This window comes from Christiangramia sediminis (genome assembly GCF_020552705.1).
Classification (GTDB): Bacteria; Bacteroidota; Bacteroidia; order Flavobacteriales; family Flavobacteriaceae; genus Christiangramia; species Christiangramia sediminis.
The window spans coordinates 230685-1153430 of the sequence record NZ_JAJBZG010000005.1 but is presented as its reverse complement, the minus strand read 5'-3'; the positions used below and the strand labels follow the sequence as shown (position 1 = coordinate 1153430).

At 38.0% G+C, this 922746-nt stretch carries 852 protein-coding genes, 11 tRNA genes and 1 pseudogene (2 of these 864 running past the window's edge); 426 read left to right on the top strand and 438 right to left on the bottom strand.

What is annotated here, in order from left to right:
• The 7 genes from LGQ90_RS14715 to LGQ90_RS14685 all read left to right on the top strand — a co-directional run.
• Positions 1-465 carry the end of a threonine ammonia-lyase gene (locus LGQ90_RS14715; RefSeq protein ID WP_423738458.1) on the top strand. The gene continues 471 nt to the left of window position 1, outside the view, so only the last 465 of its 936 coding nucleotides appear in the window; its start codon lies off the left edge, out of view; the stop codon is at positions 463-465.
• Between the two features lie 91 nt (positions 466-556).
• Complete coding sequence (locus LGQ90_RS14710; RefSeq protein ID WP_229342276.1) at positions 557-3859, top strand: amidohydrolase family protein; 3303 nt, start codon at positions 557-559, stop codon at positions 3857-3859.
• 27 nt (positions 3860-3886) lie between these two features.
• The gene (locus LGQ90_RS14705) at positions 3887-5692 is read left to right on the top strand and encodes an SLC13 family permease (RefSeq protein ID WP_229342274.1); all 1806 of its coding nucleotides are present in this window, start codon (positions 3887-3889) and stop codon (positions 5690-5692) included.
• A gap of 2 nt (positions 5693-5694) precedes the next feature.
• Complete coding sequence (locus LGQ90_RS14700) at positions 5695-6024, top strand: DUF202 domain-containing protein (protein ID WP_229342272.1); 330 nt, start codon at positions 5695-5697, stop codon at positions 6022-6024.
• A 10-nt stretch (positions 6025-6034) separates the two neighbouring features.
• Positions 6035-6388, top strand: a complete 354-nt coding sequence (locus LGQ90_RS14695; RefSeq protein WP_229342270.1) for a DUF6122 family protein — start codon at positions 6035-6037, stop codon at positions 6386-6388.
• 276 nt (positions 6389-6664) lie between these two features.
• Complete coding sequence (locus LGQ90_RS14690) at positions 6665-7279, top strand: deoxynucleoside kinase (protein ID WP_229342268.1); 615 nt, start codon at positions 6665-6667, stop codon at positions 7277-7279.
• 12 nt (positions 7280-7291) lie between these two features.
• Positions 7292-7960: a sterol desaturase family protein gene (locus LGQ90_RS14685; protein ID WP_229342266.1), complete on the top strand. Its 669-nt coding sequence runs from the start codon at positions 7292-7294 to the stop codon at positions 7958-7960.
• Positions 7961-8020: 60 nt separating this feature from the next.
• Here LGQ90_RS14685 and LGQ90_RS14680 read toward each other — a convergent pair whose 3' ends face one another.
• From LGQ90_RS14680 to LGQ90_RS14665, 4 genes are all read right to left on the bottom strand, one after another.
• Positions 8021-9058, bottom strand: coding sequence for an App1 family protein (locus LGQ90_RS14680; RefSeq protein ID WP_229342264.1), 1038 nt, complete (start codon positions 9056-9058; stop codon positions 8021-8023).
• An 82-nt stretch (positions 9059-9140) separates the two neighbouring features.
• Positions 9141-11552: a DNA ligase D gene (gene ligD, locus LGQ90_RS14675; protein ID WP_229342262.1), complete on the bottom strand. Its 2412-nt coding sequence runs from the start codon at positions 11550-11552 to the stop codon at positions 9141-9143.
• A gap of 3 nt (positions 11553-11555) precedes the next feature.
• Complete coding sequence (gene ku / locus LGQ90_RS14670; RefSeq protein WP_229342259.1) at positions 11556-12332, bottom strand: non-homologous end joining protein Ku; 777 nt, start codon at positions 12330-12332, stop codon at positions 11556-11558.
• Entirely contained in the window at positions 12333-12581 is a 249-nt protein-coding gene (locus LGQ90_RS14665; protein WP_229342256.1) for a DUF7218 family protein, read from the bottom strand. It lies immediately after the preceding gene.
• A gap of 474 nt (positions 12582-13055) precedes the next feature.
• On the opposite strand from LGQ90_RS14665, the gene LGQ90_RS14660 reads away from it, so the two are divergent.
• A complete protein-coding gene (locus LGQ90_RS14660) occupies positions 13056-13364 on the top strand; it encodes a hypothetical protein (protein ID WP_229342254.1) in 309 nt (102 codons plus the stop codon).
• A 48-nt stretch (positions 13365-13412) separates the two neighbouring features.
• Here LGQ90_RS14660 and LGQ90_RS14655 read toward each other — a convergent pair whose 3' ends face one another.
• The 4 genes from LGQ90_RS14655 to LGQ90_RS14640 form a co-directional block, all read right to left on the bottom strand.
• A complete protein-coding gene (locus LGQ90_RS14655) occupies positions 13413-15830 on the bottom strand; it encodes a sodium-translocating pyrophosphatase (RefSeq protein WP_229342253.1) in 2418 nt (805 codons plus the stop codon).
• 133 nt (positions 15831-15963) lie between these two features.
• On the bottom strand, positions 15964-16476 hold the full coding sequence (locus LGQ90_RS14650) for an inorganic diphosphatase (RefSeq protein WP_229342251.1): 513 nt from the start codon (positions 16474-16476) through the stop codon (positions 15964-15966).
• A 68-nt stretch (positions 16477-16544) separates the two neighbouring features.
• Entirely contained in the window at positions 16545-19037 is a 2493-nt protein-coding gene (locus tag LGQ90_RS14645; RefSeq protein ID WP_229342460.1) for a DUF5686 family protein, read from the bottom strand.
• Between the two features lie 59 nt (positions 19038-19096).
• Complete coding sequence (locus LGQ90_RS14640) at positions 19097-20074, bottom strand: pyruvate dehydrogenase complex E1 component subunit beta (protein WP_229342249.1); 978 nt, start codon at positions 20072-20074, stop codon at positions 19097-19099.
• A 306-nt stretch (positions 20075-20380) separates the two neighbouring features.
• On the opposite strand from LGQ90_RS14640, the gene LGQ90_RS14635 reads away from it, so the two are divergent.
• The 11 genes from LGQ90_RS14635 (at position 20381) to LGQ90_RS14585 (ending at position 30002) form a co-directional block, all read left to right on the top strand.
• A complete protein-coding gene (locus LGQ90_RS14635) occupies positions 20381-21127 on the top strand; it encodes an electron transfer flavoprotein subunit beta/FixA family protein (RefSeq protein WP_229342247.1) in 747 nt (248 codons plus the stop codon).
• 51 nt (positions 21128-21178) lie between these two features.
• Positions 21179-22147 carry an electron transfer flavoprotein subunit alpha/FixB family protein gene (locus tag LGQ90_RS14630; RefSeq protein ID WP_229342246.1) on the top strand — a complete coding sequence of 323 codons (969 nt, stop codon included), beginning with the start codon at positions 21179-21181 and terminating at the stop codon, positions 22145-22147.
• Between the two features lie 85 nt (positions 22148-22232).
• A complete protein-coding gene (locus LGQ90_RS14625) occupies positions 22233-22856 on the top strand; it encodes a bifunctional nuclease family protein (protein WP_229342244.1) in 624 nt (207 codons plus the stop codon).
• Between the two features lie 6 nt (positions 22857-22862).
• The gene (locus LGQ90_RS14620; protein WP_229342242.1) at positions 22863-24569 is read left to right on the top strand and encodes a NupC/NupG family nucleoside CNT transporter; all 1707 of its coding nucleotides are present in this window, start codon (positions 22863-22865) and stop codon (positions 24567-24569) included.
• A 129-nt stretch (positions 24570-24698) separates the two neighbouring features.
• Positions 24699-25673, top strand: coding sequence for a YihY/virulence factor BrkB family protein (locus tag LGQ90_RS14615; protein ID WP_229342240.1), 975 nt, complete (start codon positions 24699-24701; stop codon positions 25671-25673).
• Positions 25674-25790: 117 nt separating this feature from the next.
• On the top strand, positions 25791-26615 hold the full coding sequence (locus LGQ90_RS14610; RefSeq protein ID WP_229342238.1) for a thymidylate synthase: 825 nt from the start codon (positions 25791-25793) through the stop codon (positions 26613-26615).
• A gap of 29 nt (positions 26616-26644) precedes the next feature.
• The gene (locus LGQ90_RS14605) at positions 26645-27022 is read left to right on the top strand and encodes an energy transducer TonB (RefSeq protein ID WP_229342235.1); all 378 of its coding nucleotides are present in this window, start codon (positions 26645-26647) and stop codon (positions 27020-27022) included.
• A gap of 25 nt (positions 27023-27047) precedes the next feature.
• Positions 27048-27458: an energy transducer TonB gene (locus tag LGQ90_RS14600; RefSeq protein ID WP_229342232.1), complete on the top strand. Its 411-nt coding sequence runs from the start codon at positions 27048-27050 to the stop codon at positions 27456-27458.
• Positions 27459-27555: 97 nt separating this feature from the next.
• A complete protein-coding gene (gene egtB, locus LGQ90_RS14595) occupies positions 27556-28719 on the top strand; it encodes an ergothioneine biosynthesis protein EgtB (RefSeq protein WP_229342229.1) in 1164 nt (387 codons plus the stop codon).
• 12 nt (positions 28720-28731) lie between these two features.
• The gene (locus tag LGQ90_RS14590) at positions 28732-29700 is read left to right on the top strand and encodes an L-histidine N(alpha)-methyltransferase (protein ID WP_229342226.1); all 969 of its coding nucleotides are present in this window, start codon (positions 28732-28734) and stop codon (positions 29698-29700) included.
• Between the two features lie 20 nt (positions 29701-29720).
• Complete coding sequence (locus LGQ90_RS14585) at positions 29721-30002, top strand: DUF427 domain-containing protein (protein ID WP_229342222.1); 282 nt, start codon at positions 29721-29723, stop codon at positions 30000-30002.
• Between the two features lie 5 nt (positions 30003-30007).
• Here the strand turns inward: LGQ90_RS14585 and LGQ90_RS14580 are convergent, their stop codons facing one another.
• The gene (locus tag LGQ90_RS14580; RefSeq protein ID WP_229342221.1) at positions 30008-30298 is read right to left on the bottom strand and encodes an isoamylase early set domain-containing protein; all 291 of its coding nucleotides are present in this window, start codon (positions 30296-30298) and stop codon (positions 30008-30010) included.
• A 197-nt stretch (positions 30299-30495) separates the two neighbouring features.
• On the bottom strand, positions 30496-31572 hold the full coding sequence (locus LGQ90_RS14575; RefSeq protein ID WP_229342220.1) for an aminotransferase class V-fold PLP-dependent enzyme: 1077 nt from the start codon (positions 31570-31572) through the stop codon (positions 30496-30498).
• Between the two features lie 63 nt (positions 31573-31635).
• Between LGQ90_RS14575 and LGQ90_RS14570 the strand changes: the two genes are divergently transcribed.
• From LGQ90_RS14570 to LGQ90_RS14545, 6 genes are all read left to right on the top strand, one after another.
• On the top strand, positions 31636-32094 hold the full coding sequence (locus tag LGQ90_RS14570) for a 2TM domain-containing protein (protein ID WP_229342219.1): 459 nt from the start codon (positions 31636-31638) through the stop codon (positions 32092-32094).
• A gap of 6 nt (positions 32095-32100) precedes the next feature.
• The gene (locus tag LGQ90_RS14565; protein WP_229342218.1) at positions 32101-32583 is read left to right on the top strand and encodes a dihydrofolate reductase; all 483 of its coding nucleotides are present in this window, start codon (positions 32101-32103) and stop codon (positions 32581-32583) included.
• Positions 32570-33430, top strand: coding sequence for a fructosamine kinase family protein (locus LGQ90_RS14560; RefSeq protein ID WP_229342217.1), 861 nt, complete (start codon positions 32570-32572; stop codon positions 33428-33430). Before LGQ90_RS14565 ends, LGQ90_RS14560 begins: the two co-directional genes overlap by 14 nt.
• A 98-nt stretch (positions 33431-33528) precedes the next feature.
• Positions 33529-34029 carry a pyridoxamine 5'-phosphate oxidase family protein gene (locus LGQ90_RS14555; protein WP_229342216.1) on the top strand — a complete coding sequence of 167 codons (501 nt, stop codon included), beginning with the start codon at positions 33529-33531 and terminating at the stop codon, positions 34027-34029.
• A gap of 91 nt (positions 34030-34120) precedes the next feature.
• The gene (gene fabD, locus LGQ90_RS14550; RefSeq protein ID WP_229342215.1) at positions 34121-35002 is read left to right on the top strand and encodes an ACP S-malonyltransferase; all 882 of its coding nucleotides are present in this window, start codon (positions 34121-34123) and stop codon (positions 35000-35002) included.
• Between the two features lie 135 nt (positions 35003-35137).
• A complete protein-coding gene (locus tag LGQ90_RS14545) occupies positions 35138-37525 on the top strand; it encodes a T9SS type A sorting domain-containing protein (RefSeq protein ID WP_229342214.1) in 2388 nt (795 codons plus the stop codon).
• 150 nt (positions 37526-37675) lie between these two features.
• Here LGQ90_RS14545 and LGQ90_RS14540 read toward each other — a convergent pair whose 3' ends face one another.
• Positions 37676-38956 carry a metal-dependent hydrolase family protein gene (locus tag LGQ90_RS14540; RefSeq protein WP_229342213.1) on the bottom strand — a complete coding sequence of 427 codons (1281 nt, stop codon included), beginning with the start codon at positions 38954-38956 and terminating at the stop codon, positions 37676-37678.
• A 3-nt stretch (positions 38957-38959) separates the two neighbouring features.
• Entirely contained in the window at positions 38960-40093 is a 1134-nt protein-coding gene (locus LGQ90_RS14535) for a DegT/DnrJ/EryC1/StrS family aminotransferase (protein WP_229342212.1), read from the bottom strand.
• A 98-nt stretch (positions 40094-40191) separates the two neighbouring features.
• On the opposite strand from LGQ90_RS14535, the gene LGQ90_RS14530 reads away from it, so the two are divergent.
• The 3 genes from LGQ90_RS14530 to LGQ90_RS14520 all read left to right on the top strand — a co-directional run bounded on the left by LGQ90_RS14530 (position 40192) and on the right by LGQ90_RS14520 (position 42094).
• A complete protein-coding gene (locus LGQ90_RS14530; RefSeq protein ID WP_229342211.1) occupies positions 40192-41415 on the top strand; it encodes a 3-deoxy-D-manno-octulosonic acid transferase in 1224 nt (407 codons plus the stop codon).
• Positions 41416-41520: 105 nt separating this feature from the next.
• Positions 41521-41760, top strand: a complete 240-nt coding sequence (locus tag LGQ90_RS14525; RefSeq protein ID WP_229342210.1) for a hypothetical protein — start codon at positions 41521-41523, stop codon at positions 41758-41760.
• Positions 41761-41833: 73 nt separating this feature from the next.
• Entirely contained in the window at positions 41834-42094 is a 261-nt protein-coding gene (locus LGQ90_RS14520) for a hypothetical protein (protein ID WP_229342195.1), read from the top strand.
• Between the two features lie 50 nt (positions 42095-42144).
• Here LGQ90_RS14520 and LGQ90_RS14515 read toward each other — a convergent pair whose 3' ends face one another.
• The 5 genes from LGQ90_RS14515 to LGQ90_RS14495 all read right to left on the bottom strand — a co-directional run bounded on the left by LGQ90_RS14515 (position 42145) and on the right by LGQ90_RS14495 (position 46248).
• A complete protein-coding gene (locus tag LGQ90_RS14515) occupies positions 42145-42912 on the bottom strand; it encodes a LexA family transcriptional regulator (RefSeq protein ID WP_229342192.1) in 768 nt (255 codons plus the stop codon).
• A gap of 83 nt (positions 42913-42995) precedes the next feature.
• Positions 42996-44984: a heavy metal translocating P-type ATPase gene (locus tag LGQ90_RS14510; protein ID WP_229342190.1), complete on the bottom strand. Its 1989-nt coding sequence runs from the start codon at positions 44982-44984 to the stop codon at positions 42996-42998.
• Between the two features lie 84 nt (positions 44985-45068).
• Positions 45069-45485 carry a Fur family transcriptional regulator gene (locus LGQ90_RS14505; RefSeq protein WP_229342188.1) on the bottom strand — a complete coding sequence of 139 codons (417 nt, stop codon included), beginning with the start codon at positions 45483-45485 and terminating at the stop codon, positions 45069-45071.
• 105 nt (positions 45486-45590) lie between these two features.
• Positions 45591-45785, bottom strand: a complete 195-nt coding sequence (locus LGQ90_RS14500; RefSeq protein WP_229342185.1) for a hypothetical protein — start codon at positions 45783-45785, stop codon at positions 45591-45593.
• Positions 45786-45906: 121 nt separating this feature from the next.
• Positions 45907-46248, bottom strand: a complete 342-nt coding sequence (locus LGQ90_RS14495) for a hypothetical protein (protein ID WP_229342183.1) — start codon at positions 46246-46248, stop codon at positions 45907-45909.
• A gap of 454 nt (positions 46249-46702) precedes the next feature.
• Between LGQ90_RS14495 and LGQ90_RS14490 the strand changes: the two genes are divergently transcribed.
• The gene (locus LGQ90_RS14490; RefSeq protein ID WP_229342181.1) at positions 46703-47551 is read left to right on the top strand and encodes a universal stress protein; all 849 of its coding nucleotides are present in this window, start codon (positions 46703-46705) and stop codon (positions 47549-47551) included.
• 63 nt (positions 47552-47614) lie between these two features.
• On the opposite strand, the gene LGQ90_RS14485 is transcribed toward LGQ90_RS14490, so the two are convergent.
• Positions 47615-50053, bottom strand: a complete 2439-nt coding sequence (locus tag LGQ90_RS14485) for a zinc-dependent metalloprotease (protein WP_229342179.1) — start codon at positions 50051-50053, stop codon at positions 47615-47617.
• Positions 50054-50220: 167 nt separating this feature from the next.
• Complete coding sequence (locus LGQ90_RS14480) at positions 50221-53139, bottom strand: M16 family metallopeptidase (RefSeq protein ID WP_229342177.1); 2919 nt, start codon at positions 53137-53139, stop codon at positions 50221-50223.
• A gap of 367 nt (positions 53140-53506) precedes the next feature.
• On the opposite strand from LGQ90_RS14480, the gene LGQ90_RS14475 reads away from it, so the two are divergent.
• Positions 53507-54085 (top strand): hypothetical protein, encoded by a 579-nt coding sequence (locus LGQ90_RS14475; protein ID WP_229342176.1) that lies wholly within the window; start codon positions 53507-53509, stop codon positions 54083-54085.
• Between the two features lie 16 nt (positions 54086-54101).
• Here the strand turns inward: LGQ90_RS14475 and LGQ90_RS14470 are convergent, their stop codons facing one another.
• Positions 54102-54767 (bottom strand): class I SAM-dependent methyltransferase, encoded by a 666-nt coding sequence (locus LGQ90_RS14470; protein WP_229342174.1) that lies wholly within the window; start codon positions 54765-54767, stop codon positions 54102-54104.
• Between the two features lie 158 nt (positions 54768-54925).
• Here LGQ90_RS14470 and LGQ90_RS14465 point away from each other — a divergent pair, with 158 nt between their 5' ends.
• Positions 54926-56041, top strand: coding sequence for a DUF2914 domain-containing protein (locus LGQ90_RS14465; protein ID WP_229342172.1), 1116 nt, complete (start codon positions 54926-54928; stop codon positions 56039-56041).
• 17 nt (positions 56042-56058) lie between these two features.
• On the opposite strand, the gene LGQ90_RS14460 is transcribed toward LGQ90_RS14465, so the two are convergent.
• A complete protein-coding gene (locus tag LGQ90_RS14460; RefSeq protein WP_229342170.1) occupies positions 56059-56223 on the bottom strand; it encodes a hypothetical protein in 165 nt (54 codons plus the stop codon).
• A 333-nt stretch (positions 56224-56556) separates the two neighbouring features.
• On the opposite strand from LGQ90_RS14460, the gene LGQ90_RS14455 reads away from it, so the two are divergent.
• The 5 genes from LGQ90_RS14455 (at position 56557) to LGQ90_RS14435 (ending at position 60858) form a co-directional block, all read left to right on the top strand.
• On the top strand, positions 56557-57927 hold the full coding sequence (locus LGQ90_RS14455; protein ID WP_229342167.1) for a phage integrase SAM-like domain-containing protein: 1371 nt from the start codon (positions 56557-56559) through the stop codon (positions 57925-57927).
• A gap of 62 nt (positions 57928-57989) precedes the next feature.
• Entirely contained in the window at positions 57990-58769 is a 780-nt protein-coding gene (locus LGQ90_RS14450) for a hypothetical protein (protein WP_229342164.1), read from the top strand.
• 72 nt (positions 58770-58841) lie between these two features.
• Positions 58842-59117 carry a helix-turn-helix domain-containing protein gene (locus LGQ90_RS14445; RefSeq protein ID WP_229342162.1) on the top strand — a complete coding sequence of 92 codons (276 nt, stop codon included), beginning with the start codon at positions 58842-58844 and terminating at the stop codon, positions 59115-59117.
• 11 nt (positions 59118-59128) lie between these two features.
• Complete coding sequence (locus LGQ90_RS14440; RefSeq protein WP_229342159.1) at positions 59129-59518, top strand: hypothetical protein; 390 nt, start codon at positions 59129-59131, stop codon at positions 59516-59518.
• Between the two features lie 101 nt (positions 59519-59619).
• A complete protein-coding gene (locus LGQ90_RS14435; RefSeq protein WP_229342157.1) occupies positions 59620-60858 on the top strand; it encodes a hypothetical protein in 1239 nt (412 codons plus the stop codon).
• Positions 60859-60865: 7 nt separating this feature from the next.
• Here the strand turns inward: LGQ90_RS14435 and LGQ90_RS14430 are convergent, their stop codons facing one another.
• The 10 genes from LGQ90_RS14430 to LGQ90_RS14385 all read right to left on the bottom strand — a co-directional run bounded on the left by LGQ90_RS14430 (position 60866) and on the right by LGQ90_RS14385 (position 73499).
• Positions 60866-61585, bottom strand: coding sequence for a class I SAM-dependent methyltransferase (locus LGQ90_RS14430; protein WP_229342155.1), 720 nt, complete (start codon positions 61583-61585; stop codon positions 60866-60868).
• Positions 61586-62528: 943 nt separating this feature from the next.
• A tRNA-Leu gene (locus tag LGQ90_RS14425) sits at positions 62529-62613 on the bottom strand.
• A gap of 16 nt (positions 62614-62629) precedes the next feature.
• Positions 62630-62702 (bottom strand) — tRNA-Gly (locus tag LGQ90_RS14420).
• A gap of 650 nt (positions 62703-63352) precedes the next feature.
• Positions 63353-65923 carry a DNA mismatch repair protein MutS gene (gene mutS / locus LGQ90_RS14415; RefSeq protein WP_423738457.1) on the bottom strand — a complete coding sequence of 857 codons (2571 nt, stop codon included), beginning with the start codon at positions 65921-65923 and terminating at the stop codon, positions 63353-63355.
• Between the two features lie 139 nt (positions 65924-66062).
• Entirely contained in the window at positions 66063-67895 is a 1833-nt protein-coding gene (locus LGQ90_RS14410) for an ABC transporter ATP-binding protein (protein WP_229342151.1), read from the bottom strand.
• Positions 67896-68117: 222 nt separating this feature from the next.
• Positions 68118-68678 carry a Pycsar system effector family protein gene (locus tag LGQ90_RS14405; protein ID WP_229342149.1) on the bottom strand — a complete coding sequence of 187 codons (561 nt, stop codon included), beginning with the start codon at positions 68676-68678 and terminating at the stop codon, positions 68118-68120.
• Between the two features lie 50 nt (positions 68679-68728).
• Complete coding sequence (locus tag LGQ90_RS14400; protein WP_229342147.1) at positions 68729-69064, bottom strand: hypothetical protein; 336 nt, start codon at positions 69062-69064, stop codon at positions 68729-68731.
• 277 nt (positions 69065-69341) lie between these two features.
• A complete protein-coding gene (locus LGQ90_RS14395; protein ID WP_262904385.1) occupies positions 69342-70838 on the bottom strand; it encodes a YfcC family protein in 1497 nt (498 codons plus the stop codon).
• A 139-nt stretch (positions 70839-70977) separates the two neighbouring features.
• A complete protein-coding gene (locus tag LGQ90_RS14390; RefSeq protein ID WP_229342145.1) occupies positions 70978-72999 on the bottom strand; it encodes a S9 family peptidase in 2022 nt (673 codons plus the stop codon).
• 68 nt (positions 73000-73067) lie between these two features.
• Entirely contained in the window at positions 73068-73499 is a 432-nt protein-coding gene (locus LGQ90_RS14385; RefSeq protein ID WP_229342130.1) for a hypothetical protein, read from the bottom strand.
• 159 nt (positions 73500-73658) lie between these two features.
• On the opposite strand from LGQ90_RS14385, the gene LGQ90_RS14380 reads away from it, so the two are divergent.
• Entirely contained in the window at positions 73659-74204 is a 546-nt protein-coding gene (locus tag LGQ90_RS14380; protein WP_229342128.1) for an RNA methyltransferase, read from the top strand.
• On the opposite strand, the gene folK is transcribed toward LGQ90_RS14380, so the two are convergent.
• On the bottom strand, positions 74201-75337 hold the full coding sequence (gene folK, locus LGQ90_RS14375) for a 2-amino-4-hydroxy-6-hydroxymethyldihydropteridine diphosphokinase (RefSeq protein ID WP_229342126.1): 1137 nt from the start codon (positions 75335-75337) through the stop codon (positions 74201-74203). The genes LGQ90_RS14380 and folK overlap by 4 nt on opposite strands.
• Before the next feature lie 154 nt (positions 75338-75491).
• Between folK and LGQ90_RS14370 the strand changes: the two genes are divergently transcribed.
• Positions 75492-76148: a queuosine precursor transporter gene (locus tag LGQ90_RS14370; protein ID WP_423738456.1), complete on the top strand. Its 657-nt coding sequence runs from the start codon at positions 75492-75494 to the stop codon at positions 76146-76148.
• A gap of 11 nt (positions 76149-76159) precedes the next feature.
• Positions 76160-78856: an AsmA family protein gene (locus LGQ90_RS14365; RefSeq protein WP_229342119.1), complete on the top strand. Its 2697-nt coding sequence runs from the start codon at positions 76160-76162 to the stop codon at positions 78854-78856.
• Between the two features lie 209 nt (positions 78857-79065).
• Here LGQ90_RS14365 and LGQ90_RS14360 read toward each other — a convergent pair whose 3' ends face one another.
• A complete protein-coding gene (locus LGQ90_RS14360) occupies positions 79066-79863 on the bottom strand; it encodes a DUF2797 domain-containing protein (protein ID WP_229342116.1) in 798 nt (265 codons plus the stop codon).
• A 113-nt stretch (positions 79864-79976) separates the two neighbouring features.
• Between LGQ90_RS14360 and LGQ90_RS14355 the strand changes: the two genes are divergently transcribed.
• The gene (locus LGQ90_RS14355) at positions 79977-81488 is read left to right on the top strand and encodes a GH3 auxin-responsive promoter family protein (protein WP_229342114.1); all 1512 of its coding nucleotides are present in this window, start codon (positions 79977-79979) and stop codon (positions 81486-81488) included.
• A 17-nt stretch (positions 81489-81505) separates the two neighbouring features.
• Positions 81506-82102 carry a sugar O-acetyltransferase gene (locus LGQ90_RS14350; protein WP_229342111.1) on the top strand — a complete coding sequence of 199 codons (597 nt, stop codon included), beginning with the start codon at positions 81506-81508 and terminating at the stop codon, positions 82100-82102.
• Positions 82103-82160: 58 nt separating this feature from the next.
• Here LGQ90_RS14350 and hemL read toward each other — a convergent pair whose 3' ends face one another.
• The 4 genes from hemL to LGQ90_RS14330 all read right to left on the bottom strand — a co-directional run bounded on the left by hemL (position 82161) and on the right by LGQ90_RS14330 (position 85708).
• Positions 82161-83450 carry a glutamate-1-semialdehyde 2,1-aminomutase gene (gene hemL / locus LGQ90_RS14345; RefSeq protein WP_229342108.1) on the bottom strand — a complete coding sequence of 430 codons (1290 nt, stop codon included), beginning with the start codon at positions 83448-83450 and terminating at the stop codon, positions 82161-82163.
• A 61-nt stretch (positions 83451-83511) separates the two neighbouring features.
• Positions 83512-84321: a glucosaminidase domain-containing protein gene (locus tag LGQ90_RS14340; RefSeq protein ID WP_229342106.1), complete on the bottom strand. Its 810-nt coding sequence runs from the start codon at positions 84319-84321 to the stop codon at positions 83512-83514.
• Between the two features lies 1 nt (position 84322).
• Positions 84323-85252: a 1-aminocyclopropane-1-carboxylate deaminase/D-cysteine desulfhydrase gene (locus LGQ90_RS14335; RefSeq protein WP_229342104.1), complete on the bottom strand. Its 930-nt coding sequence runs from the start codon at positions 85250-85252 to the stop codon at positions 84323-84325.
• Between the two features lie 129 nt (positions 85253-85381).
• The gene (locus LGQ90_RS14330) at positions 85382-85708 is read right to left on the bottom strand and encodes a hypothetical protein (RefSeq protein ID WP_229342102.1); all 327 of its coding nucleotides are present in this window, start codon (positions 85706-85708) and stop codon (positions 85382-85384) included.
• 32 nt (positions 85709-85740) lie between these two features.
• Here LGQ90_RS14330 and LGQ90_RS14325 point away from each other — a divergent pair, with 32 nt between their 5' ends.
• The 4 genes from LGQ90_RS14325 to LGQ90_RS14310 all read left to right on the top strand — a co-directional run bounded on the left by LGQ90_RS14325 (position 85741) and on the right by LGQ90_RS14310 (position 90351).
• A complete protein-coding gene (locus LGQ90_RS14325; protein ID WP_011708162.1) occupies positions 85741-85911 on the top strand; it encodes a C1orf53 family protein in 171 nt (56 codons plus the stop codon).
• A 6-nt stretch (positions 85912-85917) separates the two neighbouring features.
• Entirely contained in the window at positions 85918-87906 is a 1989-nt protein-coding gene (locus LGQ90_RS14320) for a urocanate hydratase (protein WP_229342100.1), read from the top strand.
• Between the two features lie 27 nt (positions 87907-87933).
• Positions 87934-88476 (top strand): DUF4136 domain-containing protein, encoded by a 543-nt coding sequence (locus LGQ90_RS14315; protein ID WP_229342098.1) that lies wholly within the window; start codon positions 87934-87936, stop codon positions 88474-88476.
• A 117-nt stretch (positions 88477-88593) separates the two neighbouring features.
• Positions 88594-90351, top strand: a complete 1758-nt coding sequence (locus LGQ90_RS14310) for an aromatic amino acid hydroxylase (protein ID WP_229342096.1) — start codon at positions 88594-88596, stop codon at positions 90349-90351.
• Here the strand turns inward: LGQ90_RS14310 and LGQ90_RS14305 are convergent.
• From LGQ90_RS14305 to alaS, 3 genes are all read right to left on the bottom strand, one after another.
• Positions 90348-90962 (bottom strand): DUF4230 domain-containing protein, encoded by a 615-nt coding sequence (locus LGQ90_RS14305; RefSeq protein WP_229342094.1) that lies wholly within the window; start codon positions 90960-90962, stop codon positions 90348-90350. The two genes, LGQ90_RS14310 and LGQ90_RS14305, sit on opposite strands and share 4 nt — an antisense overlap.
• Positions 90963-91279: 317 nt before the next feature.
• Positions 91280-92230, bottom strand: a complete 951-nt coding sequence (locus LGQ90_RS14300; RefSeq protein WP_229342093.1) for a GSCFA domain-containing protein — start codon at positions 92228-92230, stop codon at positions 91280-91282.
• 45 nt (positions 92231-92275) lie between these two features.
• Positions 92276-94891, bottom strand: a complete 2616-nt coding sequence (gene alaS / locus LGQ90_RS14295) for an alanine--tRNA ligase (RefSeq protein WP_229342090.1) — start codon at positions 94889-94891, stop codon at positions 92276-92278.
• A 131-nt stretch (positions 94892-95022) separates the two neighbouring features.
• Here alaS and LGQ90_RS14290 point away from each other — a divergent pair, with 131 nt between their 5' ends.
• From LGQ90_RS14290 to LGQ90_RS14265, 6 genes are read left to right on the top strand one after another with little or no spacing between them, the layout of a single operon-like run.
• A complete protein-coding gene (locus LGQ90_RS14290; RefSeq protein WP_229342089.1) occupies positions 95023-96000 on the top strand; it encodes a M23 family metallopeptidase in 978 nt (325 codons plus the stop codon).
• Complete coding sequence (locus tag LGQ90_RS14285) at positions 96000-96329, top strand: MerR family transcriptional regulator (RefSeq protein WP_229342087.1); 330 nt, start codon at positions 96000-96002, stop codon at positions 96327-96329. The genes LGQ90_RS14290 and LGQ90_RS14285 overlap by 1 nt, the downstream gene beginning before the upstream one ends.
• Before the next feature lies 1 nt (position 96330).
• Positions 96331-96927, top strand: coding sequence for a LemA family protein (locus LGQ90_RS14280; protein ID WP_229342084.1), 597 nt, complete (start codon positions 96331-96333; stop codon positions 96925-96927).
• 4 nt (positions 96928-96931) lie between these two features.
• A complete protein-coding gene (locus LGQ90_RS14275) occupies positions 96932-97378 on the top strand; it encodes a TPM domain-containing protein (RefSeq protein ID WP_229342081.1) in 447 nt (148 codons plus the stop codon).
• Complete coding sequence (locus LGQ90_RS14270; protein ID WP_229342079.1) at positions 97338-98177, top strand: TPM domain-containing protein; 840 nt, start codon at positions 97338-97340, stop codon at positions 98175-98177. The genes LGQ90_RS14275 and LGQ90_RS14270 overlap by 41 nt, the downstream gene beginning before the upstream one ends.
• Positions 98178-98228: 51 nt before the next feature.
• Complete coding sequence (locus LGQ90_RS14265) at positions 98229-98801, top strand: pentapeptide repeat-containing protein (RefSeq protein ID WP_229342077.1); 573 nt, start codon at positions 98229-98231, stop codon at positions 98799-98801.
• A 77-nt stretch (positions 98802-98878) separates the two neighbouring features.
• On the opposite strand, the gene clpX is transcribed toward LGQ90_RS14265, so the two are convergent.
• The 8 genes from clpX to LGQ90_RS14225 form a co-directional block, all read right to left on the bottom strand.
• On the bottom strand, positions 98879-100111 hold the full coding sequence (gene clpX, locus LGQ90_RS14260) for an ATP-dependent Clp protease ATP-binding subunit ClpX (protein WP_229342456.1): 1233 nt from the start codon (positions 100109-100111) through the stop codon (positions 98879-98881).
• Between the two features lie 47 nt (positions 100112-100158).
• Positions 100159-100836, bottom strand: a complete 678-nt coding sequence (gene clpP / locus LGQ90_RS14255) for an ATP-dependent Clp endopeptidase proteolytic subunit ClpP (RefSeq protein ID WP_229342075.1) — start codon at positions 100834-100836, stop codon at positions 100159-100161.
• Between the two features lie 110 nt (positions 100837-100946).
• A complete protein-coding gene (tig, locus tag LGQ90_RS14250; protein ID WP_229342072.1) occupies positions 100947-102269 on the bottom strand; it encodes a trigger factor in 1323 nt (440 codons plus the stop codon).
• A gap of 85 nt (positions 102270-102354) precedes the next feature.
• A complete protein-coding gene (locus LGQ90_RS14245) occupies positions 102355-102696 on the bottom strand; it encodes a phage holin family protein (protein ID WP_229342070.1) in 342 nt (113 codons plus the stop codon).
• 84 nt (positions 102697-102780) lie between these two features.
• Positions 102781-104331 carry an SGNH/GDSL hydrolase family protein gene (locus tag LGQ90_RS14240; protein WP_229342066.1) on the bottom strand — a complete coding sequence of 517 codons (1551 nt, stop codon included), beginning with the start codon at positions 104329-104331 and terminating at the stop codon, positions 102781-102783.
• A 7-nt stretch (positions 104332-104338) separates the two neighbouring features.
• Entirely contained in the window at positions 104339-105589 is a 1251-nt protein-coding gene (locus LGQ90_RS14235; RefSeq protein WP_229342064.1) for an OmpP1/FadL family transporter, read from the bottom strand.
• 121 nt (positions 105590-105710) lie between these two features.
• On the bottom strand, positions 105711-106472 hold the full coding sequence (locus LGQ90_RS14230) for an alpha/beta fold hydrolase (RefSeq protein WP_229342062.1): 762 nt from the start codon (positions 106470-106472) through the stop codon (positions 105711-105713).
• The gene (locus LGQ90_RS14225) at positions 106473-107186 is read right to left on the bottom strand and encodes a pyridoxine 5'-phosphate synthase (RefSeq protein ID WP_229342060.1); all 714 of its coding nucleotides are present in this window, start codon (positions 107184-107186) and stop codon (positions 106473-106475) included. It lies immediately after the preceding gene.
• A gap of 90 nt (positions 107187-107276) precedes the next feature.
• Between LGQ90_RS14225 and LGQ90_RS14220 the strand changes: the two genes are divergently transcribed.
• The 8 genes from LGQ90_RS14220 to murI all read left to right on the top strand — a co-directional run bounded on the left by LGQ90_RS14220 (position 107277) and on the right by murI (position 115245).
• On the top strand, positions 107277-107933 hold the full coding sequence (locus LGQ90_RS14220; RefSeq protein ID WP_229342057.1) for a CBS domain-containing protein: 657 nt from the start codon (positions 107277-107279) through the stop codon (positions 107931-107933).
• Positions 107934-107936: 3 nt separating this feature from the next.
• Entirely contained in the window at positions 107937-108821 is an 885-nt protein-coding gene (locus LGQ90_RS14215; RefSeq protein ID WP_229342054.1) for an NAD kinase, read from the top strand.
• 100 nt (positions 108822-108921) lie between these two features.
• A complete protein-coding gene (porG, locus tag LGQ90_RS14210) occupies positions 108922-109620 on the top strand; it encodes a type IX secretion system protein PorG (RefSeq protein WP_229342050.1) in 699 nt (232 codons plus the stop codon).
• Positions 109621-110361 (top strand): isoprenyl transferase, encoded by a 741-nt coding sequence (locus tag LGQ90_RS14205; RefSeq protein WP_229342046.1) that lies wholly within the window; start codon positions 109621-109623, stop codon positions 110359-110361.
• Between the two features lie 7 nt (positions 110362-110368).
• Positions 110369-112990 carry a BamA/OMP85 family outer membrane protein gene (locus LGQ90_RS14200; protein ID WP_229342043.1) on the top strand — a complete coding sequence of 874 codons (2622 nt, stop codon included), beginning with the start codon at positions 110369-110371 and terminating at the stop codon, positions 112988-112990.
• Positions 112991-113021: 31 nt separating this feature from the next.
• Positions 113022-113831: an OmpH/Skp family outer membrane protein gene (locus LGQ90_RS14195; RefSeq protein WP_229342041.1), complete on the top strand. Its 810-nt coding sequence runs from the start codon at positions 113022-113024 to the stop codon at positions 113829-113831.
• Between the two features lie 37 nt (positions 113832-113868).
• Complete coding sequence (locus tag LGQ90_RS14190) at positions 113869-114378, top strand: OmpH/Skp family outer membrane protein (protein WP_229342039.1); 510 nt, start codon at positions 113869-113871, stop codon at positions 114376-114378.
• 72 nt (positions 114379-114450) lie between these two features.
• Positions 114451-115245: a glutamate racemase gene (murI, locus tag LGQ90_RS14185; protein WP_229342038.1), complete on the top strand. Its 795-nt coding sequence runs from the start codon at positions 114451-114453 to the stop codon at positions 115243-115245.
• Here murI and LGQ90_RS14180 read toward each other — a convergent pair.
• The gene (locus LGQ90_RS14180; protein WP_262904394.1) at positions 115242-116291 is read right to left on the bottom strand and encodes a PorP/SprF family type IX secretion system membrane protein; all 1050 of its coding nucleotides are present in this window, start codon (positions 116289-116291) and stop codon (positions 115242-115244) included. The two genes, murI and LGQ90_RS14180, sit on opposite strands and share 4 nt — an antisense overlap.
• A 61-nt stretch (positions 116292-116352) precedes the next feature.
• On the opposite strand from LGQ90_RS14180, the gene LGQ90_RS14175 reads away from it, so the two are divergent.
• On the top strand, positions 116353-117267 hold the full coding sequence (locus LGQ90_RS14175) for a NifU family protein (protein ID WP_229342032.1): 915 nt from the start codon (positions 116353-116355) through the stop codon (positions 117265-117267).
• Positions 117268-117319: 52 nt separating this feature from the next.
• Here LGQ90_RS14175 and LGQ90_RS14170 read toward each other — a convergent pair whose 3' ends face one another.
• Positions 117320-119590 (bottom strand): inorganic phosphate transporter, encoded by a 2271-nt coding sequence (locus tag LGQ90_RS14170; RefSeq protein ID WP_229342031.1) that lies wholly within the window; start codon positions 119588-119590, stop codon positions 117320-117322.
• A 187-nt stretch (positions 119591-119777) separates the two neighbouring features.
• On the opposite strand from LGQ90_RS14170, the gene LGQ90_RS14165 reads away from it, so the two are divergent.
• Entirely contained in the window at positions 119778-121823 is a 2046-nt protein-coding gene (locus tag LGQ90_RS14165; protein WP_229342029.1) for a thioredoxin domain-containing protein, read from the top strand.
• Positions 121824-121893: 70 nt separating this feature from the next.
• On the top strand, positions 121894-122772 hold the full coding sequence (locus LGQ90_RS14160; RefSeq protein WP_229342027.1) for a mechanosensitive ion channel family protein: 879 nt from the start codon (positions 121894-121896) through the stop codon (positions 122770-122772).
• Here the strand turns inward: LGQ90_RS14160 and tsaB are convergent.
• The 28 genes from tsaB to LGQ90_RS14020 all read right to left on the bottom strand — a co-directional run bounded on the left by tsaB (position 122769) and on the right by LGQ90_RS14020 (position 154086).
• Positions 122769-123428, bottom strand: coding sequence for a tRNA (adenosine(37)-N6)-threonylcarbamoyltransferase complex dimerization subunit type 1 TsaB (gene tsaB / locus LGQ90_RS14155; RefSeq protein WP_229342025.1), 660 nt, complete (start codon positions 123426-123428; stop codon positions 122769-122771). The two genes, LGQ90_RS14160 and tsaB, sit on opposite strands and share 4 nt — an antisense overlap.
• Before the next feature lie 12 nt (positions 123429-123440).
• Complete coding sequence (locus LGQ90_RS14150) at positions 123441-124730, bottom strand: efflux RND transporter periplasmic adaptor subunit (RefSeq protein ID WP_229342023.1); 1290 nt, start codon at positions 124728-124730, stop codon at positions 123441-123443.
• Positions 124731-124734: 4 nt separating this feature from the next.
• Positions 124735-126171 carry a TolC family protein gene (locus LGQ90_RS14145; protein WP_229342020.1) on the bottom strand — a complete coding sequence of 479 codons (1437 nt, stop codon included), beginning with the start codon at positions 126169-126171 and terminating at the stop codon, positions 124735-124737.
• A 62-nt stretch (positions 126172-126233) separates the two neighbouring features.
• Entirely contained in the window at positions 126234-127352 is a 1119-nt protein-coding gene (locus LGQ90_RS14140; protein WP_229342018.1) for an efflux RND transporter periplasmic adaptor subunit, read from the bottom strand.
• Positions 127353-127378: 26 nt separating this feature from the next.
• Entirely contained in the window at positions 127379-128641 is a 1263-nt protein-coding gene (locus LGQ90_RS14135; protein WP_229342013.1) for an ABC transporter permease, read from the bottom strand.
• A gap of 1 nt (position 128642) precedes the next feature.
• The gene (locus tag LGQ90_RS14130) at positions 128643-129887 is read right to left on the bottom strand and encodes an ABC transporter permease (RefSeq protein ID WP_229342011.1); all 1245 of its coding nucleotides are present in this window, start codon (positions 129885-129887) and stop codon (positions 128643-128645) included.
• The gene (locus LGQ90_RS14125) at positions 129880-130581 is read right to left on the bottom strand and encodes an ABC transporter ATP-binding protein (protein ID WP_229342008.1); all 702 of its coding nucleotides are present in this window, start codon (positions 130579-130581) and stop codon (positions 129880-129882) included. The genes LGQ90_RS14130 and LGQ90_RS14125 overlap by 8 nt, the downstream gene beginning before the upstream one ends.
• Positions 130582-130697: 116 nt before the next feature.
• The gene (locus tag LGQ90_RS14120; protein ID WP_229341996.1) at positions 130698-130940 is read right to left on the bottom strand and encodes a hypothetical protein; all 243 of its coding nucleotides are present in this window, start codon (positions 130938-130940) and stop codon (positions 130698-130700) included.
• A 56-nt stretch (positions 130941-130996) separates the two neighbouring features.
• Positions 130997-131536, bottom strand: coding sequence for a DUF420 domain-containing protein (locus tag LGQ90_RS14115; RefSeq protein ID WP_229341993.1), 540 nt, complete (start codon positions 131534-131536; stop codon positions 130997-130999).
• Positions 131533-132267, bottom strand: a complete 735-nt coding sequence (locus LGQ90_RS14110; RefSeq protein WP_229341990.1) for an SCO family protein — start codon at positions 132265-132267, stop codon at positions 131533-131535. Before LGQ90_RS14110 ends, LGQ90_RS14115 begins: the two co-directional genes overlap by 4 nt.
• A 1-nt stretch (position 132268) precedes the next feature.
• Positions 132269-132910, bottom strand: a complete 642-nt coding sequence (locus LGQ90_RS14105) for a hypothetical protein (protein ID WP_229341986.1) — start codon at positions 132908-132910, stop codon at positions 132269-132271.
• An 85-nt stretch (positions 132911-132995) separates the two neighbouring features.
• Complete coding sequence (locus LGQ90_RS14100; protein ID WP_229341984.1) at positions 132996-133358, bottom strand: cytochrome C oxidase subunit IV family protein; 363 nt, start codon at positions 133356-133358, stop codon at positions 132996-132998.
• Positions 133359-133375: 17 nt separating this feature from the next.
• A complete protein-coding gene (locus tag LGQ90_RS14095; RefSeq protein WP_229341982.1) occupies positions 133376-134356 on the bottom strand; it encodes a cytochrome c oxidase subunit 3 in 981 nt (326 codons plus the stop codon).
• Between the two features lie 45 nt (positions 134357-134401).
• Positions 134402-134983 (bottom strand): cytochrome c oxidase subunit 3, encoded by a 582-nt coding sequence (locus tag LGQ90_RS14090; RefSeq protein ID WP_229341980.1) that lies wholly within the window; start codon positions 134981-134983, stop codon positions 134402-134404.
• On the bottom strand, positions 134974-135876 hold the full coding sequence (gene cyoE, locus LGQ90_RS14085; RefSeq protein WP_229341978.1) for a heme o synthase: 903 nt from the start codon (positions 135874-135876) through the stop codon (positions 134974-134976). Before cyoE ends, LGQ90_RS14090 begins: the two co-directional genes overlap by 10 nt.
• 88 nt (positions 135877-135964) lie before the next feature.
• A complete protein-coding gene (locus tag LGQ90_RS14080) occupies positions 135965-138088 on the bottom strand; it encodes a gliding motility protein RemB (protein WP_229341976.1) in 2124 nt (707 codons plus the stop codon).
• Between the two features lie 121 nt (positions 138089-138209).
• The gene (locus tag LGQ90_RS14075; RefSeq protein WP_229341973.1) at positions 138210-138932 is read right to left on the bottom strand and encodes an energy transducer TonB; all 723 of its coding nucleotides are present in this window, start codon (positions 138930-138932) and stop codon (positions 138210-138212) included.
• A gap of 109 nt (positions 138933-139041) precedes the next feature.
• Positions 139042-139761: an energy transducer TonB gene (locus tag LGQ90_RS14070; RefSeq protein ID WP_229341970.1), complete on the bottom strand. Its 720-nt coding sequence runs from the start codon at positions 139759-139761 to the stop codon at positions 139042-139044.
• Positions 139762-139881: 120 nt separating this feature from the next.
• Positions 139882-140280, bottom strand: coding sequence for a VanZ family protein (locus LGQ90_RS14065; protein ID WP_229341967.1), 399 nt, complete (start codon positions 140278-140280; stop codon positions 139882-139884).
• Complete coding sequence (gene gcvH, locus LGQ90_RS14060; protein WP_229341965.1) at positions 140270-140650, bottom strand: glycine cleavage system protein GcvH; 381 nt, start codon at positions 140648-140650, stop codon at positions 140270-140272. The genes LGQ90_RS14065 and gcvH overlap by 11 nt, the downstream gene beginning before the upstream one ends.
• 61 nt (positions 140651-140711) lie before the next feature.
• Positions 140712-147869: a T9SS outer membrane translocon Sov/SprA gene (gene sov, locus LGQ90_RS14055; protein ID WP_229341963.1), complete on the bottom strand. Its 7158-nt coding sequence runs from the start codon at positions 147867-147869 to the stop codon at positions 140712-140714.
• Positions 147870-147874: 5 nt separating this feature from the next.
• Complete coding sequence (ruvA, locus tag LGQ90_RS14050; RefSeq protein WP_229341961.1) at positions 147875-148456, bottom strand: Holliday junction branch migration protein RuvA; 582 nt, start codon at positions 148454-148456, stop codon at positions 147875-147877.
• Between the two features lie 89 nt (positions 148457-148545).
• Positions 148546-150834: an NADP-dependent malic enzyme gene (locus LGQ90_RS14045; protein ID WP_229341959.1), complete on the bottom strand. Its 2289-nt coding sequence runs from the start codon at positions 150832-150834 to the stop codon at positions 148546-148548.
• A gap of 120 nt (positions 150835-150954) precedes the next feature.
• Positions 150955-151563 carry a hypothetical protein gene (locus LGQ90_RS14040; RefSeq protein WP_229341957.1) on the bottom strand — a complete coding sequence of 203 codons (609 nt, stop codon included), beginning with the start codon at positions 151561-151563 and terminating at the stop codon, positions 150955-150957.
• The gene (locus LGQ90_RS14035; protein ID WP_229341955.1) at positions 151547-152035 is read right to left on the bottom strand and encodes an RNA polymerase sigma factor; all 489 of its coding nucleotides are present in this window, start codon (positions 152033-152035) and stop codon (positions 151547-151549) included. Before LGQ90_RS14035 ends, LGQ90_RS14040 begins: the two co-directional genes overlap by 17 nt.
• A 66-nt stretch (positions 152036-152101) precedes the next feature.
• The gene (gene queG / locus LGQ90_RS14030; protein WP_229341953.1) at positions 152102-153028 is read right to left on the bottom strand and encodes a tRNA epoxyqueuosine(34) reductase QueG; all 927 of its coding nucleotides are present in this window, start codon (positions 153026-153028) and stop codon (positions 152102-152104) included.
• A 45-nt stretch (positions 153029-153073) separates the two neighbouring features.
• Positions 153074-153616, bottom strand: a complete 543-nt coding sequence (locus tag LGQ90_RS14025) for a hypothetical protein (RefSeq protein ID WP_229341949.1) — start codon at positions 153614-153616, stop codon at positions 153074-153076.
• 29 nt (positions 153617-153645) lie between these two features.
• Positions 153646-154086, bottom strand: coding sequence for a cupin domain-containing protein (locus tag LGQ90_RS14020; RefSeq protein WP_229341946.1), 441 nt, complete (start codon positions 154084-154086; stop codon positions 153646-153648).
• 72 nt (positions 154087-154158) lie between these two features.
• On the opposite strand from LGQ90_RS14020, the gene LGQ90_RS14015 reads away from it, so the two are divergent.
• The gene (locus LGQ90_RS14015) at positions 154159-154749 is read left to right on the top strand and encodes a TetR/AcrR family transcriptional regulator (RefSeq protein WP_229341944.1); all 591 of its coding nucleotides are present in this window, start codon (positions 154159-154161) and stop codon (positions 154747-154749) included.
• Positions 154750-154754: 5 nt separating this feature from the next.
• Here LGQ90_RS14015 and LGQ90_RS14010 read toward each other — a convergent pair whose 3' ends face one another.
• The 10 genes from LGQ90_RS14010 to LGQ90_RS13965 form a co-directional block, all read right to left on the bottom strand.
• Positions 154755-156086, bottom strand: coding sequence for a cytochrome P450 (locus LGQ90_RS14010; protein WP_229341941.1), 1332 nt, complete (start codon positions 156084-156086; stop codon positions 154755-154757).
• A gap of 4 nt (positions 156087-156090) precedes the next feature.
• A complete protein-coding gene (gene ruvB / locus LGQ90_RS14005) occupies positions 156091-157119 on the bottom strand; it encodes a Holliday junction branch migration DNA helicase RuvB (protein WP_229342454.1) in 1029 nt (342 codons plus the stop codon).
• 138 nt (positions 157120-157257) lie between these two features.
• Positions 157258-159081, bottom strand: a complete 1824-nt coding sequence (locus tag LGQ90_RS14000) for a cytochrome c oxidase subunit I (RefSeq protein WP_229341938.1) — start codon at positions 159079-159081, stop codon at positions 157258-157260.
• Between the two features lie 17 nt (positions 159082-159098).
• The gene (locus LGQ90_RS13995; protein WP_229341935.1) at positions 159099-160307 is read right to left on the bottom strand and encodes a cytochrome c oxidase subunit II; all 1209 of its coding nucleotides are present in this window, start codon (positions 160305-160307) and stop codon (positions 159099-159101) included.
• 33 nt (positions 160308-160340) lie between these two features.
• Positions 160341-161759 (bottom strand): quinol:cytochrome C oxidoreductase, encoded by a 1419-nt coding sequence (locus LGQ90_RS13990; protein WP_229341932.1) that lies wholly within the window; start codon positions 161757-161759, stop codon positions 160341-160343.
• A gap of 18 nt (positions 161760-161777) precedes the next feature.
• A complete protein-coding gene (locus tag LGQ90_RS13985) occupies positions 161778-162479 on the bottom strand; it encodes a c-type cytochrome (RefSeq protein WP_229341929.1) in 702 nt (233 codons plus the stop codon).
• 12 nt (positions 162480-162491) lie between these two features.
• Entirely contained in the window at positions 162492-163013 is a 522-nt protein-coding gene (locus LGQ90_RS13980) for a DUF3341 domain-containing protein (RefSeq protein WP_229341926.1), read from the bottom strand.
• A gap of 5 nt (positions 163014-163018) precedes the next feature.
• Entirely contained in the window at positions 163019-164833 is a 1815-nt protein-coding gene (gene nrfD, locus LGQ90_RS13975) for an NrfD/PsrC family molybdoenzyme membrane anchor subunit (RefSeq protein ID WP_229341924.1), read from the bottom strand.
• Positions 164834-164869: 36 nt separating this feature from the next.
• Entirely contained in the window at positions 164870-167932 is a 3063-nt protein-coding gene (locus tag LGQ90_RS13970; protein ID WP_229341922.1) for a TAT-variant-translocated molybdopterin oxidoreductase, read from the bottom strand.
• Between the two features lie 48 nt (positions 167933-167980).
• Complete coding sequence (locus LGQ90_RS13965) at positions 167981-169339, bottom strand: c-type cytochrome (protein WP_229341920.1); 1359 nt, start codon at positions 169337-169339, stop codon at positions 167981-167983.
• Between the two features lie 226 nt (positions 169340-169565).
• Between LGQ90_RS13965 and LGQ90_RS13960 the strand changes: the two genes are divergently transcribed.
• Complete coding sequence (locus LGQ90_RS13960; RefSeq protein ID WP_229341918.1) at positions 169566-169955, top strand: SPOR domain-containing protein; 390 nt, start codon at positions 169566-169568, stop codon at positions 169953-169955.
• A 108-nt stretch (positions 169956-170063) separates the two neighbouring features.
• On the opposite strand, the gene infB is transcribed toward LGQ90_RS13960, so the two are convergent.
• From infB to rimP, 3 genes are read right to left on the bottom strand one after another with little or no spacing between them, the layout of a single operon-like run.
• Positions 170064-172844, bottom strand: coding sequence for a translation initiation factor IF-2 (gene infB, locus LGQ90_RS13955; RefSeq protein ID WP_229341916.1), 2781 nt, complete (start codon positions 172842-172844; stop codon positions 170064-170066).
• A gap of 51 nt (positions 172845-172895) precedes the next feature.
• Complete coding sequence (nusA, locus tag LGQ90_RS13950; protein ID WP_229341913.1) at positions 172896-174128, bottom strand: transcription termination factor NusA; 1233 nt, start codon at positions 174126-174128, stop codon at positions 172896-172898.
• A 12-nt stretch (positions 174129-174140) separates the two neighbouring features.
• Complete coding sequence (gene rimP, locus LGQ90_RS13945; protein ID WP_229341909.1) at positions 174141-174602, bottom strand: ribosome assembly cofactor RimP; 462 nt, start codon at positions 174600-174602, stop codon at positions 174141-174143.
• A 157-nt stretch (positions 174603-174759) separates the two neighbouring features.
• Between rimP and LGQ90_RS13940 the strand changes: the two genes are divergently transcribed.
• A complete protein-coding gene (locus tag LGQ90_RS13940; protein WP_229341906.1) occupies positions 174760-175587 on the top strand; it encodes a universal stress protein in 828 nt (275 codons plus the stop codon).
• On the opposite strand, the gene LGQ90_RS13935 is transcribed toward LGQ90_RS13940, so the two are convergent.
• A complete protein-coding gene (locus tag LGQ90_RS13935; protein WP_229341904.1) occupies positions 175584-177110 on the bottom strand; it encodes a hypothetical protein in 1527 nt (508 codons plus the stop codon). The genes LGQ90_RS13940 and LGQ90_RS13935 overlap by 4 nt on opposite strands.
• Positions 177111-177292: 182 nt before the next feature.
• Here LGQ90_RS13935 and LGQ90_RS13930 point away from each other — a divergent pair, with 182 nt between their 5' ends.
• From LGQ90_RS13930 to LGQ90_RS13920, 3 genes are all read left to right on the top strand, one after another.
• A complete protein-coding gene (locus LGQ90_RS13930; protein WP_229341901.1) occupies positions 177293-177505 on the top strand; it encodes a hypothetical protein in 213 nt (70 codons plus the stop codon).
• An 88-nt stretch (positions 177506-177593) separates the two neighbouring features.
• On the top strand, positions 177594-178211 hold the full coding sequence (locus tag LGQ90_RS13925; RefSeq protein ID WP_229341899.1) for a metallophosphatase domain-containing protein: 618 nt from the start codon (positions 177594-177596) through the stop codon (positions 178209-178211).
• A gap of 137 nt (positions 178212-178348) precedes the next feature.
• A complete protein-coding gene (locus LGQ90_RS13920) occupies positions 178349-178678 on the top strand; it encodes a hypothetical protein (RefSeq protein ID WP_229341897.1) in 330 nt (109 codons plus the stop codon).
• Positions 178679-178733: 55 nt separating this feature from the next.
• Here the strand turns inward: LGQ90_RS13920 and LGQ90_RS13915 are convergent, their stop codons facing one another.
• The 4 genes from LGQ90_RS13915 to LGQ90_RS13900 form a co-directional block, all read right to left on the bottom strand.
• Positions 178734-179120, bottom strand: coding sequence for a response regulator (locus tag LGQ90_RS13915; RefSeq protein WP_229341896.1), 387 nt, complete (start codon positions 179118-179120; stop codon positions 178734-178736).
• On the bottom strand, positions 179117-181468 hold the full coding sequence (locus LGQ90_RS13910) for a PAS domain S-box protein (RefSeq protein WP_229341894.1): 2352 nt from the start codon (positions 181466-181468) through the stop codon (positions 179117-179119). The genes LGQ90_RS13915 and LGQ90_RS13910 overlap by 4 nt, the downstream gene beginning before the upstream one ends.
• A gap of 235 nt (positions 181469-181703) precedes the next feature.
• Positions 181704-182729 carry an NAD-dependent epimerase gene (locus tag LGQ90_RS13905; protein ID WP_229341892.1) on the bottom strand — a complete coding sequence of 342 codons (1026 nt, stop codon included), beginning with the start codon at positions 182727-182729 and terminating at the stop codon, positions 181704-181706.
• Between the two features lie 302 nt (positions 182730-183031).
• Positions 183032-183104, bottom strand: a tRNA-Gln gene (locus tag LGQ90_RS13900).
• A gap of 202 nt (positions 183105-183306) precedes the next feature.
• Between LGQ90_RS13900 and LGQ90_RS13895 the strand changes: the two genes are divergently transcribed.
• Together LGQ90_RS13895 and LGQ90_RS13890 are read left to right on the top strand one after the other, a co-directional pair.
• Positions 183307-186615: a DUF2723 domain-containing protein gene (locus LGQ90_RS13895; RefSeq protein ID WP_229341889.1), complete on the top strand. Its 3309-nt coding sequence runs from the start codon at positions 183307-183309 to the stop codon at positions 186613-186615.
• A gap of 193 nt (positions 186616-186808) precedes the next feature.
• Complete coding sequence (locus LGQ90_RS13890) at positions 186809-187504, top strand: polysaccharide deacetylase family protein (protein WP_229341886.1); 696 nt, start codon at positions 186809-186811, stop codon at positions 187502-187504.
• Here LGQ90_RS13890 and LGQ90_RS13885 read toward each other — a convergent pair.
• Entirely contained in the window at positions 187488-187784 is a 297-nt protein-coding gene (locus LGQ90_RS13885) for a thioredoxin family protein (RefSeq protein ID WP_229341884.1), read from the bottom strand. The two genes, LGQ90_RS13890 and LGQ90_RS13885, sit on opposite strands and share 17 nt — an antisense overlap.
• A gap of 75 nt (positions 187785-187859) precedes the next feature.
• On the bottom strand, positions 187860-189086 hold the full coding sequence (locus tag LGQ90_RS13880) for a metallophosphoesterase (protein WP_229341881.1): 1227 nt from the start codon (positions 189084-189086) through the stop codon (positions 187860-187862).
• A 155-nt stretch (positions 189087-189241) separates the two neighbouring features.
• Here LGQ90_RS13880 and LGQ90_RS13875 point away from each other — a divergent pair, with 155 nt between their 5' ends.
• Positions 189242-190216 (top strand): glycosylasparaginase, encoded by a 975-nt coding sequence (locus LGQ90_RS13875; protein WP_229341879.1) that lies wholly within the window; start codon positions 189242-189244, stop codon positions 190214-190216.
• A gap of 242 nt (positions 190217-190458) precedes the next feature.
• A complete protein-coding gene (gene polA / locus LGQ90_RS13870) occupies positions 190459-193287 on the top strand; it encodes a DNA polymerase I (protein ID WP_229341877.1) in 2829 nt (942 codons plus the stop codon).
• Positions 193288-193490: 203 nt separating this feature from the next.
• On the opposite strand, the gene LGQ90_RS13865 is transcribed toward polA, so the two are convergent.
• Positions 193491-194060: a DUF5004 domain-containing protein gene (locus LGQ90_RS13865; RefSeq protein WP_229341874.1), complete on the bottom strand. Its 570-nt coding sequence runs from the start codon at positions 194058-194060 to the stop codon at positions 193491-193493.
• A gap of 357 nt (positions 194061-194417) precedes the next feature.
• Here LGQ90_RS13865 and rplM point away from each other — a divergent pair, with 357 nt between their 5' ends.
• The 6 genes from rplM to LGQ90_RS13835 all read left to right on the top strand — a co-directional run bounded on the left by rplM (position 194418) and on the right by LGQ90_RS13835 (position 199616).
• Positions 194418-194873 carry a 50S ribosomal protein L13 gene (rplM, locus tag LGQ90_RS13860; RefSeq protein ID WP_229341871.1) on the top strand — a complete coding sequence of 152 codons (456 nt, stop codon included), beginning with the start codon at positions 194418-194420 and terminating at the stop codon, positions 194871-194873.
• Positions 194873-195259 carry a 30S ribosomal protein S9 gene (gene rpsI / locus LGQ90_RS13855; protein WP_229341869.1) on the top strand — a complete coding sequence of 129 codons (387 nt, stop codon included), beginning with the start codon at positions 194873-194875 and terminating at the stop codon, positions 195257-195259. Before rplM ends, rpsI begins: the two co-directional genes overlap by 1 nt.
• Before the next feature lie 166 nt (positions 195260-195425).
• Positions 195426-196325, top strand: a complete 900-nt coding sequence (gene rpsB, locus LGQ90_RS13850) for a 30S ribosomal protein S2 (RefSeq protein WP_229341867.1) — start codon at positions 195426-195428, stop codon at positions 196323-196325.
• 90 nt (positions 196326-196415) lie between these two features.
• Positions 196416-197240 carry a translation elongation factor Ts gene (gene tsf, locus LGQ90_RS13845; protein ID WP_229341865.1) on the top strand — a complete coding sequence of 275 codons (825 nt, stop codon included), beginning with the start codon at positions 196416-196418 and terminating at the stop codon, positions 197238-197240.
• Between the two features lie 251 nt (positions 197241-197491).
• Positions 197492-198214: a tRNA1(Val) (adenine(37)-N6)-methyltransferase gene (locus LGQ90_RS13840; RefSeq protein ID WP_229341863.1), complete on the top strand. Its 723-nt coding sequence runs from the start codon at positions 197492-197494 to the stop codon at positions 198212-198214.
• 226 nt (positions 198215-198440) lie between these two features.
• Positions 198441-199616, top strand: coding sequence for an acyl-CoA dehydrogenase family protein (locus tag LGQ90_RS13835; protein ID WP_229341861.1), 1176 nt, complete (start codon positions 198441-198443; stop codon positions 199614-199616).
• 117 nt (positions 199617-199733) lie between these two features.
• Here LGQ90_RS13835 and LGQ90_RS13830 read toward each other — a convergent pair whose 3' ends face one another.
• Positions 199734-199913, bottom strand: coding sequence for a hypothetical protein (locus LGQ90_RS13830; protein WP_229341859.1), 180 nt, complete (start codon positions 199911-199913; stop codon positions 199734-199736).
• Positions 199914-200027: 114 nt separating this feature from the next.
• On the opposite strand from LGQ90_RS13830, the gene LGQ90_RS13825 reads away from it, so the two are divergent.
• Positions 200028-200813: a DUF3050 domain-containing protein gene (locus LGQ90_RS13825; RefSeq protein ID WP_229341858.1), complete on the top strand. Its 786-nt coding sequence runs from the start codon at positions 200028-200030 to the stop codon at positions 200811-200813.
• A gap of 262 nt (positions 200814-201075) precedes the next feature.
• Here LGQ90_RS13825 and LGQ90_RS13820 read toward each other — a convergent pair whose 3' ends face one another.
• The 7 genes from LGQ90_RS13820 to trmB form a co-directional block, all read right to left on the bottom strand.
• Positions 201076-201411 (bottom strand): 2Fe-2S iron-sulfur cluster-binding family protein, encoded by a 336-nt coding sequence (locus LGQ90_RS13820; protein WP_229341856.1) that lies wholly within the window; start codon positions 201409-201411, stop codon positions 201076-201078.
• Between the two features lie 81 nt (positions 201412-201492).
• Positions 201493-202554: an NAD(P)/FAD-dependent oxidoreductase gene (locus LGQ90_RS13815; RefSeq protein ID WP_229341853.1), complete on the bottom strand. Its 1062-nt coding sequence runs from the start codon at positions 202552-202554 to the stop codon at positions 201493-201495.
• Between the two features lie 29 nt (positions 202555-202583).
• Positions 202584-202826: a NifU family protein gene (locus tag LGQ90_RS13810; RefSeq protein ID WP_229341851.1), complete on the bottom strand. Its 243-nt coding sequence runs from the start codon at positions 202824-202826 to the stop codon at positions 202584-202586.
• Entirely contained in the window at positions 202827-203963 is a 1137-nt protein-coding gene (locus LGQ90_RS13805) for an Mrp/NBP35 family ATP-binding protein (protein ID WP_229341849.1), read from the bottom strand.
• A gap of 143 nt (positions 203964-204106) precedes the next feature.
• Complete coding sequence (locus LGQ90_RS13800; RefSeq protein WP_229341847.1) at positions 204107-204439, bottom strand: MGMT family protein; 333 nt, start codon at positions 204437-204439, stop codon at positions 204107-204109.
• Positions 204440-204442: 3 nt separating this feature from the next.
• Positions 204443-205066 (bottom strand): LysE family translocator, encoded by a 624-nt coding sequence (locus LGQ90_RS13795; protein WP_229341845.1) that lies wholly within the window; start codon positions 205064-205066, stop codon positions 204443-204445.
• Positions 205067-205072: 6 nt separating this feature from the next.
• Positions 205073-205747 carry a tRNA (guanosine(46)-N7)-methyltransferase TrmB gene (gene trmB / locus LGQ90_RS13790; protein ID WP_229341843.1) on the bottom strand — a complete coding sequence of 225 codons (675 nt, stop codon included), beginning with the start codon at positions 205745-205747 and terminating at the stop codon, positions 205073-205075.
• Between the two features lie 66 nt (positions 205748-205813).
• Here trmB and LGQ90_RS13785 point away from each other — a divergent pair, with 66 nt between their 5' ends.
• On the top strand, positions 205814-206875 hold the full coding sequence (locus LGQ90_RS13785) for a glycosyltransferase (protein WP_229341841.1): 1062 nt from the start codon (positions 205814-205816) through the stop codon (positions 206873-206875).
• Here the strand turns inward: LGQ90_RS13785 and LGQ90_RS13780 are convergent.
• Both LGQ90_RS13780 and LGQ90_RS13775 read right to left on the bottom strand, forming a co-directional pair.
• A complete protein-coding gene (locus tag LGQ90_RS13780; protein ID WP_229341839.1) occupies positions 206813-207892 on the bottom strand; it encodes a sensor histidine kinase in 1080 nt (359 codons plus the stop codon). The genes LGQ90_RS13785 and LGQ90_RS13780 overlap by 63 nt on opposite strands.
• Positions 207892-208575, bottom strand: a complete 684-nt coding sequence (locus LGQ90_RS13775) for a response regulator transcription factor (protein WP_229341837.1) — start codon at positions 208573-208575, stop codon at positions 207892-207894. Before LGQ90_RS13775 ends, LGQ90_RS13780 begins: the two co-directional genes overlap by 1 nt.
• Positions 208576-208751: 176 nt before the next feature.
• Here LGQ90_RS13775 and LGQ90_RS13770 point away from each other — a divergent pair, with 176 nt between their 5' ends.
• From LGQ90_RS13770 to LGQ90_RS13755, 4 genes are all read left to right on the top strand, one after another.
• Entirely contained in the window at positions 208752-211550 is a 2799-nt protein-coding gene (locus LGQ90_RS13770) for a TonB-dependent receptor (protein ID WP_229341835.1), read from the top strand.
• 55 nt (positions 211551-211605) lie between these two features.
• The gene (locus tag LGQ90_RS13765) at positions 211606-213588 is read left to right on the top strand and encodes an autotransporter outer membrane beta-barrel domain-containing protein (protein WP_229341831.1); all 1983 of its coding nucleotides are present in this window, start codon (positions 211606-211608) and stop codon (positions 213586-213588) included.
• A gap of 165 nt (positions 213589-213753) precedes the next feature.
• Entirely contained in the window at positions 213754-214092 is a 339-nt protein-coding gene (locus LGQ90_RS13760) for a T9SS type A sorting domain-containing protein (RefSeq protein WP_229341830.1), read from the top strand.
• Between the two features lie 85 nt (positions 214093-214177).
• Complete coding sequence (locus LGQ90_RS13755; protein WP_229341828.1) at positions 214178-215152, top strand: LuxE/PaaK family acyltransferase; 975 nt, start codon at positions 214178-214180, stop codon at positions 215150-215152.
• A 373-nt stretch (positions 215153-215525) separates the two neighbouring features.
• Here the strand turns inward: LGQ90_RS13755 and tyrS are convergent, their stop codons facing one another.
• Positions 215526-216821, bottom strand: coding sequence for a tyrosine--tRNA ligase (gene tyrS / locus LGQ90_RS13750; protein ID WP_229341826.1), 1296 nt, complete (start codon positions 216819-216821; stop codon positions 215526-215528).
• Between the two features lie 83 nt (positions 216822-216904).
• Between tyrS and LGQ90_RS13745 the strand changes: the two genes are divergently transcribed.
• Positions 216905-217921, top strand: a complete 1017-nt coding sequence (locus LGQ90_RS13745; protein WP_229341824.1) for an NAD-dependent epimerase/dehydratase family protein — start codon at positions 216905-216907, stop codon at positions 217919-217921.
• On the opposite strand, the gene LGQ90_RS13740 is transcribed toward LGQ90_RS13745, so the two are convergent.
• The 3 genes from LGQ90_RS13740 to LGQ90_RS13730 are packed head-to-tail and all read right to left on the bottom strand — an operon-like array spanning position 217918 to position 220536.
• Positions 217918-218472: a DUF4296 domain-containing protein gene (locus tag LGQ90_RS13740; RefSeq protein ID WP_229341822.1), complete on the bottom strand. Its 555-nt coding sequence runs from the start codon at positions 218470-218472 to the stop codon at positions 217918-217920. The genes LGQ90_RS13745 and LGQ90_RS13740 overlap by 4 nt on opposite strands.
• Positions 218462-219805 (bottom strand): dihydroorotase, encoded by a 1344-nt coding sequence (locus LGQ90_RS13735; RefSeq protein ID WP_229341820.1) that lies wholly within the window; start codon positions 219803-219805, stop codon positions 218462-218464. Before LGQ90_RS13735 ends, LGQ90_RS13740 begins: the two co-directional genes overlap by 11 nt.
• Entirely contained in the window at positions 219805-220536 is a 732-nt protein-coding gene (locus tag LGQ90_RS13730) for a polyprenol monophosphomannose synthase (protein ID WP_229341818.1), read from the bottom strand. Before LGQ90_RS13730 ends, LGQ90_RS13735 begins: the two co-directional genes overlap by 1 nt.
• A gap of 102 nt (positions 220537-220638) precedes the next feature.
• Here LGQ90_RS13730 and LGQ90_RS13725 point away from each other — a divergent pair, with 102 nt between their 5' ends.
• Both LGQ90_RS13725 and LGQ90_RS13720 read left to right on the top strand, forming a co-directional pair.
• Positions 220639-221292: a DUF4271 domain-containing protein gene (locus tag LGQ90_RS13725; protein ID WP_229341816.1), complete on the top strand. Its 654-nt coding sequence runs from the start codon at positions 220639-220641 to the stop codon at positions 221290-221292.
• 24 nt (positions 221293-221316) lie between these two features.
• On the top strand, positions 221317-222063 hold the full coding sequence (locus LGQ90_RS13720) for a uroporphyrinogen-III synthase (RefSeq protein ID WP_229341814.1): 747 nt from the start codon (positions 221317-221319) through the stop codon (positions 222061-222063).
• Positions 222064-222144: 81 nt separating this feature from the next.
• Here the strand turns inward: LGQ90_RS13720 and pckA are convergent, their stop codons facing one another.
• Both pckA and LGQ90_RS13710 read right to left on the bottom strand, forming a co-directional pair.
• Complete coding sequence (pckA, locus tag LGQ90_RS13715; RefSeq protein WP_229341811.1) at positions 222145-223743, bottom strand: phosphoenolpyruvate carboxykinase (ATP); 1599 nt, start codon at positions 223741-223743, stop codon at positions 222145-222147.
• Between the two features lie 78 nt (positions 223744-223821).
• Complete coding sequence (locus LGQ90_RS13710; protein ID WP_229341808.1) at positions 223822-224211, bottom strand: DUF423 domain-containing protein; 390 nt, start codon at positions 224209-224211, stop codon at positions 223822-223824.
• 66 nt (positions 224212-224277) lie between these two features.
• Here LGQ90_RS13710 and LGQ90_RS13705 point away from each other — a divergent pair, with 66 nt between their 5' ends.
• Both LGQ90_RS13705 and LGQ90_RS13700 read left to right on the top strand, forming a co-directional pair.
• Complete coding sequence (locus LGQ90_RS13705; protein ID WP_229341805.1) at positions 224278-225651, top strand: saccharopine dehydrogenase family protein; 1374 nt, start codon at positions 224278-224280, stop codon at positions 225649-225651.
• 50 nt (positions 225652-225701) lie between these two features.
• Positions 225702-226172 (top strand): Lrp/AsnC family transcriptional regulator, encoded by a 471-nt coding sequence (locus LGQ90_RS13700; protein ID WP_229341802.1) that lies wholly within the window; start codon positions 225702-225704, stop codon positions 226170-226172.
• A gap of 61 nt (positions 226173-226233) precedes the next feature.
• Here LGQ90_RS13700 and LGQ90_RS13695 read toward each other — a convergent pair whose 3' ends face one another.
• Positions 226234-226926 carry a zinc metallopeptidase gene (locus tag LGQ90_RS13695; RefSeq protein ID WP_229341800.1) on the bottom strand — a complete coding sequence of 231 codons (693 nt, stop codon included), beginning with the start codon at positions 226924-226926 and terminating at the stop codon, positions 226234-226236.
• A 198-nt stretch (positions 226927-227124) separates the two neighbouring features.
• On the opposite strand from LGQ90_RS13695, the gene pyrH reads away from it, so the two are divergent.
• From pyrH to LGQ90_RS13655, 8 genes are all read left to right on the top strand, one after another.
• Positions 227125-227832: a UMP kinase gene (gene pyrH, locus LGQ90_RS13690; RefSeq protein ID WP_229341799.1), complete on the top strand. Its 708-nt coding sequence runs from the start codon at positions 227125-227127 to the stop codon at positions 227830-227832.
• Positions 227833-227858: 26 nt separating this feature from the next.
• Positions 227859-228410 (top strand): ribosome recycling factor, encoded by a 552-nt coding sequence (gene frr, locus LGQ90_RS13685; protein ID WP_229341798.1) that lies wholly within the window; start codon positions 227859-227861, stop codon positions 228408-228410.
• Positions 228411-228499: 89 nt separating this feature from the next.
• Positions 228500-230959: a DUF5686 family protein gene (locus LGQ90_RS13680; RefSeq protein ID WP_229341797.1), complete on the top strand. Its 2460-nt coding sequence runs from the start codon at positions 228500-228502 to the stop codon at positions 230957-230959.
• Between the two features lie 76 nt (positions 230960-231035).
• Complete coding sequence (locus tag LGQ90_RS13675; protein WP_229341796.1) at positions 231036-233450, top strand: efflux RND transporter permease subunit; 2415 nt, start codon at positions 231036-231038, stop codon at positions 233448-233450.
• Between the two features lie 75 nt (positions 233451-233525).
• The gene (gene asnS, locus LGQ90_RS13670; protein ID WP_229341795.1) at positions 233526-234968 is read left to right on the top strand and encodes an asparagine--tRNA ligase; all 1443 of its coding nucleotides are present in this window, start codon (positions 233526-233528) and stop codon (positions 234966-234968) included.
• Between the two features lie 4 nt (positions 234969-234972).
• Positions 234973-235842, top strand: coding sequence for an RluA family pseudouridine synthase (locus tag LGQ90_RS13665; protein ID WP_229341794.1), 870 nt, complete (start codon positions 234973-234975; stop codon positions 235840-235842).
• 82 nt (positions 235843-235924) lie between these two features.
• On the top strand, positions 235925-237382 hold the full coding sequence (rpoN, locus tag LGQ90_RS13660; protein ID WP_229341792.1) for an RNA polymerase factor sigma-54: 1458 nt from the start codon (positions 235925-235927) through the stop codon (positions 237380-237382).
• Positions 237382-238020, top strand: a complete 639-nt coding sequence (locus tag LGQ90_RS13655; protein WP_229341791.1) for a hypothetical protein — start codon at positions 237382-237384, stop codon at positions 238018-238020. Before rpoN ends, LGQ90_RS13655 begins: the two co-directional genes overlap by 1 nt.
• Here the strand turns inward: LGQ90_RS13655 and LGQ90_RS13650 are convergent.
• The 11 genes from LGQ90_RS13650 to LGQ90_RS13600 form a co-directional block, all read right to left on the bottom strand.
• On the bottom strand, positions 237983-238699 hold the full coding sequence (locus LGQ90_RS13650; RefSeq protein ID WP_229341790.1) for a porin family protein: 717 nt from the start codon (positions 238697-238699) through the stop codon (positions 237983-237985). The genes LGQ90_RS13655 and LGQ90_RS13650 overlap by 38 nt on opposite strands.
• A gap of 88 nt (positions 238700-238787) precedes the next feature.
• Positions 238788-239270 carry an ExbD/TolR family protein gene (locus LGQ90_RS13645; protein WP_229341789.1) on the bottom strand — a complete coding sequence of 161 codons (483 nt, stop codon included), beginning with the start codon at positions 239268-239270 and terminating at the stop codon, positions 238788-238790.
• A gap of 30 nt (positions 239271-239300) precedes the next feature.
• Positions 239301-239909 carry a biopolymer transporter ExbD gene (locus LGQ90_RS13640; RefSeq protein ID WP_229341788.1) on the bottom strand — a complete coding sequence of 203 codons (609 nt, stop codon included), beginning with the start codon at positions 239907-239909 and terminating at the stop codon, positions 239301-239303.
• A 1-nt stretch (position 239910) separates the two neighbouring features.
• Entirely contained in the window at positions 239911-240348 is a 438-nt protein-coding gene (locus LGQ90_RS13635; RefSeq protein WP_229341787.1) for a hypothetical protein, read from the bottom strand.
• Between the two features lie 13 nt (positions 240349-240361).
• A complete protein-coding gene (locus tag LGQ90_RS13630) occupies positions 240362-241162 on the bottom strand; it encodes a MotA/TolQ/ExbB proton channel family protein (protein WP_229341786.1) in 801 nt (266 codons plus the stop codon).
• Positions 241163-241230: 68 nt separating this feature from the next.
• A tRNA-Ser gene (locus LGQ90_RS13625) sits at positions 241231-241318 on the bottom strand.
• A gap of 64 nt (positions 241319-241382) precedes the next feature.
• Positions 241383-242411 carry an asparaginase gene (locus tag LGQ90_RS13620; protein WP_229341785.1) on the bottom strand — a complete coding sequence of 343 codons (1029 nt, stop codon included), beginning with the start codon at positions 242409-242411 and terminating at the stop codon, positions 241383-241385.
• The gene (locus tag LGQ90_RS13615) at positions 242401-243537 is read right to left on the bottom strand and encodes a 1-acyl-sn-glycerol-3-phosphate acyltransferase (protein WP_229341784.1); all 1137 of its coding nucleotides are present in this window, start codon (positions 243535-243537) and stop codon (positions 242401-242403) included. The genes LGQ90_RS13620 and LGQ90_RS13615 overlap by 11 nt, the downstream gene beginning before the upstream one ends.
• Before the next feature lie 50 nt (positions 243538-243587).
• Positions 243588-244355, bottom strand: coding sequence for a TatD family hydrolase (locus LGQ90_RS13610; RefSeq protein WP_229341782.1), 768 nt, complete (start codon positions 244353-244355; stop codon positions 243588-243590).
• Positions 244352-245398: a flavin-containing monooxygenase gene (locus LGQ90_RS13605; RefSeq protein WP_229341780.1), complete on the bottom strand. Its 1047-nt coding sequence runs from the start codon at positions 245396-245398 to the stop codon at positions 244352-244354. The genes LGQ90_RS13610 and LGQ90_RS13605 overlap by 4 nt, the downstream gene beginning before the upstream one ends.
• 59 nt (positions 245399-245457) lie before the next feature.
• The gene (locus LGQ90_RS13600; protein WP_229341779.1) at positions 245458-245955 is read right to left on the bottom strand and encodes a DUF456 domain-containing protein; all 498 of its coding nucleotides are present in this window, start codon (positions 245953-245955) and stop codon (positions 245458-245460) included.
• A 297-nt stretch (positions 245956-246252) separates the two neighbouring features.
• Between LGQ90_RS13600 and LGQ90_RS13595 the strand changes: the two genes are divergently transcribed.
• The 5 genes from LGQ90_RS13595 (at position 246253) to LGQ90_RS13575 (ending at position 250471) form a co-directional block, all read left to right on the top strand.
• A complete protein-coding gene (locus tag LGQ90_RS13595) occupies positions 246253-246615 on the top strand; it encodes a BlaI/MecI/CopY family transcriptional regulator (RefSeq protein WP_229341777.1) in 363 nt (120 codons plus the stop codon).
• 2 nt (positions 246616-246617) lie between these two features.
• Positions 246618-248216 carry a M56 family metallopeptidase gene (locus LGQ90_RS13590; protein ID WP_229341775.1) on the top strand — a complete coding sequence of 533 codons (1599 nt, stop codon included), beginning with the start codon at positions 246618-246620 and terminating at the stop codon, positions 248214-248216.
• Between the two features lie 16 nt (positions 248217-248232).
• On the top strand, positions 248233-248712 hold the full coding sequence (locus LGQ90_RS13585) for an energy transducer TonB (RefSeq protein ID WP_229341773.1): 480 nt from the start codon (positions 248233-248235) through the stop codon (positions 248710-248712).
• A gap of 17 nt (positions 248713-248729) precedes the next feature.
• Positions 248730-249872 (top strand): tetratricopeptide repeat protein, encoded by a 1143-nt coding sequence (locus tag LGQ90_RS13580; protein WP_229341771.1) that lies wholly within the window; start codon positions 248730-248732, stop codon positions 249870-249872.
• Positions 249873-249997: 125 nt separating this feature from the next.
• Positions 249998-250471, top strand: coding sequence for a hypothetical protein (locus tag LGQ90_RS13575; RefSeq protein ID WP_229341769.1), 474 nt, complete (start codon positions 249998-250000; stop codon positions 250469-250471).
• A gap of 207 nt (positions 250472-250678) precedes the next feature.
• Here LGQ90_RS13575 and LGQ90_RS13570 read toward each other — a convergent pair whose 3' ends face one another.
• Positions 250679-251845 carry a glycosyltransferase gene (locus LGQ90_RS13570; protein ID WP_229341767.1) on the bottom strand — a complete coding sequence of 389 codons (1167 nt, stop codon included), beginning with the start codon at positions 251843-251845 and terminating at the stop codon, positions 250679-250681.
• A 73-nt stretch (positions 251846-251918) separates the two neighbouring features.
• Between LGQ90_RS13570 and ruvC the strand changes: the two genes are divergently transcribed.
• The 11 genes from ruvC to LGQ90_RS13515 all read left to right on the top strand — a co-directional run bounded on the left by ruvC (position 251919) and on the right by LGQ90_RS13515 (position 261800).
• On the top strand, positions 251919-252470 hold the full coding sequence (gene ruvC, locus LGQ90_RS13565) for a crossover junction endodeoxyribonuclease RuvC (RefSeq protein ID WP_229342452.1): 552 nt from the start codon (positions 251919-251921) through the stop codon (positions 252468-252470).
• Between the two features lie 50 nt (positions 252471-252520).
• Positions 252521-253696 carry a radical SAM family heme chaperone HemW gene (gene hemW, locus LGQ90_RS13560; RefSeq protein WP_423738455.1) on the top strand — a complete coding sequence of 392 codons (1176 nt, stop codon included), beginning with the start codon at positions 252521-252523 and terminating at the stop codon, positions 253694-253696.
• A 106-nt stretch (positions 253697-253802) separates the two neighbouring features.
• On the top strand, positions 253803-254555 hold the full coding sequence (locus LGQ90_RS13555; RefSeq protein WP_229341765.1) for a cyclase family protein: 753 nt from the start codon (positions 253803-253805) through the stop codon (positions 254553-254555).
• The gene (locus LGQ90_RS13550; protein WP_229341763.1) at positions 254552-254902 is read left to right on the top strand and encodes a DUF4260 domain-containing protein; all 351 of its coding nucleotides are present in this window, start codon (positions 254552-254554) and stop codon (positions 254900-254902) included. Before LGQ90_RS13555 ends, LGQ90_RS13550 begins: the two co-directional genes overlap by 4 nt.
• A 1-nt stretch (position 254903) precedes the next feature.
• Complete coding sequence (locus LGQ90_RS13545; protein WP_229341762.1) at positions 254904-255521, top strand: DUF4230 domain-containing protein; 618 nt, start codon at positions 254904-254906, stop codon at positions 255519-255521.
• A 98-nt stretch (positions 255522-255619) separates the two neighbouring features.
• Positions 255620-255979, top strand: a complete 360-nt coding sequence (locus LGQ90_RS13540; protein WP_229341761.1) for an MmcQ/YjbR family DNA-binding protein — start codon at positions 255620-255622, stop codon at positions 255977-255979.
• Complete coding sequence (locus LGQ90_RS13535) at positions 255979-257757, top strand: MutS-related protein (protein WP_229341760.1); 1779 nt, start codon at positions 255979-255981, stop codon at positions 257755-257757. The genes LGQ90_RS13540 and LGQ90_RS13535 overlap by 1 nt, the downstream gene beginning before the upstream one ends.
• A 152-nt stretch (positions 257758-257909) precedes the next feature.
• Entirely contained in the window at positions 257910-258914 is a 1005-nt protein-coding gene (locus LGQ90_RS13530) for a metal-dependent hydrolase (RefSeq protein WP_229341759.1), read from the top strand.
• A gap of 146 nt (positions 258915-259060) precedes the next feature.
• Positions 259061-260770: a DUF885 domain-containing protein gene (locus LGQ90_RS13525; protein WP_229341758.1), complete on the top strand. Its 1710-nt coding sequence runs from the start codon at positions 259061-259063 to the stop codon at positions 260768-260770.
• Positions 260771-260830: 60 nt separating this feature from the next.
• Entirely contained in the window at positions 260831-261409 is a 579-nt protein-coding gene (locus LGQ90_RS13520; RefSeq protein WP_229341757.1) for a PhnA domain-containing protein, read from the top strand.
• A 172-nt stretch (positions 261410-261581) separates the two neighbouring features.
• Positions 261582-261800: a VF530 family protein gene (locus tag LGQ90_RS13515; RefSeq protein ID WP_229341756.1), complete on the top strand. Its 219-nt coding sequence runs from the start codon at positions 261582-261584 to the stop codon at positions 261798-261800.
• 157 nt (positions 261801-261957) lie between these two features.
• Here the strand turns inward: LGQ90_RS13515 and LGQ90_RS13510 are convergent, their stop codons facing one another.
• Together LGQ90_RS13510 and LGQ90_RS13505 are read right to left on the bottom strand one after the other, a co-directional pair.
• Positions 261958-264033, bottom strand: coding sequence for a dipeptidyl peptidase 3 (locus tag LGQ90_RS13510; RefSeq protein WP_229341754.1), 2076 nt, complete (start codon positions 264031-264033; stop codon positions 261958-261960).
• A 258-nt stretch (positions 264034-264291) separates the two neighbouring features.
• Positions 264292-265683: a dipeptidase gene (locus LGQ90_RS13505; RefSeq protein ID WP_229341752.1), complete on the bottom strand. Its 1392-nt coding sequence runs from the start codon at positions 265681-265683 to the stop codon at positions 264292-264294.
• A gap of 306 nt (positions 265684-265989) precedes the next feature.
• Here LGQ90_RS13505 and LGQ90_RS13500 point away from each other — a divergent pair.
• Together LGQ90_RS13500 and LGQ90_RS13495 are read left to right on the top strand one after the other, a co-directional pair.
• A tRNA-Leu gene (locus LGQ90_RS13500) sits at positions 265990-266074 on the top strand.
• A gap of 88 nt (positions 266075-266162) precedes the next feature.
• Positions 266163-267620: a potassium/proton antiporter gene (locus tag LGQ90_RS13495; protein ID WP_229341751.1), complete on the top strand. Its 1458-nt coding sequence runs from the start codon at positions 266163-266165 to the stop codon at positions 267618-267620.
• 183 nt (positions 267621-267803) lie between these two features.
• On the opposite strand, the gene LGQ90_RS13490 is transcribed toward LGQ90_RS13495, so the two are convergent.
• A complete protein-coding gene (locus tag LGQ90_RS13490) occupies positions 267804-268013 on the bottom strand; it encodes a hypothetical protein (RefSeq protein ID WP_229341750.1) in 210 nt (69 codons plus the stop codon).
• 475 nt (positions 268014-268488) lie between these two features.
• Between LGQ90_RS13490 and LGQ90_RS13485 the strand changes: the two genes are divergently transcribed.
• Complete coding sequence (locus LGQ90_RS13485; RefSeq protein ID WP_229341749.1) at positions 268489-268959, top strand: hypothetical protein; 471 nt, start codon at positions 268489-268491, stop codon at positions 268957-268959.
• Positions 268960-268968: 9 nt separating this feature from the next.
• Entirely contained in the window at positions 268969-270816 is a 1848-nt protein-coding gene (locus LGQ90_RS13480; protein WP_229341748.1) for an adenylate/guanylate cyclase domain-containing protein, read from the top strand.
• Positions 270817-270878: 62 nt separating this feature from the next.
• Here LGQ90_RS13480 and LGQ90_RS13475 read toward each other — a convergent pair whose 3' ends face one another.
• The 4 genes from LGQ90_RS13475 to LGQ90_RS13460 form a co-directional block, all read right to left on the bottom strand.
• A complete protein-coding gene (locus LGQ90_RS13475) occupies positions 270879-271064 on the bottom strand; it encodes a hypothetical protein (RefSeq protein WP_229341747.1) in 186 nt (61 codons plus the stop codon).
• A 287-nt stretch (positions 271065-271351) separates the two neighbouring features.
• Positions 271352-271804 (bottom strand): SRPBCC domain-containing protein, encoded by a 453-nt coding sequence (locus tag LGQ90_RS13470; RefSeq protein ID WP_229341746.1) that lies wholly within the window; start codon positions 271802-271804, stop codon positions 271352-271354.
• A gap of 104 nt (positions 271805-271908) precedes the next feature.
• Positions 271909-273228 (bottom strand): M20/M25/M40 family metallo-hydrolase, encoded by a 1320-nt coding sequence (locus LGQ90_RS13465; RefSeq protein WP_229341744.1) that lies wholly within the window; start codon positions 273226-273228, stop codon positions 271909-271911.
• 226 nt (positions 273229-273454) lie between these two features.
• The gene (locus tag LGQ90_RS13460; RefSeq protein WP_229341742.1) at positions 273455-274018 is read right to left on the bottom strand and encodes a DUF4256 domain-containing protein; all 564 of its coding nucleotides are present in this window, start codon (positions 274016-274018) and stop codon (positions 273455-273457) included.
• 508 nt (positions 274019-274526) lie between these two features.
• On the opposite strand from LGQ90_RS13460, the gene LGQ90_RS13455 reads away from it, so the two are divergent.
• Positions 274527-275945, top strand: a complete 1419-nt coding sequence (locus LGQ90_RS13455; RefSeq protein ID WP_229341741.1) for a glycosyltransferase family 2 protein — start codon at positions 274527-274529, stop codon at positions 275943-275945.
• A gap of 49 nt (positions 275946-275994) precedes the next feature.
• Here the strand turns inward: LGQ90_RS13455 and LGQ90_RS13450 are convergent, their stop codons facing one another.
• From LGQ90_RS13450 to LGQ90_RS13440, 3 genes are read right to left on the bottom strand one after another with little or no spacing between them, the layout of a single operon-like run.
• Positions 275995-276897 (bottom strand): carbohydrate kinase family protein, encoded by a 903-nt coding sequence (locus LGQ90_RS13450; RefSeq protein ID WP_229341740.1) that lies wholly within the window; start codon positions 276895-276897, stop codon positions 275995-275997.
• 24 nt (positions 276898-276921) lie between these two features.
• A complete protein-coding gene (locus LGQ90_RS13445) occupies positions 276922-278550 on the bottom strand; it encodes a glycoside hydrolase family 32 protein (protein WP_229341739.1) in 1629 nt (542 codons plus the stop codon).
• Positions 278551-278568: 18 nt separating this feature from the next.
• Positions 278569-279888 carry a sugar porter family MFS transporter gene (locus LGQ90_RS13440; protein ID WP_229341738.1) on the bottom strand — a complete coding sequence of 440 codons (1320 nt, stop codon included), beginning with the start codon at positions 279886-279888 and terminating at the stop codon, positions 278569-278571.
• Between the two features lie 280 nt (positions 279889-280168).
• Here LGQ90_RS13440 and LGQ90_RS13435 point away from each other — a divergent pair, with 280 nt between their 5' ends.
• Positions 280169-280822 carry a DUF6624 domain-containing protein gene (locus LGQ90_RS13435; protein WP_229341737.1) on the top strand — a complete coding sequence of 218 codons (654 nt, stop codon included), beginning with the start codon at positions 280169-280171 and terminating at the stop codon, positions 280820-280822.
• A gap of 17 nt (positions 280823-280839) precedes the next feature.
• On the opposite strand, the gene LGQ90_RS13430 is transcribed toward LGQ90_RS13435, so the two are convergent.
• Complete coding sequence (locus LGQ90_RS13430; protein WP_229341736.1) at positions 280840-282597, bottom strand: SLC13 family permease; 1758 nt, start codon at positions 282595-282597, stop codon at positions 280840-280842.
• Positions 282598-282814: 217 nt separating this feature from the next.
• Here LGQ90_RS13430 and LGQ90_RS13425 point away from each other — a divergent pair, with 217 nt between their 5' ends.
• A complete protein-coding gene (locus LGQ90_RS13425; RefSeq protein ID WP_229341735.1) occupies positions 282815-283303 on the top strand; it encodes a hypothetical protein in 489 nt (162 codons plus the stop codon).
• Positions 283304-283392: 89 nt separating this feature from the next.
• A complete protein-coding gene (locus LGQ90_RS13420) occupies positions 283393-284109 on the top strand; it encodes a TerC family protein (RefSeq protein ID WP_229341734.1) in 717 nt (238 codons plus the stop codon).
• Here the strand turns inward: LGQ90_RS13420 and LGQ90_RS13415 are convergent, their stop codons facing one another.
• Genes LGQ90_RS13415 through LGQ90_RS13395 form a run of 5 tightly spaced genes read right to left on the bottom strand, consistent with a single transcriptional unit; the run spans position 284110 to position 287408 of the window.
• Positions 284110-284688, bottom strand: a complete 579-nt coding sequence (locus LGQ90_RS13415) for a DUF1989 domain-containing protein (RefSeq protein WP_229341733.1) — start codon at positions 284686-284688, stop codon at positions 284110-284112.
• 15 nt (positions 284689-284703) lie between these two features.
• A complete protein-coding gene (locus LGQ90_RS13410; RefSeq protein WP_229341732.1) occupies positions 284704-285321 on the bottom strand; it encodes an FMN-binding negative transcriptional regulator in 618 nt (205 codons plus the stop codon).
• Positions 285322-285325: 4 nt separating this feature from the next.
• On the bottom strand, positions 285326-286015 hold the full coding sequence (gene gntA, locus LGQ90_RS13405) for a guanitoxin biosynthesis heme-dependent pre-guanitoxin N-hydroxylase GntA (RefSeq protein WP_229341731.1): 690 nt from the start codon (positions 286013-286015) through the stop codon (positions 285326-285328).
• 11 nt (positions 286016-286026) lie between these two features.
• Complete coding sequence (locus tag LGQ90_RS13400) at positions 286027-286548, bottom strand: DUF421 domain-containing protein (RefSeq protein WP_229341730.1); 522 nt, start codon at positions 286546-286548, stop codon at positions 286027-286029.
• A gap of 11 nt (positions 286549-286559) precedes the next feature.
• Positions 286560-287408 carry an SDR family oxidoreductase gene (locus tag LGQ90_RS13395; protein ID WP_229341729.1) on the bottom strand — a complete coding sequence of 283 codons (849 nt, stop codon included), beginning with the start codon at positions 287406-287408 and terminating at the stop codon, positions 286560-286562.
• Positions 287409-287631: 223 nt separating this feature from the next.
• Between LGQ90_RS13395 and LGQ90_RS13390 the strand changes: the two genes are divergently transcribed.
• Both LGQ90_RS13390 and LGQ90_RS13385 read left to right on the top strand, forming a co-directional pair.
• On the top strand, positions 287632-288345 hold the full coding sequence (locus LGQ90_RS13390) for a glycerophosphodiester phosphodiesterase (protein ID WP_229341727.1): 714 nt from the start codon (positions 287632-287634) through the stop codon (positions 288343-288345).
• Positions 288346-288405: 60 nt separating this feature from the next.
• Complete coding sequence (locus tag LGQ90_RS13385) at positions 288406-289635, top strand: BaiN/RdsA family NAD(P)/FAD-dependent oxidoreductase (protein WP_229341725.1); 1230 nt, start codon at positions 288406-288408, stop codon at positions 289633-289635.
• On the opposite strand, the gene LGQ90_RS13380 is transcribed toward LGQ90_RS13385, so the two are convergent.
• Entirely contained in the window at positions 289604-290083 is a 480-nt protein-coding gene (locus tag LGQ90_RS13380; protein WP_229341722.1) for a TspO/MBR family protein, read from the bottom strand. The genes LGQ90_RS13385 and LGQ90_RS13380 overlap by 32 nt on opposite strands.
• Before the next feature lie 97 nt (positions 290084-290180).
• On the opposite strand from LGQ90_RS13380, the gene LGQ90_RS13375 reads away from it, so the two are divergent.
• The 9 genes from LGQ90_RS13375 to LGQ90_RS13335 all read left to right on the top strand — a co-directional run bounded on the left by LGQ90_RS13375 (position 290181) and on the right by LGQ90_RS13335 (position 298997).
• Positions 290181-291269 (top strand): diphosphomevalonate decarboxylase, encoded by a 1089-nt coding sequence (locus LGQ90_RS13375; protein ID WP_229341720.1) that lies wholly within the window; start codon positions 290181-290183, stop codon positions 291267-291269.
• 49 nt (positions 291270-291318) lie between these two features.
• Complete coding sequence (locus tag LGQ90_RS13370; RefSeq protein ID WP_229341718.1) at positions 291319-292257, top strand: mevalonate kinase family protein; 939 nt, start codon at positions 291319-291321, stop codon at positions 292255-292257.
• A 9-nt stretch (positions 292258-292266) separates the two neighbouring features.
• Positions 292267-293169, top strand: a complete 903-nt coding sequence (locus LGQ90_RS13365) for a geranylgeranylglycerol-phosphate geranylgeranyltransferase (protein ID WP_229341716.1) — start codon at positions 292267-292269, stop codon at positions 293167-293169.
• A gap of 80 nt (positions 293170-293249) precedes the next feature.
• A complete protein-coding gene (locus LGQ90_RS13360; protein ID WP_229341714.1) occupies positions 293250-294134 on the top strand; it encodes a pseudouridine synthase in 885 nt (294 codons plus the stop codon).
• 272 nt (positions 294135-294406) lie between these two features.
• Positions 294407-295810, top strand: coding sequence for an arginine decarboxylase (locus LGQ90_RS13355; RefSeq protein WP_229341713.1), 1404 nt, complete (start codon positions 294407-294409; stop codon positions 295808-295810).
• A 45-nt stretch (positions 295811-295855) separates the two neighbouring features.
• Positions 295856-296731: an agmatinase gene (speB, locus tag LGQ90_RS13350; RefSeq protein WP_229341712.1), complete on the top strand. Its 876-nt coding sequence runs from the start codon at positions 295856-295858 to the stop codon at positions 296729-296731.
• Positions 296724-297695, top strand: coding sequence for a deoxyhypusine synthase family protein (locus LGQ90_RS13345; RefSeq protein WP_229341711.1), 972 nt, complete (start codon positions 296724-296726; stop codon positions 297693-297695). The genes speB and LGQ90_RS13345 overlap by 8 nt, the downstream gene beginning before the upstream one ends.
• A gap of 82 nt (positions 297696-297777) precedes the next feature.
• Entirely contained in the window at positions 297778-298350 is a 573-nt protein-coding gene (locus LGQ90_RS13340) for a hypothetical protein (protein ID WP_229341710.1), read from the top strand.
• Positions 298350-298997, top strand: coding sequence for a lipid-A-disaccharide synthase N-terminal domain-containing protein (locus tag LGQ90_RS13335; RefSeq protein WP_229341709.1), 648 nt, complete (start codon positions 298350-298352; stop codon positions 298995-298997). The genes LGQ90_RS13340 and LGQ90_RS13335 overlap by 1 nt, the downstream gene beginning before the upstream one ends.
• Here the strand turns inward: LGQ90_RS13335 and LGQ90_RS13330 are convergent.
• From LGQ90_RS13330 to LGQ90_RS13310, 5 genes are read right to left on the bottom strand one after another with little or no spacing between them, the layout of a single operon-like run.
• Positions 298994-300352 (bottom strand): MptA/MptB family glycosyltransferase, encoded by a 1359-nt coding sequence (locus LGQ90_RS13330; RefSeq protein ID WP_229341708.1) that lies wholly within the window; start codon positions 300350-300352, stop codon positions 298994-298996. The two genes, LGQ90_RS13335 and LGQ90_RS13330, sit on opposite strands and share 4 nt — an antisense overlap.
• A gap of 36 nt (positions 300353-300388) precedes the next feature.
• A complete protein-coding gene (locus tag LGQ90_RS13325) occupies positions 300389-301855 on the bottom strand; it encodes a cellulose synthase family protein (RefSeq protein WP_229341707.1) in 1467 nt (488 codons plus the stop codon).
• Positions 301852-302556 carry a glycosyltransferase family 2 protein gene (locus LGQ90_RS13320; RefSeq protein WP_229341706.1) on the bottom strand — a complete coding sequence of 235 codons (705 nt, stop codon included), beginning with the start codon at positions 302554-302556 and terminating at the stop codon, positions 301852-301854. Before LGQ90_RS13320 ends, LGQ90_RS13325 begins: the two co-directional genes overlap by 4 nt.
• Positions 302557-302605: 49 nt before the next feature.
• Positions 302606-304201, bottom strand: coding sequence for a 4Fe-4S binding protein (locus LGQ90_RS13315; protein ID WP_229341704.1), 1596 nt, complete (start codon positions 304199-304201; stop codon positions 302606-302608).
• Positions 304202-304203: 2 nt separating this feature from the next.
• Positions 304204-305490, bottom strand: coding sequence for an NAD(P)/FAD-dependent oxidoreductase (locus LGQ90_RS13310; protein WP_229341702.1), 1287 nt, complete (start codon positions 305488-305490; stop codon positions 304204-304206).
• A gap of 252 nt (positions 305491-305742) precedes the next feature.
• On the opposite strand from LGQ90_RS13310, the gene LGQ90_RS13305 reads away from it, so the two are divergent.
• Positions 305743-306672: a sterol desaturase family protein gene (locus LGQ90_RS13305; RefSeq protein WP_229341700.1), complete on the top strand. Its 930-nt coding sequence runs from the start codon at positions 305743-305745 to the stop codon at positions 306670-306672.
• A 103-nt stretch (positions 306673-306775) separates the two neighbouring features.
• On the top strand, positions 306776-307801 hold the full coding sequence (locus tag LGQ90_RS13300) for a glycoside hydrolase family 113 (RefSeq protein WP_229341698.1): 1026 nt from the start codon (positions 306776-306778) through the stop codon (positions 307799-307801).
• On the opposite strand, the gene LGQ90_RS13295 is transcribed toward LGQ90_RS13300, so the two are convergent.
• From LGQ90_RS13295 to LGQ90_RS13260, 8 genes are read right to left on the bottom strand one after another with little or no spacing between them, the layout of a single operon-like run.
• Complete coding sequence (locus LGQ90_RS13295) at positions 307791-308477, bottom strand: TIGR04283 family arsenosugar biosynthesis glycosyltransferase (protein WP_229341696.1); 687 nt, start codon at positions 308475-308477, stop codon at positions 307791-307793. The genes LGQ90_RS13300 and LGQ90_RS13295 overlap by 11 nt on opposite strands.
• Before the next feature lie 6 nt (positions 308478-308483).
• On the bottom strand, positions 308484-309275 hold the full coding sequence (locus LGQ90_RS13290) for a DUF547 domain-containing protein (RefSeq protein WP_229341695.1): 792 nt from the start codon (positions 309273-309275) through the stop codon (positions 308484-308486).
• Positions 309276-309294: 19 nt separating this feature from the next.
• Positions 309295-310263: an arsenosugar biosynthesis arsenite methyltransferase ArsM gene (arsM, locus tag LGQ90_RS13285; protein ID WP_229341694.1), complete on the bottom strand. Its 969-nt coding sequence runs from the start codon at positions 310261-310263 to the stop codon at positions 309295-309297.
• Position 310264: 1 nt separating this feature from the next.
• Positions 310265-311077 (bottom strand): purine-nucleoside phosphorylase, encoded by an 813-nt coding sequence (locus LGQ90_RS13280; RefSeq protein ID WP_229341693.1) that lies wholly within the window; start codon positions 311075-311077, stop codon positions 310265-310267.
• Complete coding sequence (locus LGQ90_RS13275) at positions 311074-311691, bottom strand: TIGR04282 family arsenosugar biosynthesis glycosyltransferase (RefSeq protein ID WP_229341692.1); 618 nt, start codon at positions 311689-311691, stop codon at positions 311074-311076. Before LGQ90_RS13275 ends, LGQ90_RS13280 begins: the two co-directional genes overlap by 4 nt.
• Positions 311692-312180 carry a rhodanese-like domain-containing protein gene (locus tag LGQ90_RS13270; RefSeq protein WP_229341691.1) on the bottom strand — a complete coding sequence of 163 codons (489 nt, stop codon included), beginning with the start codon at positions 312178-312180 and terminating at the stop codon, positions 311692-311694.
• A gap of 11 nt (positions 312181-312191) precedes the next feature.
• On the bottom strand, positions 312192-313247 hold the full coding sequence (gene arsS, locus LGQ90_RS13265) for an arsenosugar biosynthesis radical SAM (seleno)protein ArsS (RefSeq protein WP_229341689.1): 1056 nt from the start codon (positions 313245-313247) through the stop codon (positions 312192-312194).
• A 49-nt stretch (positions 313248-313296) separates the two neighbouring features.
• The gene (locus LGQ90_RS13260; RefSeq protein WP_229341688.1) at positions 313297-313632 is read right to left on the bottom strand and encodes an arsenosugar biosynthesis-associated peroxidase-like protein; all 336 of its coding nucleotides are present in this window, start codon (positions 313630-313632) and stop codon (positions 313297-313299) included.
• A gap of 516 nt (positions 313633-314148) precedes the next feature.
• On the opposite strand from LGQ90_RS13260, the gene LGQ90_RS13255 reads away from it, so the two are divergent.
• Together LGQ90_RS13255 and LGQ90_RS13250 are read left to right on the top strand one after the other, a co-directional pair.
• Positions 314149-315195 (top strand): helix-turn-helix domain-containing protein, encoded by a 1047-nt coding sequence (locus LGQ90_RS13255; RefSeq protein WP_229341686.1) that lies wholly within the window; start codon positions 314149-314151, stop codon positions 315193-315195.
• A gap of 85 nt (positions 315196-315280) precedes the next feature.
• On the top strand, positions 315281-315739 hold the full coding sequence (locus LGQ90_RS13250) for an SRPBCC domain-containing protein (RefSeq protein ID WP_229341685.1): 459 nt from the start codon (positions 315281-315283) through the stop codon (positions 315737-315739).
• Between the two features lie 103 nt (positions 315740-315842).
• On the opposite strand, the gene groL is transcribed toward LGQ90_RS13250, so the two are convergent.
• The 7 genes from groL to miaB all read right to left on the bottom strand — a co-directional run bounded on the left by groL (position 315843) and on the right by miaB (position 322590).
• Positions 315843-317483 (bottom strand): chaperonin GroEL, encoded by a 1641-nt coding sequence (groL, locus tag LGQ90_RS13245; RefSeq protein ID WP_229341684.1) that lies wholly within the window; start codon positions 317481-317483, stop codon positions 315843-315845.
• 109 nt (positions 317484-317592) lie between these two features.
• Positions 317593-317868, bottom strand: coding sequence for a co-chaperone GroES (locus tag LGQ90_RS13240; protein ID WP_089665762.1), 276 nt, complete (start codon positions 317866-317868; stop codon positions 317593-317595).
• A gap of 152 nt (positions 317869-318020) precedes the next feature.
• Positions 318021-318359, bottom strand: a complete 339-nt coding sequence (secG, locus tag LGQ90_RS13235) for a preprotein translocase subunit SecG (RefSeq protein ID WP_229341683.1) — start codon at positions 318357-318359, stop codon at positions 318021-318023.
• Between the two features lie 2 nt (positions 318360-318361).
• On the bottom strand, positions 318362-319240 hold the full coding sequence (locus LGQ90_RS13230) for a hypothetical protein (protein ID WP_229341682.1): 879 nt from the start codon (positions 319238-319240) through the stop codon (positions 318362-318364).
• Positions 319240-319743, bottom strand: coding sequence for an LptE family protein (locus tag LGQ90_RS13225; RefSeq protein WP_229341681.1), 504 nt, complete (start codon positions 319741-319743; stop codon positions 319240-319242). Before LGQ90_RS13225 ends, LGQ90_RS13230 begins: the two co-directional genes overlap by 1 nt.
• A 103-nt stretch (positions 319744-319846) precedes the next feature.
• Complete coding sequence (locus tag LGQ90_RS13220; protein ID WP_229341680.1) at positions 319847-321112, bottom strand: sigma-54 interaction domain-containing protein; 1266 nt, start codon at positions 321110-321112, stop codon at positions 319847-319849.
• 32 nt (positions 321113-321144) lie between these two features.
• Positions 321145-322590, bottom strand: a complete 1446-nt coding sequence (gene miaB, locus LGQ90_RS13215) for a tRNA (N6-isopentenyl adenosine(37)-C2)-methylthiotransferase MiaB (protein WP_229341679.1) — start codon at positions 322588-322590, stop codon at positions 321145-321147.
• Positions 322591-322736: 146 nt separating this feature from the next.
• On the opposite strand from miaB, the gene LGQ90_RS13210 reads away from it, so the two are divergent.
• Positions 322737-323570: a hypothetical protein gene (locus LGQ90_RS13210; RefSeq protein ID WP_229341678.1), complete on the top strand. Its 834-nt coding sequence runs from the start codon at positions 322737-322739 to the stop codon at positions 323568-323570.
• On the opposite strand, the gene LGQ90_RS13205 is transcribed toward LGQ90_RS13210, so the two are convergent.
• A complete protein-coding gene (locus LGQ90_RS13205; RefSeq protein ID WP_229341677.1) occupies positions 323567-324868 on the bottom strand; it encodes a DNA methyltransferase in 1302 nt (433 codons plus the stop codon). The genes LGQ90_RS13210 and LGQ90_RS13205 overlap by 4 nt on opposite strands.
• 153 nt (positions 324869-325021) lie before the next feature.
• On the opposite strand from LGQ90_RS13205, the gene LGQ90_RS13200 reads away from it, so the two are divergent.
• The gene (locus tag LGQ90_RS13200) at positions 325022-326251 is read left to right on the top strand and encodes an LVIVD repeat-containing protein (RefSeq protein ID WP_229341676.1); all 1230 of its coding nucleotides are present in this window, start codon (positions 325022-325024) and stop codon (positions 326249-326251) included.
• Between the two features lie 58 nt (positions 326252-326309).
• Here the strand turns inward: LGQ90_RS13200 and LGQ90_RS13195 are convergent, their stop codons facing one another.
• The 4 genes from LGQ90_RS13195 to LGQ90_RS13180 all read right to left on the bottom strand — a co-directional run bounded on the left by LGQ90_RS13195 (position 326310) and on the right by LGQ90_RS13180 (position 328099).
• Positions 326310-326606, bottom strand: coding sequence for a TIGR03643 family protein (locus LGQ90_RS13195; RefSeq protein ID WP_229341674.1), 297 nt, complete (start codon positions 326604-326606; stop codon positions 326310-326312).
• A 101-nt stretch (positions 326607-326707) separates the two neighbouring features.
• Positions 326708-326968: a 50S ribosomal protein L27 gene (gene rpmA / locus LGQ90_RS13190; protein WP_229341672.1), complete on the bottom strand. Its 261-nt coding sequence runs from the start codon at positions 326966-326968 to the stop codon at positions 326708-326710.
• 26 nt (positions 326969-326994) lie between these two features.
• Entirely contained in the window at positions 326995-327516 is a 522-nt protein-coding gene (gene rplU / locus LGQ90_RS13185) for a 50S ribosomal protein L21 (RefSeq protein ID WP_229341670.1), read from the bottom strand.
• Positions 327517-327634: 118 nt separating this feature from the next.
• Complete coding sequence (locus LGQ90_RS13180; RefSeq protein ID WP_229342449.1) at positions 327635-328099, bottom strand: DUF4199 domain-containing protein; 465 nt, start codon at positions 328097-328099, stop codon at positions 327635-327637.
• Positions 328100-328267: 168 nt separating this feature from the next.
• Here LGQ90_RS13180 and LGQ90_RS13175 point away from each other — a divergent pair, with 168 nt between their 5' ends.
• On the top strand, positions 328268-329590 hold the full coding sequence (locus LGQ90_RS13175) for a M16 family metallopeptidase (protein WP_229341669.1): 1323 nt from the start codon (positions 328268-328270) through the stop codon (positions 329588-329590).
• A 20-nt stretch (positions 329591-329610) separates the two neighbouring features.
• Entirely contained in the window at positions 329611-331677 is a 2067-nt protein-coding gene (locus LGQ90_RS13170; protein WP_229341667.1) for a M16 family metallopeptidase, read from the top strand.
• 47 nt (positions 331678-331724) lie between these two features.
• Here the strand turns inward: LGQ90_RS13170 and LGQ90_RS13165 are convergent, their stop codons facing one another.
• The 7 genes from LGQ90_RS13165 to mutY all read right to left on the bottom strand — a co-directional run bounded on the left by LGQ90_RS13165 (position 331725) and on the right by mutY (position 340665).
• The gene (locus LGQ90_RS13165; RefSeq protein ID WP_229341665.1) at positions 331725-332621 is read right to left on the bottom strand and encodes a DMT family transporter; all 897 of its coding nucleotides are present in this window, start codon (positions 332619-332621) and stop codon (positions 331725-331727) included.
• A gap of 132 nt (positions 332622-332753) precedes the next feature.
• The gene (locus LGQ90_RS13160; RefSeq protein ID WP_229341663.1) at positions 332754-334064 is read right to left on the bottom strand and encodes a RagB/SusD family nutrient uptake outer membrane protein; all 1311 of its coding nucleotides are present in this window, start codon (positions 334062-334064) and stop codon (positions 332754-332756) included.
• 14 nt (positions 334065-334078) lie between these two features.
• Positions 334079-337039, bottom strand: coding sequence for a SusC/RagA family TonB-linked outer membrane protein (locus tag LGQ90_RS13155; RefSeq protein ID WP_229341661.1), 2961 nt, complete (start codon positions 337037-337039; stop codon positions 334079-334081).
• 86 nt (positions 337040-337125) lie between these two features.
• Positions 337126-337692, bottom strand: a complete 567-nt coding sequence (gene gldD / locus LGQ90_RS13150) for a gliding motility lipoprotein GldD (protein WP_229341659.1) — start codon at positions 337690-337692, stop codon at positions 337126-337128.
• Positions 337689-339011, bottom strand: a complete 1323-nt coding sequence (locus LGQ90_RS13145; RefSeq protein ID WP_229341658.1) for a gliding motility-associated protein GldE — start codon at positions 339009-339011, stop codon at positions 337689-337691. The genes gldD and LGQ90_RS13145 overlap by 4 nt, the downstream gene beginning before the upstream one ends.
• A 21-nt stretch (positions 339012-339032) precedes the next feature.
• Positions 339033-339503, bottom strand: coding sequence for a single-stranded DNA-binding protein (locus tag LGQ90_RS13140; RefSeq protein ID WP_229341657.1), 471 nt, complete (start codon positions 339501-339503; stop codon positions 339033-339035).
• A gap of 109 nt (positions 339504-339612) precedes the next feature.
• Positions 339613-340665 (bottom strand): A/G-specific adenine glycosylase, encoded by a 1053-nt coding sequence (mutY, locus tag LGQ90_RS13135; RefSeq protein ID WP_229341656.1) that lies wholly within the window; start codon positions 340663-340665, stop codon positions 339613-339615.
• A 141-nt stretch (positions 340666-340806) separates the two neighbouring features.
• Between mutY and LGQ90_RS13130 the strand changes: the two genes are divergently transcribed.
• From LGQ90_RS13130 to LGQ90_RS13110, 5 genes are all read left to right on the top strand, one after another.
• The gene (locus LGQ90_RS13130; protein WP_011711414.1) at positions 340807-341097 is read left to right on the top strand and encodes an HU family DNA-binding protein; all 291 of its coding nucleotides are present in this window, start codon (positions 340807-340809) and stop codon (positions 341095-341097) included.
• Between the two features lie 315 nt (positions 341098-341412).
• Complete coding sequence (locus LGQ90_RS13125) at positions 341413-342951, top strand: Rne/Rng family ribonuclease (RefSeq protein WP_229342447.1); 1539 nt, start codon at positions 341413-341415, stop codon at positions 342949-342951.
• Between the two features lie 213 nt (positions 342952-343164).
• Complete coding sequence (locus LGQ90_RS13120) at positions 343165-343647, top strand: YciE/YciF ferroxidase family protein (protein ID WP_229341655.1); 483 nt, start codon at positions 343165-343167, stop codon at positions 343645-343647.
• Positions 343648-343768: 121 nt separating this feature from the next.
• Complete coding sequence (locus tag LGQ90_RS13115) at positions 343769-343969, top strand: hypothetical protein (protein ID WP_229341654.1); 201 nt, start codon at positions 343769-343771, stop codon at positions 343967-343969.
• Entirely contained in the window at positions 343959-344435 is a 477-nt protein-coding gene (locus LGQ90_RS13110; RefSeq protein ID WP_229341653.1) for a regulatory protein RecX, read from the top strand. The genes LGQ90_RS13115 and LGQ90_RS13110 overlap by 11 nt, the downstream gene beginning before the upstream one ends.
• On the opposite strand, the gene LGQ90_RS13105 is transcribed toward LGQ90_RS13110, so the two are convergent.
• From LGQ90_RS13105 to LGQ90_RS13070, 8 genes are all read right to left on the bottom strand, one after another.
• Positions 344425-345306 (bottom strand): cupin-like domain-containing protein, encoded by an 882-nt coding sequence (locus LGQ90_RS13105; RefSeq protein WP_229341652.1) that lies wholly within the window; start codon positions 345304-345306, stop codon positions 344425-344427. The genes LGQ90_RS13110 and LGQ90_RS13105 overlap by 11 nt on opposite strands.
• Positions 345306-346175 (bottom strand): cupin-like domain-containing protein, encoded by an 870-nt coding sequence (locus LGQ90_RS13100; RefSeq protein ID WP_229341651.1) that lies wholly within the window; start codon positions 346173-346175, stop codon positions 345306-345308. Before LGQ90_RS13100 ends, LGQ90_RS13105 begins: the two co-directional genes overlap by 1 nt.
• Positions 346176-346192: 17 nt before the next feature.
• Complete coding sequence (gene bioB, locus LGQ90_RS13095) at positions 346193-347284, bottom strand: biotin synthase BioB (protein WP_229341650.1); 1092 nt, start codon at positions 347282-347284, stop codon at positions 346193-346195.
• Positions 347285-347373: 89 nt separating this feature from the next.
• Positions 347374-348528 carry a beta-ketoacyl synthase N-terminal-like domain-containing protein gene (locus LGQ90_RS13090; RefSeq protein ID WP_229341648.1) on the bottom strand — a complete coding sequence of 385 codons (1155 nt, stop codon included), beginning with the start codon at positions 348526-348528 and terminating at the stop codon, positions 347374-347376.
• Positions 348529-348585: 57 nt separating this feature from the next.
• Entirely contained in the window at positions 348586-349185 is a 600-nt protein-coding gene (locus LGQ90_RS13085) for an SET domain-containing protein (protein ID WP_229341646.1), read from the bottom strand.
• 76 nt (positions 349186-349261) lie between these two features.
• Entirely contained in the window at positions 349262-350551 is a 1290-nt protein-coding gene (gene bioA, locus LGQ90_RS13080) for an adenosylmethionine--8-amino-7-oxononanoate transaminase (protein ID WP_229341644.1), read from the bottom strand.
• Entirely contained in the window at positions 350539-351162 is a 624-nt protein-coding gene (gene bioD, locus LGQ90_RS13075) for a dethiobiotin synthase (protein WP_229341643.1), read from the bottom strand. The genes bioA and bioD overlap by 13 nt, the downstream gene beginning before the upstream one ends.
• Entirely contained in the window at positions 351162-352319 is a 1158-nt protein-coding gene (locus LGQ90_RS13070; protein ID WP_229341642.1) for an aminotransferase class I/II-fold pyridoxal phosphate-dependent enzyme, read from the bottom strand. Before LGQ90_RS13070 ends, bioD begins: the two co-directional genes overlap by 1 nt.
• Positions 352320-352351: 32 nt before the next feature.
• Here LGQ90_RS13070 and LGQ90_RS13065 point away from each other — a divergent pair, with 32 nt between their 5' ends.
• On the top strand, positions 352352-352783 hold the full coding sequence (locus LGQ90_RS13065) for an MgtC/SapB family protein (RefSeq protein WP_229341641.1): 432 nt from the start codon (positions 352352-352354) through the stop codon (positions 352781-352783).
• Positions 352784-352801: 18 nt separating this feature from the next.
• On the opposite strand, the gene mnhG is transcribed toward LGQ90_RS13065, so the two are convergent.
• Genes mnhG through LGQ90_RS13030 form a run of 7 tightly spaced genes read right to left on the bottom strand, consistent with a single transcriptional unit; the run spans position 352802 to position 358595 of the window.
• Positions 352802-353206 carry a monovalent cation/H(+) antiporter subunit G gene (mnhG, locus tag LGQ90_RS13060; protein ID WP_229341640.1) on the bottom strand — a complete coding sequence of 135 codons (405 nt, stop codon included), beginning with the start codon at positions 353204-353206 and terminating at the stop codon, positions 352802-352804.
• The gene (locus LGQ90_RS13055; RefSeq protein ID WP_229341639.1) at positions 353203-353475 is read right to left on the bottom strand and encodes a cation:proton antiporter; all 273 of its coding nucleotides are present in this window, start codon (positions 353473-353475) and stop codon (positions 353203-353205) included. Before LGQ90_RS13055 ends, mnhG begins: the two co-directional genes overlap by 4 nt.
• Positions 353472-353948 carry a Na+/H+ antiporter subunit E gene (locus LGQ90_RS13050; RefSeq protein ID WP_229341637.1) on the bottom strand — a complete coding sequence of 159 codons (477 nt, stop codon included), beginning with the start codon at positions 353946-353948 and terminating at the stop codon, positions 353472-353474. Before LGQ90_RS13050 ends, LGQ90_RS13055 begins: the two co-directional genes overlap by 4 nt.
• Before the next feature lie 6 nt (positions 353949-353954).
• On the bottom strand, positions 353955-355469 hold the full coding sequence (locus LGQ90_RS13045) for a proton-conducting transporter transmembrane domain-containing protein (protein ID WP_229341636.1): 1515 nt from the start codon (positions 355467-355469) through the stop codon (positions 353955-353957).
• On the bottom strand, positions 355466-355819 hold the full coding sequence (locus LGQ90_RS13040; RefSeq protein WP_229341635.1) for a Na+/H+ antiporter subunit C: 354 nt from the start codon (positions 355817-355819) through the stop codon (positions 355466-355468). The genes LGQ90_RS13045 and LGQ90_RS13040 overlap by 4 nt, the downstream gene beginning before the upstream one ends.
• A gap of 1 nt (position 355820) precedes the next feature.
• Positions 355821-356237, bottom strand: a complete 417-nt coding sequence (locus LGQ90_RS13035) for a Na+/H+ antiporter subunit B (protein WP_229341634.1) — start codon at positions 356235-356237, stop codon at positions 355821-355823.
• A 3-nt stretch (positions 356238-356240) separates the two neighbouring features.
• A complete protein-coding gene (locus tag LGQ90_RS13030) occupies positions 356241-358595 on the bottom strand; it encodes a putative monovalent cation/H+ antiporter subunit A (protein WP_229341633.1) in 2355 nt (784 codons plus the stop codon).
• Positions 358596-358849: 254 nt separating this feature from the next.
• Here LGQ90_RS13030 and LGQ90_RS13025 point away from each other — a divergent pair, with 254 nt between their 5' ends.
• From LGQ90_RS13025 to LGQ90_RS13010, 4 genes are read left to right on the top strand one after another with little or no spacing between them, the layout of a single operon-like run.
• A complete protein-coding gene (locus LGQ90_RS13025) occupies positions 358850-359359 on the top strand; it encodes a DUF2975 domain-containing protein (RefSeq protein WP_229341632.1) in 510 nt (169 codons plus the stop codon).
• A gap of 11 nt (positions 359360-359370) precedes the next feature.
• Positions 359371-359934 (top strand): DUF2975 domain-containing protein, encoded by a 564-nt coding sequence (locus LGQ90_RS13020; RefSeq protein WP_229341631.1) that lies wholly within the window; start codon positions 359371-359373, stop codon positions 359932-359934.
• 1 nt (position 359935) lies between these two features.
• Positions 359936-360142, top strand: a complete 207-nt coding sequence (locus LGQ90_RS13015) for a helix-turn-helix domain-containing protein (protein WP_229341630.1) — start codon at positions 359936-359938, stop codon at positions 360140-360142.
• Positions 360143-360201: 59 nt separating this feature from the next.
• The gene (locus tag LGQ90_RS13010; RefSeq protein ID WP_229341629.1) at positions 360202-361971 is read left to right on the top strand and encodes a M61 family metallopeptidase; all 1770 of its coding nucleotides are present in this window, start codon (positions 360202-360204) and stop codon (positions 361969-361971) included.
• A gap of 100 nt (positions 361972-362071) precedes the next feature.
• On the opposite strand, the gene LGQ90_RS13005 is transcribed toward LGQ90_RS13010, so the two are convergent.
• The 5 genes from LGQ90_RS13005 to LGQ90_RS12985 all read right to left on the bottom strand — a co-directional run bounded on the left by LGQ90_RS13005 (position 362072) and on the right by LGQ90_RS12985 (position 368436).
• Positions 362072-362368, bottom strand: coding sequence for a FoF1 ATP synthase subunit delta/epsilon (locus LGQ90_RS13005; RefSeq protein ID WP_229341628.1), 297 nt, complete (start codon positions 362366-362368; stop codon positions 362072-362074).
• Positions 362369-362378: 10 nt separating this feature from the next.
• Entirely contained in the window at positions 362379-363890 is a 1512-nt protein-coding gene (gene atpD, locus LGQ90_RS13000; RefSeq protein WP_229341627.1) for a F0F1 ATP synthase subunit beta, read from the bottom strand.
• A gap of 278 nt (positions 363891-364168) precedes the next feature.
• Positions 364169-366016 (bottom strand): glutamine--fructose-6-phosphate transaminase (isomerizing), encoded by a 1848-nt coding sequence (glmS, locus tag LGQ90_RS12995; protein ID WP_229341626.1) that lies wholly within the window; start codon positions 366014-366016, stop codon positions 364169-364171.
• Between the two features lie 8 nt (positions 366017-366024).
• Positions 366025-367584 carry a BamH family beta-barrel-assembly machinery protein gene (gene bamH / locus LGQ90_RS12990; protein ID WP_229341625.1) on the bottom strand — a complete coding sequence of 520 codons (1560 nt, stop codon included), beginning with the start codon at positions 367582-367584 and terminating at the stop codon, positions 366025-366027.
• A gap of 36 nt (positions 367585-367620) precedes the next feature.
• Positions 367621-368436, bottom strand: a complete 816-nt coding sequence (locus LGQ90_RS12985; protein ID WP_229341624.1) for a glycogen/starch synthase — start codon at positions 368434-368436, stop codon at positions 367621-367623.
• A gap of 110 nt (positions 368437-368546) precedes the next feature.
• Here LGQ90_RS12985 and panC point away from each other — a divergent pair, with 110 nt between their 5' ends.
• The 6 genes from panC to LGQ90_RS12955 are packed head-to-tail and all read left to right on the top strand — an operon-like array spanning position 368547 to position 374478.
• On the top strand, positions 368547-369398 hold the full coding sequence (gene panC / locus LGQ90_RS12980; protein ID WP_229341622.1) for a pantoate--beta-alanine ligase: 852 nt from the start codon (positions 368547-368549) through the stop codon (positions 369396-369398).
• Between the two features lie 7 nt (positions 369399-369405).
• A complete protein-coding gene (gene panD, locus LGQ90_RS12975; RefSeq protein ID WP_229341620.1) occupies positions 369406-369756 on the top strand; it encodes an aspartate 1-decarboxylase in 351 nt (116 codons plus the stop codon).
• Between the two features lie 6 nt (positions 369757-369762).
• Positions 369763-370728, top strand: coding sequence for a lysylphosphatidylglycerol synthase transmembrane domain-containing protein (locus LGQ90_RS12970; RefSeq protein WP_229341619.1), 966 nt, complete (start codon positions 369763-369765; stop codon positions 370726-370728).
• Positions 370729-370763: 35 nt separating this feature from the next.
• Positions 370764-371912, top strand: coding sequence for an alpha/beta hydrolase (locus tag LGQ90_RS12965; protein WP_229341617.1), 1149 nt, complete (start codon positions 370764-370766; stop codon positions 371910-371912).
• Positions 371913-371931: 19 nt separating this feature from the next.
• Complete coding sequence (radA, locus tag LGQ90_RS12960) at positions 371932-373296, top strand: DNA repair protein RadA (RefSeq protein ID WP_229341615.1); 1365 nt, start codon at positions 371932-371934, stop codon at positions 373294-373296.
• 45 nt (positions 373297-373341) lie between these two features.
• The gene (locus LGQ90_RS12955) at positions 373342-374478 is read left to right on the top strand and encodes a M23 family metallopeptidase (RefSeq protein ID WP_229341614.1); all 1137 of its coding nucleotides are present in this window, start codon (positions 373342-373344) and stop codon (positions 374476-374478) included.
• Here the strand turns inward: LGQ90_RS12955 and LGQ90_RS12950 are convergent.
• The gene (locus tag LGQ90_RS12950; protein WP_229341613.1) at positions 374475-375509 is read right to left on the bottom strand and encodes an aldo/keto reductase; all 1035 of its coding nucleotides are present in this window, start codon (positions 375507-375509) and stop codon (positions 374475-374477) included. The two genes, LGQ90_RS12955 and LGQ90_RS12950, sit on opposite strands and share 4 nt — an antisense overlap.
• Before the next feature lie 196 nt (positions 375510-375705).
• Between LGQ90_RS12950 and LGQ90_RS12945 the strand changes: the two genes are divergently transcribed.
• Complete coding sequence (locus LGQ90_RS12945) at positions 375706-376674, top strand: carbohydrate kinase family protein (RefSeq protein WP_229341612.1); 969 nt, start codon at positions 375706-375708, stop codon at positions 376672-376674.
• Positions 376675-376687: 13 nt separating this feature from the next.
• On the opposite strand, the gene LGQ90_RS12940 is transcribed toward LGQ90_RS12945, so the two are convergent.
• From LGQ90_RS12940 to LGQ90_RS12920, 5 genes are all read right to left on the bottom strand, one after another.
• Positions 376688-377650, bottom strand: coding sequence for an OmpA family protein (locus LGQ90_RS12940; protein ID WP_229341611.1), 963 nt, complete (start codon positions 377648-377650; stop codon positions 376688-376690).
• 7 nt (positions 377651-377657) lie between these two features.
• Complete coding sequence (locus LGQ90_RS12935) at positions 377658-378419, bottom strand: exodeoxyribonuclease III (protein ID WP_229341610.1); 762 nt, start codon at positions 378417-378419, stop codon at positions 377658-377660.
• 76 nt (positions 378420-378495) lie between these two features.
• Positions 378496-381489: a T9SS type A sorting domain-containing protein gene (locus tag LGQ90_RS12930; protein ID WP_229341609.1), complete on the bottom strand. Its 2994-nt coding sequence runs from the start codon at positions 381487-381489 to the stop codon at positions 378496-378498.
• Between the two features lie 115 nt (positions 381490-381604).
• Positions 381605-383152: a glycine--tRNA ligase gene (locus LGQ90_RS12925; RefSeq protein ID WP_229341608.1), complete on the bottom strand. Its 1548-nt coding sequence runs from the start codon at positions 383150-383152 to the stop codon at positions 381605-381607.
• A 64-nt stretch (positions 383153-383216) separates the two neighbouring features.
• Positions 383217-384101: a hypothetical protein gene (locus LGQ90_RS12920; protein WP_229341607.1), complete on the bottom strand. Its 885-nt coding sequence runs from the start codon at positions 384099-384101 to the stop codon at positions 383217-383219.
• A 60-nt stretch (positions 384102-384161) separates the two neighbouring features.
• On the opposite strand from LGQ90_RS12920, the gene LGQ90_RS12915 reads away from it, so the two are divergent.
• On the top strand, positions 384162-384842 hold the full coding sequence (locus tag LGQ90_RS12915) for a ComF family protein (protein ID WP_229341605.1): 681 nt from the start codon (positions 384162-384164) through the stop codon (positions 384840-384842).
• Between the two features lie 148 nt (positions 384843-384990).
• Here the strand turns inward: LGQ90_RS12915 and LGQ90_RS12910 are convergent, their stop codons facing one another.
• Positions 384991-386379, bottom strand: a complete 1389-nt coding sequence (locus tag LGQ90_RS12910) for a vanadium-dependent haloperoxidase (protein ID WP_229341604.1) — start codon at positions 386377-386379, stop codon at positions 384991-384993.
• A 111-nt stretch (positions 386380-386490) separates the two neighbouring features.
• Positions 386491-387321: an AraC family transcriptional regulator gene (locus tag LGQ90_RS12905; protein WP_229341603.1), complete on the bottom strand. Its 831-nt coding sequence runs from the start codon at positions 387319-387321 to the stop codon at positions 386491-386493.
• Between the two features lie 379 nt (positions 387322-387700).
• Between LGQ90_RS12905 and LGQ90_RS12900 the strand changes: the two genes are divergently transcribed.
• A complete protein-coding gene (locus LGQ90_RS12900) occupies positions 387701-389305 on the top strand; it encodes an Ig-like domain-containing domain (RefSeq protein ID WP_229341602.1) in 1605 nt (534 codons plus the stop codon).
• Here LGQ90_RS12900 and LGQ90_RS12895 read toward each other — a convergent pair.
• Complete coding sequence (locus tag LGQ90_RS12895) at positions 389292-390071, bottom strand: amidohydrolase (RefSeq protein ID WP_229341601.1); 780 nt, start codon at positions 390069-390071, stop codon at positions 389292-389294. The two genes, LGQ90_RS12900 and LGQ90_RS12895, sit on opposite strands and share 14 nt — an antisense overlap.
• A 103-nt stretch (positions 390072-390174) precedes the next feature.
• Here LGQ90_RS12895 and LGQ90_RS12890 point away from each other — a divergent pair, with 103 nt between their 5' ends.
• Entirely contained in the window at positions 390175-390678 is a 504-nt protein-coding gene (locus tag LGQ90_RS12890) for a DUF1440 domain-containing protein (protein WP_229341600.1), read from the top strand.
• On the opposite strand, the gene LGQ90_RS12885 is transcribed toward LGQ90_RS12890, so the two are convergent.
• Genes LGQ90_RS12885 through LGQ90_RS12875 form a run of 3 tightly spaced genes read right to left on the bottom strand, consistent with a single transcriptional unit; the run spans position 390679 to position 395760 of the window.
• The gene (locus LGQ90_RS12885; RefSeq protein WP_229341599.1) at positions 390679-393147 is read right to left on the bottom strand and encodes a ligase-associated DNA damage response DEXH box helicase; all 2469 of its coding nucleotides are present in this window, start codon (positions 393145-393147) and stop codon (positions 390679-390681) included.
• A 1-nt stretch (position 393148) separates the two neighbouring features.
• Positions 393149-394741, bottom strand: coding sequence for an ATP-dependent DNA ligase (locus tag LGQ90_RS12880; protein WP_229341598.1), 1593 nt, complete (start codon positions 394739-394741; stop codon positions 393149-393151).
• Entirely contained in the window at positions 394738-395760 is a 1023-nt protein-coding gene (locus LGQ90_RS12875; protein ID WP_229341596.1) for a ligase-associated DNA damage response exonuclease, read from the bottom strand. Before LGQ90_RS12875 ends, LGQ90_RS12880 begins: the two co-directional genes overlap by 4 nt.
• A gap of 154 nt (positions 395761-395914) precedes the next feature.
• Between LGQ90_RS12875 and LGQ90_RS12870 the strand changes: the two genes are divergently transcribed.
• On the top strand, positions 395915-396346 hold the full coding sequence (locus LGQ90_RS12870; RefSeq protein ID WP_229341594.1) for a TerB family tellurite resistance protein: 432 nt from the start codon (positions 395915-395917) through the stop codon (positions 396344-396346).
• Here LGQ90_RS12870 and fbp read toward each other — a convergent pair.
• A complete protein-coding gene (fbp, locus tag LGQ90_RS12865; RefSeq protein WP_229342446.1) occupies positions 396319-397365 on the bottom strand; it encodes a class 1 fructose-bisphosphatase in 1047 nt (348 codons plus the stop codon). The genes LGQ90_RS12870 and fbp overlap by 28 nt on opposite strands.
• Positions 397366-397485: 120 nt before the next feature.
• Between fbp and LGQ90_RS12860 the strand changes: the two genes are divergently transcribed.
• The 6 genes from LGQ90_RS12860 (at position 397486) to LGQ90_RS12835 (ending at position 402924) form a co-directional block, all read left to right on the top strand.
• A complete protein-coding gene (locus LGQ90_RS12860) occupies positions 397486-397812 on the top strand; it encodes a DMT family transporter (protein ID WP_229341592.1) in 327 nt (108 codons plus the stop codon).
• Positions 397813-397835: 23 nt separating this feature from the next.
• The gene (locus LGQ90_RS12855) at positions 397836-398324 is read left to right on the top strand and encodes a GNAT family N-acetyltransferase (protein WP_229341590.1); all 489 of its coding nucleotides are present in this window, start codon (positions 397836-397838) and stop codon (positions 398322-398324) included.
• Between the two features lie 56 nt (positions 398325-398380).
• The gene (locus LGQ90_RS12850) at positions 398381-398857 is read left to right on the top strand and encodes a GNAT family N-acetyltransferase (RefSeq protein ID WP_229341588.1); all 477 of its coding nucleotides are present in this window, start codon (positions 398381-398383) and stop codon (positions 398855-398857) included.
• Complete coding sequence (locus LGQ90_RS12845) at positions 398857-400107, top strand: aspartate kinase (protein ID WP_229342445.1); 1251 nt, start codon at positions 398857-398859, stop codon at positions 400105-400107. The genes LGQ90_RS12850 and LGQ90_RS12845 overlap by 1 nt, the downstream gene beginning before the upstream one ends.
• 222 nt (positions 400108-400329) lie before the next feature.
• Positions 400330-402138, top strand: a complete 1809-nt coding sequence (locus tag LGQ90_RS12840) for a GNAT family N-acyltransferase (RefSeq protein WP_229341587.1) — start codon at positions 400330-400332, stop codon at positions 402136-402138.
• 132 nt (positions 402139-402270) lie between these two features.
• Entirely contained in the window at positions 402271-402924 is a 654-nt protein-coding gene (locus LGQ90_RS12835; protein WP_229341586.1) for an SDR family oxidoreductase, read from the top strand.
• A gap of 255 nt (positions 402925-403179) precedes the next feature.
• On the opposite strand, the gene LGQ90_RS12830 is transcribed toward LGQ90_RS12835, so the two are convergent.
• The 11 genes from LGQ90_RS12830 to LGQ90_RS12780 form a co-directional block, all read right to left on the bottom strand.
• Entirely contained in the window at positions 403180-403590 is a 411-nt protein-coding gene (locus LGQ90_RS12830) for a VOC family protein (protein WP_229341585.1), read from the bottom strand.
• 1 nt (position 403591) lies between these two features.
• Positions 403592-404578, bottom strand: coding sequence for a 2-hydroxyacid dehydrogenase (locus LGQ90_RS12825; RefSeq protein WP_229341584.1), 987 nt, complete (start codon positions 404576-404578; stop codon positions 403592-403594).
• A gap of 120 nt (positions 404579-404698) precedes the next feature.
• Positions 404699-406048 carry a magnesium transporter gene (gene mgtE / locus LGQ90_RS12820; protein WP_229341582.1) on the bottom strand — a complete coding sequence of 450 codons (1350 nt, stop codon included), beginning with the start codon at positions 406046-406048 and terminating at the stop codon, positions 404699-404701.
• A complete protein-coding gene (gene rsmA, locus LGQ90_RS12815; RefSeq protein WP_229341580.1) occupies positions 406026-406874 on the bottom strand; it encodes a 16S rRNA (adenine(1518)-N(6)/adenine(1519)-N(6))-dimethyltransferase RsmA in 849 nt (282 codons plus the stop codon). Before rsmA ends, mgtE begins: the two co-directional genes overlap by 23 nt.
• 107 nt (positions 406875-406981) lie before the next feature.
• Positions 406982-407290: a DUF4286 family protein gene (locus LGQ90_RS12810; protein ID WP_229341579.1), complete on the bottom strand. Its 309-nt coding sequence runs from the start codon at positions 407288-407290 to the stop codon at positions 406982-406984.
• Between the two features lie 23 nt (positions 407291-407313).
• Positions 407314-409098, bottom strand: a complete 1785-nt coding sequence (locus LGQ90_RS12805; RefSeq protein WP_229341578.1) for a tetratricopeptide repeat protein — start codon at positions 409096-409098, stop codon at positions 407314-407316.
• A gap of 45 nt (positions 409099-409143) precedes the next feature.
• Positions 409144-410415 carry a serine--tRNA ligase gene (gene serS / locus LGQ90_RS12800; protein ID WP_229341577.1) on the bottom strand — a complete coding sequence of 424 codons (1272 nt, stop codon included), beginning with the start codon at positions 410413-410415 and terminating at the stop codon, positions 409144-409146.
• A gap of 70 nt (positions 410416-410485) precedes the next feature.
• Positions 410486-411805: an HTTM domain-containing protein gene (locus tag LGQ90_RS12795; protein ID WP_229341576.1), complete on the bottom strand. Its 1320-nt coding sequence runs from the start codon at positions 411803-411805 to the stop codon at positions 410486-410488.
• Positions 411798-412733 carry a bifunctional riboflavin kinase/FAD synthetase gene (locus tag LGQ90_RS12790; RefSeq protein ID WP_229341575.1) on the bottom strand — a complete coding sequence of 312 codons (936 nt, stop codon included), beginning with the start codon at positions 412731-412733 and terminating at the stop codon, positions 411798-411800. The genes LGQ90_RS12795 and LGQ90_RS12790 overlap by 8 nt, the downstream gene beginning before the upstream one ends.
• A 6-nt stretch (positions 412734-412739) precedes the next feature.
• Positions 412740-413366, bottom strand: coding sequence for an aminoacyl-tRNA hydrolase (gene pth / locus LGQ90_RS12785; protein WP_229341574.1), 627 nt, complete (start codon positions 413364-413366; stop codon positions 412740-412742).
• 207 nt (positions 413367-413573) lie between these two features.
• Positions 413574-414236, bottom strand: a complete 663-nt coding sequence (locus LGQ90_RS12780) for a 50S ribosomal protein L25/general stress protein Ctc (protein ID WP_229341573.1) — start codon at positions 414234-414236, stop codon at positions 413574-413576.
• Positions 414237-414605: 369 nt separating this feature from the next.
• Here LGQ90_RS12780 and LGQ90_RS12775 point away from each other — a divergent pair, with 369 nt between their 5' ends.
• Positions 414606-416231 (top strand): Ppx/GppA phosphatase family protein, encoded by a 1626-nt coding sequence (locus LGQ90_RS12775; RefSeq protein WP_229341572.1) that lies wholly within the window; start codon positions 414606-414608, stop codon positions 416229-416231.
• Between the two features lie 224 nt (positions 416232-416455).
• On the opposite strand, the gene LGQ90_RS12770 is transcribed toward LGQ90_RS12775, so the two are convergent.
• Positions 416456-417391 carry a ribose-phosphate pyrophosphokinase gene (locus tag LGQ90_RS12770; protein ID WP_229341571.1) on the bottom strand — a complete coding sequence of 312 codons (936 nt, stop codon included), beginning with the start codon at positions 417389-417391 and terminating at the stop codon, positions 416456-416458.
• 223 nt (positions 417392-417614) lie between these two features.
• Between LGQ90_RS12770 and LGQ90_RS12765 the strand changes: the two genes are divergently transcribed.
• From LGQ90_RS12765 to LGQ90_RS12730, 8 genes are all read left to right on the top strand, one after another.
• Complete coding sequence (locus LGQ90_RS12765) at positions 417615-418613, top strand: DUF6624 domain-containing protein (RefSeq protein ID WP_229341569.1); 999 nt, start codon at positions 417615-417617, stop codon at positions 418611-418613.
• A gap of 76 nt (positions 418614-418689) precedes the next feature.
• Positions 418690-419550 (top strand): CPBP family intramembrane glutamic endopeptidase, encoded by an 861-nt coding sequence (locus LGQ90_RS12760; protein WP_229341568.1) that lies wholly within the window; start codon positions 418690-418692, stop codon positions 419548-419550.
• Positions 419551-419671: 121 nt separating this feature from the next.
• Positions 419672-420166 (top strand): glycosyl-4,4'-diaponeurosporenoate acyltransferase CrtO family protein, encoded by a 495-nt coding sequence (locus tag LGQ90_RS12755; protein WP_341481968.1) that lies wholly within the window; start codon positions 419672-419674, stop codon positions 420164-420166.
• A gap of 18 nt (positions 420167-420184) precedes the next feature.
• Positions 420185-420322 carry a hypothetical protein gene (locus LGQ90_RS12750; protein WP_229341567.1) on the top strand — a complete coding sequence of 46 codons (138 nt, stop codon included), beginning with the start codon at positions 420185-420187 and terminating at the stop codon, positions 420320-420322.
• Positions 420323-420500: 178 nt separating this feature from the next.
• Positions 420501-420731, top strand: coding sequence for a PLDc N-terminal domain-containing protein (locus LGQ90_RS12745; RefSeq protein ID WP_341481967.1), 231 nt, complete (start codon positions 420501-420503; stop codon positions 420729-420731).
• A 51-nt stretch (positions 420732-420782) separates the two neighbouring features.
• Positions 420783-421277, top strand: a complete 495-nt coding sequence (locus LGQ90_RS12740) for a hypothetical protein (RefSeq protein WP_229341566.1) — start codon at positions 420783-420785, stop codon at positions 421275-421277.
• A gap of 5 nt (positions 421278-421282) precedes the next feature.
• The gene (locus tag LGQ90_RS12735) at positions 421283-422086 is read left to right on the top strand and encodes a tetratricopeptide repeat protein (RefSeq protein WP_229341565.1); all 804 of its coding nucleotides are present in this window, start codon (positions 421283-421285) and stop codon (positions 422084-422086) included.
• 100 nt (positions 422087-422186) lie between these two features.
• On the top strand, positions 422187-422846 hold the full coding sequence (locus tag LGQ90_RS12730; RefSeq protein WP_229341564.1) for a hypothetical protein: 660 nt from the start codon (positions 422187-422189) through the stop codon (positions 422844-422846).
• A gap of 221 nt (positions 422847-423067) precedes the next feature.
• Here the strand turns inward: LGQ90_RS12730 and LGQ90_RS12725 are convergent, their stop codons facing one another.
• Positions 423068-423595 carry a hypothetical protein gene (locus LGQ90_RS12725; RefSeq protein WP_229341563.1) on the bottom strand — a complete coding sequence of 176 codons (528 nt, stop codon included), beginning with the start codon at positions 423593-423595 and terminating at the stop codon, positions 423068-423070.
• Positions 423596-424247: 652 nt separating this feature from the next.
• Here LGQ90_RS12725 and LGQ90_RS12720 point away from each other — a divergent pair.
• The 4 genes from LGQ90_RS12720 to LGQ90_RS12705 all read left to right on the top strand — a co-directional run bounded on the left by LGQ90_RS12720 (position 424248) and on the right by LGQ90_RS12705 (position 426821).
• Positions 424248-425120 (top strand): ester cyclase, encoded by an 873-nt coding sequence (locus LGQ90_RS12720; RefSeq protein WP_229341562.1) that lies wholly within the window; start codon positions 424248-424250, stop codon positions 425118-425120.
• Between the two features lie 219 nt (positions 425121-425339).
• A complete protein-coding gene (locus LGQ90_RS12715; protein WP_229341560.1) occupies positions 425340-425675 on the top strand; it encodes a hypothetical protein in 336 nt (111 codons plus the stop codon).
• 145 nt (positions 425676-425820) lie between these two features.
• Positions 425821-426288: a hypothetical protein gene (locus tag LGQ90_RS12710; protein ID WP_229341558.1), complete on the top strand. Its 468-nt coding sequence runs from the start codon at positions 425821-425823 to the stop codon at positions 426286-426288.
• 101 nt (positions 426289-426389) lie between these two features.
• Entirely contained in the window at positions 426390-426821 is a 432-nt protein-coding gene (locus LGQ90_RS12705) for a cytochrome c oxidase assembly factor Coa1 family protein (protein ID WP_229341556.1), read from the top strand.
• Between the two features lie 194 nt (positions 426822-427015).
• Here the strand turns inward: LGQ90_RS12705 and LGQ90_RS12700 are convergent, their stop codons facing one another.
• The 14 genes from LGQ90_RS12700 to LGQ90_RS12635 form a co-directional block, all read right to left on the bottom strand.
• Entirely contained in the window at positions 427016-427684 is a 669-nt protein-coding gene (locus LGQ90_RS12700; protein WP_229341554.1) for an FAD-binding oxidoreductase, read from the bottom strand.
• A 109-nt stretch (positions 427685-427793) separates the two neighbouring features.
• The gene (locus LGQ90_RS12695; protein ID WP_229341553.1) at positions 427794-428804 is read right to left on the bottom strand and encodes an LLM class flavin-dependent oxidoreductase; all 1011 of its coding nucleotides are present in this window, start codon (positions 428802-428804) and stop codon (positions 427794-427796) included.
• 85 nt (positions 428805-428889) lie between these two features.
• A complete protein-coding gene (locus LGQ90_RS12690) occupies positions 428890-429264 on the bottom strand; it encodes a response regulator (RefSeq protein WP_229341552.1) in 375 nt (124 codons plus the stop codon).
• 3 nt (positions 429265-429267) lie between these two features.
• On the bottom strand, positions 429268-431883 hold the full coding sequence (locus tag LGQ90_RS12685; protein ID WP_229341551.1) for a PAS domain S-box protein: 2616 nt from the start codon (positions 431881-431883) through the stop codon (positions 429268-429270).
• Between the two features lie 268 nt (positions 431884-432151).
• Positions 432152-432289: a hypothetical protein gene (locus tag LGQ90_RS12680; protein WP_229341550.1), complete on the bottom strand. Its 138-nt coding sequence runs from the start codon at positions 432287-432289 to the stop codon at positions 432152-432154.
• Between the two features lie 3 nt (positions 432290-432292).
• Complete coding sequence (locus tag LGQ90_RS12675; protein WP_229341549.1) at positions 432293-433018, bottom strand: sulfite exporter TauE/SafE family protein; 726 nt, start codon at positions 433016-433018, stop codon at positions 432293-432295.
• 1 nt (position 433019) lies between these two features.
• Positions 433020-433469: a FixH family protein gene (locus LGQ90_RS12670; RefSeq protein ID WP_229341548.1), complete on the bottom strand. Its 450-nt coding sequence runs from the start codon at positions 433467-433469 to the stop codon at positions 433020-433022.
• A gap of 93 nt (positions 433470-433562) precedes the next feature.
• The gene (ccoG, locus tag LGQ90_RS12665; protein WP_229341547.1) at positions 433563-434984 is read right to left on the bottom strand and encodes a cytochrome c oxidase accessory protein CcoG; all 1422 of its coding nucleotides are present in this window, start codon (positions 434982-434984) and stop codon (positions 433563-433565) included.
• Between the two features lie 86 nt (positions 434985-435070).
• A complete protein-coding gene (locus LGQ90_RS12660) occupies positions 435071-436033 on the bottom strand; it encodes a cbb3-type cytochrome c oxidase N-terminal domain-containing protein (RefSeq protein ID WP_229341545.1) in 963 nt (320 codons plus the stop codon).
• Entirely contained in the window at positions 436030-436239 is a 210-nt protein-coding gene (locus LGQ90_RS12655; protein WP_229341544.1) for a CcoQ/FixQ family Cbb3-type cytochrome c oxidase assembly chaperone, read from the bottom strand. The genes LGQ90_RS12660 and LGQ90_RS12655 overlap by 4 nt, the downstream gene beginning before the upstream one ends.
• 11 nt (positions 436240-436250) lie before the next feature.
• Complete coding sequence (ccoN, locus tag LGQ90_RS12650) at positions 436251-438446, bottom strand: cytochrome-c oxidase, cbb3-type subunit I (protein WP_229341543.1); 2196 nt, start codon at positions 438444-438446, stop codon at positions 436251-436253.
• Between the two features lie 2 nt (positions 438447-438448).
• Entirely contained in the window at positions 438449-438643 is a 195-nt protein-coding gene (ccoS, locus tag LGQ90_RS12645; protein ID WP_229341542.1) for a cbb3-type cytochrome oxidase assembly protein CcoS, read from the bottom strand.
• 79 nt (positions 438644-438722) lie between these two features.
• Positions 438723-441125, bottom strand: a complete 2403-nt coding sequence (locus tag LGQ90_RS12640; RefSeq protein WP_229341541.1) for a heavy metal translocating P-type ATPase — start codon at positions 441123-441125, stop codon at positions 438723-438725.
• Between the two features lie 86 nt (positions 441126-441211).
• Entirely contained in the window at positions 441212-441427 is a 216-nt protein-coding gene (locus LGQ90_RS12635; protein WP_229341540.1) for a hypothetical protein, read from the bottom strand.
• A 169-nt stretch (positions 441428-441596) separates the two neighbouring features.
• Between LGQ90_RS12635 and LGQ90_RS12630 the strand changes: the two genes are divergently transcribed.
• Positions 441597-442217 carry a thioredoxin family protein gene (locus tag LGQ90_RS12630; RefSeq protein ID WP_229341539.1) on the top strand — a complete coding sequence of 207 codons (621 nt, stop codon included), beginning with the start codon at positions 441597-441599 and terminating at the stop codon, positions 442215-442217.
• Here LGQ90_RS12630 and hemN read toward each other — a convergent pair.
• Complete coding sequence (gene hemN / locus LGQ90_RS12625; RefSeq protein WP_229341538.1) at positions 442214-443578, bottom strand: oxygen-independent coproporphyrinogen III oxidase; 1365 nt, start codon at positions 443576-443578, stop codon at positions 442214-442216. The two genes, LGQ90_RS12630 and hemN, sit on opposite strands and share 4 nt — an antisense overlap.
• A gap of 298 nt (positions 443579-443876) precedes the next feature.
• Between hemN and LGQ90_RS12620 the strand changes: the two genes are divergently transcribed.
• The 8 genes from LGQ90_RS12620 (at position 443877) to LGQ90_RS12585 (ending at position 450840) form a co-directional block, all read left to right on the top strand.
• A complete protein-coding gene (locus LGQ90_RS12620) occupies positions 443877-444380 on the top strand; it encodes a c-type cytochrome (protein ID WP_229341536.1) in 504 nt (167 codons plus the stop codon).
• 33 nt (positions 444381-444413) lie between these two features.
• Positions 444414-444986, top strand: a complete 573-nt coding sequence (locus tag LGQ90_RS12615) for a fasciclin domain-containing protein (RefSeq protein WP_229341534.1) — start codon at positions 444414-444416, stop codon at positions 444984-444986.
• Positions 444987-445005: 19 nt separating this feature from the next.
• Complete coding sequence (gene nosZ, locus LGQ90_RS12610) at positions 445006-446970, top strand: Sec-dependent nitrous-oxide reductase (RefSeq protein WP_229341532.1); 1965 nt, start codon at positions 445006-445008, stop codon at positions 446968-446970.
• A 100-nt stretch (positions 446971-447070) separates the two neighbouring features.
• The gene (locus tag LGQ90_RS12605; protein ID WP_229342442.1) at positions 447071-447685 is read left to right on the top strand and encodes a hypothetical protein; all 615 of its coding nucleotides are present in this window, start codon (positions 447071-447073) and stop codon (positions 447683-447685) included.
• A gap of 4 nt (positions 447686-447689) precedes the next feature.
• Complete coding sequence (locus LGQ90_RS12600) at positions 447690-448124, top strand: nitrous oxide reductase accessory protein NosL (RefSeq protein WP_229341531.1); 435 nt, start codon at positions 447690-447692, stop codon at positions 448122-448124.
• Positions 448121-449368, top strand: a complete 1248-nt coding sequence (locus tag LGQ90_RS12595) for a nitrous oxide reductase family maturation protein NosD (RefSeq protein ID WP_262904382.1) — start codon at positions 448121-448123, stop codon at positions 449366-449368. Before LGQ90_RS12600 ends, LGQ90_RS12595 begins: the two co-directional genes overlap by 4 nt.
• The gene (locus LGQ90_RS12590) at positions 449355-450065 is read left to right on the top strand and encodes an ABC transporter ATP-binding protein (protein WP_229341530.1); all 711 of its coding nucleotides are present in this window, start codon (positions 449355-449357) and stop codon (positions 450063-450065) included. Before LGQ90_RS12595 ends, LGQ90_RS12590 begins: the two co-directional genes overlap by 14 nt.
• Complete coding sequence (locus tag LGQ90_RS12585; RefSeq protein WP_229341529.1) at positions 450058-450840, top strand: ABC transporter permease; 783 nt, start codon at positions 450058-450060, stop codon at positions 450838-450840. The genes LGQ90_RS12590 and LGQ90_RS12585 overlap by 8 nt, the downstream gene beginning before the upstream one ends.
• Before the next feature lie 54 nt (positions 450841-450894).
• On the opposite strand, the gene LGQ90_RS12580 is transcribed toward LGQ90_RS12585, so the two are convergent.
• Entirely contained in the window at positions 450895-452106 is a 1212-nt protein-coding gene (locus LGQ90_RS12580; protein ID WP_229341528.1) for a hypothetical protein, read from the bottom strand.
• Positions 452107-452212: 106 nt separating this feature from the next.
• Between LGQ90_RS12580 and LGQ90_RS12575 the strand changes: the two genes are divergently transcribed.
• A complete protein-coding gene (locus tag LGQ90_RS12575; RefSeq protein WP_229341527.1) occupies positions 452213-452644 on the top strand; it encodes an RrF2 family transcriptional regulator in 432 nt (143 codons plus the stop codon).
• A gap of 88 nt (positions 452645-452732) precedes the next feature.
• Here LGQ90_RS12575 and ric read toward each other — a convergent pair whose 3' ends face one another.
• The 3 genes from ric to LGQ90_RS12560 form a co-directional block, all read right to left on the bottom strand.
• Positions 452733-453455 carry an iron-sulfur cluster repair di-iron protein gene (ric, locus tag LGQ90_RS12570; RefSeq protein ID WP_229341526.1) on the bottom strand — a complete coding sequence of 241 codons (723 nt, stop codon included), beginning with the start codon at positions 453453-453455 and terminating at the stop codon, positions 452733-452735.
• A gap of 308 nt (positions 453456-453763) precedes the next feature.
• On the bottom strand, positions 453764-454471 hold the full coding sequence (locus tag LGQ90_RS12565; RefSeq protein WP_229341525.1) for a response regulator transcription factor: 708 nt from the start codon (positions 454469-454471) through the stop codon (positions 453764-453766).
• Positions 454461-455729, bottom strand: a complete 1269-nt coding sequence (locus LGQ90_RS12560; RefSeq protein WP_229341523.1) for a sensor histidine kinase — start codon at positions 455727-455729, stop codon at positions 454461-454463. Before LGQ90_RS12560 ends, LGQ90_RS12565 begins: the two co-directional genes overlap by 11 nt.
• A gap of 165 nt (positions 455730-455894) precedes the next feature.
• On the opposite strand from LGQ90_RS12560, the gene LGQ90_RS12555 reads away from it, so the two are divergent.
• Both LGQ90_RS12555 and LGQ90_RS12550 read left to right on the top strand, forming a co-directional pair.
• Positions 455895-457037, top strand: a complete 1143-nt coding sequence (locus LGQ90_RS12555) for a transporter (protein ID WP_229341522.1) — start codon at positions 455895-455897, stop codon at positions 457035-457037.
• Between the two features lie 268 nt (positions 457038-457305).
• A complete protein-coding gene (locus tag LGQ90_RS12550) occupies positions 457306-458268 on the top strand; it encodes a lipid A deacylase LpxR family protein (protein WP_229341521.1) in 963 nt (320 codons plus the stop codon).
• Positions 458269-458522: 254 nt separating this feature from the next.
• Here the strand turns inward: LGQ90_RS12550 and LGQ90_RS12545 are convergent, their stop codons facing one another.
• The 10 genes from LGQ90_RS12545 to LGQ90_RS12500 are packed head-to-tail and all read right to left on the bottom strand — an operon-like array spanning position 458523 to position 471660.
• Entirely contained in the window at positions 458523-459470 is a 948-nt protein-coding gene (locus tag LGQ90_RS12545; RefSeq protein ID WP_229341520.1) for a glycoside hydrolase family 43 protein, read from the bottom strand.
• Between the two features lie 12 nt (positions 459471-459482).
• Positions 459483-460676 carry an aldose epimerase family protein gene (locus LGQ90_RS12540; RefSeq protein ID WP_229341519.1) on the bottom strand — a complete coding sequence of 398 codons (1194 nt, stop codon included), beginning with the start codon at positions 460674-460676 and terminating at the stop codon, positions 459483-459485.
• Between the two features lie 4 nt (positions 460677-460680).
• Positions 460681-461736 carry a cellulase family glycosylhydrolase gene (locus tag LGQ90_RS12535; protein ID WP_229341518.1) on the bottom strand — a complete coding sequence of 352 codons (1056 nt, stop codon included), beginning with the start codon at positions 461734-461736 and terminating at the stop codon, positions 460681-460683.
• Between the two features lie 7 nt (positions 461737-461743).
• Positions 461744-462781, bottom strand: a complete 1038-nt coding sequence (locus tag LGQ90_RS12530) for a glycoside hydrolase family 43 protein (protein WP_229341517.1) — start codon at positions 462779-462781, stop codon at positions 461744-461746.
• 32 nt (positions 462782-462813) lie between these two features.
• Positions 462814-463815, bottom strand: coding sequence for a glycoside hydrolase family 43 protein (locus LGQ90_RS12525; RefSeq protein WP_229341516.1), 1002 nt, complete (start codon positions 463813-463815; stop codon positions 462814-462816).
• 2 nt (positions 463816-463817) lie between these two features.
• Positions 463818-464849 carry a glycoside hydrolase family 43 protein gene (locus tag LGQ90_RS12520; protein WP_229341515.1) on the bottom strand — a complete coding sequence of 344 codons (1032 nt, stop codon included), beginning with the start codon at positions 464847-464849 and terminating at the stop codon, positions 463818-463820.
• Positions 464850-464858: 9 nt separating this feature from the next.
• Complete coding sequence (locus LGQ90_RS12515; protein ID WP_229341513.1) at positions 464859-465842, bottom strand: right-handed parallel beta-helix repeat-containing protein; 984 nt, start codon at positions 465840-465842, stop codon at positions 464859-464861.
• A 2-nt stretch (positions 465843-465844) separates the two neighbouring features.
• Positions 465845-467032, bottom strand: a complete 1188-nt coding sequence (locus LGQ90_RS12510; RefSeq protein ID WP_229341511.1) for a glycoside hydrolase 5 family protein — start codon at positions 467030-467032, stop codon at positions 465845-465847.
• A 58-nt stretch (positions 467033-467090) separates the two neighbouring features.
• Complete coding sequence (locus tag LGQ90_RS12505; protein WP_229341509.1) at positions 467091-468623, bottom strand: RagB/SusD family nutrient uptake outer membrane protein; 1533 nt, start codon at positions 468621-468623, stop codon at positions 467091-467093.
• 13 nt (positions 468624-468636) lie between these two features.
• Positions 468637-471660 carry a SusC/RagA family TonB-linked outer membrane protein gene (locus tag LGQ90_RS12500; RefSeq protein WP_229341507.1) on the bottom strand — a complete coding sequence of 1008 codons (3024 nt, stop codon included), beginning with the start codon at positions 471658-471660 and terminating at the stop codon, positions 468637-468639.
• A 356-nt stretch (positions 471661-472016) separates the two neighbouring features.
• On the opposite strand from LGQ90_RS12500, the gene LGQ90_RS12495 reads away from it, so the two are divergent.
• A complete protein-coding gene (locus LGQ90_RS12495; protein WP_229341505.1) occupies positions 472017-475970 on the top strand; it encodes a hybrid sensor histidine kinase/response regulator transcription factor in 3954 nt (1317 codons plus the stop codon).
• A 72-nt stretch (positions 475971-476042) separates the two neighbouring features.
• Here the strand turns inward: LGQ90_RS12495 and LGQ90_RS12490 are convergent, their stop codons facing one another.
• The 12 genes from LGQ90_RS12490 to LGQ90_RS12435 form a co-directional block, all read right to left on the bottom strand.
• A complete protein-coding gene (locus LGQ90_RS12490; protein WP_229341503.1) occupies positions 476043-477062 on the bottom strand; it encodes a LacI family DNA-binding transcriptional regulator in 1020 nt (339 codons plus the stop codon).
• Positions 477063-477069: 7 nt separating this feature from the next.
• Positions 477070-478110 (bottom strand): UDP-glucose--hexose-1-phosphate uridylyltransferase, encoded by a 1041-nt coding sequence (locus LGQ90_RS12485; protein ID WP_229341502.1) that lies wholly within the window; start codon positions 478108-478110, stop codon positions 477070-477072.
• Positions 478107-479258: a galactokinase gene (gene galK / locus LGQ90_RS12480; RefSeq protein WP_229341501.1), complete on the bottom strand. Its 1152-nt coding sequence runs from the start codon at positions 479256-479258 to the stop codon at positions 478107-478109. The genes LGQ90_RS12485 and galK overlap by 4 nt, the downstream gene beginning before the upstream one ends.
• A gap of 98 nt (positions 479259-479356) precedes the next feature.
• Positions 479357-480388 carry a UDP-glucose 4-epimerase GalE gene (gene galE, locus LGQ90_RS12475; protein ID WP_229341500.1) on the bottom strand — a complete coding sequence of 344 codons (1032 nt, stop codon included), beginning with the start codon at positions 480386-480388 and terminating at the stop codon, positions 479357-479359.
• Positions 480389-481048: 660 nt separating this feature from the next.
• The gene (locus tag LGQ90_RS12470; protein WP_229341499.1) at positions 481049-481495 is read right to left on the bottom strand and encodes a DUF6730 family protein; all 447 of its coding nucleotides are present in this window, start codon (positions 481493-481495) and stop codon (positions 481049-481051) included.
• A 12-nt stretch (positions 481496-481507) separates the two neighbouring features.
• A complete protein-coding gene (locus LGQ90_RS12465) occupies positions 481508-482374 on the bottom strand; it encodes a relaxase/mobilization nuclease domain-containing protein (RefSeq protein WP_229341498.1) in 867 nt (288 codons plus the stop codon).
• Complete coding sequence (gene mbpA / locus LGQ90_RS12460) at positions 482371-482667, bottom strand: mobilization protein MbpA (RefSeq protein ID WP_229341497.1); 297 nt, start codon at positions 482665-482667, stop codon at positions 482371-482373. Before mbpA (LGQ90_RS12460) ends, LGQ90_RS12465 begins: the two co-directional genes overlap by 4 nt.
• 137 nt (positions 482668-482804) lie before the next feature.
• A complete protein-coding gene (locus tag LGQ90_RS15065; protein WP_229341496.1) occupies positions 482805-483320 on the bottom strand; it encodes a toprim domain-containing protein in 516 nt (171 codons plus the stop codon).
• A complete protein-coding gene (locus LGQ90_RS12450; RefSeq protein ID WP_229341495.1) occupies positions 483317-483673 on the bottom strand; it encodes a hypothetical protein in 357 nt (118 codons plus the stop codon). Before LGQ90_RS12450 ends, LGQ90_RS15065 begins: the two co-directional genes overlap by 4 nt.
• A gap of 307 nt (positions 483674-483980) precedes the next feature.
• A complete protein-coding gene (locus LGQ90_RS12445) occupies positions 483981-485189 on the bottom strand; it encodes a primase-helicase family protein (protein WP_229341494.1) in 1209 nt (402 codons plus the stop codon).
• Between the two features lie 315 nt (positions 485190-485504).
• Complete coding sequence (locus tag LGQ90_RS12440; protein ID WP_229341492.1) at positions 485505-486731, bottom strand: site-specific integrase; 1227 nt, start codon at positions 486729-486731, stop codon at positions 485505-485507.
• A 239-nt stretch (positions 486732-486970) separates the two neighbouring features.
• Positions 486971-487052, bottom strand: a tRNA-Leu gene (locus tag LGQ90_RS12435).
• Positions 487053-487251: 199 nt separating this feature from the next.
• Between LGQ90_RS12435 and LGQ90_RS12430 the strand changes: the two genes are divergently transcribed.
• Positions 487252-488955 carry a leucine-rich repeat domain-containing protein gene (locus LGQ90_RS12430; RefSeq protein ID WP_229341490.1) on the top strand — a complete coding sequence of 568 codons (1704 nt, stop codon included), beginning with the start codon at positions 487252-487254 and terminating at the stop codon, positions 488953-488955.
• A gap of 43 nt (positions 488956-488998) precedes the next feature.
• Here the strand turns inward: LGQ90_RS12430 and LGQ90_RS12425 are convergent, their stop codons facing one another.
• From LGQ90_RS12425 to LGQ90_RS12400, 6 genes are all read right to left on the bottom strand, one after another.
• Positions 488999-489811 carry a response regulator transcription factor gene (locus LGQ90_RS12425; protein WP_229341488.1) on the bottom strand — a complete coding sequence of 271 codons (813 nt, stop codon included), beginning with the start codon at positions 489809-489811 and terminating at the stop codon, positions 488999-489001.
• A gap of 127 nt (positions 489812-489938) precedes the next feature.
• The gene (locus LGQ90_RS12420; RefSeq protein WP_229341486.1) at positions 489939-491477 is read right to left on the bottom strand and encodes a hypothetical protein; all 1539 of its coding nucleotides are present in this window, start codon (positions 491475-491477) and stop codon (positions 489939-489941) included.
• A 164-nt stretch (positions 491478-491641) separates the two neighbouring features.
• A complete protein-coding gene (locus tag LGQ90_RS12415) occupies positions 491642-492259 on the bottom strand; it encodes a response regulator (RefSeq protein WP_229341484.1) in 618 nt (205 codons plus the stop codon).
• Positions 492256-494025 carry a tetratricopeptide repeat-containing sensor histidine kinase gene (locus tag LGQ90_RS12410; RefSeq protein WP_229341482.1) on the bottom strand — a complete coding sequence of 590 codons (1770 nt, stop codon included), beginning with the start codon at positions 494023-494025 and terminating at the stop codon, positions 492256-492258. Before LGQ90_RS12410 ends, LGQ90_RS12415 begins: the two co-directional genes overlap by 4 nt.
• 1 nt (position 494026) lies before the next feature.
• Positions 494027-494404, bottom strand: coding sequence for a hypothetical protein (locus tag LGQ90_RS12405; RefSeq protein WP_229341480.1), 378 nt, complete (start codon positions 494402-494404; stop codon positions 494027-494029).
• A 197-nt stretch (positions 494405-494601) separates the two neighbouring features.
• On the bottom strand, positions 494602-495414 hold the full coding sequence (locus LGQ90_RS12400) for a response regulator transcription factor (RefSeq protein ID WP_229341479.1): 813 nt from the start codon (positions 495412-495414) through the stop codon (positions 494602-494604).
• Positions 495415-495818: 404 nt separating this feature from the next.
• On the opposite strand from LGQ90_RS12400, the gene LGQ90_RS12395 reads away from it, so the two are divergent.
• The 3 genes from LGQ90_RS12395 (at position 495819) to LGQ90_RS12385 (ending at position 498517) form a co-directional block, all read left to right on the top strand.
• Positions 495819-496406: a HupE/UreJ family protein gene (locus LGQ90_RS12395; RefSeq protein WP_229341478.1), complete on the top strand. Its 588-nt coding sequence runs from the start codon at positions 495819-495821 to the stop codon at positions 496404-496406.
• A gap of 90 nt (positions 496407-496496) precedes the next feature.
• Complete coding sequence (locus tag LGQ90_RS12390; RefSeq protein WP_229341477.1) at positions 496497-496928, top strand: deoxycytidylate deaminase; 432 nt, start codon at positions 496497-496499, stop codon at positions 496926-496928.
• The gene (locus LGQ90_RS12385; protein WP_229341476.1) at positions 496925-498517 is read left to right on the top strand and encodes a S41 family peptidase; all 1593 of its coding nucleotides are present in this window, start codon (positions 496925-496927) and stop codon (positions 498515-498517) included. Before LGQ90_RS12390 ends, LGQ90_RS12385 begins: the two co-directional genes overlap by 4 nt.
• Before the next feature lie 309 nt (positions 498518-498826).
• Here the strand turns inward: LGQ90_RS12385 and LGQ90_RS12380 are convergent, their stop codons facing one another.
• Genes LGQ90_RS12380 through LGQ90_RS12370 form a run of 3 tightly spaced genes read right to left on the bottom strand, consistent with a single transcriptional unit; the run spans position 498827 to position 500210 of the window.
• Positions 498827-499435 (bottom strand): FAD-dependent oxidoreductase, encoded by a 609-nt coding sequence (locus LGQ90_RS12380; RefSeq protein WP_229341475.1) that lies wholly within the window; start codon positions 499433-499435, stop codon positions 498827-498829.
• Between the two features lie 2 nt (positions 499436-499437).
• Positions 499438-499632, bottom strand: coding sequence for a hypothetical protein (locus tag LGQ90_RS12375; RefSeq protein ID WP_229341474.1), 195 nt, complete (start codon positions 499630-499632; stop codon positions 499438-499440).
• Positions 499632-500210: a MarC family protein gene (locus LGQ90_RS12370; RefSeq protein WP_229341473.1), complete on the bottom strand. Its 579-nt coding sequence runs from the start codon at positions 500208-500210 to the stop codon at positions 499632-499634. The genes LGQ90_RS12375 and LGQ90_RS12370 overlap by 1 nt, the downstream gene beginning before the upstream one ends.
• 135 nt (positions 500211-500345) lie before the next feature.
• Here LGQ90_RS12370 and LGQ90_RS12365 point away from each other — a divergent pair, with 135 nt between their 5' ends.
• From LGQ90_RS12365 to LGQ90_RS15055, 6 genes are all read left to right on the top strand, one after another.
• Positions 500346-500921, top strand: coding sequence for a DUF3109 family protein (locus LGQ90_RS12365; protein WP_229341472.1), 576 nt, complete (start codon positions 500346-500348; stop codon positions 500919-500921).
• Positions 500922-501495: 574 nt separating this feature from the next.
• Positions 501496-502473: a ribonucleotide-diphosphate reductase subunit beta gene (locus LGQ90_RS12360; protein ID WP_229341469.1), complete on the top strand. Its 978-nt coding sequence runs from the start codon at positions 501496-501498 to the stop codon at positions 502471-502473.
• A gap of 156 nt (positions 502474-502629) precedes the next feature.
• Positions 502630-505089 (top strand): ribonucleoside-diphosphate reductase subunit alpha, encoded by a 2460-nt coding sequence (locus LGQ90_RS12355; RefSeq protein ID WP_229341467.1) that lies wholly within the window; start codon positions 502630-502632, stop codon positions 505087-505089.
• Positions 505090-505179: 90 nt separating this feature from the next.
• Positions 505180-506526: a dGTP triphosphohydrolase gene (dgt, locus tag LGQ90_RS12350; RefSeq protein ID WP_229341465.1), complete on the top strand. Its 1347-nt coding sequence runs from the start codon at positions 505180-505182 to the stop codon at positions 506524-506526.
• 14 nt (positions 506527-506540) lie between these two features.
• Positions 506541-507191 carry a chromate transporter gene (locus LGQ90_RS15060; protein WP_341481966.1) on the top strand — a complete coding sequence of 217 codons (651 nt, stop codon included), beginning with the start codon at positions 506541-506543 and terminating at the stop codon, positions 507189-507191.
• The gene (locus LGQ90_RS15055; protein WP_341481965.1) at positions 507154-507657 is read left to right on the top strand and encodes a chromate transporter; all 504 of its coding nucleotides are present in this window, start codon (positions 507154-507156) and stop codon (positions 507655-507657) included. The genes LGQ90_RS15060 and LGQ90_RS15055 overlap by 38 nt, the downstream gene beginning before the upstream one ends.
• On the opposite strand, the gene LGQ90_RS12340 is transcribed toward LGQ90_RS15055, so the two are convergent.
• On the bottom strand, positions 507654-508646 hold the full coding sequence (locus tag LGQ90_RS12340; RefSeq protein WP_229341463.1) for a DUF3078 domain-containing protein: 993 nt from the start codon (positions 508644-508646) through the stop codon (positions 507654-507656). The two genes, LGQ90_RS15055 and LGQ90_RS12340, sit on opposite strands and share 4 nt — an antisense overlap.
• 39 nt (positions 508647-508685) lie before the next feature.
• Complete coding sequence (locus tag LGQ90_RS12335) at positions 508686-510461, bottom strand: 1-deoxy-D-xylulose-5-phosphate synthase (RefSeq protein ID WP_229341461.1); 1776 nt, start codon at positions 510459-510461, stop codon at positions 508686-508688.
• A 91-nt stretch (positions 510462-510552) separates the two neighbouring features.
• On the opposite strand from LGQ90_RS12335, the gene LGQ90_RS12330 reads away from it, so the two are divergent.
• Complete coding sequence (locus LGQ90_RS12330; RefSeq protein WP_229341459.1) at positions 510553-511002, top strand: nucleoside deaminase; 450 nt, start codon at positions 510553-510555, stop codon at positions 511000-511002.
• 288 nt (positions 511003-511290) lie between these two features.
• On the opposite strand, the gene LGQ90_RS12325 is transcribed toward LGQ90_RS12330, so the two are convergent.
• The 7 genes from LGQ90_RS12325 to LGQ90_RS12295 form a co-directional block, all read right to left on the bottom strand.
• Positions 511291-512079 carry a glycoside hydrolase family 16 protein gene (locus LGQ90_RS12325; RefSeq protein ID WP_229341458.1) on the bottom strand — a complete coding sequence of 263 codons (789 nt, stop codon included), beginning with the start codon at positions 512077-512079 and terminating at the stop codon, positions 511291-511293.
• Positions 512079-514352, bottom strand: a complete 2274-nt coding sequence (bglX, locus tag LGQ90_RS12320) for a beta-glucosidase BglX (protein WP_229341457.1) — start codon at positions 514350-514352, stop codon at positions 512079-512081. The genes LGQ90_RS12325 and bglX overlap by 1 nt, the downstream gene beginning before the upstream one ends.
• 64 nt (positions 514353-514416) lie before the next feature.
• Complete coding sequence (locus LGQ90_RS12315; RefSeq protein ID WP_229341456.1) at positions 514417-516093, bottom strand: family 16 glycosylhydrolase; 1677 nt, start codon at positions 516091-516093, stop codon at positions 514417-514419.
• A 14-nt stretch (positions 516094-516107) separates the two neighbouring features.
• Positions 516108-518810 (bottom strand): fibronectin type III domain-containing protein, encoded by a 2703-nt coding sequence (locus LGQ90_RS12310; RefSeq protein WP_229341455.1) that lies wholly within the window; start codon positions 518808-518810, stop codon positions 516108-516110.
• 19 nt (positions 518811-518829) lie between these two features.
• Positions 518830-520293, bottom strand: a complete 1464-nt coding sequence (locus tag LGQ90_RS12305; protein ID WP_423738451.1) for a RagB/SusD family nutrient uptake outer membrane protein — start codon at positions 520291-520293, stop codon at positions 518830-518832.
• 11 nt (positions 520294-520304) lie between these two features.
• On the bottom strand, positions 520305-523334 hold the full coding sequence (locus LGQ90_RS12300; RefSeq protein WP_229341454.1) for a SusC/RagA family TonB-linked outer membrane protein: 3030 nt from the start codon (positions 523332-523334) through the stop codon (positions 520305-520307).
• Between the two features lie 240 nt (positions 523335-523574).
• Positions 523575-526361 carry a triple tyrosine motif-containing protein gene (locus LGQ90_RS12295; RefSeq protein ID WP_229341453.1) on the bottom strand — a complete coding sequence of 929 codons (2787 nt, stop codon included), beginning with the start codon at positions 526359-526361 and terminating at the stop codon, positions 523575-523577.
• A 205-nt stretch (positions 526362-526566) separates the two neighbouring features.
• Between LGQ90_RS12295 and LGQ90_RS12290 the strand changes: the two genes are divergently transcribed.
• Complete coding sequence (locus LGQ90_RS12290; RefSeq protein WP_229341452.1) at positions 526567-530178, top strand: BamA/TamA family outer membrane protein; 3612 nt, start codon at positions 526567-526569, stop codon at positions 530176-530178.
• Between the two features lie 58 nt (positions 530179-530236).
• On the opposite strand, the gene LGQ90_RS12285 is transcribed toward LGQ90_RS12290, so the two are convergent.
• Positions 530237-530914: a haloacid dehalogenase type II gene (locus LGQ90_RS12285; RefSeq protein WP_229341450.1), complete on the bottom strand. Its 678-nt coding sequence runs from the start codon at positions 530912-530914 to the stop codon at positions 530237-530239.
• A 619-nt stretch (positions 530915-531533) separates the two neighbouring features.
• Here LGQ90_RS12285 and LGQ90_RS12280 point away from each other — a divergent pair.
• Together LGQ90_RS12280 and LGQ90_RS12275 are read left to right on the top strand one after the other, a co-directional pair.
• Positions 531534-532109 (top strand): phosphatase PAP2 family protein, encoded by a 576-nt coding sequence (locus LGQ90_RS12280; RefSeq protein ID WP_229341448.1) that lies wholly within the window; start codon positions 531534-531536, stop codon positions 532107-532109.
• A gap of 3 nt (positions 532110-532112) precedes the next feature.
• Complete coding sequence (locus LGQ90_RS12275; protein WP_229341446.1) at positions 532113-532841, top strand: phosphatase PAP2 family protein; 729 nt, start codon at positions 532113-532115, stop codon at positions 532839-532841.
• A gap of 50 nt (positions 532842-532891) precedes the next feature.
• On the opposite strand, the gene LGQ90_RS12270 is transcribed toward LGQ90_RS12275, so the two are convergent.
• Positions 532892-532963 (bottom strand) — tRNA-Arg (locus LGQ90_RS12270).
• A gap of 118 nt (positions 532964-533081) precedes the next feature.
• Here LGQ90_RS12270 and LGQ90_RS12265 point away from each other — a divergent pair.
• From LGQ90_RS12265 to LGQ90_RS12245, 5 genes are read left to right on the top strand one after another with little or no spacing between them, the layout of a single operon-like run.
• Positions 533082-533387 carry a hypothetical protein gene (locus LGQ90_RS12265; RefSeq protein ID WP_229341444.1) on the top strand — a complete coding sequence of 102 codons (306 nt, stop codon included), beginning with the start codon at positions 533082-533084 and terminating at the stop codon, positions 533385-533387.
• A gap of 50 nt (positions 533388-533437) precedes the next feature.
• Complete coding sequence (locus LGQ90_RS12260) at positions 533438-534127, top strand: DUF2490 domain-containing protein (RefSeq protein ID WP_229341442.1); 690 nt, start codon at positions 533438-533440, stop codon at positions 534125-534127.
• A 45-nt stretch (positions 534128-534172) separates the two neighbouring features.
• Entirely contained in the window at positions 534173-535159 is a 987-nt protein-coding gene (locus LGQ90_RS12255; RefSeq protein ID WP_229341440.1) for a DUF1028 domain-containing protein, read from the top strand.
• 32 nt (positions 535160-535191) lie between these two features.
• Positions 535192-535557: a hypothetical protein gene (locus LGQ90_RS12250; RefSeq protein ID WP_229341438.1), complete on the top strand. Its 366-nt coding sequence runs from the start codon at positions 535192-535194 to the stop codon at positions 535555-535557.
• A gap of 57 nt (positions 535558-535614) precedes the next feature.
• A complete protein-coding gene (locus tag LGQ90_RS12245; RefSeq protein WP_229341435.1) occupies positions 535615-536763 on the top strand; it encodes a DUF3095 family protein in 1149 nt (382 codons plus the stop codon).
• A gap of 21 nt (positions 536764-536784) precedes the next feature.
• Here LGQ90_RS12245 and LGQ90_RS12240 read toward each other — a convergent pair whose 3' ends face one another.
• Positions 536785-538335, bottom strand: coding sequence for a M20/M25/M40 family metallo-hydrolase (locus LGQ90_RS12240; protein WP_229341433.1), 1551 nt, complete (start codon positions 538333-538335; stop codon positions 536785-536787).
• 145 nt (positions 538336-538480) lie between these two features.
• Here LGQ90_RS12240 and LGQ90_RS12235 point away from each other — a divergent pair, with 145 nt between their 5' ends.
• Together LGQ90_RS12235 and LGQ90_RS12230 are read left to right on the top strand one after the other, a co-directional pair.
• Entirely contained in the window at positions 538481-540850 is a 2370-nt protein-coding gene (locus LGQ90_RS12235) for a S9 family peptidase (protein WP_229341431.1), read from the top strand.
• Positions 540847-542076, top strand: coding sequence for a cysteine desulfurase-like protein (locus tag LGQ90_RS12230; protein WP_229341429.1), 1230 nt, complete (start codon positions 540847-540849; stop codon positions 542074-542076). Before LGQ90_RS12235 ends, LGQ90_RS12230 begins: the two co-directional genes overlap by 4 nt.
• A gap of 52 nt (positions 542077-542128) precedes the next feature.
• Here the strand turns inward: LGQ90_RS12230 and LGQ90_RS12225 are convergent, their stop codons facing one another.
• Together LGQ90_RS12225 and LGQ90_RS12220 are read right to left on the bottom strand one after the other, a co-directional pair.
• Positions 542129-544270 (bottom strand): glycoside hydrolase family 97 protein, encoded by a 2142-nt coding sequence (locus LGQ90_RS12225; protein ID WP_229342438.1) that lies wholly within the window; start codon positions 544268-544270, stop codon positions 542129-542131.
• 68 nt (positions 544271-544338) lie between these two features.
• The gene (locus LGQ90_RS12220) at positions 544339-545481 is read right to left on the bottom strand and encodes a trans-sulfuration enzyme family protein (RefSeq protein ID WP_229341428.1); all 1143 of its coding nucleotides are present in this window, start codon (positions 545479-545481) and stop codon (positions 544339-544341) included.
• 177 nt (positions 545482-545658) lie between these two features.
• Between LGQ90_RS12220 and LGQ90_RS12215 the strand changes: the two genes are divergently transcribed.
• From LGQ90_RS12215 to LGQ90_RS12205, 3 genes are read left to right on the top strand one after another with little or no spacing between them, the layout of a single operon-like run.
• Positions 545659-546450 carry a DUF3298 and DUF4163 domain-containing protein gene (locus LGQ90_RS12215; protein ID WP_229341427.1) on the top strand — a complete coding sequence of 264 codons (792 nt, stop codon included), beginning with the start codon at positions 545659-545661 and terminating at the stop codon, positions 546448-546450.
• 58 nt (positions 546451-546508) lie between these two features.
• A complete protein-coding gene (locus tag LGQ90_RS12210) occupies positions 546509-546862 on the top strand; it encodes an arsenate reductase family protein (protein WP_229341426.1) in 354 nt (117 codons plus the stop codon).
• Positions 546855-547754, top strand: coding sequence for a DMT family transporter (locus LGQ90_RS12205; protein ID WP_229341425.1), 900 nt, complete (start codon positions 546855-546857; stop codon positions 547752-547754). Before LGQ90_RS12210 ends, LGQ90_RS12205 begins: the two co-directional genes overlap by 8 nt.
• On the opposite strand, the gene LGQ90_RS12200 is transcribed toward LGQ90_RS12205, so the two are convergent.
• From LGQ90_RS12200 to LGQ90_RS12190, 3 genes are all read right to left on the bottom strand, one after another.
• Positions 547751-548206, bottom strand: a complete 456-nt coding sequence (locus tag LGQ90_RS12200; RefSeq protein WP_229341424.1) for a hypothetical protein — start codon at positions 548204-548206, stop codon at positions 547751-547753. The two genes, LGQ90_RS12205 and LGQ90_RS12200, sit on opposite strands and share 4 nt — an antisense overlap.
• Before the next feature lie 88 nt (positions 548207-548294).
• The gene (locus tag LGQ90_RS12195) at positions 548295-548933 is read right to left on the bottom strand and encodes a hypothetical protein (protein ID WP_229341423.1); all 639 of its coding nucleotides are present in this window, start codon (positions 548931-548933) and stop codon (positions 548295-548297) included.
• Between the two features lie 6 nt (positions 548934-548939).
• Positions 548940-549437 carry an acyl-CoA thioesterase gene (locus LGQ90_RS12190; protein WP_229341422.1) on the bottom strand — a complete coding sequence of 166 codons (498 nt, stop codon included), beginning with the start codon at positions 549435-549437 and terminating at the stop codon, positions 548940-548942.
• Positions 549438-549522: 85 nt separating this feature from the next.
• Between LGQ90_RS12190 and LGQ90_RS12185 the strand changes: the two genes are divergently transcribed.
• The 4 genes from LGQ90_RS12185 to nadD all read left to right on the top strand — a co-directional run bounded on the left by LGQ90_RS12185 (position 549523) and on the right by nadD (position 552596).
• On the top strand, positions 549523-550485 hold the full coding sequence (locus LGQ90_RS12185; RefSeq protein ID WP_229341421.1) for a YheT family hydrolase: 963 nt from the start codon (positions 549523-549525) through the stop codon (positions 550483-550485).
• Between the two features lie 84 nt (positions 550486-550569).
• Positions 550570-551427 (top strand): YicC/YloC family endoribonuclease, encoded by an 858-nt coding sequence (locus LGQ90_RS12180; protein ID WP_229341419.1) that lies wholly within the window; start codon positions 550570-550572, stop codon positions 551425-551427.
• A complete protein-coding gene (gmk, locus tag LGQ90_RS12175) occupies positions 551428-552015 on the top strand; it encodes a guanylate kinase (protein ID WP_229341418.1) in 588 nt (195 codons plus the stop codon).
• Positions 552012-552596, top strand: coding sequence for a nicotinate (nicotinamide) nucleotide adenylyltransferase (nadD, locus tag LGQ90_RS12170; RefSeq protein WP_229341417.1), 585 nt, complete (start codon positions 552012-552014; stop codon positions 552594-552596). The genes gmk and nadD overlap by 4 nt, the downstream gene beginning before the upstream one ends.
• A 142-nt stretch (positions 552597-552738) precedes the next feature.
• On the opposite strand, the gene lysM is transcribed toward nadD, so the two are convergent.
• Positions 552739-553227, bottom strand: coding sequence for a peptidoglycan-binding protein LysM (lysM, locus tag LGQ90_RS12165; protein WP_229341416.1), 489 nt, complete (start codon positions 553225-553227; stop codon positions 552739-552741).
• A 357-nt stretch (positions 553228-553584) separates the two neighbouring features.
• Between lysM and LGQ90_RS12160 the strand changes: the two genes are divergently transcribed.
• The 3 genes from LGQ90_RS12160 (at position 553585) to LGQ90_RS12150 (ending at position 557242) form a co-directional block, all read left to right on the top strand.
• On the top strand, positions 553585-554586 hold the full coding sequence (locus tag LGQ90_RS12160; RefSeq protein ID WP_229341415.1) for an NAD(P)H-dependent glycerol-3-phosphate dehydrogenase: 1002 nt from the start codon (positions 553585-553587) through the stop codon (positions 554584-554586).
• A gap of 128 nt (positions 554587-554714) precedes the next feature.
• Positions 554715-555365, top strand: coding sequence for a hypothetical protein (locus tag LGQ90_RS12155; RefSeq protein ID WP_229341414.1), 651 nt, complete (start codon positions 554715-554717; stop codon positions 555363-555365).
• 182 nt (positions 555366-555547) lie between these two features.
• On the top strand, positions 555548-557242 hold the full coding sequence (locus tag LGQ90_RS12150) for an LVIVD repeat-containing protein (protein WP_229341413.1): 1695 nt from the start codon (positions 555548-555550) through the stop codon (positions 557240-557242).
• A gap of 79 nt (positions 557243-557321) precedes the next feature.
• On the opposite strand, the gene LGQ90_RS12145 is transcribed toward LGQ90_RS12150, so the two are convergent.
• From LGQ90_RS12145 to LGQ90_RS12125, 5 genes are all read right to left on the bottom strand, one after another.
• Positions 557322-557717: a hypothetical protein gene (locus LGQ90_RS12145; protein ID WP_229341412.1), complete on the bottom strand. Its 396-nt coding sequence runs from the start codon at positions 557715-557717 to the stop codon at positions 557322-557324.
• Positions 557714-557890, bottom strand: a complete 177-nt coding sequence (locus tag LGQ90_RS12140; protein ID WP_229341410.1) for a hypothetical protein — start codon at positions 557888-557890, stop codon at positions 557714-557716. Before LGQ90_RS12140 ends, LGQ90_RS12145 begins: the two co-directional genes overlap by 4 nt.
• Entirely contained in the window at positions 557890-558909 is a 1020-nt protein-coding gene (gene pheS / locus LGQ90_RS12135; RefSeq protein WP_229341408.1) for a phenylalanine--tRNA ligase subunit alpha, read from the bottom strand. The genes LGQ90_RS12140 and pheS overlap by 1 nt, the downstream gene beginning before the upstream one ends.
• Positions 558910-558986: 77 nt before the next feature.
• Positions 558987-559682, bottom strand: a complete 696-nt coding sequence (locus LGQ90_RS12130; RefSeq protein WP_229341406.1) for a hypothetical protein — start codon at positions 559680-559682, stop codon at positions 558987-558989.
• On the bottom strand, positions 559683-560039 hold the full coding sequence (locus LGQ90_RS12125) for a hypothetical protein (protein ID WP_229341404.1): 357 nt from the start codon (positions 560037-560039) through the stop codon (positions 559683-559685).
• A gap of 45 nt (positions 560040-560084) precedes the next feature.
• Between LGQ90_RS12125 and LGQ90_RS12120 the strand changes: the two genes are divergently transcribed.
• Entirely contained in the window at positions 560085-560618 is a 534-nt protein-coding gene (locus LGQ90_RS12120) for a CvpA family protein (RefSeq protein ID WP_229341402.1), read from the top strand.
• A gap of 77 nt (positions 560619-560695) precedes the next feature.
• On the opposite strand, the gene LGQ90_RS12115 is transcribed toward LGQ90_RS12120, so the two are convergent.
• The 12 genes from LGQ90_RS12115 to LGQ90_RS12060 all read right to left on the bottom strand — a co-directional run bounded on the left by LGQ90_RS12115 (position 560696) and on the right by LGQ90_RS12060 (position 573561).
• A complete protein-coding gene (locus tag LGQ90_RS12115; protein ID WP_341481971.1) occupies positions 560696-561364 on the bottom strand; it encodes a carbonic anhydrase family protein in 669 nt (222 codons plus the stop codon).
• Positions 561365-561382: 18 nt separating this feature from the next.
• A complete protein-coding gene (locus LGQ90_RS12110) occupies positions 561383-562960 on the bottom strand; it encodes a SulP family inorganic anion transporter (protein ID WP_229341398.1) in 1578 nt (525 codons plus the stop codon).
• 120 nt (positions 562961-563080) lie between these two features.
• Positions 563081-563323 carry a hypothetical protein gene (locus tag LGQ90_RS12105; protein WP_229341396.1) on the bottom strand — a complete coding sequence of 81 codons (243 nt, stop codon included), beginning with the start codon at positions 563321-563323 and terminating at the stop codon, positions 563081-563083.
• A 125-nt stretch (positions 563324-563448) separates the two neighbouring features.
• The gene (locus LGQ90_RS12100; RefSeq protein ID WP_229341394.1) at positions 563449-564198 is read right to left on the bottom strand and encodes an SH3 domain-containing protein; all 750 of its coding nucleotides are present in this window, start codon (positions 564196-564198) and stop codon (positions 563449-563451) included.
• The gene (locus tag LGQ90_RS12095; protein WP_229341392.1) at positions 564195-565958 is read right to left on the bottom strand and encodes a BatD family protein; all 1764 of its coding nucleotides are present in this window, start codon (positions 565956-565958) and stop codon (positions 564195-564197) included. The genes LGQ90_RS12100 and LGQ90_RS12095 overlap by 4 nt, the downstream gene beginning before the upstream one ends.
• Before the next feature lie 50 nt (positions 565959-566008).
• Positions 566009-566878, bottom strand: coding sequence for a tetratricopeptide repeat protein (locus tag LGQ90_RS12090; RefSeq protein ID WP_229341390.1), 870 nt, complete (start codon positions 566876-566878; stop codon positions 566009-566011).
• Positions 566865-567932, bottom strand: a complete 1068-nt coding sequence (locus tag LGQ90_RS12085) for a VWA domain-containing protein (RefSeq protein WP_229341388.1) — start codon at positions 567930-567932, stop codon at positions 566865-566867. The genes LGQ90_RS12090 and LGQ90_RS12085 overlap by 14 nt, the downstream gene beginning before the upstream one ends.
• 1 nt (position 567933) lies before the next feature.
• Positions 567934-568935, bottom strand: a complete 1002-nt coding sequence (locus LGQ90_RS12080) for a vWA domain-containing protein (RefSeq protein ID WP_229341386.1) — start codon at positions 568933-568935, stop codon at positions 567934-567936.
• Positions 568935-570584, bottom strand: a complete 1650-nt coding sequence (locus tag LGQ90_RS12075) for a BatD family protein (protein ID WP_229341384.1) — start codon at positions 570582-570584, stop codon at positions 568935-568937. Before LGQ90_RS12075 ends, LGQ90_RS12080 begins: the two co-directional genes overlap by 1 nt.
• 8 nt (positions 570585-570592) lie before the next feature.
• A complete protein-coding gene (locus LGQ90_RS12070) occupies positions 570593-571459 on the bottom strand; it encodes a DUF58 domain-containing protein (RefSeq protein ID WP_229341382.1) in 867 nt (288 codons plus the stop codon).
• Between the two features lie 97 nt (positions 571460-571556).
• Positions 571557-572561: an AAA family ATPase gene (locus LGQ90_RS12065; protein ID WP_229341380.1), complete on the bottom strand. Its 1005-nt coding sequence runs from the start codon at positions 572559-572561 to the stop codon at positions 571557-571559.
• Positions 572562-572712: 151 nt separating this feature from the next.
• Complete coding sequence (locus LGQ90_RS12060; RefSeq protein WP_229341378.1) at positions 572713-573561, bottom strand: DUF4382 domain-containing protein; 849 nt, start codon at positions 573559-573561, stop codon at positions 572713-572715.
• A gap of 162 nt (positions 573562-573723) precedes the next feature.
• Between LGQ90_RS12060 and LGQ90_RS12055 the strand changes: the two genes are divergently transcribed.
• The 6 genes from LGQ90_RS12055 to LGQ90_RS12030 all read left to right on the top strand — a co-directional run bounded on the left by LGQ90_RS12055 (position 573724) and on the right by LGQ90_RS12030 (position 578595).
• The gene (locus LGQ90_RS12055) at positions 573724-574473 is read left to right on the top strand and encodes an SDR family NAD(P)-dependent oxidoreductase (protein WP_229341376.1); all 750 of its coding nucleotides are present in this window, start codon (positions 573724-573726) and stop codon (positions 574471-574473) included.
• A 31-nt stretch (positions 574474-574504) separates the two neighbouring features.
• The gene (locus LGQ90_RS12050; protein WP_229341374.1) at positions 574505-574852 is read left to right on the top strand and encodes a four helix bundle protein; all 348 of its coding nucleotides are present in this window, start codon (positions 574505-574507) and stop codon (positions 574850-574852) included.
• A 33-nt stretch (positions 574853-574885) separates the two neighbouring features.
• Complete coding sequence (locus LGQ90_RS12045; protein WP_229341372.1) at positions 574886-576022, top strand: ATP-binding protein; 1137 nt, start codon at positions 574886-574888, stop codon at positions 576020-576022.
• 1 nt (position 576023) lies between these two features.
• Positions 576024-576752 (top strand): metallophosphoesterase family protein, encoded by a 729-nt coding sequence (locus tag LGQ90_RS12040; protein WP_229341370.1) that lies wholly within the window; start codon positions 576024-576026, stop codon positions 576750-576752.
• 179 nt (positions 576753-576931) lie between these two features.
• Positions 576932-577936: an acyl-ACP desaturase gene (locus LGQ90_RS12035; RefSeq protein WP_229341368.1), complete on the top strand. Its 1005-nt coding sequence runs from the start codon at positions 576932-576934 to the stop codon at positions 577934-577936.
• Between the two features lie 101 nt (positions 577937-578037).
• Positions 578038-578595, top strand: coding sequence for a DUF3575 domain-containing protein (locus LGQ90_RS12030; protein WP_229341366.1), 558 nt, complete (start codon positions 578038-578040; stop codon positions 578593-578595).
• A 155-nt stretch (positions 578596-578750) separates the two neighbouring features.
• On the opposite strand, the pseudogene LGQ90_RS15075 reads toward LGQ90_RS12030, so the two are convergent.
• From LGQ90_RS15075 to LGQ90_RS12015, 3 genes and pseudogenes are all read right to left on the bottom strand, one after another.
• A pseudogene (locus tag LGQ90_RS15075) lies at positions 578751-578855 on the bottom strand (YkvA family protein); the annotation flags it as partial.
• 405 nt (positions 578856-579260) lie between these two features.
• Positions 579261-580814 (bottom strand): L-piperidine-6-carboxylate dehydrogenase, encoded by a 1554-nt coding sequence (gene amaB, locus LGQ90_RS12020; protein WP_229341362.1) that lies wholly within the window; start codon positions 580812-580814, stop codon positions 579261-579263.
• Positions 580815-580874: 60 nt separating this feature from the next.
• Positions 580875-581417 carry a 3-hydroxyanthranilate 3,4-dioxygenase gene (locus tag LGQ90_RS12015; protein WP_229341360.1) on the bottom strand — a complete coding sequence of 181 codons (543 nt, stop codon included), beginning with the start codon at positions 581415-581417 and terminating at the stop codon, positions 580875-580877.
• 228 nt (positions 581418-581645) lie between these two features.
• Here LGQ90_RS12015 and LGQ90_RS12010 point away from each other — a divergent pair, with 228 nt between their 5' ends.
• The 7 genes from LGQ90_RS12010 (at position 581646) to trxA (ending at position 590333) form a co-directional block, all read left to right on the top strand.
• On the top strand, positions 581646-582710 hold the full coding sequence (locus LGQ90_RS12010; protein ID WP_229341358.1) for an isoaspartyl peptidase/L-asparaginase family protein: 1065 nt from the start codon (positions 581646-581648) through the stop codon (positions 582708-582710).
• A gap of 131 nt (positions 582711-582841) precedes the next feature.
• Positions 582842-583327 carry a GbsR/MarR family transcriptional regulator gene (locus LGQ90_RS12005; RefSeq protein WP_229341356.1) on the top strand — a complete coding sequence of 162 codons (486 nt, stop codon included), beginning with the start codon at positions 582842-582844 and terminating at the stop codon, positions 583325-583327.
• Positions 583328-583350: 23 nt separating this feature from the next.
• Positions 583351-584481 (top strand): efflux RND transporter periplasmic adaptor subunit, encoded by a 1131-nt coding sequence (locus LGQ90_RS12000; protein WP_229341354.1) that lies wholly within the window; start codon positions 583351-583353, stop codon positions 584479-584481.
• A 22-nt stretch (positions 584482-584503) separates the two neighbouring features.
• The gene (locus tag LGQ90_RS11995; protein ID WP_229341352.1) at positions 584504-587635 is read left to right on the top strand and encodes an efflux RND transporter permease subunit; all 3132 of its coding nucleotides are present in this window, start codon (positions 584504-584506) and stop codon (positions 587633-587635) included.
• A 21-nt stretch (positions 587636-587656) separates the two neighbouring features.
• Positions 587657-589054, top strand: a complete 1398-nt coding sequence (locus LGQ90_RS11990) for an efflux transporter outer membrane subunit (protein WP_229341350.1) — start codon at positions 587657-587659, stop codon at positions 589052-589054.
• 79 nt (positions 589055-589133) lie between these two features.
• The gene (locus LGQ90_RS11985; RefSeq protein WP_229341348.1) at positions 589134-589973 is read left to right on the top strand and encodes a phosphatase PAP2 family protein; all 840 of its coding nucleotides are present in this window, start codon (positions 589134-589136) and stop codon (positions 589971-589973) included.
• A gap of 63 nt (positions 589974-590036) precedes the next feature.
• Complete coding sequence (gene trxA / locus LGQ90_RS11980; RefSeq protein ID WP_229341346.1) at positions 590037-590333, top strand: thioredoxin; 297 nt, start codon at positions 590037-590039, stop codon at positions 590331-590333.
• Here the strand turns inward: trxA and LGQ90_RS11975 are convergent, their stop codons facing one another.
• Genes LGQ90_RS11975 through LGQ90_RS11960 form a run of 4 tightly spaced genes read right to left on the bottom strand, consistent with a single transcriptional unit; the run spans position 590334 to position 592909 of the window.
• Positions 590334-591260, bottom strand: a complete 927-nt coding sequence (locus LGQ90_RS11975) for a DUF5996 family protein (protein ID WP_229341344.1) — start codon at positions 591258-591260, stop codon at positions 590334-590336.
• 4 nt (positions 591261-591264) lie between these two features.
• Positions 591265-591768, bottom strand: a complete 504-nt coding sequence (locus LGQ90_RS11970) for a YciI family protein (RefSeq protein ID WP_229341342.1) — start codon at positions 591766-591768, stop codon at positions 591265-591267.
• Positions 591765-592238, bottom strand: a complete 474-nt coding sequence (locus tag LGQ90_RS11965) for a CYTH domain-containing protein (RefSeq protein ID WP_229341341.1) — start codon at positions 592236-592238, stop codon at positions 591765-591767. The genes LGQ90_RS11970 and LGQ90_RS11965 overlap by 4 nt, the downstream gene beginning before the upstream one ends.
• Before the next feature lie 2 nt (positions 592239-592240).
• Positions 592241-592909 (bottom strand): NAD(P)H-binding protein, encoded by a 669-nt coding sequence (locus LGQ90_RS11960; protein ID WP_229341340.1) that lies wholly within the window; start codon positions 592907-592909, stop codon positions 592241-592243.
• 254 nt (positions 592910-593163) lie between these two features.
• Between LGQ90_RS11960 and dinB the strand changes: the two genes are divergently transcribed.
• Positions 593164-594255 carry a DNA polymerase IV gene (gene dinB / locus LGQ90_RS11955; RefSeq protein WP_341481964.1) on the top strand — a complete coding sequence of 364 codons (1092 nt, stop codon included), beginning with the start codon at positions 593164-593166 and terminating at the stop codon, positions 594253-594255.
• 62 nt (positions 594256-594317) lie between these two features.
• Here the strand turns inward: dinB and pyk are convergent, their stop codons facing one another.
• The 5 genes from pyk to LGQ90_RS11930 all read right to left on the bottom strand — a co-directional run bounded on the left by pyk (position 594318) and on the right by LGQ90_RS11930 (position 598587).
• A complete protein-coding gene (pyk, locus tag LGQ90_RS11950; RefSeq protein ID WP_229341339.1) occupies positions 594318-595748 on the bottom strand; it encodes a pyruvate kinase in 1431 nt (476 codons plus the stop codon).
• Positions 595748-596233 (bottom strand): IPExxxVDY family protein, encoded by a 486-nt coding sequence (locus LGQ90_RS11945; RefSeq protein ID WP_229341338.1) that lies wholly within the window; start codon positions 596231-596233, stop codon positions 595748-595750. Before LGQ90_RS11945 ends, pyk begins: the two co-directional genes overlap by 1 nt.
• 115 nt (positions 596234-596348) lie before the next feature.
• A complete protein-coding gene (gene rnc / locus LGQ90_RS11940; protein WP_229341337.1) occupies positions 596349-597080 on the bottom strand; it encodes a ribonuclease III in 732 nt (243 codons plus the stop codon).
• Between the two features lie 3 nt (positions 597081-597083).
• Positions 597084-598337, bottom strand: coding sequence for a beta-ketoacyl-ACP synthase II (gene fabF / locus LGQ90_RS11935; protein ID WP_229341335.1), 1254 nt, complete (start codon positions 598335-598337; stop codon positions 597084-597086).
• Between the two features lie 13 nt (positions 598338-598350).
• Complete coding sequence (locus LGQ90_RS11930) at positions 598351-598587, bottom strand: acyl carrier protein (RefSeq protein ID WP_013069791.1); 237 nt, start codon at positions 598585-598587, stop codon at positions 598351-598353.
• Positions 598588-598733: 146 nt separating this feature from the next.
• Between LGQ90_RS11930 and purN the strand changes: the two genes are divergently transcribed.
• The 4 genes from purN to LGQ90_RS11910 all read left to right on the top strand — a co-directional run bounded on the left by purN (position 598734) and on the right by LGQ90_RS11910 (position 602761).
• Complete coding sequence (gene purN / locus LGQ90_RS11925) at positions 598734-599330, top strand: phosphoribosylglycinamide formyltransferase (RefSeq protein ID WP_229341333.1); 597 nt, start codon at positions 598734-598736, stop codon at positions 599328-599330.
• Positions 599330-599794, top strand: a complete 465-nt coding sequence (rnhA, locus tag LGQ90_RS11920; protein ID WP_229341331.1) for a ribonuclease HI — start codon at positions 599330-599332, stop codon at positions 599792-599794. The genes purN and rnhA overlap by 1 nt, the downstream gene beginning before the upstream one ends.
• Before the next feature lie 74 nt (positions 599795-599868).
• Positions 599869-600792 (top strand): PfkB family carbohydrate kinase, encoded by a 924-nt coding sequence (locus tag LGQ90_RS11915; protein WP_229341329.1) that lies wholly within the window; start codon positions 599869-599871, stop codon positions 600790-600792.
• Positions 600793-600862: 70 nt separating this feature from the next.
• The gene (locus LGQ90_RS11910; protein ID WP_229341327.1) at positions 600863-602761 is read left to right on the top strand and encodes an amidophosphoribosyltransferase; all 1899 of its coding nucleotides are present in this window, start codon (positions 600863-600865) and stop codon (positions 602759-602761) included.
• Positions 602762-603418: 657 nt separating this feature from the next.
• Here the strand turns inward: LGQ90_RS11910 and LGQ90_RS11905 are convergent.
• A complete protein-coding gene (locus tag LGQ90_RS11905) occupies positions 603419-604027 on the bottom strand; it encodes a superoxide dismutase (RefSeq protein ID WP_229341325.1) in 609 nt (202 codons plus the stop codon).
• A gap of 175 nt (positions 604028-604202) precedes the next feature.
• Between LGQ90_RS11905 and LGQ90_RS11900 the strand changes: the two genes are divergently transcribed.
• From LGQ90_RS11900 to LGQ90_RS11880, 5 genes are all read left to right on the top strand, one after another.
• Positions 604203-607313 carry a UvrD-helicase domain-containing protein gene (locus LGQ90_RS11900; protein ID WP_229341323.1) on the top strand — a complete coding sequence of 1037 codons (3111 nt, stop codon included), beginning with the start codon at positions 604203-604205 and terminating at the stop codon, positions 607311-607313.
• A 78-nt stretch (positions 607314-607391) separates the two neighbouring features.
• Positions 607392-608585 (top strand): glycine C-acetyltransferase, encoded by a 1194-nt coding sequence (kbl, locus tag LGQ90_RS11895; protein WP_229341321.1) that lies wholly within the window; start codon positions 607392-607394, stop codon positions 608583-608585.
• Between the two features lie 185 nt (positions 608586-608770).
• Entirely contained in the window at positions 608771-610195 is a 1425-nt protein-coding gene (locus tag LGQ90_RS11890; RefSeq protein ID WP_229341319.1) for an OmpA family protein, read from the top strand.
• A 63-nt stretch (positions 610196-610258) separates the two neighbouring features.
• Positions 610259-613015, top strand: coding sequence for a PD-(D/E)XK nuclease family protein (locus tag LGQ90_RS11885; protein WP_229341317.1), 2757 nt, complete (start codon positions 610259-610261; stop codon positions 613013-613015).
• On the top strand, positions 613002-613898 hold the full coding sequence (locus LGQ90_RS11880) for an alpha/beta hydrolase family protein (protein WP_229341315.1): 897 nt from the start codon (positions 613002-613004) through the stop codon (positions 613896-613898). Before LGQ90_RS11885 ends, LGQ90_RS11880 begins: the two co-directional genes overlap by 14 nt.
• Positions 613899-613935: 37 nt before the next feature.
• Here LGQ90_RS11880 and LGQ90_RS11875 read toward each other — a convergent pair.
• Positions 613936-614009: transfer RNA gene (locus LGQ90_RS11875), tRNA-Ala, on the bottom strand.
• Between the two features lie 61 nt (positions 614010-614070).
• On the opposite strand from LGQ90_RS11875, the gene LGQ90_RS11870 reads away from it, so the two are divergent.
• On the top strand, positions 614071-614571 hold the full coding sequence (locus tag LGQ90_RS11870) for a GNAT family N-acetyltransferase (RefSeq protein ID WP_229341313.1): 501 nt from the start codon (positions 614071-614073) through the stop codon (positions 614569-614571).
• A 53-nt stretch (positions 614572-614624) separates the two neighbouring features.
• On the opposite strand, the gene LGQ90_RS11865 is transcribed toward LGQ90_RS11870, so the two are convergent.
• Both LGQ90_RS11865 and LGQ90_RS11860 read right to left on the bottom strand, forming a co-directional pair.
• Positions 614625-616364, bottom strand: coding sequence for a M14 family metallopeptidase (locus LGQ90_RS11865; RefSeq protein ID WP_229341311.1), 1740 nt, complete (start codon positions 616362-616364; stop codon positions 614625-614627).
• Positions 616365-616375: 11 nt separating this feature from the next.
• Positions 616376-617995: a M14 family metallopeptidase gene (locus LGQ90_RS11860; protein ID WP_229341309.1), complete on the bottom strand. Its 1620-nt coding sequence runs from the start codon at positions 617993-617995 to the stop codon at positions 616376-616378.
• 159 nt (positions 617996-618154) lie between these two features.
• Between LGQ90_RS11860 and LGQ90_RS11855 the strand changes: the two genes are divergently transcribed.
• The 3 genes from LGQ90_RS11855 (at position 618155) to LGQ90_RS11845 (ending at position 620651) form a co-directional block, all read left to right on the top strand.
• On the top strand, positions 618155-619483 hold the full coding sequence (locus LGQ90_RS11855) for an MATE family efflux transporter (RefSeq protein ID WP_229341307.1): 1329 nt from the start codon (positions 618155-618157) through the stop codon (positions 619481-619483).
• Between the two features lie 63 nt (positions 619484-619546).
• Positions 619547-620314 (top strand): enoyl-CoA hydratase/isomerase family protein, encoded by a 768-nt coding sequence (locus tag LGQ90_RS11850; RefSeq protein WP_229341305.1) that lies wholly within the window; start codon positions 619547-619549, stop codon positions 620312-620314.
• Between the two features lie 154 nt (positions 620315-620468).
• Positions 620469-620651 carry a hypothetical protein gene (locus LGQ90_RS11845; protein WP_229341303.1) on the top strand — a complete coding sequence of 61 codons (183 nt, stop codon included), beginning with the start codon at positions 620469-620471 and terminating at the stop codon, positions 620649-620651.
• Positions 620652-620761: 110 nt separating this feature from the next.
• Here the strand turns inward: LGQ90_RS11845 and LGQ90_RS11840 are convergent, their stop codons facing one another.
• The gene (locus LGQ90_RS11840; protein WP_229341301.1) at positions 620762-621415 is read right to left on the bottom strand and encodes a 2OG-Fe(II) oxygenase; all 654 of its coding nucleotides are present in this window, start codon (positions 621413-621415) and stop codon (positions 620762-620764) included.
• A gap of 99 nt (positions 621416-621514) precedes the next feature.
• On the opposite strand from LGQ90_RS11840, the gene LGQ90_RS11835 reads away from it, so the two are divergent.
• Positions 621515-621967 carry a 6-pyruvoyl trahydropterin synthase family protein gene (locus tag LGQ90_RS11835; RefSeq protein ID WP_229341300.1) on the top strand — a complete coding sequence of 151 codons (453 nt, stop codon included), beginning with the start codon at positions 621515-621517 and terminating at the stop codon, positions 621965-621967.
• 463 nt (positions 621968-622430) lie between these two features.
• On the top strand, positions 622431-623189 hold the full coding sequence (locus LGQ90_RS11830; protein WP_229341299.1) for a UDP-2,3-diacylglucosamine diphosphatase: 759 nt from the start codon (positions 622431-622433) through the stop codon (positions 623187-623189).
• Here the strand turns inward: LGQ90_RS11830 and recJ are convergent.
• The 4 genes from recJ to LGQ90_RS11810 form a co-directional block, all read right to left on the bottom strand.
• Positions 623186-624880 (bottom strand): single-stranded-DNA-specific exonuclease RecJ, encoded by a 1695-nt coding sequence (gene recJ, locus LGQ90_RS11825; protein WP_229341298.1) that lies wholly within the window; start codon positions 624878-624880, stop codon positions 623186-623188. The genes LGQ90_RS11830 and recJ overlap by 4 nt on opposite strands.
• A gap of 65 nt (positions 624881-624945) precedes the next feature.
• Positions 624946-625512: a uracil-DNA glycosylase family protein gene (locus LGQ90_RS11820; RefSeq protein WP_229341297.1), complete on the bottom strand. Its 567-nt coding sequence runs from the start codon at positions 625510-625512 to the stop codon at positions 624946-624948.
• A gap of 4 nt (positions 625513-625516) precedes the next feature.
• Positions 625517-626188 carry a 16S rRNA (cytidine(1402)-2'-O)-methyltransferase gene (rsmI, locus tag LGQ90_RS11815; protein WP_229341296.1) on the bottom strand — a complete coding sequence of 224 codons (672 nt, stop codon included), beginning with the start codon at positions 626186-626188 and terminating at the stop codon, positions 625517-625519.
• Positions 626189-626199: 11 nt separating this feature from the next.
• Positions 626200-626976: a hypothetical protein gene (locus tag LGQ90_RS11810; RefSeq protein ID WP_229341294.1), complete on the bottom strand. Its 777-nt coding sequence runs from the start codon at positions 626974-626976 to the stop codon at positions 626200-626202.
• A gap of 101 nt (positions 626977-627077) precedes the next feature.
• Between LGQ90_RS11810 and LGQ90_RS11805 the strand changes: the two genes are divergently transcribed.
• The 5 genes from LGQ90_RS11805 to LGQ90_RS11785 all read left to right on the top strand — a co-directional run bounded on the left by LGQ90_RS11805 (position 627078) and on the right by LGQ90_RS11785 (position 632751).
• Positions 627078-627725 carry a thymidine kinase gene (locus tag LGQ90_RS11805; protein WP_229341292.1) on the top strand — a complete coding sequence of 216 codons (648 nt, stop codon included), beginning with the start codon at positions 627078-627080 and terminating at the stop codon, positions 627723-627725.
• Positions 627718-628827 (top strand): alanine racemase, encoded by a 1110-nt coding sequence (gene alr, locus LGQ90_RS11800; protein WP_229341290.1) that lies wholly within the window; start codon positions 627718-627720, stop codon positions 628825-628827. Before LGQ90_RS11805 ends, alr begins: the two co-directional genes overlap by 8 nt.
• A 65-nt stretch (positions 628828-628892) precedes the next feature.
• A complete protein-coding gene (gene mscL / locus LGQ90_RS11795; RefSeq protein WP_229341289.1) occupies positions 628893-629321 on the top strand; it encodes a large conductance mechanosensitive channel protein MscL in 429 nt (142 codons plus the stop codon).
• Between the two features lie 186 nt (positions 629322-629507).
• Complete coding sequence (locus LGQ90_RS11790) at positions 629508-630497, top strand: aspartate-semialdehyde dehydrogenase (protein ID WP_229341288.1); 990 nt, start codon at positions 629508-629510, stop codon at positions 630495-630497.
• Positions 630498-630591: 94 nt separating this feature from the next.
• A complete protein-coding gene (locus LGQ90_RS11785) occupies positions 630592-632751 on the top strand; it encodes a prolyl oligopeptidase family serine peptidase (protein WP_229341287.1) in 2160 nt (719 codons plus the stop codon).
• A gap of 59 nt (positions 632752-632810) precedes the next feature.
• On the opposite strand, the gene LGQ90_RS11780 is transcribed toward LGQ90_RS11785, so the two are convergent.
• The gene (locus LGQ90_RS11780) at positions 632811-633416 is read right to left on the bottom strand and encodes an HAD family hydrolase (protein ID WP_229341286.1); all 606 of its coding nucleotides are present in this window, start codon (positions 633414-633416) and stop codon (positions 632811-632813) included.
• 107 nt (positions 633417-633523) lie between these two features.
• On the opposite strand from LGQ90_RS11780, the gene LGQ90_RS11775 reads away from it, so the two are divergent.
• Positions 633524-634492, top strand: coding sequence for an ABC transporter ATP-binding protein (locus LGQ90_RS11775; RefSeq protein ID WP_229341284.1), 969 nt, complete (start codon positions 633524-633526; stop codon positions 634490-634492).
• On the opposite strand, the gene LGQ90_RS11770 is transcribed toward LGQ90_RS11775, so the two are convergent.
• The 9 genes from LGQ90_RS11770 to pdxA form a co-directional block, all read right to left on the bottom strand.
• Positions 634485-634940 (bottom strand): GreA/GreB family elongation factor, encoded by a 456-nt coding sequence (locus tag LGQ90_RS11770; RefSeq protein ID WP_229341282.1) that lies wholly within the window; start codon positions 634938-634940, stop codon positions 634485-634487. The two genes, LGQ90_RS11775 and LGQ90_RS11770, sit on opposite strands and share 8 nt — an antisense overlap.
• Entirely contained in the window at positions 634940-635611 is a 672-nt protein-coding gene (gene mtgA, locus LGQ90_RS11765; protein WP_229341281.1) for a monofunctional biosynthetic peptidoglycan transglycosylase, read from the bottom strand. Before mtgA ends, LGQ90_RS11770 begins: the two co-directional genes overlap by 1 nt.
• Positions 635608-636729: an NAD(P)/FAD-dependent oxidoreductase gene (locus LGQ90_RS11760; protein ID WP_229341280.1), complete on the bottom strand. Its 1122-nt coding sequence runs from the start codon at positions 636727-636729 to the stop codon at positions 635608-635610. The genes mtgA and LGQ90_RS11760 overlap by 4 nt, the downstream gene beginning before the upstream one ends.
• Before the next feature lie 90 nt (positions 636730-636819).
• Complete coding sequence (gene accC / locus LGQ90_RS11755; protein ID WP_229341279.1) at positions 636820-638172, bottom strand: acetyl-CoA carboxylase biotin carboxylase subunit; 1353 nt, start codon at positions 638170-638172, stop codon at positions 636820-636822.
• Between the two features lie 65 nt (positions 638173-638237).
• Positions 638238-638738, bottom strand: coding sequence for an acetyl-CoA carboxylase biotin carboxyl carrier protein (gene accB, locus LGQ90_RS11750; RefSeq protein ID WP_229341278.1), 501 nt, complete (start codon positions 638736-638738; stop codon positions 638238-638240).
• Positions 638739-638756: 18 nt separating this feature from the next.
• Positions 638757-639755 (bottom strand): beta-ketoacyl-ACP synthase III, encoded by a 999-nt coding sequence (locus LGQ90_RS11745; RefSeq protein WP_229341277.1) that lies wholly within the window; start codon positions 639753-639755, stop codon positions 638757-638759.
• A 181-nt stretch (positions 639756-639936) separates the two neighbouring features.
• Positions 639937-640134, bottom strand: a complete 198-nt coding sequence (gene rpmF, locus LGQ90_RS11740; RefSeq protein WP_026932948.1) for a 50S ribosomal protein L32 — start codon at positions 640132-640134, stop codon at positions 639937-639939.
• 13 nt (positions 640135-640147) lie between these two features.
• Positions 640148-640681: a YceD family protein gene (locus tag LGQ90_RS11735; RefSeq protein ID WP_229341276.1), complete on the bottom strand. Its 534-nt coding sequence runs from the start codon at positions 640679-640681 to the stop codon at positions 640148-640150.
• A gap of 95 nt (positions 640682-640776) precedes the next feature.
• The gene (gene pdxA / locus LGQ90_RS11730) at positions 640777-641823 is read right to left on the bottom strand and encodes a 4-hydroxythreonine-4-phosphate dehydrogenase PdxA (protein WP_229341275.1); all 1047 of its coding nucleotides are present in this window, start codon (positions 641821-641823) and stop codon (positions 640777-640779) included.
• A 61-nt stretch (positions 641824-641884) separates the two neighbouring features.
• On the opposite strand from pdxA, the gene LGQ90_RS11725 reads away from it, so the two are divergent.
• Positions 641885-642472, top strand: a complete 588-nt coding sequence (locus LGQ90_RS11725) for a riboflavin synthase (RefSeq protein ID WP_229341273.1) — start codon at positions 641885-641887, stop codon at positions 642470-642472.
• On the opposite strand, the gene LGQ90_RS11720 is transcribed toward LGQ90_RS11725, so the two are convergent.
• From LGQ90_RS11720 to mce, 3 genes are all read right to left on the bottom strand, one after another.
• The gene (locus LGQ90_RS11720; RefSeq protein ID WP_229341271.1) at positions 642469-642735 is read right to left on the bottom strand and encodes a hypothetical protein; all 267 of its coding nucleotides are present in this window, start codon (positions 642733-642735) and stop codon (positions 642469-642471) included. The two genes, LGQ90_RS11725 and LGQ90_RS11720, sit on opposite strands and share 4 nt — an antisense overlap.
• Before the next feature lie 437 nt (positions 642736-643172).
• Positions 643173-643246: transfer RNA gene (locus LGQ90_RS11715), tRNA-Ile, on the bottom strand.
• A gap of 66 nt (positions 643247-643312) precedes the next feature.
• Positions 643313-643711 (bottom strand): methylmalonyl-CoA epimerase, encoded by a 399-nt coding sequence (gene mce, locus LGQ90_RS11710; protein WP_229341269.1) that lies wholly within the window; start codon positions 643709-643711, stop codon positions 643313-643315.
• Between the two features lie 100 nt (positions 643712-643811).
• On the opposite strand from mce, the gene rbfA reads away from it, so the two are divergent.
• Entirely contained in the window at positions 643812-644207 is a 396-nt protein-coding gene (gene rbfA / locus LGQ90_RS11705) for a 30S ribosome-binding factor RbfA (RefSeq protein WP_229341267.1), read from the top strand.
• Position 644208: 1 nt separating this feature from the next.
• Entirely contained in the window at positions 644209-645423 is a 1215-nt protein-coding gene (locus LGQ90_RS11700; RefSeq protein WP_229341265.1) for an ABC transporter permease, read from the top strand.
• Here the strand turns inward: LGQ90_RS11700 and dusB are convergent.
• Together dusB and LGQ90_RS11690 are read right to left on the bottom strand one after the other, a co-directional pair.
• The gene (gene dusB, locus LGQ90_RS11695; RefSeq protein ID WP_229341264.1) at positions 645408-646400 is read right to left on the bottom strand and encodes a tRNA dihydrouridine synthase DusB; all 993 of its coding nucleotides are present in this window, start codon (positions 646398-646400) and stop codon (positions 645408-645410) included. The two genes, LGQ90_RS11700 and dusB, sit on opposite strands and share 16 nt — an antisense overlap.
• A 76-nt stretch (positions 646401-646476) precedes the next feature.
• Positions 646477-648897: an outer membrane beta-barrel protein gene (locus tag LGQ90_RS11690; protein WP_229341263.1), complete on the bottom strand. Its 2421-nt coding sequence runs from the start codon at positions 648895-648897 to the stop codon at positions 646477-646479.
• 189 nt (positions 648898-649086) lie between these two features.
• Between LGQ90_RS11690 and nagB the strand changes: the two genes are divergently transcribed.
• Complete coding sequence (gene nagB, locus LGQ90_RS11685) at positions 649087-651006, top strand: glucosamine-6-phosphate deaminase (RefSeq protein ID WP_229341262.1); 1920 nt, start codon at positions 649087-649089, stop codon at positions 651004-651006.
• On the opposite strand, the gene LGQ90_RS11680 is transcribed toward nagB, so the two are convergent.
• Genes LGQ90_RS11680 through murQ form a run of 3 tightly spaced genes read right to left on the bottom strand, consistent with a single transcriptional unit; the run spans position 651003 to position 654691 of the window.
• Complete coding sequence (locus LGQ90_RS11680; protein WP_229341260.1) at positions 651003-652220, bottom strand: C40 family peptidase; 1218 nt, start codon at positions 652218-652220, stop codon at positions 651003-651005. The genes nagB and LGQ90_RS11680 overlap by 4 nt on opposite strands.
• A 15-nt stretch (positions 652221-652235) precedes the next feature.
• A complete protein-coding gene (locus LGQ90_RS11675; RefSeq protein ID WP_229341259.1) occupies positions 652236-653867 on the bottom strand; it encodes a glycoside hydrolase family 10-like protein in 1632 nt (543 codons plus the stop codon).
• On the bottom strand, positions 653867-654691 hold the full coding sequence (murQ, locus tag LGQ90_RS11670; RefSeq protein ID WP_229341257.1) for an N-acetylmuramic acid 6-phosphate etherase: 825 nt from the start codon (positions 654689-654691) through the stop codon (positions 653867-653869). The genes LGQ90_RS11675 and murQ overlap by 1 nt, the downstream gene beginning before the upstream one ends.
• Before the next feature lie 199 nt (positions 654692-654890).
• Here murQ and lepA point away from each other — a divergent pair, with 199 nt between their 5' ends.
• Positions 654891-656687, top strand: coding sequence for a translation elongation factor 4 (gene lepA / locus LGQ90_RS11665; RefSeq protein ID WP_229341255.1), 1797 nt, complete (start codon positions 654891-654893; stop codon positions 656685-656687).
• Between the two features lie 35 nt (positions 656688-656722).
• Here the strand turns inward: lepA and LGQ90_RS11660 are convergent, their stop codons facing one another.
• Complete coding sequence (locus LGQ90_RS11660; protein WP_229341254.1) at positions 656723-657079, bottom strand: four helix bundle protein; 357 nt, start codon at positions 657077-657079, stop codon at positions 656723-656725.
• A 157-nt stretch (positions 657080-657236) separates the two neighbouring features.
• Here LGQ90_RS11660 and LGQ90_RS11655 point away from each other — a divergent pair, with 157 nt between their 5' ends.
• Positions 657237-657995, top strand: coding sequence for a YebC/PmpR family DNA-binding transcriptional regulator (locus LGQ90_RS11655; protein WP_229341253.1), 759 nt, complete (start codon positions 657237-657239; stop codon positions 657993-657995).
• Positions 657996-657998: 3 nt separating this feature from the next.
• Here the strand turns inward: LGQ90_RS11655 and LGQ90_RS11650 are convergent, their stop codons facing one another.
• Positions 657999-659867, bottom strand: a complete 1869-nt coding sequence (locus tag LGQ90_RS11650) for a cation:proton antiporter (protein ID WP_229341252.1) — start codon at positions 659865-659867, stop codon at positions 657999-658001.
• A gap of 164 nt (positions 659868-660031) precedes the next feature.
• Between LGQ90_RS11650 and LGQ90_RS11645 the strand changes: the two genes are divergently transcribed.
• The 6 genes from LGQ90_RS11645 (at position 660032) to LGQ90_RS11620 (ending at position 667494) form a co-directional block, all read left to right on the top strand.
• A complete protein-coding gene (locus LGQ90_RS11645) occupies positions 660032-660895 on the top strand; it encodes an MBL fold metallo-hydrolase (protein WP_229341251.1) in 864 nt (287 codons plus the stop codon).
• 9 nt (positions 660896-660904) lie between these two features.
• On the top strand, positions 660905-662590 hold the full coding sequence (locus tag LGQ90_RS11640; protein ID WP_229341250.1) for a S8 family peptidase: 1686 nt from the start codon (positions 660905-660907) through the stop codon (positions 662588-662590).
• Between the two features lie 2 nt (positions 662591-662592).
• The gene (locus tag LGQ90_RS11635; RefSeq protein ID WP_229341248.1) at positions 662593-664488 is read left to right on the top strand and encodes a M1 family metallopeptidase; all 1896 of its coding nucleotides are present in this window, start codon (positions 662593-662595) and stop codon (positions 664486-664488) included.
• A gap of 80 nt (positions 664489-664568) precedes the next feature.
• Positions 664569-664937 (top strand): ribonuclease P protein component, encoded by a 369-nt coding sequence (gene rnpA / locus LGQ90_RS11630; protein WP_229341246.1) that lies wholly within the window; start codon positions 664569-664571, stop codon positions 664935-664937.
• A 93-nt stretch (positions 664938-665030) separates the two neighbouring features.
• Positions 665031-666665, top strand: a complete 1635-nt coding sequence (locus LGQ90_RS11625; protein ID WP_229341245.1) for a S41 family peptidase — start codon at positions 665031-665033, stop codon at positions 666663-666665.
• Positions 666666-666675: 10 nt separating this feature from the next.
• Positions 666676-667494, top strand: a complete 819-nt coding sequence (locus LGQ90_RS11620; protein WP_229341244.1) for a sterol desaturase family protein — start codon at positions 666676-666678, stop codon at positions 667492-667494.
• Here the strand turns inward: LGQ90_RS11620 and LGQ90_RS11615 are convergent.
• The 3 genes from LGQ90_RS11615 to LGQ90_RS11605 form a co-directional block, all read right to left on the bottom strand.
• The gene (locus LGQ90_RS11615; protein WP_229341242.1) at positions 667491-667937 is read right to left on the bottom strand and encodes a GNAT family N-acetyltransferase; all 447 of its coding nucleotides are present in this window, start codon (positions 667935-667937) and stop codon (positions 667491-667493) included. The genes LGQ90_RS11620 and LGQ90_RS11615 overlap by 4 nt on opposite strands.
• Before the next feature lie 6 nt (positions 667938-667943).
• Positions 667944-668384 (bottom strand): ribose 5-phosphate isomerase B, encoded by a 441-nt coding sequence (rpiB, locus tag LGQ90_RS11610; RefSeq protein WP_229341240.1) that lies wholly within the window; start codon positions 668382-668384, stop codon positions 667944-667946.
• Positions 668385-668908: 524 nt separating this feature from the next.
• Positions 668909-669151 (bottom strand): DUF2007 domain-containing protein, encoded by a 243-nt coding sequence (locus tag LGQ90_RS11605; protein WP_229341238.1) that lies wholly within the window; start codon positions 669149-669151, stop codon positions 668909-668911.
• Between the two features lie 426 nt (positions 669152-669577).
• Between LGQ90_RS11605 and rnr the strand changes: the two genes are divergently transcribed.
• Positions 669578-671776 carry a ribonuclease R gene (rnr, locus tag LGQ90_RS11600; protein ID WP_229341237.1) on the top strand — a complete coding sequence of 733 codons (2199 nt, stop codon included), beginning with the start codon at positions 669578-669580 and terminating at the stop codon, positions 671774-671776.
• Positions 671777-671874: 98 nt separating this feature from the next.
• Complete coding sequence (locus tag LGQ90_RS11595; RefSeq protein ID WP_229341236.1) at positions 671875-672600, top strand: LysE family translocator; 726 nt, start codon at positions 671875-671877, stop codon at positions 672598-672600.
• Between the two features lie 41 nt (positions 672601-672641).
• Here LGQ90_RS11595 and LGQ90_RS11590 read toward each other — a convergent pair.
• The 3 genes from LGQ90_RS11590 to LGQ90_RS11580 all read right to left on the bottom strand — a co-directional run bounded on the left by LGQ90_RS11590 (position 672642) and on the right by LGQ90_RS11580 (position 673878).
• Positions 672642-672712: transfer RNA gene (locus LGQ90_RS11590), tRNA-Cys, on the bottom strand.
• A gap of 51 nt (positions 672713-672763) precedes the next feature.
• Positions 672764-673120, bottom strand: a complete 357-nt coding sequence (gene folB / locus LGQ90_RS11585; RefSeq protein ID WP_229341235.1) for a dihydroneopterin aldolase — start codon at positions 673118-673120, stop codon at positions 672764-672766.
• Between the two features lie 41 nt (positions 673121-673161).
• Positions 673162-673878, bottom strand: coding sequence for a ZIP family metal transporter (locus LGQ90_RS11580; RefSeq protein WP_229341234.1), 717 nt, complete (start codon positions 673876-673878; stop codon positions 673162-673164).
• Between the two features lie 113 nt (positions 673879-673991).
• Here LGQ90_RS11580 and LGQ90_RS11575 point away from each other — a divergent pair, with 113 nt between their 5' ends.
• From LGQ90_RS11575 to LGQ90_RS11560, 4 genes are all read left to right on the top strand, one after another.
• The gene (locus LGQ90_RS11575) at positions 673992-675671 is read left to right on the top strand and encodes a glutamine--tRNA ligase/YqeY domain fusion protein (RefSeq protein ID WP_229341233.1); all 1680 of its coding nucleotides are present in this window, start codon (positions 673992-673994) and stop codon (positions 675669-675671) included.
• Positions 675672-675797: 126 nt separating this feature from the next.
• Positions 675798-676172: a YtxH domain-containing protein gene (locus tag LGQ90_RS11570; protein WP_229341232.1), complete on the top strand. Its 375-nt coding sequence runs from the start codon at positions 675798-675800 to the stop codon at positions 676170-676172.
• A gap of 7 nt (positions 676173-676179) precedes the next feature.
• On the top strand, positions 676180-676542 hold the full coding sequence (locus tag LGQ90_RS11565; protein ID WP_229341230.1) for a phage holin family protein: 363 nt from the start codon (positions 676180-676182) through the stop codon (positions 676540-676542).
• Positions 676539-676775, top strand: a complete 237-nt coding sequence (locus tag LGQ90_RS11560) for a DUF6327 family protein (protein WP_229341228.1) — start codon at positions 676539-676541, stop codon at positions 676773-676775. The genes LGQ90_RS11565 and LGQ90_RS11560 overlap by 4 nt, the downstream gene beginning before the upstream one ends.
• Before the next feature lie 89 nt (positions 676776-676864).
• Here LGQ90_RS11560 and LGQ90_RS11555 read toward each other — a convergent pair whose 3' ends face one another.
• Both LGQ90_RS11555 and gltX read right to left on the bottom strand, forming a co-directional pair.
• Complete coding sequence (locus tag LGQ90_RS11555) at positions 676865-677827, bottom strand: SPFH domain-containing protein (protein WP_229341227.1); 963 nt, start codon at positions 677825-677827, stop codon at positions 676865-676867.
• Between the two features lie 116 nt (positions 677828-677943).
• Positions 677944-679461 (bottom strand): glutamate--tRNA ligase, encoded by a 1518-nt coding sequence (gene gltX / locus LGQ90_RS11550; RefSeq protein ID WP_229341226.1) that lies wholly within the window; start codon positions 679459-679461, stop codon positions 677944-677946.
• A 116-nt stretch (positions 679462-679577) separates the two neighbouring features.
• Here gltX and LGQ90_RS11545 point away from each other — a divergent pair, with 116 nt between their 5' ends.
• From LGQ90_RS11545 to LGQ90_RS11525, 5 genes are all read left to right on the top strand, one after another.
• Complete coding sequence (locus LGQ90_RS11545; protein WP_229341225.1) at positions 679578-682829, top strand: DUF4175 family protein; 3252 nt, start codon at positions 679578-679580, stop codon at positions 682827-682829.
• A complete protein-coding gene (gene ybeY, locus LGQ90_RS11540; protein WP_229341224.1) occupies positions 682810-683241 on the top strand; it encodes an rRNA maturation RNase YbeY in 432 nt (143 codons plus the stop codon). The genes LGQ90_RS11545 and ybeY overlap by 20 nt, the downstream gene beginning before the upstream one ends.
• A 19-nt stretch (positions 683242-683260) precedes the next feature.
• On the top strand, positions 683261-685132 hold the full coding sequence (gene mnmG / locus LGQ90_RS11535) for a tRNA uridine-5-carboxymethylaminomethyl(34) synthesis enzyme MnmG (protein WP_229341223.1): 1872 nt from the start codon (positions 683261-683263) through the stop codon (positions 685130-685132).
• Positions 685133-685217: 85 nt separating this feature from the next.
• Entirely contained in the window at positions 685218-686051 is an 834-nt protein-coding gene (locus tag LGQ90_RS11530; protein WP_229341222.1) for a class I SAM-dependent methyltransferase, read from the top strand.
• A gap of 197 nt (positions 686052-686248) precedes the next feature.
• Positions 686249-686806 (top strand): OmpH/Skp family outer membrane protein, encoded by a 558-nt coding sequence (locus tag LGQ90_RS11525; protein WP_229341220.1) that lies wholly within the window; start codon positions 686249-686251, stop codon positions 686804-686806.
• 71 nt (positions 686807-686877) lie between these two features.
• Here LGQ90_RS11525 and LGQ90_RS11520 read toward each other — a convergent pair whose 3' ends face one another.
• Positions 686878-687273, bottom strand: a complete 396-nt coding sequence (locus LGQ90_RS11520) for a DoxX family protein (protein WP_229341218.1) — start codon at positions 687271-687273, stop codon at positions 686878-686880.
• Positions 687274-687275: 2 nt separating this feature from the next.
• On the bottom strand, positions 687276-688433 hold the full coding sequence (locus tag LGQ90_RS11515; protein WP_229341216.1) for a DNA polymerase III subunit: 1158 nt from the start codon (positions 688431-688433) through the stop codon (positions 687276-687278).
• A 157-nt stretch (positions 688434-688590) separates the two neighbouring features.
• Between LGQ90_RS11515 and LGQ90_RS11510 the strand changes: the two genes are divergently transcribed.
• The 3 genes from LGQ90_RS11510 to LGQ90_RS11500 are packed head-to-tail and all read left to right on the top strand — an operon-like array spanning position 688591 to position 692420.
• Positions 688591-689775 carry a phosphoglycerate kinase gene (locus LGQ90_RS11510; RefSeq protein ID WP_229341214.1) on the top strand — a complete coding sequence of 395 codons (1185 nt, stop codon included), beginning with the start codon at positions 688591-688593 and terminating at the stop codon, positions 689773-689775.
• A gap of 49 nt (positions 689776-689824) precedes the next feature.
• On the top strand, positions 689825-691411 hold the full coding sequence (locus LGQ90_RS11505) for a lytic transglycosylase domain-containing protein (RefSeq protein ID WP_229341212.1): 1587 nt from the start codon (positions 689825-689827) through the stop codon (positions 691409-691411).
• A gap of 25 nt (positions 691412-691436) precedes the next feature.
• Entirely contained in the window at positions 691437-692420 is a 984-nt protein-coding gene (locus LGQ90_RS11500) for a DUF4837 family protein (protein ID WP_229341210.1), read from the top strand.
• 52 nt (positions 692421-692472) lie between these two features.
• Here the strand turns inward: LGQ90_RS11500 and LGQ90_RS11495 are convergent, their stop codons facing one another.
• Positions 692473-692682, bottom strand: a complete 210-nt coding sequence (locus tag LGQ90_RS11495; protein ID WP_229341208.1) for a twin-arginine translocase TatA/TatE family subunit — start codon at positions 692680-692682, stop codon at positions 692473-692475.
• Positions 692683-692840: 158 nt separating this feature from the next.
• On the opposite strand from LGQ90_RS11495, the gene LGQ90_RS11490 reads away from it, so the two are divergent.
• Genes LGQ90_RS11490 through LGQ90_RS11460 form a run of 7 tightly spaced genes read left to right on the top strand, consistent with a single transcriptional unit; the run spans position 692841 to position 700102 of the window.
• Entirely contained in the window at positions 692841-693710 is an 870-nt protein-coding gene (locus LGQ90_RS11490; protein WP_229341206.1) for a murein hydrolase activator EnvC family protein, read from the top strand.
• A 3-nt stretch (positions 693711-693713) separates the two neighbouring features.
• Positions 693714-695207, top strand: a complete 1494-nt coding sequence (locus LGQ90_RS11485) for a GH3 auxin-responsive promoter family protein (RefSeq protein WP_229341204.1) — start codon at positions 693714-693716, stop codon at positions 695205-695207.
• A 9-nt stretch (positions 695208-695216) separates the two neighbouring features.
• A complete protein-coding gene (locus tag LGQ90_RS11480; protein ID WP_229341202.1) occupies positions 695217-696905 on the top strand; it encodes a DUF6909 family protein in 1689 nt (562 codons plus the stop codon).
• 10 nt (positions 696906-696915) lie between these two features.
• A complete protein-coding gene (gene rfbC / locus LGQ90_RS11475; protein WP_229341201.1) occupies positions 696916-697461 on the top strand; it encodes a dTDP-4-dehydrorhamnose 3,5-epimerase in 546 nt (181 codons plus the stop codon).
• Complete coding sequence (rfbD, locus tag LGQ90_RS11470) at positions 697458-698309, top strand: dTDP-4-dehydrorhamnose reductase (protein WP_229341200.1); 852 nt, start codon at positions 697458-697460, stop codon at positions 698307-698309. The genes rfbC and rfbD overlap by 4 nt, the downstream gene beginning before the upstream one ends.
• Positions 698310-698325: 16 nt before the next feature.
• Entirely contained in the window at positions 698326-699315 is a 990-nt protein-coding gene (locus LGQ90_RS11465; protein WP_229341199.1) for a UDP-glucuronic acid decarboxylase family protein, read from the top strand.
• Between the two features lies 1 nt (position 699316).
• Positions 699317-700102: a glycosyltransferase family 2 protein gene (locus LGQ90_RS11460; RefSeq protein ID WP_229341198.1), complete on the top strand. Its 786-nt coding sequence runs from the start codon at positions 699317-699319 to the stop codon at positions 700100-700102.
• Here the strand turns inward: LGQ90_RS11460 and LGQ90_RS11455 are convergent.
• Entirely contained in the window at positions 700083-701393 is a 1311-nt protein-coding gene (locus LGQ90_RS11455; RefSeq protein ID WP_229341197.1) for a phenylacetate--CoA ligase family protein, read from the bottom strand. The two genes, LGQ90_RS11460 and LGQ90_RS11455, sit on opposite strands and share 20 nt — an antisense overlap.
• A gap of 85 nt (positions 701394-701478) precedes the next feature.
• Here LGQ90_RS11455 and purD point away from each other — a divergent pair, with 85 nt between their 5' ends.
• Positions 701479-702750, top strand: a complete 1272-nt coding sequence (gene purD / locus LGQ90_RS11450; protein WP_229341196.1) for a phosphoribosylamine--glycine ligase — start codon at positions 701479-701481, stop codon at positions 702748-702750.
• Here purD and LGQ90_RS11445 read toward each other — a convergent pair.
• Positions 702742-702972 (bottom strand): DUF6341 family protein, encoded by a 231-nt coding sequence (locus LGQ90_RS11445; protein WP_229341194.1) that lies wholly within the window; start codon positions 702970-702972, stop codon positions 702742-702744. The genes purD and LGQ90_RS11445 overlap by 9 nt on opposite strands.
• Before the next feature lie 43 nt (positions 702973-703015).
• On the opposite strand from LGQ90_RS11445, the gene LGQ90_RS11440 reads away from it, so the two are divergent.
• The 3 genes from LGQ90_RS11440 (at position 703016) to LGQ90_RS11430 (ending at position 705742) form a co-directional block, all read left to right on the top strand.
• On the top strand, positions 703016-703939 hold the full coding sequence (locus LGQ90_RS11440) for a DUF6427 family protein (RefSeq protein WP_229341192.1): 924 nt from the start codon (positions 703016-703018) through the stop codon (positions 703937-703939).
• 120 nt (positions 703940-704059) lie between these two features.
• On the top strand, positions 704060-704668 hold the full coding sequence (locus tag LGQ90_RS11435) for a DUF4254 domain-containing protein (RefSeq protein WP_229341191.1): 609 nt from the start codon (positions 704060-704062) through the stop codon (positions 704666-704668).
• A 6-nt stretch (positions 704669-704674) separates the two neighbouring features.
• On the top strand, positions 704675-705742 hold the full coding sequence (locus LGQ90_RS11430) for a glycosyltransferase family 9 protein (RefSeq protein WP_229341190.1): 1068 nt from the start codon (positions 704675-704677) through the stop codon (positions 705740-705742).
• Positions 705743-705896: 154 nt separating this feature from the next.
• Here LGQ90_RS11430 and LGQ90_RS11425 read toward each other — a convergent pair whose 3' ends face one another.
• Positions 705897-706946: a ferredoxin--NADP reductase gene (locus tag LGQ90_RS11425; protein ID WP_229341189.1), complete on the bottom strand. Its 1050-nt coding sequence runs from the start codon at positions 706944-706946 to the stop codon at positions 705897-705899.
• Between the two features lie 96 nt (positions 706947-707042).
• On the opposite strand from LGQ90_RS11425, the gene LGQ90_RS11420 reads away from it, so the two are divergent.
• The 19 genes from LGQ90_RS11420 to LGQ90_RS11330 all read left to right on the top strand — a co-directional run bounded on the left by LGQ90_RS11420 (position 707043) and on the right by LGQ90_RS11330 (position 724991).
• Complete coding sequence (locus tag LGQ90_RS11420; protein WP_229341188.1) at positions 707043-708527, top strand: DUF5687 family protein; 1485 nt, start codon at positions 707043-707045, stop codon at positions 708525-708527.
• Positions 708528-708537: 10 nt separating this feature from the next.
• On the top strand, positions 708538-709248 hold the full coding sequence (locus tag LGQ90_RS11415) for an ABC transporter ATP-binding protein (RefSeq protein WP_229341187.1): 711 nt from the start codon (positions 708538-708540) through the stop codon (positions 709246-709248).
• A gap of 94 nt (positions 709249-709342) precedes the next feature.
• Complete coding sequence (gene porW / locus LGQ90_RS11410) at positions 709343-711883, top strand: type IX secretion system periplasmic lipoprotein PorW/SprE (RefSeq protein WP_229341185.1); 2541 nt, start codon at positions 709343-709345, stop codon at positions 711881-711883.
• Positions 711884-711894: 11 nt separating this feature from the next.
• The gene (locus LGQ90_RS11405) at positions 711895-712293 is read left to right on the top strand and encodes a bactofilin family protein (protein WP_229341183.1); all 399 of its coding nucleotides are present in this window, start codon (positions 711895-711897) and stop codon (positions 712291-712293) included.
• A complete protein-coding gene (locus tag LGQ90_RS11400) occupies positions 712274-712489 on the top strand; it encodes an AtpZ/AtpI family protein (protein WP_089666065.1) in 216 nt (71 codons plus the stop codon). The genes LGQ90_RS11405 and LGQ90_RS11400 overlap by 20 nt, the downstream gene beginning before the upstream one ends.
• Positions 712490-712873, top strand: coding sequence for a hypothetical protein (locus LGQ90_RS11395; protein ID WP_229341181.1), 384 nt, complete (start codon positions 712490-712492; stop codon positions 712871-712873).
• A gap of 135 nt (positions 712874-713008) precedes the next feature.
• Positions 713009-714109, top strand: a complete 1101-nt coding sequence (gene atpB / locus LGQ90_RS11390) for a F0F1 ATP synthase subunit A (RefSeq protein ID WP_229341179.1) — start codon at positions 713009-713011, stop codon at positions 714107-714109.
• A gap of 24 nt (positions 714110-714133) precedes the next feature.
• Entirely contained in the window at positions 714134-714355 is a 222-nt protein-coding gene (gene atpE / locus LGQ90_RS11385) for an ATP synthase F0 subunit C (protein ID WP_011711113.1), read from the top strand.
• Positions 714356-714439: 84 nt separating this feature from the next.
• Positions 714440-714934 (top strand): F0F1 ATP synthase subunit B, encoded by a 495-nt coding sequence (locus LGQ90_RS11380; RefSeq protein WP_229341178.1) that lies wholly within the window; start codon positions 714440-714442, stop codon positions 714932-714934.
• A 3-nt stretch (positions 714935-714937) separates the two neighbouring features.
• Entirely contained in the window at positions 714938-715492 is a 555-nt protein-coding gene (gene atpH / locus LGQ90_RS11375; protein ID WP_229341177.1) for an ATP synthase F1 subunit delta, read from the top strand.
• Positions 715493-715536: 44 nt separating this feature from the next.
• Positions 715537-717117, top strand: coding sequence for a F0F1 ATP synthase subunit alpha (atpA, locus tag LGQ90_RS11370; RefSeq protein ID WP_229341176.1), 1581 nt, complete (start codon positions 715537-715539; stop codon positions 717115-717117).
• Between the two features lie 90 nt (positions 717118-717207).
• Positions 717208-718068 carry an ATP synthase F1 subunit gamma gene (atpG, locus tag LGQ90_RS11365; protein ID WP_229341175.1) on the top strand — a complete coding sequence of 287 codons (861 nt, stop codon included), beginning with the start codon at positions 717208-717210 and terminating at the stop codon, positions 718066-718068.
• A 136-nt stretch (positions 718069-718204) separates the two neighbouring features.
• Positions 718205-718648 (top strand): hypothetical protein, encoded by a 444-nt coding sequence (locus LGQ90_RS11360; RefSeq protein WP_229341174.1) that lies wholly within the window; start codon positions 718205-718207, stop codon positions 718646-718648.
• Between the two features lie 60 nt (positions 718649-718708).
• Positions 718709-720151 carry an oligosaccharide flippase family protein gene (locus tag LGQ90_RS11355; RefSeq protein ID WP_229341173.1) on the top strand — a complete coding sequence of 481 codons (1443 nt, stop codon included), beginning with the start codon at positions 718709-718711 and terminating at the stop codon, positions 720149-720151.
• 3 nt (positions 720152-720154) lie between these two features.
• The gene (gene dut, locus LGQ90_RS11350; RefSeq protein ID WP_229341171.1) at positions 720155-720589 is read left to right on the top strand and encodes a dUTP diphosphatase; all 435 of its coding nucleotides are present in this window, start codon (positions 720155-720157) and stop codon (positions 720587-720589) included.
• Between the two features lie 21 nt (positions 720590-720610).
• Entirely contained in the window at positions 720611-721621 is a 1011-nt protein-coding gene (locus tag LGQ90_RS11345; protein ID WP_229341169.1) for a sugar nucleotidyltransferase, read from the top strand.
• A 9-nt stretch (positions 721622-721630) separates the two neighbouring features.
• Positions 721631-722995 (top strand): tetratricopeptide repeat protein, encoded by a 1365-nt coding sequence (locus LGQ90_RS11340; protein ID WP_229341167.1) that lies wholly within the window; start codon positions 721631-721633, stop codon positions 722993-722995.
• The gene (gene lolB1 / locus LGQ90_RS11335; protein WP_229341165.1) at positions 722995-723765 is read left to right on the top strand and encodes a lipoprotein insertase outer membrane protein LolB1; all 771 of its coding nucleotides are present in this window, start codon (positions 722995-722997) and stop codon (positions 723763-723765) included. The genes LGQ90_RS11340 and lolB1 overlap by 1 nt, the downstream gene beginning before the upstream one ends.
• Positions 723762-724991 carry a murein hydrolase activator EnvC family protein gene (locus tag LGQ90_RS11330; protein WP_229341163.1) on the top strand — a complete coding sequence of 410 codons (1230 nt, stop codon included), beginning with the start codon at positions 723762-723764 and terminating at the stop codon, positions 724989-724991. The genes lolB1 and LGQ90_RS11330 overlap by 4 nt, the downstream gene beginning before the upstream one ends.
• Positions 724992-725012: 21 nt before the next feature.
• Here LGQ90_RS11330 and LGQ90_RS11325 read toward each other — a convergent pair whose 3' ends face one another.
• Positions 725013-725525, bottom strand: coding sequence for an acyl-CoA thioesterase (locus LGQ90_RS11325; protein WP_229341162.1), 513 nt, complete (start codon positions 725523-725525; stop codon positions 725013-725015).
• 56 nt (positions 725526-725581) lie between these two features.
• A complete protein-coding gene (locus LGQ90_RS11320) occupies positions 725582-726511 on the bottom strand; it encodes an HU domain-containing protein (protein ID WP_229341161.1) in 930 nt (309 codons plus the stop codon).
• A gap of 99 nt (positions 726512-726610) precedes the next feature.
• On the opposite strand from LGQ90_RS11320, the gene dprA reads away from it, so the two are divergent.
• Complete coding sequence (gene dprA, locus LGQ90_RS11315; protein WP_229341160.1) at positions 726611-727711, top strand: DNA-processing protein DprA; 1101 nt, start codon at positions 726611-726613, stop codon at positions 727709-727711.
• On the opposite strand, the gene trpS is transcribed toward dprA, so the two are convergent.
• Complete coding sequence (gene trpS, locus LGQ90_RS11310) at positions 727708-728676, bottom strand: tryptophan--tRNA ligase (RefSeq protein WP_229341159.1); 969 nt, start codon at positions 728674-728676, stop codon at positions 727708-727710. The genes dprA and trpS overlap by 4 nt on opposite strands.
• Before the next feature lie 75 nt (positions 728677-728751).
• Here trpS and LGQ90_RS11305 point away from each other — a divergent pair, with 75 nt between their 5' ends.
• On the top strand, positions 728752-729495 hold the full coding sequence (locus LGQ90_RS11305; protein WP_229341157.1) for a lysophospholipid acyltransferase family protein: 744 nt from the start codon (positions 728752-728754) through the stop codon (positions 729493-729495).
• Here the strand turns inward: LGQ90_RS11305 and LGQ90_RS11300 are convergent.
• From LGQ90_RS11300 to recA, 4 genes are all read right to left on the bottom strand, one after another.
• The gene (locus LGQ90_RS11300) at positions 729492-730961 is read right to left on the bottom strand and encodes a hypothetical protein (RefSeq protein WP_229341156.1); all 1470 of its coding nucleotides are present in this window, start codon (positions 730959-730961) and stop codon (positions 729492-729494) included. The genes LGQ90_RS11305 and LGQ90_RS11300 overlap by 4 nt on opposite strands.
• Positions 730958-731506 (bottom strand): RNA polymerase sigma factor, encoded by a 549-nt coding sequence (locus LGQ90_RS11295; protein WP_229341155.1) that lies wholly within the window; start codon positions 731504-731506, stop codon positions 730958-730960. The genes LGQ90_RS11300 and LGQ90_RS11295 overlap by 4 nt, the downstream gene beginning before the upstream one ends.
• A gap of 37 nt (positions 731507-731543) precedes the next feature.
• A complete protein-coding gene (locus LGQ90_RS11290; protein WP_229341154.1) occupies positions 731544-732002 on the bottom strand; it encodes a hypothetical protein in 459 nt (152 codons plus the stop codon).
• A gap of 128 nt (positions 732003-732130) precedes the next feature.
• The gene (gene recA / locus LGQ90_RS11285) at positions 732131-733144 is read right to left on the bottom strand and encodes a recombinase RecA (RefSeq protein ID WP_229341153.1); all 1014 of its coding nucleotides are present in this window, start codon (positions 733142-733144) and stop codon (positions 732131-732133) included.
• Between the two features lie 200 nt (positions 733145-733344).
• On the opposite strand from recA, the gene trhO reads away from it, so the two are divergent.
• The 6 genes from trhO to LGQ90_RS11255 all read left to right on the top strand — a co-directional run bounded on the left by trhO (position 733345) and on the right by LGQ90_RS11255 (position 740082).
• Entirely contained in the window at positions 733345-734376 is a 1032-nt protein-coding gene (trhO, locus tag LGQ90_RS11280; protein ID WP_229341152.1) for an oxygen-dependent tRNA uridine(34) hydroxylase TrhO, read from the top strand.
• A 212-nt stretch (positions 734377-734588) separates the two neighbouring features.
• Positions 734589-735770, top strand: coding sequence for a PSP1 domain-containing protein (locus LGQ90_RS11275; RefSeq protein WP_229341151.1), 1182 nt, complete (start codon positions 734589-734591; stop codon positions 735768-735770).
• On the top strand, positions 735763-736251 hold the full coding sequence (locus LGQ90_RS11270) for a gliding motility lipoprotein GldH (RefSeq protein WP_229341150.1): 489 nt from the start codon (positions 735763-735765) through the stop codon (positions 736249-736251). The genes LGQ90_RS11275 and LGQ90_RS11270 overlap by 8 nt, the downstream gene beginning before the upstream one ends.
• 15 nt (positions 736252-736266) lie before the next feature.
• Positions 736267-738579: a penicillin-binding protein 1A gene (locus tag LGQ90_RS11265; protein WP_229341148.1), complete on the top strand. Its 2313-nt coding sequence runs from the start codon at positions 736267-736269 to the stop codon at positions 738577-738579.
• A gap of 108 nt (positions 738580-738687) precedes the next feature.
• Complete coding sequence (locus LGQ90_RS11260; protein ID WP_229341146.1) at positions 738688-739386, top strand: CoA transferase subunit A; 699 nt, start codon at positions 738688-738690, stop codon at positions 739384-739386.
• Positions 739387-739425: 39 nt separating this feature from the next.
• On the top strand, positions 739426-740082 hold the full coding sequence (locus LGQ90_RS11255; protein WP_229341145.1) for a CoA transferase subunit B: 657 nt from the start codon (positions 739426-739428) through the stop codon (positions 740080-740082).
• A 39-nt stretch (positions 740083-740121) separates the two neighbouring features.
• Here the strand turns inward: LGQ90_RS11255 and LGQ90_RS11250 are convergent, their stop codons facing one another.
• The 15 genes from LGQ90_RS11250 to hemA form a co-directional block, all read right to left on the bottom strand.
• The gene (locus tag LGQ90_RS11250; protein WP_229341144.1) at positions 740122-740481 is read right to left on the bottom strand and encodes a DUF6616 family protein; all 360 of its coding nucleotides are present in this window, start codon (positions 740479-740481) and stop codon (positions 740122-740124) included.
• Between the two features lie 91 nt (positions 740482-740572).
• The gene (locus LGQ90_RS11245; RefSeq protein WP_229341143.1) at positions 740573-741286 is read right to left on the bottom strand and encodes a 3'-5' exonuclease; all 714 of its coding nucleotides are present in this window, start codon (positions 741284-741286) and stop codon (positions 740573-740575) included.
• Complete coding sequence (locus LGQ90_RS11240) at positions 741276-742424, bottom strand: serine hydrolase domain-containing protein (RefSeq protein ID WP_229341142.1); 1149 nt, start codon at positions 742422-742424, stop codon at positions 741276-741278. Before LGQ90_RS11240 ends, LGQ90_RS11245 begins: the two co-directional genes overlap by 11 nt.
• 18 nt (positions 742425-742442) lie before the next feature.
• On the bottom strand, positions 742443-742913 hold the full coding sequence (locus tag LGQ90_RS11235) for a methylated-DNA--[protein]-cysteine S-methyltransferase (protein ID WP_229341141.1): 471 nt from the start codon (positions 742911-742913) through the stop codon (positions 742443-742445).
• Positions 742894-744018: a CNNM domain-containing protein gene (locus LGQ90_RS11230; protein WP_229341140.1), complete on the bottom strand. Its 1125-nt coding sequence runs from the start codon at positions 744016-744018 to the stop codon at positions 742894-742896. The genes LGQ90_RS11235 and LGQ90_RS11230 overlap by 20 nt, the downstream gene beginning before the upstream one ends.
• A 124-nt stretch (positions 744019-744142) precedes the next feature.
• Entirely contained in the window at positions 744143-744622 is a 480-nt protein-coding gene (locus tag LGQ90_RS11225) for a hypothetical protein (protein ID WP_229341139.1), read from the bottom strand.
• Positions 744623-744715: 93 nt separating this feature from the next.
• Complete coding sequence (locus LGQ90_RS11220) at positions 744716-745072, bottom strand: hypothetical protein (protein ID WP_229341137.1); 357 nt, start codon at positions 745070-745072, stop codon at positions 744716-744718.
• A 62-nt stretch (positions 745073-745134) separates the two neighbouring features.
• Positions 745135-746124 carry a porphobilinogen synthase gene (hemB, locus tag LGQ90_RS11215; RefSeq protein ID WP_229341135.1) on the bottom strand — a complete coding sequence of 330 codons (990 nt, stop codon included), beginning with the start codon at positions 746122-746124 and terminating at the stop codon, positions 745135-745137.
• 48 nt (positions 746125-746172) lie between these two features.
• Positions 746173-746520 (bottom strand): four helix bundle protein, encoded by a 348-nt coding sequence (locus LGQ90_RS11210; protein ID WP_229341133.1) that lies wholly within the window; start codon positions 746518-746520, stop codon positions 746173-746175.
• A 46-nt stretch (positions 746521-746566) separates the two neighbouring features.
• Entirely contained in the window at positions 746567-747469 is a 903-nt protein-coding gene (gene hemF, locus LGQ90_RS11205) for an oxygen-dependent coproporphyrinogen oxidase (protein WP_229341131.1), read from the bottom strand.
• 11 nt (positions 747470-747480) lie between these two features.
• On the bottom strand, positions 747481-747918 hold the full coding sequence (locus LGQ90_RS11200; RefSeq protein ID WP_229341129.1) for a DUF6973 domain-containing protein: 438 nt from the start codon (positions 747916-747918) through the stop codon (positions 747481-747483).
• Positions 747919-747963: 45 nt separating this feature from the next.
• Positions 747964-748986: a uroporphyrinogen decarboxylase gene (hemE, locus tag LGQ90_RS11195; protein ID WP_229341127.1), complete on the bottom strand. Its 1023-nt coding sequence runs from the start codon at positions 748984-748986 to the stop codon at positions 747964-747966.
• 10 nt (positions 748987-748996) lie between these two features.
• Entirely contained in the window at positions 748997-749647 is a 651-nt protein-coding gene (locus LGQ90_RS11190) for a uroporphyrinogen-III synthase (RefSeq protein WP_229341125.1), read from the bottom strand.
• 3 nt (positions 749648-749650) lie between these two features.
• A complete protein-coding gene (hemC, locus tag LGQ90_RS11185) occupies positions 749651-750568 on the bottom strand; it encodes a hydroxymethylbilane synthase (RefSeq protein ID WP_229341123.1) in 918 nt (305 codons plus the stop codon).
• Positions 750565-751821 (bottom strand): glutamyl-tRNA reductase, encoded by a 1257-nt coding sequence (hemA, locus tag LGQ90_RS11180; protein WP_229341122.1) that lies wholly within the window; start codon positions 751819-751821, stop codon positions 750565-750567. The genes hemC and hemA overlap by 4 nt, the downstream gene beginning before the upstream one ends.
• A 201-nt stretch (positions 751822-752022) precedes the next feature.
• On the opposite strand from hemA, the gene LGQ90_RS11175 reads away from it, so the two are divergent.
• The 12 genes from LGQ90_RS11175 (at position 752023) to LGQ90_RS11120 (ending at position 766051) form a co-directional block, all read left to right on the top strand.
• Positions 752023-752913, top strand: coding sequence for an AraC family transcriptional regulator (locus tag LGQ90_RS11175; RefSeq protein ID WP_229341121.1), 891 nt, complete (start codon positions 752023-752025; stop codon positions 752911-752913).
• Positions 752914-752919: 6 nt separating this feature from the next.
• The gene (locus LGQ90_RS11170) at positions 752920-753633 is read left to right on the top strand and encodes a ThuA domain-containing protein (protein WP_229341120.1); all 714 of its coding nucleotides are present in this window, start codon (positions 752920-752922) and stop codon (positions 753631-753633) included.
• 85 nt (positions 753634-753718) lie between these two features.
• Positions 753719-754753 (top strand): ferrochelatase, encoded by a 1035-nt coding sequence (hemH, locus tag LGQ90_RS11165; RefSeq protein ID WP_229341119.1) that lies wholly within the window; start codon positions 753719-753721, stop codon positions 754751-754753.
• Positions 754753-756093: an MATE family efflux transporter gene (locus LGQ90_RS11160; RefSeq protein ID WP_229341118.1), complete on the top strand. Its 1341-nt coding sequence runs from the start codon at positions 754753-754755 to the stop codon at positions 756091-756093. Before hemH ends, LGQ90_RS11160 begins: the two co-directional genes overlap by 1 nt.
• A 155-nt stretch (positions 756094-756248) precedes the next feature.
• Positions 756249-756797 carry a CopD family protein gene (locus LGQ90_RS11155; protein WP_229341115.1) on the top strand — a complete coding sequence of 183 codons (549 nt, stop codon included), beginning with the start codon at positions 756249-756251 and terminating at the stop codon, positions 756795-756797.
• A 41-nt stretch (positions 756798-756838) separates the two neighbouring features.
• The gene (locus LGQ90_RS11150; protein WP_229341113.1) at positions 756839-758293 is read left to right on the top strand and encodes a sensor histidine kinase; all 1455 of its coding nucleotides are present in this window, start codon (positions 756839-756841) and stop codon (positions 758291-758293) included.
• A 6-nt stretch (positions 758294-758299) separates the two neighbouring features.
• Entirely contained in the window at positions 758300-759082 is a 783-nt protein-coding gene (locus tag LGQ90_RS11145; protein ID WP_229341112.1) for an enoyl-CoA hydratase/isomerase family protein, read from the top strand.
• A gap of 136 nt (positions 759083-759218) precedes the next feature.
• Positions 759219-760292, top strand: a complete 1074-nt coding sequence (locus LGQ90_RS11140) for a PA0069 family radical SAM protein (RefSeq protein WP_229341111.1) — start codon at positions 759219-759221, stop codon at positions 760290-760292.
• A gap of 50 nt (positions 760293-760342) precedes the next feature.
• Positions 760343-761125 (top strand): Fpg/Nei family DNA glycosylase, encoded by a 783-nt coding sequence (locus tag LGQ90_RS11135; protein ID WP_229341110.1) that lies wholly within the window; start codon positions 760343-760345, stop codon positions 761123-761125.
• 67 nt (positions 761126-761192) lie between these two features.
• Positions 761193-762890: an AraC family transcriptional regulator gene (locus LGQ90_RS11130; protein ID WP_229341109.1), complete on the top strand. Its 1698-nt coding sequence runs from the start codon at positions 761193-761195 to the stop codon at positions 762888-762890.
• A gap of 210 nt (positions 762891-763100) precedes the next feature.
• Complete coding sequence (locus LGQ90_RS11125) at positions 763101-763535, top strand: hypothetical protein (RefSeq protein WP_229341108.1); 435 nt, start codon at positions 763101-763103, stop codon at positions 763533-763535.
• Between the two features lie 218 nt (positions 763536-763753).
• The gene (locus tag LGQ90_RS11120; RefSeq protein ID WP_229341107.1) at positions 763754-766051 is read left to right on the top strand and encodes an alpha/beta hydrolase family protein; all 2298 of its coding nucleotides are present in this window, start codon (positions 763754-763756) and stop codon (positions 766049-766051) included.
• Positions 766052-766101: 50 nt separating this feature from the next.
• Here LGQ90_RS11120 and LGQ90_RS11115 read toward each other — a convergent pair whose 3' ends face one another.
• The 3 genes from LGQ90_RS11115 to LGQ90_RS11105 form a co-directional block, all read right to left on the bottom strand.
• Positions 766102-766755, bottom strand: coding sequence for an HD domain-containing protein (locus LGQ90_RS11115; RefSeq protein ID WP_229341106.1), 654 nt, complete (start codon positions 766753-766755; stop codon positions 766102-766104).
• Positions 766756-766792: 37 nt separating this feature from the next.
• Positions 766793-767524 (bottom strand): lysophospholipid acyltransferase family protein, encoded by a 732-nt coding sequence (locus LGQ90_RS11110; RefSeq protein WP_229341105.1) that lies wholly within the window; start codon positions 767522-767524, stop codon positions 766793-766795.
• A gap of 91 nt (positions 767525-767615) precedes the next feature.
• Positions 767616-768026: a BrxA/BrxB family bacilliredoxin gene (locus tag LGQ90_RS11105; protein ID WP_229341104.1), complete on the bottom strand. Its 411-nt coding sequence runs from the start codon at positions 768024-768026 to the stop codon at positions 767616-767618.
• A 182-nt stretch (positions 768027-768208) separates the two neighbouring features.
• Here LGQ90_RS11105 and LGQ90_RS11100 point away from each other — a divergent pair, with 182 nt between their 5' ends.
• Complete coding sequence (locus LGQ90_RS11100) at positions 768209-768943, top strand: TerB family tellurite resistance protein (RefSeq protein WP_229341102.1); 735 nt, start codon at positions 768209-768211, stop codon at positions 768941-768943.
• A gap of 84 nt (positions 768944-769027) precedes the next feature.
• Here the strand turns inward: LGQ90_RS11100 and LGQ90_RS11095 are convergent, their stop codons facing one another.
• Both LGQ90_RS11095 and LGQ90_RS11090 read right to left on the bottom strand, forming a co-directional pair.
• Positions 769028-769495, bottom strand: coding sequence for a thioredoxin family protein (locus LGQ90_RS11095; protein ID WP_229341100.1), 468 nt, complete (start codon positions 769493-769495; stop codon positions 769028-769030).
• 11 nt (positions 769496-769506) lie between these two features.
• Positions 769507-771864, bottom strand: coding sequence for a TonB-dependent receptor plug domain-containing protein (locus LGQ90_RS11090; protein ID WP_229341099.1), 2358 nt, complete (start codon positions 771862-771864; stop codon positions 769507-769509).
• Positions 771865-771968: 104 nt separating this feature from the next.
• Here LGQ90_RS11090 and LGQ90_RS11085 point away from each other — a divergent pair, with 104 nt between their 5' ends.
• From LGQ90_RS11085 to LGQ90_RS11075, 3 genes are read left to right on the top strand one after another with little or no spacing between them, the layout of a single operon-like run.
• Positions 771969-772625, top strand: coding sequence for a metal-dependent transcriptional regulator (locus tag LGQ90_RS11085; RefSeq protein WP_229341097.1), 657 nt, complete (start codon positions 771969-771971; stop codon positions 772623-772625).
• 1 nt (position 772626) lies between these two features.
• Positions 772627-773448 carry a ZIP family metal transporter gene (locus LGQ90_RS11080; protein WP_229341096.1) on the top strand — a complete coding sequence of 274 codons (822 nt, stop codon included), beginning with the start codon at positions 772627-772629 and terminating at the stop codon, positions 773446-773448.
• 50 nt (positions 773449-773498) lie between these two features.
• Positions 773499-773915, top strand: coding sequence for a hypothetical protein (locus LGQ90_RS11075; RefSeq protein WP_229341095.1), 417 nt, complete (start codon positions 773499-773501; stop codon positions 773913-773915).
• Here LGQ90_RS11075 and LGQ90_RS11070 read toward each other — a convergent pair.
• The 4 genes from LGQ90_RS11070 to LGQ90_RS11055 form a co-directional block, all read right to left on the bottom strand.
• Positions 773912-774058 carry a FeoB-associated Cys-rich membrane protein gene (locus LGQ90_RS11070; RefSeq protein WP_229341094.1) on the bottom strand — a complete coding sequence of 49 codons (147 nt, stop codon included), beginning with the start codon at positions 774056-774058 and terminating at the stop codon, positions 773912-773914. The genes LGQ90_RS11075 and LGQ90_RS11070 overlap by 4 nt on opposite strands.
• Before the next feature lie 33 nt (positions 774059-774091).
• Positions 774092-776194 carry a ferrous iron transport protein B gene (gene feoB, locus LGQ90_RS11065; protein ID WP_229341093.1) on the bottom strand — a complete coding sequence of 701 codons (2103 nt, stop codon included), beginning with the start codon at positions 776192-776194 and terminating at the stop codon, positions 774092-774094.
• A gap of 1 nt (position 776195) precedes the next feature.
• The gene (locus LGQ90_RS11060) at positions 776196-776426 is read right to left on the bottom strand and encodes a FeoA family protein (protein WP_229341092.1); all 231 of its coding nucleotides are present in this window, start codon (positions 776424-776426) and stop codon (positions 776196-776198) included.
• Between the two features lie 74 nt (positions 776427-776500).
• Positions 776501-777175, bottom strand: coding sequence for an SCO family protein (locus LGQ90_RS11055; RefSeq protein ID WP_229341090.1), 675 nt, complete (start codon positions 777173-777175; stop codon positions 776501-776503).
• A 153-nt stretch (positions 777176-777328) separates the two neighbouring features.
• Between LGQ90_RS11055 and rseP the strand changes: the two genes are divergently transcribed.
• The 20 genes from rseP to LGQ90_RS10955 all read left to right on the top strand — a co-directional run bounded on the left by rseP (position 777329) and on the right by LGQ90_RS10955 (position 797188).
• Positions 777329-778645 (top strand): RIP metalloprotease RseP, encoded by a 1317-nt coding sequence (gene rseP, locus LGQ90_RS11050; protein ID WP_229341088.1) that lies wholly within the window; start codon positions 777329-777331, stop codon positions 778643-778645.
• Between the two features lie 132 nt (positions 778646-778777).
• Positions 778778-780685, top strand: a complete 1908-nt coding sequence (locus LGQ90_RS11045; RefSeq protein WP_229341086.1) for an SGNH/GDSL hydrolase family protein — start codon at positions 778778-778780, stop codon at positions 780683-780685.
• 9 nt (positions 780686-780694) lie between these two features.
• The gene (locus tag LGQ90_RS15040) at positions 780695-780844 is read left to right on the top strand and encodes a DUF5989 family protein (RefSeq protein WP_262904368.1); all 150 of its coding nucleotides are present in this window, start codon (positions 780695-780697) and stop codon (positions 780842-780844) included.
• Positions 780845-780850: 6 nt separating this feature from the next.
• Entirely contained in the window at positions 780851-781228 is a 378-nt protein-coding gene (locus LGQ90_RS11035) for a hypothetical protein (protein WP_229341084.1), read from the top strand.
• A gap of 1 nt (position 781229) precedes the next feature.
• On the top strand, positions 781230-783047 hold the full coding sequence (locus LGQ90_RS11030) for a carbamoyltransferase family protein (protein ID WP_229341082.1): 1818 nt from the start codon (positions 781230-781232) through the stop codon (positions 783045-783047).
• Between the two features lie 119 nt (positions 783048-783166).
• Positions 783167-783240 (top strand) — tRNA-Asn (locus tag LGQ90_RS11025).
• A gap of 133 nt (positions 783241-783373) precedes the next feature.
• Positions 783374-784048, top strand: coding sequence for a hypothetical protein (locus tag LGQ90_RS11020; protein ID WP_034920062.1), 675 nt, complete (start codon positions 783374-783376; stop codon positions 784046-784048).
• Between the two features lie 123 nt (positions 784049-784171).
• Positions 784172-784462, top strand: a complete 291-nt coding sequence (locus tag LGQ90_RS11015) for a helix-turn-helix transcriptional regulator (RefSeq protein ID WP_051119612.1) — start codon at positions 784172-784174, stop codon at positions 784460-784462.
• 32 nt (positions 784463-784494) lie between these two features.
• On the top strand, positions 784495-785706 hold the full coding sequence (locus LGQ90_RS11010; RefSeq protein ID WP_034920061.1) for a primase-helicase family protein: 1212 nt from the start codon (positions 784495-784497) through the stop codon (positions 785704-785706).
• A gap of 254 nt (positions 785707-785960) precedes the next feature.
• Positions 785961-786824, top strand: coding sequence for a toprim domain-containing protein (locus LGQ90_RS11005; protein ID WP_034920060.1), 864 nt, complete (start codon positions 785961-785963; stop codon positions 786822-786824).
• Positions 786812-786973, top strand: a complete 162-nt coding sequence (locus LGQ90_RS11000; RefSeq protein WP_229341080.1) for a hypothetical protein — start codon at positions 786812-786814, stop codon at positions 786971-786973. Before LGQ90_RS11005 ends, LGQ90_RS11000 begins: the two co-directional genes overlap by 13 nt.
• 7 nt (positions 786974-786980) lie before the next feature.
• On the top strand, positions 786981-787277 hold the full coding sequence (gene mbpA / locus LGQ90_RS10995) for a mobilization protein MbpA (protein WP_229341078.1): 297 nt from the start codon (positions 786981-786983) through the stop codon (positions 787275-787277).
• On the top strand, positions 787274-788140 hold the full coding sequence (locus tag LGQ90_RS10990) for a relaxase/mobilization nuclease domain-containing protein (RefSeq protein WP_229341076.1): 867 nt from the start codon (positions 787274-787276) through the stop codon (positions 788138-788140). Before mbpA (LGQ90_RS10995) ends, LGQ90_RS10990 begins: the two co-directional genes overlap by 4 nt.
• A 19-nt stretch (positions 788141-788159) precedes the next feature.
• A complete protein-coding gene (locus LGQ90_RS10985) occupies positions 788160-788606 on the top strand; it encodes a DUF6730 family protein (protein WP_034920055.1) in 447 nt (148 codons plus the stop codon).
• A 701-nt stretch (positions 788607-789307) separates the two neighbouring features.
• On the top strand, positions 789308-790648 hold the full coding sequence (locus LGQ90_RS10980) for a TolC family protein (protein WP_229341074.1): 1341 nt from the start codon (positions 789308-789310) through the stop codon (positions 790646-790648).
• A 1-nt stretch (position 790649) separates the two neighbouring features.
• Positions 790650-791705, top strand: coding sequence for an efflux RND transporter periplasmic adaptor subunit (locus LGQ90_RS10975; protein ID WP_229341072.1), 1056 nt, complete (start codon positions 790650-790652; stop codon positions 791703-791705).
• Positions 791706-791721: 16 nt separating this feature from the next.
• On the top strand, positions 791722-794880 hold the full coding sequence (locus LGQ90_RS10970) for an efflux RND transporter permease subunit (protein WP_229341070.1): 3159 nt from the start codon (positions 791722-791724) through the stop codon (positions 794878-794880).
• 110 nt (positions 794881-794990) lie between these two features.
• Positions 794991-795599 carry a TetR/AcrR family transcriptional regulator gene (locus tag LGQ90_RS10965; protein WP_034920044.1) on the top strand — a complete coding sequence of 203 codons (609 nt, stop codon included), beginning with the start codon at positions 794991-794993 and terminating at the stop codon, positions 795597-795599.
• Positions 795600-795728: 129 nt separating this feature from the next.
• Entirely contained in the window at positions 795729-796007 is a 279-nt protein-coding gene (locus tag LGQ90_RS10960; protein ID WP_229341068.1) for a hypothetical protein, read from the top strand.
• Positions 796008-796078: 71 nt separating this feature from the next.
• Positions 796079-797188: an adenylate/guanylate cyclase domain-containing protein gene (locus LGQ90_RS10955; RefSeq protein WP_229341065.1), complete on the top strand. Its 1110-nt coding sequence runs from the start codon at positions 796079-796081 to the stop codon at positions 797186-797188.
• A 139-nt stretch (positions 797189-797327) separates the two neighbouring features.
• Here LGQ90_RS10955 and LGQ90_RS10950 read toward each other — a convergent pair whose 3' ends face one another.
• Entirely contained in the window at positions 797328-798536 is a 1209-nt protein-coding gene (locus tag LGQ90_RS10950; RefSeq protein ID WP_034920038.1) for a site-specific integrase, read from the bottom strand.
• Positions 798537-799052: 516 nt separating this feature from the next.
• Between LGQ90_RS10950 and LGQ90_RS10945 the strand changes: the two genes are divergently transcribed.
• The 6 genes from LGQ90_RS10945 (at position 799053) to pncA (ending at position 805985) form a co-directional block, all read left to right on the top strand.
• On the top strand, positions 799053-800258 hold the full coding sequence (locus LGQ90_RS10945) for a porin (protein ID WP_229341063.1): 1206 nt from the start codon (positions 799053-799055) through the stop codon (positions 800256-800258).
• 72 nt (positions 800259-800330) lie between these two features.
• Positions 800331-802574, top strand: coding sequence for an inorganic phosphate transporter (locus tag LGQ90_RS10940; protein WP_229341061.1), 2244 nt, complete (start codon positions 800331-800333; stop codon positions 802572-802574).
• A 280-nt stretch (positions 802575-802854) separates the two neighbouring features.
• Positions 802855-803352, top strand: coding sequence for a hypothetical protein (locus LGQ90_RS10935; RefSeq protein WP_229341059.1), 498 nt, complete (start codon positions 802855-802857; stop codon positions 803350-803352).
• Positions 803353-803413: 61 nt separating this feature from the next.
• Complete coding sequence (locus LGQ90_RS10930) at positions 803414-803950, top strand: macro domain-containing protein (RefSeq protein WP_229341057.1); 537 nt, start codon at positions 803414-803416, stop codon at positions 803948-803950.
• Positions 803951-803964: 14 nt separating this feature from the next.
• On the top strand, positions 803965-805377 hold the full coding sequence (locus LGQ90_RS10925; protein ID WP_229341055.1) for a nicotinate phosphoribosyltransferase: 1413 nt from the start codon (positions 803965-803967) through the stop codon (positions 805375-805377).
• Positions 805374-805985, top strand: coding sequence for a bifunctional nicotinamidase/pyrazinamidase (pncA, locus tag LGQ90_RS10920; protein ID WP_229341053.1), 612 nt, complete (start codon positions 805374-805376; stop codon positions 805983-805985). The genes LGQ90_RS10925 and pncA overlap by 4 nt, the downstream gene beginning before the upstream one ends.
• Here pncA and LGQ90_RS10915 read toward each other — a convergent pair.
• Positions 805982-806758 carry a THC0290_0291 family protein gene (locus LGQ90_RS10915; protein ID WP_229341051.1) on the bottom strand — a complete coding sequence of 259 codons (777 nt, stop codon included), beginning with the start codon at positions 806756-806758 and terminating at the stop codon, positions 805982-805984. The two genes, pncA and LGQ90_RS10915, sit on opposite strands and share 4 nt — an antisense overlap.
• A gap of 202 nt (positions 806759-806960) precedes the next feature.
• Between LGQ90_RS10915 and gdhA the strand changes: the two genes are divergently transcribed.
• The 7 genes from gdhA (at position 806961) to LGQ90_RS10880 (ending at position 816780) form a co-directional block, all read left to right on the top strand.
• Positions 806961-808304 carry an NADP-specific glutamate dehydrogenase gene (gene gdhA / locus LGQ90_RS10910; protein ID WP_229341049.1) on the top strand — a complete coding sequence of 448 codons (1344 nt, stop codon included), beginning with the start codon at positions 806961-806963 and terminating at the stop codon, positions 808302-808304.
• 77 nt (positions 808305-808381) lie between these two features.
• Positions 808382-809101, top strand: a complete 720-nt coding sequence (gene recO, locus LGQ90_RS10905; RefSeq protein WP_229341047.1) for a DNA repair protein RecO — start codon at positions 808382-808384, stop codon at positions 809099-809101.
• Positions 809102-811501 carry a TonB-dependent receptor gene (locus LGQ90_RS10900; protein WP_229341045.1) on the top strand — a complete coding sequence of 800 codons (2400 nt, stop codon included), beginning with the start codon at positions 809102-809104 and terminating at the stop codon, positions 811499-811501.
• A gap of 137 nt (positions 811502-811638) precedes the next feature.
• The gene (ileS, locus tag LGQ90_RS10895) at positions 811639-815040 is read left to right on the top strand and encodes an isoleucine--tRNA ligase (RefSeq protein ID WP_229341043.1); all 3402 of its coding nucleotides are present in this window, start codon (positions 811639-811641) and stop codon (positions 815038-815040) included.
• A gap of 4 nt (positions 815041-815044) precedes the next feature.
• Positions 815045-815428, top strand: a complete 384-nt coding sequence (locus tag LGQ90_RS10890; RefSeq protein ID WP_229341041.1) for a TraR/DksA family transcriptional regulator — start codon at positions 815045-815047, stop codon at positions 815426-815428.
• Between the two features lie 73 nt (positions 815429-815501).
• Positions 815502-816125 (top strand): DUF4097 family beta strand repeat-containing protein, encoded by a 624-nt coding sequence (locus LGQ90_RS10885; protein WP_229341039.1) that lies wholly within the window; start codon positions 815502-815504, stop codon positions 816123-816125.
• Positions 816126-816168: 43 nt separating this feature from the next.
• Positions 816169-816780: a lipoprotein signal peptidase gene (locus LGQ90_RS10880; protein ID WP_229341037.1), complete on the top strand. Its 612-nt coding sequence runs from the start codon at positions 816169-816171 to the stop codon at positions 816778-816780.
• A 12-nt stretch (positions 816781-816792) separates the two neighbouring features.
• On the opposite strand, the gene LGQ90_RS10875 is transcribed toward LGQ90_RS10880, so the two are convergent.
• The 8 genes from LGQ90_RS10875 to LGQ90_RS10840 all read right to left on the bottom strand — a co-directional run bounded on the left by LGQ90_RS10875 (position 816793) and on the right by LGQ90_RS10840 (position 824539).
• Entirely contained in the window at positions 816793-817209 is a 417-nt protein-coding gene (locus tag LGQ90_RS10875) for a response regulator (protein ID WP_229341035.1), read from the bottom strand.
• A gap of 12 nt (positions 817210-817221) precedes the next feature.
• Positions 817222-818679, bottom strand: a complete 1458-nt coding sequence (locus LGQ90_RS10870; RefSeq protein WP_229341033.1) for a sensor histidine kinase — start codon at positions 818677-818679, stop codon at positions 817222-817224.
• A gap of 53 nt (positions 818680-818732) precedes the next feature.
• Positions 818733-819305: a 5-formyltetrahydrofolate cyclo-ligase gene (locus tag LGQ90_RS10865; RefSeq protein ID WP_229341031.1), complete on the bottom strand. Its 573-nt coding sequence runs from the start codon at positions 819303-819305 to the stop codon at positions 818733-818735.
• Positions 819292-820287, bottom strand: a complete 996-nt coding sequence (locus LGQ90_RS10860; RefSeq protein WP_229341029.1) for a succinylglutamate desuccinylase/aspartoacylase family protein — start codon at positions 820285-820287, stop codon at positions 819292-819294. The genes LGQ90_RS10865 and LGQ90_RS10860 overlap by 14 nt, the downstream gene beginning before the upstream one ends.
• 3 nt (positions 820288-820290) lie before the next feature.
• Positions 820291-821163, bottom strand: a complete 873-nt coding sequence (rimK, locus tag LGQ90_RS10855; protein WP_229341027.1) for a 30S ribosomal protein S6--L-glutamate ligase — start codon at positions 821161-821163, stop codon at positions 820291-820293.
• Positions 821132-821584 (bottom strand): ATP-dependent zinc protease family protein, encoded by a 453-nt coding sequence (locus LGQ90_RS10850; protein WP_229341026.1) that lies wholly within the window; start codon positions 821582-821584, stop codon positions 821132-821134. Before LGQ90_RS10850 ends, rimK begins: the two co-directional genes overlap by 32 nt.
• 121 nt (positions 821585-821705) lie before the next feature.
• Positions 821706-823928, bottom strand: coding sequence for a TonB-dependent receptor (locus LGQ90_RS10845; RefSeq protein ID WP_229341023.1), 2223 nt, complete (start codon positions 823926-823928; stop codon positions 821706-821708).
• A 125-nt stretch (positions 823929-824053) separates the two neighbouring features.
• Entirely contained in the window at positions 824054-824539 is a 486-nt protein-coding gene (locus LGQ90_RS10840; protein ID WP_229341021.1) for a hypothetical protein, read from the bottom strand.
• Between the two features lie 122 nt (positions 824540-824661).
• On the opposite strand from LGQ90_RS10840, the gene uvrC reads away from it, so the two are divergent.
• The 10 genes from uvrC (at position 824662) to LGQ90_RS10790 (ending at position 839632) form a co-directional block, all read left to right on the top strand.
• Entirely contained in the window at positions 824662-826455 is a 1794-nt protein-coding gene (gene uvrC, locus LGQ90_RS10835; RefSeq protein ID WP_229341019.1) for an excinuclease ABC subunit UvrC, read from the top strand.
• Positions 826456-828681 carry a patatin-like phospholipase family protein gene (locus LGQ90_RS10830; RefSeq protein WP_229341017.1) on the top strand — a complete coding sequence of 742 codons (2226 nt, stop codon included), beginning with the start codon at positions 826456-826458 and terminating at the stop codon, positions 828679-828681.
• A 170-nt stretch (positions 828682-828851) separates the two neighbouring features.
• Complete coding sequence (locus LGQ90_RS10825; protein WP_229341015.1) at positions 828852-830024, top strand: homogentisate 1,2-dioxygenase; 1173 nt, start codon at positions 828852-828854, stop codon at positions 830022-830024.
• 102 nt (positions 830025-830126) lie between these two features.
• Entirely contained in the window at positions 830127-831269 is a 1143-nt protein-coding gene (gene hppD / locus LGQ90_RS10820; RefSeq protein ID WP_229341013.1) for a 4-hydroxyphenylpyruvate dioxygenase, read from the top strand.
• A gap of 300 nt (positions 831270-831569) precedes the next feature.
• Positions 831570-832346 carry a DUF3108 domain-containing protein gene (locus tag LGQ90_RS10815; protein ID WP_423738453.1) on the top strand — a complete coding sequence of 259 codons (777 nt, stop codon included), beginning with the start codon at positions 831570-831572 and terminating at the stop codon, positions 832344-832346.
• Positions 832347-832348: 2 nt separating this feature from the next.
• A complete protein-coding gene (locus LGQ90_RS10810) occupies positions 832349-833308 on the top strand; it encodes a tryptophan 2,3-dioxygenase family protein (protein ID WP_229341009.1) in 960 nt (319 codons plus the stop codon).
• Positions 833309-833319: 11 nt separating this feature from the next.
• Positions 833320-834552 (top strand): peptidoglycan DD-metalloendopeptidase family protein, encoded by a 1233-nt coding sequence (locus LGQ90_RS10805; RefSeq protein WP_229341007.1) that lies wholly within the window; start codon positions 833320-833322, stop codon positions 834550-834552.
• Complete coding sequence (pgi, locus tag LGQ90_RS10800; RefSeq protein WP_229341005.1) at positions 834553-836184, top strand: glucose-6-phosphate isomerase; 1632 nt, start codon at positions 834553-834555, stop codon at positions 836182-836184.
• 190 nt (positions 836185-836374) lie between these two features.
• A complete protein-coding gene (locus LGQ90_RS10795) occupies positions 836375-839107 on the top strand; it encodes a TonB-dependent receptor (protein WP_229341003.1) in 2733 nt (910 codons plus the stop codon).
• Between the two features lie 87 nt (positions 839108-839194).
• A complete protein-coding gene (locus LGQ90_RS10790) occupies positions 839195-839632 on the top strand; it encodes a hypothetical protein (RefSeq protein WP_229341001.1) in 438 nt (145 codons plus the stop codon).
• Between the two features lie 131 nt (positions 839633-839763).
• Here the strand turns inward: LGQ90_RS10790 and LGQ90_RS10785 are convergent, their stop codons facing one another.
• Positions 839764-840822, bottom strand: a complete 1059-nt coding sequence (locus LGQ90_RS10785; protein WP_229340999.1) for an endonuclease/exonuclease/phosphatase family protein — start codon at positions 840820-840822, stop codon at positions 839764-839766.
• Positions 840823-840935: 113 nt separating this feature from the next.
• On the opposite strand from LGQ90_RS10785, the gene LGQ90_RS10780 reads away from it, so the two are divergent.
• The 3 genes from LGQ90_RS10780 (at position 840936) to LGQ90_RS10770 (ending at position 845653) form a co-directional block, all read left to right on the top strand.
• Positions 840936-843761 carry a TonB-dependent receptor gene (locus LGQ90_RS10780; protein ID WP_229340997.1) on the top strand — a complete coding sequence of 942 codons (2826 nt, stop codon included), beginning with the start codon at positions 840936-840938 and terminating at the stop codon, positions 843759-843761.
• 11 nt (positions 843762-843772) lie between these two features.
• Positions 843773-845152 carry a DUF5689 domain-containing protein gene (locus tag LGQ90_RS10775; RefSeq protein WP_229340995.1) on the top strand — a complete coding sequence of 460 codons (1380 nt, stop codon included), beginning with the start codon at positions 843773-843775 and terminating at the stop codon, positions 845150-845152.
• A gap of 141 nt (positions 845153-845293) precedes the next feature.
• Positions 845294-845653 carry an endonuclease domain-containing protein gene (locus tag LGQ90_RS10770; RefSeq protein ID WP_262904367.1) on the top strand — a complete coding sequence of 120 codons (360 nt, stop codon included), beginning with the start codon at positions 845294-845296 and terminating at the stop codon, positions 845651-845653.
• A gap of 134 nt (positions 845654-845787) precedes the next feature.
• Here LGQ90_RS10770 and mfd read toward each other — a convergent pair whose 3' ends face one another.
• Positions 845788-849165: a transcription-repair coupling factor gene (gene mfd, locus LGQ90_RS10765; RefSeq protein WP_229340993.1), complete on the bottom strand. Its 3378-nt coding sequence runs from the start codon at positions 849163-849165 to the stop codon at positions 845788-845790.
• A 144-nt stretch (positions 849166-849309) separates the two neighbouring features.
• Here mfd and LGQ90_RS10760 point away from each other — a divergent pair, with 144 nt between their 5' ends.
• Positions 849310-850665: a dihydrolipoyl dehydrogenase family protein gene (locus tag LGQ90_RS10760; protein ID WP_229340991.1), complete on the top strand. Its 1356-nt coding sequence runs from the start codon at positions 849310-849312 to the stop codon at positions 850663-850665.
• A gap of 19 nt (positions 850666-850684) precedes the next feature.
• Here the strand turns inward: LGQ90_RS10760 and LGQ90_RS10755 are convergent, their stop codons facing one another.
• The 6 genes from LGQ90_RS10755 to LGQ90_RS10730 form a co-directional block, all read right to left on the bottom strand.
• On the bottom strand, positions 850685-851482 hold the full coding sequence (locus LGQ90_RS10755) for a tryptophan-rich sensory protein (RefSeq protein WP_229340989.1): 798 nt from the start codon (positions 851480-851482) through the stop codon (positions 850685-850687).
• Between the two features lie 10 nt (positions 851483-851492).
• Positions 851493-852128: a ligase-associated DNA damage response endonuclease PdeM gene (gene pdeM / locus LGQ90_RS10750; protein WP_229340987.1), complete on the bottom strand. Its 636-nt coding sequence runs from the start codon at positions 852126-852128 to the stop codon at positions 851493-851495.
• Positions 852129-853283: a methionine aminotransferase gene (locus LGQ90_RS10745; RefSeq protein WP_229340984.1), complete on the bottom strand. Its 1155-nt coding sequence runs from the start codon at positions 853281-853283 to the stop codon at positions 852129-852131. It abuts the gene before it with no gap.
• A gap of 78 nt (positions 853284-853361) precedes the next feature.
• Positions 853362-854105 (bottom strand): succinate dehydrogenase/fumarate reductase iron-sulfur subunit, encoded by a 744-nt coding sequence (locus LGQ90_RS10740; RefSeq protein ID WP_229340982.1) that lies wholly within the window; start codon positions 854103-854105, stop codon positions 853362-853364.
• Between the two features lie 82 nt (positions 854106-854187).
• Positions 854188-856191, bottom strand: coding sequence for a fumarate reductase/succinate dehydrogenase flavoprotein subunit (locus tag LGQ90_RS10735; protein WP_229340980.1), 2004 nt, complete (start codon positions 856189-856191; stop codon positions 854188-854190).
• A 3-nt stretch (positions 856192-856194) separates the two neighbouring features.
• Positions 856195-856911: a succinate dehydrogenase cytochrome b subunit gene (locus tag LGQ90_RS10730; RefSeq protein WP_229340978.1), complete on the bottom strand. Its 717-nt coding sequence runs from the start codon at positions 856909-856911 to the stop codon at positions 856195-856197.
• A 266-nt stretch (positions 856912-857177) separates the two neighbouring features.
• Between LGQ90_RS10730 and LGQ90_RS10725 the strand changes: the two genes are divergently transcribed.
• The 3 genes from LGQ90_RS10725 to LGQ90_RS10715 are packed head-to-tail and all read left to right on the top strand — an operon-like array spanning position 857178 to position 858910.
• The gene (locus tag LGQ90_RS10725; RefSeq protein WP_229340976.1) at positions 857178-857687 is read left to right on the top strand and encodes a DinB family protein; all 510 of its coding nucleotides are present in this window, start codon (positions 857178-857180) and stop codon (positions 857685-857687) included.
• A 15-nt stretch (positions 857688-857702) separates the two neighbouring features.
• Positions 857703-858623, top strand: a complete 921-nt coding sequence (locus LGQ90_RS10720) for a DnaJ C-terminal domain-containing protein (RefSeq protein ID WP_229340974.1) — start codon at positions 857703-857705, stop codon at positions 858621-858623.
• Complete coding sequence (locus LGQ90_RS10715; protein WP_229340972.1) at positions 858620-858910, top strand: chaperone modulator CbpM; 291 nt, start codon at positions 858620-858622, stop codon at positions 858908-858910. The genes LGQ90_RS10720 and LGQ90_RS10715 overlap by 4 nt, the downstream gene beginning before the upstream one ends.
• A gap of 10 nt (positions 858911-858920) precedes the next feature.
• On the opposite strand, the gene LGQ90_RS10710 is transcribed toward LGQ90_RS10715, so the two are convergent.
• Positions 858921-859445 (bottom strand): GNAT family N-acetyltransferase, encoded by a 525-nt coding sequence (locus LGQ90_RS10710; protein ID WP_229340970.1) that lies wholly within the window; start codon positions 859443-859445, stop codon positions 858921-858923.
• 133 nt (positions 859446-859578) lie between these two features.
• On the opposite strand from LGQ90_RS10710, the gene LGQ90_RS10705 reads away from it, so the two are divergent.
• From LGQ90_RS10705 to LGQ90_RS10695, 3 genes are all read left to right on the top strand, one after another.
• Positions 859579-860871, top strand: a complete 1293-nt coding sequence (locus tag LGQ90_RS10705) for an aminopeptidase P family protein (protein WP_229340968.1) — start codon at positions 859579-859581, stop codon at positions 860869-860871.
• Between the two features lie 200 nt (positions 860872-861071).
• Positions 861072-861851 carry an alpha/beta hydrolase gene (locus LGQ90_RS10700; RefSeq protein ID WP_229340967.1) on the top strand — a complete coding sequence of 260 codons (780 nt, stop codon included), beginning with the start codon at positions 861072-861074 and terminating at the stop codon, positions 861849-861851.
• Positions 861852-861923: 72 nt separating this feature from the next.
• Positions 861924-862175 carry a hypothetical protein gene (locus tag LGQ90_RS10695; protein ID WP_229340965.1) on the top strand — a complete coding sequence of 84 codons (252 nt, stop codon included), beginning with the start codon at positions 861924-861926 and terminating at the stop codon, positions 862173-862175.
• Here the strand turns inward: LGQ90_RS10695 and thiL are convergent.
• A complete protein-coding gene (gene thiL, locus LGQ90_RS10690; RefSeq protein WP_229340963.1) occupies positions 862172-863227 on the bottom strand; it encodes a thiamine-phosphate kinase in 1056 nt (351 codons plus the stop codon). The genes LGQ90_RS10695 and thiL overlap by 4 nt on opposite strands.
• 223 nt (positions 863228-863450) lie before the next feature.
• Between thiL and LGQ90_RS10685 the strand changes: the two genes are divergently transcribed.
• The 14 genes from LGQ90_RS10685 to LGQ90_RS10620 all read left to right on the top strand — a co-directional run bounded on the left by LGQ90_RS10685 (position 863451) and on the right by LGQ90_RS10620 (position 874734).
• A complete protein-coding gene (locus tag LGQ90_RS10685) occupies positions 863451-863780 on the top strand; it encodes a HesB/IscA family protein (RefSeq protein WP_229340961.1) in 330 nt (109 codons plus the stop codon).
• A gap of 50 nt (positions 863781-863830) precedes the next feature.
• Positions 863831-865276 (top strand): Fe-S cluster assembly protein SufB, encoded by a 1446-nt coding sequence (gene sufB / locus LGQ90_RS10680; RefSeq protein ID WP_229340959.1) that lies wholly within the window; start codon positions 863831-863833, stop codon positions 865274-865276.
• 21 nt (positions 865277-865297) lie between these two features.
• On the top strand, positions 865298-865687 hold the full coding sequence (locus LGQ90_RS10675; RefSeq protein ID WP_229340957.1) for a hypothetical protein: 390 nt from the start codon (positions 865298-865300) through the stop codon (positions 865685-865687).
• 41 nt (positions 865688-865728) lie between these two features.
• Positions 865729-866481, top strand: a complete 753-nt coding sequence (gene sufC, locus LGQ90_RS10670) for a Fe-S cluster assembly ATPase SufC (RefSeq protein ID WP_229340955.1) — start codon at positions 865729-865731, stop codon at positions 866479-866481.
• 78 nt (positions 866482-866559) lie between these two features.
• Positions 866560-867876 carry a Fe-S cluster assembly protein SufD gene (gene sufD / locus LGQ90_RS10665; protein WP_229340953.1) on the top strand — a complete coding sequence of 439 codons (1317 nt, stop codon included), beginning with the start codon at positions 866560-866562 and terminating at the stop codon, positions 867874-867876.
• A gap of 24 nt (positions 867877-867900) precedes the next feature.
• Complete coding sequence (locus LGQ90_RS10660; RefSeq protein WP_229340951.1) at positions 867901-869139, top strand: aminotransferase class V-fold PLP-dependent enzyme; 1239 nt, start codon at positions 867901-867903, stop codon at positions 869137-869139.
• Between the two features lie 89 nt (positions 869140-869228).
• Positions 869229-869660, top strand: a complete 432-nt coding sequence (locus LGQ90_RS10655) for a hypothetical protein (RefSeq protein ID WP_229340949.1) — start codon at positions 869229-869231, stop codon at positions 869658-869660.
• A 37-nt stretch (positions 869661-869697) separates the two neighbouring features.
• Entirely contained in the window at positions 869698-870120 is a 423-nt protein-coding gene (locus LGQ90_RS10650; protein WP_229340947.1) for a SufE family protein, read from the top strand.
• A 1-nt stretch (position 870121) separates the two neighbouring features.
• Positions 870122-870445 carry an iron-sulfur cluster assembly protein gene (locus LGQ90_RS10645; protein ID WP_026914726.1) on the top strand — a complete coding sequence of 108 codons (324 nt, stop codon included), beginning with the start codon at positions 870122-870124 and terminating at the stop codon, positions 870443-870445.
• A gap of 9 nt (positions 870446-870454) precedes the next feature.
• Entirely contained in the window at positions 870455-870967 is a 513-nt protein-coding gene (locus LGQ90_RS10640) for a DUF2480 family protein (RefSeq protein ID WP_229340945.1), read from the top strand.
• A gap of 2 nt (positions 870968-870969) precedes the next feature.
• On the top strand, positions 870970-871875 hold the full coding sequence (locus LGQ90_RS10635; protein WP_229340942.1) for a DUF3078 domain-containing protein: 906 nt from the start codon (positions 870970-870972) through the stop codon (positions 871873-871875).
• Between the two features lie 126 nt (positions 871876-872001).
• Positions 872002-873225, top strand: a complete 1224-nt coding sequence (gene hflX / locus LGQ90_RS10630) for a GTPase HflX (RefSeq protein WP_229340940.1) — start codon at positions 872002-872004, stop codon at positions 873223-873225.
• Positions 873226-873293: 68 nt separating this feature from the next.
• A complete protein-coding gene (locus LGQ90_RS10625; protein ID WP_229340938.1) occupies positions 873294-874019 on the top strand; it encodes a hypothetical protein in 726 nt (241 codons plus the stop codon).
• 154 nt (positions 874020-874173) lie between these two features.
• The gene (locus LGQ90_RS10620) at positions 874174-874734 is read left to right on the top strand and encodes a hypothetical protein (RefSeq protein ID WP_229340936.1); all 561 of its coding nucleotides are present in this window, start codon (positions 874174-874176) and stop codon (positions 874732-874734) included.
• On the opposite strand, the gene LGQ90_RS10615 is transcribed toward LGQ90_RS10620, so the two are convergent.
• Positions 874735-875541, bottom strand: a complete 807-nt coding sequence (locus LGQ90_RS10615) for a Rossmann-fold NAD(P)-binding domain-containing protein (protein ID WP_229340934.1) — start codon at positions 875539-875541, stop codon at positions 874735-874737.
• 1 nt (position 875542) lies between these two features.
• Positions 875543-877864, bottom strand: coding sequence for a M20/M25/M40 family metallo-hydrolase (locus LGQ90_RS10610; RefSeq protein ID WP_229340932.1), 2322 nt, complete (start codon positions 877862-877864; stop codon positions 875543-875545).
• A gap of 123 nt (positions 877865-877987) precedes the next feature.
• Here LGQ90_RS10610 and LGQ90_RS10605 point away from each other — a divergent pair, with 123 nt between their 5' ends.
• The gene (locus tag LGQ90_RS10605) at positions 877988-878455 is read left to right on the top strand and encodes a CBS domain-containing protein (RefSeq protein ID WP_229340930.1); all 468 of its coding nucleotides are present in this window, start codon (positions 877988-877990) and stop codon (positions 878453-878455) included.
• Here the strand turns inward: LGQ90_RS10605 and LGQ90_RS10600 are convergent.
• Genes LGQ90_RS10600 through LGQ90_RS10570 form a run of 7 tightly spaced genes read right to left on the bottom strand, consistent with a single transcriptional unit; the run spans position 878452 to position 883108 of the window.
• Entirely contained in the window at positions 878452-878880 is a 429-nt protein-coding gene (locus LGQ90_RS10600) for a DUF4174 domain-containing protein (RefSeq protein WP_229340928.1), read from the bottom strand. The two genes, LGQ90_RS10605 and LGQ90_RS10600, sit on opposite strands and share 4 nt — an antisense overlap.
• 47 nt (positions 878881-878927) lie before the next feature.
• Positions 878928-879275 (bottom strand): hypothetical protein, encoded by a 348-nt coding sequence (locus LGQ90_RS10595; protein WP_229340926.1) that lies wholly within the window; start codon positions 879273-879275, stop codon positions 878928-878930.
• 48 nt (positions 879276-879323) lie between these two features.
• On the bottom strand, positions 879324-880277 hold the full coding sequence (locus LGQ90_RS10590; RefSeq protein ID WP_229340924.1) for a hypothetical protein: 954 nt from the start codon (positions 880275-880277) through the stop codon (positions 879324-879326).
• Between the two features lie 44 nt (positions 880278-880321).
• Positions 880322-880825 carry a hypothetical protein gene (locus tag LGQ90_RS10585; protein WP_229340922.1) on the bottom strand — a complete coding sequence of 168 codons (504 nt, stop codon included), beginning with the start codon at positions 880823-880825 and terminating at the stop codon, positions 880322-880324.
• A 50-nt stretch (positions 880826-880875) separates the two neighbouring features.
• Positions 880876-881205: an antibiotic biosynthesis monooxygenase family protein gene (locus LGQ90_RS10580; RefSeq protein ID WP_229340920.1), complete on the bottom strand. Its 330-nt coding sequence runs from the start codon at positions 881203-881205 to the stop codon at positions 880876-880878.
• Positions 881202-881828: a class I SAM-dependent DNA methyltransferase gene (locus LGQ90_RS10575; RefSeq protein ID WP_229340918.1), complete on the bottom strand. Its 627-nt coding sequence runs from the start codon at positions 881826-881828 to the stop codon at positions 881202-881204. The genes LGQ90_RS10580 and LGQ90_RS10575 overlap by 4 nt, the downstream gene beginning before the upstream one ends.
• 8 nt (positions 881829-881836) lie before the next feature.
• Positions 881837-883108 carry a chloride channel protein gene (locus LGQ90_RS10570; protein ID WP_229342429.1) on the bottom strand — a complete coding sequence of 424 codons (1272 nt, stop codon included), beginning with the start codon at positions 883106-883108 and terminating at the stop codon, positions 881837-881839.
• Positions 883109-883429: 321 nt separating this feature from the next.
• On the opposite strand from LGQ90_RS10570, the gene LGQ90_RS10565 reads away from it, so the two are divergent.
• On the top strand, positions 883430-883762 hold the full coding sequence (locus LGQ90_RS10565; protein WP_229340916.1) for a single-stranded DNA-binding protein: 333 nt from the start codon (positions 883430-883432) through the stop codon (positions 883760-883762).
• A 66-nt stretch (positions 883763-883828) separates the two neighbouring features.
• Here the strand turns inward: LGQ90_RS10565 and LGQ90_RS10560 are convergent, their stop codons facing one another.
• Positions 883829-884731, bottom strand: a complete 903-nt coding sequence (locus tag LGQ90_RS10560) for a histone deacetylase family protein (RefSeq protein ID WP_229340914.1) — start codon at positions 884729-884731, stop codon at positions 883829-883831.
• A 42-nt stretch (positions 884732-884773) separates the two neighbouring features.
• The gene (metG, locus tag LGQ90_RS10555; RefSeq protein WP_229340912.1) at positions 884774-886849 is read right to left on the bottom strand and encodes a methionine--tRNA ligase; all 2076 of its coding nucleotides are present in this window, start codon (positions 886847-886849) and stop codon (positions 884774-884776) included.
• 123 nt (positions 886850-886972) lie between these two features.
• Here metG and LGQ90_RS10550 point away from each other — a divergent pair, with 123 nt between their 5' ends.
• Both LGQ90_RS10550 and LGQ90_RS10545 read left to right on the top strand, forming a co-directional pair.
• Positions 886973-887554 carry a hypothetical protein gene (locus LGQ90_RS10550; protein ID WP_229340910.1) on the top strand — a complete coding sequence of 194 codons (582 nt, stop codon included), beginning with the start codon at positions 886973-886975 and terminating at the stop codon, positions 887552-887554.
• Positions 887555-887567: 13 nt separating this feature from the next.
• Entirely contained in the window at positions 887568-887927 is a 360-nt protein-coding gene (locus LGQ90_RS10545; protein ID WP_229340908.1) for a YraN family protein, read from the top strand.
• Positions 887928-887982: 55 nt separating this feature from the next.
• On the opposite strand, the gene LGQ90_RS10540 is transcribed toward LGQ90_RS10545, so the two are convergent.
• The 3 genes from LGQ90_RS10540 to LGQ90_RS10530 form a co-directional block, all read right to left on the bottom strand.
• Entirely contained in the window at positions 887983-890055 is a 2073-nt protein-coding gene (locus LGQ90_RS10540; RefSeq protein WP_229340906.1) for a M13 family metallopeptidase, read from the bottom strand.
• Between the two features lie 169 nt (positions 890056-890224).
• On the bottom strand, positions 890225-890755 hold the full coding sequence (locus LGQ90_RS10535; protein ID WP_229340904.1) for a nuclear transport factor 2 family protein: 531 nt from the start codon (positions 890753-890755) through the stop codon (positions 890225-890227).
• 20 nt (positions 890756-890775) lie between these two features.
• Complete coding sequence (locus tag LGQ90_RS10530; RefSeq protein WP_229340901.1) at positions 890776-891342, bottom strand: hypothetical protein; 567 nt, start codon at positions 891340-891342, stop codon at positions 890776-890778.
• 155 nt (positions 891343-891497) lie between these two features.
• On the opposite strand from LGQ90_RS10530, the gene LGQ90_RS10525 reads away from it, so the two are divergent.
• Positions 891498-892457: an NAD-dependent epimerase/dehydratase family protein gene (locus LGQ90_RS10525; protein ID WP_229340899.1), complete on the top strand. Its 960-nt coding sequence runs from the start codon at positions 891498-891500 to the stop codon at positions 892455-892457.
• A gap of 55 nt (positions 892458-892512) precedes the next feature.
• Here LGQ90_RS10525 and LGQ90_RS10520 read toward each other — a convergent pair whose 3' ends face one another.
• The 4 genes from LGQ90_RS10520 to aspS form a co-directional block, all read right to left on the bottom strand.
• Positions 892513-892707 (bottom strand): cold-shock protein, encoded by a 195-nt coding sequence (locus LGQ90_RS10520; RefSeq protein WP_011710938.1) that lies wholly within the window; start codon positions 892705-892707, stop codon positions 892513-892515.
• A gap of 90 nt (positions 892708-892797) precedes the next feature.
• The gene (locus LGQ90_RS10515; RefSeq protein ID WP_229340897.1) at positions 892798-893037 is read right to left on the bottom strand and encodes a hypothetical protein; all 240 of its coding nucleotides are present in this window, start codon (positions 893035-893037) and stop codon (positions 892798-892800) included.
• A gap of 33 nt (positions 893038-893070) precedes the next feature.
• The gene (locus LGQ90_RS10510) at positions 893071-894861 is read right to left on the bottom strand and encodes a chloride channel protein (protein WP_229340895.1); all 1791 of its coding nucleotides are present in this window, start codon (positions 894859-894861) and stop codon (positions 893071-893073) included.
• A gap of 56 nt (positions 894862-894917) precedes the next feature.
• Positions 894918-896666 carry an aspartate--tRNA ligase gene (gene aspS / locus LGQ90_RS10505; protein ID WP_229340893.1) on the bottom strand — a complete coding sequence of 583 codons (1749 nt, stop codon included), beginning with the start codon at positions 896664-896666 and terminating at the stop codon, positions 894918-894920.
• A gap of 230 nt (positions 896667-896896) precedes the next feature.
• On the opposite strand from aspS, the gene LGQ90_RS10500 reads away from it, so the two are divergent.
• Positions 896897-897262 carry a toxin-antitoxin system YwqK family antitoxin gene (locus tag LGQ90_RS10500; protein WP_229340892.1) on the top strand — a complete coding sequence of 122 codons (366 nt, stop codon included), beginning with the start codon at positions 896897-896899 and terminating at the stop codon, positions 897260-897262.
• Positions 897263-897318: 56 nt separating this feature from the next.
• Here the strand turns inward: LGQ90_RS10500 and LGQ90_RS10495 are convergent, their stop codons facing one another.
• From LGQ90_RS10495 to LGQ90_RS10480, 4 genes are read right to left on the bottom strand one after another with little or no spacing between them, the layout of a single operon-like run.
• Positions 897319-900780, bottom strand: coding sequence for an efflux RND transporter permease subunit (locus LGQ90_RS10495; RefSeq protein WP_229340890.1), 3462 nt, complete (start codon positions 900778-900780; stop codon positions 897319-897321).
• Positions 900781-900785: 5 nt separating this feature from the next.
• A complete protein-coding gene (locus LGQ90_RS10490; protein WP_229340888.1) occupies positions 900786-901955 on the bottom strand; it encodes an efflux RND transporter periplasmic adaptor subunit in 1170 nt (389 codons plus the stop codon).
• Between the two features lie 22 nt (positions 901956-901977).
• Positions 901978-903348 (bottom strand): TolC family protein, encoded by a 1371-nt coding sequence (locus LGQ90_RS10485; protein ID WP_229340886.1) that lies wholly within the window; start codon positions 903346-903348, stop codon positions 901978-901980.
• Entirely contained in the window at positions 903338-903940 is a 603-nt protein-coding gene (locus LGQ90_RS10480; RefSeq protein WP_229340884.1) for a TetR/AcrR family transcriptional regulator, read from the bottom strand. Before LGQ90_RS10480 ends, LGQ90_RS10485 begins: the two co-directional genes overlap by 11 nt.
• 140 nt (positions 903941-904080) lie before the next feature.
• Here LGQ90_RS10480 and LGQ90_RS10475 point away from each other — a divergent pair, with 140 nt between their 5' ends.
• From LGQ90_RS10475 to odhB, 3 genes are all read left to right on the top strand, one after another.
• Entirely contained in the window at positions 904081-905055 is a 975-nt protein-coding gene (locus LGQ90_RS10475; RefSeq protein WP_229340882.1) for a polyprenyl synthetase family protein, read from the top strand.
• A gap of 166 nt (positions 905056-905221) precedes the next feature.
• Positions 905222-908002 (top strand): 2-oxoglutarate dehydrogenase E1 component, encoded by a 2781-nt coding sequence (locus LGQ90_RS10470; RefSeq protein WP_229340880.1) that lies wholly within the window; start codon positions 905222-905224, stop codon positions 908000-908002.
• A 43-nt stretch (positions 908003-908045) separates the two neighbouring features.
• Positions 908046-909335: a 2-oxoglutarate dehydrogenase complex dihydrolipoyllysine-residue succinyltransferase gene (odhB, locus tag LGQ90_RS10465; RefSeq protein WP_229340878.1), complete on the top strand. Its 1290-nt coding sequence runs from the start codon at positions 908046-908048 to the stop codon at positions 909333-909335.
• Between the two features lie 238 nt (positions 909336-909573).
• On the opposite strand, the gene LGQ90_RS10460 is transcribed toward odhB, so the two are convergent.
• Positions 909574-910008, bottom strand: a complete 435-nt coding sequence (locus LGQ90_RS10460) for a retropepsin-like aspartic protease (protein ID WP_229340876.1) — start codon at positions 910006-910008, stop codon at positions 909574-909576.
• A 287-nt stretch (positions 910009-910295) separates the two neighbouring features.
• Between LGQ90_RS10460 and LGQ90_RS10455 the strand changes: the two genes are divergently transcribed.
• The 9 genes from LGQ90_RS10455 (at position 910296) to LGQ90_RS10415 (ending at position 918984) form a co-directional block, all read left to right on the top strand.
• Complete coding sequence (locus tag LGQ90_RS10455; protein ID WP_229340874.1) at positions 910296-911123, top strand: hypothetical protein; 828 nt, start codon at positions 910296-910298, stop codon at positions 911121-911123.
• Between the two features lie 230 nt (positions 911124-911353).
• Complete coding sequence (locus LGQ90_RS10450) at positions 911354-912913, top strand: NAD(P)/FAD-dependent oxidoreductase (protein ID WP_229340872.1); 1560 nt, start codon at positions 911354-911356, stop codon at positions 912911-912913.
• Positions 912914-913095: 182 nt separating this feature from the next.
• Complete coding sequence (locus tag LGQ90_RS10445; protein WP_141876620.1) at positions 913096-913356, top strand: YkoF family thiamine/hydroxymethylpyrimidine-binding protein; 261 nt, start codon at positions 913096-913098, stop codon at positions 913354-913356.
• Complete coding sequence (pnuC, locus tag LGQ90_RS10440; protein WP_229340871.1) at positions 913340-913972, top strand: nicotinamide riboside transporter PnuC; 633 nt, start codon at positions 913340-913342, stop codon at positions 913970-913972. Before LGQ90_RS10445 ends, pnuC begins: the two co-directional genes overlap by 17 nt.
• Positions 913933-914511 (top strand): AAA family ATPase, encoded by a 579-nt coding sequence (locus LGQ90_RS10435; protein WP_229340869.1) that lies wholly within the window; start codon positions 913933-913935, stop codon positions 914509-914511. The genes pnuC and LGQ90_RS10435 overlap by 40 nt, the downstream gene beginning before the upstream one ends.
• Positions 914501-916039, top strand: coding sequence for a DUF4301 family protein (locus LGQ90_RS10430; protein WP_229340867.1), 1539 nt, complete (start codon positions 914501-914503; stop codon positions 916037-916039). Before LGQ90_RS10435 ends, LGQ90_RS10430 begins: the two co-directional genes overlap by 11 nt.
• Before the next feature lies 1 nt (position 916040).
• The gene (arfB, locus tag LGQ90_RS10425; RefSeq protein ID WP_229340865.1) at positions 916041-916442 is read left to right on the top strand and encodes an alternative ribosome rescue aminoacyl-tRNA hydrolase ArfB; all 402 of its coding nucleotides are present in this window, start codon (positions 916041-916043) and stop codon (positions 916440-916442) included.
• 511 nt (positions 916443-916953) lie between these two features.
• Positions 916954-917298, top strand: a complete 345-nt coding sequence (locus LGQ90_RS10420; RefSeq protein ID WP_229340863.1) for a hypothetical protein — start codon at positions 916954-916956, stop codon at positions 917296-917298.
• Positions 917299-917631: 333 nt separating this feature from the next.
• Positions 917632-918984 carry a sigma-54-dependent transcriptional regulator gene (locus LGQ90_RS10415; RefSeq protein WP_229340861.1) on the top strand — a complete coding sequence of 451 codons (1353 nt, stop codon included), beginning with the start codon at positions 917632-917634 and terminating at the stop codon, positions 918982-918984.
• Here LGQ90_RS10415 and LGQ90_RS10410 read toward each other — a convergent pair.
• Entirely contained in the window at positions 918974-921415 is a 2442-nt protein-coding gene (locus LGQ90_RS10410; RefSeq protein ID WP_229340859.1) for an ATP-binding protein, read from the bottom strand. The genes LGQ90_RS10415 and LGQ90_RS10410 overlap by 11 nt on opposite strands.
• 284 nt (positions 921416-921699) lie before the next feature.
• Between LGQ90_RS10410 and LGQ90_RS10405 the strand changes: the two genes are divergently transcribed.
• A protein-coding gene (locus tag LGQ90_RS10405; protein ID WP_229340857.1) for a TonB-dependent receptor crosses the window boundary here: on the top strand, positions 921700-922746 show its 5' portion. It continues 1335 nt past the right edge of the window; 1047 of the gene's 2382 nt are visible here — the first part of the coding sequence; it begins with the start codon at positions 921700-921702; its stop codon lies off the right edge, out of view.

Here is a 922746-nt window from a genome sequence, read left to right as displayed (position 1 = left end):
GCTATGGAATTACTTCAGGATTATCCCGATCTCGATTTTATAATTTGTCCGGTTGGGGGTGGCGGACTCATTGCCGGAACAGCACTGGCAGTGAAATTCTTCGGAAATAAATGTAAATGCATTGGTGGTGAACCCATAGAAGTTAATGATGCATGGCGTTCCCTGAAAAGCGGCAAAATTGAAACCAACGAGTCTGCCAATACCATTGCCGACGGATTAAAAACACAACTTGGCGATCAAAATTTCCCTATAATTCTAGAAAATGTAGAAGAAATAATCAGAGTTTCGGAGGAAGAGATAAGAGCTGCACTCAGACTTATCTGGGAACGGATGAAGATCATCGTGGAACCCTCCAGTGCGGTGGCACTCGCCGCTGTAATTAAAGAAAAAGACCGATTCAAAAATAAAAATATCGGCATCATAATTTCCGGCGGAAATGTGGACCTCAACCGACTTCCATTTTAAAGATCCCGGAGTAGTTCCTTAAATTTACAACAGCTCATATTTTATTCAATAGAAAGTTGCTGTATATTTAAATATTAAAAACTACTCTATCATGCTCAAATATTTAAAGGTTTTTATCCTTTTACTCATTATTTCCAATAGTAATTCAGTTTTAGCTCAAAAAGACGAAAAAAAAGAAGATAAATGGGATGTTTCAGATCCCTATCCTGATGACTGGAAATTCCAAACTTTAAAACTTAATACCGATGAAGGTACCTGGATGAACCTGGATGTAAGTCCCGATGGGAAAACAATTGTTTTTGATCTTCTGGGGGATATTTACAAAATGCCTATAAGTGGCGGAAAAGCCAGCATCCTGCGTACTGGAATTCCTTATGAGCTTCAGCCCAGATTTAGCCCGGACGGTTCAAGAATATCCTTTACCAGTGATGCCGGTGGCGGTGATAACATCTGGGTAATGGATTCGAACGGAAAAAATGCTGAACAGATCACCGAAGAAAAATTCCGGTTATTGAATAATGCGGTCTGGACTCCGGATGGAAATTCACTTATCGCCAGAAAACACTTTACATCCGGCCGGTCTCTTGGCGCTGGCGAAATGTGGCAATATCATATCGCTGCAAAGGAAGGTTTACAACTAACGGAACGTAAGAACGATCAGCAGGATGTAAATGAACCCAGCATTACTGCAGATGGGAGATATCTGTTTTACAGCGAAGACATGTATCCCGGAGGAAATTTTCAGTATAACAAAGATCCGAATAAACAGATCTACGTGATCAAAAGATATGATTTTGAGACCGGTGAAACCATTACAGTTACCGGAGGTCCTGGCGGAGCCGCCAGACCTGAAGTTTCTCCTGATGGCAAAAAACTAGCTTTTGTAAAGCGTATACGTACTAAATCGGTGTTGTTTATTCACGATCTTGAAACCGGTGAAGAATGGCCAGTATTCGATAAATTAAGTAAAGATCAGCAGGAAGCATGGGCGATTTTTGGGGTTTATCCCAATTATAGCTGGATGCCCAACAATAAAGAAATGGTGTTCTGGGCAAACGGGAAAATAAATAAAGTCAATATTGAGACTTATGAGGTATCTGAAATTCCTTTTCAGGTTTCCAATGAAATTAAGATCGCGGAGACATTACGAACAGATCATGAGGTTTTTTCAGAAAAGTTCAATGCAAAAGTAATTCGTCATGCGGTTACTTCTCCAGACGGAAAAACTTTGGTATTTAATGCCGTAGGCTATTTATGGAAAAAATCACTTCCCAACGGCAAACCCCAACGAATTACAAATTCTGAAGATTTTGAATATGAACCGGATTTTTCACCGGATGGAAAACATATTATTTATGTGACCTGGGATGATGCAAATCTTGGAACTATAAAAAAGGTATCGCTATCTGGTGGAACTCCGGAAGATCTGACAAAAGAAAAAGGAATTTATAGAAACCCTTCCTATTCCAATGATGGAAGAATGATCGTTTTTTCAAAGGAAAAAGGGAATAGCGATCAGGGACAAACCTTTACCAAGGAACCCGGAATCTATACGATGACTTCTTCCGGAGAAAATCAGAAGAGATTGATAAATGAAGGGATTTTCCCCATTTTCAACGCCGATGACTCCCGAATTTTCTTTCAGACAGGCGGTTATTTCTTCGGAAGTATCACTAAAAGCCTTAAAAGTGTGGACCTGAACGGTAAAGATGAAAGAACTCATATAAATTCAAAATATGCCAACAGGATTCTTCCGAGTCCGGACAATAAATGGATACTTTTCAGCAATTTACATAAGGCTTATGTCGCTCCTTTTGCGATGACGGGTAAACCCATTGAACTTACCCCAGATTCTAAAACTCTTCCCGTAAATCAGGTAACCAAGGACGCGGGTGTCAATCTACATTGGTCCAATAACAGCGAAAAAATTCACTGGACCCTGGGAGATGAATATTTTACGAATGATATTGAAAAAAGGTTCACTTTTTTAAAGAACTCCCCAGATTCTATTCCTCTGGTTACCGAAAAAGGAATTAAAGTGGGTCTTGAGATCGAAACCGATGTGCCGGATGGGATGATCGCCTTTACCAATGCAAGGATCATTACCATGAACGGGGATGAGGTGATCGAAAATGGAAGTATTCTTATCAAAAAAAATAAAATTGAAGCTATTGGCAATTCAGGGGAAGTAAGTATTCCTTCTTCTGCTAAAACCTACGATCTTGAGGGAAAAACCATCATGCCGGGAATCGTGGATGCCCATGCACATATTGGAGCTTTCAGGTATGGACTTACCCCTAAAAAACACTGGCCTTCTTATGCGAACCTGGCTTTCGGGGTTACCACGGCACATGATCCTTCAGCTCTAAGTGAAACGGTATTTGGAATTTCAGAATTGATAAAAAGCGGAGATATGGTGGGGCCAAGATTATATTCCACAGGGATTATTCTTTATGGAGCTGATGGGGATTTTAAGGCGGAGATCAACAGTATTGAAGATGCGAGATCGGCGATTAGAAGAACCAAGGCTTTTGGAGCTACCTCAGTTAAAAGTTATAATCAGCCAAGACGTGAACAAAGACAACAGGTACTTCTGGCCGCGAAAGAACTCAATATGAATGTAGTTCCGGAAGGAGGTTCTACTTTTTTTCATAATATGAACATGATCGTGGACGGGCACACCGGGATAGAACATAATATTCCCGTGGCTCCCGTTTACAAGGATGTATTAAGTCTGTGGGGAACTTCCAACACCGGCTACACTCCTACCCTTATAGTGAATTACGGCGGAATTAACGGAGAATATCTTTTTTACGATAAGACCAACGTATGGGAAAATGAACGCCTTTTAACTTTCACGCCAAGAGAACTGGTAGATTCAAGATCTAGACACCGAACTAAATTACCGGAAGAAGAATATGAGCAAGGGCCGGTATTGGTTTCTAAAACCGCCAAGGCACTTTCAGACGAAGGAGTTAAAGTGAATCTCGGTGCACATGGACAATTACAGGGACTGGGAGCTCATTGGGAATTATGGCTTCTTCAAATGGGAGGAATGAGCAATATGGAAGCACTTCAGGCAGCCACCATCAACGGGGCTGCGTATATTGGAATGGATAAGGAAATAGGTTCCCTGGAAAAAGGAAAGCTGGCCGATCTTATCGTCCTGGAAAAAAATCCGTTAGAAGATATTAGAAATTCTGAATCTGTGATCTACACCATGGTAAATGGTAGATTATTTGATGCAAAAACGATGCACCAAATTGGAAACGAACCGGAAGAAAGAACTAATTTCTACTGGGAGAACAACAAATATAATTCGGCATTTGAATGGTATGAAAGCACCCAAAGCTTCACCAGACCTACTTGCGTATGCCATAGCACAGGAAATTAACGCATAGCATGACATAAAACCAGGAGAATGGAATTGTATCTCACCGTAGCAATAATCATCATAGGGATCATTCTCTTTGTACGTGATTATTTCTCGATAGATACCACTTCCATTATCATCATGGCTTTGTTCATAGTTTCGGGAGTATTAAGTCCTGAGGAAGGATTTTCAGGATTTAATCACCCCGCAACAATTACGCTGGGCTGTATGTTCGTGGTGAGCGCCGCCGTATTCAAATCTGGGATCATTGACGGCCTCAGTGCAAAGCTGATAAAAATCGCCCGGATAAATTATTTTCTTGCCCTGGTTTCGCTATGTATCACCTCTGCGGTGCTCTCAGCATTTATAAATGATTCGGCGGTTGTAGCCATATTAATTCCGGTCGCGTTGCTGGTTTGCAGGGAAGCCAATATCAGCCCGGCGAGACTCCTTATTCCAATATCATTTTCTGCATTATTCGGCGGCACCTGTACCTTAATAGGGACTTCCACTAACATCCTGGTGAGCAGTTATGCGGAAAAACTGGGAGCTGAAGCTTTCGGAATGTTTGAATTTTCCCTGGCGGCACTTTGTTTATTAACTATCGGGATGACCTATATTTTTATTGTTGGCCCCATTTTATTGCCGAAAAGAGATCTCCCTGAAGATGCCGGGCTGAAAAAAGAGGCTGAAAAATATATGGCCGAGATCGAACTTCACCCTGAAAGTGATGATGTGAACACAACAATTTCAGAATCTAAACTGGTAAATGATTATAAAGTTCAAATTCTCAGGATCAAAAGAAAACATTACCGGGTTTATGAGATCAACGGCGAAACAGTTCTAAGAGAAAATGACCTTGTGAGAATACTCGTGGATCCTGTAAATCTCGCAAAACTTAAGGTGAAAAAAGGTCTTAAAGTTATCGGTGACAAAGAAAATGTACTTGATAAAAAACCTGAGGATAATGTAAAACCCAAAAAGGAAACTCCTAACGAAGACAAGAAAATTTATGAAGTCATGATTCCCTATGGTTCTGAACTTGCGGGGAGCTCTATAAAACAAATTAATTTCAGAAGCACCTATTATGCCTCTGTACTTGCCATAAGACACCGAAAAGAAACCATTACCGAAGGTGTTTCCCAGGTTGTACTAAGAGAAGGAGATATGATGTTGTTATTTGCTTCAAGAAAAGCAATTTCCCTGCTTACTGCTGAAAAGCTTATAGTAACACTTTCAGAATATCAGGGAAGGAGAGTGGATTATAAAAAGGCTATTCCCGCAATTCTTATTGTAATTGGAGTGGTTAGCGCTGCAGCCTTTAATCTAACTTCCATTTTAATAAGTGCCATGATAGGAAGCCTCTTATTGGTGACCCTTACTATTTTGAAGCCTCAGGAAGCATATGAAGCCATAGAATGGAAAGTGATCTTTATGATCGCGGGGGTTCTCTCTATGGGAAAAGCCCTGGAAAAAACGGGTGGATCAGATATAATTTCGCAATATATCTATGAGTCTCTGGGAACTATGGATCCAAGATGGACGCTTAGCCTGATTTTTTTATTTACATTCTTATCTACTAATGTGCTTTCAAGTAAAGCTGCCGCTGCTTTGATGACCCCCATCGTAATAAGTCTAGCGGCAGCTATGCAGGTGAGTGAAAAACCTTTTTTAATAGGGGTAATGTTCGCCTGTTCCCTTACTTTTATGACTCCCGTGAGCTATCCGGTGAATACGATGGTATATGCTCCGGGAAATTATAGGTTCCGAGATTTTTTAATTTTCGGTACACCGCTTAACTTTATCGTCTGGATCGCTGCATCTTTTGTAATTCCAATATTTTTTCCTTTTTGATCATGAGAAGAGTAAAACTCCACAATCCGTTTAAGACCAGAATTATAGATGAGAAACTCCTGCGTGAACATCTCGCGCTGGAACGAACCAAATTAGCCAATGAGCGTACTTTGCTCTCTTATATACGAGCCTCGATATATTTATTGATCAGCGGACTGGCCTTACTTCAAATCAAAAATTACCAGGATATAAGTTTAATGTGGGTAGGATATCTCTCCTTATTGATCTGCGTCCTGTTCCTTTTAGTTGGAATTTCAAGGTATATTGCCCTGGAAAGAAAGTTGAATAAATTATTAAGAGAAGAGGCCTCTGAAGAATCTGGCAAAGCTTAAGCAATAGAAAGTGATCCAAAACATAGTCCATTATTCCCTGCATTTTTTAGTAATTGGAGCCATTGCTTACTTTTACGATAAAGAAAACTGGCTGAAATACTGGCTGATTCTTGCCGCAACCATGCTGGTAGATCTGGATCATCTTTTAGCCGATCCTATTTTTGATCCTGAACGCTGCGGAATAGGCTTTCACCCTTTACATTCAGAAATTGCTATTACCATCTATGTGCTGGGAATGATCTTCGTTAAGAACAGAATATTCCGAATTATATTTATTGGGCTGTTCTTTCATATGTTCACAGATTTTGTGGATTGCATCTGGACCTATGCCAGATGTGCGACTTGCCTTCAGGGTATTTTTTAAAATGTTCTTTAACCTAAATAAATTTAGCCTATACCGTTAAAAAATTGTTCTGGTTCGTTTACTGTATAGCTTTTTGCAATCGACAAGAATATCTATAATCACAAAAACCATTCATCATCTATTTAAATAATTGTTTGTATTTCAGTTAATTAATGTTATTTCATCCATAATTAATAAACAATTCAAAAAAATATTTTCAGTCTCGTTTCTATTACTCCCTTTTTAATTCAATTATTTTATCTTTACACACCTTAATTCAGCCTAAGAAATCAAATTATGCATGTAGCCATCGCCGGAAACATTGGTGCAGGAAAGACCACTCTTACCCGATTACTCGCAAAACATTATAAATGGGAAGCCCAGTTTGAAGATGTACTGGAAAATCCTTACCTGGAAGATTTTTACAACAAAATGGAACGCTGGTCGTTTAACCTACAGATCTATTTTTTAAATAGCAGGTTCAGACAGATTTTGCAGATCAGGGAAAGTGGTAAAAAGATCATTCAGGATAGAACGATCTATGAAGATGCTTATATCTTTGCCCCTAACCTGCATGCGATGGGATTGATGACCAACCGTGATTTTGAAAACTATAAATCACTGTTCGATCTTATGGAAAGCGTGGTACAGGGACCAGATCTTCTTATTTATCTAAGAAGCAGTATCCCAAACCTTGTTGCACAGATACATAGTCGTGGTAGAGATTATGAAAACTCGATTTCTATCGATTATCTAAGCAGGCTGAATGAGCGTTATGAAGCCTGGGTACATAATTATGACAAGGGAAATTTGCTGATTATTGATGTAGATAATATTAACTTTGTAGACAATCCTGAACATCTTGGTGATATTATAAACCGTATTGATGGAGAGTTACACGGACTTTTTTAAAATGAAATGAATATGGAATCGACAAAATTGAAAAGACCAAAACATAAGGGTTCTCCAAAATTATTCAACAACCCTATACTTGAAAAATTAACCCATACCCATATATCCCTTCCTTTGATCATTTTTGGAGTGATCTCTGCCGCATTGGTTTACTATGGTGTTATTGAAAAGGGTTTTGAAGCTCCAGCGATGATAGGATTATTTCTAGCAGGGCTGTTCTTTTTTACATTTATAGAATATGTGATGCACCGATATTTATATCATATCCCTGCAACCACCCCTAAAAAACAGAAGCTATCCTATACCATGCATGGAGTTCACCACGATTATCCAAAAGATAAATCGAGACTTGCCATGCCACCATTACTCAGTTTAATCATAGCAACGGTCCTTTTTATTATCTACCGTGCCGTTCTGGGAGATTATGTTTTTGGTTTCCTGGCTGGTTTTTTAATTGGGTACGCCGCATACCTTGCAGTTCACTATTCAGTACATGCTTTTAAGGTGCCTAATAACTTTTTAAAGATCTTATGGCATCATCATAGTATTCACCATTACAGGGAGCCAGACAGGGCTTTTGGAGTATCTTCACCGCTATGGGATCAGATCTTTAGAACGATGCCAAGAAAAGCACCTAATAGTCAACGTGCGGCGGTAGGAACCAGTATAGATCCAGGATAGACTTTAGAATTTAGAAAATTTCCAAATCGGTAAGCTGTGAATTTCAACTTACCGATTTTTTTATTGAATAAAACCACTTTCCCGAGCTTGTTTTTCGGCTTCATTAGAATCTTCAGCAAGCAACACCGGAACCGTATCAAATTCGTCAATCACACTCCTCACCCGTTCCATTCTTTTTTTATGCTTTACACTTCTAAGATAGATAGCCAGAATCCTGTCAGAAAACTGCGCGGCAATTTCGGTATAGATACTGGCGTCATGTTCCCCGCTATCCCCAATGAGAATAAAATTTAGATCGGGATAGGTTTTAAGAATATTAATGATCTCCTTTTGTTTATGTGGTTTTTCAGGTTTAAGCGTACTTTCAAAAGGAGTTCTAAGATCGCGTAGCAAAATGGGACCTTTTGGAAATTTATTATAATCCAGGAATAACTTCAAATACTCATACATATTCCAGGGACTATTGCTTAAATAGAACATGGGATTCTTGTTCTTGCCGCTTTTTCCTTTATGAAGTTTTTGATAAAGATCTGGCGCATCTTTCAGCGGAATTCTTTTATAGGCATTGGTTAGCAAAGAATTCTTCAGCAAACGCCATTTTAAAAATGAAGTGACCCCGGTATGCAAAATGGTATCGTCTATATCACTAATCACCCCAAATTCAGCATCTACTTGCGGCACTAGAAATTCACCTCGCGCAGGATTGGCAATCAGTTCGGTATTAGGTTCTACCTCGTTACGGTAATAGACTTCGTATTCTACCCAGCCTTCTTCTGAAGCATGTTCAGATAAATTCTCTTCAATGGTTTTATCGAAAAGAAAATAACCTTCATCATTGGTAGTGGATTTCAGATTGATCTTATCAGGAACAATAAGCTCCATCTCGGCATCGGGAATTTCAAAACTGTCAAATTGCTTGTAGGTATTTTTGATGGTTCGGTAAACCGACTGATCTTTTACAATTTTGAGCGGTTCATTGTCCAGAACCCTTCCTTTTACATATAAATGAGAATAAGTACCGTAGCTTCTATAAGGAATTACATGTACCTGTTCCAGATTATTGTATCTCCCGAGGAGCTTTTTAAAACGTTTGATCATTAAAATTGAAGCTTTGTTTTCAATTTAGCTTATATTCTGAAAAGGCCCTAATTAGGGCTGAGATTTATAAATTATTTAGTATTTATAAGTTATTAAGCCTCTCCAAAGCCTTTTTCATATCTAATTTATCCTGCAGCACGGCCTTAAAAATATCTCCTTTTTCTTCCAGTCTTTCAGGCATATTCTGAATATTGAAATCGGTGATTTTTAAACCTTTCTTCAATTCTTTCCATTCCAGTGGTGCTGAAACCGGTGCTCCTTTCTTTGGCCTCACACAATATGCTGAAGCCAGCGTTTGACCACGACGATTTTGTAGATAATCCAGATAGATCTTATCCTTTCGGTTTTTCACTGCACGCTCCATACTGGTAAGCCCTGGCGTTCTTTCCTGAATAAAATAACAAAGCAGTTTGGTGAAATCCCGTGCTTCCTCATAAGTATATTCAGCCTGAAGCGGAAGATAGATATGCAGTCCGCTGGAACCTGAAGTCTTCACATAGCCTTTAATATCGGCTTCAGAAAGTAAATCTTTAGCGACCAGTGCAACTTCCATAACCTCATCAAAACTGTTCTTATCTGAAGGATCCAGATCTATTACCGCATAATCAGGATAATCCAGGTTATTGATCCTGGAATTCCAGGGATTGATCTCTATACAACCGAGATTGGCCATATAAAGCAAGGTAGCTTCATCCTGACAAAGAAGATATTCTATATCTCTATTAGCAGATTTTGAATGAATTCTGGTGGTTTTTATCCAGTTCTCGATCAAACCTTCATTATCCTTCTGATAAAATCCTTCCTTTTGAATCCCATTGGGGTGCCGGTGTAAATTCTGAGGCCGGTCTTTTAAATAGGGTAAAATATAATCTGAAACCTGGATATAGTAATCTATGAGGTCATATTTACGTAAACCGGAATCTGGCCAGTACACTTTATCAAGATTGGTTAATTTTACATTTTTCCCACCGACTTCCAGGGTATTGGAAGCAGCCGATTTTGTTTCCTTATGTTTTGGCTCCAGATTGGTTTCATTATTCAATTGCATGGGAAATTTATCTTCTCGCAAGCCTTTATAAACAGGATGTCTCATTCTTCCTGCTTTTGTCCATTCAGAAAAAGTGACTTCACAAACCAGTTCCGGACTTACCCAGTTCGCTTTTCTACCTTTTAAATTTGGCTTGTTATTAAATGCGGGCCTATCGGTCCCCAGGGGTTTCATCTTTTCCAGTAAATCTTTTTGAGTTCTATTAGAAAAACCTGTCCCGCAATTTCCCACGTACACAAGCTCATTTTCTTTCATAATTCCCAGGATGAGGGATCCAAAAAGAGCTCCTTCAGAATCTGTATAGCCACAAATAATAGTTTCCAGGCTTTCTTCCGCCTTAATTTTTAACCAGTGATCGCTTCTATAGCCCGGAGAATAAGTAGAATCCACTTTTTTAGCGATCACTCCTTCCATGCCGGCATCGATCGCTTTTTGATAAAATGCTGTTCCCATGCCTTCAATATGATCACAAAAAACCGCTACCTGAGTTTCTTCAAGAATTTCCGGAATAAAACTTTTGCGCTCCAGTAGTTTTAAATTCAACATGCTATGTCCATTCAAATAAAGCATATCAAAAACATAGAATTTCAACGTCCCTTTGGTTTTAGAGTCGTAGTTCTGCAACTTCTGAAAGTTGGGAATACCACTCTCATTAACCACCACTACCTCACCGTCCAGGATCACTTCATGTGAAATAGTTTCCAGGTCTTTGACCAATTGTGGGAATTTGGAATTATAGGAAATCCCATTCCTGGAGTGGATATTTACCTTCCCATCATTAACATGGGCGATGAGCCTGTAACCATCCCATTTTAATTCATAGATCCAATTGGGATCATTAAATATTGCTTTGCCACTTGTGGCCAGCATAGGTTTTACCGGGTCTTTAAAATTCAGCTCTATAAGCTTCCCGGGTTTGGGTTCCGAATTTTCGCTAAGCTCCTCGGCATCATAATTAAGATCTGTAGAAAATTTATCTTTTTTCTTGATCAGTAACCACTGATTTTTCTGTTCCCCCCTATTCGTTCTTACCAGGGCAAATTCACCTTTTAGCTTTTTTCCTGAAAATATGATCTTAAGATTTCCTGAGTTCAGTTGTTTCAAAAGATCTGTTGCATTAGCCGATTCAAAAACACCTTCATCCCAGATCTTCATCTCCCCGGCTCCATAATTACCTTTGGGAATAGTCCCGTGAAATTCCAGATATCTTATAGGGTGATCTTCGGTGTGAATGGCCAGCCTTTTATCTTTCGGATTCATCGATGGGCCCTTGGGAACCGCCCAGCTTTTTAAAACTCCATCTATTTCCAGTCGCAAATCATAATGTAACCTGCTGGCCTGGTGCCGCTGAATCACAAAACGATGCTTGTTTTCTTTGGAAATTTCAGCCTCTGGCTCGGGAGTATTTTTAAAATCCCTTTTCCTGATGTAATCCTCGAGGCTCATCTATCAGGATGCTTTACCTTTTTTCTTTTTATCGAGACTCGCTTTTAACTGAGCCATAAGATCTTTAGCCGGAGTCGGTTTACTATCAAAATCCTCGATCTTGGCAGTTTTTCCGGTAGCTTTAGAATTGATGATCTTCATCAACTGATCATTATAAACATCCTTATATTTTTTGAAATCGAAATCTGTAGTATACTGCTCGATCAAAGAAACAGCCATATCTACTTCCTTTTTCTTTATAGTGGCTTTAGACATTTTTAATTCTTTGGGATCCCGTATTTCATCGACAAAGCGAATCACGTGCAAGACCAGGACTTTTTTATATACTCCAATAAGGCTAAGATGTTCTTTCTGGCGCATTACAAAAGTGGCTACTCCAAGTTTTCCCGTCTCCTGCAGGGCGCCTCTAAGTAAATTATAAGATTTCCCCCCTTCTTTTTGGGGCTCCAGAAAATAGGGCTTTTTGAAAAGCACATCTGCAACCTCGCTTTCATCAATAAATTCTTCAATATCGATGGTTTTGCTTTTCTTCATATTGGCCTTTTCGAAATCTTCTTTTTCCAAAACTACATAAGCATCATCTTTTTTGAAACCTTTTACGATATCCTTCCACTCCACCTCCTTACCAGTGTCTTCATTTACTCTTTTATACCTGATCCTGCCATGATCATTCCTGTCCAGCATATCGAGATCGAGTTTCCGGTCTTCAGAACCCGAATAAAGTTTTACCGGTATAGAAACCAGTCCAAAACTTATAGAACCATTCCAGATAGATCTCATTTAGTGGTTTCTTAAAGCTTTGATCAATTCATCTTTGGTCATTTCACTTCTGCCTTCAATTCCCACTTCTTTGGCTTTCTGGTATAATTCGTCTTTGGTACGTTCCTCATATTTATCAGCTTTGCCTCCTTTTTTTCCGGAATCAGGATCATTAGCAATGCGAGCAGCTTTTTCCTTGCTCATGCCTTTATCCCGTAATTCTTCGTACTGTTCATCATTCTTGATATGTGGTCCATGATCTTTAGCCATAATTTTATTTTTTCTATTCTAAAGCTACGATTTCATCTTATAAAATTGAACAATGTGGAAGTGATTAACCTGAGTTTAACGACAAATTTTAACAACATTAAACATTTATTAAGAAAATGTTAATAATCCCTAATTTATTGATTTCCCTAAATCACTGGGAGTCCTCAAAAACTTTACCCGCTGAGAATTTGAAATTATGATAAGAGAGCGTTAATTAGGTTAAAAACCTCGAAATAATTGTATTGGAATTTTAATTTTAATAGACAAGATTTAGAAAATATATTCACATTAGATTAATTCCAGGGAGGATGAGTTATGCATTTAGGGGAAAAGAAAAAAACAATTGAATTATTAGAGAAACTGCGAATATTGAATTATAAAAGTGCCTATATCTACAGGATAGTTCTGGGCAAGGAGAAGCGTTTGATGTTGAAAAATTTTTATCATCAGTTGTACCAGCAAAAAATTGAATTCTTGAAAGATATTGAAGAAAAAATTGAGCAGTTAAAGAAAGAAATTTCGCCTATCCAGGATCCTAAGTTACTCTCTTTCTATAAAAAGAAGAAATGTGAATTATCACAGTATTATTTAAAATATAAATTAACCCATAAGTATGCTGATATTCATAAAAGGGAATGGAAAGGCTATAAAAAATATAATAAATATATTTCTAAAATAAATCATGCTTGTGTTCGAGAAATATTATTAGCTCACAGACATAAGATTAAAAACAACCTAACTAATATGAACAATACAGGAGTAATGAAATATCCTGTAGCATAAAAAAACCTCCGCTGTACGGCGGAGGTTTTATTTATTATAGTAGGAAACTTAATTGATAGCATCTACCTTTTCTCTTACTTCGTCTTCTGTCCCTTCAAATTCAAAAGTTTCTGTAACCTCTTCTTCATTTAAACTTTTAGTCACTACAACATACGCGGTGACAAAATCATCTTCAGTATTTTTTTCCATTTTAACTTCCTTTGAAATGATCTTCTCATCATTTTCAGCAGAATAAATGGCAGCGGTCTCCTCCTGATTTGGAATATCACCTTCAGTATGACCACCTAAGATTGGAGCGATCACAAGTCCGATCAAACAGGTTAGCTTAATCAGAATATTCATCGAAGGCCCTGAGGTATCTTTAAATGGATCTCCCACGGTGTCACCGGTTACAGCAGCTTTATGAGCATCAGATCCTTTATAGGTCATTTCACCGTTGATCATCACCCCGGCTTCAAACGATTTCTTGGCATTATCCCAGGCTCCCCCGGCATTATTCTGAAAAATAGCCCACAATACACCACTAACCGTTACCCCGGCCATATAGCCTCCAAGCATTTCTGCAATAAGCACATTTTCATAACCGAATAACATAGGCAGGAAAGCGATCAAAATTGGAAATCCAATAGTAATTACTCCAGGCAATAACATTTCTTTTAGTGCAGCTTCCGTAGAAATTGCTACACATTTATCATATTCAGGTTTTCCGGTACCCTCCATGATCCCGGGAATCTCCTTAAATTGTCTTCTAACTTCTCTTACCATTTGCATAGCCGCTTTTCCAACCGAACTCATCGCCAGGGCAGAAAAAACTACGGGTACCATTCCTCCTACGAAAAGCATTGCTAACACAGGAGCCTTAAAAATATTAATTCCGTCGATCCCGGTAAAGGTTACATAAGCCGCAAATAATGCTAAGGAAGTAAGCGCTGCTGAAGCGATCGCAAATCCTTTTCCGGTTGCCGCGGTGGTATTCCCTACCGAATCTAAAATGTCAGTACGTTCTCTAACAACTGGTTCTTGTTCACTCATTTCAGCAATCCCTCCAGCATTATCGGCAATAGGTCCGAAAGCATCAATCGCTAACTGCATTGCTGTAGTTGCCATCATTGCTGAAGCTGCTAAAGCCACTCCATAGAAACCTGCAAAAGCATAAGACGCCCAGATCGCTGTGGCAAATAATAGAATGGAATAGAAAGTAGAGATCATTCCGGTTGAAAGTCCTGCGATTATATTAGTTGCAGCACCAGTACTTGAATTTTGTACGATACTCATAACCGGCTTTTTCCCTAAACCTGTATAATATTCGGTCACGGCAGAGATCACGCCACCTACAATGATACCTACAAGAGATGCATAGAATACATTTAGAGAACTTATAGTTTTCATTTCAAATCCTTCCTGACCTCCCACGAAGAATCCCATGGTCATAGAATTTGCAGGTAGCATCCAGGTTACCAGGAAATAACTTGCTATAGCAACCAGGATAATAGATACCCAGTTACCTATATTCAGAGCTTTCTGAACTTCAGATTCCTTGGCATCGTTAGATTTAATTCTTACCAGTAGCGTACCAATAATCGAAATGATGATTCCGGCACCGGCAATAGCCATTGGTAAAAGAATTGGACCAATTCCTCCAAAACCTTCAGAGGTGATATCACCTCCCATATCTTCAATAATATAATTTCCTAGAACCATGGCTGCCAAAACCGTGGCAACATAACTACCAAAAAGATCGGCTCCCATCCCGGCAACATCTCCAACATTATCTCCTACGTTATCGGCAATTGTTGCGGGGTTACGAGGATCATCTTCAGGAATTCCGGCTTCCACCTTTCCAACCAGGTCGGCTCCAACATCTGCCGCCTTGGTATAGATTCCTCCACCCACACGAGCGAAAAGTGCAATAGATTCAGCACCCAGAGAAAAACCTGCAAGAGTCTCCAGCACAATGGTCATTTGCTGGGTATTGGTCCATTCTCCTCCCATAAAATAATGAAAGAAAAAGATAAAAAATCCTGTAAGTCCTAAGACAGCAAGACCGGCAACGCCTAATCCCATAACGGTTCCTCCTCCAAAAGAAACATTTAATGCTTTGGGAAGACTGGTTTTTGCAGCCTGGGTTGTTCTTACGTTTGTTTGAGTGGCGATCTTCATTCCCATATTTCCTGCCAATGCAGAAAAGAAGGCTCCAAAGATAAATGCAACTATTATTAAGTAATGCGTAGTTGGAACAAAATAAGCGATCGCGGCCAATGCAATACTGGCACCAATCACAAAAAGAGTCAATAATTTATATTCTGCTTTAAGGAAGGCTAGTGCGCCTTCATAGATATGAGCTGAAATTTCTTTCATCTTTCCGTCTCCGGAATCCTGTTTCATTACCCAGGATCTTTTGACCCACATATAAATGAGTCCGATTATTGCCAGTACTGCAGGCATATAAATCATTATTGCTTCCATAAATTAGCTAGGTTAATTTGTTAATTATTTATTAATGCCCGCTAATGTAGTAAATTCAGCAATAATTAAAAAAGCAATAACTTTTTAAGGTTATTGCTTTTAATATCTCAATAGAAATGGAAATTATTTAGGATTATATACCGAAGCGTGATTTATCCCCTTCATAATTCTCAAATCGCTCTACACATTGTCTTATAATTTCGCGTGCTTCTGCAGCATCTCCAAAATCACCAGTATCAACCTTTTTCTTTTCTAGATCTTTATATACTTTAAAGAAGTGTTCGATCTCTTTGATCATGTGACCATTCAACTCTTTAAGGTCGTTTAACCTGTTCCAGATAGGATCTGAAACCGGCACACAAATAATCTTTTCATCAGGTCCTTTTTCATCGGCCATATGGAAAACTCCAATTGGTTTTACCTCCATAACAATCCCAGGGAAGGTAGGCTCAGACACCAATACCAGCACATCCAGGGGATCTTCATCCAGTGCCAAAGTATTAGGGATAAAACCATAATCTGCAGGATACATCATCGAAGAGAAGATCATCCTGTCGTAACGAACTTTTTTCAGTTCAAAATCATATTCGTATTTGTTTCTACTCCCTTTTGGGATCTCGATCAATACATCAAAAGTATCAGACATTTTTCTTTGTTTTCTTCATTAAAATTAAGGGCTGCAAATATAGTTAATTCTGATCTTTAAATCCTTAACTAAAAGTGAAATCCGAAGTCAATTGTAAAAGCCAAAGATCGGGCATCAGGATTATCGAAATAATTTCCTCTGAAATGCACGTCAAATCGCATCACTTTGAAGATATTTCCAATCCCAACACTATATTCATAGAAAGGATCAGAATCTGGAGCTATAAGAGGAAGGCCGGAAGCATCGATATTTTTACTCTCTTCAGAAATATCACCATACACAGCTCTGAATCCCACTAATTCTCTAAGATTCAATTCCCTTAAAAGTGGAATTCTCGAAAATAATCTTCCGTTGAAATTATGATCTATATGAATCGCTGAATAGCTATCGGTCACAAATTCGTAAAAGTCCAGCGTGGGAAAGGTATTATATAAAGCAAAATAGGTCTGATTCCCGGGCACCACACTTAGAAGTCCCAGCGGAACTGCTCCAAAAGTCTTCCCTGCCTCCACACTAATATTGGAGCGACCCAGCCCACCCACTAAAAGTGGCTGATTATAAAAGAATTGCAGTTTTTTATAATTAAAATCACTATTAAAAACATCTTTCACACCAAGACTGTAGTTTAAGAAAAGGGTTGGAAAGTCCTCTTCGTTCACCACATTTCTTTCTACACCATAACCGGAAGTCTTCCTTCCCGGGGTCCATGTTAAAATGGTGGATAATTCAGTTTGATTAATTTCAGAGTCTACGATGCTGCGATCTTTATCTACGTAATAATCCAGACTGAATTCCGGAGAAGCAGGTTTTAACTCCCGATAATTTGCTCCAACTCTTACCGTAAAATTTTTGAAAGGTTCTAATTGTACGGAAAACACACTAAGATTTATAGAACTTAGTTTATCATTATCGCCCACATTCAGCAAGGATGAGGACGCTAAACTACGCCCCAATACATCGGTAGAATTGGTAAGGCTGGTTCCCAGCTGTTCTACATCTCTCCTATTACCCCCACTTAATATCAATCTTGATTTTGGATCCAGCAGAACTTTTCCTGAAACCCCGTACTTGAATTTATTATCCTTAAATCCGTAAGCTCCATAAGCTTCAATTCGCCATGGATCATTTTGGCCAAAATAAGTTCTACCTCCAAATCTGGTACGTACACCTTCCACATCATTAAAGCCTAAGGTTGAGTAGACAGGCCCATAATCCCATCCGTCGAACTCTACATATCCAGATTGGGCAATCGTAGCTATGTCATAAAGCCTGTTGAATGCTTTGGTCTTGGTAAGACTATCCAACATTATATAGATCCCTTCTTCATCTTCGTTGAGCTTTTCCATCCGGTTTTCAGTCCAGAATTCTTCACTTCTATTATAAGCTACAGACTGAGGGTCATAAACGGGTTGCTGGTAAAAGGAAGCTGGCCTTTCATTGTTGAATTTATATTCGTCATACAAAAGGGTTCGTTTAGCATACACACCTCGAGAGGTTTTCTTTTTATTCAAACCGAAATCGGCCATAAAGAAATCTCTGGTGATCAGGAAAACTGAATCATTAAGAACCTCAAAATCCTGTTCAATATACACCTGCTTGATCCAGTTGATATTTACATCTTTAGTGGTTTCAAGATTGATATTCTTGACCGCCCAGGTAGTATCATTCACCCAAAAGTCTCCTTTAAAGGTAAGTTCGTTTTCACGGCGTGGATAATAGACAATATTGTAACACCACTTATTATCTATATACGCACTATCTGATAATACATAATTATAGGTATCTATTCCGGTTGTTGAAATTGGGCTCACAAAACTCTTATCAAAGAATTTGATATAGTTTTTGTAAATATCATAATCGTCGTAGATATCTTTTACGTAATCGATCAGGTTTCTGTTCTGACTGAAGCCAGAATTTTTATTCCCTATTAATACCTCTTTCTCTTCTTTCAGCTGGTTATCTCCATATACATTGGTCACCGACTCATTGATAAACATTGGTAAATAGGTTTTCCCGGTTACCCGGTTAGTATCGGCATAATCAAAAATGAATTCCATACCGTTGAAAATCCTGCTTTCAATCAGGGTACTATCTATGGTATTAATATCGAATTCTAGTTTTTCATATTCTTTATAGGAATACTGCTCAAATGCTCTCATGCCATTCTTTCTTCGGTTCTCCCATACCTTTTTCAGAATATCTATGGCCGGATTATTCTTTTTTGAAGTCTTTCCTCGATAGATTACCACCTCGTCCAGACTCGCTGCTTCTTCTTCCAGGGTAATCTCCATATTTAAATTTACGGAAGCCTGCAAAGGAACTTTTAAGGTTTTATAACCAATAAAGGAAATTACGATAGTATCGAAGCTTCCCTCGTCCTGCAGGTAAAATTCCCCATCCTCGTTGGTGGTAGTTCCACTGGAAGAATTGGCAAAAACAACATTTGCAAAGGGCACAGTCTTTCCCGAATTATCATTCACCACTCCACCAACCTTGGTTTGAGCTTGAATTAGGTTTAGACTGAAAAAAAATATGAAAAGTAAATAGGCTTTTTTGCTCATTATAGGATAAAAAAAAACTTCATCAAAAAGATGAAGTTTCAAAGATAAGTTGATTAAGGTTACTTATACATTACCTTTTTCACAGCTTTAACAACATCATCGCTATTTGGCAGCCATTCTTTCAATAGGCCAGGTGAATAAGGCGCCGGAGTATCGGCAGTATTAAGTTTAATAATTGGTGCATCCAGGTAATCGAATGCCTTAGATTGTACTTGATAAGTGATCTCTGTAGCCACATTTCCAAAAGGCCATGCTTCTTCCAGGATTACCAATCTATTTGTCTTTTTAACAGATTCCAGAATTGCATCATGATCCATAGGACGTACTGTTCTAAGATCAATGATCTCGCAGGAGATATCTTCTTCAGCTAATTGCTCAGCAGCCTTATATGCCTCTTTGATGATCTTACCAAAAGAAACGATAGTTACATCAGTACCTTCTCTTTTAATATCTGCTTTCCCAATTTCGATAAGATATTCTTCTTCAGGCACCTCTCCCTTATCACCATACATCTGCTCACTCTCCATAAATATCACAGGATCATTATCGCGAATAGCTGATTTTAAAAGCCCTTTTGCATCGTAAGGATTAGAAGGAACGATCACTTTAAGACCTGGAGTATTTGCAAACCAGCTTTCAAAAGCCTGGGAATGCGTGGCTCCTAACTGACCTGCAGATCCTGTTGGTCCACGAAATACAATTGGAATATTGAACTGCCCACCGCTCATTTGTCTCATTTTCGCGGCGTTATTAATGATCTGGTCAATTCCAACCAGAGAAAAGTTAAAGGTCATAAATTCAATGATTGGCCTGTTGCCATTCATTGCAGATCCAACACCTATCCCGGAAAACCCAAGTTCTGCAATAGGAGTATCGATCACTCTCTCAGGACCAAATTCATCCAACATTCCTTTAGAAGCTTTATATGCTCCATTATATTCGGCAACTTCCTCTCCCATTAAATAGATGCTGTCATCAAGACGCATTTCCTCGCTCATCGCTTCTTGAACGGCTTCCCTAAATTGAATTGTCCTCATTATATAAAATCTTATTTTTTATTCCTGCACAGCAAAAATAGTAATTCATTAAAGTATATACCATATTTGCCGATTAAAATTTTTGATACAACTTCAATATTGATTATATAAAAAATGAATACCAGGGAATCTCAATATTTTAGACTTTATTATGAATTATTCCCATCTCACAGGACTAAAAACTAATTATCCCTTAAAATAGGCGCATTATTTTATACTAATTTTATTATGCGTGCATAGCTTTTTTTGATTAAAAATACTTACCTTCGTCAACGCAAACGTTTTATTAAACAAAGAACCTTATATATGAAAATCTTAGTATGTATTAGTCACGTGCCTGACACTACATCGAAAATCAATTTCACTGAAGGAGACACTAAATTTGACACTAATGGTGTTCAATTTGTAATCAACCCTAATGATGAATTTGGTCTTACCAGAGCGATGTGGTTTAAAGAAAAACAAGGCGCGAGCGTAGATGTTGTAAATGTTGGTGGTGCTGAAACTGAACCTACTCTTAGAAAAGCTCTTGCGATTGGCGCTGACAGTGCCATTAGAGTGAATACTCCCGCAACGGACGGATATCAGGTTGCTAAAGAACTTGCGAAAGTTGTTGAGGACGGGGGATATGATCTTGTGATCGCAGGTAGAGAATCTATTGATTATAATGGAGGAATGGTTCCCGGAATGTTAGCCCAGTTACTAAAAGCCAATTTTATAAATAACTGTATAAGCCTTGAAGTTGACGGGGAAAACGCGAAAGCAATCCGTGAGATCGATGGCGGTAAAGAAACCCTAACTGCTTCCCTTCCATTGGTAATTGGTGGTCAAAAAGGTCTGGTTGAAGAAAGTGATCTTCGTATTCCTAATATGAGAGGAATCATGCAAGCACGTAAGAAACCGCTAAATGTGGTGGAAGCTGCAGATACTTCTGTAAAAACAGAAGCTGTAAAATTTGAAAAACCAGCACCTAAGGGTGATGTAAAACTGGTTGATCCTGATAATCTTGATGAATTAATTGATCTTCTTCACAACGAAGCAAAGGCGATCTAATTTGGGTCAGTAAGGATCAAAATGAATTTCAAAATTTAAAATCAGAAGAAAATGTCAGTTTTAGTATATATAGAATCAGAAGAAGGAAAATTCAAAAAAGCTTCCTATGAAGTTGCGTCTTACGCAAAAGGAGTGGCCGACAAAATGGGAACTTCCGTTACGGCCATTGCTTTTAATGCAGGAGATGTTTCTGAATTAGGAAAGTATGGAGTGGATAAAGTCCTTAATGTAACTAACGATAAATTGAAGAATTTCAACGCTGAAGCCTATTCAGATGCGGTTAAACAGGCAGCTGAAAAAGAAGGAAGCAAGGTTGTAGTTCTAAGTCAGAGTGCAAATAGTAAATATCTTGCACCTTTATTAGCAGTTCAGCTTGAAGCGGGTTATGCTTCAAATGTGGTTGGCCTGCCAGAAAGTACAGATCCTTTTACCGTAAAGAGAACAGCTTTTACAAATAAAGCATTCAATTTTACCAAGATCACTACAGATGTAAAGGTGATTGGACTATCCAAAAATGCTTACGGACTTAAAGAAGCTCAGGCAGATGCAGCTTCAGAAGATTTCAGTCCAAATCTTTCGGAAGAAGATTTTTCAGTAAATGTAGAATCGGTTGATAAAGCTACCAACAAGGTAACTATTGCAGATGCTGAAGTTGTTGTTTCTGGAGGACGTGGTCTTAAAGGACCAGAAAACTGGGGCATGGTAGAAGAGATGGCAGATATTCTTGGAGCGGCTACAGCATGTTCCAAGCCGGTTAGTGATATGGGATGGAGACCTCACAGTGAACACGTGGGGCAAACAGGAAAACCTGTCGCTTCCAACCTGTATATTGCTATTGGTATTTCTGGAGCTATACAGCACCTTGCGGGGATTAACGCTGCTAAAACCAAGGTTGTAATTAATAACGACCCTGAAGCTCCTTTCTTTAAAGCTGCAGACTACGGAATTGTAGGCGATGCCTTTGAAGTAGTACCTAGGCTAAATGAAAAATTGAAGGAATTTAAAGAGAAAAACGCATAATTTTTATAAATTGCGAGCCATAAAGGGGCTGTCTAAATATGGTAAATCTCCTTATTTTAGACAGCCTTTTTAATTTTACTGAAGTATGAGTTTAGTGCGCCTGAACATTAAGGGAATATCTTATAGTCAAACACAAAACGGAGCTTACGCATTGATTCTCAATGAAGTTGGGGGTGATCGCAAGTTGCCTATTGTGATCGGAGCATTTGAAGCACAATCAATTGCCATCGCTCTGGAAAAGGAAATAAAACCTCCCCGACCTCTTACCCACGATCTTTTCAAGAATTTTTCAGATAGATTTGAAATTGTGGTCAAACAGGTGATTATCCATAAACTGGTGGATGGCGTTTTTTATTCCAGCCTTATCTGTGAAAGAGACGGGATTGAAGAAATCATTGATGCAAGAACCAGCGATGCTATTGCTCTGGCTCTTAGATTTGATGCACCTATATTCACCTATAAAAATATTCTTGATAAAGCCGGTATTTACTTAAAAGCCGACGAAAAACAGCGTGAAAAAGAAGAAAAAGAAGAGGAAATTATTGAGGAAGAACTTCTAAAAGAAGAAATTGAAATGAAATCTGAAGATACTTCAGATTACAAAAAAATGTCTCTGGAAGAACTAAAAGAACTTCTATCCCAAGCTGTTAATCACGAAGACTACGAAAAAGCGGCCCGCATCAGGGACGAAATTTCCAAAAGAAAATAACCCGAAATGAACAAAATCTGGTGTTGCCTACTCCTGATCGTATTTGCTATTACATCAGCTTCCTCACAAACAATTTCAAAAAACTGGCAACTCGAAACTACGGCAGATAGCCTTAGCCAACAGCCAGTATTTGGTGAAGCGACAGAAATCAACTTCAAAGAGGGCAGATTTAGTTTTCTAAAGGAGAAGGATGGCGACACTCTGGCTTCTGGTGATTATTTATATCAAAATAAACTCCTGGTATTATTTTATAATACCCCTAAAGATACTATTCAGAATCTTCGCGTTTCTGCGCTTACAGATTCCAGTATGGTCATTTCCTCTAGTGGAAAAAATTATGACCTCAAAATTCAAAATCAGGAGACTTCAGAAATAATTCCGGTGAAAACCGCCAAAAAAATGATCCCAAGTGCCGGAATTAGCGCTTCAAGCTTAACCCGTGGTATTATAGGGATGATTTCTTTAATATTGATTGCTTTTCTTTTTAGCAGTAACCGAAGGGCTGTTAACTGGAAAACTGTAGGGATTGGTATTGCTGCACAATTATTACTGGCTATTGGTGTTTTAAAGATCACCGTTGTGCAAAAGGTATTTGAATTTGTAGGAAATATATTCGTACTCATCCTTGATTTTACTTCTGCCGGAAGTGAATTCCTGCTTGGCGGGATGATGGATGTGGATAGTTTCGGATTTATTTTCCTGTTTCAGGTTTTACCTACTATCATCTTCTTTTCAGCATTGACCTCTGTTCTTTTCTATCTGGGAGTGATCCAGATCGTGGTAAAAGGAATGGCCTGGGTATTAACAAAATTACTAGGGATTTCAGGTCCCGAAAGCCTAAGCGTGGCGGGAAATATTTTCCTTGGACAAACCGAAGCCCCCTTAATGATCAAAGCTTACCTGGAAAGAATGACCAGATCTGAGATCCTTCTCGTAATGGTTGGAGGGATGGCTACCGTTGCCGGTGGCGTTCTTGCCGCCTATATAGGGTTTCTTGGTGGTGATGATCCTGAACTCAGGCTACAATTTGCGAAACATCTCCTCGCCGCTTCGGTTATGGCTGCGCCGGGTGCGATCGTGATCTCAAAAATATTATATCCGCAGCAGGAACCTGTAGATACCGATGTAGAAGTTTCCTCTGAAAAAATAGGTTCTAATATCCTTGATGCCATTGCAAATGGTACTACTGAAGGGCTAAAACTTGCCGCAAATGTTGCTGCGATGTTGCTTGTTTTTATCGCCTTTATCGCTATGATAAATTATATCCTGGGCTATATTGGCGGGCTAACCACTTTAAATAGCCTAATGGCAGAATATACGCCATATTCTAAATTTTCTCTTGAATCTATTCTGGGGATCATTTTCGCCCCTTTAATGTGGTTAATTGGCGTTGCCAAGGAAGACATGATGCTAATGGGACAACTACTGGGAATCAAACTGGCCGCAAGTGAATTTGTAGGATATGTGCAGTTAGCAGATCTTAAAAATCCTGCCAATGCCTTAAGTCTGAATTATGAAAAGTCTGTAATTATGGCTACTTACATGCTTTGTGGCTTTGCAAACTTTGCTTCTATTGGTATTCAAATTGGAGGAATTGGCTCCCTGGCCCCGGGACAGCGAAGAACATTATCTGAATTCGGAATGAAAGCCTTGATTGGTGGTACTATAGCTTCATTGCTTTCAGCAACGATTGCCGGGATGATTATTGGTTAAACTCCTCTCAGTCTAAGTTTTTAGAAAACTTTCTAATTTGATTTTCTCTTAGGTAGTAGATAAATTCTAAATTGCCTTCCGGCATTTTTATACTGAACAGTTTAAAAATTAGTATTTATCTCCTAAAAAATGAGTGAAAATAAAAAAAAATCATTGTATCGCGGTGAAGAAGCTCAGTGGCCTCATAATATTCCATTTAGAGGATGGGTAGATATTGGCAAACGTGTTTGGCACGAGATGCAAGTGGATCATGTACAAATCGTTTCTGCCGGAGTTGCTTTTTATTTCTTTTTATCAATTTTTCCAACCATTGTAGCCTCGATATCTATTTATAGTCTTGTTTTGGAGCCTTCCCAGATCGAAGCCCAGATATCCAGATTAAATCTCATTTTACCTGAAAAAGCTTTCGGGATGATCACCGACATTTTAGAACCCGTAATTCAACAAAACAGAAAAGAATTAGGCTGGGGAGTTTTTTTTAGTATTCTGGTAAGTATCTGGAGTGCAAATAAGGGGACAAACGCTTTATTCCAGGGAGTCAATATTGCCTATGATGAATTGGAAAGCAGGAATATTTTCAAAAAAAACCTCATCACGCTTCTTTTCACCCTATGCGGTCTTGTACTTGGTCTAATAAGTTTATTGATCGTCATCTTCTTCCCCTTACTAATAGACAAACTTGGTTTAAGTAAGGAAATTGAAAACGTCCTTACCTGGTTTCGGTGGGTAATTCTTGGGATCATCCTCATTTCCACGCTTAGTATGGTTTACAGAATTGCACCTAACCGCAGAAGTCCCCGATTTAGATGGGTAAGCTGGGGAGCTATCCTGGGAACAGTATTATGGCTCGCAGGCTCCATGTTATTTTCATGGTACGTGAGTAATTTTGGAAGTTATGATGATCTCTACGGAAGTTTTGCTGCGGTTGCCATATTGATGTTATGGCTGTTTCTTACCGCTTTTATTGTTTTAATGGGAGCTGAAATTAATTCGGAAATGGAACACCAAACCAGATATGATACCACTATTGGTCTTGAAAAACCAATGGGAGAACGCAATGCTTACCATGCGGACCGGTGTGCCGTAGACGAATGTGACGATTAGTTGACACACAGTTAATAACTCTTTTCTATTCAGAACAAATTCAGGCTTCGCTTTTTACTTGTTTTATTATTTTTATTGGAATTAAACCTGAAGTATTTCCGATAAATATATCTATCAATGAAACAGTATCATGATCTCCTTAAACATGTATTAGAGCACGGCGCACAGAAAGGAGACCGCACCGGCACAGGAACAAAAAGTGTATTTGGCTACCAGATGAGATTTGACCTTAGCGAAGGTTTCCCCATGGTTACAACTAAAAAACTACACCTAAAATCTATTATTCATGAATTATTGTGGTTCCTGAAAGGTGATACTAATATTGAATACCTGAAAGAAAACGGTGTTCGTATCTGGAATGAGTGGGCAGATGAGAATGGAGATCTGGGGCCGGTCTATGGCCACCAGTGGAGAAACTGGAATGGTGAAGAAATAGACCAGATAAAAGAGATAGTTGAAACCCTAAAGACCAATCCTAATAGTCGAAGAATGCTGGTTTCAGCCTGGAATCCTTCTGTTTTGCCAGATACTTCGGTTTCATTTTCTGAAAATGTGGCCAACAGGAAGGCCGCTCTTCCACCCTGCCATGCATTTTTTCAATTTTATGTAGCCGACGGAAAATTATCCTGTCAACTTTATCAAAGAAGTGCAGATATATTTTTAGGAGTGCCATTCAATATTGCTTCCTATGCCTTGCTTACTATGATGATGGCCCAGGTTTGCGGATACGAGCCGGGAGATTTTATACATACTTTTGGAGATGCACATATTTATAGTAACCACATGGAGCAGGTTGAACTTCAGCTTAGCCGGGACCCAAGACCACTCCCAAACATGAAAATCAACCCAGAGGTTAAAGATATTTTTGGATTTAAGTTTGAAGATTTTATATTAGATAATTATGATCCGTACCCAGGCATAAAAGCAAAGGTTGCGGTATAAGTTTAATTATATAAAATTTTTAAATTCTTATGAAGAAGTTAGTATTTATTGCATGTTTTTTAATTGGAGGCGTAACATTCTCAAATGCTCAGCAAACCTCTCCGGTATGGCCTGGCTGTGAGAATAGCGAAGATATTAAGGAATGTTTTAATCAGAAACTTTCGCAACATGTAAGGGAGAATTATGAATATCCTCAAAATGATGCTGGAGAATACGTTCGTGGAAAAGTTACCATTTCTTTCGCTATCGACGAAAATGGCGAGGTTGTTGTAAATTCTATTGAGGGAGAGGAACCACAGGTTAAAAAAGCAGCTAAAGAAATGATCATGAAGATTCCTGATATGGAACCTGGAACCCTTAATGGGGAAGCTGATTCCAGAAACTTTACCGTTCCTTTCAATTTCTAAATGAATTCTAAACAACAAAATTACTATGAAAAAATTATTGTTTATCGCGATCATGCTTACGGGCTTTATGTCTTTTGCCCAGAATGATGTGGAGGTAAAAGGAAACAAAGTTTCCATGAAAGAAACAGCTCCCGTATGGCCGGGCTGTGAGGATAATGCCGATAAAAAAGCTTGTTTCAACAAAATGCTGATGCAACATATTCGCGAAAACATTAAATATTCAAAAAATGATAAAGGTGAATATATAAGAGGTAAAGCCACTGTTTCAATGAAAGTAAATGAAGAAGGCAAGGTAGTGGTAAAGTCTGTTGAAAGTAAATACCCGGAATTAAAGAAGGAAGCCAAAAGATTAATGGAGGCTATACCTACGATGACCCCTGGAAAACTGGCAGGAAAGCCGAAGACGATTAGCTATACTATTCCTCTGAACTTTTAGTCAAAAGATTTTTAACTCCACCTTAACGACTGATTAGCAATCTCGTTTTTAAAAAATTGTAAATTTGAGTGATACCTAAACGTATCACTCTTTTTTTATGCTTTCACAAAAGGAAATTATTCAACTTTTTAAAGATACAAGGGAAGATTCAGAAAAGATATGTTCTTTTCTGGAAACGGAAGATTATGTAGTTCAGCCCATTGAGAATGTTTCTCCACCTAAGTGGCACCTTGGCCATACCACCTGGTTCTTTGAGGAGTTTGTACTAAAAAAATATGCTGGATCCCATGAATTATTTGATGAGCATACGGCTTATGTTTTCAATAGTTATTATGAGAGTGTAGGTGAAAAAGTGATAAGAACCAATAGAGGTAATTTATCCCGCCCCACGGTTGCATGGATCTATAAATTCAGAAAGTATGTCACCGAAGAGATGATGAAACTCCTGGAAAACAATAAACTTAGTAAAGAAGCCCTGGGAGTTATTGAGATTGGGTGCCATCACGAGAAACAACATCAGGAACTTCTTTATACCGATATTAAATATATCCTGGGGAACAATCCTCTGCTTCCAAAATACAACGATGAATTTAAGGAAAATATCATCCAGGATTTTGAACAGGAATGGATAGATATTTCGGAAGGAATTTATGAAATTGGTCATAAATCTGAGGATTTCTGTTATGATAACGAGAAAGGAGTCCATAAAAAATACCTCTGTGATTTTAGTATTTCCAACAAACTTGTTACAAATGCCGAGTTTATAGAATTTATAGAAGCCGGCGGATATAAAGATGTTCTCCTATGGCATGCTGAAGCCTGGGACTGGATCAACGAGCATAAGATATCTTCACCCTCTTACTGGCATAAAATTGATAATGATTGGCATCAATATACCCTGAACGGACTTATTAAATTAGATCTGCAGGCGCCCGTCACTCATATTTCCTATTTTGAAGCTTTTGCTTTTGCCCAATGGAAAGGAATGCGACTCCCTAATGAAGAAGAATGGGAAACAGCCCAGGAAAAATTCGCTTGGGGAAGCAGATGGGAATGGACAGAAAGTGCTTACTCTCCTTATCCTAATTATGAAAAACCTGAAGGCGCTCTTGGTGAATACAATGGCAAATTCATGGTCAACCAAAAGGTATTAAGAGGCGGCTCGGTTGCTACTTCTAAAAATCATACTCGACACACCTATAGAAATTTTTTTCATCCACAGCTCAGATGGCAGTTTACAGGCTTCAGACTGGTAAAATAATTACAGATTTAAATGAAAAATCCACCGGAAACTATGTTTGAAACAGCCTTCGCTGAGGATACCTATAAGGGATTAACAAACTATCCAAAATACCTGTTATCCAAGTATATCTATGACAAAAAAGGAGATAAACTCTTTCAGCAGATCATGGATATGCCGGAATATTATTTAACCTCCTGTGAACTTGATATCCTGAAAATCAATTCTGAAGCCATTGCAAAATCTTTCAGTAGCGATTCAGGATTTGATCTTATTGAACTTGGAGCCGGAGACGGAAAAAAGACCAAGATCATTCTTAAGGAATTAGTAGATAAGAATTTCCAATTCGACTATTTACCAGTTGATATTAGCCAGAATGTACTGGAAGAACTTGAAAGTTCTTTGCAGAAAGAAATTCCAGAAGTAAACGTAAAAATTCAACAGGGAACTTATTTTAAAACCCTGGAAAAACTTTCAGAATATAACACCCGAAAAAAGGTAATCTTGGTTCTGGGGAGCAATATTGGCAACCTTTCCCATAAAGAAGCGGTGGAGTTTTTAGCAAATATTGCCCAGGCAATGAGTGAGGATGACATGCTTTTTATGGGCTTCGATCAAAAGAAGAATCCTCAAACAATTCTTGATGCTTACAATGATCCCTCCGGTATTACCGAAGAATTCAACAAAAATTTACTAGTAAGGATCAATAGTGAATTAGACGGGGAATTTGACACCAATAGTTTCTTTCACTGGGAAACCTATGACCCTGAGACCGGAACTGCAAAAAGTTTCCTGGTTAGTAAGAAACCCCAGAAAGTAGTTATCAAAAGGCTTGGACTAGAGATCAATTTTGAAGCCTGGGAAAGTATAAATACCGAGATCTCACAGAAATACGACGACTCTATCGTAAACTGGCTGGCAGATGAAGCCGGTCTACATGTGGAGAAATACTTTGGTGACAAGGAAAATTGCTACAAAAACTATATCTTTAGAAGAAAGTAACTTCTAAATTATATAATAAGATGAAAGCTATATGGAATGACACAGTAATTGCTGAAAGTTCCAACACCAAGATCGTGGAGAATAATCATTATTTCCCACGGGAAGACGTTAAAGAAGAATATTTTAGATCCAGTGACTCCCACACCCGCTGTCCCTGGAAAGGAAAAGCATCCTATTTTCATATAGAGGTTGATGGAAATTTAAATAAAGATGCTGCCTGGTATTATCCGGAAGCAAGCCATGCTGCAAAACCTATAGAAAATCATATTGCCTTCTGGAATGGCGTAAAAGTCACTGAATAAAAAATTCAGACTACCACTACGCTGTTTTCTGAAGCTGCAAACTCATTCCATTTATAAGCATCAGCTTCGGCGTCGTTGGTCCATTTACCATCTACGATATATTTGAACTGATATTCTTTATTTACAGGAAGATTAAACTGTCCTTTAAAATTGCCATTTTTGAACTTTTTCAGTTCTGTTAGATTCCAGGCATTAAAGTCTCCGGCTATTTCTACTTTTTCAGCCTCTTTAGCAGGTACACAAAAGGTGATCTTACATTCAGGCTTCGATTTAAGATATTGTTTTGTTATAGACATGATATATTTTTTTTCATAATTAATGTCCAAATTAAAATAATATCATCTTATAAAACAATAAAAATCAGCAGGTTATATTCATTTTTTCGAAATTTGAAATTAATCCTGACATTCTCTATCAAGTCGAAAATACGCAAACGATATAATCAATTATTTCATTAAAATTTTAAGAAGGAAGTATGGTTAAGAAATTCATTTTAGATCTTTAAAATTCTGAAAAGATGGTTCAGATCTTTTTCAGAATTGAAATAATGCATACTCACTCTAATTCCATCCCCTCGTTGTGAGGTAATTATACCTTCACTTCGCAGCTGATTAAATAAGTTTTCATCTCCTTTTATATTGAAAAGAGGGGAGAAATCGTCACGTCCTAAAGTCCAATCTTCCAGGAGGCCTGCTTCGGCAAATCTATCGCGGGCTATTTTCTTTAAAACTTCAATTTTATCCTGGATAGTTCTCATCCCTATCTTATTGATCAACTCTATGGCTACTTTCAAACTTCCGAAATTGAGGGTATCATAATGTCCCGGTTCGAACTTGCCTATAAAATTTCCTTCATGAGCTTTATATTTTCCCTGAAGTGATCCAAATCCAAGATGTTTAGGAGATAACTTTCCCTGGACACTTTCATTGAAAAGCATGAATCCGTTGCCGTAGCCGGCATTCATCCATTTATAACAGCTACTTATTGCAATATCTATCCCCGACTCATCAAAATTGAATTCCTCTGTTCCAAAATACTGGGTTCCATCAGCGATAAGGATTAAATCTGGAAACTGTTCTTTTAATTTCTTAAGAAAATCAACACTTAGCTTGACGCCATTGATATATTGTACGATACTAAAAGCAAAAAAATAAGGTTTTTCCTTTTCGATCTCTTCAATAATATTGGTTTCAAAAGTCTCATCCATTTCAGCATAAACCACTTCAAAATCTCGTGATTCTACCGGCCAGTTAATAGACGGATAATCGTTCTTTATCAAAAGCGCTTTAGTTGGTTTATCCAGGCTTTCCAGTACACTATTAAAACCATAAGAGAAATTAGGAATCAATGCGACTCTATTGGGAGCACAATGAAAAAAATCACCGACACTTTCTCTTACCCCGGTAAGTACCTCCCCCATCTTTTCTTTAAGAAGACTGGCTTCAATTAGAAAATCCATATCATGATCCTGACGGAATTCCCAGACTTTTTCAGGCAGAAGCCCCGAAGCTGCCGTATTTAAATAAGTGTATTGTTCCAGTACAGGAAAGCCTTTTCTTAAATTATCCATAAGCCTTGGGAAGTTCTTTTTATAAAAATGTAAATTTGATACTACACTAATGTAAGAGTTATTATGTTTTCTAAAAAGAAAAATACTTCCGAAGTAGATTACGAACAGCGCGAACTTTATGAAAATGCCCGTAAAAGAGCCAGGCAAAAAAAGAGGCTTTTTCAACATTTTGTAGTATTCCTAATCGGGGCCGTGTTTCTAATTGTCCTGAATGTGGTGATAGGTTATCAAGAGAATTTCAAACCTCTTGGATATAACTGGTTTGTATGGGCAGTACTGCTTTGGACATTGCTATTTCTAATCCATTTTTTCAATGTTTTTATAGTAAACAGTTTTATGGGGAAAGAATGGGAAGCAAAACAGGTAGATAAACTGGTTAAGAAGCAGCGGGAAAAAATAGCGAAACTACAGGAAAAAGTAGAAAGGGATCATCCTACTCCACCTTCCAGAAATACCACCGACACTACACCTCCTCCAAAAAGAATAAGTCCGGAAGATCCAGATAGACCAATAAACTCTTAAGAATAGATGCTTACAATGATCGCTGCTGCGGCAGAAAATAATGCTTTAGGAAAAGATAATGACCTGGTTTGGCATTTACCAGACGATTTTAAAAGATTTAAAAGGCTCACTTCCGGTCACCATATTATTATGGGGAGAAAGACCTTTGAATCCTTCCCCAAACTATTACCAGAGCGTACTCATGTTATAATTACCCGGCAAAAGGATTATAATCCTGAAGGAACCGTTGTCGTAAATTCTATGGAAGAAGCTATTCGAGTCTCGAAACTGGATGAACAGGCATTTATAATTGGCGGGGGAGAAATTTACAAAATGGGAATGGAACATGCCGAAAAGATAGAGCTCACCCGGGTACATGGAAAGTTTGATGCAGATACTTATTTTCCTGAAATCAACGAAGAGGAATGGGAGCTTGTAAAGGAGCAATTTCATGAGAAAGATGGAAAGCATGATCATTCTTTCACCTATCTAACCTATGAGCGAAAGTAATTCTGAAGATATTCTAAATAGGATCGCGCAGGATTTCGGAAAAGAACTCACCGGCTTTTCCAGGCTCACCGGCGGGGATATTAATGATGTTTTCCTACTGAATTGTGCTGCTGAAAAATTCGTAGTTAAGATCAATAATAATAAACGCTTTCCCGGAATGTTCGAAGCTGAAGAGGCAGGTTTAAAAGAACTCGCCGCTTCTGGAGTAATTGATGTTCCAGAAGCTCTAAAAACTGGCCACGCAGGTTCACAATCTTATCTAATTCTGGAATATAAAGAGCCCGCACTAAAAGCTTCAAATTTCTGGGAAGTTTTTGGAGAACACCTGGCAGCTTTACATCAGCAAACCTCTGATTCTTTCGGTTTCAAAAATGATAATTATATAGGCAGTCTTCCGCAGTATAATGATCGTAAAAAATCTTCCGCAGAATTTTATATAGAAATGCGAATCAAACCTCAGATAAAAATGGCTGAAGAAAAAGGTTTTCAGCTAAATGTATCGGAGAATTTCTATAAGAATTGCGAAAATATGATCCCATCGGAACCACCTGCCCTTATTCACGGAGACCTTTGGAATGGTAATTACTTGGTAAACTCAGCCGGGATGCCTTGCTTAATAGACCCCGCTGTAGCCTATGCACCTCGCGAAATGGACCTGGGAATGATGAAACTCTTTGGGGGTTTTGACGAAATTATGTTCCAAACTTATAATGAAATCTACCCCCTTCAGGGAAACTGGCAGGAAAGGACCCCTTTATGGCAATTATATTATTTACTGGTACACCTAAATATTTTCGGGGCAGGGTATAGATCACAAGTCTCTTCAATAATTGGAAAATTCAGCTGATTTTACAATTCTTAACAACAGTACTCCTTTTTTTAATACTTCATTAGCGCATAAGCCACCCTATCTAAAGTATCTTCATACCAAACAAAAAATTGATTATGAGTACTAAAAATTTATACGACGATAAGGCAAGAGAAAAGATCAAAGAACTGGCAGAAGATGTAGATTTTTGCATGTTAGTGACCAATATGGACCAAAAACCATTGAGTGCTGTTCCAATGTCTACTAAACAGGTGGATGACCACGGTGCAGTTTGGTTCTTAAGTAGAAGCGATAGCGATCATAATAAAGATATCAAGAAAGATAAGGACGTTCAACTATTATATAGCGGGACTTCAGATATGGAATTTTTGAGTATCTATGGTGAGGCTTTTATTGAAACCAATCGCGACGTTATTAAGGAATTATATTCTAAAACTGATAATGCCTGGTTTGACGGCGAAGATGATCCGAATATTACCGCTATAAAAGTGAACCCAAAAGAGGCTTACTATTGGGATAATGACGAGAGTAAAGTTACTACCTTGTTTAAATTAGGTATGGCAGCTGCCACCGGAAATAAACAGGATATTGGAGAAAAAGGAAAATTAGAGTTATAAAGACTGTATTTGTCGGAAGAGACCTCATAACGAAGCTTTGTTATGAGGTCTTTTTATTTATACCTATTTTTGTTCCTCTAAACCAACATTTATGAAAGCATATATTTTTCCCGGCCAGGGAGCCCAGTTTTCGGGAATGGGATTGGATCTTTATGAAAAGTCACCCGAAGCTCAGAAACTGTTCAATCAGGCTAATGATATTTTAGGATTTTCCATTACAGATATAATGTTTGAAGGTTCTGCAGAAGACCTTAAAGAAACAAAGGTGACCCAACCTGCTGTTTTTCTACATTCGGTAATATTGAGTAAAGTGCTGGGGAACAATTTTAAACCAGATATGGTGGCAGGTCATTCCCTGGGTGAATTTTCAGCCCTGGTTGCCAATGGCGTACTGAGCTTTGAAGATGGATTGAAACTTGTTTCACAACGAGCGCAGGCCATGCAAAAAGCCTGTGAATTAGAACCCTCTACCATGGCTGCAGTTCTTGGTCTGGAAGATGAATTGGTGGAATCTGTTTGTTCTGAAACTGAAGGAATCGTGGTAGCAGCCAATTATAACTGCCCGGGACAATTGGTAATTTCAGGAGCTTATGATGCGGTGGAAAGAGCTTGCGAGAATTTGAAGGAAAGAGGAGCGAGAAGAGCCATGATATTACCCGTAGGAGGAGCATTTCATTCACCTCTAATGGAACCGGCTAGAAAAGACCTGGCGGCGGCAATTGAAAATTCAACATTTAATAAGCCTATCTGCCCGGTGTATCAAAATGTTAGCACTTTTGCCGTAAACGATGCTGAGGAGATCAAGAAGAATCTCGTATTTCAATTAACTGCCCCTGTAAAATGGACCCAATCTGTTCAAAATATGATAAAAGATGGTGCTTCAGAATTTATAGAAGTTGGACCTGGAAAAGTTCTGCAAGGATTGGTTAAGAAAATTGATCGAGGCATGGAGACTTCCTCTGCGGAAATATAAAAATCGCTGCTACCGTGAATTTCAATAAAACAAATTTTTTCAATCAGGAGATTTTACTATTTTGTAAGAAATTTCAACTTTCTCTCCCTACAAGAAGGTATTTTATTAATATTTTCCTTACTTAAATTTATACTATTGAATTCACAAAAAATTTTCACAGGGCTTTTATTAGCCCTGTTTTGCTTAAAATGCTTAGCTCAAAATAAACCGGAAACCATTCAGGAATTAGAAACTGAATATGACCAACACTTTCAGAATTCCAGGGAATCTGTTTTTATACATCTCAACAAAAACAAATTTTTTGAGAATGAAAATCTCTGGTTTGCCTCTTATATCTATGACCTTAAGAAAAATATTCCAGGTTTCAATTCTACAAATCTGAATGTTCAGGTATTTGATAATACTGGAAAACAGATCACATCTAAAACATATTATATTTTCCAGGGAAAATCTACAGGCAGCATAGACCTTAGTAGTCTTCAACTTTCTCCAGGATTATATTTCTTAAAGGCGTCGACTTCTTATATAAGACAGGTGGACGATAGCCTTTCTGGTATACAGGCTTTTCAAGTTCTTGGGGAAACGGCAGAAGTTTCTACTAACACACAAATGCAGGAGTATGACTTGCAATTATTACCGGAAGGTGGTCATATAGTCACAGGTATAAACAATACGATTGGTGTTAAATTAAGTAGCTCTTTTGAAGAATCATACAACGAGCTACCGGGATTTGTTCTTAGAAATAATGACACTATCAGTCGGTTTAAAACAAATAGGTTTGGAATGGCCAGTTTTACACTTAAACCTAATTTGACAGATGATTTTGAAGTGATTCTAATTCTGGAAGATGGGGAGAAAATAAACCAAAAACTATCAGGTTTTGAATCCCGGGGTATTTCCATGACGGTTAAAGATTTCAACGAAGATATACTCATTTCATTAAAAACAAATTCCGAAACCAGGAAACAGCTTGAAGAGAAAAAATTTTTCGCAGCGATACACAGAGAAGGAAAAATTAAAGATTTTTCATTCTATTTTCCGGAAAATCAATCTGAAGCCAATATCACTTTTCCAAAAGATTCTCTTTTCCAGGGTGTAAATGTGATTAGTATTTTTAATGAATCTTTTGAACCATTATTAGAGAGACTGGTTTTTAATCAACCGGAAAAAAACATAGAATTTAAAATTTCAGGAACCAAAAAAACTGGAGATTCAATTAAACTGAGGTTATCTCAAAAAAGAAAAGAAGATCAAGTAGCTTCTCTGAGTATTTCCATACTTCCTGTAGAAACCAAAGCTTATGATAAAAACTCAAGTATTATCTCCTCATTTTTACTTGAACCATACCTAAGAGGAAACATACAACATCCTGCATACTATTTTTCGGAAGACTTTTCAGAAAGAAGGAGAATGTATGATCTGGACCTTTTACTTCTTACGCAGGGATGGAGCAAATATGAATGGAACGATATTTTTAAAAGCGAATCAAAGGAAATATTGGAGAGAAAGCAGGGCTTTAGCATTAAGGGTACTATTTTTAAAAGAAATACTAAAAAAGAAAACGAACTATTCTTAAGAAACGAAGCTTCAGGGGAGTTTGGTATTATTAATATTCAACCTAATAATACCTTCGAGATCGAAAATTTATTTATTGAGGATAGCACCCAATTTTCAATAGGGTTATTAAACGATAGGAATAGCAAGTTATCCAAGCCATCAGTGAGATTTCAAGTTTACCCCGAGGTTTTGAATTCCAGTCTTAATATGGACCAGTTAGATAAGGTGCTCAGTGTACCAACGGAAAGAGTTCTTTCGAATATTCCAGAAAACTTTGTTAGTTCTTCTCAAATGCTGGACACAGTTGTGATAAATGGTAGAAAGAAAAAAGATGATAAAGATTCTAAAACAGGAAATAGATTAAGCGCACTTGCTGATGAGTTTATTATAGATGAAAAAGATGAAATGTCTTATTATTACATTACAGATCTTATTGCCCAAAACGGATTTGTGGTACGAAGAACACCAGCATCTGTAGAAATACGATCCAGAGTTCCTTTTAGTCTTAGTGGACAGCCTCCACGTCCAATTATTTATCTTAACGGCGCGAGATTAATTGGTGATCTGGGAATATTATATAATATAACTACCAGCCAGGTTGAATCAGTTTACATTAATAAATCCGCATCTGCCGGTCGCGGATTAAATGAAGGCGGTGGTGTAATTGAAATAAATCTAAAGAAAGGTTCCAGCAATAGTGGTAACCGTAATACACTCAATTCTATAATCGCGAATAATGGATATGAGACACAAAAAAGATACTATAATCCAAAATACAATTCGTATAGCTCCAAATTATTTGAAGACTATGGTAGTATAGATTGGAAGTCAGAAATTTTTATGGATTCCGCATTTATAGATTTTAAGATACTGAATACCCTTCAAAAAAACATTAAGCTTTATATGGAAGGCTTTACAGGGAATGGTGAATTGATTTCAGAAATAATCGAAATAGATATCAATTAAGCTTATAACTTCAGAAGTTATATAAAAGCTAAATACTTATAAAAATAAAGCCTGATCAGTCGATCAGGCTTTATTTTTATAATCAAATTTCGTAAATCTGAACTTGTTTAGGCTCTTCCTTAAGCTTTTATAAAGCTCAGGATTGGATCGCTACTTATTTTTGTAAACTTTCCCTTCTTTCATTACGAAAGTTACATTCTCCATCGTTTTGATATTTTTGGTTGGATCTTCATCAACCGCAATGATATCGGCGTAAAAACCCGGAGCGATTTGTCCGGACTCTTTTTCCATTTTTAGAATTTTAGCCGGCACTATAGTCGCCACCTGAAGTGCTTCCATTTCAGGCATTCCTGCTTCCACCATAAACCCGAATTCTTTTGCATTATCGCCATGCTTAAACACTCCTGCATCAGTTCCAAAAGCAATTGATACTCCCCTTTTATACGCTTTCGCAAATGTATTCTGAATTTTAGGCCCTATTTCCTTTGCTTTTGGCACTACCAGCTCCGGATAATAATTTTCGATCTCGGCTTTTTCTGTCACCTCTTTTCCTGCCGTTATGGTCGGTACCAGGTAGGCATCATATTCCTTCATTAGATCCATAGTTTCTTCACTCATTAAAGTTCCATGTTCTATGGTCTTAACCCCTGCTTTTACCGCACGTTGCATCCCTTCATCACCGTGGGCATGTGCAGCCACATGAAAACCATAATCTTTTGCAGTTTTCACGATCTCTTCAATTTCTTCATTAAAAAACTGAGGATTAGAACTGCTTTTAGCCACGCTTAACACGCCACCGGTAGCAGTGATCTTTATAAGATCGGCGCCATTCTTATAACGCTGTCTTACCGCTTTCCTGGCATCTTCCACACTATTTACCACTCCGTCTTTGGGTCCCGGATCTCCGATCATGGCATTATTCATTCCGTTAGTAGGATCTGCATGCCCTCCTGTGGTAGCTAAAGATTTTCCCGAAGTAAAGATTCTGGGCCCCTTAACCTTTCCTTTATTGATCGCATCACGTAGGGCAATATTAACTCCGGAACCTCCAAGATCCCTTACCGTAGTAAATCCTGCCATTAGGGTTTTTTCAGCAAAACCTATGGAACTAAAGGCATCATCTGCCGGATTATTCGTAAATCTTTGAAGATATTTACTGGGATTGGTTTCACTTTCCAAATGCACATGCATATCGGTAAGGCCCGGTAATACTGTCTTATTTTTCAAATCTATTAAACTGTCTTCAGCAGCAGGTTCTAAAAAGCCTTTCTCAACACTTTTAATCTTATTACCAGAAATAATAATGGTTTGATCGTTAAGCATCTTCCCATTTTTAGTATCCACTAATTTTCCCGCATGGATATAAATATCCTGGGCCATTAGTTGTGTGGAAACAAAAATGGCCAAAATTACTGTAAGCAGTTTTTTCATAATTTATTTATTAAGGAAATCGATAATTGTTTCTGAAATATACTGAATTTGATCCTCTTCCAGTTCAGTATGCATTGGTAAAGAGATCACCTCCTTGACCAATTGATTGGTCACGCCAAAATCATTTTCATTATACCTCTCATCCAGGTAAGCTTTTTGACGGTGCAAAGGGATTGGATAATAGATACCAAATGGAATTCCTTTTTCCTGAAGATGTTTCGCTAAAGCATCTCTTTTTCCATTTTTGATCTTCAATGTATACTGGTGGTAGACGTGGGTATCACAATCACCTGTTCTAACGGGGGTTTCAATATCTTCATTCCCACGGAATGCATCGGTATATTTTAAAGCAGCTTCTTTCCTTGCTTCATTGTAGATATCGAGATTTTTAAGCTTAGCTCTTAACACAGCAGCCTGGAAACTATCCAGTCTTGAATTTACCCCAACCACATCATGATGATAACGCTCGTACATTCCATGATTCACGATCCCTCTAATAGTATGGGCAAGCTCATCATTGTTAGTAAAGATCGCACCGCCGTCACCATAACAACCCAGGTTTTTAGATGGAAAAAAGGATGTTGCCGCAACATCTCCTATGGTTCCTGCCTTGCTCGTTTTCCCTTCTTTCGTATGGAAATCTGCACCAATGGCCTGGGCATTATCTTCTATAACATATAAATTATGCTCTTTTGCTATCTCCATGATCGCATCCATGTCTGCCGTCTGTCCAAACAAATGCACAGGTACGATTGCTTTAGTATTGGGAGTGATCGCTTTTTTGATCTCTTCAGGATCTATATTGAAAGTTTTTGGGTCTACATCTACCAGCACAGGGGTCAATTGAAGTAAAGCGATCACCTCAACGGTGGCCGCAAAGGTAAAATCGGCAGTGATCACTTCATCACCCGGCTTTAAACCAAGACCCATCATCGCTATTTGCAATGCATCTGTCCCATTGGCACATGGAATCACATGTTTTACTCCCAGATACTCTTCTAATTCTTTTTGAAACGCATGAACATGAGGGCCGTTTATAAAGGAAGTATCTTCCAGTATTTCCTGCATTCCCTTATTTACTTCATTTTTTATACCTTCATATTGACCTTTAAGGTCAACCATTTGAATCTTTCTCATCTACAATATTTTTCAGGTCTACGAAAATACGAAATATAGGCCCTTCTGACAATCCATTTATTGGGAAAGGCCTATTTTAGCAACCTTAAGATTTTAGTGTGCATAGAATTTACAACGTATTGGTGAAACTAAGCGGAGTCGTTCTTAAATCGGCCGGGATTTTTAGTCCTAAACTGAAAGAATTCACCGAAGGCAGGAAAGATCTTTTTTCTAAACTGGAAGGTACTATAGACCCCTCAAAAGAGCATCTTTGGATACATGCCGCCTCCCTGGGAGAATTTGAAATGGCTGTTCCCATTCTAAAAATGCTGAAAGAGAAGTACCCGGAAACTAAAACCGTGATTAGTTTTTTTTCAGCTTCAGGTTATAAGAATAAGAAAGAACATCCCCTGGTAGATCATTTCACCTATTTACCCCTGGACACCCCTAAAAATGCTGAAAAGTTCTTAGAAATTATTCAGCCGAAAATGGCATTTTTCATAAAATATGATTTCTGGCCTAACTTCCTGAATGAATTGAAAAAGAAAGAGATCAGAACATTTTTAATTTCCGGTGTATTTAGAAAAGACCAGGCCTTTTTTAAAGCGTATGGCAAATGGTTGAAAGAATCTTTAAAGGCATTTGAACACTTCTTTGTTCAGAATAAAGAATCGGAAGACTTATTAAATTCAGCCGGATTTAAGAATGTAACTGTAAGTGGTGATACGAGATTTGATCGGGTGGCCGCACAGATAGAAGCAGATAACCGGATTGATTTTATTGAAGAATTTAAGCAGGATCATTTACTTGTGGTTTGCGGCAGTACCTGGCCGGAAGATGAAAACCTACTACTGGATTTTATTAACAGCTCCAGTAATATTAAATTCATCATTGCTCCTCATGAGATCAAACCGGAAAAAATCCAGAAACTGGAAGCAGGCTTACAAATTCCCACGGTGAAATATTCTGATAAAGATGGAAAACAACTGAAAGATTATTCGGTCTTAATTCTTGATACCATAGGATTACTGGGCAGAGCCTATAGCTACGCAAACATCGCCTATGTTGGAGGCGCTGCCGGAACCAGCGGACTTCATAATATCCTGGAACCCGCTACTTTTGGGGTGCCTATAATAATAGGAGAGAATTTCAGCAAATTCCCTGAAGCAGAGCGCCTAAGACAATTGGCAGGGTTATTCTCTGTTAAAAATTCAGCGGAATTTTCAGCAATTATGAATAAGCTTTATACCAATTCAGAATTCAGAAAAAAGACGGGAATGATCGCCGGGCACTTCATTAACAGTAATACCGGGGCTACACGCATTCTTGAAAATTACTTATAAATTAGGCTTTTAAAATGTTAACATAGATTGCTAAAAAAAAGTAAAATATCATTCTGCATTAAGTATTAGTTGTAATTTCGATCTAAATAACCAAATTATTGAACCATGAAACGTTTATCAATTTTAGCCGGTGGGCTGCTAATGTTTTCTACGATACTTACTTCATGTAGAGATACCGCTGAAAAAGAAACAGTGATTAGGGAAGTTGAAGTGGAGAAAAAAGTAGAAACTCCGGAAGAAGTGGAAGAGAAAGAAGGAATTCTTGAGAGAACTGCGAAAGAAGTAGATAAAGAAGTAAACAAGGAAATTGACGAAGAAATAGAAAAAATAGGGGACGATAACTAGTTCGCCACCTTTAAATTTCACACATTAAATTACTAACTACAAAAACTTAGAAACAATGAAAAAACCAATAGTAATGCTGGCCCTAATGCTCTCAATGGGAGTATTCTTTACTTCATGTAGAGATACAGCAAAAGAAAATGAGACCGAAGACGTAGAAATGTCTGACGATATGGATGACATGAACGATGATAACAACAGCGTTGGAAGCGATATTGAGCAAGCTGCCGATGATGCAGGAGATGCCGTTGAAAATGCTGCTAACGAAACTGGTGATGCCGTTGAAAATGCCGCCAACGAAGTTGAAGACGAAGTAGAAAATAACGACGATTATTAATCGCTGATATTTTAATTAAAAGAAGCTCTTTCGAAAGAAAGGGCTTCTTTTTATTGTTTGAATGATTTTAGTTCTCTTTTAAGTTCATTCATAGATTGCTGTAATTCCTGAAACAGTCCATTATTAGTAGGATTGTCTAAATTAAAAGTAAGCTTGGAATTTACCTGCCATATTTCCTGGATATCGTGAACATTGATCTCTAATGGCAAATACTCTTCGTTTAAGGAAATTAGAAGAACCCTGGAAGGATCTGGCATTTTCTGAAGTTTCTTAACCAGCACAGAGTCATACATTACAATCACATAAACCTTGTTATTACTAGCCTCTTCTATACTGGAAACAGCTTTTCCCATTACCCATTCGCCGGGTCTGTAATCTGGCAACATACTGTCTCCTTCTATTTGAAAGCCTCTATAAGTAGCATTTCGAAACTCAGGTAAAGGAATATCAAATGCCGGCAATTGGTTATACCACTCCACATCCTGGACATTATGGGGATAACCCGCGGCAGCTTTTTGATTTACCAGAATAATATTCTCGTTATCGGCATTATCTACTGTAATTACCTTGGGACTAACATCTCCTTTGGAGATTGTAAGGTATTTTTGTCCACTTTCTCCAAACAACCACAAGGGGTTTATAGCAAACTGTCGCAGTAATTCCGCGACAACTTTCCCAGAAAGTTTAGTTCTACCTCTCTCTATATCTGCCGTAGAGTTTTTAATCCCCAATAGGCTGGCAAATTCAGACTGGGTAAAATTATTCTCTTCACGAATTTCTTTAAAGTGCTTAATTTCAATAGATCCAGGTGTGCCCATAATTAAATATATTAGGAATAATTCCAAAATTTACTCAAAAATATTGGATTTAATCCTATTTAACTAAAAAAGCTGAAGATTTTTTAAATATTGCTGTATTTATCTTTAAAGGCCAGTAAACGCAAAGCATTAAGAACTACGACGATCGTTGATCCTTCGTGGAATACAACCGCAATCCCAATATTTGCCCAGCCAAAGATGGTTGCAGGCAGAAGTAAAGCCACCACACCAAGACTAATCCAGAGATTTTGTTTTACAATTTGATGTGCTTTTCTACTTAAGGCTATTGCGAAGGGTAGAATTTCAAGTTTATCTGCCATTAACGCAATATCGGCAGTTTCCAGAGCCACATCACTGCCAGCTGCCCCCATCGCGATGCCCACGGTGGAATTGGCCATTGCCGGTGCGTCATTTACCCCGTCTCCGATCATGGCAATTTTTGATTCTTCTTTTTCAAGCTGTTTAATTCGGTCTACTTTTTCTTCGGGTAATAAACCTCCGTAGGCCTGGGTCAATCCAATTTCCGAAGCAACTGCGTTGGCTACCTCCTGGTTGTCCCCGGTTAGCATGATCATTTTTCTAATTCCTATTTTTTTAAGTTTTGCCAGGGTGGGTTTGGCCGATTTTCTAGGTGTGTCCATTAAGGCTATAATTCCACTGAATTTTTTGTTATTCTGAACAAGCATCACTGTTTTTCCTTCCTTTTCAAGATCTTTCACCTTTTTCTCTACAGAAATTGGGATCTCTGAAATCTCTTCATAAAGTTCTAAATTTCCAATTTTTATCTCTTCCCCGTTTATGTTTCCCCGAATTCCTTTTCCCTGAACAGCTTCTGATTTTTCAACTTTTAATAATCCGTTTTGTTTGGACAGTTTAGCATTGCCATCGCGAACAACAGCCTTCGCCAACGGATGATTACTTGAACTTTCAAGAGCAATGACTTTCTGCAAAAATTCATCTTTAGGCATACCATTTAAAAGGACAACATCGGTCATTTTGGGTTTACCTTCCGTAAGCGTTCCCGTCTTATCAAAAGCAAGCGCTCTTAAGGTTCCAAGATCTTCCAGGGGTTTACCTCCCTTTATAAGCACCCCGCCTTTTGCTGCGCGGGCAATTCCGCTCAGTACTGCAGAAGGGGTGGATATTGCAAGCGCACATGGACTCGCGGCTACTAAGGCTGCCATAGAACGGTAAAAACTATCCTGCCAGGATTCATCAATTATAAGAAAAGCAAAATTTAGAAGGATGATCAAAATAAGAACTGCTGGCACATAAAATTTCTCAAACTTATCGGTTAAAAGCTGGGTTGGGGATTTCTTTTCCTGGGCTTCCTGAACCATATTGATAAGTCGGTTCAAAGTTGAATCCTGAGATTCTTTAATCACTTTAATTTCTATAGTGCTGTCCCCGTTGATCGTTCCTGCGAAAACCCTGCTCTTTTCGGGTATTTCTGTCTCAGAACTAAATTCCTTTTCTGGATCTTTTAATGGTTCTTTATCTACCGGAATACTTTCACCTGTGATTGGAGCCTGATTGATACTGGTCTCTCCATTAATAAGAAACCCATCAGCACTTACGGTTGAATTAGGTTTGATCCTGATAATGTCTCCAATCTTAAGTTCAGCAATATTAACTTCTACAAATTCGTCTCCCTTTTTTCTTAAGGCTACTTTCGGGGATAATTTGGTGAGGGATTCTATAGATTTTCTTGCTTTAGCCATGGCCATATGTTCCAGGGCATGCCCCAGACTAAATAAGAATAACAATAAGGCTCCTTCAGCCCATTTATCTAAAAGTGCTGCTCCAACCGCGGCCACCAGCATTAAAAAGTCTATTTGGAATTTACCTTTGGAGATTTCCTGAATAGCTTCCTTCAAAGTATAATAACCTCCAAAACCATAGGAAAAGAGGTAAGGAATAAGAATATATACAAAGTCAAGTTCAGTAAAGTTATTCAGCAGAAAGCCTAGCAATAAAAATATCCCACTGCTTACAGCAAGAATGAGTTCAGTTTTATCACCAAATATTCCATCATTATGAGGCTCGCAGCAGCCATGATTATGTCCCGACATTCAGATTAAATTTTATCAATAATAATATTCAGTCTTATTTGAATTGGGGCTAAGTTAAGCTGAAATTTATGCAACTTAAGTGCATTAACTTTCATTGCATTTATCACAGATCCCTTTTAAAACAAGATTCATATCCTGGGTAACAAATCCCTTTGGCAGACTAATATGAGGGATTTTATGATCGGTAAGGCAAATCGTTTCATTACAATTAGTGCAGTGGAAATGAAGGTGAAGGTCCTGGGAATTACCAATCCCTACTTCGGGCTCATCAAGCGCATATTTTGCCACCCCCGTTCCATCATCGATCTGATGTACTAGCCCGTTCTTTTCAAAAGTTTTGATCGTGCGATATAGTGTAGTACGTTCAGACTTATCAAACCCCGATTCTATGTCATTCAGGGTAACGGCCGAGTTACGCTCTTTAAGGAACTTATACATAAGAAGCCTGATGGCCGTAGGGCGAACCTCGTGAGTCTTTAAAACTTTTTCGATCTCATCCATAGTAGAAGGAAATAAGCAAAGTTAAAGGGTATTATGTAAAAAAATAAAACCGCTACTCATAAAGTAACGGTTTTAAGACAAGTTCTAACAATAATGTTTTAAATATTATACGCAGCATTTACAGATTTTCACTTTTGAAAGCTGTAATTTTTGTTTTGCATTCTCAATTGCCAGAATAGAATTAGGGAATATACCTATGTAAACCCTTTCCAGTACATCTGGAAGACTTCTACAATTATCAGCATAAACCATAATATCACCCCAGGCATCAGGTACTTTTCCAGAATAGTAAAATTTCATGCAGCAATTTATAGTATTACTGAAATCATAAGTACCTTAATTCAATAAAATTTTAATCTAATTAATATTCCGCTTTTAAAAAAAATGGATTTTAAATACTAAGCTTTACTGAAATTAGATTTTATAAGGTCTTAAGTTCGATCACCCAGAAACCAATGATAAGCAAAAGAGAAATAAACATTCCTCCAAAGATCATTAACAATCCCCTGTTCTCTACTTTCATATTATATATTTCCTCATTAAAAAATTCCTTTTCAATTTTCTCCATCTTTAGATAATTATCTACTCCCAGTTTTGAGGCAATTTTTCCTTTAGGAGTCAGACGAATTTTACCGGTTCTGGCAATTTCGATAAGTTCATTTTCGCGTAGGGTATTGATAAATCCTATGGACGTCATTTCTCTAAGATCAGACACCATCATCCCCTCTTTAAACCCAGCTTGTTTTCTCACTACTGTTTCCATATTAACGTCTTTTTAACTTTTATCTAACACTAATTAACGAAAAATTATATTGGAAAAAAGTTAAAAATTGAAGCTATTCTTAGAAATATAACCTCTTTCAAGATTAGAAATATTTTTTAAATGTAAAATTTACGCGAAACCGTTAATACAAGTAATTGATTCTATGATTCATAGGCTTTTTAAATTGATATGAACTCTAAAAAATTGCGCTCTTAAAATAACTGGATTAATGCTAAAATTTAACATTCAGGAAGCTTTTTTCGATGATTTACTCTTAAGAAATAGCCGCTAATACTAACTATTCCTCTAAAAGTAATTTTAATACTAATCCTATTTGGGTTAAGAAAATTATTGGTGCTAACATGACAGACATCATTTTTTAAATACTCCTTCTCCCCTAAATTTACTTCTATATAAGAGATGGATTTAAATCCAAATTTTGAAATATGTTATCATGAAAAATATTCTAATTGCAACCGACTTTTCTAAAGAGGCGTATTGTGCTCTACATTACGTCACCCAACTCTTCACTAAGGCTGACACCAAATTCTTTATAGCCAATTTCTACGGAGAAAAAATCAATGCTTCTATCTATCATCTCCTAAACGAAGAAGAATTTAGCAAAATGCCTAAACTAAAACAGGAATCTCAACTGGCCTGCCAGGAAACTCTTCATCAAATAATAAGGGATTCAGGTTTGGCCAGTGATAGGTTTGAGGTAATTAGTTCTGAACAAAAACTTTCAAATGGAATAAAAGATCTTATTCAATCTCACAACCTCGATCTTGTGGTCATGGGCACCAAAAAACATACGGGCAGCCTGGCCGGTTTTATGGGTACAAATACTACCAGGATCATTGAGAAAACTTTAGCTGCACCACTATTAATCATTCCCCGTGAACTGGATTTCACGCCTCCAGCAAATATTGCCTTTGCCAGTGAACTTATTTTCGATTTTAATTTTGAGGCCATGGCAATTCTTAAGGAGATCGCGACAGAATTTAAATCTACGATCACCGTAATTCACTACGGTGAAGAGACCGAGATGTCACAGCGCCAATGGAAAAATTATAATGCATTTAAAAAATTCTTTGAAGGCATTAACATCAACCTTGAATTCTCTTCTACCCATGTGGATTTATCCAGAAATATCGCCGATTTTGTCAAAAACAACCATATAGATATGCTAAGTATGGGGTACTACAAACATTCTGCGACTGGAAAATTCTTTCGGGAACCGATAGTAGAGAAAATTGACCGGCATTTATCTTTTCCGTTTCTTATCCTGCCGGAAAAAAAGTAAAATAAAAAAAGCGGTCGTTTATAATTGATATAAACGACCGCTTAGATATTTACTGAAAATTTATTATGCCTCTGCTAATATGGCTTTGTCTATTCGGGCTACAAGGTCTTCCCAATGGTATTTGGTAAGCTCATGATCTCCCCTGTTCTTTCTTCTGTTTATATCATTTTTCAAACGATTCAATTCCCCTCGCATTAAAGCCATGATATCAGATTTAAGCACCTCATCATTTTCACGGGTTTCCAGCTCTTTTACATAAGATGCCGCCACATCTACAAAAGATCTTTGTAAATTTCTTCTGTAAGCATCGCTTTTTTCTGAAGTATAGAGTTCGCTGAAAATGCCTTTTCTTAGATCGGTCATCATTTCCACCACTGTGTAGGCCTGTTTCGCATTGACTTCCTGATTGGCGATCATTCTTTTCAAACGATCTTTCTCCAGCAGATTTTCCAATGCCCTGGTTTGTAAGGACTGAATTCTATTTATAGCTTCTGAAGATTCTATCCTGCTTAACAGGTCCTGATCCAACATCCAGTTTGGAGTGCTAAAAGCCTCTTTATTCAAAAATTCTACGGCATTTTCCTGAATTTCTGAAGGAACGGGCTCATAGATGGCGCCTGATTGATCTGAAGTTTTACGGGTTTCATAGACACCCCCCACATTCGTGATCACGTGGGAAAGATAACCGCGCCACATATAATTTAGTTCTCTGTAAACCTCATCCAGGTCATCATAAGCATACCCATCTTTGGAGGTCCATTCCACCAGATTTGGAACTACTTTCTTCAAATTTGATACGCCATATTCACTCGCTTTTATTTGATCTTTACCTAAACTTTCTCTTTGAGACTGAGGATCTGCTCCAGAATAACCATTCCCAAATTCATATACCGGATCTCCCGCTTTTTCCAAGATCCATTTATCCAGGGTATCTTTTTCTTCCTGGGCTGAATCTGCCTCCGGAAGATATCTATAACCCCAGTTAATAGCATAAAGATCATAAGGTCCCATCATCCTGATATATCTTACATCTTCATCTCCAGGTTGTGCCACATAGTTAACCCGGGCATAATCCATAATAGAAGGAGTTAACCCATATTTCTGGGTAAATTCAGCCGACCTCAACGAATCTGTGGGATAGGCAGAACTGGCCTTCATATTATGCGGAAGTCCCAAAGCATGTCCAACCTCATGGGCAATTACCATACGCATCATCTCTCCTATTTCTGCTTCAGGAGTATTCAAGGTTCTGGCATCTGGGTTTTGTGCTCCAGCCTCGATCATAAATCGGTTTCGGTAAGAGCGTAAATGATTATGGTACCAGATAATATCACTTTCTATGATTTCGCCGGTACGCGGGTCGGTCACAGAAGGTCCCACCGCATTTCTCGTGGTGCTGGCTACATAACGAACTACAGAATATCTTACATCTTCCGGACTAAACTCAGGGTCTTCTTCCTTGCTCGGAGGATCTTTGGCGATAATGGCATTTTTGAAGCCTGCCTTTTCAAAAGCAACATTCCAGTCTTCAATTCCCTGCTTAAAATAAGGCCTCCATTTTTCAGGAGTAGCAGGATCCAGATAATATACAATAGGATCTACCGGCTCTACGAGCTCACCTCTTTTATAAGCCTCCATATCTTTCGGGATCAGTTTCCAGCGGCGAATGATCTCATAATCATCTGCCTTTAATTCTTCTGAATTATAATCATACTTGTCTATGGTAAACCAGCCCACACGGTAATCTGCCAGCCTGGGCTGCATTTTATTTTCGGGTAAAAGGATCATAGATTGGTTCAAAAGCATAGAAATGGTCCCGGCCTGGTCCCTTTCCGGAGGCGTTTCAGCTTCATAGGTCATCACATGCTTCACTTCAATATTCTGCGGATATGAACTGGCAGATTCTATATAAGACCTGCTCTTATCCAGCTTCTTTACTTTATATTCTTTACGCAGCCGCGAAGAGATCCCGTTTATGGCCTCCACTTCATTTTCAAACAATCCGCCGGCTTCAATTACCACACTGGTAGAATCGGCATTCCAGGCTTCTATTTTTGAACTGAAAAGTATCGGAAAGAAATTATTGGCCTGTACAGATTTATAGATTGGTGATTCTTCGTCGCTTTGATTTTCAAAACTTATCACCTTCATATCCACATTCCCATTACGCTTTACCCATCTCACTACCTGCTCATTAACCTTTGAACCGGCATTTACATAGCCACCGCCAAAACCTGAAGGCACTCCGGCGATCCTGCTTACCAGTAGCATATCCTTTTCAAAAAGAGCTACCGGGATTTCAAAATAAAGCTTATCATCTACGAAATGGGTGGTAAAAAGGCCTTCATCGCTTTTTGCTTCTGCAGTAATGACCTTGGAATATTCTTTTAGATCTGATTTCTTTTTATCGGCTTTAGGCGCCTCCTGGGTGATTGATTGGGGAGTCTTGCAGCCGACGCTAAAAACGGCAAGTGTACCCAGTAATACTATTTTTCTGATCATGGAAATAATTTTGCTTCCGAAGATAAGCAAAGCCAGAGAATAGTAAAAATAAAGAACTCATCCCAGCCTTTGCTTTATTGAATTCTGCCAACTTTAAGTTCCCAACCAGAAACAAAAAAACCTGCCAGGATCGGCAGGTTTTTTCTATTCAGTATAAAAAAGGGAGTTTACTTTACATCTTCCATTTTAATTTCTTCCCCTTCTTTATTTAGAAGTTTTACTTCGTCAAAGCCCATATCTTTAAATTGCTCGAACTGAGTCTTGGCATCTCCAACAACCAGGTAGGCCATTTTAGATTCATCCAGATACTCATTCGCCAATTCCTGGTGCTGCTCCAGAGTCATATTATTTACAATATTTTCCTCTTTCTCGATATAATCTGAATCAAGATCGTAGGCACTCATTTCCTGTAACATACCTAAAAGCGATCCCTGAGTTTCAAAACGACGAGCGTTCGACTTGATCAGGGCATTTTTAGTGAATTGCAGATCCTCTTTAGAAATTCCATCCTTATACTTGGAAATTTCATCTCTGAAGATCTGTACCGATTCTCCCGTGGTATTGGTTCTTACGGAAGATGAGGCCGTAAAAGTTCCGGGGATCTTAGAACCGCTAAATCCTGAACGCGCTCCATAAGTATAGCCTTTTTCTTCTCTCAATATCAGGTTTACATTCCCGGAAAAAGATCCTCCTAATTTGTAATTCATTACCTCTAAAGGATAGTAATCTTCATTAGTTCTAGGAATCGCGATGTATCCAATATTAATGATAGATTGCTTTGCATCGGGAACATCTACAAAATAAAGAGATGCCTTTTCACGATCGTTCTGGATCTGAAAGTCTGGAATGCTCACTTCTTTCGCTTCCCAGTTATTCTTAAGACCTTCGGCTGCTGCCAGAGCTTCCGCTTTGGTTACCGCACCCACTACATGCAATCTTGTAACAGTTGGCGAGAAATTTTCAGTATAGAATTGTTTAAGGTCTTCCATGCTCACCGCTTTCACGTCTTCTTTAGTTCCTGAAGTGGTATAAGCAAACGGGTGATCTTCACCGTAAAGGATCTTATTGTAAACCCTGTTCGCAATCGCATTAGGATTTGCCTCGTTTCTCTCTATACCATTGATAGTACTGGTTTTTATTCTGGCTAATTCTTCTTCGTCCCATCTTGGTTCCAACAGAATTTCTTCCACAAGATCCATGGTTTTTGCAAAATTTCGTTTAAGAGTATTTCCTCGAATCACGATAGATTCATTGCTGGTATACATATAAATATTCGCTCCCAGCAGGGCAATTGCATCCTCAAGTTCCTGCGGAGTCTTATTCGCAGTCCCTTCCATCATGATATCGCTCATTAAATTAGCAACACCATTATTTTCAAGATCATCCAGTAAATGTCCGCCTTCTATTACCAGACTAAAAGTTACCAGGGGTAATTCATTTTGTTCAATTCCGTAAACCTCTAAACCGTTTGCCAGTTCAGTATTCCAGGATTCAGGTACATTTAGACTGGGCGATTCGCCCATTTCAGGTTGCACAGATCTGTCAAAATTAGAAGGAGTCTTTTTGACTTCTTCAGGTGCAGTTTCTGCTACTTCCGTATCTTTATTTTCTGTAATTTCCTCTTCTACAACTTCTGCTTTTTCAGAATTCTCAGTAATCAATTCCGTCTTACCCTTAGGCACAAAACTGGTCATCACATAAGGCTTGCCCTTGATATATTCATTATAGACGCGCATCACGTCCTCCTTGGTCACACTTTTAATGTTTTCCAGGTCTTCCTTATAAAAGTTCGGATCTCCCGCAAGAACATCATAACGAGCTAACTGGAATGACTTCCCGAGAACACTGCTAATTCCATTATAGAAATCGGTTTCCAGTCCTGCTTTTATCTTCTCGATATCAAGATCTGAAACTCCTTCTTTTTCAAAAAGTCTGAAAGCCTCTTCAATTCCCATTTCAATACTATCAAGATCTACTCCTGAATTTGCCGTAACATTAATGGTAAACTGCCCAGCCAACTGGCTCGGACTATTATAAGCATTGGCGCGAGAAGTAAGTTCTTTTTCCTTTACCAGGACTTCGTATAAGGGCGCATCTTTACCCCTGGACAGAATCTCGCCAAGGTAATTTAGCGCGTAAGAATCTTCACTATACTGCTCTACCACAGGCCAAACCATATTTAATTGTGGTGCCGTGGCAAAATTGTCCTCGTGATACAAACGTTTGGTTTCATCTAAAGTAACCAGTTGTGTTTCTAAAGGCTCTACTTCCTGGCCTTTCTTGATCTCACCAAAATATTTTTCAATAAGCTCTCTGGCCTCATCTTCCTGAAAATCTCCAGCCAGTACCAGTGTGGCATTATTAGGACCATAAAACTTATCATAGAATTCCTTTACATCTTCTACGGTGGCATTTTGAAGATCTTCAAGTTCTCCAATTACCTGCCAGCTGTAAGGGTGACCATCAGGGTACATATTCTTGTCTATTACCCAACCGGTATGCCCGTAAGGATTATTATCTACACGCTGTCTTTTTTCATTCTGAACCACTTCCTGCTGATTAGCAAAAGCAGCTTCTGTCACGGTGTTGATCAAAAAACCCATTCTATCAGATTCTAACCAAAGCACCGTTTCCAGGGCATTATTAGGAACCACTTCATAATAAATGGTTCCATCCTGCCAGGTTCCCCCGTTTAAAGTTCCACCGGCATCCTGAATCGTTTTAAAGAACTGATCTTGCGGAACATTTTCAGATTCCTGGAACAACATATGCTCAAATAAATGCGCAAATCCTGTTCTACCTTTCTTCTCACGGTTAGAGCCAACTCCGTATTGGATCGCTACGGAAACAATAGGATCTGACTTGTCTTCGTGCAGGATAACATTCAAGCCGTTTTCCAGTTCGTACTTTTTGAAATCAAGGCTTAGGTCTGCACTTTCCTGGGCTTTCACCGTATCTTTTTCCATCATGGCCTGATCTGGACCTGTGGAAGTATTTTGCGGAGTATCCTTAACCTTACAGGATACTGCCGCCAAAAACGTAAATGAAAGCGCTAAAGCTTTCATATTAAATCTGACGTTTGTCATATAATTAATGATTTTTATTAAGATTTCCGAATTTAATAAAAACTAAGTGTGTTCGCCGGTATTATTTTTAAAATTTGCTTTAAATCGGAGGAATAAATGAAATATGGAGGGATTTTTTAGACTAAGTTCTTTGTGAAAAGGAAAAAAAGAATAACCCGGAAATGCATACTTTGTTACTTGCGACATATTTTGTCGCTTACTCTTTCTTTATTTGTATTGAACTTCTAAATTCACCGGATGAATATTTTATATACACGGACTCAAAAGTAAACTTAGGACCGAAAAAAGAAAAGTATTAGAAGAATACGGCAATGTCTTCGCTCCAGATATCAATTATGAAGAGCAGTATATACAACCTATTCACATTTTGAAAAATTATTCCGATACCGAATTCAATATTATCATTGTAAGCAGTATGGACGCCTTAAACGCATATATCATTTCTGAAAATACCGGCAGGCCTGCCCTGCTCTTCAATCCTCCATTGGTGAAATATAAACCTATTGAATTTGAGAGGAGATATATACAAGGTTTAGTCAGTAAGCAGATCCTTTTAGGAGGAAGTGACGATGTGGTAGATCCTTCAGAAACCATGGCTTTTTTGAGCAGAAATTTAAAAAGTTCTGAATTGGATATAAAAATCGATCCCCGTTTGGGACACCGGATACCGCTTTCTGTTTTTGAAGAACAGGTAGAACTTTCGTATAAAGCTTTGCCTTCAGTTTTTGATGGCTGGGACAATGAAAAGCTGGAGAAAGTTTCTGAAAGCCTTACCGAAATTAAAGATGGTGGTGCAGCCTTATTCGCTTATCAGAAATTACAATTTGAGGACATGCCGGCTTTAGAGCACAAAGCTAGCCGGGAAGGACTGTTACGCTATTGCGAACTCGACACCTTGGCCATGGTCATGATATATGAATATTTTAGAGAAGTGAGTGAACTTTAAGCACTAAATTCCCATATTAATGAACCTTATAGAGGCTAGTTATTAAAATTCCTTTAAAACCAGGAGATTGAACAGACAATAATTGTATTTCTTCCCTGGCCTTAAAGTTAAAGGGTGCTGCGGAAAGCTTTACGCCACTTTTCTTTTTCAGTCTGATTCCCTGTCCTGAGATAATATTCTTATTGGGTTCAAAATCTTCTTCCGGTAGGTGCTCGGTGAGAATTACATATTGATAATTGGATAATTTTTTAACCACACTTGTTATTTCCGCATTAGATAGATGTTGCAAAACCTGTCGTAGAATCGCACAATCTCCGGAAGGCAGCTCATCCTCCGCTATGTCCAGGGCCCGGAATTCTAAATTATCTGCTTTGAAAGTTTCCTTGTTATACGCTATAAGATCCGGCACTATGTCTATGGCGATATATTTTTTGGAGTACTTCACCAGTTCTTTCCCAATATTAAAATCGCCGCAACCCAGGTCACAAACAACCGGGGGAGTTTCAAAATCCTTTAAGAAAGCAGATACCGTGGCTATATATGGATTTACTACTTCAGGATGATGTGAACCCAACCCGGAATAATATTCAGATTCCTCGACGCCCCACAGCTTGTTTTCATAGATCTGCGCCATGGCGGCTTTCGTTGGCCAGGGTTTCTTTATTTTTTTGTTTTTTATCATTAAAAAGATCAATACCGGATCATCATTCAAAAGTAATGGATTAAAATAATATTCGATAAGATCCTGATTCCGCTTTTTTCATAAGCTCTCTGGCATTATAGTCAAAGCAAATATCCGGATGAAGTTTTTATCCTAAATTTGGCCCTACTAAATACGGTATGAAAAGAACTTTAGTAAGATATAGAAATACTGCTTTTGGAAGGTTTGTTTTTCGCAATCAAAAGTACGCTCCCATTCTTTTTTTTATGGGTGGTTTTATTTTTGATACCCTGACCTTAGGGCGAATAGATCGTGTTTATGATACGGTGGTACTTTGCTCGCATATGACCTTATTGTCCATAACGCTTTATTTGTATAATACAGTGGATGATGACAAGTGGGAAGGTACTTTTATCGAACGTTATTCCGAATATTTTCCGCTAGCCATACAGTTCTTCTTTGGCTCACTTTCAAGTGCTTTTGTCATCTATTTTTTCAGAAGTGTTTCCATGTCAAAAACTATGTTTTTTTTCATACTGCTGGTGCTGCTCTTATTTGCAAACGAGTTTCTTAAGAAGAAGATCTCCAACAAATACCTTCAGTTCAGTGTTTATTTTTTTATCAGTTTTACTTTTTTCGCCTTTATTATTCCCACGCTGATCAAGGAAATGAATACCTTCATTTTCATCATTTCGGGGCTTATAAGTTTGGGGTGCACGCTAGCACTCATCACTTTTATTTACAGTTCAAGCCCAGGCACAAGAGCTGAGATAAGTCTAAAAAAACTGATCGGCCTTATCCTTTCTATCTATATAACGATTAATGTTTTTTACTATTTCAACCTTATTCCACCAGTGCCGCTAGCTATGGATACCGGGTTGGTGGCTCATGATGTACGAAATATAAATAACGAATACATTGTTACTTACGAGAAGAATCCATGGTATATATTCTGGCGTAAACATGACACCAATTTTCATCACCAGGCAGGGGAAAGAGTTTATGTGTTCACTTCTGTTTTTGCGCCTACAGATTTAAAAAAGGCCATTTTTCACAGGTGGAAATGGTACAATCCTGAAACCAGGAAATGGGAAATTACTGATGATATTGATTTTGAAGTTGCCGGTGGGCGTGATCGTGGTTTCCGTGGATATACCTATAAAAATAACCTTAAGAAAGGCCAATGGAAAGTTGAAGTAATTACAGAAGAGGAACTAATACTTGGGATTGTAGATTTTGAGATTAAAAACACTGCTGAACCTAATAAAGAAGGTATGGCAAAGAAATCATTTTAACAACTGTCACCTCAATACTATTTTTTATTACCCATCGTAAGTACCGGAATTATATTTACAGCGGTACACTTCCCGATGCACTCCGCCAGTTCTTTGCCAATATTAAAATCTTCCAACCCAGATCGCAGACCCCCATCTTCCCGGCCGATTCCCCCCGGCACCAACAATGAATGCCTGTCCATACTTAAAGTTAAGTAATTTTCGGGCTGGTTAGAGCTTTCTAAGTAATAATAACCGGTAGAAAAGTTATCCTGTAAATGAAGTTATTAATAAACAAAAAAGCCCCTGCGATTGCAGAGGCTTCAAGTACTCGGGACGGGACTTGAATACCTCTATTTTTAACATTTACGCACCTCAACAAAAATAGATAAAAAGGCTTATAAATTCTATTATTACAAGTATAATAACACTTTAACGAAAATAGAATAAAATAGAAACAAATTGAACTAATAAGAATTACTGCGTACAAATGAGCGTACAATTTTATATATTTACATTGTTCAAATGTATTTATTATGGCAACCATTTATTTTTTATACCGATCTACGCGAAAAACAGCACCTTTAACCGTTCGGCTTCAAGACCACGACCAAAAAGGCAAAAAATTCCAATTTCAGGCAAAAACGCAATTTGATGTTTCAAAAGTTTACTGGGAACAAACCCGGCATAAAAAAAGAAATGTAAGTGCAACCGATAAAAAAGAAATTTCCGAAGTCAATAAGGAACTATCTAAAATTGAAAACTACCTAATTGGTAAATTCAAAGAAGAAAAGCCAGAACCTACACAAAAAGACTGGCTAAAAGAAACAATTTACACTTTTTACAACCCTCAAAAAGACGAACAAAAGAGCGATCTTATAATAGATTGTATTCAGCATGTTATAGATACGGCAGGAACACGCGAAAATTCCAGAGGTGGTTTAGGCTTATCAAAGAGCCGGGAAAAATCATATAATAACCTTTTGAACGTGTTTAAAAAATTTCAGGGTAATAAGAAATATAAAGTTAAAGATGTAGATATAAACTTTGGAAAAAGGTTTTTAAACTGGCTATTAAACGAACAGAAATATTCAGAAGGTTATGCACGAAAAAAGATTGACGACCTTAAATCTGTTTGTGCAGATGCTGAGGTAAACGGCATAGAAACCAGCCCACAATTAAAAAAGGTTAAAGGCGGAAAAACAACAAATGATTATATAATCTATTTAAGCCCCTCAGAACTTAAAAAGATAGAAAAGACTAAGTTAGTTAGCGAAGCACTACAAAACGTCCGTAAATGGCTTTTATTAGGCTGTAACATAGGGCAAAGAGGTGGCGACCTTTTAAATATTACACAGGAAAATTTCATTGTTAGAAATGGTTTAGAGTTGATCGAACTAAAGCAACAAAAAACTGGAAAAAATGTCACTATTCCAGTTCTATCCAAAACCAAAGAAATTTTAAAAGAAGGATTACCCTATAAAATTGCAATTCAAAACTTTAATAATGGTTTAAAGGAATTGTGCAAGATTGCCGAAATAGACGAATACATACCAGGAGCAAAAATTGCTATGGTAAATGAGAAAGGGAAAGAATTACCTAAAGACGAAAACGGTAAATATATTGGCAAAGGAAAAAAGAGAAAAATTACAGGAGAATTTCCAAAACACGAATTAATTACTTCACACGTTTGCAGGCGATCATTTGCAACCAATCAATATGGTAATTTACCCACTCCCCTAATTATGCAAGTCACGATGCACGCCACAGAAAAACAATTCTACGGCTATATTGGTAAATCTTCAATGGACTACGCCCAACAAATAGCGGACTTCTACGAAAAACAGAACGCCAAAGAGAAAAAAGAACCTCAACTAAATATTGTCAAAAATGCTTCAAATCAATAATTAAACTTCATTCTAAAATATTTCTTTAGTTTAGTAACGGCAACGTATATCAAAATATTCAAATGAGTGAAAACTGGCTTAAAGATAAAACCCGCATTATCGATGTAAAAGAAATACTAGAAAATGATAGAGAAAGTATTAAATTCCTAGATAAGGTTTACCAACATCAATTATTTTTTTTCATTGCAGTTTCTCTTGAATTACCAATATGTTATCGTTCTTTACCTCCTGCGAATTTTAAACATATTAAATTAGTACCAAATGAAGAATTAAATAATTCTGAAGAAATTCGTTTGGTAGGTAGAGAATTAAACCTTTTTCTTATTACTTACTTAAACCCTGAAAAAGTAGATTATCCCAGAGCAAATGATTTAGAAAAAAGTACAGAATACTTCCTTAAAAGAATTGATAATCTACACTTGAAAATTAACATACTAAAAGGGATCATTAACTATATTGAGTATTCGAATAGAGATAGAAAGATGAAGTTTAATGTTAATGAAAAATATAATTTTAAAATTAAAATAGAACAGTATAAACAACTAATCGAGGTAAAAGAAAAACATAAGTTAGAAGAAAATTCTAAAAATAATTCTGAAAGAAATCTACCTTATAAAATAGCACTGCTAAATGAAATTGGATTTTTCGAATTAGACTTGATCAAAAATTTAACTAGCAAACAAAAACGCGAAATTGTTCAAATCTTAATTGGAGGCAGTGATAGACAAATTAAAGGTAATATAAATGTATTAAATCCAGGAAGTAAAGAAGATCCTTTAAGATACACTTCAACTAGTTATAAGGAAGAAGTCAAAAAATACATTTCAAGGTTATTCGATTAAAGGGGAGTAATAAAAGGCGTACGCCCCACCTCAAACCGCATTGATATTTGTTGAAACTTAAAAATTTTAGCAATGAACAATGTAACTCAACTTCACAACACGACCCCGGAAAAACTCCAGGAATCAATTTTAAAGGGCATACAAGCCCAAATTAACGACTTAAAGAAGTCTTACCAACCCAAAGAGCCAGAAGAATTTTTGACCCGTGCTGAGGTCGCAAAAATGCTTAAGGTGGATATTTCTAGTGTTCACAACTGGACTAAAGCCGGTAAATTGCAAAAGCACGGACTCGGAAAAAGAGTATATTATAAAAGATCTGAAATAGAGAAAGCAATTATTCAACTTTAAAAATTTCAGATATGGCAACGCAATACATTCCTACTCCAGTAATTCACACTTACAAAGAAATAAACGCGGGAAAATACGCAAGTGTAAAGCATTATGAACTTGATGAGGTTTTTAATGGCAAATCTTTACTATCTGAAAAAATAAATATTCAGAAAGACCGCAAATATGCTCGATCTATGCCAGACTACTGGTTAAAGATTAGGAACGGCAATAAGTGGAGTAAACCCCTAACTGGTTTCTTTCCTACCGACTATGAAGGTATTTATTTTGGTGACGTATATTATAAAAAACACCTTGTATTAGCCGAGTTTTTAAGCAACGGCAAAGAGGTTAAAATTTACTACTACCAAAATTATTACACTCGACAATTCCAAAATTTAGCACCTGTAACAGTTATTTAGTATTTAGCAATAAAAAAGAGGGGTGCATAACCCCTCTAATATTGTTTAAATGCTGAGTATACTGGCAACGCATACCCCCTTCACAAATATAATAAATTCCTTTGATTGATTTTATTAAATATGAACTTTTCGGAGTTGACCCAAAGCACCTGGAGTCAAACAATAAACTCATATTTCATAACAAAGTAGATATTCAAACGGGTGAATTAGGTAGTTACATAAATGCTACTTACAAAGGTTTAGAATTCAAAATTTATGAAGTAACCGAAAAGACAATTTATCGTCGAATAACCGTCGAAGGCAGTTTGCATAAATACTGGAATAGTGGCGCGCATAATTTCAACAATTTTGGTATTAACGAAATTAGAGAGGTCTTAAAAGAACTGAAATATAACTTTAATATTCTTCCAGAAAATTGCGTTTTAAGACAGTTAGAAATAGGAGTTAACATATGCCCGCCTATAAACACTAAAAGTCTTTTAAATTGCTGTTTGTTGCATAAGACAGACAAATTAAAATGGATCTTCACTAAAGACGAGGGTAATTATATTCAGGCAGAACATCAAAGGCATATATTTAAATTATACGATAAAAAAACGCATTATTTAAATAGAGGTTTTCCAATTACAGAAAATAACATAATGCGAATTGAAATGAAGTATATGAAACTGCACGAATTAAAGAGCAAAGGCATTTATACTTTAGCCGACCTTTTGACCTATGGTTTAAATAATTTCACTCCAGACCTATTAAGACATTGGAATAGTATTTTATTCTTTGATAAGAGTACTTTTAAGGGGACTAAAGAGGAAAACTTATACAACAATCCTAACTACTGGGAAAACCTCTTAAATAACGATTATGAACAGTTTAAATATCAAAGATTAAAACTTAACAAGGCAATATCCAGAAACCCGAAAAACTTGAAAACACAAATTGCCAAATTGATTGAGGAAAAATGCAATGCCTTAAATATTGAAATTCCCGAAATTAACCCTTTACATATACGGTTAAAAACGGGAAAAAGCACCTCAGCAGATAACGATCAAAGCAGACAATTTTGCGAGGTTACAGGCTTAAATATATCAATGCAAAAAGAAAGCATTTTATTAAGTCACACCGGCATAAAATATTACTATAAAACAGACCGGAAAATATTTGAAGAGGTCAAAAGAAAGTACCTTTCCGATCTTTGGAAGGATTCAGATCATAAAATCCAAATAAGAGAAATTGCACATAATATTCGAAACAAACATCACAACCTAAAAACCCAACAAGACAGGATATACAAAACCTGGCAACCTACCTTGTTTAATTTTAAAATGACCCTCCATCAGTAAAAGAATACTAATTCTTTTTTTTGGTAAATTTTACTGACATCCATCCTACTTCCTTAGTATTCTGCGGATCTGAAATTAATTTGTTTTCTCTTATAGATTGATACATTCCTTCCTCTTTGACCGGGTAATAAACTTTCAATTCTTCCTTATCAAAATCTGACTGTAAAAATTCCATCAAATCTCTCGGAGAAATACTATGAGGCTCACAAGGTTTAGGTGGATGGTTAACTTCTACAAGAAGAAGGAAAATCCCTCCAGGACGGAGTACGCGAGTAACTTCTTTCAATGTTTTTTCTACATTTATAACGTGGTCTAAAGAATTGAAAGAAAATACCGCATCAAATGTATTGTTCTTGAATGGCATTCTTTCGGAATTAGAATTGACATACTGCATTTTATGCTGGTCTGCCCCTAATTTAAGATATTCATTGGCTAGTGGATCTAAACCTACTCTTTTAGAAGCCATATGTGCCCATTCCAAACTTCCTCTTGGTCCGCATCCAACATCTAACAAGTTTTTTTCCGAATAAAAACTCTCTGAAATTTTAAAATGATCGGTATAGAATAATTTATAATGATCATTTGTAAGCAAAACTTCTTCCTCCTTTCGTACTTTCCAATAATGTAACTCATGTTGCTCTTTTTCCTTTACAGGATTTTTAGCAAGTGAAATCATTTTTTCCTTATATCTTTTGAGAAAAGATCTAATTTTTACAGGTAATATCATATTAAAAATTTAGATTAAAGCAACATAGTAATTTGAAATATTCTTTTTAAACGTCGTGATCAATAATTGCCTATAAATATAATCCTAAGTAAGGCTAAGGATGGTAATCCAAATTCAAATATAGCAAAACATTGATATACAAGCCTATTCAGTAAATCGAACCAGTACGTACGCGCGCGGGAAATTACATCTGATTAATATCTATTCGAGCAAACAAAGGTTTTTCCGAAGTTATAACGCATACACCTAAAATCCTTAATGATACTTTTAATTAATTAAATTTTATTAATTCTTACCTATGAGTTTTCTTACATAGTAAAAGAGAGTTTTCGGAAACCATAAAAAAGTAAATTATCAAACCTAAAATCAATTGTTGAAATTTTGATTAATCAAACGTTTTCAAAATATCTCCCTATCTGTTCGCGCGTAAAGATTTATAAATTCTAGAAACCTAACCAATCTAACTACTTAAAAAAGCATTATTATTTAACCTGTATGTAAAGAACCTGACAAAAACTAACTTTAAATCTAGACAATTTAGACAGTATAAAAGGATTTTCCGACCATTACGCGCGCGTATATGATTAGAACTATTTAGAGTTAATTAAGACAAAGTAAGGTTTTATGGAGGTCACTACGCGCACACGAAAATGCTAACAAATGCTAACTTTTAAAAACTTCTGTATTATCTGTTCGCGCGTTATAATAACATAATCTAACATTGTTACTCGAACGAAAAAATGAATAAATCGAAACAATACGCGCGCGAGGTTTTATCGAACTCAAAATGTATTGTTATTCCAACGCATAAAAACAGAATTAAATTTACAGGATTTACAGCACTAAAAAGGCTTAAAATATATGTTGCGTACAAATAAGCGTACAAATAGAAGTACCTAAAAACATAAAACCCTCAATAACAGTTAGTTAAAGAGGGTTCTAGTACTCGGGACGGGACTTGAACCCGTACGGCCATAATGGCCATTGGATTTTAAGTCCAACGTGTCTACCAATTCCACCACCCGAGCGTGGTGCTATAAACTGAGCGAAAAACGGGATTCGAACCCGCGACCTCCACCTTGGCAAGGTGGCGCTCTACCAACTGAGCTATTTTCGCGATTTTTAAGAACATGACCATGTTGCCATAGCCTTTAATGCGGAGGCAAATTTAAGACAAATCTAATAATAGCAAAGGATTTTTTAGGAAAAAATAAGCTTTAGGCTATAAGCGCTAAGGCTTAAGCTTTTATAAGCAAATGAAAGGAATCAACTACAAAGAGATTCTTCGCTTTGCTCTGAATGACATAGATCAAGAAAGATCCTTAACCTACTACGAATTACGAACTGAGAAGAGATTTCTCAGTCGCTACACTCCTTCGAAATGACAAACCGAAACGAACAGTGCTCGAACTATAAACCACAAACCCCGAAATAACAATACAGATTGAACGAACCTGAAGTATGTTGATTTCATCTAAGCTAGCGTCTACAGACTACAGACTTGTATAAGATTTTTCCCGGAGTCTGCACTGAGCGAAAGTGAGCTGGTCGAAATGATAAACCAAATATCTAAAGATTAAAAACTAGCTACTAACAAGAGATTCCTTCGCGGCGCTCGGAATGACTTTTCGACAAGAAATCCTGAATCAAGTTCAGGATGACGGTGATGCAAAAAGTGTTTATTGTAATTGGTAAGGCTAGAGATTTCTCAGTCGCTACACTCCTTCGAAATGACTTGCTAATTGTTTACTGGTAATTGATCATCGTTTACTGCTTCCCCAGCATTCTTTTGATCTCATTAAGCTTCATTAAAGCTTCTACGGGAGTTAAGGTGTCTATATCTATACCCAGCAGCTCCTGCTTAAGATCTTCGAGTAAGGGATCGTCAAGGTTAAAGAAACTCAACTGCATTTCGTCCTGGGCATACTTCTTAAGTATTTCCCCGGAATCTTCCATAGAATGTGAAGCCTCCAGTTTAGCAAGGATCTTATTAGCCCGGTGTAACACCATTTGTGGCATTCCGGCCATTTTAGCAACGTGAATTCCGAAACTATGCTCGCTACCTCCAGGCACAAGTTTCCGAAGAAATAACACATTATCTTTCAGCTCTTTTACCGAAACATTAAAATTTTTGATCCTGTCAAAAGTTTCACACATCTCATTGAGTTCGTGATAATGTGTGGCAAACAATGTCTTGGGTTTAGAAGGGTGTTCATGCAGGTATTCACTGATCGCCCACGCGATGGAAATTCCATCATAAGTACTGGTTCCACGACCAATCTCATCCAATAACACCAGGCTACGGTCTGAGATATTATTTAGAATACTGGCCGTCTCATTCATTTCTACCATGAAGGTAGACTCGCCCATAGAAATATTATCACTAGCTCCTACCCTGGTAAATATCTTATCTACCAGCCCTATTTCGGCAGCTCTTGCCGGGACAAAACTTCCCATTTGGGCCATTAGAACGATTAAAGCCGTTTGTCTTAAGATCGCCGACTTACCACTCATGTTAGGTCCCGTGATCATGATGATCTGTTGTTCCTCCCTGGCCAGGTGCAGATTATTGGTCACATATACTTCTCCCGGAGGTAATTGTTTTTCGATCACCGGGTGCCGGCCTTCTTCAATATCCAGTCCGTAAGTATCTATGATCTCTGGCCTGGAATAATTTTCAGCCTGCGCCTGTTGGGCAAAGGAGCATAAACAATCGAGTCTGGCGACCAATCTCGCGTTCTGCTGAACAGGGTCTATATATTCTGCCATCCAGGTAATAAGCTTTCCAAAGATCTCCTGTTCTAATTGCTGGATCTTCTCTTCGGCTCCCAGAATCTTGGATTCATATTCCTTCAGCTCCTCGGTGATATATCTTTCAGCATTTACAAGCGTCTGCTTACGCGTCCACTCTGTGGGAACTTTATCTTTATGGGTATTACGGACTTCTATATAATAACCGTAAACATTGTTGCTTCCTATCTTAAGGGAAGAGATCCCGGTGGCTTCGGTTTCTCTTTTGATCATATTATCCAGGTAATCCTTCCCCGAAAATGCAATATCCCTAAGCTCATCCAGTTCTTTAGAAAATCCCCTCGCGATCACATTGCCTTTCTGAATATTTACCGGAGCCTCTTCGCTGATACTTTCGGTGATCTTTTCACGAAGCAGGTCACAGGAATGCAGGTTATCCCCAATGATCCTGAGCGCCTCGTTGTCACATTTCGCCGCCAGTTCTTTCACCGGAATAATAGCATTCAGTGAATTCTTTAACTGGTTCACTTCCCGCGGACTTATCCTCTGAGTTGCTACTTTCGAGATCAGCCTTTCAAGGTCACTAATTTCCCGTATCTGATCCTGTATATCTCCAAGAGTTTCGGGATTCCTGATCAAAAAATCTACTACCTCGAGTCGCTTATTGATCATTTCAGCATCCTTAAGAGGCAAGGCTAGCCAGCGCTTTAATAGTCGGCCGCCCATGGGAGAGATCGTTTTATCAATCACATCTAAAAGGGTAACCGCATTCGCCGCGGTAGAATGATAAAGTTCAAGATTTCGAATGGTAAACCTGTCCATCCATACATATTGTTCTTCCGCGATCCTGCTAATGGAGTTAATATGCTGAAGCCGGTGATGCCTGGTTTCGGCCAGGTAATAAAGCACTGCTCCGGAGGCGATGATGCCTTCTTCCAGGTGATCTACTCCAAATCCTTTTAAGGACTTTGTTTGAAAATGTCCGTTCAGGGTTTCTTCACCATAATCTGTTTTAAAGATCCAGTCGTCCAGGTAAAAACAATGCATGTCTTTACCGAAACTTTCATTGAATTCCTTTTTATATTTTTTCTGAACCAGGATCTCACTCGGCCCGAAATTCTGCAGTAGCTTATCTATATATTCCCGGTTTCCCTGGGCGCAAAGAAATTCCCCGGTAGAAACATCAAGAAAGGAAACTCCCAGGTTCTTTTTTCCGAAGTGAACCGCGCAAAGAAAGTTATTGGATTTGCTGCTAAGAATATCATCGTTCATCGCCACTCCCGGCGTCACCAACTCGGTCACCCCACGCTTTACGATGGTCTTGGTCATTTTAGGATCTTCCAGCTGATCACAGATCGCCACCCGCTGACCCGCTTTTACCAGTTTGGGTAAATAGGTATTTAAAGAATGATGCGGAAATCCCGCAAGTTCCGTTCGTTCACCGCCATTATTACGATTGGTAAGTACAATATTCAAAATCCTGGCAGCTTTTACCGCGTCTTCTCCAAAGGTTTCATAGAAATCCCCGACCCTGAATAATAGCATAGCATCAGGATATTTAAGCTTGATGCTGTTGTACTGCTGCATTAACGGAGTTACTTTCTGAGATTTCTTTGCTGCCAATTTCCAGGAATTTTATTGCTCGCTAAAGTAAGTAATCTATTGCTTTCTTCTGAAATGCTGAAATTGCAATTTCCCACAAGTTATAAAGAACTAAAGAAGAATTTTACTGATATCCCGCCGCCTGAAGATTAAAAAGTTCAGCGTAGAGTTTATCGTTTTGCATAAGTTCTCTGTGGGTTCCAATTTCCAGTACAGCCCCGTCTTTTAAAACCATGATCCTGTCGGCGATCCTTACCGTACTGAACCTATGCGAAATGATCACCGCGGTTTTTCCTTCCGTTAGCTGAATGAATCTTTGAAATGCTTCTGTTTCGGCACGGGCATCTAAAGCAGAAGTTGGCTCATCAAGAATAAGCACTTCCGCGTCTTTCATATACGCCCTGGCAATGGCGATCTTTTGCCACTGGCCACCGGAAAGGTCTTTACCATGTTTAAAGCGTTTCCCTAACGGCTGACTATATCCTAAAGGGAGATCTCCCACCACTTCACGGGCAAGGCTTTTTTCTGCCGCGCTGTCTATACGCTCCTGATTTCCTATTTCCCCGATCTCGCCCATGGCGATATTTTCCCGCAAGGTGAGTTCAAATTTTACAAAATCCTGAAATATCACCCCGAAATATTGCCGGTAGGCTGCCTGATCATACTTTTTTATTGGAATACCGTCCAGTAAGATCTCCCCTTCGGTTGGCTCATAGAACTGTAGTAATAATTTGATAAGCGTAGTTTTCCCGGCGCCGTTCTCGCCTACAAAAGCCAGCTTTTCTCCAGCTCTTAATTCAAAATTGATATGGCGAACTACCCATTTTTCAGATTTTGGATATTTAAAACCTACATTCTTAAATTCAAATCCTGACTCGATCTTTTCCGGCAAATCAAGTTTTCCATCCGGGGAACTTTCCGCAGAAGTAAGATCCAGGAATTCGAAGTAATCCTGAAGATACAGCGCACTTTCGGTAATTGCCGTAAAACGGGTAAAGAATCCCTGCAGTTTAGACCTTAATCTATTAAAAGATCCGGACAGGAAAGTGAGATCACCCAGGCTGAAAATTCCCGCAACGGTGCGGAAAATTATAAAGATATAGGCTCCATAATAGGCCGCTGTTCCAATCACATTGAAAAATGAACCCCAGCCAGCACGTTGTTTCGCCAGTCTCTTGCTTTGTAAATAATATTTATCTGAAAGGCCTTTAAACCGATCTGCCAGGTAATTCGATAATCCGAATAATTTCACCTCCTTGGCCGTAACATCACTAGCCCCGGCATATCTTAAATAATCAAGTTCACGGCGCTCCTGGGTCCAGCTTCTAGCCAGGGAATAACTGGTACCACTAAATTTAATTTCGTTAATAATGGTGGGAATAATGGAAACCACCAGCAATATAATAAGCCAGGGCTCGAAAGCCACCACACCGGCAAGCAGGGAAATGATCACGATCACGTCCTCGCCCTGGGTAAGAATATTAGACATAAGTCCAACCCTTCCCGTGGTTTGCTGTCTTGCTCTTTCAAGTTTATCATAAAATTCAGAATCTTCCAGCTGATCCAGATTCAGCTCCGAGGTTTTCTTAATGATCTTTACCGAAGTATCTATGGAATATTGATCCCCTAACAGCGCATCACTAAGACTGATCCCCCTGCTAAGCAAGTCTGAGAGAATCGCCAGGCCAAATTCTGCAGCTACCAGCATCCACAACCTTTCCAGATCTTTTATATCTGCCGCGATCTGGAGCACCACCTCATCGATAATCAATTTACCCAGCCAGAGCATGACCACGGGAAGTATTGCATTCAAGGTTCGTCCCAACACATTGGAATAGAATAATAGCGGATTTACTTTTCGTATTTCCTTAAAGAATCTGGGAACAAATTTTAGAGACGCAAAGCTTTCTCTAAAATTGATATTATTGGTTTCAAAAGATTTTTTGGGTCTGGGCAAATTTTAAATATTTTGTGTGGTGCAATTTAAGGGATATCTTAAAACTGACTTTCTTATGTCGGGAATTAAGGCCGAACATTTCAAAATAAGAATTGAAGTAGCTAAAAAAATCCCGATAATTATCGGGACTAGTGGTCGAAAACAGGTGTAATGGAATATTTTCAGCTTTTCCGCTACTTGATTTTGAAAGAAATTTTAGATGGTTTTCTAAACTATTAATATCTAAAGAAAGGTTGCGATCACATAATAGATCACGATGATCAAAAGAATTATAAACTGAATTGCTAAAAACTTAAGCGCCTTCTGTACATTACTGAACTTGAGATGGGCAATTTTCGCGTTGATGAATATTTGTTGTCCCAGCTGATCAAATAACTGATCTTCATCCATACTAATCGAGAAAAAGGTTCGTGAGAATTCTTTAATATCTCCAAATTTGCTGATCACATCTCCAAAAAAGAAAATATTCCTATCGTATTTAGACTCTATCCTGGGCATAAAGCACCTAATACCGAAATAAATTGAAATCACTACACATGCAAACCAGGCAGTAAGCAGAATATAGATGATGGTATTATCCTCAAAATGGGCCAGCACCAAGTCTATATTCTGGTAAACAAAATTCAACAGAATCCCGTAAAAAGAAAGAATAAGACCAGCCTTGATCTCGGAAGCTTTAATCAGGCTGGAAACGTAACTTATACTTCCCCAGTAATGATCTATAAGATCGTCTGTGTGTTTATTCTTTAAATGGACGGAGGCTTTATTTTCAGGTTTTTCCATACGTGCATGCTAACTACCTATTTATTTTGATAAGATTTTCTTATCCAGATTCAATACAGAATATTATTCAGGATCTTGTCCAGGGTATTTTCCATTTGGTTGAATTTTTTATCAGAAAAGAAAACCTCGAACATTTCTTTTCTTAAAGCCATAAGTTCTTTGTGAGAATACTCATGTAAAACGAGATTATCCTGAATCTTTTCTAAACTCTCTTCCTCGGTATCCTCTGAAAACTCCTGGGATATCTTATTAAAAGTATTTTTATCTGTCTTTGATTTTATGAGTTCCAATTCTTCCTGGGTCACATTTGAGTCGGCGTTGGCACAGAGCATTAGAATATAGACCTGAAGCTCAGCTTTGGTCCAGTGTTTTTGTTCGCTTTTCATATTTTCTTTTTTGGCTGGTTAATAATACAGGGAAAAGGGATTGACTATCGCTTGTCCCAAATAGAAAATCTGGTTGTTCAATTAATTCATAATTTAATTTACCTGAAATGTTTCCAAGAGATCCGATCAGAATTCTAATCTAATAAAATATTGTCTAACAACACTTTACAGTTTGTTCAAATTTTTAAAATTTCTGTAAAATAATATTGACCTAAGTATGGAATTAACTTAAAGAGTATCTGAATTAAACCATTTGGCATTTATGCAGACAGCTTATTTAATAAACGGAAATAGTAAGCGTAAGAATTAAGATCACAGCAAAGATTACTAGAAGAGGCCAGATGAATTTTAACCAGCGATCATATCCTATTTTCACAATTCCCAGAGAAGCAAGTACCAGGCCTGTGGGGTTGATTATACTGAATAAGCCATGACCATATAAATATGTATTCACAATGATCTCACGGCCAATATTCACTGTATCTGCTAATGGCGACATGATGGGCATGGTTAGTACTGCCATTCCTGAGGTTGAAGGAATAAAAAAGGTTAATCCGTTATAAATAACAAAAAGACTATTCACAAATACCCCTTTTTGCATACCCGTAGTTATGGTACTGGCATGATATAGTAATGTATCACTAATAAGGCCATCTGCCATAAGGATCGAGATTCCGCGAGCTATACCAATAATAAATGCAACTCCCAACAATTCCCCTGCACCTCTGGAAAAAGCATTGACAAATTTAAGTTCGTTCATTTTAGATAGCAGACCAATTATAAGGGCGGCACACAGGAAAACCGAAGACATTTCTATGAACCACCAATCAAGTTGTGATACTCCATAGATCATTACAATAAAGCTTAAGGTAAAGACGAAAAGAATTAGGCGCAGATTTAAATTCAACCTGGGAATAGATCCTACAGCAGCAGTTCCAAATAGGTTCTCCATTTTATGCCTTTGATCATAGATCAGTGAATTTTTGGGAGATTTTTTCAATTTTCCGGCATAGTATAGAATAAATGAAATTGTGGTTATTACGCAAATTAGAAAAACCAGCATTCTCAACATTAGTCCATTGGTCCAGTTCACGCCGGCTGCATCTGAAGCTATGATCACAGCAAAGGGGTTGGTGGTAGAACACATAACTCCCACCTGAGCCCCTAGAAATATGCAGGCCACCCCCACCAGGGCATCATATTTGGCCGCAATGAAAACCGGAATAAGAATAGGAAAAAATGCGAGCGTTTCTTCTCCAAGTCCGAAAGTGGTGCCACCCAGGGCCATTATAAAAGTCGTGAATATTATAAGTAAGTATTCTTTTCCTTTCAATACGCGGGTTAACCATAAAATCCCTGATTCAAAGGCACCTGTGATATTGATTACACCTATAAGGCCCCCGATGATAAGGACCAGGAAAATAATATCTGCAGCCTCTATAATTCCCTTTACCGGCGCCTGAATAAACTCAAAAAAGCCCTGTGGATCTGATTCTACATAACTAAAAGTTCCCGGAATACTAATGGGTTTATATATGGCCCCGCTCAAAAAATTATCAAGAGGTAATTTAATATTCAGGTTATCTAATGTTTCCTGGGTTGGGGGCAGAATAGACAAATTTCCTTTACTATTCCTTACGAAAGAATTCTCTGCTTCATTAAAATAAAGAGTATTATAATTACCGGCAGGAATAAACCAGGTACTAATAGCCACAACCGCCGCGATGATCATCAAAAGTGTTTGCGCAGAGGGAAATTTGATGCTTTTAATCATAATTACTTTATTTCATTATTATCTTCTAATTCCTTTCCCGGTATACATTTATAAAATAGTGCGTGCTGTAAAGGCTAAACCACTTTGAAATAAGCTTCTGCAATTAGGTTCATTTATAATTTAATCATAATTCCGGCAATCATTCCCTGTACTTTTCAAACCAGGCCAGAATAGCTGCTATTTTCGCAATCAGGTTACTTGGCTTGTTGGCGATTCCATGAGAGGCTCCCGGGATTCTTACCATCGCAGATTCAACTCCTTCCAGTTTTAAAGCGGTATAGAACTGTTCAGATTCGGCAATGGGAGTTCTATAATCTTCTTCTCCTGTTAAAAGCATCGTAGGCGTAGTAACATTCCCCACATAAGTTAGAGGAGACCTTTTCAAATAAGGCTCCGGATCTTCCCAGGGTTTGTTTTCGAACCAGTATTTACTGAAAAATGCAGGATTATCTGCATACAATACAAAACTAGTCCAGTTTATCACAGGCTTAGCTACTACAGCCGCCTTAAACCGGTCTGTTTTTCCCACGATCCAGGCGGTAAGTACTCCACCACCGCTACCGCCAGTGACAAACAAATTTTCTTCGTCTATAAATCCTTTGGCTATAGCAGCATCCACCCCAGACATAAGGTCTTCATAATCGTGATTGGGATAGTCGTGGTGAATCAGATTTCCGAATTCTTTACCATACCCGCTGCTGCCCCTTGGATTGGAATATAACACTACATAACCAGCGGCTGCAAAAGCCTGAATTTCCGCAGAAAAAACGCTTCCATAACTAGCAAAAGGCCCTCCATGGATCTCGAGAATAAACGGATACTTTTTATTCGGGTCAAAATTGGGTGGGGTAACCAGCCAACCCTGCATCTCACGATCATCAAAAGACGATTTCCAGGTAATCTCCTCTACCTTCCCAAGATTCCGGTAGGAGAAAAGATCCTTATTAAGATTGGTAATGCGAATGGATCTTTTACCATTCTGTACCGCCAGGTCTGCCGGGTGCTCAGCCGTACCAAGAGTATAAGCAAGGTCGCCGTTTTTTGAAACCGAAAAAGAGGCGGCATTATAAGGTCTTCCCAGTGATAATCCTCCAAGGTCATTTGTCAGCACCTTAGTATTACCCTTAAGATCCATATACCCTATCCTGGTTTTACCATGATCGTCATATTGAAAATAAAGGCCTTTAGCCCTGGCATCCCATTGAATATTCTGAATACTCCTGTCAAAATCTCCGGAAATCAATTCAGGACCAGATCCATCAGGTGCCAATACGTAAAGTTTATTGATATTATATCCCAGATATTCATCATCAAATCCAAGATAAGCGATGGTATTATCATTTGGAGAAACTACCGGGTCTGAATCGGGACCATTTCTGTTTGTCAGGGGATTTACTTCCAGATCCTCCAGGTCCAGTTCATAAATTTCCGAATTAAGCGGCTCCAGATCTGCATTATCATGAAGGTTTGCAGAGAAAAATATTTTCTTATCATCTGCAGACCATACCGGGCTATTATGATCGTGATCTGAAAAAGTTAGCTGGCGAGGAGATCCACCATCTGTAGACAACATAAAGATCTGCTTGTTGCCCTCCTTTAAATATCCCTGACCGTCACCCCTGTAATTAAGTTCATCGATAAATTTGGGAGCATCATTCCATTTCGCTCCTTCTGGTTTTGCGGGTAATTTTATAAAGGATTCAGATTTTTTAGGAACAAACATGGTAAAAACAAGATTTTCACCATTATTAGACCAGCTTATATTACCAGGTGTATTCTTAGTATTTGTAAGAGGAAATGTGTCGCGGGAATCTAACCACATTAAATAAAGCTTCATTTTATCATCCTGCTTATTGGAGAGAAAGATGATCTTTTTTCCATCTTTAGACCAGCGAGGATTCATATCGTTCTGGTTGCCAGAGGTAAGAGGTCGGTTTTGTGATCCATCAGCATTCACTATCCAAAGATTAGACAGGTTCTGGTCTGTCATGATATCCTTAAAATTACGCACATAAATAACTTTAGACCCATCTGGTGAGATCTGCGGATCGGACACATATTCATAATCAAATATATCGAGGAGCTGTAATTCAGATTTCTCCTGGCTAAGAACTGAAGTGGATAAGAAAACTAAAAAGGCAAATAAGTAAAGGTTTTTCATAAAATAGATTTAAAAAAAAGATGGGATTTAAATATCCCATCTAATATAATTTTTTTGGATTAAACTTTTTACTCTTTCCGGGCAATACTATTATCCCATGTTTCTACATAGGTCATAAATTCATCTAATTTCGCCATGGCTTTATCCTGCCCTCCCGCGATCTTAGCCATAGAACTCATCCATTTAACATCTTCCGGAGTCATTTTATAATTTAAAGTTTCTATTCCTTCCGGCATTTCCCAAATAACAAGCATATCATACTTGCCGGTTACAAAATGAAAAGCAGTGGGCGGCTTAATCCCGGCATCCTCATCTGCTTTAGCAAAATAATTATGAATAATTTCCATGGCAGCATCCTTCTTCATAGGTTTAAATTTTATAGAAGCCATGGAAACCCATTGCGGGTTCTCATATTTTTCAGCTTTCATTTCCTGACCGAAACTAAGATTACCGGCAATTAAAAAAACTAAGAGCGCTAGTGTTGTTTTAAACGTTTTCATAATGAATAGTTTTAGTTAGTTATAAAACCATAACAAATACAAGTCGAAAAGTATAATTAGGGTAAATAGGAATTCTAATTTAGTGAAAAAATTATAAAGTTTTGCATTTCAATCAATTAGATAAATTCAGATAATTTTTCAAATTTCTATTTTTGCGATATGGAAAAGAGAAAACTTCGCAACAGCGAACTGGATAGAAAAAGTGTAGATCAATTTAAAGAAGCTGAAAAAACTCCAATAATTGTAATTCTGGATAATGTAAGAAGCCTGAATAATATTGGTTCTGTTTTTCGCACTGCCGATGCTTTTCTTATTCAGAAAATATACCTCTGCGGAATCACCGCCAAACCACCACATAAAGACATCCAAAAGACTGCTTTAGGCGCTACCGAAACCGTTTCCTGGGAATATGTGGAAGATAGCCTGGAATTGGTTAAAAAATTAAAATCTGAAGGCGTAAAAGTCTATTCCATAGAACAGGCGGAAGGAGCGATCATGTTAAATGATTTTCAACCTGAAAATAATAAAACCTGCGCCTTGGTTTTTGGGAATGAAGTTAAAGGGGTTCAGCAAAAAGTGGTTTCTGCCAGTGATGCGGTAATTGAAATCCCTCAGCTGGGAAGTAAGCATTCCCTGAATATTTCGGTAAGTACAGGAGTGGTGCTTTGGGACCTGTTTTCCAAGATGAAACTTTCGAAATCTTAATGCACTGCCTTATCAATTTCAGACAGCAGCCACAGATAGTCTTTTCTGTTTGATACAAAATCCAGTCCGGAAATATCTATTATCTGCACTTTCATATTGCTTTGAGATTTGATGAAATTGAGATAGCTTTTGTTGATGTTTACCAGGTATTCCGGTTGAATATTCTGCTCATAATCCCGGCCTCGCTTTTTGATATTTTCGAGTAATCTATCCGTATTTTGATATAAATAAATATAAAGTTCCGGCTTTACCAGTTCCTTATACATCAAATGAAAAAGCTTGTGGTATAAGGAGTATTCATCCTCATGCAGGGTGATCTTTGCAAAGATGAGCGATTTAAAAACATCATAATCTGAGATCACAAAGTCCTTAAAAAGATCATATTGCGCCAGATCATCTGAAAGCTGCTGATAGCGGTCTGCCAGGAAAGACATCTCTAAAGAAAATGCATAACGCTCCTTATTCTCATAGAATTTTGGCAGAAACGGATTGTCCTTAAAACGTTCCAGAATTAATTTAGCATTAAAATCTTCAGAGATCATGGTAGAAAAACTGGTCTTTCCTGCCCCGATATTCCCTTCTACCGCGATATAATTACAAACAGGAAAATTATAATGGAGTTCCGGTTTTTTGATTTCTTCTGAAGAAATCGAGATCTCAGAAGTATCAGTAGTTTCTTTCAATAACTGATTTATCTTTTTTCCAGAAACCGGATGCTTCTCAGATCCTGCAATATCATTCAGCGGTCTTAAAACAAAGCTTCGATTGGGAATTCCGGGGTGCGGAATTTTCAGGTTTTCTGTCTCTATGATCTCCTCATCAAAAAGCAGTATATCGAGATCTATGGTTCTGTTCTGATAATTTTCAGCATTAGATCGCTCTCTTCCTAATTCCGCTTCAATATTTAAAAGTTCAGAAAGTACTTCCTGTGCTTCCAGTCTTGTAGAAACAGAGATACATGCGTTCAAAAAGGAATTTCCTTCAAAACCCCAGGCCGGGGTCTCATATATTTTTGATACCTCCAAGATCCATCCAATATTTTCATGGATCTTTTGAATGGCATTTTGCATATAACCAGAACGGTCACCCAGGTTACTTCCCAGTGCTAATATTACTGTTTTAGGGGATTTCAAAGCGAATTAAGAAAATTTTAATAGGTAGCGCCAAATAATTTCACAGCAAATTAAGCAAAACAAAAGCACATAGTCTTAGTTTTGTGAGAAGACTTAATAAAAAAATTTGGCTACACTCTCCGTGAAAGATAAGCTCAAGGCTCAGCAAATTTATATGATCCTTAGTGCTTTATTTATTGCTTCCCTGGTGGTATCTAACCTCATCTTTCAAAAGTTTTTCTACTGGGATTTTTTCGGGTTATATACTTTTGAAATTTCCGTGGGAATATTGCCCTATCCTGTGACCTTTTTAATTACCGATATCATTAGCGAGGTCTACGGTAAAAAGAAAGCCAATCTGGTGGTTACCACAGGCATCTTTGCTTCGTTCTTTTCTTTATTGATCGTCTATGCCGCAGATGCAGTTCCGGCCACAGCCTGGTCTCCTATAGGAAATTCGCTATTTGAGAAAGTATTTGGAGCAACGGCAATCGCAGTTTTTGCCTCTATGGTCGCTTATTTACTGGCACAATATATAGATATACAGTTATTCCATTTCTGGAAAAGACTCACTAAGGGGAAACACTTATGGATACGAAACAACTTTTCCACCTTTCTTTCTCAGTTTGTAGATACCTTTTCGGTCTTATTTTTGCTTTGTAGCTTTGGAAAGATAGACTGGGAATTATTTAGCGGACTGTTACTTAGCGGATTTTTATTCAAAGTATTAATAGCAGCTTTGGATACTCCTTTTTTATACCTTGCAGTTTACCAATTGAGAAAACTCTTTAATTTAAAACCTGCTGAAGAACTCAAATTTGAGGCAGTTTAAATAACATCATAATGAAAAAGGCATTAAAAATAGTAGGATTTATTATACTCACCATCATTATTTTATTGATCGTGGCGCCCTTTGTTTTTGAATCACAGTTGAAAGACCTGGTAAAGAAAACAATGAACGATAATTTAAACGCCCAGGTTGATTTTGAAGATATCGATCTTAGCATGTTTAGAAGTTTTCCGCAGGCAACCCTGGTGATCGAAAACCTAAGTATCATTAATAATGCACCTTTTGAAGGAGACACTTTAGCCCTGGGAGAAGAAGTGACCCTGGAAATGTCGGTCAAAGAACTTTTTAAAAGTAGTGACGAACCCAAAAAGATCGATCAGTTAAAACTTAATAATGCTTACGTAAACATAAAGGTGGATTCACTGGGCAATGCCAATTACGATATTGCCATAGAAGATACTACCACTTCAACTGGTGAAAGCAAGCCTTTTAGCCTGGATCTAAAACACTATGAAATAAATAATTCCAGGGTAAAATATGAGGATAAAACTTCAAAAGTATCGCTGGATGTAGAAAACCTGAATCATGAAGGAACCGGAGATTTCTCTTTGGATCAGTCTGAACTGGACACCTATTCTGAAGCTTTGGTTTCGCTGGATTATGACGGAGTGAATTATTTGAATCAAAATTCTGTGATCCTGGATGCCGTTTTTCAAATGGACCTGGAAAACATGAAATATACGTTCCTGGAAAATGAGGCTAAAATAAATCAGCTTCCCCTCACCTTTGATGGCTATGTGCAGGTAAATGACTATAATACTGAAATGGACCTAAGTTTTAAAACTCCATCTTCAGATTTCAAAAATTTCCTGGCGGTAATTCCTGAAATCTATGCAAAGAATATTGAAAATGTAGATACCAACGGGGATTTTGTGGTGAACGGAAGAATATTTGGAAAAGCTGATGACATTTATATTCCTAAAATGGATATTAAGATCACTTCAGAAAATGCATCCTTTAAATATCCAGAGCTTCCTAAAAGTGTGCAGGATATAAACCTGGATATGGAAGTTTTAAATGATACCGGAATTGCTGAAGAAACTTATATCAATATTAACAATGCCACCTTCAGGATAGATGAAGACAGGTTTACAGCCAATGGAAATATCAGCAATATTACCGAAAATATGCTGATAGACCTTGCCTTAAAAGGAACGGTGAATCTGGCCAATATCAGCCAGGCATATCCATTAGAAATGGAACAGAACCTTAACGGAATTCTTACTGCCGATGTAAAGACCAGTTTTGATATGAATTCTATTGAAAAAGAACAATATCAAAATGTAAAAAGCAGCGGTACGGCTTCCATCAAAAATTTTAAATATTCCTCTCCTGAAATCCCTAACGAAGTAAAAATATCCAATGCCGATATGAGCTTTAACCAGGGAAATGTGAGTGTTCCCAACTTAAAAATGACCACGGGCAAGACCGATCTTACCGCTTCCGGATCGCTTCAGAACCTAATAGGTTTCCTGTTTACAGACCAGCTTTTAAAGGGAAAATTTAATGTACAGTCCGATACTTTTTCAGTGAACGATTTTATGGTGGCTGAAACCGAAGAGATCACTACCACGGGCGAAGATGGTAAAGAAAAGACCGTTGCAAAAACCACCGGGAAAGAGGCCGTAAAGGTTCCTTCTTTCCTGGATATGGAATTAAGCTTTAATGCCAATACCGTTCTATACGATAATCTTGAGCTGAAAAATGCAAAAGGAGTTCTTATTATCAGAGATGAAACAGCCAGGCTGCAGGATATTTCCACCAACATCTTTAACGGAAGTATTGGCCTGAACGGATTGGTTTCTACAAAGAATCCAACCCCGGTCTTTGAGATGGACCTCAACCTGAATTCCCTGGATATTTCTTCCTCTTTCAACGGACTGGAATTGATGCAAAACCTGGCTCCACTGGCAAGGGCGGTTGAGGGAAAACTTCAGTCTACCATCAACTTAAAAGGTAATTTGAATGAAGATCTAACCCCACAATTGTCTAGTCTTGTAGGGAACGCACTGGCAGAATTATTAACTGCAGAGATCAATCCCGAGAAAGCGGCTTTATTATCACAACTTGACAGCCAGCTTAATTTTATCAATTTCGAAGATATAGATCTGAGTAAATTAAAAACGAAGTTGACCTTTAATGATGGGATGGTACAGATCGCCCCCATGAATTTCAATATCAAAGGAATAGATTTTCAGGTTTCTGGTAGCCATGGTTTTGATATGAATATGAACTATAACTTGAAACTGGACGTTCCAGCAAAATACCTCGGTTCCCAGGTTAGTAGTACTTTAGGTAAACTGAGTGGAGAAAGTATTGAAAATACAACGGTAGAGCTTCCCATTGGGATTACAGGTACTTTCCAGAGTCCGCAGATAAAATTAGACATGCAGCAGGCGGTTAATAATCTCACTCAAAAAGTGGTGGCGCAGCAAAAGAAGAATCTTGAAAACAAGGCGGTAGATGCGATCAATGACATTTTGCAGGGTAAAAGAGATCCTAATAAACCATTCAATAAGAATGATTCTACATCGGTAAAAACAGATTCAACTACGGCGAAAGCTCCTGTCACCAAAAGAGATTCAATAAATCAGTCTCAACAAAAACAGGTTCAGGACGCGGCCAAGAATATTCTTGGGGGTATTTTAAAAAACACGAAGAAGAAAACTGATACTACGAAGCAAAATTAAAGCTACGATTAGTTAGTCACTGCGCACTTCGACAGGCTCAGTGCCCACCCGGATTAGTTTCAGAGTTTTAAATTTTATGTCATCTAAACCAACGGGAGAGATCTCTTTGGAGTTTCATTAATCTAAAAGATTTCTCCTTCGCTATGCTTCGTCGAAATGACGCCAATGCACTTCGAAAGGCTCAGAGCGTCACTTCTTTCAAAGTGAGATTACACCAGGACTTTCAATTCCACAACTAATCCTTCATTTCCTCTCACGTTAAAAACAGTCCCGTCTTCAAAGATCAAATACTGACCTTTGATCCCTTTTAAAACCCCTTCATAAAAAGGATTCTTTACCAGGTTCAGGGATTTCACTTTTTCAGGAAATTGTTTTACCGGAAATTTAATTTCAGTTTCCTTATTATTTTCGATATAATATTCTTTCGCTTCATCAGGAATAAACTCTTTCAGCTTTTCCCTTACTTCTTCCAGATTAAGATCGAGAATATCATTGGTAAGCATTTTTCTCCAATTGGTCTTATCTGAAACATGGGTTTTCAGGGCAACTTCAGTAATCCCGGCCAGGTACCGATTAGGAACTTCTACAATTTCTATGGCTTCATGCGCTCCCTGATCTATCCACCGCGTTGGAATCTGGTTTCTTCTGGTCACTCCAACTTTAACATCACTGGAATTGGCCAGATAAACTACATGCGGTTGTAACTGCACCCTTTTTTCAAACTCGAGATCACGATCTTCTTCTCCTAAATGCGCTTTACTAAGTTCAGGATTTATCACCCAGTCCCCGGCTTGCGGAATTGAACTAAAACAGTCGTAACAATACCCCTGTCTATATATCTTCTTTTCCAATCCACAACTAAGACACTGATACCTGAGAAAATTGAGGCTTATCTTTTTATCTATCAACTGGTTGAAATTAATAAAATCATTTTCCCAAAGCAGGTAATACTGAACTACATCAGTAATTTCCGTTCTCATTTTAGTTAGAACTCCTTCGTATCTCATCTAAATTTTTATTTTAAGACTGAATGAATTTTTTGCAGGCTTCAAAGTTTCGTTTATTTTTAACCAAATAACCGAACGCCCTTTAAATATAAGCGTTAAAGATAAGAAGAATAATGCCAATTCCATTAGTCAACTCCATAGCTTCCTGGTTTCTAAAAAAGAGAATCCACCAGATGGAATTGTTCATTAAATATCCTCATGAAGTTCAAAACGAACTACTTAAAGACCTTCTTTCCAAAGCCAGAAATACTGAATTTGGCAAACGTTATTATTTTAATGAGATTGATTCTTATGAAAAATTCAGGCAGCGTGTGCCTATCCAAAATTATGAAAATTACCAGTCGGTCATAGAACGTAGCCGAAAAGGAGAAACGAATATTTTCTGGCCCACCCCAATTCGATGGTTCGCAAAATCCAGCGGAACTACCAGTGCAAAGAGCAAGTTCATACCGGTAAGCCAGGATTCTTTAGAGGACTGTCACTATGCTGCGGGAAAAGACCTTTTATGCATTTATCTGAATAATAACCCCCAATCACAATTCTTTACGGGGAAGAGTTTAAGGCTTGGTGGCAGCAAGGAACTTTACCGCGAAAATGGAACTTCTTATGGTGACCTTTCAGCAATTTTAATTGATAATATGCCATTCTGGGCTGAATTCAGTAGCACACCCAGCAATGAGGTTTCTTTGATGCACGATTGGGAATACAAGATGCAGGCGATCGTTAATGAAACTATTAAAGAAAATGTTACCAGTCTGGCCGGTGTTCCCAGCTGGATGTTGGTGCTATTGAATAATGTTTTAGAAACAACCAGAAATGAAAGTCTTTTTGAAGTCTGGCCAAACCTGGAAGTTTATTTTCATGGGGGAGTAAGTTTTGAGCCCTATGCTTCCCAGTATCAGAAAATATTACCCAAAGAAGATTTTAGGTTCTATGAGATCTATAATGCTTCAGAAGGTTTCTTTGCCTGTCAGGATCAAAATGACACCAAGGACCTGCTTCTAATGCTTGATTATGGTATTTTCTACGAATTTATTCCAATGGATAAATATGGAACCGATGAAGAAATAGCGATTCCCTTAAGTGAAGTTGAAATTGGGAAAAATTACGCGGTTGTGATCACTACCAATGCCGGACTCTGGAGATATAAGATAGGTGACACCGTAAGGTTTACCGAAACAAATCCATATAGAATTAAGGTATCCGGAAGGACAAAGCATCATATCAATGTTTTTGGTGAAGAATTGATCATTGAAAATGCCGAAGCTGCCCTTAAAAAAGTTTCTCTTGTAACCAATTGTGAAATTATAGATTATACTGTCGCCCCTATTTTTATGGAAGGCAAGGAAAAAGGAGCCCACGAATGGATCGTTGAGTTTAAAACACCTCCCCGGGATTTTAATAATTTCACCAAACAACTGGACCTGGCCTTACAGGAAGTAAATAGTGATTATGAAGCCAAGCGTTATAACAATATGACGCTGAACATGCCTAAAATTCACCAGGCCCGGAAAGATCTTTTTTACGACTGGTTAAAGAAAAATAATAAAGTTGGCGGGCAACATAAAGTTCCTCGTCTTTCCAATTCCCGAACTTACCTTGAGGAATTGCTAAAAATGGAATAATCTTAATCGCTATTGATATGGCTTCAGAAAAAGAAAAAATGCTTACTCAAAAGCCATATATCCCGTCTGATGAGGAACTGGCTAATGATCGCCTGTACGCACAATCAAGATGTTTTGAAATAAATTCCATTCCTCCAATAGAGATTAGTAAACGAAATGATCTATACAAAGAACTACTGGGATCTTATGGGAAGAAATTTCTTATTGAAACTCCTTTTCATTGCGATTATGGATACAACATCCACATTGGCGAAAATTTCTATTCTAATTACAACCTGGTAATTCTCGATTGCGCTGAAGTCACTATCGGTGATAATGTAATGATAGCTCCCAACTTGGGAATCTATACTGCCGGACATCCCATAGATGCTGAAAACAGAAACTCGGGTAGGGAATATGCCATTCCGGTTAAGATTGGGAATAATGTCTGGATTGGAGGGCATGTAGTGATCAACCCCGGAATTTCTATTGGAGATAACACGGTAATTGGTTCTGGAAGTATATTGACCAAAGACATTCCTGCCAATGTGATCGCCGCTGGAAATCCCTGTAAAGTGATCAGGGAGATCACCGGGGAAGACAAAAAATATTATTATAAAAAGAGGGAATTATAAAAAGATAAATCCGGAAAACTTTCGCTCTCCGGATTCTTATAATTCATTTTCGATGTGATTAAAATTCCTTAGTCACCTTATCTACAGCCTCAATAGTTTTATCAAGATCTTCATAAGAAAGGGCTTCACTAATAAACCAGGTTTCGTAGGCGCTTGGTGCGATATAAATTCCGTTTTCCAGCATTCCGTGGAAGAATTTATTGAATGTACCAAGATTGGCAGATTTTGCTGCTGAATCAAAATCGGTTACCGGTTCTTTACCAAAATGAACCGAGATCATTGAGCCCACTCTGTTTATAGTAAAATCGATTTTATTTTCATTCAGTACTTTTTGCATTCCTTCATGAAGATATTTGGTCTTTTTCTCCAGGCTTTCAAAAATCTCTCTTTTACTATCCAATTCAGTAAGCATGGCCAGTCCGGCAGCCATGGCGAGTGGATTTCCACTTAAGGTTCCGGCCTGGTAAACCGGTCCAGCAGGTGCAAGGTAATCCATGATCTCATTTCGGGCAGCGAATGCTCCAACAGGCAATCCTCCACCAATCACTTTTCCGAAGCAGACAATATCAGCTTTCACTCCTGCTCTTTCCTGAACTCCTCCGGCAGCAAGCCTGAATCCCGTCATTACCTCATCAAAAACAAGTAAAATTCCGGTCTCATCACAGATCTTTCTCAATCCTTCCAGAAAACCTTTTGCAGGTGGGATACATCCCATATTTCCTGCCACCGGTTCCAGAATGATGCAGGCGATCTCCTCTTTATTGACTTCAACGAGTTCTTTTACATTATCAAGATCATTATACTTAGCAAGCAAGGTATCTTTTGCTGTTCCCTGGGTCACCCCGGGACTGTTTGGTGTTCCAAAAGTAACCGCACCACTCCCGGCCTGGATTAGGAAAGAATCACTATGCCCGTGATAACAACCGGCAAATTTGATGATTTTTTCTTTTCCGGTGAATCCGCGGGCAAGACGAACGGCACTCATACAGGCTTCAGTTCCTGAATTCACCATTCTTATCTTATCGATATTCGGTACCATTTTAACCGCCAGTTCCGCGATCCTGGTTTCGATTTCGGTTGGAGTTCCAAAGGAAGTTCCTTTTTTAGCTTTTTCGATTACCGCATCGATCACGGGTTTATGGGCATGGCCTAAAATTAGCGGACCCCAGGAATTGATATAGTCTATTAATTTATTTCCGTCTTCATCGTATAAATAAGCACCTTCAGCTCTTTCAACAAAAATTGGCTCTCCACCCACTGCTTTAAAAGCTCTGACGGGAGAATTCACTCCACCGGGAATCACCTTTTGTGCATTTGCGAATAACTGACTACTTCTCTTATAAATCATAAAATCTAATCTTCTTATATTCTACAGACCTTGCAGGTTTTAAAAACCTGCAAGGTCTTCTTTATTTAATACTTAAAATCTGCCCAATAGAAATCGTATTTCCATTAAGTCCGTTTATTTTCTTTATTTCTTCGACCGAGGTATTATATTGTTTGGAAAGAGAGTACAAGGTATCTCCTTTTTTAACCACATGAGTTTCTGAACTTTCCTGGGGTTTAACCGTGTAACTGGGCGCAGGTGTTCTCGTAATTTCTGAATCGAACTTATACAGCTCGTAACGTTCAATAAGATCGATCAGTTTATCAGGATATCTTCTATCTGTGGCATAACCTGCCTTTCTCAAACCTTTAGCCCAACCCTTATAGTCATCGGAATCTAATTCAAATAATTCAGCATATCTCCCCCGACCTGAAAGGAATAGTGAATGATCACGGTAGGAATACCTGGCATGTTTGTACTTTCTGAAACATTCCTCGCGCCGGTCATCATCATGATATACTTTTTCTCCATTCCAGTCGTGGCATTTGATCCCAAAATGATTATTAGCGCGACGGGTTAGATCTCCATTTCCCGCACCTGACTCCAGGATTCCCTGAGCCAGGGTAATACTTGCCGGGATCTTATATAATTTCATTTCTTCCTGGGCAAGCTCAGCATAATCCCTGATATAATCTTCAATCCGGTAATGGTAAGAATTACGAGGCATTTCTTCCTTTACATCATCTACAACCTCGGCAGGAGTTTCACGATTCTCTTCGCCTCTATTATCAATTTCAACTTCATTTGTTTTGGTCACCACTTTCTTTTTACTCCCACAGGAGGCAGCAAAAACAATGATCAGCAAAAGAGCTAGCAGGCGTGTGATTTTCATATCAATATCTAATTTGAGGCAGCTTTTTTTTTCTTAAAAACCGGTTCATTCCTTCTATTCCCTGCAAGCCACCGGTATGAATTGCAAGTATTTTAGAATTATCAGGAAAATATCCCTGTTTTACGAGGTCAAAAATACCAAAAACTAACTTTCCTGTATAGACAGGATCCAGAATGATTTGATATTTTTTACTGAAATCGTTCATAAAATTGATCAGTTTCTCATTTACCTTGGCATAACCTCCAAAATGATAGTTTTTGACGATCTCCCAGTTCTCCCTATTCACCAAACCTGAAATTTTATCTTTTAAATGATCAGATTTTAAAGAGGAGAAACCAATAACTTTTTGATCATTTTCTGAAGAATTGATCAATCCAGCCAGGGTTCCACCAGTTCCTACAGAAGAGCAGATAAAGTGGAATTCCTTATCCTTTTCGGAAAGGATTTCTTCGCAACCCCTAATGGCCAGCTCATTGGTACCTCCTTCCGGAACCAGGTAAAAACCTTTGAACCTGTTCTTCAATAATTCAATAAACTCTTCAGAATCTTTTCTTTTATAATCTGCTCTGCTAATAAAATCAAATTTCATTCCGCAGGAGGCTGCATATTTAAGGGTAGAACTCCAGTTCTCTTCAGCTCCAGCCAGCTCATCACCCCTTATAATTCCAATGGTTTCGAAACCTAAGATTTGCCCAGCCGCCGCAGTAGCCGAAATATGATTGGAATGAGCCCCACCAAAAGTGAGAATGGTTTTGTAATCTCCTTTTTCAGCCTGTAGTAAATTATACTTCAGTTTTCGGAATTTATTTCCTGAAACTTCAGGATGAAGCAGATCCTCTCTTTTGATCCAAAGTTGAATACCACCGGGAAATTCGGTGATAAATTCATTTTGAACAGACTCGGAAGTCTCTTTTTCAAAAAAATCCTGCATACCTGCAAAACTAATTGAAGTTCCTCAGAAATTTATAACTAATCAATATAATATATAGGTCAAGCTGAACTTGCTTCAGCTTCTGATAGATCCTGAAACAAATTGAGGATGACAGAGATTAAAATTAAATCAAAGAAATTTCCAGAAAGCCCATAATGGTCGGTTCTTTAAATAATCCAGATCATTCTCCCTGCGATAAGCTTCGCGTTCAAAACTAATATTTCGATAAGCCAGCATTCCGTTTCGGCAAGCTAAATAGCGAACAAAGAATTCTATCGCGTACCAGACATAAAAGAAAAGAACCAGAAGTTCCAGTTGCTGCCTGAGGTGAATCTTTTCATGATTCAGAAAGAAATCATCATTCGTTAACTGCTTATTTTGCAGTATAACGAAAGGCCACAAACTTATACCTTTAAACCTGCCGGAAAGCAGCCTTTTGCTGACGATCAAAATCATGCATTCAAGATAAGAAATTGTATTTTAGCCTTATGAATTTTCAGAAAAAAAGAATCCCGTTAGAGGATGGAGACTATTACCTGACTCCTGAAGGCTACCGCTGTTTTACTGAACAATATCATCTAAAAAGAGGTTATTGCTGTGAAAGCGGCTGCAGGCATTGCCCATACGGATATAATAAGAAAACGAACTCACAAGAATAATATAGAATGAACTTTAAGGACCAGATACTTGAAGGTATACCCAACGAATTACCGCCAGCAAAGGCATATGACGAATCTTTAAATCATGCTCCAAAACGCAAGGACATTTTAGATGCCGATGAAAAGAAACTCGCTTTAGAGAATGCTTTAAGGTATTTTGATAAAAAACATCATGAGACTTTACTTCCTGAATTCAGGGAAGAACTGGAAAATTATGGCAGAATCTATATGTACCGTTTTAAACCTGATTATGATTTTTATGCACGACCAATAGATGAATACCCCGGAAAATGTGTGCAGGCGAAAGCCATCATGCTCATGATACAGAACAACCTGGATCCTGAAGTTGCCCAACATCCTGAAGAATTGATCACTTACGGAGGTAACGGAGCTGTTTTTCAGAACTGGGCTCAGTACAGGCTAACGATGAAATATCTAGCTGAAATGAACGATACCCAGACGCTGGCCATGTACTCCGGGCATCCAATGGGATTATTCCCTTCACACGAAAATGCGCCACGAGTTGTGGTGACCAATGGAATGATGATCCCTAATTATTCAAAGCCAGATGACTGGGAGAAATTCAATGCCCTTGGAGTAACCCAATACGGCCAGATGACTGCCGGAAGCTATATGTATATTGGTCCGCAGGGAATCGTGCACGGAACCACCATTACCGTTCTTAATGCGGGTAGAAAGATCTCCAAAGATGGCGAAGGTCTAGCTGGAAAGTTATTTGTAACCTCTGGTCTGGGAGGAATGAGCGGTGCTCAGCCAAAAGCCGGGAATATTGCAGGCTGTATTACTATTTGCGCGGAAGTGAATCCAAAGGCTACTCAAACCAGACATACTCAGGGCTGGGTAGATGAAGTGATAGATAATGTAGAAGAATTAGCCGATAGAGTTAAAAAAGCAAAAGCTGAAAAAGAAGTTGTTTCTATTGCATACCAGGGAAATGTGGTGGAGATCTGGGAATATTTTGCTAAAAAAAACATTTATATAGACCTGGGAAGTGACCAAACCTCCCTGCATAATCCGTGGGCAGGTGGGTATTATCCGGTTGATCTGGATTTTGAAGAAGCCAATAAAATGATGGCCTCTAATCCTGATGAGTTTAAGGAAAAAGTTCAGGAAAGCTTAAGAAGACAGGCAACCGCAATCAATACACATACAGCGAAGGGAACTTATTTCTTTGACTACGGAAATGCCTTTTTACTGGAAGCATCCAGAGCCGGAGCCGATATTATGAGCGAAGACGGAAAAGGATTCAGATATCCTAGTTATGTTCAGGATATCATGGGACCCATGTGCTTTGATTATGGTTTTGGACCATTTAGATGGGTATGTGCTTCCGGCAAAGATGAAGATCTAGAAAAAACTGATAAGATTGCCACTGAAGTACTGAATAAACTAAAAGAGAATTCTCCTGCTGAAATTCAGCAGCAAATGCAGGATAACATTCAATGGATCAAAGGAGCTCAGGAAAATAAACTGGTAGTGGGTTCAAAAGCCAGGATACTTTATGCAGACGCCAAAGGGAGAATTGCGATTGCCAAAGCTTTCAATGATGCGATCTCACTTGGCGAAATAGGCCAGGTTGTACTTGGCCGGGATCATCATGATGTTTCCGGGACTGATTCACCCTACCGTGAAACTTCTAATATTTATGATGGATCTAGCTTTACCGCAGACATGGCAATCCAGAACGTTATAGGAGATAGTTTTCGTGGAGCGACCTGGGTGAGTATACATAATGGCGGTGGAGTTGGCTGGGGAGAGGTGATTAACGGCGGATTCGGCATGATTCTTGAGGGTGATAAAACATCAGAAGAACGTTTGAAATCTATGCTATTCTGGGATGTTAACAATGGCATTGCCCGTAGATCGTGGGCCAGGAATAAAGAAGCAATATTTGCTGCTGAGCGAGCCATGGAAATGAACCCGCAGTTAAAAGTTACGATTCCTAACCTCGTAGATCCAAAACTTCTGGATTAAAATTTATATAAATTTAAAATCTAACCTATGAAATTTTTAAGATTTACTCCAGTTCTCCTGCTATTTGCAGTAGTTCTCTCTTCTTGCAGCAGCGTGAGAGTTGCCTCAGATTACGATCGCGAAGCTAATTTTACTAAATACGGGACTTATGCTTTCTTTAAGCCGGGAATTGATAAGGCTGAAATCTCTGATCTTGATAAGAAAAGGATTTTACGCGCTATTGAAACCGAAATGCAGAAAAAAGGATTTACAAAATCTGAAAATCCAGATCTGCTGGTAAGTATATTCACCAAGACCAATGAAAATATTAATATTTACCAGAACAACTACCCTTTCTGGGGTTATGGTTGGGGATGGAACCCATGGTATTGGGGAAGCGGATTCAATACCGTTAGCAGTACCAGTGAAGGGACTCTATATATAGATCTTATCGATTCAGAAGGCAAAGAACTGGTATGGCAGGGAATGGGAACTGCCGCCCTTGCACGTGAAGTAAATAAAAAACAGGAGCGCATCAATGAGATCGTTGCTAAGATCATGGAGAAATATCCTCCCGGATTGGAAAAATAATTGAAAAATTTAAGCCCCTTTTAAGGGGCTTTTTTATACCCTGCCGTTACTTAATATCTTTCCTATTCTCTGGCAAATTTTGTACTTTTAACGCAAACGTTTTAGTTATATCAAACTATGTTAGATAATATTCAATCCAACGAAATACTGGACAGGTTACCTGCCCATCTTCAGCAATATATTAAGCCGCAGAATTATGAGGATTACAGCCCTATTAATCAGGCAGTATGGCGATATGTGATGAGGAAAAATGTTGACTATCTAAGCAAGGTTGCTCATGATTCTTACCTGGAAGGCCTGAAAAAAACAGGAATTTCAATTGATAGTATTCCCAACATGTATGGAATGAATCGTATTCTGGAAGAAATAGGATGGGCAGCAGTTGCCGTAGACGGATTTATTCCGCCGGCTGCGTTTATGGAGTTTCAGGCATATAATGTGCTTGTGATCGCCAGTGATATAAGACAACTAGAACATATTGAATATACTCCTGCTCCGGATATTATTCATGAAGGGGCGGGCCACGCTCCTATTATCGCCAATCCGGAATACGCAGAATACCTGAGACGTTTTGGGGAGATAGGCTGCAAGGCTATTTCAAGCTCCCATGATTATGAAGTTTATGAGGCTATACGTGAGCTTTCCATATTAAAAGAAGCGGAAGACACTCCCAAAGAAAAGATCGATGCTGTTGAAAAGAGGGTTGACCAACTTCAGAATGCAGATGTAAAGCCTAGTGAAATGGCTCAAATTAGAAATTTACATTGGTGGACTGTTGAATATGGTCTTATCGGAACTCCGGAAGATCCAAAAATATATGGTGCAGGACTTTTATCTTCAATTGGAGAAAGCAAGTCCTGTATGACCGAAGCCGTAAAGAAATTTCCATACACAATCGAAGCGGCGAAAAAAGAGTTTGATATTACCAAGCCGCAACCTCAGCTTTTTGTAACGCCAGATTTTGCTCATTTGAGCCTGGTCCTGGAAGAATTCGCCAATAAAATGGCCTTGAGAAAAGGCGGACTGGAGGGTATTCAGAAATTAATCGACTCCAAAAACCTGGGTACAATTGAATTTAGCACAGGAATTCAGGTTTCCGGTAATTTTTCCAAGGTAATAGAGCATGAAGGCAAACCTGTTTATATTCAGACAAAAGGCCAAACCGCATTGTCTTCCCGAGAAAAAGAACTTGTGGGTCACGGGGTTTCAACACATCCGGAAGGATTTGGCTCTCCCATAGGAAGCCTGAAAGGAATAAACCTGGCCATTGAAGATATGAGTCCTCGAGATCTCAGGGCTTATGCAATATACGAAGGTGAAAATGTTAGCCTTGAATTTGAAGGGGGGGTTAAAGTAGAAGGTGAAATTATTACCGGAACTAGAAATTTACAGGGGAAGATCATCATTATCAGCTTTAAGAATTGCAAGGTTATTTATAACGATGAAGTATTATTTCAACCGGAATGGGGTCGTTATGATATGGCCGTAGGCAAAGAGATCATTTCCGCATTTGCAGGACCGGCAGATAATGAATCTTTTGATTTGATCACCCACACCCCATCCAGCACTACTATTAAAAGCAAAAAAACTCCCGAAAGAGAAGAACTGGAATCTTTGTACGAAGCGGTTAGAAATATAAGGAACGGTGAAAACAGTAAGTTTTCGTTAAATGCAGCTTTTGATCTTGTAAAAAAACACCATCCAAAAGATTGGTTACTCTCGGTAGAGATCTATGAGCTTGCGGTAGAAGATGACCCAAAACTGGCGGAAGAAGTAAAAGCCCGTTTAGAGGAGATCAAAAAACAAAGATCTGAAGTCGCAAATTTAATTGATGATGGGATTGAGATGACAGAAACTAAAATGGTAGCGCCTTAAAGTTTAATATTCTCCAGACTTTCAGAATTAGTAATATCCTGGTTTTCATATTCCAGGGTCCAGCCCATACTACTGGTAAGAATATAGATTTTTTGAAGCTCGCTTACCAGCCTGTTTTTTGCGTTGGTTTTTAAACTGGATTCTTCAATTTTTTCTTTCAATCCTTTTTCAATACGGGATTTTATTTTGTTGTAATCTTCCGCTTCAAATTGATTGAGATAATCCTGGGTTACATCATAATACTTGATATTTGGATTAATACTGATCTCCTCTTTAGGAATACTTTTAATAATAACCCTTTTCGCTTCCTCATCTACTTCTATATCTAATTTGCTTAGATCATAAGCAACGCTTACCTCTGCATTTACTATGATCAACGCTTTTTTACGCGCAGAAAGGACATCAAAATAGAAGCTTTTTGAATTTTTATAGGTGAATACCTGGGAAAAAGTTCCCTCGGTCACAACGAGCTTTCCAACGTTCCTGATCTGTTCCTGAATAAGTGCCGTATTCTCTTCTAAACTTTCCTTTTCATCATTTCGCTGCTCCCAGTACATAAATCCCAAAATAACAACAAAGACCAGGAGAATGGCAATTAGAATATTCTTCATAAAAATTCGTTTAGAAAGGGAAATTAGAAAAAAAGAGAGAAGAGGGAGATTTTTGAAATAGAAAAGAAAGTTAAATTAATCTATATAAAAAACTAAAGGACGGCCCCACCCGTCCTTTAGTATATTCTAAAATCTACCCCAACAAATTTTAGAAAACAAATCTTTTATAATTATCTGATTATTCGAGTTATACAAGAATAATAACTGACGTAAATTATTCCAGATCTGCACTGTAAAAATACAAATAATTTAATATAAAGTATGAATAATATGTTGTTAGAATATTAAAAAATTAACAATCCCAATAACAGCAAGGGCTAAGAAAAGGTTACTTCAGGGTGTTTTTTTTGAATTTCCTCGATTTTTGCTTGTAATTTCGTAAGAAATTTCTTATGAGTAAGAGAGTTTTCTTCTCGAGATCGATGAGAAAGCGCTTTTTGAATTTTATCTATTTCCGTATTTAGTTCCAGAGATTTAGTTGAAATCCAGTTTTCAGAAAATAACTTCCAGATATAATTTACCGCAACGCTATTTGGATGCAGCATATCTTCAGCATAAAATCTATAATCCCTAAGTTCATCCATGAGAATCTCATAAGATGGAAAATAACTACATTGAGTGTTTGAGGTTAAGAACTCATGTACCGCAGCTATCAAATGTGCTTTGCTTCGTTGATTTTCCTGAAATCCATCTCTAAGATGCCGTACCGGTGAAATTGTGTAAATAATATTAGCATTCTTATTCATTTGCAATACAGAATGACTGATCACCTCAAGATCATTAACGATCTCCCGGACAGAAGAAAGTTCCTTCTGAAATTTTTTCTGTGGGATCTTATGACAATTTGCGGCTATTTTCTCGGTTCCTTCATACACATAACCCCACGCAGTTCCAAGGCTGATTATTATGTGGCTTGAATTTTCAATAAATTCCCTGCTCTTTTTTAATGCGTTATTTAAATCTTTAAGACATTCCTCTTCTGTAGCCCGTCGCATATCTGAATGTGCTTCCAGTGATTGCCAGCCAGCATTGAATTCCAAAACGTCTTTGCTCTGATATTCTTCATGATTTGACATTCTTTGAAAAAAACGTCGAATCGGGGAAGGATGAAATATAATGCCGGTAGGATTTTGAAGATTTTTAAATTTGAACCATTCCAGCTTAGCTCCTATATTTTCAACAAAGCAAGAACCTATCAGGAAAACTCCTGAAGCGTGTTCGATCCTTGGTGTACCTTCTTCAATTGGAACTTTAGTTCTGAAATCCATATCCTTAAATTAAAAAATCCCGGTGAATTTCCGGGATTTTAAATGTTATTTTATAAAGCTTTCAGCTTTTTGAAGAGCTTCATTGAGTCCGCCCGGATTTTTACCACCCGCAGTAGCGAAGAATGGCTGGCCACCACCACCTCCCTGGATATATTTACCCAGTTCCCTTACGATTTGCCCGGCGTTCATTTGTTTTTCCTTTACTAGCTCTTTTGAAATATAGCAGGAAAGAAGCGCCTTCCCATTTTGCTCTGTTCCAAAAAGTAAAAAAAGATTATCTATCTCCTCTCCTAACTGAAAAGCAAGATCTTTTATACCCGCAGCATCCAGATCTACTCTTTTAGCAAGAAAGTTAACCCCGTCAACGGCTTTAACTTCCTGTTTAAGCTCCGATTTTAAGTTTTTGGCCTTATCCTTCAAAAGACTTTCCACCTGCCTCTTAAGATTGGTATTTTCCTCCTGGAGATTATTTATAGCTTTTACCGGATCGTTCGCATTCTTTAATCCGCTTTTGATCTCCTCAAGGATATTTGTTTGCTCTTCAAAATATTTCATGGCAGCCTCCCCGGTAATTGCTTCTATCCTTCTAATTCCCGAAGCCACTGCAGATTCCCCGGTGATCTTAAAATACCAGATATCTGATGTATTCTGAACATGGATCCCCCCACAAAGTTCCATAGATTCTCCAAAACGGATCGCTCTAACAGAATCTCCATATTTTTCACCAAATAATGCAATTGCACCCTGGTCTATCGCTTCCTGGTAGGAGATATTTCTTTGTTCCTCTAAACTTATCTGCTCCCGAATTTTAGAATTTACAAATCTTTCTACCTTCTCTAATTCTTCGGAAGTTACCTTACTGAAATGAGAAAAATCAAATCTTAAGTAGCCGCTTTGCACCATAGAACCTTTTTGTTCCACATGAGTTCCCAATATAGTTCTCAGTGCCTGATGCAGTAAATGAGTAGCCGTATGATTAGAAGCGGTATTAGACCTTTCCGTTTTATTTACGATCGCCTTAAATTCTGCCTCAGTATTTTTAGGTAGTTGCTTTGTTAAATGAATGATCTGGTTATTCTCTTTTTTAGTATCTAAAACATCAATCACTTCACCATCTGAAGACATCAGGATACCTTTATCTCCAACCTGGCCACCGCCTTCGGGATAAAAAGGTGTTTTATTCAACACAAGCTGATACATTTCTCCTTTTTTCATGGATTCCACCTTTCGGAATCTGGCGATCTTCACATCTGCTTCAAGTTCATCATAACCTATAAAAGAATTCTCATCTAGCTCATTCAGTTCCACCCAATCACCTGCACTCACAGCAGTTGCTTCGCGCGAACGGTCTTTCTGTTTTTTAAGTTCAGCTTCAAATCCTTTTTCATCCAGCTCATATCCATTCTCTCTCAATATCAAAGCAGTAAGATCTATAGGAAATCCAAAGGTGTCATAAAGCTCAAATGCCTTTTCCCCGGAAATTGTTTTATCCTTAGAGTCCTTCATTAGATTCTCTAATAAAACCAAGCCCTGATCCAAAGTTCTCAGGAAAGATGCCTCTTCTTCGCGTATCACATTTTCCATTAGACCCTTCTGAGATTTTAGCTCGGGGAATGAAATACCCATTTGTTCGCTCAATACCGGCACCAGCTTATAAATAAAAGGCTCTTTTGTGTTCAAAAAGGTAAAACCGTATCTTATAGCTCTTCTTAAAATCCTTCTAATCACATAACCCGCCCCGGAATTGCTCGGCAGCTGACCGTCGGCAATTGAAAATGCCACCGCTCGCACATGATCTGCGATCACTCTCATGGCTATATTATTCTCTTCAGATTTGCCGTATTTAAGACCGGTAATTTTTTCAATTTCGCCAAGCATAGGCGTAAAAACATCGGTGTCGTAGTTGGACTGTTTATTTTGCAGCACCATACAAAGACGTTCAAATCCCATCCCGGTATCTATATGTTTTGCCGGTAATTCCTCAAGGTCTCCGTTGGCTTTGCGATTATACTGCATAAAAACCAGGTTCCAGATCTCTACCACCTGTGGATGATCCATATTTACCAGATCTCTTCCCGGAACCTTTGCTTTTTCTTCTTCGGAACGAATGTCCACATGGATTTCAGAACATGGGCCGCAGGGACCCTGGTCACCCATTTCCCAGAAATTATCTTTTTTATTTCCGTAGATGATCCTTTCTTCAGGAACGATCTTTTTCCAAAGTTCTAAAGCTTCCGTATCTAATCCCAGATCATCCCTATCTTCACTTCCTTCAAAAACAGAAACGTATAAATTTTCAGGATTTATTTTATAAATTTCAGTCAGCAGTTCCCATGCCCAGCTAATCGCCTCTTCTTTGAAGTAATCGCCAAAGCTCCAGTTGCCAAGCATCTCGAACATAGTATGGTGATAGGTATCATGCCCTACTTCTTCCAAGTCATTATGCTTTCCGCTTACCCGAAGACATTTTTGAGTATCGGTCACCCTGTTAGACTTAGGAACAGAATTTCCAAGGAAATATTCCTTGAACTGTACCATCCCGGCATTTGTAAACATTAGGCTTGGGTCATCTTTTAAAACCATAGGGGCAGATGGCACAATACTGTGTGATTTCGATTTAAAAAATTCGAGGAACTGTTTTCGGATATCCTGTGACTTCATTCAGTTATTTTCTTGCAAAATTCATTAAATTATGAAGACGGCAAAACAATTCATATATTTGTTCGTTTACCGTATTAAATAACACGGTATTTGAGCCGTTTCAGGACGCAAAAATAGCATAAATTTAACTCATGTCGAAGGTTAAATATTATTACGATAGCGAGACCCTTTCTTACCAAAAGATCGAGCAAAAAAAAGGCAGGCGGTTAGGTATTGTCCTGCTTAGTATTACCGGTTCCTTTTTGGCTGGTTTTATACTTCTTATTATTTATTTGAATATTCCGCAGATAGAAACTCCCCAGGAAAAAGCGCTCAAGCGCGAACTTCAGAATATGAAACTGCAATATGGCCTTCTTAACAAAAAGATGGACCAGATCCAGGATGTCATGGCCAATATTGAGGACAGGGACAATAATATTTACAGACTTTATTTTGAAGCAAATCCTATTCCCGAGGAACAGAGAAGAGCTGGTTTTGGAGGTATAAACAGATATAAAGACCTGGAAGGTTTTGATAACAGTAAACTTATAAAGGAAACCACCAAGAGAATGGATATTCTCACTAAAAGACTCGTGGTGCAGTCTAAATCTCTGGATGAGGTAGCCAGTTTAGCCAAGGAAAAAGGAGAATTACTGGAAGCCATCCCCGCAATTCAACCTGTAAGTAATGAAGATCTTAGTAGGATCGCTTCAGGTTACGGCTGGAGAACCGACCCCTTCACCAAGGTGAAAAAGTTCCATTATGGGATGGACTTCACAGCACCCAGAGGAACTCCTGTATATGCCACCGGGGACGGTAGAGTAACCAGGGCCGATAGCAGATCTACAGGATATGGAAATCACATTAGAATAGACCACGGATACGGCTACACAAGTCTCTACGGACATTTATATAAATATAATGTTCGTAGGGGACAAAGAGTAAAAAGAGGGGATGTGATTGGATTTGTAGGGAGTACCGGCCGTTCTGAAGCTCCGCATCTGCATTATGAGATCTTCAAGGATAATGACAGAATTAATCCCATAAACTTTTATTACGGAAATCTTTCACCAGAAGAATTTGAAGAAGTACTGGAAAGAGCCCAACGTGAAAATCAATCGCTTGATTAATGCACATAGACCTTCCTGAAAAGCGCTATTACAGCATTGGCGAAGTTGCCGAAGCCTTTAAAGTAAATGCTTCCCTCATTAGATTCTGGGAAAAAGAGTTTGATGTGATCAAACCAAAAAAGAATGCCAAGGGAAATAGAAAATTTACTCCCCAGGATATAAAGAATCTCGAACTAATTTATCATCTGGTAAAAGAAAGAGGTTTTACCCTTGAAGGAGCAAAAACTCATCTAAAAGAAGAAAAACAGAAAACACTTACTAACTTTGAAATCATAAGAAAGCTGGAGAGTGTAAAAGCAGAACTAGTTAACCTCAAAAATCAATTGTAATATGAAAAAGTGGCTAATCCCATTAATAATTATCGTTATCGGTATCGTTGTGATCTGGAGATTTACAGCAGGATTCAACAATAACGCGGTAGCAAAAGAAGAAAATGCCAAACTTGCCTGGTCTAATGTGGAGAGCTCTTACCAGAGAAGAAATGACCTTATAGGTAATCTTGTAAAAACCGTGGAAGGAGCGGCAGATTTTGAAAGAGGGACTTTAACTGAAGTTATAGAAGCGCGCGCTAAAGCCACCTCTGTAAATGTTGATGCAGAAAATTTAAGCGCTGCTCAAATTCAGCAATTTCAACAGGCACAACAAGGAGTGACTTCGGCCCTATCGAGATTACTGGTAACGGTAGAAAGATATCCTGAGTTAAAAGCGAATCAGAACTTTCTTCAATTACAGTCCCAGCTTGAAGGTACCGAGAACAGGATCAATGTAGCCAGGGACCGTTTCAACGAGGCGGTTACAGATTACAATACGTATATAAGGGTCTTCCCAAACAATATGTTCGCAGGGATGTTCGGTTTTGAACGAATGGAACGTTTCCAGGCAGATGCAGGCGCAGAAGATGCACCAGATGTAGAATTCGATTTTTAAGCATATGGGACAGGATGCAGATAAAGGCTTCCTTACAAAAAAGGAAGAAAAAGAGATTGTAGACGCTATTAGAAAATCTGAACAGAAAACTTCCGGCGAAATTCGAGTACATCTTGAAAGAAGCACCGGGGGAACCGATATTTTTGAGCGAGCTATGGAAGTTTTTCACATGCTCAAAATGGACAATACCAAGCAGGATAATGGCGTACTTATCTATGTCGCTGTGGAAGATCGTAATTTTGTGATCTACGGGGACAAGGGTATTAATGATGTAGTAGCAGATGATTTCTGGGAAAGCACCAAAGAACTTATAGTTTCTCATTTTAAAAATGGCCATTTCAAGGATGGCCTGGTAGAGGGAGTTCTCAAGGCGGGGGAACAATTACAAAAACATTTCCCCTGGAATAAAGATGATACTAACGAATTATCAGATCAAATTTCTAAAGCATAAGCTTATCAAACGATTTCTATTTTTATTTATATTTCTCACTGGATTCACTGTTTTTGCACAACGTGATATTCCACCAAAACCTTCTGAACAAACCAGTGTATATGATGAAGCAGATATGCTTTCTTCTGCAGATGAAAGCCGGTTAGAACAGAAACTTGTTAATTATGCTGATACCACCTCTACACAGATAGTTGTGGTGACCATTCAATCGCTCCAGGGTGAATATGAAGGAACTTATGCCGCACACTGGGCCCACGAATGGGGAATTGGCCAGAGCGAAAAAGATAACGGATTACTTATTCTTGTAGCTGAAGACGAACGGAAAATCTGGATTACCACGGGATATGGACTGGAAGCTTATCTTACCGATGCGAAATCTAAAGAGATCATAGAATTGATCATTCTCCCCGAATTTCGAAATGGAGATATCTTCGCAGGCCTTAATAAAGGAACCACCGCAATATTTCAGGTACTTAATGGCACTTTTAAAGGCGCCCCCCAGTCAAACTCAGGAAATGGTGGAGGACTCCCTGTAAGAGCTATTATTTTCTTTATTATTTTCATCGTGATTATTATTTCCATGTTCAACAAAAGAGGTGGCGGAAAAAATGGCGGAAGAGGAACAGGAAGAAGTGTTCTTTGGGATGCTATTATTCTTAGCTCTCTTGGCCGCGGAAGCTTTGGCGGCGGTGGTTTTGGTGGCGGAAGTTCCGGAGGTGGATTCGGTGGTGGCGGAGGCTTTGGAGGAGGCTTCGGCGGCGGCGGCTTCGGCGGTGGTGGTGCTGGTGGTAGCTGGTAAGTTTCATACCTCAAACTATTAATACATACGTCACGATTTAATAGAATTAGAATGAATAGTCAGTTCTTTGAGGACGAACATTTCGAGAAAAAGGATTTTAGTATAGATCAATTTCCGCAAGCAGATTATGAAGCCTGCACCTTCAATAATTGTAATTTTTCAGCAGTAGATCTCGGAGGGTCAAAATTTACCGATTGCGAATTCATAGAATGTGATCTAAGTAATACTAAACTTTCAAAGACAGTAATTCAGGATTGTTCATTTTCTCATTGTAAAATGATAGGACTGCGTTTTGATCTATGTGAAGGCTTTGGATTTTCCATTTCAGCTACTAACTGTGTTTTAAACCATTCCAGCTTTTTTAATGTAAAAACACCGAATACAAATTTCTCAAACACTAAGCTTCAAAATGTAGATTTTACAGAAGCAGTCCTTATCAACTCGAATTTTCATGCCTGCGATTTTTCAGAAGCAATCTTCGAAAATACAAATATTGAAAAAGCAGATTTTCGAGAAGCAATTAACTATTCAATAGATCCCGAAAATAATAAGATTTCTAGAGCCCATTTTTCAATTCCCGAAGTCACGGGATTGCTGGATAAGTATCAGTTGAAAATTGAATGAAATGAGGTGGGGTTTCATAAATAAAAAAAGCTGCCAGGATCTGGCAGCTTTTTTTTAGAAATCAATTTGATTTATTTTTAAGAAACTGCTTTCAGTTTACTCATTGTTGACTTATTAAGCTTATCATCTGCATATTCCCGGGTAACAGTGAAATGATTTTCATCGCTTTCAGGAAGTTCAAACATCGCATCTGTTAAGATAGCCTCACAAAGAGAACGCAATCCACGGGCACCAAGTTTATACTCAACCGCTTTGTTTACTATATAATCTAAAGCATCATCGGTAATATCAAACTCGATATCATCCATTTCAAACAACTTCTTGTACTGTTTGATGATTGCATTCTTAGGTTCCGTCAGAATTGCTCTAAGCGTCTTTCTATCCAAAGGATTCATGAAAGTTAAAGCAGGTAAACGACCAATGATCTCCGGGATCAATCCGAATTCTTTAAGGTCTTTTGGAATGATATACTTTAAAAGATTGGTACGCTCTATAGTATCTTCACTCTTGGAAGCGCTAAAACCAACTGCCTGCATATTCAATCGTTTGCTGATAATTCTTTCAATCCCATCAAAAGCGCCACCGGCAATAAACAGGATATTTTCAGTATTAACTTCAATAAATTTCTGGTCGGGGTGTTTACGACCTCCTTTTGGTGGCACATTAACACTGGTTCCCTCCAGTAACTTTAATAAAGCCTGCTGGACTCCTTCTCCCGAAACATCACGGGTAATGGATGGATTATCGCTTTTTCGTGCTATCTTGTCTATCTCATCAATAAAAACGATTCCACGCTCTGCTTTTTCCGTATTATAATCTGCAGCCTGAAGTAATCGCGTCAGAATGCCTTCCACATCCTCTCCAACGTAACCTGCTTCGGTTAAAACCGTAGCATCCACAATAGCTAAAGGTACATTCAGCATTTTAGCAATGGTTCTGGCCATTAAGGTTTTACCGGTTCCGGTCTCCCCTACCATTACAATATTACTTTTCTGGATCTCTACATCATCGTCGCTTTCGGGCTGTAATAATCTCTTATAGTGATTATATACAGCAACCGACATTACCTTTTTGGTCTCTTCCTGCCCAATAATGTACTCATCCAAAAATGATTTGATCGTTTTTGGCTTGCTTAACATTAGGTCTGAAGAAAGCTCACGAGCCTCTCCCTGCTTGGATTCTTCGACTACAATTCCATGAGCCTGTTCTATACAGCGATCACAAATATGAGCATCTAAACCAGCAATAAGCAGATTTGTCTCGGGCTTTTTTCTACCACAAAAGGAACATTCTAGATCTTCTTTCGCCATCATTTAAATTTTCAGGGTAATTACTTTCAATAAAAGTAAATTACAATTTATCCTTCTCTTTTTAATATTTCATCTATCATACCGTATTCCTTAGCTTTTTCAGCTTTCATCCAGTAATCACGATCACTGTCCTCATGAACTTTCTCGTAAGTTTGTCCTGAATGTTTGGCTATGATTTTATATAATTCTTCTTTTAAAGTAACTATTTCTCTTGCTGTGATCTCAATATCACTTGCCTGCCCCTGAGCTCCGCCCATTGGCTGGTGGATCATCACTCTACAGTGAGGAAGTCCGCTTCGTTTTCCAGCCTCTCCTGCGCATAAAAGAACTGCTCCCATAGAAGCTGCCATTCCCGTACAAATAGTCGCCACATCCGGTTTTATGAACTGCATCGTATCATAAATACCAAGACCCGCATAAACACTACCTCCCGGAGAGTTTATATAGATCTGTATATCTTTAGAAGCATCTGTGCTTTCTAAAAATAATAACTGCGCCTGCACTATGTTAGCTACCTGCTCATTGATCCCGGTTCCCAGGAAAATGATCCTGTCCATCATCAATCTTGAAAAAACATCCATAGCCACGGCATTCATCTGGCGTTCTTCAATAATATTAGGAGTCATGCCCTGTGGCAGCATACTGCTAACAATTTTATCGTAATAATTGCTGTTTATATTATGATCTGAGACAGCATATTTTCGAAATTCCTTTCCGTAGTCCATCAATTCTTTATTGTTTTCTAGTGTAATTAAAATACCGGTAAAAACCAAAAAAAAGGCGTTATCCCGGTTGAGTTAACGCCTTAAAGATAGGTAATATATCGTAAAAAGGCTTACTTATAAATAGCTTTCACAAATTCTTCGTAAGTCAGCTCTTTTTCATCAAATTTCATGTTCTCCTTGTAAAAAGCAAGAAGTTTCTCATTCATTAACTGCTCAGAAAGTCTCTTCACTTCATCCTGATTTGAAAGGATTCTGGCAGCGATATCATCAAGTTCCTTTTGAGAAGGATCATTTTGACCAAATTGCGCCATTTGCTGCTTGATCTTTTCTGAAGCAAAAGCTTTAAGATCATTAAAGTCTACAGTCAGATCATTATCATTCACCACTTTCCCTTCGATCAATTGATAACGAAGTCCTTTTTCGCTCTTTTCATATTCTTCTTTTGCCTCTTCTTCGGTCAATGGTTTTTCTCCAACTGTCTGGATCCATTTCTGAAGAAAGTCTTTTGGCAATTCAAAATCTGTTGTTTCAATAAGGGCTTCAGTAATATCGTTCATTAACTGCTGATCACTTTGCTGCTCAAATTGCTTGGCGGCGTCTTCCTTGATCTTTTCCTTAAGTTCAGTTACAGACTTCACTTTATCTTTTCCGAAAAGTTTGTCAAATAATTCCTGATCAAGATCTGCAAGTTCTCTTTCGTTGATCTCAGATATAGTGAATTCCACCTCAATATCAAGATCGTGAGCCTTGTCATGCTCTATTCCCAGATGATTGATCAAGGCATGATCGTCTTCAAATAAGCTCTTTGTTTTTAAACTAATCGTATCACCAACCTTAGAACCTACGAATTTAGCAAGATTGCGCTTTCCCTTAATGTTCTGAAGTTCTATAGTGGTTTCTTTCTGGATCCCTTCTTCCTCGTTCTTAAAAGTACCGGCAACGGTATCCCCTTCAGCAACCTCTTCTTTGGTCTTAAGCTTCCCGTATTGCTTCTGGATACTTTCAATCTGATCGTTTACCATTTTTTCATCGGCAACGATATTATATTTTGTCACTGGCTTTTTAAGATCCAGATTCACCTCGAATTCAGGAGCAAGTCCTAATTCAAACTCAAAGCTGTAATTATCTTTTTCCCAATCAAAATTCTCCTGTTCTTTAGGCAGGGGATTTCCAAGAACGTCCAGTTTTTCTTCCGTAAGGTATTTATTAAGACTTTCCTGAAGTAATTTATTTACCTCATCTACCAATACAGCCTGACCATATTGCTTCTTAACCATCCCCATAGGCACGTGACCTTTTCTAAAACCGGGAATATTGGCATTCTTACGGTAATCCTTTAAAATCTTATCTACTTTACCGGCATAATCTTCTTTAGCGATATCAACTTTAACTACCGCATTTAATTCATCAATATTCTCTCTGGTAATATTCATTTTGATCTATTATAAAAATTGGAGTGCAAAATTACGTTTTTTCTTAAAGTCTACAAAGTTTCAAAATGTTGAAATTCAGTTAAATCTAATCCTTTTTCAGAATCGAGAAAAGAATAGATTGCACAAGCGAGAGTAACAAACTAAAAATTATGGCAATAAACCAGCCGTCAACATCAAAACCAGACACAAATCCATCGGCCAGAAAAATGATAATCGCATTGATAATAAGCAGAAACAATCCCAGGGTAAGAACGGTAACCGGGAGCGTTAAAAGCACTAATATCGGTTTTACGATAAAGTTTAAAAGAGCCAGCACTACGGCTACAATTATGGCAGTTAAATAACCATCTACACTTACGCCAGGAAGCAATTTGGCAAGTAGCACTACTACGAGGGCCGTTAATAAAAGTCTTAGTATAAAATTCATGATTTTCGTATTGGTTAGTAGTAAAGTTGCAAAAAAAAGACCGGGAAAATCCCGGTCTTTTTAAAATTTATATCAATTTTAATACTACTGTACGTTGTTGTTTATGGTTACTGTTCCATAACTACCAACATCTACTGCCGGAACATCGGCGCTGTACGTAGCATTAATTTCATTTACGATCTCGTTCGCAATTACGGCATAACCTCTTGGAGTTAAATGCACCCCATCCAGAGAAAAAGCACCTCCCGAAACAAAAGTTGCCGAAACCGGTACTCCCTGATAATTCAGACCTCCGTCTGATGCTATTGAACTCAACAGAGCATTAGCATCTACCAAACCTAAAGAATATTCCTGAGCGATTGCAGCAATAGCACCGTTGTACTGTGCAGTAACCTGAGCAACTAAAGCCTGCTCTTCAGCAGTCAATACATGTTGATCACTCAAAGGCACAGATACTCCATTCACTAACATTGGATTATTATTTACAGTAGTTCCTATGAATGATGATGAAGTAAGCGGAATAAGATCTGAAGGCGTAGCCTGTCTAAGCTGCCCCAATAATCCTGCAGTTTGAGGATCCAGATTAAATGGAGCCTGCTGTAAAATACCTGAGATATCAGTAAGATCTTCATCAACCAAAGTCACAAAATTCTGAGCACCTTCGGCAAAAGTGATCTTTCTGCTATTTGCTTCAGCTTCTGTAAGCAAACCTAATTGCACCAAACCAGGTAGAATTTGTGTATTATATGCTCCGAATTGCGCATTAAGTGCACCAGCTGTCGCCGCATCTAATGGGATTGGGTTAACCGGTACTACCTTGAAAAATGGAATATCGGTCACATTAGGAATATTAATCAATACACCTTCAGCTCCCAGACCATCCTGACCGGCGAGTTGACCTACTAATGAATTGTATACAAAAGCAAAAGCATTCGCATCTGTAATATCATTAGGACCATATTGTGTAAAATCTGTAACATTCTCCTGATATACACCTGCTCCACCTGAAGTAGCATAGCTTAACACATCATTATTACCTATCCATAGGGTAAAGAATGTAGGGTTTTGAGCTAATGCATCTGCCAATACCGTAGTATTATCTGAAGAAGCAAATCTTGCAAAATATGGATTTGCGGCACCTGTAGCTACCCCTGCAACATTTCCGTAACCCGGAGCGAGTAAGTGAAATGATTTAGCTCCCGGAACTCCCATATTACTAAAAGACCCGCTAAGCTTAGAAGAAACCTCAGTAGTAGGAGTACCATTATATCTTGCCGGACGAGCAGTAGCAAGAGATTCTCCTCCTAGCACAAATCTTGGCTCAGCAATCTGGTTCCCTCCTAAAAGCAAACCTCCAATATTATCATTCACTAAAGGTTGAGTAAAGTCTACAGTTTCCTGGGTCAATGCAAATTTACTAGCAAGGATATTCGGATAAGAATTTTCCTGACCAGTGATATAAAGAGCTCCATCAGCATAACCAGCTGTTAGAGAATTCCCCAGTGCTACATAGTTAGAAAAATCTGCCTCACCGTTACTATATACTCCACCGTCTTCAATAGGATTTTCCAATTCAGGCTCACAGGATACAATACCTAAGGCCAGAATAGCTATATATTTAAAATAGTTTTTCATCGTCTAATTATATTTTAATAGTTACACCCAGACCTGGCACAAATGCGCTGGATTTATAAGTCCCTTCAAATGGAACATTTTGTCCGTTTTCCTGATAGTAATCATAAGATTCATCGATCTCCTTGAATTTACTGTAAAGGAAAGAAGCATCTATTGCCACGTTGTCGGTTACATTTACAGAAAGACCTCCGGTGAAATTATTTGAATCGTTTCTTGGAGTTTCAGGAGCAAAATATCCTGATTGAACCGGTGATTCGTCAAAGTAATAACCTGCTCTCAAGGTAAACATATCGTTAGCCGTATACTGTAGACCAAATCTATATATAGAAGAATCTTCGTACTCCCTTGGATTAAATGAATCTGGAGTTCCCGGTGCAGCAAAATCTACATCTAATGATTCGTAAACACCCCAGAAAGTTCTGTTATAATCAAAAGCAAATAACCACTTATCATTTAACTGATAAGAAGCACCTATAGTCAATTCCGCAGGAAGCGGTAATTCTGCATCAAAAGTTGTATCGGGAAAAGAAGTTAAAGGAGAATCTGGAGTATTTTCAAAATCTGCATCACCATCTTCAGCTTTTACAATGATCTCTGAACGGTAATTTACTCCAATATTCAAACTATCAATAGGGCTCCACATGGCACCTGCTGACCAACCCCAGGCACTAACACCTGAAGCATCAACGGTTACATTGGCACGATTTCCCTCAAGATCTGAAAGCGTTCTGTTAAGGTTTCTGTTGAAGTTAACTGAACCACTCACGTAGATGGGTCCACCACCTACAGAAAGGTTTTCGGTAATCTTATAAGAACCTAACGCCTGCACATAAATAGCCGACAATGAAATATCGTTTATAAGATGGGAACCAGCCCAATCTTTTTCCCATTCCACTGAACTTCCATAAGGAGTATAAGCCGCTAGACCAACACTAAATTTATCACTCAATTTATAAGAAAAATAAGCATAGAAAGGGGTTCCTACCGGGCTATCGGTTCTGGCCGACTGCCCAAATTCTTCATTTTGCCATACTACATCAGAGAATACAGCACTCACACCAACAGCAGCATTGATCTTATCTTCCAGAAACACCAAACCTGCTGGGTTAAAGAAGGCCAATTCCGCATTGTTCACCACAGCAACTCCAGTGTGTCCCATAGCTAGTCCACGCTGACCTTGTAGACTCACCCTGTAACCCCCGGCGTATGTTGTTGCGCCAGCCAGAATTAACAGGCCGAGTAAAAATAATTTTTTCATAATTAGAGTAGGATTTTATTTAACATATCTTAAAAATCTAAGCCCAAAAATAGCATAAAATAGATATTACGCAACCTTTGAGCTAAATTTATTATGCGTACATAATAAATTTAGAAAGATTTTAAACAAATCTAATTACAGTTTTAAAGAAGTCCTCCATGTTTTCAGCGTGTACCCAATGTCCAGCTTCAGCTATAGTTTCAAATTTTGCTTTTGGGAAATGTTTTTTTATCAATGGCTCTTCTTCTTTCGTAATATAGTTCGAAAGTTCTCCATTAATAAACAGGGCCGGGCCATTAAAAACTGCGTCTTGCGGAAGCGCTCTTCCCACCTGTTCTATATTCGCTTTCAAAGCATCAAGATTCATTCTTAGGGAAAGTTGTTTTTTTGTCTTCCAATAAAGATTCTTGAGAAGAAATAATCTTACCCCGGTTTCAGAAATATAATCTTTCAGAAAATCTTCTGCATCGCCACGAGAAGTTAAACGGGCTTCATCTAACGCAGTAAGACCTTTCAATATCTGCTGATGATGTGGAGCGTAATATTTGGGAGCTATATCTACTACGATCAGCTTTTTTACCAGATCTTCATTTTCACAGGCCATCAACATGGCGGTTTTACCACCCATAGAATGTCCCATCAGGGTAATATCCTGAAGATCATGGTCCCTGCAATATTCCACTACATCACCCGCCATTAATTCATAAGAGAACTCATCACTATGCGGACTTTTTCCATGATTTCTCTGATCTATTAAATGAACCTGGAAGCCTTCTTCAGAAAATTTCTTCCCTAAGGTTTTCCAGTTATCACTCATTCCCAGAAATCCGTGGAGGATTAATAAAGGTTTTCCTTCACCGAGTATTACTGAATGTAACTTCATCTATTTCAATAATTTTAAATATTTCTGAATCGTTTTCTCAAGCCCCATATACAGAGCTTCTGAAATCAAAGCGTGCCCAATGGAAACCTCATCAAGATGCGGAACCTTTTCTTTGAAAAATCTGATGTTTTTAAGAGAGAGATCATGTCCCGCATTTATTCCAAGTCCAAGTTGATTAGCTATTTCAGCGCATTCAGTATACGATTTGGCTGCATTGGTATCACCTTTTTCATAATCTACCGCGAAAGATTCAGTATATAATTCTATTCTATCTGTCCCTGTTTCTGCTGCGCCTTCAATCATTTCTTTTACCGGATCTACAAATATAGAAGTCCTTATCCCATTATTCTTAAATTCAGAGATCACCTCTTTTAAATAGTCTCTGTGCTTAACAGTATCCCAACCCGCATTAGAGGTTATAGCCTCTTCGGCATCAGGAACCAGGGTTACCTGTGCTGGTTTCACCTCCATAACCAGATCTATAAATTGCTGAATTGGCTTCCCTTCAATATTGAATTCTGTCTTAAGCAGAGGTTTTAATTCACGGGCATCGGCATAGCGTATATGCCTTTCATCTGGGCGGGGATGAACGGTAATCCCTTCAGCTCCAAAAGATTCTATGTTCTTTGCAGCTTCCAAAACATTAGGTACATCTCCTCCTCTAGCATTTCTCAGGGTGGCTATCTTGTTAATATTTACGCTTAACTTCGTCATTATTACTTCATTTTATTAACAAAAATACAAAGTGCAGTCTGCTTCAATGAATTTTATTTTGATTAATTTGCATAAAAGGAAAAGATAGAAATGAGATTGAAAGAGTACATATTGAATGATGTGGAGATATTAAGTCTTTCCGAAAAAATTGGTGATCTACAGAAGCTTTTCAATCAATTGACCTACACCCATCTTCCGGTGGCTCAGGATGGCATTTATATAGGATGCATCTCAGAAAACGACGTACGGTGTTTTGAAAATGATAAGACCCTTGATGATTATCGCTATGCTTTAGAAGGATTTTATGTAAAAGAAGGGAATTACTGGCTGGATAGCCTGGAAACTTTCGCACAGAACAATTCCAACATTTTACCCGTTCTGGATGATGATAACACCTATTTAGGATATGTTGAATTAAATGAGATGATCTCTCTTTTTAAGGAAACCCCGTTTTTACATGAACCTGGAAATATCCTTGTGATCGAAAAGGCTTTTAAAGATTATACATTTGGAGAAGTCACCCAGATCGTGGAATCTAATAATGCTCATCTTCTGGGGGCCTTTGTCTCCAAAATGGAAGATGACATGGCAGAGATTACCCTAAAGATCACTCCATCTGGCATGAATGAAATCATACAGGCATTTAGAAGATATGGTTATATTATTATTTCTGAACACCAGGAAGACACATTTAATAAGAATTTGAAGGATCGTTCAAAGTATCTGGACAAATACCTGAACATATAATTTATGAAAATAGGCATTTACGGTCAGTTTTATCACGCCAATGCAGCTCAATATATCGGTCAGCTTCTTGAGTTGTTAGACCAAAAAAATATCGAGGTCTTTATTGAAGAAGATTTTCTCAAGCTTATTCACAGTAATAATAGAATTGAAAAGAATTATAAACATTTTAGCGCTTTTGAAGAACTGGATAATTCTTTTGATTTATTCTTTTGTATTGGTGGCGATGGCACCATATTAAAATCTATTAACTATATCCGAAATCTCAACATTCCTATTGTTGGAATAAACACCGGCAGGTTGGGATTTCTCGCGACCATTCAAAAAGAACAGATTGAAAGTACCCTATTAGAAATACTTGAAAAAGAATTCAGCCTTTCTCCAAGGTCGGTACTTACCATGGAAACTAATCCTAAAAATTACGATCCGGTATTTTCTCATATCGCATTAAATGAAATTGCCGTAAGCAGAAAAAACACCACTTCTATGATCACCGTAGATACCTGGCTGAATGACCAGTATCTCACCTCCTATTGGGCCGATGGATTAATTATCGCCACCCCCACCGGATCTACAGGTTACTCCTTAAGCTGCGGCGGCCCGGTTATCACACCAGACGCCGACTCTCTAGTAATCACTCCAATTGCTCCACATAACTTGAACGCACGGCCACTGGTTATAAAAGATCATACGACTATAAAGTTGAAAGTTTCTGGCCGGGGAGAAGAACATTTGGTATCTATGGACTCCAGGATCGCCACCCTGCAAAACGATACTGAGATCATTATAAAAAAAGCACCCTACACTATAAATTTCGTAGAACTACAGGAAGACAGCTTTCTAAATACTCTAAGAAAAAAACTTCTATGGGGTGAAGACAAGCGCAATTAAGCAATAAAAACTTCCAAAAACTGTTTATACGTATGTACAAATCTGCTCAAATTATTGCAGAGCAAACAGAATTGTTATATTTGCAAACTTTTAAAATCCTATGAGGTACCTAATTGCATTTGTGTTAATGGCTTTTTTATCGATAAGTTCCTTCGCTCAACAAATAGAGATTGGAGCTTTTGCCGGCGGTGCAAATTTTATTGGAGATGTTGGAAAAACCAACTACATCCTACCCAACACCCCGGTGGGAGGCTTGATTGCTAAATGGAACAGGAGCCCCAGACACGCCTTAAGATTAACATTATTATATGCTGAAATTTCAGCCGATGATGAAAAATCTGATGACACAAGGAGACAACAACGTGGTTATTCTTTTGAAAATTCCATTGCAGAAGCATCATTTGGTTTAGAATTTAATTTTTTTGAATTCGATCTTACAAATCCATTACCACAAAGCACCCCCTATTTGTACACAGGCATCACTTATTTTAGGGCCGATCACATGTGGCTTAAAAATGGTAGAGCTGGTAACCTGGTAAATGAAGGCACAAACTGGGAATTTGCGATCCCAATGGTAATGGGCTATAAAGAAGCTGTGACCGAACATATTATTGGTGCTTTTGAAATTGGAGCAAGATATACGCTCACCGATAATTTAGATGGTAGCTGGCCCGAAGAATATCTTGACAGGCGTGAACCATCATTAGAATTTGGAAATCGAAATACCAACGACTGGTATGTTTTTACAGGTATAACATTCACCTTTACATTTGGCCGAAAGCCATGTTATTGCTTTTAAATGATATATAAAGACAATTTAAACCTTGACAAATTACCTCAACACATTGCCATTATTATGGATGGTAATGGCCGCTGGGCTAAACAAAAAGGTTTCCTTAGAGCTTCAGGCCATAAAGAAGGCACTAAAGCCGTAAGGGATGTTGTTGAAGGTTGTGCAGAAATTGGAGTAAAAAATCTTACCCTCTATGCCTTTTCTACGGAAAACTGGAACAGGCCAAAATTGGAGGTAGACACTTTAATGAAATTGCTGGTTTCTTCCCTCAAGAAAGAAATCAAAACTTTAAAGGACAATGATATTAAGCTTAATTGTATTGGAAATATTTCCAGTCTACCTAAAAAAGCCAGACAGGAATTACTGGATGTAATAGAAAAAACATCAGGAAATTCCCGAATGACTTTAACCCTCGCCCTAAGCTATGGAAGCCGTGAAGAAATTACGAATTGCATAAAGCAGATTGCTACGAAGGTTAAAAGTGAAGAATTATCTTTGGATGCTATTGATGAATCAGTTATAAATGAGCATCTTTACACCCGAAATTTACCAGATGTAGATCTTTTGATCCGCACCAGTGGTGAACAACGTATAAGTAACTTCCTGCTATGGCAGATTGCTTATGCCGAATTGTATTTTACGAAAATCTTATGGCCAGATTACCGAAGGGAAGATCTTTTTGAAGCCATATACAACTATCAAAACAGAGAAAGAAGATTTGGAAAAACAAGTGAGCAACTCAGTTAGTGCATTCATGACGAAAAAGATATTTACACTATTTGCATTTTTTTTCATATTCAGTTTAACTGCCCAGGCACAGGACCTACCCCTTGGAGATTCAAAAAAATATACCATTGGAGATATAAAGGTTACCGGTACTACTACGTACAATGAAAAAACTGTCATAGCATATACAGGCCTAAAAGAAGGTGAGGAAATATTTATTCCAGGTGAAAAATTACGTGATGTAATAAATAAACTATGGAAACTGGATCTTTTTAGTGACATCAATTTCTACATCACCAATGTGGAAGGCAATGTTGCCGATCTTGAACTTGAGATCAAAGAAGTCCCTGTACTTAACCAGGTTAAATTCAGCGGGATCAAGAAAAAAAGCGAAAGAGAAGATCTTATAGATGAGAATGACCTTAAGCCTGGAGTTAAAGTAACCGAAAACCTTATCACCACCACTCAGAATTATATTCAGAATAAGTATAAAAAAGAAGGATATTTAAATACACAGGTTGATATTAGAACCTCTGAAGTTGTAGATACTACCAATTCCAACAAAATTAATATGGTGGTAGATATAGACCAGGGAGATCGTGTTAAGATTGCAGATATCGATTTTATAGGAAATGAGAAACTTTCAAATGCGAAGTTAAAACGCAACATGAAGAACACGAAGCAAAAGAATCTTTTCAGGTTCTGGAAGCGTTCTAAGTTTGTAAGATCAGATTATCAGGATGACAAGACTTCAATAATTGATAAATATAAAGAAGAAGGATACAGAGATGCGAGGATCATTTCAGATTCACTCATAAAGGTAGATGAAGATGATGTTGCATTAAAAATTCAATTAGAAGAAGGAAACAGATATTATATTGGAAATATTGACTTTTTAGGAAATGCAGCTTATTCAGATGAGCAGCTTGCCAGGGTTCTAGGACTTGAAAAAGGCGATGTTTATAATGGTGTTTTAATAGATGAGAGAATTCAAGCGAGAGAGCCAAATAAAACTTCGGTTGCCAATATTTATCAAAACAACGGATATCTCTTTTCTAACATAGATCTAGTAGAAACAAACGTTTACAATGACACGATAGATTTTGAAGTAAGAATCGTGGAAGGAAAAGAGGCTTATTTCGATGAAATTAGAGTAACCGGAAACGATAAGACCAAAGATCATGTTATCTACCGTGAACTAAGAACCAAACCAGGTCAAAAGTATAGTCAGGAGGCTGTGGTAGCCACTGTACGTGAACTGGGTGCACTTGGATTCTTTGATGCAGAGCAGTTAAACCCAGAATTTGTAGATCCAGATCCAAGAGAAGGAACTTTAAGCCTGGAATACCAGGTGGTAGAAGCGGGAGCCAGCCAGATAGAACTTCAGGGAGGTTATGGTGGCGGAGGTTTTATTGGAACCTTAGGACTTTCCTTTAATAACTTCTCTATCCAGGGACTTTTTGATAAAGAAGCTTACAAACCAATTCCAATGGGAGATGGGCAAACTTTATCTTTAAGAGCCCAGGCGAGTACGTTTTATCAAACTTACAGCCTGTCTTTCAGAGAGCCGTGGTTAGGTGGTAAAAGGCCAGTGAGTCTTTCTACATCCTTCAGTTACACGAGACAGTTCTTATTTGATTATATAAACAGAGAGGCCGACAAATCCAGAAGTTTTGATATTCTTGGGGTTAGTGTTGGTTTAGCAAAAAGATTAACTGATCCAGATCAATACGTTACCGTATCTAATGTGGTAGGTTTCCAGCGATACAATCTAAATAATTATAATACCGGATTATTTACTTTCGGAAATGGTCATTCTAACAACTTATATTATCAACTGGGGATAACTCGCGACAACACCGCTTTCAATCCAATTTTCCCTACACAAGGTTCTAAGTTTGCTTTTACTGCAAAATTCACTCCTCCTTACTCACTTTGGAATGGGGTTGATTACGGGAACCTTGAAAATTTAGATGAATATCAGTTAAGAGATGACAATGGCAACCTGATAAACGAACAGGGAAACAGGGTAACTGCTGAAAATTCAGTTGCTGATCAGGAAAAAGTTGATCAGAAAAAATATAACTGGCTTGAATTCTATAAAATTAAATTAGACGGAAGCTGGTATGAAACTCTGGCTAGTTTTGGTCCTAGCAGTAATCTTGTTCTTAGAACACATGCTGAATTTGGTGTATTGGGAGCATATAACAATGAAAGAGGAGTTCCTCCATTTGAACGTTTTTACCTTGGTGGGGATGGGTTAGGAGCTTATAGCCTGGATGGTAGAGAAACAATACAGCTTAGAGGGTATCCAAACCAATCTGTAGTACCATTGGATAGACCCGTAGATCAAAGAGATGACGGGGCGGTAATCTATAATAAGTACTCTCTGGAACTACGATTCCCTATTACATTGAAACCTGCTGCTTCCATTTATGCATTATCATTTTTAGAAGCTGGAGCCACTTATGACAATTTTAGAGATTATAATCCGTTTCAATTAAATAGATCTGCCGGTGTTGGTCTAAGAATTTTTATGCCAACTTTCGGGTTATTAGGTATTGACTTTGGATACGGATTTGACGAAATTGTTGGTCAGCCTGGTCCAAATGGATGGGAAACACACTTTATCATAGGCCAACAGTTTTAATTTGGCACGATATTTTCTATATTCGATCTAAATGAAAAAAAGAATATTCTCCATAGTAGCAATCGCGGCCTTGAGCATTTCATCTCTAGCCGCACAAAAAAGTATCAGGCTTGGCTATATAGATATGGAATATATTCTTGAAAATGTTCCCGAATATCAGGAGGCAAGCAGACAGCTTGACAATCGCGTTCAGGAATGGAAAGCTGAAGCTGAAGCACAGATGCAGAAGGTGGAAGATATGAAGACAAGGCTGGATAATGAAAGGGCGCTTCTAACCAAGGAGCTTATCGAGGAACGTGAGGGAGAAATTGCTTTCATTGAACAAAAAGCCCTGGAATACCAACAAAACAGGTTTGGTCCCAATGGCGATTACATGATCCAAAAGAAACAATTGGTAAGGCCAATTCAAGACCAGGTCTTCACCGCAGTTCAACAAATAGCAGAAAACAGAAATTTAGACTTTGTTTTTGATCGTACGGCAGATATTGGAATGATATATGCAGATCAGCAATACGATGTAAGTGAAACGGTTCTTAGAACTATTAAGAGAACCGCAAATCGCGAACAACTTGAAAACAGGGATGAGATCAAAGAATTTGAACAGGAAGAAAACAGAACTGTTGAACAAGATAAAGAAATCACAGAGAGAGAAGAATTAGTTGAGGAGCGTAAATCTGAAAGAGAAGCTTTTATAGAGCAGAAAAAGAAAGAAAGAGATTCGCTTAAGGCAGCCCGACAAAAAGAATTCGAAGAAAGAAGAGCAAAGATCCTGGCAGAAAGAGAAAGAAAAAAAGATTCTATTCTTAAAACAAGAGAAAAAAAGACCGATACGATAAATTAAATTTTTTAAACCTTAATTAAACTTAACGAAGATTACAATGAAACAATTCAGAACACTTTTTATAGCTTTAGCTTTAATAATTGGCGCTACTGCTTTTACAAATGCACAGTCTAAAGTTGCACATATCGCTACTCAGGATCTGGTACAGGCGTTACCTGAATATAAAGGCGCTATGGATCAGCTTCAAAAACTGGAAAAAACTTATGACGCGGAGATAAAAGACATGTTATCTGAAGCGCAAAGTACAATGCAACGTTACGAAGCAGAAGCAAATACAAAGTCTGAAGAAGAGAACCAAAAGAGAGCAACAGAACTGCAAGCTGCACAAAGAAGAATTCAGGAACACAGTGCTAAAGCAAGACAGGATCTTCAGAAGAAAGAAACGGATCTTCTTAGACCAGTTCTTGAAAAAGTACGTACAGCTATTCAAAAAGTAGCCAGAGCTAAAGGATACGATTATGTATTAGACTCTACTACCGGAACCGGAGTACTTCTTGCTGATGGTTATGATCTAATGCCAGACGTAAAAAAAGAATTAGGACTGTAATTTCAGCCTTTTCATAATAAATTTTAAAAAACTGCGTACAGAATTGTACGCAGTTTTTATTTTTACACTAATATGAACGATTCGAGACCTATTGGTATTTTTGATTCAGGTGTTGGCGGTACTTCCATCTGGAGAGAGATTCACCGCCTTTTACCTTTAGAAAAAACCATCTATTTATCTGATAGTAAAAATGCTCCCTACGGAATAAAGACCCAGGAAAAGATCATACAGCTATCCATAAAGAATACTGAAAAGTTGTTGGAAATGGATTGTAAGCTGATCGTGGTGGCCTGTAACACTGCTACCACAAATGCCATTAAGCTTCTACGATCTGCCTATAAAACACCTATTATTGGGATTGAGCCTGCTATTAAACCTGCCGCATTAAAAAGTTCTAATAAAGCTATTGGGATCTTGGCCACCAGGGGAACTCTTACCAGTGAACTTTTCGCTCAAACTTCTGAATTGTATACCAAAGATATTAATGTAATTGAAGTGGAAGGAAATGGTCTTGTTGAACTTATTGAGAGCGGAAAAAAGGATTCTGAACAAACTAAACAATTATTAGAGCAACTATTAGCCCCAATGATTGAGGCTAAAATTGATTATCTGGTCCTGGGGTGCAGTCACTATCCCTATCTTATTCCAATATTAAAAGAGATTCTTCCAGGCGATGTAGAGATCATAGATTCAGGAGAAGCGGTTGCCCGGCAGACCAAATCTATTCTTACAAATAATGAACTTTTAAATACAGTGGAAAATACTAATAATACTCCTGAATTTTACACAAATATAGATCCGCAGGTACTTTCTGATATTCTTGGAGCTGAAGCTAATGGCTATAAAGTAGCCAGGCTTGATTTCTAATTATTAATTGCGGGACATTTACATTGGTAGCGCTCCCTGCTCTTTCCAAAATTATAACCAAGCGTGATCTGGTGAAAACCACTATTGCTTAACACAATAGAATTAAGCTGATAACTGAAGGTATAACCAAATACGAATTTCTTATAATTGAGCCCTACAAAGGGAGTAATGTATCGTAACTCTTGGTTTTCTACCAGCTCCCCATTTTCAGTATATTCAGCGCTTTCAAAACCGTTCCGGTAGGATAAACCTCCCCATAGTCGCCCATTATCCAGTTCATAATAAGCTTTTGCATTTAAATCCAGCGCCATTTCATTTGTAGCTTCCCTGGCCTGAAAAAGTAACGAAGGCTCAAAGCTCCAGGGATCATTCTGATTCAGAGTAAAAACATATCCCGCCGAGAATAAGTACTTTCTCATATTACTTGGTACAGCATCTGAATAAAATAATTCCCTGCTGACCGAAAGTATATTTTTAGCTGCAAAATGAAAATACAGGTTTCTCACATAATAAGAGATCCCGAAATCCATGTTTGCAAAAATATCGGCATCGTTTTCGCCAATTAAAGGATCAAATCTGGTAAAGCCACTGGTATCTAATCGATGCTGGATCACCCCGGCACTAATTCCAAATGATAATTGGTTCAAATCAATGGTGCTTCTGGAAAACATCAGATGATAAGCAAAAGTTGCATAACCACCTACCTTGGAATAATTACCATTTTCATCCCTGAACAGAATTCCTCCAACCCCAATTTTATCATTTACCCGGGAATTATAAGCAAGCGTCTGTAAGTTGGGAGCATCTTCCACGTCGAACCACTGCTGTCTTGCCGTCAATCTTATTTTATCATAATTAGACGCACCCGCCATAGATGGGTGAATAAGGTAAAGATTGTCAGTAAGATAGTCAGAATAAGTAGGAATGATTTCCTGAGCTTTTAATGCCGATGTATTTAAAAACATAATCAACACTAAAAACAAAGAATATCTAAGGACTTCAGGCTGCCTTGAAGTGCAGCCCAATATATAAGTTTTACTCCCCATAAAGGCTGTAAATATATGTATTACGTAGTTTTTCTTTAGTATTTTTGTCAAAAATTTTGAGATGAAAGATTTCAATATCAATATAGTAAGAACCACCACGCCTTCGATTGTGAAATTTGAAGCAGATAAATTTCTCACGCGTCACGAGAATTTTGAATTTAAGAATATTGACGAGGCATCGAGATCGCCTCTTGCCCAGCAATTATTCTACCTTCCTTTTGTTAAAACGGTTTATATCGCACAGAATTTTATCGCGATAGAGAAGTATGATATCGTGGAATGGGAAGATGTGGAGAAAGAAGTAGCAGAGCAAATAAAAACCTATCTAAATAAAGGCGGTGAAGTTGTGAAAGAAGTAAAAGCTTCCACGGGAAAAGTTCCCGTAACGGTTTATGCTGAAAGCACACCGAATCCAGCAGTAATGAAGTTTGTAGCTAATAAAAAACTCGTGCTGCAGGCAGTGGAATTCAAGAATATTGATGACGCGAAAAATGCTCCTCTGGTTCAGAAGCTTTTCCATTTTCCTTTCGTAAAAGAAGTTTTTATTGATGAGAATTATGTTTCTATACAGAAATACGACATGGCGGGGTGGGAAGAGATCACTATGGAACTGCGTGAGTTCATAAGAAATTATATTGAAGAAGGTAACGAAATCCTGAATGCGGAGACAGTTGAAGCCTCAAAAGTATCTGCTGCAAATCAGGAAGATAAGCCTGCTGGTTATGAAAATCTAGATGATACTTCACAGCAGATCGTAGCTATACTTGATGAATACATTAAACCTGCAGTAGCCAGCGATGGCGGGAACATACTTTTTGACAGTTATAATGAAGAAAGTAAAACGGTGAAAGTTATTCTACAGGGTGCCTGTAGTGGCTGCCCCTCCTCGACCATGACCCTCAAAAGTGGAATTGAAACCATGCTTAGAGATATGTTGAGAGATAAAGTAGAATATGTGGAAGCCGTAAACGGATAATTATACTTAACAAAACAAATAAAAAATCCCTCACGTGAGGGATTTTTTTTATTTAGTAATTCGTGCTTCTTGCTTCATTATAAAACTCCTGGAATAACTGAAGCAGGTTCATCGTAGAACCAATAAGATCTTTAGTTTCAAGCAAAATCCCAAAATAAAGCTTGGTGTTTTTTGGGCTGGACTCCGAGGTTCTAATCCTTTCTATTTGTTTTTGAATAAGCTCGCTTACATAATCCATCAATTCCTGCTTTTCATTTAGCAGGTTATTGATATTTCCGAATTCGTGATTATCGAAGGTTTCTGTGATCTCATCAAATAAGATCTGCATTTTGTCATCCACCTTTTTAAGGTCCCGAATTTGATTAAATTTTAGATTCTTATGGTTATTATGCACGTGATTATAACTGTTCCTGGTAATAAACCCTATAGACTGAACCATATCCTGAAGATAATCCAGGGTAAGAATATAAAACTTACTGGCTTCAACAGAATCTTCGTCCATAGACTTGATAAAGTAGAAGATATTATCCTTAAGTTCATCTACTTCAGATTCCAGTTTTTCAATTCTCTTATAATTCTTTTTAAGTTTACTAAGGTCATAATATCCTAATTGATCGACGGTTTTGGTGTACATTTTATTTATTCCGCCTATAACATTAGATATGTTTTCTGAAGTTTCAGAAGTGATCTCATTAATTGTTATAATATCACTTTTCTTAAATTTTTTCCTTGTATTTTCTTCACGGGTTTTTCGGGAATGCAGAATTCCACTTCTAACCACTAGCACTATAGCCAGGATAATTAATACAGATAAAGCTATGGGACCTCCAAAATAAATGATCGCTCCAAAAATAGCTGCTGCCGTAAAAGCAACAATTGCGGTCACAAACCATCCTCCAACTACATTAAGCACACCGGCAACCCTGTACACGGCACTCTCCCGATCCCAGGCCCTGTCTGCCAGCGAAGTACCCATAGCAACCATAAAAGTTACATAAGTAGTAGAGAGTGGAAGTTTCATATTGGTTCCTATAGAGATCAAAACACTTGCTACGACAAGGTTTACAGAAGCTCTAACCATATCAAAAGCCGGCGCATCAATTCTTCTGTTCTTTAGATGAGCAGTAGGCTTATCGAATTTATTATCAATTTTCCTTTTCATACTTGCAGGAAGGATGGTAGACATAGCACTCCCAAAAAGAACTGAATATCTTACGATGCCCCTGGACAACCAATTAGGCTCAAAACGCTCTACCCCATCTCCCTGGCGGGAAAGGTTTATTCCGGTATCTACTACTGAACGGGCTTTGGTTGAAAACCATAAGGTAATAACCATAATAGCACCCGCCGCTATAAGTAAAATTTCAGGGGTAGGAACACTTCCGGAAAGTCCGGTCATGGCAAATTCTGAAGGTAACACCCCGGTAGCAGCATGTGCACTTTGCCATAGTTCAAAAGACTGCCAGGCAGCAATGGGCACTCCAATGAAATTTACGAGGTCATTTCCCGCAAAAGCCAGCGCCAGTGCAAAAGTCCCGATAATAATGATAGTTCTTAGAATATTGACCTTGAGTACACTCATTAGAAACTGAGAGACTGCAGTAAAGATCACAAACCCAATAAGCACAATAGTTAAAGTATGGGTATTTATGTATTCCATGGTTCCATCAGAAATATATGGAACACTTTTAAGCCCTTTAATTACTATGAAATACAATATTGCCGTAAGAGAAAGACCTCCAAAAACAGCCCCTACGTATTTTATCTTCTTTTCAAATTGAAAAGAAAAAACAAGTCTGGAGATATATTGAACAAAAGCTCCTATTAAAAAAGCGATCACTACCGCCATTAATATACCTATGATAATTTCTGTTGCTTTGGCAGTATTAATATACTCTCCCAGTAAAGCCAGATTACCATCACTATTCTTATATATTTTTATCACAGCCATACATACGGCAGCTCCTAATAATTCAAAAACTATGGAAACTGTTGTAGAAGTTGGCAGGCCCAGGGAATTAAAAAAGTCTAAAAGCAAGACATCTGTGATCATGACCGCCATAAAGATGATCATGATTTCTTCAAAGTAAAATTCACCCGGTATAAAAATACCTTTCCTGGCTACTTCCATTAAGCCGCTTGAAAATATTGCTCCTACCGCGACCCCAATACTGGCTACTATCAGGATGGTACGCATGGAAATTGCTTTAGAACCAATAGCCGAATTAAGGAAATTAATGGCATCGTTACTTACACCAACTACTAAATCTGTAATAGCCAGTGCCAAAAGAGCCACTAACATGACCAGGTAAATGTCTTCCATAGATAGATCTATTATCAACCAGCAAAATTGAAAATTTAATTTTAGACCGGCGTGGGCTTTAAAGTTATTAAAAGATTAATAATATGGGACTTATTTAAGCTTCTCTTATATAATTAGTAATTTTAAAAGCTATTTAGAATACTAAACCAATCAGTTTTAGTAGTTATTTTTAAACTCTTCTTCAATTATGAATCATGAACCTGAATTTACTAACAGTCTAATTCATGAAAGCAGTCCTTACTTATTACAACATGCCCATAACCCGGTAGACTGGAATCCCTGGAATGATAAAATTCTTAATAAGGCACAGCAAGAAAACAAATTACTCCTTATAAGTGTTGGTTATTCGGCCTGTCACTGGTGTCATGTAATGGAGCATGAGAGTTTTGAAGATGAAGAAGTTGCAGCAATAATGAACGCTAATTACATAAATATAAAGGTTGATCGGGAAGAGCGCCCAGATGTAGACCAGGTTTATATGAATGCCGTACAGGTGATGACGGGCATGGGCGGGTGGCCGATGAATGTGGTGGCCCTACCGGATGGAAGACCGGTGTGGGGCGGAACTTATTTCCGAAAAGAACAATGGACCCAGGCGCTGACGCAAATTGCCCATTTATATGAATCTCAGCCTGAGAAATTACTGGAATATGCTGAAAAGCTGGAACAGGGCTTAAAACAAATTCAAATTATTGAACCGGTAAATGAGCCCAATAAGTTACAGAAAGACTTCTTTCTTACTATCATCAAAAAGTGGAAAACTACTTTTGACAAAAAGAATGGAGGCTACCAACGTTCTCCAAAATTTATGATGCCCAATAACTACGAGTTTTTAATGAGATATGCTTTTCAAAATTCTGATGAAGAACTGAAAGATCATTGCCTGCATACCTTAGACAGGATCTCCTGGGGCGGGGTCTTTGACCCTATTGAAGGAGGTTTTTCCAGATATTCTGTAGATGAAAAATGGCATGTTCCCCATTTTGAGAAGATGCTATATGATAATGCCCAATTAGTAAGGCTTTATTCGCGGGCTTATAAATTAACCAGGAAAGATTGGTATAAAGAAGTGGTAGAAGAAACTTTAGGATTTATTTCTACTGAAATGACCGATGATTCAGGAGCTTTCTATTCAGCTCTAGACGCCGACAGTGAAAATGAATATAATAAAAAAGAAGAGGGTGCTTATTATGTTTGGAAAAAGGAAGAGCTGAAATCTATACTAGGGGAAGACTTTGAAGTTTTTTCAACTTATTATAATATCAATAATTATGGAAAATGGGAAGCTGATAATTATGTATTAATCAGAACCAAATCCAGAGAAGAAATATCAAATGATCTGAAAATAACCAAACGAGAACTACAGGAGAAAATATCGGTTTGCAACGCTAGATTGCAAAAAGCCAGAAAAGAAAGAAAAAAACCGGGATTAGACGATAAATCCTTGACCTCATGGAATGCTTTGATGATTAGTGGATATACTGAAGCTTATAAAGCTTTCGGCAAAGAAGAATATCTAGAAAAGGCCAGAAAAAATTCAGATTTTATCATTAAGAATCAAATACAAAGCAATGGCAGGTTATTCCATTCTTACAAAAAAGGAAAGAGCAGCATCAATGGATATCTGGAAGATTATGCTTTTACTATAACAGCTTTCCTGGACCTCTATGAATCTACATTTGAGGAAGAATATCTTGAACACACCCGGAATTTAATAAAGATTGTAAAGGAAGATTTTCAGGATCCAGTTTCAGGCCTATACTTTTTCACTTCTAATAAAGACAGAGAACTGGTAACAAAAACTATTGAGATCAGTGACAATGTAATTCCGGCTTCAAATTCAGAAATGACTAAAAACCTATTCAGATTTGGCAAACTAACGGGTGAAAGGGAATTTATCAGTAAAGCGGAAAATATGCTTCAAACGGTTTCAGGAAAGATTCAGGAACATCCCCAATCTTATTCTAACTGGCTGGATCTAATGCTAAATTTTACCCATCCTTTTTATGAAATTGCGATTACCGGAGAAAATTATAAAAACTGGGCGATGAACTTTCAACAGGAATATTTGCCGAATACTGTTTTGGCCGCTACTAATACTACATCAGATATAAATTTGCTAAAGAACCGTTTGAAGAAAGATAAGGACCTAATCTATATTTGTGAAGAAGGTGCCTGTAAACTCCCTATAACTTCTAAAATTGAAGCTCTGGAACTTATTCGCCAAGTTTAACAAAATTTAAACAGGAAATAAAGTCTATTTTTTTACAATTAGAACTTAAATAAAAAATCAACAAAAAATTATGGAAAAGCTGAACAGCTGGGGCGATATCGTCAAAGAGTATGGTGGTAAACTTATAGATTACTTACCCACTCTGGTAGGAGCCATTCTTCTGCTTATTGTAGGACTTTGGGTCATTAAATTAATAATAAAGTATCTCGAGAAGTTATTTGACAAGAAGGATTACGATGAAACCCTCGAAAAATTCACGGTAAACGCCGTTAACTGGGGGCTAAAGATCATTCTTTTTGTATTATTTATTACTCAACTGGGAGTTGAGAGCGCTTCGCTGGTAGCTGCTATTGGTGCTGCCGCTTTAGCCATTGGTCTTGCTTTACAGGGTTCTTTATCCAATTTTGCGGGAGGTGTACTCATTATAATATTAAAACCTTTTAAGGTAGGAGACTGGATAGAAGCTCAGGGAGTTTCAGGTAGTGTCGTAGAACTTTCATTATTCTACACGAAAATCAACACCTTTGGTAACCAACGTGTGGTGATCCCGAATGGACAACTTAGTAATGATAACATTACCAATTACAGTTTCAATAATACCAGAAAAGAGAGTCTTACCTTCGGAATTTCTTATGATGATGACATTAAGAAAGCCAAAGAGGTTCTTACCAATATGGTCATGGAACAGGAAAATGTATTAAAAGATCCTGCACCGCAAATTATCGTGCATTCACTTGGAGACAACTCGGTAAATTTCTCTGTTAGATATTTTGCTGAACTCTCTGTATTCTGGGATCTTCACTGGTATATGATCGAAGAAGGTAAGATAAGACTTGAAGAAGCAGGTATGACAATACCTTACCCACAAAGGGATGTTTACCTATATGATCAAACTAAAATGAAAGGTACTGTTAGAGAGAAAAGATCTGAAAAAGATAATTCCCTTTAACCGGCAATAAAGTCTTTTAAGTAATAAGGCTCGAAATAAGCGACATCTTCGGTGTCGCTTTTTTGATGCTTGAATTCTGCGATCTCGGTCATTTCCTTCGCTGAAGGAAATTCCTGTTTGTGAAAAACTGCATTTTCATGATGGCAGATTTCTTCAAATTTTTCTACCCCATTTCCTATGAAATGAACCTGAGTCTTATCTAAATAAGCTGAAAAAGAATTTTCATCCAGCATCTGGGCCTGGGTCTCTCTTATCTGATTCATTTCAGCATCATAAACTGCGGAATAAACCTCCATCCGCCTGGCATCAAGCATGGAAATAAATGTACCGCTCTTCCCCTTTAATTTATAGGCTAAAAGGTCTAAAGTGGGCACAGAAATTAGTGGGATATCAAGGGAAAAACAAAGGCCTTTTGCCGCAGAAACACCTATTCTAAGTCCTGTATAAGAACCCGGCCCCTTGCTAATGGCAACAGCATCCAGGTCTTCTATCGTGATACCGGCATCTTTGAGTACATCCTGAATGAACAGATGTAGCTTTTCTGCATGAGAATAATTCTTGCTATTATCTTCTTTTAAAGAAAGTAATTTACCATCCCTGGCTATCCCAACAGAACAGTTGGTAGTAGCCGTTTCAAGACATAAAATGATCGCCAAAATTAAAAATTTTTATTCAGTTTCTTCTGTTTCTTCCTCTTCTCCTTCTTTTTTCACTTCAATTTCATCACCTGAATCAAGGCTTTTGGTAACTGTGCTATAAGGTCCTGTAATTACAATATCCCCTTCTTTAAGACCTTTGGTGATCTCAATATGCGAATCATCCTGAATCCCCGTATTTACCACACGAAGTTTAGCTTTACCTCCGTCTTTTACAAATACACATTCAAATTTCTCAGTTCCTTCTTCTATAGATGTGGCCCCAAAAGATTTTTTAGTTGAAGTGGTATCACTTTTTATTACAATGGAGCTGATAGGAATTCCTATTACATTCAATCTCTTATTGGTAATAATATCTACCGTTGCCGTCATTCCAGGCCTAAATGGAGAATAATTTTCAGATTTACCTTCCATTAGATCCTCGTAAGATTCTTTAAGAATTCTAACCTTAACCTTGAAATTTGTAACCTGGTCCGTGGTTAATTCGTTATCGGCAGTATTAGAAATTTCGGTAACGATACCTTTGAATTCTTTACCCAGATAGGCATCCACCTCTACAATGGTTGAATCACCCACAGCTACCTTTACAATATCGTTCTCATTTACATCTACTTCAACTTCCATATTATCCAGATTGGCCACCCGAAGAATTTCAGTTCCTGCCATCTGTTGAGTTCCTACCACTCTTTCCCCTAATTCAGCATCCAGTTTAGAAATGGTACCGCTCATAGGCGCATAGATATTGGTACGGCCAAGATTGTCCTGTGCTTCAGTTACCGTAGCAGCACTACTTTGCATGCTATAATATGAAGATTCCTTATTTGCTTCGGCCATTTCGTAAGTGGAAACAATTCCATCCCACTCCGCCTTAGAGATCACTCCTTTTTCAAAAAGAGTCTTATTTCGGTTATAATCAGCTTCCGCCTGCTTTAGATTGGCCTGGGTTTGAGCATAATTAGCCCGTGAATTCTGATAACTGGCACGTGCCCTCTGTACATTAGACTGGTAAATATCAGGATTCACCCTGACCAGAAGATCGCCTTTTTGAACGGCCTGACCTTCTACTACCGGCAATTCAATAATTTCTCCGGAAACTTCAGAAGAAAGTTTCACCTCAATTTCAGGCTGAATTTTTCCGGTGGCCGAAACAGTTTCGGTAATATCTATAGGCTCAATTTGGGTAATTTCTACCTGCTTAACATTGGCAGATTTACCAAACCAGCCTGCTTTTTTTCCGATTACCAATAGAACGATCAAGGCTACTACAACCCCAAGAATGATGAAAATTTTCTTTTTACTCATTTAATTAAAATTTTAAATCCCCAACTGGAATTCCAAAATACAATTCTACAACCTTTAATTTAAAAATATAGTCATACTTCGCCCTTAAAGCTTCTCTTTGCGTGTTTTCATAACGAATCTTTGACTGACTAAAATCAAAGGCATTGGTAAGACCAACATCATATCGCTCTGTAGCATATTCAAAAGCTTTTTCCTGGGCTTCAGAAGCCACCAGGGCAGCTTCATAGGCTTCAAAAGCTCCTTTAGCATCTGTGTAAGCCTGATATACATTAGCTTCAAGATCAAGTTCAGCCTGCTCCAATTGATATTCGGCACGCTTTACGTTGATCTCATTTCTTTTCACCTGGTTTCTGGTAGCAAAACCGTTTAAAACAGGGACGCTTAATTGAAAACCATAACTAATACCGTCATTTCTGTATAGTTGGTCTATAAATGGTAATGGACTTCCTAAAGTAGGAATTGTATTTGGTGCTACAACGATCTCCTGAGATCCCTGTACGACTCCAATTTGCCTTGTTGGCTCGTTTGGATCTAAAACCGCACCAGTAATTCTTCCCTGCCCGGTTTCCCTGGTATTGTAATTGAAGAATGCGCCCAAAGTAGGAAGATATGCCCCCCTTGCAAGCTCTACATCCTTTTCAGCCAACTCCATATTTGTTTCAGCAATTTTAATTTCTGAACGTTCTTCTTTAGCTCTATCAATTACATCATATACTGTATTTTCCATGATTTCATTTCCAAATACGTTATAATCACGATCTACAATATCAAAATTTTGATAATCCTGGATTCCCAGGATCTGAGCAAGACTAATCAAAGATATCTGAATTTGATTTTCGGCAAGGATCATTCTTTGCTTTTCATCGGCCATGGTCGCTCTGATCTCTAAAAGATCTCCCTGAGGAAGCACTCCGGCTTCTACCAGATCCTGAGTTCTTTGAAGTTGTTCTACTGTCACTTCATTTTGAGCACGAAGCACCTCAAGACTTTGCTTGCTAAATAAAACCTGCAGGTAAGAATCTGCAACGAACAATGCGATATCATCTTTCATTTTATCCAATGCATATTCATTAGACAACCTGGAAATACGCGCTCTTTGAAGTTGTTTGAAATTCCTGAGACCGTCAAAAATAGTAAGTCCTGCAGTTACTCCGGCAGAAAAGTTTCGTACAGTTTGATTTTGTAAAATTCCTGTAGTTACGTTTTGTGTTAAACCGGTATTCCATGAATTTGATGCCTGAGCATTAATACTCGGAATAAAATTTCCCAGTGCATCTAGTTTTTCAATATCTGAAACTTCCAGGTCAAGTTCAGATTGCTTTACCTGAATATTGTTCTCAAGCGCATAATTCACGCACTCTTCTAGAGTCCATTCTTTTTGCTGAGCATTTATTTGGCTACAAAAAAGTAATAGAATGGCTATTAAGCTAAAATTCTTCATAATGGTTATTCTGTAAGATATGTCTGTAAAATGGGTTGGTTGTTACACAAGGAATTATTTTTCTAATTTTGGGCGATGTCTATGGCCGGTTTAATTTGGTTCCAAACCTTGATCTTATCTCCTTTTTTCACTCCTTTAAGCACTTCTACATTAATCCCATCGCTTATGCCAAGCTCTACATCCTGCTTTTTGAATTCCTGATCTCCGGTCATAATTTCCACAAAAGGCTCTTTTGTTTCAGCATCGAACTGTACCACTGCTTCTTTAATGCTTAGTACATTTTCTGAGCGCGCAATAATAATTGAAGCGTTCGCACTAAGACCAGCACGTATAAAAGTGGTATCAGCCTTACTCAAAGTTCCTTTTATTTCGAACTGGATCGCGCCATTTTCTTCCACTCCTTTTGGGGCAATATAATCCAGCACAGCATCAAAAGATTTATTTTCAATAGCACCAACGGTTACTTCTAAAGGAAGATCTTCCTTGATCTTACCAACTTCACTTTCATCTACTTTACCCTCAAAGATCATTTCATTCACGTCTGCAAGAGTTGCGATCGTAGTTCCATCATTAAAATTATTACTTTCAATAACCTGGTTACCCGTTTTTACAGGAACATCCAATACCATCCCGTCTACGGTAGATCTGATCAAAGTATTTGCTGCACTTCCTATCCCGCTAGTGGTCCCGGTGCGCACAATCTCGTAGTTTTGCTGGGCAGATTTATAATTCTGATCGGCTCTTTTATAGGCAACCTCAGCTGCATCAAAGTCATTGGTTGAGATCACGCCTTTATTATATAATTCCTTCTGGCGCTCAAAACTCTTCTTTTCATTATCCAGGTTTATCTTTGCTGTCGCCACTGCATCTTTAGCGCTCTGAAGCGAAGAAACATTAGGAATCACCCTGATCTTGGCAATAAGGTCTCCTGATTTTATCTTGTCTCCGGCCTCAATATATATTTCATCAATAATTCCTGAAATATTAGGCTTGATAAGCACTTCTTCCTTTGGAACTATTTTCCCCGTAGCCACGGTTTTCTTAATGATACTTTGCTCAGTAGGTTCCTGAGTTTCATAAACTACAGGGTCTTCCTGATTTTTTTGATACAGATAGTACAAAGCTCCCACAAAGGTCACCGCGATTAGCACTAAAATTCCGATGGTTACAAATTTTTTCATTTTTTGATTGAATTTCTATTTACTTTTTATTCAGTACGCAAAGCATCCACAGGTTTTACCTTGATGGCATGCTGTGCAGGGATTAGACCGGCGAGTAAACCGGAAATTATTAAAATACTTAAGGCAATTATTACTACGCCGAGGTTCACCGACGGATTCAAAAACATCATTTCTGAAGTATCCATTTGACTCAGCTGAAGATTAACCAGCCAGATCACCCCCGTGGCCAGAATAATTCCAGACATTCCCGAAATGATCGTAAGAAAAATTGATTCCATAAGGATCTGCCCTCGTATAGACCATGGAGTAGCTCCTAAAGCCCGGCGGACTCCAATTTCATTAGTTCGTTCCTTTACCACGATCAACATAATATTACTAATCCCAATAATACCTGAAAGCAATACAAGCACTCCAACAAAATAAGCAACCGCTTTTAGGGCCACAAAGAGTCCGTTTACTTTACTAAATTCCTGGTATAAATCAAAGTTCCCTACCGCTCTGTCATCTTCAGGGTGAATACTATGCCTGCTTTTAATGATCTCAATAATGTCTCCTTTTAGATTGGTAATAGAAGAACCATCCTGGGCGGTGATAGCCATCCAGCCCACTTCATTTCCCCGGTTAAATGCCTGGGAAAAAGTAGTGAATGGCACATAGATTTCTTTCTCTCCTTCTTCAGCATCCCCACCACGACCTTTTTTCTTATAAGTTCCGATAACCATGAAATTCACTCCGTTTATTTTCACATAAGTTCCAAGTGGATCCTCTCCCTGCTCATAGAGGGCAGATTTAACCCCTTCACCTATGATGGCGACTTTTCGCTTATCATTGATATCAGAATAATTTAAAAACCTACCAGAAGTAATATCCATGGTCTCCTGTTTAATAATTTCAGGATAATCCCCATAAACATTGAAAGCACCGGTATTTAAGCCTCGTACCACATTATTTTCACCTCCAAAACCACCCAACTGATTTCTGGGAGAGACAAACCTTAATCCGGGGACCTGCTCTTTTATTGCTGCAACATCATCTATCTCAAAATTGTATTGACGACCTTTGGGCAGACCTTTATAAGGTCTTGAAGCGACCTGGGTCCACATGAACATGGTATTGGTAGCTATTCCACTAAAACCTTGCTTCACTCCATTTTCAAGCCCTTTTCCTGCGGCAAGAAGGATTACAAGTATAAATATCCCCCATAACACTCCAAATGCTGTAAGAATGGTTCTAAACCAATTCGCGGTTAAAGCCTCCAGTATTTCTTCCCAACGATCCCTGCTAAACATATTATTCGTCTCTTAAAGCTGTTATAGGTTTAATTCTCGCTGCTCTCCAGGCAGGAAAAAATCCTGCTAAAGCTCCTGCAATTACAAGAATTAGCACAGTGTTGATAGCTACAGTAAAATTAACTGTAGGATTGTATATATATTGAGTTTCAATTGCCGGACCAATAAATTCAAGTAAGGTAAGACTGAAAATCAGGCCTAAAAACCCCGCAATAGCGGTTACAAAAATCGATTCGTGCAGGATCATGGCTATAATAGATAAAGGTTGTGCCCCCAGTGCTTTTCTAACTCCAATTTCTCTGGTCCTTTCCTTTACAATGATGAGCATAATATTACTTACACCTACAACTCCAGCAATAATGGTACATATTCCCACCCCCCAGAAAAAATATTTGATCATATCCATTAGCGTAAAGAAACGCTTGGCATTTTCCAGGCTGTTATTAATATTAATGGCACGGGTATCATCTGGAGCAATGGTGTGTTGCTCTCTAAGAAATACATCCAGGTCTTTAGAAAAAGCTGTAGAAGCTGCGACAGCATCATCGAAATTTTCTTCTGGTTTAAGAGTTAGATAGAGTCTCCCAATATTATTAGCTCCACCAAAGGCTTTCTGGGCAGAAGTAATTGGTATCACTACCCTGGCTTCTTCTCTTTCTCCACCGGGATCTGTAAAAACACCAACTACCTTAAAATTAATTCCCGATAATTCAACATACTTACCTATAGGATCTTCTTCTTTAAAGATGTCCTTTTCCACCTGATGACCAATAACGATCGTTTTCTCGATATTCTTAACATCATTGTGATTAATGAACCTCCCCGCAGTAAGACTCATATTTTCTAAATACTGATAATCAGGAAAAACACCGTCCATCCTGTAACTCCCCGATTCTTTCCCGTAAGACACCACGTTACTCCAAACCTGGTAAGTAGAAGAAGTCTTATCAAGTTTATCGTCATGTTCCAATAAAATGCGATTATAATCCTCGTTCTTTAATTGAATTCTTCTTCCAGGATTAAGTCCTTTATACTCCTTTGAAGTTACTCCAGGCCACACAAAGATGAGATTTGAAGCGTCCTGCTCAAATTCACGGGCGATTCCGTTCCGCATTCCCTCACCAATTCCCAGCAGGATCACTAAAATGAAAATTCCCGATGCTACTGAAAGACCGGTTAAAAACGTACGTAATTTATTTTTACGTATCGTTTCAAAAATTTCATTCCATCTGTCAATATCAAACATTTTGCATTGCTCTTACCTGTGAAACTACTGTATCTTCAATGATAACCCCGTCTTTTAGATTAACGATTCGTTTGGTCATTTGCGCAATGTCATGCTCGTGGGTCACGACCAGGATGGTTCGCCCATCGTCGTTGATCTCCTGAATAAGGTCCATTACCTCGTAAGAAGTTTTCGTATCCAGCGCCCCTGTAGGTTCATCTGCAAGTAATACTTTTGGATCACTGGCAAGTGCTCTGGCTATAGCTACTCGCTGTTTTTGTCCTCCGGAAAGTTCGTTTGGGTGATGCCCGGCCCAATCTGCCAGACCTACCTTTTCAAGGTAACTGTTAGCCCTATCCATTCTTTCGCCACGGGGCAAACCCTGATAATATAAAGGGAGGGCCACATTGTCTAATGCGGTTTTATAAGATATAAGATTGAATGACTGAAAAATAAATCCTAGAAATTTATTCCGGTATTGCGCGGCTCTCTTTTCATTGAGGTTCTTAATGGGAACGCCGTCAAGAATATATGATCCTTCGTCTGCTTCATCCAGCATACCAAGGATATTAAGGAGAGTGGATTTCCCAGAACCTGAAGAACCCATTATCGATACTAGCTCGCCTTCTTTAATATTCAGATTAATTCCCTTAAGAACATGTAGAGAATTAGCACCCATTTTATAGGATTTGTGAAGATTCGATATTTCGATCATGATTGATGGTTATTAAGCAGGAAATGACTCCCTACTTAATAAGACTACAAAAAAAATAAAATGTTACAATATTATCTTAAAAAAGCACTCCAACTTCAGCAAAGCTAAACTTGAGATTACCCTTCTGAAGAAGTTTTATTCTTATTTTTTCGTGATCTGTATATAAAGTAGCCCACCCCTCCTATTAATAAATAAGGAAAAATCATCAGATAAAGAATACCGTCATTTATCCCCTTGGCAGTACTTTGATCTCCTTCACTTTCCAATACGGCTCGACACATTGAACATTGAGCTTCTGCAAAGTCAGGAACAAAAAGAAGGACCAAAAATATTAAACCGACATATTTTAAATTCTTCATCATCATCATTTTTCAATTATCTGAAACTGCTCAAAATTAATCAATTAGAACCAATATTAATAGTAAGGCATCATAAATAAGAAAACCAATACACCGGTTATGGCAACATATAACCAGATAGGGAAAGTCCAGCGTGCAATTTTTGCATGTTTATCATATTGACCACTCAAACCTCTGTACATGGTAAACAAAACCAGGGGAACAATGATTCCCGATAATACGATATGTGTGACCAAAATAAAGAAGTAAACATATCTTAGAATTCCTTCTCCACCATAAGGAACAGGCTCATTACTTATCTTAGAAAGCACATAACTCAGCAAAAAAATCACGGAAAGTCCAAATGCCGCGACCATGGTATTTCTATGCAAAATATACTTCTCTGATTTCATAAAATAGAAACCGATAATAAGTAAAACAGCCGTGAGAAAATTAAGAATCCCATGGAATAAGGGGAACGTGATGGCATCAGCTCCAAAAATGTTATAGCGCTCAGGCAAGAGCATTAAAACCAGAACGATCACGGGGACCGCTACAGAAAGAGCAATTATTACCGGAACTGCTACTTTATCGGCTTCTTTTATACTTGTCTTCAAAGTAATTTCTTTATATCCTCTATTAAAATATCAATTTGAGGTTCTTCCTCATCCTGCGCTACAGATTTATTTCTTTCTACAGAACCCCTGTAATAGATCACAGGATTCCCAAACTGATCTTTTCTTGACCTTATATAGCCCTGCTGATCTATTAAAGCAAACATTCCCTGATGGGCAAACCCTCCTGCTGCTTCAGCATCTTCACCGGCATATAAACCAAAACCTTTATTTGCCAGTTCATAGATCTTTTCCCTTTCGCCGGTCATTAAATTCCAGTGCGGATGATCTATTCCATAAGTTTCAGCATAATCGGCAAGAACTTCCTGTGTATCATGGGCAGGATCTATTGTGAAAGAAGCGATCCCAAAATCATCTGCATCTTCAAATTCATCCTGGATCTCTACGAGATTTTTATTCATTATAGGACAGATGGTGGGACAAGTGGTAAAGAAAAATTCCACTAAATATACCTTGCCTTTATAATCTTCATTAGAAATGGTATCCCCATCCTGATTGATAAACTCAAAATTAGGAGCCTTCTTCTTCTCTCCATTTATTTCGATATAAGATAAAGCTTCACCTGAATCTTTACTTTTACTTTCTCTTTTCTGGTTTAATCTATTTGAAGAAACCACTTCATCATCATTTATTCTATCGATGATTTTCGGGATAAAAATGATCCCAAAAACAAGTATTACCAGCGAAATTCCTACGTATGAATAATTTTTCATTCTAATTATTTTCAGGATTGTTCTTCTTCAGAGCAAGACGATATTCAGCCAGGATCACTTTCACATCATCATTCATTTTATTATTCAGCTCGGCCACATCCCTGGAGTCATACCCGTAAACCTCACCGTGATCTCTATCATCATCTCTTCCGCGGAGATCTAATTTTTTATCTACTATAAAAACATACGGAGAGTAACTATTACCATCTAATTGATGCGGTGTTTTAAAGCTTTCGAAAACCTCTTCTATCTTTTCAGGTTCAGCATAAGCTATTTTCCATTTAGAAGATTTGGTGATTTTTTTAAAACTTTCAACAAATTCATTGGTTTCCTGTCTGGCTTCCGCTGGCAGAACCAGAACAAATTGAAAATCATCAAAATCGTAATATTTCTCCAGGATCTTTTTATCCAGATTGAAGGTATTACCTTTAATATTTTCAAGATCTGAACCAAAGAAGGCGACCACATTAATATGGTCTTTAAAGCTTATATTTTTATTTGAATTGGTATTGAAACCTGAAACATCTTTAACGTTTTCAGTCAATACGGGGAGCCTGGCAAAGTTGTTCTTTCCGGAAGCAAAAAACAAGTATGCAGTAATAGGAAGGGCAAATAAAATTCCGAGTACCAGAAACTTTTTCATAAGATGAAAATCCAGTTTTACAAAGGAGTACAAAAATAAAAAGACGGTTTCATAAAACCGCCTTTTCAAATGCTTTTAACTTTTGTTAGAAATCCCAGGCCACATGTCCAGACTTATAAACGTCATAGATATAGCCACCTTCCGTAAGAAGAATAAAGATTAAATAACAAACAAGGAATATCCCCGTCCAGACAATAGATCTACGCAATCCTTTAGTTTCGTGTTCAAGGTGCATAAATGCCCACGCGATATAATAAGCTTTGTAAATTGTAAGTATAATGAAGATCCAGTTTAGCAACCTCATTCCTAAAAGATAGGTATCTGTTAAGAATTCTGGCTTAATAATTCCCAGAATAACTTCTACAATAGTTACTACGGAAAGAATTGCAAAAACTATCCAGATCCTTTTGGTTGCCGATTCGTGATGTTGTGTAGTATCGTGAGCCATAATAATTTATTTCTGAATTAAACCAGGTAAAAGAATGTAAATACAAATACCCATACAAGGTCTACAAAGTGCCAGTAAAGTCCAACTTTTTCAACCATTTCATAACTTCCTCTTCTCTCGTAAGTACCAATGATCACGTTAAAGAAGATAATGATGTTAATGATAACTCCAGACAGAACGTGAAAACCGTGAAAACCAGTTATAAAGAAAAAGAAATCTGCAAATAGTGGAGCACCATATTCATTTTGAACAAGATTCGCTCCTTCTACAGTTCCAATTGCATCATGATTAAGCTTCATTAAAGATTCTTCTCTGGAAAGAATTGTTTTCTCTCCATCTTCGGTAAGCATTTGAGTTCTAATAAGCAGGTCTTCATTTTGAATAAATCCTGCCTTCACCTCATCAAGACTATAAGTTGGAAGGTCCTGACCTGCATCAAACCAGATACCGTTGTTACTTTCGTGTTCAACCCTTGTACCAGCAATTGGCACTGCGATCTCAGAAAGCGCAACGCGTTCTCCCTCGCCGTCTATAAACTGAAGTACATTCCCTCCTTTAGTGGTCACGGCTCCATATTCCCCACTAATGAAGTTCTTCCACTCCCAGGCCTGAGAACCTACGAATATAGCACCCCCAATAATAGTAAGGAACATATAAATAGTAACCTTCCCTTTCTTCATATGATGACCTGCATCTACTGCAAGTACCATAGTTACCGAAGAAAAAATAAGGATAAATGTCATCAATGCCACATAGTACATTGGCGCATCTACTCCATGTAAAAACGGAAAGTGATTGAAGACCTCATCTGCGATGGGCCATGAATCGATGAATTTAAATCTTGAAAAACCGTAAGCGGCAAGGAATCCTGAGAATGTTAAAGCATCAGAAAGGATGAAAAACCACATCATCATCTTTCCGTAACTTGATTTTAGTGGTTCATTACCACCACCCCAGGTTTTGCCTTCTGTGCCTGTTCTAACGACAGTCGCCTCCATAGAAGTTGTTTAATGTTAAAGGATGCGCAAAAATACGCAATTTTATTATCTAAAGAAATATAAAAAGAAAATCAGGTAAAGCCACAACAAGTCTACAAAATGCCAGAAGGTTGCACCAAGCTCAAATCCAAGCATTTGTCCTGCATTATAACGTTGTTTAAAATGGTTATAAATTAACACTAAAAGCACTATTATTCCTATGGCCAGGTGGGCAAGATGTGTTAAAACAAGCACATATATAAAAGAAGTTGTGATTGAACTTTCACTTCCTGTAAAATAATACCCAGCCTGAACGATCTCTGAAAAGCTATAAAACTGGAAGACCACAAAAAGTATCGCAAGAATTAATGTCCCAATCAAAAAAGCACTTGCGTTACGCATATTGCCGGTTTTGATCATTTTCTTACTAAGCATCAGAGTAATACTGCTCCCTATAATTACCAGGGTACTCCATAAAAAGGAAATTGGCAATTCAAAATCGGTTAGCCAGTCTGGCCTGTTCTTACTAACCACATAAGCACTGGTAAGCCCCGCAAAGGTCATTACCATACTAATTATACCAAACCAAAGCATCATTTTCTTTGCCCGGCCAAGCTTCTTTTCGTGTGATCCCTGAGTTAAATCCATTGTCTAATAAATTTATCTAATACATATACTATTTGCAAGAGTGTGATATATGAAACACTTGCAAACATTAATTTTTTTGCAGCTTCTGCAGTCTTTTCTTTGAATAATCTTATGGCGTAATAGAGCATTCCAAGCCCTAAAAGAAATATTATAATCCCGGAGACCGGAGTCAACATAAGTTTTCCTGTAACCCCAAAAACCGGGATAAGAGAAACCAGTATTGTCCAGCAGGTATATAGAATTATTTGAATTGCGGTTCCCCGATCACGTTTTCCGGTAGGTAACATAAAGAAACCACCTTTTTTATAATCATCGAACAGCCACCAGCCAATTGCCCAAAAATGTGGGAATTGCCAGAAGAACTGGATCATAAATAAAGTTCCTGGTTCTACACTAAAACTTCCGGAAGCTGCCACCCATCCTAACATGAAAGGTATTGCCCCGGGAAAAGCACCTACAAAAACAGATAGTGGTGTTTTGGTTTTAAGCGGAGTATAAATGCTCACATATAAGAAAATACTTATAGCCCCGAACATAGCAGTCTTAGGATTGATCACGTACAAAACAACCAAACCTAAAACCGTAAACACACTGGCAATGGTAAAGGCAACAGGAACCGACATTCTACCCGCAGGCAACGGCCTGTTCTTAGTACGATCCATCAAAGCATCCAGATTACGCTCTATGATCTGGTTATAAGCGTTTGAAGCACCCACCATTAGATAACCCCCGATTGCCAATAGCGTAACCACCACAAAATCTATATTATCTGCTCCAAGAAAATAGCCCGCAACTGAAGAAAAGACTACACTTATAGCCAATCTCATTTTGGTTATTTCCTTAAAATCTGATAGAATTGAAGCGTTGGGATTATGTACGCGCGTATTGCTCAAAAAAGCTTTTTTTTAACTGGCGCAAAGATACTTCTTAATTAGGTTTTTACAAGGAAGGCAATGTGTTAATTTTCAGCAGTAAAAATCGCTAATAATCAAAGTACCAGTTAAAAATATCAGTTCTTAAGCCAAAATTTATCCAGGTAGTAGAATTTTCGAAATTTGCCGGTGTATTGGCCTGCGGATTAAAATTGCGGTATATGAAGCTGGCAAACAATTTTAAATTTGTGCTTGGGTTTACTATATAAGCAGCTTCCAGTTCAGAATAAAATGAATTGGTAGTATTTCCCTGTCCTATTTCCACTCCGGTATCAAAGGGACGATCTTCTTCATTTCTGTAAATATCCTGACCAAAATAATCCCCTTTTTCTGAAAAATCAAAACCTCGTTTTCCATAGATAAATTTAGCTGAACCCAGCCAGCGATCCTTCTTGTACCTTGCAATCCCTATGATCTCTCTAAAATTAGCTCCCCACAAATGCGCCATCGACTGATTGTTATGGGCATAATTCAGCGTAATTGAATTATGAGAGTAGGTATAAGGCCTCACCTGGTTATATTCAGCCTGTAAATAAAGATTCTCTACGTCAAAGGCGTTAAAATACTTCAGCCCCAACTGAAACCCAAGCTTGTTCTTCCAGCTACCTTCACCTCCAAAAACATCGCTCGAGGAAAATTCATCTATAAGCCATTGCCCATAGGTATACATTTGGTTGGAAATTTTATACTTCCCGGTTAGACCAATAATAGCATTTCCTCCATCAGCACCGGTAGCAAATTCTATGGCACGGTAAAAAATTACCGGATTGAGATAATTAAGATCAAAGCCGCGATCATTATCATTCTCCCACATTACCGATTCAAAAAACCCAAGATTCAGTCTTTTACTAATGTTCAGACTTAGATAATGGTTGGCAATATATTTAGTTCTGAATGATCCGCTATTGGTTACCGCAGGTCTTACATCCCGAAGAGACATCCAGGTATTGGTATATTTAATTTTCCAGAATTTGGTATTGAGTTTCAAATAGGGATACGGAGAAGAATTATCACTCAAAAGTAGTGAGCGGTAACCATCTCCAATAAAGTTATTCCCATGCCCAAACTGAATATTAATGAATTCTGAAGGAGTGAAAGACAGGTAACCCTCAGCCACGGGATAGTCATAACCATCATCCATAAAAGTTTTCGCGATTCCCCTGCCCGGGATAATTGCCGGATCTCCTCCTGCAGGTCTTATAGATTCTGCAAAGTCATTATAATATTGCGCAAATCTTCCCTGGTTCTCATAAATAACCGAATAGAAATTGAACTTTTCACCCAGTCCCCCCTGAATTATAAGTTCTCGGGTATTATTGTAAGTAAAATCATGCTCAGTTTGTTCAAAATCTTTTCCTATCTGAAGATCAAAACCCGGATCTAAAGTAAACCAGTATTTGTCCGTCTGGAATCTTATGAGATGTTCATTCCATAATTTCCTTCCGGCAAGCGTATTTCTATCCTGAAGCATTTCATCACGATTTTCTTTAAAATCGTAATACGGATTTACTTCACTAAACATTAAAGGTTTTGAAGCCGAATGGGTATTAGTTCCTATCTGATTGAACTCCGCATCGAACCTGCTATAGAATTCATGAGATAATGGAATATTTATCTGACTATCATAACGTGGACTTGTAAACTCGTCTGACTTTATTTTTTCATACTCTGAAAGTGCATTGGTTTCAACCTGAGTTACTGCATCAGATTTCTCCTCTTTCCGTAATTCAATTTCATCTTCTGCTTCTACCGGTTGCACTACCACGTTATTCTGAAGCGGAATTCTTAGAGGTATCCTGAATTGCATATGTACAGGACGACCGTTATAAGTCGCAGGTTTTATCTTAGGTAAAGATTCAAAAACACGCCGGGTCTCTTCCTTCAGTTCCTCATAGGCCGCATCAAGGTAAATAAGTTGAAAATCTCCCGATTCATCCACCTCGAAAATAATAGTAAGCTGACCTTTATACGATTCAGCCTGAACAATTTCAGGAATTTCAAAATTTGAAATTATATAATTTATAAGGGTTTGATTAAAACATTGCGCCTGATTGGAATAATCTATTTGCTCGCATTCTTCAAATTCCGGATAAATCTCAGAAGACGTATTTACCTCCTGAGCCTTGAGTTGAAAACTTAAAATAATTAAAGGAAGAAGTAAAATATACTTCATACGACGAAGACCTGTTGTTAATGTTTTACGGGTGTAATATACATTTTTTCCAAAAGGGAATTTGCATAAAATAAAAAATCCCGACGATTGCCGGGATTTTTAAATATATCTCAAAAAATATCTAGTCCTGTACTTTAAAAGCAATTGGAAGAGAGTACATAACCCCAACCGGCTTACCACGCTGCTTACCTGGCTTCATCTTAGGCAAGCTGTTGATCACTCTCGCAGCTTCCTGCTCAAGTCTTGGGTGGGGAGCACGAGCTCTTACCTGACCAATATTTCCTTTTTCATCAATTCTAAACTGAACGATCACACGGTTAATCCCGCTAAGTCCAAGTTCTGCTCCAAGATCTGTATCGAACTCCTTGTTCACATACTTACTGATCTTTTCACTCATACATTTCTTACGCTCATTGTTGTTACTTAAGTTTTCACAACCCGGGAAAATTGGCACATCTTCAATAACCGCAAAAGGAACATCGGCTACTTCCTCCTCTACCGGAGCCTCAACAACTTCTTCCACTTCAACGATCTCATCAAGATTGGTTTCAGTAGATTCAATTTCATCCTCTTCAACATCCTCTTCATCTTCCACTACTTCAATAATTTCCGGTGCCGGTGGTGGTGGAGGAGGTGGTGGAGGTGTATTCTGCATTTCAGTAATTGGCACATCCTCTTCTTCAAGGGCGTCCATATTTACCTGTCCTATATCTATATTGTCAGGGTCATAAGTTTTCCACTCAATCGCCCTCCAGGTTATAAATAGAACTAAAATTAGACCAAGCTGAAGAAACAACGTTCTGTTTCTGTTCAAGTTAGCCTTCGGATTTTTCTTAGGTTCCATAATGCGTTATATTGTTAAGGGTTGCTAAAATAAAGATTTTTTCTAAAAAACTAAATTTATCTGGATAATAAGTCATTAAAACTACGGTAAATTTCTAAACCGGTCGTTATTATTCCTGAACTTTGAACCGAATAGGTATCGTATATGAAACAGAAACGGGCCTACCTCCCTGACGGCCAGGCTCCATTTCAGGCAATTCTCCTATTACTCTTCTGGCTTCTTTTTCAAGTTCCGGATGCGGAGCCCTGGTTTGAATTTGTTCTACCCTGCCGTTCTTATTTACAACAAACATAACAACCACAAGATTCGTACCAGTGAGACCAAGCTCAGCGCCTAATCCTGTATCAAATTCTCTATTTACAAAAGAATTAATTTTTGAGCTCATACACTGCTTGCGCTCCACATTATTCGTCAGGTCTTCACAGCCTGGAAAAATTGGTACATTCTCAATGAAATCATAAGGTACTTCAATATCTTCATCCGGTGCATCCGGCTCCACTATATCAGATGGCTCTGGTATATCCTCAATATCAATATCTGTAGGATTTACAACATCTTCTTTAATATCTGGATCATCCGGCACTTCTTCAATCACATCTGTAATTGTCTTTGGTGGCGGGGGAGGTGTTTTCTCCGGAATCACAGTGACGGGAACTGGTTCTTCCTCAAAATCATCTATACTCACTATCTGATCATCAAGCGATTTTTGATCATAGGTTTTCCACTGGAAAGCCTGGAGGGTTAAAAACAATACTAGAATAAGTCCAATTTGAAGAAAAAGGACCCATCTCCGACGAAGATCTACTTTCGGGTTTTTCTTAGGTTTCATCTGTTTAAGTTTAGTTGTTATTAACTATCAGATGTAATTTGCCATGGGTCATTTCAAGAATCAAGAAATACCATCATGGCTCATTTCATAAAAGTTTAGTTAATAAAGGTTATAATTTAGCTAGGCAACTTTCTGTTTTATCTTTTTCATCTTTGGCGCCAGGATGATAAAGAATAACACAGCCAGTACTACACCAGTAGAATTAGCCAGAACATCCCACCAATCGGGTGTCCTGTAACTGGTTAGGGTTCCCTGCAAAACCTCAATTAACATACCAAATATAAAACAAGCGAAAGCCACCCATAATAAATTAGAGGTATATCTCTTAAAATCAGAAGTTTGAAAAATAAAATATAGCTTCCACAAGAAAGCTAAAAACAAATATGCTCCGGCATGGAGCATTTTGTCTGTAGGATCAAAACCGCCTACACTCACTTTAAAGTCCATTACAATAAGAGAAAAATAAGTAATGGCACTGGTATAAATAAGCGCGGCAAATAAAAATATCTTAGCTACCAACTACTTCCTTATATTCATCTGCAGATAAAAGATCTTCCAGTTCTGAAGTATCTGAAAGTTTAATCTTTATCATCCATCCTTCACCGTAAGGATCTTCGTTTACTTTTTCAGGCTCATCTTCCAGGCTATCATTAAATTCAATGATCTCCCCTGAAAGAGGCATATATAGATCTGAAACAGTCTTTACCGCTTCAACAGTTCCAAAAACCTCTTCTTTTTCAAGAGTTTCATCAAGAGTTTCAACCTCAACGTATACGATATCCCCAAGTTCTCCCTGGGCAAAATCTGTAACTCCAATCGTTGCGGTGTCGCCTTCAATCTTAACCCACTCGTGGTCTTTAGTGTACTTTAATTCTTGTGGAATATTCATAGTTTAGTTTTATAGGATGGCAAAGTTAGTTTTTTAGCCGAAATGTTCAAATAAGGCTTCGTTAATTTCCAAAATTATATATTAGTGTAATCCCAGACCTTATCGTAGTTTGTGGAAATGCCGTAGAAACAGCATATTCCGAGAAGGTATGATCATAATAGAATCTTGCCGTAAGATTTCTGGTAAAGGCATAATCTGCCTTGAAATTAATGGACCAGATATCCTGACCGGAAATAGTTTGTGCATTTGCAAGATCAAGATATCTTACAATAGTTCGGTTCTTTCTATAAGAAACATCTGTCCTGAAATTAAGGTCACTACTAAGAACACGCCTCGTACCTCCAAGGGCGGTAGCGATCTTAAGATCTTTAATTCGGTAACCTAAGCCTAAGGTATATTCATTTCCGCTATACTCGGTTAATAGATTATTATCAAAGCTAAAGGCAAGCGACCTGTCTTTCTCCATCTCTGCCAGGATCTGAATATTGCCTTTGGTTTCAAAATCTACCCGCGCCAGCGGTGTAAACAGTTCGGTTAGGACCAGATTTGAAAAAAGTACAGGATTTTTAAAATCTCCGGCCTGGTTGACTTCCTGCGGATTGGCAGGATTGTAATCAAGATTGGTCTGGAATTGATTCAGCGTATAATCTGCCCGGTATCCATGATTAATAGAAAATCTTCTGAATTTATCTCTAAACCAGTCCAGTCGCATTAAGCCGGTATATTTAACATTCCAGTTGGGCATCGGAAAATCTCTGAATGCCCCTAATTTCACATCTCCTGCGTCCTTCCCTGAATAAGCAGCAATAAAAGCAGGCAATAACACGGCCTGGTTAGTTCTCCCTATCCCGCGAGGAAACCCGTCTTCTCCTACATCATTTGGATCAAGCCCTCTTTGTTCCGCTAATCTCCTGGCGATTTCCAACCTGTTTTCTCTAAAAGTTTCAAAGTTCTGAGAACTGGTTTCAGTGGAATTACTAAAAGAGGTTTTAATAAGCAGGGTTGAAATATTCAAATTCCCATATGTATAAGGCGTAAGAGATTGATATTCCATGGTATTTGGATCTACTTTATAATTTTCAGAATAATTCTCTGAGAAATTCTTTCTTCCTGTAAGCTCTATCGTTAGATCTGGCAGCAAACTTAAGCCGGCCTGATAATCTAATTGTTCATTCTTAAGCGCGGTATATTGCTGGTTGAAATTCTGAAATAAAGTAAGCCACCCTCTTTCCGCGGCGATATGCCGTATATCGTTTTGTAAACCGAAGGTGAAACCTGCTGTGGGCCTGAAAGTCCCCATGAAGCCAATACTTTCAGTATATCCGGGAAGAAAAATACCCCGGGTATTACGATAATTAACCTGGAATGTCTTTATCCCGGTCACAATATTCACAAACGTATTATAGCCCTTATTTCCTTTTGGTTCCGGTTTAGGCGCTTCTTCCTGTTCATCTGCTCCAGGTGGACCTAAAGTAGGTACCCCACGACTTCTCTCCTGAATGCTCTTGGCAGCACTTTCAGCCTTTTTCTCTACCAACCCAATATAATTATAAAGATCCTGCATATTTAAACTCGCATTGATCTGATGGGTATTGGAATTCTGTACGCTATTACCAATATTGGGAATATTTTCCAGTTGCTGATAAATTCTGGATCCACGTTGCCACTGAAAATCGCCAGTATAAGAGTAGGTTGCCTTTATAAAACGCAACACGGGAATCTTTTCAAAAGGCAACTGGTAGTTTACCTGAAGGGTCTGATAATGCAAATTTGGCTCTCCAACGTTGAAGAAATCGTCCCATAAACCAATACTGTCATCGGCAAAGCCTTCCTCGTCTATATAATTCCTTATAATTCTATTGTTACTGGCATTAAAGGAGAAACTTAAAGATCTTGTCAAATTATAATTCACTCCATATTGCCAGTCAAAAAGGTAGTTTCTTTGATACAAGGTAGGAATACGAATATCATCTGCACCCAACTCCAGGGATCTGAATTTTTGCTCGTTATACTGCCGGAAAATATTTGAACTGGCATTGATATTTGAAGGAAGGTAATTAATATTAAAATCCCTGAAAATTGCAAAATAATCACTGCTATCCAGAACGGCAATATTCTTTAAGGGTTCAACTCTTTTTTCCGGAAAATTAAATTCATAAGTCCCCCCTAGTCTTACACTTTTATCAACGCTTTCCTCCACTTCAAAATCACGATGATCCACCTGATTATAGGAAGTTGAAAAAACAAAATTCTCTATATCGTAAGGCATCGGAGTTTTCTCTCCAACTCGCTCTTTACGCAAGCCAATTACATTCACACTTTCCCTTTTGGTATAAGATTGAGACTGCTTTTCAACCCTGTCCCTTTCTTCAGGATCCTGAATATTTGCCAATCTTGTATCCAGCTCCACATCCAAAAACTCCTGATCGTATTTTGGAGTGATTAATTCTTCTCCCCTGCTATAATTTACCGGTACTTTTATCCCCCATTTCTTCGGAAGCAACTGTCCCATATTTACATTCGTAACAAAATCATATTGCTGAAGATCTTCCCGGCTACGTTGATTAGGCCCCTGCTCTATACTTCCAAACCCAATAGTACTCCTTCTTCCCGTGGCTGAAATATTAGCAAAATCTGCCAGGTTACTATCCATACTCACCACCCCGGCCCAGCCTCCTTCATTTTTAAGATCTGAAAGCCTTAATTCGTTAAACCACACTTCCCCGCAAAGATCTGTAACACCGTCTATACTGGTCCCGTTCTTAACCCCCACCATTAATAATCTTACATTCCCAAAACTGGGATTTCCTTTTACCCCCAGTCTTAAGCTACCCATATCATAAGGAGCTTCTGCATCTACAGGTTGCAACTCTTCCGTAAAATAATTCAGTTCAGTAGAATTCAAGGAAGGATCTCCTAATACCGCTGTTTTAATTTGCTGTAAAAGGTCGAGCTCCAGGTTCAATCGGTTTATTTCCGGCCAGATCTCTTCAGGAGTGGTGGCTCCAAAAAGCGTTGGTGAAAGAGGAATTTCAATTTGATAGAAGTTATCGGTAAAATCTGTTCCCATTCTTACAAATGCGACCAATTGTCCATCTTTTAAAGGCTGTTTATTTACAAGTGATTCCGCATGAAGAAACATTTCCAGGTTCTTGTACTGGCGCATATCAATCTGGAAATTCTTATAAACCGCTCTTGCATCCTGAGGTTCAAGATCACAGGTTCTTAACGAAAGTGACTGTTCATTTTGCCTGATATTAGAATTGCTTTGATAGAGTTCTTCCCTTACCACCCCCGGAGGAAGCACATAAGGAATAGGCTGCCTGTTCTCATTCTCTTCAATATTCACGGCATTGACTTCAAACAGCGTATTGGGGTTTTCAATTTGAGCCTGATCTTCGAACAGACTCTGATTATACCTCCTATAATCTCCTCTTACCAGGTCCATAGTTCCAAATCTGAGGATGGTTGGATCCTGAAAATCCGTAAGGAACATTCTTATAAACCTGATAGAACGAAAATCGGCAATTCCACCTATGGCATCTGTGGGTTCAAAGATTGGCACCTTAAATTGAAGCCATCTTACAGGAAGTTCCTGTCCATTTCTTAAAGTGGTGGTTAGCTCCTTAACATCGGTGATGTACTGGTTATTATCAATGTTCATTCCTTGGAAGAAAGGAACTTCATATTCAAAATAACTATTTATGGTATTCATCGTGTTGTCACGATTTATATCCTCGGTGGTGGGCAGGGTAGTATTTCCTCTATTCGTATCGGTAACCTGTGTTGGGGAGTTACCCTGAACCCCGTTGTAATTTCGGTAACGATCGAGAAGACTTCCTTCGGCATTTAGAAAATATTCATAATTATCTGCTGATGGATCTGGCAGACCCGCGAAATCTGGAAATTTAAGAGCTTCTTCAGCATCCAGGATTCCATCGAAACCGGCATCCTGCAAGGTTCTTGCTTCACCTTCAGTATCAAAAGCATACACCAGTGAATTATCTGCCGGCACCGCTCCAAAAGCAGTATTGATTATATTTGCCTCACCTTCCCCTTCTGGAAGACCGTTTTCATACTGTTTTCTACCATCCTTAAGTACATCTTCAGAAATATTACCAAGGTTGAATTTAATAGAACCACTGCTATTCCCAGAATTTTCCGGATAAATATAGGGATCCATTACCCAGAACTGAATATACTCCACATTAGACTGCTCAAAATTGGTGGTATTTACCGCACGCATAATTCCCCCGAAATTGCTGGCAGGATTTGGCAAATTATTAGAGCCCGTAGCAGCCGGATTATAATTATAAGGGCCACGTTCTTCAGGATTATATGCAACATCCATCGTATAAACTACCTGCGGTTGTCCCTGAACCACATCGGTATTAGGGAAAATTTCATTTAGTGATACCCGCCTGGCCGCATAGGTTGAAATGTCTGAATCACTGATCCCGTCCGGTCTACGGTTGCTATAGAAAATAGGATCTATGGTATACCAGGACATTTTAGCCCTTTTATATCCCACTCCAAGATCTCCGTTGGCGAGTTCTCCCCCAAACCCAATGGGTACACTGGAAAGTTCCCAGCTTAGGGGATTATTGATATCTATTGAAGTTTGGGCAGCCTCAAAATCATCTATATAAGTAGTGGCCTTTCCATCAAAATCGTTCGATGCCGGCGATCCTGGAAGCAAATATGCAAACTCCCCACGCACAGATACATTCGATTTTACATCGGTATCTATATTGGGCAGTTTATTTACCATTCTCGTTAAAAAAGGAACTTCGGTACTGTAATTTAAGTTTAAACCCAGAATCGTATTATTAATAGGCTCATAGCTATAATTAGCCTTTTGGGTTAAAGGGCGCTCTTTCAGATTTATAAAAGTACCGCCAATGAGGAAATTCTCATTGAATTGGTGTTCCACATTAATACCCGTGAATCGTTTGGTTTGCTGACCGAAAAGTGCATTATTTTCAGTATTTACCTGAATTGGAATATCCGAAGCTAGTAAAGCTTCATCAAGTATTTGCACCCTTCCCAATTCATAATTTACCACATAATCCACGCCTTCCTGAAGAATTCTTCCTCCTGCGGTAACCGTTACCGATCCCGGCGGCAGGTTAAACCCAATAGGAATACCTTCTACTTCCGCTGATTTATATCTTCCTTTTAATTGAAATTTGTTCTTGTCTGCCTCTTCCTGTTCTGCCTGAGTTTTAGTAGTTCTATACATCGCCCTGAAAACATAACGTTGCTGATTCTCGTTCCAGGTTTCAGGAATGCCATAATCTTCAGTTCCGCTATTAGGTGTATCATCAAGCTTGTCAAATAAATGACTACCGAATGGCTCTACGGTGGTAAAAATTATATTCCCATTTACAGGATCTATGGTAATTTGCGGAACATAATCAAAGAAACCATCTCCCCCGTTAATAGGATCATTATTTGAATTTAACTGGTCCAGTCTAAAGACGCGCAATAAAGGAATTTGCGCGACATCGTCGGGCAAAGTGGTTCCTTCCACCGGTTTTATATAATTAAGCGGCTGCGGATCTGTATAAAGAATATTCATTCTAAAATCCTGTCGCTCCAGTTGATACGCTCCAAGACTATAGATATTTTTCATCATCAAATCCCAGATCGGCTCATTTACATTGGTGATCGTACTTTTCAATAATTTCACCACCAGATTCTGGCTGGCTCTTGGGTTTGTTCCCGTATCTGGCACTTCTCCACCAGTAGTATCGTTGGTAGCGTTCACTCCATCATTCGCGAATTCCCCAACCTGATACACTTCTCCATTGATGGTATACTGAAAAGCAACTCCCAGGACCTCATCATTACTTAATCGCTGATTAAGGGAAATATATCCTAACTGAGTATTTACCGTATATTCAGAAGGTTTTAATTGCCGGGCATTTTCCAGCTTGGCATAATCTGTCCCTTCAGAAACTGTTACCGGCCCAAATCCCTGATCTACCGTGGCGATATCCCGAATAGCCTGAGTCAATACAGACTGCCCGGAACCGGTTATTCCGAAAGGATTGAAATCATTAACAGTATTATCGGGAAATGCCCCTGCTGGCTGATTGAAGAAACCGCCGGGAGGAGTATCTAATCCGATATTTCCGGGAACGTTCGTTTCCCCAAGATCCTGTATGGCTACAATATTACGGGTATCCTGAATGTTCTGAATATTATTGGTTCGGTTGGTTACCCATACCTGAATTCTTTTTATTTGAATATTGGTATTGATAAATGGATAATTCACCAGCGCTTCATCATAAGTATCCCGGAAATAATGTGCCAGGAAGAAGTGCCTGTCCTGATCATAATCCAAAGCGAACTTTTCAAAATCCTCCACCGTGGCTCCCCCTTCTACATTTACAGTTCTTCGCTCCGACTTCTGTTCAGAAAACACACCGGTAATCCTTGTTTTCCCGAACTGCAACTCGGTTTTAAAACCAAAAAGACTTTGTGCTCCCTGGATCAAAGCATTGTTCATGGCCATATTAACGTTACCAACCTCGATCTTTTGAACAATATCATCTTCATTTGGAGTATACTCCAGTTTTAACTGGTTTTGAAAATCGAAAGTAGATTCTGTATCATAATTAGCCGTTACCTGAAGTCTTTCCCCAATTTGCCCAAGCATACTAAGACTGATTCGCTGGTCGAAATCAAAAGAAAGATTTCGTTGATTCCTTGGTGAAAAAGCGGGGTTATCCTGTCTGGTATATAGTAGACCCAGATCCAGTTCTACCGAACCCTGAGGCACGATATTAATTTCAGAACCTCCAAATATGGTTTCAAAGAAATTACTGTTCACATAAAAATCTGGCAACAAATCCTTCTGTATATCTTCTGAACCTGCTTTTCTTCCGGTTAATGCATCATTTTTAAGCTTAAAATAATTACGCATTTCTTCCTGCAATACAAGCTCTTCAAACTCCTGCGGAGTTAAAACCAGCGGAAGCCCAAGATTGATTCTCCCCAGACTTTCTTTGTAGAAATAACGGTTAAGGATAGGGTCATACTCATATTTAGATTCGATACTTTCAGGATCTGGAAGACTTAACTGGCCGAGGACATAGCCGGTTCTAGTGGTATCCTGCGGCGTCTCCTGCGCTACAGCATCCACTGAAAATACCAGTAATATCAGGAAAGTTAGGCGTACCGGTACAGACAATTTCAGGTAATTGTTCCTCAATTTACTTACAGCTTTTTAAGAGCCATTTTTATAATAGATTCTACGGTAGATTCGGGATCTTCTTTAAGTATCTTTTCTACAACTTTGCCTGCCTGGCGTCTGTTATAACCTAAGATCTCTAAAGCAGATAACGCTTCTTCTTTGTTAGTATTGCTTTGAGATACAAAAACTTCGTCATCGCCTAAGACTTTTAGCACCTTATCTTTAAGATCTAAAATTACCCGTTGTGCAGTTTTTGCTCCTATTCCTTTTACGCTTTGAATGGTGGGTACATCCCCGGTAGCTATCGCTTCAGTAACTTCGCCCGGCTGAAGTGATGATAACATCATTCTAGCAGTACTTGTTCCCACCCCTGAAACCGATATTAATAACCTGAATATTTCTCTTTCAGATTTTTCTGCAAAACCATACAAAGTATGCGAGTCTTCCTTTACCTGAAGATGCGTATACAAACTCACTGCTTCAGAATCTGGAATCAATGAAAAAGTATGAAGCGAAATATTTACGAAATATCCAATTCCATTGCATTCAATAACAATATAGGTTGGATTTTTTTCAATTAACTGCCCCTTTAAATGATGAATCATGAAAAAAACTTGTGTTCAATCTCAAATGTAGTAAAATAATTCCTGCCCCCACCCCTCCGAAAGAGGGGAGTTTTATTCAGGCTATAGAACTATTTTTTTGCTCGTTTTTCTTTCTCCTGTGCGTCTACCACGGCAACTGCTGCCATATTTACCATTTCTTCCACACTTGCTCCAAGCTGTAAGATATGTACAGGTTTCTTCATTCCCATCATAATAGGCCCTATGGAATCTACATTATTGAGTTCTTTGATTAGTTTATAAGTGCTGTTTGCAGAGTCCAGATCGGGATAAATAAGCGTATTTACCTTTTTTCCTGCCAGTTTTGAAAATGGAAATTTACTCTGAAGCATTTCGCGATTCAAGGCAAAATCTACCTGAAGCTCTCCATCAACATTTAATTCGGGATGGAATCTATGCAAGTAAGAAACCGCGTCTTTCACTTTTTTGGCTCTTGGATCTTTTGAAGAACCAAAATTCGCGTAAGAGATCATCGCGATCACCGGCTCCATCCCAAATAATTGCACGGTACGTGCGGTCATTTGAGCGATCTTGGCCAGATCTTTTGCCGGCGGATCTATATTTATAGAGGTATCACTAATAAAAATAGGTCCTCTGGAAGTATTCATCACGTTGGTTGCTGCCACCCTGGAAACTCCTTTGGCCATCCCTATAAGCTCCAGCATTGGTTTTACTACTGTTGGATAGGCACGGGAATATCCGGAAAGTAAAGCATCTGCATCACCTTCATTTACCATCATGGCTGCAAAATAATTACGCTCGCGCATCAACTTTTCGGCATCATATTTTGTTACCCCACTGCGGTGTCTTGTTTCCCAGTACTTATAAGCGTAATTTTTTCTATGTTCTTCTTCTTCGTCTGATTTAGGATCTATTATAGAAACATTATCTTCCTCAAAATCAATCTCTGCCATTAACTCTTTAATAACTTCACGTCTACCAAGCAGAATAGGAATTCCAACACCCTCATCTCTAACAATCTGAGCGGCTTTTAAAACATCCAGGTGATCTGCTTCCGCAAAAACAATGCGTTTAGGATTGGTTTTAGCCCGGTTTATGAGTAAACGGGTAATTTTATTTTCATTCCCCATCCGTTCAAGAAGCTCTTCCTCATATTTATCCCAGTCCTGGATACCCTGTCTGGCCACACCACTATCCATCGCTGCTTTGGCCACTGCAGGTGGCACTTTTGCAATTAATCGAGGATCGAATGGTTTTGGAATAATATAGTCAGGTCCAAAATTAAGGCGGGTTTCTCCATAGGCGATATTTACCTGTTCCGGCACGGCTTCCTTGGCAAGTTCAGCTAAAGCTTTTACTGCCGCTTTCTTCATTTCTTCATTGATCTTGGTTGCCCTAACATCTAAGGCTCCACGGAAAATAAAAGGAAACCCAAGCACATTATTCACCTGGTTAGGATGATCGCTTCGGCCGGTAGCCATAATGATATCTTTACGGGTATCCATCGCTAGCTGATAATCTATCTCGGGATTTGGATTTGCCATAGCGAAGACAATAGGTCTTTTAGCCATGCTTTTCAACATTTCCGGGGAAACGATATCGGCAATGGAAAGTCCTACAAAAACATCGGCATTCTTCATTGCCTCATCCAGGGTATCAATTTTTCTGGCAGTAGCAAATTCGGCTTTTTCTTCGGAAAGATTGGGACGGTCTTTTCTAATAACGCCTTTACTGTCTAACATGACAATATTTTCGGCTTTCGCACCAAAGGCTTTGTAAAGCTTGGTACAGGAAACTGCTGCCGCTCCCGCGCCACTGATAACGATCTTTACTTTTTCGATCTTCTTTTTAGCCAGTTCCAGCGCATTCAATAATGCCGCCGCTGAAATAATAGCCGTTCCATGCTGGTCATCGTGCATTACCGGAATATCCAGTTCAGCTTTTAGTCGTCGTTCGATCTCAAAAGCTTCTGGCGCCTTGATATCTTCCAGGTTGATCCCTCCAAAAGTAGGAGCGATATTCTTAACTGTTTCAATGAATTTATCTACATCTTTGGTATCTACTTCAATATCAAAAACATCGATATCGGCAAAAATCTTAAATAAAAGACCTTTTCCCTCCATCACTGGTTTGGAGGCTTCGGGACCAATATCACCCAGTCCCAGGACTGCGGTTCCGTTGGAAATTACCGCGACAAGATTTCCCTTTGTGGTATATTTATATGCGTTCTCTTTATCTTTTTCTATTTCCAGACAGGGCTCTGCAACGCCGGGAGAATATGCCAGAGAAAGATCTCTTTGGGTAGCATATTTTTTGGTAGGTACAACTTCAATTTTCCCCGGCTTCGGTTTTGCGTGGTAAACCAATGCCTCTCTTCTCTTTCTGGAAGTGTTACTCATAATCTATTTTTTTATCGGCTGAGTAACAAAGGTAGTAAGCTTTAGTTTTTTCAGGTATATAAAAACCAAATACTTTTTGATGAATTATAGCCAGAAATGAAGCCTAAATTAATATTTAAGCTAGTTTTTCATTAATTCCTGCATATCTGAAATAATATCTTCCAGCCTTGTCATCAATTTTGCGTAGATAATATGAGTGCTTAATCTATAACTTAATATTCCCATCCCGGAAAGCATCAATGAAACTCCAAGAACAATTACCAATTGCATCATCAAATTTAGACTTGTAAAATCTATCATTAACGGAGTTCCTTCAAAATACATAAGATAAGCCGGAACTATTAATAGTGGAAGACCAATCCCGAGCAATCTGATATAGAATTTCTTTAAGTCCTTTAGTTTAGATCTATACTCCAGCAGATATTCGTATGTATTTGAACTAATCGACAATTGATTTAGTTTTCTAAGATTTCTGCGGTTTAACATAAACAGAGAAAATATTAGTACACCTATATAGATTCCCAGTAAAACTTTTCCAATAAATACGAATATCAGCAAAAGTAAGACCCCTATTGGAATAAGGCTCATATTATCCTTTTTAGAGGCGGATCTCATCTTATCGATGATTAATTTGGATTTTGTTTGATACAGATTGCTGATTACGGGTACTGACAAACTTTCCTGGGCTTTAAAACCTTCTTTCCAAATATTTTCAATAGATCTTTCCATCGAGTAATGTTTTTAGTTTTTTCTTAATTCGGGTAATTTTTACTCCTATATTATTAGGAGATAATCCAATGATTTCTGCAATTTCCTGATAGGATTTCTCTTCCAGATAAAGAAGAATTATTGCTCTATCTGTTTCAGAAAGTTCTTTTATAGCCTGGTAAAGGATTTTTAGTGCTTCGTCGTTAAAAGGATTCACGGTATGCTCATCCTCCACATCGGGTAGTACAATACTGTTCTTATTTACTTTTTTATCTTTTCTAAGTAAAGAGAGCGAAACGTTTAAAGAAATTCGGTATACCCAGGTAGACCATTTAGAATCACCCTTAAAATTATCCCGGCTTTTCCATAACTGAAGACAGACCTCCTGATAGTAATCCTGAAAATCTTCTTCATTATCTGTATATGCCCGGCAAATCTTAATGATAATACCGGCATAAGGTAAAATGAACTGCGTATAGAAATCTTTACTCAAACCTGCTTTTACCTGTTTAGTGATAGAAAGATCAAATTATTACAGTTTCTGAAAAAAAATTCGAAATTAATCTTTTAGAAAGCTGATGTTTCTTTTCAGGCCTTCGAATTTGGTCCTTTTTACAGCAGATTTCCGGAATATCTCATTGAAAGTTTCCCTGGTGATCTCTTCCCAGTCTTTTTTCTCATTTTCCAAAAGATCGGAATGCGGATTAAAAAGTGGTTCGTTATGAGGTTTTGAAAAGCGGTTCCAGGGACACACATCCTGACATACATCACAGCCAAACATCCAGTCATCAAACTGGTTTTTCATAGAATCTGGTAATTCATCTTTCAGTTCTATCGTGAAGTAAGAAATACATTTACTCCCATCTACTTTGTAAGGTTCTACGATCGCATTGGTGGGACATGCATCGATACAGGCTGTGCAACTTCCGCAGTGATCGGTCACCGGGGTGTCGTATTCGAGATCAAGATCTACAATGAGTTCAGCAATAAAATAGAAAGACCCGGTTTGCTTGGAAAGCAAATTGGAGTGTTTTCCAATCCAGCCGAGGCCACTTTTTGCCGCCCAGGCCTTATCCAGCACCGGCGCAGAATCTACAAAAGCACGGCCATGAAAATCGCCAATTTCATCCTGCAGGGTGGAAAGCAACTGCTTCAATTTATCCTTGATCACAAAATGATAATCTCTACCATAAGCATATTTACTGATCTTGTATGAATTCTTATTCTGAAAATCTTGAGGATAATAATTAAGCAGAAGAGAAATAACCGATTTCGATCCTGGAACCAGCCTGGTGGGATCAAGCCGCTTATCGAAATAGTTTTCCATATAACGCATTTCCCCATGCATATTCTGTTTTAGCCAGTTTTCTAAACGGGGTGCTTCTTCTTCAAGAAATTCAGCTTTGGAAATTCCGCAAGACAAAAAGCCGAGGCGTTTAGCTTCGGCTTTAATAAGTTCTGAATATTTACCAGCTGTTGTTTTCAAAATATGGAATTTTGAACAGCTAATTTAAAGATTTAAAACTGGAGATTATTGTAATGCAGGATTAAATGGTGCAAAAACACCTGCTTCATTTTCTAGTCCTACCCATGCATGTAATGTCCATCCTCCAGCGGCACAATTTAAATGCCAGTGATCCTGGTCCCCCAAAAAACCATCAGACGGCGGCGTATAATTTAATTCGGGATCACAACCTTCCACGGGAATTAAATATTCAGCAGCTACAAACTGCATCACACCATTTTCATCCGGATGATATACCAGGATCTCTGGTTTTAAAATTTCAAAGTTCATATCCACATATTCCAGTTTCGCATAATGCACTCCCATCCCGGGAACCAAAGGGCTTACTGGAATGTATCCCTGATCAACGGCAACATTAAAATTGTGAAATCGCCTCATGGCTTTAGTAAGCATTTCCAGCTGGTCATGGACGCTTTCGGCTTTCTCGATCTTAAAATCATAAGTCTCCAAAACCTCTTCTTCTAACTTATCATTACTACAGGATAAGGCTGAAAACATTAAAATAAAAATCAAGGCTGGTTTGATGAATTGTGAAACAGTTTTTTTCATTTTTATATAATTAGATGGTTAATAATTGATTACTTATTTGTTTGAATTTTCATATCATAATTTGGAGCCGTCTTAAGAACCTGTTGGATAATTTCCGGTGAAACCGATTTTTTCATAGCATCAGGCTCATTCTCCGGCACTCCGTACTCTTGGAAAAATTCAGAAAAACCCTTTGGGCTATGAATGTTTACCCATTTACAAATCTTATTACCTGAATTTTTGAAGGTGTGCAAAGTGCCTGGAGGAATATCTACAGTCTCACCCTGACTGATTTTCTTTTGTTCGCCATTGATGATGAAATCCATCTCTCCTTCCATAATATAGAAGGACTCATGGTATTTTTGGTGATGATGTGGTGGTGGGCCGGGAATATCTGGTTGGGATTCGCCAATAGCCATATCATAATTTGCCGATAAATTTTTAGGAGAAATCTTATGGCCTAAAACCCAGATATTCAATTCTTTATTCATCTTATGAGATTTTGGTCTCGTAAATGTAAACCGAAATTTTTAATTCTCAAAGTTTTATAAGATATTTGTCTCATGAAAGGTAAATATTTGGGATCTGGTAGAAGGAATCAAAAGCTAAAAACCAGAGATAAAATTTTGAACAGCACTCAAATTCTACTGGAGAAAAAGAAAGATTTTGCTCTTGAAGATGTTGCTAAACATGCGAAAATTTCACGCGCAACTATTTACAGATATTATTCGAATATTGATATTCTTGCTGCAGAAGCCGTCCTCGATCTAAGCACAAAAAGTTCGGAAGAAATTATTGAGGAAGTAAAAGATCTGGGTTTAAAAGAGGCCATAATGGCTATTCAGGAATACTACAACAATTTAACGATAGATCACGAAGCTGGTTTTAGAAAATATATGAGTGTGGTGCTGAATGCCGATCAAAGTACCAAAATGCGTGGTGCCCGTAGAAAGAAAACATTAGTATTGTTGCTGCAGCAAAGAGCAAAAGAGATACATCCTGATGAAATTGAAAATTTAGCCAATCTGGCAACAGTTTTAATGGGAATAGAACCATTTGTGGTAACTAAAGACGTGTGTCACCTAACTAACCAACAATCAAAGGATGTTCTAAACTGGGGACTTGAGAAAATTTTAGAGAATGTACTCAAATAATTAAATTATCTCTTTTCAAATTTCAGAATTGCATTTTTTGGTTTTAAAGTGATAAGTGGTTTAATATCGATTTCTGATGAAACCGGTAATATTTTATAATCTGAAACCAGCTCTGCAACCGCAATAATCATTTCAAACATTGCGAAATTATTTCCTATGCATTTTCTAGGACCGGCACCGAAAGGAAAATATTGCGAGGAATATTTTCTTCCTTCTTCAGCAAAACGTTCCGGTTTGAATGTGTCTGGATCTTCCCAAAGATCGGGATGACGATGTACTTCATGAAGGGAAAACAGAAGATTAGAACCCGGTTCAAAATGTAGTCCGTTGAACTCGTCTGCTTCCAGGTTGACACGGTCTATAAAGTAAGCCGGTGGGTACATACGCATAGACTCTTCTATGACTTGTTGTGTTTTTTTAGCTTTTGTTACCAAAGTCAATAAATCTTCAGTTTCATTTTTTAAAGCAGTGATTTCTTTATATACAATATCCTGCCATTCATGATTTAAAGCCAATAGCTGTGTAGTGAAAGTGAGGGAATTTGATGTTGTCTCATGTCCGGCGGTAAAAAGGATCAGGATCTCATCGATGAGTTGCTCTTCATCCATAAAATTACCATCATCGTACTTTGCCTCGAGCAACATGTCCAGGAGATCATTATATTTATCTCCGGAAGCCTGTCTCTCATGTACAATTCTCCTTAATATACCTCGGGCCTCCTGGGTTAATTTAACATAGCCATCAATTTTGCCGCTAAGGCTGAACCACCATCCTAAATAAGGCTGTCTAAGTTCTTTTACCAGCATTTGCTGAGTAGCCTCTGTTATATACTGTAAGCGATTTATCTCATTTTGATTTGCAGCACTGCTAAAAAGAGATTTCACTACCGTTTGAAAGGCGAGATCGTTGAAAATTGGAAAGATATCGATCTCTTTATTCGCTCCTATCTTCTCATATTCATCACAAATTGCTTCTTTAATGGAATCCATCAAATTAGCCAGTTGCTTCTTATAAAAAGCCGGCTGTATAAGTTTCCGCTGCTTTTTCCATAATTCCCCTTCTGAGGTCAGCAATCCTTCACCTACATATTTCACCAGGTCTTTCGTCTGGATTTCAGACTTTACATAATTCTTTTGATTTTTTTGAAGTACATATTCTACAAAACCTGCATCCCTGGAAAAGATCACAGATTTATTGAAACCGATATTCAATTTAAAAGTATCTCCTTTTTCTTCAAAATTTTTATGATGAAATGGTAGTGGATTTTTTAAAATATTAGCAGAATGCTTTAAAAACTTTAATAAGGATACTTCGGGTATTTTCTTTGAATCGGCCATGTTGTTATTTATCAAAAAGTCCGCTCTGAGTGCTTCCTTTGATCCTTCCCAGATGCTTATAAGCAGCTTCGGTCACTTCCCTGCCCCGTGGGGTTCTATAAATAAAGCCCTGCTGAATAAGGAATGGTTCATATACTTCTTCAATGGTTTCGGCACTTTCACTTACCGCCGTGGCCAGGGTGGTAATCCCTACGGGACCACCTTTAAATTTGTCAATTATCGTTGCCAGGATCTTATTATCCATTTCGTCCAGACCATGTGCATCTACATTCAGAGCTTTAAGACCGAATCTGGCAATCTCCATATCTATTTTTCCATTGCCCTTTATTTGGGCAAAATCCCTTACTCTTCGTAGCAAAGCATTGGCAATTCTGGGAGTACCCCGACTTCTTCCCGCAATCTCTATCGCGGCATCCGCGGTAATAGGTACTTTTAAGATCTCAGAGCTACGTTCCACGATTCCGGAAAGTAATTCTGTGGTATAATATTGCAGCCTGCTGGAAATACCAAACCTGGCTCTCATGGGTGCTGTTAAAAGTCCTGATCTGGTAGTGGCTCCTATCAGCGTAAACGGATTTAAATTGATCTGAACAGTACGTGCATTTGGCCCGGTCTCAATCATGATGTCAATACGATAATCTTCCATAGCCGAGTATAAGTACTCTTCTACTATAGGGCTTAAGCGATGGATCTCATCTATAAAAAGAATATCCCTTTCCTCAAGATTGGTAAGAAGTCCGGCCAGGTCACCGGGTTTATCCAGCACCGGTCCTGAAGTGATTTTGATCCCCACATTCAACTCGTTGGCAAGAATATGCGCCAAGGTCGTTTTTCCTAAACCGGGAGGACCATGAAACAAGGTATGATCTAATGCCTCTCCCCTTAAATTAGCCGCCTGAACGAATACCTGGAGATTCTCCAGCACTTGCTCCTGCCCGGCAAAGTCGTCAAAACTAAGCGGCCGTAAAGCTCTCTCAATATCAAACTCTTCTGGGGAGAAATTTTCTCCGGAAGCATCAAGGTTCTCGTTTATCATGAAATCTGGTTATCCTGATTAATATAAGAAATATTAGGTCAATCCCCGGCTAGAAATTGAAAATCAAAGATAATTAAAAAAGCCTCTTCCGGTTGGGAAAAGGCTTTTGAAAAATCTTATATGTTATGGTCTTGCTTAATGATTAAGCTCTTCTTCATCTTTTTGTAAAGGAACCGTTTGCGGAACAAAATCCTGACCCTTTATCACATAATTTCCATGCTCATCTTCTTTAGAATAATCATATGCCCAACGATAAACTGAAGGAATTGCTCCAGGCCAGTTTCCGTGGATATGTTCTACCGGAGTAGTCCATTCTAAAGTATTTGCTTTCCATGGATTCTGTACTGCCTTTTTTCCGAAGAAAATAGATCCGAAGAAGTTATAAAGGAATACCAACTGTACAGCTGCTGTAATAATAGCCGCTACAGTGATGATCACATTTACATCTGCATAATCATCAAAATACGGGAAATTGGTATTTGTATAATAACGTCGTGGTAAACCGGCGATCCCAATAAAGTGCATTGGGAAGAAAACTCCATAAGCACCTATTGCCGTTACCCAGAAATGTATATACCCAAGATTCTTGTTCATCATTCTTCCGAACATTTTCGGGAACCAGTGATAAACTCCTGCCAGAAGTCCGTAAAGTGCAGATATTCCCATTACCAGGTGAAAGTGAGCTACCACGAAGTAGGTATCATGCACGTTAATATCTAATGTTGAATCTCCAAGGATAATTCCTGTAAGTCCACCAGTAATAAATGTTGAAACAAAACCAATAGAGAACAGCATCGCAGGGTTCATCTGTAAATTACCCTTCCACAATGTTGTGATCCAGTTAAATGCTTTTACAGCCGAAGGGATCGCGATCAATAGGGTAGTAAAGGTGAAAACTGAACCAAGGAACGGGTTCATACCCGATACGAACATATGGTGACCCCAAACGATCGTTGAAAGAAAAGCAATTGCCAAAATTGAAGCAACCATCGCACGATAACCGAAAATAGGTTTACGGGCATTGGTAGCCATAATTTCAGACACCATACCCATTGCCGGAAGTATTACGATATAAACTTCAGGGTGACCAAGGAACCAGAAAAGATGTTCAAAAAGAACTGGTGAACCTCCCTGGTGCGCAAGCACCTCTCCCTGTATGAAAATATCACTAAGGAAGAATGAAGTACCAAAACTTCTATCCATGATCAATAACAATGCTGCAGAAAGTAATACCGGGAATGAAACCACCCCGATAATTGCAGTTACAAAGAATGCCCAGATAGTCAGCGGTAGTCTGGTCATAGACATTCCCGTTGTTCTAAGGTTGATTACTGTTACAATATAGTTTAGGGAACCCATAAGGGAAGAAGCAATAAAGATTGCCATAGACACTAACCATAATGTCATCCCTGTTCCAGAACCACTAATAGCTTGTGGCAATGCACTTAATGGAGGATAGATAGTCCATCCCGCCATTGCAGGTCCCGATTCTACAAATAATGAACTAAGCATGATCACACTGGAAAGGAAAAACAACCAGTAAGAAACCATGTTCAGGAAACCTGAAGCCATATCCCTTGCACCAATCTGCAACGGAATTAATAAGTTAGAGAATGTACCACTCAAACCTGCCGTAAGTACAAAGAATACCATGATGGTACCATGAATAGTCACCAGGGCAAGATAAATACTCGGCGACATTACTCCATCTGGGGCCCATGTATCGCCTAATAAAGCCTCAAATATCCAGAAAGACTGTTCAGGCCAGGCAAGCTGGATACGGAACAATACCGACATTGCGATACCTATGATTCCCATAAGTAGTCCGGTGATAAGATATTGCTTGGCAATCATCTTATGATCCTGACTAAAAATATACTTTGTTATAAAAGTCTGTTTATGATGATGTCCGTGATCATCGTGGTGATCGTGTGCCGGTGCGTTTGCAATTGCTGACATATCTCTAATTCTTTAGCTTAATTTTGTTCGTTATCTACTCCAGCCACCGCATTGGTCTCCTGTGGCGTTTGCTCTGTATTATCTTCTCCTTCGGCATCCTCTTCACCTTCAGTAGCAGGAGGCTGGTCTCCAGCGGTATCTTCAGGTCTGTCTGCATCTTCACTCTGTTCAGCCATCGTACTTCCAAAAGTAGGCTGCTCTTCAAGCCATTTGTTATAATCTTCTTCAGATTCAACAATGATCTTCATTTGCATATTATAGTGAGCCTGCCCACAGATCTTATTACAAAGAAGGAAATAATCAAATTCATAAGAATCAAGCGTAGGTTCTCCCTGAGCTAAGAGTTCTTTATTTTTTTCATTTCTTTCCTCATTTACGCTCTTTACTTTATCTACCATATATTCACTTTCCCGCATTTCTTCGGAAGTGATGGTTGGTGTAAATCCAAATTGAGTGATCATACCCGGAACAACGTTCATCTGAGCCCTGAAGAATGGGAAGTAAGCCGAGTGCAATACATCCTGAGATCGGAATTTGAATAATACTGGTCTGTTTACTGGTAAGTGTAATTCAGTAACGATCTTATCATCCTGTCCGTAAGAATCAGACTCGTCAACCCCTAACTGATTTACTCCTTCAATAAAACGAACATTCGCTTTTCCTAAAGTATTGTCTTCACCGGAATATCTTGCTCTCCAGTCAAATTGATACGCATAGAGTTCAATCACCAGGGGATCTTCCTCCTCGTTGATATTCATAATATCACTCCAGGTGAATAATCCGTAGATAATTAGACCTGCAAGAACAATTACGGGGATAATGGTCCAGATAAACTCCAGCTTATCATTATCAGCATAAAACAGTGCTCTTTTAGTTTTTTCACCTTTGTATTTATACGCAAAGTAATGAAGAAGTCCCTGTGTGAATACCTGTACCACCATAATAAGGGCGATAGAAACAAACATCAGGGTATCATATTCACCACCATGCTCAGAAGCTGCCTCTGGCAGGTAAAACCTTCCATACTCCCAGAAACAGTAAATACTAATTACATAAAGGAAAATAAGAAAAGCCAGATTAAGGATCCCATGCAATTTGTTATCCTTATCGTTTGCAACCTCAGAAGTATCGGCATCGGGTCTCTTAGATAACTGAAAGATCTTAGAGATCTGCCAACCTGTTACGGCCAGAAGTGCTAGTACTATGATTACTAAAAATACGGTCATTTTATAAGTTCTTCTTTAAACAATCAATCTTAATTAATAATGGTAATGCTTACTCTCCTTTATAAAAGGATTCCCCTTAACCAGTAATGGTGCTTTGGTAAGTGAATTGAACACAATAAATGTGAATAATCCACCAAACAATAGTACTGCACTAATTTCAGGAATTCCAATAAACCATGATTCTCCAACCGTGGCAGGCATCACCATCACATACACGTTCAGGTAGTGACCACACAAGATCACAATTCCAGTCATGATCACAAACCAGTTTACTCTTTTATAATCGCTGTTCATTAATAACAGAACCGGGAAAAGGAAGTTTGTAATAAGCATTCCGAAAAATGGTAGCTGATAATCTTCCATTCGCTGGATAAAGTACACAACCTCTTCCGGAATATTTGAATACCAGATCAGCATGAACTGAGAGAACCATAAATAGGTCCAGAAAATACTGATTCCGAACATGAATTTCGCCAGGTCATGAATATGACTGTCATTTACGAATTCAAGGTAACTTCTTGATTTCAGATAGATGGTTACTATAGCGATAGTAGTAATTGCTGAAACAAATAAACTTGCAAATACAAACCATCCAAATAATGTACTAAACCAGTGTGGATCTAAACTCATGATCCAGTCCCATGACATCATAGATTCAGTCACAATAAAGAATACAAGAAATCCTGCAGCCAGTTTAAAGTTCTTTTTGAAATAAACGTTATCTGTAGCATCATCCATCTTTATAGAATTTTTTCTAAGCAGATGTCTGAATAATACCCACCCTCCAAGATAAATAGCTGCCCTAATCAGGAAAAAAGGAACATTTAAATAAGCTGTTTTAGCCTGAATGATCTCATCATGTGCCACTACTTCCGGATCCATCCAGACAAATAAATGGTTCAAATGAAGTCCTGAAAGCACTAATAATACAAATACAATAATTCCGCCAGGTAGCAGGTAAGCAGTGATAGCTTCCATTACTCTAAAAAGTACGGGAGACCACCCTGCCTGTGCTGCATATTGAATTGCATAAAAAGCAAGTGCTCCCAGAGATATCATAAAGAAAAAGAATGCAGCTACATATATCGCCGCCCAGGGCTTATTTTGTAACTGGTGAAGAATATGCTCATAATGTTCATTATCATGAGATGCTTCTTCGCCATGTCCTGCCTGAGCTCCTGCCTCGGCATGAGTTTCATCGGCATGGGAAGTTTCGCTTTCGTATCCCGAAACATCTTCCATTTCTACATTATCACCTCCCGGTAGTTGTTCAACATTTACTGCGGTAGTACTCTCTTCTGCATGCTCCTCACCATGATGTTCTGAAGCCATCATTTCCTTAACATCCTCTACGGTTTCCGGTGCAGCGATGAATCCATAAATGAGACCTATTGCGCCAACAATCATACAAATGATTGCTGTTAATTTTAATTTACTGGATAGCGTATACATATCGATAGATCTAAATCTTTATTCTTGAATTTCGGTTTGGTTGTTCTCGTTTTCAGGTTCAGAATTTACATCTCCTGCATCCTGATATAGATTTGCATCTGCTCTTGATGGCAGCATGCTTTTCTGAACATCCTCTTCTTTTACAAATTCTCTTTCAGGATTTCCTTCCAACTGGTCTTTAAGACTCATCACGTAGTGATCTATTTGCCAACGTTCCTCAATAGAGGTTTGTGAAGCATAAGATCCCATATTATTAATTCCGTAATACATTACGTGGTAAACACTACCTTCAGTAATCGCACGGCCTACATCATCATAAGATGGAACACCCAGAATTTTTTCTCTTTCAACCAGAATTCCTTTTCCGTCTCCTTTATCCCCATGACATACTGCACAATAAATGGTATAAAGGGCCTTTCCTTCCACCAGGTGATCCTGAGTATAAGGAAGAGGGTTGGTTAAATTAGCCTTGGCATCTGCAAATCCCTGTGGATTATTTTCGTAATCGTAAGGTAACCATCCACGTGGCACAGTACCTTCTACAGGCAATTTAGCTTCCTGACCATTTTCAAAAACATCGTATTCACCGTAAGCTTCGTAACCTACCGGCTCATACATATCTGGCATGTACTGATAGTTTGGATCCTCCTTATCTTGGCAGGAAACAACTGCAAAGCCAAGCAGACAAAATCCTATAGTTTTATGGAACAAACTTCTCATTATCACTATGTATTATTCTATTAATTTAATTTCAGATGCACCCGTTTTATATAAAAAATCTGTCAGGTCATCTATATTGTGATTGGCAGCATCTACCTCCATAAGGAACACATCATCTGTAGTCCTTACATCTGGATTTTCAGCTTTTTTGAAAGGCCATAATCTACTTCTCATATAAAAAGTAATTACCATAAGGTGAGCCGCAAAAAAGACAGTTAGTTCGAACATAATTGGCACAAATGCCGGCATGTTCTGAATAAAACTAAAACTTGGCTTACCTCCAATATCCTGAGGCCAGTCTTCAATCATGATAAAGTTCATCATAGTAACTGCCACTGCAAGTCCAACCAGACCATATAAAAATGAAGTGATGGCAAGTCTTGTAGGAGCAAGACCCATTGCTTTGTCTAGCCCGTGTACCGGAAATGGACAATAGATCTCTCCAATATGATAGCGTGCTTCGCGAATCTGTTTTACGGCTTGTAAAAGCAGATCGTCATCTCTGTAAATAGCGTGTACAACTTTAGATGCCATCCTGATTATTTATTTTTTAGTTTGTTTGCCTGTGCAACCCATCCTTCTCTATTCTTTTCTATAGGGAAATTCTCGATTACTTCATCCAGCAATTCAAAATCCTGTTCTGTTAATTTGCTTACCTGATCAAACAGATAGATACCTACCTGATGGAAATGTTGCTGAAGCAACGGCCCCACATTCTTAAGTTTTGTAAGATCATCTGCATCCTGAGTTTTCGGATCGTAAGTTCCAATTCTTTCAAGCATTTCATCAATACGGTCTTTCATTACTTCAGAAACAACCAGTCCATCAGCATTCACAGTATCCTCATGAGGATGATCTGCTTCTTTTCTCTTAGTATGCTCGGTATCTTCGATCTTATGATGTATACCTTCCTCTTCATTTCGAACAGGATTTCTACCCACTGTTTCCGGATTATAATGAAGTACATCATCTCCATGCTCAGCTCTTAGTTTCTTATACTTTTCTCCGGAAGCCTTCAAAATAGTTTTAACCTCTGCCTGAGCGATCACAGGGAACGAACGTGCATAAAGAAGGAACAATACAAAGAAGAATCCAATGGTACCGATAAAGATCCCTATATCTACAAAAGTTGGAGAGAACATCGTCCATGAAGATGGCAGGTAATCACGGTGAAGCGAGGTCACGATAATTACAAAACGCTCAAACCACATCCCGATGTTTACAACGATAGAGATAAAGAACGAGAACATGATACTTGTACGTAATTTCTTGAACCACATGAACTGTGGCGAGAACACGTTACAGGTCATCATACTCCAGTATGCCCACCAGTAAGGTCCGGTAGCCCTGTTAAGGAATGCATACTGTTCGTACTCCACTCCTGAGTACCACGCGATAACCAACTCGGTAATATAGGCAGTACCTACGATAGAACCCGTAATCATAATTACGATGTTCATGAGTTCGATATGCTGAATAGTTATATAATCTTCAAGATTAGAAACCTTTCTCATGATGATAAGCAGGGTATTTACCATGGCAAATCCAGAGAAGATCGCACCTGCAACGAAGTAAGGAGGGAAAATGGTCGTATGCCATCCCGGTATTACCGAAGTTGCGAAGTCAAAAGATACGATGGTGTGTACAGAAAGTACCAGAGGTGTTGCCAATCCGGCAAGTACTAATGATACTTCTTCAAAACGCTGCCAGTCTTTAGCACGTCCACTCCATCCAAAGGAAAGTATTCCGTAAACTCTTTTTGTAAAAGGGGTAATTGCCCTGTCACGAATCATTGCGAAGTCAGGTAACAATCCAGTCCACCAGAATACCAGTGAAACCGAAAGATATGTAGAGATCGCAAATACATCCCAGAGAAGCGGTGAGTTAAAGTTCACCCAAAGAGATCCGAACTGGTTAGGAATTGGAAGTACCCAATATGCCAACCATGGACGCCCCATGTGAATTAATGGAAAAAGACCCGCCTGCATTACAGAGAAAATCGTCATGGCCTCTGCAGACCTGTTGATCGCCATTCTCCATTTTTGACGGAACAGTAGTAATACCGCAGAAATAAGTGTACCGGCGTGACCAATACCTACCCACCATACAAAGTTGGTAATATCCCAGGCCCAACCTACTGTTTTGTTTAATCCCCAGGTACCTATACCTGTAGAAATCGTGTAAACTATACATCCAACACCCCAAAGAAAGGCAACAAGGGAGATAGCAAAAACTATCCACCAGGTTTTATTAGCCCTTCCTTCAACCGGAGCAGCAACATCAACAGTCACATCGTGATAGCTTTTGTTCCCGGTAACTAGAGGCTTTCGTATAGGTGCTTCGTAATGAGACATATCCTTATCTGATTGATTCTTAGTTATTCGTTATTATTAAGCGTCGGTTGTATTTCTAACTTTTGTCTGGTACATCACGTTTGGTTTTGTACCTACATACTCAAGCAGATGATACATCCTGTCATCATTTTTCTTTTCAAGAACTTTCGAGTCCTTGTTATTTACATCTCCAAAGACCATCGCTCCTTTATCACAGGCAGCAGAACAGGCAGTATGGAATTCACCATCTTCAATAGTTCTACCTTCACGCTTGGCATCCAGGATAGTTTTTTGAGTCTTCTGAATACACATAGAACATTTTTCCATAACCCCTCTGGAACGTACGGTAACATCCGGGTTTAATACCATTCTACCAAGGTCATTGTTCATATGGTAATCAAATTCATCGTTCTGTGCATAGTTGAACCAGTTGAAACGACGAACTTTATAAGGACAGTTGTTTGCACAATATCTTGTACCCACACATCTGTTATAGATCATTTGGTTTTGACCCTGTCTACCATGCGAAGTTGCCGCTACCGGACAAACTGTTTCACAAGGTGCATGGTTACAGTGCTGACACATTACAGGCTGAAATACAACCTGAGGATTATCTGCCGGCTGCTCTAGTTCTCCAAATTCAGAAAGAGAACTTCCAAGGCCTCCAATATTTTCTTTTTTCTCAAGATCGTTTGTAAAGGTATCTTCCGAAGAGAAATAACGGTCAATACGCAACCAGTGCATATCTCTTGATTTTCTCACCTCTTCTCTACCTACTACAGGAACGTTATTCTCAGAGTGACAAGCGATCACACAAGCACCACAACCAGTACAGGCATTTAAGTCTATACTTAAGTTAAAGTGAGGCCCCGTAGACCTGTCAAAACTTTCCCAGATATCAACCTCAGGAGAAGTCACCGGAGTTTCCTGGTGATCTAAAGAAACTTCAGGAACATGGTTCCATACATGCGCATCTTTAGTATTGAATATCTCAAGACTAGTTTCCTTGATAATATCCCCTCTACCCATTAAGGTATTATGAAGCTGAACACATGCAAATTCATGCATTCCCGCAGCCTTTTCGATCTTTACTTTTTGAACAGAACTAAAGTTCTTATACAAAGGATAAGCATTTACCCCTGTTTGCATTTCTTCCTGAACACCTGCTTTTCTCCCATAACCAAGCGCAAGACCTACAGATCCTTTAGCCTGACCAGGCATGATATATACTGGTACATTCTGAACTACAGTATCACCAACACTTAGGTTTAAATAACTTCCGTTAAGCCCTCCATTAGCAACATTTTCATTTTCCAATCCAAGTTCTTCAGCATCAGCTTTAGAAACTGTCACATAGTTATCCCAACTCGCTCGGGAAAGAGGATCTGGCATCTCCTGCAACCATGGGTTATTAGCCTGCTGACCATCTCCAATCGCAGTACTGGTGTAAAGAGTCAATTCGTAGCCATCACCTTCCATTTCATCCATATTGAATGAAACTGAAGAAGAACCAGCATTAGTTGAAGCCGGCTGCGTAACGGGAGAAGTCGCCTCAAATACTCCATCATGAAGTACTTCGCTCCAGTTCCTGTCACCTAATCCACCAGACCAGGTCTCTTTAATATATTCGTAATAAGACAAATTATTATCAGACCATTTCAAAATTGTATCCTGAAATTGTCTTGTATCAAATAAAGGTCTTATTGTTGGCTGCATTAAGCTGAAAGATTTTTCAGAAAACTGAATATCTCCCCAGCTCTCCAGGTAATGCGGAGTAGCAGCAACGTATTTACTTAATTTTGAAGTCTCATCGGTTCTGGTAGTAAAATCAACCACAGTTTCAACCTGCTTAAGACCTTCAGCGAAATCTTTTCCGTTTGGAAGTGTATGAACTGGGTTAAGCCCGGCGATCAAAAGAGCACCAACACTACCGTTATTCATATCTTCCACCAACTGAGCAACTTCACTTGCATTACCCTGACGGATCACTCTCGCATTTGAAGTATCCATAACCTGGCTACCAAGAGACTCATTGATCTCTAAAGCCCAGTTTTGAGCTTCCTCATCTGGAATACCACAAACCACAACAGCACCACTACCGGCCTGTCTAAGTTGTCTGGCAGCTTTCACAACCGCATCGTCAATATTTGCAGGCAGATCACTTGTAGAAGAACCACCAGCTACATAACCTCTCAAAGCAGACATCACAGCTTTTTGCTGAGATGGCTTTAACGAAACACGCTTATCTGCATTCGCCCCGGTAAGAGACATATTAGATTCAAACTGAATATGACGAGACATCTCGCCATTTTCAGGAATTCTAGTTTTTGCATAGGCAGCATCATATCCACCACCCTGCCAGTCTGCAAGGAAATCTGCACCTACACCAACTACGGTCTTAACTTTCGAAAAGTCGTAATTTGGCAAGGCACGTCTTCCATATTTAGACTGGAAGGCATTTAGAGCAGCATCTTCAGAGACTGTATCGTAAACAATGTGACGAACATTCCCGTATTTAGAAGAAAACTCCTGAATAAGTTTTGATGTTGAAGGACTGGCAAAGGTCTGCGTAAGAAGAACGATGTCTCCACTTGCATTATCAAGGGCAGATCCCACCTCACGGTCAAACTCTTCCCAAGAAACATTTCTCCCCTCAATCATTGGGCGTTTCACCCTTTTTGTATCATACAATGAAAGTACCGAAGCATGAACACGAGCATTCGCCCCTGCCTTGAATTTCGACAGATCATTATTTTCAATCTTGATTGGTCTACCTTCTCGAGTTTTAACCAACACACTTGCAAAGTCGAAACCATCAGCAATTGTAGAGGCATAAAAATTCGCGATTCCCGGTACAATCCTTTCAGGCTGCACCACATACGGAATAGATTTTACCACGGGGCCCTCGCAGGCAGCCAGTGATGCCGCTGCTGTACTGAATCCAACATACTTAAGGAAATCCCTTCTTGAAGTTTTAGAATCTTCAAGATTTTCCTTATCCCCAAGGAAATCCTCAACCGGGATCTCCTCAGCGAATTCCTTTTGTTGGAGCGTCTCAACAACAGAGCTGTTTTCATTTAGCTCTTCAACACTTTTCCAGTATTTCTTGTTTGATGACATATTATATCTAGATATTAGCTTCTTAAATTATACCTGAATTCCAGGATTTTAATAGTGACACTTACCACATTCCAATCCGCCCATTTGAGCAGCAGTAAGTTCTTCCACACCATATTTTTTAGATAACTCCTCGTGGATCTTTTCGTAATATTCATTACCCTCGACCCTGATATTAGTTTCACGGTGACAGTTAATACACCATCCCATGGTTAAAGGAGCATTTTGATATACTATCTCCATCTCCTCAATAGGCCCGTGACATTTCTGACATTCGATCCCGGCAACACTTACGTGTTGAGAGTGATTGAAGTATGCAAAATCTGGAAGGTTATGTATACGCACCCATTTCACAGGTTTCTCCTCACCAGAATATGTTCTGGAAGCAGGATCCCATCCGGCAGCATCATATAACTTCGCTATTTCTTTATCGTAAAATTCTTTTGAATATTCTTCGGTCGCAGTTTCAGGAGCCACCTCTGCAATAGATTTATGACAGTTCATACAAACATTAAGAGAAGGTATCCCTGAATGTTTAGATGTTCTGGCAGAAGAGTGACAATACTTACACTCTATCTCATTATCACCAGCATGTATTCTGTGAGAGTAATGTATTGGCTGAATTGGCTGATAACCCTGATCTATACCTACCTGCATAAAAAATCCGTAGGCAAAATAACCAACTGCCAAAAGAACAAATATCGCACTCACCAATACCAGGAACTGGTTCTCAACAAATGACTTATAGATAGGTTTTCTTTTCGGCTTCTCAGGAATAACGATCCCAGAAGCATCGGCAAAATTCCTAAGTGTTTTATTAACCAGAAACAGAACTAAAAGAAGAAGAGCCAGTACAAATACCAGGATCCCAAGTATTACATCTGTAGAAACTCCACCAGAACCTCCAGATGCACCTGCTTCACCTCCCGCACCTGCAGTTGCTGCCTGAGGCTCAGGTTTAGGCTGCTCAACATAAGCCAGAATATTATTAATATCGGCATCAGACAACTGAGGAAAAGCTGGCATAGCAGTTTGCCCCCACTCATTATAAATTTCATTAGCCTGCGAATCACCGCTAGCGATTAAAGCAGCAGAGTTTTTAATCCACTCATGGATCCATTCCATGTCACGCCTATCTGTCACACCATTTAAAGCCGGCCCAATAGAATTGGAATAGGGCTTATGACATGCCGCACATAGGGAATTAAACAATTCCTTTCCTGCAGCTGCATCACCTAAACTTGAAGCCGCAGCATCTGCAGCAGCCTCTTCCTGACCTGTTTCAGCCTGGGCAGTGGTATCTTGTGCCGCCTGAGCCTGCGAAAACCCGGATAGGGTGAATGTAAATAAAAATGCTACGCTTAATAGTAGTTGTCGCGGAGTTGAATGGCGGAAAATCACCTTTTTCATATTATAAGTTCGATTAACGTCTAAACTTTGGTACGGTTTTTACACTCAGTATTTTAGGGCTAAAAACCTAAAAAGGTACCTTTAAATTCGTGCACAAAAGTAATACTTATAGACGATTTTAGGAATGTTACATAAGTGTTAATGGTTAATTTATATTAGTTCTAAATAATAAATTACAAGCTGTTTAAGTTATTTAATTTTACATTTGTCAAAAAGCCAAAATACCATGAGAAAATTACAATCCCACTTTCTTTTTATTTTCGCGGCCTTTCTATTCTTTTCAACTCAGAAAATAAAGGCTCAGGAAGGGAATGTTAGCATTCAACAAAATCAGAAGATAGAAAAGTTGATGGAGGTCAAGAAAGAACTGAATGAAAACAACAAAATTGGCGACCGCTTTGTTATTCAATTATTCTATGGTGATAACGGAGAGGCTAACGAGGTAATTCAGAAATACAGAAATGTCTACACCTACCCTTCTCAAATTACTTATGAAGCGCCAAATTATAAAGTTTGGATAGGAAATTTTAGGAGCAGGCTTGAAGCTGACAGAGCTCTTCTTAAAATAAAAGAAACTTTCCCTTCTGCTTTTATTCCTAAACCACAGAGAAAATAATACTATTTAGAAGATCGAAATTTCACAGGTAATTAAATACCTGCGCGGTTTAAAACTAAAAAAGCGACTCAAAAATGAGTCGCTTTTTTTATTCAATCAGTTTTCTGATTATTTTGATTTAAGAGTTTTCTTAACCTCCACCTCTCTAAAGGCTTCGATCACATCTCCCTCTCTAATATCATTGTAGTTCTTAACCTGCATACCACAGTCATAACCCTTAGCTACTTCTTTCACATCGTCTTTAAACCTCTTAAGAGATGAAAGCTCGCCGGTATAAACAACCACTCCCTCACGGATCAATCTCACTCCGGCACTTCTATAGATCTTACCAGAAGTCACCATACAACCGGCAATTGTACCGATCTTAGATATCTTGAATGTCTCCCTGATCTCTGCCGTACCAGTAATCTCTTCCTTCAATTCAGGAGAAAGCATACCCTCCATCGCATCTTTGATGTCGTTGATGGCATCATAGATAATAGAGTACATTCTGATATCGATCTCTTCCTTATCGGCTACCTGTCTTGCATTTCCGGCAGGACGAACGTTAAATCCGATAATTACCGCATCAGATGCCGAAGCAAGCAACACATCACTTTCTGTGATCGCACCCACTCCTTTATGTATGATATTCACCTGGATCTCTTCCGTAGAAAGTTTCTGGAAACTATCTGTAAGTGCTTCTACAGAACCATCCACATCTCCTTTCAGAATAATATTAAGCTCTTTAAAGTCTCCAAGAGCGATACGTCTTCCAATTTCATCCAGTGTAATATGACGCTGAGTTCTCACATTCTGTTCACGTTGCAACTGAGTACGTCTTGCAGCAATATCTTTAGCTTCACGCTCATCTTCCATCACCTTAAAGGTATCACCTGCCTGAGGTGCACCATCAAGACCAAGTATGGATACCGGTGTAGAAGGACCTGCCTCTTTCACCTCATGACCACGTTCATCGTGCATAGCTTTTACCTTACCACTATGTCTTCCAGCAAGAACATAATCCCCAACTCTAAGCGTACCCGACTGTACAAGGATAGTTGCTATATAACCACGACCTTTATCAAGGAAGGCTTCTACTACTGTACCCTTAGCTAGTTTCTTAGGATTCGCCTGCAGCTCCAGGATCTCTGCTTCAAGAAGCACTTTTTCAAGTAATTCTTTTACACCTGCTCCTGTTTTTGCAGAAATATCGTGTGACTGGATCTTACCACCCCAATCTTCAACCAGAAGATCCATGGCGGCAAGTTTTTCTTTAATTTTTTCAGGATTCGCCGTTGGTAAATCAGATTTATTGATCGCGAATATAATTGGAACCCCGGCAGCCTGTGCGTGTGAGATCGCCTCTTTTGTTTGAGGCATCACATCATCATCTGCAGCAATTACAATAATTGCGATATCTGTTACCTGTGCACCACGAGCACGCATTGCCGTAAAGGCTTCGTGACCCGGAGTATCCAGGAAGGCAATTTTTTGTCCGCCTTCAAGTTTTACACCATAGGCACCAATATGCTGGGTAATCCCTCCGCTTTCTCCGGCAATTACATTTTCCTTACGAACATAATCCAGTAATGAGGTTTTACCGTGATCTACGTGACCCATTACTGTTACAATTGGAGCTCTGGTAACTAGATCTTCAGGATTCTCTTCTACTTCTTCAACAGTTTCTTCAACATCGGCGGTTGTAAATTCAACCTCATAGCCAAATTCTTCTGCAACAATGCTTAACGTTTCAGCATCCAGACGTTGATTCATGGTTACCATCATTCCTAGAGACATACATGCTGAGATCACCTGAGTTACAGATACATCCATCATGGTTGCCACCTCACTTACGGTAACAAACTCGGTTACCTTTAAGATCTTTTCATCAGATTCCTGCTGTGCAAGATCCTGTTCAGATCTTTGACGGTGTTGATCTCTTTTCTCTCTTCTATATTTCGCGCCCTTACCTTTAGAAGATTTCCCCTGAAGTTTTTCAAGTGTTTCACGCACCTGCTTTTGTACTTCTTCTTCAGTAGGTTCCTCCTTGGTAATAGGTTTACTTCTGGTTCTTCCGCCTTTCTTAGCTCCACCACGCGGAGCATTTCCGCCTCCACCTTTTACATCTTTACTGATGCGACGGCGACGTTTCTTGCGCTTATCTTTATCATCCTTCTTGTCGTCTTTCTTCTCCTCTTTCTTCTTAACAGGTTTCTTGAATTGAGAAAGATCGATCTTTTTACCCGTGAAGTTAGGACCACTAAGTTTAGTATACTTAGTTTCTATAGTACCAGATTCTTCTTTAGATTCCTCAGCTTTTTCTTCTGCTTTAGGCTCTTCGGTTTTGGCTTCCTGAGGCTTGGCTTCTTCTTTCTTAGGTTCCGCTTTTTCCTCTTTAGGCTTTTCTTCTTTTTTCTCTTCTGCTTTCGCAGCAGGTTTTTCAGGCTCTTTGGTCTCTTCAGCTTTTTTGACAGGTTCTTCAGCTGGAGTTTCCTTTACTTCCTCTTTGGAGGCTTCGGCTTCTTTTTCCTTGGGTTTCTCGCCTGGCTTTTTATCCAGATCTATTTTCCCGACAGTCTTTGGACCTTCAAGCTTGGCTCTCGTAGAAACGGCTTCTTCTTCCTTTTCCTTCTTCACCTCTTCTGCCTTACGCTTTTCTTCGATCTCCTTACGCAGCTCTTCCTTTTCTTTCTTTCTTTCCTCTCCAACTTCTTTAGAAGCAACTTTTTTACTCTTGTCGGTTTGGAATTCATCAGAAAGCACCTCGTAGATTTCTCCCGAGATCTTGGTCGTTGGACGTGCATCTATCTCGTAGCCCTTGGAAGTAAGATATTCCACAGCCCTGTCTAACGAGATATTGAACTCACGTAGAACTTTATTTAATCGCGTTGTTTTCGCTTCTGCCATAAATTGCCCTCTAAATTAACCTCTTTTAATGTAAGCTTTATTAAAAAAATATTATTCTTCAAATTCTGAACGAAGTACGGCCATTACATTCTTAATGGTTTCCTCCTCAAGGTCTGTACGACGAACAAGATCATTAACATCCTGTTCCAATACAGCCTTTGCAGTATCCAGACCAATTTTAGAAAACTCGGCGATCACCCAGTCTTCAATTTCATCTGTAAACTCTTTTAATTCAACATCTTCCTCTACACCTTCACGATACACATCAATTTCATAACCCGTCAACTGACCAGCTAATCTAATATTGTGCCCACCACGACCAATTGCCTTGGAAACTTCTTCCGGCTTAAGCATTACCTCAGCCGTTTTAGCTTCTTCGTTCATCTTAATGGAAGTTATTTTCGCCGGGCTCAATGCTCTGGTGATGAATAACTGCTCATTATTGGTGAAATTGATCACATCTATGTTCTCATTTCCTAATTCACGTACAATACTGTGAATCCTGGAACCTTTCATACCTACACAAGCTCCAACAGGATCGATCCTATCATCGTAAGAATCTACGGCCACCTTCGCTTTCTCGCCAGGAACACGAACTACTTTTTTGATAGTGATCAAACCATCAAATACTTCCGGGATTTCCTGTTCGAATAATTTCTCAAGGAAACCGGGAGCGGTTCTGGACATAATGATCGTAGGCTTGTTACCTTTTAATTCCACACTTTCAATGATCCCCCTTACATTTTCTCCTTTACGGAAGAAATCTGAAGGAATCTGGCGGTCTTTTGGAAGCACAATCTCATTCCCTTCATCATCAAGAAGAATGATTGCTCTGTGCCTTATATGATGAACTTCTGCAGTATAAATCTCTCCTTCAAGATCTTTAAACTGCTTGTAAATATTTGTATTATCATGCTCATGGATCTTTGAGATCAAATTTTGACGCAAGGCCAAAATCGCTCTTCTACCAAGATCTACAAGCTTCACTTCTTCTGAAACATCTTCCCCAACTTCAAAATCAGGCTCGATCTTTCTTGCCTGAGTTAGAGAAATTTCCCTGTTAGAATCTTCTACTTCACCATCTGCTACCACGATTCGGTTTCTCCAAATCTCAAGATCTCCTTTATCAGGGTTTACAATAATATCAAAATTATCGTCTTCTCCATACTTTTTCTTTAAAGCATTTCTAAAAACATCCTCTAAGATCGCCATCAGCGTAACACGATCTATAAGTTTATCGTCTTTAAACTCTGAGAATGACTCAATCAACGCGATATTTTCCATATCAATTTGTGATTAAAATGTTATTTTAACTTTTGCTTCCACAATATCAGCATAAGGCACGGTCGCCTCTTTCTGAACTGTAATTTTCCCCTTGCCCACAGGCTTAGGCTCTCTTGCTTTCCATGAAAGCTTTATTTCACTATCATCTGCAGAAACCAGATCAGCTTCGAATTTTTCATTCTCCGTTTTCACTTTCAACCTGCGTCCAATATTCTTTTGGTATTGTCTCGGCATTGAAAGAGGCTCAGAGACTCCTGCCGAAGTAACTTCCAGAGAAAAATCTTCCTCCTCCCTGTCCAGGTTATGCTCAATAGCACGGCTCACCATGATACAGTCGTTTACCGAAACGCCCTGATCCCCGTCCAATACTATCTTAATGTGATTGGCGGAGTTTACTTCAAGGCTTATTAAAAATAAGGAATTATTTTCTTCGAATACCTTCTCTGCTAACTTTTCTACCTTCTCCTTCAGCATGTTTATAAAAAGAGGGGACTTCTGTCCCCTCGCTGTACTTTTTTAGTTTCAACGCTGCAAATATAGCAATATTTTCCAAGTATAAAAACGTGAAAATAAATCAATTATTCTTTGTAATTTTAATAGAGCTTTAATTAGGAAGCCTATAACTTCAATCATGAGAAATATACTTGTTCCCACAGACTTTAGCCCTCAGGCAGAGATGGCTCTTAAAGTAGCCGCACAATTAGCCCGGAAATTTGACGGCGAGATATTTTTACTCCATATGCTGGAACTTCCCCTTCAGCTAATAGATCCTGTTGGCGGGAGCAGCCAAAATATTCCTGAAGCCATTTTTTTTATGAAACTTGCCCATCAGCGATTTTCGAAAATTATGCGAGAACCTTACCTGGAAGGAATTAAAGTTCACGAAACAGTTGAATTCCACCGTGCTTTTGACGGAATTATGGAAATTAGCAAAGAAAAAAAATGTGACCTTATCGTTATGGGCTCACATGGCGCAAGCGGATTTCAGGAAATGTTTATAGGCTCAAATACTGAAAAAGTGGTTCGCCATTCTGAAATCCCCGTGTTGGTGATTAAAAATGAGATACAGGAATTTGAAATTCAAAATTTTGTATTCGCAACAGATGCAAACAATGATCATAAACACGTGCTGGGAAAAGCTATAAAATTCGCAAATACCATTAATGCAAACCTTCATCTTCTTTTTGTGAATACGCCAAATGATTTTATGACCAGTGCAGAGGCGACTAGAAGAATTGAAGAATTCGCGGGGGATTCAAATTCCAAAAATTATAAAATTCACATTTATAATGACGTGAGTGTGGAAAAAGGCATACTTAATTTCGCCAAAAAAATAAACGCCGGACTCCTGGGAATTGGCACTCACGGCAGAAAAGGGATCGCCCACTTTTTTAATGGCAGCATTAGCGAAGACCTGGTAAATCATGCTACCCGTCCCGTCGTTACCTTTAAGATCTAGAGAAAGGATTTAAGCGCTCCGTTCTTAAGGAGGTTCCATAAATAATTCCAGAAAGATTTTGTTCTATCCCTGGTAAAACTGATCTCTTTATAATTTGCCTTTTTATTAAGGGTATTATTCTTCACAATTAGATTTGCCAAAGCAGATATGACCTTGTTCTTTCTTGTTCCATCCTTTCTAAGCACCTCAACTTTAAAATTATTATACTCCAATTTCATGTCTCCGCTTGCTTTAATATCATTCCCGTAGAAATTAAAATACATATCCAGGATCTCACCTTCTGCCTGTAAATTCATAGCAGGCTTCATGAATTTATTCATCTGTTCTGCAGCAATTCTACCCATATTCCCGGTGATATGAAATCTATCATTTACATTACTAATATCAAATTCAAGCCTTACTTTTATAGGAGCCTTTTTCATAAAATTTGCTGTGGCGGTAAGAACGGTTTTCGGAAAGTCTTTTCTATCTAAACCAATATTGGTGATATTTTTAATTTGGGCATTCAAATTAGAGAAATCAACTACGCCACTTTCCCTGTCCGCATGAATATTTTCTTCATACCTTATATAGGAACGATTTACATTTATACTATCTAACTGAAGCAGGATAGGCATCTTTCTTATCATCTCACTATACAAAGGCTTAATACTGGTATCATCTGGCTGAAGTTTATCCCGGTAAATATCAAAATAAGCTCCGTAAATTTCGGTAAGTGAATTTTGGATTTTCAAGGTATCATTCTGCATAGACCAGTTAAAACTATCCATAGACAGGGAATCAATTTTTAGATTATACCTGTCCTTTTCTACATTAATAGTTTCTTGATGCCCGGTTTTTGAAAACTTCGGAATAATTTGAAGTTTCTGAATAAGAACTTTATTATTATCTATTACAAAATTACCCGCAGCTAATTTATGCTGCTCATTGAGGTCATAGAAAATACTATCAGCATTTAAAAGAATAAGATCGTAATTAAAGGGAACAGTTTCTTTAAGGGTTTCGGAATTGATCCTTACCTGTTGCAGTTTAACATCCCTAATTTTCGTAAACAACCTGTGTTCTGAACTATCTTTTTCGAATATCTGAAAACTCCCTCCATTGATATTCACGTTTTTAATGAGGACCTTATTTTCAAATTTTGGGCTCTTACTTTTTTCAGAAGAAGAATCTTTTTCTTTATTCTTAAAGTTATAAACCTTAATTACCGGGTTGGAAATTTTAAGTTCTCCAATTATTATATCCTTTTTTGAAATATAGTCCCATAAATGAATATCATCCAGCAGAATAGCATCAACTTTTAAGGTCTTTCCATCAATACGAAATGAAGGATTAACAACTTCTGCCCTGCGATCCAGCAATTTCACATCCACCTTCTCAAAGCTCCCGCTGGCTTTCTTAAGATTATCTTCTATACTTTGCCTTATTTTATTTTCCAGATGATTATTTAAAAATAATAATCCTAAAGCCAGAACTCCGATCATTATGAGAGCACTAACGGCAAATTTTGTAGTTCTTTTCAAATTATGATTTCTATTTGTGAACCAATTTACAATTCAGAGTCTTTCAAAAGACCTGTTTAAGATTTTTTAACTTAAAAGATTGTAATACAGAAGTTACCAAAGTTAAATTTTCGTCAAACTTGATCTTTTACTTCTACGGTATGATAATTGGATAGTATATTTGAACAAATCAAAAAGAAAAAATGTTTTTAAAAGTCGGCGTAAAAGTTTTATTTGTAGTCATGGAGGTTTTCCTTGGCTTCTATAGTTTGGTAATCTCTGAGAGTTTGCTGATCAAATTTTTATTTTTTGCCGTAACTGCAGCAATAATAGCTTTTGCCATGCTGAAAACCATAAATAAGATCCTACCTACAGATAAAGCATTAATGGAAGTCCAGGCAGACGATAGAGAATAAAAAATATAATATTAGATCATAGAGAAAATCCGTTGTTTACTTCAACGGATTTTTTTATTTAATTTGCCCTTCATTTTAAAAAGATCATATGAGGCTGGTTTGCCTTTCAGACACTCACAATTTTCACCACGATATCTCAATTCCTGAAGGAGATATTCTAATTCATGCGGGTGATTGTACAGACGGGGGTACCCGAAATGAAACCGAGAATTTTTTAAACTGGTTATCCAATCTACCTCATAAACATAAAATCCTGGTGCCCGGAAATCACGATTTCTATTTCGAAAAACCAGAACAGCGCAAAAATGTTCCTGCCAACATCAATTTACTTATAGACAGTGGCCTTAAAATAGAGGGATTTCAGTTTTGGGGTTCCCCGGTTACTCCGGGAATAGAAAACTGGGCTTTTAATCGCGAAAGAGGAATACAAATTAAAAGTCACTGGAACTTAATTCCGGAAAATACTGACGTTTTAATTACCCATACACCTCCTTATGGAATTCTGGATGAAATTAGTAGTGGAATAAAACTGGGATGTGAAGAATTACCTCAAATTTTAAAAATTGTTCAACCAAAGTATCATTTCTTTGGACATATTCATCATGCCGCGGGTTCTATGAAGAAGTCATCAACACAGTTTTTCAATCTCTCTATCCTCGATGAACGCCAACGTATCATGCACTCACCACTAGTACTTGATCTGTAAAACAAAAATTAATCTTAAGAATCTCCCGTACAAGTTAAAAATTTATTAACAGGGCAAGTATTACATTTTTTTTAACAGCTTTTAGCCTGTCTAGTAGTAATTTAGCCCAAGATGAAAATGTCGAAAACAGTTTAACCATGAATAGATTTACTACCCCGGAGATTCTTGATGAAGTCAAAAATCTTATTTCTTATAGCATTATTAACAAGGCCGAGGAAAATTCAAATTTCCAGACCATGCATCGCGCTATTGTAAAAAAGTATTTTGATGCCAAGCATGTAAATATTAATTACCAGGATGAGACAATAGATTTACAACTGCCTGTAGGACAAAAAAAATACACCAATATTACTTTTGAATGCCAGGATTTAGAAAGATTTTTAAGATCATGTCTTAAGAAAGATGAAAAGAGCCTGTTCTTTTACCAGAATATACTTAACCACTATAATATTACCACAGCAGCTTAAACTAATACCCCAATACTATATTCAGTATAAGTTCCGGTCCCTACACCGGGATTTTTTATTTTATATACTCCCCTATCTCCCTTAATTTCTCCACACTTAAAGGTTTAGACAGAAAACCGGAAAGCATGGGAAACTCATTTATCTTTTCTTTATCAGAATACGCGATAGAAGAGCTTACAATAAAAATTTTCGTTTGTGTATATAAATTAGGAAATGATTTTTCCAACTCCTTTAAAAACTGCCAGCCATCCATTACCGGCATATTAATATCTAATAATATAACTGAGGGCATTTCTGAATTGGTAAAATTTAGATCATGCAGAGCCTTCCTGGCATTCATATAAAATGATGCTTGCTGGAAAACATCTGCCCGGGCAACTAGTTTTTTGATGATCCTTTGGTAGATCTCATCATCGTCTATCACATAAATGCTTTTCTTCATTTAAACCTTACTTTGAAGCTGGTACCGACTTCCGGCTTACTTTCTATTTTAACCGTTCCGCCCATGGCATTTATCTGGTTCTTGGTGATAAACAAGCCCACACCCCTGGCGTCCTTTCTTTCAGAAAAAGTTTTATAAAGTCCGAAGACCTTTTCACCATGTTTATCCAGATCAATCCCGATCCCGTTATCTCTTATTTCCAGTATCCAGTTATCCTCCTCTTTATAACCTCTTAATTCAATCACCGGAGTTCGCTGGGGGTGTGAATAACGCAAAGCATTAGTAAGAAAATTGAGCAATACACTTTCCATGTAGGCAGCGTTAAAATTTACCTGCATATCGACAGGCAAATCTTTAATAATTTTGGCGTCCTTGGTTTTAATCTGTAAACTCAAAACATCCAGAGCCTGATCAACAAATTCAGCAACATTAATCACCTCCGCTTTTATATCAAGATTGGTATTGATGGAAACCACTTCATTCAGGTCATGTAAAGATTGATCCAGATTCCTGGACACTTTATTCAGTAGCTTAACATAGGAATCCTTCTCTTCCTGAGACTCTTCAGTATCATATAATTCCAGGATTGAAGACATATTGCTTGAATGCGATCTTAGGTTATGAGAAACAATATAGGCGAAATTCAGTAATCTCTTGTTCTGCTCCATGACGAGTTCGTAAGATTTTACCAAATTCATTTCAGCTTCTTTTTTACCGGTAATATCTCTCAGATTCACCACAAAACCATTCACATTATCCACTTTCAGCATATTGGTTAAGGTAGCATTTACCCAGAACCAGTTATTTTCAGCATTTTTAACTCTTAGGATAATATCGGTAATTGGAGTGCCGGGATTCTGATATGCTTTTTCAACCTTCAATCGTAATAAATCATGATCATCAGGATGTGTGTAATATAGGACTCCGTTTGCAGCAAAATCTATTTCTTCATATTTCGAGATCTTGGCCAGCGAAGGAGAATAATATTTAACATTATTAAGATCATCTACAATAAGGATAATCTCATTTGAATTTTCAACCAGGGACCTGAAACGGTTCTCATTATCAATCAATTTCTGTTTAACCAGTATCCGTGCTGAAATATCTTCTACCAGAGCTATATGAGAACTTACTTCCTCCCCCACTTCCCATAATGGCGAAACATTAATTCTTACCCAAATAAGCCTGCCATCGCTTCTTTGCAGTCGCTTTTCCAGACTGTATTCCCTAATCTCATCCCGACTCAACTTCTGCATTAATTGGGTGTTTTCAGAAAGATCATCGGGATGCGAAATGACCTTATAATCCTTTTGTTTGAGCTCTTCTTCTGAATACCCCAGAAGATCCTGAAATTTCTTGTTCGCTTCCAGGATCATCCCCGATTTAGAATCAACCCTAGCCATACCTATCGCCGCCTGATTGAATATGGTTCGAAAATGCAGTTCGCTTTTAGCCAGTTCCCCCGCCTGCTCCTTCACTAGTTGCTGCAATTTTGCCGGTTGTTTTAAAGTATTATATATGATCCAGCCTATAGCTCCTGAAATAACCAGGATCATAATGGCTACAGGAATAAGGGTGTAAAAAGCTTTTTGAGGATCTACCGGAATTATATATATCTTCCAGCCGCCATCTGGTAAAACCAGTTCTTCTGAATAGGATTTATCCAGCTTATGATCTTTTTTTAGAAAGAACTCTTCTTTTTTTGTGAGCGGATTTATCTTGGAAAACTGAAAATGATATTGGTCACCTGCCAGCTCTTCAAGTCCTGATTGATCTATTAGATTGTCAAATTCAATTAGCACCGCTACAAACCCCCAGAATTCATTCTTTTTAAAAACTGGAAGTCTACCTACAATGGCTAATCCACCCTGTTTCAATTCTAAAGGACCGGCAAAGAACATCTGCTTTCTCTCGATTGCTTTAAAAGCTTCTCCATTTCTGGTACTATCCTTTAGAATATTATAATTAAGAGCATCTTTATTCTCTTCCAGGGGATATACTTTGGTAATTACACCCCCGGGAACAATTTGAATAGCATCTATATTGGGATTATTATCTACTAACTGCGGGGCTACCTCATCAAAATTTTCAATATCACCATCTTCATCTATTTGCAAAGCCAGGGAAAGAGCCGCGGAGTAACTATACTTTAAGGACTGATCTATATTTTGTTCGGCAACATCTATAATGGCCGACATTTCACTCTGACGATCATCCAGTAAGATCTGATACCGCTGCCATAGCATGAAGAAGCCAGCCAGAAGAAGTAATAAGAAAGCAAGGAAACCTATAAGTAATGGTCTTCTCTTAGCATTTGAGCTGGTAGGGTTTTCTATTGTATGAGCCATTCAACTAGAATTAGGGGACTAGTAATGAGGTAAGATTTAGAAATTAAGGAAACCAAATATACCTAAATAACTGTAAAATAGGTCTAATTGCTGATATTTTGAGAAAGCTGGAATTTTAAGTTGATTATTGGTAAGAGTAGATATTCAAGAACTTCATAACAATAGAAAATCATTCCTTTTTTAAATATAATCATTTGAAGAGCTTAGAAATATGAATATATCCTCTTTAAAAGAATTACTTTAATGAACATTTATAATAAGACTTATACCATTCTAAATATTTACTGACGCCTTCTTCAATTTCAATAGAAGTTTTATAATTGAAATCTTTCATTAAAGGTTCTGAATCTGCCCAGGTCCTTTCTACATCTCCCGCCTGCATGGGCATAAATTCTTTTTTAGCTTTTATTCCCAGCTGCGTTTCAATCTCTTCAATAAAACTCAAAAGCTTTACCGGCTTGCTATTTCCAATATTATAGAGACGATATGCAGAGGTTTTTTCTGTGGAGACTTTTTTTACTACCGCTATTATTCCATTAACGATATCATCTATAAAAGTAAAATCCCGCTCCAGCTTGCCGGCATTAAAGACTTTTAGTGTTTCTCCCTTTAGAATGGCATCTGTAAACAGGAACATGGCCATATCTGGGCGACCCCAGGGGCCGTAAACCGTAAAGAACCTTAGCCCGGTAGTAGGTATATTATATAAATGACTATAGGTATAAGCCATAAGCTCGTTACTTCTTTTGGTGGCAGCATACAGACTGATTGGTTCATCTACCCTGTCTTCCGCGGAAAACGGGATCTTTTTATTTTGTCCATATACGCTGGAACTACTCGCATAGATCAAATGTTTTATAGGATGATTACGACAGCATTCCAGGATGTTAGCAAAACCAACGAGGTTACTATCTATATAGGCCTCCGGATTTTCCAGGCTATATCTAACCCCTGCCTGGGCGGCAAGATTGCAGACGATATCAAAATTTTCTTTTCTGAATAACTCCGGGAGTTTATCCCGATCTTCCAGGTTCATCCTGAAAAAACATAAGTTCTGGAGTTTGGAACTTTCACATTTTTGATTGAATTTATCTGCATCCTCTCTATCTATTCCTAATTCCTTTAATCTGGCAAATTTTAAATCCTGACTATAATAATCGTTGATATTATCTAGTCCTACTATCTCATGCCCCTCTTTCACTAACTTTTCACATAAATGAAAACCGATAAAACCTGCAGCTCCCGTAACGAGTATTTTCATAAAATATTAGTATCTTCAATAGAAATCTTCTTCTATAATTCGAAGAAAGCCCCGATTATCCGTCAAAAATAAGGGATTTATTCTTCCTACTTTAAGAATTATTTCCTTAATCCCAGTTCTTTTTATATTATCTCAGCCTTGCTTCAAGGCCTCTTTAATGGAATTGGAACTCTGTTTCAACCGGAACACACAACTGATAACTTCTTAAATAAAAAATACGAATTCGGGATGCAATCTGGATTGCGATCTACGAACTATAAACTAAAAAAGCCTGAACTTTCGTTCAGGCTTTTGCACTTTTGTTGGCCTACTAGGGCTCGAACCTAGACTCTTCTGGACCAAAACCAGACGTGTTGCCAGTTACACCATAGGCCAATGCTTAAATGCGGATGCAAATTTAAGACAAAGTTTATTTTACACAAACTTTTTATTGAAATTTTCCTGAAAAATTACAGTTACCTACTTTTAGGCTTCATTCTCAGCATTTTCCAAAATAAATGCTTTTATCTTCCGTTTGTAAAGCATTCAGCAATTTATTATTAAATTCGCCACTTTAGTACAACTACACGAGTATTTTATGACTGACTTTAACTTTGGTAAGTGGAACAAGATCCTAGGCTGGCTGGTTTTCTTGATCGCTTTGACCACATATTCCCTTACTTTGGAACCTACGGCAAGCTTTTGGGATGCCGGTGAATATATCGCAACATCTGCCAATCTGGAAGTAGGACACCCCCCCGGGGCTCCATTCTATCAAATGATGGGCGCCTTCTTTTCTACTTTTGCCGCTGATAATACCCAGGTTGCTCTAATGGTTAACTTCATGTCTGGATTTTCCAGCGCCGTTGCCATTATGTTCATGTTCTGGTCTATTAGTCTTTTGGTGCTAAAAATAGCCGGGCCGGTCACTAAATTAACCAGCTCAAAAAAAATAGCGGTCCTGGGAAGTGCTCTCGTGGGCTCCCTGGCGCTTACTTTTACTGATAGTTTCTGGTTTAATGCTGTGGAAGCTGAAGTTTATGCCATGGCCGCCTGCTTTATGTCGGTCATGTTCTATCTCGGTCTTTTATGGGAAAGAGATATGTTCACCCCGCGCGGAAATCGCTGGATCATATTGATTTCTTTAGTGATAGGACTTTCTTTTGGAGTTCACTTTATGGGACTGCTCACCTTACCCGCCATAGGATTCCTTTATTTCTTTAAAAACTATAAAAAAGTAACGGTTAAAAATTTCATCATTGCCAACATCGTAGTGGTGGCGGTTCTAATGTTTATTTTCAAACTTCTTTTACCTTATACCCTTACCTTCTTTTCTGCTTCTGAACTGTTCTTTACCAACAGTCTGGGAATGCCGTTTAACACCGGTACTATAGTCGCTTTTCTGGTAATTGTCGCTGCTTTTTACTTCGGAATAAATTATACCCGAAAGAAAAATCTTTATAAATACAATACTCTGCTACTATGCATTCTCTTTGTACTGGTAGGCTTTTCGAGCTGGGTAATGCTTCCTATAAGAAGTAATGCCCCCACGGTGATCAATGAGAACAGCCCCGATAATGCCAGGGAACTACTGGCTTATTATAACCGGGAACAGTACGGGGAAACCCATCTTTTTTACGGCCCTCAATGGTCTGAAATGTACTCAGGATTAGATGCTGATAATCCCTATGAAGATGCTAAACCTAAGTATGAGAAAGATGAAGAAGTGGGCAAATACATTATTGTAAATGATTACAAAAATGCCAAACAGAATCTGGATGACGATCACAAAGCTATTCTCCCACGAATGTGGAGTACAGAGCATGCCGTTAATTATATGGAATTCACCGGACCCCTGGATTTTAAGATCAAATCTGAATACCAAGGCGAAGAAAGATTACTTCAGGCTGTAAACGATTTTAAGAATCAGTTTTCCCGGGGAGAAAGGGATATGGAAGACTATCATAATTTCCTGACACAAATGAGTGATTACCTGGATGTCCAGAAGCCCACTTTTGCCGAAAACATTGGCTATTTACTGGAATATCAGGTAGGATATATGTATTGGCGTTATTTTATGTGGAATTTCACGGGTCGCCAGGATGACATCCAGGGTAAATACAATGACCTGCACGGGAACTGGCTTAGCGGAATAGACTTTATAGACGAAATGCATATTGGCACTCAGGATGAGCTGCCTTCAGACATGAAAAATAACAAGGCCAGGAACACCTATTTCTTCCTGCCCCTACTACTAGGATTAATAGGCCTCGTTTTTCAATTGAAAAGAGATAAAAAGACTTTCTGGGTATTAATGGTATTCTTCCTGTTTACGGGAATTGCCCTGAAAATATACCTGAACGAACGTCCTTTTGAGCCACGCGAAAGAGATTATGCCCTGGTAGGTTCTTTCTATGTTTTTGCGATCTGGATAGGCTTCGGGGTCTATGCGATCTTTGATAAACTTCGAAGTTCCATTAGTCCGAAAATCCTTGCTCCGGCAGTGGTGGTGCTAAGTTTATCATGTGTTCCTACCTTACTGGCTTCAGAAAACTGGGACGATCATGACAGGTCTGGTCGGGATACTGCTTTAACCATGGCCCGGATGTACCTTGACTCGGTAGATGAAAATGGTATTTTATTCACCATTGGTGATAACGATACTTTTGCCCTGTGGTATGTTCAGCAGGTGGAAAAATACAGGACCGATGTTAGAATCATAAATACAAGTCTTCTGGCTACCGACTGGTATATAGACCAGATGAAACGGGCCGCTTTTGAAAGTGATCCGGTGCCATCCCAGCTTCAGAATGAATTCTATAATGGTAAGAACGATGCCATTTTCCTTAGAGAAGTTACCCAGGATACTATTCCTATAAAAACCTGGATGAATTATATTGAAAATGACGATCCCCGTACCCAGGCAGAATTGCAAAGCGGGACTTTTATAAACACTTTCCCTTCAAGATATGTTAGGATTCCGGTAGATAAACAAACTGTTCTGGAAAATAATATCGTCGCCGATTCGGCAGCTGATAAAATAGTTGACCATATAGACATCACGATAGATGATCAGATCCTTTACAAGAACCGACTCCTGATGCTGGACATTCTCGCTAACAATAACTGGAAAAGACCTATATACTTTACCGGCGGTAGTTTTGGCGATGAAGATTATTTATGGATGAAAGACTATCTGCAGTTAGAAGGAGTAACTTATAAACTGGTTCCCATACGCACGCCTGTAGATCCACGTAATCCATTTGACATGGGACGGGTGAATACAGAGAAAATGTACAATATTGTTAAGAATTGGGACTGGGGTAATATGGGCTCTGGCGACATCTATCATGATCCTGAAACCCGTAAGAATTCCATTACCTACAGGAGCAATCTGGCCCGACTTACCGAAAATCTTCTGAATGAAGGAGACACTATTCATGCGGAAGAGATCCTTGATCTTGGTATGGAGCATATGCCCGTAGAGTATTATGAGTATTACACTTTACTGGAACCATTTATCACTGGTTACTATGAAGTGAATAAGCCCCAAAAAGCTCGTGAAATATGGGAAAAGGTCACTAAAAAATATCAGGAAAATCTAAACTTTTATAGCACCTGGGATGTAGACAGGCAGTATAGGTATGCTGATGAGATCATTACCGATATGGAGCGATACCGCGGACTTGTAGACATCATGATGGTTTATGAAGACCGGGAAACTGCCCAGAAAAAAGCGGAAGAGTTCAATAATTACCTGAGATTATTCCGACATTTCTACAGAGAAGATGAAGAAATAGACGCCGAGGTTAAATCGCCACAGGAAGAAATAATGGAAGCACTGGATGGCGCCGTGCCGGTTGAAACAAGTATAGATTCTGCGGCTTTGGATTCTGTGGAACAATAATAGGAAGTTAGGGTAGCTGTCATTTCGACGGAGCGTAGCGGAGGAAAAATCTCAAGTGTTAAATAAACACAGATGAGATCTCTCCCTATGGTCGAGATGACATATTCAATAGAGCTATCAAAGTTGAGATCGCTTCGTTGCTCTCGCTATGACTCTCCACAATACAGAAAACCCACAACCGAGAACATTAGTAATGAAACTCTTCCGTCCAAAATATCCTTCGCTTTTAAAAGCTTTGTATCCGGGAAGGATTTCCAGGGTCGATACTGCTAAAGCCATCTATCTTACTTTTGATGATGGCCCTATTCCAGAAGTTACTCCCTGGGTTTTAGACCTGCTGGCAAAATATAACGCAAAAGCTACCTTCTTCTGTATTGGTGATAATGTGCAAAAACACCCGGATATTTTTCAACAGATCCAGGCTGAAGGGCATTGTATAGGAAATCATACCTATAACCATCTTAACGGCTGGGAAACTCCAACTTCAGAATATATTGAGAATGTCTATCTTGCCGAAAGTGCTCTAAAGAATAAAGGCAAAGAAGAAACTTCAAACCACGAGCTACGAAATACCAAATTTAAACCCCCATCCCCCCACTACAAACTCTTTCGACCACCCTATGGAAAAATCAAAAACGCTCAGGCAAAAAGATTAAAGAGTCAAGGTTTTAAGATCGTGGTGTGGGATGTGATAAGCGGTGACTACAACGGGAAATTTTCAGCTCAGGATTGTCTTAATAATGTAACAAAGAATGCGACGGCCGGAAGTACTATCGTATTCCACGACAGCAAGAAGGCCTTTAAAAATCTTAAGGTCATTCTTCCCCAGATACTGGATTTTTATAAAGAAAAAGGATTGGAATTCAGAAGTCTTAAAGATGTTCTTTAAGCAATGCTATAAGGGTATTAGCATCCTGTTCCCCGCTATGCCGCCACTTCATTTCTCCAGATTTATAGATCATTAAAGTGGGAAGGCCTTTTACGCGAAGCGCCTCCGCCAACTGGGAATTCTTATCCACATCAATTTTAATAACTTTCGCCTTGTCTCCCAGCGCGGCCGCGACATCTCTTAGAACAGGATGCATCGCTACAGAAGCGTCATTCCATTCCGTATAGAAATCTAAAAGCACAGGAATGTTTAAGTCTACTAATTCACCAAATTTTGACATAATCCAGGATTTATTTTTAGCGCATGGTAATTACCACGTATGCCCGCTATAATCAAATATAGGAAATTCTTCTAATTATGCAGGTTTCGAACCTTTTTTCAGTTCTATGACACTAATTTCCGGCCAGATGCCCACGCGCCCGGGATAAGCCAGAAAGCCAAAGCCACGATTTACGTTGATATATCTTCCCGCTTCTTCATAAATACCGGCCCAATGTTTATACCTGTATTGAACAGGACTCCATTTGAACCAACCGGGAATTTCTATCCCGAACTGCATGCCGTGAGTATGTCCACTCATGGTTAAATGATACTTTTTAGGATGCGATTTTACCTGCTGTTCCCAGTGTGAAGGGTCATGACTCAGCAGGATCTTAAAATCATTCTCTTCTACTCCTGCTCCGGCCTTTTCCAGGTCACCTGCTTTTTTGAATCCACCTATACCCCAGTTCTCAACTCCAACCAAAGCAATTCGCTGCCCATTTTTCTCAATAAAACGATTTTCATTAAGCATAAGATCCCAGCCCATTTCCGCATGGGTTTGCTTCAGCCGGTCTAGATTCTCTTCTTTAGCCGTAGCACTTTCCCAGTTATGATAATCACCATAATCATGGTTTCCTAAAATTGAATAAACCCCGTCTGGCGCTTTTATTTCCGAAAAAAGGCCTTTCCAGTCCTTCATTTCTGAAGCCATATTATTTACCAGATCCCCGGTAAAGACCACCATATCTGACTTCTGCTCCTTTAGAAGATCTACTCCGTACTGTATCTTATTCTTATTGTCAAAGCTACCGCTGTGAACATCACTTATCTGACTAATGGTATATCCATCGAACGCCTCGGGAAGATCTTCAAAATATAGGGTATATCTCAATACCCTGAAATTATACTTTCCTTTATACATTCCGTAGAGCAAACCGGCAAAGGGAATCGCTGCCAGGCCTATCGCTATGGTACTAATGAATTTCCTTCGGGAAGGCATATCAAAACTTTCCGCAGAACCGAATAGCTTTTGAATACCCGCCATGGGAATACGAACTACATCTTCACCCAACATCACCAGAGAAAGAATGATCTTTCCGACGAAAAATGCCAGAAAGATGCCTATTGCATAACCCCGTCCACCACCAAAACTTCCATTTGGTGAAGCTTGATTGAATTGATAGAATAAATTTCCAATAACTACGGCAGAGATTATAAAATAGATCACGGCCACCCAGATATTTTTAGAGAAGACTCTTAAAGCCTGGTAAGCATAAAGATCTACGATCAAATAGATTACCGCGAGAATAAACCAACGCATTAAAACAATTTTTTTGCGAAGATAGGTCTTATAAGATCTATGGATATTCTATTTACGATAATTTAATTTGATGGTTTCCAAATGAATATCAATAACAACTTACCAATTGGTTTGACCCATTCAAAATCCTATATTTATACGGTTATTTATAAAAGATGAAACGCAGAAATTTTATTAAGAATACTGCCCTGACAGGTGTTGGAATAAGTTCAACCTCTGTATTCTCAAAATCTATATTAAACGAATTGAATATGACCCAAAAATATCCGGTAGCGGTGGCAACATGGAATTTTCAGAATGCCACAAAAATGGCCGGCACCATGTTAGAAAAAGGTAATTCTGCCCTGGATGCGGTGGAAAAAGGAGTGATGGTTGAAGAATCAAATTTAAAAAATACTACCGTTGGTGATGGTGGCGCACCAGACCGGGATGGTAATGTAACCCTGGATGCATGTATTATGTCGCCAGATGGCAATGCAGGCTCTGTGGTCTATTTAAAAGAAATTGAGCATCCGATTTCTGTAGCCAGGAAAGTAATGGAGGAAACCCCGCATGTGATGCTGGCGGGAGAGGGAGCTCTACAGTTTGCTATTCAACAGGGGTTCAAAAAGAAGAACCTGCTTACCGAAGAATATGAAAAAGCCTGGAAAGAATGGCTGGAACATAAGGAATATAAACCCATCATCAATATCGAAAATCACGATACGATCGGAATGCTTTGCCTGGACGAAAAGGGAGATATCGCCGGAGCCTGCACCACCTCCGGACTTTCTTATAAAATAAATGGCCGGGTTGGGGACTCCCCTATTATTGGAGCGGGCTTGTTTTTAGACAATGAAATTGGAGGTGCGGTTGGAACCGGAATGGGCGAAGCCATTATGAAAAGTGTGGGTAGCTTTTTGATCGTGGAATTGATGCGACAAGGAAAGTCGCCCCAGGAAGCCTGTGAAGAAGCGGTAATGAGAACTATAAAAAAGGCTCCTAATTATAAAGATTTTCAGGTGGCTTATGTTGCACTGAATAAAAAGGGCGAAATCGGTTCTTATTGTATTCATAAAGGATTCAGTTATGCCAAATTTTATAAAGGAGAAAGCACAGATAATCTGAGTGATTCTTATTTGGATGAATAATTATCTATATATCCATAAAAATCTGAAATTCATAAAAAACGTCATTCTGAACTTGTTTTAGAATCTCATAAGACTAGTAATCCATAATTAACCTGAGACCCTGAAATAAATTCAGGATGACGACAAAATTTTTATTTTTCTGAAAAGAATGCTTTAATGCTTATTGTTTATTGTTTCCAAGGAAGACTGATTTTATCTTTGTAGTTTTGAAATATTCTCAATTTTATATCTAAACATTACCCATGGCCGATCAAAAACGCCTTTTTTTACTCGACGCATACGCATTAATTTTCCGTGGATATTATGCTTTTATAAAAAATCCCCGGATCAACTCCAAAGGTTTTAATACTTCCGCGATCATGGGTTTCACCAATTCTCTTTTTGATGTGATAAGAAGAGAAAAACCAGATCATCTTGCGGTATGTTTCGATAAAGACGGAAGTAAAGAGAGAACTGAAATGTTTTCAGATTATAAAGCCAACAGGGATGAAACTCCGGAGCCCATTCGTGAAGCGATCCCAATTATTCAGGATATTCTAAAGGCGATGCATATTCCAGTGGTGGAATGCGCCGGGATGGAAGCCGATGATATTATTGGAACCCTGGCCAAGCAAGCTGAAAAGGAGAACTATAAAGTATATATGGTAACTCCAGATAAGGATTTTGCACAGCTGGTTTCTGAAAATATTTTTATGTACCGCCCCGCCAGAATGGGGAACGGGATTGAAATTTGGGGAATTCCGGAAGTTCAGAAAAAATTCGAAGTGGAAAGACCGGAGCAGGTGATCGACTTCCTCGGTATGATGGGAGATTCTGTAGATAATATTCCTGGATTACCTGGTGTGGGCGAAAAGACGGCCAAGAAATTTCTGAAGAAATATGGCAGTATGGAAGCGCTTCTTGAGAATACCGATGATCTCAAGGGCAAGATGAAAGAAAAAGTCATTGAAAACGCCGAGTTAGGAAGACTTTCGAAAAAACTGGCGACCATATTTACCGATTGTGATGTTAAATTCCATGCGGAAGATTATGAGCTTTCCCAGCCCGATGGCGGAAAAGTTCAGGAGATCTTTGAGGAACTTGAATTTAGAAGATTAAAAGATCAGTTTATAAAATTATTCAGCGGGGAAGATGATACCCCTCAAACCCAGGTTTCCAACTCACCCTCAGCAAAGCAGAATGCACAGGCTACTGCCGGGGCAGGACAATTTTCATTATTTGGCGGAGATGGGGAAGAAATTGAAAGAACTTCGTCAAGGACTAATCTATCAGACACTCCACATTTTTATCAGGCTATAACTACCGGAATGGCCCGGCAGATCTTTATTGAAAAACTTCTGAAACAAAAAAGCGTTTGTTTTGATACCGAAACGACCAGCCTTAATACCCTGGAAGCAGAACTTGTAGGAATCGCTTTTTCCTGGGAAGCCGGAAAAGGATTTTATCTACCGGTTCCTGAAGACAGGGAAGAAGCCCAAAAACTTATCGAAGAACTCAGAGCTTTCTTTGAAAACGATAAAATTGAGAAGATAGGTCAGAACCTTAAATATGATATCGAGGTTTTAGATAAATATAATATTAAGGTAGAAGGACCCTTATTCGATACCATGATCGCGCATTATTTGATCAATCCCGATATGCGCCATAATATGGATGTGCTGGCTGAAACTTATCTTAATTATACCCCGCAGCCAATTTCAGAATTGATCGGAAAAAAAGGCAAAAATCAGGGTAATATGAGGGATGTTGATCTAAAAAAGCAAACAGAATATGCTTCAGAAGATGCCGATATCACCTTTCAGCTGAAGAATTTATTCGAGAAAGAACTGGATGATGCCGAAACCAGAAAACTTTTTAATGAGATCGAAATTCCACTGGTAAAAGTGCTTGCCGATATGGAACTGGAAGGGATCAAACTGGACGAGAAATATCTAAAATCTTTATCAGAGGCTCTGGCTTCAGACATTAAAGATCTGGAAACAAAAATATATGCGGCGGCAGGAGAAGAATTTCTTATAAGCTCACCAAAACAATTAGGAATTATTCTGTTCGAAAAAATGGAAATTTCCAAAAAACCCAAGAAAACCAAGACCGGTCAATATTCCACCAGCGAAGATGTACTTTCTGTTTTGGCCGATGAACATGCTATTGTTCGCCATGTACTGGATTACCGTGGACTGGTAAAACTTCAGAATACTTATGTAGATGCGCTGCCTAACCAGGTGGAGAAAACCACGGGAAGAGTGCATACAGATTATGTGCAAACTACTGCTGCAACTGGAAGATTAAGTTCCAACAACCCAAACCTTCAGAATATTCCTATTAGAACGGAAAGAGGAAGGCAGGTTAGAAAAGCTTTTGTACCCAGAGATGAGAATTATGTGTTGCTCGCTGCCGATTATTCCCAGATAGAACTCCGTATCATTGCTGCGTTGAGTAAAGAGGAGAATATGATCAAGGCCTTTCAGGATGGGGAAGATATTCACGCTTCTACTGCCGCAAAAGTATTTAATGTTCCTTTAGAAGAAGTGACCCGTGAGCAAAGAAGCAATGCGAAAACGGTAAATTTCGGGATTATTTATGGAGTTTCCGCCTTCGGATTAAGCAATCAGACTTCCCTCTCCAGAAGTGAATCTAAAGAACTCATTGATACGTACTATAAAACTTATCCAAAACTGAGTAATTTCATTGCAGACCAGGTAGAATTTGCCCGGGAGCATGGCTATGTATCTACAGTTTTAGGCCGAAGACGATATCTTAAAGACATCAATTCCCGAAATCAGGTAGTTCGTGGCGCGGCTGAAAGGAACGCCGTAAATGCACCTATCCAGGGGAGTGCGGCGGATATTATTAAGATCGCCATGATCAATATTCACAGGAAATTGAAGGAAGGGAATTATAAGACCAAAATGCTACTTCAGGTACATGATGAATTGGTTTTTGACGCACATAGGGATGAACTTGATAAGGTACAGCAGATGATCAAATCTGAAATGGAGAATGCTTATAAACTGGAAGTTCCTTTAGATGTGGATCTGGGAATAGGAGAAAACTGGCTGGAAGCTCATTAATAACTGAAATCTGAAAAAGGATATTTTAATGATATTCCATTTTAAGTTTTCTCTACTGATAAAGCTTAATAGACAATTAGCTCATATTCAAATTAGGATCTTAGAAAAGGCGGGACAAAATTTAATTCAGAAAAAAACCTCACAGACTGATATCTGTGAGGTTTTTCCCAACTAACACTAAAACTACAATTAGAATAGGGATACTAAGCTTTAGTATACTCTACTTCTAAAATTCTTATTGCTGAAGCCTGCGTATTTCCAGGATCATTTACATATTGATTTGATTCAATTTTTGTTACATCGAGTGAAAACTTATTAGTTTCCAGGTTTATCAGCTTCTTATGAGTAAAAGTTGAATTATTAATTTCTACCGAAAGAATCAAGCTATCATTTCTCACCTGCCACTCCCCCGAGTCCATTCTATCTGTCAAACAGGAAAACTGGTTATTAGAAGTTCCTGACTCAAAAGTCATCTGTGCGTTATTAGATATAAACGTACCATTTTCATCAAATGTTATACTCATTGTGTTAAAACAATTGGTTTCATCCAGAAGATTTTTACTGGAAAAGGCATCATCATTTAAATTAACCGCGGTATCAGCCATCATTCCTGAAAGTTCCCAGTATCCAATCATATCGTTTGTAGTTACTGCGGTCGCATTGCTCACTTTTAATTGAGAGTCCATCGCCATTTCCTCTTTACTGCAGCTAGCCATCATAAGGATAAGCAAACCAAAACTCGCTAGAGTCTTTACTTTTAATAGGTTATTCATTTTCATAGGGCATTTAGATTCGGGTGCAAACATAAATAATAAAGTAAGTATTTTATGACTTTATTAACATTAATATTGACATTAATCGTCTTTTAATGCTTTTCAACGATTTACATAACGATGAATGAATTATAATATTACCCAACCAGCCTCTTCATAATATTATTGATATGATATTTGATATAAAATATATTAACACTTAGATAAGCCTGAAAATCAAGTTCTTCAAAGCAATTAAAATAATCTTTTCGCTATTTGCTATTAGAATTTATAATTGTACATTTGCACCCCTGTTTTCCCGATTGAGATTCGGGTAAATGGGATTGGAATGTTTAATAATTAGTAAAATCAATTGGTGTGGACACATTAAGTTACAAAACAGTATCGGCTAACAAAGCCACCAGAACCAAAGAATGGGTTGTGGTAGATGCTGAAGGACAAAATTTAGGTCGTCTTGCTTCTAGAGTAGCATACCTGCTTAGAGGAAAGCACAAGCCTAACTTCACCCCACATGTTGATTGCGGAGACAATGTTATTGTATTGAATGCGCAGGGAATCAACTTAACAGGAAAGAAATGGGACGCGAAAGAATACATCCGTCACACAGGCTTCCCGGGTGGACAAAAAAGTCTAACAGCTGCCGAATTATTCGAAAAAGGTCCGGAGAGACTTGTCGAAAAGGCAATTAAAGGAATGCTTCCTAAGAACAAACTTGGAGCAGACCTATTCAGAAATTTAAAGGTTTATGTAGGATCTGAACATGATCACGAAGCTCAAAAACCTAAAACTATTAACTTAAACGACGTTAAGTAATGGAGGTAATTCACAAAATTGGCCGTAGAAAAACAGCTGTGGCCCGTGTATATGTTTCAGAAGGAAAAGGAAACATTACCGTAAACAAGAAAGACCTTAAAGATTACTTCACAACTGGTACACTTTTATACAAAGTAAACCAGCCAATGATGCTTACCGAGAACGAAGGAAACTTCGACGTTAAAATTAACGTATACGGTGGTGGTATCACTGGACAGGCTGAAGCGATCCGTCTGGCACTTTCCAGAGCTATGGTAGCGCTAGACCAGGAAAACCATGGCGCTCTTAAGCCAGAAGGTCTTCTTACTAGAGATCCACGTATGGTAGAACGTAAGAAATACGGTCAGAAGAAAGCCCGTAAGAAATTCCAGTTCTCTAAACGTTAATATTATTACCGGAATATTTTCCGGAGAGTTCATAAAAAAATTAATTTTTTGTTGTTATTCTGTTCATGCCGGGCAGAAGTTAGTTTAGCATCTAAACACTCAGGGCCGTACTTAAAAGTAGCCACCTGAATGTTGCTATCTCAACAGAACGTAAACTATTACAAAAATGGCAAACAAAGTAGAAGTAAAAGAATTACTTGATGCTGGTGTTCATTTTGGACACTTAACCAGACGTTGGAACCCAAATATGGCCCCATATATCTATATGGAGCGTAACGGAATCCACATCATCAACTTATACAAGAGTGCTGCTAAAATGCAGGAGGCAGGTGATGCCCTTGCAAAGATCGCCGCAAGCGGAAGAAAGATCCTTTTCGTAGCTACGAAGAAACAAGCGAAAGAGATCGTTGCTGAACAAGCTGAAAAGGCAAATATGCCTTATATCACTGAGCGTTGGCCTGGTGGTATGCTTACAAACTTCGTTACTATTCGTAAAGCTGTTAAGAAAATGGCTTCTATCGATAGAATGAAGAAAGACGGAACTTTTAACTCTCTTTCTAAAAAAGAGCGTCTTCAGGTAGATCGTCTTAGAGCTAAGCTAGAAAAGAACTTAGGTTCTATCTCAGACATGTCAAGACTTCCAGCTGCGCTTTTCGTTGTAGATACTACACGTGAGCACATCGCGATCAAAGAAGCACACAAACTAAACATTCCAATTTTTGCGATGGTAGATACCAACTCCGATCCACGTGAGGTTGATTATCTAATTCCATCTAACGACGATGCTTCTAAATCTATTAGCAAAGTTGTTTCTTATGTTGCAGATTCTATCGTAGAAGGTCTTTCTGAAAGAAAGTCTGAAAAGACTACCAAGAAGAAGGACGAAAAAGCTTCAAAAGAAGAGAAGTCAGACAAAGCTCCAAAAGAGAAAAAGGAGAAAAAAGCTGAAGTACCTTCTAAAGATGCCGAAGACAAAAAGGCAATGAAAGAAGCTAAGAAAGATGTAAAGCTTGAATCTAAAAGTGAAACTTTAGATAAAGCAAAAGCATCTAACGAAGAAGAATAAAAATAACGTTTTCATAAAATCTAAAAGTCGTTTAGTTTCTTCCTTTACAGTAAGTTTCTAAACGACTTTTTTTAAATAAAAGACAATATTATGGCTAAGATAACCGCCGCTGAAGTAAATAAATTAAGAAAAGCTACTGGTGCAGGAATGATGGACTGCAAGAAAGCATTAGTTGAAGCTGATGGTGATTTTGACGCTGCAATTGAATTGCTTCGTAAAAAAGGTCAGAAAGTTGCTGCCAAGAGAGCCGACAGAGATTCTTCTGAAGGAGCTGCTATTGCCCAGGTTAATGGAGACAACACTAAAGGTGTGATAATCTCTTTAAACTGTGAGACAGACTTCGTAGCAAAGAATGATGACTTCATCAAAATGGCGAACGATTTTGCTGAAATGGCTCTTAACTATTCTACCAAAGAAGAATTTTTAAAAGCAGATTACAAAGGGATTTCTGTTGAAGATAAGCTTACTGAGCAAACAGGTGTTATTGGAGAAAAGATCGAGATCGGTGCATTCAGAACTTTGGAAGCTCCTTTCGTAGGTTCTTATATCCACGCTGGTAACAAAATTGCTGTTCTTACAGGTCTTTCTAAGAACGTAGACGGAGCTGAAGAAGCTGCGAAAAACGTTTCTATGCAGGCTGCGGCAATGAACCCGGTTGCACTTAATGAAGAAGGTGTTGATCAGGCGACTATAGATAAGGAGATCGAGATCGCTAAAGACACTTTGAGAGAAGAAGGAAAGCCAGAAAATATGCTGGACAAGATCGCTCAGGGTAAACTTCAGCGTTTCTTCAAAGACAACACTTTGGTACACCAGGCGTATATCAAAGACAACAAACAAAGCATTGCTGAGTACGTTAAGTCTGTAGACAGCGATCTTGAAGTTGTAGCTTTTGAAAGAGTAGCTTTAGGATAAGCTCATTTTATATAATTTCAATTAAGAGGTTTTATTCATTTAAAACCTCTTTTTTTATACTCGTACTTTTATATAGTCAAGCTGAACTTGTTTCAGCTTCTCAAGAGATCCTGAATCAAGTTCAGGATGACGAGTCATGTCATTTCGAAGAGGCGGAGCGACTGAGAAATCTATAAGAAGTAAGATTCCAACTCCAAAGAGATCTCTCCTTTCAGTCGAGATGACAGATCAATAATTTTTATATTTACAACATGTCCCAAGAACCTTTCAAATTCAAACAATTTAGTATAGACCAGGATCGTTGCGCCATGAAAATTGGTACAGACGGAGTCCTTTTGGGAGCATGGTCTTCACTTGATCATAATCCCGCTAGCATCCTTGATATTGGAACCGGAACTGGCTTGATCGCACTAATGCTGGCACAAAGATCTGAAGCTGAACTTATCGATGCCCTGGAAATTGAAAATAACGCCTATGAACAGGCCGTTGAGAATTTTGAAAAAAGCGACTGGGGAGATCGGCTATTCTGCTACCACGCTGGCTTTGATGAATTCGTTGAAGAGATGCGGGATGAAGAGAAATATGATCTTATTATTTCCAACCCACCTTTCTTTTCTGAAGACTATAAAAGCGGAAACGATAACCGGGACCAGGCTCGTTTTGCAGATGCCTTACCACTTGAGGAATTGATCGAAGGTTCATCCCTCCTGCTTTCCAAAGAAGGACATTTGGATCTTATAATTCCCTTTTCAGAAGAAAGCAATGCCCTGAATAATGCAAAAAAACATGGTTTATTTCCGAATAGGATAACCAGAGTAAAAGGAACTGAATCTGCTCCTATCAAAAGAAGCTTAATCAGATTTGGTTTCAGAGAAACTGAACTTGAAATAGAAGAATTAATTTTAGAGATCTCAAGACATAATTATACTGAGGAATTCAAGAAACTGGTTAAAGATTTCTACTTAAAATTATAGTTCTTTTTACCAATTTACGTCATGCTGTACTTGATTCCGCATCTCGCATATATCAATATATCTTGAAGCCCTGAAACTCCCGACGCATCGGAACAGGCTGACGTATTTCTTTAAATTTTCAATTTCTAAACCACATCAGGTTTAAAATTCAGCCTTTTAAAGCCTCCATAAAAAAGATTGCTTCTCATAAAAGACTTGGTTACATTTGTTGGAAACACTACACAAAATGAAACCAGATCAATTTCAGGCTCCTGATTATTACAATATTGATGAGCTTTTAACCGATGAACATAAAATGGTTCGTGACGCAACTCGCGAATTCGTTAAGCGGGAAGTTTCACCAATCATAGAGGAAGCGGCTCAAAAAGCTGAATTTCCAAAACAACTTATCAACGGCCTTGCCGAAATTGGTGCTTTTGGCCCCTATATTCCGGAAGAATACGGAGGCGCCGGCTTAGACCAGATCTCATACGGTTTGATCATGCAGGAAATAGAACGTGGGGACAGTGGAATTCGTTCTACAGCTTCAGTTCAGTCTTCCCTGGTAATGTATCCTATTTTTAAATATGGAACTGAAGAGCAAAAGAAAAAGTTCCTTCCCAAACTGGCTTCCGGAGAAATGATTGGATGTTTCGGACTGACCGAACCAGATTATGGATCTAATCCCGGGGGAATGACCACTAACTTTAAAGACAAGGGAGATCATTACCTTTTAAATGGTGCTAAAATGTGGATCTCTAATTCACCTTTTGCAGATATCGCAATCGTTTGGGCTAAAAATGAAGAAGGACGAATTCATGGTTTGATCGTTGAGCGCGGGATGGAAGGGTTTACAACTCCTGAAACTCACAATAAATGGTCTCTACGAGCCAGTGCCACCGGAGAATTGATATTTGACAATGTAAAGGTGCCGAAAGAAAACCTGATGCCAAATAAATCCGGTTTAGGAGCACCTCTTGGATGCCTGGACTCAGCGCGCTATGGTATCGCCTGGGGAGCTATAGGAGCTGCTATGGATTGTTACGATACCGCCTTGAGATATGCCAAAGAAAGAGAGCAATTCGGTGTGCCGATAGCTTCGAAACAACTTCAGCAAAAGAAACTGGCCGAAATGATCACAGAAATCACTAAAGCTCAGTTGATGGCGTGGAGGCTTGGAACCCTGAGAAATGAAGGCAAGGCAACTTCAGCACAAATATCAATGGCCAAAAGAAACAATGTTGAAATGGCTATAAAAATTGCGAGAGAAGCAAGACAGGTCCTGGGTGGAATGGGAATAAGCGGAGAATACAGCATTATGAGACATATGATGAACCTGGAAAGTGTGATCACTTATGAGGGAACACACGATATTCATCTATTGATCACTGGTATGGATATTACCGGCCATGCTGCTTTTTAAAATTTAAAGTTTTTAATAAGTCATTTCGATACGTAGCATAGCGGTGTGAGAAATCTCCCTGCTTTTATTGCATAAATTAGAGATCTCTCCCGTTTCTCGAGAGGACATTCAGGAAAATTATAAAAGATCAAAACATGGGCAACGCTTACATCGCTTGCCCTTTTTATATTTTTCACAGCATTCTTTCTTTAATGGCTTCGGTTTTTTAGCAGAAACACCATCTACCCTCAAATAATCTTTAGATTTATTTGAGTAGAACACGATCACATTTATGTTATTGATAATTTCAACGGCCATATTTTTAATTTAACTCAAAAGGCTGATTTTCTGAGTTAAACAAGCCATAAAAAGCCTTTAAGATTTTCTAAATAGTACTTCAGATTTTACCTTTGCAGAAAATTGAAAGAGATTATGATTAAAGAGATAAACGCAAGTTTAGAGCCTCTAACCAACCAGTTAATAAATCATCCCTTATATAAAAAGATCAATACCCCCGAACAGCTTCAGATTTTTATGGAGCATCATGTTTTTGCCGTTTGGGATTTTATGTCCCTGCTCACTTCCCTGCAGGAAATTCTTACAAAAACTACGAATCCTTGGTTGCCAGTTGGAGATCCTGAAATCCGATACCTGATCAATGAGATCGTCCTTGCCGAAGAAACCGATATCAACATCTATGGCAAAAGACAAAGCCATTTTGAAATGTACCTGGATGCAATGTCTGCCGCCGGGGCAAGCAGAGATAAAGTGGAGGATTTTCTAATGCAGGTGACGCATGGCACCGATATTTTCCTGATTATCGCTACCAGCAAACTTCCCGTTAGTATCAAGCAATTCCTGAAACATACTTTTGAAGTGGTTTATAGCAGAGAACCTCATAAAATTGCATCTGCCTTTACCTTTGGTCGCGAGGGACTAATTCCGGATATGTTTTCAGCTATTATTGAAAAAGTTCAGAAAAACTTTCCTAAAGACGATCTTAGCCTGTTCAAATACTATTTTGATCGCCATATAGAACTGGATGCTGATGAACATGGCCCTATGGCTTTTAAAATGGTCGCAGACCTATGCGGAAATGACGAAAGAAAATGGGACGAAATAAAACTCACAGCTGAAAAATCTTTACAAAGCCGACTCGAACTTTGGAACGGAATTGAAAAAGAAATTGAAGCAAAAACAAAGATTGAATTCGCTTAGGATAGATTGCTTTGCTTACGCACGCAGTTACTTTCGGTTAATTAATAAAATCTGATGGAAAATAAGAAAACCTGAACTCGCGTCCAGATTTTTTTATGTTATTGAGTTATTGATGTAATTGCCATTTCGACCATAGGGAGAGATCTCAACCAGATTTTCCAATATAAAGAGATTTCTCAGTCGCTACGCTTCTTCGAAATGACAATAGCAACAAATCTTTCACAAAAATCTTGAATTCTGAATCTGGAATCTGCAAAAGAATTTATTCCGAAGCAGGAGCGATCCTGACTTCCAATCCATCCAAACCTTCTGTTATGGGAATCTGACAGCTGAGACGGCTATTATCTTCCACAAAGAATGCCTGATCCAGCATATCCTCTTCTTCAATACCTTTTTCGGGAAGCATATGTTCAAAATTCAATATATAACACTGGCAGGAGGCACACATCGCCATTCCACCACAAATTCCAATAGTTCCTTCAGCTGCGAGTTCATAAGAACGAATCACCTCCATAAGGTTCATATTCATATCTGTGGGAGCATCTACCCTGTGAGCCTCCCCTTCTCTGTCAATAATTGTGATCTTAACGTCAGACATTTTATATAATATATCTCAAATATCGTCATTCTGAACTTGTTTCAGAAGCTGAAAAAAAAAAGTTCAGCTTGACGATGGTATCTAATTTATACTTTTAACTACTTCTCGTTTTGCTTCTTTTCTACTACCATCAAATCCGCTTACACCACTCACCGTGGTATATTTCATTACGTATTTCTTATCAGGATTTATGCGCTGGTACGCACTCTGGCACATGATCGCTGCTTCATGGAATCCGCAAAGAATTAGCTTCAATTTTCCTTTATAGGTATTTACATCTCCAATGGCATAAATACCGGGGATATTGGTTTGATAATCATAAGCATTATCAACCTTAATAGCATTCTTTTCAATTTCCAGCCCCCAGTTTCCAATAGGTCCAAGTTTAGGTGAGAGCCCGAATAGCGGAATAAAATGATCGGTTTCTTTTAGTTCCTCACCTCTGGCTTCATCTTTATGACGAATCAATACAGCTTCAAGTTCATCTTTTCCCTTAAGATCCACCACTTCTGCATCTGTAATAAGATTGATCTTTCCAATTTTCGAAAGTTCTTCCACTTTCTCAACGGAATCCAGTGCTCCGCGGAAATCTTTTCTCCTGTGAACCAGGGAAACTTCTGAAGCTACCTCTGCAAGAAAGATACTCCAGTCTAAAGCTGAATCACCACCACCGGCGATCACTACTTTTTTATCTCTGTATACTTCAGGATCCCGAATAATGTAAGCTACCCCTTTATCTTCATACTCTTTTATAGAGGGAATAGGTGGTTTTCTTGGCTCAAAACTACCAAGTCCTCCGGCAATAACAACTACAGGAGCATGATGTTTTGTTCCCTTACTTGTAGTCACAATAAAACTACCATCTTCCTGCTTATCTATGGTTTCAGCTCTTTCTCCCAGAGTAAATCCGGGCTCGAAAGGTTTTATCTGTTCCATGAGATTATCTACAAGATCACCCGCCAATACCTCCGGGAAACCGGGAATATCGTAAATAGGTTTCTTGGGATAAATTTCAGAACACTGACCTCCGGGTTGAGGAAGCGCATCGATAAGATGACATTTCAGTTTTAATAATCCTGCTTCAAAAACGGCAAAAAGACCAGTTGGCCCAGCGCCAATAATGAGTATATCGGTTTTAATCATTTTTCAATTCAATTAAAAGGCTGGTAAATCTATCTTTCAATATTCACCACCTTTTCAATTTGGGGCACATATTTTTTTATAGTCATTTCCACTCCACTCTTCAGAGTCATTTGATTCACTGTACAGCCAACGCATGCACCTTCCAACTGAACCTTTACCAAACGATCATCTTCAATGGAAACCAGAGAGATATTCCCTCCATCGCTTTCTAGAAATGGACGGATCTCGGCTAATGCCTTCTCAACATTAATTTTAACTTCTTCGCTTGTCATTTATTTCTTATTAACAGCACTGCATCCCGCCATTGTAGTGATCTTAATGGCTTCTGTTGGAGGCAAATCTTTGTTTCGGTTTACGGTTTCCTGCACCATTTGTCTGGTAATATCTTCAAAAGCAGCTTCCAGTGGAGTCGCGGTTTGAAGCGCTGCAGGTCTACCAATATCTCCTGATTCTCTCAGGCTTTGAACTAAAGGAATTTCTCCAAGAAAAGGCACTTTTAAGTCTTTCGCAAGATTCTTAGCTCCTTCCTGTCCGAAAATATAATATTTATTATCTGGTAATTCCTCTGGTGTAAAATAGGCCATATTTTCGATGATACCTAATACCGGAACGTTGATACTTTCCTGCTGGAACATCGCCACTCCTTTCTTAGCATCAGCCAGAGCAACATTTTGAGGTGTACTTACGATCACAGAACCTGTAATTGGAAGCGACTGCATAATAGAAAGATGAATATCTCCAGTTCCCGGCGGAAGGTCTACCAGCATAAAATCCAGCTCACCCCAATCAGCATCAAAGATCATTTGATTCAATGCTTTTGCGGCCATAGGACCTCTCCAAACCACTGCCTGATTTGGTTTTGTAAAGAACCCAATAGAAAGAATTTTAACTCCGTAGTTTTCAACCGGCTTCATTTTAGACTTTCCGTTAACCTTAACTGAAAGAGGTCTTTCAGCTTCTACGTCAAACATCATTGGCGTGGAAGGACCATAAATGTCGGCATCAAGAATACCAACTTTAAAGCCCATTTTAGCTAGAGTCACCGCAAGATTCGAGGTTACCGTAGATTTCCCCACTCCTCCTTTTCCTGAGGCTACCGCAATAATATTCTTAATTCCGGGAATAGCTTTTCCTTTGATCTCGGGCTGTTTTTTTTCAGGAGCCTGAACTTTAATATTTACTTTGATTTTGGCCTTTTCGTAAACCTTCTCATGGATAGCTTTCATTACATCCACTTCGGCTCTTTTTTTAATATGGAGGGCGGGAGTGCTAAGCACCAGATCCACTACCACTTCATCGCCAAAAGTCATTACGTTTTGAACTGCACCACTTTCTACCATATTGCTTCCTTCACCTGCTACAGATATGGTTTCCAGGGCTTTTAAAATCTCTTTTCTGTCTAATTTCATATATGAATTTTAATCAGATTCTTTAGCTTATATAGACTGATTCTAAATGCAAATATAGTTGGAAAAGCTAAGAATACGAAGAATTTAGCAATATTAGATTTATAAGGGAATAGTTGGAAATTATAAGGAAAAACTAAAATATCTTATTCAGAAAGTTCTTTCATGGGATCCCAGAAATACTTTTCAAAATCCACGATCTGAAGATCTTTAACTTTCACTCCTTCTTCTTCAAGTAACTGCTGCATGGCATTGCTCCCTCCAAAGTGACTTTTACCGGTAAGAATTCCATTTCGATTCACAACCCTATGTGCAGGGACATCCATATTCTTAGAAGAGTTCATAGCCCAACCCACCATTCGGGCACTTTTCGCAGCTCCTAAATATTTTGCTATAGCTCCGTAAGAAGTGACCCTGCCTTCAGGAATTTGCTGACAGACTTTGTAAACCCTTTCAAAAAATCCGGAATTATCGCTCAATTCTTAGGTGTTAAATATTCTTATAAGCGCAACTAAAATGAGGACCAACATCAAAACAGCCATGAAATAATTGGAATATTTGGCAAAAGATTCTGCCTTCTTTTCAATTTTATCGAATAGCACTACATATAAATATAAGGCTGTAAAACTTCCCGCACAGGCTGCCGTAGCAAATGGAATAATCACAAACCAGTCATACTCTACCCCACCGCTTAAATCCATAGCGCCTGCTATAGCGACAAAATAGGGAATTGGAAAAACATTTAGCGCTGCTATGAGCATTCCTTTTAGAACACTGTTAGCATTGGCTTTTTGACGATTTTGGCTGACCCCCTTTTTATGCCTCGCCTGAATGAAGAAATAAACGGCAAGGATACAAAAAACCACGAGTCCGCCTCTTAAGAGCATTCTTCTTACAAAAGGATGATCAAAAATATATTTAGCCAGTAATACCGCAATAAAGGCCTGGATTAGAATGACTATCCCCGCTCCTATTGCTACAAAAAATCCATTTTTTTTACCTTTCTCCACGCAGGTTTTAGCAACAGTCATATTCACTAAACCGGGTGGGACCACTCCTATAAAAGCAGCCAGATAAGTAATTAGAAAAATTTTTGTTTCTTCCAATACTTCTTATTTAATCTTGAATCGAATATACGTAATTGGTTTTCCTTTTTCAAGGTACTGTTTTTCATAGAAAGTCTGTATCCCCGTTACCTCCTTTGGAGAATATTCATTTTTATAAATATCGTGGTGAGCATATAATATTTCATGTCCTTCTCCGTGTAGCAGACCAAGCGTATAACCATGCATAAATTCTGAATCTGTTTTAAGGTGCATAATTCCCTCCTCCTTCAGAATATTTTTGTAGCGCTGCAGGAATTCCGCATTCGTTAATCTGTGCTTGGTTCGTTTATATTTGATCTGAGGATCGGGAAAAGTGATCCAGATCTCACTAACTTCTGCAGTTGCAAAAACATATTCTATAAGCTCTATTTGAGTTCTAACAAAAGCCACATTAGTCAAATTTTCTTCAACAGCAGTTTTTGCTCCCCGCCAGAATCTTGCACCTTTAATGTCTATGCCTATAAAATTCTTGTCTGGGTTTTGACGAGCCAGTTCTACGGTATATTCTCCTTTACCGCAACCAAGTTCAAGAACGACAGGATTATCATTTTTGAAGAAATTTTCGCTCCATTTTCCTTTTAATTCAAATAAATTATCTGTAAGCTCTTCCCTGGAAGGCTGGATAACATTTTCAAATTTTTCGTTTTCCTTAAAGCGTCTGAGTTTATTCTTACTTCCCACTAAAAATTAATATTTTGGTAAAATTAAATAAAATCGCCCACCTGTCTATAAGAATACATTTGTAATATGCGAAAGAAGAGAATATTGGTGGCCGCACTCAATTGGGGATTAGGGCATGCCACCCGTTGTATTCCCATTATAAAAGAGCTACAGTTAAATGATTTTGAACCCCTTATAGCTTCAGATGGCTCTGCTCTTGAACTTCTGAAAAAAGAATTTCCTCATTTAGATCATATTGAACTTCCTTCCTATAATATTCAGTACACCAAAAAGGGAAGTCATCTTAAATGGAAAATGATCATGGACAGCCCCAGGATCCTCAAGGCAATTCAGGAAGAAAAGATGATCACCAGAAAAATTGTTGAAAATTATAATATCCAGGGAATCATTTCAGATAATCGCTTCGGGGTAAGATCTAAAAGATTGAAAACAAATGTTTTTATCACGCACCAGCTGAATGTTCTAAGCGGAAACACTTCCTTTTTAAGTAGTTATCTACATCAGCAATATATCAGTAAATTCGATCAATGCTGGGTTCCCGATGTTGCAGGAGAAAATAACCTCAGTGGCATCCTGGGACATCTTAAAAAGAAACCCGAAAATGTAAAATATATAGGTCCGCTAAGCAGATTGGAAAAAAGCAATACGCCTGAATTCTATGATTTCCTGGTATTACTCAGCGGACCTGAACCTCAGCGAAGTATTCTGGAATCTATTCTGCTTAAAGAATTCAAAACATCTGAAGCGAGGGTCTTATTTATACGGGGTGTAATTTCTGAAGAGAAATTAAATTTCGAAAACCCGAATATCAATATTAAGAATTACCTGTATGGGAAAGCGCTTCAGGTAGCAATAAATAGTAGTAAATACATTGTTTCAAGATCTGGCTACACCACTCTGATGGATCTTGCCAAACTGGAGAAAAAAGCCTTTTTTATCCCCACACCGGGGCAGGAAGAACAGGAGTACCTTGCTAAAAGACTGCAGGAATTGGGAATTGCACCCTATAGCAAACAGGATGAATTTAACCTGGGCCAATTAAGAAGAATTGAAGATTATGATGGCTTACGTGATTTCGGGGATCACGTTATCTTCCGGGATCTTTTTTCTTTTTTCGAGCGTGAATGAAAATTCACTTCCCACTCCAAAAACACTTTCTACATAGATCTTTTCGCCATGGGCTTCGAGTATATGTTTTACAATAGACAATCCCAGTCCAGAACCACCTTCTTTTCTCGACCCACTCTTATCCACACGATAAAAACGTTCAAATAATCTCGGAATATTCTCTTTTTCAATTCCTTCCCCATTATCGGTCACCCGCACGATGACTTTATTTTTAATGAGGTTTTCAATACTAATTTCGGTAGTACCACCCTTCTTCCCATATTTAATGGAATTCACGATAAGATTGGTAAGCACCTGCTGAATTCTTTCTCTATCTGCCCTGACGTATATTGGCTCTTCGTAATCAAAGTCAAAGGTGAGGGTAATATTTTTCTTAGCAGCTTTCATTTCAAGAAGATCAAATGAAGCCTGAATTAATTCAACAATATCAAATGTTTCATATCGCAAGTGAAGATCACCGGTTTCCAGCTTGGTGATCATATCCAGGTCCTTTACAATATAAATGAGTCTTTCTACTCCTTTATTAGCACGGGCCAGGTATTTTTTTCTTATTGCCTTATCCTTATGAGCCCCGTCCAATAATGTGAGAATATACCCCTGCACAGTAAATAATGGGGTTTTTAATTCATGCGAGACATTGCCCATAAATTCCTTACGATAAGCCTCCCTCACCTTTAAAGTTTCAATCTCCAGTTTCTTGTCTTCAGCAAATTTCTTTACCTCACGGGTAAGACTGGACATATCTGTAGTGATCTGGTTGGGACTTAATGTTTTTGAATCCAGTAAAGAAACATTATCATATACCTTTTTAATTCTTCGGTATATAAAACGCTCCACACGATACTGAATAATTAAAAATGAAAAGAAGTAACAGAAAATTGCAAAAACCAGCAATGAGATCCAAAGTGACTGAATCTCAAAAAAAGCAAAAACACTCATAATCGCCGTGAGGAATACGCTTATATAAAGAGCAGTCCTAAGTGCAAAACGATATGAACGTTTAAATTTTTGTGACATTAAACTACAAACTTATAGCCAACTCCTTTTATGGTCTTAATCTTATCATCGCCAATCTTCTCACGCAGCTTTCTAATATGCACATCTATAGTTCTTCCGCCAACCACAATATCGTTACCCCAAACATTGTCCAGAATATCTTCTCTTTTAAATACCTTTCCTGGTTTAGATGCTAGTAAAGAGAGTAACTCAAATTCTTTACGGGGAAGCGCCATTTCCTCTCCGTTCTGAACGATCTTATATTCTTCGCGATTAATTGTTATATCCCCCAGTTTCACAATATTTGAAGAAATATCTTCCTCGCGATATCTTCTCAATAAAGCCTTCACTTTACTAAGTAAGACTTTTGGTTTGATTGGTTTGGTAATATAGTCATCGGCACCCGCATCAAAACCTGCCATTTGAGAATAGTCTTCTCCGCGAGCGGTAAGAAAGGTGATTATGGTTCCTTCCATATCGGGCATTTTTCTAATCTGCTCACAGGCTTCGATCCCATCCATCTCTGGCATCATTACATCTAAAATAATAAGGTGAGGCTTCTTTTTCTTAGCAATCTTTACCGCATCTGCACCATTATCTGCAGTGATAACATTATAACCTTCAGAAGAAAGATTATACCCAACTATTTCTAAGATATCCGGTTCATCATCAACTAATAAAATCTGAATGTCTTTTTTCTTCATAACGAATTATAATGTGGTTAAGAGACCGTAAAATTAACCAATAATTTGAACTATAGGGGGCTTAACCTATTAGTAACATTTAACTAACCCTTTAATGACAAAGGATTAATTCTTAGGTAACACCGGCCTCATGTCTTCAGCGTTAATTTGCAGCGAGATTTTATAGCAAAACAAAAATGAAAAAATTTTTATTACTATCATTCCTATTAATTACGGGTATAATGCAGGCTCAGGAAACTACCGGTTCTATTGCCGGAAAACTTTCTGACCGTGAAATGAGCGGTGAGCCACTCCCATTTGCCAATGTATTAATAAAAGGATCTACTAAAGGTATAACATCAGATTATGACGGACTTTATATACTTGACAAATTACAACCGGGCACCTATACCCTGGTTTTTAGTTTTGTGGGATATGAAACATTAGAAGTACCCAATGTAGTAGTTGAAGCCGGAAAAGTTACCGAAGTAAATACAGATCTTGGTTCCAGTGCGGCTGCTCTGGATGAAGTAGTGATCACTACAGTTTCCAGAAGGGATTCACAGGTAGCCCTTCTTATAGAACAGAAGAATTCAGTAAATATTAAAGAAAGCATCGGAGCTCAGGAATTAGCCAAATTAGGAGTTTCCGATGCTGCGACAGCAACGACCAAAATTTCTGGTGTTACCAGCAGTGAAGCTTCTGGAGATATTTTCGTAAGAGGCCTTGGAGATCGTTACCTGTATACCACAATGAACGGCCTTCCTATCCCTTCAGATGACGTGGAGCGAAAGAACATTGACCTGGGGCTATTCCCAACCCGGGTTATTCAGAACATTTCCATAAGTAAAAATTATTCCGCAGAGAATTCTGCCGATCAGGCTTCAGGAAGTATTGACATAACTTCCAGGGAACTTAAAGGTAATAGCGAACTGGATCTTGGGGTAAGATTTGGCGCAAACACGAATGCCGTTGGAGAATTCAGCAATTTTAAGGTTTCGCCAAACCAGGAAGATGTTTATTTCGGGTTTTACGATCAGGCGATTCCAACACGGTTTTCACTAAATAACCAGGGATGGGATCCGGGAACTGCAGTATTTCCAGTAAACCGAAGATATGCCCTTACCGCAGGAAAAGAGTTTGGGGATCTTAGAGTGTTGCTAACGGCTACCAATTCTGTAGATTTTGAATATAATACCGGAACCTTCGCCAACTATCGTAACAATGATTTTGAAGATGGTTTTACAGATGCTACTAATTATAAAAAGACTGATAACAATACCGCTCTTTTAGATCTGGGTTACCAGATAAACGATAATAACAGGATCAAAGCTACCAGTTTATTTATCAATAAAGTTACCGATGAAGTTTTTGAAGGAGGTAGAAATGGAGAAGGAATAGTTTTCGAAGAAAGTGATCGCGGCGACGGTTTTAATCAGTTTGTTCGTGATCAAAATACGAAGCAAACAAGACTTTGGGTGAACCAGTTACACGGTTTCCATGATATGTGGAAAGGCAAAAATGAGATAGAATGGGCTGCAGGTTATAATATGGTAGATGCAGATGAGCCAAACCGAATTAGAAATGAAGTAAATATTCATCCAACAGAACCAATTCTACTAGGTGAAACCAATGCCTATCAGCAAAGAAAATCTGTACAACAGATTGATGATATTGAATTCAACGCTTTTTTCCAGGACCAGTACAATTTTATTGAAGAGGACGAAACTCAGAAGAAGGTATTTGTAAAGTTTGGAGGAAATTACAGAAATAAACAAAGAGACTTTTTCTCTAGATTTTTTGGAACTGAAGAAAGAGACTTTAATACTGTCAACCCTTCATCTATAGATAATTTTGACGGGATATTTACTACAGATAATTTTAACAACAGATCCCTGGTATTTAATACTCTTAATCCAGATATCTACGAAGCAAGTTTAGAGTCTGCGGCAGGTTTCGCTTCTTTTAATTATGGAAATGCCAAATGGAATTTAAACCTCGGAGCACGTTTTCAAAAGGATGAAATAGATGTGATTTTTGATGTAAATAACTACCCCCAAAATCTGCCTAATTTCGTTTATAAATCTTATGATAATATCTACCCGAGTATCAATTTCAGGTTTTCTCCAAATGAAGATTCCAACATAAGACTTGCGGCAAGCAGAACCATAACACTTCCAGAATTTAAGGAAATCGCCCCTTTCGAATATGTTTCTCAAACTGGTTTAGTCACCAGGGGAAATCCAGATCTGGAAGCCTCTACAAATACCAATCTGGACTTGAAATATGAAATTTTCCCAAGTTCCGGAGAGTTGATCTCCCTTACTGGATTCTATAAAAGAATCACCGATCCTATTAACAAAGCAAGAGAGAGAGGTTCTGCACCTGTATTCTCTTATTTCAATGCAGGGGAAGAAGCCAATATTTACGGATTGGAACTGGAGGCCAGAATGGATGTGATCGAAAACGAAAATGAAGCAGGTCTGGACTTGGCAGTTTCTGGAAATATTACCAGAATGTGGCATTCTCAGGATTTAAAAGATGTCTACGACCAGGAGGGACGGTTCATTAGAACTTTCAGATATAATGGCAAAGATGAAATAGGTCTTCAGGGAGCTTCAGACTGGATCTTTAATGCTTCTTTAAATGTTTCTACAGAAACCGAAAATCCATTTACAGCGACTCTTGTGGGAGCTTATGCTTCAGATAAAATTTTCGCCCTGGGTAATCCTGAGAGTCAGAGATTGGATCAGATTGACATACAATATAATGACGAGATCATAGAAAAAGGCTTTGTGACTCTGGATCTAATTATGACTAAAGAACTGAATGAGCATTGGGAATTTCAGTTTAGAGGACAAAATTTACTTAATCCTGAGATCGAAAGATTCCAGGCGATCAGACCCATTTCAGGTAATGTAGATGAATCGAACCAAACTGTAAGATCCTACGATCGCGGAGCCGTATTAAGCTTGGGAGTAAACTATAGTTTTTAACCACATTTTTATTAAACCATAAACCTTTATTAAACCTAGACTTAAAATTAGAATTATGAAAAATCTAAAAAAAATCATGCTATCTACTGCAGTTGCAATGGGAATTTTAGCCACCTCTTGCAGTAGCGACAATAACATTGAGCCTATAGATCCAACCGATAATGGCGGTTCTATACCTTCAGATGATGTAGAGCTTAACGGATCATTAGAAGAAAACAGAACCCTGGATGCTACTAAAACCTATAGCTTAACAGGAATACTATCTGTTGAATCTGGGGTTACTTTAACTATTCCCGCTGGAACTGAAATTATTGCAGATACTGATACAGACCAGAGTGACGCCACAAACGTTTACATCGTAGTTCAAAAAGGAGCACAAATAGAAATCCAGGGAACTTCTTCGGCTCCCGTGGTTATGCGTTCTGCAAATGGCGAAGCTGGAACCTGGGGTGGATTGATCATCGCCGGGAATGCTCCAACGGCTGCCGGTACAGATGCCACTGCTGAAGTAGGAGGAATCGTTTACGGAGGTGAAGACGCTTCAGATGATTCAGGGTCTATAAACTACCTTGTACTGTCTGATGCTGGAGCTTCTATTAACTCTGAGTCCCAGTTCAACGGACTTTCCCTGTACGCTGTGGGATCTGAAACTTCCATCCAGAATATAGCCCTGATTAATGGAGCTGATGACGGAGTAGAATTTTTTGGAGGAACGGTTTCTGCATCAAATCTTTATCTTGAAAACAATGAGGATGATGCTGTAGACTGGACTGAAAGATGGAACGGATCTTTAGATAACGTATACGTTCTTCATACCATTGAGAACTTTTCAACTGCAATTGAAGCTGATAAGGAGAATGGAAACCCAATGATCACTAATTTCACTGCGATTTCTACAACTGGTGGGACTGCGTTGCAATTCAAATCTGTATCTGGAGCAACTATCACTGGTCTTTCACTTTCAGGTTATGATACTGCCGTAGATATTACAGATGATTCAAGAACAGATCTTTCCGGAATTATACTTAACGGAGCACCTGCCGATCTTTCTTTAGATTATTCGGGCAATCCAACTGTAGATGTCTCCATATTCGACTGGATCTCCAACAGAGGACAGGTCTCTGTATTGCCTTCTAGCATTGATGGAGATTTAAGTCTTAATTCCAGTAATCAATATGTAATAAGTAATACCGTTTCAGTAGAAGAAGGAGCTACACTTACAATTCCTGCTGGCACACAAATTACTGCAAGAAGTGATAGTGAGACTGCTGCTACCAGTATATATATAGTTGTACAAAGAGGTGGGATGATAGATATCCAGGGAACAGAAAGCAATCCTGTGGTAATGTCTTCAACATCTGGCGTGGCCGGAAGCTGGGGAGGTCTTGTTATTGCTGGTAAAGCCTCAACAGACGCTGGAACCGACGCTACTGCTGAAGTGGGTGGAATCCTTTACGGAGGTACGATAGACGATGATAACTCGGGATCTATTAGTTACCTGGTCTTAAAAGATGCCGGAGCTTCTATTAATTCCGAATCTCAATACAATGGTCTTTCCCTTTATGCGGTTGGATCTGGAACTACGATTGAGAACATCGCTATTTTAAACGGTGCTGATGATGGTGTAGAATTTTTTGGAGGTACTGTTTCAGTAATGAATATCTACCTTGAAAATAACGAAGATGATGCGGTAGACTGGACCGAGGGATGGAATGGTACTATTGAGAACACTTATGTGTCTCATACTATTGAAAACTTCTCCACAGCCATTGAAGCAGATAAGAGAAATGCCATGCCTAAAATTATCAACTTTACAGCAGTTTCTACCACTGGCGGAACCGCCTTACAATTTAAAGCGACTTCGGGAGCTCAAATAGAAGGTTTATCACTAAGCGGATATGAGACCATCATCGATATTACAGATGATAACAGAACAGATCTTACTGGTATAACCATAGACGGAGTTATAGTGAATGAATCAGCTGCATATGATGCTGAAGCCACAGTAGATATTGCAATGTTCGACTGGGCAAACTAAAAAAATATTCTATTCTAATAATTTGAATATCAGTAATTAGCCAAATTTAAAGGGGTTGTAACGTACAACCCCTTTTTTTATTTTAGCTTTTTTCATTTAGTTATTTTTAATGGCAGGGTTTTTGAAATTTTATTTGTAAGTTTGTCTAAATCCAGATCACAGAGAATGAAGCAAAAGTACCTTTTTATCTTTTTTCTTGTTTGTTTCCTGATAGTTGCCGCACCGGCAAATGCTCAGGAATCTGATCGTGTTCCACAGCGAACAGAAATTCCTATTGATGGATTGTCTATTTATCCTAACCCCGTTACTGGAGGTAAAGTTTATATTTCCTCTACCAGGAATCAGGAGAAAATCATAGAGATCTATAATGTTTTAGGTAAGCCCGTTCAAAAAACCCGTTTAAGAGGTCGTGAAATGGACGTTTCATCACTTACTCCCGGTATTTATATTTTAAAGATACAGGAAGGGAAAGCAAAAGCTACCAGAAAACTTGTAGTAAAATAAATCACTATCTCTTTACTTTTTAAACGGCTTCTGTTTCAGAGGCTTTTTTTATTCCTTAATTTTGAGGAAAATTCCACTATTTTCTATGCTCGAAAAAAGAATCTTTGAGATCTCAGATGAAGATGAGTTTGAGGCTCTGGCATTGGAGGTTTTTGAGCATCAATTCAGCAACAATAAGGTCTACCAGAAATTTTGTGAACTTTTAAATAGAAAGCCTGGCGATGTGACCACTCTTAAGAACATCCCTTTTCTACCCATTGAGTTTTTTAAAACTAAAAAGGTCATTAGTGATGATCGAATTCCGCAAATTACTTTCACCAGTAGCGGAACCACCGGCTCTGTTACCAGCAAACATCATGTAACCGATCTTCGGCTTTATGAAGAAAGTTTCCTAAAGACATTTAATAGATTCTATGGAAAGCCTTCAGATTATACTTTTCTTGCGCTACTCCCCTCTTACCTGGAACGAAAAGGCTCCTCCCTGATCTATATGGCAGATCACTTAATTAAAAGTTCAGGAAATAAGGATAGTGGTTTTTACCTGGATGATCTGGATTCTCTTTCTGAAAAACTGAATAAACTTGATGCAGGAGGAAAAAAAGTATTTTTAATAGGAGTTTCTTTTGCCCTTTTAGACCTGATCGAGAAAAGACAGTTCCATTTGGAAAATACCGTGATCATGGAAACCGGCGGAATGAAAGGAAGGCGCAAGGAAATGATACGGCAGGAGTTGCATCATCATCTAAAAAATGGCTTTGGAGTTGAAAAAATTCATAGTGAATATGGTATGACCGAATTGCTTTCTCAGGCTTACTCGAAAGGAGATGGAGTTTTTGATTGTCCGCCATGGATGCATATGCTCATTCGCGATCCGGAAGATGCCTTATCTCTTTTGCCCGATGGAAAAACCGGCGGAATTAATGTTATAGATCTTGCCAACCTCAATTCATGTTCATTTATTGCCACTCAGGACCTTGGAAGAATAAATAATCAAGAAATTGAAATTCTGGGAAGGTTTGATAATAGCGACGTTAGGGGCTGTAACTTGCTTTTATTATAATTTTTTTCGCTATCTCTGTAAAGTTTCAGAAAGTTTTACGACACAACTAGTGCAGAATTATAATGACACTAAATCATTGATATTCTGCAGGCTAAGTGAAATTTTTCATATTAGATTGGTTAGTTAGTTGCGAAGCCTTCAGATACTCTCTGAAGGCTTTCGTTTTTCAACTATATCTTATTATTCCAAGAAATTCACAGGTCTCTTAAGACGTGTGAAAGAAAGTAAGATACAGGATCATCGCCATGGAAATAACAAATATGATCCCACTAATAATATTTTCGGTTCTTGGATTGTCCACATCACTGTATATAGATATTTACGTAAAAAACCGAGATACAGTTTGTAACCGATAAAAACTAAAACGAAATTTCTATTTCGCGTGAATGATATAGGTGTTTTTTTTCCCTTTATTAAGGATCACATATTTATTATTGATAAGATCTGAAGTAGTGATCATATAATCCTCTTTAACCTTCTGCTTATTTACCGAAACTGAATTTTCCTTCAACGCTCTCCTTGCTTCTCCATTGGAATTAAGAAAATTCGTTTTTGCTGAAAGTGCCGCGATCATATCAAGCCCCGCTTCAATATCATTGAGAGCCACCTCAGCCTGAGGTACACCTTCAAAAATATCCAGGAATGTCGCTTCATCAAGTTTTCTAAAATCATCGGCAGTACTTTTACCAAATAAAACTTCAGAAGCCGCCAGAGCATTCTCGAAATCAGCTTCAGAATGAACCATTGTAGTCACTTCTTTTCCCAGTACCTTTTGTAATTCTCTCTGGTGTGGGGCTTCCCGATGCTTTTCTATTAATGTTTCTATTTCCTCTTTGCTTAAAAAAGTAAAGATCTTGATATATTTTTCAGCATCCTCATCGCTGGTATTTAACCAATATTGGTAAAATTTATAAGGAGAGGTCCTGTTGGCATCAAGCCAAATATTTCCTCCTTCGGTTTTCCCGAATTTTGTCCCGTCAGCCTTTGTTATAAGAGGACAGGTTAAAGCATAACCTTTTCCATTTCCAATTCTTCTAATTAACTCTGTACCGGTAGTAATATTTCCCCACTGGTCGCTCCCTCCCATTTGCAGTGTACAATCATGCTCTCTGAAAAGATGCAGGAAATCATACCCCTGTACTAACTGATAAGTGAATTCTGTAAATGACATTCCTTCGGAAGAATCTGAAGAAAGCCTTTTTTTCACAGAATCCTTCGACATCATATAATTAACTGTAATGTGTTTTCCAACATCCCGAATGAATCCCAGGAAAGAAAAATCTTTCATCCAGTCATAATTATTAACAAGCAGGGCAGCATTCTCATTGCTAGAACTGAAATCAAGAAATCTGGAAAGTTGTTCTTTTATCGCATTCTGATTATGCCTTAAGGTCTTTTCATCCAAAAGATTTCTTTCGGCCGACTTTCCCGATGGATCACCGATCATTCCTGTGGCCCCACCAACCAATGCATAAGGTTTGTGACCGCAAAGCTGAAAATGGCGCAGCATCATTACACCCACAAGATGGCCTATATGTAGAGAATCTGCCGTTGGATCTATCCCGACATAAGCAGATCGCATTTCTTCCATTAGATGTTCTTCGGTCCCCGGCATGGTATCGTGTAACATCCCGCGCCAGGTGATTTCCTCAACAAAATTCTTATCCATAATATTTTAATATTTCAGTAAAAACAGGCGTAAAGATACCATAAAGCTTTATTTTTCCTAAGTGCTTTGGTTATATTTACCACATGATTCTGGTAACCGGAGGAACAGGTTTAGTTGGCTCCCATCTTTTATATGAGCTGGCGGGTAAAAATGAAAAGCTTAGGGCTATTATGCGGTCCTCAAGCGATATTGGTAAGGTAAGAAAGGTTTTCGGCTATTATTCTGATAAAGCTGAAGCTGACATGCTATTTAATAGGATCGAGTGGGTCACAGCCGACATCAATGATATTCCTTCATTAGATTTAGCTTTTAAAGATATTACACAAGTATATCACTCTGCAGCACTTGTCTCATTTGATCCTTCCGACGAAAAAAAATTAAGAAAGATCAATATTGAAGGCACCGCCAATATTGTAAATCTTTGTATCGAAAATAAAATAAAAAAACTCTGCTATGTAAGTAGTGTAGCTGCAATTGGATCTGCCCTGAATAATTCAAAACCTGACGAAAATTCGAAATGGAACCCTGAAGAAAATCATAATGATTATGCTATTTCTAAATACGGGGCTGAAATTGAAGTTTGGAGAAGTACCCAGGAAGGTGTTGATGCTGTAATTGTAAACCCGGGAGTGATCATAGGTCCTGGCTTCTGGAATTCAGTAAGTGGAAAAATTTTCAGCAAAATAGACAAAGGCCTTAATTATCATTTTCCAAAAGTCACTGGATTTGTTGGAGTCAAGGATGTTGTAAAAAGCATGATTGCTCTAATGAATTCTTCCATAAAGAATGAACAGTTCATTATAGTTTCTGAAAACTTGAGTTTTGAAACAGTTTTAAAAGAATCTGCGAGAAATATGGGCAAACCGGAACCTGATAAAAAACTGCAGAAATGGATGATCGCTTTAGGCTGGATATTTCAAAAAATCGGGAGCTGGTTCGGAAGAAATAGACAGATTACCAGAGATGCTATAAATGGTCTTTACGAACAAACATATTTTGACAATTCCAAGGTAAAGGAAAAGCTAAATTTCGATTTTACTCCTATGAGCGAAGTTTTAAAAGAAACAGCTAAATTCTATAAAATCGACAAAAATTCTTAATTCACTTCTTCTCTGGTTGAGACCGGGGGCTCGATCAAACTATCTATTCTCTTTCTTTTCAAATCCTCAAAGTCTCTTCTTTTGTTTGAATCGTTCTTTAAAGAATCTCTAAATTTCGGATTAACTTTCAAAGAATCTAAGGCTTCTATCGAATCTTTTTTCAACTGTTTGATGCTATCTTCAATTTTCACTTCAATCTCTCTAAGGGAATCCAGCTTATTTTTCATAAACTGAACCCTGTTTTTCACACTATCATAAATACCCTCATATTCATCATAATGCTCTGAATACCAATCACTACTTCGCTCAAACTGAAGACTGTCTATATCGAACTTCTCATAGATATAAGTATCAGGGTTAATCCCCGTTGCTTCCAGCTTTTGTTTATTATAGTTCCTCGCAGCGTGAAGCAGTGAAATTTCCGTAAGTACATCAATCATCTTATCCTTAGGAATAAGGTCTTTAGGCTTTTCCGATCTTTTCAGATCCTGGCAGGAAACTGAAACTATCAAAAGCAGCAATAGAAGAGTATTTCTATGATTAACGATCAAAACTTAATCTTTCAGCATTTTTAGCAAACGGGGTATGTTTAAAATTCTTATAAACCAGCTTCCCATTTACAAAGGTATGAGTCACCCTTGATTTAAAGGTTGTTCCTTCAAAAGGAGACCATTCACATTTAGAGAAAATATTATCTGGCTGTACTGCCCATGGAGAATTAAGATCTACCAGCACAAGATCTGCTTTATAACCTTCTCTTATAAAACCTCTTTTTTCCACTTGGAATAAAATTGCAGGATTATGGCAGGCCTTTTCAACTATTTTTTCCAGAGATATTTTTCCCTGATGATGCATTTGTAATAATGCCGGTAAGGCATGTTGCACTAACGGGCCGCCACTTGGAGCCTTGGTATATACATTTTTCTTTTCCTGCTTGGTATGCGGAGCATGGTCGGTCGCAAGAACATCCAGATGATTATCCAATAAGCCAGCTAATAATGCTTCCTGGTCTTTTTTAGTTTTAACCGCCGGATTCCATTTTATGAGCGTCCCTTTTTTTGCATAATCTGAATCATTGAACCATAAGTGATGTATACAAACTTCAGCAGTGATCTTTTTATCTTTTAAATCCTTCTTATTATTGAAAAGACTTAATTCCTTAGCGGTTGAAACATGGAAAACATGTAATCTTGCTCCTGTTTTCTTAGCTAGTGCCACAGCTCTGGAAGAAGATTTATAACAGGCTTCTTCGCTTCTTATCTTTGGATGCAGCTCAATAGGAATATCTTCCCCATATCTTTTAATGCAATCTTCTAAATTCTTTTTTATGGTCTCTTCATCTTCACAGTGCACCGCAATTAATACCGGAGACTTTTTAAAGATCTGTTCCAGCACTTTCTCATCATCTACCAGCATGTTTCCGGTAGAAGAACCAAGAAATAGTTTTAAGGCAGCAACTTTCTTAGGATCTATCTTTTCAATCTCGCTAAGATTATCGTTGGTACCTCCAAACATAAAAGAATAATTAGCATACGAAGTTTCTTCAGCTATCTTAAACTTTTCTTCCAACATTTCCATATTGGTTGTTTGAGGCAAAGTGTTAGGCATTTCTATAAAGGAAGTGATCCCTCCTGCAACTGCAGCTCTTGAACCTGTTTCAATAGATTCTTTATGAGTAAGCCCCGGCTCCCTGAAATGCACCTGATCATCTATAAGACCCGGCAAGAGATAGGTCCCTTCCGCATCAAAAATATTTACATCGGGAGATTTGGCACTAATACTTTCAGAAATTTCTGATATGATTCCGTCTTCGATAAAAACATCACCATCAGTAATTTTTCCTTCGTTTACAATCTTTGCATTCTTGATTAAAACCTTCTTCATTAGACTTTTTTCCTGTTAAACAGACTTTTAAGCTTCATTTTAATTACCCCAAAAACGGCTTCAGAAATTATGGAGCCGCTCATTTTAGAAGTCCCTCGGGTTCTATCGGTAAATATTACCGGAACTTCTATAATTTTAAAATTATAAAGATGAGCTTTAAATTTCATCTCTATCTGGAAAGCATAACCTACAAACTGTATTTTGTTGAGATCTATTGCTTCCAGCACACTTCTTTTATAACAAACAAATCCTGCAGTAGTATCCTGAATATCCATTCCGGTCACAAACCTCACATATCTGGAAGCGAGCCAGGACATTAAAACCCTGCTCATGGGCCAGTTAATTACGTTTACTCCCGTAATATAACGTGAGCCAATTGCCACATCTGCGCCGTCCCTTTTGCAGGTATTGTATAATCTTACAAGGTCATTGGGATTATGAGAAAAATCGGCATCCATTTCAAAGATATATTCATAATCTCTTTTCAAGGCCCATTTAAAACCGTGTATATAGGCGGTACCGAGACCCTGTTTTCCAACTCTCTCTTCAATGAACAACCTCTCGGGAAATTCAGCTTGTAAGGTTCTTACCCTGGTAGCAGTACCATCAGGAGAATTATCATCCACTACCAGAATATGAAATTTCCGTCTTTGAGAGAATACATTCCTAATAATGCGTTCTATATTCTCAATTTCATTAAAGGTGGGTATAATAATTATCCCATTTACCATTCCCAAATATTTTGCACAAATGTATGGAAATTAAAATTTCAAAACTTTACGATTGGCCACAGGAATAATGGTCAAAATTTTACATTTGTAAAAATTTATTTCATGCAGGCGACAGAAAGATTTTATGAATACCAGGATTGGATTACTATCATATTCCTGGCATGCTTTACTCTTCTCGTTCTTGCAAAATTACTATTTCCCCAGCGCTTCGAGGAATTTATATCCTTACTAAACTCGAGCAAATTTATAGCCTTTAAGGGAAAAGAGAATAAAGCTTTTCATGCTTTTAACATATTATTATTGTTAACCCAGGCTTTAGCTATATCTGTATTTCTTTATATCGCCTATACTTATTTTTTTGAAACTTCAAGCCCGGCAATAATAGTATTCATAAGGATACTTACCGCATACATTTCGCTGATCCTTATCAAAGCGGGAATTGAAAAAATTATAGGAAATATTTTTGAACTCGATGAGAAGATCGATTATTATTTATTTCAAAAATTGAGTTACAGGAATTTCATCTCTCTTTTTATACTGGTTGCAGCATTATTTTTGGTTTACACGATAAATCCTACTGGCTTAATCATAGGCACGATAGGGGGATTAGCGATTATAGCAAATGCTATAGGCCTGATTATCATCTATAGAAGAAATCAAAGTGTGCTTAGCGCTAATTGGTTCTATTTTATTTTGTACCTTTGCGCACTTGAAATCGCCCCTTATATTATTTTGTACAAGCTAATTACAATATAAAAAGGATCTAATAAATTTTTATTTATGAAAGTGAAAACAATTTTGGTTTCTCAACCCGAACCTAAGGTAGAAAATTCACCTTATTTCGAGCTGGAGGAAAAGCAAAGAGTTAAAATTGATTTCATTCCCTTTATACATGTTGAAGGCGTACCTTCTAAAGAAGTTAGACAACAAAAAATTGATCTTACAAACTATTCGGCTATCATTCTTACCAGTCGTAATGCGGTAGATCATTTCTTTAGAATTGCTGAAGAGATGAGATACAAAGTGCCAGATACTTTAAAGTATTTCTGCCTGAGTGAAGCGGTAGCTTATTATTTACAGAAGTACGTAGTTTACCGTAAACGTAAGATTTATGTGGGGAAGAGAACATTTGCTGAATTAGCACCACTAATAAAGAAGTACAAGAATGAGAAGTTTCTTTTACCTTCTTCAGACATGCTAAAACCAGATGTTCCAAAAACATTGAATAAATTAGGGGTAGAATGGAAAAAAGCCGTTTTTTACAGGACGGTAGTTAGTGACCTTTCTCACCTGAAAGATGTTACTTATGACATCCTGGTATTTTTCAGTCCTAGCGGAATAAAATCTCTATTCGAGAATTTTCCTGACTTTAAACAAAATGACACTAGAATTGCTGTTTTTGGAAATACAACCATCAAGGCTGCTAAAGAACATGGCCTGGTGTGTAATATTAAAGCTCCCACTCCGGAGACTCCAAGTATGACTATGGCAATTAATAAATATATAAGTGAAGTAAATAAGAAGTAACACTTCTTTCATTTGCTTTTAAAACATAAAAAATCCGGTCTTTAGACCGGATTTTTTGTTTCAACATCTAACAAATTAACACTACTTTACCGGAGCGCCATTCATGATCTCTTCATTAGCATTCTCTTCAAACTTACTGAAGTTCTTTCTAAAGAAATTTGAAAGCTCTTTTGCTTTCATATCATAAGCATTCCGGTCTTTCCAGGTATTCTTGGGATTTAATATTTCTGAAGGTACATTTTCACAAGTCTTCGGCATCTGTAGACCAAATATTTCGTGTTTTTCATATTCTACATTGTCCAGTTTTCCTTCTAATGCAGAACTTATCATTTCCCGGGTATATTTCAGCTTCATTCTGTTCCCCACACCATAAGGTCCACCTGTCCAACCGGTATTTACCAGCCAAACATTTACCTCTGCCGCTTTCATTTTTTCGCTTAACATTTCAGCATATTCCGTTGGATGAAGCGGCATAAATGGCGCTCCAAAACATGCGGAAAAACTTGGTACGGGCTCATCTACCCCGGCTTCAGTTCCTGCTACCTTTGCCGTATAACCACTTATAAAATGATACGCAGCCTGTCCTGGCGTGAGTTTACTTATAGGAGGCAAAACACCAAAAGCATCTGCTGTAAGAAAGAATATATTTTTAGGATTTTTTCCCGTTGAAGGTTCCTGAATATTCTGAATATGATGAATGGGATAACTTACTCTTGTATTCTGGGTGATCGTTGTATTTTCAAAATCTACATCTCCATTCGTATCAAGAACCACATTTTCAAGAATAGCCCCTGGTTTGATCGCCCGGTAAATATCAGGTTCATTCTCTTCAGATAAATTGATCACTTTAGCATAACAACCTCCTTCAAAATTGAAGATTGTATTTTCTTCAGTCCATCCATGTTCATCATCACCGATCAATTTTCTTTCTGGATCTGCGGAAAGAGTTGTTTTCCCTGTACCCGATAATCCGAAGAATATAGCGGTATCTCCATCTTCTCCAACATTCGCAGAACAATGCATAGGTAAAGTGTTCTTGTATACGGGAAGAATAAAGTTTAATGCAGAAAAAATTCCTTTTTTGATCTCCCCGGTATATCCGGTTCCTCCAATTAAAGCGATCTTTTTACTGAAGTTAAGAATTGCAAAATTTTCCTGTCTTGTCCCGTCTGTTTCGGGATCGGCTTTGAAACCTGGAGCATTTACAATTAGCCAGTCTTCCTTGAAATTATCCAGTTCATCATCACCAGCTCGCAAGAACATATTGAAAGCAAAAAGGTTTGACCATGGATATTCATTTACAACCCGAATGTTTAAACGATATTTATCATCTGAACAAGCGTAGGCATCTCTAGCATACACCTCTTTACCTTCCAGGTAAGCTGTTACTTTTTTATAAAGCTTATCAAACTTTTCCGGATCAAAGGGAATATTGATATCTCCCCACCACACCTTATCTTTTGTTACCTCATCTTTTACAATGAATCTGTCCTTTGGTGATCTACCAGTAAACTGACCGGTGTTGACAGCCAAAGCTCCAAATGAGCTTTCAACTCCCTGCCCGAGCCTTAAAGTTTCCTGATGTAATTCCTGCGGAGATAGCTGATAATGTACTGTGGCGTTTTTGATCCCGTAATCCTCTAACGAAATCGTTTTCGTAATTTGGGTGTTATCGACCATAAAAAAATCAATTCTGTTGTTTGTTTAGGCGTACAAAAGTAAAAATCTTAAGTAGATAAAACGCTAAACAAAATTAATTTATTTCTTTTTTAACTTTATGAATTTCAGGAGTAAAATGATCCAGGCTATTATTAAAAGGCTTCCTCCCAGGGGAGTCAGCAGGGCAAAAGGCGTAAAATCTATTCCCGATATACTTCCCGTGGTAAGCAGATAAATAGAACCTGAGAACAGAACAGTTCCTCCACAAACAAGATAAAAAATACTCTTTGAAGCTTTTTCTGAAAAGGATCCCAAACCTCCAAGTATTAAGAGTAAAAAAGCATGATACATTTGAAACCTCACTCCCGTCTCAAAGGAGTTTAATGACTCGCTGGAAATTGCCTCTTTTAAACCGTGAGCAGCGAATGCTCCAAGAATTACTGCTAACAATCCAAAAATGGCTCCAGCAATTAAAAATTTCCTGTTCATACTTTCAATTTTATTTGATTCAAAGTTTTAATACATTCGTCCAACTACACAAAACTAACTTAATTTATGCGAGAAATTTTAATTGTAGGAGCAGGAAAATCTACCTCTGTTCTTATTAATTACCTGTTACAACAGGCCGACAAAGAAGATCTCTTTCTAAGAATTGGAGATATTGATATTGAAAACGCTAAAAAAGCCTGCAATGACCACCCCAAGTGTGAAGCTTTTGAACTGGATGTCTTTAAAGCTGAAAGCAGAGAGCCGGCAATTGAAAGAGCCGATATTGTTATTTCCATGCTTCCGGCCAGATTTCATATAGAGGTCGCCAAAGACTGCCTTAAATTCAGTAAAAATATGGTGACTGCTTCCTATATAAGCGACCAGATGAAAGAGCTTGATGAACAGGTAAAAGCTAAAGGCCTTGTTTTTATGAACGAAATTGGTGTAGACCCCGGCATAGACCACATGAGTGCGATGCAGGTGATAGACAGAATTCGTGATAAAGGCGGCAAGATCCTGTTATTTGAATCTTTTACGGGGGGACTTGTTGCTCCTGAAAGTGATAATAACCTCTGGAATTACAAGTTTACCTGGAATCCTAGAAATGTCGTGGTTGCAGGACAGGGTGGTGTTGCAGAATTCATCCAGGAAGGCAAATACAAATACATCCCGTACCATAGATTATTCAGAAGAACCGAGTTTCTTCAAATAGAAGGCCACGGAAAATTTGAAGGTTATGCCAACAGAAATTCCCTGAAATATCAAAGTATCTACGGACTTGAAAATGCACTGACCCTATATAGAGGAACCATTAGGAAGGTTGGATTTAGCCGGGCCTGGAATATGTTTATTCAATTAGGAATGACAGATGACAGCTTTGAAATGAAAGATTCTGAAGAAATGAGTTACCGGGATTTTATAAATTCATTCCTCCCATATTCTCCGAGTGATTCGGTTGAGCTGAAAGTTCGACATAATCTAAAAATAGATCAGGATGATATTATGTGGGAAAAACTCATCGAATTAGACCTTTTCAATCCAAATAAAAAGATAGGAATCAAAAATGCCACTCCTGCCCAGGCGCTCCAAAAGATATTAATGGATAAATGGTCATTATCGCAGGATGATAAAGATATGATTGTGATGTATCACAAGTTTGGATACGAATTGGATGGCGAGAAAAAACAAATAGACTCCACTATGGTCCATATTGGGGAAGATCAGTCAAAAACGGCGATGGCCAAAACTGTAGGATTGCCTGTGGCGATGGCTACTATTATGATCCTGAATGGAGAAATTAAAACTCCGGGAGTTCAACTTCCTATTAGAAAAGAAGTTTATGAACCATTATTAAGCAAACTCGAAGATCATAATATCAAATTTAAAGAAAAAGAAACAGAATACCTGGGATATAATCCATTTGGAGAGGTAGGCAATTAGAAATGGAAAGCATTTTTTGTATTTTAGCTTAACAACCAAAAAAATTATCTATGAAGATAGTTAACGATAATGTTAAGCTTGATGGAATTGATAAAACCATTCTCAATTTCCTGATGAAAGATGCAAAAAAACCGATCTTAGAGATCGCCAAGAATATTGGGATCACCGGAGCCGCGGTACACCAGCGTTTACGAAAACTGGAAAAATCAGGATTAATTAAAGGTTCTAAAATGATGTTGGATGCCCGGCTTTTAGGGTATAAGACCATGGCCTTTGTCGGTGTATATCTTGACAAAGCAGTGAGTAACCCTCAGGCAGTAAAACAGCTGAGTGAAATTCCTGAAGTTATAGAGTGTCATTACACCACCGGAAACTGGTCTATATTTTTAAAGATCCTCTGTACCGATAATGAGCATTTAATGCATGTTCTTAATAAAAATATTCAGGCGATAGAAGGCGTTTCCAGAACAGAAACTTTTATCTCTCTAAATCAACAGATAAACAGGCAGATTAAAATATAAGAAATAAAAAAGGCTGCTTAAATCAAGCAGCCTTTTTTATTTATAATTCAATTTTTTCTAATTAATCTCTTCCCATAAATATACTCAGGAAGTATAATAAAGTAGCTAAAGAACCAATCGCAGCTACCACGTAAGTTCGGGCGGCCCATTTCAAGGAGTCTTCAGCTGCATCATGTTCAGCAGCAGTCAGCATATTTTCAGTTTCCAGCCATGCCAGAGCTCGGTTACTGGCATCATATTCTACCGGCAATGTAATAAAGCTGAAAAGAGTTCCCATTCCGTACATTATTATACCGATAAGAAGCACCGTTTGACCCACTCCTACTCCAACCATGGTCATAAGAATAAGACCTCCAAAAATAGCCCATTGGGATAGTTTTGAAGCAACGCTTACCACCGGCACCAGTTTACTTCTCATCTGCAACCAGCTATAGGCTTTGGCATGCTGTACAGCGTGACCACATTCGTGGGCAGCAACAGCAGCAGCAGCGGCATTTCTTTGTGAATAAACACCCTCACTAAGATTTACAGTTTTCTTTGAAGGGTTGTAGTGATCTGAAAGCATTCCCGGCGTAGAGGTTACTTTTACATCGGTAATTCCATTATCCCGTAGCATTTTTTCCGCGATCTCTTTTCCGCTCATCCCATTCTGAAGATGAACCTTGGAATACTTTTTAAATTTACTTTTGAGCTTATTGCTCACAAACATACTTACCAAAAAAATAAGTCCTGCAATTATATAATATCCTAACATTTGATTTTAAGTTTTGTCGGTTTATTCTAGGCTCTAAAGATATCAAAAATCCGGCCATTACAATTTAATGACAAGCTTGAAAAATGGTAGTTCACGTTAATAAATACTAAAAGTCTCTGAATGATTTTCAAAATAGTCGCTTTATATTTCACAAATTCAGATATTAGCTATATTTGCAACGATTATTAAAAAGCAGCTATGCAATACGGAAGAATACTTTTAAAACTATCAGGAGAAGCTTTAATGGGAAACCGCCAATATGGCATTGATCCCGAGCGATTGGCAGAATATGCTGCCGAAATCAAATCGGTAGTGGATAAAGGTGTTGAATTAGCGATCGTAATTGGAGGAGGAAATATTTTTAGAGGAGTTGCAGGCGCCAGTCGAGGAATGGATCGTGTACAGGGTGATCACATGGGAATGCTGGCTACCGTGATAAACGGACTCGCATTGCAAAGTGCCCTTGAAGATGCTGACATCCAAACCAGACTACAATCGGCTATCAAAATTAATGAAGTAGCTGAACCTTTTATACGCCGTAAGGCTATCCGCCATCTGGAAAAAGGAAGAGTGGTCATCTTTGGTGGTGGAACGGGTAATCCCTATTTCACTACAGATTCAGCAGCCGTGCTTAGGGCTATTGAAATTAAAGCCGATGTTATCCTCAAAGGAACACGTGTAGATGGGATCTATACTTCAGACCCTGAAAAGAATAAAGAAGCAACCAAATTCGATTTTATTACATTTGAAGATGTAATTAAAAAAGGCCTGAAGGTTATGGACACAACCGCCTTCACCTTGAGTCAGGAAAACGAATTACCAATAATAGTATTTGACATGAACAAACCGGGCAACCTTTTGAAGGTCGCTACCGGAGAACGTGTTGGAACCAAAGTGAACTTATAAACATCAAATAGTAAATCATATTAAAAATGGATGAAGTTGAATTTATTTTAGAAGAAGCAAAAGAAGGAATGGAAAATGCCATTTCGCATCTTAAAAAACAACTTTCAAATATACGTGCAGGAAAAGCAAGCCCAAGTATGTTGGGTAGTGTGATGGTTGAGTATTATGGATCCCAAACACCGCTGCAGCAGGTAGCCAATGTAAACACTCCTGACGCCAGAACCCTTTCAATTCAGCCTTTTGAAAAAAGTTTAATTCAGGAGATAGAAAGAGGAATCATGCTGGCCAATCTTGGCTTCAACCCTATGAATAATGGGGAAAGTGTTATCATAAATGTTCCACCACTTACTGAAGAAAGAAGAAAGCAACTTTCAAAACAGGCGAAAGCTGAAGCTGAAGATGCTAAAGTAGGGGTTAGAAACGACAGAAAACAGGCAAACCAGGAACTAAAAAAACTGGATATTTCTGAAGATCTTTTAAAAACTTCTGAAGATGATGTTCAGGAATTAACCAATACATATATTGAAAGGATTGATAAGATCCTTGCGGTAAAAGAAACAGAGATCATGACCGTATAATGTTCTCCAAACCACATAAGTTGCCGGTTTAGATCTGAAAACTTCAGATTTGATCCGGCATTTTCTATTTTAAGTCATAAGCAACCCCAATGCGCTACTCTTTTTTTTTAGTCTTCTTTTTTTGTGGTTTCTGCCTCTTTGGCCAAAAAGTTATTCCCGGAAGAGTAATAAATAAGGAGACCCGGGAACCTCTGGCTTACGCAAAGATTCAAATAGAGGAAGGCTCCCAAATTCTTACAAATATCGATGGTAGTTTCGAGATAAATTTATCACAGAAATCTGAAAATATCTCCATCTCCTATGTGGGTTTTGAAACTATAAATATTGAAATATCCACAGCCACCCAATATTTGCAGGTGGGAATGACTCCAAAATATGAGCAGCTTGAAACCGTAATGATTTCAGACGGGCCTAATCCTGCCGAAGCCTTAATTAAAAAAGCCATTGCCAGACGTGATGCCAATGATCCCGAAAAATTACTGGAAGGCTATAAATACACGTCTTATACAAAATTTATAATCGATAATGAATTCAATGGAATTTCTTTGCAGGCTGATTCTACCTCTGCTGCAATGCAAACAATCATCAACGAGGGGCGGGCATATCTTTCAGAAAAAGTTTCAGAACATTCGTTCTCTTCTAATAATGGACATCGGGAAGATGTAATCGGGATTAAAACCGCTGGTTTTGAAAAACCTGTTTACAATGTTTTGGCCATGGAAGTAAATCCTTTATCACTTTATAAAAAGGATTACGAATTATATAAAACCAAATATGCCGGCCCTTTGGCCAATAATGCACTCCAGAATTATGATTATAAGATTCTGGATACTATTGCTTCAGAAAGACCCTCTTACATGGTTTATTTCAAACCTAAGCGTGAAAGGATTGTCGCCGGTCTTGAAGGAATACTCTATCTGGACACAGAAAGTCTCGCCATTCAGCAAGCAAAAGCACAACTTCTAGGTGCTATCAAACTTGAAGTAACACACATCTATCAATACTACCCGGAAAAAGACCTCTGGTTTCCTTTAGAACAAATTACCAGAATCAGGCCCGGCTCCGGGGGAAAGGAAATTTCGGTTTTTGGAGGTACCATTTCAGTTGGTTCTGTTCAAAAAGGAAAAGGATTGCTTAATACGATTTTTGGATCTAAAAAAACCGGTAACGATGTTTATCTTAACTCCACTTCCAAAAATTATAATGTAGATCTTGATTTTAATCCCGAGGTAAAAAAATCTGATGCAGATATTAATGTGGTTAGCACGGCATCCTATAGAGACAGTGTTTTTTGGAAACAAAACAGGAAAATAGACTTTTCAGCACGTGATGAGGGTACTAAGCAAAAGGTAGATAGCCTAATAAAAATGGGAGGGGTAGAGAGAAAGATCGAAGTAAAGAAAGCTATGGCTTCTGGCTCCTACCCTCTAGGTTTCTGGGATCTGGACCTGAGCAAGATCTTTAAATTCAATAATTATGAAGGAATACGTCTGGGCTTTGGAGGTAGAACCAACGATAGAGTTTCAGATAAATTCAACATTAATGGCTACACCACTTATGGCTTCAAAGATGAGGTTTTTAAATATGGAATTGGCACTCAGCTCTATCTGAATAAAAAAAATGGAACAAAGCTTAATTTCAATTTCTCCAGGGACATCCGGGAAGTCGCCTCTTTTGATTATCTAAAGGGCCAGAACACCTTCTCTATCCTGGAACCAAGATTTGTGAACATCAATTTTTTCTATAATTACCGCCGATATTCTGCCGGATTAGAACATAGGATCACTCCTAAATTTGATACCCAATTAAGAATCTCCAGAGAAGATATCTGGCAAATCAGGGATTATACCTACCTGGAAAATTCAGAGGAATTCCGGGATTACGATCTTACCACGGCGAGTTTTTCCTTTTTATGGAGGCCATTTTCAAGATTTTTGAATACCCCTGACGGAAATATTATTCTGGAAAAAGACTTCCCCCAGTTCACCGGCCAGTTAGAACAATCTTTTTCGGCATTTGGAGGAGATTTCAATTTTACCAGACTGGGATTAAAGGCCGAACACGAAATAAGACGACTGGATAAGTCCAGAACTGAATTTATCCTGGAAGGAAATTACGCTTTTGGTGATCTGCCTCTCACCCATGTTTTTCACGCTAACCCTAATAATCCTAACAGGGAGAGTATTTTCAGAAGATTTTCGGTGGCAGGAAGAAACAGTTTTGAAACCATGTATTTTAATGAATTCTACAGTACCAGCCAGGCCATGCTACATGTTAGGCACCAGTTAAGACCGCTGCTTATTTCAAAGAATTTTCAGCCGGAATTAGTTTTTATATCGAGGTATGCTATTGGCGATTTTGAGGATCCTGAAAAACATCAGAATGTTTCATTTAATACCCTGGAGCATGGATATTCTGAAGCAGGTTTAGAATTGAACAAGATTTTCGCCGGCTTCGGACTTAGCGCCGCTTATAGATACGGGGCTTATCATCTATCTAGCTTCAAAGAGAATTTTTCTTTCAAGTTCACTCTGCTGCTGCAACTTTAATTTTTGGAAGATTAATCCTTTAACAACAAACTAATTAAGGATGCTTTTTTTACCTTTGCGCCGCTAAATTGGAGCTATGCAGAAGATCTTTAGCTTTGGATTCTGGAATTCCATCGCCGGTATTATTTTAAGAAACAGGATCGTAATAATTATTCTTATTGCGATCGCTACTTTCCTGCTTTCTACCCAATGGAAAAATATGCGTTTTTCCTATACTGAAGCAAACCTGATGCCCGATGATCATGAGGTCAATATCAGTTATAATGATTTTCTGAATAAATTCGGTGAAGAAGGGAACCTGATTTTACTGGGTGTTCAGGATTCTGCCCTGTTTACTCCTGAAAAATTTAAGGCCTGGAATGAGCTTACTTCAAAACTGAAATCTTACCCTGAAGTTGATCAAATAATTTCCCCGGCAAGCCTTCAGGAACTTAAAAAATTTGAAGATCCTAAAAGGTTCGAAATGGTGCCGGTCTTAAAGGATAATAACCCGGACAGTCTTGAACTAAAAAAGTTTGAAAATAAGCTATTTACAGAATTGCCATTTTACGAAAATCTGGTCTATAGCTCCCATTCCAATACCATACAGTCGGCACTATATTTAAACAAAGAACTGGTGAATACCAAAGCCAGGAAAATTTTTGTGCTGGAAGAGCTGGAACCTCTTATTGAAGAATTTGAAAGTAAATATGAAATTGATGTCCGCGTTTCGGGAATGCCCTACATACGTACGCTCAATGCTCAAAATATCGTGGATGAAATTGGGCTTTTTATCCTGGCCGCTTTAATTGTAACCTCTCTGATCTTCTTTTTCTTTTTTAGATCTATCAGAGCCACGATAATTTCTATGTTTACGGTATGTATTGGAGTCATGTGGGCCTTTGGGATCATTGGCCTTTTACATTACGAGATCACCATTCTTACCGCTCTTATTCCGCCGCTTATTATTGTAATTGGGATCCCCAACTGTATTTTTCTGATCAATAAATATCAGCAGGAAATAAAAAAACACGGGAATCAGGCAAAATCATTACAACGCGTGATCACCAAGGTGGGAAATGCCACCTTAATGACGAATGTGACCACCGCTTCAGGATTTGCGACCTTTATTTTAACCGACAGTAGACTATTACGAGAATTTGGTGTGGTGGCTTCTATCAATATTCTGGCAATCTTTATTCTGAGTTTATTGATAATTCCGGTTATCTACAGTTATTTAAGACCTCCCAAAGACAGGCACTTAAAGCACTTAACCAAAAGATGGATAGGTGGCTTTGTAAACTGGATGGAAAATATGGTGCGGCACCACAGGATCGCTATCTATATTTCTTCAGTTTCCTTACTTGTTTTAAGTATTATAGGTATTTATACCATCAAGGTTTCCGGAAGTATTCTGGAAGATATGCCCCAGGACACACAATTCTTTAAAGATGTAAAATTCTTTGAAAGAGAGTTTGACGGAGTAATGCCTTTGGAAATACTTATAGATACCAAACGTCCAAAGGGAGTTCTAAAGCTATCCAATTTAAAACGAATGGAAGAACTGGAAAATTTCATTCAGGAAATCCCAGAACTTTCCAAACCGCTTTCTATCAATAGGCTGGTGAAATATTCCAAACAGGCTTATTATAACGGGAATCCAAAATACTATCAGTTACCAAGCTCGCAAGAAAGAAATTTCATTATGCCGTATGCCAAGAGCCTTTCTTCCAATGAAGGGATCATGCAGTCATACGTAGATTCCACAGGACAATATGCGCGGATCACCACTTTTATGAAAGATGTGGGAACTGAGAAAATGGAAGAGATCGAGAATGATCTTCTACCACAGATCAAAAAAATATTTCCTGAAGAAAGGTATAATGTTTCTATTACCGGTAAAGCCTTGTTATTTCAGAAAGGAACCAATTATCTCGTAAGGAATCTTATTATTTCACTTGGTTTAGCGATATTACTGATCGCAGGATTAATGGCCTGGATGTTCAGAAGTTTTAGAATGATCATTATTTCCCTGGTGCCTAACCTGCTGCCATTATTGGTAACAGCGGGATTAATGGGCTTTCTGGGAGTTCCCATCAAACCCTCCACGATCCTGGTATTTAGCATCGCCTTTGGGATCTCGGTAGATGATACGATTCATTTCCTTGCCAAATACAGGCAGGAGCTCAAAGCCAATAACTGGAAAATAAAACGATCTGTATATGCAGCTCTAAAAGAAACAGGGGTTAGTATGTTCTATACTTCTATAGTTCTGTTCTTTGGATTCTCCGTATTTATGATCAGTAGTTTTGGCGGAACTGTGGCCCTGGGAGGATTGGTTTCAGCCACCTTGTTATTTGCTATGCTTGCCAATTTGCTGCTTTTGCCTTCCTTACTACTTTCCCTGGAAAGAAGTATTGCCAATAAAGAGGTTTTAAAAGAACCGGCCATGAAGATCATCGAAACCGAAGAGGACGAAAAAAATTATAAATCTGAAGAACAAAAGAATTAAAATTGTTTAATAAACGGCCTGCTTGCGAAGCTTCAGGCGAAAAACTATCTTTGTTTTTTTAAAAATTTCAACTAAATGATACAAGCAAAAATCGCTGAAATACTGGAAAGCGATCAGTTTTTACAGGAACACCATGTTCAAGGTTGGGTGCGCTCTTTCCGGAGCAATAGATTTATTGCACTTAATGATGGTTCAACCCTAAAAAACCTTCAGTGTGTTATCGATTTTGAAAATACCGATGAGGACCTTATAAAAAGGATCAATGTTGGCGCAGCGATTTCTGTAAAAGGTACTTTAAAAGAAAGTCAGGGAAGTCAGCAACGCGTGGAAATTGAAGTGACCGAACTTAAAATTCTGGGAGATGCAAATCCTGAAGAAGTAAAGCTTACTATTCTTTCTCCCAAGAAACATAGTATGGAAAAACTTCGTGAGCAGGCGCATCTAAGAGTTCGTACCAATACTTTTGGTGCGGTTATGAGAGTTAGGAGTAAACTGTCTTTTGCCGTTCACCAGTATTTCCAGGAGAAGAATTTCTTTTATGTAAATACGCCAATCATTACAGGAAGTGATGCCGAAGGTGCTGGAGAAATGTTCCGTGTCTCTGCTTTGGATATGAAGAATCCTCCAAAGAATGAAGACGGAAGTATCAATTATAAGGAAGATTTCTTCGGAAAAGAAACCAATCTTACAGTTTCAGGTCAGTTAGAAGCTGAAACTTTTGCATTGGGACTGGGCCAGGTTTATACTTTCGGACCTACCTTCAGGGCTGAGAATTCAAACACATCCCGTCATCTTGCCGAGTTCTGGATGATAGAACCTGAGGTTGCATTCTGTGATCTTGATCAGAATATGGATCTTGCGGAAGACTTCATTAAATACGTTCTTAGATATATTATCGAGCACTGTAAAGAAGACCTGGAGTTCCTTGCGGAAAGACAAGAAAATGAGGATAAACTGAAGCCGCAAGCTGAACGCAGCGATATGAATCTTCTTGAGAAGCTGAATTTTGTTTTAGATAATAATTTTAAAAGGGTTAGCTATACTGAAGCTATTGAGATCCTAAAAAATTCTAAGCCGAACAAAAAGAAGAAATTCAATTATATTATTGAAGAATGGGGAGCCGATCTTCAAAGTGAACATGAACGATTTCTTGTAGAAAAGCATTTTAAGTCACCGGTGATACTTTTTGATTATCCGGCAAAGATCAAAGCTTTTTACATGAGGCTGAACGAGGACGGAAAAACAGTTAGAGCTATGGATATTCTATTCCCTGGAATTGGGGAGATCGTTGGAGGAAGCCAGAGAGAAGAACGTTTAGATGTTCTGAAAGAGAAAATGGCCGAACTGGATATTCCTGAAGAAGAACTTTGGTGGTATCTGGACACCCGTAAATTTGGTACTTGTGTGCATAGTGGTTTCGGATTAGGTTTTGAAAGACTTGTTCAATTCACCACCGGAATGGGCAACATCAGAGATGTTATCCCTTTCCCACGTACTCCTCAGAACGCAGAATTTTAATCATTTGAAAATATTAGAATCGCATATAGTTCCTGCAATCTCTGAAGAAATTAGATTGCAGGAATATGCGGTCTCTATCTTCTCTTCCATCCAAACCCGAAGTGGAATTAAAAAAGCCATTAAAAAAGGGATGATCCTGCTTAATGGCGAAAAAGCAACTACTTCCGCCTGGATAAAAGAAGGTCAGAGAATTGATCTTTTACAGCCAGAACAATCAGATAAAAAGATCTTTAAATTAGATTTTGAAGTTTTATTTCAGGACGAGCATATAGCCGTTATCCATAAACCTCCCGGGTATCCCACCAGCGGAAATTATTTTAAAACTATCGAAAATGCCTTACCGCATAATCTAAGGGCTTCCGGTGAGCTGGATGCACTTCCCTATCCACTACCCGCTCACAGATTAGACAATCCAACTTCTGGTATTTTGCTTTGTGCAAAAACTCGAAACTCCCTTATTAAGCTTCAGGAAGATTTTGCTCAAAAGAATATTCAGAAAACCTACTACGCCATTGTTCACGGAAAAGTAGACAAGCAAGTAGAAATAAGTTCCCTTATCGATGAAAAATCTTCAGAAACAAAGGTGAATCCTTTAGAATATTACCAAATACATGAGGAGATATATACGCTGGCAGAGTTAAAACCGTTAACTGGAAGAACCCATCAATTAAGGATTCATTTGAGCGAAAACAACAACCCTATAATTGGTGACAGCATTTACGGAAAAGGAGAAAATATTTTTTTTAAAGGAAAAAGTCTGTACCTGTTTGCCGGTAAAATAATATTTGAACACCCGGTTTTAAAAGAACAACTGATCTTTGAACTTCCACTCCCAAAAAAATTCAGAAACCTAGACTATTACAGGGCGCATTAACAAAAATTTACCACAAACATAAGGCATGCCAAAGTTGAGTTGGCTCGTATTTTCCTTATTTTTGTTTAAGAAGCACCATTTTATGCTAAAGCAACAATTAAATTTTAAATTATCACAGAAGCTATCGCCCCAGCAGATACAGTTGATGAAACTCATCCAATTGCCTACGCAGGCATTTGAACAGAGAATCAAGGAAGAACTGGAAGAAAATCCTGCATTAGAAGATGGTAAAGAGGAAAAGGTGGATGAATATGACGATCTGGGAAATGAAAATTCAGAAGACGATTACGATAATGAAACTATAGAGACTGAAATCGACGTTGACGAATATCTTAGTGACGATGAAATTCCAAATTACAGGCTTCAGGCTAATAATTATAGTCCAGATGATGATGACAAGCAGGTGCCATATGCAGCCGGGACTTCTTTCACCCAACATTTAAAAACACAGTTAAGCACTTTCAGATTTGGAGATACTGAACAGGAGATCGCAGAATTTCTTGTAGGTAGCGTAGACGAAAGTGGTTATATAAGAAGAACTGTTCAGGATATTGTAGATGATCTCGCCTTTACTCAAAATATCTATACTGATGAGGAAACGGTAGAAAAGGTTCTTAATAAAGTACAGAAGCTCGATCCGGCAGGGGTTGCGGCAAGAAATTTGGAAGAATGTCTTCTCATCCAATTAAGACGAAAAGAACCCACCAAACAGGTAGACCTCGCCATTGATATTATGGAGCGGTCTTTTGACCACTTTAGCAAGAAACATTATACCAAGCTGCTCACCCGTCATGATATCTCTGAAGATGAGCTTCGGGATGCCATTGAGGTTATTGAACACCTTAACCCAAAACCAGGCGGAGCCTATTCTGGCAACACCCGAATGGTGGAACATGTAATTCCTGATTTTACCATCAAGATTGAAGATGGAGAATTACAATTAACCCTCAATGGCCGAAATGCTCCGGAAATGCATATATCCAGGGATTACAACAATATGCTTAAAGGCTATAAGGAGTCAAAAGAAAAGACCAAAGCTCAGAAAGATGCGGTGATGTTCATCAAACAAAAACTTGATGCGGCTAAGTGGTTTATTGAGGCTATTAAGCAACGGCAGCAGACCCTTATGGTCACAATGAGCTCTATTATGAACTATCAAAAGGAATACTTTTTAAGCGGAGATGAGCGTAATCTACGCCCTATGATCTTAAAAGATATTGCCGATGAGATAGAAATGGATGTTTCCACTGTTTCCAGGGTAGCAAACTCTAAGTATGTGGACACCCCCTACGGAACAAAACTGATAAAAGAGTTCTTTTCTGAATCTATGACTAATGACCAGGGCGAGGAAGTATCCACCAGGGAGATCAAAAAGATCCTGGAAATGTCTATTGAGGAGGAAAACAAGCGTAAACCACTTACGGATGAGAAACTTGCCAAGGTCTTAAAAGATAAAGGTTATCCTATCGCCAGAAGAACTGTTGCTAAATACAGAGAACAGTTAGATATTCCCGTGGCAAGGTTACGTAAAGAAATTTAATGAAATTAGTACTTAAGCTTGCCTCATACTTATTTCATCCTCTCTGGATGCCATTTTTGGGAAGTTTATTCTACTTTCTTCTTATTCCACGATATTTTCCGGTAGAGATTGTGAAAGCCAAGCTAATGGCTATTGCAATAATTACTATTTTCATCCCTATCGTTTTTTATTTCCTTCTGAAGAATCTTGGAAAAGTCACTAATATTTTTCTGGATAGGGTAAATGAACGGAGGTGGCCTTTATTCTTTTTTATCCTGTTAAGTTTTATGGTGCTTAACCAAATACTTAATATTTATAACTATCCGGGACTTTATTTCTATTTCATAGGAATCCTTATCTCCACTGTGCTCAGTTATTTACTAACCTGGCTCAACTTAAAAGCAAGTCTTCATATGGTTGGAATGTCGGGTTTATTGATGTTTGTAGTGGGGTTTTGTATTTATTTTCACCTTTATTTCATTTATACGATAAGCTTTCTAATCATAGCCACTGGACTAACAGCTTCTTCCAGGCTTTACCATAAAGCGCATACCCCGGGTGAACTTATACTTGGGTTTATTATTGGAGTAATCCCTCAGCTAATAGCCTTCAACCTATGGTTTAGAGAATATAGAATGTCAGACCTATTTTCAGGGTAGAAAGATCTATTTTTTCACCATCCACGCTGGCGTCCTTGAAGAAAGGATTTAAGGCATAATAGAACTGAAAGTTAAAAGTATTATATCCAAAGGTAAAAGTAGCTCCAAGCCTGAATCTATTCAATTCTGAAAGTTCATTTACTATGATCTCTCCATCAGAATCTACATACCTGCTTCTAAAATTATACATGTATCCCAATCTCACACCGGAATAGATTCTCCAGAATTTATAGCTTTCAGGAGTTGAAGTTCTCCACCTGAATTCTATGGGTGCTTCTATTAACTGTGTGGTAAATCTATTTCTGGAATACTCATCGTCATCACTTAAACTTTGAAAATTAGTTGACCCATCTTCATTTTTACCTATAAATAGATTCTGTCCATACGTATTTATAGACCATCCTAGACCCGCTCCAAGAGCGATATTTCGTCTTTCATTCAATGGAAAATCACGAATAAACCCGAGGTTAATTCCCCCAGAAAAACTTTCCTGTGATATATTGGATGGCCTGTTAGTTACCAGGTTAAAGTGAAATCCGGCGTAAAACTGATCCTCTCTGTATAGACTATCTATAGAAAAAGGAACCGTATCTGGTATCTTATACTGCTCTTCCTCTTGTGAATTGCCCAGAAAAGGAAAAACAAGAACAATGAGTAGAAATTTATTTTTTAAGCCCATCGATATTTTGAATCTAAAGTTTAAATATAAAAAAACATCCTGTCTGGTTTACCCAAACAGGATGCTTTATATAATTAAATCGAAAAGATTAATCTACATTTTGCTGAGCATCACCAACTACTGTTGTATAGTTGATTTTTAATGCTTCGGCTTTTCTCAATTCCTGTTTAATATCAGAAACAAGACCCATGTTGGTCTCTTCATCCACTTTTAATGCTGTGGTTAAGTAAGGAATTAATTCCTCTCTTTTAGATTCTCTTTCAGCATAGATAAATTTCTGTACTTCTTCAACACTAGCAAATTTATCATTTAACTGAATACGGGCTTCTGTTCCATATTTAGCCTGGTATCTCTGACTTGGTTTCCCTGCATAGATATACATGATCAAATCTTTCTTATCAAGCTTTTCAACCTGATCTGCAAACGGTAATTTATTTTGAACCATCAAAGTATTTTGACGCATTACAGTTGCAACCATAAAGAAAAATAAGAGCATGAAAACGATATCAGGCAAAGATGCCGTGTTTACAGCAGGCAAATCTCCAGACTTTTTCTTTTTAAATTTAGACATAATTAAAGTCGTTTTCGGTTATTAAAAGCTCTAGCTTTTTGGTTCTGCTTCAGATAATTTCTGTGGAATCATATTCTGAATCACATCGATCTTTTCTTTAAGGGCATCTTTATCCCCATTAAAACCAGCATCGTTATAATTCTTCTCCATCTGTTTGAACGTTGTACCATACATTCTCTGAGCTTCACGATCTCTCAACTGATTATAAGCAGCCACTAGTTCGTTCTGAACAGCAATATACGTACCGTATTCCGTTCCCCTGTTATTCATCAAGGATATAATAGCCTTCTGAGGATTCACAGATGAGGCAGGATCTTTAGCACCCTGGCAAAAGCTACAGGCTTCATCTCCTGTACCTGCTCCATTATCCAAGAATTTAACAGCCGCTTCCCGAAGTTCAGAAAGTTCCATCTCCTCTTCTTCTACAAGTAATTGGTTATTACTATTAACCTCTACCGTGAAGATGTTACGTTGTTTAATAATCGGAGGCTCAACATCTTCTGGTTGCCATTGAGGCAGCTTCCTGCTTATTCCGCTATCAGTTTCGATGGTAGTAGTTACCAGGAAAAAGATGAGAAGTAAGAAGGCGATATCTGCCATAGACCCCGCGTTGACTTCCGGTGCTGATCTCTTTGCCATATTATTTAGCTAATTTTTTGATTCCAGAGAATACCATAGCAGCGACAGCAATTCCAGCCAGGATGTAGAAGGTAATTAAACCTGCTCCTACCCAATGATCACCAGATGCTGAAAGCATGGTACCGTCCTTAAGTTCCGTTGCTGTACCATCACTTAATACATAAGCGATGACTACGATCAATAAAAATGATCCTATAGCAATAATCGTGTTCTTAATATTTCCTCTGAATAAACCTACGATCACAAATATTCCGACTAGCACAATAATTGTTGCTAGAACCAAATAAGCAATCCACATATAAGGGTCTAAATGACTCCCCTGAAGGTCTGCCGAGGCTTTAATGGCATCGTCACCGGTAGCGATAATCCTTCCAAGAAAGATCATCCCTATCACACCAATAACCAGTGCCAGATATTTTAATATTTTATGTAAGGTCATAATTTACTTTGTCTTAGATTCTTTTTTTATTCTTGTAAGCTACCAACATATCGATAAGAAGGATAGATGCATCTTCCATATCGTTTACAATGCTATCAATCTTAGCAATGATATAGTTGTAGAAAATCTGAAGAATAATCGCAACGATCAAACCAAATACTGTAGTAAGAAGTGCTACTTTAATACCACCTGCTACAAGTGAAGGCTGCATATCTCCTGCTGCTTCAATACGGTCAAAAGCCTGAATCATCCCGATTACAGTACCCATGAAACCAAGCATAGGAGCTAGTGCGATAAATAAAGAAACCCAGGAAACGTTCTTCTCAAGTTGTCCCATTTGTACACCTCCGTAAGCCACAACTGCTTTCTCAGCAGCTTCGATACTTTCGTCAGCTCTATCCAGACCTTGATAGTAGATAGAAGCAACAGGTCCTTTTGTATTTCTACAAACTTCCTTAGCTGCCTCGATACCACCACTATTAAGTGCATCCTCAACATTCTGAGCAAGCTTTCTGGTGTTAGTTGTTGAAAGGTTTAAAAAGATAATTCTCTCAATGGCAATTGCCAAACCAAGAATTAAACACAATAGCACAATACCCATAAAGGCAGGACCACCTTCGATGAAACGTTTTTTAAGTTCCTGGTGAAAACCAAGTTCTTCTTCTTCCAATTCATCACCGGCTGCTGCTTCCTCGTCTTGTACAAAGGTCACAATCGTTCCTGGCAAAGTATTCGCGCTGTTAGCCGCCTGTAGATTGTAGGCCCCAAGAACCGTAATCGCGGCGATTACCAAAATAGAAAATAATCTTTTCATTACTGTTTGTCTTAATTTAATTAGTTAAAGGGTTAAAGATATAAATTATTTTTAATAAAAACACTTAGCAGAGAGGAAGGGATTCGAACCCTCGATACGCTTGTGACGTATACACACTTTCCAGGCGTGCGCCTTCGACCACTCGGCCACCTCTCTGTTTTGTTTCGGGTCGGCAAATAACAAAAAAAAAACCTTCCCGTCAAGTAACATAGCGTTAATTTTAAGACATTTCGCCTCTTAACGATGTTTCGTAGATTGTCTTGAACACTTTAGGGGACAAATCTTTCCCTAATAAATACATCAATTTTGAAACCGCAGCCTCCGTGGTAATGTCCTTTCCTGAGACCACACCTATCTTCTTGAGCCCCACACTGGTCTCATATTGCCCCATGTTAACACTACCTCCAATACACTGAGTTACATTCACTACACTTAAGCCATTTTTAATTTTTTCCTTCAAAATATCAAGAAACCAGGGAGCATTTGGAGCATTCCCGCTACCATAGGTTTCCAGTACCACACCTTTTAAATTTGGCTTGGACAAAATGTAGTCTACCGTACTTTCACTTATACCAGGAAACATTTTCAATATCAGCACTTCATTATCAAATCCAGTATGCAATTTTGTTTTTTGCTTTCTATTAGGCTTCCATAAAGCTTTATAATTAACAGAAAGATAAACTCCAGATTCTGCAAGAGCAGGATGATTCATGGATGAAAATGCCTGAAAATGTTCTGCATTCACTTTGGTAGTCCTGTTAGCTCGATATAGTTTGTATTCAAAATAAAGCCCCACTTCTGAAATGACCTGCTTCCCGTTTTTTCTAAGTCCCGCAATCTGAATACTGGTAATCAAATTTTCTTTTGCGTCTGTTCTTAGATCTCCAATAGGTAATTGAGACCCGGTAAATATGATTGGCTTGGTAAGATTCTCGAACATGAAACTCAAGGCAGAAGCAGTATAGGACATGGTATCACTACCATGTAAAACTACGAATCCGTCATATTGATCATAATGATCATCGATGGTTTTGGCTATGATCTCCCAGAATGCAGGATTCATATTAGATGAATCAATAGGATTCTCAAAACTTAAGGTTTCAATATCGTGCTCAAGAATTTTTAACTCAGGGATATTTTGCAAAAGTTCATCAAAATTGAAAGCTTTTAGAGCACCTGAATCATAATCTTTGATCATACCGATGGTTCCACCGGTATATATGAGCAAAATTCTTGATTTATTCCTCATTTGCAGACATTTTATTGATCACAGGATTAGCGTACATCAATAAATAGCTATTTAGGGCCAGTGGATTTTTTACATCTACCCTTCGGCTAATACGTCTATCAAATTGTCTTTTTTCCTTTTCGGTATACTCATCTGCAAATCGCTCTTCATTTTTCAGAAGATCGTACGCTATATAATTGGAAGGCCATAATTTATAGTTACGATAGATTGCACGATCTATCAGAGTAGCTACTTCTTTTAACTGGTCATTTATGGAAAGTTCTTTCTTTCTGATCTCTGCAAAGTCCTCTTCGGTTAACACCTGCCCGGCATTGATCTGAATTCTACCTTTCTGACCCATCGCTCCCTGCATGATACTATTAAAATCTTCGTTCGCAGATTTCTTATAATCTTCTTTCATGCGTTTTGCCAGCACTTCTGGCATCTTCAGCATATCTGTGGGATCAAATTCATAAGACATCGCCACGGGCACTATTTTGAGCTTTACAAAATAATCCAGAATATCCATATCTCCTTTGCCCATTCCCACCATTTTGAGAACTCCCTGCTGCGTAAAATCATTCCCATCTTTGGTTCTACCCTCTCGCTGGGCCATCCAAACTGAACGTTGATCTTCAAAAAGCAGTTTCCGAATATATTCTGAAAGTTTAATTGAACTTTTCAGCATTACCCGGGGACTCTGATTACGCAAGACCAGGAAATTACGATTCAGCTTTGATAATGCCATTAAGAAAGGCTTCTGAACAAGGTTATCACCAATAGCTGAAGCTGTCATTATTAAATCGTGATCGTGTAAGGTGTAATTAATAAGGCAGGTATCCAGAATAATATCCCTGTGGTTGGACACATAAAAATATGATTCCGAAGAGTCCAACTCATTGAAACCGCCATCAGTCAAACCTTCACTGGTTTTCTCCAGTACCTTCTCAACGCTACGGTAAATCACCTTGCTTTGAAAATCTGCAATCGAATGACATTCCTTTAAAATAGCCTGAATATCTGCAGATCTAAGATCTGGAAATGTAAACTGAAGCAATGCTTTTACCATAGGATGCTTCATAAATTCCTGCAAGGCAGGATTCACTTCTTCATCCTTATAAAATCTTATATCGTCAAAATTCTGCACCTTTTTCTATTATTAATTCGACAAATGAACAAAATTTCTATTTAACAGCTTTAAATTCCAAAAACTTCCTTTGAGTTTTTTGTGGTCATTTCAGCAATTTTCTCAACGGGCAAGTCATAAAGTTCAGCTAACTTTTCAACCACTTTTAATATATATACGGGTTCATTCCGTTTTCCACGGAAAGGAGTTGGGGAAAGATAAGGCGAATCAGTTTCAATTACGATTTCCTCGAGGGGAATCTGGTTTAGAAATTTATCTATTCCGCCATTTTTGAAAGTAACCACTCCTCCTATACCAAGTTTCATATTATAAGAAAGCGCTTTTAAGGCCTGCTCATGTGTCCCCGTGAAACAATGAAATATACCAAAAAGCTGATCATCCTTCTCAGATTCCAGCACTTCAAAGATCTCATCAAACGCCTCTCTGCAATGGATCACGATTGGCAGAGCTTTTTCCTTCGCCATTTGTATCTGCCTCTTAAAAGCATCTTTCTGAATATCCAGTGTGGATTTGTCCCAATAAAGATCGATCCCAATTTCACCCACCGCATAAAACTTGCGTTTATGCAACTCTTCTTCAACGTGCTTTAATTCATCTTTGTAATTTTCTCTTGCATGGGTGGGATGAAGACCCATCATTAAAAAAACATTTTCAGGAAATGCCTTTTCAAGATCGTACATACTCTGAGTTGTTTCAGAATCTATAGCGGGAATAAAAAATCTCTTGATATTGTTATCTATCGCCTCCTGAATCTTTTCCTTTCGATCTTCATCAAAAGAATCACTGTATAAATGAGTGTGGGTATCTGTAATTATCATTGCTGATCTTTATTTTTTATATAATCTGATAAATATTTCGCATCCTTTTTTATGCCTCCCAGAGTAGCTGAACCTCTGGTGTGCAACCAGGGAAGTCCTATAAAATAAAGTCCTTCAACATTACTTACTCCTCTGTAATGTTCGGGATATCCATTTTTCGCTAGCTCGAGGCCTTCGATCCAGCTGAAATTTGGACGATATCCAGTTGCCCAGATAATATTTTTAATATCAGAAATTTTTTTGTGTTCAGTAATAACAAGCTTTCCTTCAGCGTTCTTTGTTTTACCAACAGCTTTTACATTCTCTCTTTCTAAAATTGCCTTTACATCTGTTCCAATAACAGGTTGCCTGGATTTTGAAATCTTTTTTCCAAGCCAGGTATCCCGACTGAAACTAAGGAAGCCCGATTTAGTGAACCACCACCATAGAGTTTTTCCTAATATTTCCTGCGGAAGCACTTTTACATCGGTAGTTCCTGAAAAATAAACGCCACGCTTATCCTGAGAAACTTCATCCAGTATCTGGAATCCGCTATCTCCTGCTCCTACTACCATCGCTTTTCCTTCCTGAAGTTGCTGCGGATTTTTATAATAATTACTATGGATCTGAAAAATATCCTCATCTATTTTTTTTGAAAATGTAGGGGTATATGGAATATGGAAAGGCCCCGTAGCAACAACTACATTTTTTGCAGCCATTTCACCTTGAGTAGTTTTGACTACGAAATGATCATGTTGATGTGAAATATTTTCCACCAGCGTATTCAACTGAACAGGGAAATTAAAGTGTGCGGCATACTCTTTAAAATACGAAGCGACTTCAGTCTTTGAGGGATAATATCCTTTCTCTGCCGGAAAATCCATTCCCGGCATATTATTAAATTCAGAAGGAGTAAATAATGTTAGAGAATCCCAGCGGTTTAGCCATGACGCACCAATTTCAGACTCCTTATCCACGATCAGGAAATCCCTTCCCTGCTCTTTGAGATAATAAGCCATCGCCAGCCCTGCCTGTGCAGCTCCAACTACTATAAAATCCAACATTAATTTGATATTTTCCGCAAAAGTAAGGCTAATTAAAGGTTTCTGAAAATAGATATGATCTAGAAGATCAGTTCCTTATAATTCCAGAATTGATACAGAAACAAGATTAGAAAAGCGAAGGATACTATAAATTCCATAAAACTGGAAGCTAAAAGTCCGATGAATGAACCAAAAGCCGCACGTCCTGCAGTTCTGGAATCACTCTTGTTTATTATTTCACCAATAAAAGCGCCAATAAACGGACAAAATAAAATGGCAAAAGGGATAGGTGCAAAAATACCTATGACCAATCCTATGGTTGCACCGATCATTCCCTTTCGGCTACCGCCGAATTTTTTGGTTCCCATGGCCGGGATCACAAGATTTAGGATGTAAAATATAACCGCTACGGCTAGAGTTATTGCAAGGAACCAATAGTTCATTTCGATACCTGGAATAAGGTAAAATATCAACAAGCCTATCCAACTTAAAGGTACTCCCGGTAGTACAGGAAGGAAACTCCCCAGTATTCCCAGGATCATGAATAAACCTGCCACTACTAATAATATTATTTCCATTCTCGCTATTTATTGAACGAAGATAATCAACTTAGTTTTCATTTTATAAGTTCTCCATAATCACGCCTAAAACCTTTTTAATAAAGCTTCTATTCCACCCCTTGGGGAGGTCAGAAATGTTTTTTGCAATTCTGGGTGGGGAGAATAAAAATTCTCTCTCAAACCAATTGTTTTAAAATGAAAAACGTCAAAATTACTACAGATTAACTATAAAAAAATATAAATTTTTATTTTTTAACTAAAATATTAGTTTAAACTAAGAAGTTAGTTTATATTAGCAGAAACAAATTCATCATAATGAAACAACTAACGAAAGCCGAGGAAGAGATTATGCAAATTCTTTGGGATTTAAAAGAAGGCAATGTTGCCAGCATTATTAAACAAATGCAGGAACCAAAACCGGCTTATAATACTGTTTCTACCATTGTAAGAATTCTTGAAAACAAGGATTTTGTAGATCATCGCCAGGAAGGCAAGGGATATATATATTTCCCGGTTGTGGAAAAAGAGACCTACAGCAACCAGAGTATGAATCAGTTGATGAACAATTATTTTAACGGCTCCTTCAAAAGCATGGTTTCATTTTTTATGAAGAAGAATGACCTCAGCACCCGGGAACTGGAAACTATTTTAAAGGAAATTGATAAAGACGAGAAATGATGATGACCTATATACTACAGGTGCTATTATTTCAGCTGGCTTTTTTGCTGGTTTACGAAATATGGCTAAAAAAAGAGACTTTTTTTAATTATAACCGTTGGTACTTGATCCTCGCACCTAGCCTGGCATTTTTACTGCCTTTACTAAAGTTGGATTTTTTAAGTGACGCCCTGCCTGCGGAAAACCTGAAAAATCTGGGAAATATCAATGTATGGCTTCCCGAGGTAATGATTGGAAGTGGAAATACATCAATTTCTGAAAATGCAACTACAATCGCAGAAACCTCTGGTTCGGTGAATTCGTGGCTCATCCTTTATGCAAGCGGTGTATTGCTAAGTTTGATACTGCTGATCATTAAATTCAGAAAGCTCCAACAACTTTCAGCAAAATCTAAAATAAAATTAGAACATGGATTAAGAATTCATAGTATCCCGAATTCTGATATCGCCTGCACGTTTTTCAATAAGATCTTTATTGGAGACCAAATTTCTGCCAAAGAGAAACAACAGATCATGGCACATGAGCTGGTACATATTCATGAAAATCATAGTCTGGATCTTTTGTTCTTTGAAATACTAAAAATAATATTCTGGTTCAATCCGCTGGTTTATATATTTCAGAACCAACTTGCAACCGTGCACGAATACATTGCCGATCAAACTGCGGTAAAGATTTCAGGGAAAAAAGAATATTATCATCAATTGCTGAATACCGCTTTCAGTACCCAAAATATTTCATTTATCAATCAATTTTTTAATCATTCATTAATCAAAAAACGAATACTTATGTTACAGAAAAACAACTCATCAAAATTGTCAAAATTCAAATTTTTACTGGTGATTCCATTAATGTTGGCTATGCTAACTTATGTGTCATGTTCAGACGTTGAAACAAAAGAAGATACAGATTCTTCACTATCTCAGTATAATTACAGTTTACAAAAGGGCGAAGATTTGGAAAGTGATCCTGAAAAAAATAGAATTCATAAGGATTTTGAAGATTTCCTAATCAATAATCCAGATTATGTAAGTTGGGCGACTATTGATTATGAATCAGACATGGTATCTTATTCAGTTCATAAATCATCGGAAAAAGTTCCTGAATCATATAATAAAATGATCGTATCTAAGAAAGACGGAACAGAATACACAATGTATATGAATCTTAAAGCAACCGGATCGAACACGACAAGTTCCAATAAGAAATATGACCAGAACAGCCCTAAGAACTGGGATAATAAAGCTGCGGTACCTTACGCAGTAATAGAAAAGGTTCCAGCTTTTCCTGAATGTGACCAATGGGTTGACGATGCAAGAAAAAATTGCACCAGTAGTGAAATTTCTAAGTTCGTAAATGAGAATTTCGACACCTCATTGGGTAAACAATTGGGCTTAACCGGAGTAAACCGGGTGATTGTTCAGTTTAGAATTGATGAGACGGGAAGTATTGTAGATATAAAAGCAAGAGCCCCTCATCCAGAACTGGAAGAAGAAGCAAAACGCGTAGTAGGCAGTATGCCAGATATGATTCCTGGAGAACAGAATGGCAGACCTGTTAGCGTGATGTATTCTTTACCTATCGCCTTTCAAGTATCAGAATAATTTAAAACTATTAATTATGAAAACACCTATTAATTACACCTTATCATTATTATTTGCTCTAATTTCCATTGGCGCATTTAGTCAGGACACTACTGAAGTTGAAGCTATCCCTTTTGCCGTGGTAGATCAGGTCCCGGCTTTCGAAGGATGTGAAAATCTTGAAGGAGAGGAAATGAAAAATTGTACAGTCGAAAAGATCACACATCATGTGAATTCTAATTTTGATACATCCTTAGGGAAAAAACTAAATATTCAGGGTCAAACCCGAATAGTGGTTCAGTTTAAAATTGATGAGAACGGAAATATCACCGATGTTCGTTCCCGCTCGTTAGCAGATGAAGCTGAGGTAAGAGAAGTGCTGCAAAACGAAGCGACTCGTGTGGTTAGCAGTCTTCCTCAAATGCAACCCGGGAAGAAAGATGGAAAGAATGTTGCAATTATGTATTCTTTACCAATAGCATTCGCTGTACCCGAAAAGGAAGAGAAGAAAAGTTAAACCTTTAAAGCGTATCAATGCAAATTAGATTAACGCTACTTTTAATATTAAGCTGTTCGCTGTCGCTTTATTCCCAGGAGGAAATAAGGACAGCAGACAGCCTTTCCGCTGTAGGCGAAAAAACCGAAGCCATTGAGCTTTTGGAAACTCTGGAACCAAAAACTGAAAGCATCTATTTAAAATTAGCGAAGATCCAGCAGGCTAATGGTCAGAATGAAGAGGCTCTTCAGAATTACAAAAACGTGCTGGATAAAAATCCTGAAAAAATTCTTACCGCGGTAGATTACGGGGAATTGCTGTTGGAATCCGGGAAACTGGATAAGGCAGATAGTTTATTCAGTATCCTAAGCGAAAAATATCCTGAAAATGCAGGTTTTCTGTATAGGATTGGATTGGCTAAAGAGATGAAAAAGGATAGCAGCGCGATAAAATATTTCTTCAAAACCGTAAGTAAAGATTTTACGCATCAGGGTGGTATTTATAAAATAGCAAAGCATTACCTTAAAAGTGGCAAATCCTATAATGCGATTCATATTTGCAATACAGGATTAGAAGCCAGACCCGATAATGTGTCACTATTATCCATTTTAGGCCAGGCATATTCCAGGTCTTTACAGTTTGAAAAAGCAATTGCTCCCTATGAGAGACTTCTGGAATTAGGAGAAAGTTCAGAATTTATCCTCGAGAAACTTGCCAAAGCCTACCGTGTAACTTCTCAAACCGAAAAAGCTATCGAGACCTATAAGAAAATGCTGGATATTAATGATATGAATTCTGCTGTTCACTCAAATCTTGGTGCGCTCTACCTTAGAACGAATGAGACTGAAAAAGCACAGCAACATTTTACAATGGCTTTATTGATCAAGAAACAACCGGTAGACAGAGAATATTTAAACATAGGTCTGACATTCAAAAGACAGGAAAATTTTAAGGAAGCCTTTGAAAATTTTGAATCTGCCCTGGAAGAAAATCCCGATAATGAACGAGCACTATTAGAACGTGCGATAGCTGCTGATGGCTATTTTGAAGACAAAAAAGCTGTTCTAAAATTATACGAATCTTATCTTAAGAAATTTGGCGAATCTGGCAGAAACGATATGATCTCTGTGGCAAACTATCGTATAAGTGAGCTAAAAAGTGATATCCACCAGGCTAAATAACTTGATTTTACTCGGAAACTACTAATTTGAAAATAGTTAATTCGGAAGTTGAAATATTTTAGTTCCGGCAATATTTCCTAACCTGCTATATTTCACTATTTTTGGAATCCGAAAGCGGATTACCAATGAAAAAAGTTTTACTTTTTGTAGTTACTTTAATACTAACTTCCTGCAATTTTGAGACTAAAAAGATCTCTTCTGAAGAGGTTCTGGAGCAGGAATCCCGTTCTCTCAACTGGAAAGAAGTTGATGAATATCCGGCTTTTGAAAATTGCCAGAATGAAACTGAACTTGCTGCGGCGAAGAATTGTTTTGAACGCACCGTCGCTACTACTATTTATTCCTTTTTGTCAAGTCAGCAGCCTGTAGTTACTGAAAGCATAAACGACACTCTTTATATATACCTGGAGATCACCAAAGAAGGAAAACCACAGATAGATTCTGTAAAAGTAGACACCACAGTTACTAATCAATTACCTGAAATTGAGCAGTGGCTAAGACAAAGTATAGATTCATTGCCAAAAATTTATCCAGCCAGCAAAAGAGGCATTCCTGTTTCCACGGTGTTTAAAATGCCGGTGGTAGTGAAAGCGGAATAAATCGAAGTACGAGTCTAGAAGTATGAAGTTTAATGGAATTCCAATGAGATCTCTCCCGTTGGTCGAGATGACAACCCTGGAAAATTCAAAATTAATCTAATGTTTTGAGACTGCTTCCTTTCACTCGTAGTGACGCACTGAGCTTGTCGAAGTGTATCCTTCCGAGCGAAGCAATCTAATTGTCAATTGTCCATTATCAATTCTCTATTACTTTTTAAACCTTCTCCCCTTCCATTCATAGCCTTTAAAAAAAGAAAGAAACGCTACATACACTGTAAAAAAAGGATATACAATGCTGCTCCATAAATAGTGACGCATTAAACTTTCCCGATTCATAAACTTAGCTGACTTATAAATAAGCACAAAATCTGCATTGAACTTCAGCAGGAAGATCGACATAAGGAATTCATACGGGATCAGTTCTAAAAAAGCCAATCCGGTAAAAATAATTAGTGAAAAATTCATGAGGAATACGATCACTCCGGTAAACTTCGCAAAATTGCTGGAATATGAAGTAGTCTTCGCCGCCCAGCGAATCCGCTGATTGATCAGGCTTTTTACACTTTTTTGATAATTGGTAAAAACGGTAGCCTGTTCAGATTTTATGAAAGAAACCTCAAGTCCTTTTTTTCTTAATTTCTGCAATAAGAAAACATCATCCCCACTGGCGATCTTTTCATCTTTATCAAAACCAGCCTCCCGGAGAAAAGTTTCCTTTTCATAACACATATTCGCAGCATTGCACATAAAAGCTTTTTCTATTCCGAAAGCACCAACAGTGGAAGCCTGCAAACTCATAAAATCCATTTCCTCGAAATTCTGAAAATATGCTTTCCTGTTATCGGTTTGCTGAATAAAACCTACCGGCCCGCCCATCATTCTGGAATTTGAGCTCGAGATACATTTATCAAAAAATTGCAACCATTTATTGGGAACTATACAATCGGCATCTGTGGTCGCGATATAATCAAACCTGGAAACACCAATGGCAGTTTTTATGGCATCCTTTTTCGGGGAATTCGTTTTTCTGATATTCTCGATCAATTGAATATTCAGCTCCTGGAAATCATTCTGAAATGCCTCCGCTATTTGTCTCGAATCATCTTTAGACGCATCATTCACCAGAATAATTTCAAATTTCCTACTCGGGTAATTCAGACTGCTAAGCGATTTGAAAAGGAGGGATAAATTTTCAGATTCATTTCTATATGGAATAATGATTGAAAATGTGTTTTCGGAAGACAGGCCTTCTAATTTGAATTCAGACACTTTATTCCATCCGAAAATAAATGCAAGCACCAGTCCCAGATAAACTGCAGCGATAAATCCAAAAAAGACCAGCAAAAGCATAACCGATAAGTTTGATGCTGCCAAGGCAGAATTGTTTAGCTTTGTGAAAGTCCCAAATTAGGTAATTTTTGTGAGCAAATCTTCTGAAAAATCCGTTTTGAAAGGCGAAAGGATCATTCTGGGTATTGACCCGGGAACTACTATTATGGGTTTCGGACTCATTAAAGTGGAGAACAAAAAGATGAGTTTTATTCAGATGAATGAACTTCAGCTGAATAAATACAAAGATCATTATGTCAAGCTGAAACTGATCTTTGAACGTACGATTGAATTGATCGATAATTATCATCCGGATGAGATCGCTATTGAAGCTCCATTCTTCGGAAAGAACGTACAGTCCATGCTCAAACTGGGACGTGCGCAAGGTGTGGCCATGGCCGCCGGACTTTCTAGAGAGGTTCCGATCACGGAATATTTACCAAAAAAGATCAAAATGGCCATTACCGGAAACGGAAACGCCAGCAAGGAACAGGTCGCAAAAATGTTACAGAGTCAGTTGAGCATCGGGAAACTTCCTAAAAACCTGGATGCCACTGACGGACTTGCAGCTGCGGTTTGCCATTTCTACAATTCAGGTAAAACTGAAGTAGGAAAAAGCTACACCGGCTGGGATGCGTTTGTCAAACAAAACCCGAATAAGGTCAAATAGCCCCCAACCCCCGAAGGGGGCTTAATAAATAACATGCTTTGAATTCTCCAATTTCAAATAAATCAGGTAACGAATCTAACTCCTCCTCGTTGGGGAGGCCGGGAGGGGCAATTTATATCCATATCCCCTTTTGCAAACAGGCCTGTCATTATTGTGATTTTCATTTTTCAACTTCCACCAAAAAGAAATCTCAATTAGTAGATATGCTCTGCAAAGAGCTGGAATTGAGAAAGGATGAAATAGGACAAAATATTCAAACCATTTATTTTGGAGGAGGAACTCCCTCACTGCTGAATTCAGAAGAATTAAACCTCATCTTTAAAACAATCTTTACCAATTTCCAGGTTGCAGAAAATGCGGAGATTACTCTCGAGGCAAATCCCGATGACCTTTCAGAGGAAGTGATCAAAATGCTGGATGCTTCACCGGTGAACCGTTTGAGTATTGGAGTGCAGTCATTTTTTGAAAAGGATCTGAAATTGATGAACCGGGCGCATAATTCTGAAGAAGCTTTGCAATCCCTGCAATTGGCAAAACAATATTTCGACAATATCAGTATCGACTTGATCTACGGAATCCCGGGACAGTCGAATGAACAGTGGATTGAAAATCTGGAAACCGCGCTTAAACTGGATATTCCACATATTTCCAGTTATGCACTCACCGTGGAACCAAAAACAGCTCTGGAAAAATTCATCGAAAAAGGAAAAGTAAAACCTGTTGAAGATGAACAATACCGGGAGCAATTCGACATTCTTGTAAACACACTAACCTCCAAGGGTTTTGAGCATTACGAATTTTCCAATTATGGTAAGCCGGGTTATCACTCTCAAAACAATATGGCTTACTGGTTGGGCAAGCCTTATTTAGGTATAGGCCCTTCGGCACATTCTTATGATGGTACTTTCAGAAAGTGGAATATCAGTAATAACAGTCTTTATATTAATTCCATTGGGGCGGGAAAACTACCTCAGCAAACCGAAGAACTGTCTAAAACCGACTCTTATAATGAATTTGTCATGACCAGACTCCGGACAAAATTTGGAGTTTCCACGGAAGATATTCAGGAGAAATTTGGAGAAAAATACAAGGTTCATTTTTTAAAAGAATCAGAAAAATTCCTGGAAGACGGATTGATGGAAAGAACTAAAAATATCTTTCATATTACTTCAAAAGGGAAATTCCTTAGCGATGGTATCGCTGCAGATCTGTTTTTTATCGACTGATTTTTTGATCATTTCGAAGGAGTTGGCGACTGAGAAATCTTATTTTTATGAGCTATTGTAAATTATCAACTAACAATATTACATTTGTTAGTACCAATCAAACAACATGTTAGCGAGCATCAGCCATAACGGCAATTCTTATAATATAGATTTTTCCAAACCCCTGGATATTTCCATCAGTCTTCGCGGGGATAATAAGAATCCTATGGCCTGGTATTTAAAACATCCGGAGATAGAGCCGGTGATTGACGGGGACTTTATTGGAAAAGTAAGCAAAGGTTCTTCCGTAAATTTCAATAATATCTGGTTTAATCCGCATGCTCATGCTACGCATACCGAATGTGTAGGACATATTAGTTCTGAGTTACATACGATTCAGCAACATTTAAAAACATTCTTTTTTAAAGCCAGGCTTATTTCTGTCGAACCTCAGAAAAAAGGGAATGACCTCGTTTTTACTAAAGCTCAGATCGCTGAAAAAATAAAAAATATCGATTCCGAAGCACTAGTGCTGAGAACCCTCCCAAATTATATCGGCAAGATCTCCAAGAATCATTCTCATACCAACTGGCCATTTATTGAAGAAGACGCTATGATCCTGATTCGGGAAGCGGGAATCAAGCATTTCCTGACCGATCAGCCTTCCGTAGATAAAGAAAAGGATGAGGGAAAATTACTGGCACACAAGGCTTTCTGGGATTACCCCAAGAATACACGTTTTGATGCGACGATCACTGAGTTGATCTATGTTCCGAATAAAATAGAAGACGGCGAATATTTTTTAAACCTTCAGCCGGCATCCTTCGAAAACGACGCTGCTCCCTGTAAACCGGTTTTGTACAAAATACTTGAATCATGAACTTCACTCTAAAAATAGAAGAACTGGCAATGATGTTAATGGGTATTGGGGCCTTCAGTTTGCAGGAATTAAGTTGGTGGTGGTTTATCGGGTTATTCTTCGTCCCTGATATTGGAATGCTCGGCTATATTTTGAATAACAAATGGGGTGCTTTTTTCTATAATATTTTTCATCATAAAGGTCTTGCCATTGGCATTGGCTTGCTTGGATATTATCTTAAATTGCCGGATCTGGAAATTGCCGGGATCATTCTGTTCGCACACTCCAGTTTTGACCGCTTTCTTGGATACGGACTGAAATATAAAAAAGGCTTTAAATTTACGCACCTGGAAGAAATAGGAAAATAATATGGAATTACTGTTTATAGGTTTGGCTGTAGGTGCCGTTATTGCTTACTTCATTTTTGCAGCCTTTAATAAAGAACGCTCAAAGTCAAAAACGAATGAGCAGTCTGTGGTATTAATGGATAAGATCAAAAGCGTTTGTAAGTTTATTAGTATCGAAGGTGATTTTTCTGAGATCTACCATTATGAAAATCTGAAAGAAAAATACCTGAGTCTCATCCTCGGAAAGAAAAAAGCCATCGTCCTGGTGAATGCAAAAGCACACATTGGTTTTGACCTCAGCAAGATCCAGATGCAGAGTGATAATGAACATAAAAAGATCATCCTTACTAATTTTCCGCAGCCAGAATTGTTGACTATAGAAACAGATTTTAAATATTACGACAAACGTGAAGGATGGGCGAATCCTTTTACCACCTCAGATCTTACCGATATTAACCGGGATGCGAAAAAAGCCATCGTAGATAAGATCCCCCAAAGCGGACTTATGGATCAGGCGAAAAAGGAAGCTCTGGATACTATTGTTCTTATGGAAAAGATCGTGGAAACTATTGGCTGGAAACTGGATTATACGGCTTTGACCATAGAAAACCAGGACAATAAAAAGATTGAAAATCAATAAGAAAAAGATTCCTCTCCCGATTTCATCGGAATCGGAATGACATCAAATTTTCATGTCATTTCGAACGCAGTGAGAAATCTTTTTTAATTAAAGGGCTCATGAACATCGACACTTTCAGAGATTATTGCCTAAAGAAAAAAGACGTTACCGAGGGCCTTCCCTTTGGTCCGGATAACCTGGTCTTAAAGGTGATGGGTAAGATGTTTTCCATCGTTTCTCTGGACGAGGTGCCGTTAAGGGCTAATCTAAAATGCGATCCTGAAAGAGCGATAGAACTTCGTGAAGAATATGAAGAAAATATTCTGCCGGGATATCATATGAATAAACAACATTGGAATACCCTTATTTTGGACGGTCGACTGGATCCAAAACTGGTTTTTGAATTGATCGACCATTCTTACGAACTTGTAGTGAACGGGCTCACCGTAAAACTAAAAAAGGAACTTGAAGATTTATAATGAAAGAAGCTGAAGAATTTTACACCTCGCGAAAGGCGAAATATTCCGAATTAAAAAATAAGATCTCCAAAAAGTTAATTTTCTCAAGCACTTTGAGACTCATTGTCTTTCTTTCCATTTGTGCTAGCGTATATTTTTTCTTCGGAAATATCAATATCATTCTGCCGGTTGCCGCGGTTTTGATCGCTGTTTTCTTATTTCTTATTTCCAGGCACAGTGATCTAAAAAAAGAAAAGGATAAGTTATTAGCATTGATCAGCATAAATGAACAGGAATTAAAGATCCTTAAAACAAGAGATTTCTCAGACCTGCCAGACGGAAAGAAATTTGATCCTGAAGACCATGAATATTCCAGGGATATTGACCTTTTCGGAAAAAAATCCTTTTTTCAGTTTCTGAACAGGACTGCTTTAAAAGAAGGAAAAGCCAGACTTGCTAAAATTCTTTTAGCCAATAAGATTGTAGATATTGAAAAGAAACAGGAAGCAATAAAAGAACTGGCTTCAAAAGCCGACTGGCGACAGAATTATTCTGCCACCGCTACTCTGGTAAAAACCGAGACCGACTCGAAAGTCATTTTGAATTGGATAAGAAATTACAAAAGTTTTGTCCCCAAATACATGAGGTGGTTTCCAGCCGTATTTTCTATTCTTTCGCTGGCGGTACTTACGATCTTCTATTTCGGGATCATCGGTTTTTTCCAGGTTCTTTTGTGGTTCATCATTGGCTTGCTTATCACCGGTAGATTTCTGAAAAAGATCAATGAACTATCGGGAACAGTAAGCAGGGTGCAGGATACATTTCAGCAATATCACCAGTTACTGGCATTTCTGGAGACCGAAGAATTCGAATCTGAATTAATGAAAGAAGTGAAAAATTCTATCACTTCAGAATCTAAAAAAGCTTCGGTCATTCTTCAGCAATTTTCAAAAGCCATCGATGCCCTGGATCAACGCAATAACCTGATTTTTGGAATCTTTGGTAATGGATTTTTGCTTTGGGATCTAAGACAGTCCTACCGCCTGGAAAAATGGATCGAGCATCATCATTCGGCGGTGGAACATTGGTTTGAAGCCGTTGAAAGAACCGATGCCTACAACAGCCTGGGAAATTTCACGTTTAACCATGCGCATTATCATTTTCCTGAAATTATGGAAAAAGGAGCAGGGATTTCTGCTAAAAATTTAGGTCATCCCCTGCTGGATACTCACAAGCGTGTGAATAACGATTTCATTATAAGAGGCGATCAATTTTTTATTATTACCGGTGCAAATATGGCCGGAAAAAGTACTTTTTTACGTACCGTTGCCCTGCAGATCCTCATGTCTAATATTGGTCTTCCGGTGTGTGCAGAAAGCTGCAGGTATTCTCCTATTAAACTCATCACCAGCATGCGTACCAGTGATTCGTTGGGTGATGACGAATCCTATTTCTTTTCAGAATTAAAGAGGTTGAAATTTATCGTTGATAATATTCAGACGGAGAATTACTTTATTATTCTTGATGAGATCCTGAAAGGAACCAATAGCACAGATAAAGCGATAGGTTCCCGAAAATTTGTGCAACGACTTGTCGGGACGAATTCTACCGGGATTATTGCCACGCACGATTTGAGTCTATGCGAGATAAGTCAGGAATTAGAGCAGGTTAAGAATTTCTATTTTGATGCAGAAATAGTGAATGATGAACTTCACTTTGACTATCATTTGAAAACTGGTATTTGCCAGAATATGAATGCTTCTTTTCTGCTTAGGAAGATGAAGATTGTGGAAGAATAATGAGATGCTGAATCAAGTTCAGAATAACGTGGTTTTATTCATTGCCTTTTTTAAACCTGAATTTAGTTCAGCATGAAGAATTACCGTATAGACTAACCGTCACCCTGAATTTATTTCAGGGTCTCCAGTAAAGTAAGCTATATTTGCCAAATATGGATTCATTAACCCAGATCGTATTAGGAGCCGCCGTTGGGGAAGCCGTGCTCGGTAAAAAAGTAGGAAATAAGGCCATGCTTTATGGAGCTATCGCCGGAACCATTCCTGATCTGGATACTTTTGTAGGCAACTTTTTCGATACGATCACGGCGATTGAAATTCATCGTGGTTTTTCCCACTCCATAGTTTTCTCTATAGTTTTTGCTCCTGTTTTTGGCTGGCTTATTTCCAAAATTGAATCGAAGTCAGAAGCTACCTGGAAGAACTGGTCCTGGTTAATGTTCTGGGGGCTGTTCACGCATCCCTTATTAGATGCGCATACCACCTGGGGCACCCAGTTGTTCTGGCCGTTCGATCTTCGGCTCGCTTATAAGAATATCTTTGTGATAGATCCGCTTTACACGCTTCCGTTTTTAATTTTTTTAATTCTGGCGATGCGTCTTAAAAGAACAGATCCTAAACGGAAAAAATATAATCGCCTGGGCCTTATAATCAGCAGTATTTATTTACTTCTCATAACTCCGGCATTAAAATTTTATACGTTTCAGAAATTTGAGAATGCGCTCGAAAGTCAAAATATTCAGTATGAAAGGATGGATACCAGGCCAACTCCTTTGAATTCTATTTTATGGACGGCGAATATTGAGACTGAAGACGCTTTTTTAATTGGCAATTATTCCATCTTCGATTCGCAGCCTGTCAATTTTTACAGTGTTCCTAAGAATTATGATTTGGCCGGTGATCTGGCAGATAATCCAAACCTCCATCGGCTTATTCAGATAAGCGAGGGCTGGTATACTTTTTCCAAAGATAATGGCAATTTGTATTTCAACGATCTCAGGTTTGGAAATATGGATATCGAAGATCCGGATTCTGAATTCATCTTCAGCTATAAATTATCGGAAGAACACGGGGAGCTAACTGCGAAAGAAAGAGAAAAGGAAATGACCGATGCCCAAAAGCTTCTTCCCAGACTTTGGGCCCGCATTCTCGGCAATTAATTATATTTCTATATCCCTCAAAGCCGTCATTCTGAACTCGTTTCAGAATCTTAAAATGAGACCCTGAAACAAGTTCAGGATGACGAATATTCAATTTTCCTAAACCAAGGTATTTACATTTCTTATATTTAGAAAAAATTCTATTTATGCGATTCTTTCCGGCCCTTCTGGCCTTCTTTATACTTATTTCGGGCGGCATCCATGCTCAAAAAGATTCTATTAGGCTAGAGAAGATCATTAAGAAATTTCAGGATCATAAACCTTATGAACGTTCAGATTATCCTTTAGGACTTTACACCAAAGAGCATTATAAAAAAGAAGCTGATTTTGCTGAAAATTTACTTCAGAACCTCAAAGATCTTGAATATACTGGACTTTCTGAATCTCAACAGATCTCTGCCGAGCTCCTTAAATATGACCTAAGGAATACGCTTAAAACTTTTGAATATAAAGCTTACTTGAATCCGCTTCTTTCTGATGCCGGTTTTCATTTAAGTTTGAATTATCAAATTCGTGACCTCAACAATTATGATCAGGTAAAGGCTTATTTGAATAAACTGAATGCCATTCCAAATTATGTAGATCAGCATTTCGTTTTGCTTCGCGAAGGTCTGAAGAAAGGGATCACTCAGCCCCTGGTGATTTTTAAAGGTTACGAAAACACCTATGACAGCCAGATCGTAGAAAATTACAGGGACAGTTATTTCTATAAACCTTTTAAGGATCTTCCTTCAACACTTTCTGAAAAACAAAAAGATTCCGTTCTAAATGCTGCGGAAATGGCCATTACCAAGAATGTGATCCCGGAATTCAAACGTATCAAAAAATTCTTTGAAACAGAATATTTTCCAAAAACCAGAACCGCTTTAGGGGTTTCTGAAACTCCAAAAGGCCGGGAATACTACGATTATATCCTGGAGTATTATACTACTCTCGATCTAAGTGCAGAGGAAGTTCATAATATTGGTCTTGCCGAAGTAGAAAGGATCAATACCGAAATGAAAAAGGTAATGGTCGAAACTGACTTTGAAGGTACTTTCTCAGAATTCTTTGATTTTCTAAGGACTGATGAACAATTTTATGCGGAAACACCTGAGGAGTTGCTAATGTTCGCAAGGGATATTTCTAAAAGGATTGATGCCAAGTTGCCGGCCTATTTTACTAAACTTCCGCGAAAACCTTACGGAGTAGCCGAAGTTCCTGCAGCGATTGCTCCAAAGTATACAACCGGAAGATATATTGGCGCTTCCAATGAAACCCAGCCGGGATATTACTGGGTAAATACTTACGATCTTCCCAGCAGACCAAAATACGTTTTACCGTCACTTACCGCGCACGAAGCGGTCCCCGGACATCATTTGCAGATCTCCTTAAACAATGAACTGGGCGATGAAATCCCTAAATTCAGAAGAAACTTTTATATCTCGGCTTTCGGGGAAGGCTGGGGATTATATTCAGAATTTCTGGCAGAAGAAATGGGCATTTATCGCAATCCTTACGAGATCTTCGGAAAACTAACTTATGAACAATGGCGCGCCTGCCGACTAGTTGTTGATACCGGCATACATGCAAAAGGCTGGACCAGGGAACAGGCAGTCAATTTTATGAAAAATAACACAGCGCTTTCCATTCACGAGATCAACACCGAAGTAGACCGTTATATCTCGTGGCCGGGACAGGCTGTTTCTTATAAGATCGGCGAATTAAAGATCAGAGAATTAAGAAAAAAAGCCGAGAAAGCTTTGGGACCTGATTTTGACATCAGAAAATTTCATGAGGTGATACTGGAAAAAGGCGTGGTTACTTTGCCGATTCTTGAGGAAAGGGTGATGAATTTTATAAAGTCTAATTCTTAAATCTGTAAAGTATTTCCCTAAGGCTTAGTTTAAACTATCTTTGCAGCCAAATTCGGTACCATGACCATAGAAGAAAGCTTAAGAGAACGCAGTGATTCCACTTGTGAATTATGTGCGAATAAAGACAACCTGAGTGTTTATGAAATTCCCGATTCCCCGGAAAACGGACTTGAAAGCAGCATTCTAATATGCAACACTTGTAAAGAGCAGATTGAAGATGCTGAAAAAGTAGAACCAAATCACTGGCGTTGTTTAAATGATAGCATGTGGAGCACAATCCCGGCAGTACAGGTGATGGCCTGGAGAATGCTTAACAGGTTAAAAGCTGAAGGCTGGCCACAGGATCTGCTGGATATGATGTATATGGAAGATGATGTGAAAGCATGGGCGAAAGCCGGTGTCCAGGAAGAAAAAGGTGAAAACTCTATTGCGCATAAAGACAGTAACGGGGCCATCATAGAAGCAGGAGATACGGTGGTTTTAACTAAAGATCTTAATGTGAAAGGCTCCAGCCTTACAGCAAAAAGAGGAACGGCAGTTAGAAGAGTTTCCCTGGTTCATGATAACGCGGAACAGATTGAAGGAAAAGTTGAAGGACAGCAGATTGTGATACTTACTAAGTTTGTAAAGAAAATATAAGTTTCAGTTTGACGTCACCCTGAATTGATTTCAGGGTCTAAAAATGAGAAGCTAAAACAAGTTCAGCTTGACATTAAGAATTTTAAGGTCATTTCGAAGAAGCAGAGCGACTGAGAAATCTAATTCAAAACAGAATACTCTCTTTGAACTGAATGACAGAAAAGAAATAAATATGGAATCACAACCAAACAATCCCTTACACGGGGTAAAACTCGCGACCATTATGGAAAAGTTACATGCTCATTACGGTTGGGACGGGCTTGCTGACAGGATCGGTATCAATTGTTTTAAAAGCAATCCTACCATTAAATCCAGTCTTAAATTCTTAAGAAGAACTCCATGGGCCAGGGAAAAGGTGGAACGACTTTATTTAAAGACGAAGTTTGAATAAACTTTTTAGTCATTTCGAGGAAGCGAAACGACTGAGAAATCCCCTTTGAACAGATTTCTCCCTTTGGTCGAAATGACATCCAACAATTACCTTAAGTTTAGAACATAAAAAAAGCCCGGCAAATACCGGGCTTTATATTTTTCAGAAGAATGAAATATTACATTTCTTCAGCTTCAACAGCCTCTTCTTTTTTCGCTTCTTTCTTTTCAGTGAGAAAGCTGAAATTTTCAGAATAATCCATCATCTGCTTTTCAAAAGATTCTGGCTGAGTCACCTTAATCGCAGTGATCTCCCCGTTCTCATCCATTTCAGGAACCAAAACAGGATTAATGAATCCGCTATATGGAGCCGATTTGAACTGAGCGTTTCTCTCCAATACTTCTTTATGCATCTTCTGGTCTACTTTTACTCCGTAGTTTTCCACAAGATCTTTCACAGCTTCGTAATCACCTTCAGACTTGATTCTCTGCGTCTCTCTTAAAAGCTCTCCGAAAAGCTCTCTTAGCTTCTGGTAATCTTTAATATCGTAATAGGTCTTTCCGTCTTTTTCAACTTTTTCGATCACTCCATCTTCCTTTCCTTTTTCATAAACCCAGGCACTTACCCACTGGCGGTTTCTCATATGAGCTTCTTCAACATCATCTCCTAGCTCCAATCTCACCAATTGTGTAACCAGACCATTCCTGATATAATCGTTGTAAGCAGCTTTTCCAAGCTCTTCAGCGTTATCTGTAAGTCCTAGCTCCTCGAGTTTTGGATCCATTAAATAATAAAGACCTACAAGATCGGCACGACCTTCTTCCAAAGTAGAAGCATAGCTCTTCAATGTTTCTTTGGTAGTTCCTACACCCTGGTTCAACTGACCTGAGGCGTGACCTACTACTTCATGAAGTGCGGTATGTAATTTATCGGCTTGCTTACCGTATTTTTCAGAAAGTGCGATTTCCTCTTCGTCATGAGCAAACTCTTTCAACCTGTCTGAACCACCAGCATTTTCGTAAGCATTGATGATATTCCCCAGGGAAACAGATTTACTTCCGTGTACTTTTCTTATCCAGCTTGAATTTGGAAGGTTCACGCCGATGGGAGTACTTGGAGAAGCATCTCCAGATTCTCCGGCAACGATCACTGTTTTATAAGTAACGCCAACTACAGAGTCTTTTTTATGCTCATCCATGATAGGAGAATTATCCTCGAACCACTGCACGTTCTCTTCTACCTTGCTCATCTTTTCAGACATGTCAAAATCCTTGATCTGCACGATGCTTTCGTAAGATCCGGTATAGCCTTTAGGATCGTTATAAACTTCTATAAAAGAGTTGATATAATCGATGTTTCCTTCTGTAGCTTCTACCCAGGCAACATTGTATTCATCCCAGGTTTGAAGATCTCCGGTGTTATAATAATCGATCAACAGGCCTAAAGCATTCGCCTGCTTTTTATTTTCGGCAACGGCTTTGGCTTTCTCCAGCCACTTTACGATCTCATCAATCGCTTCTCCGTAAAGTCCGCCACTTTTATAAACTTTTTCAACCAGTTTTCCATTTTCCTTTACCAGTTTAGTGTTAATCCCGTAAGCAAGAGGTCTTTCAGGATTTGGAGATTTTTTGTTGGCATAAAATGCATCAACTTCCGCAGCCGTGATTCCTTCACCGTACATGTTCACCGCTGAACCTTCGATCAACCCATCGGCTTCGTTCAGGTTTACTTTTTTAGCATCTTTATCATTAAAGATCACTTCGTAAGCTTCCCCGGTAAGATCTGTATTGGTTTCCTTTAGTAAAGTGTCGAAATATTCTTTGCTGAATTCAGGCTTCAACTTAGAATTAGAATAGTGGTGATGAATTCCGTTAGAGAACCAAACTCTTTTTAAATAAGTTTCAAAAGCAGTCCATTCTTCAGAAGACTTATCCCCATTGTAATTCGCATAGATATTCTCCAGAGCCTCGCGAATTTTGAGGTTATGACGATAATTCTGGTCCCAGATTATATCACGACCCGCAAGTCCCGCCTGAGTTAGGTAATAAACCAGTTTTTGCTCTTTTAAGCTAAGGTTTTCCCATCCCGGGATCTGATAACGCAGGATCTTAAGATCTGCAAATTCATCAGCTTTAAAATTGAAATCTTCCTGTGAAGTTTCTGCCTGAGCCGTTTCCGGATCTTTCTTATCCTCGTTACAGGACACGAAAGTTAGCGCGGTAGCTAACAGACAAGTACTTAATATTTTGTTCATGTTGTTAAATAATTTTGAGGCTCAAAGATATAAAAACAGGGAATCAATTTTAAATAAAACTGATTCCCTGCTAATTATGAAATTTGGCAAATTTTTTAAAGAGATTTATCCCGTTGGTCGAAATGACACCGAAACAAATTCAGGGTAACTTCTATTTTGATTTCTACGTCATGCTGAACTTGTTTAACTACGTTGAATCTTCGATTTCAGCTTCTCTTTAGATCCTGAATCAAGTTCAGGATGACTCTATAAGAAAATCTACTTTTTACTCATTTCGGTAAAATGCTTATAGAACCACGGAATGGTTTCGATCCCTTTCAGGTAATTCCAAACTCCAAAATGTTCATTTGGAGAATGTATCGCATCGGTATCTAAACCAAAGCCCATCAAAATGATCTTACTGTCCAGTTCTTTTTCAAATAGGGAAACGATCGGGATACTTCCGCCGCTTCGTTGCGGAATTGGTGTTTTTCCAAAGGTTTCTTCGTAGGCTGCACTTGCAGCCTGGTAACCAATAGTATCTATAGGGGTAACATAGGGATATCCACCATGATGTGGTTTCACCTCTACTTTTACTGAATCTGGCGCCAGACTCTCAAAATGCTTTTTGAAAAGTTCAGTGATCTCTTTCCAATCCTGGTTTGGCACCAGACGCATGGAAATTTTTGCATAAGCTTTTGAAGGCAAAACGGTCTTGGCACCTTCGCCAATATAACCTCCCCACATTCCGTTCACATCTAAGGTAGGTCTAATTGAACCTCTTTCTAACGTAGAATATCCTTTTTCACCGTGAACATCTCTAATGTCCAGTTTCTCTTTATATTCCTCTAAACTGAAAGGAGCTTCCGCCATTTTAGCTCTTTCTTCATCGCTTAGATTTTCTACATTATCATAAAATCCCGGAATGGTAATATGGTTATTTTCGTCAGTCAACTGCGATATCATCTGGCTAAGAATATTCAACGGATTTGCGACCGCTCCTCCATAGAGGCCTGAATGCAGATCGCGGTTTGCTCCGGTTACCTCAACTTCCACATAAGAGAGTCCGCGAAGACCGGTAGTAATTGAAGGAGTATCTTTAGAGATCATTCCGGTATCAGAAATAAGGATCACATCATTCTGAAGTTTTTCCTTATTCTCCTTGATCCACCAGTCTAAATGCTCGCTACCTACTTCTTCTTCACCTTCGATCATGAACTTCACATTACAGGGAAGCTCATCATTTTTGGTCATGTATTCCATGGCTTTCACATGCATATACATCTGTCCCTTATCATCACAGGAACCTCTGGCGAAAATTGCTCCTTCGGGATGGATCTTAGTTTCCTTGATCACCGGTTCAAATGGTGGTGAATCCCAAAGATCCAGGGGATCTGGCGGCTGAACGTCATAATGCCCATAAACCAGCACCGTTGGTAGATTCTTATCGATTATTTTTTCAGCGTATACCACAGGGTGACCAGGCGTAGGAGAAACTTCTGCCCTATCACAGCCTGCTTCAAGAAGCCTGGCTTTTAAGGCATCTGCCGCTTTTAGCATATCACCTTTATACGCAGGATCGGCTGAAATTGAAGGAATCTTTAATAAATCTAAAAGTTCCTCCAGAAATCTGTCCTTATTTTTATCTAAGTATTCTTTTATTGAATCCATGAATTAATTTTCAAGTTTGCGTAAAGTTACTAAGTTCTCTTTGGAAAACTATAATGCTTTCCCCTACTCTTTTCATAAGCTAAACCTAAACTTTTTCAGTTTTTCTAAAAAATTTTATGATCTGGCTGAAGGCTGTAAATCAACATCTTAAAAAGACCAGTTTTAGCAGTCTTATTTATTCAGAAAAAAATTTCAATATTTTCATCTTTCATTATTTGATTTTTAAAAACTATAATTATATTTGCACCCGCTTAAGTAATTAAGCAGGGAATCACAACGAGTCCTAAGTGTTGTGAAACTTTAAATGCGGGCGTGGTGGAATTGGTAGACACGCTAGACTTAGGATCTAGTGCCGCAAGGTGTGGAGGTTCGAGTCCTCTCGCCCGCACCAAATGAAAAGCCGACTTTAACGAGTCGGCTTTTTTTATGATATTAAATTATTAACTTGAAATTTATATCTTCCTAATCCTGCTGTATAAATGAATATTACTATTGAGAATATTTTATTAATAGGTTCACTGCTCTTATTCATTAGTATTCTGGCTGGAAAAACCTCCTATAGATTTGGTGTACCTACTTTAATTTTATTTCTCCTGGTCGGAATGCTGGCAGGGTCTGAAGGCATTGGAGGAATCTATTTTGACGAACCTAAAATCGCCCAGTTCATTGGGATTGTAGCCCTTAATTTCATCCTGTTTTCCGGAGGCTTGGATACGCGCTGGAAAAGTATTAAACCTATCTTATGGCAGGGGATTTCTCTTTCTACATTAGGGGTGCTTATTACGGCTGTTTCTATTGGTATTTTTGCCTGGCTAATTACCAATTTCAGTCTTATGGAAGCTTTATTACTGGGGGCTATTATTTCATCAACAGATGCCGCCGCTGTATTTTCCATCTTAAGATCTAAAAACCTGGCATTACGTTCTAATTTGAGACCTACTCTGGAATTGGAAAGTGGTAGTAACGATCCTATGGCCTATTTTCTTACTATCGCATTCTTAAGTCTGGTCATGAATCCTGAAGATACTGTATGGAGTATAGTTCCCATGTTTTTTCTTCAGATAACAATTGGAGCCATCGCAGGATTCGCTTTTGGGCAATTAAGCAAAATCATAATTAATAAAATTAGATTAGGTTTTGAAGGCCTCTATCCGGTGCTGGTAATTTCGCTTATGTTTATCACTTTTTCTGCTACAGATGCGATAGGAGGAAATGGGTTTTTAGCCGTTTATTTATGTGGGGTTTATCTTGGAAATCAAAACCTTATTCATAAAAATACCATAATTAAAATGTTCGACGGGCTAGCCTGGCTAATGCAAATAGTATTATTCCTTACCTTAGGTCTTCTTGTGTTTCCTTCTCAGGTAATCCCGGTGGTAGGTATTGGATTAGCCATAGCTGCAGTACTCATTTTTGTGGCCAGGCCCATTGCTGTTTTTCTCAGTTTAAGCTTCTTTAAAATGAAATTTAAACGAAGGCTTTATATTTCTTGGGTAGGTCTAAGAGGTGCTGTTCCTATTGTTTTTGCAACCTATCCACTTATAGCGGGAATTGAAAAAGCAAATTTGATTTTTAATATCGTTTTCTTTGTTTCCCTTACTTCAGTCGTAATTCAGGGAACCAGCCTTTCGGCCGTTGCACATTGGTTTGGGGTTGCTCTGCCTAGTTCTGAAAAAAAATTATCTCCTGTAGATAAAATACTTATGGATGAAAGTAAATCTCATTTACAGGAGATTGAGATTCCTGAAGGCAGTATAGCCATAGGAAAAATGATTGTAGATCTTAAACTCCCAACTGGTGCAATTATAGCGATGATCACTCGAAATAATAACTTTATCACTCCTAAAGGAGATACCATATTAAAGGAAAACGATATCCTTTTAGTTCTTACTGAGGACAGGTCTAATTTTTTACTTGTCAAGAATCAGCTGGGATAATTTGAAAAGAAAAGATTATTTAAAAATTTTCATATTCCTAAATTTCCAGTTTCAAAACTCGCTTATTATTACAATTGTAAAAGTGCATTAGTTAGAAATAACCGAGTTTTTGGATAATTTTTACAGATATATTCCAGCTTTTTTGAACATCACAATTTAAGGAATTTTAAATGCAAATAATTTTTATGAAAGTCCTGGAATATCTTCCATTTTTCCATTTTTAGATCTCCCCAAAATTATCACATCCTTAATATCTTTATATTCTTCAATAGCAAGCAATAGCTGTTCTTTAGTATCTCTTCTAATTTTGACACCAGAACTCTTATTTTTATTCCTGACTTCTATATAATATCCGTCTCTTAGATCCTTTGGTTTGGTAGAAGGTCGTCCCATTTTCTATAATAAATTTTTCAATAATACGTGAATATATTCATTAGGCGAACCTGATGATTCATTTTAAAATTTAAATGTATGTAATTAAAAAAACAAATTTGTCTAAGAATAATCATACTTATCTTATTCTATATAGAATTTTTCAATACCAAATCTATTATTTAAATATAGAAATGATTTTAATAAGTAGCCATACAACTTAAATCAAATAGAAATATACACTTACTCGATCAAAAAACGCACCATAAATAGATAAAAATTAATTCTAAGTCACGATCCTTTATTTTTTTCCTTAAAATTTCAAATTACAAATTCATTATTAAATATAAAAACCTTATTTACAGGTGATTAAAATATTTCACTATCTTAGTGAGCCCTTTATCTCTTATATTAGATGCAGTGCTCCCCCACTTCCATTTCAAAATTGAAAATCAGCTTTACTTCACCTACTTAGAAAACAACCAAAATAATAGTTATGAAATCAAAAGCTACAATTTTACTTTGCATTATTAGCGTATTACTTTTTAATGTGAACCTTCTTGCTCAAGGCAATCCAATCATTAACCTGGAAGTGGACACGGAAAATATTGACGAAAACAATATTGATGAGACCGCTACATTCGGACAGGCTTCTGAAATTAAAAACAAAGATTTTACCCTGGATGTAAAAATAGGAGATGTGATCATCTGGAAGGGGAGCGCTACTCCAGACAGTGGTGGCCTGGTAAGAATAAAATTATTTAAGCATGATGAGGGTGTTAAATTACTTGGAGCTGGAAGGATTTCTGAACAAAACGGAACAGGGGTGGTGGTAGGAAAAGTACAGGAAGGAACACCGGGCGATATAGAAAAATACTCCATTAAATTCGAGGTAAGAAAAAGAGGCTCTCAAACCTGGACAGAATATACGATTGATCCAAAACTGAAATTAATTCCGCAAGATTAATAATTTTATATGCAGATATCCTGGATGCATATATGCTTATTGAAGTACAGGAAATCTCTGTTCCTGGTATTTTCTATTATTTTTCTATCTGGTAATACTATTGCCCAGGATCAGGCAATTGCCGATAGTCTCGAAAAAATTTATAGCTCCAATTACAAGTTGCAGAACAACCTGAAACTTTTGAAAGAACTTTCAGAAAATTCTATAGCTCCCTATAAAAAATTAAAGTTCTCCAATGAACTTTTAAAAGCTGCAAAAGAAAAAGATTCTTCTACTTACATCTATTCAGGATATCTTCAGAAAGGAAATGCACTGGCTTCAAGAGGTGATTTTAGCGAGGCTCTGGAAAGTTACTTTAAGGCAGGTTCGGTTGCCAGGAACGAAAAGGAACTGGGATTAATAAAAGTCACGCTAGGTGATGTTTACTCCCTAACCAGGAATCATGACAGGTCTATTAAATACTACAACGAAGCTATAGCGATTTTTCGAGGAACAAACGATTCTCTTACTTTGGGATCTGTCATATTTAATGCCGGGGACGGATATCTTAAAAATAATCAGATTGATAAGGCCATCTTATATTTAAATGAATCTGAACAAATTTTTAAAAATATCAATTTTGACCTTGGACTTGCTTATTGTGCTGGCACATTGGGACTTGCTTATGCCAAAATGGGTAGAAATAAAGAGGCCGAAATAAATATAGGTCAGGCAATTCAAACTCTTGAACGCGAGGGAGATTATTCTCCCATCTGTGAATTTCTAAATGGAATGTCTGATATTTATACTGAAAAAAATGAAGATTCTACAGCAATAGAATTTGCAAGTCTCAGCCGGGATCTGGCAAAAACTTACGGATTCAAAAATGAAATAAGGGAAGCGAATTTAAGGTTATCCCAGATTTATGAAAAAACAGGAAATACCCCTGAAGCCTATAAATTCTACAAAGAGTATATTACCTATAAAGACAGTGTGCTGAATGTTTCTACTGCCCAGAATATCGCGGGATTACGTGCAGATTATGAAGTTGCTCAAAAACAGGCAGAAGTAGACCTGCTTAGTGAGCAAAGAAAAAATCAGCAACTCGTGGTTATTTCTATTGGCGTTGCTTCATTTTTGATATGTTTGCTGGCTTTCGGACTTTATCGCAGAAACAGGTTTATTAAAAGAACCAGCGCTATCATTGAAAAAGAGAAAAACCGGTCTGAGCTATTATTGCTCAATATTCTTCCGGAAGAAACCGCCCGGGAACTCAAAAAGAATGGTAAGGTTCGCGCTAAGAAGTTTGAATCGGTCACCGTATTATTTGCCGATTTCAAGAGATTTACACTCATAGCTGAGAAACTTCCTCCGGAAAGGCTTATAAAAACAATCGATTATTATTTCTCGCAATTTGATAAGATCATGGAGAAGTATGATATAGAAAAGATAAAGACGATTGGAGATAGCTATATGGCCGCAAGCGGACTCCCATTTCCCACTCAGGATCATGCATACCGAATTTTAATGGCCGCCTTCGAAATGACTCAATTTGTTAAAGAAACAAAGGAAAATTCACTTTATGATGATGCTAATTTTGACGTTAGGATCGGTCTAAATTCAGGTCCCGTGGTAGCAGGAGTTGTAGGTACAAAAAAATTCGCTTACGATATTTGGGGCGATACCGTTAATATTGCTGCTCGTATGGAATCCCATTCTGATATAGGTAGAATAAATATCTCTGAAAATACTTATGAACTCGTTAAAGATAAATTTGAGTGTGAATATCGCGGAGAAGTAGAGGTGAAAAATGGCAGAATCCTCAAGATGTATTATGCAAATATTGCTAAGGAAAACGAAGAAAAAATAGCTGGATAATTGATTATTGTAAATAATGAACAACTACCCTTAAATTTCTAGTACTTCAGATATTGAACTATCTAATCTGCTCTTACTCGAGATTTCTGTTTTTTCCCATGAGAGAGGAATCTTCCTGTTATAACCCAGCCTACACCCACTCCTATAAGCATTCCTGAGAGTAAATGTACATCTGTTCTTGTAAAAAAATAACCGATAAGAATTCCGCTTATAATAGCCCCGATTCCTAAGATCCGTACTTTATTCATTATATCGCATTTATAGGTCTTGCGATCTAAATGCGGAGTAGGGGCGGCATTCGTGTAGGTTAAGACCTGATTTCTTTTGCAAACATAAACATTTTTTTAAAAAATATGTAGTGGTTCTTTCTAAAGATGTGGTACTTACAGAAAATTTAGCTGTGCAAAAATTATCATTTTTCTAAAAGCTGATTGTTATCCTAAAATAACTGCCAAATTTCCTATTTACGGGTCTAAAAACAATCGGACTCAGAGTTCCAACTCAAAAAAAACAGAGATAATTTTACTCTCAGTAATTAAGCATTTTCACAAACTTCTTTCAGTTTTTGAAGCGCCTTTGGCCATGTTTCTTTAAAGTAATTTTCCCAGTTCTCATCGGTATCCATTTCTACTTCCACACGGGTTGCTCCATTTTCATCTATAAACCGGTAATTTTCAAGAGCACCCGCAAATTCTTTTACCTTCTCCCCTTCGGTTATTTCCTTTTCATCTTCAATAATCCCAAGGTGTTCTATACTTATAAATTCATAGGGAATATTTTCTTTGATCCTGCTTACCATTCCGCCGGTATTTCCTTCCTTATCCTCTCCTACAAATATAATTTTAGAACCTTTATCCCAGGAACCTTCATATCGTGAAGCAGGGTTGAACACAGAAGTCCAATCGTTATAATGGTCTTTATCAATCATAGTTTTATAAGTCTTTTTTACCGAACAATTGATAGTTGTAGAATAACTTATTTTTTTCATAATTATTGATTTTTAGCTAAGCTTCTAATTTACATAATTAACTATATTACAATAATTTAAAATTGTACTAAGCCTTTAATTACAGATTATCCAGTAATAGGATATTATTTTTTGGAAACCTGGTTTTGAGAAAGTCTATACATCAAAACAGCGGCTCTTTTGGCCTGGCGAGAAACCATATTCAGATTCCCCGTCTCATTCACTGTATGATCATCGGCACCACTTAAGCCAAGCCCGTCTGCTGCCATTTCCACATGACCGGCAGTAAATGAAATATCAGCCGCACCTGCATTTCTGGGATTTACCGCCGAAACGCTCCCGAATCCAAGATCCTGACTTATCTCATTGTAAAATTCCAGCAATTTTGAATTTCCTTCGGCAGGATCCAGAGGAGGATAACCGCCATCATCGAAACTTAGTTTTGTCTGAGTCTGCGGATAATTATCTGAAACTATTTTAGCCATAGTAGCTTTGGCACTCTCCAGCTGTTCTTGCGAGACCGCCCTGATATCACCACGAATTAATGCTTTTTGAGCGACCACGTTCGTTTTACCAGAAGCTGAACCTCCCATATTGTCTTCTTCCGCATCTACTGAAGTTCCCCCAAGAATAAATCCCGGATTAAAAGTGAGGTTTTCTTCGGTTGAAAGTTGAGAATAGAATTCATTCAATATTCTTGAAGCCTCATAAATAGCTCCCACCCCTACTTTATAGGTAAAAACCTGTGAAGAATGAGCGGCATTTCCATTTACTTCAAGTTTCCAGCTGGATGAACCCCTTCTTGAAGTGACGATGGTCCCGGGGTTCCCATCACCATTTTCAAAACCCAGGGCGACATCAGCCCATTTAGCTCCATCTACGAGATCCTTTTTTGAAAGTTCTATAGGATCTCCGCTTTTTTCCTCGTCTCCGGTCATTACTATTTTTACTGACATCTCATCAAGAATACCTGCTTCCTTTAAAGCCCGCATAGCCAGGATAATCACCACATCGCCTCCTTTCATATCGGCAACTCCCGGCGCTTTCATGATAGAATCATTCTCCATACTTGAATTTTGAAAAGGGCTGTCCAGTTCAAAGACCGTATCCAGGTGACCAATAAGCAATAACTTAAGTCCCGGTTTACCTTCATGAGTAGCGATAAGATGTCCAGCGCGACCATACGCCTCTCCGGAAGTAAGCTGTGTTTCAAAACCCAGCTTATCGAGTTCAGCCTTAAAAAGCTCACCAACTTCACGAACTCCCTTAAAATTCATAGTTCCACTATTGATATTGACTGCTTTCTCCAGCAATTTCAGAGATTCATCGGTATGCATATCTACCGCTTTTATTATCTTCTTCTCAGTTTTATTAAGCTGACTGAAACCACTAATTGAAAAAGAGAAAATAAATAGAAAAATAAAGGTTCTTAGTATTAATTTCATTAGAATATCACATTGAAAGAGGCTTCACCCCCGGTTGATTAATTTTGGACTCTATCCTGAAAAGCTCAGGCCTGTATTTCGATAAAAATACAAAAAAGAAGCAGGTTCTCTTAAAGGAATACTTGGGTCTACCACAAGCATGCTTTGCATAATATGAAAATATTTGCTCTCTTATTTATACCGCAGAAGCTATGAGTATGACATTTATTGCTTTGTTCTGTAATTATTATAATTTCAACGAAGCTCTAAAACCGCGTGCCGCATAGTAAGATTCTGCTCCATTGTGATAAATAAAAACCTGGTTATAGCGAAAATCTCCAAAGATGGCTCCGCCCAGTTTCCTTATATCAGATGGAGTTTTCAACCAGCTGGAAGTTTTGGTGTCAAAATTTCCCAGTTTCTGAAATTCCAGATATTGTTGTTCTGTTAAGATTTCAATACCCATTGATGCTGCCGTCTTCACCGCACTATTCTTAGGTTTATTTTGCTTCCTTGATTCAAGTGCATCCTGGTCATAACAAAGACTTCTTCGACCAGTGGGACTTTCTATAGAACAGTCATAAAAAAGATATTCATCGGTATCTTTTTTTTGATCAACCACATCAGGCTGCCCACCGGTTCTTTCCATTTCATAAATAGACCAGATTTTTCCTGGATTCGCTTCAAGTTTATCCCGGATTTTCGTCCAATCCAGACCTTTATGACGATTCATATTTTCCTCGAAACGGGTCTTTAAAACGTTTATCAATTCTTCCTTTTGTTGAAATGACGGATCTTTGTGTTTTGCCATATGTGTGATATTAGATTAATTAGGAAGTTAATTATTTTCTTTAACCTGCTTCACTGTGTAAGGTGAAGAAAATTGCGTTTCTCATTAATAGATTCATCGGAATATATTATTCTAATGGAGGTAGCCTGAATTATAGAATTTCAAACCTTCATATTTCTCACTTCTCCTACGTACAGGTAAACTAGCTGTGAGCAGCCTTAAAAATTACAGCTAAAAATTGTGAATATTTCTTTTCCTGTAGAATATTTCCGATTCTTATTAAATCTATATTTGCCGGCTGAAAATAAATTCGCCAGTGATAGTATGCTGAGGAGGTAACTTTGATTATTGAAACGCGGCTCATTGATTCGGTCAAAAACTTTCAATTACAAAAATTGTGTACTCACATGTGTATAAAATATAGAATTTCTACACAGTTATAGTATGAAAAACGCTCCACAGCACGGCAAATATGCAATGGCACGGGAGTTGCTAATGGATTTCAACATTCTTTAATAGAATAAAAATTATGAATTCAAAAAATATGAATTTTGCAAATAACAAGACTGCAATAAACCCTTCTAATACTTCAGATACATCTTCTAATACTAAAAATCCCAAGAATATTTGGGGAATCGTAGTACTTGCGAGTACTTTTATTTTAATGATCGTAGCTGCATTCCTGGTATATTATTTACAGAATGATTTTTCAGAATATAATACTGAGAGAATCAATTCTAGCTGGGGATTTGTATTCTTTATAATTGCCAGTGCCTTATTTTTATATAGAGCTGGATTTTTCGTGTATAATCTATACTTGTATTTTAGATATAAACCAATTAAATCTGTCTCTAACGATAAACTACCCACAACCACGGTGATCGTGCCAGCCTACAATGAAGGTAAACAGGTTTATGCTACCTTATTAAGCCTTGCTAAAAGTGACTTTCCGGAAGAGAAATTACAACTACTGGCTATAGACGATGGTAGTAAGGATGATACCTGGTACTGGATGCAGGAGGCTAAAAATTTACTTGGTGATCGCCTGTCAATTTACCAGCAACCAAAAAATAAAGGAAAGCGACACGCTTTATATCGTGGATTTAACCTGGGGACAGGGGAGGTTTTTGTAACGGTAGATAGTGACTCTGTAGTAAATCCAGACACCTTAAGAAATCTGGTAAGCCCGTTTGTTTTGAATGAAAAATGTGGTGCCGTTGCCGGTAACATAAGAGTTCTAAATAATGAGAAGGCTCTGCTCCCTAAAATGCTTAATGTAAGTTTTGTACTTAGTTTTGAATTTGTTCGTTCCGCTGAAAGTTCTCTGGAATCGGTACTATGTACTCCCGGTGCACTAGCCGCTTATCGCAGAACAGCTGTTTTTGAATGTCTGCCGCAATGGATCAATCAGACGTTTATGGGAAAACCTTCTGATATTGGTGAAGATAGGGCAATGACCAACATGATCCTGAAACAGGGAAAACATGTATTATTCCAACGTAATGCCTACGCCTATACCAATGTTCCTGAAAAATATAAAGGTTTATATAAGATGTTCATTAGATGGGGAAGAAGTAATGTTCGTGAGAACATTGCCATGTCTAAGTATGTTTTTACAAATTTTAGAGAAGGATCTAAACTTGGTTCGCGACTACTTTTTATAAACCAGTTTTTAAAGATTATTATGAGTTATCCACTTATTTTAGTGATGCTATTTTTTGTGATCTCTCATCCAGTACTCTTTATAAGCTCCACCTTATTAAGTATCCTTATTTTTTCAAGTTTTCCAGTATTCTTTTATGCTAAGAAATACAATACTTCTGAATCTTTCTGGGCATATTCTTATAGTATCTTATACACATTCGGTTTATTCTGGATCACTCCCTATGCCATTGCGACTGCGAGCAAAAGTGGGTGGCTTACCCGCGAAATAAGTCAGAAGAAATAAAACCTTATTGATCTTCCGGCATTGTTAATATTTAATAAATGCCGGAAAATTATTTTTTATGGTAAGGTTCAATGAAATTTTTGAGAAATTCAGCAGAGATCTCTGGATTCGCACCTTCCTTTGCGGCTACTAAAGCACCCACAGCGCAAGCTTTATCTAAAGCCTGTTGTGGTTCATCTCCCTGTAAAAGTTTAGCCAGCAAGGTTCCCAGAAAGGAATCCCCTGCCCCAACCGTATCTTTCACATTGATTTTATACCCTGAATTATAATAGAGTTTTTTATCGTGCATTAATAACGCACCATGCCTGCCCTTGGTAACACAAATTTGTTTTGCTTTTGATTTTACAGCGATAAAAAGCAGATTCTGTTCCAGGGAATTATATTGTGACCCCATCATTCTCGCAATCTCGAAAAGCTCATCATCATTGAATTTGAGAAATTCTGCATGGTGCATCAGTTCAAGTAAAAGTTCTTCCGTATAATGCGGCGGCCGTAAGTTAAAATCCAGTACACGGTATTTCGCCTTCGGAATAAGTTCAAACAAAGTATTCCTGCTTACCTCATCACGGCAAACAAGGCTTCCGAAGATAAAAGCATCTGAATTCTTTACTGAAGTTATCATCGTATCTGTAAGTTCAATTTTATCCCAGGCTGAAGGATAATTGATATCATAGGTAGCAGAACCCGCTGCTGAAAGCGTCACATTTACCATTCCCGTGGGATTTTCTTCATCTTTTAGAATATTCCCGGTTTCAATATTTGCAGTGCTGAGATACTTAAGCAATTTCTCCCCTTTTTCATCAACTCCTACCCGGCTTATCATTTCTGTTTCAATACCCATACTGCTTAATCTGCTGGCCACATTCAGGGGTGCACCACCAATTCTTTCCCTATCAGGAAATACGTCAAAGAGGATCTCTCCAAAACAAACAGCTTTTATTTTTTTACTCATGTGGTGAAATTAGGTTTTTTTGGACTACATGTCCTGGTTTTCGGTTTTCTTTTCGGTCTTTTCTACCTCATTAAATTCCAGTTCATAAGCTTCCAGATTACTTACCGTAAAATCTTCCAGGCTGGCAAAGCTGAATTCATCCCAGGGCTGATTCGGAAAGAAGATCTCGGTAATAACGGTTTTCCCGTCATCAAAGAACATTTCTATTGAAGTTTTATCCAAGAGGATGATCGCACTTAGACTATCTGAATCTGAAATTCGTGGAGCCGTAGCTATTTCTGAAGCGAACTTATCTGAAAAATCAGTCTGTCCCGCATGTGACCGGTTCATACTGAATTGCCTTTTAGCATGATCATAAGAAACGATAAACTCTTCTCCCACCGCATTAGCAAGCCTGAAATTATATGTTGTTTCCTTAAGATCATTAATTTTGAACCTTATCTCTGCTCTTGCCAGGTCAATATCTTCCTTGTCCAGTGCTACAGAATTTCCACTGATATTAAACTTTTCGATAAGATAATCTACAGTTCGATATTTTTTTAATTCTTCTACCGGTGCTGAAGTTACCAGGTATTGATCTTTATCTTTTATTAACTTCAATTCTCTGGCCACGGTCATGGCACTCCTCCAGGTTTCAGTAGGAACTTCCTGCGCATACAGCCAGTTAGACATCCAGCCTATGAACAGTTTCCTGCCGTCATCTTCTGGAATATTCGCCCAGGTAACTCCCGCATAATTGTCTCTTCCGAAGTCTATCCAGAAATTATGCTTTTCTTCCAGAGCCTTCATATTCTCTTCGGGTGTAAATGTTTTTCCATCAAAATCTCCCACGAAATACTGGGTTCCAGAACCGCCATTGTATCCGCCTGGATTCAAACTTTGGATCAAAACCCATTTTGTTTCATTTGTACCTTCAACTTTCATAGGAAAAAAATCGGGACATTCCCAAACTCCGTCATGTGCTCCGGTATTTTCTCCAAACTCTGAAATTTTTGTCCATTCCTTCAAATTCTGTGAAGAATAAAAAATCGTCTTTTCCGTGGTAGCCAATACCATTAGCCACTGTTTATGAATATCGTCCCAGGTGACCTTTGGATCCCTGAAATCTTTTATTCCCGGATTAGGCAAAACGGGGTTACCTTCATATTTGGTCCAGGTAATTCCCTCATCCAGACTATAAGCAATTGCCTGTGACTGGTAATCTATCTCTTCATTCTTTTCTCCTTCCGGATCATGATAAGTGAAAATCGCCACTACCGGAGTTTTGCCATCTTTCCCAAAACCGGAAGTATTGTTTTTATCAACCACTGCACTTCCGGAAAAAATATAGCCTTTTTCATCTGGATATAGTGCGATTTCCTGTTCCTCCCAGGTGATCATATCCTTACTGGTCGCATGTCCCCAATGCATAGGTCCCCAGACATTTTTATCTGGATAATACTGAAAATACAAATGATAGGTTCCATTAAGATAGAACATCCCATTAGGATCGTTCATCCAGTTCTTTTCAGGGGTAAAATGAAAATTTGGTCTGAAGTCTTCATCGGTCTGCACTTTTACCTCAGCTACTTCTTCCGCCTTTTTATCACTTTTACAAGAAGCCAGGCCTAACAACAGCACACCCAGACAGATAATTGATTTTAATTTTTTCATAGTGGTCATATTTTCAAACTACTTTTCTATAGATAATTCAGCACTTAACTCTTCCAGTGATTTTCCTTTCGTTTCCGGCATCATAAAAATTACAAATAGCAGCTGTAAAACCATCATAAAAGCAAAGAAAGCAAACACATAACCCGGACCTATATTTGTAAAAAGATAAGGAATGGTAGAGGGAATAATTGCCGCCAGTACCCAATGGGTGGATGAACCAAAAGCCTGTCCCGAAGCACGTAAACGATTAGGGAATATTTCTGAAATAAATACCCAGATCACTGCTCCCTGCCCTATGGCATGAGATGCGATAAAAAGGAAAAGGAAGATAGGCACCCATAATCCACCCCAATTTAAAAAGAAGGCGGCGGCTACTAATGAAAGTGAAATTATATAACCGATAGATCCATAAAGCATGAGTTGCTTCCTGCCTAGTTTATCAATAAGAAAAACGCCCAGCAAAGTGAACAAGAGGTTCACCACTCCAATCCCTATACTACTTAACAGCGCCGTACTCTCACCCAAACCTGCGGATTCAAAGATACGGGGAGCATAATAAAGAAAGGCGTTAATCCCGGAAAGCTGGTTAAAAAAAGCGATCAAGAATGCCAGCATGAGCGGAAACCTATATTTCTTCATAAAGATATTTTCCCCGGTAAGTTCTTTGTCATTCAGATTTTTTATCTCCTGAACTTTACTTTTTACATCAATTCCAGGGTTTATAATGGCCAGCACCTTTTCAGCTTCAGAAAACCTTCCTTTAGAAACAAGCCACCTGGGGCTTCTGGGTATAAAGAATACGAATATAAGATAGATAAATGCCGGTAAAGCTTCAATACCAACCATCCAGCGCCAAGGCTCTGCCCCGGTATTTCTAAGCAGATAATTGGAAAGAAAAGCAATAAGAATTCCTAATACAATATTGAATTGATAAAGGGAAACCAGCTTTCCCCTTTGATTGGCAGGAGCGATCTCTGAAACAAATGCCGGGGCAGCAATAGTTGAGGCTCCCACACCCAGTCCACCCAGAAACCTGAAAACTGCGAAGGTAATCGGATCGTTTGCGAAGGCAGATCCTAAAGCTGATATGAAATAAAGAACCCCAATGATCATTAGGGTATTCTTTCTTCCGATCTTATTAGTGGGAATACCTCCAAAAATAGCACCTACCACTGTACCCCAAAGTGCCATCGCCATCACTACCGAACCGTGAAAAGCATCTGAAGTATTCCATAAAGCCTGAAGTTGCTTATCTGCTCCCGAAATAACCACGGTATCAAAACCAAAAAGAAAACCGGCAAGTGCCGCGCTTATAGACCAGGTAAGTATTTTATTCATATCTAGATTATTATAAGGAGTTGGGCTGGATTGTCAAATATTGATAAAATCATTGTTTAATATTTAGATAGCCAAATTAGTTAGCCGTAGAATTTATACATTTTCTGAATAATAAAGCTTTCCAAAGCATAAGAATTAAGAAATTTTCCTGCGGAAGGATCGAAAAATTTATTGATAAGTATATTAATTCCAGACAATTAGGCCTCCTAGTATAATAAATCTGTAACAGAGTACTTTCCAGATCGTTGTTTTAGTATAATTCATAATTAAAACCATCAATATGTTTAAAAGAGTCTGTATTCTAAGTATTTTATTATTCTCCATAAACTCCATGCTTGCTCAATCCAGTACTTCAGACACGATAGAAACTACTTTAAATTCGATTTGGAAGAGTGACCAGGAGATTCGTTTTGAACTTATCAAGCTTCAACAAGAAGGAAAGATGAAATCTGACGAATTCCAGCTTTTAGTTGAAAAAATGAAAAAACAGGATTCTTTAAATTTAATTCAGGTAAAGTCTATTCTGGATAATGGCTGGCCAGATAATTTAAATATGCAGGCAAATCAAACCATATTTTTAGTGATCCAACATGCCGATCTACAAACCCAAAAACAGTATTTGCCAATTATAAAAAATGCTGTAGAAGAAAATAAAACTTTGCCCAGCAACTTAGCATTATTAAAGGATCGTATTAATTTACGTGAAGGAAAAGAGCAAATTTATGGCAGTCAGGTTTTTATAGATTCCCAGTCTGGAAAAAAATATGTTCAGCCTCTTCAAAATCCTGAAAAAATTGACAGTCTAAGGGCTGAAGTGGGTTTACCTCCCATGCAGGTCTACCTAAAGCAATCCTTTCAAATGGACTGGAGTTTAGAAACTTATTACCACGATCTACCGGAAATTAAAAAATTGATAGAAGAGAAATCTAAATAGTTTTAATTCAGCAAGCACTATTCTAAAGGCCAGAATACAGGTACAAGTACAAGGATAATTGCGAGCAGAATGATGGTTAAAGGAACACCTGCCTTAATAAAATCCATAAACTTATATTTTCCGGGACCATAGACGAGAATACATGAAGGTTCAAAAGGGGTAATAAGTGAAACAGAAGCTCCCAGCATGATGGCTATGGCAAAAGTACGCGGATCTGCCTGAAGTATTTCTGCAGCATCCATGGCTACAGGGAGGATTACCAGTGCAGCAGCGGCATTAGACATGGGCTGGGTAAGTAGGATCACCAGGATCACAAAGCCGGCAAGTACCCAGATAGTACCCAGCCCGCCCAGCAGCCCGATGATACTGTTCGCCAGAAATTCTGAAGCACCGGAATTATGCATGGCCGTTCCAAAGGCGCTCATCCCACCAATTAAGATAAGGAGTTTCCAGTTCATGATCTCATAGGCACGCTCTACGTGCAGCGCTCCACTCACTACCGTTGCCAGTGCGGCGGTGAGAAATGCTATGGAAAGCGGAACCAGTTCTAGCGAACCGGCAATTATTGCTAGCAGGAAAATAAGGGCAGAAAAGATCCCTTTTCGTTCCTTGAACATATTTACCCTGAAATCTTCCAGCACCGAAAATTCGGTGGAGTTTCTAATAGAATTTAAAGTTTCCTCAGTTCCCTGTACCAGCAGTACATCTCCTATTTTCAGTTTAAGACTTCCTATTTTCTGCGATACCATTCCGTCAAATCGATGGATGGCAAGAACCACCAGGTCATAATTTTGCCTGAACCGGGTTTCTTTAAGACTATGATCCAAAAGCCTGGAACCGGGGGTGATCAAAACTTCCATAAGACGTATTTTATCACTCTGTATATCTTTGGTTCCTATGGTATCTGCACGAACATTCAAGCCTGTATGCTCCTTTACTTTAATAAGATCTTCCATTTTGCATTCTACCAGCAGTATATCCTCCGGCTTCAGAATGGTGGAAGAATTCGGGATAATTTCTTCCTTTCCCCTTATGATCTTGATAATTTTCACCTCCCATTTAGACAGATCAGATAAAAATGCCTGCTGCCCAATAAGGGAAGATCCCTGTGGAATTACTATCTCAGACAGGTATTGTTTTATTTTATATTCTTCAGTAAAACTGCCTTCCTGCCGATCTGGAAGAATCTTTTTCCAGAAAATAAGCATAAAACCTATTCCTACCACAGAGAGGATAAGACCTATCCAGATAATTTCAAAAAAATGCAGGGGTTCCAGGCCTACCGACGCAATATATCCACTCACAGCGACATTGGTAGAAGTACCAATAAGAGTACAGGTGCCTCCCAGAATAGAGGAATAAGCCACAGGTATAAGCACCTTTGAGGGACTTATTTTCAACTTTCGGCACATTCCCACCACCGGGCCGGTGACCAATGCAGTAACCGTGGTATTATTCATAAAGGCTGAAAATGAGCCGGTAATAAGCATGGTATAAGCTATAAATAAGGACCTGCTTTTTATGCCTTTTATCAATTTCGAACCCAGTTTATCCAGTAAGCCGGTTTCAGATAAAGCTCCGGATATAACAAAAATCGAAGCCAGAATGATCATAAAATCACTGCTGAATCCCGCAAAAGCTTCTGAGGGGGAAAGAATCCCGGTTAGACTTAAGATTACCAGCAAACCTATCGTTACAACATCTACAGAAAAAGCTTCCGTCGCGAAAAGAATTATGGCTACAACGAGCAAACCTATAACAATCGCTATTTCCATAATTACGTAATTAGAAGGGAATTAAATATAATTAAAATAGAATAACACCTGAGATTTAAAAGATTTATATTTCAATTCAAACCATGATCTCCATTAAATTATATCTAAAGTATAGAAAAGCTCAACCTATTCTCACTATCTTCATATCCCACCAGTAATCAAAACTTTATAAGTGTAAATTAAGAACGAGTTCTCCTTACTGTTTAGAATACTATGAATGAAAAAGATGTTCTTTTTGGTGCTTATGTGCGTCCCCTTACATGCCTTTTCACAATCCTGGCTTACTAAAGAAGAAGATTATTTTTTTGTTAGTACCGGTGTGGATATTAGGAATGCCATTTTTGGCGGTACCGTGAATGATGCTGCTTTTGATGGCACTTATAGTATTGGATACCGAAATGCTGGATTTAGTATCCTGGCGTATTATGAGAATTTCTCGGCGATTCGTTATGAATCTGCCGGCTTGAATCCGGGTTATGTTTTCCGGCCTGGTAAAATACTGGTCCCTGTTGCCGATATCTCGCTTTCATTTATTAGAAGACCCTGGAAAGTCTTTCCCTCACTTGCACTTAACACCAGAATAGAATTTCACTTTTCAAAATTCTTTATTTATTTGCGCGGAGAATCCCGCTGGCGAACAGACTATGATTTTTTTCAGGTTTCGGTTTATGGAGGCATTAGTTATAAATTCGGTTTTCCTGATTAAAATGAGTTTTCTCCTCCTGGCTTTGTCAAAAATTTAACTTGAGCTAATCAATTTTTGTATAATTTTGGGGCTTTGCCAACTAGCTAATTATGGAAATATTCTTACAACCCGATACCTGGGTAGCCTTATTAACATTAACTTTTTTAGAGATCGTACTGGGGATAGATAACATCATTTTTATTTCTCTGGTAGCCGGAAAGGTTCCGGCAGAAAATCAGAAAAAAGCCAGATTAGGTGGTTTAACCATAGCCCTGGTAATGAGAATTCTTCTACTACTTAGTATTACCTGGATTATTGGACTGACCGAACCGGTAATAACGATAGCAGATTTTGAATTGAGCTGGCGAGATATTATCTTGGTTGCAGGGGGAATATTTCTATTGGTAAAAAGTACCCTGGAGATCCATCATAAAGTAGAGGGTCAACAAGCTACTGCAGAAAATGGTGGAAAACCTACTAGCACTATGTCTTTTAGTTCTGCCATAATCCAGATCGTGCTCCTGGATCTTGTATTTTCTTTTGACTCTATCTTAACTGCCGTGGGACTTACAGACCAGGTAATTCTAATGGTCATCGCTGTTATAGTAGCCATCATTGTGATGATGATATTTGCAAAACCCGTAGGTGAATTCGTAAATGAGCATCCTACCATACAAATACTTGCGCTGTCATTTTTAATACTAATTGGGGTAATGCTTATCGTAGAAGGTGCACATTATCACGTGCCAAAAGGATATATCTATTTTGCGGTATTTTTCTCATTAGCTATAGAAATGCTGAATATGAGATATCGAAAAAAGAATTGATCAGTTCAGGATCTCATAATGTATCGGCTTAAAACTACCTCCATTGCTGTCTTCAGCAGAGCACGCAGTGAGTCCAACAATTAGATCCATTTTTGCTTCCATAAGCACATAGTCTCCGGCTTTGCTTAACGGGGGATCCACGCTTATTTTTCCGTTCAGATCAAACTGAACATTCATGAAAATATTGAAGGCTGTGGGAATATCATCCGGCTCAATATCGAATTTTGCCAGGTTGGTGTAAAGGTTTTCAAAACAGCTTGGATGGTATTTATCATTCTTATACATGATCTTGAAAGTTTCAGGACTACAGGGAGCCAAAAGAAAATCATTTCTCCCGTTGGTATCTTCCAGGATCTCCATCATCTTATTGCTGCGGTTGCTCCAGAGAAAGTCCCCTTTGGTGATCAAAATATTTTCTTCAAAATCCAGGGTTTTTCCGCTGGAAATCTTTTCCCGTTTGTCGCCGGCATTAAACAGCACCATATCGCTTACCTGCTCGCCTTGCGGATCTATTACCTTAAGCAACTGACCTTTTTTAATTGTAAAAGCAGCTCCGCTTTGCTTCTTGATTATTTCCATATTTTGAATTTTGACCTAATCGATCCTGTTCTCTTTTTTTATTGCTTCTGAAACTTCCTTATCATTGGTGTTTTCAGAATTTTTTAGCTTGTTTACCGTACGTTCTATATCTTCCTTGCCATAGCCCTGATGTAATTTTGCGATACCTTCTACTTTAAATGGCTCCAACCAGAACCCAGTTATTAAGGGGATATGTTCTTCTAACATTTTATCGGGCAGATCTTTATAATAAAGTGGATTTTCCTGATCTCTTTCAAAACGACTTACCAGTTTTTGCAATGAATTTTCCAGCTCTTCCCTCGATTGTAGTCTTATCCTGGCATTTACATGAACGGCAGAATAATCCCAGGTACTTATATCTTTTTCTTTATACCATGAAGAAGAAACATAGGCATTTGCTCCATGAAAGATCACCAGCGCTTCGGCTCCATCTTTTAGATATTGCAGTTGCTCATTGTGCCTGGCAATATGAGCATACAATTGCCAGTTATTTGGATCTCCTTCTATAAGAACGGGAATATGAGTTCCCAGAAGGTTTTCACCTTTCAGAATAAAAGTCGCAAAAGGATGATTTTGGATAAATGAAAAAATAAATTCCTTGTTATCTTTCCGGTACTTCGAGGGTCTGTACATTTAATTAGTTATTGTTGTGAAAAGGACATTTCCATTCCTTTCCTACATTTCTGCCACTATATTGTTTTGCTTCACTGGATTTTCCGAAATCCTCCAGCATAGGGTTTATATTTCCCTGAAGATTAGTATCTCTTTCACGAATTCTGTCTCTAACCGTTTCATAACTTCCCATTTCCCTTAGTTTTTCAAATTGCAAGTGCAAATTAAAAGTGAGGGTGACGTATGGACTTTGTCTGGCAAGCCGGGAAGAGTTAGGATGTAAACCCACTATATAAAAGGCTTTTCCTCCAAGGCTAAAACTGAAGTTCTTATCTTCAGGATTCTCACTAACCTCAGGATCCCATTTCTTATTATCAAGTTGATGCAAATTATTTAATTGCTTCCATAGCAATTTTTCAAAAGCAATTTCGGAATATTTGGGAGAATCAGGAAATACAGCCATAAATGTTTTAAAATCATTCGATTCAAAATCATAATCGGCAATATAATTTTCAAGGTCTTTTATTAATCTTTTTGAAGATTCTAAAGACCCAAACTCCTTATACGTTTTCAGTTCCACTTTATCCATGCTAAAAACTGTTTTCGCCATTAAGCACGGATGGTCATTTTCAAGTATAAAATTCTCAAAATCCATTTTGATCTTTGCATGATCTGCATTGAAAATGCGTCTTTTCTTTGTATCTGTTATTTGCATTTTATATTCTTTTATCTTTCTACATCTTTCATTAACCAATCTTCAAGTTCTTCATTCGCGTCTTCTGTATGCATAACAGAAATGTCTCCCGTGGCTTCAAAGATCACTGCCCGCACTTCCTTCAATCTAATTACATTGGCTTCCCGTAATTTAGATCTAAGATCCCCTTCACTTACCCGGGCTTTCCTGAGATTTTCATGTAAAATATTGGTCCCATCCATTAGAAGCAATGGTGTATTATCTACCACCTTTTGCACCGGCTTAAAGCGTCTAAGCAGTGCCACTCCTATTTGTAAAATATAAACAGCCCCAAGACCAATGATGCCATCCCAAAGGCTAACACTTTTTGAAAGCACAGTCGTAGCAATCATAGAACCAACAGCTACAGTCATAGCAAAGTCAAAACTGGACATTTTAGAAAAGCTTCTTTTCCCTGCCAGCCTGGTAAAAATGATGACCGCCAGATATATACCACATGCAGTGAGTACTATTGCCAAAAGATCTATTTCTTTAAATACAAACCATTTTTCCATATTCAATTTATTTAGCCGCCTATTATTTCTCCTCCATTAATATGTATAACCTGCCCTGTAATATAGCTACTGTCCCTACTGGCCAGAAACACATAAGCCGGCCCTACTTCACTGGGCTGTCCTGCTCTTTCCATGGGCACATCTTTGCCGAAGTCTGAAATATCATCAAAAGTTGAAGGGATTAGCGGGGTCCAGATAGGTCCCGGCGCAATGGCATTAACACGTATCCCTCTTTTCACAAGCATTTTTGAAAGAGAACGGGTAAAGCTCACTATAGCCCCCTTGGTACTGGAATAGTCCAGTAGATGTTCGCTCCCCCGGTAAGCTGTAACCGAAGTGGTATTAATAATTACAGAAGATTCTTTTAAATGCTCAAGAGCAGCCTTAACAATATAGAAATAAGGATAGATGTTAGTTTTAAATGTTTCCCGGAATTGTTCTGAAGTAATCTCTTCCACTTTTCCCTTTGGAAATTGCATCGCAGCATTGTTCACCAAGATGTCCAGACTTCCTAATTCTTCAATTAGCTTTTGTATAGATGATTTACAAAAATCTTCTTCTTTAAGATCGCCTTCGATTACAAGGCATTTTTGACCTTCAGCTTCCACCAGTTTCTTTGTTTCCAGTGCATCTTCTTCCTCTTCCAGGTAAACGATGGCGACATTTGCACCTTCCCGGGCAAAATGTACAGCCACACTTCGACCTATTCCGCTATCGCCGCCAGTGATAAGGGCATTCCTACCTTTTAACTTATCACTTCCTTTATAGCCATCCCGAATAATCTCCGGTGCCGGGAACATCTTAAATTCATCTCCGGGTTGACGCTGTTCCTGCTCAGGAAATTTTTCAGGCTTGCTCATACGTATAATTTTAAATAAAATATCTAATGACTACTCGACTATAATTTCCAGATTGCATCTTTTCAGATGGAATATCTCCCTGTGATTTTTTTGAATAATCGGTAAATTACAAAGCTTTTGCGCAAAATAAATGTTAAGCAGTCTTAAGCCTTTGCAAATCTTCTTGTTTTTAAGTGCTCGAGTTAAAAAATAGGTCGAATGAATTATTTGAATAAATTTGAATATGAACGATTTTCTAAAAATAGGCCACCGGGGCGCGAAAGGTCACATTGCTGAAAACACCCTGGAAAGTATTCAGAAAGCATTAGATATTGGGATTGATGCCATTGAAATTGATGTTCACAAATGTGCCAGTGGGGAGCTGTGGGTCATTCATGATTTTACTTTGGACCGCACCACCGATGGCAGCGGGGAGATCGCCAAAAAATCTGCAGATGTAATACGGAAATTGAAAGTTGAAGGTCATTATAAAATTCCTTTGCTTACCGAGGTATTAGACTTTATTGAAGGTAAATGTGACATCAACATTGAACTAAAAGGTCTTGACACCGCTGAACCCGTTTGTAAACTCATAAAAGAAAAAGTTGCTTCCGGAAACTGGAAATATTCAGATTTTATTATTTCGAGTTTTCAGAAAAATGAACTCTTCAAGGTTCGCGATAATGATGATCACCTGCCTATTGCCGTACTAAGCAAAGCAAGTGTCCCTGAAGCGATTGAATTAGGCAAACGCCTTAATGCCTGGGCTATTCATCCGTCACTGGGGATAATCACTCGGGACAACACTAAACTCAGTCAGGATGCTGGTTTTAAGGTGAATGTCTGGACCGTTAACGAGCGGGAAGATATTCAGCGAATGATAGATTTTGGTGTGGATGGGATAATTTCAGATTATCCTAACCGCCTGCATAATCCTGTTCTGAACCTCAAAGCCTAAACAAATTTTCTCACTTCCTTATTATCTGCCTATTTTTGCCATTCTATAAATAAGCAAAGGTTGGATACATTCGATATTATAATTGTTGGCGGTGGCGCAGCGGGATTTTTTACGGCTATAAATGCTGCGGAAAATAATCCCGGCCTGAAAATCCTTATTCTAGAACGCGGAAAAGAGGTGCTAACCAAGGTTAGGGTTTCCGGGGGTGGTAGATGCAATGTAACTCATGCCGAATTTATTCCTGCTGAACTGATAAAACGCTATCCTCGCGGAGAAAAAGAACTCCGTGGTCCTTTTCATAAATTTATGACCGGCGACACCATTGCCTGGTTCGAAGATCGCGGAATTGAATTAAAAACCGAGGAAGATGGTCGAATGTTTCCGTTGACCGACAGCTCACAAACTATTATAGACTGCTTTATAAAAGAATGCAAAAGACTGAATATTGAGATTCAAAAGGGACATAGCCTTAAAAATTTTAATAAAGTAAATGATTACTGGGAAATAGAAACAAATTCGGGAAGTTTCAAATCAAAACAGCTTATGCTAGCCACCGGCAGCAATTCCAAAGTATGGAACTTACTGAAAAATATGGGGCATAGCATTGTTCCAGCGGTACCTTCCCTATTTACATTTAATATTGAGGATAAGAGAATTAAAGGGCTTGCGGGAATTGCTTTAGATTCCGAAGTAAAAATTCCTCATGAAAACCTGGAAAGTTCCGGTCCGCTTTTAATTACCCACTGGGGAATGAGTGGCCCCGGAATTTTAAAATTATCGGCCTGGGGAGCGAGACAACTCAATGATTTAAATTATAATTTTAATATTCAGGTGAACTGGATTCCGGGAAAGACTTCAGCAGAAATTTTAGAAGAGCTTAAAGAATTGAAATTTTCACTTTCAAAACAGCAGGTTTCCACCAGACCTCAGTTTGAACTTCCAAAACGGCTCTGGCAAAGTATGGTAGAAACTTCAAAGATCAAGGGTGATGCGAAATGGGCAGATTTGAATAAAGATGAGCTTAAGAAGCTGTCTGAAGAACTTACTTCCGCAGAATTTAAAGTTACCGGGAAAAGCACTTTTAAAGAGGAATTTGTCACTGCCGGCGGAATAGATCTTAAGGAAGTGGATTTTAAAAGCTTTGAAAGCAAGTTTCATCCCGGCCTCTATTTTGCCGGGGAAATTTTAAATATCGACGCTATTACGGGAGGTTTTAATTTTCAGAATGCATGGACCGGGGGATTTTTAGCAGCAAAAGCTATGAGTTCAAACGCCAGATCTCAAAATTAAAAGCGATCGCAAAAAGCACCCATACAGCATAAGGAACTAAAAGATACGCGGCAGGAACACTTACAATTTTAAACCAGCGTATTGTAAAAAGAATCACGATAAAAAGAATGATTATATCTATTAAGGCGATCAAAGGTTTTTGAAGAGCGAAAAAAAGAAGAAACCAGAATCCGTTCAGGAAAAGTTGAAATCCGAAATGATATAAGCCTGTTTTTACCCATTTGTGGTAAAAACCTTTGCTCCATACTATTCCTGCAGCAATTCCCATTAAAACATACATAAGGATCCAGATAGAACTGAAAAGATCTTCTTCTATATGGAACCAGGGTTTTTCAAGACCCGGATACCAACTAGCAATACCGGTTTGTGTGGCCACAGCTCCCATAAAACCGAAGATGAGACATACAAACACCGCTAAAGAACTTCTTATGAACAGTTTTTTAGTCATTATTGGCCGGTTTGATTCACTAAAGTAGCAATTTATTTGAATTGTTTAGGCAAGAATACAGCACATAAAAGTTTAACTTTGGCAAAAATTTTTGAGGATGACCCAACAGGATTTTATTCCCTTTCAGGAAGAAAAAAAAGCTACATCGGGTGAGGTTACCTGGCAATCTCCCAGTAATATTGCCTTAGTGAAATATTGGGGGAAACTGGAAAACCAGATCCCAGCCAATCCATCTATCAGTTTTACTTTAGATCATTGTCGCAGTACCACTACCTTGAAATTCTCACCCAAAAAAGAGATTTCAACTAAAGACAGTTTCGACTTTAAATTCTTTTTTGAAGGAAAAGAAAAAGAAGATTTCAAACCAAAGATCCTTAAGTTTTTTGAGCGAATAGAAACTTACTGCCCGTATTTAAAAGAATACCAGTTTGAGATCTATAGTGAAAATTCATTTCCACACAGCAGCGGTATAGCTTCATCTGCAAGCGGAATGAGCGCTCTTGCACTTTGCGTTATGAGTCTGGAAAGAGAAATATTTCCGGATATCGAAGAAGCATATTTTAATAAAAAAGCTTCTTTTCTGGCCAGACTTGGTTCGGGAAGTGCCAGCCGAAGTATTGAAGGACCTTTAGTTGTTTGGGGAGAACATGAAAATATTAAAAATTCGACTGATCTATACGGAGAAAAATTCCCTTATCAGGTGCACGAGATTTTCAAAAATTATCAGGATAGCATCCTCCTGGTAGATAAAGGGGAAAAACAGGTAAGTAGCACGGTGGGTCATGATTTGATGCACGGGCATCCCTTTGCAGAAGTACGTTTTAAACAGGCTGAAGATAATTTGAGTAAATTGATCCCGGTATTAGAATCTGGGGATCTTTCAGAATTCATTAAAATTGTGGAAAGTGAAGCGCTAAGCCTTCACGCCATGATGATGAGCAGCCAGCCGTATTTTATTTTGATGAAACCAAATACACTGGAGATCATCAACAAAATATGGTCTTATAGAGAAAAGACCGGAATACCGGTTTGTTTCACCCTGGACGCAGGCGCAAACGTGCATGTTCTATACCCTGATAATCACAGGACTGAAATTTTAGAATTCATTAAGAATGAGTTAGTTGTATATTGTCAAAACGGACACTATATTTGCGACCAGGTTGGTGATGGCGCAAAAAAATTGTAAATTTATTTAGTTTTCAGCCCTTTATTACCTGAAAGAATCTAAGAAGCTTATGAAAGGACCTCTATTTTACTCGAAAATCCTTCTCTTTGGAGAGTATGGGATCATTAAAGATTCCAAGGGTTTATCCATACCTTATAATTTTTATAATGGTGCACTTAAACTGGACGAAGATCTAGGAGAAGAGGCTAAGAAATCTAATGAGAACCTTCGAAAGTTCACCGCATATCTGGAAGCACTTCAGGAAAACAATCCTGAATTGGTTCAATTTGACCTGGATTCTTTAAGAAACGATATTTCTAACGGAATGTATTTTGACTCAAGTATCCCTCAGGGTTACGGAGTTGGCAGTAGTGGTGCCCTGGTCGCAGCTATTTATGATAAATATGCAAATGATAAGATCACCGTTCTTGAGAATTTAACCCGGGATAAATTATTAAAGCTGAAAAAGATCTTTGGCGAAATGGAATCTTTTTTCCACGGTAAATCTTCAGGTCTGGACCCGCTTAATTCATATTTAAGTATTCCAATTCTTATTAATTCAAAAGAAAATATCGAGCCTGCCGGAATTCCTTCTCAAACTGAAAACGGTACCGGGGCTGTATTTTTACTGGATAGCGGTATCACAGGAGACACTGCGCCCATGGTAAGTATCTTTATGGAAAACATGAAACAGGAACCTTTCAGAAAAATGCTGAAAGATCAGTTCGTAAAACAAACCGATGCCTGTGTAGATGATTTCTTAAAAGGAGATGTGAAATCTTTATTCACTAACGTTAAGAAACTTTCTCATACTGTTCTGGATAATTTCAAACCTATGATTCCGGCTAAATTCCATAAACTCTGGAAAAACGGAATCGAAACTAACGATTATTATTTAAAACTTTGTGGTTCCGGTGGTGGTGGTTATATCCTTGGATTTACCGAAGATATAGACAAAGCCAGAAAAGCATTGAAAGATTATAATTTAGAAGTAGTATACAACTTCTAAAAACTGCTTATGTCTACTGCCAACAAGCGCTTGCTACTGAAGATATTCAGCCTTTTTTCTGTAGTGAGGGGTTATAATATTCTGGTGGTGGTCATAGCTCAGTATCTTACTTCGGCTTTTATCCTTGCCCACGACAAACCCCTAAGAGAAATATTTTTTGACGCTAATCTTTTCTTTTTAATCTTAGCATCTTCAAGTGTTATAGCTTCAGGATACATCATTAATAATTTCTACGACAGCGAGAAAGACCTCATTAACAGGCCTAAAAAAACCATGCTGGATAGAATTGTAAGTCAGCGCACGAAACTTTCGGTATATTTTATTCTAAATTTCGCGGCGATATTTTTCGCTAGTTATGTTTCTTTCCGCGCCGTTGTTTTCTTTTCGATCTACATTTTCGTGATCTGGTTATACTCTCATCGGCTTAAAAGGATTTTATTCCTTGGAAACCTGGTGGCATCGATCCTTACGATCACTCCGTTTTTTATAATATTTGTTTACTATAAAAATTTTGAAACTGTAATTTTCATACACGCTACTTTTCTCTATTTAATGATCGTAATGCGTGAATTGGTAAAGGATCTGGAAAACATGCAGGGAGATCTGGTTCAGAATTATCATACCATTCCACTAGTCTATGGTGAGAAATGGAGCAAATTCTTTCTGGCAGTTTGTACGGTATTGGCCATTTTCCCAATCTATCTTCTGGTCACAAGATTTGAAACAGGCTATATGAATTATTACTTCTACGCATCTTTTTTATTGCTCATCGTTTTTCTTCTGATGCTTTATTTCAGCAAAGCCAAATGGCAATATCTTTTACTTCACAACATCCTTAAACTCATTATTGTTGCAGGTGTTTTTGGAATTCTATTGATAGATTTTGATGAAGTGCTACAACGTGTTTTTTAGGTAAACCGCTCAGTCTAAAACTTTTCTCAAATACTTGGCTTCCTCATTGTGGATAATGTATCTTTGCAAAAAATTAAGCGATGAGTAGGAACGACAGATCTTCAGGCAAGAATAACAGACCATCAGGTAGCAGAGGTGATAGAACTTCAGGTGGAAAGCAAAGCGGAAGACAGGGCGGTGGATCCATGAAAAAATCTCATGCCCGCGGAAATGCACCCATAAAACCTAAAATGGAGAAGAGTCCGTTGTCTAATACTGAAGGAATTCGCCTTAATAAGTACATCGCTAATTCCGGAGTTTGTTCCCGTCGTGATGCCGATATGTATATTTCAGCAGGAAACGTTACTGTAAATGGCAAAACCATCACCGAGATGGGATACCGAGTAAAGCTGGAAGACGATGTGCGCTTTGACGGAAGAAGACTGAATCCGGAAAAACCAGAATACATCTTACTTAATAAACCAGCCGGATTCTTCGTAACCGGTAATCCTGAAAAAGGTGGAAGAACGGTTATGGAACTTATTTCCAGAGCTACCAGTGCAAAAGTTAGTCCTGTTGGAAGATTGGATAACCAGGCCAAAGGCCTTTTGCTTTTTACCAATGATGGTACTTTAGCCAAAAAACTGGCTAAACCTAAAAACGGAATCAGACAAATTTACCAGGTTACTTTAAATAAGAACCTCAGTAAAGAAGATCTGGAGAACATTGCTAAAGGTGTTTATATTGAAGGATCTAAAGTACTTATCACCAGTATTAGCTTTATTGATGATAAACCTCATAATGAAGTAGGTATAGAACTTTACAGTATTAAAGAGCATATTGTAACCCGCATTTTCAAAAGTTTGGGCTACGAAGTGGAAAGTTTAGATCGTGTGGTTTTTGGCGGACTTACCAAGAAAGATCTAGCTCGTGGAAGACACCGTAATCTTACTCAGCAAGAGGTGATTAACCTTGGGATGCATTAATATTTTTTTTAGGATTTTCATCCTGTTTTTTTATACATTTACCATGTCAAAAACCGAAGCTGGAACGTCAGCTTTTTCGATTTTTATGTAATTGAACAGGATTTCTATTTTTAAGGCTGAAGTCATTTCAGCAGTCAATCTTCAAGGATATCATCAACTAAGTAATTTGGTATCTGGATTCCCTGATTTTATTCTTAACATTAATTTACCAGTCGATTCTTTTGACCCTATAAATTATTCTCTAATTTTTAGCCTTAAATAATTTTAAGAAATTGAACACTAAGTACAGCGATCTAATTGACCAAACTTATTACTTCCCGCAGGAAGAATTCACCCTGGAAGGAGCAGAATTAAAATTCCACGATATAGACCTTATGGAATTGGTAAAGAAATATCGGGCTCCTCTAAAGTTTACCTACCTGCCGAAGATATCTCATAATATCAACCGTGCTAAAGGCTGGTTCAACTCAGCCATTAAAAAACATGATTATAAAGGTACCTACAACTATTGTTACTGCACAAAGAGCTCTCATTTTGAACATGTTTTAAATGAAGCATTAAAGAATGATATTCATATTGAAACTTCTTCCGCCTTCGACATCAATATTGTTGAAAAACTGAAAAAAGCGGGTAAAATTTCAGATGACCGCTGGGTGATTTGCAACGGCTTCAAAAGAGATCAATATGTAGATAATATAAGCAGGTTACTTAATGGGGGGCATAAAAACTGTCTTCCGGTTATTGACAATTATGAAGAACTAGAGCTGCTTTCAGAAAAGATCAATGATAAATTCCAGGTGGGGATTCGTATTGCTTCTGAAGAAGAACCAAAATTCGAATTTTATACCTCAAGATTGGGAATAGGCTATAAAAATATCGTTCCGTTTTATAACAAACAAATAAAAGATAACGATCAGGTAGAATTGAAAATGCTTCACTTTTTCATCAATACCGGAATTCGCGATACCGCCTATTACTGGAACGAGTTGAATAAATGTTTAAAGGTATATATAGCTCTTAAAAGAGTCGCACCACATCTGGACAGTCTGAATATCGGCGGTGGATTCCCGATCAAAAACTCCCTGGCCTTTGAATATGATTATGCATATATGGTTGACGAGATCATTAACCAGATCAAGCTTACCTGTGAAGAAGCTGAAGTAGATGTACCAAATATCTTTACCGAATTTGGAAGTTTTACTGTTGGAGAAAGCGGTGGTGCCATTTATGAAGTTTTATACCAGAAACAGCAGAACGATCGTGAAAAATGGAATATGATCAATTCATCTTTTATAACGACCTTGCCAGACACCTGGGCGATCAGCAAGAAATTTGTGATGCTGGCTGTGAATCGCTGGAATGATGAATATGAAAGAGTTCTTTTAGGCGGTTTAACCTGCGATAGTGACGATTACTATAATTCAGAACAACATACAAATGCCATCTATCTCCCTAAATTCAAAAAAGAAAAACCACTTTATATAGGTTTCTTTAATACCGGAGCATATCAGGATACTATTGGTGGGTTTGGCGGATTACAACACTGCTTAATCCCCCAGCCAAAGCATATTCTAATAGACAGGGATGATAATGGTGAAATAACTACCCGCTTGTTCAGTGAGCAGCAAAATTCTGAAGATATGCTGAGCATTTTGGGTTATGACAGAAACAATTAATTTTTATAACTTTAAAAATCAACTAACTAATCAATTTAATAAGCCATGAGCAAAAAGAATTATGCCGGGATACCCGATAAATACGCTCGTATAGACGAAGCAAAGGTGGTATTGATTCCTGTTCCCTATGATGGGACCAGTACCTGGCAAAAAGGTGCCGATAGAGGCCCTGATGCATTTTTGAATGCCTCCGAAAATATGGAGCTGTTCGATATTGAGACCCGAAGCGAGGTGTATAGACAAGGTATTTACCTGGCACCTCCTGTTACCGAAGATTCTTCTCCGGAAAAAATGGTGGAAGCAGTTTATAAAACTACCAAGAACTACATTAAACAGGACAAGTTCGTCACTTTATTTGGGGGCGAACATTCGATCTCTATTGGTAGCATCAAAGCCTTTAACGAGTCTTTTGAAGATCTTACTGTTGTACAATTAGATGCCCATGCCGATCTTAGACCGGAATATGAAGGCTCTAGTTGTAATCATGCATGTGCTTTACATGAAGCCAGTAAAACTACCAACCTGATACAGATAGGAATTCGTTCTATGGATGTTTCAGAAAACGATCATATGGACGAAAATCAGGTATATTTTGCTCATGACCTATACGAAGACTGGCAGGATGATGCTATTGGACAAATGACGCCCAACGTATTTATTACGATAGATCTTGATGCTTTTGATCCAAGCATTATGCCTTCTACAGGAACTCCGGAACCGGGAGGATTGTTCTGGTATGAGACCCTGGAATTCCTGAAAATGATGTTCAAGAAGAAAAATGTAGTAGGATTTGACATTGTAGAACTTTGCCCGGATAAAAATGAGAAATCATCAGATTTCCTGGCGGCAAAACTTTATTACAAAATGTTGAGCTACAAATTCAAATACCAAAATTTCAACGAAGAAGACGAAGATGAGTAAAGGACAGATATCACAATTTATTGAAAAGTATTATTTACATTTTAATGCAGCTGCACTTGTTGATGCTGCAAAAGATTATGAAAAACAATTAGAGAACGGATCTAAAATGCTGGTCTCCCTCGCCGGTGCGATGAGTACTGCAGAGATCGGGAAGATATTTGCTGAAATGATCCGTCAGGATAAAGTCCATATCATCTCCTGTACCGGGGCAAACCTGGAAGAAGATGTGATGAACCTCGTAGCACACTCACATTATAAAAGAGTTCCTAATTACCGCGATCTTACTCCGCAGGATGAATGGGACCTATTGGAAAAAGGACTGAACCGGGTAACCGATACCTGTATTCCCGAAGAAGAAGCTTTTAGAAGAATTCAGGAGCATATTTTCAAGATCTGGAAAGATGCTGAAGACAAAGGAGAACGTTATTTCCCGCATGAATTCCTGCATAAGCTTTTATTAAGCGGAGTGATGGAAGAGCATTACGAGATAGACCTAAAGGATTCATGGATGTATGCGGCAGCCGAAAAGAACCTACCCATGGTGGTTCCTGGATGGGAAGATTCTACACTTGGAAATATTTTCGCCTCTTATGTAATGAAAGGTGAATTGAAAGCCAGTACGATGAAGTCTGGAATTGAATACATGACGTTCCTTGCCGACTGGTATACTGAAAATTCTAAGGATGGAATTGGATTCTTCCAGATTGGTGGAGGTATTGCCGGTGATTTCCCAATTTGCGTGGTACCAATGTTGTATCAGGACATGGAAAGAACAGACACTCCTTTCTGGAGTTACTTCTGCCAGATTTCAGATTCAACTACCAGTTATGGCTCATATTCGGGAGCAGTTCCTAACGAAAAGATCACCTGGGGTAAATTAGATATTAATACTCCCAAGCATATTATTGAAAGTGACGCAACCATAGTTGCCCCCCTTGTTTTTGCATATCTGCTGGATATGTAATTAACAAATAATTACCTTAAGTTAAAGCTGTTCAGTATTTTCAAATGATTAATATTGAACAGCTTTTTTTATTACCCCCTTTATGAAAAGATTACTACTGCTATCTATTGTAATTTTGCTTTCTCTCAGCTCCTGCCATACTCCGAGTTATACATTTTCAGGAAATTCATCTAATAATTTTAATGCTATAGAAGGAGAATATTTAGTGAATTATATAAATGCTCCAGAAGCGGTGAGAATAGAATTTCAGGATATGCTGCTTGATAAATTGCCTACCAATACCGTCCTGGCAGAAAATGCTCCTATTTCAATATTCCCCACGAAAATTCCAGAAAACCCTGATACCGAATTGATAGGTCAGATTGCTAAGTCTACCGGCGAATTTGATTACCTTATCAATGTGAATGCAAATGTGAAAAATGATAATATCGGGTCCATGCAAATTGGAAATCTTGATCCTTCAGCGAAAAATGAAACCTTCGTAGCATTAGAAATTTTCGATCTTAATAATCCGGGAACCATTTTCTATACAAACGTAAGAGCTTTTTTAAATGACCGGGATGATTCCATGGATTTTTCATTTGCGGTAGATGCCAATACCATGCTTAAAAAAAGTTTGAAAAAAATTTTAAAACGAATCGATAACATCAACTAATGGAGAACTGGCCAATTTTTGCTATTGGATTTTTAGCTCAATTATTATTTTCGGCCAGGCTCATCTCGCAATGGTTCCTTTCTGAAAAATCTAAAAAAGTTGAAACACCGGTACTTTTCTGGAAACTCAGTTTGCTCGCTTCCATCCTGCTTTTTACCTATGGATATCTGCGTGAAGACCTGGCAATTATGCTCGGACAGTTTTTGATCTATGGTATTTACTGGCGTAACCTCAGCCTAATGGATGAGTGGCACAAAAGAAATCTCCTTTTTAAAATTTTGATCATTGCTTTCCCCATTGGAATAACCGCGTATATCATCTTCTTCGGAACCTTAAAATGGTCTGATCTATTTACTTCTGAAAACATCTCAGGATGGCTGATTGCTTTGGGAATTTTAGCCCAGATAATTTATACCTCAAGATTTTTCTATCAATGGTATCATTCTGAACAGACTCAGGAATCCTCGCTACCTATGGGGTTCTGGATTTTGAGTCTTATAGGTTCTTCCCTGCTCTTCACCTACGGAATATTCAGGCAGGACCCTGTTCTAATCGCAGCGCATTTCTTTGGCGCAATTATTTATATGAGGGATATGTATCTTTTAAAAAATTCAGATGCTCAGGTAGGTGAAAAAATAAAATCTTAGGAAGTAATTTGAGCTTCATTTCTGGTTTTCAATTCAACTATCATAAAGCTGAGGACCGCAATATATTCCAATGCCACCAGCCACAAACTCTCCTGGTACTCAGGATTGGAATAAGCGTAATAAGTGAGCATAACCAGAACGCTCCACACAATTACATACTTCAACTCTGTAAACACGCTTAAAAATAACGGAATTGCCAGATACCATGGATGAACCGTCGTGGAAAGCAGCAAATATGCTGTGATCGCAAAAAGCATATTGATTAATAGCTGTTTTGTATTTTGATATTTCCTAAAGAAGCTTAATCCCAGAATAATTAAAACTGTAATAACTGGAAGAACCTTACCTACGGTTTCAATGATATTATATCCCTTTACCTGAAATCCTACCCACCTTATGATATAATAAATACTGGCATTGAATTCAAATTTCCCGAACCATAAACCTACACTACTAAAGAAATTCGAAACCACTTCCGCAGAATGAAATGGAAGAAATGACACCAGTACCGTAGAAATACACAGAAAGTAATAAAACAAGAGTTTCCAGAAGTTCAATTTCTCTTTGGCGCCATTGAAATACCTGAATAGCAAGGGTAGAAAAATCAGTGGTAATAGTTTTATAGAAACAGATAATCCAAGCAAAACCGAACTCCAAAACCACTTCCCTTTATGTAATAAATAAATAGAAAGAACTAGAAAGAATACCATCACCGATTCAAAATGGAGATTTCCGGTCATTTCTATGATCACAAAAGGATTAAGGATATACCAGAATATCTGGTACTCAGGTAAGTCCATCGACTTGAGTAACTTTCTACCAAAAATCAGTGTCCCGATATCGGCCAGAATTATTACTAATCTCAAAATAACCACCGATCCTAAAATACTCGAAGAAGAAATCCAGCCGGAAATGGCAAATATCAACTGGTTCAATGGAGGATAATTTGAATAGTGTCTCGCACTTAACCTTCCCATTCCCGCAATCAATTCTCTAGACTGAGAAATACTGAAATTTTGAATTTCAATAAGCTCATTTGGAATATACTGATAGGGATTCCAGCCCTCGGCTATTAAGCGTCCATCCCAGATAAACCTGAAGTAATCCTGGGAAAGATTAGGCAAGGCTAATAAAAAGATCATCCGAAATATTATAGCCAGGGCAATAAGAAAGCGCAGATCTGTTTTAAGCAGCTGGATCAGTTTAAAACTCAGAAAGCAAACAGCTCCATATAAAGTGATGAGTCTAAAAAAGTCTGTGCGTTCCAATCCATATCCAAAAGAGAAATAAAAAAGGGCACATGAAAGTGCCAGCAAAATTGGAATCTTATAAAGTTTAAACAGTTTTATATCCATTTAAGAGCAATAGGCTTTCCGCTAAAGTAAAAAAATTTATGCTCTCAGACTTTTAAAGAAAACAAAGCCGAATCCCGTGAACAGCATTAAATGAAAGATTAACAGACCGAAATCATTTAGTTGGAAAGCACTCCAGATGGCAAAACCAAAATAAAGGAACAAAAGCCCTTCAATGATCACATTTTTTGAAAAACGATTGGTCAAGTAACTATTCCCTTTCCAGGAATCCTTGATCGAACTAATATTAAATTTTGGCGTCCTGATAAATTCAGATTTCTTTCCAAAATGACCTTCTAATACGGCGAGAGTATTATGAACTGAAAAACCCATCGCAATAGAAAAGAAAGTGATGAACATTCCTACAAATTTGAAAAAGCTTTTAATTCCTTTCCCGTGGATCTTCGCATAAGCCACATAATAACAGGCAAAGAAGATCAAGGTACTTATTGCAAAACCAGCAAGCACATTAAAATACCATGAAAATGCCGGATTATTATTTTTAATATATAAAACAGGAACACTTAGCACTGCCAGTAAGAGTACGATCAAAAACATACTGGAATTCAACAAATGAAAAAAACCATGGAATTTTGTACTAAATGAAACTGACCTGTCTCTAAATAGTTTTCCGTAATTCTTTCTGAAATTCTCCGCCGCTCCCTTATTCCATCGAAACTGCTGACTCCTTGCAGCGCTTATTACAACTGGTAGTTCAGCGGGAGTTTCCACATTCTCCAGATATTTGAATTCCCAGTTTTTCATCTGGGCCCGATAACTAAGGTCAAGATCTTCAGTTAACGTATCTCCACTCCAGTTCCCGGCATCGAGGATACATTCTTTTCGCCAGATCCCTGCTGTCCCATTGAAATTGATAAAATTCCGACCGAAATTCCTTCCGGTCTGTTCCAGGATAAAATGAAAATCAAGTGCAAATGCCTGAATTTTGGTAAGTAGTGAATAGTTACGGTTAAGATGACCCCAGCGGGTTTGTACCACTCCTATTTTCGGATTCTTGAAATAAGGCAGCGTTTGCATTAACCAGTTCTTCCCGGGAACAAAATCTGAATCGAAAACAGCTACAAATTCACCTTTGGCTATTTTCAAACCTTCTTTTAAAGCTCCGGCTTTAAACCCGGTTCTATTTTCTCTTCTTATATGCTGGATATCAAGTCCCGAGTTTTGAAGCTCCCTGATAATCTCTGACGTTTTTTCAACTGAATGATCTGTAGAATCATCCAGCACCTGTATTTCCAGTTTGTCTTTTGGATAGTTGATCTTTCCTATATTTTTCAGGAGTCTTTCCACCACGTAATATTCATTGTAAAGTGGAAGCTGAATAGTAACAAAGGGCAACTGATGAATCGAAAAATCAAATTTTTCCGCATCGTCAGTATTTTTGGTCGCCCTTAAATAATTGATCAGTAAATGTAGCTGGGAAAGGCTGTAAATGAATATAACGAGTAAGGCTAGAGTATAAAGTATGATTACCGCTAAATCTATCATTTAAAACTATATTTAAAAATCCAACCAAGAATCTTCACGCCTGCAAAGATAGCACCTTTGATTGTTCCTGAAACTTTTGACACGCCAATCCTGTTTTTGTAATGTACCGGCACCTCAGCATAACTTAAGTTTTGTCGTAAAGCCTTTAACTGCATTTCAACCGTCCAGCCATAAGTTTTGTCCTGCATTTCCAGCTGTAGTAATTTTTCATACTTAATAGCTCTAAAAGGACCCAGATCTGTATACCTGGAATTGAAGAGTAATTTCATCAATGTAGTGGCCAGTTTGTTTCCGAATCTCTGCGGAAAGGTCATGGAACCTTTTTCTCTCCACTTACTAACTCTTGCTCCAACTACAAAATCTTTATTTTCTTTTATAATTGGATCCAGGATCTTAGGCATCTCTTCAGGATAATCTGAATAATCTCCATCAAGAAATACAATAATATCAGGTTTTTGATCCTGTTTAGCGATATAGTCCATGCCCTTTAAGCAGGCATAACCATATCCTTTTTGGGTTTCAGAAAGCACCGTAGCACCGGCATTTTTGGCATTTTGCTCCGTATCATCGGTTGAATTATTGCTTACCACGATCACCTCACCCACAAAATCTGGAATATCACCGATCACATGAGAAATCGAATCGGCTTCATTAAATGCAGGAATAATTACCTTGATCACAGGTGGCACTGGGGTATGCAAAATTCAGAATTTAAATAGGAAGTGCGAAAATAAGCTATTTCCTTACAATTTATTTGCTCTTTTGGTTGATCAGGTCCAGAAGATCTACATTATCGCCCAGAATAGCATCTTCAGAATCTATCCTGTTCTTTTGCGATCCATTTTCGAGTTTTAAAACTCCTCTTGGGCAAACTGCTGAACAAATTCCGCAGCCCACACAACTTGATCTAACGATGTTCTGACCTTTCTGAGCATAGGCTCTTACATCGATTCCCATTTCACAATAGGTAGAACAATTTCCGCAGGAAATACATTGTCCGCCATTAGTGGTAATTCTGAATTTAGAGAACAATCTTTGCTGCATTCCAAGAATGGCCGCCATTGGGCAGCCAAATCTACACCAAACTCTATTTCCGAAAATGGGATAAAAACCAGTTCCTATTACTCCACTAAATATAGCTCCGATCAAAAATCCATATGAAGCACGCAAAGTTTCAGCATTAAAAAGGAAAAGATTACTACCACTCATATAATGAAACCCGATCAAAGACAGGGTAATCACCAAATAACCAATGGCGCCATACCTGGCATCTTTTTCAAGCTCTTCTCTTTTAAAATACCAGATCCCGGCAAAAAGTAAGCTTAGAAACACCCCAACTCCAATAAGAAAAACATCCCTGGTCAACCAGTATTTGGAAGCATCTTCACCTAAATAAGAATAGATCACCGCGGTGGTCATCAAGACTACGAAAACCAATACGCTATGCACCACCCATCTTTCCACTTTCCAGGCAAACTGACTCTTGTCAGATAAATGCCGGTAAGGATCTCCGGCAGTTTCTGCCAATCCGCCACAACCACAAACCCAGCTGCAATACCAGCGTTTACCATATTTATAAGTTAAAATAGGGGTAATTATAAAAATTGAAGCAATACCGAAGAGCAATAACGCAATCCCAATTGTGCCGGAAGAAATAAAATCATCGACACGATATTGTTCAAAATTGTAATAATTAAGTGGCCATATATTTTTCAGATCATAATATGGAAGTGAAAAGCCTTTCCCATTTAAACGAGCCATAAATTCAGGAATAAGGAAAGCAAAAGCGGTTTGAAAGAACATCACCGAAAATGTCCTGATCTTCTCATAGCGATTATGGCGATATTTCCAGAGGAACTTTACTCCAAAGGCCAGGATCGCAATGGTATAAAGGGTGCCATACACGAACCATTGACTGGCGGGATTTCCACTTAACAACTTACTCAAGGGATCAAAGAGGGCAATTAAACCTGTGTTGGCACCTTCAGCCCTTAAACCTATATATTCCGGATAGAAATAAAGTATAACATAGAATCCAGTAAGCGCAATACCAGCGAGCCAGGCTAGATAACCTCTGCTGGTCATGGATTTGAACCAAACCCCGTCATTTTTAATTCCGGGATGTTTATCTGAGTAAGAAGCCCTGGCAAACCAAACGATTCCTGCGAAAATGGAGATGAGTGATATACTTAACCAAAGGCTTTTGTTTGGAAAATTAATATTAAAAGAAGCCAGCAGTAAAATAAAAAGTCCGGAAATTCCTAAAAAGGTCGCGATCTTTTGTTGTGCATTGATCGCTTTTGGAGCGTCTCCGGTTAGCGACATATTATGTTCAATTCTGCTCATTTTTATGCTTCCTGTAGGTTATTTTTAAAACTTTTAAAGATCTCTTTTTCGTGACGATCATAAAATTCCGGATCGAAATTCGCCAATTTCAGGTTGGCAAGAACATGATCTATTTTACGATTTTCATTTAGCCAAAGGTCAAATATTTCCTGTCTCATTCTTATCCCGAAAGTATTGATCCCTAAAAACTCTCTGCTTTCAGAGTTATAGGAAATAGTTATAGCTTTTAATCCGGACTCATGTTGCCAGTGAAAATGCTGCTCTTTAGCTTTTGGTACTGGCCACACCCAGCCATAAGTTTGATATTCTATATCAAAGAATTTTGCGGAGTTAAACCAGTTTCCGGGTTGATAGGCCGTTCGAGTTCCGGTAAGTGTTTGAGCCAGTGTTTCCCCCATGATCCTGCCGGTATACCACACGGCTTCCACAGGATTTCTTAAACCAACGGCTGTTCTTTGCTGGGCGCAATCTCCAATGGAATAAACATCAGGGATATTGGTTTCCAGATATTCGTTCACTAAAATTCCCCGATCAGTCTCAAGGTTTGAATCTTTAAGGAAATCTATATTCGGTTTTACCCCGGCGCAGAGGCCTACTAATTGACATTCTATCTCTTCTCCATCTTTTGTGGTTACTGCTTTAACTCTTCCATTTTCGTCTGAAAGAATCTTATCCGGCTCCACATTATGCCTCAGGTCTACTCCGTGAGATCGAATATGTTTAGAGATCATTTTAGCTTCCGGCAGCGGCAGAATATTATTCCAAAACGCTTGCTCCCTTACCAGGAAGGTGACTTCTATTTTTCGTGTTCTGAGCATTTCTGCCATCTCAACGCCAATAAGTCCACCACCCACAATGACCGCTTTTTTAGTATGTGCGGTATTTTCTTCAAGTTCAATAAGGTCCTGTTTTGTAACTAAGCCCTGGACTCCTTTCAGATCCTGCCCTTCCCATCCAAATTTGTTATAAACAGAGCCAGTTGCGATCACCAGCTTATCGTATTTCAAGGGCTCACCCAAAGAAAATATCAATTCCTTTTTCTCGAAATTGATCTTTTCTACCCAGGCTTTCTTCAGCTCAATTCTATTCTTCTCCCAGAACCAGTCTTCATATGGTTTTAAATGATCCCACTTCATATGACCCATATAAACATACATCAAGGCTGTACGGGAAAAAAAGTAATCTGATTCCCCTGAAATTACGGTGATCCTGTGATCGGAACATTTCCGAATATGCCTTGCCGCAGTGATCCCAGAAATTCCGTTTCCAATAATTACAATATGCTCCATTAATTTTCAATAACCCGGCAGAAGTCCAGATAGTGGTTCAGTAAATTAAGCAGAAAAAATAAGGAATAGCAAGATAAGCCCGGATTAAATTGGTTTCTCAAAATTTCCGGGGAAATAACCAAAGAATGATTCGATCAGTCCTTAAATTTAACTTATTTTATATCCCTTGTGATCCGAAATTTTACTTTTCAATAATTGTAAAATAAGAATATTTCAATAGTCAGAATAGAATTTAAAAAAATCAATAATTATATGGATTTTGCAGATCCCCTGGTTTATGGAGTTCCTTGCTTTATAGCATTAATATTACTGGAGTTTTCTTATAGCCAACATAACAAACATAATGATTTATATGCCTGGAAAGATTTCATGGCCAGCGGATCTATGGGAATAGCTACGGCAATTTTATCCCCTTTGCTTAAGGTGGTTTTCATGATATTATTATTTGAGGGGGTTTATTCCATCTTCAACCCGGTTATTAATGGAGAACATATTAATATTTTAGGGTATAAATCTTTTGGATATGAATGGTATGCCTGGGCTTTATGCATGCTGGGAGACGATTTTGCTTACTACTGGTACCATAGAGCCAACCATGAAATAAGGCTTTTTTGGGCAGCCTATATTGTGCATCACTCTTCAGATAACTTTAATTTAGGAACGGGTATCAGAAACGGATTGTTCACCCATTTCTACAAACCCTTTTTTTACATCTGGTTACCGGCAGTAGGTTTTCCGGTTGAAATGATCCTGGTTTGCCTGGCTATAGAATCCCTATGGCAATTCCAGCTGCATTCTCAGTATATTCCTAAACTTGGTTTTCTGGAGAAATTTCTGAATACACATACGATGCACCAGGTTCATCATTCCCGGAACGTGGAATATCTGGATAAAAACCATGGAGGTTTTCTTAATATTTTCGATAGATTATTTGGCACCTGGAAAGAGCTCGATACTAAGATCGAAACTAAGTATGGCGTTACTCATTCTCCCAATTCCTATAACCCGGTGATCATTCTTACCCATGAATTTAAAGATATCTGGAGGGATGTAAAGAATGCCAAGGGTTTCAAAGAGAAGTTCATGTATGTATTCGGACCCCCTGGCTGGAGTCCAGATGGCAGTACATTAACGGTGAAGCAGCAGCAACGTCGCCTTTTGAAAAATCAGAAATCAAAGTAGGCTTCATTTTTTCCTAGACATTTCTGAACTAAAACCTATCTTCAATATTTTATAATCGGTAGGCCCGGTAAACTGTTTCAACCTGATAATTTCGGAAAAAAGTATGACGCTTATTCAAATTTATAAGGGATGCTTAATAATGTTCAGCTTCTTCCTGCTGAATTCCTGTGCCGCAAACTCTGAAAATTTTAAATTAAATGGAATCAGCCTTGTGGCCTCACGCGATAGCATTACTGAAGATCAGGTTAGCAAGATTGTAGAAGTAAATGCCAATTCCGTTGCCCTTATGCCGTATGCTTTTATGCGAGAAAAATCAGATCCAGAACTTATCTATAATATCGAAAGGCAATGGTTTGGAGAAAGGCTTGAAGGGATTGAGCATACGATCATGCACTTAAAAAGTCAGAATTTAAGAATTATGATGAAGCCCCATATTTGGCTGAGAAACGGGGATTTTACCGGCGACCTTAAATTTTCTTCTGAAGCTGAATGGGAAAAATTTGAGACTTCTTATAGAAAGTATTTGATGTTATATGCGGAGTTATCAGAGAAACATCATTTGGAGATCTTATGTATTGGTACCGAACTCTACAATTTTGTTAAAGAGAGACCGGAATTCTGGAATTTATTGATCAGCGATATTAGAAAAATTTACAAAGGGAAACTTGTGTATGCTGAAAACTGGGATAAAGTTGATCAGGTAGATATTTGGGATAAAATCGATTTTATTGGTGTTGATGCCTATTTCCCATTAAGTGATCAAGTATCTCCTTCGGAAGACGAGATTGTTGAAGGTTGGCAAAAACATAAATCAATGCTGGAAGACCTATCTTCAGAATATGACAAACCTATACTTTTTACTGAATATGGGTATAGAAGCATGGATCACGCATTAAAAGAACCCTGGAATTCAAATAGAGATATTTCAGAACCAAACCATAATCTACAAGCCAGAGCGCTTAAAATTTTATATGAAGAATTCTGGACGAATAACTGGTTTGCCGGTGGATATCTTTGGAAATGGGATCAACACGAAGGATCAGGTGGATTGGAAAATGATCGTTTCACCCCGCAGAATAAACCTGCAGAGAATATGATAAAGGAATATTACCGAAAATTCAGGAACTGATCCTCTTGTAGTAGTGGTTGTAGAGTTCATCGGCAGAAGCTCCAAGCCTGCGCTTCCAGTAAATTTCAGCAAAAAGCAATTGTGTATTCCAGATTCCCATTTTCTCGTAGAGTCGCGCTGAAGTTGTGATCCAGCTTTTTATCACCGTGAAATTCCCACTTTCATAAATTCTTTTTATAAACTCGTTGTCTTCATAAACCTGATAAGATTCATCAAAGCCGCCAAGTTCATTAAAAAGTTCTTTGGTTACAAATAAAGACTGGTCTCCACCACGACAGGAAATATGGTTGATCTTTGTAAAAAACCCCATTAGATTGAGCCACCAGTGATCTTTATCAAATTTCATTTGAAAACATCCGGCTTTATCACCATTGTTGACTTTGTCAATAATAAGAGCATCAAAGTTTTTGGGAGGAAAACTATCGGCATGTAAAAAATAGAGAATCTCTGTTTTAGCTAATCTGGCGCCAGTATTCATCTGAACAGCACGTCCTTTTTCAGAAGGTACATAAAATACTTTGGGATGATCTTTAGCAATTTTTGATGTATTATCCGTGCTTCCACCATCTACTATTATTATTTCGGAAATATCGCCGGAAGAAGATACTTCCAGATGCTTTAAAAGCACCGGAAGCTGTTTCTCCTCATTATATGCCGGAATAATAATGCTAATCATAAAAGATTACTTGCTCTCATTTAAATTCCAATCGTAATCCTTATAGGAGATCGAAGCTCCGGAATTTATCTTTGTACTAGAATACTGATTTATATAATCTATAACCGTCCCATTTTCCTTGAAATCTTTCTTATACCAGTCGAATATCGAAGAAAGTTTCGCAGAATTTGCAGATATCTCGTTCTTATCTGAATTGACGAATTCTTTGGTTACCCTTTCTAATTGTTCTTCAATTATACCGGAGGTATATGCTTCATTCAAGAGTTTAGGGCAGGATATTGACGCACAATTAATCGCAAAATGAATTCTTGGTTCGTTCATTTTTCTGAGGATGCTGTTCTCAATTCCTCCTAGAGAAATTTCAGTATCTCCAACTTTTACAAATTCAGTGGTCCAGGGACCATCAATATCTTTGATACTTTTTACCGGGTAATTTCTTAAAATAAGATCTACCGTATAGGCATTATAAAGATTGATATAATAAGCAAGGAGTTCGTTAGTTCCCCAATCCTCTGTAGGTTCCTGTGAAGACAACATTTTTAAATATTTGTCCAGCTCTGTGCGATCACTTTTGAACCCTTTATAATCTACCATCCCACTTTCACTCACATGCTTTTTTAGCAAGGAATTCCAGATACTGTGATCTAGCATTTGATCTGAGTCTGACGAAGTTTCTGCAGAAGCATCAGGAGTTGGTAATCCTTTACTATTAAGACCAGCACTGGAAATTAGATTACAGGAAGCAAACATACAGGCTCCTGAAAATATTATTGCAAAACTTAAAATGAACTTTTTCATAGTTTGGATTTTTTAAACTTTAGCAGCAGCCTCCACCATCATAATGGAAGGTAGACTCGCTAATAAATATATCATCTCTACCTAAAGAAGCCAGAGCATTCGCTGTTTTATCACAGATCGCCAGAGGCTGGTTTTTCATTAAAACGTGACCTTTCTTATCATCAAAATGATCGCCATCGCCATAATATATGGCTGCTTTTCCTGTAAAAACACATGGACCATCTTCCGGCATAGGATCTTTAATGGCCGCAACTTCAATAGATTCTATATATACGAGTTCTTCGGTAGGATAGTTTTTTGGATCCAGGATTCTGTAAGGTTTTCTGGCTCTTATTTCTATGGTTCCAAAGCCTGCGTCAGTTAATGCTTTTACATAATCTTTAATAGAAAGACTTCCGCTAAGACAAAGTGCACGCAACCTTTCATCATTTCTCAATTCATCATTCATTTCCTGCTCACAGGTAGGATCACTCATTACAAGTTTTCCATGAGGTTTTAAAACCCTGTACATTTCCCTTAGAGCTTTAGTTAATTCCTCTGTTTTGAAAATATTGAAAAGACAGTTTTGTGCAGCAACATCAATAGAATTGTCTTCCACAGGAAGATCTGTAGCATCTCCATTTTTAAGATCAACAAATTCAGATTTAAACCATGGATTCATTTCTTCCGCAACTTTGAAATTTTTCCTCGATGCTTCCAGCATTTCGTCCACTACATCTATCCCTACCACACCAGATTTTTGTCTTGAGAAATAGGCGAATTGAAGTAATTCCATTCCTCCTCCTACACCTACATAAAGAATTCTGGGATCGTTCGTAAGATCTCTTGCATGAACAGTTGTTCCACAACCATAGTTCATTTCCTGCATGATCTTTGGAATTTTCAAACCTGGTAATTCCCAAATAGGATTGGTGGTACAACAAAGTCCCACATCTGGAGTCAATGCCGCGTCTCTATATACATCTTTAGTAGTTTCTAAATAACTCATATTATATCTTCTGAAGTAATTCTTTAAATAATTTCACCATGTCGGGTTCGGCTTTTGCCGCATTGGCAAGAATATTCTCAATACTCACCTTTTCAAGATTGTCCGGATCACCCTGATCTGTGATCACTGAAATTGCTGACACCGGAATTTCCAAATGATTAGCAACAATCACTTCGGGAACTGTGCTCATTCCCACGGCATCTGCACCGATAAGTTTTAAATATCTGTATTCAGCCCTGGTTTCCAGTTGCGGACCGAGTACTGAGGCATATACACCTTTATGAAGAGTAATATTATTCGTCCTTGCGGCCTCTTCAAATATTTTATTCATTCCAGAATCATAAGGTTCGCTCATATCTACAAAGCGTTCTCCTAATTTTTCTACTCCGTGAAAAGCCAAAGGTGAGCCGCCTTGCAAATTAATATGGTCATCGATCAACATCAATTCTCCTTCTTTGAAATCAAGATTTACAGCACCAGAGGCATTAGAAACTAACAGGCGTTTCATCCCAAGTCGTTTCATCACCCTTACTGGAAAAGTAATGTCAAATAGGCTATAGCCTTCATAAAGGTGAAACCTGCCCTGCATGATCATTACTTTTTTTCCTTCGAGGGTTCCGAAGATCAATTTCCCTTTATGGAATTCTACTGTCGCAGTGGGGAAATTAGGAATATGATTATAGCTGGCTTCAATTTCTATCTCCACCTCATCAATCAGTTTTCCTAAACCGGTGCCCAGAATAATTCCTACTTCCGGTGCTCCAAAGCCTTTAGATTTAAGATAGGCTACAGCTTCACTAACTTTATCTGTCATATATTAATAAATTTTTGAAATGCAGGATGATCTTTTATATCCTCCAGCAAATCTACATCGTTCCGGGTTTCCAGAAGTTTAACGTCTTCTTTTTTAAGATCTTTCAACGTATCTTTCAAAACACTGGAAGTTCCCCATTCTTTATTTTTAAATACGTCCGAATTTAAGGCTTTCATTCCGAATAGATAATATCCTCCATCTTCAGCAGGTCCAACAACAACTTCATGATTTTCTAATTCGCTAAAAGCCTTCTCAATATCCTGAGAATCGATATCAAACATATCGCTACCTATGATGATGACCTTCTCGAAACCTTCGTCAAACCCGTTTTCAAAAGCATTGTGCATTCGTTCACCAAGATCGGCACCAAACTGCTTTCTTTTATCATACACCTGATTATCCCAAATATCCTCCTTATTAATGAAATCTGAATAATAAACCTGCTTTGTAGCATTTACGGAAGAAGTAAATTTTGCAGTATGATCTAATAAAAACTTGTAGATCTCCAAGGCCTTCTCATTTCCCAGGTCTTTGGCCAACCTGGTCTTTACTTTTCCGGCAACCGGATTTTTCGTAAATATGAGAAGTAAATTTTCTTTATTTTTTTCAGTCACTTAATATATTTTTTCGCCTTTATTAAGATACTTCGCCCAGTGTTTTGAGAAAACATGAACTTTTTCGGTCTCTATTCCTTTTAAATCTACCACAGGAAAACCTTCATTTTTCCATTTGAAAATACCCCCATAAAGATTCTGAACATTAGTAAATCCAGCAGTAATGATTTTATCTGCAATATTTTCAGACCGAATTCCAACGGAACAGTAAACCACTATTTTCTGATCTTTTCGTATAGATTTTAAACTGGAAATATCAAAATTATCATAGCCTACAAAAACCGAGTTTTTAAGGTGGCTTACCTGAAACTCCTCACTATTACGGGAATCAAGAATAACTACTTCCTCATCTAACTGGTGCATTCTCAATTCCTGAACTGATATATAAGGAACATCGCCCGAATTATATTTATTAAGAAGAGAATTCATTGATTCCTGCGCATTTAAATACCCGCAAAAGATCAATAATATAAGAAAGTGCTTTTTCAAAAATATAGTAATTATGTGACCGTTCCCTGGCAACTGCTCCCGGCACCGGCGGTACAGCCATAGCAATGCTGGGAAATTATAATATTTCTATCGTTTAGCAGATCTTCGTTATACTCACTAATATGTTGCACTTTACTGTCTACTTTCAGTTCAAGCATTTGATTGAAATCGCAATCATATAACCAGCCGTCCCAGCTAATCGAAATAGTATTGGTACACATTACGTTATCTAAAGCAGCTGGATTGTATGCTTCAACTAAAGCGTACATATAATCCTCGTAGTTTTCTGAGGCTATTAAATATTCCAGAAAACGGCTTATAGGTAAATTGGTAATAGCGAAAAGATTATTAAAATCTATATCGAAATCCTCTTTCAAAGCAACTTTAAAATCATGTTCCATAGCTGCCTGATCTGTTGGAAGAAAAGCACCTGAAGGATTATAAACTAAATCTAACTTGAGACCTGTTCCTTCCTGGGCATAACCAACTGCATTCAGCATCTGTAAAGCTTTGATAGATTTATCAAAAACTCCGCTTCCACGCTGTTTATCTGTTTTTTCTCTTTTATAAAATGGAAGAGAAGAAGCTATATGAACATTATGCTTTTTGAAAAATTCCGGAAGGTCGTGATACTTTTTATTCGCAAGAATAATGGTCAGGTTCGATCTTACAATAAAATCTTTAATACCCGCTTTTGAAGCTTCTTCTACGAACCACCTGAAATTAGGATTCATCTCCGGTGCTCCACCGGTAAGGTCTAACGTATGTGCCCCTGTAGTTTTAATAACCTCGAGACATTGTTGCATGGTCTCTTTAGTCATGATCTCTTTTCTATCTGGGCCTGCATCTACATGACAGTGGGAGCAAACCTGGTTACACATATAACCAAGGTTTAACTGGAGAATTTCTAATTTATTGGGCTTAAGGGGAAATTTTCCCGTTTCAGCAATTTTATCTTTAAAGCGAGGAAGTTCACCTTCTTTAAAGATTCCGTTACTTAAAAATTTTAATTGATTTGCAGGGCTTGAAAGGTCATCCTTTCTTGCTTTTAGGGACTTAGTTAACATAAAGAGTATTTCTTGCTTATTAAGTTTAGTTCAGATTATCTGACATTACTTACATGCTAAGCTTTTTGTATTTATTCATCATTTGAACGCCGTGAACTAAAGTAGCTCCACTTTCTATGGCGGCTCCGGCATGAACAGCTTCCATCATCTCCTCTTTAGTTATTCCTCTTTGCAAACCATCTTTAGTATAAGCATCTATGCAATACGGACATTTAACCACATGAGCAACAGCAAGGGCAATAAGAGATTTCTCCCTGGCAGAAAGCGCACCTTCTTCAAAGACCTTTCCGTAATAATCAAAGAATTTGTTTCCTAGATCTTCACTCCATTCTGTTATTTCGCCAAATTTTCTTAAGTCGGCCGGATCATAATAATTTTTTGACATTCTGAATAATTTAAATGCTGGTTTATACTATTTACGAAATTTTCCGGCCTGTAGTTTTTAAAGATCTACTACACCGGTAACGGCGAGAATAATAAGCAAAAAAACGATAGCAAGTAGTATAACAACCCATAATTTCGAACTCGAGTTTTTAGTTCTTGTCTCTGTGGACTGATTTACGCCTTGTTCAGATTTTTTATGGTCAGTAGGAACCGGCGATGATCTATCTTTATCTGCACTCATAATATTGTTTTTACTGAAATTACAGCCATAAATTTTGCTATAAAAAGTTTTAACAAATATTTTGAACACCGCAAAAAACTTCAAATCTCTTTGAAAGAGGAAATTCTGAGCCTCTGCCTAACGTTTTTCCCACTAGAATTACCTTAAAGAATGATAAGTTCAAAAAAGATCCTTAAATTTTTCATACAAATGCTAATTTTGCGTGCCAATTATTTTAAAAATATTTGTTAAAAATCACTTAACTTTAAGCGATTTTTAATTGTTCAAAATTCACAAATGAGAATTGATGTAAAAACATTACCGGTTAATGAAATCTTAGGTGACATTTCCAATTCCTTAAATACTGAGCTGAAAAATAATAGTGGTGAACTTACTGTAGAGATCCCGGCAGAAATTGGAGAAGGTTATATAAGAGGGATTAGTTTTGATTCCGGCATGGGATATGTCAGTTATAATTGTAAATTCTTTCAGGATGTAGAGATACATTTTTCACTTAATACTGTGCATCCACTTAAATTTATTTTTTGTTCGGAAGGGAGCGTAGGCCATTGTTTTCAAAATAAAGAGAAGATCCATAATATTGACACCTACCAGAATATAGTAGTAAGCAGCAATGGATATGACGGGCATATTCTACATTTCAAAGAAGATGTCCCCACCCACGTTTCCAGCCTGGAGATAATCAGATCAAATTTTGCACATAGATCTAACTATGATTTTAAAGATCTTGATCCAACTTTAAAGGAACTCTTTAAAGATGCCGTCTCGAAAAAGCAATTCTTCTATCAGGGGAATTACAGTATAAAGGCTGCAGATCTTATGGAAGACATTAATACAAAAGATTACACCGGTTTTCTTCGTAATCTTTTCCTCGAAGGTAAAGCATTTGAAATGCTGGTGATCCAGATCGCACAGTATGAGGATGATGAAAATGGGGAAAATCTACCGCAGATCTTAAGAAAGTCTGATATTGAAAAGGTAGATTATGTAGCCAAAAGAATTCAGGGAGATCTTAGTACTAACCTTACCGTAGAAACACTGGCCAAAGAGGCGGGAACCAATGTTAATAAGCTTCAGGAAGGTTTCAAATATGTTTATAATCTTACTGTAAATAAATATATGCAGCATGTTAAGCTGGAAGCTGCAAAAGATATGCTCAAACTTTCGGAAAAGAATATTTCAGAAATTGTAACTTCTATCGGTCTTAATAATAGAAGTTATTTCTCGAAGATCTTTAAGGAGAAATACGGTGTAAGCCCCAAATACTTTCTTAAGTCCAAAAAAAGCTTACAAAACGAGGAAGTAGAAGAAGAGCAGGATTAAGCGTCAAATTTTCTTCAGAAAATCCATAATTTCGAAACTCATTAAAATTTCCGATATTTAAAATACAAGATCGGAATAAGAAATTATGCAAGAATTAGAAATAACCACTTCTCTACAGATCTCTAAACCTATAACAGAGGTTTATGAAGCCATAGTAGATCCTGCTAAAATGTCTAAATATTTCATCGCTCAGGGAAGTGAGAGAATGCAGGAAGGAAAGTCTGTGGAATGGACTTTTCCCGAATTTCCAGATATGATAATTAAGGTAAAGATTATCAGGCTAAAATCTCCAGAATTAATCATTTTTGAATGGGAAGGCAGTAAAGGAATATCACTGGAAGTAAATATAAGGCTGGAAGGGAGACCAGAAAACACAACGTTAGTTAGAGTTTCAGAAGGAAAAATGAAGGACAGTGAGGAGGGCATCATCTGGTTAAAGAGAAACACCGAGGGCTGGGCAAATTTCCTGGCTTGCTTAAAAGCTTATCTTGAATATGATATTAATCTCCGAAAAGGCGCTTTTGATTTTATGAGAAATAACTGATCTTCAAAAAAAAAAATTAGAAATAGAAAACCCGCTTCAATTAACTGAAGCGGGTTTCTTATTAAAAGGTCTGACGACTAAAATTCAACGTCTAACTTCTATATTACATCATTCCAGGCATACCTCCGCCCATTCCTTGTGGCATTCCACCTCCACCAGAATTATCTTCTGGCAGGTCGATTAATGCACACTCGGTAGTTAGGATCATCCCGGCAACAGATGCAGCATTTTCAAGTGCTACTCTGGTTACTTTCTTAGGATCTATAATCCCTGCTTTCATCATATCTACGTAAGTATCTGTCTTCGCATCATAACCAAAGTCTTTCTTACCTTCAAGAACTTTGTTGATCACTACAGATCCTTCACCACCTGCATTCTCTACAATTGTTCTTAATGGAGATTCGATAGCTCTTGAAACGATCTGAACTCCTGTAGCTTCATCAGCATTTTCAGTTTTAATCTTGCTTAGAACAGCCTGGGCTCTTACTAAAGCAACACCACCACCGGCAACGATTCCTTCTTCTACAGCCGCTCTGGTTGCATGAAGTGCATCATCAACACGATCTTTCTTTTCTTTCATTTCAACTTCTGAAGCTGCACCTACGTAAAGTACGGCAACACCCCCTGCTAGTTTAGCAAGACGCTCCTGAAGCTTCTCTCTATCGTAATCTGAAGTAGTAGACTCAACCTGAGCTTTTATCTGGTTCACACGTTCTTTGATCGCTTTATCATCTCCTGCACCATTCACAATCGTAGTATTATCCTTATCGATTGCTACTTTCTCAGCAGTACCTAACATATCTATAGTCGCGTTCTCAAGAGAGAATCCTCTTTCTTCAGAAATAACCGTACCTCCGGTAAGAATTGCGATATCTTCTAACATTGCTTTTCTACGGTCACCAAAACCTGGAGCTTTTACAGCTGCGATCTTAAGTGATCCACGAAGTTTGTTTACTACCAAAGTAGCAAGCGCTTCCCCGTCAACATCTTCTGCAATGATCAATAATGGTTTTCCAGACTGAGCAACTGGCTCAAGTACCGGAAGCAGATCTTTCATTGAAGAGATCTTCTTATCAAAAAGAAGGATATAAGGATCTTCAAGATCGGCAGTCATTTTCTCTGAATTCGTTACGAAGTAAGGAGAAAGAAAACCTCTGTCAAACTGCATACCTTCAACCACGTCTACGTGAGTTTCAGTACCTTTAGCTTCTTCAACAGTGATCACACCTTCTTTACCAACTTTTCCGAATGCCTGGGCGATTAGATCACCAATCATATCATCGTTATTGGCAGAAATAGCTGCAACCTGCTTTATTTTTTCTGAAGAGTCTCCAACTTCTTTAGTTTGCTTAGCAAGGTCTTTCGTTAGAGCTTCTACAGCTTTGTCGATTCCTCTTTTAAGGTCCATTGGGTTAGCACCTGCAGCAACGTTCTTTAGACCTTCTTTTACGATTGCCTGGGCAAGAACAGTAGCAGTGGTTGTACCATCTCCTGCAAGATCATTGGTTTTAGAAGCAACTTCTTTAACCATCTGAGCTCCCATATTTTCTAGAGGATCCTCAAGTTCGATCTCTTTTGCTACAGTAACACCATCTTTAGTTACCGTTGGGGCACCAAATGATTTGCTTATGATCACGTTACGACCTTTAGGTCCTAAAGTTACCTTTACAGCATTGGCCAATGCATCTACTCCACGTTTAATCCCGTTACGGGCCTGGATGTCAAATTTTATATCTTTTGCCATTTTTATAAATTTTAATTTTCAGAATATTCGAATTCTGAAAAATATGGTTAATTAATTTTTTAGTGAATTGATACCTTACAGACGCAAGGCAAGTCTATTGAAGTGAAACTTATACTATTGCAAGTATATCATCTTCCCGCATAATCAGGTAATCTGTACCTTCAAGCTTAAGCTCTGTTCCGGCATATTTACCATAAAGCACCATATCACCTTCTTTAACGGTCATTTCGTGATCTTTGGTTCCCTTTCCAACAGCTACTACTTTCCCTTTTTGAGGTTTTTCTTTAGCAGTCTCAGGAATGATAATACCAGATGCAGTTTTATTTTCTGCAGCTACAGGTTCAATAACAACCCTATCTGAAAGCGGTTTAACGTTTAGTCCCATTTTTTTCGAAATTTTATTATAGGTTAATTAATTTTTCAAAGTTGCAAGGGATATTTCTAAAATTATGCCAGTAGTTTATTTCTGCCAATACCCCATAAAAAATGCCAGCTTGTCATAAGCTGGCATTTTTAAAATATAATATTTTGTGAATTTTACTGCGCGCTGTCAGTTTCCTCTGTTTGCTGCATTGGAGTTTGAGTAGCAGGAGTACTTATTGGCTCATCACTTTCAAAAACCCTGGTTCCAGCATCTGCCGGAGCATCCATAATAGTTACGTTAGAAAGCAGAATTAGCACCAATAATAAGGTTGCCAAGGTCCATGTACTTTTATCCAGAAAATCTGTAGTTTTCTTTACTCCTCCCATTTGCTGACCTCCGCCACCAAAAGATGAAGAAAGCCCTCCTCCTTTAGGATTCTGTACCATTATCACAACTACCAGCAAAAATGCCACGATAATTATTAAAGCTAAAAAAATAGTGAATGTGCTCATTCTTATTCGTTATTAATATCTTGTAATTTCTCTATTGCCCGAATTTGGTCTGCAAAGAAACCACTTTTTTCGGGATTTTTCAAAATTAATATTTTATATGCCTGAGTGGCTTTTTTATAGTTTTTCTGTTCTAAATAAACCTTGGCTAAAGTCTCTGTCATCAAGGATTCTGGCGCGGTCAAGCTATCTTCGGCAAGGTTGGCCTTATTGGCAATTTTCCCGGGTTTAATTTTAGGATTTTTAGAAATGAACTCTTCAATAAGTTCGAATTTTCTTAAACGACCTTCATCTGTTTCCGGTGCTGCTTTTTCCTCTTCTCTCTCTATCGGTTGTGCTTTGGTAAGTTTTAACCATTCTGAAAAAGAATGTGACTCTTTACCGTCAAATTCAAGAGGCTTTCCAATTCCCAGTTTTTCTTCAGAGGATTCCTGTTTTTCTGCAGGCTTTTCTTTAATTATTTCTGAAGCTAATGGTCTTTCGAATAAGGCAGGATCCATTACTCTCTCAGACTCAGATTGCTTCATCTTTATCGCCTCGTTAATATCAAGGCTCCTTTTACCATGCACTTCTTCCGCTTCATAAACGGTGATCTGTTTCAGTCTTTCCTCCTGCTCACGAATTTGTTTCGCGATCTGATTTTGATTGAATTCCGGTGAAGTAATAAAATCAAAAAGAATACTTCTATCTGTAGTATAAGCAGCAGTTTTCTTGAGTGCAGAATTATAACTGAACTCCTGATGCTCCTTTAAACCTTTTAATCTTATAGCCCTGGCCGCCTGAAAATATGGAGCTTTTCCAAGTATCCTTTCTATTTCACGCGTTTGTTCCGAAGTGATCTCCCCAGGGTTCTCTAAAAGATATGTGAGTTCTTTTACCTCCATTACCAATCTGTCAATGCTGCATTAAAAATATCCTGAGTTAATCTGGTATAAATTTCATCCAGGGCAGTTTCCAAGGCTGCTCCCACAAGTTGAGTCTCGGCTGGATAATCGTAGTAAAAGGAGAATCTATTCTCAAAATCCTTTTCTGGTTCCAACGTATTATAATACCTAACATTCACCGTAATTGTCAATCTATTCTGCGCAGCGGTATTTTCTGCGGTTGCAGACATAGGCGAAATATAATACTGGGTGATCTCCCCTTCAAAAATCAAATCTCCGTTATTATTAGTAAGACTAAGACTGGTTTGATTTTGAATGAGATCCTGTAAAGAAATCGTAAAAGCTCTGTCTATTCCCGGTTCCACAAGATCGGCATTATTCTGAAAAAAGTTTACCTGAAAAGTCTCAGCATCACCGGTGTCTGCACCTGTAAAGGAATAGATCCCGCAAGATTGTAGCGTTAATAGTAAGATTGAGCAAAATATTAAAATAAGTTTTTTCATATGTTTTAGCTGTAAGCCTTAAGCTCTAAGCCCTAAGCTATTTGAGAACCAAAATACTAAATTTCGGAGCAAACGCTTATAGCATAAAGCCGATAGCTTATATCTACAAATTATATTGTTTGATCTTTCGGTAAAGGGTTCTTTCGCTAATTCCCAATTCTTCAGCAGCCGCTTTTCTTTTCCCACTATGCCTTTCCAAAGATTTTTTAATAAGCTCCAGTTCCTTGTCCTGCAAAGAAAGGGTTTCTTCCTCTTCAATCTCTTCAGCAAAATAATACTTATCTTTTTCTTCCTGTCGTGCTGTATCTGAATTTTTCTGCGGAATCTGAAGTACATTCAATTCATCTTCATCAATATCGGCTTCGTCAATATCGTCTCCGCTATTTCCATAAATTTTCTGAATAAGACCTTCATTTTCATCCTGTACCTGCTTGCTGTCACCTTCCTGCATTAATTTCAGGGTAAGCTTTTTAAGATCGTTCAGGTCATTTTTCATATCGAAAAGAACTTTATAAAGTATCTCTCTTTCATTGCTAAAATCGCCCTCCTTTTTCTTATCTGAAATTATTGCGGGAAGATTACTCCCTACATCCGGAAGATAATGCCTTAGATTTTCAACAGAAATAATTCTGGTTTGCTCCAATACCGAGATCTGTTCAGCAATATTTCTAAGCTGACGAATATTTCCTCCCCAACGGTATTTTTGAAGTAAAGCCACCGCATCGTCTTCAAGTTTGATGGTGGGCATTTTATACTTCAGCCCAAAATCTGACGCAAATTTCCTGAATAACAAATGAATATCATCTTTCCTTTCTCTAAGTGGAGGCAGATTGATCTCTACCGTACTTAGACGATAATAAAGATCTTCACGAAATTTTTCCTTTTGGATCGATTCGAACATGTTGATATTCGTAGCCGCAACTATACGTACATTCGTCTTTTGAACTTTGGAAGAACCCACTTTTATAAACTCTCCATTTTCAAGAACACGAAGCAATCTTACCTGAGTTGGCAATGGTAATTCTCCTACTTCATCTAAAAAGATTGTTCCACCATCAGCCACTTCAAAATAACCATTCCTGGTCTGGGTAGCTCCGGTAAAAGCGCCTTTCTCATGACCAAAAAGCTCGCTATCTATGGTTCCTTCAGGGATGGCCCCACAGTTAACCGCTATATATTTTCCATGTTTTCTATGGGATAATGCGTGGATAATCTTGGGGATACTTTCTTTCCCCACACCGCTTTCACCCGTGACCAACACAGAGATATCTGTTGGAGCCACCTGTATCGCCTTTTCAACTGCGCGATTAAGTTTTGGGTCATCACCTATTATCCCGAAACGTTGCTTAATTGCCTGAACTGATTCCATATATATTCTAGATCCTGAAATTCAGGAATTATTTAATTATTATCACTTAATCCTATGGGCTCACCTATTAAGGTTGCACTGGTACAATCGTAAATTTTCACATTCACAAAATCACCAATTTTATAGTTTTCTTTTGGAAAAACGGTGACCGTATTGCGTTCATTCCGGCCGCTCCAATGTGTATCAGATTTTTTTGACTCTTTCTCGATCAATACCTCCACCACAGTTCCAATCGCCTGTTTGGTATTTCTCCTGCTATGTTTTTGCTGAAGATCTACAATCTCCTGAAGTCTCCTTTTCTTAACTTCTTCCGGAACATCATCTTCCAACTTACGCTCTGCGGTAGTCCCGGGTCTTTCTGAATAGGTGAACATATACCCAAAATCATATTTTACATAGTCCATTAAAGAAAGGGTATCCTGATGATCTTCTTCAGTTTCGGTAGGGAAACCGGCAATAAGATCATGTGAAATTCCGCAATTTGGGATCATCTCCTTGATATTATCAATCAGCCTGAAATATTCCTCTCTGGTGTGCAGACGATTCATCTTTTTCAGAATACGATCACTTCCACTTTGCACTGGCAGATGTATATAATTACAAATATTTCTATAGTGCGCCATTGCTTCAATTACGTCCATGGTCATATCCTGCGGATTGGAGGTAGAAAACCGAATTCTCATCTTTGGCTGGGCTTCCGCAACCAGTCTCAAAAGTCCGGCAAAATTAGTAGCCGTTGCTTTTTGAATTTCAGTAGCATTCTTAAAGTCTTTTTTGAGCCCACCACCATACCATAAATAAGAGTCAACATTCTGTCCTAAAAGGGTAATTTCCTTATATCCTTTAGCTGCAAGGTCGTTTACCTCCTCCACAATACTTTGGGGATCCCGGCTTCTTTCACGTCCGCGGGTAAAAGGTACCACACAAAAAGTACACATATTATCGCAACCACGGGTAATAGAAACAAAGGCGGAAACTCCATTGGTCTGTAATCTCACGGGTGAGATATCCCCATAGGTTTCTTCTTTACTTAAAATGACATTTATTGCGTCACGCCCCTCTTCAACTTCATTTATCAAATTGGGGAGATCTTTATAAGCATCTGGCCCCACCACAAGATCAACGATCTTTTCTTCTTCCAGGAATTTGTTCTTTAGCCGCTCAGCCATGCATCCAAGTACGCCCACTTTCATCTTAGGATTTATCCTTTTTACGGCATTATATTTCTCCAAACGTTTACGCACTGTTTGTTCTGCCTTCTCTCTTATAGAACAGGTATTTACCAAAACAAGATCTGCTTCTTCCAGATTTTGAGTGGTATTAAAACCTTCTTTGGAGAGAATGGAGGCTACAATTTCGCTATCGCTAAAATTCATTGCACAGCCGTAACTTTCTATAAACAATTTACGCCCATTCTCAGCCTTAGGCTCGATTACCAATGAGTTTCCCTGCTTTTTCTCGTCTATTACCTTCTCCATAATTCTTAAGTAACCTGTCGGTTTTTAGATTGGCAAAGATATGTTTTTCGATAAGCCGTGACAAATTGACAGAGTAAAAAATATATCTTTTTTCTCAGAGATGCACTTTTCTAAAAAATCGTATGTTTGAAATTCAAATTAATCTAATGGATAGAGTAATAGATATAGAAAATGAAAGACATGAACTCAATGAATGGGTTTTAAAGAGTATTGAATTATTCGAAAACACTCCTTATTTAGATAATTTATTAGAAGTATATCCATTAGAATCGGCCATTCCTGTTCATCTTGAGCCCAGATTAAAAAGAAGAATTATTTCTGCTCACCAAGGTAGAAGAACTACTGAATTAATCGAAATTCTCCAAGGTGAGGTTAAGTTTCCGTACGACGAGCCTTTAGCTTTTATGATAAAACAAGTCCTTTATTGTCTTGAAAAAAATCCTAAACAAATCCAACGAATAGCCAATACATTATATGCTATGGAGGCAGAGGAATTAATTATTCATTTAGAGTCTGCTCCAAAATTAAACACCCAAATGGGACCTATGTTCACTACATGGCTCCGAAAAAACTTTAACCTTTTGAATTCCAAAGATTTCGAAGAATCATCAGCTGGCATATTTATACTCAGTTCCTCAGAAACGGAAGGCAAGGATTTCGTAAATAATAAACTATCCCAAAATTTGAGGAAACGACCAGATTTAGTTGCCAAAGTTAATAACACATATATTATTGGTGAAGCAAAATGGATAGGCAGATCTGGCGGGAATCAAAATCATCAAGTTAGAGATGTTTTAGATTTTTGCAAGGAACAAAGAGGCGCAGTTATTCGTATAGGAATTATTGATGGATTCCCTTGGGCTATAAGAAAACTAAATAACTCAATAATAAATGATAAAGCAAATGTACTAGTTCAAGAGTCTCCTTACGATATTGTTAGCTCACTACTGCTGAATGATTATTTAAAATCCTTTCTTTAGTCCCTAGATATATATTCCAAAAAATTACACTTAATACTTTCCTTTTCAAAATTTTTCTTAATCACATTATAAGAATGTGTAGAATTATCAATACCTATCCATCTTCTATTTAATTCATTTGCTGCTTTAAGGGTACTGCCCGATCCTGCAAAACAATCCAATACAATAGAATTAGTATAAGATGAATTAGTTATTATCCGTTTAAGTAATTGTTCATTTTTCTGAGTTGGATAAGACGCAAAAGAGAGTCCTTTATCTTTATATTCCCATACATCTTGTATTTTAAATCCCTTGTGATTTTTGGCTAATACGATCTTTCTTGGATTACCAGTATTCGACCATTCTATCAAACCTTTATTGTCAAGCTCCGTAAGCACCTTTCGTGAATACCTCCAATGCCTTCCTTTAGGAGGATAGAGTCCGTTCCATTCTAAGCCAGTATCTCCATCTTTTGTTTCTCCAGGTGCATGGATTGGATTTGTAGTGTAAAAACCGAGTTGTGGATGGTTTTTCGGAAACAACTCTTTCCTCTTTTCAATTGACATAGTTTCTCTAATGTCATTCCAAATCTGTTTATCTCTATTTTTTACATAATACAAAACCATATCGGAGTAGTTACCATAAGCACTTCTTGAAAAATTCTTTGGATTACATTTAATTCTAGTTATATCATTAATGAAATTATTAAACCCAAAAACTTCATCCATTATTATTTTAACATAATGACCAATTTTCTTATCTATATGCAGATAAATACTACCTTCATCTGAAAGTAACTCTCTTAAAATAAAAAGTCTTTTTCTAATAAATTCTAAAAATTCACTATTTATAAGTTTATCAGAATATGCAGCTTGGTTATCTAGCGAATTAAAATCTTGACCCGTCCCGAACGGTGGGTCTATATAAATCAAATCAATTTTTCCGGTATAATCTTCTAATAATTTTTTTAAAACGAAATAATTATCTCCAAATAAAAATACATTTTCTTTATCTCCATGGTTTTGTTCAATAACTTGAAAATCGCCTTTAGGATATGTATTTAAAATTTCAAATTCATCTATTTTATCCTCATATGACAACAAACAATTTCTAGTCTTTCGTAAGTATTTAATTTGAGGTTCAGATGCGGTAGAGTTTTCCGAAATGAAACTTTTAAAATCATCAACAGTGATTCTATAACTTTTATTTATTTTGATAGCATTTAGATCGCTATTTTGAATATATTTTGACACCGTTTGTCTAGTAACCTTAAGATTTTCAGCTACTTCTTCTAAAGTTAAAAAATCAGTATTTCTCATAATCCTTTTTACGCAAATTAACGAATAATAACATAAAAATAGCAGTGACTTAATTTATTTATTAACATCTTGTTTGATAATTACAAAAATTTATAAATATCTACGCAACCTTTTCTTTTTAACTGCATCTATAGGATACTAACTGGTTTAAAAATGAAAAGGCTACTACTTTTCCCTTTCTTATTTATTTTCTTAGGTTTCATTAGCTGTGAAGAAGATCAGGACCCCAATCTTACCAATGTGGCCGTTCCGGTAACACAGTCTATTGCAGATTTCAGAGCTTCTGTAAAGGTTCAGGAACCCAGGACAATAAAGGAATCAGGGAAAATATATGCCTGGAAAGATTATATATTCATCAATGATAAAAACGAAGGTGTTCATATTATAGACAACACCGATCCTTTCAATCCACAAAACATCAAATTCCTTAAGATCCCGAGAAATATGGACATCGCCATAAAGGACGAAAAGCTTTATGCTGATAATGGAATGGACCTGGTAGTCTTTGATATTAGTAATATCAATAAGATATCGGAAATTGGAAGGGTTCAGGATGTTTTTCCAAATTATTATGCTACCGCTCCTCAGGGAGTTGGTTACGTAGATCTTGAGAACTTTGATCCATCAGAAGAAGTTATTATAGGCTATTTGATCGAGACCAGAAAGATTGAATATGCAAGGGACGATGTGGGAATGCCTGAATTTTCAAATGCTGATAGTGGCGGTGGTAACACAGGCACAGGCGGCAGCATGGCCAGATTTAGCCTTAACGGTGATTATTTATATGTAGCCGATGAATCTTCACTTTCAGCTTTTGACATATCAGTTCCTGCATCACCTAAAAGATTAAGCAATGAATATGTAGGCTGGCAGGTAGAAACCATTTTCAACTATGAAGATCATCTATACCTGGGAAGCAGTACCGGAATGTATATTTATAATATTGAAAATCCTGCTAATCCAAAGAAGCTCTCTTTTTTACAACATGTTCGCGGGTGTGACCCGGTGGTAGTAAAAGATAATTATGCATATGTAACTATTCGTGGCGGTAATGCGTGTGGTCAGGATTTGAATCAGTTAGAAATTGTAGATATTACAGATAAAGCAAATCCCGAGTTGGTAAATTCTTACGGAATGGTAAATCCCTACGGCCTGGGAATTAAAGACAACTGGCTATTTGTGTGCGATGGCACTGCCGGTTTAAAAATATTTGGAATAGAAGACACCCCTAACCTTGAGTATATCGATCAATTCAGTAACATTAACACCTATGATGTCATCCCCCTTGAGGAGAGATTGCTTATGGTTGGGGACAATACACTTTATCAGTATTCTTATAAGGGTGACGAGATTAATTTAATAAGTACTTTCACTTTAAATTAATTCCCTTTTTTGTTTGGTTTTTTGAGAATCCCTGCCTAATCGCAGGGATTTTTTTTATTTAATATTTCTTTTTTGAAATTCTATTTCCCGTAATAAGTCTTTGAGAATTGCTTTTGAATCTATCTACAGAATTACTTCTTAATTTTTCATGTTTTGTTTTTCTTCCCTGTACCCGGGCTCTCCATTTTCTCCAGTTACGTGGATGCATCTGTTCTTTCATCAATTTGATAACCTGTTTTTCAGTTAACCCAAATTGATATTCTATAGCTTCGAAGGTAGTTCTATCTTCCCAGGCCATTGAAATAATTCGGTCTACCTGCCTTTCATTAAAATCAAATTCTTTGCTAATGTTCATTTTGTTTAATTTTTTATTTTTAAAGTTAAACAATTTTCGTTTACTGACATAAAAAAACCCTCTCATTAGAAAGGGTTCTTTTATAAAATATGTGTTTTTAATTAAGCTTCGAAAGGCTCAATAGAAACATAAGATTTATCATCTTTCTTTTTTGTAAACTTTACAAGGCCATCTACTTTAGCGTGTAAAGTATGATCTTTTCCTGCATACACATTGTCACCTGGACGATGCGCAGTACCTCTTTGTCTTACGATAATATTTCCAGCGATAGCAGCTTGACCACCAAATATCTTCACACCTAAGCGTTTCGATTCTGACTCTCTACCGTTCTTGGAACTACCAACTCCTTTTTTATGTGCCATTTTATTTCGTTTTTAGTAGTTTAAATTTAGCTTAATGCAGCAATTAATTCTGCTTTCTTCATAGAAGAGTAACCTTCAACACCTTTTTCTTTAGCCATTTCTCTCAGCTCTACCACTGTATTTTGACTAAGGTCTTCTGATTTATTATCAGTTTTGGTTTCCTGCTTCTTAGTTTCCTTTTTTGCTTCTTCTTTCTTAGGCTCAGCCTTTTTAGTTGAAGTAGCTTTTTTACCACCTTTAAGGTCTATTCCTTCAATAAGAATCTCTGTTAGAGCCTGACGGTGACCATTTTTAACACGGTAACCTTTACGTCTTTTCTTCTTGAATACAATAACTTTATCACCTTTTAAGTGACGGTTGATTTTAGCTCCAACAAGAGCTCCATCTATAGCCGGGGCGCCAACGGTTACATCATCACCATCTGCAGTAAGTAATACCTTATCGAAAGAAACACTGTCTCCTTCTTCACCTGCTAAACGATTTACGTAAACCTTCTGGTCTTTTGCAACTTTAAATTGCTGCCCTGCTATCTCTACAATTGCGTACATAGCGTATAATTAATTATTTAAATACTTAAAAATTAGAACTCACGTTTTCACGCAAGCGGGTGCAAATATAATCCTAATTAATTAATTGACAAAGGTTTTTTATCTTTTCAAGATCCGTCTACAGAGTATGCTTTTTAGCCTCTTTGGTATTCCAGGAATCTTTAAATAACTGCATATAAGCGAGAGTAAGCACTAAACTAGTTGCAAACCCCATAATTGCAACTACAAAGAGTACAATCCCAATATTCGTATTATAATCTGTAATCCATACGGTAATGAGGTCATCCAGGAACCCAGGGTTGAATTCTGTTGCGTATAAGCCAAAGAAGATCGTAAATATGATGGTGGCATTAAAGCCTGTTAGGAGGCTAGCCATAAATCCTTTTTGATATTTGAACTTGTTTCCTTTATGCAGCCTATAATGCTTAAGCGCCTCAAACATTCCGTAAGCCATGATCACCCCGTTGAATAAACTATATATAGGATTAACATGAGCCCCAAAAAGTGAAAGTATTAAAAAATAAGCAATAAGACCGGCAGCGATTGCCACTCCATATTTAATTGGAATACTGAATTTACCCATAGCATCTTTTAATTTCATAGTAAATTTCTAAAAAATGTACCGGTTTTTACCTTAACAGCATGTTAATTTTAACACATCTCGCACAGAAGTGATATTTAGCACAAAATATTGTAACTTTTTAGCCCTAATAGTTACTAATTTGTACAATTGAAAAAAACCTATTTTAAAATGATTAACAAACTAAAACTTGTTGCCTGCTTTTTCCTTATAGGAATAGTAGGTTTCGCTCAGGAAGTAGAATTCACTGAGTATGATTTAGACAACGGGTTGCACGTTATCTTACATCAGGATAATTCTGCACCGGTAGTCACCACCTCGGTAATGTATCATGTCGGAGGGAAGGATCGTGAAGATGGCAGAACAGGAATGGCTCACTTCTTTGAGCATCTTCTTTTTGAAGGAACTGAAAATATCCCTAACGGTAAATGGTTCGAGATCGTAAGTTCTCATGGTGGAAGCAACAATGCCAATACAAGTCAGGACAGAACCTATTATTATGAAGTATTCCCATCAAACAACCTTGAACTGGGACTATGGATGGAGTCTGAAAGAATGATGCATCCTATTATTGGTCAAAAAGGTGTTGATACACAAAATGAAGTAGTGAAAGAAGAAAGAAGACTTCGTTATGATAATTCACCTTACGGGAATCTTCTGCAGTCTATGCAGGAGAATATGTTTGAAAAACATCCGTATAAAGATCCTAACGTTGGCTATATGGAAGATCTTGATGCTGCCACCCTGGATGAGTTCAAGGCTTATTTCGAAAAATACTATGTGCCTAACAATGCCGTATTGGTAGTTGCAGGAGATATTGAAATAGACAAAACAAAAAAAATGATCAAGGATTATTTTGGACCCATCGAAAGAGGTGAAGAGATAACCAGAGATTATCCTAAGGAAGATCCTATTACAGAACAGATCAATGCAAAAGCATATGATTCTAACATTCAGATCCCTGCTTCAGTAATTGGGTACAGGACTCCTGCTTTCACTAAAAAAGATTCGTATGTATTAAATATGATCTCAGATTACCTAAGTGACGGGAACAGTTCTAAACTTTATAAAAAACTTGTAGACGAGCAAAAACAAGCTCTACAGGTAGGTGCTTTTAACCTGGAACAGGAAGATTATGGAATGTATCTTATTTTCAGTATTCCTCTAGGAGAAACTTCACTGGAGACTCTTAATACTGAAATTGAAGAAGAGATCGCCAAACTGAGAAATGAGATGATTTCTGAAAAAGACTTTCAAAAACTTCAAAACAAAGCTGAAAACAGTTTCGTAAATTCAAATTCCAGTGTTGCGGGGATCGCAAACTCCTTAGCAAGCAACTACCTGCTTTACGGAAATACAGATCTTATTAATGATGAGATCGAGATCTATCGCGACATTACTCGTGAAGATATTCAGAGAGTTGCGAAAGAATACCTGAAACCAAGCCAGAGAGTAGTATTAGAATACTTACCTGCTAGCGAACAGGCAGAATAATAAATAAAAAATTGAATAAAATGAGAAACAATATATTAACTCTCGCAGCTTTTCTTTTAATGTCTGCCGGAGTTTCAGCTCAAATAGACCGAAGCACGATGCCCGAACCGGGACCTGCTCCAAAAGTAAACGTTGAAGAACCTGAAACTTTTGATCTAGACAATGGGTTACAGGTAATGATCGTTGAAAATCATAAATTACCCAGAGTGGCCATGTCTTTAAGATTTGACAATCCGCCACATACCGAAGGCGCCAAAGCAGGTGTTTCAGGACTTACCGGGGATCTTTTAGGAACCGGAACCAAGAATATGTCTAAAGATGAATTCAACGAAAAAGTTGATTTTCTTGGTGCAAGACTGAATTTCTATGCTGGTGGAGCAAATGCCAACACCTTATCAAAATACTTTCCGGAAGTCTTACAACTTATGGCAGACGGAATTGTAAATGCACAGTTCACTCAGGAAGAATTCGATAAATCTAAGGCAAGAACGATTGATGGATTGAAAAGCAGTGAGAAGGACGTTTCCTATAACGCAAGAAGAGTACGCTCTGCACTTGCATACGGAAAAGATCACCCTTACGGCGAATTCTCTACCGAAGAAACTGTAAATGCCCTTAAACTTTCTGATGTTCAATCATACTACAATACTTGGTTTTCTCCTAAGAGCGCTTATTTGGTGATCGTTGGAGATGTAGATGAAGATGAAGTAAAAGATCTTGTAAAAAAGAACTTTGCTAACTGGAAAGGAAACGATATCCCTAAGGCAAATGTGCCTGCGGTTTCAAACGTAGAAAAAACTGAGATCGATTTCGTGAATATGCCTAACGCTGTTCAAAGTGAGATTGCTTTAGTTAATACCATAGATCTTAAGAAAAAAGATGATGACTACTTCCCGGTACTAATCGCCAATAAAATCCTTGGTGGAGGTGGTGAAGCTAGATTGTTCCTTAACCTACGTGAAGATAAAGGTTATACTTACGGAGCATATTCCAGTGCTGGAAATGATAAATATGCATCTACTTTTGTAGCTAGTGCAAGTGTTAGAAACGAAGTTACAGATAGCTCTGTAGTTGCATTTCTTGACGAGATATACAAAATTAGAAATGAGAAGGTAACAGATAGCGAACTTGCAAATGCCAAAGCTAAGATCACCGGAGATTTTGTACTTTCTTTAGAGCAGCCGTCTACCATCGCTAATTTCGCCATGGAGATAGAAACTGAAGATCTTGATGATAACTTCTATGAAGAATATCTTGAAAAGATAGACGAGGTAACTAAAGAGGACGTACAAAGAGTAGCCAAGAAATATTTTCTTGCAGATAACTCAAGAATTGTAATTGCAGGTAAAGGTTCAGATGTCTTAGAGAATCTTGAAAAAATGACCTACAATGGCAAGACCTTTCCTATTAATTATTATAACAGGTTTGGTGGAAAAACTGAAAAGCCGGAAGCTAAAAAAGTAGACCCTTCTGTAACTGCTGAAAAAGTTTTTTCTAAATATATTGAAGCTATTGGTGGTAAAGATGCTGTAGAAAAAGTAGAAAGTGTTGTAATGAAAGCTGATGCTGAAATCCAGGGAATGACTTTAAATCTGGAAGCTAAGCAAACTGCTGAAGGTAAATCTTCCCAGGCAATCTCTATGAATGGAAACGTGATGAACAAGAACGTTTTTGATGGAGAATCTGGATTTGTAATGGCTCAGGGACAAAAGATGCCTTATAATGAAGAACAGATTGAAGCTGCGAAAGCTGATGCCACTCCGTTTCCAGAATTGACTGTTGGTGACGCCAAAGTTAATGGAATTGAACAGGTAGACGGTAAAGACGCCTATGTGGTTATGATGGATGAAAACAATAAAAATTTCTATTCCGTTGAAAGCGGATTGAAAATTAAATCTGTGAAAACGGTAAATCAGGGAGGACAGTCCATGACTATCCCAACCATGTTCAGTGATTATAAAGAAGTAGAAGGAGTTAAGTTTCCATTTATGATCGCCCAAAGTATGGGACCTCAATCTTTTGAATTTAAGGTTTCAGAAATACTTGTAAATGAAGGAGTATCTGAAGAAGATTTCGCTACAGAATAATCCTTAATAAACATAAGAATTATAAAGCCCCAGAAATGGGGCTTTTTTTATATAGCTTGTTTTCTGAATTTTGAAATAATATCTTTTGAGCGATTCACAATAAACACTCCCAGTAAAATCACAAAAGAAGAAATAAGCTGCCAGAAACTAAAAACCTCACCATCAAGAATCCCCCAACCTAAAGCAACAACGGGAATAGTATAGGTGACCGAAGTGGTAAATACAGGATCTGTAATTTGAACAAGCTTATTAAAAATGATCATCGCAACCCCGGTTCCCACGATGCCTAAAATCCCCACATAAACGAGGGAAGCCTGCATATCATTAGTCACTTCAGATAAATTAAATTCTGAAAAGTATAATATTAGCAGCGCCGGAATAAGCAGCACTGAAAAATTGCCGGCGGTTATTCCTAAAGGCGTAATATCACTCATCCTGGTTTTAAGAATATTCACGTTCATTGCATAACAAGCTGCTGCAATCACTACAAGAAGAGAATAAAGATAATTCTGATCTGGATTAATACTTGCCCCACTAAAAATTAGGCCAGCAGTTCCCAATAAACCTACTATAACACCTAAAACTTTATTCTGGGTAAATACTGCCCTAAAGAATAAGACTCCAAAGACAAGCGTTAATAAAGGAGTTGTTGCATTCAGTATAGATGCAATAGCGCTATCAATTTCGGTCTCTGCATATGCAAACAAATAGACCGGAAAAAAAGATCCCAGAAAACCTGAAATCACGATCCACTTCCACTGTTGTTTTGTAAGCCTGCGAATGCTTTTAAAACCTACTAAAATGAGAAATAAAGCCGCAAAAATAATTCGGAAAGAACCAACCTGTAAAGCACTTAATCCTATCAGAGCTTTTTTGATCAGAATAAAAGAACTTCCCCAAACAATAGAAAGAATAATTAAATAGATCCACTTAAGGTTTTTCACGGTCTGAAATTTTTAATTGAGACTGCGAAGATAGATTTTCGAAATGGTTTCCACTTCGTTCTAGTTTCAGATTTGAAGGATATTAAAAAGCCCCGACAGATGCCAGGGCTTTAAAAATCATATTGATAATAATTAATTCAATTGCTCTGTAAATGGTGTTGGAAACGCATCTATGATATTATCCCCGGTTCGATCTAAAGGTATATTTGCTTCATTAAGCATATCTAACCTTCTCAGATCGATCCAGCGATGGCCTTCAGCCATTAAGGAATATCTCCTCTGTCTTAATACTTCTTGAAGTAAACTATTATCGTCAGTTGGTCCGGAATAATCTGACAGCCCGGCTTCATTCCTAACTCTATTTATTGCTTTAATTGTTTCAGAATTATCTATACCTATATTAGCTTCAGCATAGATCAGAATCAACTCTTCGTTTCTAATTAAATAAACAGGGTCTACATTACTTTCATACACTGTGATCTGGTGAATCGCCCTCAGCCCGTCTGTTTGAACTGTATCCTGCAACTTTATCGACTTTTCTTCCACTCTTAAATCACCCGAAGCAGCATCATTAATCCAGGAAGGATGAACCATAAACTCCTGGCCAGACTGTAAGGGCACATGATATTGAGCGTTAAGTATATCGTTACCGGTTAAGCCAAAAACATGAGCTGGACCCTCATAAAGGTCTCCATCCAGATCAAAGAAAGATTCTTCCAGCAAATTAAGGACTAACTGATCATTGCCCTGGTACAGTGCTACTCTTGCGGCAATAGCCCTGTTAAATTCGCTAAAAGTAGAAGCGGTGTCAAACCCATCAAAGCCAGAGCTTAAGCTAACAAAATCTGATGTACCGTTAGAAAGGTCTGAATTTGCTTCATCAAGCAGACTCATAATTGCAGTAAGTGCTTCTGAGTAACCCACATTAGGACCCAGGTTATCAGGGTCGGCCACGTCTATTCTAATTCCATTTTCATACTGCCTGTTAGCCACCATTAATAATGCATATGCTTTTAAAGTTTTAGCATAACCATAATAATCATTCTTTTGCTCATCGCTCAATCCGGCTACAGAATTCTCTACGGCTTCAATAAGAATATTTGCCGATTTTACGATTTTATACCAGGCAGCATAAGCTCGTGTGGTTAAAAATCCATTATTATCCAGAGGTCCCTTCAAAAGTTCACCGGTAAAACGAGGGTCTACACTTGTTAGGTCGTAATACTCCCTTCCTAAAATACTAACCGTGTCGTAATGAAACTCCAAATCACTCCTCATAATGGCCTCCAGACCAGTAGCCAGTAACATAATATCACCAGCACTTGCCCCTTCAGCAAAACTACTTACTGTAGGTGCATTTGGATTTTCTATATCTTCTAATTCGCAACCCGGGAAGAGTATTAACGCAAACATGAAGATGAATGTAATTGATAATTTTTTCATGATTGTTCTTTCTTTTAGAAGTTAACGTTTAAATGAAAATTCACGAACCTTGACATTGGATAAGGTGTAACCTCAACGTTGTTAGCCAGTACGTTATTACCGAAATTCGATACTTCAGGATCATAACTGTTATAGTCAAATATGTTGATAAGGTTTCTTCCTGAAACACCAACCTTAACATTTGAAGCATATTTGATGAAATTATCTGGTAAAGTATAGAACAACCCGATCTCTCTCAGTTTTAAATATCCGGCATCTTCAATAAAAGGGCCCGGATTCACAAAAGCCTGACTTGCTCTATAAGCTCCATTACTAAGCTGACCACTTGGATCTAAATCTGTATCATTATAATCCCATGTAGTACCTGCCAGATCATACAATAAGGTGGTGAGATTTATATTATCTCCCCCTTTCTTCCAATGCCACAGAAAGGTAAAATCAAAGTTTTTATACTTAATTTCGTTATACCAGGACATTTGAAAATCTGGTTCTGCATTTCCATAAACAAAGAATCCATCTCCTTCAGGATCCCTGGCTTCGATCTCTTCTGCTGTAAAAGCAGTAGGATCATAAGTACCTACGATTTGAGTAGCACTTTTTCCTTCCTGAATAAGGAACGTCCCCAAGCCAGCTGCGAAACCACCATTGGTGAAAGCCGGAACATCCAGGCTGGTCACTTCAGATTTATTCTTCCACCACTTTAGACTGGCATTCCAGGAAAATTCATCTTTCAGCATCACAATGGCATTTAATCCTAATTCAATCCCTTTATTCTGAAGCTCTCCTCCATTTACTACCTCTGTGGTAAAACCAGAAGACGTAGGGAATTGTGATTGAATCAGTAAATCTTCAATTGTTTTATCATAAAATGAAACTGAGAAATCGAGTCTGTTATCAAATAACGTGAAGTCCAAACCATATTCTAATTCTTTTTGTCGTTCCGGGCCAATATTTGAATTTCCTCTCAAATTCGCCGGGCTTAAGCCTGAAGATCCATCGATAAACTGAGCATTCATCAAAGAGAATCGATCATTAAAATTGGGAAAACGACCTGCTTCCCCATAGGCGATCCTTGGCTTAAAAACACTAAGTGCATCTATAGACCAAAAATCAAACTTATGTAAATTAACTGCCAAGTTCGCCTTGGGATAATAGTACATCTCATTAGCATCTCCGTTATTAGTTGATTTATCCCCTCTCACACCAACAGTTCCAATAATCTGATCCTTAAAATTGATCTCTTCCTGAACAAAGAATCCTTTATCCCTTTGAGGCCTTATAACCTGATTAGTCGAGACATTAGTAGATTGCCCCAAATTAGTTTGGGAACCGTTTAAACCAGTGGCAATTGTAATTACAGTATTCCGGTTAAAATCCTGAAGGAAACTTCCGGCCTGGGTTGTAAATGCCAGACCATTTTCCAGATCAAGGTTATGTACCAGGAAGGCAGATAAGTTATAGTTTGTATTTACGGTACTACCAGAGATGGATACACCACCCAAGGATGTTGGATCCCTAAAGTAAGTAAGTCCACTCGGGAATATACTCGTAGTTCTTAAGGTGTATTGATCGAATCCACCTTCCAGTACCAATTTTAGCCTTTGAATATCTGTAGTTAAAAGCTTCACGTTAGTTTTTGCACTTCCTATAAAACGGTTAACTTCCTCCCTGTTCGTGGTTAAAGCTACTGTTTCAAGAACGTTAGAACCAGCACCTCCCGGAGGATATATCCCATCTACAGGATAAAGGTCTTCCCAGGGATAGGTGAAAGCCAAAGCATAGCCAACGGTTCTATTTGCGTTACCATTATTAAAAAATCCCCTGTCTGATTGAGAATTAATATAATTACTGGTAATATAAAGATCCAGCCAATCATTAAATCTCTGGCCAATATTCAATCTTATTGAACTTTTCTTATATCCTGTGTTATCTACCAATCCGGGCTCATTTCTATGAGTTGCTCCAAAGAAATAGTCTGTTTTTTGATTTGCTCCGGAAGTTGAAAAACGAGTGGTAGACGATACAACCGTATTATCAAAAAGCTCAGCTTCGTAATCATTTAAGGTTGGATTGTTAGGTCCTCCCAATGCCGTTATCTGTTCCTGAGTATAATCTCTTAAGCCTAGCAGCTGCGTAGGACTTCTTAATCCAACAACCTGAGAAAATGAAATTTTTGGCAATCCTAATTTTCCTCTTTTTGTAGTAATAAGCACCACACCACCGGCAGCACGAGATCCATAAATAGCAGCAGCCGAAGCTCCTTTAAGTATTTCTACAGATTCGATATCCTGTGGGTCTATATCTGCGATACGGTTAGAAGCATCATCCTGATTGGTTGAAGGATTTCCACCTCCGGCAGCCTCGCTCACAATATTATTCCCAAGGCCTATTGAAGAGTTATCCACGTATACACCATCCACTATAAAAAGCGGTTGTTGATCGCCAAAAATAGAGGTAACACCTCTCAAACGCATGGAAATACCACCTCCGGGAGCACCCGAGTTAGCTTTAATCTCTGCCCCGTTAAATTTTCCCGAAAGTGCTCCATCTAATCCAGATTGAACAGTAACTCCCGTTAATTCTTCTGCTGAAACCGAAGCAACAGCATTGGCAGTATTGGAACGTTTGGTAGAAGACGCCAAACCCGTTACAACTACTTCGTCTAAAGCCGCAGCAGACTCACTTAATCTAATCGTGGATGGTGAATCATCTGTGAACCTTATCTCCTGAGTTTCAAATCCTAAATATGAGAAAACCAAGGTCGTGGGGAGTGACTCTACCGTGAGACTAAAATTACCTTCAAAATCACTAGTAGTTCCATTACTTGTTCCTTTCTCGATCACATTCACGAAAGGTACTACCTCACCGGTAGCTTCGTTGATCGTTCTACCCTCAAGCACTTCCTGTGAAAAAAGCAAGGAAGGGCAGATCAGAAAGAGAATCACTTTGAAATAACTCAAAGAAAACTGCCTCATAATTGTTAATTTTATAGTTATATTAACAATATTAAGCATTTTTCTTAATAGAATAACAATAAATTAAGAATTGTTTTACGAACCCCTTATTCCTCCCAGCGTAAAGTTTCCATCATATGCCTCACATCTTTCTTAAGATATTCAGCGGCTGGAACAATGGAATCAAAATTTGGAAGACTGTTAAAATAAACCGACCCAGTAAGAAAATGATCTGTACTATCTGTAAGATAAAATTGGGCCTGGGAAGCGGCATCGCCGTCTACTTCATAAAATATTCCGTAGGTTTCATTAAACTCATTGGTATAAACATCACCTTCTATCACATCTGCTTTTATTGTATGCTGAAGCGGTAATTTCTGCGCATCCATCAAAAGCGAGTCAAGATTGTTCTTTACAGGCTGATAAGTAATAAAAACAACTCCATTCATAGATCTATAATTAAGATCAATCCAGCAGGGAATACGGTTTCGGGAAGGAGAAACTTCAGCAAGGCTATTAATTTCGAAAGAATAAGGACAACCAAAATCAATTCTTTTGTATTGCGCAGAGGGATATTCCAGGGAGAGAAAAGCTTTTGGCTTTGGCTGCGGATCATTCTTACATGAAATACATACCGAAAGAATCCCAATAATAGCCAAAATCAATTTTTTCATACCGGTGCAATACTAAATTTTATTTGTTTGATACGTTTATCGTCTATAACCTCAATAATAAAGGAGTAATTTAAAAACTGGATCTCATCGTTCTTCTTAGGAAAACCTCCTGAAATTTCCAATAAGAATCCTGCAAGTGTATCGGCTTCCCCTTTTTGGTCTTCAAAAACCGTGGAATCTTCAATCTTAGCAATCTTATAAAAATCTTTCAGAGGTGTTTTACCTTCAAAAACAAAGTTATTTTCATCAAGTTTGGAGTAAATAAGATCTTCATCATCAAATTCATCACTAATATCCCCTACAATTTCCTCAATGATATCTTCCAGAGAAATAAGACCACTGGTGCCTCCATACTCATCCACAACGATGGCAAGGTGATTTTTCTTATTCTGGAAATCATTTAAAAGATCATCAAGTTTCTTATTTTCGGGTACGAAATAAGGCTCTCTTACCAGGCTGGTCCAGTCAAAATTTTTATTATTAAGGTAAGGTAGCAGGTCTTTTATATATAATATCCCAATTACGTTATCTACATTATCCCTGTACACAGGAATTCTGGAATATCCATTTTCAATAATCTCAGGGATAATATCAGAGTAGGAACTTTCTTCATTCAGGGCGAAAATATCCATTCGTGGCCGCATCACCTGCTTGGTGTCTGTATTCCCAAAACTCACAATTCCCTGTAATATCTTCTGCTCTTCGCGGGTGGTGTCTTCCTCACTGGTTAACTCTAAAGCCTGTGAAAGATGATCTATACTTATAAAAGATCTCTGTTTGCCGAATTTCTCATGAAAATATAGAGTTACGGCTCGCATGGGAGTGCTTAAAGGTGTAAAAAAACTATCCAAAAAGTTTATAGGGTAAGCCATAAAATTGGAAAACTGAACTTTATTTCTGCTTGCATAAACTTTGGGCAGGATTTCTCCAAAAAGAAGAATAAGAAAAGTTACCAAACCAACTTCAAAGAAAAAGCGCAGATCTATTCCGTAGAATTCGGTGTTTATTCCTGCGAAGAGATCATCGGCCAGACTATCAAACAGAAGTACTATGGCAATATTTATAAAATTATTAGCTACAAGGATAGTAGCCAGAAGCTTTTTAGGCTTTTCCAGGAGATTTATTACGATATTTTGGGTTTTGGACCTTTTCCCGTCTTCAGTAATAAAGTTAGCCGGGGTTAAGGAAAAGAATGCTACTTCTGCTCCCGAAATAAGGGCAGAACATAATAATAGCACAAATAAAAATATCAAGCTGAAAAGATGGGTAATTCCCATGGTGATCCACAACAAAAGCAAACTGGGAGGTTCCGAATCCAAAGGCAAAAATTTTAGTTAAACTTAGAATGGTAAATCATCTTCCTCTTCTTCCTGAGAGTAAGATTCATTCTTATTGGCAAAGTTATCACTTTTAGGCTTAGCAGCTACATTTCCAGAAGTTTGAGAATTTCCTGAAGGTTCTGCTCCCGACTCATTTTTAGGAGTTAAGAAGGTAAATTCAGTACAATGAATTTCTGTAGAATACTTCTCATTCCCGGTATCATCCTGCCATTTACGAGTTTTAATACGCCCTTCAATATATACCTTATCTCCTTTTTTTAAGTATTTCTCACAAACCTCGGCAGCTTTATTTCGAACCACCACATTATGCCATTCAGTATTGGTTACACGTTCACCGGTTGTACGGTTAGTATAACTTTCATTAGTGGCCAGCGGAAATCTACCTATGGAGCCTCCACCTTCAAAATAATGCATTTTAACGTCATCTCCGGTATGTCCAATCAGCATTACTTTGTTCAATGTACCTGTCATTACTTAACTATTTAGAGACCGATAATCGGTTATTTGAAATAAATTTATTCTAAAATACTAAAAATTTCTGCCTGAAAATGCAAAAACATCCAAAGATATAAACAAGGATCTATTTATAAGCATCCGGAAGGTATTCATTCAGAAAATTTTCGATCAGTACCGGAACGGGATAATCCAGAATCTTCTCCAGGCTTACCGAATTTTCCTGCAAATCCTTAGAATTCACCAACCAGAACCTGGTAAATAAATGCTGATGGGAAAGTTTATGCACTACGGGGACTTCATTAAAAAGCTCAAGTTCAATGTTAGCATTCGAAACTGATTCTATAAAATCATCCAGAACCACTAATTCTTCTTCCTGAACCAGTTTTTCGGTTTCAACTAAAGGAAATTGGTATAAACCATTCCATATCCCCTTACCAGTACGCTGCTCCAGGATCGTTTTATCATCATCCAGGTTAAATACGAGGTAGTTGAAATATCTTTTTTTAATCTTTGTCTTTTTAAGCTTTACAGGAAGTTCCTTAATTCTGTTATTTTTCAGTGCCAGACATTTATCATTAAAAGGACAACTGTCACATTTCGGATTCTGAGGTTTGCAATGTAAAGCTCCAAATTCCATGATCGCCTGGTTGAAAGTTGACGGATCCTTCTTATCTAATAATTCCTGGGCAAGTTTTTTAAATTCTTTGATCCCAGCAGTACTATTTATAGGAGTGTCTATTCCAAAAATCCTTGACAATACTCTATACACATTTCCATCAACCACGGCCACAGGTTCATTATAACAAATAGAAGCAATAGCACTTGCGGTATAATCTCCAACTCCTTTTAACTTTAAAAGGCCTTTATAAGAATCAGGAAACTTTCCGTTTAGTTCAGAAGCGACGTATTTCGCAGTTTCATGAAGATTTCTAGCCCGGGAATAATAGCCTAATCCCTGCCAGAGTTTTAGCACCTCATCTGCAGGGGCATTTGCTAGATCAAAAACACTAGGATAGGCTTCAATAAATTTGTAATAGTAGGGCAAACCCTGCTCTATTCGCGTTTGTTGAAGCATAATTTCACTAAGCCAAATCTGGTACGGTTCGTGAGTCTTTCTCCATGGCAGGTCACGTTTGTTTTGCAAGTACCAATGGGTCAGTCTATTGGATAACACCATAATTAATAAGGAATCTCCGCAATAATAGGAGTTTATTCCGTTATTATTAGTGAATTAGGTTTGAAATATTGCAGATTTAATTCTTATATTTGCCCCCTTGAAAAATTGAAACCCCAATTTATAAATTTAAATAGCACGAAAATGACGAAAGCAGATATCGTAGCAAACATTTCAGAAAAGTTAGGAATGGAAAAAGGAGACGTTCAAGCTACTATTGAATCTTTTATGGATGAAGTAAAAACTTCTCTTGAAAGTGGAGATAATGTTTACCTTCGTGGCTTTGGAAGCTTTGTTGTAAAAACAAGAGCTGAAAAAACCGGGAGAAACATCTCTAAGAACACAACAATCAAAATCCCAGCACACAATATTCCGGCTTTCAAGCCTGCTAAGATTTTTGTAGAAGGAGTAAAATCTAATGTTGAGGTAAAATAATTGATCGCTTCTGCTTTTGCAGGAGGCTCAAAGGAAATAATTACTAATTTAAATGATATTGCACTATGCCTAGTGGTAAAAAAAGAAAAAGACATAAGGTGGCTACGCACAAGCGTAAGAAAAGAAGAAGAGCTAATCGCCACAAGAAAAAGTAGTTTTCAACTACTTTTTTTATTTAATCGTTCTTTGAAATCGAAACCCCCGACAAAATATTAATGTCGAGAAGGTTTCTTCAGGATTCAAAACCTGTGAAAAAATAATGTTTAATCCATCTATGTTTGTTTTATGACAGATATGGATAAAAAATCTGGAAGTGTGGACAAAGAATTAATTATCCGGTCCGAACCTTCTGCTGTAGATTTTGCCTTATTAAAAGATGGAAAACTTGTTGAACTCAACAAGGAAGAAGACAGCAACAAATTTAATGTTGGTGATATTTATATCGCGAAAATTAGAAAAGCTGTTCCCGGGCTAAATGCCGCATTTGTAAATGTTGGCTATGAGAAAGATGGTTTTTTACACTATCATGATCTGGGACCCCAGGTATCTTCTTTATTGAAGTTCATAAAACGTGTAAGCACAGGTAAACTAAAAGATTATTCTTTAAAGAATTTTTCTTTTGAAAAGGATATAGACAAAAACGGCTCTATTGCCGATGTCTTAAAATCCAATCAGTCGTTACTGGTTCAAATAGTAAAAGAACCTATCTCTACAAAAGGCCCAAGAATTAGCTCAGAGCTATCCTTACCCGGCCGTTATATTGTATTAGTTCCTTTTTCAAATCGAATTTCAGTTTCTCAGAAAATTGAAAGTAAAGACGAAAAGGAACGCCTCAAGAGATTGGTAAAAAGCATTAAACCCAAAGGTTTTGGGGTTATTGTAAGAACCGTAGCCGAAGGCAAAAAAGTAGCAGAACTGGACAGAGATCTTCAAAATTTAGTAGGTCGCTGGACAGCCATGTGTAAAAAATTGTATAAACCGCATCATCCCTCTAAGGTACTGGGAGAATTGAACAGGGCTTCTTCCCTGTTAAGAGACATTTTTAATGACTCCTTTACTTCTATTTGCGTAGATGATGAAACGCTTTATACTCAAATTAAAGATTATGTGAGCGAAATTGCTCCAGAAAAAGAATCAATCGTAAAATTGCATCAATCCAATCAACCTATTTTCGAGAAGAATGGTATCGAAAGACAAATTAAAACTTCCTTTGGGCGCACCGTTTCTATGAGTAAAGGCGCCTACCTGGTAATAGAACACACCGAAGCCATGCACGTCATCGACGTGAATAGTGGAAACCGTTCCAACAAATCCAAGAACCAGGAAGATACCGCTCTGGAGGTGAATATGATTAGTGCTACCGAAATTGCCCGCCAATTACGACTTCGTGATATGGGAGGAATTATCGTGGTAGACTTCATAGACATGAATAAAGCTGAAAACAGAAAAACGCTTTATGATCACCTTCGAAATGAAATGAGTGACGACAGGGCAAAACATAAAATTTTGCCGCCGAGTAAGTTTGGATTAATTCAAATTACGAGACAGCGCGTAAGGCCAGAAATGAACATCAAAACCCGGGAGGAAAATCCAAACGGTGATGGTGAAGTTGAAGCACCAATAAGTTTGGTGAACAAAATAAAAGTGGACCTTGAAAAACTGATCAAAAAAGAACATAAAAAGATCACGCTTAGCGCACATCCATTTATTGCCGCCTTTTTAACTAAAGGCTTTCCATCTCCCCGATCTAAGTGGTTTGTAGACCACAAACGTTGGGTGAAAATTTTACCTCGCGATGCTTACACGTATTTAGAGTACCACTTTCACGATAAAGACGGGAAAGTGATCAAATAAAAGAAAACGCCTTTCAAGCAATTGGAAGGCGTTTTTTTATTTCTAAATCTCAACAAAAAGCTGCTTAATTAACTCGATTCACATATTATTTAATTCAAATGAATCCTCTTATTTGAATTTAATAAATAAGCAACAAAGCTTTAGTACTGCTTTAACTTGATAGAATCTATTTCAGGATTAGATTTATACTTATTAACCAATAAATATAAAATCATGAAGGATTTAAAGGAATTATTTGAACATCAGCTAAAAGATCTTTACAGTGCCGAAAGCCAGTTAATTAAAGCATTACCAAAAATGGTGAAAAATGCCCACGATAAGAAACTGAAAGAAGCATTTGAGGGTCACCTTGAAGAGACCAAAGAACATAAAGAACGTCTGGCAGAGATCTGTAAAGAACTTGGGATCAAACCAACCGGGGAAACCTGCAAGGCGATGAAAGGTCTTATTGAAGAGGCTGAAGACTTTTTAAAAGAAGATGCCAGTGAAGAAGTAAGGGATGCAGGTCTTATCGCAGATGCCCAAAGAGTAGAGCACTATGAAATTTCTGGTTACGGAACCGTGGTGAGATATGCCAAGGAATTGGGTCATAAGGATATCGCTAAAAAACTACAGAAAACGCTTGATGAAGAATATAATGCAGACAATAAACTTGACAAATTAGCGGAGAGTAGATTAAATAAGAAAGCGAAATAACAGCCCTTTTAGTAGAAAACTAACTATCAAAGCCTTCCTAATCGGGAGGCTTTTTTTCCAATATCGAAATTGGCGATGCTAACCTCAACGTAAATGATCTTCAAAATTCTATCTTTGGAACATGAAAAAATATTCTACGTTGATAAGTATTATCACACTTATCTTCGGGTTTACCTTTTACGGAGAACATATTACAATTAATGTCTTTGACACCCAGTATGTCATCGCTGCAGAAGTCATATTTTTCGGCATCTGGTTAATCTGTATGCTGATTTTTCAACTTATTAATCTGAAAAAATTCCTGTCCAAGAATGAAGCATGATCAAAAATCTTATACGGTTGATGAAGCGCTTCAAAAACTGATGCATTATTGCGCCTATCGTGACAGGTCTCAGAAAGAAGTTGAAAACAAGCTTGATGAGATGAGAATGATCCCGGAAGCAAAAGAGAAGATCATTATTTCGCTTATGCAGGAAAATTTTCTAAATGAAGAGCGATTTGCCAGAAGTTTTGTTCGGGGGAAATTCAGAATTAAAAAATGGGGACGCGTAAAGATCACTCAGGAACTTAAAAAGAAAGAAATATCATCGCCCATTATAAAACTGGGGCTTTCAGAAATAAAGGAGTCAGATTATATAAAAACGCTGTATGAGCTGGCAGAAAAAAAAGAAGAAAAAACAACCGAACCCAATTCCTTTAAAAAGAAAAAAAAACTGGCAGATCATTTATTACGTAAAGGCTATGAAAGTTCGCTGGTTTTTGACTGCGTGAATGAGATCATAGAATAATATCATTCTTTTTATGAGTACGTTTTACGGCCTGCTCATTTTTATAGTCTATCCATTTTTGCCCTCTCAGTTTACGCATATAATTATCAAAATGTCTCATAAAAATGAGATTATAGACGGCCTTTGAAAAGTTGGTCAAGGTACGTGGAGTTGCCCTTAAACTCATGGAAAAACCTGCCGTAAGATAAGTCATGTGATGCCAGTATCCTTCAGGCATATATAGGGTTTCACCATGATTTAATTCTGTAATAAAACCTTTTGCTTTCTTCAATACAGGGAATTTATCAAAGTCGGGGTTATTAAAATTGATATCTTCTCTTGCTATTAAAGCATGCGGCACCTTATAAAGATGCTTGCTTTCTGATGGTGGAAATAAAATACATTGCTTTTTTCCGTGGAAATGAAAATGGAGAATATTTGCGTAATCTATATCATAATGCATAAATACCTTCGAATTTTCACCTCCGAAAAATAGCATGGGCAGTTGCTTCAGAAACCTAAGACCTACGTCGGGAAATTTGAAGTCTTTCTGAAGACTGGGAACCTCCTTCATCAAATGATAGAGAAAAATGCGATAATTTGTTGGTCTGGTCTTTAAAAGATCAATGTATTCGCTCATTTTCATCTTTGCATGAGCTTCGTTGAATTTATATTCAGAAGAAATTGGGCGATCGTCATACAACGGAACCTCCTTTTCTCCAGCTACTTCATTGATATAGTCCAGATCCCATTTTTTATATGCCGGCCAGTCCTCAATTAGTTTCTCAATAACCACCGGTTTTTGGGGCTGTACATATTCCCTAAGAAAATCTGCTTTAGAAATTCTTTTTACCCTGGGTATTTGCTCAAGATCCATTTTTCCTTGCTCCATTATTCTATTCCGGCATTTCTATTAGTTCTTTTTACAGCTAAACGATTCTTATAATCGATCCACTTTTGTCCTCGTAACTTTCGCATCAAATTATCATAATTCCGGACAAATAATAGATTATTAAGCACTTCTGCGATCTTTTTGGGTGATTTTGGCAGTGATCTTAAAGTTAAGGATAAACTTGGAGATTCATATTTTATAAAATGCCACCAGTGGCTGGGAATATATAAAGTATCGCCATGTTGCAAAGTGGCTTCAAAACCTTTGGCCTTCGCCAGGGCTGGATATTTATCAAAATCGGGATCATCCATATCAATAATCTCCATACTAACTATAGAATAAGGAACTTTATAAAGCAAACCCGTTTGATCGGGAGGATAAAGAATCACTTTCTTTTTACCCACAAAATTAAAGTGGAAATTGTTAGCTAGGTCCATGTCATAATGCATCACCACTTTTGAACCTTCACCCCCGACAAAAAGTACCGGAAGCTTCTTAAAGAACTTAACTCCCAGATCGGGATATTGAAAATCATTAATTAATTCTGGACAATTCTGAAGCAGATTAAAAAAGAACATTCTAAGATCTGTGGGACCTTTTTTAAGAATATCAATGTACTCTTTAAAGGGAACCTTCATGGCAATTCCATGAGAATTCTGCCTTCCCTTTGCCGGTTTTCCATCATATAAGGGCACCACAACTTCGCCCGCCTTTTCCCGGAAATAATCAAAATTCCATTTATGATAAGCAGGCCAATTTGCGGTTAGATCTTCAATGATGACCGGCTTATTCGGTTTAAAATACTCCCTGAGAAAATCTTCTTTAGAAAGATTCTTTCTCCTGGGAATATTTTGAAGATCTAATTGCAATATTGTTTGTTTAGGAGCTACGCCTTGGTTTTAGCCTTTTGTTGTGCCTCAAGATTCCTGTCGATCTTATGAGCTGGTCGGGACCATTTAGGTTTTTCTCCCTGACTCTGGAATTGTGAATTTTCAGCAGCTACACTTTCCGGCTGGGATTTTTTCTCAAATGCCTTCTGAGGATTTAATCCGAGCATTTTGAACATTTCCATATCCTCACTTACATCAGGATTTGGGGTGGTTAAAAGTTTATCTCCCGCAAAAATAGAATTCGCACCCGCAAAGAAACACATTGCCTGTCCTTCCCTGCTCATTTGCGTTCTTCCTGCTGAAAGTCTCACCTGAGTTTCAGGCATTACTATTCTGGTAGTTGCCACCATTTTTATCATGTCCCAGATAGGCACCTGCTGCTGCTCTGCTAGTGGAGTTCCCTCTACCGGCACCAAAGCATTTATAGGCACAGATTCCGGCTGCGGATTTAAGGTAGAAAGGGCCACCAGCATCCCGGCACGGTCTGCTTCGCTTTCTCCCATTCCTATAATTCCACCGCTGCAAACGGTAACATTTGTTTTTCTAACATTGCCAATAGTGTCCAGTCTATCCTGGTAACCACGGGTAGAAATTACTTCTTTGTAATATTCTTCGGATGAATCCAGGTTGTGATTGTAAGCATAAAGGCCTGCTTCCGCCAGACGCTCTGCCTGGTTTTCGGTAAGCATTCCCAAAGTACAGCAAACTTCCATATCCAGTTTATTGATAGTTCTCACCATCTCCAGAACATTGTCAAATTCCTCACCATCTTTCACATTTCTCCAGGCCGCACCCATACAAACACGTGAGCTTCCTGAAGCCTTAGCTCTTAATGCCTGGGCTTTTACCTGATTTACGCTCATAAGGTCATTCCCCTCAAGATCGGTATGGTACCGAGCTGCCTGAGGGCAGTAGCCACAATCTTCTGGGCAACCACCTGTTTTTATGGAAAGCAGGGTAGAAACCTGTACGGTATTAGGGTCGTGATGTTCGCGGTGAATAGTTGCTGCTTCATAAAGCAACTCCATAAAAGGCTTATTATATATCTCTAGGATTTCTTCTTTAGTCCAGTCGTGTTTAAGTGCCATGTAAATTGATTTGTATTCAAAAATAACGAAAACTCAGGTTTATTCGGGAAAGCTAGTTCAAGATTTATAAACGGGATAACTAACAATTGTTATTTTTTTCCGATAAGGATAGAAACTGCATTTCCACCAAAGCCTACAGAGTTCACTAATATGTTTTCCAGTTTATCTGGTTGTTGTTTAAATTCTGAAAATGGAACCGGTAAAAATTGCTGATGCTGAAGCATCAAAACTGCCATTTGCAGGCTCAATATTCCCGAAGCTGCAAAGCTATGCCCTGTTTTCCATTTATTACTTGTAATTGCCGGTAATTTATCCTGAAATACAGATCTCACCGCATTTACTTCCGCCAGATCACCTCCAATGGTGCCCGGGGCATGCATTACTACCGCATCTATATCCTTTTCAGCCATATGGCCCATGGCCATTTTCATTGATTTCTGAAGACATTTTCCATTCTTACTCAAGGAAGCACCGTGTTTCAATTTTTCATTTGCGTAACCAATTCCTTTTATAACTCCCAAAGAGTTCTCTTCCTTTACTGAAGTTAAAGAGACAATGCCCGCCCCTTCACTTAAGATCATTGAATTCTGTAATTTTTGCATATCCAGGGCGCGACATGGATAAGCAATATTTTCTGTAGCATAGATCTTCATTGCCTTCATCTGGGCCAGCGTAAAACCGGTAAGCGGTGCTTCACTTCCTCCAGCCAGAAAGCTTTTTGCCATTCCGCTTTGTATCCAGGCGATCGCATTTAAAATGGAATGCATCCCTGTGGAGCAGGTTACAGAATGTGAAAATTCAGGACCATTCAATTGAAGATCCTGGGCTACCCAGGAAGAAATATTTCCCAGGGTGGTTGAGGGCGAACTGTAGGTGGATGATCTTCCGGTTTGGAGATATTCAGCGTGATATTTTTCAAAAAGACCAGTAGCACCGCGGCTGCTTCCTATATTGATACCGGTAGCCTTATCTGAGATATTTAAGTTTTTAAAAGCAGATCTTGCCGCCAGAATAGCGTAAAGTACAGAATTATCGAGATAGCGATATTTTGAATTTTCGCCTCTTAATTCTTCTACCTCTTTTTGAAGTTCTTCCGATAGATCTCCTACCCAGGAGGCCTCATCACCCACTTCTTTTAGATGAAAAAAATGATCATTAGAAATATAGTTTTCCCAGACCTCTTCAGATGTTTTTCCCAGTGGAGAAATGCTGCCGATAGAAGTTATTGAAACCGGATTTTTCAAAAGCTAAATTTTTGGGTAAAAATAAGGCTGAAATACCGATTAGCTAAATTTCAGAACCTAAATTCTACTTTTTTCAGGTTCAAAATAAAGGTTTTTAGTAGAAAGCATTTTCTTCTCCCCGACAGCTACTTTATCGATCTCTGTTTTGATCTTTTCAGGAAGCAGCTCAAATAACGGCTGATCCAAATTTTGGATCAATGGGAACAATGGTTCCAGAGTTTTATCCCATTCTATATAGAGATCCAGAGTATCATCAGGCTTCACCGTTTTACGCTCCACGCCTTCATCTTCCGGAACAAATGATTCTGATAAATTCAAATATCCATAATCGTCTGTAAGTTCTTCATCTACCAAAATATCCCTGATAGCAACTTCAAAATTATATCCGGTAGAAAGACAATTAGACTTAAAGCTATGATTAACATATTTAGCCAAATCCCAGCACAGAATATGTTCTCCCTTACTATTTCGGAAACTGTATTTCTCAAGAAGCTCTTTGGCTAGCGGTTTAAAATTGTCCGGTTCATCGGGCTGAAAAACTGCATCAAGTTCATCCTGAACCCAGGTTATGGTTCCTTTTCGTATAACTTTAGTTGCCACTACGCCAAAGCCTTTTTCGTCACTAATCCATTTCAATTTCGTATCAGGATGCATCATAATTTTAAGATTTATCTATCTAAATTAGATAAAAATCACATCCAAAATTTAAAATTTTTAACTGATTAGAAATTTTTTAGAACTCTCTAAGTAAGTCTTCTATAACCGAATAAAGCTTTTGAAGTTCCTTTTCTGAAATTACATAAGGTGGAACTATATAAATGGTATTTCCCAGCGGACGAAGAAATACGCCCCTATCCATACAGAATTTGAAGAGTTGGTTACGCAACCCGCCATAACGGTCGGTTTTTACATCCAGTTCAAACGCAAAGATCACCCCCTTACTTCTTACATTCTTAAGCTTTGGATGATCTTTTAATTTGTCTACAAATTCAAGATTAGCCTTAGTAATATTTTGAATATTTACCTGCATTTCTTCGGAAACCAGGAGCTCCACAGCAGCCAGTGCCGCGGTACAGGCCAAAGGATTCGCCGTATACGTATGACCATGGAATAAACCTTTGGCCAGATCATCAGAATAAAAAGCCTCATATATTTTCTGGGAACAGGAAGTGAGACCCATGGGCAGAAGACCCGCAGTAAGGGCTTTGGACATACAAACCACATCGGGTTTCTCTTCCATATAATCTGAAGCGAAATACTTCCCGGTTTTGCCAAATCCCGTCATTACTTCATCTGCCACCAAAACAATTTCATTCTCTCTACAGATTTTCAGAATTTCATTTAGTCCATCGGCATCATGAAATTTCATGGCGGCCGCACCCTGGATTAGGGGTTCGTAAATAAACCCGGCTAAGTTATGTTCTGAAATGATCTTTTTTAAAGCCTTTATGACTTCCTGATTATTATCACCAGATGGTACGGGAATTCGTTTAACCTTTATAAAATGATCTTCAAAAGCACCATTATAAACCGATAAGCCGGAAACCGACATGGCCCCGAAAGTGTCTCCATGGAAACCTTCCTCAAAAGCCAGCATTACCTTACGATCATTCCCGAGATTATGATGGTATTGTAAAGCCATTTTAATACCGATCTCCGTAGCAGTAGAACCATTATCATTAAAGAATAATTTCTGCTGACCCTCTGGGAGGATTTCAATAAGCGCTTCAGAAAGTTTTATTGCCGGTTCATGGGTGAAACCACTAAAGACCACCTGATCCAGATTTTGCATCTGCTCAGCGACCTTACTGGTAATATATTGGTTGCAATGACCATAAACCGCAGTGTACCAGGAAGAAATTCCGTCGATATATTCTTTCCCATTATCATCGGTTAGAATACAACCTTTTGCTTTTTTGATGGGCAACATCTCCGGACTCGTTTTGTGCTGCGTTAATGGATGCCATAAATGTTTTTTATCTCTATCGGCTAAACTTTCAGTCTTCACTTCTACATTTCGCATAATCTCTCTCTAAACTTTTCAGCATATTCTTTTATCACCATTTCATCAAAATAGGGTTCTTCTTCAATTCGGCCAATCACCTGTACTTTTCCTATTTTTTTGATTGCATCTTCGGTAGTTGGATGCTCTTCTCCACTAAAAATGATCCCAATATTCTTGATTCCGCGACTTTTTAATGCTTCAATACTCAATAAGGTATGATTAATACTCCCCAGATAATGCCTGGAAACAAGAATCACGAAGTCTTCTTTTGAAATAAGATCGGCAATGATTTCCTTATTATTTAGCGGAACCATTAATCCGCCGGCACCTTCAACAACCAGATCTTTTTCAGTTTCTGGTCTTTTTATTTTTTTTATATCGATTTTAATTCCGTCAATTTCTGCTGCAGCATGAGGGCTCATGGGTGTCTTCAAAGCGTATGCATTTTGGAAAAACACGGTGTTTTTATTTCTCACCAGTTTCTGCACTTTATGAGCATCAGAATTTTCAAGATCTCCAGCCTGTATAGGCTTCCAGTAATCGGCTTCCATAGCTTCCGTAATAATTGCAGAAACGATGGTCTTCCCAACTTCAGTTCCAATTCCCGTTATAAAAAATGTCTTCGGCATTATTTATTATTTGCCACAAAATTACCCAAGACTTTTAAGACCTGCGAGATTTCTTCGGAAGAATTATAAGAATGTATACAAAATCTCAATCGCTCACTGCCCACGGGAACAGTGGAAGAAAGTATGGGCTTCACATTAAAGCCTTTATTCTGAAGTTCTAAAGCTGCTGATTTCACTTTTGTATTTCCTGAAATAAGGCATGCCTGAATTGCAGAATCACTTTCAATAAAAATATCCTGAAGTTCATTTTTAATTACTTCAGATCTAAAATGCTGAATATTCTTCTCTAAGTCTTTTAAAGGCTTCTGCTCGTTTTCCAAATAGCGGTAAGCAGCGCTTATTGTAGCAATCGTATGTGGTGATAAAGCCGTAGTATATATAAGGCTACGGGAAAAATTCACCAGGTAGTCCTTTAAACTACTGTTTCCAAGAATTACAGCTCCGTGACAACCAATAGCCTTTCCAAAAGTGTGGATGCGTGCAAAAATCCTGTTTTCAGTCTTTAGATGTTGCGCGAGTCCCTGTCCTTTTTCACCAATTACGCCTGTCGCATGAGCTTCATCCACGATCAAATATGCATGGTACTTTTCGCTGAGTTCCAACAATGCCTCCAGATGGGGAGAATCACCGTCCATGGAAAAAACAGATTCGGTCACAATGTAAATTTCAGAATCTTCACTATTTCTACTCAAACGCTCCAACTTACGCTTAAGATCTTCAAGGTCATTATGCTGAAATTTGTAATTTCTGGCCAGGCTCATTTTTAATCCATCACGTATGGAGGCGTGAGAATATTCATCGTAAAAGATGATATCACTCTTTTGAGGAACGGCCGAAAAGAAACCAATATTGGCATCATAGCCGGAATTGAAAATTAATGCCGCCTGAGAATTATGAAAACTTGCCAGCTGATTTTCCACTTTTTTGAAAAGAGGATGATTTCCAGATAAGAGCCTGGAACCCGTAGAGCCGTTTAGAACTCCATATTCCCGCATTATTTTCCCTGTGTTTTCTGCAATAGTTTCAGAATTCGAAAAACCCAGATAATCATTAGAAAAAAAATCTATCCCAGTAGAAAATGGCAATAAACTTCTAAATGAATTTTCTTCCTTCCTATTTTGAAGTCTTTTCTCTAATTTTAAGGGAAGCTTTTTCATGTGCACAAAAGTAAACATTCAAAGTGTAAAATATGGATTGGACATTATTTGCCATACGAGTTAGCCTGGCTACTATTGCTGGACTTATTATAGGCCTGGAAAGAGAAATTCAAGGAAAAGAAGCTGGACTAAAAACAAATGCGCTGGTATCACTGGGTTCGGCAATATTTATATTAATGTCAGTTGAATTTCAAGGCGAAAAATATGTTGATATTACGCGTGTGCTGGGGCAAATTGTTGTTGGAATAGGTTTTATAGGCGCGGGAACAATTCTTGAAAGGAAAAATAAGGTTAAAGGCTTAACTACTGCAGCTACAGTTTGGTGTAGTGCCGCCGTGGGATGCTTAGCAGGTTTCGGAATGTATACGGAACTGGGAATAGTTAGTGGGATCATCCTCATTATAAACATGGTATTCGGTTATATTGAGCATAAAATGATCAAGAAAAAGAAAAAAGAAAGCTAAAGTCGGAATTCGAAATTATTATTTATCATTCATTTTCGTATGATCTACGTTGTCTTCAGGTGTATCATCCACCATACTTTTTAAAATATGGGTGTTTTTTTGATATTTTCCTCTTAATTCATCCATTACAGATTTATCCCAAAGTTTTACTCCAATAAAATAGGAAGCCCGGCCAATAAGATGTGCACTCACCGGAGCGGTTAAGAATAAAAACAGAATGATCACAAAAGCCTGGGAGGTAACATCGGCACTACTAAAATAAACGGTAGTAGACATTAAAACCAATCCCACTCCAAGCGTAGCCGCTTTGGTGGTCACCGAAATCCTCAAATAAGTATCTGGCATTCTAACGATCCCAATCGCCGCTAAAAGCACGAATAGAGCTCCAAATGTTGCTATGACTCCTACTATTATTTCAATCATTTTCTTTTTCTTTTTTCCAGATAATAAGACAGAGCTACCGTACTTAAAAAGGCAATAAGAGCGAGAATAAGAGCAGTATCCATTAAAGTAGACTGATTGTATATGACACTGTAAACGGCTATAACTCCAATTCCAGTGGTGATCAAAAGATCCAATGCTACTATTTTATCGGCAATACTTGGTCCTTTGATAAATCTCCAAAGAATAAGCACGGCTGAAACAACCAGGACTGGTAAAATTATAAAATGTAAATATTCAAATAACGTCATGACAGTACCTCCAATATTCTGCGTTCAAAACCATCTTTTATCCCCCTAATGAACTTTTCTCTATCTTTTACATACATCGCATGCACAAAAAGCACTTTTTTATCATTTGAGACATCCAGACTCAAGGTGCCGGGTGTAAGCGAGATCATATTCGCCAGCATGGTGATCCCAATATCAGATTTTATATCAAGGGGCACCATGATAATCCCCGGGGTCATATTAAGCTTTGGGGTAATCACTTCATAAGCAACTTCAATATTCGCCTTGATAAGTTCATAAAGAAAGAATACCAATAAGATAATGATCTTAGGGACAATAAGAAAATACCTGCTTCTCTTACGTCCTACGGTAATCAACCAAAGGATATGAAAATTCAGGAAGAATCCAAAAAGATAATTCTCGAATGAAAAATCTCCTGTCAGGGCAACCCAGACAAAGGTCAATAATATGTTCGAGAGAAATTTATTCTTCATTATTCCTTAATTCTTCGATTTTAAAACTGCATCTACGTAGCCCTGACTATTTACAAGTTCGTCGGCAATTCTTGCTGAAAGTTCCTGAATATGTTCAGCTCCAAAACCTATATACAAAGATACAATACTCAACAGAGCTACGGGAACTATAAACTGAAGCCTTTTAGCATTGGTCATATTTGAAAAATATCCAAAATTACTTCTTAGTGGAAGTTCCTTATCTTCTTTCCAGAACACTTCAGACCATAATTTGGCAATAATCACCAGGGTTATAAAACTGGCAAAAATGATCGCTCCCACCGTAATATAGGATCCATTTGTAAAACCTGCTTTAATAAGATTGATCTTAGGCCAGAATCCGGAAAGTGGTGGTATCCCCACCAGAGAAAACAACGGGATAAATAACAGTAAACTTATTTTAGGCCATTTTGCATAGATCCCTCCAAGGTCCCGCATCGAGTTTGTCCCTTTAATCCTATAGACCACGCCGCTGAGCATGAAGAGATTTGTCTTAACAATAATATCATGAATAAGATAGAAAATAGCTCCGGCTATAGCGACTTCTGTAAACATTCCTAAACCGGCGATCATATAACCAATATGGCAAATAATAAGATAAGAGAAAACCTTCCTCATATTATTCTGAACCAGTGCGCCAATCCCTCCACTTACGAGGGTTAAAATGGCAATAATCATAATAATATTATTCAGAAATGGATCATCTACGAAAATGAGCGTGAAAACCCTAATTAAAGCATAGACTCCCACCTTGGTTAACAAGCCCCCGAAAATGGCAGAAACTGCAAAAGGCGGAGTATGATAGGATGCCGGTAACCAAAAATACAAAGGGAATACTCCTGCTTTTATTCCAAATCCTATAAGAAAAAGCAGGGCTGTTATCTGAACCAATCCACGGTTCTCTACCAATGCGATCTGGCCGGCAAGATCTGCCATATTAAGGCTACCCGTAATTCCGTATAAAACCGCGATAGCGGTCAAAAAGATCATGGATGCAAGTATATTTAGCGTGAAATATTTCACGGCACCTTCCAGCTGCGCTTTTTCCCCACCAATAGTGATCAAAACGAATGAGCTGATGATAATAATTTCGAACCAGACATATAAGTTAAAAATATCCCCGGTTAAGAAAGCCCCATTTAAACCGAGTAGTAAGAAGTGAAATATTGGGAAATAACCAAACCTCAACCGATCTTTTAACACCGAAGCCCCTGAAAATATGGACACAGCAAGACCAGAAATTGCAGTTAGCAAGACCAGGGTAGAAGACAACATATCTGCCACGAAGGTGATCCCAAAGGGCGCTTCCCAGTTTCCGGCCTGTATGGTTTGTGTCCCGTTCTCCCAGATATAAATAAATAACCATATAGAAAGCCCTAAACTGATGACACTTCCAAAAACACTAAATATTTTCTGGAATTTTATTCTGGACCAGCCAAACATCAGAATGATACTGATGGCCATCTGTAGAAAAAGGGGATATAAAATTAGCTGTTCATTCATGAATCTTCGTCGGTTGCGTTCATTTCATCCAGATCATCAGTCCTAACCACGGTATGAGCTCTTTTCACAAGTACAATTGCGAAAGACTGAAGTCCAAAACTTATAACGATTGCTGTAAGTATCAATGCCTGCGGAACAGGATCTGCATAAGCTTCTGCAAAAACTTTGGCGTCGCCTGAAATAATTGGAGGGGCTCCTTTAGTAATTCTTCCCAATAGAAAGATGAGAAGATTCGCTCCATTTCCCAAAAGAATAATACCAATGATGAGTTTAACCATACTTCTGCGAAGCATCATATAAATGCCCGATCCATATAAAATTCCAACCATTAATGCTAAAAGGATCTCCATATTAGGCCGATTCTGAAATTGTAAAAATTATGGTTAAGGTTACTCCGTTCACTACCAGGTATACGCCTATATCAAAAAATAAAGCTGAGCCTACACTACCCAGAATTGCAATTGGGTCATGTGACCATAAACCTGTCATAAATGGAAGGTCGTACAATACTACCGGGGCAAGTCCGCTTAAAAATGCAATAGCCAGGCCTACCGGAAGTAGAAAACCAGGATGTAGAATTAGAAGTTCTTTCGTTTTGTCAAGTCCGTTTGCGAATGAATGCAGGATAAAGGCAATTGAAGCGATCAATCCGCCCACAAAACCACCGCCTGGCAAATAATGGCCGCGAAGCAGAATAAAAATAGAAAACACCAACAATACCGGTAAAAGGTAATTTGAAGCTGTCTTTAAAATTATAGTTGTACGCATGCTTTACTGTTTCTTATTCTCGTTCTCTTCACTCAACCTTGTATCGGCATATCTTCTTCTATCCTTCATTTTAAGCCTCAACTTCATCAAACCGAATACTCCCACCGCGGCAATAGACAGCACTGAAATCTCTATAAGCGTATCAGCACCTCTAAAATCTACCAGAATTACATTTACCACGTTCTTTCCATGAGCTTCAATATAAGAGTTTGCAGCATAAAAATCTCCAACTTCTTTACTTACCGGTTCTGAAAGTACTTCCAGCGCAAGGGTGGTAATAATCAATCCAAAGATTGTTGATAAAATTCCATCTCTAAGCCTGGTCTTATAATCTGATAATTTTAGATACTTCGGTAGTTTATATAACACAAGCACAAAAAGTATCACCGTAAGCGTGTCTATTGAAAATTGTGTCATTGCGAGATCCGGAGCACTGTAAAATACGAATATCAAACATATAGAGAGCCCTACAACCCCCATGGCTGCCACAGCTGCAAGCCTGGATTGTGTAAAGACCGTATAGAAAATCCCGGCTATTAAAATTAGGGTGGTGGTTATTTCGTAAACTGTAATTTTTGAAAGAGAATTATAGTCTATGGCAAAACGTGTGTTCCCTACCATGATATATCCTACCAGCACCACAAGAAATAGAATGATGATCGAAATATAATTTCTTAGGTATCCATTCTGAAAGAAGTTGGTCCAAAAATTCGAAATCATTATAAAAAGCTTATTGAACTTTTCCAGAATATTTTCCGGAGCAATAAAGTCGAATTTCGCAATTCCTTCCTCTAGTTTTTTAGATGGTTTTATAATAAAGTACAGGGCAGTTCCTACTCCTATGGTTATTAAACTAAGAATAAATACAAGATTGAAGCCATGCCATAGTGCTAAATGGATTTCAGAAGCATCACCCCCCATAGACGTTACAACCGGCTTGATCAAAGCGGATTCTATTATGAACGGGGCAACGCCAAAAATAACGCCAAGTATTGCCAGTAAAAGTGGGGGTGCCCACATGATAAAACCGGGCATTTTCACATTTGAATGTTCTTCAGGAAGTTTTCCTGTAAAAGGTTTTATTCCCGCCACGAAGCCCGCATACAAAAGCAAAATCTTTGTAAGCACAATGGCGATCATAAGAAATATCACCAGGCTTTCAGAATGATAAGATGCTTCATAAGTCAATTCCTTTCCAACAAAACCAAGGGTTGGCGGAATCCCTGCACTGGAGATCGCGGCTAAAATCCCGGCAATCCCAACAGGTAACATAATTTTATTTAGTCCGGAAAGTCTTGTGATATCCCGGGTATGTGTTTGATGATCTATAATTCCTGTAACCAGGAACAAAGTTGCTTTATAAAGGGCGTGTACTATAATAAATACTGCTGCAGCAAGAAAAGCCTCCTGAGTACCAAGTCCCGTTAGAAATACCAATATCCCTAATGCTGAAATTGTTGAATACGCAAGAACTCCTTTAAGGTCTGTTCTAAAAATGGTATGAAAGGCGGAATAAAGCATGGTAAATCCACCTACAATTATCAAAGTTGTATTCCATATCTGTTCTCCCCCAAGCACCGGTGTAAAACGCATCAGCAGATAAATTCCTGCTTTTACCATCGTTGCTGAATGCAGATAGGTAGAAACCGGTGTTGGAGCCTTCATAGCTCCCGGTAACCAGAAATGAAAAGGAAATTGTGCTGACTTGGTAAAGGCAGCACCAAAAATTAGTAATACTGCTAAAAAGTAAAATTCATTTCCGCGAATAGCTTCACTCATCGTAAGCATTTCAGAAATGCTGTAAGTACCCGCAATATTGTTTAAAAGTAATGCGCCTGCTAATAAGAATAAACCACCAATACCTGTTATTCCCAGAGCTGTCAAAGCCGATTTCCTTGAAGCGGGATTCGTATTATTAAAGCCGATCAAAAAGAAAGAACTAATACTGGTCAATTCCCAGAACACGAATAAAGTGATCATGTTATCGGAGAGCACTAAACCTAGCATAGCACCCATAAAGGAACCTAAGTAGCCATAGAATCTATCCAGATATTCATGCCCTTTCAGATAAGACGAAGTATAAGCAAAGACCAGAAAACCAATTCCGGTGATCATCAATGAAAATAGCAGGGAAAGACCGTCCAGTTTAAATCCCAGGTCTACCCCGAAAGACGGGATCCACTCATAAGATCTCATAATTATTTCTCCGTTCGATATTGAAGAAATAAACTGAGTGAAATAAACAAAGAGTCCTAATGGAACCAGAGATGCAAGTATAGAGAGCTTACCTTTTATAAATCTTCCCGCGAAAATGAGAAGAATAGAGAATAAAAAACCTGTAAGAATTGCGGTAAGCATACTTAGTAAAATCTGTTCTCGGCAAATATAATAGTATTTATTGAAGAAATACTTCTAAGCAATCAGTTAATACCCAATGTTTACTGCCATTTAAAGTTTCTTAAATTTTACTTTAAAGATCAGGTATATTGTTGATGAAATTCTTAATTCAGTATAAAAAACATAAATAATATGCTCTAATAAATCATAATTTAAATAATTAAATTATTGTTATTCGATAATTTAATTATATTTGTTATCGATAAACAATAATTATGACAACTTCATTTAAACTACTCAAAGCTATTCTCAGCATTGCCTTATTTTTCTCAACAGTTTTATGGCTGATATTTCTTATAATTTTAGCGGGTATTTTATTAGGAATCGATGGAAACTTTGGACTGGAAAGAGTAGCCGAAGATCTGGATCTCACCTCTAAAACTGCGAAATTAGCTCTAGTGACTTACGTTTTAGGAGCATATGCCGCTATCATATATATTATAAATACGCTTAGAAGACTTGTTAAAAGTTTAGATTCGGGAAGTCTTTTTACCAAATTTCAATGTGCTGGCTTTAATCTGGTGGGTCAATTAATTATCTGGCTGGTCATTTTAAGTGCTGTTGCAGAATTTATTATGAAGTTAATTTTCGCCTCCAGGCTGAAAGTGGAAACCAGTTTTCCCGATTTCTGGCTTTTTCTCGCCTTAGGCGCTTTCTTTATCGTACTGGGACAGGTTTTTGAGAAAGCACGATTAATGAGGGAAGAAAATGAATTAACCGTTTAACATAAAGCTCTATGAATAAAAATAGTCTACTAAATATTGCAACTTTCCTCTGTAAATTTATTAATGCTTGTCTCATTATCGTTTTATTAATTTTAACTGTCGTATTTATCCACTTTCAGGTTGATCGAAATTTCTACAAGGGTTGGCATACAGAAAAACCAATTAAAGGTAACTCAATCCAATTCCAAAAGACCTATGGGGATGAGGTTATAGATCCTGACAAAATTTATATAACAGATTGGAATACTGGATCGCTCTATTTCAATTACTTCAAGTATGTGGGGATCATTTTTCTCTTATATCTTACGATCTATCAATTTCAAAAAGTTTTGAAGTCAGTTAAAAATTTCGAGACTTTCAAAACTACGAATGTACAAGCGTTTAGAAGGATAGGAGTTTATTGTTTAATTATTTCCAGCATATCATGGATCACAGATTGGGATTTTAATAACTATCATGTTAGTGGATTTCATATAGATTTTGACTTCCTGATCATTTCTCTTTTAGCATTTATTTTTGCTGAAATTTTTAAAGAAGGAAATCAATTGATGGAAGAAAACAAATTAACTGTTTAGTATGGCTATCTTAATAAATCTAGATAGAATTCTCGACGAAAGGGGTATGAAAAGCAACGAACTGGCTGATATTGTTGGTATCACCACCGCAAACCTTTCTATTCTGAAGACGGGAAAGGCGAAAGCCGTTCGATTTTCCACTCTGGAAGCTATTTGCAAAGCCCTGGACTGCCAGCCGGGAGATATCCTGGAATATAAAGCTTCATAAAATCTTCACTGCCACACTCACATAAAATTTTTACTTTAGAGCAAAATCATAAATCAACTATGCGTACTATTCTTTTAGCTTTCCTTTTCCTGAGTTTTATTGGAAATGCTCAAACCAATACTTATAACATTTCCTTTGAAAATGCCGTTCATCACGAAGCCAAGGTGAAGATCAGTTTTCCGGAAGTGAAGACAAATACTTTAAACATCAGAATGAGTCGAACTTCTCCCGGGCGCTATGCTTTACATGAATTTGTAAAAAATGTTTACGATTTTAAGGCTACCAATAGCAAGGGTGAAGAACTTAGGGTTGAAAGAAAAGATCCTTATTCCTGGCAGGTAAGCGATCATGACGGGACGGTGAATATAGCATATACCCTTTTTGCCAATCGCGGGGACGGAACCTATTCTCAAATTGATGAAACTCATGCGCATTTAAATATCCCGGCTACTTTTATGTATGCGGAAGAATTTCAACACCGGCCGATAAGGGTCAATTTTGAGGTTAGAGAAGACCTGAACTGGAAAGTAGCCACCCAGTTAAAACAGGAATCCGGAACTACTTATTCTGCTCCAGATTTGTATTATTTTATGGACAGTCCTACAGAAATTAGTGATTTTCAGATGAAATCTTTTGAGCTTGATGGACAGGAAATACAGTTTGCCCTTCATCATAAAGGAACTGCAGAAGAATTTGCGGAATATTTCGACCAGGTCGAAAGGATCGTAAAGCAGGAAGAAGCGGTTTACGGAGAACTCCCCGAATTCGACTATGGAAAATATACTTTTCTTGCCTGTTATATGCCCAATGTTTACGGCGACGGAATGGAACACCGAAACAGCACTATTTTAACCGATAAAGAAAGTCTTTCGGATGGCGGTATGAAAGGTAATATTGGAACTGTAGCCCATGAATTTTTCCATGCCTGGAACGTGGAGAGAATCAGACCGGCAGAGTTAGAGCCTTTTGACTTTTCAGAAGCTAATATGACCGGTTCTCTTTGGTTTGCTGAGGGATTTACGAGTTATTATACGGGTTTGATGCTTTGCCGCGCCCAGGTCAACACGCCTAAAGAGTATATAGAAGGTCTTACCGGCACTTTTAATTACGTTTGGAACTCTCCTGCTTTGCAACATTTTAATCCCATCGAGATGAGCTACCAGGCTCCGTTTGTAGATGCCGCTACCTCAGTTGACCCTACCAACCGTGAAAATACTTTTGTTTCCTATTATTCTTACGGAAGCGTTTTAGGCCTTGCCCTGGATCTTTCCTTAAGACAACAAGATCTGAATCTAGACGATTTTATGAAGTTGATGTGGGAGAAATATGGTAAAACTGAAGTGGCCTATAAAATTGCAGATATTGAATCTACATTAAAAGAGTATGCTGGAGATGAATTCGCTTCAGAATTCTTCAAAAAACATATCTATAATAGTGAAATGCCCGATTATAAAAATTTATTCCGTAGTGTGGGCATCAAATTGGAAAGAAAAGGAAGTAATTATTTTGGAGCATCGGTTAAAGAAACTGAGAACGGGCTGGTAATCTCCAATAACACATTCAAAGGAAGCCCGGCGTATAAAGCTGGATTAGCTTCAGGAGACATTATTATCAGTATTGATGAAAAACAAATTCAGACAAAAGAAGAGTTTGAAAGTACTATTGAAAACTCAAATTCCAATTCAGTTAAAATAAACTTTGAGAGATTTGGTGAAAAGAAGATCACAGAAGTGAAATTAGGTAAAAACCCGGCTTATACCATAAGTCTCGATGAAGATGCTTCAAAAGAAGCATTAAAAAACAGGGAGAGCTGGCTTGAAGCTAAATAGTTGAATAAAAAAACCTTCCGAATTCTTTAAAACCTGGGAGGTTAAATAGAAAAAGGCCTTTCAAATGAAAGGCCTTTTTTAATATTATATGTTCGGAAAGTTAATCTGCTAAAACGATAGCTTTATTATCTTTCATTTCAAGAACTCCTCCTTTAATCGTGTAATAAAGAACATTCGGCTCTGAAGTTTCAGTTCTGAATCCTGACTGATCCTTTCTTTTCACTTCATTTTTACTTCCGGAAGTAAGATTGATCTTAACCTCACCTTCAGACAAAGTAGAAACAATAGGAGCGTGATTATTCAACATCTGAAATTCACCATCGTGTCCCGGTAATTTTACCGCATCCACTTCTGCTCTAAATACTACGGCTTCTGGAGTTACTATCTCTAAATACATCTAACTTATTTTAGTTTTCTGCAAGCATTTTCTCTCCGGCCTCGATCGCTTCTTCAATAGTTCCCTTAAGGTTGAAGGCCGCTTCAGGATACTTATCAAGTTCTCCGTCCATGATCATATTAAAACCTTTGATAGTATCCTTGATATCTACCAATGTTCCTTTTAGACCCGTAAACTGCTCGGCAACGTGGAAAGGTTGAGAAAGGAAACGCTGAACACGTCTTGCACGTGAAACCGCAAGTTTGTCTTCTTCAGAAAGCTCTTCCATACCTAGAATAGCGATTATATCCTGAAGTTCTTTATATCTCTGTAATAACTCTTTTACTCTTTGTGCACAATCATAATGCTCATCCCCCAGGATGTCTGCAGTAAGAATCCTTGAAGTAGAATCCAAAGGATCTACCGCTGGATAAATACCAAGCTCAGCAATTTTACGTGAAAGTACCGTTGTTGCATCCAGGTGGGCAAAGGTTGTCGCCGGCGCCGGATCGGTAAGGTCATCTGCAGGTACGTAAACCGCCTGTACAGATGTAATAGAACCATTTTTAGTAGAAGTAATACGCTCCTGCATCGCACCCATCTCGGTTGCTAGCGTTGGCTGGTATCCTACCGCTGAAGGCATACGACCAAGAAGTGCGGACACCTCTGAACCTGCCTGTGTAAAACGGAAAATATTATCTACGAAGAAAAGAACGTCTTTACCCTGACCTTCTCCAGCTCCATCACGGAAATATTCCGCAATTGTAAGACCAGAAAGCGCCACACGAGCACGTGCTCCAGGTGGTTCGTTCATTTGTCCGAATACGAAGGTAGCTTTAGACTCCTTCATTATTTCTTTATCTACTTTTTGAAGATCCCATCCGCCTTCTTCCATAGAATGCATGAAATCATCACCGTATTTTATAATTCCAGATTCCAACATCTCTCTAAGAAGGTCATTTCCTTCACGAGTACGCTCACCAACTCCTGCGAATACAGAAAGCCCACCGTGACCTTTGGCGATGTTGTTAATCAATTCCTGAATAAGTACTGTTTTACCAACTCCCGCACCTCCAAAAAGTCCAATCTTTCCTCCTTTTGAATAAGGCTCAATAAGATCGATCACTTTAATTCCAGTAAACAGAACTTCAGTAGACACAGATAAATCCTCAAATTTAGGAGCCTGACGGTGAATTGGAAGACCATCTTTACCTGATTTTGGTAAATTCCCCAGTCCGTCAATAGCATCACCAATTACGTTAAAAAGACGCCCGTAAACATCTTTACCAACTGGCATTTGAATAGGGTTTCCGGTGGCAAGTACTTCAACACCACGGCTAAGACCGTCGGTTGAATCCATCGAAACAGTTCTTACAGTTTGCTCACCAATATGCGATTGCACCTCAAGAACTAAAATAGAACCATCTTTTCTGGTAATTTCCAAAGAATCGTAGATCTTTGGTAGTTCAGCGTTTTCTGAGTCGAATACTACATCAACTACAGGACCAATAATCTGGGCAACTTTACCTGTGACTTTAGACATTTATCTAATTCTTTAATTTTTAATAGTAAAATTCAAAAACCTATTTCGTTAATTTAAAAAACCATAAAAAAGAAACAGGTCATTTTCAGGCTGCAAAGATAAATTTTTCTGGCAAAAAACATATTGAAAAATTGAGAAGTTTTCAATGTTTAGCAAAACAGCTAAAAACCTGATTTAAAAGACACAGTTAATCTCAAGTTTACAAAAATTGAAAATAAAAAAAGCCCAGTGAATAATCAGTGGGCTTCTTATAATCTTTCTATTAAAATATTTTATTCTTATTCTACCGTTACTGATTTAGCAAGGTTCCTTGGCTGATCTACATTCTTACCAAGCATCACTGCAATGTGATAAGAAAGTAATTGTAACGGAATCGTCGTTAATAATGGCGTAAGTGATTCCATAGTTTCCGGAACTTCGATCACATAATCTGCAAGGTCTCTAACCTCTTCATCTCCTTTAGTTACAATACCAATAATCTTACCCTTTCTGGATTTGATCTCCTGGATATTACTAACCACTTTTTCATAATGCCCTTTTTTGGTAGCAATTACCACTACAGGCATTTGTTCATCGATAAGTGCAATAGGACCGTGCTTCATTTCTGCAGCAGGATAGCCTTCTGCATGAATATAAGAGATTTCTTTAAGTTTCAAGGCTCCTTCCAGGGCTACAGGGAAATTGTAACCACGCCCTAAATACAAACAATTAGGTGCATCCTTATATTTATTTGCTATTTCCTGAATAAGCTCATCAGATTTCAGAGCCTCTTTTACTTTCTCCGGAATTCTTTCCAGTTCCTGAAGGTGGAATTGGAAATCGCTATGAGAAATGGTTCCTTTAAACTTACCTAATTTTAAAGCCATTAGGGTAAGTACAGTAATTTGAGTAGTAAAAGCCTTTGTAGAGGCAACACCAATCTCCGGCCCAGCATGGGTATAAGCTCCAGCATGAGTTTCTCTTGAAATTGAAGAACCTACCACATTACATACTCCAAAAGTAAAAGCTCCTTTTTCTTTTGCAAGCTTAATAGCCGCCATGGTATCTGCTGTCTCTCCACTTTGAGAAATAGCGATCACTACATCATTTTCAGAGATTACAGGATTTCTATATCTGAATTCTGAAGCATATTCAACTTCTACAGGAATTCTGGCAATATCTTCAAAGATATATTCAGCTACAAGTCCAGCATGCCATGAAGTACCACAGGCTACAATAATAATACGTTTAGCGTTTGAGATTCGCTCCATATTATCATCTACCCCGGCCATTCTTATTAAGCCCTGGTCTACCAACATTCTACCACGGTAGGTATCAGTAATTGCACTTGGCTGTTCATGGATCTCTTTCAGCATAAAATGCTCATATCCACCTTTCTCTATCTGCTCCAGGTTTAATTGAAGTTCCTGAATATAAGGATCTACCAAAGAATCATCTTTGATCTTTCTTATCTTAACTTCTTTATGTCTTCTAATAACCGCCATCTCACCATCTTCAAGGTAGATCGCGTTATTTGTAAATTCAATAAAAGGAGATGCATCTGAGGCAACAAAGAATTCATCATCCCCAACCCCGATAGCCAATGGACTACCAAGTCTTGCCACAACTATCTCGTCGGGTTTAGTTTTGTTGAAAACAGCAATTGCATAAGCTCCAACAGTTTGGTTAAGGGCAATCTGAACTGCTTTCCCAAGCTTTACATCCTCCTTAAGGATAACATCTTCAATAAGGTTTACCAATACTTCTGTATCTGTATCACTCTTGAAAGTATAACCTCTTTTCTTTAATTCCTTTTTAAGGGCATCATAGTTCTCGATAATTCCATTATGAATAATAACAAGATCCCCAGAATTGGAATAATGCGGATGAGAATTCACATCATTAGGCTCTCCATGGGTTGCCCATCTGGTATGACCAATTCCAACCGTTCCATTTGTAGAAATTTCACTTTCCAAACGGGTTTTCAAATCAGCGACCTTTCCTTTGGTCTTGCTCATTTTTAATTCGTTCCCGTCATAAAGTGCAATCCCTGCACTATCATAACCTCTATATTCCAGTCTTTGTAAGCCTTTTAAAACAATAGGATAAGCTTCTCTATGTCCTATATATCCAACAATTCCACACATCTTTTCTACTAATTAAAGTTGGTATAATAAATTTTTAATTTCAATCTTTTTTCATCATCTGCAGAGAGGTTACCATGCAAGACGGTTCCGTAAGGAGACAATAAAGTCCCTGATGGCACCTGCTCTATGACAGGAGATGATTCTCTGGTCGATGACATTATCGCGCCTGCAATAGCACCTTGCTGATTTCTCACCACAAGAGAATTTATATTTGCAACCACAACCAGTCCTAATCTAACATTCTCAGCATCTTCATTAATTATATTGCTAACGTGATTGGTGATTCTCAATTTATAAAAAGATCCACTTTCATCTTCCGCTACTTTCAAAGGTTGGGAGAAATTAGATAGGGATACTTCAGGAAAAGAAGGACTGTAAGTACCATCCAGCGCATAATCTGCAATAATGGTATTATTTTTCAGATCATATAGATACAAGCGTCTGGGCTGTAATTCATCAGCAGCCAGATCTTCGTTTATATAAAAAGTAAGATCGGCTTCATTTACCAACAAATCTTCTTCTTTCAAATTTTCCAGCACTTCCGGATCTGGAAATAACTCTATTACGGCCATACTTCCTTCCTGGGCTTTTAAATAAAGATTTTCAGCACCGGTTTCCGTGGACTGACTTTCGATATTTTGAAGAATATCTGCAGGAAACTCTCCCGTGTAAGTATTGAAACGATTATTTCCGAAAATATTCAAGGCATAGGAGCCTCTCACTCTTTCGATCTCTCCATCATTTCCCTCTACTTCAGAAGTATAATACAGGCTGATTTTCGCGTCCTGACTTGAAAGATTCAATAAAACCTGACGATTGCCGGTGCCATTAGGTTCAGCCTTAAATAATAGACTTCTAAAATAATTTTTAAAACTATTATTATCCCTCAGATCATCAGAACCTATTTTATTAATAAATTTTTCTTCAAAGAAATCGACAGGGAGTTGTACCCTGAGTGCCGGCGCATTGGTAATCGTATCATTATCACCAACATTATTCAATTCATATGAAAAATAGGCTTCATTAGATGGTTCAAAATTATTTTCAGTGTATAAAGGTGCTCCAAGGATATTTTGCTCCACAAGGTCCTGCTGGTCTGAATAATATTTTTGACTTTGCTCAAAATTAGCATCTGGATCTAGATCACTCAGAAAAAATCCTGTTTCGTAAATTTTCAGATTTAACGATCCATCTCCGTAAACTGAATCCAATTTATATTCAATTTCAGATTCATTATTTGAGGACTGCACTTCTGTTGAATAATATGGAATGGTCATCACCACACTGTCCAGTTGAACATTCTCCCCAAAGTCTGGATCTGGAGCCGACAAACCTACCTGGGTTACAATACTCGCAGTGCTTTCTCCATAGACCGGATGGTTAACAGAACCAAGAAAATAGTTATCCAAATTATTGGTTTGTAAAGAATTTAATTTTTGAGAATAGGCATTCACTTCCACTTCTCTTAACTCAACATTTGAAGGATTATTAATAATTTCTCCTCCAATTTCTGTAAAATCTTCATCACAGGCTACAAAAGCGAAAACAACAGCCGCGACAGCTGTCATTTTAAATAATTTATTTAATCTCATTTAATACTTTTCTTACTTTTCAGACAATACTTTAGTGTCGTAAAATTCCTGATAGGCGTGAGAGAAATTCTCTTTTTCAGTAAATGGAAGTACCGGTTTATTAAGTTTATCAACGTATGTCTTCAATTCTTCCGGCACATTGTCTCCACCCATAACCACAGCATCAGAATTATCAACCGCAGTTTTAATGAGGTTTACAAAATTAGGAGTTTTTAAATGTTTTACGTTTGCATTCTCAAAGCCATCAAACAAAATTTTCTCTCTCAACTCTTCATCTAACGTTCCATCAAAACTTTGATTGTAAACAGAGGTTACAATTTTTGAATCTTTGAACAAAGGTTCATTACCATAATAATTCCTTAGATACAATGGAAGTAAAGACGATAACCAGCCATGTACATGAATGATATCCGGTGACCAGTTTAATTTTTTAACTGTTTCTATAACTCCTTTTGCAAAAAATATAGCTCTTTCGTCATTATCAGAAAAGAGATTTCCGTCCTCGTCAGTTAAAGTTGCCTTCCTTTTAAAATAATCTTCATTATCTATGAAGTAGACCTGCATTCTTTCTTTTGGAATAGAGGCTACTTTTATAATAAGCGGCATATCCAGGTCATTGATCACAAGATTCATTCCCGACAGACGAATTACTTCATGTAATTGATGTCTGCGTTCATTGATATTCCCGAACCTTGGCATAAAAATCCTGATTTGCCCTCCCAGGTTATTCACCATTTTCGCAGCTTCAAAAGAGGTTGAGGAGATATCGGTTTCAGGTAAGTAGGGTATAACTTCAGATGAGACGTATAACACTCTCTTATCTTTCATAAATTCTTTACTTTAGTTACGTTTCCGAATAAAAAACACGCAAAATTACAAAAATTTATGCAGATTGCCAGAGATATATTAAGTTTGCACGCTGTTAATTTTATAATAAAATGCAGGTTTTTAGGGAGAAACAACCACTTATACAGGCTATTCAGAAGATAAAATCTGCTGGGAAAAGCGTTGGATTAGTTCCAACAATGGGAGCACTTCATGACGGACACCTTTCTCTGGTGAAAAATGCTTTAAGAAGATCGGACCAGGTCATCGTAAGTATTTTCGTGAATCCAACCCAATTTGACAATCCAAAAGATCTGGAAAAGTATCCGCGGAATTTAGAAAGAGACCTGGAACTTTTAAAGGCCGAGACTCCAGATATATGGGTATTTTCACCAAACGCGAATGAGTTATATGGAGAACATATTTCATCTGAAAAATTTGATTTTGAAGGATTAGAATCGGTAATGGAAGGTGAATTTAGACACGGCCATTTTGACGGGGTAGGTACCGTGGTGAAACATCTTTTCGAAACAATCACTCCAGAAAAAGCCTTTTTTGGGGAAAAGGATTATCAGCAACTGCAGATCATCAGAAAATTAACTGATAAAACCGGTTTACCCGTGGAAATTATAGGCTGTCCAATTCTAAGAGAAGAATCGGGACTTGCAAGGTCATCCAGAAATGAACGTCTAAGTAGCCAAAATCGAATAGAAGCCGCCTTTATTTACGAAACCTTAACGGGTGCCAGCCAACTATTTGGCACAGAAAGTGCAAGTTATATCACCAATTGGGTGGAAAATAGATTTAAAGATAATCAGCATCTCAAACTGGAGTATTTTCAAATTGCAGATGTAGAGACTTTGAAAAAAATAAATATAAAAGAAAAAGGAAAACAATACAGAGCTTTTATTGCGGCCTATGCCGATGATATTAGATTGATTGATAATATTGCTCTGGACAACTAATTTAGAAATGCAAATTCACGTAGTAAAATCAAAAATTCACAGGGTAAAAGTAACCGGAGCCGATCTTAACTATATAGGCAGTGTGACCATAGATGAGGATCTTATGGAAGCTGCTAATATTATTGAAGGTGAAAAAGTACAGATTGTAAATAACAACAATGGAGAACGCCTGGAAACTTATGTAATTCCTGGCCCAAGAAATACCGGGGAAATTACTTTAAACGGTGCAGCCGCTCGTAAAGTTGCTAAAGGCGATATTCTTATTATTATAGCCTATGGAATTATAGAACTGGAAGAAGCGAGGAATTTTAAACCGGCTCTCGTATTTCCAGACGAAGAAACTAATTTACTGAAGTAAGTATTTTTGAAAAAAAAATTCATCAGAATATTAAAGATCAGTATCCCCTTGTTTCTGGGGATTTTTTTGATCTGGTATTCTTTAAAAAGTTCTACAGCACAGGAACGGGAAAATCTCTGGCAGAGTATTATAGACGCCAATAAGTTCTGGATCTTTGTATCGTTTATCCTTGGAACAGTCTCCCATTTTTCACGGGCATATCGCTGGAAGTTTATGCTGGAACCAATGGGTTATAAGTCTTCTCAGGCAAATAGATTTATGGCCGTGATGGTAGCTTATCTGGCAAATTTTGGAATTCCTCGTTCAGGAGAAGTTCTAAGAGCGGTCACCCTTTCTACCTACGAGAATGTGCCTTTTGAAAAGGGTTTTGGAACAATTATATCCGAAAGAGTGGCAGATCTTTTAATTCTGATGCTTATTATTGGAGTGGCTTTAATTTTGCAAACCGATGATCTCCTGGCCTACCTCAGCGATCAAAACATCAAACCTTTAAACACATTCCTTATTTTTCTTGGGCTGGTTGTATTTATAATTATTGGTCTTAACATAATACGCCGGTCAAGTTGGCTACCCTTTAAAAAAATAAAGAAGCTAGCCAAAGGCCTCCTGGAAGGCATGAGAAGCATTCTGAAAATGGAACAAAAATGGGCTTTTATCTTCCATACTATTTTCATCTGGACCATGTACCTTATCATGTTCTTCGTTATCAAATTAAGCATTCCGGAAACAGCGAATACGCCGATAGGAATTATTATGGCCGCATTCGTAGTTGGATCTTTTGCCGTCTCTGCAACTAACGGGGGGATAGGTGTTTATCCACTTGCTGTAGGTGGTGTTCTGATCTTTTTTGGAATTCAGAATCATGCAGCTGAAGCCTTCGGATGGATTTCCTGGGCAACGCAAACCTTTGTAGTACTGCTGTTTGGAGGCTTATCCTTTATTTTACTTCCGTTTTTAAACAATAGGAAATAATAGTTATATTGTAGGCCCGAATCAATACTACACCTATGAAACGATTATTACTTTTGCTATTGGCAATTTCATTGCCAATAGTGAGCAATTCACAGATCAAATACGAAAGTATTTCCTCTCAAAAACTTGGTGAAACCAGGCAGATAAAAGTCCAGTTACCAAGGAATTACGAAGAAAATTCTGAAAAACGCTATCCCGTGGTAGTGGTTCTCGATGGAGATTATTTATTCGAGCCCGTAGCGGGAATGGTTGACTATTATTCTTACTGGGAAGACATCCCGGAAATGATCGTAGTGGGAATCAATCAGGATGGGATTCGTATGGATGACACCTATTATTCCGACAAAAATTTCTTACCGGAAGGCAAAGGAGCTAAATTCTTCGAATTTATTGGAATGGACCTTTTGGCTCAATTAGATCAAAAATACAGGACTGCAAATTTTAGGATTATCGTAGGTCATGATTTTACCTCTAATTTCATTAATTATTACCTGCTAAAACAGGCGCCAATATTCCAGGGATACATCAATCTTAGCCCCGATCTTGCGCCCGAAATGGCGAATAGAGTTACAAACGCCCTGCAAACAGCTCAATCAAAAAAATGGTTCTATTTGGCCACCAGCAGTGAGGATATTCCAAAACTCAAGAATGATATTTTAAGTTTCGATAATCAGTTGAAAAATATTGACAATGAAATGGTTTCCTATAAATTCCAGAATTTTGAAGATGAAACTCATTACTCGCTGGTAGGAAAAGCAATTCCCTCGGCAATATCCAGCATGTTTGAGATCTACAGGCCTATTTCAACGAAGGATTATAACGAAATACTTCTTCAAACTTCAGTTTCTCCCTCCCAGTATTTAGCTGATAAATATAATTCCATCAAAGAATTATATGGTCTGGAAAGAAAAATTAGCGTGAACGACTTTATGGCTGTCTATAAAGCTATAGAAAAGACAAGAAACTGGGAAGATTATAAAATATTATATAAAATGGCTTTTGATCACTACCCCGGGACCATGCTGGGTACTTTCTTTGAAGCCCGCTATGAAGAAGAAACCGGAAATCCCAAGAAAGCAATGAGAATATATCAGAATGCTTACGGTCAGGAAAAAATAGCATTTTTAGACACAGATTTTATGCTTGAAAAAGCCGAGGCGATTAAAAAAGATTTCGGTTATTAGCATAAAATAGATCTATTAAATGGCCAAGGTCAAGACTACCTATTATTGTCAGAAATGTGGTGCGCAGTATTCTAAATGGCAGGGAAAATGCAATTCCTGTGGAGACTGGAATACCATAGTTGAAGAATTGGTGCAAAAACCAGATCCTAAGGATTGGAAAACTTCAGCTAAAAAAGAAGCAAAAAAAGCTTCAAAACCATTACTGATAACCGATATTGAAAATACCCCTCAAAACCGGATGAACACCGGTAATAATGAATTAGACCGGGTTCTTGGCGGTGGACTTGTACCCGGATCCCTAACCCTTCTTGGTGGTGAACCGGGAATAGGAAAAAGTACACTTTTATTACAAATATCCTTAGGGCTTAAGTATAAGGTTCTGTATGTTTCGGGAGAGGAAAGCCAGCAGCAGATTAAAATGAGAGCTGAACGTATAAACCCTAATCCTGCTAATTGCTTTATTTTAACTGAAACCAAAACCCAGAGCATCTTCCGGCAGGTAGAAGAAGTAGAACCGGAAGTGGTCATTATAGACTCCATTCAAACACTTCACAGCGATTATATCGAAAGCTCGCCTGGCAGCATCTCTCAAATCAGGGAATGTACGGCAGAACTTATAAAATTTGCTAAAGAAAGCAATACCCCGGTGATCCTGATTGGCCACATCACTAAAGAAGGTAGTATTGCCGGGCCCAAAGTCCTTGAACATATGGTAGACACGGTTCTCCAGTTTGAAGGGGATAGAAACCATGTTTATAGAATATTAAGAGCGCATAAGAACAGATTTGGCTCTACCCATGAGCTAGGAATCTATGAAATGCAGGGCAGCGGATTAAGAGAAGTGATCAATCCTTCTGAAATTCTCATTTCCAAAAATGACGAAGACCTTAGCGGAACTGCCATTGCTTCCACTCTGGAAGGAATGCGACCTCTCATGATAGAGATCCAGGCTTTGGTTAGTACTGCTGTTTATGGCACCCCTCAGCGTAGTACTACAGGTTATAATGCTAAAAGACTGAATATGCTTTTGGCCGTGCTAGAGAAAAGAGCAGGTTTCCGGCTGGGAGCAAAAGATGTTTTTTTAAATGTAACCGGCGGAATTAGCGTTGATGACCCCGCCATAGATCTTGCCGTGATTGCCGCCATACTTTCTTCTAACGAGGATGTATCTCTGGAAAAAGACACCTGTTTTGCAGCAGAAGTAGGCCTTGCCGGTGAAATTAGACCCGTAACCCGAATTGAGCAACGCATTATTGAAGCAGAAAAATTAGGTTTCGCTTCTATTATGGTATCTAAGCAAAGTAAAATTCCGAAGGGCGATTTTAATATAAGGATCATTAAAGTGGCTAAAATAGAAGATGTGGTGAGTCATCTTTTTGGCTAAAATTGGCATAATTACTGCGTATATTTGGGTCAATCTGAATGATGTATGCGGTCAATAAAAATTTTCTCTTTCTTTATCTGCCTTTTGTTTTTTTCCTGCTCTCAGCTGGAAAAAGCTGAAGAACTTATTACCGGACTTTCTGAAAAGGAGCAGTATAAAAAAGACAGAGAAATTTCAGATGAAATATTTGAGATCTGGCAAAGTAGAATTCCGCAAGCACTGGATGATAGTCTGGAAATTGAACTTCCATATCTTGAAACCGGGCAATTAAAGCCGAGAAATTTTGCGATCTATTCTTACGAGACTTACCTCATGCCCGGTGAGGTTATTGAAGCTGAAACAACTACAGATAGTTCTTCTACCCTTGTATTTTCTGAACTCTATAAAAAAACGGATTCCGAAAGTAAAGATTTTCAGAAGATCAAATCTGGTGAACCTCAAACCAGAAATTTAAAATTTGAGATCCAGGAAAAAGGGCTTTATAAGATCCTTATTCAGCCAGAAATCGAAGCAAATACTCCATTCCAAATTAGCATTAAAAAATCTCCGACCTACCTTTTTCCTGTACTAAACGGACAAAATGCGGATATTGGAAGTTACTGGGGGGATATTCGGGACGGTGGAAAAAGGAATCATAAAGGAATTGATATTTTCGCTAAAAAAGGTACGCCGGTGATAGCTCCAACTCAAGGCAGAGTCGGCTTTACAGGTGAAAAAGGCCTGGGTGGCAAGCAGGTCTGGTTACGGGATTCTAAACGTAAACAATCTTTATATTATGCGCATCTAGACAGTATTGTTCCTGGTCTACGCCGGGTAAATGCCGGAGATACGCTTGGATTTGTAGGAAATACCGGAAATGCGAGAACCACCCCGCCGCATTTACATTTTGGTATTTACAGAAGGAATGAAGGCGCTATAGATCCGCTAGGCTTTGTTTATTTGACCGAAGAACCCGAAAATAAAGAATCCATAGAAGAGCAAATATCTTCCAGGATTAAGGTGAATTCTCCAACCGCAAATTTCAGGAATAAACCTGCCTCCAATAATTCTTCTATCATCAAAAAAGGGAAATTCGGCGAGACTTTAATGGTCCAGGGAAAAACAGAGGATTGGTTCCACGTTCGTGATAGCCTGGACCGTTCCATGTTTATTCATGAAAGTCTGGTAAGATCTGTCAATTAAGGTGCGGGATTGGGGATAGAATTATGAATCTCGTTTATTTCATCCAATAACTCTTCCGAAAGAACCACATCAATACTTTCAATATTCTCCTTTAACTGATCCATATTGGTGGCTCCAATAATATTACTGGTCACAAAAGGCTGCTGATTCACAAAAGCCAGGGATAAATGGGTAAGGCTCAAATTATGCTTATCGGCCAGTTCTTTATATTTTTTTGTTGCCTTTACGGCCTCCTGATTTGAATACCGCTTATATTGAGGAAAAAGACTCAACCTGGTGTTTTCCTGGATTCCATTGAGATGTTTTCCACTTAAAGTTCCCATTCCCAAGGGTGAATAAGGAAAGAGGCCTACATTTTCACGATGATAGATCTCCGTTAGCCCAATTTCATCCTTTCGGTTCAATAGATTATAGGGGTTTTGAACGGTGACCACCCTGGGAAGATCATTCTTACTTTCTTCAAGAAAGCGCATCAACCCAAAAGGAGTTTCATTAGACAAACCAATATGCCTTATTTTACCTTTGTCTATAAAGTACTTTAAATTCTCCAGGATCTCTTTGAAATTATCTTCCCATGGTTCATCCTTATCATTCTCGTACCCCCTTTTTCCGAAGAAATTAGTATTTCGTTCAGGCCAGTGTAATTGATAAAGATCTATATGATCTGTTTGCAGTCTTTTTAAGCTTTTATCAATCGCATCCTCTATTGCCGATTTATGAAAACCAAGATCCTTTCGAATATGAGAAACCATTTCAGCCGGTCCGGCTACCTTTGAAGCGATCACCACATCATCACGCCTACCGGTCTTCTTAAGCCAGCTCCCGATCACTTTTTCTGTGCTACCCTGAGTTTCAGGACGGGCAGGAATAGAATACATCTCGGCAGTATCAATAAAATTCACACCCCTATCCAGCGCGTAATCTATTTGTTCATGACCTTCAGCTTCGGTATTCTGCTGACCCCAGGTCATGGAGCCAAGACAAATTTTACTAACTTTTATATCGGTATTAGGAAGATGTGTATATTTCATTTTCAATTATGCATTTGAGCCGCAATTTATGATAATTAAATAAAGCATAAAACCGGGCATGATTAATATTAAATTAATCAAGTGATGGTTAGAAGTAGAAAATAAAACTCTCTTTTTTGATATATTTGAGATTACCTACCTTTATGTTTCTCTGGTGTTTATTAAGAATTTCTAAACATGAAACAATATTTAGAAGATGAAGAAAATAGCGATTTTAGGCCCCATACCAAGGGATACTATCTTAACTCATAAAAATGAAAAGATACAGAAATACGGTTGTGCCACCCATCCCGCAATTGCCCTGGCTAAACTATTAGAAGACAAAGGGGAGGTAATAATCATTTCTCACGTTCACAAAAAAGATCATGCTGAAATACAGAAACTATTGTCTCCGTATAAAAATATAGATCTACGTGGATTAGATTGTACTAAAGATAGGGGAACAGTTATTGAGCTAAAATTTCTGGATCAGAATAACCGGCTTGAAAAGCAAACGGCTTTTATGAACCCCATTTTACCTGAAGATGTGCAGCCATTTCTGGATGCCCATGCATTTGTATTTGTACCTATAACCGATTTTGAAATTTCCCTTAGCACCTTAAAATATATTAAAGAAAATAGTGCTGGCTTAATAATTTTCGATGCGCATGGCCCTACTACCGCTATGAATATAAATGGTAGCAGGGAAAGAAAATTCTGGATAGACCGGGATGAATGGTTCCCTTATATTGACATTCTAAAAATGAATCTAGAAGAATCTTATTGCTGCTGGTTCAAAAACGAGTACAATATTGAAGAAATGGGGCATTACGATGAAGAAAATATCGACCACCTGGATGAATTCGCAGAATATGTGCTCGAAAAAGGGGTGAAGATCCTTTACATAACTTTAGATTCCCGGGGCTGTGTTGCCTATTCAAAAAAGAACGGAAAGATTTTAAAAGACTGGATAGAATCTGTCCCCGTAGATGAAGTCATAGATACCACCGGCTGTGGTGATTCTTTTGCCGGTGGCCTGGCCTATGGCTTAACCTATTATAATGATACGGTGACGGCGGCCCGTTATGCTAATACATTAGGCGCCTTAAGAACCCAGGGGAAGACTTATGATGTCTTTAAAAACCTGGAAGAAACCGAAGCTATCATCCGGAAAAATTATTCCTGAATCCTTTGCTTTTTTAATTAGCTTCATTTAACAATCTGGTGATCTCATCAAGTTTTGGCGTAAGTATGACTTCTATCCGTCTGTTTTTCGCTTTTCCAGCTTCTGAATCATTCGACGCTACCGGCGCATATTCTCCCCTGCCTGCTGCTGTAAGACTTTGAGGATCTATTTTTGAATTTTCGCGTAATATCTGAACAATTGAAGTTGCTCTTTTTGTAGAAAGGTCCCAGTTATCCTTCAATTGACCGCTTCCTCCATAAGGAACATTATCGGTATGACCTTCAATTAAAACCGCGATATCGGGATTCTGAGCCAAAACTGTTCCCAGTTGCTGCACCGCCTTTCGACCTTCAGAATTTACCGCCCAGCTCCCGGAGTCAAATAACAATTTGTTTTCCATAGACACGTAGACTTTCCCATCTCGTTGCTCCACGCTCAGGCCTTTGCCTTCAAAATTTGTAAGTGCATTCGAGACCGCATTCTTAAGCGCATTCATCTTCGCATCTTTTGCTGCGATCACACTTTCCAGCTCATCAATTCGTTGAGAACGTATAGCAAGGTCTTTTTCCAGTTTTTCCAACCTGTTCTTTTCCTGGATCAGGGCTGCTTCCTTCTCATCCAGCTGTGCCAGTAATTCCCTGTTCTGTCTGGAATTTTCTGCAATTGCTGCGGAACTATTTTGCTCTAGAGCATCGTAAGATTTTTCCAGACTTTCATAATTCTTCTGCAGAGCAGTAAGCTTATCCATTAGCTGATTCCGTTCTGTGGTCACCGTTTCAAAATCAGTTTTGAGGCCTGCCAGTTCCTTTTCCATTTTCTGATTAGAACCTCTAAAAGTTTCCAATTCATCGTTTATGGATCGGTTCTTTCTTTGCAGATCAGCATTTTTACTTTCCAATTCTCCATATTTCTTAGAAGAAACACAGGAGCTCATTAATACCAGTATAGCTAAAACAGCCGTAAGTCTAATTTTCATAATATGTTTATTCAATTTCTACTAGAACGGGACAATGGTCACTATGGTATGCTTCAGGCAAAATGACCGCCCTTTTTAAGCGATTTTTAAGAGGTTCTGACACCAAATTATAATCAATACGCCATCCTTTATTATTATTCCTGGCATTGGCTCTGTAGCTCCACCACGAATAATTATCGGGTTCTTCATTAAAATGACGAAAAGAATCTATAAATCCATTTTTCATAAAACCATCTATCCATCTTCTTTCTTCCGGAAGAAATCCTGAAACATTCTTAAGCCGCACAGGATCGTGAATATCTATGGCTTCATGACAGATGTTATAATCTCCGGAAATTATTAGATTAGGAATTTCCAGTTTCAGCTGATCAATATATCGCTGAAAGTCATCCATAAATTTGAACTTAAGTTCTAACCTGTTAATATTTGTTCCTGAAGGCAGATATAGGCTCATTACTGAAAAATCTTCAAAATCTGCACGAATACTTCGCCCTTCAAAATCCATATATTCAATTCCGGTACCGTAAGTAACATTCTTAGGTTCGGTCTTACTGAGGATCGCTACTCCGCTATATCCTTTTTTAGTAGCCGGATACCAGTAATGATAGGGATATCCAGCTTTTTCAAATTCTGAAAGATCTAATTGTTCAGGATGCGCTTTGATCTCCTGTATACAAACCACATCGGGATTTGATTGCTGAAGCCAGTCTAATAAACCTTTACGTATTGCGGCACGAATCCCGTTTACGTTATAGGAAATAATGGTCATATATTGAATTTTCCCCAAAAATAAGGCTATCTGAACTAAATGCAAGTACAGATAGATTTTAGGCTCTTTAATAAAATTATTTAACTATAAAACGGGTGACTTTACCCACTTTTCTAGTTCCCACCCTAACGAGGTATACACCTCTTGCAGCATAAGACATATCCAGTTCATAAACATAGGCATCACCATCATTAAGCACCTGATTTTCGATCAATTTCTGACCAAGAATATTATGCACGGTAATTCTCAGGGGGTCGTCAAAACTTGTTTCCATGATCACACGGTACTGGTCTTCCCTATTTGGGTCTGTGACTACAACGAGCTTAGCTTCATCAAGAATAAAATCTTCAATATCCAGCGTACTATCGGTTATATTCACAGAATAATCATGCGTAGTACCATAAGCCATCACTGAGCAGGGGTCGTTCAGGTCTCCTGAAAAATCGGTATCACCCGCCCGAATTCTAAGCAAGTGCTGTCCCAGATTTGCATTACGGGGAATGCTAAAATCATAAGTAAACGGTTCGTTTGCCTCCGGGATTACTTCAGAAGTAATCAAACGCTCGTCATCTTCAAAAACAGCATTATCGTTAAAATCTATCCACATAGAAAACTTTTCTCTATCTCCTTCAGCAAAACCCGTCTCCACCGTAACACTGTAATCACCCTCAGACCTGTCAAGATCGGTTGCACTGCCGCTAAAGTCAAGATAGCCTATAGTACATGGAATACGTTCATTGAGTATTTCCCCCAGCTCAAAATAGAAAATTCCGTCCCCCTGGGAACAATCTGATCCTTCAGGAATACAGTTTAAATTTGATACAAAAATAGTTTCAGCATCATTCGTAGGATCAAAATCATTCTCCAATCTCGTTCGTGCCTCAATCTTGTATCTTCCGAAGCTGGACAAATCTGCAGTTTGATTAAATGTGAATATTGCATCTTCTCCTACTTCGAGGACCTGATTAAAGGTTTCAATAACAGGTGAATTATTTCCAATTTGATAGGATACTGGAAAATTCTGTTGCTCTTCTCCTCCTAAATTAGATACGGTAACCGTCACTTCTTCAGTACTCGTTAAATTTTCATCGGTAAATGGAGAATCAATAGAAGTAACTCCAACATCATTTGGAGGAAGGTTTTTCACCTCAACTTCTAAAGTATCATTATTAGTATTGGAATCATTTTCGAGATTGGTAGAAATAGTAAGAGTATATATTTCTCCAATTTCAGAAAAATCTCCTGTTTGCTCAAAAGTAAATTCCGCTGAACTTTCTGCCGGAATGGTTTCTTCAAAAATTTCAGTAACTAACGGCCCACCGTTAATTCGATAACTTATTTCAAAATTAGATTGCGCATTGGTTCCATAATTCCTGATTCTTACAGTTATAGTTTCAGAAGAAGTAAGGGTTGCATCCTGAGGACTTAATAAAGCCACCACTCCAATATCGTTTGGTTCATTTGCAGCGATCCTGAAAACAGCCACTTTATTTACTCTTTCCACACCTTCGAAATATTCAGCGTTATGCCAGAAGGTAAGATCGTCTACCGGGTCTATACTTAAATGGGCATAATCACCATATCTCCCTTCAGGTCTGGGCTGGGGACTATTTCCTTCAACAATAGATTCTTCCTGAATGGTCATTAAACCTAACTCATCATTTACAAAACGACCGGTATATCTAATGGATGGAAAAACAGGATTGGCAGGATTATCATTTAAAACCGTATATCCCATTGCAATATTCCCCCTAAGATCTATTCCAATACTTGCACTAAAACGATCGCTGTTATCTGGCGCATAAGTCCCTTCCTGGTAAACACTCCAGGGGCTACCATCAGTTTGCTGTCTTAATTCATACCATCTTATACCCGCATGTTTAGCCGCAGATGGTTCAACATCTACCACAAAATTCATTACAACAGAATTATGGGTGCCAAATCTCCTATACTGGGTCATATACATCATTGCTCCCTGCAAGGCATCTATTTCTGGCGTATCACCGGGTTGAGGAAGGTTTTGAAATCCGCCTCCGTCAAAAGTTGCAGCAAAAGGAGAAACTCCATTGGTGATTTCCTGGCTTTCTGCTATCGTAGACGAGCCCACATTACTCCAGTTTACATTGATTAACCACAACTTTAAATGATCCTGGTTCACACCAGCCCATTCATCGTCCTGCAGATATATAATTGGGGCATTGCCGGGAGGTGGTAGATCACCGCCCATTACACTAAATCCTGCCGGACTGTAAAATCCATTGTTCTGTATGCCGGGAAGGGGAAAACCTAAGATTCTAACATTATCGTCACCCTGTAACATTCGGTCCCGTTCCAGGACATAAACAATTTCTTTTCCCTGAGGTTCCAGGGCATCTTTATTTGTAGTTATATAATAACCGTCATTCCAAAGTGATATCTTGGGGTAATCTGGTAAAGACTCCAGATCAAATCTATAAGTATACCAACCACTATTTACCGGATCTGAACCCTGAGCCACCGCGAACAATAATGCTGGAGGAGAAGTGCTTCCACTTCCTGGCGCCGCACTAAATTGCATAAGGATAAATCTGTCAGCAGCCTCATCATAAAAAACGATGGGGTCTCCATCAGTTTCATTATTAAAAGCTCCACCTATACTTTCCAAAGAAGAAGGAGGGAGCATTTGATTTCCTTCCTTATCCCAAATTGCAAAAGCACTGTTCCATGCATTTACATAATGATTTCTACCAACTGCTCCGGTAGGATCTGTAGGAGTGGATCTGGAAACCGCGCCATCAAAAGAAAATATTGGAGATTTAACTGGGATCTCTCCCATTTTACTTTGCAAAGCCGGGTCTATACCCTTTGGCAATCCTTTGCCCGGAACCACTTTATTAATACCGCGATTTCTAGGGTTATATAATTTAGCTTTCTCGTGAGATTGCTTCAAATCGGCTTTTGATAATGGCCCGGATTTTATAACACTGGCCGAATCTATAAACGCAGGACCTGCTATTTCATTTGTCTGTCCTAAGGCATTTAGATGAAAAATAAAGCAAAGAGAAAATAGAAGAAATAATTTTTTCATCATCAAAAAGATCTTACTTATATAATTGTTTAAAAATAGACATTATCGACTTAATTGAAATAAAAAAGGCAATTAATAAATCAATTGCCTTCTTAAATTCCTATCTAAATGAACTGGATTATTCTGAAAAACCTTTCATCCATGTTTTAAAATCGGTTTCTTGTCTTATCAAAGCATCAAGTTCTTCAATAGCAACTCTTTTTTGTTCCATAGAGTCACGGAATCTTACTGTAACCGAGTTGTCTTCTAAAGAATCGTGATCTACCGTGATACATAATGGCGTTCCGGCTGCATCCTGGCGACGATATCTCCTGCCTATCGCATCTTTTTCGTCATATTGAACATTAAAATCCCATTTAAGCTCATCCACGATCTTCTGAGCTAATTCCGGAAGTCCGTCTTTCTTCACTAATGGAAGTATGGCCGCTTTTGTTGGAGCCAATACTGCAGGAAGTTTCAACACCGTTCGAGTATTTCCATCTCCGAGATCTTCTTCTTTCAAAGAGGAAGAAAGAACAGAAAGGAACATTCGGTCCAGACCTATGGATGTTTCAATCACATAAGGCACATAATTTTCTTTTAATTCCGGATCGTAAAATCTCAATTTTTTTCCTGAATGTTCTTCGTGGGCTTTAAGATCAAAATCTGTTCGGGAATGGATTCCTTCCAGTTCTTTAAAACCGAATGGAAAATTAAATTCTATATCTGAAGCTGCATTAGCATAATGTGCTAATTTTTCGTGATCGTGAAAACGATAGTTCTCTTCACCCAGACCTAGTGATCTGTGCCAGTTTTGGCGAATATCTTTCCATTTTTCATACCATTCCAGTTCTTCTCCCGGACGTACAAAAAATTGCATTTCCATCTGCTCGAATTCTCTCATTCTAAAGATGAATTGTCTCGCTACGATCTCATTTCGGAAAGCTTTTCCTATCTGGGCAATCCCAAAAGGAATCTTCATTCTTCCTGTTTTCTGTACATTCAGAAAATTAACGAAGATTCCCTGAGCCGTTTCCGGTCGCAGATATAGCTGAGTGGCAGTATCGGCAGAGGCCCCAAGTTTAGTTCCAAACATCAGGTTAAATTGTCTCACTTCTGTCCAGTTCTTGGAACCAGTATCTGGATCTGCGATCTCCAGTTCTTCGATCAATGCTTTTACATCTGCAAGATCCTCATTGGTAAGGGAACGGGCCAGACGCTCAAGAATCTCTTTTCTGTCATCAAGATATCTTTTAACTCTGGGATTTGTTTCCCTGTACATTTTCTCATCGAAATCTGCTCCAAAGCGCTTTTTGGCCTTGGTGATCTCCTTTTCAGCTTTCTGAAGAAGTTTTTCAGCATAATCTTCCACCAGTACATCAGCACGATAACGTTTTTTAGAGTCCTTGTTATCTATAAGCGGATCGTTAAAGGCATCTACGTGGCCGGAAGCTTTCCAGGTTGTTGGATGCATCAAAATTGAAGCATCAATCCCAACAATGTTCTGGTTTAGCTGCGTCATGCTTTTCCACCAGTATTCTTTGATGTTGTTCTTTAATTCAACACCATTCTGTCCATAATCATATACAGCACTTAAACCGTCATAGATTTCACTGGAAGGGAAAATATATCCATACTCCTTGGCATGGGATATTACGTTCTTGAAAAGATCTTCTTGTTTTGCCATGACGCAAAAATAAAAAAACCGCCCTGAATAATATCCAGGACGGTCTTTAAATTATAAATTAAGATTATTTCAGACTAAAACTTCCTGTACCAAGAAGCATCGCGTCGTTATAAACATATACTTTGTAATTACCTTCCAGTAATTTATCTTCAGTGGTATTAGAAAGTATACATACATCAAGCTCCTCATTTTCATAGAAAACTTTGGAAGCTGCACTATAGACCATGGTTCCTCCTTCATGTTGAACCACAAGCTCATCACCTACCAGTTCATTTTCAGGATTATAGACCTGTACGTACATGTTTTTTTCACCGGCTTCTGCCAGATCATTAGACGTAATTGAAAAACAGGTTCTAATTTGATCTACTCGACGATTATTATCATTTTCAACCAATTTCCCGCTATTTCTTACGATCACCCCTTCTCCTGAAAGACTGGTAACCTTAAGCCTGGAAGCTTTATCCACCTTAGTAGACAGGCTTTGATTGGTAGTTTTTAAAGAATCAGATAGTTTTGTTCTCTGTTGTAATGCTGCACTGGTACTATCCAGAGAAGTGGAAAGCATTTGGTTTTGTGTACTCAAACTATCCACCACTCGAAAAAGACGATCTTTTTCTGCTTTTAAATTCCCTATTTCTCTTCGAAATCTTGAAATAAGCACAAGGTTAGCTTCATTATCCTTAACTGAATCCAGTAATTTTGAAATTCGATCCCTGGCGTTTACTAGGTCCTGATCCATGATCTCATTTTCCTCAATGGCATCATCGTATTTCACGATAAGTTCATTGAGTTCATCTTCTATCACAGATTTTTCCTTTTGCAGGATCTCTTTATTTTCTTTTTCCTCGTTATAGAATTTTATGGTATAAATGCTAAGCGCAACCAGAGCTACAGCGAGAATACCGGTCAAAATCTTTAAAGCGGTATTGTTCTTTTTTTCTGTCATCATAAGTTTAATTTAGTTTGTAAATTTAGATGTTTAACCAAGTATGGTACAAGCCATTAACAAATGTTTCACGATTTCATTAATCTGCTTTATCCCACAGTATGCCACATTTGTGAAGCTGAATTGCTCAAAAATGAAGAGCTAATCTGTACTTCCTGCCTGCACGATCTACCGGTTACCAGTTATCACCTTGATAACGAGAACCCTGTTAAAAAAGTATTTTATGGCAGGCTAAAGATAGAAAAAGCTACGGCATTATTGCACTTTCGCAAAAAAGCCGGGGTTCAGCATTTAATTCATGACCTCAAATACAGAGGTCACCGTGAGATAGGAACCTATTTGGGCAAATGGCTGGGCACCGAGCTTTCAAACTCAGACTGGAATACTAAAATTGACGTGATAATCCCCGTCCCGCTACATAAGTCGAGATTAAAGGAAAGAGGCTATAATCAGGTGGAAGACTTCGGAAAAGAAATTGCAGCTTCTTTGAATGCAGAATATATTGATGATATTTTATTAAAAATAAGTTCTACACAAACCCAGACTTTAAAAGACAGGTTATCCAGATGGGGAAAGCTGGAAGAAACCTTACAAATTCAAAATTCAGATAAAATAGTCAGAAAACATATACTGTTGGTAGACGACCTGGTCACGACCGGGGCAACCCTGGAAGCCTGTGCACATAAATTATATGAAGTCCCCGATATAAAAATTAGCATCGCCACCATGGCAATTACAGATTGAATCTAGAAGAGAATTTCACGAGTACGAAAGTAATTATCTATTAAATTTAAGAATCCTCTCCCTTCAATTATGTATTCTTGTTCAACATAATATTAAAAAAGTCCAGTCTTTTTTTGACTGGACTTTTATTAGAAACGATTCAATATTCTTAGATCTTTTTTAGTTCTCTCAAATTATTTGCGAATACATATTCTCCAAGTTCCTTCCCCTGTCTTTCCCCAACTTCCACTGCATGCCTAAAGTGATAGCCAATATATATCCTGGAAATAGCAGTTTCATAAGACATTTGCGAAAAGCTTGTTATATGCCGTTCAACTCCTGGTAAATTATACGGGCTGGTAAGATTAAGATTTGTATGATCGCTGTTGAAAAAAGATTTAAAAACAGCTGCCGCAGAACCTCCAGCATAAGCATGGGTTGAGGGAAATTCGGCTGTTGGAGGGGTGAAGAAACTGGAGGTCCATGTAAGATCTCCTTCAGTAGCATCAACACCGTCAAAATCCCCGGCTCTTATAGCTGAAACCGGTCTCCATAATTTAAAATAATCTTTTCCCTCAAAAGATGCTATATAAGCATCAATTATAGCCATTTCCACAAGACCTATTAATCTTGCTGCCTCCCAGCCATCCAATTTTCTATTTTCAATTAAGGCTCTGGCCATTCTGTTCATGGAACTGGCATTACTCTCGATCCAGAAGGCTCCAATTTCAGTTTGCTCCTCAGTTCTTAAAGGGCAGGCATTACAGCCCAGGGCTTTGACCTCATTATAATCTGCCACGTATTCACTGGAATTTAAAGGATAGGGCACCTCATCCCTGAACTGATCTCCAGACTCGATCCCGAAAGGGGCCAACTCGCCCATATTGGGAGCGTAGGCGGCATTCGCTGGCCAGATAGGTGGGTTCGCGGCCAAAAAGGGCATATAATCAACCCGGTATTCTCCAGGCTCGGTTCCTCCGATATATGTTTGAAAAATCAGCGGGAAATCATTTGCTCTTTTTTCAAGTACTGCCGCCGCCGCCTCTTTTCCAATATTAATTCCCCGATCTTTCAGAGCTGAATCCTGTATGCTCGAAAGAACAGAACTCAACCGGGTATCTGCCGCAGCCGTGGATGCAGGAAAAAGCTGAACCATCATATCCCTTGCTGCCTGGGATACCGCAGCATCAGAGATAGCATGGATATTCTTTTTCGAAATATCACTTGCATCTACTTCTGAATTATCCAGTGCATAAGTTTCATATTTTGGAACTACATTGTTCAAAGCATCGTGCATTGCCAAAGTGACCATTGCATAAATCTTAGATTCCGCCGGCAATGGCATTCGGTTGTCTATAGACTCGCTTAATAGTTCGTTCCATTCTAGTACTACTTCATTACTGTACGAATTGAGCATTCCATTATTAAAATTATGAACGCCTTTTGCATCAGCTGAATTCAATAATTGAGAGTCATTTGTTTCAATTGGATCTTTTTCGCAAGATCCCAGACCAATTAAAAATATAAGGCCGCCAAAAAATTTAAATGTCGTTTTCATAATTGAGTTATTAGTTAAACATTAAGAAGAACAATTCATAGATTGCCTATATAAAATTCAACATTCTTAAGCTTTCTTTGGTGGTAAGAAAACGACATTAAAAATTGATAATCAACTGTTTAAACCCAGTGCCCTTTCTAGTGACCGGGATTCCTCTTCAAGAAAATTTCTTGGGGTGGTATGTGCAAATTCTTTATAGTCTTTCACCAGATGCTGATAGTCATGATAGCCACAGTAAAGAGCTACATCTAACCAATCGAGACCATGATCTTGCATGCTCATATAATATGACCGGTTAAATCTGGCAATACGGGTAAAAAATTTGGGGCTAACCCCCAGGTATTCCTGGGATTTTCTTTCAAGCTGGCGAATTGACAAGCATGCTTCCCGCGCAAGCCAATCCAGACTATAATTGGCATTATTTATCACCATTAATTCAAAAATCCTGTCAGGTCGTCTCGCTAGCATTTTAGGGTTTGCGGTTAAGCTTAATAAAAAAGTCTCGATGATCCCGATCATCTGCTCATAATTTTCACAACTACCTAATCTTTCATTGACCTCTCTTGCTTTTTGCGGATAAACAGCCTCTAGATCTATAACTCTATCTATAAGAAGACTAAAGGGGATCCCTGTTAAGCGATGGAGTGCACCCGGCCTGAAGACCACCAGAATGATAAGGAGCTCATTATGAATACTCCAGCGGTCTATACGTTTTGTAAATTGCCCGGCCAGCACAGATCGTGGCCTTATTGTCTTTGAATTTTCTCCGGGAAAATTAGTAACCTCAGCCCCTCTGGGGTAAAATATTATAGACTGCTCAGGATGTGGTGGATATGGTTTAGGAGAAGTTCCTAAGTTCCTCGGAATAATAAAATGACGTATCCTGTACAGGCTAACGTATTCCTGTAAAGCTACACAGGGATAAATACTTTTGAATATCATCCTTAAACCTGAAATTGAACACCAGTATTTTTAAATTTAAAAATAATTAAAAATCGCCTTGTTCGATGGTAGGGCAAACATTGATTTTAAGGCTCGTAGGCCGCATTTGAAAAATTATATTTTAATTTATCCTTATGGAATTATTGGTAGTTCAGAGTATAACTGTGTAGATTAGAATAAAATTTAATATACTAGATTCAACCGTAAAAACTATCTTAAATGAAAGAGCTGCTTTGCTTAAGTCTGCTACCTATGATTAATTATACCAAAACGAATATAAAATCGAAAGGCAGGATAATGGCAATTACAGATTAAGCTTTGCGTTGTAATTCAAAATAATTGTTTCTTTGCTAAAAGATTTTAGTTTTCATCTATATCTATGAAAAAAAGAATACCCGGATTTGTTATAGTTTTGATCTTGCTTTTCACCATGGTACAGTGTGCCAAAAAGGGAATGCCCGAAGGTGGACCTATAGATGAAGAACCGCCAACATTTATTCGGGCCAATCCTGAGAATTACAGCACACAGTTCGATAAAAATGAAATAAGGATCTATTTTGATGAGTACATTAAATTAGACAAACCTCAGCAGCAGATCATCGTTTCCCCGCCTATGGATCCTAAACCCAGCATTATGCCTTTAGGAACTGCCAGAAAGGATATTAAAATAGAGATATTTGACACTCTCGAGGAAAACACCACTTACGCTATCAACTTTGGAAAAAGCATCGTAGACAACAACGAAGCCAACCCTTATAACTATTTCAAATATGTTTTTTCAACGGGAGATTATATAGATTCACTGATGGTTTCGGGTACGGTAAAAGACGCCCGACTCAAAGCTCCCTCTCAACCAATTTCAGTGATGTTATATGAAGTAGATTCTACCTATACAGATTCTATAGTTTATAAAGAGACACCCAGATATGTAACCTATTCGCAAGATAGCACCTTCACTTTTTCCCTGGAGAATTTAAAAGCGGGAACCTATAAAATGGTGGGTATCATGGATAAAAATGACAATTATCTTTACAACCCGAAATCTGAAAAAATTGGGTTTATTGCTGAAAATGTTACAATTCCCACAGATAGTACTTATGAAATTACCGTTTTTAAGGAAGAACTGGATTTCAACCCCAAACGTCCCTCGCATTTAAAAGGAAATCAGATCTTATTTGGATATGAAGGAACACCAGATCTGGATAGTCTTTCAATAAATTTACTTTCTGCCAGGCCGGAAGGTTTTGAATATCGCATTATAAAAGATGCGGAAAAAGACAGCCTTTATTACTGGTACAACATAAAACCCGAACTGGACAGCTTAAGTTTTGAGGTCGTAACACCAAATACCCGCGATACTTTGCTGGCAAGATTAGGAACCCTAGACAGAGATTCTTTAATCGTGAGTACAGAAACCGGCGGAATAAATAAAGATTTCAAATTCAAGGCTAACACTCCAATAGTGGATCACTCAGATGAATTTATAAAGATCATGGACAAGGATTCTACAGAAGTTCCTTTTACCTCTGAATTCTTCCCCATGAAAAATGAAGTGGTTTTGAAATTTGAGAAAATCCCGGAAAATAATTACCAGGTTTCAGCATTCCCGGGAGCTATCACCGATCTTTTTCAGACTACCAATGACACTATTGTTCAGAGTGTTCGCACCAAAGCAGTTTCAGATTACGGAAGGATCATCCTGAATATCCAGAATATCGAATCTTACCCCATCATTGTTCAGCTTACTTCCACAAAGGGAGAGGTGCTGGCAGAACAATATTCAGAAAATTCGGGAAATTTCACCTTCGATTTCCTGAATCCGGGAGATTTTCTAGTCCGGGTTATTTACGATGCCAACGCAAATATGAAATGGGACACGGGTAGCTACCTAAAGAAACGGAAGCCGGAAAGGATACTTTATTATCCAGACACGATTGATGTAAGAAGCAACTGGGATAAAGTGGAAACCTTTAGTTTAAAGTAAACTTATCCCGATCCTGTAAGAATTTCAGTTGAGTCCTCACCTCGTTCAAACTTGCTTTTTCAATACTGAATTCGGCAATAAATTCATCGGTCCGGTCAAGTTCGGTAAGTTCTGCTCCCAGCGGATCATAAGCTGCAGAATGACCGTTGTAAACATAACCATCGCCATCTTCACCAGTTCTATTAAGACCAATACAATAAGCCATATTTTCAATCGCCCTTGCTTTAAGTAAAGCATCCCAGGCGTTTATTCTCTTTTTCGGCCAGTTGGCAACATAGATCAAAAGATCATAATCTACCGTGTTTCTTGCCCATACCGGGAATCTAAGATCGTAGCAAATAAGCGGGCAGATCTTCCAGCCTTTATATTCCACAATTAATCTTTCAGTGCCTCCCGTATAGGTTTCATCTTCTTTTGCCAGGGTAAAGGTGTGTCTTTTATCATAGAGTTTATAAGAGCCGTCGGGGAAAACGAAAAACAAACGGTTGTAATAATTAGCATTTTCAGAAATTATAACACTTCCTGTTATCGCTGCAGATTTTTCCCTGGCTGTTTTTCTCATCCATTCCAGGGTTTCAGCTTCTGTTTCTTCAGCGAGTTCTTCGGCGTTCATACTAAATCCCGTGGTGAACATTTCAGGTAAAATGATCAGCTCCACATCATCTGAGATCTTTTCAATCTCTGCTGAAAATAATTTCCTGTTCGCTTCAGAATCTTCCCATTTAAGATTCGCCTGTATAAATGCGATATTTAATTTTTCACTCATATTCAAAAATATCAATTTTGAGCGAGCAATGCCAAATACATGTTAAATCATTGTGCAAACAAAGTTGATTAAATAGTTTTATTCTGTAAAATTGAAAATGATTATGAGCGTAAGTACATTTCTTCAGAAAGATTCATATATGTCTAATACCAGCCGCAGCCTGCTTGCAGGTTTTGTTGGAGGGCTGGCAGGATCGGCGGTAAAAAGCCTCATTGAACAATTCCTTCCGGTAAGAAAAATAGAACAACGTTCCGCTCAAATAAAGATCGTAGATGATCTTTCAACCAAGATCACGGGCACTCCCGTAAGTACTCAAAATGAGGCTCTAGCCGAGCAACTTGTGAACATTCCTATTGGTGGTTCGCTGGGTGCAGCTTATGGCTATGGTAAGAAAAATAGATTTGGCCTTAGACCAATGGACGGGATTGTATTTGGCGCCACTACCTGGGCCTCTACTCATGAAACTTCTTTACCAATTCTTGGACTTGAACCCAAACCAACAGATATTCCTATTAGAATGCAGATGAATGAGCTTTTTGCTCATGTTGCTTTTGGTGTTACCACAGAGCTGGTAAGACATTATCTGGATAAACAGCTCAGGGAATAGTTATTTTTCCAGTTGCTTCAGCATTCTTTTAATACGATCTTCGAGTTTTTCTGAAGACAATTTCTCCCGTAATCTATCGGTAATAATCGGAAAAGAAAAAGGCGTTGGTTTTTCACATTTTCTCCATACTATATTTTGTTCTTCAATTCGTTCCAGGGAAACTCTCAATCTCCCCTCTTCCAGTTGATGTTCAAAAGTTTCCCTGAATGCCTGCTGATACAATAAATTATCCTCTTCATAATCTCTGAATACGCTGAAGAGCAATTGCGAATTAGACTGAAGATGTTTGCTCTTTACCAATTTATTGGGATAGCCGGTAAAAACGAGACCCGCCACCACCGCAATGTCTCTAAATTTCCGTCTAGCCATTTCGGTTGCATTCAAACTTTTATATAGATCGTCCATTAAATACTCTGCGCTAAAAAGATTATTATCAAGCACCTGTTGCATGTCGATCTCCTGATCTGAAAGCAATTCAAAACCATAATCATTAAAAGCGATGGAAAAGCTTATAGGTGATAAAAGACTAATCCGGTAAGCCAGCAAACTTCCTAAAGCTTCATGTACGAACCTACCCTCAAATGGATAAAACACGGCATGATAGCCCTCCCTGGTCTTAAATGTTTCTATCAGAAACTCATCGCTTTTAGGAATGATAGATTCTCTTTTCTGTCTTTCAAAAATACCTGATAAAGCTTCAAGTTCTTTTGTTGACTTCTGCCCCTCGGTTAATATAGAAGCGGTGAACATTTCTTCTCTGAGCAATTCACTCATTTGTGCGGAGAAGGTCATTCTACCACCCATCCAGCTTGGAACTTTAGAGGTTTTTTTGGAAGATTTTCTTACCAGTACCTGCATATTTTTAATGCGCACCAGCTCCAGATTTCTACCGGCGAAGGTGAATACATCTCCCGGTTTGAGTTTGGAGATGAACCATTCTTCAATAGTTCCAATATAGCCGCCTTTCATATATTTCACACTCAGCATGGCATCGCTAACTATGGTTCCAATTTGAAGTCGGTGACGCATGGCCACTCCACGATTGTTTATTTTAAACTTGCCATCCTCTTCGATCTCAACTTTTTTATATTCGTCGTAAGCCTGTAAACTTTGACTCCCTTTGGTTATAAAATTCAGGATCCAGGTCCACTGTTCATCGGTAATTCCCTGAAAGCAAAAAGTGGAAGCGATCTCGGGATAGATCTCTTTTGGATAAAATCCATTGGAGACAGCAAGTGAATTTAAATACTGTACTAACACATCAAAGCTCATCAAATACGGAATTCTATCTTCCACAGCCTGTTTTTCCACCGCTTTTTGCAGCGCTGAAGCTTCAATAAGCTCAATGGCATGGGTAGGTAAAAAATAGATCACACTCAATTTTCCCGGCTGATGCCCACTTCTACCCGCCCGTTGTAAAAACCGGGCAACACCTTTAGGACCCCCTATTTGAATAATCGTTTCTACGGGTGCAAAATCGACTCCCAGGTCTAGGCTGGAAGTACAAACCACTGCTTTCAGACTTTCATTTCGAATTGCCTGCTCTACCCAGAGCCTGGTTTCTTTATTAATACTACCATGATGCATGGCGACTTCACCGGCAAATTCAGGATACTTATGCATTAATTTCTGAAACCAGAGTTCGCATTGAGACCTGGTATTGGTAAAAAGCAGCGTTGTTCTGGAGTTATTGATAACTGGTACCACCTCATCAATAAGATGTAATCCCAAATGGCCACGCCAGGGAAATTTCTCCATTTTCTCGGGAATGATAGAACGGACTTCTATTTTCTTTTTCAGATTAGCTCTTATCATTACTGAGTTCTCAAAAGCTTCAGATTCGGGACCCAACAGGACTTCCCTCGCCTGATCAAGATTTCCAATAGTTGCAGAAATTCCCCAAATTCGAAGGTCTTTAGATACAGTTTTCAATCTGGATAATGCCAGTTCAACCTGTACACCGCGTTTAGTCCCTAAAAGTTCATGCCACTCATCGATCACTATTGCCTGCAGACCCTTAAAGGTCTTATCGTAGTTCTTTGAGGATAACAGGAGATGCAGGCTTTCCGGGGTGGTGATCAAAAGATCTGGCATCGCTTTTTTCTGGGCCGCGCGTTCCTTCTGGGATGTATCCCCCGTCCTTATTCCAACAGTGAATTGAGTTCCCATCTCTTCAGCAAACCTGGTCGCAGCCTGTTCGATTTCTACCGAAAGTGCTCTTAAAGGTGTTATCCAAATGGCTTTGAGTCCTTTTTTATGCTCGGTCTTATAATTTGGGTTCTTCTTGATATAGTCCAGAACAATAGGAACCCATAATCCATAAGTCTTTCCACTTCCTGTGGGTGCATTTAGTAAGCCATTTTTCTTCTGTAAATAAGCATTCCAGCTATCCTTCTGAAATTTAAATGGCTTCCATCCCTGATTTGAAAACCAGGTTTCTGCCAGCCCAATTAATTCCGCTCTTTTCATATTATGGGATAAGAGCTTTTAGATCTTCCAGCGTATTGGCTTCCTCGATCTTCTTATCGGTTCGCCAGCGAAGTATTCGCGGAAATCTGGTAGCCACACCACTTTTGTGTCGTTTTGATTCGGCGATTCCTTCAAAAGCGATCTCAAATACATGGTGCGGAGTAACGCTTCTTACAGGACCAAATCTTTCCAGCGTATTTTTCTTGATCCAGGCATCCAGACTTCTGAATTCTTTATCGGTAAGTCCGGAATATGCCTTTGCAAAAGTTACCAGTTCTCCTTTTTCCTTATCCCAAAGTCCAAAAGTATAATCGGTAAAAAGGTTGCTCCGTCTACCATGACCACGCATGGCATAGGTAAGAACCGCATCAATAGTAAGCGGATCAACTTTCCACTTCCACCAATCTCCTTTTCTTCTGCCCACGAGATAAGGTGAGTCATACCTTTTAAGCATAAGCCCTTCAGATTTTACTTCCCTGGAATTTTCTCTTTCCACCGCGGCTTCTTCCCAACTATTGAAACTTATAGATTCAGATAAATGCAATGGAAGCTCTTCTGAAGCAACATCACTATATAATTTTTCCAGAATCTTTCTGCGATCTCCAAATGCCGTTTCCCTGATATCCTCTCCTTCCCATTCCAGTATATCATATGCTTTTAAGATAACCGGTGTTTTTTCAAGTAATTTTTTACTGATGTTCTTACGACCAATTCTCGTTTGAAGATCCTTGAAAGTTCCTATGTCTCCTTTCGGAAAAGGTAGTATTTCTCCGTCTATTACCGTCCCATTTGGAATAGCTTCTACAAAAGCTTCAAATTCCGGATATTTATCGGTCACCAGTTCTTCTCCACGACTCCATACAAAAAGTTCATCATTTCTTATAATGACCTGCGAACGTATTCCATCCCATTTATGCTCGGCACTCCACTCTGAAACATCTCCTAATTCCTGCGGCTCTCCTTCTATCGCATAGGCCAGGTAAAACGGATAAGGCTTGGATAAAAAATCTTCTTCATTTTCTTCAAGAATCAGCTTCTTAAAAGTAATTTTCGAAGGCTCCCAATTTCCCATCATTTTATAGGCAAGTATATCTTCGTCTATATCTGTTGCTTTAGAAAGTGCCCGGGTCATTAATTTCTGACTTACTCCAATCCTGAAACTTCCTGTAATAAGTTTGGTGAAAACAAAGCGTTCATAATAGTTAAGATTAAGCCAGTTCTTAAAAAGATATTCTTTCTTTTCCTCCTCGGGTTTGCGTTTTAATTCTATGATCTCCTGCAAGAATTGATTCAGACTTTTTTCGGTAGAATCCTCGGCAGGCGGAATTACGAGGGCTATTGTCTCAGCAAGGTCACCTACGATATGATAAGACTCCTCGAATAACCAAAGTGGAATTTTAGCTAATTCTGAAGCCCATTCCCGCATTAATGTAGTATTCACTGGTCTTGGTGGCCTGCGATGACTCAAAATAGCAATAGTCCAGACTTTATCTTTTGGAGCAGTATTTTTAAAATATTCCGTCAGCGCAGCTACCTTTAAAGTAGTTTTATTGGTACTATCCAGCGTTTTTATAAGATCTGCAAATGCCTTCATTCTGAATCTTTTTCTTTATCATTTTCCAAAGCGCCTGTTTCACTTTCATACTGGGTTTCTTCAGTCCTGGCATCATAGCCCTGTTCTCGTAAGAATTTTGAAAAAATATCAGTATAACCATGAGTACATATCACCTTCTCACATCCCGTTTCTTTAATAGATTGTAGTAATCCCTGCCAGTCACAATGATCACTCAATACAAATCCTTTATCGATTGCCCTCCTTCGCCTTGCCCCTCTAAAAGTCATCCAGCCACTGGCAGAAGCAGTTACATATGGTACCATTTTCCTGATCCAGGTACTGCCATGAGCACTCCCTGGAGCCAGTACAATGTTGCCTTTGATCTCTTCTTTTTTTGTTTCCCTGGTGATCCTGGTAGTTTTTGGAAAATCAATCTGATCTCTTAAAACTTCCGTCATATTTTCTATGGCTCCATGGGTATATATTTTTCCAATGGAAGAATCGAGATGCTTCAGTAAACGCTGGGCTTTTCCAAGGGAATATCCAAATAATACCGACGTCCTGCCGTCATCCTGATTTTGCTGCCACCAGTTATTGATATCTTCAAAGACCTGTTTTTGAGGTGTCCATTTAAAAGCGGGCAATCCAAAAGTACATTCGGTAATAAAAGTGTCGCATTTTACTGGTTCATAAGGTACCGCCACGCCATCATCTTCAGTCTTGTAATCTCCGGTAAAAACCCAAACCTCCCCTTTGTATTCCACCCTTATCTGTGAAGATCCTATAATATGCCCGGCAGGATGCAAAGAAAATTTAACTCCATTGATGCTAAAGGTTTCATTCCATTCTACTCCCGAAACTACAATATCGCCTAGCCGGTGTTTTATGATTGGTACATTACTGTGATGGGTAATATACTTTTTATGGCCCCAGCGGGAATGGTCGGCGTGACCATGCGAGATTATTGCCTTATCCACAGGTTTCCACGGATCCAGATAAACATTTGCCGCCGCACAGTAAATTCCTTTATCATTAAAAGCCAGTAAGGGTGTTTTCATCTTTTCTGTTGAAGAATATTGAATTTAATTAATTGTAATTTTAACCTACAATGATTAAGAAAAGATTAGCGATTGACTAGATTTATTTTAGCGGCGGCATAACACCAAAAACCTACTTGTTTGACTATATTTGTAATATAAAATCCTTACAATAATGTCTTTTTCAGATTTATTCGGCTCGGGAGAGCACCTACGTAATCTTAGTCACTTTGCTTCTATTGTGAATCTTGCCGCAGTTGATGGTGAGATCAATAACGATGAAGAATTACTTCTTAAACGCTTTGCCAGAAAGCTTGATATTAGCCAGGAAGAGTATGACAAGGTTATTGAAAACCCTAAAGCATTTCCATTATCTTCCTACAATAGTATTGAAAGGAGACTGGAACGTCTCCATGATCTTTTTAAAATAATCTTCGCCGATCATATCATTGATGAGGAAGAAACAGAACTGATCAAGAAATACGCTATTGGACTTGGTTTCTCAAGCCAGGCTTCTGAAGGTATTATCAAACGTTCTATCCAGATCTTTAGCGGACAGTTGAATTTTGAAGACTATCGCTACTTGCTTGAAAAGGAAAATTCCTGAGACTGAGGATTTGCCTTAGCATTTGCCATGAATTCCTCCGCTTTTTCCACCATTTTTTTGCTTCCGCAGAAGAAAGGTACACGCTGATGCAATTCTGTAGGATTAATATCCATGATCCTTTGAAATCCATCACTGGCTTTTCCGCCGGCCTGTTCAGTAATAAAAGCAAAAGGATTACACTCATATAGCAATCTTAGTTTCCCTTCACTAGCTTTGGAACTCTTTGGATACATAAAGATCCCGCCTTTGATCATATTTCGATGAATGTCTGAAACCATGGAGCCAATATACCTGGAAGTATAGGGACGATCTCCTTCTTCCTGCTGGCAATATTTGATATAATCTTTTACTCCCTGTGGGAAATGAATATAATTTCCTTCATTTATAGAATAGATCTGTCCTTCTTCGGGAAATTTCATATCAGGATGCGAAAGGTACCAGGATCCTAAAGCCGGATTCAATGTAAAGCCATTCACTCCATGACCGGTGGTATAAACTAACATGGTTGAAGTTCCGTAAATAATATATCCCGCAGCCACCTGCTTATTTCCCGGTTGAAGAAAATCTTCTTTTTGAACCGGTGTTCCCACTGGAGTTACTCTTTGATAAATAGAAAAAATAGTTCCTACAGATACATTTACGTCTATATTGGAACTCCCATCTAAAGGATCCATCAAGACCACATATTTATTCTGATGATCTCCTTTATGACCTTCAATCTGGATAAAATCGTCATTCTCTTCGGAAGCTATCCCGCAAACAATTTCCCTGTTGGTAAGGGTTTGAATAAATTTATTGTTGGCATAAACATCCAGTTTTTGCTGATCTTCTCCCTGAATATTTGTTTCCCCGTAAGCCCCGATAATATCTACAAGTCCGGCTTTATTTACTTCGTGGTTTACAACTTTTGCTGCTAATCTTAAAGAGTTGATCAATCTTGAGAGTTCTCCCGACGAACCCGGAAAATCTGATTGATTTTCAATAATAAATTCTCCCAGGGTTTGATTTGGCTTAGGCATGGATGCTTTTTGTTTTAGGCTGGCTAAATTATTAAATTTTAGTCTTACTACAACGTTTTCGCTCATAAAGTAAATCATTGTTTAGATTTGTGGTAATAATAGAATTAGACATATCATAATATGAACTGGATTTTACTCATTATCGCAGGTTTATTTGAAGTAGCTTTTGCCGCAAGTCTGGGAAAAGCTAAAACTGCTACAGGCAGGGATGCAACTTTCTGGTATCTGAGTTTTTTAATATGCCTGGCGATTAGCATGTTCCTGCTTGTAAAAGTGACCAGAGAATTACCCATTGGGACGGCTTATGCCGTATGGACGGGTATTGGTGCGGTTGGTACGGTGCTCATAGGTATATTCGTATTCAAAGAACCTGCAGGCTTTTGGAGAGTCTTCTTTTTAAGTACGCTAATTGCCTCTATCATTGGATTGAAATTCGCATCTAACTAAGTTAAAATTTAAAGATCTGAAAAATGAATATCATAATTAGAAAAGCTCAAAAAAACGATATGGGTGCCGTACTCGAACTCATTAATGAACTCGCAATATTCGAAAAAGAATCTGATGCGGTAATTATAAATAAAGATGATCTCATTAGAGATGGCTTTGGCGAAAATCCCGCTTTCCACTGTTTCGTTGCTGAAGCTGACGGAAAAATTGAGGGGATGGCCCTGATTTATTTTAGATATTCTACCTGGAAAGGAAAAACCGTTCATTTGGAAGATCTTATCGTTAGGGAAAATTTCCGCGGAAAAGGTCTGGGCTCTGCACTTTATACCGAAGTAATAAGATTTGCCGCGGAGCAAAAGGTAAAACGTACCGAGTGGGTGGTTCTTAACTGGAATAAAGAAGCGGCAGATTTCTATCGCCGAAGCGGTGCCGATGTAATGGAAGACTGGGATACTGTACAAATGGACGAAAGATCAATGCATAAATATCTCGAGAATAAGGGCATCCTTTAAGAGGTCTTTAATAGGCTTATCATTTTCAATGCGTATTTTTGTTAAAAATCTGAATTATGGAATATACTATACGCGAAGCCAGACGGGAAGACATGCACCAGGTGCTGGAACTTATCAAAGAATTAGCAGCACATGAAAATCATCTGGATGATGTGGAAGTAACTATTGAAGACCTTGAGCAGGAAGGTTTTGATAATGGTAATTTTAAATGCTTTGTGGCAGATGTATCAGGAAAGATCGAGGGCATGGCTTTGGTATATTTCAGGTTCTCTACCTGGAAAGGCAGAACCGTACATCTTGAAGACCTAATCGTACGTGAAAGTATGAGAGGTACAGGTCTTGGAGGAGCACTTTACAAGCAGGTGGTAAAATATGGTCATGATCATGGCGTTAAACGTATAGAATGGGTGGTTTCTGAAGGTAACAAGAATGCAATAGAATTCTATGAAAATACCGGAGCCCAGATAAAAGAAAGCTGGAAAACCGTGCATATGGAAGAAGGCGGAATTCAAAAAAATGTAAAAAGGAAGTGATCAAAGTTTTCAAGTTTGGTGGTGCATCTGTGAAAGATGCCGAAGGAGTTAAGAATCTTATCAAAGTGCTGAAGGTAACGGGTAGCGAAAATAAGCTCATCGTGATCTCTGCCATGGGGAAAACTACCAACGCACTGGAAGTTGTGGTTAAAGATTACCTGGAAACCACCAGAATTCCGAACAGCCTGGATGAAGTAAAAAATTATCACCGCAGTATCTTAGAAGGTCTATTCTCTAACAGGGAAGCTTCAGTTTACTTTAAGGTAGAGAGCTTATTTACTGAACTCGAAAATTTTCTTCAGCATAATAAATCTATCCAATACGATTTTGTTTATGACCAGATTGTAAGTTTTGGGGAACTGATTTCCACCTCCATTGTAAGTGAATATCTCAATTCTCAGAATATAAATTCTACCTGGCTTGATGCCAGAAACTTTATTAAGACTGATAGTACTTACAGAGATGCTCAGGTAAACTGGGTGAAGACTCAGGAGCTTATCCAGGAAAATATAGATCCCAAAAAACTGAATATCATTCAGGGTTTTATTGCTTCAGATCCTAATAATTTCACCACAACACTGGGCAGGGAAGGTTCAGATTATACTGCAGCAATCATGGCTTATTGTCTGAATGCTGAAAATGTTACTATCTGGAAAGATGTGCCCGGGGTTCTAAATGCCGATCCGAGATTTTTTGAAAAAGCACAGCTACTGAATAAGATCTCTTACGAAGAAGCTATTGAACTTGCTTTTTACGGAGCGACGGTGATCCACCCAAAAACACTTCAACCATTGCAGCGAAAGGAAATTCCTCTTTTTGTTCGATCTTTTATAAATCCTTCAGAAGAAGGAACGGCGGTAAGCAAAGGCAAATCTATATTTCCGGAAATCCCCTGTTTTATTGTTAAAAAAGACCAGGTTCTTATTTCACTTTCTTCACTGGATTTCTCTTTTATGGTAGAAGAAAATATCTCTGAGATCTTCAGACTTTTTCATCAATATCAGATGAAGGTAGACCTTATTCAGAATTCAGCAATTAGTTTTAGAGTTTGTGTGGATAATAAGTTCAACCAACTGGAAAAACTCATTCAGCATCTTAAGGCAAGGTTCAAGGTAGATTACAAAACAGGTGTTTCGTTATATACTATCAGACACTTTAATGAAGAGGCGATAAACAGCCTGGAAAAAGATAAAAAGGTGCTTTTGAAACAACTTACCCAGAATACTGTACAGCTGGTTGCCGAAAACTAAATTTTGATTTATTACTTTTAAATACAAAATTCCTTGAAACAATGTAAATCTGTGTAACTCATGAATATTTCATAGGTTTCATTTTAGTTTACTGGTAAGGAAATTTTGTATTTTACCTCTACCGGAATTACATAAGAAGTAATTCCGACCTCTCCTCAGGAGAGGTAAAGTGGAGATTTTAGGTAAATTTTTTCAAATTATTTAATTATTCAAACCAATCTCATGGGAATAGTAAGTGCCAAAGAAGTTGCAAATGTCATGAACCTACGCAAGCTCGGATTCCTTGGAACTGGAATAGGCTGGCTGGTTTTAAAGACCACGAAGCTTTCCAGGATCAATAAGGAATATGATAAGAGAAAGGATCTAAAAGGCACTGAATTCATTGATTCGATATTAAATGAATTTGAAATCGATTTTGAAATACCGGAGAAAGATCTGAAGAGAATTCCTAAAGAAGGTCCTTTTATTACTATTTCTAACCATCCTCTCGGTGGGATTGACGGGATGATCCTGATGAAACTGGTTTTGAAAAGCAGACCAGATTATAAAGTGATCGCCAATTTTCTGCTCCATAGATTAGATCCCTTAAAACCTTATATATTACCCGTAAATCCTTTTGAAGATCATAAAGAGGCAAAATCCAGTCTTAGTGGAATGAAAAATGCCATGGCTCATTTAAAAGATGGTCATGCACTGGGAATTTTTCCTGCCGGGGAAGTTTCGACGGACAGGGATAACAGGCATATTGTAGACAAAGCCTGGGAACCTTCAGCCATGAAGCTTATTCAGAAATCTAAAGTTCCGGTAGTTCCCATTTATTTTCATGCTAAGAACAGCCTGTTCTTCTACCGCCTGGCTTCTATGAGCGACGTTCTAAGAACGGCCAAACTACCCAGCGAAATGCTAACGCAAAGGCGCCGTAAAATTAAGGTAAGAATAGGTCATCCTATTTCGGTGGACGATCAAAAAGAACATTCCAATCTTGAGACATACACCGCTTTTTTACGCAGAAAGACCTATATGCTCGCCAATGTTTTTGAAAAAAAGAAGCTGCTTTCCAATCTTCCGAAGACCTTAAAAATTCCACGTTCTCCAAAAAATATCGCTGAAGAAACAAATTCTGAACTCATGAATATTGAAGTTGAGAATTGTAGAAAAATGGATAAACGTCTTCTACAAAGTAAGAATTACGAGGTTTTCCTGGCTAAAAGAGAGGTGATCCCAAATATTCTGAATGAGATTGGCAGACTCCGGGAGATCACTTTCAGAGCTGTAGGAGAAGGGACGAATAACAGTACAGATCTGGACAAGTTCGACGATCATTACCATCATCTTTTTCTTTGGGATAAGGAAGCCGAAAAGATTGCCGGTGCATACAGAATGGGAATGGGAAATGAGATCTTTGCCAATTACGGAATTGACGGATTTTATCTGCAAGACCTTTTCCGGTTTGAGCCCGAATTGTATAAAATGATGAGTCAGTCTATTGAAATGGGACGGGCTTTTATAATTAAAGAATATCAGCTAAAACCAATGCCATTATTCTTACTTTGGAAAGGAATTGTGCATTGTACCTTAAGGTTTCCTGAACATAAATACCTCATTGGTGGGGTAACCATTAGTGACAAATTCAGCAATTTCTCTAAATCGCTGATGATCGAATTCATGAAATCGAATTATTATGATCCTTATGTTGCGCAATATGTTCATCCTAAAAAGGAGTTCAAGGTAAAATTAAAAGATGCCGATAAAGACTTGGTATTTGACGAAAGTGAAGCCGATCTCAACAAATTTGACAGGATCATTGATGAACTGGAACCTGAAAATTTAAGGCTGCCAGTGCTTATCAAGAAATATATCAAGCAGAACGCGAAAGTGGTTGCTTTTAATGTAGATCCGCTTTTCAATGACGCCGTCGACGGACTTATGTATATTAGAATCGCAGATCTTCCTGAAAGCACCGTAAAACCAGTTATGGAAGAATTTCAGAAGGAACTGGAAGAAAGAGCGGCTGCCAATGGTATAAAGTGAGAGATTAGAAGTGACGAACGGATCAACTAAATTGAGAACACATCACCTGTTAAGATACTGTTATTCCCGCTTTCTCGCTGGGCAATCTTTGTATTACTCCTTATCTTGTTAACCTAAAAAAGAAAATAAATTATGGAAAATATACTCATCGCCGGAGCTACCGGACACACAGGAAAAAGGGTTATCGAGATCCTTAATAATTCAGAAAGTTTTAATCCCCTTGCCCTTATTAGAAAGGAAGAACAGAGACAGCAGTTTGAGGATATGGAAGTGGAAGCCGTGATGGGTGATCTTGAAGGAGATGTAAGCCATACCATGAAAGGTATAGATAAAGTTGTTTTTGCTGCCGGTTCTGGAGGAGATACATCAAAAGAAAAAACTATCGCAGTAGATCTTGAAGGCGCCAAGAAATTAATAGACGCTGCTAAAGCAGCTAATGTAAAAAAGTTCGTAATGCTTAGTTCCATGGGAGCTGATGATCCTTCTAAAAATGAAGATCTAAGACATTACCTGGAAGCCAAGAAGGAAGCAGATGAATATTTGATTGAAAGCGGTTTAAACTATACCATAGTACGTCCAGGAGCACTTACCGATGACCTTGGGCTTGCTAAAGTGAAGGTGGCTAAAGGCTCGTTAAACGAAAGAGGAGAAATTTCCAGAGATGATGTTGCTTTTATTCTGGTAATGTCACTGGCAGATCCGTTAGTGAAGAATGTAACTTTTGAAGCTATTGAAGGTGAAGAATCTATTAAATCTGCCTTGATAGAATTGAGCCAGTTAGGATAGATATAATCAATTATAATATTTAAAACCTTGCAGAGCTCTATATCTGCAAGGTTTTTAAATTCTGTTCGCTATCTATTCCTATCGGTTCTGTACTGAGATTTCGGTAAAAAGGGATTTCTCCCGTTGGTCGAAATGACAAGCAATATAATTCGTTAAGGTGAACTGGTTTCAGTTTTCAAACTATATTTTTAGGATTAACCATAGCTCCTGAAATAAATTCAGAATGACGTTTAGCCACTTCAAAAATTCAACTATTTACTCTTTCTCTGGATCAACTTGATCGAGAAAAACCTGATCATTAGGTTCCCAAAGTTCGATCTTATTCCCTTCAGGATCCATGATCCATCCAAATTTTCCATAATCGTAAGTTTCCATTTCTCCCACTACCTCAACGCCTTCTTCTTTTAAGACCTTCAATAATTCTTCAAGATTCTCCACCCTGAAATTCATCATGAATTGTTTTTCCGAAGGTTTGTAATAATCGGTATCCGCGCTCATGGGACTCCATTGAGTGGAGCAGTCGTTACCTTCTTTATCTTTCCACCAGAATGTACATCCATATTGATCTGTATTAAGACCTAAATGCTGATTATACCACTTCTTTACATTATCAGGATCTTTAGACTTGAAAAAAAATCCTCCTAAGCCGGTTACTCTGTTTTTCATATTATACTTTTTCTGTCTTCACTTCTCCAAAAGCTGCGATAATTTTATCTGCGATCACCGTAGCTAGGCCTTCGTGAGATTCCTGGGTCCAGCCTGCAACATGCGGACTTAATAAAGTATGAGGCATAAACATCAATTCTCTCAAGGCTTCCGGAATAGGATCGGCGGCACTTATGGAAACGTTCTTTTTATTTGAGAAAAGACTCTCGAAAGATGCTTTTTCATATTCCAGTACATCCAGCCCGGCGCCCAGGATTTTTTCTTCTTTAAGGGCTTCAACAAGATCTGCGGTGACCACAATTTTTCCCCTGGCGGTATTTATTAACCAGAACGGTTTCTTAAATTTCCCGATGAATTCCTTATTCACCATTTGATGGGTTTCTTTGGTCCAGGGAGTGTGCAAGCTTACCACATCGGCTTTTTCGAAGAATTCTTCGTAACCAACCTGACGGGCATTATCATCCCCTATTCCTTCCTCGATATCGTAGAAAATCACATCCACATCAAAACCTCTTAGTTTTTTAGCAAAGGCTTTTCCCATATTACCATAACCAATGATGCCTACTGTTTTCCCGTCCAGTTCTACTCCGCGATTCTCTTCTCTGTGCCAGAGGCCTTCCCGAACTTCTTTATCTGCTTTATTTAATCGGTTAAAAAGAGATAGCAGCATTCCCAGGGAGTGTTCTCCAACCGCATTTCTATTTCCTTCCGGCGCAGAAAATAGTTTAATTCCTCTTTCCAGGGCATAGTCTACATCTATACTTTCCAATCCTGCACCCACACGTGCGATGAATTTTAGGTTTGGAGCAGCATCAATAAATTCCCGATCAATTTTATAGCGGCTTCTAATTACAATCCCATCATATAAATGCTGATTTTGGAGTGTTTCAGCCCTTGACTGTTCATAGCCTTCAATATTATGGTGCCCTGCTTCTTCAAGTTTTTTCATCAGGGTTGGATGATTTGTATCTGCATGCAGAATAATCATATTCGTTTCTTTTTCAAATTAGTATTAAAATAGCTTATTCCAGTCTCAGCCATATAGCCAAAACGGAACTTACAAATTTAAAGAATGATTCTCAACCACCGAAGAAATACGGTAGGCAATCTAAAATCCGAGAATGGTCTTAGCGAGATAAAAGAAAATAAAGATCCCGAAAATATCGTTACTGGTAGTAATAAAAGGACCTGTTGCTATGGCAGGATCGATCCCCTGTTTATCCAGAATAATTGGCACGAAAGTACCTATTAGCGCGGCTAGAATAATTACAGTGATCAAGGCCAGGGCAATGGTAAAACTTACAATTTGAGGTTGGCCCACAATTAGACCAAATAATATAACCAAAACACCCAGTACTACTCCATTAATAAGAGTTAGACCTATCTCTTTCAGGAGCCGGTTAAAAAGGCTGCCCCGCAGATTATCATTGGCAAGTCCCTGCACGATGATCGCACTGGATTGTACTCCTACATTCCCGGCCATCGCAGCAATTAGCGGTGTAAAAAAGAAAAGCTCTACATAATTGGCCAGCGCTTCTTCAAAACCTTTCATCACATACACGGCTCCAAGACCTCCAAAAAGTCCCAGGATCAACCACGGTAAACGAGCGCGGGTTAATCTCCAGATACTGGCATCAGCCTCTACATCTTCAGAGATACCTGCCGCCATCTGGTAATCTTTTTCGGCCTCTTCCTTTATAAAATCTACAATATCATCAATGGTAATGCGCCCCACCAGCCTGTTCATCTCATCCACCACGGGTATGGCTTCCAGGTCATATTTTTGCATAATACGTGCCACCTCTTCACCTTCGGTATGCACATTTACATAATCCACGCTGGGAATATAGATATCGCTAATATTGTCGTTACTGGAAGCTGTAAGCAGGTCTTTAAGAGAGAGCCTTCCTTTCAGCTTATTTTTATCATCCACTACATAGATAGAATGAACCCGGGTCACATTCTCAGCCTGTTTGCGCATTTCAGCCATACAGCCGGTCACGCTCCAGTTTTCATTTACCTTTACCAGCTCTTTAGCCATCAAACCACCGGCAGAATCTTCATCATAGCGCAAAAGCTCTACAATATCATCTGCATGTTGTTCGTCGCTGATTTCAGAAATTACATCCTGCTGTAATTCCAGGGAAAGTTCAGAGATGATATCTGCCGCATCATCGGTATCCATCTCATTAAGCTCAGAGGCGATCTCCTTGGCAGAAAGGTTCTCCAAGATTCTCTCACGAACTCCTTCTTCCAGCTCCATAAGAGCTTCGGCAGTCTTTTCACTATCAAGAAGTTTTACCAGATACGTAGCTTCTTCCAGATTAAGTTCTGTAAGAATTTCAGCTATATCAGCATGGTGCACTTCTTCCAGGTGCAACAATAATTCCTCATTGTTTTTTTCTTCAATGAGGTACTGTAGCTTATCTATTAATTCATCTGTTACTTGAAACTGCATACGGCTCAATTTTTTGGGTCAGTTCTATAAACTGCTGGAAACCGAGTTGTTCCGGCCGAAGGCCAAAGATAGCATCTTCCCTTAAATTATCGGGAAGATTAAGAGTTTTTAAACTATTCCGAAGCGTCTTTCTACGCTGGTTAAATGAAGTTTTAACTATTCTGAAAAATAATTTTTCATCACAATCCAGGCTAAAATTCTCTTTTCTCCTGAGTCTCAATACGCCACTGTCTACTTTTGGAGGCGGATTAAAAACTGAAGGCGGTACGGTGAAAAGATATTCTGCTTCAAAGAAAGCCTGGGTTAGCACACTAAGAATTCCATAGGTCTTATTTCCTTCTTTTTCACAGATACGTTTCGCAACTTCTTTCTGAAACATTCCTGAAAATTCAGGGATCTGATCCCGCATTTGAAGTACTTTAAATACAATCTGAGTTGAAATATTGTATGGGAAATTACCAATTACGGCAAATTGTTCCTGTTTAAAGATCTCTCCAAGATCATGCTTTAAAAAATCTTTTTCATGAATCCTTCCACTTAAATGCAGGTAATGGCTCTCCAGATATTCAACACTTTCTGTATCTATCTCGATCACATGAACTTCGGAATTCTTTTCCAAAAGATATTTGGTGAGAACTCCCATCCCGGGACCAATTTCCAAAACCTTATCATAACCTTCATAACTTAAGGTATCCGCTATCTTTGCCGCGATATTCTCATCGGTAAGAAAATGCTGCCCCAGATGTTTCTTTGCCCTGACAGACTGATCATCATTATTAGGATGATTTGAAGAGGGTTTGTTGAATGAAGGTCTATATTTTTTCATGATTTGCTATTAAATAAGGGCAAAGAAAATTCTTAAAGTTTGCTTATTCTTCTTGGGAGAATGGATTTCGACAGGCTCAATCTGTCATCATGCTTTATTTTAGAAAATTATTGCTCGGTGATCACTTCCAGTTCAGTTCTAAAGGCTACGAATTTACCTTCAAAAGCTTTCGATTTTGAGCGAAGTTCTTCGGCATCTTCAGCATAATACTTCTCCAGCATCTCTTTACTTTCGGTGGTATATTGCACCGAATAGGTGATCCCGCCCATTTCCTCCTTTACAAGAACTCTAGTCATTAAAGCTTTCGTAAACTTTTTAGTAGCCAGCATATCTGTAATATGCTCTTCCTTCATCCATGCTAACCATTTATCATGAATATCTTCCTGAACGTTTATAGTGACGTTGTATATGATCATTTCTAAAAATTTAAATTTTGGAGTTATTCTAAGGTGTCTCCGCGAAGCAACCGATATTTCTTACGTGCTTCCACAAAATAAATACTGTCGGCAAAGTTAAAGATAATTTGCTCGTAAAGCGACTTCGCCTTCTCGGGATCCTGAAGTTGATTGGCATAGAGTTCTGCCAGCAAATAATGAGCATTATCGGCAAGTATATCATTATTAAATGAGTTAATGATCTCCAGGTAATTTCGTTCTGCTTTTACAAAGTCTTGTTCTTCTTCATAAAGTTTCGCCTGGCTAAGCAAAGCTTCGTCCTCGATCTTCTCACCCTTATGATTAATAAGTATGGAATCTAAAGCCTGTATGGCTTCGGGATTCTTTTTTTGAAACGCCAGCAGATCTGCATGCGCAAATTTCTTCAATGCGGTTTGGGTAGAATCTTCCAGAGAGTTATCGCTAATAAGTAAACTTAGTTCCATCGCATCATTTGCGATTAACTGGGAAGTTGAAGTTTTTAATATGTCCAGCTGTGTTTTCGCCCAGTCAAAATCTCCCTTATAATAACTGGTTTTGGCAACTTTAAACCTGGCATCCTGCGAAATAACATCATTTTTTACCAGGTTTTGTATCTGTGAATAATAGATCAGGGCTTCGTTGAATTTTTCCTGAACCACTAAAATATCTGCCATGGCCATTTTCACCTTGGCAAGGTTAAATTTATCCGGAGTAATTTCTGCAGATCTTTTTAATAAAGTGATCGCTTCCTCCTTTTTATCAAGCTTAAATGCCATAAAATTGGCATAATCTATCTGCACATCCAGAGTTTCCTGATTATACCCAAATTCCTCCAAAAGCAATTTAAAGTCTTCTTCAACTTTAGCATAAGCATCAGCTTTTGCAGTCTCCAACTGAATATTTAAAAGAAAGTGTCTAGCCTGAAGATTAAAAGTTCTCGAGGGAGATACTTCAATAGCATAGGCAATCACTTCCTCGGCAGTTTCATACTCCTCAGCCTCTTTGGCCATCACTGCAAGATTAAGGATTCCCTGTAATGAATTTTCTCCTCTTTTGAAGATCGCCCGCTCCTGGGCAAATGCTTTATCGAAATCTTTTTGCTGAATAAACAGCCAGCTTAGCATTTCATTATAAAGCAATTGGGGATCTTCCTGAAGTCTCTTCAGCAATAATTTTCTGAATATGATATTAGCTTCAGACTGGGGATCTTCAGAAATATAACGGTTGAACTCTCTGTTCGCGATCCCGTAAAATTTCATATCATCTTCAATAAGATCAAGATAATTGCTGAACATTTCTTCGATCTTACCCTGTTCTCCATAAATACGGGCAAGCTGAAGATTATAATTGCGGTCGGTGTCGGTGGCCATAGCTCTTTCATAAGCTTTGGCGGCATATTCCAGCAGGTTATATTGTTCGAAACCACGGGCGATCGAGTAAGCGTAATTTGGTCGTGCTTCTATAGCCTGGAGGGCTTCCTCATAAAAACGGGTTGCTTTTTCCTGGTCTTCCTGCAGTTCATAATTATGTCCCAGTTCTATGAGTATGGAAGGATTGTTTGCCGTACGGTTAAGGCGATCCATCAGCATTTTTTCAGCTTCTTCAAAATTTTCCATTTGCTGATTTGAAGAAACAACTCCATTAAAATAAACGGGATTGGCAGGATTTTGCTCGTATAGTTTTTGGTAAACCTTCAGCGCTTTCTCATATTCACCCTGGTCAAAGAAATTCTTTGCCAGTTGTTCACTTTGAGCATAAAGCCCACAACCGGCTATAAACCATAAAGCTATAAAAATAAAACAGCGCATATGTAAATATAAACATTTGCGCTGTTTTTAAATATGTTAGGATGATTAATCTATCTTATCGAAACCGCAATAAGGTACCAGAACATCAGGTATTTTGATCCCGCCTTCCGTTTGATAGTTCTCAAGGATTCCGGCAAGCACTCTTGGAAGAGCCAGTGCACTTCCGTTAAGAGTATGAGCAAGTTCCTTATTATTCTCTTTATTTTTGAATCTCAGTTTCAACCGGTTTGCCTGGAAATTCTCGAAGTTTGAAACCGAACTGATTTCCAGCCAGCGATCCTGGGCCGTAGAGAAAACTTCAAAATCAAAGGTCAATGCCGCGGTAAAACCAAGATCACCACCACAAAGTCTTAAGATCCTGTAGGGTAATTTAAGTTCTTTAAGCAGCCCTTTAATGTGATCTACCATAGTATCCAGGGCAGCATACGAATTCGCCGGGGTTTCCAGCCTTACGATCTCTACTTTATCAAATTGATGCAAACGGTTCAACCCACGAACGTGAGCTCCGTAAGATCCCGCTTCTCTTCTGAAACATGGGGTATAACCGGTACAAAGAATAGGAAAATCCTTTTCGTTCATTAGGTTATCACGGAACATATTGGTCATGGGCACCTCAGCGGTCGGGATGAGGTAAAGATCATCTTCAGTCACGTGGTACATCTGGCCTTCCTTATCTGGCAACTGACCTGTTCCAAACCCTGAAGCTTCATTCACCATTAAGGGTAATTGAAATTCAGTATATCCGGCTTCGGTAGCTTTATCTAAAAACCAGGTGATAAGAGCGCGTTGAAGTCGTGCTCCTTTTCCTTTATAAACAGGAAAACCGGCACCAGTGATCTTATTTCCCAGTTCAAAATCTATAATATCGTATTTCTTCGCTAGCTCCCAGTGTGGAAGTGAACCTTCAGCAAGTACAGGAATATCTCCTTCTTTAAAGATCTCTTCATTATCATCTTCTGTCATTCCTGCAGGAACTGAATCGTGCGGAATATTCGGGATGGTATAAAGCAAATTCTGAAGATCGGCCACGGTAGACGTAAGTTTTTCTGAAAGTTCTTTAGACTCTTCTTTCAGTTTTCCCGTCTTTTCTTTCAACATATTTGCTTTTTGATGTTCTCCATTCTTGAACATCAATCCAATCTCTTTAGACATTTTATTGGAGTTCGCCAGGGTATCGTCAAGTTTTGCCTGGGTAGATCTTCTGGTTTCATCCAGACTTAAAACCTGTTCAAAGATATCTTCAGCATTAAAGTTCCTTTTTTTAAGAGCTTTAATATATTCTTCTTTATGTTCTGCAATATTTGAAACCTGTAACATGAGGCCGGGTTTTTTTATTTACCGTTTATAATTTTCTAAGCAGCAAATGTAACAAAAGCAGGGAAGATAATTACTCCGAATTTGAGGGAAGAATCCAGTCGTGATGTTTAAAATGCTGCCATTTCTCTGCAGCAAGATCAACCTTGGGATCTATTAGCGGTTTATAAGGTCCGCCATTCACACTTATTTTCCCTTCAGCATAGACTTCAACATCTTTACCTTTTTCAGCATATTCTTCTTCTATACGCTGGGCGAACTGCCAGATCAAATCTGGCTTGGTAGTAATGGCACGCATTTGTTTTCTGGAGAGGTAATCCTTTTTATCAACGAAAACTGTATCTGTAGTTCCTTTTTCCACTACCTTAAAAGTTACCCTTCCGCTTTTTCCCCTCAACATCATTCGCCAGCTTAGGCGGTGTCCTTCTTCAGTCCAGAGTACATCATCTTTAAAGAACCAGTGTCTTAAAGGCAGGCATAGTTGAATAAGAAACCAAACGGCCATTGCCCCAATAAATATCTTATTCCAGGAAGGCACGATGATCTCCCCTTTATCATAATATTTCTTCTTATTCCGAAGAAACCACTTATTGATCTTTTCTGAAGGGAAAAAGAAGATACAGAAGGCCAGGGACATATAGGGAAATATACCAATATGAAAGATGAAACTGTTGAAAAGGTGAAAGAATATTGCGGCTAAAAAGGTAGCCAGCCTGGTCTTTCTCCATAACAAAAAAGGAATGATCAAAAGGTCAAATAACAATCCAAAATAAGCGATGGCGTAGCGTACCCATCCCTGCTGAAGAAATTCTCCTACCAGCCAGTAATCTGCCTTGGATCTCATGAGAAGTGCCGGGAAACTCCCGTCTAACCAGTCCGGATACATTTTTGCTACCGAAGCATAGGTATAGACGATCCAGAGTTGTAGCACGATCACAACCCAAACCCAACGGGGCATTGAAATTCTGCTAATTTCAGGTTTCATCTTTGCGTCCAGTGAAAACCAACGGTTTGCGGGTAAAAAACTCATGATGAAGCAAAGCAACATCAATAAATAATAGTGATTATTATAGGAAGACTTTTGCATTAGATAAACCGCCGCCCACATAATTCCGTAACAGATAATACTTAAGCGATATTTGAATCCCAGCATCACGAAGATTCCAAAGACCCCCATGATCCCATAATACCATAGCATACCGTCACCGGGTAGCGGTTGCAGAAACTCAAAACCTATAAAATTAAAGGTGAAATCGGGTTCTATAAGTGTTCTTCTTATCCAGCCTGTAAAGATTGCTCCAAAAGCTTCTATAGCGATCAATAAACCGAACAACGCCCGGAATACAACGAGAGCAGAATTATCGACTTGCTTAAAAAGCCACCTGTTAAGCATCGTTGTCTTTTAGATACTGTTTTGAGAAGGCCTGGTCCTGTTTCATGGCGATCTGAAGATCGTTTACAGAAGAGAATTTCTTTTCATCCCGAATTCGCACAAGTAGTTCGATTTCCAGTGATTTTCCGTAAAGATCTTTGTCCAGATCAAAAAAGTTAGCTTCAATGGTCTTTTCCTTTCCACCCACAGTGGGGTTGGTACCAATATTCATCATCCCCTGGACGGTCTCTCCATCTATTTTGGTGCGCACCACGTAAACTCCATTCTTGGGAATGAGTTTATAATCTTCAGCTATCTCAAGATTAGCGGTAGGGAAACCAAGATCTTTACCAATCCCACGGCCCTTCACAATAGTTCCGTTAAGGGTAAAAGGATGATTAAGATACATATTGGCTCTTTCCACGCGCCCTTCTATGAGCGCATTCCTTATTTTAGTTGAACTTACCGCAACCTGTTCTACATCCTGCTGCGAGATCTCTTCTACTTCAAAACCAAAATCTTCTCCAAATTGCTTCAGGTCATTGATATCTGCCGTACGATTTCGTCCAAATCTATGATCGTAGCCAATAATGATCTTTTTAGCCTTAAGTTTATTTACTAAGATATCGCGCACAAATTCAATTGCGGTGAGTCTGGAGAACTGATGCGTAAATGGATGCACCACCAAGTGGTCTATCCCGGTTTGTTCCAGTAATCTTTTACGTTCTTCTATAGTATTGATAAGCTGGAGTCCGCTTTCTTTTTGCAGCACCATTCTCGGGTGTGGAAAAAAGGTAAGCACCACCGAATCCAGGTTATTCGCACTGGCAGAATTCACAAGGCGTTCTATGATCTTTCTATGTCCTGCATGCACCCCGTCAAAAGTCCCTATGGTAACCACCGTTTGGCGTTCACTTATGAATGAGTTGGCTCCTTTATGCTCTTTCAAATTCTGCTATTTTCCGTTAAATGTATTCATAGTATTGGAAACTCCCGCGGTTCCGAAAGATTGTATCAATTCTGCCGAAGTTTTTAAACGTTCAGCCATTTCTTTCTTTTCTTCTTCCCCCCATTCACCCAGCACATAATCTATCTGATTTCCTTTTGAGAATTCATCACTTATTCCGAATCTAAAACGGTTATATTTAGTGGTATTCAGTTGTATCTGTATATCCTTTAGACCGTTATGGCCACCATCGCTGCCTTTGGTCTTTAACCTCAGCGTTCCAAAGGGTAGGTTTAGATCATCTGTAACTACGAGAAGATTTTCCAGGGCGATCTTTTCCTTCTGCATCCAGTAATTCACGGCTTTTCCGCTTAGATTCATGTAAGTACTGGGTTTTAGCAGAACGAAAGTTCTTCCTTTAAATTTAAAGCTCGCCACATCACCGAGTTTTTGAGTTTCAAAAGCCACTTCTTTTTCACGAGCAAGCTCATCAAGGATTTTAAATCCTATATTATGCCTGGTATTTTCATATTTAGGGCCAATATTGCCCAGACCAACGATCAAAAATTTCTTCATGGGATCTATGTTCTCCCCGGTCTCTTTCTTATTAAATATCCTTCCGAAGAATGAAAGCATCCAATTTGTGTTTTGGTAAAGATAAAATTAATCAGATACTTTTAATTCAGAAAAAACAAAACCGAAGTTTTTATCCTCAAACGGGAACTACGAAAAAGAGTTCCGACCCTTCCAAGGGAAAGCTTATGAGGAAATGAGATTAAATAAAAAAGCATTCCGAATCGGTTTGAACCGAAAGGAATGCTTTTTAAAACTATTCAAAGAAGCTTATTCTTTATCTTCTCCTTCTTTTACAGCTGCCTGATCATCAACTTCAGTTGCTGGTACTTCGTCTGCTGCTACATCATCTTCGTCTTCATCTTCGTCCTCAAGTTCTACAAGGTTACGAGATGTTCTTACCTGACATATCACAGTGTTATCTGGGTGCTGGATCACAAAATCCTTGCTATCTACTCCAGTTACGTAAAGCTTCTGACCAATTTTAAGTTTAGTCACGTTAGCTACGATATAATCTGGAAGATCTCCAGGCAATCCTCTTACTTTAAGACGACGAAGGTTGTATCTTAATACACCACCGTTCTTAACCCCTCTGGCCACACCTTCAGTGTGAATTGGGATTTCCATAGTAATTGGTTTGTCCTCAAAGATCTGATAGAAATCTACATGAAGGATCGCATCTGTTACAGGATGAAATTGAATATCCTGAAGGATCGCGTCATAAGACTCTCCACTTCCTAATTTGATTTTTACAGTATGTACATCTGGTGTGTACACTAAGTTCTGGAATGATATTTCCTCTGCTGCAAAGTGTAGTGGATCACCTTCTACCCCGTACAATACGCAAGGAACCTGTCCAGCATTACGTAGTGCTTTCGTTGCCTTCTTGCCTACGCTTTCTCTTTTAGATCCGTTGATCGTAATTGATTTCATTTGTTTATTTTAAATTATTATTAGCAAATGTCGTCTGGTCACTTAATGGACTGCCTTCATTTGCGCAAAAATTTCAGGAGGCAAAAGTAAGTCTTTTTATTAATCTATAAAACCCTGTTAGTTAAAAAGTTCTGATAGATGGTAGATCTGAGATATTAGACGATAGAGTTTTGAATATTAAACACTTATAGATTCGATTGGAATATCGATATTTCCCATTACACTTCGACAGGCTCAGTGTGACAATTTAAAACAGCACATCACTTCTAACATCTCAATACTAAATACTCTTTTTCACAAAGCCTTATAATTCTTTCCGGGCAAATTTGGTTAACTTGAAGTTTATGAATTAACCAAGCATCGGAATACATGGAAAATATATCTAATAACTCCACTCCCACCAAACGTATCGCGGCAATAGATCTCGGGACCAATTCCTTCCACGCGGTGCTGGTAGATATTTACCCCGATGGTAGTTTCCGAACTATAGATAAACTGAAGGAAATGGTGATCCTTGCCGAAAAAGGAATGGATAATCACCTTAGTGAAGATGCGATGCAACGTGGACTTGATGCTCTGAAACGCATCAAATTCCTCTGTGATTCCCAGCAGGTGGAAGAGATCATAGCTTTTGCAACTTCAGCAATACGGGAAGCCAGAAACGGCGGGGATTTTATTCAGCGCATGCAAGATGAGGCAGATATAAAGGCAAGAGCCATTCCCGGTAACATGGAGGCAGAACTCATTGGGTATGCCGTTCGGCATAGTATCGCACTGGACGAAGAAATGGTGCTGATGGTAGACATTGGCGGGGGAAGCGTGGAATTTATCATAGGAAACAATGAAAAGTTCCTTTATCATAAAAGCCTGAAACTGGGTGTCGCGAGAATGGCCGCAAAATTTGTAAAAACAGACCCCATTGTAGATGAAGAGATAAAAGCTCTGCGCAAACATTATAAAAAGGAGCTGGGCGAGATAGGTGAGATAATTAAAAAACATAACGTAAAGACCATGATCGGCTCATCAGGAACTATGGAAAACATCGGAGCCATGGTAGCCAGTAGAAATTCTCTTACGGCCAATATGAGTTTGAATGAACTCACTTTTTCAGCTTCAGATTTTAAATCTCTATATAAGGACTTTGTTGAGCTGGACAGAACCGAGCGCAAGAAGATCAGTGAGCTGGATGAAAAGCGGATAGACATCATCAATCCCGGGATGGTGCTGGTAAAATATTTATTGAAAAAGTTCAATATCGAAAATATCAGGATCTCTGAAGCCGCTTTAAGAGATGGAATGATCCTTAATTTTATCAAAAAAGAAAGGCCGAAACTGGATATGGTGGCTAATTTCCCCGATCCGCGTAAGCGTAGCATTTTTGAATTGCTGAGAAAGTGTAACTGGATGGAAGCACATTCTACGCACGTGGCCTCTATCGCACTGCAGCTTTTTGACGAGTTTAAGGCAGAACTGAAACTGGAGGAACAAGACAGGGAATTACTGGAATATGCGAGTCTTCTTCATGATATTGGTTATTATATTTCCTATAGAAAGCATCATAAACATGCGTTGTACCTCATAAGACATTCAGATCTAAGAGGTTTTACCGAAGATGAGATCAACATCATGGCAAATGTCGCCAGATATCACCGAAGAACTCACCCGAAAAAGAGACATTTTCTATATAAAAAGCTTGAAAAACCACTTCGGAAGAAGGTTAAAAATCTTTCCGGATTATTAAGATTAGCCGACGGACTCGATCGCAGCCATTATCAAAATGTTGAAAAACTGGAAATAGATAATGGTACAGAAAAAGTGAATTTGTACCTCACTACCATGGGCGATCCCGAACTCGAGATCTGGGGAGCAGAGCAAAAGTCTAAACTATTCCAAAAAGTGACCGGTAAAAAACTGGAGATCTACGCTGTGAACAAAAATGAACCTGAATGTAGCCAGAATCTTACCGGCAATGAAAATGAGATAAAGTCTGTGTAAGAGTGAAACTGCTTCGTTTCCCTCGAAGTGACAACCCCTTAGACGTCATCCTGAACTTGTTTCAGGATCTCAAGCTAATTATCATTTGGACCGTAGGGAGAATCTCTTCATTATCCTTCTACTAATTGTTTAATAATCACTGTTGAATGTTCCTCACACTTCGACAGGCTCAGTGTGACAAGAATAACTTGACGAGCCTCAGTATGGAAATCCTAGTGGAATAATTACATAATGAACTTAGAACTTATAGACTCATTGTCCTGAACTCGCTTCATCACATCAGCGAAAAGCTCAGCACAGCTTACCACTTTAATTTTTTTGCTTTCCTGTCTCAGCGGAATAGAATCTGTAACGATCAATTCCTGAAGTTTGGATTTTTCGATACGATCGTATGCTTCACCTGAAAGTACAGGATGCGTACAAATAGCACGAACGCTCAATGCACCGCGTTCCATCATAAGGTCTGCAGCTTTGGTAAGCGTTCCGGCAGTATCTACCATATCATCTACCAATACCACGTTCTTTCCGGTCACATCACCAATAAGTTCCATATGCGAGATCACATTGGCCTTGGCTCTTTGTTTGTAACAGATGACCACATCACTTTCCAAAGCTTTGGAATAGGCATAAGCTCTTTTGGAACCACCCATATCCGGTGAAGCAATGGTTAAATTATCAAGTCCAAGTTCTTTGAGGTAAGGAAGAAAAACGGTACTTGCATAGAGATGATCTACCGGCTTTTCAAAGAAACCCTGAATCTGGTCTGCATGCAGGTCCATCGTAATAATTCTTGTAGCCCCGGCAGTTTCCAGGATACTGGCGATCATTTTCGCCGCGATAGGCACACGAGGTTTGTCTTTTCTATCCTGTCTTGCCCATCCAAAATATGGCATTACCGCAGTGATATGCCTGGCCGAAGCTCTTTTTGCAGCGTCCAGCATCAGTAACATTTCCATAAGGTGATCTGCCCCGGGATGGGTGGATCCGATGATAAATACACGGGAACCCCTTACCGATTCTTCAAAAGAAGGCTGAAATTCACCATCACTATACGTAGAGGTGATCACATTTCCCAGTTTTGTACCATAGTAACCGGCGATCTTCTCGGCTAGTTCGCGGCTTTGTGTACAGTTAAAGATCTTTGCTTCTGTTGCAGGCATTTTGTGTTGTTTTTGTTGTGTGTTTGATATCGTTGCATGCAAATTTAAAAATTTATCCTTGTGAAAACAGAATAATAACAACTGCTTAGAAAGAAAGATGTATAAATTAAGGGAAAGTACTTAAAAACATATTTTTAATACACTCAACCGTGTGTTTGATAGGAAAATCTTAGCTTTAGGCGCTCAAAACAATAGCTTCATCCATAATTTGAAAATGAAACTGATGATAAACCTCATACTTTCAGCCCTTTTAAGCCTGTTAAGCTTTAATTCTTCCTATAGCCAGGACAAGGAAAAATATAATGACCTGGTGAATAAAGCCCGGGATTTATATGAAAATGAAGATTATAAGCTTGCTGCTGAAAAATATTCTGAAGCTTTCACAGCCTGGGGAGATAAAGGATATAATACCCACCGGTATTATGCGGCCAGTGCCTGGGCTTTAGCCAAGGAACCGGACTCTGCCTTTGTACAATTGTTCAGGATCGCCGAAAAAGGAAATTACTCCAGTTATGGCCAAATCTCAACAGATCCGGCCCTGGAAGAACTTAACTGCTATGATCGCTGGGCTGAAGTGCTGGCGATGATAAAGAAAAATAAAGAAGCTGCACAGGGAAACCTGGAACCAGAACTAGTGGCAATCTTAGATACGATCTACAGGGACGACCAGGATCTAAGACAAGAAATGAGTGCGGTAGAAGCAGCATATGGAAGAGATTCTGAAGAGATGCAAGCCCACTGGGATAAGATAAATAAATTGGATTCCATCAATGTTCTAAAGGTCCAGAAAATTCTTGATGAACGGGGCTGGCTGGGAGCCGATGTGGTTGGAGACCAGGGAAATTCCACCCTGTTCTTAGTGATACAACACGCCCCGCTGGAGGTTCAGGAAAAATATTTACCCATGTTCAGGGACGCAGTAAAGAAAGGAAATGCCAGCCCAGGGAGCCTGGCCTTGATGGAAGACCGGGTAGCCTTAAGAAATGGTGAAAGACAGATCTACGGAAGCCAGATAGGGCGGGATCCTGAAACGGGAGAATATTATGTATCACCTTTACAAGACCCGGAAAACATAGATCCAAGACGGGCAGAAGTTGGCTTAAAACCACTGGAGGATTATGTTGCTACCTGGGATATAGTATGGAACGCTAAAGAATATAAGGAATGTTTATCTCAGCTGGAAGCAAAGATTGAAGAACGAAAAAAGGAATTTCAAAACTAAAAACTATCCTTTGCCCGGGAATTGAAAGTTTAAAAACAATTTCTAGTGGTAAATGAATTGAGATTAATTTTTTATTATGAGTGAACAATCAAAATATCAGGGATGGTTAAGAATACTATTTATAATTTTCCCATACATTTTTATAGTTGGAGTTTTTCAATTAATTGGTGGAGTTTTAACGGGTTTTTCATATAGCAATATAGAAATTGAGAAAACACCAGCTCAAAGATTGATTATTCAACTCTTTACTTTTTTGGGAACGATATTAATCGTTTGGTTATATTTAAAATATATAGATAGAGAAAAATTTATAGAAATTGGATTAAGATTTAAAAATAATATGAAGAGCTTCTGGACAGGTTTTGCAATTGGAGCTCTCATCATATTGTCAGGATTTGGAATATTACAAATCCTGGGAGAAATAAATATTCAAAATATCAATTTTGACTTTAATCAAATATTAATTTCAATAACCATTTTTGTTCTGGTTTCTCTTACAGAAGAAATACTATATCGAGGCTATGTTTTAAGGAACCTTATGTACTCTTTTAATAAATATATAGCATTGTTTATTTCAGCAGTTCTATTTTCATTAATGCATGGTTTTAATCCTAACATTGATATCATTGGTTCTACAAACATTTTTCTCGCTGGTATCCTACTGGGTATAACTTATATACATACAAAAAACCTATTGTTTCCAATCGCACTGCATTTTAGTTGGAATTTTTTTCAAACAATTTTAGGTTTTAATGTAAGTGGTCAAAATACATATTCTGTTTTAAAGCTTAGTATACCAGAGAAAAATATTTTGAATGGAGGAGCATTTGGTTTTGAAGGTTCTATACTATCTTTAGTTGCCATACTAATTACAATTGCGGCAATTTCAATGCACTATTGGAAAAAAACTAATCACGACAGGCTTCACTGCAAATAACGGGGTAGTTGATTGAAAACAGTTATTTTAGGGATTTATTCTAAAATTACTAAATCCACAAATCTGCGTCCCTTATACCACCAACATACGGTGAGCGGGAACAATAGTTACAATTTGGAAAATGATAATGAAACATATAATGGCAGGTTTAATATTTGGAATATCATTGTCCTTCATATCTTGGATAGTCGGAATGATACTTAACGGTATTCTTATGAAAACTATATATTACAACAAACTATCAAATTTAAATTTTATTAGAAGTATAACTCTGAATAAAATTATTGGACTCTATAACTTTAAGTGGATAGTAAGAAACACTTTTTTCAAATTTTTCAACCAGAAAATAAAGTTTGAAAAGAAAAATACTGATTTGACCGAAATACGAAATGAAATGACTCTTTCTGAAATAAGTCATTTAATCGGATTTATTTTTGTGGCGCTTTTTGCCGTGTACAAAAGTTATAGTACAAGTATGGTACTTGGACTAATAATAATGATCCCTAACATTTTAATGAATTTATATCCCTCGTTATTACAACAGCAAAATAAAAGGCGAATTGACAAAATAATGGCAAGTAATCAAGATAAAAATTCTAATCATTGGAGGCACTAGTAAAATGGGGAAAAGAAGATGTACTGCGAACACGGTGAAAACCTTGATAATTATATTTTCACCAGGATGATCTCCCGTGCAGATGTAGCCCATTTTGTGTTAAAGCAAATTACCCCTAAGTATTTGTATAAAGCTCATACGCATGTAATTCCTTAAATATAAAACCAGGAGAATTTATCGTTTGATTTTATCTGTTATCTTTATTACATAAAAATTAATTAAATTAATAAATAACCAGTTTCAGGTGTCAATTACAGTGTTGCCTTATAGGTTGCATTCCCTACTTCCGCAAACTTATTCCTCTACTGGTATTAAATAAAACAACGGAACATATATGTATGAAATTTTAATGTTTAGCCTATTGATATTAACTGTAATTCTCTGGGTTTGGGCCTTCGTAGATATTTCAAGATCGAGATTTCAGAATAATTCACTAACCTTTATATGGATTGCCATAATTCTATTATTTCCGGTACTGGGATCGATTATTTATTTCCAATTGGGACCAAAACTAAAAAAAGAACCGCGAACATTTCAACCTGAATTCAGTAATAGAACTACATAAACTTTCAGGCTCAAAATCATTATTATCACATAAAGTCTTTAAACTTGAGATTTGAAAAGTAAAACAAATATTTTCCTATTAATAAGTTTCCTGGTGGCCATTATACTTACTGGCTGGCTCAATTATCAAGCAAAAAACAGGATTGGTGATCTAAGCGAAAATAAAGAACAGGATCATGACTTCCAGGTTTGTAATGAAGATAGAATCACCCAGTATTATGGAATGGATACCGATTTTGAAGGAGGCAAAAGAGCGATCAAAAATAAAATATTTCCCGAGCTGGAGGAGCTAAACTACAAGGGATCAGGTTTAATCACCTTCAGATTTATTGTGAATTGTGAAGGGGAAATAGGAAGATTTCGTCATAAGGCTACAGATCTGGATATGGAAGAAATGGCTATAAGTCCCGCCAATATTGAGAAAATAGAAGGAGCTCTACTTAAATTAAAAAACTGGAATCCGGCAAGTAATGACTACAATACCTATGACAGCTACTATGTGCTGAATTTTAAAATTAGAAATGATAAACTGGTAGATATATTTTAGGCTGAATGAAAAAATTATTTAAAATCCTCAAATTGATCTTAGCCACGTTGCTTACAGGCTACTCTATCGTTGTGATCTATATGCTGCTATTTTCCTCACCGGAAAAAAGATATTCTTTCGCCGCGAATATGCAGGGAAGTGAACTTTCCCAGAAAATGTTCGAGATCTTAAAATTTAAGGATCCTGAAAATGACCGGATTTACTTTGAACAATCGGTACCCTTCAATAAAAGAGGTTATTACGAAGAAGGCTTCATGCTTCTTGACAAAGCGGTTACCCTAGACCCAAAAATGCATCTGGGTTATAGAGGATATATGAAGCTTCGATTTTTAAGGAATTTCAAGGGAGCTTTAGCTGATTTTGATCGACTGGACTCCCTTACTCCCGGAGTAATCGATACCCCGTGGGGAGAAGATATCGATTTCTTAAGGGGAGAATCCTATTATGGCCTGGGAGATTACCAGAAAGCCAGTAAACACTTCAAAAAAAGTATCGAAAACCAGGGAGAAGACTGGGCAGATATTCAATCTTTCGTTTACATTGGAATTTGTGAATACGAAATGGGAAACCTGGAAGCGGCTATAAATTATTATAAAAAAGCACTGGAGCAGTCCAAATATTCTGTGGAAGCTCATTTAGGCTTAGCTAAAATATATTCAGAAGACGGCAAAAAAGAGCTTGCTAAATCCCATTTGGAGAAAGCGGAGAAGTATTTTAATTATAAAAGGAATGATCCATATTCTGAATATTTAAATGAGATCTATAAAAGTGACCTGGCACAGGTTAAAACTTTAAATAAGAGCACTTAAAACGTAATATAAAATTTGGGCATAGATCACTGACTCAAAACAGTAGCTAAACATTAAAATAGAGGCCCTCTACTAATTTACCCTCATAATAACCCAGCACATGAAAAAAATCACCTTATTTATTCTATTGATCTCATTTTTCTCCAATGCACAAAATTTATCTATTGAAAATTCAGAAATAACCAATAAAACAGTCGTGCCTGATACTTCAATCGTAGATGTCACGATAAAAAATGGTGTTGAAAACCCGGATCTTCAGACTTTATTCCAATTTGAAAATATCAACCAGACAGAATTTACATTTAAAGGAAATTCCATTACGGGAAAATACTTCGTGATTAAGGTAAAGGAATTTTTAGATGGGGAGTTGATCAATACATCTGTTCTATTTGATGAGCGCGGGAATGATTATTTCAAAATAGATTCCGCACAAAGCTCATTCAAACTACTGAGTAAAATAGGAAAAGAAGATATTAAATTTTGGATCAAGGGTGAAAGATATGGCAGTAAGCAAGCCTATTTCCCGACTACACATGACAATGGCCGTTATGCCGTCAAAGATTTTTTTGGAGCAAAAAAGCTGCTAAAAGAAGATATAAACAGCCCTTTTTATATAATGTCAGTTATTACACCTAACCGTGATCCTGATGGATCAGGTTCTTATTGCAAAGTGGCGCAATCTGAAATTTCTCCGGAAGACTTCGGAAACGAATTCAATATTCCGCATTATTATTTAGTTGAGATTCAGTTCACCAAATGAAGAGTTGTCAATGTTCTTGTGTATTGCTAGTTGCTTGAGCCCTAAGATGGCAAAAAGGTACTGCGTAAAGGAAGTTCTAACGAATTTTCGAGATACTCTTTGAACACTAGCAAAGGAGTTTGCGCGAATTACGCTAACAAGTAAAAGTAGCTGTACCATGCAAAAAAGCTCATTCCAAGTACTAGATGCTTTGAATGAGCTTTTTTGCATATTATGCCTAATTAATACGTTATCGTTCCCTCGCCGCTCATAACAAATGTTCCAGTAGGTCCACCTGGGATATCTTCAATAATTTCTACAGTTTCTATGAATACACCTTTGGCATTTTCAAACCGTCCGGTTCCACCGTCAAAGTTCAATGTTTCTTCAAAAGAAGTAGCCGAAGTAAATAGAATAGTACTATGAGTGCCTCTCAATTCGTCACCATTTGCAGCTATAATCGTGATTGATCTTGTACCAAGGTCAGTTGGTCCATTAGAACACCATTCCTCTAACATCGTACTAAATCCTAGATGTGACATAGTTCCTTCGCCAATAGCATTTAGAACGATAGCTGAGCATGATTCACCATCACCTGGAATGAAGCTATAAGTGCCTTCTACTTTTTTTATTTTGAAGGGACGTTCTGTGCCCGCTTGTAATTTGACCTCTAGATTAATCAAATCAAGATCATCATTGCTTATAGAATCACTGCTGCAAGCAAATAAAATTGCTACTAATACGAATAGAAATACAAATCGATTTCTCATAATTAATTGGTTTAAGTGGTAATTACTGTGTTTGCTTTTAATCTTTGATTTCCTATTTGACATAGAAAATACTATTCCTAAAAAGCTATAGTAACAGATTTACATAAAACAGCAATAAGTTGATAAAAATAGAATGAGGAGAATTTAATGAACTAAAATACGTTTTAAAATACTAATATACAATTAGTTATGAGTATAATGACATTTATATTACAACCATATATATAAGATCACAAACAAGCTTAACACAGACCTTTTCTATTACTTAACAACTATATTAATTGTCTATGGTTAAGACAAGAAGTACAGTTTTTGATTTACAACTTTCCTACGTTCGTTTAGTTATAATGCTTTAAACTCGTATAAAGTGATAGGTGAAAAAATTATTGATAAGATTTTAATTGATGCTAACAACGCAACCTATGAAAAAGCAATAAGTTTTTATACAAAGCTCCGGGAATAACTTATTAAATTCAAGATGTGTTTTCCATGTTACTTTAGCCATATCAAGGATTTTTCAATTTTGATATGAAAATAGTAGTGGTCGTTATCGGGTTATTTGCATCAATTGACTGATTTTAAAAAAAATATATTGAATTGTATATCAGTATTTTATACCTTAACAGGGATAATTATTTTAATATTTTCAATCATGAAAAAATCAGCCATCCTTTTAGCCCTGATACTTTTTGGTATTAGCCTGTCATTTGCACAGAATCAAACTGAAAAGAATATCGAAACTTACTCCCGGGTATGGGATGAGATCCTGAACAACGGGGAGATAGACCAGATCAACAATTCAAGTTTTGATGAAAATGTGGTCATCATAAACAGTCCCGAAAATATTAAAGGCATTGAAAATTTTAAAAATTATTATCAGAATTTCCTGACCGGCTTTTCAGATATAAACTTTGACATCATCAATATTTTTGGGCAGGACGATAATATCGTAAAACACTGGAGATTCAAAGGAACACATTCGGGAGATTTCTTCGGAATCCCGGCCACTGGAAAAAATCTCGACCTCGAAGGGGTGACCCTGGTAAAAATGAAGAATGGTAAAATCCTGGAAGAGCACGATTTTATGGATAATATGGAATTTATGGGGCAGTTAGGGCTGATTTCAGATGCACAAAATATGAAATTAATAGATTCGGTTTATAGTGCTTTTTCATCGGGAAATGTGCCTGGCGTTCTTAGCCAAATGGATCCAGAAATCCAATGGAATGAAGCTGAAGGGAATAAATACGCAGAAGATAATCCATATGTGGGTCCAGACGCTGTTATGAATGGCGTTTTTGGCAGGATCATGACCGAACATGAATATTTTAAATTAAAGGATATTGAGCTACATGAAATGAGCAATAATCAGATTCTGGCCACCCTAAGATATGATGCAAAATGGAAGAACGGTCAGGCTTATGATGCGCAGGCGGCTCATCTATGGACGCTTAAGGATGGAAAAATTGTTGCCTTTCAGCAATATGTGGATACTAAAAAATTAGCTGAATCTGAGAATGATTAATTAAATATTTTCGGTCCAGGTCATGACTTTTATGATATTGCAAGAGTAAGTTTAAAAACTAACCACAGCTCATTAAGCCTCGTTAATTTGATAATAGCACACCCGAAACTTTAATTAAAGTTTCGGGTTTAAAAAAATTCTTAACTTATACGATCCTAGCCGGTTAAGATTGGATGATCTTCATCTGCTGAAGGCTAATTCATAAATAATAAATTAAAGATGTCTAAGAGAGTCGAAATAACCAGTCAGCAAAACCATAACAAATCTCTTTTATATTCTAACAAGCCAAAATTCAAAGAAGATCTTCGGGAAAATATTCATAAAGATGAAATGCCCCTGGATGGGATACTATTTGAGAAAATCCCTGAAAAAAAATTTAACGAGGTCATAGAAAAAATAAGATACAAGGCCAGATTAGAGAATATAAAAGATCTTAAGCTCCTGGTAATATCTATACTTCTTACGCTGTTTATTATCTTTCTTTTTGTGGAGAAAGTGGAAGAAGAGCTTAAAAACAGGCAAAATCAAAGCACGCTAATCTTAGGTCAAAGATAATTTACCATCAGTCGCCGAATGTTATTAGTTTTTCTATTATCCTATGGGATTAATATACTTTTTTTTACCTTCGCTGTCACTAGCCTATTGGGCAAAACTGCATCCCTACTTCCGCAAGTTTTGCGCAGTATAAACTCATATCGTATTGAGAACATTTTTAAATTATAAAGCGGAAATTAAAGAAAGGGAATCCTTAAATCAAGAATTTGAAAATCCTGACAATGAAGAATTCGAGGAGAACGAGATTACTGAAATTCCTCCTCAACTCTATTCCAAACGAGTTATCACCGCCTTTTCGCTAATTTTTTCCACAATTTTTGGTGCAGCGATCTTAATGAGCAATCTCAAAAAGATAGGCGAAAAAAAAGGACGTATACAGGTGCTAATATTTTCCATCCTCTATACGGTCGGTATCATTTTCACAGTAAATTCGGTAAGTACCAGCAAATTTACCATCCCGCTAAATATTCTGGGAGCCGTAATTCTAAATGAATATTTCTGGAATCGATATCTCGGGAAAAATATTGAATTCGAGAAAAAAAGCTGGGTAAAACCGGCTCTTATATCTGTAACAGTTACTATCCCATTTGTTCTAGCACTGCTTTATACCTGAATAGTGATTTAGGAATCTAATTGGTTAGTTGCAATCTCCTATTTTAAAAGTTTTTCTCTAATTTGGAGTTTTACAGTAACTCCCTCAATTAAATTGAAATCATGAAAACAACCTGGTTGAACAAAAATTATAAATGGTTAGTTCCTATAGCTACCATCAGTATTCTTGTGATCTATCTTCTTGCATCTTCGGGATTAGGCAAGGTTTCTACAGATCTTGCCCAGGCTTATGCCGATAAAGATCTTTATCAAATTGCTATTGAAAAAGCAAATAATGATGCACGTGTCCTGGAATCTTTAGGGAAGATTCAGCCTATCGATAAAATGACTATTCTTAATGGAGAAGTTCGATATTCGAATAAAAATAAAAACGTGACTTCCACCATTAAAGTTCAGGGGGATAAGGGAAAAGCTAAATTAGATCTTACCGCATATAAAGAGGGTGATAAATGGAAATACGAGCTATTACATATTAGAATGAGCGATGCTTCTGAAGATATACAGACTATAAAAATTATCAACCCACAAAACTAAAATCATTCATGAGTAAAATCATTTCCCGAAAAAATTATTTCAAAATTTTCCTTATTGCTATCTTCTTAATAATTGCTTATGTCATTATTACTGACTTTGAAAACTTTAAAAATGGTCTTTTAGGCTACTAACGATTTACCAGGAATCAGACATACAGGCTATTTTTTTTGATCGCTCTCCTAAATACAATTATACTACTGATCATCGAGTTGAACTGAATCTGTATCTGCGCCAAGTTTTTCAAGGATGTTACTGATTTCTTCAGTCATTTCCGGTGGTCCGCACACATAAAATCGTTTATTCAGATCTTTGATCTCTTTCTTGAGAAAATCTTCATTTAAATAAGCATTGGTATACTTTGTATCTTTCTGATCTGTGATCACGTGGGTAGTATTATTATTCAGCAGCCGGTCCAGCTCTTCCTTCATAATAATATCCTTATCGGTTTTATTAGAGAAAATGAGATGCATGCCTTTCGCTTTTCCTTTTTTATCCAGATCTCGCAACATAGAAATATAAGGAGTGATGCCTGCTCCACCTGCAATTATATAACCCGGGCCTTTATATTCTATCGCACCCCAGGTATCGCGAACTATAAGCTCATCCCCGACCTTTAATTTCCCCAGCTGCTCGGTGACTCCATCATGGTCTGGATAGATCTTGATGGTGAATTCAAGATCATCATCTTCATTTAAACTCGTAAAGGTAAAAGGTCTTTTCTCCTCTTTCCAATCTTCTTTATTAATTGAAACTTCAGTGGCATGCCCGGGAGTAAATTCATATCCCTGTGGCTTTTCAACTATAAACTGTTTAACATCGTGCGTTACCTGACCAACTGATTTTATCTTTACTATCTTTTCCATGGTTTTTCTTTTTAAGGTAAAGAATTAAAATGGAAAATTAAGTGAGGAGTGCTTTGTCAAGCTGATATTTAACCGTTTTTATAATATTTTAAGGAAGTTTAATAAATGATCATGAATTGATCTCCTTCATAACCTCCGAAAATATCTTATAAGATTTGATCCTGTCTTCCTGATCATAGATATGAGAAGCAACAATTACCTCATCTACCCCCGTTTGCTTCAGAAATTCTTCAGTTTTCTGTTGAATGGTTTTACGATCTCCTACAAAGGCATATTGCAACATTCTCTGCAACGCAGGATTGTCACGCACCTCTTTCAGTTCCGCATTCATTTCAACAGGTTTTTGCAAGTAATCCAGGTTTCCTGTAAGAACGCCTACCATCATTCTAAGGGAGCTGGTAGATAGTTTTTCAGCTTCCTCATTAGTAGCTGCAGCGGTGACATTAATTCCGGCAATACTGTACGGCTCTTCCAGGTATTCTGAAGGCTGAAATTCTCTGTAATAAATTTCCATAGCCTGGAATAACTGGGCAGGTGCAAAATGACTGGCAAAAACATAGGGAAGTCCCTTTTCTGCAGCAACGTGCGCACTATCTGTACTGGATCCCAAAACATACATAGGCACTTTTACCCCTTCAGCCACCGTCGCCCTTACTTTTGTAGAGGTTCTATCATTCTTGAAATATCGCTGAATTTCATCAATTTCATGCGGAAATTTAAAGACCGAATTCATCCGGTCACTCCTAATGGCATGCGCGGTTACCTGATCTGTTCCCGGAGCTCTGCCCAGGCCCATGTCTATCCTTCCCGGGTATAGGGAACCCAAAGTTCCGAATTGTTCAGCAACGATAAGCGGGGAATGGTTTGGTAGCATTATCCCCCCGGAACCAATCCTTATACTTTTGGTTTTGGCCGCGATATGGCTCATAAGAACGGTGGTTGCCGAACTCGCTATACTCACCATATTATGATGTTCTGCCAGCCAGAATCTTTTATAACCTAAACCTTCTGCAGTTCTGGCAAGCTCCACACTATTTTCAAATACTTTTGTATGAGGAATATCCTGACCAACTACGGCAAGTTCGAGAACAGAATATGATATTTTTTTATTTTGCGACATAATCTAAATTTAAAAAGCCGGCATCGCTGCAGGCTTCTCTTTGGTCTTAATTTTATATATTCCTTACGCCGTCAATCCTGCAGACTTAATCTTCTAACAGTTCCTTCACTTTTAAAAGTAAATCATCCACTTCAAAGGGTTTGGATAAAAAATCATTTGCTCCTGCCTTTTTACATTTCTTTACTGCATCATGAAGGGCCGACATCATTAAAATGGGAGTGTTTGCAATTTCTGGATCTTCATTATCCCTTAATCGTTTACAAACGTCGGTACCATTAATTCCCGAAATGAGCATGTCCAGAATTATCAAATCTACCTGGTGGGTCAATATAATATCTTCTGCCTCATCGGGTTTTTCAGAAACAATAATATCATATCCATTGAACTGAAGCACAAGTTGCATCATATCTCCAATCCCCGGGTCATCATCTATAATGAGAATTTTTTGTTCCTGAGCCATATTTTATTCTTTAAAATCTTTGGATACCACATCCAGGCTAAAGGTAAAAACTGAACCTTTATCTTTTTCACTATCTACACTAATTTTACCATTATGACGTCTCATAATTTCATTGGCCAGATAAAGACCTATTCCAAAGCCCGAGTAGGTATCTTCATGTTTAAAATCTATACGATAAAAGCGCTTAAAAATTTTCTTTTGATTCTCTTTATCAATCCCAATTCCTGAATCTATAACGCTTACCGCCACTTTATTTTTTCCCTCTTTCTCAATTTTCACTTCAATATCCTGGTTCTCCGGAGAATATTTTATCGCATTGGTCACCAGGTTGATCAATACCTGGCCGATCCTATCCTTATCGGCATAAATATTACAGTCAAATTCTTCGGTAAGCTTAATATTGTATTGGGTATTGGTATAATTTATGTCCTGAATCGTTTCAGCAATTAATTTATTTAAACTGAAATTTTCCTTTTTAAGGACCAGCTTATTTTTTTCGATTCTGGACAGATCGAGCATTTCTGAGATGAGCCTGGTGAGTCGCACCACTTGCTGATCTATACGCTCTAAGGAAGTTTGAAACGGAATGGCAGTGAGGGGTACTCCTTTTTCACTTTTAAGGAGACTCAGGAGTAACTGCACATATCCCTTTATGGAGGTCACCGGTGTTTTTAACTCATGACTCACCAGTTTAAGAAAATCTTCCTTTCGTTTCTCTTCAGCTTTTATCTTCTGAATTTCAGTAGCCGTGCATATCCAGAGCTGAATATCTCCATTGGCATCTGTGATCGCTTCTGCCCGGTTAAGATGCCACTTATATTTCCCTTTTTTATTGAGATAACGAAGTTCCATTTCAAAATCGTTTCCGGTTTCCAGCGAATAATTCCATGCTTTCTCAAATTCATCTTTTTCAGCAGGAGATATAAAGCTGTTAAGACCCTGCTCTTCAAATTCTTCTTTTGAAAGTCCTGTATAATCCAGCCAGCCCTGATTAAAATAAACGACATTCCCTTGGGGATCTATATTGGAAACTTTTTCCGGCATAAGATCGGCCATTTGCCGGTATCTCTCTTCACTATCTTTTAAAAGCTTTTTAGATTCTACAATTTCTGAAACATCGACGGCCATATTCAAAATTCCATAGATCTCCCCTTTTTCATCACTTAATGCTTTGTAGGTGAAGTTGAAATAACCGGTGTGCAATTTATTGTTGATAACCAGATCTACAGGATCTTCTTTTCCCCAGTAGGTCTTGCCGGTGGTATAAACATTCTGAAGCAGTTCGTGAAAAGGCTGCCCTTCCAGTTCAGGTAGTGCTTCATGCAGTGTTTTTCCAATAACCGAATGATCTTTTCCCCAAAGCTCTATCATGGCATCATTGGCCATTTCAATTTTCATCTCGCGGCCGGTATATAGTGCGGTAGCTACATCTGCCTCTTCAATAATAGACCTTATTCGATGTTGTTTTTCCCGTATAAGCTGCTCTTTAATTTTTTCTTCATTTATATCTATCACGGTACCTATCATCCCTTCATAGGCTCCTTCACTATTATATTTAGGACTTCCGCTATCTAATACCCACCTATAATCCCCTTCGCTGTTGCGCAGCCTGAAACTTGCATGAAAGGGTGATCTCTCATTGTTTGATTTCAGGAACTCTTTTTCTACTCTTTTTCTATCCTCAGGATGTATTACATTCAGCCAGCCAAAATCATGAGCTTCGCTTTGGGTTTGACCCGTAAATTCATACCATTTTTTATTCAAATAGGAATTCTTTCCGCTTTCACTGGTAATCCATATAATGGCAGGTACGGTATCAATTAGATTCCTTAATTCATTTTCACTTTCCTCAAGTTTTCGTATGGCTTTAACTTTCTCGGTAATATCTATGGCGTGAACAAATATGCCGCCCACGGCTCCAGATTCTTCAAATATTGGCTGATAAACAAAATCCAGGAAAGAATTCTTTAACTTCTTTTCTCCATTATCAATCTTCACTGGAATTTCACTACCAGTAAATGCTTTCCCGGTTTTATAGACATTATCTAACATTTCATAAAAACCCTGTCCGTCTAACTCCGGAACTGCCTGCCTAACGGTTTTGCCAATAATATCTCTATTCCCAACAATTTGAAGGTAATTTTCATTTGCCCGGTCAAAAACATGTTCAGGGCCGCGAAGTATACATATCATGGCGGGAGCCTGCGAGAAAATTTCATCAAATTTCTCAAGATTGTCCTTTTGTTCAGTAAATGATACCAGAATTAACTCAGGATCATCAATTTTACTGGCATTAATGAGGAATTTTCTAACGCCCGATTTTGGAAGTACTAAGGAGAATTCTGAATTTTCAATATTCTTATTTACAGCTAACTCCGCTTCAAGATTGGATTTTAGCTGCTTAAAGTGTGGGTTATTTTGTTCCAGTTCTAATTGAAGAGCCTGCTCATTTACAATCTCAAAAGTATTGTAAAAACCAGTATTCGCATTTATAAAATTTAGATCCACATCCAGGATTAACATTGGTTCCTGTACCGTATCTACAATACTACGAGATAAGGATTTTATTGCCGAATCTTTCTTTTTCTTATTTTCTGAGTCTTCAGAAGTATAGCTCATATTCTTTTAATAGCAAAAAATGAAAATGATGAAAATTTCGACAAAAGTAAATCTATTTTACCAAAGATAAATCTTCAACTTTTTAGGTGAAAAAACAGTGGTCAATATAATAAAAATTAGAGTACATAGAAGCTGGCTAATATTTTGAGAGATTTATCTGCGAAAATTTCAGCTTATAAATTTAAACTAATTTCGATCTTCGGGAAATTGAGGAAATTAAAACCTTCTTCACCTGTAGATAGCAAATTGAAATAAATTATTATTGATTTCATTTATTTTTCTTCTGGTCGCTATTCACCATATTATTTACAATAAGGATTAATACCAGACATACGACTCCGAAAAATAAGATAATTCCGGTTCCCAGATTCCAGTTTACAAGCGGGATAGTTAATTGAGATAGCATAATTTATGATTTTGTAATTTGTAAAGGTTGATGACATTCAAATCCTGAAGAGATCTGTTCAATTTGAGGTTTTGGCGATACAAAGGGTATACCAAGTCCCAAGCCCCGGAGAATAAATAAGACCGCAACAATTCCGACAAAAACAGGAATAAGTCTGCGAATATACTTTCTGCTTTTTACAGATATTATATTGCTGATCCAGATTGCACTGGTCATTAGTGGGATCGTACCCATACCAAAAAGAACCATATATAGACTTCCTTCCCAAGCGCTACCCCCGGCAATGGCACCCAGTACAGCCATATAAACCAATCCGCAAGGAAGAAATCCGTTTAGAAATCCTACACTAAAGAATGTATCTGGTCTTTTCTTTTTAAGTTCACGGCCAAGCTGATTCTTTAGTTTGTTGACGAATTTAAAACCGGCATGCTCAGGGTTCCATTTTCCAAGTTTTCGCTTCGGAATAAGAACCAGTAGCAACATTAGAATTCCAATAATTATTGATAACTGCTGCTGCAATCCAAATAAGGACAGACCTTTTCCCACAATACCGAAAGCTAATCCAATCACAGCATAAGAGAAGATCCTGCCAAAGTGATACAGAAAGATCTGCAGTAATTTTTTAGGTTTATTATCTCTTTCCAGTGGTAGTAAAAATGCAATAGGACCACACATCCCAATACAATGGAAACTACCCAGTAAACCGAATATGAGCGCTGAAAGAAGCATTTTAGTATAGAATTTCCTTTTTGAACAGATAATCCTTTCCATTTTCCTGCCAGCTGATCTTAAGGTTCCACCTGCCTTTTACCAACTGGGATACTGGCACTTCAAATTTTTGCTGCTGAATTGTTGAAAAGGGAATACTAAAATCAAGTTTTTTATTTGAAGGCCTGTAAAAAGTAACTGTTCCTTCCAGCTGTTCCAGATTTATAGTCTCCGGGAACTTTATGTACATTTGAGCTCCCTCTCTTTCCAGTTCTATATGTTCATCCAATGCCAGGGCATTCTCTTCCGCATCTATATCCTGCTGGTAGTGCAGTTCTGCCTTGTAATAATCTTCTACTACCAGATCATGGTCATAGTCTGAACTACTTAGCATGGTCACCACGAAATACATGATGAAACCAATGAATAACAGCATTCCTATTACAATTCCGGTTCCCCAATTTAATTTCATAATTTCTTGTTTTTAATTTTGATTCCCTCTGCTTCCTACTAATGCATCAATATCAATAGACCATTCCAACATTTCCATACTTATATCTCACTTCTAATTATAACTTCTCGGACCTAAAAAAGTGGTCCCGGTTGTTTCAATAAGTTTATCACCGTCATATACTTCGATGATAATTTTATCTTTTTCTTTTTCCAGTGCGCCTTGATTTATTTCAATAAATAGGGTTCCTTCAGCCAGTCCATTGGCAGGAATAAGAATAGAATTTCCCTTCACAGTTTCTATACTTCCATCATGGGAAAGCAGCTTAAACCTAACATTTTCATAATCCAGAGAAGTCTTATTGATCAGTTTATAGGTATAGACATTGCTAATGATATTATCGTCCTTGTGCTCGTAAAGCTGACCGGGAAGTCTGAGAATATTTGCTTCTACATCACTTCTTAAAAAGAGCATCCCGGTTAAAACCGAAACCAGGATAAACAATACCGCCGCATAACCTTTGATACGCGGAGTGAACTTAAATTTTTTCTTCTTTTCTATATTTTCCTCACTGGCATATCTTATCAAGCCCTGAGGAAGATCAACCGCATCCATCATATGGTTACAGGCATCGATACAGGCAGTACAGTTCACACATTCCAATTGTGTTCCATTTCTGATATCTATCCCGGTAGGACAAACCTGAACGCATTGAAAACAGTCTATACAATCTCCTTTTCCGCTTGCTTCCCTATCTTCGTTCTTCTTGAATTTAGCCCTTCCTTTTTCCTTCTCTCCTCTTTTATGATCGTAGGCTACAACGATAGATTTGTTATCCAGTAACACACCCTGTAACCGGCCATACGGGCAGGCTATAATGCAAACCTGTTCTCTAAACCAGGCAAAGACAAAATAAAATACTCCGGTAAAAATGAGCAGCGAGATCAAGGTACTCATATGAGCCAGCGGACCTTCCGAAATATATAAGAGCAGCCGGTCACTGCCTATAAGATAGGCCAGGAATACATTGGCAATTAGAAAGGAGATCACAAAAAATATGCTCCATTTTATCCCCTTCTTCCTGATCTTTTCAGCATTCCATTCCTGTTTATCCAGGCGTATTTGTTTACCCCTGTCTCCTTCTATCCAGTACTCAATTCTTCGGAAAACCATTTCCATAAAGATGGTTTGCGGGCAGATCCACCCGCAAAATATCCTTCCAAAGGCTACGGTGAACAATAAAATAAATACTACCCCAATCAACATCATCAGAACAAATAGATAGAAATCCTGTGGCCAGAAAATTTCTCCGAAAATATTGAACCTTCGTTCCAGCACGTTGAACATAAGGAACTGATTCCCGTTGATCTTAATAAAAGGAGCTGTAAAAAGTATAGCTAAAAGAATATAGCTTACCCATTTACGGTATTTATATAACCGCCCTTCAGGTTTTTTAGGATATACCCAGGAACGTTTACCTTCTGAAGTAAGTGTTCCTATACTATCCCTGAATCTTTCGTGCTCGTCCTTATCCAAAATGTTTATCTAATCTTTAATTATATTTTAATTACCTCCCCTTTGGGGAGGTCGGAACTGTTTTTTACAGTTTCGGGTGGGGTCTTTTATTCTTCTGTTTTTTCGTAATCCATTTCTATTTCTACAGAAGCTGAATCTATCATTTCCACCTCAACCTCATCTACTCTTGCATCTGGATCCACCCAAAGTTCTCCCTCGGGTTCCTTGGGATCCAGAGGTGTGGTAGAATGTAAACTCAAAACATAACTGGCCACCTGCGCCATTTCTTCAGGCTTCAAATCTGTTTTCCAGGCCACCATTCCTTTACCGGCACGGCCTCCTTCAGAAATTGTATTGAAAACATTTTTGATACCTCCCCCAAGGATCCAGTAAGAATCAGTTAGGTTAGGACCAATTCCGCCACCACCGTCCATTTTATGACAGGCAGCACAGTTCCCACTGAAGATCGCTTTACCCGCATTTATATCTTCGGTTCCGGTTAGTAATTCCACCGTATTGGCGTCTATTAAACCTTTTGCGTTCTTCTTGTATTCTTCAACCGCCTCTCTGGCTTCGGCGACCTCTGTTATATACTCCTCCTTCTGGGTCGCTCCGTCGAAAATGTGATATCTCGCCATATAGATCCCGGCAAAAATGATACTCGCATAAAATCCGTAAAGCCACCACGGCGGAAGGTTATTATCCAGTTCTTTGATCCCGTCATAATTATGATCCAGGATGATCTCTTCTTCCTTTTCAATAGGTTTTTTATCCAGAAGATTGTTATAGGTTTCTTTGAACCAGGCAAAACGTTTTTGCTTTTTCACCGCCATGGCATTCTCATACCTGGCCCGGGCATCTGGTTTTAAAGACATATATAATGTTCTCTCCAAGGCTGCCACTGATGCTTCTATAGCGATCGCTATGAGAAGGATCACTCCCAGAATAAGCCAAAATATGGGATGAGCTTCAAAAACAGATTGGTCTCCTGTTTCCAAGGTCGTTTCTGCCAAAATGATAGCGAGGGCAATTAGACCTGTGATTCTTAATGCTGAAAATATTCTTTTCATCTGTTTTCTTTTTGATTAAATTCCATGGTATTTTCCTCATCCAGCTCAAGGGGGATATCACTCACCTTTTTGATATAATCTTTTTTGGCAGTGAAAACCCACCAGAAAAGCGCAGTAAAAAAGATGAAAAATATTAAGAGTGAGATGATTGGATAAATTGCTACCCCTTCTATACTTTCCAATGGACCTTTTACAAATTTCAACATGGTCTCAGGTTTTAATTAGTTGATACTTCTTTTAAATCTTCGGCTTTAATGTCTGTGCCCAGTCTTTGCAGGTATGCGATCAAGGCTACGATCTCACGATCCCGCATTTCTGTGAATTCAATGCCATTTTCTTCTGCATACTTTTTATCAGCCTCATAACTGGTTACAAAATCTGGATCTGAATAAAGGTTCTGTTCAATTTGAGCTCCCTGTTTTGTCATCCATTGCTGAGCTCTTCCGATCTCCTCATCTGTATAAGGAACTCCCAGGGTTTGCATGGCCCGCATTTTAGCTTCCGTATCAGATTTGTCCAGCGCGTCCTGAATTAGCCAGGTATAGGAAGGCATTATAGAACCTGAAGAAGTACTTTGCGGATCGTACATATGGTTCAGGTGCCAGTTATCTGAATATTTCTGTCCTATCCTGTGCAGATCGGGACCGGTTCTTTTACTTCCCCATAAGAAAGGGTAATCATATCTATATTCCCCGGCTTTAGAATATTCTCCATAGCGTTCCACTTCACTTCTGAAAGGTCTTATCATTTGTGAGTGACAGGATACACAACCTTCACGAATATATAGATCCCGTCCTTCAAGTTCTAAAGGTGTATAAGGTTTTACACTGGAGATCACCGGCACATAATCATCTACCATTAAGGAAGGGACTATCTGAACAATTCCTCCAATCAGGATGGCGATGGTTGCGAAAATGGTAAGTTTTACCGGTCTTCTTTCCAGCCAGCTGTGATATGCTTCCCCGGCAGTTCTTTTCTTAGTTACGGGTTGTAAAGCGGCAGCTTCAGCAAGTTCATCTTCCACTTCACTACCCTGACGAACGGTTTTTACAATGTTATAAAGCATCACAAAAGCACCTACGATGTATAAACTCCCCCCAATAGCTCTCATCCAGTACATTGGGATGATCTGAGTTACTGTTTCAAGGAAGTTACCGTATGTAAGAGTTCCATCTGGATTGAACTGTTTCCACATTGAAGCCTGTACGAATCCCGCAACATACATCGGCAACGTATAAATGATGATCCCAAGTGTTCCTATCCAGAAGTGTGTATTCGCAAGTTTTAAGGACCATAAATTAGTTTTAAATAATCTCGGCACCAGCCAGTATATCATACCGAAGGTTAAAAATCCGTTCCAGGCCAATGCGCCTACGTGAACATGCGCAATGATCCAGTCACTAAAGTGCGCGATGGCATTTACATTTTTAAGTGATAACATGGGGCCTTCAAATGTTGCCATTCCGTAACCGGTAATCGCCACCACCATGAATTTAAGAACAGGATCTACCCTCACTTTATCCCAGGCTCCACGAAGTGTTAGTAAACCGTTGATCATTCCTCCCCAGGATGGGAATAATAGCATTACAGAAAAGGCAACCCCAAGATTCTGTGCCCAGTCTGGTAAAGAAGTATACAATAAATGGTGAGGTCCTGCCCAGATGTAAATAAAGATCAGAGACCAGAAGTGTATAATAGAAAGTCGATAAGAATATACCGGGCGATTGGCTGCTTTCGGCACAAAATAATACATCAATCCAAGGAATGGGGTAGTAAGGAAAAATGCTACAGCATTATGCCCGTACCACCATTGAACCAGGGCATCCTGAACACCTGAATAGAAAGAATAACTCTTAAAAGCAGAAACAGGTATTTCGATATTATTGAAAATATGAAGTACCGCTACAGTTACAAAAGTGGCCAGATAGAACCAGATAGCCACATACAGGTGACGCTGTCTTCTTTTGATCATGGTCCCAATTAAATTGGCTCCAAAAGCTACCCATATAATAGCGATTGCAATATCAAAAGGCCATTCCAGCTCAGCATATTCTTTGGAGGAAGTATATCCCAGCGGTAAAGTGATCGCCGCTCCAACGATAATAAGCTGCCAGCCCCAGAAATTGATATTACTAAGCGCATCACTCCACATTCTCGCCTTTAATAGACGTTGCGTGGAATAATACACCCCGGCAAAGATCGCATTACCCACAAAGGCAAAGATCACCGCATTGGTATGCAGGGGTCTAAGTCTACCAAAGCTGAGCCAGGAAATACCCTCGGTTACATTAGGAAATATGAACATAAAGGCGAGCAATAAGCCAACGCTCATACCAATAATGCCCCAAAACATGGTGGCAATGATAAATTTCTTTACGATCTTATTATCGTAATAAAACTGCTGTAGTTCCATAATTAATTTGATTTCACTTTATTGACGGGTTGATTTTCTTTAGGATCGGGTTTAACAAGTTCATCATCAAAAAGCATTCGTACTGAGGGCGTGTATACATCGTCATACTGACCTTTCCTGACAGAAATTATAAAGGCGATGAAGAAGATGATGGCTACAACCACACTAATAGCCAGTAACATGTAGATAATGCTCATTTTTTCTTTTAATCTGGGTGTAAAAGTATCCTGAGAGCAGGGTCTAAAAAATGACCATTGTCAGCTTTGAGGGGTTCTTTTATTTTTTTAGATCTTTAGATATGAATTGTGTCATCAGCGTAGTGAATACCACGATGCTAATGGAACTCAAAGGCATCAAAATAGCTGCAACCACCGGCATAAGATTTCCGGATACGGCAAAACCAAGTCCTATGAGATTATAGAAAAGGGATAGTAAAAAACTTAATTTTATAACCTTGATAGCCTTGCCAGAGAGATCAAAAAACTTACCCAGATCTTTAAATCGTTTTGCACCCAGAATTCCATCGCAGGCCGGTGAAAAAACGTTGATATCTTCAGAAATCACTATACCCACGTTACTCTGAGCCAGTGCTCCGGCATCATTCAATCCATCACCCACCATCATCACCTTTCTACCCTTTTGCTGAAGATCTTTAATGAACTGAAGTTTATTTCCCGGTTTCTGATTAAAGAACATTCTGGTTCCTTCCGGCACTATTTCCTGTAGTCTTTCCCGTTCCCCATCATTATCTCCCGAAAGGATGATAAGTTCCCGGTCCTCAGAAAGTCTTCTGAATAATTCAGCAAGTCCATCCCGGTAAGAATTATGAAAACTAAAACAACCTTTGTATTGATCGTTCGCACTTATATAAACTGAAGTTTTTTCAGGTTTTTTCTTATTAGGAACTCCAGAATCAATGGTTTCAGTTTGATTGACGAAAGCCGGCGAACCGATCTTAAGGCGGAGATCTTTGTAAGTGGTTTCCAGTCCCTGCCCGGTATGTTCGGTAAAACTCTCCGGGGTAGAAATATTATGTTTATCCAGAATATTATACAGGGAACGGCTTAAGGGGTGATTTGAAGCCCGCAAACTTCCACTAAGCAATTGCTTTTCCTCGTTGGTGAGCTCTATACCTTCATATTCAATACGGCTCCGGTCATTGGTAGTTATCGTCCCGGTCTTGTCAAAAACCACGGTGTCAATTTCGGCAGTTTGCTCGATGATATTGGCGTCTTTAAGATACAGGTGATTTTTTCCAAATATCCTCAATATATTTCCCAGGGTGAAGGGAGCAGCCAAAGCGATAGCACAGGGACAGGCGATGATAAGTACTGCGGTAAAGACATTCCAGGCTTTTGATGCATCATAAAATATCCAGAAAGCTGAAGATAGTATGGCTATGCTCAATACAGCATAGGTAAAGCGTTTACTAATTTGATTGGTAAGATTCTGGAAAACAGAATTCTTGTCTTTGCTAAAAACCTCATCACTCCATAATTGAGTAAGATAACTTTGCTGCACCTGCTTTAGGGCCTCAAGTTCAATAATACCTCCCTGCTGTCTTCCACCTGCATAGAGTTTATCGCCACTTATCTTTGTAACTGGTTCTGCTTCACCGGTCACAAAACTGTAATCTATTTTCGCCTTTCCTTTAATAAGGATAGCATCCATGGGGATAAGCTCCTCGTTTCTAATAATGATCCTGTCTCCTTTCTCTATCTTATAAACCTGTATCTGTTCTTCCCGGGTTTTTCCTTCTTCAGTAAAGATCCGGGTCACCGCAATAGGGAAATAGGATTTGTAATCTCTTTCGAAGGATAAAAATGAATAGGTTTTCTGCTGAAAGAATTTCCCCAGTAACAGGAAGAAAACGAGTCCGCTGAGGCTGTCAAAGAATCCGGTGCCCAGGTCCAGGGCAATTTCCGCCGTACTCCTTAAAAAAAGTACACTAATTCCCAGGGCTATGGGAACATCTATATTAAGAATCCCAGATCTAAGTCCTTTATAGGCAGATATGAAATAGTCTTTCCCGGAATAAAATACCACCGGCAAAGAAAAACTGAACATTAACCAGCGAAATAAATGTTTGAACTGCTCTAACCAGAATTCATTGATCTCAAAATATTCAGGAAAAGAAAGGAACATGATATTGCCAAAAGCAAAACCCGCCACTCCCAGTTTATAAATTAAACTTCGGTCTATACCGTTCTCCTTTTTTTCAAAATTGTCTAATGAAATATTTGGCTCATAACCAATACGTACAAGTAGTAGCACCAGATTCTTCAGGCTTAGTTCTTCCGAAGAAAAACTTAGCCTGATCGTCTTTTTAGGAAAATCTACCTGTGAACTTTTAATGCCCTTATGAAGCTTATTCAGGTTTTCAAGTATCCAGATACAGGAACTACAATGAATTGAGGGGATGGTAAAAGATACGATCTGGGTATTCCCGTGATCAAATTCAAGTAGTTTATCCAGAATTTCGGTATTCTCCAAATAGTCATACTTACCTTCTTTCAGGTTAGGAGAGATTCCGGGAGATTTTTCCAGATCATAATAATAAGAAAGATCGTTGCTATCAAGGATCTCAAATACAGTTTTACAACCGCTACAACAAAAATATTTTTCCTGAAAGAGCAGTGTCTCACTTCTGCATTCTTCTCCACAATGATAACAATCCACTTTTGAGCCAGTTTAAATCCGGGTCAAAAATTCAATTTTACTTCCGCTTAAAAAATGACTGAAATCATGTTTCCAACGCTTACCTATTAATCTATAAAATGATCTTCGTAAAAATCATCAAAAGTCTTAGTGGTCGTGTACTTCTCTGTCAGGATCCGGTAAACCGTATAAATAAGAAAAAGCTGCCCGGTTACTACCAGAAAGAAAACAATAGGAAAGGAAACGTTGAAATATGAACACGCCGCAACCAACACGAGGATCAGCGATGTAATATACAGCCAGGTGATAGGTTTAATATTCATTTTTATTCTAAATTTAAGAAATTCAGACCTTTAGCTGTCATAAAGGAAAATTAAAAATTCGCAGATTTCAGCAGATATGATCTTCATCATATTTTATAAATCCTAATCCGGTTAATTTTAGGAACTAATTTTATTAGTCTCAAAAAGTTATTTACCTAATACTGAACAGATGCAATCGATAATTAAAAATAGTTTAGACAAATCGATGAGTTACCCCGCTTATAAAAGTATGGTGGAACAACTTATCCTGAAAGATAGTAATACTGGCGAATGGAGTGTGGAAAGAATGAACTTCACCAAATTGAATTTCAGCCGGATGAAAAGAATGGATGCGAAGGTAGAAATTCCTGAAAATACGGCGGAGGTTTTTCAGCAAATAGATCAAAAACAATACTGGATAGTCCTTCTCGAATCCTGGTGCGGGGATGGTGCACAAACAATCCCTGTTTTGAATAAATTAGCGGAGTTAAGTCCGAAAATTGAACTCAGAATTCTGCTCAGGGATGAAAATCCGGAATTTATGGACCTGTTTTTAACCAACGGCAGCCGCTCTATTCCTAAACTGATCCTTACCTATGAAAATTTAAATATTCTTACGACTTGGGGACCACGATCTAAAGCAGCCACCAAAATAATGGAAGACTATAAAAAAGAGCATGGAAGAATAGACGACCAGATAAAAAAAGAAATACAGATCTGGTATAACCGGGATAAAGGACAGGAAATTATTTCTGAAATTTCCAATATGGAAATACAGCTCAACGAGCACCGGTTAAAACCCGCGTCCTAAATGGTCATAGAGAATAATCTTTGTTCCGGTTTATTTCTTTGAAGTCTAAGATCAAAGGCCATGGCTATATTTCTGCAAAAAGCCCGGCCTTTTTCTGTTACCAGTAGCTCGTTATCTTTCCACATAACCAGATCGTCTGCTTCCATTTCATGTAAACCTGAGCGCATCTTTTTATAAGCTTCAGAATTCATTTCGTCCTTAGGCAAACTGGTCTTTAACTGACACATTATATTTAAGATATGTTCGCGAATCTTAAGATCTTCTTCAGTTAAAATATGCCCTTTAAAGATGGGTAAAATATCATTTTTTAGTAGATTCTGATATTCTTCCACACCTTTTACATTCTGTCCAAAACCATACCAGCTATCTCCGATAGCCGATACTCCCAATCCTATCATTACCTGGGTTTTCGAAGAAGTATACCCCATAAAATTCCTGTGAATGCTCTTATTCTCTACAGATTTGGAAAGCGAATCTGAGGGGAGGGCAAAATGATCCATTCCAATTTCAACATAGCCGGCTCTAAGCAGCATTTTTTTACCCGTTTCATATTGTCTCCTCTTTTCAGCAGGACCTGGCAGATCCTCATCTTTAAAACCTCTTTGACCGTTTCCTTTTATCCATGGAACATGCGCATAACTATAAAAAGCTATCCGGTCTGGCATTAGTTCTATTGTTTTAGAGAGCGTTTCCACAATGTGCATTTCCTCCTGAAATGGTAAACCAAATATGATATCGTGCCCCACTGATTCATAACCTAATTCCCGGGCTGAAATAGTAGCATTTTTAACCTGTTCAAAAGACTGAATTCTATGAATTGCCTTTTGCACTTTCTCATTGTAATCCTGTACTCCGTAACTCAATCTCTTAAAACCGAAAGAGGACAGGGTAGCAAGATGTTGCCGGTTAGTATTATTCGGATGACCTTCAAAACTGAATTCAGCATTTTCAGCTTTTACGGCATATCTAAAAATTCCGTTAAGCAGCAATTCCAGGTTTTCAGCAGAAAAAAAAGTAGGTGTCCCTCCTCCCAGATGAAGTTCTTTAATAATTGGCTTTTCGTCCAGAAGATCCAAATATAATTTCCATTCCTTGAGGACAGACTCTATATATGGAATTTCAACCCCGTGATTTTTAGTGATCCTTTTATTACATCCGCAAAAAGTACACAGACTTTCACAAAAAGGCAGATGGATATAAAGACTGATCCCCTGCTCCTGGTTTGACTCTTTAAAACTATAGATCAACGTTTCCTTATACTTCTTTAAAGAAAATTTCTGGTCGTCCCAATAAGGCACTGTGGGATAACTAGTGTATCGAGGCCCCGGGATATTATATTTCTCAATTAATGCTGAATCCATGCTATTATATTTAGGTCAAAAATACCCGGGAGTGCGGAGCCTAAAAATGAGAAATATCAGTTTTCACCTAATTAATAGGGTATAACTTTAATTCTATTAATTAAGAAATCTGTTCCTGCTAAAAAAAATTTCCTGATAAATATTCCAGCTTGAAATAATTCACCGCTCAGCCAATTAAGGCCTAGGGCTGTAGCTAATTTCATAATAAAGGACAAATCTATCCGAAATATGATATTTGTCATATTTTCTCTTCGGCTTCCCACCTACTTTTGAATAGATTATTTAAATATCAACCATTATGAAATATATAATAAAAAGTTTTTGGGCGATGATGCTGGTCGCTCTCGTTAGTTGCGGTAACAGTGAAGAGAAAAAAGAATCAGAAGAAGTTCAACTCGGAAATTATTCTAAGAAAGAAGAGGTCAAAAAGACTGAACCTGTTTCTTCCTCTGTAAATATGAATGATATGAGCAATAAAGGGATCGGACCCGTTAAAAACCTGGAAATACCAGATGAGATCGACCAATCCATGGCAACCAAGGGAAAAGTGATCTTCGATTCTAAATGTCTTGCTTGTCATAAGCCCGACAAAAAATTCATTGGCCCGGCGCCAAAAGGAGTACTTGACAGAAGATCTCCGGAATGGGTGATGAATATGATGCTCAATCCTGAAGAGATGATCCTTAAAGATCCTATCGCGAAGCAATTGTTAATAGAGCATAATGGATCTCCCATGGCAAATCAGAATCTAACCGAAGAAGAAGCCAGACAGATACTGGAGTATTTCAGAACCCTGGAATAAGAATGAAATTGGAATCACCAAAAATCAACCATTATGAAATCCATTTTAAAAATCCTATTTCTGGCAGTACTCATCGCAGGAGTTATATCCTGTCGTACGAACGAAGAAGCGGAACCTGAAAGTACGGAGGAAGTTAGCGAGGAAACCTCCCTGGAAAGACAGGGACAGGCTTTTATTAAAGATGATTTATCCCAGCCTACGGTTCTTGACATTGCTATAGGCTCTGAAGATCATAAGACCCTGGTAGCGGCTGTACAGGCGGCCGAACTGGAAAATGTGCTGGTAAATGCAGGACCCCTGATGGTTTTCGCACCCACTGATGAAGCTTTCGCAGCCTTACCAGATGGGACCGTTGAGGATCTCCTAAAACCAGAAAACAAGGTGAAACTGGCACAAATACTTAAACACCATGTAACCCCCGGAAAATATGATAAGGAATTTCTGAAGAAATTCAAGAAACTTGGCCAGGCAAGTGACCTTAGTATTCCTGTGGAAGTAAAAGGTGAGGATGTTTATGTTGGTGGAGCTAAAATTATTGCCAGCGTCCCTGCCGGGAATGGTATTGTACACGTAGTAGACAAAGTAATAATCCCTGAAACTAAATAAGATCCTAATTAGAACAATCATGAAAAATTCAATTCTTTATATATTCTCGCTGATAATATCAGCCAGTTTCTTTAGCTGTAACAACAGTGAAAATTCAAAAAATGGAGATCGTGGAGCCCTGGCTTCCAGCGCCGCTGAAAAAGTATACGTGGCCCCGGGGGAACATGATGATTTCTACGCCTTTATTTCCGGTGGTTATAGTGGTAACCTTACCGTTTACGGTTTACCGTCTGGCAGAATGTTCAAAGAGATCCCTGTTTTTTCACAATTCCCTACCAGTGGGTACGGATATTCTGAAGAAACAAAGCCCATGTTAAATACATCCCATGGTTTTATTCCCTGGGATGATTCCCACCACCCCGATATTTCCCAAACCGAAGGAAAACTGGATGGACGCTGGATATTTATAAATGGTAACAACACCCCAAGGATCGCTAAAATTGATCTAAAGACGTTTGAAACTACTGAAATTATTGAAGTTCCAAACTCAGCCGGTAACCACAGTTCATCATTTGTAACTGAAAATACCGAGTATGTAGTCGCGGGAACCCGCTTCTCTGTACCTGTACCACAGCAGGATATGCCTATAAACGAGTATAAGGGTAAGTTTAAGGGAACGCTGTCTTTTATTAGTGTTGCGCCAGAAACAGGTCGTATGAATATCAAGTTCCAGTTAATCATGCCTGGCTTCGATTATGACCTCTCTCACCCCGGACGTGGAAAATCTCATGGATGGTTCTTTTTTACTACCTATAATACTGAAGAAGCCAATACGCTTTTAGAAGTAAACGCTTCCCAGAATGATAAAGATTTTATCGCGGCGGTAAACTGGAAAAAAATCGAAGAGTATGTGAACAATGGCGGTGGAAAAATGATGCCGGCAGAATATGCGCATAATGTGTATGATGACCATACCCACACCGCTACTTCTACAATGAAAAAAGAGGTTTTGACGGTAGATCCTACCGAAGTTCCAGGCGCAGTATTTTTACTCCCTACTCCTAAATCACCCCATGGCTGCGATGTAGATCCATCTGGTGAATATATTATTGGGAACGGGAAACTTTCTGCCGATCTAACCATTCACTCCTTCACAAAAATGATCGATGCCATTGAAAACAAACGTTTTGATGGTGATGCTTACGGTATCCCGATCTTAAAATTTGAAGATGTGTTAGCAGGTACTGTAAAACAGGCCGGTTTAGGCCCTCTCCACACCGAGTTTGATGGAAAGGGTAACGCTTATACTACATTCTTTATCTCATCTGAACTGGTAAAATGGAACGTGGAAACCCAGGAGGTAATAGACCGTCAGCCTAATTACTATTCGGTTGGACACGTGATGATCCCTGGTGGGAACTCTGCGCATCCTTTTGGGAAATATGCGGTATCCATGAACAAGATCACAAAAGACCGATACCTGCCCACCGGACCCGAGTTGGAACATTCGGCTCAGCTATTTGATATCTCGGGCGATAAAATGGAACTTCTACTGGATTTCCCAACTCATGGTGAACCGCACTATGCAGCAGGAATCCCAGCCGAAATCATCAAAGAGAATTCTCAGAAGATCTATAAACTGGCAGAGAACAAGCATGAGTATGCTACCATCGCAAACGGAGATGCCAGAGTGGAAAGAGATGGAAACGAAGTCCATGTGTATATGACCATGATTCGTAGCCACTTTACCCCAGATAATATTGAAGGAATTAAAGTAGGCGATAAAGTATACTTCCACATTACTAACCACGAACAGGATTTTGATGTCCCTCACGGTTTTGCCATGATTGGTGCCAATAATGCCGAGTTGCTTATTATGCCGGGACAAACCAAAACCCTTACCTGGGAACCTAAGAAAGTTGGGGTATGGCCATTCTACTGTACAGATTTCTGTTCCGCTTTACACCAGGAAATGCAGGGATATATAAGAGTATCCCCCAAAGATTCCAATATAGACCTAAGCTGGTCTTTAGGTGAAGATTGATGTTTAGTTAGAGGAGGAAATACATGATACAAAGAGCATGTATTTCTACAAAGGCGGGGGTTAATAAGTACTCCCGCCTTTCTAATAAAAAAATATAATGATGAAAAAAGCCGGAATAATAATGATCTTAGGTTCACTACTGCTGCTGGGCCTATTTAAATTCCCACTATGGAATATCATGCTGGGTGCTCCACAATACCCGGATCCTATGGGTATGAACATTTATATCACCGGAATCGAAGGAGTTAATGAATTCGATATTCAGAATATAGACGGGCTTAATCACTACATCGGGATGAAAAAGATCCCAAAACCTGAAGAAATGTGGGAATTTGAAGTATTCCCAATAGTAATAGGCGGTATGGCAGCATTGGGAGTGATCATTGGCATACTTGGATTCTTTGGAAAGCTAAGTTATAAGTGGTTCCTGGGATGGTTAATTTTAACGAGTGTGCTGGGCATACTTGGAATGTATGATTTTAATAACTGGCTTACTGAATATGGAACAGATCTGGATCCAAATGCTATCATGAAAATGACGCATCCTGATGGGACACCAATGACCTATAAACCGCCTTTATTCGGACACCAGAAAATGTTGAATTTCGATGTAGATTCTTGGCCTCATACAGGAGCGTACATGTTATTCGCGGGGATGGCCTTGTCACTAATTGCCTTTTTTATAGGAAAGAAGGAATGGGAAACAAATAATTAGAATTATGGGACGCTTAATATATATACTCTTAATGGCTGTGTTATTCACCTCCTGCGAAGTAGGTCCTGAACCTATACGATATGGCGAGGAAGGATGCCAGTATTGCAAAATGACCATTGTAGATAAGCAGCACGCTTCAGAATTAGTGACCAACAAAGGAAAAGTTTACAAGTTCGATGCGATAGAATGTATGATCAATTATAAAAGTGACAATACAGCTAAAGATTTTGAACTGGTACTGGTAAACGATTATAATAATCCAGGCGAGTTGATAGACGCTACATTCGCAACTTATCTTGTAAGCGAACAGATATCCAGCCCGATGGGCGCCAACTTATCGGCCTTTGGCGTAGACGATTCTGCCAGCCGGATGCAATCTGATTATAGCGGACAGCTTTTTAACTGGCTAGAGATCCAACCTTATATAAGTAAAAATTGAGAACAACAGGATACATATTATTCTTCTTATTCCTTTTTTCCTGGAAAGGATGGAGCAATACTATTGAAGTATGTTCAGGTTGCAACTTTAAGAGCATCAAATCTGCCATTGAAGCAGCTAATCCCGGTGATACCATTTATGTTAAGAAAGGCACCTATAAAGAATATAATATCGGGATCGCAAAACCCCTAACCATTATAGGCGAGGAAAACACGGTGATAGACGGAGAAAACAAAGGGGAGATCATCACCATTCAGGCTAATAATGTTACCATAAATGGTCTCACTATTGTAAATGTGGGAACCAGTTATACTACAGATTATGCGGCCTTGCGGGTGGTGAAAAGTGAAAATTTTCTGCTTCAGAATTTAAAATTACAGCGACTTTTCTTCGGAATATATCTCGAAAAAGCTAAAAATGGCAAGGTCCTGAACAATACTGTAATGGGTGATGCTGTGGAAGAATTCAGCTCCGGAAACGGCATTCAGCTCTGGTACTGCCAGAATGTAGAGGTTAAGGGAAACCGGATAGAAGGAGTTAGAGACGGTATTTATCTGGAGTTTTCAGATGAGATCACGATCAGCGATAATATTAGTTCAGACAACCTTCGCTATGGACTTCATTTTATGTTTTCAAATAATGATATCTACGAGAATAACGTTTTTGAGAACAATGGCGCTGGTGTGGCAGTAATGTTTTCCAAGTTCATTAGCATGAAAGGTAATACTTTCAGAAAAAACTGGGGCACCGCCTCGTTTGGATTGCTGCTGAAGGAAATAAACGATTCTGAAATTATCAATAACAACTTTGTAGAAAATACGGTGGGCATCAATATTGAAGGATCTAACCGAATCAATTATACCAATAATGATTTCAGGAATAATGGCTGGGCTATAAAAGTTAGAGGAGCCTGTTATTCCAATATTTTCAGCAGGAATAATTTCTTCAACAACTCATTCGATATTTCTTATAACAGCAAATTGAATGATAACAGTTTTGACAGAAATTACTGGAGCAGCTACACGGGCTACGACCTCAACAGGAATGGGATTGGAGATGTGCCCTACCGGCCGGTAAAACTGTTCTCCTATATCGTGAACCGAACACCGGAAACTATCATTCTTTTAAGAAGCCTTTTTATTGATATTATTGATTTTTCGGAAAAGGTCTCCCCGGTATTTACGCCAGATAACCTAATGGATAAGAATCCTTTACTTAAACCTGTGTCCCATGATATCTATTGAAAATCTACATAAAAAATTCGGCAAAAATCAAGTTCTGGAAGGCATCGACCTGGAAATAGAACCAGGAGGAATTTTTGCAGTTCTTGGACCTAATGGTTCGGGAAAAACCACTTTGATAAAAAGCATTCTGGGTATGGTCATACCAAATTCCGGAAGCATTAAACTGAATGGAAAATCGGTCAAAAATGACTGGAAATACCGCAATAACATTGATTATCTGCCACAGATCGCTAATTTTCCCGGAAACCTCACCGTTCGCGAACTTATTCGCATGATCAAAGACCTTCGTTCTTATAAAAAGGCGGAAGACGAAAGACTGATAGAGCTTTTCAAACTCGAAGCATTTCTGGATAAGAAACTTAGCAATCTTTCAGGAGGAACCAAACAGAAGGTAAACCTGGTCTTAACCTTCATGTTCGATAGTCCGCTGATCATCCTTGATGAACCTACTACCGGTCTTGATCCTATTTCACATTTAAGATTAAAAGAATTAATAACCCAGGAGAAACAAAAAGGAAAGACCATTCTTATCACTTCTCATATCATGAGTTTTGTAGAAGAAGTAGCAGATGAGATCGTTTTTCTGCTGGAAGGTAAGATCTATTTTAAAGGAGGCATTCCGGCATTAAAAGCCAAAACCGAGCAGCCTGATTTTGAACATGCGATAGCATCAATTTTAACTACTAGTTATGCTTAAGATATTAAAATACAGTTTCTATGACCTTATGCGAAGCCGCTGGAGCTACGTATATTTTCTTTTCTATTTACTGCTGGGGCTCGTACTTCTTTTCCTGAATAATGACCTTTCCAAAGCAGTGATCACCCTTATGAATGTGATCATAATTCTGGTGCCTCTTATCGGGACCATTTTTGGGGTGATGTATTATTATAATTCCAAGGAATTTACAGAACTGCTTCTTGCACAACCGGTGAAACGAAGCTCTATCTTTTTAGGTCAGTACTTTGGTGTGGCTTTATCCCTGGCCATGAGCCTGGTAATTGGATTGGGCTTACCATTTATTTTCTACGGCATCTTTAATAGCAACGCGATAGGCAATTTCGCATTGCTGCTAATAACCGGGGCCTTTCTTACGTTAATCTTCACTGCCCTGGCTTTTGTGATCGCCCTGACCAACGACAACAAAATAAAAGGTTTTGGATATGCCATTTTACTCTGGCTTTTTCTGGCAGTGATCTATGACGGATTGTTCCTGATGTCACTGGTATTTTTCGAAGATTATCCGCTGGATAAATTTTCGCTGGTGGCTACGATGCTTAATCCCATAGACCTTTCGCGGGTATTGATCCTACTAAAAATGGATATTTCAGCCTTGCTGGGTTATACAGGAGCAGTTTTTCAAAAGTTTTTCGGCACCAACCAGGGTATCATTTTATCATCAGTTATGCTCATTCTATGGGTAAGCATACCACTAATTTCAATCAGAAGAATTGCCAATAGTAAAGATTTTTAAAATTGGAGAACCAAAAGTGTGGCTGGCGATTCAAGTATAGTAGAATATACTTATTTAATCCTTTGATAAAAGCTGTCTTCCAAGGATCAGGGCAAGGGCGGTAAAAATAATAATACTGGCCAGGCTGATTAGCAAATGAATAGAAGCCAAAGTCCCTATTCCGGTAAGGCCTGCTAATCCTCTGAAGAATATAAGGAATTCAGTTAAAAAGAAACCAGTAAGGTAAATGTATAATTCTGTTCTTGTTAATTTCAGAAGCTTAAAATTATTGAGGAATGCCAGTAAAAGCACGCTCACAATCCCCAGAAAAACCCAGTGAATGTAACTAATGATCATATCAAGATTGGTGAAAATACTCTCTGCTATTACCGGGAACGAACCTAAAACCTGGGCAATTAGTTTTACGAATAATAAGAAAACAACCAGCCTGATAGAAAAGATAAGCATTGGAGACAGGCTTTTAAAAGCGAAAATAGCTTTAGAATAAATTGCCCTGAAAAGCACTCCAAAAGCGATCAATTGAAATACTCCACCTATCAAGGCTAGAAGATAAAAGGACCAGTGTGGACGCATCCATAATAAAGACAGAAAAAATGTGAGGATCACGCCCGCATTCAGCAAATAATAAAATTTGTCAAAAAGCTTTTGAGGAATTATGAAAGATCTTTTCTCCAGGATATACAGAAAAATTCCGCAAAGAGCGACGATAAACCAACCATTATATTGAAAATGTAAATAAAAATAGATCGCATTACGGTACCAAGTGGAACCACTGCCCGCAGTATTCATAATAACGCCAAGAGCCCAGGGACCGATACTGGAAATGACCATATACCACAGAGAGATTCGTATTAACTTATACGAACCTGTTTTTCTTAAGCTTTTAGGACAGTGTTTAAAAAAGAAATAGACGAACCAGTAAGAGGCGATAAGAAAAAGGCTGGAAAAAATTATTGAAAACAGGGCGTAGCCGGTAAAAGGAAAAGTAAGCAACATCCCTACAATAGTGACCTGGGTAAACCAGAAAATAATACGGTATTTATTTTTAATGGGTTGGGAACGCAAAAAGGAAAAATAAATAACTGTGGTTAGCGCTGTGTACACCCAACCTAAAAGTGCAATATGCGAATGTGTGTGAACAATGTATTTATAGCTCACCGGGATATCGGTTATGGCAAAAAACCTGAGAAGCACTCCTAATATTGCAATGATCATAAAATAGATAAGGGCAATAATAGTATGACGTTTCAACATTCTAACAGGCATAAAAACTCCTATTGATTAATTAAAATTTGTACGAATAAAATAAAAAAAGATAAAGGATAAATTTGTCTTTTTCCTTTACCTTTCCAGAGATTATAAATCTTTCTTGATGTTTTCAAAAGCATGTGAATATGGAATAAGGGCCAGTCTATTTATTGCACGGGGATCTAAAAAAGAACGTCGTACGAGTCTTAAAGAAATTGCCGCGGCCATAAATTCTCCCGAAGCCTTCACGGCCAAGATCCTGCAGAAACTTGTTCAGCAGGATATAATAAATTCTGCAAAAGGACCACAAGGAGGCTTTTTCATTACTCCCGAAAACCAAACACTCGTACTCGCAGATATTGTAAAAGCCATAGACGGTGATGCGATCATGACCGGTTGCGCATTAGGTCTTGAAAAATGTTCTGAAGATCATCCCTGCCCTATACATTTTGATTTTGCCGAAATACGGAACAACCTTAAAAAGATGCTTGAAAAAACGACTATTCTTGAACTTACTTCCCGGCTGGATTCAGGCCTGGGTTTCTTGAAAGTCTAAAATAGAAAGCTGTCTAAAAATGTTGAATTTAAAATTCGAGTTTTGTTTAGACTTTATAGACAGCTACTCTATTAATATTTTAAAAACTTCACGATCTTAGTTTCTTTTCCAGCTTTAAGGCTTTTGGATGTAAAATATTATTTTCCAGATGTATATGCTGGTGTAGATCCTGTTCAAATTCATCAAGCTTATCAAAAAGCGCCCGGTAAGTATTACAGGCATGAGCCGGGGGAGTATAATTATTGGTGATACGCGCAATCTCCTTAAAGATATTACCGGCTTCTTCATGCTCGTCTTCCATCATTTTAATAGGATTTTCCACAGTATTAAAATGAGGAATATTGATAGGAGTTCCTTCTCTTTCTGCTATGAGCATTTTTTTAATAAACGGGAAAAGAATAAGTTCTTCCTTTTTTAGGTGAGAGGCTAATTCGCCAGCCACTTTCTGGAATAATTTGTTCACTTCGATTAATTCGGGGCTATTGGCTCCGTGAACCTTAGCAACTTTAGAAGAGTACTGTATAAGTAGACCAATATTAGCCTCAACATATTTATGATGTTTTTCAACGATATAATCTATTAACTCGTTAATAGGGAGATCATTAAAACTAACTCCTTTTCTTTCAGTAAGATCAAGGTTTTGAAGCTCTTCAAGTAATTGAGAATATTCCACTCCTTTATCTGCGCAGGCTTTTTCTAGACTTATCCCACCTCCACAGCAAAAATCTATTCCGTATTTTTTAAAGATGTGGGAGGCTTTTATGTTTTCAGTAACATAATCGGCGACGGTTCTTTCTGGTGTAAGTTCCATATTAAATAATTTAAATTTTACTAATAGGTGGTGATAAAAACGCTGGAGTCTGAATAAAATATTTTGGATTAGAACAACAGAACTTTATATCAATGAATTACACAAAAATAGGGGACGAATAACTTCTAAAATATGATACTTATCAATGTTCTGAATCTTAGATATAAAATAATAGAGAGTTCAGAAAATCACGGAAATCAAAAATAAATTATACCTGACAAGACTTTCTGAAAAAGCAGATATGGAGTATTCCTGAAGTAGAAATATTTACAAAGGAGTATAATTTCAACATTTGATTTAGGGCTTTTTCAGAGCTCATTGATCTTTAGGACAAATCCTTTTTTATGGAAATTTTCAATCTTTATTCTGGGATCCCGATTCAGATATTTACGTAAATGCGAAATAAAAACATTTAAACTCTTACGGTTAAAATAATCGTTTTTACCCCAGAGAAGGTCTAAGATATCTTTATGACTGCAAAGGTTATTTTTATTTTGAACCAGGTAAAGCAATAATTCACTTTCCCGTGTGGTCAACGAGATGGTTTCATTATCAATTACCAATTCCTGTTTATTGCTATTGAAGTTATACCTCCCGATACTATATAAATATTTTTGTTCAGCAGATTCAGTTGAATGTGGTTGAAGTCGCGATAGTAAAGCTTGAATTCTGGCTACCAATTCTTCTTCATCAATAGGTTTCTTCAAATAATCTACTGCTCCAAGAGAAAAACCTTTTAGAACATCTATTTTTAGCGACCTGGCAGTAAGGAATATAAATGGCAGGTTCGGGTAACTTGCAGTTAGTTTTTTAGCCAGGCTAAATCCATCTATATCTGGCATCATAACATCCAGAATAACCAGATCGAATGCATGTTCTTCCACAAGACTCAAAGCTTTTGTACCTGTTTGGGCCCATTCAACATCGAATTCTTTGATCTTTAAATATTCAGATAATAAATAGCCTAACGAATCATCATCTTCTACCAGTAATATTTTGTTTCTTTTATGCAACATTTACCAGAGGTATAATTAATGTTATTTGTGTGCCTTTGTCTAACTCACTTTCTAATTTAATTTGACCATGGTGTCTTTTTATGACTTCCTGAACATAATTTAATCCCAGGCCATAACCCTTCACGCTGTGCAGGTCTCCTTCAGAAACCCGATAGAATTTCTTGAAAATACGACGTTTTTCTTTTTCTGAAATCCCTTTTCCGTTATCGCAGATTCGAATATATAATTTGTTTTTATCAGTAAATGCATGGAGACTTATCTCGGGGTTTTCAGCATATTTTTTAGCATTATCCAAAAGGTTGTTTATGGCATTTTCAAAATGAGCTAATGCCACCTTAACCTTATAAACCCCTGCTTCCAGTTCAAAATTGAATTTAAAATTTTCTAGCTGGGAAATCAATTTAAAATCTTCACAATATTGCAAAAGTTCTGGCCGTAGATCTGTTTGTTCCAGCCTAATATACTTTTTCCTGTTTTCCAGACTAGCCAGATCCAGAACCTGTTCAATATGTTTGTTTATACGTTGTAGCTGTTTTCTAATTTGTAAAACAATGGGTTTTTTATTCTCATCTAAATCGGTTTCCAGAATTTTAGTTGCTACTCCAATAGAGAAAACCGGAGTTTTAAGCTCGTGGGTAAGGTTATTGATAAAATCGTTGGTTATAGTAATTAGGTTTCTTTGCCAGTAAAACATCCGTAGCATCCAGATAACTACAAAAATGATAATGGCAAGAAAAAAAATGCTGGGCAGAATAAGTCCTTGTAATTGTGAAAGAAAATAGGTGTTAAGATCTATAAATTGTAGCTCCAGGATAAGATTTTTCTGAAGAATTCCCGGAAGGTAACCTTCCAGTTTAATTGGATACCTAATTACAGAATCTGTACTATCGGCCAGCTTTGGAGAAGTAAGATTGATGCTTTTATCTTCAGAATATAAACTATACGAAAAGTCGGTATTGATCTTATTTTTTTCTAATCTGTCTTCCACGAAATCATTTAAAAAATGACGGGAAGCATCCTGCAGACTATCGGCGCTTAACGTGAAGTAATTTCTACCTTCCAGTGATTGCGCTATTAAAAAACTAAGTTGGTTCTCCTGGGAAAGGTCTTTCTTTAAATCATTTCCCGCGCGTTCAATTTTCTGTTCAAATTGAACTTTAGCCAGGTTGAGGCCTATTCTTAAGTACTGGTATTGCACCACGAATAGCCCAATTACCGAAATAATAAAAATGGCGATATAAACTTTTCTCCGTTTCAAATTGGAATCTATATTACTAAAATTTAAGATTATCCAGGCTAATTAATTTTTTATTAATCCTATTAACCTTTCCTTAATCTTTTTGATTTTTCATTACCCCCAACCTGCAATAATAACAACTACTTTGGCTGAAGGAACACTATGAATTATCAATTTTCAGCCTCTATGAAATTAAGATACACTCTTTTCTTCGGAATTTTATCCGTTTTATTTCTTCCACAAATTATGAATGCGCAAGGTTGTGTGGCGATAAGACATTTTTCCTGTAGTATGGGCAATGAACTGGAAAGCAACCTCCTGAGCAAAGGAGATTTTCAGGTGGGGATGAATTACCGGTACTTTAAGTCTTTTCGACATTTTAAGGGCACCGAAGAAGAACCAGATCGTGTTTCTAACAATACCGAAGTAATAAACTACTCCCATTCCTGGGACTTTAGTCTGAACTATGGGCTTACCGATAGATTGTATGCCGGAATTACCATTCCAACAGTGCTTAACGAACGTTCCTCTTTATATGAGCACGGGCGCAACGAACGAAATAAATCTTTTTCACGGGGAATTGCTGATATAAGATTAGGAGCTGGATACTGGATTTTTGATCCGGTTACCCATGCCAATGGAAATTTAGCATTAGGCCTTGGTATAAAACTACCTACCGGAAATTATAACGCTACCGATATTTTTTATAATGTAGGCCCTGAAGGTTCCCCGCAAGTGAGGCCGGTAGACCAGTCGATCCAGCCGGGTGACGGAGGTTTTGGTTTTACAGCCGATTTTCAATTCTATCAAACTATTACTACAAATCTCTTTGTTTACGGAGGTGGATTTTATCTCTTTAACCCCAAAGAAACGAATGGAATTAGAACATTCAGGGAGACCCTGAGTCCAATTCTTGAAAACGAATCTATAATGTCGGTTCCAGATCAGTTCGCTTTGCGCGCCGGTTTAGGTTATGGGATCTCACAAAATTTTTCAACTTCCCTGGGGGCCAGATTTGAAGGTGTTCCTGTAGAAGATGTGCTGGGCGAAAGCGGAGGCTTCAGGAGGCCCGGGAATGTTCTCTCAATAGACCCGGGAATCTCATATATGAAAAATAATTTTTCCATAAACCTGAATGTTCCTGTGGCAATACGAAGAAACCGCCCACAAAGTGTGACCGACCTAGAAACACAAATCGCCACCGGCGAACCCAGAAATGGTGACGCCGCGTTTGCCGATTATCTTATAAATCTTGGAATTTCCTACCGCATCAAAGGTGGAAAATCAATTTCTGAAATGGAACCAAAGTCAAAGTTGCAGTTGGAGTGACTAGAACCTTATGCAGAATACTTAAATTATATTCAAATTAAGGTAATAAAAGCTCTGGAAAACCCAGAGCTTTTTATTTTTCATATTTACCACACTACACCAATTTATAAATTGCTTTAAAATTTACCTATTTCATACTAATTAGCCTTCCTAAAAATTATCTGTTTTAGCTCTCAATATCTTGAGATTATATTATTCAAAAATTGAAATCAGGTTGAACCAGTTTATTCGCTAAAACCAGTTCCCACCTCATTGCGTAAATAATAGTATGAAGTACAATCTTTTTTCCTTTGTTCTATTTCTTTTGATTCCGAGTATTTTATCGGCTCAGAAAATAGATAACCTGGTATCATTCCGGGATATTGCAAGTGATTCTTATTTCAGATTTAATTACGATAATGATTATTTCTCTGGTACCGATGAAAATTATACTCAGGGTTACAGCCTGGAATTGGTTGCTCCCTTTTTAGAAAAGAATCCTGTTAATTATCTTTTCTTAATTCCTGAAAATTCTAAGGTCAAATATGGATTGACTATAGAACATATTGGTTTTACAGCTCCTAATATTGGAAGTCCTGAAATTCAATTTGGAGATCGCCCGTTTGCCGCCGCGATCATGCTAAAAAGTTTCGCCATTACCACAGATACACTTGCCAGGTCCAGATTAACTTCTTCCTTGAATTTGGGGCTTATAGGCCCTGGCGCCTTTGGAAAGGAAATGCAGGTGGGTATTCATGAAATTACGGGAAACACAATACCTCAAGGTTGGAGAAATCAGATAAGGAACGATGTAGTTATAAATTACGAGTTAGCTTATGAAAAGCAGCTATTTAGGGCGGGAGACTATGTATCGCTGCAATCTAATTCTACGGCACGAGTTGGAACCTTATTTACAAATGCATCTATTGGCCTCAATACTAACATCGGACTTATAAATTCAGCATTTTCGGTAAATAATCGCAAAAGTAAATTCCAGCTGTATGGATATTCCCAGGTTTTAGGAAATCTAATTGGTTATGACGCTACGCTACAAGGTGGGGTTTTTAATAAGGATAGTCCGTACACTATTCCTGCTGAAGAAATAACCAGACTTACCGGCCAGTTCAATTATGGTTTTATATTAAAGACCAGAACCTTATATTTTGAATATTCCCGCACGGTACTTACCAGGGAATTTGATGCCGGCTCCCCTACCAAATGGGGAGGAATAAAAATCGGATTTACGTTTTAGTATTTGGATAGAAATATCCGGAAATCCACAATTGCAATATTTATTATTCCTGATCTTTATCGAGGATGTGCTATTTCTGGATATACCTAATTTATAAAAGAAAAAACCCTGAAAATCAAAAGATCATCAGGGTTTGAGTACTCGAGGCGGGAGTGCTTTCAATTTCTCTGAGCCCGTAATTGCAGGACAATTGAAATTGCCTGTTATGGAGTGTCCCCGAATTAGACACCTTTAACATAATCTTGACATTTTAATTATAATTTTAACCATTTGAAACTATCTGAATCTATTTTAACATCAGACGATTCAAAATTTAATCTAACTAGAGCAGTTTTCCTCGGATGAACAATATCCTTTGAATAATGTGTATGAAATACGTAATATAGGTTACCATTCTCTTTTTGAATCAAGTCACCATGTCCGCTACCATTTTTCTGTGTAGTTTTTCTTGAGATAATTGGACTTGACTCTGCCTTCTTCCACGGACCCATGGGTCTTACACTTGTAGCATATCCCACGGCATAATCGGGATTTCTGAAATCATTGGCTGAATAAATCAGGTAATACAGATTATCTTTTTTAATAACTGTAGGACCTTCAGCAACTGGCCATTCTACATTCTGAGTATCTTCCCATCCAGTTTCGGCATTAATACATTCCTTTAAAGTTTCCGGTTTAATCGATTTTAAATCCGGGGTCATTTCTGCTACAAAAATACGGTTACCATCCTGGAGCCTTACGTGATATAAATAAGCTTTTCCGTTGTCAAAAAAAATGAATGGATCAATTTGTCTTACGGGTGCTTTTAATGCTTCTTCATCATTTGTAAATGGTCCTAACGGGCTATCGCTAGTTGCTATAGCAATATTTTCATTAGCCGTGTAGGCCATATAATATTTATTTTCGTGTTTAAAAATTTGTGGCGCCCAGAAACCTTTCGTTCCAAAGGCAGCTCCTTTCTTTAGTGCAAAACCGTCATTAACTCCCGCTGGTCCTTCCCATTTTTTCAGGTCTTTGGAAGTGTAAACCAAAAATCCTTCCCCTTCAATGCGTGGATCACCCTTGGTTCCGTATAAATAATATGTCCCGTTTTCTTCAAATATTGTGGGATCTGCAAGATATATCTGTTCTTTTTGAAGTTCTTGACCAAAAGTTGTTAGCCCAAAGAAGAACAAAATCAAGTTTATTTTTAAAAATTTCATCTTCAATAAGTTTTAATTTTCTTGCTCTGCTATCGAGAATCTATATTCTGATACGGTATTGTATTCATCTCCAGGTTCAAGCATGATAGAAGGAAAATTTTCCTGGTTTGGCGCGTCGGGGAAATGCTGTGTTTCAATGGCGAATGCCGTCCTAAATTTATCTGTAGCTCCCGATTTGAATTCATTTTTTCCTTGCATAAAATTTCCACTGTAAAACTGAATTCCCGGCTCCTCTGTAAAGACGTCCATCTTAATACCTGATTCATCACCTATCACAACAGCGGCATGCATTAAACCATTTGTGGTGTTTTCATCAAGTACAAAATTATGGTCATAACCTTTTCCATATTCCAGTTGAGTGTTTTCAGTATTAATACGTTCTCCTATCTTATGAAATTCAGTAAAATCAAAAGGTGTTTCTTGCACGTTTCTCAATTCCCCTGTGGGTATTAATCCCTTGTCTACAGGCGTGAATTTTTTAGCAAATAACTTAACCTCATGATTTAGAATTGTACCACTACCTTCTCCATTAAGATTAAAAAATGCATGGTTGGTAAGATTAACAGGAGTTTTTTTATCTGTAGTTGCACGGTATTCCATTTTAAGATTTTGATCTTTATCCACAGAATAAGTTACTGTTACTTCAAGATTTCCCGGGAAACCTTCCTCCATATCTTCGGAAAGATACTTCAAAACTAGCGTCTTCTCATCGGGCTGTTCAGCATCCCAAACCACATACTGAAAACCCTTTTTCCCACCATGCAGACTATTCTCACCATTGTTAAGAGGTACGGAATAATTGGTTCCATCAATACTGAATTTGCCTTTTGCTATTCTATTGCCCACTCTACCAATGGTAGCACCAAAGTAAGGTTCAGTAGAATTTATAAAACCTTCAATACTACTCATACCAACCACAACATCAGTCATTTCACCATTTCTATCTGGAACCCAAAGGCCGGCGATTCTACCTCCGTAGTTGGTAAATGCAACCTTAATTGAATCGCTTTCTATCCAATATAGACTCACTTCTTTATTATCTATGATGGTATCAAAGTCTTGCTTTTTTAGAACCGAGTCCTTTTCAAAAGTAATTTTGTCCTTACTGGTGTCTTCATCTTTATTCTCGTTAGACTCATTCTTGCAGGACGCAAAAATCACGACAAACCCAAAGACAATTAAAAAACTAAAATTTGATTTTTTCATTTTATTAGTTCTCAGATTCTACATTTAGTTTTTTAATAAGATTTGCTTCATCTTGTCTGTATGGAGTCCCATCTTTTCTGAAAACATCATGAAACCATTGAACCGGTTCCTCTCCAGATTCTATTGGAGTATTCCAGGCGTAAATAGTATTTGTTTTTCCGTTTACCAATCCCCAGTTGATCGCACCAATATTATTCTCTTTAAGTAGAGGAAGTGTATTGGCAAACGTATTATTCCGGGTACGCGCCATATATTCTGTACAGATCATTGGACGGCCATGAGTCTTCAATAATTCAATAATTCTTGTATGCGCTTCAGGATCATCATAACAATGATAGGTTATAATATCTGAATTCAAAGCTTGAAAAGTGTTCAAATCCTTTAAATTCCATCTCCATAGTCCAGCTGAAAGAGGTTGCGACGGATTGGCTTCTCTGGCCCACTCGAAGACATTTTTCAACAAAGCCATCGATTTATTCCCTTTATCATTGTTGCCTGGCTCATTATAAAGATCCCACAACAAAATACGCTCATCATCACCGAAAGTATTTAAAATATCTTTCACGTATGATTCCAGTTCATTTGAATCGGCCATATCTACAGATTCCGGAAAACCTGGATCCTGCACCCAACCGGAATTGTGTATTCCTGGCTTAGGATCACGTTGCTTTCCTATTTCTGGGTTAGCATCCCAAACATCATCGAAAAACACGAACATGGTTTTAATGTTGTGAGAATCTGCGATTTTGAGATATTCTTCCATACGGTTTTTAAAACCTTCTTTATCGGCTTTGTATGCTAAACTGTGCAGATAAACTCTCATTGTATTGAAACCGATGCTTTCAGCATAACCAAGTTCCCTGTCAATAGTTTCAGGATCAAATCTTTCTTCCTGCCACATTTCCAACTGATTGATGGCTGTACTCGGGATGAAATTGGCACCGCTTAACCAATCATGTTCCTCATACCAGTTTTGTGCTTTTTCTCTGCTCCATCGCTCCTGGGCTAAAGAATTAAAGGTAATCGTAAGAATTAACGCGGTAAAGAATATCTTTTTCATATTGTTTTTATTTATTTTCTGATGGTATTTTTAATACGGTTTCTTCAGAAACAGGTACCCCGAGATTGGGAGTCCCGTCTTCATTCCATTCAATTTTTTGCATACGCGGAGATCTTTTTCCGCCACACCCATCTCCGGGATTCGAATTGGCGTGATAAAGAATCCAGTCTTCTGTTCCATCTGGTGATTTAAAAAAGGAATTATGGCCTGGTGCATACACTGAATTTTCTTCAGATTTCTTGAATATTGGTTCATCATATTTTTTCCAGGCCGAAGGATCCAGAAGATCATCTCCAGTAAACTCCAGAAGTCCTAAAGAATAATAATCTGTCCAGCAACCATTGGCTGAATAAACAATAAAGATTTCACCATCGTGTTCCAGATATTGTGGTCCCTCATTCACGTTTACATGAGGCGGATTAATTTCATCATCAAGGTCTCCTTGTTTTTCCCAGACATAAGTAGGCTCTGAAATTAAAACCCGGTTAGTATTGATGGTCCACGGGTTTTCCATTTTGGCGATATAAATATTCTGCTGGCCATTGGTATCTCCTTCCCAGCCAGACCAGATCATAAATAATTCACCTTCATGTTTAAAAACATTCCCATCAATCGCCCAGCGATCTGGATTTGCGGCAACTTTTCCTTTGAACTCCCAATTTCCCTGGAATGGATCTTCAGATTTGTTTTCCAGCACGTACATACGATGATTATTATTGTCTCCATCATCTGCAGCGAAGTAGACGTACCATTTACCATCAAAGATATGAAACTCCGGAGCCCATATTTCTTTTGAATACATGGTGCCTTCAGGTGGTGTCCAGATCGTTTTGCTTTCCGCATCAGCAATATTTGCAAGGTTTTTTGTTTTCCAAAGCACTAATTTATTCTGAAGTGTGTTGGTATAGTAATAATATCCATTATGATAAGTGCTGAAAGGATCTGCACCCGAAGGCAGCAACGGATTCTGAAATGTTTTAGTTTGAGCCAGTGCTCCTGAACATATCAGAAGAACCAGCATTGTGAAAGTATATATTCCTTTCATTATTTGTTTTGATTTAGTTTATCTAATAAATTTTATTCTATCGTTCTCTCCAATAAACGGAAACTATCAGGTTTTGCCACAATATTTCCATCTTCAAGATTCATTTCGATTACTCCGGTCATTCTTGGATGAACAGAGTTTTCAGAATAATGCGTGTGCAACACATACTGCATTCTGTTATTCTCATCCCAGAAAAGATCACCATGACCAGCACCAGATTCCCCAATATCGTCTCCATGTATTATAGGGTTGCTTTCAGATTTCGCCCATGGCCCCATGGGATTATCACTAGTAGCATAACCTACCGCATAGTCTGGATTTCTGAAGTCGTTAGCAGAATAGATCAGATAATAAGTATCATTATTTTTAAAAACTGTAGGACCTTCTGCTACCGGCCAGGTAGCGTTTTCGGTATTTTCCCAATCTTCTTCAGCAGAAATTACTTCTGTTAAGGTTTCGGTTTTTACACCGCCTAAATCATCGTTCATTTCAGCAACATAAATTCGGTTACCATTATCGAACCTCACATGATACAGGTATTTTTTACCATCGTCATCTAAAAAAATAAATGGATCTATTTGATCTAAATCGTCATTTATGGAATTTCCAGAATTGGTAAAAGGACCAAGTGGACTCTCGCTCTCAGCGATACCGATTTTTTCATTTGCCGTATAGGCTATGAGGTAATTTTCTTTCCGTTTCAGAACCTGTGGCGCCCAGAATCCTTCACTTCCAAAAGCGCTTTGATCTCGTAAGGCAAAACCGGAAAGGTTTCCGGATGGGCCTTCCCAGTTCGTTAAATCATCTGATGTAAAAGCCAGATAGCCATTACCTCTGTTCTCCAGATCTCCCTGGGACGTTCCGTATAAATAGTAAGTCCCATTCTCAAAATATATGGTTGGATCTGCGAGATAAATTTTTTCAGAGACAGGTTCTATCGGGTCTACAGGATCAGGTTGACTTTTATCATCACCAGAGCAGGCTATAAAAAAGCCTATAATGCAAACAATGATAAGTTTCCCTGAAAAATTCATATCTATTCCTCCTTTTCCTGATTTGAAATCCCGTATTCAGCAACAAGATTATCGTATTCTTCCTTTGAAATTGTGATCATGCAGCCATGACGCACTTCTGCAGGTAAGCTGTATTTATCCCAGTCACTAAAGAAAGTATATCCTGAAGCCTGAAACCATGGACCGTTTAAATTATCTGCAATAGACAAACCGTAGGAAACACCGGGATACTGCTCGTAATACATATACCAAATATTACCGTCTGGAGAAGGTATAAGCGACGGCGCCTCTCTAAAATTGGGACTTATTGGGTCCTGCGGAAGAGAATACGGTCCAAGCAACGAACCAGATCTGGCGATACGAATCGTTTTTCCAGTAGGCCAGTATAAAGTTGGATAAGTTTCATCTTTGAGGATGGCATAGTAAGTATCCTTAACTTTCCTGATTATCACATCTATAGTCCCAAAATCCCAATCAAAAAGTCGATTTGGAGGACCTTCAAAATTCTTAAGATCATCAGATAAAACATATAGAGTTCGCTGACTCGCCCAATATCTTTCAGGGTCTTCCTTGTTGCCTTCTTTATGAGGAGTATGCCAGGTCATTACAAATTTAGCAGAGGCTTCATCGTAGAATAATTTGGGTGCTCCGATTCTTTGTAAAGCTTCAGAATAATCCGGGGTCGATTTCAAATCTGGTGTATAAACAGCATGATTCTTCCAGTCAATTAGATCTTCAGAAACCCAGATATTGATATCTGGTGAAGAATCACTGGTATTTCCTGCAATATAATACCGGTTATCAGGCCCTTTTACAATATCAGGGTGTCCCTGATAGGATTCAAAAACACGTTTCCCGGCATTCAGCTTTTGCCAGTGCAAACCATCCTTACTCAACGAGTAATAAAGTCGGCCGTAATCTTCGTGCGTCATATGCGCAAATAAGTAGGCTTCATTTTCAGCTTTTTCACCGGTGTTGATTTGACCAGGAGGATCTGGTTGCTGGCCACACATTAAAGTCGGAAACAGTATTAAAATCAATAAAAATCTTGTCATAATAAAATTTTAGGTTTCGCATTGCCATTTAACATCTTCAGCACCGTTATTTTCAAAAACATTATCCTGTAAGCCCAAATTGGTTACAGGGTAGTTACAATTTCGCAGAAAAATTCCGTGCAGTGAGTTATTCCGAAAAGTGGAATTCCATATTCTGCAACCATCATCTGGGCCTATATTATTCTGAAAAGTTATTCCAGACTTTTCGAACAAAGTTCCTTCAATAAGGCAGTTATCAATAAAAGCTCCGTTGGAGTCATCGATACCAATACCGCCAACTCCTCCTGCTTTTGCATTGTTTCCAGAAAAATTTGAATTTTTAACTATACAATTGTGACTACCAATATCTATAGTCAATCCTTCTGCTCCATTGCCAGATGCACTAACCTCGTGAAATTCATTGTCTGCGGAATCATTTTGAGAAAAACCAACCATCCTGTTATTGTCTGCTCTGGAGTTTCGAATAATATTGAGAAATGCATTATCAAAAATAAAACCTCCCGACTTCACATCATAGTTACCGCAGTTATGTAAGTAGATATTCTCGAACAGATTGCTATTGGTTTTAATAATAATTCCAGGACCTCCCACGCCCCTGCCATCCAGTTCAAAATTTTTCATAACCACGCTATCTGAATCAATCCAGAAGGCTACAATATCCTCTGAATATCCGTTGTGTTTTTCAACAACAGTGTTTTCAGCATCTTCGCCTATTATTACTATTGGTTTATTAAAGAAAACTGTAGTAGAAACTCTATGGGTACCGGAGCCTAAAGTAATCGTATCTCCTTTTCTGGCACTATCCACAACTGCCTGAACACTATTATCACTCGGTGCACTAACAAAGTGATTACGTGTAGATTCGATTTGCTCTTCCTCTTCCTTCCCCTGTTCTCCTCCTATCACTCCACCCTCATCAGAATCTTTACTACATGAAAAGAACAAGGATAAAAGCAAAAGAAATAGAAAGTTTCTATACAATATAATTTTCATTCTTATTTGCTATTTTCAGCATTAGCCTCTTCGGTTAATTTTTTGATGAGTTCTACTTCAGATTCTTTGTACGGTCTACCATCTGTGTGAAAAACTTCATGAAACCAAACATCAGGTTCTGCGGTATAAGTTTTTGTCCAGCTATCCCACGGATATTTCGTTTGAGTTTTACCATCTACGAATCCCCAGTTATACATACCAACTCTGTATTCCTTTGCTATTGGCAAGAAACCTTCAAACGTACTTCCGTTTGGTCTGGCCATATATTCTGTACACAGAATTGGTTTTCCATAGCGCTGTAGTTCCTTAATATTCTTTTCAAAATCTTCGGGTTCATTATAATTATGGAAGGTTATAATATCAGACTGTTCCAACTGCATCATATGGATGGGTTCCATATCATCTTGATTGCTCCAGTCTCCTATCCAAACTCCTGAAGTTAAAGGCTGGCTGGGATTTACAGATCTTGCCCAGGAAAATGCCTTTTCCAACAGTGGCATTACTAAATCTACTTTATTAGGAATTTCAACATCTTCGTACGACGGCCCGGTCATGTTATCCGGCTCATTCCATATGTCCCATCCAAGTACACGATCGTCATTTTTAAATTCACCTACGGTTTCTTTCACATATTTCTCCAGGCGACCATATTGTGAACTGTCCTGAAGAACTTCCTGACCCGGGCTTTGCACCCATCCTGAATTATGTACATGAGGTCTTGGATCTCTTTGTTCTCCTGCCTTTGGAAACGGATCCCAGCAAGAATCAAATAGCACAAAGAGAATTTTCATATTATGATTATCTGCGATTTCCAGGAATTTATCCATTCTTGTATACAAACCTTCAGCGTCATTTTTATGAAGAAGGTCGTGTAAATAGACACGCATGGTATTCATCCCTATATCTTCTGCCCAGCCAAGTTCCTTGTCAATTGTTTCAGGATCAAAAGTTTCAGCCTGCCACATTTCTAACTGGTTAATCGCGGTACTGGGATTGAAATTAGCACCTACCAGCCAGGGTTGTTCATCATACCATGAATTGGCTTTTTCTTTGGTCCAAATCTCACGGATTTCATCTGTCTCAGCAGGTTCATTTTTACTTAACTCCTTTTCATCATTATTCCCTGATTCTTTACAGGCGAATAATGCACAAAGCATAAGAATGGATAAGAAGAAATTTATCTTTTTCATCTTCTGTTTTTTTAAATATTCCCTGGAGCAGCTAATTCAAAACTCCAGGGAATTTCTATTAATATTGAGGGTTCTGTTCAAGATTAGGATTGTTCTCTACTTCAACCTGAGGTATGGGTAGTCTTATATTTTTCCCTACTTCGAAATTGTTAAAATCGGGGTCTCTTTGTGCGATTTCATCAACAGTTTCCTGAGATTCAAGATCTCCCCATCTTTTCAAATCTTCCCATCTCACGCTTTCTCCTGAAAGTTCAAGAACTCTTTCAATTTTTAAGCGATCCAGAAAAGCATCTGCATTATTGCCAATTTCAGGGTAAGCTTCTGCTAGTGGAGCCATATTAGCTCTTGCTCTTACCATATCTACATATTGATATGCATCTGCCGTCATGCCCAACTCATTTAATACTTCCGCGTAGCGTAATAAAATATCAGCATAACGAATCATTCTCCAGTTTACTTCTGAATAGTAATCTTCATTATCTCTTTTATAATCCCTTGCTCCTTTCCTGAACCAGGCTTCATCTTCTCCCCATTCCCAATCTCTTCCATAAGTCTTATCTCCGAAATCTTCGAAAAGACTAGGGTAAAATAATGAGTGTTGTAATCTTGGATCAATTTCACCATCTACGGTTGATTCTTGTTTAAAAGCATCTACCAGCCAGAATCTGGCCTGCCCATCAGACCATCCAATACCTCGGGGAGCAAAAAATTGTGCTCTGGTGCTGGAAACAGCCGCATTAGGCCCTTCATCTGTACCTCCTCTTCGCTGATCTCCAAACTGGATCTCAAAGACAGATTCTGCATTATTTTCATTGAGATCAGTAAAATTATCTTTGTAATTATCTACAAGGCTATAATTTGCTCCTTCACCAACAACCAGAAAATCCAGTGCTGTTTTTGCTTCTTCCCATCTACGTTGTTGCATATAAACTTTAGCCAGCATAGCTTTCGCAGCTCCTTTTGTTGGTCTTCCGGTATTTTGTGCGTCCCATTGTAATGGTAGGTCTGCGAAGGCTTCATTTAAATCCTGTTCAACCTGTGCAAATACTTCCTCCTGAGATACCTGTTGTGGAAGATCTGACGGTGTTGAGGGTTCTAAAACCATTGGGATATTTTCCCATAACAATCCGGCGTAATAATAATGCAGTGCTCTTAAGAATTTTGCTTCTGCTAAAATCTGCTGTTTTCTATTGCTGTCTGAAAATTCAATATCGGGAACATAAGCCAATACCTGGTTTGCTCTGAAAATTGCTTTATAAGAATCTCTCCAGGTTACGGCATTTCCTTCCCAGAAATTATAATTGATATAATTAAATCTTGTCCAGTCGGCCAGCTCCACCCATGGACTCTGACTAAAGCCTTCATCTGAAGTTAGATCCAGACGGAAATAAAGCCATCGTGACCATAATCCATCCTTGTAAAACATTGCGTAAATAGAGTTTAAGCCAAGTTCTGCATCATTCGGCGTTACCCAGAATTGATCTGTGGTAAGCGCATTTGGGTTATCAAGATTTAGTTCTTCCTCGTTACAACTTGAGAAACTTAGAAAGATACCAATCATTGCTGTTATTAGTACTATTTTTTTCATCATGAATACGTTTAATTTAGAAACCAATTTCTACTCCTAAAGAATAATTTTGAACATTTGGATAGGAACCAAAATCAACACCTCTCTGAAAAATATTAGGATTACTAAACTCCGGGTCCAGCCCTTGGTAATCTGTGATCGTAATAATATTTTGAGCTGAAAGACTAATTCTCGCCTTATCAAAGCCAATACTTTTTATTGCAGATTCTGGAATATTATATCCTATCCCTACATACTTTAATCGTATAAAACTGCCATCTTCCAGCCACCTGTCTGAATCGCCTCTTGAATTAAGAGTTGTTCCTCTAACAATTCTAGGGAAATCGGTGTTAGGATTTTCAGGAGTCCATGGCTGGATTCCTGCACGATAGTTACTATCATCATCAAATCTATCTACAACACTTCTGAAACCGTTATAAATTTCAGCTCCAAAGGAACCAATCCAGTTCATAGAAAAATCGAAATTCTTGTACTCTGCACTGGCGTTAAAACCCATCTCAAAGTCTGGCCAGGGACTACTCACTACTGTTTTATCCGCATTCGTAATCTGCCCGTCATCATTTACATCCTTGAACCTGATATCTCCGGGTAATGCATTTGGTTGAATAACATCTCCTTCAGAATTGGTATAATTATTTATTTCTTCCTGGCTCTGAAACAAGCCATCAGTTTGCAGAACGTACCACATACCCACAGGCTCTCCCGATTTAGTAATCGTATTTCCCTGAATACTTTCATTTAGCCCATTTCCTAGTGATACAAGTTCATTTCTTAATCTTGTGAAGTTAACCGAGGCATTAAAATTAAAATCATCATTAACTTGTTCTGTATAAGAGGCACTTAACTCAAAACCTCTGTTTTCAACTGTAGCGGCATTCGAGATGGGATTACCTCCATCATTTCCTGTTGAAAGCAGGATTGGAAATCCAAAAAGAACATCTTCAGTTTTGGCGATGAAATAATCTCCTGTTAATTGAAGTTTATTATCTAGAAGACCCATATCAAACCCGATATTCGTTTGCTTGAGAGTTTCCCATCTTAATTCTGAATTGGCAAGTCTCACCTGGGTTGCAGAAGGGTACAGAGTTTGACCGTCTCCAAGTACGATCGCTCCAAATGTGTTGATGAAGCCCTGATATTCGTAGTTTCCAATATTACCACTACCAAGTTCACCATAACTGGCCCTTAGTTTAAGATCACTAATGGTTTCAGAATTAAAAAAACTTTCATTACTCAAACGCCATCCAAGGGAAACAGATGGAAAGTTTGACCATTTATTTGCATCACTAAATCTGGAAGATCCGTCTCTACGAAGCACAGCATTTAATAGATATCTATCATCAAAATTATATTCCAGTCTACCTAAATAAGAAAGTAAAAGCGATTCATTTCTAAATCCTCCAACCTGCGCCTGATCCCCAAGGTCAAGTACATCAAAATATTCTCCGGTATTAGGATTTATAAGAAGGTTTCTTTTTAAACCGTTTATCTGTTCATACTTATTTTTTTGATATGTAGTTCCTACAAGAAGTGATAGATTATGTTTTCCAAACTCCTTTTTAAAAGTTAACGTATTTTCAAAAAGTATGGTTTCAGATTGAGCTCTGTTTTGATTTGTAAAAGAAGGTTCGTAAGGTTGATTAAGTGTCCAGTTTCCTTCTCTTCTTAGGTAAAGGTATTCATCAAAACTTGTCTCATACCCAAAATTAAAACGATAATTTAGCCATGGAAAAGGGTCTATCTCTGCCCAGACATTTCCTCTAATTCTGAAATTCTCTGATTCCTGATCAATAAGATTTGCCAGCGCTACTGGGTTTGCCGCAAAAACATTTGCTACTCCAGATTTACCATAACCATAACCCCCAGGATTATCTTCATCGTAAACCGGTATCGTTGGAAACAATCTCACTACATCAAAAAATGGATTTCCTCTAAAACCATCAGATCCTCCAATTTCATCTGTTTTTGCATTAGATAAAGCAAGGTTTTCTCCAATACTGAAAATACCTTTTTCTCCACTGGAATTAACTCTGAAGGAAATTCTATCAAAATCTGTAGAAATTACAGTTCCTTTATTTCCAAAGTAATTCCCTGAGATAAAGTAAGAAGAGTTTTCACCTCCTCCGGAGAAACTCACATTCTGATCCTGGATTAAACCTGTTCTGAATACTTCCTCCTGCCAGTCTGTATTTACACTTAAATCCAGTTCTTGTCTGGGAACTCCTCCATTATCATAAGCCATGTTGTTCAAACGAACGAATTCCTCCTGGCTTGCAAGATCATATCTTGGAATATCGGTAATACTCATTTTTGAGCTCACTGTAACCTTTAGAGGTCCTTGTTTACCCTTTTTGGTAGTAATAATAATCACCCCGTTTGCTGCTCTGGAACCATATATAGCAGCAGCAGCGGCATCCTTTAAAATTTGAATGGATTCAATATCATTCGGGTTAAAATCCCTGTTAGCAGTGGTAACCAAACCATCAATAACATATAAGGGATTGGAACCCTGAAGGTTTTTCAAACCTCGTATCTCAATTCTGGCTTCCTGACCTGGCTGTCCTCCTCCACGCACATTAACTCCGGATGCCAGACCTTGTAAACTTTCTGCTACTGTGGTAGTCTGCCTTTTAGAGATTTGCTCAGAATCAACAACTGAAACAGCACTGGTAAGATCCTTTTTTTGCTGGGTACCATACCCTACTACGACCACCTCATCTAAAGCAGCAAGATCTTCAGCCAGGTTAACATTAATTTCTGTCTGGCCGTTTATAGCAATTTCTCTGGTGGCATAACCAATATAACTAAAAACGAGCGTTCCATCGGCAGGCGCCGAAATTGCATAATTACCGTCCATGTCTGCCGATGTTCCTGTTGAGGTACCTTTTAAAATGACATTGACAAAGGGAATTGGTTTTCCTTCGGTCGTAGTTACTGTTCCCGTGATCTCAGAATTCTGTGCTTGCATAGATTGCAGGCTCAGCGTAAAAAAAATCAGGAAGACACTTAACTTAAATTCAAAACGTAATTTAGTTCTCATAGAATTCCATTTAGAAAATTTCAATTATTAGTTAGTCAATTGAAACATATTGATGAATTAAGAATAGCTTTTCATTTCATTTAAATGCCCACACATTCATACATCATTATATATTTCGTAATTTCAAGTTCCATATTTTATGATATTGAAAATTTATATCGCAAATAATTATGAACTCATCGTTTATCAAAGTAGATTATTTTAATTCTATAAAGTGGAAAGAATCCGTTTCAATATTTAAACAAATTGATTCAACTTTAAGAAAAAGTTAATTTTAAATGCATATTGAATCAAATTGTTGAATGATGACACACTTTGATTCTAAAGAGATGTGAAGAAATTTCGTGTTTTGTATTATGAACAGAATTGTACTCATTTTGATCCTTTTGATTATTCCCCTGGCTCACGGCCAGAACCTTCCCTTTAAACATTATATGGTGGAAGATGGATTATCTCATAATTCTGTTATAAGTATGCTACAGGATCATAGAGGTTTTATGTGGTTCGGGACAAAAGATGGACTCAATAGGTTTGATGGTTATAATTATAAAATCTTTCAGCATAAACCTGGAGATACAAATAGCATTGGGAGCAATTTCATTAGATGCTTGCACGAATATGATAATATCATCTGGGTAGGAACAGACACGGGGTTGTTTCAGTATAATGAGAAAACAGAATCCTTCAGTTTAATAGAAAGTACAAAAGACCAACCAATCCTGGATATTACCAATGATGCAAAAGGAAATTTGTGGTTTAGCGCAGCTGGAAATCTTCATAAGCGCTCATTGAAAAAGACCCCCCCCTCTGAAGAGATCTATAAACAGAATTATATTTCCTTTATTTCTGCAAGCGAGGCTGGTGATATTTTTGTTTCCTCCTCTGAGGAATTATTTAAGTTTATTGAAGACAATAATTCATTTAAGAATATAAGCTTAAATTATGGTAAGCCCGTAATAATTACTGAAATAAACGCATCTATATCTGCAGATACTCTTTATATAGGAACTAAAAATAATGGAGCACTTATCTACGACTTTAAAAAAAGTCGTGCATCTCTTCTTTTAAGGGACCAGGAAAATCCACTATTTGTTCGAAGTTTTTTAAAAAAAAATAATTCAGAAATATGGATTGCGAGTGAATCTGGGATATTCGCTTATGACTTTGAAAGAAAGGAATATCAAAATTTCAAGAAAAACTATAATAATCCGTATTCACTTTCAGACAATGCTATTTACTCACTGGTAAAAGATAATGAGGGCGGTGTATGGATTGGTACCTATTTTGGGGGTGTGAATTATTTTCAGAAACAATTCACCCCATTTCAAAGATACTTTCCCAGGGTGGGTGAAAACTCTATTAGCGGAAATGCTGTAAGAGAAATCGAAATGGATAAAAATGGGGATTTATGGATAGGAACAGAGGATGCCGGCCTTAACAAACTAAATCTGGAAACCGGGAATTTCGAAAATTTTGCATCAGTTGAAAATAACGGAACAATTGCACATTATAATATTCACGGTCTCCTCGCTTATGAAAATGAGTTGTGGATAGGCACATTTGAGCACGGCCTGGATATCATGGATATCAACACCGAGCAAAAAATCAGGCATTATGGCACCGACAAGGATGAAGGTGGACTGAGAAGCAATTTTATCCTGTACATTTATAAAGCTGAAAATGGTGAGATCTATGTTCTCACATCTTCAGGAATTCATAAATATCTACCAGAATCAGATTCATTTGAAGTGGTTGAAGGGTTTCCTGAAAGCTATCATTATACCTACATTCACGAAGATAACAACGGCACATTCTGGGCAGGCACTTATTGGGACGGTTTATACTATTTCAACCCCAGAACAGGGGAGAAAGGATTTTTTAAATATGATCGTAACGACCCGAATAGTTTAAGTTCCAATGTTATAAACGGAATTTTCCAGGATTCTCATGATCGGCTTTGGATCACTACCGAAAATGGTTTGAATCTCTATAATCCTGAAAAGAAGAATTTCACCAGGATCACCCGGGAAGATGGTTTCCCAAGTAATGTAACATATTCAATCCTGGAAGATAAAGAACGGGATCTATGGATAAGTACATCTAGCGGGTTGGTGGAATACAACCCCGAAAAAGAAAAACTAAATATTTACACCAAGTCGAATGGATTACTAAGCGATCAATTCAATTACAGTTCCGGATACAGAGATACAACGGGTAGAATGTATTTTGGAAGCGTAAATGGCATGATAAGTTTTGATCCTTCTGAATTTATTCAAAATACTTATCACCCTCCCATCTATATCAATGATATTCAGATCAACAACAAGGAAGTGAAAATTCAGGGGCAGGATTCTCCGTTAAATCAATCCTTATCTTATGAGAGTAAGATAACTCTGGATCATACTCAGTCCACCTTTAGCTTGGAATTTTCATCTCTTACCTTTACCGCGCCGGAAATGACCGAATATTTTTATAAATTGGAAGGACTTAGCGACAATTGGGTTTCTATAGGTAAAAATCATAAGGTAAATTTTACGGAATTACCTGCCGGCGAATATACTTTTAATGTAAAAGCGCTAAACAATCACGGTGTTTGGAGCAACGAAAGTGATGAGTTGAAAATTGAAATTTTACCGCCTTTCTTGGCCAGCAATACGGCTTACTTTATTTATGCCTTCCTGCTATTGATATTGATTTACGGCCTGATGCGTTATTATCATAACTACAATAAAAATAAACATAACAGGAAAATAAGACAGTTGGAAAACGATAAGGAGAAGGAAATCTACCAGGCAAAGATTGAATTCTTTACTAACATCGCTCATGAAATTCGCACACCTTTAACCCTGATTAAAAGTCCGCTGGAAAAGCTTCTTAAGAATACATATAAATCCCAGGAAATACCTAAAAATCTGGGAATCATGGATAAGAATACCACAAGACTTTTAAATCTTGTAAATGAATTGCTTGATTTCAGAAAAACTGAAATGAAGAATGTAAAATTGAGTTTCTTCAAGGTAAATATTTCAGAATTATTACAGGAAACCTATGTGAGGTTCAGCCAATTAATTCAGGAGAAAAATCTGGAATTCAATATTCGAGTTCCAGAAGATTACGTTTATGCATATGTAGACGAGGAAGCGATTAAGAAGATCCTAAGCAATCTATTTAGCAATGCCATTAAATATTCACATTCCCTGGTGGAAGTAAGACTCCTTGAGAAGGATCAGGAATTTGAAATTATTATTAGTAACGACGGTAAAATCATCTCGCCAAACCTAAAAAACAGAATTTTCGAACCATTTTATAGAATTCCGGATGAAAACCAAAGCTCTGTAGGTAGTGGAATTGGTTTGTCTCTTTCTTACTCTTTAGCAGAATTACATAACGGTAATCTATCTCTGGATTTTGATGATAAAACAATGAATACGTTCATATTAAAAATGCCAATTCATCAACAGGAAGAGTTTAAAAATATAAATGCAGAATCTGTGAATAAGCGGGATTTTCATAGCATTGAAAAAGTAGGATTTGATAAAAACGCCCCTATCATCCTCATTGTTGAAGACAATGAAGAATTAATAGATTTTATCGCTTCTGAAATGTCTGTTTTCTACAAGGTATTAAAGGCCAGGAATGGTTTTGAAGCGCTTAAGTGCATCGATCAATTTGAAGTACAACTAGTAATTAGCGACGTGATGATGCCAGCCAAAAATGGTATTGAATTGTGCAGTCATATTAAGAGTGACATGAGAACGAATCATATTCCGGTGATCTTGCTTACAGCAAAAGATTCGCTGAATGCGAAAATTGAAGGATTGGAATCTGGAGCCGATGCCTACATCTCAAAACCATTTTCAATGGAACATTTACAGGTTCAGGTTTCTAATCTTTTGGAGAACCGAAGATCTATTTTAGGACACTACAGTAATTCTCCCCTGGCTCATCTACAATCTATATCATTTTCGGAAGCCGATAAAACTTTTCTTTCTAAACTGGATCAGGTAATGGATACTAATTTGAAAGATCCAGATTTAAATGTGGAATCATTATCAGTTCACATGAACATGAGCAGGTCTACGCTTTATCGAAAAATAAAGGAAATTTCAGATATGTCTCCAAATGAATTGATCAACACCAGCCGATTAAAAAAAGCAGCTTTTCTGCTTAAATCTACTAATATGAAAATTTATGAAGTTTCAGAAACGGTTGGTTACAGGTCACAAACAAGTTTTGGCAGGAATTTTCAGAAGCAATATAATATGACCCCTTCAGAATTCATGAATGTTAATATGGAAAGTATCCCGTAATTATAAATAAGGTTAGTGATATTGCGACTTGAAAAATAACTTTTAAGGTCTCGAATAAGTTGGAAAACAAATTTAATTTAGAATTCCTTTTCGGGTAGAGTTTCTATGTATAATGGAAGTCTCTATTTTATACTCTTTTGGATCTTTTGATAATTTCCCTTCTATCCTTTCAATTAAAATACCCAACGCAAGTTTCCCCTGCTTTTCTGCATGTTGATCTACCGTGCTAAGAGAAGGTCTGAAATGTTCGCTCATGATTCCATTGGTAAAACCAATCACGCTCAAATCTTCGGGAATTTTAAAACCAGCATTCAGGGCACTTTTCATTACCAGAATAGCACCAAGTTCATCTGAAGCAAGCACTGCATCAATTTTTTCGTAGCGCATAAAGTGAAGTAATTTTTCATCTGGAAAATTTTTTCTATCAAAACAAACGATAAATTCTTCCAGGCGTAGGTTTTTAATCGCCTCGAAATAACCTTTTTTACGTTCATTATCTACACTTGTATCCTGAATTCCTGAAAAATAAGCGATCTTTTTACATCCCGAGGCATACAGTTCAAGGATTGCATTTTTTGTCTGTAAGGAGTCATTAATTGATATTTTATCACAATTTACCTGAGATAGGATTCTATCAAAAAGTACCAGGGGGATATTGTTATTTTTTAAAATTTCTAGATGATCCATTCTCATGGAAGCCTGTGTTTCTTTAGAAAGAGACATTATAAGCCCATCAACCTGACCATTTACTAAAGTTTTAATGCTTTCCGCTTCTTTATTCATAGATTCATTCGAAATACAAATAATAATACGATACCCCATTTCACTTGCCTTAGTTTCAATTCCATGTAAAGCTTCAGCAAAAAAGTGCGAAAGAATTTCCGGAACTATCACCCCAATAGTTTGAGTTCGCTGTGTCTTAAGATTAACCGCTGAAGCATTTGGTACATAATGATTAAGTTTTGCAAGCTCCTTAACTCTTTGTACAGTTTGTACACTTATTTCTGGGCTATCATTTAAAGCTTTGGAAACCGTGCTAATAGATACATTGAGCAATTTGGCTAATTCTTTCAATGTGATTCGCTTGTCCATATTGCATTTATTGCTTAAGATAATGAACCTCTGAAAGCTCATTTAGCCTCTGGGCCGCCTCTTCGGCTGTAATATCTCTTTGGGGCCCAGCGAACATCTCATAACCTACCATAAATTTTTTTACCGTAGCTGATCGCAGTAATGGTGGATAAAAGCTCATGTGAAAATGCCATTCAGGATATAGATTACCGTCTGTAGGGATCTGGTGAATTCCGGCGGAGTAAGGGAAACTTGTATCAAATAAATTATCGTATTTAATGGTAAGTTTTTTTAAAATCTCTGCATATGATTTTTCTTCAGCTGCGGTCAACTGACCAATATGTTGAAGATGCCTTTTCGGAATAATCATGGCTTCGAAAGGCCAAATTGCCCAATAAGGAACGAGTGCGGCAAAATGTTCATTTTCTTCCAGGATTCTTTGACCATTCTTTAATTCCTGCTCCAGGTAATCAGCTAATAAACTACGCTGGTTCTTGTTCCAGTATTCTTTGAACTTAATAGATTTTTTAAGGATTTCGGTAGGGATAGATGATTGGGACCAGATCTGGCCATGAGGGTGAGGATTACTACATCCCATGATTGCACCTTTATTCTCAAAGATTTGAACGTAATTGATTCCTTTATTAGCGCCCAATTCTACATATTCTTTTTTCCACATTTGAATCACCCTGGTAATATCATTCTCATCCATTAAAGGCAGTGTGAGTGAATGATCTGGTGAAAAACAAACCACTTTGCAAATTCCCTTTTCACTTTCTGCTTTTAGCAGGCCTTCCTCAAAATCGATTTCAGGAGAGTGAGGCAGAAGCGAGGAAAAATCGTTTATAAAAGTAAAAGGTTCTTTATAATCTGGATTGGTATCTCCACTTGCGCGAGTATTACCGGGACAAAGGTAGCACGACGGATCATATTGTTCCTTCTTTTGGTTTTTACCGTCTTCGGTTTTACCCTGCCATGGTCTTTTGGTTCGATGTGGAGAAACAAGTATCCATTCCCCGGTGAGGATATTATACCTTCTATGTGGTGTATTATTCAATTCGGTTTTCATATTCCATTTTTCTTTTTTGTAATTTGGGTACCTGCGTCAGGGGATACGATAATTGGGTCTAATTTTATTCTGAATCTTTGAAAGTAGGCTTTAGATACCTCTTTAATGTAATCTTTTGTTTTGTCCTCTTCGATCAGATTCAAAGTACAACCTCCAAAGCCACCACCCATCATTCTGGAGCCGTAAATAAAATCTTTATCTCGGGAATAATCCACCAGAAAATCCAGCTCAGGGCAACTCACTTCATACTTATGTTGAAGACCTTCGTGGGAAGCATACATTAGTTTTCCAAATTCTACATATCTGCCGTCCTTCAGTTTTTTTGCTGCCTGTAGCACCCTTTCATTTTCTTCTAGTATATAGTTACAACGTTGATTAATTGTGGAGCTTAACTTACGCTTGTATTTTTCCAGAATTTTAAAATCAATTTCTCTCAAACTAGTAACACCGGGGTGGTCCTGCCGGATCAGTTCTACCGCTATTTCACATTCTTCTCGCCGGGTGTTGTACTCGCTATCGGCCAGATTATGGGAAACATTTGTATTTAATAGTAATAATTTACAATTACCAAAGGCGGCGGGAATAAATTCCACCTCAAGTGATTTGCAGTCTAATAAGATGAGATGGTCTTTTTTACTCAAAACAGAAGAGTACTGGTCCATTATCCCACAATTGGAGCCTACAAATTCATTTTCGGCTTTCTGAGCAAGTTTTACTATTTCAATAGGACTTAAATTGAGATGAAAAAGTTCATTTAATCCACTAGCAATCCCACATTCTAATGCTGCAGAGGAACTTATTCCAGCTCCCACAGGAAGTTTACTGTTGATTATGCAATCAAAGCCTTCCACATTCTTATCTGCTTTCTGAATCTGATCTACTACTCCGATTATATAATTTTCCCAATTCTTTCCCTTTGATAGATCATCTTCAAGCTGAAATTCAAAACCTGTTTTAAAAGTTTCACTATATACCCTGCAGCTTTGACTGTTATTTGCTCTAAATTCCAATAATATTTTTCTGTCGATTGCTGTGGGCATCACAAAACCATTATTATAATCGGTATGTTCTCCAATAAGATTAATCCTTCCCGGAGAAGCAACCTTCACTTCAGGATTGAATTTTTCTAATTTTCTCGAATATTTCATGTTGTTATTAAACTATTTCATTTTTAGTTGTCTTCATAAGACCTCTTCTAAATTCATAAACTTCTTTAACCAAACTTGTATTTAGGATATTTTAAAAACTAAAGATCTTCTCTTTTATTTATTTTCTCCTGCCATTTCCAGGCACTTTTTAAAGCCACATCCAAAGAGCGTTTAGCTTTCCAATTAAGTTCCTTATTGGCTTTCTTAGTATCGGCATAAGCTGCAGTTATATCACCTTCCCTACGTCCCTCAATTTTATATGAAAGTTTTTGCCCGGTTGATTTCTCGAAAGAATGAATAACTTCCAGAACAGAATTCCCTTCGCCCGTACCCAGGTTAAAAACTTCATAATTATCTCTTTCCTTACCTTTAATTAAACGGTTTAGTGCAGCTACGTGAGCTTCAGCAACATCCATAACATGAATATAATCCCTAATGGCAGTCCCATCATTAGTAGGATAATCTTCACCAAAAACCGCTAATTGTTTGCGTTGGCCAATGGCGGTCTGTGTGATAAACGGTACAAGATTTTGTGGAGTCCCTATAGGTAATTCTCCAATCTCTGCTGAAGCATGTGCACCAATAGGGTTAAAATATCGTAAGGAAATTGCCTTAAAATCTTTTTCTATCTTACAGATGTCCTTTATAATCTCCTCTCCAATTTGTTTCGTATTCCCATAAGGTGATTCTGCTTTTTTTGTGGGAGCATTTTCACTAATGGGCAATTCATCTGCCTGCCCATAAACTGTACATGATGAACTGAATATTAATTTAGAAGAGGATTGGAGGGACAAAATATTAAGGAGACTACAAAGATTGTTTTCATAATACAATAAAGGCATTTTTACACTTTCCCCTACCGCTTTTGATGCTGCAAAATGTATAATTCCCTCCAAATCCATATTATTCTTAAAGAATTCTCCGACCTGTTCTTTATTTCTTAGATCAAAACTGTAAAATGCAGGAGTTTCACCGGTGATTTTCGTAATACCTCCCAAAACATCCAGGGAGGAATTAGAAAGGTTATCAATTACTACAACCCTAAATCCCTTTTCCTGAAGTGCAACAACAGTATGAGAGCCTATATAACCCAGTCCTCCAGTAACCAATATTTTTTTTGAGGGATTCATATCTTTTATATTTTTCACTAATTTAAAATGGTATTGATCTACTCTTTCAAAGAATATCTTTAAGGAATTACAGATGCCTTTAGCGTATTCTATTTCCCATTAAATCCTATTCGAGTTTAAAATTGGAATCGTTTTTCATTTATAAATATAATAAATGTATTTAATACGTTTATTATATATGGATTCAAATTTTCTTTTTAAATAGTAAAAGAGATGATTGAGAATAACTCTCACCCGCACATGTCAGTTATTGCTGAATTTTTGGTTATGAAAAAAACCATTAATTATTGGACAGGGTTTTTAAGGTAAGTACTAAACTATTAATCAAAAGTATCACTCCATTGGGTGACAACCATTAATCAGTCATTTATAATCGCGCTTCCAGGAGGAATTTTTCAAAAATAATTATTGAATATTTTAATCCATATCCAGAACGTGGAATTTTTAATATGCCCCATTTCTCCCATAACTAACCTTGCGCATGGTTCCTGTGCTGTTTTTATAGTGTTCCGTAGATAAGCGTAAAGTAAAAACAGCATAGGGCGCATGCTACTTATGATTCATAATTTACAGTAAAAAATTACGATTTTACAGGGCTCTATAAGACATTTACTGTAAAAACAAGGTGAATTGCCGCAACCTAAATTGTCATGACAAATCTTATTTTTTTCCTTCTAACCACCTGAGGTAATTCTCTTTGAGTTCAGGATTTTCTAAGAAATATTCCTGATACCGGTTCTCTAAATTCACCTTCATCTGAAAAAACTCAAATTTTTCTTCTTTTGCTGTTTTGGCAGTATATCCAAAATACCCCAACAGCCCCAATGAAAGAATTCCAAGTATTCCGAATAGGATCAACAGATAAGAGGGGAACAGCCTGGCATGTTTCAGTTTTTCATCAATGCTTTTAAGCACATCATCTTTTAAATGATTTTTTTCCTCCTGTTTTTCTAAAAAAGTATTGAGGTTCTTTTCCAAAGCTTCTGTGGTAATTGGGATACTCATATTTTGAAGCGTTTTCGAGTATTCTTTTAGTTGAAGGATTGCCAATTTAAAGTCGGCCATCTCATCGGTCATCAGCTCCATGATCTCATCTAGTTTTTTCATAGCTCATTAATTTTAAAACCCCATTCCGGTATCCAGTCCTCTTTTGATTACTTGCTTTATTAGGTCTTTGGCGATTTTACTAGCCATATTCGTACTAAGCTGTACGGTCTTATCCATCAGTTTTAAACTATTGGGTACTTCTTTAAGTTTGGTATAACTTGTATTTTGAGTGATTTCTCCAATAATTTTACCTCCGGTCATAGACCTGTCAACATCGCTTGCCTTCAGATTGGTGCCTTTATATTCAAACCGAAACCCCTGCAACTGATTGGATTTATTAATGGAGGGAATCACCTGTATGTTACAGTCCTTCATCTTACTGATATATTCATCTATCGATTTTGGTCTGGATTCCAATACCTTGGTATTAATATGCCTGATCGCCAATCGCTGCCAATTCAATTCTTTTAGTTTTTCCTGTTGAACTTCACGCACCCTTGTAAGACCCAATCCTTTCGCCACATTATCTGCGGCTACCTGGCTGCGCTTTCCAATGAAACTATCGTTATAAGCTTTTCCATCGAAGCCAATCCTATTCACATACACATGAACGTGGGTATGGGCCTTGTCCCGATGTACAAAAGCGATGGCCTGCCGGTTTTTTAATTCCATTTCCTTCAGGAACTGTTTGGTAATCTCCTGGAGTTGTGCCTTGTTCATTTCCTGCCCGTCTTTAACGGTGGGACTCAATATAAAACTGAGCGTATTCTGGGTGCACCGCTCATTTTGTGATTGGATGATCTTAAATTCCTCGGTTATTTCCTGGGGCGTATCTCCCGCCAGGTATTCTTTGTAAATTACTTCTGCATCTTTTTCCTGATTCCATCCATACTCTATGGAGGCTCCGGTGCTTGCAATGGAATGTCCTTTGCCAATCATTTTTTGAAGTTTTTTAGATGAGTCCTGATTTCTTCAGCTAATTGCCGTACTTCCTTTGACAACTGGGGATTGCTTTTTTTAAACATATTGCTGATCCGGCTAAAGTTGTTTTTATACTGAACCAATAACTGATAAGATTCTAATTGTTCTGGAGTAATGCGTTCGACCATATTGATTTTAAAAGCAGTAGCCCTAAGATATTCTGAAAGGGAAATTCCCGCCCTGGCCGCTCTTTTTTTGAGTAGCTTTTTCTCGTAAATCGAGCAGCGTATCTGGATGTATTCCCGTTTCATTTTTCTCCTTTATTTCTTTGCAACCTCCGGGCGCAAAGCAAGATTGTCATGACAATGACACATCTTGCTTTGCCTCCCAATATGAAATCTCCCTTGAGGCATTTACTTTTTAGATGCTAATTAATTATTCAGCTTTTTCATTGTTTTTTTGTTGAAATCAGCTTTTCATTTAGGTCTTTATATACTTGAAATAACTCACTTCTATCATTGGTGTTCTTATAATCCTGAAGTAATTTTTTTCTATTTTTATTTCCAGGCTGGTCATTGTCCAGGTACAGATCAACTTCCTTATAATTTTTAAAATGGGGAGTGATTTGTTTTAAAAAAGCTAAAGAGTTTAAAGCAACGGCATCTGAATTTATAATTTCATCGGGGAATAATTCAGCCAGGGATAACAAATCAAACATTCCTTCTAATAGAATTAAGCGATCTGAATGTGTCTTTAGGTAAGTATAAGATTTTGGAGAACTGGAGCCTTTGAAATATCTATTACGAAGTTCCCAGCCGCATAATTGATTTTGTAAACCCAAAGCGAAGTATTGCTTTCCTTTTAATCTATATCTTACTTCCTTACAATAGTGTTCGGCTATGGAGATTGAAATTTTCCTGGAGCCTAAATATTGAATCAACCCCGGATGTTGTATTGGTTTCACTTCAAAAATTTCAATTTTCGAAGCAGTTTTTTTTTTAGAATGGGCTGATGAAAAGAAAAAGTATGCTGTTGCTTGTTTAAAAATTTCAATGCCTGTTTGACTGAACACTTTTTCATAGCCACAATCAAATCCAGCCCGTTTCCGCCCGTTCCTATCCCATGGTCATACCATCGATTCAATTTTAGAGAAACTTTGAAAGAGGCCTGTGTTTCTGACCGTAGGGGACTCAGAAACCAAGCTTCTTTCTCCGCTATCCTGCTTGGAAAGTGTCCGAAGCTAGCCAGCGTTTTTACGATGGAGAGATTTCGGGCTCTTTCGCAGGTGAGTCTAGGTAAATTCATTTTTTCTTTCATCAGCCTTTTTATTTGACTTAAAATGTACTTATTTGAGTGTTTCCTTATTTCTCAATTTTCGGCATCACTTTTATTTTTGATGACACTTTGATGACAAAACGATGACAGTCTTAAGTCTTACTATTACTGCTCTAAGAAGATTCTGTCATCATTCATCAAAAAATGAAGAAATAATTAGTCTTATTTTATCAGCAGCATCCAAAAAAATGATGAAACGATGCCAATCACTGAAACCTCCCGAAAAACCAGGAGTTTCCGTGTCATCACTTTGTCATCAATTCATCATTTACTCCTTTATTTCTCTGATTCAGTCTGAATTCTGATCTTCAAAATGATCCAGGATAAAAGTTTTATTTATAGTGAAATAGCGTCCTTTGGTAGTGGATAGGTTGGAGCTGCCGTTTTCCCAAAGCGTAAATTTTTCGTAGCGGTTGGAGTTGGATATATTCTCAAGCTTCCAATCCTGCTTTAGAATTTTCCTGATTTGCGTCAAATCTGTCCGCAACCTTGTTTTACTAAGCGCATTTAAAGCATCCATGGGACATAAATGTATTTCCTGAAGATCATGCTCTTCCATGACCATTAATAAGATACTGGCCAGCTCTTTCTCTACCCGGTTTCGGTTGTTCTGAACCAGTTTAAAAAGGGCGGGGGTTTCAATCTGTTTAGGGGTAAACCACATTCGCGTTTGATGTTTGCTTTGTAAAGAACGGTGCTGAAGAAAATGTAAAAAAGAAGGAATCTCTTTTTCCAGGTCTTCTAAAAAAACGGTATTTTCCTTTTTAACTGAAGGAACTTTTAAAACCCAGAACCGGGTTTCGTGATGATCTATTTTAATGAAATTCTCTTCATTATTACTACAAAGGATAAATTTCCCAAAGAATTCTACTTCCCGCTTGTCTTTGCCCTTAGCCTCTAGCTTATTGAAATTGGTAGTGCTTAAGTATTTGATACGCTCCGTCAGTTCCTCTTTATTGAATAGGACTTCATCAATACAAATCAGCAGTTTATTAGCCCAGTCAGCATTAAACTGGCTGCTAAAACTATCATTGGTAAGATAGGTTAGGTTATTTTCAAAGATCTGTTTAAGCCATTTCAGAAATGTGCTTTTTCCGGTAGATCGCTCCCGGGATACCAAACACAAAATGGGAAGTATCTGAGTGGGTTTGGTGTATAATAATTGCAGGTAATCCAATCCCGACTCAAAATGATCCCCGAAAATATGTTTTATAAACTCCAAAGATTTGGGACAGCTCCCTTCTACTATCTGATGGCTTAGGGGAGAATAAGTGTTGTAGAAATTATGATAGGTAGATTGAAAATTTAGATGACTTGGAATACAGGTAAACCCGTCAAATTTTGGAATGCTGGCCAGGAATGTTTTTCCGTGATCCTGTCGAATAGTTTCTATATTCCAGGAAACCAGAATTTCATTTACATTCCCGTTAATGGTTGGAGCCTCTACAAGTTTATAATATTGCGTGCCTACCCGTATATATTCAATTTCAGTCTTCATCTTAATCTGGATGCAAATCAGCTAAAAAACCTACTGACAAAACATCAATTAAATATACTGAAAACCGATTATAATTGAATAATATTCAACTATAATTTAATTTGATTGAGAATAGTGCAATTTGTAAGACAAAAAAGTGTTTTACAAATTTTTTACGTTTTAGATGTTACCAAATGATTGATTTTGAATTTTGGTGTTTTTTCGTTTAAAATGGAAAAACAATAGAAAAGGTCTAATGTGGAGATATATTGACGATAGCAATTCAAATAAGCTGGCTATCCTATTCACCAAATATTACAATTAAAGCCTTATTATCTATTTCTCCATTCGCTCCCCGGCTAAAATTCGCGCCTTCAGTAAATTCATATCCTCACTGAGTTTCTCATCAAGAATCTTTGCATAATGTTGGGTTGTTTTCAGCGAGCGATGTCCAAGCATCTTACTAACTGATTCTATTGGAACTCCATTGGAAAGGGTTACTGTAGTAGCAAAAGTATGCCTGGCCATGTGGAAGGTCAGGTTCTTTTTAATATCGCAGCTATCAGCTATTTCTTTTAAATAACTGTTCATACGTTGGTTTGTATAAACTGGAAGTAATTTTCCAGTTGGGCTTTCTAAGTCCCCGTATTTTTCTATTAGTTTTTCAGCAACCGGAAGTATAGGAATACTACTTAGAGTTTTAGTTTTGGTTCGTTTGGTCTTGATCCATTTGTTTCCATCGATACCTTTGATAATATCATCTGCAGTCAGCTTGAAAACATCCACATAAGCAAGGCCGGTATAACAGGAAAAAAGAAAAACATCCCTAACATGTTCCATTCGAGGAATCGTAAACTCCTTTTCCATTATTTTAATGATTTCTTCTTTAGTCAAAAATTCCCGATCTATTACCTGCACTTTTAATTTGAAATTGTAAAATGGATCTTTCTCCACCCAACCATTTGTATAGGCGATTCTAACTATTTTTTTAAGGTATGAAAGATATTTAAGGGCTGAGTTATGAGAAAGGTCGAGTTTCGTTTTTAGATAATAGATAAAGGAGTTGATAAATTTCACATCTATATCTCTTACCTTATAATCTTTCAATTTAAAACTTGAAGTAATAAAAGAAGCCAGGTGCTTTTTCGTGGTTTTATATCTTTGAAGCGTTCGGAAAGAGTAATCCTTCCCAATTAGTTTTTCCATTCTCATATTATGTTCTTCAAACATTTGAAGAATGGACTTTTGGGTGTCGTTATTTCCTAAGAATTCATCCTTGATTTTAATGGCAGTTATTTCTTCTCCATTATCCAGAAATTTCTGGTAGATCTCATAAATCCTGTTTTTGATGATATCAAGATTCCTATTTACCTGTTTAGCTTCTATAGAAGATCCCACAACTTTATTAGCCTGAGCATTCCACTTTCCAAGGGAAACTTTCCGCATTGTACTAGCCTCTGCACGCTTACTATCGTACGTAATTCTTAAGTATACTGTGGCCTGAGTAGCTTCCTTATCCTTACTCTTTCTTATATAGAATAAAATAGATAGTAAATTTTGCATCTTTTCCCTCTTTAATTTCAATTAAATTTAGTTGAAAAAAGAATACAATAAAACCCGTAATGTTTTATTTAACAGTCACTTACAATCCATTCGGGCGCACCTATATTAATAGTGAAAGTGCACCCGAATTAGACACCTTTTAGATGTATTAAAATGATATTAAATGAATACAAGGAAAATAAAAAACCCTATAAACAGTACAGTTTATAGGGTTTTGGTTTAATTTGATACATTAAAAGTACTCGAGGCGGGAATCGAACCCGCACTCCCGAAAGAACTGGATTTTGAATCCAGCGCGTCTACCAATTCCGCCACTCGAGCTAGTGGAGGGCAAAAATATAAAATTTTTGGTTCTAAGAAATGAATTCCATCTAATTTCTCATAGAATTTGCGAACCCGGATTTACATCTCATTCCAAAGAGTATTTTCTTATAGAATCTTTTTATTATTTATGCATAAATAACTGAATTTCAGTTTTTTTCCATAATTTAAAAGCCATAACCACCAATCATACAAGAAAATGAGACGATGCTCAAGAATTCCCTACATCGCTTTCGCACTTTTTATAACATGTTTTTCCTGTTCAAAAGACAATCCTTCAGAAGAACCAAAACAAATTTCTAAAGAAATTTTTGAACTTGAAGAAAAAATAATTGGCCTTTGGGAAGTTGAAGATGACGACGGCCAGGCTAATTCTAGTAATAGGCAGGCTGTTGATGATGATCTGTGTTATGTTTCTTCCTTAATATTTTATATTGATGGGACTTTTACCGTTACCTATACTGGCGGTACAATTACCGGGGAATATACGGTAACCAGCGAAAAGTCTATCAGTCTTGGTGAAGCAGGGAATATAGGCAACGTAAATTTCACTAGCGGTGTCATGTATTTTGAGATAGAATTAAATGGTATTTGCGCTGCAGCATATCATTGTAACCGAAGAATCGATTACAGGCGCGGAGATTGTTATTCATTTTTGAATTGTCATGACGACAGCGTATGGAAAATGACTGCTGATAATAATACTTATTTTATAAAATTTGTAGATCACCATAATGGTACGTGGTTGCAAAATTTTGTAGGCTGGAATTCTGAAGACTGTTTCTCTGCAGAAACGAATAAATATAATGACGGCGAACTAATCCTTATTAAAAACAATACCGGATACCTAAGATATATTCATCAAAAAAATAACGGAAATGCTATTCATAGTTATCTTATAAACTCTAATGGTAATTTGGAAAGAAAAATAGAAAATTCAGATGCTTCCGTAACCTATCATACTTTTCAACCAGCCTCTCAGGAAGAACTGGATATTTTAATTTCCAAAACTGAATGTGGAGCAAAAACCTATATACCGGATGATGTTTTTGAGCAGGAGCTAATCGATCGAGGTTTGGATAATATAATAGACAATTATGTTCTTACTGAAAATATTTCCGGATTGACAGCCTTGAGCTTTGTAAATTATGCTGTAAATGATCTCACCGGTTTGGAAGATTTTGTTTCTCTTACACACTTCACGCTGAATTCCTCTACCATCAAAGAAATAGATCTTACCACTAATTCTTTTTTAGAGCGTGTTTACCTGAGCTCTACTGAATTGACCCATCTCGATATAGATCAGAATGCTGAATTACAAAGTTTTTACCTGGAATACGGAAAGATAGAAACTATAGATTTTTCTGGAAATGAGAAATTAAAGATTCTAGAACTTCACGCTACAACAATTTCTAATTTGGATGTCTCGCAAAATGAGGAATTAGAAATGTTAACAATAGAAGGTGGTAACCTGAATGAATTGAAGTTTAGCCGAAACGAAAACCTCTGGCATCTTAATATAGACAATCAACCACTGGAATCCATAGATCTCTCATTCTTTCCAAACCTTCGGGAAATTAATCTGGGGTATAATAATCTACACGAGATTGATGTTAGCAAATGTCCAAAACTGGAATTCTTATCAATATCCAATAACTCACTATTAAATATAAACTTATTAGAGAACGTCAACTTAAGAGAGCTCTTTATCTCAGATAATAGTCTCTCTCAACTTGATATTTCACGCAGTTCAAAACTTTACACTATGTATGCTGAAAATAATCCAGACCTGGATTGCATACAGATTGCAGATACACACTGGGAAGAAATCAATGCAGATCCTCTAAACTATCGATGGAAGAAAAATGATAATACGGAGTATTCAACGGACTGTGGATATTGATAAATAAAATAATTCAACATATTTTAAATACTCAAAAGAAACTTCAATTCAAACCCGCAGAAATAACTCCACCCGTAAGACATTTTGCTATTAATTGCGCAGTATTACTACAACCGCTTTTATGAAGAATATTCTTTCGATGTGTCTTCACGGTATGCGGGGAGAGATTCAATTTTTCAGCAATATTTTCAGCATTTAATCCTCCGGCTAATTCATTAATAACCTGCACCTCTCTTTCTGAAAAAAGTTCAGAAAGCTCTTCCTCCTGATAATCGGCATAGGATGGATCAAACTTTTGGTGTTCAGGGTTGATATTATAATATGATTTTCCTCCTTTCATATTTATAAAAGAAATGTCCCTGCTGCTCGTAACTTTTAAATGGGAGATATCTGAATGCACACTGAACACATGTTCAAAAAAACCATTTTCATTCAGCGTAAGTGCCGTTGCCTGGTGAAGAATAGTTATAATCTTCCCTTTTGGATTCTGCATTTGATAAGAGTACATCACCTTATAATCTAAAATCTGGTCGGGCTTTAAAAAGCGCAGGTAGAAATCTTTTATCACGTTTTCCTTTTGCTGAATATTTTCAATTTCACCGGGTAAAGCCAGTTTAAGGAGATCCTGCATAGTAACTTCTGAAGCAGTCTTACCCGCAAATAACTTTACTGAATCTGAAACATGATCGAGCTCCAGATTATGCATATTCAAAATATAGTAATAGGAATTTCCGGGTGCGAAAAGCGCTGCGATCTGTTTAAATTCTTTAGAAGCCTGATAGGAATTATATTCAGAAAACTTTTCAGAATATTCCCTTTTCCAGTATTTCGAAATCTTATTAAATTCCTGATTCATAAAAAGCTATAGCTTATTAGATTCACTACAATATATAAAAAATACCTCTTTTAGGGTATTTTTTCAGTTTCAATCAAATAAAAAAAGCGGTCAATTGACCGCTTTTATCAGGCTAGTAAAAATGTTACTATTCAGTAGAAATCAGATTTCCATCAGAATCGTAATATTCTGTCTTTAGTATATTCTCATTTTCATCTTTATATTCAATTTTATAAGAGCCGTCTTCTTCATTAATTGTTTTCCAAACTGAGGTTCCGTCCTCTGCCCATTCTACAATTTCATATAAAAATCCCTGATAATAAGTTTCTGCTCTTTTGGGATCGCCATTAGGATAGAATTCTACGTAATCACTTACAAAATCACCTGCTGAAATTACCTGCCTTTCTATTCTCTCGCTAGAATCATAAAAAATATCCCAGGTCTGGTTTCTTCCATTAAGAGCGACAGATTCACTTTTTTTAGACTCCAGTGTTTTTTCATTCGTATACGCATAATACCATGTGTAAGTTTCAAAATTATCTGTTTTAGAATCTATGGTTTCACTTGCTATATCTCCAAATTCAGTATATGTATATTCATTTCTTCTTTGAACGGCCGAATCATCATAACCACTTTCTGAAGTATATCTTGTATTTACTTTGGTATTCCCATTTGCAAATTTCTCATAGACCTGTCTATACCAGAATTCATCGTTTTCACTATAGAATAATCCTTCTGAAACCCGGTTATTATCCTCCAGAACAAATTTTAAATTCTGATTAAAAGACCCATCGGCATTATTTCTATAAAAACCAGCCACAGTATGGTCTTCATTATAATTAACCTGAACGCTCACCTTATTTCCTGGCTCTCCATAATTATAATAAGTTTGCACATAACTGGCAGGTAAATTACTTTCCAATAATTCTGTATAGTCTATCTTATATAGGATTCTTTCTGGATATTTCTCATAGAGAGTGGAGTTTATAAGCTCACCCTCTGCATTTGTTTCATGGATCCAATACACACTGGTTGGCGGATATGGTTTCCAGCTTTCCAGTGTGGGAATGAATTTTTTAAAGACATCCACTCCGGGATCGTAAGTATCCCCGGTGGTTTCAGCTAAATGTACTGCTGCCTCTTCCGGGTAAACCACTTCAAGTTCTGAACCTGTTGCTAAATTAACTTCAGCTACGATCTCACCAAGAATACGTTCAATTGGCTGGGTAAAATCTATCGCATCTATAGTTATAGCGGCAGCAGTTTCTTCACTAATACTTATCCCGTTGCTGGGGTCATTATCAGAATCCAGGCTTTGCAAAAAAGCGGCGATATTTTTGACTTCTGGAATCTCCACTGTAGCATTTTCAGTAGAAACAATAGATATTGGGGTCATATCTTCACTTGCAGGACCACTGCCAAGAATAATATCTCCCAAAGAAAAGGTTACGGTCTCACCTTCCAGGTATTCAAATTTACCTTCAGCATCTGTGACTCCGCTTTTAGTTTCAGTTTCATAATTTAAGCCGGCAACTTCAGAGTCTCTAAAGACTCCAGTTTGCGTTTCTGCCACAGGATCAGGTCCAGGATCTGGCCCATCATCACCCCTGTCAACAAGATCGTCTTCTGAGCAACTAAAAAGACCGAACAATAAAAAGATTAACATTAAATTTTTCCAGGTTTTCATGAAATAGAGATTTAGAACCTGTAGGGAGGTATTGATAAAACAAAAAATGATTTTCGGAAAAAGCACCAAAAAATTCTTACTGCTTTTAATTGATGATAAAAATAGAACCTAAATTGATTCCTGTAAATACCCATAAAAGGGTAATTTTTAAGTTCTAATAATTATTAGAAATCGTATTTGCGATCTAAAGCATACCTAAGTAACTCGCCTGCTCCCTGAAGATTCAACTTTTTTATCATATTCTTGCGGTGGGTCTCCACGGTAGTTTTTCCAATAAACAGCGCATCGGCAATTTCCTGATTGGTTTTCCCCAGTCCCACCAGTTTTAAGATCTCCCGCTGGCGCTTAGTAAGAACCGATTTTCTTTTAGCTGAATTCTCTTTTGACTCGACATTTATATTAGGATCATAATAAACTTCTCCTGAATGCACTTTTCTAATAGCAAAAAGCAAATCTTTAAGACTCGCATTTTTCAGAATATATCCTCTGGCCCCGGCATCCAGCATTTGTTGCACGGCATTATCCTGATCAAACATGGTAAAAGCGATCACTTTGATCTCTGGGTTCTGCTTTAATATATTTTTGGTAGCCTGAATCCCATCCATAACCGGCATTCTAATATCGGTGATTACCAGGTTTGGTCTTTTTCTTTCCACCAGATCCATCAATTCCCGGCCATTTCCGGCGAAGCCTAAGAACTCAATATCTTCTTCATATTCAAAGAATACTTTAATTCCATCGATCAGGGCGATATGGTCTTCAGCAATAACTAATCTAATCATGATAATGGCATATTTATGACTACAGAAGTTCCCTTGCCGGGAACACTTTCAAAATCTACCGTTCCTCCAAAATGTTCCACCCGTTTTTGAATGGAATAGATACCCATTCCCTCTTTAGGTTTTACTTCCTCCCAGGCGAAACCTCTTCCATCATCTTCTACAAGAATATTGATCGCATCCCCGTAATGAGTGAGGTGAATGGTTGCCTCTGAAGCATCAGCATGTTTGATAACGTTGGTAATAAGCTCCTGGATGATCCTGAAGATCATAATTTCCATAGAATTTTCCAGCCTATCATCCATATCCGTATCTTCTACTTCTATGACTAATTTATTTGAAGCTGAAACTTTACTGGCAAAATTCTTTACGGCGGGTAATAAGCCTTCCTGAGCATTCACTCCGGCATTTTTTGCATGCGCAATACTTCTTACCTGCTGATAGGCTTCATCTATAAGATCATCTGTTTGTTTCAAAAGTCGGTCTTCCTCTTCCTTTAAACGGTCTTTTCTTACTTTCAGGTTCTGAAAATGCAGTTTTAAGGTCGCCAGTAAACCACCCAGGTTATCATGGAGATCGTTGGCAATACGCTGTCGCTCTTTCTCCTGACCCTCTATCATTGCATCTATACCCGCTAATTCCTGTTGTTTTAAAACCGAATCCAGTTTTTGTTTCTGAACTTCATACTCTTTTTCTGTGATCTTCTTTTTTGATTTCAGGTTCTTATAAGAGAGAAAACCAATAATGAGCACCAGTATCAAAGCTCCCACTGCGGCTAGCAACCATATTCTATTTTGTCTCAGCCTTAGATTTTCATTTTCTTTCTTCTCCACCTCGTATTTAGTCTGAATATCCAGCATTGCACTATTTTGCTCACTTTGCTGAATACTGTCCTGGTAGGTCTTTTCTAATTTCAGATACCTGTAGGCATTGGGAAAATCTCCTTTTTGTTCATAAGCATCTGCCATATGTTTATATAGCAAGCGTTTATTTTCTTTTTCATACTCCTTTGGCGCGATAGCCTCCGCCTTTTTGTAGTAGGCAATTGCAGAATCATATTGCTTCAACTGTTTGAGGACAGAAGCTTTGTTATTGTAGATATAAGAAATATAATCTGTAAGTCCTCTCTTCTCATATTCTTCCAAAGCGATCTCATAATGATAGATGGCAGAATCCTTCTTTTCTGTTTTCTCACCGTAAGCCACCCCCAGGTTATGATGGATCTTTGCATTCATTAAAGAATCACCGGTTTTTTTGTTCTCCTGAATGGCTTTATTGAAATATTCAATGGTTTTCTGAATATCAGAATTAATGAAGATACTTCCCAATTGCATGTAAGCTTTAGCCAGTAATTCGGGATCATTTTTTTCCCGTGCATAATCAAGGTATTCCTTCATAAAGGGCTGGGGATCAAGGTCCTTATTCTTACTTGAAGTGAGTAGGGGAATGATCTGAAGGTTGATACTTGCAACTTTCTCCAGGCTATCCAGATCTTTATATTTTCGTTTTGCGATCATAAAATTCTCAAAACTATCATCTGCCTGGTTTTTGAGTCCTTCCAGGCGGGCAAGTAGAAAATAATATTCGGCTTTATAGCTGGGTTTTAATCTTGCCGAATCTATTTCAGCCAGAAGAATTGTCGCCGGGTTAGTCTCTCGAATCTTGATAAGACTATCAATTTTCGGAAATTTTGAGTTTTGGGAATAGGTAATGGCAGCAAGTAAAAAACTTGCCGCCAGTATGATCTTATGGAATAGCTTATGTTGCAATTTAACCTCCGGTTCCTACTAAAATTCCTCCGCCAGCAGTTTCAGGAACAAAATTCGGTTTACAGGAATCACTTACTTCAGCCAGTATATATTCAATTTTGATACTTCCTGGAATTCCTGACCTATCACCAAGTTCGACCTCCACTTTTTTTGTTGTTGAAGACTTAGAATTGACAAGATTTTCTGCCAGTGTGCAGCCATCAGTCCCTTTGAATTTAATCACTATATGGTCATCATCTGTAAATTCAGCATTTAAAACTTCAAATTTTTCTGGAAATTTTATTTTAAAATGTACTTCAGTTAATTTTCCTGAATTTGATTTGAATTGAAGTTTTTTACTTTCAACTTCAAATTGAGAGTTAACATATTCTTTAGTCATTAGAATAATTTTAATTGGTTAGTTGGAATTTTAAATCTGAGTTCTAATTTCGAAAAAAAATATTAATCAAATGTTGAATACCTGATTAATAGAATTTAAGGGATTCAATTTTTCTAATTTTCACTTGAACCGTATTGGTAAAATTACTATTCAAAGCTCCTTGATGAAATACCCATTAAAGGGTATTTATAGTCTTATTAATTAAGTCCTGGAGAGATGATGCCATTGGTAAGACATTTTGCAACTAATTCGGTAGTATTTGTACAACCGCTTTTTTGTAAAATATTCCGTCTGTGAGTTTTAATAGTATGATGGGAAAGATTCAGTTCGTCCGCGATCTGTTCCGCATTTAATCCTCTGGATAATTTGATCACGATCTCTTTTTCCCTTTCAGAAAAAAGCTTTGAAATATCTTTTTTATCTCCTTCACAGGCCTGGGGATCAAATTTGCCTTTAGAGATATCTACGTTGAAGTAACATTTGCCACCGTCCATATTAATAAAAGAAACAGTAGAGGTGCTGGTGATCTTAAGATGCGAAACATCGGTTTGTATACAAAGCACATGCTCGGGCGTGCCATTCTCCAACACGCTTAGCGGAATTGCCTGATAGAGCATGGTTCTTATCTTTCCGCGGGCATCTTTCATGCGATAGGAAAACATATTTTTATAGGCCAGTACTTCTTCTTTTTCCAGATAAGCAGTATAAAAATCACTGATAAGCTTACTTTTAAGATGGATGTTCTCAATTTCTTCCGGGAGTACTGTCTTCATAAGATCTTTAAGATGTACCTCCCCGGCATCCTTTCCCAAAAATTGTTCGACAGATTCTGAAACGTATTCCAGTTCAAAATTATGAAGATTCACAATGTATAAATAGGAGTTCCCCACTGCGAACATGGAGGCATACCTTTTAAAATCATCAGAGATTTCAAAAGGACGATAATCTTTCACCTGGCGGGAATAAATCTCTTTCCAGTAATCTGAGATCTTCCTGAGACCCTTTTGCATAAGGTTTAAACTTGGGAAAGTAAATATAAGAATTATTGAAATTTTAAAGAATCTTGAGTAGATTTTGAAATTTCATTGGAAGAAAATACCAATAAAAAAGCCTTCAGAAATACTCTAAAGGCTTTATATCAAATATTATGACTCATATTGGAATTGGACATATATTGTTCTACCCCAACAAAACATTTTGGAAATTTGACCCTACCCAAATTTCCACGTCCCATTATCAATTACTAATCATTTATTTGATGAGGCTAAGATAAACATGAAGTATACACCAAGAAATACCTTTATAAAGGTATTTTTACTTCAGAATCTTTTATGGGAGAGCTTAACTGGGTATCCTCATCTTTGCTTTTATTCGAATAAATTGTACTTTCGAAACTTCGCTAATAAACTCAGCTATGTCTCAATTTTGGTTGTACTTTAAGCTTGGCCTGGATCATGTTTTGGATTGGCAAGCCTATGATCATGTACTTTTTCTTATCGTTTTAGTAGCTTCCTATGGGTTTACTACCTGGAAACGCGTGCTCTGGCTGGTCACACTTTTTACCCTGGGACATACATTAGCTCTTTTTCTTTCAGTTTACGAGATTGTAAAAGTAGATGCGAATTATGTAGAATTCTTAATTCCCGTTACCATTTTGGCGACGGCAATTTTCGATATTGCTACGGCAGGTAGAAAAGTTAGAAATACCAATTTTAGTATCCTTTATTTCACCACCGCTTTTTTCGGAATTATTCATGGATTGGGTTTTTCTTCTTATTTCAAAATGATCGCGGCCGGTTCTGAAAGTAAATTCTGGCCCCTGGTAGAATTTGCCCTGGGAATAGAAACCGCTCAGGTGATCGTGGTTCTGGCGGTTATGATCATTGGCTTTCTGCTTCAAAATGTTCTTAACGTCTCCAAAAGAGATTGGATCCTGGTTACAGCATCTATCGTGATTGGCGTAATTCTTCCCATTCTTTTAGATAGTTATCTGGCCTTGTAGATTAAAGCCGCTTTAGACTATATTTTTAACAATAATCTTTTAATTTGCAGGTTATTATTAATTTCTGCGAACCAGACTTCTATACTTGCTATGAATAAGAAAAAACAGCTAAAATTTGATAAAGCTTATTTGAGAATTGCCCGGGAATGGAGTAAATTATCCCATTGTAATAGAAAACAGGTTGGCGCGTTAATTGTAAAGGATAGAATGATCATTTCTGACGGATATAATGGTACCCCCTCCGGATTTGAAAATTTTTGTGAAGATGAAGAAGGCTATACTAAATGGTATGTTTTACATGCAGAGGCCAATGCAATTCTTAAAGTTGCGGGTTCTACCCAATCCTGTAAAGATGCCACTTTGTATATTACCATGTCTCCGTGTAAGGAATGCAGTAAATTGATACACCAATCTGGTATTAGCAGGCTGGTTTATCAAATTGATTATAAAGATAATTCAGGCCTTGATTTTTTAGAAAAAGCAGGCGTTGAACTTGAGCAAATAACAGCACTCGAAGATTGAAGGGAAGAAACAAAATATATACACCACTACTACTTAGTATCGCATGTGCCATTGGTTTAATACTTGGTGCTAGGTTAGATTTTGACCCATCTGACGAGCTTTTTTCTGCCAATCCTAAAAAACAAAAACTCAACAGGCTTATAGACTATATAGATTATGAGTATGTAGACGACGTTAATACAGATAGTATAGTTGATGTTACGGTAAATAAGATCCTGGAAAATCTTGATCCGCACTCTGTATATATTCCAAAAGATGAGTATGCCAGGGTTACTGAAAATATGAAGGGTGACTTTGTGGGAATTGGCGTTAGTTTTTATAAAGTCCAGGATACCATCGTGGTTATAAAAGCCTTGGAAGGTGGACCCAGTGAAAAAATAGGGATTCGTGGTGGCGACCGGATATTATATGCCAATGGCCAAAAATTATTCGATCGGGAAATAAGTGATGACTCCATCACCACTCAGTTAAAGGGAAAAGCGAATACAAAAGTCACTTTAAAAGTTCTAAGAAAAGGTATCGAAGATCTATTGACCTTTAAACTGAAAAGAGGTATAGTACCTCTTAAAAGTGTAAGTGCCTCTTATATGCTTACGGAAGATCTGGGTTATATAAAAATAGACCGGTTTTCTGAAACTACCTTCAAAGAATTTAGTCAGGCTATAAAAGACCTGAAGAAACAAGGTGCAAAACAAATTGCCCTGGACCTTAGGAGCAACCCGGGTGGATACCTTTCAGAAGCGATCAATATTGCTGATGAATTCATCAAAGATGACAAGCTCATTCTGTTCACCAAAAACAAAAGCGGAGCTATTGAAGAAACCTATGCGCAAAGAGAAGGAAGTTTTGAAAACGGGAAAGTCTTTGTTCTAATGAATGAAAATTCAGCCTCAGCCAGTGAGGTGGTTGCGGGTGCTTTACAGGATAATGATGTGGGAACTATCGTGGGCAGGCGTTCATATGGAAAGGGACTGGTACAAAGGGAAATGGAATTAGGAGATGGTAGTGCCGTTAGACTAACCATTGCCAGATATTATACCCCAACCGGAAGATCTATTCAAAAACCTTATGATAATGGAAATGAATCCTATTTCAACGATTATATGCGTAGGTATAAAAATGGTGAATTGAATAATGAAGATAGTATTGAAGTCAATGATTCTTTAAGATATATAACACCCAAAGGAAAAGTAGTTTATGGAGGTGGCGGGATCATCCCTGATATCTTCGTACCTAAAGACACCGATTCTGAAAAAGAAAAACTTACCTTCTTACTTCGTGGTGGATATATGAGCCGTTTTGTTTTTGACATCCTGGAAAAAAATCGTGAATATTATAATTCCATTTCTAAGAACGTTTTTAGAGAGGAAATTGTAATTACCGAAGAAATGATCGATGATTTTGACACTTATCTGCGAAGTGCAAATATTGGGATGGAAAGAACCAGTGAAGAAAGAAAACCACTGTTAAAAAAATATTTGAAAGCTGAAATTGCCCAACAACTTTTCGGAACTAATGCATTTGAACGGTATTTAAATGAAGATGACCGAATAATTAAAAAAGTGATCGAGTTGTCCAAAGAAAAATAATACTTTGGATTTTTGATGGAAAATTTCTTACAATATCTATCTGCTATCTGGCCATTAACACCGCTATTTTTATTTATTATCGCGGTATCATTTAGGCTACTGGATAATAGCACTTATCTTTTTCTAAAAAAAGATATTCTGGTGAATACCTCCAACGTTTCAAGACAACTTTTAAAGAAACAAATTCGCTCCAGTGAAGACTCCAGATTTAAGAAACAACTTAGACGCGCGCTCTTATTCAGGAATTTGCAACAAAGTTTTATGATTCTGGCCGTTATAAGCCTGCCTGTTAGCTTTATCTTTTATTTCTTAAGATAATTTATCATGCACTTTTGTGTGCTCTCCATTATTCCAGACCGTTAATATATCTGTGGCAACTGCTGCTCCACTCCCGCTGGCAATAGCATATTGACTTCGCCAACCGGCAAGAGTCCCCGCAACATATAGACCAGGTCTTACCAAATGATCTTCATTCTTTAACTGCACCCGGTTTTTCTCAATTTTCGCTTTTTTATGAGGAATTAGATATTCTTCAAGCCCGTTAATTCTAAAAGGACTGGTATAACCTACCGCCACCACTACTATTTCAGCGGTATATTCATTCTTATTGGTAATTACCCGGTAACCGCCATTTATTTCAGTTACTTCTTTTACTTTTTCCTTTGAAATTTGCTGCATTTTCGGATAAATATCCGCCAGATGTTTAGCCCCGTTATTTAAGACATCCATTCCTTTTGTTCCCGGAACAATTCCGAAGACATTTTGAAGTAAGGCCGACTGTAAATGGGAAGATTTTTGATGAAGGATTATTCCTGCCTTTCTGTTTTCGGTAAAACTTTTACCCATACCGGAACCAATCACCAAAGCACAGGATAGTCCAGCAGCCCCGCCACCGATGATTAAAACATCAAAATCCATATCTATTTATGCTTTTTTGCAATAGTTCTTGAAACCAGCAAAATAGACATCAGTACTATAACACACAGACACGCAGCAATTACGATAAGAGCATTTCCGCTATCACCTTCCAGTAAATTATTGAGGTCTACAGCCTGAAAACTGATCCCGATAAAAACAACTGCTAAAAAGATGAGGGTATAAATAAAATATTTCATTAAAATAAATTCTGAATGTTCGCAGCGAAAAGCTTCACGGCAATTGCCAGAAGAATTACCCCAAAAACTTTCCTGATTACACTAATACCCTGGCTTCCCAGAATCCTCTCGATTCTCGCTGAGGATTTTAGAACCAGGTATACAAATATAATATTGATAATGATAGCAACAATGATATTTACTGTTTCATATTCTGCCTGAAGCGAAACCAGGGAAGTCATGGTACCTGCACCTGCTATTAATGGAAAAGCAAGTGGCACTACAGATGCAGTTTCGGGAGCATCATCTTTATACAGACTTATTCCAAGGATCATTTCCAGGGCAAGGAAGAATAGTATAAATGAACCTGCCACGGCAAAAGAATTTACATCAATCCCAATTAGATTCAGGATCTCTTTTCCTAGAAAAAGAAAAACGATCATAATGATCCCTGCCACCACAGAAGCTTTTTCACTTTGAATATGCCCAACTTTTTTACGCAGATCAATAATAATTGGGATGTTCCCAATAATATCAATTACAGCAAAAAGAATCATTCCTGCGGTGAATATCTGCCTGAAATCTAATACTTTAAACATACTATGCTCATTTTCAAAATTGCGTGCAAAAGTACTTTATCTTATCTGATTGACAATTCCTGAACCATGTTAAATTTATATGAATTTTATTCCTGAATTTCTTCTTCTTAAAACTTAGAAAATTATCTTTGCCGAATGTTTCAATTAGGTAAAACTTTAGTTTCTGAAGAGATCATTAAAAATGATTTTTTGTGCAACCTTTCAGCCTGTAAAGGCGCCTGCTGTATTGATGGTGAAGCCGGTGCTCCCGTAGAGCCCGAAGAAAGAGCCATCTTGGAAGAGATATACCCCAAGGTTAAACCCTACTTGCGCAAAGAAGGCATCGAGGCCATTGAAACACAGGGAGTTTATATTACCAGAGAAAATGGGGAGATCGAAACACCTTTAATAAATGATGCAGATTGTGCGTATGTTACTTTTGATGAGAAAGGAACTGCCCTATGCGGGATTGAAGAAGCTTATAACCAGGGAGACATCAACTGGAAAAAACCCGTTTCCTGCCATCTTTACCCAGTGAGAATTCAGGAGTACTCTTCTTTCTCTGCGGTGAACTATCATCGCTGGGAAATTTGTGATGACGCCTGCAGTTTGGGTGCCGAATTACAGGTTCCTATTTACAAGTTTGTAAAGGAAGCTCTTATCCGAAAATACGGAGAAGACTGGTATAAGGAATTAGAAGAAGTAGCTAAAAATGTGCTGGATAAGAAATAAGACAGCACATTAATTTAGAGAGACTTAAATTGTAATATCAGCCAATATTTTGGTATATTTATAAATCTGTAAAATACAGAAAGTGATTTTTCTATCCTTTCTATCCCCCCGATAAAATATCTTTTGAATAATTAAATTCCGGAATTGATTTTTCCCGGAGTTTAAAAACGAATATAACAGGATTAAATAAGCATATCTATACCCACAAGTTTTATAGGTGGCCAACCAAAAAGTTAATTCTGTTTTCTAGAAAACCGGTAAAATTTACCGGTTTTCGCTTTTAAAAATCCCTTATTTTAAGCCCAATTCAGGACAATTTTCATGCTTATCAACAAGCATTCTTTCGATGACTTAGTTTATTGGTCATAAAATTATTAACAAATTATAAAAAATTGTTTTACAGTTGTTTAAATACTCGTTTTAACAAGAAAGTATGAAAACTCAAGGCTTAAGAGTGTTGAAAACTTTGTTGAAAACGTTTAGCCTAAATTCTTTCATTATACGTCTCATTTTTAAATATTTGTTAAACACCTTTCAATGAAATTTAGCTTCGACTGAAAAAACCGGAATAATTATGGCCCAAACAGAACCCATTTTACAGGAAAATAAAGATCGTTTTGTGATCTTCCCCATTAAACATCATGATATTTGGGACTGGTATAAAAAAATGGAGGCTTGTTTCTGGACCGCTGAAGAAATTGATCTTCACCAGGATCTTGCAGACTGGAATAACAAGCTGAATTCTGACGAGCGCTATTTCTTAAAACATATTCTTGCTTTTTTTGCAGCTTCTGATGGGATCGTGAATGAAAACCTAGCCGAGAACTTCGTAAATGAAGTTCAATATTCTGAAGCTAAGTTTTTCTATGGTTTCCAGATCATGATGGAAAACATACATTCTGAAACCTACTCCTTATTGATCGACACCTACGTGAAGAATGAAAAGGAGAAAGATCAGTTATTTAAAGCGATTGAAGTTTTTCCTGCCATCAAGAAGAAAGCCGACTGGGCTTTAAAATGGATAGAATCAGATTCTTTTGCTGAAAGGCTTATTGCTTTTGCAGCTGTGGAAGGAATTTTCTTTTCCGGAGCCTTCTGTTCTATTTTTTGGTTAAAGAAGCGTGGATTAATGCCGGGCTTAACTTTCTCTAATGAGTTAATCTCAAGGGATGAAGGTATGCACTGTGACTTTGCAGTTCACCTTCATAACCACCACCTGGTAAATCAGGTGCCAAAAGAAAAAATAAGAGAGATTCTTATTGATGCTCTAAATATAGAACGTGAGTTCGTTACAGAATCACTTCCGGTTAGTTTAATTGGAATGAACGCCAAGTTAATGACTCAATATCTTGAGTTTGTTACCGACAGGCTTTTGGTTGAACTGGACTGTGAAAAAGAATATAATGTTTCAAATCCATTCGACTTTATGGATATGATCAACTTGCAGGGTAAAACCAATTTCTTCGAAAAACGCGTAAGCGAATACCAGAAAGCAGGAGTAATGAACAAAGACAAAGAATCAGATGAAATCAGCTTTGATGCCGATTTCTAAAGTGCAACAGCGCTACGTCCCCCAACGTGGCGCTAGTTGAACTTTAATATTTATCACCCGAAATTTTAAATTATTAATCCGGATTTAACCACCGGCCTGGAATGCCATTAGCCTTTCCCAAGGAAGTATTGGCTCCACTGACTAAAATTGTAGCCTATGTATGTAGTAAAAAGAGACGGTAGAAAGGAGCCCGTCATGTTCGACAAAATTACCGCCAGAGTTAAGAAACTTTGTTATGGTCTTAACGAACTTGTAGATCCTGTCAAAGTAGCGATGCGGGTGATCGAAGGTCTCTATGATAACGTGACTACCAGTGAGCTGGATAATCTTGCCGCAGAGATCGCTGCCACCATGACCACCTCTCATCCAGACTACGCTAAACTGGCGGCAAGGATCTCTGTTTCTAACCTGCATAAGAATACAAAAAAGACCTTTTCTGAGGTAATGACAGATTTATATGAATATATAAATCCAAGAACCGGAAAAAAAGCTCCTTTACTTTCAGATGAAGTTTATAAGGTGATCAAGGAGAACAGTGAACAACTCGATTCTACCATCATTTATAACCGTGATTTTGGTTATGACTATTTCGGATTTAAAACTTTAGAAAGATCATACCTCCTAAAACTAAACGGAGAGATCGCAGAACGCCCTCAACATATGTTGATGCGTGTCTCCATAGGAATTCATATTGACGACCTGGACGCAGCCATAGAAACCTATGAGCTGATGTCTAAAAAATATTTTACCCACGCAACTCCAACACTTTTTAACTCAGGTACACCAAAACCTCAGATGTCCTCTTGTTTTCTTCTTACTATGAAAGACGACAGCATTGACGGGATCTACGATACGCTGAAACAAACAGCTAAGATCTCTCAATCTGCCGGAGGTATTGGTCTATCTATCCACAATGTTCGCGCTACCGGATCTTATATTTCAGGAACCAATGGTACATCTAACGGCATTGTGCCCATGCTTCGTGTTTTTAACGATACGGCAAGATATGTGGACCAGGGTGGAGGAAAAAGAAAAGGTTCCTTCGCGATGTATGTGGAGCCGTGGCATGCCGACATTATGGATTTCCTTGATCTTAAAAAGAACCATGGAAAAGAAGAAATGCGTGCGCGCGATTTGTTCTACGCTATGTGGATGCCAGATCTTTTCATGAAAAGAGTGGAGCAGAATGCAGAATGGACCTTAATGTGTCCTAATGAATGCCCGGGACTTTTTGATACTTATGGTGACGATTTTGAAAAACTCTACGAAAAGTATGAAGCTGAGGATAAAGGCAGAAAAACGATAAAAGCCCGTGAGCTTTGGGAAAAGATCATGGAATCTCAAATAGAGACCGGTACTCCGTATATGCTTTATAAAGATGCGGCAAACCGCAAATCCAATCAGAAGAATCTGGGGACCATCCGCTCTTCAAATCTTTGTACTGAGATCCTGGAATATACAAGCCCGGATGAAGTGGCTGTTTGTAACCTTGCTTCCATTGCCTTGCCAATGTTTGTAAAAGGAAACGAATTTGATCACAAGGAGCTTTTCAAGATCACTAAAAGAGTTACGAAAAACCTGAATAAGGTAATAGACAGAAATTACTACCCGGTTAAGGAAGCTGAAAACTCGAACATGCGTCACCGCCCGGTAGGATTAGGAGTTCAGGGACTTGCTGATACGTTTATAAAACTAAGAATGCCCTTTACTTCAGATGAAGCTAAAAAACTGAATCAGGAGATCTTTGAGACACTTTATTTTGCTGCCGTAACCGCTTCTATGGAGCTGGCACAGGAAGAAGGTCCTTATTCGACCTTTAAAGGCTCACCAATTAGCGAAGGGGAATTCCAATATAATCTGTGGGGCATTAAAGACGAAGATCTTAGCGGAAGATGGGACTGGGCAAAACTGCGCAAGCAGGTAATGAAAAATGGAGTTAGAAACTCTCTGCTGCTCGCACCAATGCCAACCGCTTCCACTTCCCAGATCTTAGGGAATAATGAAGCCTTTGAGCCCTATACTTCAAACATCTATACCAGAAGAGTGCTTTCAGGGGAATTTATCGTGGTAAATAAACATTTATTAGAAGATCTTGTTTCCAGAAATCTTTGGACCGATGATGTAAAGAATGCTATTATGAGAAATAATGGGTCTGTTCAGGATATTGACATTATTCCAGATGATCTTAAAGAACTGTATAAAACGGTTTGGGAGATGAGCATGAAGGATATTATTGATATGTCCAGGCACAGAGGATATTTTATAGATCAGTCGCAATCACTTAACCTGTTCATGGAAAACGCTAATTACAGCAAGTTAACCTCCATGCACTTTTACGCATGGAAAAGCGGACTAAAAACAGGAATGTATTATCTTCGAACCAAATCTGCGGTGGACGCTATTAAGTTCACCCTGGAGAAAGAAAAGAAAAAAGAACCCGTAGCAGTAGCTTCGGAAGCTCCAGCAAAAGCTGCAGAAAAACTTAAGGCTGAAACCAAGCCGGTTATTTCTAAGCAATCTGAAGAAGAAGGAGCTTTATCACCTGAAGAATTAAGAGCGATCATTGCTCAATCTAAAGAAGCTGAAGGCGATGACTGCTTAATGTGTGGATCTTAAAAATTTGGCTAATTCAAATTTGAATTAAGAAGGGGAAGTAGTTATTACTTCCCTTTTTTAATACTTTTGAGCCAACTCAAAGTAATTTATATGAATTGGGAGGAACTCTTATCTCTGAAACGATTTGGAGACACAAATAAAAGACTTAGAAAAGAACAGAATGAAACCCGACTTGGGTTTGAAGTAGATTATGACAGGATCATATTCTCTTCAGCTTTTAGAAGCCTTCAGGATAAGACCCAGGTAATCCCACTTTCAAAGACAGATTTTGTGCATACCCGGCTCACCCATAGCCTGGAAGTTTCAGTAGTTGGCCGTTCCCTGGGAAGGCTTACCGGACAAAAATTACTGGAAAAACATCCGCATTTGCGTGATACCTTCGGCTACCAGATGAATGATTTTGGTGCTATCGTAGCGGCAGCTGCTTTAGCTCATGATATTGGAAATCCACCTTTTGGACATTCAGGAGAGAAAGCCATTGGGGAATATTTCAGCCATGGAAATGGAAAGCGTTTTAAAGAACAGCTTTCAGAAAAGGAATTTCAGGACCTTATCAAATTTGAAGGTAACGCGAACGGATTCAAAATTTTGACTGAAAATCGTCCGGGAATTGAAGGAGGCCTGCGATTATCGTATGCTACGCTAGGTGCTTTTACAAAATATCCCAAAGAATCACTTCCGCATAAACCTTCGAAAAAAATTGGAGACAAGAAATTTGGCTTTTTTCAAAGCGAACGTGAAACTTTTGAAGATGTTGCTGAAGAATTAGGTCTTACAAAGACCAGAGAAGGAAAAGATATTGGTTACTCGAGACATCCTCTGGCTTTTTTGGTAGAAGCAGCAGATGATATTTGCTATACGATCATAGATTTTGAAGACGGGATCAATTTAGGACTTATTGATGAAGAGTATGCCCTGGAATACCTAATAAAACTGGTTAAGGACAATATCAATACTTCAAAATACCATGAGCTAAAAAATACCGCCGACAGGTTGGCTTATTTACGCGCCCTGGCCATAAATACACTTATTACAGAAGCTGCGGAAATTTTTCTCAAGAACGAAGATGCTATTTTAAAAGGCGAATTTCATGAATCGCTTTTTGATAAAAGCAGTTATGAAGCCCAGATCAAGGATATTATTAAAATAAGCGTTGAGCGAATTTATCAGAGTGAAGAGGTAATTGGTAAGGAAATCGCGGGTTATAGAATGCTTTCTTATCTTCTGGATATTTATACCAAAGCATTAATTCCGGAAGGAAGTGAAGAAGATTCCAATTTCACCAAATTGGTATTAAAATCTGTACCTCAACTAAAACCTTTACAGGAAAGCAGTTCCGTTTACGAAAAATTGATTGGGATTTGTTCTTACACGGCATCATTGACCGATGGGATGACGGTTGCTTCGTTTGAAAAATATACAGGTATAAAATTATAATCATATCCAATAAATTGAATAAGCTCAGGGAGGTTGCACAGGTCTTTTTTAAACTAGGGCTTATTGCGTTTGGGGGACCGGCAGCTCATATAGCCATGATGGAAGAAGAAGTGGTAACCCGTCGCAATTGGATGAGCCGACAGCATTTTCTGGACCTTGTGGGCGCCACCAATCTTATTCCGGGACCTAACTCCACAGAAATGACCATGCACTGTGGTTATGAACGCGCAGGCTGGAAAGGGCTTTTTGTTGCTGGGATTTGTTTTATTTTTCCCGCAGTAGTATTAACTGGCGCACTCGCCTGGTTATATGTTACCTATGGAGAAATTCCCGCCGTAGAGCCATTTCTATATGGAATTAAACCTGCTGTGCTTGCTATAATCCTGAATGCGATTTACAAACTGGGAAAAAAAGCACTTAAAAACCGGGAGCTTGCCGTAATTGGAATCCTGGTGATCATTGTTTCTTTTTTAGGAGTAAATGAGATCACCGCTATTCTGGGCGCAGGAATTCTTGGCCTCATTTGGTTTGGCGGAATAAAGAAATTTGGCAATATTAGAAATCTTCTACCCATATCCTATATCACTTTTACACAAACCGCTTCAATAACCAGTTCCAAAATATTCTTTGTTTTTTTTAAAAATAGGCGCAGTATTATTTGGTAGCGGATATGTACTGGTAGCTTATCTGGATGGTGAACTAGTGGAAAAACTTGGGTGGCTTACCAAATCTGAATTGCTCGACGCTATTGCCATTGGTCAGTTTACACCCGGGCCGGTGCTCTCTACTGCAACTTTCATTGGTTACCAGATAAATGGAATCAGCGGGGCACTGGCGGCAACTGCCGGGATCTTCCTGCCCTCGTTTTTATTTGTACTCCTTTTAAATCCCATCGTCCCAAAACTTAGAAGATCACCTCTGGCTAAGGGATTTCTGGATGCCGTAAATATTGCCGCAGTTGGGATCATGATCGCGGTAACTTTTCGCCTGGGCCACGATATTCTGATAGATTGGCGCGCGTGGTTGATAGCAATTTTAAGTATTCTCGTTACTTTCTTTATTAAAAAGACAAGTGCAGTGTATATAGTAATCGGCGGGGCTATATTAGGGTATTTGCTTCTACAACTCTAAAATTCATAAACAACACCTACACCCAGCATTTGTTTTAGCTGAATACGTGGTCCGGAAGTTTCTAACTTACCGTCGCCGTTGGTATCTTCTTTGAATTTTACGTCATCATCGTAGCGGATATGAGTTCCAACGTTCGCCTTTACAAAATCGTTAACCTTCATATTCACGGCCATTTGCCAATCAACATCAATATTTCCGAATTTATTTAAATAGTCTGAATACAAACTCAGCTGGTTATCTAAATTGATATTCTCAAAGACTTCCTTGCTAAAATCACTTGTCACCAGAAAACCAAATTCCGTCCTTAAATTTTCACCTTCTTTAATAATATTGCCCAGTTCATCTGTTACTGCAGGTTCTACACCAAACATTCCCTCATTCGCAAGTCGCTGATCCAGAACAAAGGTAGATTTAAAAGTAATCGGCGAGAGATAAACGGTTAGATCTTCTACCGGATCTGAATATTCTGTTCCAGCACCTAGAAATGTATAGCCGGGAGCCATCAGTTTAGAAATGGGAACTTCAGTATCGGGATATTTATAACCATTTGAAAATTGGGTATTGAAACTAAATTTTCCGGAATAATACCAGTTGGAAGTACTATCCTTTCTGAAACCAAAGGAAGAACTTAAACGCAATTCATCTTCGGTTTTCCGAATTTCCCGGCCTTCCTGTGCATTAATGCCATACCTCAAGGATGCTGAATTTCTCCAAATTGTGAGATCTTTTTCAAAATTACGATCAAATCCCGCATAGAAAAGTGCCGAAACTGAATTATTCCCCCCGGAATTCCAGTTCACAAAGGCCACCTCACTAAGGTTCATTCCAAAGGTATTCTTCTCTGTCCAGTAAATAAGCATCGAATCTGAAGCCGTAGTATCTTTTGCAACAACAGCTGTAGTGTCATTTTTCACAAGATGCTTATATTCAGAAGCTAAAGATTTAAGTGATGTAATGCAGAATAAGAATAGTAGGATTTGGAACTTCATTTATCAACTAAGGTTTTCGGAATTGCGAAAATAAAAAAATCAAATTATAGATTCCAGCTTTTGCTGTATTCCTTGAACGTTAATTTTCGCGATTTCTTGTAATTGATCTACACTTCCTTGCTCAATAAATTCATCAGGGATTCCTAAAAGCTCTATATCTCCCTTATAGCTTAGGTTTGAAGCATATTCCAAAATTGCAGATCCAAAGCCTCCATTTATAACTCCATCCTCCACCGTAATGATTTTTGAAAATTTCCCGAAAATTTTATTCAGAATTTTCTTATCCAGGGGTTTTACAAACCTCATATCATAATGCGCAATCTTTTCCTGTGCTGTTTTATTAAGATTTTTAATGGCATTTTCCACATTTCCTGCCATATTACCAAGGCTTAAAACTGCAATTTCAAAACCTTCTTTCAAACATTCCGCTTTACCAATTTCAACTTTTTTAAAGGGTAGTTCCCATTCTTTTAGAACGCCTCTGCCCCTTGGATACCTAATGATCATAGGAGATTTAAGATCTAACTGAGCTGTATACAGCAAATTGCGAAGTTCTGTTTCGTTTCTGGGAGCGGCGATGATAAGATTTGGAATTGGCCTCGCATAGGCAATATCAAAAACCCCATGATGGGTTGCCCCATCTTCACCAACCAGTCCCGCCCGATCCAGACAAAATACCACGGGTAAATTTTGCAAGGCTACATCGTGAATAAGCTGATCGTAGGCTCTTTGCAGAAAGGTGGAATAAATAGCGCAATAAACCACAAACCCCTGAGTGGCCATTCCCGCGGAAAGGGTTACCGCATGTTGTTCAGCAATTCCCACATCAAAAGCTCTTTCCGGAAATGCTTTCATCATAAATTTTAAGGAACTACCTGTTGGCATTGCCGGAGTTATACCAATGATCTTTTTATTTTTTCGTGCCAACTCTACGAGAGTTAATCCAAAAACATCCTGATACTTTATCGGTAGTCCATTTGTATCATATTTTAGTAATTCTCCTGTAGTGGGTTCAAATTTACCGGGAGCATGATACTTCACCTGGTCTTCTTCCGCCTTTTTAAGGCCTTTCCCTTTCCTGGTGATTACATGGAGAAACTTGGGACCTTTTATCTGTTTCATCTCTTTCAGCGTCTTTAAAAGACCTTCGAGATCATGCCCGTCTACCGGACCAAAATATTGAAAGTTTAAGGCTTCAATAATATTATCGCGGGCTGGTTTGTACCCAACACGGGCTTTGGTTAGATATTCCTTTAATGCACCGACACTGGGATCTATCCCAATAGCATTATCGTTGAGAATTACAAGTAGATTTGCTTTGGTTACTCCCGCATGGTTCAGGCCTTCAAAGGCCATCCCGCTGGCAATGGAGGCGTCTCCAATCACGGCGATATGTTGTTTCTCAAATTCAGCCTTTAGATTGGAAGCGATCGCCATACCGAGGGCCGCAGAAATAGAAGTGGACGAATGTCCCACTCCAAAAGTATCATATTCGCTTTCCTCCCTTTTTGGAAATCCGCTTATTCCGTTAAGCTGTCTGTTGGTATCGAAAATATCCCTTCTGCCAGTTAATATCTTATGACCATAAGCCTGATGACCTACATCCCATACGAGGAGATCTTCAGGAGTATTAAAAATATAATGCAGGGCAACAGTAAGTTCAACCACACCCAGACTTGCGCCAAGATGTCCCTCCTTGGTAGCTACAATATCAATGATAAATTTGCGAAGTTCCTGCACTACCTGTTTCAGTTCTTCCAGATCGAGTTTGCGCAGATCTTTCGGGCAGTTTATATTTTTAAGGATTTCAGCCATACCCAACAAAGTTACATTAAGCAAACTGAATTCCGAATAAGACCCACTAACGGAATACTCAAAATTTATATCTTTCAGAAAAATTTTTAAGATGCTTTCTCCTTTTGATGATGAATACTTTATGAAAAAAGCTTTGGAAGAAGCCGAAGCTGCGTACGAAAAGGGAGAAATTCCGGTTGGGGTAGTTGTAGTGATTAACGACAAGATCATCGCCCGAGGCCATAACCTTACGGAAACTTTAAATGATGTTACTGCCCATGCCGAAATGCAGGCGATCACCGCCGCAGCAAGTTTCCTGGGCGGAAAATATCTGCAGAACTGCACTATGTATATTACTCTTGAACCCTGCCAGATGTGCGCCGGCGCTTTATACTGGAGCCAGATATCTAAAATTGTCTTCGGGGCTGAAGATTCGCAAAGAGGTTATAGAAAGTTCGGAGTGCAACTGCATCCTAAAACGGAAGTGAAATCTGGAGTTATGGAAGCAGAAGCCTCTGCACTTTTAAAGCGTTTTTTTATCGAGAAGAGAAATCTCAATTAAAAAGAACAGGTCTTTATCCTGATTCCTTCCCTGGAATGACAAAAAAACTGACAAGCATTTGTCTTTTCGACGAAACGAAGCGACTGAAAAATCTCTAAAAACTAAGATCTCAATTTGAAAGAGATCTCTCCTCTCAGTCGAGATGACAACAGATGATGTGGTCATTCTTAACGAAACCTAATAAAGCGCAGAGTCAATCAACGAAACTATTCCATCAGAGATTTCTACCCCTGGTCGAAATGACCACTTTTGATAGCTTTGAGCCTGGCTTCCTGAGAAATTAAAGATTTATTTTAGTTCCTCAGGCAATTCGGTCACCTTGATATAATCTACATAGAATTTATCCGGCAAAGCAGCATCATTGATCTCAGCTCCGCCCAGATTTCCTCCCACGGCCATATTTATAAGGAAATAGAAATCCTTTTCAAATGGATAATGCGCTGCATCATACTGCTTAGGAGTAAACTTATAAAGCTGCTGACCGTCTACAAAGAATTCTATATATTTTTCGGTCCAGACCGCTTTATAAATATGAAATCCTTCTTCTATATCTTTAATTTTTGTCTTTTTGGTATTTATAGTATTACCGTGACTCGCCGAAGTATGTAGCGAAGTGAAGACCATTCCTGGTTCTCTACCTATGTATTCGAGAATATCAATTTCACCACTGGCAGGCCAGCCAACCGCGCTAATATCTGCACCCAACATCCATATAGCAGGCCAGAGGCCCTTACCTGTAGCTACTTTTGCTTTTACTTCGATCACCCCGTAGGTAAATTCAACATTTCCTTTAGAGTTAATCTTCCCGGAATAATATTGATCGTCTTTCTTTAAGGCAGTTATTACAAGATTTCCATCTTTAACCTCAACATACTTGCGATCATAGATCTGTTCTTCATTATTACCCCAACCACATAGATTAGGGCAACCGTCACCTTCTTCATAGTTCCAGACACTCATGTCCAGGCTATCTCCCTCAAAATCGTCCTGAAAGATCACTTTTTCCTGGGCTGTTGCTGAAAACAGGCTCCCCATTATAAGACTCGCTGATAATATTACTTCGGAATATTTTTTCATTATTTGCTGAAATTAAATTTCACAGTTTGTACTTCTTCAGAATCCCCTCCGATCATAAGTTCAAATTCGCCATTTTCGGCTTCCCATTTTTCCGAAGCGGTATAGAATTTAAGCATTTCTTCATCAATAGTGAATTCCACGTTTTTAGTCTCTCCTGGCTCAAGATCAATGAGTTGAAAGCCTTTTAGTTCCTTAACAGGTCTGGTTGAACTTGCCACCAGATCTCTTAGATATAACTGCACCACTTCACGCCCCTTAACTTCCCCGGCATTGGTAACAGGTACAGTTAATGCAATACTCTCACCTGCCTTTAGTTCAGAACCTGAAAGTTCTGGTTTTCCGTACTCAAAATTGGAGTAACTAAGCCCATATCCGAATGGATAAAGAGGTCCGTTCTCAATATCTGTATAATGAGAATAGGTTACATGCTCCGCACTAGATGGTCTTCCCGTATTTTTATGATTATAATACAATGGCTCCTGGCCCACGGCTCTTGGAAAAGAAACCGGCAGTTTCCCTGATGGATTATATTTCCCTGAAAGTACATCTGCAATGGCATTACCACTTTCAGTTCCCAGCTGCCATGCTTCAACAATGGCCGGAATATTTTCTGAAGACCAGGTTATCTCCATAGGTCTTCCATTGATAAGTACGAGCATTATATTTTGATTTACTTTATAGATAGCTTTCAGCAATTCCTTCTGAAGTCCGGCAAGGCCAATATTTACCTGGCTACGTCCTTCTCCAGCCTGAAAAGCGTCTTCCCCAAGCACCATTATTACAAGTTCTGCATTTTTGGCATTTTCAACAGCTTCCCCAATTCCGGTGGTGTCGGTTTTATTGATTTCAAGAGGCATTAAAAAACTTCTTTCTCCCATTCCAAGTTTAACACCCTGAGCATAGGTAATTTCAGCATCCAGATTAGCGTTTTTAAGGCCTTCCAATACTGAAACTGCTGAATTTGCTTCTCCCTGTGCTCTCCAGTTACCAATGGGTGAATCTTTATCGTCTGCCAGTGGACCAATTACCGCGATCTTCTTAACCGAAGATTTTATTGGAAGAAGATCATTCTCGTTCTTTAAAAGCACGATAGATTTTTTAGCAATATCACGCGCAGTTGCTCTGTGTTCCTCATATGGTACTGTTGCTAAAAGCTCAGCATTATTGTATTTATAAGGATCTTCGAAAAGTCCCATTTTAAACTTTACCCGAAGAATTCTTTTTACCGCATCGTCAATTAAAGCTTCATCCAATTTACCTTCTGCGACAAGTTTTTCAAGGCCTGCCTCATAAGCTCCGCCTTCCATATCCATATCGCTACCTGCCTTCACGGCAATTTCGGCGGCATGAATTTTATCTTTTGCAAATCCGTGAGGGATCATTTCGGCGATGGAGCCCCAGTCTGAAACCATAAATCCGTTCCAGTTCCAGTCACCCTTAAGAATTTCTCTCTGAAGATATTCGCTACCAGTTGCCGGAATACCATCTACTGTATTAAAAGAATTCATAAAAGTTGCAACCCCAGCGTCTGCCGCCGCCTTAAATGGAGGAAGCACCACATTATGCAGCTCATTTTTTCCAATGTTGACAGCATTATAATCTTTTCCGCCTTCCGCGAGACCGTAGCCTGCGAAATGTTTTGCTGTCGCCGCGATGGTTCTGGGATCAGAAAGATCATCTCCCTGGTAACCTTTTACTTTGGCAACCGCAACTTTAGAGGTTAGATAAGGATCTTCCCCGGAACCTTCCATAATACGTCCCCAGCGGGCATCGCGGGAAATATCGATCATCGGCGAAAATGTCCAGTTCACTCCTTCAGCTACCGATTCTAAGGCCGCAATTCTAGCAGATTCTTCTGCAGCTGCCATATCCCAACTTGCAGTTTCTGCAAGTGGCACAGGAAATATTGTTTTATATCCATGGATCACATCGTAACCAAAGATCAATGGAATTTTGATCCTGGAATTTTCCATGTTCATTCGCTGTGCTTTTTCAGTAGCTTCTACCGAAAGTACATTCAGCATAGACCCCACAAGACCATTTTTAAGTCTTTCTTCTTTCTGTTTATTTCCAGTTTCAGAAGCAGGTCCGGTAAGATCCCAACTTCCGTTATACTGGATCATTTGCCCAACCTTCTCTTCTAAAGTCATTAAATTTAAAACAGAGTCGACCTTAGCTTCTACGTTTTTAACAGAACTTGGAATCGTAGAATTTTGAGAATACATTCCCAGGGTCCCTAGCGAAAGGGACATTAATAAGAAAAATTTTTTCATGATTTATTGTTATTGAATAAATCCCGAAGCCGAAACTTCGGGAATTTATAGCTTAAACAAACAATTACTGGTAAAGTCTTATATAATCTACTTCCATAGAAGATTCCTGGAAGTCATCTGCTATTTCACCTCCAAGACCGCCTCCCATGGCAACATTCATGATAAGGAAGAAATCTTTATTGAAAGGAAGCGAAGCATCGTTGGTAAAAGTGAAAAACTCAACACCGTCTAATAGTAAGATAATATTATCTTCTGTCCATTCTACGCTGTAGGTATGGAATTCAGTAGTAGCATTTTCAATGGGAGTTCTGCCTACTACGGCATCACCTCCAAAATTTCCAGGATAATGTAAAGCTGAAGAAGTTTCTCCAGGCTTGTTTCCTACCCACTCCATAATATCTATCTCCCCTGTTTCAGGCCATCCCACTTCATCAAAATTAGCACCCAGCATCCATATTGCAGGCCAGGTTCCTCCACCTTCAGGCATCTTAGCTCTGGCTTCAACCCTTCCATAAGTAAATTCAAACTTATCCTGAGTTGTGATTCTACCTGAAGTAAAATTGAATCCGCTTTCAGATTCTCTTTTAGCTGTGATAAAAAGACTTCCATCCTGTACACTTACATTTTCTTCGGTATAATACTGAACTTCTCCATTTCCCCATCCATTGGTTCCATTACCTATCTCATAATTCCATGTGTCTGTGTCCAGTGCATCTCCGTCAAATTCATCAAACCAAACTAGGTCTTCAAATTGAGATACAAAAGGCTCTTCCTCTTCTTCCCCTCCACCCGTTGATCCTTGCTGATCGTAAGGAGTTGTTGTGAATTTAAGGTACCAGGCAAGAGCTGGATTACTTGATGGAATAGCACGAACATACATAGAGTTCTCTGTTATACTAAGTATTTCGTAGGTAGAAGTACCTATAAAATAACTCATAAATCCTCCATCAGTATAATTAATAGCGGTACCTGTAGAAGTAGGTATTCCTGAAGTTCCAGGAGCAAGAGAAGCAAGTTTATCGCCTCCAGTATCCAGATCACGACACTGATCTTCACCAGCACCATCGGTAAAATCTACATTATAGAAGCTAGCTCCGTTGTTATCCTGATTATAGATAATATCCCCGTTATTAGCAATTGAATATGTAAGGGTATCTGTATAGAAACATGCACTTACATCTGCCCCGGCTTTTTCGTTAGGAGCAGCGGCATAATAAATTGGTGAATCAAAGCCCTCACCAGAACTAGGTCCAACTCCGAGATGTCCAGGCTCTGAAGCAGCCACATACCATGTTTTAGTTGATCCAGGGTCCAGACCGCCAGCCAGCTTTTCTTTAGTATCAGGATCATTGAAATCACTAAAAACAGTTACAGTTACGGTCTCACTAGTAGAATTTCCTCCCGGTCCATAAGCTATAACAGCTACGGTATAATCATTCACCCCATTAGTTGTAAATGGGTGGGTTACTTCACCACCTCCAATAACATCGCTAAAACCATCTCCATAAACAAATTTATAGGTCAAAGTATTATCTGCTGTTGCGCTAAACCGAACCTGTCCGCTTCCATCACCTTCAGGCATTTCAGCTGTCGCACCAATTATTTCGTAATTAATGCTAAGGTTGGTCGGAGTAGTTATATTAGCCAGGTCATAATCGTCATCCACACAAGCGAAAATCGCAAGTGTAAGAATAGCTAACATGGAAAATTTCAATCCGTTAATAAATTTCGTGTTTTTCATCTTCATTTATTTTTCTAGTTCTGCACTATATCATCAATATAGAATTCTCCTGCTGTGAATCCTGCAAAATCAAGAAATACAGAGAATTCATCGTACTGTCCGGTAGGAACAAATGCTGCTCCACCTGGATCTGCCTCGCTTATATAACTCGTTCTTGCATTACTACCGAAATTGAAGGTTAATTCTTCCCAGCCTGTTCCACCGTGACTTACCTCAACCTCATTTGCTCTTTCTCCATTCACTCCTGTTTCTAATTTGAAAAGAACCTGATAAGCAGTTTCAGAATAAACTTTCATAGTTATGGTTTTATTAGAACCGGAAAAGTCTATAGCTTCATCAAGTATCAAAGTTAAGGCTTCATATTGTCCACCTCCATTAGTAACCTTACCTACCTTTGTAGCAGTCGCATTGATTCCAGATTGTTCAGGATTAGTAACAACTTCAAAAGGCACACTATTTTCACCTGTAGTATACGTTACATCAGCTTCAAAGTCTATTGGAAGACCAAAAGTATCACCTGTTTGTCCTCCATCTGAACCACCTGTAGAACCGGCAGCATTTAAAGTAACATTATCAAAATATACTATGTTTTCGCTAGTTCTGGCTTGAAAATCAGGGAAAATAACAAGTCCAGTAATATCTGTATTGTTAGGATCACCTACAACTCCTGAGAAGTCGAATGTTAGTTCTTCCCATTCATTCGTTTTTGTATTCGCAACCTTGATCTCTCCTGTAGACCCACCTGCAGCATTTTCGAATTTGATACCAACATCACTTATCACAGATTTCCATACCCAAATCTTTACAGTACTGTTTGAAGCATTTAAAGTAAAAGGTGTCTCAAGTTCGGTAACCGTTCCTGCAAAAGGTTGTCCTCCTGTTCTAGCTGTAAACTTAGCAACTGTAGCTGAAGAATTTATATCCATATCAGGATTAGAAATAATCTCTAATGCTGGGTTATCTGCATTTTCAAAAACTCTCCAGTTTTCCGGAGAACCACCATTTGCCGGTGTTTCAAAGTTCACTGGGAAACTCGTAGTTGAAGATACAGGAGCTCCTCCTCCGTCGCCTTCAGCCTGAACAAAATCATCAAGGTAATAAACAGAACCATCGCCTGCAGGTTGAGCAGCTTCATCATATTCTGGGAATACTACGAATTTATCGTATGTAGCATCAGCAGCGATCACATCTGTAAAGTCATAAGTTAAGGTTACCCATTCATTTGCAGAGCTTAAAGTTTTATCTATAAATACATTGGGGACTGAATCGTCTCCTTCTTTTTCCAATTGCATTCTCACATTGATTCCTGCTTTTGGAGACCATATCTTAAAGCTAAAGGTACGGCCGGTCATCAGATCAATATTCTCAGGGAAAATATGGAAAATACCAGAGTACCATGCAGCTCCCTGGGCTTTTGTAAACTCATAAACTGTAGCTGAATTATTCCCAGTCATATCAGGATTTGCTATAGGCGTACCTGTTACTCCCTGACCAGCTTCAAAAACCCCAGATAAAGTTTCACCATCTTCAAATCCAATAGGGAAATTCTCTGCAATTTCTAATTCTCCAGAATCACCTTCTCCTTCTTTCATTAAATCATCTACATAATAATCCCCAGTAGCATCACCGGCAAGATCAAGGAATAATGAAATCGCATTGTACTGCCCGTCAGGGACAATAGCTGCTCCACCTGGATCTTCAGTGCTTAAATAACTTGTAGTAGCATCTGTAGCGAAATTGAAAGATAATTCTTCCCATCCTGTTCCACCGTGCTCAGCGTCTACTTCATTAGATCTCTCTCCATTTACGCCAGTTTCCAGTTTTAGAAGTACAGTATATGCAGTTTCAGAATACACTTTTACAGTAAGTGTCTTTTCAGCACCTGATAGATCTACTGCTTCCGTAAGGTTAAAGGTAATTCCTTCGTATTGAGCACCTGCTTTAGAAATTTTTCCTACCATAGATTCGGTAGCGTTCGCTCCAGATAATTCAGGATTTGTAACGATTTCAAAAGCAGTTTCAGCAGCCCCAAAAGGAGTTATGGCATAACTGGCTTCCGGATCATCAAAAGTTACCGGTAATTTTAAAGGACCAGCGGCAGCTTCAACACTTACTTCTTCAGAATATTCTACGGTGGCAGCGCCTCCTCCTCTTGCAACTACTCTAACAGTATAAGTTCCTTCTTCAGCGTATACATGGGTTGCAGATTCACCATCCATTATTGTAGTTGGCTCTTCATCTTCCACATCACCAAAGTAAATATCGTATACTGTTGCATCCACAGCAGTTGGTGTCACCACAATTTCGAGAGGATTCGCGGTAGATTTTGTGATATCAACTTCAAGTTCTGACGGAGCTCCAAAAGAAATATTTACCACTCTCACCAACTCACTGGTCAAACCGGTAAGTCCAATGGCTACAATTCTCAGGTTGTACTCTCCTTCAGCATAAGTATGGCTGATTGTTTCACCCGGTGATACGATCACAGGTTCTTCATTCTCTGTATCTCCAAAATATATTTGGAATTCCGTTGCACCTTCCGCAGTTGGAGTAACTGTTACAGTCCCCTCTTCGTCATTGGAAATATCAAAGGCTGCATTCACATTCGTGGGTGCAGAGACATCTTGCAAGGCATAAGAAACTTCTTCTTCCTTTTCGCAGGAAGTAAATACATTAAATGCCAGAAATAATACCAGTAATTTTTTAATATGCTTCATTTCTATATTTGTTTATTTATTAGTATCCCTGATTCTGTTCCCAGTTATTCTGAGAAAACTGAATCTCTTCCAATGGAATAGGAAATAATTCATTTTTATTTGGAGAAAAACCGTCTATTGCTTCAGCTGCTCTGCCAGTTCTTACCAGATCAAAGAATCTGTGGCCTTCACCAACAAGTTCTAGTCTTCTTTCTAGGTAGATCGCATCTGTTAAAGTTGAACCGGTAGACGATACAGGATCCAGACCTGCACGATCACGAACCTGATTTAAATAAGTTCTTGCCAGTTCATCATTAATTCCGCCGCGGTTTAGAGCTTCAGCAGCCATCAATAGAACATCTGCATATCTAATTGCTCGATAGTTGTTTGGCTGAGTTAAATTTGCATCTCCAAGGTTATTATTCTGTCTTGGTAAATATTTGCGGTTAAAATAACCTGTATGCTTATATCCTTCTGTAAAAGTAGCACCCGTCTCTGCGGCCCATGCATTTATATCCAGAATTGAAAAATCTCTTCTTATATCATCTTCTTCAAAGAGGTTATAGACTTCTGCAACAGGAACATTAAAGCTAAATCCAGATTCAAATATAGGTCCTGAATAATCACGAATCCCCTGAAACCCTACAGCTACATTACCTTCACTACATTGTAAACAAAGAAAACTAGCTCCTTCAGCTCCGGTATATTGCACTTCAAATACCGACTCTACATTATTTTCACCTTCCTGTTCAAAAAGTGTAGCAAAATCAGATAAAGCATATGGTCCGTTATCAATTAGATCTGTAAGTACATTTGCAGACTGTTGAAATTCTTCCTGATACAGGTAAGCTTTTCCTAGAAGCGCCTGCGCAGCACCTTTAGTAGCTCGTCCAACCTGTGGAGCTGTATAATCCAGATTATCTATCGCAAATTGAAGATCTGATTCTATTTGAGCATAAACTTCACTTACCGGCGATCTTGGTATAGTCTCAGCATCGCCAAGAACAAATCGCTCATCTCCACTTAGTGGAATAGGTCCAAACCATTTTACAAGTTCAAAGGTGAAATAGGCTCTTAAGAATCTAGCTTCCGCAATTATCTGATCCTTACCTTCAAAATCTGTCTTGTCTTTAAATTCAAGAATATAGTTGGCTCTCTGTACGCCCCCAAAATTCCAATCCCAAACATCATCAATATTATCATTGATAGGTGTGTGAGTCATTTCATCTACTTGCTGGAAACCTGGCACATCCAGAGCATTACCACCTCCGCTTAAAGTATTATCTGAAGCGATTTCCCCAAGTAATACATTAACATAGGTAGATTGTAAAATATCATACGCTCCAATTAGAGCATTATAATATTCCTGCTCAGAATTAAAATAATTTTCTGAGTCAATAACATACTCCTCAGTTTCATCAAGAAAGCTCTCGCTACAACCTACCAGCATAACGAAGCACATGAAGAAGTATATTCTTTTTAATATTGAATTCTTTATATTCATATACAATATTTTTAGAAGTTAAGATTTACACCAAACATATAAGTTCTTGGCACTGGATAGAATCCATAATCAATTCCACCACCAATAGCTTCACCTGTAGAAGCTGAAGGATCATATCCCTTATAATCTGTAAATGTGTATAGATTGTTTGCAGCGATATAAACTCTAAGTTTATCAACACTGATTCTTTCAATTAAAGATTGAGGAAGAGAGTATCCCACCTGCGCATTCTGAATTCTTATATAAGAAGCGTCTTCCACGTAAAAATCTGAAAATACTCCATTATTTGTTGATCCAGCAGAGACTCTAGGAACTGTATTACTGGTTCCTTCACCACTCCATCTTTCTAAATAGTAAGCATGGCGATTTGTATTCGGTGCAGCTCTCTCATAATTACGTACCATATCATTTCCTAACGATGCATACGTATAAACTGTAAAATCAAAATCTTTATAATTAAGATTCAAATTTAGCCCCATTGTAAAATCCGGAATCGGATCACCAATATTCGTACGATCGTCTGGAGTTATAACTCCATCACCATTTGTATCCACATATCTAAGATCTCCAGGAGATGAAATTTCACCAAGTGCATCTTGAGAAGGACTTGCATCTATCTCAGCCTGATTTTGGAAAATGCCATTTGTTTGGTATCCGTAGAAATAGCCCAGAGGGAATCCTTCCTGCATCCTGGATGGTCGTGGTTGACCTGTACTAAAACTACCCCCTTCAAGGAATTCAGCACCATTTACCGCAGTTACTTCATTTTCCAGATAAGTTAAATTATAAGACATTCCCATTCTGAAATCATCAGAAAAATTTTCTTTGTAATTAATAGAAAATTCCGCTCCCTGGTTTCTTGTCGTCCCGGCATTAATGGTTGGAGCACCAGCTCCCGGAGATCCTCCTCCATAAATACCAGATACCGGAATTCCTGAAATTAAAAGGTCATTACGATCCTCTCGGAAAACATCTGCAGTTATATCTATTTTATTCTTGAGTAATCTAAGATCTAATCCAATATTTATTTTTTCAGCCTCTTCCCATCCCGAAGCAGGATTTGCAAGTCTACCCAAAGCAACTCCATTAATTATGTTCCCGTCAAGAACATAGGTAGCTTCACCACTCAATGCGGAACGATAAAATTCTGCTCCACCAGCTTCATCATTACCTAGAATACCATAACTTCCTCTAAGTTTCATAAAATTAATGGTTTCAGAATCAAACCAGTTCTCTTCAGAAATGATCCATCCTGCAGTTGCGGAAGGAAAGTAACCAACACGATTTTCAGGTCCGAATCTGGTTGAAGCATCTCTTCTCAACATTCCGGAAACTAAATACCTGCCTTTAAAGTCATATTGAAGTCTTCCGAAATATGACAATTTCCTAATATCATATACATAAGAACCATTATTTATCCCATCATTAGTCCCTGTGGTAAGGCTAATATCTGCGAATTCGAATGAATTATTCGGCACATCATATCCAGTTGCAAACAAACCATCACCCCATTGTTTGATAACAGTCATACCACCAGTGAAAGTAACGTGGTGGTCTTCATTATAGCGGTCTTCATAAGTACCGAATAAATCATAAGTATAGGAATTATCATTGATTCTATTTTGATTCACGGTACTTCTAGGATTATTAAAAACTTTCCCAGGTCCAAAAGTCTCTACTCCAACTTCCGGATTAAAAACTTTTGAATCACTTTTAGCGAGATTAAAACCAATTCTGGAAGTAAAAGTCAATTCTTCAATCGGTGTGAAATCTATATTGAAATTACCATTCAATTTGTCCAGATTGTAATCGTTGAAAGTGTTCTCAATTTGGGCTAAAGGATTAACAACTTCAATTGGAAGGTCTCCTTCCGTATCAACATCATTCAATCCAAAGGTTGGTGCAAAGTTTAGAGCGTTAAATAAAACTGATCCAAGACCATTTTCATTAATTGATTTTCTATCAATATTTGTATATGTCGTATTCAACTGTACATCGAAATATTCACTTACATCCACGCCTAAGCTAATCCTGGCTGTATTTCTCTTAAATCCAGATTTAGATCCTCCAACAATACCATCCTGGTTCAAATGCGAAGCACCTACAGAATAGGTTACTCTTTCACCTCCACCTGTTAGGCTTACATTATGATTTACAATTGGAGCTTGTTTAAAAACAGAACTCTGAAAGTCTGTTCCAACTCCAATTTCACTAACATCTGGATAAGGAAGGTCCTGACCAGCATTTGCATAGCTTTCGTTTAGTAACAATGCATATTCGGTAGCATTTAATACCGGAAGTTCTCTGGAAGCTTCCTGAATACCATAATAGGTTTGATAGGTGACCTTTGGTGCTGTATTTTTCTTTCCGGTTTTAGTAGTAACCAGAACCACCCCATTTGCACCAGCCACACCATAAATGGCAGCCTGAGCATCTTTTAGAATAGATATAGATTCAATATCATTGGGGTTCAATGTATTTAGATCTCCCTGGTATCCATCAATTAACACCAGAGGTCCATTTACACTATTTGATGCTATACCTCTAATATTAATATTTATACCAGCACCCGGAGCACCAGATGAGGGAGTAACATTCACCCCCGCAGCAGTACCTTGTAGAGCCTGCTCAACCTTTATGGGCTGCAATTCATCAATAGTTTGATTATCTACTACAGAAACAGCGCCCGTAATATCTTTTCTTTGTTGAGTTCCATAACCAATTACAACAACTTCATCTAAAGATTCTGAATCTGTTTGTAAGGTTACATTAATAATTTGCTGATCGCTTACTGTAATTTCCTGGGTTACAAAACCAACATAACTAAATTGAAGAACATCTCCCGCAGAGATATTTTCAACTGTATAGTTTCCATCAAAGTCTGTGGTTGTTCCACGCGCTTCTCCTTTTACTATTACATTAACTCCTAGTAAAGGCATGTTGTTTTCATCAGAAACCAATCCGCTAACCGAAAACGATTGCGCATAAGCCCCAAAAAACCCGCTTAGAAATACAATCAAAAGACAGGTAAATTTCCTCATGTGATTAATTATTAAAATTGAAATTTCAATATATTAACATAATGTTATGAGAGAAGAAAAATCTACCTGTACAAAAAATCTACAATTGAGTATATATCAATAATACCTGCTTCTATTTACTGATATCATAATCTATACAGGCCTTTAGGAAGGAAATATTAATAAGAACTTAAAGTGGTAAAAATGAGTAATATATGCTTTTGTATAGGTAATGTAGAGTTATTTATAGAAAATGTAAAGTTATAAAGCGAGGATATAATCTGTTAAATTGGTTTCCCGGTCTAAATTCATCTTTTTACGCAAACGATATCGTTTAATTTCGACACTTTTTACGGAAATATTTAACAAAGGAGCTATCTCCTTAGAGGATAAATTAAGTCTTAAATAAGCACAAAGCTTAAGATCATTGGAAGTAAGTTCGGGATGCTTGTTTTTTACTTTCTTAAAAAAATCCTTATCGGCGTTACTAAATGCTTTCTTAAAAAATTTCCAGTTATCCTCTTCGCTAATATCCTTATCTATTGTTTGTATTACCGATTTTACTTTCGAAGAATCTTCAGATTGTTCCAGTTTGTCTTTAATGCTGGTTAAAAATTCATTCTTTTTGATAAGGCTCATGGTAGAAACGGCAAGCTCCCTGTTTTTGTTTGCCATATCCTGCTCCAGCTTCTCATTTCGTAACTTAATAATCTCCTGCTCTGCTTCCAGGTTTTTCATTTTTAAGCTACGCTCATTTTCTGCAACATTTTTTTGATGATGTCTTTTATTGAGGATATGTATTAAAAAAAGACTGAACAAGAACAACAGAAAATAGCCCACTAAGGCTAGCGGACTCAAATAAAGAGGTCTGTCAATACTAAATTCATAAGTTTCTACCTGGGTCTGGTCATTGCCGATTTTAGCTTTCACCTCAAAAGTATAATCTCCAAAACCAAGATTTTTAAAATTTGCAGCCGGCGAATTACTCCATTCACTCCAATTTGGGCTAAGACCCAAAAGTCTATAGCTGTATAGTGCTTCATGGTATTTTTTATGAATCGGGGCACTAAACATGATTGAAATGTTATTACGTTTAAAATCAAATATCCCAGATTCATTCACCTTTACTTTCTCAGGAACAGCGTCCAGAGCACTTACTTCTACACTATTTAATCTGATAGATACATCGGGATCTATCACTTTCAGGTCCTTGAATCTCATGTAGCCATTTGCAATACCAAGTAGATACTCAGAATCGGAGAAAGTAGAAATATTTTCATAGCCAACTGCGATGTTCCGAAAATCCTGGTCTATGAAAATAAGATTGAGATCGTAAGTTTTGCTCAATTGAGAAGGTTCAATATAAAAAACACCTTCTCTGGCAAAACCCCACAATTTTTCATGATTCTCTTCTGTGATGATTTTTCCTGAAACTCTATCAATATCAGAAATCATTTCATTTATGAGGTTATCTGGAGAAAAGTCATTTTTAGTCTTTGAAAACTGATAGACCGTTTCTTTAGAACTATAATAGAGAGTATCATTATATTTAAAAAGACTTGAAGTGATCCCGGACTCATTAGAAAATGTATAATTCTGTATGTCCTCAATTTGAGATAGTGAATCATTTACCTGCATTTTAAAAACTCCCTTATGCTCGTTACTTACCCAGATATTTTTATTTTCATCTACCTCAATAAATTTTGAAGAATGAGGAAAATTTTCAAGCATAGGAAAGACTTCGAAACCTGAAGCAGTCTTTTTCAAAAAACTGATTCCATTATAATGCCCCTGTACATAGATATTATCATCATATTCTTTGATAAGCCAGGTTCCCAGACGATCGGTAATTTTCTTTGCATTTTCGCCGTCAATAGTAAAAGTTCCGCTGTTATGCCCGCATAAAATATCTTCTCCTACTTTGTCAATGAACCAAACCTGCCCGCCGGTACCTTGAATCAGTCTAAAATTATCCTGTCCCTTCTTTTTATAATACAAACCCTGATTAGTACCTAAGTAGAGATTCCCATCGTGTTCATAAGAGGCATAGACCGATCCTATCTCTCCTCTATTATCCTGAAATGACAGGAAACTGGATTTTAAATCTATATTACTAATACCATAATCCAGACCGGCCCAAATATTACCAGTATCATCAAGGAACAGGTCCAGTACTGTATTATTCATTAAAATATTTTCCTGATTGAAAATATTTACAATTGCTCCTTCCGTATCCAGTTGCACAATACCTTTACCCACTGTTCCCAATACTATTCCTCCATTTTCAAGGTCTACGGCGTCAAGTATGTTAGGGTTTCCAAATTCGGTATTAAACTGCTGCTCTTCATTTAATAAATTAGTTCCATTCCAGATAAAAAATTCTGAAGTACCTGAAATAATTCGGAGATCTTGCTCTTTCCGATAAAGATGCATTATTGCCTTATCTCCGAGTTCTTCAAAGGATATCACCATTTCAGGATTGCCATTAGTGAATTTAAAAAGACCGGCACCTACTAATTGAAAATAAAGTTCATTTTCTAATTTGAAAATCCCAGAAATAGGTTTTCCCAGAGGATTTTTCATTTTAGTGATCACATCCTGATGCTGATCATAGAAATATATCCCTCCGAAACTTCGGAAAATCACAAGTTCATCTAAAAATTCAATATCCCAAAATTGTTCCCCATCACTAATAGATCCCGAAAACTTAGGAACCAGACTGGTATATTGTAATTTTCCAAAATCATTCCGCTCCCAATATCCGGCTTCCATATACGCCCCGGTGTATATTCTTTCACCCACCACTTTAAGGGATCTTACAATGGTATTATTCGGCACTGGATAAAGATCCCAGTTTTCTCCATTATATTCCAGCAAGCCGGTACTATTAGCGAAATAAAGATTCTTGTTATTGTCCTGGTCTATCATCCAGTTCTGGTTACCTGCAGAATACTGATTAGGTCCAAAATTAATTACCGGCGGTAACTCCTGGCTGAAGCACGTGATAAAAGAAAAAAGAACAACTATGAAAGTGAGTTTTTTGCTCAAAGGATATTTTAAATTAGTCTCGAAAGTTAACTATCAGCGACGACACAATAAAATTTACACTTATTTTTGATTGCCTAGATATTAATAAAACTTTTAGGCTTGGATGTTAAAGTATTATAAAGAGCTATGACATCCTAAGTTAATTAGATTTTTTTGAAAGTTATTACTACTATAAAATCTACTCAATCAAACAACTTAAGCTTTTATGAGCATTATAAAAAAACTACCTAAAAACAAGATTTCTAAAAGTCTTACTTTTTTAAGTTTATCCCTACTTTTTACAGTTTTTTCAGTGCAGGCACAAGAGAATTCTGGAAATAAAGAACGAGTTCATTCTGTATACGTTACTTCAAATACAGCATTGAGAAGTAATCAATCAAATAAAAAAATATTAAGTCGTATCGTGGAAGCCTCCAAAGAAGGTGATTCTGCAAGCCTGGTTATTGTTGGGAATTTAGTCCCTAAAGAGGGTTTTCCTAATAAAGACAATGGCAGAGAAAGGGTAGAACAAGATCTTCAGGAGAATTTATTGGATCTTATAAAAGACTTTAAAGGCAATATTATATTTACGCCGGGCTATAACGAATGGCAGGACGATGCCCCGGACAATATTGACGATCTCGAATCTTTTCTTCAGGATAATTCCAGAGGTAAATTCTGGCCTAATGATGGCTGTCCTATTGAAAGCGAAAGTTTAAGTGATGATGTCCAGCTTATAATGATCGATTCTCAATGGTATCTGGAAGACTGGGATGATCATCCTTATATAAATAACAAATGTGAGATTAAAACCAGGGCTCAGTTTCGGGAAGAATTTAATGACGAACTGGAAGATAATCAGCGTAAAACCGTCCTTGTTGCGGTTCATCACCCGATGATGACCCAAACCAAAATCGGATTTTTTGAAAAAATAATTGGCGCCAGTAGCCAGACCAGGAGAAATCCGCAGTTGAAAGAATTAATGGGTACTCTGGAAACTCTTGCCAGGCAATATAATGATGTCATTTTTCTTTCTGGAAACGATCAGAATTTACAATATGTACAGGATGACAATGTAGAACAGATCATCGTTGGAGTCACTGAAGATCCGGCAAAAGCAAAACCAGAAACAGATAATGGAGATTTTGCAGCCTATGAACTTGGTTACGCAAAAGTGAATATAAATAAGAACGGAAGTTCTAACGTGGAGATATTTCAGGTCTTACCAACAGGTTCTGAAAGAATTTTCAACAAGGAAATTTCACGTGAACGTCCTACCTTAGAAGAAGTGGAATGGCCGGAAACCCGTCTGGGTAAAACGACCATGGCTTCTGTTTATACTGATGAAGAAACTGATAAAGATGGGCTTTTTAAATTGATCTGGGGGGAACATTATCGTCCATTATACAGTAAGAAATTTGAATTTCCTGTCTTATACCTGGATACCCTTCATGAAAATCTGGAAGTACTTGGTGCCGGCGGCGGACATCAATCCAAATCTTTAGGTTTCGTTGATGAAGATGACCATGAATATACGATGAGAGGCCTTAAAAAAAGCGCACTTCAATTTCTTCAATCTACTGTAGTTACTACACATTATGTAGAAGACTACCTTGAAAATACCGTTGCTGAGCGATATGTACAGGATTTTTATACAACCGCATTCCCTTATGGAACATTCCCAGCGGGAAAATTCATGGATGAATTAGGTATTTTTCATCCAAATTCGAAACTATACTATGTCCCGAAGCAAGAGGCTTTAGGAGTTTTTAATGAGGAGTACGGGAATGAGCTGTATATGTTTGAAGCTCATATTGGCGGAGAAAATAAGGATCTTGAGTTCTTTGGTGGTGCAGAGGATATTATAAATTCATCTGATCTTTTGCTGGAAAAACGAAAAACCAAGGATGTCTATGTAGATGAAGATATGTTCATTAGAGCAAGGTTACTGGATATGTTGCTTGGAGACTGGGATAGACATGAAGGCCAGTACGAGTGGGCTGAATTTGAAGATGAAGATGGAAAGAAGAGATATCTTCCTATCGCCAAAGACCGGGACCAGGTTTTTCCAAAAATGGATGGTTTTGCACTTTCTGTCCTAAGAATGGGCTTTCCTTCTTTTCGAGCCATGGAAGAATATAGTCCTATGGTTAAAAGGCCTAAATGGTTCAATATCGCCGGTTATCCATTAGATAAAGCATTTATTAGGAATGCCGATTGGGAAGAGTGGAAAGCACAGGTTGATTATATACAGAATAATATTACCGATGAAGTAATTCAGGAAGCATTTGCTGTTCTACCCGAAAATCTAACCGAGGACCCTTATGTGATCGATATTAAGAAAACAATGAAGGCCCGTAGAGGAAATCTTGAAAAGATCGCTAGAGAATATTATTTACATCTTGCTGAATTTGACATGTTCACAGGAACAGAAGATGATGATAATTTTCTTATCACCAGAAAACCAGAGGGTATCACTACTATTCAGTTAAAGAATAAAGATGAGGAGATCATCGCTGAAAAATCCTATGATTCAGATCTTACCAGAGAAGTTTGGATCTACGGACTGGATGGAGACGACGAATTTCAGATAGTTGGTGAAGGTTCTAATCTTGTGCCGTTAAAAGTAATTGGCGGAGAAGAGAATGATATTTACGATTTTCAGAATAAAAAACGAGCAAAGCTTTACGATTATAGAAGCAAGGATAATACGATCAAAACTCCTGGAGCTCGCAAAATGCTGGTAGATTCTTATGAGATCAATAATTACGATCCCAACAAGAAAAAAATAAGGCAATATACCTTTATGCCTGTTGCAGATTTTAATTCAGATCAGGGATTTAGTCTTGGAGTGAATAATACCTATACTTTAAAGGGACTCGTTAGAAATCCATTTACTGCCAGGCATAATGTTACGGCAAATTATTTCTTCGCTACTCAGGGATTCGATATTGGATATTCCGGAGAGTTCGCCCATATTCTTCATAACTGGAATTTAGGATTAGATGCTTATTATTCCAGTCCAAACTTCGTGATTAACTATTTCGGAACTGGAAATGATACAGAATATGATCAGGATACTGAAAGAGATTTCAACCGGGTTAGACTGCAACAATGGAGATTTGCTCCCTCTTTAATTTATAGAAAGAATGAAAAAGTAAACTTTAATGTTAAAGCTATTATTGAATCTATGGAGACTTCCTATGATGAAGGAAGATTAGTAGGGCAGGCTTTTGACCCCACCAATGATGTGTTTGACAGTCAGTTGTACGCCGGTGGTGAAGTGAATTATAATTATTTCAATAAGGACAGAGTGGCTTTTCCTTCCAGAGGAATTGAACTGGATCTTACCGCAGGATACAAAACGAATATCGATGAGAATGATAATAAATTTGGTTATATAAGACCTATGTTATCTCTTAATTATCCCCTTCACGAAAGTGGTTTCGCAGCACTTGCTACCAAAATTGGTGGTGAAGCGATCCTGGGAGATAACTACGAATTTTATCATGGCGCTATGCTAGGTGGAGGGAATATGAATAGTTTAAGAGGTTATAGAAACGAACGATTTAATGGTAAATATGCCTTTTATCAGAATATTGATCTGAGAAGTGGAATTACGCAATTTAGAACCGACTTTATTCCAATTAGACTGGGAGCTAGTTTAGGTTTCGACTATGGTAGAGTATGGGTGGATGATGATGAGAGTAACGACTGGCATACTAACTACGGAGGATCTATATTTATTAATATGTTTAAAGCTTTTACAGGAAATATAGGCTACTATGTAGGAGATGAAGGAGGACGACTTAATTTCACCTTCAATTTCGACTTCTAAAATAAGATTTAAAAAAACTAAAACCGCGCTGAATAAGATTTTCAACGCGGTTTTTTATTTATACAGACTGATTGATTAACTCCTCTGCCAGTGTCATAATATTAGCAGTTTCTAATGTCGGTTTTCCGGCCAGAGGAAATATAAATTTTCCTGGTCGCTGAATAAAAGCCGTTTTTAATCCTGCTCTCATGGCGCCGGTTATATCCCATCCATGTGCTGCGACCATCATGGTATTTTCTGCTTCGGAATTCGCTTCTTTTAATACATAACTATAAGTTTCAGGATGCGGTTTGTATTTTTTAACTGCCTCTACACTCAAAATCTTATCGAAATATTTTGTAAGCCCTGCAAATTCAATTTGTTCGTTTAACACCGCAGGTTTTCCGTTACTAAAAGCAATTAATTGGAATCCTTTTTTCTTTAGTCTCTCCAGGCCTTCCCCCACCTCTGGATAAGCGTTCAATCGAGTTATGGGTTTTAAAATATCTCTTATTTCTTCGTCTGAAAAGTCCTTATTATGCTTTTCTGTATTCATTTTTAATACTGCTGCAGCAATCTCACTAAAGTCGTGGTAAGTATCTGTAATACTATCTACCAGCGAATATTGGAGTAATTCTGCAAACCATATATTGGCCGCCTGTTCATTGTTCAAAGCATTGTTTATACTTGCCTTCAACGGACTGAGATCCAGCAGTGTTTCGTTCACATCGAAGATCAGGGTTTTAACTTTTTCCATAAGGTCTAAGTAACAAAATTCCTTAAAAAACCTGATCCTGTAAATTCATTTTTCAGCAGAAGATTAAAGGAAAGACCTGAAAAACAGAATACATAAATTTCAGCATAAAAGACGCTGAATAAAAATAATCAGGATCTAATCAATAAAAATCGGAAGCTCTGTTTAAAACGGAGATGGAGGATTAGTCGTCACCTTTTCTGAGGTCATCATTTCATTGTTCGTAAAGGATGAACTGGAGTAGTTCCTAGAGGTTAGTAAAAAGACCAAAAAAGCAATGGCAAGAATCATCAGTGCTTTACACAGGTAACTAAAGAATAATAATCTGGGGGCTACTAACTCCTCCCCATTAATTAATCTTACGCGATACAGCAGAGTTTTCATATAGTATGATTTAAGGCAATAACATGACTATAGATATAAAATCTATTCTGCGTAGGGAATGGTTTTGGGGTATTAGCAATTTAACAAGACATTGCAGTATAACAGCCAGCTTTTGTAAACACTTATTAACGAAACTATTAACAATTTTAAAAACTTAGTCTTATCGCTCAATATTGATAAGTCTTTTAGGGCTATAAACAGTAATATTGATTATTATCGTAGCAATTAAATTCAAAATATGCCTAATTTCAAATCTCCCAAAATAGCAGTTCTCATTGTTTGCTACTTCCTATCCTTTCAATTCTTATTAGCTCAGGACACAAGCGAAACACCACCAGAGATCGGAACTACTCAAAAAATTGGGGATGTTGTATTGATTGCTCTTCCGGCTGCCACTTTAGTAACAAGTCTGATTATTAAAGATAATAAAGGTGCCTGGCAATTTACCAAAGGGCTTCTATTAACAGGAGCGGTTACTTATGGACTTAAATTTGGAATAAATAAGCAACGACCCGATATGAGCAATGATAACTCATTTCCTTCAGGACATACCTCAACTGTTTTTCATAGCGCCGGTTATGTTCATCGCCGATATGGCTTTAATTACAGCATCCCTGGTTATGTAGTGGCTGGTTTTACTGCGGCCAGTCGAATAGATTCTAAAAAACACGACATTCTGGATGTCATTGCAGGAGCGGCTATAGGACTGGGTAGTAATCTATTATTTACTACTGAATACCAGCAGGAGCATATGCAACTGACCTTAAGTAGTGGTGATGGCAGCTATTTACTGGGTTATACCTATAAATTCTGATCGATGAGAAAAACCCTGATTGAATTCATTTCCCGTATAAGGGATTTCCTGGTAGAGAAGTTCAGAGCATATGATCATAAACTTCCCTATATCATTTTTGTACTTATTTCACTGTTAGTTGTAGTTGGAAGTATCAATCTATTTATTGAGCTGACTGAAACATTAAAAACAGAGATGTTAGCCGGAATAGATCAACAGGTCACAGATTATGTGCTTTCTTTTCGAAGTCCCGCACTCACAGATTTTTTTATTTTCATGACCCATGCAGGTGACATATATGGATACCTGATCGTGCTTACGCTCTATCTTCTGATTTCCAGATTAATATTTAAGAGATGGAAATTCGTTATTCTGTCCACTCTCGTTCTCGCTTTGGCAACAGGTTCGAACATGATACTGAAACGTTTTATCAATCGGGCCAGACCGGGTATAGAACATATGGTATCTGTAGAAACACTGAGTTATCCCAGTGGGCATGCCATGAGCGCCATGGCTTTTTATGGATTTTTGATCTACCTGTGTACAAAATTCAGAATAAACAGGCTTCTTAAAACAGCGATTATCGTCCTTTTGAGTTTTATAATTTTGAGTATAGGAATAAGCAGGATCTATCTGGGTGTTCATTTCCCTTCAGATATAGCGGGCGGTTTTATTGCGGGTTTGATCTGGGTAGTTTTTTGTATACTCATTTTTAACCTGATAGAAATTTTCAGAAGTGATCCCAGAACCTGATTTTAGTAAGAAAAAAAATTTGTAAATCTTAAGATTTACAGATTTAAAAGTAGCCTCACCAGGAATCGAACCTGGATCTAAAGTTTAGGAAACTTCTATTCTATCCATTGAACTATGAGGCCTTTTAAAAGACAAAAATAAGTGGTTTCGCTTAAAATATACCAAAGCTTGTTTAAAACTTAGGTTTGAAAAATCCGGTCTTATATCTTATCTTAAATTTAATTTTAAAAACCATATTCCATGAAATTGATATCTGCTATTAGTCTCATCTTTTTATTATTGATACAATCTGCCTGTGGTTCAGTAAATACAGATGATGCGCAGCAATATTCAGGTATCCTTAAGCCTGCCGGAATTACCAGCTACCAATACGGAACTCACAGGCTGGAAACAAGCGATACTTTTTATGCCCTAAAAAGCGATCAAATAGATCTTAAGGTTTATGAAGATGAAAAAGTTACTATCACCGCATCCAAAATTCAGGGTTATCCGGTAGATGGAGGCCCAGTTTACCTGGATGTAAAAAATGTAGATAGAGAGCAGTAAAACTTGGGTTGCATAGCTGTTGAGCTTATCTTTACAGAAAAATTCAGGCTTTGAAAAAATTATTTACCCTTCTTCTATTTTTATTATTTATTAATTTCAATGCAAATTCTCAGGTAGATGAGAATCAATTAGGTGGTTGGTATATGTACTTCTGGGATACCGAATTTGGTGAGTCAAAATTCGGACTGCAAGGTGATGTGCAATATCGTAACTGGGATGTGATGGGTGATCTCGAGCAACTTCTTTTAAGAGCCGGGCTAACCTATAGTCCTAACGCAAACCTAAAGCTCACACTTGGATATGCAAATATCACTTCGGGAGCTTTTGGTGATTCTAATGAAACTTCCTCTGAAAGCAGGATCTATCAGGAAGCCTTGCTGCCTCATAAAATTTCATCCAGAATCTATCTTAAACACAGGTTTAGATATGAACAGCGCTGGGTGGAAGATCAGGATTTCAGAACCAGATACCGCTATAACCTTTTTCTAAATATTCCCCTTAATCAACCTAATCTCGATAAGAATTCCGTTTATCTGGCTTTTTATAATGAAGTATTTATTAATGGACAAAGAGATATAGGTAATGGAAGAAGTGTTGATATATTTGACCGTAACAGACTCTATGCTGCTCTTGGATACTCTCTTAAAGACAATCTAAAACTACAGCTTGGATTTATGGAACAAACTTCGAGCAATTTAAGTAAAGGACAATTGCAACTGAGTCTTCATCATAGCTTCTAATATCAGCTGGCTTTTAGTATCTTTAGGCAAATCTCTAATAACTCTATGAAAAAATTAGCTTTCCTATTTTGTCTTTTAATTCCTTTCCTTGGAAAATCTCAGGGTTTGGAAGGTATTTCTCAGGACGACTTTGCCCATACATTTTCTATAGTAGCACGTGACACGGTTACTGGTGAAATGGCTGTTGGCGTTCAAAGTCACTGGTTTTCAGTAGGATCAATTGTTTCCTGGGGAAAAGCGGGTGTTGGCGTGGTAGCTACTCAGTCTTTTGTAAATCCTGCCTACGGACCCGAAGGCCTTGAGTTGATGGCCAATGGAGTTCCCGCAGAACAGGCTTTGACCCAGCTTATAGAAAAAGATAGCGGAAGAGCATTCCGCCAGGTTGCCTTTCTTGATGCAAACGGAAATGTTTCTGGATATACCGGAGAAAATTGTGTAGAAGCTGCGGAAGATCTTCAGGGAAGAAACTTTTCAGTCCAGGCAAATATGATGTTGAATGCAGACGTGGTTCCAGCAATGGCCGAAGCTTTCCTGAAATACTCAGACTATCCGCTTGCGGAAAGAGTAGTAGAAGTACTTAAGGCTGCACAAGCGGCCGGGGGCGATATTAGAGGAAAGCAATCTGCTGCTTTAGTAGTGGTGGGACCTGAAAGAACTAATAATGCCTGGGAAGAGAAAAAGATAGACCTGCGTGTAGATGATCACCAGGATCCTATAGAGGAATTATCCAGGTTGCTTAAAGTAAACCGCGCCTATGATCATATGAATAAAGGTGATCTGGCAGTGGAAGCTGGAGATATGGAAAAGGCACTGAAGGAATATGGAACTGCAGAAAAAATGTTCCCGGAAAATCTTGAAATGAAGTTCTGGAAAGCAGTTGCCCTTGCCAATAGCGGCAGAATTGAAGAAGCCAAGCCAATTTTCACAAAAGTATTTGAAGCAGATAAGAACTGGAAAGAAATGATCACCAGACTTCCAGCCTCAGGAATTCTAACAATTTCTGAAGCAGAACTCAAAGAAATTACCGAATAATTAAATATATTTACCAGTCTAAATTACTAATTATGAAAAGATTACAAATCACCTCGATAATCACCATATTATTACTTGCAGTTCTCTCAGTTTCATGTAAGAATGAAGAAAAAACTACTGCGAACGAAGAAGTAACCACTGAAGAACCTTCTTCCGCAGAAATGAAGGATAATATGACTAAAAGTGCAGATACTAAATATAATCCTGCACACGGCGTTGAAGGCCACAGATGTGATCTCCCTGTAGGCGCCCCACTAAATCAGGCCAGTGCTTCTACTACCACCCAGGAGATGACAACTTCACCGGTGAGAATGCAAAGTGCATCTCCAAAAATAAATCCACCACATGGAGAACCAGGCCATGATTGTTCAGTTCCTGTAGGCGGCGAGCTAAATTAATTTTCAGCTTTTTAAGCATCATAGAAATTATTAAGATTTTGTCGCGACCTAAAATTTATGAAAGGCATTCATACTAATTTCTATTCAGAACTTCCACTTCACAAAACTTCTATAAGTAAACTTATAGGAGACAAAAGCAGGTTTTCCAAATTACCGGACGACTGGCATATTCTGGTGGCCGATATACGTAATTCTACCCTGGCCATTCAAAATGGAAAGCATCAGAATGTGAATCTCGTTGCTACGGGATGTGTCATTGCTATTTTAAACCTTGCAGACACTTACAATGTCGTGGTCCCATTCTTTTTTGGTGGGGATGGAGCGAGTTTTCTTATTCCTGAAAAAATAAGGAAACAGGCCCTGGCGGTATTGGAAAAACATAACAGAAACACTCAAAAGAACTTGGATTTTAGCCTTGCCATCGGTTCTTTCAGCGTTGAAGAAATTTATAAAGAGAACATAGAACTGCAGATCGCACGGGTGAAAATCAATGAAACCCTTACTATTCCCGTGATCCTGGGAAATGGGCTGCATTATGCCGAAAGCAGGATAAAAGCCGAAGATTTTTCCGAGGAAATCGCCACAGATGACACGCTCCTGAACATGGCAGGAATGGAATGTAAATGGGATCTCATTAAACCACCTAACGAAGACCAGGAGGTAATTAGCCTGATCATTGCTGGTTGTGCAGACACCGACTTTTCGAAAGTATATTCCAGGATAATGGCCAGGATTGATAAAATATACGGCTCTATTGGAAGTAGAAAACCAATTTCGGTGAGAAGGTTAAAAATAAAAGCTGGTTTACAGCGGATCAAAGATGAGATGAAGGTAAAACTGGGAAAATGGAGTTTTGCCAGCTTTATAAAAAGCCTGATGGTAGCTAATTTTGGAGAATTCTACCTTAGAAATACCGATGCCGGTAAAAATTATCTTCAAAAATTAGTAGAACTCTCTGATAACTTAACACTCGACGGTCGAATTAATACCGTGATCACCGGCACCAGTGATCAACGTAAAAAACTCATCGCTTATCTGGATAAACTTGAAGCCAGGGATCTAATAAAGTATGGCTATCATGTAAGTGAAGAAAGTATTATGTCCTGTTATGTGAAAGATATGAACACAGACCAGCATATACATTTTATTGATGGTGGAAATGGCGGATATACAAAGGCAGCTAATCAGTTAAAACTTAAGTTTTAGGATTAACTGCCTTGTAGTTTTTTAATCAAGCCCTCCTCTTCTAGTGGCATCACGCGCCTCCGGCCAGGTCATCTGCTCACCAGATCTTTTACTCATAGGTAATTTGATCTTTTCTCTGGATGTTTTTTCAGGATCTTCACTCGCCATATAAGCCAGTACTGCCGTAAGGATCACATTATTTCTTACATCATCAAAAACGATCTTATCATAAGTATCCCTGTTGGTATGCCAGGTATAGTTCCAGTAATCCCAGCTTAATGAACTAAGATTAAAAGCCGGAGCTCCAGCAGCTACAAACGATGCATAGTCTGATCCTCCTCTTCCCGGAGTTCCAGGGAAATTAGTTTCTATGTGAGTGGTGACATCTTCAGGTACTTCGTAAAGCCATCTCCCCAGGTAATCATAGGAATTTAAAAATCCGTTACCTGAAATATTCACTACTCTACCGGTTCCATTATCCTGATTGAAAAGCACCTGCATATTTTCAACAATTTCAGGATGGTCTTTTACAAAAGCTCTAGACCCGTTTAGTCCCTGCTCTTCACTTCCCCAATGTCCCACAAGAATAGTTCTTTTAGGATTTGGATACAGTTTTTTCAGGATTCTCATAGCTTCCATCATTACTATAGTTCCAGTTCCGTTATCAGTAGCTCCTGTAGCTCCATCCCAGCTATCAAAATGTGCTGAAAGGATCACATATTCTTCAGGTTTTTCGCTTCCTTTAATTTCAGCGATGGTATTAAAAGTTGGTACTTCTCCCAGTTCTTTAGATTCAGCAACTACTCTTATTTCCGGTTTATCTCCATACTCAGCTAAACGATATAACATACCGTAATCTTCAAGAGAAATATCAAGGGTAGGGATCTCTTCTGTAGAAGCAGAAAATACTTTGTTCACACCAAAACCACGAGACCAGTTGGAGGTAATAATTCCTTCAGCACCTGCATCTTCCAGGGCTTTTGGTAGCTCTCTCCTGTCCAGTCCTGTTTTTTCAAGTCTTTTATCCCAGAGGTCATCAAGAGAATCACGATCTTTTTTCATCTTTTCGAAAGACTCCTTAGTTGCCCACTCTCCCCAGTTATCATCTGGTCTGCCTGTTGGTTGGGGCATAGAGATCATTACAAACTTTCCTTTAACAGATTTGATCTTTTCAATAAAATCAAGAGAATCTTTTGCTTCAGGAATAATTACCACCTCGCCAGTTACAGGTTTTTTTCCGGTTGAAGGGCTCCAGGCAAGCTGCCTGCCTTCTAGGCTTTGAATTCTTGGAGAGATCATATCTATATGCGTGATTCCTCTTTCCCAACCTTTCCATTTACCCCATTCTTCATTACTGGCAGAAATATCCCAGTTGGAATATTTTTTCACGGCCCAGTCATGAGCATTTTTCATTTGCGGTGTTCCTACCAGACGTGGGCCAACCACATCAAGCAGTTCATGAGCCAGGTTTTCTAATTGAGAATTATTCTCGGCTTCTTTAACGATCTTTTCCACCATCTCCTGCTGAGATTGTGCGGAAATCAGGGAAACAGATAGAAAAAGTAAACATAACAACGTAATTTTTTTAATCATACATAAAAGTTTAGTGGTGAAATTTGATTTTACAATATCGCTCTTTTTTTGAAAAGCTTTATTTTTAGACCCTTCCAAAACTATAAGGTTTAAAGGGCATACAAAATTTGGTTATATTGGCGAACCTTAAATTAATTGATTCTTTATGTCAAAAACCATTTACAGCTTTGTATTTTTTCTTCTAGGAACAAGTTTCGCGTTTTCTCAAACTTCTGATCTCAGTGTAGAAAAGATCATGCAGGATCCCGACTGGATGGGAACCTTCCCAAGTTCAGTGAGGTGGGGAATAGATAGTGAACATATCTATTTTAACTATAATCCTGAAAAAAATACAGCGGACTCTCTCTATATGGTGAATATCAACAACCCGAAAAAAATTGTTGAAGTCACGGCAAAAGAGAAGCGGGAACTAATCCCTTCAAGCGGTGATTTTAACGATTCCAGATCGATGAAAGTCTATACAGAAAATGGTGATCTTATTCTTTATGACATACAATCAGGCCAAAAGAGGGAACTTCTTGATCTTTCATTTTCTATAAATGATCCTGAATTTCTTAATGACGATCAAAGAATAGTTTTTAAGGCGGAAGACAATGCTTTTATCTATGATCTGGAGGAAGGAAATATTCAGCAACTTACTCATATAAAATCGGGTTCCAAAACCGATAAATCTGATAAAAAATCATCAGATAAAAATGAATGGGTAGAAAATGAAAACCTTGATCTTCTAAGTGTTGTAGATCAGCGCAGGCAAGAAAAAGAGGATTCTAAAGCCTATCGAGAATCGGTTAAAGAGAAGGAAGATTTTATTTTTTATTTAAATGATCGTGATCTAAATAATTTCGAGATTTCACCAAATGCTAAATATGCCGGTTTCAGCTTAATAAAACGAGAGCGTGGGGAATCTACCAATGTTCCTAATTATGTGGATGAAAGCGGTTATACCAAGGATATTTCGGCGAGGACTAAAGTAGGCGATATGGATTATACTGCTGAACTTGCTCTTTATAATATTGAGAAAGATACCGTTTTTATTATCGATGTTTCCGGACTGCCGGGCATTAAAAAACTTCCAGATTATACTTCAGATTATCCAGATAAGGAATGGAAAAAAGGCTCGCGTGATATAATTCCTTCTAACATTAAATTTTCAGAAAATGGAGAAAAAGCTATTGTAAATCTTAGATCTACAGATAATAAAGACACGTGGATCGCCCTGATTGACCTTAAGAATGGAACTCTAAAATCTATAGAACATCAACGTGATGAAGCCTGGCTTGCAGGTCCCGGCATTGGATATACTTACTACGGTAATGAAGAATTAGGCTGGTTACCAGACAATAAGCATATCTACTTCCAAAGTGAAGAAACAGCATATTCACATTTATATCTTCTGAATGTTGAAAATGGTAAGAAAAGAGCACTGACTTCAGGAGAATATGAAGTCTTTGATCCTTTCATTTCGAATGATGAAAAACACTGGTATTTTACATCCTCAAAGGTTCATCCCGGGGAAAGACATTTTTATAAAATGCCCTTAATGGGAGGTAAGATGGAACAGCTTACTTCCATGACCGGAAAGAATGAGGTAGCATTATCTCCAGATGAAGAATATATGGCGATTACTTATTCTTATATGAATAAGCCTGAAGAGCTGTATTTAAAGAAAACAGGGTCGAATACTGAACCTCAGAAGATCACCAGCGGACAGTCTGAAGAATTTTCTACCTACAAATGGAGAGAGCCGAAATTGATAAAATTTAAGGCCGAGGATGGCGCCATGGTGCCTGCAAGGCTTTATTTACCTGAAGAAACTGCTAAAAATGATGCAGCAGTGGTATTTGTTCACGGCGCCGGTTATCTCCAAAACGCCCATAAATGGTGGTCAAGTTATTTTAGAGAATACATGTTCCACAATCTTTTAACAGATCTTGGTTATACCGTGATTGACATCGATTACCGCGGAAGTGCAGGTTATGGAAGGGATTGGAGAACCGGGATTTATCGTCATATGGGTGGAAAGGATCTCAGCGATCAGGTTGACGGTGTAAAATATCTGATTGAAAATCATGATATAGATCCGGAAAAAGTTGGGATCTATGGAGGTAGTTACGGCGGGTTCATTACTTTAATGGCTATGTTCACTGAAGCCGAAACATTTAAGGCAGGTGCTGCCTTAAGGTCGGTTACAGATTGGGCTCATTATAATCACGGCTATACTTCAAATATTTTGAATGAACCTTCTAAAGACCCCATTGCTTACCGCAGGTCTTCGCCAATTTATTTTGCGGAAGGCCTGGAAGGAGATCTTTTGATCGCGCACGGAATGGTAGATGTAAATGTGCATTTTCAGGATGTGGTAAGATTATCCCAGCGGCTTATAGAATTAGGAAAAGATGACTGGGAAATGGCAGTTTATCCGGTTGAAGATCATGGCTTTGTTGAGCCGAGCAGCTGGAGAGATGAATACACAAGAATTCTGGAATTATTTAATGAAAGCTTATTAGGTAAATGATAGATATTGAATTTGTAAGGAAGCAGTTCCCTGCTTTGGAACGGGATTTTATCTTTATGGACAATGCCGGCGGATCACAGGTATTATCCAAGGTCGCCGAAAGAATTAGCGGATATCTCCTTCATCATAATGTGCAACTGGGCGCTTCGTATAAGGTTTCTGAAGAAGCAGGTAAAAAACTAAAATATGCAACTTCCAGGGTTACTGAATTTGTAAATGCTTCGAGAACCGAAGAGATCGTTATAGGTTCTTCCACCACTATGCTACTGCGTATCCTGAGTCTAAGCATTTCTAAGCAATGGAAAAAAGGAGATGAAGTGATTGTAACCGATACAGATCACGAAGCCAATGTCTCACCCTGGATGGATTTAAAGGAAAAAGGTATTGAAGTGAGAGTCTGGAAAGTTAATCCTGAATCTCTGGAATTAGATCTATCCGACCTTAGAAAACTACTGAACAGTCGCACAAAACTTGTCGCCGTAACCCATGCTTCCAATGTTCTGGGAACTATTAATCCTATAAAGAAGATTGCCAAGGAAGTTCATAAAGCAGGTGCACTTATTTGTGTTGATGGTGTCGCTTACGCACCACATAGAAAAGTAGATGTACAGGAACTGGATGTAGATTTCTATACTTTCAGCTGGTATAAAACCTACGGTCCCCACCTGGCGGTGATGTATGGAAAATATAATAAGCTGCTGAAGCTAGACAGTCTGAATCATTATTTCATAGGAAAGAAGGATGTTCCCTATAAGTTACAACCCGGAAATTTCAATTTTGAACTTACCTACAGCACGCTCGGGATCATTGAATATTACGAAGATCTTTACCGGCATCATTTTAATGCTAAACCTATCAGTTTTTCTGAAAAACTGACGAAAAGCTTCGGGATAATTTCATCTCATGAAGAAAAGCTGGCTTCTTTATTACTGGATTATTTAAATGAAGTGCCCGAAATAAGAGTTATTGGAAATCCCAAATCTGACGCCTCAGAACGCGTACCAACCATTTCTTTTGTACACTCCACTTTAAAAAGCGATCAGATCGTAGAAAAGGTAGATGATCATAGAATCGGGATTCGTTTTGGAGATTTTTATGCCAAGCAGCTTATAAAAGCTTTAGATCTGGAAGCCAATAATGGTGTAGTTAGAGTAAGTCTGGTGCATTTTAATACCTTGCAGGAGGTGAACAAACTTATCAGGGTTTTTAAAGAAATTTTCAAATAAAACACCCTTCAAAATTAAATTCTGAAGGGTTCTTCTACTTGTTTCAACTTTACTACAATTTTTTCAGATCTTTTGTTTCAGATTTATCTGCTTCCATAATACTGATAGCATAACCACCTCCTGGCACCGATTTTTGTGAAAGTTCAGACTTACTGTTCACCCTGTACTTTTTGATCTCATAAGCCTGGGGATTGGTCTTATAATGTGCATCTGGTGCATCTGAATATACCGTTGCTATATAATTCTTTTCTTTTTCAAGGAAATCAAACTGGATCATAGAAGTTCTTGCTTCATTGCCATTCACATTTCCCACAAACCAATTGCTGCTTCCTTTTTCCTTTCTGGCCACGGTAATATAATCTCCCGGTTCAGCTTCCAGGTAAATACTTTTATCCCAGTCTAAAGCCACATCTTTGATGAACTGAAATGCATCAGGAAATTTCATATAATTTTCGGGCAGATCTGCCGCCATTTGCAACGGACTGTACATAGTTACATATAATGCCAACTGATTTGCGATCGTACTATTCACGTGGGAATCGTTATCAGGATTTAGTTTACTGATATCCATTTCGAATATTCCCGGTGTATAATCCATAGGCCCGCCAATCAATCTGGTGAACGGAAGAATGGTCACGTGATTTGGTTTAGATCCTCCAAATGCCTGGAATTCTGTTCCCCTGGCAGATTCGTTACCAATAAGGTTGGGATAGGTTCTTCTTAGACCTGTTGGTCGAACGGCTTCATGAGCATTTACCATAACTTTATAATCTGCAGCTTTCTTTACCGCATATAAATAATGATTTATTGCCCATTGCCCGTAATGATGCTCTCCTCTTGGAATAATATCACCAACATAGCCACTTTTTACCGCTGGGTAATCATATTTGTTCATAAACTGGTAAGCTGTATCCAAATGCCGCTCATAATTTCTGATCGCTCCTGAGGTTTCATGATGCATGATCATTTTAACTCCCTTGCTTTGCGCATATTCGTGAATTTCTTCCACATCAAAATCGGGATATGGAGTTACAAAATCGAAGACATAATCTTTAGATTGTCCAAACCAGTCTTCCCAACCTTCATTCCAGCCTTCAACTAACACAGCATCAAAGCCATGTTCTGCAGCAAAATCAATATATTCCTTTACATGCTCAGTATTTGCAGCATGTTTTCCATTAGGTTTGGTTTTAGAATAGTCTGTTTCTCCCAGTTTTACTGAAGCCAACTCGTCTGTATAAGCCCAGCTGCTTTTTCCGGTGATCATTTCCCACCAGACTCCCATATATTTAACGGGCTTGATCCAGGAAGTATCTTCGAGCTTATTTGGTTCATTCAGGTTCAGGTTCATATTGGATACCAGAATATCGCGTGCATCGTCACTTACCATAATCGTTCTCCATGGAGAGACTGCAGGTGTCTGCAGGTATCCTTTATTTCCTACAGCATCTGGGGTTAACCAGGATTCAAAGATCATATTCTCATCATCCAGGTTGAGATTCATCAAAGAATATTCAACCAAAGCGGCTTCATGAAGATTGATGTACAACCCATCTTCAGTTTTCATCATTAATGAAGTCTGTACTCCGGTTTTAGAGAACTGCTCCTGAGAAGCATTTGGTTGGACCGCGCTGTCAAATTTCTCCCGTATCTCGGAAAGTTTAGATTCAGTATAATCATATTCCTGGGAATCATAATCTCCCGGAATCCAGAAAGCAGTATGATCTCCAGTCATCGCAAATTGCGTTCGTTCTTCCTCGATCACAAAATACACCAGGTCTTTTTGTTCCGGAAATTCATATCTAAAGCCCAGCCCTTCATTAAAAAGTCTGAAGCGGATGATTAAATTTCTTCCGGTTTCTTCCTGAACCAGATTTACCTCGAGCTCGTTGTAATTATTTCTTATCTCTTTTGATTCTCCCCAAACCGGTGTCCATGTATTATCAAAACTAGACTCTTCGGTGCCTTCTACACTGAAATTTGAAAGCAGGTCTTCTTCCTCTTTAAGTTCAAGCCCAAGTTTACTGGTTTTGATCACTTCATTTCCTTTAAAGGATAGTTTATAGACAGGCGTACCCTCTTCCTCTAAAGAAAAATTCATTTGTAATTCGCCGTTTGGAGACTGCAAACTTTGAGCTACCGAGAAATTAATAGCAGCTACCAGGAATAGGCTTAAGCAAATAATTTTTTTCATCATGATTTAGTTTTTAATAAGAAAGGTCCGGCAAATCCAGACCATAATATTATTGAAATAGTTAATTATTATCCTATGGCTTGTTTAAGGTCGGCAATAAGATCTTCCGCGTCTTCAACTCCTACACTTAATCTTATCAACGAATCTACCACGCCCGTCTTTGCCCTCTTCTCCTTAGGAATAGATGCGTGGGTCATACTGGCAGGATGTCCTGCTAAAGATTCTACTCCACCAAGTGATTCGGCTAGAGTGAAAACCTTAAGATTCTCGACAATAGTAGTAGCGCTTTCCAGTGTGTTTTCTTTTGTGGTAAAAGAGATCATACCACCAAACCCCGACATCTGCTTTTTGGCGATATCATGATTTGGGTGATCTTCAAAGCCAGGCCAGTAAACCTTATCTAACTTTGGATTGGATCTAAGAAAATTCGCCACTGCTTCTCCATTCTCACAATGGCGCTGCATTCTAAGATGCAGGGTTTTAATACCACGCAGCACTAAAAAGCTATCCTGCGGTCCGCATATAGCACCACTGGCTTTCTGAATAAAATAGAGTTTCTCAGCAAGTACTTTATCATTTACCACCAGGCCTCCCGCCACCACATCACTGTGACCTCCAAGATATTTAGTTGCGCTGTGCATCACAATATCTGCTCCCAGAGCTAAAGGCTGTTGAAGATACGGAGTCGCAAAGGTGTTATCTACAGCTAGTAGAAGATCATGCTTTCTGGCAATTTTTGAAACCGCTTCAATATCTATAATTCTCATTATTGGGTTGGTTGGTGTCTCCACCCAGATAAGTTTTGTATTCTCATTAATATAATCCTCGATTCCACCACTATCCTGCATTCCAATAAAGTGGAACTTGATGCCAAGACCTTCAAAAATTCGGGTAAATAATCTATAGGAACCTCCGTAAAGATCGTTCGTGGAAATAATTTCATCACCGGATTTAAAAAGTTTGAGTATAGCGTCTATGGCGGCAAGTCCAGAACCAAATGCAAGCCCAAAATTTCCATTCTCAATGCTCGCAAGAGATTTTTCCAGGGCAGATCTTGTTGGATTTCCACTTCTGGAATATTCAAAGCCTTTATGGCCACCGGGAGTACTTTGAGAATACGTACTTGTTTGATAGATGGGAGGCATTACAGATCCATAAGCTGGATCTATATTTTCCTGACCACCGTGTATAGTTTTAGTGTTAAACTTCATATACTAAATTTATTCGCCATGAATTTCCAGCTATTTATCTGATAAGATAATCGCTTTTCATTGAAGCTTCCAATATGATCTTTCCTATTTGAAAAAACGAAAAACAAATGTAGTGAGCCCGTTGGGCAATAGCAAAATTGACTTTACCTTTATCAGGTTATTTAACACCTATTTATTTTGAAAAGAATTTTGCTGCCATTCGTAATGGCTTTGTTGCTTATCGCCTGTGCTGATGAGAAAAAAGAGACTGAACCAAAACCTGAAAAGGAATTAAGTTTTTCAATAAAAAGTATTGAGAAAAGACTTAATGACTGTGAACCTGAAAAAGGAGAATGTACTTTTATAAGCATGATCTTCCCTGTTGCTGAAAATGACAGTATAGCTGCAAAAAACATCAATAGGGAAATCGAAAATTTTCTTATCAATACCATAGACTATCAGGATGAAGGTGGCGCCGAAAAACCTGAGGAGTTAGCGGAGACTTTTATTCAGAATTATAAAGAAACCGCACAGGAATTCCCTGAATATGAACTTCCCTGGGAGGCTACGATCAACGGGAAAGTTGCCTATAGTAACCCAAAAATAATTTCGCTGAAATTCAATACAGATATATTTACCGGCGGTGCCCACGGCTATCGCAGTACAAGGTATTTAAACTTTAATGCCGAAAATGGAAAATTACTACATACAGAGGATATATTTTCTTCAGAATTTATTGATTACGTGGAAAAGGATTTCAGAAAAAAGCAAAATATCCCCTCCAATGAAAATATTAATAGTACCGGAATGTTCTTCGAAAACGATGAATTTCATCTTCCTCAAAACATTGGCCTTACTGAAGAAAAAGTGATACTTCATTATAATGCTTATGAAATTGCTCCCTACGCTGCTGGGAATTTTATTATGACCTATTCAAAATCTGAGATAAAACAATTTTTAAATTTAAAAGCAAACAAACCAAAAGCCTGACAGGAGAATTTATTCTTTTAAGGAAAATCCCGTTCTTTGTGTTAATAACATTCCTCCCATGAAAAAAATATATTATCTATCCACCTGCGATACCTGTAAGAGAATCTTAAAGGAACTTGAAGCACCAGATTCGTTCATTTTACAGGACATTAAATCTGAAAAACTTACTGAAGAGCAACTGGATGAAATGCAGGAACTGGCTGGAAATTATGAATCTCTTTTCAGTAAAAGGGCCAGACTTTATAAAGAAAGAGACCTGAAAAATGAAGATCTGGATGAAGGAAGGTTTAAGAATTTAATTCTGGAACATTATACTTTTTTAAAAAGGCCCGTGATTATCAATAACGACAAGATTTTTATAGGGAATTCCAAGAAAACGGTAGCCGAAGCAAAAGAATCTATTCATGGATAATAGCCGCCTGCTGGCTATTCTTGCCGCCTTTATAGCCAGTGCGATTTATGGCGTAAATCATACCATTGCGAAAGGCTTAATGCCTCTCTATATAGAACCTTTCGGGTTTATCCTGCTAAGAGTGACCGGGGCCGCAATACTTTTCTGGATCATTAGCCTGTTCGCTCCCAAAGAAAAGATCGCCAGCTCTGACTGGCTTAGAATCCTGGGATGTGCAGTTTTCGGGATGGTTATTAATATGCTGTTCTTTTTTAAAGGCCTGAGTTTATCTACACCTATCAATAGTTCTGTTATTATCACCTTGTCTCCGGTGATGGTTCTTATACTTGCTGCTATACTGATTAAAGAAAAAATTACGTTATTAAAGACTTTAGGAATAATTATTGGAATGGCGGGAGCCCTTGTATTGGTTCTTTTTAGTACGGGTGAGAACATTAATGCGCCCAATATACCTTTCGGAAATATACTTTTTATCGTAAATGCTTTCTCGTATGGACTTTATCTTATCCTGGTTAAACCCCTAACTAAAAAGTATCATGCTATTACTCTGATGAAATGGTTATTCTTAATTGCTATTTTCATCAATCTTCCCGTGACTTATACTGAATTTATTGCTGTAGAATGGACCAGCTTGCCTTTTGACGCCATCTGGAAAATGGGATTTGTGGTTTTAGGAACCACCTTTATGACGTATTTATTGAATATTTATGCTTTAAAACAGCTTTCACCCTCTACTATAAGTGCATTTATCTACCTGCAACCTCTTATCGCAATTACCTTTGCAATTTCAGTAGGTGCCGATAAGTTAACATGGATAAAAGGATTGGCCGCTGCTCTGGTCTTTATTGGTGTTTATATGGTAAGTATAAAAAAGACACAAGTGAAGGCTTAATAAGCCCAAAGAGAATCACCATCAAAAAATCCATCACTTAAAGCAATTCCAACTATAGCAACTGTGACAGCAACTAAACCGATGAATGATATGCCAATGGTGGCAAGAGTTGATGCTGTATAATTCTTTGCATGTACCTCTTTTATCTTTAATGTCTCCAAGCCAAAAGAATATAGTGGTCCTTGAGCACTCCCATTAATTCCCATCTTTTGCAGTTTTTTTGAGGTGCCCGAATTCTTTTTGGTAAGTCCGTAAAAACTACCGGTATTTTCTTCCAGCTTATTAAAAATTAATTTTTCATCCTGATTTGTCGTTACTCGTACTTTTCGTTCGGTTTCAACTGCCTCTCTTGGACTTAAATTATCCTTGTAATAGATACTGCAACTTTGTAACAAAAAAACCAGTGAAATAAATGGGGCGAAAAACCGAAAATGATTTTTGAAACTTTTCATACTCTTTTAGATTAGAGCACTTAAACAGGAAGTTTTTGAAGATTGGATTTAGTTTAAAGTTACGGAATATTTGCGAGCGAAATTTATTTTAAGCCATTTTAATTATACGGCTAAGTTCATTAGTGGGAAACTGATTCTCCACTCCCTTTTTGCTTTTAAAATATTCCAATAATTCCATTTCCTTTATCGTGTAAATCTCCTTTAATCCACGAAGAATGGTTAGCAGATATTGTTCATCTGGCTTATTGATTTCAGGTTCCAGGTAAGCCTCACTGGTAAAAGTGACCACAGGATTCCCCTCTATTTCCCCTAAGTAAAGCAACAAACCATAGCGGCCATCGGTCATACAATTATAAGAGCCTTCTTTCACTAATCTTTCAAAGTCTATCGTTATAGAACCTTCAAACTTAAGTTCCTGCCTGACCAGATCTATAAACTGACTTGCATTGATAAGGTAAGTGCGGCCCAGTGTATTTGCAGTAATATCTTTCTCCGGATTCAAAAAGCAAATTCCTCCACCATTCCAGGTCGGCGATTTCTTGGCAAAATACATCTCGTGATCTATAGTGATCGTTCTGCTCTGTTTTGGCTTTGATTTATCTGAACATCCTGTGAAGTTCCTAAGGGCTCCCGGCGGTGTACCTCCATTTATATAGCAGAGAAAACGCTCCTCCCTGATATTCGAACCGTAACATGCATACCAAACTTCCGTGATTTCCTCCTCCATAAAAACCTATAAGTCTTTTACTTCCTCAGGAGTAAGATCTTGAGGTCGCTTACCGTACTTTCGAGTATCTTCCTTAGTAAGCGTCCTGAAATCTTTAGTTTTAGGGGTTTTGTCCAATTGTTTGAAAAGTTCTTCCGGTAATTCGATCAATTTTCTTTTGTCAAGATCTAACCAGGAACCCATCATCTCACAGGTTGCACAATTTTTACCGTTATGATCATAGATCTTATGAATGAATTCAAAGTACATCCCGTCCTCAGAAAGTCCACTGAGTTCGAGAGTTACCGCTACCGGTTCCCCAGCGAATATCTCCTTGAAATAGTATATATGTTCGTAGAAAACTATAGGGCCCAAATTATAATGCGAAAGTTGTTTATGTCCAAATCCGTTCTCCATAAGAAAACCCATACGGGTGTGGCTCATAAAATTTATAAATGCGGAATTCGCCAAATGTCTGTTGGCATCCAGGTCACTCCATCTTATTTCGAATTTCTTGCTGTACATAATCTTCAATTTATTCAAAACTACCAATAAATATTATGCGTGCATAACTTATTTTACCTAAGTTTATATTAAAATTAGAAAAGAAATGCCACTTGTCACAGGAAATTATATTCCTCCGGGAATATTTAAAAATGCAGATGCCTCAACCATTTATGCTGCTACCCTTAGAAAGGTGGAGATTCCTGTTTATGAACGGGAAAGAATTGAACTGAGTGATGGTGACTTTATAGATCTGGACTGGAGTTATTCCAAAAATAAAGAATCTAATAAATTGGTGATCTTATTACATGGACTTGCGGGAAATACCTCGAGACCATATATGAAAGGGATGGCACGGGTATTTAATGCTAGCAACTGGGATGCTGTGGCAATGAATTTCAGAGGTTGCAGCGATGAACTTAATCGTTATTTCCGAAGTTATCATGCTGGAGCCAGTGATGACCTGGCTGAAGTACTAACCCATGTACTTTCTCTAAAAAAATATTCAAAAATTGCCCTGGTAGGTTTTAGTCTTGGCGGCAATATGCTCATGAAGTACCTGGGTGAGAACAGAAGTTTACCAGATGAGATCATTGGCGCTGTTGGTGTCTCTGTTCCCTGCGATCTTTCAGGCTCGTTGGGGGCGATCAACCGAATGAGGAATTTTGTGTATTCAAAAAGATTTGAACTGAACCTAAAACAACACCTGAACTTAAGAGCGGAAAAATTTCCTGATCACATTCAGAAAAAAGATATTTCCAATTGCAGTTCTTTAAGAGATATTGACGACCTATACACTTCAAAAGCACACGGATACAAGGACGCGGCAGATTACTACAGGCAGACCAGCGCACTGCAGTTTCTTCCTGGAATAAACAAGCCTGTTCTAATATTGAGTGCAGCAAATGACAGCTTTCTATCCCCGGACTGCTATCCTCGTGAAATTGCTGAAAATTCTGAAAATATTAATCTGGAAATTCCTGCGTTTGGGGGTCATGTTGGTTTTGTAACTAAATCAACTATTTATTACCACGAAAAGAGAGCCCTGGAATTCATTGAAGGTCTATAAGAATTTGAGGCTCTTATCAAATACGTATTAAATTGGAGATGCTATAGAATTGATTATCTTTGCGCAAGCTTTTAAAATTCAGGCATGATTCAATCTATGACAGGCTTCGGGAAAAGCGTTACTCAAATTCCCAACAAGAAAATCACTGTAGAGCTAAAATCTCTGAACAGTAAGAATTTTGACCTGAATGCTCGCATTCCCTCTCAATACAGAGAAAAGGAATTGGATCTTCGGAATATCATCTCCAATAGTTTAGAACGCGGAAAGGTAGATCTTTCCATCTATGTAGAATACACAGGAGAGCAAACCTCTACCAATGTAAATACAGAAGTAGTAAAAAACTATATGGACCAGTTACGGGACATCGTAAATGCCAGTGAAGTTGAACTACTGAAAATGGCAGTAAAAATGCCCGATTCTCTCAAAACGGAAAGGGATGAAATTGACGATGAAGAGTTCAAAGCCATTGAAGGAGCTGTTAAATCTGCACTTAAAGAGATCAATAATTTCAGAAATGACGAAGGCAAAGCACTGGAGAAAGATCTGAAATTAAGAATTACAAATATTCAGAGTTTACTGGAAGAAGTAATCAAAATAGATCCGGACAGGGTTGATGCCGTGCGCGAAAGACTTCGTAAAGGCATCGAGGATATCAAAGAAAATGCAGATGAAAACCGCTTTGAGCAGGAGATCGTTTATTATATTGAAAAATTTGATATTACCGAAGAAAAAGTAAGACTGGACAATCACCTGGATTATTTTCAAAAAACTATAGATACAAAAGACTCTAATGGTAGAAAGCTAGCCTTTATTTCTCAGGAAATAGGGCGTGAGATCAATACTATTGGAAGCAAATCCAATTATGCTCCAATGCAACAGTTAGTGGTGCAAATGAAGGATGAATTGGAGAAAATAAAAGAACAAATTCTAAACGTACTCTAAATGAGCGAAGGGAAACTTATCGTGTTTTCAGCTCCTTCGGGATCAGGTAAAACTACGATAGTACGTCACTTATTAAAGCATCAGGAATTAAAACTGGATTTTTCAATTTCGGCAACTTCCCGTGAACCAAGGGGGAATGAAATTCATGGGCAAGATTACTACTTTCTTTCTTTAAAAGACTTCAAACAAAAGATCAAGAACGATGAATTCCTGGAATGGGAAGAAGTTTACAGGGACAATTTTTACGGAACTTTAAAAAGTGAAGTAGAACGTATCTGGAAGAAAGGAAAGCATGTGATTTTTGATATCGATGTCGTGGGTGGTTTAGACATCAAGAACATATATCCGGAAAGGACACTGGCAGTTTTTGTAAAACCTCCAAGCATCGAGGAACTAAAAATTCGCTTAAAGAAAAGGAAAACTGAAAGTGATGACAAGATAAGCATGAGAGTTGCCAAGGCTTCTATTGAATTGGCCACTGCTCCTCAGTTTGATTTTATTATTGAAAACAATCACCTGGGTACCGCTTTAAAAGAAGCCTATAACCTGGTTTCAAATTATGTGGACGCTGAAAAACCGGAAGAATGAATAGAAAGGTAGGTTTGTTCTTTGGAACCTTTAACCCTATTCACACCGGCCACCTGATTATTGCAAATCATATGGCTGAGTATTCAGATCTTGAAGAGATCTGGCTCGTGGTGACACCTCATAATCCTCATAAGAAAAAAAGTAGCCTACTCGATAATCATCATAGGCTGGAAATGGTTTACCGGGCTTGTGAAACTTATGAGAAACTAAAACCAAGTAATATTGAATTTGATCTTCCGCAACCAAATTACACGGTAAATACACTGGCTCATCTTCAGGAAAAATTTCCTACCAATGATTTTTGTCTCATCATGGGAGAAGACAATTTAAAGAATTTTCATAAATGGAAAAATTCTGAAGTGATCATCGAAAATCATGAGATATACGTTTATCCAAGAATAGCTCCGGGAGAAGTAGCCGAAGAATATAAGGGTCATGCAAAGATAACACGAGTCGATGCCCCCATTGTAGAGATATCTTCAACTTTTATAAGAAAGTCTATTAAAGAATCGAAAAATGTAAGACCCCTTCTCGATGTAAAGGTCTGGGAATATATTGATCAAATGAATTTTTACAAATAGGTAAAAGACTGTTTAAAAATCTATTTTGAATCTTCAATTTAGCTGATTGATCCTACTTTTTTCATTGTGGAACTACAAGCTCTAGAACGTCGTCTGCTCTCAGTTTAAAATTCTCGAAATTTATAAACAGTCTTTTAGTTTTTTATCTTTTTGCTTCCATCGGAGGTATTCTTAGTACCTGCCCCGGGTATATTTTATCGGGATCCTGCAACATTGGCTTGTTTGCTTCAAATATCAAAGGATATTGATTTGGATCACCATAATGTTCTTTTGAAATCTTACTTAAAGTATCTCCTCTTTCTACCGTATGAAATACTGCCTCAGGTTCTGTATTTTCAACGTCCATCCTATCATCTACCTGTCCAATTCCTTCAGAATTTCCTATAACCAATATAATTTTTTCCCTGTTTGCCTGATCCAGTGCCTTTCCTGAAACTATAGCCATATCATTCTCGATATGGATCTTTAAATTTTCAGCTTTTAGGTTTAAATCTTTAATGGTCTCTTCAAGTTTTCTGGCTGCTTTTTCATTTTCTTTTAGATCATCCTTCGTACCTGCTTCTGTAGATTTAGGTTTATCAATACCAAATACTTTTTTTCCTGCCTCTTTAATAAATGAAAATATACCCATTTTTATGATTTATAGTTAGTTACTTAAATGTACAAAAGTGAATCAGTTTTAATACTTGTACCAATCCTAAAGTTTTCAAAAATTTCATCCAAAATTAAAAAGACCGCTTCTCGTGAAACGGTCTTTTCAACTAAATAACCAACCAAAAAAAACTAACAAGTGTTCTTCATGAAAAGATGAACAGGAAGAACAGTTTAATAACGGGGAGATTTTAGATAGATTGTATAAAGAAGTATTCAGGCATGTTAAAGTTTGTAATGAAATGATTAGAATATTCGCAATATTATGCAGGTTTAAAAGCGAAAAACTTTAAAAACTTCCAAATTTGACTATTTTTGAAAAAGAGAATGTAATTATATGGATAAAACTCCGCGTTTTGGTGTTATTGGTGGTGGTAGCTGGGCTACTGCAATTGTTAAAATGTTATGTGAGAACCTGGATCAGGTTAATTGGTATATGCGCAGTGTTTATGCCATTGAACACATAAAAAAACAGGATCACAATCCTAATTATTTAAGTTCGGTTGAATTTGATGTAAACCAGCTTAATCTTAGCAACGATATCAACGAAACTGTTGCAGCTTCAGATTATATTATTTTTGCTATTCCTTCAGCATTCTTAAAACGGGAATTAGATGCCCTTACAACTCCATTAAAGGACAAGATCGTATTTTCAGCTATTAAAGGTATTGTTCCTGAAACAAGTTTAATTGTTGGGGAGCATTTCAATGAATATTTTGAAGTGCCTATGGAAAATATCGGGATTCTAACCGGACCCTGTCATGCAGAAGAAGTTGCCCTGGAAAGGCTTTCTTATCTCACCGTGGCCTGTCAGGATGAGAAAAAGGCAGAAATCGTAGCGGGATACCTGGGAAGTGATTATATCACCTGTAAAATTAGCGACGATGTCATCGGGACAGAATATGCTGCGGTACTAAAAAATATTTACGCCATTGCTGCTGGAATTGCTCACGGATTAGGCTATGGAGATAACTTCCAGAGTGTTCTTATGAGCAATGCGATACGCGAAATGAAAAAATTCATCAAGAAAGTGCACAAAATGAAGCGGAATATTAACGATTCTGCTTACCTGGGCGATCTTTTAGTCACCGGGTATTCAATTTTTAGCCGTAACCGCATGTTCGGTAATATGATTGGTAAAGGTTATACGGTGAAAAGTGCCCAGATGGAAATGAGTATGATTGCTGAAGGCTATTATGCTACAGAAAGCGCATATAAGATAAATCAGAATCAGAAATCTAAGGCTAAAACTCCTATCATAAATGCAGTTTACGCGATACTTTATGAGGGTAAAAACCCTAAAACAGTATTCAATAAATTAGTGGATAAACTGGATTAGCCTAAGAATTTTCTTACTTCATTAATTGTTAACTACTTGAAAATTATACTTTTCAGCGAATATTTTGTTAAAGTTATCGAATTATCCAGTATCTTTACACCAACCAAATTCTAATCAAACCTATTATCATGAACAAAAAAGTGTTAATGCTAAGTCTTGGACTGGGAATTTTTCTGGTAGGATGCCAGACAGATTCTGTTACAGAAGAGCTACCAACTAATGAAGTTTCCGTAGAAAAAGAATCGAAGGACTCACAGGTAAACAAAATTCACGAACCAGGCTTTATAACTGCAATCCACGAACCAGGCTTTCTGAAAAACGGATTTGAAGACTGTGACATATTTCCCGCATATACAGGACCGGCCAATATGAATATAATGAAAGGAGAATCTTTTGACTATGGTCAAAAAGTGGAGGTTCAAAACTTACGCGTTGGAGGAGACCTTAATATTTGCGGTGAAATAAACATTGAAAAAGACGCAATTATCAGAAGAAATGGTGTCTTAACTACTGTTGGACTTATGACAGTTGGAACCGAAGAAAAACCAAAAGATCTTGTAATTAATTATGGAGGACATTTAGAAATAAATGGAGCATTAATCGTAACTGGAGATCTTATCCTTAACACTGGTGCTACCCTACAATTTCTAAACGAAGACCTGGAACATAACTACCTATGGGTAATGGGTGAGGTTAGAACAGCTGAATATTCTTTCTTGAGAGGAGAGTATAATGTTTATACTGCTGAAGAACATAACCACGATGATCACGAGCATTAATCGCTAGTATTTAAATAGATAGAAAGCCGACTAATAAGTCGGCTTTTTTATTGGAATGAATTTTCTTATCGGACTTTTCTTACACTTTATCGAAAAGTACTGTAGTTCAAGGAGTTTCTCTTTGATTATTCAGTTTAATTACTATTTTTACCTGCCCAAATACCTAAATAAACTAACTACTTATGAACAAAAGATTACTTGGCCTAAGCCTTTTTTCGGCTTTAATTTTCAATTCGTGTCAGACAGAGGATTCTCCAGCTGAAACTCAGGAACAATCAGATTATAACATTTCTACAGATGCCTCAGAATTACAGCAGGCCATCAACTTCAACGAAACTGGAGTAGTAGGAGTTGCAAATATTACGAATAACAGAGGTATGAAAGCTGGTTCGGTCTTCGGGATCGAGCAAATCGCTTCTTTAGAGCCGCCAGTGCTAGATGGTACCGCCTTACGTGCTACCCATGTAGATGTTAATGGGGATTTCGCCTACATTTCTTATAATAAAGAAGGTGCAACCTACCTTGGAGCCATAGACGTTGTAAATATTAGCGATAAATATAATCCTGAATTAGTAAGCAGGTTAACCACGAGTATCGCGGACATCAATTCGCTATTTGTAGATAATAACAACTACCTGGTATTTACCGGAGCTTCTGCTAAAGATAACAGAGGTACAGGTAGACGCTCTTTAATGGGTTACCTTGAATTGGCAAATGGAGATCTTGATCAGTCCTTTAGTAACGAAAGCGATGATCCTAGAGTAAATCCTATCTCTAATCTTGATTATGGAAATCAGGGTAACGCTGGTGTACATATCCTGCCTTATAATGGAGAAGCTATCTCTATAAGTGGAGATGCCGGGGCGATTAGTAAATTAGAATATCCCGGAATTATGACCGCATTTGACGGTAACTTTACTGAAGAAATCGGGGATCTTAGATATGCTGCTCTAAAGAATAATACGTTAGCAGTATTGAGTGGTGTTGACGGTCTGATGAACTTTACCATAAATGACAGTTTTGAACTTATCTCTAAAATTAGTACCGCTCCTCTAGCTGCTGAATCTAAAAGAACCATCACCTGGTATGGTGACAATGTATTGGTTTCTGAAGGTTCTCAGGGAGTAGGGATCTACAATTTTGAAGCTGGAGCAAAACTAGCCAGCCTTCCATTAAAAGTGAATCCCGAGGCAGCTGAAATTAATCTCGAAGACAAGGTGACCAATGCTGTTTCTACCGATGGGAACTTTATTTATATGGCTAACGGTGGTGCCGGTCTTGATATCATTAAGCTAAACGAAACTTTAAACCCGGTTGCCGAAGGGATCGCTGAGATCCAGGGAAGTGCAAACTTTGTTCAGGCTAAAGGAGAATATATTTATGTAGCGTCTGGAAGCGGACTAAAGATCTTAAAGGTGATTACTCCAGCAGTTGATGAAGAAACAGGAAGTTTTCTAGCTTGTGGGGATTTTAATCCTTATACCGGGGATAAAAACTTCACCATTGCATCAGGAGAGGAATTCTCTTATAACGGAATCATGACTCTGAAACATTTAAATGTGAACGGAATTTTGAACTTCTGTGGAGAAATGCTTGTTGAGAAAAGCGCTAACCTAAGCAGTGATTCCAGAATTAACCTTGTAGGAAACTTTAAACTTGGTAATCACAGATCTTCAGAGAACCTCGTGATCAGTGCAAATAGCATCTTTAAGGTGGAAGGTACTGTAGAGATCCACGGTGATCTGCAAATCGCCAGCGAGGGAACATTAGAATTCGTTGGAGATGACTCGAAGATATACGTTTCAGGAAAAGTACAGATCAATAGCGGTGGAGCTGTTATTGGTGAATTCGAAGACCTGAATAACAAGTTTGATTAGATTCGGTTAATCTATTTCAATAAGAAAGCCTCTGGAATATATTCCGGGGCTTTTTTTTTATGAAATTTTTTAAAGAGATCTATGTTGCCAGAATTCCTTTTTCAGGAATAATGGGTAGGGACACTGCAGCAGATTCCCGAATACTATTCGGTTTAAACAAAAAGTTTTTCTCCATCATTCTTGAATCCTCAAAATAAGTCACCTTAAAGTCATTATTCAGCTGAAGAACATCCTCCTGTAGAAATTCTATTTTTGCGAAATTCTTAGCAGGAAGTATCTGAATTTTATGCCTCATTAATGAGGTTTCCCGCTTTTTATCAAAACCCCTGGAAACAATTAGCACCATCTCCAAAGCTTTATTCGTATTATTTATAAGATAAGCATTCCATTCATAGGTTTCAAATTGCTCATTGTAGACCTTTACGGCTGCCACATGAACATCTTTTACCTCTGGAGTTATAATATCCTTTTTCAAAACGTATCTTCTGCTTTCGACTTGATTTTTCTCCAAAGAAAATATAATACCACGGCAGCTACTGCCAACAATATTAATCCCAAAGTTATTTTTATTAAAGCAATCACAAAGGTCACGTAAATGATAATTCCCAGGATGATTGCTCCAAGGATCAATATGCTATATTTCTTCATTATAAAGCTGATTTAAATTGTTCAAGAAATCTAAGATCGTTCTCATAGAACATCCTGATATCTTCAATTTGATATAGCAACATCGCAATCCGTTCTATCCCCATACCAAATGCAAAACCAGAATATTCCTGCGGGTCAATATTACAATTTCTTAAAACATTAGGGTCTACCATTCCGCAGCCCATGATCTCTAGCCAGCCGGTTCCTTTGGTGATACGATAATCGGTTTCTGTTTCCAGTCCCCAATAAACATCTACCTCTGCACTTGGCTCTGTAAATGGAAAATAGGAAGGTCTTAATCGAATTTTTGATTTTCCGAACAATTGTTTCGTAAAATAAAGAATGGTTTGCTTCATGTCGGCAAAAGAAACATCCTTGTCTATATATAAACCTTCCACCTGGTGGAAAATACAATGTGATCTTGCTGAAATTGCTTCATTTCTGAAAACTCTTCCCGGGGAGATCGTTCTTATTGGCGGCTTATTTTCTTCCATATATCTCACCTGAACAGAGGAGGTGTGGGTTCTCAATAAAATATCAGGATCTGTCTGGATGAAAAAAGTATCCTGCATATCCCTGGCCGGGTGATATTCCGGAAGGTTCAATGCAGTAAAGTTATGCCAGTCATCTTCCATTTCAGGTCCTTCTGAAACGTTGAAACCTATGTTTGAAAAGATCTCTGTGATCTGATTCTTTACGATAGATATGGGATGACGTGATCCTATTTCCACAGGTTCGCCAGGTCTGGAAAGGTCTCCGTAAACACCTTTTTCTTCCTGGGAATTTTCCAGCTCTTCTTTAAGAATAGTTACTTTTTCCTGCGCTGCAGTCTTAAGTTCATTTATAACCTGCCCAAATTCCTTTTTTTGTTCATTTGGAACATTCTTGAATTCGGCAAAATACTCATTCAGAATACCTTTTTTTCCAAGATATTTAATACGGAAAGCTTCGATCTCATCTTTTGTCTTAGCATTAAAGCTTTCAACATCAGCGACATGTCCTTTAATTTTATCGATCATAGGTGATTTCGTTTCGGAAGCGCAAATTTAATAAAATTTAAGCCTAAAACTTCTTCTTTTAAAAGCTTATTCCATTTCTATTTATTGGAACTCTGCCTTACCGGGGTGAGCTTTTCATTATAAATATAATTCATTAAGAAAAACACAGATAAAGCTCCGAAAGTATGCCATAGCCAGTGAGTTCCCATGGGGATGATGTAAACAAAATTATCCAGTATTCTAAAGCTGATCGCCAGTCCAAAACTTAAAAAAGCAAGCAAAATATAACCCCAATGATGCATTTTAGTAGTATAAAAATAGGTGATGATTGGTAGAAGCAGGCCTAAAGCTGTAGCAATATATCCTACTGAAGTCTTTACATGCTGAGCCAATGGAATAAACCGGACTCCAAATACCAAAAAGAGAACTAAAAAAATAAGAAGTAACCTCTTTTTGCGGGAAGCCTTTAATTTAATGGTATAATAGACCGAAACGGCCAGACAAAGCAGCACGATTGGCAACCAATCCATATACATCCAAACATCGTGACTCCTGGTGGCGTGATATACCGTACCCCCTATAAATCCTAAAAAGAGTATGGGCAGGCACCAGGCCAAAAATCTATGATTCTTATAGTCGCTATATACCCTAAGGGAGAAATAGATAATGATGATCAGAAAGAAAATATTGCTGTAGGTATTAAATGGTTCTACCGGCAACCTTCCAGCCAAAGTTTCCTGATAAATAGGGCCGCTATCCTGCGGAAAAGAAAGAAAAAATATACCGGGATTCATTTATGAAATATACTCTTTTTCCATAAAATATTGCACGATCGCTTCTTTCATTAAAACTGTTTGTTCACCCGCCTTAAGCGTTGGTAATTCTTCTTTAATCTTAAAATGAGGCCACCCATCATCATCAAAAAAATCAAATTCATAATAGCCATAAGGCTCTAATAAAGTGCAAATAGCGATATGCATTAAATCTATTTTATGATCTTTCTTATATTTTTTGTGGGGCTGTCCTAATTCCTGGACTCCAACCAGGTAAATAATAGCATCCAGTTCCATTAATTCCCCATCTGCGAATTGATCAGAAAGTTTTTTCTGAACTCTTTCCCATCTCTCTTTTAATTGTTCATCTCTTGCCATGTTGCAAAGATACCATCTAGATTTAATAATTATTATATTTGATTTATGAATACGGTGGATATTATTTTAAGCCTGGTACTTTTATACGGATTGGTGCGGGGCTTTTTCAGAGGTTTGCTTACCGAACTGGCGTCGCTTATAGGAATCGTAGCCGGGATTTACGGAGCGGTACACTTTTCTCATTTTTTAGGTAATTTTCTTTCTAATCATGTAGATTGGAAAGTTCAATATATCAATCTTATCAGTTTTGCGATCACCTTTGTATTGATTGTATTCCTGGTTTCCCTGGCAGGTAAAATGTTAACCAAAGTCGCTGCTTTTGCGGCTCTTGGGATTGTAAATAAATTACTGGGTGGAGTTTTTGGCTTGCTTAAGTCGGCTTTTGTGGCCAGTGTAATTATCATGTTCTTTAAAGCTACGAATGAACGAATTGAGATCATTGAAGATAAAACCCTGGAAGAATCAATCCTGTACGAACCTGTGGAAGGAATCGCACCCATTGTATTGCCCTCTATCATTAAACAGGTACAGGAAAGAGATCTTTTGAATGATGATGATGAAATAGTGGATTTTAAATAAAATAAAAGATCCGGTACCTTTTACAGCACCGGACCTTAAATTTCTTTTTCATAGCCTATTCCGGCTGGTTTGATGTCTTATAATAAAGTAACTTTTCCGCTGGAAATCGAGTAAACTCCTCCCACGATCTTAATTTCTCCATTTTTTTCCATCTCCTCAAGAATAGGACTCTTTTCCCTGATCCTGTTCATGGTAAGCTTCACATTGTTTTCTACTACCCCGGCAACGAAAGAGTCATTTTTTGAACTTCTTTCCCCGTCAGTTTCAGTGGCTTCCACAGCAGGCTGGATATTACTTAATAAATGAGTGATATTTCCAAGTTCAACATGGTCACAGGCGGCTTTAACAGCTCCACAAGCTTCATGACCTAGAACGAGTACAAGTTTACTGCCAGCAACCTTACAGGAGTATTCCATACTTCCAAGAATATCAGTATTCTCAAAATTACCTGCAACCCTCGCTGTAAAGATATCACCTACTCCCTGGTCAAAAACAGTTTCAACAGGTACACGAGAATCTATACATCCCAGAACTACAGCCTGAGGCCATTGCCCCCCGCTGGTCTTTTCAATTTGAGATGCGTAATTTCTCTGGTGCATTTTATTTTCTGTGAATCTCTTATTTCCTTCCATCAGCTCAGTAAGAACTGTATCTGGAGTTAATTGATCTTGTTTTTCTTTATCTATTATAGTATTAATCATAATTGCTTTTTTAATTAATGCTGAAATTTTAGTTGCTTCAGATATTTATACTGAAACCTAAATTTAAGCTGGTTTTTTATCTAATTCAAAGAACTGCTGATAACTATCAGGGTTTTCAATTATACCTCTTTCAGAAATGATCTTGATATTGATATTTTTCTCTTGTGCTTTAATTTTAAAATCATCTAGAATTTCGATAATATCACTATCAAGATATCTGGTTTTAGTGACATCCATTATAAGAAAGGAATTCTCTTCCAGTTTGTTCAACTCTTTCAGGATAGCCCCTTTGTTAATGAAGGTAACTTCTTCTGCCAGCTCCATTTTTACAATTTTAGCTCCATTTTCTTCTTTTTCAATATGAAGAAAGTGTGAATTCTGATAACTCTTAACAAGGATCACAAAAATTCCAATTACCAGACCTAATCCAATACCAATAAGAAGATCTCCAAATATAATACCCAAAACAGTTACGATAAATGGCACAAATTGTTTCCAACCGGCTTTGAACATATTTACAAATAAAGCAGGTTTTGCAAGTTTATACCCAACTAGAAAAAGTATAGCCGCTAATACCGAAAGTGGAATAAAATTTAAAATATTTGGAATTAATACTACTGAAATCAGTAATAAAAATCCGTGTAAAATGGCAGACATTTTTGTTTGTCCTCCAGACTGAATATTAGCCGAACTTCTTACAATTACCTGGGTAATTGGCAAACCACCAATCAGTCCAGACAATACATTACCACCTCCTTGCGCAAAAAGTTCCCTATTTGTGGGTGTAGTTCTTTTATGAGGATCAAGTTTATCGGTAGCTTCCACACAAAGTAATGTTTCCAGGCTGGCTACAAGTGCGATCGTGAAACCAGTGATCCATATTTCCATTGTCCCAATCATTTCAAAAGAGGGAGTGGTAAATTGACCAATAAATGAATCAAAACTATCTGGTACCGGTACATTTACAAGATGTTCAGGAGATATTCCAAAGGTTTCAGATCCCTGTGTTACAAGATAATAAATGATTCCAGCTGCTACTGCTACCAAAGGACCCTGTACCAATTTAAAGAATTTTCCCTTTTTAGATAATACGGCTTCCCACAATACTAAAATCGTCATCCCAATTATTGCAATAAGCGTCGCTCCCGGGCTAATATTATTAACACTGTTGATTATTTCAGAAAAGGTATTTTCTCCATCTACCTGGAAAAAAGCCCAGTCTCCCTGAGGATCGTTATCATAACCAAAGAAATGGGGGATTTGTTTAAGAATAATGATGATCCCTATACCCGTAAGCATTCCTTTTATTACAGAATTTGGGAAGTAATATCCAATAATACCGGCTTTCATTAAACCGAATCCAATCTGGATTATTCCACCAATCACGACAGCCAGCAGGAGATTTTCGTAACCTATATTCGAAATTGCTGCCAATACTATTGCAGCTAGTCCGGCGGCAGGACCACTAACTCCCAAACTGGAACCACTAATAGCGCCTACCACAATACCTCCAATAATACCAGCAATTAATCCGGAAAACAATGGAGCACCACTGGCAAGGGCAATCCCTAAACATAAGGGAATAGCTACGAAAAATACGACTATACTCGCCGGGAAATCTTTATTAAGATGTTTAAACATAATACACTTGTTTACACAGGATTTAGAAAACCTGCATCTTGTTTTTAAATAATGAGATTGTTAGAGAACTTTACAGCCCTCTTGGATGGCCATAAGCCATTCGAAAATTAAGAGTATGTATTATGCAATTTTGGGCGGGGGTGAAGTAATGGAGAGGAAAACTTTATAGCCATTTTCTTTATAATAGTGACCATCAATTTTTCTGATTTGCAGGTAATGAATGCTCTCGTAATTAGAACTCATTTCCTCAATTGTGTATTCTAAAGTAATTTGATTTTTTGAAGAACTCTCTTCTTCATTTACTTTATAGGCAATAGATATATCTACATTTCTATCTATTAGCGCAATTGTAGTTGGCGCCAAAAGAAATGCAATAAATATGAATCCTAATATGTAAGCAAATGACTTCACGGCTGCAAAAATAAGGGATTTTTGACAATTTATGCTATAACGGCTATACGGAATCTTTAAACTATCATCAAATAAGCTTATAGCATTTTAATTTCATCTGAATTAACCCACCCCTGAGCTCCGTTGGAAAGTTCAATTCTAGACCATTCCTGATAATCTTCCAGTACTTTTGCCTTTGTGCCTTCGTGAAGTTCAAAACTAGGCTCACTGCGCAGAGTTGGTTCATTGCGAACCTCAACCTCTTCGCTGAAAATTATTGCATACTGGTTATTCTGAATATAGGATTGTTGCTGATATGCGAATATCACAGAAACTACACAAAGAATTACGAATAAAATGGCTCCACTAAAGAAAAGTCGCTTGTATAAAGATCTATATGAAAAATAGTATAATAAGAACAAGGCAACGAAGAACACTGAAAATACAATTGCCAACACGGCCCAGGTACTAAAAGAAAAGGTCGAAATCAAACTATTATACCATTGAGAGAAACCGGTTTTTTCAATTTCCTCAATATCATCAATAGCCATATTTCGGGCAAATTCAATATTAATTTTTATATCCTCATCTGCAGGGTCTAATTGAAGTGCTTTTTCGTAAAAATAAATGCTTGGCGCAACATGGTTCATTTTATAATGCGCATTCCCAAGATTAAAATACAGCTCTGCAGAAGCCTCCCCGTTTTCCAGGATAGCTTCAAACTTTGTGACTGCCGCTTCATAATCTCCGCTCTGATAAGCCGAATTTGCCTCGTCAAATAATTCCTCGTTCTGGGCGAACCCCAGGAAGTTTATCATCAAAAAACTTAATAATATCAACTTTTTCATCCCTGTAATTGTTTATCAAGAGTTGAAATTACATTAACCGCATTCTCATAATCGTGCTGCATCGCATCTGAAGATGCCGGGGTATATCTTGCAAATTCACAACTTTCCAGCAATGAAATAAAGTCAGAATTTGTTTGCGCATCTACTCCTTTTTCGTTCAAAAGACCGGCAATTCTTTCCTTACTCATTTCCCCCGTCTGGATACTAAGCTTTGCCTTTAGATAATTATGCATAGAGCGCTCCAGAGCCAGGTAGAATTCTTTTTGATCTCCCAGGTTCTTCTTAGCTTCTGAAAGATATTTTCTGGCGAGTTTATCTGCTCTTCTAATCCTGTTCCCTCTCACATCATTAGCTCTCTCTTCTCTCTTTTTTCCGAAGAGAATAAACAACGGAATTGCCGCAAGCGGAAGAACCAGGGCACTCCAGAACCCGAAGGAACCCAGAAAACCATCACTGCTCACAGGTCTTAAATTGGTCTTCAGTTTTATAAATCGGAACTGATCTCCTTCTATCGCAACAATTTGTTTATTAACTCCAGACATTCCTGAAGGCTCATTGCCGGCCAACGGACCTTTCTCCACATTGATCAATAATTCATCTGAAGTTTGAGTTTTATAGGTTTCAGAAGATGGATCAAAATAAGAAAATGATAATGCCGGAATAGGATATTTACCTTTTTGGGTGGGCACTACGGTATAGGTTTCAGAAATGCTTCCCTGCATTCCATTCAAATTGGTATTTACGTTCTCACTTCTCTCTGGGTCGTACATCTCAAGTGATGCCGGTGCTGTAAGTGCTGGTAATTCAAATAATTTAAGGTTTCCGTTTCCGCGAACTTCAACTTTTGCCTGAAGACTTTCACCAGCATTCAATTCATCTTTACTGGTAGTTACATTAAAATCGAATTTCCCGACTGCTCCGGTAAAATTTGCAGGTTTACCGTCAGGTAATGATTTTACATTGATCTTCTTATTATCTGCTGCTACGGTTTTATTTACCGTTTTATAGATTCGGCTGCCAAAAATATCCCTCCGTTCACTGGGCACATCTACTGCGATGGAAAGTGTAAGTGGCTCAATATTTAATTCTCCGGACTTCTGCGGATAAAGAATAGTTTTTCTAAGCACCACATAACGATAAGGTTCTCCCCGGTATTCACCATTTTCAACCCTTAATTGCTGAATATCGATACTTTGGCTCCAGAAATCATTATATTTAGGACTATCCAGTTCTCTCCAGTTGCTCACGCTTACCCTCGGACTCACATAAAGTTTATAAACAACGGTTATCGCTTCATTTAAATAAGGAGTCGCTTTTGAAACCTCAGCGACCAGGTGTAGATTATCCTCTGCAATGATCTCAGAACTGTCTCCATCTGTTGGTTTATCAACTGCCGCAGTAATTTCAACCGTTAAGGGAGAAGTTTTATAGATTTTATCGTCAATAACGATCTCGGCCTGACCAATGCTTAAATTTCCTCTTTTTTTCGGTTGTAAATAGAAGCTATACGTTTTGGAATAAGCCATTTTCCCATTAAGAATACTGGTGCTTATCTTCTGGTTTGGCCCGCCAATAACAGTAAATCCATCAAAAGAAGGTGGATTAAAATTATCGCCATCTTCATTCATCTCAAAATCTACTCTAAGCCGCTCATTAATTCCCAGCTTTTCCCTGCTTACCTTCGCTTCAAACCTCACCTGGGCCTGAATAAGCCCGGAAGCAAACAATAAAAAACTTAAAATTAAATACCTCAATTTCATCTTTTTCCTCCTATAAAATCATCTTTTTTGTCGAACAATAAGTCTAAACGTTACCAATCTTTTTCAGATTTTACTTTTACGCCTTTTGCTTTTTCAGCATTTATCTTATCCTGAACTTTCTTTTCTTCGTTATTCATGGCTTCCAGTAAATTTTTTATTTGCTGAGGAGAAAGCTGGCCCTGGGTAGGCTTTGGCTGCTGTTGCTTTTCTTTATCTCCCTGTCCATCATTTTTCTTCTGCTCATCTCCCTCATCTTTCTGCTTATCTTCATTTTGATCGCCTTCCTTTTTATCCTTTTCATTCTCACCTTCGTCCTGAGGCTTCTGATCTTTATTTTCATCTTCACCGCCTTTACCATCCTGGTTCTGATCTTTCTTCTGCTGATCTTTGTTTTCGTCTTTCTTCTCGTCGTCTTTTTTATTCTGATCCTGATTTTGATCCTGATCTTGTTTTTCCTTTTCTAGCATCTTCTTGGCTAAAGCAAGATTGTACCTGGTTTCATCATCTGTAGGATCATTGCGAAGGGCTTCTTTAAAAGCATTTACCGCTTCCTGATAATTCTTTTGTTGCATATAAGAATTACCCAGGTTATGATAAATACGATGTTTTTCTTCCTTTGTCGCTTCTAATTCTGTTGCTTCCTTGAGCCGCTGTTCTGCGTTCAGGGATTTTTCCTTGGCATAATATAGGTTTCCCATATTATACTTAGCATTTAAATTTGAAGGATCTTTTGAAATCGCTTTTCTATACGATGCTTCTGCACTGGCAAAGTCATTTTCAGAAAGTGCTTCCTGAGCTTCCGCGATAAATTTATTGGCTTCCTTTTTAACTTTTTCGGGCTTCTCCTGGGCAAAGCTTGAAACGAAGCCAAACAGGAAAAGAATCCCTGTAAATATGATATGTTTCTTACTTATCTTCATCTGCTTTCTTTCCTTTTTTACTTCTTTCGTTAAAGAGATTGAGTTTTTTCAACCAGGCGGTACTTCGCTCCAGGATAAAAACATCAAGAAATAATAATGCCAAACCTAATCCAAGAAACCATTGAAAGTGAGATTTAAAGTCGGCAAACTGCTTTGCTTCAAATTCTGTCTTTTCAATATTCTGCAATTCTTCATTTACAGATTCCACTACCTCGCTGGTAATATTTCCTTCAATATAGCTGCCATCGGTAGCTTCTGCGATTTCCTGAAGCGTTGCAGGATTCAATTTGGTGATCACCGTTTCTCCCTGCCTGTCTTTTTTATAATTCTGAACAACCCCATTTCTTTTTATAGGAATTGGACCTCCCTTTTCAGTTCCTACTCCAATCGTAAAAATACGAATTCCTTCTTCTGCTGCCTGCTCTGTAATTTCTGCAACATTGCCTTCATGGTCTTCACCATCGCTGATAATGAAAAGTACTCTATTGGTTTGCTGATCGTCATCGTAATAAGTGGTGGCCAGTTCTATCGCATCACTTATGGCAGTTCCCTGTGAAGAGATCATATCTGTATTCAGAGCCTGCAAAAACATCTTTGCTGCTGAAAAATCTGTTGTAATGGGCAGTTGTGGATAAGCGCCTCCTGCATAGGCAATGATACCCACCCGGTCGCTTCCCAGCGTAGTGAGGATCTGGCTCACCAGCTGCTTCGATTTCTCCAGACGATTTGGCGCAATATCTTCAGCATCCATACTTTTGGAAACATCTATCGCAAAAACAATATCTACACCTTCCCGCTTTACCGTTTCCAATTTGGTTCCCATTTTTGGGTTAACCAGCGCAATAACAAGACTTGCCAATGCTAAAATAATGATAATTAGCTTGATAACAGGTTTCGAACGTGACCTGTTAGGTGCCAGAAATTTCAGTAAGCTGGAATCGGCAAACTTTTTTCGGGTTCTGTTCTGCCAGAAAATAAAGATGAGAAATAAGAGGACGATCACCGGGATCACCAGCAATAACCAAAACCATATTTTTTCTTCCAGTACAAACATCTTATATAAAACCTCTAAATATTGTGAGTCTTAAAAGCACTTCAAAAAGTAATAATCCTCCAGCCAGTAAAACCAAAGGCCGGTATTTTTCATCATAATTATAATATCTGAACTCTTCTATTTCAGTTTTTTCCAGGGAATCAATTTCAGCATAGATCTCTTCTAATTTTTCGTTGTTCGTCGCCCTGAAATATTTTCCACCGGAAGCTGCCGCAATTTCCTTCAGCAGCTCTTCATCTATTTCCACCTGAACATTTCCATACTGAATTCTTCCATTAACAATATTAACGGGAGAAAGTGCCATTCCATTACTTCCAACTCCAATTGTATACACTTTTATTCCAAATTCAACCGCCAGTTCGCTCGCCGTATTTGGATCTATAAACCCGGCATTATTCACTCCGTCTGTAAGCAGAATGATGACCTTACTTTCAGCTTCGCTGTCTTTAATTCTGTTCACCGCTGTTGCCAGACCAGACCCGATCGCAGTACCATTTTCAAGCACATTATTATACTCAATATCTTCCAGAGCATCCAGGACTATCGCTTTATCACTGGTAATAGGTGTCTTGGTAAAACTTTCGCCAGCATACACAACAAGTCCTATACGGTCTCCCGGGCGATCTTTAATAAATTCTTCTGCTACATTCTTTGTTGCATCGAGACGATTTGGCTCAAGATCTCTCGCCAGCATACTCGCTGAAACATCTATTGCCATCACGATATCAATTCCCTGGGTGCTGCTCGTTTGAGTTGAAACATCTACCGTTCTTGGTCTGGCCATGGCCGTAATAATAAGCAACAACGTAAGCAATCTTAAAACGAAAAGTACAGGTCTTAACTTTGGGAGTATTCCCGTATTAGCCTTAAATCCTTTGGTACTGGAAATCTTTAATTCCGGGGTTTGCTTGTTTCGTTTCCAGAAATACCATGCTATTGCCAGCGGAAGCAGCAAAAACAACCAGAAGAATTCCGGGTTCTCAAATGTGAAATTTGCAAACATTATTCGTCCAGATTATTTATTTCTACTGAGTTTATGATCCTTTCGGAAATTTCCTTGGCATATTGATCATTTTCATTATAAATCACCATAATCTGTTCAAAGCCTCCTTTTTCTGCAAAATTCAGGATTACATATTCATTGGGAATAGATTCTCCGGTAACCGGATTTTCCGCATCTAAAGTCCCAAAGACTTTCAATCCTTTAGCTCCGTTCAAAGTGGTAAAATCTTCCTGCTTCATCACTATATTTCTAGCTCCCTGACCTTCAAGATTGGTATAAATACCATCAACAGCTTTCTGAAGGTCAAATTTCACTTCACCCTTAAATTTTATAGTACTTAAAGTGGTGTAATAATTGCTTAAAAGGCTTCCGTAAATAAAAGTTTCAGAACCCACCATCATTTGCTGCACATCCCGGGGCATTTCAATTTCTCCCCGAACCAGAACTTTGGGCGTGGTTACCGCAACTGCAGGATTCCCATATTCGCTTCTAATCCATTCCCCTTCCAGCAATTCCTTGGTAGGATGCCCAAGATAAGTATCCTTCACGTAGGTATAACCCTTAGTGGCTATAAGTGCCGTAACTCCAAATATTATGATCACGACCCCGGCGACAATACCAATTATTATCCTCCGCTTTTTTCGTTTTCTAGCCTGTTCCGCTATAAATGCTTCGTCCCGCAGTAGTTCTTCCTGTGTAGGCTCTGGAACGGAAGCTCGTAAATCATCAATAATATGTTGAGTTTTGGAACGGTCTTCCTTTGCTGTGATCACATCAGGTTTAGATCTGGCGAATTTAGCAAGATCGGCTCTCTGCAAAATTCTTTCAAAATCGCTGATGGTTCCATCAGTCAATTTCAGCTTACCGGCATCCTTCTGTGCTCGCAAATAAAGGATCAACTCATTCGTGGTTCGCTCCAGGCCATGATCATAGATTTTTCTATCCAGATATTTTCTAACCGCAAAACTCAATTGAGAATAATATTCCTTGATCTCTCTATTTTCAAGGAGATGTGAATTATCCAGTTTCTGGAGTTCAGCCATGGCCTCTTCGTAGGGAGGCAACTCAGGCTCTAAGGCGTCCTTTTTCTTTTTTCTGATAATTAAAAACGCAACTATCCCGGCGATCAAAAATATTCCCAGCAACCACCACACCCAATCTGGAATGCTAAAACCGGCCGAAACATCCACCGATGGTTTAATGGGATATAGTTTTTGTTTGGTGGTGTCTACAATCACATCATTCACCTCAACAGCAATCGAATCTGTGTAATAGGATTTGCTTTTAATTAAAACTTCCTGGCTTGGGATAACATACTTCCCGGAATCGAATTTCGTGAGAAAATATTCTTTTAATAATCTATAATTCCCATTTTTTCTAAGGGTATCTATTTCCAGAGATTCTACCAGTTCCAGAGGTGAAAAAGTTTCTCCTTCAGGAAAAACCACCAGGTCTTCAGGATTTGAGGCTACCTCTATTTTATATTTGATCTGCTCCCCAATCTTTATACTTGTAGAATCGATCGAAGCAGATACCTTCGATTGTGCAGAGGCACCTGAATAAGAAAAAAGCAAACTTATAAAAAACAGAAATCCCAGGCCTCCTGAGATATTAAATTTTGAATATGTTTTATCGTTAATTTTAAACATTTTTCCTTTTAAGCTCTTCTTTTAAAATAGCCCAGTAATTTTTTCACATAACTCTCATCTGTGCGGGTATTAATAATTCCCGCCCCGCTCAGTGAAAAACTCTGATGAAAGTAATTCACACGATCGGTATAATATTTTGAATAAGATCTTCTCACAGATTTTGACCCTGTGTTCACATTTATGTAACTACCGGTTTCCGCATCCAACATCTGTACTAACCCAAGATTTGGAATGCTCTCTTCCATTTTATCGAACACCCTTATTCCAGTCATATCATGTCTACCCGCGATAATTTTCAGAGTATGCTGGTAGTCGTCTGCCATAAAATCTGAAAGTAAAAAGACGATCGCCTTTTTTTTCATAACATTAGAAAGATATTTTAAGGCAGCTTTGATATCGGTATTCTTACCTACAGGTTTAAATTCCAGTAACTCTCTAATAATTCGAAGTACGTGAGATCTTCCCTTTTTTGGAGGAATATATAATTCGATCTGGTCTGTAAACAGCAGCAAACCGATCTTATCATTATTATTGGTTGCAGAAAAGGCCAGAGTAGCTGCGATCTCAGTAATTACCTCCTTTTTTATCTGCTGTTGCGTACCAAACATTTCAGACCCTGACACATCCACCATCAGCATCATGGTAAGCTCTCGTTCCTCTTCAAATACTTTTACAAAAGGTTCATTATAGCGGGCGGTCACGTTCCAATCAATACTCCTTACATCATCTCCAAACTGATAGGCGCGTACCTCGCTAAAGGTCATCCCTCGTCCCTTAAATGTAGAATGATATTCCCCGCCAAAGACATGATCGCTCAGTCTTCGGGTCTTGATTTCAATCTTTCTAACTTTTTTAAGGAGTTCCTTTGTATCCATTTCTTTCAGTAGACAGTTTTCAGTTTCAGTGAGCAGTCAAATTTTTCAGAGGGCAGTTTTAGTTAATGCCTACTGCCACTGATTACTGTTAACTAATTTATGGTACTTCTATTTCGTTTACAATCTTATCTATAAGATCTTCTGAAGTTATATTTTCAGCTTCAGCTTCATAGGTAAGTCCTATTCTGTGGCGAAGCACATCATGAACTACAGCACGAACATCTTCAGGCACTACATAGCCCCGACGTTTTATAAAAGCATAACATTTTGAAGCAATGGCAAGATTGATACTTCCCCTTGGGGAAGCTCCGAAACTGATCAAAGGTTTAATATCTTCAAGATTGTATTTTTCCGGAGTACGGGTGGCGAATATGATATCAAGGATATACTTTTCAATCTTTTCGTCCATGTAAACATCGCGAACAGCACTCTGAGCACGTAAAATTTGCTCCAGATCCACTACCGGATTAACCTTTTCAAAGGTACCTTTTAAATTGGCCCTTATGATTAATTGTTCCTCAGCCATTTGAGGATATTTGATCACTGTTTTCAACATGAACCGGTCTACCTGAGCTTCAGGTAAAGGATAAGTCCCCTCCTGCTCCACAGGGTTTTGAGTAGCCATTACCAGGAATGGCTTATCTAATATAAAGGTTTCATCGCCGATGGTCACCTGCTTTTCCTGCATCGCCTCCAATAAAGCCGATTGAACCTTGGCAGGAGCACGGTTAATCTCATCTGCAAGGACGAAATTTGCAAAAATCGGTCCTTTTTTAATGCTGAAGTCGCTCACCTTCATGTTATAAATAAGGGTACCTACGACATCTGCGGGCAAAAGGTCCGGGGTAAACTGTATTCTACTAAAACTTCCGTGTACTGCCTGGGATAGGGTATTAATCGCCAGAGTCTTTGCAAGACCGGGCACACCTTCTAGAAGTATATGACCCTGTCCCAGCAAGCCTATAAGCAAGCGTTCTACCATGTGTTTTTGCCCTACAATTACCTTGTTCATTTCGCGGGTAAGCAGGTCTACAAAAGCACTCTCTCTTTCAATTTTTTCGTTAATACTGGCAATATCAACAGATGAATCGTTTTCCATCATGATTTTCGAATTTTGATGTCGTGAATATACGTACTTGTAGTAAGCGTCGCAAATTGGATATTTATTGGGTTTAGGCTTGTTAAATTTTGGTTAAAATAAAAAGGCAGTGCTTTTAAACACTGCCTTTTAAATAAATATTTTCAGGATTCTCTTAGAGTTCTAACTCGCCAAGATCTGTTGTTTCATTTGGTTTCACTTCAATATCGTTCACTGTAAATACAGTAAGACCAGAAGAAGCTTCAGGAATAATCTCAAGATCATAGGTCCCGGCAGGAACACCATTCAAAGCAAAATTACCCTCAGCATCTGTATAAGCAGAAATAGTTGCGCTCTCATTGCTTATTTTCACAAGACTCTGAACATTCGTCTCTATAGAAGCCGGAATTACCGCTGTACCTATAACCATTCCAGCACCAGCTTCAGCGCTTAGTCTAATTACCGGTTTAAGGTTATAGCTTCCGTTTCCTGTGGCCACAATAGATTCCTCCACATCAAAATCCAGAAGGAAAGCATAATTCTCGCCTGCTTCCAATTCCTGATTCAATTGTAGTTTTAATCCAGATTGCTGAGCACTTGGAGTATTCAATGATTTTACCTCACCATTAACTACTACAGTATTTTCTGTTCCAAGCACAAGTCTCATTTGGCTTACATATCCTGCAGGTACTTCTGAATCTGCAAGAATTTGAGAGATCCCTCCGGTAAGCTCCAGCAGGTCGTATACACCTGTTTCAACATTATTAAGACTTACCCATCCATCTGCGTCTGCATCTACATCAGCCTCAACATCTGCATCTGCTTCAACCATGATCTGCACGTCCTGTACATCAATATTCACTTCATCATAATCTCCGGGAGCATCGGTCATTCTAACCGTCATGTTTGCAGTACCACCTGTAGTAGCTTCACCCGAATCATCATCGCTACAACTAGCCAATCCCAACGATATAAAAGTTGCGATCATTAAACTCTTTAAAGTTCCATTTTTCAAATATCTCATAAGTCGATTTTATTAGTTCAGTCAGGATAACGGCAACCTCTGTGCAAGATTTTACTCAAGGCATCAGATTTAACTATTTTTAACGGAAGTTAACCATGCTTTAATAGACTTATGATAATTGCTAATTAATACTTTCTTACATTAGAAAACAAAATTGAAATTATGAAAACTGCCCTGATCACTGGTGCCACAAGCGGAATAGGAAAATCTACCACAATTAGATTTGCTCTTGAAAGATTTAAGATCATTCTCTGCGGAAGACGTTTAGAACGTCTGGAACAATTAAAAAATGAATTATCTGTAGAAACTTCGGTACACATCCTCAATTTTGATGTGAGGAACAAAGAAGATGTGTTTGGAAAAATAGCTTCCCTGCCTGAGGAATTTCGAGAAATTGACATCTTAGTGAATAATGCCGGAAATGCTCACGGCCTGAATCCAATTCAGGAGGGCAGCATAGATGACTGGGACGCGATGCTCGATATTAACGTCAAGGGATTATTATATGTTAGCAAAGCAATCATCCCGGGAATGATCGATAGACAATCGGGGCATATTATCAATATAGGATCTACTGCCGGAAAGGAAGTTTATCCTAATGGAAATGTGTATTGTGCCAGCAAACATGCCGTAGATGCAATAAACCAGGGAATGAGAATAGACCTCAACGGAAACGGAATCAGAGTTGGAGCGGTAAATCCTGGACTAACACAAACAGAATTCAGCGATGTGAGATTTAAAGGAGATTCAGACAGAGCTGAAAAGGTTTATCAGGGATTTAAAGCTTTACAGCCGGAAGATATTGCAGATATTATTCATTTTGTAGTGACCAGGCCTTATCATGTAAATATTGCAGATCTTACGGTGATGCCAACCGCCCAGGCTTCCAGTACTATAATTTCAAAGGATTAATTATTTTCTATTATTATTAATTATTGAATAGATGGCTCACTATCAAAAATTTGAAGATTTGGAAATCTACAAAATGGCTAGAGCTCAATGTTATAGGATATGGATTTTAATGAATGAAACTAGTCTATCAAAAGATTTTAAATTGAGAGATCAAATTAGCGGTTCATCAGGTTCTGTAATGGATAATATAGCTGAAGGTTTTGGTAGAGGTTCTAATCATGAAACTAAAGCCCAACTTCAGAGAGCCCTGGATAGAAATCATATCTCCAAAATTGAATATGAAGATTTAGAAGATAAATTGGAGGAATTAAATCAACAAATCTCAAAATTCATGAATTATTTGAAAACGTCTGAAAGAAAAGGCTCTAAATACGATTAATAAAAAATAACAATGATCAATAATTAATAGACTGTGATCAACAAACGCCTTCTTATTAAAAACCTGCTTGCTCATAATGACGAGAACAGCTTTTATGACAAAAAGCGGCAACTCAATATTGGCGAAAAAGAAGGAAAGGCGAAATTCTTAAAACATATCTGTGCCTTATCTAATTCTAATCCTGAAAACAACTCCTATATCGTCATTGGGGTTGAAGATGAGGATAACAAAATTGTAGGAATCGATTTTTTTGATGATAGCAAAATTCAGAATCTTATCAATGCTTATCTAAGCAATCCTCCTATCATTTCTTATGAAAATATCCCATTTCCGCATTTACCAGATAACCTGGTAGTGGGTCTGGTAAGCATACGACCGAATAAAGGAAAGATATGTTCTTTCAGAAAGAACATCTGGAAATATTATGGCGGATCGGTCTTTTTAAGAGATGGGAGCATTAGCATGCCCAAGGTATTTGACATCGAAATAAAAGATGTGAATTCGAAAATAGTTGCTTCTATTGAAAACCATTCTCATAATAATCTCGAGTATACCCTGGACGGCGTGTTCGATTTTATGAAAAAACGACGTGATTATAATCCCACATACAAGGTATTTAAAGAGTATTTTGTAGTATGCTGGGCAGGTAAGGAGAAAAAGATACGAAATGAGAAGTATTTTTCAAGAGTGGATATAGAACTTATCAATGAACAGGTAAAACTCTTTTATTCAGATTTGGATGAAGTAAGTATTGTTCAGGATAAAGACACCTTTAAAATCATTGAATATGTCCACCTGGGTCTGCACGACCAGTTCAAATATTATCCTCTGGAAGAAGTGACCATCAGTTTTCGGGATAACGGCAGTTATGACATAGATAGTGAATTACTCTTTGAGCCTCCCCGATTTGATAAAAAGACCCTCTTTCATATTTATAATACCAATCAGGCTGTTATCACAAAATTGAAGAAAGGATTCGAACTCAATTCCGGAGATAAGAAAGATCTGAAGAACCTTCCTTCTACATATTTAATATGCTATTTAAATAATTTTACCGAAGCTTTAACCAAACTGGAAGAAGCCAAGCCTTATCTTAAGGCGTACAGTGAAGAAGTGTACCATTCTTATAAAGAAAGTATGCGAATTTTAAGGAAAGTGAAATATAACTAATATGTCTAGAAAATTAGTGATTGGAGATTTACATGGTGGATTAAAAGCGCTTATTCAGCTTTTGGATGAAATAAATCTATCTCCCAAAGATCAACTTATCTTTCTCGGGGATTATGTAGATGGCTGGAGTGATTCTGCAAATACGGTTAGCTACCTCATAGAGCTGGCAAAACAAAATTCCTGTATTTTCATAAGGGGAAATCATGATGACCTGGCTCATAAATGGCTGGAAACAGAAGAAATGAATCAGAAATGGCTGGAACATGGCGGCCAGTCAAGTATTAATGCTTATAGAAATTTCAGTGACGAAGAAAAAAAAGCTCATATAAAATTCTTTAAAGAAATGTTCAATTTCTATAAAGATGAGGAAGAGCGTTTATATGTGCATGCCGGTTTTACAAACCTTCACGGCCCAGATTTTGAATATCATGATACCGGATTCTATTGGGATCGTACATTATGGGAGATGGCACTTTCTATGAAAGAGGATTTGACACCGGAAGATGATTTCTATCCCAGAAGACTTGGACATTTTAAAGAGATTTATATTGGGCATACCCCGGTAACCCGCATAGGGGAGACCAAACCGGTGAAAAAAGCAAATATCTGGAATGTAGATACCGGCGCTGCTTTTAAAGGCTGTATCTCGGCAATTGATGTAAACTCAAAAGAAATTTACCAAAGTGATCCTGTTTATACCCTATATCCCGATGAACAAGGCAGAAATTAGGCTTTTTTTATTATAGCTTCTAACAGCATATTCATATATTTGAAGCTCAATCTATTCCAATCACAAAATCTGAGGATTTTTTGGAATTGTTAAAAGCTGCATACTTATTGCAGTAGTGTTAAAAAGGTAAGCTCCCGAATACAATTTAGCTTATAATTGTTTTAGTAAAGATTTAAAAAATGGCATTAAATAATATACGTTTAGAAGTAATGCAAACGGTCGAAAAATCTGTTCAGGGTTTTATTGACCAATACCTTATTCCCGTTGATGAAATATGGCAACCTACAGATATGCTGCCAAACCTACAGGATGATAGGGGATTTGAAGAAGTTCACCAAATTAGGGAAGAAGCTAAGGAATTAGGTTATGATTTCTGGGTGGTTCTTGTTGCAGATATGGTAACCGAGGAGGCGCTCCCTACTTACGAATCCTGGCTTATGGATATGGAAGGTGTGGAACAACATGGAGCTAAAAAAGGCGAGAGTAATGCCTGGTCTAAGTGGGTTAGACACTGGACAGGAGAAGAGAACCGTCACGGAGATACCCTTAATAAGTATCTGTATCTCTCGGGAAGAGTGAATATGAAAGAGGTAGAAAAAACTACTCAGCACCTTATCAATGACGGATTCGATATTGGTACCGGAAGAGACCCTTACAGAAACTTCGTTTATACCAGTTTTCAGGAATTAGCGACAAATATTTCTCACAAACGTGTGGGACAATTGGCTAAGAAAAAAGGAAACAAGATGCTCGGTAAAATGTGCAATATCATTGCCGGGGATGAGATGAGACATTATATGGCTTATCGTGAATTTGTAAAAACCATCTTTGAACATGATCCTAGCGAAATGATGCTGGCTTATGTAGATATGATGAAGAAAAAGATCGTTATGCCGGCTCAGTTTATCAGAGAATCTGGCCAGGGAATTGCTGAAGCTTTTGAGAACTTCTCCAATGCTGCGCAAAGACTGGGTGTTTATACCACTTACGATTATATTGATATTCTGAAGAAGCTTAACACTTACTGGGAAATCGATAAAATGAGATCTCTTACCGATGATGCTGAAAAAGCAAGGGATTACCTGATGGCTCTGCCAGACCGAATGACCAGAATTGCAGATAGAATTTCTATTCCTGAAGATCAACACAAATTTAAATGGGTGGAAGCTAACGGAATGGTTTAATCGAAACTGTGAGTTTCAACTATAAATTACAAACCCTGCGATAAATTAGCAGGGTTTCTTGTTCCAATTTCTTTTTATACACCAAGAATTAAATAATATTTATGAAGAAAATATTTCTTTGCCTCATACTAATTTCTGCTGTAAATATGGGATACTCTCAAACAGCCGAAAAAAACAACGAAATAAAACTTAACATTGCCAATGTGATCGCAATCGCCTTGGTAGAATTTGGTTACGAAAGATTCCTGGATTACCATCAGTCAATTGAAGGGACTATATTGATTAACGACAGAATAAATTATCATTCAGAAAGTGGTTCCAGAGATTTCCAAACCAATAGTTTCAAACTTGGGTACAACTATTACTTTGGAGAAGATTATGCTGCTTCAGGCCTATATGTAAATCCATTTTTGAAATATCGTTCTGGGGAATTCAGCGAAGAAAGTTCAGATGTAAGTGAGCCTGCTTTTGTAGGAGACACCATTACCGATATGAATTCCTTTATCATAGGAATAGGTGCTGGTTATAAATGGAACTTCAATGACACTTTTGTATTAGGCCCCTTTTTAAATATCGGTAGAAATTTTAGTGAAGATGTAAAAGACAGGTTTTCTGCTATAGAGTTTAATGCAGGTTTTAACATAGGATATAGATTTTAAAGGTCATTTCATTCATTCCATAAAAAACCCGGTTGAAATTCAACCGGGTTTTTTATTATATCAAAAGCTATTTTCTACTACGAGGCTTTCATAAAAGAATCTTTCCAAACCTTATAACTCGCCAGGTCTTTCTCCATAAGATTGAGACAAAATGCAATCACGGCGGCATCATCAAGATAACCTAAAACCGGAATAAAGTCTGGAATAAGATCTATAGGAGACAATACATACAGTAAAGCTGCTCCAGCCGCGGCAATAATATTAAAAGGAATCTCTCTATAATCCCCGCTGGCGTAATCTTTTACCAGGGAAAATAATAATTTAGCGTCGTCCATATAGCGCTTTAACTTCCCCTTATTTTCAAATTTATCCAGGATCTTTTCTTCTTTGTCTATCACTTTTTCAACATCCTCCTGTTCAAACTCCTGCGTTCTTTTTGAATGCTCTTCCTTCGCTTTCTCTTCTGAAAATGTGCTCATAAAATCTTTGAAATTAGTGAATTTCGAAATTAAAGATTATTCCCTTCGAGGGCAAAAAAACAGTTCTATTTAAGTTTGATTTAACTATCATCGGCTGCAAATCACAACACAATTCTCTAATTATCAGCCAATAAAAAAGCCTGTTTTACAATAAAAACAGGCTTTAATTACACTTAAAAAACTAAACTATAGATCGAACTTGATACCTTGTGCCAGGGGCAGTTCGGTGGTATAATTGATCGTATTTGTTTGTCTTCTCATATAGATTTTCCAGGCATCAGATCCAGATTCACGGCCTCCACCGGTTTCTTTTTCACCACCAAAGGCTCCACCAATCTCAGCTCCGGAAGTTCCAATATTCACATTGGCAATTCCACAATCTGATCCTTCCGCAGAAAGGAATCTTTCCGCTTCTCTCAGGTTATTCGTCATAATAGCTGAAGAAAGTCCCTGTTTTACTCCATTCTGAAGTTTTAGCGCATCGCTCACGTCTCCTTTATACTTCATTATATAAAGTACCGGAGCAAATGTTTCGTGCTGCACAATGGCGTATTCGTTCTTGGCTTCCGCAATGGCAGGTTTTACATAGCATCCGCTTTCATAGCCTTCACCTTCCAGCACTCCGCCTTCAACCAAGATATTACCGCCTTCTTCCACTACTTTATCTAAAGCTGCCTGGTAATTCTTCACCGCATCTTTATCGATAAGCGGACCAACATGGTTATTCTCATCCAACGGATTTCCTATTCTGATCTGTTTATAAGCCTTTACAATTGCATCTTTTACTTTATCATACACATCTTCGTGAACTATAAGTCTCCTGGTAGAAGTACAACGTTGTCCACAGGTTCCCACCGCTCCAAATACAGCTCCAATCACGGTATTTTTAATATCGGCATCTGGAGTAACGATAATGGCGTTATTTCCGCCTAATTCTAAAAGGGATTTTCCTAGACGTGCAGCCACAGCCTGGGCCACGATTTTACCCATTTTAATAGACCCGGTTGCAGAGATCAACGGCACACGTTCATCCTTGGTCATCATTTCACCAACTCTGTAATCTCCGGTGATTAAACTTGAAATTCCCGCAGGCACTTTATTTTCTTTAAATACTCTTGCTGCGATATTCTGACAGGCTACTGAAGTTAATGGTGTTTTTTCTGAACCTTTCCAGATACAGGCATCACCACAAACCCATGCCAGGGCCGTATTCCATGACCAAACCGCCACCGGGAAATTAAATGCAGAAATAATTCCTACAACTCCCAGCGGGTGATATTGCTCGTACATTCTATGTCCCGGACGCTCACTATGCATGGTTAGTCCATAAAGTTGTCTTGAGAGTCCCACGGCAAAATCACAGATATCTATCATTTCCTGAACTTCCCCAAGACCTTCCTGATAAGATTTTCCCATTTCATAAGAAACAAGTTTTCCAAGAGGTTTTTTTAATCTTCTAAGTTCATCATTAAATTGTCTCACCACTTCACCACGTTGTGGTGCTGTCCAGGTTCTCCACTCTTTAAAACCTTTTTCGGCCGTAGTGATCACTTTCTCGTAATCTTCTTTCGTAGTGGCCTTTACTTTTCCTATAAGTGCTCCATCAACAGGAGAATAAGATTCTATGATATCTCCGTTACTAAACCAGTCACTCCCGGTTGAGGTTCCGTTATTGATGTCGTTTAAACCTAAATCTTTCAGGGCTTGTTTAATCCCGAATTCTTCAGCGATTTTGCTCATTAATTTGCGTTTTTATCGATTAATTTGTGTAGTTGTTGCGAAAATAGTAAAAATTAAGCTCTATTCCACGTCTGCCGTAAATCGGGAATCCACCGGCATAACTTCTCCGCAATTATCGCAGGTTCTCAACTCTTCACTATTATAGAAATGTCTGAAATGTTTAAGAAAATCGGTTTCTATATCCTGGAGTGGGAAATAAACCTCATATAATTTATGATTGCAATTATCACAAAACCACATAAGTCCGTCTTTTCCTTCCTCACCAATCCGCTTTCGCTCTATCACCAGCCCAATGGAACCTTCTTCTCTCTCTGGAGAATGCGGGACTTTTGCCGGGTGCAGGTACATATCACCAGGGCCAAGATTCATGGTTTTCTTTTTCCCCTCTTCCTGAATATGCACCTTGATATTTCCTTCCAGCTGATAAAAAAGCTCTTCGGTTTCGTTATAATGATAGTCTTTTCGGGCATTTGGCCCCGCCACGATCATCACGATATAATCTCCAGATTCTTTATATAGATTTCTATTTCCCACCGGCGGTTTTAAACTCTCGCGGTTTTGCTCGATCCACTTATTCAAATTAAAGGGTGCATCCACTGGCATAATTTCTAATTTTCATTAAAATTAATCATTCCTGCGCAGAAAAGGTTTATTAAGACGTTAATTTGGGCGCCTGCTCCGCACCGCGCTATTCGCTCCAAGTCCTCGCCGCTTCAAAAGCGTCTGCGGGCTTTCCACTATTATCGCTGGCGCAAAAACCTTCAAAATTGTAGCTTTTTGGGAGGAATGCCTCAATTTTTTAGTAAATTCCGTCAAAATTATACCCAAAACATGAAAAAACTCTTTTTCCTATTCAGTCTAATTCTCTTTATTTCCTGTGATGATTCTGAACAGAGAAAGCAGGAGCCGGTAAACTCTGAGCCAGCAACAAACGCTAAAAATGACAGTATTCAGAATTTCGGAATAGTCATCCATGGTGGAGCAGGAACTATTCTCAAAGAAAATATGAGCGATTCCCTGGAACAGGCATATAAAGCTAAACTGGAGGAAGCCATTAAAACCGGACACGAAATCCTGGCAAATGGAGGTACCGCGTTAGAAGCGGTTCAAAGAACCATTAATGTGATGGAAGATAGCCCGCTGTTCAATTCAGCGAAGGGCGCGGTATTTACCAATGAAGGCAAAAATGAGCTGGACGCTTCTATTATGGATGGAAAAACATTGAATGCCGGGGCGGTAGCAGGGGTTACTAATGTGAAGAACCCTATTAACCTGGCTTATGAAGTCATGGTGAATTCTGAACATGTACTGCTATCAGGAAAAGGAGCGGAGCAATTTGCCAAAGAGCAGGGCCTTGAAATCGTGGATCCTGAATATTTCTATACAGAGAATCGCTTCAGAGCGATGGAAAGAGCCCGGGAAAGAGATAAAGAGAAAAATAATAAAACGGCTTTTTACGATCCTTTTATAAAAGATGAAAAATTTGGTACCGTGGGTTGTGCAGCATTGGATAAAGATGGCAACCTGGCTGCCGGAACTTCAACAGGAGGAATGTCTAATAAAAAATACAACCGAATAGGTGATGCCCCCATTATTGGTGCAGGTACCTACGCTAATAATAAGACCGTAGCAATTTCCAGCACCGGTTGGGGTGAATATTTCATCAGGGGTGTGGTTGCTTATGATATTTCTGCAATGATGGAATATAAAGGAGTTTCTTTAAAAGAAGCTACGCATGAAGTGATTCAGAATAAATTACCTGAGTTGGGTGGAGATGGTGGAATTATCGCCATAGACCATAAAGGAAATGTTTCTATGGAATTCAATACTGCCGGGATGTACAGGGCAACCATGAATGCAAAAGGAGAACTTGAAATAGGAATTTTCGGAAAATAAACTTTCTCTAAATAAATCTAGTTAACCCGGACATTTGCTCCGGGTTTTTTATTTAACGAATATTTAAGTTTTGTTGGTTCGGTGACAACCGAACTGAAACTATCTTTGCAAACTAATTTTGAAAAAAATCTATGGATTGTTGTTCTCCGGAAAAAAGAAAACTGATTGAGGAGATTGGTGTTCACTTCGAAAAAGTTCATAATCTGGCGCCTCTTGCGGCCAGGATATATGTTATCATGATCCTATGCCCTAATGATGGTCATACTTTCGACGAGATCATCGAGATCACTAAGGCAAGTAAGAGTTCTGTCTCCACTCAATTGAATTTGCTTATGCAAACCAATAAGGTGGAATATTTTACCAAAACAGGAGACAGAAAAAGGTATTTCAGATCGAGCAGAACCTATTTGAAAAACACTTTAAAAGAAAATCTTGATCAGGTTAAGGAAGATATCCGCCTGGTGGAAAAGATACATGAGTTCAATTCCCTTTACAATATTGAGAAATTTAAGCAAACTGGCGGAGTAGCTGTTTTGTTCAAAGAATATTTAATCGCACAAAAACAAAACCTGGAAAACACCATTGAAAGGATGAATGAGGTTTCAATCAATCAATAGCTTCGAAAATTATATCTCAAATTATGAAAAAAACAATCACCTATATAGCAGTACTTGCAGGAGTGCTAAGTTTTATTTCCTGTGGCGGGGATCAGAATTCCCAGGCAAAAGCAGCACCCGGTAAACAGGTAATGCCATACCCCGTGACCGAAGTTCCCACAAAAACACTCACCGGCTACACCTCTTATCCGGTTAGCATAGAGGGAGTGGTAAATAGTGAAGTACGGGCGAAAGTTACAGGTTATATTACCGATGTCCTGGTAGATGAAGGGCAAAAAGTAAAAAAGGGACAGCTTCTATTCAAGCTCGAAACCCAATCGCTTAATCAGGACGCAGCCGCAGCAAAAGCTAATGTAAATGCTGCTCAGGTAGAGGTTGATAAATTAAAGCCACTGGTGGAAAAGGACATTATTAGTGAAGTACAGCTGGAAACTGCCAAGGCAAAACTTCAGCAGGCGAAAAGTAGCTATAACAGTATCGCTGCCAATATAGGATATGCGAATATTAAAAGTCCTGTAGATGGCTATGTTGGTTCTATAAGATTAAGAGAAGGAGCTCTGGTTAGCCCTGGTAATCAAGCACCTTTGACAACGGTGAGCGATATAAGTAAGGTGTATGCTTATTTCTCACTGAATGAAGTGGAATACCTGGATTTTCTTCAGAATAATGATGGCGAAACCATCGAGGAGAAGATTGGAAATATGCCGGAAGTACAATTAAAGCTCGCCAATGGCAGCACCTATTCTGAAGAAGGAAAGATTGAAACGATAAATTCTCAGGTAAATGAAAATACCGGTTCTATCTCTATTAGAGCTGTACTCGATAATCCTTCAAGATTACTCACCAATGGAAATAGCGGTAAAATTTTGATCCCAAAAACTTATGAAAATGCCATAGTCGTTCCTCAGGAATCAACTTATGAGCAGCAGGGAAATATTCTCATCTATAAGTTGGGGAAAGATAATAAAGTAAATTCTTCCATTATCAAGGTTATTACTAGCATAGATAATTTATATGTCGTGGAATCTGGAGTTGAAAAAGGAGATAGTATCGTTGCCAAGGGCCTTGCCAAACTAAGGCCAAATACAGAGATCAAACCTCAACCAACCCCGTTTGACAGCATCGCAAAACCTATCCAAAAAGTATTCAGATAAGCCATACTGAAAAAGAAAAATTATGCTAAAGACATTTATAGAAAGACCTGTGCTCTCCACGGTGATCTCCATTATAATAGTGATACTTGGGGTTTTGGGACTATCCAACCTTCCTATCACCCAATATCCTGATATTGCCCCACCAACTGTTACGGTAAGCACAGCTTATCCCGGGGCCAATGCTGAAACTGTTCTGGAAAGTGTGATCATTCCCATTGAAGAACAGATCAACGGAGTAGAGGGAATGACTTATATAACCTCTACAGCCACCAATAACGGGACTGCGGAAATTACTGTTTTCTTTGATCAGAATGTGGATCCGGATATTGCAGCAGTTAATGTACAAAACCGTGTGGCGCGGGCTAATCCCCTGCTTCCGGCAGAAGTTAAACAATCTGGGGTAACCACCCAGAAACAACAGACCAGTGCCCTGATGTTCTTCTCGGTTTACAGTAATAACAAGGATTACGATGATACTTTTATTCAGAATTACCTTAAGATCAATGTAATTCCAGAGATCCAAAGGGTGAACGGAGTTGGAAATGTCCTGGTCTTTGGCGGGAAGGATTATGCCATGAGAATCTGGCTTCAACCCGATAAATTAGCTGCTTATAATCTCGTGCCTTCAGATGTGATAGGGGCATTAAATGAACAAAGTTTAGAAGCAGCCGCAGGTTCGTTGGGAGAAAATAACGGAGAGGCCTTTTCATATACCATTAAATACAGTGGAAGATATAATTCTGAAGAACAATACAGCGATATTGTTATTAAGGCTCTTGGGAATGGAGAATTTCTAAGACTTAAAGATATTGCCGAAATTGAACTGGACGCACAATCTTACAACGGAGGTTCCAAAACTAAAGGTTTACCGGCGGTTAACATGGGAGTATTTCAAACTAAAGGCTCCAACGCAAGGGACATCATTCTCGAAATTGAAGACCGTCTTACGGAAATCGAGAAAGACCTTCCTCAAGGAATGGAACTCTATGTGCCTTATAACACCAATGAATTTCTGAATGCTTCTATAAATAAAGTGACAACTACCCTTATTGAAGCCTTTATCCTGGTATTTCTGGTAGTATTCATTTTCCTGCAGGATTTTAGATCTACACTTATCCCGGCTATTGCGGTTCCGGTCTCCATTATTGGTACGTTCTTCTTTCTAAATTTATTCGGATACTCGATCAATCTTTTAACCCTTTTCGCTCTGGTGCTCGCCATTGGTATTGTGGTAGATGATGCCATCGTGGTAGTGGAAGCAGTGCATTCAAAACTGGATGAAGGGGCCAAAAGTGCAAAAAAGGCCACCATCGATGCCATGCATGAAATTTCAGGTGCGATTGTTTCCATTACCCTGGTGATGGCAGCAGTTTTTATACCGGTTACTTTCATAAAAGGACCCACCGGGGTTTTCTATGAGCAATTCGGGATTACCTTAATTGTAGCTATTGCTATTTCGGCGATCAACGCGCTTACTTTGAGTCCGGCCTTGTGTGCTTTGTTTCTTAAAACCCATGATGAAAAGGATAGATCCAAGAAAACATACCTGCAGCGATTCTATGACGGTTTTAACAGAGGATTTAATGCGACCATTCACCGTTATGGGCAATCACTGAGTTTTTTATACAAAAATAAGTGGATCACCGCAGTAATCCTGGTTCTTGCCGTGGCAGGGATCTGGTGGGCTTCTTCTACCACCCCATCTGGATTTGTTCCTGATGAGGATAGGGGATTGATCTTCGTGAATGTGGAACTTCCGGCGGGAGCTTCTATAGACCGTACTCAGGAAGTAAATGACCTTTTATATAATAAAGTAAAGGATCTGGAAGGGATTGAAGGAGTTTCGATCATTTCGGGAAGAAGTTTGATCAATGGTGCCGGTAGTAATTATGGTCTTGGTTTTATAAAGCTTGATAATTGGGACGAGAGGGATACAGATGAGTTATCTGTAGAGGCGATCACCGGAAAGTTATTCGGTATTGCAGCTACTATCCCCGAGGCAAATATCATTTTCTTTTCTCCGCCCAGTATTCCAGGTTTTGGTAATTCTTCCGGATTTGAAGTTAACCTGCTAGATCGTTCAGGATCAAGCTTTGAAGAACTGGATGCAGCAAATAAGGAATTCATTCAGAAATTATCTGAAAGACCAGAAATACAATATGCGCAATCATCTTTCAACACCAATTATCCTCAATACGAACTGGAGTTAAACGTTCCGCTGGCGAAGGAAAAAGGAGTGACGGTAAATGAGATCTTTTCAACCTTACAGGGATATATAGGTGGGGTGTATGCCGCCGATTTCTCCAAATTTGGAAAACAATACCGTGTTTACGTTCAATCCTTGCCTGAAGATCGTGCAGAAAAAAGTGATCTTAACAAGCTGTATGTTAGAACTTCCTCAGGAGAAATGGCTCCCATCACTCAATTTGTAAGTCTTAAACGGGTATATGGTCCACAATCTGTGACCAGGTTTAACCTGTTCAATTCAACAAAACTTTCGGGAGCAACAAATCCCGGATATAGTTCTGGTGATGCCATCAACGCGATCGAAGAGGTAGCTTCAACCCTGCCTGAAAATTATTCTACCGCATACTCAGGTTTAACCAGAGAAGAAGTAAATGCGGGAAATCAAACCACCACGATATTTTTGCTTTCCATCCTATTTGTATACTTTCTACTGGCTGCACAATATGAGAGTTATTTATTACCATTTTCGGTACTATTCTCATTGCCTTTAGGAGTTTTTGGAGCGTACATCACTACAAAATTCGCCGGACTTGAGAATAATATTTATTTCCAGATCGCACTTATTATGTTAATTGGATTACTGGCCAAAAATGCCATTCTTATCGTTGAGTTCGCCATCCAACGGAGAAGGCGCGGAGAATCTATTGCTGATGCCGCAATTCACGGGGCTAAAGCCAGGTTACGACCTATTTTAATGACCTCTTTTGCATTTATTCTTGGTTTACTTCCACTGGTACTGGCAAATGGAGTGGGAGCTGAAGGAAATAGATCTATTGGTACCGGTGCGGCCGGGGGTCTTTTAATAGGAACCATCACAGGAGTATTTGTGATCCCTATTCTTTTTATACTGTTCCAGTGGCTTCAGGAAAAAGTAGGAAAAAAACCGGAAGCCATAGAAAACCATTAATTCAGAAAAGTATCATTTAAGATGAAACGAATAATAAATTATAAATTCATTATTGCCGGTATTGGTCTTCTAAGCCTTCAATCCTGTTTTGTGGCAAAAGACTACGATCAGCCGGAAGTGGTTAAGGAAGAATATTACCGAACCGACAATATTGAAAAGGACAGCCTGAATATGGCCAATGTCTCCTGGACAGAGATGTTTACAGATCCCATACTTCAGGATTATATTGAAGAGGGCCTTGAGAATAATATCGATATCAGGATTGCCCTTCAGCAGATCATCGCTGCAGAAGCTTATGTAAAGCAGGGGAAAGCTGGCTATCTTCCCACGCTAAATGGAAATGGAACTTTCACCCATCAGGAATTCTCTCAAAATAGCCAGTTTGGTAGTCTTTTTAGCTCTGTGAATCAATATCAGCTTAGTGCAGATCTTAGCTGGGAAGCCGATATCTGGGGAAAGATCAGAAGCCAGAAACGTGCTTTTGATGCCAGTTACCTTCAAAGTATCGCCGCACATCAGGCTGTAAAAACTAGATTGATAGCAGGTATTGCTTCTACTTACTATCAATTGTTAAGTCTTGATGAACAAATAAAGATTACTGAAGAAACCATAGAAAACAGGGAAAATAGTCTAGAAACCACCCAAGCTTTAAAAGATGCAGGCAATCTTACTGAAGTTGGGGTGAAACAAACCGAAGCCCAGCTATATACCGCCCAGGGAATTTTAATAGACCTTAAAAATCAGGAGCGACTGCTTGAAAACACCTTGTCTATACTATTGGGAGAAGCTCCCATGAAAATTGAAAGATCAGAGCTTGAAGACCAGGAGATCACTACCGAATTAAATATTGGAGTACCGGTACAGTTATTACGAAACCGACCTGATGTTATTGCTGCTGAATATGCGCTTATGAACGCCTTTGAGCTTACCAATGCTGCAAGGAGCAACTTCTACCCGTCGCTTACTCTTAGCGCAACAGGGGGCTTGCAGGCACTTGATGCCGGGGACCTCTTTAGTGCAAACTCTTTATTCGCAACCATCGTGGGAGGATTGGCGCAACCAATTCTTAACGGAAGAAGAATAAAGACCGAATATGAAGTTTCAGAAGCTCAGCAGGAGCAGGCAAGATTGGAATTTAGAAGAGCCATTTTAACCGCCAGCAAAGAAGTATCTGATGCGCTTTACTCCTACGAAGCGGCAACAAATAAAATTGAAGTAAAACAGAAGGAATATGAGGCATACGGATTGGCTACAGATTATTCTGAAGAATTATTGAATAATGGTCTCGCAAATTATCTCGAGGTGCTTACTGCCCGGGAGAATGCTTTGAACTCCAGTTTAGACCTTTCAAATGCCAAGTACAATCAGTTAAAAGCCATAGTAGACCTTTATGAGGCCCTTGGTGGAGGCTGGAAATAATTAGTTTTATTGTTAGTTGTTGGTTGAATGTGACCTCATACTTTAGGGTTTGAGGTCACTTTTCAAATATTTAAAGTTTATGAAAAAAATTATCCTTGTATTCTTATTTTTTTGTTTGATAAATGCTGGAGTATTTGGTCAGGAAATTCAGGAAAATGATAGTCTTCCAACTAGCTGGGAATTGATGAAATATGATGGTGTAAGTGCTTTTGGAGGTTTGAAGAAAGCATATACCGCTCCGCTTAAATGGCAAAAAGATGATTTTATAACAGCCGGGGCTGTAGTTGCAGGTACTGCTGCGCTTTATATATTTGATGAAGAAACCAGTGAATATTTCATTAAGCAGAAAGATGATGTGCCTGGTGTTATTAGAGACTTTGGATGGTATTTTGGAAGCCCCCAAAATAATTACGGAGTAACCGGTGCGGTTTACCTGGTTGGTCTATTCACTAAAAATGAAAAAATCAGGAAAACCGGGGTTTTAATGATCTCTGCGGCGTCAGCATCAGGAATTATTCAGACTATTTCCAAAACAGTTGTGGGACGTGCAAGACCTGGAGCTAATGAGGGTAAAGGCAGCTTTGAACCTTTCAGCAAAGAGGGTAAATATCATTCTTTCCCTTCAGGTCATACGATCTTATCATTTACCACCATGTATGCATTATCCAAGCAATTTGAAAATCCTTTTGTTAAAGCAGGATTGATCGGAGTAGGCCTAGTTTCGCCCGTCTCCAGATTGTGGAATGGAGCTCATTGGCTCACGGATGTAGGTCTAAGTCTTGCTATAAGCGTGGCAGTGGTAGACACGATAGATAAATATCTGAACTTTGATAGGGATTATGGAGTCCATAAGAAAAAGGTAATAACGTGGAATATGCACATAGGCCTGGGGAGGGTAGGTTTGACTGGTACATTTTAACCTTGCTTTATATTTAACTTTATCTGGTATTTATTAAATTAGGGACATTGAAAAAAGAAGATTATGAAAAGTAGCTTCAACGAAATTATAAATAGCCAAACTCCGGTGCTGATCGATTTTTTTGCAGATTGGTGTGGGCCCTGTAAAAGCCTCGCTCCTATCCTGAAAGAACTAAAGGAGGAACTTGGGGATAAGGTGAAAATTGTAAAAATAGATATAGACAAGAATCAGGCACTGGCATCCAAATATCAGGTTAGAGGGGTGCCAACCATGATACTTTTTAAGAACGGACAGCAGGTTTGGAGACAGTCTGGCGTACTTCCAAAACATGAGATCAAAAATAAGATAACCTCGGTTTAACTAAAGATCCTTAAGCGGCGGGACATTGAGTTCTTTAACATCCCAGCCGGCCAGTTCACTACCCGCTTGATACGTACTTTCTAAAAATTCCAGTAAAACATTTCTGGGACTTTTTTCTTTAGATAGATCGGCATAAGTTAAAACAGCCATTGGGCTGTTATTATTCATAACCCAGTTGGCTTGCTTAGGTTTAATTGCCTTTTTTTCCAGATCTTTTGGTGCTGGAAAGGTATAAGAATAGAATGCGGGTTCCTTAACATTCTCATCTCCAGCCCAAAATCCAAAGCTGATACATTCGTGGCTATAAGCATCTTTATCTGAAATTCGCGCTTCAGGCATTGCCGGTGCTTTTTTACCTGAAAAACGGGTCACCGTCAAATCCATGGAATGCCAGTACAAATGAACGGGACAGGTTTTTCCGTAGAATCTTCCACTGAATTCTTTAAAAACAGAATCTACCCATAAGAAAGCTCGCCAGAAAGTATTGCTATACTCCATGTCATAATGATGAATGTCTGTTATTTCTGAAAACTTCTTATCTATATTAAGGTCATAAGGCTTGGAATTTATAGTTACCTGAATTTCAAGATCCTCCAAAAGGTTGATGAGATTATTATAAAATGTGGCGACCGCCAGACCTTTATAAAGCTCTAAAGCTTTACATTCACCGGTACTTTTAGTGATCTCGAGTTTATTTTGAAGAATATTTAAATTGAGGGAAAAAGAGTCAAATCCTTCATTAATAGGAATAGATCCTGTTGTAAAACCTTTTTCGTACACGTATAAGGTGATATACCACCAATGATTCTTTCGGGGAGTAAAACACATTCTGATCTTTCCCAGGATCTGAAAGAAAAGATGCAGTGTAAGTTTCTTCTTTTCGTTTCCTAAATATTTAAGTTCCGGTAAATCATTGGTCGATTGCATAATATTATTTGAGTTTACCTCCTTTGGCCACCCACCATGGATGAACTTCTACTGTTAATCTTCCAGCCTTTACCATCGGGTCTAAATTAGCCAGACTATCGGCTTCTTTTTGAGTCGCGGTATTGAACAGGACCATCCCCCTAAGTTCGCCATCATCGCCCATTGGCCCCGTTAAACTGGTATAGCCTTCTTCATACATTCTTGTTAAATGCGCCATATGTTGCTTTTGCAACTCGGCAGCTTCGGTTGAATCCTGACTGCGCGTAGGCCCGGCCTTTAAAAATACCATATAATATTGCTGCATCAAATAGGTAGTATCCCCTTCTTTATATTTAAAAGTCTGATATCCCATATTTTTAAGATCAGCTTCTATTTGATCCATATCTGGAGATTTTTTCACTAAAGAATCCCTGGTCTCATTTTCTTCATTTACCACAGTATCTTTATTTGAGTTTTCTACGCAGGATATTCCTAATCCCAGGAGCATAAGAAATAAAAGTTTTTTCATGAGTTCCAGTTTTTATATGGTTTTGCAATTAGATTTGAATTATAATAATCCAGGTTTCCTGTGACCTCTTCCCCTATCCAATCGGGCTTCTCAAATTTTTCCTCTTCACTTTCAAGTTCAATTTCTGCCAGAGTAAGCCCTTCATTATCTTCAAGAAATTCATCAACTTCATACATATGATCTCCCACCTGAATAAGATATCTGTATTTTTCGATCTTCCCCGGTTCACACAATTTCAGCAATTCCCTGGCATCTTCTATTGAAATTTCCTTTTCCCATTCAAACCTTGATAAACCGTTCTCAGAAGACTTTCCTTTAATGGTCATAAAGGCTTGCTCTCCACTTATTCTTATTCTAATTGTTCTCTCAGGATGAGTATTTAAATAAGCCTGTATAAAAAGTGTCTTTTTAGAAGCCTGTTCTTTAAAATCATTTGATGTCACTAAAAACTTCCTTTCTATTTCCTGCATTTTTATTGATTTCTTTCAGCAATATCCCTGATCTCATCTGAAGTTATCCTTCCGCTTCTATAATTGCTGTTTGCAAGATATATCATGGCATTAACAATAGTTTCCGGATGAATACTGCGGTATTTCTTTAAACTGCCCACCAAAAGATGGTCACCAACACGCATTATTTTTTTCCATATAAATTCAAATGGACGACTCTCTTGTCTATCCCCTCCAATCAATGAAGGCTGAAGAATGTATGTTTTCGCTATATGTTGTTCTAAGACGGCTCCTTCCATTTCTCCTTTTACACGATTGTAAAAAAACCTGCTCTTTTCATCGGCACCCATCGCTGAAATAACCTGGAAAGTTTCAATTTTATTCTTTTTGCTAAGTTTAGCAGCCGTGGCGGGAATTCCAAAATCTACCATCCTGTAGGTATCATTATCGGGTGTTTTTTTCTGGGTGGTTCCTATGCAACAATAAACCTCATCGGCAGTAAACAGATCGGCAACTTTTTCAAGTTCAAAAAGGTTGATAAGATATTCTTCCACCTTATCATCTTTTTGTTGCAAATGATTTCTTGAAAAGACTTTGATCTTCCTGTATCTATGATCGCTGATAAGTTTATCCAGCAGAATACTTCCGGTTAATCCCGTAGCACCTAAAATTATGGCTGTTTTTTGTTCCATTTGTTAAGAATGTACTCTATCAAAGATAGGTTTTATGTTTCAAAATCGAATAATGCTCCATCCCTGAAAAGGTCTTAATGTTTAAATTTTTAGAATAAGCTGAATTAATCATTTACGCTACGCCTTCAATTTCAGAATTGAAGAAATAAATCTTCCGTTTAAGGTAAAGATCCCTCCGAAGTCGGGATAGGTGAAAATAGTCATTTCCGTCGCACCTTCGGCCTTCAGAAATGAAGTTTCACTAAATTTGCAGGGTGGAAAGACTTCGTAAAATTATCCATATAGACATGGATGCCTTTTATGCTTCGGTAGAGCAACTGGACAACCCGGAACTTCGTGGGAAAGCTGTGGCTGTTGGCGGAAGCTCTCAAAGAGGTGTGGTGAGTGCTGCCAGCTATGAAGCTCGAAAATTTGGTGTTCACAGTGCTATGAGCAGTGTGATCGCGAAACGGAATTGTCCGGAACTTATCTTCGTAAAACCTAGATTTGAAAGATATAAAGAGATCTCAGGACAGATAAGAGAGATCTTTTTTGAATATACAGACCTGGTAGAACCTCTTTCCCTGGATGAAGCATATCTCGACGTAACCGAAAATAAGAAGGGAAATCCCAGTGCCACCTTAATTGCCAAACAAATAAGAAACAGAATTAAAGAAAAAACGGGTTTAAATGCTTCGGCGGGAATTTCCATCAATAAATTCATAGCCAAAATAGCCAGTGACATCAATAAGCCCAACGGACAAAAAACGGTTCAGCCAGAAGAAGTAATAGAATTTCTTGAGGAACTGGACATCAGAAAGTTCTATGGGGTTGGAAAAGTAACTGCTGAAAAAATGTATCGGCTGGGAATTTTCAGCGGAAAAGACCTAAAATTGAAGTCTGAAGAATACCTCTCCGAGCATTTTGGTAAAAGCGGTGCGCATTTTTATAATGTGGTTCGAGGAATTCATTTAAGCGAGGTAAAGCCTCACCGAATAAGAAAATCGCTGGGTGCAGAGAGGACTTTTAATGAGAATATCTCTTCCGAAATTTTCATGCTGGAAAGACTGGAAAATATTGCCGAAGAGATAGAACGCCGCTTAAAGAAAAGTAAGGTCGCCGGCAAGACTATTACCCTAAAGATCAAATACAGCGATTTTACCCTACAAACCCGGAGTAAAACCATTGATTATTATATATCAGGCAAAGACCTTATTCTTGAAATTGCTAAAGACTTATTATACCAGGAAAAAATGAAGAATTCGGTACGCTTACTGGGAATTAGTTTATCTAATCTAAATACCGAAAAGGGAGATTCAAAAGATGAAAAAAAAGAGATCTTTGTTCAGTTGAAATTTAAATTTTAATAAAAAAGCCACGAATATACCTTATTGATACATTCGTGGCTTTAAATTTATTTTTGTGTAATCTATACTATCTCAGAAACACGCAAGGTATTCACCATTCCTTTAGCAGTAATAGGCATTGCAGCGAGATTGATCGTAAAATCACCAGTTTCCACAAATTTGAATTTCTTCGCCATGACATTTATATCATCTATCGTTTCATCTGTACTTACAAATTTATCGTAGAAGAAAGCTTTCACTCCCCAAAGTAAACTTAACTGATTAAGAATTCTCCTGTTAGAAGTGAATACCAGAATATGCGCTTCGGGTCTCCAGGCTGAAATCTGAAATGCTGTATACCCACTGTTGGTCAATGTACAAATAGCTTTTGCTTTGATCTCGTTCGCCATATGCGCCGCATGGAAACAAACAGCTTTAGTGATATATCTCTTGGTCCTTACATGTGGTGGCTCGTGTGGCACCTTGATCAATGGAGAATTCTCTACACTTTCAAGTATCTGCGCCATTTTCTGGATTACCTGAACCGGATACTGCCCAACAGAGGTTTCTCCGCTTAACATCACCGCATCTGCACCATCCATTACAGAGTTTGCAACATCGTTCACCTCAGCTCTCGTAGGAGTTAGACTCGTGATCATGGTCTCCATCATTTGAGTGGCGATGATCACCGGAATTCGTGCTTTTTTTGCTGTAAGCACCAGTTTCTTCTGAATTAACGGAACTTCCTGTGCAGGAATTTCAACACCCAGATCGCCACGTGCAACCATCAATCCGTCACAATAGGCTACAATTTTATCAATATTAGCAACCCCTTCAGGTTTCTCAATTTTAGCAATAATCGGGATCTTATATTTGGAGTGCTTTTTTATAAGTTCCTGAAGTTCCATAAGATCTTCCGCATGTCTTACAAAAGAAAGCGCCATCCAGTCTACTCCCATTTCACAGGCAAACTCTGCATCCTTAATATCCTTTTCGGTTAGAGCAGGCAGTGAAATATTAGTATTTGGAAGATTTACTCCTTTCTTAGATTTTAAAGGACCTCCCTGAATAACTTTGGTCTTTACTTCATCCTTTTTATTGGTTTTCACCACTTCAAAGATAAGTTTACCATCATCCAGCAAAATTCTTTCCCCAGCCTTAACATCCCTTGGAAAAGAGTCATAATTCATATAAACTCTTTCGGCAGTTCCTTTGAATTCCTTGCCTGTAGCAAAAACAATCTGATCTCCTTCATTCACTACTACTTCTTCCTTCATTACCCCAACTCGAAGTTTCGGGCCCTGGAGATCTCCTAGAATAGCAGCGTTAAAGCCGTCCTCTTCGTTCAGCTCTCGAATCATTTGGATCCTTTCCCTGACATCATCATAATTTGCATGAGAGAAATTGATACGAAAAACATTCACGCCCGCCTGCAGCATTTTCCTTAACACATCCTTACTACTGGTTGCAGGGCCCAGCGTGGCTACTATTTTTGTTTTTTTGTTGGTAGGCATTATTCGAATATTAGATTTTGTTTGGATTTTAAATTTTCTATTTCAATAGCATATGCAGCCTGTACTCCAGGTATCTGCCCTATTATATTGAGCATCTTATTAAATTCTTTTGGTTGGATCTCTTCACTTATCTTTAGAAAATAATCAACCTTATTATATTCAGGAATTAGATTTACTTCCTGAGGGCTCAGTTCTTCCTCTTCAAATAGTGATCCTGAACTGAGAATTTTTTTAGGCTTCCCTTTAAATTTATTAGCCACAAGATCTAAGCTATAATAGGAGTTTGGATCTTTATGTGAGAACAGGGCATATAGTGCATTATATTCAGTATGGTTAAAGTCAATATCCATTCGCTCCCTTTCAAGCCTGACTTTAAGATACTTATTTAAAAAATACGCCATTTTATACCCCTCGAGTGAGGAATAAATGGCGATCAAATTAAAATGCTCATCTTCAACTTCCAGGAGTGTTTTATGCGATTGCATAAACTAATACTTTAAGGTTAAAGATACTATATGATTAACAAAATGAAGATATTAAGGCTCAAAAATTCATAATTTTTTACGAAAACGTTTTAGTTTACGTGAAATCCTTAAAAATTTAATCCATTTGTGTCTGAAGAGCATAATAAGCTCTTTTAGAGGCTTTTTCCTCGGCTTTTTTCTTTGAAGTAGCTCTTGCCTTACCTACAACGCGCCCATCAATTCGCAGTTTTACCGCAAAGTGCTTAAGTTCATCGTTGCCCGTATCCTCATAAATATTAAAATCGAATTCTTTTTTTTCCTTCTGGCACCATTCAATAACAAGACTTTTATAGCTTATTACTTTACCTTCCAGCTGTTCAATATCTACATATGGATCTATGACCCTCTCGTAGATAAATCTTTTACAATATTTATAACCGCGGTCTAGATAGATCGCTCCAATTAAAGCTTCAAATAAGTTTCCGTGAATATTAACACCAAACTGGTTTTTGGGGATATTTGTTTGAACATGTGCAATAAGGTCTAGGTCTTTCCCAAGTTCATTGAGATGTTTTCGGCTAACCACTTTAGAGCGCATTTTGGTTAGATAACCTTCATTACCTCCGGGCACAGCTTTAAATAAATGGGATGCTACCACCGCACTTAGCATGGCATCCCCAAGAAATTCCATCCTTTCAAAATTAATGGCATTCCCTTCTTCATCTTTTCTGTTTAAAGACCGATGCGTAAAGGCTTTTTTATAATGGGTGATGGATTTAGGTTTAAATCCCAGAATTTTAGTAAGTATATTAAAAAAATTCCCGCCTTTAGAAGAACGGGAATTTAATATGTTACGAATAACACTCATCGTTTATTCGTCAAGTTTTTTAAACACCACGCACGCATTGTGTCCTCCAAAACCAAATGTATTGCTCATTACCACATTAACGTCTCTTTTCTGAGCCTTATTAAGAGTAAGGTTTAATTCAGGATCGATATTTTCGTCAATATGTTCATGATTAATCGTTGGAGGTACAATTCCATGCTTCATGGAAAGGATTGCTGCAATTGCTTCAATAGCGCCCGCTGCTCCCAGTAAATGACCGGTCATGGACTTGGTAGAGTTGATATTCATGGTTTTTGCATGATCTCCAAAAACCTTGGATATTGCTTTAAGTTCAGCAACATCTCCAAGAGGGGTTGAAGTTCCATGTGTATTAATCGCATCAACGTCTTCGGGGTTTAGTCCGGCATTTTTAAGGCAATTCTTCATCACCGCTACTACGCCATCTCCTTCAGGATGAGGTGCAGTCATATGGTAAGCATCTGAGGATAATCCTCCCCCCAGTACTTCCGCATAGATCTTGGCTCCTCTGGCTTTGGCGTGCTCGTACTCTTCCAGTATAAGCGCTCCACCACCTTCACCAAGCACGAATCCATCCCTGGTTGCATCAAAAGGTCTTGATGCAGTTTCAGGACTGTCATTTCTAGTAGAAAGAGCATGCATTGCGTTAAATCCGCCCATTCCCGCTATCGTAACAGCCGCTTCAGATCCTCCGGAAACAATTATATCACTGTATCCCAAACGTATATTGTTCAGGGCATCTATCATAGCATTTGCTGAAGATGCGCAGGCGGATACTGTGGTATAATTAGCGCCCATAAATCCGTGTTTGATAGAGATATTACCCGGGGCAATATCTGCGATCATCTTCGGAATAAAGAAAGGATTGAATCTTGGAGAGCCATCACCTTCCGCAAAATTGATAACTTCATTCTGAAAAGTTTCAAGACCGCCTATCCCGGCACCCCAAATCACGCCTACGCGGAATTTGTCTACCGTATCAAGGTCAATTCCTGAATCCAGAATGGCTTCATCTGCAGAAACCATGGCATACTGAGCGAACCTGTCAAGTTTTCTCGCTTCCTTACGATCAAAATGATCAAGCGGATTGAAGTTTTTGAGTTCGCAAGCGAATTTAGTCTTGAACTTTTCGGTATCAAAATAAGTGATAGGCGCGCTACCACTTTTACCGTTTACAAGTCCCTCCCAATATTCCTCTAAATTGTTACCAATTGGGGTTAAGGCACCAAGGCCTGTAACTACTACTCGCTTTAACTCCATATGGTGTGTTGATTTATTTTTTAGCGTCTTCGATATATGAAATTGCCTGACCTACAGTAGCAATATTCTCTGCCTGATCATCTGGGATCTGAATGTCAAATTCCTTCTCAAATTCCATGATCAATTCTACCGTGTCTAGTGAATCAGCACCCAAGTCGTTGGTGAAGCTGGCTTCGTTTACAACTTCATTTTCGTCAACTCCCAATTTGTCAACGATAATAGCTTTTACTCTTGATGCAATGTCTGACATAATTTTTTATTTTAATTTTGATTAGGTGGCAAAAATAAAAAACTTTATTTTAAAACCGATTTTTCCTCTAAAAATGTGATGGTAATTTACATAAATTCATTGAAAGCAATTAATTTTACATCCTAATAAATGTTAACAGCCTTATTTTGAGTAAGAAAAAAAGTCCTAACACAAAAAAGATTGTAATTTTTGCTTCGGGTTCCGGCACCAATGCCGAAAATATCATCAAATATTTCCAAAATTCCAAAAATATTGAGGTTGTAGCGGTTCTTTCCAACCGCAGATCGGCGGGTGCATTAAAGAGAGCACATGATCTTAATGTAAAAGCTTTACTGTTCGACAAGGAGGCCCTTTATCAAACTAATGATGTATTAAATGTCTTAAAAGACATGAATCCCGACATTATTGTGCTGGCGGGGTTTTTATGGTTATTCCCTTCTAATATCATCCAGGAGTTCCCTGATAAAATTATAAATATCCACCCGGCTTTACTACCTAAATACGGTGGAAAAGGAATGTATGGCTCCAGGGTCCATGAAACAGTTATTGAGGATAAGGAAAAGGAAAGCGGAATCACCATACATTATGTGAATGAAAAATATGATGAAGGAAACACCATTTTTCAGGCTACTACCGGCATAGAAAATCATGATACTGCAGAGAGCCTGGCCGCAAAAATCCATGATTTGGAATACAGGCATTTTCCGGAAGTGATTCAGCAACTATTAGAAAAAAATAACTAGTGCAAAGTCCAAAAGTTCATATTTATACCGATGGTGCAGCACGAGGCAACCCGGGACCCGGAGGTTTTGGAGTGGTGATGGAATGGGTAGGCAAGCCCTATAGAAAAGAATTTGCCCAGGGCTTCAAGCTTACCACCAACAACCGGATGGAATTAATGGCAGTTATCGTAGCTATTAGCAAACTAAAAAATCCGGGGACTCCAGCGAAGGTCTTCACAGATTCTAAATATGTTGCAGATGCGGTCAATAAAGGCTGGGTGTTCAACTGGGAAAAGAAAAATTTCGCAAACCGAAAAAACACAGATCTCTGGAAAGCCTTCTTAAAAGTTTTCCGGAGACATGAAGTGCAATTTCAATGGATTAAAGGTCATAATGACCACCCACAAAATGAACGATGTGATGAATTGGCGGTGATGGCTTCAAAAGCTAAAGACCTGTTGGAAGACACTGGCTATAAAGCTTAACATTTTGGACCTTATTTGAGGTTTATACCTTGAAAAACAAACTGTATATTTGCAGCGTCATTTTAAAACCCGTTATGAGTAAATTACTTATTGTAGGAACCGTTGCGTTCGATGCCATTGAAACCCCTTTTGGAAAAACAGATAAAATTTTAGGCGGTGCCGCCACTTATATTGGCCTTTCAGCTTCAAATTTTGATATTAACACTGCTGTAGTATCTGTAGTTGGGGATGATTTTCCTGAAGAATATCTTGACCTTTTAAAAAACAACAAAATAGATATAGAAGGTGTTGAAATCGTAAAAGGCGGTAAAACCTTCTTCTGGAGTGGTAAATATCACAACGACCTGAATACAAGAGATACCCTGGACACCCAACTTAATGTACTTGCAGATTTTAATCCTGTAGTACCACAAACACATAAAGATGCCGAGTTTGTAATGCTTGGAAATCTGCACCCTTTAGTTCAATTAAGTGTACTGGAACAGGTGAAGAATCCAAAACTTGTGGTTTTGGATACCATGAACTTCTGGATGGACAACAGTCTTGATGATTTAATGAAGGTAATCGCAAAAGTAGATGTGATCACCATTAATGATGAGGAAGCAAGACAACTTTCCGGAGAATATTCCTTAGTAAAAGCGGCCAGGAAAATTGAGGAAATGGGTCCTAAATATGTCGTTATCAAAAAAGGAGAACATGGCGCCTTGCTTTTCCATAAAGATCAGATATTTTTTGCGCCGGCTCTTCCGTTGGAAGAAGTTTTTGATCCAACCGGAGCAGGTGATACTTTCGCCGGAGGTTTTATAGGCTATCTTGCCAGAACAGGTGACATCTCTTTTGAAAATATGAAGAGCGCGATTATTTACGGTTCCAATCTTGCCTCCTTTTGTGTAGAGAAGTTTGGTACCGAAAGGATGCAATCGCTAACCGGAGATCAAATGAATAAAAGGCTTGACGAATTCAAGAGGTTAACACAATTCGAAACACAACTAGATTAAATATAATACCCTGTAATTTCAGGGCTTTTTTTGTGACAAACACAACAAAATTCCTAAAGGAAACTAAGATATGAGTGATGCTTTAAAACACGAATGCGGAATTGCACATATAAGGCTTTTAAAACCTCTTGATTACTATAAGAAAAAATACGGGACAGCATTTTATGGTGTAAATAAAATGTACCTGATGATGGAAAAGCAACATAACCGTGGTCAGGATGGTGCTGGTTTTGCAAGTATCAAACTCAATACTATTCCGGGAGAAAGATATATCAGTCGGGTTAGATCCAATGCTGCACAACCAATTCAGGATATTTTTGCACAGATCAACGAAAGGATTAATGAGGAGATTCAGGCCAATCCTGAGTATGCAGAAGATACAGAGCTTCAAAAAAGACATATTCCTTATCTGGGAGAGGTTTTTCTGGGGCACGTGCGATATGGAACTTTTGGAAAGAACAGCATAGAAAGCGTTCATCCTTTCCTGAGACAAAATAACTGGATGCACCGTAACCTTATCGTGGCCGGGAATTTTAATATGACGAATGTGAATAAGCTTTTCAATAATCTTGTGGAGCTTGGTCAGCATCCGAAAGAAAGAGCCGATACTGTTACCGTCATGGAAAAGATTGGTCATTTTCTGGATGATGAAGTTCGTAAATTATACAAAAAACTAAAAAAGCAAGGGTATTCAAAGGTTGAAGCCTCCCCGGTAATAGCTGAAAAACTGAATGTTGCCAAGATCCTTAGAAAATCTTCGAAAGACTGGGATGGTGGTTATGCCATGGCCGGATTAATTGGTCACGGTGATTCCTTTGTATTACGTGATCCAGCCGGAATAAGACCCGCCTATTACTATAAAGATGATGAAGTGGTGGTGGTGGCTTCAGAAAGGCCGGTAATTCAAACCGTATTTAATGTAGATTTTGATGATGTACATGAATTACCTCCAGGAAATGCAATTATCACTAAAAAGAATGGAGATGTTTCTATCACAGAGATTCTCGAACCATTAGAAAGAAAAGCATGTTCTTTTGAACGTATCTATTTTTCTCGAGGAAGTGATGCTGAAATTTATCAGGAGCGGAAAATGCTTGGGCGATTACTGATGCCAGATGTGCTAAAATCTATAGATCACGATACCCTGAAAACAGTTTTCTCTTTCATTCCCAATACGGCTGAAACTTCTTTCTACGGAATGGTAGAAGCTGCACAGGATGAACTGAACAAACAAAAGAATGAAGCGATTCTTGAGGAAAAAGAAACTCTTACTGATGCAAGGCTTCAGGAAATACTTTCACATCGTCTAAGGACAGAAAAGATCGCTATCAAGGATGTAAAACTTAGAACATTTATTACTGAAGACAGCAGTCGTGATGATTTGGTGGCTCACGTTTATGATGTTACTTACGGGGTTGTCAAGCCTGAGGATAATTTAGTGATCATAGATGATAGTATCGTTAGAGGTACAACTCTTAAAAAGAGTATCATTAAAATGATGGATAGGTTAAAGCCTAAAAAGATCGTGGTTGTTTCCTCTGCTCCTCAAATTAGGTATCCTGATTGTTATGGAATAGATATGGCCAGACTGGAAGATCTGGTAGCATTTAGAGCAGCTCTAGAGCTTTTAAAAGATAATAATCAATATGATATTGTAGAAAAGGTGTACGATAAATGCAAAGTGCAGGTAGACCTTGACGATAAAGAAGTTCAGAACTTTGTTAAGGAGATCTACGATCCGTTTACGGATGAAGAAATTTCTGATAAAATCTCAGAGCTACTTAGTAACGAAGACGTAAATGCAGAGGTCAAGGTGATCTATCAAACAGTAGATAACCTTCATAAAGCCTGTCCCAAAAACCTGGGAGATTGGTATTTTACTGGTAATTATCCCACACCCGGAGGTAATAGAGTAGTAAACAGAGCATTTATGAACTTTTTCGAAGGGAATAAAGACCGAGCCTATTAAAAATTACCTTTTAACTAATATAACTGCACTTTGTCTATTATTCTTTGTGCATAGTAGATTTCTATATACTTTAGTATTGCCATAACATAAGTAGGTTAAGTTCATGGTAGATTTGGGGCAAAAAAAGGTGGGATTTATTCCGCCTTTTTTTATTTCTACTCCCCTCAATCCTGGGTAAAAAACCCTCTTATATTTTACAATTTTTTGATTTTCAACATTTTAACTATTATTCAGGTAGTTTGTCTAAAAAATTAAAATCATAGATAGTTTCTTTTTATCTTTATTAGACCATAGCATAAGTAGGTTAAGTTCATGGTAGATTTGGGGCAAAAAAAGGTGGAATTTTAATTCCGCCTTTTTTTATTGGATTAAGTGAAGATCATTAAAATTTTTAAGTGTAGAATTAATCGGTAAAAAGCTCAAAAAACTGAAAAACAGTTATTTAACTAATATTTAGGTAGTTCGTCTAAAAAATAAAGTTCAGAAGATAATTCGATTTATATTTACTATACCATAGCATAAGTAGGTTAAGTTCATGGTAGATTTGGGGCAAAGAAAGGTGGAATTTATTCCGCCTTTTTTTATGGAATAAACTCAGGTAAGCACATAAAAAAAGGCCGCAAAATGCGGCCTTTCTCTATCTATTAAGAGTCTTTATTATTTCGCCTTTGCATAACGACTTGAAACTTCTTTCCAGTCTATCACATTAAAAAATGCATCAATATATTCAGGACGCTTATTCTGATAATTCAAATAATAAGCATGCTCCCATACATCAAGACCAAGGATTGGAGTTCCTCCACATCCTACCTCAGGCATAATTGGGTTATCCTGATTTGGTGTAGAGCATACTTCTACTTTACCTCCGCTATGTACACAAAGCCAGGCCCATCCAGAACCAAACTGACCTGCTGCAGCTTTAGAGAACTCTTCTTTAAAAGCTTCAAAAGATCCATAAGCCGCATCAATTGCACTGGCTAATTCACCCTCAGGCTTTCCACCTCCGTCTGGAGACATAATTTCCCAGAAAAGACTGTGGTTATAAAATCCACCACCATTATTACGAACCGCTTTATTAGACATATCAAGATTTTTCAAAATATTCTCGATATTTTTTCCGTCCATATCAGTTCCTTCAATGGCGTCATTTAATTTTTTAGTATAACCAGCATGGTGTTTACCATGATGAATCTCCATTGTTTTTGCATCGATATGTGGCTCCAATGCATCAAAGGCATATTTTAATTTTGGTAATTCAAAAGACATAATTATCTGATTTTTTAGTGATTAGTACTTAAACTCATTCAAATTTAGCCATTCAGGTATTTAATGGAAATTATTTAGTGTTATAAAATACTTAAAAGCATCTGCATTTAAAAAGTCATTTTTATTTTAAATTTAGAGTTTTACGATTCTAACTAATCCAGATAACAAAGTCTTTTTGAAAAATTCCTTTAATATTTACAATGCCTCGGCTGGCTCGGGAAAGACCTTTACGCTTGTAAAGGAATATCTTAGCATTCTTTACACCTCTCCTAAAAGAGATCGATATAAAAATATACTGGCCATCACTTTTACCAATAAGGCCGTTGGAGAGATGAAAACCAGGATCATCGAAAGTCTGGCAGAATTTTCTAAAGCTGAAACCACTCCTGAAAATAATCCGCTTCTAAAGGTGATAATTGAAGAAACAGGCTTTGCTCCGGAAATTATTCGCGCTAAATCAACTGAAATTCTAAAAAGCATCATTCATAATTATGCTGCTTTTGAAATTTCAACCATCGATGGTTTTACGCACCGGGTGCTAAGGACTTTCGCCAGAGACCTCGGAATTCCCATGAATTTTGAAGTGGAGCTTGGTGCAGATGAGGTATTAATGGAAGCTGTGGATAGTTTGATCAATCGAGCAGGTTCCGATGAAAAATTAACCCGGATATTGGTGAACTACACATTGACGAAAACCGACGATGATAAAAGCTGGGATATTAGCCGGGACTTATTCAGCATCTCCAAACTCCTGATCAATGAAAATCATCAAAAATCAATTCAACTTTTAAAAGACAAAACTTTAGAAGATTTTGAAAAATTCGGAAGGAAGCTCCGATCTGATATTAAAATAGCTGAAGAAACACTAGAACTTTCTGCCGATTCGTTTTTTGAACTTATACAGAATAGCGGAGTTCAGGAGACTGATTTTAGCGGCCAGTATGTTCCGAAACATTTTAGAAAGCTACAATCTGGAAACACTTCAGTAAATTTTAATGCAAAATGGGCCGAGAAAATTGCCGAACAACCACTTTACCCAAAGAAAGCTGCCGCGGATGCAAAAATTGCTCTTGATAGCATACAGCCACAAATAGTTGATATTTTCAATGCTTCAAAACAAGCCTTCTTTCAAATTGAATTTCTTAACGAGATAAAGAAAAATCTGGTTCAGCTTTCTCTATTGAACGAGATAAACCGTGAAGTTGAAGCGATCAAAAAGGACCGGAACCTGGTTCTTATTTCAGAATTCAACCCAAAAATCAGTGAGCAGGTCAAAGATCAACCCGCGCCATTTATTTATGAAAGGCTGGGAGAGCGCTATCAACATTATTTTATTGACGAATTTCAGGATACTTCTACGATGCAATGGGAAAATCTCATCCCGCTTATAGGTCACAACCTGTCGGGGACTGAAACTGATTCCAGCCTTACAATCGTTGGGGACGCCAAACAAAGTATCTATCGCTGGCGTGGAGGCCGGGCCGAACAGCTCATCGATCTTAGTAATTTGACAATTCAACCTTTTCAGCTTCAGCAAAACGTGGTGAACCTCCCCGATAATTTTAGAAGTGGCTCTGAAATTGTGAATTTTAATAATAGTTTTTTCCAGTATGCCGCATCCATTCTGAGTTTTCCCGAATACTCCGAACTTTTTAAAGCTTCTATACAAAAACCGAAAAAAGGAGATTTTGGATATGTGAATTTAAATTTTGTCGAAGCGGCAAACCGGGAAGAGGAGTTCGAGATCTATCCTGAAAAGATCCTGGAGATCATCAAAGATCTTGACGCCAAAGGAATGAACAGGAAAGATATCTGCATTCTTACCCGAAAAAGAAGTGAAGGTGTCGCCATTGCTGAGTTCCTCAATGAGCATTCGGTTTCAGTAATCTCATCTGAAACGCTCCTGCTCTCTCAATCGCCCAGGGTGCAGTTCATTGTTAACCTTCTTGCTTTCTCTATGAATTCTGAAGATGATCAATTAAAACTTCAGATCTTCGATTACCTGGCTGAAAAATATCTATCACTGGAAGAGACTCATAAAATACTTGTTCAGAATTTACCCAGGAATGGGTCTGAATTCTTCGGCTGGCTTTCGGAATTTAATATCCATTTTGAAATGGAAGAACTTAAAAGACTTTCATTATATGAAGCTGTTGAATATATCATTCGAAGTTTCAGTTTGGTTGAAAAGTCTGATGCATATATTCAATTCTTTCTGGATTTTGTATTTGAAACGGCCCAAAAGACCTCTAACAGCCTGAACGATTTTCTGGAAAAATGGGAGCAGAAAAAAGATAAACTCAGCATTGTGGTTCCCGAGACTGATAATGCCGTCCAGATCATGACGATTCATAAATCTAAAGGCCTGGAATTTCCTGTAGTAATTTACCCGTTTGCGAACTCGGATCTTCAGGATACCAGGAATGACAATTTATGGCTGAATATAAATGACGGGAATATCCCGGTTGCTTATGTGAGCGCATCCCAGAAAATGCTGAACTGGAATGAAAATGCCTCAGAAACCTACAAAGACCTGATTTTTAAAAATGAATTAGATACTTTAAATGTATTATATGTGGCGTGTACTAGAGCCGCCCAGCAATTATATATACTTTCAAATTTTCACGATAAACCTAAAAACTCTCCTAATATTTCAGATCTTCTTACAGATTACCTGAGATTTGCCGGAAAATGGAATGACCAACTGGAGTATGAATTCGGAAATTCAGAAAATATAATAGAATCTAAAAAGCCTGTAAACTCAAGTATTTCTAACCAGCATTATTATTCATCTCCAACTCAGAATAAAGCGGTTCATATTGTAACCAAATCTGGAGCTTTGTGGGACTCTAAGCAACAGGAAGCTATAGAAAAAGGGGAGATCGCCCATGAGATCCTTGCGCGTATTAATAACTACAAAGATCTTGATAAAGCGATTAACTGGGCTATAAATTCAGGAATGTTAACTTTAGAGTCAAAAGAAGAGATTACAGAGTTGATCTCAGGAATTATCCATCACCCTGAATTAAAAAAATATTATTCCGAAGGTTCAGAAAATCTGAATGAAAAAGAGATCATCACTTTAAACGGTCAGCGCCTTAGGCCAGACAGAATCAACATAGAGGGAAATAATGTTACAATTATAGACTACAAGACCGGTGGTTTCGTGGACACGCATACAAGACAAATTTCAAATTATGCGAGGGCCTTAAGTGCTATGGATTATAAAGTGGAAAAATGTTTATTGATTTACACCAATAAGCCTATTCTTATAAAGAATGTGTAAAAGAAATTTAAATTTGTAGTTATAATTGAGTTTAAAACTCAAAATCAAATAATTAGATAAGAAAAAATAATTTTGAACATGTACGGAAAGATAAAAGAACATTTAGAAAAGGAAATTGAAGAAATCAAAAATGACGGTCTCTATAAAAGAGAAAGAATTATTACAGGGCCTCAGGATGCAGTAATTAAAATATCTACCGGACAGGAAGTGATCAACTTTTGTGCAAACAATTATTTAGGATTGTCCTCACATCCCGAAGTAGTTCAAGCCGCAAAAGATACAATGGATACTCATGGATTTGGAATGTCTAGTGTACGTTTTATCTGCGGAACTCAAGATATACATAAAGAACTGGAACAAAAGATAGCCGATTTCTACGGAACTGAAGACACCATCCTATACGCGGCATGTTTTGATGCCAACGGTGGAATCTTTGAGCCACTTCTCACAAAAGAAGATGCAATAATCTCAGATTCTCTAAACCATGCTTCCATCATCGACGGGGTAAGATTATGTAAAGCAGCCAGATATCGTTACGAGAATGGAAATATGGACGATCTGGAAAAGCAACTGCAGGATGCCAATAATAATGGTGCAAGATTCAAAATAATAGTAACAGATGGGGTGTTTTCCATGGATGGCCTGGTAGCTCCATTAGATAAGATATGTGATCTGGCCGATAAATATGATGCCCTGGTAATGATAGATGAATGTCATGCCACAGGCTTTATAGGTGAAAAGGGAATTGGAACATTAGAGGAAAAAGGAGTTTTAGACCGTGTAGATATTATCACCGGCACCTTGGGTAAAGCACTAGGTGGAGCCATGGGTGGTTATACCACTGCCAAAAAAGAGATCATCGAACTCTTAAGACAAAGATCAAGACCCTATTTATTTTCAAACTCCTTAGCACCTGCAATCGTGGGAGCCTCCATTAAGGTGTTTGATATGCTTAAAACAGATGACAGTCTGCGTAAGAAATTAAAAGAAAATACTGCTTATTTCAAGAAAGGAATTATAGATGCGGGATTTGAAATTATTGATGGTGAAGCCGCCATTGTACCGGTGATGCTGCATGATGCGAAATTATCACAAGATATGGCCGATAAATTACTGGAAGAAGGAATCTATGTAATTGGGTTCTTTTATCCTGTAGTTCCAAAGGGAAAAGCAAGAATTAGGGTGCAACTATCTGCAGCTCATAACAAAGAACATCTGGACAAGGCTATTAACGCATTTAAGAAAGTTGGTAAGGAATTAAAGGTGATTTAAGTAAAATTTAAATTTAAAAACTTTCAATTTTATCGTAAAAAGATTTGATAATCAGTTGCTATGAACCACACATATCGCTTGGAAAGGCGCTGTAATTAAGAAAACTTTATTATTTTTACTTTTGTTAATATACATTAAGCATCTACTTTTGCTTACAATTAACACTTAAAACTAAACTATTAAATATGAAACATCTTAGCAAAATTGTACTGGCCACATTACTGATATTTGGCTTTACTTCGGTTAAGGCACAGGATGCTGACAACCCATGGGCAATTGGTATTGGAACCAATGCAGTTGATTTTTATCCTACGGGTGAAGACGCACCTCTTGGAGGAATGTTCGACGAATATTTTAATACTGGAGATCACTGGAACGTTTTACCTGCTATATCTAAACTTTCTGTATCCAGATATATTGGAGCAGGTTTTGTTGGTGAATTAAGTGGTTCCTTAAACCAGATTGATAAATATGGAGATAGATCTGTTTCTGATCTTTCTTATTACGGTGTAGATCTTGGATTAGATTATAGTCTTAGAGCACTACTTAACGACGGATGGATAGATCCTGTTGTTGGTCTTGGTGGTGGTTACACATGGATTGGTGATCAGGATGGAGCTGATATTGAGAATCTTGACGCTGCTACCTTAAACGGTAAAGTAGGTCTTAATTTTTGGTTTTCAGACAATATCGCTCTTTCTCTAGAATCAAAATATAAGCATGTTTTCGAAACTGAAACTGCTTCTCATTTCCAACATGCGGCAGGAGTTAAATTCGTATTTGGAGGAACTGATACAGACGGTGACGGAATCTACGATAAAGATGATGAGTGTCCAGAGCAACCAGGTCTTGAAGAATTTAACGGTTGTCCTGATACTGACGGTGACGGAATTGAAGATCGTCAGGATGCTTGTCCAAACGAAGCTGGTCTTGCTGAATTTGACGGATGTCCAGACTCTGATGGTGACGGTGTAGCTGATCCTGATGATGATTGTCCAGAAGTTGCTGGTCTTGCTGAAATGAATGGTTGTCCAGATGCTGATGGTGATGGTGTAAGAGATGATGAAGATAACTGTCCTGAAGAAGCTGGTCCTGCTGAAAATGATGGATGCCCATGGCCTGATACTGATGGTGACGGAATCCTTGACAAAGATGATGAGTGTCCAGAAGAAGCTGGTCCTGCTGCATCTAACGGATGTCCAGAACCTACTGCAGAAGTAATTTCTGAATTAAATGAATATTCTAAAACTGTTCTTTTTGACCTTAATAAGGCTACAATAAGACCAGAATCTGCGGACGCACTACAATCTATTGTAGATATCATGAATGAGTATTCTACAACTATTTTCCATGTAGAAGGACATACTGATAGTACTGGTAGTGATGCATATAATATGAAGCTTTCAAAAGAGCGTGCTGCTTCAGTAAAAACTTGGTTACAAGAAAATGGGGTACCTGCTAACAGATTAACTTCTGAAGGTTATGGTGAAACTCAGCCAATTGCAACTAACAATACTGCACAAGGTAGACAAGATAACAGACGAGTTGAAATTTCTCTTGATAAAGACAAAGAGATGAAAGATAAGTCTGGTGACGAAGAAATGAACTAATATTTCTGAATAAATCACATAGGAAAACGCCCCGCATTGCGGGGCGTTTTTTATTTTAGGCGTATGGAATCATTTATACGTGAAGTTTTACAGAAACTTAAAAATTCTGATACTCCTTTATCTGAAATTACTTTTATTCTCCCAAGTAAACGGGCTGGATCCTACCTTTTAAAAGAACTCTCTTCTATTTCTGATAAAAATATATTTTCTCCAACTATTTATAGTATTGAGGAGTTTACAGAGGTAATCTCTAATCTGGAAACTGTAGATAATACGATTAGTCTCTTCGAATTTTACGAAGTTTATAAAGACCTAACCGATAAAGAAAACAGGGAAGATTTTGAAACCTTTATTTCCTGGGCACAAAGCCTTATTCATGATTTCAATGAAATTGACCGCTATTTAATAGACTATAAACCTTTTTTCAATTATCTGTCCGGGATCCAGGATATCAATCACTGGTATCTTAAACAGGATAAAACAGAGCTAATTAAGAGATATCTGGCGTTCTGGAAAAATCTACCAGATTACTATGAAGCTCTTTCCAGTCGTCTACTTTCAAGAAACCAGGGATATCAAGGACTTATTTATAGAAAGGCAGCACATAATATAAAGGATTATGCAACTGTTAAGAGGCAGAAACATGTATTTATAGGTTTCAACGCTTTAAATGCTTCAGAACAGTTAATTATTCAGGAATTACTGGAAGCAGAACTTGCAGAAGTTCACTGGGATCTCGATCAAATTTTCTACTCAGATCCAGATCACGGAGCTTCAATTTTCATCAGAGACTATTTAAAGAACTGGAAATACTATCAGGATCATTCTTCGAATGAATTTCCAAGGAATTTTGAAAAAGAAAAGCAAATTGAATTAATTGGTGTTCCAAAAAATATTGGGCAGGCGAAATATCTTGGAGAAATATTAACCGGTATGACATCCAGCCAGCTTGAGAATACCGCCATAGTCCTTGGGGAAGAAGAATTACTATTGCCGGTTTTAAATTCATTACCTGGGGAAATAAAGGAACTGAATATCACCATGGGTTTTCCGGTTAAAAATGCTCCTATAAATTCACTCTTTGAAAGTCTTTTTCATTTACATATTAATAAGACTGAGGCTTATTATTACAAAGATGTTATTTCAATTATTAATCATCCCTCCTTCAATCCAATTTTGCTGAAGCATGCTGAAGATTTAATTATAAAGATCAATTCAGAAAATCTGGTCTATCTGGAACCTGGAAAGATCAAGGCAGCTTTTCCAAAGGAAATGAAAGACTTGATGGAAGCCTGTTTTGATCCAAAAGATGATTCCGTTTCATTGTTTATCAATGCTATTCAAAAAATAATTCAGCATTTAAAAATTCAATTGAAAGAGGATGAAGATAAAATAGGTCTGGAATTTCTTTACCATTTTCATGTTCTTTTTAATAAACTTAAAAATCTGAATGAAAAATATACCCACCTAAAAACCATCAAATCTCTCTACGGATTTTATAGAGAGCTGGTAAGTACAGAAACTCTGGATTTTCAAGGGCGGCCATTTCAGGGTCTTCAGTTAATGGGTATGCTGGAATCACGTGCGCTGGATTTTGAAACCGTAATTATAACTTCCCTGAATGAAGGGGTGCTTCCGGCAGGAAAATCAGATAATTCGTTTATTCCGTACGATCTAAAACAGGAATATAAACTTCCCACTTACCGCGAGAAAGATGCTGTATACACTTATCACTTTTACAGATTGTTGCAGAGAGCTAAAAATGTTTACCTGCTTTATAACACGGAAGCGGATGGACTAAATTCGGGAGAAAAAAGCAGGTTTATCACACAACTGGAAATTGAAAATCAGCCGGCGCACCAGCTTAGAAAATTGCTTATTAGTCCTGAAGTCCCGGGAGTAACTAAAAATCTGAAAGAAATTAAAAAAACTCCTGAGATTATGGAGAGGTTAAGGTCTTTGGCTAATTCAGGTTTTTCCCCTTCTGCCCTAACCACGTATATACGAAATCCACTGGACTTCTACCATCAATATGTGCTGGGAGTAAGAGATCAGGACGAAGTGGAGGAAACTGTAGCATTCAACACTCTTGGAACTGTAGTGCATAATGCCTTGGAAAATCTTTATAAGCCCTTGGAAGGAAAACTTATTACTGAAGAAGTGATTCAGGATTTTATAAAAAGGGCAGATCTTGAAATTATAAAAGAGTTTTCTGAAACCTACAGCAAAATTCCGCTGGAAAAAGGAAAGAACCTGCTCATCTTTGAAGTCGCCAAACGCTATTTACATAATTTTTTGAAATTTGAATCAAAGCGTATTAAGGAGGGAGAAGAAATTAAAATACTGCAGATAGAAAATGATCTGAAAGTGGAACTTCCTATAGAAAAATTGCCTTTTTCAGTTTATCTTCGCGGAAAAGTAGACCGGCTTGAAAGCACAAACGGGACACCAAGAATTATAGATTATAAGACTGGAAAAGTAGAATCCAAAAATTTGAATGTCACTGAGTGGGAGGAAATAACAAAAGATTATGACAATTACTCTAAAAGTTTTCAGGTTTTAACTTATGCCTCCTTGATTGCGCTGGAGAAAGGTCTTAAATTCCCCGCCGAAGCCGGAATTATCTCATTTAAAAATTTAAAATCAGGATTTTTAAAGTTTGAGAAAAAGAAAGCAGGAACACGCCAGAAAGATTCTTTAATAACTGAGGAAACTTTACAAATGTTCCAACACGAATTGAAAAGTTTAATTATGGAGATCTGCGATGTCGAGATCCCATTTGTAGAAAAGGAAATTAAAAAGAACTATGGAAGTTTCTAAAGAAAAGAATATCGTAATAGAGGGTAAGCACAATAAACCCATGACCGCCGATATCATTTTTAAAGATGATGGAAAACCAAAACCTATTGTTATATTTTGTCACGGTTATAAAGGATTTAAAGATTGGGGCGCCTGGGAAAAAATGGGGGAAAGAATTGCCGCAGAGGGTTTCTTCTTTATCAAGTTCAATTTTAGTCATAATGGTACAGATCCTGAAAACCTTACCGAGTTTTTGAATATAGAGGCCTTTGGTGATAATAATTACGTAATTGAATTAGATGATCTGCAGTCTGTAATAGACTGGATATTACTCCCGGACTTCAAGTTTGCCCAGCAAATTAAGCCGGACGATATTAATCTTATTGGTCATTCAAGAGGCGGTGGAATTGTAGTTTTAAAAGCAGCTGAGGATAAAAGAATAACCAAGCTTATTACCCTTGCTTCTGTTTCAGATTTCGCATCCCGTTTTCCAGAAGAAAAAAAATTGGAAGCATGGGAAAAGAAAGGAGTCCAATATATCGTAAATACCAGGACTGGGCAGCAGTTGCCTCATCACTATCAGTTCTATAAGAATTTCAGGGAAAACCGCGAACGCCTGAATATCAAAAAAGCAGCTAAAAAACTTCAAATTCCACATTTAATAGCACATGGTAGTAGTGACACCAGCGTTTCTATAGGAGAAGCTGGTAACCTGTTTGAATGGAGCCCGGCACCCAAACTCCTTTTAGTTGAAAATGCCGACCATGTTTTTGGAACTAAACATCCATGGGATGGGGAGGAACTTCCAAAGGAATTTAAGCACGTCATTAAAAAGAGTATTGAATTTCTTAAAACAGATTCAAAGACACTCTGGGATGAGTACGGCGATTCTAACGACGATTAGAAATAAAAAAACCACTGTAATTACAGTGGTTTTTTTGTGGAGAATATCGGAGTCGAACCGATGACCTTTTGGCTGCCAGCCAAACGCTCTAGCCAGCTGAGCTAATCCCCCGGCTGGGAGCAAATGTAAGAATTTTTCCTAAATATGAAAATGTTTATTTTTTATATGCAAAATGATTAGAAAGGCCAAAATTACTGAACTACAGGAAATAAAGAACTTAACCGGGGCTTGTGCCACCGCAATGATAAAAAAAGATATTTTTCAATGGAATGAACACTATCCTTCCCGGGAAAAACTGCAAGAAGATATATTGAAAGATGAGCTGTATATCCTTGAAAAATCAGGAAATATTATCGGCATCATCGTAATTACTGAAATCATGGATGATGAGTATATTCCCATTAAATGGTTGAGTAAAACAAGCAACAATATCTATATACATCGCCTGGCCACACACCCTGATTTCTGGGGACAGGGCTACGGGCAACAACTCATGGATTTTGCAGAAAACAAAGCTAGCTCTGAAGGATTTGAATCGGTAAGACTGGATACTTTCAGCCAGAATGAACGTAATCAGCAATTCTATGAATCTAGAAGTTATAAAAGACTGGGAGATATCTATTTTCCCAAACAAAGTGAACATCCATTTTATTGCTATGAATTAGTGTTTTAGTAAAAATTAAAAGCCCTTCTTTAAATAAGGGCTTTTAATTTTTATTGACTAGTTTAACTCTCCCATTCTGCAATTCCGCCTTTGGCTGAATCTACTTTTAGAGAATAATTTCTCCCGCCCGAAATGATCCAGCGAACTTTCACTGTTTCCATCCCCGGTATATTATCCACCTTTATGGTTTCCGGGTTAACATCCTGCTCTTCTACCTTATTAAAATCTTCATCGTTTACTAACATTCCGGCAACCACATTGCTACCAGATATACTTACATAATCGGGTCGCTCAATATTATATTTCAAATCCTGGCTGGAATGTGTAGGCATTAATCTTTCGTTGTAAATTGTTGCCGTTACCTCTCTCAATCCGTTGCCCAGGTCTTTTTCTTTTACTTCGGTAATGCTAAGTTTTGGGGTGTGGTAAGCGTGATAAATAGTAAAAGCCATATTTCGATGAGCGTCCTGTTCCAGAAGGAAACCGGGATGCGCTCTGCCAAAATTCTTTTTGAATCCGCCAATTTCTATTTTACCATATTGGGGATGATCGTATTCCTGCCAGTCTACAAACGCATCACCAAAAGTGAGGTAACGATCGACTTTTAATTCTTCATCCTGATTTCCACGACCCTGATTTTCGTGAAAATACAGGTAAGAAACCATCAACTCATTAGAGTAGGTGTAAATCCCTCTTCCGCCGTAAAACCAATCTAATTCCCCTCCAAAAACAGAATATAGATCCTTGTACACTACCAAATAACGATAGCCTGGGATCATTTCTTCTCCTTTTTTAGCAATCGCATCATATATTTGTACATCTTCCCTATTGTATGTTTCAGCATCCTCTTCGGCCCCAGGCCCTCGAAGGATCATTCCACCGTAATTGTGATAACTCTGGGCTCCGGCTATATTAGGGTGCTTCATTACAAACTCCATGACTGCCCTGTTTTCAGGAAGACTGAAGGGATATTTATAAGCCCCGCGCTGAATATAGTCCGGTTGCCATTTCCAACCCCAGTCACGGTTGGGATCATAATAACCTATACCATCTTCATTGACTTCACCGTCGTCGTCTGTATCAATCCCTTCATAACCCAGCATTTCATATTCGCCTTTCTCTTCTGCCTCAACTCTAATAAGTTTACGCTCATCTCTTGGATCTTTTATGTAGCGACCAGTAGGTGATTTTCTTAACATCATGGTGATGTGATTATCCTTGTTGATATCATCAAAACCATCTTCGCCAGCTTCTCCATCGCCGTCATTGTCTAAAACGATCATACCGGAACGCGGCGAATGCGGGGTATTGGGTTCATTCATATAATCATTCCTTGCATCAGGATTGATACTGGGGTTTATATAAAAGGTCTTGTCTTTCAGTAATTCCTTAATGAAATCCAGCTCATCATACATTTCGGTAAGATACCAGGCCGTATATAGGGAGAATTCAGTCCCCTGAATTTCGTTGGAATGTATATTCCCATCAATATACATCGCCGGTTTTTTATTAGGGTTCCCCGTATTGAAATCTGAGATCGTGAGTACATAAATATCCCGGCCTTCATAGGATTTCCCAATGCTTTCCATTTTAGCTAAATCAGGGTGGGCTTTGGCTATTTTTTCCATGATATCCACCATTCCCTCATAAGTATAATACCTGTTCCAGCTCACCTGAACTTCAGGCATATGCGGTGTACCTATAGCTCTGAAAAATTTCTCCTGGGCATCGGCGGATGCGATATTCAGCAGAAAACTTAAAATTCCCAGAACGATGGTATTTTGTATGTTTTTTAAATTCATTTTTCTAAAAATTAAAGTTTTATATTCATCGTGGCAAAACCGGTATGAGGTGCCCCAATTCTTAAGGTCGCTGTGCCACCCCCTTTTACGATCCAGCTCAATGTTTGCTTTTCATAGGCCTCAAGTTTATCTACCAGTTTTATGATATTGCCCGCCAGAATATCTTTTTTATCCTTGCTTAATCTTATCTGAAGTTTTTGTAGCCAGCGCGATTTTTCACCCAATTCAGAATGTGTAGGCAGGGTTGAATTATTAAATAAATCAACCGTAATTCTTGTGAGCCCGCCGCCTAATTCTTCGGTTTTGAGATTGTGCAATTCCAGCTTAGGTTGCATTTCGGCAAGTTTGATGATAAAATCTGTATGATTTGAAGCGATGCTATCAGTCATTTCATATGGCGGATTGACCATCACAAAAGGTTTTAGTCCACCCACTTCCACTTTCTGATTTGGAAAATCGGGATGGTTTACTTCTGTCCAGGGAAGAAATACATCCTTTAAACCTTTTTTCTCCGCCCAGGCAAGGAAATTGGTTTCTGGGGATGGTTTAATTTTTCCATTAGAAACCGAATCGGTTTTTGCAGCATTATCAGCTTTCTCATCCTTCACCTCGGGCACCCACCAACCTGGTGTACTAAAACTAAGTCTCCCGAAGTGAAAATAAGCCCACTGAAAGAAATCCCCACCGGTACCCTGATTATCCTGGTTGTTAGCTTTTTGAGGAATAGTCTCTTTATAAATTTCAGAGATCATTTCATTAAGCTTCACATCCTTTTCCAACATCGAAGTAACCACTCGTTTTTCGGCTTCCGACTTATTATATTTCAAGGGAGTGCTTAGATTATTCGCAGGCCCGAAAGTTACAAATGCAAAAATATTCCAGCGCTCAAACAGGTAATCCAACAGAGCTCGACTTTCTCTTTGCGATACCGGAAAATCTCCGGCATAAGGCTCAAAATATGGGAATTTATAGGTCAAACTTTTATTGAAAGCGATCCCTTCTTCGGGATCTTCATTGAATTCCTTGTCTTTATCATTATCAATTCCTTCTGAATAAACCATATAGCGGTTGTCATCCCTTTTCGCTGTTTCATCGGCTTTTACCAATACCCGTGCATCGCTTTGATGCAGAACATGGTTTCCCATCGGGCTTTCCACGCGTAAAGAAGAGATCCAGCCGTCATTATTCAGGTCCTCATAAGAATCTTCACTAATTTCACCATCGCGATCCTGGTCCGCTTTTACTGAATTTCCTCTGCGCTCATATTTCATATTGCTGAAATATTGAGCATAAGCATCTGGCGACATATTCGGAAAAACATAAAAAGTTGTCTCATCTAAAATTTCTGAATGCTCCTCAAGTATTTTTTCAGAAACTTTAAGCGCGAGTTCCACGCTTAAAAGGTGATAGCCTTCCACACCGCCGGTGATTGCGATGGCGGGTTTATTTTCCATATCTCCTTTTCCCAGTTGAAGCGCCCAAATATCCTGGCCTCCTTCGGTTTTAGTGAGAGAAATTAGTTTTGCGTTTCCAGAAGCTGCCATTTGTTTAAGGCGTTGTTCCACCTGGCGATTAGTTGGATAATCTTGCTGGGCATAGCTGTTAAAAACATAGAAAATGCTTAACAGCATTAAACAGCGTAGTTTTAAATTCATAAGCTTTTATGGATTTTTTAATCTATTTATTCAAAAATAGGACTTTAATAATGCGAAGTGGTTTAATTTTTTTAAATATTTATTACTGAAAATGTGCTAATCCACGCCAGATCTTATTTTTATATTTGCCCAGTCTTGGAAACACCTGTAAGTTTTAAAAATATCAATAAGATCGCCATTCCGGCAATTATCGCCGGGATCGCCGAACCCCTTATTTCCCTTACCGATATTGCCGTTATAGGGAATGTAGAGGAGAATTCTATTGAGGCCCTGGCCGCTGCAGGGATCGTGGGTTCCTTTCTTTCAGCCATTATATGGATCGTAGCCCAGACAAAAACAGCAATTTCGGCAATTGTTTCGCAACATTTAGGAGCCAACAGGCTGCATGCGGTAAAAACACTTATTCCGCAGGCTATTTTTTTCAATTTTCTTTTCAGTCTGGTTATATATGCAACTACAGCTTATTTCGCTAAAGCGATTTTCGGTGCATATAACGCCGAAGGTTTGATACTCCAGTATTCTGAAGATTATTACCAGATCCGGGCTCTGGGTTATCCTTTAACACTGGTGACTTTTGCGATATTTGGTGTTTTTAGAGGATTACAAAATACATTGTGGGCAATGAAATGTAGCCTCGCCGGAGCCGCTGTAAACGTTGCGCTGGATTTTCTGCTGGTTTATGGAGTAGATGGCTTAATCCCTCCAATGCATCTTAAAGGGGCTGCATACGCTAGCCTTGCCGCCCAGGGAACCATGCTATTTATGGGTTTATGGTTCTTTTTTAAAAAAACCCCCTTTCATTTAAAATTGAGTTTTACAATCAATCCGAGAATGAAAGGACTTCTTCTTATGGCTGCGAATCTTTTTGTGCGGACTGCAGCATTAAATTTTGCTATTTACCTCGCCAACGCTTACGCTACAGGTTACGGAAAAAATTATATCGCGGCACAGAGTATTTTAATGAACATCTGGCTTTTCTTCAGCTTTTTTATAGATGGTTACGCCAATGCCGGAAATGCTATTGGTGGTAAACTCTTAGGAGCGATGGATTATAAGAATCTATGGGAGCTCAGTAAGAAAATCAGCAAATATGCAGTTTATATCGCCCTGATTTTAATGGCAATTTGTGCCCTGTTTTACGATGAAATAGGTTTGCTATTTAATAAAGAAACTAGTGTTCTGGCCTTATTTTCCTCGGTTTTCTGGATCGTGCTGTTAATGCAACCGGTAAATGCCATCGCCTTTATGTTCGACGGGATCTTTAAAGGTCTGGGGGAAGCAAAATATCTTCGAAATGTGCTTCTCGTGGCTACTTTTTTAGGTTTTACCCCTGCCCTGCTGATATCAGATTATTTCGGACTGGAGTTATACGGAATCTGGATCGCCTTTTTTGTCTGGATGCTTATTAGAAGTAGCACCCTGGTTATTTATTTCCGAAGAAAATATCTGCACAAGGAAGTTTAGATTCTGTTAAGTACTCCACTGCTTTCCTTCAATATCCTTAACTTTGATAAAAACTGAAAATTTATGACTACCAGCCGCGAGAACGGAAGTTTATATACCAATATTGAAAATAAGATTGCTACAATAGAATTTGGACACCCTGCGAGCAACTCATTTCCTTCGGTCCTTTTGGACAGACTGGAAAAAGAGATCAATAAATTATCTGAAGACGAGACGGTGAATGTAATTCTCTTAAAATCTGAAGGAGAAAAAGCATTTTGTGCCGGTGCGTCTTTTAATGAACTTATTGAAATTGATGATCTGCAAACTGGAAAAGAATTTTTTTCAGGTTTTGCCAGGGTGATCAATGCCATGAGAAAATGTAAAAAACTTATCGTGGGTCGCGTTCAGGGAAAAACTGTTGGTGGCGGTGTTGGATTGGTGGCGGCATGTGATTACGCGATGGCTACAGATGCTGCAGCGATCAAACTTTCCGAATTGAGTATAGGAATTGGTCCCTTCGTGATCGCGCCGGCTGTGGAACGGAAGATGGGTGTGGATGCATTAGCTGAATTAAGTCTTGCAGCGCACGAATGGAAGAATGCCTATTGGGCACAGGAAAAAGGTCTGTACGCCCGGGTATTTGAATCTATCAAAGATCTGGATAATGAAATAGAAATTTTTACCGAAAAACTGGCTTCTTATAATCCCCAGGCGCTTTTGGAAATGAAAAAGATCCTTTGGAAAAATACCGATCACTGGACTCAGCTTCTGGAAGAAAGAGCTGCAGTTTCAGGAGAATTGGTACTTTCAGACTTTACAAAGAATGCTTTAGCCAAATTTAAAAAGTAGATATGCTTTTTAGTTTAATCAGCAAAGTGAGTAAAACAAAGAAGGCCAGTGAGGATCTTGGTACTTTTCTGATTGAAAATATCTATCTTATAATTGGACTCATTATCGGAATAGTAGTAATTATTCTAATGAGAAAAACTTTTAACACAAAACCATGATGCAGGAACATTTACCAAAGGATAAGGACCCTAATGAAGTGCAGGAGTGGGGATGGACTATACAGGAGTTTGTAACTGAAAATTTCTGGTATTTACTGGCAATACTAGTATTGCTGGGTCTTTTCTTTTTTGCTCGTCATCGCTGGAACATAAGAAACCGAAGAAAATTTAAAAACTAATGGATCAGGATACCTGGGAATTTTTCAGCTTTTTAAGCGGAGTGGGATTTTGGCTAATTTTAGCCCTGATCCTTATTGGAGTGGTTCTATATAAAAAATTTCGAAAATAACTACCTGGTCTTAAGCCACCCGGTAATACTTAGGCGGGGAACCTTTACGGGTTTCACCTCATGTTCCAGTTCCTGGCTTTCAAAAATGACTACTCTCCCTGGAAAAGGAAAAATATTAATCTGCTCTTCTTTTCCATTTTCATGGGTATAAATAGCAAGTTCCCCCCCATTTTCAGGTTTCCAGTCTTCATTATTCAGGTAGCACACCATAGATAACTTTCTTCTTCCATCATTCTGAAAAGTATCTAAATGACGTTTATAAAAAGTGCCTTCTGGATAAAGTGCATAATGAAATTCTTTGGTTAGAATTCCCATAAAACAGGTTCTGTTCAGGTATTCAATCAGAGAATTGATCTTATTGAAGTAGGTTTTTTCCGCTTTTCCGGCTTCAGCCTCGTTGATCCAAAGAATAAAATCGCCGCGAATAGAACGCTCAATAACTTCGCTGGTCTTGTTCCCTATCGCTGCTTTTTTAAAATTATCCTCTTCATATTTCTCCAGTAAATTTTCTCGCAGAATATCCACCTCAGCAGTATCAAAGAAGTTATCGACGATACTGTACTTCTTTTCCAGAATATCCTGAATAATCTGCTCGTAAAGAGGATTCTCTTTAAATTTAATCTGTTCGAAAAGTTCCTGGTCTGTTTGCAGCATCACTTAAATAATTTCGCAAATATACTTCAGAAAGTAAATTGAAAACTGTTAAAATGTGGGCTTAAAAATTCAATTATCTTTGTAGCAAAATCTGCTGAAATGAGCAATATAAGAATCACTAAACAATTTTCATTTGAAACCGGTCATGCCCTTTATGGATACGACGGGAAATGCCGAAATGTACATGGTCACAGCTACAAGTTGAGTGTAACCGTAATTGGCAAACCTATTACAGACAGTGATCATGTGAAGTTTGGAATGGTGATAGATTTTGGAGATTTGAAAAAAATCGTGAAATCTGAGATCGTGGATCAATTTGATCATGCTACTGTTTTCAACAAAAACACACCACATCTGGAACTGGCCAATGAATTAAAAGATCGTGGACATCATGTGATCCTGGTGGAATACCAGCCTACGAGTGAAAATATGGTGATAGATTTCGCTAAAAAGATCAAAAAACACCTGCCTTCACACATCAGTTTATATTCATTAAAACTTCAGGAGACCGAAACTTCGTTTGCCGAGTGGTATGCGAGTGATAATAATTAGGGCGCAACCCTGTCGGGTCGGGCTATTCGCTTTTAGTCCCGATCGCTTATCAGCCATCGGGAGCTAACCGCTGCTATCCCTTGCGCAATTATAGTTATGCAGTTTGTAGTCGCAGTAGGCAGTTGAATTCTTTTAAGACTTTTAATTAATAAACTAGCCGCACTGAGCCTGTCGAAGTGCACTCTGTTGAATTCTTTAAGAACTTGTATTATTTGTCATTTCGACGAAGTTTAGCGAAGGAGAAATCTCTTGATTAAATCATATTTTAATTAGATCTCTCTCTCTGGTCGAAATGACATGCTAACAGAGCCTATGCTGGGATCTCTTATGCGTTCAGTAAAATCCTGAAATACGCTCAGGATGGCTAATTTTTGAAATAAAAATATCCAATTAAATTCGTCATTTCGATCCCGATTGCTATCGGGAGAGAAATCTCATATCTTTACCCTCGAACAAAGCATTTATGAACATCCCTCAAGGCAAAAAAATATATTTCTCCAGTGATAATCATCTTGGTGCTCCTACCATGGAAGAAAGCCGGGAGCGCGAAGCTGTTTTCGTAAAATGGCTGGATGAAATAAAAGAAGATGCCGCGGCTATTTTTTTGCTGGGAGACCTTTTTGATTTCTGGTTTGAATACAAACATGTGGTTCCAAAAGGATTTGTGCGGACTTTGGGAAAACTGGCCGAAATTAAAGACAGTGGAATCCCTGTGTATTTCTTCGTGGGGAACCATGATCTATGGATGAACGATTATTTTGAAAGTGAATTGAATATTCCTGTTTATCATCAACCAAAAGAATTCGAGTTCAACGGGAAAAAATTCCTTATTGGTCACGGCGATGGTCTCGGGCCCGGCGACGAAGGCTACAAACGAATGAAAAAGGTTTTTACCAATCCGCTTTCTAAATGGCTTTACAGGTGGTTACATCCCGATCTTGGAGTTCCGTTAGCACAATATTTTTCAGTAAAAAATAAAATGATCTCTGGAGTAGAAGATCAAAAGTTTCTCGGAGAAGACAAAGAATGGCTTATTCAGTATTGCAAAAGAAAACTGGAAACTGAACATTATGATTATTTTTTATTTGGTCACAGGCATCTGCCTTTAGAAATAGACCTTAATGGTAAATCTACTTATATCAACACCGGAGACTGGATAAGTCATTATACGTATGCCGAATTTGACGGAGAGGCATTAAACCTTAAAAAGCTTCGATCTTAAACACTCTCCCTAATATCTTTCAGCTTAAGCTGAATTTTAGTATTTCCATTCCAGGTATTTTCATCGAGACTATAGACGGCATCAAATTTTTTACCCTCTTTAATTATATCTAGTTTATCGCCAAGATTAAATCCTATCATATCAAATACTCGCCCGTTTTCCTCCTGTCTTACCTGGCTTTTTAAGTGCGTTTTATCTTCTCCCACGCATTTTCCGTAACCGGTATCTGTTAAACCTCGACTAATAAAGACGGGCGACATATTTCCAGGCCCATAAGGAGCGAACTGTTTTAAGATTCTATAGAATTTAGAGGTTATATCCTTTAACGAAAGTTCGGCATCTATGCTTATCTCGGGAGTTAGAAGAGCCCGATCTATAGTTTCTGAAACTACCTCCTCAAATTTTTGTTTGAAATTGAGATATTCTGATTCCAGAAGAGTTAAGCCTGCGGCATATTTATGACCTCCAAATTGCTCAATATGATCTTTACAGGCTTCCAGGGCTTCATAAACATCAAAACCTTTTACCGATCTTGCTGACGCTGCCAGCCTCTCTCCGCTTTTAGTGAAGACCAGCGTTGGACGATACCAGGTTTCTGTAAGCCTGGAAGCAACGATCCCAATTACTCCTTTATGCCAGTTTTCCTGGTATACCACCGAAGTAAGTCGCTCCTCTTCCTTAGACTTTATGATCTGCTGCTTCGCTTCCTCGGTGATCGTTTTATCAGCACTACGTCTGTCTGTATTATAAGCTTCAATTTCCTCAGCATATTTCTTTGAGATCGCTTCATCTTCCTCGGTAAGCAAATTTACAGCATGCAAACCATGTTTCATTCGTCCAGCTGCATTGATACGCGGAGCTACAATAAAAACAACATCGGTAATACTTACATTCTTTCTATCACCCAGAATACTTCTAATTCCTTTACGAGGAGCTACATTAATTACATACAGGCCATGATAGGCAAGAATTCGGTTCTCTCCCGTAATCGGCACAATATCGGCACCAATGGCAGTAGCAACGAGATCCAGATAAGGTAATAAAGTTTCCTCCGGTTCATTATTCTTTTGGGTAATTGCCTGAATAAGTTTAAAACCCACTCCACAACCACAAAGTTCATCATAGGGATAATTACAATCTTCACGTTTGGGATCTAATACCGCGATGGCATCGGGAATTTCACTTCCGGGACGATGGTGATCACAAATAACAAAATCGATTCCTTTTTTCTTTGCATAAGCAACTTTGTCTATGGCCTTTATTCCGCAATCCAGGGCAATAATAAGATGAATATCATTGTCTTCGGCATAATCAATACCCTGGTAGGAAACGCCATAACCTTCTTCATAACGATCTGGAATATAAGTGGTGACATTTGGATACCGGAATTTCAGAAATGAAGACATGAGTGCCACACTGGTGGTACCATCTACATCATAATCTCCATAAACCATGATATTTTCTTCATTTTCAATGGCACTTTCTATACGTTCTACAGCCTTTTCCATATCCTTCATTAGAAAAGGATCATGAAGATCCTTAAGCTCAGGGCGGAAGAATTTTTTAGCTTCTTCAAAAGAATTAATTCCCCGCTGAACAAGCAATTTTGCCACCGGAATACCAATTCCCAACTTATCTGCCAAAGCAGTCGTGGTAATAGGATCGGGTTTGGGTTTTAAGGTCCAGCGCATAGAATTTTATTGAAAAGGATTAATGCCGAAAATAGCAAAAAAACAAGTTACTGGAATTTAATTTTTCAGGTTAATATATCTGCAATTTTATGCTGAAGTTTTGGTACAACCTCGGCTTCAAACCAGGGATTTTTCATTCTCCAAAACCTGTTAACGGGTGAAGGGTGTGGAAGCGTCCAGAATTCAGGCAGGTATTCTTCATAATTCTGAACTTTTTCAGTAAGATTATTCTCTTTTCCCAGGTAATAATTCGCGGCATAAGAACCAATAACTAGTTTAAGCTGTACGTTCTCCATATCTTTCCAGACCGTCTCATGCCATAATGGAGCACATTCCTTTCTTGGAGGTAGGTCACCGGTCTTTGCTTTTCCGGGATAGCAAAAACCCATTGGGAGAATAGCAAAGTTTTCTACATTGTAAAAGGTTTTATTATTTACTCCCAGCCATTCTCTAAGTTTTTTGCCGCTCTGATCATTCCAGGCAATACCAGATTCATGAACTATACGTCCAGGTGCCTGGCTGATCAAAACGATCTTCGAATTTTTATTCGCCTCAATGATTGGTTTAGGACCTAAAGGAAGATGTTCCTTACAAACTCTGCAATCTCTTATTTCACATAACAGGTCTTCCAAAAGATCAGGATTTACCTTCTACTACAACTACGATCTCTCCTTTGGGAGGATTATCGGTATAATGCTGAAGCACTTCTGAAGCGGTTCCTCTAATAGTCTCCTCATGCATCTTGGTGATTTCCCGGGATACTGAAACCCTTCTGTCTTCGCCGAAATATTCGATAAAATGACCCAGCGTTTTCAGAAGTTTATGCGGTGATTCATAAAAAACCATGGTTCTGGTCTCTTCTGCCAGGATCTTTAAACGGGTTTGTCTTCCTTTCTTTACCGGAAGAAATCCCTCAAAAACAAATTTATCATTTGGTAGTCCGCTATTTACCAATGCTGGTACAAATGCCGTAGCCCCGGGAAGGCAATCTACCTCCACTCCAGCTTCCACACAGGCACGGGTTAACAAAAATCCCGGATCTGAAATGGCAGGAGTACCGGCATCGCTTATCAGGGCAACCGTTTCTCCGGCTTTGATCCTGGAGACGATATTATCTACGGTTTTATGCTCATTATGCATATGGTGACTATACATTTGAGTTTGGATCTCAAAATGCTTCAATAGTTTTCCGCTATTGCGTGTATCTTCAGCAAGAATTAGGTCAGCCTCCTTTAAAACTCTAAGCGCTCTAAAAGTAATATCCTCCAGGTTTCCAATAGGTGTTGGAACCAGAAATAATTTTCCCATAAATCAGGTTGCTATTTGCTGAATTTATTTTCAATATGAGCCATAAATCGCTCTTCATATACCTCTTTGCCTTCCCAGTTATTATAATCTGGTTTTACGACCTTATCTATAAATTTAATTGATTCTTCCAGGCTGGTGAAGGTGTTTAATTGCGAAAGAACCCGATTGTAATCGGCAGTATTTCCGTCAAAAAGATGCTTTATATAAGCAAGGCGCTCATTAAGACCAATATTGATTCCCTTCTTAAGGCGATCGTTCAAAGATCTTGGCTTGTTATTTTTTTCCACATGATTTACCGGCTCAAAATCTGGAAGATTATCATAGTCTACTCCAATATTCCTGAAATCTCTTTTATCCGGTTCCGGCTCTGCTGGTTTTGGCTTTGAAGCCTGAGGCTTTTGAGGCGCCTCATTGATATTGTTCATCATATGATCCACCTTTGCTGTTTCCGGCGGCATTTGAGCCACTATATCTTTGATTTTTTCTGTATTTGGTTCGGTAATGGCATCATAATCCTCATTATACTCGGTTCCATCAGGATAGAACTCATCGTAAAGATTATTCTGCTTTGTCACTTTAGGTTGAGGAACAGGTTCGGCTTTTTGTTCAGGTTTAGGTTCAGCTTCTTTCGTTTCTTCAGCCAGATATTTTTCAGTGAAAGCCAATACCGTAAGTTTTTCATAAAGATCTTTCGCCATTTCCTTCAGTTGTCCTGCATCCAATTTGCCTTTCTCATTGAGTATTTTTTCAGCAATTTGAACTAGGTCCGCTTCGATTTTCTTTTTCATAACTTTAATGATTCGCCCTGGTACAGGGTTGTATTTTTAATAAATTTGTTCCACCTTTATGCGAAAGAGGTATTTCCCCGTTTCGATTTGAAAAATACAAAATGTTTCTCGAAAATACAGTAAATCACGAAGAGCAATTTGGCTGGATTGAGGTTATTTGCGGCTCTATGTTTTCCGGAAAAACGGAAGAACTCATCCGTAGACTCAAACGTGCAAAATTTGCCAAGCAGAATGTTGAAATCTTCAAACCTGCTATAGATACTCGCTATGACGAGGAAATGGTAGTTTCGCATGATTCCAATGAAATACGTTCAACTCCCGTTCCCTCCGCCTCCAATATCAGATTACTTGCAGATGGATGTGATGTTGTAGGAATTGATGAAGCACAGTTTTTTGATGATGAGATCGTAACTGTTTGTAATGACCTTGCAAATCGAGGGGTTCGCGTAATTGTGGCCGGACTTGATATGGATTTTAAAGGAAATCCCTTTGGTCCCATGCCCAATTTAATGGCCACTGCAGAATATGTTACCAAAGTTCATGCGGTTTGTACCAGAACCGGGAATCTCGCGCAGTTCAGTTACCGAAAAGCCATTAACGACGATCTTGTCTTTCTTGGCGAAAATGAAGAATATGAACCTTTGAGCCGTGCCGCTTATTATAGAGCCATGTTACGGGAAAGAGTGAAGAAACTGGATGTGAAGGATGCAGAAGAGTTGAATCAAAAACCCAAACAAGAAAATGCCTGAAGCCAAAGAAACTGTTCTGGAAATTAATCTTGGAAACCTGGCTCATAATTATCGCTATTTAAGATCTAAAATAGACAAAGAGGTAAAATTCCTTTCCGTAGTAAAAGCACATGCTTACGGAAGTGATTCTGTAGCGATCGCTAAAAAACTGGAAGAATTAGGCACCGATTATTTCGCAGTGGCTTATGTGGAAGAAGGCGTCCGCCTAAGAGAAAATGGCATTACTAAACCAATTCTGGTATTACATCCTCAATACACCCACTTTGAACAGATCATTGAAAACTGTCTTGAACCTAATCTTTACAGTGAGAAAACATTAAGGTCTTTTATTTCTATCGCTGAAAAACTCAATCAGAAAAATTATCCCGTTCATATTAAGCTGAATACCGGGCTAAATCGTTTAGGTTTTGATCAGCCTGAAATTTCTAAAGTAAAAGAACTAATTGCAAATACTTCAACTTTAAAGATTGCATCGGTATTTTCACACCTGGCCGCAAGCGAGGACTGGCAGGAAAGAGATTTTACCGTAGGCCAGATAGATCTTTTCAGAAAAATGAGCTGGGAACTTATCCAGGATCTCGATCATGAACCATTACTTCATATTTGCAATACTTCAGGTCTTATAAATTACCCGAAAGCAGCCTTTAGCATGGTTAGAACCGGAATAGGACTTTATGGATACGGTAATGATAAAACCGTAGATCCTTACCTAAAGCCGGTTGTAACATTAAAGACCATTATTTCGCAGATAAGAAAACTGGATAAAGGAGCCACAGTAGGCTATAATCGCGCCTATAAAATTGAAAAGCCCTCAAAGATCGCGACTTTGCCTGTTGGACATGCCGATGGGATTAACCGGATCTATGGAAAAGAAAAAGCAGGGGTTATTGTAAATGGTAAATACGCCCCTATTGTTGGAAATGTTTGCATGGATATTATCATGATAGATGTCACCGGAATAGATTGCGAAGAGGGGGACGAAGTGATCATCTTTGGCGGACCTCAGCACCCTGTAAAATTTGCGGAAGCAGGCGGAACCATTTCCTACGAACTGATCACGGGAATTCAGCGACGGGTGACCAGAAAAATTATTCCAGAATAGACTACTGCACGCCGGTTAATTTTTTTTCTCTAAATTAGGACTCAACTAACCCTTAATACTTTTATATGAGTTTCTTTTCAGATTTCAAGACCTTCCTGTTTCAGAAAGATATAGTGATGCTGGCCACTGCCGTTGTAATTGGTGCAGCCTTCAATAAGATCGTAACTTCTGTAGTAAACGATGTAATTATGCCTCTTATTGGAGTATTTACCGGCGGAATAGACTTTTCTCAAAAATTCATATCACTCGATGGCCGGGCCTACGAATCTCTGGATGCAGCAAAAGAAGCTGAAGCCGCGGTGCTCACCTATGGTAATCTTATACAGGCAATTATCTATTTTATTATCATTGGGTTTTTTATATTTTTGGTTCTGAGATCTTATGAGAAGACCAAGAAAAAAGAAAATGTTGAGGAGGCTCCGGCACCAAAAGGACCAACTCAGGAAGAGATCCTTCTCGAAATAAGAGACGAATTAAGAAAAAAGAATATTTAAGAAGTACGCTTACCGCTACACTATTCATTTTTAATCATAAACCCCCGGAATACCGGGGGTCTTTTTTAACAAAATTGGTAAATGCGTATAAATTTTTATAATCAAAATAATTTTTTTGTTCTAAACACCCTAGGTTAATTAGCAACTAATACCTTTGCAGTCAAATTTTTAAAAGTATCCTGTAATATGAAAGTAGCTGTTGTTGGAGCCACCGGAATGGTGGGAAGCGTAATGCTAAAAGTGCTGGAAGAAAGAAATTTTCCACTTACTGAACTTATCCCCGTAGCCTCAGAAAGATCTGTAGGTAAAAAGATAGTTTTTGCGAATAAGGAATATGAAATCGTTGGTCTGGAGAAAGCTGTTTCTATGAAACCTGAGATCGCTATATTTTCAGCAGGAGGAGATACTTCGCTGGAATGGGCGCCCAGGTTTGCAGAAGTTGGCACCACAGTTATCGATAATTCTTCGGCCTGGAGAATGAATCCCGAGAATAAACTGGTGATCCCGGAAATCAATGCCAATCTTCTAAGCAAAACAGATAAGATCATTGCGAATCCAAACTGTTCCACTATTCAATTATTAATGGCCCTAAAGCCTTTGCACGATAAATACAGTATTAAACGTGTAGTGGTATCTACCTATCAGTCAATTACCGGAACTGGAGTAAAAGCTGTGCAGCAACTGGAAAATGAATATGCAGGGGAGAGTGGTGAAATGGCCTATCCTTATCCAATTCATAGAAATGCATTGCCGCATTGTGATGTTTTTCAGGATAATGGATATACCAAGGAGGAAATGAAACTTAGTAACGAAACCAAAAAAATACTTGGGGACGATTCAGTAAACGTAACTGCTACCGCTATAAGAATTCCTGTGGTTGGCGGACATTCAGAATCTGTAAATATCGAATTCAACAAAGAATTTGACGAGGGTGAAGTAAGAAAATTACTAAGCGATTTCCCGGGCATCACAGTTCAGGATAATCCCGCAGTAAACACATATCCCATGCCTATTTATGCGGAAGGAAAAGATGACGTATTTGTGGGAAGGATACGAAGGGATTATTCACAGCCAAATACTTTAAATATGTGGATCGTTGCCGATAATTTACGAAAGGGTGCGGCCACCAACGCAGTTCAAATTGCTGAATATCTTATTGAAAACAAGCTCGTATAGATATTTTCAATATATCAATAAATATAAATGCCTGAAGGAATGTAACTTTCAGGCTTTTTTTATACTTATTTTATGCAAATTAGAAACTTACCTTATGAGAAAAATGCTTACCATGGTCATCGCTGCAGGTTTATTAACCGCCTGTAACGATGACAATAAAAAAACTGAAACTACTGCCTTGAATTATCCAGAAACTAAAAAAGTAGACACCGTAACCGATTATTTCGGAACTGAAGTAAAAGATCCATATCGCTGGCTGGAGAACGATCGCAGTGAAGAAACCGAAAATTGGGTGCAGGCGGAAAATAAAGTCACTTTCAATTATCTTGAAAATATCTCTTATCGAAATAAGCTGAAAGAAAGACTTACCGAGCTTTGGGATTATGAAAAATTGAGCGCTCCTTTTACCGAAGGAGAATACATCTATTTCTTTAAAAACGATGGTTTACAGAACCAGAGTGTGATGTACAGAAAAAAAGGTGAAGACGGAGATGCGGAAGTTTTCCTTGATCCAAATAAATTCAGCGAAGATGGAACTACCTCGCTTGGTGGGTTGAGCTTTTCTAAAGATGGAAGTAAACTTGCCTATGCAATTTCAGAAGGAGGAAGCGACTGGAGAAAGATAATCGTTATGAATGCTGAAAATAATGAGATCCTTGGAGATACTATTCGGGATGTGAAGTTCAGCGGAATGTCCTGGAAAGGAAATGATGGTTTCTACTATTCCAGCTATGATAAACCTGACGGAAGTGAACTTTCTGCAAAAACAGATCAGCACAAATTATACTACCACAAATTAGGTACAGCCCAGTCTGAAGATAAAGTGATCTTTGGAGATAGCGCTGATCAAAAACATAGATATGTTGGTGGAGGTGTAACTGAAGATGATCGTTATCTTACTATTTCTGCAAGGAATTCAACTTCCGGCGGAAAGTTATTTTTAATGGATCTTACTCAGAAAGATCCAGAATTGATAACCATCCTCGATAATGAAGATTCTGATACCGATCTGCTTTTTAATGAAGGAAGTAAATTATTTCTTGTTACCAACCTTGATGCACCAAATAAAAAAGTTGTAAGCGTGGATGCTTCCAATCCAACCCCAGAGAATTGGGAGGATTTTATTCCGGAAACCGAAAATGTATTAAGCGCTTCTACCGCTGGTGGAGATTTCTTTGCTGAATATATGGTAGATGCAATTTCTCAGGTTAAGCAGTATGATGCTGAAGGAAAATTGATCCGTGAAGTGGAACTTCCAGGGATTGGTTCAGCGGGAGGATTCGGTGCCAAGAAAGAAGATGATGTTCTATATTATTCCTTTACTAACTATGTGACCCCGGGAACTATTTATAAATATAATATCGAGGAAGGTAAATCTGAAGTTTACAATAAACCTAATATCGATTTTAATCCTGAAAACTACGAGAGTAAGCAGGTGTTCTATAATTCAAAGGATGGAACGAAAGTTCCCATGATCATTACCTACAAAAAAGGAACTGAACTAAATGGTAAGAATCCAACGATCCTTTACGGTTATGGTGGATTTAACGTTAGTCTGACTCCTGGATTTAGTACTGCCATGAGCGTATGGCTGGAGCAGGGAGGTATTTATGCGGTTCCTAACCTAAGAGGTGGTGGAGAATATGGTAAAAAATGGCATAATGCCGGGACAAAACTGAAAAAACAGAATGTTTTTGATGATTTTATAGCCGCTGCAGAATATTTAATCGAAAATAAGTATACCTCCAGCGATTACTTAGCGATTCGTGGTGGTTCTAACGGGGGATTACTGGTTGGAGCAACCATGACCCAGCGTCCAGATCTTATGAAAGTGGCATTACCAGCAGTTGGAGTGATGGACATGCTAAGATATCATACATTCACCGCCGGAGCAGGCTGGGCTTATGATTATGGAACTTCCGAGGATGATAAGGAAATGTTCAATTATTTACTTGATTATTCACCTGTTCATAATGTGAAAGAAGGAGTTGAATACCCTGCGACAATGGTAACTACCGGAGACCATGATGATCGCGTGGTGCCTGCGCATTCATTCAAATTTGCTGCGGAATTACAGGAAAAACAAGCCGGAAATGAACCGGTATTGATCAGGATTGAAACAAAAGCAGGTCATGGTGCCGGGAAACCGACCAGCATGATCATCGAAGAATATGCCGATATCTTTGGTTTTACCTTATACAATATGGGTTACGAAAGTTTGCCTAATAATGTAAACAAGAAGGTAAAAGGATAACCTGATAAAAACCTCTTTACAATATCAACCCTTCTGAAACAGATTTTCAGAAGGGTTTTTTAATGCTTTTCAGACTCTGTTACCAATTCCAACTTATCATCATTTAGAAAATATCCTTTTTCCGCATTAAAAAGAATTTCTTCTTTATCATCTGAATATGCTTCTATAATTTGATAATTCCCATTGGTATCTTCTCCGAGTCTTTTTAACTTTTCCTGGTCATTACAGGCTTTACCGATCACTTTATAATTTCCGTTCTCATATTCGGTCCTTGTTCCCAGGATTTTTACCGGCAATAATTCTTCCAGATATTTAGTATACACCTCAAACCCGCCCGTGATGACATATACTTTAATCCCGGCATCATGAAATTTTTTGATATCATCTATCATATAGCTTCTAAACTTCTCAGGATATTCCATGTCCCAGAACTGCCGGGCATATTTTTTTACAGTTTGAGGATCCAGACCTTTTAAATAATTATAGAAATTTTCCTTGAATTCAGTTTTTGTGATCAACCTCAACTTGCCCATAAATTTATACCATCCAAGTTCGATTAGGTTTAGAATCTTGTAATTCCTTTTATAGCAAATGAACTTGAAGAATTCATCCTTGGACGATTCCCTATAAAGCGTTTTATTGAGATCATAAACGACAACTTTCAAAATGCTGGAATTTTAATTCCCCTAAAGTTGATAAAAACTGCTGATATTGTTTGTTGTTATTAGGTTAAAATGTACTTTATTTCAAGTATTTAATCCTGTATTCAATTATGCTGAAACTTCAAAATGTTAGCTTCTCTTATGGCAAAGAGCCTGTACTTAAGAATATTAATTTCACGCTGGAAAAAGGTGAAAATATTTCTGTTATAGGGCAGAGCGGATGCGGGAAAAGCACTTTATTGAAACTGGTTTACGGATTGCTGCATACCGATGGCAAGATCTTTTGGGGCGATAAAGAACTATTGGGTCCGAATTTTAACCTGGTTCCCGGTGAAGCTTTTATAAAATATCTCGCTCAGGATTTTGACCTGATGCTGCCTTTAACCGCTGCAGAAAATGTTGGTAAACATCTAAGCAATTTCTATCCCGTGAAAAAGAAACGAAGAATTAAGGAATTGCTAGAGGTGGTGGAAATGGAAGATCTTGCCGATAAAAAAGCAAAATTACTGAGTGGTGGGCAACAACAACGGATTGCACTGGCAAGAGCCCTGGCAAGAGAACCTGAAATAATCTTACTGGACGAACCTTTTAGCCATATAGATCATTTCAGAAAGAATAATCTAAGAAGACGGCTTTTTTCATATCTAAAGGAAAAGAATATTACCTGTATTATTGCCACGCACGACAGCACCGATGCTTTATCTTTTGCAGACCGCACTTTCGTTCTAAAGAACTCTCATATTTATGCCGAAGGAACGCCCGAAGAATTATATCAAAATCCGCCAAACAAATATGTTGCATCCCTTTTTGGGGATGTGAATTATGTGATGCTGAAGAATATCAGTGATAATGAATCGAGCCGAAAAAGAGTGGTACTGTATCCCCACGATATTAAGATCACCAGTTCTTCAAACGTCGAAGCTGAAGTACAAAGAGTCTATTTTAAGGGAGAAAATTACCTTATCGAAGCAAATTTAAACGGAGAGAAAATTCTTATTGACCATACAAAAGAAATCGCCCCCGGGAAAAAGATCAAGCTGAAAGTTTCAGACTCGCTCATTCAACAACGTCTTAAATAACATTCAGAATTTCAAATTCCTTAGCGTTCATTTTGAACTGATCTCCTTTTTCTTTCCCAAGAAGTTGTTGAGCAATCGGTGCTTTTACACCTACAGCATAATACTTTTTATTACCTACTTTGATCTCAGCCGCGGGAATAGAAATAAAATAACTGGCAGCCTCTGTAAAAACAATACTTCCCAAAATCACTTTTTCTGAAGACCTGTGATCTTCAATCCTTTTTAAAATTTGTGCTAAGCGATCATATTCATTTAGCTGAACGGTCAATTTATTCCATTCAATATTGATCATTTCACGGCCTGTTTCATATTTATCACCGGCACTGCTTTTAGACTCATTTTCGAGATCTTCTTTTAGACCAGCCATCGCATTTTTAACCACAGAAATCTTCTTATTGAGATATTCCCTGCAGGCTGCCATAAGTTCATTACGCATCAAGTCTTCCATTAATCCAACATGAATTTACCATAATTACGCATCTGTCTTACGATCCAATTCTTTCTTCCCTGGATAAAGCCGGAAGCAGGATTGGCTCTATATTCCCTTGGATTGGGCAATACCGCAGCAATCGCAGCAGCTTCGTAAGGACCAAGATCTGAGGCATTCTTTTTGAACCAATATTGGGAGGCAGCCTGAGCTCCATAGACCCCTTTTCCCATTTCAATACTATTAAGATAAACTTCCAGGATTCGCTCTTTGCTCCAAATGATCTCAATCAAAAAAGTGAAATATGCTTCAAGGCCTTTCCTAAACCAGGTTCTGCCAGGCCATAGAAAAACATTTTTTGCTGTTTGCTGAGAGATGGTTGATGCGCCTCTAATTTTTCTTCCGGACCTGTTATCTTCCATCGCCTTCTCTATTGCTTTAAAATCGAATCCACTATGATTGGCGAAATTCTGATCTTCACTTGCTATTACGGCTAACTGAAGATGTCTCGAAATATCTTCCATAGGAACCCAGTCATGTTCTATCGGCTCGTCAGGGTTTTCAAAATATCTTATGGCCATGAGGGGGGTAAAAGGTACGGGTACCCATTTATATACAACCACGATAAAAATACTAAATAGGAAAAGCCCCAGCAGGACCTTAAAAATGAATCTGAAGAATTTTTTAATCATGATTTTAATGCTAGATCTGCTATTTCTTTACCTACAAGACTTCCAATGGCAATTCCCATTCCGCCGAGCCGAACACCACAGTAGACGTGATTACTTATTTGATTGATAATTGGCTTTTTTTGAGCTCCTACTCCCATAATTCCACTCCAGGATTGCTGGATCTCAAATTCAGTTTCACGTAAAACACAGGTTTTTAGAAGTTCTTTCAGTCTATTCTGAATTAGATCGGTTAAGCCAATCTCATCGGTTTCTTCGGTTTGAAAATCCAAATTCCTACCACCCCCAAATAAAACCCTGTCCCCAATATTACGGAAATAATAATAGCCTTTATCCAGATGAAATGTTCCTTTAAATGGAATATTTTTAATGGGTTTGGTAATTAGAACCTGAGCCCTGGCTGGTTTTACCTGATCTATTCCCAGTCTTGCAGCAAAACCATTGGTTGCAATAATGAGCTTTTTCGCATGTAGATCAAATTTATTCGTTATAACTGAAATAAATTTTTCCGATTCTTTATAAGATTCAACTTCCACTCCATTCAGAATTCGAATACCGCTACCAACAGCCTTTTCAACAAGCCTGGCCATCATCTTTCCTGTATCTATCTGAGCCTCAAATTTGTTATAGACCAGTTTGGGCTGGATATTCCAGAATCCAAACTTATTTTCTGAAATTTCAAATACATCTTCCGCAAAAATTGGCCTTAGTAATTCATTTACCTCGGGGATCCTTTTAAGACATTCCTCGTATAATTCCTTATCGGATTCCGTAAATAATTCATAACCGCCCAGATTTTGATAATCGATAAATTCATCACCAAGATTCTTCCGAAGTAATTCAAGGCCTTCTGTTCGCATCTTAACCAGTTTTGCGACTTCCCCTTGCGAATGATTAGTAAGATCTTCCAGGATCTCCGAAATACTCCCGAAACAGGCGAAACCAGCATTTTTTGTGCTTGCCCCCTCTGGCAACATCCCTTTTTCGAGAATTATAACTTTTGAATTGGGCTTTTGCTCTTTAATTCTTAGCGCACAATTAAGTCCGGTGATTCCGCTGCCAATAATACAATAATCAATATCAGAGAACCAGGAGTCGGTTTCCCAAAAGGAGAAATTCATAGGTTAATATTTTCTATGGCTGAAAATACAAAAAACCTCACAGGTTTCTGGAACCTGTGAGGTCTATATAAATTAAAAAGGATTTACTTTTTAAGCTTCTTCTTTAGGATTCATCTTGAAATCCTCCATGAATTTCGTCGTGTAATTACCTTCAATATAATCTGGATGATCCATCAATTGGCGATGGAATGGAATAGTAGTTTTAACACCCTCAATTACAAATTCATCCAACGCCCGTTTCATTTTGTTGATCGCTTCTTCCCGCGTTTGAGCTGTGGTGATCAACTTAGCGATCATAGAATCATAGTTTGGCGGAATGGTATAGCCACTGTAAACATGAGTATCTATACGAATCCCGTGACCTCCCGGTGCATGTAAATTCGTGATCATACCTGGCGAAGGCCTGAAATTATGATACGGATCTTCTGCATTTATTCTACATTCTATAGAATGCAGTTGAGGAAAATAGTTCTTCCCGGAGATCGGCACCCCAGCAGCCACAAGGATCTGCTCTCGAATAAGATCATAATCAATAACCTGTTCTGTAATTGGGTGTTCTACCTGTATACGCGTATTCATTTCCATGAAGTAGAAATTCCTGTGCTTATCTACAAGAAATTCAACCGTACCGGCTCCTTCATATTTAATATATTCTGCTGCTTTCACAGCTGCATCTCCCATTTTCTTACGGAGTGTATCCGTCATAAATGGAGAAGGGGTTTCTTCAGTTAACTTCTGGTGACGACGTTGTATAGAACAATCCCTTTCTGAAAGGTGACATGCCTTACCACTGCTGTCTCCAACGATCTGTATCTCTATATGGCGAGGCTCTTCAATAAGCTTCTCCATATACATACCATCATTTCCAAAAGAGGCATCGGCTTCTTTTCTGGCAGATTCCCAGGCCGGTTCAAGCTCTTCTTCTTTCCAGACTGCGCGCATTCCCTTACCTCCACCACCGGCGGTGGCTTTCAGCATTACGGGAAATCCCATATCTTTTGCCAGTTTCAGGCACTCTTTATAATCTTTTATAATTCCTTCAGATCCCGGAACACAAGGTACGCCGGCAGCTCTCATCGTAGCTTTGGCAGTTGCCTTATCTCCCATTTTTGAGATCATCTCTGGAGAAGCACCGATAAACTTGATCTCGTGCTCTTCACATATTTTTGAAAATTTCGCATTTTCAGAAAGGAATCCGTATCCCGGATGTATAGCGTCTGCATTTGTAATTTCTGCAGCTGCAATGATATTTGATATTTTAAGGTAAGAAAGGTTACTGGGTGCAGGACCTATACAAACGGCTTCATCAGCAAATCTTACATGCAGACTTTCTGCATCTGCCGTAGAATACACTGCCACCGTTTTAATACCCATTTCTTTACAGGTACGAATCACGCGTAAAGCGATCTCCCCTCTGTTGGCAATTAATATTTTTTTAAACATACCTAGTTGCTTTTAAAGTTCTGAAGCCCGAGAAAGGGCTTGCAGTTGATAAAACGGGTAGTGATTTATGACGGATCTACTAAGAATAAGGGCTGATCAAATTCTACCGGAGAAGAATCATCCACCAATACTTTTACGATCTTTCCTGAAACTTCACTTTCAATCTCATTGAAAAGTTTCATTGCTTCAATAACGCAAAGTACATCTCCTTCTTTAACACTGTCTCCAATTTCCACGAAAGCAGGCTTATCTGGAGAAGGTTTTCGGTAAAAAGTTCCAATAATTGGAGACTTTACGGTGATATATTTTGAATCATCAGCAGAGCCTTTTTCTTCTTTTTCTGGGGAAGAACTTTCCTGTTGTGGTGCAGGCGCCTGTTGCTGTTGTGGTTGCTGCGCTGGCATTTGCTGAGGCATTTGCTGCGGAACCTGTTGTACTATGGTGGTCTCCTTTTCGTCTGAACCTGTTCTAATGGTGATTTTTACATCTCCTGTTTCCAGTTTTACCTCACTTGCGCCAGATTTGGCCACAAATTTAATCAGATTCTGAATTTCTTTTAAATCCATAATAATTGGTGTTGATTTTTATGAGTTATAAGCCCATTTCAGGTAAGCAGCTCCCCAAGTGAAGCCACCTCCGAAAGAGGCAAATATTAAATTATCTCCTTTTTTAAATTGCTTTTCGTAATCGCTTAATAATAATGGTAATGTGGCAGCAGTGGTATTACCGTATCTCTGGATGTTCATAAGGACTTTACTTTCGTCGTTAAGGTTCATCCTGTTAGCGGTAGCATCGATAATTCTTTTGTTAGCCTGATGGGCTACCAACCAGTTTATATCTTCATTGGTAAGATTGTTTCGCTCCATGATCTCTGCACTTACATCAGCCATGTTGGAAACTGCAAACTTGAAAACTGTTTTGCCATCCTGCTGCACAGAATGCAGTTTTTTGGCAATAGTTTCTTCAGAAGTTGGCATTAATGATCCCCCGGCTGCGATTTTGAGAGAATGACGCCCTATAGAATCACTACGCAGAATTTCGTCCTGTAAGCCCAGGCCTTCGTAATTAGGTTCCATTAAAACCGCTCCGGCTCCATCTCCAAAGATGATACAGGTCGTACGATCTGAATAATCTATAATGGAAGACATTTTATCTGCGCCTATTACCAGAACTTTCTTATATCTACCTGATTCTATGTAAGCAGCCCCGGTAGACATTCCATATAAGAAGCTTGAACAGGCCGCCTGCAGGTCATAAGAAAATGCATTTACAGCTCCAATTTCAGAAGCTACATGTACCCCCGTAGCAGCTACAGGCATATCCGGGGTTACCGTTCCCAGAATAATAAGGTCTATTTCCGCTGGATCCAGGTTCGATTTTCGAATTAAATCCTTTGCCGCCTGAATGGCTAAGTATGAAGTTCCTTTGGTGGGATCCTTGAGTATTCTTCTTTCCTTAATTCCTGTTCTGGCGGTGATCCATTCATCTGTCGTATCCACCAGTTCTTCCAACATTTTGTTGGTTAAAACATCTTCAGGCACATAAGCACCTACAGCCGTAATCGCTGCTGTGATTTTGTTCATAAATTTGGATTTAATTCACCCTTCATCGGTCCCGGAATAATATCTACATTCTTAGAAAATTACTAAATATTCTTCTAACCGGCGTGCAAATTAAGGTCTTTTTAGGACTTAATCAACTAAAAACAAAAAACTCCCACTAAGTGAGAGTTTCCTAATTTTTCTTTGAAGCTCCTTAATTAGATTAAGCTTCTACTTCTTCTGTATTGTCGATTAAAACCTGACCACGGTAATAAAGTTTACCCTCGTGCCAGTGAGCTCTGTGGTAAAGGTGTGCTTCACCTGTTACAGAATCTACAGCCACTTTTGGAGCTGAAGCTTTATAATGTGTTCTTCTCTTATCTCTTCTGGTTTTCGAGATTTTTCTCTTTGGATGTGCCATGGCTTCCTATTAATTATTCGTTTAGTAAATTTTTTAATTTGTCCCAGCGAGGATCTATATCGTCCTCATTTTTCTTTTTCTGATTTTTCAAACTAAGCTCTTCTAGCTTATCAAGTACGTCAGATTTCAATGTTCCGTCTTCAACTCCCGGATGAATTCTCTTTGGTGGTACAGAAAGTACTACCAATTCGTAAACATATTGCTGAATATTTACTTCATAATCCCCGTGGGGTAATATAAGCAGATCTTCATCTTCGTTATTGAATTCATCACCGAATTTGATCACCAAAAACAATTCACTGTCTATAGGCTGATCGTAAGGCTCGTTGGTAAGATCGCAATTAACATTTACCGTTCCGCTTGCCCTGAAGGTAAGCTCCATCATGGTGCTTTTCTTCTCGAACAACAGGTCGATCTTTACATCGGCGCTATTGAATTCCTCGTACTCAAAATGTTCAAAGAACCTGTTATCTAGCTCATACTCAAACTGGTGTTTCCCAAGTTTTAATCCCTTGAAAGGAATCGTAAACTCTGCTAAATTCCTCATCTCTCCTCAGTTTTGAGTGCCCAACGTTTCCGTTAAGGCGGGTGCAAAGATATAAAAATTAATGAATTTTGCTCTTTTTATAAACAAATTTTTGTTTATATCTTCTTCCCTTGTTTCTTCAACGGATTTTCCGTCAGAAGTTTATATTCTTCACGCGCTTTATAGATCTCTATTCCTTTAAAAACAGCTTCTTTAAAAGAATTGATGTTCGCCTCATTTTTACCGGCTATTTCAAATGCAGTTCCATGATCGGGTGAAGTCCTTACCTTTTTAAGTCCCGCTGTAAAATTAACGCCCATTCCAAAAGATAAGGTCTTAAATGGAATTAATCCCTGATCATGATAAGAAGCCACTACGGCGTCAAAATTCTTATAATTCTTGGAACCAAAAAAACTATCTGCAGAATAGGGTCCAAAAACAAGATCCCCTTTATCTCTGATCTTTTGTATGGTAGGCTTTAAAACTTCTTCATCTTCTTTACCTATCACACCATTATCTCCACTATGCGGATTGATTCCCAATACAGCAATTCTTGGCTTCTGAACTCTAAAATCCTGTTTTAATGTTTGCTGAATGGTTTTGATCTTCTTCTCGATTAATTCTGGCGTAATCACAGAAGCTATATCCTTGAGTGCCACATGATCTGTTAATAATCCTATTTTAAGATTATCGGTGATCATGAACATAAGGCTTTCTCCTCCCAGTTCCTGGGCCAGGTAATCTGTATGCCCCGGAAATTTAAATTTATCAGATTGAATGGTGGCTTTATTAATAGGAGCTGTTACCAAAACATCTATCTCATCGTTTTTTAAAGCATGCGTAGCTGCTTCAAGAGAGCGGAAGGCATAGTCACCAATCTTTACATCTTCCTCTCCAAAATTAATATTGACATTTTCTTTCCACACATTTACAACATTTACCTTTCCATCAATAGCATTGGAGGGATGATCTATCCCCTGAAAATTGACGGAAAGCTTATAATGCTTTTTTAAGAAATTGAGAATTTTTGAAGATGCAAAGATAATCGGGGTACAAAAATCCAGCATCCTGGAATCATCAAAGGTTCTAAGCACAATTTCGCTACCAATCCCATTCAAATCTCCAATGCTAATTCCCAATTTGATCATTTCGCTTTGTTTCATAAACTTTCCCGATATAATATTTTAATTTTACACACAAATGTAACCATTATTATAGAAAACTATGTTCACAGGAATAGTTGAAGAAACAGGAATTATTCGCAGTATTAAAAAATCCGGAAGCAACCTGGATATTATTGTAAACGCAAAAATGACTCCTGAACTCAAAATAGATCAGAGTGTATCCCATAATGGGGTTTGCCTCACCGTAGTTTCTATTGATAATGACAATTATACAGTAACCGCAGTAAGTGAAACTCTTGAGAAGACCAATCTGGGAGATTTAAAGGAAAAAGACTTTGTAAACCTGGAAAGAGGAATGAAGTTAGGCGATAGACTGGACGGACATATAGTACAGGGGCATGTAGATCAAACTGCCATTTGTAAAGAAATTAAAGAAAAGGACGGTAGCTGGGAATTCACTTTTGAATACGACTCAACAATTGGAAATATCACCATTGAAAAGGGTTCTATTACCGTTAATGGGGTAAGTTTAACCGTGGTGAATTCAAAAAAAAATGAATTCAGTGTGGCGATCATACCCTACACCTATAATCATACAACTTTCAATAATTTAAAAAAGGGAGCTAAAGTGAATCTCGAATTTGATGTGATCGGTAAGTATGTAAAGCGAATTACTGAGGTCTCTTAGGCCGCTTCAAAATTTCGCAGTTTATAGCAACCATACATCACTCCTACTGCCATTAAGATATACACATAGTCGTCTATAGGTAAACAAAGTCCCGGAGGAACTGAAGGTCCGTTACCGTTCCCGTTTCCGTTACCCGGATCGCATGGCGGTCCCTTATGTCTTTTCTCTGTGGGTGCTGGCGGCCCATCTTTCTGGGCGTAAGAAGTAAGCGTAACTCCCAGGAAAAGTATCATAATAAGGAATATACATCTAATCTGCCCCATTGATGTTAGGTTAGTATTTTTGGCGAAAGCCTTTAAATTCAATTTTCTGTAAACAAATTTTGCTACTAAGGTAAGAATTTTCCGCTACCGGCTTACTTTGCTAAGCCGCGACGTCTATATATTCTTAGCATATTTACGAAATTTCCTTACGCAAAGTTTTAAATGTCTGGCTAAAAAGCAAATATCTATATTCTATTAATATGCATATCTACCTAATAACCAATAACTTCATAACCTTCAAATGTAAATAATAAGTAAGTTCAATTCAAGATTTAACGATTAATTTTTACTGCATTTTAATAAAATAGTCGTCTGGAAAATTCACAAGATAATTTAAGGAGGGAAATACGGAAAGAAAAATGATGCACGGAATCAAATAGAGTAATATCGCTTTAATAAAAAAAGCCCTGCATCTCTGCAAGGCTTCTAATTATCTGTGGTCCCACTTGGGCTCGAACCAAGGACCACCTGATTATGAGTCAGGTGCTCTAACCAACTGAGCTATGGGACCGGATACCTGTTTGTATCGCGAGCGCAAATTTAGATAATTGCAGCTTACGTACCAAACAAAATAATTCTATTTTTCCTGACACAATTCTACCAGCACCCCATTGGCATCTTTGGGATGCATAAAAGCAACCAGTTTATTATCAGCGCCGGGCTTGGGCGTTTCATTCAATAACCTGAAACCTTCGCCTTTAAGTCGTTCAATTTCAGCGGTAATATCATCAACATAAAAAGCAATATGATGAATACCCTCTCCCCTCTTATCTATAAATTTGGCAATAGGACTTTCAGGATTCGTAGCTGCCAGTAATTCGATCTTACTTTCTCCTATTTTAAAAAAGGAAGTAGAAACTCCTTCACTTTCCACGCTTTCAGTTTTATAATGTTCTGAACCTAACACGGCATTATAGGTTTTATTGGCTGCTTCCAGATCTTTTACCGCGATTCCTATATGTTCTATTCTCTTCATTGGTCATATTTTGATAGAACAAATATCAATAATTAATGTTATATGATTCAAATTCATTCATATGAAGATAAATCACAGTTAAAAATTTTACTTTTGTAGCATGGAAGAAACAAACAGACAAAAAAAGATAGGTGGATTGTTGCAGAAGGATCTGGCAGATATCTTACAGAATTCTCTGAGAGATAGCGGCCGTACAGGAATTTTGGTTTCAGTTTCTAAAGTTCGGGTAACCACAGACCTTTCTATTGCCAAGGCTTATGTGAGCATATTCCCTTCTAAACATCAGGAAGAAGTGATCAAAGAGATCAACGAGAACAAATCTCAGATCAAACATGAGATGGCTCAACGTACAAGACATCAGTTAAGAAAAATGCCTGATCTTAGTTTTTTTATAGATGATTCGCTGGAATATATCGACGGAATTGAAAAATCTATCAAAGGAAAAGAAGATCCCGTGGCAAATCCCGATCTTTTAGATAAGAGGAAAAAATCTTAATTTGAAGTTCCCGCTCTATATCGCCAAAAGGTATCTCTTTACTAAAAGTAAAAGTAATGCTATTAATATTATTACCATCATTGCAGCGATTGGCGTATTTGCAGGAGCTTTTTCTTTATTTATAGTTCTTAGCGGTTTTTCCGGATTAAGAGATTTCAGTCTTTCCTTTTCAAATGAATTTGATCCCGATCTAAAAGCATTGCCTCAATCTGGGAAAGTTATAAAGATCTCAGAAGATCAATTAAACCAACTTCAGCAAATTGAAGGTATTGAGGCTTATAGCAAGATAGCTGAAGAACGGGTGATCCTCACCTATAAATCTAAAGAACAGCCAGCCTATATTAAAGGAGTGGACGAAACTTACCGAAGCGTTAATAAAATTGATAGTTCTATAGTTTTTGGAACCTGGCTTACCGACAGTGAACCGCAGGTAGTTATAGGAAACGGACTTTCAAGATTGCTGGATGTAGGAACATTTAATTATCAGAATCTACTTAAGATCATGGTTCCCAAACCTGGAAAAGGGGCCATCACCATGACCAATCTTCAGGATGCCTTCAATTCCAGGCAAACTATTGTTAGCGGTATCTATAGCGTAAATGAGGAACTGGACGATAAATATGTTTTTACACATCTGAATTTTGCCAAAGATCTGCTGAATCTTGCTGAAAATGAATATTCTGGAATAGAATTTAAATTAAAACCTGAAGCTTCTGAAAGTGAGGTTAGTGCAGAATTAAATAAACTCTTTGACGGGAAGGTGATCATAAAAACCCGGGCAGAGCTTAATGATGCGCTTAATAAAATGCTGAATTCAGAAAATCTATTTGTTTACCTCATCTTTACCCTGGTACTGACCATTGCGCTATTTAACGTGGTAGGATCTATTATTGTGATGATCCTGGATAAAAGGGAGAATATTAGAACGCTCTATAACCTTGGTGCTACGCCCAATCAGATCAAGAACATATTCTTTTTACAGGGAATGTTAATGACCGGTCTGGGCGGAATAATTGGTCTTGCCGTGGCGGTGATTCTTATAATTCTTCAGATGAATTACGACCTGGTCATGATCACGCCAAATTTACCCTACCCGGTAAAGATGAAAATTGAAAATATACTTATTGTCCTCGGTACTATTTTTACGCTTGGGCTTATCGCCTCTTATATTGCAGCGGGCCGAAGCAAAAAAGCACTTTCTCAGGCAAATTCGTAACCTGCGAATTCCTTTTCCACCTCATCAAAAGCTTTAAAAACGTCTATGGAATCGTCGCTGGTCACCATCTTCATGCGGTATTCCTTGAAGTGTGGAATTCCCTTGAAATAATTGGTATAATGACGACGCGTCTCAAAAACGCCTAATCGCTCCCCTTTCCAGTCGATCGCCATTTGCAAATGTCTTCTGGCGGCATCTACTCTTTCTTCCAGACTTGGAGGAGCCATCTGTTCACCGGTTTTAAAATAATGCTTTACTTCTCTGAAAAACCAGGGATAACCAATACTAGCCCGGCCTATCATGGCGCCATCCAATCCGAATTTATCGCGCATTTCCATGGCTTTTTCAGGAGAATCCACATCGCCATTACCAAATACCGGAATATGCATTCTTGGATTATTCTTCACTTCAGCAATAGGTGCCCAGTCGGCTTCGCCTTTATACATCTGCGCTCTGGTTCTGCCGTGAATCGAAATTGCCTGGCAACCCACGTCCTGAAGTTTTTCAGCAACTTCAAGGATCTTAATAGAATCATGGTCCCAGCCTAATCTCGTTTTTACCGTAATTGGCAATTTTGTGTGTTCTACCATAGCCTTGGTAAGCGAAACCATAAGATCTACATCTTTCAATATACCTGCACCTGCTCCTTTAGAAACCACCTTTTTTACCGGGCAGCCAAAATTGATATCAATAATATCTGGGCCTGATTTTTCAACAATTTCAACAGATTGTAGCATGGATTCCAGGTTAGCTCCAAAGATTTGGATACCAACCGGACGTTCCTTTTCGTAAATATCAAGTTTCATGGTGCTTTTCGCGGCATCGCGAATAAGGCCTTCTGAAGAGATAAATTCAGTATATACCACATCTGCTCCCTGTTCCTTGCAAAGTGCACGGAATGGCGGGTCACTCACGTCTTCCATCGGTGCCAAAAGCAAGGGGAAGTCTCCTACATCTATATTTCCAATTTTTGCCAAAGTTGCTGTTTTTCAGGTGGCAAAATTACTAAATAATTCCTATGCCTGAAAATAAGTTAAACAGGCTCCCCTTTAATTAGTTTTTAGATTCTAAACGTGCACTTTCTTCTGCGGTGATCGCACGCTTATTATCTCCTAATTTGAAATTACCAAATTTATAGGTTATTCCAAACCTGATCATACGTGACTCAGGCATGGCGAAAAAGGAGTTATTCTGGTTCAAATATTGTGACCTCAAGGGCATATTCATGGTATTGAAGATATCCTCCACATTCACGGTGGTGACCAACCTGGAATCAAAAAAGGTTTTTCGAAAACCAAAGTTCAAACCGAATTGAGGTTCTTCAAAATCATAAGAACCTACAATATAATCTGGGATATAGGTCGTGGTTAGTTCACCAGAAAAAGTGCCATCCTTGGATAATGTAAAGAAATTACCGGCATATATATAAGCTCCAAAAGTATCATTGGTTACGATCTGGCCATTGCTTTCCAAAGCTGGAAAGTCATTTTGCATATAAAAGAAAGAGGTATAAGCCGAAACAGACCACCAGTCGTTCAAGTAGTCATAATAACTTATATCAAAACTATATTGCTGAGAGAAATCCATATTCAAACTTGAAGATCGCAAATTTCTGTTCTCATTGTCCTGAAATGGTATGGTAGCGATCGCATTATTTGCTTTGTCCCAGTAAAGGTCAAAATATAATTTATTCTTATAGCTATAGCTCAATTTCAGCATATTTGAAATGGCAGGCATAAGATCTGGGTTCCCATCCTGAAAATTATTCTCATTCAGAAAATATCTATAGGTATTTAAATTTTCAAAACGGGGCCTGGTAATTCTTCGGCTATATTCAAAACCAAAAGAATGAGCTTCAGATGCGTTATAATTGAGATAAAAGGTGGGAAATAATTCAAAATAATTCTGGGAATTAACCAATCCCTGGCTTTCAGAAATCCCCTGTACATCGGTATATTCTCCACGAAGTCCTAACTTCATAGACCATTTTTCCCATTCTTTAGACATACTGGCATAAGCGGCATAAATATCTTCTTCATAATCAAGCACGTCTGATAATTCTCCTGAAAATTGCCTGGTTCCCGTATTTGTATCAAAATAATCCTGCCCACTTTCAGTCTTTAACCCGGAATACTTTAGCCCGGTTTCAAAACTTGTAGATCCCAGAGGTGTAGAGATATCAACCTGGCCTGTATAGATCTCACTATTTTGCATTGCTTCTGTAGTAAAAGAATTATCTCTTATAAAACTTTCGTCCTCTTCAAAATAATTTGTCATGATCTGCTGAAACTGGCTGTTATCATAATTGATATAATTTCCAATGGCAGATAAACTTCCATTTTCACCCAAACTGGTATTATAAGTAGCAGCCAGAAGTATATTATCTGTGTTGCTGTGCAAGCGGCTATCTGTAGTAAATAATGAATCCAGCGAATTATTGCTATCATAGATATTCGTCAAGCCATTTATATCACTATCAGAATCTGGAGTGATCTGGATATTGGCACTTAAGCTTAAGGTGCTTGCTTCACTAAGTGTAAAATCGAGTATCGTATTAAGACTGTGCGAATACATAGAAGTATTCCTTTCAAAATCGGTTAACCACCTTGAATCAGCTTCACCGTTGGGCGTATAATATTCTATAAAGCCTTCATCCTTTTTTACTAGGTCTCGCTGGTTGTAATTATAACTTGCATAGATGTTCAACCAATCTGTTTTGTAATAGTGACTGGTACCAATATTATATTTAGGAACTATGGCAATAGTATTGGAAGCATTCACACTTCCCTTGTAGCCAATGGAAATATTTTTTGAGGTCTTAATATTAAGAATTGCCCCTCCTTCTGCATCATACTGGGCCGGCGGATTGGTGATCACTTCAACAGATTTTATGTTTTCTGCAGAAAAACCTTCCAGTAATTGCTGAAGTTCTTGTGAACTTAAATACACCTTCCGGTCATTGATATAAACCGTGGCAGGCCTGTTCTTTACTAATAAGTTTCCCTGACTCAGGATCACACCCGGCGTTCTTTTCAAAACTTCAAAAGTGTTCCCGGTAGAAAGAATGGTATTCTCCACTTCAAATACCAACCGGTCTATCTTTCTGGTAACTTTAGGTTTTCGTGCGTTCACTACCACTTCATCCAGAGCGTCTGAGGTTTCTTCCAGGATAATTGGGGGAATATTCGTGTTTCCTTTTACGTTGACCTTTTGAAGGGATTCCTTATACCCCACAAAAGAAACCTTTAACAGGTAGGTACTATCTTCTATATTTTCTATCACAAAACTTCCATCCTCTTCAGAAATAGTGCCTCTATATACGCTGGTTGAGTCTTCTGCACTTAATAAAATGATATTTGCAAAAGCAACCGGGGCATTTTCCCGATCTTGAATATTTCCACTAAGAGAATTCTGAGAAAAGAAAACATATGGAATAAGTAGGATAATAAGGGGGGTGAACCTGATGATTTTCATTGAATGCGTTGGTCAGTTTTCAGCAAAAGCTTAACAAATATAAAGTTTCTGAATTTCCCACCAAGTTTTTTCTTTTTCTAATAATCTTAAACTGAAAATGTTAAAAATAATCTTTATTTTAATTAACTGATTCGCTGCTTATTTCAAAGTTTGAGTTTTGTATATACTTAACCTATAAATTTTTAGATTATGAAGAGATTGAATTTTCTTGAGGAGACTCGGTACGAGAAATTACCAGTAAAAGTATATACATCTGAAATGGAAGCTTCAACGGAAGTAGCTGCACATATCTCAAGAATAATTAAAAAAAACTCAGAATCTGGCAAGAACACTAAACTGGGATTGGCAACCGGATCTACTCCCATTCTTTTATATAAAGAACTGGTTAGACTTCATAAAAAAGAGGGCCTCAGTTTTAAAAACGTCATTAGTTTTAACCTGGACGAATATTATCCCATGTCTCCAGATGCTTCCCAGAGCTATGTGAAATTTATGAATGAACATCTCTTTGATCATGTAGATATTCCTGAAGAGAATATTCATATCCCCGATGGTACACTCCCAAAATCGAAGATACATGAGTATTGCCTCTCTTACGAACAAAAGATTAATGAACTGGGCGGTTTGGATCTCCAGATCCTCGGAATAGGAAGAACGGGACATATAGGCTTTAATGAGCCTGGATCAGCACCCAATTCGGGTACACGCCTGGTTAATCTGGACGATCTTACCAGAAGGGATGCCTCCAGGGAATTTGGCGGAAAAGAAAATGTTCCTACTAAAGCGATCACCATGGGAATTGGAACGATCTTCAAGGCAAAGGAGATCATTCTTATGGCCTGGAGCAAAAAGAAAGCTTCTATTATTAAAAAGGCTGTAGAAGGCAGGGTTTCAGGTAGTGTGCCTGCAACATACCTGCAACATGCTGAAAATGTCGAGATAATCCTGGATAAAGCCGCTGCTTCTGAACTCACCAGGTTCGATACCCCATGGCTGGTAAAGGATTGTAAGTGGGATAAAGAACTGGTTAAAAAAGCCGTCATCTGGCTTTCGGAAGAGGTGAAAAAGCCAATTCTGAAATTAATGGATGAAGATTATAATAATTTTGGGATGGCTCAATTAATTACCGAAAAAGGTCCCGCTTATGATATAAACATAAAAGTATTTAACCAGTTACAACATAGCATTACTGGATGGCCGGGAGGAAAACCTCATGCCGATGACACTCAAAGACCTGAGAGAAAAGAACCCTCCCAAAAGAGGTCATTGATTTTTGCTCCTCACCCAGACGATGATGTTGTCTCTATGGGAGGTACTTTTATAAGATTGATCGAACAGGGACATGAAGTACAGGTGGCCTATCAAACTTCAGGGAATACGGCGGTGTGGGATAGAGATGTCCTGCGGTATGTAGAGTTTGCCATGGATTTTAATAAAAGCATAGGTATGGATACAGATAATTTAGAAGTTACCTATAATGAAATGAGAAATTTCATCGAAAAGAAAAAACCGAACCAGGTTGATACCCAGGAAATTCAAAATGTAAAGGCTTTTATTAGAAAATCTGAAGCTATTGCCGGGGCACGTTTTGCCGGAATGAAAGATGAGAATATAACTTTTATGAACCTGCCTTTCTATGAGGTAGGCAAATCTGTTAAAAATCCCTCCGTGGAAAAGGATATAGAGATAACCAGAAAGTTATTGCAAAAAATAAAACCTCAGCAGATTTTTGCTGCCGGTGACTTTGCCGATCCTCACGGCACTCATATTGTTTGTTTTAATATAATCCTTCAGGCTTTAAAGAGACTTAGAAAAAAAGAAGAATGGACAAAAGATTGCTGGTTATGGATGTATAGAGGAGCCTGGGAGGAATTTCCAATCCATGAAATAGAGATGGCTGTGCCCTTATCACCTAAGGAAGTAGAACAAAAACGACTTGCGATCTTTCAACATCAATCTCAAAAGGACAGACCGGTTTTTCCGGGAGATGATGAAAGAGAGTTCTGGTTAAGAGCGGAAGAACGAAACAGGGAAACAGCCGAAGCATTCCACCGGCTTGGCCTGGCCAATTATGAAGCTATGGAAGCTTTTGTTAGATGGAAATTCTAATTATACAGAGTATCCGCTTCTTCAGTCATATAGATATTTTCAGATTTTAAATAGGTTAAACCTTCACTTTTTTGATCCAAATATCTTTTTGTCCTCAAATACCTGTTCTTATTAAAATCATCGAAATTCTCAGCAGTTGAGTCCATACTGCTTATATGCACGTCTCCTGAAGAATGTATAAATTCATTATTTCCCAGCCACATTCCAACGTGAACAACACGTTCAGAGGTCGAGTCGGTCGCAGGTCTTCCAAAGAATAAAAGATCTCCTACCGCCAGTTTTTCAAATTTTCCTGTTGAATCTATCAGCTTCCCTTCTCTTATCTGCTGAGAAGCATCCCTGGGGATCACCATTCCGTTCATAAAGAAAATGGTTTTTGTAAATCCACTACAGTCCACTCCTTTTGCTGAAGTCCCTCCCCATAGATAAGGAACTCCCATTAATTTTTCGGCTGTTCCCATTAGGTTTTCTTCGGAAGCCTTCAGCGCTGAAAGCCATTGTGAATATACGGCTGAATCATCTTTAGAGATAAATGCAGCCCGGCCATCAGGATACCTGACTTTATAAAAATTTCCTTTTTCAGCCTCCATTTCCAAAATAGCCCCGGCCACAAGATCTGTAACCGGTTTTGAGTCTAATGAAGCGTCTTTGAATGATTGACCAAAAGGCTTTTGAAAAATGATCTTTTCAGAAGATTTCCACTTCTCAAATTCATACTTATTCATGGTGGTAATTCCACCGTGGTCTACCCAGGATAAATAACCATCCGGGGTTTGGATATAATACCATTCATCAGTTCTTTTCCATATATCAACAGGAGTCCCCAGCGTAGCCTGCGTTACCAACTCAGCAGAATGTTTCGCTTCCCCTCTTAAATTGGCTACAGACACGTCAATTATTCCATAAATACTATCGTTAAGATTCGAAGCTGGTAATACCTGAATGCTATCTATATATTCAATTTCGGCAGAATCCAGTTTAGAAAACAAGGAATCCTTGGCGTGTGCCATATTGGTTTCTCCCCTTACTATAAGTTTCCCTTCCCGAATTTCAGAATCTATATTGAATAAAGCTATTCTCTTGTCGGGTGCAAATTTTGAACGCACCTCTTCAATATGATCCTCAGCGACCTGTAGATTATTCCCGCTTCTCTGTTCATTACAGGCTATTGCCGCGAACATCAAAAAAGCCAGTATATATTTATAGAAGTTCATATCTAATAATTTTGATCAAGGTAATAATTTCTCAATTTCAAGTTCTTTAAAACTACTCTGGTTTCCAGTTCTATCCACCGCAGTTATCCCCACTTTTTCAAGCTTATTTTTGTCTGTATTTACCTTGGGGATTTCAATGTTTTTTGAATTTAGATTCAATATTTTAAATTCCCAACCTGAATTCTCGTATCTGTAATATACCACGCAGCGAAAGGTTTCTTCTAATTCATTCTGAATCCAGCTTAAGTGAATATCATCCGCTGAATTTTTAAGTTTAAAATCTGGTACAGCAGGTACTTCTTCGTCTAACCACGGACTGGCAGGCACAAGGGCATTTCGATGATAAGGCCCATTAAGCAAGGATTTAGCCAGGCTGTCATTTTTCATTAACGGGCCAATATTCCAGTGTACTGTACCCGGATTGTCTCTTAAAATTCCTCTGGAGATCAGGATTTGAGAAGCAATCTCTCCTTTATGTTCTTCTTTTTCTTCCAGTCCAAGATTAATTCCCGGCCATACGTGCCGTCCTACTACATTTTCAGACTCCCACCATCCAAGAAGTACCGGGAAACTTTGTTTCATCTGATTTGTTGGCCAGTACAGCTGCGGCGTAAAATAATCTATCCAGCCTTTGTTCAACCATAATTTGGCATCGGCATATAATTCTTCATACTGGTCCATCCCGCTAATCCCCTTCGGAAATCCAGGCCTCCAAATTCCAAACGGACTTATACCGAATTTTACGTATGATTTTTCAGCCTTTATTTCTTCTGCGATTCTTTCTATAAAGTCGTTCACATTTTTCCTTCTCCAGTCCCCGCGCGAAAGTTCACCGCCTTCACTTACATACTTCTGCCAGCTGTTTTCATCTGGAAAGTCTTTTTTTCCATTATAAGAGGCATAGGGATAGAAGTAATCGTCAAAATGAACTGCATCTATATCATATCTTTTTACAATATCCATCACCACATTGGCTGAATGCTCCTGAACTTGATTACTTCCGGGATCCATCCACCACATTCCATTTTTCAATTCTCTAACCAGGCCGGGATGCGTTTTTACAATAGACTTCTCCCCTATTTCCTTTCCTGTAGTGTGATGTGCCCTATATGGATTTAACCAGACATGTAATTCCATTCCGCGGTTATGAGCTTCTTCTATCCAGAATTCTAAGGGATCATAATAGGGTTGCGGGGCTTTTCCACTTTTTCCGGTTAGAAAATAAGACCAGGGTTCAATGTCACTTTCATATAGCGCGTCAGCCTGGGGTCTCACCTGCAATATCACGGCATTAAAATTATGTTTCTCAAGAAAATCGAGCATGGCGATCGCTTCCTTTTTTTGAGCTTCGGTAGAAAGATCATTTCTGCTTGGCCAGTTAATATTCGCCACGGTTGCGATCCATGCAGCCCTGAATTCCTCAATATCTATGGGAGGTTCCATAAAATTAATTTCTTCAGAAGTCTCTTCAGGTTGTTCTATCTCCGGAATTTCTTCCACTGGCTTTTCGGTTTCCTTTTCCACAACCTTTGGTTCGGTAGGTTCAGTTTTTACCGCCTGTGTAGATTTACACGCATTCATGAGCAGGATCAATACAATAAATCCAAGGGACCTCAGAGAATTTGAAAAGATGAAATTGCTACCCATTAATTATCGCTCTTTTTATATGCCATTATCACTTTTCTTACACTTTTATGCTGCATCAATAATCTTGCAGCTTCTTCTTTTTCAATATTAAGTTCTTCCATGATCATTCTGGTGCCACGGCCTACCAGTTTGTCATTTGATAACTGCATATCTACCATCTTATTTCCTTTTACCCGACCTAGTTTTATCATTACAGAAGTGGATATCATATTCAGCACCATTTTTTGTGCCGTTCCTGCTTTCATCCTCGTGCTTCCTGTTACAAATTCAGGACCGGTAATTACTTCAATGGGATATTCTGAAGCCATTGCTAACGGACTACTTGAACTACAGGTGACACATCCGGTGATAATAGCATTATTTCTTGCCTCCTTTATTCCTCCAATCACATACGGAGTGGTGCCTGAAGCTGCGATACCAACCAGAACATCTTTTTCTGAAATATCATATTCCTGGAGGTCTTTCCAGGCTTGTTGGGTATTATCTTCAGCATTTTCAACCGCATTTCTTAAAGCGGTATCTCCTCCAGCAATGAGCCCGATGACTATTCCCGGACTCACCCCGAAAGTTGGGGGACATTCGGAAGCATCTAAAACTCCAAGTCGGCCACTGGTTCCAGCGCCAATATAAAAAAGTCGGCCGCCTGCTGCAATTTTTGGAACGATCTCATTTACCAGTTTTTCGATCTCCGGGATCACTTTCTGAACACTTTTGGCAACCGATTGATCTTCATTATTGATATTATTCAACAATTCTGATGTGCTCATCTTCTCAAGATGATCGTAATTAGAAACTTTTTCAGTGTTTGGACTATTCTTTTCCATTGAGGTGATTTATTCTGAAAATGCGGTAAATATGGGCATTCAGTCATTTAAAAATATGATCTAAATTTCTGCAACTAAAGCCGATTGCACAAGAAAACAAACATAAACTTGAAATTTTATTTAAGACTATTAATTCAATTATATTTGTACTCTTAAACTCGCCTGATTTAAACAGGAGGAAAGGATACAAAATTTGAAGATGAAGAACATTCGAAACTTTTGCATAATTGCGCATATAGATCACGGGAAAAGTACACTTGCCGATCGTTTACTGGACTATACAGGGACTGTTACTGAAAGAGAAAAACAGGAACAATTGCTGGACAGTATGGATCTGGAACGGGAACGCGGGATCACTATTAAATCTCACGCTATTCAAATGGATTATATCCATGAAGGTGAGGAATTTGTTCTGAATCTAATTGATACTCCCGGTCACGTGGATTTCTCTTATGAGGTTTCACGTTCTATCGCTGCCTGCGAAGGTGCTTTGCTGGTGGTAGATGCAGCGCAGAGTATTCAGGCGCAAACAATTTCAAACCTTTACCTGGCTTTAGAAAATGACCTGGAAATCATTCCGGTTTTGAATAAAGTGGACCTTCCAAGCGCGAATCCTGAAGAAGTAACCGATGATATCGTGGACCTTTTAGGTTGCGATCCTTCGGAAGTTATTCCGGCAAGTGCCAAAACCGGTCTTGGAATAAAAGAAATTCTGGATGCCATCATTAATCGTATTCCTGCTCCAAGCGGGAAAGTCGATGCTCCGCTTAGGGCTTTGATCTTCGACTCTGTTTACAACCCGTTTAGAGGAGTTGAAACCTATTTTAGAGTGATTAACGGTTCTATTAAAAAAGGGGAAAAAATTAAATTCGTAGCTACCAATAAAACATATGATGCCGATGAGGTTGGAACTCTTCGCCTAAAACAATTTCCGCGGAAAGAGATCAAAACCGGGGATGTTGGTTATCTAATCACCGGGATCAAAGATGCCCGCGAAGTAAAAGTGGGAGATACCATTACGAGTGCCGTTAATCCTACCACCGAAGCTGTAGCAGGTTTCGAGGATGTAAAACCTATGGTTTTCGCCGGAATCTATCCGGTAGATACTGAAGATTATGAAGAATTAAGATCTTCTATGGAAAAACTTCAGTTGAACGATGCTTCACTGGTTTTTACTCCTGAAAGTTCTGCTGCTCTTGGTTTTGGTTTCCGTTGTGGATTCCTGGGAATGTTGCACCTGGAGATCATTCAGGAAAGACTGGAACGTGAGTTCGATATGACTGTAATTACTACGGTTCCCAACGTATCTTACCAGGCATATACCAATAAAAATCCGGATGATGTGATCCTGGTAAATAACCCATCAGACCTTCCGGAACCTTCAAGTTTAAATAGGGTAGAAGAGCCTTTTATTAAAGCAACCATCATTACCAAAGCAGATTATGTGGGGAATGTGATGGGTCTTTGTATTGAAAAAAGGGGAGAGATCACCAATCAGACCTATTTAACCACAGAAAGGGTAGAATTAACTTTTGACATGCCTTTAGCAGAGATCGTATTCGATTTTTATGATCGCTTAAAGACCGTTTCCAGAGGTTACGCTTCCTTTGATTATACACCAATCGGTCTGCGACAGTCTAAACTGGTAAAAGTGGATGTTTTATTAAACGGAAATGTTGTCGATGCACTTTCAGCTTTATTACACGTAGATAATGCCTATGATATTGGTAAGAAAATGTGCGAAAAACTGAAGGAATTAATTCCAAGACAGCAATTTGATATTCCTATTCAGGCGGCTATTGGAGCAAAGGTCATTGCTCGTGAAACCGTAAAAGCACTTAGAAAGGATGTTACCGCAAAATGTTATGGTGGTGATATTTCCCGTAAAAGAAAGCTACTTGAAAAGCAGAAAAAAGGTAAAAAACGTATGCGCCAGGTAGGTAACGTAGAGATCCCGCAGGAAGCATTTATGGCGGTTCTTAAGTTAAATGATTAATTAGTCATTAGACTTTAGCCGGTAGACTTTAGAAACTAATTAGAAAGATATTTCATCAAAGAAGTTATCATTTTTGATAATTCTGAAAGATCTTTTCGGGCTTTTTCATATTCCTTAACTTCTAAAAAGGATTGTCGTTTAGCAATTTCTGTGCATACTACACATTCTTTTATAGAATTCAATGCAATTTGTAAATATCTACGAAATTCAGGATTAGTACTGCCTGCTCCCTCTGCTATATTTAAAGCAATAGAAGAAGCTGCTCTGTGAAATTGAGAAGTCAACCCATAAATTTCTTCTTTTGGGAATTCTTTAGTCTTTTTATATACCTCATCTATAAAAATTAGAGATTTTTGATACACCTTTAGTTCTTCAAAATTAAACTTCTCCATCTTTTGAATCTTTAAATAAAACTATGGTAAACCATTCACTTACAATAAAATATACTCAATTTTCTTCATGAGTACATTTTTTTAACTTTGTAGCTATATCAAATTTTTAATTTATAACCGGTAAAAATTCTACCGACTAAAGACTACAGACTACATTATGGCCGGACATAGTAAATGGGCGAATATAAAGCATAGAAAAGGAGCGCAAGACAAGAAGAGAGCCAAACAGTTTACCAGGGCGATCAAGGAGATTACGGTAGCGGTAAAAGAGGGCGGAGGACCCGATCCTGAAACCAATCCATCGCTTAGAAATGCGATTTCTAATGCCAAGGGAGTGAATATGCCTAAAGATACCATTGAACGTGCTATAAAGAAGGCGAGTGGCGCTGATGCCGATAATTATGAAACAGTAACTTTTGAAGGTTACGGCCCTAACGGGATCGCCATTTTCGTTGAATGTACTACAGATAATACCAACCGCACCGTAGCCTCGGTAAGATCTATATTTTCAAAGAATGGCGGGAGTCTTGGCACCAACGGATCTTTGGAGTTCCTGTTCGATAAAAAAGGAGTTTTCGTTCTTGAGAAAGAAAATATAGAAATGAACCTGGAAGAATTCGAGCTTGAATTGATCGAAGGCGGAGCTTCTAAATTTGAGAAAGAAGAAGAGTTTTTGACGGTTTACACGGAGTTTACAGATTTCGGACTCATGTCTTCAAAACTCGAAGAGCTTGACATAGAGCCGAAAAATTCTGAAGTACAGCGAATTCCTCTTAATACAATAGAATTGCCGGTAGAAGACGCTAAAATGATCTTAAACCTGGTAGAAAAGTTTGAAGACGACGATGACGTGCAAAACGTCTACCATAATCTTGAAATTACAGATGAATTAATATCAGAAATGGAAGAAGAATAGACTCTAATCCTGTTTTAAATTCTCTTCAATATTTTCTTTTTCCTCACTATCTCCCTGTTCTATTTGTTTTCCAAGGTATACCAGCATATATCCTTCTTCAATTTCCACCTCCATACTGTTAGAAGGGATAATACTTAATTCGTCCTCGTTATTTTTAACAAACAATGGAATAATATCAGGATCGGTCTTGCTAATTTCTATAAGGCCTTCATAGTGCTCTTTTGAATTCAGGTCTATTTCATGGATAGATGGATACTTTCTGGCAAGATTCGTTAGCTTAATGTAATCATCGGTTTGAGAAAACAAACCTTCTTTAGGGTTATTTTCAGGATCATACATTTCATCTGAAGACACCACCCTGAAAGACCCATTTTCACCAAAATGCTTACGGAATTTATCAATGGCATTTGTGTTAACCTCGGTATTACCCGTAAGTGCCATAAGATATCCTACGTCACTTAGTTCAATATTATTTATAAGATCATCTGAATATACATTCTCCTGTATGGCATCCAGTCCCAGTTCTCTGGCCTTTCTAATATTCGCGCCATTACTATCTACCAGCACGACATGTCTTTTATTCTTTTTAAGATAAGAAGCAATTAGCCTGGAAATGGTGGAAGCGCCAATAATAAGGATACCCTGAGAATTCTTCAGAAAAACCCCTACCAACTGCGCAAACAATCTTGCGGTAGTTGCATTAAGCAATACGGTTCCCAAAACGATCATGAATACCAGCGGAGTAATATATTCGGCTCCCGGTACGCCCTGATTGGAAAGTTCTATCCCGAAAAGTGAAGCAATACCTGCAGCAACAATACCACGAGGACCTACCCAACTTATAAATAATTTTTCGTTGGTCTTCAATGAGGATCCAATACTACTCACAAACACTCCTAATGGTCTTATTACTAAAACTACTGAAGCAAAAAGGATCAGGGCTTTTATATCATATACCAACAGCAAATCTTCCATGTTTATATTCGCAGCCAGAAGGATGAAAAGGATGGAGATAAGCAGCACACTTAAAGATTCCTTGAAATAAAGAAGTTCCTTTAGGTTTGGCAGGTTTATATTTCCCATGACCATTCCCATAACCACTACGGCCAATAATCCACTTTCATGAGCGAACATATCTGCAAGTACAAAAACACCTAACACTGTTGCCAGCGTAAGTACATTCAATAAATAATGAGGAATCACATTTTTCTTGATCGCAAAAGCAAGAGCATGTGCAAAGGTAAATCCGAAGGTAAAACCAAAAAGAACAATTTTACCAAACTCCAATAAGGCGGTTTCAGTAAATTCGGTTCCAGTCCCGGCACTAATAAACTCGAACATTAATACCGCCACTAGCGCCCCAATAGGATCAATAAGAATTCCCTCCCATTTTAAAATTGCTGAAACATCCTTTTTTAAAGGGATATTCCGAAGAATAGGAGTAATTACTGTGGGTCCAGTTACAATTATAAGGGCGGCAAAAAGAAAACTAATTTGCCAGCTTAGATCAAAAATAAGATAAGCGGCCACCCCTGCACCAAAAAATGTAACTATCACCGCTATAGTAATTAGCTTTAATATTACGGGGCCTACATTTAAAATTTCTCCTTTTCTAAGGGTTAGTCCACCTTCAAATAGAATAATTCCTATGGCCAGCGAAACAAAATAAAAAAGTCCCTTTCCTGGGAATAAACCCGAAGTACCATCCCAAATAGGTTCAATCAACTTTGAACCATCTACCGTAAAAAAGGTTGATAATGGTCCAACCGCAAGGCCTATAAGGATAAGTGGTAGAATCGCCGGAATCTTAAATCGCCATGCCAACCATTGAGCCAAAATACCCAGAATCACTATTCCCGCCAATTCAATCATAAGTTCGTCTTTTACTAATAATTGCTAAAAATATTAAAAATGTTTTACTCTGAAAGCTTATTATCTCAAGGCTTTCAATAAAATGATGTTGTTAAATGAAGTGAAAATAATTCGAAAAGGCTATAAGATTTTCTATTTTGCAGAGAATTTTTAAAAATTTCGCAATGACCTTATATCCTATTGAAGCCGGAAATTTTAAACTTGATGGAGGTGCTATGTTTGGCGTGGTGCCAAAAAGTCTCTGGACTAGAACCAATCCGGCAGATGCTAATAATATGATAGACATTGCTGCCCGTTGTTTGCTTATTGAAGACGGAGACAGGCTTATGCTCATAGATACCGGAATGGGGGATAAGCAAAGCGAAAAATTCTTTGGATATTATTATCCATGGGGAGATCACAGTATAGATAAGTCTTTAAAAAAGTATGGATTTCATCGGGATGATATTACCGATATTTTCATGACCCATCTTCATTTTGATCATTGCGGAGGCAGCATTCAGTGGAATAAAGATAGAACAGGGTACGAACCAGCATTTAAAAATGCCCGATTCTGGAGCAATAAAGAGCACTGGCTTTGGGCAACCCAGCCCAATGACCGCGAAAAAGCTTCTTTTTTAAAGGAAAATATTATTCCTATGGAGCAAAGTGGTAAACTACATTTTATTGAAAGAGAGGAAGATAAAAGTTTTTTGAATTCCGAAAATCTTGGATTTGGCGTATTATTTGTAGATGGTCATACAGACAAACAAATGATTCCGCACATCGATTATAAAGGGAAAAAACTTGTTTTTATGGCAGATCTACTGCCAACAGCCGGCCATATTCCACTACCATTCGTTATGGGATATGATACCAGGCCTTTATTAACCTTACCGGAAAAAAAGAAATTTCTGGAAACTGCGGCAGATGAAAATTATTATTTATTTATGGAGCACGATGCTCATAATGAAATTATAAGCCTAAAACACACTGAGAAAGGTGTGAGACTTGATAAAACCCATACCTTCGACGAACTATTTAACTAAAATCATACTATGAAGATACCTTTTTTTAAACCATTTCTATACCTACTTACAGCAGGAATATTAACCGGATGTAGCAGTACCTCTCCCAGGATACTCTCAACTCCTGTTAGCAATATAGATTCTATTCCTTTAAAGGTTCGCGATCTTTCCGATGTTCAGCTTAAGGACTGGACAAATGCAGATCTTGTGAATGATACCATCCCTGGGATGAGTGTGAATAAAGCTTATGCTGAAATCATCAAAAAAAATAAACCTTCTCCGGTAATTGTTGGAGTGATAGATAGTGGGGTTGATATTGAACATGAAGATCTTCAAGCAGTGATCTGGACAAATTCTGATGAAGTTCCAGGCAATGGAAAAGATGACGATAACAATGGTTACATTGATGACGTTCACGGCTGGAACTTTTTAGGAGATGCTGTTGCTGAGAACATGGAATATACCCGTATTTATAAGCGCTTAAAGCCTAAATACGAGGGAAAAGCTGAAAGTAGTATCAGCACGGCAGATCGCGAAGAATACAATACTTACAAAGCTGCAAAGGCTGAATATGATAAAGAATATGCTGAAGCTATTGATACTCGGGAACAATACCTGCAAATTCAGAGTCAGATCTCAGCAGCACATGAGGCGGTTTCAGCGGAATTAGGGACCGAAGATTATACCAAAGAGCAACTTTCAGATTTCCGACCTCAGTCTCAACAAATGACCCAGTATAAATCTATTCTTAGTCAAATTCAGTATAATGTGAATGAGAATATTCCAAAAGCACTTACAGAACTGGAAGAAGCCATAGAATATTATAAAGACAGGCTTGCTACGCATTTTAATATGGAGCTGGACGGTCGTGCTGTAGTTGGGGATGATCCTTACGATATTACCGATACAGATTATGGAAATAACGAAGTTTCCGGCCCAGAGGCAGATAAAGAAAATATTAAACACGGGACCCATGTGGCAGGTATTATAGCGGCAGATCGTTCTAATAATCTTGGTATAAAAGGAGTTGCAAGTAATGCAAAGATCCTGGTGGTAAGAGCCGTTCCAGACGGTGATGAATATGATAAGGATATCGCATTGGGAATTAGATACGCGGTTGATAATGGTGCAAAAGTTATCAATACTAGTTTTGGTAAATATTTTTCTCCCAATCCTGAATGGGTGATCGATGCGATAAAATATGCTGCCGAAAATGATGTGCTTATCGTAAATGCTGCGGGGAATGAAGGTATTGATCTAGATAGCAAAAGAGTTTATCCAAATGATCAGGATCCTGAAAATTCTACGGAAGTAGCAGATAATTTTCTTACGGTAGGTGCACTGAATTACGAATACGGTTCAGGAATGGTGGCCAATTTCTCTAACTACGGGAAATCCAACGTGGATGTATTTGCCCCGGGAACCAAGATCTGGTCTACCACTCCAAATGATACTTATGAATATTTACAGGGAACTTCCATGGCTTCTCCGGCCGTAGCGGGGATCGCTGCCATTATCAGAGGTTATTATCCACAACTTAGTGCTCCTCAGGTTAAGCAGATCATTATGGATAGCGGGCTTACTACCAAAGCAACCGTAATTGTGGGTGGAGATACTAATAATACCGAAAAATTTGAGAGTTTGTCAACTTCAGGAAAGATGGCAAATCTTTATAACGCATTAATTTTAGCCGACCAAATTTCGAAAAACAATTAAAAATGAAGAAAATAATATTTAGCTTTTTATTGATTACCACAGGGTTTTTACAAGCCCAGAATAATACTTCTTACTGGCAGCAACATGTAGATTACCAGATGGAAGTAGACATGAATGTGGAGAATTTTAAATATACCGGAACTCAGGAATTGGTATACACTAATAATTCACGTGATACCCTGGACAGAGTATTCTATCACCTTTTTTTCAACGCATTTCAACCGGATAGTGAAATGAACGCACGTCTGGAAAGCGTTCCCGATCCTGATGGCAGAATGACCATGAATAAAGGAACAGAGGAGAATCCTGAAATTGTTAGCAGGATCACCGGACTTTCTCCTGAACAGATCGGTTATTTAAGAGTTAACTCTTTAACTCAGAACGGTGCTGAACTTCAATACGAAGAAGTAGGAACCGTGCTGGAAGTAAAATTGGCCAAGCCAATTTTACCTGGTGAGAAGACAACTTTCAATATGGAATTTGAAGGTCAGGTGCCGGAACAAATTAGAAGAAGCGGACGAAATAGCTCAGAAGGTGTAGCACTTTCCATGAGCCAGTGGTATCCTAAACTGGCAGAATACGACTTCCAGGGATGGCATGCAGACTCTTACATTGGCCGTGAGTTTCATGGCGTATGGGGAGATTTTGATGTTAAAATAAGTATAGATAAAGATTATGTGCTGGGAAGTACAGGTTACCTTCAGAATCCACAGGAAATTGGCCATGGATATCAAAAAGAAGGAACTAAGGTAAATAAGACCAAGGGTGAGAAGCTAACCTGGCATTTTAAAGCGCCGAAGGTACATGACTTTACCTGGGCGGCAGATCCTGAATATATTCATGACACTTTGGTAGCTGAGGATGGTACCGTGCTACATTTCCTTTACAAGGATAATGAAGAGATCAAAGAGAACTGGAAGAATCTTCAGCCAAAAACTGCTGAATTATTAGCTTATTTTAATGAACACATCGGGCCTTATCCATGGGACCAGTATTCAGTAGTTCAAGGTGGTGATGGCGGTATGGAATATGCCATGCTTACTTTAATTACCGGAGAACGTTCTTTTGGAAGTCTGGTTGGTGTTACTGCTCACGAAATGGCACACGCCTGGTTTCAACATCTAATGGCTACTAATGAAAGTATTCATGAATGGATGGATGAAGGTTTTACTTCATATATTTCTTCTAAAGCTGAAAATGTTGTGATGGGCTCAAATGCTGAAAATCCGCATAAAGGTTCCTATAGAGGTTATGGATATCTGGCAAATTCTGGTAAAGAACAACCACAATCTACCCATGCAGATCGTTATGCTATTAATGCCCTTTATGGAGCATCGGCATACTCTAAAGGAGCTGTGTTTCTTGCGCAACTTGAATATGTGATTGGAGAAGAAAATTTAGCTAAAACCCTTAATCGTTACTATGATGAGTGGAAATTTAAGCACCCGACTCCTAATGACTTTATAAGAATTGCTGAAAAAGTTTCTGGTGCAGAACTAGACTGGTATCTCCAGGACTGGACAAAAACAACCAATACTATAGATTATGCAATTAACTCTGTGGAAGCTGATGGAGAAATGACAAAAGTGAGCTTACAGAGAAACGGCTTAATGCCAATGCCTGTAGATGTTGATGTTACCTATGCTGATGGTTCTAAAGAGACTTTTTATATCCCATTACAAATGATGAGATGGGAGAAACCTGCAAAAGAAGGAACCAAGAGAACAGTAAAAGAAGACTGGGCCTGGGGATTCCCTTCTTATGAGCTTGAGATCCCGGCTTCTGAAAAAGAGATCACTTCTATTGAAATTGATTCTTCCCAGTTAATGGCAGATATTAATAGAAATAATAATACCTGGAAAAAATCTGAAACTGAAAATACCGATTCTGGTAACTAGTTTTTGTTGCACATAGATATTGAAAAACCCTTTCCTCAATCGAAAGGGTTTTTTATTTACAGGATGCTTACTTTTGAAGTATGAACGAAAGTTTTGGAAGATCACAGAAACTTAAAAGCAAAAAGCTCATAGATCAGCTGTTTGCAGAAGGGAAAAATATTAAATCCTATCCTTTAAAACTGGTATATATACCCATTGCGAATGCTGAAAATGCTGAATTAAAGACGGGTGTTTCGGTGCCCAAGAAACTTGTGAAAACTGCTGTGCAGCGCAATAGAATAAAGCGCATGATGCGAGAAGTTTTCAGAAAAAATAAGTACCTTGTTAGCAATGATTTATCCTCTTCTTATGCCTTCATGTTCATTCATATTTCACGAGAAGAAATGACCTATGAAAAACTCGACCGAAGCATGAAGAAAATTTTGGAGAGTTTCAGAGAAAAAATTTAAGCTTATGAAAGGAGCCATAAAGCCTTGTAATATCAGCAAAATGCTTCCTGGCGAATTACATCTGACCTATTAACAAGTAGAAATTCAAAACAGATGAAAAAACGAATCAGCAGAATTATTATACTTCCGATAGTTCTCATCGGGATATTCATTGGAACCGTAAGTTTCAAATCAGACTTTTTTGAGATCGCTAAACAAATAGAGATCTTTACTACGCTCTTTAAGGAGATCAACATGAATTATGTTGATGAAACCAATCCCGCCGATCTCATGGATACGGCCATAAAATCCATGTTAACAGAATTGGATCCTTATACCAATTACTGGAATGAGCAGGATGTGGAAGCAGCAAGGATAAATAGTGCCGGTGAATACACGGGAATAGGTGCGCTGGTAAAAACGGGACCTGAAGCTATTACCGTTGTGGAGGCCTACAAGGATTATCCTGCCGATAAAGCCGGTTTAAAAGCCGGAGATGAGATCATTAAAATCGGGAATATCAATGTGGCTGATTTTAAAGAAGATGCAGGAGAATTGCTTAATGGAGCACCAGATTCGAATATCAGTATCACTTTTAGGCGACAGGGGGAGATTAAGACCACGAGTTTAAAACGCAGTTCGGTAGAACTTGATGCGGTTCCTTTTTATAAATTACTGGATGATAATTCGGCATATATCGTACTTTCTAAATTCAATGCCAAGGCTTCAACACAGGTATCCCAGGCTTTCAAGGAGCTTAAAAGCCAGGGTGCTGATAAAGTGATCCTGGACCTGCGGGGAAATTTAGGCGGATTGTTGAATGAAGCTATAAATGTTAGTAATATTTTTATTCCGAAGGGAGAATTAATCGTGACCACGAAATCTGTGATCGAGAAATACAACCGCGAATATTTTACCGAAAAAGAACCTATAGATACCAAGATCCCTTTAGTGGTTCTGGTGAATGGCCGCAGTGCCTCAGCGAGTGAGATCGTGGCCGGGGCCATTCAGGATCTGGATAGGGGAGTAATTGTAGGTGCGAGAAGTTTTGGAAAAGGACTTGTACAAAGACCAAAAGAACTGGCATATGGAACCCAGTTAAAGATCACTATTTCCAGGTATTATACTCCCAGCGGAAGATGTATCCAGGCATTGGATTACAGAAGCAGGAACGAGGAAGGAGAAGCGGTAAGAACCAAGGTTTCAGATTATAATGAATTCACAACCCGTAATGGAAGAAAAGTTTTTGACGGAGGCGGAATTTTACCCGATGTACAACTGGAAACCTCTGAATTTAGTGATATAACCCAATCTTTGCTGTTGCAGGACGCTATTTTTGATTATGCCACAAAATATTACTATTCGCATGAGTTAAATAAACCCAACGATTTCAGTTTTACCGATTCAGATTTTAATGATTTTAAAAAATACCTGGCAACTTCAGATTTTAAATATCAAACCGCTACGGAGCGAGAATTGACAGAAATGATGGATAAGGCGGAAGAAGAAGAATTAAGAACTGAAATTTCAGCAGAAGTAGATAAAATAAGAGCCCAGATCTCTGCCTTTAAAAAACAGGAATTAGATAATAAAAAACCTGAGATCGTAAGTTTATTAACCGATGAGATCATTAAACGCTATTTTTATAAAGAAGGTTTATACGAATATTATACAACGCATAATCCCGAAATAACCAAGGCCCAATCTCTTTTAAATAATCCATCTGAATATTCTAAAATCTTAAAATAAGATCTGAAGTTTGGAAAATTTTCTATTCTTTTTTGAAGCAATGCCCAACTGGCAGAAGCTGGTATGGATAGTATTTGTCCTTGGAGGATTCTGGATCTTAGAAGGTTATTATGCTTTGGTAAAATTCAGGTATAATAAATGGAAACATGCCAAAACCAATTTTCTACTTCTCGGATTTGTCTTAGCAATAAATATATTATTCGGATTATTAACCGTAGGAATATTTATTTGGCTTGAGAATTCCCAGTTTGGTTTGTTGCAATTAATAGCGCTGCCCATTTGGTTAGAGCTTATCCTTGCCATTATGATGCTGGATCTAATCGCGCAATATTTTGTCCATTTCCTGCTTCATAAGGTCAAATGGATGTGGAGATTACACCTTATTCATCATACAGATACACATGTAGATGCTACCACCGGCACACGACATCATCCTTTTGATTTTATAATTCGGGAAAGCTTTGCTTTGATCGCAGTGATCATCACCGGAATGCCGGTTGCTTTTTATTTGTTCTATCGTATTTTAAGTGTCTTCTTTACTTACTTTACACATGCTAATATTAAACTTCCGGAGTTTATAGATAAGGGCCTAAGCTATGTAATTGTTACCCCGAATATGCATAAATTTCATCATCATTATCAGTTACCGTGGACCGATAGTAACTACGGAAATATGCTTAGTATCTGGGATAGGATCTTTGGGACTTTTGTATATGAGAAGACTGAAAATATCCGCTACGGAATTGACATTGTAGAAGATAAAAATGCCGATAATATAAAATATCAATTGGGAATTCCCTTCAACCGCAACATCAAAACAAAGAACTAATCTTTGATCATAGCAATATGCGGGATCCCATCTTCAAGATATCCCTCACCGGTAGTTACATATCCATGAGATTCATAAAATTTGATGAGGTATTGCTGAGCAGATAGTTTGATATTGGAGGTTTTGTAATGCTCTTTAATTGCTTTGTCTGAAGCCTTCATAATTTCATGGCCAAAACCATACTTCCTTTCAGTATCTTTTACCACCACACGTCCTATGGCAGCTTCATCAAAATAATATCCCGGTTTGAAACATCGGGTATAAGCAACAATCTGGTCATTTTTATATCCAATAATATGTAAGGCTTCATTGTCTTTACCATCTATATCCTGGTAAACACAATCCTGTTCCACTACAAATACTTCAGATCTTAATTGCAAAATATCGTAAAGTTCAGTGAGGTTTAATTCACTGAACTTTTTTACTTCTATTTTTAAACTCATAGGTTATTAACAGTACTTTTTTGCGGGAATCTTATCTACTCTCCTTTGGTGACGACCACCTTCAAATTCAGTATTTACAAAGGTTTCAGTCATTTCAGTAGCCAGTTCTTCAGAAACAAATCTCGCAGGAATACTTAAGATATTAGCATCATTATGTTCCCGGGCAAGTTTTGCAATTTCCGTATTCCAGCAAAGTGCAGATCTAACGCCCTGGTGTTTGTTGGCAGTCATATTAGCACCGTTACCACTTCCGCATACAATAATACCCAGGTCGGCCTTTTTATTCTCAACATCTTCTGCCACGGGATGTACAAAATCTGGATAATCTACACTATCATCAGAATTTGTTCCATAATTAGTAACTGTGTGCCCCAAAGATTCGAGCTTTTCCTGGATCATCTTTTTATAACCGGTACCGGCATGATCATTTCCAATAGATATTTTCATCGTTATGTTGTTTGCTGCAAAGTTAAAAAAAGACACTATTAACCCGCTTTATTTTCATTGTTAATTACTTTATCGAATCGCTTAATTTTCAGGCTTTTAATATTGACACCTAATTGTGAAGAACCTATGATGATTTACTTATAAAGAAATTTGTTTATTAAGAAAATAATAACAATACCAACATAAAGTTGAATAAATCTAATTATAAGTCTGGAAAATTTGAGATAGTTATGAGCATAAAAAAACATGTTATTGACAAGTGTTCATATCAAAGTTTTCAATAAACATTCTTAAAACAATTTTATGAACTTCTGTTAAGTAAATCTTAAAAAGCTAACGAAATCAATCACTTATGAATTTACAGCTATGTTGATAAACTGTTATCAAAAACTTACAAGTGAAATACCTAATATTACTCCATAAAATTATTCTACAAATTAACACCCTATCATATACCATCATTTAAATTTTTATAAAAAGAAGAAATAAATAATATAATATATAATGTTTATAACTAAAGCTAATTAAACGATCCTGAGATTGGATGATTTGTCATTTAAAGAATCTATTATTTGTTTTGCTTTTGAAATATCTAAAGGATGAACCATAAGACGAATTCCGCCAAAGGCAAAAGAGGATAGAGGAAGAAGACCTACCAGCGTCTCATTCTGGAAATAATGCCGTATACCGTATTTATTGAACTGTAGTTGAAGTACTAAATATTCGTGAGGATAAGTAAAAATAGCCAGGCATTTATAAGCTTTCATAACAGGGAATTAAGCTTATTAAAGATAGGCTTTATTCTTCAATACTTAAAGCTGCTGTCTGTCTGGAATTATTTTCAGTTTCTAAAAAGATTTCGGTCTTTTTATTTAAGGATTTGTGAATGATAGCCACAAAAAAAATAAGCCCAATAATGAAAATGAGAAAAAATATTGCCGAGTATTTTGTTGACTTGCTTATTTTCATAAATAACGTCCTAAAATTACGGGGGCTGGTCTTGGGAAATGTTATATCTAAATTAAGAAAAAATTAAGAAATTAAAATATAGAATGTTAAAAAGATTAAAAAAATAATTTATTAGAACATTTTGATAATCAATGCTTTTTAAATAAGTCTCCTTAACAAAACTTTAAAATGAAAAAGTTTATGTCTGATATTTATGGCGTAATTTTATCCTATACTAAGTGATAATGAATAAAAAGAAGAAAACGACAACTAAAATACAAGGCAATCTTTCCAGAAGTATCATCGATATACTTCGTAATAACTCAGGAAAAACATATAACTACAAACAAATAGCTTCCATTTTAGGAGTTAATGATGCCAGCAGTAGAAATCAAATAATTAAAAAACTTGCCCAGTTAGCCGCCAAAAAAGAAATAGAAGAAGCTGAACGCGGTAAATTTAAAATAGAAGGCAACAAAAACTATTATACCGGGGTTCTGGATCTCACCACCAAAGGCTATGGCTATGTGATGGTTGAAGAATTTGCAGATGATGTATTTATAGCAAATAAAGATCTTAATGCCGCTTTTGATGGGGATACGGTAGAAATTTATGTGTATAACCGCAGAAGAAGAAAAAGATCTGAAGGTGAAATAACCAAAATATTAAAAAGAAAAAAGACCGAATTTGTTGGAACCCTTCAACAGAAAAAAGACTTTGGTTTTGTGGTTATTGATGATAAATCTATGTACACAGATTTTTTCATTTCCGGAAATAAATTAAACGGAGCTGAAAATGGAGATAAAGTCGTAGTAGAATTCGAAGAATGGCCTAAAAAAGCTGATTCTCCATTAGGGAAGATTACCAGAGTACTTGGAACTCCCGGGGAACATAATACTGAAATACATTCAATACTTGCTCAATACGGCTTGCCTCATGATTTTCCGGAAGAAGTTGAAGAGTATGCAAATAAGATAGATACTTCTATCAATGAAGAAGAGATAAATAAAAGAAGGGACATGCGGGATGTACTTACTTTTACGATAGATCCCAAAGATGCGAAAGATTTTGATGATGCTTTAAGTTTTGAAAGACTTGAAAATGGAAATTATGAAATAGGAATTCATATTGCTGATGTTTCCCATTATCTCCAACCCGGAACAATTCTGGATGAGGAAGCTTATGAAAGAGCGACTTCAGTTTACTTGGTAGACAGGGTAGTTCCTATGTTACCGGAGATTCTTTCTAATAATGCCTGTTCTTTAAGGCCGAAGGAAGAAAAGTTTACATTTTCAGCAGTTTTTGAAATCGATGATAGCGCCAATGTTAAGAATCAATGGTTTGGTAGAACGGTAACTTATTCAGACGAACGCTTTGCCTACGAAGAAGCCCAGCATATTCTGGAAACCGGTACCGGAACAATTCCTGAAGATGTTTCCATTAGAAAACATGCATATTCCGTTAGAGGTGCAGTGGTAGAAGCTGTGGTTACTTTAAACAGGCTTGCAAAGAAAATGCGTGCCAGAAGAATGAAAGATGGAGCTCTTTCTTTTGATAAAGTTGAAGTGAAATTCAATCTGAATGAAGAGAATAATCCGGTAGGGGTTTTCTTTAAAACCGCAAAAGAGGCGAATAAACTCATCGAGGAATTTATGTTACTGGCCAATAGAAAAGTAGCTGAATATATAGGAAAACAGAGTTCTAAAAAGACTTTTGTATATAGATGCCACGATGAGCCGGACGATCAGAAATTAGCTTCTCTTCAAACAATTGTGGGAAGATTTGGTCACAAACTTAATCTTAAAGATAGAAGTACGACTACTTCTTCATTGAACAAATTATTAGAGGATGTTCAGGGAAGAAAAGAGCAAAATATGGTAGATACACTTGCTATTCGTACAATGAGTAAAGCCTATTACGGAACTGAGAATATTGGGCACTACGGTTTAGCTTTCGATTATTATACACATTTTACTTCACCCATTAGAAGATATCCAGATGTGATGGTGCATAGACTACTGCAACATTATCTGGATGGGGCAAAATCTGTCAGTGAAGAAGAATATGAAGCAAAATGTCATCACAGCAGCGAAATGGAAAATCTTGCCACCAATGCGGAAAGGGATTCTATTAAATATATGCAGGTAAAATTCATGCAGGATCATGAGAATGAAGAGTTTCTTGGAGTAATTTCTGGAGTGACCGAGTGGGGTATTTTTGTTGAGATCGTAGAGAACAAATGTGAAGGAATGATACGTTTAAGAGATATGAACGATGATCATTATGAATATAATGCTGATGAATTCGCAGTGGTTGGGAAACGTACCGGACAAACCTATACCCTTGGTGATGAAGTATATGTGAAAGTAAAAAATGCCGATCTGGTTAAAAGGCATTTAGATTTTACCTTACTTGGAAATAGAGAAGAAGTAGAGGCAAATTAATCATATTTAATTGTACTTATATTTAGTTTTTTAGGTTCTAAAAAGACAGAATTTCCTAAAAGCACAAAAAGTTTACATTTGCAAAACAACTTAACTGTATGTTACAGGACGTTTTAGCAGCATTACCGCTAGGTCTTTTTTTAGCTTTTTTATTTGGTCCGGTATTTTTCGTTTTACTGGAAACTGCAGCTATCAAAGGATTTAGAGCGGCTTTTTCATTAGATCTTGGGGTAATTCTGGCAGATGTTATTTTTATTGCCATTGCCTACTTCAGTACTACTAAACTCTTAGAAAGTTTAAAGGATGATCCCGCCTTATTTATCTTTGGAGGTATGATCCTGGCTACATACGGACTAATGAGTTTTCTTCAGACTAAAAAGACGATTCAAACAGAAGATGACAGGCCTGAAATACGTAAACTAAGTAAAAGCGATTATTTTGGGCTCTTTGCAAAGGGTTTCCTGCTTAATTTCATCAATATTGGAGTATTGGGCTTCTGGCTGGGAGTTATCATCGTATTCGGTCCTAAAATGGAAATGGAGACCACCAGGGTATCCATTTTTCTATCAAGCGTATTGGTAACTTATCTTATTGTTGATATTTTCAAGATACTTCTGGCTAAAAAATTAAATAGAAAACTCACTCCTAACAGGATCTATGTTATGAAAAAAGGAATTAGCATCCTGTTGATTGTTTTTGGAGGTGTATTGATTTTTCAGGGAATGTTTCCCAGCCAGGTAGATGAAATTAAAGATCAGATTGAAGAAATAACTCCTCAGGATTCTTTGATGGGAAAACTTGAAGATATAGGAATTACCGATTAAAATAAATAAAAAAAGCTTCCCGGTTAAAGGAAGCTTTGTTGAGGCATCGAGCGGATTCGAACCGCTGTACAAGGTTTTGCAGACCTCTGCCTAGCCACTCGGCCACGATGCCCTATATAGGGTTGGCAAATGTAATAAAAATTTTAAGTTTGAAAACTAAAATCTAGCGGGATTTCGTCCTGCTTACAGTTACCATGGATACATTTCCCCCAATAGGCGGATTAATTTTTGAAACATCCACCTTAGCTTTCTGAACCATAATGAGTTCCTGCATCACACGATTCAGTATCCTTTCAGCCACGGTCTCCAGTAATTTTGATCGTATCGCCATTTCTTCCTTTACAATCCTGTTCAAATGAACATAATCTATAGTATCTGCCAATTTATCGGTCTTGGCCGAATTAGAAAGATCTCCATGAACTTTTAGATCTACACGATAATCGCTTCCTATTTTACCTTCTTCATCAAGACACCCATGATATGAAAAGACCTTGATATTTTTAAGTTTAATAACTCCCACTAATTTTTTTTACAAAGATAAACGCTCAAATATTTTTTCGATTATTGAATCAGCTTTTCTCCAATCATTCCTATTAAAAATCCCAGATTAGCTCCCAGGGCAGGTAACCAGGATTTTTTCAGTTTAACATTGGGGGCAATATCCTGGAAGATAAGATATAAAATCCCACCACTTGCAAAGACCATAAGAAATGCAGTGACTTGCGGAAGATCTTTTAGGAAAATAAATCCAATGACCGCTCCTATAATCCCTGAAAAACTTAGAAAAAAGAGTACTATCAGGCTTTTTTTATCACTATATCCAGTTGATTTTAGGTCCTGAAACGAGTTAAAGGATTCAGGTAAATTCTGTAGTCCTATAAATATGGCTAGCAAAACCCCTGTTTTTGGCTCAGCGGCGAAAATAGCACCAAGGGCTATAGCTTCAGGTATAAAATCTAAAAGCATGGCCATTAGTTGGGAAAGTGAATTCCCAGATCTTTCCAATTTCCTATCAATGAGAAAAACGACGATCGCACCACTAATAAAAGCCAGTATCAATATGAAAAGGTCTAGCTCTTCCATTCCCCGCGGGACTAGCACTAAAGCGATCGCTGCGATTAGAATACCTCCTCCAAAAGCAGTAATAAAATGGAATAGTTCAGTTTTTCTTTTATTAGATTTATAATCTCCACCAAAATATTTAGAAAGAAGACCGCCAAGAAATACGGTTATACCTGAAAATGCGGAGTATAAAATGATTTTATAGATATCCTGCATGTTGTTAATTAGGTTAATATTCCGAAGTTATTCAATTTTAGTGATACTAATAAGTTTAAGCTGTCTGTTTCGATTTAAAATTTGATAAATTTGCCTTCTATTTTAAATCAGTTATGGCGGAAGGAAAAAAGTCGCTCAATTTTATTGAGCAAATTATAGAAGAGGATCTAAGTACTAATTATAAAAAAGAAGACCTGAAATTCCGGTTTCCACCGGAACCAAACGGATATCTTCACATTGGGCATGCATCTTCAATTTGTCTGAATTTCGGACTTGGAGAGACTTATAATGCTCCGGTAAATCTTCGCTTTGATGATACAAATCCGGCGAAAGAAGAGCAGGAATATGTAGATGCCATTAAAAAGGATATTGAATGGCTTGGTTTTACTTGGGCAAAGGAATGTTATGCATCAGATTATTTTCAACAGCTTTATGACTGGGCGGTAGAAATGATCAAAAATGGTGATGCTTATGTAGACAGTCAGACTTCCGAAGAAATAGCGGAACAGAAAGGAACTCCTACCCAACCGGGAAAAGAAAGTCCATTTAGAAATCGTTCCGTAGAAGAAAATCTTGATCTTTTTGAAAAGATGAAGAATGGCGAAACACCTGAAAAAAGGGATGTGTTACGTGCTAAGATAGATATGGAGGCCTCGAATATGTTGATGAGAGATCCTGTGATGTACAGGTGTTTGCATAAAAGCCACCACCGTACCGGCGGAGACTGGAAGATCTATCCTATGTATGACTGGGCACATGGAGAAAGTGATTTTATAGAACAGGTTTCACATTCATTTTGTACCCTGGAATTCTTACCTCACCGTGAACTTTATAACTGGTTTATTGAAAAAGTTAGCAAACCAGGAGATTTTGAACCGAAACAACGCGAATTTGCCCGAAGAAATTTAAGTCATACAATCGTTAGTAAGAGAAAATTACTTCAACTGGTTGAAAAAGGATTTGTAGAATCATGGGATGATCCAAGAATGCCAACTATTTCCGGTTTAAGAAGAAGAGGTTATACTCCGGATTCAATTAGGAAATTTGCCGATTCTATCGGAGTAGGGAAGAGAGAGAATCTAATTGATGTATCTCATCTTGAATTCTGTGCCAGGGAGGATCTAAACAAAACTGCACCACGTGTAATGGGGGTTCTAGATCCCGTTAAACTTGTGATCACTAATTATCCTGAGGGAGAAGAAGAATGGCTGGATGCTGAAAATAATCCTGAAGATGAGTCTGCAGGCAGCAGAAAGGTTCCATTTTCCCGTGAACTATATATCGAAAGAGAAGACTTTAAGGAAAGTGCAAACAGGAAATTTTTCCGTTTGACCCTGGAAAAAGAAGTAAGGCTTAAAAATGCCTATATCATCAAGGGCGAAAGTGTAGTAAAAGATGCTGATGGTAATATTACTGAGATCCACTGTACCTATGATCCAAAGAGTAAAAGTGGTAGTGGTACCGAAGAATCTTTGAGAAAAGTGAAGGGAACATTACACTGGGTATCGGTTAAGCATGCTATTGAAGCTGAAATAAGGCTTTATGACCGTTTGTTTACCGAGGAAGCTCCAGATGCTGTAAAAGACAGGGATTATCTTGATTTTGTGAATCCTGAATCCTTACAAATAGTTACAGGATACCTCGAACCCAGCCTTAAAGATGCTAAAGAGCAGGATAAAGTACAGTTTCAACGTATAGGATATTTTTGCGTGGATAGAGATTCCACTGTCGAGAAACCAGTTTTTAATAGAACTGTTAGTTTGCGTGATTCCTGGGCTAAGATCAAAAATTAGTTTTATACTAATTTCCTTTAAGAATAATTTAGCATAGGATTTTTAACATATTAACCGGTTATTAACAACGAAAGGTAATTGCATCTGTTATCTTTGGGAGAATAATAACTTAAAATTCAAAAACTTATGGCAAGTACAGGAAATACCCTTTTAGCATTAATTACAGGAGCGGCTATCGGGGCCGGAGTAGGATTACTCTATGCTCCAGATAGCGGCGATAAAACGCGCAAAAAGCTTAAAAAGGATGCTCAACAAACCCGCGATAATCTCAACAAACGTTATCACGAAACGAGTTCTAACCTTAGTGAGAAAGCTAAAAAGGCAAGGGTAGATTTTGAAGTGAGATTGGAAGAAACTCTATCTTCAGCCAGTCATAAAGCAGATGATATTTTAGCTGCTATGGAAACGAAACTTGAGGAATTAAGAAAACAAAATGCTAAATTGCAAAAAGATAAATCAAGCAAATCTGGTGGAAAATCACCTGATAAGGCTGTAGTATAATCTTTATATGGCATTTGAAAAACTATCCAACAGTGTTCATGATTTAAATAATAATATTCAGTCTTACATGCAAAGTAATTCTGAATATTATAAGCTTAGGGCCTTTAGGCAGGGAATGAAGGGAGCAACATCCTTAGTTCGCTTCCTGGTCATGGGTTTTCTTTTAAGTACTGCTGGTATAATGCTTTCTTTTGCTGTTGCAATTGTAATTAGCGAGGCAATAGGGGTCCCAAGTTCCGGTTATTTTATTGTCGGAGGCTTCTATATGATAGTCTTTGTTCTTATTTTTATCTTCGGAAAAGAGCCTATTGAAAAGTTAATTCTAAGAAAATTCTCAAAATCAGTTTTTAACGATACCGACGACGAATGAGAGTATATTCATCTTTTGAAGAAATAGACAAGGATCTTAAGATCCTAAAACTGCAGACAGAGATAGATAAGGAAGAGATTAAACTTAGTTTAGATCAAACCAAAGAAAGCTTGTCTCCTATGTCGCTTATGCGTAATGCCTTGGGTTCTATTGCTCAAAAAGCATTAATTCTTAAAGCGGTTTCAAAAATTATGGGAGTGAAGGACGTCGCCACCTCGAACAGAAATAGATAAAAAAATATATGTAAGATTAAAAAGCCTCCAATTGGGAGGCTTTTTTTATTGAATTTTATATGTAATTTCCATCTTACCTTAAGGAAAGCTTACTCATTTTTATCCTTAGGTTTATTTTTCAATCCCTCTGACTTTTTTAGGTTCTGTTCCTTCATAGCCTCCCCAATTTGATTGGAAGCCGTAAAGGAAGCGACCATATTATTTAGCATTTCGCTGCCTGCCTGGGGTGAGTTTGGAAGTAATATCAAATTACTGTTTGTTTGCTCTCCAATAGCCTGTAAAGTATCATAGTGCTGGGTTACCACGATCAATGCGGAAGCTTCCTGTGAGTTAATTCCAACATTGTTCAAAACATCAACACTTTCCTCAAGTCCTCTGGCAATCTCCCTTCGTTGATCGGCAATACCCTGGCCTTGTAATCGCTTACTTTCAGCTTCAGCTCTTGCTTTGGCCACAATTCGTATTCGTTCTGCCTCGCCATCATATTCTGCAGCTACTTTTTCTCTTTCGGCGGCATTAATTCGGTTCATGGCTGCTTTTACCTTTTCATCAGGGTCAATATCTGTCACCAGTGTTCTAATAATATCATACCCGTAATCACCCATGGCTTCATTCAATTCCCGGTTTACCGCGATTGCGATGTCATCTTTCCGCTCAAAGACATCGTCCAGCTTCATTTTAGGCACTTCTGCACGTACTACATCAAATACATAAGAAGTTATCTGGTCGTGAGGGCTTTCAAGCTTGTAGAAGGCATCATATACATTATCCTGCCGAACCTGGAACTGCACAGAGATCTTAAGTTTTACAAAAACATTATCCTTTGTTTTGGTCTCCACCATTACATCCAGTTGCTGAACTTTTAAATTTATCCTTCCCGCCACCTGGTCTATCAAAGGAATTTTTAGTTGAAGACCGGAACTTCTAATACTGGTAAATTTCCCGAATCTCTCAATCACTGCTGAGGTTTGTTGTTTTACGATAAAGATTCCCGAAAAAATAATGAGAAGTAAAAAAACTCCCAGAATGGGTAATAACACTAAATTAAGCATGAATTAATTATTAAATTAAGAATGCTTCAATTTAAGCATAAAAGACTGAATCTTTATAAAATAAAAAACCGGCTCCTTTTGAAGAGAAACCGGTTCTAAAATTATTTTGAAATTACTTACTTTAAAGTTTCAATCGCATTCTGAATACGATCTATACTTTCTTCTTTACCGATAAATTCAGCGATTTTATAAAGATCTGGTCCCTGTAAAGCACCTACAAGTGCGATTCTTAAAGGCATCATTACTTTTCCAAAACCTATTTCTTTACTCTTTATCCATTCTTTTACTGCTTCCTGAAGTGGTTCTGCCTTAAAATCTTCAACAGACTTAAGAAATTCTTTTAATTCCTTCATAAGCTCAGAGGTATCCTCTTTCCAGGCCTTTTTTGAATCTTTCGGGTCAAAAGAGGTAGGCGCAATAAAGAAAAAGTATCCCTGCTCCCAGAAATCTTCAACAAATACTACTCGTTCCTTGATAAGTGCAACTACATCAGAAATATATTTTTTATCGGCAGTGATATCTTTTTTTACCAGATATTTTTCAAATTCTCCCGCCAGGAAATCATTATCGGCAAGCTGAATATAATGCTGCTGAAACCACTTTGTCTTTTCAGGATCAAATTTGGCACCTCCTTTATGAACTCTTTCCAGTTCAAAAGCTTTGGTCAATTCTTCTAATTCGAAAAATTCCTGTTCTGTTCCAGGATTCCAGCCTAAAAATGCAAGCATGTTTACCACAGCTTCAGGAAAATATCCTTCTTCTTTGTATCCCGCAGAAATTTCACCCGACTTTGGATCCTTCCATTCTAAAGGAAATACCGGGAATCCCATTTTTTCGCCATCCCTTTTGCTTAGTTTTCCTTTTCCCTGAGGTTTAAGTATTAGCGGAAGATGTGCAAATTCAGGCGCATTCCATCCAAATGCCCTGTAGAGCATATAGTGTAAGGCAAGAGATGGAAGCCATTCTTCCCCACGAATTACATGGGTGATCTCCATAAGATGATCATCTACAATATTTGCCAGGTGATAGGTAGGCATCCCGTCGCTTTTAAAAAGCACTTTATCATCAAGGATGTTTGTATCTATCTCCATCTCTCCACGAATCACATCTTTTAAATGCAAAGTTTCGTCCTGGGGAGATTTAAAACGAATTACATAAGCTTCCTCGGCATCAATTTTTTGCTGAACCTCTTCCTCTGAAAGAGAAAGCGAATTTTTTAGTTTTTGACGGTTATGCCAGTTATAGATAAAAGTTTTACCTTTTTCTTCATGATCTTTTCGGTGTGCGTCCAACTCATCTGCCGTATCAAATGCATAATAAGCATCTCCAGATTCGATGAGCTTTTCAGCATATTCACGGTATTTATCCTTACGCTCACTTTGCCTGTAGGGGCCATATCCCTTTTCTTTTCCGGGGCCTTCATCATAAGGAATTCCGCACCAGTTAAGGGATTCAATAATATAATCTTCAGCTCCTTCCACATACCGGTTTTGATCTGTATCTTCAATTCTCAACACAAAATCTCCGCCGTGTTTTTTAGCAAATAAATAATTATATAAGGCTGTTCTTACGCCACCAATATGCAATGGTCCGGTGGGGCTTGGAGCAAATCTTACTCTTACTTTAGAAGACATATTTTTCTGATTTTTGCTTGCAAAGATACAACCTTATTAATCCAATCCTAAACCTGAAGCTGGCATCCTGAATAAGATCTAATTTTATTGTATTTTTAAGGAAACATTGCTTTTAAATGGAGAATTTTGGATTGGTGCAGGAAAAGCTGGAGGCTTTTATTAAAAAGTATTATCTCAATCTAATACTTAAAGGAAGCCTTTTGTTTATTGCGACTGGTCTCATTTATTTTCTGCTTGTAGTTGGTCTGGAATATCTCTTCTGGCTTTCCACCACGGGAAGGGGTATTTTATTTTTGCTATTCATTCTTGTTGAATTAGGACTTCTCTTCAAATTTGTGGGTATTCCATTATTTAAACTTTTGAAAATTTCCCGTGGAATCGACGAATATCAGGCTTCAGAAATCATCGGAAATCATTTTCCCGAAGTAAATGATAAACTTACCAATTTACTTCAACTAAAAAATAATTCAAAACAATCAGATCTTTTGCTGGCGAGTATAAACCAGCGATCTAAAGAGCTTACTCCAATCCCATTTTCCCGTGCGATAGATTTTAAAAAGAACAGGAAACATCTTAGGTATGTGTTTTTACCATTATTGATCATCATTGGTCTTGTGGTCGCTGGCGAAGCTGATGCTATTACCCATAGTTTTGGGAGGATCTCAGATTATAATAAAGTGTATTTGAAGCCGGCTCCTTTTAATTTTATCATTCAGAATAATGATTTATCGGCCAGGGAAGGGGAGAACTTTAATATTAAGATTCAGACTGTTGGGGATTTTAACCCTGAAATTGTACAGCTACTGGTTAATGGAAATGAAAATTTTATGAAGCAGACCTCTCCAGGAGTTTTTGAATATTCTTTTACAGATCTTAATGAGGATCTTGAATTTCAATTACAATCTAACGAGGTTGTGTCAGAAGATTATATGTTGGAGGTGATAAAAGTGCCGAAATTATTGAATTTTGAAATGCTTCTGGATTATCCTGAATATACTGGAATGAAGGATGAAAATTTATCCGGGACCGGGAATGTAAGTGTTCCAGAAGGAACCCGTATAAACTGGAATTTCATTACTCGTAATGTTGAAACGATCAACTTCAAATTACCAGATTCTCTTATACAGCTTAAGGCTTTAAATAATAAAGCCGTTTTTGAAAGGACACTGGTTACAAATTTGACATATTCAGTGAGTTCGTCCAATAGGCTTATTAAGAATTACGAAAATCTTGATTATACGGTTAAGATCATCAAAGATGAATATCCTGAGATCGCTGTAAGAACTGAAAAAGACTCATTAAATACTGATATACAATATTTTAAGGGGGATATTTCAGATGATTACGGCTTAAGCAGGTTAGAATTGGTATATTATTCTGAAGAAAATAAAGAAGATCCCGAAACCATCAATATCCCGGTATCTAAGGAGAGTTTTGATGAATTCCATTTCAGTTTTCCGGGAAATATTGCGCTTGAAAGCGGTTCAAGTTATAACTATTTCTTTCTGGTCTATGATAATGATGCAGTCAACGGGGCAAAATCTTCCAGGTCTGAAACATTTTCCTATAGAAAAAAATCTGCTGATGAACTGGAGAATGAAAAGCTGCAGGAACAGAATGATGCTATAAAAAATATGGGTGAAAAGTTGACCGAGTTTGAAAAATCTGAGGAAGAATTAGAAGAGATCTCGAGACTTGAAAAAGAAAGAGAAGAATTGAATTATAGCGAAAGAAAGAAGCTAGAGGAATTTTTGAAGCGTCAGAAAAAGCAGAATGAAATGATGAAATCTTATTCTGAAAAACTTAAGAAAAGTTTGGAAGAGAATGAGAATGTAGAAAATTCAACCATGGAAAAGGAATTGAGCAAGCGTCTTGAGAACAACGAAAAAAGACTGGAAGAAAATGAAAGTTTATTGGAGGAACTTCAGAAATATTCAGAAAAGATCCAAAAGGAAGATCTTGGTAAAAAGCTGGATAAACTTTCTAAACAAAATAAAAGCAACCAGCGAAATCTTGAACAATTGTTGGAGCTTACAAAAAGGTATTATGTAGCAGAAAAGAAACAGAAACTTGCCCGGGACCTGGAAAATCTTGCGGAAGAACAGGAGCAACTTTCTGAAGATTCCGAAGAAAATAATTCAGAAAATCAGGAGAACCTTAATGAAAAGTTTCAAGAATTTCAGGAGGAGATGGACAAGCTGGAAAAAGAAAACGAAGCTTTAAAGCAACCAGAGGATTTGAACAGGGAAGAAGAAAATGAAGAGAGCATCGAGAACGACCAGAAGGACGCAAAAGAACAATTAGAACAGAATAAAAAATCTGACGCTCAACAAAAGCAAAAAGATGCTTCCAAAAAAATGAAGCAAATGAGCCAGCAAATGCAAGAATCTGCGATGATGCAGGCTGGCGAGCAACTAGAGGCAGATGCTGAAATGCTTCGACAGATTCTCGATAATTTAATCGTTTTTTCATTTGAACAGGAAGATTTACTGGATGATTTTAAAGACATTCAGCAGAACAATCCGAAGTATGCGGGGAAGCTTAAAGAACAAAGTAATTTAAGGGAAAATTTCAGGCATATTGATGACAGCCTGTATATGCTGGCTATGAGGAATCCCATGGTCAATGAAGTGATTACAGATAAGTTGACCAATGTCGAATTTGACCTTGAAAAATCTATAGAGAGACTTTCAGAGAACGAGATTTCACAGGGAACCGCTAGTCAGCAATATGTAGTTACGGGAGCAAATGATCTTGCGAATTTACTCTACCAAATTCTTGGTTCCATGCAACAGATGATGGCTAATCCCCAGGCAGGAGAAGGAAAGGGAGGAGAGGAGTTCCAGCTTCAGGATATTATTCAGAAACAGGAAAAATTGATGCAGGAGATGAAGGAGGGTACTGAAGGAAAACCCCGACCTGAACAGGAAGGTGAGTCGCAACCGGGTGAAGGAGAAGGCGAAAGTGGGGAACTGTATGAAATCTATAAGGAGCAGCAAATGTTACGTATGCAGATGGAAAAGTTACTGGAAGAAAACGGTGAAAAACCTGGTTATAATCCCACAGAGGAAATGCAGAAAATAGAAGAGCAATTATTAGACAAGGGATTTGATCCTGAGACTGTCAAGAGAATGCAGAAATTACAATATGAATTATTGAAATTTGAAAAGGCATTTAAATTGCAGGGAACAGATGATAAAAGAAAATCTGAAACCAATAGGATCGATTATGCAAACAGTCTTCAGAATCAGATTGATAACGCAAAAGAATATTTTAATTCTACTGAAATTTTAAACAGACAAATCTTACCTTTGCGGCAAATTTACAGAGAGAAAGTAAAGGATTATTTTGGAAAAGGGAGAGATTAATTTTTTTAGCGAGAATGATTTTGTTCTTGAAAATGAACAGGAATATCGTCAGTGGATAGAAAGAGCTATTGAGTCTGAGAAAAAATTTGTTGGCGACATCAGTTTTATTTTCTGTGATGACGAATATCTCCACAAGATCAATCTGGAATATCTTTCCCATGATACCTATACTGATATAATCAGTTTCGACAACACAGTCGGGAATATTTTACAGGGCGATATTTTTATAAGTACGGAGAGAGTCCTCGATAATGCTGAAAATTTCCGAACTCAATTTACAGATGAATTGAAAAGAGTATTAATTCATGGAATTTTACATTTCTGCGGTTTTAAAGATAAAACTGAAAGGGAGAAAGAATTAATGCGACGCAAGGAAGAAGAAAAAATTGAATTGTTCCACGTGGAACAATAGAAAAGAAATAGAATAGGATATGTTCGAAAAGCAGTATGATGTTATTGTAGTTGGAGCTGGGCATGCCGGTAGTGAAGCCGCAGCAGCCGCGGCAAATATGGGTAGCAAAACCCTTCTCATTACTATGAATCTTCAAAACATTGCTCAAATGAGCTGTAATCCCGCTATGGGTGGAATTGCCAAGGGACAGATCGTAAGGGAGATCGATGCGATGGGAGGTTATAGTGGTATTGTAAGTGATACCAGTGCTATCCAGTTCAAAATGCTTAATAAATCTAAAGGACCTGCAATGTGGAGTCCAAGAGTCCAAAGTGATAGGATGCGATTTGCCGAGGACTGGAGATTAAAATTAGAACAAACTCCAAATCTTGATTTCTACCAGGAAATGGTTGCCGGACTCATAATTGAAAAGGATAAAGTTATAGGGGTTAGAACTTCCCTGGGTCTTGAAGTTTTTGGTAAAAGCGTGGTTTGTACAAATGGTACTTTTTTAAACGGACTTATTCATATTGGAGATAAACAATTTGGTGGAGGTAGAGCAGGTGAAAGAGCTGCCACTGGAATCACCAAAGATTTGATAGATGTAGGTTTTGAAGCCGGAAGAATGAAAACCGGAACTCCTCCAAGGGTAGATGGAAGATCCCTGGATTATTCAAAAATGACCGAACAACCCGGTGATGATATTCCCGGTAAGTTTTCTTATTCTGATGAAACCAAACCACTTTCCAAACAGCGTTCCTGTCATATGACTTATACCTCAAACGAGGTTCACGAAATTCTTAAAGAAGGCTTTGATCGCTCCCCGATGTTTAATGGGAGGATCCAGAGTATCGGGCCAAGATATTGCCCTTCAATCGAAGATAAGATTAATCGGTTTGCGGATAAGGACAGACATCAACTATTTGTTGAACCGGAAGGATGGAATACGGTGGAGGTTTATGTAAATGGATTTTCAACTTCTTTACCAGAGGATGTTCAATTTAAAGCTTTACGATCTGTAGCTGGTTTTGAAAATGTAAAATTCTTTAGACCCGGCTATGCTATAGAATATGATTATTTTCCACCTACCCAGTTAAAGCATACGCTTGAAACCAAATTGATTGATGGCCTATATTTTGCTGGTCAGATTAACGGTACTACAGGATATGAAGAAGCCGCTTGCCAGGGAATGATGGCCGGGATAAATGCTGCCCTTAAAGTGCAGGAAAAAGATGAATTTATCTTAAAACGTAATGAGGCCTATATTGGAGTTTTAATTGATGATCTTATTACCAAAGGAACAGAAGAGCCTTATAGAATGTTTACTTCTCGTGCCGAATATCGTACGCTTTTAAGACAAGATAATGCCGATTTTAGATTAACTGAAAGATCTTATAATTTAGGTCTGGCTTCAGAAGATCGAATGAGAAAAATGGAACAGAAAAAAGAGAAATCTTTTAAGTTCGTTGAATTTCTTAAAGATTTGAGTGTGGTTCCTGAAGAAGCAAATCCAGTTTTGGAGAAAAGAAAATCATCTCCAATGAAACAAAGCGATAAAGTGTTTAAAGTATTTTCCAGACCCCAGATCACTATGGAGGATGTGAAGAATTTTAGTGGAGTAGAGGAGTTCATTCATGAAAATGAACTTAATGAAGAGATGATTGAACAAACCGAAATCCAGGTCAAGTATTCCGGATATATCCAAAAGGAAAAAAATAACGCCGATAAACTGAATCGCTTAGAAGATGTCAAAATTCCTCAAAACTTTGATTATTCTAATATCAAATCCATGTCTTATGAAGCTCGCGAAAAGTTGAAAAAAGTTCAACCCGCCACAGTTTCTCAGGCATCAAGGATTAGCGGGGTTAGTCCGAATGATATTTCAGTATTGTTAGTTTATATGGGAAGATAATTATTAGTGTTCCACGTGGAACAAATATCGAGTTGAATTGATTAAAACAAATAAAGATAATTCTCAAATTAAAACTGGATCAAATTTGATTTGCACAGATCACTTAGTGAGTGGAGAAAAATTTGAAATTAAAGAATATCAAAAAGGTATTTTAAGGACGCAGCCTCTTCCCGATAATTTATCTAGATATTACGATAGTGAGGATTATATTTCTCACTCAGATTCTGAAAATAGTCTTCAGGATAAAATTTATCATCTCGTGAAATCTCACATGCTTTCCAAAAAAACAACGTGGATAAGAGGATATATTAAGCAAGGTAGTATTTTAGATTATGGGGCAGGTACTGGAGAATTTTTAAATACCATAAAAAAGTTTCTCTGGAATGTGGAAGGAGTAGAGCCAAATAGCACTGCTCGCGAGCTTGGGATTTTGAAAGGCCTTAATTTAAAATCTGAACTTTCTGAATTGACCAACCTCAATTACGATGTAATTACTCTATGGCATGTTCTGGAACATATTCCCGATTTTGAGATTAAGGTTGCCGAATTCAGGAAATTATTAAAGGATGATGGCTTATTGATAATTGCAGTTCCCAATTACAATTCTTATGATTCAAAATATTATAATGAAAATTGGGCGGCCTGGGATGTGCCCCGACATCTTTGGCATTTTTCAAGAAATGGAATTAAAGAGAAATTTTCTCACCTTGGATTTAGACTAGTGGAAGAAAAACCTCTCAAATTTGATTCTTATTACGTAAGCCTTTTAAGTGAGAAAAATAAACCTGGTAGTTCCAATTTGATTAATGCCTTTTATAGAGGATTTATTTCAAATCACCAAGCAAAACGATCTGGAGAGTATTCTTCTATAACCTATTTCTTTAAAAAAGATCCTGAAACTCATTTTAAAGCGATTTAAGCGGGTTTCATAATCATAATTAGGCAAATTATGCCACGAGATTCAGTTCGTTCATAGATAAGCCTTATAATGTCACTAAATTAATAATGAAAATCTATTTCAATATTTTTTATAATCAAAATTAGTTATAACTAATTTAATTTCTGCTTTTGTACAAAAAATACTTTTATACATTTGCGACTCAAAACGAAAAAATTATGATCAAACAAATTATTGGTGTTGCAGCAATTGCAATTTTGATGGTATCGTGTAATGAACAAAAAACGGCTTACGTTGATACAACAGTTCTAATTAAGGAATACAAGGAGATGAAAGAAGTAGAAGCTAACTTCACTTCCAAGTCTGATTCTGTTAGAAAACAATTAGATGCTGCAGCTCAGGAATTCCAGGCTGAAGTTCAGGAATATCAATCTCAAATGGGTTCTATGTCTGAAACTGACCGTAAAGCCAAAGAGCAGGAATTAATGCAGAAGCAACAAATGCTTCAGCAACAACAGCAGATGGTAGGGAATCGTCTTAGAGAAGAAAGTAATACGGTAATGGATTCTTTGGTAACTAAAATCAAGGACTACGTAAAAGATTACGGTAAGGAGAAAAATTACACTTATATCTTTGGATCTAACGAAAGCGCTAACATTATGTATGCCGAAGAAGGTTTAGATATAACCCAGGATATTCTTTCTGAATTGAACGAAGGATATGATGGAGCTGAAGAAACTGAAACCGAAGTAGAAACGAGCGAAAGCGAAGAATAGTTTGTATTTCAATCAAATAAAAAAGGCTTCAGATTTTTCTGAAGCCTTTTTTATTACATTCTAGTTCCAATTTAACTCAGGATATAAACTCCGAAAATTGAAACTATAAAATATCCGGTAAGTGTAAATGCCCCGGCGTAGTCTTTTGCAATACGTTGGCCAAATAATAGCATTAATAGAGTTACGCAGGCCAGCACGCAGGTATAAAGAGCAAATGTTGAATCATCATAAGCGAAAAGGTGAAAAATCGCCGCTATAGCAAGGATTCCCGTAATTATTTCAATGATCATTATGATCCCGACCATTAGCGGAACCATTCCAGATAATATAGTTCCTGAAAAATGCTCTTTTAACCATCCTGTGTTTCCCTTCCAGTCTGCTGCCTTGTCTATTCCTGATTGTAAAAATGTAATAAGAATAAAGAGAAGGATTAAAATTTCGGGGATGTTAGTTGTTAGATTGTCCATGTTTAAGCTGCTTTTTTATGTAAAAATCTGGTTAGTCTAATTGATAGATCGGTTAGGATTATTTTAGAATTACCGTTTCGTTCAATATGATAAATGGCTGTTTCCAATGCATCGGTTATTTCTATAATATTATTTCCGTGGACATATGGAGCAAAATTTTCAAGTTTAAATTTTTCAGCAGAAGGTTCCAAATAAACCAGTGTTTTTGCCTTATAATTCATTAATAAGGACTGACGGAAAAAATCAATACAATACAGTAGAAAGCTTTTTTGGGTTTCACGTCCCAAAGCCGCAATTTCTTCACTCCATGCTACAAGTTCCAGTACGGTAGATTTATTTCCTTTGGCTTTAAAAGCACTTCTTATCCAGCTTATAAACCAGGCCTCAAATTGTTCGTCTCCGGCATTCTTTCTTAAAATATGAGTAGCTTTTGTATAATCTCCATTTGCCTGATGCGCGATCTTTTTAGCTATAGCCGGATTGCAATTTTCTCTTTTCTCCAGGTTTTCGGCAATATCAGATTCGCTTAACGGAGGAAAGTACAGACTCTGACACCTTGAACGTATGGTTTGAATAATTTGTTCTTCATCTTCAGCAATTAAGATGAAAACAGTATTATTTGGGGGTTCTTCAATTAATTTAAGCAATTTGTTAGCGGCTTCGGTATTCATTTTTTCAGCCATCCAGATGATCATTACCTTAAATCCGCCTTCATAAGCTTTTAAGGATAAAGATTTAACGATATTCTGAGCCTCATCAACTCCAATCTTTCCCTGTTTGTTTTCAACTCCCAGACTTTGATACCAATCATACAGACTTCCGTACGCATTGGTTTTCAGAAAATTTCTCCACTCATCAAGAAAATGAGAAGAAACCGGATGACTTTTTACCTTATCATTGGCTGCAACCGGAAAGGCAAAATGCAGATCTGGATGAGAGAAATTTCTGAATTTCAGATTGCAGTTTGCAGCAGTTTCATCGTTATTCTCTCCCCCGGTGTTTTTACATAAAATATATTGCGCATAGGCAATAGCCATAGGTAAAGCACCACTTCCGGGCTTACCGGTAAAAAGCTGTGCATGCGGAATCCTGTTTCTGTCTGCCGTGGTCGTCAGGTGATTTTTTATATGCGGAAGACCTATTACATCATTAAAAAGCATAGGCAAATATAAAATTATATAAGCTTTATTATCTTCGGAAAAAATTATATTTGTAAGAAAGCAATCCTAAGAAATGAGCAATAATGCTATTTAGATAGTATTAAAACTGAAATACGGAGAATTGCATCTTACCCAATAATAATAAATAAGAATACGGATGAAAACTATAGACGACTACAATTTTAATAATAAAAGAGCACTTATAAGAGTGGATTTTAATGTTCCGTTGGATGAAGATAGAAAAGTGACAGATGCAAATCGTATTGAAGCGGCCAAGCCCACGATTATTAAAATTCTGGAAGATGGTGGTAGTGTTGTCCTGATGTCTCATTTAGGAAGACCAAAGGGAAAAGAAAGTAAGTATTCCCTGCAACATATTAGCAGTAAGGTGTCTGAAGTAATGGGTGTTGAAGTTAAATTTGTTGAGGATAGTATTGGCGAAGAGGTTGAAAAAGCAGCGAATGCCTTACAACCAGGTGAAATTCTCTTACTTGAAAATCTTCGATTTCATGAAGAAGAAACTAATGGAGATGAGGATTTTGCCAGAAATCTTTCAAAATTAGGGGATATCTATGTGAATGATGCGTTTGGAACCGCTCACAGAGCTCACGCCTCTACGACAGTTGTAGCTAAGTTTTTTGAAGATAAATGTTTCGGGTATCTACTTGCGAAAGAAATAAAAAGTTTGGATAAGGTTCTTAATAGTACCGAAAAACCTGTGACCGCTGTTCTGGGTGGAGCAAAAGTATCTTCCAAGATCACCGTTATAGAAAATATTCTGGATAAAATTGACCATTTGATAATTGGTGGTGGAATGACCTATACCTTCATCAAAGCTCAGGGAGGACATATTGGAACTTCTCTGGTAGAAGATGATAAACAGGAACTGGCTTTGGAAATCCTTAAAAAAGCTAAAGAAAAAGGAGTGGAGGTACATTTGCCGGTAGATTCTATCATTGCAGATAGCTTTTCAGAACAGGCCAGCACTCAAACTGAAAGTGTAGATAATATTCCTGACGGTTGGATGGGACTTGATGTAGGTCCAGAAACAATTAGAAATTTTTCTAATGTGATCAAGAATTCTAAGATAATTCTATGGAACGGTCCTTTGGGCGTTTTTGAGATGGACACTTTTGCCCAGGGAACTATACAACTAGGACAGGCTATTGCTGAAGCCACGAAGAATGGTGCTTTTTCTCTTGTTGGAGGAGGAGATTCAGTAGCAGCTGTTAAAAAATTCGGACTGGAAGATAAGGTAAGTTACGTTTCTACCGGCGGTGGCGCTATGCTTGAGATGTTGGAAGGAAAATCCTTACCAGGAATTGAGGCAATTAAAAATTAAAGAGGTACGAATATTGCTAACTTTTCGTTTGTTAATGTAAAATGAATATATGCTGAAACGAAAAATTTTAATGGTGTTGCTCCTGGCTGGAATTTCTACTCTGGCTCAGGAAAAACAGAACAAGGAGAGAGTAGAAAAAGCTAATTTCCGCGTTCAGATATTTCAGAAAAGCGACGATACAGAAATAAAGCTAGCTCAGCCTGACCCTGAATTTAGAGATAAATTACCTATCTCTGCAGTTATCAGGGATTCTTCAAAGGTAAAACTCCAGGATCTTCCCCGCGCTAAAACCATAGATTCTTTATGGAAGCTAGAATTAACAAATTCAGAGCTTTTTGAAACAATGCAGAAAAGTATCAGAGAGCAAGATTATGAAGATGTAGTATATAAAGAGCTTCCTACCGATACCCTAAAGGCCCGTCTTGCCAAACTGAATGCAAGAACTCCCTTTAACGTAGAATATAATCCGATTCTTGAAAGTGTTATAAAATCCTATCTTAAAAGGAATAAGCAAGGGATGGAACGCTTAATGGCTTTGAGTACCTATTATTTTCCCATGTTTGAGCAGGAACTGGATAAATATGATATTCCTTTAGAGATAAAATACCTGGCTATAGTTGAATCTGCTTTAAATCCCAGGGCAAAATCCAGGGTAGGGGCAACCGGTTTGTGGCAATTTATGTTCACTACCGGAAAAATGCATGGCCTTGATGTTAGTTCTTATGTAGATGAACGTATGGATCCTGAAAGAGCCACTGAAGCAGCCGCGCAATACCTGGCGAGTCTTTATAAAGTATTTGGTGACTGGGACCTTGTACTGGCATCTTATAACTCCGGTCCGGGGAATGTTTCAAAAGCGATTAGAAGGAGCGGTGGTTCTACAGATTACTGGCATTTGAGAAGATTTCTTCCACGTGAAACAGCTGGATATGTTCCTGCATTCCTGGCCACTCTGTATTTATTCGAGTATGCCGATGAGCATAATTTTCAGCCACCAAACCCAGATGTAGTGTACTTTGAAACAGATACCATTCAGGTAAAACAATTACTCTCTTTTGATCAAATTACCAAAATAACAGGTGTTGAAAAGGAAATGTTACAGTTTTTAAACCCAAGCTATAAACTTGATATTATTCCATTTGTAGAAGACGAAAAGTACAGTTTAAGACTTCCGAAGCCAGCCACAGGTAAATTTGTTTCTAATGAGAGCGCTATTTACGATTTTGTAGAGAATCAGAAAGCTGAAGAAAAGAAGGACCTTCCGCAGTATGTTGAAACCGAAGACCGAATTCGGTATAAAGTTAGGAGCGGAGATTATTTAGGAAAAATAGCGGAGAAATACGGAGTTGGTATTAGCAGCATCAAGAGCTGGAATAATATGAGAAGTAACAACCTTCGGGTAGGCCAGTATTTAACCATCTATCCCCGAAAACCGGTAGAAGTTGCTTCAAGTTCAAATGCATCCGGTTCAGGAAAAAGTTCAGATTCAAGAGTGTACACAGTAAAGAACGGAGACTCCCTTTGGAGTATTTCAAAGAAGTTCCCCGGCGTTACGGTACAAAATTTGAGGTCATGGAATGATATGAACACAAATAGCCTTAAACCGGGAATGAAACTTAAACTTTCCAAGGGTTGAAAGGTATTAAACCAAAACCGAAAAAATGAAACGTAGCCTAATCCTGCTAGCAAGTATTTTCTTTTTAATTTCCTGTAAAAACGATGAAAAATCCAGTAAAAATGACAGAATCTTAACTGATTCTTCTGGAAATATCAATCAGCTTACCGTAGTAATAAATAATCAACTTTGGGAGGGAGAAGTAGGAGAGGCGATCAGGACTAATCTTGCCGCTCCGGTTGATGGGCTGCCTCAGGAAGAACCTTTGTTCAGTTTAAGTCAAATTCCCCCGGAAACCTTTACAGGCTTCGTTAGAAATAGCCGTATCTTTCTTAAGATTGAAGAAGGTGGAAATAAAGGCATGGACCTTATAAATGATGAATTTTCGAGACCGCAAACCGGGATCGTAATTCAGGGTGAAAATTCCGGTGAAATTATCGAGGTTATCAATAAAGAAGCTGATTCTATTATTAATATCCTTAAAAAAACGGAATTAACCGAAAAACAAAGGAGAATAAGAAAGTCTCTGAAAAAGGATGATGCTTTAAATGAGAAATTTGGTGTAAACCTTAAATTTCCTTCAGCTTATAGATATGCGAAGGAGGAAGAGCATTTCTCCTGGATAAGAAAAGAGATCCCCAAAGGAAGTATGGAAATTCTTGTTTACGAAGTTCCTATTAGTCAAATTGAGAACGATTCCAGCGTTATTTCCAATATTATTAAGATGAGAGATTCTATTGGCAAGGCGCAAATACCGGGAAGGTTGGAAGACTCTTATATGATCACAGAAAAGGCTTATGCACCTTATCTATTCGAAACTGAGATAGACGGTAAATTTGCTTATGAAACTCGTGGAACATGGGAAGTTCAAAACGATTTTATGGCAGGTCCTTTTGTGAATTATGCGGTGAAAGATGAAGAAAATGATAGATTTTTAATTCTGGAAGGTTTTGTATTCTCACCTTCACGAAGTAAACGAGATAATATTTTTGAACTCGATGCGATACTGCAGTCAGCGAAAATTGAATAAATAAAAAACCCAACTGAAAAGTTGGGTTTTATTTTTTATATAGAAACGGCAATTATTTATTCTCGCCTGGAACTTTTTTACTTTCATCTGGATTTGTTCCATTCTCATCATCCTTAGAAGCATCTTTAAATTCTTTAATTCCGCTACCAAGACCTCTCATTAATTCAGGAATTTTACGGCCCCCAAAAAGCAACAATATCACCACTACAATTAAAATTATTTGTGGTGCTCCTATAGCCAAAGGCAAAATAAATGCGTTCATGTCTTTTAATTTAGTTCTACAAACTTAGCAAGAATTAAGCAATTTAAACGTTAAGAAGACAATAAATTAATAATCCCTAATTACCTATTTTAATAAGTCCATTGGGGTTATATGGCGGGAAATTATTTAATTTATCTTTGTAATACTTAATTATGGCTATGGCTAAGGAGAAAAAAACAAAAAAGAAGTTCACAAAAAAGCTGCTTCATAAGTACAGAATGGTTGTGCTTAACGAAGATACTTTTGAAGAACGTTTTTCATTTAGATTAACCCGCCTCAATGTTTTTGTTGCGGTAGGTTTATCGGTGATCTTTTTAATTTTGGCCACAACTATTTTAATTGCTTTTACCCCCTTACGTGAGTATATACCGGGCTATTCAAGTGCCCAGCTCAAAGAAAAAGCAGCCAACCTTGCCTATACCTCAGATTCCCTTCAGACTGTACTTAGACTGAACGATCAATATTTGAATTCTATAAAGAATGCTCTTACCGGAGAACTGGATCTGGATCAATTAAATCGGGATTCAATATTGAGTCAGCCCATTACAGATGTTGAATATGAGGAAATAAATAGAATAAAGGCTGATTCACTTTTAAGAGAAGAAGTTGCTCAGGAGGATAAATATAATATCCTACCCACAGCCACAGACAATATTAATTTTTCACTTTTTCCGCCGGTAAAAGGTTCTATTTCTGAATCTTATAATATTAAGGATAAACACTATGCTGTTGATATTGTGACTACCAGAAATTCTCCCATAAAATCTGTAGCCGATGGCAGGGTGATCTTCGCTGAATGGACTGCGGGGACAGGCTATGTAATTCTTATTGAGCATAGCTACGGCTTGATTTCTGTGTATAAACATAATGCTTCCCTTACCAAGTCCCAGGGAGATATGGTTCGGGGTGGTGAAGTGATCGCTACAGCAGGAAATACGGGAGAATTAACTACCGGGCCCCATCTTCACTTTGAACTTTGGAATGAAGGGAATCCTGTAGATCCTTCAGAATATATTGATTTCAACTAATCTATGTCTATAAAATCTTTCGCAGCTAAAATATTTGCATCCTATATCAGAAAAAAAATAGATCGCTGGGCTTCCAATCCTCATGAGACCCAGGATAAAGTTTTTCGTGAACTCATTAAAAAAGCAAACCATACCAAATTTGGTAAGGAGCATAATTTTAAAGAGATCCATTCCCATTCAGATTTTATAAAAAATATTCCGATAAGGGATTACGAAGAACTTAAGCCTTATGTAGATTTAATGGTTGAAGGGCAGGAGGATATTCTCTGGCCGGGGAAACCATTGTATTATGCAAAAACTTCGGGCACTACCAGCGGTGCCAAATATATTCCGCTTACCAAAGAATCGATGCCCACGCATATTAATGCTGCGAGAAATGCCATTCTATGTTATATTGAAGATACCGGAAAATCGAAGTTTGTAGACGGTAAAATGATCTTTCTGCAGGGCAGCCCTGAGCTGGATGAAAAAAATGGAGTTAAACTGGGACGACTTTCCGGGATCGTTGCTCATTATGTTCCCGCCTATTTGCAGAAAAACAGAATGCCCAGCTGGGAAACAAACTGTATTGAAGACTGGGAGGATAAAGTTTATGCCATCGTTGAGGAAACGGTGAAGGAAGATATGTCTGTAATTAGCGGTATCCCTTCATGGGTGCAGATGTATTTTGAAAGGCTAATTGACAAAACCGGAAAAAAAGTAGGGGAGATTTTTCCCAATTTTGACCTGTTTATTTACGGCGGAGTCAACTACGAACCCTATCGCTCCAAATTTGAAAATTTGATCGGTCGAAAAGTAGATAGTATTGAACTTTACCCGGCTTCTGAAGGTTTTTTTGCTTTTCAGGACAGGCAGGATGAAAAGGGAATGCTACTTCAGCTGGATTCGGGAATGTTCTATGAGTTTATAAAAGCTGATGAATTTTACGATGAGGACCCGAAAAGGTTATTATTGAAGGATGTTGAGGTAAATGTAAATTATGTGATGATCATTTCTTCTACAGCCGGACTCTGGGCCTATAATATTGGAGATACGGTTCAGTTTACTTGTGTAAAACCTTACCGTGTTATAGTTTCGGGCCGGATTAAGCATTTTATTTCTGCTTTCGGAGAGCATGTGATTGCTAAAGAAGTGGAAGAAGCCATGCAGGAGGCAGTTAAAGAAACCGGTGCCGCTATTAGCGAATTTACGGTAGCACCACAAATAAATCCAGAAGGAGAAGAGCTTCCATTCCATGAATGGTTTGTGGAATTTGAGCAGGAACCAGTAGATTTGAATAAATTTGCTGAAATTATCGACAAATCTTTACAGAAACAAAATTCCTATTATCTGGATCTTATTGAAGGGAACATTCTTCAACGATTAAAAGTCACCAGGGTTCCGCAAAATGCCTTTCAGGATTATATGAAATCTATTGGCAAGCTTGGAGGTCAGAATAAGCTTCCAAGGCTTTCTAACGATCGTAAAATTGCAGATAAACTAAAAGAGATTATTTAAAAAACTACTATGTCTATATTAAAATTACAGGGCAGAACAAGAGCACAGGAGAGTTCTGGAGCTATTGAACGCATGTATATCACTATGAGACACCTTTTTAACAGAGGTTTCTATAAACCAATGGGTGTTTCAGGAGAAACTTTAAGAGAGTCCTTACTAACACTAAGACCTGAAATCTACGGTTCTATTGCCAATGACAAAGCGGAACTTGAAGGATTGTTATATGTAATAGACAGGCTTCCGCAGGGAATTGAAGAATGTCGATTTATTAACCTTACCAGTGATGAGGGCTATGGGAATTCTCATTTTAAACCGATAGTTCCACCAAAACGAAGAAGGAATTGTTACAGAATCGATGAGGAGCAGATGAATATTGAGATCACTCGCGGAAGATCGGAGATCTATGACATTCTAACCCACCTCACCTTCCTTTTTATTGAATCTCATAAGATCATGAAAAGGGTGTTAATAGACGAAGATGGTAGTGTAAACCGTGATTGGGAAAAACTGGAGACTGCCGTAACTCAAACTGAAAGCTTAACCCAGGCACAGCGCGAGGTAGCCCTTACCCATACGGCCAGTATTTTGGGAAGGACTTTCCATGAAATTAGCGGACTCTATCCCAAATTTTCCTCCCCAAATAATCCAGATCGGTTTCTTAGAGTGATATGGTCTCTGGGGAAAATGGCTATTCGGGAGGCAATACAGAATGAAAAAAGGATCATCACCTTTAGCCCTGTGCTTAGAGAAAGGCTGGGCCATCATATACACGGAGAAATCTGGTCTAATGACATTAAACTAAAGCTTATTGAAAATAAGCTTATGGATAGACCCATCCATATTATTAGTGCCAATATGCACAGTGTCATGAATACTTTGTACACTCCTACCGCCCTTAAAACTGAATTAAAGAAAAAGAAACCGCTGGATATTTATGAGGAATTAAGTGATAGCGGGAACGGAGCTTTAAGAAATAAAGTGACCAAAGCTGCACTGGATAAGGGGATGTTTTTTATCGAAGATAAAAGCGGTACCAATATAGATGTGCAGGTCTTTGATACCGCTCAGCTGGAGGAAGGATTTAGCGGAACTAAATTTAGCGATCTTAAGACCGAAGAAAAACCGGTGATCATAGTAATGGATTATGCCTTTGGGGAACAGGCTTATGAAACCATGGACGAACTTCTGAAACCTTTCAGTTATAAGGATATGGAGGTTAAAATGAATGTGAAGTCAATTTCCATCATGGGGAAAGCCGGAATTCTTGAAGGGGGCAAAGGAGATATAATGATCCCGGATGCACACCTGTTTGAAGGCACCGCAGATAATTATCCATTTAAAAATGAGCTAAAAAAATCACACCTTGAAGGTCATGATATTAATGTGGTAGATGGTGCAATGATCACTGTACTGGGAACTTCCCTTCAGAATAAAGATATTTTAAGATTTTTCCATGATTCTACCTGGAATGTATGTGGTCTTGAAATGGAGGGCGCACATTATCAGAAAGCTATACAGGCGGCTTCCAGATTAAGAGGAAGCATTGATGAAAACGTCAAGGTAAGATATGCCTATTATGCATCAGATAATCCTTTAGAAACTGGCAGCACCCTTGCCTCTGGAGGTCTGGGAACTTCAGGTGTTAAACCCACTTATTTAATTACGGAAAAGATCCTGGAACAAATTTTTAATTCATAAATCAAGACAAATGCAGGTAGAAGAAACACCTTTAAAAGATTGTTTTCTTTTAAAACCCAGAATATTCGAGGATCACCGCGGTATTTTCCTGGAGACCTATCAACGCAAACGCTTTGCAGAACTTTCTGGCATAGATGAAGAATTTGTTCAGGACAACCAGTCGGTTTCAAGATATGGAGTGCTTCGCGGCATGCATTATCAAAAAGGCGAATTTGCCCAAACGAAGATCGTGCGGGTGCTCTACGGAAAAGTTCTGGATGTGGTAGTAGATCTTAGACCCGATTCTCCGACTTTTAAAAAGGTATTTTCTGTCATTCTGGATGATGAGAACCTTTATCAGTTATATGTACCCATAGGTTTTGGTCATGGGTTTCTCACCCTATCAGAAAAATCTGTGTTTGCCTATAAATGTGACCAGTACTATACACCCGGTTCAGAATCAGGTATAATTTTTAATGATCCAGACCTGAACATAGACTGGAATTTTCCGGAAAGGGAAATGATATTATCTGAAAAAGACAAGGTTTTACCCACTTTTAAGGAAACTTTTGGATGAAAACAATTTTAGTAACAGGTGCCAATGGTCAGTTAGGACAGTGTTTCCATAAACAGTCAAAAAAATATCCAAATTTTAAATTTCTATTCTGTACTTCTAAGGAACTCGATATTACATCAAGAGCCGATTTACAGCAGTTTTTCGGGGAACATCAAATTGATTTTTGTATAAATACCGCTGCCTATACCAATGTGGAGCAGGCCGAAAATGAAAAGGACAAAGCCTTTTTAGTGAATTCAGAAGCAGCCAGAAATCTAGCCGAGATATGCAAAGAATATAAAGCGGTTTTATTTCATTTTTCTACAGATTATGTTTTCAACGGGCAGTCTAAAGAGCCCTACAAAGAGACTGATGAGGTTGATCCTATCAACGTTTATGGTGCTTCAAAATTAAAAGGAGAGAAAGCGATTCACTCATTAATGGATAATTATTTTATTCTAAGAACCTCCTGGCTTTATTCTGAATTTGGACATAATTTCTTCCGGACAATTCTACGGAAAGCTGAAGATAAAGCTGAATTGAATATTACTACCTCGCAAATTGGAACTCCCACCAATGCCAATGACCTTGCAGAATTTGTATTCAAAATAATCAATTCTGGATCCCAGGCCTTTGGGTTATACCATTTTAGCAATGAAGGCGAAGCCACCTGGTACGATTTCGCAGAAGAAATTCTGAAATATTCCGGAAAAATGGATCAGGTTCAATTGAATAAGACGGGATTTTTTAAGACCTTGGCGGTAAGACCTGAATATAGTGTACTTTCGAAAGAAATGGTCATTCAGCAATTTGGTCCCGTGAAACACTGGAAAACCAGTCTTCATGAGCTTATAGATACGATTGATTAATTATCAGAGAATATAAATGGCTAAAAGAATACTAATTACCGGTGCTGCAGGTTTTCTAGGCTCGCACCTTTGCGACCGCTTTTTAAAAGAAGGTTATGAGGTTATTGGGATGGATAATCTCATCACCGGCGATCTTAAAAATATCGAACATCTGATGAAACTTCCTAATTTCGAGTTTCATCATCATGATATTACCAAGTTTGTTCATGTTGCCGGTAATCTGGATTATATTCTACATTTTGCTTCGCCAGCCAGTCCTATAGATTACTTAAAAATTCCAATTCAAACATTGAAAGTTGGTTCTTTTGGAACCCATCATTGCCTTGGATTAGCGAAAGAGAAAAAGGCCAGGATCCTTATTGCTTCCACTTCAGAGGTGTATGGCGATCCCCTGGTGCATCCTCAAAATGAAGAATATTACGGAAATGTAAATGCCATAGGACCTAGAGGGGTTTATGATGAAGCAAAGCGTTTTCAGGAATCAATTACTATGGCCTATCATCGGTTTCATGGTTTGGAAACCAGAATTGCCAGGATATTCAATACCTATGGCCCAAGAATGAGGCTCAATGATGGTCGGGTGATTCCCGCCTTTATTGGTCAGGCGTTAAGAGGAGAAGATCTTACCGTTTTTGGAGATGGCTCCCAAACGAGGTCATTTTGCTTTGTAGACGATCAGGTAGAAGGGATTTACAGACTTCTCTTAAGCGATTATTCAGATCCTGTAAATATTGGAAATCCTGATGAGATCAGTATTTTGGATTTTGCCGATGAGATCATTAAACTTACCGGGACAGATCAAAAAATCGTTTTTAAGGAACTTCCAAAAGATGATCCTATGCAGAGACAGCCTGATATTTCGCGAGCAAGGGAAATACTGGGTTGGGAACCCAAAGTTTCCAGGGCAGAAGGAATGAAGATCACTTATGATTATTTTAAAAATCTAAGTGAAGGTGAATTAGAAAAAAGAGAGCATAAAGACTTTTCAAAACACATTAGACGCTAAAATGAGTAATAAGGGAATAGTATCAGTTATAATGCCTGCATACAACTCGGAGGCCTTTATTACTGAATCTATCCAATCTGTCATTGCTCAGACCTATTCTCAGTGGGAACTTTTAATTGTTGATGATGCTTCTTCAGATTCTACGAAAAAGATCATTGAAAAATTTTCTTCAAAGGATGACCGCATTCGTCTTCTTGTAAATTCTACCAACTCCGGCACTCATAACAGTCGTAACAAGGGCATTAAAGCCGCTTCTGGCCAGTTTATTGCATTTCTTGACGCAGATGACCAATGGGAACCTAAAAAGCTTAAAAAGCAGCTAAAAGTACTTTCTAAACCTAATGTTGCAGCCTGTTTTTCCAGTTATGAGCTCATCAATGAAAAAGGAGAAAAGCTTAATAAAAAGATCCAGGCATTGCCCGTGCTTCATTATGACAAGTTATTAAAGGCGAATTATGTAGGAAATCTAACCGGTATTTACAATGTGAATATCCTCGGTAAGATCTACTGTCCTGAGATTTCCAAACGGCAGGACTGGGCTTTATGGCTTAAGGTGATAGAAGAGGGGGGTCCCATTGAAGGTATCCAGGAATCATTGGCAATTTACCGTGTTAGAAAAAATTCTATTTCTACCAATAAGCTTGAAATGCTTAAATACAATTTCAAAGTATACCACAGCATACTCAATTACGGGTATTTTCAGAGTATCTGGAGAATGCTAATATTTTTAAATGAGCAATTCTTTGTAAAATCCAAACAGGTGAAGCCTATTTCAAATGAGAAGTAAATTGCTTGAGTTTACCACTGCGACTGCGTTTTAAAATATCCTTTCTCTCAAAGACGATTTTTAGATTTTCACCAACATAAGTGGCAATAGCTTCTAGAATTTTGCTTCTCTGATCGTGGGTAAATTCATGCTTACTCACATATTCAATCTTAAACTCATCCATTTCGGTTTGAATAATTACAAACTCCTTGATGTGCCCATTGTCTTCAATAATGGTTTTGGTAACGTAATAAAATGTAAGTCCGGGAACCACTTTACCATCCGGTAAGCGGGCAATATCGTTGGTTCTTCCAATTAATTTTTCAAGAATTGGCTTTTTGAGCGTACTTTTTTCAGAAAGGCATCCAATATCCCCAATATCATAGCGTATCATTGGATGGGCTTTATTATAAAGGGAGGTTATCACCACCCGACCCTCATTACCATAGGGAAGAATATTATCGTCATCATCCAGGATCTCGATATAAAGATCTTCCGAATTAACGATCCATTGATTTTCTGAATCTTCAAAAGCGATCAAACCCACTTCACTGGCACCATACTCATTGATGACCGGTACGCCCAGTGAACTTTCAATAAGCTCCTTATCTTTTTCAAAAAGCCTTTCAGAAGTTACGATGCAGATATTCAGGCTTGGGCAAAGCTCTTTTAAAATAAGCCCCTTATCCTTTAAAAACCTCGCAAAAAGCACAATAGCACTGGTATAACCATTCAGGTAATTAAAATCTGAATTTTTGAATCTTTCCAGAAAAGCTTCCATTTTCTTCTCACTGAGGTCAAAAATATTGAACCTTCTTCTCAGGCTTATTCTGTCTTTTAAACGTTCCTGGATATTTCCGTAGAAATCAAGGGGAATACCATAAAACCTGGCTTGTAAGGATTTGTTGAGGTCTATATCATACCAACGATACCTATCCTGAAATCCTGCCCAGCTTAAGGCATGGGCAAACCTGTTCTTGGCAAAAATAAATGGATGTCCGCTGCTCCCTGAAGTTTTACCAATATAAGCTGTTTTGGTATTATAAGTAGAGCTTAAGCGTTCTTTTAAGGGATGCTGAAGATCAGATTTTTTCATGATAGGAACATGCTTCCAGTCATCAAACCCATCCCATTTAAAGAATTCGCGGTAAAAATCGTTATGCTGGATGTGGTAATCTATTATCGCATTCTTACGTTTTTTTTGATATTCAGTATAATCTCTTTCAGGAATATTCTGAATTTCTTCCAAAGTCTTTTGGGCCCTTTCTATCGGGAATTTATTAAGCTGTAACGAAAGTTTAAACCAATCCAAGGGCAGAAAAGCTTTTTTAACGAATTTATTGGTGCTTCAATTTACAAACAATTATTTTTGATGCAAGATTTAAAATTACAAGCACATGAATATTCTTATCCTTGGCTCCGGTGGGCGAGAGCATACTTTTGCATACAAGATCGCTCAAAGCAGTAAATGCAGCAAGCTTTATGTTGCACCCGGAAATGCCGGAACAGCAGAGATCGCTGAAAATCTGCCGCTGAATCCTATAGATTTTGCTGCAGTTGGAAATACAGCTTTGGAAAAAGATATTCAAATGATCGTGGTTGGGCCGGAAGATCCATTGGTGAAAGGAATTGTAGATTATTTTGCTAATGATGACCGGCTGAGGGATATTCAGATTATTGGTCCTTCAAGCCATGGCGCACTTTTAGAAGGAAGCAAGGAGCGTGCGAAAGAATTTATGGCAATGCACCAGATTCCAACAGCAGCCTATGAAAGCTTCAGTTTTGAAAGTCTGGGGGCGGGGAAGAATTTCCTTGAAACATTAAAACCTCCTTATGTTTTAAAAGCTGACGGACTTGCCGCAGGAAAAGGCGTTTTGATCATAGACGATCTGGATGAGGCTAAGAAAGAACTGGAGAATATGCTTTCCGGTAAATTTGGAGCCGCAAGTAGAAAAGTGGTGATAGAAGAATTTCTGGATGGAATAGAACTGAGCGTTTTTGTACTAACAGATGGTAAGAACTATAAAATATTACCTACCGCAAAAGATTACAAGAGGATTGGAGAAGGAGATACCGGCTTGAATACTGGTGGGATGGGAGCTGTTTCCCCGGTTCCGTTTGCAGATGATACTTTGATGCATAAGATCGAAGAACGAATTGTAAAACCTACCGTGAATGGTCTGGCGAAAGAAGAGATCGACTATAAAGGATTTATTTTCATTGGATTGATAAAAGTAGGAGAGGAGCCTTTTGTTATTGAATATAATGTAAGAATGGGGGATCCTGAAACCGAAGTAGTACTTCCCAGGATAAAAACAGACCTTGTTGAGTTACTTGAAAAAACCTGGGATGTTGAACTTGATCAGGCTAATTTAGAGATAGATCCGAGATCGGCAGCTACTGTAATGATCGTTTCAGGTGGATATCCTGAATCTTACGAAAAGGGAAAAATAATTTCAGGAATAAAAGAAATTGAAGATTCCATCGTTTTTCATGCTGGAACTAAAAAAGATGAAGATAAGGTGGTGACTAGTGGAGGGAGAGTAATTGCCTTAACTTCTTTTGGAGATGATTACAAAAAGGCACTAAAAAAATCTTATCAAAGTGCAGAAAAACTACAATTTGATAAGATGTATTTTAGAAAGGATATAGGTTTTGATTTATCCTAGGAAAGAGTGAGAAGTAGATTCTCTATTCTCCTCATTTCTATCGTTGAAAGTTTTTAATTGCTTCATCCAGTAAAGGAAAGCAAGTACCCCAACGATCATGAAAACCCAGTTAAGGATATTTGCAAGAAACCATGAATCCAACTCAAGCGCTCTTAATTCATCAAGAGGATTTAGAAGTGTAAATTCAACAAGCCACTCTATACCTTCAAAAAAATCTTTCATTGTGTAAACTTTGTTTGTGAGTACAAAAATATAAAAAACCCGAATGCTAACAAGCTTTTTTAGTAAATCAAAACCTATAAACCTCTCGGTGATCATTCTTTTGCTCTGTATTTTTTACATTGGAGCTAATTTTATTAACTGGACAGAGGGTTTTGACTGGCTGGAATTTTTGGAGAGATTAGGGGTCTTACTTTTGCTTATTCTAAGCTTGCTGGTTCTAAATTTTATTGCTAAAAAAAATGAACTTACCAAGCGTAGTGCCTATAAAACCTTATTGTTTGCGTTATTTTGTATTTCCTTCAGCAATCTATTGAAGAATGAATCAGCTATAATTTCCAACCTGTGTGTGCTTTTTGCCATGCGAAGAATTATAAGCTTAAGGTCTCATAAATTTATTCAGAAAAAGATTTTCGATGCTACTTTCTGGATCAGCATTGCCACTTTATATCATTTTTGGTCGGCGCTTTTCTTTCTGGTGGTGTTTTTCGCTATACTCAACTTTGCCTCCAACTTTAAGAACTGGCTCATCCCCTTTGTTGCATTTGGGTCGGTAGTGTCTCTCACCATCTGTTTTCATCTTATTTTTAATGATCAGTTCTATACATTTTCAGACTGGTTTGAGGCTAGTAATTTCGATTTTTCTAAATATGGCGATCTAAAATTACTGATTCCTTTAAGTGTCATTCTGGGCTTACTCATCTGGACTTTGTTTCAATATTTTTCTTCTATCCAGAAAGCCAGTATTAACAGAAGACCGGTTTTGAGCATGATATTTTTCACATTACTGGTGGCAGCGGCAGTAGCCTTATTTGCCCCCACTAAAAACGGAAGTGAATTGATCTTCTTTTTCGTGCCCTTAAGTATTATTTCTTCAAATTATTTTGACAGTAAAAAGGATAAGATATTGAAAGAGATCATTCTCGTTACCTTAATTGTGATGCCTTTCTTAGTGGCATTTTTTGTGTAGATGGTAATGTTTAATCCAAGTTAGAACCTATACTCGTTTTAAAAATAATATCTTTGTGTACGCTGAAATCTTAACAATTTCAGTAGTATTTAATTCAAGAATCAGAAGAAATAAAAATCTATGTTTTCAGATAAAGCAAATAAAATTTTTCAGAAAGTAATTGAAAAATACCACGAAAAAGACAGTGTAGACCAGGAGTTTAAAAATCCTTATGATGCCGAAAAAGATCTTTTGGAGCATCTTTTATATAGAAAATGCTGGATAGATACCGTGCAATGGCATTATGAAGATATTATTCGTGACCAGAATATAGATCCTGTTGCAGCCTTAAGTCTTAAAAGACAGATCGATGCTTCCAACCAGGATCGTACCGATACGGTGGAATATATTGATAGCTATTTCCTTGAAAAATATAAAGAGGTGGAAACTAATACTGATGCTACCATCAACTCTGAAAGCCCTGCCTGGGCAATAGACAGACTTTCTATCCTCGCACTAAAGATCTATCATATGGCTGAAGAAGCTAATAGAAAAGATGCTTCCCAGGAACACCAGATGAAATGTAAAGCCAAGCTGGATGTGTTATTGGAACAAAGAGTAGATCTTTCTACCGCGATCAATCAGTTACTGGATTCTATCTCTAAAGGAGAAAAATATATGAAGGTGTACAAGCAGATGAAAATGTACAATGATGAAGAACTAAACCCGGTACTTCGAGGTAATAAATAAATTAAGATGAGTAGCTCGGGAGATCTTTCGGCTGATAACAGCGGAAAAGTGCAGCATATTTTAGCGATACGCTTTTCTGCCATGGGTGATGTTGCCATGACGGTGCCGGTGCTAAGTGTATTAGTGCATAAATACCCTCATTTGAATGTTACCGTGCTTACCAAACATTTTTTCAGACCACTTTTTAGCCATTTACCTAACGTTACCATTTATGAAGCCGATCTAAATGGCGTACATAGCGGGGTGATTGGTCTTGGAACCCTGGCAACCGAACTTCGTGATGAAGAAATTGATGCCGTGGCCGATCTTCATGATGTATTGCGCACCAATGTGCTGAGGTCTCTATTCTATTTCTACGGAATACCTTTTAAACAAATTGATAAAGGCAGGGCGGAAAAGAAAGCTATTACCCGTGAGAATAATAAAGAATTTAAGCAGCTAAAGTCATCACACCAGCGTTATGCCGATGTTTTTGAAAATTTAGGTTTTCCGCTGGATCTTTCAGAATATTCGCCACCTCCTAAAAGAAAACTTCTTTCCAAGGTATACGATATTGTGGGAAAGCAGTCTCAAAAATGGCTTGGGATCGCCCCATTTGCACAACATGACTCTAAATGCTATCCTGAAGATCTTATGGAAGAGGTGCTTGCGACGCTATCTTCCCGGGGAAATATCAAGATTATTCTATTTGGAGGTGGTGCTTCGGAAAAAGAAAAACTTGAAAACTGGGAACAAAAATTTCCAAATGTAATAAGTGTAGTGGGTAAGTTGAGGTTTACGGAAGAACTAAGCCTTATTTCCAACCTTGATGCAATGCTTTCCATGGATAGCGGGAATGCCCATTTAGCGGCTATTTACGGAGTCCCGGTGGTGAGTATTTGGGGTGTAACCCATCCCTATACCGGCTTTAAGGCCTTTAATCAACCCATGGAGAACTGTATTTTGCCTGATCTTGATCTTTATCCCAAGATCCCTACTTCAGTTTACGGAAATAAAGTCCCGGAGGGCTACGAAGATGTCATGCGCAGTATTCCTCCGGAGAAAGTTATTCAAAAAGTCCTCGAGAACCTCTAATTAAACAGACTGTAACCTTTTCACCTCTCCATTGGAGAGATCGGAACTGTTTTTTTAGTTCCGGGTGAGGGGAAATAAAAAAATTCGATATCTGTTTTCGAATCAAATCAGTGAAATATTACCTTCAACTATCGGGATTTTAGAATTTTTTTATTTAAACGTCGTCGAAATCAACTTTTAAGGTCGGGGTTGTGGGATGTGCCTGGCAGGTTAGAATAAAACCTTCTTCGATCTCATCTTCTGTGAGGATCTGGTTTTTACTCATTTCTGCCTTACCCTCAGTTATTCTGGCCATACAACTACTGCAAATACCTCCCTGGCATGAGTAAGGTACATCAATATCATTTTCCAGGGCGATATCAAGCACCACCGCTTTTCTGTCCATAGAAAATGAAAATTCCTCGTCATCAACTGTAATTGTGACCGCGGTTTGCCCGTCTGTATCACCTTCAATCTCTTTTTCTTCCGCAGTCGCCGTGAAAAGTTCAAATTGAATTTGATCTTCGCTTACCCCATTTGTTTTAAGCACCCCAGAAACATGATTGATCATGGCTTCCGGTCCGCATAAATAGAATTTGTCAAATGGATGGTCCTTAAACTTATTCTTTATAACGTAATTAACCGTACTGGTCTCAATACGTCCAAAATGTGAATTTTCTTCCCTGGTTCTGCTGTACACGAATTCTACAAATAATCTATGAGGAAATTGTGATTGTAACTGCAGAAGCTCCTTGAAGAAAATGGTATCGTCTATAGATTTATTTCCGTAAGTGAGCACAAATTTACTGTGAGCTTCATCGCGAAGCACAGTTTTTATGATAGAAAGAACAGGCGTTATCCCGCTACCTGCAGCAAAGGCTGCATAATTTTTCCTTTCTTCACCCGGGGTAAAAATAAATTTTCCTTCAGGAGGATGAACTTCAAGAATATCTCCCGCACTTAGTTTATTATTGGCAATTACTGAAAATTTTCCGCCTTCTACCTCCTTAACCGTTACTTTAAATTCTTCTGAATTTGGCGCCGAACATAAAGAATAGGCTCTTCTTAGTTCTTCACCATCAATTTTGGTCCTGATCGTAATATATTGTCCTGCGGAAAAATTAAATTCTTCTTTCAGGTTTTCTGGAATTTCAAAAGATAAACTCACCGCCTGAGAGGTTTCGCGAATTATTTCCTTTATTTTTAGCGGATAAAACTTACTCATTATTTTTTGTTTGTGCGCAAAAATACAAAGTATGGTGGTTTTAGAAATGTAACAAAAGTTTAAATTTCTCTACCAATTAAATAAATAACGATTTTTATGTTTAAGAAATTCGTCTGGCTCGAGTGGAAATCCTTCCTTAGATCGGCCAGTTTTGGAAAAAGTCTGGGTCTTAAAATCCTTATGGCTTTCCTTGCTTTATACTTTTCAGCAATGTTTCTTTTTCTTGGGATTGCACTCTTTCCTATGTTAAAAGAAATTTATCCGGACGCTGATCCCCTAAGAGTCGTAAATGGTTTTATTCTTACCTATTTTTCTTTTGAACTGCTTTTTAGATTTTTATTGCAAACCCTGCCGGTTATAGATATTAAATCTCTAATGATCCTGCCCGTTAAAAAAAGTAAAGTGGTTAATTTCGTTTTAGTAAAATCACTTTTTTCTTTTTATAATTCCCTCCCTTTACTGCTAATAGTGCCTTTCGGCCTCTTTTGTATCATAAGAGAAGATTATCCTGCGGCAAATATGCTGGGATGGATGCTTGCAATCTATACTTCCACCCTGTGTATTAATTACCTCAATTTTATAATAAAAAAGCGATTTACAGATAATCTCAAGGCTTTGCTTCCGGTGATTGTTGTGGGTTTAATTCTGGCTCTTTTAGATTACCTGGAGCTTTTCCAGCTAACCGATTATTTTGGAAGGATATTTAATTATATTTATTCTCAGCCACTTTTGGCAATCATCCCGGTTTTATTATTGATTCTCCTGTATATCTGGAACTATAAAAATCTATTCGGAAAATTTTATCTGGATGCCGGCTTGAAGGGAAAAAGCAAAGCGGCCAGCACCGCAGAATTTAGCTGGACTAAGAAATTTGGAAGTATCGCGCCTTTTCTTCAGCAGGATCTTAAACTTATCTGGAGAAATAAAAGGCCGAAAACCACGATCTATCTGTCACTTATTATTTTAGGCTACGGACTTATTTTTTATCCGAATGATACCTATCAGGAAATGCCGGCATTCTTTGTTTTTGTTGGTATTTTTATGACAGGAATTTTCATGATCAATTTTGGACAGTTCGTGCCTTCCTGGGATGCTTCTTATTACCAGATGATCATGGCTCAGAATATCCCGATGCAACAGTACCTGGCATCAAAAATGGGACTTATCACTTTTAGCGTGGTGGTTTTGGCCATTTTAACCACACCCTATGTTTATTTTGGATGGAATATTCTGTTACTAAATTTAGCCTGTGCACTTTACAATATGGGGGTTAATGTTCCCATGCTCCTCTTCGCGGGTTCTTTCAACAAAAAGGCGATAGATTTAGATAAGAGTCCGTTTATGAATTACCAGGGAACAGGAGCTTCACAATGGTTGGTGAGCCTACCATTGCTGGTACTTCCAATATTTTTCTTCTGGCTGGTAAATAAGTTTGTGAATTATGAAGCAGCCTTAGGAGTAATTGCAGGTCTGGGAATAATTGGTTTATTATTAAGACCATCAATTCTAACTTTCCTGGCTCAAAAATACCGCCAGAGAAAATATGTGACGATTCAGGGGTTTAAACAAAAAGGAGATTAAAAATTTTATAATGATAACAGCAACGAATCTTTCGAAAGTATATAGTGGCAATAAGGTGTTAGATATTGAACATCTGGATATTCCTTCAGGGCAGAATTTCGGTCTCGTGGGAAATAACGGAGCAGGGAAAACAACCTTTTTTAGCCTGTTATTAGATCTTATTCAGCCTACCACCGGTAATATTTTCAATAACGAAATTACCGTAAGTCAAAGTGAAGACTGGAAACCATTTACTTCTTCCTTTATAGATGAAAGTTTTCTCATTGGCTACCTGACTCCTGAAGAATATTTTTACTTTATTGGGGATCTTCGGAATAGAAATAAAGCAGATATTGACTCTTTTCTTACCCAGTTTGAAGATCTGTTCAATGGGGAGATCATAGGGCGTAAGAAATACCTCAGGGATCTTTCTAAGGGAAATCAGAAGAAAGTAGGGATCGTTGCCGCTTTAATTGGCGATCCTGAAGTCGTGATCCTTGATGAGCCTTTTGCAAATCTGGATCCTACCACACAAATACGGCTTAAAAAACTACTGAAAGAACTTTCAAAAACATCAGGAACTACAGTGCTTATTTCCAGCCACGATCTAATTCATGTCACTGAAGTTTGTGAGCGCATCGTGGTCCTGGACAAAGGAATTATTGTTCGGGATATGGAAACTTCAGAAGCCACCCTTAATGAACTGGAGCAATACTTTTCAAGAGAAATCGCCGAAAGCTAGAAAGAGCCTTATTGGACTTTAGAAAAAGAAGTTTACTTTTACATACTAAACTAGTTGTATCAAAGTTATTCATGATACCCACAATTGGTTCATTTTGAATACGTTTACGCGATTTACTCTTTTTCTTGTCCTTTCTGCAGTGATCTTTAGCTGTTCCAGGAAGAAGGATACTTTTATAAATAGAAATTATCACGCAGTAACTGCGGAATATAATGCCTTGTATAACGGCCAGCTGGCGATAGAACAGGGCAGGGAGGAAATCAATCAAAATTATGCTGATAATTACTGGGATATACTCCCCGTAGAAAGACTGGATGTAGATGATAAAATTTTGCTACCAGATAGTGTAAGAAATCAGAATTTTGGAAGAGCGGAGGAAAAAGCGGTCAAGGCTATTCAAAAGCATTCTATGCAGATCAGCGGAAAAGAACGCAATCCTCAAATGGATGAAGCCTATCTTTTACTGGGAAAGGCCAGATATTTCGATCAGCGGTTTATCCCGGCTTTAGATGCTTTCAATTATATCCTTTATCGTTATCCTGCCAGCGACAATATTAATCACGCCAGGATATGGCGCGAAAAGACCAATATCAGGATTGGAAATGAGAAACTTGCCATAAAGAATCTTAAAAAGATACTGGAATCAGACCGGCTGGAAGATGAGGATATTGCCGATGCCAGTGCGAGTCTTGCGCAGGCTTACATCAACCTGAAGCATTTAGATAGTGCAGTAACTCCCTTATATAACGCAGCAGATTTTACTGATATTAATGAAGAAAAGGGGCGGTATTTTTATATTCTGGGTCAGCTCCACAATCGTCTTGGAGAGACCTCTACGGCAAATGCTGCTTTTGATGAGGTGATCGAATTAAACCGAAAATCTCCCCGAATTTATTACGTGAATGCGCAGGTCCAGAAGGCCAGGAACTTTGATTTTAACTCCGGAAATAACCAATACCTGCTTGATCTTTTAACTGAATTGGAGCAGGATCGCGAGAATAGGCCATATCTTGATAAGATCTATTTTCAGCTTGGAGAATATTACAGCAGGCTGGATTCTACTGAAACTGCTTTAGAATATTACAATAAATCACTAAGATCACCATCCAGTGATATCTACTTGAAATCCATTAATTACGAAATTCTGGCCAATATTAATTTTGACCGGGCAAAATATCAGGATGCCGGGAAGTATTTTGACAGTACACTTACCTATATGTCACCGGGTCTATTGGAATACAGAACAATTAAGAAAAAAAGAACGAATCTTGATGATGTTATCAAATATGAACAGATAGCAGAGGAGACCGATAGTATTTTAAGATTGTCGGGGCTTTCTGAAGAAGAACGTATAGCCTATTTCACTGAATATACCGATGCACTTAAAGCTAAAGCGATAAAGGATATGGAGGCCGGGGAGTTACCGGTTTATACCGCGAGTATCGGCCCGGAAAATAATTTTCCTTCAGCAAATGTGCCCCCGGCGGGGCAGGCTAATTCTGGCAATTCGTTTTACTTTTATAATCCAATTCGTGTGTCCAGAGGAGCTCAGGAATTTATGCGTGTTTGGGGGAGCCGAGAGCTTGCTGATAATTGGAGATGGGGTTCTACAGCCTTAAACCAGAGCTCAATTAATCCTCAGGAACGATTAATGGATATAAACCTGGATAACGATCCGCTTTATGACCCCATGACCTATGTAAGTCAGATTCCCGGGGAACGTTCAGTTTTAGATAGTTTGGCCACACAGCAAAATTTGGCGTATTATCAGTTAGGAGTCATTTACAATGAGAATTATGGCGAATATGATCTGGCGGCGGAAAGGCTTGAATTCCTTCTGCAAAATGAACCTCAGGAGCGTTTAATACTCCCTGCAAAATATAATCTGTATAATATCTATGGTGCACAGGGAAGATTGAGGGAGCAGGAAGAAATTAGGAATGATATCCTTCAGAATTATTCAGATTCCAGGTATGCAGCCTTTATTACTAATCCAGAAAGTATTCAGGTAGACGAGAATAGTCCGGAGGTGCTTTATAATAAGTTGTATCGCCGTTATGAAGATCAGGAATATGAAGAAGTGATCAAAAGTGCGAATGAATATGTTGGGCGTTTTACGGGAGATCCTATTGTTCCTAAATTCGAGCTTTTAAAAGCAAGAGCTACGGCACGACTTATGGGAGTAGATGCTTATGAAAAGGCTTTAGGTTATGTTGCGGCAACCTATCCGCAAACACAGGAAGGACAAAAAGCTCAGGATATTATCAATAAGACAATTCCGGAATTAAAGAATCTTGAGTTTGCAGCAGATAGTCTTCAAACTAATTTTAAATTGATCTATCCTGTTGAAAATATCGAATCGGGACAGGCAATGAAATTGAAGGATTCTTTAGAAAAAGCTTTATCAGAATTAAGCTACAAAAATTTAAGTGTTTCGGTAGATACTTATGACATTGACCGTAATTTCGTAGTAGTTCATGGATTACAGACCAGATCCAGGTCACTTGGGTTTCAGGAATTATTACGAGAGAATAAAAACTATAAAATTGCCAGAGAAGCTTTTGTAATGTCCGCAGAAAATTATAGAATTGTACAAATTAAGAAAAATTTAAGAAATTATCTGGACAATAATTAAAGCCTGCCACTATGTTTTCTGAGACGAAAAAGAACAAAACTTCAACCAATCAAAATGAACAAAATAGAATAGCTGCGGGAACACTTATTACCGGCGAAATTTCCGGGAAAGGCTGCTTCAGGATTGAAGGAACCCTGGAAGGAAGCTTAAAAACCCCGGGCAAAGTTGTTATAAGCGAAGGAGGATTGATCAACGGCAGTTTAGAGTGTGAAAATGCTGATATTGAAGGAAGTTTTAAAGGTAAGCTATTTGTTAAAGGTACGCTTAGCCTGAGAGCTCAAGCTAATATTGAGGGGGAGGTAATAGCAGCTAAACTCGCTGTAGAACCAGGAGCCGTTTTTAATGCTACCTGTGAAATGAATGCCGGGGTAAAGCCACTCAAAAAGGAAAATGAAAAAAGATCAGCGTAATAAATATCTGGGATTTGTTAATATTGCGCTTCAAATGGGCATTATTATAGCAGCGGGAGTATTTCTTGGAATCTGGCTGGACGAAAAATTCCCGAATAAATATTCCGCCTATACCATCTCTTTATCGTTATTGGGAGTTTTTATAGCCCTTTACCAGGTATATCGCTCGGTTAAAAATTTGAATGAAGACGAATAAATGAAAGCCAAATTAACTCCATTTCTTAAAATTTTTATTCCGTTCTCTATTTTACTCTTCGTAATCCAATTTTCAATTGTAAATTATCTTTTAGAGATTGAATTTTATTATTCTACAATTGCGGTGTATGCTTTTCACGTTACTGCCACTTTTCTTATTTATCTCTTTCTCGCTTTTGTGCAAAAATCTTTTAGCGATAAGACGGGATTTGCCTTTATGGCCTGTAGTCTTTTAAAGATGTTAGCTGCAGTACTCTTTCTCCTGCCTATGATGCTTAACGATGTGCCTAATCCATTTCAGGATATGATCGCATTTTTTATTCCATATTTCCTGTTTCTTATTTTCGAAACCATTTATGCTGTAAAGCTTATAAATATTAATTAACGAACTGTCTTTCAGTAAAATCGTTAAAATTGCCGAAACACCTAAAAAAATATACGGCGGGCTTTCAGATAAAAAAGAAAAGTATACCTTTGCACGGAAATTTAGAGCCCATAATTTTTAAGTAGAATAGGTACTATGACAGCACAGAAATCTTTAGTGATTAGCTTGTACTTTGCATTAGCATTTGCCATTTTCCCTTTGTTTACCGTTGCTCAGGAACAGGAGCAGGAGCATAAGTCACTTCAGGAGGCTGGAGAAGAGTTTAACGCGACCGAGATGATTATGCATCATATTGGGGATGCTCACGAATGGCATTTCTTTGGTGGAGGTGAGAACTCAGTTACTCTTCCGTTGCCTGTGATACTTTATACTGAAGGTGGGCTGGTAACTTTTATGTCCAGTGAGTTTCATCATGATACCGAAGGGCAGCATGTAGTAGAAAAAGACGGAATGCGTTTCGTAAATCTTCATGAAGATATCTATAGACTGGATGCTGGTGCTGAAGCTGTAGAATTTGATGCGGAACACCATCCTGTAAATGCCTCTAAGCCCTGGGATCTTTCTATTACAAAGAACGTGGCCGCAATGTTCCTTACGGTGATCTTAATGCTTCTTTTCTTTACGAGCCTGGCAAGACACCATAAAAAGAATGAACATGCACCAAAAGGCTTTAATAATGTTTTAGAAACATTGGTTCTTTTTGTTAGAGATGAGATCGCATTGCCTCAGATTGGAGAAAAAAAATATATGAAGTTTATGCCGTTTTTATTATCGGTATTCTTCTTTATCTGGATCACGAATTTGATGGGGTTATTACCAGGTGCGGCTAACGTAACAGGTAATATCGCCGTAACCGTTTCTTTAGGTCTTTTTACCATGTTAATTATGATCTTTAACGGAAATAAGGATTTTTATAAGCACACCTTTTGGATGCCGGGTATTCCAACATGGGTAAAACCTATTCTTGCTATTGTAGAAGGACTAGGATTGCTTATTAAACCTGCAGCACTTATGATTCGTCTTTTTGCGAACATTACTGCAGGGCATATTATCATTCTAAGTTTAATTGGATTGATATTTATATTAGAAAATGCAGGTATTGCAGGAGTTTCGGTTCCCTTTGCCTTATTTATAACAGTACTGGAATTGTTAGTAGCATTCCTTCAAGCGTTTATTTTTACGATTCTGTCGGCTCTATTTATCGGGATGGCAGTTGAGGAACATGAACATCATTAATTTTAATTTTTAAATTTTTCTATTATGGAATTATTGTATGTAGGTCTTGCAGCTTTAGGAGCTGGACTAGCGGTTCTTGGAGCCGGAGTAGGTGTTGGTAAAATTGGTGGTTCTGCCATGGATGCTATCGCACGTCAGCCAGAAGCTTCTGGAAAGATCCAGACAGCTATGATTATCGCTGCTGCACTTGTAGAGGGTGTTGCTCTTTTTGGAGTGGTTGCCTCTTTATTAGGTGTATTAAGATAATTAATTTCAAAGAGTCCCTTTCGCAACGGTTGGTTGCGAAAGGACTTCTTTAAATGATGTTTTTAACTATTATTATTTAACACTATGGATTTAATAACTCCCGAAATTGGCTTGTTCTTCTGGCAAACCATCGTTTTTTTAGTATTGCTTTTCCTTATGGCGAAATTCGCCTGGAAACCTATTCTTAGTTCAGTAAGGAACAGAGAACAATCTATTAACGATGCGTTGGCTTCAGCTGAAAATGCACGTAAGGAAATGCAGAATCTTAAATCAGATAACGAGCAGTTGATGAAAGAAGCTCGTGCTGAAAGAGATGCGATCCTTAAAGAAGCCCGTGAGTTAAAAGAAAAAGTGATTGCTGATGCTTCTGAAGAGGCTAAGGTAAAAGCTGATAAGATCGTTGCAGACGCAAAAAGAAGCATTGAGCTTGAAAAGCAATCTGCAATGGCTGAATTAAAAAATCATGTAGCTGAACTTTCAGTGGAGATCGCTGAAAAAATAGTTCGTAAGGAACTTTCAGGTAAAAATGAACAACACCAAATGATTGAAAAGATGATTGGTGATGCTAAGCTAAACTAAGTTATGAGAGGAACCAGAGCTGCACAACGTTACGCAAAGGCGATCCTTTCTTTAGCAAAGGATAAGAATTCGGCGGAAGCTGTAAATGAGGATATGATCTCAATTTCCAAAACTGTTCTAAACAGCAGGGATCTTGAAAATATGCTTACCAGTCCTGTAGTAAAAGATAGTATTAAGAAGAGCGCCTTGCTTGAAATTTTCAAGGATCTTAATGCGGTATCCAAAGGTGCGATTAATGTCTTGTTAGAAAATGGCAGAATTAATATTCTTCATTTGGTAGCCAGGCAGTATATTATTTTACATAATGAAATGAATAATGTACAGCAGGCGGTTGTTACCACTGCAGTACCTCTTGATAAAGAACTTGAAGCTGTAATTCTCGCGAAGGTGAAAGAATTAACAGGTTCAAAAGCCAGTCTTAAGAGTATCGTTGATGAAAACATCATCGGTGGTTTTGTGTTAAGAGTGGGGGATTTGCAATATGATGCAAGTATTTCCCGCAACCTTACCAGGCTAAAAAGAGAATTAAAAGACAATACATACGTTTCAAAAATTTAATTAAAACCGTCACATGTTAATGTGGCATTTTATCTTGAATAATTATGGCAGAAGTAAATCCTGCTGAAGTATCAGCAATATTAAAACAACAATTATCAGGTTTTGAATCCAAGGCCTCTTTAGATGAAGTAGGTACCGTTCTAACCGTAGGTGACGGTATTGCTAACATTTATGGACTCGCTAATGCTCAATATGGAGAATTGGTTCAATTTGAAAGCGGTCTTGAAGGGATCGTTCTAAACCTGGAAGAAGACAATATTGGAGTAGTACTTTTAGGTCCTGCAAACGAGATCAAAGAGGGTTCTACAGTAAAAAGAACTCAGCGTATTGCTTCTATTAATGTTGGAGAAGGAATTGTTGGCCGTGTGGTTGATACATTAGGAGCTCCAATTGATGGGAAAGGTGCAATTGAAGGGGAGACTTTTGAAATGCCACTTGAGCGTAAAGCTCCGGGGGTAATTTTCCGTCAGCCAGTAACTGAACCACTTCAAACGGGAATCAAATCTATCGATGCCATGGTACCGGTAGGAAGAGGACAACGTGAATTGGTGATTGGTGACCGTCAAACCGGTAAAACCGTTGTTTGTATTGATACTATTCTAAACCAGAAAGAATTTTACGATGCTGGGGAACCAGTATACTGTATATATGTGGCTATTGGTCAGAAAGCTTCTACAGTTGCGGCAATTGCTAAGACTCTTGAAGATAAAGGTGCTTTAGCCTATACAACTATTGTTGCGGCGAATGCATCAGATCCCGCTCCAATGCAGGTATATGCTCCTTTTGCAGGTGCAGCAATTGGGGAATATTTTAGAGATACAGGTCGTCCTGCATTGATCGTTTATGATGATCTTTCTAAGCAGGCGGTAGCATATCGTGAGGTTTCCCTGTTACTTCGTCGTCCACCAGGACGTGAAGCATATCCTGGGGATGTATTCTTTCTTCATTCAAGATTATTAGAGCGTTCTGCAAAAGTTATTAATGATGATGCGATCGCAAAGCAAATGAACGACCTTCCAGACAGTCTTAAAGACAAGGTAAAAGGTGGTGGTTCACTTACAGCGCTTCCTATTATTGAAACTCAGGCAGGTGACGTTTCAGCATATATTCCAACGAACGTAATTTCGATTACAGATGGGCAGATCTTCTTAACTTCAGACTTATTTAACTCGGGTGTACGTCCTGCAATTGATGTGGGTATTTCAGTATCTCGTGTGGGTGGTAACGCTCAGATTAAGTCTATGAAGAAAGTTGCGGGTACCTTAAAACTGGACCAGGCTCAGTATCGCGAACTTGAAGCATTTGCTAAGTTTGGATCTGACCTTGATGCAGCTACCAGGAATGTGATTGAAAAAGGTAAGCGTAACGTGGAGATCCTTAAGCAGGGACAAAATGATCCTTATCCGGTAGAAGACCAGATCGCGATCATTTATGCAGGTTCTAAAAACCTGTTAAGAGATGTACCTGTAGATAAGGTTAAAGAATTTGAAAGGGATTATTTAGAATATCTTGATGCTAAGCACAGAGATACACTGGATACTCTTAAGGCAGGAAAACTGACAGATGAAGTAATTGATACTTTAACTCAGGCTGCGAAAGAACTTTCAGCTAAATACAAGAACTAGTAAGGCCCCTCCCATCCTCCCCGAGGGGGAGGGGTTAGATTATAAAATTGAATACTAATTTCTCCCCTTTGGGGAGATTAAGAGGGGCTTATGGCAAACTTAAAAGAATTACGTAGCAGGATCACTTCAGTTTCCTCAACGATGCAGATTACTAAAGCCATGAAAATGGTATCAGCTGCAAAATTGAACAGGGCTCAGGATGCAATTACCCAAATGCGTCCCTATTCTGAAAAGCTTACTCAATTGCTACAAGATTTAAGTGCTACATTAGATGATGATGAGGGTAGTAAATATGCAGAGGATCGCGAGTTGAAAAATGTTTTGATTGTTGCTATTTCATCAAACAAAGGATTGGCCGGAGCTTTTAACACTAATATAATAAAAGCTGTAAAGTACAAGGCTAAGAACGATTATAAAGCTAAAAATATAGATATCTATAGCCTTGGAAAAAAGGCCAACGATATTTTGAAAAAGGAATATGATATTCATAAGAATAACAATGATATCTATGAGGATCTGAGCTTTGAAAATGCTTCAGTGATAGCCGAAGAATTGATGCAACTTTTTCTTGATGAGAAGTACGATAAGATTGTTCTGGTGTACAACCAGTTTAAAAATGCCGCCACGCAAGTTGTTAAGCATGAACAGTTTTTGCCTATCGAAAAATTTGATTCTGAACAGAACAAACAACTGGATTATCTTTTTGAGCCATCTAAGGTGGAGATCGTAAAAGAGCTTATACCTAAATCTTTGAAAATGCAATTATTTAAAGCGCTTAGGGATTCATTTGCTTCAGAGCACGGTGCACGTATGACGGCCATGCACAAAGCGACAGAGAACGCAACAGAGCTTCGAGATGATCTTAAACTTTCTTATAACAAGGCAAGACAGGCATCTATTACTAACGAAATATTAGAGATCGTTGGTGGAGCAGAGGCATTGAACGGATAGTTTGTCATTCCGAGCGTAGCGAGGAATCTCAATCCGGTAACTATAAATTACAAATATATTAAGCCCTCAATTTAGAGGGCTTTTTTATTTGGTATGGGTTTTGTTTTTATAACTTCAACTCGAAAAACCATATAATATGAAAAATGCACTACACTTAATGACCGGAATCTTTATTCTGACTCTTTTTGCCTCTTGCGGTAGTAATAAAGATCTTCAGGAACGTGCTCCGGCTCAATTCAATGAGGTTTATTATACCTATACTTCTAATGGAATTCAGTTAAATATTCCTGTGGCAGCAATTCAGGATCAAAGGATCACTATGGATGCTGTTTATTTTCATGGGATGAAATCTGAATTGAATAAGAGCGAAGAAAAACCGAATCTTTATGTCGCAAATTTCCGCATGGGAAGCGAGGATATGATCATGCATGAGGATCCTAAGGAAGAATACGGGAATAGACCCCCGCAATTACCTGAAGAAAGCCCATTTTCTATAGACGAGGATGAAGCTATTCTGGTTTTCACTCAATATGATAAGCTCAAATATTACAAACTAACAGGGATTGTGGAAAAGGAATAATGCGAAAGCTTTTATAATGCTGATTTATTCAGATATTTGTAGTAAACCAACCTGCTCCTGTTGAGTACTTTAAAAAGATTTTTTCAAGACACTCTTATTTACGGTTTTGCAACGGTATTTCCCAGATTAATGAATTTTATACTGGTGCCGTTGCATACTGAAGTATTGCCTGCTGAAGAATATTCGGTTAATACTGTATTCTATGTCTGGGCGGCTTTTTTTAATGTACTGCTTACCTATGGGATGGAAACTTCCTTTTTTAGATTCTTTAGCCGGGCAAAGGAAAAATCCAATGTGTTTTCTACAGCTTTTATAGCACTTACTGTAAGTACGATCTTATTTGCTATAGGTGTATTTATCTTCCAGGATGACCTAATTGCGCTGATGGATCTGGATCCATTTTACTTCAGGTTACTTTTTAGTGTATTGGTGTTGGATACCCTGGTAGTGGTTCCTTTTGCTTATTTGAGGGCAACTGGCAGGCCGGTAAAATTTGCCGGGATCAAGATCATCAATATTCTGATAGTTGTAACTCTAAATGTTTATTTTTTATGGTTTGTAAGAGATTATCCTCAGTTCGCCCCGCAGTTTGTATTAGATAATTACGGACCTAAAGATATTGTAGGATATATATTCATTGCCAATCTGGCCGCGAGTGCTGTAACTTTTTTACTTTTATTACCCTATTTCTTTAAAACAAAGATCACTTTTGATTTCTCTATTTTCAGGCAAATGTGGAAATACGGCTGGCCCATAATGGTTGCGGGAATTGCATTTGTGATCAATGAAAATCTGGATAAACTGCTAATCAAGGATATGATCTCAGATGAAGTGATGGGAGCATATGCAGGATGTTACAAGCTTGCAGTTTTTATGACCATCTTTGTTCAGGCTTTTAAAATGGGTGCCGAGCCGTTCTTTTTTAATCATTCAGAAAAGGATAATGCCCGGGAAACTTATGCAGATATTTTGAAATATTTCGTGATCGCAGGAAGTCTTATATTTCTTGTATTGGTATGCTTTATCGATTTTTTCAAAAATCTGGTGATCCGTGATCCTGAATACTGGATGGCCATTAGCATAGTTCCAATAATTTTACTGGCAAATTTATTTCTTGGGATCTATCACAACCTTTCCGTATGGTATAAGCTAACAGATAAGACCCGAACTGGAATGTATATTTCCATTCTAGGGGCGGTAATTACTATTGTGTTGAATTTAGTGCTTATTCCCCTCTTTGGTTTTATTGCGGCTGCCTGGGCTACCCTTATCGCCTATGGAAGCATGATGATCGTTTCTTACTTCCTCGGAAAAAAGTATTATCCTGTACCTTATGATATGAAGAAAATAGGAGGTTATCTATTTATTTCTATACTCATCTCAGGAATCTCATTTTATATTTTCCCCGGAAATTATTTCGTGGGAATACCGTTATTATTACTATTTATCGGGTTAGTCTATTTTTCAGAAAAAGAACAAATTCTCAAAATCATACAATCTTAACTTATGGAGATTAAAATAATAAACAAGTCAGGGCATAATTTGCCGCATTACGAAACCGATTTTTCAGCAGGAATGGACCTTCGGGCCAATATTGATCAGCCAGTAACTTTAAAACCATTGGAAAGAGCTATCATAAAAACCGGGCTTTTTATTGAACTTCCTTTAGGTTTTGAAGCTCAGGTAAGACCTCGAAGCGGGTTGGCTGCTAAAAAAGGGATCACCGTCCTTAATGCACCTGGCACGATTGATGCCGATTATCGCGGAGAAATAGGGGTGATACTTGTAAATTTGTCCAATGAAGAATTTGTAGTGAATAATGGGGAAAGAATCGCCCAAATGGTCATCGCAAAACACGAACATATATCCTGGAAAGAAGTAGATATTCTTGGTGAAACTTCACGTGGAGTCGGAGGATTTGGAAGTACAGGAAATAAATAAAAACTAATTTAAAAAATTGAAATGAAAATTATCGTACCAATGGCAGGTCGTGGTTCACGACTTCGTCCACATACTTTAACCGTACCAAAACCGTTAATTCCTATAGCGGGCAAACCAATCGTACATCGTCTTGTAGAGGATATCGCCAAGGTGTTAGATGAGAAGATAGATGAAGTTGCCTTTATTATCGGCGAGGATTTTGGGGAAAAGGTTGAACAGGACCTTATGAAGATCGCCAATAGTCTTGGAGCTAAGGGAACGATCTACTACCAGGATAAACCACTTGGAACCGGTCATGCGATCATGTGTGCAAAGGAATCATTAAGCGGTCCTGCGGTCGTCGCCTATGCCGATACGCTTTTTAAAGCAGACTTTAACCTTGATAAATCGGCAGATGCTGTAATGTGGGTCAAGAAAGTTGAAAATCCTTCTGCATTTGGAGTAGTAAAACTTAATCAGAATAATGAGATCACAGATCTGGTGGAGAAACCGGAAGAATTTGTTTCAGATCTTGCAGTTATCGGTATTTACTATTTCAAAGATGTTGAAGTTTTGAAGAACGAACTGCAAAATGTTCTGGACGCCAAGCTAACTCGTGGAGGTGAATATCAGATCAATGACGGGATCGAAGCGATGCGTAAAAGCGGATTGAGATTCGTACCGGGTAAAGTTGATGAATGGATGGACTGCGGGAATAAAAATGTAACTGTAGAGACTAACGGCAGAATGCTCAATTTCCTTCATAAAGATGGAGAAAAACTAATTTCAGATTCAGTTATGATCAAAGATTCAGAAATTACAGAGCCATGCTATATTGGAGAAAACGTAGAATTGATCAATGCAAAGATAGGTCCTAACGTTTCTATAGGTGATGGCACCAAAATTGAAAATTCTAATATCAAGAATAGTCTTATTCAAACTTTTTCTGAGGTAAAAAATGCCCGTCTTGATAATGCAATGATTGGGAATCATGCTAAATTTGATGGGGAGTTTACCCAGATAAGTATTGGAGACTATTCGGTCCTCGAATAAAATATAATTATGAAGAACCTGTTTATCATCCTGATGATTGCTTTACTGGCAATTCCTGTTAATTCGCAGGAACTGCCTCAGCTTTTTCAGGATGTTAGCCAGGATGACCTCGGAAATGTGAGCGATGAGTTTCAGGAATCTTTTTTTGAAGCTCTAAAACAGAAAGGCATTGAAAATTATGAAAAAGCAATCACTGCTTTAGAAAAATGCCTGCAGCTGGATACGGAAAAGTCGGTGGTTTATTTCGAATTAGGCAAGAACTATCAGGAACTTGAACAGTTTGATAATGCGATTGCCAATTTCAAAAAGGCAAGTGAGCTGGAACCTCAAAAAGAATCGATTCTGGTCTATCTTTTTCAAACTTATGCAATGACTGAGGATTTTGACGGGGCCATAGCCACTTTAAAAAAGCTTATTCCCATAGATGAATCTTATAAAGAAGATCTTGCCAACCTTTATCTGCTGAATGAAAATTATGATGAAGCACTTAATTTGTTAGATGAGCTTGATGCGAAACTCGGTGTTAACTCTTACCGGAATTCATTAAGGCGTCAAATCTTTGCACGCACAAATAACACGGGTGCACAAATAGAAAACCTGCAACAGGGAATTTCAGCGAATCCTGATGTGGAACAGAATTATCTCAATCTTATTTACATCTACAGTGAGCAGGGTGAAAATGAAGAGGCCTTTAAGGTCGCTCAGGAGCTTTTAAAGACGAATCCCGGCTCTACGCTTGCGCATCTGGCTCTTTATAAGTTCTATCTAGACAAAGGCGATACCGATGCTGCAGTAGCTTCCATGAAAATCGTTTTTGAAAGTGAAGAAATAGATCCTGAATCAAAATTTAAGGTTTTGAATGATTTCCTCAATTTTGTTCAGGAAAATCCAACATACGAAGAAGACCTTATTGAAGTTGCCGGAAAACTTTCAGAATGGGAAGATGCTCCTAAATTGTATGAGCAGCTAGGTAGCTATTATCTGAAAAAGAATAATAGGGAAGATGCGTTAAAGTTTTTTGAATTGGGTCTAAAAGAGAATCCCGAGAACTTTGAATTAACAAAGAATACACTTCTTTTGCAGTTGGAATTTGAAAAATATGAAGCTGCAAAAGAATTAAGCGGCGAAGCATTAGAAGGATTTCCTTCTCAGCCTCTGCTTTATCTGTTTCAGGCGGTGGCACTGAACAGGCTCATGGATTATAAGGCAGCGGAAGAAAGTTTACTGGAAGGCCTGGATTATTTGTTGGAAGATAGCCTTATGGAAATTGATTTTTATTCCCAGCTTGCGATTAGTTACAATGGTATGAAAAATGCAGATAAAGCTGAAGAATATCGCCTTAAGGCAGAAAATTTAAAAAAAGAAATTAACTGATGTTAAAGAGAATATTTGCCCTGATCCTGCTTTCCGCTTTTATAGTTTCCTGCGGAGGTAGCAGGTCCGTTGGAAAAATAGCAACAAAGGATGCTGAAGCCGTTTCAGTAATTAAAAAGCATTATACAGCAGAAACTCAATTTAAAACAGCTTCGGGGAAACTCAGGGCGGTTTATCAGGATGAAGAAAAAACACAATCTGTGAACCTAAGTTTTAGGTTGGAAAAGGATAAAGCGATCTGGTTGAGCGCAAGTATTCTTGGATTTCCTGTGGCCAAAGCCTATATCACCCCAAATAGTGTGAGTTACTATGAAAAGGTAACCCAGACCTATTTTGATGGCGACTTCAGGCTGGTTAGCGAATTCTTAGGCACCAGCCTTGATTTTCAAAAACTTCAGAATTTATTAATAGGTCAGGCGATTTATGATCTACGTGAAGAGGAATATAATTTTGTGCAGTCTCCTCGTGGTTTTCAATTTGTAAAGGATGACGGATCGGTTATGAAAAAAATGTTTCTTCTGAATCCGGCAAACTTTAAAGCAGGAGCCCAGCAATTAGCCCAGGAACAGGAAAATCGGAGTTTAACGGTGACTTATTCAGATTATCAGGAAGTGGATGGATTGATCTTTCCAGATAACATCAAGATAATTGCCAATGAAGGAGGTTCAAGCACCAATATTGACCTTACCTACAGATCTATCAGTTTTAATGAGGAAGTTAGTTTTCCATTTGACATTCCATCAGGTTACGAAGAAATCAGTTTAAAATGATTGAACTAAAGTTTTCAAGATCCCTACTTTTATTATTTTTTCTATTCTTTGGTTATAATTTAACCAACGCTCAAACCAATCGTGAAGATCTCGAAAAAAGGAGGATCGAACTCCGTAATGAGATTAGCCGGATCAATGAGCTTCGAATTTCAAACCAGAAAAAGCAACGTTCGGTATTGGGACAGGTGGAGGACCTGAATCAACAGATAAAAAGTACCGAAGATCTTATAAAACTTACCAACCAGCAGGCAAATTTACTTACCAGGGAGATCAATACCAATACTAATAAAATTGGACAGCTAAGAAAAGAGTTGGAGAAGCTGAAAGAAGATTATGCCCGCATGATCGAAAAATCCTATAAAAGTAAATCTCAGCAAAGCCGCGTGATGTTTTTATTGTCTTCAAAAAACTTTTTGCAGGCCTACAAGCGACTTCAGTATATGAAACAGTATACAAATTATCGTAAACAGCAGGGGGAAGAAATTAAAGCCAATGCAACTGAATTACAGCAACTCAATGCAAGGCTTGTTCAGCAGAAAGAAGAAAAAGAAAAGCTTGTTGCTGAAAACAGAAAAACCAGGGCGCAACTTGAGGAGAATAGGAAATCTCAACAAACTCTTATGGCCACAATTAGACAGCGTGAGGGGCAATTTGCAACGCAAATTAGAAACAAACAAAGTGAGATCGATGAGATAGACCGCGCTATCGATAAGATGATCCGGGAGTCTATTGCAAAAGCAAATAAGGAAAGCGGCAGTGGTTCAACTTCCAGAAGTACTTTTGAATTAACTCCGGCGGCGAAAGCTCTTGCAGCAGATTTCAATAATAATAAGGGTAAGTTACCCTGGCCGGTTAAATCTGGGATTGTGACCATGCGTTTTGGAAAACAACCGCACCCGGTGGTCTCATCTGTAATGGTCAATAATAATGGTGTTCGAATAGATACCGATAAGGGTGGAAAGGCCCGGGCAGTTTTTAATGGAACGGTGAGTGAAGTTCAGGCAGTGAAAGGTGCCAATCAGGCGGTAATGGTAAGACACGGTGATTATATTACCATCTATAACAACCTCGAGGAAGTATATGTAAAAAGAGGGGATCAGGTTACTACCGAGCAGGAAATTGGAGAAGTTGCCACCAGTAGATCTACGGGTAAGACTACCCTACACTTTCTACTTTACAGGAATGACCAGAAAATGGATCCAGCAGACTGGATCTACAGGATGTAATATCAAAAAAAGTTTAAGGATTTAATCTTCGAATAGAGCCTTTAATTCGGTAGCTTCTTTAGGTTTCATTTTCCCGGCTAGAACAAGACTCAATTGTTTTCTTCTTAAAGCGGCTTCGTAACGTTGCTTTTCCAGTTCTGATTCCGGTTCTAAAGCAGGAATTTGAATTGGGGTTCCGGTTTCATCTACCGCGACAAAGGTATAGATGGCTTCATTTGCCTTACTTCTACGGCCACTTTCACGATCTTCCACCCAAACATCTATATAGATCTCCATAGAACTCTTAAACGCCCTTGAAACTACAGCTTCAACAGTTACAACGCTACCAAGAGGGATAGCTTTATTAAAAGCTACATGATTAACCGAGGCAGTCACTACAATTCTACGGCTATGTCTCCTAGCGGCAATACTTGCAGCACGATCCATACGCGCAAGCAACTCACCTCCAAACAAATTGTTTAGGGGGTTTGTTTCACTTGGTAGAACAAGATCTGTTAATATAGTACGTGATTCGCTTGGTGATTTAGCCTCCATGTCAATTTTTTTGCAAAAGTAAGGAGGATTTTGGCGGTTTAGCCGTTAACAAAGTATTAAAATTCCTGTACCAATAACCAGGCGCCTTCATTGGTTCTTTTTACTTCGTAAAGTTTATTAATGGCTTCTCTTCGGGTTTGATGGCTTGAATATACTACCTGGTGGAGTCCATATTTATTGGCTCCTATTAGCCTTGCGCTATGACCGGCAGCTTTTAGCTCATCCACTTTTGTTTGAGCATTTTCTTCTACCCTAAAAGCACCTGCTATGACATGATAGTTTCCAGACTGCTTTTCCACTTCAAAAGTAACGGCAGGCAGAGGGTTGTCAATTACAAAGGTGGCCTGTTGAATTTGTTGCTGAAGCTGGGTTTGAGCTTCTTGCTGTTCTGCGATATTATGCTTGGAAACCTGGCTACTGTAAATATTTAATCCAGCAAAACCTGAAACTCCTAGAGCAATAATTCCTATAGCAGCATATTTTAGAAGAGAGGATCTTCTTCTTTCCGGAGTGAAAAGTAGCGGAGTCTTTTCTTCAATTTCTTCAACCTGCTTTTTATAAGCTTCACGGTTAACCGGAATTGTTTTATAAGAATCCAACCCAAAGGATTGAGTTAAGAAATTGATCTGTGCAAATGGTTCAAATTGAAGTTTATCTTCACTATCCAAATAGAATTTTCCAATATTAGCCAATTCCGCTTTCGCTTCATTTTGCAGGGAATTCTCCAGGTCATACACAAACTCCTGGATCATGTTAGTTGCCGAATTATATTTTACAGATTCAACTTCTGCAATATAATTAGCAAGTAAACCGTCATTCTTGATCAACTGCCTGTTAAAGGAAATGACTTTGTTAGGCGGGAAGAATTCGTTTGATTCACTGTCTATGTAAGCTGATTGCTTTTGCGAAAGGAAAGCACCGAAACCGGGCAAAACTACGCATTCGTATCTATAAAGCAGATCCTGGATGTGGGTGGAAATATTCATTGGTCGCAAAAATATAGGTTATTGGTAGTGCTATAAAGTTACCCAAAGAAATTTTATTAACAAATGTTTTTTTCTGTAATTTTAATCAAATTGACCTGAATGGATTCTCAAGACTTAATCTACACGCTCGCCTTGCAACATATTCCTAATCTGGGAGATACTACCGCGAAAAAACTGATCAGGCAATTTGGGAGTGCTAAAAATATCTTCCAGGAAAAGAAGTCAGCTCTTCAAAAAATTGACGGAATTGGAAAGATAAGGGTTCAGGAGTTGCATGATTCTATTCATTTAAAGGCGGCAGAACAGGAATTAAAATTTATTGAGCAGCATAAAATTCAAACTCATTATTTTAAGCATGAAAATTATCCGGAAAAATTAAAGCACTGCCTGGATGGTCCAATTCTTATGTTTTCAAAAGGTAATATAGACCTGCATAAAAAAAGGATCATTAGTGTTGTTGGTACCAGGCAGATCACTTCTCATGGAACTTCTTTCTGCGAAAAACTAATCGAGGAAATTGCTGTTCTGGAGCCGGTAATAATTTCAGGTTATGCCTATGGGGTGGATATTACGGCTCAAAAAGCTGCCGTCAAAAATGAACTTCAAACGATTGGCTGTCTCGCTCATGGATTGAATCAAATATATCCCAGATCTCATAAAAAATATATGAAGGAAATAGAGGAGAATGGGGGATTCTTCACCGATTTCTGGAGTACAGATAATTTTGACCGCAATAATTTTTTGAAGCGTAACCGTATTATCGCCGGGTTGAGTGAAGCTACCATAGTTATTGAGAGTGCAGAAAAAGGCGGAGCTTTGGTAACCGCAGATATCGCGATTTCTTATGACCGGGAAGTTTTCGCTGTTCCGGGCAGACCCACAGATAAATTTAGTATCGGCTGCAATAATTTAATTAAAGCGCAAAGGGCACATGTTTTGACTTCTGCGGCAGATCTTGCCTATATTTTAAACTGGGAAATTGAAAAAGAACAAAAAATTGTTCAAAAGCAACTTTTTGTAGAATTGGAAGAGGATGAACAAAAACTTTACGAATTCCTGCAAATACAAGGCAAAACAGAACTGGACATTGTAGCTCTTAACTGCAATTTTCCAACTTTTAAAACCGCCTCTTTACTCCTAAACATGGAATTGAAAGGAGCAATTAGGCCACTACCGGGAAAACTCTTTGAGGTGATCTAATATCCTGCCTTGGCTCTAACTTTTTGTAAGACTTTATCGGCAACCAGTCGGGCTTTTTCGGCTCCTATTTTTAAAGCTTTATCAACCTCTTCAAGATTATTGATATAATACTCATATTTTTCTCTTGGTTCCTGGAATTTATCTTTCACAAGTTCAAAGAGTGCCTGTTTTGCATGTCCATATCCATAACCTCCTGCTTCATAATTCTTGCGCATTTCGGTTGTTTGTTCTTCGGTAGCCATGATCTTGTAAAGAGCAAAAACATTACAGGTATCAGGATCTTTGGGTTCTTCCAGAGGAGTACTGTCTGTATCAATACTCATGATTTGTTTTCTCAGTTTTTTATCGGTCTGGAAAATATTGATGGTATTGCCTTTAGATTTGCTCATCTTTGCTCCGTCTGTCCCGGGAACATACATAGAATCCTTCTGGACATTGGCTTCAGGCATCACAAAGACCTCTCCCATTTTTGCATGAAATCTGGAAGCAACATCCCGGGTCATTTCAATATGTTGTAGCTGGTCTTTTCCCACCGGAACTATTTCCGCATCATAAAGCAAAATATCTGCAGCCATCAACATGGGGTAGGAGAAAAGTCCAGAATTTACATCTTCTAACCGGTCTGCCTTATCTTTAAAAGAATGGGCAAGGGTTAATCGTTGGTAAGGGAAGAAACAGCTCAAATACCATGATAACTCAGTAACCTGGGGAATATCGCTTTGACGGTAAAAAACACTTCTTTCAATATCAAGTCCGCAAGCCAGCCAGGTCGCCGCAACAGAATAGGTGTTTTGCCTAAGCGTTTCAGCATCTTTTATTTGCGTAAGCGAATGCATGTCTGCAATAAAAATAAAGGAATCATTATCTGGTTGATTCGCCATTTCAATTGCCGGCATAATCGCTCCTAAAAGATTTCCCAGGTGTGGGGTTCCTGTACTTTGTACTCCTGTAAGTATTCTGGACATTGACTTCTTGAATTTTGATGCAAAGGTAATTTTTTTATAGAATTGACTCGGTTCATTTTACTACTTTTGGAGACTATGAGTTTTATTAAATCGGTAGCGATCCTGTTTTGGCGAATCTGGTTCTATATTCTAATGATCATTCCCATATTCATAATGCTTCCTTTTTTAATCGTTTTTACTTCTTCTGAAAAGTTTTACCCGCAATATTTTATCTGTGCCCGAATTTGGGCGAAAATCATCCTTTTTGGAATGGGCTTTAATATTAAACTGGAAGCAGATCAAATTCCTGAAAAGCATAAAAGTTATATGCTGGTGGCCAATCACACCTCTATGCTGGATATCATGCTGATGCTATCAGTTATAAAACAACCTTTTGTATTTATTGGAAAAAAAGAACTGGGCAGAATACCGGTCTTCGGCTTTTTCTACCGTAGAACCTGTATCCTGGTAGACCGTAAAAATCAAAAAAGCAGAATGGCTGCCTTTGAAGAAGCACAGCGAAGATTAAAACAGGAGAATAGTATTTGTATCTTTCCTGAAGGGGGAGTCCCGGCAGACCAATCAATCATCCTGGATCAGTTTAAGGACGGGGCTTTCAGACTGGCGATAGAACATCAAATTCCCATAGTACCCTTAAGTTTTCATGATAACAAACAGCGATTTTCCTATAAATTCCTTTCGGGAAAACCGGGAAAACTGAGGGTAAAGATCCACCATTTTATTTGTACTAAAGAACTTGCGGCTACAGATAGAAAGCAATTAAGAGATCAAACTTATAAGATCATCCATCAGGAACTTACCAATCCTACCGTACATTAAAATCTGAAGCTTAAACCTGAGTATACTCCAAAGTTTACCGGTTGCACATTATTCACATTATTAAAGGTATTGATCTGATATTTAAAGATAGGTTCAACATTGATGCTGAATTTATCTGTTAACTGGTAATCCATACCTACCCCAATATTAGTACTAAAACTGGTATTGTTGATATTGGTCGCTTTACCCAGATCAGTTTTCATCTCTCCAGAAATTAGTTGAACCCGGTTATTGTCCAGGAATAAACTACTTCCACCACCGATGATATTTAAACCGAATTTGCTATCTATCAAAACATATTCAACCTCCAGCGGCACTTCTATATATCCAAATTGCTGATTGATCTCTCCGGTAGTAACTATGGCGGTAGTTAAAGAATTATTTCCGTCCATGCCGCCAATTGGTAATCCGCTCTCTGAAGGCCCCGGGGAGTTATCCCTAATTTGAATATTATCTTCCAATGGACTAATATTTTCGAAACCAACGGACATTGCTGAAGGGGAATATGAAATATCCTGAATATTCTTATTGATATCAATTTTACTAATCCCGGTTCTGATCTTAAGCTTATCCGAAATTTTATAGGCTATTTTTACTCCGTAAGCTAGGGTTACTTCTGAAGAGGTTGAATTGTCTGATAACTGGTTGGAAAGCTCATTCCCGCTTCCAATATTCTTGTAAAACACCGGTGCGGCAAAAGTGGAAAGACGCATCTTTCTCGAATCCAGGTCAGCGATATCCTCCTCGTTTTCTTCTCGTTTTTTCTTTTCTTCCTCAACATCGGCAAGTGCATTCTCTTCTTTAATGATCGATTGAATTTTCACTGAATCCTTCTCTGTAGTTTCAGATGCTGCAATCGCTTCGGAAGTAATATCCCTGCTTTCTTTTTCAGAATTAACTAATTCCTCATCTGAATCGGTAAAATTTGAAGATTTTGACTTCTTCTCTTTATTTGCAATTGCCGACTCTGTACTAATAGGAGTATCAGATTTTATAATATTATTTTTTCTTTTTTCCTGAGAGCTATTGTTTTCATTCCCTGTTAGAGCAGAATTTGAGGAGGACTTATTATTTGAAGCAGCATTTATTTCATCATTTTCAGATTTATAAGTCTTCTCTTCAGAGACTATTTCTTCTTCAGAAATGTTTGTATTCTTATTTTTTCCTGCTGAAGACTCTTTATTTGAGTTTTGCTCTTTTGTTGATTTTTCAGGATTTTCAAAGACCACTTCCGGTTCCCCTGTAACAGAATTTTGATTATTGGTGAAGAGCAGGCTGGCAAGGATTATAGCCATAATCGCTGCAACACCACCAATCTTAAACCATAAAGGAATAATAAGGGGTCTTTTTTTGTCTTTCTTATCAAGTTTTGAAGCGATATTATTCCACACTCTTTCATGAGGTTCCGTTTCAAAGTCCTTGAACTTTTCCTGAAAAATCCGGTCTATGTTTTTCTTTTCTTTCATAATGATTGAGCCGAATTTTTAATACTTTCTTTTTTTTCAATTTTATCTCTCAAAGCCATCCTTGCCCTGGCAAGATTGGATTTTGAGGTTCCTTCAGAAATTTTCAACATTTCAGATATTTCACGATGGGAGTAGCCATCCATGACGTACATATTAAAAACCTGTCTGTATCTGTCTGGAAGCTCCTGAACGCATTTCAATAGAAAATCTACTGAGAGATCATCGGTTTCTACTTCCACCTCTTCTTCGGGAATATTATCCTCATTGGTGAGGGCATATACTTTTTGTTTCCGGTGCTTTTGTAAAGCGGTATTTATTAAAATTCGTTTCATCCAGCCTTCAAAAGAACCCTCATCTTTATATTGAGAAATTTTATCAAAGATGGTTACAAATCCATCCTGCAGGTTATCCTCTGCCTGATGGTAGCTGTCGGAATATTTAAGACATACGCCAAAAAGCTTTGCCGCATAGATGCGATAAAGCTCTTCCTGTGCATTTCTCTCTTGATTTTTGCACTGACGAATGAGATTCTTAAGGCTGGTCAAAATTAATTTTTAAGCTATCGGCAAAGATATCTAGATTTTATGGTGTTTCTGCTGTTTCGCCTACGGGTACTTCTACCGTTGTGAAAACTGGATCGCCATTAGCATCCTCACCAGTCCATAAATTAAAAATAAAGATTTCATCCTCATCGACATTCGCACTAATGTTAAAACCTCTAATAGTACCAGCGGAAGTTAGATCTGTATCATTAGAAGAATCACAACCTGTTTCATTTGGGTCGAAAGAAGTTAAGGCATAAATGAAAATTTCATTTGAATTTAAATCTTCTCTACCTCCATCAAATCCAGCAAATGTATGACAGGTTGAAGGCAGTTGGTAGGTTAATTTTAGATCATAACTTTTTCCGGCTTCAAAAAATTCAGGAAACTCAAAATCAGTAATTTCTGCAAATTCATAGGAGGTGTTAGAGTTGTCATCATCAATCGAACAACTGCTCATCGCAATTAGTGTCACTAAGGCAAAAACTATTTTTTTCATATTCTTTTCGCGTTTATACCATAGATGCACTTCTTAAATAAAGGTTGCGTATAAAGCAAAAAAAATCCCCAAAATGGGGATTTTAATTTTCGAGTAAAAGCAAATGCCTTCAGGGAAACTCCTGAAACTTATTCTTTTGCCAGTTTAATAGCATTTTTTATCTTTTCTTCCAGTTCTTCCATAAGGTCCGGATTGTCTTTCAGTAATATCTTAACTGCGTCACGACCCTGTCCCAGTTTAGTATCTTCATAACTAAACCACGAACCGCTTTTCTTTACGATCTCGTAATCAACTCCAATATCGATGATCTCACCAATTTTGGAAATTCCCTCGCCATACATAATGTCAAATTCTGCCGTTTTAAAAGGAGGAGCAACTTTATTCTTCACCACCTTCACACGGGTTTTGTTCCCCATCACATTGTTTGCGCTATCCTTTATTTGTGTAGATCTTCTGATATCAAGTCTTACAGAAGCGTAAAATTTAAGAGCGTTACCACCGGTAGTAGTTTCAGGATTCCCGAACATTACCCCAATTTTCTCTCTTAACTGGTTAATGAAAATAACTGTACAGTTTGTTTTACTGATAGAGGAGGTAAGTTTTCTAAGTGCCTGAGACATTAATCTTGCATGAAGACCCATTTTGGAATCTCCCATTTCCCCTTCGATCTCACTTTTTGGAGTAAGAGCGGCAACGGAGTCGATTACAATAATATCAATAGCTCCGGAACGGATAAGATTATCGGTAATTTCAAGAGCCTGCTCCCCATTATCTGGTTGGGATATGATAAGGTTGTCTATATCTACATCCAGTTTTTCCGCGTAAAATCTATCAAATGCATGTTCCGCATCTATAAAAGCAGCAATGCCACCTTTTTTCTGAGCTTCAGCAATTGCGTGTAAAGTAAGCGTGGTTTTACCTGAAGATTCCGGGCCATAAATTTCAATAACCCTTCCTCTAGGATATCCTCCAACACCTAAAGCTAGATCAAGACCTAATGAACCTGTAGAAATCGCATCCACATCTACCACGACCTGGTCACTCATTTTCATTACGGTACCCTTTCCGTATGTTTTGTCCATTTTGTCCAGGGTAAGCTTTAATGCCTTTAGTTTCGCGTCTTTTTCTTTATCGTTGCTCATGAATGTGTATTATAATTTTTTGAAATAAGGTCTGCTAAAATAAGATAAGTTTTGCTGCAATACAATAAAAGTTATTGCTGATTTATGGAATAATTCCAAAATTTTGGACAAAGCCTTATCGCAGCAAACAATTATGGCTTATTAACGGAAAAATGTATCTTTGCAAAAATTTTCTTTAACACTTAAAATATTAGTATAGCATGCAACTGTACAATAAATTGAGCGCTAAAGAAAGAGAAGCTCTTTTAGAAGAAGCCGGAGAAGACAGGCTTACGCTCTCTTTCTATGCTTACGCAAAGATCGGAAACCCCGAATTATTCAGGAATCACTTATTTATTGCCTGGGACCAGATGGATGTGCTGGGAAGAATTTATGTGGCTCATGAAGGGATTAATGCACAATTGTCGGTTCCGGCAAAACGCTTTAATGAATTCAAGGCTTTCCTGGACGATATTTATTTTCTTGAAAATGTTCGTTTAAATATTGCCATTGAGCACGATATAAAATCTTTCCTGAAACTTAAAGTTAAGGTGAGAACGAAGATCGTTGCAGATGGATTGAATGATGAGACATTTGATGTTACCAACAAAGGAGTTCACGTAGATGCTTCCAGATTCAATGAATTGATAAATGATCCAAACACGATCTTGGTGGATATGAGAAATCATTATGAAAGTGAAATTGGTCATTTTCAGGGCGCCATTACTCCAGATGTGGATACTTTCAGAGATTCGCTGGATATCATTGAAGAAGATCTTAAGGAGCATAAGGAAGATAAGAACCTGGTGATGTATTGTACCGGCGGAATTAGATGTGAAAAAGCCAGTGCTTACTATAAACATCGCGGATTCAAGAATGTCTATCAGCTTGAAGGCGGGATTATTGAATACACCCGCCAGGTAGAGAGTCAAAAGCTTGAAAATAAATTTATTGGTAAGAATTTCGTTTTCGATCATCGTAGGTCTGAGAGAATTTCAGAAGATGTGATCGCCCAATGTCACCAATGTGGCAAGGCTTGCGATACTCATGTGAACTGTGACAATGAAGCCTGTCACTTACTTTTTATTCAGTGTGAAGAATGCGCTGAAAAGATGAATGATTGTTGTTCAGATACCTGCAGGGAAATAGCGTCTTTACCTTACGAGGAGCAAAAAGCGCTTCGAAAAGGTAAGGGAGCGAGCAACAAGATTTTCAAAAAAGGAAGATCTGAAGTTTTACGATTTAAGCAATAGGTTTCTTTTCTAAAATAGTGGAGCCAATTAATAATTGGTATATTTACTGTTGAAAATTTTTATGAACCTCAAGGAGGTGCTTTTTATAGGCGTGTAGGCTAGGAATTTAGCCATTGTTGATGAAGGAGATTCTGCAATTATTACCGTGAAGGTAGGACAGAAGGATGTTTATATCACACGCAAAAAAGTGACTTCCTCAATATATATAATATATGGCTTGCACAAGTTGCTCGACCGGCAAAGACGGTCAGCCGAAAGGATGTAAGAATAATGGAACCTGTGGAACAGACGGTTGTAATAAACTTACTGTTTTTGATTGGCTTTCCAATATGTCTCTTCCGGGAGGTACAGAACCTTTCGATTTTGTTGAGGTCCGTTTTAAGAACGGCCGAAAGCATTTCTTTAAAAATACTGAAAATTTAAGTCTGAGTATCGGGGACGTGGTGGCTACAGAAGCCAGCCCGGGTCACGATGTGGGAATTGTAAGTCTTACCGGAGAACTGGTAAGAGTTCAGATGAAAAAGAAAAAGGAAGATCCAAATTCTGGAGAGGTCCTTAAGATCTATAGAAAGGCATCCCAGAAAGATATCGATGTTTGGCAGGAAGCCCGAAGCAGAGAAGATAAGATCCAGCAACGTTCCAGGCAAATAGCGATCAGGCTGAAACTCAGCATGAAAATTAGCGATATTGAGTTTCAGGGAGACGCTTCAAAAGCTACTTTTTATTATACCGCTGAGGATCGAGTGGATTTTAGACAATTGATCAAGGAATTTGCGCGGGAATTCAATACTCGTATTGAAATGAAGCAGATTGGTCTTCGCCAGGAAGCGGCGAGACTTGGAGGGATTGGTTCCTGTGGACGAGAACTTTGTTGTTCTACCTGGTTAACCGATTTCAGATCGGTAAGCACTTCTGCAGCCAGATACCAGCAATTGTCTCTAAACCCGCAAAAATTAGCGGGACAATGTGGAAAGTTGAAATGCTGTTTGAACTATGAATTGGATTCTTATCTGGAAGCTTTAAAATCTTTTCCGAAAACCGACGTTAAGTTAAAGACGAAGAAGGGAACGGCAGTATGTCAGAAAATTGACATTTTTAAAGGCCTCCTTTGGTACGCTTATGAAGGGGAATGGATGAACTGGCATACGCTTACTCCGGAACAGGCGAACAAGATCATTGCCAAAAATAAGAAGGACGAAGCGGTTGGAAGTATAGAAGAATACGCCTTGAATCTGGAATTAGCGGAAACCGATCAGAAGAGCTTTAATGACGGTATTGGTGAAGATAGCTTAACCAGATTTGATAAGCCAAAGCAACAACAGCGAAAGCGAAGAAATAAAAATAAGAAAAGGAAAAAACACAAAGGGAATACTTCAAATTCTAAAAATGCGTAGTGCTTTATCTGTATCTTTTTTGATTTTTGCAATTGTAATATTTTCATCCTGCGATTCTAAGCGGGTGTACGATGAATATGAGTCTATGCGAGGTTGGCATAAAGATTCGCTGGTTGATTTTGAGCTGAATAATATAGATTCTACAAAGGTTTATGACCTTTTTATTAATCTTAGAAACAATAACGATTATAAGTATAGTAATTTGTTTTTGATCACTGAGATCAAATTTCCGCAGGGAAAAGTGATCAGTGATACCTTGGAATATGAGATGACCAAACCAAATGGCGAATGGCTCGGCACGGGATTTGGTGATGTGAAAGAGAATAAGCTCTGGTACAAAGAGAACGTTAGATTTGAAGAATCCGGCACCTACAAAGTAAGTATTCAGCAGGCAATGCGTAAGAATGGTGAAGTAGACGGAATTCAGGAACTGGAAGGAATCACAGATGTTGGTTTCAGAATAGAAAAAAGTGACAATTAATTTTCTTAAAATATAATGGCCCGCACACCCAAAAAAACTAAAAAACCTGCACATAGTAATCGAAAGTATATTGTAGGCTTCTGGACACTTTTCGGAATAGGAATTCTTGTAGCTATTTTTGTGTTTTTACTTGCAGGCTGGGGAGCATTTGGCAAAATGCCAACCTTTGAAGAGCTTGAAAACCCCGAAACTAATCTCGCTACCGAAATATTTTCTTCAGATGGTGAGACTTTAGGAAAATACTACAGCGAAAACAGGACTCCTATAAAATATGACGACCTTCCTGAGCACCTGGTTCAGGCACTGGTTGCGACAGAAGACGAGCGTTTCTATCAACATGCGGGTATAGATGCAAAGGGAACAGTTCGGGCAGCGGTTTATCTTGGAACCCGTGGCGGAGCGAGTACAATTACCCAACAGTTAGCGAAACAACTTTTTACTGAAGATGTTGCGCAAAATGATATAGAAAGGGTTTTTCAAAAAGTAAAGGAATGGGTGATTTCTACCAGGCTGGAAAGACAGTATACCAAAGAAGAGATCATCACGATGTATTTTAATAAGTATGATTTTATTTATCAGGCTGTAGGAATACGTTCAGCATCCAAAATATATTTTGATAAAGAGCCCAGAGATCTTAAGATAGAAGAGTCGGCTGTTTTAGTGGGAATGCTCAAAAATTCTGCCTTGTATAACCCTATGAGGAGACCGGAGATGGTGAAAGATAGAAGAAATCAGGTTTTTGAACAGATGAACCGTAATGGTTTTATTTCTGAACAGGAAATGGATTCTCTTCAGAAATTACCCATGAAGATCGAATTCACCCCGGAAGGTCACGATGAAGGGATGGCCACTTATTTTAGAGCCTACCTGCAAAAATTTATGAGGGATTGGATCGAAGAAAATCCTAAACCAGACGGGAGTGAATACAGTCTTTTTAGCGACGGTCTCAAAATATACACCAGTATAGATTCTAAGATGCAGGAGTATGCCGAAGACGCCGTGACTAAACACATTTCTCATATTCAAAAAGAATTTGACCGCCAGAATGTGAATAATCCTACCGCCCCATTTAGGGATATAGATAAAAGCGAAGTGGAAAGCCTTATAGAAAGTGCTATGAAGCGTTCTGAAAGATGGAGAAAAATGAATGCGCAGGGAAAATCTGAAGAAGAGATAAGAAAATCTTTTACAGAGGATGCCGAGATGCGCGTGTTCAGTTGGAAAGGAACTATTGATACTGTAATGACACCTCGTGATTCTATCTTATATTATAAATCCTTTCTTCAGGCCGGAATGATGTCTATGGTGCCACAAACAGGTGAAGTAAAAGCTTGGGTGGGTGGTACGAATTTCAAGCATTTCAAATACGATCATGTTAAGCAGGGTAAAAGGCAGGTTGGATCTACCTTTAAGCCATTCGTATATGCTACGGCGATAGATCAGTTAAAATTTTCTCCTTGTGATACTTTGCCAAGAGCACGATTTACTATAGAAGCAGGTAAACATGGCAATCAAAACGACTGGTCTCCACAGAATGCTGGTAATGATGGTTATGAAGGGATGATTTCTTTAAAGGACGCTCTTGCAGGATCTGTAAATACCGTTACGGCAAGACTGATTGATAAAACAGGCCCGGGGCCGGTTATTGACCTGGCAGAAAAGCTGGGGGTAGATGTGTCAAATATTCCTAAAGTACCTTCTATTGCTCTTGGAACAGCCGATCTTAGTTTGTTTGAAATGGTTTCAGCCTTTAGCACATTTGCTAATCAGGGAGTCTATGTAAAACCCGTTTTGGTAAATCGTATCGAAGATAAAAATGGAACAGTACTTTATCAACATGTGCCTGAAACCAGGGATGTTTTAAGTAAAGAAGCAGCATATGTAACTACTACTTTACTTGAAGGGGTCACCCAGTCTGGTTCTGGTATTCGATTGAGAGGAACCTGGGCCAAAGGCAGACTGGATTATGAAAGGGCAGTTACAGGCTATCCATATGATTTTAAAAATCCTATTGCCGGAAAAACAGGAACTACTCAAAATCAGAGTGATGGTTGGTTTATCGGGATGGTTCCAGATCTTGCTACCGGCGTATGGGTAGGAGCCGAAGATCGTGCCGTTCATTTCCCCGGAATTACCTACGGTCAGGGAGCTACCATGGCATTGCCTATCTGGGGAATGTATATGAAAGATGTATATGCAGATGAAGAGCTTAAAGTTTCAAAAGAAGGTTTTGAAAGACCCGAAAATCTAAGTATCGAAGTGAATTGTAATAATTACGGAGCTAAACAGAATACTGATGATTCAGTGCCAGATGAGCTTGATTTTTAGATTTTTCATAAAAAAATCCCTGTAATATTCTTTATAGTTTAATTCCCAACATACTTTCGTTGTGACCACATTTTTATTTTCGTATTTTCGGGTAAAATTCTGAAAAAAATGATCATAAAAACTGTTGATAATGTACAGGATGCTGTAAAAGGTGTTAAGGACGGAATGACTTTTATGCTTGGTGGTTTCGGTTTATGCGGAATTCCTGAAAATGCAATTTCTGAACTTGTTCGACTTAATCTTAAAAATCTTACCTGTATCTCCAATAATGCCGGGGTAGATGACTTCGGCCTGGGACAATTATTACACAAAAAACAAATAGATAAAATGGTTTCTTCTTATGTAGGAGAGAATGCCATTTTTGAAAAGCAAATGTTAAGTGGAGAGCTTGATGTTGAACTGATACCGCAGGGAACATTAGCCGCAAGATGCCAGGCGGCACAACAGGGTTTTCCTGCAATATATACTCCTGCAGGTTATGGTACTGAAGTTGCGCAGGGAAAGGAAACCAGGGAATTTGACGGAAAAATGTATGTTCTCGAAGAAGCTTTTAAAGCTGATTTTGCATTCGTAAAGGCATGGAAAGGTGATAAGGCCGGAAACCTGATCTTTAAAGGAACGGCAAGAAACTTTAATCCTGCGATGTGCGGTTCAGCAAAAATTACGGTTGCAGAAGTTGAGGAACTTGTGGAACCGGGAGAACTGGATCCGAATCACATCCATATCCCGGGGATTTTTGTGCAGAGAATTTTCCAGGGGAAGGATTATGAGAAACGAATTGAACAACGTACTGTTCGTACCAAATAATTTTCAAATTGCCGAATTCTCAAATTAACAAATTAAAAGATGTTAGATAAAAACGGGATAGCTAAACGAATAGCTAAAGAAGTAAAAGATGGATATTATGTAAACCTCGGAATTGGAATTCCAACTTTGGTGGCCAATTTTGTGAGGGACGATATACAGGTTGAATTTCAAAGTGAGAACGGAATTCTCGGGATGGGTCCATTTCCATTTGAAGGGGAAGAAGATGCAGATCTTATAAACGCCGGGAAGCAAACGATAACGGCCTTGCCAGGAGCAAGTTTTTTTGATTCAGCACTAAGTTTTGGAATGATTAGAGGTCAGCATGTAGATCTTACCATCCTTGGAGCCATGGAAGTAGCTGAAAATGGTGACATTGCCAACTGGAAGATCCCTGGAAAAATGGTAAAAGGTATGGGAGGAGCTATGGATCTTGTTGCATCAGCAGAAAATATCATCGTCGCGATGATGCATACCAACAAGGCTGGAGACTCAAAACTTTTAAAAAGATGTTCGCTTCCTTTAACCGGGGTAGGCTGTGTAACTAAAATAGTTTCAAATCTTGCGGTTCTGGAAGTAACTAAAGACGGATTTAAGTTGCTTGAACGGGCACCTGGTGTGAGTGTGGAGGAAATACAGGCTGCAACCGAAGGAAAACTTATTGTAGAGGGAGAAATACCCGAGATGCAATTAAACTAAGTAAAAAAGCCGGAATTTAAATTCCGGCTTTTTTATTTACTAAGACATTGAAGTCGAAGTTTCCTCGATGTTCACTAAGAAGTCAATGGCATTATCCTGTGAGATAATTTCTCCTCTGGAATTGGCCTGGGAGAAATATTCATACCATCCAACTTTTTCCAGATTGCTTTCAAGAACTTTTACTTCTTCAACAGAAGGCATTTTCCATACCGTCATATAACGGTAATCGCTTCTATAAGGTGTGTGTTCGTCATTTCTAGCCCAACCAAGGTTTTCCACGCCACTTGCTTTCATATTCTTGATCCTGCCATGCATGTTATCCATGAGCTTTCTTCTATCATCATGATCCAGTTTCATCCACTTGGTGGTAACATTCCACATTTCAATATATAAATACATAAAAAAGAATTTATTGGTTTACTTAAAGTTACACATTTAGTGAGGGAATAGGTACATCTTCACTTCTGAATAACAATATTTTAAGAATAATTTATACTGAAACGATCTCAGATTCACTGAGTAGATTTTCCTGACGAAGCCTTAAGATCACCTGGGCTATGGCAATCACGTCTCTTTCACAATATTCCACGATCCGGTCTAATTCACCTTTTTCATAAAACACTTCCCGCACCATGGAACCATCTATATCTTCTTTTGGGGAGGGAATACCTAAAACGTGGGTTAAAAGCTTTAGTGAAGTATAATGTTTATAATCCCCGAATTTCCATAATTCCAGGGTATCCAGATGAGGTACTTCCCAGGGTTTTTTTCCGAAGAGATTCAGTTTTGAAGGTAGCCGCATATTATGGATAAGCATTCTCCTGGCGATATAAGGAAAATCGAATTCCTTCCCATTATGGGCGCATAACAAATGATAAGGCTGAAAAAAATATTCTTCCAGTAAAGCGGTGAACTCGTGGAGCAGTTTCTCTTCTTCTCCTTTAAAACTGGTAAGTCTGAATTTTCTGCTCCCATTTCGGAAACTAAAGAACCCTACCGAAATACAAATGATCTTCCCAAACTCACTCCATATTCCTGCCCTTTCGTAGAATTCTTCTGCAGTGTAATCATCTTTGCGTTGATATTTGGATTTTTCTTCCCACAGTACTTTTTTCTCTTCATCAAGTTCAGAGAAATTCCTGAATTCCGGGACAGTTTCAATATCCAGAAAAAGGACATTTTCCAGGTTGAGTTTATGAAGCATGATCTAACATTTTATAAGTCTCATCAATATACATATAAAAGTCCTGGTAATGTTTATCGCCTTCCTCACTTCTAATAAGTTTTCTGCCCAGCCTAACAATTACCAGCTCGTCTTCAGGAATCATTATAACGTACTGGCCTAAAACACCACGCATATAAAAAATTTCCTTATCCTTATAATTACTTAGCCAAAAACCATATCCGTAATGAGGAGTGGCTTTAAACCTGGGTTTTGAGGCTTTAGCGATATAGGCTGAATCTATAAGTTGTTCTCCGTTCCATTCTCCATAATTGATAAACAGCTTGCCAAGTTTTGCAAAATTACGGGCATTACTGGATATGCAGCAATAAGCTTTCTCCATACCCGATTCCTCGCTATCAACTTGCCACAGAGCATAATCATTCATACCCAACGGTTTCCAGAAGCTTTCACTTAAATATTCACTTAAGCTTTTTCCCGTAGCTTTTTCTATAACCATCCCCAGCAATTGCGTATTTCCGCTTAGATATTTGAATTCTTTGCCAGGTTCTTCCACTACCTTAAGGTCCATGACCTGTTCCCGGATATTTTCATCAAAATATGCCCGGGCAGTAGACGCAAACGGATTGTAATAATTTTCATTCCAGTTTAGCCCTGAAGACATAGAGGAAAGATCTCCAAGCGTTAATCTCTCGTCAAATTCCGGAAAAAAATCTGAAACGGCTTGATCTGTGTTTTCCAAATATCCATCCTGGATAGCCTTGTACATCAAAGCAGTGACGATACTCTTGGCCATTGAAAAAGAATTGGTCTTAGACATTTGATCATAGCCGTTGTAATATTTTTCAAACCAGATACTATCATTTTTAATAATTAGAAAAGCAGCTGTTTCCAGTTCTTTATTCAGGCTATCCAGGCTAGAGGAAGCTTCAGTCTGATTGTAGTCTTTTTTTAAAGGCCATTCCTTAATCTTTTCAGAATTATGGATCACATGGTTGTCAAAATAAGGATAGTCGTCTATAAAGGCTGTTTTATGACCAGTGAGATAGGTGGTATTCACTGCTTTAAAGATATACTCATATCCTAAAGCATACAGGAAGAGGGATATAATTAGGAGGCCAAGAATTATGAAGGCTAAAAACTTGAAAAACTTTTTCATAATCTTAAAATAGCACTTTTAGAACAAACTCTGCTGATTTGGTGGATTTTCAAGATCAAGGAGCCATTTTTTGCGATGCAGTCCACCGGCATAACCGGTTAATGAACCATCACTTCCAATCACCCGGTGGCATGGAACGATGATCCAGAGTGGATTCTTCCCATTGGCAGAAGCCACAGCTCTTATGGCTTTTTCATTCCCGAGATCTCTGGAAAGTTTTAGATAGGAAGTTGTAGTCCCATAAGGGATCTCTATAAGCTTTTTCCAGACTTTTTTCTGAAAGTCGGTTCCCTGTGGATTCAGTTTAAGATCAAAATCTTTTAAGTCCCCAATGAAATAAGCCTGAAGTTGTTCTATAGGTAATTTTAATTCACCGGGGATTTCAGAAGAAAGATCTCCTACGTCCATTACTTTGACCGAAGAAAGTCCATTCTCATCACCACATAATTCAGCAATTCCTAAAGGGGTTTTAATTCTTGCTTTCTTCATTTGATTTATCTTCCTCTTCGGGAGTGTTTTCAGTTTCCTGGTCTTGTTTTCGCTGGATGAGTCCAAGGCGTTTAGCGCGCCTTTCCCAGTTTTTCCTGGCTAGCATCTGCATGTCTTCAACATTATCGCTCTCGTCCATTATTTCAAGCCCCAGAAGGGTCTCGATGATATCCTCCATGGTTACAATCCCGGTAACATTTCCATATTCATCAACGATCATGGAAATATGCGCCCTTTTTTGAACGAAGATCTCGAATAGTTCGGGAATTGGAGTATTATCTTTAGTGACCAGGATTTCTCTTTTAATGCTGCTTAAAGGTTGTTTTCCTCTTTCTTCGATCATATGTTCCAGCACATCATCTTTGAGAATAAAACCGGAAACATTGTTCGATTTATCCCTGTAGACGGGAATTCTTGAAAACTTTAAGCTCTTATGGGTTCTATGGAATTCCTGTAAAGACATACTCTCATCTTCAGTCATAGCTACTGAAAATGGCGTCATAACATCTTTCGCTTCCACAGATTTGAAGACAAGCAAATTCTTAATGACCGTGGTTTCACTTTCCTCAAAAACCCCGTCTTCTTCCGCAGCATCGGTAATCGCAGCAAATTCTTCTTTACTCATACTGCTCACATGAGCAGATTTACCTATTAGTTTCGTGGTAAGCATCATAAGCCAGAGAATACCGGTATATTTCAACGGGAAGATCATGATTTTTAGTGATTTTGCTGTAAAATTCCCCAGAGACTGCCAGTACGTGGCACCAATAGTTTTCGGGATAATTTCTGAAAGCACCAGGATAGCAAGTGTCATAACCGCCGAGACTATTCCCACAGAATTACCACCATCCCCAAAGGTTTTTTCTGCCTGTACACCTACTAAAATTGCCCCTACCGTATGGGCAATGGTATTAATAGTAAGAATGGCGATCAAGGGTTTGTCTATATCCTGCTTTAAATGCGCAAGTACATCAGCATAAGCTTTACCTTCTTTCCTTTTAATCTTTATAAAAGATGGTGTAATACTAAGCAGCGAAGCCTCCAGTATTGAGCACATAAAAGAAAAGAAAATTGATAAAACGGCAAACGTGATTAACAAGCCCATATACTTAATTGTCTGTTAGACTGGCTAATTTATATATTCTGAAAGCATTTTTTTACAAAGAAATGATAAAAGGAGATTAAAAAGCCCTCCTGATTTAAGGAAGGCTTATTTCTGATTGAATTCACTATGAATTAAATGCCAGATTCTTTTGAAGCAAATCATCCCATTTTTTTGCTTCCTGCAGGCGAATGTCTGCATCTGTACTCTCATAATCATCTTCATCATAAAAGACGATTTCGGTGATCTTGGCAGAGTTTTGATCGGCAATTTCCAGACCCAGGTGAATAATTCTTTCTTTAGAAGATTCACGTAAGGTTTTTTTAGCGAGAGAAACCTGCCTCACCTTCTTGAGGTCTATGACTTCATGATCTACTTCTGTTTTGGGATCTATGATTACCAGTTTTTTACTGGAAGTGTCCAGGCCAAGACTCAGGTGACCTATGGTTTCAAATCTGTCAAGTTTTAATCCGTTTGCAGAAGCTAATTTATTCAGTTCTCTTTTGAAATTTGCTTCTCTTGATTTTTGTTTTATTAGAACATAGAGTATAGGTAACATAAAAACTAGCAGTAGCGCTATGCCTATCATTAATGATGATTTATCCATTTTATTTATTATTTAGGAAATTGAACAGAACCCCTGTCGCAGAGTTGCGCGGGATCATTTTTTGCTTTTAAAAGCCGAAAATCTGCTGTTTAATTACCAGAAAGAATGGAACGGATAAATCTGTGTTTTTAGAATATGCCTGCCGTTGGGTTGAAATTCTGAAGACAATCGGTTTTCAGAATATTTCCCAATAAAGTCATATCCAACTTCCAGATTGGAATAGGAGTGAAAATAATTGTTTTCATTTTCAGAAGAAGTCTGAAAATAGGCTTCAGAAATACTTTCCTCAAAATGGATCGCTTTTTTATTCTGATCTGCCTTAAAAAATTCCCCTTTTCTGGAATCAAAGTCTAAAGTGGTTTCAGAATAGGCAAAAGCATTGGTGGCTGAGGCCAGTAATAAAACCTGCAGCAGGAAAATATTAAGAAGAAAAGATTTTCTGTTTTTCACCTTACAAACGTACTGAGAAAACAAATTCGCAGCTGAAAAATTTAGTTATATTTTTCAGGCAATCAGGAAATTAATTTAACGGCCTCTTTTGCGAAATAGGAAGCGATCATATTGGCTCCGGCACGTTTAATGGCGGTTAATTGTTCCATCATGACCGCATCATGATCCAGCCAGCCTTTTTCAGAAGCAGCTTTGATCATAGCATATTCACCACTTACCTGATACACAGCAACCGGCACATTTACCGCATTTTTAATATCTCTAACGATATCCAAATAACACAATCCTGGTTTCACCATCACTATATCTGCACCTTCCTCGATATCCATGAGCGTTTCCCTGATCGCCTCGTCGCGATTGGCAGGATCCATCTGATAGGTCTTTTTATCTCCAGGAATATTTTGAGCTTCTACCGGAGCTGAGTCTAAAGCATCGCGAAACGGCCCGTAAAATGCAGAGGCATATTTCGCAGAATAGCTCATAATTCCAGTATCATGGAAACCTTCATCTTCCAGTAAACTTCTAATTTCAAATATTCTGCCATCCATCATATCACTTGGGGCAACAAAGTCGGCCCCTGCTTTTGCATGAGAAAGTGCCATTCCAGAAAGGACGGCCGTTGTATCATCGTTGAGAATTTTTCCATCAGCTATAATTCCGTCGTGGCCGTAGGCAGAATAGGGATCAAGCGCGACATCGGTCATCACGATCATATGAGGTACGGCATTTTTCACAGTTTTCACTGCACGTTGCATTAAACCTTCCGGATTTATTGCTTCAGTTCCGGCATTATCTTTTAGATCATCAGAAACCTTCACAAAAAGCAAAACAGACTTAAGACCCATATTCCATAGTTCTTTAACTTCCTTCTCAATGAGGTCCAGACTATACCTGTAATATCCCGGCATGGAAGCGATCTCTTCCTTGACATTTTTTCCTTCGACTATAAATAAGGGCACGATAAAATCATTTGGAGAGATGATAGTGTCTCTAACCATAGATCTTATAGATTCGTTGGTTCTTAATCTTCTGTTTCTGCGTAATGGATACATAATTATAAGTATTAAGTTGTAAGCTCTAAGCTGGATTAGTGAGTAGATTTAATTTTCTGAATTGGAACAAACAGCATTTTTTTGATTTCTGCTATTTGAGCCGTTAGTTTCTGTGATGTTTTCTAAATCAATAAATTGAAGTTCGCTGGAAACTAAAATGAGATATTCCAGTTCAAAAGCAGAACCTGAAGAAATATGTAAAAACCTCAAAAATTCCTTTTGAGTTTCCCTGCCACAGCCTTTAACAATATTAGTTGGAATGGAAAGAGCTGCTCTATTCATTTGTGAAATTAATTTGAATTTTTCTTCAGATGGAAAATTTCTGGTCGTTTTATAGACATCTAAGACTAAAGCATGAGCTTTTTTCCAAACAGTGTAATTTCTATAATCAACCATAGTTATTCTTTTAAAGCTTACCGCTTAAAACTTATAGCTATTAAGATTAAACCCAGCTTTTTGGATTTTTTAATACTTTTAAAAGTTTATCTTCTTCACTTCCGGCTTCGGGATGATCATCATAGACCCATTGAACATGCGGAGGCAAACTCATCAAGATACTCTCGATCCTGCCGTTGGTTTTTAATCCGAACAGGGTTCCTTTATCATGAACAAGATTGAATTCTACGTAACGGCCTCTTCTTATTTCCTGCCATTTTCTGTTTTCTGCAGTGTATGACATTTCTTTTCTGCGTTTAACGATAGGGACATAGGCTTGCAGGAAAGAATTTCCAACGTCGGTTACAAAATTATACCAGTCATCGATCTTCATATGGCTGTCACCTTTCAAATAATCAAAGAATAATCCTCCGATCCCTCTGGCTTCCTCCCGGTGGGAGTTCCAGAAATATTCATCGCATTTTTGCTTAAAATCTGTATATAATGAAAATCCGTGCGGTGTACAGGCAGTTTTGGAAACCTTGTGAAAATGACGGGCATCTTCTTCAAAAAGATAATAGGGGGTAAGGTCCTGACCTCCGCCAAACCACTGGTCTATTACGGTACCGTCTTTATCATACATTTCAAAATATCTCCAGTTCGCGTGTACGGTTGGAACCATGGGATTTTTAGGATGTAGCACCAAACTAAGACCACAGGCAAAAAAATCTACATCTCCCACTTTAAAATATTTCTGCATTGCCGGGGCAAGCGGACCATAAACAGCTGAAATATTGACACCGCCTTTTTCAAATACGGCCCCGTTTTCAATGACCCTGGTTCTACCACCACCACCTTCTTCACGTTTCCAGATATCTTCCTGAAATTTTGCCTTTCCGTCAACTTCTTCCAGTCTGGAAGTGATCCTGTCTTGCAAATCCTGGATATATCGGTAAAATCTTTCTTTCATTTCTTCAAATTTCAGTCTTCTATATAAACCAACTCTTTTTCCGCAGCTTTAATATCTTCGATGGAATAAATTTTTAGCGCATTATTGGTCATTTTGCGTAATTTTTCAATATTATCCTCCTGAAATTCTATGTTTTCAACAAAAAAATTTCTCCCTATTGCATTATTATGAAGATCCATGGCTCTTGCAATTTCTGAATTGGGCGAAAGATCTTCGTGTAGGTCGGTTATTTTTTTACTCCAGGCTACTGAAGCTTCTATTGAATTTAAAAACCTGTAAGAACCTGTACAAATCAAATAATTCCACAGAGCATGTCTAAATGCATTAGCTTTCGTTTCTCCATGATGATTTTTACCAAAGCATGCATTGCAGGTAGCAATAGTTTTCCAGGTGGCATTGAAAGTAGGAAGAATTAAAAAAGGCCTGGAGATAAATACTCCGGCTAACATAAGGGAGTTTTTAAAAGATATATTTCTAAGCCCTTTTTTTATCACCTACCTATATTCTTTTACGGCATCTACAAATGCTTTCGCATTATCAACCGGGATATCCGGTAAAATTCCGTGGCCAAGATTTGCAATGTATCTGTCTTTTCCGAAGGCTTTGATCATATCGTTTACCATATATTTTATTTCAATAGGCTTGGAATATAATCTCGCCGGATCAAAATTTCCCTGCAGGGTGATCTGTCCGCCACTTAAATATCGCGCATTTCTTGCTTCACAGGTCCAGTCTACTCCCAGTGCAGCAGCGCCAGACTGAGACATTTCTTTAAGTGCAAACCAGCAACCTTTTCCATAAGCGATTACAGGAACTTCATCTTTTAAGGCATCTATGATCTGCTGCATGTATTGCCATGAGAATTCCTGGTAATCTTTAGGCTCCAAAAGTCCACCCCAGGAATCAAAAAGCTGAACGGCATCTACACCGGCTTTTACCTTTTCTTTTAAATAAGCAATGGTAGTATCGGTGATCTTTTGAAGTAATGTATGGGCAGCAATAGGTTCCATAAAACAAAATCTCTTCGCCTTATCAAAAGTTTTGGATCCCTGTCCCTGTACACAGTAACATAGGATCGTCCATGGAGAACCGGCAAAACCAATTAACGGAACCTCATCATTTAATTCCTGCTTGGTCATCTTGATGGCATCAAAAACATAGCCTAATTCCTCATTCACATCTGGTACCACTACCTGCTCCACTTTTTTCGCAGTATCTATGGGATTAGGTAACCACGGGCCAACACCAGGTTTCATTTCCACCTCGATATTCATCGCCTGTGGAACCACCAGAATATCGCTAAAAAGTATTGCGGCATCGGGACCAATTTGTCTGATGGGCATTACAGTAATTTCTGTAGCCAGTTCCGGAGTCCTGCAACGGGTGAAGAAATCATATTTCTCCTTCAATTTCATAAAATCTGGTAAGTATCTACCAGCCTGTCTCATCATCCAAACTGGCGGACGTTCTACAGATTCTCCTTTTAATGCTTTTAGTAACAGGTCGTTCTTTATCATTTCCTGGTTTTTATTTATTCTTTAAAGTTGAGACCACCTTTGCGATCACATTTTCTATGGTCGGTTTTGTGGCGACAATGATCTTTTCTGTATGTTTTTTTGCTTCGGAAGCGGTGGTTTCCCCAATGCAAAAAACAGTGGTTTTCAGCTGATTTTGATTCGTGAAACTTTCTACTCCACTGGGACTGAAAAATAGAATTCCGTCAAACTCAGATTCGAATTTCTTCAGATTCAATTCAGTCTCATAAACTGTGGTCTCGGTGTATTTTATATTATTATTTTTCAGTAATTCCGGAAGTTCTTCCCGGCGAATGTTTCCGCTAAAAAAATGAAATTCTTTCTGATAGTATTCCTTGATTATTTTTAAGGCCAGTTCTTTTGCTTTGTCAAACTTCTCCAAAACATTAAAACCTTTTTCCAAAGCAAGGGCAGAAGTTTTTTCTCCCACACAAAAACAATTTTCGACCTTTATATTTTTTGAAAGGATTGCTTTAATGGCATTCTTACTGGTGAAAATTACATTTTGAATGCTATGATCCACTAAACTGAAATCAATAAACTTAATGGAAATAGCATCATACTCAACAAGTCCAATTCCGCTATTAAGCAATAATTCCTTCTGATTAAGAGCCAGTTTTTTTGTAGAAAGCACCGTTGCCATTTATCAATTATTTAAAACTGATTTAATTCTGGTCATCAATTCCTTCCCGCCGTTATTCAGAATTTCTAGAGCACACTCTTTCCCCATATTTTCAACCTCATCAATTGGAAGGGCTCTTTCTACTTCAATTTTCTTCTTCCCGTCCAGACTGAATAAAGCTCCGTGAAAATGAATGTGTTCATTTACTTTTTTGGCAAGGGCCCCAATGGGTGCTGTACACCCACCTTCCAGCACTTTTAGAAATTCACGTTCAATATGGACACAAACCTGGGATTCCTGATGGTTTAATAAGCTTAAAGCCTCTCGGCAATACGTGTCATTTTCCATAGCCACGATAAGCATGGCACCCTGGGCGGGAGCGGGGATCATCCAGTTGAGGTCTATAAAATTGTCAGGTTTAATCTCGATTCTCTCTAGTCCGGCGGCAGCGAAAATCGCTCCGTTCCAGGAATTATCATTGAGTTTTTGCATTCGCGTATTTACATTGCCGCGAAGATCTACTACTTTATGTGTTGGGTATTTGTGAAGCCACTGGGCTTTTCTCCTAAGACTTCCCGTGGCGATCGTTCCTTCTTCAGCTTCAAGAAAATCCACTCCTTTATGCACAAGAATATCTTTGTTGCTGGCTCTTTTCATTACGGCAGCTTCCACAATTCCTTTGGGAAGGGAAGTAGGGACGTCTTTCATGGAATGAACTGCAATATCCACCTCTCCTTTTATCATAGCGACATCAAGGGTTTTAGTGAATATTCCGGTAATTCCCATTTCGTATAATGGCTGATCCAGGTTTAGATCCCCGGTAGATTTTACGGGAACCAGTTCTGACTTATGACCTGTTTTTTCAAGAGCATTTTGAACGGTTTTGGCTTGCCATAGCGCTAATTCGCTGTCTCGCGTACCAATTCTAATTACTTTGCTCATTTTGTGATTTCTTCTAATTGAAAGACCTTTTGGATAAGTTCCAGGCTTTCATCTGTAGTTTCAGTGTCTTCTTTTAGATGATTGGCGAAATGTTTCATGATCTTTTGAATGATCCTGTTACTTACGATCTCTGCCTGTTCATCATTGAAATCGGTTATTTTTTTACGTTGAAAATTCAGTTCATCATCTTTCATCGTTTTTAGCTTTTTCTTTAAAGCTTTGATGGTAGGTGCGAATTTTCTGGTTTCCAACCATTGGTTGAAGTCATTTTCAACTTCGGTAATGATCTCTTTTGCCTGCGGAATAAACTGCTTCCTTCTTTCCAGGGTTTCATCGGTCATTTGAGAAAGATGGTCTAAATGGATCAATTTCACATTTTCCAGTTCCTGCACATCGTCTGAAACGTTTTTAGGTATAGAAAGATCCAGCACCAAAAGCTCTCTTTTTGGATAGATTAGCTCTTTAGAAATTGTTGGATTCTGGGCACCTGTAGCGACAATTAAAATATCTGAATTTCTTATCTCGGCCTGTAGATCGGCATAATCCTTCACAATAAGGTTGAACTTTCCAGCGATCTTTTCCGCCTTGTCCTTGGTTCGGTTTATAAGAGTGATATGATTGTTCCTGGTATGTTTCACCAGATTTTCGCAGGTATTTCTTCCAATTTTCCCGGTTCCAAAAAGCAAAATTTTCTTTTCTGAAACACTTTCTATATGCTTAAGGATGTATTGAACAGATGCAAATGAAACTGAAGTTGCCCCGCTGGAGATCTCGGTTTCATTCTTAATTCGCTTACTGGCCTGAATTACGGCATTTACAAGACGTTCTAAAAATGCATTTACCAGGCCTAGTTTCTTAGACCTTACAAATGCAATTTTAAGCTGACTAATTATTTCAAAATCTCCGAGGATCTGGCTGTCAAGTCCTGTCCCAACCCTGAAAATATGAGAGATTGCCTGCTTGTTCTTGTAAACATAAGCTACTTTTTCAAATTCTTCTACGGTACCGTGAGTGTGTTCGCAAAGTAATTTGATAAGTTGAAATGGGTGTTGTGCGAAACCGTAAATTTCGGTTCGGTTACATGTAGAAGTCACTAAAATACCATCAATACCTTCGTCTTTAGCCTGTTCAAGAAGTCTTTGCTTAGATTCTTCAGTGAGGCTAAAATGTCCTCTAATCTCAGCATCGGCCTTTTTGTAACTTAAACCTATGGTGTAAAAGTGCTTTCCTCTAGAAATGTGATAATCCTCCATGTATCTGTTTAGGCAATACGGCAGCAAAAATAAGATAAGCCTAAATTAAAAAATAACGCTGGAAGCACTAAATGTGTCGATAGATGATAATTATCATTAAATTAAGACCAAAAAGCCTAAAATACAATACTTTTGTAGTAATGATAGCTTGTTTGAAGCTATTAGTTTAGATTGATTCTAAATAAATAGAAAATCTGCCCTATGGAAGATCACTTAAAAAATAACGCTGTAAGTATCTCTGAAGAGATTAAGATCGAAGATGGTTTTTTTATTCTTAAGTTTCAGAATGATACGGCAGATACCAGGTTAATGTCCAGGGATATAGACAATAGTTTTATTCAATTCCACTTTAATGTAAAAGGGAACAGTAAATTCCTTTTTAATAATGGGAATTATGAATTACCTCTTCAGGAAGAAAATTCATTGTTGCTTTATAATCCACAACAGGATCTGCCTTTAAATGTTTCTATGGAATCTGAATCCTGGTTAATATCACTGGTGATTTCTATCAAGAAGTTTCATGCACTTTTTTCCCAGGAAGCAGATTATATCACATTTTTAAGTGCAGATAATAAGGATAAAAAATATTATAAGGATGCGCCGGTTTCTCCTTCTATGGCTATCGTCTTAAATCAGTTGATGAATTTTAGCCTAACGCCCAGTATTAAAAATCTCTATTTTAAAGCTAAGGCATTTGAATTATTAAGCCTCTATTTTAATAAAGCTGAAAATCCAGATCTGGAGCAATGTCCCTTTTTAAGTGATGAAGAAAATATTAAAAAGATAAGAAGGGCCAAGGATATAGTGATTGCAAGTATGGCAGAACCACCTTCCCTTCAGGAACTTTCAGATGAAATTGGTTTAAGCCTGAAGAAATTAAAAGAAGGTTTTAAACAGATCTATGGAGATTCGGTGTATAGTTTCCTCTTTGATTATAAGATGGAATATGCCCGTAAGCTTTTAGAAACTGGGGAATATAATGTTAATGAAGTGGGATTGAAAGTAGGCTATAGTACGGCCAGCCATTTTATAGCCGGTTTCAAGAAAAAATTCGGAACTACACCCAAAAAGTATACTCTCTCTATAAATTAATTAGCTATGCGTTTTACAATCTACGCCCTTCTATTAATTTTCAGTTTAAAGCTTCAGGCCCAGGAAAAGCAGGTTCTTATATTCTCTGAAACCGAAGGATTCAGACATAATTCTATTGAAAATGGGATTCAGGCCATACAAAGAATCGGAAATGAAATTAATTTAAAGACCATCACAAGCCAGGATAGTAGATTTTTTATTGAAAATGATATGAAGGAGATAGATCTCGTCATATTTTTAAATACAACCGGCGATATTTTGAATAGGGAAGAACAGACAGCCTTCCAGTCTTATATGGATAATGGCGGAAATTTCTTCGGAATTCATGCTGCCGCTGATACTGAATTAACCTGGCCATGGTATGGAGATCTGGTAGGAGCATATTTTAATGGACATCCAGAAATTCAGGAAGCTGTAATTAACGTGAAGATGCCACAACATATGACGCTGGATCATTTGCGGGATGATACCTGGAAAAGAACCGATGAGTGGTATAATTATAAGGAAATCGGCAAAGGTTTAAACGTGCTAATGACCTTAGATGAGAGTACCTACAAAGGAGGTGAAAATGGCGATTTTCATCCTATTGCCTGGTATCACAATTATCGAGGAGGTGGAATTTCCATCTATACCGGTGGAGGCCATACTACAGAATCTTATTCTGAGCCTGACTTTCTGCAACATCTTAGCAAGTGTATTCAATTTGCTTTATCCAACTAATATTATGTGATCATAGAAAACTCCGATAGAAAAACAGTGAGTAGAATTATACAGAATGCTATTTTTGAGCTGAAAAAGAAAAATTATGAGTAAAGGTGTACTGCTGGTCAACCTGGGATCTCCCGATAGTACCGACCCAAAGGATGTAAAAAGATATCTTGGTGAATTTTTGATGGACGAACGGGTGATCGATGTTCCATACTGGGCTCGAACTTTATTAGTTAAAGGAATCGTTCTTAATACCAGGCCAAAGAAATCTGCTGAAGCATACCAAAAGATCTGGTGGGAAGAAGGTTCACCCTTGATCGTGCTTTCCGAAAGATTGCAAGCAAAAATAGACGAGCAAACTTCTGTGCCAATTTCACTGGCCATGCGCTATGGTACGCCGAGTATTAAACAGGGAATGCAGGAATTGCATGATCAGGGAGTAGATGAGGTTTTACTTTTCCCATTATATCCTCAGTTCGCCATGGCAACTACAGAAACTATTCTCGTGCTGGCAGAGAAACTCAGGAAAGAATTTTTTCCTGAAATGAGTTTTACCACGGTACCGCCTTTTTATAATCATTCAGATTATATAAGAACGCTCGGAAATAGTATTGCTGAATCCTTAAAAGATAAGGAGTATGAGCATATTTTATTTTCTTATCACGGAGTGCCGGAAAGACATATCAGGAAAAGCGATGTCACGAATTCTCATTGTAAAATTGATGGATCTTGCTGCCAGTCGGCTTCTACTGCTCATCAGTTTTGTTACCGCCATCAATGTTATGAAACTACAAGATTAGTCGCGGAATATTTAGAATTGAAACAGAACACCTTCAGTGTTTCCTTCCAGTCCAGGCTAGGTTTCGATCCATGGTTAAAACCGTATACTGACAGAACTATCGAAAGATTTGGAAAGCAGGGAATGAAGAAACTGGCTATTGTAACCCCCGCCTTTGTTTCAGACTGTCTTGAAACGCTTGAAGAAATTGCGATGGAAGGAGAAGAGATATTTCATGAGGTTGGAGGCGAAAAATTTACGGTAGTACCTTGTTTAAATGACAGGGAAGATTGGGTAAAGGTACTTTCCCGCTGGATTGATGAATGGGCTCACCAAAAGCCTGTAGAAGCTTAATGTCTCGTAGAAATTCCAAAGATCTGGGTGAGAAACCCATTGGGAAGCTGCTCATTCAACAAGCGCTTCCTGCTTCGGTAGGGATACTGGTAATGTCCCTCAATATACTTGTAGATACTATTTTTGTAGGGAACTGGATAGGACCCATAGCTATTGCGGCTATTAATGTGGTGCTTCCGGTTTCATTCTTTATAGCTGCTTTGGGGATGGCAATTGGGATTGGAGGTTCCTCCATAATTTCCAGGGCTCTTGGGGCAGATGATCAGCCCAAGGCGTTAAAAACCTTCGGAAATCAAATAAGCCTTACCATTTTGCTGGCCATAGGGCTGGTAATTCCCGGACTCATTTTCGTTGATGATTTAATTCCTGCCTTCGGAGGAAAAGGGGAAATATTTGACCCGGCCAGGATCTATTATATCATTGTGCTTTGCGGGGTCCCGTTTCTTGCTCTGGCCATGATGGGAAATAATGTGATTAGAGCGGAAGGGAAACCACGGTTCGCCATGACCGCAATGATAATTCCTTCTGTAGCCAACCTAATTTTAGATTATATTCTTATTTACAGGCTGGATATGGGAATGGAAGGAGCGGCCCTGGCTACCTCGGCATCCTATCTATTCTGCCTGGGTTATATTATCTGGTTCTTTCTATCTAAAAATTCTGAATTAAAGATCAGCACTGCCCACTTCAGACTGGATTTTCCCATTTTAAAGGAAATGTCTTCCCTGGGTATCGTTACGCTCGCCAGGCAGGCTGTGGTTAGTGTCACCTATCTTTTAATGAACAACATATTATTTGATCTTGGCGGGGAAGATTCGGTAACAGTTTATGCGATCATTGCACGAATGCTGATGTTTGCCTTATTCCCGGTTTTAGGGGTTACTCAGGGATTTTTGCCAATTGCAGGTTTCAATTACGGCGCCCAGAAATATTCCAGAGTTCGAAAAAGTATCAATACCGCTATTCTTTATGCCAGTATTATGGGATTGTTGATATTCCTCGGAATTATGTTTTTTGCTCCCAGCCTGGTAAAGATCTTTACACAAGAAACTTCGATAATTGAACAAACCCCCTCTGCGATGCGCTGGGTATTTGCAGCAATTCCCATAATAGCGGTTCAGCTGATTGGAGCAGCTTATTTTCAGGCAATCGGGAAAGCAGTTCCTGCTTTTTTACTCACTTTATCACGCCAGGGTTTTATTTTTATTCCGTTGATATTGATTTTACCTGTTTATTATGGAGAACTTGGCGTCTGGATCTCATTTCCCATTGCCGATGTTCTTAGTACCATTATAACGGCGTATTTTCTGAATAGAGAGATCACAAAAACACTTAAGTAAGCCTTCGGTTTCAAATTCCTTTAAATCCTTATCTTTAAAACTTTGCTAACCAAAAACTGTATGATTAGAAATCTACCTCAGCCTTTTATTGCACGAAACTTTTTCCATGTTATCTTAGCTTCTAATTCGTTTAAAATTATTCCTAAAAAAGCCTGATGGAATACTATAACTATATAAAAGCGCTGCATCTTATCTTTGTGATCACCTGGTTTGCAGGCTTATTTTATATCCCCAGACTTTTCGTTTATCAAATTGAAGCAGATCAAAAAGAAGAGCCAGACCGATTTATTCTTTTGAAGCAATTAAAGCTTATGACCAAAAGGCTGTGGTTTATTATTACCTGGCCTTCTGCAATTCTGGCAAGTATTTTTGCTGTTGTCCTGCTTTTTATGATCCCGGAATGGTTACAACAACCCTGGATGCATGTAAAACTTGTTTTTGTAGTATTACTATATGCCTATCATATCAAATGTCATTTGATCTTTAAGCAACTTCAGAATGATGTTGTAAAATGGAGTTCTAATCAAATGAGAATCTGGAATGAGGGCTCAACTCTTATCCTGTTTTCGGTGATTTTTCTTGTGATCGTAAGGGACGCAATTAACTGGATCTATGGCGTAATAGGAATATTTCTACTGGCGATCATCTTGATGCTGGGAATAAAAATATATAAAAGAATAAGGACAAAGAATCCCAATGCCTGAAATGGTGCGATAATTGTAATCCTTGAGGCAAGCTAGCTTATATGAAAGTGCTTAAATTATCCTTACGAACCCGTATTTTTATCTCCATGATATTGTTGGTGCTGGGTGCATCAATTCTAATATTTGGAGTTACGGTCTATCAATATAAGCAGGAAGCTGAAAATTATCACAAAGAGCGACTCGAGCGAAAGCAGAAAGCAATCCTTGAAAATATCAAATTCGTTCTGGCCAGTACCACCTATGTGGTAGATACAGAAAACCTTGAACTTATCTTTAATGAACGTGATAAGATCGATGAAATGGCGGAGGTTCATGAAATGCAGATCCATATTTACAGCCTGGAGGGAAATCTCATTATAAAATCTGACGAATCCTTCTTTAAGGATACTACCGAAGTTAAGATCCAGAGCGGGATTCTTAAAAAACTGGATTCAACTTCAGATAAGAGATACCTGAAAAAGACCGAGATCAATGGCCAGAAATACCAGTCTTCCTATTCTTATATTACCGATAATAAATTCAAACCACTGGCTATATTATACCTGCCGTACCTTCAGGATGATAGTCTGCTTAATCGGGATCTGAATAACTTTCTGGTAAGAATGGCTGAGGTTTATCTTTTTATGCTCCTTATTGCCATCATCCTGTCATTTTTCCTTTCAAAATATATCACTAAATCCCTTAAGATCATTTCAGAAAAGATCAATCAAACAAGACTGGATAAGAGAAATCAAAAGATAGAACTGTCTAATGCTACCGAAGAGATCTACGCCCTTGTTTCTGCGTATAACAGTATGATCGATGAATTAGAGGAAAGCGCGGTGAAACTTGCTACAGGAGAGCGTGAGCAGGCATGGAGGGAGATGGCGAAGCAGGTTGCCCACGAGATCAAGAATCCTTTGACGCCTATGAGATTAAGTGTGCAAAGTTTTCAGCGTAATTTTGATAAGAACGACCCGGATATTGAGTTAAAGGTTGAGGAATATACTAATACGCTTATCAACCAGATTGATACGATGAGCTCTATTGCTTCAGCATTTTCAAATTTTGCCAAAATGCCGGCACAACAAAATGAAACTTTGAATGTTCCTAAAATTGTGAAACTGGCACTGGATATTTTTAATGAAAGGTATATAGAATTTAAATCGGAGAAAGAAGAGATCCTGGCTAAATTTGACAGAACTCAATTGATAAGGGTGGTTACCAATTTAGTTAAAAATGCAACCCAGGCGCTTAAGCATGTGGAAGATCCTCATATTCTGGTAATGGTAGAAGAGCAAGAAAATATGGTTTGTGTTTCGGTTTCAGACAACGGATCGGGAATTTCTGAAGAGAATAAAGACAAGGTTTTTGAACCTAAATTTACCACAAAATCCAGCGGAATGGGACTTGGGTTAGCCATGGTAAAGAATATTGTAGAGACCTATAATGGAAGCATAGATTTTGTTTCCAAACAGAATAAAGGCACTATATTTAACGTACGATTTCCAAAATAAAAATTTATGAGCTATCAAAATATTTTAGAAGAGATTGAAAATGATATCCTTACAATCACGATAAACAGGCCAAAGAAATTAAATGCCCTTAACCGTGAAACTATACAGGAATTGCATGAGGCCTTTAAAGAGGCTAAAAATAACGATGAGGTAAAAGTGATTATTCTTACCGGAAGTGGCGAAAAAGCTTTCGTTGCAGGAGCAGACATTAGCGAATTTGCTGATTATTCTCCAAAAGAAGGTAAAAAACTCGCTGCAGATGGGCAGGAAAAATTGTTCAATTATGTATCGAATTTCCCAAAACCAGTTATTGCTGCGGTAAATGGATTTGCCCTAGGTGGAGGCCTTGAACTGGCTATGGCAGCACATTTTAGGATTGCCAGTGATAATGCAAAAATGGGTCTTCCGGAAGTATCCCTGGGTGTTATTCCTGGTTATGGAGGTACACAGCGTTTGCCGCAATTAGTGGGAAAAGGGCGCGCGATGGAGATGATCATGACCGCCGGAATGATAGATGCCAACCAGGCATTACAGTATAACCTGGTAAATCATGTGGTTGAGGTGGATGAGCTGAAAGAATTTACCGAAAAAATGGCCGGTAAGATCATGAAAAATTCTATGGTAGCTATTTCCGAAGCGATTAAAGCGATCAATGCAAACTACGAAGATGGTGTAAACGGCTTTGAGGTAGAGATTTCAGGATTTGGACGTTCTTTTGGGACTGATGATTTTGATGAGGGAACTTCTGCATTCCTGAATAAAAGAAAGGCTGAGTTTCCGGGTAAATAATATAATATGCAGTGGCGAAAGAAGCGCCTAACTGAATAGAGATTAAAGGTCATACGTTTGATTACGTATGACCTTTTTACTTTTCATATTTTAGGAAAAAATCCTTTTATTTGGAAAATTTCCATATTTTTGTGAAATGTCATCAGATGAGTTTATAAAGGGAAGAGGAGCGCAATTGAATGCATCCAATAGATTTCATGAGCATAGTCATGAAATGAGAGATGATTTTCTCAATTATTGTGCTGCGGAAGGGGATGAATCGAGAGAATCTAAAACTACTATTATTGAAACTTTTCCGAAAACTATCATCAATAAAGTGGTAAGCCCTGATGTTGGAATGGAATGTTCCTTAAACCCCTATCAGGGTTGTGAGCATGGCTGCATCTATTGCTACGCCCGGAATTCCCATGAATACTGGGGATATAGCGCAGGCCTGGATTTTGAACAAAAAATACTGGTAAAGCGGAATGCCGTGGAGCTGCTGGAAAAGAAATTGAAAAGTAAAAGCTGGGAAGCTAAACCCATTGTTCTTTCTGGAAATACCGATTGTTATCAGCCCATTGAAAAGAAATTGAAGATCACCAGAAGTTTATTACAAACTTTTCTGAAATACAGGCACCCGGTGGGCATGATCACAAAAAACAGTCTGATCCAAAGAGATATTGATATTTTAAGAGAGCTGGCACAAGAGAATCTTATATCTGTTAGTCTATCCATAACTTCTCTTAAAGAAGAGACTCGCAGGGCCCTGGAACCTAGGACCGCCTCCATAAAAAAAAGACTGGAAACGGTAGAAAAACTGTCGGCCGCAAATATTCCGGTTGGAGTGATGATGGCCCCAATTATTCCCTCGATAAATTGTCACGAAATAATGCCTCTGGTAAAGGAAATTTCAGAACGGGGAGCATTTGGAGTTGGATATACCATTGTTCGACTGAATGGGGCAATTGGACAGATTTTTTCAGACTGGATCAGAAAAGCAATGCCGGACAGGGCAGATAAGGTGTTGCACCAAATTGAGAATATACACGGCGGAAGCTTGAATGACAGCAGGTTTGGCACGAGAATGAAAGGCGAAGGGGAATTTGCCAACCAGGTAGCACAGCAATTTAGAATTGCCAGAAAACTTTATTTAAAAGACCGTGAAAAACCTAAACTTAATTGTAAACTGCATCAAGAGTTCAAAGACGGGCAGATGAAGCTTTTTTAGAAACCAAATTCAGAAACTCTGAATTTTCAGTAAATTCAAAACAAAAACGTATGCCAGAACTTCCTGAAGTAGCCTATCAAAAGATATATGTAGATTCAACCAGTCTTCATCAGAAAATTGTCAAAGTAGAAACGGGAGCAGATAAAATATTTCAATCGCCAAAGAAGGAGTTTGAAGATATATTGAAAGGGAATGAATTTGTGTCGACCGCGCAGATAGGAAAATACCTGTTGCTGGAATTGAAGAAATCTGGGTTCCTGGTTATACATTTCGGCATGACCGGAAAATTGGATTTTTTCAATCATGATGAAGTTCATAAACATGCACAATTGACCTTAAGCTTTGAAAGCGGGTCCAAACTTTCTTTCATTTGTCCTAGAAAATTTGGAAAACTTTTTCTAACCGATAGTATAGAAGCCTTTCGTAAAAAACAGAATTTAGGGCCACATGCTACCGAAATTAATAAAGAGGACTTTCAGAAGTTATTTGATGGCAAAAGAGGCAGTGTGAAAACAGCTTTAATGGATCAGTCTTTTATCGCCGGACTGGGAAATTTATATGTAGACGAAATGCTTTACCAAAGCGGGATTCACCCCAAGTCGAAATCTGAAAATCTTAATAAGAACGATTTTTCCACCATGTTCAAAAAAATGGTTGCTATTCTGGATACAGTTACCAAAAGTAAAACCGAAGGAATTCCTATTCCGGAAGATTATTTGAGAAATCATAGAACTGAAGGGGAAGACTGTCCGAATGGCAAGGGAAAGATTGAAATGATAAAAGTAGGAGGGAGAAGCACCTATTTTTGTCCGGATTGTCAGGAGATAAAATAGACTGCGGCTTTATTTTTTAATTCGGTATATTTAGCCGTCTTCAAAATCTGTCTGATTGTAGTACTCTATGAGATTTTTCAAACTAACTTTTCTTCTTTACATTTTCATTACTTTCAATCTTACTGCACAAAAAGATTCGTTAGAGACTAAAACTTATGAGGAGCTTAAAACTTTAATAGGCGGCTTTGAAAAAGAGAAAATCAATTTTGAGCTAATCGATTATTATCGAAAAAAAGCTATAAATGATAACAATCTTGAGCAGCAATTGATAGCCAAAAGTTTGTTTATCGAAGGTTCAATATGGAGTCGAAATTTTGATACAGCTCAGGATTCACTCAAATCATTCATGAGTTTTGCTTCGAAGCATGAATTGAAATCACAAAGTATTCATTCTTTATTTCAAATTGGCCAGGCGTATTTTTATCAGGGGATTTGGGGGAAAGCTATAGAGAATTATAGTGAAGCTCTTAAACTTTCTGAAGAAACAAATGATAAAAAGTACCAGCATAAATTATTGCTTAAAATAGGATACATCAGATCGACAATTGGTGATCCAAATGAAGCCCTTAGTCTTCATAAAAGAGGTCTTGAAATCCTCAAGAATTCTGGTTTTGATGCAACCTATTTGGAGAATGTAAAGGCCACGAACTTTTATTATCTCTCCCTATCCTATAAAGCGAAAAACCAAAAGGATTCTGCTATATTTTATATGGATAAAGCCTTGCAATTGGTTGAAAAAGCTAAGGACACATGCCAAAAGCAACAATTCCTCAGAAAAAAAGCAGAAATCGAGATCATGATAAATAAGCTTTCATCTGCCGAGAATAATCTGAAAAGAGCTATAGTTCTTTGTAGGCCTCTGTCAAAATTAGATAGCCTGGTATTTTATGGGAATTTTGGAGAGTTATATCTTGCAAAAAAACAATTTAAAAAAGCTCAAATATTCCTTCAGGAAGCACTTGAAATTTATCAGGTTAAGAAAGATGAAGAAGGTTTTATGGTAGATCACTATAAACTACTGGCAAAAGCCTATAAACATACTGGTGATATAGAGAAGTCTAATTTTTATCTTGAAAAGTATATAAACACAGTAGCGCAGTTTGGTAAAATTAGGGATACAGTAAACCAATCATTAAAACAGCAAGAAGTAGAGGATTTCAAAAATGAGTTGGCGGCAATTAAGGAGGAAAAAAATCTGAAACAAACCTATCTTAATTATCTATTTTTAGGAGCTTCTCTTATAATTCTTCTACTGCTGGTGGTACTACTTCGTTTTTATAGAAATAAAAAAAAGAACGAGGAAAAATTTGAAGCTTTGATGCTCAAAATTGAATCCACTAATGAATTAGATAAAATCACTAATACAAAAGATGAAGTATTAGAAGAAAAGAGCAGTACTGATGTTCCTGAAGAGACAAAACAGCAAATTTTAGAGGGTCTCAAAAAACTGGAGCAAAAAGAATATTTTCTCAAACAGGAATGTAATTCTTATAATGTCGCCAGGAAAATAAATACAAATACTTCGTATCTCTCGAAAGTGATCAATTCACATTTTGGTAAAAACTTCAATTCCTATATCAACGATCTTCGCATTAATTATGCAATCGTTAGGTTAAAGAATGATGTGATCTTTCGTTCTTATTCCATCCAATCCATCGCTGAAGAAGTGGGTTATAAAAGTGCCGATTCCTTCACCAAATATTTTAAACTTAATACCGGTTTGAACCCTTCTTTTTATATCAAGGAGATAAAGAATATTGGCTAAAATAGCCTTTCTAACCCTAAATTTATAAAAATAGGCTTGGCCGAATTTTCACTTTTCTTCGCTCGTATTATTTGATTCAATTCTAATATTATCAACGCTTTACAGCGATTTTATGTTCCCCATTTTTCTAAAACTGGGGAGTCTTTTCTTTTTATATGGAGTTTTGTGTTGCAGATTTGATTTCAGAAATCAATCACTAAAAATTTTATTATGAAAGCAAAAAACAGAAAAGTAAAAAAACCAATAAAGTTAATTTTCATTATGGTAATTGCAGGTTCAATAGGACTCACTTTTGGATATGGAGTTGGACAGGGAGTTTCGGCAAATAATAAACTGGTAAATTCCATTGAAACTAAACTTCAGCAAAACTGCAATTGCGAAATTGTAAACTCTGATGTAAATGCTGTGGGTATTCAATTCAGCATGGAAGATGGGTTTAGTAATTCTCAGGCAGGCTTCGTACTTGAAAATTGTATATTTTCTAATTCGGTGGAAACCGAAGCAATACGGCTAAATAATATTCTTCAAAAAGAAATCGAGAACTATAACTCCATGGACCTGATTTCCTTTCATTTCAAAAATTCTGAACAATCTCAAACCGTGAAATTCAGGGAAGGTTGCATTCTGGAATCAGAGAAAATCTAAAATTAGTTATCATGAAAATTTCAAAAAAGAAAATGTATATCTCTGCTGTGGCCATTCTGGTTTTAATCTACATGTACTTATTGGAATATTTTCATTCACAATTTCATCTATGAAAACAAGGACTTCAAAAAATATTAAACTCATAAAGTTTGCCATTGGCGTTATATTCGGCATAAGCCTTTTTCTAATAATCAAACTACTATTTTAAACTTAAAATGATGACTACACTTATAAAATATACGATCATACTAGCCTCTCTTCTTTTTGGAGTGGCGATACAGGCTCAGGAATTAAAAGGATCTTATAGCGGGAACCTTGAAGTACAGGGCACTCAAATGGAATTGATCTTCAATATTTCTTCTGCGGAAGAAGGTTACGAAGCAACTTTAGATGTTCCGGCACAGGGTGCTTCGGGAATCAAACTTGATTCGGTAAGTTTGCAGGATAATAGGGTAACCATTAATTCTGCTAAAATGCGCATGACGTATTCTGGTATATTAAAGGGTGAAACTATAGAAGGAACTTACAAACAAGCGGGCCAGGAATTTCCGCTAAACTTAAATAGAACTGTGAAAAAACAGCCAGGAAACACTCAACTACCGTCAACTGAAGCCGAATTGGATAAACTTGCGGCACTGGAAACCGGTGATTACAAATATTCAGTAGAAGATTATTTTAAAACTCCCGAAGCATACTCATTTCAGTTATCTCCAGATGGAAAGTATATCGCTTACATGAAGCGTAGACAATCTGGGGAACGGGATTTATATTTAAAAGAGACTGCAACGCAAAAAGAAAGTTTACTGAAAGCCCAGGGTGAAGATTTGATTCGTGGGTTTTACTGGGCAAGCAAAGACCGTATTTTATACCTTCAGGATAAAGGAGGAGATGAAAATTACCATGTTTTCGGGGTAGATGTTGATGGTGAAAATGATAAGGACCTTACTCCATTTGAGGGAGTGAGAGTAAACATTATTGCTGCTTTAAAAGAGGATGAAGAGCATGTGATCGTACAAATGAACAGGGATAATCCTCAACAGGAAGAACCGTACAGATTGAATATTAATACGGGAGAGGTAACAAAGTTGTATACCGTTGAAGAAGGAGATGCTCCTGTGGCAGGCTATAATTTTGACAGAAAAGGAAACCTGCGAGCCATAACTAAGGTTGTAGATGGAGTAAATACTGAAGTTCAATATAAAGTTGATGGAGAATTCCGCAGAGTGAAACTTGCTGAGTTTGGAGACTCCTTTGGTATCTCTTCTTTTAACCCAAATACTGAAAATCCCGATGACGCTTATGTAGTTTCAAACCTGGATGGTGATAAAATTGAAATTCAGCATTATGACTTAAAAGAGAATAAGAAGATAAAGACAGTTTATAGCAATGACACGTTCGATGTATCGGGAATAACACTTTCAAGAAAACGTGATTATGAGATCGACTATTTCAGCTATTCCGGTGAAAAGATGGTAGTTGTTCCAGTGAGTGAAACCTATAAAAAAGTGTATGCCCGCTTAAAAGAGGAATTTGGTGAAAAACAATTTTTCACAGTTGGTAGAACAGATGATGAATCGCAATATATGGTTCGTGTAACCAGTGATAAAATTGTTGGCGAGTATTATCTGTATGACGTAGAGAAAGACAAGATTACACTGCTTTATACGCTTCTGCCGCATTTAAAAGCTAAAGATATGGCCTCTATGAAGCCGATCACTTTCAAAAGTCGTGATGGCTTCACTCTTCATGGTTATATCACGCTTCCTGCAGATTATAAAGAGGGACAGAAATTGCCGCTGATTGTGAATCCGCATGGAGGGCCACAGGGAATTCGTGATAACTGGGGATTTAATCCCGAAGCACAGCTTTTTGCAAGTCGTGGTTATGCAACCTTGCATGTTAATTTTAGAGTGTCTGGTGGATATGGTAAAGAATTTCTGAAAGCTGGCTTCGGAGAGATTGGGCGCAAGGCAATGGATGATGTAGAAGATGGAGTTGATTTTGTGATAGATCAGGGATGGGTAGATAAGGATAAAGTAGCTATTTACGGTGCTAGTCATGGAGGATATGCTGTACTTCGAGGGATGACCAAAACTCCTGAAAAATATGCTTGTGGTGTAGATTATGTGGGAGTAAGCAACCTGAACACTTTTATGTCAACTATACCACCATATTGGGAAAAATACAGGGATATGTTATATAAGATATGGTATAATCCTGAAGTTGCAGAAGAGAAGAAAATAATGGACGAGATCTCTCCAGCATTACATGTAGATAAAATTAAAAATCCGCTTTTTGTGGTTCAGGGGGCTAATGATCCGCGAGTGAATATTGATGAAGCAGACCAGATCGTAAAAAGCTTAAGAGAACGTGGAGTGGAAGTACCTTATATGGTAAAATATGATGAAGGCCACGGGTTCGCTAAGGAAGAAAACCGATTAGATCTTTATAAAGCAATGATGGGCTTTTTTGCAGAGCATCTTAAGGATAAAAAAGCGACACCTTTAAAGGGATAGGATTAAGATAAATTGAAACTAAAAGACCGCTACAATTTGTAGGGGTCTTTTTATTTTTCTCCATTCCATTCCGCATAGAATTGCTTCAAAAAACTTTCCATAAAAAGATGCCGCTCTGCAGCAATTTGTCTGCCGGTTTCAGTATTCATTCTATCTTTCAGCAATAATAATTTTTCATAAAAATGATTGATCGTTGGCGCATTAGAAGCTTTATATTCCTCTTTGGTCATATTCAAATTGGGTTCAATTTCGGGATCATAAAGAGCTCTGCCTTTAAAGCCACCGTAGTTGAATGTCCTGGCGATGCCAATAGCGCCCAGTGCGTCCAGCCTGTCTGCATCCTGTACTATATCCAATTCCGCAGAAGTGAATTCCTGATCTGTATTGCCGCCCTTAAAAGAGATATTCTGAATGATCTTCACCACGTTGTTAATGGTATCCTCTGAAACATTCTGACTTTGTAAAAAATCTGAAGCTATTCTTGGACCTACAGATTCATCACCATTATGAAATTTTGAGTCGGCAATGTCGTGTAGTAAGGCTCCCAGTTCCACGATCTGAAGATCTGCTTTTTCCCCTTTTGCTATCAATCTGGAGTTATTCAAAACCCGTTCAATATGAAACCAGTCATGACCACCTTCAGCACCTTCAAGACTATCTTTTACAAAAAGTATGGTGTTTTCTATTAAATTCGAATCTTTCATAGCGGTTAAACTTCCAAGGTTTAAAACTGGGGAGGGTTTATTTTATATCTGCAAGTATAGTTCTCTCTACCTGGGCAGCCAAAGCTTCCGGATCCTGGGTTCTTATTTCTATAGGTTCATGAATCTTTAAACGAACATTTACCCCAAGGTCTATGGGAAAATTCCCGTGTTTAAAAAGTTTCCAGGAGTTGTTGATGGTGATGGGAACTACCAGGGCATTTGGCAATTTCTTGAATAATATCATCAAGCCATTCTTTCTAAATTCTTTAGGAGCGCCCGTTCGGCTTCGGGTACCTTCAGGGAAAATTACGGCTGATCTTTTGGTTTCTTTCAGATAATCTCCAAACTTGCTCATTTTTAATAATGATTCCCGTCGGTTTTTACGGTCTATCAAAACTGAACCCCCATGTCTCAGGTTAAATGAAATGCTGGGGATCCCATGCCCCAGTTCTTTTTTGCTTACAAATTTTGGATGGTGTTTTCTAAAATGCCAGATAATAGGAGGGATGTCATACATTCCCTGGTGGTTAGCTACAAAAATGCAGGTTTTATTTATAGGGATATTGAAATCGTTCTCGATGCTAAAGGTAGTTCCTAAAATATTCAGGCAACGCATCAGGAAAAAATTGAAAATATCCACACTCTTTTTGTGGGTTTCGTATCCGCCTAGTTTCAGGCAGAGCCATTGAATGGGATGGAATATCAGCAGATTAAGAAAAAAGAAAATATAGAATATGACCGATAAGGGATAGGAGAAAAATCTTTTCATCTTAATTTAAAAGTACAAAAATAACTATTTCAACTTAAGCGCATAAAAAAACCACGCATCAAGCGTGGTTTTATCTACTATCTTATAAAGATTAGCAAAATTCGTTATAAGCTCCAATAAGGTTTTCTGCGATCATATCTGCAGGGCGTCCTTCAATATGGTGGCGCTCCAGCATATGAACCAATTCGCCGTCTTTGAATAAAGCCATAGAGGGAGAAGATGGAGGGAAAGGTACCATCATATCTCTAGCTTTATCAGTAGCTTCTTTATCTACCCCTGCAAAAACAGTTACAAGGTTATCTGGTTTTTTAGTATTCTGTAGAGACATTCTGGCTCCCGGACGGGCATTGGCGGCAGCACAACCACAAACTGAGTTTACTACTACCAAAGTAGTCCCCTTTAGCTCCATTGCCTTTTCCACATCTTCTACAGTATGTAATTCTTGAAAACCAATATTGGTAAGATCTTCTCTCATTGGTTTTACTAAATCTGCTGGATACATATATGTTATCTTTTTTATTAAACTTTAGTGAGCAACAAAGATACCAAATTAAGTTAAGCCTGCATATCTCAAATTACTATGTGCTAATAGGTTCAATTTATAACAGATGTCAAGAAGAGATAGGCTTAGATTACTAATTAAATATTGAAAATGTTATCTTTGCGGCTAAAGAAAATTGCCCGATGATCAAATGGCTTGCCGCAGTTCTGGGATATATGTACTTCAGGTTTCCCGGTGCTATTCTTGGATTTATAATAGGTTCTTTGCTGGATAATTATATCCGCTCCTCGGGAGGGATGTTTAAATCAGTGTTCGGGGAGCAAAAACAGAGCGTTTCTCCGGGCGATTTTGAATTAAATCTTTTATCTCTTAGCTCGATAGTGATCAAAGCAGATGGGAATGTCTCGCAGAAGGAGCTGGATTACGTAAGAGCTTATTTTATCCAGGCCTACGGAAAAGAGCGCGCCAATGCTACTTTTAGAACTTTTAATGAAGTAGTAAAGAACCGGCAGGTCTCTGCTTCTATTATCGCCAGGTATTTAGCAGCCAGAACCAAATATCCTACCCGGCTTCAAATCATACATTTTTTATTCGGAATTGCCCAGGCAGACGGACGGGTTAGTGAAGCTGAAGCTGAAGTAATAAATGATATTGCCGGATATCTCCAAATTGGCAGAAGAGATTTTGAAAGTATCAAAGCGATGTTCTTCAAGAATACAGATTCAGCCTATACGATCCTGGAAATTGACAAATCTGCCAGTGATGCTGAGGTAAAGAAAGCCTATAGAAAAATGGCCAAAAAATACCATCCCGATAAATTAGGCCACATGGACGAAGCCTATAGAAAAGGAGCACAGGAAAAATTCACCAAAGTTCAGGAGGCCTACGAGCAGATCCAGAAAGAACGCGGTATATAAAAAACAGCCTTCCGGTAATTATCGGGAGGCCTTCCAACCAAGGCTAATTATGAAAAAACCTGTGATCAAAAGATTGATCTGGTATTAGCCTTTTATCAACGTTTTCATTTGGTCGGTGGTAAGGTATTCGTGGCTTTTAATCTTTACCCTGAATTCTTTATCTAACACCATAATCACTGGAAATGTAACAGGTTTATTCTGCCTGCCTGCCAGTAACATTGCAATTTGATGAATCCCATTCCGCTTTGTTTTAGCCTGTTCATTCACAAAAATTTGCCCTTCAAATTCTATTTCTGCGGTACTTTCTGCATTCATCTTTACCGCATAAAAGTTTTGGTTTAGAGATGAGATAATTTCCGGATCCTTAAAAGCATTTCTATCCATTTTTTTACAATAGACGCACCAATCAGTATAAAAATAAATAAGCACGGGTTTGGTTTCTTTTTTTAGAGTATCGTCCAGAACTTCAAAGCTTATCCATTCTATCTCGTTCTTCTGAGCATTAATAGAATGAAAACAAAAAATTATTAATAGTAAGATCAGTTTTTTCATGCTTTTCGGAATTAGTTATGAAGATTGCCAAATTTGATTCCGAAGAAAAAAGTACGGGGTCGGGATGGTCCATAGATGTAATCTGAATCCCGTGTAGGGCCGGAGTCAAAATCATCCTGATAAGCATTGAACACATTCTGAACACCCGTACTTAGATTGATATGAAAATTCTCTGTAATATCTATATGCTGTTCCAGCTTCAAATTCATATCCCAGAAAGTGGGAGATTCCCTTAGGTCTAAAAACCCGTTGGAATTGACCACTTTCGGGATCGTCATTTTACCGGTATAAGTCCCGGTTAGATCTACACTAAAACCATCAAAAGGAGAGGTGTTGATATTCAAATAGCCGTAAAAATCTGGATTCCTTACAAATTCAGTGATAATAATATTTTCCTCAGTAACAGAGGTCGGATCAGCTTCATATAAAACCTGGTCTTCTTTATAGATGGACTGCTGATAAGTTCCACCCATCTGAAAGCTTAGCTCTGAAGAAGGGGAAACGCCAATCTCGAAGTTGGTTCCCGTAACATAAGCTCCTCTACCATTTCGTACTTCCTTCAGAATTGAACCGTTAGGCAGACTGGCCCCGGTGCTTACCGTGGTAAATGGATTTTGAAGTTCTGTATAGAATCCCTCCAGTAGAAAATCTGTTTGTAATTTATTAATGCTTTTTGAATAATTGAAGGAAGCAGTGTAGGCGTTGGAATATTCTGTTTCCAGGTCATCAGATAATATTACAAATTGTGGTTCCCCGCCAACCGACGAAATATGCAGGTCTTCATTAAAAGCCTGTGGCGCTCTAAATCCCCTGGCATAACCACCCCTGAATTGTAATTCTTCATTAATATCATAAAGTATCGTCAATCTTGGGCTTAAAACGGTCTCATCAATTTCAGAACTTCTTTGAATATTTTCCACGGCATAACTTCCTGAAACATCAATATGATCAAGTCTCGCGCCCAAAAGAGCCGTGAATTTATCTAAAGGTTTCCATTCATATTGTCCAAAAACAGCATAAGAATTAACTTCCTGATCAATGAACCTTTGGTAACCTGCGATATCATCTTCGGTATTACTGTGATTAAATTCTATCCCGGTGGTAAGTACATCATTATTTTTGAAATTCCTGGTAAACTGAAAACCTCCCAATAGCGCGAGATCTTTGGTATTTCCGTAAGCATTTAAGGCGGTAATGCTATCCTGGGCATTTCGTCCCCCTCCAAGACCTCCATAGAAACTTTTCCTGTCTGTATGCTGTCCCGAGACATATACTGAATAGTTGTTGTTTATTTTAGCATTGGTAAAGTCGTAGGTAAGTCCGCCAATGAAAGTATTATGATCCAGTTGCTCGGTTATATCGGTTAAATGTGGCGCCAAATCCAAACGATCGCCACCTCTTCGATATTCTTTAAGAGCGGTAAGGTCGAGGCTAATTTTACTTGTTTGGTTAGGTTTAAAAAATGCCTTTGCACCAAGGGTATTATTGGTAAGTTCGGTGATCTCTGTAAATCCATCTCCATTGGCATCATAAGCAGAACGATCACGATTCATCCCATATATGGTCACCCCGCTATTCAGATCTTCGGTTACTACAGAACCTGCGAAATTTAAGGTTCTATCCGGAATTTCACCATCGATAAATGAAAGGTTGCTGGCAATATTCCAGGTGTTCAAAACAGGTTCTTTTGTGATGATATTTACGGTTCCGGCAATGGCATTCGAGCCGAATAAGGCCGAACCCCCGCTGCGAACCACTTCAACCCGGTCAAGAATAGAGGTAGGGATCTGTTCTAAACCATAAACACTGTTCAAAGCACTAAATACCGATCGACTATTGATCAAAACCTGGGTGTAACTCCCATCAAGTCCATTAAGTCTTACCTGGGTAAAACCACAATTCTGGCAATTGGTTTCTACCCGTACTCCTGGTTGAAAATTCAAAGTTTCAGCTACCGAAACTGATTGGGTTGCATTAAATAATTTTGAATTCAATACATTCACGATCACCGGGGAATCCTTGAGATTTATTCTGTTTCTGGTCGCACTTATCACTACCTGATCCAGCCCCAAGGCGTCTTCTTGCATCTCAATAAGTAGCACTTTATTTACATAATCTTCAGGATCTATAGAAATCTGCTGAGTTTTAAAACCTATCGCCTGAATGTTTAAACGCACGCTCTTTTCCTTAAACTGGATACTGAATTTCCCGTCCAGATCGGCACTGGTACCCTGATTTGTGCCTGCCACAGAAATATTCGCAAAGGCTATAGGTTTCTCTCCATCAGTTACGACGCCTTTAACTGTAGTAGTTTGTGCGCCTACAACTGAAAACGACAGAGTAAAAATGACCAGCATTAAAATCTTCATCCAATTTTAATTTTAAGCAAAGGTATAAAAATAATTTAGCCTTATCTAAAAAATTGATTTATCAAATTAAAAAATGTATTTTTGGACGAAATAAAAATTTATTCATGTTCAGCTTATCTGAAGAAAACTATTTAAAAGCTATTTTTCATCTGGAAACAGCCTATAAGACCGGGGTGAGTACAAATGCTCTTGCAGAGGAGATGCAAACCAAGGCATCTTCCGTAACCGATATGGTTAAGCGACTTTCAGATAAAGATCTTGTCAATTATAAAAAATACCAGGGCGTTAAACTCAGTGAAGCAGGAAAAAATGCGGCCATAGAGGTGATTAGAAAACACAGACTCTGGGAGGTTTTTCTTGTGGAAAAGCTAGGATTTAACTGGGACGAAGTTCATGAAGTAGCCGAACAACTGGAACATATCAAGTCTGAAAAGCTTACCAATGAACTGGATAAATTTCTGGAATATCCCAAAAGGGATCCGCATGGTGATCCCATCCCTGATTCAAAAGGAAACTTTAGTGTGGCAAACCGCGTACTCCTGTCTGATCTAGAAAAAGGCGAAACCGGTATTTGTGTGGGCGTAAAAGATTCTTCTGTAGAATTTCTCCAATATCTTGATAAGAACAGGATTTCACTAGGTAAGGAAATAGAAATAGTAGAAAAGGAAGATTTTGATCAGTCTATGCTGATTAAAATGGACGGAAATGAATTAAGGATATCGAACCAGATATCAACTAACCTTTTTATAAAAACAATTTAGAATGGACTATATACTTGGCTATTTTGAGTCACTTGATCCTGTTTATGCAGCTTTTATTGCAACTTTATTTACCTGGGGTCTTACCGCCTTAGGAGCATCTTTAGTTTTTCTTTTCAAAGGGATGAACCGTGCTTTTTTTGACGGTATGCTTGGATTTACCGGGGGTGTAATGGTAGCTGCCAGTTTCTGGAGTTTACTCGCACCCGGAATAGAAATGAGTCCTGGTGAAGGTTTTGAAAAAGTGGTCCCGGCGGTTGTTGGATTTGGTCTTGGAGCCCTTTTTATATTCGGCCTCGATAAGATTCTTCCACATTTACATGTAAATTTTAAAATGAGCGAATCTGAGGGTATCAAAACTCCCTGGCATAAATCGGTATTATTAACCCTGGCCATTACCCTGCATAATATTCCTGAAGGACTTGCAGTAGGAGTGTTATTTGGTGGGGTTGCAGCAGGTTTTGAAGGAGCCAGTATTGGAGGAGCCGTAGCACTTGCTATAGGTATTGGATTGCAGAACTTTCCGGAAGGCTTCGCTGTGGCTATGCCTTTACGTAGACAGGGACTAAGCCGTTGGAAAAGTTTTAATTACGGGCAAATGTCGGCAATTGTAGAGCCTATTGCAGCGGTCCTTGGAGCCTGGGCGGTCTTGACTTTTGAGCCAATTCTGCCCTATGCTTTATGTTTCGCTGCGGGAGCGATGATCTTTGTAGTGGTGGAAGAAGTGGTGCCCGAAGCCCAGCAGGGCAATTATACAGATATTTCCACTATGGGATTCATCGGTGGTTTTATGATCATGATGACCCTGGATGTGGGACTTGCGTAGCGTATTTGCAACGATTTTCTATTTGAATCGTCTTTATAATAAAGATTCCTATGAAAATCTGCATATTCTTTCTTGCCTTGTTTCAATCAGTATTCATCCTGGCTCAGGATTCTGAGCCTTCGAATTATAACATGCAGGATGCCACGCTTTGTATTGGAGATATCATGCAATTAGATGATAAGTCTATTAAATTCAAAAAAGTAATTTCAGATTCCAGATGTCCAAAGGGAGTTACTTGCGTCTGGGCTGGTGAGGTTAAGATATTAATTGAGTTTTATGAACAGGGAAAATTTAAAGGAGATAAAATAATAACCGGATCTAATATTTCAATAGAAGAATTTTTCAATGTGAAAGATCTTATTATTAAAACTTTGGTTGTATATCCTTATCCTGAGATAAATGAAAAGATTTCTTCGGAAGAATATAGCCTCAGTTTAAAAATTTCTGAAAGAGTGAGCACAGATTAATCACATCCACAATCTGAAACACCACAGGATCCTTCTTTCTTTTTACCACCTAAAAATGCAGGTTTCCACACGAACTTCGTGATGATATAACCTAATGCGATTATAAAAGTGATAAAGACCAGTATTTCCTGTAAAAGTTCCATGTTCTTTTAAGTCGTTTAGATTTCTATTCCTTACTATTTCAATACCTGAAAAGCTATGAGGGCCACTACATATGCGAAGCCGCTCATAATGATCAATTGTAATAATGGCCATTTCCAGGTATTAGTCTCCCGTTTAACTATAGCCAGGGTACTCATACATTGTAATGCAAATGCGTAGAATAATAATAAGCTCACTCCGCTTGCAAAGGTAAATAATGGTCCTCCCAGCACAGGATTAGTTTCTGCGGCCATTCTGTTCTTAATTGTTTCTTCTTCATCGCTACCAACACTATAAATGGTTGCCAGTGTACCTACAAACACTTCCCGGGCAGCAAAAGAACTAATGATGGCAATTCCTATTTTCCAGTCATATCCCAACGGGGCTACTGCCGGCTCAATTCCTCGGCCCATGATGCCGATATATGAATTTTTCAGTTTAAAAGAAGCGATCTCTTCATCTAGCTCGCTTTGGGTGATCGTACTTTCTGAATCATATTTTGAAGAAACTATTTCTTCAGCATTATTAAAATTCTCTCCAGGGCCATAACTCGCCAGAACCCATAAGATAACAGATATAGCGAGGATGATCTTACCCGCGCCAAATACGAAAGATTTGGTCTTTTCAACTACATTAATAGCCACGTTCTTAAGCATAGGCAGCTTGTAGTTAGGCATTTCGATGACAAAATAACTTTTTGATTTTGTCTTCATGATCTTGTTAAGGATCCAGGCTGAAAATATTGCCATTCCAAACCCGAGTAAATAAAGGATCATAAGGGTGATCCCTTGTAAATTAAGCCCTAAGAAAGTTCGATCTGGAATTACAAGGGCTATAATGATAAGATAAACCGGTAATCTGGCCGAACAGGTGGTGAACGGAACCACTAGAATGGTAATTAAGCGTTCTTTCCAATTTTCAATATTCCGGGTTGCCATTACCGCCGGGATTGCGCAGGCTGTACCCGAAACGAGTGGCACCACGCTTTTTCCGCTTAGACCAAAGCGGCGCATTATTCTGTCCATTAAGAACACAACCCTGCTCATATATCCAGATTCTTCCAGGATAGATATAAAAAGAAAGAGAAAAGCGATCTGCGGAATAAATATTACAATTCCTCCGAGACCCGGCACAATTCCTTCTGAAATAAGATTTGTAAAGACACCAGATGGAAAGGTGTCTTTTGTCCATTCGCTTAGCGAGGCAAAAGCAGTATCTATCATATCCATAGGATAGCTGGACCAACTGTAGATCGCCTGAAATATCAATAATAAGATTCCGAAGAAAATGAAATATCCCCATACTTTATGAGTTAATATTCTATCCAGTCGGGACCTAAGATCGGTAGCTGCATTTTTATCAACTACCATGGTTTCTTTTAGTACGCCATTAATGAATTGATATCTTAAAATGGTTTCTTTCTGCTGAAGTCGTTTTAGGTCACTAATAGATTTCGTGCTAAAATCTGTTTTGTTCTTCAGTTCACTTCTATTGATATTTCCGAAGTTTACATCCTGAGTGATAACCAGCCATAATTTATATAAGGACTGGTTAGGGAATGCTTTTCTCAGATTTCCGAAATATTCCGGGTCTATCACCGATGCATTTACGCATGGTTCCACGGCAATATGACGGTAGTTTAGAATGAGTTCCTTTAGGTGATCTATCCCCATTCGTTTACGGGCACTTATAAGGGCAATTTTAGTTTTTAGACGTTCTTCCAAAAGCTCTACATCAAGCGTGATTCCTTTGCGATCCATCCTGTCTGCCATATTAATAGCCAGGATAGTTGGAATCCCAAGGTCTTTGATCTGTGTAAAGAGAAGAAGATTTCGTTTTAAATTTTCAACATCACTTACCACGACGGCAACATCAGGAAAATCTTTATCGTTTTTATTGAGAAGCAGTTCAATAACCACATTCTCATCAAACGAAGAGGCGTTTAGGCTGTAAGTACCAGGAAGATCAAGAATATGGGCTTTTAAGCCACGAGGAAGTTTACAGATCCCTTCTTTTTTTTCTACGGTAATACCAGGATAGTTACCAACCTTTTGGTTAAGCCCTGTTAACTGGTTGAATACAGAAGTCTTGCCGGTGTTGGGGTTTCCAATTAAAGCAACATTAATTTGCTTACCCATATTAGCCTATTAATTCAATTTCTATTAGGAGAGCGGTCTCTTTTCTGATAGCCAGGTGACTCCCGTTAATGTTAAGATACATGGGGTCATGGAATGGTGCAGTTTGAACAAGCTCTACTTCGTTCCCAGGAAGGCAACCCATTTCAAGAAGCTTAAGAGGGACCATATCTGATGAGAATTCCTTGATAATTCCACGCTGGCCTCTTTTTAAATTAGCAACCGTTACCTTCACTTTTTATTTAGATTGATTTTAAACAAGGCAAAAGTAATGGAATTTAGACCAATACAAAAGTTAATGCAGGTAAATTATTGGTGATACTCTTCCTTAAGTATTTTAAGGTCGTGCATGAGGCTCTCTATGGCTTCAGGGTCGGTTCCATCATAGAAACCCCGAATTTGCCTGTTTTTATCTACAAGCACGAAATTTTCGGTATGTATCATATCGTAGGGACCCCCATCCCCGGTAGATTTGGTAGCTAAATAAGATTTACGAGCCAGATCATAGATCTCTTTTTTTTCGCCAGTGACAAGATTCCATTTTTCGTCGATCACTCCTTTTTCCAGGGCATATTTTTTTAGCACGGGAACACTATCTGCTACCGGAAAAACAGTGTGGGATAAAAGATAAACATCTTCATCATTTTTAATTTCTTTCTGGATCTTTATCATATGATCTGTCATTATGGGACATATGGTAAGGCAGGTGGTGAAGAAGAAGTCGGCTATGTAGATCTTATCCTTATAAAAATCTTCGGTAATAGTATCGCCATTTTGGTTTACCAGGTTAAAATCGGCAATCTTATGGTATTTTCTAACATACTGCATGCTGGAATCTACCAATTCTGCATTCACCATATCTGGCTGATAAATGGGTAGACGTTCTTCCGGTTTCAGCAAGCTATAAATACAAAGCACTATAATTACTGAAAGGATAAAGAAAACTATGGCAAAGGTTTTATATCGTGCAAAAAACTTGAGCATACCTTTAAATTTCTGCAAAGTTATGGCCTGTGCGTCAAATAGTCGAATTCTGTATGTGAAATTTTTTATTTACCTGAATTCACTTGAAACTTAAACTTTTGTAGGAGCTTTTAAAAACTTACTTTTGTGCGATTTTAAATTTGAAGTTAGCAGATGGATCCATTTTTAGTAAAAGCCATACAATTAATATTAAGCCTTTCCTTTTTGATCGTTCTTCACGAATTAGGTCATTTTATTCCGGCAAAACTCTTTAAGACCAGGGTAGAGAAATTCTTTCTCTTTTTCGATGTGAAATTCGCTCTTTTTAAGAAAAAGATCGGGGATACGGTCTATGGAATTGGCTGGCTACCACTTGGAGGTTATGTAAAAATCTCCGGAATGATAGACGAGAGCATGGATAAGGAGCAAATGGCTGAAGAACCCAAGGATTGGGAGTTCAGAAGCAAGCCTACCTGGCAGCGACTTATTATTATGCTTGGTGGGGTTACCGTAAACCTGGTGCTTGGTTTTCTTATTTATATGATGATCATGTTCGTTTGGGGAACTGCCTATGTAGGTCCAGACGATATGCCTGAAGGATTTGCGGTGGTAGATTCTTTCGAGGAATATGGTTTTCAGGACGGTGATAGAATCCTGAAAGTTAACGGGAAAGAATTTGAGAACAGCCTTGATATAAATAAGCATCTTTTTATGAGAGATGTTCAGAATGTGACGGTAGTTCATGAAAATGGTTCAGAAGAGACAATTTCAATTCCTGAAGAGATAGGGATGAAGATGTTTCAAGAGGGAATTATGCAGCCATTTGTGCCTATACAGGCGCCCGTTTTAGATTCAATTCAGGTTGGACTTGCTGCCGAGAAAGCTGGACTTAAGAAGGGAGATAAAATTATTTCTTTAAATAACAAGGAAATTGGGTATTGGCATGAGATCGCTCCGGTAACTTCAGAAATTAAAAATGAAGAAGTTGAACTTGTTTACGAGCGAGATGGTGAGATAAAAAGTACAACGATCACTCCCGATGAAGAAGGAATGTTAGGCTTTGTTAAAACCTATGATTTTGATATTCAGCGAAAGAAATTTGGCTTTATGGAAAGCATCAATAAAGGTTTCGATTATGGATACTGGACCTTAAGAGATTATATATATCAGTTTAAATATGTCTTTACCAAAAAAGGACCTTCCCAGTTAGGTGGTTTTGGAGCCATAGGCGGACTTTTCCCTGATACCTGGAACTGGTTCGGATTCTGGAACACCACTGCCTTACTTTCTATAATACTAGCGTTCATGAACATTCTGCCAATTCCTGCACTGGATGGGGGACATGTGATGTTCTTGCTTTATGAAATGGTGACGGGAAGAAAACCTAACGATAAATTTATGGAGGTTGCCCAGATGGTTGGATTCTTTATCCTTATCGCGCTAGTACTTTTTGCGAATGGAAACGATATATATCGCTGGTTATTTGAGTAGATAATATAGATTATTTGATATGAAAGCAGCACAATTGTGCTGCTTTTTCTTTTTAGGGATATATTTTAAGGCAAAGCCTTTGGCCTGAAGTAAAAAAGCATCGATATTTAGATCGGTTTCTTATAAAAGAGAATGAAAGGAAAAGATTCAGAAAGTTCCCACTTAAAAACTTCCCATACTATCAGCAGGAAAAAGCTTCTGATATTTAAGATTTCAGCGGTAATTCTGGCATTGATATTTATCGTTTTGCTTGAAGTGGTATTAAGAATTGCGGGCTATGGATCAGATTTTCCACTCTTTACTGAAGCTGAAAATAAGCCCGGTTATATTTATATGAACCCCAATGTTTCGAATAAATATTTCTTCGGAACCAATAATGCCACCGCGGGTTACCGTGAACTTTTTAAAGCTGAAAAAGACAGCAGAACAAAAAGGGTCTTTGTGTTGGGAGCTTCCACCGGTATAGGTTATCCATACCTTAAAAATGGTTCTTTTCACAGGTGGCTTCAGTACGCGATGAATGAAAATTTTCCTGAAGAAGATATAGAGATCATCAATTTATCACTGACGGCGGTCAACTCTTATACACTTCGGGATTTTGCTAAAGAACTTCCGGTTTATGATCCCGATGCGGTATTGATCTATGCCGGGCATAACGAATATTATGGTGCGCTGGGAGTTGGCGCAGTGAACTCTCTGGGAGGCTATCCCAGGCTGGTGAATTTCGCGCTGGATATGCGGGAGTATCGTCTAGTTCAATTAATTTCTAGCGGAATGAGTAAAGTTCAGGGGATTTTTAATTCTGAAAAGCAAGAGGAGGAAACCCTGATGAAAAAAATGGTTGCAGAGCAGGCAATTCCTTTAAATTCTGAAACTTATAAAGATGGAATTGAGCAATTCAGGTTCAATTTTGAAAGTCTTCTGGAAGGTTTAGCTGAAAATGAGATTCCGGTATTTCTGAGTACGATCGCCAGCAATGAAAAAGATATTCAGCCATTTGTTAGTGACACTACTTCAGCCGAAAAATCTGCCCAGGCCTATTTTGAGATTGCCAAAAAAGCTTATTCAGAAGGCGAATATCAAAAGGCAAAAACCAATTTTATTAAGGCGAAAGAAATGGATATGCTACGTTTTAGAGCGCCATCTGAGATCAACGAAATTATAAGATCTTTTGAAAAATTCAATAATGTCCACCTCGTAGAAACAGAGGCTGAATTTATCAAACAGTCCCCGCATTTGAGCATTGGAAATGAATTACTTGTAGAACATGTACATCCTAATTTGCAAGGCTATTCCCTGATCGCCTATAAGTTTTATAAGGCTTTTGAAAAGAAAAATGTTCTGGATCTTAAATGGGAAAATTCCTGGACTTTAAAGGAATTAAGAGAAAAAATGCCCATTACAGAACTTGATTCTTTGCAGGGTGCTTATGAGGTGATGATGCTAAAACAGGGCTGGCCGTATTATGAAAAATTGCAATTTGACAGTAGTAACCTTAGTATCCCCGAAAAAATTGCGGGACAGTTGGCTTTGAGAAAAATTAGCTGGGAACAGGCCATGGAATCTCTTTACGGTTATTATAACAACAGGAAAGATCTGGAATCTGCTTTAAAAATTTCTGAATCCATAATACTGGAGTATCCAAACGAACCGCAATTTTATATAAAGGCAGGCGATCTTGCCGCACAAATTGATGATTATGAAAAGGCGATTTCTATCTACAAGAAAGCTTTTAAGTTAGAGGCTTCGGTAGCAATTGCAAGAAAGATCACGGTGAACCTGATAAAGAATGAGCAGTTTACCGAGGCAATCTCTTACCTGGAATATATTGAAAGCAAGGATGTACGGGATATTATGAGCAAAAAGTTGATGTTAGACCTAACTGTTTTGGAAAGTGATTCAATTGCCAACAGAAAACTGAAGTTGGCCGAAGTTTATTACCAGGTGGGACAGGATGCAAAGGCCAAAAAGTTGCTGAATGAGTTTTTACAAACAAATCCTGGCAATATTGAAGCGGAAAATTTGCTTAAAAAATTGTAATTTGAATCTATGGAAACTTTAAAAGAGTTTTGGTTGTTTTTAAGATCCAGGAAAAAATACTGGATGATCCCAATTCTGGTAATGCTTTTACTTATTAGTTTTCTTATTGTACTCACAGCGGGTTCAGCGCTCGCACCCTTTATTTACTCCCTTTTTTAATTGAATATGCTCGATCTAAGCAGGAGACAATCTATGGAAACCGGCATTTTGCTGGCTATGGGATTTATCATGTATGGCTGGTACATTGAAGATTGGAAATTTCCCATAATTGGAGCAGCTGTTCTATTGGTTTCTTTAATTATTCCGGTTGTGTTCAAGCCTCTGGCATTTTTATGGTTTGGATTGGGAAAGCTCCTTAGTTTTATTACCTCCAATCTTCTTCTCATTCTATTGTTTTTTCTTTTAGTAACACCTGTTGGGCTTTTTAGAAAAATACTGGGTAAAGATTCATTAAAATTAAAAAATTTCAAAAGATCTTCAAATTCTGTGCTGCTGGAACGAAATCACATATTTAATCCTTCAGATCTAAAAAATCCGTTTTAGCATGGCTGAAGTAATTTTAGGGATCTCTGCTTTTTTTCATGATAGCGCCGCCGCTTTAATCGTAGATGGAAAAATAGTCGCCGCGGCACAGGAGGAACGTTTTAGTCGTATTAAGAATGATCCTGTCTTTCCAGCAAATGCGATAGAATATGTATTGAAGGAAGCCGGAGTTCTTCCAACAGAAGTTACCCAGATCGCATTTTATGAAAAACCTTTACTAAAATTTGAAAGGCTTCTTGAAACATATCATGCTTTCGCTCCCATAGGGCTAAAAAGCTTTATGAAAGCCATGCCGGTATGGCTAAAAGACAAGCTGTTTTTCAGAAGAATGATAAACTCTGAATTGAAGAAACTTGGTTTTCCTCATTCAAAATTGCTATTTCCGGAGCACCATCTTTCTCATGCCGCGAGTGCTTTTTATCCCTCTCCTTTCAAGGAAGCGGCAATTCTAACCATAGATGGAGTAGGGGAATGGGCAAATATGACCATTAGTTATGGCTCTGGCAATCAGATTAAAATCATCAAAGAGCAACAGTTTCCACATTCTTTAGGTTTGTTCTATTCAGCAGTTACTTATTTTTTAGGATTTGAAGTGAATAGCGGGGAATATAAAGTCATGGGACTGGCCGCTTATGGAGAGGCTGAAGCTGAAGAAACCAAAAGTTTCATAAAGAAGATTTCAGAAGAAATTATTGATATAAGAGAAGACGGTTCTTTTCTCCTGAATATGGAATACTTTCGGTTCGCTACTCATTTAACGATGACAAATGACAGAAAGTGGAAACAGCTTTTTAATTTATCCAGAAGGGAAAATAAAGATGAGCTCAACCAGAAACATGCAAATTTCGCTTTTGCTGCTCAGCAAGTACTGGAAAAAATTGTACTGAAGCTTGCCAAAACTGCCCTTGATTTAACAGGTTCTAAAAACCTGGCTTTAGCTGGTGGAGTAGCTCTTAATGGAGTTGCTAATGCTAAAATCATGGAACTTGAGGCTTTAAAAAAAGTTTGGATACAACCCGCAGCGGGAGATTCTGGAGGAGCGCTGGGAGCTGCTTTAGCAACATGGTATATTAGCTTGAATAAAGAAAGAACACCAGAGCTTGAAGATTCTATGCAGGGAGCCTATCTGGGGCCTGGATATAGCAACGAAAGAATTGCGTCTATGATTAGAAAATATTCTGATCTTAATTTTCAATATTTTGAAGAAGTTTCACTTTTAAGAGAGACGGCAAAAGCAATTAGCTCTGGATTGGTAGTTGGTTGGTTTCAGGGAAGAATGGAATTTGGACCGCGTGCGCTGGGGAATCGTAGTATACTTGGAGATGCGAGAAATCCTGACATGCAACGAAAGATCAATCAGAAGATTAAATTTAGGGAAAGTTTCCGGCCCTTCGCGCCAAGTGTTCTCGAGGAAGATGTATCTAAATATTTTCAGCTGGATGGAGTTTCTCCATATATGCTTTTGGTAAAGAAAGTGAAAGATGTATTTAAGTCTGAAACTTTTGAGAAGCAAAAAAACTTTATAGAAAGACTGGATGAGAAAAGATCTAACATCCCTGCCGTTACCCATGTGGATTATACGGCAAGAATTCAAACAGTTTCCAAAAAAACAAATTTGAGATACTGGAAATTGTTAAACGCATTAAAAGAACAAACCGGAGACGGAATAGTGATAAATACGAGTTTCAATATAAAAGATGAGCCCATCGTCTGTTCTCCGCAGGAAGCAGTTGAATGTTTTTTAAAAACAGAAATGGATCTATTGGTTCTTGGAAATTATCTGGTATATAAAGAAAAACAAGGTCTCGAAGCTCCCTAATTTATTGAGTATCCGGAAGATTCAAAATCCTTTGAAATTTCTTCAAAAAAAATCGAAAAAATCTTTTGACAGCATTTAAAATTTGATTTATATTTGCAACCGCTTTCAAAGCAAAACATTCCTCCTTAGCTCAGTTGGTTAGAGCATCTGACTGTTAATCAGAGGGTCCTTGGTTCGAGCCCAAGAGGAGGAGCTTAGTAAAGACAAGCCATTCAAGAAATTGAGTGGCTTTCTTTTTTTTGTGGGTACAACATAGGTACAACAAATTAAATCTCTTTCTTTATTTTTCTTTTGGCTATATTTAATAGGTTGAAGCAGTTGTTGCCATGGAAAAATTTATTCTTAACGCCGGTAAAGCACTCGCGAGGTGGAGATCAGGAATAGATTATTTCCTGGAGGAGAAAGTACAAGGGAAACCTTTAAACCTAATTCTTTTTATCCTATCTACTTACGCTGTCTTTGTTTTAAGCTTCAGCCTTTTCTTTGGTATTCGTTCTATTATTGAGAACTCCCTCATTTTTCTGATCCTTTTTGGTATCATGCTTTTGATTCTGATCTGGCTGGCCATTTTTCACGAATCAAATAAACATCTTGAAACAGATCGGCATGATTTCCGGGTAGAACCCCTTAAAACGTCCAGGATACGTTTCGAATTGATCAATCTCGACCGGGAGTCTCAGAAACAATTTGTTAGGTTGATTAATGGAAGGCGGGTTAAAGAAAAAATCAATTTTACCATGGGGAATAAAAGCGGCGACTCTGCCAATCACCGTGTCCTCTTTGTTTTGTTTGATGAATTATTTGTAGGAGGGATCCAGGATCTCACCGGAGAACGAAAAAGTAGCTTTTTCAATTTGCTGATGAATTCATTTTTAATGAATCATGAACCGCTCAAAGAAAACACCTTAAAGACTAGTTTTTCCGCCTGGAAAAACGAACAGGAAAAAATCAATTCCCGGAATCAGCGAAAATTGATCAGGCAGGTCCTGGCAAAAGAGTAATTAAAGCGTGATTTCTTTCCTATCTGTGTTATCCTATTGATTTATAGGTATTTACTTTCCTAAGTTTGTCCTGTACAAAATGTAAAAGGCCTTTTACTCATTTTTAATTTTAATGCTATCGTTATGAATGAGCAAAGAGAAGTAGTGGGTTTATTGGAAGATATTAAAGTCTTACTTTCCCACACCAAAAAAGTAATGAATGTGGAGGATCTGGCTCAATATACCGGACTTTCCAAAAGCAAGATCTATAAGCTTACCCATTTAAAGCTTATACCAACCGGCAATAATCCTAACATCCGTCAGAAGTTTTTTGATAAGGATAAGATAGATGCCTGGTTATTGGGTGAGCCGGATGTGTCCGATGAATTCCTGGAGCAGCAGTTTAATCAAAAATTGCTAAAGAACCGGAAGTAGGTTATTAAGTATTAATCCTAAATTTTTTGAAGATGAAAAAGATATCCTATATCAGGGTGGGTACCTGTTACTATAAAATAGTACAAATACCCACCACTACCGGAAATTTTAATGAGACTTTGGTTCCCTGGAATATAGAAACCCTTCGCAATGATCACGGAAAGGCATTTATTGGAACCATAAAAAAGTATGATGGCTTTACCTGCCTTCCCGGACATAAGGAATTTAAACAGGATTGTTACGGATTTTACAACACCTATTCTCCTTTACCGCATATCCCGCAGGAAGGTAAGACCGAAATGTCACTGCGATTCATTGAACATATTTTCGGAAGCCAGATGGAGCTTGGGCTTGACTATTTGCAGCTACTATATTCGAAACCGCTGCAGATGTTACCTATTCTATGTTTAGTATCCAAAGAGAGGGTTACCGGTAAGACCACCTTTCTAAAATGGCTTAAAGCCATTTTTGATAACAACCTGACCTATCTAACCAATGACAATTTCAGCAGCCAGTTTAATGCCGATTGGGCCAACAAACTTCTTATCTGTATTGATGAAGTGTTGTTCAACAAAGAAGAGCTTACCGAACGGATCAAATATTTAAGCACCACCGATTTTAATAAACTGGAAGCTAAAGGCAAGGATAAGCGCGAGGTGGAGTTCTTTAGCAAGTTTATTCTTTGCAGTAACAATGAAGATAACTTCATTAAAATCGATAGTGAGGAAACACGCTTTTGGGTGCTGAAAGTCCCTAGCCTAAAAAAAGAAGAAACACATTTTTTAGAAGATCTTAAAGCAGAAATTCCGGCATTTCTATATTTTTTGGATCAGCGTCAGTTGATCACTAAACACAGCACCAGGATGTGGTTTAGCCCTAAAGAGATAAGTACGGATGCTTTGACAAATTTGATGCAGAATAACCGAAATCGTGTGGAAAAGGAACTGGCTAGCATGCTCTTCAGTCTAATGGAAACTTGTGAAGTGGACGAAATAAATGTTTGCCCCACGGATGCCTTACAGGTTTTAAACAGAACCCGTATTAAAACGGATTTAACGCAATTGCGGCAGATCTTAAAAAAAGACTGGAAACTGAGTAACCAGGATAACTCCCTAAACTATCAGAAGATGATCATGTGGCAGGAAGGAGGTCTGGGATTAACTCCTGCTAAGGGACGTTATTATACTATTACCAAATCTTTTCTGCTGCGGTATTTTAGTGAGGAACAGAAAAGTGATGCATAATTGATGAACCTGCTGAATGACCGGTTTAAAGATCTTTCCGCCAGGAAAATCATCATTCCGGGTAATTCGGAGGATATCACCAAAGAAAGCAGCCTTAGGTATTTCTTTTTTTTGATGAATGATGAGGAAATATAAATAAGACCAGTGATAACAACGCTTTTGGAGGGTCATCACTTTCGCATCGTTTTGTCATCAAAAAAAATGATGCGCAGAAGTATAATGATTTATAGTCATTTAATATTAAAAACAGGCTAATGAAAAAAGAAAAAGAGATTGGTGTGACCTGCGAAAGAGCCCGTAGTATTTGCATCGTGAAAATACTCGCAAAACTAGGGCACTTTCCAAGCAGGATAGCGGAGAAAGAAGCCTGGTTTCTGAGTCCCCTACGGTCAGAAACACAGGCCTCTTTCAAGGTTTCTTTAAAATTGAACCGTTGGTATGACCATGGGCTTGGAAAGGGCGGAAATGGGCTAGATTTAATCGTAGCGATAAAGAACTTTTCTGTTAAACAGGCTCTGGAGTTTCTAGAAGACAATTGTGACTCTTTTTCTTTTCAGCAGCCCATTTTAAAAAAGAGAACTGCTTCTAAAATTGAAGTTTTAAGGACTAGAGAAATCGAACATGAGGCCTTGACCCAGTATCTGGCAAAAAGAGAGATCCCTGTAAAAATAGCCCAGCCTTATTGCAAAGAGGTCTGGTTTAGCTATAGCGGCAAGGAATACTTCGCTATAGGATTAGAGAACCCCCTAGGCGGCTGGGAACTGCGAAACAGCTACTTCAAGGGGTCCAGCTCTCCAAAATCCTATACCTATATCAAAAGGAAATCTAAAACTTTATTAATTACTGAAGGCATGTTTGATTTTTTATCTCTGGCAATATTGGAGGAAGACCTGGTAAAGGCATCAGATATTATCATCCTGAATTCTCTGGCCTTTACCAATAAAATTACGGGACATCTTACTAATTATGAGAACATTCGTCTATATCTCGATAATGATCCCGCGGGAGATCAAGCTACAGCGAAGATTTTAAAACTATTTAGGAGTGCTACCGATGAACGGAATTCCTTCAAAAACTATAAAGACCTCAATGAAAAATTAATGCAATGCAAAAAGTGAAAACAGTATTGGCTACTGAATCTTATACTGAATCTGATGATTTAGCTTGGGTAGGTTCAGGAGGACCAATCGCAGTTGCGGAAGGGAAAGCAAGATGTGTCATTGTCATGACAATCTTGCTTTACTCCCGCAGGTCGCAAAGATTTTAAAAGAAAAATGAAAAGGGAATATATCCAGATACGCTGCTCGACCTACGAGAAAAAGCTGCTCAAAAAAAGAGCGGCCAGGGCTGGAATTTCCCTTTCCGAATACTTGCGATCCACCGCCTTTGAGAGAAATATTGTAGAACGTATAACCCCGGAACAACTGGAAAGCTATCAGATGCTGATACAATACAAAAACAACTTTGCCCGTATTGCCAATATGTTTAAAAAAGGGAACCCTAAGCTAGCCAAAGATGTGGCGGAGCTCGCAGAAGAGATCAGGATGCACTTAAGAAATTTCAGAAAATGATAGGGAAAGGACATGCCATAGCAAGTACCGGGGCCTCCATAGCATATGGCTGGAACCAGGAGAAGAATGCCGAGGTAGTGCTTAAGGAATACCTGGCGGGGGAAAATCCCAAAGAAATTACTGAAGAGTTTAAGATCATTCAATCTCAAAACGAACGCTGCATTAACAACACCCTGAGTTTTGTGGTCAGCCCCACCATCGAAGATGGAAAGGAGCTGACCAAAAGAGAGCTTGAAGATATCGCTAAAAGATTTATAAAGGAGATGAACCTGCAAAATAACCAGGCCATTGGCTTTGTACATCGGGATAAAGCTCATACCCATGTTCATATTTACGCCAACCGGATAAGTCTAAAAGGAGAAGTCTATAAAGATAGCTTTATAGGTAAAAGAAGCCAGATCGCAGCAGATAATGTGGCCAAAGAATTAGGGCTAAAACGAGTATGTGAAGTACAGCAGGAGAGATTGCAGGAATTGAAAGTGCAGCGACTGGCCATCAAATATATTAACGACCGGGTACTGGAATCCAGGCCTAAATCTTTGGATGAATATATCGGTAAAATGAAGGACTGCCAGGTAAAGGTAATCCCCTGCATCAATAAGTCTAACCAGTTGCAGGGCTTTCGGTTTGAATATAAAGGAGCCAATCTAAAAGGCAGTGAGGTGCACCGTTCGATGACCGGTGGCCGACTAATTGGAGAAATCAGTCAAAACACAAGTTATTCCAGACTGAAGGAAATCCCTCAAAGCTTAAAGCTGTTAGATAAGACTGTACAAATCAGCTCTAATATGGCCACTAAAATAGCCAAAGACCTGGTGAAACAGGTGATAAAAAAGGCGCTGGATACCGGAATTGGAATATGATATTAAAACTTTATAAATTATGAAAAAACTAGATGAGATCATGGAATTGATGACCGATGAAATGGCCGATTTCAAGCTGGCTATTCTAAAGCTGCAGGAGCTTTCCGGAGAAATTGAGCAAATGAGTATTCCCATAAGTACTGAGGCATTGGATAAAAACCTGAACGCTTTCCTGGAAAAGCAGGAAGAGAATGATCGGTTGAAGGATGACATACTTAAAAGCATTGACCAGAAACTGAAGAATGCCCGGCTCATGCCTAATTATATGCTCTTCCTATTCTGTATTTTCGGAATACTGATGTTAAGCTTATTAGGATATTTTAAATCTTCCGCCACGAAAGCTGGGGATGAAAAGTTTGAAATGTACCAGATGATTAAATCTGAAAGTGAACTCTTTAAAAATTATCTTTCAGAAAATCCTGAAATCAAGAACGAATATTACCAGTGGCTGGAAGCAAATAAGTAGCATTTGTCATGACAATTTACTTGTCGCAAATTATCCTAATTTTTACAGTAAATACTTTGGGAAGCCTTATAAACAGGTAATTATTTACAGTAAATATTGTCGCATAAGTGGTATGCGCCCTATGCTGTTTTTACTCACGCTTAACTTCCCGTACACTATAAAAACAGCACAGGAACCACGCGCAAGATTATGGCAGATATTGGGGCGGGAGATTTAGTAAAAAGTAGGAAAACGAATTCTTTGGAATCTAAGCTCTGGGGTTATGCCACGGCTGATGCTATTAAGGTATTTTCCTTACTACAAAAGTTTTATTAAATATTTCAATTTGACTTCCGAAGTTATTTAATAGCCTCCCAAAGGTCAATATTCTATTTCGATAAAATGCGAATGCAAGTTAATTGTAGTTCTATCAATAGATTCAATAAAATATTAAAAGGCTCAAGAAAACTAATTAGAAATTAAGTTTAACATGTTTCGATTTACTCTCAATTTAATAGAATTATCGTCTTAAATCCTCATTTCTCATCTTACTAAGGAGCCTCCACAATTTTGAAAATAAATTCTGATTCAAGATAAAAATAAGGAAGCTAAATATACCTCCTACCCAGATATCAAAAACTAAAAAACAAAAAAACTTTTATTGTTTTATAGTTTTTTAGTTTTATATTTGCATTCTAAATCACAAAAAAATTGTACCTAATATGAAAAAAATGATAATTGGTTTTCTCTTTGTATATGGGATTACCTTTGGTCAGGAACCCTTGGAGCTCAAACTTTCAGATGCTGTTTCGTATGCCTTAGAGCATAAGGCAGATGCAGCTAAGGCCAGGCTAGATATTACTAACGCCGATGCACAAATCTCTGAGGTCAGGGCCAAAGCTTTACCGAACTTATCGGCTAATGCGGGAACTACCTATAATGCCCTTTTGCAGGAAAATATATTACCCGGAGAAATTTTTGGGGCTCCCGGAGAAAGTATTGCGGTAGCTTTTGGAAGGAAATGGAATTCCACAGCCAATGCACAGCTTTCCCAAACCATATTCAATCAGGCCGTCTTTGTGGGTTTGAAAGCTGCAAAATCTACAAAAGAATTTTATAAGCTTAATGCACAGCTTACCAACGAAGAAATAATTGAAAAAGTAGCAGTTGCTTACTATCAGGTGTTCCAATCAAAGCAGATTCTGGAAAACCTTCAGAATAATTTAGAACTCACAGAAAGAACGGTAGGTATCGTTAAGGGGTTATACGAGAACGGACTTGCAAAAAAGATTGATTATGACCGGAGCATGGTAGCACTAAATAATTTGAAAAGTAATAAACAGCAAGCCATTAATGCAGTAGAATTAAGTGAGAATGCATTAAAATTTATGATAGGAATGTCCATTTCTCAAGAAATAAGATTGCCACAACAAAATTTCCAACCGGAATTTTTACCAGGAATAGAGCTTGAATTTTCCAGTCGTACGGAACTAGAATTACTTAATAAGCAAATTGAACTTTTAAATTTTCAGAAAAAATCAACCCTGGCTGAATATTATCCTTCAGTTTCATTGATAGCTAACTATGGCTGGCTGGGACAGGGAGATGTTGTTCCTCTATGGAATGGAAAAAACGAAGGTGCTTTCTGGTCAGATTTCAGCGCTATAGGATTAAATATCAGTATCCCTATTTTTAATGGAGGTGCTACCCGGGCAAAGGTGAAGCAGAACCAAGTAGAGATAGAGAAAGCTGAAGAGGATCTTCAAGAAACTGAACTAGCTCTACAGCTTGCCTACGAAAATGCGATCTCACAATTAGAAAACAGTTTTATTTCCATTCAAACACAAGAACAAAATGTGGAGCTTGCTCAAAAAGTATTGGAAGACACTCAGAATAATTATGAGTTGGGTTTAGCTACTCTTAACGAAATGCTGGATGTTGAAAGAGAACTTGCTGATGCTAAAAACAGTTTAACCAATGCCAGGTTAGATTATAAACTAGCAGAAGTGGAGCTTTTAAAATCCCAGGGAAAATTAGACACATTAAACGAAAATAACCTTTAAAATGAAAAAAAAGACAATCATCACAATAGTATTGCTATTAGGCGTAGCCGTAGCGTTTTATTTTATCCTACAAAACAATAAAAAAGAGAACGAAAGAGAATTAAGTATTGTAACACAGGAAAATACAGAAGTAGCAGTGAACACTGCAATTGCACAAAAAGAAAGAATTGGTTCCATGTTTACGGTAAACGGTACTTTTTTACCCACAGCTACAGCAAATATTTCTGCGGAGATCTCAGGACAAATAGGAGCTATTTATGTCGAAGAAGGCGATGAGGTAAAGAAAGGTCAGGTAATAGCGAAACTAATTGGAGATAAAGCAAATGTCAATATGGAGAATGCAAAAGCCAATCTTGATAACGCTGTGTCTAACCTAAACAGATACGAGGCTGCTTACAAAACGGGGGGAGTAACTGCCTCACAGCTTGACCAGGCAAAACTACAGGTAGAAAATGCACGGGCGCAGTATCAATCTGCCCAACTAAATTCCGGCGACACCAATGTACGCTCAAAGATGAGTGGAGTGGTAAATAAAAAAATGGTTGAAGTTGGAATGGTCGTAGCTCCGGGAACATCAATAATAGAAGTAGTAGACATTTCTTTGTTAGACTTAAAAGTAGAAGTAGACGAATCTCTCGTAAGTCAACTTAAGCTTGGAGATTCAGTTAAAGTAACTCCAAGTGCTACCAAAAAAACCATTGACGGTAGGATAACTTTTATCGCTCCGGCCTCTAATGGAGCCTTAAAATTTCCTGTAGAAATTTCTGTAGATAATTCCCAAACAAACTTAAGAGCAGGAATGTATGCTACGGCAATGTTTAACCAAAAAGGAGAGAATAATGTACTTGTAATACCCCGGGAAGCTTTCGTGGGAAGCGTGAGCGACAACCGGGTTTTCGTTATAAAAGAAGGTATTGCATACCTCACAGAAATTAGTACCGGTATTAATTACGGAAACAAGGTGCAAGTAAACAATGGGCTTAATGAAGGAGATGTAGTGGTAACCAGCGGGCAGATTAACCTGACAGATAATACTGCAGTAAAAGTGATTAAATAATAGAGAAGAAAAGAAAATGAAATTAGCAGAAGTATCTATAAAAAGGCCCAGTCTTGTAATCGTGATGCTTGCATTACTTATTATTGGAGGTCTTTTCAGCTATAGTCAATTAAACTATGAGTTGATTCCAAAATTCGAAGTAAAGGTAGTAACCGTTATGACGGTTTATCCCGGGGCTTCACCTGCCGAGGTGGAAAATACGGTATCCCGCAAGATCGAAGATGCTGTTTCTTCTCTTGAGAATATTAAAAAAATACAGACAAGTTCCTTTGAAAGTCTGTCGGTAGTAACCATTCAATTTAATAATGAAGCTGATGTAGATTTTGCGTTGAATGAAGCACAAAGAAGCATAAACGCTATTCGTTCAGATCTTCCGGATGATATTGACGAACCTTCCCTCTCGCAGGTTTCGGTTTCTGATATGCCTATAATGAGTCTGGGAGTTACTGCAGATCTTTCAGAAAATGAATTATATGATTTAATTGATCAAAAAATTCAACCTGCTTTTTCACGTCTTACAGGGGTTGCTCAGGTAAACCTTGTAGGTGGCCAGGAAAGAGAAATTAGGGTGAATTTAGATCCTAACAGGCTTCAGGGTTATGGGCTTACTGTACCAATGGTACAGCAAATAATCACTGCGTCAAACCTGGATTTTCCGACTGGAAATTTAAAAACTAGAGAGAATACTACACTTATTCGTCTTGCGGGAAAAATACAGTCTGTAGATAAGCTTAGAAACCTTACCATAGCTTCACAAAACGGGCAGAACATTAAACTTTCTGATATTGCTGAAATTCAGGATACTCAAAAAGAAGTTGAAAAGATTGCACGTATAAATCGTGATAATACGATCCTGCTCCAGGTTCAAAAGCAAACTGATGCAAATGCAGTGGCCGTAAGTGAACTTGTACAGGAAAATATCAGTGAAATTGAACAGCAGTATGCTGATCAGGGTGTGGATATAAATATTGCCAATGACAATTCTGTCTTTACGTTGGAAGCAGCAAACTCAGTAATAAAAGACCTTTTCATCGCAATAGGTCTTGTGGCTTTCGTAATGTTATTTTTCCTGCATAGTTACAGGAATGCTCTTATTGTAATGGTAGCAATTCCAACATCGTTAATTGCAACCTTTATAGGGATGTGGTTATTGGGATACAGTCTTAACCTAATGAGTTTGCTTGCACTTTCATTGGTTGTAGGTATCCTTGTAGATGATGCCATTGTGGTTATTGAAAACATTCACCGTCATATGGAGATGGGTAAGAACAAAGTACGTGCCGCCTACGATGGTGCTTCAGAAATTGGATTTACAGTAACGGCGATCACTCTGGTGATTGTAGTAGTATTTTTACCAATTGCATTAAGTGACGGTCTAGTGGCCGACATTATTAGACAATTCTGTGTAACTGTAGTTATAGCAACTTTACTGTCTTTATTGGTTTCCTTTACCGTAGTGCCTTGGTTATTTTCAAGATTTGGAAAATTGGAGCTTATAAGCAATAAATCATTCTTTGGAAAAATCATCCATAAGTTTGAAAAAGGTTTGACCTGGTTTACAGAGGAAGTAACAAAAATCCTGAAATGGTCTTTAGATAATAAAGTAAAAACCTTTGTAGTTGTAGCTGGGCTCTTCATAAGTTCAATCGCCCTAGTGGCAATGGGTTATATTGGTTCCAACTTTTTTCCTTCAACCGATAGGGGCGAATTTTTAGTTCAATTGGAAATAGATAAAGACGCCTCCATTGAAGAGACAAATTTTATCACTCAAAAAGCAGAGAATTACCTTTCACAAATTCCTGAAGTAGAAAGACTAATTACCACTGTGGGGCAATCCAGTAGTGGAGGTATGGGAGGTGCACAGGCAACCAATAACAAATCAGAAGTATCGGTTACCCTGGTGGATCAATCTGAAAGAGAGGAAAAAACTAGCGTTATAGCTGCGAGGATAAAACGAGATCTGGAACAAAAATTAGTTGCAGCCGATGTTACTACTGTTTCTGTTGGATTGGTTGGAGTTGAAGCTGCACCTCTTCAAATGACCATAACAGGGAACTCTTTTGAGGAAGCTTTAGCTTATGCAAAAGCTGCTGAACAAGCATTAACAACTGTAGAAGGAGCAACCGAAATTGAAAGTAGTGTTGAGGAAGGAAATCCTGAGATTTCTGTAAATGTAAACAGAGATAAAATGACTTCCCTGGGATTAAATGTTGCTACAGTTGGTCAAACAATGCGTACAGCTTTTAGTGGAAATACCGACAATAAATTTCGAACTGGAAATAATGAATATGATATCAATATTATTTTTGATGAAGCCTCAAGAAACAATATAGAAGACGTGCAAAACATCCAGTTCACCAATAACAATGGAGAATTAATAAACCTGGCACAGTTCGCTGATATTAGTTATGAATCAGGTCCTTCCTTATTAGAGCGTTATGATAGGTCTCCTTCTGTAACTATTTCTGCCCAAACCGTAGGGAAAACCTTGGGAGCAGTAGCGCAGGAATGGGAAGAAAAACTAGCAAATATTGAGCGGCCAAAAGGTGTGGAATGGACCTGGGGTGGAAACATGGAAAATCAAAGTGAAGGTTTTGGAACCTTAGGAATTGCGCTATTGGCTGCTATTATGTTGGTATATATGATTATGGTGGTGCTGTATGATGATTTTATTAAACCATTTATTGTATTGTTTTCCATTCCGCTTTCATTTATAGGTGCATTGTGGGCACTGGCTTTAACTGATCAGAGTTTGAATATTTTTACCATTCTTGGTATCATTATGTTAATAGGCCTGGTGGCGAAAAATGCCATTTTGCTGGTTGATTTTGCTAATCATAGGTTAGACCATGGAGAAAAGATAAGAACAGCTTTAATCCAGGCAAACCACGCCAGGCTTCGTCCTATTTTGATGACCACAATTGCAATGGTTTTTGGAATGCTACCAATTGCTCTGGCATCTGGCGCAGCAGCGGAAATGAACAATGGTTTAGCCATCGTTATTATTGGAGGCCTATTATCCTCGTTATTCCTTACCCTAGTCATTGTACCGGTGGTTTACCTGATCTTTGTTCGGCTTGAAGAGAAATTCTCTTCTAAAGAAAAACAAGATTATGATAAATTAATGCATGCAGAATACGAGCACCTCAATCCAAAGAGTGAGCTTGAATTCTAGTAGATCAATAGAATCTGGTTACTGATTAAGTAACCAGATTTATTAATCTAATATTTCGATACTTCTATTAAATGTAGATCTTTGAAGAAGTAGCAAAAAATTTAAGAGATATGGAAAAAGATACAGAATTATTAAGTAAGGTTTCCCAGATTTTTCTAAAGAATGGTGCCAAGACTGTGACCATGGACGAGATTGCAAGGGAACTTCGGGTTTCTAAAAAGACACTTTATGAAAAGTATCAAAATAAAGATATACTTCTTGAGGAGGTGTTAAGTTACAGTTTAGAGAAAGTCCTGGAAAAATTGAATGACCTGGATGAAACAATCGAGAATGCCATAGAAAGAATGTTTGCCAGAGATACAGAAATTGAAAAGGCATCAAGAACCAATGATTCCATCTTTCTTCGTCAACTCCTGAAGTATTATCCCCAGATCTTCAATAAACATATGCTATATTTTTCCGGAAAACTTTCGGAAATACTTATGCATAATGTTGAAAGAGGAAGAAGTCAAGGCTTATACCGAAAAGATTTTGATGCCTATTTTTATTCGAAATTATTTTTCCAAATGACTATGAGCTATGATAACACCCCTTATCTGGATAACCAAGAGATAAGCAGGTCCAGGTATCAGGAGGAAGCTCTCTTATTCTATATGAATGCAATTACCACCGAAAAGGGCAAAGAAGTAATGAGAGGTCTTGAAATAAAAAAATTATAACCCCTATCTGGAATTAAATGTTTTAGAAAAAATACTGCTCTGGAAAAATTTCAGCAATACTTCTTCACTGAAAATTATCATTCTTGTTTTTGATTACTAATACACAGCTCATTACTAAATACCATACTTATGAAGCGCTACGAAAAAAATTTAATTTATGAAAAAAAGCTAAGCCTCTGGTCAGGATATCCGGTTAAGATTGAAGATGATTTAGATAGTATCTGTCAATGTGATGTTGATTTTATAGAAATACTTATGCTTTTAGAGAACGCATTTTTAATAAATTTAGTAGAATCTGATAAAACCCGCCAGGATTTTACCACCATAAAGGAATTTATAGATTGGATAGAATCCAGGCCTAAAATGACACCTTCTTTTAAAAGATTTAAGTTAACACCTTGGCCTTAACCCTCCGCTACTAAAATTTCTGTCAGATTCCTTCTCCGTCTATTAATTAGAAAGCTTAAAGAACATTTTTAATGAAACAAAATTACTTATATGAGATTATTCGTTTAAGTTATAGATTTCCATTACTAACTATTATTATCAAACAGGTAATTTTTTGGATCATAGCTTACGGAGTGCTGGGCTTTATATTATATTTTTCAAGTCTTTCAATTTTTGAAGGCACGAATTCCCCATTTACCCTAAGTGTAGCAATGTTAATACTAACAGTATTAATATTTGGTTTTATGAATGGAATCATCCTAGGTATTTTTGAATACTTCTTAAATAAAAAATCCAATTTAAATAACAGCTTAGGTCTCACAATACTTATAGGAAGCTTTGCTTATTTCATAACAATTATGGGTTTGATAAGTTTAACAAGACTTATCATCTTTTGGGTATTGGAATTATTACATATGGATATAGGTTTTGTAGAGGTGATTTTAAGAGGTAACTGGATATATCATTATGCTATCCTACTCGTCTACACCTTGTTTATGACCTTAATAATCAGTTTTATCAGCCAAATTGAAAAAATACTTGGTCCTGGCTACCTACTTCCTATTTTATTGGGCTGGTTTAGATATCCGAGAGAAGAAGAACGCATTTTTATGTTCCTGGATCTTTCTAACTCTACAAGAATGGCTGAACAATTGGGTCACATTGCCTACAGTAATCTTATACAGGAATGCTTTCTTGATATTAATAAGATGGTAAAAAAATATAATGCTGAAATATATCAATACGTGGGAGACGAAATTGTTGTAAGTTGGCCCTTGGAGGGCATGAAAGAATATGTGTATATAGAATTCTTCTTTGGGGTTATGGCACTTTTACAGGAGCGTTCAAAATATTACACGGATAAATTTGGTGTTACTCCGTCCTTTAAAGCCGGGGCTCACGTCGGTGTAGTTACCAGAGTTGAGGTAGGAAATATAAAAAGAAATCTTGCCTACCATGGAGACACTTTAAATGTGACTGCAAGATTAGAAGGATTGTGTAAAGAATTAGATAGATCTGTACTTTTTTCAGGCGCACTAATAAAAAAAACAATGGTAGATAAAAAATACAAGGTATCCTCCCTAGGATTTAGAACTCTTAAAGGTAGGGAGGCTAAATTGGAAGTATTTAGTATTAATTAATAAAATACCAATTAGGTAATTAATGTAATCAAAGTTTTACATCAGGACTTTGAGAAAATTCGAATTAAAAAGAGTTTATGACTTTGAAATTGAAGATCGTTTAAGGAAATAATCAGACTTCAACCCTAAAGTAGAATAATTACAACAATACTTCCAGCGCTTTATCCACAACCTGAGTATCTAATTCTTTTAAATATGCCTGGGTTACAGTTAGGTTTTGATGTCCTAAAGATTCGCTAATCACATCAGTTGCAACCCCTTTTTGTTTAAGGCAATTAGCAAAACTATGCCTGGCCACATAACTGCTAACGTTTTTTGTGATCTCACATATTGTAGCCAGTTCCTTTAGATTTTTGTTATAGATCCCTAGCATTTTATGTTTTCGATCTGCAAGTTGGGTAGGAGTATAGTTTTCACGATACAGTAATGGAAATACATATTTATTTCCATACCCATTAATTCGGTAATGGTCAAGAATTTCTCTTACAGGGGGCATTATGGCAATTGAGAAATTTCCTTTGGTTTTAGCCCGGGTGTAATAAATAGCATTTTTTTCCACATCTTTCCATTCGAGACCCATCATGTCGGCAAAGTTCATTCCCCTAGTATAGAAACTAAAAACAAAGTAGTTTCTGGTATCAACTAAATGCGAATGATTACTCAAATCTACATTAACAATGCGCATTATTTCTTCAAAATCCAGGGCACGTTTAAAACCTTTGCCTCTTAAGCCTGAAATTTTATATTTCTTAAAGGGGTATAAACTTTCTTTCACAATTCCGCGTTCTATGGCTTTGTTGAACAATGCCCTTATGGCTCTCATCTTTACTCCAACCCCTCCGTCGGTTCCACCTCTGGACCTTAAGAAAGCATCATATTTACTTAAAAAAGTAGAGTTAACTTCCCGAAAACTAAGTTTTTTGCTCTTATGAAAAATTTGCACCGATGTTTTAGTGTCTTTATAGGACTTTGCGTTTCCTACACGACCGGCGTAAGTCATTTCCTCTACTATTTCATCAAAAAAGGCAAAGACATCATTTTTAACTGGATTGAAGGTAACTCTATAAAGCTTATCAAAATCTTCCAGTGTATAATCGGGGTTTTGAATTTCAATTTCCGCTGCTACCTGGTAAGCCCGATCCTTAATTTTTACCAGTAACCGATTATACTGAAAATGATTTTTCAGCTTTTTGTTAAAGGTTCCTGTTGAAGCTGACCATTCGGAAATCTCCGAACTAAATGGGGTTTTGTAATATTTAGTTTGTCGATCTTTGGTCACACGCAAGAAAATTGGGTACAACCCATCGGTTAATTTCTTTGTTCTCTGTACAATTTTTATAGTAATCATGCGGCTTAAATTGGGTACAACATAGGTACAACAAATGGGCAAATAAAGGTAAATATTGTAAAACTAAATGACAAGGAAAAAGTTGTAAAATATTGATTATCAATACATAAGAAGCTAAATGAAATTATCTGAAACACCATTTTCGCGGCTGTTAATCAGAGGGTCCTTGGTTCGAGCCCAAGAGGAGGAGCAACAAAAGCCGTTCATTTTGAACGGCTTTTTTGTTTCTATAGGTTTCAGAAAATCCCTGAAATTCAGATAATCTCCAACTTTTTAATTTTTATTTAATATAAGCTTGACAATAAGGTTAAACAGGTAGCTTTTATTTGTGTATTCAAAGATGCACACATGAAATCGTTATAGTTTTTGTCGACTAGATTCAAACTGTGTGTAAGGCTACCATTCCAGGTAGCCTTTTTTGTTTAAAAAAAATGGTTTAGCCTTAACTCTTAGGAAACATTAAGTTAACCTTGGTTTTGTTTCTTTGCCGGCGACAAAAACTTTTAAACGATTTCTATGAAAAATGCTATATACGCAATAATTGCGTGCTTGCTTTTTAATTCAAATCTATATTCACAGGAAATAAGTGATACCAAATTCGGAAAGGGTTTGGTAAATTTTACAGCTAAAGACAGCTCTTTTAGTGTGAAGTTCGCTCCCAGAATTCAATTCCGCTCTTATACTTCCTGGGATTACGATGGTGAGAACTACGAAGATCCTGAACAGGCTTTTTTAATAAGAAGAGCCCGCTTAAAATTCGATGGTTGGGCGCTTACTCCAAAACTGAAATATAAAATAGAATTAGGACTTTCTAATAATGATATTGCTGGTGCCAGTATTTATACAGGCAATGCTCCAAGATATATTCTGGACGCAGTCCTGAAATGGAATTTCTACGAGAATTTTGAATTATGGGCCGGCCAGACCAAACTTCCTGGAAATGTGGAACGCGTTATTTCTTCTGCAAACCTTCAGTTTATAGATCGCTCTATTCTTAATAGCCGCTTTAATATTGATCGTGATATAGGTCTTCAACTTCATCACAAAATCAATCTGGGAGAAAACTTTGTGATCAAAGAGAAAATGGCTCTTTCTCAGGGTGAAGGGAGAAATATTACCGTAGGCAATATAGGTGGACTTCAATATACCGGAAGAATTGAGTTTTTACCATTTGGTGAATTTGAAAATAAAGGAGACTATTTTCAATCTGATCTTGAAAGAGAGCAAGATCCAAAATTAATGCTTGGAGCTGTTTATGACTTTAACGATAATGCGGTCAAAACCAGGAGTAATATGGGTGATTTTATGATCCTGGAAGATGGAACTATCTATGAAACCGATATATCTACTATCTTTTTTGATGCAGTATTCAAATATAATGGGATTTCCTTTATGGCGGAATATGCCAACAGAGAAGCAGAGGATCCCCTGGCAATACGCACCGGCGAAACCAATTTGCCCGACTTCATAGTTGCTGAAGGAGATGCTTTTAATGTACAGGCGGGATATTTATTCGATAATAATTACGAGATTGCCGCGCGTTACTCCTTCAACGAATTTAATGAAATAACAAATTTGTTGGGAAGAGAAGAATATACTATTGGAGCCTCAAAATATATAGTAGGGCATAAATTAAAAATACAGGCAGATCTAAATTACGCTAAGCAGGATGATGTTAATGACTATATTGCCTTTAGATGTGGTTTTGATTTTCATTTTTAAAAATGATAACAATTTGGTAACAGTAAATTCCTAATTTCATAGGATACTTGCACCGTTTTTAAACAAGATTAAATGGAAAATATTTACTTATTAATGTTAGTTGCATTAGTGGTTCTAGCCATCGCAGATTTGGTGGTTGGAGTTAGTAATGACGCTGTAAACTTTTTAAATTCCGCTATTGGCTCAAAGGCGATCTCCTTTAAAACTATTATGATCGTTGCCAGTTTAGGTATTTTTATAGGAGCAGTTTTTTCAAGTGGGATGATGGAAGTTGCCCGTAAAGGTATTTTCATGCCCGGTCAGTTCTATTTTGATGAGATCATGATCATCTTTATGGCCGTGATGATCACAGATATTCTGCTGCTGGATTTCTTTAATACCCTGGGAATGCCTACTTCAACTACAGTTTCTATTGTATTTGAATTACTGGGAGCTGCCGTGGTTATGGCATTGATAAAAGTAAGTGCATCAGATTCAGAAACTCTGGCGAACCTGTCAAGTTATATTAATACAGAGAAAGCAACAGAGATTATTTCCGGTATATTCCTCTCGGTTATTATTGCATTTACAATTGGTGCTTTGGTACAATGGCTCTCAAGACTGGTGTTTTCTTTTGAATATGAGAAGAAGATCAAAAATTTTGGAGCTCTTTTTGGAGGTGTTTGTTTAACTGCAATTGGATACTTTATTTTCTTCAAAGGATTAAAAGGAACTCCTTATTATGACAGTTTTAAGGATGTGCTTTCCAGTCAGGTAGTTTGGGTTGTAGGAGTGAGTCTGGTTTTCTGGACCTTATTTTCATGGTTATTCATGAAGATCTTCAAAAGAAGTATCTTAATTATTGTAATAGCAATTGGAACCTTTGGTTTGGCGTTGGCATTCTCCGGGAATGACCTTGTAAACTTTATTGGAGTTCCTATGGCTGCTTATCATTCTTATGAGGCGTGGGCTGCATCAGGACAGGCTGCATCAGCCTTTTCTATGGAAGTCTTAAAAGACGAAGTTCCTGCTGAGCCTATTTTGTTATTTATTTCTGGAGGGATCATGGTGCTTACACTTTGGTTCTCTAAAAAAGCAAGAAGTGTTGCTGAAACTGAAATTGGTTTATCAAGACAGGGACATGGAACCGAAAAGTTTGATCCCAATATGCTGTCCAGAGCCGTGGTTGCAGGAAGTACAAAACTTGCTGATGGGTTACGATATATTCTTCCCATGGGAACTAAAAGAAGAATCAATAAGAGTTTTGAAAAGCCCGAAGAAATTCTAGTCGGAGACAAAGCTGAAGAACAGCCGGCTTTCGATATGATAAGGGCGGCTATAAATCTTACTGTTGCCGGGGTATTAATTTCCATAGCAACTTCTTATAAATTACCCTTATCTACTACTTACGTAACTTTTATGGTTGCAATGGGAACTTCGCTGGCAGATAAAGCCTGGGGAAGAGAAAGTGCAGTATACAGGGTAGCAGGGGTGTTAAATGTAATTGGAGGATGGTTCTTTACCGCATTTAGCGCTTTTGCAGCAGCAGGTATTTTAACCTATATTATTTTTCTCGGAAAAGGTCCGGCAATCGCGATCTTATTGTTACTGGCCATAGGTCTTCTTGTTAGAAATTATATTTCTCATAAGAATAAAGCAATTGCGAAAGCTGATAAGTCAGGACTTAAAAAATCTGAGAGTAAAACTGTTCAGGGAATTATTTCTGAAAGTGCAGATAACATCTCCAATGTAGTTTCAAGATCAAATAAGATCTTTTCTGATGTGTTCACAGGACTTTCCAAGCAGGATAAGAAAAAACTTAAAAAGAGCAAGAAAGGGGTTGCTAAACTCGAAGCTGAAATTGAAGATTTAAGAGATCATATTTTCTTCTTTATTAAGAGCCTGGATGAGACCAGTGTGAGGGGAAGTAGCTTTTATATTACCATTCTTGGGTATTTAACAGATATCGCTCAATCCCTGGAATATATTTCCAAGAAGAGTTTCAAGCACGTCAATAACAACCACAAACCTCTTAGGTATAATCAAATCACAGATCTAAAGGAGATAGATGATACGCTAAGCGATTTATTAACTCAAATAGACCGCATCTTTACAGAAAAGAAATTTGAGGACATTAGTGCTATTGTCGCTTCCAGAGATGAGATATTAAATAGTATTTCTGAAAAAATCGAAAAACAGGTTTCAAGAACCAGGACAGAAGAATCTAGTCCTAAGAATACAACTTTATATTTCAACTTATTATTGGAAACTAAAGACCTGATGAATGCGATCATGAACTTAATGCAAGAATACAATTCAAGTTATAAAAAAGTATAATTAGATTGCTTAATAAGCTGAAAAAGCCACTTCCTTGAAGTGGCTTTTTTTATGAATTCAATTTGTTAAGAGATATAAACTTGTAAGATTTCTTACGGATATCCACAATCTAGAAAGCCGTTAATCGGCTTAATTTGAATTTAGTAGAATCAACTGACTGAATAATCATAAAGTTAAGTTAGATGCATGTATTTGCTTTTGCAGGCTTATAATTAAATATATTTTCGCCGCGCCCCATTATTCTACTTCGATACAGCACCTACTGAATCGAAACATTTATATGACATTTTTAAAGAGTGTATTCCCTAAATACACGACTACCCCAACATGCTTTAGAGGCTTATTTTCCAGCCCAAAATTTAAACTATTTTTAGTAGCTCTTATTATCACCGGTTTTACCAGTTGTAACCCCATTGCACTCGTAAATCCAGATACATACGGCGAAAAATGGGAAAATACCTATCTATGGTTTAAACCGGGAGATATGAATACTATTTATATATCAGACAATGGAGATCCTGAAACCGCCGAGCCTATCCCTAATGACAGCGAGTATTTGATCGAGTGGGCCAAAAAAGGAGAGGTGTATGAACTTAAAATAACTTCCTATTATCAGGATATAGATTTCGCTTGGTTTACGGGATATGATGCAGAAAATGCTTCTGAAGAAATCCCCTGGATACAGAATGGAAATACTATAGAATTACAAAGCTCAAGACTTTTGCCTGCGGAAGATGGAGCCTATCAGGTGTCTATTTCGGATGATCTTGAAAATTAAATGCAAATCCCATACTTACTTTTATCGACCTCTATTATTTTGTAAATTATCCTTAAAAAGGATGAAGCTTACTATTCAGAATATAGAATTCGAAGTTGTCAAGGGAGATATTACAGCTCAACCTGGGCTAGAAGCAGTGGTTAATGCTGCCAATGCAGAACTTTCACCCGGAGGTGGGGTTGCGGGAGCCATACATAAAGCAGCTGGTCCAGATCTCTATAAAGAATGTAAACCCCTTGCACCCATTCAGCCCGGAGAAGCGGTACTTACCAACGCATATCAATTGCCCAATAAATATGTGATTCATTGTTTAGGCCCAGTATATGGACAGGATAAACCTGAAAGTGAGCTCTTAGCTGCCTGTTATAGAAATACCCTCAAAATTGCAGAAGAAATGGAGATCACTTCCTTGGGATTTCCGGCCATATCAACTGGTATTTTCGGTTACCCGGCAGAATTGGCGGTAGACGTTGTATTTAATACAGTTTTAGCAGAGTTATCAGGAATTGAAAAAATCAAAAAGATTAAATTTGTGCTATTCAGCGATAAAGATCTTCATCTATATGAGACTCAATTGAAGAAAATTAGCGTTGGCTAACCAAATTAGATTCCATGAATAACTTCTCCGCTATTTATACAGACCAGTATCAGCTGGCCATGGCTCAGATATATTTTAATAAGGGGCACAAAGATCACCAGGCGATATTCGATTATTATTTCAGGAAATTACCTTTTAACGGAGGTTATGCTGTCTTTGCGGGTCTGGAAGACCTTCTTGAGATTCTTGCTGAAATTAGATTTAAAGAAGATGATATAGCATTCTTAAAAGCACAGGGATTTGAAGATAAATTTTTAAAATATCTCAAAGAATTCAGGTTTACCGGAAAGATTTATTCGGCTTCAGAAGGTGATATCGTTTTTCCCACCCGGCCAATCTTGCAGGTGGAAGCAACTATTATCGAAGCTCAGATCATTGAAACTATTCTGCTGAATTTACTTAATTTTCAAACTCTTATAGCCACAAAGGCAAGTAGGATCAGGCTGGTGGCCGGAGATGCCGGATTATTGGATTTCGGACTTCGCAGAGCCCAGGCAACCGGGGGGTATTTTGCAACACGGGCAGCAATGATCGGTGGATTTGATGGAACCAGTAATGTAGCAGCAGCAAAAAAATTTGATATTAAGGTCTCGGGTACCATGGCTCATTCGTTTATTCAAAGTTATGATGATGAGTTGGAAGCTTTCAGGGATTTTGCCAAGGGCAGACCGCAGGATTGTGTGCTTCTGGTAGATACTTATAATACTTTAAAAAGCGGGGTTCCCAATGCTATTAGGGTTGCTAAAGAAATGGAATCGCGGGGAGATAAGTTACTGGCAATTCGTCTTGACAGTGGTGATCTTTCATACTTTGCTAAAGAGAGTCGGAAATTACTTGATGATGCCGGGCTCGATTATGTGAAAATTGCAGCCTCTAACCAGTTGGATGAATATGTAATAAAAAGTTTATTGGAGCAGCAGGCACCAATTGATATTTTTGGAGTGGGGACCAACCTTGTTACCGGGAATCCCGACGGTTCACTGGATGGAGTTTATAAACTGGCATATTCGAATGGTCAACCCCGGATAAAAATTTCAGAAAGTATTTTCAAAGTAACGCTTCCGCATAAAAAGCAGGTGTTTAGAATGAAAGATGATCATGGTAAATGTATTGGAGCAGATGCCATTAGCCTTTACCACGAAAAAAGAGTGGAAGAGATGTATCATCCCTTTGAGCCTTATAAATCCATGAATCTGGAAAAATATCATCAGGAAGCAATTCTCAATAAAGTGATGGAAAATGGGGAGAATCTTATCAATAAAAGAAATTTGAAAGAGATTTCAGAATATAGTCTTACCAGGCTTTCTGAATTACCTATAGAATATAAGCGTTTCAATAATCCGCATATCTATAAAATTGGGGTTAGCGAGCTGTTGCGGGAGGAACGTGAGAAATTAATAAAATCATCTAAACAGAAACTGAAATGAAAACTTTAGTGCTCATCGATGTCCAAAACGATTTTATGCCGGGTGGAGCTTTAGCAGTTCCTGAAGGCGACCAAATTGTGCCTCTGGTGAATGATCTTCAAGATAAATTTGATCTGGTAATTGCAACCCAGGATTGGCATCCACCGCGACATGCCAGTTTTGCCAGTTCTCATGAAAATTCAGAAGAATTTGAGGTCATAAAACTGGATGGGATAGACCAGGTGTTATGGCCAGACCATTGTATTCAAAATACGAAAGGTGCAAATTTTCATCCAAAGCTCAAAACCTCTAAGATCGAAGCGATTTTTAGAAAAGGTACAGATATAAAAATTGATAGTTACAGCGGTTTCTATGATAATGCCCACCAAAAATCTACCGGTCTTTCCGGATACTTAAAGGAAAAAGGCGCTGGCGAACTTTATTTTGCAGGTCTTGCGGCAGAATACTGTGTGTATTTTTCAATCCTGGATGCTTTGGCGGAAGGTTTTCAGGCTACTTTAATAGAAGATGCCACAAGGGCGCTGAATAATGAAGAATTTGAAAAGGCCAAAATTGCTATTTTAAGAAAAGGAGGAAAGATTATAACTTCCGGAGAACTGATAATTTAAAAGTCCAGATAGTAGATGTAGCCAATATTCACCCATAGTACAAAATCGTTGAACTTATTCTGAGGTCCCTGTACATCAAGGCCTTCCAGTTTATCTGTATCGTAGTATATGGCTCGGGCTTCTATTTGCAGGTCATTGAACCTGCCCAGGCGATAACGCATACCAGCGCTACCAAGAATTGCAAAGGTATCGCCTTCCTCTAAAAATAAACCATTTTCAAAAGTCCTGAACAATACCTTGGGACTATCAAGGGGCCCTAATTCTGAATAAGCATCGGGTTTATAGTGTACATAATGCACCCCGAGACTGATGTACGGAGCAAATAAAACTGCAAAATCCCGGGCCTCCCTTATTCCGAAGAGATGGTATTCCAGGGAAGTTCCAGCCTGTATCAACTGGGTTTTTCCGTGCATGGCACGCAATTGTCTTCCCCCCTCAGTATTTTTCTGAGCTACGGGGCCATAATGATCGAGGTTGGATTGTAAATAATCGATCTCGTTACGAATCCTAAAGTGTCTTGTAAACCATAATTTAGTGGGACGACAACTACATTCAGGTCTGAATGCAAAATTCATATAGTGTACCAGTCCAACTCCAAAACCCTCATTGTCAAGGTTGTTCCGTAAATTATAGCGTTCACCGTAGTCGGTAAAAAAACCGGCTGGACCGGTAATAACTCCTAATTCGTTAGAGATATTTAATTGACCAAAACTCTTGCCCGACCAAAGCGAGAGAACCAAACTTAAAATAAAGATTGCCCTGGTATTAATCATGAGTGTTGGCTTGCAGTAGTGGCAAATATAGCAAAACTACAATAACGGAAATTTTATTATTCTTAGTATCACACTGGCCTATAAAGATAAAAGTTAATTTTATATGAAATACTGGAATGAAACTTTTAATCCTTAAAGAATATTTATATTTGCCTCACAATTTGGACATAAAATTTATAATTTAATAATAGCGCCCATCATTATGGAAAAAAACATCAAAAGTTTCCTGGAAAAGGTGTCAACCAGAAACCAAAATGAACCAGAATTTATGCAAGCGGTTCATGAGGTGGCAGAAACGGTAATTCCTTTTATAGAAAAAAATAAAAAATACCAGAATAAAATGCTTCTCGAGCGTATGGTAGAGCCGGAGAGGGTGATGATGTTCAGAGTGCCATGGCTAGATGATAATGGAGATATACAGGTAAATCGAGGTTTTCGTATTCAAATGAATTCAGCAATTGGACCTTATAAAGGAGGATTGCGTTTTCATCCATCTGTAAACCTTAGTATTTTGAAATTCCTTGCTTTTGAGCAGGTTTTCAAAAACAGCCTTACTACACTGCCAATGGGTGGTGGTAAAGGAGGTTCAGATTTTGATCCGAAAGGAAAGTCAGATAATGAAGTGATGAGATTCTGCCAGAGTTTTATGACAGAACTTCAAAGACATATTGGAGCAGATTGTGATGTTCCCGCAGGAGATATTGGAGTTGGAGGCCGTGAGATCGGTTTCTTATTTGGTCAGTACAAAAGAATACAGAATGAGTTTACTGGTATCTTAACCGGGAAAGGTCGTTCTTACGGAGGTTCTTTAATTAGACCTGAAGCTACAGGATACGGAAATGTTTATTTTGCCCAGAATATGCTGAAAACCAAAGGTGAAAAACTGGATGGTAAAACAGTAGTGATTTCAGGAGCTGGAAACGTTGCCCAGTATGCGGCTGAAAAAGCTACTCAGTTAGGAGCTAAAGTGGTGACCATGTCAGATTCCGGAGGCTTTATTTATGATAAGGACGGAATTGATTCTGAAAAACTTCAGTTCATCATGGAATTGAAGAATGAAAAAAGAGGTAGAATTAGTGAATATGTTGATCAGTATTCTTCAGCAGAATATCATGAAGGTAAAACGCCATGGGGAATTAAATGTGATGTAGCACTTCCTTGTGCAACTCAAAATGAGCTAGAAGCAGGTGATGCGAAAACATTGGTGAAGAACGGATGTATTTGTGTGGGTGAAGGGGCTAACATGCCTTGTACACCCGAAGCTATTGAAGTTTTCCATAAAGAGAAAATACTTTTCTCTCCTGGAAAAGCTTCTAACGCAGGTGGAGTTGCCACTTCTGGACTTGAAATGTCTCAAAACTCTATGAGATATAGCTGGACATCTGAGGAAGTAGACAAAAAACTTCACGAGATCATGAATGATATTCATGAAGCATGTGTGGAATATGGAACTACCGAAGATGGTTTTGTAGATTACGTGAAAGGAGCTAATATTGCCGGTTTCGTTAAAGTGGCCGATGCAATGCTTGCTCAGGGTGTCGTTTAAACATCAATAATTACTTAAATATACAGAGCCGCTTGAAAAAGCGGCTTTTTTTATAAATTCACGGTAAATTTTCCGGAATGCTGGTGCACACCAAAGCGATCATTATTAGTGCCTTAAAATATGGGGAAGCCGATCTCATAGTGAAAGCTTATACACTATCTGATGGACTTTGCACCTATATGCTTAAAGGGGTTCTAAAATCCAGAAAAGGTAAATTCAAGGCTTCCATGTTTCAAAGTCTTACCCAGCTGGATATTGTTGCCAATCACCGGGGAGATGGTAAACTGGAATATCTGCGGGAAGCTAAAGTTATCGGCAATTACCAAACTTTACACACACATCCGGTGAAACTGGCCATGGTGATGTTTCTTGCGGAAATGCTTAGAAACGCAATTCGTGAGGAAGAAAAAAATGAAGCCTTATTTCATTACCTGGAGTATAGTTTTCAATTTCTGGACAGTACAGATAAGATTGCCAATTTCCACCTCCTGTTTCTTCTAAATCTCACCAGGTATTTAGGCTTCCAGCCGGAAACGGGTAATAAAGATCTTCCTGTATTCAATCTTTTAGACGGGGTTTTTCAGGATTTTTCATCAAATGATTATTGCATAGAAGGTAAAAATGTAGATTTGCTCAAAAGTCTTTTGGGCACTGATTTTGATGCGTTACCACTTATAAAAATGAATCAGACCTCCCGGAATGATTTCCTGAATATGCTTTTACTCTATTATGAGTTGCATATTGAAGGTTTCCGCAAACCAAAGTCACTTAGCGTATTAAATGAAATATTCGGTTAAATGCAATTAAGATTATTATCGCTCTTCTTATTTATTTTTTCAATTTCTTCCGCACAGGAAATTACAGTTTTAGATAACCTTAATGGAGAACCCGTTGTAAATGTTGCAATTTATAATAAAGATAAATCTGTTTCTGCAGTGACCGACGCTTCGGGGAAAGCAGATATTAGCCAGTTTACAGATACAGAAGTTATCATTTTCAAATCTGTTTCATATGTGGAGATCTACCGTCGCAAAAGAGAGATCCTAAATAATAACAATATTGTTCTGCTGGAATCTATAGAAAATCAGTTGGACCAGGTGACCCTTTCCGTAGCTCGTTTCAAGCTGAAAAAGAATGAAATTCCTCAAAAAATAATCAGTATTTCTCCTTCAGAAATTCAAATGACCAGCCCGCAAACCTCGGCAGATCTGCTGGAAAGCACCGGGCAGGTTTATATGCAAAAAAGTCAAATGGGTGGTGGCAGTCCCATGATTCGTGGATTTGCAACCAATCGACTTTTATTAACGGTGGATGGCGTGCGTATGAATTCGGCTATTTTCAGAAGCGGAAATCTTCAGAATGTGATCTCGGTAGACCCGATGATGGTAGAAAGTGCTGAGGTTATTTTAGGTCCGGGTTCTGTGGTGTATGGGAGTGATGCGATTGGGGGCGTGATAAATTTCTATACGCTGAAACCAAAATTCAGTTTTGATGAAGGGACTTCGTTTTCTGGGAATATTTATACCCGTTTTGCCACAGCGAATAATGAAAATACGGTGCATGCCGATCTGAATATCGGTAGGGAAAACTGGGCTTTTAGAACCGGGATCACCTATTCAGATTTTGGAGACTTGAGAATGGGGGAGCATGGGCCTGATGATTATTTAAGACCCGATTATGCCGATAGACAGAATGGGGTAGATGTGATGGTGAAAAATGAAGATCCCCTGGTTCAGAAACCAACTCGATATGACCAGATAAACCTGCTGCAGAAAATAAAATATATGCCCTCAAAAGATTGGGATTTTAATCTTGGGCTTGTTTATTCTAACACCTCAGATTTTCCCAGATATGACCGACTTTATAGAAAAAGGGATGGCATATTGCGATCTGCAGAGTGGTATTACGGTCCGCAAACCTGGTTTCTGGGGAATTTAAATATTAATCATAGAAGCAATTCGCAACTTTACGATAAGATGCAATTTACTGGTGCTTACCAGTTTTTTGCTGAAAGCAGGAATGACCGGAATTTTGGAGAACCTATACTTTTCAGTACTGAAGAAAATGTAGATGCGTACTCGGCAAACCTTGATTTTGAAAAGGATTTATCTACCAGTAAATTATTTTACGGTTTTGAATATGTATTGAATAATATTAATTCTGAAGGTAATTTCAGAAATATTGAAACTTCTGAAAGCGGTGAAACCGACAGTAGATATCCTGATGGATCCAATTGGCAGTCGATGGCGGTGTATACAAGTTATCAATGGAAACTAACGGGGGATTTATCACTTCAATCGGGTATCAGGTATAATCATATCCTGGTAGATGCCAGTTTTGATGATCGTTTTTATGATTTTCCCTTTGAAAAAGCCGATATCAGTACCGGGGCCTTAACCGGAAGTCTTGGAATAAATTGGCGACAAAATGATTTCATTGGATGGAGATTAGGTTTTTCAACGGCCTTTCGCGCTCCAAATATTGATGATGTAGGGAAGATCTTTGATTCTGAACCCGGCTCGGTGGTGGTTCCAAATCCCGGCTTGAAACCGGAATATGCCTACAATGTTGAATTAGGTGCCGATTTTAATTTTTCAGATAATATTCGCTTAGGGCTTACTGGTTATTATACTTATTTGGATGATGCTATGGTGCGTCGCGATTTTGATCTTAATGGAGTGACCGAGATCGATTATCAGAGTGAACCAAGCAGGGTGCAGGCGATTCAAAATGTTGCCAATGCCTATGTATATGGAGTGGAAGCAGGTTTAGAAATTGATTTTTCGGTTGCTTTGAGGTTAAAATCTCAATTTAGTTATACCCAGGGAGAGGAAAATGAAGGTGGAGAATATGTACCACTAAGACATGCCGCTCCCATGTTTGGAAATACGCATTTGATCTGGAATAAAAGGAGATTGAAATTTGATCTTTTTGCTGAATATAACGGGCAGTTCGATTTTGAAGATCTCGCTCCCGGGGAACAGGATAAGCCATACCTGTATGCTTTGGATAAAAATGGAAATCCTTATTCGCCAGCCTGGTATACACTAAATTTAACCGGGCAGTATGAAATGACTGCCAACTGGCTGGCCACGGTTTCCGTCGAAAATATTACAGATCAGCGTTACCGCACTTATTCTTCGGGTATTGCCGCTGCAGGAAGAAATTTGATTATCGCTTTATCGTATACATTTTAATAATGCCATTCCGACGATAGGAGGAATCTCTAATTAAGTATTTACATAAGAATTTCTGCATATGTATTTTAGCTTATAATAATATCATCTTTTGTTAAAAATCCTTATTTTCGCACATCATTTGAAAAAAGCAGAAAATGAGCAAAAGGTTCCCTGAATACAAAGGTCTTGACCTGCCTAAAGTGGCAGAGGAAATCCTCAATTATTGGGAAGAAAATGATATTTTCGAAAAGAGCGTGTCTACCCGTGAAGGTAAAGAGCCATTCATATTTTTTGAAGGTCCGCCTTCAGCAAATGGTCTTCCGGGAATTCACCATGTGATGGCACGAGCTATTAAGGATATTTTTTGCCGATATAAAACTCAAAAAGGTTTCCAGGTAAAGCGTAAAGCGGGATGGGATACACACGGACTTCCTGTGGAGTTAGGAGTAGAGAAGGAGCTTGGAATTACCAAAGAGGATATCGGAACCAAAATAAGCATTGAAAAGTATAACGAAGCCTGTAAGAATGCGGTGATGCGTTATACCGATGTCTGGAACGATCTTACTGAAAAGATGGGTTACTGGGTAGATATGGAAGATCCGTATATCACCTATAAATCCAAATACATGGAAACGGTTTGGTGGCTGCTTTCTCAGATCTACAAGAAAGATCTTATTTACAAAGGCTACACCATTCAGCCATATTCTCCAAAAGCCGGAACCGGATTGAGCTCTCACGAGTTGAACCAGCCGGGAACTTATCAGGACGTGACCGATACTACGGTTACGGCAATGTTCAAAGTAAAAGAAGAAACACTTCCGGATTTTCTAAAAGAAATTCCGAATTTGTATTTAATCGCCTGGACCACCACTCCATGGACTCTGCCTTCAAATACTGCCTTAACCGTTGGTCCTAAGATCGATTATGTTACCGTAAGAACTTACAATCAATATACCTTCGAACCAATTACAATTATTGTGGCGAAGGAGCTTGCTGAGAAGCAATTTGATAAAAAATTCAGAAAGGCAGAATCTGAAGAAGATCTGAATTCTTATTCCAAGGAGGATAAGAAAATTCCTTATTTGATAGGTGAAAGTTTTTCTGGAAAAGATCTTGTTGGGATCAAATATGAGCAATTATTGCCCTATGCCCAGCCTAACGATAATCCTGAAAATGCCTTCAGAGTAATTTCAGGAGATTTTGTGACTACTGAAGATGGTACCGGGATCGTGCATACTTCCCCTACTTTTGGTGCAGATGATGCCATGGTTGCTAAACAGGCAACTCCCGAAGTTCCACCATTATTAGTTAAGGATGAAAACGGAAACCTTGTGCCTCTCGTAGATCTTCAGGGGAAATTCAGACCAGAAATGGGTGAATTTGCCGGAAAGTATGTGAAGAACGAATATTATGATGACGGGCAGGCTCCGGAAAAATCGGTAGATGTAGAATTAGCGATCAAGCTAAAAGAAGATAACCGAGCATTTAAAGTTGAAAAATATGTTCACAGCTACCCTAATTGCTGGAGAACAGACAAACCTATATTATATTACCCGCTTGATTCCTGGTTTATTAAAGTGACTGAATTCAAAGACAGAATGCACGATCTTAACCAGACGATCAACTGGAAACCTAAATCTACCGGAGAGGGGCGTTTTGGAAACTGGCTTGCCAATGCCAACGACTGGAACCTAAGCCGAAGCAGATATTGGGGAATTCCGTTGCCTATCTGGAGAACAGAGGACGGAACCGAAGTTAAGGTAATGGGCTCTGTAGCTCAGCTTAAGGAAGAAATGGCGAAAGCTGTGGAGGCCGGGGTGCTGGAAAAGGATATTTTTGAAGGATTTGAACCTGGCAATATGAGTGAAGAGAATTACGATAAAGTAGATCTTCATAAGAACGTAGTGGATACGATCACTTTGGTGTCCGATTCTGGAAAACCGATGAAGCGTGAAGCAGATCTTATAGATGTGTGGTTCGATTCTGGTTCCATGCCTTATTCACAGTGGCATTATCCATTCGAGAATAAGGAAAAAGTAGAAGACAAGTGGCGTAAAGCCGACTTTATAGCTGAAGGTGTAGACCAGACCCGTGGTTGGTTCTATACGCTTCATGCTATTGCAACTATGATCTTTGATGATGTTGCCTATAAAAATGTGGTCTCTAACGGTCTTGTTCTAGATAAGAATGGCCAGAAAATGTCCAAGCGTTTAGGTAATGCGGCAGATCCATTTGAAACCATTTCGGTTTATGGACCCGATGCTACGCGTTGGTATATGATCTCAAATGCCAATCCATGGGATAATCTAAAATTTGATATTGAAGGGATAGGAGAAGTTCAGCGTAAATTCTTCGGAACCTTGTATAATACCTATTCGTTCTTTACGCTATATGCAAACATCGACGAATTTAGCTATGCTGAAGAGAATGTTGCTTTAGAAAAAAGACCTGAAATAGACAGATGGATACTTTCAGAATTGCATACACTTATTGAAAAAGTGGATAAATTCTATGCAGATTACGAGCCTACAAAAGCTACCAGGGCAATATCTGAATTTGTTCAGGAAAACCTGAGTAACTGGTTTGTGAGATTAAGTAGAAGAAGATTCTGGAAAGGCGATTATGAGCAGGATAAGATCTCTGCCTATCAAACGCTTTATACCTGCCTGGAAACTGTGGCCAAGCTGGGAGCACCAGTGGCCCCATTCTTTATGGATAGATTATTCATGGACTTAAATGCAGTTTCTGGAAAAGATAAATCTGAGTCTGTACATATTGCTGAATTTCCAGTTTATGAACCGGGATTTGTTGATAAATCTTTGGAACGTAAAATGGAAAAAGCCCAGACGATCTCTTCGCTGGTACTTTCATTAAGAAAGAAGGAGATGATCAAAGTACGTCAACCTTTGCAAAGAGTAATGATTCCGGTACTTGACGAAACTCAGAAGCAAGAGATTCAGGCAGTTGAAGATCTTATAAAATCTGAGGTAAATGTTAAAGAGATTGAACTGATCGATGATGCCTCAGGACTTCTGGTGAAGCAAATAAAACCAAATTTTCGGGTTCTTGGCCCCAGATTTGGTAAGGATATAAAGTTGATTGTCAGTAAAATAAATGATTTCACCTCAAATGAGATCGCACAAATAGAGCGCGAGGGAGAAATTGATGTTGTTATAAACGAAAAAAATGTTAATTTGTCACTCGAAGAAGTGGAGATCACTTCTCAGGACATTGAAGGATGGTTAGTTGCCAGCAGTGGGAACTTAACAGTAGCCCTGGACGTTAGTATTAGTCCGGAGTTGAAAAAGGAAGGTGTTGCCAGGGAACTGGTTAACAGGATCCAGAACCTCCGCAAGGATTCAGGCTACGAAGTGACTGATACGATTGATGTAACCCTACAAAAGGACGGTATAATCGAGGATGCCGTTAACGACAATATAAGTTATATTAAAAACGAAACATTGACTGCGAAACTCGAATTCGCAGAGGTGGTAGATGAAGGTGCTGAAATTGAATTTGATGATGTTGCCACCAGATTGTTTATTAAAAAACATTAAAGCCATGTCTACAGAAGTAAAAGAACGTTACAGCGACGCTGATTTGGCAGAGTTCAAAACTCTGATTAAAAAGAAGATTGAAAAGGCTCAGGAGCAACTTGAGAATTATCAAAGTGCTTACAAAAATGATGGTAATAACGGTACAGACGATACTTCGCCAACTTTTAAAGCCTTTGAAGAAGGAAGTGAAACTATGAGTAAAGAAGCGAACTCTCAGTTGGCTATCCGTCAGGAGAAATTTATCAGGGATCTTAAAAATGCCCTGATGCGTATAGAAAATAAAACCTATGGTGTTTGTAGAGTGACCGGTAAACTTATCGCAAAAGAAAGATTGTTACTGGTGCCACACGCTACGCTTAGTATTGAAGCTAAGAACATGCAGCGTTAAAAAACTGAATGATCATTATATTTAACGTCCAGCCCTGAAGAGGGTTCTGGACGTTTTTGGTTTAAAGAATAAAATGAAGAGGAAGAACTTAATATTATTGATCGCGTTATTCATCACAGCGGTATCTTTTTCACAAAAGGATACCCGTGAAATAATAGATGCTGATAATATTAAAAGGATTAGCATAGATACCGATGAAGTCTATCTTTTAAAGATCAATTCTACTAAAACTTCCAAGATTCGAATTAAAACCCATTCTGAAGGTGAGTATTATGATAATATAATGCTCGAAACGTTTGTGAATGGTGAAGAGTTAAACATTACTACCCAATATCCTGAAAGACTAACCGGGGGATTTGATAAACTGAGTGCTCACAAGGTTTTTTCGCTGGCAGTAGAAATTGAGGTCCCGGAAGGATTGGAGGTTTCTATTAAATCTAATATTTCTTCATTAGAGGCTAAAGGAAATTTCACATCTGTGTATGCAGATCTAAAGCAGGGTTATTGCAAGCTTATAGAATTTATGGGAACTGCAGTGATCAATACGTATTCGGGGAATATACTTGTGGAAACATCTTCCGGTCTTATTGAGGCCAGTTCCAGAAATGGCGAGGTGGATGTGCCGGAATTTCTGCCCGGGCGAAATCCTTTAAGACTCACCAGTATAGACGGTGATATTATGGTACGTAAAAACTAAATAATATTAGTATTTTTGACCCGTTTTCAAACAAATTCAATTCATGTCCCTTAAAAAAGCCGGATTCTTTATCATCCTGATTCTTTTAATAGATCAGATTTCCAAAATTTATATCAAAACCCATTTTGCCATAGGAGACGAAATTGAAGTTTTCGACTGGTTCAGGATCTTATTTGTGGAAAATGAAGGGATGGCCTGGGGAACTAAGATTCCTGGAGAATATGGTAAACTTGCCTTAACTCTTTTCCGTTTGGTCGCTATAGTAGGGATTGGTTACTGGTTATGGGATTCTGTGAGAAAAGGAGGATCAAGAATTCTTATTTTCGCTATTTCATTAATTTTTGCGGGTGCCTTTGGGAATATAATAGATTCGGTATTTTACGGGATCATCTTTGATGATAGTTACGGGCATATAGCGAGCTTTTTACCAGAATCTGGGGGGTATAGCTCTTTATTCCACGGGAAGGTCGTAGATATGCTGTATTTCCCTCTGTGGAACGGTTACCTGCCTGATTGGATCCCTTTCTGGGGTGGGCAGTATTTTACCTTTTTCGAACCTGTATTCAATATCGCAGATTCCGCGATAAGTGTGGGAGTGGTGATGCTGCTTTTATTCAATAAAAGAGCATTTCCTAAAAACGAGCATGAAGAATAGAATGTTGCTAAATTAAGCGGCAGTTTTTTCAAAAATCTTCTCGAACTTTTTCAATTCGATAGGCTTGATAAGATAGTCTGTAACCAGATTAAAAGACTTTGCTCTTTCCAGGTCACGCGGATCTATAGAAGAACTCACTACATAGAGTGTAATTTTCTTATTCAGGCTGTTTTTGATCTTGATAAATTCATTCAGGAATTCCCAGCCATCCATTACCGGCATATTGAGATCTAGAAAAATGATATCCGGAAGTTTGTCTTCATCGGTAGCATTTTCCATGATATCCTTAAAATAATCCAGCGCTTCCTTACCATTTTTATAGATAAGCAAGTTCTCTGAAAGCTTTTTGATCTCAATGATCTTCTTGACTAAATTTACGTATATCTTATCATCGTCGATGATACACGCCAGTTCTACTTTTTGCCCCATAATAAATAGAATCTAGAATTTGATTTTAAATGTGGTCCCTATATCCAGGGTACTGCTAACAGATATTGTCCCCCCAAGGGCTTCTACCTGGTTTTTAGTTATAAATAAACCAATTCCTTTTGCCTCGGGATTGCTTTGATGAAATGTTTTGTACATACCAAACATTTTATCACCATACTCGTCGAGGTCAATTCCCATTCCATTATCGCTAACCTCTAAATACTCTTTATCGTTCTCGATATAGGTCTGAATAAAAATGACTGGTTTACGTCCCGGTTGTCTATACCGGATTGCATTCGTGATTAAATTTAGTAAAATACTTTCAAGATACTCAGGGATATAGCGAATTTCTTTCAGATCTTGAAATTCAGCGACGATTTTTGCATTTTCTCGATTAATGAGGGAAGAAATAGATGACAGAACGATCTCTAGTGCCTCCTCAAATTTAATATTCACCTTTTCTTTACGTAAAGAAGTTTGAATACTTACGATATCATTTAATCTCGAAATTGCTGAATCCAGATTGCCGGCCACATCTTCAACATTTGGGAGAAGATCCAGTTTGTCCCGGTCGGTTTTGGATTCTCTTAATAGTTCAACAATGAGGCTTAAGTTGCTACTATGAGATCTTAAATGATGAGAAACTATATGGGCGAAATTGAAAAGTCTCGAATTTTGTGTCGCAATGATATCCAGTGAATTCTGTAAATTAAGTTCATTGCTTTTATTTTCATCGATATTCTGAAGAACACCGCGAATTCCTATCACTACCTGTTCATTATTATAAACCGGTTTTCCGGTGAGTCTCACCCAGAATTCCCTGCTCTGAAATGAAACCATTTTAAGTTCCAGTTTAAAAGGAATCCCGAAATTTTCACATTTATCAAAGGCGTTGCGCATCCTGTTATGATGTTCCTGCGCATAGAAATTCATGCGATCCTCGTAAGCCGGCTGAAAATCACGGGGACAATCAATGATCTTTTTAGACACATCGTCCCAGTAAATATTCTTGTTAACCGTGTCAACATACCAGCCTCCCGTGGAAGTCATTTCGGCGGTTTCCCGATAATAGAAAAAATTCTCCTCTATCGTGTATTGATCCCTTTTACTTTGATGGATATTTACAAACAGCAACACCGCAGTTTCTCTGAATTCTCTGGATGTTTTGCTCTTCTGATTTTTACACTCGAACCAGCGATATTTGCCATTTTCCAGCTTCAGTTTTATTTCAAAGCTGAAGGGTTCCTCCTCTTTTACAAGTTTTTCAAAGTGAATTCGGAAATCATACCGATAATCGGGATGGAGAATATGGTTGATGAAGAACTCAAATCTATCTTCTTCAATTTTTGGTTTTCCAACCAGAATGTTGAAATGCTCAGACCATGATATCTCTTTGGAAAACAGGTTTATTTTCCAGTAGGCAATATCAAAATCTTCCAGTATGCTGTTTAACTGTAGATCGGTTAGCATTTAATAGATTTGTTCAGGTTAAAAATAACGTATAAACTGTATCATTACAAAAATTATTTAGCCTTGAATTTATAAACCTTATCTGGTGTCACACAATAGTTTAAAGGGATGTCACTGCTAAATAGTTCTTTGATCTCTTCTACAGGTTCAAAAAAGGACAGTCCAATCTTCACAATATCGGGTCTGCAGGCGGCTAAAAACCTATCATAAAATCCTTTTCCGTAGCCTATTCTATGGCCTTTTTTGTCAAAAGCGAGCAATGGAATAAAAACCACTTCAATTTTCTCTGTTTTTACTTCAATGCCATCCTGTGGTTCAGGAATATTCCATCTATTCTTTTTGATTACGGTTTGATCTGTTAACAGAAAATTGCTCATTTCGCCGGTTTCAGGATGAGATTTTGGGATGATCACTTCCTTGTCTTTTCCCTGTAAGATATGAAGTAGGAATTCAGTATCTACCTCTTTCTGTTCAGCAATACTTAAGAAAATATGGTAATACCTGTGATCCCAAACCGGTAATTCCAGTGATTTATTTGCAATTTCAAGACTTAACTTTTCAATTTCGGCATTATCTAATTTCAGCCTGAGTTCCTTGTATTTTTTCCTGAGGTCACTCTTGCGCATGTTCCACTGTTTTTGGTTGCGTGGAAATATGAAAAATAGCATCCCCCTGATAGACAATAGGAGATTCATTTACGTTGATCACATAACCCTCGCTGGAGGATTTTATTTTATGCCTGAATTTTCCATAAGGATCTGTAATGGTGGCAATATATTCGCCTTTTTCAACATGTTTCCCACAGGGTATTTTTATATGCAGCAGTCCGCTGTATTTTGCTCTGAGCCAGGAACTGTTCTCTATAAGAACCGTTTCTTTTCTAACATCTGGGTATTCAAATTTTGGAGCTAGCATATCCAGATGACTTAAGATTCGCATAGCGCCTTCCACTCCATATTTAGCGATATACTTATTACTATTTAGCGATTTTCCACCTTCAAAAAGAAGTACGGGAATTCCCAGTTTGGAACAGGTTTCTCTAAATGATTTGGTAATGGTTTTAGAATGTATCGTGAAGGGAGCATTAAAGATCCGAGCATATTTAATACTTTGTTCATCCCCTTTTTTTACTCGTATCTGCGGGGCATTGAACCTGGAAGCACCTCCGGTATGAAAGTCCAGACAAAAATCGGCAATGGGCAGAATTTTCTTTACGAATTGAAAAGCAAATCGGCTGGCAAGTGAACCGTTTTTAGTGCCTGGAAAAACCCGGTTAAGGTCCCTTCCGTCAGGAAATTCCCTGGCCATATTTAGAAACCCGAAAATATTCACAATAGGAATACAAATAATGGTGCCGCACTTGGGTTTGTTAATACCTTTAGATATGATCTGTCTAACGATCTCAACTCCATTGATCTCGTCACCGTGAATCCCGGCGGTAAGAAGAACAACCGGCCCCGGTTTTTTAGAACGTTCAATGATCACTGGCACCTCTACAGAAGTAGTAGTGTAGAGCTTGGCCATATTAAAATTTATGGTCGCGCCCTTTCCCGGGTGTACCTTTTCACCTAAAATTTCAAGAATATTATTCTTGTCTATACGCGGCATATATTAGACGTTTCTTTCTATATATCTTATAATGGTTTTAGCAATATCTTTTCCGGTCGCTTCTTCTATCCCTTCAAGACCCGGCGAACTATTTACCTCAAGAATTAAGGGGCCACGACTACTTTGTAGCATATCTACACCGGCAACTCCCAGTGACATTGCTTTTGCCGCCTTAATTGCAGCATTTTCCTCTTCATCGGTAAGTTGAATTACAGAAGCAGAACCGCCTCGGTGCAGGTTAGACCTGAATTCACCTTCCTTACCCTGTCTTTTCATGGCTCCCACTACCTGTCCATCTACTACAAAAGCACGAATATCAGCTCCGCCGGCTTCCTTGATAAATTCCTGAACGATCACTCGTGCCTGTAAACCGTTAAAGGCTTCGATAACAGATTCAGCTGCATTTTGAGTTTCAGCAAGAACAACGCCAAGTCCCTGGGTACCTTCAAGAAGTTTGATAATAACCGGAGCCCCGCCTACATGTTCCAGTATTTCTGAAACATCCTTGGAATAATTAGTAAAAACTGTTTTGGGTAAACCAAGACGGGCCCTGGAAAGTATTTGGAGACTCCTCAGTTTATCCCGGCTTCTTACCAGCGCCTGTGATTCTGTGGTGGTAAAAGTCCCCATCATTTCAAATTGCCTTACCACAGCAGTTCCGAAAAATGTAACAGAAGCACCTATTCTTGGAATTACCGCATCGGTTTCTTCAAGCCAGTGTCCCTTATAAAATATAGTTGGCTTTTTCTTTTCTATGATAAGATCGCATTTTATAGGATCTATCACTTCAACTTCATGATGCCTTTTCTTTGCAGCTTCTACAAGTCTGCTAGTTGAATATAATTTAGGGTTTCTTGATAGAATTCTTATCTTCATCTAACTTCTGATTAAAAGACACGTCTATAAGCTCAGTGTCTACTATAAATTTTTTGGTTAAAAACTTTCTTCCGATCAAAACCGGATATCTCATTTCCTGTCTGTCTGAAAGTGAAAGAGAAATCTTAAATATTTTATTGAATAATTTGATATTGGACTGTACCATATATCGCTTCTGGATAATCCCATTACTACTTCGTACAAATACAACATCATAATCTTCGAATACAAACTTCTTATTGTTATAAAGAGGATGTTCCTCATCCAGAAAGGTACAATGAATAATATTGTCTTTCTCCACAATGTTTTCACAATGAATAGATGAAGTATAGGCGCCGGTATCGATCTTTACGGCGATATCGTTAAGGTGTAAAGCTGGAAAGTCAGCCTTATCAAACCTGCCAATTACGATTTTCTCCATATTGCAATATACTAAAAAGTGATCGCTTACTTAAGGCCTGCAAATAAATGATAAACTTTTGAATACGTATTAAAAATTCCCTGCAGAAAATTCAAATTTCTGCAAGGAATTATCGAATGTATTAAAAATAGACAGTTACTTTTCCCCTAACAAAAAATGGGGTTCCAGGAGTAAAATGAATTTCTTCCACTGGAGCTACTTCATTGAGTAATCGGCTTTCTGTCGCGAATTGCGTCTCATTCCATTCTGTATCAAAAAGATTTTCGATAATCACTCCAAAAGTAACATTCTTAAGATTATAGTTTAGATTAAGATCGGTAACCAAATATCCATCTGCGGTAAGGCTGAAATCTTCATTGGCTGGCCTGTCATTTAAATATCTGTAAGAGATTCCTCCTGAAAATCTATTCAAGTTTTCCAACGCAATTCCTCCGGAAGAAGTGAATTCCGGGGCGAGTGGAATATAATTTTCACCGTCAGGTTCTTCGGTACCTCTTGCATAAGTATAATTCACATCACTATAGAAGTACAACCAGTCTGTTGCCTGAAATCGTGCACCCAGATCAAGGCCAAGTCTCCTGGTACGCCCACTTGGTTCTACAATTGCGGCGTCCCCAACATATACAAATTCCTGTTGCAGGAATAGAACCCACGCTGCGGCATTTAAAATCAGGTTACTTTCAGGTTTAAATATTACTCCCAGATCTGCACCATAAGCTGCAGGAAGTATGTCTTCCCCGCTTCTTGCAACTACCACCCGACTATCGTTAGAGTGGAAGCCAATACCTGTCTTTAAATATCCCTGTAATTTTTCTGAAGCAGTATAGATAAAATTTAATTTAGGACTTAAGAATAATTCATCTTCACTTTTGTTATCATAGGTTTCCGTAATAAGGTTTTCATAATCAAATTTGAAATAATCCAGTCTTAACGCAGGATTTATGGCAAGTTTTCCGAAATTGAAACTAGTATTCAGAAATCCGTATAGGTTTGTCTCATCAATATTCCCATATGCCAGTCTTTCTAATATCTCATCACGGTTTTTTGTTCTTGAAAGTTCATTCAAATTACTATCGTCATATCTAAAACCAATCCCGGCAGAGTAATTCATATCGATGGGTAGATCGGGTGCATTATTTTCAAACACGGTTTCGCCACCAAGAATATTTCTGTCTTCCTTTTGTTTAATTTGATCCCCGTTAACCGGATCTTCGAGGAAGAAGGTAAAATTAGAAAATAGTTCAAAATCGTATTTAGAATAAAAGGCTCTCGTTTTTAATTTTTTTGAATCTGAAAGTACTCTGGTATGATTTACCAGTAAATTGGTTCTGCTGGTATTTCCACCTTCCGTATCGTCAATAGCTCCAAATCTGGATATGGAACCATTATCTACAGCCCGCTGAGGTATTTGCCCGGAAGCATCCCATTTACTCTGAAAATGTGAAATACTAAGATTTAACTGTTCCTTGCCTGGCATGTCAAAGGTATATTTACCCATCATATTGAAACGGTTGAAATTTTGGGGACTTTCAAAAGGACCGTCAAACATATTCAGTGAAGTGGCGATATAGGCATTGCTGAATTCTTTTTCAAGGACATTCAACATGCCCACCATCCTTTTACTGTTAAACTGACCAAGCTCTAAAGAAACCTGGTTTCTTTCAAGTTTATCCAAAGTTTTGAAATCCACAAACCCGGCGGTGGTAAAATTTCCATACTCTCCATAATAAGGTCCCTTTCCAAATTCGATATTTTTTATAGTTTCCGGGATCAAGAAATGTAGATCACTATAACCTTGCCCGTGAGCATGGGAAACCATGTTTACGGGCATTCCGTCCACCGAAAGGGAAATATCGGTTCCGTGGTCAATATCAAAGCCTCGCAGGAATATTTGTTCAGCCTTTCCACCTCCGGCATGCTGGCCAATAATCAATCCAGGTACTTTTCTTAGAATCTCCTGAGAGGATTTTACAGGGTTGGTTTTAAGGTCTATTCTTGCGATTTCGCTTAATGGGTTTTTTTTAGCACTTAGTACTACCTGTTCCAGATTCACTGTGCTTTCTTTAAGCCGAAAAACGACTGTTTCGTTAAAATCTTCTGGAAGAATCCTATGTTCTATGCTCTCGTATCCTAAAAACGTGATTTTAAAAATATCTCCGGCTGAAACATTCTTGAGAATAAATTCTCCCGAAGCATTGGTATGTGTATGGAATCCTGAATTATTGCTATACACCGCAACATCTTCCAAAACAATCCCATCCTCATCAGTAATTTTACCCTCGAAATTTTTAGTTTGAGCAAAGCAGGTACCATAGAAGAGGAATATCAATAATATTCTTTTCATTATATAGATAAATTAAGGCATTATTTCTGTTTAGTCAATTCATAACCTGACCAACAGAGACAGCCTTTGGTTTTTTAAATAATTTTCTGGAGTATTCCTATTCTGGAACACTCTGATGTTGAATTTTATGTAAGAAGTATTTGGGGTGGGGGATCAGGAATTTCAAGCTTAAAAAAATATGATTTTAAGAAATAAGTCCTTTTTCTTTCTACAATTTTCTCAAAGCTATATAAAAGACGATAAGAATCTTTTGGAAAATGTTTGTCGTAATTTTTTTTCTGATATTCCTCCGGCAATTGCTGCTTTTCAGGAGAAATCTTAAAAACCTTGTTTATTAATTCTAATATTTGATGGTCATGGGATGGCAAATGCTTGTGCTGATGAGAATTTTCGTTAGGTGAGTGCTCATTGGGAGCGAAAAACGAGTGTGTATGTGAAATTGAATGATCTGAAGGGGATTGAATATCTATATTAGATTGTCTCTCCTCTAGTTGGTGTATACTTTTGTGTAAAAAGCTTAAAATTTCTTCATTTAAAGGTGCCAGTAAATATAGACATGCAAGAAAAACGGCAAAATAAACTTTAAAGAAATTTGAAATCTTTGCCTTCAAGCTATGGATCTTTGGCGCAAAATTAAACAAAAATCATTCGTTTTGATGTATGACGAATTTATTTCAGAATTTGATCCTGTAAATGTTTAACTGGCGATTATATATATTTTAAATTTGAGCTAATGGAAAAACCTGCTCTGGAAGTACAGCTTAAAACTTTACCCAATAGTCCCGGTGTTTATCAGTATTTTGATAAGAACGGGAAGATATTATATGTAGGAAAGGCGAAAAACCTTAAAAAAAGGGTCACTTCCTATTTTAATAAAAAGCATGACAGTCATCGCATAGGGGTGATGGTAAAAAAGATCCATGAGATCAAACATATCGTGGTGAGTTCAGAAACTGATGCGCTTCTTCTTGAAAATAACCTTATTAAAAAGCATCAGCCACGCTTTAACGTGATGCTGAAAGATGATAAAACCTATCCGTGGATCTGTATCAAAAATGAAAGATTCCCTCGGGTATTTCCCACCAGGAAACTTATTAAGGACGGGAGTGAATATTATGGGCCTTTTACAAGTTTTAAAACTGTAAACACTTTATTAGATCTTATTAAAGGTCTTTATAAACTTAGAACCTGTAATTATGACCTGGCTGAAGACAAGATCAGAAATGGAAAATATAAGGTATGTCTGGAATATCATTTAGGAAATTGTCTTGGACCTTGCGAAGAACTTCAGTCGGAAGAAGAATACAATAGTAATATTGAAGCTATAAGGCAGATCGTCAAGGGAAATTTCAAGGATTCGCTACAGCGTTTCAGAAATCAAATGAAAAACCATGCTGAAAAGATGGAGTTTGAAGATGCCCAGAGGATAAAAAATAAGATAGAAGTACTGGAGAATTACCAGGCGAAGTCTACGGTGGTAAATCCCAGGATCAACAATGTAGATGTCTTTTCTATAGTGAGTGATGAAGGTTATGGATACGTGAATTTTCTTCAGTTATCTCATGGAGCGATCATTAGGTCACATACTATTGAGATGAAAAAGAAGCTGGATGAGAGTGACCTGGAGTTATTAGAGCTTGCCATTGTGGAGATAAGACAGCGTTTTAGCTCAAATTCTACTGAAATTTATGTTCCGTTTAGAGTTGATGTGGGGGAAGAATTAAAAATTGTGGTTCCTAAGCTTGGTGATAAGAAAAAGATCGTGGAGTTGTCTCAGCGAAATGCCAAATACTTCCGCCAGGAAAGATTTAAGCAAATGAAAATTGTAGATCCAGACAGGCATGTAAATCGTGTGATGGCGCAAATGAAAGAAGACCTGAGACTTAATAAAGAGCCCAGACATATAGAATGCTTCGACAATTCAAATATACAGGGAAGTAATCCGGTGGCGGCCTGTGTAGTTTTTAAAAATGGAAAACCCAGTAAAAAAGATTATCGTAAATTTAATATCAAGACGGTAGAAGGCCCTAATGACTTTGCTTCTATGGAAGAAGTCGTTTTTAGAAGATATCGCAGGCTACTAAATGAAGGCGAAGACCTGCCGGAACTAATCATAGTAGATGGAGGGAAAGGACAGTTGTCCAGTGGCGTAAAAGCTTTGGAAACCCTGGGATTACGCGGAAAGATTGCGATCATCGGTATTGCAAAGCGCCTGGAAGAAATATTTTATCCCGGAGATTCAATTCCTTTGTACCTTGATAAGAAATCTGAATCTTTAAAGATCATTCAGCAATTAAGAAATGAGGCGCATAGATTTGGGATCACTTTTCATCGCAATAAAAGGAGTAAAACAGCGCTTAATACAGAGTTGGAGTCTATCCAAGGGATAGGAGAGAAGACAGTTATAGAATTATTGACACATTTCAGGTCCCTGAAAAGAGTTAAAGAAGCTTCGCAGAAAGAACTGGCCGATGTTGTGGGAGCTGCTAAAGCTGCAATCGTATTTAATTATTACCATTCACAATAAATGCATAGATTTCTAGCCTTTTTATTCTTCAGTTTCACTTTAATTGGCTTCAGTCAGGAAAAAGAGGAGCCTAAGATCGGGCTGGTCTTAAGTGGAGGTGGGGCTAAAGGCCTGGCACATATTGGAGTTCTAAAAGTCCTGGAAGAAGAGGGAGTTAGGATAGACTATATTGGCGGAACCAGTATGGGAGCTATTATCGGAGGTTTGTATGCCTCGGGATATTCTGCCAAGGAGCTTGATTCTATTTTTAACGGAACCAATTTTGATGTCCTTATTCAGGACAACCTGCCCAGGCGCGCAAAAACTTTTTACGAAAAGGAGGATGCTGAAAAATATGCCATCACCCTGCCTTTTGATAATTTTGATATTTCCTTTCCAACCGGGCTTTTTAAAGGTCAGAATATTTACAATCTTATGTCCAGGCTTACCATGCATGTAAGTGATGTGAATGATTTCAGCAAGCTTCCCATTCCATTTTTTTGTGTTGCCGCTAATGTTGAAACCGGGGAGGCCGTAATTCTTGATGAAGGTTCCCTGGCGAAAGCTATTTCAGCAAGTGGTGCGATTCCCACACTTCTAAGTCCTATAAAAATCGATGATCAGCTTTTGACAGACGGCGGAGTGGCAAATAATTACCCGGTGGAAGAATTGAGAAAAAGAGGTGCTGATATTATTATTGGAGTAGATGTGCAGGATAGCCTCGTGAAAAGGGAAAAACTTCGGAATGTGTTTGAGATCATGTCTCAAATAAGCAATTTTCGAACGATTAATGATATGAAGGAAAAGATTCCGTTAACCGATGTGTATATCAAACCTGATATTAGCCCTTTTTCGGTAATGTCTTTTGATGAAGGAAATGCAATCATAGATTCAGGCAGGGTAGCCGCACTTCAGAAGCTATCAGAAATACAAAAACTACCCTACAATAAGAATAAAAAATTTGAGCGGGAATCCGTAAAAAAGATCGATACCTTCAATATTAGCGCGCTTACCCTTCAGGGAAATAACACCTATCCCAGAGCTTATGTGCAGGGAAAATTGAAACTGGATTATGATGAACCTTACAATTTTGACGATCTTAATATTGGGCTGAATAACCTTTCAGCCACCGGAAATTTTGAAAGGATCAATTACCAGTTAATTCCAGAGGATGGGAACGGCAATTACGTTTTGGCTATGCAAATGGAAGAAAGCGAGAATAAAATGTTATTGCGACTGGGACTACATTATGATGAACTTTATAAGAGTGCAGCCCTGGTGAATCTTACCCGTAAAAGTTTGCTGTTTACCAATGATGTAGCTTCTGTAGACCTGATTGTTGGTGATAATCTTAGATATAATTTTAACTATTACCTGGATAAAGGCTATTACTGGAGTATTGGGGTAAATTCCCGCTATAATACTTTTGATAGAAATATAGATTTTAATGCCTTAAGTAAAGGGGAAGAAATTAATCAGCTTGAGGGGAATCGCAACCTGGATGTGAATTTTAAAGATTTCACCAATCAGTTATATGTTGAGACCCTTTTTCAGCAGGTTTTTTCAATAGGCGCTGGGCTTGAACATAAATATTTGAAATTTAGCAGTACTACTTTCAATGAAGCCAACCAGAATAATGAGTTGATCTTTGATAACAGTCATTATGCCAGCACATTTGGGTACGTGAAATTTGATTCTTACGACAATAAATATTTTCCCACCCGGGGAGTGAGCTTTACAGGGGATTTTCATCTCTATCTTTATTCTTCAGATTACAACGATAATTTCGCTGAATTTTCTATCGCGAAAGGTGCTCTGGGGTATGCGGTAACGCCATTTAATAACCTAACCACCCGAATTTCTACTGAAACAGGTTTTAAGATTGGAAATGACGGGACTGAGGTCCTGGATTTCTTTTTAGGGGGCTATGGGAATGATTTTATTAATAATATAAAACCTTTCTATGGCTATGATTTTCTAAGCCTATCCGGGGATAGCTATATCAAGGCGCAGTTGGAAGTGGATTATCAGATCTTCCGAAAGAATCATATCATTGCCAGCGCAAATATTTCCAATGTTGAAGACAGGATCTACACCACCGGGAACTGGTTTAAAACCCCAGATTTCACCGGTTATGCATTGGGGTATGGGATTGATACATTTATGGGGCCTCTGGAAGTAAAGTATACCTATTCTCCTGAAATTAAAGAAAGTTACTGGTTCTTTAGCCTCGGTTTCTGGTTTTAACATAGGCTGCTAAGTCCCAATAATTTATATTCTGCGCCCTGTTTTTAGACTAGTTTTAAGATTGTTTCGCTAAATTTTCATGATATTTGTATAAATCGAAAAATATAGTCGATTTTATCCCGATCTTTTAAAGATTCGTGAATTTTAGGTCGATTTAAAAACATATAATTATGCCTTTTTATCATAAACTTGGTAAAATTCCACATAAACGCCATACGATTTTTAGAAAACCGGATGGAAGTCTATACTACGAGCAATTATTTGGTACCATTGGATTTGACGGAATGTCTTCCAACTTATATCATGAACACCGTCCCACTCAGGTAAAAGAGATCAAAGGGAGCTATGATGTAAAGCCGAAAATTGCTGTTGAAAATAATCTTAAATCATACCGGTTTAAAGGTTTTCAAATCACTCCACATCCAGATTATTTAAAGAGCCGTAAGCCGGTGTTGACGAATTCAGACTGCGATATTATCCTGGCATCGCCCCAGGGTTCTACCGATGATTATTTCTACAAGAATTCTGATGCTGATGAATTGCTCTTTATTCATAAGGGAAGTGGGAAGCTACGCACGCATCTGGGGAACCTGGATTTTAAATATGGAGATTACCTTTTAATACCCAGGGGAACTATTTATAAGATCGATTTTGACGATGAAGATAACAGATTGTTTATCGTAGAGTCGAGAAGACCTATTTATACCCCTAAAAGGTACAGAAACTGGTTTGGCCAATTGCTGGAACATTCTCCATTTTGTGAGAGAGACCTAAGGCAGCCACATGAACTGGAAACCAATGACGAAAAAGGAGATTTCCTGATCAAGATCAAGAAGAAAGGTGAAATTTTTGATATGGTGTATGCCACCCATCCATTCGATGTGGTTGGATATGATGGGTATAATTATCCATATGCATTTTCAATTCATGATTTTGAACCTATAACGGGTAGAATTCATCAACCACCGCCGGTACACCAGACTTTTGAAACCGATGCCTTTGTGGTTTGTAGTTTTTGCCCTAGAAAATATGATTATCATCCTGAAAGTATTCCCGCACCTTATAGTCACAGTAATATAGATAGTGATGAGGTGTTGTATTATGTAGATGGTGATTTTATGAGTAGGAATGATATAGAAGCTGGTCATATTTCACTTCACCCCGCAGGAATTCCCCATGGGCCACACCCGGGAGCAGTAGAAAGAAGTATTGGTCAGGTAGAAACAGAAGAGCTGGCAGTAATGGTAGATACTTTTAAACCATTGATGCTAACCGAGGACGCAATGGAAATTGCAGATGAAACCTACCATAAATCATGGTTGGAAGACGGACATGATCATTAAAAAGAAAAAAGATTTATCAGCACAGGATAGAGCGATGTGGTAAAGTTTTGAAAACTGAATTCAATTTTTTACAATATCAATAATCTTAAAAAATAAAATAAAATGTCAACAGATAATACATCATTAAACTTAGAAAAAGTAATTCCGGAGGCAGAAGACTTTTTGCCGATCCTGGGAACCGATTTCGTTGAAATATATGTTGGAAATGCTAAGCAGGCAGCATATTATTACCAGCATGCCTGGGGATTTCAGCCGGTAGCTTATGCCGGATTAGAAACTGGTAAAAAAGACAGCGTGTCCTATGTTATGCAACAGGGTAAGATTAGAATAGTACTAACTTCACCACTACAACCTGATGGCAGTATCAATGAACATATAAATAAGCATGGTGACGGTGTAAAATTCGTGGCACTTTGGGTAGATGATGCCAGAAAGAGTTATGAAGAAACTACGAAAAGAGGAGCCAAATCTTATGTTGAACCTTATGAGTTGGAAGATGATAACGGCAAAGCTGTGATCTCTGGTATCCATACTTATGGAGAAACTATTCACTTGTTTGTGGAAAGGGGAGAATATGATGGTCCGTTCCTTCCAGGTTACAGAACCTATACTACAAAAGCAAAATCTGCAGATACAGGATTGAAATTTATTGACCATATGGTTGGTAATGTAGGTTGGAATGAAATGAACAAATGGGTGGAATTCTACGGAAAAGTAATGGGATTTGCGCAGTTGGTATCATTTGATGATAAGGATATTTCTACAGATTATACCGCTCTTATGAGTAAGGTGATGAGTAATGGAAATGGCCGGATCAAGTTTCCAATAAACGAGCCCGCAAAAGGGAAAAAGAAATCTCAGATCGAAGAATATATCGATTTTTATAATGGAGCTGGTGTGCAGCATATTGCCCTGGCTACAGATAATATTATTGAAACCGTAACCCAGCTAAGAGACAGGGGAGTTGAATTCCTTTATGTGCCAGAAACTTATTATGACGATCTTCTGGACAGGGTTGGAGAGATAGATGAGGAACTCGAACCTTTAAAAGAGCTGGGTGTATTGGTGGATAGGGATGATGAAGGTTATCTTCTTCAGATCTTTACCAAACCCGTTTTAGATAGACCAACCATGTTCTTTGAGATTATTCAAAGAAAAGGAGCTCAATCTTTTGGAAAAGGAAACTTCAAAGCACTGTTTGAGGCAATTGAAAGAGAACAGGATTTGAGAGGTACATTAAATTAAGATTAAAAAACTGCTAAAATTTAGCTGAAAAAAACAATTTTCTGATAATCACGTAAATTATAAGTTAAAGTTTATGTAAGCGTTGCGGGTAAGGTAGAAATACAAGACTTTTGCACCGCATTTTTGGAGTGGTTACCAGAAATGTTTTAAATTTTTTTCATAATTTAAGTTTTAGTTGGTTAATAAGATAAAATTCCCCGTCATTAATTTGATGGGGTTTTTTGTTTTAATACTTTTGGAATAGTAATTGTAATCAGCGTATTAAGCAGATATATACTGAAACTTAGGAAATTTATTATGATAAAAAGACTTTTTGCAATTACCTTCATTTTATGCCTAACTAATACCTCCCAACTTTTTGCTCAGCAAGCTTTTGAATCTGGAGAGTGGTTCAAATTCAGGATCCATTACGGGATGTTCAATGCCAGCTATGCTACTTTAGAGGTAGATGAAGCTGTTATCAATAATACCCCTGTTTACCATATAAAAGGACGAGGAAAATCCACCGGATTATTAGGTTTATTCTTTAAGGTTGATGATGATTATCAAACCTATATAGATAAAAGGACAGGAAAACCTTACAAATTTATCCGAAATATAAATGAGGGGGGATATACCAAAGATCTGGTCATAGATTTTGATCACAACAATAACAAGGCTCACGTTTTAAATAGAAAAAACCGGGAGAAAAAATCCTATTCTGTACCAAATAATGTGCATGATATGTTATCGTCATTTTATTATATTCGCAACCAGATTAACGGCGATAAGCTAAAACCAGGCGATGAAATGAGGGTTAATATGTTTATCGATGACGAGAACCTGGATTTTAAACTAGTATTCCTGGGAAGGGAAGTAATTAAAACGAAATTCGGAAAAGTAGCCACCTTAAAATTCAGACCTTATGTTCTTGCAGGACGGGTTTTTAAAGAAAAGGAAAGCCTTACTTTTTGGATAAGTGATGATAACAATAAAATTCCGGTAAAAATAGAAGCCGATCTTGCCGTTGGATCACTGGATGCAGACCTTGAAGCATATAAAGGTTTAAAGCATCAATTTAGTATTATAATGAATTAAATATGGAGATAAAACCCGAAATCGCGGAACGAATTGTCAAGCTGGAAGAAAAGTTTAAGAATTCGGGACAGGATATGGGGTCCTATTTGGATGGTCTTCTTTACGACCGTTATTTATCCTATTGGGATTATATTGAGGTAGACACGCTGCTAAGTCTGCAAAAAACGAATACACATTTCCCAGATGAAACGATCTTCATCACTTATCACCAGATCACTGAATTATATTTTAAGCTTATTATTCATGAGCAAAAACAGATCATAGAAAGCGACACGCTTACCGCGTCTTTCTTTACTGAAAAGCTCAACAGGATAAATCGCTATTTCAGAATACTTATAGATTCTTTTGATGTCATGATCAAAGGGATGGAGAGAGAACAATTTTTGAAATTCAGGATGGCATTATTGCCAGCCAGCGGATTTCAGTCTGCGCAATTCAGGATGATAGAATTGTATTCCACGCCACTAGAACATCTGGTTTCACCAGAAATACGCAAAGATTTTTCCGCAGAGAATAGTCCGGAAGATCTTTATGAGAATATATACTGGAAAAAAGGTGGGATAGATTTGGAAACCGGAGAAAAAACGCTCACTTTAAGACAATTCGAAAAAAGATATACCCCCCGGTTTTTACGTATTGCCAAAGAGGTACATGAAAATACCATTTATCATCGTTATCTTAAAATGCACGAAGACGATAGAAACAACAAAGATCTGGTGAAAGCAATGCGAAATCTGGATGTAAATGTGAATATCAACTGGTTGTTAATGCATATGGGGGCTGCGTATCGTTATTTGAGTAAAGATAAAACAACTATCAAGGCTACCGGTGGTACCAATTGGAAGAAATTCCTTCCACCAAGCTTTCAGAGAATAACTTTTTTTCCTAATCTATGGAGCAGGGAAGAGCAGGAAGATTGGGGTAAACAATGGGTGAATCATACTTTTAATACAGAAAAATAAAAAGTACAAAATTGAAAAAATTAGGCTTACTATTAATACTGATGCTGGCATTTGTAGCCTGCAATGATGAAGAAAAAGATCAGGCAATCACAGAAGTGAAGAAAGAAAAGCTGGCTCCTATCGAGAAAGAATACGGCTTTATATTGAACGATTTCGAGGTTGTTAGGGATACGATAAGATCGGGAGATTTTTTTGGAGCTATAATGGATAAAAATGGCGTGGAACCAGGAAAGGTGTTTGAGATCACTGAGTCAGTAAAAGACAGTTTCAATCCCGCACGCATTGTTGCCGGTAAAAAATATTTGCTGTTAAGAGCAAAAGATTCAGCCAGAACGCCACAGTATTTTATTTATGAAAATGATAAGATCAACTATACGGTGTTGGCGCTCGGGGATAGTATTTATGCTGATAAGAAAAAGAGGCCCGTTACCATTAAAAGAAGGGAAGTTTCAGGGGTGATCACCTCTTCTCTTTCTGAAGCTATGCAGGCGCAGGGCTTAAGTAATTTGCTGGTCTATGAATTGTCTAATATATACCAGTGGAGTATAGATTTCTTTAAACTTCAAAAAGGAGATCAGTTTAAAATGGTCTACCAGGAAAAGTATATTGATGACACTATTTTTGCCGGTATAGAAAAGGTAGATGCGGCTGTATTTAAACATTCTGATGAGCCCTATTACGCCTTTAGATATTTGACCGATACGATTTCGGGACAGCCAAGTTTTTATAATGCAGAAGCTAAGGCATTGCAAAGCTTCTTTTTGAAGGCACCCCTTAATTATTCCCGGATTTCATCAAGATTTACCAGAAGACGTTTTCATCCGGTCCAAAAAAGATGGAAAGCTCATTTAGGAACCGATTATGCTGCACCCCATGGGACCCCCATTGTAAGTACGGCCAATGGTACGGTAATCGCTTCAAGTTATACATCAGGAAACGGGAATTATGTAAAAGTTAGGCATAATAGCAAGTACACTACCCAGTATCTACACATGACCAAGAGAAATGTAAGAAACGGGCAAACCGTAAGACAGGGAGATGTGATTGGTTATGTGGGGAGTACAGGCCTGGCTACAGGACCTCATGTTTGCTATCGTTTCTGGGTAAATGGACGACAGGTGGATCCATATCGTCAAAATCTGCCTTCAGCCGAACATATTGAAGATGGGCTTAAAGAGGAGTATTTTGCTTATATAAAGCCATTAAAAGAAGAGTTAGAACAAATTCCCTACAAAAATATTTAGATGAAAAATATAAATCCAACCACCACGAACGCCTGGAAGGAATTAGAACATCATTATAAGAAGATCCAGAATGAGCATATGAGAGATATGTTCAGGAATGATGAAAGACGTGCCGATAGATTTACCATTCAGTGGGAAGATTTCTATGTAGATTATAGCAAGAACAGGATTACTGAAGATACACGCTCTTTGTTGCTTCAGCTTGCCGAAGAGTGTCATTTAAAAGAAGCCATTAATAGTTACTTTGGGGGAGAGGCGATCAATCAAACCGAGAATCGTCCCGTTTTGCACACGGCTTTGAGGGCTGATAAAAATGCTGATATTAAAGTTGAAGGCGAGAATGTAGTACCTGAAGTTCAGGAGGTAAAAGCCAGAATTAAAGATTTTAGTAACGATATAATTGGCGGCACACGCAAAGGCTATACAGGAGAAGCCTTTACTGATGTTGTAAATATTGGTATTGGAGGTTCAGATCTTGGACCAGTGATGGTAACAGAGAGTCTTAAATTTTATAAGAATCATCTTAATGTTCATTTTATTTCTAATGTAGATGGAGATCACGTCCACGAAACCATCAAAAACCTGAATCCAGAAACTACTTTATTTCTTATAGTTTCCAAGACCTTCACTACCATGGAAACTTTGAGCAATGCTACTACGGTTAGAGAGTGGTTTCTCAAATCGGTTCCTGAAAAAGAAGTTTCAAAACATTTTGTTGCTGTTTCTACCAATCTTCAAAAAGTTGAAAATTTTGGAATAGATCCAAAAAATATTTTCCCGATGTGGGATTGGGTAGGAGGACGTTTTTCTCTTTGGAGTGCAGTGGGCCTTTCTATAAGTCTTGCCATTGGGTATGATAATTTCGAATCTTTGCTTGAAGGTGCTCGTAAAATGGACGATCATTTTAAAGAAACTTCCTTTGAAGAAAACATTCCTGTACAGCTCGCACTCATCAGTATTTGGTATAATAATTTCTTTGGCGCTGAAAGTGAAGCGGTGATCCCTTATTCTCAATATTTAGATAAATTCCCGTCCTACCTTCAGCAGGCAATTATGGAAAGTAATGGGAAAAGTGTAGATAGAAATGGTGAAAAAGTAGAGTATCAAACCGGAACAATTATCTGGGGTGAGCCGGGAACTAATTCTCAGCACGCCTTTTTTCAGTTGATCCACCAGGGAACAAAATTAATACCGACAGATTTTATTGGTTTTAAATACTCTCTTTTCAATGATAAATCCCACCAGGATAAGTTAATGGCGAACTACTTCGCCCAAACCGAAGCATTATTAAATGGTAAAACGGAAGAGGAAGTTCAGGGGGAATTAAAATTCAAGGCTTTAAGTCAGGAAGAGATAGATAGAATTAAAGCTTTCAAGGTTTTTAAAGGGAATAATCCCACAAATACTATTTTAATTGAAAAGCTAACACCTGAAAGTATGGGTAAACTTATCTCTTTATATGAGCATAAGATCTTTGTACAGGGTATTATCTGGAACATATTTAGTTATGATCAATGGGGGGTAGAATTAGGTAAGCAACTTGCTAACAAAATTCTTGCGGAATTCTCAACAGAAACGGTAGATAACCACGATTCTTCTACTAAAAATTTATTAAAATTTTATTTAAGTTAATAATAGTCAGATTGTTAAAAACCTGTTAGTAGTTTTAAAGTGCCTTATATCAGGCACTTTCTTTTTTTGTATAGATTTGCGACGGCTTAATGTTAAAGTTAAATATCTTAACATTTGGATAAACTATAGTTGCTAGGAATTAGCTTTTTTTGCCACGAATTTTTTAATCAAACTCAAACAATTAAAACAAATGAGGAAATTATTACTGTTAGCAATGTTCTTAACATCTGCTACAATCTTTGCTCAAGGAACTGTTACCGGTACGGTAATAGACTCTGAAATGGATGGACCATTACCAGGTGCGAACGTGATGGTAGTGGGAACTCAACAGGGAGCTATGACAGATTTCGACGGAAATTTCAGCTTAGATGTTGAAGACGCTACAGGTCAAATTAGAATCAGCTTTGTTGGTTATGAACCAAAAACGGTAAAATTTAATGTAACAGGTGGTCAAACTCAGGATCTAGGACAAATACTCCTTGCTACTGATGCTAATGCATTATCTGAAGTAATTGTTACAGGAGTGGTAGATCTTGCTAAAGATCGTCAAACCCCGGTAGCAGTTTCTACTATTCGTTCTTCAGAGATTCAGGAGAAATTAGGAAACCAGGAATTCCCTGAAATTCTTAATACAACTCCTTCTATTTATGCAACTAAGCAAGGTGGTGGATTTGGAGATTCCCGTATCACTATTCGTGGTTTTGATACTCAAAACTCTGCGGTAATGATTAACGGTATTCCTGTAAATGATATGGAAAATGGAGCTGTGTATTGGAGTAACTGGGCTGGTCTTAGTGATGTGGCTTCAGCTGTACAGGTACAAAGAGGTTTAGGTTCTTCTAAACTTGCAGTATCTTCTGTAGGAGGTACAATTAACGTGGTAACCCGTTCAGCACAAATGTCTGAAGGTGGTTTTGTAAAAGCCAGTGTTGGTAACGATAGTTACTTAAAAACAGTAGCTTCTTATAATACTGGACTTAACGATAATGGCTGGTCTGGATCTTTCCTTTTAAGCAGAACTTCTGGAGATGGTTACGTTAACGGAACTGAATTTGAAGGATATAACTACTTTATTGGAGTAGGATATCAGGCAAACGAAGATCATGAGTTCAATTTCATGCTAACCGGTGCGCCTCAACAACATAATCAAAGAGGAGCATTTACTCCACTTTCAAGTTACCTTGAATATGGTGAAAATGGAGAGCCTAATGAAAAATATAACCTTGACTTTGGATATAGAAACGGTGAGGAGTTCACCTTTGCTGGAAACTTCTATCACAAACCGGTAGCTTCTCTTAGCTGGGAATGGGATATTACAAGTCTTTCAAAATTATCTACTACCTCATATGCTTCCTTTGGACGAGGAGGTTCTATAGGATCTATAGGTAGAATTAACGGAAGACAATCATTTGCTTTACCATTAACAGAAGATGGTCTAATACCAATGGATGATATTTTTGCATGGAACTCAGGTCAGAATGTTCCTGCTTTTGGAGATCCTAGACAACCTTATTCTGGCGAAGGTCAGTACCAGGGACAGTTTGTAAATACTGGAAATGGAAATCGTACAGGGGAAAATGGAATATCTCAACGTTCTTCTGTAAACTCTCATAACTGGTTTGGTGTTATCTCAAACTTTGAAACTGAACTAACAGATAAAATTACTTTAGATGTAGGTGCAGACTTAAGATCTTACAGAGGTTTCCATTACCGTAGATTAGTAAACTTGATGGGTGCAGATACATATCTTTCAACTGCAGATCAAAACAACCCAACAAGATTCTTAAATGAAACTTATGAGCCTACTATCGGGAATACTTTAAATGTATTTAAAAGTATCGATGATGAGGAAAAAATTGATTACAACAATGATGGTCTTGTAAGATGGGCTGGTGCATTCGGACAACTAGAGTATGCTGGTGACCAAATTTCAGCTTTTGTTCAGGGGTCTATTTCTAATCAAGGATTCAAAAGAGTTGAATATTTCAACGAAGCTCCAGGAAATCAGGAAACTGATTGGGAAAATATCATTGGAGGAAATATTAAAGGGGGTATGAACTTTAATATTGATGAAAAGCATAACGTATTTGGTAACGTAGGTTACTACTCTAAGCAGCCACTTTTTGATGCAGTTTATATCAACTTTGGAAACAATCTAAATCCAAACCTAACGAATGAGCAGGTATTTGGACTTGAATTAGGATATGGTTTCCGTTCTCAGTATTTCAATGCGAACGTGAATATCTATAGAACTTCATGGGCAGATAGATTTGAAAGTGAGACAGCAACTTTCTTCGCAGATACACCACAGGAACTTAGAGGTACTGCAAACCTTCTTGGAATTACTCAGGTTCACAAAGGATTTGAATTCGATTTCTATGGTAGAGTTGGAGATAAATTTAGATGGAATGGTATGCTTTCTATCGGTGACTGGGAGTACAAGGATGATGTAAGAGCATCATATTTTGATGAAAACCAGAATCCAATTCCTGGTGTAGACGATGCCGTTCTTAGCCTTGATGGAGTTAAGGTTGGAAATGCTGCCCAGTTAACTGCAAGTTTAGGTGCAGATTACCAAATTGTTGATAATCTTAGCGTAGATGCAACTTACAGATATGCAGACAATCTTTATGCAGATTTTGATGCTACAGATGCTTTAAATAACCCAGATTTCCAGGTTTTTGAAGTACCGTCTTTTGGTCTTTTAGATCTTGGTGCTTCTTATGGTCTTGATCTTGGAGAAAACAGATTAAGCTTTAGAGTGAACGTAAATAACGTTACAGATAATATCTATATTTCTGAATCTAATACTAATATTCTTGCTGGTCCTGGAGATGATACTTATGATGGAGTAAACACTAGAAATAATGTTTTCTTTGGATGGGGTAGAACCTGGAATGCCAGTGTATCTTTTAATTTCTAAAGAAATTTATAAGTCTATATAAGAACGCCCCGATATTTCGGGGCGTTTTTTATGCATTTTATTTTATCTTTAACCAAAATCTAATTTATGTACGAAACTATTCAGTTTATACACTCTTATTGGGCATATCTGGTATTGTTCATGCTTTTAATTGCAAGTTTTAATGCTATTATTGGTTTTGCCGCCAATAAGGAATACTCAGCAACAAATTTTAGAATTGCCCTTTTTACGCTTATTGTTTCTCACATTCAGTTTCTGATAGGTATCATTTTATACTTTACTACGCCATACTTTAAAATGTGGGCGCAAGAAGGAATGGGAGGAGTTATGGGAGATTCAGTTCTTAGATTATATAATGTAGAACATCCCTTGATGATGCTTATTGCCATCGCTTTAATTACGATTGGATATTCAAAACATAAAAAGAAACTTACCTCCAGGCCTAAATTTAAAATGCTGGCCATATTTTATGGTTTTGCATTGGTGGTAATGCTTTCAAGAATTCCTTGGAGCGCCTGGTTTTAATTATAGAATCATTAAAAAATAGATGCCAAACTGAGCTTGTCGAAGTTTGGATTTATGAAAAATAAAGAATTAGGACAGGATCTATATGATCTCATAACTTTCAAAAAAGCTCTGAATTTTCCAGAGCTTTTTTAATTTTGATTTACAGCTCGTATTAAATAAATATAAACCGGAAAGTGATCGCTGTAACCGCCTTCATATCCTGAATATCCATAGGTGCGCGCGGGATAACCCTTAAATTGACCATTAGTTGTGATTAGGTATGGTCTGTTAAAAATTCCGGCCTTAAAAAATTGATAGCCTGTATCGTTACCTAAAACAAGATTTCCGGTCATATAAAATTGATCAAAAAGGTTCCAGGAATCCCTGTAAGCCAGGCTTCCTTTTCCCTGTTTAAGCATATTTTCCATTGGGTTAAAAAGTTCGGTGCTTAGAATATTGTTCTTTCCCGCCTTCGTATTCAATATCTTTTTAAAACTTTTATTACTGGGATCGTCATTAAAATCTCCCATAGAAATGATCTTGGCTTCAGGATTTAATTTTATCAGCGAATCAATGATCCTCTTATTTAAATAAGCAGCTTTTTCCCTTTTGTAAGCACTTCGGGCTTCCCCACCTCCCCGGGAAGGCCAGTGGTTGACTATAAAATGAATTTCCTCTTTATTTAAAAGACCTGAAACAACTAGCTGGTCCCTGGTATAATCCCGGTTACCAGGATTGTCCGCTTCATATATTACAAGTTTTCTGGCTTTAGAATCCAAGGGCTGAAAATATTTTTTTCGAAAAAGCAGGGCAACATCGATCCCGCGTTCATCCGGGGATTCGTAGTGAACTATTCCATAATGATAATCTTTCAAATTTGGATGATTTATTAGATCTTCCAGAACTGCTCTATTTTCAATTTCACAAAGGCCAATAATCGTAGGAGGCTCTTTTGTTACCTCTTGTCCTATTTCAGAAATCACCCGGCTAATATTATCGAGTTTTTGAGAATATTTTTCCGCATTCCAGACGTCCTTACCACTTTCGGTTCTATCATCATCAAATGTTTCCGGATTATCATGGATATCAAATAGGTTCTCTACATTATAAAATGCAATGCTTTGTATTTCATACTCTTTTTTTTCCTGACTATATAAGGGCTGAAAAAGCAGATAAATGCTCAGAATCAGAAAAATATTATAATTCATTTGAAAGACATTTATAAAGAATTTAAAAATAAATCATTTTTTTAAAGTACTGAATATAAGTTTATTATATATTTAACCGGTAGAAAATTTAATATTTATTTTGGGGCAATTAAATGTACATAAGGTTTATTCTGGTTTTTCTAGCCATGCTAATAGGCATGTCTGGAAATTCCCAGCAAATTACTTTAAATGGTAAATTTGCAGATGCTTTTACCGAAGTGCCCTTACCACAAGTAAAAGTTTCCATCGAGAGTTTTTTTAGCGAAGCTTATTCCAATTCAGAAGGTGAATTCAGTCTGGAGTTGAATAATATTACCTTTGGGGAGTATATCTTAAGAATTGACAAACCTGGATATCTTCTCAAGCGAATTCCTGTTAATTTGTCTACTGCTGAAAAGACCTTCGAAAGCATTCTGCTGGAACCCGACCCAACTTTTGAACTAACTCATCAAAATACCATAAGCCTGTCTGATGCCGAACTACTTTCAGACGAGAGCGAATTCGATAATATTTCTGGTATCCTTCAGTCATCCCGCGATGTATTCCTCAATGCCGCTGCCTTCGATTTTAGTCAGACTTTTTTCCGTCCCCGAGGTCTAGGGTCAGAATATGGAAAGATCCTCATAAACGGCCTTGAAATGAATAAAATGTATGACGGCAGGCCGCTATGGGCTAATTGGGGCGGTTTAAATGATGTACAGCGCAACCAGATCTTTTCTAATGGAATAGCCGCAAATGATTTTCAGTTTGGCGGACTCGGCGGTACCACCAATATTATTATGAGAGCTTCTAAATATCAAAAAGGAGGAAGGCTTTCTTTAGCCAGTGCAAACCGAAGTTATACCGGGCGAATAATGGCTACCTATGCTTCCGGGGAACAACAAAACGGCTGGTATTATGCGGTTTCCTTGGGAAGACGCTTTGCCGAAGAAGCTTATATCGATGGAACCTTGTATAGTGCAAATTCAGTTTTTGTTTCTGCCGAAAAGAAACTGGGTAAAGACCATTTCTTGAATTTCAGTGGCATCTATACGCCGAATACCCGTGGGCGATCTGCGGCGATCACTGAGGAAGTGCTGGATCTTAAGGGCAGAACTTATAATCCTTATTGGGGTTTTCAGAATGATGAAATTCGTAATTCCAGAATCAGAGAAATTAAGGAACCTGTGTTAATGCTTAACCATAGCTGGGATCTTTCAGAAAAAATAAAACTGAATACCGGTATTTCCTATCAGTTCGGAGAGATTTCAAATTCCAGGATCGATTATGGAGGAACCAGCCTGAATGTTGCGAATGCTCAAAATAGTTTTATAGGCGGCGGAGCAAATCCAGATCCTTCGTATTATCAAAAATTACCATCCTATTTCCTAAGATTTCAGGATGATCAGAACTTTGAATCTGCTTTTCGCGCCCGCAACGAAATTGCTGAAAATGGACAATTAGATTGGAATTCTCTATATCTGGCCAATACCAATGCTAATGCCAGCGCTGGAAACTCCATATATGTGCTTGCTGAAGACGTTAATAAAGACAATCAATTTGCTGTAAATTCTAACCTAAGCTGGGAGCTGCGTAATAATTTGAAATTGAATTCTTCTTTGAGATATCAAAGCCTGAAAAGTGCAAATTTTGCCAGAATAAAAGATCTGTTGGGCGGAAATCAGTTTTTAGATATAGATATTTTTGTGCAGGATGAATTTGGGGATGTAACCGGGCTCGCCGCCCAAAGTGATTTACAAAACTTAAACAGGCTGGTTTCTGAAGGAGAAAGGTATAAGTATAATTATGAAGTTGAAGCCCGGGAAAGCGAGTTATTTACTCAGTTACAATGGACAGAAAGAAAGTTTGAGATCTATTTATCGGGAAATGTTGAGGCTGTAGGTTATCAAAGAAGTGGGAAATATAAAAATGGTGTTTTTCCTGAAAGTTCCCTGGGGAGAAGTAAAGATGCTGAATTTTTAAATTTTGGAATAAAATCTGGTGCGATCTATAAAATATCAGGGCGGCAGAATCTTGAGATCAATTCAGGATTTTTCACCAAAGCCACGGGTTTTAGGAATGCATTTATAAATCCCAGGCAAAATGATCTTTTGGTGGATGATCTTTCCAGTGAACAGATTTTAACGGGAGACCTCTCCTACAGGTATAGATCTTCATTTTTAAATTTCAGGATCACAGGATATTATACCGAGATCAATAATATCACAGAGGTTTCTTATTATTTTGCAGAGGGCCTTTCCGGTCTTGAACGGGAAACTACGGCAGCTTTTGTTCAGGAAGTCCTTAGTGGATTGAATAAAAAATATTATGGCCTGGAGGCTGGTGCAGAATCTCAGATCACTTCCACTATAAAGTTAAAAGCAGCGCTGGCCTTAGGAGAATATGTCTATGCGAATAATCCAAACCTATCTCTAAATTCGGCGGGTTTTCAATCAAATTTAGATTATGGCAAAGCCTATCTAAAAAATTATCACTTACCAGGAGGCCCTCAAACTGCTGCACAAATAGGATTTGAATATCGCGATCCAGATTTCTGGTGGTTTGGGATTAGTCATAATTATTTTGCCAATGGGTTTGTAGATATAAATCCGCTTACTCGTACGCTTAATTTTCAACAGGATTATGACGGTCTTCCACTCCTTGATTATGATTCGAATATCGCATCGGAATTATTGAAACAGGAAAAATTCGAAGATTATTTTTTGACAAATATCGTGGGAGGAAAATCCTGGCGTATAAAGGATAACTACCTCGGTACCTTTATTAGCCTGAATAATATTTTTGATGTTTTTTATAAAAGTGGGGGCTATGAGCAGGCTAGAAATTCAAATTACAGAAATCTGAAAGAGGATTTTGATCGTGATCTACCACTCTTCTCTAACAAATACTGGTACGGGCAGGGAACTACTTTCTTTGCGAATATTTATTTAAGGTTTTAATCGAAGGAAAAATGAAGCATATTAAAATTTTGAGTTTGTTGATGGTTTTTAGCCTTCTGGGATGTGTGAAAACAGATGATTTTGAAATGCCAGCTCTGGAAATTACAGAAATCGAGATTGAAGGTGATCTAACAAATATCGCTGCGGTAAAGGGAAATTTCAATTTTGAAACTGAAGCTATTTATACATTTAGGGATACAGATACCTGGTTCGAGGCCTATGTGATTTCCAGTGATGCCGGCGGTAACTTCTATAAGGAGTTGATCGTTCAGGACAAAGCTTCAAATCCAACTTCAGGAATACACTTATTGCTGGATCATAATTCGCTTTTTGACACTTTTAATTTTGGAAGGAAGATCTATGTGAAGCTGGATGGATTGAGCTTATGGTATAATAACGGCGTTTTACAGCTTGGGATTCAGAATAGGGGAGATGTAATGTCCATTCCAAATTCTTTAATAGACGATCATATTATAAGATCTGAAATTACAAGCGAGATCGTACCTCTTCACATTGAAATTTCAGAATTTAATCCTGATCTAAAAAATTTATATGTACGAATTCAGGATATCCAATTTGACAGAAATCTTGTAAAAGAAAATCAGGTTTTTTCATTTGCTTCAAATCCAGCCGATCAATATGATGGGGAACGCCAGCTGGAAAGTTGTGAAACAGGTGAAACTGTTTTACTTAGCACGAGTACTTTTTCAAATTTCAAATCACTTCTTATTCCTTCTGGCTCTGGAAGTGTGGAAGGAATACTTTCCCGGGATTTTTACGATGAACATTATGTGATTATTGTCAATTCTCCCGATGCTCTTGAAATGACCGGAGAACGCTGTGATACAGAGTATTTAGACTGCGGAAGTGATTCTAACGAGGGATCAAAAATAATTTTTGAGGAGAATTTTGAAGGGGTCACTTCTAATACAACGCTTAATTCAAGGGGCTGGACGAATATAAATGTAAGCGGGGGAGAAGTGAAATTTAAACCTATGCTCTCGAGCGGGAATCGTATTTTAAGAATTTCGGCTTATAATACCAATGAAAGTCCGCTGGAGGCCTGGCTGGTGACTCCGGCGGTTGATCTAAATAATTCTGTAAATGAGATTTTGAGTTTTGATATTCGCTCATCTTTTGACAAAGGGTTGATATTAGAAGTATTTATTACTCAGGAATATTCTGGCGACCCTCGCACCACAGAATGGACAGAACTGGATGCAAATATTCCTTTAGGTCCTTCGAGTTCTAATTCAACAATTTTCAAAAATTCTAAAATTGATATCTCCTGTCTGGATGGAAAGGTTTGGGTTGGTTTTAGATATCTGGGTTCTACTTATGACAAGACCACAACTTATGATCTGGATAATATTAGGATTTTAGGTGAATAAAAATAACTGACCCCCCCGTCCGCCTGTGGCGGACACTCCTCCTAAACTTTAGGAGGGGAGCAAAAAAACAAAAAAATTCCTTCCCTAGAATAGGGAAGGTGTCAGGCGCAGCATGACGGAAGGCGCAAAACTGGAATTATTATGAAAAGAATTCACAATAGAAAATATCTGGAACCCTATCGCAAGAAATTGAGAAAATCACTTACTCCTGCGGAAGCATTTTTATGGAAGCAACTGCAAAATAAAAAACTTGAGAATAGGAAATTCAGAAGGCAACATAGCATTGAAAACTATATTGCAGATTTCTATTGTCCGGAAGAAAGGCTTGTGGTTGAACTCGATGGTCAGGTTCATTTCAATGAAAAAACCAGGGAATACGATAAGAAAAGAACTGAAGACTTAAATGAACTTGGCATTAAAGTGATAAGGTTTGAGAATAGACTGGTTTTTGAAAATTTACATTCGGTTCTGGAAGAAATAAAAGAAAATTTTAGAAACTGACCACCCCGTCCTTCGGACACCCCTCCTATAAATAGGATGGGAGCCTTATTTATTTTGAAAACAAAATTTGATTTTGCTCCAATCTGCTCCTTCCCTAAAATAGGGAAGGTGTCAGGCGTAGCATGACGGATGGGTCAGACAACTTCTTCTTTCTTCTCCCTAAAATCCAACGGCTGTAATACCTTCAATGCTTTTTCTACGGAAGTAATTCTGTCGAATGTCAGCAGAAGTTTGAGTCCGCCCCGGGTTTCTTTTTCTTTCATGGTGCAATTCTGTCTATGCGTTTGCACATATTGCAGCACTCTTGTAAAATTATTGGTTTGATAAAACCTTGATTTCTGATCAGCGATAAAATAACCTACCAGCTTGTTCTTTTTCATGATCACTCGTTCCAATCCTATTTTCGCCGCGATCCATTTTATCCTGACAGAATTCAACAGATCCACGGCCTGGGTAGGTAATTCACCAAACCTGTCTACCAATTCTGCTTCAAATTTTTGCAGTTCTTCCTCGGTTTTTAGTTCATTCAGTTTGGTGTAGAGATTCAATCTTTCACTGATGTTGTTGATGTAATCATCTGGGAACAACAGCTCAAAATCGGTGTCAATCTGGGTGTCTTTAACAAAATCCTTGTGCTCTAAATCTTCAGTTTCGGCATATAGATCACGGAATTCATTTTCTTTCAGTTCTTCAATAGCCTCATTCAGGATCTTTTGATAAGTATCAAAACCAATATCATTTATGAATCCGCTTTGTTCACCACCCAACAGGTCACCGGCACCACGAATCTCCAGATCTTTCATGGCGATGTTGAATCCGCTGCCCAGTTCCGAAAATTGCTCCAGCGCGGTGATACGCTTTCTGGCATCTTCGGTCATAGCTGAATATGGCGGAGTAATGAAATAACAAAATGCTTTTTTATTGCTTCGGCCTACACGTCCACGCATTTGATGCAGATCTGAAAGCCCAAAATTGTTGGCGTTATTAATAAAAATGGTGTTCGCTTCAGAAACATCAAGTCCGCTTTCTACGATAGTGGTAGAAACCAGTACATCAAATTCTCCATTGATAAAGCTGAGCATTAATTTCTCCAGTTTTTTACCTTCCATCTGCCCATGACCCACGCCAATTTTAGCATCAGGCACCAATCGCTGGATCATTCCGGCAACTTCCTTGATATTCTCCACTCTATTGTGAATAAAGAAAACCTGGCCGCCGCGCTGAATTTCATAAGAAATAGCATCGCGAATGGTCTCTTCAGAAAAACGTACTACATGACTTTCAATCGGGTAACGGTTGGGAGGTGGAGTTGTGATCGTAGAAAGATCTCGCGCGGCCATCAAACTAAACTGAAGTGTTCGCGGAATTGGTGTCGCCGTGAGCGTTAGTGTATCTACGTTCTCTTTGATCGTCTTTAATTTATCTTTTACAGCTACCCCAAACTTTTGTTCCTCATCCACAACCAGCAATCCAAGATCTTTGAATTTGACCGCTTTACTAACTAATTGGTGGGTTCCGATTATAATATCAACTTTTCCAGATTCAAGATCGGCTAACGTCTCTTTGCGTTCCTTAGCCGTTCTAAAACGGTTCAGGTAATCTATCCTTACCGGAAAATCTTTCAATCTTTCAGTGAAGGTTTGATGATGCTGAAAAGCAAGAATTGTGGTAGGAACCAATATCGCCACTTGCTTGTTATTATCTACTGCCTTGAAAGCAGCTCTAATGGCTATTTCAGTCTTACCGAAACCAACATCTCCACAAACCAGCCGGTCCATGGGACGTTCATTTTCCATATCTGCTTTTACCGCTGCCGTAGCTGAACTTTGATCTGGCGTATCTTCATACATAAAAGAGGCCTCCAGTTCATGTTGCAAATAAGAGTCTGGATCATATTTGAAACCTTTCTCTAACCTGCGTTTTGCATAAAGTTTTATAAGGTCGTAGGCAATATGTTTTACCCGAGCCTTGGTTTTCTTCTTAAGATTTTTCCAGGCATTACTACCCAGTTTATAGATCTTTGGTGGTTTCCCGTCTTTTCCGTTGAATTTTGAGATCTTATGAAGCGAGTGGATACTTAGGTATAGAATATCCCTTTCACCATAGATCAATTTAATAGCTTCCTGTTTTTTGCCTTCTACATCTATTTTCTGAAGTCCGCCGAATTTTCCTATTCCGTGATCTATATGGGTCACATAATCCCCGACCTCAAGATTGGTCAATTCCTTTAAAGTGATTGCCTGTTTTTTGGCGTACCCATTCTTTAAATGGAACTTGTGATAACGCTCAAAGATCTGGTGATCTGTATAACAAACTGTTTTTGAATCTTCATCTATAAATCCCTGGAACATTGAAAAAACCGGAGTCTGATATTTCACCTGTTTTTCCTGGTCATCAAAAATATCATGAAAACGCTTTGCCTGCTGCTCACTTACACAGCAGATAAAATTTGTATATCCGGCTTCCTGATTTTCAATAAGGTTTTCAATGAGTAATTCAAATTGCTTATTAAAAGAAGGCTGAGGCTTCGTATTGAAAGTTATGGTCTCTTCAGCTTTCAAAAAGGCCTGGGTGCTTAATTCCACGGAGGAATATTCCAGTAATTGTTTTTTAATAAGCTCACCGTTACAAAAAAGTTCTTGAGGTTCACTATGTTTAACATCATCTGAAAGTTCCTTAAAAGCCTCCTCTGCTTTTTTATAAAGCTTGTCAGCCTGGGCTGAAAGCAGGTCGAGATTCTTAATAAAGACAATGGTCCTGGCTGAAATATATTTCAGAAAGCTTTCTCTAACCTCGTCAAGATGTTTATTCTCGACATTCGGCATGACAGAAATTTTCTTCTTTTTATCTGTAGAGAGTTGAGTTTCTACATCAAAGGTCCTGATGCTGTCTATTTCATCCCCGAAAAACTCGATCCGGTAAGGTTCATCGTGGCTAAATGAAAACACATCGATAATACCCCCACGCACCGAGAATTCTCCGGGTTCGGTAACAAAATCAACTCTTTTGAACTGATATTCAAAAAGGACCTCGTTTACAAAGTCTATAGAAAGCTCGTCCCCAACGGCAATTTTCAGTGTGCTTTTATCCAGTTCCTTTCTGGTAACCACTTTTTCAAATAAAGCATCGGGATAAGTGACAATTAAAGCCGGTTTTTTCCTGGAATTTATTCGGTTTAGAACTTCCGCACGTAGCAACACATTCGCATTGTCGGTCTCTTCTATCTGGTAAGGTCTTCTATAACTGCCGGGGTAAAAAAGTACATTCTTTTCGCCAACCAGCTGCTCGAGATCATTTAGATAATAAGCAGCCTCCTCTTTATCATTAAAAATCATCAAAAAAGGATGTTCAGATTCTTTAAAAGCATCTGCTACTACAAATGATAATGCAGAACCTACCAGGCCTTTAAGATGAATATTTGAGTGATTTTTTTCGGAACTGGCAATGGCATTTCGCAGTTCCTGCTGTTGCGGGGACCGTGAAAATTTCTGGGCGATAAGACTTGTACTCATTGCTGCAAATATAAATTCCACGAAATTGCCTTACAACCAGTTAATTGATTTTTAACGATTAAATAGCATTTACTAACTTTTACCATTTTCCTAACGCATAATCAATGGGAAGTTGGCTAATTTCACTGAAAATCAAGGGAAATTATGAGAATTGAGGAATTTGATGTTTTTGTGATCGGAACTGGAACTGCCGGAAAAAGTGTCGCTAAAGAATTTGTTGCTGAAGGTTTAAAAGTGGCAATCGCCGATAATCGTGAATTTGGCGGTACCTGTGCAAATCGGGGCTGTGATCCTAAGAAAGTTTTGGTTGGACTAACAGAAATTCTGGACAGGGCTGGCAAAATGGAAGGTCACGGCATCACAAAAATGCCTGAGTTCAGCTGGAAAGATCTCATGGAGTTCAAAAAAACCTTTACCAGTGCAGTTCCTGCTGCAACTGAAAAGGACATGAAAGAACTGGGGATAAAAATGTACCATCAATCTCCTAAATTTCTAGATGAAAATACCTTGTCTGTAGAAGGCAAGACGGTCAAGGCCAAAAAGATCGTTATTGCTACAGGAAATAAAGCAATGGAATTGCCAATTCCCGGAAGAGAGCTACCCATTATCAGTGATGATTTCCTGGAATTAGAAGAACTTCCTGAAAGCATGATCTTTATAGGTGCGGGTTATATAGGGATGGAATTCGCGCATATTGCAGCAAGATGTGGAGTTGATGTGACCATACTTGATGGTGAATCCAGGGCGCTGAATAATTTTGATGAGGATATGGTGAGACATCTTCAACAAGCTTCCGAAGAGATCGGGATTAAATTCATTTTTGATGCTAAAGTCACAGGAGTAGAGAAATTACAAACGAATTACAGGGTTATAGCAAATCAGAAAGGAAAAGAGATTGAAATAAAGGCAAAACTCGTGGTGAACACTGCCGGAAGAGTTCCTTCTATTGATGATCTGGATCTGAAAAAAGGGAATGTTGATTTTTCTAATAAAGGAATTACCGTAAATGAACATTTACAGAGCCCAACAAATAAAAATGTTTATGCCTGTGGAGATGTTTCGGCAAGTGAAGGTCTGCCATTAACCCCATTGTCTTCTCAAGAAGCCAGACTTGTTGCAGGTAATATTTTGAATAAAAATAGGGCGAAAACTGTAGATTATCCCCCGCAACCTTCCGTAGTGTTTACCTTACCTAATCTGGCTTCAGTAGGATTAAATGAAAAGCAGGCCAGGGAAAAAGGCTATGATTTTAAGGTAGAGCAGAAACTGGTTCCCAAATGGTTTAATGCAAAAAGGATCAATGATGATTATTATGCTTATAAAACCCTGGTTGATAAAGAAACCGGGTTGGTGCTGGGTGCTCACTTGCTAGGGCCAGATGCCGGTGAAATGATCAATATGTTCGTGATGGCTATGTGCGGAAAGCTAAATTGCGAAACCTTAAAAGGAATGATCTTTTCCTATCCAAGCTGGGCGAGCGATATAAAAGCGATGGTCTAAAGTTCAGAAGTAATACCTATTATTTCTTATTTCCATTCAGCATTTTATACATGGGATTGGTTTTCCGATTGATAAAACCATGATAGGCAATATTCAGAAATATAAGTATAGCTCCGGCGAGGGCGGTTTTTGCTATAAATTCTTCGGTCCCCTGGTGTCTTATATAAATGGCGATTAAAGCCCAAACTCCTACCGCGGCAAATTCCCGCATGTTCCTTATATAGATCATAAGAAGGTTAATAATAACAGCAACCCCAATCATAATCACGGTCCAGTCCGTTTCCGAAAAGATTGCCCCGTCCCAGCCAGTTTCGGTTAACCAGGCAGCCATATTGGCAATACTGGCTACCGTGATCCATCCTGAAAATAAGCAGATAGGCCACCAGTAAAAAAATATGACTTTAAAAGGAGCATCCCAGATTTCCATATCATTATTAAGGATCAGTTTTAAAAGTTTAGCCAGAACAAGGAACATGAGAACTACCGATAAACCTGTGAAATCATAAAGCCAGGCCACCACCCAGAGACTAGTGCCAATATTGGCGACAATGAACCAGATGGAAGTGTTTTTAATAAAATCTGTGTACTTGCCGTTGGTAAAAGCCTGGTAGAGCATGAAAACCGAACAGGCAATCAATCCCAGGTAAATTAAACCCCAGATAGAAAATGCATAATCTGCCGGGGTGAATAAATTGGAATATTTCTCGCTTACTTCACCAATAGTGGTGTTATTAATTCTTCCTGTTTGTGCGAAAAAATTGGTGATTATGGCTATAACTACCGAGAGGAAGTTAAAAACTGCCAGTCTTTTTATCATTTATAAAATTTTATTTAACGGCAATAACTTCTTTACCGGTAATAGCGAAGATACGATCTCCTTCTTCTGGTTCCATAAAATAATTTCCGGTAAACTCTCCAAAGGCAGGAAGTATCATCTGGTCCTGACTTTTAAAGAAACAAGAAAGTTTTATTAACTGTTTTCCGTTGCCTCGCATTTTAAACCCGGGATGAATATGTCCACAAATATTAAAATGATCTGCGATATTTTCAGGATGATGACTTAGATGGAAGCCTCCCACCTTGATATCAGGGAAAATTCTTATTCCAAGTGCCTGATATTTCAAGGGAGAAATAATATCATGGTTTCCGGCAATGAGGTGCACCTGGTTGTCTATACTACCAATCCATTCCTCAAACATATTCCATTCCATATTCATGGAGCTGTGAAATAGATCGCCTAAAAAAACAATGTGTTCAGGATCGAATTCTTTTCGTAATTGATCCAGTTTTAAAAAGTTCTGAGAAGTTGCTTTTAATGGGACTGCGCTACCATGTTTTCTAAAATGAGAGACCTTTCCCAGGTGAACATCAGCAACCAGTAATACTTCCTGTTCTGGCCAGTAAACCGCTCCAAAAGGGTGTAATACAAAATCCTGATTCTGGATCTTAATGTTAAAATTCATCTATAATTTGCAAAGTATTTCCGCCGCCTTTTCCAGTGTCTCATCTGTTTTCGCAAAACAAAAGCGCAGCTGGTTGTTATCCTTTTCGTTAATATTAAAAACTGAAACGGGGATAGAGGCCAACCCGTGTTCCTTCACTAATCTTTCCGCGAAATTTACGTCATTTTCATCGGTTATCCCGGAAAAATTTAAAAGCTGATAGTAGGTTCCTTTTGAAGGTGTGTAGGTAAATTTTGAGTCTTTTATCAAGTTAAGAAAAAGATCTCTCTTGGTCTGGTAAAATTTAGAAAGACTTAAATAATTTTCGGCATTTTTTAAATATTCAGCATAAGCTCTTTGCATTGGATGAACTACAGAAAAAACGGTAATTTCATGGATCTTTCTTATTTCTTTCATCAAATTTTCAGGAGCTACACAATATCCGGTTTTCCAGCCTGTATTATGAAATGTCTTTCCGAAAGATGCACAAACAATGGATCGCTCAGACAACTCAGAAAATTTCGAGGCACTTTGATGTTGTTCTTTGTCAAAGATCAAATGTTCATAAACTTCGTCGCTTAAAAGGATAATATCAGTTTCTGAAAGGATATTTTGAAGTTGAAGCATGTCTTCTTCAGAAAGAATTGTACCGGTTGGATTATGAGGGGTATTAATAATGATCATTTTGGTTTTTGAAGTGATCACCGATCTCACTTCTTCCCAGTCTACCTTATAATTATCGCCCTTTAACTGGATCTGAACCGGTTTTCCGCCATTTAATTTAATGGTAGGCTCATAGGTGTCATAAGCTGGTTTTAAAACGATCACTTCATCTCCTTTTTTTACGAAGGCAGTAATTGCTGTGTATAAAGCTTCCGTCGCACCGGAGGTAATTGTTATTTCAGAATCTACATCGTATTCTTTTCCATAGAGCGATCTGATCTTTTTGATGATCTCTTCTCTTAAAACCTGCACTCCGGAATCTGGTGGATATTGATTATATCCCTCTTCCATTGCCCTGGTCACAAGATCTTTTAATTTTTGATCTGTTTCAAAATTTGGAAATCCCTGAGATAAATTTATGGCATTATGATCGTTGGCCATTTTACTCATTATCGAAAATATGCTGGTTTTGGTACCAGGTAATTTTGATTTGATTTCGAAGATTCCGGACATAGTTCAAATTTTAATTAAAATGCATAAAAAAACCCGGACTGCAAAGTCCGGGTTCATCTATATTTATTCTGAAAGCGATTATTTTACACTTGCTTTCAAGTATTCTCTGTTCATTCTGGCGATGTTCTCTAAAGAAATTCCTTTAGGACATTCAATTTCACATGCGCCGGTATTGGTACAGTTACCAAATCCTTCTTTATCCATTTGCTCTACCATTTGCAAAACTCTGCGATCTGCTTCAACTTCTCCTTGCGGAAGTAGCGCAAACTGACTCACTTTTGCTGAAGTAAATAACATGGCGCTGGCATTTTTACAGGCCGCCACACAGGCTCCACAACCAATACAGGTTGCAGCATAGAAAGACATATCAGCATTTTCCTTTTCAACTGGAATTGAATTGGCATCCTGGGTATTTCCTGAAGTATTTACAGAAATATATCCACCGGCCTGCTGAATCCTGTCAAAAGAACTGCGGTCTACCACCAGATCCTTGATTACCGGGAAGGCTTTAGCTCTGAAAGGTTCAATAACGATGGTGTCACCGTCCTTGAATCTTCTCATGTGTAACTGGCAGGTTGTAACTCCACGATCTGGTCCATGAGGCTCACCGTTGATCTGTAAATTACAGGATCCGCAAATTCCCTCACGACAGTCATGATCAAAAGCTACAGGTTCATCTCCCTTTTCGATAAGCTGTTCATTAAGAACATCCATCATCTCAAGAAAAGACATATCAGCAGAAATATCTGAAACCTCGTAGGTTTGCATTTTTCCTTTGGTGTCGGCGTTTTTCTGACGCCATATTTTTAATGTAAGGTTCATACTTTTAGTATTGAGTATTTAGAAATGAGATCTTAGAATTATCGGGACATTCGTCTCAATTCTTCAATCTCAAATCTCAAATCTATTTATAACTCCTTGTTTTTACCTGGATATTTTCATAATCTAAATCTTCTTTATGAAGAATAGCATCTGCAGGATTACCTGTATATTCCCAGGCTGCTACATACATAAAGTTCTCGTCATCACGAAGAGCTTCCCCTTCTTCCGTTTGATATTCTTCTCTAAAGTGACCACCACAAGATTCTTTTCTATGCAGCGCATCTTTAGCGAATAATTCACCTAATTCAAGGAAATCTGCCACACGACCTGCTTTTTCAAGCTCGGCATTCATTTCCATGGTATTTCCAGGAACCCGAACGTCTTTCCAGAATTCTTCACGAAGTTCCTGTATCTCCTTGATCGCTTCCGTAAGGCCTTCAGCATTTCTTGCCATTCCAACCTTATTCCACATAATCTTACCAAGGATCTTATGGAAATGATCTACAGATTTGGTTCCTTTAGTATTGATAAGTTTTTCCAGTCTTTCACGAACTTCTGTTTCTGCAGCGTCAAATTCAGCAGAATCAGTTGGAATTTTTCCTGTTCTAATATCGTTAGACAGATAATTACCAATGGTATAAGGTAATACGAAATAGCCATCAGCAAGTCCCTGCATTAAAGCAGAAGCTCCAAGCCTGTTAGCTCCGTGATCTGAAAAGTTCGCTTCTCCAATCGCGTAACATCCGGGAATTGTGGTTTGAAGGTTGTAATCAACCCAAACACCTCCCATGGTATAATGTACCGCAGGATAAATCATCATTGGAGTTTCGTATGGATTTTGATCCACGATCTTCTCATACATTTGGAAGAGGTTACCGTATTTGGCTTCTACAACCTCTTTCCCAAGCTCCTGAATTTTAGCATCTGTAGGATTGCTTATTTTTTGAGTAGTTGCAGCTTCTTTACCATATCTCATGATCGCTGCACTAAAATCCAGATACACCGCTTCTCCTGTTTTATTTACTCCGAAACCTGCATCGCAACGTTCTTTTGCTGCTCTTGAAGCCACATCACGGGGCACCAGGTTACCAAATGCGGGATATCTTCTCTCTAAGTAATAATCTCTTTCTTCTTCTGAAAGTTCTGTTGGTTTTTTCTTTCCGGCTCTTATCGCTTCAGCATCTTCTTTTTTCTTCGGAACCCAGATCCTACCATCATTACGTAAGGATTCAGACATCAACGTCAATTTAGACTGATGATCTCCGGAAACCGGAATACAGGTAGGGTGAATTTGTGTAAAGCAAGGGTTGGCAAAATAAGCTCCCTTTTTATGTATTTTCCAGCTAGCCGTTACGTTACTTCCCATGGCATTGGTAGAAAGGAAGAATACATTCCCATATCCTCCTGAAGCAATCACAACTGCATGTGCTGAATGTCTTTCAAGTTCTCCAGTTACCAGATTTCTGGCGATGATTCCACGAGCTTTGCCATCAACCTTTACAACATCAAGCATCTCATGCCTGTTAAAAGCCTGGATCTTACCACGGTTTATCTGGCGGTTCATTGCTGAATAGGCTCCAAGCAATAATTGCTGTCCTGTTTGTCCTTTTGCATAAAAAGTTCTCGATACAAGTACTCCACCGAAAGAACGGTTATCTAAAAGACCACCATATTCGCGGGCAAAGGGAACTCCCTGAGCAACACATTGATCAATAATATTTCCGGAAACCTGTGCAAGTCTGTATACGTTGGATTCTCTGGAACGATAATCCCCACCTTTTACAGTATCATAGAAAAGACGGTATACAGAATCACCGTCGCCCTGGTAATTCTTTGCTGCATTGATTCCTCCCTGTGCCGCAATAGAATGCGCTCTACGTGGAGAATCCTGGTAGCAGAATGTTTTTACGTTATAGCCCAGTTCAGCAAGAGTGGCCGCGGCGCTACCTCCTGCAAGTCCGGTTCCCACAACGATAACGTCAATGTTTCGTTTGTTAGCCGGGTTTACCAGGTCTATTGAGTTTTTATGACTGGTCCACTTTTCTGCCAATGGGCCTTTAGGTGCATTTGATTCAAATATTCCCATAGCTTAAATTTTTTCTAGTACAAAGTAAATATAAAAAGGTATTACTGCGAATGCCAGGGGTACCAAGACCGAAAAAGCATAACCAAGCTTTCTTATAAACCCATTGTATTTAGGATGATTAACACCAAGTGACTGAAATCCGCTTGCAAAACCATGTGACAGGTGAAATGCAATAGCAAGCATTGCAAATCCATATGCAATAGCCCAAATTAGGCCATACTGCGCATCCTGAAATGTTTTGATAGTTAGTGTATAAAGATCTTTCACCTCTTCCCCATTCGCAGTGGTATAAATAGTATCGTCAAGACCTCCAAATTTCATTTCAGCCCAGAACATGCTCATGTGAATAATGATAAAAGCTAAAATGATACTACCAAGGATCCCCATATTTCTAGAAGACCACATGCTGTTTGTTGAAGGCTTGAAACTTACGTAACCTTGAGGTCGGGCCTTGCGGTTATGGATAGTCAGCATTAGACCATCAATCGCATGGAAAATAATACTTATATACGTTAGGTAAGATAAAACCTTAACTGCCGGATTAGTGGTCATGAATAATGCGTATTCATTAAACTGATCCTTAGCCGTTTCACTTACAGGCAGCAATAATTGTAAATTTCCGAGAAGGTGACCTACTAAAAACAGGCACAGGAAAAGGCCTGTGAAAGCCATCCAGTATTTTTTCGCCAATGATGACTTTAAAAGGGCAGATTTCGCCATAAATGTTTTGAATTATTTAGATAAAGTGCCGCAAAAATACGCTTCCTTCTAATTTTTAACAAACTTTGGCGGTCTTTTTAAGCTCTATTTAGAACTAATTTAAAGTACTTTATAATTTGTTGAAGCTTTGAATCAGAGTGCCTTGCAGATTAGACTTTTAAACAATTCTTAAAGGAATCTTCGGAGGTCAAAATTCTTGTTTTGGCAAAAACTTAACTGCGCGAAAAAAGCAATTTTTGTAATTTTCTTTTTCATCAAACCCTACAATGAAAAATAGAACTGAAGAAATTATAAAATCGCTTTCAGAAATTTTCGAAGGTGAACCCTGGTACGGTGAGTCGGTAATGCGAAAATTGGAAAATGTACCTTACGTAATAGGGTATAAGACCTGTATTCCTGAATCTCACAGCGTTGCTCAGATCGTGGGGCATTTAATTGCCTGGAAAACCTTTGCTGCTGAAAAGTTGAGAAATAATGAAAAGTATAACATTGAAATAGATTCTAAGGAAGACTGGCCCATAATTGAAGTTCAATCTCAGGAAGAATGGGAAGATCTAAAAAGAAGACTGGTCGCGGCTCAAAGTAGGATATATGAAATCTTACTTCAGAAGAAAGATGATTCTTTTCTAGGAAATAAAGTAAGCGGGAAAGATTATAATTTCGGATATTTATTAAATGGTATTATTCAGCATGATATTTACCATTTAGGGCAGATTGGTCTAATTGAAAGTCAGCTCAAAGACAAGAAGATTGATTCAGGTGTTTTTAAAGCTTAAAAACAGATTTATTAAATGGATTTTATAGACTATTATAAACTTTTAGAGCTTGATAAGTCAGCCAGTAAAGAAGATATAAAAAAAGCCTATCGTCGGCTTGCGCGTAAATATCATCCAGATCTCAATCCCAGTGATAAAGAAGCCCAGGCGAGATTTCAGCAAATCAATGAAGCTAATGAAGTTTTAAGCGATCCTGAAAAACGTAAAAAATACGACGAATACGGAAAAGACTGGCAGCATGCCGATCAATTTGAAGAGGCCAGAAAACAACAGGCGGCCTCGGGAGGTTATGCTGGAGGTTTTGGTGGTGGCGGACAGTCTAGATCCTATAGCGGTAATTTTGATGAGGATACTTTTTCAGATTTTTTTGAACAGATGTTTGGAGGCAGGGCAAGAGCTGGCGGTTCACAGCGTGGCGCCCATTTCAAGGGACAGGATTTTAATGCTGAACTTCAGCTAAGACTAAGCCAGGTATATAAGGACGAAAAACATACCATTACAGTCAACGGCAAGAATATCAGGCTTAGTATTCCCGCAGGGGTTGAGAATGGTCAGACTATAAAGATCAAAGGTCATGGCGGACCCGGAGTTCAGGGTGGGCCTAAAGGAGATCTGTATATTACTTTTAATATTTTAAATGATACTGCCTTCCGAAGAGAAAAAGAAAATCTGTACGCTACTGAAGAAATAAGTTTGAGTACCGCTGTTCTGGGAGGAGAGATCCAGGTAAATACTTTTAACGGGAAAGTAAAACTTAAGGTTAAGCCGGGAACTCAGAATGATACTAAAGTCAAATTGAAAGGGAAAGGATTTCCGAAGTATAAAAAAGAAAATCAGTTTGGAGACCTTTATATTACTTATAAAGTGAAAATACCCGAACATTTATCTGAAAAACAGAAAGAATTATTTCAGGAACTTAAAAAAACGGGAATATGAGAAAAGAAGATCTGATTCCTGCGGAAGAGATTTGTGTTCGCTATAAAGTGGGGCGTCAATTTGTGAGTTCACTTTACGAAAGCGGAATCATTGAAATAATTACAATTGAAGAAACAGAATATGTTCATTGTGATCATTTGGCGAATTTTGAAAAGATGATGCGGTTGCATCATGACCTGGAAATTAACCTTGAAGGGCTGGAAGCAATAAATCATTTATTGCAGCAGATAAAGCAATTACAGAAAGATAACAGACGCTTGAAAAACCGTTTGGGGCTTTATGAGTGATATCATACCACTAAAGTTCAATATAAAATAGCATCAATTCTGTGGGGTCACCGGGCAAGTGAGTTTTTTCCCTGAAATTAAAACCCAGTCTACCCAGTAATTTTCTGGAACCAGTATTTTCCTCTAAGGTGATAGCGCAAAGCCTGGAAATTCCAAATTCTTTTTTTGCAGCTTTTTTAAGTTCACTGGTAGCCTCAAAAGCATAGCCCATTTTTTCAAATTCCGGAAGAAAAGCAAATCCAAGATCTACATCTTTTAAACCCTCACGTTTATATAAACCACAGGTTCCAATTTTTGTGAAATCAGATTTTCTAAGAATCGTATAATTAGAGAAACCCATTTTTTGCAGTTGAGGATGCATCCTGGTGGAAATATAATTTTCGGCATCCTTAATACTTTTAATCTTGCGGTCACCAATAAACTGAAGCCATTTTGGAGAATTTAATAGTTTAAAAATAAAATTTGCGTCTTCCAGGGCGGTAGGTCTTATTAAAAGCCTTTCGGTCTCAAATGTTTTATAATTCCCTATTTGCATTAAAAAGCCAGGTGTTTATATTAATTTTTCTAGTCTAAATTAGTAAAACTCCAGATGACTTAAAATTTTAAATAGCTTTAATAGCTTTTGCGTTTAATTCCTTTAATTTTGAAAAAATTGAAAAGATTTATTTATGAAATATGATAGAATAGATTCGAAACTCTTTATAAAAAACCGCAAAAACTTCATGCAGAAGGTGAAGCCAAAAAGCCTGGCGGTTTTTAATTCAAATGATATTTATCCAATTGGTGCCGATAGTACCATGCCTTTTCAGCAAAATCGTGATATCTTTTATTTAAGCGGGGTAGACCAGGACGAAAGTATTCTGGTTTTATTTCCAGATGCGCCTGAAGAGAAACACCGGGAAATTCTTTTCCTTACAGAGACCAATGAGCATATTGCGGTTTGGGAAGGAGCAAAGCTTACCAAAGAAGATGCTCTTGAGGTAAGTGGGATCAAAACGGTTTACTGGATGAAAGATTTTGAAAAGATCTTTTTCGAAGTAATGACGCAGTGTGAAACGGTTTATTTAAATACTAATGAACACTATAGAGCGAATCATCAAACGGAGACCAGAGATGATCGATTCATTAAATGGTGTAAGGAAAAATATCCTGCGCACCAGGTAGCCAAAGCAAATCCTATCCTGCAGAGATTGCGTTCAGTAAAAGATCCTATTGAACTGGATCTAATGCAAAAAGCTTGTGATATCACCGATAAAGCTTTCCGAAGAACTTTGAAATTTGTGAAGTCCGGCGTTTGGGAATATGAAATTGAAGCGGAATACTATCATGAAATGATCAGAAATCGCTCAAAAGGTTTCGCATATACTCCAATTATCGCGAGTGGGAATAATGCGAATGTGTTACATTATATAGAGAACAGACATCAATGTAAAGAAGGAGATCTTATTCTTTTGGATACTGGCGCAGAATATGCAAATTATTCCAGTGACCTTAGCCGGACGATTCCTGTTTCGGGAAGATATACAGACCGGCAAAAGCAGGTTTATAATGCGGTGAATAAGGTTAAGAAGGACGCTACCAAGATGTTGGTTCCGGGAACTATGTGGAAGGAATACCATGTTGAGGTTGGAAAAATGATGACTTCAGAATTGCTTGATCTTGGGTTGCTTGACAAAGCAGATGTACAGAATGAAGATCCGGACTGGCCAGCTTATAAAAAGTATTTTATGCACGGTACTTCACATCATATTGGTCTTGATACGCACGACTATGGTATATTGACTGAACCAATGCAGGCAAATCAGGTATTTACAGTAGAGCCTGGTATTTACCTACCTGATGAAGGTTTTGGAATTAGACTGGAAGATGATGTGGTAATTCAGGAAAAAGGAGAGCCATTTAATTTAATGAGAAATATACCTATAGAAATTGAGGAGATAGAGGATATCATGAATTCCTAATATACCAATGATTTAGCATCGAAGTTTGCGATTTACCTCTCCCTTGGGAGAGGGTAGGGAGAGAGAGAAATAAAAAATTTAATCTTATATTCTCCTGGAATTGAAAACAAAAGATCTGTATAACCAGTTTTTGGAAATTTTTTATTTACCGCGAATTCCTGAATTTTTATTCCTGGGTTCGCGGTTTTTTATTTTTTTATATGAGTGAAATAATATTTAAAGGAGCAAAAATTCATTTTACAAGCCAGGGGGAGGGAAGTAAAGTGCCATTGGTGTTATTACATGGCTTTTTAGAGGATTCAGAAATCTGGGATCCAATTGTTGAAGAACTCCAAAAGGAGCGGCAGGTTATTTGCATTGATTTACCTGGTCATGGAAAATCGGAAGGAATTGCAAAAATACATTGTATGCAGCTCATGGCTGAGGTCGTTTGGAAGGTGCTTAAGGAGCTTGAAATAGAGTTAATTAGTATTGCCGGGCACAGCATGGGAGGTTATGTGAGTTTGGAATTCCTGAAAAATTTTCCTATGATATTAAAGAGCGTAATGTTGATTAATTCAACACCGATTGGGGACACTGTGGAAAAACGAAAAATTCGTGAAAGATCTGTTAAGTTGGTCGGGAAAAATAAGGAGGCATATGTAAGTATGGCAATTTCAAATTTGTATCCTGAAGAGAGTAAAAGAAAATTTGCTTCAGAAATTCAAGATTTGAAAGCCCGGGCACTTAAAATGAAGGCTAAAAATATTCAGGCAGCATTAATTGGTATGAAAAATCGTACAAATTATAGTGAGGAGTTAAAAAGCTTTTCAGGCCAGAAAATAATCGCTGCCGGAAAACAGGATCCTATATTGGAGATCAATGAAATAGCGGAGGTTTCAGGGGATTGTGCTTGTGAGTTTTATGAGATGGAAAACGGGCATAATTCTTATATGGAAGATATGAACAATTTAAGAACAATTATGCTTTTCATCGATTAATTAACGCTTTTTGTCGAACTATTAACTTTTTTTTATAATTTAGTAATCTAGAAACCAGAAATTTAACCTTATATGAAAAAAGCAAACCCTAGTTTATTTTCATTTGCCAAGGTTCATTGTAGTCTTTTCGGGCATAAATTAAGAGTGTCAAAGAATATTACCAATCACGTACATGAATATAAATGTAGAAAGTGCGGGATGGAAATGACCGATACTGCGGACGGACTTTTAGCACGGTTAACTCCAAAGTTTAAAGAAACCAATGAATATCTTGCCAAGATCCATAAAAGACGCAGGCGGGTGTATTTTTCAAAAGCTTCTTAATCCTCTCTATTCTCCATAGAGTTCCAGCCCCTTGCAATTAATGGCAGTTTTTGATTTGCTCGAGTAACCAGGTGCATGCCTTCATTTTCTTCGGTCATATGGCCAATAACGGTTAAATGTGGATTCCCTTTAATTTTATCGTAGTCGTCCTGTGAGATGGTGAATAATAATTCATAATCCTCACCACCACTCAAGGCGATCATGGTGCTGTCTATTTCAAATTCTTCACAAACCGAAATTACTGCCGGATCTAAAGGAATCTTTTCCTCGAAAATATTAGCACCAAGTTTTGATTTTTTGCAAAGATGAATTATTTCAGAAGAAAGTCCGTCGCTAATGTCAATCATAGAAGTTGGTTTTACCTCAAGATCTTTGAGTAGTGGGCCAATATCTTTCCGTGCTTCAGGTTTTAGTTGCCTTTCAATTAAATAGGTGTATTGATCCAGGTCTGGTTGTGAATTTGGATTTGCCTTAAAAACTTCTTTTTCGCGTTCCAAAACCTGTAATCCCATGTAAGCTGCTCCAAGATCACCGGTTAAAACCAGTAGGTCATTTGCTTTTGCCCCGTCACGATATACGATGTCTTCCTTTTCAGCAATTCCAAGGGCAGTCACGCTTATCATTAAACCGGAGGTAGAAGAAGTAGTATCCCCTCCAATTACATCAACATTATATATTTTAGAGGCTAACTGAATTCCGGCATATAATTCTTCTAAAGCTTGAACAGGAAAACGATTTGAAACTGCAATGGAAACAGTAATTTGGGTGGCTGTTCCATTCATGGCATAAATATCGGAAAGATTTACCATCACGGCTTTATAACCCAAATGTTTAAGAGGCATATAAGCCAGGTCAAAGTGCACGCCTTCAACGAGTAGGTCGGTACTTACGATAGTTTGCTTATTTTCAAAATTAAGCACGGCAGCATCATCCCCAATAGCCTTTATGGTGGATTCCAGCTTGGGGCTAAAATTCTTGGTTAGATGGTCTATTAAACCAAATTCACCTAATTCTGAAAGGTTTGTCTTGCTTTCCTGACTATTCTCAAACATGCAATTGAATTTTAAAGTGCAAAAGTACGATTATAAAATTCAATGAAGAAGAATGAAGTGAAAGCTTTATAAGTGAGAATAGTGTAGATAATGGATCTTAAGCAAGCTTGATTTTTGATTGATGGGCTCTATCAGTCAATTCTTAAAACATATGCTTAGTCTATGGTAAAACACATGCTTTGTAGTATATTTGTGCCCAATTTAGAATTAATCTTTATAGGTTATGATTAAAGTTAGCGAAGAAGCTAAAAGTAAAATTTCCGCCCTGATGTCTGAAGGAGGTTTCAATCCTTCGGCCGACTACGTTCGTGTTGGTGTTAAGAGTGGTGGATGTTCTGGCTTATCTTATGAATTGAATTTTGATAAGAGCCAGGCCGAAGGCGATAAAGTCTTTGAAGATAACGAGGTAAAGATCGTTGTAGATAAACGCAGTGTGTTGTATTTAGCCGGAACTATCCTGGAATATTCAGGAGGATTGAACGGTAAGGGATTTGTGTTTAATAATCCCAATGCGCAAAGAACCTGCGGATGCGGTGAAAGTTTTTCACTGTAAAATTAATACGTCAATTTAGATTGACGTTAATCTAGTTAGAATTAGCAATAATGGCATATACTGAAGACGATTTAAAGAAAGAGCTCGAAACCAAAGAGTATGAGTATGGATTTTATACAGACATAGAATCTGATACTTTTCCTGTGGGCTTGAACGAGGATATCGTGCGGGCAATTTCTAAAAAGAAGGAAGAACCGGAATGGATGACTGAATGGCGTTTGGAAGCATACCGCGCCTGGGAAGATATGATCGAACCGGAATGGGCTAATGTACATTACCCAAAACCGGACTTTCAAAATATCTCTTATTATTCTGCTCCTAATAAAAAACCGAAATACGACAGTCTGGATGAGGTAGATCCTGAATTACTGGATACTTTCAAGAAGTTGGGTATTTCTATAGATGAGCAGAAAAAACTTGCCGGAGTCGCGGTAGATATCGTGATGGATTCTGTATCTGTTACTACTACGTTTAAAAAGACCCTGGCTGAAAAAGGAATTATTTTTTGTTCGATTTCTGAAGCTATCAAGGAACATCCTGAATTGGTGAAGAAATATTTAGGTACGGTGGTTCCTAAAAAAGATAATTTCTATGCAGCATTGAATTCTGCTGTATTTAGTGATGGTTCTTTCTGTTACATTCCAAAAGGAGTTCGTTGCCCTATGGAACTATCAACTTACTTTAGAATTAATCAGGCGGGAACCGGCCAGTTTGAAAGAACATTGGTAGTTGCTGATGAAGATAGTTATGTAAGTTACCTGGAAGGTTGTACTGCACCTTCGCGTGATGAAAATCAATTACACGCAGCTGTGGTAGAGCTTGTGGCTCTGGATGGTTCAGAAATTAAATATAGTACCGTTCAAAACTGGTTTCCGGGAAACAAAGAAGGTAAGGGAGGAGTTTTCAATTTTGTTACTAAGAGAGGACTTTGTGAGAAAAACGCAAAAATCTCCTGGACTCAGGTTGAAACTGGTTCAGCAGTAACCTGGAAATATCCTAGTTGTATTTTAAAAGGAGATAACTCTGTAGGAGAATTTTATTCAATTGCGGTAACCAATAATTATCAGCAGGCAGATACCGGAACAAAAATGATCCACCTTGGAAAGAATACCAAGAGTACAATCATTTCTAAAGGTATTTCGGCAGGTAAATCTCAAAACTCATATCGTGGACTCGTTCAAATTAACGGGCGTGCTCACAATGCCAGGAACTTCTCGCAATGTGATTCCCTGTTAATGGGTAACAAGTGTGGTGCGCATACCTTCCCGTATATTGAGGTTAAGAACAAATCGGCCCAGGTAGAGCATGAGGCGACTACCAGTAAGATTGGAGAAGACCAGATCTTTTATTGTAATCAACGTGGTATTGATACTGAAAAAGCGATTGCATTAATTGTGAACGGTTTTAGTAAAGAAGTATTGAATAAGTTGCCGATGGAATTTGCAGTTGAAGCTCAAAAACTACTTGAAATTTCCCTGGAAGGTTCCGTAGGATAGATTCAAGTAGGATATACTGTTATGAAGAAGTTATTTGGATTATTGATACTAAGTATGATTCTCTTTTCCTGTCAGGATGAAGATCGTAGGGAGCTAATGGATCAGCCCCAGGCTGAAAAAGTCCCGGATAGTATTCAGGTGCTGGAAGGAGAATTTATATATGTGGCAGACGCGGCAGTATTAAGGGGAGATGGTTTTGTATATGGGGTTACTTTAGATTCTATGTCTCAGGTGCTCTCAGACCAGGTTAGTCCGGTGAAACAAGATGACTTTGAAATGATTCCGGTAACGGTAAAAGCAAAAATACTACCAAATCCCGCGCAGGAAGGTTGGGAGGAAGTAATAGAGATAAGGGAAATTATTAAAGTTCCTCAGGTCGCAAAAGCTTCCGATACAATAGAAAAAAAATAGAAAATTAAATATCTGCTGAGGCAGATTCAGAATTGATAAACATGCTTAAAATAAAGAATTTACACGCCAGCATAGAAGATAAGGAAATCCTTAAAGGAATTGATCTTGAGATCAATCCGGGAGAAGTTCATGCAATCATGGGACCTAACGGTTCGGGGAAGAGTACACTCTCTTCTGTAATTGCAGGAAGGGAAGAATATGAAATGACTGATGGGGAGATGATCTTTGAAGGAGCCGATCTTCGTGAAATGGATCCTGAAGAAAGAGCTCATAAAGGCATTTTTCTTTCTTTTCAATATCCAGTGGAAATTCCAGGAGTTTCGGTAACAAACTTTATTAAAACGGCTATTAATGCTCAGCGTAAAGCTCATGGAAAAGAGGATATGCCGGCAAATGAAATGCTGAAAATGATCCGTGATAAGTCTGAAATGCTGGAAATAGATCGTAAATTTTTATCGCGTTCTCTTAATCAGGGATTTTCAGGAGGTGAGAAAAAGCGAAATGAGATCTTTCAGATGGCGATATTAGATCCCAAATTATCTATTCTTGATGAAACCGATTCGGGTCTTGATATAGATGCACTTAAAATCGTTGCCAATGGGGTAAACAAGCTTAGAAGAGAAGATAATGCTGTGTTGCTTATTACTCATTACCAGAGATTATTGAACTATATCGTACCAGATTTTGTACATGTAATGGTAGATGGTAAGATCGTGAAGTCAGGTGGAAAAGAACTGGCTCACGAGTTGGAAGAAAGAGGTTATGATTGGGTAAAGCCAGAGAAAGCCGTTTAAATAATTCAGTATTCAAATTTCAGGATTTCAGACTAAATGAATCTTGAACTTTAAATCTTGAACACGAAATTGAAAAGAATGGAATTAAAAGATAAACTTATCTCATCATTTTTAGCCTTTGAAGAAGGGCTGGAACCTGATAATGGAATGGACTCCATTAGAAATCAGGCGATCAAGGACTTTGAAAGCCTTGGTTTTCCCAGTAAAAAGGAGGAGGACTGGAAATATACTTCGCTCAATACTATATTGAAACATGATTATAGCGTATTTCCAAAAAAAGAAGATGCCATTGATTATCGTGATATCAAAAAATATCTGATCCACGATATTGATACCTATGACCTTGTTTTTATTGACGGGATCTATTCTTCACACCTGTCTCAAACAACACATGAGAAGATCGATGTTTGCCTGATGTCGTCTGCATTAACTAAGGATAAATACAGACCGGTAATAGACAATTACTTTAATAAAATAGCTCCTAAAACGGGTTTAAATTCTTTAAATACTGCGTTTGCCAAAGAAGGAGCCTTTATTCATATTCATAAGAATAAGCAGGCCGATAAGCCTATACAGATCGTGAATTTCGCGACCGGGAATGAATCTTCTTTAATGCTTCAACCAAGAAATCTGGTAGTAGTGGAAGAGAATTCTCATGTCCAGATCATTGAAAGACATCAAAGTCTTACAGATCACCCGGTGCTTACCAATTCTGTAACCGAGATCTTTGCAGATAGAAGAGCGATTGTTGATTATTATAAAATTCAGAATGATAATGCATCCGCTTCCTTGATTGATAATACTTTCGTGGAGCAGAAAGATGAGAGTCACGTTTCTGTGCATACTTTTTCTTTCGGCGGAAAACTTACGCGTAACAATCTGAATTTCTACCAGAAAGGTGAGCGTATAGATTCTACCATGAAAGGAGTTACTATCATTGAAGGTAAACAGCATGTAGATCACAATACTTTGGTTCATCATATTGAACCAAACTGTGAGAGTCACCAGGATTACAAGGGGATTTTCGGAGATAGTTCTACCGGGGTTTTCAATGGAAAAGTTTTGGTGGAGAAAGAAGCTCAGAAAACCAATGCCTATCAGTCTAATAACAATATCCTGGCAGATGATAAAGCAACTATCAATTCAAAACCTCAGTTAGAGATCTTTGCAGATGATGTAGCTTGTAGCCACGGTTGTACTATAGGGCAGCTGGATGAAGATGCATTGTTCTATTTACAATCCAGAGGGATACCTCGTAAGGAAGCTCGTGGATTGATGATGTATGCATTTGCTAATAATGTACTTGAAAGCGTTAAAATCCCTGAAGTTAAGAAGAGAATTAACAAACTGATCGCTTCAAAACTAGAGGTAGATCTGGGTTTTAATAAGCTTTAATATAAATTCAAAAAAACTTTAAGGATGAGTCAGCAAACTCAAACAAATACTTTTGAGGTTGAAAAGATCCGAAAGGATTTTCCAATACTTAACCGCAAGGTTAATGGCTATCCTTTGGTTTATTTTGATAATGCCGCCACGGCGCAGACTCCTAAGCAGGTGATGGATGCGATCGTGGATTATTATTCTAATTATAACGCCAATATTCACAGGGGCGTGCATTCTTTATCCCAGGAAGCTACCGATAAATATGAGCAGGCGAGGATCAAGATCCAGAAGCATTTTAATGCGGAAAAAGCCCATGAGATCATATTTACATCGGGTACCACTCATGGAATTAATCTGGTTGCCAGCGGATTTTCTTCTATTCTGAAAGAAGGTGACGAGATCCTGGTTTCGGCAATGGAACATCATTCCAATATCGTTCCGTGGCAGATGCTTTGTGAAAAGACCGGGGCTAAGCTTAAGGTGATCCCTATGGATCAAAAGGGAGAACTTGTCTATTCAGAATTTGAGAAACTTATTAGTTCTAATACAAAACTGGTATTTCTTAATCATGTTTCAAATGCCCTGGGTACGGTAAATCCAATTAAGTCTGTGATTGAGAAAGCCCATTCTGTAGATGCGGCTGTTCTGATTGATGGAGCGCAGGCCGCTCCGCATATTAAAGCAGATGTACAGGCACTGGACATGGATTTTTATGTTGTTTCAGCGCATAAGATGTGTGGTCCAACAGGAGTTGGTATCCTTTATGGAAAAGAAGCGTGGCTGGAAAAACTTCCACCTTATCAGGGTGGAGGTGAAATGATCGCTACTGTTTCTTTTGAAAAAACTACCTATGCGGGTCTTCCGCATAAATTTGAAGCCGGTACACCTAATATATGTGGTGGAATCGCTTTTGGTGCTGCAATAGATTATATGAATGCAATTGGATTTGATGAAATTGCGGCATACGAGCACGAACTTTTAGAGTACGCTACCAATGAACTCAAAAAAATTGATGGCGTAAAAATTTACGGTGAAGCTGCTGAAAAAACGGCTGTTATCTCTTTTAATATTGAAGGCTTACATCCTTATGATATAGGCACGTTAATGGATAAAATGGGAATTGCGGTGCGTACCGGACATCATTGTGCCCAACCCGTGATGGATTTCTTTAAGATTCCAGGAACCGTTAGAGCATCCTTCTCTTTTTATAATACTTTTCATGAAATTGACCTTTTCATCGATGCATTGAAAAAGGCCAAAATGATGCTACAATAGGAATACTATTTCAGTTAATTAAATTTTAAAGAGGCACCCTTGCGGTGCCTTTTTTTGTAATATGTCATAAATCCATAAAGAATATAGATATGAAAATTTCTTTTTTAGTCCTTATAATGATGTTCTTCTCTACTAATAATTGTTCCAACCAGAAAATAGATTCAATTGAATCCTTTACCTACGAAACCTTTACCCGGGGTTCTTCAACCATATATACCGTAACTCCTGATAAAATTCAGGTAAAAAGTACAGGTTTGAATTCTAATGAAAATTCAAATAATATCACTCCAGCAAAGTGGAATTCTCTGGTGAATACTGCTCAAAATATCGATATTTCAGAAATGAGCAAATTAAAAGCTCCATCAGACTCCAGAGCATCAGATGCCGCCCTTCATGCGCTCCTGAGTGTGCGTAAGAATGATACCATTTTTAAGACTAATTCATTCGATCACGGTAATCCGCCGGCAGAAGTAAAGCCATTAGTGGAGGCTATTTTAAGATTGGCAGAAAATGTTGAATAGCACTTCTTCTTATTGTACTTTTGTGTAAAATTGAAATATGACGATTCAGGAAAAACAACAGGAGGTAATTGATGAGTTTTCAATGTTTGATGACTGGATGCAGCGCTATGAATATATGATAGAGCTGGGAAAGTCTCTTCCTCTTATTGACGAAAAATATAAGATTGACGAGAATTTGATCAAAGGTTGCCAAAGTAAAGTATGGGTTCATGCTGAACTTGAAGGAAATAAACTTGCTTTCACGGCAGACAGTGATGCTATAATCACTAAAGGTATCGTGGCAATTCTTATTAGAGTATTTTCAGAACAACATCCTTCAGAAATTATTGAAGCCGACACCAAATTTATTGATGAAATTGGCTTAAAAGAGCATTTATCTCCAACACGAGCCAACGGCTTGGTGAGTATGATCAAACAACTAAAAATGTATGCATTGGCATACCAAACGCAATTGAACTAAGATGGAACAGGAAATTAATACACAGGAGTTAGGGGAGAAGATCGTAACTGTTCTTAAAACCATATATGATCCGGAAATTCCGGTAGATATATATGAGCTGGGGCTTATTTACGATGTGATGGTGAGTACAGATTATGATGTGAAGATCCTAATGACTCTTACCACTCCAAACTGTCCCGTAGCTGAAACTCTTCCACTGGAAGTGGAGGAAAAAGTAAAGTCTCTGGATATGGTAAAAGATGCTGAGGTGGAGATCACTTTTGATCCGCCCTGGAGTCAGGACCTTATGAGTGAAGGCGCCAAGCTGGAACTGGGACTTTTATAATTTGAAATTATGGCGGAAGAGATATTAAATCGGGTCGCTCAAAGTAAACTGATAACCTTTAACCTTGAGGATCACTATCCAAAAGGGGAAAGGTTTCTTTTTGATCTTAGCCAGTGGCTTTATGAAGGATTTGTTTTAAAAGAAAAGGATTTCAGGGAGTATGCTAAACAACATGACTGGTCTCAATACCAGGATAAGTTCGTGGCGCTTACTTGTTCTACAGATGCGATCGTGCCTGCCTGGGCATATATGCTGGTAAGCACTTACCTTGAGCCTTACGCAAAAAAAGTAGTTATAGGTGATCTGGAAATTCTTGAAAGTCATCTATATCAGGAAATTATTGAGCAATTAGATGTTTCAGATTTAACAGATAAATCGGTTATTATTAAGGGTTGTTCAAACAGGCCAGTACCCAAAAATGCTTATATTTTTCTGATAAATAAATTACAACCCGTTGTGAAAAGCCTTATGTATGGAGAAGCATGTTCATCAGTTCCTTTATACAAACAATCAAAAAAATAGAAATGAATAGAACTTTACTATTTGCATTTTCATTGCTTCTTTGCTCTGGAATAGCATTTACGCAGGAAGAAGAAAAAAAAGATTCCATACCCCCAAACGGTTGGACTAAAGAAGGAAATATCCAGTTGCTTTTCAACCAATCAGCCTTTAATAAAGAATGGACCGGTGGAGGAACCTCCAGTATTGCCGGGAATCTAACGGTAAATTATCAATTTAATTATCGCAAGGATGATTTCACATGGGATAACAAGATCATTGCAAATTACGGGCTAACCAAGGTGAAGGGAGATGAATTTGCAAGAAAGACCAGTGACAGGTTGGAATTGAATTCCATCGCCGGCAAACAAATAGAGGAGACTAATTTTTATTATTCCTGGTTTTTGAACTTTAGAACCCAGTTTGCAAAGGGATATGAATTTGGAGAAGATCCCGAAACTGGAGAAACTACACGTACAGAGACTACCCATTTTATGTCCCCGGGATATTTACAAACCGGGCCTGGCATTATGTACAAAAAGACCGATAATTTTGTGGTAAATCTTGCTCCTGCCACGGCAAGATTCATTTTCGTGGATAAAGATTTTACTTCTATTCAAGGATATATAGATGGAGATTATTTTGGGGTAGATCAGGGAAAATCCATGCGATATGAATTTGGTGCTTCGCTAAGCGGGTTTGTAAGCTACGAAATACTGGAAAATGTAAATATGGAACATTCTCTTGCGCTCTATTCAAATTATTTAGACAAACCGGCAAACATAGATATAGATTATTTGCTGAATCTTGAAATGGGCATCAACGACTATCTTTCTGCCAATTTCATCTTTCAGGCAATTTATGATGATAATGCTGTTGGAGCCTTTCAGATCAGGGAGGTACTAGGGGTAGGATTTAATTTCGGATTCTAGATCAAACCGAACCTATAATATTATAAGGCCTGTGTATTTTAATATATGCAGGCCTTTTCAGTTAAATTTTTGTTGAAGTAGGCGAGCTGTTAATACAGTAGCTTTCTATTGATTATCTTTACACCTATGATTGAAAAGACCGATTTATCTTACGAAAGAACTGTACTGGTTGGTATAGTTACCAAAGATCAGGACCAGGATAAACTGGAGGAATATCTGGATGAACTGGAGTTCCTTACCTATACTGCCGGTGGGGAAGTTATCAAGAGATTTTCACAGCGTTTGGATCGCCCGGACCCAAAGACCTTTATAGGTTCCGGGAAAATGAACGATGTAAAGGAATTCGCTGATGAGAATGATATAGGGGCCGTAATTTTTGATGATGAACTTTCTCCTGCCCAGCAAAAGAATATTGAAAAGATATTGAAATGTAAGATCCTGGACAGGACCGGTCTAATCCTGGATATTTTTGCACAAAGAGCAAAGACCAGTTATGCGAGAACCCAGGTAGAACTGGCACAATATGAATATTTGCTTCCCAGACTTGCCGGTATGTGGACTCACCTTGAAAGACAGCGTGGTGGTATTGGTATGCGTGGTCCCGGAGAAACGGAGATCGAAACTGACCGTAGGATCGTTCGTGATAAAATCTCCCTTTTAAAGAAACAGCTGAAAACCATTGATAAGCAAATGGAAGTTCAGCGGGGTAACCGGGGACAGTTAGTACGTGTTGCTCTGGTTGGATATACCAACGTAGGTAAATCTACCTTGATGAACGTTATTAGTAAAAGTGAGGTATTTGCCGAGAATAAACTCTTTGCAACTCTGGATACAACCGTTAGAAAGGTGGTTATACGCAACCTGCCGTTCTTGTTAAGTGATACGGTTGGATTCATAAGAAAGTTGCCTACGCAGCTTGTAGAGTCGTTTAAATCAACACTGGATGAGGTGAGAGAGGCAGATCTTCTATTACATGTAGTAGATATTTCACATCCAAATTTTGAAGATCATATAGATTCTGTAAACCAGATCCTTACCGAAATTGAAACTATTGGCAAACCCACCATCATGGTTTTTAATAAGATCGATACTTATAAAGCAGAAAAGATCGAAGAGGATGACCTGATGACAGAAAAAACTTCAGCTCATTATACCCTTAAAGAATGGAAAAAAACATGGATGAACCGTGTTGGCGATAATGCGCTTTTCATTTCTGCTCTTAATAAGGAGAATATGGAGCATTTTCGCAAAAAAGTATACGAGGCGGTTAGAGAAATTCATATTACCAGATTTCCTTACAATAACTTTCTGTATCCGGAATACGATAAATACGGTGAGGAGAAAGAATAGCTTGGTAAAACTTTAACTGATTTTTGAAAGTATCTTTTTAAATTTATGGGAATCAAAAACTTATAGATATGAAAAAGCTATATATACTTTTAGTTTTTACCGCATTAAGCCTTGGCACAACCGCACAATCTCTCGATGGTTCTTGGAAACTTACCGAAGAGAATGGTCAAAACCTTACTAATAAAGAAGTTATAAGGATCTACCAGGACGATTACTTTGCTGAAGCCGCCAAAGTAACAGATTCCAATGAATTTTTATGGGCCCTGGGAGGCGAATATAATGCTGAAGATTATTCAGTAATGCTGGATTTTAATACAAAATCACCGGAACTCGTGGGCCAAACTTCAGACCCAAAACTGGAATTTATTGATGAAAATACTATTGAGATAAATGAGGTAAATTCAGTTCAGCTCTGGAAAAGAATCTCAAAAGAACAAAATGATCTTGATGGAAACTGGGTGATCACCGGTAGACAAAGAGACGGAGAGATGAACACTATGAAACCCGGCGATCGTCGCACCATAAAAATTCTTGGTGGAGAAAGATTCCAATGGGTGGCCTTCAATTCAGCAACCAGAGAATTCTACGGTACCGGTGCTGGAAATTACTCAGCCGAAAATGGAAAATATTCTGAAAATATCGATTTGTTCTCCAGAGATAAAAATAGAGTAGGAGCTAGTCTGCAATTCGATTATGAAGTAAAAGACGGGGAATGGCATCATTCCGGTAAAAGTTCAAAAGGCGATCCTATTTATGAAATATGGTCTCCTTATGCCGAAGCATATTCTAAGTGATTAAAATTACTACACTCAAATGTGGACTTTGTTTTTAAACCGAAATTTTATTCAATTCAACTAAAAAATACGTAATGAACTGATAATCAGTAATTAAAATTGTATATTCTTATGTTATAAGACCCTACAGAAGTTTAATTTAAACTTGGGGGCCATGCGTATTCTTATCAAATTCTTTTTAGTTTCTCTTCTTTTTATTTCCTGCCAGGCAGATGACAATGATCTATCTCCGGATGAAATTCAACAAAATTCAGAACCAATAAATACTGAAAATTATGAAGAATTTATCTACCTTAAATTAGGAACCAGGGATATAATTTTTGGAGCTGGAACAAAAAACCAAAGTGAAAAGAAATTAGGTGCCGAATTAGTTGCCAGATATTCACGTTCTGGTGAATTATATCATTCTCTGAGTTTTTGGGGAAAAATGGAAGAAACAAGTTCTAATGAATTGCAAAGACTGGGAGGTAATATTGAAAACTTTAATGGCGAAGGAATTTATAAGACCGGGAAAGAACAGAAAAATAACTGTAATTTTTTCGATTTTGGTATTTCCTGGTATTCCCTTTATGATACCGGAGAAGACGGCTATCTTGAAATTACCTTATGGGATGGAGAAAATTTAAAAGGTAATTTCGATATTATGGTTTACAATGCCAATGATAAATCTCAATCAAAAAATATTACGGGTGAATTCAAACTTAAAGTACAATAATTAATAAATGGGCTTAGAGAATTTAAAATTCAGATCTTTTTTAAGTTTATCTGAACTTATTATTTTCCCTTTTGAAGCCTCTGAATCATCAAATTCAGGGGTTGCAAGTTCTCGCTCTGCTGCGATCCTGGTATAATATTCTTTTTTAGTTGGGTGTTCCGGATAGACCACATTCCAGATAGAATTATCCTTTTCTTTTTCCATCAACTTTAGAATTGCTTCAATGCAATCTTCCTGGTGTACCAGGTTAACGGGTGCCTCAGGATTTTTTATTCCGGTTTTTCCTGCTAAATGGGAGATTGGATGCCTTTTTTCGCCAATAAGGCCACCAAATCTTAGAATGGAAGCGTTAAAACTTTCATTATTTAAAAACAATAACTCCACATTTCTTAGTTGAATCGAGGTATTCTCAGAATTATTGGTATTTGCAGTTTCATCATATTGCTTAAAATCTTCTGTATCTTCATAGACCGAAGTGGAACTGGTAAAAATTACCTTCTGAACATATGATTTTTCGATATATGGAATCAGTTTCTTTATTTTTTTTACAAAATTGATCTCAGGGTTTTTTCTTAATCCCGGTGGCACATCTACGATAAGAATATTAATTCCCGAAAGAAAAGAACGTATGTCTCCCTGAATTCCCCGTTCAAATAACTTGATGGAATAGGGAATCATACCAGCATCGCGGACTTCACTCATTTTTTCCATTCGGGTAACCGAACCTCTCACTTCATGGTTTTCTTTGTAAAGTCTTTTTCCCAGTTCCATTCCTAACCAGCCGCATCCTAATATTGATATTTTCATCTCAGTCTTTAATTCTAATTGTTTTCTTTAAAATAGTAACGTCATTAAGCACAAAAGGCCTGGGGATCATGCCTGCTGGTCTTGGTTTTACGTTTAGATCTTTATTTCCTATAAGATCGTAAGCCGATTCATATAAAATAAATTCTGGCAGATCACCTTTTTCAATGCTGAACTCTATCCTTAAGGTGTCCTGATTGGACGCGTAATAAGTCAATAAACGCTCTCTCCAGCGTCTTTTAAACATATGAAATGCATTGCTGCCCAGATAGACTTCATCTGCTTCTAAGCCGTTTACTTTGAATTCCTTAAAATCAACATCTTTTGTTTCATAGATCTCCATTCTGTTAATCTTCCTGTTGGGAGCGATTTTTAAGGAATAAGCCTGATTTTTTAAACTATCTGCTCCGGTTTTCTCAATAATAATTCCTGGTTCAGGAATTTGTATGGAAGGAGCTTCAGCTTTAAAAGTAAAACTACTTCCATATTTACTGCTAAAGTTAGATTCAGTATGAGAACTTTCAACAGGATCTTCCCCAAAAAATTCTGAGGTCCATTCATCGACTATTCTATCATAAGAATACCAGGTCGAAGTATTTTCATCCAGATCCTGTAAATATACAAGACTGTTGGGCTTTGGTCTTTCCGAATCAAAATCAGAATAATAATGTGCCACGAAGATAAGCACATTAAATACTAGAAAACAAAGAACCGCAAAGGATTTCAAACGTCTGAAATATCCGAATAAAGGCAGAAAAAGGAAAAACAATAAACTCGTAAGTATTGCGGTAACAAAAAGCATCTTTAGACCCAGCGCGACTGGCAGGCTCCAGATAAACGGGAGTAAAATAAAAATAGCAGGAATAGAGAGAATCACCATCAGAATTCGATTTGGTTTTTCCTGACGAATCATCACAAAAAGCTGAACTAATCCAAAATAGACCGGAATTATAAAATAAGCAGCACCCTTGAGATAAACAGAAACCAGTCCGCAGATCACCAACCAGAGAAGGAGTGGGGCAATAAATACCGATGCCGTTCTAAGACTTTTCCGAAGTAAATGGTAGATTATAAAACAAACTGCTAGCGCAAGGAATATGGAAATAGCGATATACCAGTAGCCATTATAGGTGAATCCATGTTCCATTTCAGAATATTCTGGATAAATGAACAGGCAAAATTTCCAAAAAGCCCAAACCAGAAGTCCGGCCAGGATTAGACTTAAAATCATTGGTATAATACCTTTAAATATTCCTGTTACCTTCAATCTGTCCCTTCGTAAGCCGTAAATAAGCAGAGCCATAAAAAGAATGATCGCCAGGATGAGCATTGGGGTGATCCAGTTGAAGGGATATTTTACAAATTCACCAAAAGGCAGACTGAAATAGATAAGGTCCCTGTCGCTGGAAAGATTTTCTATATCGGTATTACTAAAATGATCTAAAAGTGGCATTAAATAACTGCCCTGATGTGCCAGGGTTTCTTTATCCAGGTTTTCTGGGAGATCGGTAGCGGTATGATAATCAAAATGATCATCTATAAAAGCGAAATTATAGCCGTTGATATCTCCCTGTTCCCTTAGAACAGTAAGATCTGTATCATTCGGTAACATTTTATAAATGCTGTAGGCAAGGGAGTTGGTCACGGGATATTTAACTCCTGCTTCCTGAAAGGCTTCAATTAAACGCGCATTTTTAGCATTAGTTTCCAGGAGCATAAAAGGATTCCCACCACTGCCACGGGCTTCAAAATTCAGGGCAAGTTTTACATCTTCAGCCCAGGGATGATCTTCTATAAAAAGTCCAGCACCGTTCAATCCTAATTCTTCGGCATCGGTAAAAAGAATAATTATATCATTCGCATGTTCTGTATTTTTTTCAAGAAAGGCCCGTAAGCCTTCCAGAATGGTAGCAACTCCGCTACCGGCATCGCTTGCGCCAAAAGACGAATGCATGGCACTATCATAGTGTGTCATTAGAACGAGGGCATTGCTATCGCCAGTACCTTTAATTCTGGCAAGGATATTTTGCGGCTTGACCAGAACTCCATGTTTATTAAGATGGTAAGCTTCCTGGGTTTGTACTTCAAGTCCCATATTTTGGAGTTGATCTACAATATAATTTCTCACTTTGCTATGAGCAGGACTGCCAACATAATGTGGCTCTTTTGCAATCGCTTCCACATGTTCAAACGCCCGGGAAGTAGAAAATTCAGTTAAATTTTTAGAGGAATCGGGTTCAAAATGAGGTTGGTCAAAATTAAAACTTAGCCAGACAGCGAGAATGATCAGGAGAAAGGCAACTAAGCCGGTAAATCTGTTATTCATGAATTTAGATTCAGAAGTCTTAAAGTTAAATAAGTTTTTTATTAATCGGCAATGAATTTACGGTAGTCCTCACTAAAGTAAAAATCCTTATATTTAAGTAATTAGTAATCAAAAACATACAATATGGGTATCAAAAGTTTTATGGGTAAGCGTGCAGCCCCAGAAAAACCTGCTGAAACACCAATTTCAGTTAGGGATTATATGACAGAGCATCTGGTAACCTTCACAGAATCTGAAAATATCATGGATGTGATGGAAAAACTTATCAAACATGGAATATCCGGCGGTTGTGTAGTAAATGAGAAAATGGAGTTATTGGGGATGATCTCTGAAGGTGATTGTGTGAAAGAGATTTCAGACAGTCGTTATTATAATATGCCAATGAGTGATCTCACCGTGGGAAAACGTATGGTAAAAAAAGTAGAAACTATAGATGGCAATATGAATGTTCTGGAGGCAGCAAGAAAGTTCACAGAATTAAAGTTCAGGCGTTTTCCTATTGTTGAAAATGGTAGACTGGTAGGACAAATAAGTCAGAGAGATGTCTTAAGAGCAGCGATAAAACTTAGAGGAAACACCTGGACTTATTAATTATTTTCACGAATTTCTGACTGCCGCATGGGCATGGAATCTATAAGATCAAAAATTTCTTTGGTTTCAACTAGCCTATATTGCCTTAATTTGACCCCACCATCCAATCCAATAAGGATGACTTCAAAATCTGCTGCTTTCTTTTTTTTATTCTTTTTATAAAAACTGGAATCCTGCCATTCTGATACCTCAGGTAAAACAATTTGCTTTTTATGTGGGAGATGATGAATTAACTTTAGCTTCCGGTCATTAAATCCATCCATTTCGTTTTTAAACAGCTCCAGTTGTTCCTGAAATTTTTGAGAATTTATAGAATCTGTAAAAACTACTATTAACCTGTTTTTCCATTGAAAATCAGCTATAGATTGTGAGGTCATGGTTGAATAGGTAATTAAAGTAAGAACGAAGATTAATAATTTTTTCATGATCTATAAGATAAGAACAGGAAGGCATATTTTATTTCAAACGAATACTAATTTCTTCTTACCAAAGCATAAAAGTCATTTTCCAGCTTTAAATAACCCTGGTCGTACACGAAGAAATACTGATTTCCTGTTTTTGTAATATAGATACTGGTAAAGTACTCAAAGTTAAAGCCTTTGGAGAGTAGTTTGGTTCTGGAAACGGAGGTCTTTTCATTTGGATTTAATTCTTCCAGAATACGATAATTCTTGCGAAGCAGGTTGTTTGTATTCCTTATAAGTTTAGTGGAATCCTTATTCGCTTGGTTATGATAGGCATTTCGGCAATAATCGCTGCAAAACTTCTTATCGGTCCGGCCTATAATTTTCTCTCCGCATTCCGGGCAAGATTTTTCCATATTGAAATATAGTTAAAATCTTAATTACACGGAAACAGGAAAATAAAACTAGTTGAAAACATGTGTTTGAAAGATCGGCATCCAAACGTCTTCATAGATGCTTTTAGTAAAACTAGTTTTCGATTCTTCCACAGTAGTATTAAATTGTTCCTCTTCATCGCCAGCAGAAACATTTACAGCGATTTGCCATTCCTCATCAGATATTTTGGTTCCTGTAATTTCTCCTTCTGTAATATATTTTATATAACTAACGCTTGCCGATGAACCTATCACCGCTTTAGCTTCATCAAAATTATCAGGATTCAACGTGAATTCTGTATCTGCAGGATCTATTTCGAAATAGACAATTTTAGTAACCTCATCATCGGCTACCATTTCGTTTGGGTTTTGATATTGTAATAGCTTAAAAACCAATTTTTCTCCTCCCAAAACATCGATTTTCAGCAATTCGTTATAAGAATCTGCATTTTCATCAGGCTCAATCTGAAGTTTTGAATTTTCAAAAAATGCATGGTAATTATCAAGACTTTCTCCGGAAGTAAGATGTGGCCTTATTGATTTCTTAATAATATAAATTCCGGTTTCTTCTTCAATTTCAAAATCGGCACCAGAAATACTTAGCTCATTGATCTTTGTAGAAGAACAACAACCTTCGGTAATCATTTCTGCATCTATTGAAAGTTTGAAAATTTCTTCCTCTCCGTACTGGATGCTGTACTCTGAACTGTTAGCGGTTCTAATTCTTAGAATATTTAAATCATTTTCGGTAATGAAGTCATAATTCACTTCAGCACCTGAAGAGGTATTAGTAACTTCTATTTCGGGACCTGAAATTATACTCCCCGCAATATTTTCTCCGGTTTCAATATCCACAATTTTGAATTCTAATAGTGCAGATCCCTCTGCACAAAGTCTGGCAGAACAATCTGAATCATCATCATCGCTACAGCTTTGAATTGAAATTACTGTAAATAAAAATAAATATTTGAGAATGGTTTTCATATAAAGAGCTTAGGTTGATTATTAGGTTTATAATAGAAACAATATTATTCAGGTCTAAATGTTCCTGACGCCTGAACCTCGAAGCTTGTTTCCGGAATATCATTTTCTGCTTCGATCAATGCTTCCACATCTAAAGTTACATTCCATCGAAGATCTCCCGTTTTTTCGCCATCAATAATCCCTGAGGTCACCTGGAAAAATCCCGTGTTTCCACAAAAGCAAAATCTACCCAGATAGGTTCTGGCCTTTTCAAAGTCGGACTCATCCAATGTAAAATCCCCGGTATTTTGATCTAACTCAAAATAGACAACTTCGGTAAACTCATCATCAGCAATTTCGGGTCGCCCTTCCGTGGAAAATTTATATTCAAAAACCAGTTTATCTCCCTCGCCCACCTCAATAAAAGTTCCATTCTCCGTTTCGTTAATAACAAGAGTAGAATTTTGATAGACTATATAATCAGTATTTTCTGGATTTTCGCCATCGTCAGATTTACTACAGGAAAACAGCAGGAGGCAGGCAAGGAATAAAAGGACAGACTTCTTCATGTTTTAAGGATGTTTCAATAGATAGATGGGATAAAAACGAAAAGGTTGCGTTAATTGTTTTCCTTTGTATTAAATTCATAAGCTCTTTCAACCTTTGAAATTCTAATATGGTAGGAGCTATACCACTTTTCTTTTCCTAATTTTTGAGCTAAAAGATGATCTGAATTATTTTTCCAATCCTGAATACTTGCGAGATCTTTCCAATAGGATATACTGATCCCTATTTCTGATCTGGCCGATTCAAAACCCAGGTAGCCTAGTTGTTCTTTCGCGAGCTGCTCCATTTTTTCAGCCATTTCAGCATATCCTTCCTGATCCTTTTTCAATAAAGAAGTAAATATCACCGCATAATAGGGCGGTTTTGGCATTGTTGCGATCATACTTTTTGAAATAAGAGACTTAATATTCTGGGAAGTTCATTATTATCCTCATCAAAATATTCATTGAATTTTTTAAGCTGAAAACCTGCCGACCGGGCGGCATCGAAAAATTCTGAAATATGATGGGTATAAGTTTTAAGTTCAATTAGTCCATCTTTTTCGGAATCAAATCTTGCCTTGGTGCCTTTGTATTGTTTAAAAGGATGTAATTCAGATACAAAAAAGTATCCGTCCTTATTCAGTTTCGAAAATGCCTGCTTAAAAATAAATTCAAGGTCTTCTATATGTTCCAGAATTAAGTTGCAGGTGATAAGGTTATATTTCTCTATAGACCAGTCCCAGTTTTGAGTAATATCAGCCTTTTGAAAAATGACATTTTCGCTGTTGATCTTCTTCTTGGCGATTCCAAGCATCTCTTCTGAAAAATCTACCGCCAATATTTTTGAAGCTTTGGTTTGGAGCCATTCGGTATTTTTTCCCGTACCGCAGCCAAGTTCCAATACACTATTGAAAACTAAATTTTCCAGATTGTCCCGGGTGATCCGTTTATCCAGATCACGAGTCAGGTTCTTGTTATGGTCATATTGTGAAGACCATTGATCGTAAGCTTTTTCAATACTCATAAGCTTATTTAATTAGTTATATCCCTTTGTGAGTTTATAAAAGCTAATCTTGGCGCTAGAAAATAGCCGGTTAAACTTGCAAAAAGGATTGGGATAAAATGTCCGAAACCTGTTAAAGTGGCCAGTAAGATCGTGGTGCTCATTGGAGTTCTGGTTACACAGGTATTTATTGCTGCCATACAGCTAACCACTGCCAGAGACAGATTAACAGAGGGGAACAACTGGTTTATTATCACTCCCAGGGTTGCGCCCACAAAAAAAAGCGGAATGATAAATCCTCCCCTCCAACCGGAAGTAACCGTTATCGCAATTGCAATAATTTTGAAAACCAGAATGGCAATTAGTAACGTTAAGGTGAATTCTCCACCTAAAAGCTCATTGATCTCATGATGTCCAAAATACCTGGTTAACGGAAAATAAAATGCTATGATTCCAAGACAAATTCCGCCAATTAAAGTTTTAATATAAATTGGTATGGGTTGGCGATCAAAAAGAGCCTTAAAAAATTTAGTGCAGAAAATAAATGCCCATCCCAAGCAAGCTCCAATAATTGCGAATAGAACCGCATATCCAAAATCAAAAATCCCTGAATACTCGTAGGCAGATAAATTCCAGATGGGCCCTAATCCCAGGTGTATGATCAATGCAAACACCAGATAACTAAAACAACTTGCCACAAAAGCTGGAATAATGGCTTTGTAATATTCAACTGCATGTTTGTGGTGAAGAATTTCCAGAGAAAATAAACTTCCGCCTAGCGGGGCACCGAAAAGCGCAGTAAAACCTGAGGCCATCCCCGCAATACTTAAAGATCTTAACTCTTCTCCTTTAAGTCTGAAAATCTTGCCCAACCAGCTTCCCGTAGAGCCCGTGACCTGCACCAGCGGAGCTTCCGGTCCCAGGCTTCCTCCCGACGCCACACACAACAACGAGGAAAGTATCATGGAGGGATTATTTTTAGGATCCAGCTTTCCTTTATTAAAGCGAACATTATTTACAATTAAATCTATCTCTCCAGGATCACCGATAAAATGAATAATTAGTCCTGCCAGTAAACCGCAAATTGCCATAACGGGAATTACCTGCCAGCCATCAAAAAAGGCCAGGCTGTGAGTTAAAAATTCAAGGCCTATCCAGTATATTCCGGCTATTATTCCTCCCATTAATCCAAGCAGTGCCCATAATAGAAAAGAGCGACTAAAAAGAAAGGGATTAAATCTTACAGGTTGATCTAGAATATTTAAATAGCTAACTAGTTTTCTTCTTCTTTTTAATTTCACTTTTCCTGGAATAAAATAGAGTAGTTCTCTTGTTATAAAAGCTAGACACATTTTTAAATGTGGGCTTTAAATATATGAAATAGAGGCTGAAAGTTTATAGGATTAGTTTAGAAGTAATTTATAAGCTCAATATGAAGATCGTTCTAAGAATTATTTTTTTAAACAAAACCAATGGATTCGGGAACTTATCCATTTTTAAACGTTTACAAACGAAAGTAAACACATACAAATACTTTCCAGACGAATAAAGCTTTGAAGCTGTCACATCTTTGTCCTGTTGAAATGAACGAATGATTTTCAGCTGCAATAAATTCTATAGTTATGAGCACTTTAAGAAACACAGTACAATTGATTGGACATGTAGGTAATGAGCCTGAGATCGTAAATCTTGAATCAGGAAAGAAACTGGCAAAATTTTCAGTAGCCACAAATGAAAGCTATAAAAATGCTAAAGGAGAAAAAGTAACCGATACGCAATGGCACAATATCGTTGCCTGGGGTAAAACTGCCGAACTGGTTGAAAATTATGTCCCTAAAGGCAAAGAAGTGGGAATTGAAGGTAAACTTACCAGCCGGAGCTACGAAGATAAGGATGGGGTAAAAAGATATATTACCGAGGTGGTATGCCATGAATTACTTTTATTGGGGAAGTAATAGACCTGTTTTAAAATAAAATACCCCGCTAGCAGCGGGGTATTTATTTTTTAATTATCAACCTTTTCAAAAATAGATTTCCTGCGCCAGTCTGTAGGTATTTGCATGAGCCTCGATAATGAGTTTGATCTCTTTAGAATAACCACCACCCATACTGCATTCTACAGGAATTTTAAGATCATGACAGGTTTGTAAAACAAAACGATCTCTTTCTTTACAACCTGAAATAGAGCAGGAAAGTCTGCCCAGTTTATCGGTATCAAGAATATCCACGCCGCAGAGATAAAATATGAAATCGGGACTGGTTTTTTCTATAAGATCGGGGAGGGTAGATTTTAATTTTTTAAGATATTCAGCATCCCTGGTTCCATCTGGCAGTTCAATATCCAGGTCAGAATTTTCCTTTTTGAAGGGATAATTTCCCTTTCCATGCATGGAAAAGGTGAATACGGAATCGTCATTTTTAAAAATTTCGGCAGTTCCATTACCCTGGTGAACATCTAGATCCACGATTAGGATCTTTTTGGACAAATCTTTTTTCTGAAGATATCGTGCTCCAATCGCCTGGTCGTTCAGCAAGCAAAAAGCTTCAGCCCTGTTAGAAAAAGCATGATGAGTTCCACCCGCAATATTCATCGCAATGCCATTTTCTAGCGCATAATCACAGGCTTTAATGGTTCCATCAGCAATGATCTGCTCACGGTCTACTAATGCCTGAGAAAGTGGAAATCCCGAAACTCGTATTTCCTTTTTAGATAATTCTAAATTTCGAAGTCGGTTATAATAGCTTTTATCATGTACCGCTAATATGGGCTCTTTTTCAGGAAAATCCGGTTGAAAGAAATTAGCCTGATTACAGGTACCTTCATGCAAGAGCTGTTTCGGCAGCAGATCATATTTTTCCATGGGAAAGCGGTGGCCTTCCGGCAGGGGATGTTTATAGATCGGGTGAAAGGCTATTTTGAGCATAGAGAAAACCTCCAAGGTTTTTAAAACCTTGGAGGTTTATTATTAATTTATCGTTGTTCCACTTTTAACGCCATCTTCATCTGGATTCACAAATACCAGCTTTCCTTCAGCATTTTCGGTCATTAAGATCATGCCTTCACTTTCTACTCCGCGAAGCTTTCTTGGAGCAAGGTTTACCAGAACGGTCACTTTCTTCCCGATGATATCTTCGGCTTTAAAATGTTCAGCGATTCCTGAAACCACGGTTCTTTTATCTATTCCCGTATCCACTTTTAAAACCATTAGTTTTTTGGTTTTAGGCATTTTTTCAGCCTCAATGATGGTTCCAACACGAAGATCCATTTTGGTGAAATCTTCAAAAGTGGCGATATCTTTTTGTGGTTCTGCTTTCTGGTCTTCCATGGCGTTCGCTGTTTTAGTAGCTTCTAATTTTTCCAGTTGTTTTTCCATTTGCTCATCTTCGATCTTACTGAAAAGCAATTCAGCTTTTCCGATCTGATGTCCTCCCGGAATAAGGGCTTCTTTCGTTCCTATAATATCCCAGTCTGGCGTATTATCTGAATTCTCACCCACGTGATTCAACATTTTTTTCAGTTTCGCTGAGGTAAATGGGAGGAATGGTTCACTGATAATTGATAAAGCTGAAGCGATCTGAAGCGCTACATACATGATTGTCTTTACTCTTTCTGCATCGGTCTTGATCAGTTTCCAGGGCTCTTCATCAGCAAGGTATTTATTCCCAAGCCTGGCCAGGTTCATTAATTCACCCTGAGCCTCTCTGAATCTATATCTCTCAATAGAGCTAGCGATTACCGCCGGGTAGGCTTTTAATTCAGCGATGGTTTTCTCGTCCACTTCTGAATAGGCTCCCGGTTCAGGAACAATTCCGTCGTAATATTTATTCGTTAGCACCACCACCCGGTTAATGAAATTTCCGAAGATGGCCACCAGTTCATTATTATTTCTAGCCTGGAAGTCCTTCCAGGTAAAGTCATTATCTTTTGTTTCCGGAGCATTTGCCGTCAGTACATATCTTAAAACATCCTGTTGACCCGGGAAGTCTTCCAGGTATTCATGCAGCCATACCGCCCAGTTCTTGGAAGTGGAAAGTTTCTTTCCTTCCAGGTTCAGAAATTCGTTGGCGGGAACATTTTCCGGAAGTATATATTCTCCATGAGCTTTCAGCATCACCGGAAAAATGATACAGTGAAAGACGATATTATCCTTTCCTATAAAATGAATCAGCTTGGTATTTTCATCTTTCCAGTAGGGCTCCCAGTCTTTACCTTCACGTTCGGCCCATTCTTTGGTAGATGAGATATAACCAATAGGAGCATCGAACCATACATATAGCACTTTGCCCTCGCCGCCTTCAACAGGTACAGGAATTCCCCAGTCCAGGTCACGGGTTACCGCCCGGGCTCGAAGCCCGTCGTCTATCCAGGATTTCACCTGACCATATACATTAGATTTCCAATCTGATTTATGTCCTTTTAAAATCCATTCTTTTAGGAAATCTTCATATTGATCTAAGGGTAAAAACCAATGCCTGGTTTCCTTTAAAGTAGGAACTGCCCCGGTAATGGCCGATTTTGGGTTTATAAGATCTGTTGCATTTAGGGAAGTTCCGCAGCTTTCGCACTGATCACCATAAGCTTCTTCGTTTCCACATTTTGGGCATGTTCCGGTCACGAACCTATCGGCAAGAAATTGTCCTGCTTCCTCATCGTACAATTGCTCGGTAGATTCTTCAATGAATTTACCATCCTCATACATTTTTTTGAAAAATGCCGAAGCCGTATCATGATGAGTCTTTCCTGAAGTACGTGAATAATTGTCAAATGTTATCCCAAAATCTTCAAAGGACTTTTTAATGATCCCGTTGTATTTATCGACTACATCCTGCGGAGTAACTCCTTCTTTTTTCGCTTTGATGGTAATTGGCACACCGTGCTCATCACTACCACAAACAAAGGCAACATCGTGCCCCTGCATTCGAAGAAAGCGGGAATAAATATCTGCCGGAACATAAACGCCGGCCAAATGTCCAATATGAATAGGCCCGTTAGTATATGGCAAGGCCGCTGTAATCGTAAATCTCTGAGGATTTTTGTTCATTATTCTAAGTCCTTTTTTAAGAGCCGTAAAGTTAAGCAAAGGTGTTTGAATACGCGTTAAATTCTTGTAAAAGGCAAAAGGCCTGCGGAATATCTTTCTACTTTTACCTAAAATCAACTCGAAATGCGTAAAATAATTTTAATTGTAACAGTAGTCTTAATGGCTGCCTGTAATTCTGCGAAAAAAGGAACTTCCGGAAGTACTTATAAATATACCGTGGAGAATCTTGAAAGAATGAATTCTGATGATCTTACTCAAAATTATCCCGATGCGAATATTGCGGAGGGCACAGATATGTTTGAAGAAGGCACAGATGAAAGGCCATATACCATTCTATATCCCGAAACCGCCGATGAATTACATATCACCTGGCAGGATAAGAATAGAACCAGGATACACGACCTTAGATATTCCAATAAGGGGAAGTGGAAATCTGCAACAGGAGTAGATATAGGAACAACTTATGCCGAGCTTAATAAAATGAACGGAAAGAATATCTCTTTTTACGGTTTTGGATGGGATTATAGCGGTGCGGTAGACTGGAATGGCGGAAAACTTGAAAAAAGTGGATTAAGAGTATTTCTAAGTCCTGGAAATAAGCCTGCCAATAAATTCTATGGAGATAAGATTATAGATGCTACTCCTGAAGAGATCGAAGCTCTAGATCTTAAAGTGGGATCTATTGTTATTAATTACGCGATATAGAAAAAAGTAGATCATGGCAGAGCATAACGAACTTGGGAAAAAAGGGGAGAAGCTGGCTGTGGAATATTTAAGGCTGAAGGAATACGAGATCCTTGAATTGAATTACCGCTATCAAAAAGCCGAGGTAGATATTATTGCCAGAAGGGCAAATACCTTAATTGCTGCGGAAGTAAAAACCCGAAGTACTCCCGAGTTCGGGAATCCCCAGGATTTTGTAAAACCCAAACAAATTCAGCAGTTGGTGAAGGCGGTGAATCATTATGTTGAAGAGCAGGACTTAGATGTTGATGTGAGATTTGATATTATTGCGATCATTAAAAACAAAGCGGGAACTAAGATTGAGCATATTCAAGATGCATTTTTGTATTTCTAAAAATAAAAAAGGCCGGTCCAAGACCAGCCTTTTTTCAATTATCTTTAATAATATCTTACCAGATTCTTACTCTTTCTTCTGGTTTCACGTACATAGCATCACCCTCTTCAATAGCGAATGCGTCATACCACGCATCGATATTTTGAAGTGGAACATAGGCTCTGTACATGCCAGGAGAATGTGAGTCTGTCTTAATCCTGTTTCTTAAAGCTTCCTCACGCATTTTAGTTCTCCAAACTGTAGCCCAGGAAAGGAAGAAACGTTGTTCCGGAGTAAATCCATCAATTTTTCCGGGATTCTCATTTTCTTCAAGGTGAATCTGAAGTCCGTCATATGCGGCATTTACACCTCCAAGGTCACCAATGTTCTCTCCAAGAGTGAATTTTCCGTTGATGTACACACTGTCCATAACTTCAATAGCGCTGTATTGTTCAGCAAGATCGTTCCCAAGCTCTTCAAACTGCTCAAGATCTTTCTCTGTCCACCAGTTGTTGAGGTTTCCTTCAGCATCAAAACGAGCACCGCTATCATCAAATCCGTGAGAGATCTCATGCCCGATCACAGCTCCAATTCCACCATAATTTACAGCGGCATCGGCTTTGTAATCATAAAATGGAGGTTGTAGAATAGCCGCCGGGAATACGATCTCATTATAGCGAGGATTGTAATATGCATTTACGGTTTGAGGAGACATGAACCATTCTGTTTTATCTACGGGTTCTCCGAGATCTGCCATATTTTCGGCTACTCTCCATTTTTGGGCGTTCAGCATATTCTGGAAATAAGAACCTCCATCAGCAGGGCTTACGATCTCAAGATCGCTGTAGTCTTTCCACTCATCCGGATATCCAATCTTAACATTGAAAGTACTCAGTTTTTCCAGTGCTTTCTTTTTAGTGTCTTCACTCATCCAGCTTAGATTGTTAATTCTATTCTCATAAGCTTTCAGAATATTTGCAACCATCTCCTGAGCTTTCTCCTTCGCTTCCGCCGGGAAGTGCTCTTCTACATACAATTTACCAAGAGCTTCACCAAGAACCCCATTTATGCTTCCAAGTGCTCTTTCATCTCTAGGTCTCTGTTCTTTAGCTCCACCAAGAGTTTTGCTATAGAATTCCCATGATTCACGCTCCAGATCTGTAGTTAATGAAGATGCAGCACTATTAAAAAGATCCCATTTTAAATAAGTCTTCCAGTCTTCTACTGAGTTTTCAGCAAAAATTCCCTGTAGCGCTTTCATATAACCTGGCTGAGAAACGATAATGGTATCAAGCTCTTTAGCTCCAATTCCATCAAAATATTCTTTCCACTGCATTGCCGGAGTCGTTTTTTGAAGTTCGGCAATGGTCATTGGGTTATAAGTTTTTCTAGCATCACGACGTTCTACTTTATCCAAACGAGGTTCGGCTAGTTTAGTTTCAAAAGCCAGAATAGTTTCAGCAGCTTTTGAAGCTTCTTCTTCAGAATAATCTATATACTGAAGCATGTCTGCGATATAGGCTTTATACTTTTCTCTCTTATCTTTAGAATCTGAATCCTGGGTGAGGTAATAATCTCTTTCCGGAAGACCTAAACCAGATGGATTAAGATAAGCAGCATTCATATCGGAATTCTTGCTATCGGCACCCACGCCAAATGAAAAGAATCCGGCGCTACCATATTCACTCATTTCTACCAGGAAGTCCTGAAGATCTTCCTTAGACTGAATAGCGTCTATTTTTGCCAAATACGGCTTAACCGGCTCCACACCCTGCTCATTTCTACTTACCGTATCCATGATGCTCTTGTAAAGGAAAACAGCTTTGCCCTGGTCTGTAGACCCGTCCAGGCTATCACTGTTAGCGGTCTTCTCTAAAAGTGCCAGCGCATCTTCATCGGTTCTTTGACGTAATTCGTCAAAACTTCCCCAACGGGTACGGTCGTCTGGAATTTCTGTGCTATCCAGCCAGGTTCCATTCACATAACGGAAAAAGTCCTCTTTGGGAGTAGTTGTGGTATCCATATAGGCAAGATTAATACCATGGACCTGATCATCTTTTTCTTCAACTTTTTTATCTTCGTCATCACAGGCCGTTAAAAGTCCGGCTCCTACTATTGACAAAAGAAGAAATCTGTTTATTTTTTTCATTGTTTTAATTGATAAATATAAATATGCCGGCTAAAGTAAAAAATCTGCCAAAAAATCAAAGGATTTATGAGCAGATCTTTAATGTTAAGTTGTTGCGATTCAAAAACTAAGAAAGAATCTTTCAGTTTCCCTAAAGAATGATTTTTAGAGAAGCCTACAATTTTAGAGCCTAGTTCTTCTTTATTTTTGAGATCAGTTTTTCATCAAACTTCTTTTTTAATTCGGTGATCTCATCCACATTTTCATTTGGAATTGTAATGGAAAGCACATAGTGATGAATTTTCCAGGTGCCATTCTCTTTCATAAGTACCCCGGAACCTCGACAAATTCCCATATGAGTATCTAAAAGCTCATCAAACCATGCTACCCGGGTATTCTCATGGACATATAAATTTCTTTCCAGCGTAGAAAAACTCCATGCTTTTCCGGCTTCAAAATAAGGCTTTGAGAATTTTTTAAATTTGGGTAAGGTCCAGTTTTCAGTGGCATCAGTTCCAATAAAAACAGCATCTTCGGTCATCTGGTTGAAATAATCTTCAAAATTAGCCGATGCAGCAGCCTTATGCCATTCGCCAATGGTCTTATTAATCTGTCTTTTTGCAGCTTTAATATTTTCCTCAGTGTTTTTAACCTGTGCATTTAGCCCATTTGCGAAAAAGAAGCTGACGAGAACTAGAGATATGAGTATAGATTTTTTCATTGATCAGATATTTCTAAAAATTATGATTCGTTAGTTTTTTCAGGAATTGAATCCTGTTCTCTTTCCATTTTTTCAAATTCATCAAGTTCCTTCTCAAAGTCCTCCAGGGATTTTAAGAAAATCTCGTTCATCTGGAGTTTGAGATTGGTAAATTCCTGATGTAATTCTTTGGTGGTCTGTGCGATATCTTCTGCATCTGGCTCCTGCTTCCCGGAATATTGTTTTAGCAGTTGCGCTTTGGTATTTACCACATTTAGCCTTGATTCCACCGCAACCGATTTCAAACTATCGGGAACAGAATTTTTGAGAGACTCCATGATCTGGGCAATGGCGGGAGCATTAATCATTACCTGATTAATAGTTGAATTCTCCAGTCTTTTTATTTCATTTTGCGCGGTAATATATTCTACCCAGTTAAGCGCAAATTTTCGGGCTTCAGGTTCTAGTGAAAACTCAACTTTTTCAATTTTCAATTCTTTCTGAAAAGCCGTGGTATCCAAGGCATTTTGAATGGAGTTTTCCCCATCTTTTTCCGTTTTACACGAAATTATAGCCAGAATCAAGCTGAAACAGATCAGTTTTTTCATAAAATGGAATTCAAAGTATTACAAAGTTATTCATTATTTGCTGATATACTTCAGAATTAAATAGTATTGAAGAATTGTTAAAGAAGAACGTCAAGAAAATACTAAGATTACGAATTCCTCTGTAGAAATAAATATATTTGCAAAAAATTTAATTTATGGCCGGAAGGATTTTGATTATTGGTGCCTGCGGACAAATTGGTACTGAACTTACATTAAAATTGAGAGAGATTCATGGGAATGATCAGGTGATCGCCAGTGATATTAGGGAAGGTGCGGAAGAATTGATGGAGTCTGGTCCCTTTGAAATTTTGAATGCTACCGATGATGCTCATATAAGAAAGGTAATTCATGATTACGAAGTAAAGGAAGTTTACCTGATGGCGGCTATGCTTAGTGCCACTGCTGAAAAAGCTCCTATGAAAGCCTGGGATCTAAATATGGATTCTCTGTTTCATATTCTAAATATCGCGAAAGAAGGAATTATAGATAAGATATTCTGGCCTTCCAGTATAGCGGTTTTTGGGCCTACTACTCCTAAAGACAATACTCCTCAAACTACCGTTATGGAACCTACCACGGTTTACGGTATAAGTAAACAAACCGGGGAGAGATGGTGTGAATATTTTCATCGTAAATTCGGGGTGGATGTTAGAAGTTTAAGGTATCCTGGGATCATTAGTTATAAGACCCTGCCCGGCGGAGGAACTACAGATTATGCTATTGAAATATTTCATGAAGCTCTAAAAAATTCAGCATATACAAGTTTTCTTGCTGAAGATGCAGGACTGCCAATGATGTATATGGATGATGCCATTAAGGCTACCGTTGAAATTATGGAAGCTCCGGCTGAAAAGATTAAAGTAAGGTCTTCTTACAATCTTGCGGCAATGAGTTTCACTCCTGAAGTTTTAGCCAGCGAGATAAAAAAACATATTAAAAATTTTGAAATCTCTTACGACCCGGATTTTAGACAAAGTATTGCTGAATCCTGGCCTTCCAGTATAGATGATTCCACCGCCAGGGAAGACTGGGGATGGAAGCATGAGTTCGACCTGGAAAAGCTCACCACGACCATGCTTAAAGGAGTTAGTGCAACTTTAAAGACACAGAATTAGAAATAAGAAAAGCCGCTAAAAAGCGGCTTTTTACTTTGTACTCACAAAAAAAGGTTTATTCGATCACGCGTACTTCAGTAGCGTTTACTCCTTTTTTTCCTTCTGTTTCTTCGTACTCCACTCTATCTCCTTCCTGGAGAGTTTCACCGTTTAAACCAGTGATGTGTACGAAAATGTCTCTTTTGGTGTCGTCGTTGGTAATGAATCCATAACCTTTAGATTCATTGAAAAATTTTACTGTGCCTTGCATAAAAATAATAATTAATAAAGAACAAACATAATAGATAAAATTTTATATTAAGCTGAAAATCAGAATTTTTTATGATTTTTTTGTGGAAATCTAGTCTATTCCTTTGTTTCTCATTTTTTTCATATTCTCCTCAGAGAGAGTGTAATCCTTTAATTTTTTACCTCTCCAGCGTATAACTAAGAAGATAGGCATCAGTATAAAAGCACTTGCCAGAACAGAAATTCCAATGATCCTGTCGCCGGTCAAAACTCTGTCGGTTAATCTAAAATAGAACCCCACGGCAATGGCTATTAAAATTGCAATTCCGAGTATTTTCATGAATAATTTCATCTCACTGGTTTTTATAATAAGTTTTCGTTTAGACTAAACGGTTACTTCAATTAATTTTTTACGGTAAGCGGTTAGAAGTTTTGATTTTGAAATAAATCCAACATAATTACCTTTTTCCACTACTGGGAGATTCCAGGCATTACTTTCCTGAAACTTCTTCATAATGGTTTTCATCCGATCGTTTTCAATATCTATTATTTCAGGTGCCTGTTGCATGATATCCTGAACTTTAACTTCATCGTATAATTTTTCATTGAACATGATAGATCTAATATCGTCCAGAAGGATGATCCCCATGAATTTACGATTTTCATCGATGACCGGAAAAATATTGCGGGAAGATTTTACCACACCCTGATGTATCACATCCCCCAAATTCATATCTATCTCCAGTGGAATAAAATTCTTTTCCACAACCTGAGAAATATTCATTAGGGTAAGCACAGTTTGATCTTTATCGTGGGTAAGCAAATCTCCGCGTTGTGCCAGTTCCATGGTATAAACAGAATGTGGTTGAAATTTACTCGTGATCATATATGAGATGGCCGCGGTGATCATAAGCGGAATAAAAAGTTCGTACCCATGGGTTAGTTCTGCAATAAGGAAAATGGCAGTTAATGGCGCATGTAAAACCCCCGCCATGAGACCGGCCATACCCACAAGCGTGAAATTACTCACCGAGATCTGGTGTTTAAAAATGCCCAGATTATTAATTATTAAGGCAAAACAATGTCCCATCGCACTACCCATAAATAAGACCGGGGCAAAAATTCCACCGACACCTCCTGCGCTAAAGGTTAGGGAAGATGCGATGATCTTGAAGATCACAAGTCCCGCTAGCAGGATAATAACCACCCAGATATTTTCCAGGTAGGCATTGAATAAATTGGTGCCTAAGGCCTGAAGATAGTTTTCCTGAAGCAGATTATTTATCACATTATAACCTTCCCCATAGAGCGGAGGAATAAAGTAAATAAGAGTTCCCAGCCCCAGACCTGCAATAATGAGCCTGACAAAAGGCGAAGTTATTTTAGCCAGAAGTTTCGTAGATCCAAAATAGACCTTGGAGAAATATATAGAACAAACCGATGCCAGGATTCCTAAGAGGATATAATAGGGAACTTCAGAAATAGTGAATGCGTCTTCTAATTTAAATGGAAGGATTATTTCACTTCCGAAGAAGAAATAGGAGGTAAGAATCGCGGAAACAGATGCTATTAGTAAGGGTAGGAGTGAAGCCAGGGTTAGATCCAGACTGAAAACTTCTATGGCGAAAATAATAGCTGCAATGGGTGCTTTAAAAATTGAAGACATCGCACCTGCTGCTGCACAGCCAATAAGTAAAGTTCTTGAAGCCTGATTCATTAAAAAGATGCGGGAAATATTTGAACCTAATGAAGCCCCTGTAGCAACGGTGGGTCCCTCTAATCCTACAGAACCACCAAAACCCACCGTAATGGGTGCCGTGATCAAAGATGCGTACATCTGGAAGCGTTTCATGATCCCTTTTTGCCTTGATATGGCATATAATGTGGTAGGGATGCCGTGTCCTACATTTCTTTTAAAAATGAATTTAATGATGAGGTAAACTAAGAGTAAACCTATTACGGGAAATATAAAATAGAAAGCATCGTGATATTTTACAATAAATTCTCCTTCTAATAAAGACTGGATCAAATGCGTAAGGTTCTTGATGATCACCGCAAAAATTCCTGCTATAAAACCAATTATCGCACTTAAAAACATCAAAAACTGGCGATGGGAAAGGTTTCTGGATTTCCAGTTCAAAAATCTATGTAAAAAAGAATTTCTGAATTTCGCCACTCTCTGATAATTAGCTTGTGAATATAAAAAATCCCGCAATATGCGGGATGTTATTTTTACAATTTCAAACGAAGATGTAATTCGTTCAGTTGTTGTTCATCAAGTTTTGCAGGAGCATCTATCATTACATCCCTGCCGGCGTTATTTTTCGGAAAGGCTATAAAATCCCTGATACTTTCCTGACCTCCCAAAATTGCCACGAGTCTGTCAAATCCAAAGGCGATACCGCCGTGTGGGGGAGCTCCGTATTGAAATGCATCCATTAAGAATCCAAATTGTTCTTTAGCTTCCTCCGGAGTAAATCCAAGATATTTGAACATCTGGCTTTGCGTTTCCTTATCGTGAATTCTTATAGATCCGCCACCTATTTCATTACCATTCAAAACAAGGTCATAAGCATTCGCCCTTACATTCCCTGGCTCAGTAGCAAGAAGTGCAAAATCTTCTTTCTTGGGAGAAGTAAAAGGGTGATGCATGGCGTGGAATCTTTCAGTCTCTTCATCCCATTCTAATAAAGGGAAATCAACCACCCATAATGGGGCGAATTCATCAGCTTTTCTTAACCCAAGCTCATTACCTAAATGCATTCTTAGCGCACTAAGTTGAGTTCTGGTTTTGTCTGAATCCCCGGCCATCACTAAAATAAGATCTCCTGGTTTAGCACCGGTGGCATCAGCCCAGGTTTTAAGATCTTCCTGGGAATAGAATTTATCTACAGAAGATTTTAAAGTTCCGTCTTCATTGTATTTTGCCCAAACCAGTCCGTTTGCGCCAACCTGAGGCCTCTTGACCCAGGAAATTAGATTGTCGATCTCTTTTCTGGTGTAATTAGCAGCTCCTGGAACCGATATTCCAACCACCAATTCCTGCTGATCGAAAACATTAAAACCTTTATTCTTCGCGAGATCGTTCAGTTCAGCGAATTCCATCCCGAACCTGATATCCGGCTTGTCATTCCCATACTTTTTCATGGCCTCTGCATAGGTCATTCTCGGGAATTCTGCTATTTCAACTCCTTTGATCTCTTTTAATAAGTGTCTGGTAAGGCCTTCAAAAATATTCAGAATATCTTCCTGATCCACAAAAGCCATTTCACAGTCTATCTGGGTGAATTCTGGCTGACGATCGGCTCTCAGGTCTTCGTCCCTGAAACACTTAACGATCTGGAAATATTTATCCATTCCACCAACCATTAACAATTGCTTGAAAGTTTGGGGAGATTGTGGAAGAGCGTAGAACTGACCTTCATTCATTCTGCTTGGCACCACAAAGTCACGGGCACCTTCAGGAGTAGATTTGATCAAGTATGGCGTTTCAATTTCTATAAAGCCTTCGTTGGAAAGATAATTTCTCACCTTCATTCCCACCTGGTGCCGAAACATCAATTTATTTTTTACCGGATTCCGGCGAATATCAAGGTAGCGATATTTCATTCTAAGATCTTCCCCGCCATCAGTCTCATCTTCAATAGTGAAAGGTGGAGTTTTTGAAGAATTCAGAATTTTGAAACTCTCTACTAGAACTTCAATTTCACCGGTAGCGATATTTGGATTTTTAGATTCTCTTTCTATTACGCTACCTTCAACCTGAATTACAAATTCTCTTGCAAGACTTCCAGCTTTATCCATTAATTCTTTTGAAGAACGTTCCTCATCAAAGATAAGCTGAGTTAATCCATAGCGATCGCGCAGATCTACCCAGATCATAAAACCTTTGTTTCTCACTTTTTGAACCCATCCGGAGAGAGTTACTTTATTACCTATATGTTTCGCGTTAAGTTCCCCGCAGGTATGACTTCTGTACATGTTATCCTTCAAATTTAGAATGGCCACAAAAGTAAGAAGTTATACACTTTTACTTAGCCTTTCCTGATTAAAAATTAAATGAATTTATTCCAATGTGTCGAAATGTAAATTTTATAAATGACTGAAAATAAGTTAAAATCGTCTTCAATGTTAACTTAATGTTACGTAATTATTGATTTTTTGTAAACTTTTAGTATCTTTATGATCTTAACGTTAACTGAAAAAGAGCTATGAAGACAATTAATTATATATTTTTAGTAGCGGCATTCCTTCTCGGAGGGGTGGTTACTGCTCAGGAAAAAGATCTTGAGCCTGTTTTTGAGAAACAGGGTGAATTAATTAAAGGAACGTTTTATTATGAAGATGGAAGTATTAGACAGGAAGGTACGTACAAGGACGGCAGACTCCACGGAAAATGGATTTCTTACAACCAAAATGGTGAAAAGACAGCCATCGCAAATTACGAAAACGGAAAGAAAGACGGAAAATGGTTTTTTTGGTCTGAAAATAAACTTACCGAAGTTGACTATCAAAATAGCGTAATTGCATCGGTGAATAGCTGGAAAAGTGATAGCTCATTGGTGAACAACCTCTAGAGAAAATAAATATTTAATTAAAAAACCCCGAAGAATTTCTTCGGGGTTTTTCGTTATCAGGCCTTTTTTAATTCCCGCTCTTTTCGTTTGTCTGCAAATTTCACTTTCCCTCTGTTCACCAGGTAGAACATTACCGGTACCACTACCAGGGTAAGGAAGGTTGCGAATACAAGTCCGAAGATAACTGTCCAGGCAAGAGGTCCCCAGAAAATAACATTATCACCGCCAATATAGACTGCCGGATCATAATCTGTGATAAGTCCGAAGAAATCTATATTCAGTCCCACCGCCAAAGGGATCAATCCAAGTACTGTGGTAATTGCTGTAAGCAATACAGGTCTTAATCTGGATTTACCACCTCTAACGATCACCTCAAAATACTGTGCTCTCGTAAGTAGATCCTCTTCTTCAAGACCCAGGTCTTTCTTCTTTCTATCAATGAGTATCTGGGTATAATCAATAAGTACAATGGCGTTATTCACCACAATTCCTGCCAGTGAGATAATACCCATCATGGTCATAATGATAATAAAATCCATCTGGAATGTAATAAGTCCCAGAAATACGCCCACGAGACTAAGCACCACCGCCATCAGGATGATAACTGGTTTTGATACCGAGTTGAACTGAGCAACCAGGATAAGTAGAATTCCGCCAAGCGCAATAAGAAGTGCTTTTATCAGGAAACTCATATTTTCAGCCTGTTCCTCCTGTTCTCCTGTAAATTGCAAGGAGATATCCTCAGGCATTTCATAATTTTTCAATGATGTTTGGAGTTGTTCTACTATCTGGTTTCCATTATAGCCCTGTAGTACATTGGAATAAACAGTAATTACCCTCTTTAGATCTTTTCTTTTAATTGAGCTGAAAGATGAGGCTACTTCGGTTTCAACCAATGAAGAAATAGGAACCTGGCGGGTTTCACCGGAATTCTGATCTTTAAAAGTTATAGGCTGATTGAAAAGTGCATTTTCATCATATCTGAACTCCTCATTAGATCTTACATTCACCTCATAATCGTCGTCTCCATCTTTATAGGTAGAAACTTCCTCACCATAGATCGCACGTCTCAGTGTCTGTCCAACCTGCGAAGTGGAAACTCCAAGCTGTCCAGCTTTTCTTCTATCTACTCTAACATCCAGTTCAGGTTTAGATTTATTAACATCTATCTTCAGTTCTTCAATTCCAGGAATACTAAGACCCTGAATATAAGATCTTAAATTTTCAGCTTCGGCAAGCATCTTTTCATAATCTTCGCCTTTCAATTCAATATTTATAGGATAACCGGCAGGAGGTCCCGCGGCATCCTTTTCCACCTGAATAGAGGCCCCCGGAAATTCGTTCACGGCATCCCTCACTTCGGCCAGGACCTGAGAACTTTCCACGCCTCGACGTTCCTTGAACTCACGCATTACAATGGTAACCTTACCTTTATGAGGCATTTCGTTCTGCTGTCCGCCATCGGTTTGAGGGTTTCCTGCACCCTGACCCACCTGTGAGATCACAGATTCTACCATGAAGTTATAACCATCTTCGTCCTCGTACTTTTTGATAACTTCAAAGATCTGATCCTCTACATTTTTAGTAAGTTCATTGGTTTTTTCAATATCAGTACCTTCAGGATATTCAATATAAGTGATCACTTGTTTTGGCTGGTTTTCCGGGAAGAATAATACATCCGGTTGTACAAGGCCTATAAGTACAAACGATAGGAATAATAAAAGCAGGGTTCCGAAAAAGAATCCGTAAGCTTTTCTACCTCTAAGCGCATATTTAAGGAAACGTTCGTAATTGCTTTCAAGTTTTTTTAGTGATTTGAACTGGAAGTAATCTACGGCGCCAGATAATACATATTTATATAGCCATAGTAAAAGCACTCCCAGAAGGAATAAGTTTCCAATGGCTCTCAAAGCGCCAATATTCACTGCATAACCACCTACAAGCAAGACTGCGCCAATAATAGCCATGATAATACTGATCCTGATAAGTCTCTTTTTAGAGATTTTTCCTTCTTCAGTTTTCATGAATTGTGAGGTGAGCATCGAGTTGATGATAATAGCTACAAAAAGAGAAGATCCCAGTACAATGGAAAGAGTAATTGGAAAAATTACCATGAACTTCCCAATGGTTCCCGGCCATAATGCCAACGGGAAGAACGCCATAAGGGTAGTTGCAGTAGAAGCTATAATTGGCCATGCGATCTCTCCCAGACCCTGTTTGGCAGCTTTTTTCCTAGACCAGCCTTCATCCATTAAAGTATACACGTTCTCTACTACCACAATTCCATTATCTACCAGCATTCCCAGTCCCATCACAAGCGCAAAAAGCACCATGGTATTCAGGGTGTAACCTAAACTGGAAAGAATAATATAAGACAGGAACATGGATAGCGGAATGGCAAGTCCCACAAATAGAGAGTTTCTAAAGCCTAAGAAAAACATTAGTACAAGGACTACTAAAATAACCCCGAAAATAATATTGTTCACCAGGTCGTTTACCTGGTTTCGTGTATCTGTAGAAAGGTCGTTGGTAAGACTTATGTCCAAAGATTCCGGCAGGTATTCCTCCTGTTCGGTTTTTATGATCTCCTTGATATTATTTACCGCTTCGATCATGTTCTTACCGCTTCGCTTTTTAACATCAAGCATCACCACAGGTTCGCCATATTCCCTGGCATAAGTGGTGGCGTCTTTTTCCTGAAAATTTATACTTGCGATATCCTTTAGAAAGATATTTCCGCCTTCACGCTTAACCACTACATTTTTTAATTCCTGAGGATCCTCGATCTCACCAATGATCCTGATGTTCTTTTGAACTCCGCTGGTGATTATGTTCCCTCCCGAAATGGTTCTGTTCTCAGAGCTTATAGCGCTAATAATATCTTGAAAACTAACCTGGGATGCACTCATTTTATAGAGATCCACCGCGATTTCCACCTCCATTTCTTCAGCCCCGCGAATACTCGCTTCCTTAATCTGAGGTAGTAATTCTATTTTCTCCTGAAGATATTCTGCATAGTCTTTTAACTGCTGTACGGTATAATCTCCGGTAAGATTAATATTGAGAATTGGTTGTTCTTCGGAAAGATTTAGATCAAATACATTGGGTTCTACCTTAGCACCATTATCAAGAGTGGGCCATGTGGTTTCAGCTTTCACCAAATCTACCTTATCCTTGATCTTCTGCTTGGCGACATCAACATTTACTTCTTCTTCAAATTCAACGATAACCAGTGAATAATCCTGAAGTGTTGTAGAGCTGATTTCTTTTACTCCACCCACATCATTGAATTCCTCTTCAAGAGGCTCGGTTATGAATTTTTCAACGTCTTCTGCCGAGTTCCCCGGGTTGATCGAGCTTACGTATATTTTGGTTTCAATGATCTCCGGAAAAGATTCTCTGGGCATACTGTAATAGGAGAGAAGTCCGCCCACCATTACAATGGCAATGATGACGTATACGGTCATCTTGTTATCTATCGCCCAGGAGGAGAGTTTGAATTCTTTATCTAATTTCATTCTGCTTATTTTCTGAATTTAACTTCCTGACCATCACGAATGTTCTTAGCACCGTCAGTAATTAAGATTTGTCCGGGTGTAAGACCTTCTTTTATTTCAATGGAGTCATTATAGACAAGACCAGTTTCTACGATCACTTTCCTGGCAGTACCAAAGTTCTTGTCATTTTCCTGCTCCAGTACGTACACTATGCTTTCTCCCATGGCGTTTTTCTGAATACTACTCTCAGGGATCACGATGGCATTTTCTGAAGTATAATCGTTCAGTTTTATAGTCGCGATCTGGTTGGGTTTGATAAGATCTTTTTCATTGGGAACTTTTACCTCAATTCTAAAAGTTCGGTTATTGGGATTGATATTATTTCCAACCTGGCTCACTTTACCTTCGAATTCACGGCCTACAGATCCAATATTAACTTTTACCCCGGTTCCTATTGAAATTTTACTCAGATAGTTTTCGGGAACATCGGCTTCCACATACATATTATCCAGGCTAATAATTCTGAATAACTGGTTTTGCCCGGGATTTACTACTTCTCCCTGTTCGCTTATCACATCATCTACAACTCCGCTAAAAGGAGCTCTTACCACAGTTTTGTCCAGCTGAGATTTCAGCCTCTGAACAGAACTTTGTAAAGCTTCGTAATTGGTTTTAGCTTCCAGATACTGCATTTCAGACCCAATATTCTGATCCCATAATCTCTTTTGTCTCTCATAGGTGGTTTTCGCCAGTCTTTCCTGAGCTTCTAGCTGTGCAAGCTCGCTCTGCAGTCCTCCGTCATCAATTCTTGCCAGAACCTGTCCTTTAGAAACCCTGTCTCCTTCATTTACCCTCACATTGGTGAGAATTCCTGAAAATTCCGGATAAACTATAATATTTTCATCGGTGGCGACATTTCCCTGTACTTCAGCATAATGCTTAAAAAGAGTATCCTCAATGGTTTGAATGCTCACCAGATCCATTCTCCGGTTCTTATCCAGGCTTTTGATAGCTTCATCCAGGCGGTCTAATTGTTCAGCAATTTTAGATTGTTCGGTGCTTAATTCAGATTTCTTAGCTCTAATCTGGCTTAGATCTTCACTTTCTATGACCTGATCTATAGATTTAGTTTCCTCGTCTCCACCACAGGAAATCAATAAAAGGGGAAGTCCAACTATTAGGATTAACTTTTTCATATTCTTTTTTATAATTGGGAGATTAATTTTCATCATTATAGGTTCTGGTATCGAGTAGATTTTCAAGTTCTGCTTTAGCGGTGATTACATCAAGCATTGCCTGTAAATAATCTTGTTGTGCTGAATAAAGCTGTCTTTGTGCCTCAGTTAATTCAAAACTGCTGGCAATTCCTTCAAAGAACTTTATCTGATTCTTATTTTCAATTCTTTCGGCCAGTTCGAGATTTCTTACGGCATTCTGATAATTTTCAATACTGAACTCATATTCACTTTTAGCCATATTTATCTGGCGCTTTACCTCGTTTTCGGTACGTTCCAGGTCCAGCATCGCTTGTTCGTGTTCCAGTTCTCTTTGCTGGGTTTTTGAGCTTCTCATTCCACTACTGAAAATTGGAATATTAAGGCTTACTCCTAAAACAGACTGACCAAAATATTCCTGATCGCTGGTTAGAAAAGTAAATTTCTGGCTAAAACCCTGATAACCGTAATTAACAAAACCCGTAAGTGATGGTAATGCTTTTGCTTTTTGAAGTTTTACCTGGATCTCTGCAGATTCTGCAGAATTCTTTGCAATACGATAATCTATGTTTTCTTCCACAGGAATTTCTTTGCTTAAAAGCGAGAGATCATAATACTTCATGGCCAGTTCATCAAGATCATCAGAGAGGTTCACTTTGTTTTCTACCGGGATACCCAAACTGAGATTCAGCATTTCATAAGCGATATCTCTCATTCTCAGGCTACGGCTTAAACTATTCTTTAAACCTAAAAGAGTGATTTCTAGTTGCTCTACATCTTCCTGTTCAGCAAATCCGTTTTCGTAGATCTTTTGCGTATCTTTATAATTCTTCTGAAGACTTTCTACATTCTTTTCAAAGATTTCCACGCTCTCTTCAGCCAGAAGGACATTGGCATAGGCGCTTATGATAGCCTTTTTAATCTCCAGGTCGGTCTTGGTTTTAGCATTTTTGGATATCTGTAATAAGGTCTTTACCGATTGAATCCCTACGATATAAGAACCATCAAAAATTAACTGATTCCAGGTGCCGGTAGCGTTCATACTTTGCTTGGTTCCAAAGGTAACCGGGGTGAAAGTTCCGGGCTGTCCACCTGTGATTTCTGCAGGAAGCAGGGTTACAGGCTGTTTCAGGTAATTTTGATAATCTACATTTCCACTTATTTGTGGAAGTCCCTGAGCGATGATCTCCCATTTTTGTTTCAGAGCAATATCCACATCTTTTCCTGCAATTTGAGACTGATAATTGTTTTCCAATCCATACTCAATCGCTTCCTCTAAAGTAAATTGATAGGTTTTCAGCGTATCTTCCTGGGCAAAAATACTGACGGATGCCAGTAAAAGAAGGCTGAAGATTTTTAGTGATCTATTTTTCATTACTTAAATATTCTTCAAGAGTTTTGATTCCTTTTTGTGTGCAGATCGCCCTGAGGTGATAATTCAGAAATTCTTCGGTAAGGTCCTGTTCGCTGAATTCCTCCAGGGGAAACATTTCTTTATCTTTTATGCCCATCATTCCTACAAAATGAATTCGGCATACAAAGGGGACGTTAATCTGTTTCCTGTAATATCCCAATTCAATTCCACGTGAGATATTTTCTCCCACGCAATCCTCCAGTACATTGAATTGTTCTTCTATGAGCTTATTGAAAATCTTGGGGTAATATTTTTTCAACTGGAAATGAGGAGAGGTTTTTTCTCCTTTTAAATGCTGATTCACAAAACGCTTAATTTCAAAATTTTCAATTACCGGGTTAAGATTTTTTGCTCTAACCTCATCGATTCCTTCAGAAATAGTTTGCAGCAAATGTGAACCTGTGGCCTGTACCAATTTATTTTTTGTAGAATAATGCGCATAGATGGTCTTTTTAGATATGCCCAGCTTATCGGCAATATCATCCATGGTTACACTTTTAAAACCATAGTAAAGAAACATCTCGGTAGCGGTATTCAATATTTTCTCCTGCACCTTCTTATCAAATTTTTGGCAAAAGTATATCAAGGAAACTTTATACACAAAAAAAGTTTCCAAAGTTTACGATTATTTAACATGAGCATAGAATTTGAAATACTGTCAATTATGGTATTTTAGCGAAAATTTTTTATTTCATGCTTGCCATTTCCCAGTATAGAGAAGCTATCATCGACTATCTACACGAAAAGATCAGAGTGAAGGAACCTGTAAACTTATATGAGCCTATGGTTTATATTCTTGAACAGGGTGGGAAGAGATTAAGACCAGTACTGGTACTTATGGCTACTGAAATTTTTGATTGTAATTACAAAAAAGCGCTTGACGCCGCGCTGGCGATAGAAATTTTTCATAATTTCTCCCTGGTTCATGATGATATTATGGATGATGCACCTATTAGAAGGGGAATGGAGACCGTGCATGAAAAATGGGATATCAATACCGGGATACTTTCCGGGGATGCCATGCTTATTAATGCCTACCAGCTTTTTGAAAGTTATGAAGGCGATACTTTTAAAGAGCTCTCAAAGCTTTTTACAAAAACTGCCATCCAGGTTTGTGAAGGTCAGCAATACGATATAGATTTTGAGACCCGTGATAATGTAGGTATCGAAGATTATCTTTTAATGATCGAATACAAGACCGCGGTGCTGGTTGGAGCTTCCCTGCAAATGGGGGCGATAGTAGCGCAAACCTCGCAGGAATGTAAAGAGGCCATCTATCAATATGGCAGATTACTGGGGATTGCATTTCAGCTTCAGGATGATTACCTGGATGCTTTTGGAGATCCCGAAACCTTTGGTAAACAGCCCGGGGGTGATATTATCGAAAATAAAAAGACCTTTCTTTATATTAAAACCCTTGAGCTGGCCGGCAGGAGTGAGGCTCAGCAATTGGAACATCTATATAGTATTTCTCCTATAGAAAATTCTGGAAAAATTGAGGCTGTAAAATCACTTTTTGAAACTTGTGGGGCTGCAGAACTTACCAGAAAAGAAATAGAAAATTACACGGATATGGCCTTCAAAATTCTGGATAAAATACAGTTGCCAGAAGAAAAAAAGGAGCCATTACGCAAATTTGGGGAAATGCTAATGGAACGTCAGGTTTAAGTTTTCCATACTTTTCTAAATATCAGCTGATCAGCTGTTCATTTTCAGGCAGTGTTAAAATTCCTATAATCCAATAGAGAATTATCATAATGCCTGCAAGCTGTTTTTTTTAAAAATTGTATTTTTGTTATGTTTTTAAAACAAAAGGAACATTTGTTTCAATTTTATGGATAGATTTTCATTTCTAAATGCTGCTCATACTGCATATTTCGCAGAACTTTACGATCAATATTTAAAACATCCTGATAGTGTGGAGCCCAGTTGGAGGGCTTTTTTTCAAGGATTTGACTTTGGAATGCAACAAAATGGCGTTTCAGAAGAAGTATTGGGAGAGGCCCCTGTAGATTTTACTGAAGGAGAGATACCGGCACACGTAATTAAAGAATTTCAGGTAATACGCTTAATTGACGGTTACAGAACCAGAGGGCATTTGTTTACCAAAACAAACCCGGTAAGAGAACGTAGAAAATATTCTCCTACTCTTGATATTTCAAATTTTGGTCTTGAAGAAAGTGATCTTAATACGACTTTCAATGCCGGAGATATTCTTGGGATTGGTCCCACTTCTCTAAAAGAGATCATACAACATCTCGAAAATATCTATTGCGAATCTATCGGGATAGAATATATGTATATCCGTAAACCGGAGGAAATAGAGTGGATCCAGAAAAAATTGAATATCAATGAGAATCATCCTCAATTTGATGAAGCTCAGAAGAAGCAAATTTTAAAGAAACTCAACGAAGCAGTTTCATTTGAATCTTTTCTTCATACTAAATATGTTGGGCAAAAACGTTTTTCACTTGAGGGTGGAGAAAGTTTGATTCCTGCACTTGACGCGCTTATAGAAAAAGCTGCTGAATTAGGAGTGAAAGAATTTGTAATGGGAATGGCCCATCGTGGAAGGTTGAACACTCTTACCAATATCTTCGGAAAAAGTGCTAAAGACATTTTTAGTGAATTTGACGGGAAAGATTATGAGCAGGATATTTTTGATGGAGACGTTAAATATCACCTTGGATGGACTTCCTGCCGCACTACCGATAACGGAAACGAAATAAATATAAATATAGCCCCAAACCCTTCGCACCTTGAAACTGTAGGTGCCGTGGTGGAAGGTATAACCCGGGCAAAACAGGATCGTCGCTATGAAGGCGATAATTCTAAAGTTCTTCCTATCCTTGTACATGGTGATGCAGCTATTGCAGGACAGGGGTTGGTGTACGAATTAGTTCAAATGGCCCAGCTAGAGGGTTATGAAACCGGCGGAACCATTCATATTGTTGTGAATAACCAGATAGGTTTTACCACAAACTATTTAGACGCAAGAAGCTCCACTTACTGTACAGATGTTGGGAAAGTAACGCTTTCACCAATACTCCATGTAAATGCTGATGATGCTGAAGCTGTTGTTCATGCCATTCTTTTCGCACTGGATTTCAGAATGAAATTTAAGAGAGACGTATTTATTGATCTTCTTGGCTATAGAAAATATGGACATAATGAAGGTGATGAACCTAGATTTACTCAGCCTAAACTTTACAAAGCAATTTCCAAGCACGAAAATACGCGTGATATTTACTTTGAAAAGCTGAAGAAAGAAGGTGTTGCAGATGATGAATATCTAAAAAACCTGGAGGAAACCTATAAAGCTGCCCTTGAGGAAAAGCTGGAGGATTCCCGAAAAGAAGAAACTACCAGGATCACACCTTTCATGGAGGATGAATGGGACGGTTTTGAAAACGTTCAGGAAGATGAAATGATGGAGAATGTGGATACCACATTCGATCTCGATAAATTAGATAGAGTTGCGGAAGCCGTTTCTCAATTACCCGAGGGTAAAAAATTCATGAGAAAGATCAATAAGATAATAGACGGAAGAAAGACAATGTATTTCGAAGATAATAAGCTGGATTGGTCTATGGCCGAACATCTTGCTTACGGATCTTTGATGGTAGAAGGCTATAATATCAGAATTAGCGGTCAGGACAGTGAACGAGGAACTTTCTCGCACCGTCATGCCGTGGTAAAGGTTGAAGACAGTGAAGAAGAGATCATTCTTCATAATAATATAAAAGAAAGAGACGGAGACTTCTTTATTTATAACTCTCTGCTTTCAGAATACGGGGTAGTAGGTTTTGATTATGGTTATGCCATGGCCAGCCCAACTACACTTGCAATATGGGAAGCCCAGTTCGGAGATTTTGTGAACGGTGCGCAGATTATGATAGATCAGTACATCTCTGCAGCAGAAGATAAATGGAAACTTCAGAATGGGTTGGTGATGTTATTGCCTCACGGATATGAAGGTCAGGGAGCAGAACACTCTTCAGGAAGAATGGAGCGTTTTCTTCAGCTTTGTGCTAAGGATAATATGTATGTGGCAGATGTTACAACTCCTGCTAATATGTTCCATATTCTTAGAAGGCAGATGAAGGCTAAATTCAGAAAACCTCTGATCATCTTTACCCCTAAAAGTTTACTGCGTCATCCAAAAGTGATCTCTACTAAAGAGGAGTTTGCTACCGGAAGTTTTCAGTCGGTATTAGATGATAACGAAGCTGAGGTGGAAAAGATTAAAACACTTGTATTCTGTACCGGTAAATTCTACTATGATCTTCTGAAACACAGGGAAGAGAGTGAAAGAGATGATATTGCATTTGTCCGGATAGAACAATTATTTCCGTTACCAATTTCAAGAATGAAAGAGATAATGGAGAAATATAAGAATGCTGATGATGTGGTATGGGCACAGGAAGAACCTCGTAATATGGGGGCTTATGCACATTTATTACTACATTTTGAAGAAGCCCGGAAATTCAGGGTATGCAGCCGTAAATTTTACGGATCACCTGCAGCAGGTAGTTCGGTGCGTTTCAAAAAGCGTCACGAACGAGTGATCAACAGTGTTTTTGATAAGAATTTAAACGAAGAAGAAAATAATTAAGAATCAGTTTCCTGAATTTCAGGAACCAAAATAGATAATAATCATGGCCTTAGAAATGAAAGTTCCATCACCCGGGGAATCCATCACTGAAGTTGAAATAGCTCAGTGGCTGGTAGAAGACGGAGATTACGTTGAAAAAGATCAGGCAGTTGCCGAAGTTGATAGCGATAAAGCTACCCTTGAACTTCCTGCGGAAGCAAGTGGTATTATCACCTTGAAGGCTGAAGAAGGCGATGTGGTAGAAGTTGGAGAAGTGGTTTGTCTTATTGATACGGAAGCAAAAAAACCAGGCGGTGGTGACGGTGATGATGAAAAAAGCTCTGACGATAAGCCGGCTGAAGAGGAAGAAAAAGAACGCCAGGAAAAGAAAGAAGATAAAAAGGACAGTGATAAAGCAGAAGCTAAAACTGAAACTCCTTCTAAATCCAGTACTCCAAGTCAGGAACAGGATACGTATGCTACAGGAAGTCCATCCCCGGCAGCCAAGAAAATTCTTGATGAAAAAGGGATAGCTTCTAAAGATGTAAAAGGAACAGGACGTGATGGACGTGTGACTAAGGAGGATGCGGTAGAGGCTAAAGCTTCTATGGGAACTCCTGGAACTGGAACAAGAGGTGAAGAGAAGAAGAAAATGTCTATGTTCCGTCGTAAACTGGCAGAACGTTTGGTAAGTGCTAAGAACGATACAGCAATGCTTACTACTTTTAACGAAGTAGACATGTCTCCAATCTTCGAATTAAGAAAGAAATATAAAGAGGAATTTAAAGACAAACATGGGGTTAGCCTTGGATTTATGTCTTTCTTCACGTTAGCTGTTATTCGTGCTTTAGACGAGTATCCTGCCGTAAATTCTATGATAGATGGAGATTACCAGGTAAGCTACGATTATAAGGATATAAGTATTGCAGTTTCGGGACCAAAAGGTCTCACCGTTCCTGTAATTAGAAATGCTGAGAATTTAAGCTTCCGCGGAGTTGAATCTGAAGTAAAACGCCTTGCTTTAAGAGCACGTGATGGAAAGATCACGGTAGATGAAATGACCGGTGGTACATTTACAATTACTAATGGCGGTGTATTTGGATCTATGCTTTCAACACCAATTATCAATCCTCCTCAGAGTGCTATCCTAGGAATGCACAATATCGTGGAGAGACCAGTGGCAATTGATGGTCATGTAGAGATAAGACCGATCATGTATGTTGCTTTATCTTACGATCACAGGATCATTGATGGTAAAGAATCTGTTGGTTTTCTTGTGGCTATTAAAGAAGCTTTAGAAAATCCGGAAGAATTACTAATGGATAATGATGTAAAAAGAGCTCTTGAACTTTAATTAAAGAGTTTAAATCTTAATAAAAAAAAAGGTCCGCATTGCGGACCTTTTTTTGTCTCTAACAAAAATTAAAACAAAACTAACAAACGAAAAACGTTCAAGGCTAAGACCCCCACGACTAAAATGGCCAGGATAAAAAAGATAAGCTGAGTGGATACTTTTGTTTTGATACGTTTTAAATTTTAAACCACTCAAATTTACTTTTTAAGTAATTTAAGTAAAAGGGGATTTTTCCCTTTTATTTCAAATATAAAGCCTTGTTCTTGTAATCAATTACGGCTTTCCCTTTTTTGAGGATATCGGCACCAATAATTCCATGTACTTTTTCCGCTTTGTGATTAACGAGTGCTTCATTCACATGTTTCAGATCAAAAAGTACCAGGTCGATTTTTTTCTTTTTCCAGCTATTGATTTCGATACGATTCTTTTGAGAGATCTGAGTGAGCATATTGGTAGCTCCTGCCCCTGCAGCTTTTATATCACTGTCTTCTGAAAGCAGGTCAAAATGTTCGACAGCATCTACACCTACACAGGTACTTGAGGCACCGGTATCCAGAATAAAGTTTCCTTCAATATCATTTATTTTAGCAACCAATTCTAAATGATTGGTTTTAGTATACTTTAATTTAATACGATGAAATCCTTTTTCTTCTAATAGCTTTTTTAAAGACATTTTTTGATGCAAATATAAAATTTTAAGACGGAAGGTTTACTGAACCTTTTATATTGAATTTTTATCCCCAAAGGTTAAAAGGATATTTTGATTTAATCTTTTGAAAGAATTAAGAATTTTAAAGTAAGAAAATTCGATCTATTCCTACAAGTTAAATTATTGATAAATAGACAAATAAGTTGTTAGTCTGAATTAATTATAAAGATATCGAATAATATTTTGATCATAATTTTCTACTAATTCTTCTTATTACATTTATCCTGAAAAACGTTAATAACCAATGTATTATGAGAAATTTTTTTAATACCATAATGGTAGGGTTATTATTGATGGGGTGCTCCGTAGATAATGACGAAACTATTGTAAATGACAATCAACTTTTAATTGCAAATTCAGTTCTGGAAGTTGATGGATGTGAATCTGTAAATTATGAATTATTAAATAGTACAAACAGTATTGTTGGTAATTTTGTAGTTACGAATGATGAAGATAATTTGTATTTAAACTTTTCAGCTCCTTCTGGATTTTTAATTACTGAAATAATTTGGCAAGTTGCTTCTAATGAAAATGAATTACCAATTAATAATGGTGGAATTATTGTTGGACAACTTAATAATAAAAAGAAGTTTTCTTCTGGAACTAATTATTATGGAGAAACTATCGCCCTAGATAATTATAACGAAGATATCCATGAACTGGCAGTAGTAGCGAAAGTTGAGTTAACAAATGAGTCTCTCCAAAAATTTTCAGTTTGGGTGGGTGATGTAATTATTGGTAGAAAAGGTAGTAAATTATTATATTATACTATTTGTGAGCCACAGTATGAGCCTGTCTGTGAGGCTTATGCTGGTGATAATAATAGTATTACTTATACTAGGCGAGAAATAGATGATATTGTAGATACTGAGGAAGATCTTGAGAATGTTTACAAAAATTTATTAGAAGAAGGTGTTAGCAGAGAAGGGTCATTTGAACCTACAATTCACGAAATTGTATTATCTTATTATTTTGATAGTAAATATCAAGATTTCAAAACTGTATATACAGTAACAAATGAAATTAACGGTGAAACCTGTTCCGACTCCGTTGAATTAACTTTGACGGTCACTAGATAATTTTTTCGATTAAAAAAAAGATAAAAGCAGCGCACTTGAGGCGCTGCTTTTTTATTTTAAAGAAAGTTTGAAAATTAAATCTTTTGATTTCTCTGCTCGCGATTAATTTTAGTATAGAAAAATAATCATGGTTGTGGGACTAAATAGCTTTTAATCCGATGTGTTGAGGATATCTATTTTGTAAGAAAGCTAATTTATTTTATGGAAAAATCTATATTATCTTTGCGCCTATGAGCACACTGGTACAGATTACGGCTTTGCCCAGCGAACAGGAAGACCATCATCTTTTGTTGAACAGGGCAATTCGAAAATCAAATATTCGAAAAGATGATATCGGAGACTGGCGAATTAGAAAGCGTTCTATAGATGCCCGTAAGAAGCCGGTACGCCTCAATCTGCAAATAGAAATATGGAAGATAGGCGAAGAAAAAATTTCAATTCCGCCTTATGTACCTCAAGATGTTTCCAATGCTCGGGAAATTGCGATTATTGGTGCTGGCCCGGCAGGATTATATGCTGCATTACGTGCTATTGAAGCAGGTTTAAAACCAATTGTTTTTGAACGCGGAAAAGATGTGAGGTCCAGACGATTTGATCTGGCTAAGATTAATAAGGAACAAATAGTGAATCCCGAATCAAATTATTGTTTTGGGGAAGGAGGCGCAGGAACTTATTCCGATGGGAAATTATATACCCGCTCTAAAAAGCGGGGGAATGTTTTAAAAGCATTGGAATGGTTTGTTGAATTTGGCGCGGATCCAGATATTCTGGTAGATGCGCATCCACATATTGGAACTAATAAATTACCGAAGATCATTACCGCCATGCGCGAAGCTGTAATTGAAGCCGGCGGTCAGGTACACTTTAATTCAAAACTTACCGATCTTAAGTTAAAAGAAAGTCATATTGAAGCCATAGAGATCAATGCAGAAAATTGGCATTCTTTCAATGATGTAATTCTGGCAACGGGACATTCGGCTAGAGATATTTTCTATCTTTTGCATAATAAGAATATTAAAATTGAAGCCAAACCATTTGCATTGGGTGTTCGCATTGAACATCAGCAAAAATTAATAGATCATATACAATATCATGGTGATGATGAAAATCCTTATTTACCTCCTGCTTCTTACAGTTTAGTAGAACAGGTTGAAGGGATGGGGGTTTATTCCTTTTGTATGTGTCCCGGCGGAATTATCGCTCCTTGTGCTACAGAACAGGAGGAAGTGGTGACGAATGGATGGAGCCCCAGTAAGCGTAATAATCCCTATGCTAATTCCGGGATTGTAGTGGGCATAGAACCTTCAGATCTTCCAGATTTTAAACCGGAGGATCCTTTTGTTTGCCTTGATTTTCAGAAGTTAGTTGAAAAAAGTTGCTGGGAGGCTGCCGGAAAAACTCAACAGGTTCCGGCTCAGCGGATGGAAGATTTTGTAGATGGTAAGATATCCAAAGACTTTCCAAAGACCTCTTATCAGCCGGGTATAGTGAGTGTAGATCTTAATAAAGTACTGCCAGATCTTATTGCCCGAAGATTGCGCAAAGCTTTTGTACAATTTGGTAAAAAACTGAAAGGGTATTATACCAATGATGCGGTTTTACATGCTCCGGAAAGCAGAACTTCTTCCCCGGTTTTAATTCCGCGTGATTCAGGAACCTTAGAGCACATAGAGATTAAAGGACTCTATCCCTGTGGAGAAGGCGCAGGTTATGCCGGCGGGATTATTTCAGCAGCGATAGATGGAATTAACTGTGTAGATGCGATTGCGAAAAAATATGATTTGCATTGATATTCTGGATCAACCTGTAAGGTTGAAGTAGAAAAAGAGGTAGAAATCTTTTCATAGATAGGGTGGCATTCTAAAACTAAAATCAGGAATATTTCAATAAAATGATTCAAGTTATGCCTTCCTGGTTCTAAATTCAAAATTTCAGTTAAGTTTAGCTAACTTTGGGTGGAAAACAGAAGGCAATGAATATTTCAGTAGAACTTACGCTTACACCCATTCAGGACGATTACGAACCGGCGATCATCAATTTCATTAAAAAAATGCGGGAATCCGGACTTACCGTAAAGGAAAACCCTTTGAGTACTCAGGTTTATGGAGATTATGATGAGGTGATGGGATTATTGAATAAAGAGATTAAAAATGCATTCGAGGCCATAGATCGCGGACTCATGTATGTGAAGATTGTAAAATCTGACCGTAGCGAGTATGCAGCCGATTTTTGATTTTTTCTTTGATCAGTATTCCGGATATCCAACTCTTTTTATAATTCTTGAGATCATCGCGGTGATCTTTGGGTTCTTATCTGTATGGTATTCCAAGCAGAATAATATTCTGGTATATCCCACCGGAATTGTAAGTACCATCATCTTTGTATATCTGCTCTGGCAATGGCAGTTATTGGGAGATATGATGATCAACGCTTATTACTTTTCTATGAGTATATACGGGTGGTATATCTGGACCCGGAAAGTAGATCCTGAACATTATACCCCCATCACGTCTACCACTAAAAAAGAACAAATTCAGTCTGTTTTTATTTTCTTGGGAACACTTCTTTTTGTTTTTGCGGTCTATGAATATTTTGAAAAATGGAATAACTGGACAGCCTATGTAGATACGGTAACCACCGCAATTTTCTTTGTGGGCATGTGGTTAATGGCAAAACGTAAAATTGAAAACTGGATTTACTGGATTATTGGTGATATTATATCTGTACCGCTCTATTTTTACAAAGGTCTTACCTTTACGAGTCTGCAATATTTAGTATTTACCATCATTGCTATATATGGTTATAAAGCATGGAAGAAAAACTTGCGCAACGACCTGCGACCTGCATAAAAATTGTCCTTTTTGGACCTGAATCTACCGGAAAGACCACTCTTTCTGAAGATCTTGCCAGATACTATCAGGAACCGATGGTAAAAGAATATATGCGGGAATATCTTCAGCAGGTTTGGGATGCTGAAAAACGCATCTGTGAACCTCAGGATATTATTCCCATTGCTGAAGGTCAGATGGCCGCTGAAAACAGACTTTCAAAAGAAGCAGATCATCTGCTTATTTGTGATACAGATCTTTTGGAGTTAAAGGTTTATTCTGAAGCTTATTACGATGGTTATTGCGACCCCCAACTTCTTAAACATGCGTTAAACAACCACTATCATCTCTACTTTTTAACGTATATTGATGTTCCCTGGACCCCGGATGATTTGAGGGATAAACCCCACGACCGTGAAGGGATGTTCCAAAGATTTCAAGATACCCTGGAACAACATCAAAAACCTTATTTTATTTTAAAAGGAAACAGGGAAGTGCGTTTTAAAAATGCGGTAAAAAAGATAGACCAACTAATAAAAAACAAGAATTGTGAATTTTAGTGAAAAGGATATACTTCAAATTGAAGAGAAAGGACTTTCTACCAAAGAAGTAGAAGAGCAGATAGAGATTTTTAAAAGAGGAAATATTAAAGTTAATATAATTGAAGCGGCTACTACAGGCAATGGTATTAGTGAAGTAGATTCAGCAGAAAAAAGAGAGCTCATAGAATTTTATGATGCTGAAAAAGATAAACATAGTATTCTAAAATTTGTCCCGGCTTCTGGGGCAGCTTCCAGGATGTTCAAGGCATTACATAGTTTTGCTGATAAGTTTGTTCCAGAAAAACATGAATTGCGCGAATATCTGGATGCATCGGGAGATGCTGATCTTCGTAAATTCTTCAATCATTTTGAAAAGCTTCCTTTTTATGAGCATACCTTAAAAAAGGCCAGGAAAAATCATTCAGATTACGAGGAGCTTTCTCACGATGCCCAGCATAAGATCCTGGTACAGACCATTCTGAACGCTGACGGCTTATATCTCAGCAACTTGCCTAAAGGCCTGGTGCCTTTTCATAAATACGGTACTCATGTAGCGACAGCTTTTGAAGAGCATTTACTTGAAGCTGCTAAATATACCGAGGTTAATGGCGTAGCCCGGCTTCATTTTACGGTAGCCCATGGAGATAAGGATAAATTTCAGGGTGAGTGGAAAGAAATTCAGGAGAGAATAGGGGAGAAGACCGGCGTCAGGTTTGAAATTGAATATTCTTATCAGGATCCCAAAACAGACACTATTGCTGTTGATGATGAATTTGAACCATTCAGAACAGAGGAAGGTGATCTATTCTTTAGACCGGGAGGACATGGGGCGCTGATCGAAAATATGAATCAGCTTGATGAAGAAGTTGTCTTTGTAAAGAATATAGATAATGTGGTCACTGAAGACAAAGTTCAGAATGTAGTGAACTATAAAAAAATGCTTGGAGGTAAACTTTTTAAGGTTCAGCAAAAGATTTTTAAGTATTTAGAAATTCTGGAAAAGGGGAATGTCCCTTCTGAAAAGCTTGATGAAATTCAGGATTTTTTAAATAAAGAACTTTTTATCAAAGGCTCATCTAGTCAGGATCTATTTGTTGAGAATCTAATGGAAAAATTACATCGTCCTCTAAGAGTTTGCGGGATGGTTAAAAATGAAGGTGAACCCGGTGGAGGTCCGTTTCTGGTCAAAGATAAAAATGGGGAGATTTCACTGCAAATTATTGAGGGCGCACAAATAGACAATGATAACCCCGAACAGGCAAAAACCGCCCGGGAAGCTACCCACTTTAATCCCGTAGATATTGTTTGCAGCCTGAGAGACCACAAGGGCGAAGCTTATGATCTAAATGAGTATGTAGATGAAGATATGAGCTTTATTGCTGATAAGACCAAAGATGGAAAGCCGTTAAAGGCCCTGGAACGTCCGGGATTATGGAATGGAGGTATGGCTAAATGGAACACGGTATTTGTAGAGGTGCCGGTAGAAACCTTTAATCCTGTAAAAACAGTTTCCGATCTTCTGAAAGAATCCCACCAGCCGCGATAATATGAATGAAGAACTCATTCTAACTGAACTGGATTACAAAGCAGTGCGAAGCTCTGGTCCGGGTGGCCAGCATGCAAATAAAACGGCTACTAAGGTGGAGCTCAGTTTTGATGTGTCAAATTCTGAAGCATTATCTGATCAGCAGAAAGAGCGAATTCACAAAAAACTTTCCGGACGCATTAACAAAGAAGGAATTTTAAAAATGAGCAGTGAAGATTCTAGGAGTCAGCATACTAATAAAGATATTGTAACCGGGAATTTTCTCTTTGAAATTAAAGAAGCACTTAAAAAACCTAAACCTCGAAAAAAGACAAAACCTACCAAAGCTTCAAAAATAAGAAGGTTGAAGGCTAAAAAGAAAAAGTCGGAGATAAAGGCGAATAGAAAAGACCCTTTAAAATAAAATCTGTAGAAATTCTCCCCAATTGCGATATAGTTTCCACATATTTACTGGGGAATTATTTTAATTCAAATAAGGTTAAAAAAAATTAAAGGCCTGTTTATCAATACTAATGGTGGTTTTTATGAGTCTTATTGTGAGTGGTATGATTTTTACAATGAATAAAGTAGGTTAGTATTGGGAATGGAATAAATTATCAACTAACTAATTTATTCTGTTTTATAATTTAGATTTTCGGATTGAAAAGGCTCCACTCGGAGCCTTTTCTATTTTCTATAAGTGGCGAACATTTTTTTATCGAAAAAATATGGCAATAGTGAGGTTTAAATTCCCCAAATCCTAATGAGGATTCCTCAATTTTCTACATAATATTTTGTGAAAAAAATATTGTTATTTTAAATACCCCTCTGTTTATATGGTGTTTAGACATTTTTATTCATAATGGCATAATTATTCTATTATAAATAGGGTAAACAATGATCAAATAACCAATAAGATCAATAAAACCACGATTATGAAAAAGTTTGTATTAAGTATGATGACCATGGGAGCTATGTTTTTTGCTACTCAAAATGTTCAGGCTCAGGTTGAGGAAATTGAAGAAGAAATAGAGACTGAAGTTGAAGTGGAGCAGGAAGAATTTGCCTCTGTGGACGTAATGGAATTGCCACAAGCAGTCAAAGATGCTTTGATGACAGATTATAATGGAGCTGTAGCTTCTGAAGCCTGGGTAAAAAACAAAGGGGATAAGAAAATCTATAAGCTAAAACTGGACGTGAAAGGTGAAACTGAAAAAGTTTATATCGATCAGGATGGTAAATGGCTTGAAAAAGAAGATACAGAAGAAACGGAAGAGTAAAAGTCCATTTATTGGAGAGACCAACTCCGGGACAACAGATCAATGAAAAGAAAGTAGTAAATCTACCCCGGTAAGCTTGCAAAAAAGTGATTGTTTTCAGGATTTATCCTGATTACTAACAACCAGAAAACTAACACTATAAATTTCACTTTTTTGCTCGTTTATCTTTAGAGAATGTACAATCTGTTAAATGGGAATTAGTTTAGACAATTTATATAACCACAAATTGTCAGAAAAGAGAGGTTGATATACAACCTCTCTTTTTTTATGCTATCTTTTAAAACCTAATGATTTAAAGATTATTACCTTTGTTGAGCTTTTTAAAATTTATCTATGTCTAAAGTTTTGGTCGTTGAAGACGATGTAGCATTTGGTACCATGTTAAAAACCTTTCTTGAGAAAAGAGAGTATAAGGTGACGCTTGTTTATTCAGCTTCTGAAGCCTTCAAAAAAATATCGTCAGATAAATTCGATCTTGTCCTTACTGATGTAAGACTTCCCGATAATGATGGTTTGGAAATTCTGAAAAATGTAAAACTGGAAAATCCGTCTACTCAGGTTATTGTAATGACCAGTTATGCGGAAATAAGTATGGCCGTAAATGCCATGAAAGAAGGAGCATTTGATTATGTTTCCAAACCTTTCAGGCCGGAGTCCATACTCCAGACAATTGAGAATGCATTACACACCAATGAAGTTACTCCTGTAGTGGCAAAATCAAAACCTCCAAAAAAGAGTGCAGGTCCCTTAACTGAGAATCTGGATCTTGTAAAAGGAGTTAGCGAGCCATCCAGAAGGTTAAGTGACTATGTTGAATTAGTGGCTCCAACAAATATGTCTGTTCTAATAACCGGAGAAAGCGGTACAGGAAAGGAACAGATCGCTAAGAGTATACATTTACAAAGCAAAAGGCATCATGCACCGTTTATTGCTGTAGACTGTGGTGCTATTCCAAAAGAGATCGCTTCCAGTGAGTTTTTCGGGCATTTAAAAGGATCCTTTACTGGAGCCATAAACGACAAAACCGGACATTTCGAAGCCGCGAACGGAGGTACTTTATTTCTGGATGAAATTGGGAATCTTACCTATGAATTGCAGGTACAGTTATTAAGAGCTTTGCAGGAACGAAGAATTAAGCCTGTGGGGAGCAATAATGAAATAGAAGTTGATATCAGGGTAGTAACGGCTACTAATGAAGATCTTGGCGAAGCGGTAAAAGAAGGTGATTTTAGAGAAGATCTTTATCACAGGTTAAACGAATTTTCCATTAAAGTGCCGGCTTTAAGAGAAAGAAAGGAAGATCTAATGTTGTTTGCGAACCAGTTTTTAGATGAAGCAAATACCGATCTTGAAAAGAATATTCTTGGATTTACAGATGAGGCTATTCATGCTTTTAGAAACTATAACTGGCCGGGGAACCTTAGGGAACTTAAAAATATGGTGAAGCGAGCCGTGCTTTTAACTCAGGATGAGCTTATTCCTCTTAAAGTATTGCCACATGAAATAGCCACGTCCACACGCACGAATGACAATGATTATGGCTTGTTCAAAAACAAGAATGAAGAACAGTTAATTCTGGATGCTTTGGAAAAGACTGGAGGGAACAAGAGTAAGGCCGCAAGAATGCTTTCTATAGACAGAAAAACGCTTTACAATAAACTTAAACAATACGGTATTAAACTGTAATATCTGTCTCAAGGCTGGACATTAACTCATTTATTTTTCTTTGAAAATAGGCAAATTCTGGCTTGCTCACCTCATCCCTGGTTTCCATCTTAACCAGAACAGCTATTACTTCATTCGCCTTCATTTGTCGAAGCATAGGGAGCATTCTGTGAGCCAGTTTCCCCATTTTGTCAATATCTTTCTCCTTATAAGCAACTTCAAGTTCCTTCATGCTGCTGTCTGCTCCTTTTAAAAATGCCTGGATAATGGTTTGCATAGCCTCTTCATCATGACCGGAAAATTCATAGATATCGCTGAGATCATAATTTTCAGATTTTAATTTATCATTTGGAACATCTTCCGCAGCTTCAGTTTCTTTATATTTCAAATCAAGAATCTGGGCTATATTTTGTTTTAGGTCATTTGGTTTATAAGGCTTGAGCAGCTTATTGTTGAAGCCGAGTTGGGTATAAACACTTTTTTTGATATCGGTTCTACCTGAGAGCGCAATTACAGGAATATCTTTATGTGCCTCATTATTACGGATTTCCTTTATAAGCTGAAATCCGTCTAGAATAGGCATTTGGATGTCAGTCAAAACGATATCAAAATCGATAGTTTTCAATTTCTCAATGGCTTCTTTTCCATTTTCTGCGGTTTCAATCTCAAAACCCATAGAACGTGCTACTTCTTCGGTAAGCGATAACTGTCCCGGTTCATCGTCAACGATCAGGGCTCTCATACCGGAGGTCATTAAATTCTTTTCGTCAATAGGAACTTCGGCTTTTTCTTCTCTTTCCGGCTCTTCCCTGGTTTCCGAAAGTTTTACCACTGGAATGCTGAATATAAATTCGCTTCCTTTACCCTGCTCACTTTTAACAATTATTTCTCCTTCCAGTAATTCGGTAAGTCTTTTAGTAATGGCAAGACCAAGCCCCGAACCGCCAAATCGTTTTTCGATACTGCTGTTTTCCTGGGAGAATTCTTCAAAAATGCTGGCTTGCATTTCTTTGGAGATCCCAATACCTGAATCTTTGACCCTGATTTCCAGTAAATGATTTTCAGCAGAAATTTCCCTTAGTTCGGCGGAGATAATGATACTTCCTTTCTCAGTAAATTTCCAGGCATTAGAGATAAGATTGGCTAAAATTTGCTTGATCCTGAAGGGGTCACTCTGTATCTGAACATTTGCTTTTTCCGACACCTTAATTTCAATATTCACCTCTTTTTTCTTTACTGCGGGAATTATATTATTTACAGTATCCTTTATAAGTGTTTTTGGATTGAATGAGAGTTTTTCCACTAACATTTTCCCGGCTTCAAGCTTGGATAGATCTAAAAGATCATTTACAAGTCTTAGAATAAATTCCGAAGACTTTTTGATCTGGGTTAAATAGTGTTTTTGCTTTTCATTGAGATCTGTTTTCTGAATAAGATCTGTATAGCCCATCACCGTAGTTAGCGGACTCCTAAGATCATGTGTAATTGCCGCCATAAATTGCTCCCGGCTGGCTAGCAGGGACTCTGCAAACTCTTTGGCTTCTTCCAGTTGTATCCTATAACGCTGGCTTCGGGTAATATCTCCAATAATATTGATGATAAAATAAAGTATGATCAGCAGGATTATACAGCCTCCCAGAATGATAATATTGGAGGTTTTATTCAGCATATTCTGAAAAACTTCAGCTCTTTCAACTGAATTTTCTCTTTCTTTTAATTCAAGTTCAGACAAAAGACTTTGAAGCTGCTGGTTTAAAATAAGATCATTATTCAGCAATTCATTTTCCTTTTGAATCACTTCATTCTGGAACTGCCTGTTAGCGAATTCGAGATCTGTAAGCACTCGTTTTACAGATTTCACCAGGGAATCCAATCGCTGGGTAGTTATTCGCTCTGCATTATCTTCTCGGGAATATTCAAGCCATTTTACAAGGACATCTTTTTGATATGGCCTAAGATTTCTAAACCTGTTCTCATAATTATAATCCTTGAACGAGGCATCGATATTTCTAAGCTCACTTAAGGCTTTTGAGTAATAATTGGTGTTTCTGTCAGTATCCCTTAAAGCGACCAGTTCCTTTAAATTTTCGGTTTTTTGATCCAGAAGTTTGGTGATGCTGTCCGCCTCATTTTCCAGGTCAATATTTTGATAAGTCTGTTCTAGCTTATTGAGTTTGGATTTGATGGTATCTATTTGAGAATTATAGAGTTTTAATTCATCTTGATCCCCGGTTTGAATAAGTCGGCGGCTGGTATTCTCAGATTCGTTAAGGTTAGTGCTAATCTCGCTTACCAATATAAGCTGCTGATTGTTTTCTGTGTTTGATTGTGCAATTTCAGAATAATCGATCACCTGATTGTAAACATACCAAACTGCGAGACCGGCTAGAATGGCCACAATTACGTATCCTGTAACTACTTTTGCGGTGATGGAGCGTTTTGCACTAAACATTAATAAGATTTTAATCTAAAATTAAGCCAAATATGCTAATTCTCTCCAAATGTATTGTATTTCTAAAAAAGCATATTACATTTGCGGCATAATCTCATAAGGGGTGCCCGCATGGGCTGAGATCATACCCAATGAACCTGGGCAGGTAATGCTGCCAAGGGAATTGCGCGAAAGCGCAGTGTATGTACTCCTGATGTTGCCAAATGGCAGTCTCAGGATTTTTTTATTTATAAACTTAAAACTGAAAGAGTAATCGCCCCTTTTATTCGTAACATTTATTACGAATGAAAAATGTATTATTTTTTGTAGGTCTTTTGGCACTTTCCATACAAACCTACGCGCAGGAATTCGAAATTTCAGGAACCGTCACCGAGAATGGAATACCTTTAAATGAGGCTTCGGTCTATGTTAAAAGCTCGGGAAAAGGAACACTTACCGATGAGCAGGGAAACTACAGCCTCAATCTTGAAAAAGGAACCTATACCCTTGTTTTTGTCTTTGGAAATCAAAAAAGCAGAAGAGTCGTATTAAATTCAGACCAGGTTCTAAATCTGGATCTTTCAGGTGCTGAGGAATCTCTGGACGAGGTTTTTCTTTCTGCAGTACGAGTGACCGAAAAATCACCGATCACTTACAGTAATTTAAGCAATGAAGAGATAGAAGATCGTAATCTTGGGCAGGATATCCCCGTTTTGATGAATTATATGCCCAATGTGGTTACAACTTCAGATGCTGGCGCGGGGGTGGGATATACCGGAATTCGTGTTCGTGGTAGTGATGCAACTAGGGTTAATGTAACCATTAACGGGATTCCCTATAACGATGCCGAGAGTCAGGGAACTTTCTGGGTAAATCTGGGAGATTTTGCTTCTTCCGTAGAAAATCTTCAGTTACAAAGAGGTGTTGGGACTTCTACTAATGGCGCCGGGGCTTTTGGGGCTAGCCTTAATATTTTGACAGATTCCTATAAGGAAGAAGCCCAGGGTGAAATTGCCAATAGTATAGGGTCTTATAATACTTTTAAGCATACGGTAAAATTCAGTACCGGGCTTATCAATGATCACTGGTCTTTTGCAGGTAGAGCTTCAAAAATTAGAAGTGATGGTTATATAGATCGTGCGAGTAGTGATTTGAAATCATACTTTCTGCAGGGAACTTTTGTAGATGATAATACCTTGATAAAAGCGCTTACCTTCGGTGGAAGTGAAAGAACCTACCAGGCCTGGTACGGGATAGATAAAGAAACGCTAGAAAATGACCGCACTTTTAATCCTGCCGGAATCTATACAGATGAAAATGGCAATACAAAGTTCTACGATAATCAAACCGAT

Coding starts and splice junctions, on each gene's coding strand:
- LGQ90_RS14710 (WP_229342276.1), top strand. CDS start 557: ATGCTCAAATATTTAAAGGTTTTTATCCTTTTACTCATTATTTCCAAT.
- LGQ90_RS14705 (WP_229342274.1), top strand. CDS start 3,887: ATGGAATTGTATCTCACCGTAGCAATAATCATCATAGGGATCATTCTC.
- LGQ90_RS14700 (WP_229342272.1), top strand. CDS start 5,695: ATGAGAAGAGTAAAACTCCACAATCCGTTTAAGACCAGAATTATAGAT.
- LGQ90_RS14690 (WP_229342268.1), top strand. CDS start 6,665: ATGCATGTAGCCATCGCCGGAAACATTGGTGCAGGAAAGACCACTCTT.
- LGQ90_RS14685 (WP_229342266.1), top strand. CDS start 7,292: ATGGAATCGACAAAATTGAAAAGACCAAAACATAAGGGTTCTCCAAAA.
- LGQ90_RS14680 (WP_229342264.1), bottom strand. CDS start 9,058: ATGATCAAACGTTTTAAAAAGCTCCTCGGGAGATACAATAATCTGGAA.
- ligD (WP_229342262.1), bottom strand. CDS start 11,552: ATGAGCCTCGAGGATTACATCAGGAAAAGGGATTTTAAAAATACTCCC.
- ku (WP_229342259.1), bottom strand. CDS start 12,332: ATGAGATCTATCTGGAATGGTTCTATAAGTTTTGGACTGGTTTCTATA.
- LGQ90_RS14665 (WP_229342256.1), bottom strand. CDS start 12,581: ATGGCTAAAGATCATGGACCACATATCAAGAATGATGAACAGTACGAA.
- LGQ90_RS14655 (WP_229342253.1), bottom strand. CDS start 15,830: ATGGAAGCAATAATGATTTATATGCCTGCAGTACTGGCAATAATCGGA.
- LGQ90_RS14650 (WP_229342251.1), bottom strand. CDS start 16,476: ATGTCTGATACTTTTGATGTATTGATCGAGATCCCAAAAGGGAGTAGA.
- LGQ90_RS14645 (WP_229342460.1), bottom strand. CDS start 19,037: ATGAGCAAAAAAGCCTATTTACTTTTCATATTTTTTTTCAGTCTAAAC.
- LGQ90_RS14640 (WP_229342249.1), bottom strand. CDS start 20,074: ATGAGGACAATTCAATTTAGGGAAGCCGTTCAAGAAGCGATGAGCGAG.
- LGQ90_RS14635 (WP_229342247.1), top strand. CDS start 20,381: ATGAAAATCTTAGTATGTATTAGTCACGTGCCTGACACTACATCGAAA.
- LGQ90_RS14630 (WP_229342246.1), top strand. CDS start 21,179: ATGTCAGTTTTAGTATATATAGAATCAGAAGAAGGAAAATTCAAAAAA.
- LGQ90_RS14625 (WP_229342244.1), top strand. CDS start 22,233: ATGAGTTTAGTGCGCCTGAACATTAAGGGAATATCTTATAGTCAAACA.
- LGQ90_RS14620 (WP_229342242.1), top strand. CDS start 22,863: ATGAACAAAATCTGGTGTTGCCTACTCCTGATCGTATTTGCTATTACA.
- LGQ90_RS14615 (WP_229342240.1), top strand. CDS start 24,699: ATGAGTGAAAATAAAAAAAAATCATTGTATCGCGGTGAAGAAGCTCAG.
- LGQ90_RS14610 (WP_229342238.1), top strand. CDS start 25,791: ATGAAACAGTATCATGATCTCCTTAAACATGTATTAGAGCACGGCGCA.
- LGQ90_RS14605 (WP_229342235.1), top strand. CDS start 26,645: ATGAAGAAGTTAGTATTTATTGCATGTTTTTTAATTGGAGGCGTAACA.
- LGQ90_RS14600 (WP_229342232.1), top strand. CDS start 27,048: ATGAAAAAATTATTGTTTATCGCGATCATGCTTACGGGCTTTATGTCT.
- egtB (WP_229342229.1), top strand. CDS start 27,556: ATGCTTTCACAAAAGGAAATTATTCAACTTTTTAAAGATACAAGGGAA.
- LGQ90_RS14590 (WP_229342226.1), top strand. CDS start 28,732: ATGAAAAATCCACCGGAAACTATGTTTGAAACAGCCTTCGCTGAGGAT.
- LGQ90_RS14585 (WP_229342222.1), top strand. CDS start 29,721: ATGAAAGCTATATGGAATGACACAGTAATTGCTGAAAGTTCCAACACC.
- LGQ90_RS14580 (WP_229342221.1), bottom strand. CDS start 30,298: ATGTCTATAACAAAACAATATCTTAAATCGAAGCCTGAATGTAAGATC.
- LGQ90_RS14575 (WP_229342220.1), bottom strand. CDS start 31,572: ATGGATAATTTAAGAAAAGGCTTTCCTGTACTGGAACAATACACTTAT.
- LGQ90_RS14570 (WP_229342219.1), top strand. CDS start 31,636: ATGTTTTCTAAAAAGAAAAATACTTCCGAAGTAGATTACGAACAGCGC.
- LGQ90_RS14565 (WP_229342218.1), top strand. CDS start 32,101: ATGCTTACAATGATCGCTGCTGCGGCAGAAAATAATGCTTTAGGAAAA.
- LGQ90_RS14560 (WP_229342217.1), top strand. CDS start 32,570: ATGAGCGAAAGTAATTCTGAAGATATTCTAAATAGGATCGCGCAGGAT.
- LGQ90_RS14555 (WP_229342216.1), top strand. CDS start 33,529: ATGAGTACTAAAAATTTATACGACGATAAGGCAAGAGAAAAGATCAAA.
- fabD (WP_229342215.1), top strand. CDS start 34,121: ATGAAAGCATATATTTTTCCCGGCCAGGGAGCCCAGTTTTCGGGAATG.
- LGQ90_RS14540 (WP_229342213.1), bottom strand. CDS start 38,956: ATGAAAAAACTGCTTACAGTAATTTTGGCCATTTTTGTTTCCACACAA.
- LGQ90_RS14535 (WP_229342212.1), bottom strand. CDS start 40,093: ATGAGAAAGATTCAAATGGTTGACCTTAAAGGTCAATATGAAGGTATA.
- LGQ90_RS14525 (WP_229342210.1), top strand. CDS start 41,521: ATGAAACGTTTATCAATTTTAGCCGGTGGGCTGCTAATGTTTTCTACG.
- LGQ90_RS14520 (WP_229342195.1), top strand. CDS start 41,834: ATGCTGGCCCTAATGCTCTCAATGGGAGTATTCTTTACTTCATGTAGA.
- LGQ90_RS14515 (WP_229342192.1), bottom strand. CDS start 42,912: ATGGGCACACCTGGATCTATTGAAATTAAGCACTTTAAAGAAATTCGT.
- LGQ90_RS14510 (WP_229342190.1), bottom strand. CDS start 44,984: ATGTCGGGACATAATCATGGCTGCTGCGAGCCTCATAATGATGGAATA.
- LGQ90_RS14505 (WP_229342188.1), bottom strand. CDS start 45,485: ATGGATGAGATCGAAAAAGTTTTAAAGACTCACGAGGTTCGCCCTACG.
- LGQ90_RS14500 (WP_229342185.1), bottom strand. CDS start 45,785: ATGAAATTTTACTATTCTGGAAAAGTACCTGATGCCTGGGGTGATATT.
- LGQ90_RS14495 (WP_229342183.1), bottom strand. CDS start 46,248: ATGGAAACAGTAGTGAGAAAACAAGCTGGGTTTAAAGAGGGGATGATG.
- LGQ90_RS14490 (WP_229342181.1), top strand. CDS start 46,703: ATGAAAAATATTCTAATTGCAACCGACTTTTCTAAAGAGGCGTATTGT.
- LGQ90_RS14485 (WP_229342179.1), bottom strand. CDS start 50,053: ATGATCAGAAAAATAGTATTACTGGGTACACTTGCCGTTTTTAGCGTC.
- LGQ90_RS14480 (WP_229342177.1), bottom strand. CDS start 53,139: ATGACAAACGTCAGATTTAATATGAAAGCTTTAGCGCTTTCATTTACG.
- LGQ90_RS14470 (WP_229342174.1), bottom strand. CDS start 54,767: ATGATAAAAAACAAAAAAATAAAGAAACCCTGGCCAACGAAAGCCGCC.
- LGQ90_RS14465 (WP_229342172.1), top strand. CDS start 54,926: ATGAAAAGAACTTTAGTAAGATATAGAAATACTGCTTTTGGAAGGTTT.
- LGQ90_RS14460 (WP_229342170.1), bottom strand. CDS start 56,223: ATGGACAGGCATTCATTGTTGGTGCCGGGGGGAATCGGCCGGGAAGAT.
- LGQ90_RS14455 (WP_229342167.1), top strand. CDS start 56,557: ATGGCAACCATTTATTTTTTATACCGATCTACGCGAAAAACAGCACCT.
- LGQ90_RS14450 (WP_229342164.1), top strand. CDS start 57,990: ATGAGTGAAAACTGGCTTAAAGATAAAACCCGCATTATCGATGTAAAA.
- LGQ90_RS14445 (WP_229342162.1), top strand. CDS start 58,842: ATGAACAATGTAACTCAACTTCACAACACGACCCCGGAAAAACTCCAG.
- LGQ90_RS14440 (WP_229342159.1), top strand. CDS start 59,129: ATGGCAACGCAATACATTCCTACTCCAGTAATTCACACTTACAAAGAA.
- LGQ90_RS14430 (WP_229342155.1), bottom strand. CDS start 61,585: ATGATATTACCTGTAAAAATTAGATCTTTTCTCAAAAGATATAAGGAA.
- mutS (WP_423738457.1), bottom strand. CDS start 65,923: ATGCAGCAGTACAACAGCATCAAGCTTAAATATCCTGATGCTATGCTA.
- LGQ90_RS14405 (WP_229342149.1), bottom strand. CDS start 68,678: ATGGAAAAACCTGAAAATAAAGCCTCCGTCCATTTAAAGAATAAACAC.
- LGQ90_RS14400 (WP_229342147.1), bottom strand. CDS start 69,064: ATGAAAAGCGAACAAAAACACTGGACCAAAGCTGAGCTTCAGGTCTAT.
- LGQ90_RS14395 (WP_262904385.1), bottom strand. CDS start 70,838: ATGATTAAAAGCATCAAATTTCCCTCTGCGCAAACACTTTTGATGATC.
- LGQ90_RS14390 (WP_229342145.1), bottom strand. CDS start 72,999: ATGAAAAACCTTTACTTATTTGCCTTTTTAGTTTTCTTATCCACTTCA.
- LGQ90_RS14385 (WP_229342130.1), bottom strand. CDS start 73,499: ATGAAAACGTTTAAAACAACACTAGCGCTCTTAGTTTTTTTAATTGCC.
- LGQ90_RS14380 (WP_229342128.1), top strand. CDS start 73,659: ATGGAAAAGAGAAAACTTCGCAACAGCGAACTGGATAGAAAAAGTGTA.
- LGQ90_RS14370 (WP_423738456.1), top strand. CDS start 75,492: ATGATCCTTAGTGCTTTATTTATTGCTTCCCTGGTGGTATCTAACCTC.
- LGQ90_RS14365 (WP_229342119.1), top strand. CDS start 76,160: ATGAAAAAGGCATTAAAAATAGTAGGATTTATTATACTCACCATCATT.
- LGQ90_RS14360 (WP_229342116.1), bottom strand. CDS start 79,863: ATGAGATACGAAGGAGTTCTAACTAAAATGAGAACGGAAATTACTGAT.
- LGQ90_RS14355 (WP_229342114.1), top strand. CDS start 79,977: ATGCCAATTCCATTAGTCAACTCCATAGCTTCCTGGTTTCTAAAAAAG.
- LGQ90_RS14350 (WP_229342111.1), top strand. CDS start 81,506: ATGGCTTCAGAAAAAGAAAAAATGCTTACTCAAAAGCCATATATCCCG.
- hemL (WP_229342108.1), bottom strand. CDS start 83,450: ATGATTTATAAGAGAAGTAGTCAGTTATTCGCAAATGCACAAAAGGTG.
- LGQ90_RS14340 (WP_229342106.1), bottom strand. CDS start 84,321: ATGAAAATCACACGCCTGCTAGCTCTTTTGCTGATCATTGTTTTTGCT.
- LGQ90_RS14335 (WP_229342104.1), bottom strand. CDS start 85,252: ATGCAGGATTTTTTTGAAAAAGAGACTTCCGAGTCTGTTCAAAATGAA.
- LGQ90_RS14330 (WP_229342102.1), bottom strand. CDS start 85,708: ATGATTTTGATCGTCAGCAAAAGGCTGCTTTCCGGCAGGTTTAAAGGT.
- LGQ90_RS14325 (WP_011708162.1), top strand. CDS start 85,741: ATGAATTTTCAGAAAAAAAGAATCCCGTTAGAGGATGGAGACTATTAC.
- LGQ90_RS14320 (WP_229342100.1), top strand. CDS start 85,918: ATGAACTTTAAGGACCAGATACTTGAAGGTATACCCAACGAATTACCG.
- LGQ90_RS14315 (WP_229342098.1), top strand. CDS start 87,934: ATGAAATTTTTAAGATTTACTCCAGTTCTCCTGCTATTTGCAGTAGTT.
- LGQ90_RS14310 (WP_229342096.1), top strand. CDS start 88,594: ATGTTAGATAATATTCAATCCAACGAAATACTGGACAGGTTACCTGCC.
- LGQ90_RS14305 (WP_229342094.1), bottom strand. CDS start 90,962: ATGAAGAATATTCTAATTGCCATTCTCCTGGTCTTTGTTGTTATTTTG.
- LGQ90_RS14300 (WP_229342093.1), bottom strand. CDS start 92,230: ATGGATTTCAGAACTAAAGTTCCAATTGAAGAAGGTACACCAAGGATC.
- alaS (WP_229342090.1), bottom strand. CDS start 94,891: ATGAAGTCACAGGATATCCGAAAACAGTTCCTCGAATTTTTTAAATCG.
- LGQ90_RS14290 (WP_229342089.1), top strand. CDS start 95,023: ATGTCGAAGGTTAAATATTATTACGATAGCGAGACCCTTTCTTACCAA.
- LGQ90_RS14285 (WP_229342087.1), top strand. CDS start 96,000: ATGCACATAGACCTTCCTGAAAAGCGCTATTACAGCATTGGCGAAGTT.
- LGQ90_RS14280 (WP_229342084.1), top strand. CDS start 96,331: ATGAAAAAGTGGCTAATCCCATTAATAATTATCGTTATCGGTATCGTT.
- LGQ90_RS14275 (WP_229342081.1), top strand. CDS start 96,932: ATGGGACAGGATGCAGATAAAGGCTTCCTTACAAAAAAGGAAGAAAAA.
- LGQ90_RS14270 (WP_229342079.1), top strand. CDS start 97,338: ATGATACTAACGAATTATCAGATCAAATTTCTAAAGCATAAGCTTATC.
- LGQ90_RS14265 (WP_229342077.1), top strand. CDS start 98,229: ATGAATAGTCAGTTCTTTGAGGACGAACATTTCGAGAAAAAGGATTTT.
- clpX (WP_229342456.1), bottom strand. CDS start 100,111: ATGGCGAAAGAAGATCTAGAATGTTCCTTTTGTGGTAGAAAAAAGCCC.
- clpP (WP_229342075.1), bottom strand. CDS start 100,836: ATGGACTACGGAAAGGAATTTCGAAAATATGCTGTCTCAGATCATAAT.
- tig (WP_229342072.1), bottom strand. CDS start 102,269: ATGAATATTACCAGAGAGAATATTGATGAATTAAATGCGGTAGTTAAA.
- LGQ90_RS14245 (WP_229342070.1), bottom strand. CDS start 102,696: ATGAATTTTATACTAAGACTTTTATTAACGGCCCTCGTAGTAGTGCTA.
- LGQ90_RS14240 (WP_229342066.1), bottom strand. CDS start 104,331: ATGAAAAACTATTTTAAATATATAGCTATTCTGGCCTTAGGTATTGTA.
- LGQ90_RS14235 (WP_229342064.1), bottom strand. CDS start 105,589: ATGAAAAAATTATTTTTACTCGGCCTGTTAATTCTGGCTGGCGCAACA.
- LGQ90_RS14230 (WP_229342062.1), bottom strand. CDS start 106,472: ATGAAGTTACATTCAGTAATACTCGGTGAAGGAAAACCTTTATTAATC.
- LGQ90_RS14225 (WP_229342060.1), bottom strand. CDS start 107,186: ATGACGAAGTTAAGCGTAAATATTAACAAGATAGCCACCCTGAGAAAT.
- LGQ90_RS14220 (WP_229342057.1), top strand. CDS start 107,277: ATGAGATTGAAAGAGTACATATTGAATGATGTGGAGATATTAAGTCTT.
- LGQ90_RS14215 (WP_229342054.1), top strand. CDS start 107,937: ATGAAAATAGGCATTTACGGTCAGTTTTATCACGCCAATGCAGCTCAA.
- porG (WP_229342050.1), top strand. CDS start 108,922: ATGAGGTACCTAATTGCATTTGTGTTAATGGCTTTTTTATCGATAAGT.
- LGQ90_RS14205 (WP_229342046.1), top strand. CDS start 109,621: ATGATATATAAAGACAATTTAAACCTTGACAAATTACCTCAACACATT.
- LGQ90_RS14200 (WP_229342043.1), top strand. CDS start 110,369: ATGACGAAAAAGATATTTACACTATTTGCATTTTTTTTCATATTCAGT.
- LGQ90_RS14195 (WP_229342041.1), top strand. CDS start 113,022: ATGAAAAAAAGAATATTCTCCATAGTAGCAATCGCGGCCTTGAGCATT.
- LGQ90_RS14190 (WP_229342039.1), top strand. CDS start 113,869: ATGAAACAATTCAGAACACTTTTTATAGCTTTAGCTTTAATAATTGGC.
- murI (WP_229342038.1), top strand. CDS start 114,451: ATGAACGATTCGAGACCTATTGGTATTTTTGATTCAGGTGTTGGCGGT.
- LGQ90_RS14180 (WP_262904394.1), bottom strand. CDS start 116,291: ATGGGGAGTAAAACTTATATATTGGGCTGCACTTCAAGGCAGCCTGAA.
- LGQ90_RS14175 (WP_229342032.1), top strand. CDS start 116,353: ATGAAAGATTTCAATATCAATATAGTAAGAACCACCACGCCTTCGATT.
- LGQ90_RS14170 (WP_229342031.1), bottom strand. CDS start 119,590: ATGGAAGACATTTACCTGGTCATGTTAGTGGCTCTTTTGGCACTGGCT.
- LGQ90_RS14165 (WP_229342029.1), top strand. CDS start 119,778: ATGAATCATGAACCTGAATTTACTAACAGTCTAATTCATGAAAGCAGT.
- LGQ90_RS14160 (WP_229342027.1), top strand. CDS start 121,894: ATGGAAAAGCTGAACAGCTGGGGCGATATCGTCAAAGAGTATGGTGGT.
- LGQ90_RS14150 (WP_229342023.1), bottom strand. CDS start 124,730: ATGAGTAAAAAGAAAATTTTCATCATTCTTGGGGTTGTAGTAGCCTTG.
- LGQ90_RS14145 (WP_229342020.1), bottom strand. CDS start 126,171: ATGAAGAATTTTAGCTTAATAGCCATTCTATTACTTTTTTGTAGCCAA.
- LGQ90_RS14140 (WP_229342018.1), bottom strand. CDS start 127,352: ATGAAAAAATTTGTAACCATCGGAATTTTAGTGCTAATCGCGGTGACC.
- LGQ90_RS14135 (WP_229342013.1), bottom strand. CDS start 128,641: ATGTTTAGCAGGGATCGTTGGGAAGAAATACTGGAGGCTTTAACCGCG.
- LGQ90_RS14130 (WP_229342011.1), bottom strand. CDS start 129,887: ATGTTTGATATTGACAGATGGAATGAAATTTTTGAAACGATACGTAAA.
- LGQ90_RS14125 (WP_229342008.1), bottom strand. CDS start 130,581: ATGATCGAAATATCGAATCTTCACAAATCCTATAAAATGGGTGCTAAT.
- LGQ90_RS14120 (WP_229341996.1), bottom strand. CDS start 130,940: ATGAAGAATTTAAAATATGTCGGTTTAATATTTTTGGTCCTTCTTTTT.
- LGQ90_RS14110 (WP_229341990.1), bottom strand. CDS start 132,267: ATGAAAAATTATTCATACGTAGGAATTTCGCTGGTAATACTTGTTTTT.
- LGQ90_RS14105 (WP_229341986.1), bottom strand. CDS start 132,910: ATGAAAAAGTTTCTGGTACTCGGAATTTTATTTGCCCTTCCTATTACT.
- LGQ90_RS14100 (WP_229341984.1), bottom strand. CDS start 133,358: ATGGCTCACGATACTACACAACATCACGAATCGGCAACCAAAAGGATC.
- LGQ90_RS14095 (WP_229341982.1), bottom strand. CDS start 134,356: ATGGAGGCGACTGTCGTTAGAACAGGCACAGAAGGCAAAACCTGGGGT.
- LGQ90_RS14090 (WP_229341980.1), bottom strand. CDS start 134,983: ATGGATTTAACTCAGGGATCACACGAAAAGAAGCTTGGCCGGGCAAAG.
- LGQ90_RS14080 (WP_229341976.1), bottom strand. CDS start 138,088: ATGAAGTATATTTTACTTCTTCCTTTAATTATTTTAAGTTTTCAACTC.
- LGQ90_RS14075 (WP_229341973.1), bottom strand. CDS start 138,932: ATGGAACCTAAGAAAAATCCGAAGGCTAACTTGAACAGAAACAGAACG.
- LGQ90_RS14070 (WP_229341970.1), bottom strand. CDS start 139,761: ATGAAACCTAAGAAAAACCCGAAAGTAGATCTTCGTCGGAGATGGGTC.
- gcvH (WP_229341965.1), bottom strand. CDS start 140,650: ATGAATATTCCACAAGAATTAAAGTACACTAAAGACCACGAGTGGGTT.
- ruvA (WP_229341961.1), bottom strand. CDS start 148,456: ATGATTCATCATTTAAAGGGGCAGTTAATTGAAAAAAATCCAACCTAT.
- LGQ90_RS14045 (WP_229341959.1), bottom strand. CDS start 150,834: ATGAGTAACACTTCCAGAAAGAGAAGAGAGGCATTGGTTTACCACGCA.
- LGQ90_RS14040 (WP_229341957.1), bottom strand. CDS start 151,563: ATGGAAAGATCTATTGAAAATATTTGGAAAGAAGGTTTTAAAGCCCAG.
- LGQ90_RS14025 (WP_229341949.1), bottom strand. CDS start 153,616: ATGAAAAAAACTGTTTCACAATTCATCAAACCAGCCTTGATTTTTATT.
- LGQ90_RS14020 (WP_229341946.1), bottom strand. CDS start 154,086: ATGAATAAAGAATTGAATATCTGGGTTTTAGGCCATAAGATTTCTCCT.
- LGQ90_RS14015 (WP_229341944.1), top strand. CDS start 154,159: ATGAAAGGTAAATATTTGGGATCTGGTAGAAGGAATCAAAAGCTAAAA.
- LGQ90_RS14010 (WP_229341941.1), bottom strand. CDS start 156,086: ATGGCCGATTCAAAGAAAATACCCGAAGTATCCTTATTAAAGTTTTTA.
- LGQ90_RS14000 (WP_229341938.1), bottom strand. CDS start 159,081: ATGTCAGCAATTGCAAACGCACCGGCACACGATCACCACGATGATCAC.
- LGQ90_RS13995 (WP_229341935.1), bottom strand. CDS start 160,307: ATGACCGTATTTTTAGTAATCATAGTACTAGCACTTCTGGCCGTAACA.
- LGQ90_RS13990 (WP_229341932.1), bottom strand. CDS start 161,759: ATGTATACGCTATCCAGTAAATTAAAATTAACAGCAATCATTTGTATG.
- LGQ90_RS13985 (WP_229341929.1), bottom strand. CDS start 162,479: ATGAGAAGTTTGTTCCATAAAACTATAGGATTTTGTCTGCTTGGCTTT.
- LGQ90_RS13980 (WP_229341926.1), bottom strand. CDS start 163,013: ATGGCATCTAAAGTTGTACACGCTATTTACAGAGATGACGATCTGCTT.
- nrfD (WP_229341924.1), bottom strand. CDS start 164,833: ATGTCTCATTACGAAGCACCTATACGAAAGCCTCTAGTTACCGGGAAC.
- LGQ90_RS13970 (WP_229341922.1), bottom strand. CDS start 167,932: ATGTCATCAAACAAGAAATACTGGAAAAGTGTTGAAGAGCTAAATGAA.
- LGQ90_RS13965 (WP_229341920.1), bottom strand. CDS start 169,339: ATGAAAAAGGTGATTTTCCGCCATTCAACTCCGCGACAACTACTATTA.
- LGQ90_RS13960 (WP_229341918.1), top strand. CDS start 169,566: ATGAGAAAATTACAATCCCACTTTCTTTTTATTTTCGCGGCCTTTCTA.
- infB (WP_229341916.1), bottom strand. CDS start 172,844: ATGGCAGAAGCGAAAACAACGCGATTAAATAAAGTTCTACGTGAGTTC.
- nusA (WP_229341913.1), bottom strand. CDS start 174,128: ATGGAAAATATCGCGTTGATTGAGTCATTCTCAGAGTTTAAAGACGAT.
- rimP (WP_229341909.1), bottom strand. CDS start 174,602: ATGCTGAAGGAGAAGGTAGAAAAGTTAGCAGAGAAGGTATTCGAAGAA.
- LGQ90_RS13940 (WP_229341906.1), top strand. CDS start 174,760: ATGAGAAATATACTTGTTCCCACAGACTTTAGCCCTCAGGCAGAGATG.
- LGQ90_RS13930 (WP_229341901.1), top strand. CDS start 177,293: ATGTTTTTAAAAGTCGGCGTAAAAGTTTTATTTGTAGTCATGGAGGTT.
- LGQ90_RS13925 (WP_229341899.1), top strand. CDS start 177,594: ATGAGGCTGGTTTGCCTTTCAGACACTCACAATTTTCACCACGATATC.
- LGQ90_RS13920 (WP_229341897.1), top strand. CDS start 178,349: ATGAATAGATTTACTACCCCGGAGATTCTTGATGAAGTCAAAAATCTT.
- LGQ90_RS13915 (WP_229341896.1), bottom strand. CDS start 179,120: ATGAAGAAAAGCATTTATGTGATAGACGATGATGAGATCTACCAAAGG.
- LGQ90_RS13910 (WP_229341894.1), bottom strand. CDS start 181,468: ATGGCTCATACAATAGAAAACCCTACCAGCTCAAATGCTAAGAGAAGA.
- LGQ90_RS13905 (WP_229341892.1), bottom strand. CDS start 182,729: ATGAAAATACTCGTTACGGGAGCTGCAGGTTTTATCGGTTTTCATTTA.
- LGQ90_RS13895 (WP_229341889.1), top strand. CDS start 183,307: ATGACTGACTTTAACTTTGGTAAGTGGAACAAGATCCTAGGCTGGCTG.
- LGQ90_RS13890 (WP_229341886.1), top strand. CDS start 186,809: ATGAAACTCTTCCGTCCAAAATATCCTTCGCTTTTAAAAGCTTTGTAT.
- LGQ90_RS13885 (WP_229341884.1), bottom strand. CDS start 187,784: ATGTCAAAATTTGGTGAATTAGTAGACTTAAACATTCCTGTGCTTTTA.
- LGQ90_RS13880 (WP_229341881.1), bottom strand. CDS start 189,086: ATGCGTTGGTTTATTCTCGCGGTAATCTATTTGATCGTAGATCTTTAT.
- LGQ90_RS13875 (WP_229341879.1), top strand. CDS start 189,242: ATGAAACGCAGAAATTTTATTAAGAATACTGCCCTGACAGGTGTTGGA.
- polA (WP_229341877.1), top strand. CDS start 190,459: ATGGCCGATCAAAAACGCCTTTTTTTACTCGACGCATACGCATTAATT.
- LGQ90_RS13865 (WP_229341874.1), bottom strand. CDS start 194,060: ATGAATAACCTATTAAAAGTAAAGACTCTAGCGAGTTTTGGTTTGCTT.
- rpsI (WP_229341869.1), top strand. CDS start 194,873: ATGGAGGTAATTCACAAAATTGGCCGTAGAAAAACAGCTGTGGCCCGT.
- rpsB (WP_229341867.1), top strand. CDS start 195,426: ATGGCAAACAAAGTAGAAGTAAAAGAATTACTTGATGCTGGTGTTCAT.
- tsf (WP_229341865.1), top strand. CDS start 196,416: ATGGCTAAGATAACCGCCGCTGAAGTAAATAAATTAAGAAAAGCTACT.
- LGQ90_RS13840 (WP_229341863.1), top strand. CDS start 197,492: ATGTCCCAAGAACCTTTCAAATTCAAACAATTTAGTATAGACCAGGAT.
- LGQ90_RS13835 (WP_229341861.1), top strand. CDS start 198,441: ATGAAACCAGATCAATTTCAGGCTCCTGATTATTACAATATTGATGAG.
- LGQ90_RS13830 (WP_229341859.1), bottom strand. CDS start 199,913: ATGGCCGTTGAAATTATCAATAACATAAATGTGATCGTGTTCTACTCA.
- LGQ90_RS13825 (WP_229341858.1), top strand. CDS start 200,028: ATGATTAAAGAGATAAACGCAAGTTTAGAGCCTCTAACCAACCAGTTA.
- LGQ90_RS13820 (WP_229341856.1), bottom strand. CDS start 201,411: ATGTCTGACGTTAAGATCACAATTATTGACAGAGAAGGGGAGGCTCAC.
- LGQ90_RS13815 (WP_229341853.1), bottom strand. CDS start 202,554: ATGATTAAAACCGATATACTCATTATTGGCGCTGGGCCAACTGGTCTT.
- LGQ90_RS13810 (WP_229341851.1), bottom strand. CDS start 202,826: ATGACAAGCGAAGAAGTTAAAATTAATGTTGAGAAGGCATTAGCCGAG.
- LGQ90_RS13805 (WP_229341849.1), bottom strand. CDS start 203,963: ATGAAATTAGACAGAAAAGAGATTTTAAAAGCCCTGGAAACCATATCT.
- LGQ90_RS13785 (WP_229341841.1), top strand. CDS start 205,814: ATGCGAAAGAAGAGAATATTGGTGGCCGCACTCAATTGGGGATTAGGG.
- LGQ90_RS13780 (WP_229341839.1), bottom strand. CDS start 207,892: ATGTCACAAAAATTTAAACGTTCATATCGTTTTGCACTTAGGACTGCT.
- LGQ90_RS13775 (WP_229341837.1), bottom strand. CDS start 208,575: ATGAAGAAAAAAGACATTCAGATTTTATTAGTTGATGATGAACCGGAT.
- LGQ90_RS13770 (WP_229341835.1), top strand. CDS start 208,752: ATGAAAAAATTTTTATTACTATCATTCCTATTAATTACGGGTATAATG.
- LGQ90_RS13765 (WP_229341831.1), top strand. CDS start 211,606: ATGAAAAATCTAAAAAAAATCATGCTATCTACTGCAGTTGCAATGGGA.
- LGQ90_RS13760 (WP_229341830.1), top strand. CDS start 213,754: ATGAAGCAAAAGTACCTTTTTATCTTTTTTCTTGTTTGTTTCCTGATA.
- LGQ90_RS13755 (WP_229341828.1), top strand. CDS start 214,178: ATGCTCGAAAAAAGAATCTTTGAGATCTCAGATGAAGATGAGTTTGAG.
- tyrS (WP_229341826.1), bottom strand. CDS start 216,821: ATGGATAAGAATTTTGTTGAGGAAATCACCTGGCGCGGGATGTTACAC.
- LGQ90_RS13745 (WP_229341824.1), top strand. CDS start 216,905: ATGATTCTGGTAACCGGAGGAACAGGTTTAGTTGGCTCCCATCTTTTA.
- LGQ90_RS13735 (WP_229341820.1), bottom strand. CDS start 219,805: ATGAAGAAGGTTTTAATCAAGAATGCAAAGATTGTAAACGAAGGAAAA.
- LGQ90_RS13730 (WP_229341818.1), bottom strand. CDS start 220,536: ATGGTAAATGGGATAATTATTATACCCACCTTTAATGAAATTGAGAAT.
- LGQ90_RS13725 (WP_229341816.1), top strand. CDS start 220,639: ATGCAGGCGACAGAAAGATTTTATGAATACCAGGATTGGATTACTATC.
- LGQ90_RS13720 (WP_229341814.1), top strand. CDS start 221,317: ATGAAAGTGAAAACAATTTTGGTTTCTCAACCCGAACCTAAGGTAGAA.
- pckA (WP_229341811.1), bottom strand. CDS start 223,743: ATGGTCGATAACACCCAAATTACGAAAACGATTTCGTTAGAGGATTAC.
- LGQ90_RS13710 (WP_229341808.1), bottom strand. CDS start 224,211: ATGAACAGGAAATTTTTAATTGCTGGAGCCATTTTTGGATTGTTAGCA.
- LGQ90_RS13705 (WP_229341805.1), top strand. CDS start 224,278: ATGCGAGAAATTTTAATTGTAGGAGCAGGAAAATCTACCTCTGTTCTT.
- LGQ90_RS13700 (WP_229341802.1), top strand. CDS start 225,702: ATGAAGATAGTTAACGATAATGTTAAGCTTGATGGAATTGATAAAACC.
- LGQ90_RS13695 (WP_229341800.1), bottom strand. CDS start 226,926: ATGTTAGGATATTATATAATTGCAGGACTTATTTTTTTGGTAAGTATG.
- pyrH (WP_229341799.1), top strand. CDS start 227,125: ATGCAATACGGAAGAATACTTTTAAAACTATCAGGAGAAGCTTTAATG.
- frr (WP_229341798.1), top strand. CDS start 227,859: ATGGATGAAGTTGAATTTATTTTAGAAGAAGCAAAAGAAGGAATGGAA.
- LGQ90_RS13680 (WP_229341797.1), top strand. CDS start 228,500: ATGCGCTACTCTTTTTTTTTAGTCTTCTTTTTTTGTGGTTTCTGCCTC.
- LGQ90_RS13675 (WP_229341796.1), top strand. CDS start 231,036: ATGCAGAAGATCTTTAGCTTTGGATTCTGGAATTCCATCGCCGGTATT.
- asnS (WP_229341795.1), top strand. CDS start 233,526: ATGATACAAGCAAAAATCGCTGAAATACTGGAAAGCGATCAGTTTTTA.
- rpoN (WP_229341792.1), top strand. CDS start 235,925: ATGCTAAAGCAACAATTAAATTTTAAATTATCACAGAAGCTATCGCCC.
- LGQ90_RS13655 (WP_229341791.1), top strand. CDS start 237,382: ATGAAATTAGTACTTAAGCTTGCCTCATACTTATTTCATCCTCTCTGG.
- LGQ90_RS13650 (WP_229341790.1), bottom strand. CDS start 238,699: ATGGGCTTAAAAAATAAATTTCTACTCATTGTTCTTGTTTTTCCTTTT.
- LGQ90_RS13645 (WP_229341789.1), bottom strand. CDS start 239,270: ATGTCTAAATTTAAAAAGAAAAAGTCTGGAGATTTGCCTGCTGTAAAC.
- LGQ90_RS13640 (WP_229341788.1), bottom strand. CDS start 239,909: ATGGCAAAGAGATCAGCACCGGAAGTCAACGCGGGGTCTATGGCAGAT.
- LGQ90_RS13635 (WP_229341787.1), bottom strand. CDS start 240,348: ATGACCTTACATAAAATATTAAAATATCTGGCACTGGTTATTGGTGTG.
- LGQ90_RS13630 (WP_229341786.1), bottom strand. CDS start 241,162: ATGAAAAGATTATTTTCTATTTTGGTAATCGCCGCGATTACGGTTCTT.
- LGQ90_RS13620 (WP_229341785.1), bottom strand. CDS start 242,411: ATGAGGAATAAATCAAGAATTTTGCTCATATATACCGGTGGAACCATC.
- LGQ90_RS13610 (WP_229341782.1), bottom strand. CDS start 244,355: ATGATAATTACAGATACCCACACTCATTTATACAGTGATTCTTTTGAT.
- LGQ90_RS13605 (WP_229341780.1), bottom strand. CDS start 245,398: ATGTTGGATTTTATAGTAGTTGGAGCTGCACAGGCAGGGCTGGCGATG.
- LGQ90_RS13600 (WP_229341779.1), bottom strand. CDS start 245,955: ATGGAAATAATATTATTAGTAGTGGCAGGTTTATTCATGATCCTGGGA.
- LGQ90_RS13595 (WP_229341777.1), top strand. CDS start 246,253: ATGAAACAACTAACGAAAGCCGAGGAAGAGATTATGCAAATTCTTTGG.
- LGQ90_RS13590 (WP_229341775.1), top strand. CDS start 246,618: ATGACCTATATACTACAGGTGCTATTATTTCAGCTGGCTTTTTTGCTG.
- LGQ90_RS13585 (WP_229341773.1), top strand. CDS start 248,233: ATGAAAACACCTATTAATTACACCTTATCATTATTATTTGCTCTAATT.
- LGQ90_RS13580 (WP_229341771.1), top strand. CDS start 248,730: ATGCAAATTAGATTAACGCTACTTTTAATATTAAGCTGTTCGCTGTCG.
- LGQ90_RS13575 (WP_229341769.1), top strand. CDS start 249,998: ATGAAAAAAGTTTTACTTTTTGTAGTTACTTTAATACTAACTTCCTGC.
- LGQ90_RS13555 (WP_229341765.1), top strand. CDS start 253,803: ATGTTAGCGAGCATCAGCCATAACGGCAATTCTTATAATATAGATTTT.
- LGQ90_RS13550 (WP_229341763.1), top strand. CDS start 254,552: ATGAACTTCACTCTAAAAATAGAAGAACTGGCAATGATGTTAATGGGT.
- LGQ90_RS13545 (WP_229341762.1), top strand. CDS start 254,904: ATGGAATTACTGTTTATAGGTTTGGCTGTAGGTGCCGTTATTGCTTAC.
- LGQ90_RS13540 (WP_229341761.1), top strand. CDS start 255,620: ATGAACATCGACACTTTCAGAGATTATTGCCTAAAGAAAAAAGACGTT.
- LGQ90_RS13535 (WP_229341760.1), top strand. CDS start 255,979: ATGAAAGAAGCTGAAGAATTTTACACCTCGCGAAAGGCGAAATATTCC.
- LGQ90_RS13530 (WP_229341759.1), top strand. CDS start 257,910: ATGGATTCATTAACCCAGATCGTATTAGGAGCCGCCGTTGGGGAAGCC.
- LGQ90_RS13525 (WP_229341758.1), top strand. CDS start 259,061: ATGCGATTCTTTCCGGCCCTTCTGGCCTTCTTTATACTTATTTCGGGC.
- LGQ90_RS13520 (WP_229341757.1), top strand. CDS start 260,831: ATGACCATAGAAGAAAGCTTAAGAGAACGCAGTGATTCCACTTGTGAA.
- LGQ90_RS13515 (WP_229341756.1), top strand. CDS start 261,582: ATGGAATCACAACCAAACAATCCCTTACACGGGGTAAAACTCGCGACC.
- LGQ90_RS13510 (WP_229341754.1), bottom strand. CDS start 264,033: ATGAACAAAATATTAAGTACTTGTCTGTTAGCTACCGCGCTAACTTTC.
- LGQ90_RS13505 (WP_229341752.1), bottom strand. CDS start 265,683: ATGGATTCAATAAAAGAATACTTAGATAAAAATAAGGACAGATTTCTG.
- LGQ90_RS13495 (WP_229341751.1), top strand. CDS start 266,163: ATGAATATTACTATTGAGAATATTTTATTAATAGGTTCACTGCTCTTA.
- LGQ90_RS13490 (WP_229341750.1), bottom strand. CDS start 268,013: ATGGGACGACCTTCTACCAAACCAAAGGATCTAAGAGACGGATATTAT.
- LGQ90_RS13485 (WP_229341749.1), top strand. CDS start 268,489: ATGAAATCAAAAGCTACAATTTTACTTTGCATTATTAGCGTATTACTT.
- LGQ90_RS13480 (WP_229341748.1), top strand. CDS start 268,969: ATGCAGATATCCTGGATGCATATATGCTTATTGAAGTACAGGAAATCT.
- LGQ90_RS13475 (WP_229341747.1), bottom strand. CDS start 271,064: ATGAATAAAGTACGGATCTTAGGAATCGGGGCTATTATAAGCGGAATT.
- LGQ90_RS13470 (WP_229341746.1), bottom strand. CDS start 271,804: ATGAAAAAAATAAGTTATTCTACAACTATCAATTGTTCGGTAAAAAAG.
- LGQ90_RS13465 (WP_229341744.1), bottom strand. CDS start 273,228: ATGAAATTAATACTAAGAACCTTTATTTTTCTATTTATTTTCTCTTTT.
- LGQ90_RS13460 (WP_229341742.1), bottom strand. CDS start 274,018: ATGGCAAAACACAAAGATCCGTCATTTCAACAAAAGGAAGAATTGATA.
- LGQ90_RS13455 (WP_229341741.1), top strand. CDS start 274,527: ATGAATTCAAAAAATATGAATTTTGCAAATAACAAGACTGCAATAAAC.
- LGQ90_RS13450 (WP_229341740.1), bottom strand. CDS start 276,897: ATGAGTAAAAAAATAAAAGCTGTTTGTTTTGGAGAGATCCTCTTTGAC.
- LGQ90_RS13445 (WP_229341739.1), bottom strand. CDS start 278,550: ATGAAAAAATTAAAATCAATTATCTGTCTGGGTGTGCTGTTGTTAGGC.
- LGQ90_RS13440 (WP_229341738.1), bottom strand. CDS start 279,888: ATGAATAAAATACTTACCTGGTCTATAAGCGCGGCACTTGCCGGTTTT.
- LGQ90_RS13435 (WP_229341737.1), top strand. CDS start 280,169: ATGTTTAAAAGAGTCTGTATTCTAAGTATTTTATTATTCTCCATAAAC.
- LGQ90_RS13430 (WP_229341736.1), bottom strand. CDS start 282,597: ATGGAAATAGCGATTGTTATAGGTTTGCTCGTTGTAGCCATAATTCTT.
- LGQ90_RS13425 (WP_229341735.1), top strand. CDS start 282,815: ATGAAAAAGATGTTCTTTTTGGTGCTTATGTGCGTCCCCTTACATGCC.
- LGQ90_RS13420 (WP_229341734.1), top strand. CDS start 283,393: ATGGAAATATTCTTACAACCCGATACCTGGGTAGCCTTATTAACATTA.
- LGQ90_RS13415 (WP_229341733.1), bottom strand. CDS start 284,688: ATGGAAATAATCAAGAAGCAAAGCGGAGCTGCTTTTACAATTAAAAAA.
- LGQ90_RS13410 (WP_229341732.1), bottom strand. CDS start 285,321: ATGTACAGACCCTCGAAGTACCGGAAAGATAACAAGGAATTTATTTTT.
- gntA (WP_229341731.1), bottom strand. CDS start 286,015: ATGCAAATAACAGATACAAAGAAAAGACGCATTTTCAATGCAGATCAT.
- LGQ90_RS13400 (WP_229341730.1), bottom strand. CDS start 286,548: ATGGAAAAATGGTTTGTATTTAAAGAAATAGATCTTTTGGCAATAGTA.
- LGQ90_RS13395 (WP_229341729.1), bottom strand. CDS start 287,408: ATGAGCAAGCCTGAAAAATTTCCTGAGCAGGAACAGCGTCAACCCGGA.
- LGQ90_RS13390 (WP_229341727.1), top strand. CDS start 287,632: ATGAACGATTTTCTAAAAATAGGCCACCGGGGCGCGAAAGGTCACATT.
- LGQ90_RS13380 (WP_229341722.1), bottom strand. CDS start 290,083: ATGACTAAAAAACTGTTCATAAGAAGTTCTTTAGCGGTGTTTGTATGT.
- LGQ90_RS13375 (WP_229341720.1), top strand. CDS start 290,181: ATGACCCAACAGGATTTTATTCCCTTTCAGGAAGAAAAAAAAGCTACA.
- LGQ90_RS13370 (WP_229341718.1), top strand. CDS start 291,319: ATGAAAGGACCTCTATTTTACTCGAAAATCCTTCTCTTTGGAGAGTAT.
- LGQ90_RS13365 (WP_229341716.1), top strand. CDS start 292,267: ATGTCTACTGCCAACAAGCGCTTGCTACTGAAGATATTCAGCCTTTTT.
- LGQ90_RS13360 (WP_229341714.1), top strand. CDS start 293,250: ATGAGTAGGAACGACAGATCTTCAGGCAAGAATAACAGACCATCAGGT.
- speB (WP_229341712.1), top strand. CDS start 295,856: ATGAGCAAAAAGAATTATGCCGGGATACCCGATAAATACGCTCGTATA.
- LGQ90_RS13345 (WP_229341711.1), top strand. CDS start 296,724: ATGAGTAAAGGACAGATATCACAATTTATTGAAAAGTATTATTTACAT.
- LGQ90_RS13340 (WP_229341710.1), top strand. CDS start 297,778: ATGAAAAGATTACTACTGCTATCTATTGTAATTTTGCTTTCTCTCAGC.
- LGQ90_RS13335 (WP_229341709.1), top strand. CDS start 298,350: ATGGAGAACTGGCCAATTTTTGCTATTGGATTTTTAGCTCAATTATTA.
- LGQ90_RS13330 (WP_229341708.1), bottom strand. CDS start 300,352: ATGGATATAAAACTGTTTAAACTTTATAAGATTCCAATTTTGCTGGCA.
- LGQ90_RS13325 (WP_229341707.1), bottom strand. CDS start 301,855: ATGATAGATTTAGCGGTAATCATACTTTATACTCTAGCCTTACTCGTT.
- LGQ90_RS13315 (WP_229341704.1), bottom strand. CDS start 304,201: ATGAGCAGAATTGAACATAATATGTCGCTAACCGGAGACGCTCCAAAA.
- LGQ90_RS13310 (WP_229341702.1), bottom strand. CDS start 305,490: ATGGAGCATATTGTAATTATTGGAAACGGAATTTCTGGGATCACTGCG.
- LGQ90_RS13305 (WP_229341700.1), top strand. CDS start 305,743: ATGGATTTTGCAGATCCCCTGGTTTATGGAGTTCCTTGCTTTATAGCA.
- LGQ90_RS13300 (WP_229341698.1), top strand. CDS start 306,776: ATGACGCTTATTCAAATTTATAAGGGATGCTTAATAATGTTCAGCTTC.
- LGQ90_RS13295 (WP_229341696.1), bottom strand. CDS start 308,477: ATGATTAGCATTATTATTCCGGCATATAATGAGGAGAAACAGCTTCCG.
- LGQ90_RS13290 (WP_229341695.1), bottom strand. CDS start 309,275: ATGAAAAAGTTCATTTTAAGTTTTGCAATAATATTTTCAGGAGCCTGT.
- arsM (WP_229341694.1), bottom strand. CDS start 310,263: ATGAGTTATTTAGAAACTACTAAAGATGTATATAGAGACGCGGCATTG.
- LGQ90_RS13280 (WP_229341693.1), bottom strand. CDS start 311,077: ATGACAGATAAAGTTAGTGAAGCTGTAGCCTATCTTAAATCTAAAGGC.
- arsS (WP_229341689.1), bottom strand. CDS start 313,247: ATGTTAACTAAGTCCCTAAAAGCAAGAAAGGATGACCTTTCAAGCCCT.
- LGQ90_RS13260 (WP_229341688.1), bottom strand. CDS start 313,632: ATGTCAAAAAATTATTATGATCCGGCCGACTTAAGAAAATTTGGCGAA.
- LGQ90_RS13255 (WP_229341686.1), top strand. CDS start 314,149: ATGAGAATTGATGTAAAAACATTACCGGTTAATGAAATCTTAGGTGAC.
- LGQ90_RS13250 (WP_229341685.1), top strand. CDS start 315,281: ATGCAAGAATTAGAAATAACCACTTCTCTACAGATCTCTAAACCTATA.
- groL (WP_229341684.1), bottom strand. CDS start 317,483: ATGGCAAAAGATATAAAATTTGACATCCAGGCCCGTAACGGGATTAAA.
- LGQ90_RS13240 (WP_089665762.1), bottom strand. CDS start 317,868: ATGGGACTAAACGTTAAACCGCTTTCAGATAGGGTTGTTATTGAACCT.
- secG (WP_229341683.1), bottom strand. CDS start 318,359: ATGAGCACATTCACTATTTTTTTAGCTTTAATAATTATCGTGGCATTT.
- LGQ90_RS13230 (WP_229341682.1), bottom strand. CDS start 319,240: ATGGAGGTAAAAGAACTCACATATCTTTTAGAGAACCCTGGGGAGATC.
- LGQ90_RS13225 (WP_229341681.1), bottom strand. CDS start 319,743: ATGAAAAAACTTATTTTAATATTTTGCTCAATCTTACTATTAACGCTA.
- LGQ90_RS13220 (WP_229341680.1), bottom strand. CDS start 321,112: ATGGAATCAGTTCAGGCAATTAAGCAACGTTTCGGGATAATAGGTGAT.
- miaB (WP_229341679.1), bottom strand. CDS start 322,590: ATGGAGAAGGTAATAGACGAGAAAAAGCAGGGAAACTCATTGGTAATC.
- LGQ90_RS13210 (WP_229341678.1), top strand. CDS start 322,737: ATGGATAGAGTAATAGATATAGAAAATGAAAGACATGAACTCAATGAA.
- LGQ90_RS13205 (WP_229341677.1), bottom strand. CDS start 324,868: ATGAGAAATACTGATTTTTTAACTTTAGAAGAAGTAGCTGAAAATCTT.
- LGQ90_RS13200 (WP_229341676.1), top strand. CDS start 325,022: ATGAAAAGGCTACTACTTTTCCCTTTCTTATTTATTTTCTTAGGTTTC.
- LGQ90_RS13195 (WP_229341674.1), bottom strand. CDS start 326,606: ATGAACATTAGCAAAGAATTTGATTTTAATGAAAGGCAGGTAGACCGA.
- rpmA (WP_229341672.1), bottom strand. CDS start 326,968: ATGGCACATAAAAAAGGAGTTGGTAGTTCCAAGAACGGTAGAGAGTCA.
- rplU (WP_229341670.1), bottom strand. CDS start 327,516: ATGTACGCAATTGTAGAGATAGCAGGGCAGCAATTTAAAGTTGCAAAA.
- LGQ90_RS13180 (WP_229342449.1), bottom strand. CDS start 328,099: ATGGGTAAATTCAGTATTCCAATTAAATATGGAGTGGCAATCGCTGCC.
- LGQ90_RS13175 (WP_229341669.1), top strand. CDS start 328,268: ATGATTAACAAACTAAAACTTGTTGCCTGCTTTTTCCTTATAGGAATA.
- LGQ90_RS13170 (WP_229341667.1), top strand. CDS start 329,611: ATGAGAAACAATATATTAACTCTCGCAGCTTTTCTTTTAATGTCTGCC.
- LGQ90_RS13160 (WP_229341663.1), bottom strand. CDS start 334,064: ATGAAAAAATTATCAATTACATTCATCTTCATGTTTGCGTTAATACTC.
- LGQ90_RS13155 (WP_229341661.1), bottom strand. CDS start 337,039: ATGAGGCAGTTTTCTTTGAGTTATTTCAAAGTGATTCTCTTTCTGATC.
- gldD (WP_229341659.1), bottom strand. CDS start 337,692: ATGAAAAAATTGATTTTGGCTATTATTGGGATTCTTTCGGTATGTATT.
- LGQ90_RS13140 (WP_229341657.1), bottom strand. CDS start 339,503: ATGACAGGTACATTGAACAAAGTAATGCTGATTGGACATACCGGAGAT.
- mutY (WP_229341656.1), bottom strand. CDS start 340,665: ATGGTGTTATCCAATAGACTGACCCATTGGTACTTGCAAAACAAACGT.
- LGQ90_RS13130 (WP_011711414.1), top strand. CDS start 340,807: ATGACGAAAGCAGATATCGTAGCAAACATTTCAGAAAAGTTAGGAATG.
- LGQ90_RS13120 (WP_229341655.1), top strand. CDS start 343,165: ATGAAGGATTTAAAGGAATTATTTGAACATCAGCTAAAAGATCTTTAC.
- LGQ90_RS13115 (WP_229341654.1), top strand. CDS start 343,769: ATGAAAAAATATTCTACGTTGATAAGTATTATCACACTTATCTTCGGG.
- LGQ90_RS13110 (WP_229341653.1), top strand. CDS start 343,959: ATGAAGCATGATCAAAAATCTTATACGGTTGATGAAGCGCTTCAAAAA.
- LGQ90_RS13105 (WP_229341652.1), bottom strand. CDS start 345,306: ATGGAGCAAGGAAAAATGGATCTTGAGCAAATACCCAGGGTAAAAAGA.
- bioB (WP_229341650.1), bottom strand. CDS start 347,284: ATGGCACTTAAACACGACTGGACTAAAGAAGAAATCCTAGAGATATAT.
- LGQ90_RS13085 (WP_229341646.1), bottom strand. CDS start 349,185: ATGATGCATCCTGATACGAAATTGAAATGGATTAGTGACGAAAAAGGC.
- bioA (WP_229341644.1), bottom strand. CDS start 350,551: ATGCGAAATGTAGAAGTGAAGACTGAAAGTTTAGCCGATAGAGATAAA.
- bioD (WP_229341643.1), bottom strand. CDS start 351,162: ATGCCGAAGACATTTTTTATAACGGGAATTGGAACTGAAGTTGGGAAG.
- LGQ90_RS13070 (WP_229341642.1), bottom strand. CDS start 352,319: ATGAAAAAGCTTCCCTTAAAATTAGAGAAAAGACTTCAAAATAGGAAG.
- LGQ90_RS13065 (WP_229341641.1), top strand. CDS start 352,352: ATGGATTGGACATTATTTGCCATACGAGTTAGCCTGGCTACTATTGCT.
- mnhG (WP_229341640.1), bottom strand. CDS start 353,206: ATGATTGAAATAATAGTAGGAGTCATAGCAACATTTGGAGCTCTATTC.
- LGQ90_RS13055 (WP_229341639.1), bottom strand. CDS start 353,475: ATGACGTTATTTGAATATTTACATTTTATAATTTTACCAGTCCTGGTT.
- LGQ90_RS13050 (WP_229341637.1), bottom strand. CDS start 353,948: ATGAAGAATAAATTTCTCTCGAACATATTATTGACCTTTGTCTGGGTT.
- LGQ90_RS13045 (WP_229341636.1), bottom strand. CDS start 355,469: ATGAATGAACAGCTAATTTTATATCCCCTTTTTCTACAGATGGCCATC.
- LGQ90_RS13040 (WP_229341635.1), bottom strand. CDS start 355,819: ATGGAGATCCTTTTAGCATTAATGGTTGGAATTTTATATGGATCGGGC.
- LGQ90_RS13035 (WP_229341634.1), bottom strand. CDS start 356,237: ATGCGTACAACTATAATTTTAAAGACAGCTTCAAATTACCTTTTACCG.
- LGQ90_RS13030 (WP_229341633.1), bottom strand. CDS start 358,595: ATGCTTACCGCAATTCTTACAGGTTTTTTATTCTCTATTCTTCTCATT.
- LGQ90_RS13025 (WP_229341632.1), top strand. CDS start 358,850: ATGACAACTTCATTTAAACTACTCAAAGCTATTCTCAGCATTGCCTTA.
- LGQ90_RS13020 (WP_229341631.1), top strand. CDS start 359,371: ATGAATAAAAATAGTCTACTAAATATTGCAACTTTCCTCTGTAAATTT.
- LGQ90_RS13015 (WP_229341630.1), top strand. CDS start 359,936: ATGGCTATCTTAATAAATCTAGATAGAATTCTCGACGAAAGGGGTATG.
- LGQ90_RS13010 (WP_229341629.1), top strand. CDS start 360,202: ATGCGTACTATTCTTTTAGCTTTCCTTTTCCTGAGTTTTATTGGAAAT.
- LGQ90_RS13005 (WP_229341628.1), bottom strand. CDS start 362,368: ATGTATTTAGAGATAGTAACTCCAGAAGCCGTAGTATTTAGAGCAGAA.
- atpD (WP_229341627.1), bottom strand. CDS start 363,890: ATGTCTAAAGTCACAGGTAAAGTTGCCCAGATTATTGGTCCTGTAGTT.
- glmS (WP_229341626.1), bottom strand. CDS start 366,016: ATGTGTGGAATTGTTGGATATATAGGACATAGAGAAGCTTATCCTATT.
- bamH (WP_229341625.1), bottom strand. CDS start 367,584: ATGACAGCTGTCGCGGCTGTTGTTTTCGCTTTTGTAGCCTGTGATGAA.
- LGQ90_RS12985 (WP_229341624.1), bottom strand. CDS start 368,436: ATGAAAGATAAGAGAGTGTTATACGTCTCATCTGAAGTTATACCCTAC.
- panC (WP_229341622.1), top strand. CDS start 368,547: ATGCAGGTTTTTAGGGAGAAACAACCACTTATACAGGCTATTCAGAAG.
- panD (WP_229341620.1), top strand. CDS start 369,406: ATGCAAATTCACGTAGTAAAATCAAAAATTCACAGGGTAAAAGTAACC.
- LGQ90_RS12965 (WP_229341617.1), top strand. CDS start 370,764: ATGAAACGATTATTACTTTTGCTATTGGCAATTTCATTGCCAATAGTG.
- radA (WP_229341615.1), top strand. CDS start 371,932: ATGGCCAAGGTCAAGACTACCTATTATTGTCAGAAATGTGGTGCGCAG.
- LGQ90_RS12955 (WP_229341614.1), top strand. CDS start 373,342: ATGCGGTCAATAAAAATTTTCTCTTTCTTTATCTGCCTTTTGTTTTTT.
- LGQ90_RS12950 (WP_229341613.1), bottom strand. CDS start 375,509: ATGAAATATACACATCTTCCTAATACCGATATAAAAGTTAGTAAAATT.
- LGQ90_RS12945 (WP_229341612.1), top strand. CDS start 375,706: ATGAAGAAAATAGCGATTTTAGGCCCCATACCAAGGGATACTATCTTA.
- LGQ90_RS12940 (WP_229341611.1), bottom strand. CDS start 377,650: ATGAAAATTAGACTTACGGCTGTTTTAGCTATACTGGTATTAATGAGC.
- LGQ90_RS12935 (WP_229341610.1), bottom strand. CDS start 378,419: ATGACCATTATTTCCTATAACGTAAACGGGATTCGTGCCGCAATACGT.
- LGQ90_RS12930 (WP_229341609.1), bottom strand. CDS start 381,489: ATGATGAAAAAATTATTTCTTCTATTTTCTCTTTGCTTTATTTTTCAT.
- LGQ90_RS12925 (WP_229341608.1), bottom strand. CDS start 383,152: ATGGCAAAACAAGAAGATCTTTTCAAGAACGTAATATCCCATGCCAAG.
- LGQ90_RS12920 (WP_229341607.1), bottom strand. CDS start 384,101: ATGATGACAGAAAAAAAGAACAATACCGCTTTAAAGATTTTGACCGGT.
- LGQ90_RS12915 (WP_229341605.1), top strand. CDS start 384,162: ATGTTTCACGATTTCATTAATCTGCTTTATCCCACAGTATGCCACATT.
- LGQ90_RS12910 (WP_229341604.1), bottom strand. CDS start 386,379: ATGAAAACGACATTTAAATTTTTTGGCGGCCTTATATTTTTAATTGGT.
- LGQ90_RS12905 (WP_229341603.1), bottom strand. CDS start 387,321: ATGATATTCAAAAGTATTTATCCCTGTGTAGCTTTACAGGAATACGTT.
- LGQ90_RS12900 (WP_229341602.1), top strand. CDS start 387,701: ATGAAAAAAAGAATACCCGGATTTGTTATAGTTTTGATCTTGCTTTTC.
- LGQ90_RS12895 (WP_229341601.1), bottom strand. CDS start 390,071: ATGAGTGAAAAATTAAATATCGCATTTATACAGGCGAATCTTAAATGG.
- LGQ90_RS12890 (WP_229341600.1), top strand. CDS start 390,175: ATGAGCGTAAGTACATTTCTTCAGAAAGATTCATATATGTCTAATACC.
- LGQ90_RS12885 (WP_229341599.1), bottom strand. CDS start 393,147: ATGAAAAGAGCGGAATTAATTGGGCTGGCAGAAACCTGGTTTTCAAAT.
- LGQ90_RS12880 (WP_229341598.1), bottom strand. CDS start 394,741: ATGAAGGCATTTGCAGATCTTATAAAAACGCTGGATAGTACCAATAAA.
- LGQ90_RS12875 (WP_229341596.1), bottom strand. CDS start 395,760: ATGAAAACACCCTTACTGGCTTTTAATGATAAAGGAATTTACTGTGCG.
- LGQ90_RS12870 (WP_229341594.1), top strand. CDS start 395,915: ATGTCTTTTTCAGATTTATTCGGCTCGGGAGAGCACCTACGTAATCTT.
- fbp (WP_229342446.1), bottom strand. CDS start 397,365: ATGCCTAAGCCAAATCAAACCCTGGGAGAATTTATTATTGAAAATCAA.
- LGQ90_RS12860 (WP_229341592.1), top strand. CDS start 397,486: ATGAACTGGATTTTACTCATTATCGCAGGTTTATTTGAAGTAGCTTTT.
- LGQ90_RS12855 (WP_229341590.1), top strand. CDS start 397,836: ATGAATATCATAATTAGAAAAGCTCAAAAAAACGATATGGGTGCCGTA.
- LGQ90_RS12850 (WP_229341588.1), top strand. CDS start 398,381: ATGGAATATACTATACGCGAAGCCAGACGGGAAGACATGCACCAGGTG.
- LGQ90_RS12840 (WP_229341587.1), top strand. CDS start 400,330: ATGGGAATAGTAAGTGCCAAAGAAGTTGCAAATGTCATGAACCTACGC.
- LGQ90_RS12835 (WP_229341586.1), top strand. CDS start 402,271: ATGGAAAATATACTCATCGCCGGAGCTACCGGACACACAGGAAAAAGG.
- LGQ90_RS12830 (WP_229341585.1), bottom strand. CDS start 403,590: ATGAAAAACAGAGTAACCGGCTTAGGAGGATTTTTTTTCAAGTCTAAA.
- LGQ90_RS12825 (WP_229341584.1), bottom strand. CDS start 404,578: ATGATTATTCTGCATGCAGATACAAATCATCCAACCCTGATGAAAAAA.
- mgtE (WP_229341582.1), bottom strand. CDS start 406,048: ATGCAGTTTCAAGTAACAGATGAATTAATAGATAAGCTACAGTACCTC.
- rsmA (WP_229341580.1), bottom strand. CDS start 406,874: ATGAAAAAATATAGACCTTCATTCAACAAACCCTCTTCAAATCATCCT.
- LGQ90_RS12810 (WP_229341579.1), bottom strand. CDS start 407,290: ATGATCATATACAACGTCACTATAAACGTTCAGGAAGATATTCATGAT.
- LGQ90_RS12805 (WP_229341578.1), bottom strand. CDS start 409,098: ATGCGCTGTTTTATTTTTATAGCTTTATGGTTTATAGCCGGTTGTGGG.
- serS (WP_229341577.1), bottom strand. CDS start 410,415: ATGTTACAGGTTTCAAATATTGCAGAACATAAAGAAGAATATATTAAA.
- LGQ90_RS12795 (WP_229341576.1), bottom strand. CDS start 411,805: ATGCTTAACAGGTGGCTTTTTAAGCAAGTCGATAATTCTGCTCTCGTT.
- pth (WP_229341574.1), bottom strand. CDS start 413,366: ATGCTTTCATTCTTCGGAAGGATATTTAATAAGAAAGAGACCGGGGAG.
- LGQ90_RS12780 (WP_229341573.1), bottom strand. CDS start 414,236: ATGAAATCAATTACGATCAACGGATCTAAAAGAGAAAGCGTAGGCAAG.
- LGQ90_RS12775 (WP_229341572.1), top strand. CDS start 414,606: ATGGAAAATATATCTAATAACTCCACTCCCACCAAACGTATCGCGGCA.
- LGQ90_RS12770 (WP_229341571.1), bottom strand. CDS start 417,391: ATGCCTGCAACAGAAGCAAAGATCTTTAACTGTACACAAAGCCGCGAA.
- LGQ90_RS12765 (WP_229341569.1), top strand. CDS start 417,615: ATGATAAACCTCATACTTTCAGCCCTTTTAAGCCTGTTAAGCTTTAAT.
- LGQ90_RS12760 (WP_229341568.1), top strand. CDS start 418,690: ATGAGTGAACAATCAAAATATCAGGGATGGTTAAGAATACTATTTATA.
- LGQ90_RS12755 (WP_341481968.1), top strand. CDS start 419,672: ATGATAATGAAACATATAATGGCAGGTTTAATATTTGGAATATCATTG.
- LGQ90_RS12750 (WP_229341567.1), top strand. CDS start 420,185: ATGTACTGCGAACACGGTGAAAACCTTGATAATTATATTTTCACCAGG.
- LGQ90_RS12745 (WP_341481967.1), top strand. CDS start 420,501: ATGTATGAAATTTTAATGTTTAGCCTATTGATATTAACTGTAATTCTC.
- LGQ90_RS12735 (WP_229341565.1), top strand. CDS start 421,283: ATGAAAAAATTATTTAAAATCCTCAAATTGATCTTAGCCACGTTGCTT.
- LGQ90_RS12730 (WP_229341564.1), top strand. CDS start 422,187: ATGAAAAAAATCACCTTATTTATTCTATTGATCTCATTTTTCTCCAAT.
- LGQ90_RS12725 (WP_229341563.1), bottom strand. CDS start 423,595: ATGAGAAATCGATTTGTATTTCTATTCGTATTAGTAGCAATTTTATTT.
- LGQ90_RS12720 (WP_229341562.1), top strand. CDS start 424,248: ATGAAAAAATCAGCCATCCTTTTAGCCCTGATACTTTTTGGTATTAGC.
- LGQ90_RS12715 (WP_229341560.1), top strand. CDS start 425,340: ATGTCTAAGAGAGTCGAAATAACCAGTCAGCAAAACCATAACAAATCT.
- LGQ90_RS12705 (WP_229341556.1), top strand. CDS start 426,390: ATGAAAACAACCTGGTTGAACAAAAATTATAAATGGTTAGTTCCTATA.
- LGQ90_RS12700 (WP_229341554.1), bottom strand. CDS start 427,684: ATGGAAAAGATAGTAAAGATAAAATCAGTTGGTCAGGTAACGCACGAT.
- LGQ90_RS12695 (WP_229341553.1), bottom strand. CDS start 428,804: ATGTCGCAAAATAAAAAAATATCATATTCTGTTCTCGAACTTGCCGTA.
- LGQ90_RS12690 (WP_229341552.1), bottom strand. CDS start 429,264: ATGGCTCAGGAACAAAAAATTCTCATTATAGATGATGACCCGGGGATT.
- LGQ90_RS12685 (WP_229341551.1), bottom strand. CDS start 431,883: ATGAGCTATACTTCTGAAGACTCAGAAAATAAGAAAAAGAAAGATTCG.
- LGQ90_RS12680 (WP_229341550.1), bottom strand. CDS start 432,289: ATGCTATCTCAATTAACTATCCCGCTTGTAAACTGGAATCTGGGAACC.
- LGQ90_RS12675 (WP_229341549.1), bottom strand. CDS start 433,018: ATGCTTCTTTCAGCGCTCATATTCGGTTTACTGGGTAGTTTCCATTGT.
- LGQ90_RS12670 (WP_229341548.1), bottom strand. CDS start 433,469: ATGAAATTAAATTGGGGAACCGGAATTGTAATAGGAATGCTGTTATTC.
- LGQ90_RS12660 (WP_229341545.1), bottom strand. CDS start 436,033: ATGAAAAGAATATTTTCAGCATTAAGAATCACAGGTCTAATTGCCCTC.
- LGQ90_RS12655 (WP_229341544.1), bottom strand. CDS start 436,239: ATGTTGAAATTTGTAAAAGGTCCATTGGAAAGTATAGAAGGGGTAGCA.
- ccoN (WP_229341543.1), bottom strand. CDS start 438,446: ATGGAACTACAGCAGTTTTATTACGATAATAAGATCGTAAAGAAATTT.
- ccoS (WP_229341542.1), bottom strand. CDS start 438,643: ATGAGCATTATCTACATGTTACTGGCTATTAGTGTGGTTGTAGCCATC.
- LGQ90_RS12635 (WP_229341540.1), bottom strand. CDS start 441,427: ATGAATATTAAACCTATCACCTGGCTGTATATTACATCGCTGATCCTC.
- LGQ90_RS12630 (WP_229341539.1), top strand. CDS start 441,597: ATGCAATCGATAATTAAAAATAGTTTAGACAAATCGATGAGTTACCCC.
- hemN (WP_229341538.1), bottom strand. CDS start 443,578: ATGGATTCAGCATTAATTGAGAAATATAATATCCCGGGGCCTCGATAC.
- LGQ90_RS12620 (WP_229341536.1), top strand. CDS start 443,877: ATGAAATATATAATAAAAAGTTTTTGGGCGATGATGCTGGTCGCTCTC.
- LGQ90_RS12615 (WP_229341534.1), top strand. CDS start 444,414: ATGAAATCCATTTTAAAAATCCTATTTCTGGCAGTACTCATCGCAGGA.
- nosZ (WP_229341532.1), top strand. CDS start 445,006: ATGAAAAATTCAATTCTTTATATATTCTCGCTGATAATATCAGCCAGT.
- LGQ90_RS12605 (WP_229342442.1), top strand. CDS start 447,071: ATGAAAAAAGCCGGAATAATAATGATCTTAGGTTCACTACTGCTGCTG.
- LGQ90_RS12600 (WP_229341531.1), top strand. CDS start 447,690: ATGGGACGCTTAATATATATACTCTTAATGGCTGTGTTATTCACCTCC.
- LGQ90_RS12590 (WP_229341530.1), top strand. CDS start 449,355: ATGATATCTATTGAAAATCTACATAAAAAATTCGGCAAAAATCAAGTT.
- LGQ90_RS12585 (WP_229341529.1), top strand. CDS start 450,058: ATGCTTAAGATATTAAAATACAGTTTCTATGACCTTATGCGAAGCCGC.
- LGQ90_RS12580 (WP_229341528.1), bottom strand. CDS start 452,106: ATGCCTGTTAGAATGTTGAAACGTCATACTATTATTGCCCTTATCTAT.
- LGQ90_RS12575 (WP_229341527.1), top strand. CDS start 452,213: ATGTTTTCAAAAGCATGTGAATATGGAATAAGGGCCAGTCTATTTATT.
- ric (WP_229341526.1), bottom strand. CDS start 453,455: ATGGAACTTACACCAGAAAGAACCGTCGCCGATTATGTTACTGAAAAC.
- LGQ90_RS12565 (WP_229341525.1), bottom strand. CDS start 454,471: ATGTTGCATAAAAGAAACAAAATATTACTGGTAGAAGATGATGATTCG.
- LGQ90_RS12555 (WP_229341522.1), top strand. CDS start 455,895: ATGAAATTAAGATACACTCTTTTCTTCGGAATTTTATCCGTTTTATTT.
- LGQ90_RS12550 (WP_229341521.1), top strand. CDS start 457,306: ATGAAGTACAATCTTTTTTCCTTTGTTCTATTTCTTTTGATTCCGAGT.
- LGQ90_RS12545 (WP_229341520.1), bottom strand. CDS start 459,470: ATGAAATTTTTAAAAATAAACTTGATTTTGTTCTTCTTTGGGCTAACA.
- LGQ90_RS12540 (WP_229341519.1), bottom strand. CDS start 460,676: ATGAAAAAATCAAATTTTAGTTTTTTAATTGTCTTTGGGTTTGTCGTG.
- LGQ90_RS12535 (WP_229341518.1), bottom strand. CDS start 461,736: ATGAAAAAGATATTCTTTACCGCGTTAATTCTTACGATTACCTTTAAT.
- LGQ90_RS12530 (WP_229341517.1), bottom strand. CDS start 462,781: ATGAAAGGAATATATACTTTCACAATGCTGGTTCTTCTGATATGTTCA.
- LGQ90_RS12525 (WP_229341516.1), bottom strand. CDS start 463,815: ATGAATTTTTCAGGGAAACTTATCATTGTTTGCATTATAGGCTTTTTT.
- LGQ90_RS12520 (WP_229341515.1), bottom strand. CDS start 464,849: ATGACAAGATTTTTATTGATTTTAATACTGTTTCCGACTTTAATGTGT.
- LGQ90_RS12515 (WP_229341513.1), bottom strand. CDS start 465,842: ATGAAAATTATATTGTATAGAAACTTTCTATTTCTTTTGCTTTTATCC.
- LGQ90_RS12510 (WP_229341511.1), bottom strand. CDS start 467,032: ATGAAAAAGATAAATTTCTTCTTATCCATTCTTATGCTTTGTGCATTA.
- LGQ90_RS12505 (WP_229341509.1), bottom strand. CDS start 468,623: ATGATGAAAAAAATAGTACTAATAACAGCAATGATTGGTATCTTTCTA.
- LGQ90_RS12500 (WP_229341507.1), bottom strand. CDS start 471,660: ATGAGAACTAAATTACGTTTTGAATTTAAGTTAAGTGTCTTCCTGATT.
- LGQ90_RS12495 (WP_229341505.1), top strand. CDS start 472,017: ATGAACAGAATTGTACTCATTTTGATCCTTTTGATTATTCCCCTGGCT.
- LGQ90_RS12490 (WP_229341503.1), bottom strand. CDS start 477,062: ATGGACAAGCGAATCACATTGAAAGAATTAGCCAAATTGCTCAATGTA.
- LGQ90_RS12485 (WP_229341502.1), bottom strand. CDS start 478,110: ATGAAAACCGAATTGAATAATACACCACATAGAAGGTATAATATCCTC.
- galK (WP_229341501.1), bottom strand. CDS start 479,258: ATGAAATATTCGAGAAAATTAGAAAAATTCAATCCTGAAGTGAAGGTT.
- galE (WP_229341500.1), bottom strand. CDS start 480,388: ATGAATCCCTCAAAAAAAATATTGGTTACTGGAGGACTGGGTTATATA.
- LGQ90_RS12470 (WP_229341499.1), bottom strand. CDS start 481,495: ATGAAAAAACTAGATGAGATCATGGAGCTGATGACCGATGAGATGGCC.
- LGQ90_RS12465 (WP_229341498.1), bottom strand. CDS start 482,374: ATGATTGGCAAAGGACATTCCATTGCAAGCACCGGAGCCTCCATAGAG.
- mbpA (WP_229341497.1), bottom strand. CDS start 482,667: ATGAAACGGGAATACATCCAGATACGCTGCTCGATTTACGAGAAAAAG.
- LGQ90_RS12450 (WP_229341495.1), bottom strand. CDS start 483,673: ATGAAAGAAAAAATGAATTTACCTAGACTCACCTGCGAAAGAGCCCGA.
- LGQ90_RS12445 (WP_229341494.1), bottom strand. CDS start 485,189: ATGAAGACTGAAATTGAATATATACGGGTAGGCACGCAATATTATAAA.
- LGQ90_RS12440 (WP_229341492.1), bottom strand. CDS start 486,731: ATGCAAAATTTACTATCTATTTTATTCTATATAAGAAAGAGTAAGGAT.
- LGQ90_RS12430 (WP_229341490.1), top strand. CDS start 487,252: ATGAGACGATGCTCAAGAATTCCCTACATCGCTTTCGCACTTTTTATA.
- LGQ90_RS12425 (WP_229341488.1), bottom strand. CDS start 489,811: ATGAATCAGGAATTTAATAAGATTTCGAAATACTGGAAAAGGGAATAT.
- LGQ90_RS12420 (WP_229341486.1), bottom strand. CDS start 491,477: ATGAAAACCTGGAAAAATTTAATGTTAATCTTTTTATTGTTCGGTCTT.
- LGQ90_RS12415 (WP_229341484.1), bottom strand. CDS start 492,259: ATGATTAGATTAGTTATTGCTGAAGACCATATCGCCCTGATCGATGGA.
- LGQ90_RS12405 (WP_229341480.1), bottom strand. CDS start 494,404: ATGACTAAAGAATATGTTAACTCTCAATTTGAAGTTGAAAGTAAAAAA.
- LGQ90_RS12400 (WP_229341479.1), bottom strand. CDS start 495,414: ATGCAAAAGGGTCTCAGGAAGATCTCAGATTACTGGAAAGAGATTTAT.
- LGQ90_RS12395 (WP_229341478.1), top strand. CDS start 495,819: ATGTCTCAATTTTGGTTGTACTTTAAGCTTGGCCTGGATCATGTTTTG.
- LGQ90_RS12390 (WP_229341477.1), top strand. CDS start 496,497: ATGAATAAGAAAAAACAGCTAAAATTTGATAAAGCTTATTTGAGAATT.
- LGQ90_RS12380 (WP_229341475.1), bottom strand. CDS start 499,435: ATGGATTTTGATGTTTTAATCATCGGTGGCGGGGCTGCTGGACTATCC.
- LGQ90_RS12375 (WP_229341474.1), bottom strand. CDS start 499,632: ATGAAATATTTTATTTATACCCTCATCTTTTTAGCAGTTGTTTTTATC.
- LGQ90_RS12370 (WP_229341473.1), bottom strand. CDS start 500,210: ATGTTTAAAGTATTAGATTTCAGGCAGATATTCACCGCAGGAATGATT.
- LGQ90_RS12365 (WP_229341472.1), top strand. CDS start 500,346: ATGTTTCAATTAGGTAAAACTTTAGTTTCTGAAGAGATCATTAAAAAT.
- LGQ90_RS12360 (WP_229341469.1), top strand. CDS start 501,496: ATGGCCCAAACAGAACCCATTTTACAGGAAAATAAAGATCGTTTTGTG.
- LGQ90_RS12355 (WP_229341467.1), top strand. CDS start 502,630: ATGTATGTAGTAAAAAGAGACGGTAGAAAGGAGCCCGTCATGTTCGAC.
- dgt (WP_229341465.1), top strand. CDS start 505,180: ATGAATTGGGAGGAACTCTTATCTCTGAAACGATTTGGAGACACAAAT.
- LGQ90_RS12340 (WP_229341463.1), bottom strand. CDS start 508,646: ATGAAGTTCCAAATCCTACTATTCTTATTCTGCATTACATCACTTAAA.
- LGQ90_RS12335 (WP_229341461.1), bottom strand. CDS start 510,461: ATGGCTGAAATCCTTAAAAATATAAACTGCCCGAAAGATCTGCGCAAA.
- LGQ90_RS12330 (WP_229341459.1), top strand. CDS start 510,553: ATGCTTTCTCCTTTTGATGATGAATACTTTATGAAAAAAGCTTTGGAA.
- LGQ90_RS12325 (WP_229341458.1), bottom strand. CDS start 512,079: ATGAAAAAATATTCCGAAGTAATATTATCAGCGAGTCTTATAATGGGG.
- bglX (WP_229341457.1), bottom strand. CDS start 514,352: ATGAAAAAATTTTTCTTATTAATGTCCCTTTCGCTAGGGACCCTGGGA.
- LGQ90_RS12315 (WP_229341456.1), bottom strand. CDS start 516,093: ATGAAAAACACGAAATTTATTAACGGATTGAAATTTTCCATGTTAGCT.
- LGQ90_RS12310 (WP_229341455.1), bottom strand. CDS start 518,810: ATGAAGCATATTAAAAAATTACTGGTATTATTTCTGGCATTTAATGTA.
- LGQ90_RS12305 (WP_423738451.1), bottom strand. CDS start 520,293: ATGAATATAAAGAATTCAATATTAAAAAGAATATACTTCTTCATGTGC.
- LGQ90_RS12300 (WP_229341454.1), bottom strand. CDS start 523,334: ATGAGGAAATTTACCTGTCTTTTGATTGTATTTCTAAGCGGGTTTTTT.
- LGQ90_RS12290 (WP_229341452.1), top strand. CDS start 526,567: ATGAGCATTATAAAAAAACTACCTAAAAACAAGATTTCTAAAAGTCTT.
- LGQ90_RS12285 (WP_229341450.1), bottom strand. CDS start 530,914: ATGGAAAAAGTTAAAACCCTGATCTTCGATGTGAACGAAACACTGCTG.
- LGQ90_RS12280 (WP_229341448.1), top strand. CDS start 531,534: ATGCCTAATTTCAAATCTCCCAAAATAGCAGTTCTCATTGTTTGCTAC.
- LGQ90_RS12275 (WP_229341446.1), top strand. CDS start 532,113: ATGAGAAAAACCCTGATTGAATTCATTTCCCGTATAAGGGATTTCCTG.
- LGQ90_RS12265 (WP_229341444.1), top strand. CDS start 533,082: ATGAAATTGATATCTGCTATTAGTCTCATCTTTTTATTATTGATACAA.
- LGQ90_RS12255 (WP_229341440.1), top strand. CDS start 534,173: ATGAAAAAATTAGCTTTCCTATTTTGTCTTTTAATTCCTTTCCTTGGA.
- LGQ90_RS12250 (WP_229341438.1), top strand. CDS start 535,192: ATGAAAAGATTACAAATCACCTCGATAATCACCATATTATTACTTGCA.
- LGQ90_RS12245 (WP_229341435.1), top strand. CDS start 535,615: ATGAAAGGCATTCATACTAATTTCTATTCAGAACTTCCACTTCACAAA.
- LGQ90_RS12240 (WP_229341433.1), bottom strand. CDS start 538,335: ATGATTAAAAAAATTACGTTGTTATGTTTACTTTTTCTATCTGTTTCC.
- LGQ90_RS12235 (WP_229341431.1), top strand. CDS start 538,481: ATGTCAAAAACCATTTACAGCTTTGTATTTTTTCTTCTAGGAACAAGT.
- LGQ90_RS12230 (WP_229341429.1), top strand. CDS start 540,847: ATGATAGATATTGAATTTGTAAGGAAGCAGTTCCCTGCTTTGGAACGG.
- LGQ90_RS12225 (WP_229342438.1), bottom strand. CDS start 544,270: ATGAAAAAAATTATTTGCTTAAGCCTATTCCTGGTAGCTGCTATTAAT.
- LGQ90_RS12220 (WP_229341428.1), bottom strand. CDS start 545,481: ATGAAGTTTAACACTAAAACTATACACGGTGGTCAGGAAAATATAGAT.
- LGQ90_RS12210 (WP_229341426.1), top strand. CDS start 546,509: ATGAAAAAAATATATTATCTATCCACCTGCGATACCTGTAAGAGAATC.
- LGQ90_RS12205 (WP_229341425.1), top strand. CDS start 546,855: ATGGATAATAGCCGCCTGCTGGCTATTCTTGCCGCCTTTATAGCCAGT.
- LGQ90_RS12200 (WP_229341424.1), bottom strand. CDS start 548,206: ATGAAAAGTTTCAAAAATCATTTTCGGTTTTTCGCCCCATTTATTTCA.
- LGQ90_RS12195 (WP_229341423.1), bottom strand. CDS start 548,933: ATGGAGGAGGAAATCACGGAAGTTTGGTATGCATGTTACGGTTCGAAT.
- LGQ90_RS12190 (WP_229341422.1), bottom strand. CDS start 549,437: ATGTACAGCAAGAAATTCGAAATAAGATGGAGTGACCTGGATGCCAAC.
- LGQ90_RS12185 (WP_229341421.1), top strand. CDS start 549,523: ATGCCACTTGTCACAGGAAATTATATTCCTCCGGGAATATTTAAAAAT.
- LGQ90_RS12180 (WP_229341419.1), top strand. CDS start 550,570: ATGATTCAATCTATGACAGGCTTCGGGAAAAGCGTTACTCAAATTCCC.
- gmk (WP_229341418.1), top strand. CDS start 551,428: ATGAGCGAAGGGAAACTTATCGTGTTTTCAGCTCCTTCGGGATCAGGT.
- nadD (WP_229341417.1), top strand. CDS start 552,012: ATGAATAGAAAGGTAGGTTTGTTCTTTGGAACCTTTAACCCTATTCAC.
- lysM (WP_229341416.1), bottom strand. CDS start 553,227: ATGGGTATATTTTCATTTATTAAAGAGGCAGGAAAAAAAGTATTTGGT.
- LGQ90_RS12160 (WP_229341415.1), top strand. CDS start 553,585: ATGGATAAAACTCCGCGTTTTGGTGTTATTGGTGGTGGTAGCTGGGCT.
- LGQ90_RS12155 (WP_229341414.1), top strand. CDS start 554,715: ATGAACAAAAAAGTGTTAATGCTAAGTCTTGGACTGGGAATTTTTCTG.
- LGQ90_RS12150 (WP_229341413.1), top strand. CDS start 555,548: ATGAACAAAAGATTACTTGGCCTAAGCCTTTTTTCGGCTTTAATTTTC.
- LGQ90_RS12140 (WP_229341410.1), bottom strand. CDS start 557,890: ATGAAGAAATATAGCATATTGATCCTTGGAGCAATCATCCTGGGAATT.
- pheS (WP_229341408.1), bottom strand. CDS start 558,909: ATGATCGATAAAATTAAAGGACATGTCGCTGATGTTGAAAGCTTTAAT.
- LGQ90_RS12130 (WP_229341406.1), bottom strand. CDS start 559,682: ATGAATCCCGGTATATTTTTTCTTTCTTTTCCGCAGGATAGCGGCCCT.
- LGQ90_RS12125 (WP_229341404.1), bottom strand. CDS start 560,039: ATGGCAAGAGATGAACAATTAAAAGAGAGATGGGAAAGAGTTCAGAAA.
- LGQ90_RS12120 (WP_229341402.1), top strand. CDS start 560,085: ATGAATACGGTGGATATTATTTTAAGCCTGGTACTTTTATACGGATTG.
- LGQ90_RS12110 (WP_229341398.1), bottom strand. CDS start 562,960: ATGTTTAAACATCTTAATAAAGATTTCCCGGCGAGTATAGTCGTATTT.
- LGQ90_RS12100 (WP_229341394.1), bottom strand. CDS start 564,198: ATGAAAAAGTTGATATTATTAAGTTTTTTGATGATAAACTTCCTGGGG.
- LGQ90_RS12095 (WP_229341392.1), bottom strand. CDS start 565,958: ATGAAATTGAGGTATTTAATTTTAAGTTTTTTATTGTTTGCTTCCGGG.
- LGQ90_RS12090 (WP_229341390.1), bottom strand. CDS start 566,878: ATGAAGATAAGTAAGAAACATATCATATTTACAGGGATTCTTTTCCTG.
- LGQ90_RS12085 (WP_229341388.1), bottom strand. CDS start 567,932: ATGTTTGTACTGGAAGAAAAAATATGGTTTTGGTTATTGCTGGTGATC.
- LGQ90_RS12080 (WP_229341386.1), bottom strand. CDS start 568,935: ATGTTTGCAAATTTCACATTTGAGAACCCGGAATTCTTCTGGTTGTTT.
- LGQ90_RS12075 (WP_229341384.1), bottom strand. CDS start 570,584: ATGTTTAAAATTAACGATAAAACATATTCAAAATTTAATATCTCAGGA.
- LGQ90_RS12070 (WP_229341382.1), bottom strand. CDS start 571,459: ATGGATACAAAGGAACTCCTTAAAAAAGTTAGAAAGATTGAAATCAAG.
- LGQ90_RS12065 (WP_229341380.1), bottom strand. CDS start 572,561: ATGATGGAAAACGATTCATCTGTTGATATTGCCAGTATTAACGAAAAA.
- LGQ90_RS12060 (WP_229341378.1), bottom strand. CDS start 573,561: ATGAGATATTTGAAAAATGGAACTTTAAAGAGTTTAATGATCGCAACT.
- LGQ90_RS12055 (WP_229341376.1), top strand. CDS start 573,724: ATGAAAACTGCCCTGATCACTGGTGCCACAAGCGGAATAGGAAAATCT.
- LGQ90_RS12050 (WP_229341374.1), top strand. CDS start 574,505: ATGGCTCACTATCAAAAATTTGAAGATTTGGAAATCTACAAAATGGCT.
- LGQ90_RS12040 (WP_229341370.1), top strand. CDS start 576,024: ATGTCTAGAAAATTAGTGATTGGAGATTTACATGGTGGATTAAAAGCG.
- LGQ90_RS12035 (WP_229341368.1), top strand. CDS start 576,932: ATGGCATTAAATAATATACGTTTAGAAGTAATGCAAACGGTCGAAAAA.
- LGQ90_RS12030 (WP_229341366.1), top strand. CDS start 578,038: ATGAAGAAAATATTTCTTTGCCTCATACTAATTTCTGCTGTAAATATG.
- amaB (WP_229341362.1), bottom strand. CDS start 580,814: ATGAGCAAAATCGCTGAAGAATTCGGGATTAAACAAGCCCTGAAAGAT.
- LGQ90_RS12015 (WP_229341360.1), bottom strand. CDS start 581,417: ATGCCAGTGGATGCACCCTTTAATTTGAATAAGTGGATCGAGCAAAAC.
- LGQ90_RS12010 (WP_229341358.1), top strand. CDS start 581,646: ATGAAAAAACTCTTTTTCCTATTCAGTCTAATTCTCTTTATTTCCTGT.
- LGQ90_RS12005 (WP_229341356.1), top strand. CDS start 582,842: ATGGATTGTTGTTCTCCGGAAAAAAGAAAACTGATTGAGGAGATTGGT.
- LGQ90_RS12000 (WP_229341354.1), top strand. CDS start 583,351: ATGAAAAAAACAATCACCTATATAGCAGTACTTGCAGGAGTGCTAAGT.
- LGQ90_RS11995 (WP_229341352.1), top strand. CDS start 584,504: ATGCTAAAGACATTTATAGAAAGACCTGTGCTCTCCACGGTGATCTCC.
- LGQ90_RS11990 (WP_229341350.1), top strand. CDS start 587,657: ATGAAACGAATAATAAATTATAAATTCATTATTGCCGGTATTGGTCTT.
- LGQ90_RS11985 (WP_229341348.1), top strand. CDS start 589,134: ATGAAAAAAATTATCCTTGTATTCTTATTTTTTTGTTTGATAAATGCT.
- trxA (WP_229341346.1), top strand. CDS start 590,037: ATGAAAAGTAGCTTCAACGAAATTATAAATAGCCAAACTCCGGTGCTG.
- LGQ90_RS11975 (WP_229341344.1), bottom strand. CDS start 591,260: ATGCAATCGACCAATGATTTACCGGAACTTAAATATTTAGGAAACGAA.
- LGQ90_RS11970 (WP_229341342.1), bottom strand. CDS start 591,768: ATGAAAAAACTTTTATTTCTTATGCTCCTGGGATTAGGAATATCCTGC.
- LGQ90_RS11965 (WP_229341341.1), bottom strand. CDS start 592,238: ATGCAGGAAATAGAAAGGAAGTTTTTAGTGACATCAAATGATTTTAAA.
- LGQ90_RS11960 (WP_229341340.1), bottom strand. CDS start 592,909: ATGGAACAAAAAACAGCCATAATTTTAGGTGCTACGGGATTAACCGGA.
- pyk (WP_229341339.1), bottom strand. CDS start 595,748: ATGCCTACCAACAAAAAAACAAAAATAGTAGCCACGCTGGGCCCTGCA.
- LGQ90_RS11945 (WP_229341338.1), bottom strand. CDS start 596,233: ATGCAATCGCATAAAACACTCCTGGAAGTTGAAGATGAGCATTTTAAT.
- rnc (WP_229341337.1), bottom strand. CDS start 597,080: ATGAGTGTTATTCGTAACATATTAAATTCCCGTTCTTCTAAAGGCGGG.
- fabF (WP_229341335.1), bottom strand. CDS start 598,337: ATGGAGTTAAAGCGAGTAGTAGTTACAGGCCTTGGTGCCTTAACCCCA.
- LGQ90_RS11930 (WP_013069791.1), bottom strand. CDS start 598,587: ATGTCAGACATTGCATCAAGAGTAAAAGCTATTATCGTTGACAAATTG.
- LGQ90_RS11915 (WP_229341329.1), top strand. CDS start 599,869: ATGAGTAAATTACTTATTGTAGGAACCGTTGCGTTCGATGCCATTGAA.
- LGQ90_RS11910 (WP_229341327.1), top strand. CDS start 600,863: ATGAGTGATGCTTTAAAACACGAATGCGGAATTGCACATATAAGGCTT.
- LGQ90_RS11905 (WP_229341325.1), bottom strand. CDS start 604,027: ATGTCTTTTGAATTACCAAAATTAAAATATGCCTTTGATGCATTGGAG.
- kbl (WP_229341321.1), top strand. CDS start 607,392: ATGTACGGAAAGATAAAAGAACATTTAGAAAAGGAAATTGAAGAAATC.
- LGQ90_RS11890 (WP_229341319.1), top strand. CDS start 608,771: ATGAAACATCTTAGCAAAATTGTACTGGCCACATTACTGATATTTGGC.
- LGQ90_RS11885 (WP_229341317.1), top strand. CDS start 610,259: ATGGAATCATTTATACGTGAAGTTTTACAGAAACTTAAAAATTCTGAT.
- LGQ90_RS11880 (WP_229341315.1), top strand. CDS start 613,002: ATGGAAGTTTCTAAAGAAAAGAATATCGTAATAGAGGGTAAGCACAAT.
- LGQ90_RS11870 (WP_229341313.1), top strand. CDS start 614,071: ATGATTAGAAAGGCCAAAATTACTGAACTACAGGAAATAAAGAACTTA.
- LGQ90_RS11865 (WP_229341311.1), bottom strand. CDS start 616,364: ATGAATTTAAAAAACATACAAAATACCATCGTTCTGGGAATTTTAAGT.
- LGQ90_RS11860 (WP_229341309.1), bottom strand. CDS start 617,995: ATGCTGTTAAGCATTTTCTATGTTTTTAACAGCTATGCCCAGCAAGAT.
- LGQ90_RS11850 (WP_229341305.1), top strand. CDS start 619,547: ATGACTACCAGCCGCGAGAACGGAAGTTTATATACCAATATTGAAAAT.
- LGQ90_RS11845 (WP_229341303.1), top strand. CDS start 620,469: ATGATGCAGGAACATTTACCAAAGGATAAGGACCCTAATGAAGTGCAG.
- LGQ90_RS11840 (WP_229341301.1), bottom strand. CDS start 621,415: ATGCTGCAAACAGACCAGGAACTTTTCGAACAGATTAAATTTAAAGAG.
- LGQ90_RS11835 (WP_229341300.1), top strand. CDS start 621,515: ATGAGCAATATAAGAATCACTAAACAATTTTCATTTGAAACCGGTCAT.
- LGQ90_RS11830 (WP_229341299.1), top strand. CDS start 622,431: ATGAACATCCCTCAAGGCAAAAAAATATATTTCTCCAGTGATAATCAT.
- recJ (WP_229341298.1), bottom strand. CDS start 624,880: ATGCGCTGGACCTTAAAACCCAAACCCGATCCTATTACCACGACTGCT.
- rsmI (WP_229341296.1), bottom strand. CDS start 626,188: ATGGGAAAATTATTTCTGGTTCCAACACCTATTGGAAACCTGGAGGAT.
- LGQ90_RS11810 (WP_229341294.1), bottom strand. CDS start 626,976: ATGAAAAAGAAAATCGAAGCGGACCTAGTTCAAATTGCTGAAAAAATA.
- LGQ90_RS11805 (WP_229341292.1), top strand. CDS start 627,078: ATGTTTCTCGAAAATACAGTAAATCACGAAGAGCAATTTGGCTGGATT.
- alr (WP_229341290.1), top strand. CDS start 627,718: ATGCCTGAAGCCAAAGAAACTGTTCTGGAAATTAATCTTGGAAACCTG.
- mscL (WP_229341289.1), top strand. CDS start 628,893: ATGAGTTTCTTTTCAGATTTCAAGACCTTCCTGTTTCAGAAAGATATA.
- LGQ90_RS11790 (WP_229341288.1), top strand. CDS start 629,508: ATGAAAGTAGCTGTTGTTGGAGCCACCGGAATGGTGGGAAGCGTAATG.
- LGQ90_RS11785 (WP_229341287.1), top strand. CDS start 630,592: ATGAGAAAAATGCTTACCATGGTCATCGCTGCAGGTTTATTAACCGCC.
- LGQ90_RS11775 (WP_229341284.1), top strand. CDS start 633,524: ATGCTGAAACTTCAAAATGTTAGCTTCTCTTATGGCAAAGAGCCTGTA.
- LGQ90_RS11770 (WP_229341282.1), bottom strand. CDS start 634,940: ATGGAAGACTTGATGCGTAATGAACTTATGGCAGCCTGCAGGGAATAT.
- mtgA (WP_229341281.1), bottom strand. CDS start 635,611: ATGATTAAAAAATTCTTCAGATTCATTTTTAAGGTCCTGCTGGGGCTT.
- LGQ90_RS11760 (WP_229341280.1), bottom strand. CDS start 636,729: ATGAATTTCTCCTTTTGGGAAACCGACTCCTGGTTCTCTGATATTGAT.
- accC (WP_229341279.1), bottom strand. CDS start 638,172: ATGTTTAAAAAAATATTAATTGCCAACAGAGGGGAGATCGCTTTACGC.
- accB (WP_229341278.1), bottom strand. CDS start 638,738: ATGGATTTAAAAGAAATTCAGAATCTGATTAAATTTGTGGCCAAATCT.
- LGQ90_RS11745 (WP_229341277.1), bottom strand. CDS start 639,755: ATGAACAAAATCACAGCAGCGATTACGGCTGTAGGTGCTTATGTGCCT.
- rpmF (WP_026932948.1), bottom strand. CDS start 640,134: ATGGCACATCCAAAGAGAAAAATCTCGAAAACCAGAAGAGATAAGAGA.
- LGQ90_RS11735 (WP_229341276.1), bottom strand. CDS start 640,681: ATGAGGAATTTAGCAGAGTTTACGATTCCTTTCAAGGGATTAAAACTT.
- pdxA (WP_229341275.1), bottom strand. CDS start 641,823: ATGAAACAAAGCGAAATGATCAAATTGGGAATTAGCATTGGAGATTTG.
- LGQ90_RS11725 (WP_229341273.1), top strand. CDS start 641,885: ATGTTCACAGGAATAGTTGAAGAAACAGGAATTATTCGCAGTATTAAA.
- LGQ90_RS11720 (WP_229341271.1), bottom strand. CDS start 642,735: ATGGGGCAGATTAGATGTATATTCCTTATTATGATACTTTTCCTGGGA.
- mce (WP_229341269.1), bottom strand. CDS start 643,711: ATGAAGAGAATAGAACATATAGGAATCGCGGTAAAAGATCTGGAAGCA.
- rbfA (WP_229341267.1), top strand. CDS start 643,812: ATGGAAGAAACAAACAGACAAAAAAAGATAGGTGGATTGTTGCAGAAG.
- LGQ90_RS11690 (WP_229341263.1), bottom strand. CDS start 648,897: ATGAAAATCATCAGGTTCACCCCCCTTATTATCCTACTTATTCCATAT.
- nagB (WP_229341262.1), top strand. CDS start 649,087: ATGAAGAGATTGAATTTTCTTGAGGAGACTCGGTACGAGAAATTACCA.
- LGQ90_RS11680 (WP_229341260.1), bottom strand. CDS start 652,220: ATGAACTTCTATAAATATATACTGGCTTTTTTGATGTTCGCGGCAATA.
- LGQ90_RS11675 (WP_229341259.1), bottom strand. CDS start 653,867: ATGGGTAGCAATTTCATCTTTTCAAATTCTCTGAGGTCCCTTGGATTT.
- murQ (WP_229341257.1), bottom strand. CDS start 654,691: ATGGAAAAGAATAGTCCAAACACTGAAAAAGTTTCTAATTACGATCAT.
- lepA (WP_229341255.1), top strand. CDS start 654,891: ATGAAGAACATTCGAAACTTTTGCATAATTGCGCATATAGATCACGGG.
- LGQ90_RS11660 (WP_229341254.1), bottom strand. CDS start 657,079: ATGGAGAAGTTTAATTTTGAAGAACTAAAGGTGTATCAAAAATCTCTA.
- LGQ90_RS11655 (WP_229341253.1), top strand. CDS start 657,237: ATGGCCGGACATAGTAAATGGGCGAATATAAAGCATAGAAAAGGAGCG.
- LGQ90_RS11650 (WP_229341252.1), bottom strand. CDS start 659,867: ATGATTGAATTGGCGGGAATAGTGATTCTGGGTATTTTGGCTCAATGG.
- LGQ90_RS11645 (WP_229341251.1), top strand. CDS start 660,032: ATGACCTTATATCCTATTGAAGCCGGAAATTTTAAACTTGATGGAGGT.
- LGQ90_RS11640 (WP_229341250.1), top strand. CDS start 660,905: ATGAAGATACCTTTTTTTAAACCATTTCTATACCTACTTACAGCAGGA.
- LGQ90_RS11635 (WP_229341248.1), top strand. CDS start 662,593: ATGAAGAAAATAATATTTAGCTTTTTATTGATTACCACAGGGTTTTTA.
- rnpA (WP_229341246.1), top strand. CDS start 664,569: ATGAACGAAAGTTTTGGAAGATCACAGAAACTTAAAAGCAAAAAGCTC.
- LGQ90_RS11625 (WP_229341245.1), top strand. CDS start 665,031: ATGAAAAAACGAATCAGCAGAATTATTATACTTCCGATAGTTCTCATC.
- LGQ90_RS11615 (WP_229341242.1), bottom strand. CDS start 667,937: ATGAGTTTAAAAATAGAAGTAAAAAAGTTCAGTGAATTAAACCTCACT.
- rpiB (WP_229341240.1), bottom strand. CDS start 668,384: ATGAAAATATCTATTGGAAATGATCATGCCGGTACCGGTTATAAAAAG.
- LGQ90_RS11605 (WP_229341238.1), bottom strand. CDS start 669,151: ATGAAAGCTTATAAATGCCTGGCTATTTTTACTTATCCTCACGAATAT.
- rnr (WP_229341237.1), top strand. CDS start 669,578: ATGAATAAAAAGAAGAAAACGACAACTAAAATACAAGGCAATCTTTCC.
- LGQ90_RS11595 (WP_229341236.1), top strand. CDS start 671,875: ATGTTACAGGACGTTTTAGCAGCATTACCGCTAGGTCTTTTTTTAGCT.
- LGQ90_RS11580 (WP_229341234.1), bottom strand. CDS start 673,878: ATGCAGGATATCTATAAAATCATTTTATACTCCGCATTTTCAGGTATA.
- LGQ90_RS11575 (WP_229341233.1), top strand. CDS start 673,992: ATGGCGGAAGGAAAAAAGTCGCTCAATTTTATTGAGCAAATTATAGAA.
- LGQ90_RS11570 (WP_229341232.1), top strand. CDS start 675,798: ATGGCAAGTACAGGAAATACCCTTTTAGCATTAATTACAGGAGCGGCT.
- LGQ90_RS11565 (WP_229341230.1), top strand. CDS start 676,180: ATGGCATTTGAAAAACTATCCAACAGTGTTCATGATTTAAATAATAAT.
- LGQ90_RS11560 (WP_229341228.1), top strand. CDS start 676,539: ATGAGAGTATATTCATCTTTTGAAGAAATAGACAAGGATCTTAAGATC.
- LGQ90_RS11555 (WP_229341227.1), bottom strand. CDS start 677,827: ATGCTTAATTTAGTGTTATTACCCATTCTGGGAGTTTTTTTACTTCTC.
- gltX (WP_229341226.1), bottom strand. CDS start 679,461: ATGTCTTCTAAAGTAAGAGTAAGATTTGCTCCAAGCCCCACCGGACCA.
- LGQ90_RS11545 (WP_229341225.1), top strand. CDS start 679,578: ATGGAGAATTTTGGATTGGTGCAGGAAAAGCTGGAGGCTTTTATTAAA.
- mnmG (WP_229341223.1), top strand. CDS start 683,261: ATGTTCGAAAAGCAGTATGATGTTATTGTAGTTGGAGCTGGGCATGCC.
- LGQ90_RS11525 (WP_229341220.1), top strand. CDS start 686,249: ATGATCAAACAAATTATTGGTGTTGCAGCAATTGCAATTTTGATGGTA.
- LGQ90_RS11520 (WP_229341218.1), bottom strand. CDS start 687,273: ATGGACAATCTAACAACTAACATCCCCGAAATTTTAATCCTTCTCTTT.
- LGQ90_RS11515 (WP_229341216.1), bottom strand. CDS start 688,433: ATGCTTTTTAATGATGTAATAGGTCTTCCGCATATAAAAAATCACCTG.
- LGQ90_RS11510 (WP_229341214.1), top strand. CDS start 688,591: ATGAAAACTATAGACGACTACAATTTTAATAATAAAAGAGCACTTATA.
- LGQ90_RS11505 (WP_229341212.1), top strand. CDS start 689,825: ATGCTGAAACGAAAAATTTTAATGGTGTTGCTCCTGGCTGGAATTTCT.
- LGQ90_RS11500 (WP_229341210.1), top strand. CDS start 691,437: ATGAAACGTAGCCTAATCCTGCTAGCAAGTATTTTCTTTTTAATTTCC.
- LGQ90_RS11495 (WP_229341208.1), bottom strand. CDS start 692,682: ATGAACGCATTTATTTTGCCTTTGGCTATAGGAGCACCACAAATAATT.
- LGQ90_RS11490 (WP_229341206.1), top strand. CDS start 692,841: ATGGCTAAGGAGAAAAAAACAAAAAAGAAGTTCACAAAAAAGCTGCTT.
- LGQ90_RS11485 (WP_229341204.1), top strand. CDS start 693,714: ATGTCTATAAAATCTTTCGCAGCTAAAATATTTGCATCCTATATCAGA.
- LGQ90_RS11480 (WP_229341202.1), top strand. CDS start 695,217: ATGTCTATATTAAAATTACAGGGCAGAACAAGAGCACAGGAGAGTTCT.
- rfbC (WP_229341201.1), top strand. CDS start 696,916: ATGCAGGTAGAAGAAACACCTTTAAAAGATTGTTTTCTTTTAAAACCC.
- rfbD (WP_229341200.1), top strand. CDS start 697,458: ATGAAAACAATTTTAGTAACAGGTGCCAATGGTCAGTTAGGACAGTGT.
- LGQ90_RS11465 (WP_229341199.1), top strand. CDS start 698,326: ATGGCTAAAAGAATACTAATTACCGGTGCTGCAGGTTTTCTAGGCTCG.
- LGQ90_RS11460 (WP_229341198.1), top strand. CDS start 699,317: ATGAGTAATAAGGGAATAGTATCAGTTATAATGCCTGCATACAACTCG.
- purD (WP_229341196.1), top strand. CDS start 701,479: ATGAATATTCTTATCCTTGGCTCCGGTGGGCGAGAGCATACTTTTGCA.
- LGQ90_RS11445 (WP_229341194.1), bottom strand. CDS start 702,972: ATGAAAGATTTTTTTGAAGGTATAGAGTGGCTTGTTGAATTTACACTT.
- LGQ90_RS11440 (WP_229341192.1), top strand. CDS start 703,016: ATGCTAACAAGCTTTTTTAGTAAATCAAAACCTATAAACCTCTCGGTG.
- LGQ90_RS11435 (WP_229341191.1), top strand. CDS start 704,060: ATGTTTTCAGATAAAGCAAATAAAATTTTTCAGAAAGTAATTGAAAAA.
- LGQ90_RS11430 (WP_229341190.1), top strand. CDS start 704,675: ATGAGTAGCTCGGGAGATCTTTCGGCTGATAACAGCGGAAAAGTGCAG.
- LGQ90_RS11425 (WP_229341189.1), bottom strand. CDS start 706,946: ATGAGTAAGTTTTATCCGCTAAAAATAAAGGAAATAATTCGCGAAACC.
- LGQ90_RS11420 (WP_229341188.1), top strand. CDS start 707,043: ATGTTTAAGAAATTCGTCTGGCTCGAGTGGAAATCCTTCCTTAGATCG.
- LGQ90_RS11415 (WP_229341187.1), top strand. CDS start 708,538: ATGATAACAGCAACGAATCTTTCGAAAGTATATAGTGGCAATAAGGTG.
- LGQ90_RS11405 (WP_229341183.1), top strand. CDS start 711,895: ATGTTTTCTGAGACGAAAAAGAACAAAACTTCAACCAATCAAAATGAA.
- LGQ90_RS11400 (WP_089666065.1), top strand. CDS start 712,274: ATGAAAAAAGATCAGCGTAATAAATATCTGGGATTTGTTAATATTGCG.
- LGQ90_RS11395 (WP_229341181.1), top strand. CDS start 712,490: ATGAAAGCCAAATTAACTCCATTTCTTAAAATTTTTATTCCGTTCTCT.
- atpB (WP_229341179.1), top strand. CDS start 713,009: ATGACAGCACAGAAATCTTTAGTGATTAGCTTGTACTTTGCATTAGCA.
- atpE (WP_011711113.1), top strand. CDS start 714,134: ATGGAATTATTGTATGTAGGTCTTGCAGCTTTAGGAGCTGGACTAGCG.
- LGQ90_RS11380 (WP_229341178.1), top strand. CDS start 714,440: ATGGATTTAATAACTCCCGAAATTGGCTTGTTCTTCTGGCAAACCATC.
- atpH (WP_229341177.1), top strand. CDS start 714,938: ATGAGAGGAACCAGAGCTGCACAACGTTACGCAAAGGCGATCCTTTCT.
- atpA (WP_229341176.1), top strand. CDS start 715,537: ATGGCAGAAGTAAATCCTGCTGAAGTATCAGCAATATTAAAACAACAA.
- atpG (WP_229341175.1), top strand. CDS start 717,208: ATGGCAAACTTAAAAGAATTACGTAGCAGGATCACTTCAGTTTCCTCA.
- LGQ90_RS11360 (WP_229341174.1), top strand. CDS start 718,205: ATGAAAAATGCACTACACTTAATGACCGGAATCTTTATTCTGACTCTT.
- dut (WP_229341171.1), top strand. CDS start 720,155: ATGGAGATTAAAATAATAAACAAGTCAGGGCATAATTTGCCGCATTAC.
- LGQ90_RS11345 (WP_229341169.1), top strand. CDS start 720,611: ATGAAAATTATCGTACCAATGGCAGGTCGTGGTTCACGACTTCGTCCA.
- LGQ90_RS11340 (WP_229341167.1), top strand. CDS start 721,631: ATGAAGAACCTGTTTATCATCCTGATGATTGCTTTACTGGCAATTCCT.
- lolB1 (WP_229341165.1), top strand. CDS start 722,995: ATGTTAAAGAGAATATTTGCCCTGATCCTGCTTTCCGCTTTTATAGTT.
- LGQ90_RS11330 (WP_229341163.1), top strand. CDS start 723,762: ATGATTGAACTAAAGTTTTCAAGATCCCTACTTTTATTATTTTTTCTA.
- LGQ90_RS11325 (WP_229341162.1), bottom strand. CDS start 725,525: ATGGAGGCTAAATCACCAAGCGAATCACGTACTATATTAACAGATCTT.
- LGQ90_RS11320 (WP_229341161.1), bottom strand. CDS start 726,511: ATGAATATTTCCACCCACATCCAGGATCTGCTTTATAGATACGAATGC.
- dprA (WP_229341160.1), top strand. CDS start 726,611: ATGGATTCTCAAGACTTAATCTACACGCTCGCCTTGCAACATATTCCT.
- trpS (WP_229341159.1), bottom strand. CDS start 728,676: ATGTCCAGAATACTTACAGGAGTACAAAGTACAGGAACCCCACACCTG.
- LGQ90_RS11305 (WP_229341157.1), top strand. CDS start 728,752: ATGAGTTTTATTAAATCGGTAGCGATCCTGTTTTGGCGAATCTGGTTC.
- LGQ90_RS11300 (WP_229341156.1), bottom strand. CDS start 730,961: ATGAAAGAAAAGAAAAACATAGACCGGATTTTTCAGGAAAAGTTCAAG.
- LGQ90_RS11290 (WP_229341154.1), bottom strand. CDS start 732,002: ATGAAAAAAATAGTTTTTGCCTTAGTGACACTAATTGCGATGAGCAGT.
- recA (WP_229341153.1), bottom strand. CDS start 733,144: ATGAGCAACGATAAAGAAAAAGACGCGAAACTAAAGGCATTAAAGCTT.
- trhO (WP_229341152.1), top strand. CDS start 733,345: ATGCAACTGTACAATAAATTGAGCGCTAAAGAAAGAGAAGCTCTTTTA.
- LGQ90_RS11275 (WP_229341151.1), top strand. CDS start 734,589: ATGGCTTGCACAAGTTGCTCGACCGGCAAAGACGGTCAGCCGAAAGGA.
- LGQ90_RS11270 (WP_229341150.1), top strand. CDS start 735,763: ATGCGTAGTGCTTTATCTGTATCTTTTTTGATTTTTGCAATTGTAATA.
- LGQ90_RS11265 (WP_229341148.1), top strand. CDS start 736,267: ATGGCCCGCACACCCAAAAAAACTAAAAAACCTGCACATAGTAATCGA.
- LGQ90_RS11260 (WP_229341146.1), top strand. CDS start 738,688: ATGATCATAAAAACTGTTGATAATGTACAGGATGCTGTAAAAGGTGTT.
- LGQ90_RS11255 (WP_229341145.1), top strand. CDS start 739,426: ATGTTAGATAAAAACGGGATAGCTAAACGAATAGCTAAAGAAGTAAAA.
- LGQ90_RS11250 (WP_229341144.1), bottom strand. CDS start 740,481: ATGTATTTATATATTGAAATGTGGAATGTTACCACCAAGTGGATGAAA.
- LGQ90_RS11245 (WP_229341143.1), bottom strand. CDS start 741,286: ATGCTTCATAAACTCAACCTGGAAAATGTCCTTTTTCTGGATATTGAA.
- LGQ90_RS11240 (WP_229341142.1), bottom strand. CDS start 742,424: ATGAAAAAGTTTTTCAAGTTTTTAGCCTTCATAATTCTTGGCCTCCTA.
- LGQ90_RS11235 (WP_229341141.1), bottom strand. CDS start 742,913: ATGAAGAAAGCAAGAATTAAAACCCCTTTAGGAATTGCTGAATTATGT.
- LGQ90_RS11230 (WP_229341140.1), bottom strand. CDS start 744,018: ATGGGCTTGTTAATCACGTTTGCCGTTTTATCAATTTTCTTTTCTTTT.
- LGQ90_RS11225 (WP_229341139.1), bottom strand. CDS start 744,622: ATGGATAAATCATCATTAATGATAGGCATAGCGCTACTGCTAGTTTTT.
- hemB (WP_229341135.1), bottom strand. CDS start 746,124: ATGTATCCATTACGCAGAAACAGAAGATTAAGAACCAACGAATCTATA.
- LGQ90_RS11210 (WP_229341133.1), bottom strand. CDS start 746,520: ATGGTTGATTATAGAAATTACACTGTTTGGAAAAAAGCTCATGCTTTA.
- hemF (WP_229341131.1), bottom strand. CDS start 747,469: ATGAAAGAAAGATTTTACCGATATATCCAGGATTTGCAAGACAGGATC.
- LGQ90_RS11200 (WP_229341129.1), bottom strand. CDS start 747,918: ATGTTAGCCGGAGTATTTATCTCCAGGCCTTTTTTAATTCTTCCTACT.
- hemE (WP_229341127.1), bottom strand. CDS start 748,986: ATGATAAAGAACGACCTGTTACTAAAAGCATTAAAAGGAGAATCTGTA.
- LGQ90_RS11190 (WP_229341125.1), bottom strand. CDS start 749,647: ATGGCAACGGTGCTTTCTACAAAAAAACTGGCTCTTAATCAGAAGGAA.
- hemC (WP_229341123.1), bottom strand. CDS start 750,568: ATGAGCAAAGTAATTAGAATTGGTACGCGAGACAGCGAATTAGCGCTA.
- hemA (WP_229341122.1), bottom strand. CDS start 751,821: ATGGAGGATTATCACATTTCTAGAGGAAAGCACTTTTACACCATAGGT.
- LGQ90_RS11175 (WP_229341121.1), top strand. CDS start 752,023: ATGGAAGATCACTTAAAAAATAACGCTGTAAGTATCTCTGAAGAGATT.
- LGQ90_RS11170 (WP_229341120.1), top strand. CDS start 752,920: ATGCGTTTTACAATCTACGCCCTTCTATTAATTTTCAGTTTAAAGCTT.
- hemH (WP_229341119.1), top strand. CDS start 753,719: ATGAGTAAAGGTGTACTGCTGGTCAACCTGGGATCTCCCGATAGTACC.
- LGQ90_RS11160 (WP_229341118.1), top strand. CDS start 754,753: ATGTCTCGTAGAAATTCCAAAGATCTGGGTGAGAAACCCATTGGGAAG.
- LGQ90_RS11155 (WP_229341115.1), top strand. CDS start 756,249: ATGGAATACTATAACTATATAAAAGCGCTGCATCTTATCTTTGTGATC.
- LGQ90_RS11150 (WP_229341113.1), top strand. CDS start 756,839: ATGAAAGTGCTTAAATTATCCTTACGAACCCGTATTTTTATCTCCATG.
- LGQ90_RS11145 (WP_229341112.1), top strand. CDS start 758,300: ATGAGCTATCAAAATATTTTAGAAGAGATTGAAAATGATATCCTTACA.
- LGQ90_RS11140 (WP_229341111.1), top strand. CDS start 759,219: ATGTCATCAGATGAGTTTATAAAGGGAAGAGGAGCGCAATTGAATGCA.
- LGQ90_RS11135 (WP_229341110.1), top strand. CDS start 760,343: ATGCCAGAACTTCCTGAAGTAGCCTATCAAAAGATATATGTAGATTCA.
- LGQ90_RS11130 (WP_229341109.1), top strand. CDS start 761,193: ATGAGATTTTTCAAACTAACTTTTCTTCTTTACATTTTCATTACTTTC.
- LGQ90_RS11125 (WP_229341108.1), top strand. CDS start 763,101: ATGAAAGCAAAAAACAGAAAAGTAAAAAAACCAATAAAGTTAATTTTC.
- LGQ90_RS11120 (WP_229341107.1), top strand. CDS start 763,754: ATGACTACACTTATAAAATATACGATCATACTAGCCTCTCTTCTTTTT.
- LGQ90_RS11115 (WP_229341106.1), bottom strand. CDS start 766,755: ATGAAAGATTCGAATTTAATAGAAAACACCATACTTTTTGTAAAAGAT.
- LGQ90_RS11110 (WP_229341105.1), bottom strand. CDS start 767,524: ATGAAAAGATTTTTCTCCTATCCCTTATCGGTCATATTCTATATTTTC.
- LGQ90_RS11105 (WP_229341104.1), bottom strand. CDS start 768,026: ATGTATCCAGCAGATTTAGTAAAACCAATGAGAGAAGATCTTACCAAT.
- LGQ90_RS11100 (WP_229341102.1), top strand. CDS start 768,209: ATGATCAAATGGCTTGCCGCAGTTCTGGGATATATGTACTTCAGGTTT.
- LGQ90_RS11095 (WP_229341100.1), bottom strand. CDS start 769,495: ATGAAAAAACTGATCTTACTATTAATAATTTTTTGTTTTCATTCTATT.
- LGQ90_RS11090 (WP_229341099.1), bottom strand. CDS start 771,864: ATGAAGATTTTAATGCTGGTCATTTTTACTCTGTCGTTTTCAGTTGTA.
- LGQ90_RS11085 (WP_229341097.1), top strand. CDS start 771,969: ATGTTCAGCTTATCTGAAGAAAACTATTTAAAAGCTATTTTTCATCTG.
- LGQ90_RS11080 (WP_229341096.1), top strand. CDS start 772,627: ATGGACTATATACTTGGCTATTTTGAGTCACTTGATCCTGTTTATGCA.
- LGQ90_RS11075 (WP_229341095.1), top strand. CDS start 773,499: ATGAAAATCTGCATATTCTTTCTTGCCTTGTTTCAATCAGTATTCATC.
- LGQ90_RS11070 (WP_229341094.1), bottom strand. CDS start 774,058: ATGGAACTTTTACAGGAAATACTGGTCTTTATCACTTTTATAATCGCA.
- feoB (WP_229341093.1), bottom strand. CDS start 776,194: ATGGGTAAGCAAATTAATGTTGCTTTAATTGGAAACCCCAACACCGGC.
- LGQ90_RS11055 (WP_229341090.1), bottom strand. CDS start 777,175: ATGCTCAAGTTTTTTGCACGATATAAAACCTTTGCCATAGTTTTCTTT.
- rseP (WP_229341088.1), top strand. CDS start 777,329: ATGGATCCATTTTTAGTAAAAGCCATACAATTAATATTAAGCCTTTCC.
- LGQ90_RS11045 (WP_229341086.1), top strand. CDS start 778,778: ATGAAAGGAAAAGATTCAGAAAGTTCCCACTTAAAAACTTCCCATACT.
- LGQ90_RS15040 (WP_262904368.1), top strand. CDS start 780,695: ATGGAAACTTTAAAAGAGTTTTGGTTGTTTTTAAGATCCAGGAAAAAA.
- LGQ90_RS11035 (WP_229341084.1), top strand. CDS start 780,851: ATGCTCGATCTAAGCAGGAGACAATCTATGGAAACCGGCATTTTGCTG.
- LGQ90_RS11030 (WP_229341082.1), top strand. CDS start 781,230: ATGGCTGAAGTAATTTTAGGGATCTCTGCTTTTTTTCATGATAGCGCC.
- LGQ90_RS11020 (WP_034920062.1), top strand. CDS start 783,374: ATGGAAAAATTTATTCTTAACGCCGGTAAAGCACTCGCGAGGTGGAGA.
- LGQ90_RS11015 (WP_051119612.1), top strand. CDS start 784,172: ATGAATGAGCAAAGAGAAGTAGTGGGTTTATTGGAAGATATTAAAGTC.
- LGQ90_RS11010 (WP_034920061.1), top strand. CDS start 784,495: ATGAAAAAGATATCCTATATCAGGGTGGGTACCTGTTACTATAAAATA.
- LGQ90_RS11005 (WP_034920060.1), top strand. CDS start 785,961: ATGAAAAAAGAAAAAGAGATTGGTGTGACCTGCGAAAGAGCCCGTAGT.
- LGQ90_RS11000 (WP_229341080.1), top strand. CDS start 786,812: ATGCAAAAAGTGAAAACAGTATTGGCTACTGAATCTTATACTGAATCT.
- mbpA (WP_229341078.1), top strand. CDS start 786,981: ATGAAAAGGGAATATATCCAGATACGCTGCTCGACCTACGAGAAAAAG.
- LGQ90_RS10990 (WP_229341076.1), top strand. CDS start 787,274: ATGATAGGGAAAGGACATGCCATAGCAAGTACCGGGGCCTCCATAGCA.
- LGQ90_RS10985 (WP_034920055.1), top strand. CDS start 788,160: ATGAAAAAACTAGATGAGATCATGGAATTGATGACCGATGAAATGGCC.
- LGQ90_RS10980 (WP_229341074.1), top strand. CDS start 789,308: ATGAAAAAAATGATAATTGGTTTTCTCTTTGTATATGGGATTACCTTT.
- LGQ90_RS10975 (WP_229341072.1), top strand. CDS start 790,650: ATGAAAAAAAAGACAATCATCACAATAGTATTGCTATTAGGCGTAGCC.
- LGQ90_RS10970 (WP_229341070.1), top strand. CDS start 791,722: ATGAAATTAGCAGAAGTATCTATAAAAAGGCCCAGTCTTGTAATCGTG.
- LGQ90_RS10965 (WP_034920044.1), top strand. CDS start 794,991: ATGGAAAAAGATACAGAATTATTAAGTAAGGTTTCCCAGATTTTTCTA.
- LGQ90_RS10960 (WP_229341068.1), top strand. CDS start 795,729: ATGAAGCGCTACGAAAAAAATTTAATTTATGAAAAAAAGCTAAGCCTC.
- LGQ90_RS10955 (WP_229341065.1), top strand. CDS start 796,079: ATGAAACAAAATTACTTATATGAGATTATTCGTTTAAGTTATAGATTT.
- LGQ90_RS10950 (WP_034920038.1), bottom strand. CDS start 798,536: ATGATTACTATAAAAATTGTACAGAGAACAAAGAAATTAACCGATGGG.
- LGQ90_RS10945 (WP_229341063.1), top strand. CDS start 799,053: ATGAAAAATGCTATATACGCAATAATTGCGTGCTTGCTTTTTAATTCA.
- LGQ90_RS10940 (WP_229341061.1), top strand. CDS start 800,331: ATGGAAAATATTTACTTATTAATGTTAGTTGCATTAGTGGTTCTAGCC.
- LGQ90_RS10935 (WP_229341059.1), top strand. CDS start 802,855: ATGACATTTTTAAAGAGTGTATTCCCTAAATACACGACTACCCCAACA.
- LGQ90_RS10930 (WP_229341057.1), top strand. CDS start 803,414: ATGAAGCTTACTATTCAGAATATAGAATTCGAAGTTGTCAAGGGAGAT.
- LGQ90_RS10925 (WP_229341055.1), top strand. CDS start 803,965: ATGAATAACTTCTCCGCTATTTATACAGACCAGTATCAGCTGGCCATG.
- pncA (WP_229341053.1), top strand. CDS start 805,374: ATGAAAACTTTAGTGCTCATCGATGTCCAAAACGATTTTATGCCGGGT.
- LGQ90_RS10915 (WP_229341051.1), bottom strand. CDS start 806,758: ATGATTAATACCAGGGCAATCTTTATTTTAAGTTTGGTTCTCTCGCTT.
- gdhA (WP_229341049.1), top strand. CDS start 806,961: ATGGAAAAAAACATCAAAAGTTTCCTGGAAAAGGTGTCAACCAGAAAC.
- recO (WP_229341047.1), top strand. CDS start 808,382: ATGCTGGTGCACACCAAAGCGATCATTATTAGTGCCTTAAAATATGGG.
- LGQ90_RS10900 (WP_229341045.1), top strand. CDS start 809,102: ATGCAATTAAGATTATTATCGCTCTTCTTATTTATTTTTTCAATTTCT.
- ileS (WP_229341043.1), top strand. CDS start 811,639: ATGAGCAAAAGGTTCCCTGAATACAAAGGTCTTGACCTGCCTAAAGTG.
- LGQ90_RS10890 (WP_229341041.1), top strand. CDS start 815,045: ATGTCTACAGAAGTAAAAGAACGTTACAGCGACGCTGATTTGGCAGAG.
- LGQ90_RS10885 (WP_229341039.1), top strand. CDS start 815,502: ATGAAGAGGAAGAACTTAATATTATTGATCGCGTTATTCATCACAGCG.
- LGQ90_RS10880 (WP_229341037.1), top strand. CDS start 816,169: ATGTCCCTTAAAAAAGCCGGATTCTTTATCATCCTGATTCTTTTAATA.
- LGQ90_RS10875 (WP_229341035.1), bottom strand. CDS start 817,209: ATGGGGCAAAAAGTAGAACTGGCGTGTATCATCGACGATGATAAGATA.
- LGQ90_RS10870 (WP_229341033.1), bottom strand. CDS start 818,679: ATGCTAACCGATCTACAGTTAAACAGCATACTGGAAGATTTTGATATT.
- LGQ90_RS10865 (WP_229341031.1), bottom strand. CDS start 819,305: ATGCGCAAGAGTGACCTCAGGAAAAAATACAAGGAACTCAGGCTGAAA.
- LGQ90_RS10860 (WP_229341029.1), bottom strand. CDS start 820,287: ATGCCGCGTATAGACAAGAATAATATTCTTGAAATTTTAGGTGAAAAG.
- rimK (WP_229341027.1), bottom strand. CDS start 821,163: ATGAAGATAAGAATTCTATCAAGAAACCCTAAATTATATTCAACTAGC.
- LGQ90_RS10850 (WP_229341026.1), bottom strand. CDS start 821,584: ATGGAGAAAATCGTAATTGGCAGGTTTGATAAGGCTGACTTTCCAGCT.
- LGQ90_RS10845 (WP_229341023.1), bottom strand. CDS start 823,928: ATGAAAAGAATATTATTGATATTCCTCTTCTATGGTACCTGCTTTGCT.
- uvrC (WP_229341019.1), top strand. CDS start 824,662: ATGGAAAAACCTGCTCTGGAAGTACAGCTTAAAACTTTACCCAATAGT.
- LGQ90_RS10830 (WP_229341017.1), top strand. CDS start 826,456: ATGCATAGATTTCTAGCCTTTTTATTCTTCAGTTTCACTTTAATTGGC.
- LGQ90_RS10825 (WP_229341015.1), top strand. CDS start 828,852: ATGCCTTTTTATCATAAACTTGGTAAAATTCCACATAAACGCCATACG.
- hppD (WP_229341013.1), top strand. CDS start 830,127: ATGTCAACAGATAATACATCATTAAACTTAGAAAAAGTAATTCCGGAG.
- LGQ90_RS10810 (WP_229341009.1), top strand. CDS start 832,349: ATGGAGATAAAACCCGAAATCGCGGAACGAATTGTCAAGCTGGAAGAA.
- pgi (WP_229341005.1), top strand. CDS start 834,553: ATGAAAAATATAAATCCAACCACCACGAACGCCTGGAAGGAATTAGAA.
- LGQ90_RS10795 (WP_229341003.1), top strand. CDS start 836,375: ATGAGGAAATTATTACTGTTAGCAATGTTCTTAACATCTGCTACAATC.
- LGQ90_RS10790 (WP_229341001.1), top strand. CDS start 839,195: ATGTACGAAACTATTCAGTTTATACACTCTTATTGGGCATATCTGGTA.
- LGQ90_RS10785 (WP_229340999.1), bottom strand. CDS start 840,822: ATGAATTATAATATTTTTCTGATTCTGAGCATTTATCTGCTTTTTCAG.
- LGQ90_RS10780 (WP_229340997.1), top strand. CDS start 840,936: ATGTACATAAGGTTTATTCTGGTTTTTCTAGCCATGCTAATAGGCATG.
- LGQ90_RS10775 (WP_229340995.1), top strand. CDS start 843,773: ATGAAGCATATTAAAATTTTGAGTTTGTTGATGGTTTTTAGCCTTCTG.
- LGQ90_RS10770 (WP_262904367.1), top strand. CDS start 845,294: ATGAAAAGAATTCACAATAGAAAATATCTGGAACCCTATCGCAAGAAA.
- mfd (WP_229340993.1), bottom strand. CDS start 849,165: ATGAGTACAAGTCTTATCGCCCAGAAATTTTCACGGTCCCCGCAACAG.
- LGQ90_RS10760 (WP_229340991.1), top strand. CDS start 849,310: ATGAGAATTGAGGAATTTGATGTTTTTGTGATCGGAACTGGAACTGCC.
- LGQ90_RS10755 (WP_229340989.1), bottom strand. CDS start 851,482: ATGATAAAAAGACTGGCAGTTTTTAACTTCCTCTCGGTAGTTATAGCC.
- pdeM (WP_229340987.1), bottom strand. CDS start 852,128: ATGAATTTTAACATTAAGATCCAGAATCAGGATTTTGTATTACACCCT.
- LGQ90_RS10745 (WP_229340984.1), bottom strand. CDS start 853,283: ATGTCCGGAATCTTCGAAATCAAATCAAAATTACCTGGTACCAAAACC.
- LGQ90_RS10740 (WP_229340982.1), bottom strand. CDS start 854,105: ATGAACCTTACATTAAAAATATGGCGTCAGAAAAACGCCGACACCAAA.
- LGQ90_RS10735 (WP_229340980.1), bottom strand. CDS start 856,191: ATGGGAATATTTGAATCAAATGCACCTAAAGGCCCATTGGCAGAAAAG.
- LGQ90_RS10730 (WP_229340978.1), bottom strand. CDS start 856,911: ATGGCGAAATCTGCCCTTTTAAAGTCATCATTGGCGAAAAAATACTGG.
- LGQ90_RS10725 (WP_229340976.1), top strand. CDS start 857,178: ATGAAAAATAGAACTGAAGAAATTATAAAATCGCTTTCAGAAATTTTC.
- LGQ90_RS10720 (WP_229340974.1), top strand. CDS start 857,703: ATGGATTTTATAGACTATTATAAACTTTTAGAGCTTGATAAGTCAGCC.
- LGQ90_RS10715 (WP_229340972.1), top strand. CDS start 858,620: ATGAGAAAAGAAGATCTGATTCCTGCGGAAGAGATTTGTGTTCGCTAT.
- LGQ90_RS10710 (WP_229340970.1), bottom strand. CDS start 859,445: ATGCAAATAGGGAATTATAAAACATTTGAGACCGAAAGGCTTTTAATA.
- LGQ90_RS10705 (WP_229340968.1), top strand. CDS start 859,579: ATGAAATATGATAGAATAGATTCGAAACTCTTTATAAAAAACCGCAAA.
- LGQ90_RS10700 (WP_229340967.1), top strand. CDS start 861,072: ATGAGTGAAATAATATTTAAAGGAGCAAAAATTCATTTTACAAGCCAG.
- LGQ90_RS10695 (WP_229340965.1), top strand. CDS start 861,924: ATGAAAAAAGCAAACCCTAGTTTATTTTCATTTGCCAAGGTTCATTGT.
- thiL (WP_229340963.1), bottom strand. CDS start 863,227: ATGTTTGAGAATAGTCAGGAAAGCAAGACAAACCTTTCAGAATTAGGT.
- LGQ90_RS10685 (WP_229340961.1), top strand. CDS start 863,451: ATGATTAAAGTTAGCGAAGAAGCTAAAAGTAAAATTTCCGCCCTGATG.
- sufB (WP_229340959.1), top strand. CDS start 863,831: ATGGCATATACTGAAGACGATTTAAAGAAAGAGCTCGAAACCAAAGAG.
- LGQ90_RS10675 (WP_229340957.1), top strand. CDS start 865,298: ATGAAGAAGTTATTTGGATTATTGATACTAAGTATGATTCTCTTTTCC.
- sufC (WP_229340955.1), top strand. CDS start 865,729: ATGCTTAAAATAAAGAATTTACACGCCAGCATAGAAGATAAGGAAATC.
- sufD (WP_229340953.1), top strand. CDS start 866,560: ATGGAATTAAAAGATAAACTTATCTCATCATTTTTAGCCTTTGAAGAA.
- LGQ90_RS10660 (WP_229340951.1), top strand. CDS start 867,901: ATGAGTCAGCAAACTCAAACAAATACTTTTGAGGTTGAAAAGATCCGA.
- LGQ90_RS10655 (WP_229340949.1), top strand. CDS start 869,229: ATGAAAATTTCTTTTTTAGTCCTTATAATGATGTTCTTCTCTACTAAT.
- LGQ90_RS10650 (WP_229340947.1), top strand. CDS start 869,698: ATGACGATTCAGGAAAAACAACAGGAGGTAATTGATGAGTTTTCAATG.
- LGQ90_RS10645 (WP_026914726.1), top strand. CDS start 870,122: ATGGAACAGGAAATTAATACACAGGAGTTAGGGGAGAAGATCGTAACT.
- LGQ90_RS10640 (WP_229340945.1), top strand. CDS start 870,455: ATGGCGGAAGAGATATTAAATCGGGTCGCTCAAAGTAAACTGATAACC.
- LGQ90_RS10635 (WP_229340942.1), top strand. CDS start 870,970: ATGAATAGAACTTTACTATTTGCATTTTCATTGCTTCTTTGCTCTGGA.
- hflX (WP_229340940.1), top strand. CDS start 872,002: ATGATTGAAAAGACCGATTTATCTTACGAAAGAACTGTACTGGTTGGT.
- LGQ90_RS10625 (WP_229340938.1), top strand. CDS start 873,294: ATGAAAAAGCTATATATACTTTTAGTTTTTACCGCATTAAGCCTTGGC.
- LGQ90_RS10620 (WP_229340936.1), top strand. CDS start 874,174: ATGCGTATTCTTATCAAATTCTTTTTAGTTTCTCTTCTTTTTATTTCC.
- LGQ90_RS10615 (WP_229340934.1), bottom strand. CDS start 875,541: ATGAAAATATCAATATTAGGATGCGGCTGGTTAGGAATGGAACTGGGA.
- LGQ90_RS10610 (WP_229340932.1), bottom strand. CDS start 877,864: ATGAATAACAGATTTACCGGCTTAGTTGCCTTTCTCCTGATCATTCTC.
- LGQ90_RS10605 (WP_229340930.1), top strand. CDS start 877,988: ATGGGTATCAAAAGTTTTATGGGTAAGCGTGCAGCCCCAGAAAAACCT.
- LGQ90_RS10600 (WP_229340928.1), bottom strand. CDS start 878,880: ATGAAAAAATTATTAATCTTCGTTCTTACTTTAATTACCTATTCAACC.
- LGQ90_RS10595 (WP_229340926.1), bottom strand. CDS start 879,275: ATGGAAAAATCTTGCCCGGAATGCGGAGAGAAAATTATAGGCCGGACC.
- LGQ90_RS10590 (WP_229340924.1), bottom strand. CDS start 880,277: ATGAAAACCATTCTCAAATATTTATTTTTATTTACAGTAATTTCAATT.
- LGQ90_RS10585 (WP_229340922.1), bottom strand. CDS start 880,825: ATGAAGAAGTCTGTCCTTTTATTCCTTGCCTGCCTCCTGCTGTTTTCC.
- LGQ90_RS10580 (WP_229340920.1), bottom strand. CDS start 881,205: ATGATCGCAACAATGCCAAAACCGCCCTATTATGCGGTGATATTTACT.
- LGQ90_RS10575 (WP_229340918.1), bottom strand. CDS start 881,828: ATGAGTATTGAAAAAGCTTACGATCAATGGTCTTCACAATATGACCAT.
- LGQ90_RS10565 (WP_229340916.1), top strand. CDS start 883,430: ATGAGCACTTTAAGAAACACAGTACAATTGATTGGACATGTAGGTAAT.
- LGQ90_RS10560 (WP_229340914.1), bottom strand. CDS start 884,731: ATGCTCAAAATAGCCTTTCACCCGATCTATAAACATCCCCTGCCGGAA.
- metG (WP_229340912.1), bottom strand. CDS start 886,849: ATGAACAAAAATCCTCAGAGATTTACGATTACAGCGGCCTTGCCATAT.
- LGQ90_RS10550 (WP_229340910.1), top strand. CDS start 886,973: ATGCGTAAAATAATTTTAATTGTAACAGTAGTCTTAATGGCTGCCTGT.
- LGQ90_RS10545 (WP_229340908.1), top strand. CDS start 887,568: ATGGCAGAGCATAACGAACTTGGGAAAAAAGGGGAGAAGCTGGCTGTG.
- LGQ90_RS10540 (WP_229340906.1), bottom strand. CDS start 890,055: ATGAAAAAAATAAACAGATTTCTTCTTTTGTCAATAGTAGGAGCCGGA.
- LGQ90_RS10535 (WP_229340904.1), bottom strand. CDS start 890,755: ATGAAAAAATCTATACTCATATCTCTAGTTCTCGTCAGCTTCTTTTTC.
- LGQ90_RS10530 (WP_229340901.1), bottom strand. CDS start 891,342: ATGAAAAAACTGATCTGTTTCAGCTTGATTCTGGCTATAATTTCGTGT.
- LGQ90_RS10525 (WP_229340899.1), top strand. CDS start 891,498: ATGGCCGGAAGGATTTTGATTATTGGTGCCTGCGGACAAATTGGTACT.
- LGQ90_RS10520 (WP_011710938.1), bottom strand. CDS start 892,707: ATGCAAGGCACAGTAAAATTTTTCAATGAATCTAAAGGTTATGGATTC.
- LGQ90_RS10515 (WP_229340897.1), bottom strand. CDS start 893,037: ATGAAATTATTCATGAAAATACTCGGAATTGCAATTTTAATAGCCATT.
- aspS (WP_229340893.1), bottom strand. CDS start 896,666: ATGTACAGAAGTCATACCTGCGGGGAACTTAACGCGAAACATATAGGT.
- LGQ90_RS10500 (WP_229340892.1), top strand. CDS start 896,897: ATGAAGACAATTAATTATATATTTTTAGTAGCGGCATTCCTTCTCGGA.
- LGQ90_RS10495 (WP_229340890.1), bottom strand. CDS start 900,780: ATGAAATTAGATAAAGAATTCAAACTCTCCTCCTGGGCGATAGATAAC.
- LGQ90_RS10490 (WP_229340888.1), bottom strand. CDS start 901,955: ATGAAAAAGTTAATCCTAATAGTTGGACTTCCCCTTTTATTGATTTCC.
- LGQ90_RS10485 (WP_229340886.1), bottom strand. CDS start 903,348: ATGAAAAATAGATCACTAAAAATCTTCAGCCTTCTTTTACTGGCATCC.
- LGQ90_RS10475 (WP_229340882.1), top strand. CDS start 904,081: ATGCTTGCCATTTCCCAGTATAGAGAAGCTATCATCGACTATCTACAC.
- LGQ90_RS10470 (WP_229340880.1), top strand. CDS start 905,222: ATGGATAGATTTTCATTTCTAAATGCTGCTCATACTGCATATTTCGCA.
- odhB (WP_229340878.1), top strand. CDS start 908,046: ATGGCCTTAGAAATGAAAGTTCCATCACCCGGGGAATCCATCACTGAA.
- LGQ90_RS10460 (WP_229340876.1), bottom strand. CDS start 910,008: ATGTCTTTAAAAAAGCTATTAGAAGAAAAAGGATTTCATCGTATTAAA.
- LGQ90_RS10455 (WP_229340874.1), top strand. CDS start 910,296: ATGAGAAATTTTTTTAATACCATAATGGTAGGGTTATTATTGATGGGG.
- LGQ90_RS10450 (WP_229340872.1), top strand. CDS start 911,354: ATGAGCACACTGGTACAGATTACGGCTTTGCCCAGCGAACAGGAAGAC.
- LGQ90_RS10445 (WP_141876620.1), top strand. CDS start 913,096: ATGAATATTTCAGTAGAACTTACGCTTACACCCATTCAGGACGATTAC.
- pnuC (WP_229340871.1), top strand. CDS start 913,340: ATGCAGCCGATTTTTGATTTTTTCTTTGATCAGTATTCCGGATATCCA.
- LGQ90_RS10435 (WP_229340869.1), top strand. CDS start 913,933: ATGGAAGAAAAACTTGCGCAACGACCTGCGACCTGCATAAAAATTGTC.
- arfB (WP_229340865.1), top strand. CDS start 916,041: ATGAATGAAGAACTCATTCTAACTGAACTGGATTACAAAGCAGTGCGA.
- LGQ90_RS10420 (WP_229340863.1), top strand. CDS start 916,954: ATGAAAAAGTTTGTATTAAGTATGATGACCATGGGAGCTATGTTTTTT.
- LGQ90_RS10415 (WP_229340861.1), top strand. CDS start 917,632: ATGTCTAAAGTTTTGGTCGTTGAAGACGATGTAGCATTTGGTACCATG.
- LGQ90_RS10410 (WP_229340859.1), bottom strand. CDS start 921,415: ATGTTTAGTGCAAAACGCTCCATCACCGCAAAAGTAGTTACAGGATAC.